Annotated in this window: 786 protein-coding genes, 7 tRNA genes and 15 pseudogenes (1 of these 808 only partly in view); 387 read left to right on the top strand and 421 right to left on the bottom strand. The window is 60.2% G+C overall.

The window, feature by feature from the left end; all coding sequences use genetic code 11:
* Positions 1–1,243: 1,243 nt before the first annotated feature.
* Positions 1,244–1,648, top strand: a complete 405-nt coding sequence (locus tag CKW32_RS06040) for a RidA family protein (RefSeq protein ID WP_032887285.1) — start codon at positions 1,244–1,246, stop codon at positions 1,646–1,648.
* A gap of 383 nt (positions 1,649–2,031) precedes the next feature.
* Here CKW32_RS06040 and adeC read toward each other — a convergent pair whose 3' ends face one another.
* Both adeC and CKW32_RS06050 read right to left on the bottom strand, forming a co-directional pair.
* Positions 2,032–3,450, bottom strand: coding sequence for an AdeC/AdeK/OprM family multidrug efflux complex outer membrane factor (gene adeC / locus CKW32_RS06045; protein WP_143499323.1), 1,419 nt, complete (start codon positions 3,448–3,450; stop codon positions 2,032–2,034).
* On the bottom strand, positions 3,450–4,244 hold the full coding sequence (locus CKW32_RS06050; protein WP_095184337.1) for a helix-turn-helix transcriptional regulator: 795 nt from the start codon (positions 4,242–4,244) through the stop codon (positions 3,450–3,452). The genes adeC and CKW32_RS06050 overlap by 1 nt, the downstream gene beginning before the upstream one ends.
* Positions 4,245–4,732: 488 nt before the next feature.
* Here CKW32_RS06050 and CKW32_RS06055 point away from each other — a divergent pair, with 488 nt between their 5' ends.
* Positions 4,733–10,996, top strand: coding sequence for a non-ribosomal peptide synthetase (locus CKW32_RS06055; protein WP_095184338.1), 6,264 nt, complete (start codon positions 4,733–4,735; stop codon positions 10,994–10,996).
* 11 nt (positions 10,997–11,007) lie between these two features.
* Here the strand turns inward: CKW32_RS06055 and arnT (CKW32_RS06060) are convergent, their stop codons facing one another.
* On the bottom strand, positions 11,008–12,672 hold the full coding sequence (gene arnT, locus CKW32_RS06060) for a lipid IV(A) 4-amino-4-deoxy-L-arabinosyltransferase (RefSeq protein WP_095184339.1): 1,665 nt from the start codon (positions 12,670–12,672) through the stop codon (positions 11,008–11,010).
* Positions 12,673–12,843: 171 nt separating this feature from the next.
* Complete coding sequence (locus tag CKW32_RS06065) at positions 12,844–13,524, bottom strand: histidine phosphatase family protein (RefSeq protein WP_032887292.1); 681 nt, start codon at positions 13,522–13,524, stop codon at positions 12,844–12,846.
* 269 nt (positions 13,525–13,793) lie between these two features.
* Here CKW32_RS06065 and CKW32_RS06070 point away from each other — a divergent pair, with 269 nt between their 5' ends.
* The 5 genes from CKW32_RS06070 to CKW32_RS06090 all read left to right on the top strand — a co-directional run bounded on the left by CKW32_RS06070 (position 13,794) and on the right by CKW32_RS06090 (position 19,493).
* Complete coding sequence (locus CKW32_RS06070) at positions 13,794–14,462, top strand: ABC transporter ATP-binding protein (RefSeq protein WP_095184340.1); 669 nt, start codon at positions 13,794–13,796, stop codon at positions 14,460–14,462.
* Position 14,463: 1 nt separating this feature from the next.
* Positions 14,464–16,926 carry an FtsX-like permease family protein gene (locus CKW32_RS06075; protein ID WP_095185003.1) on the top strand — a complete coding sequence of 821 codons (2,463 nt, stop codon included), beginning with the start codon at positions 14,464–14,466 and terminating at the stop codon, positions 16,924–16,926.
* Positions 16,916–17,977 (top strand): lipocalin-like domain-containing protein, encoded by a 1,062-nt coding sequence (locus CKW32_RS06080; RefSeq protein ID WP_095184341.1) that lies wholly within the window; start codon positions 16,916–16,918, stop codon positions 17,975–17,977. Before CKW32_RS06075 ends, CKW32_RS06080 begins: the two co-directional genes overlap by 11 nt.
* 137 nt (positions 17,978–18,114) lie before the next feature.
* Positions 18,115–19,110 carry a hypothetical protein gene (locus tag CKW32_RS06085; RefSeq protein WP_095184342.1) on the top strand — a complete coding sequence of 332 codons (996 nt, stop codon included), beginning with the start codon at positions 18,115–18,117 and terminating at the stop codon, positions 19,108–19,110.
* A gap of 2 nt (positions 19,111–19,112) precedes the next feature.
* Positions 19,113–19,493 (top strand): hypothetical protein, encoded by a 381-nt coding sequence (locus tag CKW32_RS06090; RefSeq protein WP_095184343.1) that lies wholly within the window; start codon positions 19,113–19,115, stop codon positions 19,491–19,493.
* A 311-nt stretch (positions 19,494–19,804) separates the two neighbouring features.
* Here CKW32_RS06090 and CKW32_RS06095 read toward each other — a convergent pair whose 3' ends face one another.
* The 7 genes from CKW32_RS06095 to CKW32_RS06125 all read right to left on the bottom strand — a co-directional run bounded on the left by CKW32_RS06095 (position 19,805) and on the right by CKW32_RS06125 (position 28,003).
* Entirely contained in the window at positions 19,805–20,905 is a 1,101-nt protein-coding gene (locus CKW32_RS06095; RefSeq protein ID WP_095184344.1) for an SMP-30/gluconolactonase/LRE family protein, read from the bottom strand.
* Positions 20,902–21,579 carry a sterol desaturase family protein gene (locus CKW32_RS06100; protein WP_095184345.1) on the bottom strand — a complete coding sequence of 226 codons (678 nt, stop codon included), beginning with the start codon at positions 21,577–21,579 and terminating at the stop codon, positions 20,902–20,904. The genes CKW32_RS06095 and CKW32_RS06100 overlap by 4 nt, the downstream gene beginning before the upstream one ends.
* Before the next feature lie 76 nt (positions 21,580–21,655).
* A complete protein-coding gene (locus CKW32_RS06105) occupies positions 21,656–22,519 on the bottom strand; it encodes a LysR family transcriptional regulator (RefSeq protein ID WP_032888174.1) in 864 nt (287 codons plus the stop codon).
* Between the two features lie 69 nt (positions 22,520–22,588).
* On the bottom strand, positions 22,589–23,350 hold the full coding sequence (locus CKW32_RS06110) for an alpha/beta fold hydrolase (protein WP_095184346.1): 762 nt from the start codon (positions 23,348–23,350) through the stop codon (positions 22,589–22,591).
* Positions 23,351–23,456: 106 nt separating this feature from the next.
* A complete protein-coding gene (locus CKW32_RS06115) occupies positions 23,457–24,869 on the bottom strand; it encodes an efflux transporter outer membrane subunit (RefSeq protein ID WP_095184347.1) in 1,413 nt (470 codons plus the stop codon).
* Entirely contained in the window at positions 24,862–26,832 is a 1,971-nt protein-coding gene (locus CKW32_RS06120; protein WP_095184348.1) for a MacB family efflux pump subunit, read from the bottom strand. Before CKW32_RS06120 ends, CKW32_RS06115 begins: the two co-directional genes overlap by 8 nt.
* A 1-nt stretch (position 26,833) precedes the next feature.
* Positions 26,834–28,003, bottom strand: a complete 1,170-nt coding sequence (locus tag CKW32_RS06125) for an efflux RND transporter periplasmic adaptor subunit (protein WP_032888167.1) — start codon at positions 28,001–28,003, stop codon at positions 26,834–26,836.
* 260 nt (positions 28,004–28,263) lie between these two features.
* On the opposite strand from CKW32_RS06125, the gene CKW32_RS06130 reads away from it, so the two are divergent.
* The 4 genes from CKW32_RS06130 (at position 28,264) to CKW32_RS06145 (ending at position 32,320) form a co-directional block, all read left to right on the top strand.
* The gene (locus CKW32_RS06130) at positions 28,264–28,746 is read left to right on the top strand and encodes a sigma-70 family RNA polymerase sigma factor (protein ID WP_095184349.1); all 483 of its coding nucleotides are present in this window, start codon (positions 28,264–28,266) and stop codon (positions 28,744–28,746) included.
* Between the two features lie 119 nt (positions 28,747–28,865).
* The gene (locus tag CKW32_RS06135; protein ID WP_032888163.1) at positions 28,866–30,203 is read left to right on the top strand and encodes a lysine N(6)-hydroxylase/L-ornithine N(5)-oxygenase family protein; all 1,338 of its coding nucleotides are present in this window, start codon (positions 28,866–28,868) and stop codon (positions 30,201–30,203) included.
* Positions 30,204–30,269: 66 nt separating this feature from the next.
* On the top strand, positions 30,270–31,490 hold the full coding sequence (locus tag CKW32_RS06140; RefSeq protein ID WP_032888160.1) for a putative DNA modification/repair radical SAM protein: 1,221 nt from the start codon (positions 30,270–30,272) through the stop codon (positions 31,488–31,490).
* A complete protein-coding gene (locus CKW32_RS06145) occupies positions 31,487–32,320 on the top strand; it encodes a TIGR03915 family putative DNA repair protein (protein ID WP_032888158.1) in 834 nt (277 codons plus the stop codon). The genes CKW32_RS06140 and CKW32_RS06145 overlap by 4 nt, the downstream gene beginning before the upstream one ends.
* A 75-nt stretch (positions 32,321–32,395) precedes the next feature.
* On the opposite strand, the gene CKW32_RS06150 is transcribed toward CKW32_RS06145, so the two are convergent.
* The 7 genes from CKW32_RS06150 to ctlX all read right to left on the bottom strand — a co-directional run bounded on the left by CKW32_RS06150 (position 32,396) and on the right by ctlX (position 38,333).
* Positions 32,396–32,893 carry an Lrp/AsnC family transcriptional regulator gene (locus CKW32_RS06150; RefSeq protein WP_032888155.1) on the bottom strand — a complete coding sequence of 166 codons (498 nt, stop codon included), beginning with the start codon at positions 32,891–32,893 and terminating at the stop codon, positions 32,396–32,398.
* Between the two features lie 5 nt (positions 32,894–32,898).
* Positions 32,899–33,729 (bottom strand): ABC transporter ATP-binding protein, encoded by an 831-nt coding sequence (locus CKW32_RS06155; protein ID WP_241149748.1) that lies wholly within the window; start codon positions 33,727–33,729, stop codon positions 32,899–32,901.
* 3 nt (positions 33,730–33,732) lie between these two features.
* Positions 33,733–34,446 (bottom strand): ABC transporter permease, encoded by a 714-nt coding sequence (locus tag CKW32_RS06160; RefSeq protein WP_095184350.1) that lies wholly within the window; start codon positions 34,444–34,446, stop codon positions 33,733–33,735.
* Entirely contained in the window at positions 34,443–35,144 is a 702-nt protein-coding gene (locus CKW32_RS06165) for an ABC transporter permease (protein WP_032888150.1), read from the bottom strand. Before CKW32_RS06165 ends, CKW32_RS06160 begins: the two co-directional genes overlap by 4 nt.
* 167 nt (positions 35,145–35,311) lie before the next feature.
* Positions 35,312–36,091, bottom strand: a complete 780-nt coding sequence (locus CKW32_RS06170) for an ABC transporter substrate-binding protein (protein ID WP_095184351.1) — start codon at positions 36,089–36,091, stop codon at positions 35,312–35,314.
* A gap of 257 nt (positions 36,092–36,348) precedes the next feature.
* Positions 36,349–37,395 carry an ornithine cyclodeaminase gene (locus CKW32_RS06175; protein WP_095184352.1) on the bottom strand — a complete coding sequence of 349 codons (1,047 nt, stop codon included), beginning with the start codon at positions 37,393–37,395 and terminating at the stop codon, positions 36,349–36,351.
* 11 nt (positions 37,396–37,406) lie between these two features.
* Positions 37,407–38,333 (bottom strand): citrulline utilization hydrolase CtlX, encoded by a 927-nt coding sequence (gene ctlX, locus CKW32_RS06180; RefSeq protein ID WP_095184353.1) that lies wholly within the window; start codon positions 38,331–38,333, stop codon positions 37,407–37,409.
* 237 nt (positions 38,334–38,570) lie between these two features.
* Here ctlX and CKW32_RS06185 point away from each other — a divergent pair, with 237 nt between their 5' ends.
* On the top strand, positions 38,571–39,464 hold the full coding sequence (locus CKW32_RS06185; RefSeq protein ID WP_095184354.1) for a GNAT family acetyltransferase: 894 nt from the start codon (positions 38,571–38,573) through the stop codon (positions 39,462–39,464).
* A gap of 127 nt (positions 39,465–39,591) precedes the next feature.
* On the opposite strand, the gene CKW32_RS06190 is transcribed toward CKW32_RS06185, so the two are convergent.
* The 5 genes from CKW32_RS06190 to CKW32_RS06210 all read right to left on the bottom strand — a co-directional run bounded on the left by CKW32_RS06190 (position 39,592) and on the right by CKW32_RS06210 (position 45,767).
* On the bottom strand, positions 39,592–40,611 hold the full coding sequence (locus CKW32_RS06190) for a branched-chain amino acid aminotransferase (protein WP_095184355.1): 1,020 nt from the start codon (positions 40,609–40,611) through the stop codon (positions 39,592–39,594).
* A 219-nt stretch (positions 40,612–40,830) separates the two neighbouring features.
* A complete protein-coding gene (gene lpdA / locus CKW32_RS06195; RefSeq protein WP_095184356.1) occupies positions 40,831–42,210 on the bottom strand; it encodes a dihydrolipoyl dehydrogenase in 1,380 nt (459 codons plus the stop codon).
* Positions 42,211–42,214: 4 nt separating this feature from the next.
* The gene (locus CKW32_RS06200; protein ID WP_095184357.1) at positions 42,215–43,471 is read right to left on the bottom strand and encodes a dihydrolipoamide acetyltransferase family protein; all 1,257 of its coding nucleotides are present in this window, start codon (positions 43,469–43,471) and stop codon (positions 42,215–42,217) included.
* The gene (locus tag CKW32_RS06205) at positions 43,472–44,530 is read right to left on the bottom strand and encodes an alpha-ketoacid dehydrogenase subunit beta (protein WP_032888135.1); all 1,059 of its coding nucleotides are present in this window, start codon (positions 44,528–44,530) and stop codon (positions 43,472–43,474) included.
* A 1-nt stretch (position 44,531) separates the two neighbouring features.
* Positions 44,532–45,767: a 3-methyl-2-oxobutanoate dehydrogenase (2-methylpropanoyl-transferring) subunit alpha gene (locus tag CKW32_RS06210; protein ID WP_032888133.1), complete on the bottom strand. Its 1,236-nt coding sequence runs from the start codon at positions 45,765–45,767 to the stop codon at positions 44,532–44,534.
* A gap of 194 nt (positions 45,768–45,961) precedes the next feature.
* Here CKW32_RS06210 and CKW32_RS06215 point away from each other — a divergent pair, with 194 nt between their 5' ends.
* The gene (locus tag CKW32_RS06215; protein WP_015884756.1) at positions 45,962–46,444 is read left to right on the top strand and encodes an Lrp/AsnC family transcriptional regulator; all 483 of its coding nucleotides are present in this window, start codon (positions 45,962–45,964) and stop codon (positions 46,442–46,444) included.
* 187 nt (positions 46,445–46,631) lie between these two features.
* Positions 46,632–48,251, top strand: a complete 1,620-nt coding sequence (locus tag CKW32_RS06220; RefSeq protein WP_371853992.1) for a methyl-accepting chemotaxis protein — start codon at positions 46,632–46,634, stop codon at positions 48,249–48,251.
* A gap of 58 nt (positions 48,252–48,309) precedes the next feature.
* Here the strand turns inward: CKW32_RS06220 and CKW32_RS06225 are convergent, their stop codons facing one another.
* Positions 48,310–49,173, bottom strand: a complete 864-nt coding sequence (locus CKW32_RS06225; RefSeq protein ID WP_032888127.1) for an MBL fold metallo-hydrolase — start codon at positions 49,171–49,173, stop codon at positions 48,310–48,312.
* 94 nt (positions 49,174–49,267) lie between these two features.
* On the opposite strand from CKW32_RS06225, the gene CKW32_RS06230 reads away from it, so the two are divergent.
* The 6 genes from CKW32_RS06230 to CKW32_RS06255 all read left to right on the top strand — a co-directional run bounded on the left by CKW32_RS06230 (position 49,268) and on the right by CKW32_RS06255 (position 56,379).
* Positions 49,268–49,603, top strand: coding sequence for a helix-turn-helix transcriptional regulator (locus CKW32_RS06230; RefSeq protein WP_017527038.1), 336 nt, complete (start codon positions 49,268–49,270; stop codon positions 49,601–49,603).
* A 51-nt stretch (positions 49,604–49,654) separates the two neighbouring features.
* Complete coding sequence (locus CKW32_RS06235; RefSeq protein WP_095184359.1) at positions 49,655–50,899, top strand: FAD/NAD(P)-binding oxidoreductase; 1,245 nt, start codon at positions 49,655–49,657, stop codon at positions 50,897–50,899.
* The gene (locus tag CKW32_RS06240) at positions 50,900–51,712 is read left to right on the top strand and encodes a sulfite exporter TauE/SafE family protein (RefSeq protein WP_095184360.1); all 813 of its coding nucleotides are present in this window, start codon (positions 50,900–50,902) and stop codon (positions 51,710–51,712) included.
* Between the two features lie 157 nt (positions 51,713–51,869).
* Positions 51,870–53,045 (top strand): porin, encoded by a 1,176-nt coding sequence (locus CKW32_RS06245; RefSeq protein WP_095184361.1) that lies wholly within the window; start codon positions 51,870–51,872, stop codon positions 53,043–53,045.
* 303 nt (positions 53,046–53,348) lie between these two features.
* Positions 53,349–54,494: a nitric oxide-sensing protein NosP gene (nosP, locus tag CKW32_RS06250; RefSeq protein ID WP_032888119.1), complete on the top strand. Its 1,146-nt coding sequence runs from the start codon at positions 53,349–53,351 to the stop codon at positions 54,492–54,494.
* A complete protein-coding gene (locus tag CKW32_RS06255) occupies positions 54,436–56,379 on the top strand; it encodes a PAS domain-containing hybrid sensor histidine kinase/response regulator (RefSeq protein ID WP_050442845.1) in 1,944 nt (647 codons plus the stop codon). Before nosP ends, CKW32_RS06255 begins: the two co-directional genes overlap by 59 nt.
* Before the next feature lie 1,684 nt (positions 56,380–58,063).
* Here CKW32_RS06255 and CKW32_RS06260 read toward each other — a convergent pair.
* From CKW32_RS06260 to CKW32_RS06285, 6 genes are all read right to left on the bottom strand, one after another.
* Positions 58,064–58,729: a response regulator transcription factor gene (locus tag CKW32_RS06260; protein WP_032889994.1), complete on the bottom strand. Its 666-nt coding sequence runs from the start codon at positions 58,727–58,729 to the stop codon at positions 58,064–58,066.
* Positions 58,730–58,744: 15 nt separating this feature from the next.
* Positions 58,745–59,293, bottom strand: coding sequence for a PQQ-dependent catabolism-associated CXXCW motif protein (locus CKW32_RS06265; protein WP_095184362.1), 549 nt, complete (start codon positions 59,291–59,293; stop codon positions 58,745–58,747).
* 107 nt (positions 59,294–59,400) lie between these two features.
* Positions 59,401–60,192: an ABC transporter permease gene (locus CKW32_RS06270; RefSeq protein ID WP_095184363.1), complete on the bottom strand. Its 792-nt coding sequence runs from the start codon at positions 60,190–60,192 to the stop codon at positions 59,401–59,403.
* Positions 60,189–60,929, bottom strand: a complete 741-nt coding sequence (locus CKW32_RS06275; RefSeq protein WP_095184364.1) for an ABC transporter ATP-binding protein — start codon at positions 60,927–60,929, stop codon at positions 60,189–60,191. The genes CKW32_RS06270 and CKW32_RS06275 overlap by 4 nt, the downstream gene beginning before the upstream one ends.
* Complete coding sequence (locus CKW32_RS06280) at positions 60,926–61,885, bottom strand: YVTN family beta-propeller repeat protein (RefSeq protein ID WP_032889983.1); 960 nt, start codon at positions 61,883–61,885, stop codon at positions 60,926–60,928. Before CKW32_RS06280 ends, CKW32_RS06275 begins: the two co-directional genes overlap by 4 nt.
* Before the next feature lie 30 nt (positions 61,886–61,915).
* Positions 61,916–63,097, bottom strand: coding sequence for an ABC transporter substrate-binding protein (locus tag CKW32_RS06285; RefSeq protein WP_095184365.1), 1,182 nt, complete (start codon positions 63,095–63,097; stop codon positions 61,916–61,918).
* A gap of 152 nt (positions 63,098–63,249) precedes the next feature.
* Between CKW32_RS06285 and CKW32_RS06290 the strand changes: the two genes are divergently transcribed.
* Both CKW32_RS06290 and CKW32_RS06295 read left to right on the top strand, forming a co-directional pair.
* Positions 63,250–64,512 carry a histidine kinase gene (locus CKW32_RS06290; protein ID WP_095184366.1) on the top strand — a complete coding sequence of 421 codons (1,263 nt, stop codon included), beginning with the start codon at positions 63,250–63,252 and terminating at the stop codon, positions 64,510–64,512.
* Positions 64,509–65,135, top strand: coding sequence for a response regulator transcription factor (locus CKW32_RS06295; RefSeq protein WP_032889977.1), 627 nt, complete (start codon positions 64,509–64,511; stop codon positions 65,133–65,135). The genes CKW32_RS06290 and CKW32_RS06295 overlap by 4 nt, the downstream gene beginning before the upstream one ends.
* A gap of 140 nt (positions 65,136–65,275) precedes the next feature.
* Here CKW32_RS06295 and CKW32_RS06300 read toward each other — a convergent pair whose 3' ends face one another.
* Together CKW32_RS06300 and exaA are read right to left on the bottom strand one after the other, a co-directional pair.
* Complete coding sequence (locus CKW32_RS06300) at positions 65,276–65,923, bottom strand: pentapeptide repeat-containing protein (protein WP_095184367.1); 648 nt, start codon at positions 65,921–65,923, stop codon at positions 65,276–65,278.
* A gap of 1,270 nt (positions 65,924–67,193) precedes the next feature.
* Positions 67,194–69,086, bottom strand: coding sequence for a quinoprotein ethanol dehydrogenase (gene exaA, locus CKW32_RS06305; RefSeq protein WP_032889973.1), 1,893 nt, complete (start codon positions 69,084–69,086; stop codon positions 67,194–67,196).
* A 255-nt stretch (positions 69,087–69,341) separates the two neighbouring features.
* On the opposite strand from exaA, the gene pedF reads away from it, so the two are divergent.
* From pedF to CKW32_RS06365, 12 genes are all read left to right on the top strand, one after another.
* The gene (gene pedF / locus CKW32_RS06310) at positions 69,342–69,803 is read left to right on the top strand and encodes a cytochrome c-550 PedF (protein WP_032889971.1); all 462 of its coding nucleotides are present in this window, start codon (positions 69,342–69,344) and stop codon (positions 69,801–69,803) included.
* A gap of 3 nt (positions 69,804–69,806) precedes the next feature.
* Complete coding sequence (locus CKW32_RS06315) at positions 69,807–70,682, top strand: ABC transporter substrate-binding protein (protein ID WP_032889969.1); 876 nt, start codon at positions 69,807–69,809, stop codon at positions 70,680–70,682.
* A gap of 9 nt (positions 70,683–70,691) precedes the next feature.
* Complete coding sequence (locus tag CKW32_RS06320) at positions 70,692–71,441, top strand: quinoprotein dehydrogenase-associated SoxYZ-like carrier (RefSeq protein WP_092490238.1); 750 nt, start codon at positions 70,692–70,694, stop codon at positions 71,439–71,441.
* Positions 71,442–71,457: 16 nt separating this feature from the next.
* On the top strand, positions 71,458–72,387 hold the full coding sequence (locus CKW32_RS06325) for a quinoprotein relay system zinc metallohydrolase 1 (protein ID WP_032889965.1): 930 nt from the start codon (positions 71,458–71,460) through the stop codon (positions 72,385–72,387).
* Positions 72,388–72,494: 107 nt separating this feature from the next.
* Complete coding sequence (locus tag CKW32_RS06330) at positions 72,495–74,270, top strand: PQQ-dependent methanol/ethanol family dehydrogenase (RefSeq protein WP_095184368.1); 1,776 nt, start codon at positions 72,495–72,497, stop codon at positions 74,268–74,270.
* Between the two features lie 121 nt (positions 74,271–74,391).
* On the top strand, positions 74,392–75,912 hold the full coding sequence (locus CKW32_RS06335) for an aldehyde dehydrogenase family protein (RefSeq protein ID WP_032889961.1): 1,521 nt from the start codon (positions 74,392–74,394) through the stop codon (positions 75,910–75,912).
* Between the two features lie 240 nt (positions 75,913–76,152).
* Positions 76,153–76,224: a pyrroloquinoline quinone precursor peptide PqqA gene (pqqA, locus tag CKW32_RS06340; RefSeq protein ID WP_010209364.1), complete on the top strand. Its 72-nt coding sequence runs from the start codon at positions 76,153–76,155 to the stop codon at positions 76,222–76,224.
* A 127-nt stretch (positions 76,225–76,351) separates the two neighbouring features.
* Positions 76,352–77,515 (top strand): alcohol dehydrogenase-like regulatory protein ErcA, encoded by a 1,164-nt coding sequence (gene ercA / locus CKW32_RS06345; RefSeq protein WP_032889958.1) that lies wholly within the window; start codon positions 76,352–76,354, stop codon positions 77,513–77,515.
* On the top strand, positions 77,499–78,869 hold the full coding sequence (locus CKW32_RS06350; protein WP_032889957.1) for a hybrid sensor histidine kinase/response regulator: 1,371 nt from the start codon (positions 77,499–77,501) through the stop codon (positions 78,867–78,869). The genes ercA and CKW32_RS06350 overlap by 17 nt, the downstream gene beginning before the upstream one ends.
* Before the next feature lie 79 nt (positions 78,870–78,948).
* Positions 78,949–80,427: a DASS family sodium-coupled anion symporter gene (locus CKW32_RS06355; RefSeq protein ID WP_032889954.1), complete on the top strand. Its 1,479-nt coding sequence runs from the start codon at positions 78,949–78,951 to the stop codon at positions 80,425–80,427.
* Positions 80,428–80,607: 180 nt separating this feature from the next.
* Positions 80,608–82,254: an MFS transporter gene (locus tag CKW32_RS06360; RefSeq protein WP_032889953.1), complete on the top strand. Its 1,647-nt coding sequence runs from the start codon at positions 80,608–80,610 to the stop codon at positions 82,252–82,254.
* Positions 82,251–83,396: an HlyD family secretion protein gene (locus tag CKW32_RS06365; protein WP_032889950.1), complete on the top strand. Its 1,146-nt coding sequence runs from the start codon at positions 82,251–82,253 to the stop codon at positions 83,394–83,396. The genes CKW32_RS06360 and CKW32_RS06365 overlap by 4 nt, the downstream gene beginning before the upstream one ends.
* A 190-nt stretch (positions 83,397–83,586) precedes the next feature.
* On the opposite strand, the gene CKW32_RS06370 is transcribed toward CKW32_RS06365, so the two are convergent.
* From CKW32_RS06370 to copC, 9 genes are all read right to left on the bottom strand, one after another.
* Positions 83,587–84,477, bottom strand: coding sequence for an aldose 1-epimerase (locus CKW32_RS06370; RefSeq protein ID WP_095184369.1), 891 nt, complete (start codon positions 84,475–84,477; stop codon positions 83,587–83,589).
* Positions 84,477–85,757: a TRAP transporter large permease gene (locus CKW32_RS06375; protein WP_095184370.1), complete on the bottom strand. Its 1,281-nt coding sequence runs from the start codon at positions 85,755–85,757 to the stop codon at positions 84,477–84,479. Before CKW32_RS06375 ends, CKW32_RS06370 begins: the two co-directional genes overlap by 1 nt.
* Before the next feature lies 1 nt (position 85,758).
* Positions 85,759–86,286, bottom strand: coding sequence for a TRAP transporter small permease (locus tag CKW32_RS06380; RefSeq protein WP_032889944.1), 528 nt, complete (start codon positions 86,284–86,286; stop codon positions 85,759–85,761).
* Positions 86,287–86,349: 63 nt separating this feature from the next.
* Positions 86,350–87,312 (bottom strand): TRAP transporter substrate-binding protein, encoded by a 963-nt coding sequence (locus tag CKW32_RS06385; RefSeq protein ID WP_032889942.1) that lies wholly within the window; start codon positions 87,310–87,312, stop codon positions 86,350–86,352.
* Positions 87,313–87,368: 56 nt separating this feature from the next.
* Positions 87,369–88,244, bottom strand: a complete 876-nt coding sequence (locus CKW32_RS06390) for an SMP-30/gluconolactonase/LRE family protein (RefSeq protein ID WP_032889941.1) — start codon at positions 88,242–88,244, stop codon at positions 87,369–87,371.
* A gap of 30 nt (positions 88,245–88,274) precedes the next feature.
* Entirely contained in the window at positions 88,275–89,093 is an 819-nt protein-coding gene (locus CKW32_RS06395; protein ID WP_095184371.1) for an NAD(P)-dependent oxidoreductase, read from the bottom strand.
* Between the two features lie 223 nt (positions 89,094–89,316).
* Positions 89,317–90,579 carry an OprD family porin gene (locus CKW32_RS06400; RefSeq protein WP_032889938.1) on the bottom strand — a complete coding sequence of 421 codons (1,263 nt, stop codon included), beginning with the start codon at positions 90,577–90,579 and terminating at the stop codon, positions 89,317–89,319.
* Between the two features lie 257 nt (positions 90,580–90,836).
* Positions 90,837–91,694 carry a copper homeostasis membrane protein CopD gene (gene copD, locus CKW32_RS06405; protein ID WP_095184372.1) on the bottom strand — a complete coding sequence of 286 codons (858 nt, stop codon included), beginning with the start codon at positions 91,692–91,694 and terminating at the stop codon, positions 90,837–90,839.
* 3 nt (positions 91,695–91,697) lie between these two features.
* On the bottom strand, positions 91,698–92,063 hold the full coding sequence (gene copC, locus CKW32_RS06410; RefSeq protein ID WP_095184373.1) for a copper homeostasis periplasmic binding protein CopC: 366 nt from the start codon (positions 92,061–92,063) through the stop codon (positions 91,698–91,700).
* Positions 92,064–92,179: 116 nt separating this feature from the next.
* Here copC and CKW32_RS06415 point away from each other — a divergent pair, with 116 nt between their 5' ends.
* Positions 92,180–92,800, top strand: coding sequence for a TetR/AcrR family transcriptional regulator (locus CKW32_RS06415; RefSeq protein WP_032889933.1), 621 nt, complete (start codon positions 92,180–92,182; stop codon positions 92,798–92,800).
* Positions 92,801–92,983: 183 nt separating this feature from the next.
* Here CKW32_RS06415 and preA read toward each other — a convergent pair whose 3' ends face one another.
* From preA to hydA, 3 genes are all read right to left on the bottom strand, one after another.
* On the bottom strand, positions 92,984–94,258 hold the full coding sequence (gene preA / locus CKW32_RS06420; RefSeq protein WP_032889931.1) for an NAD-dependent dihydropyrimidine dehydrogenase subunit PreA: 1,275 nt from the start codon (positions 94,256–94,258) through the stop codon (positions 92,984–92,986).
* On the bottom strand, positions 94,258–95,625 hold the full coding sequence (locus CKW32_RS06425; protein WP_032890056.1) for an NAD(P)-dependent oxidoreductase: 1,368 nt from the start codon (positions 95,623–95,625) through the stop codon (positions 94,258–94,260). The genes preA and CKW32_RS06425 overlap by 1 nt, the downstream gene beginning before the upstream one ends.
* A gap of 163 nt (positions 95,626–95,788) precedes the next feature.
* Positions 95,789–97,228: a dihydropyrimidinase gene (gene hydA / locus CKW32_RS06430; RefSeq protein ID WP_095184374.1), complete on the bottom strand. Its 1,440-nt coding sequence runs from the start codon at positions 97,226–97,228 to the stop codon at positions 95,789–95,791.
* A gap of 590 nt (positions 97,229–97,818) precedes the next feature.
* On the opposite strand from hydA, the gene CKW32_RS06435 reads away from it, so the two are divergent.
* Both CKW32_RS06435 and CKW32_RS06440 read left to right on the top strand, forming a co-directional pair.
* Positions 97,819–99,300 (top strand): NCS1 family nucleobase:cation symporter-1, encoded by a 1,482-nt coding sequence (locus CKW32_RS06435; protein ID WP_032889926.1) that lies wholly within the window; start codon positions 97,819–97,821, stop codon positions 99,298–99,300.
* Between the two features lie 25 nt (positions 99,301–99,325).
* Positions 99,326–100,609, top strand: coding sequence for a Zn-dependent hydrolase (locus tag CKW32_RS06440; RefSeq protein WP_095184375.1), 1,284 nt, complete (start codon positions 99,326–99,328; stop codon positions 100,607–100,609).
* Between the two features lie 139 nt (positions 100,610–100,748).
* Here the strand turns inward: CKW32_RS06440 and CKW32_RS06445 are convergent, their stop codons facing one another.
* Positions 100,749–101,207: a transposase gene (locus CKW32_RS06445; RefSeq protein WP_095184376.1), complete on the bottom strand. Its 459-nt coding sequence runs from the start codon at positions 101,205–101,207 to the stop codon at positions 100,749–100,751.
* 369 nt (positions 101,208–101,576) lie between these two features.
* On the opposite strand from CKW32_RS06445, the gene CKW32_RS06450 reads away from it, so the two are divergent.
* Together CKW32_RS06450 and CKW32_RS06455 are read left to right on the top strand one after the other, a co-directional pair.
* The gene (locus tag CKW32_RS06450; RefSeq protein WP_256226789.1) at positions 101,577–101,960 is read left to right on the top strand and encodes a polymorphic toxin type 44 domain-containing protein; all 384 of its coding nucleotides are present in this window, start codon (positions 101,577–101,579) and stop codon (positions 101,958–101,960) included.
* Entirely contained in the window at positions 101,938–102,390 is a 453-nt protein-coding gene (locus CKW32_RS06455; protein ID WP_081797821.1) for a hypothetical protein, read from the top strand. The genes CKW32_RS06450 and CKW32_RS06455 overlap by 23 nt, the downstream gene beginning before the upstream one ends.
* Before the next feature lie 97 nt (positions 102,391–102,487).
* On the opposite strand, the gene CKW32_RS06460 is transcribed toward CKW32_RS06455, so the two are convergent.
* Genes CKW32_RS06460 through CKW32_RS06470 form a run of 3 tightly spaced genes read right to left on the bottom strand, consistent with a single transcriptional unit; the run spans position 102,488 to position 108,291 of the window.
* On the bottom strand, positions 102,488–103,906 hold the full coding sequence (locus tag CKW32_RS06460) for an efflux transporter outer membrane subunit (protein WP_095184377.1): 1,419 nt from the start codon (positions 103,904–103,906) through the stop codon (positions 102,488–102,490).
* Positions 103,907–103,913: 7 nt separating this feature from the next.
* The gene (locus tag CKW32_RS06465; protein WP_095184378.1) at positions 103,914–105,080 is read right to left on the bottom strand and encodes an efflux RND transporter periplasmic adaptor subunit; all 1,167 of its coding nucleotides are present in this window, start codon (positions 105,078–105,080) and stop codon (positions 103,914–103,916) included.
* Entirely contained in the window at positions 105,070–108,291 is a 3,222-nt protein-coding gene (locus CKW32_RS06470) for an efflux RND transporter permease subunit (protein WP_095184379.1), read from the bottom strand. The genes CKW32_RS06465 and CKW32_RS06470 overlap by 11 nt, the downstream gene beginning before the upstream one ends.
* A 194-nt stretch (positions 108,292–108,485) precedes the next feature.
* Here CKW32_RS06470 and CKW32_RS06475 point away from each other — a divergent pair, with 194 nt between their 5' ends.
* Positions 108,486–108,896, top strand: a complete 411-nt coding sequence (locus CKW32_RS06475; RefSeq protein WP_095184380.1) for a hypothetical protein — start codon at positions 108,486–108,488, stop codon at positions 108,894–108,896.
* Here the strand turns inward: CKW32_RS06475 and CKW32_RS28270 are convergent.
* On the bottom strand, positions 108,893–109,045 hold the full coding sequence (locus tag CKW32_RS28270; RefSeq protein ID WP_163034900.1) for a hypothetical protein: 153 nt from the start codon (positions 109,043–109,045) through the stop codon (positions 108,893–108,895). The genes CKW32_RS06475 and CKW32_RS28270 overlap by 4 nt on opposite strands.
* A gap of 211 nt (positions 109,046–109,256) precedes the next feature.
* Here CKW32_RS28270 and CKW32_RS06480 point away from each other — a divergent pair, with 211 nt between their 5' ends.
* Positions 109,257–109,919 carry a C39 family peptidase gene (locus CKW32_RS06480; RefSeq protein ID WP_095184381.1) on the top strand — a complete coding sequence of 221 codons (663 nt, stop codon included), beginning with the start codon at positions 109,257–109,259 and terminating at the stop codon, positions 109,917–109,919.
* Between the two features lie 19 nt (positions 109,920–109,938).
* On the opposite strand, the gene pbpG is transcribed toward CKW32_RS06480, so the two are convergent.
* Together pbpG and folD are read right to left on the bottom strand one after the other, a co-directional pair.
* A complete protein-coding gene (pbpG, locus tag CKW32_RS06485) occupies positions 109,939–110,862 on the bottom strand; it encodes a D-alanyl-D-alanine endopeptidase (protein ID WP_032890050.1) in 924 nt (307 codons plus the stop codon).
* A 207-nt stretch (positions 110,863–111,069) separates the two neighbouring features.
* Complete coding sequence (gene folD / locus CKW32_RS06490; RefSeq protein WP_095184382.1) at positions 111,070–111,924, bottom strand: bifunctional methylenetetrahydrofolate dehydrogenase/methenyltetrahydrofolate cyclohydrolase FolD; 855 nt, start codon at positions 111,922–111,924, stop codon at positions 111,070–111,072.
* Between the two features lie 275 nt (positions 111,925–112,199).
* Between folD and CKW32_RS06495 the strand changes: the two genes are divergently transcribed.
* The 11 genes from CKW32_RS06495 to CKW32_RS06545 all read left to right on the top strand — a co-directional run bounded on the left by CKW32_RS06495 (position 112,200) and on the right by CKW32_RS06545 (position 122,434).
* Positions 112,200–112,276, top strand: a tRNA-Arg gene (locus tag CKW32_RS06495).
* Between the two features lie 32 nt (positions 112,277–112,308).
* Positions 112,309–112,384, top strand: a tRNA-His gene (locus CKW32_RS06500).
* Between the two features lie 57 nt (positions 112,385–112,441).
* Positions 112,442–112,526 (top strand) — tRNA-Leu (locus tag CKW32_RS06505).
* Between the two features lie 76 nt (positions 112,527–112,602).
* Positions 112,603–112,678, top strand: a tRNA-His gene (locus CKW32_RS06510).
* Positions 112,679–113,279: 601 nt separating this feature from the next.
* Complete coding sequence (tig, locus tag CKW32_RS06515) at positions 113,280–114,590, top strand: trigger factor (RefSeq protein ID WP_095184383.1); 1,311 nt, start codon at positions 113,280–113,282, stop codon at positions 114,588–114,590.
* A 91-nt stretch (positions 114,591–114,681) separates the two neighbouring features.
* A complete protein-coding gene (clpP, locus tag CKW32_RS06520; protein WP_003174822.1) occupies positions 114,682–115,317 on the top strand; it encodes an ATP-dependent Clp endopeptidase proteolytic subunit ClpP in 636 nt (211 codons plus the stop codon).
* Positions 115,318–115,429: 112 nt separating this feature from the next.
* Entirely contained in the window at positions 115,430–116,713 is a 1,284-nt protein-coding gene (gene clpX / locus CKW32_RS06525) for an ATP-dependent Clp protease ATP-binding subunit ClpX (protein ID WP_003238279.1), read from the top strand.
* Between the two features lie 173 nt (positions 116,714–116,886).
* The gene (lon, locus tag CKW32_RS06530) at positions 116,887–119,283 is read left to right on the top strand and encodes an endopeptidase La (protein ID WP_032889909.1); all 2,397 of its coding nucleotides are present in this window, start codon (positions 116,887–116,889) and stop codon (positions 119,281–119,283) included.
* 149 nt (positions 119,284–119,432) lie between these two features.
* Positions 119,433–119,705: an HU family DNA-binding protein gene (locus CKW32_RS06535; RefSeq protein WP_003174819.1), complete on the top strand. Its 273-nt coding sequence runs from the start codon at positions 119,433–119,435 to the stop codon at positions 119,703–119,705.
* A gap of 230 nt (positions 119,706–119,935) precedes the next feature.
* Positions 119,936–121,810 (top strand): SurA N-terminal domain-containing protein, encoded by a 1,875-nt coding sequence (locus tag CKW32_RS06540; RefSeq protein WP_032889907.1) that lies wholly within the window; start codon positions 119,936–119,938, stop codon positions 121,808–121,810.
* A 99-nt stretch (positions 121,811–121,909) separates the two neighbouring features.
* A complete protein-coding gene (locus CKW32_RS06545) occupies positions 121,910–122,434 on the top strand; it encodes a GNAT family N-acetyltransferase (RefSeq protein WP_095184384.1) in 525 nt (174 codons plus the stop codon).
* On the opposite strand, the gene CKW32_RS06550 is transcribed toward CKW32_RS06545, so the two are convergent.
* Positions 122,381–123,586 carry an MFS transporter gene (locus tag CKW32_RS06550; protein WP_095184385.1) on the bottom strand — a complete coding sequence of 402 codons (1,206 nt, stop codon included), beginning with the start codon at positions 123,584–123,586 and terminating at the stop codon, positions 122,381–122,383. The genes CKW32_RS06545 and CKW32_RS06550 overlap by 54 nt on opposite strands.
* Positions 123,587–123,705: 119 nt before the next feature.
* Between CKW32_RS06550 and CKW32_RS06555 the strand changes: the two genes are divergently transcribed.
* Positions 123,706–124,602 carry a LysR family transcriptional regulator gene (locus tag CKW32_RS06555; protein ID WP_095184386.1) on the top strand — a complete coding sequence of 299 codons (897 nt, stop codon included), beginning with the start codon at positions 123,706–123,708 and terminating at the stop codon, positions 124,600–124,602.
* Between the two features lie 89 nt (positions 124,603–124,691).
* Positions 124,692–125,474, top strand: a complete 783-nt coding sequence (locus tag CKW32_RS06560) for a DUF2242 domain-containing protein (RefSeq protein WP_095184387.1) — start codon at positions 124,692–124,694, stop codon at positions 125,472–125,474.
* A gap of 1 nt (position 125,475) precedes the next feature.
* Here CKW32_RS06560 and aceE read toward each other — a convergent pair whose 3' ends face one another.
* On the bottom strand, positions 125,476–128,136 hold the full coding sequence (aceE, locus tag CKW32_RS06565; RefSeq protein WP_095184388.1) for a pyruvate dehydrogenase (acetyl-transferring), homodimeric type: 2,661 nt from the start codon (positions 128,134–128,136) through the stop codon (positions 125,476–125,478).
* Between the two features lie 145 nt (positions 128,137–128,281).
* Here aceE and CKW32_RS06570 point away from each other — a divergent pair, with 145 nt between their 5' ends.
* Complete coding sequence (locus CKW32_RS06570; protein WP_095184389.1) at positions 128,282–128,758, top strand: MarR family winged helix-turn-helix transcriptional regulator; 477 nt, start codon at positions 128,282–128,284, stop codon at positions 128,756–128,758.
* Between the two features lie 345 nt (positions 128,759–129,103).
* Here the strand turns inward: CKW32_RS06570 and CKW32_RS06575 are convergent, their stop codons facing one another.
* Both CKW32_RS06575 and CKW32_RS06580 read right to left on the bottom strand, forming a co-directional pair.
* Positions 129,104–130,138, bottom strand: a complete 1,035-nt coding sequence (locus tag CKW32_RS06575; protein ID WP_032889894.1) for an AraC family transcriptional regulator — start codon at positions 130,136–130,138, stop codon at positions 129,104–129,106.
* Between the two features lie 4 nt (positions 130,139–130,142).
* A complete protein-coding gene (locus tag CKW32_RS06580; protein ID WP_032889892.1) occupies positions 130,143–131,273 on the bottom strand; it encodes a carbon-nitrogen hydrolase family protein in 1,131 nt (376 codons plus the stop codon).
* A 212-nt stretch (positions 131,274–131,485) separates the two neighbouring features.
* Between CKW32_RS06580 and CKW32_RS06585 the strand changes: the two genes are divergently transcribed.
* Together CKW32_RS06585 and CKW32_RS06590 are read left to right on the top strand one after the other, a co-directional pair.
* On the top strand, positions 131,486–133,525 hold the full coding sequence (locus CKW32_RS06585) for an NADPH-dependent 2,4-dienoyl-CoA reductase (protein WP_032889888.1): 2,040 nt from the start codon (positions 131,486–131,488) through the stop codon (positions 133,523–133,525).
* Between the two features lie 57 nt (positions 133,526–133,582).
* On the top strand, positions 133,583–134,473 hold the full coding sequence (locus CKW32_RS06590) for a 1-aminocyclopropane-1-carboxylate deaminase/D-cysteine desulfhydrase (protein ID WP_095184390.1): 891 nt from the start codon (positions 133,583–133,585) through the stop codon (positions 134,471–134,473).
* Here CKW32_RS06590 and CKW32_RS06595 read toward each other — a convergent pair.
* From CKW32_RS06595 to CKW32_RS06605, 3 genes are all read right to left on the bottom strand, one after another.
* A complete protein-coding gene (locus CKW32_RS06595; protein ID WP_032889883.1) occupies positions 134,463–135,020 on the bottom strand; it encodes a cytochrome b in 558 nt (185 codons plus the stop codon). The two genes, CKW32_RS06590 and CKW32_RS06595, sit on opposite strands and share 11 nt — an antisense overlap.
* 114 nt (positions 135,021–135,134) lie before the next feature.
* Complete coding sequence (gene phnX / locus CKW32_RS06600) at positions 135,135–135,962, bottom strand: phosphonoacetaldehyde hydrolase (protein ID WP_032889878.1); 828 nt, start codon at positions 135,960–135,962, stop codon at positions 135,135–135,137.
* Between the two features lie 29 nt (positions 135,963–135,991).
* A complete protein-coding gene (locus tag CKW32_RS06605; RefSeq protein WP_095184391.1) occupies positions 135,992–137,101 on the bottom strand; it encodes a 2-aminoethylphosphonate--pyruvate transaminase in 1,110 nt (369 codons plus the stop codon).
* Positions 137,102–137,214: 113 nt separating this feature from the next.
* Between CKW32_RS06605 and CKW32_RS06610 the strand changes: the two genes are divergently transcribed.
* Entirely contained in the window at positions 137,215–138,075 is an 861-nt protein-coding gene (locus tag CKW32_RS06610) for a LysR substrate-binding domain-containing protein (protein ID WP_032889876.1), read from the top strand.
* On the opposite strand, the gene CKW32_RS06615 is transcribed toward CKW32_RS06610, so the two are convergent.
* Positions 138,045–138,941 carry a LysR substrate-binding domain-containing protein gene (locus CKW32_RS06615; protein WP_095184392.1) on the bottom strand — a complete coding sequence of 299 codons (897 nt, stop codon included), beginning with the start codon at positions 138,939–138,941 and terminating at the stop codon, positions 138,045–138,047. The genes CKW32_RS06610 and CKW32_RS06615 overlap by 31 nt on opposite strands.
* Before the next feature lie 258 nt (positions 138,942–139,199).
* On the opposite strand from CKW32_RS06615, the gene CKW32_RS06620 reads away from it, so the two are divergent.
* Positions 139,200–140,525: an MFS transporter gene (locus CKW32_RS06620; RefSeq protein ID WP_032889872.1), complete on the top strand. Its 1,326-nt coding sequence runs from the start codon at positions 139,200–139,202 to the stop codon at positions 140,523–140,525.
* 108 nt (positions 140,526–140,633) lie between these two features.
* Entirely contained in the window at positions 140,634–141,341 is a 708-nt protein-coding gene (locus CKW32_RS06625) for a YebC/PmpR family DNA-binding transcriptional regulator (protein WP_032889871.1), read from the top strand.
* Between the two features lie 96 nt (positions 141,342–141,437).
* Here CKW32_RS06625 and CKW32_RS06630 read toward each other — a convergent pair whose 3' ends face one another.
* Positions 141,438–142,739 carry a protein kinase gene (locus CKW32_RS06630; protein WP_095185004.1) on the bottom strand — a complete coding sequence of 434 codons (1,302 nt, stop codon included), beginning with the start codon at positions 142,737–142,739 and terminating at the stop codon, positions 141,438–141,440.
* Between the two features lie 39 nt (positions 142,740–142,778).
* Positions 142,779–143,873, bottom strand: coding sequence for a cell division protein ZapE (zapE, locus tag CKW32_RS06635; protein WP_095184393.1), 1,095 nt, complete (start codon positions 143,871–143,873; stop codon positions 142,779–142,781).
* 223 nt (positions 143,874–144,096) lie between these two features.
* Between zapE and CKW32_RS06640 the strand changes: the two genes are divergently transcribed.
* The 7 genes from CKW32_RS06640 to CKW32_RS06670 all read left to right on the top strand — a co-directional run bounded on the left by CKW32_RS06640 (position 144,097) and on the right by CKW32_RS06670 (position 150,376).
* Positions 144,097–144,588: a spore coat U domain-containing protein gene (locus CKW32_RS06640; RefSeq protein ID WP_177326454.1), complete on the top strand. Its 492-nt coding sequence runs from the start codon at positions 144,097–144,099 to the stop codon at positions 144,586–144,588.
* Positions 144,582–145,124, top strand: a complete 543-nt coding sequence (locus CKW32_RS06645; protein ID WP_095184394.1) for a spore coat U domain-containing protein — start codon at positions 144,582–144,584, stop codon at positions 145,122–145,124. Before CKW32_RS06640 ends, CKW32_RS06645 begins: the two co-directional genes overlap by 7 nt.
* Positions 145,125–145,142: 18 nt before the next feature.
* Positions 145,143–145,685, top strand: a complete 543-nt coding sequence (locus tag CKW32_RS06650) for a spore coat protein U domain-containing protein (RefSeq protein WP_032889863.1) — start codon at positions 145,143–145,145, stop codon at positions 145,683–145,685.
* Complete coding sequence (locus CKW32_RS06655) at positions 145,685–146,176, top strand: spore coat U domain-containing protein (RefSeq protein ID WP_095184395.1); 492 nt, start codon at positions 145,685–145,687, stop codon at positions 146,174–146,176. Before CKW32_RS06650 ends, CKW32_RS06655 begins: the two co-directional genes overlap by 1 nt.
* Before the next feature lie 26 nt (positions 146,177–146,202).
* Positions 146,203–146,991: a molecular chaperone gene (locus CKW32_RS06660; protein ID WP_095184396.1), complete on the top strand. Its 789-nt coding sequence runs from the start codon at positions 146,203–146,205 to the stop codon at positions 146,989–146,991.
* 71 nt (positions 146,992–147,062) lie between these two features.
* Positions 147,063–149,408 (top strand): fimbria/pilus outer membrane usher protein, encoded by a 2,346-nt coding sequence (locus tag CKW32_RS06665; RefSeq protein WP_095184397.1) that lies wholly within the window; start codon positions 147,063–147,065, stop codon positions 149,406–149,408.
* Positions 149,399–150,376, top strand: a complete 978-nt coding sequence (locus CKW32_RS06670; protein WP_371853987.1) for a spore coat protein U domain-containing protein — start codon at positions 149,399–149,401, stop codon at positions 150,374–150,376. Before CKW32_RS06665 ends, CKW32_RS06670 begins: the two co-directional genes overlap by 10 nt.
* Here the strand turns inward: CKW32_RS06670 and CKW32_RS06675 are convergent.
* A complete protein-coding gene (locus CKW32_RS06675; RefSeq protein WP_095184398.1) occupies positions 150,373–151,110 on the bottom strand; it encodes an anti-sigma factor in 738 nt (245 codons plus the stop codon). The genes CKW32_RS06670 and CKW32_RS06675 overlap by 4 nt on opposite strands.
* The gene (locus CKW32_RS06680; protein ID WP_095184399.1) at positions 151,107–151,613 is read right to left on the bottom strand and encodes a sigma-70 family RNA polymerase sigma factor; all 507 of its coding nucleotides are present in this window, start codon (positions 151,611–151,613) and stop codon (positions 151,107–151,109) included. The genes CKW32_RS06675 and CKW32_RS06680 overlap by 4 nt, the downstream gene beginning before the upstream one ends.
* A gap of 169 nt (positions 151,614–151,782) precedes the next feature.
* Between CKW32_RS06680 and CKW32_RS06685 the strand changes: the two genes are divergently transcribed.
* On the top strand, positions 151,783–152,865 hold the full coding sequence (locus CKW32_RS06685) for a catalase family peroxidase (protein WP_095184400.1): 1,083 nt from the start codon (positions 151,783–151,785) through the stop codon (positions 152,863–152,865).
* Positions 152,862–153,401 (top strand): cytochrome b, encoded by a 540-nt coding sequence (locus CKW32_RS06690; RefSeq protein ID WP_095184401.1) that lies wholly within the window; start codon positions 152,862–152,864, stop codon positions 153,399–153,401. The genes CKW32_RS06685 and CKW32_RS06690 overlap by 4 nt, the downstream gene beginning before the upstream one ends.
* Before the next feature lie 21 nt (positions 153,402–153,422).
* Here CKW32_RS06690 and CKW32_RS06695 read toward each other — a convergent pair whose 3' ends face one another.
* Positions 153,423–154,574, bottom strand: coding sequence for a M14-type cytosolic carboxypeptidase (locus CKW32_RS06695; protein ID WP_032889844.1), 1,152 nt, complete (start codon positions 154,572–154,574; stop codon positions 153,423–153,425).
* A gap of 462 nt (positions 154,575–155,036) precedes the next feature.
* Complete coding sequence (locus tag CKW32_RS06705; RefSeq protein WP_032889839.1) at positions 155,037–155,387, bottom strand: DUF6124 family protein; 351 nt, start codon at positions 155,385–155,387, stop codon at positions 155,037–155,039.
* A gap of 131 nt (positions 155,388–155,518) precedes the next feature.
* On the opposite strand from CKW32_RS06705, the gene CKW32_RS06710 reads away from it, so the two are divergent.
* On the top strand, positions 155,519–156,154 hold the full coding sequence (locus tag CKW32_RS06710) for a LexA family transcriptional regulator (protein ID WP_095184402.1): 636 nt from the start codon (positions 155,519–155,521) through the stop codon (positions 156,152–156,154).
* Here CKW32_RS06710 and CKW32_RS06715 read toward each other — a convergent pair.
* From CKW32_RS06715 to CKW32_RS06730, 4 genes are read right to left on the bottom strand one after another with little or no spacing between them, the layout of a single operon-like run.
* Positions 156,151–158,076, bottom strand: a complete 1,926-nt coding sequence (locus CKW32_RS06715; protein WP_095184403.1) for an acetyl/propionyl/methylcrotonyl-CoA carboxylase subunit alpha — start codon at positions 158,074–158,076, stop codon at positions 156,151–156,153. The two genes, CKW32_RS06710 and CKW32_RS06715, sit on opposite strands and share 4 nt — an antisense overlap.
* Entirely contained in the window at positions 158,073–158,879 is an 807-nt protein-coding gene (locus CKW32_RS06720) for a gamma-carboxygeranoyl-CoA hydratase (RefSeq protein WP_032889834.1), read from the bottom strand. The genes CKW32_RS06715 and CKW32_RS06720 overlap by 4 nt, the downstream gene beginning before the upstream one ends.
* Before the next feature lie 14 nt (positions 158,880–158,893).
* Complete coding sequence (locus CKW32_RS06725) at positions 158,894–160,501, bottom strand: carboxyl transferase domain-containing protein (protein WP_095184404.1); 1,608 nt, start codon at positions 160,499–160,501, stop codon at positions 158,894–158,896.
* An 11-nt stretch (positions 160,502–160,512) separates the two neighbouring features.
* Positions 160,513–161,676 (bottom strand): isovaleryl-CoA dehydrogenase, encoded by a 1,164-nt coding sequence (locus CKW32_RS06730; protein ID WP_032889830.1) that lies wholly within the window; start codon positions 161,674–161,676, stop codon positions 160,513–160,515.
* A 151-nt stretch (positions 161,677–161,827) separates the two neighbouring features.
* Between CKW32_RS06730 and CKW32_RS06735 the strand changes: the two genes are divergently transcribed.
* Both CKW32_RS06735 and CKW32_RS06740 read left to right on the top strand, forming a co-directional pair.
* Positions 161,828–163,462 carry an AMP-binding protein gene (locus CKW32_RS06735; protein ID WP_095184405.1) on the top strand — a complete coding sequence of 545 codons (1,635 nt, stop codon included), beginning with the start codon at positions 161,828–161,830 and terminating at the stop codon, positions 163,460–163,462.
* Positions 163,463–163,543: 81 nt separating this feature from the next.
* Positions 163,544–168,706 (top strand): NEL-type E3 ubiquitin ligase domain-containing protein, encoded by a 5,163-nt coding sequence (locus CKW32_RS06740; RefSeq protein WP_095184406.1) that lies wholly within the window; start codon positions 163,544–163,546, stop codon positions 168,704–168,706.
* A 549-nt stretch (positions 168,707–169,255) separates the two neighbouring features.
* Here the strand turns inward: CKW32_RS06740 and CKW32_RS06745 are convergent.
* The 3 genes from CKW32_RS06745 to CKW32_RS06755 all read right to left on the bottom strand — a co-directional run bounded on the left by CKW32_RS06745 (position 169,256) and on the right by CKW32_RS06755 (position 171,630).
* Positions 169,256–170,170 carry a hydroxymethylglutaryl-CoA lyase gene (locus CKW32_RS06745; RefSeq protein ID WP_032889827.1) on the bottom strand — a complete coding sequence of 305 codons (915 nt, stop codon included), beginning with the start codon at positions 170,168–170,170 and terminating at the stop codon, positions 169,256–169,258.
* 16 nt (positions 170,171–170,186) lie between these two features.
* Entirely contained in the window at positions 170,187–170,579 is a 393-nt protein-coding gene (locus tag CKW32_RS06750) for a MerR family DNA-binding transcriptional regulator (protein ID WP_032889825.1), read from the bottom strand.
* A gap of 115 nt (positions 170,580–170,694) precedes the next feature.
* Positions 170,695–171,630 (bottom strand): LysR family transcriptional regulator, encoded by a 936-nt coding sequence (locus tag CKW32_RS06755; RefSeq protein WP_095184407.1) that lies wholly within the window; start codon positions 171,628–171,630, stop codon positions 170,695–170,697.
* Between the two features lie 166 nt (positions 171,631–171,796).
* Here CKW32_RS06755 and CKW32_RS06760 point away from each other — a divergent pair, with 166 nt between their 5' ends.
* Positions 171,797–173,026 (top strand): acyl-CoA dehydrogenase, encoded by a 1,230-nt coding sequence (locus CKW32_RS06760; protein ID WP_032889822.1) that lies wholly within the window; start codon positions 171,797–171,799, stop codon positions 173,024–173,026.
* Between the two features lie 133 nt (positions 173,027–173,159).
* Here the strand turns inward: CKW32_RS06760 and CKW32_RS06765 are convergent, their stop codons facing one another.
* Positions 173,160–174,494 (bottom strand): substrate-binding domain-containing protein, encoded by a 1,335-nt coding sequence (locus CKW32_RS06765; protein WP_095184408.1) that lies wholly within the window; start codon positions 174,492–174,494, stop codon positions 173,160–173,162.
* A gap of 142 nt (positions 174,495–174,636) precedes the next feature.
* Positions 174,637–175,449, bottom strand: coding sequence for an exodeoxyribonuclease III (xthA, locus tag CKW32_RS06770; RefSeq protein ID WP_095184409.1), 813 nt, complete (start codon positions 175,447–175,449; stop codon positions 174,637–174,639).
* A 168-nt stretch (positions 175,450–175,617) separates the two neighbouring features.
* Here xthA and CKW32_RS06775 point away from each other — a divergent pair, with 168 nt between their 5' ends.
* The 7 genes from CKW32_RS06775 (at position 175,618) to CKW32_RS06805 (ending at position 186,631) form a co-directional block, all read left to right on the top strand.
* Positions 175,618–176,262: an N-acetyltransferase gene (locus tag CKW32_RS06775; protein WP_032889813.1), complete on the top strand. Its 645-nt coding sequence runs from the start codon at positions 175,618–175,620 to the stop codon at positions 176,260–176,262.
* A 64-nt stretch (positions 176,263–176,326) separates the two neighbouring features.
* Positions 176,327–178,054 (top strand): autotransporter assembly complex family protein, encoded by a 1,728-nt coding sequence (locus CKW32_RS06780; RefSeq protein WP_032889811.1) that lies wholly within the window; start codon positions 176,327–176,329, stop codon positions 178,052–178,054.
* Positions 178,054–181,737 (top strand): translocation/assembly module TamB domain-containing protein, encoded by a 3,684-nt coding sequence (locus CKW32_RS06785; RefSeq protein WP_095184410.1) that lies wholly within the window; start codon positions 178,054–178,056, stop codon positions 181,735–181,737. The genes CKW32_RS06780 and CKW32_RS06785 overlap by 1 nt, the downstream gene beginning before the upstream one ends.
* Before the next feature lie 228 nt (positions 181,738–181,965).
* Positions 181,966–182,436 carry a MarR family winged helix-turn-helix transcriptional regulator gene (locus CKW32_RS06790; RefSeq protein ID WP_095184411.1) on the top strand — a complete coding sequence of 157 codons (471 nt, stop codon included), beginning with the start codon at positions 181,966–181,968 and terminating at the stop codon, positions 182,434–182,436.
* Positions 182,436–183,887, top strand: a complete 1,452-nt coding sequence (locus CKW32_RS06795) for an efflux transporter outer membrane subunit (RefSeq protein ID WP_095184412.1) — start codon at positions 182,436–182,438, stop codon at positions 183,885–183,887. The genes CKW32_RS06790 and CKW32_RS06795 overlap by 1 nt, the downstream gene beginning before the upstream one ends.
* A gap of 15 nt (positions 183,888–183,902) precedes the next feature.
* Complete coding sequence (locus CKW32_RS06800) at positions 183,903–185,102, top strand: efflux RND transporter periplasmic adaptor subunit (RefSeq protein WP_095184413.1); 1,200 nt, start codon at positions 183,903–183,905, stop codon at positions 185,100–185,102.
* Positions 185,102–186,631: a DHA2 family efflux MFS transporter permease subunit gene (locus CKW32_RS06805; RefSeq protein ID WP_032889801.1), complete on the top strand. Its 1,530-nt coding sequence runs from the start codon at positions 185,102–185,104 to the stop codon at positions 186,629–186,631. The genes CKW32_RS06800 and CKW32_RS06805 overlap by 1 nt, the downstream gene beginning before the upstream one ends.
* A gap of 155 nt (positions 186,632–186,786) precedes the next feature.
* Here CKW32_RS06805 and lpxH read toward each other — a convergent pair whose 3' ends face one another.
* Together lpxH and CKW32_RS06815 are read right to left on the bottom strand one after the other, a co-directional pair.
* Positions 186,787–187,536 carry a UDP-2,3-diacylglucosamine diphosphatase gene (lpxH, locus tag CKW32_RS06810; RefSeq protein WP_095184414.1) on the bottom strand — a complete coding sequence of 250 codons (750 nt, stop codon included), beginning with the start codon at positions 187,534–187,536 and terminating at the stop codon, positions 186,787–186,789.
* Entirely contained in the window at positions 187,533–188,036 is a 504-nt protein-coding gene (locus CKW32_RS06815) for a peptidylprolyl isomerase (RefSeq protein ID WP_032889796.1), read from the bottom strand. The genes lpxH and CKW32_RS06815 overlap by 4 nt, the downstream gene beginning before the upstream one ends.
* Before the next feature lie 259 nt (positions 188,037–188,295).
* On the opposite strand from CKW32_RS06815, the gene CKW32_RS06820 reads away from it, so the two are divergent.
* Together CKW32_RS06820 and cysS are read left to right on the top strand one after the other, a co-directional pair.
* Positions 188,296–189,996 (top strand): glutamine--tRNA ligase/YqeY domain fusion protein, encoded by a 1,701-nt coding sequence (locus CKW32_RS06820; RefSeq protein WP_032889794.1) that lies wholly within the window; start codon positions 188,296–188,298, stop codon positions 189,994–189,996.
* A gap of 20 nt (positions 189,997–190,016) precedes the next feature.
* Positions 190,017–191,405, top strand: coding sequence for a cysteine--tRNA ligase (gene cysS / locus CKW32_RS06825; RefSeq protein WP_032889792.1), 1,389 nt, complete (start codon positions 190,017–190,019; stop codon positions 191,403–191,405).
* A 271-nt stretch (positions 191,406–191,676) separates the two neighbouring features.
* Here cysS and CKW32_RS06830 read toward each other — a convergent pair whose 3' ends face one another.
* Together CKW32_RS06830 and CKW32_RS06835 are read right to left on the bottom strand one after the other, a co-directional pair.
* The gene (locus tag CKW32_RS06830) at positions 191,677–192,375 is read right to left on the bottom strand and encodes a peptidase E (protein WP_095184415.1); all 699 of its coding nucleotides are present in this window, start codon (positions 192,373–192,375) and stop codon (positions 191,677–191,679) included.
* Positions 192,376–192,393: 18 nt separating this feature from the next.
* Complete coding sequence (locus CKW32_RS06835; protein WP_095184416.1) at positions 192,394–192,954, bottom strand: dihydrofolate reductase family protein; 561 nt, start codon at positions 192,952–192,954, stop codon at positions 192,394–192,396.
* A gap of 312 nt (positions 192,955–193,266) precedes the next feature.
* On the opposite strand from CKW32_RS06835, the gene CKW32_RS06840 reads away from it, so the two are divergent.
* On the top strand, positions 193,267–194,049 hold the full coding sequence (locus CKW32_RS06840; RefSeq protein ID WP_095184417.1) for an SDR family oxidoreductase: 783 nt from the start codon (positions 193,267–193,269) through the stop codon (positions 194,047–194,049).
* On the opposite strand, the gene CKW32_RS06845 is transcribed toward CKW32_RS06840, so the two are convergent.
* Positions 194,046–194,375, bottom strand: a complete 330-nt coding sequence (locus tag CKW32_RS06845) for a helix-turn-helix domain-containing protein (protein ID WP_032889784.1) — start codon at positions 194,373–194,375, stop codon at positions 194,046–194,048. The two genes, CKW32_RS06840 and CKW32_RS06845, sit on opposite strands and share 4 nt — an antisense overlap.
* Before the next feature lie 181 nt (positions 194,376–194,556).
* Positions 194,557–194,788 (bottom strand): annotated as a pseudogene (locus tag CKW32_RS06850) (monovalent cation/H(+) antiporter subunit G).
* A gap of 175 nt (positions 194,789–194,963) precedes the next feature.
* Between CKW32_RS06850 and CKW32_RS06855 the strand changes: the two are divergent.
* Complete coding sequence (locus CKW32_RS06855; RefSeq protein WP_095184418.1) at positions 194,964–197,897, top strand: M64 family metallopeptidase; 2,934 nt, start codon at positions 194,964–194,966, stop codon at positions 197,895–197,897.
* Positions 197,898–198,026: 129 nt separating this feature from the next.
* Here the strand turns inward: CKW32_RS06855 and CKW32_RS06860 are convergent, their stop codons facing one another.
* From CKW32_RS06860 to CKW32_RS06890, 7 genes are all read right to left on the bottom strand, one after another.
* Positions 198,027–198,380 (bottom strand): Na+/H+ antiporter subunit G, encoded by a 354-nt coding sequence (locus CKW32_RS06860; RefSeq protein ID WP_032889780.1) that lies wholly within the window; start codon positions 198,378–198,380, stop codon positions 198,027–198,029.
* The gene (locus CKW32_RS06865; RefSeq protein WP_005789171.1) at positions 198,377–198,655 is read right to left on the bottom strand and encodes a K+/H+ antiporter subunit F; all 279 of its coding nucleotides are present in this window, start codon (positions 198,653–198,655) and stop codon (positions 198,377–198,379) included. The genes CKW32_RS06860 and CKW32_RS06865 overlap by 4 nt, the downstream gene beginning before the upstream one ends.
* Entirely contained in the window at positions 198,652–199,140 is a 489-nt protein-coding gene (locus CKW32_RS06870) for a Na+/H+ antiporter subunit E (RefSeq protein WP_032889779.1), read from the bottom strand. Before CKW32_RS06870 ends, CKW32_RS06865 begins: the two co-directional genes overlap by 4 nt.
* Positions 199,137–200,819: a monovalent cation/H+ antiporter subunit D gene (locus tag CKW32_RS06875; RefSeq protein WP_032889777.1), complete on the bottom strand. Its 1,683-nt coding sequence runs from the start codon at positions 200,817–200,819 to the stop codon at positions 199,137–199,139. Before CKW32_RS06875 ends, CKW32_RS06870 begins: the two co-directional genes overlap by 4 nt.
* Complete coding sequence (locus CKW32_RS06880; RefSeq protein ID WP_003192163.1) at positions 200,816–201,160, bottom strand: Na+/H+ antiporter subunit C; 345 nt, start codon at positions 201,158–201,160, stop codon at positions 200,816–200,818. Before CKW32_RS06880 ends, CKW32_RS06875 begins: the two co-directional genes overlap by 4 nt.
* Entirely contained in the window at positions 201,160–204,081 is a 2,922-nt protein-coding gene (locus tag CKW32_RS06885; RefSeq protein WP_032889775.1) for a monovalent cation/H+ antiporter subunit A, read from the bottom strand. Before CKW32_RS06885 ends, CKW32_RS06880 begins: the two co-directional genes overlap by 1 nt.
* A gap of 193 nt (positions 204,082–204,274) precedes the next feature.
* Complete coding sequence (locus tag CKW32_RS06890; RefSeq protein ID WP_095184419.1) at positions 204,275–205,204, bottom strand: DMT family transporter; 930 nt, start codon at positions 205,202–205,204, stop codon at positions 204,275–204,277.
* A 93-nt stretch (positions 205,205–205,297) separates the two neighbouring features.
* On the opposite strand from CKW32_RS06890, the gene CKW32_RS06895 reads away from it, so the two are divergent.
* The 12 genes from CKW32_RS06895 to CKW32_RS06950 all read left to right on the top strand — a co-directional run bounded on the left by CKW32_RS06895 (position 205,298) and on the right by CKW32_RS06950 (position 216,717).
* Positions 205,298–205,861, top strand: coding sequence for a helix-turn-helix domain-containing protein (locus CKW32_RS06895; protein ID WP_095184420.1), 564 nt, complete (start codon positions 205,298–205,300; stop codon positions 205,859–205,861).
* A 141-nt stretch (positions 205,862–206,002) separates the two neighbouring features.
* Complete coding sequence (locus tag CKW32_RS06900; protein WP_095184421.1) at positions 206,003–206,359, top strand: hypothetical protein; 357 nt, start codon at positions 206,003–206,005, stop codon at positions 206,357–206,359.
* A gap of 174 nt (positions 206,360–206,533) precedes the next feature.
* Positions 206,534–207,730: an SfnB family sulfur acquisition oxidoreductase gene (locus CKW32_RS06905; protein WP_095184422.1), complete on the top strand. Its 1,197-nt coding sequence runs from the start codon at positions 206,534–206,536 to the stop codon at positions 207,728–207,730.
* Between the two features lie 12 nt (positions 207,731–207,742).
* Positions 207,743–208,069: an acyl-CoA dehydrogenase gene (locus CKW32_RS06910; protein ID WP_032889767.1), complete on the top strand. Its 327-nt coding sequence runs from the start codon at positions 207,743–207,745 to the stop codon at positions 208,067–208,069.
* Entirely contained in the window at positions 208,069–209,502 is a 1,434-nt protein-coding gene (locus CKW32_RS06915) for an LLM class flavin-dependent oxidoreductase (protein WP_032889765.1), read from the top strand. The genes CKW32_RS06910 and CKW32_RS06915 overlap by 1 nt, the downstream gene beginning before the upstream one ends.
* Before the next feature lie 126 nt (positions 209,503–209,628).
* Positions 209,629–210,477 (top strand): AMP-binding protein, encoded by an 849-nt coding sequence (locus tag CKW32_RS06920; RefSeq protein ID WP_095184423.1) that lies wholly within the window; start codon positions 209,629–209,631, stop codon positions 210,475–210,477.
* Positions 210,474–211,244: an ABC transporter ATP-binding protein gene (locus tag CKW32_RS06925; protein ID WP_095184424.1), complete on the top strand. Its 771-nt coding sequence runs from the start codon at positions 210,474–210,476 to the stop codon at positions 211,242–211,244. Before CKW32_RS06920 ends, CKW32_RS06925 begins: the two co-directional genes overlap by 4 nt.
* Entirely contained in the window at positions 211,244–212,125 is an 882-nt protein-coding gene (locus tag CKW32_RS06930) for a branched-chain amino acid ABC transporter permease (RefSeq protein ID WP_032889760.1), read from the top strand. The genes CKW32_RS06925 and CKW32_RS06930 overlap by 1 nt, the downstream gene beginning before the upstream one ends.
* A gap of 4 nt (positions 212,126–212,129) precedes the next feature.
* Positions 212,130–213,179 (top strand): branched-chain amino acid ABC transporter permease, encoded by a 1,050-nt coding sequence (locus CKW32_RS06935; protein ID WP_032889758.1) that lies wholly within the window; start codon positions 212,130–212,132, stop codon positions 213,177–213,179.
* A gap of 19 nt (positions 213,180–213,198) precedes the next feature.
* On the top strand, positions 213,199–214,539 hold the full coding sequence (locus CKW32_RS06940) for an ABC transporter substrate-binding protein (protein ID WP_032889756.1): 1,341 nt from the start codon (positions 213,199–213,201) through the stop codon (positions 214,537–214,539).
* A gap of 3 nt (positions 214,540–214,542) precedes the next feature.
* The gene (locus CKW32_RS06945) at positions 214,543–215,310 is read left to right on the top strand and encodes an ABC transporter ATP-binding protein (protein ID WP_032889754.1); all 768 of its coding nucleotides are present in this window, start codon (positions 214,543–214,545) and stop codon (positions 215,308–215,310) included.
* Positions 215,311–215,322: 12 nt separating this feature from the next.
* Positions 215,323–216,717: an FAD/NAD(P)-binding protein gene (locus tag CKW32_RS06950; RefSeq protein ID WP_095184425.1), complete on the top strand. Its 1,395-nt coding sequence runs from the start codon at positions 215,323–215,325 to the stop codon at positions 216,715–216,717.
* A gap of 843 nt (positions 216,718–217,560) precedes the next feature.
* Here the strand turns inward: CKW32_RS06950 and CKW32_RS06955 are convergent.
* From CKW32_RS06955 to CKW32_RS06970, 4 genes are read right to left on the bottom strand one after another with little or no spacing between them, the layout of a single operon-like run.
* The gene (locus tag CKW32_RS06955; RefSeq protein ID WP_095184426.1) at positions 217,561–218,805 is read right to left on the bottom strand and encodes an efflux RND transporter periplasmic adaptor subunit; all 1,245 of its coding nucleotides are present in this window, start codon (positions 218,803–218,805) and stop codon (positions 217,561–217,563) included.
* The gene (locus CKW32_RS06960) at positions 218,795–220,258 is read right to left on the bottom strand and encodes a TolC family protein (protein WP_032889747.1); all 1,464 of its coding nucleotides are present in this window, start codon (positions 220,256–220,258) and stop codon (positions 218,795–218,797) included. The genes CKW32_RS06955 and CKW32_RS06960 overlap by 11 nt, the downstream gene beginning before the upstream one ends.
* Positions 220,251–221,450, bottom strand: coding sequence for an ABC transporter permease (locus CKW32_RS06965; RefSeq protein WP_032889744.1), 1,200 nt, complete (start codon positions 221,448–221,450; stop codon positions 220,251–220,253). The genes CKW32_RS06960 and CKW32_RS06965 overlap by 8 nt, the downstream gene beginning before the upstream one ends.
* Positions 221,447–222,154: an ABC transporter ATP-binding protein gene (locus CKW32_RS06970; RefSeq protein WP_032889741.1), complete on the bottom strand. Its 708-nt coding sequence runs from the start codon at positions 222,152–222,154 to the stop codon at positions 221,447–221,449. The genes CKW32_RS06965 and CKW32_RS06970 overlap by 4 nt, the downstream gene beginning before the upstream one ends.
* Positions 222,155–222,513: 359 nt before the next feature.
* Between CKW32_RS06970 and CKW32_RS06975 the strand changes: the two genes are divergently transcribed.
* Positions 222,514–223,272 carry a TetR/AcrR family transcriptional regulator gene (locus tag CKW32_RS06975; RefSeq protein ID WP_032889739.1) on the top strand — a complete coding sequence of 253 codons (759 nt, stop codon included), beginning with the start codon at positions 222,514–222,516 and terminating at the stop codon, positions 223,270–223,272.
* Between the two features lie 167 nt (positions 223,273–223,439).
* On the opposite strand, the gene CKW32_RS06980 is transcribed toward CKW32_RS06975, so the two are convergent.
* On the bottom strand, positions 223,440–224,501 hold the full coding sequence (locus tag CKW32_RS06980) for an FUSC family protein (RefSeq protein ID WP_032890043.1): 1,062 nt from the start codon (positions 224,499–224,501) through the stop codon (positions 223,440–223,442).
* A 23-nt stretch (positions 224,502–224,524) separates the two neighbouring features.
* Positions 224,525–226,141 carry an NADP-dependent glyceraldehyde-3-phosphate dehydrogenase gene (locus CKW32_RS06985; protein WP_032889737.1) on the bottom strand — a complete coding sequence of 539 codons (1,617 nt, stop codon included), beginning with the start codon at positions 226,139–226,141 and terminating at the stop codon, positions 224,525–224,527.
* A 138-nt stretch (positions 226,142–226,279) separates the two neighbouring features.
* Between CKW32_RS06985 and CKW32_RS06990 the strand changes: the two genes are divergently transcribed.
* The 3 genes from CKW32_RS06990 (at position 226,280) to CKW32_RS07000 (ending at position 229,786) form a co-directional block, all read left to right on the top strand.
* Positions 226,280–227,164 (top strand): Dyp-type peroxidase, encoded by an 885-nt coding sequence (locus tag CKW32_RS06990; protein ID WP_095184427.1) that lies wholly within the window; start codon positions 226,280–226,282, stop codon positions 227,162–227,164.
* Positions 227,165–227,229: 65 nt separating this feature from the next.
* A complete protein-coding gene (locus CKW32_RS06995) occupies positions 227,230–228,594 on the top strand; it encodes an MFS transporter (protein WP_032889731.1) in 1,365 nt (454 codons plus the stop codon).
* Positions 228,595–228,664: 70 nt separating this feature from the next.
* On the top strand, positions 228,665–229,786 hold the full coding sequence (locus tag CKW32_RS07000) for an MFS transporter (RefSeq protein WP_095184428.1): 1,122 nt from the start codon (positions 228,665–228,667) through the stop codon (positions 229,784–229,786).
* 1 nt (position 229,787) lies between these two features.
* Here CKW32_RS07000 and CKW32_RS07005 read toward each other — a convergent pair whose 3' ends face one another.
* Positions 229,788–230,309: a DUF3087 family protein gene (locus CKW32_RS07005; RefSeq protein WP_095184429.1), complete on the bottom strand. Its 522-nt coding sequence runs from the start codon at positions 230,307–230,309 to the stop codon at positions 229,788–229,790.
* A 133-nt stretch (positions 230,310–230,442) separates the two neighbouring features.
* Between CKW32_RS07005 and CKW32_RS07010 the strand changes: the two genes are divergently transcribed.
* The gene (locus CKW32_RS07010; RefSeq protein WP_032889724.1) at positions 230,443–230,622 is read left to right on the top strand and encodes a hypothetical protein; all 180 of its coding nucleotides are present in this window, start codon (positions 230,443–230,445) and stop codon (positions 230,620–230,622) included.
* A gap of 12 nt (positions 230,623–230,634) precedes the next feature.
* Positions 230,635–230,835, top strand: a complete 201-nt coding sequence (locus CKW32_RS07015) for a DUF6021 family protein (RefSeq protein ID WP_032889722.1) — start codon at positions 230,635–230,637, stop codon at positions 230,833–230,835.
* Between the two features lie 45 nt (positions 230,836–230,880).
* Here CKW32_RS07015 and CKW32_RS07020 read toward each other — a convergent pair whose 3' ends face one another.
* Entirely contained in the window at positions 230,881–231,117 is a 237-nt protein-coding gene (locus tag CKW32_RS07020) for a DUF6555 family protein (protein ID WP_032889720.1), read from the bottom strand.
* Between the two features lie 120 nt (positions 231,118–231,237).
* On the opposite strand from CKW32_RS07020, the gene CKW32_RS07025 reads away from it, so the two are divergent.
* The 11 genes and pseudogenes from CKW32_RS07025 to tssK (CKW32_RS07075) all read left to right on the top strand — a co-directional run bounded on the left by CKW32_RS07025 (position 231,238) and on the right by tssK (CKW32_RS07075) (position 245,436).
* Positions 231,238–232,062: an arylamine N-acetyltransferase gene (locus CKW32_RS07025; RefSeq protein WP_095184430.1), complete on the top strand. Its 825-nt coding sequence runs from the start codon at positions 231,238–231,240 to the stop codon at positions 232,060–232,062.
* Positions 232,063–232,314: 252 nt separating this feature from the next.
* Positions 232,315–233,349, top strand: a complete 1,035-nt coding sequence (gene tssA, locus CKW32_RS07030) for a type VI secretion system protein TssA (protein WP_095184431.1) — start codon at positions 232,315–232,317, stop codon at positions 233,347–233,349.
* A gap of 38 nt (positions 233,350–233,387) precedes the next feature.
* The gene (tssB, locus tag CKW32_RS07035) at positions 233,388–233,888 is read left to right on the top strand and encodes a type VI secretion system contractile sheath small subunit (protein WP_032889715.1); all 501 of its coding nucleotides are present in this window, start codon (positions 233,388–233,390) and stop codon (positions 233,886–233,888) included.
* A gap of 79 nt (positions 233,889–233,967) precedes the next feature.
* On the top strand, positions 233,968–235,467 hold the full coding sequence (tssC, locus tag CKW32_RS07040) for a type VI secretion system contractile sheath large subunit (RefSeq protein WP_095184432.1): 1,500 nt from the start codon (positions 233,968–233,970) through the stop codon (positions 235,465–235,467).
* A gap of 30 nt (positions 235,468–235,497) precedes the next feature.
* Positions 235,498–235,980 (top strand): type VI secretion system tube protein Hcp, encoded by a 483-nt coding sequence (locus CKW32_RS07045; RefSeq protein ID WP_095184433.1) that lies wholly within the window; start codon positions 235,498–235,500, stop codon positions 235,978–235,980.
* A 63-nt stretch (positions 235,981–236,043) separates the two neighbouring features.
* Positions 236,044–236,562, top strand: coding sequence for a type VI secretion system baseplate subunit TssE (gene tssE / locus CKW32_RS07050; RefSeq protein WP_095184434.1), 519 nt, complete (start codon positions 236,044–236,046; stop codon positions 236,560–236,562).
* Positions 236,559–238,435 (top strand): annotated as a pseudogene (tssF, locus tag CKW32_RS07055) (type VI secretion system baseplate subunit TssF). Before tssE (CKW32_RS07050) ends, tssF (CKW32_RS07055) begins: the two are co-directional and overlap by 4 nt.
* Positions 238,420–239,439, top strand: a complete 1,020-nt coding sequence (gene tssG / locus CKW32_RS07060; RefSeq protein ID WP_032889704.1) for a type VI secretion system baseplate subunit TssG — start codon at positions 238,420–238,422, stop codon at positions 239,437–239,439. The pseudogene tssF (CKW32_RS07055) and the gene tssG (CKW32_RS07060) overlap by 16 nt, the downstream one beginning before the upstream one ends.
* Positions 239,432–242,071, top strand: a complete 2,640-nt coding sequence (tssH, locus tag CKW32_RS07065) for a type VI secretion system ATPase TssH (protein WP_095184435.1) — start codon at positions 239,432–239,434, stop codon at positions 242,069–242,071. Before tssG (CKW32_RS07060) ends, tssH begins: the two co-directional genes overlap by 8 nt.
* A 5-nt stretch (positions 242,072–242,076) precedes the next feature.
* A complete protein-coding gene (locus CKW32_RS07070; RefSeq protein ID WP_095184436.1) occupies positions 242,077–244,038 on the top strand; it encodes a type VI secretion system Vgr family protein in 1,962 nt (653 codons plus the stop codon).
* Between the two features lie 51 nt (positions 244,039–244,089).
* Positions 244,090–245,436 (top strand): type VI secretion system baseplate subunit TssK, encoded by a 1,347-nt coding sequence (gene tssK, locus CKW32_RS07075; protein WP_095184437.1) that lies wholly within the window; start codon positions 244,090–244,092, stop codon positions 245,434–245,436.
* Between the two features lie 83 nt (positions 245,437–245,519).
* On the opposite strand, the gene nuoN is transcribed toward tssK (CKW32_RS07075), so the two are convergent.
* The 23 genes from nuoN to CKW32_RS07190 all read right to left on the bottom strand — a co-directional run bounded on the left by nuoN (position 245,520) and on the right by CKW32_RS07190 (position 272,168).
* On the bottom strand, positions 245,520–246,983 hold the full coding sequence (gene nuoN / locus CKW32_RS07080) for an NADH-quinone oxidoreductase subunit NuoN (RefSeq protein WP_003174731.1): 1,464 nt from the start codon (positions 246,981–246,983) through the stop codon (positions 245,520–245,522).
* 7 nt (positions 246,984–246,990) lie between these two features.
* Positions 246,991–248,523: an NADH-quinone oxidoreductase subunit M gene (gene nuoM, locus CKW32_RS07085; protein ID WP_017527174.1), complete on the bottom strand. Its 1,533-nt coding sequence runs from the start codon at positions 248,521–248,523 to the stop codon at positions 246,991–246,993.
* Between the two features lie 55 nt (positions 248,524–248,578).
* Positions 248,579–250,432 (bottom strand): NADH-quinone oxidoreductase subunit L, encoded by a 1,854-nt coding sequence (nuoL, locus tag CKW32_RS07090; RefSeq protein ID WP_095184438.1) that lies wholly within the window; start codon positions 250,430–250,432, stop codon positions 248,579–248,581.
* Entirely contained in the window at positions 250,429–250,737 is a 309-nt protein-coding gene (gene nuoK, locus CKW32_RS07095) for an NADH-quinone oxidoreductase subunit NuoK (RefSeq protein ID WP_003174727.1), read from the bottom strand. Before nuoK ends, nuoL begins: the two co-directional genes overlap by 4 nt.
* A gap of 2 nt (positions 250,738–250,739) precedes the next feature.
* Positions 250,740–251,243: an NADH-quinone oxidoreductase subunit J gene (gene nuoJ, locus CKW32_RS07100; protein WP_003174726.1), complete on the bottom strand. Its 504-nt coding sequence runs from the start codon at positions 251,241–251,243 to the stop codon at positions 250,740–250,742.
* A gap of 9 nt (positions 251,244–251,252) precedes the next feature.
* A complete protein-coding gene (nuoI, locus tag CKW32_RS07105; RefSeq protein WP_003174725.1) occupies positions 251,253–251,801 on the bottom strand; it encodes an NADH-quinone oxidoreductase subunit NuoI in 549 nt (182 codons plus the stop codon).
* Between the two features lie 11 nt (positions 251,802–251,812).
* Entirely contained in the window at positions 251,813–252,820 is a 1,008-nt protein-coding gene (nuoH, locus tag CKW32_RS07110; RefSeq protein WP_003174724.1) for an NADH-quinone oxidoreductase subunit NuoH, read from the bottom strand.
* Positions 252,817–255,531 carry an NADH-quinone oxidoreductase subunit NuoG gene (gene nuoG, locus CKW32_RS07115; RefSeq protein WP_032889693.1) on the bottom strand — a complete coding sequence of 905 codons (2,715 nt, stop codon included), beginning with the start codon at positions 255,529–255,531 and terminating at the stop codon, positions 252,817–252,819. The genes nuoH and nuoG overlap by 4 nt, the downstream gene beginning before the upstream one ends.
* A 135-nt stretch (positions 255,532–255,666) precedes the next feature.
* Positions 255,667–257,022, bottom strand: a complete 1,356-nt coding sequence (nuoF, locus tag CKW32_RS07120; RefSeq protein ID WP_003174722.1) for an NADH-quinone oxidoreductase subunit NuoF — start codon at positions 257,020–257,022, stop codon at positions 255,667–255,669.
* Complete coding sequence (gene nuoE / locus CKW32_RS07125; protein WP_003174721.1) at positions 257,019–257,516, bottom strand: NADH-quinone oxidoreductase subunit NuoE; 498 nt, start codon at positions 257,514–257,516, stop codon at positions 257,019–257,021. The genes nuoF and nuoE overlap by 4 nt, the downstream gene beginning before the upstream one ends.
* 2 nt (positions 257,517–257,518) lie before the next feature.
* The gene (gene nuoC, locus CKW32_RS07130; protein ID WP_095184439.1) at positions 257,519–259,303 is read right to left on the bottom strand and encodes an NADH-quinone oxidoreductase subunit C/D; all 1,785 of its coding nucleotides are present in this window, start codon (positions 259,301–259,303) and stop codon (positions 257,519–257,521) included.
* 71 nt (positions 259,304–259,374) lie between these two features.
* Positions 259,375–260,049 carry an NADH-quinone oxidoreductase subunit B family protein gene (locus CKW32_RS07135; protein WP_003174719.1) on the bottom strand — a complete coding sequence of 225 codons (675 nt, stop codon included), beginning with the start codon at positions 260,047–260,049 and terminating at the stop codon, positions 259,375–259,377.
* A 10-nt stretch (positions 260,050–260,059) separates the two neighbouring features.
* On the bottom strand, positions 260,060–260,473 hold the full coding sequence (locus CKW32_RS07140) for an NADH-quinone oxidoreductase subunit A (RefSeq protein ID WP_003219575.1): 414 nt from the start codon (positions 260,471–260,473) through the stop codon (positions 260,060–260,062).
* Positions 260,474–261,129: 656 nt separating this feature from the next.
* A complete protein-coding gene (aceA, locus tag CKW32_RS07145; RefSeq protein ID WP_010458877.1) occupies positions 261,130–262,455 on the bottom strand; it encodes an isocitrate lyase in 1,326 nt (441 codons plus the stop codon).
* Between the two features lie 485 nt (positions 262,456–262,940).
* Positions 262,941–263,678 carry a secretin N-terminal domain-containing protein gene (locus CKW32_RS07150; RefSeq protein WP_095184440.1) on the bottom strand — a complete coding sequence of 246 codons (738 nt, stop codon included), beginning with the start codon at positions 263,676–263,678 and terminating at the stop codon, positions 262,941–262,943.
* A gap of 211 nt (positions 263,679–263,889) precedes the next feature.
* On the bottom strand, positions 263,890–264,312 hold the full coding sequence (locus tag CKW32_RS07155; protein ID WP_032889687.1) for a GNAT family N-acetyltransferase: 423 nt from the start codon (positions 264,310–264,312) through the stop codon (positions 263,890–263,892).
* On the bottom strand, positions 264,305–265,471 hold the full coding sequence (locus tag CKW32_RS07160; RefSeq protein ID WP_095184441.1) for a cupin domain-containing protein: 1,167 nt from the start codon (positions 265,469–265,471) through the stop codon (positions 264,305–264,307). The genes CKW32_RS07155 and CKW32_RS07160 overlap by 8 nt, the downstream gene beginning before the upstream one ends.
* An 83-nt stretch (positions 265,472–265,554) precedes the next feature.
* The gene (gene purB / locus CKW32_RS07165; protein ID WP_032889684.1) at positions 265,555–266,925 is read right to left on the bottom strand and encodes an adenylosuccinate lyase; all 1,371 of its coding nucleotides are present in this window, start codon (positions 266,923–266,925) and stop codon (positions 265,555–265,557) included.
* A gap of 125 nt (positions 266,926–267,050) precedes the next feature.
* Positions 267,051–267,674: a high frequency lysogenization protein HflD gene (hflD, locus tag CKW32_RS07170; RefSeq protein ID WP_027606331.1), complete on the bottom strand. Its 624-nt coding sequence runs from the start codon at positions 267,672–267,674 to the stop codon at positions 267,051–267,053.
* A complete protein-coding gene (mnmA, locus tag CKW32_RS07175) occupies positions 267,671–268,795 on the bottom strand; it encodes a tRNA 2-thiouridine(34) synthase MnmA (protein WP_032889682.1) in 1,125 nt (374 codons plus the stop codon). The genes hflD and mnmA overlap by 4 nt, the downstream gene beginning before the upstream one ends.
* 59 nt (positions 268,796–268,854) lie before the next feature.
* Entirely contained in the window at positions 268,855–269,301 is a 447-nt protein-coding gene (locus tag CKW32_RS07180; protein WP_095184442.1) for an NUDIX hydrolase, read from the bottom strand.
* Between the two features lie 60 nt (positions 269,302–269,361).
* Positions 269,362–269,763: a carbohydrate-binding module family 20 domain-containing protein gene (locus CKW32_RS07185; protein WP_095184443.1), complete on the bottom strand. Its 402-nt coding sequence runs from the start codon at positions 269,761–269,763 to the stop codon at positions 269,362–269,364.
* A gap of 179 nt (positions 269,764–269,942) precedes the next feature.
* The gene (locus tag CKW32_RS07190; protein WP_095184444.1) at positions 269,943–272,168 is read right to left on the bottom strand and encodes an NADP-dependent isocitrate dehydrogenase; all 2,226 of its coding nucleotides are present in this window, start codon (positions 272,166–272,168) and stop codon (positions 269,943–269,945) included.
* 494 nt (positions 272,169–272,662) lie between these two features.
* Between CKW32_RS07190 and icd the strand changes: the two genes are divergently transcribed.
* Entirely contained in the window at positions 272,663–273,919 is a 1,257-nt protein-coding gene (gene icd, locus CKW32_RS07195) for an NADP-dependent isocitrate dehydrogenase (RefSeq protein WP_032890041.1), read from the top strand.
* Between the two features lie 84 nt (positions 273,920–274,003).
* Here the strand turns inward: icd and cspD are convergent, their stop codons facing one another.
* Positions 274,004–274,282, bottom strand: coding sequence for a cold shock domain-containing protein CspD (gene cspD, locus CKW32_RS07200; protein ID WP_163033180.1), 279 nt, complete (start codon positions 274,280–274,282; stop codon positions 274,004–274,006).
* A gap of 226 nt (positions 274,283–274,508) precedes the next feature.
* On the opposite strand from cspD, the gene clpS reads away from it, so the two are divergent.
* Positions 274,509–274,877, top strand: a complete 369-nt coding sequence (gene clpS, locus CKW32_RS07205) for an ATP-dependent Clp protease adapter ClpS (RefSeq protein WP_010567912.1) — start codon at positions 274,509–274,511, stop codon at positions 274,875–274,877.
* 29 nt (positions 274,878–274,906) lie between these two features.
* Positions 274,907–277,177, top strand: coding sequence for an ATP-dependent Clp protease ATP-binding subunit ClpA (gene clpA / locus CKW32_RS07210; RefSeq protein WP_032889678.1), 2,271 nt, complete (start codon positions 274,907–274,909; stop codon positions 277,175–277,177).
* Positions 277,178–277,360: 183 nt separating this feature from the next.
* On the opposite strand, the gene infA is transcribed toward clpA, so the two are convergent.
* From infA to aat, 3 genes are all read right to left on the bottom strand, one after another.
* Positions 277,361–277,579, bottom strand: a complete 219-nt coding sequence (gene infA / locus CKW32_RS07215) for a translation initiation factor IF-1 (protein WP_002553999.1) — start codon at positions 277,577–277,579, stop codon at positions 277,361–277,363.
* A gap of 100 nt (positions 277,580–277,679) precedes the next feature.
* Positions 277,680–278,387 (bottom strand): arginyltransferase, encoded by a 708-nt coding sequence (locus tag CKW32_RS07220; RefSeq protein WP_095184446.1) that lies wholly within the window; start codon positions 278,385–278,387, stop codon positions 277,680–277,682.
* Positions 278,388–278,443: 56 nt separating this feature from the next.
* The gene (gene aat / locus CKW32_RS07225) at positions 278,444–279,124 is read right to left on the bottom strand and encodes a leucyl/phenylalanyl-tRNA--protein transferase (protein ID WP_032889676.1); all 681 of its coding nucleotides are present in this window, start codon (positions 279,122–279,124) and stop codon (positions 278,444–278,446) included.
* Between the two features lie 497 nt (positions 279,125–279,621).
* On the opposite strand from aat, the gene CKW32_RS07230 reads away from it, so the two are divergent.
* From CKW32_RS07230 to cysG, 6 genes are read left to right on the top strand one after another with little or no spacing between them, the layout of a single operon-like run.
* A complete protein-coding gene (locus CKW32_RS07230; protein WP_032889675.1) occupies positions 279,622–282,030 on the top strand; it encodes a DNA translocase FtsK in 2,409 nt (802 codons plus the stop codon).
* Between the two features lie 54 nt (positions 282,031–282,084).
* The gene (lolA, locus tag CKW32_RS07235; protein ID WP_032889674.1) at positions 282,085–282,708 is read left to right on the top strand and encodes an outer membrane lipoprotein chaperone LolA; all 624 of its coding nucleotides are present in this window, start codon (positions 282,085–282,087) and stop codon (positions 282,706–282,708) included.
* A gap of 23 nt (positions 282,709–282,731) precedes the next feature.
* Positions 282,732–284,054 carry a replication-associated recombination protein A gene (locus CKW32_RS07240; protein ID WP_032889673.1) on the top strand — a complete coding sequence of 441 codons (1,323 nt, stop codon included), beginning with the start codon at positions 282,732–282,734 and terminating at the stop codon, positions 284,052–284,054.
* Positions 284,054–284,428 (top strand): fluoride efflux transporter CrcB, encoded by a 375-nt coding sequence (gene crcB, locus CKW32_RS07245; protein ID WP_032889672.1) that lies wholly within the window; start codon positions 284,054–284,056, stop codon positions 284,426–284,428. The genes CKW32_RS07240 and crcB overlap by 1 nt, the downstream gene beginning before the upstream one ends.
* A 16-nt stretch (positions 284,429–284,444) precedes the next feature.
* Positions 284,445–285,725: a serine--tRNA ligase gene (gene serS, locus CKW32_RS07250; protein WP_032889671.1), complete on the top strand. Its 1,281-nt coding sequence runs from the start codon at positions 284,445–284,447 to the stop codon at positions 285,723–285,725.
* Entirely contained in the window at positions 285,726–287,120 is a 1,395-nt protein-coding gene (cysG, locus tag CKW32_RS07255) for a siroheme synthase CysG (protein ID WP_032889670.1), read from the top strand.
* Positions 287,121–287,236: 116 nt separating this feature from the next.
* Here the strand turns inward: cysG and CKW32_RS07260 are convergent, their stop codons facing one another.
* From CKW32_RS07260 to tusD, 6 genes are all read right to left on the bottom strand, one after another.
* Positions 287,237–288,232 (bottom strand): glutathione S-transferase family protein, encoded by a 996-nt coding sequence (locus CKW32_RS07260; RefSeq protein ID WP_095184447.1) that lies wholly within the window; start codon positions 288,230–288,232, stop codon positions 287,237–287,239.
* An 88-nt stretch (positions 288,233–288,320) separates the two neighbouring features.
* Positions 288,321–289,322: a glycosyl transferase family protein gene (locus tag CKW32_RS07265; protein ID WP_095184448.1), complete on the bottom strand. Its 1,002-nt coding sequence runs from the start codon at positions 289,320–289,322 to the stop codon at positions 288,321–288,323.
* The gene (locus tag CKW32_RS07270) at positions 289,319–289,654 is read right to left on the bottom strand and encodes a TusE/DsrC/DsvC family sulfur relay protein (RefSeq protein WP_032889667.1); all 336 of its coding nucleotides are present in this window, start codon (positions 289,652–289,654) and stop codon (positions 289,319–289,321) included. The genes CKW32_RS07265 and CKW32_RS07270 overlap by 4 nt, the downstream gene beginning before the upstream one ends.
* Positions 289,651–289,929, bottom strand: coding sequence for a sulfurtransferase complex subunit TusB (gene tusB / locus CKW32_RS07275; protein WP_032889666.1), 279 nt, complete (start codon positions 289,927–289,929; stop codon positions 289,651–289,653). Before tusB ends, CKW32_RS07270 begins: the two co-directional genes overlap by 4 nt.
* A complete protein-coding gene (gene tusC, locus CKW32_RS07280) occupies positions 289,929–290,279 on the bottom strand; it encodes a sulfurtransferase complex subunit TusC (RefSeq protein WP_095184449.1) in 351 nt (116 codons plus the stop codon). The genes tusB and tusC overlap by 1 nt, the downstream gene beginning before the upstream one ends.
* A 1-nt stretch (position 290,280) precedes the next feature.
* Positions 290,281–290,673 (bottom strand): sulfurtransferase complex subunit TusD, encoded by a 393-nt coding sequence (gene tusD / locus CKW32_RS07285; RefSeq protein ID WP_032890039.1) that lies wholly within the window; start codon positions 290,671–290,673, stop codon positions 290,281–290,283.
* Positions 290,674–290,830: 157 nt separating this feature from the next.
* Between tusD and CKW32_RS07290 the strand changes: the two genes are divergently transcribed.
* Positions 290,831–292,006: a CaiB/BaiF CoA-transferase family protein gene (locus CKW32_RS07290; protein WP_095184450.1), complete on the top strand. Its 1,176-nt coding sequence runs from the start codon at positions 290,831–290,833 to the stop codon at positions 292,004–292,006.
* A 96-nt stretch (positions 292,007–292,102) separates the two neighbouring features.
* Here the strand turns inward: CKW32_RS07290 and CKW32_RS07295 are convergent, their stop codons facing one another.
* Both CKW32_RS07295 and CKW32_RS07300 read right to left on the bottom strand, forming a co-directional pair.
* Positions 292,103–292,597 carry a SprT family zinc-dependent metalloprotease gene (locus CKW32_RS07295; RefSeq protein ID WP_032890037.1) on the bottom strand — a complete coding sequence of 165 codons (495 nt, stop codon included), beginning with the start codon at positions 292,595–292,597 and terminating at the stop codon, positions 292,103–292,105.
* 128 nt (positions 292,598–292,725) lie between these two features.
* Positions 292,726–293,328, bottom strand: coding sequence for a Yip1 family protein (locus CKW32_RS07300; RefSeq protein WP_032889661.1), 603 nt, complete (start codon positions 293,326–293,328; stop codon positions 292,726–292,728).
* A gap of 266 nt (positions 293,329–293,594) precedes the next feature.
* Between CKW32_RS07300 and ttcA the strand changes: the two genes are divergently transcribed.
* Positions 293,595–294,419 (top strand): tRNA 2-thiocytidine(32) synthetase TtcA, encoded by an 825-nt coding sequence (ttcA, locus tag CKW32_RS07305; RefSeq protein ID WP_095184451.1) that lies wholly within the window; start codon positions 293,595–293,597, stop codon positions 294,417–294,419.
* 67 nt (positions 294,420–294,486) lie between these two features.
* Complete coding sequence (locus CKW32_RS07310; RefSeq protein ID WP_032889657.1) at positions 294,487–295,158, top strand: DNA-3-methyladenine glycosylase I; 672 nt, start codon at positions 294,487–294,489, stop codon at positions 295,156–295,158.
* A gap of 71 nt (positions 295,159–295,229) precedes the next feature.
* Here the strand turns inward: CKW32_RS07310 and CKW32_RS07315 are convergent, their stop codons facing one another.
* Genes CKW32_RS07315 through arsC form a run of 3 tightly spaced genes read right to left on the bottom strand, consistent with a single transcriptional unit; the run spans position 295,230 to position 296,585 of the window.
* Complete coding sequence (locus CKW32_RS07315; RefSeq protein WP_032890035.1) at positions 295,230–295,637, bottom strand: DUF2069 domain-containing protein; 408 nt, start codon at positions 295,635–295,637, stop codon at positions 295,230–295,232.
* Entirely contained in the window at positions 295,621–296,235 is a 615-nt protein-coding gene (gene wrbA / locus CKW32_RS07320; RefSeq protein ID WP_032889655.1) for an NAD(P)H:quinone oxidoreductase, read from the bottom strand. Before wrbA ends, CKW32_RS07315 begins: the two co-directional genes overlap by 17 nt.
* Positions 296,232–296,585: an arsenate reductase (glutaredoxin) gene (gene arsC, locus CKW32_RS07325; protein ID WP_032889654.1), complete on the bottom strand. Its 354-nt coding sequence runs from the start codon at positions 296,583–296,585 to the stop codon at positions 296,232–296,234. Before arsC ends, wrbA begins: the two co-directional genes overlap by 4 nt.
* A 115-nt stretch (positions 296,586–296,700) precedes the next feature.
* On the opposite strand from arsC, the gene CKW32_RS07330 reads away from it, so the two are divergent.
* Positions 296,701–297,162: a TlpA disulfide reductase family protein gene (locus tag CKW32_RS07330; protein ID WP_032889653.1), complete on the top strand. Its 462-nt coding sequence runs from the start codon at positions 296,701–296,703 to the stop codon at positions 297,160–297,162.
* A 130-nt stretch (positions 297,163–297,292) separates the two neighbouring features.
* Here CKW32_RS07330 and CKW32_RS07335 read toward each other — a convergent pair whose 3' ends face one another.
* From CKW32_RS07335 to CKW32_RS07350, 4 genes are all read right to left on the bottom strand, one after another.
* Entirely contained in the window at positions 297,293–297,697 is a 405-nt protein-coding gene (locus tag CKW32_RS07335; RefSeq protein WP_032889652.1) for an META domain-containing protein, read from the bottom strand.
* Positions 297,694–298,134, bottom strand: a complete 441-nt coding sequence (locus CKW32_RS07340; protein WP_095184452.1) for a hypothetical protein — start codon at positions 298,132–298,134, stop codon at positions 297,694–297,696. Before CKW32_RS07340 ends, CKW32_RS07335 begins: the two co-directional genes overlap by 4 nt.
* Before the next feature lie 71 nt (positions 298,135–298,205).
* Positions 298,206–299,195, bottom strand: coding sequence for a 2-hydroxyacid dehydrogenase (locus tag CKW32_RS07345; protein WP_095184453.1), 990 nt, complete (start codon positions 299,193–299,195; stop codon positions 298,206–298,208).
* Between the two features lie 48 nt (positions 299,196–299,243).
* Positions 299,244–301,997 carry a response regulator gene (locus CKW32_RS07350; protein WP_032889648.1) on the bottom strand — a complete coding sequence of 918 codons (2,754 nt, stop codon included), beginning with the start codon at positions 301,995–301,997 and terminating at the stop codon, positions 299,244–299,246.
* A 203-nt stretch (positions 301,998–302,200) separates the two neighbouring features.
* Here CKW32_RS07350 and CKW32_RS07355 point away from each other — a divergent pair, with 203 nt between their 5' ends.
* Both CKW32_RS07355 and CKW32_RS07360 read left to right on the top strand, forming a co-directional pair.
* Complete coding sequence (locus CKW32_RS07355) at positions 302,201–302,929, top strand: response regulator transcription factor (protein ID WP_032889647.1); 729 nt, start codon at positions 302,201–302,203, stop codon at positions 302,927–302,929.
* Positions 302,919–304,286: a sensor histidine kinase gene (locus CKW32_RS07360; RefSeq protein WP_095184454.1), complete on the top strand. Its 1,368-nt coding sequence runs from the start codon at positions 302,919–302,921 to the stop codon at positions 304,284–304,286. The genes CKW32_RS07355 and CKW32_RS07360 overlap by 11 nt, the downstream gene beginning before the upstream one ends.
* A gap of 3 nt (positions 304,287–304,289) precedes the next feature.
* On the opposite strand, the gene CKW32_RS07365 is transcribed toward CKW32_RS07360, so the two are convergent.
* On the bottom strand, positions 304,290–304,805 hold the full coding sequence (locus CKW32_RS07365) for a DUF2062 domain-containing protein (RefSeq protein ID WP_032889645.1): 516 nt from the start codon (positions 304,803–304,805) through the stop codon (positions 304,290–304,292).
* Positions 304,806–304,940: 135 nt separating this feature from the next.
* Between CKW32_RS07365 and CKW32_RS07370 the strand changes: the two genes are divergently transcribed.
* From CKW32_RS07370 to murB, 8 genes are all read left to right on the top strand, one after another.
* Positions 304,941–307,166 (top strand): DNA internalization-related competence protein ComEC/Rec2, encoded by a 2,226-nt coding sequence (locus tag CKW32_RS07370; protein WP_256585263.1) that lies wholly within the window; start codon positions 304,941–304,943, stop codon positions 307,164–307,166.
* Positions 307,167–307,276: 110 nt separating this feature from the next.
* The gene (locus CKW32_RS07375; protein WP_032890033.1) at positions 307,277–307,912 is read left to right on the top strand and encodes a MotA/TolQ/ExbB proton channel family protein; all 636 of its coding nucleotides are present in this window, start codon (positions 307,277–307,279) and stop codon (positions 307,910–307,912) included.
* Positions 307,909–308,337: a biopolymer transporter ExbD gene (locus tag CKW32_RS07380; RefSeq protein ID WP_095184456.1), complete on the top strand. Its 429-nt coding sequence runs from the start codon at positions 307,909–307,911 to the stop codon at positions 308,335–308,337. The genes CKW32_RS07375 and CKW32_RS07380 overlap by 4 nt, the downstream gene beginning before the upstream one ends.
* Positions 308,337–309,347: a tetraacyldisaccharide 4'-kinase gene (lpxK, locus tag CKW32_RS07385; protein ID WP_095184457.1), complete on the top strand. Its 1,011-nt coding sequence runs from the start codon at positions 308,337–308,339 to the stop codon at positions 309,345–309,347. The genes CKW32_RS07380 and lpxK overlap by 1 nt, the downstream gene beginning before the upstream one ends.
* Before the next feature lie 24 nt (positions 309,348–309,371).
* A complete protein-coding gene (locus tag CKW32_RS07390; RefSeq protein WP_003174668.1) occupies positions 309,372–309,557 on the top strand; it encodes a Trm112 family protein in 186 nt (61 codons plus the stop codon).
* Positions 309,554–310,318: a 3-deoxy-manno-octulosonate cytidylyltransferase gene (kdsB, locus tag CKW32_RS07395; RefSeq protein ID WP_032889641.1), complete on the top strand. Its 765-nt coding sequence runs from the start codon at positions 309,554–309,556 to the stop codon at positions 310,316–310,318. Before CKW32_RS07390 ends, kdsB begins: the two co-directional genes overlap by 4 nt.
* Positions 310,318–310,782, top strand: a complete 465-nt coding sequence (locus CKW32_RS07400) for a low molecular weight protein-tyrosine-phosphatase (RefSeq protein ID WP_095184458.1) — start codon at positions 310,318–310,320, stop codon at positions 310,780–310,782. The genes kdsB and CKW32_RS07400 overlap by 1 nt, the downstream gene beginning before the upstream one ends.
* Positions 310,779–311,798 (top strand): UDP-N-acetylmuramate dehydrogenase, encoded by a 1,020-nt coding sequence (gene murB / locus CKW32_RS07405; protein ID WP_095184459.1) that lies wholly within the window; start codon positions 310,779–310,781, stop codon positions 311,796–311,798. The genes CKW32_RS07400 and murB overlap by 4 nt, the downstream gene beginning before the upstream one ends.
* A 76-nt stretch (positions 311,799–311,874) precedes the next feature.
* On the opposite strand, the gene CKW32_RS07410 is transcribed toward murB, so the two are convergent.
* Positions 311,875–312,546 (bottom strand): Bax inhibitor-1/YccA family protein, encoded by a 672-nt coding sequence (locus CKW32_RS07410; protein WP_003174664.1) that lies wholly within the window; start codon positions 312,544–312,546, stop codon positions 311,875–311,877.
* Positions 312,547–312,698: 152 nt separating this feature from the next.
* Here CKW32_RS07410 and CKW32_RS07415 point away from each other — a divergent pair.
* The 7 genes from CKW32_RS07415 (at position 312,699) to CKW32_RS07445 (ending at position 318,481) form a co-directional block, all read left to right on the top strand.
* Positions 312,699–312,789: transfer RNA gene (locus tag CKW32_RS07415), tRNA-Ser, on the top strand.
* Between the two features lie 492 nt (positions 312,790–313,281).
* Positions 313,282–313,848, top strand: coding sequence for a hypothetical protein (locus CKW32_RS28455; protein WP_233896834.1), 567 nt, complete (start codon positions 313,282–313,284; stop codon positions 313,846–313,848).
* A 707-nt stretch (positions 313,849–314,555) separates the two neighbouring features.
* Positions 314,556–315,305 carry a hypothetical protein gene (locus tag CKW32_RS07425; RefSeq protein ID WP_032889588.1) on the top strand — a complete coding sequence of 250 codons (750 nt, stop codon included), beginning with the start codon at positions 314,556–314,558 and terminating at the stop codon, positions 315,303–315,305.
* Between the two features lie 172 nt (positions 315,306–315,477).
* Positions 315,478–315,747 carry a hypothetical protein gene (locus tag CKW32_RS07430; protein ID WP_095184460.1) on the top strand — a complete coding sequence of 90 codons (270 nt, stop codon included), beginning with the start codon at positions 315,478–315,480 and terminating at the stop codon, positions 315,745–315,747.
* Between the two features lie 110 nt (positions 315,748–315,857).
* Positions 315,858–317,171 (top strand): PAS domain-containing methyl-accepting chemotaxis protein, encoded by a 1,314-nt coding sequence (locus CKW32_RS07435; RefSeq protein ID WP_032889586.1) that lies wholly within the window; start codon positions 315,858–315,860, stop codon positions 317,169–317,171.
* 17 nt (positions 317,172–317,188) lie between these two features.
* Positions 317,189–317,695 (top strand): GAF domain-containing protein, encoded by a 507-nt coding sequence (locus tag CKW32_RS07440; RefSeq protein ID WP_256585265.1) that lies wholly within the window; start codon positions 317,189–317,191, stop codon positions 317,693–317,695.
* Between the two features lie 282 nt (positions 317,696–317,977).
* The gene (locus CKW32_RS07445) at positions 317,978–318,481 is read left to right on the top strand and encodes a hypothetical protein (RefSeq protein WP_164440486.1); all 504 of its coding nucleotides are present in this window, start codon (positions 317,978–317,980) and stop codon (positions 318,479–318,481) included.
* Between the two features lie 49 nt (positions 318,482–318,530).
* Here CKW32_RS07445 and CKW32_RS07450 read toward each other — a convergent pair whose 3' ends face one another.
* Together CKW32_RS07450 and CKW32_RS28280 are read right to left on the bottom strand one after the other, a co-directional pair.
* Positions 318,531–319,157 (bottom strand): helix-turn-helix domain-containing protein, encoded by a 627-nt coding sequence (locus tag CKW32_RS07450; RefSeq protein WP_032889585.1) that lies wholly within the window; start codon positions 319,155–319,157, stop codon positions 318,531–318,533.
* A 4-nt stretch (positions 319,158–319,161) separates the two neighbouring features.
* Positions 319,162–319,320, bottom strand: a complete 159-nt coding sequence (locus CKW32_RS28280; RefSeq protein ID WP_163033225.1) for a hypothetical protein — start codon at positions 319,318–319,320, stop codon at positions 319,162–319,164.
* A gap of 237 nt (positions 319,321–319,557) precedes the next feature.
* Between CKW32_RS28280 and CKW32_RS07455 the strand changes: the two genes are divergently transcribed.
* The 3 genes from CKW32_RS07455 (at position 319,558) to CKW32_RS07465 (ending at position 323,263) form a co-directional block, all read left to right on the top strand.
* Positions 319,558–321,675, top strand: coding sequence for a TonB-dependent receptor domain-containing protein (locus tag CKW32_RS07455; RefSeq protein ID WP_095184461.1), 2,118 nt, complete (start codon positions 319,558–319,560; stop codon positions 321,673–321,675).
* Between the two features lie 116 nt (positions 321,676–321,791).
* Positions 321,792–322,334, top strand: coding sequence for a sigma-70 family RNA polymerase sigma factor (locus CKW32_RS07460; RefSeq protein ID WP_032889583.1), 543 nt, complete (start codon positions 321,792–321,794; stop codon positions 322,332–322,334).
* Complete coding sequence (locus CKW32_RS07465; protein WP_095184462.1) at positions 322,331–323,263, top strand: FecR family protein; 933 nt, start codon at positions 322,331–322,333, stop codon at positions 323,261–323,263. Before CKW32_RS07460 ends, CKW32_RS07465 begins: the two co-directional genes overlap by 4 nt.
* On the opposite strand, the gene CKW32_RS07470 is transcribed toward CKW32_RS07465, so the two are convergent.
* Positions 323,260–325,071 (bottom strand): sigma-54-dependent Fis family transcriptional regulator, encoded by a 1,812-nt coding sequence (locus CKW32_RS07470; RefSeq protein ID WP_095184463.1) that lies wholly within the window; start codon positions 325,069–325,071, stop codon positions 323,260–323,262. The genes CKW32_RS07465 and CKW32_RS07470 overlap by 4 nt on opposite strands.
* 236 nt (positions 325,072–325,307) lie before the next feature.
* Between CKW32_RS07470 and CKW32_RS07475 the strand changes: the two genes are divergently transcribed.
* The 8 genes from CKW32_RS07475 to CKW32_RS07510 all read left to right on the top strand — a co-directional run bounded on the left by CKW32_RS07475 (position 325,308) and on the right by CKW32_RS07510 (position 333,884).
* Positions 325,308–326,402: an ABC transporter ATP-binding protein gene (locus tag CKW32_RS07475; RefSeq protein ID WP_032889580.1), complete on the top strand. Its 1,095-nt coding sequence runs from the start codon at positions 325,308–325,310 to the stop codon at positions 326,400–326,402.
* Positions 326,402–327,499, top strand: coding sequence for an ABC transporter ATP-binding protein (locus CKW32_RS07480; RefSeq protein ID WP_095184464.1), 1,098 nt, complete (start codon positions 326,402–326,404; stop codon positions 327,497–327,499). The genes CKW32_RS07475 and CKW32_RS07480 overlap by 1 nt, the downstream gene beginning before the upstream one ends.
* Entirely contained in the window at positions 327,496–328,362 is an 867-nt protein-coding gene (locus tag CKW32_RS07485) for a carbohydrate ABC transporter permease (RefSeq protein WP_032889576.1), read from the top strand. Before CKW32_RS07480 ends, CKW32_RS07485 begins: the two co-directional genes overlap by 4 nt.
* A gap of 10 nt (positions 328,363–328,372) precedes the next feature.
* Complete coding sequence (locus CKW32_RS07490) at positions 328,373–329,173, top strand: carbohydrate ABC transporter permease (RefSeq protein WP_003232361.1); 801 nt, start codon at positions 328,373–328,375, stop codon at positions 329,171–329,173.
* Between the two features lie 10 nt (positions 329,174–329,183).
* A complete protein-coding gene (locus tag CKW32_RS07495) occupies positions 329,184–329,456 on the top strand; it encodes a DUF2160 domain-containing protein (protein ID WP_014718862.1) in 273 nt (90 codons plus the stop codon).
* 32 nt (positions 329,457–329,488) lie between these two features.
* Positions 329,489–331,231, top strand: a complete 1,743-nt coding sequence (locus tag CKW32_RS07500) for an ABC transporter substrate-binding protein (protein ID WP_032889572.1) — start codon at positions 329,489–329,491, stop codon at positions 331,229–331,231.
* 317 nt (positions 331,232–331,548) lie between these two features.
* Complete coding sequence (locus CKW32_RS07505; RefSeq protein ID WP_095184465.1) at positions 331,549–332,928, top strand: iron-containing redox enzyme family protein; 1,380 nt, start codon at positions 331,549–331,551, stop codon at positions 332,926–332,928.
* Positions 332,929–332,939: 11 nt separating this feature from the next.
* The gene (locus tag CKW32_RS07510; protein ID WP_095184466.1) at positions 332,940–333,884 is read left to right on the top strand and encodes a class I SAM-dependent methyltransferase; all 945 of its coding nucleotides are present in this window, start codon (positions 332,940–332,942) and stop codon (positions 333,882–333,884) included.
* 113 nt (positions 333,885–333,997) lie between these two features.
* Here the strand turns inward: CKW32_RS07510 and CKW32_RS07515 are convergent, their stop codons facing one another.
* The 3 genes from CKW32_RS07515 to CKW32_RS07525 all read right to left on the bottom strand — a co-directional run bounded on the left by CKW32_RS07515 (position 333,998) and on the right by CKW32_RS07525 (position 336,300).
* Entirely contained in the window at positions 333,998–334,429 is a 432-nt protein-coding gene (locus CKW32_RS07515; protein WP_095184467.1) for a hypothetical protein, read from the bottom strand.
* Between the two features lie 779 nt (positions 334,430–335,208).
* On the bottom strand, positions 335,209–335,487 hold the full coding sequence (locus CKW32_RS07520; RefSeq protein WP_095184468.1) for a hypothetical protein: 279 nt from the start codon (positions 335,485–335,487) through the stop codon (positions 335,209–335,211).
* A 24-nt stretch (positions 335,488–335,511) separates the two neighbouring features.
* Complete coding sequence (locus CKW32_RS07525; RefSeq protein ID WP_095184469.1) at positions 335,512–336,300, bottom strand: helix-turn-helix domain-containing protein; 789 nt, start codon at positions 336,298–336,300, stop codon at positions 335,512–335,514.
* Positions 336,301–336,385: 85 nt separating this feature from the next.
* On the opposite strand from CKW32_RS07525, the gene CKW32_RS07530 reads away from it, so the two are divergent.
* The 3 genes from CKW32_RS07530 (at position 336,386) to CKW32_RS07540 (ending at position 339,132) form a co-directional block, all read left to right on the top strand.
* On the top strand, positions 336,386–337,384 hold the full coding sequence (locus tag CKW32_RS07530) for a bile acid:sodium symporter family protein (protein WP_095184470.1): 999 nt from the start codon (positions 336,386–336,388) through the stop codon (positions 337,382–337,384).
* Between the two features lie 77 nt (positions 337,385–337,461).
* Complete coding sequence (locus tag CKW32_RS07535; protein ID WP_095184471.1) at positions 337,462–337,824, top strand: type 1 fimbrial protein; 363 nt, start codon at positions 337,462–337,464, stop codon at positions 337,822–337,824.
* Between the two features lie 123 nt (positions 337,825–337,947).
* Positions 337,948–339,132, top strand: a complete 1,185-nt coding sequence (locus tag CKW32_RS07540) for a sugar transporter (RefSeq protein WP_032889558.1) — start codon at positions 337,948–337,950, stop codon at positions 339,130–339,132.
* Positions 339,133–339,171: 39 nt separating this feature from the next.
* Here CKW32_RS07540 and tal read toward each other — a convergent pair whose 3' ends face one another.
* The 7 genes from tal to CKW32_RS07575 form a co-directional block, all read right to left on the bottom strand.
* Complete coding sequence (gene tal, locus CKW32_RS07545) at positions 339,172–340,095, bottom strand: transaldolase (protein WP_095184472.1); 924 nt, start codon at positions 340,093–340,095, stop codon at positions 339,172–339,174.
* Between the two features lie 24 nt (positions 340,096–340,119).
* Positions 340,120–341,073 (bottom strand): sugar-binding transcriptional regulator, encoded by a 954-nt coding sequence (locus CKW32_RS07550; RefSeq protein WP_032889554.1) that lies wholly within the window; start codon positions 341,071–341,073, stop codon positions 340,120–340,122.
* A 45-nt stretch (positions 341,074–341,118) separates the two neighbouring features.
* Positions 341,119–341,919, bottom strand: coding sequence for an SDR family oxidoreductase (locus CKW32_RS07555; RefSeq protein WP_095184473.1), 801 nt, complete (start codon positions 341,917–341,919; stop codon positions 341,119–341,121).
* Between the two features lie 11 nt (positions 341,920–341,930).
* Positions 341,931–342,710: an SDR family oxidoreductase gene (locus CKW32_RS07560; protein WP_256226794.1), complete on the bottom strand. Its 780-nt coding sequence runs from the start codon at positions 342,708–342,710 to the stop codon at positions 341,931–341,933.
* A 156-nt stretch (positions 342,711–342,866) separates the two neighbouring features.
* Positions 342,867–344,375, bottom strand: coding sequence for a sugar ABC transporter ATP-binding protein (locus CKW32_RS07565; RefSeq protein ID WP_032889548.1), 1,509 nt, complete (start codon positions 344,373–344,375; stop codon positions 342,867–342,869).
* Positions 344,376–344,390: 15 nt separating this feature from the next.
* Positions 344,391–345,323, bottom strand: coding sequence for a sugar ABC transporter substrate-binding protein (locus tag CKW32_RS07570; protein ID WP_032889545.1), 933 nt, complete (start codon positions 345,321–345,323; stop codon positions 344,391–344,393).
* Positions 345,324–345,373: 50 nt separating this feature from the next.
* Positions 345,374–346,381 carry an ABC transporter permease gene (locus tag CKW32_RS07575; protein WP_095184474.1) on the bottom strand — a complete coding sequence of 336 codons (1,008 nt, stop codon included), beginning with the start codon at positions 346,379–346,381 and terminating at the stop codon, positions 345,374–345,376.
* Between the two features lie 362 nt (positions 346,382–346,743).
* Here CKW32_RS07575 and CKW32_RS07580 point away from each other — a divergent pair, with 362 nt between their 5' ends.
* From CKW32_RS07580 to CKW32_RS07590, 3 genes are read left to right on the top strand one after another with little or no spacing between them, the layout of a single operon-like run.
* Positions 346,744–347,580, top strand: a complete 837-nt coding sequence (locus CKW32_RS07580) for a transketolase (RefSeq protein ID WP_095184475.1) — start codon at positions 346,744–346,746, stop codon at positions 347,578–347,580.
* Positions 347,570–348,502 (top strand): transketolase family protein, encoded by a 933-nt coding sequence (locus CKW32_RS07585; RefSeq protein WP_095184476.1) that lies wholly within the window; start codon positions 347,570–347,572, stop codon positions 348,500–348,502. Before CKW32_RS07580 ends, CKW32_RS07585 begins: the two co-directional genes overlap by 11 nt.
* Before the next feature lie 5 nt (positions 348,503–348,507).
* Positions 348,508–349,983 (top strand): FGGY family carbohydrate kinase, encoded by a 1,476-nt coding sequence (locus CKW32_RS07590; RefSeq protein WP_095184477.1) that lies wholly within the window; start codon positions 348,508–348,510, stop codon positions 349,981–349,983.
* 352 nt (positions 349,984–350,335) lie between these two features.
* Here the strand turns inward: CKW32_RS07590 and CKW32_RS07595 are convergent, their stop codons facing one another.
* Both CKW32_RS07595 and CKW32_RS07600 read right to left on the bottom strand, forming a co-directional pair.
* A complete protein-coding gene (locus CKW32_RS07595; protein ID WP_095184478.1) occupies positions 350,336–351,280 on the bottom strand; it encodes an aliphatic sulfonate ABC transporter substrate-binding protein in 945 nt (314 codons plus the stop codon).
* A gap of 208 nt (positions 351,281–351,488) precedes the next feature.
* Positions 351,489–351,824 carry a hypothetical protein gene (locus CKW32_RS07600; protein WP_032889532.1) on the bottom strand — a complete coding sequence of 112 codons (336 nt, stop codon included), beginning with the start codon at positions 351,822–351,824 and terminating at the stop codon, positions 351,489–351,491.
* A 90-nt stretch (positions 351,825–351,914) separates the two neighbouring features.
* Between CKW32_RS07600 and CKW32_RS07605 the strand changes: the two genes are divergently transcribed.
* The 3 genes from CKW32_RS07605 to CKW32_RS28020 all read left to right on the top strand — a co-directional run bounded on the left by CKW32_RS07605 (position 351,915) and on the right by CKW32_RS28020 (position 353,752).
* Positions 351,915–352,259, top strand: coding sequence for a hypothetical protein (locus CKW32_RS07605; RefSeq protein WP_032889529.1), 345 nt, complete (start codon positions 351,915–351,917; stop codon positions 352,257–352,259).
* Positions 352,260–352,314: 55 nt separating this feature from the next.
* Positions 352,315–353,223 (top strand): glutaminase B, encoded by a 909-nt coding sequence (glsB, locus tag CKW32_RS07610; RefSeq protein ID WP_032889526.1) that lies wholly within the window; start codon positions 352,315–352,317, stop codon positions 353,221–353,223.
* 154 nt (positions 353,224–353,377) lie between these two features.
* The gene (locus CKW32_RS28020) at positions 353,378–353,752 is read left to right on the top strand and encodes a hypothetical protein (protein WP_143499329.1); all 375 of its coding nucleotides are present in this window, start codon (positions 353,378–353,380) and stop codon (positions 353,750–353,752) included.
* Between the two features lie 73 nt (positions 353,753–353,825).
* On the opposite strand, the gene CKW32_RS07615 is transcribed toward CKW32_RS28020, so the two are convergent.
* The 3 genes from CKW32_RS07615 to CKW32_RS07625 form a co-directional block, all read right to left on the bottom strand.
* On the bottom strand, positions 353,826–354,065 hold the full coding sequence (locus tag CKW32_RS07615) for a DUF6124 family protein (protein ID WP_095184479.1): 240 nt from the start codon (positions 354,063–354,065) through the stop codon (positions 353,826–353,828).
* A gap of 506 nt (positions 354,066–354,571) precedes the next feature.
* On the bottom strand, positions 354,572–355,816 hold the full coding sequence (locus CKW32_RS07620; protein ID WP_032889518.1) for a saccharopine dehydrogenase family protein: 1,245 nt from the start codon (positions 355,814–355,816) through the stop codon (positions 354,572–354,574).
* 28 nt (positions 355,817–355,844) lie between these two features.
* Positions 355,845–356,942, bottom strand: coding sequence for a carboxynorspermidine decarboxylase (locus CKW32_RS07625; RefSeq protein WP_074847089.1), 1,098 nt, complete (start codon positions 356,940–356,942; stop codon positions 355,845–355,847).
* A gap of 355 nt (positions 356,943–357,297) precedes the next feature.
* Here CKW32_RS07625 and CKW32_RS07630 point away from each other — a divergent pair, with 355 nt between their 5' ends.
* From CKW32_RS07630 to CKW32_RS07660, 7 genes are all read left to right on the top strand, one after another.
* Positions 357,298–358,317, top strand: coding sequence for a LacI family DNA-binding transcriptional regulator (locus tag CKW32_RS07630; RefSeq protein ID WP_032889511.1), 1,020 nt, complete (start codon positions 357,298–357,300; stop codon positions 358,315–358,317).
* On the top strand, positions 358,301–359,305 hold the full coding sequence (locus CKW32_RS07635) for an ABC transporter substrate-binding protein (RefSeq protein ID WP_095184480.1): 1,005 nt from the start codon (positions 358,301–358,303) through the stop codon (positions 359,303–359,305). Before CKW32_RS07630 ends, CKW32_RS07635 begins: the two co-directional genes overlap by 17 nt.
* Positions 359,306–360,124: an iron ABC transporter permease gene (locus CKW32_RS07640; protein WP_095184481.1), complete on the top strand. Its 819-nt coding sequence runs from the start codon at positions 359,306–359,308 to the stop codon at positions 360,122–360,124. It begins immediately after the preceding gene.
* A complete protein-coding gene (locus tag CKW32_RS07645) occupies positions 360,121–360,915 on the top strand; it encodes an ABC transporter permease (RefSeq protein ID WP_032889505.1) in 795 nt (264 codons plus the stop codon). Before CKW32_RS07640 ends, CKW32_RS07645 begins: the two co-directional genes overlap by 4 nt.
* Positions 360,912–361,943 carry an ABC transporter ATP-binding protein gene (locus CKW32_RS07650; RefSeq protein ID WP_095184482.1) on the top strand — a complete coding sequence of 344 codons (1,032 nt, stop codon included), beginning with the start codon at positions 360,912–360,914 and terminating at the stop codon, positions 361,941–361,943. The genes CKW32_RS07645 and CKW32_RS07650 overlap by 4 nt, the downstream gene beginning before the upstream one ends.
* A gap of 10 nt (positions 361,944–361,953) precedes the next feature.
* Positions 361,954–362,787 carry a phosphodiesterase gene (locus CKW32_RS07655; RefSeq protein WP_095185007.1) on the top strand — a complete coding sequence of 278 codons (834 nt, stop codon included), beginning with the start codon at positions 361,954–361,956 and terminating at the stop codon, positions 362,785–362,787.
* A 150-nt stretch (positions 362,788–362,937) separates the two neighbouring features.
* A complete protein-coding gene (locus CKW32_RS07660; protein WP_095185008.1) occupies positions 362,938–364,257 on the top strand; it encodes an OprD family porin in 1,320 nt (439 codons plus the stop codon).
* A 14-nt stretch (positions 364,258–364,271) separates the two neighbouring features.
* Here the strand turns inward: CKW32_RS07660 and CKW32_RS07665 are convergent, their stop codons facing one another.
* Both CKW32_RS07665 and CKW32_RS07670 read right to left on the bottom strand, forming a co-directional pair.
* On the bottom strand, positions 364,272–364,745 hold the full coding sequence (locus tag CKW32_RS07665; protein ID WP_095184483.1) for a GNAT family N-acetyltransferase: 474 nt from the start codon (positions 364,743–364,745) through the stop codon (positions 364,272–364,274).
* Between the two features lie 142 nt (positions 364,746–364,887).
* Complete coding sequence (locus CKW32_RS07670) at positions 364,888–366,531, bottom strand: sensor domain-containing diguanylate cyclase (RefSeq protein ID WP_095184484.1); 1,644 nt, start codon at positions 366,529–366,531, stop codon at positions 364,888–364,890.
* Positions 366,532–366,713: 182 nt separating this feature from the next.
* Here CKW32_RS07670 and metE point away from each other — a divergent pair, with 182 nt between their 5' ends.
* Positions 366,714–369,002, top strand: a complete 2,289-nt coding sequence (metE, locus tag CKW32_RS07675) for a 5-methyltetrahydropteroyltriglutamate--homocysteine S-methyltransferase (RefSeq protein WP_032889497.1) — start codon at positions 366,714–366,716, stop codon at positions 369,000–369,002.
* 795 nt (positions 369,003–369,797) lie between these two features.
* On the opposite strand, the gene CKW32_RS07685 is transcribed toward metE, so the two are convergent.
* Positions 369,798–370,952 (bottom strand): DUF1624 domain-containing protein, encoded by a 1,155-nt coding sequence (locus CKW32_RS07685; RefSeq protein ID WP_095184485.1) that lies wholly within the window; start codon positions 370,950–370,952, stop codon positions 369,798–369,800.
* A 134-nt stretch (positions 370,953–371,086) separates the two neighbouring features.
* Here CKW32_RS07685 and CKW32_RS07690 point away from each other — a divergent pair, with 134 nt between their 5' ends.
* From CKW32_RS07690 to yfcF, 4 genes are all read left to right on the top strand, one after another.
* Positions 371,087–371,584: a sigma-70 family RNA polymerase sigma factor gene (locus CKW32_RS07690; RefSeq protein ID WP_095184486.1), complete on the top strand. Its 498-nt coding sequence runs from the start codon at positions 371,087–371,089 to the stop codon at positions 371,582–371,584.
* Positions 371,581–372,534, top strand: a complete 954-nt coding sequence (locus tag CKW32_RS07695) for a FecR domain-containing protein (protein WP_095184487.1) — start codon at positions 371,581–371,583, stop codon at positions 372,532–372,534. Before CKW32_RS07690 ends, CKW32_RS07695 begins: the two co-directional genes overlap by 4 nt.
* 89 nt (positions 372,535–372,623) lie before the next feature.
* Entirely contained in the window at positions 372,624–375,059 is a 2,436-nt protein-coding gene (locus CKW32_RS07700) for a TonB-dependent receptor (RefSeq protein WP_095184488.1), read from the top strand.
* 233 nt (positions 375,060–375,292) lie between these two features.
* Positions 375,293–375,925: a glutathione transferase gene (gene yfcF / locus CKW32_RS07705; protein ID WP_095184489.1), complete on the top strand. Its 633-nt coding sequence runs from the start codon at positions 375,293–375,295 to the stop codon at positions 375,923–375,925.
* Here yfcF and CKW32_RS07710 read toward each other — a convergent pair.
* Complete coding sequence (locus tag CKW32_RS07710; RefSeq protein WP_032889487.1) at positions 375,900–376,172, bottom strand: hypothetical protein; 273 nt, start codon at positions 376,170–376,172, stop codon at positions 375,900–375,902. The two genes, yfcF and CKW32_RS07710, sit on opposite strands and share 26 nt — an antisense overlap.
* Before the next feature lie 130 nt (positions 376,173–376,302).
* Between CKW32_RS07710 and CKW32_RS07715 the strand changes: the two genes are divergently transcribed.
* Positions 376,303–376,947, top strand: a complete 645-nt coding sequence (locus tag CKW32_RS07715) for a hypothetical protein (protein WP_032889485.1) — start codon at positions 376,303–376,305, stop codon at positions 376,945–376,947.
* Between the two features lie 34 nt (positions 376,948–376,981).
* On the top strand, positions 376,982–377,314 hold the full coding sequence (locus tag CKW32_RS07720) for a hypothetical protein (protein WP_095185009.1): 333 nt from the start codon (positions 376,982–376,984) through the stop codon (positions 377,312–377,314).
* 100 nt (positions 377,315–377,414) lie between these two features.
* Here CKW32_RS07720 and CKW32_RS07725 read toward each other — a convergent pair whose 3' ends face one another.
* Together CKW32_RS07725 and CKW32_RS07730 are read right to left on the bottom strand one after the other, a co-directional pair.
* Positions 377,415–378,161, bottom strand: coding sequence for a creatininase family protein (locus tag CKW32_RS07725; RefSeq protein ID WP_095184490.1), 747 nt, complete (start codon positions 378,159–378,161; stop codon positions 377,415–377,417).
* A 30-nt stretch (positions 378,162–378,191) separates the two neighbouring features.
* Positions 378,192–378,902 carry a murein L,D-transpeptidase catalytic domain family protein gene (locus tag CKW32_RS07730; RefSeq protein ID WP_032889480.1) on the bottom strand — a complete coding sequence of 237 codons (711 nt, stop codon included), beginning with the start codon at positions 378,900–378,902 and terminating at the stop codon, positions 378,192–378,194.
* Positions 378,903–378,942: 40 nt separating this feature from the next.
* On the opposite strand from CKW32_RS07730, the gene CKW32_RS07735 reads away from it, so the two are divergent.
* Complete coding sequence (locus CKW32_RS07735) at positions 378,943–380,544, top strand: murein L,D-transpeptidase (RefSeq protein WP_032889478.1); 1,602 nt, start codon at positions 378,943–378,945, stop codon at positions 380,542–380,544.
* A 7-nt stretch (positions 380,545–380,551) separates the two neighbouring features.
* Here the strand turns inward: CKW32_RS07735 and CKW32_RS07740 are convergent, their stop codons facing one another.
* The 6 genes from CKW32_RS07740 to CKW32_RS07765 form a co-directional block, all read right to left on the bottom strand.
* A complete protein-coding gene (locus CKW32_RS07740) occupies positions 380,552–382,288 on the bottom strand; it encodes an ABC transporter ATP-binding protein/permease (RefSeq protein WP_095184491.1) in 1,737 nt (578 codons plus the stop codon).
* The gene (locus CKW32_RS07745) at positions 382,285–385,041 is read right to left on the bottom strand and encodes a M16 family metallopeptidase (protein WP_095184492.1); all 2,757 of its coding nucleotides are present in this window, start codon (positions 385,039–385,041) and stop codon (positions 382,285–382,287) included. The genes CKW32_RS07740 and CKW32_RS07745 overlap by 4 nt, the downstream gene beginning before the upstream one ends.
* 29 nt (positions 385,042–385,070) lie before the next feature.
* On the bottom strand, positions 385,071–387,890 hold the full coding sequence (locus CKW32_RS07750; protein ID WP_095184493.1) for a TonB-dependent receptor: 2,820 nt from the start codon (positions 387,888–387,890) through the stop codon (positions 385,071–385,073).
* Between the two features lie 139 nt (positions 387,891–388,029).
* Entirely contained in the window at positions 388,030–388,989 is a 960-nt protein-coding gene (locus CKW32_RS07755) for a FecR domain-containing protein (RefSeq protein ID WP_177434258.1), read from the bottom strand.
* A gap of 109 nt (positions 388,990–389,098) precedes the next feature.
* Positions 389,099–389,602, bottom strand: a complete 504-nt coding sequence (locus CKW32_RS07760) for a sigma-70 family RNA polymerase sigma factor (RefSeq protein WP_032889474.1) — start codon at positions 389,600–389,602, stop codon at positions 389,099–389,101.
* Between the two features lie 121 nt (positions 389,603–389,723).
* The gene (locus tag CKW32_RS07765) at positions 389,724–390,215 is read right to left on the bottom strand and encodes an AAA family ATPase (protein ID WP_095184494.1); all 492 of its coding nucleotides are present in this window, start codon (positions 390,213–390,215) and stop codon (positions 389,724–389,726) included.
* 79 nt (positions 390,216–390,294) lie between these two features.
* Between CKW32_RS07765 and dapF the strand changes: the two genes are divergently transcribed.
* Positions 390,295–391,098 (top strand): diaminopimelate epimerase, encoded by an 804-nt coding sequence (dapF, locus tag CKW32_RS07770; protein ID WP_095184495.1) that lies wholly within the window; start codon positions 390,295–390,297, stop codon positions 391,096–391,098.
* On the opposite strand, the gene CKW32_RS07775 is transcribed toward dapF, so the two are convergent.
* Together CKW32_RS07775 and CKW32_RS07780 are read right to left on the bottom strand one after the other, a co-directional pair.
* Positions 391,086–392,228, bottom strand: a complete 1,143-nt coding sequence (locus CKW32_RS07775) for a PAS domain-containing sensor histidine kinase (RefSeq protein ID WP_095184496.1) — start codon at positions 392,226–392,228, stop codon at positions 391,086–391,088. The genes dapF and CKW32_RS07775 overlap by 13 nt on opposite strands.
* Positions 392,218–393,033 (bottom strand): alpha/beta fold hydrolase, encoded by an 816-nt coding sequence (locus tag CKW32_RS07780; protein ID WP_095184497.1) that lies wholly within the window; start codon positions 393,031–393,033, stop codon positions 392,218–392,220. Before CKW32_RS07780 ends, CKW32_RS07775 begins: the two co-directional genes overlap by 11 nt.
* 128 nt (positions 393,034–393,161) lie before the next feature.
* Between CKW32_RS07780 and CKW32_RS07785 the strand changes: the two genes are divergently transcribed.
* A complete protein-coding gene (locus CKW32_RS07785; RefSeq protein WP_095184498.1) occupies positions 393,162–394,397 on the top strand; it encodes a YgcG family protein in 1,236 nt (411 codons plus the stop codon).
* Between the two features lie 20 nt (positions 394,398–394,417).
* On the opposite strand, the gene CKW32_RS07790 is transcribed toward CKW32_RS07785, so the two are convergent.
* From CKW32_RS07790 to CKW32_RS07800, 3 genes are all read right to left on the bottom strand, one after another.
* Positions 394,418–394,843 (bottom strand): GNAT family N-acetyltransferase, encoded by a 426-nt coding sequence (locus CKW32_RS07790; RefSeq protein WP_095184499.1) that lies wholly within the window; start codon positions 394,841–394,843, stop codon positions 394,418–394,420.
* A gap of 46 nt (positions 394,844–394,889) precedes the next feature.
* Complete coding sequence (locus CKW32_RS07795; RefSeq protein ID WP_095184500.1) at positions 394,890–396,089, bottom strand: hypothetical protein; 1,200 nt, start codon at positions 396,087–396,089, stop codon at positions 394,890–394,892.
* Positions 396,090–396,151: 62 nt separating this feature from the next.
* The gene (locus tag CKW32_RS07800) at positions 396,152–396,643 is read right to left on the bottom strand and encodes a GNAT family N-acetyltransferase (RefSeq protein WP_095184501.1); all 492 of its coding nucleotides are present in this window, start codon (positions 396,641–396,643) and stop codon (positions 396,152–396,154) included.
* Between the two features lie 205 nt (positions 396,644–396,848).
* Between CKW32_RS07800 and CKW32_RS07805 the strand changes: the two genes are divergently transcribed.
* The gene (locus CKW32_RS07805; protein ID WP_095184502.1) at positions 396,849–397,313 is read left to right on the top strand and encodes a GNAT family N-acetyltransferase; all 465 of its coding nucleotides are present in this window, start codon (positions 396,849–396,851) and stop codon (positions 397,311–397,313) included.
* A gap of 61 nt (positions 397,314–397,374) precedes the next feature.
* On the opposite strand, the gene CKW32_RS07810 is transcribed toward CKW32_RS07805, so the two are convergent.
* The gene (locus CKW32_RS07810; RefSeq protein WP_095184503.1) at positions 397,375–398,142 is read right to left on the bottom strand and encodes a PaeR7I family type II restriction endonuclease; all 768 of its coding nucleotides are present in this window, start codon (positions 398,140–398,142) and stop codon (positions 397,375–397,377) included.
* A 42-nt stretch (positions 398,143–398,184) separates the two neighbouring features.
* A complete protein-coding gene (locus tag CKW32_RS07815; protein ID WP_095184504.1) occupies positions 398,185–399,894 on the bottom strand; it encodes an Eco57I restriction-modification methylase domain-containing protein in 1,710 nt (569 codons plus the stop codon).
* A 304-nt stretch (positions 399,895–400,198) separates the two neighbouring features.
* On the opposite strand from CKW32_RS07815, the gene CKW32_RS07820 reads away from it, so the two are divergent.
* Entirely contained in the window at positions 400,199–400,528 is a 330-nt protein-coding gene (locus CKW32_RS07820; protein ID WP_095184505.1) for a DHCW motif cupin fold protein, read from the top strand.
* A 10-nt stretch (positions 400,529–400,538) separates the two neighbouring features.
* On the opposite strand, the gene CKW32_RS07825 is transcribed toward CKW32_RS07820, so the two are convergent.
* A complete protein-coding gene (locus CKW32_RS07825; RefSeq protein WP_095184506.1) occupies positions 400,539–401,021 on the bottom strand; it encodes a copper chaperone PCu(A)C in 483 nt (160 codons plus the stop codon).
* A complete protein-coding gene (locus CKW32_RS07830) occupies positions 401,021–401,626 on the bottom strand; it encodes an SCO family protein (RefSeq protein WP_032889449.1) in 606 nt (201 codons plus the stop codon). The genes CKW32_RS07825 and CKW32_RS07830 overlap by 1 nt, the downstream gene beginning before the upstream one ends.
* A gap of 181 nt (positions 401,627–401,807) precedes the next feature.
* Here CKW32_RS07830 and CKW32_RS07835 point away from each other — a divergent pair, with 181 nt between their 5' ends.
* Positions 401,808–402,191, top strand: a complete 384-nt coding sequence (locus CKW32_RS07835) for a DUF2946 domain-containing protein (RefSeq protein WP_032889447.1) — start codon at positions 401,808–401,810, stop codon at positions 402,189–402,191.
* A 62-nt stretch (positions 402,192–402,253) separates the two neighbouring features.
* Positions 402,254–402,799, top strand: coding sequence for a putative natural product biosynthesis protein (locus CKW32_RS07840; protein WP_095184507.1), 546 nt, complete (start codon positions 402,254–402,256; stop codon positions 402,797–402,799).
* A 124-nt stretch (positions 402,800–402,923) separates the two neighbouring features.
* Here the strand turns inward: CKW32_RS07840 and CKW32_RS07845 are convergent, their stop codons facing one another.
* Positions 402,924–403,205, bottom strand: coding sequence for a hypothetical protein (locus CKW32_RS07845; protein ID WP_095184508.1), 282 nt, complete (start codon positions 403,203–403,205; stop codon positions 402,924–402,926).
* Positions 403,206–403,266: 61 nt separating this feature from the next.
* Positions 403,267–403,743, bottom strand: coding sequence for a hemerythrin domain-containing protein (locus CKW32_RS07850; RefSeq protein ID WP_032889441.1), 477 nt, complete (start codon positions 403,741–403,743; stop codon positions 403,267–403,269).
* A 324-nt stretch (positions 403,744–404,067) separates the two neighbouring features.
* Between CKW32_RS07850 and CKW32_RS07855 the strand changes: the two genes are divergently transcribed.
* Positions 404,068–404,274 (top strand): PLDc N-terminal domain-containing protein, encoded by a 207-nt coding sequence (locus tag CKW32_RS07855; RefSeq protein ID WP_095184509.1) that lies wholly within the window; start codon positions 404,068–404,070, stop codon positions 404,272–404,274.
* Between the two features lie 62 nt (positions 404,275–404,336).
* Here CKW32_RS07855 and CKW32_RS07860 read toward each other — a convergent pair whose 3' ends face one another.
* A complete protein-coding gene (locus CKW32_RS07860; RefSeq protein WP_032889437.1) occupies positions 404,337–404,897 on the bottom strand; it encodes a type 1 glutamine amidotransferase domain-containing protein in 561 nt (186 codons plus the stop codon).
* A 340-nt stretch (positions 404,898–405,237) separates the two neighbouring features.
* Here CKW32_RS07860 and CKW32_RS07865 point away from each other — a divergent pair, with 340 nt between their 5' ends.
* Positions 405,238–405,669 (top strand): DNA methylase, encoded by a 432-nt coding sequence (locus CKW32_RS07865; RefSeq protein WP_095184510.1) that lies wholly within the window; start codon positions 405,238–405,240, stop codon positions 405,667–405,669.
* Complete coding sequence (locus CKW32_RS07870) at positions 405,666–406,403, top strand: DUF72 domain-containing protein (RefSeq protein WP_241150244.1); 738 nt, start codon at positions 405,666–405,668, stop codon at positions 406,401–406,403. Before CKW32_RS07865 ends, CKW32_RS07870 begins: the two co-directional genes overlap by 4 nt.
* On the opposite strand, the gene CKW32_RS07875 is transcribed toward CKW32_RS07870, so the two are convergent.
* Entirely contained in the window at positions 406,368–407,153 is a 786-nt protein-coding gene (locus CKW32_RS07875) for a DeoR/GlpR family DNA-binding transcription regulator (RefSeq protein WP_095184511.1), read from the bottom strand. The two genes, CKW32_RS07870 and CKW32_RS07875, sit on opposite strands and share 36 nt — an antisense overlap.
* A gap of 121 nt (positions 407,154–407,274) precedes the next feature.
* Between CKW32_RS07875 and CKW32_RS07880 the strand changes: the two genes are divergently transcribed.
* Positions 407,275–408,435, top strand: coding sequence for an alpha-hydroxy acid oxidase (locus CKW32_RS07880; RefSeq protein ID WP_095184512.1), 1,161 nt, complete (start codon positions 407,275–407,277; stop codon positions 408,433–408,435).
* Between the two features lie 192 nt (positions 408,436–408,627).
* On the opposite strand, the gene CKW32_RS07885 is transcribed toward CKW32_RS07880, so the two are convergent.
* Positions 408,628–409,554: an alpha/beta hydrolase gene (locus CKW32_RS07885; protein ID WP_032889428.1), complete on the bottom strand. Its 927-nt coding sequence runs from the start codon at positions 409,552–409,554 to the stop codon at positions 408,628–408,630.
* 162 nt (positions 409,555–409,716) lie between these two features.
* Here CKW32_RS07885 and CKW32_RS07890 point away from each other — a divergent pair, with 162 nt between their 5' ends.
* From CKW32_RS07890 to CKW32_RS07915, 6 genes are all read left to right on the top strand, one after another.
* Positions 409,717–410,562, top strand: coding sequence for an SDR family NAD(P)-dependent oxidoreductase (locus CKW32_RS07890; protein WP_032889425.1), 846 nt, complete (start codon positions 409,717–409,719; stop codon positions 410,560–410,562).
* A gap of 35 nt (positions 410,563–410,597) precedes the next feature.
* Complete coding sequence (locus tag CKW32_RS07895; protein WP_032889423.1) at positions 410,598–411,185, top strand: NUDIX domain-containing protein; 588 nt, start codon at positions 410,598–410,600, stop codon at positions 411,183–411,185.
* An 88-nt stretch (positions 411,186–411,273) separates the two neighbouring features.
* Positions 411,274–411,864 carry an antibiotic biosynthesis monooxygenase gene (locus CKW32_RS07900; protein WP_032889421.1) on the top strand — a complete coding sequence of 197 codons (591 nt, stop codon included), beginning with the start codon at positions 411,274–411,276 and terminating at the stop codon, positions 411,862–411,864.
* Positions 411,861–413,699 carry an amidohydrolase gene (locus tag CKW32_RS07905; RefSeq protein WP_095184513.1) on the top strand — a complete coding sequence of 613 codons (1,839 nt, stop codon included), beginning with the start codon at positions 411,861–411,863 and terminating at the stop codon, positions 413,697–413,699. The genes CKW32_RS07900 and CKW32_RS07905 overlap by 4 nt, the downstream gene beginning before the upstream one ends.
* 20 nt (positions 413,700–413,719) lie before the next feature.
* Complete coding sequence (ycaC, locus tag CKW32_RS07910) at positions 413,720–414,337, top strand: isochorismate family cysteine hydrolase YcaC (protein WP_032889415.1); 618 nt, start codon at positions 413,720–413,722, stop codon at positions 414,335–414,337.
* 179 nt (positions 414,338–414,516) lie between these two features.
* On the top strand, positions 414,517–415,398 hold the full coding sequence (locus CKW32_RS07915) for a LysR family transcriptional regulator (RefSeq protein ID WP_095184514.1): 882 nt from the start codon (positions 414,517–414,519) through the stop codon (positions 415,396–415,398).
* On the opposite strand, the gene CKW32_RS07920 is transcribed toward CKW32_RS07915, so the two are convergent.
* The gene (locus CKW32_RS07920) at positions 415,385–416,422 is read right to left on the bottom strand and encodes an AraC family transcriptional regulator (protein ID WP_095184515.1); all 1,038 of its coding nucleotides are present in this window, start codon (positions 416,420–416,422) and stop codon (positions 415,385–415,387) included. The genes CKW32_RS07915 and CKW32_RS07920 overlap by 14 nt on opposite strands.
* Position 416,423: 1 nt before the next feature.
* The gene (locus CKW32_RS07925; protein WP_095184516.1) at positions 416,424–417,338 is read right to left on the bottom strand and encodes a GGDEF domain-containing protein; all 915 of its coding nucleotides are present in this window, start codon (positions 417,336–417,338) and stop codon (positions 416,424–416,426) included.
* Positions 417,339–417,720: 382 nt separating this feature from the next.
* Here CKW32_RS07925 and CKW32_RS07930 point away from each other — a divergent pair, with 382 nt between their 5' ends.
* The 5 genes from CKW32_RS07930 (at position 417,721) to CKW32_RS07950 (ending at position 424,214) form a co-directional block, all read left to right on the top strand.
* Positions 417,721–420,234, top strand: a complete 2,514-nt coding sequence (locus CKW32_RS07930) for a TonB-dependent receptor (protein ID WP_095184517.1) — start codon at positions 417,721–417,723, stop codon at positions 420,232–420,234.
* 144 nt (positions 420,235–420,378) lie between these two features.
* Positions 420,379–422,244, top strand: a complete 1,866-nt coding sequence (locus tag CKW32_RS07935; protein WP_095184518.1) for a phytase — start codon at positions 420,379–420,381, stop codon at positions 422,242–422,244.
* A gap of 46 nt (positions 422,245–422,290) precedes the next feature.
* Positions 422,291–422,983, top strand: a complete 693-nt coding sequence (gene tolQ / locus CKW32_RS07940; RefSeq protein ID WP_032889400.1) for a protein TolQ — start codon at positions 422,291–422,293, stop codon at positions 422,981–422,983.
* Between the two features lie 14 nt (positions 422,984–422,997).
* A complete protein-coding gene (gene tolR, locus CKW32_RS07945) occupies positions 422,998–423,444 on the top strand; it encodes a protein TolR (RefSeq protein ID WP_095184519.1) in 447 nt (148 codons plus the stop codon).
* Complete coding sequence (locus tag CKW32_RS07950) at positions 423,441–424,214, top strand: energy transducer TonB (RefSeq protein ID WP_095184520.1); 774 nt, start codon at positions 423,441–423,443, stop codon at positions 424,212–424,214. Before tolR ends, CKW32_RS07950 begins: the two co-directional genes overlap by 4 nt.
* Positions 424,215–425,173: 959 nt before the next feature.
* Here CKW32_RS07950 and CKW32_RS07965 read toward each other — a convergent pair.
* From CKW32_RS07965 to CKW32_RS07995, 7 genes are all read right to left on the bottom strand, one after another.
* Entirely contained in the window at positions 425,174–426,121 is a 948-nt protein-coding gene (locus CKW32_RS07965; protein ID WP_095184522.1) for a D-isomer specific 2-hydroxyacid dehydrogenase family protein, read from the bottom strand.
* Entirely contained in the window at positions 426,118–427,287 is a 1,170-nt protein-coding gene (locus CKW32_RS07970; protein WP_095184523.1) for an acyl-CoA dehydrogenase family protein, read from the bottom strand. Before CKW32_RS07970 ends, CKW32_RS07965 begins: the two co-directional genes overlap by 4 nt.
* 75 nt (positions 427,288–427,362) lie before the next feature.
* A complete protein-coding gene (locus CKW32_RS07975) occupies positions 427,363–428,046 on the bottom strand; it encodes a peroxiredoxin-like family protein (RefSeq protein ID WP_095184524.1) in 684 nt (227 codons plus the stop codon).
* Positions 428,043–429,401, bottom strand: a complete 1,359-nt coding sequence (locus CKW32_RS07980; protein ID WP_095184525.1) for an LLM class flavin-dependent oxidoreductase — start codon at positions 429,399–429,401, stop codon at positions 428,043–428,045. The genes CKW32_RS07975 and CKW32_RS07980 overlap by 4 nt, the downstream gene beginning before the upstream one ends.
* A gap of 11 nt (positions 429,402–429,412) precedes the next feature.
* Entirely contained in the window at positions 429,413–430,387 is a 975-nt protein-coding gene (locus CKW32_RS07985; protein ID WP_032886599.1) for an ABC transporter substrate-binding protein, read from the bottom strand.
* 101 nt (positions 430,388–430,488) lie between these two features.
* Positions 430,489–432,072, bottom strand: coding sequence for a rhodanese homology domain-containing protein (locus CKW32_RS07990; protein WP_095184526.1), 1,584 nt, complete (start codon positions 432,070–432,072; stop codon positions 430,489–430,491).
* A complete protein-coding gene (locus tag CKW32_RS07995; protein WP_032886597.1) occupies positions 432,069–432,680 on the bottom strand; it encodes a cysteine dioxygenase in 612 nt (203 codons plus the stop codon). Before CKW32_RS07995 ends, CKW32_RS07990 begins: the two co-directional genes overlap by 4 nt.
* A gap of 213 nt (positions 432,681–432,893) precedes the next feature.
* Between CKW32_RS07995 and CKW32_RS08000 the strand changes: the two genes are divergently transcribed.
* The gene (locus tag CKW32_RS08000; protein ID WP_032886595.1) at positions 432,894–433,799 is read left to right on the top strand and encodes a LysR family transcriptional regulator; all 906 of its coding nucleotides are present in this window, start codon (positions 432,894–432,896) and stop codon (positions 433,797–433,799) included.
* Between the two features lie 107 nt (positions 433,800–433,906).
* Positions 433,907–434,701 carry a class II aldolase/adducin family protein gene (locus tag CKW32_RS08005; protein ID WP_032886594.1) on the top strand — a complete coding sequence of 265 codons (795 nt, stop codon included), beginning with the start codon at positions 433,907–433,909 and terminating at the stop codon, positions 434,699–434,701.
* An 88-nt stretch (positions 434,702–434,789) separates the two neighbouring features.
* Here the strand turns inward: CKW32_RS08005 and CKW32_RS08010 are convergent, their stop codons facing one another.
* The 3 genes from CKW32_RS08010 to CKW32_RS08020 all read right to left on the bottom strand — a co-directional run bounded on the left by CKW32_RS08010 (position 434,790) and on the right by CKW32_RS08020 (position 437,485).
* Entirely contained in the window at positions 434,790–435,872 is a 1,083-nt protein-coding gene (locus CKW32_RS08010) for an LLM class flavin-dependent oxidoreductase (protein WP_032886593.1), read from the bottom strand.
* Between the two features lie 279 nt (positions 435,873–436,151).
* The gene (locus CKW32_RS08015) at positions 436,152–436,616 is read right to left on the bottom strand and encodes a phage infection protein (protein WP_095184527.1); all 465 of its coding nucleotides are present in this window, start codon (positions 436,614–436,616) and stop codon (positions 436,152–436,154) included.
* Between the two features lie 146 nt (positions 436,617–436,762).
* Positions 436,763–437,485, bottom strand: a complete 723-nt coding sequence (locus tag CKW32_RS08020; RefSeq protein ID WP_095184528.1) for a pirin family protein — start codon at positions 437,483–437,485, stop codon at positions 436,763–436,765.
* A gap of 181 nt (positions 437,486–437,666) precedes the next feature.
* Between CKW32_RS08020 and CKW32_RS08025 the strand changes: the two genes are divergently transcribed.
* Positions 437,667–438,617, top strand: a complete 951-nt coding sequence (locus tag CKW32_RS08025) for a GlxA family transcriptional regulator (protein WP_032886590.1) — start codon at positions 437,667–437,669, stop codon at positions 438,615–438,617.
* 150 nt (positions 438,618–438,767) lie between these two features.
* Positions 438,768–440,237 (top strand): winged helix-turn-helix domain-containing protein, encoded by a 1,470-nt coding sequence (locus CKW32_RS08030; RefSeq protein WP_095184529.1) that lies wholly within the window; start codon positions 438,768–438,770, stop codon positions 440,235–440,237.
* Here CKW32_RS08030 and CKW32_RS08035 read toward each other — a convergent pair.
* On the bottom strand, positions 440,184–442,946 hold the full coding sequence (locus CKW32_RS08035) for a winged helix-turn-helix domain-containing protein (RefSeq protein WP_095184530.1): 2,763 nt from the start codon (positions 442,944–442,946) through the stop codon (positions 440,184–440,186). The genes CKW32_RS08030 and CKW32_RS08035 overlap by 54 nt on opposite strands.
* A gap of 58 nt (positions 442,947–443,004) precedes the next feature.
* Positions 443,005–443,403 (bottom strand): helix-turn-helix domain-containing protein, encoded by a 399-nt coding sequence (locus CKW32_RS08040; RefSeq protein WP_095184531.1) that lies wholly within the window; start codon positions 443,401–443,403, stop codon positions 443,005–443,007.
* A gap of 204 nt (positions 443,404–443,607) precedes the next feature.
* On the opposite strand from CKW32_RS08040, the gene CKW32_RS08045 reads away from it, so the two are divergent.
* The 7 genes from CKW32_RS08045 (at position 443,608) to uvrA (ending at position 455,289) form a co-directional block, all read left to right on the top strand.
* The gene (locus tag CKW32_RS08045; protein ID WP_032886585.1) at positions 443,608–444,519 is read left to right on the top strand and encodes a LysR family transcriptional regulator; all 912 of its coding nucleotides are present in this window, start codon (positions 443,608–443,610) and stop codon (positions 444,517–444,519) included.
* 731 nt (positions 444,520–445,250) lie between these two features.
* The gene (gene lexA, locus CKW32_RS08055; protein WP_032886583.1) at positions 445,251–445,868 is read left to right on the top strand and encodes a transcriptional repressor LexA; all 618 of its coding nucleotides are present in this window, start codon (positions 445,251–445,253) and stop codon (positions 445,866–445,868) included.
* On the top strand, positions 445,868–446,482 hold the full coding sequence (gene imuA / locus CKW32_RS08060; protein ID WP_095184532.1) for a translesion DNA synthesis-associated protein ImuA: 615 nt from the start codon (positions 445,868–445,870) through the stop codon (positions 446,480–446,482). Before lexA ends, imuA begins: the two co-directional genes overlap by 1 nt.
* A 7-nt stretch (positions 446,483–446,489) precedes the next feature.
* Positions 446,490–447,902, top strand: a complete 1,413-nt coding sequence (locus CKW32_RS08065; RefSeq protein ID WP_095184533.1) for a DNA polymerase Y family protein — start codon at positions 446,490–446,492, stop codon at positions 447,900–447,902.
* A complete protein-coding gene (locus CKW32_RS08070; RefSeq protein WP_218186592.1) occupies positions 447,878–450,970 on the top strand; it encodes an error-prone DNA polymerase in 3,093 nt (1,030 codons plus the stop codon). The genes CKW32_RS08065 and CKW32_RS08070 overlap by 25 nt, the downstream gene beginning before the upstream one ends.
* 90 nt (positions 450,971–451,060) lie before the next feature.
* Complete coding sequence (locus CKW32_RS08075; protein ID WP_095184534.1) at positions 451,061–452,761, top strand: ATP-binding protein; 1,701 nt, start codon at positions 451,061–451,063, stop codon at positions 452,759–452,761.
* A gap of 8 nt (positions 452,762–452,769) precedes the next feature.
* Positions 452,770–455,289: an excinuclease ABC subunit UvrA gene (gene uvrA / locus CKW32_RS08080; RefSeq protein WP_095184535.1), complete on the top strand. Its 2,520-nt coding sequence runs from the start codon at positions 452,770–452,772 to the stop codon at positions 455,287–455,289.
* 114 nt (positions 455,290–455,403) lie between these two features.
* Here uvrA and tkt read toward each other — a convergent pair whose 3' ends face one another.
* Positions 455,404–457,458 carry a transketolase gene (gene tkt, locus CKW32_RS08085; protein WP_095184536.1) on the bottom strand — a complete coding sequence of 685 codons (2,055 nt, stop codon included), beginning with the start codon at positions 457,456–457,458 and terminating at the stop codon, positions 455,404–455,406.
* Between the two features lie 175 nt (positions 457,459–457,633).
* Between tkt and CKW32_RS08090 the strand changes: the two genes are divergently transcribed.
* Positions 457,634–457,861 carry a YdcH family protein gene (locus tag CKW32_RS08090; protein ID WP_032886572.1) on the top strand — a complete coding sequence of 76 codons (228 nt, stop codon included), beginning with the start codon at positions 457,634–457,636 and terminating at the stop codon, positions 457,859–457,861.
* 135 nt (positions 457,862–457,996) lie between these two features.
* Here the strand turns inward: CKW32_RS08090 and CKW32_RS08095 are convergent, their stop codons facing one another.
* The gene (locus CKW32_RS08095; protein ID WP_095184537.1) at positions 457,997–459,373 is read right to left on the bottom strand and encodes a VOC family protein; all 1,377 of its coding nucleotides are present in this window, start codon (positions 459,371–459,373) and stop codon (positions 457,997–457,999) included.
* Between the two features lie 199 nt (positions 459,374–459,572).
* On the opposite strand from CKW32_RS08095, the gene CKW32_RS08100 reads away from it, so the two are divergent.
* Complete coding sequence (locus CKW32_RS08100) at positions 459,573–462,200, top strand: glucosidase (protein ID WP_095184538.1); 2,628 nt, start codon at positions 459,573–459,575, stop codon at positions 462,198–462,200.
* 92 nt (positions 462,201–462,292) lie between these two features.
* On the opposite strand, the gene CKW32_RS08105 is transcribed toward CKW32_RS08100, so the two are convergent.
* Together CKW32_RS08105 and CKW32_RS08110 are read right to left on the bottom strand one after the other, a co-directional pair.
* Positions 462,293–462,607 (bottom strand): SCP2 sterol-binding domain-containing protein, encoded by a 315-nt coding sequence (locus CKW32_RS08105; protein WP_032886566.1) that lies wholly within the window; start codon positions 462,605–462,607, stop codon positions 462,293–462,295.
* A gap of 56 nt (positions 462,608–462,663) precedes the next feature.
* Positions 462,664–463,374 carry a histidine phosphatase family protein gene (locus CKW32_RS08110; RefSeq protein ID WP_032886565.1) on the bottom strand — a complete coding sequence of 237 codons (711 nt, stop codon included), beginning with the start codon at positions 463,372–463,374 and terminating at the stop codon, positions 462,664–462,666.
* 207 nt (positions 463,375–463,581) lie between these two features.
* Here CKW32_RS08110 and sohB point away from each other — a divergent pair, with 207 nt between their 5' ends.
* Both sohB and CKW32_RS08120 read left to right on the top strand, forming a co-directional pair.
* Positions 463,582–464,607: a protease SohB gene (gene sohB / locus CKW32_RS08115; RefSeq protein WP_017135929.1), complete on the top strand. Its 1,026-nt coding sequence runs from the start codon at positions 463,582–463,584 to the stop codon at positions 464,605–464,607.
* Between the two features lie 319 nt (positions 464,608–464,926).
* Positions 464,927–466,495, top strand: coding sequence for a TerC family protein (locus CKW32_RS08120; RefSeq protein ID WP_095184539.1), 1,569 nt, complete (start codon positions 464,927–464,929; stop codon positions 466,493–466,495).
* Positions 466,496–466,514: 19 nt separating this feature from the next.
* Here the strand turns inward: CKW32_RS08120 and CKW32_RS08125 are convergent.
* Together CKW32_RS08125 and CKW32_RS08130 are read right to left on the bottom strand one after the other, a co-directional pair.
* Positions 466,515–466,805, bottom strand: a pseudogene (locus tag CKW32_RS08125) (thioredoxin family protein); the annotation flags it as partial.
* A gap of 74 nt (positions 466,806–466,879) precedes the next feature.
* Positions 466,880–467,128 (bottom strand): hypothetical protein, encoded by a 249-nt coding sequence (locus CKW32_RS08130; protein WP_032886558.1) that lies wholly within the window; start codon positions 467,126–467,128, stop codon positions 466,880–466,882.
* A 332-nt stretch (positions 467,129–467,460) separates the two neighbouring features.
* Here CKW32_RS08130 and CKW32_RS08135 point away from each other — a divergent pair, with 332 nt between their 5' ends.
* The 8 genes from CKW32_RS08135 to CKW32_RS08170 all read left to right on the top strand — a co-directional run bounded on the left by CKW32_RS08135 (position 467,461) and on the right by CKW32_RS08170 (position 474,059).
* The gene (locus CKW32_RS08135; protein ID WP_032886556.1) at positions 467,461–468,309 is read left to right on the top strand and encodes a transporter substrate-binding domain-containing protein; all 849 of its coding nucleotides are present in this window, start codon (positions 467,461–467,463) and stop codon (positions 468,307–468,309) included.
* Between the two features lie 52 nt (positions 468,310–468,361).
* Entirely contained in the window at positions 468,362–469,024 is a 663-nt protein-coding gene (locus CKW32_RS08140) for an amino acid ABC transporter permease (protein WP_065878346.1), read from the top strand.
* 11 nt (positions 469,025–469,035) lie between these two features.
* Positions 469,036–469,698: an amino acid ABC transporter permease gene (locus CKW32_RS08145; protein ID WP_095184540.1), complete on the top strand. Its 663-nt coding sequence runs from the start codon at positions 469,036–469,038 to the stop codon at positions 469,696–469,698.
* Entirely contained in the window at positions 469,695–470,477 is a 783-nt protein-coding gene (locus CKW32_RS08150; protein ID WP_032886550.1) for an amino acid ABC transporter ATP-binding protein, read from the top strand. The genes CKW32_RS08145 and CKW32_RS08150 overlap by 4 nt, the downstream gene beginning before the upstream one ends.
* Before the next feature lie 16 nt (positions 470,478–470,493).
* The gene (locus CKW32_RS08155) at positions 470,494–470,883 is read left to right on the top strand and encodes a RidA family protein (protein ID WP_010210958.1); all 390 of its coding nucleotides are present in this window, start codon (positions 470,494–470,496) and stop codon (positions 470,881–470,883) included.
* Positions 470,884–471,049: 166 nt separating this feature from the next.
* Positions 471,050–471,814: an IclR family transcriptional regulator gene (locus tag CKW32_RS08160; RefSeq protein ID WP_032886547.1), complete on the top strand. Its 765-nt coding sequence runs from the start codon at positions 471,050–471,052 to the stop codon at positions 471,812–471,814.
* Positions 471,815–471,823: 9 nt separating this feature from the next.
* A complete protein-coding gene (locus CKW32_RS08165; RefSeq protein WP_032886545.1) occupies positions 471,824–473,032 on the top strand; it encodes an amino acid deaminase in 1,209 nt (402 codons plus the stop codon).
* 118 nt (positions 473,033–473,150) lie between these two features.
* Entirely contained in the window at positions 473,151–474,059 is a 909-nt protein-coding gene (locus CKW32_RS08170; protein ID WP_095184541.1) for a sugar kinase, read from the top strand.
* 111 nt (positions 474,060–474,170) lie between these two features.
* On the opposite strand, the gene CKW32_RS08175 is transcribed toward CKW32_RS08170, so the two are convergent.
* The 12 genes from CKW32_RS08175 to CKW32_RS08230 form a co-directional block, all read right to left on the bottom strand.
* Positions 474,171–474,446 (bottom strand): peptidylprolyl isomerase, encoded by a 276-nt coding sequence (locus CKW32_RS08175; RefSeq protein ID WP_003174397.1) that lies wholly within the window; start codon positions 474,444–474,446, stop codon positions 474,171–474,173.
* Positions 474,447–474,489: 43 nt separating this feature from the next.
* On the bottom strand, positions 474,490–476,985 hold the full coding sequence (locus CKW32_RS08180) for a PAS domain-containing protein (RefSeq protein WP_095184542.1): 2,496 nt from the start codon (positions 476,983–476,985) through the stop codon (positions 474,490–474,492).
* A 140-nt stretch (positions 476,986–477,125) separates the two neighbouring features.
* Complete coding sequence (locus tag CKW32_RS08185; protein WP_095184543.1) at positions 477,126–479,078, bottom strand: acetoacetate--CoA ligase; 1,953 nt, start codon at positions 479,076–479,078, stop codon at positions 477,126–477,128.
* 511 nt (positions 479,079–479,589) lie between these two features.
* Positions 479,590–480,363, bottom strand: coding sequence for a 3-hydroxybutyrate dehydrogenase (locus CKW32_RS08190; RefSeq protein WP_095184544.1), 774 nt, complete (start codon positions 480,361–480,363; stop codon positions 479,590–479,592).
* 7 nt (positions 480,364–480,370) lie between these two features.
* Complete coding sequence (locus CKW32_RS08195; protein ID WP_032886537.1) at positions 480,371–481,762, bottom strand: GntP family permease; 1,392 nt, start codon at positions 481,760–481,762, stop codon at positions 480,371–480,373.
* 293 nt (positions 481,763–482,055) lie between these two features.
* A complete protein-coding gene (locus CKW32_RS08200; protein ID WP_095184545.1) occupies positions 482,056–483,447 on the bottom strand; it encodes a sigma-54-dependent Fis family transcriptional regulator in 1,392 nt (463 codons plus the stop codon).
* Positions 483,444–485,018: an ABC transporter ATP-binding protein gene (locus CKW32_RS08205; RefSeq protein ID WP_095184546.1), complete on the bottom strand. Its 1,575-nt coding sequence runs from the start codon at positions 485,016–485,018 to the stop codon at positions 483,444–483,446. The genes CKW32_RS08200 and CKW32_RS08205 overlap by 4 nt, the downstream gene beginning before the upstream one ends.
* A 10-nt stretch (positions 485,019–485,028) precedes the next feature.
* A complete protein-coding gene (locus CKW32_RS08210; RefSeq protein WP_049712947.1) occupies positions 485,029–486,051 on the bottom strand; it encodes an ABC transporter permease in 1,023 nt (340 codons plus the stop codon).
* Positions 486,051–487,112, bottom strand: a complete 1,062-nt coding sequence (locus CKW32_RS08215; RefSeq protein ID WP_095184547.1) for a microcin C ABC transporter permease YejB — start codon at positions 487,110–487,112, stop codon at positions 486,051–486,053. The genes CKW32_RS08210 and CKW32_RS08215 overlap by 1 nt, the downstream gene beginning before the upstream one ends.
* The gene (locus CKW32_RS08220; protein ID WP_032886532.1) at positions 487,112–488,971 is read right to left on the bottom strand and encodes an extracellular solute-binding protein; all 1,860 of its coding nucleotides are present in this window, start codon (positions 488,969–488,971) and stop codon (positions 487,112–487,114) included. Before CKW32_RS08220 ends, CKW32_RS08215 begins: the two co-directional genes overlap by 1 nt.
* 130 nt (positions 488,972–489,101) lie before the next feature.
* Complete coding sequence (locus tag CKW32_RS08225; RefSeq protein ID WP_005788801.1) at positions 489,102–489,383, bottom strand: peptidylprolyl isomerase; 282 nt, start codon at positions 489,381–489,383, stop codon at positions 489,102–489,104.
* Positions 489,384–489,472: 89 nt separating this feature from the next.
* Positions 489,473–489,967 (bottom strand): DUF1543 domain-containing protein, encoded by a 495-nt coding sequence (locus CKW32_RS08230; protein WP_095184548.1) that lies wholly within the window; start codon positions 489,965–489,967, stop codon positions 489,473–489,475.
* A 106-nt stretch (positions 489,968–490,073) separates the two neighbouring features.
* Here CKW32_RS08230 and CKW32_RS08235 point away from each other — a divergent pair, with 106 nt between their 5' ends.
* The gene (locus tag CKW32_RS08235; protein WP_095184549.1) at positions 490,074–490,895 is read left to right on the top strand and encodes an aldo/keto reductase; all 822 of its coding nucleotides are present in this window, start codon (positions 490,074–490,076) and stop codon (positions 490,893–490,895) included.
* Between the two features lie 53 nt (positions 490,896–490,948).
* Here CKW32_RS08235 and CKW32_RS08240 read toward each other — a convergent pair whose 3' ends face one another.
* Positions 490,949–491,464, bottom strand: coding sequence for an Hcp family type VI secretion system effector (locus tag CKW32_RS08240; RefSeq protein WP_032886529.1), 516 nt, complete (start codon positions 491,462–491,464; stop codon positions 490,949–490,951).
* 476 nt (positions 491,465–491,940) lie between these two features.
* Here CKW32_RS08240 and tssA (CKW32_RS08245) point away from each other — a divergent pair, with 476 nt between their 5' ends.
* The 16 genes from tssA (CKW32_RS08245) to CKW32_RS08320 are packed head-to-tail and all read left to right on the top strand — an operon-like array spanning position 491,941 to position 511,695.
* Positions 491,941–493,488 carry a type VI secretion system protein TssA gene (tssA, locus tag CKW32_RS08245; protein ID WP_095184550.1) on the top strand — a complete coding sequence of 516 codons (1,548 nt, stop codon included), beginning with the start codon at positions 491,941–491,943 and terminating at the stop codon, positions 493,486–493,488.
* A 30-nt stretch (positions 493,489–493,518) separates the two neighbouring features.
* On the top strand, positions 493,519–494,016 hold the full coding sequence (gene tssB / locus CKW32_RS08250; RefSeq protein ID WP_032886528.1) for a type VI secretion system contractile sheath small subunit: 498 nt from the start codon (positions 493,519–493,521) through the stop codon (positions 494,014–494,016).
* A 28-nt stretch (positions 494,017–494,044) separates the two neighbouring features.
* Positions 494,045–495,520 carry a type VI secretion system contractile sheath large subunit gene (gene tssC / locus CKW32_RS08255; protein WP_095184551.1) on the top strand — a complete coding sequence of 492 codons (1,476 nt, stop codon included), beginning with the start codon at positions 494,045–494,047 and terminating at the stop codon, positions 495,518–495,520.
* Positions 495,517–495,936, top strand: coding sequence for a type VI secretion system baseplate subunit TssE (gene tssE, locus CKW32_RS08260; RefSeq protein ID WP_371853989.1), 420 nt, complete (start codon positions 495,517–495,519; stop codon positions 495,934–495,936). Before tssC (CKW32_RS08255) ends, tssE (CKW32_RS08260) begins: the two co-directional genes overlap by 4 nt.
* Positions 495,926–497,713 (top strand): type VI secretion system baseplate subunit TssF, encoded by a 1,788-nt coding sequence (gene tssF, locus CKW32_RS08265; protein ID WP_095184552.1) that lies wholly within the window; start codon positions 495,926–495,928, stop codon positions 497,711–497,713. Before tssE (CKW32_RS08260) ends, tssF (CKW32_RS08265) begins: the two co-directional genes overlap by 11 nt.
* Positions 497,677–498,684, top strand: coding sequence for a type VI secretion system baseplate subunit TssG (gene tssG / locus CKW32_RS08270; RefSeq protein WP_095184553.1), 1,008 nt, complete (start codon positions 497,677–497,679; stop codon positions 498,682–498,684). The genes tssF (CKW32_RS08265) and tssG (CKW32_RS08270) overlap by 37 nt, the downstream gene beginning before the upstream one ends.
* 9 nt (positions 498,685–498,693) lie before the next feature.
* Positions 498,694–501,132, top strand: a complete 2,439-nt coding sequence (locus tag CKW32_RS08275; protein ID WP_095184554.1) for an AAA family ATPase — start codon at positions 498,694–498,696, stop codon at positions 501,130–501,132.
* Entirely contained in the window at positions 501,129–502,661 is a 1,533-nt protein-coding gene (locus CKW32_RS08280; RefSeq protein ID WP_095184555.1) for a sigma-54-dependent Fis family transcriptional regulator, read from the top strand. The genes CKW32_RS08275 and CKW32_RS08280 overlap by 4 nt, the downstream gene beginning before the upstream one ends.
* 59 nt (positions 502,662–502,720) lie before the next feature.
* Positions 502,721–502,852, top strand: a complete 132-nt coding sequence (locus CKW32_RS28460; protein ID WP_081797692.1) for a type VI secretion protein — start codon at positions 502,721–502,723, stop codon at positions 502,850–502,852.
* Between the two features lie 16 nt (positions 502,853–502,868).
* Complete coding sequence (tagH, locus tag CKW32_RS08290) at positions 502,869–504,053, top strand: type VI secretion system-associated FHA domain protein TagH (RefSeq protein ID WP_095184556.1); 1,185 nt, start codon at positions 502,869–502,871, stop codon at positions 504,051–504,053.
* 5 nt (positions 504,054–504,058) lie between these two features.
* Positions 504,059–504,535, top strand: coding sequence for a type VI secretion system lipoprotein TssJ (tssJ, locus tag CKW32_RS08295; protein ID WP_095185013.1), 477 nt, complete (start codon positions 504,059–504,061; stop codon positions 504,533–504,535).
* A gap of 11 nt (positions 504,536–504,546) precedes the next feature.
* Positions 504,547–505,875, top strand: a complete 1,329-nt coding sequence (gene tssK / locus CKW32_RS08300; protein ID WP_095184557.1) for a type VI secretion system baseplate subunit TssK — start codon at positions 504,547–504,549, stop codon at positions 505,873–505,875.
* Positions 505,876–505,880: 5 nt separating this feature from the next.
* A complete protein-coding gene (gene icmH, locus CKW32_RS08305; RefSeq protein ID WP_095184558.1) occupies positions 505,881–506,744 on the top strand; it encodes a type IVB secretion system protein IcmH/DotU in 864 nt (287 codons plus the stop codon).
* 15 nt (positions 506,745–506,759) lie between these two features.
* Positions 506,760–510,137 (top strand): type VI secretion system membrane subunit TssM, encoded by a 3,378-nt coding sequence (gene tssM, locus CKW32_RS08310; protein ID WP_095184559.1) that lies wholly within the window; start codon positions 506,760–506,762, stop codon positions 510,135–510,137.
* The gene (locus tag CKW32_RS08315; RefSeq protein ID WP_095184560.1) at positions 510,134–510,856 is read left to right on the top strand and encodes a PP2C family serine/threonine-protein phosphatase; all 723 of its coding nucleotides are present in this window, start codon (positions 510,134–510,136) and stop codon (positions 510,854–510,856) included. Before tssM ends, CKW32_RS08315 begins: the two co-directional genes overlap by 4 nt.
* The gene (locus CKW32_RS08320; protein ID WP_095184561.1) at positions 510,853–511,695 is read left to right on the top strand and encodes a serine/threonine-protein kinase; all 843 of its coding nucleotides are present in this window, start codon (positions 510,853–510,855) and stop codon (positions 511,693–511,695) included. Before CKW32_RS08315 ends, CKW32_RS08320 begins: the two co-directional genes overlap by 4 nt.
* 8 nt (positions 511,696–511,703) lie before the next feature.
* On the opposite strand, the gene CKW32_RS08325 is transcribed toward CKW32_RS08320, so the two are convergent.
* Entirely contained in the window at positions 511,704–512,033 is a 330-nt protein-coding gene (locus CKW32_RS08325) for a DUF6388 family protein (RefSeq protein ID WP_095184562.1), read from the bottom strand.
* Between the two features lie 285 nt (positions 512,034–512,318).
* Between CKW32_RS08325 and CKW32_RS08330 the strand changes: the two genes are divergently transcribed.
* A complete protein-coding gene (locus CKW32_RS08330) occupies positions 512,319–514,394 on the top strand; it encodes a PTS sugar transporter subunit IIC/EAL domain-containing protein (protein ID WP_095184563.1) in 2,076 nt (691 codons plus the stop codon).
* Here the strand turns inward: CKW32_RS08330 and CKW32_RS08335 are convergent.
* From CKW32_RS08335 to CKW32_RS08345, 3 genes are read right to left on the bottom strand one after another with little or no spacing between them, the layout of a single operon-like run.
* Complete coding sequence (locus CKW32_RS08335) at positions 514,391–515,224, bottom strand: metal-dependent hydrolase (protein ID WP_095184564.1); 834 nt, start codon at positions 515,222–515,224, stop codon at positions 514,391–514,393. The two genes, CKW32_RS08330 and CKW32_RS08335, sit on opposite strands and share 4 nt — an antisense overlap.
* A gap of 15 nt (positions 515,225–515,239) precedes the next feature.
* Entirely contained in the window at positions 515,240–516,130 is an 891-nt protein-coding gene (locus tag CKW32_RS08340) for an SDR family oxidoreductase (RefSeq protein WP_032886509.1), read from the bottom strand.
* Positions 516,127–517,665 carry an NAD(P)/FAD-dependent oxidoreductase gene (locus CKW32_RS08345; RefSeq protein ID WP_095184565.1) on the bottom strand — a complete coding sequence of 513 codons (1,539 nt, stop codon included), beginning with the start codon at positions 517,663–517,665 and terminating at the stop codon, positions 516,127–516,129. Before CKW32_RS08345 ends, CKW32_RS08340 begins: the two co-directional genes overlap by 4 nt.
* A 276-nt stretch (positions 517,666–517,941) precedes the next feature.
* On the opposite strand from CKW32_RS08345, the gene CKW32_RS08350 reads away from it, so the two are divergent.
* From CKW32_RS08350 to CKW32_RS08410, 11 genes are all read left to right on the top strand, one after another.
* The gene (locus tag CKW32_RS08350; protein WP_177434259.1) at positions 517,942–518,931 is read left to right on the top strand and encodes an alpha/beta fold hydrolase; all 990 of its coding nucleotides are present in this window, start codon (positions 517,942–517,944) and stop codon (positions 518,929–518,931) included.
* 294 nt (positions 518,932–519,225) lie between these two features.
* Positions 519,226–520,506: an alkane 1-monooxygenase gene (locus CKW32_RS08355; protein ID WP_095184567.1), complete on the top strand. Its 1,281-nt coding sequence runs from the start codon at positions 519,226–519,228 to the stop codon at positions 520,504–520,506.
* Positions 520,507–520,619: 113 nt separating this feature from the next.
* The gene (gene praA, locus CKW32_RS08360; protein WP_032886505.1) at positions 520,620–521,114 is read left to right on the top strand and encodes an alkane oxidation protein activator PraA; all 495 of its coding nucleotides are present in this window, start codon (positions 520,620–520,622) and stop codon (positions 521,112–521,114) included.
* 133 nt (positions 521,115–521,247) lie between these two features.
* Positions 521,248–521,751, top strand: a complete 504-nt coding sequence (gene praB / locus CKW32_RS08370) for an alkane oxidation protein activator PraB (protein WP_081797686.1) — start codon at positions 521,248–521,250, stop codon at positions 521,749–521,751.
* A 222-nt stretch (positions 521,752–521,973) separates the two neighbouring features.
* Positions 521,974–522,477: an alkane oxidation protein activator PraB gene (gene praB, locus CKW32_RS08380; protein WP_177434260.1), complete on the top strand. Its 504-nt coding sequence runs from the start codon at positions 521,974–521,976 to the stop codon at positions 522,475–522,477.
* Between the two features lie 127 nt (positions 522,478–522,604).
* Positions 522,605–524,020: an outer membrane protein transport protein gene (locus CKW32_RS08385; RefSeq protein ID WP_095184569.1), complete on the top strand. Its 1,416-nt coding sequence runs from the start codon at positions 522,605–522,607 to the stop codon at positions 524,018–524,020.
* A 288-nt stretch (positions 524,021–524,308) separates the two neighbouring features.
* On the top strand, positions 524,309–526,834 hold the full coding sequence (locus CKW32_RS08390; RefSeq protein WP_095184570.1) for an acyl-CoA dehydrogenase: 2,526 nt from the start codon (positions 524,309–524,311) through the stop codon (positions 526,832–526,834).
* 149 nt (positions 526,835–526,983) lie between these two features.
* Complete coding sequence (locus tag CKW32_RS08395; RefSeq protein ID WP_095184571.1) at positions 526,984–528,327, top strand: 3-oxoacyl-ACP reductase; 1,344 nt, start codon at positions 526,984–526,986, stop codon at positions 528,325–528,327.
* Between the two features lie 3 nt (positions 528,328–528,330).
* Positions 528,331–529,221, top strand: a complete 891-nt coding sequence (locus CKW32_RS08400) for a MaoC/PaaZ C-terminal domain-containing protein (RefSeq protein WP_095184572.1) — start codon at positions 528,331–528,333, stop codon at positions 529,219–529,221.
* Complete coding sequence (locus CKW32_RS08405; protein WP_095184573.1) at positions 529,218–530,516, top strand: acetyl-CoA C-acetyltransferase; 1,299 nt, start codon at positions 529,218–529,220, stop codon at positions 530,514–530,516. Before CKW32_RS08400 ends, CKW32_RS08405 begins: the two co-directional genes overlap by 4 nt.
* Before the next feature lie 31 nt (positions 530,517–530,547).
* A complete protein-coding gene (locus tag CKW32_RS08410; RefSeq protein WP_095184574.1) occupies positions 530,548–532,251 on the top strand; it encodes an AMP-binding protein in 1,704 nt (567 codons plus the stop codon).
* A 134-nt stretch (positions 532,252–532,385) separates the two neighbouring features.
* On the opposite strand, the gene CKW32_RS08415 is transcribed toward CKW32_RS08410, so the two are convergent.
* A complete protein-coding gene (locus CKW32_RS08415) occupies positions 532,386–533,501 on the bottom strand; it encodes a Gfo/Idh/MocA family protein (RefSeq protein WP_095184575.1) in 1,116 nt (371 codons plus the stop codon).
* 307 nt (positions 533,502–533,808) lie between these two features.
* Between CKW32_RS08415 and CKW32_RS08420 the strand changes: the two genes are divergently transcribed.
* Both CKW32_RS08420 and CKW32_RS08425 read left to right on the top strand, forming a co-directional pair.
* Positions 533,809–534,849 (top strand): YCF48-related protein, encoded by a 1,041-nt coding sequence (locus CKW32_RS08420; RefSeq protein ID WP_177434269.1) that lies wholly within the window; start codon positions 533,809–533,811, stop codon positions 534,847–534,849.
* Between the two features lie 15 nt (positions 534,850–534,864).
* Complete coding sequence (locus CKW32_RS08425) at positions 534,865–537,240, top strand: RND family transporter (RefSeq protein ID WP_032886494.1); 2,376 nt, start codon at positions 534,865–534,867, stop codon at positions 537,238–537,240.
* 50 nt (positions 537,241–537,290) lie between these two features.
* On the opposite strand, the gene CKW32_RS08430 is transcribed toward CKW32_RS08425, so the two are convergent.
* The gene (locus CKW32_RS08430) at positions 537,291–542,183 is read right to left on the bottom strand and encodes a dermonecrotic toxin domain-containing protein (RefSeq protein ID WP_095184577.1); all 4,893 of its coding nucleotides are present in this window, start codon (positions 542,181–542,183) and stop codon (positions 537,291–537,293) included.
* A 114-nt stretch (positions 542,184–542,297) separates the two neighbouring features.
* Positions 542,298–546,917, bottom strand: coding sequence for a hypothetical protein (locus tag CKW32_RS08435; RefSeq protein ID WP_143499335.1), 4,620 nt, complete (start codon positions 546,915–546,917; stop codon positions 542,298–542,300).
* 208 nt (positions 546,918–547,125) lie between these two features.
* Between CKW32_RS08435 and CKW32_RS08445 the strand changes: the two genes are divergently transcribed.
* The 3 genes from CKW32_RS08445 (at position 547,126) to CKW32_RS08455 (ending at position 548,914) form a co-directional block, all read left to right on the top strand.
* A complete protein-coding gene (locus tag CKW32_RS08445) occupies positions 547,126–547,416 on the top strand; it encodes a DUF5629 family protein (RefSeq protein ID WP_032887223.1) in 291 nt (96 codons plus the stop codon).
* Positions 547,403–548,578, top strand: coding sequence for a lactonase family protein (locus CKW32_RS08450; protein WP_032887222.1), 1,176 nt, complete (start codon positions 547,403–547,405; stop codon positions 548,576–548,578). The genes CKW32_RS08445 and CKW32_RS08450 overlap by 14 nt, the downstream gene beginning before the upstream one ends.
* A 156-nt stretch (positions 548,579–548,734) precedes the next feature.
* On the top strand, positions 548,735–548,914 hold the full coding sequence (locus tag CKW32_RS08455; RefSeq protein WP_032887221.1) for a hypothetical protein: 180 nt from the start codon (positions 548,735–548,737) through the stop codon (positions 548,912–548,914).
* Between the two features lie 33 nt (positions 548,915–548,947).
* Here the strand turns inward: CKW32_RS08455 and CKW32_RS08460 are convergent, their stop codons facing one another.
* The 12 genes from CKW32_RS08460 to CKW32_RS08515 all read right to left on the bottom strand — a co-directional run bounded on the left by CKW32_RS08460 (position 548,948) and on the right by CKW32_RS08515 (position 565,394).
* The gene (locus CKW32_RS08460) at positions 548,948–549,541 is read right to left on the bottom strand and encodes a glutathione S-transferase (RefSeq protein ID WP_095184580.1); all 594 of its coding nucleotides are present in this window, start codon (positions 549,539–549,541) and stop codon (positions 548,948–548,950) included.
* The gene (locus CKW32_RS08465) at positions 549,538–553,176 is read right to left on the bottom strand and encodes an AAA family ATPase (RefSeq protein ID WP_095184581.1); all 3,639 of its coding nucleotides are present in this window, start codon (positions 553,174–553,176) and stop codon (positions 549,538–549,540) included. The genes CKW32_RS08460 and CKW32_RS08465 overlap by 4 nt, the downstream gene beginning before the upstream one ends.
* Complete coding sequence (locus tag CKW32_RS08470) at positions 553,173–554,414, bottom strand: exonuclease SbcCD subunit D C-terminal domain-containing protein (protein ID WP_095184582.1); 1,242 nt, start codon at positions 554,412–554,414, stop codon at positions 553,173–553,175. The genes CKW32_RS08465 and CKW32_RS08470 overlap by 4 nt, the downstream gene beginning before the upstream one ends.
* A gap of 168 nt (positions 554,415–554,582) precedes the next feature.
* Positions 554,583–555,119, bottom strand: coding sequence for a hypothetical protein (locus tag CKW32_RS08475; RefSeq protein ID WP_032887214.1), 537 nt, complete (start codon positions 555,117–555,119; stop codon positions 554,583–554,585).
* Positions 555,120–555,300: 181 nt separating this feature from the next.
* The gene (locus CKW32_RS08480) at positions 555,301–556,941 is read right to left on the bottom strand and encodes a BatD family protein (protein WP_095184583.1); all 1,641 of its coding nucleotides are present in this window, start codon (positions 556,939–556,941) and stop codon (positions 555,301–555,303) included.
* Complete coding sequence (locus tag CKW32_RS08485) at positions 556,938–558,677, bottom strand: tetratricopeptide repeat protein (protein WP_095184584.1); 1,740 nt, start codon at positions 558,675–558,677, stop codon at positions 556,938–556,940. The genes CKW32_RS08480 and CKW32_RS08485 overlap by 4 nt, the downstream gene beginning before the upstream one ends.
* Positions 558,674–559,762 carry a VWA domain-containing protein gene (locus CKW32_RS08490; RefSeq protein ID WP_032887209.1) on the bottom strand — a complete coding sequence of 363 codons (1,089 nt, stop codon included), beginning with the start codon at positions 559,760–559,762 and terminating at the stop codon, positions 558,674–558,676. Before CKW32_RS08490 ends, CKW32_RS08485 begins: the two co-directional genes overlap by 4 nt.
* Complete coding sequence (locus CKW32_RS08495) at positions 559,755–560,249, bottom strand: DUF4381 domain-containing protein (protein ID WP_032887208.1); 495 nt, start codon at positions 560,247–560,249, stop codon at positions 559,755–559,757. Before CKW32_RS08495 ends, CKW32_RS08490 begins: the two co-directional genes overlap by 8 nt.
* Positions 560,246–561,178: a DUF58 domain-containing protein gene (locus CKW32_RS08500; protein WP_032887206.1), complete on the bottom strand. Its 933-nt coding sequence runs from the start codon at positions 561,176–561,178 to the stop codon at positions 560,246–560,248. Before CKW32_RS08500 ends, CKW32_RS08495 begins: the two co-directional genes overlap by 4 nt.
* Before the next feature lie 5 nt (positions 561,179–561,183).
* Positions 561,184–562,143, bottom strand: a complete 960-nt coding sequence (locus tag CKW32_RS08505; protein ID WP_017739127.1) for a MoxR family ATPase — start codon at positions 562,141–562,143, stop codon at positions 561,184–561,186.
* Between the two features lie 186 nt (positions 562,144–562,329).
* A complete protein-coding gene (locus CKW32_RS08510) occupies positions 562,330–564,903 on the bottom strand; it encodes a S8 family serine peptidase (RefSeq protein WP_095184585.1) in 2,574 nt (857 codons plus the stop codon).
* A gap of 137 nt (positions 564,904–565,040) precedes the next feature.
* Positions 565,041–565,394 (bottom strand): hypothetical protein, encoded by a 354-nt coding sequence (locus tag CKW32_RS08515; RefSeq protein WP_032887204.1) that lies wholly within the window; start codon positions 565,392–565,394, stop codon positions 565,041–565,043.
* 501 nt (positions 565,395–565,895) lie between these two features.
* Between CKW32_RS08515 and CKW32_RS08520 the strand changes: the two genes are divergently transcribed.
* Positions 565,896–570,764: an NAD-glutamate dehydrogenase gene (locus CKW32_RS08520; protein WP_095184586.1), complete on the top strand. Its 4,869-nt coding sequence runs from the start codon at positions 565,896–565,898 to the stop codon at positions 570,762–570,764.
* Between the two features lie 196 nt (positions 570,765–570,960).
* On the opposite strand, the gene CKW32_RS08525 is transcribed toward CKW32_RS08520, so the two are convergent.
* From CKW32_RS08525 to CKW32_RS08535, 3 genes are all read right to left on the bottom strand, one after another.
* Positions 570,961–571,647, bottom strand: a complete 687-nt coding sequence (locus tag CKW32_RS08525) for a GntR family transcriptional regulator (protein ID WP_095184587.1) — start codon at positions 571,645–571,647, stop codon at positions 570,961–570,963.
* A 16-nt stretch (positions 571,648–571,663) separates the two neighbouring features.
* Positions 571,664–572,365, bottom strand: coding sequence for a FadR/GntR family transcriptional regulator (locus tag CKW32_RS08530; RefSeq protein ID WP_095184588.1), 702 nt, complete (start codon positions 572,363–572,365; stop codon positions 571,664–571,666).
* Positions 572,366–572,513: 148 nt separating this feature from the next.
* On the bottom strand, positions 572,514–573,839 hold the full coding sequence (locus tag CKW32_RS08535; protein ID WP_177326439.1) for a C4-dicarboxylate transporter DctA: 1,326 nt from the start codon (positions 573,837–573,839) through the stop codon (positions 572,514–572,516).
* A gap of 217 nt (positions 573,840–574,056) precedes the next feature.
* On the opposite strand from CKW32_RS08535, the gene CKW32_RS08540 reads away from it, so the two are divergent.
* Positions 574,057–574,686: a DNA-3-methyladenine glycosylase I gene (locus tag CKW32_RS08540; RefSeq protein WP_095184589.1), complete on the top strand. Its 630-nt coding sequence runs from the start codon at positions 574,057–574,059 to the stop codon at positions 574,684–574,686.
* 151 nt (positions 574,687–574,837) lie between these two features.
* On the opposite strand, the gene CKW32_RS08545 is transcribed toward CKW32_RS08540, so the two are convergent.
* The 6 genes from CKW32_RS08545 to CKW32_RS08570 all read right to left on the bottom strand — a co-directional run bounded on the left by CKW32_RS08545 (position 574,838) and on the right by CKW32_RS08570 (position 580,103).
* A complete protein-coding gene (locus CKW32_RS08545) occupies positions 574,838–575,239 on the bottom strand; it encodes a cupin domain-containing protein (RefSeq protein ID WP_095184590.1) in 402 nt (133 codons plus the stop codon).
* An 84-nt stretch (positions 575,240–575,323) separates the two neighbouring features.
* Positions 575,324–576,757, bottom strand: coding sequence for a PLP-dependent aminotransferase family protein (locus tag CKW32_RS08550; RefSeq protein ID WP_095184591.1), 1,434 nt, complete (start codon positions 576,755–576,757; stop codon positions 575,324–575,326).
* A gap of 70 nt (positions 576,758–576,827) precedes the next feature.
* Positions 576,828–577,595, bottom strand: a complete 768-nt coding sequence (locus CKW32_RS08555; protein WP_032887191.1) for an SDR family oxidoreductase — start codon at positions 577,593–577,595, stop codon at positions 576,828–576,830.
* A 23-nt stretch (positions 577,596–577,618) separates the two neighbouring features.
* Positions 577,619–578,686: a phosphotransferase family protein gene (locus tag CKW32_RS08560; protein ID WP_095184592.1), complete on the bottom strand. Its 1,068-nt coding sequence runs from the start codon at positions 578,684–578,686 to the stop codon at positions 577,619–577,621.
* Between the two features lie 129 nt (positions 578,687–578,815).
* The gene (locus CKW32_RS08565; protein ID WP_095184593.1) at positions 578,816–579,769 is read right to left on the bottom strand and encodes a 2-hydroxyacid dehydrogenase; all 954 of its coding nucleotides are present in this window, start codon (positions 579,767–579,769) and stop codon (positions 578,816–578,818) included.
* 139 nt (positions 579,770–579,908) lie between these two features.
* A complete protein-coding gene (locus CKW32_RS08570) occupies positions 579,909–580,103 on the bottom strand; it encodes a hypothetical protein (protein WP_032887188.1) in 195 nt (64 codons plus the stop codon).
* Positions 580,104–580,340: 237 nt separating this feature from the next.
* On the opposite strand from CKW32_RS08570, the gene CKW32_RS08575 reads away from it, so the two are divergent.
* Together CKW32_RS08575 and CKW32_RS08580 are read left to right on the top strand one after the other, a co-directional pair.
* Positions 580,341–581,618, top strand: a complete 1,278-nt coding sequence (locus tag CKW32_RS08575) for a serine/threonine transporter (protein ID WP_032887187.1) — start codon at positions 580,341–580,343, stop codon at positions 581,616–581,618.
* 144 nt (positions 581,619–581,762) lie between these two features.
* Entirely contained in the window at positions 581,763–583,412 is a 1,650-nt protein-coding gene (locus CKW32_RS08580) for a SulP family inorganic anion transporter (protein ID WP_095184594.1), read from the top strand.
* Positions 583,413–584,169: 757 nt separating this feature from the next.
* Here CKW32_RS08580 and acnB read toward each other — a convergent pair.
* Complete coding sequence (acnB, locus tag CKW32_RS08585; RefSeq protein ID WP_032887185.1) at positions 584,170–586,779, bottom strand: bifunctional aconitate hydratase 2/2-methylisocitrate dehydratase; 2,610 nt, start codon at positions 586,777–586,779, stop codon at positions 584,170–584,172.
* Between the two features lie 396 nt (positions 586,780–587,175).
* On the opposite strand from acnB, the gene CKW32_RS08590 reads away from it, so the two are divergent.
* A complete protein-coding gene (locus tag CKW32_RS08590; protein WP_032887184.1) occupies positions 587,176–587,646 on the top strand; it encodes a DUF1289 domain-containing protein in 471 nt (156 codons plus the stop codon).
* A gap of 72 nt (positions 587,647–587,718) precedes the next feature.
* Here the strand turns inward: CKW32_RS08590 and CKW32_RS08595 are convergent, their stop codons facing one another.
* Positions 587,719–588,582, bottom strand: coding sequence for a universal stress protein (locus tag CKW32_RS08595; RefSeq protein ID WP_032887183.1), 864 nt, complete (start codon positions 588,580–588,582; stop codon positions 587,719–587,721).
* A gap of 150 nt (positions 588,583–588,732) precedes the next feature.
* Between CKW32_RS08595 and CKW32_RS08600 the strand changes: the two genes are divergently transcribed.
* On the top strand, positions 588,733–589,335 hold the full coding sequence (locus CKW32_RS08600; protein WP_032887182.1) for a tRNA-(ms[2]io[6]A)-hydroxylase: 603 nt from the start codon (positions 588,733–588,735) through the stop codon (positions 589,333–589,335).
* On the opposite strand, the gene CKW32_RS08605 is transcribed toward CKW32_RS08600, so the two are convergent.
* Entirely contained in the window at positions 589,291–590,490 is a 1,200-nt protein-coding gene (locus CKW32_RS08605) for an MFS transporter (RefSeq protein WP_095184595.1), read from the bottom strand. The genes CKW32_RS08600 and CKW32_RS08605 overlap by 45 nt on opposite strands.
* A 157-nt stretch (positions 590,491–590,647) precedes the next feature.
* Between CKW32_RS08605 and CKW32_RS08610 the strand changes: the two genes are divergently transcribed.
* Together CKW32_RS08610 and CKW32_RS08615 are read left to right on the top strand one after the other, a co-directional pair.
* Positions 590,648–591,355 (top strand): winged helix-turn-helix domain-containing protein, encoded by a 708-nt coding sequence (locus CKW32_RS08610; RefSeq protein ID WP_095184596.1) that lies wholly within the window; start codon positions 590,648–590,650, stop codon positions 591,353–591,355.
* Positions 591,356–592,633 carry an ATP-binding protein gene (locus CKW32_RS08615; protein ID WP_032887179.1) on the top strand — a complete coding sequence of 426 codons (1,278 nt, stop codon included), beginning with the start codon at positions 591,356–591,358 and terminating at the stop codon, positions 592,631–592,633.
* 89 nt (positions 592,634–592,722) lie between these two features.
* On the opposite strand, the gene ampC is transcribed toward CKW32_RS08615, so the two are convergent.
* Positions 592,723–593,877 carry a class C beta-lactamase gene (gene ampC, locus CKW32_RS08620; protein ID WP_177434261.1) on the bottom strand — a complete coding sequence of 385 codons (1,155 nt, stop codon included), beginning with the start codon at positions 593,875–593,877 and terminating at the stop codon, positions 592,723–592,725.
* Between the two features lie 204 nt (positions 593,878–594,081).
* Here ampC and CKW32_RS08625 point away from each other — a divergent pair, with 204 nt between their 5' ends.
* Positions 594,082–595,266 (top strand): DUF2252 family protein, encoded by a 1,185-nt coding sequence (locus CKW32_RS08625; protein WP_032887177.1) that lies wholly within the window; start codon positions 594,082–594,084, stop codon positions 595,264–595,266.
* A gap of 458 nt (positions 595,267–595,724) precedes the next feature.
* On the opposite strand, the gene yghX is transcribed toward CKW32_RS08625, so the two are convergent.
* The gene (yghX, locus tag CKW32_RS08635; RefSeq protein ID WP_032887176.1) at positions 595,725–596,612 is read right to left on the bottom strand and encodes a YghX family hydrolase; all 888 of its coding nucleotides are present in this window, start codon (positions 596,610–596,612) and stop codon (positions 595,725–595,727) included.
* Positions 596,613–596,656: 44 nt separating this feature from the next.
* Positions 596,657–597,145 carry a PaaI family thioesterase gene (locus CKW32_RS08640; protein ID WP_095184598.1) on the bottom strand — a complete coding sequence of 163 codons (489 nt, stop codon included), beginning with the start codon at positions 597,143–597,145 and terminating at the stop codon, positions 596,657–596,659.
* An 86-nt stretch (positions 597,146–597,231) separates the two neighbouring features.
* On the opposite strand from CKW32_RS08640, the gene CKW32_RS08645 reads away from it, so the two are divergent.
* A complete protein-coding gene (locus CKW32_RS08645; RefSeq protein ID WP_095184599.1) occupies positions 597,232–597,789 on the top strand; it encodes a YceI family protein in 558 nt (185 codons plus the stop codon).
* Here the strand turns inward: CKW32_RS08645 and CKW32_RS08650 are convergent.
* Positions 597,786–598,676, bottom strand: coding sequence for a DMT family transporter (locus CKW32_RS08650; RefSeq protein ID WP_095184600.1), 891 nt, complete (start codon positions 598,674–598,676; stop codon positions 597,786–597,788). The two genes, CKW32_RS08645 and CKW32_RS08650, sit on opposite strands and share 4 nt — an antisense overlap.
* Positions 598,677–598,766: 90 nt before the next feature.
* Here CKW32_RS08650 and CKW32_RS08655 point away from each other — a divergent pair, with 90 nt between their 5' ends.
* Complete coding sequence (locus tag CKW32_RS08655; protein ID WP_095184601.1) at positions 598,767–600,092, top strand: PLP-dependent aminotransferase family protein; 1,326 nt, start codon at positions 598,767–598,769, stop codon at positions 600,090–600,092.
* A 14-nt stretch (positions 600,093–600,106) separates the two neighbouring features.
* Here the strand turns inward: CKW32_RS08655 and CKW32_RS08660 are convergent, their stop codons facing one another.
* Complete coding sequence (locus tag CKW32_RS08660; RefSeq protein ID WP_032887170.1) at positions 600,107–600,532, bottom strand: nuclear transport factor 2 family protein; 426 nt, start codon at positions 600,530–600,532, stop codon at positions 600,107–600,109.
* Positions 600,533–600,778: 246 nt separating this feature from the next.
* Here CKW32_RS08660 and CKW32_RS08665 point away from each other — a divergent pair, with 246 nt between their 5' ends.
* The gene (locus tag CKW32_RS08665; protein ID WP_032887169.1) at positions 600,779–600,997 is read left to right on the top strand and encodes a DUF6434 domain-containing protein; all 219 of its coding nucleotides are present in this window, start codon (positions 600,779–600,781) and stop codon (positions 600,995–600,997) included.
* Between the two features lie 254 nt (positions 600,998–601,251).
* Here the strand turns inward: CKW32_RS08665 and CKW32_RS08670 are convergent, their stop codons facing one another.
* A complete protein-coding gene (locus CKW32_RS08670; protein WP_095184602.1) occupies positions 601,252–602,958 on the bottom strand; it encodes an amidase in 1,707 nt (568 codons plus the stop codon).
* A 57-nt stretch (positions 602,959–603,015) separates the two neighbouring features.
* Entirely contained in the window at positions 603,016–603,804 is a 789-nt protein-coding gene (locus CKW32_RS08675; RefSeq protein WP_095184603.1) for a helix-turn-helix domain-containing protein, read from the bottom strand.
* A gap of 83 nt (positions 603,805–603,887) precedes the next feature.
* Here CKW32_RS08675 and CKW32_RS08680 point away from each other — a divergent pair, with 83 nt between their 5' ends.
* Positions 603,888–604,193 (top strand): DUF2834 domain-containing protein, encoded by a 306-nt coding sequence (locus CKW32_RS08680; protein WP_095184604.1) that lies wholly within the window; start codon positions 603,888–603,890, stop codon positions 604,191–604,193.
* On the top strand, positions 604,186–604,608 hold the full coding sequence (locus tag CKW32_RS08685; protein WP_095184605.1) for an MAPEG family protein: 423 nt from the start codon (positions 604,186–604,188) through the stop codon (positions 604,606–604,608). Before CKW32_RS08680 ends, CKW32_RS08685 begins: the two co-directional genes overlap by 8 nt.
* 1,092 nt (positions 604,609–605,700) lie before the next feature.
* Here the strand turns inward: CKW32_RS08685 and CKW32_RS08690 are convergent.
* A complete protein-coding gene (locus CKW32_RS08690) occupies positions 605,701–606,867 on the bottom strand; it encodes a GGDEF domain-containing protein (protein ID WP_095184606.1) in 1,167 nt (388 codons plus the stop codon).
* 108 nt (positions 606,868–606,975) lie between these two features.
* The gene (locus CKW32_RS08695; protein ID WP_095184607.1) at positions 606,976–608,187 is read right to left on the bottom strand and encodes an MFS transporter; all 1,212 of its coding nucleotides are present in this window, start codon (positions 608,185–608,187) and stop codon (positions 606,976–606,978) included.
* Between the two features lie 144 nt (positions 608,188–608,331).
* On the opposite strand from CKW32_RS08695, the gene CKW32_RS08700 reads away from it, so the two are divergent.
* Positions 608,332–609,123, top strand: coding sequence for a helix-turn-helix domain-containing protein (locus CKW32_RS08700; RefSeq protein WP_032885323.1), 792 nt, complete (start codon positions 608,332–608,334; stop codon positions 609,121–609,123).
* Here CKW32_RS08700 and CKW32_RS08705 read toward each other — a convergent pair.
* From CKW32_RS08705 to CKW32_RS08715, 3 genes are all read right to left on the bottom strand, one after another.
* Positions 609,098–611,656 carry an EAL domain-containing protein gene (locus tag CKW32_RS08705; protein ID WP_095184608.1) on the bottom strand — a complete coding sequence of 853 codons (2,559 nt, stop codon included), beginning with the start codon at positions 611,654–611,656 and terminating at the stop codon, positions 609,098–609,100. The two genes, CKW32_RS08700 and CKW32_RS08705, sit on opposite strands and share 26 nt — an antisense overlap.
* A 74-nt stretch (positions 611,657–611,730) precedes the next feature.
* Positions 611,731–612,915 carry an MFS transporter gene (locus tag CKW32_RS08710; RefSeq protein ID WP_095184609.1) on the bottom strand — a complete coding sequence of 395 codons (1,185 nt, stop codon included), beginning with the start codon at positions 612,913–612,915 and terminating at the stop codon, positions 611,731–611,733.
* The gene (locus CKW32_RS08715) at positions 612,915–613,937 is read right to left on the bottom strand and encodes an alpha/beta hydrolase (protein WP_095184610.1); all 1,023 of its coding nucleotides are present in this window, start codon (positions 613,935–613,937) and stop codon (positions 612,915–612,917) included. The genes CKW32_RS08710 and CKW32_RS08715 overlap by 1 nt, the downstream gene beginning before the upstream one ends.
* A 165-nt stretch (positions 613,938–614,102) precedes the next feature.
* On the opposite strand from CKW32_RS08715, the gene CKW32_RS08720 reads away from it, so the two are divergent.
* A complete protein-coding gene (locus CKW32_RS08720; protein ID WP_095184611.1) occupies positions 614,103–615,017 on the top strand; it encodes an AraC family transcriptional regulator in 915 nt (304 codons plus the stop codon).
* On the opposite strand, the gene CKW32_RS08725 is transcribed toward CKW32_RS08720, so the two are convergent.
* Positions 614,992–615,498 (bottom strand): GAF domain-containing protein, encoded by a 507-nt coding sequence (locus tag CKW32_RS08725; RefSeq protein ID WP_095184612.1) that lies wholly within the window; start codon positions 615,496–615,498, stop codon positions 614,992–614,994. The two genes, CKW32_RS08720 and CKW32_RS08725, sit on opposite strands and share 26 nt — an antisense overlap.
* Before the next feature lie 51 nt (positions 615,499–615,549).
* The gene (proP, locus tag CKW32_RS08730; RefSeq protein WP_032885317.1) at positions 615,550–617,052 is read right to left on the bottom strand and encodes a glycine betaine/L-proline transporter ProP; all 1,503 of its coding nucleotides are present in this window, start codon (positions 617,050–617,052) and stop codon (positions 615,550–615,552) included.
* Positions 617,053–617,403: 351 nt separating this feature from the next.
* Here proP and CKW32_RS08735 point away from each other — a divergent pair, with 351 nt between their 5' ends.
* Positions 617,404–617,928 carry a GNAT family N-acetyltransferase gene (locus tag CKW32_RS08735; RefSeq protein ID WP_095184613.1) on the top strand — a complete coding sequence of 175 codons (525 nt, stop codon included), beginning with the start codon at positions 617,404–617,406 and terminating at the stop codon, positions 617,926–617,928.
* Positions 617,929–618,071: 143 nt separating this feature from the next.
* Positions 618,072–619,475, top strand: coding sequence for an MFS transporter (locus CKW32_RS08740; RefSeq protein ID WP_032885315.1), 1,404 nt, complete (start codon positions 618,072–618,074; stop codon positions 619,473–619,475).
* Between the two features lie 30 nt (positions 619,476–619,505).
* Here CKW32_RS08740 and CKW32_RS08745 read toward each other — a convergent pair whose 3' ends face one another.
* Positions 619,506–620,483, bottom strand: a complete 978-nt coding sequence (locus CKW32_RS08745) for a DMT family transporter (RefSeq protein WP_095184614.1) — start codon at positions 620,481–620,483, stop codon at positions 619,506–619,508.
* 92 nt (positions 620,484–620,575) lie between these two features.
* Between CKW32_RS08745 and CKW32_RS08750 the strand changes: the two genes are divergently transcribed.
* A complete protein-coding gene (locus CKW32_RS08750) occupies positions 620,576–621,484 on the top strand; it encodes a LysR substrate-binding domain-containing protein (RefSeq protein WP_095184615.1) in 909 nt (302 codons plus the stop codon).
* A 33-nt stretch (positions 621,485–621,517) separates the two neighbouring features.
* Here CKW32_RS08750 and CKW32_RS08755 read toward each other — a convergent pair whose 3' ends face one another.
* Complete coding sequence (locus tag CKW32_RS08755; RefSeq protein WP_032885313.1) at positions 621,518–622,810, bottom strand: sorbosone dehydrogenase family protein; 1,293 nt, start codon at positions 622,808–622,810, stop codon at positions 621,518–621,520.
* The gene (locus CKW32_RS08760) at positions 622,807–623,220 is read right to left on the bottom strand and encodes a DUF2231 domain-containing protein (protein ID WP_032885312.1); all 414 of its coding nucleotides are present in this window, start codon (positions 623,218–623,220) and stop codon (positions 622,807–622,809) included. Before CKW32_RS08760 ends, CKW32_RS08755 begins: the two co-directional genes overlap by 4 nt.
* A 172-nt stretch (positions 623,221–623,392) precedes the next feature.
* Between CKW32_RS08760 and CKW32_RS08765 the strand changes: the two genes are divergently transcribed.
* Positions 623,393–624,418, top strand: coding sequence for a UV damage endonuclease UvsE (locus CKW32_RS08765; protein WP_032885311.1), 1,026 nt, complete (start codon positions 623,393–623,395; stop codon positions 624,416–624,418).
* A complete protein-coding gene (locus CKW32_RS08770) occupies positions 624,418–625,191 on the top strand; it encodes a nucleotidyltransferase domain-containing protein (RefSeq protein WP_095184616.1) in 774 nt (257 codons plus the stop codon). Before CKW32_RS08765 ends, CKW32_RS08770 begins: the two co-directional genes overlap by 1 nt.
* A 1,198-nt stretch (positions 625,192–626,389) precedes the next feature.
* On the opposite strand, the gene CKW32_RS28785 is transcribed toward CKW32_RS08770, so the two are convergent.
* The 3 genes and pseudogenes from CKW32_RS28785 to CKW32_RS08780 all read right to left on the bottom strand — a co-directional run bounded on the left by CKW32_RS28785 (position 626,390) and on the right by CKW32_RS08780 (position 632,469).
* Positions 626,390–627,157 (bottom strand): methyl-accepting chemotaxis protein, encoded by a 768-nt coding sequence (locus tag CKW32_RS28785; RefSeq protein WP_371853994.1) that lies wholly within the window; start codon positions 627,155–627,157, stop codon positions 626,390–626,392.
* 87 nt (positions 627,158–627,244) lie between these two features.
* Positions 627,245–628,342: pseudogene (locus CKW32_RS28790) on the bottom strand (cache domain-containing protein); the annotation flags it as partial.
* A 137-nt stretch (positions 628,343–628,479) separates the two neighbouring features.
* Positions 628,480–632,469: a bifunctional nitrate reductase/sulfite reductase flavoprotein subunit alpha gene (locus tag CKW32_RS08780; protein ID WP_095184618.1), complete on the bottom strand. Its 3,990-nt coding sequence runs from the start codon at positions 632,467–632,469 to the stop codon at positions 628,480–628,482.
* Positions 632,470–633,082: 613 nt separating this feature from the next.
* Here CKW32_RS08780 and nirB point away from each other — a divergent pair.
* Complete coding sequence (gene nirB, locus CKW32_RS08785) at positions 633,083–635,626, top strand: nitrite reductase large subunit NirB (protein WP_095184619.1); 2,544 nt, start codon at positions 633,083–633,085, stop codon at positions 635,624–635,626.
* Positions 635,626–635,988: a nitrite reductase small subunit NirD gene (nirD, locus tag CKW32_RS08790; RefSeq protein WP_095184620.1), complete on the top strand. Its 363-nt coding sequence runs from the start codon at positions 635,626–635,628 to the stop codon at positions 635,986–635,988. The genes nirB and nirD overlap by 1 nt, the downstream gene beginning before the upstream one ends.
* A gap of 1,511 nt (positions 635,989–637,499) precedes the next feature.
* Here nirD and CKW32_RS08810 read toward each other — a convergent pair.
* Genes CKW32_RS08810 through CKW32_RS08830 form a run of 5 tightly spaced genes read right to left on the bottom strand, consistent with a single transcriptional unit; the run spans position 637,500 to position 642,689 of the window.
* A complete protein-coding gene (locus CKW32_RS08810) occupies positions 637,500–638,831 on the bottom strand; it encodes an ABC transporter substrate-binding protein (RefSeq protein WP_095184621.1) in 1,332 nt (443 codons plus the stop codon).
* Between the two features lie 39 nt (positions 638,832–638,870).
* Positions 638,871–639,938, bottom strand: coding sequence for a branched-chain amino acid ABC transporter permease (locus tag CKW32_RS08815; protein WP_095184622.1), 1,068 nt, complete (start codon positions 639,936–639,938; stop codon positions 638,871–638,873).
* A 23-nt stretch (positions 639,939–639,961) separates the two neighbouring features.
* Positions 639,962–640,843: a branched-chain amino acid ABC transporter permease gene (locus CKW32_RS08820; RefSeq protein ID WP_032885303.1), complete on the bottom strand. Its 882-nt coding sequence runs from the start codon at positions 640,841–640,843 to the stop codon at positions 639,962–639,964.
* A 2-nt stretch (positions 640,844–640,845) separates the two neighbouring features.
* Positions 640,846–641,622: an ABC transporter ATP-binding protein gene (locus CKW32_RS08825; RefSeq protein ID WP_095184623.1), complete on the bottom strand. Its 777-nt coding sequence runs from the start codon at positions 641,620–641,622 to the stop codon at positions 640,846–640,848.
* Between the two features lie 11 nt (positions 641,623–641,633).
* The gene (locus CKW32_RS08830) at positions 641,634–642,689 is read right to left on the bottom strand and encodes an AMP-binding protein (RefSeq protein ID WP_095184624.1); all 1,056 of its coding nucleotides are present in this window, start codon (positions 642,687–642,689) and stop codon (positions 641,634–641,636) included.
* 263 nt (positions 642,690–642,952) lie between these two features.
* Here CKW32_RS08830 and CKW32_RS08835 point away from each other — a divergent pair, with 263 nt between their 5' ends.
* The 3 genes from CKW32_RS08835 to CKW32_RS08845 all read left to right on the top strand — a co-directional run bounded on the left by CKW32_RS08835 (position 642,953) and on the right by CKW32_RS08845 (position 645,678).
* Complete coding sequence (locus CKW32_RS08835; RefSeq protein ID WP_032885300.1) at positions 642,953–643,390, top strand: HIT family protein; 438 nt, start codon at positions 642,953–642,955, stop codon at positions 643,388–643,390.
* Between the two features lie 70 nt (positions 643,391–643,460).
* Positions 643,461–644,189 (top strand): hypothetical protein, encoded by a 729-nt coding sequence (locus tag CKW32_RS08840; RefSeq protein WP_143499337.1) that lies wholly within the window; start codon positions 643,461–643,463, stop codon positions 644,187–644,189.
* Positions 644,190–644,274: 85 nt separating this feature from the next.
* Positions 644,275–645,678 carry a hypothetical protein gene (locus tag CKW32_RS08845; RefSeq protein WP_095184626.1) on the top strand — a complete coding sequence of 468 codons (1,404 nt, stop codon included), beginning with the start codon at positions 644,275–644,277 and terminating at the stop codon, positions 645,676–645,678.
* Positions 645,679–645,795: 117 nt separating this feature from the next.
* Here the strand turns inward: CKW32_RS08845 and CKW32_RS08850 are convergent, their stop codons facing one another.
* Positions 645,796–646,311: a hypothetical protein gene (locus CKW32_RS08850; protein ID WP_095184627.1), complete on the bottom strand. Its 516-nt coding sequence runs from the start codon at positions 646,309–646,311 to the stop codon at positions 645,796–645,798.
* Positions 646,312–646,629: 318 nt separating this feature from the next.
* Positions 646,630–648,195, bottom strand: a complete 1,566-nt coding sequence (locus tag CKW32_RS08855; protein WP_032885297.1) for a PAS domain-containing methyl-accepting chemotaxis protein — start codon at positions 648,193–648,195, stop codon at positions 646,630–646,632.
* A gap of 163 nt (positions 648,196–648,358) precedes the next feature.
* Here CKW32_RS08855 and CKW32_RS08860 point away from each other — a divergent pair, with 163 nt between their 5' ends.
* Entirely contained in the window at positions 648,359–650,557 is a 2,199-nt protein-coding gene (locus CKW32_RS08860) for an OsmC domain/YcaO domain-containing protein (protein ID WP_095184628.1), read from the top strand.
* A gap of 124 nt (positions 650,558–650,681) precedes the next feature.
* Here the strand turns inward: CKW32_RS08860 and CKW32_RS08865 are convergent, their stop codons facing one another.
* The 7 genes from CKW32_RS08865 to CKW32_RS08895 form a co-directional block, all read right to left on the bottom strand.
* On the bottom strand, positions 650,682–651,848 hold the full coding sequence (locus CKW32_RS08865; protein WP_095184629.1) for a cystathionine gamma-synthase: 1,167 nt from the start codon (positions 651,846–651,848) through the stop codon (positions 650,682–650,684).
* Entirely contained in the window at positions 651,845–653,221 is a 1,377-nt protein-coding gene (locus CKW32_RS08870; protein ID WP_095184630.1) for a pyridoxal-phosphate dependent enzyme, read from the bottom strand. Before CKW32_RS08870 ends, CKW32_RS08865 begins: the two co-directional genes overlap by 4 nt.
* A gap of 173 nt (positions 653,222–653,394) precedes the next feature.
* Entirely contained in the window at positions 653,395–653,874 is a 480-nt protein-coding gene (locus CKW32_RS08875) for a VOC family protein (protein WP_095184631.1), read from the bottom strand.
* A gap of 139 nt (positions 653,875–654,013) precedes the next feature.
* Positions 654,014–654,532: an SUKH-4 family immunity protein gene (locus tag CKW32_RS08880; RefSeq protein ID WP_095184632.1), complete on the bottom strand. Its 519-nt coding sequence runs from the start codon at positions 654,530–654,532 to the stop codon at positions 654,014–654,016.
* 145 nt (positions 654,533–654,677) lie between these two features.
* Positions 654,678–655,310 (bottom strand): hypothetical protein, encoded by a 633-nt coding sequence (locus CKW32_RS08885; protein WP_095184633.1) that lies wholly within the window; start codon positions 655,308–655,310, stop codon positions 654,678–654,680.
* A 27-nt stretch (positions 655,311–655,337) separates the two neighbouring features.
* Complete coding sequence (locus CKW32_RS28210) at positions 655,338–655,502, bottom strand: hypothetical protein (RefSeq protein WP_160016623.1); 165 nt, start codon at positions 655,500–655,502, stop codon at positions 655,338–655,340.
* A 490-nt stretch (positions 655,503–655,992) separates the two neighbouring features.
* Positions 655,993–656,346, bottom strand: a complete 354-nt coding sequence (locus CKW32_RS08895) for a VOC family protein (protein WP_095184635.1) — start codon at positions 656,344–656,346, stop codon at positions 655,993–655,995.
* 103 nt (positions 656,347–656,449) lie between these two features.
* On the opposite strand from CKW32_RS08895, the gene CKW32_RS08900 reads away from it, so the two are divergent.
* Positions 656,450–657,193 carry a class I SAM-dependent methyltransferase gene (locus CKW32_RS08900; protein ID WP_177434262.1) on the top strand — a complete coding sequence of 248 codons (744 nt, stop codon included), beginning with the start codon at positions 656,450–656,452 and terminating at the stop codon, positions 657,191–657,193.
* 121 nt (positions 657,194–657,314) lie between these two features.
* Here the strand turns inward: CKW32_RS08900 and CKW32_RS08905 are convergent, their stop codons facing one another.
* The 3 genes from CKW32_RS08905 to CKW32_RS08915 all read right to left on the bottom strand — a co-directional run bounded on the left by CKW32_RS08905 (position 657,315) and on the right by CKW32_RS08915 (position 660,546).
* Positions 657,315–658,652: an MFS transporter gene (locus CKW32_RS08905; protein ID WP_095184637.1), complete on the bottom strand. Its 1,338-nt coding sequence runs from the start codon at positions 658,650–658,652 to the stop codon at positions 657,315–657,317.
* 123 nt (positions 658,653–658,775) lie between these two features.
* Entirely contained in the window at positions 658,776–659,711 is a 936-nt protein-coding gene (locus tag CKW32_RS08910) for a DMT family transporter (RefSeq protein WP_095184638.1), read from the bottom strand.
* Positions 659,712–660,033: 322 nt separating this feature from the next.
* Positions 660,034–660,546, bottom strand: coding sequence for a hypothetical protein (locus tag CKW32_RS08915; protein ID WP_177434263.1), 513 nt, complete (start codon positions 660,544–660,546; stop codon positions 660,034–660,036).
* 396 nt (positions 660,547–660,942) lie between these two features.
* Here CKW32_RS08915 and CKW32_RS08920 point away from each other — a divergent pair, with 396 nt between their 5' ends.
* The 4 genes from CKW32_RS08920 (at position 660,943) to CKW32_RS08935 (ending at position 663,736) form a co-directional block, all read left to right on the top strand.
* Entirely contained in the window at positions 660,943–661,425 is a 483-nt protein-coding gene (locus CKW32_RS08920; RefSeq protein ID WP_095184639.1) for a GNAT family N-acetyltransferase, read from the top strand.
* 234 nt (positions 661,426–661,659) lie between these two features.
* Positions 661,660–662,415 (top strand): DUF4239 domain-containing protein, encoded by a 756-nt coding sequence (locus CKW32_RS08925; protein ID WP_095184640.1) that lies wholly within the window; start codon positions 661,660–661,662, stop codon positions 662,413–662,415.
* Positions 662,416–662,733: 318 nt separating this feature from the next.
* Positions 662,734–663,189 carry a VOC family protein gene (locus CKW32_RS08930; protein WP_032885278.1) on the top strand — a complete coding sequence of 152 codons (456 nt, stop codon included), beginning with the start codon at positions 662,734–662,736 and terminating at the stop codon, positions 663,187–663,189.
* A gap of 232 nt (positions 663,190–663,421) precedes the next feature.
* Positions 663,422–663,736: a hypothetical protein gene (locus CKW32_RS08935; RefSeq protein ID WP_095184641.1), complete on the top strand. Its 315-nt coding sequence runs from the start codon at positions 663,422–663,424 to the stop codon at positions 663,734–663,736.
* Positions 663,737–664,044: 308 nt separating this feature from the next.
* On the opposite strand, the gene CKW32_RS08940 is transcribed toward CKW32_RS08935, so the two are convergent.
* Positions 664,045–665,100 carry a LysR family transcriptional regulator gene (locus CKW32_RS08940; protein ID WP_256585277.1) on the bottom strand — a complete coding sequence of 352 codons (1,056 nt, stop codon included), beginning with the start codon at positions 665,098–665,100 and terminating at the stop codon, positions 664,045–664,047.
* On the opposite strand from CKW32_RS08940, the gene CKW32_RS08945 reads away from it, so the two are divergent.
* Positions 665,099–665,653, top strand: a complete 555-nt coding sequence (locus CKW32_RS08945) for a flavodoxin family protein (protein WP_095184642.1) — start codon at positions 665,099–665,101, stop codon at positions 665,651–665,653. The two genes, CKW32_RS08940 and CKW32_RS08945, sit on opposite strands and share 2 nt — an antisense overlap.
* A 94-nt stretch (positions 665,654–665,747) precedes the next feature.
* The gene (gene gstA / locus CKW32_RS08950) at positions 665,748–666,353 is read left to right on the top strand and encodes a glutathione transferase GstA (protein ID WP_095184643.1); all 606 of its coding nucleotides are present in this window, start codon (positions 665,748–665,750) and stop codon (positions 666,351–666,353) included.
* Between the two features lie 246 nt (positions 666,354–666,599).
* Here the strand turns inward: gstA and CKW32_RS08955 are convergent, their stop codons facing one another.
* The gene (locus CKW32_RS08955; protein ID WP_095184644.1) at positions 666,600–667,031 is read right to left on the bottom strand and encodes a VOC family protein; all 432 of its coding nucleotides are present in this window, start codon (positions 667,029–667,031) and stop codon (positions 666,600–666,602) included.
* 174 nt (positions 667,032–667,205) lie between these two features.
* On the bottom strand, positions 667,206–667,661 hold the full coding sequence (locus CKW32_RS08960; protein WP_095184645.1) for a VOC family protein: 456 nt from the start codon (positions 667,659–667,661) through the stop codon (positions 667,206–667,208).
* A gap of 976 nt (positions 667,662–668,637) precedes the next feature.
* Here CKW32_RS08960 and CKW32_RS08970 point away from each other — a divergent pair.
* Complete coding sequence (locus tag CKW32_RS08970) at positions 668,638–669,069, top strand: M48 family metallopeptidase (RefSeq protein WP_095184647.1); 432 nt, start codon at positions 668,638–668,640, stop codon at positions 669,067–669,069.
* A 189-nt stretch (positions 669,070–669,258) separates the two neighbouring features.
* Here CKW32_RS08970 and CKW32_RS08975 read toward each other — a convergent pair.
* Positions 669,259–669,819: pseudogene (locus CKW32_RS08975) on the bottom strand (thioesterase family protein).
* 1,277 nt (positions 669,820–671,096) lie between these two features.
* Here CKW32_RS08975 and CKW32_RS08985 point away from each other — a divergent pair.
* A complete protein-coding gene (locus CKW32_RS08985) occupies positions 671,097–671,912 on the top strand; it encodes a hypothetical protein (RefSeq protein ID WP_095184648.1) in 816 nt (271 codons plus the stop codon).
* Between the two features lie 624 nt (positions 671,913–672,536).
* Entirely contained in the window at positions 672,537–674,189 is a 1,653-nt protein-coding gene (locus CKW32_RS08990; RefSeq protein WP_177434264.1) for a methyl-accepting chemotaxis protein, read from the top strand.
* 262 nt (positions 674,190–674,451) lie between these two features.
* Here the strand turns inward: CKW32_RS08990 and CKW32_RS28715 are convergent, their stop codons facing one another.
* The 3 genes from CKW32_RS28715 to CKW32_RS09005 form a co-directional block, all read right to left on the bottom strand.
* Positions 674,452–675,945 (bottom strand): methyl-accepting chemotaxis protein, encoded by a 1,494-nt coding sequence (locus tag CKW32_RS28715; protein ID WP_032885273.1) that lies wholly within the window; start codon positions 675,943–675,945, stop codon positions 674,452–674,454.
* A gap of 194 nt (positions 675,946–676,139) precedes the next feature.
* Positions 676,140–678,305: a TonB-dependent siderophore receptor gene (locus CKW32_RS09000; protein WP_095184650.1), complete on the bottom strand. Its 2,166-nt coding sequence runs from the start codon at positions 678,303–678,305 to the stop codon at positions 676,140–676,142.
* Positions 678,306–678,492: 187 nt separating this feature from the next.
* Positions 678,493–678,984, bottom strand: a complete 492-nt coding sequence (locus CKW32_RS09005; protein WP_095184651.1) for an Lrp/AsnC family transcriptional regulator — start codon at positions 678,982–678,984, stop codon at positions 678,493–678,495.
* Positions 678,985–679,105: 121 nt separating this feature from the next.
* On the opposite strand from CKW32_RS09005, the gene CKW32_RS09010 reads away from it, so the two are divergent.
* Both CKW32_RS09010 and CKW32_RS09015 read left to right on the top strand, forming a co-directional pair.
* Complete coding sequence (locus CKW32_RS09010; protein ID WP_095184652.1) at positions 679,106–680,140, top strand: histone deacetylase family protein; 1,035 nt, start codon at positions 679,106–679,108, stop codon at positions 680,138–680,140.
* Positions 680,141–680,208: 68 nt separating this feature from the next.
* The gene (locus CKW32_RS09015; protein WP_032885268.1) at positions 680,209–681,612 is read left to right on the top strand and encodes an amino acid permease; all 1,404 of its coding nucleotides are present in this window, start codon (positions 680,209–680,211) and stop codon (positions 681,610–681,612) included.
* Here CKW32_RS09015 and CKW32_RS09020 read toward each other — a convergent pair.
* The 20 genes and pseudogenes from CKW32_RS09020 to CKW32_RS09110 form a co-directional block, all read right to left on the bottom strand.
* Positions 681,569–684,083, bottom strand: a pseudogene (locus CKW32_RS09020) (autotransporter outer membrane beta-barrel domain-containing protein). The gene CKW32_RS09015 and the pseudogene CKW32_RS09020 overlap by 44 nt on opposite strands.
* 289 nt (positions 684,084–684,372) lie before the next feature.
* On the bottom strand, positions 684,373–685,134 hold the full coding sequence (locus tag CKW32_RS09025; RefSeq protein ID WP_032885266.1) for a PIG-L deacetylase family protein: 762 nt from the start codon (positions 685,132–685,134) through the stop codon (positions 684,373–684,375).
* A gap of 177 nt (positions 685,135–685,311) precedes the next feature.
* A complete protein-coding gene (locus CKW32_RS09030; protein ID WP_095184653.1) occupies positions 685,312–685,971 on the bottom strand; it encodes a glycosyltransferase family 2 protein in 660 nt (219 codons plus the stop codon).
* Positions 685,968–686,567 carry an SAM-dependent methyltransferase gene (locus tag CKW32_RS09035; protein ID WP_095184654.1) on the bottom strand — a complete coding sequence of 200 codons (600 nt, stop codon included), beginning with the start codon at positions 686,565–686,567 and terminating at the stop codon, positions 685,968–685,970. The genes CKW32_RS09030 and CKW32_RS09035 overlap by 4 nt, the downstream gene beginning before the upstream one ends.
* Complete coding sequence (locus CKW32_RS09040; protein ID WP_032885263.1) at positions 686,564–687,322, bottom strand: PIG-L deacetylase family protein; 759 nt, start codon at positions 687,320–687,322, stop codon at positions 686,564–686,566. The genes CKW32_RS09035 and CKW32_RS09040 overlap by 4 nt, the downstream gene beginning before the upstream one ends.
* The gene (locus tag CKW32_RS09045) at positions 687,319–688,317 is read right to left on the bottom strand and encodes an acyl-CoA dehydrogenase family protein (RefSeq protein ID WP_095184655.1); all 999 of its coding nucleotides are present in this window, start codon (positions 688,315–688,317) and stop codon (positions 687,319–687,321) included. Before CKW32_RS09045 ends, CKW32_RS09040 begins: the two co-directional genes overlap by 4 nt.
* Position 688,318: 1 nt before the next feature.
* Positions 688,319–690,478, bottom strand: a complete 2,160-nt coding sequence (glgX, locus tag CKW32_RS09050) for a glycogen debranching protein GlgX (RefSeq protein ID WP_095184656.1) — start codon at positions 690,476–690,478, stop codon at positions 688,319–688,321.
* 122 nt (positions 690,479–690,600) lie between these two features.
* Complete coding sequence (locus tag CKW32_RS09055; protein ID WP_095184657.1) at positions 690,601–690,870, bottom strand: DUF2934 domain-containing protein; 270 nt, start codon at positions 690,868–690,870, stop codon at positions 690,601–690,603.
* A gap of 24 nt (positions 690,871–690,894) precedes the next feature.
* A complete protein-coding gene (locus tag CKW32_RS09060; protein WP_095184658.1) occupies positions 690,895–693,645 on the bottom strand; it encodes a malto-oligosyltrehalose synthase in 2,751 nt (916 codons plus the stop codon).
* On the bottom strand, positions 693,642–695,726 hold the full coding sequence (gene malQ, locus CKW32_RS09065; protein ID WP_032885256.1) for a 4-alpha-glucanotransferase: 2,085 nt from the start codon (positions 695,724–695,726) through the stop codon (positions 693,642–693,644). Before malQ ends, CKW32_RS09060 begins: the two co-directional genes overlap by 4 nt.
* Positions 695,723–697,468, bottom strand: a complete 1,746-nt coding sequence (treZ, locus tag CKW32_RS09070; protein WP_095184659.1) for a malto-oligosyltrehalose trehalohydrolase — start codon at positions 697,466–697,468, stop codon at positions 695,723–695,725. The genes malQ and treZ overlap by 4 nt, the downstream gene beginning before the upstream one ends.
* 19 nt (positions 697,469–697,487) lie before the next feature.
* Positions 697,488–699,044: a glycogen synthase GlgA gene (glgA, locus tag CKW32_RS09075; RefSeq protein WP_081797612.1), complete on the bottom strand. Its 1,557-nt coding sequence runs from the start codon at positions 699,042–699,044 to the stop codon at positions 697,488–697,490.
* 1,416 nt (positions 699,045–700,460) lie between these two features.
* Complete coding sequence (locus CKW32_RS09080; RefSeq protein ID WP_095184660.1) at positions 700,461–701,414, bottom strand: D-2-hydroxyacid dehydrogenase family protein; 954 nt, start codon at positions 701,412–701,414, stop codon at positions 700,461–700,463.
* Between the two features lie 26 nt (positions 701,415–701,440).
* Complete coding sequence (locus CKW32_RS09085; protein WP_095184661.1) at positions 701,441–702,442, bottom strand: alpha/beta fold hydrolase; 1,002 nt, start codon at positions 702,440–702,442, stop codon at positions 701,441–701,443.
* A gap of 44 nt (positions 702,443–702,486) precedes the next feature.
* Complete coding sequence (locus CKW32_RS09090; RefSeq protein ID WP_095184662.1) at positions 702,487–702,930, bottom strand: YqaA family protein; 444 nt, start codon at positions 702,928–702,930, stop codon at positions 702,487–702,489.
* 3 nt (positions 702,931–702,933) lie between these two features.
* Positions 702,934–703,380, bottom strand: coding sequence for a DUF411 domain-containing protein (locus CKW32_RS09095; protein WP_032885249.1), 447 nt, complete (start codon positions 703,378–703,380; stop codon positions 702,934–702,936).
* A gap of 81 nt (positions 703,381–703,461) precedes the next feature.
* Positions 703,462–703,920 carry an SRPBCC family protein gene (locus tag CKW32_RS09100; protein ID WP_095184663.1) on the bottom strand — a complete coding sequence of 153 codons (459 nt, stop codon included), beginning with the start codon at positions 703,918–703,920 and terminating at the stop codon, positions 703,462–703,464.
* A 90-nt stretch (positions 703,921–704,010) separates the two neighbouring features.
* The gene (locus CKW32_RS28795; RefSeq protein ID WP_371853996.1) at positions 704,011–704,856 is read right to left on the bottom strand and encodes a methyl-accepting chemotaxis protein; all 846 of its coding nucleotides are present in this window, start codon (positions 704,854–704,856) and stop codon (positions 704,011–704,013) included.
* A 15-nt stretch (positions 704,857–704,871) separates the two neighbouring features.
* Positions 704,872–706,005: pseudogene (locus tag CKW32_RS28800) on the bottom strand (cache and HAMP domain-containing protein); the annotation flags it as partial.
* Between the two features lie 273 nt (positions 706,006–706,278).
* Positions 706,279–709,641, bottom strand: coding sequence for a membrane-targeted effector domain-containing toxin (locus tag CKW32_RS09110; protein ID WP_160016625.1), 3,363 nt, complete (start codon positions 709,639–709,641; stop codon positions 706,279–706,281).
* 536 nt (positions 709,642–710,177) lie between these two features.
* On the opposite strand from CKW32_RS09110, the gene CKW32_RS09115 reads away from it, so the two are divergent.
* Positions 710,178–710,366: a hypothetical protein gene (locus CKW32_RS09115; protein WP_032885243.1), complete on the top strand. Its 189-nt coding sequence runs from the start codon at positions 710,178–710,180 to the stop codon at positions 710,364–710,366.
* Positions 710,367–710,396: 30 nt separating this feature from the next.
* Here CKW32_RS09115 and CKW32_RS09120 read toward each other — a convergent pair whose 3' ends face one another.
* A complete protein-coding gene (locus CKW32_RS09120; protein WP_032885241.1) occupies positions 710,397–710,777 on the bottom strand; it encodes a hypothetical protein in 381 nt (126 codons plus the stop codon).
* A 237-nt stretch (positions 710,778–711,014) separates the two neighbouring features.
* Between CKW32_RS09120 and CKW32_RS09125 the strand changes: the two genes are divergently transcribed.
* From CKW32_RS09125 to CKW32_RS09150, 6 genes are all read left to right on the top strand, one after another.
* Complete coding sequence (locus CKW32_RS09125) at positions 711,015–713,303, top strand: acylase (protein WP_095184665.1); 2,289 nt, start codon at positions 711,015–711,017, stop codon at positions 713,301–713,303.
* Between the two features lie 212 nt (positions 713,304–713,515).
* Positions 713,516–713,589, top strand: a tRNA-Cys gene (locus tag CKW32_RS09130).
* A 397-nt stretch (positions 713,590–713,986) separates the two neighbouring features.
* Entirely contained in the window at positions 713,987–715,213 is a 1,227-nt protein-coding gene (locus tag CKW32_RS09135) for an ABC-three component system protein (protein WP_095184666.1), read from the top strand.
* Positions 715,210–715,698, top strand: a complete 489-nt coding sequence (locus CKW32_RS09140; protein WP_095184667.1) for a three component ABC system middle component — start codon at positions 715,210–715,212, stop codon at positions 715,696–715,698. Before CKW32_RS09135 ends, CKW32_RS09140 begins: the two co-directional genes overlap by 4 nt.
* The gene (locus tag CKW32_RS09145; protein WP_095184668.1) at positions 715,695–717,656 is read left to right on the top strand and encodes a DUF3732 domain-containing protein; all 1,962 of its coding nucleotides are present in this window, start codon (positions 715,695–715,697) and stop codon (positions 717,654–717,656) included. Before CKW32_RS09140 ends, CKW32_RS09145 begins: the two co-directional genes overlap by 4 nt.
* Positions 717,657–717,798: 142 nt before the next feature.
* Entirely contained in the window at positions 717,799–718,251 is a 453-nt protein-coding gene (locus tag CKW32_RS09150) for a DUF6367 family protein (RefSeq protein WP_095184669.1), read from the top strand.
* A gap of 100 nt (positions 718,252–718,351) precedes the next feature.
* On the opposite strand, the pseudogene CKW32_RS09155 reads toward CKW32_RS09150, so the two are convergent.
* The 3 pseudogenes from CKW32_RS09155 to CKW32_RS09165 all read right to left on the bottom strand — a co-directional run.
* Positions 718,352–718,750 (bottom strand): annotated as a pseudogene (locus tag CKW32_RS09155) (integrase); the annotation flags it as partial.
* Positions 718,746–718,950 (bottom strand): annotated as a pseudogene (locus CKW32_RS28480) (hypothetical protein); the annotation flags it as partial. The pseudogenes CKW32_RS09155 and CKW32_RS28480, both read right to left, overlap by 5 nt.
* Positions 718,920–719,383: pseudogene (locus CKW32_RS09165) on the bottom strand (terminase gpA endonuclease subunit); the annotation flags it as partial. The pseudogenes CKW32_RS09165 and CKW32_RS28480, both read right to left, overlap by 31 nt.
* Here CKW32_RS09165 and CKW32_RS28805 point away from each other — a divergent pair.
* The 3 pseudogenes from CKW32_RS28805 to CKW32_RS09180 all read left to right on the top strand — a co-directional run.
* Positions 719,379–719,498 (top strand): annotated as a pseudogene (locus CKW32_RS28805) (integrase); the annotation flags it as partial. The pseudogenes CKW32_RS09165 and CKW32_RS28805 sit on opposite strands and share 5 nt — an antisense overlap.
* Positions 719,497–719,889, top strand: a pseudogene (locus CKW32_RS09175) (late control protein); the annotation flags it as partial. The pseudogenes CKW32_RS28805 and CKW32_RS09175, both read left to right, overlap by 2 nt.
* Positions 719,890–719,902: 13 nt before the next feature.
* Positions 719,903–720,190 (top strand): annotated as a pseudogene (locus tag CKW32_RS09180) (DNA adenine methylase); the annotation flags it as partial.
* A 698-nt stretch (positions 720,191–720,888) separates the two neighbouring features.
* Here CKW32_RS09180 and CKW32_RS09185 read toward each other — a convergent pair.
* Positions 720,889–721,590, bottom strand: coding sequence for an SOS response-associated peptidase family protein (locus tag CKW32_RS09185; RefSeq protein ID WP_095184670.1), 702 nt, complete (start codon positions 721,588–721,590; stop codon positions 720,889–720,891).
* A 101-nt stretch (positions 721,591–721,691) separates the two neighbouring features.
* Here CKW32_RS09185 and CKW32_RS09190 point away from each other — a divergent pair, with 101 nt between their 5' ends.
* On the top strand, positions 721,692–722,117 hold the full coding sequence (locus CKW32_RS09190) for a LexA family transcriptional regulator (protein WP_044286813.1): 426 nt from the start codon (positions 721,692–721,694) through the stop codon (positions 722,115–722,117).
* Positions 722,110–723,387 carry a translesion error-prone DNA polymerase V subunit UmuC gene (gene umuC, locus CKW32_RS09195; protein WP_095184671.1) on the top strand — a complete coding sequence of 426 codons (1,278 nt, stop codon included), beginning with the start codon at positions 722,110–722,112 and terminating at the stop codon, positions 723,385–723,387. Before CKW32_RS09190 ends, umuC begins: the two co-directional genes overlap by 8 nt.
* Before the next feature lie 137 nt (positions 723,388–723,524).
* Here umuC and CKW32_RS09200 read toward each other — a convergent pair whose 3' ends face one another.
* The 3 genes from CKW32_RS09200 to CKW32_RS09205 all read right to left on the bottom strand — a co-directional run bounded on the left by CKW32_RS09200 (position 723,525) and on the right by CKW32_RS09205 (position 725,829).
* Complete coding sequence (locus CKW32_RS09200) at positions 723,525–724,124, bottom strand: hypothetical protein (RefSeq protein ID WP_143499341.1); 600 nt, start codon at positions 724,122–724,124, stop codon at positions 723,525–723,527.
* A 16-nt stretch (positions 724,125–724,140) separates the two neighbouring features.
* Positions 724,141–724,557: a hypothetical protein gene (locus CKW32_RS28065; protein WP_143499343.1), complete on the bottom strand. Its 417-nt coding sequence runs from the start codon at positions 724,555–724,557 to the stop codon at positions 724,141–724,143.
* Between the two features lie 138 nt (positions 724,558–724,695).
* Complete coding sequence (locus tag CKW32_RS09205) at positions 724,696–725,829, bottom strand: DUF3800 domain-containing protein (protein WP_095184673.1); 1,134 nt, start codon at positions 725,827–725,829, stop codon at positions 724,696–724,698.
* Between the two features lie 542 nt (positions 725,830–726,371).
* Between CKW32_RS09205 and CKW32_RS09210 the strand changes: the two genes are divergently transcribed.
* Complete coding sequence (locus CKW32_RS09210) at positions 726,372–727,034, top strand: MAE_28990/MAE_18760 family HEPN-like nuclease (protein WP_095184674.1); 663 nt, start codon at positions 726,372–726,374, stop codon at positions 727,032–727,034.
* Positions 727,035–727,602: 568 nt separating this feature from the next.
* Positions 727,603–727,809, top strand: coding sequence for a hypothetical protein (locus CKW32_RS09215; protein WP_095184675.1), 207 nt, complete (start codon positions 727,603–727,605; stop codon positions 727,807–727,809).
* A 1-nt stretch (position 727,810) separates the two neighbouring features.
* Here CKW32_RS09215 and CKW32_RS09220 read toward each other — a convergent pair whose 3' ends face one another.
* Both CKW32_RS09220 and CKW32_RS09225 read right to left on the bottom strand, forming a co-directional pair.
* Positions 727,811–728,056, bottom strand: a complete 246-nt coding sequence (locus CKW32_RS09220) for a hypothetical protein (protein WP_032885235.1) — start codon at positions 728,054–728,056, stop codon at positions 727,811–727,813.
* A complete protein-coding gene (locus tag CKW32_RS09225) occupies positions 728,057–728,593 on the bottom strand; it encodes a GNAT family N-acetyltransferase (RefSeq protein ID WP_095184676.1) in 537 nt (178 codons plus the stop codon). It abuts the gene before it with no gap.
* 153 nt (positions 728,594–728,746) lie between these two features.
* Here CKW32_RS09225 and CKW32_RS28285 point away from each other — a divergent pair, with 153 nt between their 5' ends.
* From CKW32_RS28285 to treS, 4 genes are all read left to right on the top strand, one after another.
* Entirely contained in the window at positions 728,747–728,911 is a 165-nt protein-coding gene (locus CKW32_RS28285) for a hypothetical protein (protein WP_163033204.1), read from the top strand.
* 257 nt (positions 728,912–729,168) lie between these two features.
* Positions 729,169–729,777, top strand: a complete 609-nt coding sequence (locus CKW32_RS09230) for a LysE family translocator (RefSeq protein WP_095184677.1) — start codon at positions 729,169–729,171, stop codon at positions 729,775–729,777.
* A gap of 342 nt (positions 729,778–730,119) precedes the next feature.
* Positions 730,120–731,100 carry a GlxA family transcriptional regulator gene (locus tag CKW32_RS09235; RefSeq protein WP_095184678.1) on the top strand — a complete coding sequence of 327 codons (981 nt, stop codon included), beginning with the start codon at positions 730,120–730,122 and terminating at the stop codon, positions 731,098–731,100.
* Between the two features lie 150 nt (positions 731,101–731,250).
* On the top strand, positions 731,251–733,314 hold the full coding sequence (treS, locus tag CKW32_RS09240; RefSeq protein ID WP_095184679.1) for a maltose alpha-D-glucosyltransferase: 2,064 nt from the start codon (positions 731,251–731,253) through the stop codon (positions 733,312–733,314).
* 191 nt (positions 733,315–733,505) lie between these two features.
* On the opposite strand, the gene CKW32_RS09245 is transcribed toward treS, so the two are convergent.
* Together CKW32_RS09245 and CKW32_RS09250 are read right to left on the bottom strand one after the other, a co-directional pair.
* Positions 733,506–734,201, bottom strand: coding sequence for a response regulator (locus CKW32_RS09245; protein ID WP_095184680.1), 696 nt, complete (start codon positions 734,199–734,201; stop codon positions 733,506–733,508).
* A gap of 3 nt (positions 734,202–734,204) precedes the next feature.
* Positions 734,205–735,590: an ATP-binding protein gene (locus CKW32_RS09250; RefSeq protein WP_095184681.1), complete on the bottom strand. Its 1,386-nt coding sequence runs from the start codon at positions 735,588–735,590 to the stop codon at positions 734,205–734,207.
* Between the two features lie 147 nt (positions 735,591–735,737).
* Here CKW32_RS09250 and CKW32_RS09255 point away from each other — a divergent pair, with 147 nt between their 5' ends.
* From CKW32_RS09255 to CKW32_RS09265, 3 genes are read left to right on the top strand one after another with little or no spacing between them, the layout of a single operon-like run.
* Entirely contained in the window at positions 735,738–736,907 is a 1,170-nt protein-coding gene (locus CKW32_RS09255; protein ID WP_095184682.1) for an efflux RND transporter periplasmic adaptor subunit, read from the top strand.
* 2 nt (positions 736,908–736,909) lie between these two features.
* A complete protein-coding gene (locus tag CKW32_RS09260; protein ID WP_095184683.1) occupies positions 736,910–740,023 on the top strand; it encodes an efflux RND transporter permease subunit in 3,114 nt (1,037 codons plus the stop codon).
* The gene (locus CKW32_RS09265) at positions 740,020–741,405 is read left to right on the top strand and encodes an efflux transporter outer membrane subunit (protein ID WP_095184684.1); all 1,386 of its coding nucleotides are present in this window, start codon (positions 740,020–740,022) and stop codon (positions 741,403–741,405) included. The genes CKW32_RS09260 and CKW32_RS09265 overlap by 4 nt, the downstream gene beginning before the upstream one ends.
* A gap of 7 nt (positions 741,406–741,412) precedes the next feature.
* On the opposite strand, the gene CKW32_RS09270 is transcribed toward CKW32_RS09265, so the two are convergent.
* The 9 genes from CKW32_RS09270 to CKW32_RS09310 form a co-directional block, all read right to left on the bottom strand.
* Complete coding sequence (locus CKW32_RS09270; RefSeq protein WP_095184685.1) at positions 741,413–742,606, bottom strand: dipeptidase; 1,194 nt, start codon at positions 742,604–742,606, stop codon at positions 741,413–741,415.
* Positions 742,607–742,608: 2 nt separating this feature from the next.
* Positions 742,609–744,897 (bottom strand): TonB-dependent receptor, encoded by a 2,289-nt coding sequence (locus CKW32_RS09275; protein ID WP_095184686.1) that lies wholly within the window; start codon positions 744,895–744,897, stop codon positions 742,609–742,611.
* Between the two features lie 21 nt (positions 744,898–744,918).
* Complete coding sequence (locus tag CKW32_RS09280) at positions 744,919–745,953, bottom strand: ABC transporter substrate-binding protein (protein WP_095184687.1); 1,035 nt, start codon at positions 745,951–745,953, stop codon at positions 744,919–744,921.
* Positions 745,950–747,164: a cystathionine beta-lyase gene (gene metC / locus CKW32_RS09285; RefSeq protein WP_256585280.1), complete on the bottom strand. Its 1,215-nt coding sequence runs from the start codon at positions 747,162–747,164 to the stop codon at positions 745,950–745,952. The genes CKW32_RS09280 and metC overlap by 4 nt, the downstream gene beginning before the upstream one ends.
* Complete coding sequence (locus tag CKW32_RS09290) at positions 747,161–747,838, bottom strand: amino acid ABC transporter permease (RefSeq protein ID WP_095184688.1); 678 nt, start codon at positions 747,836–747,838, stop codon at positions 747,161–747,163. Before CKW32_RS09290 ends, metC begins: the two co-directional genes overlap by 4 nt.
* A complete protein-coding gene (locus CKW32_RS09295) occupies positions 747,828–748,565 on the bottom strand; it encodes an amino acid ABC transporter permease (RefSeq protein ID WP_218229577.1) in 738 nt (245 codons plus the stop codon). The genes CKW32_RS09290 and CKW32_RS09295 overlap by 11 nt, the downstream gene beginning before the upstream one ends.
* On the bottom strand, positions 748,558–749,349 hold the full coding sequence (locus tag CKW32_RS09300) for a transporter substrate-binding domain-containing protein (protein ID WP_143499345.1): 792 nt from the start codon (positions 749,347–749,349) through the stop codon (positions 748,558–748,560). The genes CKW32_RS09295 and CKW32_RS09300 overlap by 8 nt, the downstream gene beginning before the upstream one ends.
* A gap of 326 nt (positions 749,350–749,675) precedes the next feature.
* Entirely contained in the window at positions 749,676–750,335 is a 660-nt protein-coding gene (locus CKW32_RS09305) for a class II aldolase/adducin family protein (RefSeq protein WP_095184690.1), read from the bottom strand.
* A 19-nt stretch (positions 750,336–750,354) separates the two neighbouring features.
* Positions 750,355–753,048 carry a TonB-dependent receptor gene (locus CKW32_RS09310; protein WP_095184691.1) on the bottom strand — a complete coding sequence of 898 codons (2,694 nt, stop codon included), beginning with the start codon at positions 753,046–753,048 and terminating at the stop codon, positions 750,355–750,357.
* 277 nt (positions 753,049–753,325) lie between these two features.
* Between CKW32_RS09310 and CKW32_RS09315 the strand changes: the two genes are divergently transcribed.
* The 6 genes from CKW32_RS09315 to CKW32_RS09340 all read left to right on the top strand — a co-directional run bounded on the left by CKW32_RS09315 (position 753,326) and on the right by CKW32_RS09340 (position 759,486).
* Positions 753,326–754,363: a ScbA/BarX family gamma-butyrolactone biosynthesis protein gene (locus tag CKW32_RS09315; RefSeq protein ID WP_160016627.1), complete on the top strand. Its 1,038-nt coding sequence runs from the start codon at positions 753,326–753,328 to the stop codon at positions 754,361–754,363.
* Entirely contained in the window at positions 754,360–755,037 is a 678-nt protein-coding gene (locus CKW32_RS09320) for an HAD family phosphatase (protein WP_095184693.1), read from the top strand. The genes CKW32_RS09315 and CKW32_RS09320 overlap by 4 nt, the downstream gene beginning before the upstream one ends.
* On the top strand, positions 755,037–756,254 hold the full coding sequence (locus CKW32_RS09325; RefSeq protein WP_095184694.1) for a cytochrome P450: 1,218 nt from the start codon (positions 755,037–755,039) through the stop codon (positions 756,252–756,254). Before CKW32_RS09320 ends, CKW32_RS09325 begins: the two co-directional genes overlap by 1 nt.
* Before the next feature lie 14 nt (positions 756,255–756,268).
* The gene (locus tag CKW32_RS09330; protein WP_095184695.1) at positions 756,269–757,816 is read left to right on the top strand and encodes an MFS transporter; all 1,548 of its coding nucleotides are present in this window, start codon (positions 756,269–756,271) and stop codon (positions 757,814–757,816) included.
* A 228-nt stretch (positions 757,817–758,044) separates the two neighbouring features.
* The gene (locus CKW32_RS09335; protein WP_032885202.1) at positions 758,045–758,554 is read left to right on the top strand and encodes a sigma-70 family RNA polymerase sigma factor; all 510 of its coding nucleotides are present in this window, start codon (positions 758,045–758,047) and stop codon (positions 758,552–758,554) included.
* Positions 758,551–759,486 carry a FecR domain-containing protein gene (locus tag CKW32_RS09340; protein WP_095184696.1) on the top strand — a complete coding sequence of 312 codons (936 nt, stop codon included), beginning with the start codon at positions 758,551–758,553 and terminating at the stop codon, positions 759,484–759,486. The genes CKW32_RS09335 and CKW32_RS09340 overlap by 4 nt, the downstream gene beginning before the upstream one ends.
* Before the next feature lie 111 nt (positions 759,487–759,597).
* Here CKW32_RS09340 and CKW32_RS28215 read toward each other — a convergent pair whose 3' ends face one another.
* The 14 genes from CKW32_RS28215 to CKW32_RS09410 all read right to left on the bottom strand — a co-directional run bounded on the left by CKW32_RS28215 (position 759,598) and on the right by CKW32_RS09410 (position 772,956).
* On the bottom strand, positions 759,598–759,750 hold the full coding sequence (locus CKW32_RS28215; RefSeq protein WP_155989950.1) for a hypothetical protein: 153 nt from the start codon (positions 759,748–759,750) through the stop codon (positions 759,598–759,600).
* On the bottom strand, positions 759,747–760,901 hold the full coding sequence (locus CKW32_RS09345) for an iron-containing alcohol dehydrogenase (protein WP_095184697.1): 1,155 nt from the start codon (positions 760,899–760,901) through the stop codon (positions 759,747–759,749). Before CKW32_RS09345 ends, CKW32_RS28215 begins: the two co-directional genes overlap by 4 nt.
* A gap of 13 nt (positions 760,902–760,914) precedes the next feature.
* On the bottom strand, positions 760,915–761,517 hold the full coding sequence (locus CKW32_RS09350; RefSeq protein WP_095184698.1) for an ANTAR domain-containing response regulator: 603 nt from the start codon (positions 761,515–761,517) through the stop codon (positions 760,915–760,917).
* Positions 761,518–761,533: 16 nt separating this feature from the next.
* The gene (locus CKW32_RS09355) at positions 761,534–762,658 is read right to left on the bottom strand and encodes a transporter substrate-binding domain-containing protein (protein ID WP_095184699.1); all 1,125 of its coding nucleotides are present in this window, start codon (positions 762,656–762,658) and stop codon (positions 761,534–761,536) included.
* Positions 762,655–764,169 (bottom strand): amidase, encoded by a 1,515-nt coding sequence (locus CKW32_RS09360; RefSeq protein ID WP_095184700.1) that lies wholly within the window; start codon positions 764,167–764,169, stop codon positions 762,655–762,657. The genes CKW32_RS09355 and CKW32_RS09360 overlap by 4 nt, the downstream gene beginning before the upstream one ends.
* A gap of 10 nt (positions 764,170–764,179) precedes the next feature.
* On the bottom strand, positions 764,180–764,884 hold the full coding sequence (locus CKW32_RS09365; RefSeq protein ID WP_095184701.1) for an ABC transporter ATP-binding protein: 705 nt from the start codon (positions 764,882–764,884) through the stop codon (positions 764,180–764,182).
* Positions 764,877–765,599: an ATP-binding cassette domain-containing protein gene (locus tag CKW32_RS09370; protein ID WP_095184702.1), complete on the bottom strand. Its 723-nt coding sequence runs from the start codon at positions 765,597–765,599 to the stop codon at positions 764,877–764,879. The genes CKW32_RS09365 and CKW32_RS09370 overlap by 8 nt, the downstream gene beginning before the upstream one ends.
* Entirely contained in the window at positions 765,596–766,621 is a 1,026-nt protein-coding gene (locus CKW32_RS09375; protein WP_095184703.1) for a branched-chain amino acid ABC transporter permease, read from the bottom strand. Before CKW32_RS09375 ends, CKW32_RS09370 begins: the two co-directional genes overlap by 4 nt.
* Positions 766,621–767,490: a branched-chain amino acid ABC transporter permease gene (locus CKW32_RS09380; RefSeq protein ID WP_032885732.1), complete on the bottom strand. Its 870-nt coding sequence runs from the start codon at positions 767,488–767,490 to the stop codon at positions 766,621–766,623. Before CKW32_RS09380 ends, CKW32_RS09375 begins: the two co-directional genes overlap by 1 nt.
* A 10-nt stretch (positions 767,491–767,500) precedes the next feature.
* Entirely contained in the window at positions 767,501–768,739 is a 1,239-nt protein-coding gene (locus tag CKW32_RS09385; RefSeq protein WP_095184704.1) for an ABC transporter substrate-binding protein, read from the bottom strand.
* Between the two features lie 525 nt (positions 768,740–769,264).
* On the bottom strand, positions 769,265–770,437 hold the full coding sequence (locus tag CKW32_RS09390; RefSeq protein ID WP_143499347.1) for an acyltransferase: 1,173 nt from the start codon (positions 770,435–770,437) through the stop codon (positions 769,265–769,267).
* A gap of 1,214 nt (positions 770,438–771,651) precedes the next feature.
* Positions 771,652–771,738, bottom strand: a tRNA-Leu gene (locus CKW32_RS09400).
* Positions 771,739–771,992: 254 nt separating this feature from the next.
* The gene (locus tag CKW32_RS09405; protein WP_032885726.1) at positions 771,993–772,274 is read right to left on the bottom strand and encodes a hypothetical protein; all 282 of its coding nucleotides are present in this window, start codon (positions 772,272–772,274) and stop codon (positions 771,993–771,995) included.
* 154 nt (positions 772,275–772,428) lie between these two features.
* On the bottom strand, positions 772,429–772,956 hold the full coding sequence (locus tag CKW32_RS09410) for a DinB family protein (RefSeq protein WP_095185019.1): 528 nt from the start codon (positions 772,954–772,956) through the stop codon (positions 772,429–772,431).
* A 103-nt stretch (positions 772,957–773,059) separates the two neighbouring features.
* On the opposite strand from CKW32_RS09410, the gene CKW32_RS09415 reads away from it, so the two are divergent.
* Positions 773,060–773,758: a tellurite resistance TerB family protein gene (locus CKW32_RS09415; RefSeq protein WP_095185020.1), complete on the top strand. Its 699-nt coding sequence runs from the start codon at positions 773,060–773,062 to the stop codon at positions 773,756–773,758.
* Here the strand turns inward: CKW32_RS09415 and CKW32_RS09420 are convergent.
* The 7 genes and pseudogenes from CKW32_RS09420 to CKW32_RS09450 all read right to left on the bottom strand — a co-directional run.
* Positions 773,722–773,961: pseudogene (locus tag CKW32_RS09420) on the bottom strand (hypothetical protein); the annotation flags it as partial. The gene CKW32_RS09415 and the pseudogene CKW32_RS09420 overlap by 37 nt on opposite strands.
* Before the next feature lie 18 nt (positions 773,962–773,979).
* Positions 773,980–774,327 (bottom strand): DUF2493 domain-containing protein, encoded by a 348-nt coding sequence (locus tag CKW32_RS09425; protein WP_095184707.1) that lies wholly within the window; start codon positions 774,325–774,327, stop codon positions 773,980–773,982.
* A 65-nt stretch (positions 774,328–774,392) separates the two neighbouring features.
* A complete protein-coding gene (mgtA, locus tag CKW32_RS09430) occupies positions 774,393–777,107 on the bottom strand; it encodes a magnesium-translocating P-type ATPase (protein ID WP_095184708.1) in 2,715 nt (904 codons plus the stop codon).
* Between the two features lie 235 nt (positions 777,108–777,342).
* On the bottom strand, positions 777,343–777,636 hold the full coding sequence (locus CKW32_RS09435; protein WP_081797647.1) for a hypothetical protein: 294 nt from the start codon (positions 777,634–777,636) through the stop codon (positions 777,343–777,345).
* A 317-nt stretch (positions 777,637–777,953) separates the two neighbouring features.
* A complete protein-coding gene (locus tag CKW32_RS09440) occupies positions 777,954–778,565 on the bottom strand; it encodes a LysE family transporter (RefSeq protein WP_095184709.1) in 612 nt (203 codons plus the stop codon).
* Between the two features lie 73 nt (positions 778,566–778,638).
* Positions 778,639–779,430: an AraC family transcriptional regulator gene (locus CKW32_RS09445; protein ID WP_095184710.1), complete on the bottom strand. Its 792-nt coding sequence runs from the start codon at positions 779,428–779,430 to the stop codon at positions 778,639–778,641.
* A gap of 12 nt (positions 779,431–779,442) precedes the next feature.
* The gene (locus CKW32_RS09450; protein ID WP_095184711.1) at positions 779,443–780,726 is read right to left on the bottom strand and encodes an arsenic transporter; all 1,284 of its coding nucleotides are present in this window, start codon (positions 780,724–780,726) and stop codon (positions 779,443–779,445) included.
* Positions 780,727–780,956: 230 nt separating this feature from the next.
* Here CKW32_RS09450 and CKW32_RS09455 point away from each other — a divergent pair, with 230 nt between their 5' ends.
* The 4 genes from CKW32_RS09455 (at position 780,957) to CKW32_RS09470 (ending at position 782,773) form a co-directional block, all read left to right on the top strand.
* Positions 780,957–781,172 carry a hypothetical protein gene (locus tag CKW32_RS09455; protein WP_003191339.1) on the top strand — a complete coding sequence of 72 codons (216 nt, stop codon included), beginning with the start codon at positions 780,957–780,959 and terminating at the stop codon, positions 781,170–781,172.
* 71 nt (positions 781,173–781,243) lie between these two features.
* The gene (locus CKW32_RS09460) at positions 781,244–781,939 is read left to right on the top strand and encodes an AzlC family ABC transporter permease (RefSeq protein WP_095184712.1); all 696 of its coding nucleotides are present in this window, start codon (positions 781,244–781,246) and stop codon (positions 781,937–781,939) included.
* Positions 781,936–782,247, top strand: a complete 312-nt coding sequence (locus tag CKW32_RS09465) for an AzlD domain-containing protein (protein ID WP_095184713.1) — start codon at positions 781,936–781,938, stop codon at positions 782,245–782,247. The genes CKW32_RS09460 and CKW32_RS09465 overlap by 4 nt, the downstream gene beginning before the upstream one ends.
* A gap of 172 nt (positions 782,248–782,419) precedes the next feature.
* Positions 782,420–782,773 carry a hypothetical protein gene (locus CKW32_RS09470; RefSeq protein ID WP_095184714.1) on the top strand — a complete coding sequence of 118 codons (354 nt, stop codon included), beginning with the start codon at positions 782,420–782,422 and terminating at the stop codon, positions 782,771–782,773.
* 144 nt (positions 782,774–782,917) lie between these two features.
* Here the strand turns inward: CKW32_RS09470 and CKW32_RS09475 are convergent, their stop codons facing one another.
* The 11 genes from CKW32_RS09475 to CKW32_RS09525 form a co-directional block, all read right to left on the bottom strand.
* Entirely contained in the window at positions 782,918–783,622 is a 705-nt protein-coding gene (locus tag CKW32_RS09475) for a YoaK family protein (RefSeq protein WP_095184715.1), read from the bottom strand.
* Between the two features lie 69 nt (positions 783,623–783,691).
* Positions 783,692–785,314 carry an ABC-F family ATP-binding cassette domain-containing protein gene (locus CKW32_RS09480; RefSeq protein ID WP_095185021.1) on the bottom strand — a complete coding sequence of 541 codons (1,623 nt, stop codon included), beginning with the start codon at positions 785,312–785,314 and terminating at the stop codon, positions 783,692–783,694.
* Positions 785,315–785,438: 124 nt separating this feature from the next.
* Positions 785,439–786,467 (bottom strand): DNA topoisomerase IB, encoded by a 1,029-nt coding sequence (locus CKW32_RS09485; RefSeq protein WP_032885714.1) that lies wholly within the window; start codon positions 786,465–786,467, stop codon positions 785,439–785,441.
* A gap of 72 nt (positions 786,468–786,539) precedes the next feature.
* Complete coding sequence (modC, locus tag CKW32_RS09490; protein WP_095185022.1) at positions 786,540–787,619, bottom strand: molybdenum ABC transporter ATP-binding protein; 1,080 nt, start codon at positions 787,617–787,619, stop codon at positions 786,540–786,542.
* A gap of 5 nt (positions 787,620–787,624) precedes the next feature.
* A complete protein-coding gene (modB, locus tag CKW32_RS09495; RefSeq protein WP_095184716.1) occupies positions 787,625–788,305 on the bottom strand; it encodes a molybdate ABC transporter permease subunit in 681 nt (226 codons plus the stop codon).
* Positions 788,306–789,064 carry a molybdate ABC transporter substrate-binding protein gene (modA, locus tag CKW32_RS09500; RefSeq protein WP_095184717.1) on the bottom strand — a complete coding sequence of 253 codons (759 nt, stop codon included), beginning with the start codon at positions 789,062–789,064 and terminating at the stop codon, positions 788,306–788,308.
* A 117-nt stretch (positions 789,065–789,181) separates the two neighbouring features.
* Positions 789,182–790,240, bottom strand: a complete 1,059-nt coding sequence (locus tag CKW32_RS09505) for a nitronate monooxygenase family protein (protein ID WP_095184718.1) — start codon at positions 790,238–790,240, stop codon at positions 789,182–789,184.
* Positions 790,241–790,346: 106 nt separating this feature from the next.
* The gene (ada, locus tag CKW32_RS09510; RefSeq protein ID WP_095184719.1) at positions 790,347–791,393 is read right to left on the bottom strand and encodes a bifunctional DNA-binding transcriptional regulator/O6-methylguanine-DNA methyltransferase Ada; all 1,047 of its coding nucleotides are present in this window, start codon (positions 791,391–791,393) and stop codon (positions 790,347–790,349) included.
* A gap of 75 nt (positions 791,394–791,468) precedes the next feature.
* Positions 791,469–792,134: a DNA oxidative demethylase AlkB gene (gene alkB, locus CKW32_RS09515; protein ID WP_095184720.1), complete on the bottom strand. Its 666-nt coding sequence runs from the start codon at positions 792,132–792,134 to the stop codon at positions 791,469–791,471.
* Positions 792,135–792,138: 4 nt separating this feature from the next.
* Positions 792,139–792,303, bottom strand: a complete 165-nt coding sequence (locus CKW32_RS28290; RefSeq protein ID WP_095184721.1) for a hypothetical protein — start codon at positions 792,301–792,303, stop codon at positions 792,139–792,141.
* Between the two features lie 25 nt (positions 792,304–792,328).
* The gene (locus tag CKW32_RS09525) at positions 792,329–792,631 is read right to left on the bottom strand and encodes a DUF1883 domain-containing protein (protein WP_003173824.1); all 303 of its coding nucleotides are present in this window, start codon (positions 792,629–792,631) and stop codon (positions 792,329–792,331) included.
* A gap of 213 nt (positions 792,632–792,844) precedes the next feature.
* Between CKW32_RS09525 and CKW32_RS09530 the strand changes: the two genes are divergently transcribed.
* Both CKW32_RS09530 and CKW32_RS09535 read left to right on the top strand, forming a co-directional pair.
* Complete coding sequence (locus tag CKW32_RS09530; RefSeq protein ID WP_032885707.1) at positions 792,845–793,198, top strand: hypothetical protein; 354 nt, start codon at positions 792,845–792,847, stop codon at positions 793,196–793,198.
* 22 nt (positions 793,199–793,220) lie between these two features.
* Positions 793,221–793,451: a hypothetical protein gene (locus CKW32_RS09535; RefSeq protein WP_095184722.1), complete on the top strand. Its 231-nt coding sequence runs from the start codon at positions 793,221–793,223 to the stop codon at positions 793,449–793,451.
* Between the two features lie 7 nt (positions 793,452–793,458).
* Here the strand turns inward: CKW32_RS09535 and CKW32_RS09540 are convergent, their stop codons facing one another.
* Both CKW32_RS09540 and CKW32_RS09545 read right to left on the bottom strand, forming a co-directional pair.
* Positions 793,459–793,740 (bottom strand): hypothetical protein, encoded by a 282-nt coding sequence (locus tag CKW32_RS09540; RefSeq protein ID WP_032885705.1) that lies wholly within the window; start codon positions 793,738–793,740, stop codon positions 793,459–793,461.
* Between the two features lie 141 nt (positions 793,741–793,881).
* Entirely contained in the window at positions 793,882–794,067 is a 186-nt protein-coding gene (locus CKW32_RS09545) for a hypothetical protein (RefSeq protein ID WP_003191311.1), read from the bottom strand.
* Positions 794,068–794,377: 310 nt separating this feature from the next.
* On the opposite strand from CKW32_RS09545, the gene galU reads away from it, so the two are divergent.
* Positions 794,378–795,217, top strand: coding sequence for a UTP--glucose-1-phosphate uridylyltransferase GalU (gene galU, locus CKW32_RS09550; RefSeq protein ID WP_003212579.1), 840 nt, complete (start codon positions 794,378–794,380; stop codon positions 795,215–795,217).
* A gap of 99 nt (positions 795,218–795,316) precedes the next feature.
* Entirely contained in the window at positions 795,317–796,675 is a 1,359-nt protein-coding gene (gene gorA / locus CKW32_RS09555) for a glutathione-disulfide reductase (protein WP_095184723.1), read from the top strand.
* Here the strand turns inward: gorA and CKW32_RS09560 are convergent, their stop codons facing one another.
* Positions 796,676–797,683, bottom strand: a complete 1,008-nt coding sequence (locus tag CKW32_RS09560; protein WP_095184724.1) for a DNA-binding protein — start codon at positions 797,681–797,683, stop codon at positions 796,676–796,678.
* A gap of 170 nt (positions 797,684–797,853) precedes the next feature.
* Between CKW32_RS09560 and CKW32_RS09565 the strand changes: the two genes are divergently transcribed.
* The 3 genes from CKW32_RS09565 to ahpF all read left to right on the top strand — a co-directional run bounded on the left by CKW32_RS09565 (position 797,854) and on the right by ahpF (position 801,172).
* Complete coding sequence (locus tag CKW32_RS09565; protein WP_095184725.1) at positions 797,854–798,786, top strand: site-specific integrase; 933 nt, start codon at positions 797,854–797,856, stop codon at positions 798,784–798,786.
* Positions 798,787–798,919: 133 nt separating this feature from the next.
* Positions 798,920–799,483: an alkyl hydroperoxide reductase subunit C gene (gene ahpC, locus CKW32_RS09570; protein WP_032885701.1), complete on the top strand. Its 564-nt coding sequence runs from the start codon at positions 798,920–798,922 to the stop codon at positions 799,481–799,483.
* 123 nt (positions 799,484–799,606) lie between these two features.
* On the top strand, positions 799,607–801,172 hold the full coding sequence (gene ahpF / locus CKW32_RS09575; protein ID WP_095184726.1) for an alkyl hydroperoxide reductase subunit F: 1,566 nt from the start codon (positions 799,607–799,609) through the stop codon (positions 801,170–801,172).
* 50 nt (positions 801,173–801,222) lie between these two features.
* Here the strand turns inward: ahpF and gloA are convergent, their stop codons facing one another.
* Complete coding sequence (gene gloA / locus CKW32_RS09580) at positions 801,223–801,744, bottom strand: lactoylglutathione lyase (RefSeq protein WP_095184727.1); 522 nt, start codon at positions 801,742–801,744, stop codon at positions 801,223–801,225.
* A gap of 198 nt (positions 801,745–801,942) precedes the next feature.
* On the opposite strand from gloA, the gene CKW32_RS09585 reads away from it, so the two are divergent.
* Positions 801,943–802,479: a DUF4946 domain-containing protein gene (locus tag CKW32_RS09585; protein WP_095184728.1), complete on the top strand. Its 537-nt coding sequence runs from the start codon at positions 801,943–801,945 to the stop codon at positions 802,477–802,479.
* Between the two features lie 111 nt (positions 802,480–802,590).
* Here CKW32_RS09585 and CKW32_RS09590 read toward each other — a convergent pair whose 3' ends face one another.
* The 3 genes from CKW32_RS09590 to CKW32_RS09600 form a co-directional block, all read right to left on the bottom strand.
* Positions 802,591–802,956, bottom strand: a complete 366-nt coding sequence (locus CKW32_RS09590) for a histone-like nucleoid-structuring protein, MvaT/MvaU family (protein WP_095184729.1) — start codon at positions 802,954–802,956, stop codon at positions 802,591–802,593.
* A 198-nt stretch (positions 802,957–803,154) separates the two neighbouring features.
* Positions 803,155–804,696, bottom strand: coding sequence for an EAL domain-containing protein (locus CKW32_RS09595; RefSeq protein ID WP_095184730.1), 1,542 nt, complete (start codon positions 804,694–804,696; stop codon positions 803,155–803,157).
* A gap of 52 nt (positions 804,697–804,748) precedes the next feature.
* Positions 804,749–805,654 carry a LysR family transcriptional regulator gene (locus tag CKW32_RS09600; RefSeq protein ID WP_095184731.1) on the bottom strand — a complete coding sequence of 302 codons (906 nt, stop codon included), beginning with the start codon at positions 805,652–805,654 and terminating at the stop codon, positions 804,749–804,751.
* 76 nt (positions 805,655–805,730) lie between these two features.
* Between CKW32_RS09600 and CKW32_RS09605 the strand changes: the two genes are divergently transcribed.
* The 7 genes from CKW32_RS09605 to CKW32_RS09635 all read left to right on the top strand — a co-directional run bounded on the left by CKW32_RS09605 (position 805,731) and on the right by CKW32_RS09635 (position 814,253).
* Positions 805,731–806,654, top strand: a complete 924-nt coding sequence (locus CKW32_RS09605) for a DMT family transporter (RefSeq protein WP_095184732.1) — start codon at positions 805,731–805,733, stop codon at positions 806,652–806,654.
* 247 nt (positions 806,655–806,901) lie between these two features.
* On the top strand, positions 806,902–807,978 hold the full coding sequence (gene hppD / locus CKW32_RS09610) for a 4-hydroxyphenylpyruvate dioxygenase (RefSeq protein WP_032885693.1): 1,077 nt from the start codon (positions 806,902–806,904) through the stop codon (positions 807,976–807,978).
* 233 nt (positions 807,979–808,211) lie between these two features.
* A complete protein-coding gene (locus CKW32_RS09615) occupies positions 808,212–808,775 on the top strand; it encodes a fimbrial protein (RefSeq protein WP_032885692.1) in 564 nt (187 codons plus the stop codon).
* Between the two features lie 108 nt (positions 808,776–808,883).
* Positions 808,884–809,660 carry a molecular chaperone gene (locus CKW32_RS09620; RefSeq protein WP_241150158.1) on the top strand — a complete coding sequence of 259 codons (777 nt, stop codon included), beginning with the start codon at positions 808,884–808,886 and terminating at the stop codon, positions 809,658–809,660.
* Positions 809,661–809,812: 152 nt separating this feature from the next.
* Positions 809,813–812,413 (top strand): fimbria/pilus outer membrane usher protein, encoded by a 2,601-nt coding sequence (locus tag CKW32_RS09625; protein ID WP_256585285.1) that lies wholly within the window; start codon positions 809,813–809,815, stop codon positions 812,411–812,413.
* 44 nt (positions 812,414–812,457) lie between these two features.
* Complete coding sequence (locus CKW32_RS28070) at positions 812,458–813,507, top strand: fimbrial protein (protein WP_143499350.1); 1,050 nt, start codon at positions 812,458–812,460, stop codon at positions 813,505–813,507.
* Complete coding sequence (locus CKW32_RS09635; protein ID WP_095184734.1) at positions 813,504–814,253, top strand: molecular chaperone; 750 nt, start codon at positions 813,504–813,506, stop codon at positions 814,251–814,253. The genes CKW32_RS28070 and CKW32_RS09635 overlap by 4 nt, the downstream gene beginning before the upstream one ends.
* Before the next feature lie 7 nt (positions 814,254–814,260).
* On the opposite strand, the gene rarD is transcribed toward CKW32_RS09635, so the two are convergent.
* The 3 genes from rarD to CKW32_RS09650 form a co-directional block, all read right to left on the bottom strand.
* Complete coding sequence (gene rarD, locus CKW32_RS09640; RefSeq protein ID WP_032885747.1) at positions 814,261–815,142, bottom strand: EamA family transporter RarD; 882 nt, start codon at positions 815,140–815,142, stop codon at positions 814,261–814,263.
* A 220-nt stretch (positions 815,143–815,362) separates the two neighbouring features.
* Positions 815,363–816,373 (bottom strand): aldo/keto reductase, encoded by a 1,011-nt coding sequence (locus CKW32_RS09645; protein WP_095184735.1) that lies wholly within the window; start codon positions 816,371–816,373, stop codon positions 815,363–815,365.
* An 81-nt stretch (positions 816,374–816,454) separates the two neighbouring features.
* Positions 816,455–817,357, bottom strand: a complete 903-nt coding sequence (locus CKW32_RS09650; RefSeq protein WP_095184736.1) for a LysR family transcriptional regulator — start codon at positions 817,355–817,357, stop codon at positions 816,455–816,457.
* Between the two features lie 101 nt (positions 817,358–817,458).
* Between CKW32_RS09650 and CKW32_RS09655 the strand changes: the two genes are divergently transcribed.
* Positions 817,459–818,163, top strand: coding sequence for an SDR family oxidoreductase (locus CKW32_RS09655; RefSeq protein ID WP_095184737.1), 705 nt, complete (start codon positions 817,459–817,461; stop codon positions 818,161–818,163).
* A gap of 48 nt (positions 818,164–818,211) precedes the next feature.
* On the opposite strand, the gene CKW32_RS09660 is transcribed toward CKW32_RS09655, so the two are convergent.
* Positions 818,212–819,522 (bottom strand): MFS transporter, encoded by a 1,311-nt coding sequence (locus tag CKW32_RS09660; RefSeq protein WP_032885688.1) that lies wholly within the window; start codon positions 819,520–819,522, stop codon positions 818,212–818,214.
* 161 nt (positions 819,523–819,683) lie between these two features.
* Here CKW32_RS09660 and CKW32_RS09665 point away from each other — a divergent pair, with 161 nt between their 5' ends.
* The 4 genes from CKW32_RS09665 (at position 819,684) to CKW32_RS09680 (ending at position 823,721) form a co-directional block, all read left to right on the top strand.
* Positions 819,684–820,790: a sugar diacid recognition domain-containing protein gene (locus CKW32_RS09665; protein ID WP_032885687.1), complete on the top strand. Its 1,107-nt coding sequence runs from the start codon at positions 819,684–819,686 to the stop codon at positions 820,788–820,790.
* Positions 820,791–820,881: 91 nt separating this feature from the next.
* Positions 820,882–822,021 carry a glycerate kinase gene (locus CKW32_RS09670; protein WP_095184738.1) on the top strand — a complete coding sequence of 380 codons (1,140 nt, stop codon included), beginning with the start codon at positions 820,882–820,884 and terminating at the stop codon, positions 822,019–822,021.
* 55 nt (positions 822,022–822,076) lie between these two features.
* Positions 822,077–823,147 carry a DUF1176 domain-containing protein gene (locus tag CKW32_RS09675; protein ID WP_095184739.1) on the top strand — a complete coding sequence of 357 codons (1,071 nt, stop codon included), beginning with the start codon at positions 822,077–822,079 and terminating at the stop codon, positions 823,145–823,147.
* Between the two features lie 61 nt (positions 823,148–823,208).
* Positions 823,209–823,721 carry a GNAT family N-acetyltransferase gene (locus CKW32_RS09680; protein WP_032885684.1) on the top strand — a complete coding sequence of 171 codons (513 nt, stop codon included), beginning with the start codon at positions 823,209–823,211 and terminating at the stop codon, positions 823,719–823,721.
* On the opposite strand, the gene CKW32_RS09685 is transcribed toward CKW32_RS09680, so the two are convergent.
* Positions 823,718–824,407 carry an aspartate/glutamate racemase family protein gene (locus CKW32_RS09685; protein WP_032885683.1) on the bottom strand — a complete coding sequence of 230 codons (690 nt, stop codon included), beginning with the start codon at positions 824,405–824,407 and terminating at the stop codon, positions 823,718–823,720. The genes CKW32_RS09680 and CKW32_RS09685 overlap by 4 nt on opposite strands.
* 163 nt (positions 824,408–824,570) lie before the next feature.
* Here CKW32_RS09685 and CKW32_RS09690 point away from each other — a divergent pair, with 163 nt between their 5' ends.
* Positions 824,571–825,065 (top strand): hypothetical protein, encoded by a 495-nt coding sequence (locus tag CKW32_RS09690; RefSeq protein WP_095184740.1) that lies wholly within the window; start codon positions 824,571–824,573, stop codon positions 825,063–825,065.
* Positions 825,066–825,187: 122 nt separating this feature from the next.
* A complete protein-coding gene (locus CKW32_RS09695; protein WP_032885681.1) occupies positions 825,188–825,859 on the top strand; it encodes a DUF3313 domain-containing protein in 672 nt (223 codons plus the stop codon).
* Here CKW32_RS09695 and CKW32_RS09700 read toward each other — a convergent pair.
* The 4 genes from CKW32_RS09700 to CKW32_RS09720 all read right to left on the bottom strand — a co-directional run bounded on the left by CKW32_RS09700 (position 825,856) and on the right by CKW32_RS09720 (position 830,488).
* The gene (locus CKW32_RS09700; RefSeq protein ID WP_095184741.1) at positions 825,856–826,839 is read right to left on the bottom strand and encodes a DUF3829 domain-containing protein; all 984 of its coding nucleotides are present in this window, start codon (positions 826,837–826,839) and stop codon (positions 825,856–825,858) included. The two genes, CKW32_RS09695 and CKW32_RS09700, sit on opposite strands and share 4 nt — an antisense overlap.
* The gene (locus CKW32_RS09705) at positions 826,836–828,386 is read right to left on the bottom strand and encodes a J domain-containing protein (protein WP_095184742.1); all 1,551 of its coding nucleotides are present in this window, start codon (positions 828,384–828,386) and stop codon (positions 826,836–826,838) included. Before CKW32_RS09705 ends, CKW32_RS09700 begins: the two co-directional genes overlap by 4 nt.
* 116 nt (positions 828,387–828,502) lie before the next feature.
* Positions 828,503–829,903 carry a DUF1254 domain-containing protein gene (locus CKW32_RS09710; protein WP_095184743.1) on the bottom strand — a complete coding sequence of 467 codons (1,401 nt, stop codon included), beginning with the start codon at positions 829,901–829,903 and terminating at the stop codon, positions 828,503–828,505.
* Positions 829,904–830,122: 219 nt separating this feature from the next.
* A complete protein-coding gene (locus CKW32_RS09720; protein WP_032885677.1) occupies positions 830,123–830,488 on the bottom strand; it encodes a response regulator in 366 nt (121 codons plus the stop codon).
* A 239-nt stretch (positions 830,489–830,727) separates the two neighbouring features.
* On the opposite strand from CKW32_RS09720, the gene CKW32_RS09725 reads away from it, so the two are divergent.
* The 5 genes from CKW32_RS09725 to CKW32_RS09745 all read left to right on the top strand — a co-directional run bounded on the left by CKW32_RS09725 (position 830,728) and on the right by CKW32_RS09745 (position 837,295).
* Positions 830,728–834,225 carry a response regulator gene (locus CKW32_RS09725; protein WP_095185024.1) on the top strand — a complete coding sequence of 1,166 codons (3,498 nt, stop codon included), beginning with the start codon at positions 830,728–830,730 and terminating at the stop codon, positions 834,223–834,225.
* Positions 834,226–835,056, top strand: a complete 831-nt coding sequence (locus CKW32_RS09730; protein ID WP_177326419.1) for a protein-glutamate O-methyltransferase CheR — start codon at positions 834,226–834,228, stop codon at positions 835,054–835,056.
* Entirely contained in the window at positions 835,053–835,652 is a 600-nt protein-coding gene (locus CKW32_RS09735) for a chemotaxis protein CheB (protein ID WP_032885676.1), read from the top strand. The genes CKW32_RS09730 and CKW32_RS09735 overlap by 4 nt, the downstream gene beginning before the upstream one ends.
* A complete protein-coding gene (locus tag CKW32_RS09740; protein ID WP_095184745.1) occupies positions 835,646–836,839 on the top strand; it encodes a hybrid sensor histidine kinase/response regulator in 1,194 nt (397 codons plus the stop codon). Before CKW32_RS09735 ends, CKW32_RS09740 begins: the two co-directional genes overlap by 7 nt.
* A gap of 78 nt (positions 836,840–836,917) precedes the next feature.
* Positions 836,918–837,295 carry a response regulator gene (locus CKW32_RS09745; protein WP_032885674.1) on the top strand — a complete coding sequence of 126 codons (378 nt, stop codon included), beginning with the start codon at positions 836,918–836,920 and terminating at the stop codon, positions 837,293–837,295.
* A 34-nt stretch (positions 837,296–837,329) separates the two neighbouring features.
* On the opposite strand, the gene CKW32_RS09750 is transcribed toward CKW32_RS09745, so the two are convergent.
* From CKW32_RS09750 to CKW32_RS09770, 5 genes are all read right to left on the bottom strand, one after another.
* The gene (locus CKW32_RS09750; protein ID WP_143499353.1) at positions 837,330–842,048 is read right to left on the bottom strand and encodes a hypothetical protein; all 4,719 of its coding nucleotides are present in this window, start codon (positions 842,046–842,048) and stop codon (positions 837,330–837,332) included.
* A gap of 151 nt (positions 842,049–842,199) precedes the next feature.
* On the bottom strand, positions 842,200–843,870 hold the full coding sequence (locus CKW32_RS09755; protein ID WP_095184747.1) for a response regulator: 1,671 nt from the start codon (positions 843,868–843,870) through the stop codon (positions 842,200–842,202).
* Positions 843,870–845,369 carry an ATPase domain-containing protein gene (locus CKW32_RS09760; protein WP_032885743.1) on the bottom strand — a complete coding sequence of 500 codons (1,500 nt, stop codon included), beginning with the start codon at positions 845,367–845,369 and terminating at the stop codon, positions 843,870–843,872. Before CKW32_RS09760 ends, CKW32_RS09755 begins: the two co-directional genes overlap by 1 nt.
* Positions 845,370–845,514: 145 nt before the next feature.
* Complete coding sequence (locus CKW32_RS09765) at positions 845,515–846,573, bottom strand: tetratricopeptide repeat protein (RefSeq protein WP_095184748.1); 1,059 nt, start codon at positions 846,571–846,573, stop codon at positions 845,515–845,517.
* Positions 846,574–846,650: 77 nt separating this feature from the next.
* Entirely contained in the window at positions 846,651–847,544 is an 894-nt protein-coding gene (locus CKW32_RS09770; protein WP_095184749.1) for a bestrophin family protein, read from the bottom strand.
* A gap of 290 nt (positions 847,545–847,834) precedes the next feature.
* On the opposite strand from CKW32_RS09770, the gene CKW32_RS09775 reads away from it, so the two are divergent.
* Genes CKW32_RS09775 through CKW32_RS09790 form a run of 4 tightly spaced genes read left to right on the top strand, consistent with a single transcriptional unit; the run spans position 847,835 to position 851,721 of the window.
* Positions 847,835–848,602 (top strand): SDR family NAD(P)-dependent oxidoreductase, encoded by a 768-nt coding sequence (locus CKW32_RS09775; protein ID WP_095184750.1) that lies wholly within the window; start codon positions 847,835–847,837, stop codon positions 848,600–848,602.
* A 12-nt stretch (positions 848,603–848,614) separates the two neighbouring features.
* Entirely contained in the window at positions 848,615–849,799 is a 1,185-nt protein-coding gene (locus CKW32_RS09780; protein ID WP_032885669.1) for an acetyl-CoA C-acyltransferase, read from the top strand.
* A 9-nt stretch (positions 849,800–849,808) separates the two neighbouring features.
* Positions 849,809–850,936, top strand: coding sequence for an acyl-CoA dehydrogenase (locus CKW32_RS09785; RefSeq protein ID WP_032885668.1), 1,128 nt, complete (start codon positions 849,809–849,811; stop codon positions 850,934–850,936).
* An 11-nt stretch (positions 850,937–850,947) separates the two neighbouring features.
* Positions 850,948–851,721, top strand: coding sequence for an enoyl-CoA hydratase (locus CKW32_RS09790; RefSeq protein WP_032885667.1), 774 nt, complete (start codon positions 850,948–850,950; stop codon positions 851,719–851,721).
* Between the two features lie 73 nt (positions 851,722–851,794).
* On the opposite strand, the gene CKW32_RS09795 is transcribed toward CKW32_RS09790, so the two are convergent.
* From CKW32_RS09795 to arnC, 12 genes are all read right to left on the bottom strand, one after another.
* Positions 851,795–852,946, bottom strand: coding sequence for an acyl-CoA dehydrogenase family protein (locus CKW32_RS09795; RefSeq protein ID WP_032885666.1), 1,152 nt, complete (start codon positions 852,944–852,946; stop codon positions 851,795–851,797).
* Between the two features lie 3 nt (positions 852,947–852,949).
* Positions 852,950–854,053 (bottom strand): enoyl-CoA hydratase/isomerase family protein, encoded by a 1,104-nt coding sequence (locus CKW32_RS09800; RefSeq protein ID WP_095184751.1) that lies wholly within the window; start codon positions 854,051–854,053, stop codon positions 852,950–852,952.
* Between the two features lie 142 nt (positions 854,054–854,195).
* On the bottom strand, positions 854,196–854,906 hold the full coding sequence (locus CKW32_RS09805; protein ID WP_095184752.1) for an HPP family protein: 711 nt from the start codon (positions 854,904–854,906) through the stop codon (positions 854,196–854,198).
* A 178-nt stretch (positions 854,907–855,084) separates the two neighbouring features.
* The gene (locus CKW32_RS28810; protein WP_143499356.1) at positions 855,085–855,324 is read right to left on the bottom strand and encodes a type VI secretion system contractile sheath small subunit; all 240 of its coding nucleotides are present in this window, start codon (positions 855,322–855,324) and stop codon (positions 855,085–855,087) included.
* Positions 855,325–855,513: 189 nt separating this feature from the next.
* A complete protein-coding gene (locus CKW32_RS09815) occupies positions 855,514–857,136 on the bottom strand; it encodes a glycosyltransferase family 39 protein (protein ID WP_095184754.1) in 1,623 nt (540 codons plus the stop codon).
* Positions 857,137–857,139: 3 nt separating this feature from the next.
* Positions 857,140–858,519, bottom strand: coding sequence for a UDP-glucose/GDP-mannose dehydrogenase family protein (locus CKW32_RS09820; RefSeq protein ID WP_032885662.1), 1,380 nt, complete (start codon positions 858,517–858,519; stop codon positions 857,140–857,142).
* On the bottom strand, positions 858,516–858,929 hold the full coding sequence (gene arnF, locus CKW32_RS09825) for a 4-amino-4-deoxy-L-arabinose-phosphoundecaprenol flippase subunit ArnF (protein WP_095184755.1): 414 nt from the start codon (positions 858,927–858,929) through the stop codon (positions 858,516–858,518). Before arnF ends, CKW32_RS09820 begins: the two co-directional genes overlap by 4 nt.
* The gene (gene arnE / locus CKW32_RS09830) at positions 858,926–859,273 is read right to left on the bottom strand and encodes a 4-amino-4-deoxy-L-arabinose-phosphoundecaprenol flippase subunit ArnE (RefSeq protein WP_095184756.1); all 348 of its coding nucleotides are present in this window, start codon (positions 859,271–859,273) and stop codon (positions 858,926–858,928) included. The genes arnF and arnE overlap by 4 nt, the downstream gene beginning before the upstream one ends.
* Positions 859,270–860,925: a lipid IV(A) 4-amino-4-deoxy-L-arabinosyltransferase gene (gene arnT / locus CKW32_RS09835; RefSeq protein ID WP_095184757.1), complete on the bottom strand. Its 1,656-nt coding sequence runs from the start codon at positions 860,923–860,925 to the stop codon at positions 859,270–859,272. The genes arnE and arnT (CKW32_RS09835) overlap by 4 nt, the downstream gene beginning before the upstream one ends.
* Positions 860,922–861,806 (bottom strand): 4-deoxy-4-formamido-L-arabinose-phosphoundecaprenol deformylase, encoded by an 885-nt coding sequence (gene arnD / locus CKW32_RS09840; protein WP_032885658.1) that lies wholly within the window; start codon positions 861,804–861,806, stop codon positions 860,922–860,924. The genes arnT (CKW32_RS09835) and arnD overlap by 4 nt, the downstream gene beginning before the upstream one ends.
* Positions 861,806–863,797, bottom strand: coding sequence for a bifunctional UDP-4-amino-4-deoxy-L-arabinose formyltransferase/UDP-glucuronic acid oxidase ArnA (gene arnA / locus CKW32_RS09845; protein WP_095184758.1), 1,992 nt, complete (start codon positions 863,795–863,797; stop codon positions 861,806–861,808). The genes arnD and arnA overlap by 1 nt, the downstream gene beginning before the upstream one ends.
* Positions 863,794–864,825, bottom strand: coding sequence for an undecaprenyl-phosphate 4-deoxy-4-formamido-L-arabinose transferase (gene arnC / locus CKW32_RS09850; protein WP_032885656.1), 1,032 nt, complete (start codon positions 864,823–864,825; stop codon positions 863,794–863,796). Before arnC ends, arnA begins: the two co-directional genes overlap by 4 nt.
* A 413-nt stretch (positions 864,826–865,238) precedes the next feature.
* Here arnC and CKW32_RS09855 point away from each other — a divergent pair, with 413 nt between their 5' ends.
* Complete coding sequence (locus tag CKW32_RS09855; RefSeq protein ID WP_095184759.1) at positions 865,239–866,051, top strand: M949_RS01915 family surface polysaccharide biosynthesis protein; 813 nt, start codon at positions 865,239–865,241, stop codon at positions 866,049–866,051.
* Positions 866,052–866,159: 108 nt separating this feature from the next.
* A complete protein-coding gene (gene xerC, locus CKW32_RS09860; protein ID WP_095184760.1) occupies positions 866,160–867,074 on the top strand; it encodes a tyrosine recombinase XerC in 915 nt (304 codons plus the stop codon).
* Positions 867,075–867,299: 225 nt separating this feature from the next.
* Here the strand turns inward: xerC and CKW32_RS09865 are convergent, their stop codons facing one another.
* Positions 867,300–868,157: an SDR family oxidoreductase gene (locus CKW32_RS09865; RefSeq protein ID WP_032885742.1), complete on the bottom strand. Its 858-nt coding sequence runs from the start codon at positions 868,155–868,157 to the stop codon at positions 867,300–867,302.
* A gap of 119 nt (positions 868,158–868,276) precedes the next feature.
* Complete coding sequence (locus CKW32_RS09870) at positions 868,277–869,485, bottom strand: multidrug effflux MFS transporter (RefSeq protein ID WP_095184761.1); 1,209 nt, start codon at positions 869,483–869,485, stop codon at positions 868,277–868,279.
* Between the two features lie 146 nt (positions 869,486–869,631).
* Here CKW32_RS09870 and CKW32_RS28815 point away from each other — a divergent pair.
* Positions 869,632–870,387 (top strand): annotated as a pseudogene (locus CKW32_RS28815) (MCP four helix bundle domain-containing protein); the annotation flags it as partial.
* Between the two features lie 132 nt (positions 870,388–870,519).
* Positions 870,520–871,245 (top strand): methyl-accepting chemotaxis protein, encoded by a 726-nt coding sequence (locus CKW32_RS28820; RefSeq protein WP_371853998.1) that lies wholly within the window; start codon positions 870,520–870,522, stop codon positions 871,243–871,245.
* 92 nt (positions 871,246–871,337) lie between these two features.
* Here the strand turns inward: CKW32_RS28820 and CKW32_RS09880 are convergent, their stop codons facing one another.
* The gene (locus tag CKW32_RS09880; protein ID WP_095184763.1) at positions 871,338–871,832 is read right to left on the bottom strand and encodes a DUF4019 domain-containing protein; all 495 of its coding nucleotides are present in this window, start codon (positions 871,830–871,832) and stop codon (positions 871,338–871,340) included.
* A 935-nt stretch (positions 871,833–872,767) separates the two neighbouring features.
* Here CKW32_RS09880 and CKW32_RS09890 point away from each other — a divergent pair.
* From CKW32_RS09890 to CKW32_RS09920, 7 genes are all read left to right on the top strand, one after another.
* Positions 872,768–873,583, top strand: a complete 816-nt coding sequence (locus CKW32_RS09890) for a DUF1206 domain-containing protein (RefSeq protein ID WP_095184764.1) — start codon at positions 872,768–872,770, stop codon at positions 873,581–873,583.
* A gap of 108 nt (positions 873,584–873,691) precedes the next feature.
* Entirely contained in the window at positions 873,692–873,823 is a 132-nt protein-coding gene (locus CKW32_RS09895; protein ID WP_081797726.1) for a DUF2256 domain-containing protein, read from the top strand.
* 243 nt (positions 873,824–874,066) lie between these two features.
* Entirely contained in the window at positions 874,067–874,531 is a 465-nt protein-coding gene (locus CKW32_RS09900) for a thiol-disulfide oxidoreductase DCC family protein (protein ID WP_095184765.1), read from the top strand.
* 159 nt (positions 874,532–874,690) lie between these two features.
* Positions 874,691–875,251, top strand: a complete 561-nt coding sequence (gene folE / locus CKW32_RS09905) for a GTP cyclohydrolase I FolE (RefSeq protein ID WP_032887313.1) — start codon at positions 874,691–874,693, stop codon at positions 875,249–875,251.
* A gap of 36 nt (positions 875,252–875,287) precedes the next feature.
* A complete protein-coding gene (locus tag CKW32_RS09910; protein WP_095184766.1) occupies positions 875,288–875,998 on the top strand; it encodes an SDR family NAD(P)-dependent oxidoreductase in 711 nt (236 codons plus the stop codon).
* Positions 875,999–876,468: 470 nt separating this feature from the next.
* A complete protein-coding gene (locus CKW32_RS09915) occupies positions 876,469–876,987 on the top strand; it encodes a cysteine hydrolase family protein (protein WP_095184767.1) in 519 nt (172 codons plus the stop codon).
* Positions 876,988–877,087: 100 nt separating this feature from the next.
* On the top strand, positions 877,088–877,810 hold the full coding sequence (locus tag CKW32_RS09920; protein WP_095184768.1) for a hypothetical protein: 723 nt from the start codon (positions 877,088–877,090) through the stop codon (positions 877,808–877,810).
* Positions 877,811–877,910: 100 nt separating this feature from the next.
* Here the strand turns inward: CKW32_RS09920 and CKW32_RS09925 are convergent, their stop codons facing one another.
* A complete protein-coding gene (locus CKW32_RS09925; RefSeq protein ID WP_095184769.1) occupies positions 877,911–878,453 on the bottom strand; it encodes a cytochrome b in 543 nt (180 codons plus the stop codon).
* A 201-nt stretch (positions 878,454–878,654) separates the two neighbouring features.
* Between CKW32_RS09925 and CKW32_RS09930 the strand changes: the two genes are divergently transcribed.
* From CKW32_RS09930 to CKW32_RS09960, 7 genes are read left to right on the top strand one after another with little or no spacing between them, the layout of a single operon-like run.
* On the top strand, positions 878,655–879,332 hold the full coding sequence (locus tag CKW32_RS09930) for a thermostable hemolysin (protein ID WP_095184770.1): 678 nt from the start codon (positions 878,655–878,657) through the stop codon (positions 879,330–879,332).
* Positions 879,322–880,803 (top strand): AMP-binding protein, encoded by a 1,482-nt coding sequence (locus CKW32_RS09935; RefSeq protein WP_095184771.1) that lies wholly within the window; start codon positions 879,322–879,324, stop codon positions 880,801–880,803. The genes CKW32_RS09930 and CKW32_RS09935 overlap by 11 nt, the downstream gene beginning before the upstream one ends.
* Positions 880,800–881,474: a TenA family transcriptional regulator gene (locus tag CKW32_RS09940; RefSeq protein WP_032887331.1), complete on the top strand. Its 675-nt coding sequence runs from the start codon at positions 880,800–880,802 to the stop codon at positions 881,472–881,474. The genes CKW32_RS09935 and CKW32_RS09940 overlap by 4 nt, the downstream gene beginning before the upstream one ends.
* Positions 881,461–882,270 (top strand): SDR family oxidoreductase, encoded by an 810-nt coding sequence (locus CKW32_RS09945; protein WP_095184772.1) that lies wholly within the window; start codon positions 881,461–881,463, stop codon positions 882,268–882,270. The genes CKW32_RS09940 and CKW32_RS09945 overlap by 14 nt, the downstream gene beginning before the upstream one ends.
* Positions 882,267–882,911 (top strand): tetratricopeptide repeat protein, encoded by a 645-nt coding sequence (locus tag CKW32_RS09950; RefSeq protein WP_095184773.1) that lies wholly within the window; start codon positions 882,267–882,269, stop codon positions 882,909–882,911. The genes CKW32_RS09945 and CKW32_RS09950 overlap by 4 nt, the downstream gene beginning before the upstream one ends.
* Before the next feature lie 11 nt (positions 882,912–882,922).
* Entirely contained in the window at positions 882,923–883,585 is a 663-nt protein-coding gene (locus CKW32_RS09955; RefSeq protein WP_032887337.1) for a response regulator, read from the top strand.
* The gene (locus CKW32_RS09960; protein ID WP_095184774.1) at positions 883,582–884,949 is read left to right on the top strand and encodes an ATP-binding protein; all 1,368 of its coding nucleotides are present in this window, start codon (positions 883,582–883,584) and stop codon (positions 884,947–884,949) included. The genes CKW32_RS09955 and CKW32_RS09960 overlap by 4 nt, the downstream gene beginning before the upstream one ends.
* Before the next feature lie 104 nt (positions 884,950–885,053).
* Here the strand turns inward: CKW32_RS09960 and CKW32_RS09965 are convergent, their stop codons facing one another.
* The 3 genes from CKW32_RS09965 to CKW32_RS09975 are packed head-to-tail and all read right to left on the bottom strand — an operon-like array spanning position 885,054 to position 888,062.
* Entirely contained in the window at positions 885,054–885,692 is a 639-nt protein-coding gene (locus CKW32_RS09965; RefSeq protein ID WP_095184775.1) for a dTMP kinase, read from the bottom strand.
* Positions 885,693–885,702: 10 nt separating this feature from the next.
* Entirely contained in the window at positions 885,703–887,082 is a 1,380-nt protein-coding gene (locus CKW32_RS09970) for an LLM class flavin-dependent oxidoreductase (protein WP_095184776.1), read from the bottom strand.
* A gap of 23 nt (positions 887,083–887,105) precedes the next feature.
* Complete coding sequence (locus CKW32_RS09975; RefSeq protein WP_032887343.1) at positions 887,106–888,062, bottom strand: ABC transporter substrate-binding protein; 957 nt, start codon at positions 888,060–888,062, stop codon at positions 887,106–887,108.
* A gap of 299 nt (positions 888,063–888,361) precedes the next feature.
* On the opposite strand from CKW32_RS09975, the gene CKW32_RS09980 reads away from it, so the two are divergent.
* Positions 888,362–889,231 carry an oxaloacetate decarboxylase gene (locus CKW32_RS09980; protein WP_032887345.1) on the top strand — a complete coding sequence of 290 codons (870 nt, stop codon included), beginning with the start codon at positions 888,362–888,364 and terminating at the stop codon, positions 889,229–889,231.
* Positions 889,232–889,241: 10 nt separating this feature from the next.
* Here the strand turns inward: CKW32_RS09980 and CKW32_RS09985 are convergent, their stop codons facing one another.
* Complete coding sequence (locus CKW32_RS09985) at positions 889,242–890,345, bottom strand: aryl-sulfate sulfotransferase (protein WP_095184777.1); 1,104 nt, start codon at positions 890,343–890,345, stop codon at positions 889,242–889,244.
* A 63-nt stretch (positions 890,346–890,408) separates the two neighbouring features.
* A complete protein-coding gene (locus tag CKW32_RS09990; protein ID WP_095184778.1) occupies positions 890,409–891,383 on the bottom strand; it encodes an ABC transporter substrate-binding protein in 975 nt (324 codons plus the stop codon).
* A gap of 32 nt (positions 891,384–891,415) precedes the next feature.
* On the opposite strand from CKW32_RS09990, the gene CKW32_RS09995 reads away from it, so the two are divergent.
* Positions 891,416–892,525 carry a GlxA family transcriptional regulator gene (locus tag CKW32_RS09995; RefSeq protein ID WP_095184779.1) on the top strand — a complete coding sequence of 370 codons (1,110 nt, stop codon included), beginning with the start codon at positions 891,416–891,418 and terminating at the stop codon, positions 892,523–892,525.
* Between the two features lie 183 nt (positions 892,526–892,708).
* Here CKW32_RS09995 and CKW32_RS28720 read toward each other — a convergent pair whose 3' ends face one another.
* The gene (locus CKW32_RS28720; protein WP_095184780.1) at positions 892,709–894,064 is read right to left on the bottom strand and encodes a PAS domain-containing methyl-accepting chemotaxis protein; all 1,356 of its coding nucleotides are present in this window, start codon (positions 894,062–894,064) and stop codon (positions 892,709–892,711) included.
* 179 nt (positions 894,065–894,243) lie between these two features.
* On the opposite strand from CKW32_RS28720, the gene CKW32_RS10005 reads away from it, so the two are divergent.
* Both CKW32_RS10005 and CKW32_RS10010 read left to right on the top strand, forming a co-directional pair.
* The gene (locus CKW32_RS10005; protein WP_032887358.1) at positions 894,244–894,624 is read left to right on the top strand and encodes a RidA family protein; all 381 of its coding nucleotides are present in this window, start codon (positions 894,244–894,246) and stop codon (positions 894,622–894,624) included.
* A gap of 70 nt (positions 894,625–894,694) precedes the next feature.
* Positions 894,695–896,674 carry a U32 family peptidase gene (locus CKW32_RS10010; RefSeq protein WP_095184781.1) on the top strand — a complete coding sequence of 660 codons (1,980 nt, stop codon included), beginning with the start codon at positions 894,695–894,697 and terminating at the stop codon, positions 896,672–896,674.
* Here the strand turns inward: CKW32_RS10010 and CKW32_RS10015 are convergent.
* Positions 896,652–897,557, bottom strand: coding sequence for a DMT family transporter (locus tag CKW32_RS10015; RefSeq protein ID WP_095184782.1), 906 nt, complete (start codon positions 897,555–897,557; stop codon positions 896,652–896,654). The genes CKW32_RS10010 and CKW32_RS10015 overlap by 23 nt on opposite strands.
* A 109-nt stretch (positions 897,558–897,666) precedes the next feature.
* Between CKW32_RS10015 and CKW32_RS10020 the strand changes: the two genes are divergently transcribed.
* Positions 897,667–898,101 (top strand): Lrp/AsnC family transcriptional regulator, encoded by a 435-nt coding sequence (locus tag CKW32_RS10020; RefSeq protein WP_095184783.1) that lies wholly within the window; start codon positions 897,667–897,669, stop codon positions 898,099–898,101.
* On the opposite strand, the gene CKW32_RS10025 is transcribed toward CKW32_RS10020, so the two are convergent.
* The 7 genes from CKW32_RS10025 to CKW32_RS10055 form a co-directional block, all read right to left on the bottom strand.
* Complete coding sequence (locus tag CKW32_RS10025; protein WP_095184784.1) at positions 898,098–900,083, bottom strand: hypothetical protein; 1,986 nt, start codon at positions 900,081–900,083, stop codon at positions 898,098–898,100. The genes CKW32_RS10020 and CKW32_RS10025 overlap by 4 nt on opposite strands.
* Positions 900,040–902,142: a hypothetical protein gene (locus CKW32_RS10030; protein WP_095184785.1), complete on the bottom strand. Its 2,103-nt coding sequence runs from the start codon at positions 902,140–902,142 to the stop codon at positions 900,040–900,042. Before CKW32_RS10030 ends, CKW32_RS10025 begins: the two co-directional genes overlap by 44 nt.
* Positions 902,143–902,270: 128 nt before the next feature.
* Positions 902,271–903,731, bottom strand: a complete 1,461-nt coding sequence (gene xylB / locus CKW32_RS10035) for a xylulokinase (RefSeq protein ID WP_095184786.1) — start codon at positions 903,729–903,731, stop codon at positions 902,271–902,273.
* 16 nt (positions 903,732–903,747) lie between these two features.
* The gene (locus CKW32_RS10040; protein ID WP_095184787.1) at positions 903,748–904,740 is read right to left on the bottom strand and encodes a LacI family DNA-binding transcriptional regulator; all 993 of its coding nucleotides are present in this window, start codon (positions 904,738–904,740) and stop codon (positions 903,748–903,750) included.
* Positions 904,741–904,761: 21 nt separating this feature from the next.
* Entirely contained in the window at positions 904,762–905,694 is a 933-nt protein-coding gene (locus CKW32_RS10045; RefSeq protein WP_095184788.1) for an ABC transporter substrate-binding protein, read from the bottom strand.
* A 34-nt stretch (positions 905,695–905,728) separates the two neighbouring features.
* Entirely contained in the window at positions 905,729–906,706 is a 978-nt protein-coding gene (locus CKW32_RS10050; protein WP_032887379.1) for a ribose ABC transporter permease, read from the bottom strand.
* Positions 906,699–908,231, bottom strand: coding sequence for a sugar ABC transporter ATP-binding protein (locus CKW32_RS10055; protein WP_095184789.1), 1,533 nt, complete (start codon positions 908,229–908,231; stop codon positions 906,699–906,701). Before CKW32_RS10055 ends, CKW32_RS10050 begins: the two co-directional genes overlap by 8 nt.
* A 248-nt stretch (positions 908,232–908,479) precedes the next feature.
* On the opposite strand from CKW32_RS10055, the gene CKW32_RS10060 reads away from it, so the two are divergent.
* The 4 genes from CKW32_RS10060 (at position 908,480) to CKW32_RS10075 (ending at position 912,321) form a co-directional block, all read left to right on the top strand.
* Complete coding sequence (locus tag CKW32_RS10060) at positions 908,480–909,088, top strand: hypothetical protein (protein WP_241150156.1); 609 nt, start codon at positions 908,480–908,482, stop codon at positions 909,086–909,088.
* Between the two features lie 249 nt (positions 909,089–909,337).
* On the top strand, positions 909,338–910,696 hold the full coding sequence (locus CKW32_RS10065; RefSeq protein WP_095184790.1) for a HAMP domain-containing sensor histidine kinase: 1,359 nt from the start codon (positions 909,338–909,340) through the stop codon (positions 910,694–910,696).
* Positions 910,681–911,064 carry a response regulator gene (locus CKW32_RS10070; protein WP_032887385.1) on the top strand — a complete coding sequence of 128 codons (384 nt, stop codon included), beginning with the start codon at positions 910,681–910,683 and terminating at the stop codon, positions 911,062–911,064. Before CKW32_RS10065 ends, CKW32_RS10070 begins: the two co-directional genes overlap by 16 nt.
* A 9-nt stretch (positions 911,065–911,073) precedes the next feature.
* Positions 911,074–912,321: an EAL domain-containing response regulator gene (locus CKW32_RS10075; protein WP_095184791.1), complete on the top strand. Its 1,248-nt coding sequence runs from the start codon at positions 911,074–911,076 to the stop codon at positions 912,319–912,321.
* A gap of 5 nt (positions 912,322–912,326) precedes the next feature.
* On the opposite strand, the gene CKW32_RS28500 is transcribed toward CKW32_RS10075, so the two are convergent.
* From CKW32_RS28500 to CKW32_RS10085, 3 genes are all read right to left on the bottom strand, one after another.
* Positions 912,327–912,461 carry a hypothetical protein gene (locus tag CKW32_RS28500; protein ID WP_256226451.1) on the bottom strand — a complete coding sequence of 45 codons (135 nt, stop codon included), beginning with the start codon at positions 912,459–912,461 and terminating at the stop codon, positions 912,327–912,329.
* A gap of 11 nt (positions 912,462–912,472) precedes the next feature.
* Positions 912,473–912,685 (bottom strand): hypothetical protein, encoded by a 213-nt coding sequence (locus CKW32_RS10080; protein WP_095184792.1) that lies wholly within the window; start codon positions 912,683–912,685, stop codon positions 912,473–912,475.
* A gap of 68 nt (positions 912,686–912,753) precedes the next feature.
* Positions 912,754–913,299: a hypothetical protein gene (locus tag CKW32_RS10085; RefSeq protein ID WP_032887390.1), complete on the bottom strand. Its 546-nt coding sequence runs from the start codon at positions 913,297–913,299 to the stop codon at positions 912,754–912,756.
* Positions 913,300–913,731: 432 nt separating this feature from the next.
* Between CKW32_RS10085 and CKW32_RS10090 the strand changes: the two genes are divergently transcribed.
* Both CKW32_RS10090 and CKW32_RS10095 read left to right on the top strand, forming a co-directional pair.
* Positions 913,732–915,141: a circularly permuted type 2 ATP-grasp protein gene (locus CKW32_RS10090; protein WP_032887392.1), complete on the top strand. Its 1,410-nt coding sequence runs from the start codon at positions 913,732–913,734 to the stop codon at positions 915,139–915,141.
* Between the two features lie 3 nt (positions 915,142–915,144).
* Complete coding sequence (locus CKW32_RS10095; protein ID WP_032887395.1) at positions 915,145–916,095, top strand: alpha-E domain-containing protein; 951 nt, start codon at positions 915,145–915,147, stop codon at positions 916,093–916,095.
* Positions 916,096–916,316: 221 nt separating this feature from the next.
* On the opposite strand, the gene CKW32_RS10100 is transcribed toward CKW32_RS10095, so the two are convergent.
* From CKW32_RS10100 to CKW32_RS10120, 3 genes are all read right to left on the bottom strand, one after another.
* Positions 916,317–919,751, bottom strand: coding sequence for a hypothetical protein (locus tag CKW32_RS10100; protein WP_143499359.1), 3,435 nt, complete (start codon positions 919,749–919,751; stop codon positions 916,317–916,319).
* A gap of 218 nt (positions 919,752–919,969) precedes the next feature.
* Positions 919,970–922,225, bottom strand: a complete 2,256-nt coding sequence (locus CKW32_RS10115; RefSeq protein ID WP_095184796.1) for an ATP-dependent DNA helicase — start codon at positions 922,223–922,225, stop codon at positions 919,970–919,972.
* Positions 922,222–922,746, bottom strand: the end of a protein-coding gene (locus CKW32_RS10120; RefSeq protein WP_095184797.1) for a VRR-NUC domain-containing protein. Its footprint extends 1,125 nt past the window's final position; 525 of the gene's 1,650 nt are visible here — the last part of the coding sequence; its start codon lies beyond the right edge, outside the window; it ends in the stop codon at positions 922,222–922,224. The genes CKW32_RS10115 and CKW32_RS10120 overlap by 4 nt, the downstream gene beginning before the upstream one ends.

The following is a 922,746-nucleotide window of genomic DNA, read 5'->3' on the forward strand; positions in this document are numbered from 1 at the left end:
GCTGCGATCAGGTGCATAGAGACGTCCATGTGGGGAGTAATGGCTGGATGATAGCAGTGAAGTCCTGATGACGATTACGATCTCCAGTCCTTAGCGTCGCGAGTGCACACATTGTGTTGTGGCAAGCCTGCTCACCACAATAAACCTGCTCACGTCCATGTGGGGAGTAATGGCTGGATGATCGCAGTGAAGTCCTGAGGGCGATTACGATCTGCAGTACTCAGCGTCGCGAGTGCACACATTGTGTTGTGGCAAGCGGGCTGTTTGTAGTGAGCAGGCTTGCCCTGCGCTGGGCTGCGCAGCAGCCCCAAAACCCATCACTGCGGAGTGTCTGGAAAACGGCATTCCTCAGTACTGGGGCCGCTTCGCAGCCCAGCGCAGGGCAAGCCTGCTCACCACAGTAAACCTGCTCACGTTCATGTGGGGAGTAATGGCTGGATGATCGCAGTGAAGTCCTGAGGGCGATTACGATCTGCAGTGCTCAGCGTCGCGAGTGCACACCTTGTGTTGTGGCAAGCGGGCTGTTTGTGGTGAGCAGGCTTGCCCTGCGCTGGGTTGCGCAGCAGCCCCAAAACCCATCACCGCGGAGTGTCTGGCAAACGGCATGCCTCAGTACTGGGGCCGCTTCGCAGCCCAGCGCAGGGCAAGCCTGCTCACCACAATAAACCTGCTCACGTCCATGTGGGGAGTAATGGCTGGATGATCGCAGTGAAGTCCTGAGGGCGATTACGATCTGCAGTGCTTAGCGTCGCGAGTGCACACATTGTGTTGTGGCGAGCAGGCTCTGTGTAGTGAGCAGGCTTGCCCTGCGCTGGGCTGCGCAGCAGCCCCAAAACCCATCACCGCGGAGTGTCTGGCAAACGGCATTCCTCAGTACTGGGGCCGCTTCGCAGCCCGGCGCAGGGCAAGCCTGCTCACCACAAAGAGCCTGCTCATCACCACAAGCCCACTCACCATCGCGGCCACTTCTTCTTGTGTGATTGCCAGCTGTGCGCAACTGGATGGCATTGGGTGGTATTTTCATTTGCCGGGTTTTCTTTTGGAGTCATTTTCAGCGCAGCTGCTGTACGCGCTGGGTGGGGCGACCATCAGAAAATGCGTGTCGAAAACCCGGACTTTACTCTGCTTAACCGAACGAGCGGTGTTTGTCTCATTGGCTTTGCTGCCTGGCAGATGTATCGCTTATTGAGACATGAAACTGTTTGAGTCAGCCTTACGCTCCAACTAACAACAAGGACCCGTTATGCAACGCAATGTCATCAATCCCGCAAGCGTATTCAACTCTCTGCAATATGGCTTCAGCCAGGCAATTGAGGTTCCCGTTGGCCGGCGCATTCTGCTTTCAGGCCAAGTCGGGGTGGATGCCCAGGAGCGTACGGTCGGCCCAGGCATGGCCGAGCAAGTTGCTACCTCGCTGGACAATATCGAAAAGATCTTGGCCGAGGTCGGTGGTGACCTGTCCCATGTGGTGATGCTGCGGCTATATATCGTCGAGTCCGCACGTGATCAGCAGGAGCCGATAGCTGAGGCCTTGCGTGAGCGCTTTCCCCATAACCCGCCGCCTTCTTCGTGGATTATCGTCAGCGGCTTGTCGTTGCCGCAATGGTTGATCGAGGTCGAGGCGGAGGCGGTGATTACGCTGAAGTAGGGCTTCTCGATCATCGTTGTGAGCGGGCTTTCGTAGTGAGCAGGCTTGCCCTGCGCTGGGCTGCGCAGCAGCCCCAAAACCCATCACCGCGGAGTGTCTGGCAATCGGCATTCCTCAGTATTGGGGCCGCTTCGCAGCCCAGCGCAGGGCAAGCCTGCTCACCACAATAAGTCTGCTCACCGCAGTAGGCCTGCTCACCACAATAAGTCTGCTCACCGCAGTAGGCCTGCCCACCACAATAAGTCTGCTCACCGCAGTAGGCCTGCCCACCACAATAAGTCTGCTCACCACAGTAGGCCTTCTCACCACAATAAAGTCTGCTCACCACAGCAAGCCTGCTCACCACTGTAGGCCCGCTCGACAGCACTCACTCGACAGTTCCGCTAGCGCTGGCTCGTCAGCACCGCCCCATCTCCCCATGCACCGCCCAGCGCGGTATACAGGTTCACCTCCGCCACCAGCTGCGCCAGCCGGTCCACGATCAATGCCTGTTGCGCGCTGAACAGCGAGCGCTGGGCATCGAGGAAGGTCAGGTTGCTGTCCACGCCGCTGCGATAGCGGTGTTGGGCCAAGTCGTAATACGCCTGGTTGGCGGCGACGAAGTCCCGTTGCGCGTTGAGTTGGTCGGTAAAGGTCTGCCGGGCCGCCAGGCCGTCGGCGACTTCCTGGAAGGCGGTCTGGATGGACTTTTCATACTGCGCCACGCCGATGTCTTTTTGCAGCTTGGTGTAGTCGAGGCTGGCGCGCAGGCTGCCGGCGTTGAAGATCGGCAGGTTGATTTGCGGCTGGAAGGTCCAACTGCCGGAGCCGCCCTTGAACAGCCCCGACAGTTCGGTGCTGGTGCTGCCGGCGTTGGCCGTAAGGCTTACCGACGGGAAGAATGCCGCACGGGCGGCGCCGATATTGGCGTTGGCCGCGCGCAACTGGTATTCGGCCTGAAGGATATCCGGGCGGCGTTGCAGCAGGTCCGACGGCAGCCCGGCGGGCACACGGGCTATCAGGTCATCCGCCAGAGGACGGGACGGCAGGGTTTGGTCCACCGGGCCGCCCACCAGCAGGGCCAGGTTGTTGAGGTCTTGCGCAACCTGGCGCTCATACCGTGCCACGCTGGCGCGGGTGCTTTCGACGCTGGTGCGCGCCTGCACCACGTCCAGGGCCGAGGCTTTGCCCGCCGATTTGCTGCGGCTGGTCAGGTGCAGGCTGTGGTCGTTGGCCGCCAGGGTTTGCTGGGCCAGGGCCAGCAGTTCCTGGTCGGCGCGCCAGGTGAGGTAGGCATTGGCAACGTTGGCCACCAGGCTCAATTGCGCACTGCGCCGTGCCTCTTCGGTGCCCAGGTAAGTGAGCATCGCCTGTTCGCTGAGGCTGCGCACGCGGCCGAAAAAATCCAGCTCATAAGCGCTGATGCCGAGGGTGGCGGAATAGGTGGACGTAATCGCCGGTTTACCGGTGCCGTTCACAGCCCCAGGCACACGCTGACGGGTGCCGGCACCTGTGGCGGACACCGCCGGGAACAGATCGGCCCGTTGGATGCGGTACTGCGCCTGGAATGCCTCGACGTTCAGCGCCGCCACCCGCAGGTCACGGTTATTGACCAGCGCATCGCGGATCAGCTGTTGCAGTGCGGGGTCATGGAACAACTGCTGCCAGTCCGAGGAGGGCGTCAGCGTGCCGGCCTGTGCCAGCGCATACACACCGCTCTGGGGGTACTGGCCAGGCGTCGGTGCTTCGGGCCGCTGGTACTCGGGGATCAGCGAGCAGCCACCCAGCACGAAGACCATGCCGGTGAGGGTGAGTTTTTTCATCAAGCGCCTACCATCCATTTGGCCAAACCATGCCGGCCACTCACACCCAGCTTGGCGGCGGCGCGTTTGAGGTAGGTCTCGATTGAGCTGTTTTTAACACTGAGTTTTTCCGCCAACTGCGGCACGGTGCCGCCGGTCAACAGCCCGAGGCACACCTCCTGCTCGCGGGCCGACAGGGTGATGTCTCCGAGAGAAAGGCGCTTATAGAACTCACGCTGCAATTGCGATTGCTCAAGCAGTGTATGGCCCGGCTCGGACTGGTCGTGCGGCGCCTGGCGCAGGATCTGGGCGTGGCGTTCGATCAGCGGCAGCAGCGTGTCCGACAGGCACTTGAGAAACGACAACTCGGCCAGGGAAAACCCGCGCTGGGTCGGCGGCCGGTAGAACGAAATCACGCAGCGCCGGCTACCCTGGCGCGACACGAGGTTGCACTGGTGCGAGGTGCCGCGCGGGTGTGCGCTGTTGGGTCTGGCGTTCATCTGGATCAGCAGTGGGTCCTGCATGCTGAGCATTTGCAGTAGCAGCGGGTGGTCATCCAACTGGCACACCGCCAGGGGCGGCGGCAAGTCCTGCTTCTGGCCGGCGCTGCCGAGCAGCTTGATATCGAGCACGCGATCGCGCAGCTCGTCGAGGGTCCACTCACTGAGGTCCACCAAGTGGATCGGCACCCATTTGCTGACCAGATGCAGCATATGGTCGGCAAACGCCTCATGGCCGCTGTGTGCAATCAATTCACCCATTTCAGCGAAGAAATTCGGGCTCTGTGTGTTACCCATGCTGCGCTTCAAACTCATAGCCATCTCATCCTTGATGTCGAAAACCGTCAACGAACTCCCTGGGCCTCTGGGGGGCGATCCGTTCCTCATGAACGAGAGTCGGCACTCGAGATTTTATTTAGCCAGGGGATTCTTCCTACGTATGTAGCGGAAACGAGGGACACAAACTGCCATAAAAACCACGTCATTAATTCGACGTTTCTGAGAGCTGTTTCCGACTAAGTGAACGGCTGAATCTTTTTGAATTTAACTTAAGATACTGATTTACATAGAAAATATATTTATCGAGATGAGGTTGTAAAAAATCAGTAGCGACCGCGTATAGCCAATTTCCTACAGCTCTTTAATCGTTTCAGCTGTGAACCTTCAGTCAACCGGGATCCATCCATTTGAATGTCCGGGTTTAGGGTGACAGACAGCCCCAACCCCCCATGCTCAAATCCGGCAATTTCGCCGTAATGGGGCTCCCTGCGCGGCCAGTGCCTGACACCCATGAGAAGGATCTTATGCAGCAATTTTCCAGCCTGCCGGCCAGTTTTCCCCTCACCGCGGCCCAACAGGACATCTGGCTCGACCAACTGCGGATGGGCGATTCGCCGCTGTACAACATCGGCGGTTATGTCGACTTCGAAGGTGCAGTGGTGCCTGAATTGATTCAACGAGCTGTCGAGCAGTTGGTGGCCCGGCACGATGCGCTGCGCACTCAACTGCACAGCGACGACCACGGCTTGCCTCGACAAACCTTCGCCCTCGCGTTGTTGACGGAAGTGGCCCAGTACGATTTATCCGCATTGCCCGACCCACAGGCCGCCAGCCAGGCCTTGATGCAGGCGCACATGGCGCGGCCTTATCAGAGGGAGGGCGCGCCGCTGTTCCACTTCTTCCTGGTCAAACTCGCCGACAACCACTACCGCCTCGGCACCCAGGCCCATCACGTGATCCTTGATGGCTGGGGTTTTGGCCAGATGCTGCAATCCCTGGCGCAGCTCTACACCGCCCTTGAACAAGGTCGTTCATCGGAGCCGGCGGCACCGTCCTATATCGACTTTATCGACGCCGACCAGCGCTACCGCAGCTCGTCCCGCTTCGTCCGCGACCGCGCCTACTGGCTGGACAAATACCAGGTGCTGCCGGAACCGTTGCTCACGCCCAAGCAGCTCGCCAACGCGACCAGCAACACCCTGGCGCAACCCTTTTCGGTTGCTTTGCTTGACCGCATGGAACAGGTGGCCAGCCGTTATCAGGCCTCGGCGTTTCATGTGCTGTTGGCGGCGATGTATGTGTATTTCACCCGCGCCGCCCAGCGTCCGGATTGGGTGGTCGGGCTGCCGATTCTCAACCGCTCCAACGCGCGTTTTCGCGCCACCGTAGGGCTGTTTGCCCAAGTCAGTGCGGTGCGTTTTCAGTTCGATGAACAACTGCCGTTCGGCGCCTTGGTACGCGGCGTGCGCGACCAGCTCAAGCAGGATTTGCGTCACCAACGGTTTCCGTTGAGCGAGATGAATCGCGAACTGGGCCTGCGCCGTGCGGATCGCGCCCAACTGTTCGACCTGTCGGTGTCCTTCGAGCAGGACGACCATGAGCTGCGCTACGGCGCCACCCAGGCCCGCGCAATCAAGGTGTCCAACCACCATGAACCGCTGCCGATTGCCATCCACTTGCGCAGCAACCGCTGCCAGGGCACCGCGACGCTGCATTGCGTGTACAACGAGGCGTACTTCCAGCACGACGAGGTGCTCGCCTTGGCCCAGCGCTTTACCGGGTTGCTGGAGCAAGGGCTGGATAACACCGAGTTGCCTGTCGGTGCGTTCTCCATGGTCACAGCCGCCGAACAGGCCCGACTGCACGAGTGGAACGCCACCGCACAGCCGATTGCGCAGCCGCACACCCTGCACGCACGCATCGAAGCCCAGGCCGTGCGCACGCCGGACGCAGTGGCTGCGATCTACCAGGGCCGTCAGTTGACCTATGCCCAACTCAATCAAAAAGCCAATGGATTGGCCCATCAACTGATTGAGCTGGGCGTGCAGCCCGATGATCGCGTGGCGGTTCTGGCCCGGCGCAGTTTGGACACGCTGGTGGGCCTGCTGGGGATCCTCAAAGCCGGCGCCTGCTACGTGCCGGTCGACCCGGCCCATCCCGCTGAGCGCTTGAGCTATCTGCTGCAAGACAGCGCGCCGGTGGCGGTGCTCACCCAGCACGATTTGCGGCATCGCCTGTCTGCCCTGGCGCTGCCGGTGGTTGAGTTGGACCGACCGACGCTGCAGGTGGGTGCCAACCCGCATGTTGCGGTCAAACCGTCGAACCTCGCCTACGTGATCTACACCTCCGGCTCCACCGGCTTGCCCAAGGGCGTGATGGTCGAACACCACAGCGTCTGCAACTTGGTGGACTGGCACTGCCAGGCCTTTAATCTGCAGGCGGGCAGCCACACCGCCAGCGTCGCCGGCTTCGGTTTTGACGCGATGGCGTGGGAAGTCTGGCCGGCGTTGTGCGTGGGGGCCACGTTGCACCTGCCACCGGCCCATGACGGTGCGGAAGACATCGACGCGCTGCTCGGTTGGTGGCGCGCGCAGCCGTTGGACGTGTGCTTCCTGCCGACCCCCGTGGCCGAATACGCCTTCAGCCAGCGTTTGGAGCATCCGACCCTGCGCACCTTGCTGATCGGCGGCGATCGCCTACGCAGCTTCACACGCGCACAAACCTTTGACGTGATCAACAACTACGGCCCCACCGAGGCCACCGTGGTTGCCACCTCCGGTCGCGTCGATGCGGGCCAGCTGTTGCACATCGGTGCGCCCGTCGCCAACGCGACCGTTTACCTGTTGGATGACCAGCAGCGCCCGGTGCCCATTGGCGTGGCGGGGGAGTTGTACGTTGGCGGTAAAGGCGTGGCGCGCGGTTACCTGAACCGCCCGGAACTGAGTGCCGAACGCTTTCTCGACAACCCCTTTGCGCCGGGCCGGATGTACCGCACCGGCGATCTTGCGCGCTGGCTGGCCGACGGTCAGCTTGAATACCTGGGCCGCAATGACGACCAGGTGAAAATCCGTGGCATGCGCATCGAGCTGGGGGAGATCGAATCGGCCCTGGCCACCCACGCGGACGTCCAGGAAGCCGTGGTGCAGTCTCGCGACGGGCAATTGCTCGCCTGGTTTATCCCATGCCAGGCCGTCGACATCGAAACCCTGCGCACCCATCTGCAAAACTCATTACCGGACTACATGCTGCCAGCGGCCTACATTCCCCTGGACGCGTGGCCCCTGACCGCCAACGGCAAACTCGACCGCAAGGCACTGCCGGCGCCGACCCAGGCGGCATTCGTCACTCGACGGTTCGAAGCGCCGCGCGCCGGTGTTGAGACCGTCCTGGCGCAGCTTTGGGCCGAGCTGTTGCAGGTGCAGCACGTGGGCCGTCACGACCATTTCTTCGAACTGGGCGGGCACTCGTTGCTCGCGGTGCAATTGGTGCAACGCATGCGCCAGGCCGGTTTGCGCGCCGATGTGCAAGTGCTGTTCGGCCAGCCGACGCTGGCGGCGTTGGCGGCGGTGAGTGAAGGCAGCGAAGTGCAAGTGCCGGCCAATCGCATCCCTGCTGACTGCCGCCACATTACCTCGGATTTACTGGCGCTGGCCGAGCTGGATCAAACCAGCCTGGACGGCATCGTCGCGGCTATTCCCGGGGGCGCGGCCAACGTGCAGGAAATCTACCCCCTGGCGCCGCTGCAGGAAGGTTTGCTCTACCACCACCTCACCGATGAGCACGACCCGTACCAGCAACAGGCACTGTTCAGCTTTGAACGGCGCGAGCAACTGGACGCCTTTGCCCAAGCCTTGCAACAGGTGATCGACCGCCACGATATTTTGCGCACCAGCCTGGCCTGGGAAGCCTTGGAGCAGCCGATGCAGGTGGTGTGGCGCGCGGCGCGCTTGCGTGTTGAACCGTGGCGTGAGGGTGATAGGCCTTTGGACTTGCGCCAGGCACCGTTGATGGCGCTGGACTATGCCGAAGCGCCCGCGGGTTGGGTCGCCCGATTGCGCTTTCATCACTTGGTGAACGACGCCACGTCTACCACGATTCTGATGCAGGAACTTCGCGCCCATCTGCTCGGCCAACAAGCGCAATTGCCGACGCCGGTGCCATATCGCACGGTGGTGGCGCAGTCTCGTTCACCGGCGCGCCAGGCCGCCCATGAGGCGTTCTTTCGTGAACTGCTGGGGGATGTGGACGAGCCTACGTTGGCCTTCGGCCTGCAGGAGCGCCAGGCCAATCGTAGCGACACCGAAGAAGCCCAGCGTGCCCTGAGTGATGACCTCAATCTGCGCTTGCGTGCTCAGGCCCGTAGTTTGGGCGTCAGTGCTGCCAGCCTGTTCCACCTGGCCTGGGCCCAGGTGCTCAGCCGCGTAGCGGGCCGTGATGATGGCGTGTTCGGCACCGTGTTGCTCGGCCGTTTGCAGGCAGGCGAGGGCGCCGACCGGGCCTTGGGCATGTTCATCAATACCCTACCATTGCGTCTGCATCTGGCCGGGCAAAACGTGGCGGACGCATTGCGCGACACCCATCGCCAACTCAGCGCCTTGCTCGCCCATGAGCAAGCTTCGCTGGCCTTGGCCCAGCGTTGCAGCAGCGCGACGCCGCTGTTCAACAGCCTGCTCAATTACCGTCATACCGATGCCGAGCGCGACCTCGTCCTGGTGCCGGGCATCGCTTTGGTCAGCGCCGAAGACATCCTCAGCTACCCGCTGATGCTCAGCGTGGACGATACCGCCAGCGGTTTTCATCTCAAGGCCAAGGCACCGCGCAAGGTCGGCGCCGAGCGAATCCTGGACTATATGGAAACGACGCTGATCAACCTGGCGGATGCATTGGAAAATACACCGCAAGCACCGATGCGGGACGTGCAGGTGCTGCCCGCCCGTGAATTGCAGACACTGCTGTTGGACTTCAACGCCACCGCAACCGACTACCCCGAAACCCTTACCGTCCAGGCGCTGTTCGAGGCCCACGCTCGCCACATTCCGCACGCGGTGGCGGTGCAGGCCGGCGAGCAGAAACTGACGTATCGCGAACTCAACGAGCGCGCCAACCGGCTGGCTTTTTACCTGCGTGAGCGTGGCGTGCAGCCGGATTCCCGCGTGGCGCTGTGCGTCGAGCGCGGCCTGGACCTGGTGGTGGGGTTGCTCGCCATCCTCAAGGCCGGTGGCGCCTATGTGCCGCTGGACCCCGGTTACCCCCGCGAACGCCTGGCCTATATGCTCCAGGACAGCCAGCCGGTGGCGCTGCTGGTGCACGCGGCCACCCGCGACTTGCCGGGTGAAGTCGCCATCCCGGTGATCGACTTTGACCACTGTGCCTGGAGCCACGCGCCGGAGGGCAACCCTTCGGTGCCGGGGCTGAGCGTCGCCAACCTGGCCTACGTGATGTACACCTCCGGCTCCACCGGCACGCCCAAAGGCGTGATGATCGAACATCGCGGCCTGGGCAACCTGATGCACTGGGGCTCGCAACTGTGTCCTAACGCCGAGGGCGGAGCGCTGTTGCAGCGGGCGCCGTTCAGCTTCGACGGATCGGTCTGGGAGCTGTTCTGGCCGCTGGCCAATGGCATGCGATTGGTCCTGGCGCGGCCCGATGGTCATCGTGAGCCGGCCTACCTGGCACACGTGATTCGCGAGCAGCAGATCACCGTGATCAAATTCGTACCGGCGATGTTGCAGCAGTTCCTTGAGTTGGAAGAATCCGCCCTGTGCACCAGCCTCACCGATGTGCTGTGTGGCGGCGGCGAGCTCACCGAACCCCTGGCCCGTGGCGTGCAGGCGCGCTTGCCCAAGGTGCGCCTGCACAACGTCTATGGCCCCACCGAAGCCACCGTAGACAGCAGCGCCTGGACCCTGGAGCCCGGCGCGCCGGTGCCCGCGCTGCAATTGCCCATCGGCCGGGCGATCAACAACACGCGCCTGTACGTGCTGGACGAACACGACGCGCCGGTGCCCATGGGCGTCAGCGGCCAGTTGCATATCGGCGGTGTCGGCGTGGCCCGTGGGTATCTGGGGTTGGAGCAGATGACGGCCGAGCGCTTTATCGACAGCCCGTTTGTACAAGGGGATCGGCTGTACCGCACCGGCGACCTGGTGCGCTACCTGCCGGACGGCAATCTGGAATTCCTCGGGCGTAACGACTTCCAGGTCAAGCTGCGCGGCGTCCGTTTGGAACTGGGGGAAATCGAATCGTGCCTGCTGGCACATCCGGCGCTGCGTGAGGTGGCGGTGTTGATTCGTGATGAGCGTCTGCTTGCCTACTTCACCGTGCGCGGCCCGGCGCCGAGCCTGGAAGACTTACGCACCCATGTGCTGGCGCAGTTGCCGGAATACATGGTGCCGTCGGCCTTCGTACAGCTTGATGAACTGCCGCTCAACCCCGCCGGCAAACTCGACCGCAAGGCCCTGCCAGAACCAGGGCTGGAGGCGGTGCTCAGCCGCGCCTATGAAGCGCCCCAGGGCGAAGTGGAAACCTTGATGGCCGGGATCTGGGCGCAGGTGCTCAAGCTGGAGCGGGTAGGGCGCCACGACCACTTCTTCGAACTGGGCGGGCATTCGTTATTGGCCGTGAACCTGGTGGCGCGCCTGCGCAAAGCGGGGTTGGAGGTGGATGCGCGGACGTTGTTCAGCCAGCCGACGCTGGCGCAGTTGGCTGCGTGCACGGTGGCGCAGGTGGTGAAGGTGGAGGTGCCGCAGACGGCGATTCCGCAGCTTGGTCGTCGGCGTCGGATCTAATATGAAAGCAGTCAATGTGGAGCAGGCAACTGCGGATACAGGATCAGTTCCAGGTACCCCTTGGAATAACGCTTGCCTCCAAGCGGCAGTTGCCCGGCCTCGCGCATTTCACTGGTGCTGTTGACGCGCATCAGCACGCCCACCGAGCCGTGTTGGCGCGCGTCGTTCAGCCAGGCCTGTACCTGATCCAACTCGATTTTTCGCGTGCCTGAATCTGCGAACTGCAAGCCGTAGCGCAACTCGCCCTCGGTGTCATACAGCGCCACATCGGCGCGTTGCAAGCGCCAGGCCAAGGCGCTGGCACTGCCCAGTTCGTTGCTCAACAGGGCATGGGTATGTTGCAACTCGTCCAGGTGTTCCAGCACGAACTGGTCGGGCATTTCGTTATCGGCGATCTGCGCCGGCATGCTCGCAGGCAGGAGGATCACCAGCACGCCGATGCCCAAGGCCGGCATGGCCCACAGCGTGAGCGGACGAAAGGCTTGCAGCAGGTTAGTGAGGATCCACACCAGCAACACGATAAAGGCCAGGGACAGGCTGAACATTTCGGCATGGCTGTTGCTGTACAAGGGCTTGGCGATTTGCAGGTAGATCAGGCCAATCATGGCCGCCATGCCGATCACGAAGTTGAGCAGGCCATTGCGGCTGATCTGGCGGGCGCGGCCGTTGCGCAGCAGGTCGCTCAAGGTGTGGCCCATCAGCAACGCCAGGGGCAACAGGCACGGCATGATGTAGGTCGGCAGCTTGCCGTTGCTCAAGCTGAAAAAGCCCAGGGGCAACAGCAGCCATAGGGTCAGGAAACCGATGGCTGGCTCGCGTTTTTGCTGCCAGGCCTGGCGCAGGGTGCTGGGGAGTAGGCCGGCCCAGGGCAGGCAGGACACGGCGATGATTGGCAGGAAGAACCACCAGGGCCGTACGTGTTGCGCGTCGTCGGCGCTGAATCGGCGGATGTGTTCATTCCAGAAAAAGAAGCGCCAGAAATCCGGTTCCTGGTTGTGGATCGCCAGGACCCAGGGCAAGCACACCAGCACTGCGACGCCAATCGCCAGCGGGCCATACCGCAGCAGCTGACCCAGGCGCCGCTGCCAGAGCACGTACGGCACGGCAATCAAGACCGGCAGCGCCCACGCCAGGAAGCCCTTGGTCATAAAACCCATGGCACAGGCAAACCCCAATAGCGTCCAGGCTCCCAGTCGGCCGCGCGACGTGCGGCTGCCGAGGGCGAACCATAGCGCCACCAGGCTTAGGTTGACCCACAACGTAAACTGCGGATCGAGGTTGGAATACCCCGCTTGCCCCGCCACGAGGCCAAAACTCAGGTACAGCAGCGCGCAGGCGAAGCTTTTGCGCGGATCGCTCCACAGGCGACGCGCGATGAGGTAGGCGAGCAGCACGCTCAAGCCGCTGGTGAGGGCCGAGGCGATGCGTACACCGAACAGGTTCTGGCCAAACACCGCTTGGCCCAGGGCAATCAGCCAATAACCGGCGGCGGGTTTTTCGAAATAGCGGATGCCCATGAAGTGCGGCGCCACCCAATTACCGGTCTGCAGCATTTCCTGGCTGATCTGGGCGTAGCGGGTTTCATCCGGGATCCACAGGCCGTGCAGGCCCAAGGGCAATAAATAGAACGCGGCGAAGGCGAGTAACAATAGGTACAGCGGATTTAAACGCGTCATGAAAACGTCGCTCCTTGACGTTTAAGGCCAGGGTTTTTAAGTAATAAGCTCATCGTGCAAACAGTCACTGCGGTCACTAAGTAACAGGAGAGAGTCAGGGGGTGCTTAATTAAAAGGCGCAACTAAACATGCCAGAACAGGGCTGTCTTGTTGCTGAACACAGGCAATGAGTTAGAGGTGTTTGAGCGCAGCCGGCCAGTCCGGATTGTTCATGATGCCCAGTGTCTTGAATTTACCGTTGGGCAACACTTGCACGAACAGGGCGCTGCCGTACTCGGGGAATGCCGCATGGGGGAAGCCCTGGGTTTTTTCGAAGTCGGCGATGCAGCCACTGTGCGTCACAAATACCAGGTTGCGTCCCGGCTGTTTGTGGCTGAGCAGTTCTTCACCCATGGCGGCGCCGCAGACGGCCTGCTGGCCGGAGGTCAGCTCGTTTTTACCGAACATAAAGCGCAAGGTCTGGGCGGTACGGATGGCCGGGCTGGCGAGTACGTCGCTGCCTTCCATGCCCAATGATTTAAAGGCGTTGCCGAGGTTTTCGGCGTGTTCGCTGCCGTTGATCGTCAGGCCTTCAACTGGCCCCAGGCACGGATTGGTAGAACGGTCGCAGCGCTCTTCATGACGCACCAGCACGATCACGTCGCCGTCACGCCACAGCGGCATAACCTGTGAGGTCAACAGACTGTTGCCCACGCCAAGGTCCCGTGGCGAGGCCGGCCAGAACAGGCTGCAAGCGAGCAGCACGGTGATCACGGCAATGCCTGGATACAGCCGTTGCAGGCGCTTGAAAAAAGTCCGGGGCGAGCGCGGTTTGGTCAGGGTAATGTCTACCACTTCATTCACCTTGGACATTGTTGGCAATGTTGTATTAGTTAGGCGCAACGTGTTGGCGAATAGCCGCAGTGAAACAGGAGGCTGTCACAGGGCTGCTGTCTTTTCGCTGAACATGGGGCGGTTAAAAGTTATCAGGCGTGGCAACTTAACAAGTGGTCGACGCGTGACGCATAACCGGCAATTTAGAGGTGGGCGAGTGGGCATCCGGTGAAATCCATGTGAAAAATTTGCGTGGCCCCAAGGCGCAGCCGTTATTCTCGATGGCCGCCCATCAATCGAGTGCTCCCATGCTGCAGGTGCAAGGTGTCTTCAAAAGCTATGCCACCCCTCAAGGCCCGTTGGCGGTGTTGGCAGGTGTGGATTTGCACCTGGCCGCACGTAGCAGCCTGGCGTTGATGGGCGAGTCGGGCAGTGGCAAAAGCACCTTGTTGCACTTGGTGGCCGGGCTTGATCGGTTGGATCGCGGCAGTATCCAAGTGGGTGAGCAGCGCCTCGACCAGATGAGCGAGGCGCAACTGGCTCACTGGCGGCGCACTGAAATTGGCCTGGTGTTCCAGCAGTTCAACCTCATTGGCAGTTTGCGCGTCGACGACAACCTGGCGTTCCAGGCCCGGCTGGCGGGGCGCTTTGATCCGCTCTGGCAGGTGCAGTTGGTGGAACGCCTGGGCCTGGGCGACTTGCTCAAGCGCTATCCGGAACAGCTCTCGGGCGGCCAACAACAGCGGGTCGCGGTAGGGCGTGCCTTGGCGTCGCGGCCAGGCTTGCTGTTGGCTGACGAACCCACCGGCAACCTCGACGAAGCCACCAGCGACGAGGTGTTGCAACTGATGCTGGACCTGTTGCGCGACAGCCCCACCAGCTTGTTGATGGTCACCCACAGCCCCCGTATCGCCGCACGGCTGGACCAGCAGGTGGTGTTGCATCACGGCTGCGTCCTGCCTGCGGATGCTCGCTGAAATGGCGGTGTTTTATTGGACACTGCGCGCGTTGCTCAGCCATTGGCGGCGCCACCCGGTGCAGTTTTTCAGTGTGCTCACCGGCTTGTGGCTGGCCACCGCACTCTTGACCGGCGTGCAGGCCCTCAACAGTCAGGCGCGCGACAGCTATGCCCGCGCCAGCCAGTTGATCGGCGGCGAACCCCAAGCCAGTCTCAGTGCGCCGGACGCTGCCAGTTTCCCGCAAACGCTGTTTGCCGAACTGCGCCGCGCGGGTTGGCCGGTGTCGCCGGTGGTGCAGGGGCGGTTGCAGCTCAAGGGGCATGAGGACGTACGCCTGCAATTGATGGGCCTCGACCCGCTGTCGTTGCCCGGCAGCGGCGCGGTAGCGGGGCAGCGCTTGAGCCAGGCGCAGATGCTCGCCTTCTTTGACCCTCCGGGGCGTACCTGGATCGCGCCCCAAACCTTGCAGGCCCTGGGGCTGCACGAAGGGCAGCAACCCCTGGCGCTGAACGGGCAACGCCTGCCGCCGCTGCAAGCCCAGCCGGACATGGCGCCCGGGCTGTTACTGACCGATATCGGCTTTGCTCAACCTTTGCTTGAGATGCCTGGGCAGCTGTCGCGGCTGCTGCTGGACAAGGCCTTCGCCGCCAGCCATCTCACGCCTCCCGCCGGGCTGCAACTCAGGCAGGGCGAGGACAGCAACTTGGCGCGCCTCACCGAAAGCTTCCACCTGAACCTTGATGCGCTGGGCTTCCTGTCCTTTGTGGTGGGGCTGTTCATTGTGCACGCCGCCATCGGCCTGGCCCTGGAGCAACGCCGCGGACTGCTGCGCACCTTGCGTGCCTGTGGGGTCAGTGCGCGTTTGTTGATCCTCGGGCTTGGGGTGGAATTGGGCGCGTTATCGCTGCTGGGCGGCGTGCTCGGCGTCGCCAGCGGATACCTTCTGGCCAGCCTGCTGCTGCCGGATGTGGCTGCCAGCCTGCGCGGGTTATATGGCGCCGAAGTGCCGGGACAGTTGAGCCTGAGTCCATGGTGGTGGCTGGCGGGGTTGGGCTTGAGCCTGTTGGGTGCCTTACTGGCCGGGGCCAGCAGCGTGTGGCGGGCGGCGCGCTTGCCGTTGCTGGCGCTGGCCAACGCCCAGGCCTGGCACGAGGCCCATGGTCGCTGGTTACGGCGTCAGGGCTGGGTCGCCGGAACGGCATTGCTGATCGCGCTGTTGGCGCTTTGGCTGGGCGACAGCTTGGCGGCGGGGTTTGTATTGATGGCGACCTTACTGCTCGGCGCGGCCTTGGGCTTGCCGGTATTGCTCAACGGGCTGCTCAAGGCCGTGTTGGGGCGCAGCCGTTCAGTGCTTGGCCAGTGGTTTCTTGCCGATTGCCGCCAACAACTGCCGGCTTTGAGCCTGGCACTGATGGCGCTGCTACTGGCCCTGGCCGCGAATATCGGCGCGGGCTCCATGACCTCGGGCTTTCGCCACACCTTCAATCATTGGCTGGAACAACGCCTCACTGCCGAGCTGTACCTCAACCCGCAAACCCCGGCCCAGGCGGATCAGCTCAGCACTTGGCTGGCGCACCAACCGCTGGTGCAGAGGGTGTTGCCTACCTGGCAGATCGCCGTGCAAGTGCAGGGCTGGCCAGCGGATCTGTTCGGGGTGGTCGACGATCCGACCTATCGCGAGCACTGGCCCTTGTTGGACGCTGCCGATGCACCTTGGGACCGGTTGCAGCGTGACGACACCTTGATGCTCAGCGAGCAGTTGGCGCGCAGGCTTTCAGTCAGGCTCGGGGATTCGATTGATATCCCCACGCCTCAAGGCCTCTGGTCACCCAAGGTGGTGGGGATTTACGCGGATTACGGCAATCCCAAGGGGCATATCCTGGTCAATTCCGAACACCTGCTGGCGCACTGGCCGACGCTCTCACCCGCGCGCTTCAACCTGCGCGTCGCGCCGTCTGATGTAGCGCCACTGGTGCGAGAAGTGCAGCGCGCATTTGCCCTGGACGACAGCCGCATCGTCGATCAACAGCAACTCAAGGGCTGGTCGAGCCAGGTTTTCGAACGCACCTTCGCCGCGACTGCGGCCCTCAACAGCCTGACCTTGGGCGTGGCCGGCGTAGCGCTGTTCATTAGCCTGCTGACCCAGAGCCAGAGCCGCCTCGGCCAACTCGCACCGCTGTGGGCGCTGGGCGTGACACGTCGACAATTGATGTTGCTGAACCTGGGCCAGACCTGGCTGCTGGCGGTGCTCACCCTGATGTTGGCGTTGCCGCTGGGGGTGTTGTTGGCATGGTGCCTGGACGCGGTGATCAACGTGCAGGCCTTTGGTTGGCGGCTGCCGCTGCAGGTGTTCCCGTGGCAGCTCGCACAATTGCTCGGGCTGGCGATGCTCGCCACATTGTTGGCATCGGCCTGGCCGTTGTGGCAGCTGTACCGCAGCCGTCCGGCGGATTTGCTGAGGATCTTTGCCCATGAAGATTAAGGCGTTGATGTGCGCGTTATTGCTGCTGGCGGCTTGTGACAAAGCCCCCGCGCCCCAAGAGAGCTTTGCAGGCCTGGGCAGCGATGCGGCGGACTTTGCCCAAGTGCTGCCCGGCAAGGTGTTCAGCTTTCCCGAGGACCATGGCCCCCATGACGGCTTTCGCATCGAGTGGTGGTACGTCACCGCCAATCTGAAGGACGCCCAAGGCAATGCGTTCGGCGTGCAATGGACGCTATTTCGCAACGCCTTGAAAGCCGGGCCGACCCAGGCCGGCTGGCGGGATTCGACGGTGTGGCTCGGCCATGCCGCCGTCACCTCCGCCAACCGCCATTACGCCGCCGAACGGCTGGCCCGTGGCGGCGTTGGCCAGGCCGGTGCCCAGGCAGCGCCGTTCAATGCGTGGATTGACGATTGGAACTTTGCCAGCCGTCCTGGCGCGGTCAGTGCATTGGCGGATATGCAACTCAAGGCCAGCGCAGAGCACTTCGCCTACGACTTGCGGCTGACCTCCAGCCGTCCATTGGTGTTGCAAGGTGACAACGGCTACAGCCGTAAATCCGACCAGGGCCAGGCGTCGTATTACTACAGCCAGCCGTTCTTCACCGCCAATGGCAGCGTCAGCATCGATGGCACAACCTATCAAGTCACTGGCCCGGCGTGGCTCGACCGCGAATGGAGCAGCCAACCACTGAGCGCCAGCCAGACCGGTTGGGACTGGTTCTCCCTGCACCTCGACCGGGGCGCGCAACTGATGCTGTTTCGCGTACGCCAGAAGGACGGCGGCGGTTATCTCACCGGCACCTGGATCGACGCCCAGGGACGTACAGAGACCTTGCATAACGCTGACATCCAGCTGACACCGCTGGAAACCACGGCCATCGATGGGCGCAACCTGCCGACGCGCTGGTCGCTGAAAATACCTGGCAAACAGCTGGATATCACCACTGAAGCCGTCAACCCGAACGCCTGGATGAACCTGAGCATTCCGTATTGGGAAGGGCCGGTGAGGTTTGACGGGGGCGTGGGCTACCTGGAAATGACCGGGTATTGAGGGTACTTCCGTAAGCGCTTGTCCGCGTTGACGTAGGTAACTTCCCAAATGTTATTCAGCCTTCCTCGGGTTGTGTCCGGGGTGTATCTGCTTGCTTATATTTCGACGCCATCTTCATTGCATCCCGGATGTAAGGCATGGCGCAGAGCTATCTCAACGACCGCACGATGGACTATCCGAGTGTGAAATCCCGCTTGATGGGTAGTGCTCCGAGCCGGCAGCGTTCTGATCATTTTGATGTGTTGAATCGGCACCTGCGCCATGGGCTGGTGACGCCGGGTCAGATGGTGATTATTCCCGATGCCTACAGCGTGACGTGTTCGTTGGAGGAGGCCTGGTTGATGCGCCGGGCGGAAGAAATTCACCGGCAGTTGGCGCAAGACGCGTCAGTCGGAACGGCGGTGATCAATAACTATGACTTGCTGCAGAGCTTTCTGGCGTACAGCTCGATCGGGGTGGGCAGCGTGACGTCGGCGTGGTCGCGGCATCTGGACGAGGTGGCGCATACGCTGGAGGACATTGAGCGGTTGCATCAGCGCTTTCGGGACGGTGGGTTGGACCGGCAGGCATTTTTTCGCCAGCGCCAGGTGTTGTTGTCGCTGTTGGACACCCAATTGCAAGGCGCGGCGCGCTATGGCACGGGTTTGCGGGGTAATCAGGGGTTGAAGAAGCTGCTGGGGATTTCCACGAAAAGCTATCTGAAGAAGGGTGAGATCGCCGGGTACGCGCAGCGGATTCGGGAGATCGCGCAGATGTCAAAGTGGTTGGGCAAAGGCACGTATGTGGGGTTGGCGCTGGACGTAGGCGTGGCGGGATTGGAGATCAAGGAGGCGTGTGTGACGGGGCGGGAGGCGCAGTGTCGGAGGGCGAAGTATGTGGAGACGGGGAGGTTGGTGGGGGCGGTTTCGGGGGCGGCTGTCGGGGGAAAGTATGGCGCTGCCATCGCTCATCGTGCGTGTCACATATTTTTGGGCATTTCCTTGAAGTCACAAGGTGCGCTTGCGTGCGCAGTTATCGGAGGCGCTGCGGGGGGGCACGCGGGAGGCTCTGTTCTAGGTGATGAAGGTGCGTTACTGGGTGGAAAGATTCTAGAGGTTAATGGTGAGTTGATCTTCGAGCCACAGGGAGCTTAATCGTGTCGTTTTTTCTTGCCTTTACCCTTGTGCATTTTGTTGGGATGTTTGTCGTTTTGGGGCTGATGCTGTTTGCCGAATACACAAAACTGGACAAGGTGGAGAGTTATTTCAGTCAGAACGAAAGAGTCCGCGACAATAAGCGATTCTGGAGACGAAACCAGTGGATCGACAGGCAATACCGCATGTTGTTGATGTTTGAGTACCTGTCAGACTCAGCGCGTCATGTGAAAGCAGGTGTGGTGACCGAGGCCGAACTGGCGTCTGTTCCGTTAACACTCAGGCGTTGGGTGTTGTGGCCCTATTATCTCGGCTTAATTTGGACTATTGCCACAGTCGTCTGGGTCGTTTGGCGAAGATGGTGCGACATCCCGATTGACTGAATCTCATTGGGCAGCTTGACCGCATACATAGCTGTCGGCCTACGTGGTTGACCGGGCGGCTTCAGATTAAAGGCAGAAGCGCGGCAGCCTTAGAGCCAATCGATTTTTTAGTGGACTCAGTCCAGATGTGCGATGGGGCCTGACCCCAGTGGCAGTGGGTCAGTCATAGATGTATCAACTGACACTCCCTCATCGCGGGCAAGCCCACTCCCACATTTGATCTTCATGCATCAGATAGACCTCCGGCTGGCTTAGGCTTGTTCTCTGCTTTTGATCTCAGGCGCCCCGTACGGACCAAACTGACCCTCTCTTCACTCCGGCTTTAACGCCAGTTGCAACGGCACGCGCGCCATGCTCGTGTTCGTCAACGAGCCCAGGTACAACCAGTCGCCATACTCCCGCGCCGTGGTAATCGGTGAGTAGTTGCCCGCGCTGCCATCCTGCAAGTTGGCGATGACCTTGCCGTTGGTATCCAACCCCAACACAAAGGCTTTGCGCTCGATGGGCTTGGGCACCACCATCAGTGCGCGCACCATCACTTTGCGCAGCAGCGGGTAGCCGGCGAAGCTGTCCAGCAACGGGTTGCGCGGTGAGTAGAGCGCTATCCAGAAACGGTCCCGGCCGTTGAAACTCAGGTTGTCCGGCAGGCCGGGCAGGTTGTCGATAAACAGGTCGTGGCTGCCAGTACGTTCTCCTTTGAGCCAGTAACGGCTGATGCGGTAGGCGCCAGTTTCATTCACCAGTACGTAGCTTTCGTCCGGGCCCAGGGCTACGCCGTTGGCGAATTGCAGCTGGTCGAGCAACACCTCGGTGTTGCCGTTGCTGAAGTCGTAACGCAGCAGCCGCCCATCGCCGCCATGTTCGATCACCGCTTCGCCGTCCTGCCCATAACCCCAGCGGCTCGACGCATCGCTGAAATACCCATAGCGGCCGCTGGCGTCCACGATGACGTCATTGGTAAAGCCGAAGGGCGCGCCATTGGCGCTGGTGCTCAGGGAAGTGAGTTGGCGGTTCGAGTCCAGCGCGAGCAGGCCTTTCACCCCATCGGCAATGATCAAGCGCCCATCCGGGTGCATCGCCAGTCCCAGTGGGCGACCGCCCGTATTGGCCAGTACTTCCAGGCTTTGACTGTCGGGCGATGTGCGGATGATGCGCCCGTCATGCAGGCCGCTGATGAGCAAACCCTGTGCATCCAACAGCAACGCCTCCGGCCCGGCGATGTCCTGGGCGCCGATTTTCTGTACAGCCTTGAGTCGCTGGTTTTCGGCGAAAGGGCCATCCTTCATCGATGGCGCTTTGGGCGGTGACCAGTTCACCGGTTGTACCTTGGTGGGCATCAGCAGCAGAAAGGCGACCACCGCCAGCAGCAACACAAACAGCAGATGGCGCAGTTTTTTTGGACGGGTACTCATGACGATTCCTGGTTGTCGTTGGGGTTCGGCTCCCAGTGCAGGGTGCCGAACAGGTAATCCATCAGGGGAAGGACGATATTGAAATTGCGCCCCTGCATCAGCTCGCGACGATGGTGCAAGGCATGCAGCCGGTGCATCTGGCGAATCCACGGCAGGCGCGCCACCGGATGCTCCGCAGGCAGGTGCTCGCAGGCGTGGAACACTTCGTAGAACAGGTAGCCCAGGAGCATGCACCCGGCAAACAGCCCAGCAACGTTGGGGCTCAGTTGCTTGAGCAGCCACCAGGCGGGGAGCGTGATGGCCAGGCTGTGCAGCACGATCAACCAGGCCGGGAACAGGATCACCCGCCAGTCCCGTGGGCTGTCGTAAGTCATGTGGCCAGGGGTGAAGAAACTGTGGTGGTCACCGGTATGGCGTGCGTAGAACAAGCGCGCAAAGGCGTGTTTGTGATGGCCGAGATGGCGGTGCACGAGGTAGATGCAGAGGTTGAAGAACAGCAGGGTCAACGGCACGGTCAGCCATTGCAGCGCTGTGATCTGCTCAGTGGTGGACCAGGCCAGGGTGATGCAGGCGATGCCGTAACCCAGTACAAAAAAACCATGAAGCCAGGGGTTGTAGCGAGCGGAAACCGCGGCGCGGTAGCGGGCACGGAAAGCCTCGGTAGCGTCGGGCATGGTCGGGACTCATATTATTTTTGGGTGGTGACTGAGCTTAGTCCGCCTTCGCGATTGTGCGAGTCCATAGTCCGTTTCACATCAGCGGATCCCAGCGTTGCGACCAGTCACCTTCGGCCTTGACCACGTCGCGCAATAACTCAAGGGCCTGCTGCAACACCGCCGAATCCCGCGCCCGCGAATACACCAGGTAGGTCGGGAAACTGAACTCCGGCGCCTTGGCCACACGCTGCATCACACCGCTGTCCAGGTAGCTTTGCACCACCCGCGTGCGGAAATACCCGGCGCCGCCGTTTTCGAGGATGTACTGCAAGGCCAAAGGCCCGAGGTTGAAGCTCACCGCAGCGCGGGCCTTGTCGGGCAGGGCCGCGTCATGTTGCTGGCGAAAGCCCGGGCCCCAGTCGATGTAAACGTACGGCGCCGGCTTGCTGACCAATTGCACCAGGATCAGTTTTTCTTCCAGCACCTGCTCCACCTGCAACCCCGGCCAGTACTGCGGCTGGAACACCAACGCAGCGTCGAGCACTCCCAGTTCCAGTTGGCGCAACAGGTATTCGCCTTCACGCACTTCGGTGCGCAATGCGTGGCCGGGAATATGCTCGCGCAGCGCCTGGGCCCAGCCGAGCATCAGCGGGTTGCACAGGCTGACCTCTCCGCCGATATGCAGCACATTGCGATAGCCATCGGGCAACGGCAGGTCGCGGCGCGCGGCTTCCCAGGTTTGCAGCAACTGGTTGGCGTAAACCACGAAGGCCTCGCCGTCAGCGGTCAGACGTGCACCCGCGCGGTTGCGGATGAACAGCGTACTGCCCAGTTGGCTTTCCAGGCTTTTGACCCGTGCGGTGATGGCGGTCTGGGTGACGTGCAGTTTCTCGGCCGCCGCTGCGAGGCTGCCGCAGCGGGTGATTTCGAGGAAGGTGCGTGCCAGTTCGATGTCCATGAAAACCCCTGGGGATGAATGGGGGGCATTGTAGAACTGATCACTGAAGAGGGGGGCGTGGAATGCAATTCAACGGTGGACCTGCTCCCTGGCAAGCCCGTCAAGACAGCGAGTGGAGGGCGGCGGCTGTTTGCCAAGGGCCAGGAAATCGCCCACCCATCGGCTGATACACCCTCCGCCGTCCGGTTTGGCGGGCTCCCTGAGGCGCAGGTGTGTGACTTGAAAAGCGTCTGCCGTGCCCTGTTCAGCGTTGACCAGCACCATGCGTGCGACGCGTTCGGGAAACTGCACCGCGTAACGGCTGCCCAGGCGGGTTGCGTGGCCGTTACCCAAAAAATGCAATCGTGGGTCGCCCAGTTGTGCGCGTACATACTCCATGTCCTGAACTGCCTGTTCGACGTCATGGGCCTGAGTGAGTTCGCGAGGGCTGAGTTCAATCACATCGTAGCGGTTGAGCAGAGTGCGGTAGGCCTGTGTGTAGTAGGTCTCCCAACGGCTGACGAGGTGAATGCTGAACGTACTTGCGCTGTTTTCCTGCAGTGTGTCACCGGGTTGGACGAATACCACACCTTCACGACTCAGTGGCTCACGGGCGCCGACACGGGTCAGGTACAGGCGTTGAGTGCCTTCCCCGGGGGCCGCGTGGTTACGCGGTACTGTCACGACGCCGCACTGGGTGCGCGCCAGCACCTCAGGGGCCATCTGTTCGTCTGTGGGGAGGGTGCAATCGAGCAGCCAATCGATGGCGGTGGGCTTGATCAGTGACTCTGCCTGGACAAGATGAGTGACCAGCCAGAGACAGCCGCATGCGAGGTGTTTTGCAACATTCATCAGGAGGTCCCGGGCAGCCGTGTGGAAGCGGCTTTTTACCAAGGATCCTGAGGTGACGAATGTAGGGGCGTGAGACGACTGGTGTACGAAACAAGAGTTTCGTTTATCAGATATTAGTCTTCCAACCGCCACCCAATGCCTTGTACAGCGCGATGCTGGCCTGCAGGCGTGACAGTCGCAATTGCACGTTCAAGTCCTGGGCAGCATAAAGCGTGCGCTGGGTTTCCAGTACCGTAAGCAGGTCCTCGGCGCCCGCCTGGTAGCGGCTTTCAGCAATCTGGAAGGCGGTCTGGGCCTGCTGCAATTCTTCCGTTTGCCATTGGCGCTGCTGGTCCAGGCGCGTGATGCTGCTGAGGGCTTTTTCCACATCGGCAAAACCGTTGATGATCGCACCGCGATAGGCGTACAGCAGCTCATCTTGGCGCGCTCGGGCCTTGTCGCGTTCGGCGCTTAAACGGCCGTTGTTGAAGATCGGCCCTGCCAGTCCGGCAGTCAGCGTGTAATACGGGCTGCGCAGAATGTCCACGGCCTTGTAGGCGTCGGAGCCCAGTGTGGCGCCGAGGGTCAAGGCTGGCAGCATCGCGGCGCGCGCCACGGTGACGTCCGCTTGCGCGGCGGCCAGTTGGGCCTCTGCCTTGGCAATATCGGGGCGGCGGCTGAGCAACTGGCTGGGCATGCCGGTGCCGATGGTTGGCCAGGTCAGGGCCTGGAAGGGCTCGGCGCCCAGGTCCAGGGTTTGAATCGGCTGGCCAAGGAGGGCCGCGAGGGTGATCTGGGATTCTTCGGCCAGTTGCTGAATCAATGGCAGTTGGCGTCGCTGGCTGGCGACCAGGCTTTTCTGTTGGGCCAGTTCCAGCGCCGTGGCGGAGCCCGCGTCGTAGCGGGTTTGCACCAGGTCGAGCACGTTGCGTGCATTGGCCAGGTTCAGCTCGGCGATCTGCTGGCGCTGACGTGCGGCCAGGGTTTGCGCGTAGCGGTCGGCCACGTTGCTGAGCAAGGTCAGTTCCACGGTGGCCTGATCGAACTCACTGGCCCGCAGGCCCTGCAGGGCGCTGTCTCGGGCGGCGGCGCGGCCGCCCCAGAAATCCACTTCATAACTGGCCGTCAAGCTGGCGCCAAAATTGTCGACCGCGTCGTCGCTCTGCGAGACGTCCAGGTCTGGTCCGCCCTGGCCGTGCAGCAGCTTCTGGTGGCTGGTGGCGAGGTCGAACTTCACCTCGGGTAGCAACGGCGCCCCGGCGATCACTGCACTGGCCTGGGCCTGCCGCACACGGGCCATGGCGGCGGCCACGTCGACACTGTCACGCCGGGCCTGTTCGACCAGCCGGTTCAACTGCGGGCTGCCGAATTGCGTCCACCAGTGCTGGTTGGTGCTCTGGGCCGCGTCGCGCTCGGCGAACTGCCAGGCGGCCGGCGGCGCAATACCGCTGTCCACCGCGGGTGGATCGCCGGCGCAGGCATTGAGCAGCAGGCACAGGCTGATCAGGGACAGCTGCGAGGGGATGGATCGTTTATTCACTGGTCAACGCCTTAACCGGATCGAGCCGGGCAGCTTTACGGGCCGGCATAAAGCCGAATACGACGCCGGTGACCAGCGCACAACCAAATGCGCCAAGCACCGCCACCAGGGAAAACTGCACCGCCACCTTGGCTAGCACTAATACGCCGCCCACCAGCAGGGCCAGGGCAATGCCGCACAAGCCGCCGACCACCGAGAGCATGACCGCCTCGGTAAGGAACTGGCGCAGGATGTCGCGTTGGCGCGCACCGGTAGCCATGCGGATGCCGATTTCGCGGGTCCGCTCGCGCACGGTCATCAGCATGATGTTCATCACGCCAATACCGCCCACCAGCAAGGAAATCGCGGCAATTGAGCCCAGCATCAGCGACAGGGTGTTCTGGGTACGGGCCTCGGCCTGGATCATTGCGGCGTTGTTGGTCAACTCGTAGTCGGGTTTGCCGTTGTGCAGCTTCTGCATAAGTTGGTCGATGGCCACTTCGGCTTCGTGGACCCTGCCTGCATCGGCGGCGGCAATCACCACGTATTCGGGGTCGTAGCTGCCAAACAAACGCACGCTGGCGGCGGTGTAGGGGATGGCGATACGGTCGTCGCTGTCCTTATCGCCGGAGGCGGCGCCTTTTTCCGCCAGCACGCCGATCACCTGGAAGGGCACGTTCTCGATCAGGATGTATTGTCCGATCGGATTGACCTGGCCCTTGAACAGCTTTTCGCGGATACGGTGGCCGATCACCGCGACCGTAGCCCCGCTGCGCTCGTCGGCGGTGGTGAAGTAGCTGCCCTCGACCACCGGCCAATTGAAGATATCCGGGAAGTTGGTGTCGTTGCCGCCCACGTACGCCATGTAGTCGACGTTGCCATAGCGCACGCCTGCTTTGCTGCCGTTGACCGGCATGATGCGCTTGACCTGGGGCAACGCACCCAGTGCCTCGACGTCATTGAGGGTGATGACGCCCAGTGGCGTGCGTGGGTTGGGTGATGCACCGCTCAAATAAAGAATGTTGGAGCCGAACGCGCCCATCTGCGCCATGACCTGGCGCTTGCTGCCTTCGCCGACCGCCAGCATCACCACCACCGACGCCACGCCGATGATGATCCCCAGCAGGGTCAATGCGGTGCGAAAACGGTTGATCCACATCACCCGCCAGGCGGCTTGTACCGCGTCCACCAATTCGGCTTTCCACGCGCCGTTATGCTCCGCACCGTCGACCAGGCGTTGACGCAGGTCCACGGCTTGCAACGCGCCGCTGGCGGCTGTTGGGGCTGTTTCACTGTCATCGGCCGAGTCGCTGATGATCAGGCCATCGCGAATCTCGATGATACGGTTGGCCCGCGCGGCGACTTCGCGGTCGTGAGTGATCAGGATCACCACGTGGCCCTGGCTGGCCAGTTCGTCGAGCAGGGTCATCACCTCGGCGCCGCTATGGCTGTCGAGGGCACCGGTGGGTTCGTCGGCGAGAATGATATGGCCGCCGTTCATCAGTGCGCGGGCAATGGACACCCGCTGCTGCTGACCGCCGGACAGTTGATGTGGACGGTTACCGGTACGCTCGGCCAGGCCCAGACGCGTCAGCAGGGCGTTGGCTCGGGCATGGCGTTCGGACGCGCTGATACCGGCGTAGATCGCCGGCATCTCGACGTTCTCCTGGGCCGTGCCTGAAGGAATCAGGTGGTAGCCCTGGAACACAAAACCAAAGGCCTCGCGGCGTAGCCAGGCCAATTCATCACTGTCCAGGTGGGCGACGTTTTCCCCGGCAAACAGGTAGTCCCCGACCGAGGGCCGATCGAGGCAGCCGAGGATGTTCATCAGCGTGGACTTGCCGGAGCCGGACGCGCCGACGATGGCGACGAATTCCCCGGCATGGATCGACAGGTCGATGCCGCGCAACACGTCCACCTGTGGGCTGTCGCCACCGCCGTAGGACTTGCGGATGTTCTTGAGTTCGATCAGAGGCGTGGTCAACTCAACCCCCGCTGCCAGCAGCCGGGCCGATCAACAGGTGGTCGCCTTCATTCAGTCCACCGAGTACCTGCACCCGCAGGCGATCACTGATGCCCAGTTGCACCTCGCGCTCCTCGATGCGGCCGTTCTCCGTGACAACACGGGCGATCTGTTTGTCGGCGCTGTGGCTGCCCAGCAGGGCGGCGACCGGCGCGGTCAGGGCGTCCTTGACCTGGCTGGCGACAAAAAACACTTGGGTGGTCATTTCGGCCATCAACGCGTTATCGCCGTTGTCGACATCCAGCAGCACGGTGTACAGCACCACGCGGCCGGTGCCGCTTTTTCCGGAGCTATTAGGGCTGCCGCTGCCCTGGGTTTCGTTCAAGGGCTGGGGTGGAATCGGCAAGATCTGGCGTACGGTGCTGGTCCAGCGCCGGTTGCCGCCGCTCAGGGTGGTGAAGTACGCCGTCATGCCGGGTTTCACATGGCCGATGTCGGCCTCCGAGACTTCGGCCCACACGGTCATCGGCGACAACTTTGCGATGCGCAGGATCAACGGCGTCTGCTGCTGGGCATTGAGGGTCTGGCCGACCCGCGCGTCCACGGCAACCACCGTGCCGGTCATTGGCGCGTAGATACGCGTATAGCCCAACTCCGCTTCATCGCTGCGCAGGCTGGCCTGAGCCTGGAGGATCTGCGCCTGGAACATATTGACCCGGGCCTGGGTGGCGCTCAGTTCCGCCTTGGCGGTCTGCACATCCTCTTCGCGGGTGGCGTTGCCGGCGACCAGACGCTGCTGGCGCTGGTACTTCTGCCGCGCCAGTTCGTGCTGGGCCTTCTGCTCCTGCAACTGTGCCTTGAGGTTTTCGATGGCGTAGCGGCTGGCATCGAGCTTGGCTTTTTGCGTCGAGGGGTCGATCTCTACCAGCAATTGGCCTTCCTGCACCTGGTCGCCGGCTTCAACGTGGATCTTGCGAATCTGCCCGGAAGCCTGGGCGCCCACGTCCACGTAACGACGTGGTTGCAGGGTGCCCAAAGCGGTCACGCTGTTTTCGATATCGCCGCGAGTCACGGTGACGGTGGTCAGCGTGTCGCGGCCGGTCGGCAGTACTTGCCAGGCGGCGACCGCGATGACGGGAATCAGGCACGCCACAACTAGCAGGGCGCGTCGGGCAGGTCGAGGGCGTTTCATGCTTAGGTTCCAGCCAGGAAAGTTCGGAGCGCAGTTGCGCAGAGCTGACAGTTAAACGAGAGAAACGCGTGGGGATTTAGGCTGTTACACACTGTGTAACAGGTCGTTTGCGTAAAAAAAACGACCGGTGGCGCAAGACTTGTTTAAAAGTAGATGAGAATTACTATAAATTGCACGCACCCAAACTGCCATTACGCTATGGGTTGTCATTTTCAGGTACTCAAGGAACGGATATCGCCTTTCTGTGGCGGTCGGGAGTCATGTTGGAAAACTACTATCGCGAGCTGGTGTGTTTCCTCAACGCCAAGCTGGGCAACCGTCAGGTGGCCGAAGATGTGGTGCATGACGCCTACGTTCGGGTACTTGAGCGTTCCAGCGCTATCCCCATCGACCAGCCCCGCGCGTTTTTATACCGCACGGCGCTGAACCTGGTGATCGACGGGCATCGGCGCAACGTACTGCGCCAGCACGAGCCGCTGGAAATACTCGACAGCGAAGAACGCTTCTCCCCCAGTTCCCCCCACGCCAGCCACGACCAAGGCCAACGCCTGGAGCTGCTTGATCGTGCCCTGGCCGAGTTGCCGAAAGCCTGCCGCGACAGCTTCCTGCTGCGCAAACTCGACGGGCTGACCCACCTGCAGATTGCCGAGCGCCTGGGTATTTCCCGCGCCCTGGTGGAAAAACATATCGTCAACGCCATGAAGCACTGTCGGGTGCGGATGCGCGAGTGGGAAGGGCACTGATCGCTGATCAGGTAAATTTTATTTCACTGTCCTCGTTTCCTATCAACACATGACCTGTTGTGCAGGTCTTGAAGGTATTCCTGCCCCATCGCCAAGGGGCTTATCCAGAGGACACTGGAATGACACAGGCAATTGCTTCGCCCGCGGTTCACGACCTTATCGGTATCGGTTTCGGCCCATCGAACCTGGCGCTGGCCATCGCTCTGCAGGAACGAGAGAAAACCCAGGGCAAGCTGGACGCGCTGTTTCTCGACAAGCAGGCCGACTACCGCTGGCATGGCAATACCCTGGTGACCCAGAGTGAACTGCAGATTTCGTTCCTCAAGGACCTGGTGACCCTGCGCAACCCCACCAGCCCGTACTCCTTCGTCAATTACCTGAAAGCCCACGACCGCCTGGTGGACTTCATCAATCTGGGCACCTTTTACCCGTGCCGCATGGAGTACAACGACTACCTGCGCTGGGTCGCAGCGCAATTCCAGAACCAGGGCCGTTATGGCGAGGAAGTACTGGCCATCGAGCCGATCCTGCATCAGCAGCAGGTCGAGGCCCTGCGCGTGATTTCCCGCGATGCCCACGGTGAGCAGCACGTGCGCACGACGCGCTCGGTGGTGGTCAGCGCCGGTGGCACGCCACGGGTGCCTGCGGCGTTCAAAGGGCTCAAGGATGACAACCGCGTATTTCATCACTCCCAGTACCTGGCCCGCGTTGCGCAGCAACCCTGTGTGGACGGCAAGGCGATGCGCATCGCGATCATTGGCGGTGGCCAGAGCGCGGCTGAAGCCTTCATCGACCTCAATGACAGCTATCCGTCGGTGCAGGTCGACATGATCCTGCGCGGTTCGGCGCTAAAGCCGGCCGATGACAGCCCGTTCGTCAATGAGGTGTTCTCGCCGGCCTTCACCGACCTGGTGTTCCAACAAGTGGGGGCCGAGCGCGAGCGTTTGGTCGCGGAGTACCAGAACACCAACTATTCGGTGGTCGATCTGGACCTGATCGAGCGTATCTACGGGATTCTCTACCGCCAGAAAGTCTCCGGCATCGCCCGTCACGCGTTCCGCACCATGACCGTGGTGGAAAAAGCGGTGGCCGGCCCGATGGGTATTGAGTTGACCCTGCGCAACAATGCCAACGGTGACATCACCGTCAATCATTACGATGCGGTGGTGCTGGCGACCGGCTACGAGCGTCAGATGCACCGCGAACTGCTGGCGCCTCTGGAAGCGTATATGGGTGATTTCGAAGTGGCTCGTGACTACCGCATCGTGACCGACGATCGCTGCAAGGCGGGTATCTATATCCAGGGCTTCAGCCAGGCCAGCCATGGTTTGAGCGACACATTGCTGTCGATTCTGCCGATTCGCGCGGATGAAATTGCCGCGTCGTTGTATGAATACGACCGCAGCCGAGGCAAGGCGCGTTCGGTGCAGGACCTGCTGTTGGCCACCGCCAGCTGACAGACTGCACTTGTGACCCGGAGGGCTGCCTGATACTGTACAAAAAACCAGTATTGGTAGCCTTCCATGCAGTTGATCGAAAAACTCAGCATCCTCGCCGACGCCGCCAAGTACGACGCTTCGTGTGCCAGCAGTGGCGCACCCAAGCGCAGTTCGGAGGGCAAGGCGGGGCTGGGTTCAACCGATGGCATGGGCATCTGCCACAGCTATACGCCCGACGGCCGTTGCGTGTCGTTGCTCAAGGTGCTGCTTACCAACTTCTGTCTCTACGACTGCCAATACTGCGTCAACCGCCGCTCCAGCGACGTGCCCCGCGCGCGTTTCAGCCCGGAGGAGGTGGTCACCCTGACCCTCGATTTCTACAAGCGCAACTGCGTCAGCGGGCTGTTTCTCAGCTCCGGCATCATTCGTTCGGCCGACTACACCATGGAGCAGCTGGTACGGGTGGCGAAGCTATTGCGTGAAGAGCATGACTTCCGCGGCTATATCCACCTCAAGACCATTCCCGACGCCGACCCTGCGCTTATCGCCGAAGCCGGGCGCTACGCCGACCGGCTGAGCGTGAACATCGAACTGCCCACCGAGGCCAGCCTGAACACCCTGGCGCCGGAAAAACAAATCGTCACCATCAAGCAGGCCATGCAGACCATCTACACCGGCGAACAGACCGTGTTCAACGAACCTCGCGCCCCGCGTTTCGCCCCGGCTGGGCAGAGCACGCAGATGATCGTCGGCGCCGACGATACCGATGACAGCACCATCCTTCACGGCGCCGAGGCGCTGTATGGCAACTTCAAGCTGCGCCGCGTGTATTACTCGGCGTTCAGCCCCATCCCCAACAGCCCGAAAAGCGTGCCCCTGGCTGCGCCGCCTTTGATGCGTGAGCACCGTCTGTACCAGGCGGATTTCCTGCTGCGCAGCTATGGCTTCAGCGCCAATGAATTGTTCGAAGGCCCCGGCCATCTGGCGTTGGATATCGACCCCAAGCTGGCTTGGGCCCTGGAGCATCGTGAGGTGTTTCCCCTTGATCTGAACCGCGCCGAACCCACGCTTATTGCGCGCATCCCAGGTATCGGCCTGCGCACCACCCAACGCCTGGTGGACCTGCGCCGTGAACGCAAGATTCGCTTCGAAGACCTGGCCCGCATGCGCTGCGTGCTGGCCAAGGCCAAGCCGTTTTTCATCACCAGCGACTACCACCCGCAACAGGCTGACAGCACCAGCGTGCTGCTGCGCGAACAACTGCGCGATCGTCCGCAACCGCAACAGATGGGGTTGTGGGGATGATCAGCCTGGAATGCGACAACCTGTTCAGCACCTGGCGCGAACAGGCGCGCTGGTTGCTCAGCCATCAGGTCGACCCCAGCCAGGTGAGCTGGGGTGAGGCCGAAGTGGCGGATTTGTTCGCCACTGACGAGGCGATTCCTGAAGGGCTCGGTCCGTTTCAGGCGCGTATTCCCAAGGCGCTGATCGAGCTGCTGGAGTCTGCGGCCTGCTATCACGGCGACCAGCGTTGGAGCCTGCTGTATGAGGTGCTGTGGCGGGTCAGCCATGGCGACCGCACGGCGATGCTGGCGGGCGACAAGCTGGGCAGCGAATTGCAGCGGCGCATCAAACAGGTCAGCCGTGAAGCCCATCACCTGCATGCGTTTGTGCGGTTCATCGCGTTACCGGCAGAGGCGGGGCCTGAACTGCCGGAGTATGTGGCCTGGCATGAGCCGGCCCATGACATCTTGAAATCGGCCAGCCAGCACTTTGTCGGGCGTATGGGGCGTCATCGTTGGATGATCGCTACGCCGTTGGATGGGGTGTATTACGACGGTGAACAGCTGATTCATCAGCGCGAGTGCCCCGAGGCGTGGCAGCAATTGGCGCAGAATGTCGAAGACCCGCACAGCGCTATGTGGCTGACTTACTACAGCCATATTTTCAATCCGGCGCGGTTGAATCCCAAGGTAATGGAAGGGCACTTGCCCAGCCGGTTCTGGAAGAATCTGCCGGAGGGCAAGTTGATACCGGGGTTGATCAGCGAGGCGCGCACGGGCAAGCAAAAGGATGGGCAGGCGAAGCTGGTGGCGGCGCGCCAAGGTAAGAAAATCTTAAGCGGGCATGGTTAAAAATGTTGGAGGGGCGGTGCGACGATTCGACTTGCCCCTCCCACATTCGATCCTCATTGGTTTGGCGAGTGGGGCTCAGGCCAGTTCGATGGCGGTATTTTTCACTACCGCCAACTCCGGATGCGCCACCAACTTATCAATGTGCAACTCATCATTGTTCAGCCAGATCTCCGATACCACCCGGTAATGCTCCATGTCCCGACAGCGCATGCGCAGACTGTAGTCAAACGGCCCGCTGATCAACTGGCATTCGAACACCTGGGGGCAGGCTTTGATGCAAGCTTCGAAGGCCTTTTGCGCCGAGCGCCCGCTTTGGTTGGACAAGGCCACCAGCACCAGCAACGACAGCCCTGGCGAGACCATCTGCACGTCGATGATCGCCCCATACCCACGGATCACTCCACGGCGCTCCAGCTTGCGCACCCGCTCCAGGCAAGGCCTGGGGGTAAGGTGCACCAGTGACGAGAGCTTTTCATAGGTGATCCGCCCCTGATGGCGCAGTACTTCGATGATTGCCTCATCGATGCGATCCAGCGCGGGGGAGGTATGGGGTCCGTTGGCCTTGGTATCCATGGGTTTCACTTCAAACGGTTGGAAAGAAATTGCTGCAAGCGCTCGCTTTTGGGGTGGTCGAGGATCTCGGCGCTGCCTTGTTCCTCGACCCGTCCCTGGTGCAAGAACAGCACTTGGCTGGACACCTGGCGGGCAAAGCCCATCTCGTGGGTGACCATCAGCATGGTACGACCTTCCTCGGCCAACGTCTGTATGACTTTGAGGACTTCTCCTACAAGTTCTGGGTCCAGTGCGGACGTCGGCTCATCGAACAGAATGATTTCCGGCTCCATCGCTAAGGCCCGTGCAATCGCCACGCGCTGTTGCTGGCCGCCGGACAGGAACGCCGGGTATTGATCTGCCACGCGGCCTGGCAGGCCGACCTTGTCCAGGTACATCCGTGCGCGTTTTTCCGCCTCCGCCGCACTTACGCCCAGCACCCGGCGCGGCGCCATGGTGATGTTTTCCAGCACGGTCATGTGGCTCCACAGGTTGAAGTGCTGGAACACCATGGCCAGGCGCGTGCGCAGGTTCTGCAATTGCGCCTGATCCGGGGCACGGGTGCCGGCACGCCCTTGCTGCATTTCTATGCTGATGCCGTCCAGGGTGATGACTCCAGCGTCGGGCTGCTCCAGAAAGTTGATGCAACGCAGCATGGTGCTTTTGCCGGAGCCGCTGGCGCCGATCAGGCTGATCACATCGCCTTGGCGCGCGTTAAGGGAAACACCCTTGAGCACTTCGTGCTCGCCGTAGCGTTTATGAATGCCTTCGACTTGCAGCTTGATGGCAGCAGTTGCAGCCTTGGTAGCGGGTGCATCGACAGGATAAGTGGCCAGGGCCTGCGCGGACTGATTCATGGGTTAGCCTCGGGTAGGAATAAGAAAACGCATCCAGCGACGTTCGGCCAGTCGAAACAGGCCCACCAGTGCAAAGGACAGCAACATGTACAGCAGGGCAGCGATGCCGAAGGCCTGGAACGTCAGGAACGTCTCGGCATTGGCGTCGCGGGCCACTTTGAGGATATCGGCGACGGTGGCGGTGAACGCCAGCGAGGTGGCGTGCAACATCAGGATCATTTCATTGCTGTAGGCCGGCAACGCGCGGCGCAGCGCGGCGGGCACCACCACAAACAGATTCAAGCGCCAGCCGTGCAGACCGTACGCGCGGGCGGCTTCGATCTCGCCATGGGGGATATTGCGAATCGCCCCGGCGAAGATCTCCACGGTGTAGGCGCAGGTGTTCAAAACAAACGCCAGCAGGGTGCAGTTCAGCGCATTGCGGAAAAACTGGTTGAGCAGGGCGTTGTCCTGCACCACTTCAAGGCTGTAGAGCCCGGTGTAGCAAATCAGCAGTTGGATATACAGCGGCGTGCCGCGAAACAAGTAGGTGTAGACCTCCACCGGCCAGCGCAGCCAGAAGTGCTCCGAGACCCGCGCCAGTGCCAGGGGAATCGACAGAATGAAGCCCAGCACCACCGAGATGATGAACAGCCACAGGGTCATGGCCACGCCGGAAAGGCCCGAGCCATCACTGAACAGGTAGGCCAGGCCGTATTGCTGGAACAATTCGATCATCGCGCCATCCCCTTGATGCCGAGGTTATAGCGCCGCTCGAGGCGCTTGAAGATGCGGTTGGAGAGGGTGGTGATCACCAGGTAGACCAGGCCGGCAAGGATCAGGAAGTACAGCGGCTCGTTGGTGGTCTTGCCGGCGTTTTGCGCGGCTTTGACTAGGTCCGACAGGCCGATGATCGACACCAGCGCCGTGGACTTGAGCAGTACCAGCCAGTTATTGCCCAGGCCTGGCAGAGCGAAGCGCATCAACTGCGGAAACAGCACCAGATGAAACCGCTGCCAGCGACTCAGGCCATAGGCGGTGGCAGCTTCCAGTTGGCCGACCGGCACACTGAGGATTGCGCCACGGAAGTTCTCGGTGAAATACGCGCCGTAGATAAACCCCAGTGTGATCACGCCGGCGGTAAACGGGTCGATTTCAAAATAATCCCAGCCGACGCGTTCGGTCAGGTCGTTGAGCCACAGTTGCAGGCTGTAGAAAATCAGCAGGATCAGCACCAGGTCCGGCACGCTACGGATCAACGTGGTGTACAGCGTGGCCGGCACCCGCAGCCATTTGGCGCTGGACAGCTTGGCGCCCGCGGCGAGCAGGCCGAGGGTGAGGCTCAAGGCCAGCGCGAGGAACGCCAGCTTGAGCGTCATCCAGGCACCCTGGGCCAGCATGGGGCCGTAGCCTTGCAGGTTGAGGAGTTCGTTCATGGGGGGAATCTCTAAAGGGCGCAGACATACCCCTGTGGGGGGGGCTTTTGTGGAAGGGGGCTTGCTCCCGATGAGGGTGTGTCAGTTGATGCAGTTGTGACTGACCCACCGCTATCGGGAGCAAGCCCCCTCCCACACAAATCTTTTCCCACAGGGATTGTGTTGGCTTATTCGTTGTAGATGTCCTGATCGCCGAAGTACTTCTTCTGGATCTGCGCGTAGGTGCCATCGGCCTGGACGGCGGCGATGCCCTTGTTGATCAGCGCACGCAATTCCTGGTCGTTCTTGCGCAACCCCATGGCGATATCCAGCGGCAGGGTCGGGTCCTTGAAGGCCGGGCCGGTCTTGAAGTCGGCGCCTTCAGGTTTGGACAGGAAGTTGAGCTGGGCTTCGAGTTTGTCGGTGAGGGTGGCGTCGAGGCGGCCGTTTTGCAGGTCGGCGTAGTTCTGTTCCTGGGACTGGTAGGCCTTGACCTGAGCCCCGAGCTTAGCCAGGTGCGCACGGGCATAGGCTTCCTGCAACGAGCCTTGCAGTACGCCGACCTGCTTGCCTTTCAACGATTCAGGCGTGTCGCCGAAGTCGGCGCTTTTGCGGGTGATCACCGAGGTTGGGCTGAGGAACAGCCGGTCGCTGAAGTCGATGACTTTTTCACGGGCCGGCGTCACGGCCATGGACGACATGATGGCGTCGAATTTGCGCGCGCGCAGCGCCGGGATCATGCCGTCGAATTCGTTGTGCACCCAGGTGCATTTGACGTCGAGCTTGGCGCAGATGGCATTGCCCAATTCGATATCGAAGCCTTGCAGGCTGCCGTCAGCGGCCACGGATTCAAAGGGTGGGTATTCGGGGAATACGCCGAAGCGGATTTCTTTCCAGTCCTGGGCGTGGGCGGCGCTGGCGCACAATGGAAACAGCAACGCAGCGAAAAGTGATCGCAGTGGAATCATGTGTCAGTCCCTATATTTTGTAATTGATGTCAGGGCAGTAAAAAGGGTGCGGCTTGCATTCATTCGGTGACTCTTCGGTCGGGCTCAGAATGCTTGATGGTGGTGCTTTTTTTGTGTCGTTTACCCGGTGCTCAAAGCGCAAATTGCGCTGTTAAAACGAGCATTGCAGCGGAATCGGCTGTTGCACCCGCTGAATCGGCTTTTCAGCTCTGTAAGTCGGGCCTGCCCTCGGCGCAAAGGGGCAGGCCAGAGCGGTCTCACGCGCGCTTTTTGTGCTGTGCGCGTGGCTGCTGGGCCAGGCGTGCGAACAGGTCTTTCGGGTCGGCCAGGTCCGGCACCAACTCCAACTCGCTGCCCACATCCAGAGCCTTGGCCACGTCGAGCACGTAGCGCAGGGCCGAGTAGTCTTCGATGGCAAAACCTACCGAGTCGAACAGGGTGATCTGGCGCTCATTCTCGCGGCCGGCTACCTGGCCGTTGATCACCTGCCACAGCTCGGTCACCGGCGAGTCTTTCGGCATGTGCTGGATCTCACCTTCGATACGGCTTTGCGGCTCGTACTCGACGATGACCCGGGCGCGCTCGACGATGCGTCGGTCCAGCTCGGTCTTGCCCGGGCAGTCGCCGCCCACGGCGTTGAGGTGCATGCCGGGTTCGATCATGTCGTCGGTGAGGATGGTCGCGTAGGCCTTGTCTGCGGTCACGGTGGTGACGATATCCGCGCCCTTGACCGCTTCCGCCACGCTGCCGGCCAGGATCACCCTGATCGCCGGGAAGGCCTTGAGGTTGGCTGCCAGTTTGGCAGTGGCCTTGGCGTCGATATCGAACAGGCGGATTTCGTTGATGCCGAGCATGGCGTGGAAGGCCAGGGCCTGAAACTCGCTCTGCGAGCCGTTGCCGATCAACGCCATGCTGCGGCTGTTGTCTCGGGCCAGGTAACGCGCGACCAGCGCCGAGGTGGCGGCGGTGCGAATGGCGGTAGTCAGGGTCATTTCTGCCAGCAGCACTGGTTTGCCGGTGTCCACGTCGCCCAACGCACCGAACGCCATGACGGTGAGCATTCCGGCGAGGGTGTTTTTTGGGTGGCCGTTGACGTACTTGAAGGCGTACAGCGACGCGTCTGACACCGGCATCAACTCGATCACGCCATCCGGCGAGTGGTTGGCCAGGCGCGCGCACTTTTCAAAATCCTGCCAGCGCAGGTAGTCAGCGCGAATGTACTCGGCCATCTCGGTGATGCAGGTTTGCAGGCCTTTTTGCGAGACCAGGTAGCTGAGGTCGTTGACGTCGATATAGCGGGTCATGGCAAGACTCCTTATTGAAATGAGGGGCGGGCGGGCAGGTGCACTTCCGCGAGCATGCAGCGGGCACTGCCGCCGCCGATGCGTTCGATGTTGTCGATATTCACCACCACAGGCCGCGTATGGCGTTCCACATGCTGGCGCTGGGCCGGTTGCAGTGCGCACCAGGCGCTGGCAGACATCACCAGCAGCGGCTGGCCGTCGCGGTCGTGGACTTCAAGCATGTTGCCGGCGAAGGCTTCCAATTGGTCGAAGTCGAGGGCGAGGATGTCCTTGCCGGTGTCGCGCAGGGAGCGTTCCAGGGCCAGGCGTTCGTTTTGGTCGGGCAGGGCTTGCAGGCACACCACCGACAGGTCGCGGCCGACGCTCATCATCACGTTGCTGTGGTAGATCGGCGCGTGTTGGCGGTCAACCGCATGGAATACGCAGAGCCGGTAGTCGAGGCGTTCGGCGAATTCGCGCAGCGCATCCTGATGGGTGCGTCCGGAGTGGCAGGCGTAGCTGATGCGGTGTTGGCGGTCGAGCACCATGCTGCCGGTGCCTTCGAGGAATATGTTCTGTTGTTCGAGATGGCTGAGGTCGATGGTGCTGTTGATCGCAAAACGTTGCTCCAGCACTTGCAACACACCCTTGTTGCGCTCCAGTCGTCGGTTCTGGCCTTCCATCGGGTACAGCACCAGGCTGCCGTCGGCGTGGCTGCTCCACCAGTTGTTGGGGAAGATTGAGTCGGGAGTGTGGGGCGCCAGAGTGTCCTGCACCACCAGCACTTCCACGCCGTGCTGGCGCAGGGTGTCGACATAACCGTCGAACTCTTCCAGCGCTTTCTGCTGTGCGCTGAGCGGGTCAAGGGGCGGGCGTTGAAAGCGGTTGTTGATCGCAGTGTCCGGGTTGAAGGCAAAGCGCGCCGGGCGAATCATCAAGACGGTGTTGGTGGTTTGCATGGGTGCACGGATCCATGAGTAAGGCGGTGAACAAAGATGCAGTGGGGCTATTTTGTGGCTTGTGCGGGATGAATCCCGGCTGAAACCCAGGGGCGGCTCAGCCGGGAAAGCTGAAAAGGGGGGTAGGCCAGCCGAATCGGCTGCGAGAGGTGGAATGCGGTCAAAATGCGGGAGGGGCAAGCCACTCCCACATTGGTACAGTAGCGACTGTTATAGCGCCGTCAGCCAGGAGGAATCATGTCTACCGCCGTTCGTCTCGCCCAACCCACCGATGCCGAAGGGATCAGCCAGGTCATCCTGGCGGCCCTGCACAGCAGCAATGCGCGGGATTACCCGGCGGACGTGATTGCCCGTGTGGCGAGCAACTTCACGCCGGACGCGGTGTTGACCTTGCTCAAGCGCCGTATCGTGCTGGTGGCGATTGAGGATCAGAGGGTGGTCGCCACGGCGGCACTTGATGCCAATGTGGTGCGCTCGGTGTTCGTCAACCCGACCTTGCAAGGGCAGGGCATTGGCCGGTTGCTGATGATGGAAATCGAACTACGCGCCCGCGAAGCAGGAGTCACCGTATTAAGTGTGCCGTCTTCGCTGACCGCCGAGCCGTTCTACACCAAGCTGGGGTTTCACACGGTGCGCGATGTTTACCATGGCAACGAGCGCACGCTGGTGATGGAAAAGACGTTGTCATCGCGCTACCCCATCGGGCCATATCGCGATCGTCCGCATCGCGCGCAGGTGATTGAGCTATGGCAGGCGGCGTTTGGTTATGACACGGCCCATAACCTGCCGAGCCTGGCGATCGATAAGAAGCTGGCGGTCAATGACGGGTTGTTCTTCGTGGCGACGGATAAAAAAACCGTGATCGGCACCATTCTCGCCGGGTACGACGGGCATCGTGGTTGGCTCTATTCGGTGGCGGTGCACACGGACTACCGGCGTCATGGCCTGGGCTCTTCGCTGGTGCGGCATGCGGAACAGGCGTTGACGGCGCTGGGCTGCATGAAGATCAACCTGCAGATCACCAGTGGCAATGAGGCGGTGGCGGGGTTTTACGAGGCGCTGGGGTATGGGGTGGAGGCGAGGGTCAGCATGGGGAAGAAGATTGCCGAGAATATTCCGAAAGAATCTTGAATACGCCGGAGAGCAAATGTGGGAGGGGGCTTGCTCCCGATGGCGATGTATCAGTCAACAGATTCATTGACTGACCCACTGCTATCGGGGGCAAGCCCCCTCCCACATGGGATATGCGTTGAGGCTGTTAGACCTTCACGATCCAACCCGCTGGTGCTTCGACGTCGCCGGTCTGCACACCGGTCAGCTCTTTGTAGAGCTTCTGGGTGATCGGGCCGACTTCGGTTTCGCTGTGGAACACATGCAGGTTGCCGTTGTACTGGATGCCGCCGATCGGCGAGATCACCGCAGCAGTACCGCAGGCGCCGGCTTCCTTGAAGTCAGCCAGCTTGTCGATGAACACTTCGCCTTCGACCACTTCCAGGCCCAGGCGGGTCTTGGCCAGTTCGATCAGCGACAGGCGGGTGATGCCTGGCAGCACCGAAGGCGACTTCGGCGTGATGAACTTGTTGTCGTGGGTGATCCCGAAGAAGTTGGCCGAGCCGACTTCTTCGATCTTCGAGTGGGTCATCGGGTCCAGGTAGATCGCATCGGCGAAACCGGATTTTTTCGCTTCAGAGCCCGGCATCAAGCTGGCCGCGTAGTTGCCGCCCACTTTCGCAGCACCGGTGCCTTGTGGCGCAGCGCGGTCGAAGGTGGAGATCTGGAAGTTGTGTGGCACCAGGCCGCCCTTGAAGTAGGCACCGACCGGAATGCAGAACACCGAGAAGATGAACTCCGGCGCGGTACGCACGCCGATGTTGTCACCGGTACCGATCACGAACGGGCGCAGGTACAGCGCGCCGCCACTGCCGTACGGCGGGATGAAACGCTCGTTGGCCTTGACCACCTGTTTGCAGGCGTCGATGAACACGTCGGTCGGCACATGGGGCATCAGCAGGCGGGCGCAGCTGCGTTGCATGCGCGCGGCGTTCTGGTCCGGACGGAACAGGTTGATCGAGCCGTCCTTGCAGCGGTAGGCCTTGAGGCCTTCAAAGCACTGCTGGCCATAGTGCAGAGCGGTGGAGCCCTCACTGATGTGCAGCACGTTGTCGTCAGTCAGGGAGCCTGCTTGCCACTCGCCGTCTTTAAAGGTCTGGATATACCGTTTGTCGGTCTTGATGTAGTCAAAACCCAGCTTGTCCCAATTGATGCTTTCGTTACCCATGACACCCTCTATCTTTGGTCAAGTCGGTTTTTTTCTGAATGGGCGCAACAATACTTCATTCTTGGCTTGTGTGGGAGCCACTGCGTGGACGCCTTCAGCCTCTGTATTGACCGATCCACCGCTATCGGGGGGCAAGCCCCGTCCCACATGTGGAATGCATTCCCCTGTGGGAGGGGCGGTGCGACGATTCGACTTGCCCCCGATGGCCTCACCACGGTTTTACAGATGCAACGCGTGGCCCAATGCGCGCAGCGCAGCTTCCTGCACCGCCTCGCCGAGCGTCGGATGAGCGTGGATGGTGCCGGCTACATCCTCCAGGCGCGAACCCATTTCCAGGCTCAGGCCGAACGCAGTGGACAGCTCAGATACACCCACACCCACGGCCTGCCAGCCGACAATCAGATGATTGTCACGCCGCGCCACCACTCGCACGAAGCCGGTTTTCGACTCCAGGGTCATCGCCCGGCCGTTGGCTGCGAAGGGGAAACTCGACACGATGCAGTCCAGGCCGGCGGCCTTGGCTTCATCGGGCGTCTTGCCGACCACCACCAGTTCCGGGTCGGTAAAGCACACCGCCGGGATTGCCGCCGGGTTGAATTCGCGGTGTTGACCGCTGATCAGTTCGGCAACCATTTCGCCCTGGGCCATGGCGCGGTGGGCGAGCATCGGCTCGCCGCTCAAGTCGCCGATGGCGTACACATTGCGCATGCTGGTCTGGCAACGGCTGTCGATCTTGATTGCCGCGCCATTCATCGCCAGGTTCAGCGCTTCAAGGTTCCAGCCTTGGGTGTTGGGTTTGCGACCCACGGCCACCAGGACCTGATCGGTCTTCAGCGACACCGTGTCGCCGTTCGGATCACGCACTTGCAGGCAGTTGTCGGCAAACCCGGTGACGCTGTGCTTGAGGTACAGCTTCACCCCCAGTTGCTTGAGAGATTCGTTCACCGGCTGGGTCAGCTCGGCGTCGTAAGCCGGCAGGATGCGATCCTGGGCCTCGACCACACTCACCTCAGCACCCAGCTTGCGGTAGGCAATCCCCAGCTCAAGGCCAATGTAGCCGCCGCCCACCACAATCAGGCGCTTGGGCACCCGGGTCGGCGCCAGGGCTTCGGTGGAGGAGATGATCGGCCCGCCAATTGGCAGCATCGGCAGGTTGACGCTTTTCGAACCGGTGGCCAGCAGCAGGTGTTCGCACTGGATGCGCTGGTCGCCAACGTCGACGGTCTTGCCGTCCACCACCTTGGCCCAGCCGTGGATCACCTGCACTTTGTGCTTTTTAAGCAGTGCGGCGACGCCAGTGGTCAGGCGGTCGACGATGCCGTTTTTCCATTCAACGCTTTTGCGGATGTCCAGGGTCGGCACATCCACTTCGATACCCAGTTGCGAACCCTGGCTATGGTGGATGGTTTGCTGAAACTGCTCGGCCACATGGATCAAGGCCTTGGACGGAATGCAGCCGATGTTCAGGCAGGTGCCGCCCAACGCCTGGCCTTCCACCAGGATGGTCGGTATGCCCAGTTGGCCGGCGCGAATGGCTGCCACATAACCGCCAGGGCCGCCGCCGATAATCAGCAGCGTGGTATGCAATGTCTGAGTCATGCCCTTACTCCAGGAACAGGCTGGCGGGTTGTTCGAGCAGGCCGCGAATGGCCTGGATGAATTGCGCCGCGTCCATGCCATCGACCACGCGGTGATCGAAGGAGCTGGAGAGGTTCATCATTTTGCGAATCACGATCTGGCCCTTGATCACCATCGGCCGCTCAACGATACGGTTGACGCCAACGATGGCCACCTCCGGCAAGTTAAGCACCGGGGTGCTGACGATGCCGCCCAAGGCGCCCAGGCTGGTCAAGGTAATGGTCGAACCCGACAACTCGTCACGACTGGCCTTGCCATTGCGCGCGGCCGTGGCCAAACGCGCGATTTCCTCGGCATTGCCCCACAGGCTGCGGGCTTCGGCGTGACGCACCACCGGCACCATCAAGCCCACGTCGCTCTGGGTGGCGACGCCCACATGCACCGCGCCGAGGCGGGTGATGACCTGGGCTTCGTCGTCATAACGCGCGTTGATCTGCGGGAAATCCCGCAGCGCCACGACCATGGCGCGCACGATAAACGGCAGTAACGTCAGCTTGCCGCGCGTCGCGCCATGCTTCTCGTTGAGGTGCACGCGCAGCTCGTCGAGGGCGGTGACGTCGATCTCTTCCACATAGCTGAAGTGCGCGGCACGGCGGGTGGCGTCCTGCATGCGCTGGGCAATCTTGCGGCGCATGCCGATCACCGGGATCTGTTCTTCGGTGTTGCGTTCGGCGTAAGGGTTGGCTGCCGTCGAAGCGTTTGACGCCCCTTGTTGCAGGTAGGCATCGAGGTCTTCGTGCAGGATCCGCCCGGCGGGGCCGGAGCCCTGGACCAGCCGCAGTTGAATTCCGGCATCCAGCGCATGCTTGCGCACGGCGGGGGAGGCCAGGGGGCGTTCATCGGCATCGCGGGCCACAGGGGCCTGTGCGGTCACGACGGGCGCGGGCTTGCTTTCAACCACTGGTGTAGGTTTGGCCTCGACAACGGGAGCAGCTTTCACCGGCTCCGCCACCACGGGCGCCTCCTTGGCGTTGCCCGCACCTTCTACTTCAATGCTGATCAGAATACTGCCCACGGCCATCACTTCACCCGGCTCGCCGCCAAGGGAAATCACTTTGCCGTGCACCGGCGAGGGAATATCCACCATCGCCTTGTCGGTCATCACATCCGCCAGCACCTGGTCTTCGACGACCATGTCGCCGACCTTCACATGCCAGACCGACAGTTCAACTTCCGCGATGCCTTCGCCAATGTCCGGCATCTTGATAACGTGCGTGCCCATTCAGACCTCCATGACCCGTTTCAACGCCGCGCCCACTCGGGACGGGCCTGGGAAATACGCCCACTCCTGCGCGTGCGGGTAAGGGGTGTCCCAACCGGTGACGCGTTCGATCGGCGCTTCCAGGTGGTGGAAGCAATGCTCTTGCACCAGCGCCACCAACTCGGCACCAAAACCGCAGGTGCGGGTGGCTTCGTGTACCACCACGCAACGGCCGGTCTTCTTCACGGATTTGACGATGGTCTCCAGGTCCAGCGGCCACAGGCTACGCAGGTCGATGACTTCGGCGTCGATGCCGGTTTCTTCGGCAGCGACTTGGGACACATACACGGTGGTGCCGTAGGTCAGCACGGTGACTGCCGAACCCGGACGCACAATGGCGGCCACGTCCAGCGGCACGGTGTAGTAACCGTCCGGCACCTGCGCTTGCGGGTGTTTCGACCACGGGGTTACCGGGCGGTCGTGATGGCCGTCGAACGGGCCGTTGTACAGGCGTTTAGGCTCAAGGAAGATCACCGGGTCATCGTTTTCGATCGAGGCGATCAGCAGGCCCTTGGCGTCATAGGGGTTGGACGGCATCACCGTGCGCAGGCCGCAGACCTGGGTGAACACCGCTTCGATGCTCTGGCTGTGGGTCTGGCCGCCGTAGATGCCGCCGCCGCAGGGCATGCGCATGGTCAGCGGTGCCGTGAACTGGCCGGCCGAGCGATAACGCAGGCGCGCCGCTTCGGAGATGATCTGGTCGGTGGCGGGGTACACATAGTCGGCAAACTGAATCTCAGCCACCGGGCGCAGGCCATAGGCACCCATGCCCACGGCCACGCCGATAATGCCGCTTTCCGAGATCGGTGCGTCGAACACCCGCGAGCTGCCGTACTTGGTCTGCAAGCCTTCGGTGCAACGGAACACACCGCCGAAGTAACCCACGTCCTGGCCGAACACCACCACGTTGTCATCACGTTCAAGCATCACATCCATGGCCGAGCGCAGGGCCTGGATCATGGTCATGGTGGTGGTGGTCATGGCGGTTTCCAATTCGATGCTGTTGTTGTGATCGTTCATGTCAGACCCCCAACTCTTGACGCTGGCGCTTCAAGTGCTCCGGCATCTCTTTATAGACGTCTTCGAACATGGTCGCGGCGCTTGGAATCTGGCCACCGGCCAGGGTGCCGTACTGTTCGGCCTGTTTCTGCGCGGCGATCACCTCGGCTTCAAGTTCAGCACTGACCGCCGCGTGTTCCTCTTCGGACCACTGGCCAATCTTGATCAGGTGCTGTTTGAGACGAGCAATCGGATCGCCCAACGGGAAGTGGCTCCAGTCATCGGCGGGGCGGTATTTGGACGGATCATCGGACGTGGAGTGCGGACCGGCACGGTAGGTGACCCACTCGATCAGGCTCGGGCCGAGGTTGCGCCGCGCACGTTCAGCGGCCCAGGCGGAGGCAGCGTACACGGCGATAAAGTCGTTGCCGTCCACGCGCAGGGAAGCGATGCCGCAACCGACGCCGCGTCCGGCGAAAGTGGTGGCTTCACCGCCGGCGATGGCCTGGAAGGTGGAGATAGCCCATTGGTTGTTGACCACGTTGAGAATCACCGGCGCGCGGTACACGTGGGCAAAGGTGAGGGCGGTGTGGAAGTCGGATTCGGCGGTGGCGCCGTCGCCGATCCAGGCCGAGGCGATCTTGGTATCGCCCTTGATCGCCGAGGCCATGCCCCAGCCCACGCCCTGAACGAATTGGGTGGCGAGGTTGCCGGAAATGGTGAAGAAGCCGGCGTCTTTCACCGAATACATGATCGGCAACTGGCGACCCTTGAGCGGGTCGCGCTCGTTGGACAGCAGCTGGCAGATCAGGTCCACCAGTGGCACTTCGCGGGCCATCAGGATGCTTTGCTGGCGGTAGGTGGGGAAGCACATGTCGTCGATGTTCAAGGCCAGGGCCTGGGCGCTGCCGATGGCTTCTTCGCCGAGGCTTTGCATGTAGAACGACATTTTTTTCTGACGCTGTGCGACCACCATGCGGTTGTCGAAGATGCGCGTCTTGAGCATCGCACGCATGCCTTTGCGCATGATGTCAGTGGAGACGCCTTCGGCCCACGGTCCCAAGGCTTGGCCCTGGTCGTCGAGTACGCGGATCAGGCCCTTGGCCAGGTCGGCGGTGTCGGCGGGTTCTACGTCGATGGCGGGTTTTCGCACCAGGCCGGCGTCGGTCAGGCGCAGGTAGGTGAAGTCGGTCTTGCAGCCTGGTCGGCCCGAGGGTTCAGGGACGTGCAGGCGCAGTGGTTCGTACTGCTGGGTCATGGCTTCTACGCTCGATCTTGTGAATTTCTTGTAGTGGGCGCGCTAGCTGACAGTCAGTCTTCGGGTAGAAGAAATCTTGTCCTACAACAATCATAGGCGTGGCGTAGAAGAATATTTATCTCTGTTTCGTTGCGCCTGGGATCAATTGCGGATAAAAAACCTGCATAAACATAATAAACAGGTGATTTTGTCTCATGCGCAAACTGGACCGTACCGATATCGGCATTCTCAACGCTCTGCAGGAGAATGCCCGCATCACCAACGCCGACCTGGCCCGCTCGGTCAACCTGTCGCCCACGCCGTGTTTCAATCGGGTCAAGGCGATGGAGGAATTGGGCCTGATTCGCGAGCAGGTCACGCTGCTCGACGCCGATTTACTGGGGCTGCACGTCAACGTGTTTATCCATGTGAGCCTTGAAAAGCAGAACGAACTGGCGTTGCAGCAGTTCGAAGGCGCGATTTCCGACCGGCCCGAGGTGATGGAGTGCTATTTGATGGCCGGTGATCCGGACTATTTGATTCGGGTGTTGGTGCCGACGATCCAGTCGCTGGAGCGGTTCATGATGGACTTTCTGACCAAGGTACCGGGGGTGGCGAATATCCGCTCCAGTTTTGCCCTCAAACAAGTGCGTTACAAAACAGCATTGCCGCTGCCAAGAGATGGACTGATGGTCTAATAAAGTGGCGCGGTTTCCCTTGGCACGTTAATAGTTAGCTAGACAACTAAACTCGCTATTTAAATATTTAGGGTTGCCAATAAAAAAATACCTAATTAGTCACGTATTTTTCACGTCTGGTTTAACACATTAATCCCCATCAGGCCGTGAAGTTCGCGGCCCAGGAAAGGGGTGCGCCGCGATGTCCATGAGAGCCTTGAAGCTGAACTTCCGTACCACACTTTGTTTTGGTGTGGTGTGTCTTTTGCTGTTGATCCAAGGAGCAATGACGCTGATAAAAGTCGATAAAGTCTATTCATCGACGGTTGAAATCGAATCTAACTGGCTTCCCAGTATTCGTTCGGCAGGTGAAATAGATTCGGCTTTTTACAAACTGCGTCTTGATCTACGCCGCTATGCCATGGATATCGGGCGCCAGGATCCGGCCTCCCTTGAGAAGCTCAAAGCGACGCGCAAGGAAGCCCTTGATATTGCAGAGCGTTATGCGCCGTTAGTCTCAAGCCCCGAAGAACAAGCCAAGTACAACGACGCATTGACCGGCATAAAGAACTACAGCCAGAAGATGGATGAGTTCCTCGCGCAAGCCTCCACGCTGTCCGCTGAACAGATGTCGACTTATTTGCGTGACGTCAACGGGCCGATTGCCCTTGATGTACAGCGTTCCATCAGCGAGTTGATCGCGTTGAATTCCGGTGGCTCCAATACGGCGGTTCAGGTGGCTTCCAGCGAATATGACGCGGCGCGTCTGTTCACTTGGATATTGATGGGCACCTCCTTGATGATCACCGTCGTGGTTGCAAGCCTGTTTACCCGCAGCATCATTACTCCAGTCCGCGAACTGTTGGTATCGACCGGCAAGATTGCTGACGGCGATCTGCGCGTGGCGATTGCCATCAATGGCAACGACGAGTTGACCGAGTTGCAACGATCTACCGCGTCTATGCAAATGAACCTGAAAAGCACCTTGCAGCATATCTCGGAAGCGTCCGGGCAATTGGCTGCGGCGGCGGAGGAGATGAGCGCCATTACCCGCGAGTCCAGCGCCGGTATTGAACGCCAAAGCATGGAAACCGATCAGGCCGCGACGGCGGTTAACGAAATGACGGCGGCCGTGGAAGAAGTGGCGCGCAATGCGGTGTCGGCTTCCCAGTCCACACAGGATTCCCAGCGCTCGGCCAAAGTCGGCCAGGAGCGTGTGAAGCAAACCATCGCCTCCATCGAGAAGCTCAGCGCCACGGTGCAGCAGACCGGCGTCGAAGTCGAAGGGCTGGCCAAGCAGGCCCAGGATATTGCCCGAGTGGTTGAAGTGATCCGTTCAATTGCCGAGCAAACCAACCTGCTGGCCTTGAACGCTGCCATTGAGGCGGCCAGGGCAGGGGAGCAGGGCCGAGGCTTTGCGGTCGTCGCCGACGAAGTACGGGCATTGGCCCATAGAACCCAGACCTCGACCCAGGAAATCGAGCAGATGATCGCGAAAATCCAAACATGCTCCAGCGAAGCGGTGTCTTCCATGGCCCTTAACCGCAACGAAGCAGTGGATTCATTGAAGATCGCCCATGAAGCGGGTGCCGCGATTACTCAGATCACCGACGCCATTACCGACATCAATGACCGCAACCTGTTGATCGCCACGGCCTCTGAAGAACAGGCCCATGTGGCCCGCTCGGTGGACCAGAACCTGATCAGCATCCGTGATCTTTCCATTCAGAGTTCTTCGGCGGCCGGGCAGACGTCGATTGCCAGCCAAGAGCTGTCGCGGCTGGCGGTGGACCTCAAGCAGATCGTGTCGAAATTTGCCGTAGCCTGATCACACCTGCGTAACACCCTCGGAACATTCAATGGCATGGACGCCATGCGGGGCGGCTTTAGAGCTGGTTCAACGGAATCTTCAAGTAAACCACCCCGTTTGCCTCCGCTGGCGGCATATGACCGGCCCGCACATTCACTTGGATCGCCGGCAACAACAGCGTGGGCATCCCCAGCCCAGCATCGCGTTGGGTGCGCATCGCCACAAACGTCGCTTCATCCACTCCGTCATGCACATGAATATTGCCCGCTCGCTGCTGCGCCACGGTCGTCAGGCATTTTGCCTCGCGACCCTCGGGCGGGTAGTCATGGCACACGTACAGCTGCGTGTCGGGAGCGAAGGCCAACAGCTTGCGCATCGACGCATACAGCTGTCGCGCATCGCCGCCAGGGAAGTCGCAGCGGGCCGTGCCGACATCGGGCATGAACAGGGTGTCGCCGACCAGGATCAATCGATCCTCGATCAGATAAGCCATGTCCGCCGGGGTGTGGCCGGGCACGTGCAGCGCCTGGGCCTTGAGGTTGCCGATGTGAAAGATTTCATCCGGCGCAAACAGGTGGTCGAACTGCGAGCCGTCGACGCGAAATTCCGGCTCCAGGTTGAACAGGTTCTTGAACACGCCTTGCACCTTGCTGATCGACTGACCAATGGCGATCTTGCCGCCCACTGTCCGGCGCAGGTACGGCGCGGCGGACAGGTGGTCGGCATGGGCGTGTGTCTCCAACAGCCACTGCACTTGCAAGCTGTGCTCACGCACAAAGGCAATAACCTTGTCGGCCTGGGCGGTGTCAGTACGCCCGGAAGCCGGGTCGTAGTTGAGGACCGAATCGACGATGGCACAGGGGCCGCCGTCCGTTTCATAGACGACGTAGGTGTAGGTCGACGACGTCTCGTCCAGAAAGGAATGAATCAACGCTGACATGACGGCTGCCCCTGATGCTGAAAAAAGTGATTACAATCACTTTACATTTACACATAATGTTTTGAGCTTAAGTGAGGCAAAGGACCCGAGGCAAATGGAATCTACTCTGAGTGAAGGCGAAGTCGCCCAGTTGCGCGCGTCGGCGTCCAAGGCCTGTGCGTTGCTCAAGGCCCTGGCCAATGAGGATCGCCTGTTGATCCTGTGCCAGTTGACCCAGGGCGAGCGCAACGTCGGCGAGCTGGAAACCATGACCGGTGTGCGCCAGCCCACCTTGTCACAACAGTTGGGCATCTTGCGCGACGAAGGGTTGGTCGCCACCCGTCGGGAAGGCAAGTACATCTTCTACGGGCTGGCCAGCCACGAAGTGATCCAAGTGATGAAAACCCTGTCCGGGCTGTACTGCGGCGCGGTCATAAAAAGCTGGGCGTGACGCCATACGGCAACGACCCTTGTGTGCATTGACGATAAAAGGCATCAGACCATGACCGAACAACACTGGGGCCCATCCATCAGTGGCGATATCGTTGTCATCGGCGGCGGTTCGGCTGGCATCGGCCTGCTGGCCAGCCTGCTCAAGCGCGACCCCGACCTGAACATCACCCTCATCGAACCCAACGACCACCATTGCTACCAGCCGGCCTGGACCCTCGTGGGCGGCGGCGCCTATGACCTGAAAAAGACCCGCCGCCCGTTGGCCGACGTGCTGCCTAATGGCGTCACCTGGATACAGGCAGCGGTCAGCGAGGTGCTGCCGGACGAGCAAACCCTCTTACTCGACAGCGGCCAGCGCGTGAGTTGGCAGCATCTCATCGTGTGTCCCGGCCTGCGCCTGGCCTGGGAGGCTATCGAGGGCTTGCAAGACACCCTCGGTCAGCACGGCGTCACCTCCAACTACAGCTACGAATACGCCGCCTACACCTGGCAGTTGGTGCAGCAGTTGAAGGGCGGCAAGGCGATCTTCACCCAGCCGGCCATGCCGATCAAATGCGCCGGCGCGCCGCAGAAAGCCATGTACCTGTCCTGCGATCACTGGCTCAAGCAGGGCCGTCTCAAGCACATTGATGTGGAATTCAACCTGGCCGGCGCGGCGCTGTTCGGGGTGGCGACCTTTGTGCCGCCGTTGATGAAGTACGTTGAAAAATACAACGCGCGCCTGGCGTTCAATTCCAATCTGGTGAAAGTTGACGGTCCGGCACGCAAGGCCTGGTTTGCAGTGAAAGACGCCGAGGGCAATACAACGGTTGAAGAGAAATCCTTCGACCTGCTGCACGTCGTCCCGCCGCAAGTCGCCCCGGACTTTATCCGCCAAAGCCCGCTGGCCGACGCCGCCGGTTGGTGTGAAGTGCACCCCCATACCCTGCAACACCTGCACTACCCGCACATCTTCGGCCTGGGCGATGTGTGCGGCACCACCAACGCCAAGACCGCCGCCGCTGTGCGCAAGCAGATCGTGGTGGTTGCCGAAAACCTGCTGGCCCTGCGTAAGCAAGCAACCTTGCCGCTCAAGTACGACGGCTACGGGTCCTGCCCGCTGACGGTGGAGAAGGGCAAGGTGGTGCTTGCCGAGTTCGGCTACGGCGGCAAGTTGCTGCCGACCTTCGCCCTCGATCCGACCAAGGCGCGCCGTTCGATGTGGTTCCTCAAGGCTACGCTGCTGCCGTGGTTCTACTGGAACGGCATGCTCAAGGGCCGCGAGTGGCTGACCCGTCTGAGCAAGGTGGACTGAATGCTGCTGGCCAGTGTGTTGGGTGTGTTGATGGGCCTTGTCATGGGCCTGACCGGTGCGGGCGGCGGCATCCTTGGGGTGCCGGCGTTGGTGCTGGGATTGGGCTTGAGCATGACCCAGGCCGCGCCGGTGTCTTTGCTGGCGGTGGGCGCGGCGGCGGCCGTCGGTGCGATTGATGGCTTGCGCCACGGCCTGGTGCGTTACCGCGCCGCGCTGCTGATCGCCTTGCTCGGCGCGCTGTTTTCGCCGCTGGGGGTGTTTCTTGCTCACCAAATGACGGAACCGGTGCTGATGGGCTTGTTCAGTGCGCTGATGGTGCTGGTGGCCTGGCGCATGTTGCAGCGTGAAAAGGTCGAGGCCGGGCCGAGTGATCACGGCGCCGCCTCCTGGGGCCAGAAGAACTGCATGCTCAATCAACAGACTGGACGCCTGGCCTGGACCGCCAAATGCAGCGCCACCCTGGCCGCGCTCGGCGCCGTGACCGGTGCGGTCTCCGGTTTGCTCGGCGTGGGCGGAGGCTTCCTGATCGTGCCGGCGTTCAAACAACTCACCGACGTACAGATGCGCGGCATCGTCGCCACCTCGTTGATGGTGATCAGCCTGATCTCGCTGATCGGCGTGGCCGGTGCCTTGCATGCCGGTGTGAGCATCGAACCGGTGGGCTGGGTGTTTATCGCCGCCAGTATCGTCGGCATGCTGGTCGGCCGGCGCCTGTGTTCCGTGATCCCCGCGCGCACCTTGCAGGTGGGGTTTGCCAGTCTGTGTGTACTGGTGGCTGTGGGCATGTTGGCCAAGGCCGGTCTTACGCACTAAGTGCCGGGCCTGTGACTGGGCCCGTCTTACACCAGAGTTGCCGGGCACCCGCTGCCCGTCCAAAGCACCCTGAAACCACGGCCAAGGCAGCGTAGGCCGTGGCCTGGCGCTTTTCGATAATCGCCTCCGACATCAAGTCCCCGTTGCGGAGCGCGCCATGCATAACAATAAAAATCTCCCCCTGCGTCTGTTACCTGCTTTTATCGTCGGCCTTAGCCTCAGCCCGTTCGCTGACGCCGAAATCATGCTGTACGACAAGGACGAAACCACCTTTTCCACCGACGGCTACATCAACGCTTTCTACGTCAACAGTGACGTGGACCGCGCCGGCGACCAATACGACCGCCGCCAATCCCGGGTGAAGATGGGTTTTCTGCCCAACTACTTGGGCTTCAACATGGGCAAGCAGGTCGACGACCTCAAGCTCGGCGCCCGCGCCTCGTTCTGGGTGACGATCAACGACAGCGAAACCAACGGCACCGACACCGCCATCGATGTGCGCCAGTTTTACGGCACCGTGGCGAACCCAGAGTGGGGCGAAGTGCTGATCGGCAAGGACTTCGGCCTGTTCGCCCGTTCCAATATCCTGCTCGATGAACTGCTCGCCGGTTACGGCCAGGTCAGCGACAGCCTTGGCCTGGTGGACGGCGGCGGTGTGTCGTTCGGCAATATCGGCAGCGGCTACCCGTACCCGTTCCCCACCTCGCAGATTACCTACCGCACTCCAATGATGGACGGCCTGCGCGTGGCTGTAGGCATCATGGACCCGGTGGACACCAACGACAGCAGCGCACTGGGCAAGGCCTACCAGAAGAACCCGCGCACCGAGAGCGAGATCACCTACCAGTTCGACCTGGGCGGGGCGAAGATCTACAGCTGGCTCAATGGCAGCTACCAGACTTCGGACAACACCGACTCCAGCGTCGAATCGGTGACGTCCAAAGGCCTGGGCTATGGCGTACAGGCGAAAATCGGCGGCTTGTCGCTGACCGGTTCGGGCTTCCAGGCCAAGGGCATCAACCCGTTCTTCACCAACAATGCCGGGGAAGCCACCCTGCGCAATGTGGACAGCAACGGTTACCTGGTGCAAGGCTCGTACAAAGTGGGCAAGAACCGTCTGGCGCTGTCCTACGGCAAGACAGAGGACGACGGCAACGGCGTGGTGGGCAGCGGGGCGGATTATGAGACGCGCGGGATTGCGTTGTTTCATGACGTGAACGACAACCTGAAGCTGGTGGCGGAGTACAACCAATTCCAGATCAAGGGGCATGACACCCGTGCGCAGAATGAAGACACCGATACCTTTGCGGTAGGTGCAGTCCTGACGTGGTAAGCCATTCAAAAATGGGGGAGGGGCGGTGCGACGATTCGACTTGCCCCCCACAGGCAGAGGTATCTACACCTCTTTGGTGAAAACACATTCTGGGAAAATAGTGCTTTCGTGGTGAGCGGGGCAAGCCCGCTCACCACCGCGTTATGTGTCGGCTTTTAGGCAAGGTGTAGATACCTTTGCCCCGATGGGCTGGATCGGTCAGTGGAGAGACTCATCCCATCGCATCCCCCCACCCAGTACCCAAGTAGCATAGGTCCCACCCCCCGCCCTTCGTACACTCATGCCTCAGAGGGGGAACCAACGATGCATAACAGTGAAGGCGTAATCAGCGCCATGTCCCAGGCCACCGACGCCGGGCAGGCGGCTGAGGAGTTGGCCCGTCAACTGCTGCACCCTTACCTGGGGTTTGTGCTGTTTTTCTGTTCGGCCTCCTACGATTTGCAGGCGTTGGGCCAGGCCCTGCAACAGTGCTTCGGTAACGTGCGCGTGGTGGGTTGCACCAGCGCCGGCGAGATCACGCCCCAGGGCTACGGCCGCAATTGCGTGACGGCGATGGGCTTTAACCACGCGCACTTTTCCATCGCCACCGAGCTGATCGATCAGGTGGAACACTTCAGCCTGATCGACGCCCAGCAGATGGTCGAACGCCTGGTCGGCGGTTGCCGCAGCAATACCCTGGCGCCGATCAAGGGCAACACGTTCGCCCTGACCCTGCTCGATGGCCTGTCCAGCCGTGAAGAGGTGGTGCTCGCGGCCCTCAGCGCCGCGCTTGGCGACATTCCGCATTTTGGCGGTTCGGCCGGCGACGACAACTTCCTCACCCACACCCACGTGTACTTTAACGGCGCCTTCCACAGCGGCGCGGCGGTGGTGGTGTTGGTCAATACCTGGCTGGACTTCGAGGTGTTTACCACCCACCACATTCTGCCGCGCAGTGAAAAGCTGGTGGTGACCGGCGCCGACAGCCCGTCGCGCCGGGTCTTCGAGCTCAACGCCGAACCTGCCGCCGAAGAGTACGCGCGGCATATCGGCGTGGCCGTGGCCGATCTCGATCACCGCGTGTTCGCGGCGCACCCGCTGGCGGTGCGCATCCACGATCAGTATTACGTACGCGCGATCCAGCAAGTGCACGACGACTTGAGCCTGAGTTTCTACTGCGCCGTGGAAAACGGCATCGTCCTCACCGTGATGAAGCCCGGGCCGATCCTGCCGAACCTGCAAACGCTGTTCGACGGCCTGCAAGCGCGCCTTGGCGACCTGCTGTTGACCATCGGCTGCGACTGCTTCCTGCGCCGCCTTGAGCTGGAAGACAGTGACAATCTGGAACAGATCGGCGGCTTCCTGCGTGACCAGCGGGTGATGGGGTTCAACACCTACGGAGAACAGTTCAATGGCATGCATATCAACCAGACCTTCACCGGGGTCGCCATTGCCCGAGGCCGGCGCTGAACTGCTCGCCCAGGTTGCCCAGCTGCAACAGGACAACCACAAGCTGGCGCGGATCAACGCCGCGCTGATCGAGCGCATCGAGTCCGGCGTGACCCAGGGCAACAACCCCTACACCACCTTCCAGCATTCGGTGGTACTGGCCGAGCAAGTGCGTGAACGCACCGACGCGCTGAACCAGGCGATGGCCGAACTCAAGGCCAGCAACCACTTGCTGATCAACGCCCGGCTGCGTGCCGAAACTCTGCGCGGCGAACAGGTGGCGGCGCAGAAAGCCCAGGAAAGCGAGCGCTGGATTCGCTTGATCACCGACCACGTTCCGGCCCTGATCGGCTACCTGAATGCTGACCTGGTCTACGAGTTCACCAACAAAGTCTACGAAGAATGGTACTGCTGGCCGCGCGGCATGATGCTCGGCCAGAGCCTGCGCGAGGTCCACAGCGAACAGCACTGCCAGCGCCTGGACGCCTACGTCGCCCGCGCCTTGGCGGGGGAGAGCGTGACCTTTGAATTCGCCGAGACCAATATCAATAACCAGGAGCGCTACATGCTGCGCTCCTATGTCCCCAATCTGCTGGCCAGTGGCGAAGTGGTGGGGATCTTTGTGCTGATCCGCGACATCACCGAACGCCGCCGCACCGCCGAGGCCCTGCATCAGGCCTATCAACACTTGGAGCAGCGTGTCGCCCAGCGCACCTCGGAACTCACTGCGCTTAACGACCAGTTGCTCAAGGAAATCGACGAGCGCCGCCGCATGGAAACCCGCCTGCGCGAAGCCAAGCTCGAAGCCGAACAGGCCAACCTGTCGAAAACCAAATTCCTCGCCGCCGTCAGCCACGACCTGCTGCAACCGCTGAACGCTGCGCGATTATTCACCAGCGCTTTGCTCGAACGCCCCAGCGAACAGTTGGTGCGCAACGTGAGCAATTCCCTGGAAGACGTGGAAAACCTGCTGGGTACTCTGGTGGATATTTCCAAGCTGGATGCCGGAGTGATCAAGGCCGACATCGCACCGTTTGCCCTGAGTGAATTGCTCGACAACCTGGCTGCCGAATACACCGAATTGGCCCGCAGCGAGGGCCTGGAGCTGCATTTTGTCGGCTGCTCGGCGCTGGTGCGCAGTGATATTCAGTTGCTGGCGCGGATTCTGCGCAACCTGCTGAGCAATGCGATTCGCTATACCTACAAAGGGCGTGTGGTGCTGGGATGTCGCCGCCAGCACCAGCGCCTGTCGATCCAGGTGTGGGACAGCGGCATGGGCATTGCCGAGGAGCGGCTGGAGGAGATTTTTCAGGAGTTCAAACGCGGCGATGTGCAGCGTCCGGACCAGGACCGCGGGTTGGGCCTGGGGCTGGCGATCGTGGAAAAAATCGCGGGGATACTGGGTCATCGCATCAGCGTCAAATCCTGGCCGGGCCAGGGCTCGATGTTCTCGGTGGAGGTGCCGTTGAGCGCCACGGCACCCAAGTCACTGCCGATGCTGGCCATGAGCGAACCGATGCTCGAACGCCTGCAAGGCGCACGGGTGTGGGTGCTGGATAACGACGCGGCGATCTGCGCGGGCATGCGCACCTTGCTGGAAGGCTGGGGCTGCCGGGTGATTACCGCGTTGTCGGAACAGGATTTGGCACGGCAGGTGGACAACTACCATGCCGAAGCCGACTTGCTGATCGCCGACTATCACCTCGACGACGACCAGAACGGTGTAGATGCCGTGGCACGCATCAACGCACGCCGGGCCAGTGCAATCCCGGCGCTGATGATCACCGCCAACTACAGCAATGAGTTGAAGCAACAGATCCGCGAATTGGGGCACACCTTGATGCACAAGCCAGTACGCCCGATGAAACTCAAGACCGCCATGAGCCACCTGCTCGGTCGGCCCTGACAAACGGAGATCAAGTGTGGGAGGGGGCTTGCCCCCGATGGCGGTGTTTCAGCCAAGTAGATGCCGACTGACCCACCGCTATCGGGAGCAAGCCCCCTCCCACATTTTATTTGTGTTGTGTCTGGAAGATTGGCGGCTCTGGTACGGCCAATGAAGCTCAAGACCGCCACGAGCCACCCCTCGGTCGGCCCTGACAAACGGAGATCAAGTGTGGGAGGGGGCTTGCCCCCGATGGCGGTGTTTCAGTCAAGTAGATGTCGACTGACCCACCGCTATCGGGAGCAAGCCCCCTCCCACATTTGACCGGTGTTGTGTTTGGAGGATTGGCGCCGCAGGTTCGGCCAATGAAGCTCAAGACCGCCACGAGCCACCCCTCGGTCGTCCCTGACAAACGTAGATCAAGTGTGGGAGGGGGCTTGCCCCCGATGGCGGTGTTTCAGCCAAGTGGATGCCGACTGATCCACCGCTATCGGGAGCAAGCCCCCTCCCACATTTGACCGGTGTTGTGTCTGGAGGATTGGCGGCGCAGGTACGGCCAATGAAGCTCAAGACTGCCATGAGCCACCCCTCGGTCGGCCCTGACAAACGTAGATCAAGTGTGGGAGGGGGCTTGCCCCCGATGGCGGTGTTTCAGCCAAGTAGATGCCAACTGACACACCGCTATCGGGAGCAAGCCCCCTCCCACATTTTATTTGTGTTGTGTTTGGAGGATTGGCGCCGCAGGTACGGTCGATGAAGCTCAAGACTGCCACGAGCCACCTGCTCGGTCGGCCCTGACAAACGGAGATCAAGTGTGGGAGGGGGCTTGCCCCCGATGGCGGTGTTTCAGCCAAGTGGATGCCGACTGACCCACCGCTATCGGGAGCAAGCCCCCTCCCACATTTATTTGTGTTGTGTCTGGAGGATTGGCGCCGCAGGTTCGGCCGATGAAACTCAATACTGCCACGAGCCACCTGCTCGGTCGTCCCTGACAAACGTAGATTAAGTGTGGGAGGGGGCTTGCCCCCGATGGCGGTGTTTCAGCCAAGTAGATGCCGACTGACCCACCGCTATCGGGAGCAAGCCCCCTCCCACATTTTATTTGTATTGTGTCTGGAGGATTGGCGGCTCTGGTACGGCCAATGAAGCTCAAGACCGCCACGAGTCACCTGCTCGGTCGGCCCTGACAAACGTAGATCAAGTGTGGGAGGGGGCTTGCCCCCGATGGCGGTGTTTCAGCCAAGTAGATGCCGACTGACCCACTGCTATCGGGAGCAAGCCCCCTCCCACATTTGACCGGTGTTGTGTCTGGAAGATTGGCGCGCAGGTACGGCCGATGCAACTCAAGACTGCCACGAGCCACCTGCTCGGTCGTCCCTGACAAACGTAGATCAAGTGTGGGAGGGGGCTTGCCCCCGATGGCGGTGTTTCAGTCAAGTAGATGCCGACTGACCCACCGCTATCGGGAGCAAGCCCCCTCCCACATTTGACCGGTGTTGTGTCTGGAGGATTGGCGGCTCTGGTACGGCCAATGAAGCTCAAGACCGCCACGAGCCACCTGCTCGGTCGTCCCTGACAAACGGAGAACCAATGTGGGAGGGGGCTTGCCCCCGATGGCGGTGTTTCACCCAAGTAGATGTCGACTGACCCACCGCTATCGGGAGCAAGCCCCCTCCCACATTTGACCGGTGTTGTGTCAGGCGGGTCAGCGGCGCAGGTATGAGCCGAAATCGATATCCCCGGCACTGAGGATCGCCTGCACCCGGTTGTGCACGTTCAACTTGCGCAGGATCGCCGACACGTGGGCCTTCACCGTGGTTTCGGCAATCTCCAGGGTGTAGGCGATCTGCTTGTTCGACTCGCCCTTGGTCATCCGCTCCAGCACCAGCAATTGCTTGCGTGTCAGGGCTTGCAGCAGTTCGGGGGCGAAGCCGGGGTTTTCGTTGAGGCGCCGGTGGGTGCCGGGCTTCTGGGTGCGGATGATGTCCGGCGGCAGGTACACGTTGCCGTTGAGAATCTGCTGGATCGCCTCGGTCATTTGCAGGCGTGGCGAGGACTTGGTGATAAAACCCACGGCGCCATAGGTGATGGCTTGCAGCACGATCTGCTTGTCCTGCTCGGCCGAGACGATCACCACCGGAATGGTCGGCGCCTCGTTGCGCAGGTTGATCAGGCCATTGAGGCCGTGCATGCCGGGCATGTTCAGGTCCAGCAGGATCAGGTCGAGGTCGTCGTGTTCCTGGGTCAGCGCCAGGGCGCTGTCCAGGTCGGCGGTTTCCATCACTTCGCTGCCGGGAAAGCCGTCGCTGATGACGTTATGGATCGCTTCGCGAAACAGTGGGTGATCGTCGGCAATCAGGATTTTGTACATGGCCGTTCACCTTTCTTATTGTGATGTTTGAAATGGCTCGGGTTGGGCGACCGTCACCGGCAGCTTCGCCGCCTCCCAGGCATCCAGACCGTCGCGATACCAGTACACAGAGGTATAGCCGAGGTTGGCGGCACGTTTTACCGCGTTCCAACTCAGCCAGCAATCGGAGCGGCAATAGAAGACCAACGGTCGCGTGAGGTCGCCGCCGCTGTAGGCATACAGGTGGCGCACGAAATAGCTTTGCCACTCCGGCGTGAGGTCGCCGTCGCCGGTATTGGCCAGCCAGTGGCTGCCGGGCAGGTTGGCGTGGGGCTGGTCTTCGATGAAGCGGCCTTGCAGCCATTGGCGGCGGTACACATCGATCAGCACCGGCGCCGGGCTTTGGCCGAGCAGGTTTTGCAGGGCCGCGGTGTCGACAATCGTGGCGCCAGGCAGGTGGTCGGGCGTGGGGCTGCGGTACAGGCTGATGCGGTAGCCGTCGGCGGAAAACAGTGGGGTGTCGGCCTGGACGTGGGCGACGAACAGGCACAGCAGTGCCAACATAGGCAGTCGGGCGTGCAGCATGGCAGGGCGATCCTTATCGTTATGCGCGCATTACACGTGAGTCCCGAGCCCTTGGGAATGCGACGATAGACAGGAAAACCAGTACCAAAGTAGTAGTTTTATCGGCTTCAGCCTTTTTTGCGCAGTACGGCATGCTGGGGATTGAAGGTCAGCACCGCCAGCAGCGTGAACAACAGGGTCAACCCCAGGCACACCGCCAGGGCCAGGCCGGCGAAGCGTTCATACAGGGCAAAGCGCACCAGTTCCACGGCGTGGGTAAACGGGTTGACCGCGCACAGCCAGTACAGCCATTCGCTGGAGTCGCGCATCTTCCACAGCGGGTACAACGCCGACGACAGGAAAAACAGCGGGAAAATCACGAAATTCATCACCCCGGCAAAGTTCTCCAATTGGCGAATCGCGTTCGACAGCAGAAGGCCCAATGCACTGAGCATCAACGCCACCAGCAGCAACGCCGGCAGGGCAGTCAACAGGCCCATGGCTGGCGGTTGCACGCCGTAGACCCAGGCAATCGCCAGGAATCCGTATACCTGCAACAGCGAGATCAATGCCGTGGCCAACAGTTTGCTGCACAGCAAAAACGTGCGCGGCAACGGGCTGGTCAGTAACACGCGCATGCTGCCCATCTCGCGGTCGTAGACCATCGACAACGAGCCCTGCATGCCGTTGAACAGCAGGATCATGCAGGCCAGTCCCGGAATGATGTAGACCTCGTAGGGGATGTAGGTGTCGTAGGGCTCGATCACCGAGATGCCCAACGCGGCACGGAACCCGGCGGCGAACACCACCAGCCACAGCAACGGGCGCACGAGGGCGCTGAGAAAGCGCGTGCGCTGCAACACAAAACGCAGCCACTCACGCAGCACGATGCCGCGCAGGCATTGCCAGTAAGCGTTCATGCGGCGGCTCCCGTCACAGTGGGTCGGGTCAATCGGGCGAACACACTGCCCAGGTCGCCGCCTTGTTGCTGGATCAACTCATCAACTTGCCCGCTGGCCACCAGGCGGCCTTGGTGCAGAATCATCAGTGCATCGTTGGCCTGCACTTCGTCGAGCAAGTGAGTGGTCCACAGCACGCTGATGCCGTGCTCGGCGCACAGGTTGCGCACGTGCTGGTTCAGCGCCAGGCGGCTGGCGGGGTCGAGGCCGACGCTGGCTTCGTCGAGCAACAGCACGCGCGGTTCGTGCAGCAGGGCGCGGGCGATTTCCACCCGGCGCCGATGCCCGCCGTTGAGTTCGCGGACTTTTTCGCGGCGGCGCTCGGTGAGGGCCTGGCGCGTCAGTTCGGCGTCGACCCGTGCGTCGGTCTGGCGCCGCGACAAACCGTGCAGCGCGGCGTGGTAGCGCAGGTTCTGCTCAACGCTCAAGTCCAGGTCCAGGGTGCTTTGTTGGAATACCACGCCCAATTGCTTAAGGGCGGCGCGCGGCGCATCGCGCAGGGAATGACCGCCCACGCGAATGTCGCCGCTTTGCAGGTCATACAGCCGCGTGAGCAGGGCGATCAAGGTGGATTTGCCGGCGCCATTGGGCCCCAGCAATGCCGCAAAACGCCCTGGCGCCAGGCTGAAACTCACCTCGCACAAGGCCTGCCGTGCGCCATAGGCGAAGCTCACGTCGCGCACCTCCAGGGCGTTCATGGCGTCACCACCACACCCCACGGGTAACGCCCGACTTTCACCGACTTGACCACCTTGAGGCTGTCCACGTCGATCACCGACACATCACCGCTCACGCCGTTGGTGGCGAGCAACTGTTTCTCGTCCGGGGTAAATGCCATCTGCCACACGCGGCGGCCCACCAACAGGTAGTCGAGAATCTCAAAGGTCTTGGCATCAATCACCGCCACATGGTTGGCCGGGCCGAGGGCGACAAAACCGTATTTGCCGTCGGCGCTGAGCTTGATGCCGACCGGCTGGACTTTGTCCGGGTGCACGCCCTTGATCTTGAAGGTCAGGGTCTTGAGGATCGCGCGGCTGGCCACGTCGAGGATGGTCACGGTGCCGCCGATTTCCGCCGAGGCCCACAGCTGCGAGCCATCGTGGTTGAACTCGACGAAGCGCGGGCGCTGGTCCACCAGGGTGCTGTCGGCCAGGGTCTGGGTGCTGGTGTCGATCCAGTGCAGCATGTTGGTGGTTTCGCTGGTGTTCACCGCCCACTTGCCGTCCGGGCTGACGGCCATACCTTCGGGTTCGACGCCGACGTTGATCTGGCCGAGCACCTTGGAGGTCTCGGTGTCGATCACGGTGACCAGCGCATCGTCTTCGTTGGACACGTACAGCCAGCGGTTATTGGGGTGCAGGGCGAACTGCTCGGGGTCTTTGCCGGAGGGCAGTTCCTTGATGATCTTGCGCGTGGCCACGTCCATCACCTGCACGCGGTCCGAGTCGCTGGCGCAGATGTACAGCAGCTTATTGTCATGGGACAGCAGCAAGCCTCGCGGGCGCTGGCCGACTTTGAGTGTGTCGGTGACTTGCAGGGTCTGCATGTCGATCAGGCTCAGGCTGTTGTCTTTCTCGTTGGAGACCCAGGCGGTACTGGCCACGGCGTGCCCGGCGGCAAGCAGCAGGGCGCATGAGAGCAGGGTGCGGCGCATGGCGGATTCCTTATTATTGTGGGTAGGTGATCAAGGGAAGCGGCAGTTCACCTCGGGTTTGTCATAGCCCAGGCTGTCCATTTCGTTAGTGGGGTGCAGGAAGCCTTCCTGGGGCGATGTGCTGACCAACGCGCGGGGTTGCACGATGGGAATCGGTTGGCGCAATTGGCCGTTCCAGGCGCGGTAACTGAGCTTGCGGCCCTTGAAGCCATCCAGGGGCAGTTGCTCGCTGATTTCCAGATCACGGATCGCCATGGGCTCGACCTGACGCAACTTGCTCACCGCGCTGGCGACGCTGCGTACGGCCATCCAGGCGGCGAAGTCGCGGTCGTTCATCCAACGTCCGGCCAGGGCCTCGAAGCGTTTCTGCAGTTGGGCGGCGCCGTAGGTCTCGACGGTCTTGTGCCAACCGGTGGGCGTCAGGCCCTGGGTGCCGGCGACGGGGCGCGGGTACCAGGTCTGGTAGGGCACGTACTCGCCGAAGTCGCCGCGCTCGTCGGCCACCAGCACCACGTCGTATTCGGCGGTTTGGGTGAACAGCGGCATATCCGCCTGGGCACTGCGGCGTTGGTCGTTATCGAAGCGCCAGGCTTTCTCCGCCACCAGACGCACGCCGAAGCGTTTGGCGGCGCGGCGCAGAGCGGCGGCGTAAGCTTGGTCATCCTCGGTGGGGCCGACGATCAGCAACGCTTTCTGCCATTTACGGACGACCAGGAACTGCGCCAGCGCATCGGCGAGCATCGCCCGGCTGGGCAGCGTATGCAGCACGTTGCCCAGGCAGTCGGTGCTGCGCAGGCTGTCATCCGGGCTGCCGGCATTGAACAGCAGGCTGTCAGGCAACGCGGCGCTGAGTTGGCGAAGGCTCGCGGCGGGGGCGTTGACCACGAACAAACGCAGGCCCTGGGCATGCTGGGCTTGGGCGGCGGCGAGCAGGGCGTCCGGCGTATCAACCGTGGCGGTCGTCAGGCTGTAGCGCTGGTTGAGAAAGGCGCCGGTGCTGTTGCTGTCGATGATCGCCAGTTCGGCGCCGCGCTGCCCGGCGTCGGCAGGTTCGGGAATCACATTCGACAGCAGCGGGCCCGGATCGGGCCGATAACCCAAGTAGCCGATCTGCACCTGCAAGGGCTCGGCGGCCTGGCTGGCGGTGGCCACCCCGGCTGCGCAAGCAATCGCCAGCAGATAGATCACGGCGTAAGGGGCGAGCTGGCGCATAAGGCACTCCATGACAGGAAGCGCCAGCATAGAAAGCCTTAAGGTCGCTGCAAATATGCAGAAAGTAGCGCTGGGGCAGTACCAAGGTAGTAGCTCGCAGCGCGTGAAGCGGTCTTAGCATGACGCTTCAGTGTGTTGTTCGGGAGTTGGCTATGTCGGCGTTGTGGCGCATCAATCTATGGGTCTGCGGCTTCTTCGCCCTGGTGACCTGCGCCTGCACCGCGCTGTTGCTGCACCAGGCCCTGGCCGATGTGGAGCGCGAGTTGCAATCGGCCGAAGCGGTGGTGCACTACCTGAGCGAAACCGCCGAGCGCGACCCGGCCAGCCTGCAACCCCACCTCACCGCGAGTTTGCGTCATGTACGCGTGCACTGGCTGGCGAGCGGCGACACCGCCCAAGCGCCGGCCTCGGACGGGCTGGACGCCTGGCTTGGGCGCCTGCTGTTCGTCGAGGCGCGACGCAGTGCCCAGGTGCTGGACTTGCCGGACGGTCGGCGCGTGTCCATCGCCGTCGACCCACGGGATGAAATCGACGAAGTCTGGGATTCCTTGCAACAACTGTTGGGCCTGTGCGCCCTGGCGTTGGCCCTGAGTCTGTTGACTATCCGCTGGGCCGTGCGGCGGGGCATGGGCGTGCTCGATGAATTGCTGCGCGCCCTGCAACAGGTGTGCGCCGGCCAGCTCAATGTGCGGCTGCGCGGTGAAGGCGCGCCGGAAGCGCGGCAACTGGCGCTGCACTTCAACCGCATGACCGACGCCCTGGAGCAGGCGCGCACCGATAACACCCGGCTCACCCAGACCCTGCTGGCGGTGCAGGAGCAGGAGCGCACCCACCTGGCCCAGACCCTGCACGATGACCTCGGCCAATACCTGGCCGGCATCCGCGCCCAGGCCTGCCTGTTGCGGCTGGTCGCCGATCAGCCGCACGTGCTGACCCGTACGGTGGGGCTGCTGGAAGATCATTGCGAGCACTTGCAGCAAGGTTTCCGCGCCCTGGTCCACGACCTCTACCCGGTGGCGTTGCAACACTTGCCGATGGGCGAGGCGTTCTCGATGCTGGTAACGCAGTGGCAGGCCAGCCATGGGATTCCCTGCCAATTGCAGGTCAGTGCCGACCTGCCGGCGTTGTCCGGCGCCAACAAAACTCACCTGTACCGCCTGCTCCAGGAAGCGCTGACCAACATCCTGCGGCATGCCGATGCCAGCCAGGTGCGCGTGCGCCTGCAACACCGCGGTTCACGTCTGCGCCTGTGGGTGCGTGATAACGGTCGCGGTGCAGTCACGCCCCAGCGGCCCGGCGTGGGCCTGTATTCGATGGCCGAACGCGCCCGCTGCCTGGGCGGCGAATTAAAGATCATCAGCCACCCCGGCGGCGGTTGGGCGCTGGCGTTGAACATGCCGTTGGAGGCCTCATGAATATTCTGTTGGTGGATGACCACGCCGTGGTGCGCCAAGGCTATGCCAGCCTGCTGCGCGCGCTGCTGCCAGCGGTCGAAGTACGCGAAGCGGCCAGTGGCGAAGAGGCCCTGAGCCGGGTGCAGGAGGCGGTGCCGCATCTGGTGATTATGGACTTCGGCCTGCCAGGCATCAGCGGCCTGGAAACCACGCGCCGCCTGCGCCAGCGCTTGCCACAGTTGCGCGTGCTGTTTTTCAGCATGCACGACGAGCTGCCGCTGGTGCGCCAGGCGTTGGACGCCGGAGCCTCCGGTTACCTGACCAAAAGCTCGGCGCCCGAGGTGTTGATTGAAGCCGTGCGGCGCATCCTCGACGGCCACGCCTATATCGAACAGGCCCTGGCCACCGAGCTGGCCTACACCCCCAGTGATCAACGCTTGCAGGGCATGACCCCGCGCGAACTGGAAATCTTCCTGATGCTGGCCAAAGGCACGCCCACCCGAGCGATTGCCGACCAGCTGAATATCAGCAGCAAGACCGTGTCCAATCACCTGACCTTGCTCAAGAGCAAACTGCAGGTGAGCTCCCATGCCGAGCTGGTGCACCTGGGAATCGACATGGGGGTGGTTCGGGTGGTTGGATAATTGGGTGTGCACAAACCCACTGTGGGAGGGGCGGTGCGACGATTCGACTTGCTCCCGATAGCGGTGTATCAGTCAGCTCATCTGTCACTGACCCACCGCTATCGGGAGCAAGCCCCCTCCCACATTTCAATGGCGTCGTTTCAGCGATCCCAGGTCGTTGGGCAATCCTGGCAGCCTTCCATATTGGCATCCTGGAAATTTGCATAGTGCTGGCGACTGCCGGTCAGCGTGGCGTTTTCAAGGTTGCTCTCGCCGAACTTCGCTTCCTGCAGATTGGCGTCGCTGAGGTCAGCACCTTGCAAGTCGGCCTTGCTCAGCCAGGTCATCTCCAGGTCGGCCGCACGCAGGTTGGCCTTGTGCATTTTGGCCCCTGACAGCCGTGCAAATTGCAGGTAGGCCGCACTGAGGTTGGCGTTTTCGAACTGGGCGCCTTGGGCGAACAGGCCCCAACCCTGGATCGCCATCATCGTGGCGTCGCTAAAGTCCGCCAGGCGCAGGTTGCTTTGTTGCAGGCTGGCGCGGGTCAGGTTGGCGCCTTGCAGCTGGGCCTTTTCCAGGTTGGCCAGGTCGAGGTTGGCATGGCGCAGATCTGCATCGCGCAGGTCAGCGCCTGCCAGGTTCATTTTGCTCAGGTTCTGATTTCGAAGGTTGGCGCCCTTGAGGTTGGCGCCGGGGCATTGGCTGTGTTCGGCGATGGTGCAGCCGTTGACGATCAACGGGGCGTCGTCGCCATCGTCGGCGTGGGCCAGGGGTAGGGATAACAGGAGTAGCAAGGGCAGGTAGTTCATTGCGAGACCTCTGGAGATACTGTGGTGAGCGGAATTGTTATGGTGAGCGGGCTTGCCCCGCGCTGGGCTGCGAAGCGGCCCTGGCATTCCTCCAGCACCTGCGTGCGCTCAGGTTCTACGACTGCTTCGCAGCCGAGCGCGGGGCAAGCCCGCTCACCACAAAAAACGCGGCCCGGCATTTTCTGACGGGTTACTTCTGGGCGTCGTCGCCATCGTCGGCGTGGGCCAGGGGTAAGGGATAACAGGAGTAACAAGGGCAGGTAGTTCATTGCGAGACCTCTGGAGATACTGTGGTGAGCGGGCTTGCCCCGCGCTGGACTGCGAAGCGGCCCTGGCATTCCTCCAGCACCTGCGTGCGCTCAGGTTCTACGACTGCTGCGCAGCCGAGCGCGGGGCAAGCCCGCTCACCACAGAAAAACGCGGCCCCGGCATTTTCTGATGGGTTACTTCTGGGCGTCGTCGCCATCGTCGGCGTGGGCCAGGGGTAAGGGATAACAGCAGTAACAAGGGCAGGTAGTTCATTGCGAGACCTCTGGAGATCCTGTGGTGAGCGGGCTTGTTGTGGTGAGCGGGCTTGCCCCGCGCTGGGCTGCGAAGCGGCCCTGGCATTCCTCCAGCACCTGCGTGCGCTTAGGTTCTACGACTGCTGCGCAGCCGAGCGCGGGGCAAGCCCGCTCACCACAGAAAAACGCGGCCCCGGCATTTTCTGATGGGGTACTTCTGGGCGTCGTCGCCATCGTCGGCGTGGGCCAGGGGTAGGGATAACAGGAGTAGCAAGGGCAGGTAGTTCATTGCGAGACCTCTGGAGATACTGTGGTGAGCGGAATTGTTGTGGTGAGCGGGCTTGCCCCGCGCTGGGCTGCGAAGCGGCCCTGGCATTCCTCCAGCACCTGCGTGCGCTCAGGTTCTACGACTGCTGCGCAGCCGAGCGCGGGGCAAGCCCGCTCACCACAGAAAAACGCGGCCCCGGCATTTTCTGATGGGTTACTTCTGGGCGTCGTCGCCATCGTCGGCGTGGGCCAGGGGTAAGGGACAACAGGAGTAACAAGGGCAGGTAGTTCATTGCGAGACCTCTGGAGATCCTGTGGTGAGCGGGATTGTTGTGGTGAGCGGGCTTGCCCCGCGCTGGGCTGCGAAGCGGCCCTGGCATTCCTCCAGCACCTGCGTGCGCTCAGGTTCTACGACTGCTGCGCAGCGGAGCGCGGGGCAAGCCCGCTCACCACAAGGGAACCCGCTTGCTACAAAAGGCGGCGCGGCATTCTCGCGGGGGCTATTTTTGCGCGGTCTTGTTATCCCAGCTCGGAATCTTGAACACCCAGAAGGACCCGCCTTGCGCCACCGGTTTGGTCAGCTCGGCCATGTCGCCGCCCCACAACGGCACCGCGCCGCCGTAGCCGACGGTCACGCCGATGTACTGTTCGCCATCCTGTTCCCAAGTGATCGGCGGCGAGACGATGCCGCTGCCGGTCTGGAACTTCCACAGCTCCTTGCCGGTTTTGGCGTCGAAGGCCTTGAAGAAACCGTCGCCGGTGCCGGTAAACACCAGGTTGCCCTTGGTTGCCAACACGCCGGCCCACAGTGGCAAGGCTTCCTTGTGCTCCCACACCACCTTGCCGGTAGTCGGGTTCATCGCGCGCAGGGTGCCGACGTGGTCGTCATACATGCGCTTGATGCGGAAACCCATGCCCAGGTAGGCCGAGCCCTTCTTGTAGTTGACCTCTTCGGTCCAGTATTCCTCTTTCCACTGGTTGCCCGGAATGTAGAACAGGCCGGTGTCCTGGCTGTAGGCCATGGGGTTCCAGTTCTTGCCACCCAGGAACGGCGGCGAGACTTCCACCGGCTTGCCTTTGGTTTCACCCGGCAATGGCTTGGCCGGACGCTGGCCTTCGTTCTCCACCGGACGCCCGGTCTTCAGGTCGATATGACTGGCCCAGGTGATGTTGTCGACAAACGGGAAGGCGTTCTGCAGCTTGCCGTTGTTGCGGTCCACCACGTAGAAGAAGCCGTTGCGGTCGGCGTGGCCGGTGGCCTTGACCACTTTGCCGTCCTTGTCCTTGTAGTCGAACAGCACCAGTTCGTTGTTGCCGGAGAAGTCCCAGGCATCGTTCGGGGTGTGCTGGTAGAACCATTTCACTTCGCCGGTGCTCGGGTCGACGCCAACCTGGCCCGAGGTGTAGAGGCTGTCGAAGTCGTGGGGGTTGCCGTCCTTGGCGGTGCGTGCCCAGGTGTTCCACGGGCCAGGATTGCCGGCGCCGACGATGATGGTGTTGGTCTCGGCATCGAAGCTCGCGCTTTGCCAAGGCGCGCCGCCACCGTGGCTCCAGGCCTCGACCTTGCCGGTTTCGGTGGTCGGGTCATCCGGCCACGAAGGGGCCTTGACGTCGCCAGTGGTGGTGCTGTCCTTGCCGTTGAGGCGGCCCATATGGCCTTCCACGAACGGGCGCATCCACACTTCTTCACCGGTGTCGGGGTCGCGGGCAAACAGCTGGCCGACCACGCCGAATTCATCGCCGGAGCTGCCGTGGATCAGCAGCACCTTGCCGCTGACCTTGTCTTTGATCAGCACCGGGGCGCCGGTCATGGTGTAGCCGGCGGCGTGGTCGCCGAATTTCTTGTTCCACACCACTTTGCCGGTGTTTTTGTCGAGGGCGATCAGGCGCGCGTCGAGGGTGCCGAAGTAGATCTTGTCGCCGAAGATCGCCGCGCCGCGGTTGACCACGTCACAGCACGGGCGAATGTTGTCGGGCAGGCGGTGGTTGTAGGTCCACAGGCGCTTGCCGGTTTTTGCATCCAGGGCGAACACGCGGGAGTAGGAACCGGTGACGTACACCACGCCGTCGCTGACGATGGCCTGGGACTCCTGGCCGCGCTGTTTCTCGTCGCCAAAGGAATAGGACCAGGCCGGGGTGAGTTTGAACACGTTCTTGTCGTTGACCTGGGCCAGTGGGCTCCAGCGCTGGGCGTTGGTGCCCATGCCGTATTGCAGCACGTCCTTGGTGGTCAGGTGGTCGTTGGCAATGTCTTCCCAGGTGACGTTGCGTGTCGATTTGGCAGGCTCGGCGGCTGCGAAGGTTGCAGCACTGAGGGACAGGCTGCCCACCAGCATAAAGGCTTGCACGGCAAGGCTTAAAGGTGAGCGGGCGGGTAGCGATCTTATTGTCATGGTTGCAGTTCCCAGTGGAGGTTTTGGCCTGCACAGGGTGGAACGCCGGGGCGCCGGGCGGATACGGAAAAAGTCCCGCTGTGGCCGGGAAGACTTCCCGGACCGCCGCTGTTTTAGGTGTGCCCCACAAGCCCTACTACCAAGGGAGGAGAGGGCGGCCACCAAAGCAGCATACGGCCCATGCCCCGGGGTTTCTAAGATGGTTGCCATAGCCTCTGCAATGAGGTTTTGCGTGCAATCCTGAGGGCAAAAATAATGACAACAAAACACAATGCCTGGCTCGTGGCTGGCCTGTTGGTGGGTGTATTCGGCGCCGGCTCTGTTTGGGCCCATGGCAACGTGGTCCCGCAAGCGGTGGAAACCAAGGGCCTGACTTCGATCAAGGACGCCGGCGTGCCGGTCAACGAAGACGGCTGGGCGGCGGTCAATCCGTACCGCACCTCACCGGAACACGATCGGGCCGTGGAAATCGGCTCGTCCGCCTACAACCAGAACTGCGCCGCCTGCCACGGCCTGGAAGCCAAGTCCGGTGGTATCGCCCCCGACCTGCGCATGCTCGATGTGGGCGAAGCCGGTGATGAGTGGTTCGTCGAGCGCGTGCGCCATGGCGCGGTGCGTGACGGCCGCGTGTACATGCCCAAAATGGCCGACTACCTGAGCCAGGAAGCCTTGTGGGCGGTGCGCACCTACCTGGACAGCGTGCACGTCGAGGAGTAAGCCATGCGCCTGTTCGCTTATGTGCTTGGCCTGGCCCTGCTGTGTTGCCAGCCGGCACAGGCGCAGGTGCGCAGCTATGACCAGATGATCGCTGACGGCGAAATCAAGGTGGCGGTGTACAAGGACTTCGCCCCCTACAGTTTCGAAGACGGCGCCAACGCGCGGGGGGTCGATGTGGAACTGGCCCAGGCCCTGGCCACGGCGCTGGGGGTAAAGCTCAAGTTGATCTGGGCGCCGGCCGGCGAGAAGCTCGATGACGACCTGCGCGACTACATCTGGCGCGGCAGCCAGTTGCACAACCAGCAACTGGCCGACCTGATGATGCGCGCGCCCTACGATCGCGATTACGCACAAAAGCGCAACGACCAGGGCGAACTGGAAAACGGCCATGTGGTGATGTTCGGGCCGTACCAGAACGAACAATGGCAGGTGGCCTATGACCGTCGGCGCCTGGACACGGTCGCCAGCGTGGCGGTGTTCGAGCAGCACCCGATTGGCGTCGAAGTCGACAGCGTGCCGTCGTTCTACCTCACCTCGGTGTTCAACGGCATGCTCGCCGCCAAGACCCATCACTACCCCGACGTCCCCCAGGCCTTTGCGGCGATGAAAGCCGGTGAGGTCGATGCGGTGATGGCGATGCGCGGCGAAGTCGATTGGCAGGTGCATGAAGCCCATGACCCGCAACTGGCCCTTGCCGAAAACGCCTACCCGAACATGGGCAAGCAACGCTGGGAGATCGGCATGGCGGTGCACGAGAGCAATCGCCAGTTGGCCTACGCGGTGGAAGAGGCGCTGGAAGGCCTGATCCGCGACGGCGCGGTGCAAGCCATCTATGCCCGTTACGGCCTGCAGTACGAAGTCCCCGAGATGTATCAATAGGAGCAGGTGATGAACTGGCGACTGAGCTGCATCTTGGCGTGTTGGCTGCCGCTGGCGGCTCACGCCGTGGAGGTCGACCCGGTGCCGTCGGTGATGTGGGCGTTCTATCACAAGCAGTTCCTGGCCGAGGCGCCGTTCGTGTTCGACGATCGAGTCAAGCTGCTGGCGCCGCCGTTCGCCGAAGATGCGCGCCAGGTGCCGCTGGAAATCGACGCCCGCGCCTTCAACGGCCATGTGGTGAAAATCCTCGCCTGGGCCGAGCTCAACCCATTGCCGAAAATCGTCGACTTCCAGCCCAAGGCCGGCGTGCTGCCGTGGCTGTCGCTGCGCATTCGTATCGAACAGGCCACACCGTTGCGTGCAGCGGTGCTCACCGATGACGGGCTGTGGCATGTGGGCTCGACCCTGATAGACGCGGCCGGCGGCGGCTGCACCGCGCCCAGCGTGGTACGCACCCAGCCCGGTTGGGAAGAGCACATCGGCGAAGTGCTCGGCGGCCGTTACCCGCGTGGTGAGTTCAGCCGCGTGCGTGTGCAGGTTGCGCACCCGATGGACAACGGCATGGTCAGCGGCATCCCCGAGTTTTTTATCAACCATGCGCAACTGCGCGGCCAGGACGGCCAAGTGCTGGCTGATCTTGAGCTGTTCCCGGCGGTTAGCGAGAACCCCAACCTGGCCTTCGACATCGACGCGCCGGGGCCCACCCGACTGGTGCTGCGTGACAACAGCGGCAATGAGTTCGACGCGGCCATCCCCTGACCAGAAGGAGCGCGGCATGCGCTGGATTCTATTGCTATGCCTGGGCCTGAGCCTGCCCGCCCTGGCAGATCTCGACTATGCCCTCAAGCCCCGGCTGATCGCCGACGACACCTGGCTACTCGAAGGCAGCACTGACAATTTTGCCAAGGCCAATGGCGGCAATATCGTCAACACCGCCTTCATCGTCACCGAGGCCGGCGTGGTGGTGATCGACACCGGGCCGTCGCGGCGCTACGGCGAAGCCATGCGCGAGGCCATCGCCCGCGTCACCCCCAAGCCGGTGATCCAGGTGCTGATTACCCATCATCACCCCGACCATGCGCTGGGCAACCAGGCCTTCAAGGACGTGCCCATCGGCGCCCTGGCCGAGACCACGCGGCTGCTGCATGAGCAGGGCGACGGCATGGCGGAAAACCTCTACCGCATGGTCGGCGACTGGATGCGCGGCACCGAGGTGGTGTTGCCCACCCAGGTGCTGGAACCCGGTGTGCTGAGCGTCGGCCGTCACGACTTGCGCCTGCTCGCGCTCACCGGCCACACCGGCGCCGACCTGGCGATCTTCGACCAGAGCACCGGCGTGCTGTTCGCCGGCGACCTGGTGTTTTACCAACGCGCGCTCACCACCCCCAACAGCCCGGGGCTGGCGGTGTGGCTGGCCGACCTCGGCACCCTGCAAGCCTTGCCCTGGACCCTGATCGTGCCCGGCCATGGCCCGGTGGCCAGCGACGCGCAACCCTTCACGCAAATGCGCGACTACCTGACCTGGCTCGATCAGCTGCTGCGTGACGGCGCTGCCAAGGGCAACGACATGGCCGAGATGATCCGCAGCCCCATCCCCGAACGTTTCGCCGCGATCAGCCTGAGCCGCTATGAACTGATCCGCAGCGTCAGCCACCTGTACCCGCGTTACGAGCGCGAGCAGATGCAACCGCTACTAAGGAACTAGCAAACTCGATACTGCGGTCAATTGTGACAATGGCCCCTGCGCCCAAGAATCTGCACCAGACCGGGAAAATTTCCCGGGTATAACAAAAAACCGCAGAGGTAGCCGTCATGACCCAACCCGCACGTCGCCAACCCTTCGCCTTGAGTGTGTTGCTCGGTGCCATCCTGTTATCCGGCCAGGCCATGGCCACGGTCACCGATGAGGACATCCTCCAGGACCCGAAAAACCCCGGGCAGATCGTCACCAACGGCCTGGGTGTGCAGGGCCAGCGCTACAGCCCCCTCGACACCCTGAACGTCGACAACGTCAAGGAACTGCGCCCGGTCTGGGCGTTTTCCTTTGGCGGCGAAAAGCAGCGTGGGCAACAGGCGCAGCCGATGATCAAGGACGGGGTGATGTACCTCACCGGTTCCTACTCGCGGGTGTTCGCGGTGGATGCGCGCACCGGCAAGAAGCTCTGGCAGTACGATGCGCGTCTGCCCGATGACATCCGCCCGTGCTGTGACGTGATCAACCGTGGCGTGGCGCTGTACGGCGACCTGGTGTTCTTCGGCACCCTCGACGCCAAGCTGGTGGCGCTGAACAAAGACACCGGCAAAGTGGTGTGGAGCAAGCAGGTCGCCGATCACAAGGAAGGCTACTCGATCAGCGCCGCGCCCCTGGTGGTCAACGGCAAGCTGATCACCGGCGTGGCCGGTGGCGAATTCGGCGTGGTGGGCAAGATCCAGGCCTATGACCCGAAAAACGGCGAGCTGCTGTGGAGCCGCCCGACGGTCGAAGGCCATATGGGTTATGTCTACAAAGACGGCAAGGCTGTGGAAAACGGCATCTCCGGCGGCGAGGCGGGCAAGACCTGGCCGGGGGATTTGTGGAAAACCGGCGGCGCGGCACCGTGGCTGGGCGGCTACTACGACCCTGAAACCAACTTGCTGCTGTTCGGCACCGGCAACCCGGCGCCGTGGAACTCGCACCTGCGCCCTGGCGACAACCTTTACTCGTCCTCGCGCCTGGCGCTGAACCCGGACGACGGCACCATCAAGTGGCACTTCCAGAGCACGCCCCACGACGGTTGGGACTATGACGGCGTCAACGAGCTGGTCTCCTTCAACTACACTGAAGGTGGCAAGGAAATCAAAGCGGCGGCCACCGCCGACCGCAACGGCTTCTTCTACGTGCTCGATCGCACCAACGGCAAGTTCATCCGAGGCTTCCCGTTTGTCGACAAGATCACCTGGGCCACGGGCCTGGATAAGGACGGTCGTCCGATCTACAACGAAGCCAGCCGCCCAGGTGCGCCGGGCAGCGAAACCAAGGGCACTTCGGTGTTTGTCGCACCGGCGTTCCTCGGTGCGAAGAACTGGATGCCGATGGCCTACAACCGTGACACCGGGCTGTTCTACGTGCCGTCCAACGAGTGGGGCATGGACATCTGGAACGAAGGTATCGCCTACAAGAAAGGCGCGGCGTTCCTCGGCGCGGGCTTCACTATCAAGCCGTTGAACGAAGACTATATCGGCGTACTGCGCGCCATCGATCCTAAGACGGGTAAGGAAGTCTGGCGCCACAAGAACTTCGCGCCGCTGTGGGGCGGGGTGCTGACCACCAAGGGCAACCTGGTGTTCACCGGTACGCCGGAAGGTTTCCTGCAAGCATTCAACGCCAAGACTGGCGAGAAGGTCTGGGAATTCCAGACCGGCTCCGGCGTGCTCGGTTCGCCTGTGACCTGGGAAATGGACGGCGAACAGTACGTCTCGGTGCTCTCCGGCTGGGGCGGCGCGGTGCCGTTGTGGGGCGGTGAGGTGGCCAAGCGCATCAAGGACTTCAACCAGGGCGGCATGCTCTGGACCTTCAAGCTGCCCAAAGAGCTGGTCGCCAAACACTGAATCTACGACCAAATGACAAGTGCCCCCCTGCCAACGGCGCATTCGCCCGGCAACGGGGGCTCTTTACTATCGGGTCATCGCCTGTTGACCGACAGGCCCGGACCCAGACAGAGGCTTTAACATGATCTACGCACAACCTGGCACCCCTGGCGCTATCGTCAGCTTCAAGCAGCGCTACGGAAATTACATCGGCGGAGAGTTCGTCGCCCCGCTGAGCGGTGAGTATTTCACCAACACCTCGCCAGTGACCGGTGAAGCGATCGCCGAATTCCCGCGCTCCAACGCTGCCGATATCGACAAAGCCCTCGACGCCGCCCATGCCGCCGCTGACGCCTGGGGCAAGACGTCGCCCCAGGATCGCTCCCTGGTGCTGCTGAAAATCGCCGACCGTATCGAGCAGAATCTCGAAGTACTGGCCGTGACCGAAAGCTGGGACAACGGCAAGGCCGTGCGCGAAACCCTCAACGCTGACGTGCCCCTGGCCGCCGACCACTTCCGCTACTTCGCCGGCTGCATCCGCGCCCAGGAAGGCGGCGCCGCCGAGATCAACGAACACACCGCGGCCTACCACTTCCATGAGCCATTGGGCGTGGTCGGGCAGATCATTCCGTGGAACTTCCCGCTGCTGATGGCCGCCTGGAAACTCGCCCCGGCCCTCGCTGCCGGTAACTGCATCGTGCTCAAGCCGGCCGAGCAGACACCGCTGTCGATCATGGTGTTTGCCGAGTTGATCAATGACCTGCTGCCACCGGGCGTGCTGAATATCGTGCAGGGCTTTGGCCGCGAAGCCGGGGAGGCACTGGCCACCAGCAAGCGCATCGCCAAGATTGCCTTTACCGGCTCGACCCCAATCGGTGCGCACATCATGCACGCGGCCGCCGAGAACCTCATTCCGTCTACCGTGGAACTGGGCGGCAAGTCGCCGAACATCTTCTTCGAAGACATCATGCAGGCCGAGCCGCAATTCATCGAAAAAGCCGCCGAAGGCCTGGTGTTGGCGTTCTTCAACCAGGGCGAAGTGTGCACCTGCCCGTCGCGGGCGCTGGTGCAGGAGTCGATCTACGACGACTTCATGAAAGTGGTGATGAAGAAGATCGTCAAGATCAAGCGCGGCAACCCGTTGGATACCGAGACCATGGTCGGCGCCCAGGCGTCCGAGCAGCAATACGACAAGATCCTCTCCTACCTCAAGATCGCCCAGGAGGAGGGCGCCGAGCTGCTCACCGGCGGCGCCGCCGAGCGCCTGGAAGGCGACCTGTCCAGCGGTTATTACATCCAGCCGACCCTGCTCAAGGGCCACAACAAGATGCGCGTGTTCCAGGAAGAAATCTTCGGCCCGGTGGTGGGTATCACCACCTTCAAGGACGAAGCCGAAGCCCTGGCCATTGCCAACGACAGCGAATTCGGCCTCGGCGCCGGGCTGTGGACCCGCGACATCAACCGCGCCTACCGCATGGGCCGGGCGATCAAGGCTGGCCGCGTGTGGACCAACTGTTATCACCTGTACCCGGCGCATGCGGCGTTTGGCGGCTACAAGAAGTCGGGCGTGGGGCGTGAGAACCACAAGATGATGCTCGATCACTACCAGCAGACCAAGAATTTGCTGGTGAGCTACGACATCAATCCATTGGGTTTCTTCTAACCCTCGGATTGCAACGCGGTCCCCTGTGGGAGGGGGCTTGCTCCCGATGGCGGTGGGTCAGTCAACAGTGATGTGGCTGACACATTGCTATCGGGAGCAAGCCCCCTCCCACATTTTGATCGGCGTATACCCGCTACCAATGCGGGTGCGAGCTCCTTCGAAAGTAGCATTCGCACCCCCATCCCCCCATGCATTAATGCCTCTACCGGAATCTTCCGGCACAACAAGAGGACTCTCCCCATGTGGACCAAACCCGCCTTCACCGACCTGCGTATCGGCTTCGAAGTGACCATGTACTTCGCCAGCCGTTGATCCATCTCCGGCCAGCCTCGCGCTGGCCGGTGCCGTATTGGGAATGACCCTTTGGTCTGATTGCATTCGCCTGCGAATGGGTTAGTGTGAAGCGCATCTCCCAAAAATAATAAGAACAGGCTTTCCAATGAGCCCCAATCTGAGCCTCCTGCGTAAATTCGTCTCGCCTGAAATCATCTTCGGTGCCGGCTGCCGGCACAACGTCGGTAACTATGCCAAGACCTTCGGTGCGCGCAAGGTGCTGGTCGTCAGCGACCCCGGTGTGATCGCTGCCGGTTGGGTGGCGGATGTGGAAGCCAGCCTGCAAGCCATCGGTATCGACTACTGCCTGTACAGCGCTGTGTCGCCCAATCCGCGCGTCGAAGAAGTAATGCTCGGCGCCGAGGTGTATCGGGAAAACCATTGCGACGTGATCGTGGCCATCGGCGGCGGCAGTCCGATGGATTGCGGCAAGGCCATCGGCATTGTGGTCGCCCATGGGCGTAGCATTCTTGAGTTCGAGGGCGTGGACACCATTCGTGTGCCCAGCCCGCCGTTGATCCTGATCCCCACCACCGCCGGTACGTCGGCGGATGTCTCGCAGTTCGTGATCATTTCCAATCAGCAGGAGCGCATGAAGTTCTCCATCGTCAGCAAGGCGGTGGTGCCGGATGTGTCGCTGATCGACCCGGAAACCACGGCGAGCATGGACCCGTTCCTGTCCGCCTGTACCGGCATCGACGCGCTGGTGCATGCCATCGAGGCGTTCGTGTCCACCGGCCACGGCCCACTGACCGACCCCCATGCGCTGGAAGCCATGCGCCTGATCAACGGCAACCTGGTGCAGATGATCGCCAACCCCACGGACATTGCCCTGCGCGAGAAAATCATGCTCGGCAGCATGCAGGCGGGCCTGGCGTTTTCCAACGCGATCCTCGGCGCCGTGCATGCCATGTCCCACAGCCTCGGCGGCTTTCTCGATTTGCCCCACGGTTTGTGTAACGCGGTGCTGGTGGAGCATGTGGTGGCGTTCAACTACAACTCGGCGCCGGAGCGCTTCAAGGTGATTGCCGAGACCTTTGGCATTGACTGCCGTGGCCTCAACCATCGACAGATCTGCGGACGATTGGTCGACCACCTGATCGCGCTCAAACATGCCATTGGCTTCCACGAAACCCTGGGTCTGCATGGGGTGCGCGTGGCGGATATTCCGTTCCTGTCCGAGCATGCGATGGACGACCCCTGCATCCTCACCAACCCTCGTGAGTCCAGCCAGCGTGACGTCGAGGTTGTTTATGGCGAAGCGCTCTGACGACCAGCAACAAGCACTGGCCGGGCTGCTGGGCCTGGGCAATCACTCGGCACGCAAGAGTCACTACCCGGAACTCACCGCGCGCCTCGACGAGCTGGAGGCGGAGCGCAACCGCTATATCCGTCTCAACGATGAGCTGGAGCAGCGCGTGGCTGCGCGCACCGATGAGCTGCTGGAAGCCAACCGCAACCTGCAACAGCAGATCGCCCAGCGTGAGCAGGTCGAGCAGGAATTGCGCGATGCGCGCGACGCCGCGGAGGCTGCCAACCGCAGCAAGGACAAATACCTCGCCGCCGCGAGCCATGACCTGCTGCAACCGCTGAACGCGGCGCGGCTGCTGATCTCCACCCTGCGTGAACGCAACTTGCCCAGCGTTGAGCAGGTGCTGGTGGAACGTACTCACCAGGCGCTGGAAGGCGCGGAAGATTTACTCACCGATTTGCTGGATATTTCGCGGCTCGACCAGGCGGCGGTCAAACCCGACGTGGCGCTGTATCGTCTGGATGAGCTGTTTGCGCCGCTGGTCTCGGAGTTCCAGTCGGTGGCGCTGGCGGCCGGGCTGAACCTGCGCGCGCGTACCGGTCATTATGCGATTCGCACCGACTTGCGCCTGGTGACGCGGATCCTGCGTAACTTCCTCAGCAATGCCTGCCGCTACACCGACGAGGGCTGCATCCTGCTCGGCGCGCGCCGCCGTGGCGACCGCCTGCGCCTGGAGGTGTGGGACACCGGGCGCGGCATCGCGGCCGACCGGCTCGACGCGATCTTCCTCGAATTCAACCAGCTCGACGTCGGCCGCGCCTCGGATCGCAAAGGCGTGGGGCTGGGCCTGGCGATTGTCGAGCGTATCGCCGAGATCCTCGGCTACCCGGTGGCGGTCCGTTCGTGGCCGGGGCGTGGCTCGATGTTCAGCATCGAGGTGCCCATCAGCGAAGAGATGCCCCTGGCGATCAGCCAACTGCCGGTGCTGCCGACCACGGGCAACCCGCTGCCGGGGCGGCGTTTGCTGGTGATCGATAACGAGGTGAGCATCCTCGAAAGCATGCGCGCGCTGCTGGTGCAGTGGGGCTGTGAGGTGGTCACCGCCACCGACCAGGCCGGCGCGTTACTGGCGTTGCAGGGCAGGGCGCCGGAGTTGATCCTCGCCGACTACCACCTCGACCACGGCGTGGTGGGCGCTGCGGTGGTCAAGCATCTGCGCGAGCATTTCGCGCAAAAGATCCCGGCCGTGATCATCACCGCCGACCGCACCGACCAATGCCGTCGTGTGCTGCGCCGCCTTGACGCGCCGTTGTTGAACAAACCGCTCAAGCCCGGCAAGTTGCGGGCGGTATTGAGCCAGTTATTGACCTAGGGTCTTGATACCCGTCAACACCCGTTGCGGCGCTTTGCCCCATGCTGCCTGCCTGATTTAGAGCACGACGGAGCCCGCCATGAACGCCCCCGCAACAACCGCAGCATCCTTCAAGTTGCCCCTGGGTCTGGTGATCGGCGTACTGGCGATGGTCGGCGTGCTGCTGTTGCCGCTGCCCGCCGATCTGCCGGTGGCCGGGCAGCGCATGCTGGCGATCCTCGCGTTTGCCGTGGTGGTGTGGATCACCGAGGCGGTGTCTTATGAGGCCAGCGCGATCATGATCACCTCGCTCATGGCGTTTTTGCTGGGTACGGCGCCGTCGCTGCAAGACCCCGCCCACCTGATCGGCTCCAGCCCGGCCATCAGCATGGCGCTCACCGGCTTTTCCAACCCGGCACTGGCCTTGGTGGCGGGCGCGTTGTTCATTGCGGCGGCCATGACCCACACCGGCCTCGACCGGCGCATCGCCCTCGTGACCCTGACCCGCGTCGGCACCAGCACCCGCGGCATTCTGCTGGGGGCGATTGCGGTGACCATCCTGCTCAGCCTCGTGGTGCCCAGTGCCACCGCGCGCAGTGCCTGTGTGGTGCCGATCATGATGGGCGTGGTTGCCGCGTTTGGCGTGGACAAGCGCTCCAATATTGCCGCCGGCCTGATGATCGTGGTGGCCCAGGGCACCAGCATCTGGAACGTCGGCATCCAGACCGCCGCCGCGCAAAACCTGCTGACCGTGGGCTTTATGGACAAGATGCTCGGCCAGCGCGTGTCGTGGATCGACTGGCTGATCGCCGGCGCGCCGTGGGCGGTGATCATGTCGGCGGTGTTGCTGTTCCTGGTGATCAAGCTGCTGCCGCCGGAAACCGACAGCATCCCCGGTGGCAAGGAGGCCGTGGCCCAGTCCCTGGTGGACATCGGCCCGATGACCGGCCCGCAGAAGCGCTTGCTCACCGTGTCGGTGCTGTTGCTGTTGGCGTGGGCGACGGAAGGGCGCCTGCACCCTTTCGACACCACCTCGACCACCTACGCGGGGCTGGTGTTCCTGCTGTTGCCGGGGATCGGTGTGATGACCTGGAAGGATGTGCAGTCGCGTATTCCGTGGGGCACGGTGATTGTATTCGGCGTGGGCATCAGCCTCGGCACCGCGTTGCTGACGACCCAAGCCGGGCAGTGGCTGGGCTCCCAAGTGGTGGCGCATACCGGGTTGGATCAGGTCGGGCCGTTGGGGGTGTTTGCGATTTTGGGAGCGTTTTTGATTGTGATCCACCTGGGCTTTGCCAGCGCCACGGCGCTGACCTCGGCGCTGTTGCCGATCCTGATTGCGGTGTTGCAGACCTTGCCCGGGGAGTTCAACCGGTTGGGGATGACCATGCTGCTGGGGTTTGTGATGAGCTACGGGTTTATCCTGCCGATTAATGCGCCGCAGAATATGGTGTGCCTGGGGACTGGGACGTTTACGGCGCGGCAGTTCGCCAAGGTGGGGATTCTGGTGACGGTGATCGGGTATGGGCTGATGTTGGTGTTTGCGGCGACTTACTGGAGTTGGTTGGGTTGGATCTGATCGGGAAGGCGGTTCTGGATGGGCATGCTATCCAAAGAGAGCAAGCCCCCTCCGACTTTTGACCGTACCCGCTCCAGGCATCAATTCCATGCCCAAGATGGCAAGATGAACCCCGCTCAGGTTTACTACTCTGAGTAATGGTTTTACCGACCTCACCCGTCGGGTCATCTAGGTCATCGAATGGATAAATACACCCCCCACACCTGGGAACCCCACGAGCGCCCGAGCCTGCCCGGTTCGCCGTCGACGCCGTGGCACCCTACGCACAAGCGTTGGCTGTATGCGCTGGTCGGTGTGCTGGTCGCGATCACTGGCGGCCTGGGAAATGCCCTGGTCATCGCCAACCTGCAATACCTGCAAGGCGCCCTCGGCGCGACCACTGCGGAAATGGCCTGGTTGCCCGCCGCCTATGTGATGACCAACGTGTGCATGAACCTGCTGCTGGTGAAGTTCCGCCAGCAGTTCGGCCTGCGCGTGTTCACCGAGGTGTTCCTGGTGCTGTACGCGCTGGTGACCTTCGGCCACTTGTTCGTTAACGATCTCAGTTCGGCCATCGCGGTACGGGCGGCCCACGGGATGGTGGGCGCGGCCCTGAGTTCGTTGGGCTTGTACTACATGATCCAGGCGTTCCCCGCCAAGTGGCGACTCAAAGCCCTGGTGCTGGGGTTGGGCACGGCGCAGTTGGCGTTGCCGCTGGCGCGGTTGTTCTCCGAAGATTTGCTGCAAATCGCCGAGTGGCGCGGTTTGTATCTGTTTGAATTGGGGATGGCGCTGATCTGCCTGGGGTGTGTGTTCTTGCTCAAGTTGCCGCCGGGTGACCGCTTCAAGACCTTTGAGAAACTCGACTTCCTGACCTTCGGCATCCTCGCCACCGGCGTGGCGTTGCTCTGTGCGGTGCTGTCCCTGGGGCGCATCGACTGGTGGCTGGAGGCCCCGTGGATCGGTATCGCGTCAGCCTGTTCCCTGGTGTTGATCATGGCCGGCCTGGCCATTGAGCATAACCGCGCCAACCCGATGTTGATGACCCGTTGGCTGGGCAGCGGCACCATGATTCGCCTGGCACTGGCGGTGATCCTGATTCGCATGGTGCTGTCGGAGCAGTCCACCGGTGCGGTCGGGTTCATGCAGATGTTGAACATGAGCTACCAGCAGATGCATACGCTGTACGTGGTGATGCTGGCCGGCGCGATCAGCGGGCTGGCGGTCAGTGCGCTGACGATCAACCCGGCTCATCTGCTGATGCCGCTGGTGATCTCCCTGGCGCTGATGGCCACGGGTTCGGTGATGGACAGTTTCTCCAGCAACCTGACCCGGCCCGAAAACCTGTATATCAGCCAGTTCCTGTTGGGCTTTGGCGGCACTTTTTTCCTGGGACCGACCATGGTGTTGGGCACCAAGAACGTGCTGACGAACCCGCGCAATCTGGTGAGTTTTTCGGTGATGTTCGGCATTTGCCAGAACCTCGGCGGCCTGATTGGAGCTGCGTTGCTGGGAACGTTCCAGGTCGTGCGGGAGAAGTTTCATTCCAGCATGATCGTCGAACACTTGACCTTGCTCGACCCGCGTGTGGCCGCGCGGGTGAGCAGCGGTGGCTCGGCCTATGGCGGTGTCATTGCCGACCCCGAGCTGCGCAACCTGATGGGTATCCGCAGCTTGGCCACGGCGGCCACCCGTGAAGCGAATGTCATGGCTTACAACGATGTGTTCATGCTGATTGCGATCATCGCGATCCTGACCATGCTCTGGATATTTATTCGCAGTCTGTGGCTGATGAGTACCACCCAAGCAGCAGCCCCTCCCGTTCAACCCAGCGGCGCACCTTCATGACCGAACCTTCGACAACCACCACCACCGCCATTGCATCCACCCCGGAAGGCACCATGCCGCCCGGCGCTACGGTCACCGAGCCGCGCTCATTGCGCGTGCGCATCCTTTCGTCCATGGGTTTCGCCGCGATTGCCATCGTCGGGGTACTGATCGTGCTGTATGCCTGGCAACTGCCGCCTTTCAGCAGCGCGGTGGAAACTACTGAAAACGCCCTGGTACGTGGCCAAGTGACGATTATTGGCCCGCAGCTCAGCGGCTATGTGTTCGAGGTGCCAGTGCAGGACTTCCAGTACGTCAAGGCCGGTGACTTGTTGGTGCGCCTTGATGACCGCATCTACAAGCAGCGCCTGGACCAAGCCTTGGCGCAACTGGCGGTGCAGAAGGCCTCGCTGGCCAATGTGGTGCAGCAGCGCAACAGCGCCGAAGCGACCATCAAGTTACGCCAGGCTGCGCTGGTAGACAGCCAGGCACAGGCGCGTAAAAGCACTGCGGATTTGCGTCGTAACGAGGAGCTGATCAGCGACGGTTCGGTGTCCAAGCGCGAGCTGGACGTGACCCGTGCTGCCAATGCGCAGACGGTCGCCGCCGTCGCCCAAGCCCAGGCCAGCCTGGAAATCGCGCGGCAGGATTTGCAGACGGTGATCGTCAATCGCGGCTCCCTGGAAGCGGCGGTGGCGAGTGCCGATGCGGCGGTGGAATTGGCGCGGATCGATCTGTCCAACACCCGCATCACCGCGCCCCGCGACGGTCAGTTGGGGCAGATTGGCGTGCGCCTCGGTGCCTACGTCAACTCTGGCGCGCAGCTGATGGCACTGGTGCCGAAGCAGCTGTGGGTGATTGCCAATATGAAAGAAACCCAAATGGACAATGTGCAGGTCGGCCAGCCGGTGACCTTTACCGTGGATGCGCTGAACCACCGCAAGTTTCATGGCACGGTGCAGCATATTTCGCCGGCCACCGGCTCGGAGTTCAGCCTGTTGCAGGCGGACAACGCGACGGGCAACTTTGTGAAGATTGCCCAGCGCGTGCCGGTAAGGATTACGGTGGACCCGGATCAGGCTGAGAGCGAACGTTTGCGGCCGGGGTTGTCGGTTGTCGTGAGTATCGATACGGCTGGGCGTCTGAAAAACTCTCCACCCTGACATCACTGACAAAACCTAAATCAAAACTGTGGGGGGGGCTTGCCCCTGATAGCTATAGGTATTTACGCCACTTTATAGCAGTCAACGGTAATCACGATGCGAAGCGAGCCGCCGTAAGGGCGGAACCCATAGCGGCCGTTGGCTGAATAATGGATATGTACTCGGTCTGTTCCAGCATCCTGTTCGGCTGTCAGGCCGCCATCGGAGGCAATCCCCCTCCCACATTTTGAATGTATTTCAGGGTGAAGTTGAGTTGGACCGACTGATTGTGTTCCAGCAGTTTCAGGCCCGGCCGTCCCGCCAGGTGATGAGCATTCACCGGATGACTCACCGGCTCGATGCAAAAGAACCCCAGCCCCGGCGGGCAGTACAGCAGGAAGTAATCGGCCCCGCTGGCCTGGCATTCCAGCGCATAGCCCAGGTCCGGCTGTTCGATCCGGCAATACCCGTCCCACTGGCAAAAGCCGTTGTCCACCAAGCCTTGGGGCAGGGCATTCATTTCCTGGAAATCCCACTCGTCCGGCACCGGTGCCAAGCCGGTCGGCAGCTTGGACGCGTCACTCATCCACACCTGCGCGGCCTTGGCCTGCAACCGAGTACCCGGCCGACGCGGAAAGTACGGATGCAACCCCACGCCATGCCACGCCGCTGTTTCGGCCAGATGGGTCACGCGCAGTTCGATACGCAAGGCCCCATCGCTCAAGTGAATCCGCTGCTCGGCGCGATAGGCAAAAGGCGTCTCGCAGACCACCTCCAGCACCACTTCATCTGCCGACTGGCTGACCACCTGCCACGCTTGTTGCCAGGCCGAACCGTGAATCGGCAGCGGATCGGTCAGGCTGTTAGGCGTGAGCACCAGCCAACCGTCGGGGTTATCGAAACCGCCGTGGGCAATGCGGTTGGACCAGGGCACCAACGGATAGCACCCCAGCTTGCCCGGCAAACCGGTATGGATCGCCTGCTCATCGTTATGGCGCAGCAACGGCTGCCCGGTGGCGCGCACCGTCCAGTTGACGATGCTGCCGCCCACGGCCGGATTCAAGGTGAGGTGGGTCAGGTTGTCTTCAAGTTCAATCAGCATTACAGCACCACGCTCGGCAGCCACAGCGACAATGCTGGAATGTACGTCACTGCTATCAGCACCAGGAACAGCACGGCATAAAACGGCACCAGCGCCTTTACGGTTTTCTCGATGGTGGTTTTGCCCACCGCTGCGCCGACAAACAGCACCGCGCCCACCGGCGGGGTGATCAGACCAATGCCGAGGTTCACCAGCATGATCATGCCGAAATGCACCGGGTCGACGCCGATACCCAACACCACCGGCAACAGGATCGGCGTGAGGATCAGGATCAGCGGCGCCATGTCCATCACCGTGCCGAGCAACAGCAGCATGGCGTTGATGCACATCAGGATCACGTAGCGGTTGTCCGACAGCGTCAGGAACAGCGTGGTGATCTTCGCCGGGATCTGCATCAGGGTCATGATGTAGCCGAAGCTGGCGGCGAAGGCGATCAGGATCATCACGATGGAAATCGTGCGCACCGTGCGGTGCATCAGTTTGGGCAGCTCGCGCCACTTGTAGTCGCGGTAGATGAACATGGTCACGAAGAACGCCCACAGCACCGCAATCGCGGCGGACTCGGTGGCAGTGAAGATGCCCGAGAGGATGCCGCCGAGGATGATCACCATGGCCATCAGGCCCCAGAGCGCATCGGCGGCAATCTTCAGTGCTTGCTTCAGGGGGATGACTTCGCCTTTGGGGTAGTTGCGTTTCTTCGCGAAGATCAGGCACAGCACCATCAGGCACACGCTCATCAGCAGGCCCGGCACCACGCCGGCCATGAACAGCGAAGCGATGGACACTGTGCCGCCAGCCGCCAGGGAGTAGAGCACCGAGTTGTGGCTGGGTGGCGTGAGCAAGGCCTGCACCGAGCCGCTGACGGTCACCGCCGTGGCAAATTCCCGTGGATAGCCACGGCGCTCCATTTCTGGAATCAGCACCGAGCCCACCGAAGCGGTGTCCGCCACCGACGAGCCGGAGATCGCGCCGAAAAACGTCGAGGCCATGATGTTCACCAGGGACAGCCCGCCGCGCACAAAGCCCACCAGCACCCCGGCAAACGCCACCAGCCGCCGCGACATGCCGCCCTCGGCCATGATCGCCCCAGCCAGCACAAAGAACGGAATCGCCATCAGCGAAAACTTGTTCACCCCGCCAGCCACCTGAATCATCAGGGCCTGGAACGGGATATCGATCCACCACGCGCCGATCAGCGCCGACAGCCCCAGGGCATACGCCACCGGCATGCCGATCAGGATCAGGGCGATAAAGCTGCCCAGCAGAATCAATGCGTCCATATCAGGCAGCCCCTTCGTTTTCTTCTACCAGGTCGAAGCGCACCACGCGCCGGTTGCTCTGGTCACCCAGCAGCAGTTTTTCCAGCACGAAAATCAGCGTCAGCACGCCCCCGATGGGGATCGGCATATAGGTGATACCCACGCGCAGGGTGGGGATGGCGCTCATGAACTGGTTCCAGGTGGACAGGCACAACTTGGTGCCCCAGATCGCCATGAACAGGCAGATTGTCGCCATCAGCAGTTGCGAGAAAATGCCGACGATTCGGCGTTGGGCAGGTGGCAGGCGGTCCGTGACCATGGCCACCGACATGTGCGCCCCGGCACGATAACTGGCGGCGGCGCCGATAAAGGTGAACACCAGCATCAGCAGGATAGCGGTGGGCTCCGGCCAGCTGGAACCGGTGCCGAGGATGTAGCGGGCGAAGATGCCCCAGGGAATGATCAGTGCGACCCCGAGGACCGAGAGACCGGCGACCCAGATGCAGGTCATGTAGATACGGTCGTTGATGCGCAGCAGTAGATTCTTCATGGCGTTCACCGTCACCGGGCGCGTCGATGCCGACCGCGCCAGGCCTTGTCAGGGAATGGGGCGTTACTGAACGGCGTCGATACGCTTGATGATGTCGGCGTAAGGCGCGCCGTACTTGGCTCGCACCGCGGCGGTGGCGTCGTAGAAGGGTTTTTTGTCGACGGTGATGAACTCGACCCCGGCCTTCTTGAGTTTTTCCTCACTGCTGGCGGACTTGGCGTCCCACAGCACGCGCTCATCGGCCTGGGCGACTTTGGCGGCTTTTTTCACCATGTCCTGCTGGGCGGGAGTGAGTTTGTTCCAGGTGATTTTCGACATCACGATGGGCTCAGGCAGGATCAGGTGTTCGGTGAGGGTGTAGTACTTGGCGTTCTGGAAGTGGTTGTGTTCCAGCAGGGTGGGCGGGTTGTTCTCCGCGCCGTCGATGACACCGGTCTGCAAGGCACTGAAGATCTCGCCGGTGTCCATGGCGATGCCGTTGGCGCCCATGGCGTTGAAGGCGTCGATGAACAGCGGGTTGCCCTGCACGCGGATCTTCATGCCCTTGAGGTCTTCGATCTTGCGCACCGGTTTCTTGGTGTAAAGGTTGCGCGTGCCGCCGTCCATCCAGGCCAGGGCCACGAGGCCGAACTCCGAGTCGGTGATCTTGGCGAGGATTTCATCGCCGATCTCGCCGTCGATGACCTTGCGCATATGCGCCTGGTCGCGGAACACGAACGGCAGGTTGAAGACGTTCACGTCCGGCACCACCGGCCCGACGATGCCGAGGCTGACGCGGGTCATCTGCACGGCGCCCACTTGGGCCTGTTCGACCACTTCTTTCTCGGAACCCAGCACGCCGCCCGGGAAGTACTTGAACGTGAGTTCGCCGTTGCTTTCCTTGGTCAGCGCCTTGCCCATGTTTTCTTCGGCTACCACGGTGGGGTAGCCAGCGGGGTGGATGTCGGCGAATTTGATTTCCAGCGCGTGAGCGGCGCTGCTGAGGGTGAACACTGCGGCGGCGAGCAAGGTGCGTTTGAAGTCCATTGGGGGTCACTCCTGTCTTGTTATTTTATTGTTGTATTCAAGGCACAGCGATGCAGCTAGAGGGTGAAGGTGGGCTCCGGCAATCCGGTGACGCCGGGGTTGAGCGCAAACACGCCGCCGGCGATGGACTGGTCGCTCTGGTCATCACGGATCGAGGTGACGAAGAGGGTGTCCAGCCGACTGCCGCCGAAGGCGCACATGGTGGGTTTTTTCACCGGCACGCTCAGGGAGCGATCCAGGCGACCGTCGGGGGTGAAGCGGTGGACCAAACCGGCGTCGTTGGCGCAGATCCAGTAGCAGCCTTCGGCGTCAACCGCGGCGCCGTCGGGTCGACCCAGGAAATGGTTCATGTCGACAAACACGCGGCGATTGGACGGCGTGCCGGTCTCGATGTCGTAGTCGAAGGCCCAGATCTGCTGCACCAGCGGGTGGGAATCGGAGGCGTACATCGTGCGGCCATCTGGGCTGAAGGCCAGGCCATTCAGGGTGATGAACCCGTCAAGTTGGGCGTGGGGCGCTGAACCGGACGCATAACGGTAGAGGATGCCTTGCGCCGCATTGGCGCTCATGTTGAGCACCATGCTGCCGGCCCAGAAACGGCCCTGACGATCACAGCGGCCATCGTTCAGGCGCATGTCCGGGCGTGGGTGCTTGACACTGGCCAGGGGGGTGGTGTCGAGGCTGCCGTCGTTGTGTGCAGTGAGTTGGAAAAAGCCGGTTTCCATGCCTGCGACCCAATTGCCCGCATTGGTGCGGGCGATGCAGGCAAGCATCTGCGGGGCTTTCCAGGCGGCGACATGGCCGTTGCCGGCGCTCCAGCGCTGCAGGCCGCTGTTGGGAATGTCCACCCAGTACAGCGCGTTTTCCTCAGGCACCCATACCGGGCATTCGCCCACGGCATTGCGGGCGTCGACGATCAATTCAGCAGTCATGGCAACTCATTCCCTTGGGTTGATGTGAACTCAGTCACCGAACGGTCCGGCTGCGCAGAATGCGCCACCCTGATAGATTTTTGCCGGGTCATCGGCAGCCACTGGCGGCTGGGCTTCGACCTGGGCGCGGAACACTTCGGACGTGTCCTTGGGCACAAAACCCAGGTGTGCGGCGTGGCGGTTGTCCCACCAGGTGTCGAGGTTATCCGACATGCCGTAGACCACGGTGTGGCCGACGTTCGGCGTGTACAACGCGCGTTCGAGCAGTTGAGTGAGGTCGTCGAAACTCAGCCAGGTGTGCATCATCCGGCGGTTCTGCGGTTCCGGGAACGAGGAGCCGATACGGATGCTCACGGTCTCGATGCCGTAGCGGTCGAAGTAGAAGCTGGCCATGTCTTCGCCATAGGACTTGGACAGGCCGTAGTAGCTGTCGGGGCGGCGTGGGGAATGGGCGTCGATGGTTTCGGTCTGCTTGTAGAAGCCGATCACATGGTTGGAGCTGGCGAAGATCACGCGCTTTACGCCATGGCGACGGGCGGCTTCGTAGATATGGAATGTGCCGCTGATATTGGCACCGAGGATTTCTTCAAACGGACGCTCCACCGAGACACCGCCAAAGTGCAGGATGGCGTCGACGCCTTCCACCAAGTGGTGCACGGCTTGTTTGTCGGCGAGGTCGCACGGTTGGACTTCCTCCGAGGCATCGGCAGCCGGGGCCATGGCGGCGATGTCGGACAGGCGCAGTACCTGGGCGTAAGGGCGCAGGCGCTCGCGCAGGACTTTACCGAGGCCACCGGCGGCACCGGTGAGCAGCAGGCGGTTGAAGGGAGCGGGGGTGGTCGTGGTCATGGGGATTCCAAATTTTTGTTGTAGGTTGTCGTATGACTATGCCGAAGTATTGTTAGGGAGCCCCCAGGTTGTCAACGTTCTTGCGGACAGAGTGCGGAGCAAAATGTGGGAGAGGACTTGCCCTCAATGAGGGCGTGCCAGTGAATGCATCTGTTACTGACCCACCGCCATCGGGAGCAAGCCCCCTCCCACAGGGGATTTTCTTGGGCTGGGAGACTGAGCTCTACAGCAGCGAGATTGGATAGCTGATAAAGATCCGGTTTTCGTCGAATTCGTTGGTGCTGAAATCCCGACGCATGGTCGAGTTCCGCCACTTAACGTTCAGGTTCTTCAACGCACCGCTCTGCACGGTGTAGGCCAGCTCCGATTCACGCCCCCACTCCTTGCCATCAGTGATCGCCCCGGTGTGCACGTTGCTGCCGCTGATGTAGCGGTTCATCAGGGTCAGCCCCGGTACGCCGAGCACCACGAAGTTGAAGTCATGTCGCACCTGCCAGGATTTTTCCTTGGCGTTGTCATAGCTGGCGTTGTAACTGTCGTTGGCCAGGGTGCCGCCGCTGGTGCCGTTGACGCGCATCCACACGCTGTCGCCGGTGAGTTTTTGCAGGCCCACATAGAAGGTGTTGCCGCCGTATTTGGCCGAGAGCAGGGCGAAGGTGGTCTTGTTGTCCAGGTCGCCGGCCAGGGCGCTGCCGTCTTCCTTGCCGCTGAAGAAACCGAGGTTGGCGCCCAACGTCCAGTCGCCTACCGGCTGGCTGTGGGTGAGGTTGACGTAGCGCTGCTGGTAAATGTCGCTCAGTTCGGCGTACCACAGGCCGACCTGGGTGCGCTTGTCATTGAAGCTGTATTCGCCGCCGCCGAAGTTGAACCGGTCGGAGGTGAATGCCGCTTTGCCGTTCATGAACATGTCTTCCATGCTCGCGTCGTTGCGCGGGCTGTTGCCACGGAACTGGCCGCCGTAAAGGGTCAGGCCGGCGATCTCGTTGGACGTCACCTGGCCGCCGCGAAAGGTCTGGGGCAGGGAGCGACCATCGTCGGAACGCAGGATCGGCAGCACCGGCATCCATTCGCCGACCTTCAGTTCGGTCTTCGACAGTCGGGTTTTCAGCGCCACACCCAGGCGTCCGAAGTTGTCGGCGGGGCGGCCGTCATCGTGGATTGGCAGCAATTGGGTACCGCCAGTGCCTTTGCCGCCATCCAGTTTCTGGGAATACAGGCCCAACACATCAAGGCCGAAACCCACCGTGCCCTGGGTGAAGCCCGACTTGGCATCGAGAATGAAACTCTGCGTCCACTCTTCGGCCTTGCCCTGGGCGTTCGCCGGGTTGGTGAAATTGCGGTTGAAATAGGCGTTGCGCAGGTTGAGCGTGGCTTTGGCGTCGTCGACAAAACCTTCGGCGTGGGTGATGAGGGGCAGGGTGAAGGCCAGGCCGCCGAGACCGATAAGGCCGATACACGACGAGGAATTACGGGCGAATTGACTCACAGTGACGCTCCCTTTGATTTGTTGTTTTTATTATTTGTTATACGTCGTCGTACAACATCAGGGCGGATATTTGCGGGGTTTTCTTGGAGTGTCAAGCAGAAGTTATACGATGACTAAGTAAAGGCGGGAACAGTCAATGTGGGAGGGGCGGTGCGACGATTCGACGTGCCCCCGATAGCAGTGGGTCAGTCACAGATGATGTCGCTGATACACCGCCATCAGAAGCCAGGCGAATCGTCGCACCGCCCCTTGTATATTCAGTCAGCCAGGACCATCGGCGGCAAAGTGCCGAGGAGCGAAACGGCGGCTACTGCGCAAACACCCAGCAGCCACTCCACCATCACGCTGACCTTCAAACTGCCCAGCTGCTGTTCGCAACGATCAAGGCGCAGCCGGTTCAGCAGTGCCAGGGCCAACATGCCCAACACCAGCATCACCTTGATCAACAGAATCAGGGCAAAACCACTGAACAACGGCGTGGGCCACAGTTGCCCGGTCAGTACGCGCACATTGATCAAGCCAGTCACCAGCAGGCCCGCGACCAGGCTATAGCCCACGCCGCTGAAACGACGCAGGACAGGTGCCAGCTCATCACGGTTCGATTGCCTGAGGATCATAACCAGCAGCAATAACCCACCCAACCATGCACCGACGCACATCAGGTGCACCACCTGGTTCAGGATCAACAGCTGCCCGCTCAGCCCGTCGAGCATGGCGCCATGGCCGACCGGCGCGAGGGTCATCAGCAAGAGTGTGATCAGCGGCAGGCGCGGGGCCTTCCACGCGGTCATCAGGGCGATGGCCAGCAACCCATTCAACATCAGATGCCAGGTCCATACCTGGCCAAAAAAGGTCTTGCCCAGCACTAACTGCACGGTTGACGGTTCCAGCGCCGCCGCCCATGAGCCCGCCATGCTGACGGTGATCAACATTAACCAGATCACACCCGACGCGAGGGCAGTCCATGCCAGGCCACGGGTCAGGCGCAACAATTGTCGGTCCAGCACGGGCTGCGGTTTGGCGCCCAGGAGCCAGGGCCTGAACACACAGGCCCCGAACATCAGCAACACGACGATGAAATGCACAAAGCGGCACAGCACCAGCAGCGTCGCCATGGATTATTGGCCGACCTTGAAGCTGTATTCGCCCTTGCTCTTGTGGGTGTCGACCGAGACGGCATTCCACACCACCTTGTAGTTACCGGCCGCCAATGGCGCGGCCGGGGTGACTACGAGGGTTTTCTTGTCGGCGCCTTCGGTATCCAGGCCCTTGATGGCGATTTCGGTGCCGTCCTTGCTCAGGGATACCTTGGTGAAGGTGGCTTCGATGCCTTCGCTGAAGGTCAGGCGCAGATCCTGGGGGGCCGTGACAGTGCTGTCTGCCGCAGGCGTGGCGCTTTTGAGATGAGCATGGGCAAATGCTGCGGAGGCACCCAGCAGGGAGGCGAGCAGGGCGACAGTGGTTAGGGTTTTCTTGATCAACATTGTGCAATACCCATCAATGGTTAGGAGCGGGCAGTGTACGAAGTTTCGACTGCGCCTGTCGCCCCGATCTAGAGCGGGTGGTAGTCTTTGGCGTATGTCTTTGTCAGGGAGCCCTTATGGGCAATCACAAGATCGGAATTCGTCGGATCAACGTCGAAAAAATCCTGCTGGCGGCGGAGAAAATCTTCGCCGAGAAAGGCTACGGCAGCACCGCCATGGCCGACATTGCTGAAGAAGCGCAACTGCCGCGCTCCAACCTGCATTACTACTTCACCACCAAAAGCGAACTGTACAGCGCCGTGCTGTTCGACCTGCTGGAGGTGTGGAAACAGGACGCCCTGAGCTTCGAAACCTTCGATGACCCGCGGGTGGTCCTCAGCAGTTACATCCGCGCCAAGATGCAGCGCTCACGCACGCGGCCCTATGGTTCGAAGGTCTGGGCCAACGAAATCATCCACGGCGCACCAACACTCGGTGAGGCGCTGGACGAGAGCCTGTACGACTGGGCCAAGATGAAGGAAGCGAAAATTCGCCAGTGGGTGGAAGACAAACGCATCCTGCCGGTGGAGCCGTCGAGCCTGCTGTATATGATCTGGGCATCGACCCAGCACTATGCCGACTTTGACCACCAAGTGAAGATTTTGAATGATCACCAGCCGCTGTCGGATATGCAGTTCGAGAAGGCGATCCAGACGGTGACAGGTGTGATTTTGCGCGGGATTGGGTTGGAGCCTTGAGTGGTGTGGTGGGGCTGAGGGCCTCATCGGGAGCAAGTCGAATCGTCGCACCGCCCCTCCCACCTTTACTGCATTTTGTCTGAAAGAATGCAGACAACTGTGGGAGGGGGCTTTACTGCATTTTGTTTGAAAGAATGCAGACCATTGTGGGAGGGGGCTTGCCCCCGATAGCGGCCTACAGGCCTACACCGCCTCCCGGTAGGGATTCCTCGGATCCTGCGTCCAATTCAAAAACGGCTTGCCCGTGTCGATAGGCACCATCTCGATACAATCCGCCACTGGGCAGGTGATCTGGCACAGGTTGCAGCCCACGCACTCATCATCGATCACCTCGTACTTATGCGTGCCGTCCGCCTGCTTCAAGCTGGCGATGGCCTGGTGCGAGGTATCCTCACAGGCAATATGGCAACGGCCACAGCCAATGCACGCCTCTTGGTCGATCTTGGCGATCACCTGGTAGTTGATGTCCAGGTACTTCCAGTCCGTTGTATTGCCCACCGCCCGCCCGGAAAACTCTTGCAAGCTCGCGTAACCCTGGCTGTCCATCCACCGCGACAGCCCGTCCTTCATCTCCTCCACGATGCGAAAACCATGCAGCATCGCCGCCGTGCACACTTGCACCGCGCCGCAACCGAGGGCGACAAATTCTGCTGCGTCGCGCCAGTTGCCGATGCCGCCAATGCCGCAGATCGGCAGGCCTTTTGTCTGCGGGTCGCGGGCGATTTCCGCGACCATGTTCAAGGCGATCGGCTTGACCGCCGAGCCGCAATAACCGCCGTGGGTGCTTTGCGTACCGACGATGGGCAGGGCGACCATGCGATCCAGGTCCACGCTGGTGATGGAATTGATGGTGTTGATCAGCGACACCGCATCCGCACCGCCGCGATAGGCCGCCCGCGCCGCCACACGTATGTCGGTGATATTCGGCGTGAGCTTGACGATCACCGGCAGCGAGCAATAGGTCTTGCACCAGCGCGTCACCTGTTCCACATACTCCGGCACCTGGCCTACCGCCGCGCCCATACCGCGCTCGGGCATGCCGTGGGGGCAGCCGAAGTTCAGCTCGATACCGTCGCAACCGGTGGCTTCCACCAGGGGCAGAATGTTTTTCCAGGACTCTTCAACACACGGCACCATCAGCGACACGATCAGCGCGCGGTCGGGCCAATCCTTTTTCACTTGGGTGATTTCCCGCAGGTTGATCTCCAGTGAACGGTCGGTGATCAGCTCGATGTTGTTGATGCCCAACACTTCACGGTTGGCGCCGAAGTGCGCCGAGTAACGTGACGACACGTTGACTGCCGCGGGGTCCTCACCCAGGGTCTTCCACACCACGCCGCCCCAGCCTGCTTCAAACGCACGCACCACGTTGTACGCCTTATCGGTGGGCGGCGCGGAGGCCAGCCAGAACGGGTTGGGGGCTTTGATACCGGCGAAGACAATCGAGAGATCGGCCATTACGCAGCCTCCACATTGAGCATGAGTTGGGCGTGCATGGCTTCGGCGGCCAGCTTGCCGTGTTGCACTGCCTGTACGGTGAGGTCCTGGCCGAGGCTGACGCAGTCGCCGCCGGCGTAGACCCCAGGGATGCTGGTGCGTAGCTGTTCGTCGACGAAGATGCGCTCGCCCACGCGGTGCAGCTGTTGCGCCAGGGGATCGTGCAATGCGTCGTTGTCGAAGCCTTGACCAATGGCCTTGAAGATTGCATCGGCAGCCAGTTCGAAGGTTTCCCCGGTGGGGAGCAGGCGGCCGTTTTCCACGCGGGTGCGGGCGAAGCGCATGCCGCGTACGTGGCCCTTGTCATCCAGCAGCACTTCTTCGGGCTGTGCCCAGGTTAACAGGCGCACCTGATTAGCCTTGGCGATGTCTTGTTCATGGTGAGTGGCGCCCATATCGGCAAGGCCACGGCGGTAGACGAGGTTCACATCGCGGGCGCCGAGGCGGGCCATTTGCACGGCCATGTCGATGGCGGTGTTGCCGGCGCCGAGCACGATGCAGCGGTCGGCCAGCGGCAGTTGAGTCAGGTCATCGGCCTGGCGCAGCTCGCGGATGTAATCGGTGGCGGCGAGCAGGCCGGGGGCGTCTTCGTGGGGCAGCCCCAGTTGTTTGCTGGCGGCGAGACCCAGGCCGAGGAATACCGAATCGAATTGTTGGTGCAGTTCGCTCAAGGTCAGGTTGTCACCCAGGCGCTGGCCGTGGCGGATTTCGATGCCGCCGATTTGCAGGAGAAAATCCAACTCCTTCTGGGCAAAGTCGTCCACCAGTTTGTATTTGGCGATCCCGTATTCATTCAGGCCGCCTGCTTTTTCCTTGGCTTCGAAAATCACCACGTCGTGGCCATGCAGGGCTGCGCGATGGGCACAGGCCAGACCGGCTGGCCCGGCGCCCACCACGGCGATGCGCTTGCCGGTGGAAGCGGCGCGCTGGAAGGGGTGTTCGCTGAAGTGCGCATTGTCGATGGCGTAGCGTTGCAACAGGCCGATCAGCACGGGCGCGCATTCTTCGCTGTTGTTACGCACGCAGGCTTGTTGGCAGAGAATTTCGGTGGGGCAGACCCGGGCGCAGCTACCGCCGAGGATATTGGCCGAGAGGATTTTCTGCGCGGCGCCTTGGACGTTGTCAGTGTGGATATTGCGGATGAACGACGGGATGTCGATTTCGCTGGGGCACGCGTTTACACACGGTGCGTCGTAGCAGTACAGGCAGCGCGAGGCTTCCAGTTGGGCCTGGCGGGCGTTGAGGGGCGGCGCCAGGTCGGTGAAATGGCTGGCGAGGGTGGCCCCGTCTTCATGGGGATGGGGGAGGTGGGTCAGGGTCTGGATCACGGTGTTGGCCTCACGGTTATTGAGGTGCTGCCTCTGATGGGCATTGGTTTTTTGTGTTGTCTGTTTGGGCCTCATCGGGGGCAAGCCCCCTCCCACATTCGACCGAGTTGTATCTGAATGAATGCGGTCAAGCGTGGGAGGGGGCTTGCCCCCGATGGCGGTCTCAGCGCTTCACAGCAACCGGCCTTGAATGCTCGGCCCGCTTGCTCAACTGCTCAAACACCGACGGATACGCCGGCCGTTCCACATACCGCCCGGCCCCGCGTTCGGCGCGCAGGTCGCCATCGGCCCAGACCAGTTTGCCCTGGCTGATGGTGTGGCTCGGCACGCCGCGCACGGTCTTGCCTTCGAAGATGTTGAAGTCGACCTTTTGATGGTGCGTCTTGGCGGAAATGGTCCGGGTGCCTTCGGGGTCCCACAGCACCAGGTCGGCATCCGCACCCACGCGGATCGCGCCTTTGCGTGGGTACAGGTTGAAGATCTTCGCGGTGTTGGTGGAGGTCAACGCGACAAACTCCTGCATCGACAGGCGCCCGGTATTGACGCCTTCGTGCCACAGCAGCGCCATGCGGTCTTCGATACCGGCGGTGCCGTTGGGGATCTTGCTGAAATCGTCACGCCCGGCGGCTTTTTGCTCGGCGCAGAAGCAGCAGTGGTCGGTGGCGGTGGTGTGCAGGTTGCCCGATTGCAGGCCATGCCACAGCGCTTCCTGGTGCCCGCGCGGGCGGAACGGCGGGCTCATCACATAGCCGGCGGCGGTTTGCCAGTCGGGGTGTTGGTAGACGCTGTCGTCCAGCAGCAAGTGGCCGGCGAGCACTTCGCCGTACACAGCCTGGCCTTTGCCACGGGCATAGGTGATTTCATCCAGCGCTTCTTTGGTGGACACGTGCACCAGGTACAGCGGCGTGCCGATCGTCTCGGCGATACGGATCGCACGGCTGGCCGCTTCACCTTCTACCTGGGACGGGCGCGACAGCGGGTGCGCCTCCGGCCCGGTGATGCCCTGGGCCATCAACTTGCGTTGCAGGTGATACACCAATTCGCCATTTTCGGCATGCACGGTGGGCACGGCGCCGAGTTCCAGGCAGCGCTCGAAGCTGGCGACCAGGGTGTCGTCGGCCGCCATGATTGCGTTCTTGTAGGCCATGAAGTGCTTGAAGCTGTTGATGCCGTGATGGCTGACCAGCTCGGCCATTTCCTCGCGCACCTGTTCGCTCCACCAGGTGATTGCCACGTGGAAGCCGTAGTCGGATGCCGATTTTTCGGCCCAGCCGCGCCATTGGTGAAACGCTTCCATCAAGGACTGCTGCGGGTTGGGGATCACAAAATCGATGATGGAGGTAGTGCCTCCGGCCAAGCCCGCTGCTGTACCACTGAAAAAGTCTTCACTGGCCACGGTGCCCATGAAAGGCAGTTGCATGTGGGTATGGGGGTCGATGCCGCCGGGCATCAAGTATTGGCCGCTGCCATCGAGTATTTCAGTGCCGGCGGGAATATCCAGATCCGTGCCAATGGCGCGAATTAGACCGCCTGCGCATAACACATCGGCGCGGTAACTTTCATCATGGGTAATAACGGTAGCGCCATGGATCAACAGCGACATGTCGAGTTCCTCACAGGCTTGACCGGCTTGTGCCAGTTCTAAGTGTTGTAATACTGCTGCCGATGGTCGGTTAATTCCTGTCATCGGTGACAGGAATAGAAACTAGCCCGAGTTTTTCGATTGAGCAAGAAGATTTTTAATAAGCTTATATCCATATTAAGTATCTGATTTGTAAGGATTAAAAATTAAAATCACCAAAATGTAGCGGCCTCTCACCATTTTGACGCACTTGACAGGATCTCAATATGAGCAACATTTCTTATTGCAAATCAGACGGTTGAGATATGCCTCTTGACGGGGCTGGGAAATAAAAATAATTGTGTTGCACCAGATTGAGTCCCGACAGTTCGGGCAACTTCCACGTTATTCGGCCTGAGTCGCGTGGCAAGTACCGCAGGTTCAATCGGAAAGCTGATTAACATCAGTCAGTTATATGAGCGGTAAGGGTGTGGTAGCGGTTTTCGGCACGGTTATTGAGTGCAGAAACGGCTGGCCGGGCCCGTGATGTCATGTTGTTTACGAGGTACTCCGGCCACCTGCACTCACCACGCAGGTGAGCAAAAATAATTCGAAAAAACCGTGGAGCGGCCATGCAACAGAACAGATCGCAAGTCATAGAACGCAACGGCCTGTACGAACTCGACGCCGGCCCCGACGTCCTCGACAGCCCTCGCTATAACCACGACATGGCACCGACCAAGGTGCATGAACGAACCTGGAACAAATGGCACATCACCGCGCTGTGGGTTGGCATGTCGATCTGCGTGCCCACGTACACCCTGGGTGGCGTTCTGACCGCTTACTTCGGGTTGTCGGTGGGCGAGGCGCTGATGGCGATTTTGCTCGCCAATATCGTGGTGCTGATTCCGCTGACCCTCAACGCCTTCCCCGGCACCAAGTACGGCATTCCGTTCCCGGTATTGCTGCGTTCGTCTTTCGGGATCCTCGGTTCCAACGTGCCGTGCCTCATCCGCGCGCTGGTGGCGTGCGGCTGGTTTGGTATCCAGACGATGTTTGGCGGACTGGCGATTCACCTGTTCCTGGGGTCGATTTTTGAGGGGTGGAAGTCCCTAGGCGGCACCGGTGAAGTGATCGGCTTCATGATTTTCTGGTGTCTGAATTTGTGGGTCGTATTGCGTGGCGCCGAGTCGATCAAGCGCCTGGAAACCCTGTCGGCGCCGTTGCTGGTAGCTGTGGGCATTGGCCTGCTGGTGTGGGCGATGCCGAATGTATCTATCAGCGAGCTGATGGCTATTCCTCCCAAGCGCCCTGAGGGGGCGAGCCTCACCGGTTATTTCATGGCCGGCCTTACCGCGATGGTGGGCTTCTGGGCCACCTTGTCGCTGAATATTCCCGATTTCAGCCGCTACGCCAAAAGCCAGAAGGACCAGATCCTCGGGCAGATTTTCGGCCTGCCGCTGACCATGTTTCTGTTCGCCGCCCTCGGCGTGATCATGACCGCCGCGTCAGTGAAGCTGGTAGGCGTCAGCGTGTCCGATCCGGTGACCCTGATCGGTCATATCCAGAGCCCGGTGTGGGTGGCCGTGGCCATGGCGCTGATCATCGTCGCGACCTTGTCCACCAACACTGCCGCGAACATCGTCTCGCCCACCAACGACTTCCAGAACATCGCGCCCAAGCTGATCAACCGCACCACGGCGGTGATCCTCACCGGCCTGGTCGGGCTGGTATTGATGGGCCATGAACTGCTGAAAAAACTCGGCCTGATCGTCTCGGATGTGAGCCTGGAAACCGTGTATTCCAACTGGTTGCTGGGTTACTCAAGTTTGCTGGGCCCGATCGCCGGGATCATGGTGGTGGACTACTTCATCACCCGCAAACAGCAACTGGACCTGGCCGGCTTATACCGCGACGACGTATACCCGGCGTGGAACTGGAGCGGCTTTATCGCCTTTGGCGTGCCGGTGGTGTTGACGTTGCTGTCGTTGGGCAGTGATGCGTTCAGCTGGTTCTACAGCTACGGCTGGTTTACCGGTTCGGCGTTGGGCGGGTTGTTGTATTACGGCCTGAATGCCAGGCGCGGAATCAGCCCGGTCGTTGTCAATTCATAAGAAATACAAGCCTGAGGAGATCCCCATGAACGCTGCCCTTGACGTTCTGCAATCGACCCACCAGCACATCAACCGCGACCGCTTGTGGCAGTCGCTGATGGACCTGGCCAAACTCGGTGCCACCCCCAAGGGCGGCGTGTGCCGCCTGGCCCTCACCGATCTCGACCGCAAGGCCCGCGACCTGTTTGTGCAGTGGTGCGAAGACGCCGGTTGCACCGTGACCGTTGACGGCATTGGCAACATTTTCGCGCGCCGTCCCGGTCGTAATCCCAACCTGCCGCCCGTGATGACCGGCAGCCATATCGACACTCAGCCCACGGGCGGCAAGTTTGATGGCTGCTTTGGTGTATTAGCCGGGGTGGAAGTGCTGCGCACCCTGAACGATCTGAATATCGAAACGGAAGCGCCGCTGGAAGTGGTGGTGTGGACCAACGAAGAAGGCTCGCGCTTTCCGCCCTGCATGATGGGCTCCGGAGTGTTTGCCGAAAAATTCACCCTGGCGGAGACGCTGGCCAAAGTCGATGCGGATGGCGTGAGCGTGGGTGATGCGTTGAATGCGATTGGCTACGCGGGAACCCGTCCTGAAAGTGGGCACAAGGTCGGTGCGTATTTCGAAGCGCATATCGAACAAGGGCCGATTCTTGAGGATGAGAAGAAGACCATCGGCGTGGTACTCGGCGCCCTCGGACAAAAGTGGTTCGACCTGAAGCTGCGCGGCGTTGAAGCGCATGCGGGGCCGACGCCGATGCATCTGCGCAAGGACGCCCTGGTAGGCGCGGCGGCAGTGGTGGCGGCGGTGAATGCGGCGGCGTTGGGGCATCAGCCCCATGCTTGCGGGACCGTGGGTTGCCTGCAGGCGTATCCCGGCTCACGCAACGTCATTCCTGGCGAAGTGCGCATGACCCTGGACTTCCGTCACTTGGAACCGGCGCGCTTGGATTCGATGATTGCCGAGGTGCGCAAGGTCATTGATGACACCTGCGCCAAGCATGGCTTGAGTTTTGAAATGGAACCCACGGCCGACTTCCCGCCGCTGTACTTCGACAAAGGCTGCGTTGACGCCGTGCGCGATGCGGCGAATGGGCTGGGCTTGTCGAACATGGACATCGTCAGCGGGGCAGGTCACGACGCGATCTTCGTCGCCGAGTTGGGGCCGGCGGGGATGATCTTTGTGCCGTGTGAGGGGGGGATCAGCCATAACGAGATCGAGAACGCCGCCCCGGATGATCTGGCGGCGGGGTGTGCGGTATTGCTGCGCGCCATGGTGGCTGCATCGGCAGCCATCGCCAGCGGCAAACTCGCGGCCTGAAATGCGGTAAAAAATGTGGGAGGGGGCTTGCTCCCGATAGCGGTGTATCAGTTGCAGATAATCTGACTGACCTACCGCAATCGGGAGCAAGCCCCCTCCCACATTTGAACGGTGTTGTTTCAGCTAGTGTTGCCAGACGTTAGACCCAGATGGCATCCCACAGTGGGTAGTCGCCAATCCGCTCGACCAGGCCTGCTCGCAATGGATTAGCCACCACATATCGGGCCATTTTCACCAAGTCATCTTCCTTGCGTAGCGCCCGGTCATGGAAGCTCTCTTGCCAAAGCCGCCCCTTGCGTCCGCTTGCACCATTAACGGTCCTGGTGCTTTTTGACTTCACCTGGCACATCAAGTCCGCCAGCGAGCCTTTTTTCAGTTCAAGCAGCCAATGGAAATGGTCCGGCATGATCACCCATGCCAGGGAATTGGCCAGCCCTTGGTACTGGGCCAGCCGAAATTGCCAGACCACTAAGCGAGCGAGATGGAAGTTGTTGAATATCGGTATGCGTTCGTGAGTGTTGGTGGTGATGAGGTAGATGCGGTTGGGTTCGCTGAAGCGGCCGATGCGCAGGCGGTGTGAAGCGGGTAAATCTGCCATTCCCTGGCCCTCTCTAGATGTGCTTAGAGAGGCTAGATTGGAGAGCAAGAGGTTGATGGGCAGGCTTTTGGCAGGATGTGTCGAGAAGGTCGCCATCGGGGGCAAGCCCCCTCCCACATTGGCTCAGCGGTGTTCATACATTGTGTGTCTGACGCGGGACCAGTGTGGGAGGGGGCTTGCTCCCGATGAGGCCGGAACTGACGCTGCCGAAACCTCATTGGACGTGGAAGTACCTTGTTTTGAGGCTGTGGTGTAAGGCATGTCTTACTCCTTTGTACGAAGTCTCTTTTGTTCTTCTCCTCGCTCATCATCTTGGCTATCTGGTGTTAGGTTCTGCCGCGCAAAAACCTAATGCAGAGGAAGCATGCAATGGCGAACCCTATAACCCCGCCTGGTGTATCTGTTGACGAAAATATGGCCACCGCTTTTCATAAAAAGAATGTACTGAAAGCCGGTTCAGCGTTTATGTACTCTTGGTTTTATACTCAGGTCCGCAATCGCGGCCCGTGGGACTACAAGCAAATTTCCAAAGAATATGAAGCGTTTGGAAATTTTCACTATGGTGCGGTGGGGATTGCGGCGGGTTTCAGCGAGGAAGTGCTTTTACGCGCAGCGGGACTTGCTCAAACCAGAGCGGGTACGGATAAACCCGAGTTTGGTCGTTGGTGGGGGGATGCGCCTTTCGGTGACGATCCAGTCGACCAATATTGGATCAAGAAAGGAATCAGCTATGCCAGGTTCAGGAACTACTAGAAAGTCGCTTTACTCAAGGGTTACAACGATTTTGCTGGCGCTTTGCTTGGTGTATATCGCTGGTGATTGGCTGCTTTCGCCGGGCCGTCCGCAATTGACGGAGGTTGTACTCCGTGTACCGATCAGTGATGACGCTTCGATCTATGGCGTCAAGGATGATCGCGGAGGGGCCACTGTTCCGTTCAGTTACCGATATTACGTTTACCGCACCTTGGGAACCGATAGTGAAATATTGGCTGTATTGAAAGATGCCCATCCGTTTCTAGTTACGCGTGACGGGGCGGTAAAAGTTGATGTCGAGAGCCGTTCGATTACGGTTTCGGTGTCGGGGGATGTATCCGACTATCACAGCAGTACCCTGTATCGGCATGCCAATGGTAGTGATTACACAGCGGTGAGTGTTTTTCTTAATAGTCGGCCAGAGGGCTGAAATGTGCGGTGGCTCAGTCAGTGGTGGTTGACTGAGCCACCTCTATCGGGGGCAAGCTCTCTCCTGGATTTAGCTTGAACTGTGCCTGGAGGTGATGTCAGGCGCCAGGTTGCCAGCCGCCGCCGAGTGCCGTCAGGAGTCCTACACTGGCCTGCAGCTGCCGCGTCTGCACCGCCTGCAATGTCCGTTGCGCTTGCAACGCCGCCGTCTGCGCCGTCACCACATCCAGGTAACTCACCGCACCTGCTTGATAGCTGTTCATCGCCAGCGATTGCGTGTGTTGCGCCGCGTCCGCCGCGGCTTGCTCATCCTGCGCTTCCTGCTGCAAATCCCGCAGTTGCGCGAGGTTATCTTCCACCTCGCGCACGGCCTTCAGTACCTGGCTGCGGTACTGCGCGGACGCTTCTTCAAACTCGGCCTTGGCTTGGCGTTCATTGGCATTCAGGCGGCCACCGTCAAAGATCGGCAGGTTCACCAACGGCCCCAGCGCCCAATACCGATTACCCGCCGAGAGCAAATTCCCCACGCCCTGCGTTTGCCCGCCGATCAGCCCGGTCAAGCTGAAGTCCGGATACCACGCCGCCTTGGCTACGCCGATATTCGCGTTGGCCGCAAACACCCGGCGTTCTGCCGCCGCAATGTCCGGGCGACGTTGCAGCAGGTGGCTTGGCAGCTGCGAGGGAACCCCTGGCAGGGCGATCAGTTGCTGGCCGGGCGGCAGCGTAAAGTCGCTGGCTGCCACACCCACCAATTCACCGATGGCGTGCTCGGTGAGGTTGCGTTGCCCGCGTACCTCATCCAATTGCGCCCTGGCCTGCGCCAGTTGATTTTGCGCACGGGTCAGGTCCAGCTCCGAGGCTATCTGGCCCTCATAACGGCTGCGGGTCAGTTGCAGTGCCTGGCTGAAATCCTCCAGCGAGCCAGTAAGAATCCGGCTCTGTGCATCCAGCCCATTGAGCTGCACGTACAAGGTCGCCAACTGACGCTGCAAACTCAGGCGCGCCACCGCCAGGTCATCCCCGGACGCTTGCGCCTGGGCGTCACCGGCCGCGACCTGATTGCGAATTTTGCCCCACAGGTCCAGGTCGTAACTCAATGAAAAACCGGCGGTGTTGCTGTTGTACACCGACGGCTGCGTCTCCCCCCGTAGCGGCCGCGAGTCAGATTGGCGCTGGCGCAACGGTTGTGCGCTGGCGGTAATCTGCGGGAACAGCCCGGCATGTAACTGACTGGCATAGGCTTGGGACGCATCGAAGTGCGCCAGCGCTGCAGCCAAGTCCGGGTTGGCCTTGAGCAATTGCTGTTGCAGGTCATTCAGGCGCGAATCGTTGTAGAGCTTCCACCATTCGGGAGCCAGTTGGTCGGACGGCTGCGCGCTGTGCCAGTTGCCGTCGCTGGTCTGTTCGCGGTAGTTGGCTGGCAGGTCAATAGACGGCACCTTGTAGCTCGGCGCCATCGAGCAACCTTGCAATACCAGCAGCGTCAATGCAGCGAGTGGTTTAAGCCCTGTGCGCATGCGCACCTTAAGCCTTACGCGCATGCGCACCTCCGGCGTCGGCCAGTTGCACAGCGTCGCCTTCGCGCAGAGCGTCGGGCGGGTTGTCGACCACGCGGTCGGCAGGTTTCAGACCCTGGTCGATTACCAGACGTTCGCCCAGGTCGAGGCCGATATGGATGGCTTGCAGGTGCACATGGTTCTGCCCATCCAGTACCGCGACCTGGGTGCCTTGGGCGCGAAAGATCAACGCGCTGGCCGGGATGCTCACACCATGGGTGTCGGCCGGAATCGGCAGCGTGGCTTCGGCGTAATCACCTGGCAGTAGCGCGTCGTCGGGATTGTCGACCACGAACTGCGCGAGCAGGGTGCCGGAGCGGCGGTCGATGGCAGTGGAGTCGCCGATCAGCCGTGCCTTGAAGTGCTCGCCAGGGTGTTCGGGCACGGTGAGCCGGGCTTCCAGGCCGGGGTGAATCACTGCCGCGTAGTTCTGTGGCACGGGTACATAAAGCCGCAGCTGGTGCGTATCCGCGATGCTGAACAACTCCGGGTCGCTGTCGGTGTCGGCCTTGATCAATTGGCCGATATCGGTGTTGCGCGCCGTGATGGTGCCGGCGAACGGCGCGCGAATCGTCTTGTAGCCTTCCAGTGCGGACAGCCGCGCATAGTCGGCAGCAGCAGCCTGGGCATTGGCTTTGGCGGCTGCGGCGTTGGAGGTTTTTTCATCGGCTTCCTGGCGCGATACGGAGTGGCTCGCCAGCAGGTTTTGCCATCGGGTTGCGGTGGTTGCAGCGAGGCGCGCATTGGCCTGTTCCTGCACCAAGCGTGCATGGGCTTGCGCCAGTTGCTGGTCGAGGTCGGGGCTGTCGATTTCGGCGAGGACTTGCCCGGCCTTGACCTGGCGGCCGATGTCGACTGTCCAGTCCTTCAAATAACCGCTGACCCGGGCGTGGATCGGCGCCTTGCTCCACGCCTCAAGGTGCGCCGGCAGGCGCAAGGTATCGCCGGCCACATTCTGCTTGGGTTGAAACACCATCACTTGCGGGATGGCGGCGGTCTCTGTCCAGGCGGAGACCGATTGCTCGTGCAGCGTGCGGGCATGCAAGCCGTTGGCGACCAACAGGGCAGCCACGGTCAGTCCGCCGACACCCATGAACATCAGGCGCTTGCGCGAGGGTTTGTGATCAGACGACATGTGGGGTTTCTCCTGCAACTGCGCGACTAGGGTGACGCCCGTGGACCAGGCTGAAGACCACGGGAACAAACAACAGGGTGGCGATGGTGGCGAAGATCAAACCACCGATCACCGCACGGCCCAGCGGCGCGTTTTGCTCCTCGGACAGCGCCAGGGGCAACATGCCGATGATCATCGCCAGGGCCGTCATGCACACCGGGCGGAAGCGCGTGTAACCGGCCTCCAGCGCGGCCTTGAGCGCATCACCATGTTCGGCCAGGCGCTCACGGCAGAAGCTCACCACCAGGATTGAGTTAGCCGTGGCTACGCCCATGCACAAGATGGCTCCGGTGAGCGCCGGCACCGACAATGAGGTGCCGCTGAGGAACAGCATCCACACGATCCCCGCTAACGCCGCTGGCAACGCAGTGATGATCACAAACGGGTCGGCCCACGATTGGAAGTTGACCACGATCAGCAGGTAGATCAGCACCACCGCGCCAAGCAGGCCGAAGCTCAAGCCGCTGAAGGCTTCATGCAGCGCGTCGATCTGCCCGTGCAGGCTGATCGTCGCGCCTTTTGGGCGCATGGACGCGGTGTCATCCAGCACCTTTTGCACGTCGCGGGCCACGCCGCCGAGGTCGCGGCCTTGCACGTTGGCGTACAGGTCCAGGGTCGGTTCGATGTTGTAGTGGGTCACCACCGCCGGGCTTTGCACACGGGAGATGGTTGCCACACCGCCGAGGATCTGCGACTGCCCGTTGGCGCCGGTGACGGGCAGCGCTTCCAGTGACGGAAGGCTGTCGAGGCGGTATTGCGGGGTGGCGGCGACGATGGAATAGGACACGCCGTTGGCCGGGTTGAGCCAGAAGGTCGGCGCGGTTTGCGAGCTGCCGGCGAGGGAGGCAACCATGCTGTTGGTCACGTCGCGCTCGGTAATGCCCAGGCCGTTGGCGCGCAGGCGGTCGACATTCACCTGCAGCGACGGGTAGCCGGTTGACTGCTGTATGCGCAGGTCGGCGATGCCGGGCACGTGTTGCAGGCGACGTTCCAGCTCGACGGCATAGGCGCGGTTTTCTTCATCGCTGCGCCCGGAGATTTTCACGTCCAGCGGCGCCGGCGCGCCGAAGTTGAGGATCTGGCTGCTGATGTCCGCCGGCAGGAACGCGAAGTGGCTGCCGGGAAAACTTTGCGGGAGCGCTTCACGCAGTTTTTTCACGTAGTCGGCGGTGGGCGCGTGGTGTTTTTTCAGGCTGACTTGAATGTCGCCATCCTGCGGACCGATGGTGCCGCTGCTGCTGTAGGCCATGTCGATGCCGCTGAGCGGGATGCCAATGTTATCGACAATGGTGTCCAGTTCTTCGGCAGGGATGACCTCACGGATCCGCGCTTCGATACGGTCGAAGGCGGCGGCGCTTTCTTCGATGCGCGTGCCCAGCGGCAGGCGCACATGCAGGGCCAACGCACCGGCATCCGTGGCCGGGAAAAAGTCCTGGCCAAGGCTGGGCAATAGCAGGAATGAGGCGAGCACACAGGCCAGAAAACCCACGATAAAGCGCTTGCGATGACCCAGGGCCAATGTCAGCAAACCATGGTAGGTGTCGCGGATATTCGAGAAGTGGCGCTCGAACCCTTGCTGGAAATTCAGCACGGCTTGCAGCGCGGCAGTGCGCGGTTTCGTGTGCTGCTCACCCTCATGGTGGTTGATGAATTCATCTTCCGGATGATGTCCCGCGCCTTGCTCCGGCGTATGCGGCTTGAGCAGGAACATCGCCAGCGTCGGCACCAGGGTGCGCGAAAGAATGAACGAGCTGGCCATGGCAAAGATTACCGCCAGCGCCATGGGCCGGAACAGATAACCGGCAATGCCTTGCAGCAGGAACATCGGCACGAACACGATGCAGATGCACAGCAGCGAGACGAACGCCGGGCCGACAATTTGCGCGGCGCCGTCGAGGATCGCGGTCTTCACCGCCTTGCCTTGTTCCAGGTGCCAGTTGATGTTTTCGATGGTCACCGTGGCGTCGTCCACCAGGATCCCCACCGCCAACGCCAGCCCGCCGAGGGTCATGACGTTGAGGGTTTGCCCGCTGACGGCCAGCAGCGCTATCGCTGAGAGCACTGCCAGAGGAATCGACGCCGCAATAATGATCGTGGAGCGCCAGCTGCCGAGGAACAGCAGGATCATTGCGCTGGTCAGCAGCGCGGCGATGATGCCTTCCTGGGCCACGCTGCCCACCGATTGCTTGACGAACACCGAGGCGTCGCCCAGCAACGAGGTCTTCAGTGACGGTGGTAGGGTCTCGTTGATGCGCGGCAGCATTCCACGGATACCGTCGATGATCGACAGGGTGGAAATGCTGCCGTTTTTCAACGTCGGCATCAGCACTGCGCGATGACCGTCGACGCGCACGATGTTGGTCTGCGGCGGCGAGCCGTCACGCACGTGGGCAACCTGGCCGATGGTGATCAGCGCGCCGTCGACGGTCTTGATCGGCAGGTCGTTAAGCTCATCGATGGCCTTGGTGCTGTTGTTGAGCAGGATGGTGTATTCGTTGGGGCCGAGCTTGGCAGTGCCCACCGGAATGATCTGATTCTGCAGCGCTAGGGCATTGCCCACATCCTGGGCCGACAGGCCTTTGGCAGCCAGCGCTTGCGGGTCGAGGTCGAGGGTGATCTGACGCTGCTTGCCACCCATCGGTGTGGGCATGGCCAGGCCGGGCAGGGCGCTCAACGGCAGGCGGATGTTGTTCTGCACCAGGTCGCGGATCTTGGCTTCCGAGAGGCTTGGGCTGGAAAACGCCATTTGCAGGATCGGCACAGTGGACGCGCTGTAGTTGAGGATCAGCGGCGGCGTGATGCCCGGCGGCATTTGCTTGAGCACGGTTTGTGACACGGCGGTCACTTGGGCATTGGCGGTGCGGATATCGACGCCGGGTTGGAAGAAGATTTTCACGATGCCCATCCCTGGCAGGGATTGGGATTCGATATGTTCGATGTCGTTGACGGTGGTGCTCAGGGAGCGTTCGTAGGTGTAGATCACGCGGCCCGCCATGGCGTCCGGCGACAGGCCGTTGTACTGCCAGACCACGGCGACCACAGGGATGCCGATATCGGGGAACACGTCGGTGGGAGTACGCAGGGCCGCCATCGGCCCGATGATGCAGATAAATATGGCCAACACGATAAACGTGTAGGGCTTTTGCAGTGCGGTCTTTACCAGCCCGAGCATGCGTGAACCTCCGAGGGAGCAGGATTGCAAACCCCGGCAGTCTTGCCCGACCCACCTAACACGCGCCTTTCAGCCAGGTGAAGGAACATTTAGGTAAGGGCTGAAGATCGTTTCATATGGATTCATTTGTTCCAGGCAGCGCTGCTGGTCACGCTTGTCACCCATCGGACATATCGTCTTTTTGGAGTACTGCCATGTCACTTAAACCTCTGTTGTTGATCCCTGCATTGGGTGTCGTATTGCTGCTGTCGGCGTGCGCCGGCCCGATCCCTAAAGCGGATCCGAGTGAGGCCTGGATTGGTCTGACGGAGGATGCGCCGAATGACTTGCTGGCTGAGCGCGTGGACGGCAAGCGTGTGGATGACGGGCGCTATTTCGAGGTGAAACCGGGGGCTCACAGCCTGGATGTTACGTTGTACGAAGAGGAGCCCGGCGACGACAATCAGCGGGATTGCCAAGGCCGGGTCGAATACGAAGCCTTTAAGGCGGGTGAGCACTACACGCTGGTGGAATCCAGCCTGGGCACCACCGTGCGTGCATCCTTAAAGGATGGCCACGGCAAGGAAGTTGCGGCGACGCGGGACTTTAATTGCATGCCTGGCTAGGCGTGGTGTGCCGCTGCCTTTAGGGGCTTGGCAGGTTTTACGTGGGGGTGATGGTGCCGACGGGTAATGCGCAACACCCCCCACAACATGGCGCCGGCAACCGCCAGCCAACCGCAGATCAACATCACAATCGTCGTTGCAAGGCTCATTCAGGCCTCCTTTCGCCCAGTACGGGGCACACACAGTCTTCTCAATGGACAGTCTAGCTACCTGACGGTTGCCTGCTATTGACCAATGGTCGTGTTCATCCAACTTGTTTGCTCTATCTCAGGCGGTAAACCCTGGCTTTGGGCTATACCCGCGTGGCCGAGCGCCCTATGATCAGGGCCCTTACCGGCAGTTGATCAAGAGAGTAAAAAATTGCGGTTACGGTCGAACGTTAAATCATCCCTGTTGCTGGCCTGCGCCGTGGGCCTCGCGGCCTGTTCCGGGCATCCTTCGAAACTGCCGGGCTTGCCGGAGCGCGTCGAACTCAATGGTGTGCCGACCTTTCGCAGCGAGGCTTATCAGAGCGGTCCTACGGCGTTAGCCAGCATGCTGTCGCAACAAGGCATTGTCATGACACCGGGTTTGCTGGATAAGCCGCTGCGTTTGCCGGGCGGCGAAGCGGACCTGGAACGCAACATGCAAGTGCTGGCCCGTGAGTACGGGCTGATGGTGTATCCACTGGATGACAAACTGACGGCCGTGCTGGCGCAAGTGGCGGCGGGTTATCCGGTGATGGCGCGGGTGGGTGGCGGGCTGTGGTCGGATGCGCACTATGTTGTCGTGGTGGGCTTCAATCAGCAGAAAAGCACGGTTCTGCTGCGCTCGGGCATGGACCGGCGTTTATTGATGAGTTTCAGCGACTTTGAATCGAAGTGGGCAAGCGCCGGGCACTGGGCGATCCTCACCCAGCGTCCGAGCCAGTTGCCAGCGAATGTGGATGCCCAGCGTTGGCGCGAGGCGGCAAATGCGACGGCCCAAGCCGGGCAGGAGCAGGCGGCGGCCCAGGCGCTTAAAGTATTGTCAGAACACCGATAAAAATGTGGTGCGGCGCCCTTTAACGGTGGGCTTGCGCCGCATTCGAGCGGTTCTTCAGATTTTTGTCGGCCTTGTAGCGCAATGCCACGTCCGGCACCGAACCGCCCTTGCCGGTCTCGACCCAGCTGCGAATACGGCTGGCATCGGCAAAGTGCGTGAACTTGCCGAACGCATCCAGGATCACCAGCGACACCGGGCGATTACCCATGCTGGTCACCAGTACCAGGCAATGGCCGGCCTGGTTAGTGAAGCCGGTCTTGGTCAACTTGATATCCCAGTTGGCGCGGTTGATCAGGTGGTCAGTGTTGGAGAAACCCAGGGTGTAGTTGGGCTTGCGGAACGCAACGGTCTTTTCCTTCGTGGTGCTCAACTGGCTGAGCAGCGGGTAGTGCCGTGCGGCAGCCAACAGCTTGCTCAGGTCGCGGGCGGTGGACACGTTGTGGATCGACAGGCCGGTGGGTTCAACATAGTGGGTGTTGGTCATGCCCAGCGCCTTGGCCTTGGCGTTCATCGCCGCGATAAATGCCGGGTAGCCCCCCGGATAGTGGTGGGCCAGGCTGGCGGCGGCGCGGTTTTCCGATGACATCAGGGCGATCAGCAGCATTTCCTTGCGAGGCATTTCGCTGCCGATTTTTACGCGGGAGAACACGCCTTTCATTTCCGGCGTGTCTTTGATGTTGATGTCGATGTACTCATCCATGTTCTGCTTGGCTTCAAGCACGATCAGGCCGGTCATCAACTTGCTCACCGACGCAATCGGCACTACTACGTCGGGGTTGCTGGCGTAGATGACCTTGTTGGTCTGCAGGTCCACCAGCATGGCGCTGCCGGATGCGATCTGCAGTTTGGATGGGTCGCGCGGCGCCTGGGTGGATTCGGCGGCGTGCGCAAAGGTGCCTGTGAACGCAAAAAATAGGCTGGCAATAGAAAGACGAATTTTCACGCGGATGAACTCGCTAAAAAAGTAGGAAATACCGTTGAGTAACGGTTTCTTTGATAAATGCCGTTACATTTTAGGAGTATGGACGATGGTGTGTCGAATGTTCTTCTAAAACCAGACGAAAGTGCTTAAAAACTAAGAAAAAACAGGTTTTTTTCGGGCAATAAAAAGCCCTGCGATAAGGCAGGGCTTTTTCAGTACGACTGGTTATTAACCGTGCAGGGTCTCTGCGGCGTACAGGGTGTTCTCCAGCAGGCAAGCGCGGGTCATCGGGCCGACGCCGCCTGGCACCGGGGTGATCCAGCCAGCGCGGGGCAGGGCAGTCTCGTACACCACATCGCCTACCAGCTTGCCGTCTTCCTGACGGTTGATGCCCACGTCGATAACGATGGCGCCTTCCTTGATCCACTCACCCTTGACCAGGCCCGGCTTGCCGGCGGCTACGACAACGAGGTCGGCACGACCAACGTGGCCTGCCAGGTCCTTGGTGAAGCGGTGGGTAACGGTCACGGTGCAGCCGGCCAGCAGCAGCTCCATGGCCATTGGGCGACCGACAATGTTGGACGCGCCGACCACAACTGCATCAAGGCCGTACAGATCGACACCGGTACTTTCCAGCAGGGTCATGATGCCTTTTGGCGTGCACGGACGCAGCAGGGGGATGCGCTGGGCCAGGCGGCCGACATTGTAAGGATGGAAGCCGTCGACGTCTTTGTCCGGGCGGATTCGCTCCAGCAGCTTGGACGCGTCCAAGTGCTCGGGCAGTGGCAGTTGCAGGAGGATGCCGTCGATCGCAGGGTTGTCGTTGAGGCCGTCGATCAGATCGGTGAGTGCCTCTTGGGTGGTGGCGGCAGGCAGGTCATAGGCCTTGGATATAAAGCCGACCTCTTCACAGTCTTTACGCTTGTGCGAGACATAAACCTGAGAGGCAGGATCGCTGCCGACCAGGATCACCGCGAGGCCAGGCGTGCGCAGGCCTTGCTGGCTGCGCTCGGTGACTCGTTTGGCGATCTGCTGGCGCAGGCTGGCGGCGATTGATTTGCCGTCGATAAGTTGTGCAGTCATTACGCGTGATTAACCATCGAGAGGGGGAGGAAAAGTGCGCGCATTCTCGCACGCCATGGCGTGAGGGCAAAGGCGCTTGGTCTGCAAATTGGCCTAACCCCTTAAATAAAATGAATTTTTTTCAAAAAAGATTTGACGGGTTTCCGGGCCCTCTATACTATTCGTCGCACTTGTCGGGCACAGCCTAGCACTGGTTAAGAAGGTCGAGCAGAATTGTTGTACTGCAAGGCTGGAAGCACTTAGTTTGTAATCCTCGAAGAGTACAGATTAATAAGGCGCCCGTAGCTCAGCTGGATAGAGCATCCGCCTTCTAAGCGGATGGTCGCAGGTTCGAGTCCTGCCGGGTGCGCCATTAGGCAGCTTTGGCACAAGTAGCGCTATATGGTGGGCGTAGCTCAGTTGGTAGAGCACGGGATTGTGACTCCCGTTGTCGAGGGTTCGATCCCCTTCGTCCACCCCATATTTTGAAAAGGCGCCAGATTAATTGTCTGGCGCCTTTGCTTTAAGAGCTTCAAACGCGGATGTGGTGGAATTGGTAGACACACTGGATTTAGGTTCCAGCGCCGCGAGGCGTAAGAGTTCGAGTCTCTTCATCCGCACCAATTAAAGCTTCGCAAAGCCGTCAGGCTGGGTGGGGTCAACAAAGAAGATGTTCGAGTTCTTTGTTAATGCAATATGGTGGGCGTAGCTCAGTTGGTAGAGCACGGGATTGTGACTCCCGTTGTCGAGGGTTCGATCCCCTTCGTCCACCCCATATTTTGAAAAAGCGCCAGATCAATGATCTGGCGCTTTTTTTTTGCATCTGGAAAAAGCCGGGTCTTGTTTCTGTGGGCGGTTGCGGTCGAGTAGTGCGAGGCGCCTAGAGATTATGGTTGTCAAAAAAGCAAGCATTCTCAATGCCTTGGCGTTAGAATCGTTGCCGGTTTTGAACGTGTAGGACTGATGCTCGTCTATAGAGAGGTCAGTACCGCTATTAAATAGCGATAACGGCGCAGTACCTGAAAAGGGCTGTGCCGTTTTCGTTTAAGCGTTTCGAGTTTCAAGGGCGGGGCGCTTCATCGTATTTGTGTTTCTCGATGCTGCTTCCCTGTCGCCGGTCTTGCTCGCAAGGCTGGCTGCCGGGGGCTGCGTTCCTGGTCCTTCTATATATAGAAGGGTTGGCGCAGAGCCCTGGCGTGATGAGCTGTATTTGCTAACGGGCTGAGGTGCACGCGTGCACTTGAACCTACAAATGGCCTGCTGTTTTTTTACCCGTTTCCAGTAGGGTGACTTCTTGAGTTTGACCCTCTAGAATGCATGCCCTTGATTCTGGGGTCGGAAACGGCCGGCTAACGTCTGTGCAACGAGGAATATTCATGCAAGTTTCTGTTGAAAATACTACTGCTCTTGAGCGCCGCCTGAGCATCACCGTGCCGGCAGAGCGTATCGAGACTGCGGTCAACAAGCGTCTGCAGCAGACTGCCCAAAAGGCCAAGATCGCTGGTTTCCGTCCAGGCAAAGTGCCGATGAGCGAAATCAAGCGCCGTTTTGGTGCTGATGCGCGTCAAGAAGCTGTAGGTGACGTGATCCAGGCTTCCTTCTACGAAGCCGTTGTTGAGCAAAAGCTGAACCCAGCTGGCTCGCCTTCGATCGAGCCTAAGTCCCTGGAAGCTGGCAAGGACCTGGAATATGTTGCCGTATTTGAAGTGTTCCCAGAGTTCGAAGTCGCTGGTTTCGACGGTATCGAAATCGAGCGCCTGAGCGCTGATGTCGCTGATTCCGACCTGGACAACATGCTGGAAATCCTGCGCAAGCAGAACACTCGTTTCGAAGTGGCCGATCGTGCCGCCCAGAACGAAGACCAGCTGAACATCGATTTCGTTGGCAAGGTTGACGGCGAAGTGTTCGCTGGTGGCTCTGCCAAGGGTACCCAATTGGTACTGGGCTCCAACCGCATGATTCCTGGTTTCGAAGACGGCCTGGTTGGCGCCAAAGCCGGCGAAGAGCGTGTTCTGCACCTGACTTTCCCTGCTGACTACCAAAATCTGGACTTGGCTGGCAAAGCTGCCGAGTTCACCGTGACCGTCAACAGCGTTTCCGAGCCTAAGCTGCCAGAGCTGAACGAAGAGTTCTTCAATCAGTTTGGTATCAAGGAAACCGGCATCGAAGGCTTCCGCACCGAAGTTCGCAAGAACATGGAGCGCGAGCTGCGCCAGGCCATCAAGTCCAAGGTTAAGAATCAGGTCATGGACGGTCTGCTGGCTGCCAACCCGATCGAAGTGCCTAAGGCTTTGCTGTCCAATGAAGTGGATCGCCTGCGCGTTCAAGCGGTTCAGCAGTTTGGTGGCAATATCAAGCCTGACCAACTGCCTGCCGAGCTGTTCGAAGAGCAAGCCAAGCGTCGCGTTGTGCTGGGTTTGGTCGTGGCTGAAGTGGTCAAGCAGTTCGACCTCAAGCCTGATGAAGATCGCGTTCGCGAAATGATCCAGGAAATGGCTTCGGCCTACCAGGAGCCTGAGCAGGTTGTGGCTTGGTACTACAAGAACGACCAGCAACTGAACGAAGTGCGTTCGGTTGTGCTGGAAGAACAAGTTGTGGATACTGTTCTGCAGAAGGCTAAGGTGACCGATAAAGCGGTCTCTTACGAAGAAGCAGTCAAGCCGGCGGAAGCAGCACAAGCCGACTGATTGTCCAACTCGTTGGAAATTCAACCATAAGCCAGCCTCGCGCTGGCTTATGCGTTTTCAAGACATGACTATTTGGGAGTAACTGCAGAGCATGTTCCGTAATTCCTATATTCAGCAGAACTCTGATATCCAGGCCGCAGGCGGCTTGGTCCCGATGGTTGTCGAGCAGTCTGCTCGTGGCGAGCGCGCCTACGACATCTACTCGCGCCTGCTCAAGGAGCGAGTGATCTTTCTGGTGGGCCCGGTAGAGGACTACATGGCCAACCTGATCTGTGCGCAGCTGCTGTTCCTTGAAGCGGAAAACCCGGACAAGGACATCCATCTTTACATTAACTCGCCGGGCGGTTCGGTGACGGCAGGTATGTCGATCTACGACACCATGCAGTTCATCAAGCCTAACGTCTCGACGACCTGCATTGGCCAGGCCTGCAGCATGGGCGCGTTCCTGCTGACGGCGGGTGCCGAGGGCAAGCGTTACTGCCTGCCGAACTCGCGTGTGATGATTCACCAGCCACTGGGCGGTTTCCAGGGCCAGGCGTCGGACATCGAAATCCACGCTAAGGAAATCCTCTTCATCCGCGAACGTCTTAACACGCTGATGGCCAAGCACAGCGGGCACACGCTGGAAGAAATCGAGCGCGACACCAACCGCGACAACTTCATGAGCGCCGAAGCCGCACGTGAATACGGGTTGATCGATGCAGTGATCGAAAAGCGCCCCGCTTAATATAAGCCGCTCAAAATAGGGCTGGTCGGCGTGTCCGATCATCGGCGGGCTTGAAAAAGCCCGCATAAGCCTTCATCTTGTGTTGCAAGCCTATCGGATTTGGATCGAACGAATGACTGACACCCGCAACGGCGAGGACAACGGCAAGCTGCTCTATTGCTCCTTCTGTGGCAAAAGCCAGCATGAAGTACGCAAGTTGATTGCCGGCCCCTCGGTGTTTATCTGCGACGAGTGCGTCGACCTGTGCAATGACATCATCCGCGAGGAGGTGCAGGAAGCACAGGCCGAGAGCAGCGCGCATAAACTGCCTTCGCCTAAAGAAATCAGCGGCATCCTTGATCAATATGTGATTGGTCAAGAGCGTGCAAAGAAGGTTCTGGCCGTAGCGGTGTACAACCACTACAAGCGTCTGAACCAGCGTGACAAGAAAGGCGACGAAGTCGAACTCGGCAAGAGCAACATCTTGCTGATCGGTCCTACAGGCTCGGGTAAAACCCTGCTTGCAGAAACCCTCGCTCGTCTGCTGAATGTTCCGTTCACCATCGCCGACGCTACCACCCTCACTGAGGCTGGCTACGTGGGTGAGGACGTCGAGAACATCATTCAGAAACTGCTGCAGAAGTGCGATTACGACGTAGAGAAGGCCCAGATGGGTATTGTCTATATCGACGAAATCGACAAGATCTCGCGCAAGTCTGACAACCCGTCGATCACCAGGGACGTTTCTGGTGAGGGCGTGCAGCAGGCTCTGTTGAAGCTGATTGAAGGCACGGTTGCTTCCGTACCGCCACAAGGCGGCCGCAAGCACCCGCAGCAGGAATTCCTTCAGGTTGATACGCGCAACATCCTGTTCATCTGTGGCGGTGCGTTCTCTGGGCTGGAAAAAGTTATTCAGCAACGTTCCACCCGGGGCGGTATCGGTTTCAGTGCAGAAGTGCGCAGCAAGGAAGAAGGCAAGAAGGTGGGCGAGTCCCTGCGTGAGGTTGAGCCTGACGATCTGGTCAAGTTCGGTCTGATCCCGGAATTCGTTGGCCGTTTGCCGGTCCTGGCAACATTGGACGAGTTGGATGAGGCTGCTCTGATTCAGATCCTCACCGAGCCGAAAAATGCCCTGACCAAGCAGTACGCCAAGCTGTTTGAGATGGAAGGTGTGGACCTTGAGTTCCGTACTGATGCCCTCAAGTCGGTAGCCAAGCGGGCGCTGGAGCGCAAGACCGGTGCACGTGGTCTGCGTTCTATCCTTGAAGGCGTGTTGCTCGACACCATGTACGAAATTCCCTCGCAGTCTGAGGTGAGTAAAGTGGTGATCGACGAAAGCGTTATAGAAGGTAAGTCCAAGCCGCTGTATATCTACGAGAACAGTGAGCCGACTGCCAAAGCTGCGCCAGACGCGTAAGCGTTTCGCAGTTTCGGTACAAACAAGGGGCCCCTAGGGCCCCTTTGTTTTTTGTGCGACTTTTATCTTGAAGCGTTTACTGCGTTTAACTGCTGGCAATAAGCTTGTTTTTTTTGCATGCAGCCCCCATCTTGGTTTCAAGCTTATTTTTCAACTGTCATAGAGGCGAAATCATGAAGACAACCATTGAATTGCCTCTCCTGCCGTTGCGTGATGTCGTCGTTTATCCGCACATGGTTATCCCGCTGTTCGTGGGGCGCGAGAAGTCTATCGAAGCCCTTGAGGCAGCGATGACGGGCGACAAGCAGATCCTGCTGTTGGCCCAGAGAAATCCTGCCGATGATGATCCAGGCGAAGACGCCCTGTATCGCGTCGGTACAATTGCTACTGTCCTGCAACTGCTCAAACTGCCTGATGGCACCGTCAAGGTGCTGGTAGAAGGCGAGCAACGAGGTGCTGTAGAGCGTTTCATGGAGGTGGATGGTCACCTGCGCGCCGAAGTGGCGCTGATCGACGAAGTCGAAGCCCCTGAGCGCGAATCCGAAGTTTTTGTACGCAGCCTGCTCTCGCAGTTCGAGCAGTATGTGCAGTTGGGCAAAAAAGTCCCGGCTGAGGTCCTGTCTTCCCTCAATAGCATTGATGAGCCAAGCCGTCTGGTCGACACCATGGCCGCACACATGGCGCTGAAGATCGAGCAGAAGCAAGACATCCTCGAAATCATCGACCTGTCGGCCCGTGTTGAACATGTCCTAGCGTTGCTGGATGCCGAAATCGACCTGTTGCAGGTTGAGAAGCGCATTCGTGGTCGCGTGAAGAAACAAATGGAGCGTAGCCAGCGCGAGTACTACCTGAATGAGCAGATGAAGGCCATTCAGAAAGAACTTGGCGACAGCGAGGAGGGCCACAACGAAATCGAAGAGCTGAAAAAGCGCATTGATGCCGCAGGCCTGCCGAAAGACGCTCTTACCAAAGCTAATGCCGAGCTGAACAAGCTCAAGCAGATGTCGCCGATGTCCGCTGAAGCGACCGTAGTGCGCTCGTACATCGACTGGCTGGTGCAAGTGCCGTGGAAGGCCCAGACCAAAGTGCGTTTGGACCTGACACGTGCCGAGGAAATTCTCGACGCCGATCACTATGGCCTCGAAGAAGTCAAAGAGCGGATTCTCGAATACCTCGCCGTGCAAAAGCGCGTGAAGAAAATTCGTGGTCCGGTGTTGTGCCTGGTCGGCCCTCCAGGTGTTGGTAAAACCTCTCTCGCCGAATCGATTGCCAGTGCGACTAACCGCAAATTCGTGCGCATGGCGCTCGGCGGTGTGCGTGATGAGGCGGAAATTCGTGGTCATCGCCGAACTTACATCGGTTCGATGCCAGGAAGATTGATTCAAAAGATGACAAAGGTGGGTGTGCGCAACCCGCTGTTCCTGCTTGATGAAATCGACAAAATGGGCAGCGACATGCGTGGCGACCCGGCATCGGCGTTGCTGGAAGTGCTCGACCCTGAGCAAAACCATAATTTCAACGACCATTACCTAGAAGTCGACTACGACTTGTCTGACGTAATGTTCCTCTGCACTTCCAACTCCATGAACATCCCGCCGGCCTTGCTGGATCGGATGGAGGTGATTCGTCTACCGGGTTACACCGAGGACGAGAAGATCAACATTGCGGTCAAGTACCTCGCGCCCAAGCAAATTTCGGCGAATGGCCTGAAGAAGGGCGAGATCGAATTTGACATCGAAGCGATCCGCGACATCGTACGTTACTACACCCGCGAGGCCGGTGTGCGGGGCCTTGAACGCCAGATCGCGAAGATTTGCCGCAAGGCAGTCAAAGAGCATGCGCTGGAAAAACGCTTCTCCGTGAAGGTGGTGGCCGACTCCTTGGAGCACTTCCTGGGTGTGAAGAAATTCCGCTACGGCCTGGCCGAGCAGCAGGATCAAGTCGGTCAGGTGACTGGCTTGGCGTGGACCCAGGTGGGCGGAGAATTGCTGACCATCGAGGCTGCTGTGATTCCAGGCAAAGGCCAGCTGATCAAGACCGGTTCCCTGGGTGACGTGATGGTTGAATCCATCACTGCCGCGCAGACCGTGGTGCGCAGTCGCGCCAGAAGCCTGGGGATCCCCCTGGACTTCCACGAGAAGCATGACACTCACATCCATATGCCGGAAGGTGCTACGCCTAAAGATGGCCCTAGCGCTGGCGTAGGCATGTGCACGGCCTTGGTGTCTGCATTGACCGGCATCCCGGTGCGTGCCGACGTTGCCATGACTGGGGAAATCACCCTGCGTGGTCAGGTATTGGCCATCGGTGGTCTGAAAGAGAAATTGCTTGCAGCACACCGGGGTGGTATCAAAACAGTGATCATCCCTGAAGAGAATGTTCGCGACTTGAAGGAAATTCCTGACAACATCAAGCAGGATCTTCAGATTAAACCGGTTAAATGGATTGACGAGGTCCTGCAAATTGCGCTGCAATACGCGCCAGAGCCCTTGCCGGATGTGGCTCCGGAGATAGTTGCCAAGGATGAAAAACGAGAGTCTGATTCCAAGGAAAGAATTAGCACGCATTAATGTGAATAAGCCTGGAGGCTTCCTTGACAGCTTTTTAGAGCCCTTGTTATAAAGCGGCTCTTAAGTGTCTGTAGGCCATTCAGCACTGGTTTTTGCTGTTTACCAAAAAACTTAGAATCATACTCAATAGATATATAAGGGGACTTAGAGTGAACAAGTCGGAACTGATTGATGCTATTGCTGCATCCGCTGATATCCCGAAAGCTGCTGCTGGCCGTGCGCTGGATGCAGTAATCGAATCCGTCACTGGCGCTCTGAAGGCCGGCGACTCCGTGGTACTGGTAGGCTTCGGTACGTTCTCTGTGACTGACCGCCCAGCTCGCACTGGCCGCAACCCACAGACTGGCAAAGCACTGCAAATCGCTGCTGCCAAAAAACCAGGTTTCAAAGCCGGTAAAGCCCTGAAAGAAGCCGTTAACTAAGCTTCGTTCAAGCCTTTGCTACCCGGGTCGGACGCAGGTCTGGCCTGGCAGCGGAGCGGTAGCTGACCCACGTATCCATTGGGTCGCCACGCCGGGGGTGCAAGTTCAACCCCCCGTCCGCTCCGCCAGTTACGAGAAGGCGCATCCTCGGATGCGCCTTTCTTCTATCCGGATTCTACCCACGCTCCACGGTTGCCAATTTTTGAAGTTCAACCGTTTCTGGGGGACGCATGCTGCAAAATATCAGGGACAATTCACAAGGCTGGATTGCCAAGACCATTATCGGGATCATCGTCGCATTGATGGCGTTCACCGGTATCGAAGCCATTTTCCAGGCTTCGGGTACTAACAAGCAGGACGTGGCCAAGGTCAACGGTGAAGAAATCACCCAGACCGAGCTGAGCCAGGCCGTCGACATGCAACGTCGACAGCTGATGCAACAGTTGGGCAAGGATTTCGACGCTTCGCTCCTCGACGAAAAACTGCTGCGCGAGGCGGCTCTCAAAGGCCTGATCGACCGCAAGCTGCTGCTGCAGGGTGCTGCCGATTCCAAGTTCGGGTTCTCTGAAGCTGCATTGGACCAGGTGATCCTGCAAACGCCGGAATTCCAGGTTGACGGCAAGTTCAACGCCGAACGCTTTGACCAGGTGATCCGTCAGTTGGGCTATAGCCGTCTGCAGTTCCGTCAGATGATGACCCAGGAAATGCTGATCGGTCAGGTTCGCGCAGGCATTGCCGGTAGCGGTTTTGTCACCGATGCCGAAGTGCTCGCATTCGCCCGTCTGGAAAAACAGACTCGCGATTTCGCCACCGTCAACATCAAGGCCAACCCTGCGGCGGTGAAGCTCACCGACGAAGAGGTCAAGGCTTACTACGACCAGCACGCCAAAGAGTTTATGACCCCGGACCAGGTGGTCATCGACTATCTGGAATTGAAGAAGTCTTCTTTCTTCGACCAGGTCAACGTCAAGGACGATGAGCTGCAGGCGGCCTATCAGAAAGAAACCGCCAACCTCGCTGAACAGCGTCGCGCGGCGCACATCCTGATTGAAGTCAACGACAAGGTTTCCGACGCGCAAGCCAAGGCTAAGATCGAAGAAATCCAGGCACGCCTGGCCAAAGGTGAGAAGTTCGAAGCCCTGGCCAAGGAGTTTTCCCAGGATCCTGGCTCTGCCAACAACGGCGGTGACCTCGGCTTCGCTGGCCCTGGCGTCTACGATCCGGACTTCGAAACGGCCCTGTATGCGTTGAAACAGGACCAGGTCTCGACGCCGGTGCGCAGCGCCTTCGGTTGGCACTTGATCAAGTTGTTGGGCGTTGAAGCACCGCAAGTGCCGACGTTCGCCAGCCTGAAAGACAAACTGACCCGTGAGCTCAAGGCCCAGCAGGTAGAGCAGCGTTTTGTCGAAGCGACCAAGCAATTGGAAGATGCGGCATTCGAAGCTTCTGATTTGGCTCAGCCTGCCTCTGACCTGAAGCTGACCGTGCACACCTCCGCACCGTTTGGCCGTGAAGGTGGTGACGGTGTCGCGGCCAACCGTGCCGTGGTCACCGCTGCGTTCAGCCCGGAAGTGCTGGATGAAGGTGCCAACAGCACCGCCATTGAGCTGGACCCGGAAACCATCATCGTGCTGCGTGCCAAAGAGCACCGCAAACCTGCGCAACTGCCGCTGGAAAGCGTTGCTGCGGCAATCCGCACGCAGATGGCCAAGGAGCGCGCCAGCGCGGCTGCCAAGACTCACGCTGACGAGCTGATCGCCAGCCTGCGTGATGGCAAGACACCGCTGAACCAGCCGGTCGACGGTCAGGCGTGGAAAGTCACTGAAGCGGCTACTCGTAGCCAGGAAGCGATCGATCCAGCCGTATTGCAAGCCCTGTTCCGCATGCCTAAGCCTGCGGTCAAGGACAAGCCGACCTTCACCACCGTGACCCTGGCTGACGGTAGCCTGGCGATCGTGCGCTTGAACGGCGTGAATGAAGCTGCAGCCCCATCGGAAGAAGAAAAGGCCCAATACCGCCGCTTCCTCGCTTCCCGTGTCGGCCAGCAGGACTTCGCAGCGTACCGCAAGCAGTTGGAAACCAAGGCTGATATCAAGAAGTACTGATGTTGGTTTGAACAAGAAGCCCCCGGCCTGAAAAGACCGGGGGCTTTTTTATGTGCGCTAGACTGGGTGCTCGGTATCGTCGACCCAGGAGTTCCATGCATGTTGATTCAAGGAATGGACGGCTTGCTGATCCGCCGCGCCCGTGTGGCGGATGTTTCTGCCGTGCTCCAGGTGTTCGACGAGGTGATTGCATGGTTCGTTGGCATAGGCAATACCCATCAGTGGGGCACCGAGCCCTGGTCGGCGTTGCCCCGGCGGGTCGCGCAAGTGGCTGAAGCCTGCGCGTTGCCCGGGGCGTGGGTGGTAGAGGATCCCGCAGGGCGTATCCGTGGAGCGCTGGTTTTGGGCGATCCCATGCCTTATGTACCGTTGGCGACTGAGCCCGAGGTGTATGTGCGCCTGTTGATTGCCGCGCGTGACCCGCGTGTTCGCGGCCTTGGGCGGCGCATGATGGCCTTTGCCGATGATCAGGCCCGGGCAGTAGGCGTCACGCGTTTGCGTGTGGACTGCTACGGCGGTGGGACAGGGGATCTGGTGCGTTTTTATGAGTCCTGTGGCTACGAGCGCATTTCAACATTCGACTTGGCGGGCTGGCCGGGCCAACTGCTGGGGCTCCGTCTGTGATGCGCCGGCCCAGGCCAGTAGCATCAGTAGCATAACGGCCCATGGAAAGCCCGCGACGCCCCAGCCCTGAAGCAACACGCCACCCGCCAGCCCGCCACTGGCTATCCCCAGGTTCCACACGGTCACCAGCATTGATTGTGCGGCATCCGCCGACTCGCCCGCCGATTGGGCCAGTGCGGTTTGCAACAGCGCCGGCAGGCCGCCGAACGCCAGGCCCCATAACGCCACGGCGGTATAGATGACTGCCGGCACATTGATCCAGAACGCCAGCGCCAGGGCGATCAGGCTAAACAGCGCACAACTGATTAATAGTAAGGCGCGCAGCCACCGGTCAATCAACACACCTGCCAGCCAGATGCTCAGCACCGCCGAGAGGCCAAACACCAGCAGCACTCGGTCAACATCCGCATCGATCCCGGCGGGCACCAGCAACGGGGCGATGTAGGTGTAGAGAATGTTGTGGGCCAGCACGTAGGTAAACGTTACCCACAGCACCGGACGAATTCCTGGCAGGTTCAGCACCTGGCGCAGCCCCAAGCGTTTATCCGCCCGTTCGCCAGCAAAATCCGGCAGTTGCCAGCGTGCCCAAGCCAGTAACACCAAGGTCAGCCCGGTCATGATTGCAAAACTCAGGCGCCAGCCAACGGCGGTGCCGAGGAAGGTGCCCGCAGGCACACCCAGTGACAGCGCCAGCGGTGCACCCAGCATGGCCACGGCAATGGCGCGACCTTGCAAGTGTGGCGACACCATTCGGCTCGCATAACCCGCTAGCAACGCCCAAAGCAGCCCGGCGAAGACCCCGGCAAAAAAGCGCGCCACGAGGGTCAGCCCGTAGTGGCTGGACAGCGCGGTTACGCTGTTGACCAAGGCAAAGCCGCCGATGGCCATCAGCAGTAACGGTCGTCTGCGCAAGCCGCGGGTCAGCAGCGTCAGGGGGATGGCCGCCAGCAACGAGCCAAGGGCATAGACCGTGACCAGTTGACCGACCAGGGCGGGCGACACGCCTAGGCCTTCGCCTACCTGGGGTAGTAATCCGGCGGGCATGGCTTCGGTGAGGATGGTGATAAAGCCGGCGCTGGCCAGGGCCAGTAGACCGCCCAGCGGTAATGAATCCCGCTGGGCTGATGCGGTGAGTGAAGTGCTGCTGCTCATGACGTTTTATCCAGGTAAAAGGGCAAGCAGGCAGAGTAGGGGGCTGTGGTTGACGGAAAAACAGGCTAAGGTTCCGAACTTATCGGACGTAAGTGTCCGCAATCGCTGAAGGCGGGATCATGGACAGCTTGGGCAGCCTTTCGGTGTTCGTGCAGGTGGCGCAGACGCTCAGCTTCACCGCCGCCGGCCGTGTGCTGGGGGTGTCGTCGTCGGCTGTAGGCAAAAGCATTGCGCGGATGGAAGAGCGCCTGGGCGTGCGGCTGTTTCACCGCAGCACGCGCAGTATCACCTTGACCAGTGAAGGCTCGCTGTTCCTTGAACGGTCGCGGCGGATTCTCGCTGAGGTGGAAGCAGCCGAGCAGGAACTGACAGACGCCGGTGCAACCCCACGGGGCAAGCTGCGCATCAGTGTGCCGCAGGTGCGGGGCTTGTTGATGCCAGTACTCAGTGACTTTATGCGCGTCTATCCGGATATCGAGTTGGATGTGGATTTCTCTGACCGTATGGTGGACGTGATCGAGGAAGGTTTCGATGCGGTGATTCGCACGGGCAAGCCGGAAGATTCGCGGTTGATGGCGCGCCACCTGGGTCACTACCAGTTGGTGCTCGTCGCCACACCGGGATACTTCGCCCAACACGGCACCCCGCAGCAACCGCAGGACCTGAATGGCCACGCCTGCCTGCGCCACAAGTTCTGCGCCACGGGCAAGCTCGAGCCCTGGCCGTTGCGTCTTGCCCCGGATGCTGCGGAACCGCTGTTACGTACGCCGTTGGTCAGTACCACCATTGAGTCTCTGAACCACGTGGTGCTCGAGGGTTTGGGCATTGCCTGCCTGCCGGACTACATGGTCAACCAGGCCGTGGGCGAGGGGCGCTTGCAACGGGTGTTGGATGATTACTTGGAACACCGGGGCAGTTTCTGGATGTTGTGGCCCGGTCGCCATACTTCGACCAAGGTACGCGTGTTTATTGACCATATGTGCGCCGGGCTTTTCCCTGCAGGCCCCGGTGCGTAACCCTGTGACGTTTTACCGACAGGAATGCGCGCGCCAAGGCCTCGTTCTGTTGCACAATACCGCCCAGACCGTTTTCCTCAGGATCTTCAATGTCGACATCATTCCACTTGCGTAGCCTCGGGCTGGCGCTGGTGCTGGCGGGCGCCGCGGGCTGCTCGTCACCCAAGACCGCTATTTATGAACATGAGAACTTCGACGACTCCGGTACGTTTTCCCGGGATTACCCCGTTAGCGATGTAGCAGCGTGCGAGGCCGCGCGGCGTGCCTTGCTGAGCCAGGGCTACATCATCACCAGCAGCGACCCGAAACTGGTCGTGGGTAACAAGAGTTTCCAGCAGACCGGCGAAACTCACCTGCAGATCAGCTTCAACGTGGTGTGTGCCGATGACGGCAAAGGTAAAAAGCACTCGACGATGTTTGCCAACGCCCTTCAGGATCGCTATGCGCTTAAGAAGGTCAACAACTCCGCTAGCCTGGGTGTAGGCGTGCTGGGGTCGGTGTCGATGCCGATTGGCTCCACCGATGACTCGATGGTGAAGGTGGCGAGTGAAACGGTGTCCGCGCCGAAGTTCTACGATCGCTACTTTGCGTTGGTGGACGTCTTCCTGCCCCAGGAAGTGAAGAAGGCTGAGCATATCCCCGAGCAGCCAAAGGCGGACCTCGGTGTGCCGGAGCCGAAGGCCGCACCCGCTGCGGAGAAAGTCGAGGCGCCGAAGGAAGAGCCTGCCGTACCAGCTGCTGCGGAGCCGGTTGTGCCTGCGCCTGAAGCTGCACCGATTGCCCCGCAGGCCGAGCCCGCACCCGCCACGACCACGCCGGACCTGCCTGCGCCGACAGAAGCGATTCCGCCCCTGCCAACGCCTGCGCAGTAGTTCAGACCGCTACGGGATTCACCTTGTCGACGTTGATCCCGTAGCGTTTGATCGCTTCACTGACCTTGTCGCGACCGATCATGCCGTCATCCGCCAGCGCCTTCAGGGCGGCCAGGGCGATGAAGTGGCGATCCACCTCAAAGAACTCACGCAAGGCTTCCCGGGTGTCTGATTGCCCGAAGCCATCAGTGCCCAGCGCGACAAAGCGACGGCCCGGCACGAACGGACGAAGCTGATCGGCGAACAGTTTCACGTAGTCCGTCGCCACCACCACTGGCCCCGTGTGCCCGGCCAGGCATTGCTCTGCATAACTCGCGCGAGGCTCGCTTTCCGGGTGCAGCAGGTTCCAGCGTTCGACCGCATGCCCGTCACGGCGCAACTCGGTGAGGCTGGTCACGCTCCACACGTTGCCGTGCACACCGAAGTCGGTGGCCAGCAGTTCAGCGGCGGCGATCACTTCTCGCAGGATCGAACCACTGCCCATCAGTTGCACTTGCGCCTCAGGGTTGGCGCTGAGCCTGTACATACCTTTGAGAATGCCGCCTTCCACGCCTTCGGGCATCGCCGGGTGCGGGTAGTTTTCGTTGAGCAGGGTGATGTAGTAGTAAATGTCCTCTTGCTCAACGTACATGCGCCGCATGCCCTCGCGAATAATCACCGCCAGTTCGTAGGCAAAGGTCGGGTCATAAGAGATGCAGCACGGAATCACCGACGAGAGGATATGGCTATGACCATCGTCATGCTGCAAGCCTTCGCCCATCAGTGTGGTACGCCCGGCCGTGGCGCCCAGCAAGAAACCACGCGCGCGCGCATCGCCCGCCGCCCAAGCCAGGTCGCCGACGCGCTGGAAACCGAACATCGAATAGAAGATATAGAACGGCACGGTCATCAGGCCGTGGTTGCTGTAGGACGTACTCGCCGCGATCCATGAGGAAATGGCGCCTGACTCATTCAGGCCTTCCTGCATGATCTGTCCGTCCTTGCTCTCCTTGTAGTAGCTCAGTTGTCCGGAGTCCTGTGGGGTGTAGAGTTGGCCGACGGCGGAGTGGATGCCGATCTGACGGAACAGGCTCTCCATGCCGAAGGTACGTGATTCGTCCGGCACGATGGGCACGATCAGCTTGCCCAGGTGCGGGTCTTTCAGCAGTGTGCCGAGGATGCGCACGAAGGCCATGGTGGTGGAAATCGCGCGTTCGCCAGTGTCCTTGAGCTGAGTGGCGAAGGCGCTCAGTTCGGGGATCTGCAGCGATTCGACCGCAATGTGGCGCGCGGGCACATAGCCGCCCAAGGCCTGGCGACGTGCGGCGAAGTAACGGGCTTCTTCGCTATCGGCTATGGGCTTGAGGTAAGGAATTTCAGCAAGTTGCTCATCGGGCACCTCCAGGCCGAAGCGGTCGCGGAAGGCCTTGACGGCGTCGGCACCCATCTTTTTCAGTTGGTGGTTAATGTTCTGGCCTTCGCCGGCTTCGCCCATACCAAAGCCCTTGACGGTTTTTGCCAGGATCACCGTCGGTTGGCCACTGTGACGCACGGCGGCGGCATAGGCGTTGTAGACCTTGTCCGGGTCATGGCCTCCCCGTGAGAGTTTCCAGATGTCGTCGTCGGACAGGTCCGCAACCAGTGCCAGCAACTCCGGGTATTTGCCGAAGAAGTGCTCGCGCACGTAGGCGCCGTTCTGGGATTTGTAGTTCTGATAGTCACCGTCCACGCATTCCATCATGCGTTGGCGCAGCAGGCCGCTTGTGTCTTTTTCCAGCAGTGCATCCCAGCCACCACCCCAGATCACTTTGATCACATTCCAGCCGGCGGCGCGGTACAGGCTTTCGAATTCCTGGATCACCTTGGCGTTGCCGCGTACCGGGCCGTCCAGGCGTTGCAGGTTGCAGTTGACCACGAAGATCAGGTTGTCGAGTTTCTCGCGTCCGGCCAGGGAAATGGCGGCCAGGGATTCCGGCTGGTCCATTTCGCCATCACCCAGGAATGCCCAGACCTTACGGCCCTGGTGTTGCTTGAGGTCACGAAACTCCAGGTAGCGCATAAAACGCGCCTGATAGGCCGCCGTGATCGGCCCCAGTCCCATGGACACCGTAGGAAATTGCCAGAAGTCCGGCATTAGTCGTGGGTGGGGATAGGACGAAATGCCCTCACCACCGGCTTCACGGCGGAAGTTATCCAGTTGTGCTTCGCTGATGCGGCCTTCGAGGTAGGCGCGGCCGTAAATGCCAGGCGAGGAATGCCCCTGGATGTACACCAGGTCGCCGTCGAAGCGGTCGGTGCGGCCACGGAAGAAGTGGTCGAAGCCGACGTCGTAAAGCACAGCGGCTGACGCATAAGTGGCGATATGCCCACCCACACCGGAGTGTTTGCCTGCACGCAATACCATGGCCATGGCGTTCCAGCGGATAAACGCATTGGTGCGGCGTTCGATGGCCAGGTTGCCGGGGTAGGGCAACTGGCGATCCACCGGGATCGTGTTGACGTAAGGCGTGGTCACCCGCCCATAGAAGTCGCCATGCCGCGCCACGTCGAAATCCAGCAACTGATCGATCAGGTAATGGGCGCGCGGGCGGCCTTCGGTGGACAGCACCGATTCGATGGACTCCAGCCACTCGCGGGTTTCCTGTGGATCGACGTCGCGTCTGACTGCGTTATTCGGGGTCATGTGAGGCTCCAGGGTCGGCGGATTTCAAGTGGCGGGCTCCTTGTGGGAGCGTCGTCAATGTTGTTGCAATTGCAACTACATGGCCGAATCTAGCGCGGGATGAGCTACTATTGCAACCTTCTTGAAATCCACCGGATGGTGTTGCATGTCGTCGAAAGAGCCCGATGTATGGTTCCGTTTTGTCAGGGCCCACAGGACGGTCATCCGTGAAATCGAGCGCCGCCTGGCGGCCGCCGACTTGCCCCCTTACGCCTGGTACGACGCACTGTGGGGTCTAGAAAGCGGCCCCGAAGGCACCCGCCGCATGCACGAGTTGGCCGATGTATTGGCCATTGAGCGCTATAACCTCACGCGCCTGGTAGACCGCCTGGAAAAAGAGGGCCTGGTGCTGCGTTCACGCTCCGACGGCGATGGCCGCGCGGCATTTGCGTCGATCACCGATACCGGCCGGGCGTTGCGTAAAAAAATGTGGAAGATCTACGAAAGTACGGTGGACGAGTTGTTCCTGTCGCAGATCGAACCGGAGCAGCGCCGGGCGTTTGCCGAGGCGTTGGAGCGTACCGCCGGGATGGCGGTGGAGGCAGGTGTTCAAACCCGTGGCCGACGCAAAGCTGAAACCTGATGCAGATCTCATGTGCGAGGGTGCAAGCCCTCTCCCACAATGGAATGCATTGCCGTCCATTTGTTTGAGTGCGTAGCTGATTGCAATCGCGCTTCAAAGCCCTGGCGCTAAATCCGCATAACGCTGCTACGTTTAATCTTGAAGTGCAGGAACGTCATGGCGCAGACATTTTTTCGTCATGACGGCACTTTAGGCTGGTGATGCAGGTCATTTATCTGCAGCCACTTTTAACGTCAAGAAGGAGTCCATGATGGACGATTACCAGGAAGAACTGCTGGAGTACCAGGCCTTTGAATTCGATCCGCTGGATCCGGCCGACGACGCCACCGAGCTGTAAGACCGACTTCAGGCGGAATGCCGCTGACTGCGGCGAAATTCCCCTGGGGTCTGGTTGTTCCATCGCTTGAATGCCCGTTGAAAGGCTTGGGCTGAGGCAAAGCCGAGCAAGTAGGCGATCTCGCCGAACGCCAGTTCCGTATCGCGAATGTAGGTCATGGCCAGGTCGCGGCGGGTATCGTTGAGAATCGCGCGGAATTGAGTGCCTTCTTCGGCCAGTTTACGGCGCAATGTCCAGGTCGGTAGCTTCAAGCGTGCCGCCACTTCTTCCAGGTCGGGTTCCCGGCCGCCATTGAGCATCGGCCCGAGCAACCGGGTAATGCGCTCGCGCAAGCTGCGGGTGCGGGTCAACTGCTCCAACTCCCTTTCACACAATTGCAGCAAGAGCTGCCAGGTACTTGGGCAATGCTGCGGGTTACGCATTGCCAGGGTGGATTGGCTCAGGCGCAACTGGTTGGCCTCGGCACCGAAGTGGACCTGGTTGGCGCCCAATAAGCTGTACTGCTCGCTGTACTCGGGGGCATCGAACTCGATGTCGATTCGTTGCGCCAGCAACGGTTGTTGAGCCAGGTTGGCGAGCTGATGCAACCAGCTGGAAATGATCGAGTCCACCACAAAACGGTTGTAGGCGTTGTAGGGGCTGATGGAATAGAAACGCAGCCAGGCGCCTTCGGCATCCTCATGAAAACTCGATTGCCCGCGATAGTTGGCACCATACAGCGGCTCAAAGCGCGTCAGGGTGCGAGCGGCTTCGCGTACGTTAGGCGCCTGTGCGGCGGTGACACCAGCCAGTCCCGCTTGGCTCAAGCGGCTGAGTTGCCCCATGCGCAAGCCCAGGCCGGGGTCGCCGGTCAGCTGAATGGCCGCATGGCCCAGGCGCATATAGCGCGGGATCGACAAGCGCGCGCCAGCTTCGGCGAGGCGCGCCGGGTCCAGGCCGTATTGCAGCAAGAGCGGTTGCGGGTCCAGGCCGTGGCTGTGGATCGCGTCGGCCAGGGTGTGCACGAAGCCCACCGACAAATCCCCGAGGCGTACCGGCTTCACCGCGTTACAGCCAGATATTCAGCAGGCGCGCGCCACGGGCGTCGCTGTCGGCGTTGATCTGCCCGTTGTGACTCAGGAAACTCTGCCCGGCAGTGCCCAAATCCCAGAACTGCCCGCGCAGAAATACGCTCATGCCGGCGCTGGCCTGGCTGATCGGTTGTTGGCTGATCAAGGTCAAGCGGCGCCACGCTTCGCCCTCACTGAGCTCTTCGGGCTTGAGGCTGATTTCCTGTGGAGTGGAGACACTTTTAAAACCGCGCCATGGTCGATCCCAGGTCTCGCGGCCAAGCACAAAGGCCGGCACTGCAATCAGTTGCGCGCCCTGTTCGTTGAGCTTGCGGTAGTTGTCCGGGTACCAGCTGTCACTGCCCACCAGCACGCCAAGGCGGCCGGCCGGGGTGTCGACCACGCTGACGATATTTTCGTCTCCAGGCTCGATAAAACCGCGCTCATCGTAGATCGGGTAGAGCTGGCGTTGCAGATTGCCGACGGGCAAGCCGTCTGCCGCAAATACCACGCTGGCGTTAAACAGCGCGCCATGGCCGACCTGGAGTTGCCCTTGGCTCACACTTGGGTTGGGCAGGGCAATGGAGCCAGCGACCACCGTGACCCCGAATTCCTTGGCCAGGCCGCCGAACAGCACTTGATAGTCACGCGCCATGGCCGGGGCTTTCATGCGCAGGTAGGCGTCGTTGGTGCGGTCATCGCCCGTGGCGCTGATCCAGGCACGCAGGAATTGCAAGGGATTGCTCAGCGACAGCCAGTGCATCGCGTCCTTCACATGCAGCGCTTGGTACACCTCGTTTTTTTCGCCGGTGAGCATCAGCCAAGTGCCGATGTGTTCAGGCAGTACCACAATGGTCTTTTCGTTGATCAGGCCCTGGTCCCGTGCGTTTTGCAGGTACGCCGCAAGCTTCAGGTGCAGGCGTTCCAGGCTCTGGTAGTCGGCGGGGAATAACTCCGGCTGGATGCCCAGCAGGTTACCTCGATCGGCGGGTTGGCCTTCGTTGACGGCGAGGGTGCTGCGCAGGTCCGACAGGTAATGCGCCACGGGGCGCTCCTGGGTCCAGACCAGATACGCGGCGACGGCGGCAACCAGGGCCAGGGTGACGGTAAAAGCTAGAAGTTTACGCATGGGGGAACAGACAACAGACCAAGTGCAGGGTTCGCTGACTAGGGTAGGGCCCATGCGGCGGCTTGCCAAGGGGCGCTGTGCGTTTGGATCAATAAGTTGTGAGTTTCGGTCATTGAGCGGTAGGGGATCGCCTCTTAGTCTGTGGGACATAAACCGATGGCAGGCCATTCGAGCCTTCCACGTCCCGTGATGATCCGTTGTGGAGCTGTACCATGACCGCTGCTGCCTACCCGCACCTGCTGGCCCCGTTGGACCTGGGTTTTACGACCTTGCGCAACCGTACTCTGATGGGTTCGATGCACACCGGCCTCGAAGAAAAACCCGGTGGCTTCGAACGCATGGCGGCTTATTTTGCCGAGCGCGCCCGTGGCGGCGTGGGCCTGATGGTCACCGGTGGCATTGGTCCCAACGATGAAGGCGGGGTGTACGCCGGTGCGGCCAAGCTGACTACCGACGAGGAAGCGCAAAAGCACAAGATCGTGACCAAGGCCGTGCATGAAGCGGGCGGCAAGATCTGCATGCAGATCCTCCACGCCGGCCGTTATGCCTACAGCCCCAAGCAGGTCGCACCAAGCGCTATCCAAGCGCCGATCAACCCGTTCAAGCCCAAGGAATTGGACGAAGAGGGCATCGAAAAGCAGATCCAGGATTTCGTCACCTGTTCGCTGCTGGCCCAGGTCGCCGAGTACGACGGCGTGGAAATCATGGGCTCCGAAGGTTATTTCATTAACCAGTTCCTTGCCGCCCACACCAACCACCGCACCGACCGTTGGGGCGGCAGCTACGAAAATCGCATGCGCCTTGCCGTGGAAATCGTGCGGCGGGTGCGCGAAGCGGTGGGGCCGAACTTCATCATCATCTTCCGCCTGTCGATGCTCGACCTCGTGGAAGGCGGCAGCACTTGGGAAGAAATCGTGCAGTTGGCCAAGGCCATCGAGCAGGCCGGTGCGACCATCATCAACACCGGCATCGGCTGGCACGAAGCGCGTATTCCGACCATCGCCACCAAGGTGCCACGCGGCGCGTTCAGTAAAGTCACTGCCAAGTTGCGCGGTGCGGTGCAGATCCCGCTGATCACCACCAACCGCATCAATACACCGGAAATTGCCGAGCAGATTCTCGCCGAAGGCGATGCGGACATGGTTTCGATGGCGCGACCGTTCCTCGCCGACCCGGAGTTCGTCAACAAGGCCGCCGCCGGGCGTGCCGATGAAATCAACACCTGCATCGGCTGCAACCAGGCCTGCCTGGACCACACCTTTGGCGGCAAGCTGACCACCTGTTTGGTCAATCCCCGTGCATGCTACGAGACCGAACTGAATTACCTGCCGGTCAAGCAGATCAAAAAAATCGCTGTGGTCGGCGCCGGCCCTGCGGGTCTGGCCGCTGCCACCGTAGCCGCTGAACGCGGTCACCACGTGACGCTGTTCGACTCGGCCAGCGAGATCGGCGGCCAGTTCAACATCGCCAAGCGTGTGCCCGGCAAGGAAGAGTTCTTTGAAACCCTGCGCTACTTCAAGCGCAAGTTGCAAACCACTCACGTCGAGCTGTGCCTCAACACCCGAGTGGATGTCGCGCAGCTGGCGGCTGGCGGCTACGACGAGATCATCCTGGCCACCGGCATCGCGCCTCGCACACCGGCGATTGCGGGCGTGGAAAATGCCAAGGTGCTGAGCTACCTAGACGTAATCCTTGAACGCAAGCCGGTGGGCAAGCGCGTCGCGGTGATTGGCGCTGGCGGTATTGGTTTCGACGTGTCGGAATTCCTCGTGCACCAGGGCGTGTCTACCAGCTTGGACCGTGAAGCATTCTGGAAAGAATGGGGCATCGACACCCAGTTGCAAGCCCGTGGCGGTGTGGCCGGCATCAAGCCTCAACCCCATCCACCGGCCCGTGAAGTGTTTCTGTTGCAGCGCAAGGCTTCAAAGGTCGGCGACGGTCTGGGCAAAACCACCGGCTGGATTCACCGTACCGGCTTGAAGAACAAGCAGGTGCAGATGCTCAACAGCGTTGAGTACCTGAAAATCGACGATGACGGCCTGCATATCCGCATCGGCGCCGAGGGCGAGCCGCAGCTGTTGGCGGTGGACAATATCGTCATCTGTGCCGGCCAGGATCCGTTGCGTGAATTGCACGACGGCCTTGTCGCAGCGGGCCAGAACGTACACCTGATCGGCGGCGCCGATGTGGCGGCTGAGTTGGATGCCAAGCGCGCCATCAACCAAGGCTCACGCCTCGCCGCGCAGCTGTAAGACGACGAAAGGGGCGGTGTTAGACTACCGCCCCTTTTTTTATTCAGATGCCGCCCGATGGGTCCTTTCGATTGGCTTCCCCATGCTCCGCTTGAACCGTTAGCACTGGATTGGCTCAACGGCGTCGAGTTGGCCGTGCTGCGCCTGGACCGCATCGACCCGCTGATCAGTGGCAACAAGTGGTTCAAGCTCACCGAGCACTTGGCCCAGGCGCAACGGGCAGGCGCCAGCGGCGTTATCAGCCTCGGCGGCGCCTATTCCAACCATCTGCACGCACTGGCGGCGGCGGGCACGCGTTTTGGCTTTCCCACTGTCGGCCTGTTGCGCGGTCATGCGCAAGACACGGCTACCGTCCAGGATTTGAAAGCATTCGGCATGCAGCTGCATTGGCTCGGTTATGGCGGCTATCGTGCGCGCCATGAGCCGGGTTTCTGGGAACCTTGGCGCGCGCTTTATCCGCATCTGTATTCCGTGCCCGAAGGCGGCGGCGGATTGGCCGGCGCAGTGGGGTGTGGGGTGTTGGTCGAACAGGCCCGTGAACAACTGAGAAACCTGGGTTGGGCCGATTACGACGGCTGGTGGCTGGCAGCAGGCACCGGCACCACGCTGGCAGGTTTAGTCCTGGCAGAGGCGGGCGCCCATCCGGTGTTCGGCGCAATGGCCGTGCCGGACGATCATGGTGTGGCGCAAAACGTGAGTGCCTTGGTGCAAGGCGGCTATACATTGCTGGATGCCTGCCGGGGTGGCTTCGCCAAGGTCGACCCGCTGTTGCTCGACTTTATTGAAACCACGGAGCAGGCCTGCGGCGTGCCGCTGGAACCGCTGTACACCGGCAAAGCCCTGTTGGCGTTGAAGCAGCAGATCGAGGCCGGGCACATCGCGCCCGGTACTCGCCTGATCTTTGTGCACACTGGCGGCCTGCAAGGCCGCCGAGGGCTTACAGCCTAGCGCGCTTACCCGGCATCATCCGCAACGCTGTGTTATCGCGCATCACATAATGATGAAAGATCCCCGCCAGGGCATGCAGGCCGATCAGCCAATACCCGATTTGGCCGAACAACACGTGCCAGCTTTCAATCTCTTTGGCCAGTGGCTTGTTCTCGCCAATTAACGGCGGCAACTCCATGCCATAGAACATCACCGAATGTCCCTCGGCACTGACGATCAGCCAACCAGCAATCGGCATACCGATCATCAAGGCGTACAGCGCGGCGTGCATCAGGGTGGCGAGCAGGCTTTGCCATTGCGGCGGGGCGGGTACGATCTTCGGCGCCACCCCCAGGCTGCGCGCGAACAGACGCAGCCATACCAATACAAACACGGTGAGGCCGAACATGAAGTGCATCTCGACGATCAAGGTGCGGGCGCCGCTGCCTTTGGGGAACTGGCCGCGTAACTCTATGCAGGCGTAGACCACCGCCAGCAGCACCACCATCAACCAGTGCAGCGCAATCGACATGGTGCTGTAGCGCGTATCGGAATTTTTCCACGGCATCGCTCGGTTCCTTATTCATCAGGGTAAACCTCCGCTCTTTGGCGACGGAGTCTTTTTACTTTATGCCTGTTTTGAACGATTTGCCCGGCGCGAATGCCTTTGTATTGACGCTTGTCAGTGGCTTTGCGGCATTTCACCGCGCGCCAGACGCTGGTTTACATCGGCGATCACCGCCGGCAGGTCAGTGATGGTATCGATCAGGTAATGCGGGCGTGAGCCTTCGAACATCGCCTCGATGCGCGTGCGTTCGCTGGCCAGGGTGGCGGCATCGAGGGCTTGAAACTGTTCATAGGTAAGCCCCAGGGCATTGCCGGAGCAGGTCAGGGCCACGGTCCACATTCCGGCGCGACGACCTTCGAGTATGCCGGGCACGGTGTCGTCGACCTTGAGGCACGCCGCCACATCATCAATTCCGAGGGCAATTACATTGGCCAGGGCCTGGGCCGGCCATGGGCGGCCGTTGGGCACTTCATCGGTGGCGACCACATGGTCGGCGACGTAACCATTGGTGGCGGCCAGGGCGACAACCTTGTCCATCACCTGCTTAGGGTAGCCGGAGCAGGAGCCAATCTTGATGCCTTGCTCACGCAGTTGAGCGATGGTGTCGAGTGCGCCGGGGATCAGCGCCGAGTGTTCGGCGATCTTCTCGATCTGCAACGGCATGAAGCGCTGGTAGATGGCGGTCACGTCGTCGTCGGTGGGCGTGCGGCCGAACGCCTTGCGATAACGCTCGGCGACTTGCGGTTGGTCGCAAAGGGTGCGGATATGGTCCCACTTGCCCATGCCCATCGGGCCACGGGCTTCTTCGATGGAGACTTGCACGTCGAACTCGGCGAAGGCCTCGACAAAAATCTGAGTCGGCGCGAAGGAGCCGAAGTCGACGACGGTGCCGGCCCAATCGAGGATGACGGCCTGGAGGGTGTTGGGGTTTTGATAGTTCATGGTTCAGATCCTGTGGGTTATGGGGAGAATCAGATGTCCAACACTTCCATTTCTTGCAGCACCTCGGCGATTGCCTTGACCGCCGCCTGCATGCCGGTTGCGTCGACATGGCCGATGCAGCCGACGCGGAACGTTTCCACTTGGGTCAATTTGCCGGGGTACAAGATGAAACCCTTGGCCTTGACCCGCTCGTAGAAGTCCTTGAACTGGTAGCGCGGGTCTTTGGGGGCGTGGAAGGTGACGATGATCGGAGCCTGGATTGCGGTCGGCAGAAAACTGCGCAAACCAATGCTGGCCATGCCGTCCAGAAGCGCCTGGCAGTTGTCGGCATAGCGTCGATGGCGTGCAGGCAGGCCACCTTCCTCCTGGTATTGCAGCAGCGCTTCGTGCAGGGCGGCGACCACGTGGGTCGGTGGGGTGAAGCGCCACTGGCCGGTCTTCGCCATGTAGGTGTGCTGGTCGAACAGGTCCATCGCCAGGGAATGGCAGTTGCCTTGGGCGGCGGCCAGTGCCTGCTTCTCGGCAAAGACGAAGCCCATGCCGGGCACGCCTTCGAGGCACTTGCCCGAGGCGGCGATCAGTGCGTCGAACGGCACATTGCGGGCATCAATTGGCAGGGCGCCGAAGGAACTCATGGCGTCGATGATCAGGCGCTTGCCGTGGTTCTTAACGACCTGGGCGATCTCCGGCAACGGATTGAGAATGCCGGTGCTGGTTTCGCAGTGGATCAAGGCGACGTGGGTGATGCCCGTGTCGGCCTGGAGCAAACGGTCCACATCGGCGGCGGTGGTGGGTTCGTCTTCAGCGGTTTCAAAGGTGCTGAAGTCGCGGCCCAGCACTTCACAGATCTTCGCCAGGCGCTTGCCGTACGCGCCGTTGATCAGGACCAGCACCTTGCCATTACGTGGGACCAGGGTGCCGATGGCCGCTTCGACGGCAAAGGTGCCGCTGCCTTGCAAGGGCACACAGTGGTGGCTGTCAGCACCATTGAGGATTGCCAGCAATTGCTCGCAGACGCTGGCAGTGAGTTGGTTGAAACGGTCATCCCATGAACCCCAGTCCACCATCATGGCCTGACGGGTGCGGTTGGATGTGGTCAGGGGGCCAGGGGTCAGCAGGATCGGCGCGGCAGTGGTCATCTCAAGTCCTCGCAAGGCATCGGGGGTTGAAGCTACGGCGCCTAAATTGCAGTTTGGCTTGTCATCAATCAAATTGTTTGTTGTTATGCGAGCTATCAGTGAGGCCGATGACTATGAACCTGTTCCAACTGCGCGCATTCGATGCCGTGGCCCGCGAGGGCAGTTTTACCCGTGCTGCCGCGCGGCTGTTCATCAGCCAACCGGCGGTGACCGGGCATATCAAGGCCCTGGAGGAGTACTACCAGATCCCGTTGCTACGGCGCACCGCCCGACGGGTTGAGTTGACTGAAGAGGGCGCACGGCTGGCGGCGATCACACGGGCGATCTTCGGCCTGGTGGACGAAGCCCAGACGATGCTGGAGGCCAACCGCCAACTGCTGACCGGGCGTCTGGAAGTCGCGGCGGACGGCCCGCACTTGGTGATGCCGATGATTGCCAGCCTGCGCGCGCGCTACCCCGGGATTACCGTCAACCTGCGCCTGGGCAATGCCCAGGAAACCCTCGCCGCGCTGTTATCCGAACATGCGGATGTGGCGGTGCTCACCGAAGTGGAGCCGCGCAATGGCCTGCACCTGCAACCGTTGAACGAGTCGAGGATTTGCGCATTGGTGCCGGCCAGCCATCCGTGGGCGCAGCAACCCGAGGGTATTCGCCTTGAGCAACTCAACGACGTGATCATGGTGCTGCGCGAGCCCAGTTCCATCACCCGGCGCACCTTCGATGACGCCTGTGTGGCGGCGAATGTGCAGCCCAAGGTGCTGCTGGAACTGGACAGCCGCGAAGCGGTGACCGAAGCCGTCGCTGCTGAGTTGGGGGTGGGCGTGGTCTCGTCCATGGAAGTCAGCCCCGACCCGCGCGTGCAGGCCGTGGCGATTGAGGGCGATGGGCTGGTCAACCGGCATACGCTCGGTTGCATGGAGCGGCGCCGTTCGTTGCGCCTGATTCAGGCGTTTTTCGAGTTGGCGCCGAGCTGAAGGCTGTCGCGCACGATCTCCAGGAACGTCGCCACCACCCGGCGGGAACTCTGTTCCTTGAGGCATACCAGGGTTTCTTTCATGCGCTGGCTGCAATCGCGGATCGGCATGGCGCACACCCGTGAGTCGGCGCCGAACTCCGCCGCCGAGACCACGCCCACGCCGATGCCCACCACCACCGCTTCACGCGCGGCCTCACGGCCTTCCACCTGGATCGCCGGGCGAATGCGCAAGCCTGCCTGGCTCATTTCGTGTTCAAGGGTCTGACGGGTGACCGAGCCGATTTCACGCAATACCAGCGGCGTGTCGTCCAGGTCAGCCAAGCAGATGGACTCGCGTCCGGCCCACGGGTGGTTGCGCGCGACAAAGGCGAGCAATTGGTCGTCAGGCAACGGCAGCGACAGCAGGCGCTCATCGTCGACGTCGCGGCCCAGCAAGGCCAGGTCGGCCTGGTAGTTGTACAGGCGAAACAGCGATTCGTCGGTGTTGCCGGTTTCGATCTTCACGCTGATTCCCGGGTACAGCTGGCAAAAACGCGCGATCTGCGGCAGCACATGCACGGGGGCATCCACGGCGAGGGTGAGGGTGCCGGTGAGCAACGCGCGGGAGTCCTGCAACAGTTCCTCGGCTTCGGCCTCGATCACAAACAGGCGCTGGGTGATGCTCAGCAGGCGTTCGCCCAGGTCTGTCAGGCGCACTGAGCGCTTGTTGCGATGAAATAACAGCACGCCGAAGCGCTCTTCGAGTTTGCGCACTTGGTCGGAAATCGCCGGTTGCGTCAGGAACAACCGTTCCGCGGCCTGGGTGAAACTGCCGTGTACGGCCACGGCATGAAAGGCTTTGAGTTGGGCATGGGACACCGACATCGCAAATCCTCTTACAAGCTGAGCTTATATTTGAAATACGATAAATCGATTTTACCTATTAGTCAGCCATTGCTTTGATATGTCTCAACCACTGTAGGTTGAGTCCTACAACCTCCGGTGGTCATGGGCTCTGGGACACCGGACTCATCTGACCAATACCGCGCCATCTACGGCTCGGCATTGCAGTGCTTAACCATAAAAACAACAGGCATTTGCTTCTCGATTCTGCCGGCACACTCACCTGAGGTCAGAACCACCATGAATATCCCTATGGGTAGCATCAAGCGTTGGCGCGTGCAGATTTTCGCCATCACCTGGCTGGCGTACGCCGCGTTCTATTTCACTCGCAAAGCGTTTTCCGTGGCCAAGCTGGGGATCGTCGACGACCCGAGTTTCCCCCTCGACAAAATGATGATGGCCAACCTGGATGGCATTTACCTGGCGGCCTACGCCGTCGGGCAGTTCACCTGGGGCATGCTTGCCGACCGCTTCGGGCCGCGTGTCGTGGTACTCGGCGGGTTACTGATTTCTGCCGCTGCGGCGCTGGTGATGGGCACGTTTGCCACCTTGCCGATCTTTATAAGTTGCATGCTGATCCAGGGCTTGGCGCAGTCCACCGGCTGGTCTGGACTGTGCAAGAACCTCGGCAGTTTCTTCCCGGCGCAGCAGCGCGGGCGGGTGCTGGGGTTATGGAGTTCGTGCTACGCCTTCGGTGGCCTGGTGGCGTCGCCCTTTGCCGGGTGGTGGGCCTACACCCTGATCGGCAGCTGGCATGCGGCGTTTATCTCCAGTGCGGCGGTGGTAGCGTTTGTGGCGGTGCTGTTCTTTCTCTTCCAGCGCAACACGCCGCAGGACGTGGACTTGCCGGCCGTGGAACCGGAGCCGCTGTTGAGCGCCGAGGAGGCCGCCGCCGAGAAGCGCATCAGCGTGCTGGAACCGCTGCGGGCCATCTTGCGTAACCGCACCGTCTTGACCCTGGGGCTGGCGTATTTCCTGTTGAAACCGGCGCGCTACGCGATCCTGTTGTGGGGCCCGGTGATCGTGTATGAGCAAATGCCCTCGGTCGGCAAGGTCGGCGCGGCCATCGTGCCGACGGCGTTCGAACTGGCCGGTTTGCTGGGGCCAGTGCTGATCGGGCTGGCTTCCGACAAACTCTTCGGCGCCCGACGCATGCCGGCCTGCGTGCTCAGCCTGCTGGCCCTGACCGTGGCCTTGGCGCTCTTCATGGGCGCGCTGCACACCGGCAGCGTGCTGCTGGTGATGGCGTTGTTGTTTGTGATGGGCCTGACCCTCTACGGGCCGGACTCAATGATCAGCAGCACCGCCGCCATCGACTTCGGCACCGCCAAGGCGGGGGCGACAGCCGCAGGCTTTGTGAACGGTTGCGGTTCGGTGGGGGCGATCCTCGGCGGGTTGCTGCCGGGCTACTTCGATACGGTGACGGTGTTTATCGTGTTTGCCGGTGCCGCGCTCTTTTCCTCGCTGGTGCTGATGCCCTACTGGAACGCCAGGCCGGCCGTGCTGGCCCAGGTCGGGGATTTCGTGCCGGACCGCGGTCTTGCGATCAAACCCTTGCGAACCTGAGGGGGATGGCCGGTTTTTGGTGGATCAGAGCGTTTTTGCCCTATAAACTCTGCCCCCAAAGCGCCGGCCAGTAGACGTTTCGGCGCGATGTATAGAAGAGAGTGAGTCATGGGCGCACAGTGGAAAGTCAAACATAAAGAAGCGGCATCCAATGCCAAGGGCAAGATCTTTGGCAAGCTGGTGAAAGAAATCACCATCGCCGCCCGCAATGGCGCCGACACCGCGACCAACGCTCACCTGCGTCTGGTGGTGGAGCAGGCCAAGAAGGCCTCGATGCCCAAGGAAACCCTGGAACGCGCGATCAAGAAGGGCGCCGGTCTGCTCGGTGAAACTGTGCAATACCACCGCGTGACCTACGAAGGTTTCGCCCCGCACCAGGTGCCGCTGATCGTTGAGTGCGTAACCGACAACATCAACCGCACCGTGGCGGAAATCCGCGTGGCGTTCCGCAAGGGTCAGTTGGGTGCTTCGGGTTCGGTAGCCTGGGACTTCAACCACGTCGGCCTGATCGAAGCGTCGCCGGATACCCCGGATGCGGATCCGGAAATGGCTGCGATTGAAGCCGGTGCACAGGACTTTGAAGACGGCGAAGAAGAGGGCGCGACCCTGTTCATCACCGAAACCACCGACTTGGACGCAGTGCAGAAAGCGTTGCCCGAGCAGGGTTTCACCGTGCTATCGGCCAAGCTGGGCTACATCTCGAAAAATCCGGTCAGCGGTTTGACGGATGAGCAGATGGCTGAAGTCGAAGCCTTCCTCGAAGGTTTGGACAACCATGATGACGTGCAGGATATGTTCGTGGGCCTGGCGGGCTGATTGAATTTATAGCTGTACAACTGTGGGAGGGGGCTTGCTCCCGATAGCGGTGGGTCTGACCCACTGCAATCGGGAGCAAGCCCCCTCCCACATGGTTTAAGAGTGTTGGATAGATGCCAGCAAGGCGTTGATTTCTTCGAAGCTCGGTCGTGCCAACACATCCGGCTGACAGCACATTTTTTGGAGTTCCAAGAGTTCACCGCTCAACCCCGTTTCAACCCGCTCCAACAATTCCCCCAGCAACACCCCGAACGCCCGCACTTCAAGTCGCTGTAACGCCCGTGTTTCCAAGGTATCCGTCGTGGCATGGAACGACGCTGCGCCAAAATCCCCTAGCAGGCAATCGCCCACTTCATTCCACAGAATATTGTGGCCGTACAGGTCTCCATGGGTGATGCCGTGCCTGTGCAAATGAGCGGCCACCGAGGCGATGCCCTGGGCCATGCGCAAGGCCACATTGGCACTGAAACGGGCAGTCGGTTCGTAGATGTCGCGGGTGCACGAAGCCAGGCTCGGCAGGGCGGCGAGGTTGCGGTAACTGGGGTCAATCAGGTCCATCACCAGTGCGGCCTGGTGATCGGGATGGCCGACTACACGGCCCTGGACCTTGATCAGATTGGGATGCAGCCCGGCGGCGATGCAGGCCTGCATTTCGTGCAGCGGCGAGCCATCGCTGGTGATCGTGCCTTTATAGAGTTTGACTGCCACCGGCTTGGCCTGCGGTTTCCATAGGGCCTTGCGGATCACCCCCGAGGCGCCTTCGCCCAGCACTTCGGCCAATTCCAGTTCTGCCCACGGGATGTCCGGCGTTGCGTCGTCTGCCGCCACATCCACTGCCATTTCCACCGGGTTTCCGGCATAGGCCAACCAGGTCAGGCTTGGCAGGGCTAACAGCCATTGCGGCAGATGGGTAAAGCGGTTGGACGCGATGCGAAGCAATTCGAGGTTGTGACAGTTGGCCAGGCTTTCCGGCAGGGCCGCGAGCTGGTTCCCGGCGAGCATCAGTTTTTGCAGCAGCGGCCGCTCGCCCAACGCGTCAGGCAACTGGCTGATGCGATTGTCGGTGAGGATCAGCCAGCGCAACAGCGGCGGTAAAGCGGCGGCGGGAACGTGGCTGATCTGGTTGGCCTTGAAGCCGATCATGCTCAACTTGGCGCACTGCCCCAGGCATTCCGGCAGCTCAGTAAAAGCGTTGTCCGAGCAGAAGAGCACGCGAAGGTGCGGCAGGCGGTGCAGGTCGTCGGGCAGGCGGCTCAGGGCGTTACCGCTGAGGTTGAGGATCTCCAGGGAGTCGGCCAGCCCGAAGATTTCTTCTGGGAATTCGGTGAGCCCGCAGGACAGGTCCAGGCGCGTAACGCCGGCCAATTGGCCAGCCTTGAGTTGGGCGAGGGTATTCATGAACGGCGCGGTCACTCGGCAAGGGGGCGTAAATGGCGCTCATGATACCGGGTCGGGCACCGGTTGCGGGCTGGCGTGTTGCAGTTGATTCAGGCGGCTGGCGGTGCGCGCCAAGTCGATGGCCTGACCGCTCATCGCCTGTGCCAGCGGTTGTTCGCCGATCAGGATCAGGTGCTTGTCTTTGTCGTAGAGCACGTCCACCAGGTTGATAAAGCGCTGCTGCACAGCGATCGGGCACTCGGCCAAGTGGGGCAGGCCGTCGATGATCCAGTGATCGAAATCCTCGCACAGCAGCAGGTAGTCCATCACGGCTGTCAGCTGTTCGCAGAGGTCGCTGAAGGTGAACGCGATGGTACGAGCGTGATGCTGGCGGCAGATCAATTGTCGGTTGCCCACCGTCAGGTGCTGCGCCGGGCCATCGGTGACCGGCAGGCCGAGCGCCGCACGCTGGGTCGGAGTGCCCGGCCACACGTATTGCCCGGTGGTAAAGCGCTGCACGGAATGAGCCTGGGGCAGGCTGCGAAAATCCTTGGGCGAGCTGACTTCCAGCACCTCCATGCGCGTGGCGATCAAGTCGATCACCGGTTTGAACCGCTCGTGGTACAGCGGGTTGGGTAACAGGCCTTCGGGCGCATAGTTGGAGGTGACCAGTACCAGTACGCCGCGCTGGAACAACGCCTTGAACAGCCGGGTAATCAGCATGGCATCGCCGATATCGTGCACGTGGAACTCGTCGAAACACAGCACACGGCAGCCGTCGAGCAGTTCGTCCAGGGTGACGGCCAGGGCATCCTCGGCCTTCTGGTGGGCGAACATGCCCCGGTGCAACTGGGCGAAAAAATCATGGAAGTGCACGCGCAGCTTTTCGGCGAGGGGCAGCGCCTGGAAGAAACCGTCCAGCAGCCAGCTTTTGCCGCGACCTACCGGGCCGTGCAGGTACAGGCTGCGGGTGGGTTGGCCAGCGAGCAGGTGCTGGGTCGCGCGCGCCATGGCGGCGATTGCCTGGGCCTGGCCGGCGCTGAGGGTATAGCCCTGTTGCCGGGCCTTGTTCTCAAAGAACGTCTGGATGGGCAAGTCGTCGTGGCCGTCGGTGTGTTTACCGAGCAAGCGACGGATTAAAGGAAGCACGGCCAATGGGATTCACTCTGTGTGTCGAGGTCGCTTACTTTAGGTCGCTTGCAGCGATTTGACCAATACAGAAGGCCGCGGCCAGCTATCTCTAAACGGCATGGAGCACAGGTAATCCTGTCCACACTGGCAGATTTTTTCTCAGTGACTACCCTTCTACATGGAAGTCACCCCTGTATAAGGATTTGGGGCAGTGAAGGGACGAGCAGTATTGACAGTCATGGGCGCGATGCTCTGCAGCACGGTTTACGCGGCGCAACTGCAAGTTGTGGTGCGCATCGATGTGCAACGGGGCTGTCAGTTGGTGGGCACCACCCGCAGCGCTGGCATCGAGCAACTTGGCGTATTGGATTTTGGCAGCGGCCCGCGTCTGGATGACCCGGCCGGGCCGTTGAGTGCGGCGCTGATCAGCCAGCGCCAGCCGCGCCTGGAATGTAACCCCGACACCCCGTACCAGATGCGCGTCGACGGCGGCCTGAACGGTGGCACCGGCGAAGTGCGTTACCTGAGCACGGGCATCCCCTCCGGCAAACCCATTCCTTATCGCATTTATGCCGACGCCGCGCGGCGTGTTCCGTTGCCAGTGAATGTCCCGCTCAGCGGCCGTGTGCCGGACTCTGGCTCCGTCGATCTGCCGCTGTATGGTCGTATCGAACCGCTCAAGGACATCCCGGCCGTCGGCCGTTACACCGACCTGCTCAAGGTAACGGTCACATGGTGAGCCGTGGCTGGACCCTGCTGGCCATGGGTGGCCTGTTGCTGCTGGCTGAAGACGCCCGCGCGGCGGTGGCCAGCGGGTTTATCCAGGCGCGCATGGTGATCACCGCCAGTTGCGAAGTGAGCAAGGGCAACGACACAGCGCCGGTCAGCCCGACGGGCGGCACCGCCATGCTGGACTTCGGCAGCCAGGGACCTACGTGGAGCAACCCCTTGGGGGCGAACATCTCAGACGGCAGTAACGCGCCGCTGACAGTCTCGTGCAACCCGACGGTCGCCAGCTTCACCGTGACCATCGACGGCGGCACCAATGCCGTCGGCACCACCCGGCGCCTGAGCAACGGCCGCCAGACTATCCCTTATCAACTAATGGCCGACCCGCGGGGGCGTATCCCTTACACCATCGGCCAGCAACGCAGTTTTGTAGCCGCTAATGGCACGCAAATGACCATCCCGGTGTGGGGCGCCGTGGTGGCCAATACCACGGCCCTCCCTGCAGGAACCTATACCGACACATTGACGGTGACACTGGATTGGTAAATCAAAAGGATGACGATCATGCATGCACTTGTATCTCGACTCGGCGTTTGTGCACTGGGTCTGGCGATGGCCTCCAGCCTGAATGCGGCCACCACGGTGACCGGCCAGATCACCTCCAGCCTGACACTGATTGCCAGTTGCCAGGTCAACGGTTCCGGAGCGGCTACTGGTCTCAACTTCGGTAGCTTGAACTTCGGCACCACCAACAGCCTGTTTACCAATGCTGACGCCCAACTGCTGGGCGGTACCGGCACTGGTGGCGCGCTCTCGATCCTGTGCTCCAGTGGCACCACGCCAGCAGTGAAAGTGCGTGCCGGTGCCCATGATGGTGCTTCTCCGGGAGGTACACGTGCACTGGCCGACGGCGCGGGTAACTTCGTGCCTTACGACTTCTACACCGACAGCGGCCATTCGGCGCTGCTGGCGATTGACGGCGTGATCACCCTCGCGACCAGCACCGGTGTGGCGCAAACCGTGAACCTTTATGGTCGGGCAGTGGGCAAGGCCGGGCTGCCGGCGGGCACGTACTCGGACACCGTGGCCGTTGAACTGACGTTCTAATGCGCTGGCTTCGCGCATTGCTGGCCTGTGGGCTGGTGGTGCCGCTGCCGTTGGCGGCAGTGACCAGCCAGAGTTTTCAGGTGAGCGCGACGATTACGCCGGGCTGCCTGATCGTCGGCGGCGGCGCCAACTACGGCGCGCTGAACTACGGCAGTTACTCGGCCCTGGCGACCAGCGCCGTGACCGCGGCGCTGACCGGCGGCGTGACCCTGCAATGCACGCCGGGGGTGGCGTTAAGCATGAGTGTCGACGGCGGCCTGCATAACAGCAGCGGGCGCAACCTGCAACTCAACAGCGGCAGTGCGCGAGTGGCTTATCAGCTGTTTCGGGACGCGGCGTTCAGCCAGAGCCTGGGGATCAGCCAGAGCGTCAGCGTGGCGTACAGCGACGCAAACAACATCAGTCTGCCGATCTATGGGCGGGTGGTTTTACCGGGCAATCAGCCTGGGGGGACGTACAGCGACACGCTGCAGGTGCAGCTGACGTGGTAGGGCTTATCGGTAAAAGGAGTGGTTTTATGCGTTCACCTTCCCGGCGGCTGTGGGCCGCAGGTATTGCCTTGGGGGCGTTGTGTACGACGGGGCTGGTGCAGGCCGCCAGTTCGGTGCTGATCTGGCCTATCGACCCTGTGCTGGAAGCTGATCAACAGGCCAGCGCGCTGTGGCTGGAGAACCGCGGAACGGAAACCGCGAGCCTGCAGATTCGCGTATTTGCCTGGAGCCAGAGTGGCTTTGACGAGCAGTACCAGAACCAGCGCGATGTGATCGGCAGCCCACCGGTGGCCAGGATCGAACCAGGTCAAAAGCAACTGGTACGCCTGACCCGCACCCGTGAAGTGCCGCCCGGCCAGGAGTTGGCCTACCGCATCATCATTGATGAAATTCCCTCGCCATTGCAGGTGCCTACGCCGCCGGAAGGCAAGAATACGGCGGCGGCGATTCGTTTCCAGATGCGCTACTCGGTGCCGTTATTCGCCTACGGCGCGGGGCTGTGGAGCAAGGAGGACGCCACGCGTCAGCGTGACCCGGCGGGCGCGGGCAAACCGGACCTGAGTTGGCACAAGGTCACCGTCGCGGGGCGCAATTACATCGAGGTGCGTAACCAGGGCGCTGTGCATGCACGATTGACGGACGCGTCGTTCAAGCAGAGCGGACAGACGCGGCCGCTGGTGGAGGGCTTGTTGGGTTATGTGCTGCCCGGCGCGACGATGCGCTGGCCGGTGCCGGATGCTGTGTCGGCTGATCAGCCGTTGCAGGTTCGCGTCAATGGTGCGGCGCAGTTGGAGAGCCTGGCGCCGAAGCGTTGAAGGCAGTGTAACGGGGCGGGGAAGCTCCGGGTTTTAAGCAGATGGAGATGTCCATTGAAGGACACAACGCCATGGTGAGTCGTGGTCGGGCTCGTCATCTATGGCTGTCGGTGGTGGTCAGCGGGCTGTGGGGCGTGGCAGTGGCTGGCGACCTGCCACCGCCGCCGAGCAGCATGGAGGCTGTCGCCGATGCACAGTTATTTCTGGAGTTGGTGGTCAACCAGATGGACACCGGCCGCGTCGTTGCAGTCGATCAACGTGCCGGGCAACTCTATGTGCCGGCCGGTGCGCTGCAGGACGTGGGCATGAAATTGCCCGGTGAACTCAGCGGCAGCGTGGCCCTGGACGCAATCCCCGGCCTGCACAGCGATTACGACAGCAACGGCCAGCGCCTGCTGATCGACGTGCCGCCGTCGTGGTTGCAGGAGCAGTTCATTGGCAACCGCGACACCTACCCGCGTACCCAGGCCATGAGCAGCTTTGGCGCTTTGCTCAACTACGACCTGTATTTCAACGACACCGATGAAGGCGGCAGCTACCTCGCGGCTTGGAATGAAGTGCGGCTGTTCGACAACTGGGGCACCTTGTCCAACACCGGGCAGTATCGCCAGACCCTGGCCGGCGGTATCAACGACAGCACCCTCAATAATGGTTACCGGCGCTACGACACCACCTGGCGTTTCTCGGATGATGAGCGCTTGCTCACCTACGAGGCCGGCGACGTGATCAGCGGTTCGCTGCCCTGGAGCAGCTCGGTACGCTTGGGCGGGGTGCAGTTGTCGCGCGATTTTGCGGTGCGCCCCGATCTGGTTACTTATCCCTTGCCGCAATTTGCGGGCGAGGCGGCAGTGCCGTCGTCGGTGGATCTGTTCATCAACGGCTACAAATCCGAAAGCGCGCTGCTGCAACCGGGGCCCTACACCCTGACCAATATCCCCTTTATCAACGGCGCGGGTGAAGCGGTGGTCGTCACCACCGACGCCCTGGGTCGCCAAGTGTCGACCACGGTGCCGTTCTACGTCACCAGTACGCTGTTGCAACAAGGCCTGACGGATTTTTCGGTGGCGGCCGGCACGTTGCGCCGCGACTACACCGTGCGCGACTTCTCCTATGGATCAGGGGTGACCAGTGCCACGTTGCGTTATGGCTACTCCGACAACCTCACTCTGGAAAGCCACGCCGAAGCCACCAGCGATCTGACCCTCGGCGGGCTGGGCGCCAATGTGCGCCTGGGCAATTTTGGCGTGCTCAACACTGCCCTCAGTCAAAGCCAGTTTGAAGGCCGCAACGGCCAGCAACTGAGCCTGGGTTATCAGTACAACAGCACCCGTTACAGCCTGTCCTACCAACGGGTAGAACGGCGCGCCGATTACGCCGATCTGACCCTGGTCGACACGCCCTATGCCAGCCTCAGCAAGCGCAGCGAACAGGTGACCCTGAGCCTCAATCTGCAGCGTTTTGGCAGCCTGGGCCTTGGGTATTTCGACGTGCAGGCAGCGGACGATTCCCGCACGCGGCTGCTCAACCTGAGCTGGAGCAAGCCGTTGTGGCGCAACACCAGTTTCTACCTGTCGGCCAACCGCGAGATCGGCGATAGCAATTGGGCCATGCAGGCACAACTGGTAATCCCGTTCGACCTCAACGGCAGCCTGGCGTTGAGCACCGAGCGCGGAAAGGACGGCACCCGTCGCCAGCGCGTCAACTACAGCAGTGCGGTGCCCAGCCAAGGTGGGTTCGGCTACAACCTGGGGTATGCCCAAGGCGATGCACCCAGCTATCGACAAGCTGACTTGACCTGGCGTTTGCAGTCGGTGCAATTGCAGGCCGGCGTGTACGGCAGCAGCGATGCCGAGACGCGCTGGGCGGATGCCAGTGGCTCTCTGGTGTGGATGGGCGGCGACACCTTTGCTGCCAACCGCATCAACGATGCATTTGTGGTGGTGAGTACCCAGGGGTTTGCCGGGATTCCGGTGCGCTACGAAAACCAGTTGGTGGGAGAGACCGATCGCAATGGGCATTTGCTGGTGCCATGGAGCAGTGCGTATTACCGGGGCAAGTATGAAATCGATCCGCTGAACCTGCCGCTCAATGTGCAGAGCCCTAACGTGGAACAACGAGTTTCGGTGCGCCGTGGCGCGGGTTATCTGCTTGAGTTCCCGCTGCGGCGAGTGCTCGCTGCGAGCGTTACCCTGGTGGACAGTCAGCATCAGGAATTACCCCTGGGCAGTTTGGTGGTCCATGAGCAAAGCGGCCAGCAGGCGGTGGTGGGCTGGGATGGTCTGGTGTACCTGGAGAACCTGTCGGCCCACAACACCTTGCAGGTGACGTTGGGACAAGGGCGAACCTGCCAGGCGACCTTTGATATCGATGAGCAGCAACAAGGCGTGCCGCTGATCGGGCCGTTGGTGTGCCAGTGAGAGGCAGGGCATGGTTGCTGCTCGGGCTGCTGCAGGCGGGCCCGGCGATTGCGGCGTGCTCGGTGGTCACCACCGCGCCGGCCAGCTTCGGCTCGATCAGTTCAATGACGGTGCGCACTGCCGCGCAGACCAGTTCCACGGCCAACGCCGGTTTGAGTTGCACGTCGGCGCTGATTTCGCTGTTGGTGTCGTCGGACCACTTCTACGCCACCGTTACGTCGGCCCAGAGTGGCATGGTCGGGCCGACCGGTGACGTGATCGGTTACACCCTTTACGGCAACAACAGCAGCAGCTATCCGATTACCCGAGGCACGCAATTCGATTTTGGTGGATCCGGGGGGATTGCCCAGGCGTTGGGGCTGATCGCAGGGCCAGGGACGAAAACCGTGCCGCTGTACCTGAGCAGTATCACGGGCAGCAATGTGGCAGCGGGGCTATATACCGAGACGTTGAACATTGCCTGGAACTGGAACTATTGCTCGGGGATCGGCATCGGCGGCGTCTGCCTGGGACGGGACATTGGTAATGCCGTCGCGACCCTGACGGTCAGCATGATCGTCACCAACGACTGTCAGATCACCGCGCCCAATATCAGCTTTGGCAGTGCTCCGGTGATCAGTGGGTTCACTGCCGTGACCGGACAAACCATCAACATCGCCTGCACCAAGGGCAGTGCCTACACCGTGGGCCTGAGCGACGGCCAGAATCCGCTGAGTGCGGGTGGGCGGCGGCGCATGATTTCAGGCAGCAATTACCTGGCCTACGACATTTTCAAAAGCGCCGGCACCACGCGGTGGGGCAGTGTTGGCGCAGCGCGGCGGGCCAGTTCCACGGCTGAGGTCAACCCCGGCAATGGCTTGGGCACCGGCAGCCAGGTGTTCAACTACAACGCAAAAATCTACAGCGACCAGACCACCCCACCCGCCGGCACCTATCTCGACAATGTGGTACTGGACGTGGGGTTCTAGAACGGCTGAAGGGAGGGTGGCGGCTGATCCGTCGGGCTGACCACCGCATAGTTGTAGCCGCCGCCGGACCAGTACTGCGCTTGTAACCCATCCGCCGTGCGCTGGCCGCGGGGCAGGAAACCGTTGTCCGGGCCCGGTGGGCGAATGTAGAAACTGATGCGCCGACCCTGGGGATCTTCGTACAGCACCATGGCGGCGGCGCCTTGGTCGGTGGTGAGCAATCGACCGCTGACCGGCTTGAAGCCCGACTGACTCAAGTCCGGCAGGCGGTGGGCCTGGTTGAAGTAGCGGTCGAGCCACGCCTGCATGGTGCCGCTGTCCTGGCCGTTGTAGTCGGCGGGCATGATGCCTTCCTGGGCAAACAGGCGGAACGCTTGCATCGCGTCGGCCATCGGCAACATCGGTGCTTGTGTGGCTTCACGGGCGTGCCAGCCGCCGAGGCCGCCCAGGCTGACGGCAATCAGCAACACCGCCGCCGTGGCGAAGTGGCGGCGCGATTGATGCTTGATGCGTTGGCGAATCAGCGCCGGGTCCAGTGCCGGGTTGGGCGGCTGTTGCAGGGCGCCGCTCAAGGACGCGCGCAGCAGTTGCGCGTCCTGTTGCCAAGCCTGGACCCGGGCCGCGACGTCGGGATGGGCCGCCAAATAGGTGTCGAGCACACGGCGATCACTCTCCAGAAGCTGGTGGTCGACGTAGGCATGCAGGTCGCGTTCGCTGGGGGGCAGGCTGATCATTTGAGTATCCGCAGGGAAGGGCTGGCAATTTCGCCATCGCTGAGTTGACGCAAGGCTTGGCGTGCCCGGGACAGGCGCGACATCACGGTGCCGACTGGCACGTCGAGGATGTCGGCGACGTCCTTGTAGCTCAGACCTTCGACCGACACCCATAACAGCAGGGCGCGCTGTTCGGTGTTGAGTTGATCGAAGGCTTGCAGGGTCGACTGGGCGATCACGGTGCGCTCCACCGACGGCTGCGCGTCATCGCGGCCAGTAAAAAACTGCAGCATGCGTGCATAGCGCCGGGTGCGGCGGTGGGCGTCGAGGAACTGCCGATAGAGGATCGAAAACAGCCACGCGCGCAGATCGCCCTCAACGCGTTTGTCGGCCCAGCGGGTAATCGCCCGTTCCAGGGTGGACTGCACCAGGTCATCGGCGCTGCTGGCGTTACGGGTCAAGGACACGGCAAAACGCCGCAGCCTGGGGATGAGTTCACGTAACTGTTCGTCGAGTTCATGCATGGGTGTCTGGCTGGTCACTACGCTGGGACTAGAGAGACGTCCGGCGTTAAGGGTTATTCCAGGCTAGGAAAAATAAATCCACGGCCAGGGAATAGAGCAGATCGGCATTCGTCTCAATGCTCCGACCTTAAGTTTCACCCCCTAAGGCCTCTGGCCCTGGAGTTTGTTCATGGTAGATCACTCATCACCGCCCCGTCCTGCGTTGAGCACTGCGAGCCTGATTGCGCGACTCGCCGGTATTGGGGCCATAGTTGCTGTCGTTGCCGGGGCATTTGCCTACGTCAACGGCACGCTCGACCCACAGCGGCTGCGGCCGAAAACCTTGGTCAATGCCCTGGAAACGAATAACGGCGTGCACCCCGGTTTTCGCCGTAACCATGCCAAGGGCGTGTGCGTGGCCGGGTATTTCGAGAGCAGCCCCGAAGCCCGTGCGTACTCCAGTGCCCTGGTGTTCAGCGAGGCCAAGACGCCCCTGGTCGGCCGGTTTGCGTTGCCCAGTGGTAACCCATATGCACCGGACAGCAGTGTGCCGATCCGCAGCTTTGCCGTGCAGTTCAACCAATCCAACGGCCAGCAATGGCGCACGGGTATGAACAGCATGCCGGTGTTCCCGGTAGGCACGCCCGAGGCGTTCTACCAGATGCTCAAAGCGGGTGCGCCCGATCCGGCCACAGGCAAGCCGAACCCGGCGAATATGCCGGCGTTTTTCGCCGCGCATCCCGAGACGGCGCCGTTTTTGGCGTGGGTCAAGACCGCCAAGCCATCGGCCAGTTACGCCACCGAAACCTATAACGGCATCAACGCGTTTTACCTGGTGAGCGCCGATGGCAAGCGCCAGGCCGTGCGCTGGGGCGTGGTGCCGCAGAGCCAGGACGCGGCGGGGGATACTGCGCCGGGCGGTGCTGACTTCCTTGAGAAAGACTTGGCGCAGCGCCTGGCGTCAGGCCCATTGCGTTGGCAGTTGAACATCACGCTGGCCAACCCCGGCGATCCACTCGACGATGCGAGCAAGACCTGGACCGGCGAGCACAAAGTGTTGAACGCCGGCACCCTGGTGCTGCAAAGCAGCCAACCCCAGGCCTACGGTGATTGCCGCGACATCAACTTTGACCCGCTGATTCTGCCCAGCGGCATCGAAGCCTCAAATGATCCGCTGCTGGCCGCCCGCTCGGCGGCGTATGCCAGTTCGTACCTGCGCCGTGCCGGTGAAGTCGGCCCGTTGCACAGTGCCCCTCAGGAGTCGAAACCATGAATGCCCACCCTCGGTTTTTTGCGCCCCTGGCACGTCTGCTGCACTGGTTGATGGCGCTGATGGTCATCGCCATGTTGTTTATCGGCGCGGGGCTGGCGGCGTCGGTGTCGGAGCGGCATGAGTGGTTGATCCACCTGCACAAGCCGCTGGGGATTGCGATCCTGGCGTTGGTGATCGTGCGATTGGTGGTGCGTTTTTCCACCCGTCAGCCGCCGTTACCGTCTGACTTACCGCAGTGGCAAGTGCTGGCGGCCAAGGCATCCCATCTGGTGCTGTATGGGTTGATGCTGATATTGCCGCTGCTGGGTTGGGCGATGATCTCGGCGGCAGGTGATCCGGTAATGCTCAGCAGTTCGGTGCAGTTGCCGGCGCTGGTGGCGGCTAACGCACCGCTGTTTGCGCTGCTGCGCAAGGCCCATGGGTATCTGGCTTACCTGCTGTTTTTCACGGTGCTGTTGCACTTGGCGGCGGCGTTGTTCCATGGACTGATTCGGCGTGATGGGGTGTTGCAGAGTATGACCGGCACCAGGGACTGATGCCGGCTGAGGGCAGGGGCGTTAGCGCAGGACCGTGACGATATCGGCCACGGTACTCAACACATCCTTGCCCAATTGCTTGGACCGCTCACCCGACCAACCGGTTTTCGGGTTGGGGGCGTCGTCGTTGTCCTTGAATGGCATTTCCAGGGTCAGGGACAGGCAGTCGTATTTTTCGCCGACTGCATTGCACGCCAGGGTCATATTGGCTTCGCCCGGCAAGTCGCGGGTGTAGCCATGTGTGGTCTGGAAGTCTCGGGTCAGCGCACTCAAGTGGCGGCGGAAGTGTTTTTCCAGCGCTTCGATACGCGGGGTATAGCCCGGGTTGCCTTCGCAGGCGGCGGTGAACACGTAGGGGATTTCTTCGTCACCGTGGATATCGAGGAACAGGTCCACACCGTACTCTTCCATCTGTTGCTGCACGAACAGCACTTCTGGACTGATCTCCTGGCTGGCGCTTTGCCAGGCACGATTGAGGTCCTGACCCATGGCGTTGGTGCGCAAGTGACCGTGGAAGGCACCGTCGGGGTTCATGTTCGGCACCAGGTACAGGTCGGCAACGGCCAGGAGTTTTTTCATCTCGGCATCGCCGTCCTGTTGCAGGCGCTCGATGATGCCTTCCATGAACCATTCGGCCATGTGTTCGCCGGGGTGCTGTTGGGCGATGATCCAGATGTTGCGACGGCCTTCGCCGCCTTTGCCACGGCGCAGCAGTTGGATATCGCGGCCTTCGACGCTTTTACCGGTCGCCAGCAGTTGAGTGCCGGCGTATTTCAGCGCCAGCTCTATCAGCCGATCATGGCGTTCACGGCTGTAGGGCTCGAAGTAGGCGAACCAGGCATGTTTCTCGCGGGTTTCGAGGCTGATGTGCAGGATCTCTCCGTCGAAGCGAGTCGGTACTCGGAACCAGTTGACGTGATCATAAGACGCGACAGCGTGGTAGCCGCTCCAGGCGTGCTTATACGAGGAGCCACCCGCGTTGCTCAGGCGAAAGGTGTGGGTGTGGCCCACGTGCATGCCTTCGGCCTTGAAGTGGAACCATTGGAAATGGTGGCTGCGGGTATCGGGTCGAATTGCCAGCAACAAATGGTATGCATCGCTGGCGTCGAGTACTTGGATATTGCCACTGTCGAAGTCGGTGCTGATCTTGATGGAAGTCAAGGCCACGGTCATAGTCTGGTTGCCTGAATATGAGTGTTGTGACGACTATATTACACAGGAGTCTGGTAAAGACTGGACGCAAAATTGTTGCGAGAAGGGGGGCGTCGTCCGTGACGCCGCCGCAGCTTAAAATCTATGAGATTGATTCTCAAGCGCTATTTCGCAGAGATCTGAGCCAGAGCGCCCGACTGACTTTCTTTTGGCGATGGTCTTTTGCTACCATGCGCGCCATCTAGCAACACACAGTCTTCATTAGCCTGAAGCCACGCCAGGGAAACTGGCAAAAAAAAGACCCGGCCAAAGAGCCGGGTCAAAAACCGTGATTAGCCTGATGAGGAGATATTCCAAGAGTCCGACCTAAGGTCCCTTGGTTTATCGACTGATCTCGCGATCAGCTGAGCCCAATAATAATCATTATCATTTGCAAGTCAAATGTTTTTATCCCTGTGATAGAAATATTTTCCTTCGCGCCTCTTACGCGTTCGTCTGAGCCTCCGATGCCTGCAGCGACCGCTCTATCATCGCCTTCGCCATATCAATCAAATACACCACTGAAAACGCCAGGTCGCGCTGATTGCCCTGATGGCTGCTCGCCGATTCATAGGCCGTAGCGGCGGCGCTGCGCAACAGCTCTGAGGCGTGCACCAGCGCTTCTTCCTGACTGATGCCCGGTTTGAGTGTGAAAAAACCTTCGTCCGGGACGGGTGCTGACATATTTTCTTTCAAGTAAAAGTCCAGCGCCCTCTGGGCAGCACCGCTGCTGCGCAGGTTGTAAACGTCGTCACTCTTGGTGGCTTCAGGCAGGAGATACGGGCTCGTTGTCATAAGGGGCGGTACTCTGTGTGGGTGTCGAAAACCTTGAGCCTGATAATAGTACGTATCGTATTTATGTCGTTTTATGGATTACTACAAACTGTTTATTGCCCTGAAAAATACCTGCCGTATTGTCTGGCGCCATGGATAACTGGATAGCGTTGGTCAAGGCCAACATGAAAGACCGCAAGGTCACACAGGGCGAGCTGGCTGAACGCTTGGGCATGTCCCAGGGCGGTGTGGGCCATTGGCTCAACAAGCGGCGCGTGCCGAGCCTGGCAGACATGAACCGGGTCCTGGAAGAGTTGGGGCTGGGCTACCTGGAAGTGGTGCAGGAGGTGCGTGAGAAAACCGACGAAGTCCCCATTCAGGCTAAACAGTACACACCGTATTTTCGCTACCCGGTCAGCGAGTGGAGGGGCCTGTGCGAAGTGCGCGAAGAGCGCCCCGCTTATGGCGCCGCGGGCTTCGAGCTGTCGGACTACCATGCCCACGGAGATGCCTTTTGGCTGCCCGTGACGGGGGACGCCATGACGGCGCTTAGTGGCCTGAGCATCGCTGCGGGCATGATGATTCTGGTGGATCCCGCAATCGCCGCACAACCCGGCAGGCTGGTGGTCGCCCAATGGGCAGACAGCCCCCAGGCGACCTTCCGCCAGTTGATGGAAGAGAGCGGCGAGCTCTACCTGGTGCCGCTCAACCCTACCTACCCGAAACGGCTGTTCACCAAGGATTGCCGCATCCTTGGCGTCGTCGTGCAGGCCACGGCGAAGTTCTAATCAGCGGTTTCGAGTTCCACCAGCGCGCAACCTTCGGCAACCATTTCGCCTTCCTGGCAGAACAGCGCCTTGACCACTCCGGCCTTGGGCGCGCGGATGCTGTGCTCCATCTTCATCGCTTCGAGCACCACCAATTGCGTGCCGGCTTCAACCGCTTGGCCGACTTCCACCAGCACTCGCACAATGCTGCCGTTCATCGGCGCTGTAAGGCCACCTTGATGAGACTGGTTGGCCTCGACGGCGGCAATTGGGTCGAACAGGCTCACGCCATGCATCTCGCCATCCCAACGCAAGAACAGGGTGCCCTCGCGACGTACTGCCAGATGTGAATGACGCACGCCGTGATGATCGATCAGCAGGTGCTCCCCGCACAGTCGCGGAACATCTTCGCCCACTGTCACTCGGCGATCCTGCCCATTACAGCTCAAATGCAGGGAAACCTCGGCGGGTAGCCCGGCACGAAACCCACGGGTGTCCGCCCAAGGCCCTTCACCCGGCGGCAAGCTCTGCATAAACGCCGAACCCGCCGCCTGCCAGAATTCATCGCTCAACTCACCGGGCACGGGCAGCAACTCATCCTGATAACGCGGAATAAATCCGGTATCCAGTTCGGCCGCCGCAAATGCGGGATGGCCAATGATGCGCCGCAGGAAGCCCAGGTTGGTCTTGATCCCGCCGACGGCAAACTCATCGAGCATACCCAGCAATCGCAGGCGTGCCTGCTCACGGTCCTCGCCCCAGGCAATCAACTTGCCGAGCATCGGGTCGTAGAACGGCGAAACGCTGTCCCCTTGCCCAACGCCGCTGTCTACCCGACGCCCCGGGCCCGACGCGGATTCGCGGTACAGCGCCAAGTGCCCGGTGGCGGGCAAGAAGTCATTGGCCGGGTCCTCGGCATACAAGCGCACTTCAATCGCATGGCCGATCAGTGGCACCTGTTCCTGGCTGATCGGCAGCGCTTCGCCCTGGGCGACACGAATCTGCCAAGCCACCAGATCCAGGCCGGTGATGGCCTCGGTCACCGGGTGTTCTACTTGCAGCCGCGTGTTCATTTCCATAAAGAAGAACTCGCCGCGCGCATCCAGCAAAAACTCCACGGTACCGGCGCCAACGTAGCCGATGGCCTGGGCGGCACGCACGGCGGCTTCGCCCATGGCTTTGCGCTGTTCAACACTCAGCCCCGGCGCTGGCGCTTCCTCGACGACCTTCTGGTGCCGACGCTGGATCGAGCAATCGCGTTCATTGAGGTAGAGGCAGTGCCCCTGTTGATCGGCAAATACCTGGATCTCCACATGGCGCGGCTTGAGCAGGTATTTCTCCACCAGCATCTGGCCGTTGCCAAACGACGACAGTGCTTCACGCTGGGCGGAGGCCAATGCTTCGGCGAGTTGGTCGACGTGCTCAACCACCTTCATGCCCTTGCCACCGCCGCCCGCTGTGGCTTTTAGCAGCACCGGATAACCAATACGTTCGCAGGCGGCGCGGAAGGTTTCCAGGTCTTGGGCTTCGCCGTGATAACCCGGCACCAACGGCACACCAGCGGTTTCCATCAGCGCCTTGGCGGCGGATTTGCTACCCATGGCGTCGATGGCCGAGGCGGGCGGGCCGAGGAAGATCAGGCCGGCGGCTTCAATCGCCCGGGCAAAACCGGCGTTTTCCGATAAAAAGCCGTAGCCCGGATGAATCCCTTGGGCACCGCTGGCGTGGGCGGCCGCGATGATCTTATCGATTTGCAGGTAACTTTCCGTGGCCTTGCTGCCGCCCAGGTCCACGCGAATATCCGCCTCGCGACTGTGCCGCGCATCGCGGTCGATGGCGCTGTGCACGGCCACGGTTGTCAGGCCCATTGCTTTGGCGGTGCGCATCACCCGGCAGGCAATCTCACCTCGGTTGGCTACCAGCAGGGTCGTCAGTGTACTCATGGGCGCGGCTCCTGGGATTGCCAGCTCGGTGACCTTTTTTGCAGGAACGCCCTCAATCCTTCCTGCCCCTCGGCACTGACGCGAATCCGTGCAATTGCGTTTTCGCAGTAGCGGCGCAGTGCTGGGGTGAGGGCGCCGTTGCCCACTTCACGCAGCAGATCTTTACTCGCGCGCATCGCTGCCGGGCTGTTTTGCAACAGGTTGGCAATCCACTGCTCGACCTGGGTATCCAGCTCACCGGCCGGGTAGCTTTCGGCCAGCAAACCGATGTCTCGCGCACGTTGGCCACCAAAGCGTTCGGCCGTCAGAGCATACCGGCGCGCCGCGCGTTCGCCGATGGCCTGCACCACGAACGGACTGATCACCGCCGGCGCCAGACCAATGCGCACTTCCGACAGGCAGAACTGCGCGTCATCGGCGCCGATCGCCATGTCGCAGCAACTGATCAATCCGAGGGCGCCACCGTAGGCTGCGCCTTGCACCACGGCCAAGGTCGGGATTTTCAGCTTGGCCAGGTTGTACATCAGCTCTGCCAGTTCGCGGGCGTCGTCGAGGTTGGTGTGGTAATCCAACTCGGCTGACTGCTGCATCCAGGCCAGGTCCGCGCCGGCACTGAAGTGCTTGCCGCGTCCGCGCAGCACCAAAAAACGCAGGGTTGGGTCGCCTTGCACCTGGTCGAGAGCAATGATCAATTCGCGGATCATTTCGGCATTGAACGCGTTGTTCTTGGCTTCACGACTGAGCCACAGGGTGGCGAAGCCACGGCTGTCGGTGATCAGTTCGAGGGTGTTGAAATCGCTCATGGGTACAGCTCCGATTACATGCGGAACACGCCGAAGCGGCTCGGCTCGATAGGGGCGTTCAGGGAGGCGGACAGCGCAAGGGCGAGCACCTCGCGGGTCTGCTGCGGATCGATTACACCGTCGTCCCACAGGCGCGCGCTGGAGTAGTAGGGGTGGCCCTGGGTTTCGTACTGATCGAGGATCGGCTGCTTGATCGCGGCCTCTTCTTCAGCACTGAATGCATTGCCCGCACGCTCGGCCTGCTCACGCTTGACCTGCACCAACACGCCGGCGGCCTGCTCGGCGCCCATGACCCCGATGCGTGCGTTGGGCCACATCCACAAAAAACGCGGGTCGTAGGCGCGGCCGCACATGCCGTAGTTACCGGCGCCGAAACTGCCGCCGATGATCACCGTGAACTTCGGCACCTTGGCGCAGGCCACGGCGGTGACCAGCTTGGCGCCATGCTTTGCGATGCCGCCGGCTTCGTATTTCTGGCCGACCATAAAGCCGGTGATGTTCTGCAAAAACAGCAGTGGAATCCCGCGCTGGCAGGCCAATTCGATAAAGTGCGCGCCTTTTTGCGCCGCCTCGGCAAACAGAATCCCGTTGTTGGCCAGGATCGCAATCGGGTAGCCGTGCAAGTGCGCGAAACCGCACACCAGTGTTGTGCCGAACAGCGCCTTGAATTCATCGAACACCGAACCGTCCACCAACCGTGCGATCACTTCGCGCACATCGAATGGCTGCTTGGCATCCGCCGGGATCACGCCGTACAGCTCATCGCTGCTGTACAACGGCGCCACTGGCGCGCGTTGCACCAACTGGCCCTGCTTGCGCCAATTGAGGTTGGCCACACTGCGTCGGGCCAGGGCCAGGGCGTGTTCGTCGCTGTCGGCATAGTGGTCGGCCACGCCGGATATCTTGCAGTGCACATCGGCCCCACCGAGGTCTTCAGCGCTGACCACTTCACCCGTGGCGGCTTTTACCAGCGGTGGGCCGGCAAGGAAGATGGTGGCCTGCTGGCGCACCATGATCGCTTCGTCCGCCATGGCGGGTACATAGGCGCCACCGGCTGTGCACGAGCCCATCACTACCGCAATCTGTGGGATGCCTTGGGCGCTCATATTGGCCTGGTTGAAGAAGATCCGCCCGAAGTGCTCGCGGTCGGGGAATACTTCATCCTGGCGCGGCAGGTTGGCGCCGCCGGAGTCCACCAGGTAGATACACGGCAGGCGGTTCTGCTCGGCGATGGTCTGGGCGCGCAGGTGCTTTTTCACGGTCAGTGGGTAATACGAACCGCCTTTCACCGTTGCGTCGTTGGCGACGATCATGCATTCGACGCCTTCCACGCGACCGATCCCGGCGATTACCCCGGCTGCAGGCACGTCTTCGCCGTACACCTGATGGGCGGCCAATTGGCTGAGTTCAAGGAACGGCGAGCCCGGATCGAGCAGGCGATTGATGCGCTCACGGGGCAGCAATTTGCCACGTGAGGTGTGCCGCTCCTGCGCCTTGGCGCCGCCGCCTTGTTGCACATGGGCGAGCAAGGTGTGCAGGGCGTCGACCTGTTGGCGCATCGCCGCGCTGTTGACGGCAAACTCCGCCGAACGCGGGTTGAGTTGAGTGTGCAAGGTGGCCATGGGGCGCTCCTTCAGCGAGTTTCGTTGAAGAGTTCACGACCGATCAGCATCCGCCGAATCTCACTGGTGCCGGCGCCGATTTCATACAGTTTGGCGTCGCGCAGCAGGCGGCCGGCGGGGAATTCATTGATGTAGCCGTTGCCGCCGAGAATCTGGATCGCGTCCAGGGCCATTTGCGTGGCGCGTTCGGCGCTGTAGAGGATCACCCCGGCCGCGTCCTTTCGCGTGGTTTCGCCGCGCTCGCAGGCCTGGGCCACGGCGTAGAGGTAGGCGCGGCTGGCGTTGAGTTGGGTGTACATGTCGGCGACCTTGCCCTGGATCAGCTGGAATTCGCCGATGCTCTGGCCGAACTGCTTGCGGTCGTGGATGTAGGGAACGATCAGGTCCATGCAGGCCTGCATGATCCCGGTAGGGCCGCCGGACAGCACCACACGCTCGTAATCGAGGCCGCTCATCAGTACTTTTACGCCGCCGTTGAGCACCCCGAGGATGTTTTCCTCGGGCACTTCGACGTCATCGAAAAACAGTTCGCAGGTGTTGGAGCCGCGCATACCCAGCTTGTCGAATTTGCTGCTGCGGCTGAAGCCCTTCCAGTCGCGCTCGACGATAAACGCAGTGATGCCGTGAGGGCCTTTTTCCAGGTCGGTCTTGGCATAAATCACGTAGGTGTTGGCGTCGGGACCATTGGTGATCCAAGTCTTGCTGCCGTTGAGCACGTAGCGGTCGCCGCGCTTGTCGGCGCGCAGTTTCATAGAGACCACATCTGACCCGGCGTTCGGCTCGCTCATGGCCAGAGCGCCGACGTGTTCGCCACTGATCAGTTGGGGCAGGTATTTGAGTTTCTGTTCGTGATTACCGTTGCGGTTGATCTGGTTCACGCACAGGTTCGAGTGTGCGCCGTAGGACAGCGCTACAGACGCCGAGCCACGGCTGATCTCCTCCATGGCCACCACATGGGCCAGGTAACCCAGGCCGGCGCCGCCGTATTCTTCGGCCACGGTAATGCCCAGCAGGCCCATGTCACCGAACTTGCGCCACAGGTCGGCGGGGAACAGGTTGTCACTGTCGATCTGAGCCGCGCGAGGCGCGATCTCCTTGGCCACGAAGGACTGCACCTGGTCGCGCAGCATGTCGATGGTTTCACCGAGGGCGAAGTTCAGGGACGGGTAACTCATGGACAGGCACCTTAAATATCAGCGTTGTTGTTGTATGGAGGGCTCATCAGAGGAGGGCGCTCACCTTTACGTTAACGTAAGCTTGCGTTGTGGTGCTGTCAATCGTAGTTTACGTTTACGTCAACCTACAAAAAAGACAACAGGGGTCGTTATGGATCAACCGCAGCCGAGCTATAGCCGTGGCGCTCAGGACAAGGCCTTGTTGGCCATGACCATTGGCCAGGCCTTCGATCGCACCGTCGCGCAATACCCGCAGGGCGAAGCGCTGGTAGTGCTTCATCAGCAACGTCGTTATACCTGGCAGCAATTGGCCGAGACGGTTGAACTGCATGCCCGCGCGTTCCTCGCATTGGGCATGCAGACCGGCGATCGCCTGGGCATCTGGGCGCCCAATTGCGCGGAGTGGTGCATCAGCCAGATCGCCAGCGCCAAGCTCGGCGTGATCCTGGTCAACATCAACCCGGCGTATCGCAGCAGCGAGCTTGCCTACGTGCTCAAGCAATCCGGCTGCCAATGGCTGGTGTGTGCCGGTTCGTTCAAGACCTCCGATTACCACGCTATGTTGCAGGAACTGAACCCCGACCTGCGCGGCCTGATCAGCCTTCACCCCGAGCCGCCCGCGGGGTTTATGCCTTGGTCGCAACTGGCGAACCTCGGCGCCAGCGTTGCGCTCGAGCAACTTCACGCGCGCCAGGCCAGCCTGCACTTCGATCAACCGGTCAACATTCAATACACCTCCGGCACCACCGGTTTCCCCAAAGGCGCCACCCTCAGCCATCACAACATACTCAATAATGGTTACATGGTCGGCGAAAGCCTGGGCCTCACCGCGCAGGATCGTCTGGTGATCCCGGTGCCGCTGTACCACTGTTTCGGCATGGTGATGGGCAACCTGGGCTGCATAACTCACGGCACCACCATGATCTACCCCAATGACGGCTTTGACCCGCTGCTGACCCTCACCGCCGTCGCCCAAGAGCGCGCCACCGGCTTGTATGGCGTGCCCACCATGTTCATCGCCATGCTCGATCATCCGGGCCGCGCGGACTTTGACCTGTCCACCCTGCGCACCGGCATCATGGCCGGCGCCACGTGCCCCATCGAAGTGATGCGCCGGGTCATCAGCGAACTGCACATGGGCGAAGTACAGATTGCCTACGGCATGACCGAAACCAGCCCGGTGTCGCTGCAGACCGGCGCCAATGACGACCTGGAACGCCGCGTGACCACTGTCGGTCGCACCCAGCCGCAACTGGAAAACAAGATCATCGACGAGGCGGGCAACACCGTTGCACGCGGCCAGATCGGCGAACTGTGCACCCGTGGCTACAGCGTGATGCTCGGCTACTGGAACAACCCCGAAGGCACCCGAGAGGCCATTGACGACGCCGGTTGGATGCACACCGGCGACCTGGCCAGCATGGATGAACACGGTTACGTGTGCATTGCCGGGCGCAACAAGGACATGATCATTCGCGGCGGCGAAAACGTGTACCCACGGGAGCTGGAAGAGTTCTTCTTCACCCATCCGGCAGTGGCTGACGTGCAGATCATCGGCATTCCCGATGCGCGCTACGGCGAAGAAATTGTCGCCTGGATCAAGTTCCACCCTGGCCATGTGGCCAATGCGCTGGAGTTGCAGGCGTGGTGCAAGGACCGCATAGCGCACTTCAAGACGCCTCGGCATTTCAAGTTTGTGGAGGAGTTCCCGATGACGGTGACGGGTAAGATCCAGAAGTTCAGGATGCGCGAAATCAGTCTCCAGGAGCTGCAGGGCGACGCCTGAAACGCGGTGCATGGCTACCGCTTCGGTATGGGGCCCATTGCCTAGAGTGGCGGGATATTCCGCTATCTGAAGGCGATGCACATGACAGACCCAGCCACACCTGACATTGAGGAGGATCAGGGCCCTCACGTCACGGTAATCCGCGACAACACGCCCGGGTGGTACACCGACGCAGTAGACGCGCGTAAAACCGAACTGACCGCCGTGGGCCTGCGTATCCCGGATTGGTACAAACAGGCGCAAGCGCCAGCCAAGGAGCGGCTCAAGAAGGTTCACGAGCGCAGTCGGCGCTCGCTGAACCAGCTCGATCAGTTGCTTGGTTCGCTGCAAAATCCGGCGGACTACGCCGAGCCATTACTGGTTGCCGCCATCGAGAAAACGTTCGGTAAACGCCTGGACGTTCGCCAGGTGTTCTATGCGCGCAAGATGGCGAACACTACATGCAACCCCGGACCCGCTGAGTTGGAACCCGACAGCGAGCATGCACTGGCGCCCGAGTTTTATTTCTATAAAGGCCAGAGCCTGCTTGAAGCGGCGCTGAATAACTTCACTGCGAGTGAGGCCACCGCACCGGTGTGCGGTGATTGCCACCTGATCACCTGTTACAACTTTCACAGCTACCGCGTACGCGTCATTCATTCTGTGTGGAGTGTCCAGGCGCAAAAACTGGACATTGACGCCTATCGTTTTGCCCAGTTGTGCCGGGAGCTTGACCTGGGCAAGTCATACTTCGAACACGTGCGTGCCACGATCAATGCACACATAAACGCAGTGCCAGGCGCGCCGCCCGGAAAACTCTACAGCACGCTGATCACCAGCCATCGAAACCAACTGGAACTGGCCGCTGAGATCGCCTTGATGAAGGCGGATATCGACCCGTCTCAGCATGCGCTGATCAAACAGATCCTGATCGACCCGGTTGGACGCAAATGGGCGGGTGATGATGTCGCGTTCTGTCGATTTCGGCTGCTGGGGCTGGAGCTGGACAGCATCCTGATCATCGGCCCGCGGGTGATGGAGCAGTACCTGGTCAACTCCGAGATCGTGCCTCGGCCGTGCATGGTTTACATCCCCGGCGATCCGCTTTATCCGCTAAAGGCCTATGACAACGTGGGCGCTTTCACCGAAGCACTGACCCTACGCCTGTGCCGCGCACAGTACCGCACGTTCTTCAGCCAATTTGTGCCACTGGCCGAGCAGAATGATTTTTTTGCCAAGCTTAAAATGTTGCTTGACCCTGAGGATGGGTACCGCATCAGCGATAATTTTGATGCAAACAAGAGAACGCCGGTCCAGCGCCAGGGGGACTACGGCAAGGTCTGGAAAGACGTGTGGTACGACAGCGCGCTGCAGCGCGTGCGTTCGATCATGAACAACGCCAGTGCCGGCGCGGTCTCGACCGACGACATCACTACGCGAACCTACAATGCCTGGCTCTGGTCCTGGGGCAGCAAGGCCCTGGATATTCTTAATCTGGCGGCGTTCGTGGTGCCGGTGCTCGGTGAAGTGATGCTGGTGGTGGGAGCGATACAGATGGCTCGCGAGGTGTGTGAGGGCCTTGAGTCATGGTCCGACGGCGACACGCACCAGGCCTGGGCGCATCTCTCGGCGGTGGCGCTGAATGTGGCGGGGCTGGCGGTCCCCAAGGCGCTGACGGTGTTGAAGGACACCGCGTTGGTCAGACGGTTGGTGCATGTCCAGATGGGCGGGCGACCGCGTCTGTATGACTTCAGTCCGGGTGCCTACAAGCATCAGGTTACATTGCCGGCCGGTCTTGTACCGCAGTCCGATGGACTCTATCCCCACGAGGGGCGCCTGTACTTGCCGGCTGCAGGTGGCGGCCACTATGAAGTCCAGGCCGCACGGGGCCGCAATGCCTTCACATTGATCCATCCCGAAGGTGACACGCGCTATGCACCACGTATCCGGCATAACGGCGAAGGCGCGTGGGTGCACGAGTTTGAACAGCCTTTGAGTTGGGATCGCACAACCTTGTTGCGCCGTATGGGCCCCCGTGTCGAGCGCCTGAGCGATGACCAGTTGGAGCAGCTTCGGCTGATCAGCGGGGTGTCCGATGATGAACTGCGCCGTATCTATGTCGAGCAGCAACTGCCGCCACCGATATTCAGCGAAACCCTGCGGCGCTTTGAGTTGGCGGGCAAGCACCAGGCGTTTATCGACCAGTTGAGCAGCAATGATCCGCAGGTGTTCGGCCGGGTCGACGCGACCTTGCAATTGAAATTGCTGGTGGACAACGGCCTGTGGCCAAAATCCAGGGTGCTGGTGATCTTTGATGCCGAAGGCAATCTGACCTGGCGTTCTGACCGGGTCAGGACACGCAGCCAGGTGGTGAAGCTTGATGCCGAGCAGACCGACAGTGGCATGTTGCTGCCAGCTTTTCTCAAACAATTGAGTGAGCCTGAAATCCGTCAACTGCTCGACGAAGAGGCCGTGCTGCACGATCTCCGTACTCGCCTGGATTTTGGTGGGCTGACGGACGAGGAAGGCGATCCCATTCCCCGGCCGGCAAGCCGAGAAGACTTGGAGGCAAAGGCGCAGCTTATGATGCCCGCGCAGCGTACGCCCGAGGCGAGAGCACTCAGGTACCGTGACCGGTTGCTGGAGGTGGCGAAGAACACCCGGGGCAAGCTGTACCGCGAGGAGGTTTTGGCCGGTGATAGGCCCAGCAATACTCATGCACAGCTGATCCAGGACAGCTTCCCCGGACTGCCCCGGCTTGCCGCCGAGGAGCTGGCCAACCACGCCAGCCCCGAGGAGTTGGTGCACCTGGACAGCACATCCCGGTTGCCCCTGCGTCTGGCCGAAGAGGCTCGTTGTTACCTGCAAAAAGCACGGGTCATGCGTGCGCATACCGACATGCTGTTTGACAGTGAATTGACCATGGATGGCGTACACCTGGCGCTGCACAAGCTGGCGGCGCTGCCCGGCCGCCTCGACGGTGTCGGCATCGAGTTGCGTGCAGGCACCTATGACGGGCCGGTGCTGGACCGCATAGGCCGTGCGGACGCCCCGCGACAGCGGCGTCTTGTGCGCGTCAGCATGAAGGAATGGGCGGTGTACCGCGAACCGCAGGTGGCTTCGTACCATCGTGCCGATAAAGACGCGTTCTACAGCGCGCTACTGGTGGCCACTGAGGATCAGGGCCTCGACATGCCGCGAATACGCGAATCGACGCCGACCTTGAAGGCACAGATCACCACTCAGCCGTTGAGCGAACAGGCGAGCCGCCAAGCCCTGCGCCTGCAAGCGATCAAGCCGGGGTTCAAGTCGCCCATGCGCCTGGCCGACGGGCGCATCGGCTACCCGCTCAGCCCGGTGGGTGGCGCGCAGCAATGGCCCTCGGTGTGCGTGATGAAAGCAATGATGCTGTACCCGTCGAAATCCATTGAGGCGGTGGTCGAGATGCTGGGGTTGCAAGGCCGTGGCAGTGCGGCGCTGGTGGCCAGGCTCAATCAGCTTGAACAAGAGTTCGCACAGCTTGACCGGGAATTGGTCGCCTGGCAGCAACAAGGTGAGCCCGGTTACCGCAGCGCCAGGCGTCGGGTCAGCGCGACCGTGCGATACGCCTGGCAGCGCGAGTCGGCTACGGCGTTCGCGGCGGATGGCACGTCTATCGGGCATGTCCTGGACCTGTCTGGTGAAGTCATCGACGAGCTTCCGCAGCTCAGTGCCAATATGGACCACGTGGGCCGCCTGACTTTACGGCGCATGGGGCTGTCGGACAGCTCCCTGCCGTTTCTGCAGTCCTTCGGCGGTTTGCGCTGGCTGGACATGCGTGAGAACAACCTCACTCAACTGCCGGAGTTCGCCAACGCGGGCGTTGGGCTGACCAAGCTCAACCTGAGCCGCAACGATATCCGCCTGACCGAGCAAAGCCGAGCGCGCCTGGAAGCCATGCATGGCCTCAAGATTCTAAACCTCTCCGGCAATCGCAACCTTGGATGGACCGCCGACGTGCGCAACATGCGCAGTCTGAACCAGCTGTATCTGAGCGATACCGGGACCACTCGTTTCCCGGCGGGCGTCGAGCAACTGACTCAACTGGCGCGGATCGACCTGTATACCAATCGGCTCACGACACTGCCGGAGTACGCGTTCCAGCATCTGGAACGGATCTCTGTGCATGACAACCCCTTTTCGGAGGCTACCCGGGTGCGCCTTCCCGGTGAGTTTCCGGTGAATCAGGCGCAATGGGCAGACCATGTCACCGCCGACGAAGCGCGGGTACTCTGGCTGGCCGATACACCGACGGCGCTGCAGGCTGAGCGCGGGATCCTGTGGGATGACCTGAGTGCCAGTGCTGACTCGGCGCCGTTCTTCACGGTACTGGCCGACACCACACGCAGCGCCGAATATGCCTCACCCAACACTCGTGCAGCCCTGGCGGCGCGGGTGTGGGACATGCTGGAAGCAGCACAGCAAAGCCAAGACATCCGCGAAACGCTCTTCAGCACCGCAGATGATCGAGTCACCTGTGGCGATGGCACCACGGTGGAGTTCATGAACCTTGAAAGGGAACTGATCGGCGCAAGGGCCCTGGCACAAGCGGGGGATGCGCACGCGGAGGGCGCACTGATCAGCACGGCGAAAAAACTGTTTCGCCTGCATCTGGTGGACACCCTTGCGCAACGGGACGTCGAGGCGCGAGGGCCTGGGTTTACCGAGCAGGTCGAAGTCATCCTGGCCTATCGGGTCGGTCTGGCGGACCGGCTGGACCTGCCCGTCAAATCCCGCGGCATGTTGTTTCCCCAGCAAGCCAATGTAAGCCCGGCAGCACTCGACCAGGCCTATACGCAGGTGCTCGCGAATGAGCGGATTGTTGCGGATGAGTCAGCGTTTTTTGCCGAGCGGCGTTTCTGGCAACAGCACTTGCGCACTCGCTACCCTCAGGAGCTTGAGGCCTTGACGGCGCCCGGTACCGCGCTGAACCGGGCCAAGGGCGAGGCGCTCGAAGCGGTCTCGGACTGGCAGGCGCTGGAGGATAGCGCGCAGGACAGGGCGCAGTGGCAGGCAACACACACCGAATTGGTCGATAACCTGATGACTGTGCTGGGTAAGCCCAGGGAAGAGATTCTGGTGAATGGTTCGATGCAAAGTGCGTTTTATATCGAGCAGTTCAACCTGCTGCGCGTGGCGCAGTGGGAGCAAGAAGAACAGGCCATGCGCACGCTGACGCGGTCGGTGCTCAACAACGCCGCCGCTGAGCAGGGGACAGAGGTCTGAAAAGGCCATGTGCAGAAAGCACAAAGGGGACCCGAGGGTCCCCTTTAATTTGTCGTTGCGTGCTCTTTTTTATTATTGAAGGGCGGCCTGTTGTTGTTTTTGGTAGCCGTGACCCTTTACCGCTGTTTTTAGCGACCCCCATGCGGGGTCAAGAGCAAACGTATTTTTTTGAGCGCTGACCTGCTTCTTCGTGACCGATCCAACCAGTGGGTAGCTACCTGAGGTAGTTTTATTTTTCTCTAACCGGTTGCGGGTTTCGGCGAGCCGTACCCTGCGAAGCACATCTTCTCCAAAAAAATCTGTTAGCTGCGTCTCTGCCGTGTTGTTTTTGTTATGTCAGAGTCGTTTCGTCTTATTTTTATTAGGTTTGGCGCTTTTTATTCTTGTTATGCCATAGAGATAGCAGAAGCCGTGCCAACTTTTAAAAAGCCTTTAAAATCAGCATGTTAGTTTTTTGTTCGGATTTGGCTTACGCAAAGTTCGACAAAATATGTTCCCGTGTTACTCGATGTGTAGTCGTGCGGTAACACATTGTCACGGCTGCTCTACTCAAACGGCATTACGGACCTTGGCCACCCGCGAACCCGTAGGGCGGCCTAGGACCTGACTGATTTGCAGGCCTGCGGCAATCAATGCTTGCAGGTCGATGCCGGTGTCGATCCCCAGGCCGTTGAGCAGGTAGACCACGTCTTCAGTGGCAACGTTACCGCTGGCGCCCTTGGCGTAAGGGCAGCCGCCGAGGCCCGCGATAGAGCTGTCGAACACACTGATCCCTTCTAGCAGACTGGCATAGATGTTGGCGACCGCCTGGCCGTAGGTGTCATGGAAGTGGCCCGCCAGTTTGTCCCGTGGCACCTGCGCACCGACGACATCGAACAGTCGCCGGGTAGAGCCTGCCGTGCCGGTGCCGATGGTGTCGCCCAGGGAAACCTCGTAGCAGCCCATGGCATACAACTCCCGCGCGACTGCGGCAACTTGCTCTGGCGCAATCTCGCCTTCGTAAGGACAACCCAACACGCAGGACACATAGCCGCGCACGCTGATGCCATGTTGCCGGGCTGCAGCCATGATCGGCGCAAAGCGTTCCAGGCTTTCACTGATGGAACAGTTGATATTGCGTTGGGAAAACGCCTCGGACGCTGCCGCAAACACCGCGACTTCTTTCACCCCGGCCGCCAGCGCATCCTCAAAACCCCGCAGGTTCGGTGCCAGTGCGCCATAGGTCACGCCGGGCTTACGCTGGATCTGCGCAAATACCTCGGCCGAACCGGCCATCTGCGGTACCCACTTGGGCGAGACGAAACTGCCAACTTCGATGTAGCTCAAACCCGCCGCGCTGAGGGCGTCCACCAGTTGCACCTTGTCGGCCACGCTGATGGGTTGGGCTTCGTTCTGCAGCCCATCGCGCGGACCGACTTCGACCAGGCGCACATGGGAGGGGAGTGGATTTGATGGGTGGGACATGGCAGTTACCTTCTGATCAATGGCCAGCCTGGCTCATGGTGTGCGCGAGGGCCTGGGTGCAGCGCTCTTCGGCGGTGTCCAGTTCCAGTTTCATCTGTTCGATATCCAGCAACTGTTGCTCAAGCTGCTCGCGGCGCTCTGCGATCTTAGCCAGCATGCTGTTGAGCTGGATGTGGTTGCCGCTGCTGGGGTCGTAGAGTTCGATGAGCTCGCGGCATTCGGCCAGGGAAAAACCGATGCGTTTGCCGCGCAGGATCAGCTTGAGGCTGACCTTGTCCCGTGCCGAATAGATGCGTTCCTGGCCCCGGCGCTCCGGGGTCAGCAGGCCTTGTTCTTCATAGAAGCGAATGGCGCGAGTGGTGATGTCGAGCTCGCGGGCGAGGTCGGAGATGCTGTAGGTGATGCTCATGGCGGCGCTCAAGAAGGTCCTGGCGCTAAGCTAATGGCAGGTTGACGTAAACGTCAAGGCCAGCTTCGCTGACCATAGGGGGCAAGCCCCCTCCCACAAGGTGCGCGCTTCAACCTCAGGCTTGTTGTTTGTCCAGCTTCTTCTCATGGGCCGTAACCTGCTGGCACAACTCGATCATCTGCTCACGCATCCAGCGGTTGGCCGGATCCTGGTCGGTGCTTTCGTGCCAGTACAGGTGCGTTTCCACCGGAGGCACATCGTTGACCGGCAGGTTGACCCAGTGCAACTCATGGCGCCGTGCGAAGCGTTCGGGCACGGTCATCACCATGTCGGTCTGCTGCAGCACTTGCGAGGCCATCAGGTAATGCTGGGAGCGCAGGGCGATCTTGCGTTGCAGGCCCATCTTGCCCAAGGCCAGGTCGACATGGCCCAGGCCGTTGCGGCGGCTGGAGATGTGGATATGGGTCAGCCCCAGGTAATCGTCGAGGGTCAGCTTGTCCTTGCCCGCCATCGGGTGGCCCTTGCGCATGGCGCACACGTAGCGGTCTTCCATCAGCTTGACGTGGCGCACTTGCGGGTCGGTGTTGAGCGGCGCATCCACAGCAAAATCCAGGCGCCCGGCAGCCAGTTCCTTGGTGGTTTCGCGGCGCTTGGACAGGAAACTTTCGATCACTACCGTCGGCGCCAGACGGCGCAGGCGCTGGAACAGCGCCGGCAGAATCACCGCTTCGGTGAGGTCGGTCATGCTGATGCGGTAGGTCTTGGCCGCCTGTTGCGGATTGAAGATACGGCTTTCCTGTACCGACACTCGCAGCAACGACAGTGCATTACGCACCGGGCCGATGATGTTCTGCGCCATCGGCGTGGGCACCATGCCCTGAGCGGTGCGTACAAACAGCGGGTCGTTGAAGGTCTCGCGCAGGCGTGCCAGGGCGTTGGACACCGCCGGCTGGGTGATGCCGACGATCTGACCGGCGCGGGTCAGGTTGGCTTCGGTGTAGATCGCGTCGAAGACGATAAAGAGGTTGAGGTCGACCTTGCTCAGATTCATTGGGTTGCGCTCTTATTGTTAGGTGGCGATTTGTTGCGTGCTGAGACGCCGATCATATATCGGTGATGAATGTTAATACACGCCGAGAATAGGCTAGGTAAATTATGAGCGCTGTTCTAGCATCGATTGCATGACCTAAACAACCTCTCAAAGAAGGGAGCTGCTCATGGATTTCGCCTATTCGCCCAAGGTTCAGGAACTGCGTGAACGCGTCACCGCGTTTATGGATGCTTACGTTTACCCGGCCGAGCCGGTGTTCGAACGCCAGGTCAGCGAAGGCGACCGCTGGCAGCCCACCGCCATCATGGAAGAGTTGAAAGCCAAGGCTAAAGCCGAAGGCCTGTGGAACCTGTTCCTGCCCGAGTCCGAACTGGGCGCCGGCCTGACCAACCTCGAATATGCGCCGCTGGCCGAAATCATGGGCCGTTCACTGCTGGGCCCGGAGCCGTTCAACTGCTCGGCACCGGATACCGGCAACATGGAAGTACTGGTGCGCTACGCCAACGAAGAGCAGAAACAACGCTGGCTCGAACCGCTGTTGCGCGGCGAGATTCGCTCGGCCTTCGCCATGACCGAACCGGACGTCGCCTCGTCGGACGCCACCAACATGGCCGCCCGCGCCGAACGCCAGGGCGACGAGTGGGTGATCAATGGCAAGAAATGGTGGACCTCCGGCGCCTGCGACCCGCGCTGCAAGATCCTGATTTTCATGGGCCTGAGCAACCCCGACGCGCCACGCCATCAGCAGCACTCGATGATCCTGGTGCCGGTGGACACCCCCGGTGTGAAAATCGTGCGCCCGCTGCCGGTGTTCGGCTACGACGACGCGCCTCACGGCCACGCCGAAGTGCTGTTCGACAACGTGCGTGTGCCCTATGAGAACGTACTGCTTGGCGAAGGCCGCGGCTTTGAAATTGCCCAAGGTCGTCTTGGCCCAGGCCGTATCCACCACTGCATGCGCTCCATTGGCATGGCCGAACGTGCGCTGGAGTTGATGTGCAAACGCGCGGTCAGCCGTACGGCGTTCGGTAAACCGTTGGCACGCTTGGGCGGCAATATCGACAAGATCGCCGACTCACGGATGGAGATCGATATGGCGCGCCTGCTGACCCTGAAAGCGGCGTACATGATGGACACCGCGGGCAACAAAGTGGCGAAAAGCGAAATTGCGCAAATCAAGGTGGTGGCGCCAAACGTAGCGCTGAAGGTCATCGACCGCGCGATCCAGATCCACGGCGGCGCAGGCGTCTCCAACGACTTCCCGCTGGCCTACATGTACGCGATGCAACGCACACTGCGCCTGGCCGACGGCCCGGACGAAGTGCACCGCGCTGCAATCGGCAAGTTTGAAATCGGCAAATATGTGCCTAAAGAGTTGATGCGCAGCGGGCAGTAATACGGCGTCGGCTGCAATCGGGGGCGAGCACCCTCCCACATTCGACAGTATTCCTACTGGAGATACGCGGTCACCTGTGGGAGGGGGCTTGCCCCCGATGAGGCAGGATCAGGCACTGAAGATCCGGCAGTCCTCAGTACGCCCAAACCTCCACCCGCCGATTTTTGATCCGCCCCTCATCCGCCGTATTCGCCGCCACCGGCATCTGCGCACCAAACCCGCGAATATCTCGCAGTACTACGCCGCTCTTGACCAACTCCCGTCGCACCGCCATCGCCCGCAATTTAGACAGCAGCGCCGCCCGCTGCGGATCGTTCTTGGTATCGCCGAATCCCACCAGCGTCACCTTTTTGTCCAGCTTGTCGTGACCCTTGAGATACGCCACCACCCGCTGCACATCCTGGCGCGCCTTGTTATCCAGGCTGGCGCTGCCTTCTTCGAAACGAAAATTCACGGTCAAGCGCTGAGCGTCCCGAGCGATGGCTTGATAGTCATCCGGCATTGTCGGGCGCGGTTCCACGGCCATGGCCTGCACCTGCTGCGCAATAAACCCACTGGCCGCCACAATCGCCTGGCCTTTGCTGCTCTGGGCAAAGTCCACCAGCGCCTTGGCCCACGGGTTATGGGCGGTGGGCGGCAGGTAAAAGAACAATCGGCGCGACAGCGGGTAATCCTCGGTGGCGATCAGGCTGTTGAGCGGCAACATCGGTTGCGAGTCGCCATCCACAATCGCCACGGCCTTGGCGTGGCGCACGTAGGGCAGCCCAATAAAACCGATGCCCTGAGGGTCCTGGCTCACCGCATCGGACAATGCCTCGCTGGACTCGAAACGCTTGGCCGAAGAAACCAGGGGCTTGGCGCGCAGGCGCAACACCAATTCCTTGAAGGTGTCGTAGGTGCCCGACTGGTCATCGCGGGCGTAGATATGAATCGCGCCGCCGATGCCGCCCAGAGCCTCCCAAGTGCTGATCTCACCGTTAAAGATCTGCGCCAGTTGCTCGGTATTCAGGGTATTCAGCGGGTTCTGTGGGTTGAGGATGATTGCCAGGCCATCGATGGCGATCACGTGTTCGGCGTCGGGGCTTTTCAAGTCACCAAGCGGTTCAAGGTCTACCAGTTCGCTGTCCTTGATCGGTCGGGACGAGGCCGCAAGGTCGGCGCTGGTTTTCTTCAGGGCGGCAAAGCCTGTGCTGGAACCGTGGGCTGCGACGTCGATAGTCACCGTTTTGCCCTGGCGTGTCTTGCCGATCACGCGCTGTTCATTGGCACCCTCGGCAGGTTCGCTGTGCACGTTCTGCAACCCTTGATGCTCCATCAAACCCTTGGCCAATGCCGGGGCCAGCGCCGCGCCAATGGTGTTGGAACCCTGGATGCGCAAAGCCGGGCCTTGATCGGGAACGGGTAGGGGGGCAGCCACAACGGAGAGGGAAAACGCGCAACACAACAGGAACAGAACGCGCAGCATCATGCCGGCACCTTCTCAAGCCAAAGGGAGTGCCGCGAGATTAAGTCAGTAGGATTTCAATAATGTGACTGGCACTCAAATGATCAAAAGTGTGGGAGGGGGCTTGCCCCTTCTCCCACATTTGACCCGAGTACAGTCAGGGGGATCAGCTCAGTTCAAGCCAGATCGGCGCATGGTCCGACGGTTTTTCCAAGCCACGCAGGTCGTAATCCACGCCGGCATCCTTGACCCGTGGCAGCAAACCGTTGGAGGCCATGATCAGGTCGATTCGCAGCCCACGCTTGGGCTCATCTTCAAAGCCGCGGCTGCGGTAGTCGAACCAACTGAAGCGGTCGGTCACGTCCGGGTTGAGGTGACGGAAGCTGTCCACCAGGCCCCAGTTTTTCAGGCGGGCCATCCATTCGCGCTCTTCGGGCAGGAAACTGCACTTGCCAGTTTTCAGCCAGCGCTTGGCGTTGTCGGCGCCGATGCCGATGTCGCAGTCTTCCGGGGAAATATTCACATCGCCCATCACCACCAGCGCCTGATCGTTGCTGAACTGGCTTTCCAACAACTGTTGCAGGTCTTCGTAAAAGCGCTGCTTGGCGGGGAATTTGGTTGGATGGTCGCGGCTTTCACCCTGTGGGAAATAGCCGTTCATGATGGTCACCGGGTTGCCGTTTTCATCGGCGAAGGTGCCCCAGATAAAACGACGCTGGGCGTCTTCTTCGTCACTGGCAAAGCCTTTGTGAAGGCTCAACGCAGGCTGACGCGAAAGCAGCGCCACGCCGTAGTGGCCTTTTTGGCCGTGGTAGTAAACGTGATAGCCCAGTGCTTGTACTTCGGCCAGAGGAAACTGGTCGTCGTGGACCTTGGTTTCCTGCAGGCCGATTACATCGGGTTGATGCTTTTCAATCAGCGCCGCCAGCTGATGGGGGCGGGCGCGCAGCCCGTTGATATTGAAGGAGACGATTTTCATGGTCGGCGGTCCAGTCTGGCAAAAGGGCGATGCTAGCGGACAAGTCGGACGGGGGCCAGCGTGGCGGTAGGACAGATGCGCTGCTAATGTCTGGGAACGACTGGTGCTGCGTAGGTTCGTACCCATAAGAACGCCATCTATTGAGTGGCGCCCAGGGAGATTGATTGTATGACTGACACTGCCATTGGCGAAGTTCGCTTGCTCAACAGCGGCTATTCCCGCGAGGCCCGCTCCCTGCTGTACCAGGCCTATCGGCATGAGCCGACGTTTGCCTACATCTTCGAAGCCGAACGCCCAGGTTATGAGCAGCGGGTACGCGCCACCGTGCGGGAGCTGGTCAAGCAGCATTTCTTTCAAAAACTTCCGGCGATCGGTTTGTTTGTGAATGATCGGCTGATCGGCATTGCCTTGATCGCACCCCCGCAACGGCGCCTGGGGATCACTGAGAGCTGGGCGTGGCAACTGCGCATGTGGCTGAGCACTGGCGTGCGCGGTACACGGCGGTATCTTGATTATCATCACGCCGTGCTGGCGTGCCTGCCGAGCGAATCGGTGCATGTGCTGCCGCTTTTGGGCATTCACCCGCAGTTCCAGGGCAAACACTACGGTGAACAGTTGCTGGAGGCGGTGCACAACTGGTGCGCCGAAGACCCGCACTCTTCGGGTGTGGTGCTGGACACCGGCAATTCCCGCTACCTGGATTTCTACAAGCGCCAGGGCTATGAGGAAATCGGCGAAGTCGCTGTAGGGCCTATCCTGGAGCATGTCTTTTTCCACCCCAATCCCCAGCTGTTACATGCTGCAACGGCTTAATGCAGAATTTTTCAGAATCGTCTGAGTTCTAAGTGTTCCCCCAGCTCGTGTAGCATCCGCGCCTATGAAGTTTCCAGGAAGATTTACCAGCGGCTTGGTTCTGCTGTTCACAAGCTGCGGCGCATTTGCGCTAAGCGAATTGGACGTGCGGATCAAACCCTCAAACGACGCGTTGAAAGCCAACATTGAAGGCTACATCGGCGGGGTTGGCGATCGTGACGAAGAGGCCTTGCTGCGGTTCAGCCGTGGCGCCGAAGAGCAGGCGCGCAAAGCGGCGCAGGCACTAGGCTTCTATCAGCCAAACATCGACAGCGAGGTGAAAGGCGGCAAGAACCCGCGCCTGATCCTCCGCGTCGACCCCGGTGAACCGGTGCATTTACGCAACGTGACTATTCGGGTCGACGGCGAGGCTGCGAACCTTAAGTCTTTTCGCGTGCCTGCCAGCGATGACCTTATCTCCGGCGCCGTGCTCAACCACGGCCACTACGAAGACGCCAAGCGTCTGATCCAGAATCAAGCCTCGCGCTACGGTTTTTTCAGCGGGCGCTTTACCAGCCAGAAACTCGCGGTGGACCCACAAGCAGGCGTCGCCGATATCGAACTCATTTATGACAGCGGCCCGCGCTACAGCCTGGGCAAGGTTAGCTTTGCCGGCGACACGCCGTTTGATGACGAACTGCTGCAACGCATGGTGCCGTTCAAAAACGGTGACCCTTACGATTCCGAACTGATCGCCGAACTCAACCAGAACCTGCAAGCCAGCGGCTTTTTCGAAGGGGTGCGCGTGGATGCCAGCCCCACCGCCTCGACACAAGACGTGATCCCGGTGGCCGTCAATCTGGACACACGCAAGCCCCGCACCATGGGCCTGGGCCTGGGTTACTCCACCGACGTCGGTCCGCGTGGCAAGGCCAACTGGACTCGCCACTGGGTTAACCCCCAGGGCCACAGTTATGGCTGGGAAGCCGAACTCTCGGCTCCGCGCCAGAACGTCGGCCTGTGGTACGACATTCCGCTGGACCCGCCGCTCACCGACAAACTGCGCTTCGCTGGCGGCTACCAGAATGAAGAACTGGCGAACACCGACACCCTGAGTAAATTGCTTACCGTCGGCCCCGAATGGCACAGCAAGTTGCCCAGTGGATGGACACGGGTGATTTCTCTCAAGTACCAGCGCGAAGAATATCGCCTGGGCAACGACTCCGGCCTGAGCAACCTGCTGATGCCTGGTATCAGTTATTCCTACCTGCGCAGCGATAACCGCATTGACCCCCACAACGGCTACCGCCTGCAATTCGACACGAAGGTGGCGAAGGAAGGCCTGGGCTCCGACACCAACTTGCTGTACGGCACGGCCATGGTCAAAGGCCTGACTACCCTGTGGGACAATCATCGTTTCCTGGCGCGGGCGCAGTTCGGCGGCAGTGCCACCAATGGCTACAAGTCGGTGCCTCCGTCGTTGCGCTTCTTTGCCGGTGGCGATCAGAGCGTGCGCGGTTATGAGTACCAGACGCTGTCGCCCGAGAACGACCAAGGTGATCGCATCGGTGGCCGCTACATGGTGGCCTTGAGCGCCGAGTATCAATATTCCATCGCCGAAAAATGGCGGATCGCGACCTTCATCGACCAGGGCAACTCGTTCAACACCCTGGAACTGCCCAGCCTGAAAACCGGCGTGGGTGTCGGTATCCGCTGGGTATCGCCGGTGGGGCCAATCCGCCTCGACCTGGCCCATGCCCTGGAAGACCCGGGCGGCGTTCGTTTGCACTTTTCCATGGGGCCTGAGCTGTGATGCGTGGTTTGAAAATAGCGGGGCTGGCCGTGGTGGCCATCCTCGCCGTGCTGTTGCTGGCACTGTGGGCGGTACTGGGCAGCCAGGCGGGCAGCCGCTGGGCGTTGGGCCAAGTGCCGGGTTTGAGTGTGGAGAATTTCCAGGGCCGTTTGGGCGGCCAGTGGAGCGCCGATCATCTGCTGTGGCAGCAAGACACCAGCCGCGTGGAACTCAAGGCGCCCACGTTTGAGTGGTCGCCAGCCTGCCTGCTGCGCATGACCTTGTGCATTGACCGGTTGGATGTGGATCAGGTCATTCTGCAATTTCCACCCAGCACCGAAGAAAGCAGCGGCCCCCTTGTACTGCCAGATCTGAAATTGCCGGTTGCTCTCCAGTTAGGCGACGTTCGCGTCGGTAGCCTGGTGTTCAACGGCAGCGAAGAGCTTAAAGGCCTGCAACTGGCGGCGCATTGGACCGCCGCCGGGATGCAAATCGACTCAGTGCACCTGCAGCGCGACGATCTGGTGCTGGACCTGTCTGGCCTGTTGCAACCCACTGGCGACTGGCCGTTGACCGCCAGCGGAAACCTGAGCCTGCCTTACGCGCCCGGCGGCGCGCCCTGGAAAGTTGCCCTTAAGGTCGACGGCGACCTGCTCAAGACCCTCAAACTCGACGCCGACAGCAGCGGCTACCTGCCGGCCAAACTGCAGGGCGAGCTGCAACCCCTGGCTGAAAACCTTCCGGCCCAGTTGCACATCACCGCTGACGGCTTCAAGCCCAGCGCCGATCTGCCCGACACCCTGCAACTCAATCAACTGGACCTCACCGCCAAGGGTGATCTGAAAAACGGCTACCGACTGCTCGGCAAGGCCGTGCTACCGGCAGAGAAAGGTCCGGTGGACCTGCTGCTGCAAGGCAAAGTCGACGCCAGCGGCGCGCAAATTGCGGGCCTGGACCTTAATGCCGGTGACAAGCAAAGCCTCAAGCTGAGTGCCAACCTGGATTGGCAACAAGGCTTCACAGCCGATGCCAGGATCGACTGGCTCGACTTCCCCTGGCATCGCCTCTATCCCGTGATCGACGAACCCCAAGTGACGGTGCGTACGTTCAACGGCGAGATTTCCTATAAAGACGGCAACTACCTGGGCAACCTCAAGGCCGACCTCGACGGCCCGGCCGGCAAGTTCAATGTGGTCACGCCGTTCAGTGGCGACCTCAAGCAAGTCTTCCTGCCCGAGCTGAAACTCACCGCCGGTCAAGGTAAGGCCGAAGGCCACCTGAACCTGCAGTTTGCCGATGGTATCGCCTGGGATACCGCGCTGGACCTGTCGGCGCTCAATCCGGCGTACTGGGTCGCTGAACTGCCGGGTACGTTGGCCGGTCCGCTGCGCAGCAAGGGCGAGTTCAAGAACGAGCAACTCAAGCTGAATGCCGACCTCGACCTCAAGGGCCGCCTGCGGGGCCAAACCGCCGTGCTGGCGGCCAAGGCCGAAGGTGCAGGGGAGCAATGGACCCTGGCCAACCTGGATATTCGCCTGGGTGACAACCGCATCAACGGCAGCGGCAGCCTGCAACAACGCCTGGCCGGGCAGATCGACATCAAGCTGGCGCGCCTCGCCCAGCTCTGGCCGCAGTTACGCGGGCAGATCAATGGCCGCCTCGACGTGGCCGGCAGCCTGAACGCGCCTCAGGGCAAACTCGACATCAAGGGCCAGCAACTGGCGTTTGCCGACAACCGCCTGCAAAGCCTCAGCCTCGGCGCTACCCTCGACAGCGCCCAGCGCGCCAAGATCGACCTCAAAGGCAGCGGTATTCAAAGCGGCGACACCCAGATCGGCACCCTGACCGCCAGCGCTCAAGGCGACATCAAGAACCAGAAGGTCCAGCTCGACTTGGCCGGTCCGCTGGTCAAGCTGGCCCTGGCCCTGGACGGCAACCTCGACAAAGGCAACTGGCGCGGGCGCCTGGCCAGCGGTGATGTCCAGGCCGGCGGGCAGGATTGGAAACTGCAAGCCCCGGCGAAAATCGACTACATGGCCGACGGCAAGCTGACCTTCGCGGCGCATTGCTGGGTCTCCGGCGGCGCCAGCCTGTGCGGCGAAGACCAGCGCCTGATGCCCGAGCCCAAGTTGCGTTACCACCTCAAGCAATTCCCAATCGACAGCCTCGCGGCCTTTTTGCCCAAGGATTTTGCCTGGCGCGGCAGGCTCAATGCCGATGTCCAGCTCGACCTGCCCGACAGCGGCCCCAAGGGCTTGATTTCGGTGGATGCCAGCGGCGGCACTTTGCGCGTCAAGGACAAGGACCAGTGGCTGGATTTTCCTTACGACACCCTCAAGCTTGAAACCACCCTCAACCCCAAGCGCATCGACACACAGTTGAACTTCCGGGGTGGCAAGCTCGGTGAATTGCTGTTGCAGACGCAGATTAATCCGCTGCCGAAGAACAAGCCGATCACTGGCAATTTCAGCCTCACCGGGCTGGACCTGGCGGTAGCGCGTCCGTTTGTGCCGATGGTGGAAACCCTCAACGGCAAGCTCAACGGCAACGGCCGGATTTCCGGTGGCCTGCTCGCGCCGCAGATCAACGGCAATGTGAACCTGATCGGCGGCGAAGTCTCTGGTCCGGAGTTGCCCGTCAGCCTCGAAGGCCTGAACGTGCAGGCTCTCATCGCCGGCGAAAGCGTGCAGCTCAATGGTGGTTGGCGCAGTGGCAAAGCCGGGCAGGGCAGCCTCAAGGGCCAGATCGACTGGGGGCAGGCCCTGGCCGTGGACCTCAGTCTGCAAGGCTCGCAATTGCCGGTCACAGTCGAACCCTACGCCACGCTGGAAGTGGCGCCGGACCTGAAGATCACCTTGAAGGACGACAAACTGGCGATTGCCGGGAAAGTGAAGATCCCGCGTGGCGACATCACCGTGCGCGAATTGCCGCCGTCGACGGTCAAGGTCTCGGACGACACTATCATCGTCGGCAGTCAGACCGAGGAGGGCAAGCCAGCGATGGCCATGGCCATGGATATCGACGTGGCAGTGGGCGAAGACCAGCTCAACTTCTCAGGCTTCGGCCTCACCGCCAAGGTGCAGGGTCATGTGCATGTCGGCGACAACATGGACACTCGTGGCGAGCTTTGGCTCAACGATGGGCGCTACCGCGCGTACGGGCAGCGGCTCAATGTGCGGCGGGCGCGTCTGCTGTTTGCCGGCCCTCTGGACCAGCCGTTCCTGGACATCGAGGCGGTGCGTGTCACCACAGAGCCGTCCCGGACCGTGACCGCCGGTATTCGCCTGAGCGGCAGCGCCGAGCAACCGACTACGCAGATTTTCTCCGAGCCGGCGATGGCCCAAGAGGATGCGTTGTCGTACTTGGTACTGGGGCGTTCACGCACCACCACTGGCGAAGACAACAACATGCTCGCCGAAGCGGCGCTGGGCCTGGGTTTGATGGGCAGCGCCGGGGTGACCTCGGACATCGCCACCAAGTTGGGCATTCAGGACTTCGACCTCGACACCCAGGGCAGCGGCAATAACACCGCCGTAGTAGCCAGCGGCAAGATCACCGAGAAGCTCAGCCTGCGCTATGGCGTGGGCGTGTTCGAACCGGCCAGCACCATTGCCTTGCGCTACCTGCTGAGCAAGAAGGTATACCTGGAGGTGGCGAGTGGCGTGGCCAGTTCCCTCGACATTTTCTACAAGCGCGATTTCTAAGTCCTAGTCGGTCAACCAATGTGTGAGGGGGCTTGCCCCCGATTGCGGTGTGACAGTCAGCAGATGTAGTGACTGACACACCGTGATCGGGGGCAAGCCCCCTCACACATTTGCTCCCGCCTGTCGTCGAATTAGCAAGCAAGCTAATTATTCCATTTGACATTCGCTGCCTAAGCAGTAACATCTCGTCATACATTCGCTGCCTAGGCAGCAATAAGGTGACTTTCGATGCCCCATTTCACCCCCGAAAACTTCCACAACTGCCATCTCGGCCTGTTGCTGGGCCGCGCTGCGATCCTCAAGGACCGCATCATCGACACCCATATGGAACCCCACGGCATCACGGCCGCGCAGTTCAAGGTGTTGATCATCATGGCCCAGTTCGGCGTCGACACCCCGGCGGAGCTGTGCCGCAACCTGTCCCTGGACAGCGGTTCGATGACCCGCATGCTCGATCGCCTGGAGCAAAAAAACCTGCTCAGCCGCAAGCGTTCCGAGCTGGACCGACGCCAGGTGCAGTTGGTGTTGACTGCCGACGGCCAGCGCCTGGCGGACATGCTGCCGCACATCGGCGCCCAGGCGCTGAACCAACTGGCGGGCGTATTGGAGCCCGGCGAGTTGGAAACCCTGGAACAGATCCTCAAGAAAATTCTGATAGCTGCGGGTGATCCCATCACCCTTCAGCGGGTAGGTAAATGATGAATCCACGTGCCCTATGCCTAGTGCTGGTCGCCATGAGCATGGCCGGTTGCGCCAATTTCAGCGGCCTCGACACCCAAGGCCAGCGCCTCGACTCCAACACTCTGCAAGCCGGTAAATCCCTGAGCGGCGTGACCCTGTCGAGTGCGGCCTGGCCCAGCGCCGATTGGTGGAAAGGCCTCGGCGACCCACAGCTCGACGGCCTGATCCATGAAGCCCTGCAAAACAGCCCCGACATGCAAGTGGCGAGCGCCCGTGCCCACCAGGCCGAAGCGGCCGCCTACGCCGCCGACGCGTCGCGCATGCCGACCCTGGATGCCAGCGCCGGTGTGACCCGTTCGCGCCTGGCCAAGGATCAGGACCCGCTGGGGCAGGGCGATGCGTACTCCACCGTGCGAAAAATCGGTGCCAGCTTCAACTACACCTTTGACCTCTGGGGTGGCCAGCGCGCCACCTGGGAAGCTGCATTGGGCCAGGCCCGTGCCGCTGAAGTCGATCAACAGGCCGCGCGCCTGACCCTGGCTGCTGATGTGGCCAAGGCCTACAGCGACCTGGGCCAGGCCCATATCGTGCGTGACCTGGCCACTGACGACCTCAAGCGCACCCGGCAAATGCTCGATCTCAGCAAGCGCCGCCTGGATTCGGGCATCGACAGCCACTATCAGTACCAGCAGACCGAAAGCCTGGAAGCCAGCTCCCAATCGCAATTGATCGACGCTGAAAAACAACTGCAGAGTGCCAAGATCGCCCTGGCGGTGCTGCTCGGTAAAGGCCCGGATCGCGGCAATGAGCTGGCGCGTCCCAGCGTGTTGAAACCCGCTGCCGTTGCCGTTCCGTCGGTATTGCCTGCCGAACTGTTGGGCCGTCGTCCGGACCTGATCGCCGCACGGTGGCGTGTGGAGGCGGCGAGCAAGGACATCGCGGCCAGCAAGACGCGTTTCTACCCCAACCTCAACCTGAGCGCGAGCGCCGGGGCCGAGTCGTTGCTGGGGGATGCGATGTTCGGGTCGGCCAGCCGCTTCTTCAATATCGCGCCAACGATCTCGCTGCCGATCTTTGACGGCGGCCGCCTGCGCGCCGGCCTCGATGCCCGCGACGCCGACTACGACCTCGCCGTGGCCCAATACAACAAAACCCTGGTGCAAGCCTTGGGTGATATTGGCAACACCCTTTCGCAACTGCGCGAAACCGGCCGGCAGATCCAGGCCCAGCAACACGCTACCGATATTGCCCAGCAGTCCTACGACACGGTGCTTCAGCGGTACGGCTCCGGGATCGGTAACTACCTGGACGTGCTCAGCATCGAACAGCAATTGCTGCAGGCCCAGCGTCAGCTGGCGACCCTGAATGCCGGGCAGATCGCTCTATCGATTCAATTGATGCAGGCCCTGGGCGGCGGGTTCAACGCCGACAACGTGGCGTCGACCACCCCAGCCACTCGCACGGAATAATTTGAGGTATTTGTCATGGCCACTGCCGAAAACACTAACGCTACAGAACAACCCAAAGACAACAACCCGCGCAAACGCAAAGTCATGCTGATCAGCCTTGCGCTGATCGTCATCCTCAGCGTCCTTGGCGTATGGGCCTGGCACGAATTCTACGGGCGCTTCAACGAGAGCACCGACGACGCTTATGTGAACGGCAACGTGGTGGAAATCACCCCGCTGGTCACCGGCACCGTGGTGAGCATCGGCGCGGACGATGGCGACTTGGTCCACGAAGGCCAGGTGCTGGTCAACTTCGACCCGAATGACGCCGCCGTCGGCCTGCAAAGTGCCCAGGCCAACCTGGCGCGTACCGTGCGTCAGGTGCGTGGCTTGTACAGCAACGTTGATGGCATGAAAGCCCAGGTCAACGCGCAGAAAGCCGATGTGCAGACCGCTCAGGACAACTACAACCGTCGTAAGACCCTGGCCCAGGGCGGGGCGATTTCCCTGGAGGAACTGTCCCATGCCCGCGACAGCCTGACGGCCGCCAAGAACGCCCTGACCAACCTTGAGCAGCAGCTCAAAACCAGCAACGCCCTGGTGGATGACACGGTGATCTCGTCCCATCCGGACGTGCAAGCTGCCGCCGCGCAATTGCGTCAGGCCTACCTGACCAATGCGCGCAGCACCCTGATCGCGCCGGTCACCGGCTATGTCGCCAAGCGCTCCGTGCAACTGGGCCAGCGCGTGCAGCCGGGTACCGCATTGATGGCCGTGATCCCGCTGAACCAGCTGTGGATCGACGCCAACTTCAAGGAAACCCAACTGCGCGACATGCGCATTGGCCAACCGGTGGACATCGAGTCGGATATCTATGGCAGCGATGTGAAATACAGCGGCACCGTCGACAGCCTCGGCGCCGGCACCGGCAGCGCGTTCGCCCTGTTGCCGGCGCAGAACGCCACCGGTAACTGGATCAAGATCGTGCAGCGAGTACCGGTGCGCATCCATATCAATGCCGAAGAGTTGGCCAAGCACCCACTGCGCGTTGGCTTGAGCACCGTGGTGAATGTGGACCTGCACGACCAGAGCGGTCCCGTGCTGGCGCAACAGCCGCCACAAAAGGCCTCTTTCACCACCAACGTGTATGACCGCCAATTGGCCGAAGCCGATGCCATGATCACCCAGTTGATCCATGACAACAGCGTCGCCGCTCCCAAGGCTGTGCAACGCTGATGAGCAATAACGCCTCGTTCACGCCACCCAGCCTGTTGATGGCCACCATTGGCCTGTCGCTGGCGACTTTTATGCAGGTGCTCGACACCACCATCGCCAACGTGGCGTTGCCGACCATTTCCGGCAACCTGGGCGTGAGTTCGGAGCAGGGCACCTGGGTGATCACCTCGTTTGCGGTGAGCAACGCCATCGCCTTGCCGCTCACCGGTTGGTTGAGCCGACGCTTTGGCGAGGTGAAGCTGTTTCTGTGGGCGACCATTCTGTTTGTGCTGGCATCGTTCCTGTGCGGGATTTCCACTTCGATGCCCGAGCTGATCGGCTTTCGGGTGCTGCAAGGCTTGGTGGCGGGGCCGTTGTACCCGATGACCCAAACCTTGTTAATTGCGGTCTACCCGCCGGCGAAGCGCGGCATGGCCCTCGCGTTACTGGCGATGGTCACGGTGGTCGCGCCGATTGCCGGGCCAATCCTCGGCGGCTGGATCACCGACAGCTACAGCTGGCCGTGGATCTTCTTTATCAACGTTCCCATCGGCATTTTTGCGGTGATGGTGGTGCGTGCGCAGTTGAAGAAGCGACCTGTGGTCACCAGTTATCAGCCGATGGATTACGTCGGGTTGTTAAGCCTGATCGTGGGGGTCGGGGCCTTGCAGATCATCCTCGACAAGGGCAATGACCTGGATTGGTTCGAATCCAACTTCATCATCATCGGCGCGGCGATTTCGGCGATTGCCCTGGCGGTGTTCGTCATCTGGGAGCTGACCGATAAGCACCCAGTGGTCAACCTGCGGCTGTTTGCCTACCGCAACTTCCGCATCGGCACCATCGTGTTGATCCTCGGTTACGCGGGCTTCTTTGGCATCAACCTGATCCTGCCACAATGGCTGCAAACCCAGATGGGCTACACCGCCACCTGGGCCGGCCTGGCGGTGGCGCCGATCGGGATTCTGCCGGTGCTGATGTCGCCGTTCGTGGGCAAGTACGCGCACAAGTTCGACCTGCGTCTGCTGGCGGGCCTGGCGTTCCTGGCGATTGGCTTGAGCTGCTTCATGCGCGCAGGCTTTACCAATGAAGTGGACTTCACCCACATCGCCCTTGTGCAGTTGTTCATGGGGATTGGTGTTGCACTGTTCTTTATGCCGACCTTGAGTATCTTGATGTCCGACCTGCCACCGCACCAGATTGCCGACGGTGCGGGCCTGGCAACCTTCCTGCGTACGTTAGGCGGCAGCTTTGCGGCGTCGCTGACCACCTGGATCTGGATTCGCCGGGCGGACCAGCACCATGCGTACATGAGCGAGAACATGACCACCTATGACGCGGCCACGCGCAATGCGCTGGATGCGTTGGGTGGGGCAGGGCACAAGGCCTATGCGCAGTTGGACCAGATCCTCACCAGCCAGGCGTACATGATGTCCACCGTGGATTACTTCACGTTGTTGGGGTGGATGTTCATGGGATTGATGCTGCTGGTGTGGCTGGCGAAGCCGCCGTTTGGCGCCAAGGCAGGGCCGGAAGCAAGCGGCCACTGATCCACACGGACTGGAATGCAATCAAATGTGGGAGGGGGCTTGCCCCCGATAGCGGTGGGTCAGCCAAAAAATGCTGACGGATCCACGGCCATCGGGGGCAAGCCCCCTCCCACATTTTGATCTCTGTTCACATTGGATCAGTGGTGTTTGAGGTCTCAGGCGCCAGGCAATGCCAGCTGCGGATTCACAAAATCAAACGCCGTCAACTGAAACCCTTGCTCATCCACCTGCAACGCCCAGCCCTGCTTGTCCCAATCCCCCAGCACAATGCGCTTGGCCGCCTGCTCGCCAATCTGCAGCTTGTGGATCGCCGGGCGGTGGGTATGGCCGTGGACCAAGGTGCGCACGCCGAACTGCTGCATCACCCGCGGCACTTCCTCGGGGGTTACATCGACAATGTCGTTGGCCTTCATGCGCGTCTGCGCCCTGCTCTCACTGCGCAGCTTGCGCGCCAGCTTGTGGCGGGTACGCAAGGGCAAGTGACGCAGGATAAACAGCACAATCGGGTTACGCAGGATGCGCCGCAGCTTCATATAACCCACGTCGCGGGTGCAGAGGCTGTCGCCGTGCATCAACAGCACGGGTTCGCCATACAACTGCACGACACTCGGGTCCTTGAGCAAGGTCGCGCCTGCTGCTTTGCAGAACGCCTTGCCGATCAGGAAATCGCGGTTGCCATGCATGATAAAAATCGGGGTACCGCTGTTGCTCAGCTCGCGCAGGGCTGCGCAAATCGAACGTTGAAAGGGGGTCATCCCATCGTCGCCAATCCAGGCTTCGAAGAAGTCCCCCAGAATGTACAACGCCTGGGCGCCACGGGCGCGGCCGTGGAGCAGATCCAGAAACGCCCGGGTGATGTCCGGGCGCTCCTCTTCCAGATGCAAATCTGAAATCAGCAATATCACCCAACGATCTCGGCTTTCTCGACGATTACGTCTTCTGCTGGAACGTCCTGGTGACCGGCTTTGGACGTGGTGGACACGCCTTTGATCTTGTCGACAACGTCCTGGCCTTCGGTGACTTTACCGAACACGGCGTAGCCCCAACCCTGCACGTTCTTGCCGCTGTGGTTCAGGAAGGCGTTATCGGCCACGTTGATGAAGAACTGCGCGGAGGCCGAATGCGGCTCCATGGTACGGGCCATGGCGACGGTGTACTTGTCGTTGGAAAGGCCGTTGTCCGCTTCGTTCTGGATGCTTGGACGCTTGTCTTTCTTCTCTTTCATGCCTGGCTCGAAACCGCCGCCCTGGATCATGAAGTTACCGATGACGCGGTGGAAAACGGTGTTTTCGTAGTGGCCAGCGTTCACGTACTCGATGAAGTTGGCGACGGTGATCGGCGCTTTCTCGGCGTTCAGCTCGATGACGATCTCGCCGTGGTTGGTGGTCAGTTTGACTTGAGTCATGTTCACTACTCTTTCAGGAAATTCGTGGGTTTGAGCGCCTTGGCGCCTTACCGGTTTGGCTAAACTGCGGCCAAGGCGCGCAGTTTAGCGTGCCTTGCAGGAATTTCGAGGTGGTTTTTTACCGCGCCCGTCATAAAAGCAGCAATAAGTGCAGCAGTTTTTGACCGCGCTCTGTCAGCAGCTTGACAGCATCAGCTATGATACGGCCTTTGTTTTATCTGGCCCCAACCGGCCACGAACCTGTCTGTTCAAGGATCCTATGAGCAAGCCCACTGTCGACACTACTTCGAATTCCAAGGCCGGACCTGCCGTCCCGGTCAATTTCCTGCGCCCGATCATCCAGGCGGACCTGGATTCGGGCAAGCACACGCAGATCGTCACCCGCTTCCCGCCAGAGCCCAACGGCTACCTGCACATTGGTCACGCTAAGTCGATCTGTGTGAACTTCGGCCTGGCCCAGGAGTTCGGTGGCGTCACGCACCTGCGTTTCGACGACACCAACCCGGCCAAGGAAGACCAGGAATACATCGACGCCATTGAAAGCGACATCAAGTGGCTGGGCTTCGAATGGTCCGGTGAAGTGCGCTATGCCTCCAAATACTTCGACCAGTTGTTCGACTGGGCCGTCGAGCTGATCAAGGCCGGCAAGGCCTACGTCGACGACCTGACCCCGGAGCAGGCCAAGGAATACCGTGGCACGCTGACCGAACCGGGCAAGAACAGCCCGTTCCGCGACCGTTCCGTGGAAGAGAACCTCGACTGGTTCGCCCGCATGCGCGCCGGTGAGTTCCCGGACGGCGCCCGCGTACTGCGCGCCAAGATCGACATGGCTTCGCCGAACATGAACCTGCGCGACCCGATCATGTACCGCATCCGCCATGCCCACCACCACCAGACCGGTGACAAGTGGTGCATCTACCCGAACTACGATTTCACCCACGGTCAGTCGGACGCCATCGAAGGCATCACCCACTCCATCTGCACCCTGGAGTTCGAAAGCCATCGTCCGCTGTACGAGTGGTTCCTGGACAGCCTGCCGGTTCCGGCGCACCCGCGTCAGTACGAATTCAGCCGCCTGAACCTGAACTACACCATCACCAGCAAGCGCAAACTCAAGCAACTGGTCGATGAGAAGCACGTGTTTGGTTGGGATGACCCGCGCATGTCGACCCTGTCGGGCTTCCGCCGTCGCGGCTACACCCCGGCGTCGATCCGCAATTTCTGCGACATGGTCGGCACCAACCGTTCCGATGGCGTGGTTGACTTCGGCATGCTCGAATTCAGCATCCGTCAGGACCTCGACGCGAATGCTCCGCGCGCCATGTGCGTCTTGCGTCCGTTGAAAGTCGTGATCACCAACTATCCGGAAGACAAGGTCGATCACCTCGAACTGCCGCGTCATCCGCAGAACGAAGCACTCGGCGTGCGCAAGCTGCCATTCGCCCGTGAAATCTACATCGACCGCGATGACTTCATGGAAGAGCCGCCAAAAGGCTACAAGCGCCTGGAGCCGAACGGCGAAGTGCGCCTGCGCGGCAGCTACGTGATCCGCGCCGACGAAGCAATCAAGGACGCCGATGGCAACATCGTTGAGCTGCGTTGCTCCTACGACCCGGAAACCCTCGGCAAGAACCCTGAAGGCCGCAAGGTCAAAGGCGTGATCCACTGGGTGCCGGCTGCGGCCAGCATCGAGTGCGAAGTGCGTCTGTACGATCGCCTGTTCCGCTCACCGAACCCTGAGAAGGCCGAAGACAGCGCCAGTTTCCTCGACAACATCAACCCTGATTCCCTGCAAGTACTCACTGGTTGTCGTGCTGAGCCATCGCTTGGCGACGCACAGCCGGAAGACCGTTTCCAGTTCGAGCGCGAAGGTTACTTCTGCGCGGATATCAAGGACTCGAAACCAGGCGCTCCGGTATTCAACCGTACCGTGACCTTGCGTGATTCGTGGGGCCAGTGATTCTGTTTTAAGGAACTGTCGTGCTAACGATCTACAACACACTCAGCAAGACCAAAGAAGTCTTCAAGCCGCTGGATGGCAACAAGGTGCGCATGTACGTGTGCGGCATGACCGTGTACGACTACTGCCACATCGGCCACGGCCGCAGCATGGTTGCCTTCGACCTGGTGACCCGCTGGTTGCGTTTCAGCGGCTATGACTTGACCTATGTTCGCAACATCACCGACATCGACGACAAGATCATCAACCGCGCCAATGAAAACGGCGAGTCGTTCGACGCGCTGACCGAGCGCATGATCGCCGCGATGCATGAGGACGAGGCTCGCCTCAACATCCTCAAGCCGGACATGGAGCCGCGCGCCACGGATCACATCCCTGGCATGCACGCCATGATCCAGACCCTGATCGACAAGGGTTATGCCTACGCCCCCGGCAATGGCGACGTGTACTACCGCGTCGCCAAGTTCATGGGCTACGGCAAGCTGTCGCGCAAGAAGATCGAAGACCTGCGCATCGGTGCGCGTATCGAAGTCGACGAAGCCAAGCAGGATCCGCTGGACTTCGTGCTGTGGAAAGGCACCAAGCCCGGCGAGCCGAGCTGGGAATCCCCATGGGGCGCCGGGCGTCCGGGCTGGCACATCGAATGCTCGGTGATGTCCACCTGCTGCCTGGGCGAGACCTTCGACATTCATGGCGGCGGCAGCGACCTTGAGTTCCCGCACCACGAAAACGAAATCGCCCAGAGCGAAGCCGCCACCGGCAAGACCTACGCTAACGCCTGGATGCACTGCGGCATGATCCGCATCAATGGCGAGAAGATGTCCAAGTCCTTGAACAACTTCTTCACCATTCGCGACGTGCTGGAAAAGTACCACCCGGAAGTAGTGCGTTACCTGTTGGTGTCCAGCCACTACCGCAGCGCCATCAACTACTCGGAAGACAACCTCAAGGACGCCAAGGGCGCTCTGGAGCGGTTCTACCACGCGTTGAAAGGCTTGCCCGCCGTTGCACCGGCTGGCGGCGAAGCGTTCGTGGCACGGTTCACCGAAGTCATGAACGACGACTTCGGCACACCCGAAGCCTGCGCGGTGCTGTTCGAAATGGTGCGTGAAATCAACCGCCTGCGCGAGAGCGATCTCGACGCAGCGGCTGGCCTGGCTGCTCGCTTGAAAGAGCTGGCCAGCGTGCTGGGCGTATTGCAGATGGAAGCCGATGACTTCCTGCAAGCCGGCGCCGAAGGGCGTGTGGATGCGGCTGAGGTTGATGCGCTGATCCAGGCGCGTCTGGCGGCTCGCGCAGGCAAGGACTGGGCGGAATCCGACCGTATCCGGGACCAACTGACCGCGATGGGCGTGGTGTTGGAAGACGGGAAGGGCGGGACGACGTGGCGGTTGGCTGATCAGGCCTGATTGGCAAACGCTGGATGAAAAACGCCCCGACTGGTTCGGGGCGTTTTTTTTTTGCACCGTTTTAGTGAGCGGCTCACCCGATAGCGCTGTCTCAGCCAACATACCTGCCAACAGTGCCGCCGCCTTCGAAGCCTCGCTAAAGCTCGACATCTCCCACATTGGGAGAGTGCCTGCGTCCTCGAAGCCGGGAAACCGGGCTTCCTGCGACTAGTGCGATGGGTGGGCTCACGGTCTGTTCCTTCAGAGGACCGTAGCTGGAAAAAGGACGGATCTAGCCGCCGGAAACCTGCGAAAGTGGTGTTAGATACGCAGGTGCCGTAGTGACGTCATACGCATTCTTTGTCGCGTCGTTATGAATCGTCTCGTGGTATCTGCCGTCCTTGAAATGCAGGGCGACGCCATCATCGACCGCGTAGGCGGGTTGTGCGCCTTTGAGCCGGACAAGCTCAACAAACGAAGTCTCTCTTCCCGCCTCTGAACTGAAATGCGGACACAGCGCTCCTGGCAGAAAACCCAGGCCGGCAATCAGGGCGAACGCTCCCCCTGACTCGGAGTGCCCGTATTCAAACCAGCAAATCGCCCCAGCGCTGACACCACACAGGACCTTGCCGTTTTCCCATGCCTTTGTCAGAAGGCCCACTACGCCGAATTCACGCCAGATAGCCAGCATGGCGCGGGTATTCCCGCCTGCCACGTAGATGATGTCGGCTTGCTCAAACAACGAAGACATATGATCCGGGCTGGGAAAGGGTGGAATGAAAAATGTCAGCGTGCGTACGCTGCAACCAGCGCTCTCATATTTGGCCGTGAAGTCAAAAATCTTGACTCGGTCATCCCCACTGGCTGTGGAGATATAGAGCACGGTAGGGCGTGTTTTGCCTGATGAAGCGACGATATGTTCGTCAATGTGCGTCATGCGCTGCATCTCTTCGGCGGACTCGCCGCCAATGACAATAATATGTTTAGTCATCCTGACCTCCAGTCCGTGTTACGAGGCGCGAGTGCCGGCTGTCAGTTGATATCGACTCTGAACAAAACCATTGTCCGACACCTGGGTTCCGACATGGCGAAGCCCATGCTCACTGCCAACCTGGCTAAACAATGGAATGCCTTGCCCCAGCAAAACCGGGATACGCGTAATGATCAGCTCATCAACCAGGCCCGCTTCAAGAAACGCCTGGACCGTTTGGCCACCGTCGATATAAAGATGCTTCATACCGCGTTCTGCTAACGCTACCACGAGTGAGGTCACGTCTCCCGCCATGACCTCGACCTTGCCCTCCAAATGCTCAGGTAGCTCCAGTCGTTGGCGGGAAAGCGCAATGACCGGCGTACCCTTATAGGGCCATTCGGGGAAGGACAAGACTTTCTCCAGGGTTTTGCGGCCCATAACGAGCGCATCGACCGTTGCGATGAAGCTTTCATACGTCACGCCGTTCAACTCGGCGGTTTCGTATTCCGGTTTGTGCAACCACTCGATATCACCGTCGGGGCGAGCAATAAAACCGTCGACGCTGGCTGCGATAAAAACCGAACATTTGATATCCATGGCGAAAACTCCTTTTTGCGTGTGGACGTAACGGCAGCCTGCGGGTGATGTTGGGCTGGGCGACAATGTTACTTTAATCATCAGGTGCAACAACCGAGCGCCAATATAAATAGCCCTTATGCCCCTTTTTGAGTGCTAGGACGTATAGGAAGTTGGTTGATCCAGGACGTTGGACGATGTGCTCCATGGCCTGCGACCCCCTGAATCCGGATCCTAACTTTTTGGTTAGCCCATTACCTTTTCGTGCGTTCTTGTGGCCTCTTCGTCCCGTTCCTATCCTGTGGTCTCCGTTTATCCAGGAGTAGGTTTCCCATGAGTTTTGATCTTCAACTAAAGGGCCTTCGCGCCTTGGTCACCGGCGGCACCAAAGGTATCGGCGCCGCAGTGGTTGCCGTGTTGCAGGAACAAGGCGTCCAGGTGATTTCGGTCGCGCGTTCGGCGGTGGAATCGACACCCGAAGGCGTGCATTTCATCGCCGCCGACCTCGGCACTGCCGCCGGTTGCGCGTGCGCCACCGACGCGGTGAAAAGCCAGTTCGGCAGCGTCGACATCATCGTTAATGTACTTGGCGGTTCCAGCGCGCCAGGCGGCGGTTTCGCAGTGCTCGATGATGAGCAGTGGGCGAGTGCGTTGGGCCAGAACCTGATGGCGGCGGTGCGAGTGGATCGGGCGCTGTTGCCAGGAATGATCGAGCGTGGGGCCGGCGTGATTATTCATGTCACGTCGATCCAGCGTGAGTTGCCTTTGCCGGAGTCCACCACGGCGTATGCCGCTGCGAAGGCGGCTTTGGCGACCTACAGCAAGAGCCTGTCAAAGGAAGTCACGCCCAAGGGCATTCGGGTGGTGCGTGTTTCGCCGGGTTGGGTGGAGACGGATGCGGCGGTGGCGCTGGCAGAGCGTCTGGCGCAAGAGGCGGGCACAGATTACGAAGGTGGCAAGCAGATCATCATGCAAGCACTGGGTGGTATTCCGCTCGGGCGTCCTGCCAAGCCTGAAGAAGTCGCTGACTTGATTGCCTTCCTGGTATCGCCGCGTGCAGCGTCTATCAGCGGTACTGAGTATGTGATCGACGGCGGCACCGTTCCCACGGTTTAGGCCTCGGGTTTGGCCGCTTGCCACTTGAGCAGGCCATCCAGCACCGGGCACAGGCTCTGACCCCATTCGGTCATTCTGTATTCCACTTTGGGCGGCACCACCGGGTAGACCGTGCGCTGCACCAGGCCATCCGCTTCGAGTTGGCGCAATTGCTGAGCGAGCATCTTCTGCGAGATATCCGGGATCAGTCGCTCAAGGTCTGAATAGCGCTGCACCTGACCGCCGAACAGGTGGAACAGGATTATCAGCTTCCAGCGCCCGCCGAGCCAGTGGAGGGTGCTTTCGACATCGGCCGCGGCGGTGGCGGGGGTGTAGGTTTTGCTCATCGCGTACGTCCTGGAACAGTTCGGAAAATTGCTATTTGTTCTGATACCCGCGCCATCATGGCCTTAGAAGGGCGCCACGACCAAGCCGATGTTCAAGCTGGCGGTTATTTGAATGAGCACAGATCCAAATGTGGAAGGGGCGAGCCCCCCTCCCACATTTTTACCGTGTTCGCCTCAGAGCTCAGCGGCGCCTGCTGACTTCAGCGGGCACGTCATCACCGGCCATGCGCTTACGAAACAGCGCCGTACGGGCCAGCAGCACACCAGGCCCCCAACGTCGAGGCGAGGGCAGGCGGCTGCATGTGCTGGAAGACGTCCTTCATGCGCAACAACCCGGTCGCACCGATCAGCGCAAACACGCTGCTGTGGAGTGGCTGGCAGGTGTTCACTATGTGCCGACTGGTGTACCGAATGAAGGCTAATTGCAGTTGCCGGGTTTGACTCGCGGCAATGTGCCTGAGTCACCTTTCTTGACAAACATCAATTTATGATCCTGACTTAAATCAGAGAACGTTAGCGTAGTGTGCGGCGAAACAGTTTTATCTCTTAAAGAATTTTGATCTCCTCACCGGTACGAAGGATATTGGAATGAATAAGATATTAACTGTATTGGCGCTACTGGTGTGGATGCCGATCTCCCAAGCTCAAAGTGTGTGGATGCAACTGCAAAGTCAGCACGATGCGCTAGATGTTGCTGAAGTTTCCCTCGGTAATTACAAGGTGCCTCCGGCGATTTTGGCGGAACATGCCGATGTTGAGCGGGGATGGAAAGTTATTACTGTGGACGCCAATGGCAATACGCTTTATAGCAGCACCATTAATGACAGTCGTTATCGTCGCGGCGAAGTTTTTAATGAGATAACAGGTGCAATATCAAGTGTCAGTGCGGAATCTGCTGTAGAAGGCACTGAAGAAGTATTACTTCCTTACGACAGCCAAGTGTCCAGGATCAAGATCTTTCGTATTGACCTCAAGGCGGTTGACTCACTCGATGGCGCAGCGATGCGCAAGCCGTTACTGGAACTCGATCGCCAGGCCATCGAACGCTTGGCGAAGCGAGCACCTTTGCGCGGTGTCCTAGGCGATATCGACAGCGACAAGGTGGTCATGCTTAATCCGGACGGTAGCACCCAGAGAAAGCCGCTGGTGTTTGCAATTGTCGGCGATGGTTATGCCCAAGACGATATGCAGGCCTTTCGTGACGATACCCAGGCCGCCATCGATATTATTATGGGCGATACTGTGTTCGATGCGATTAAAGATAAAGTGGGTTTTTTACGCTTTGACCATGTTTCGCCGGTATCGGGTGAGCCGGATACTAAGAATATTGAAACGATCATGCGGCACAGTAATCAACTGGGGCATGGCATCTATGACGTTTCGATTAAACTTTCGAAGTTTACATATCATCAGGTCGGCGTCGGCGGTCTCGCCAGTACCAATAAGATTTATATCTTTAAACCGTCTGCCAATACGCCGCTGGCCATCACCTCGATTCCCCATGAAATCGGTCATGCGTTGTTCAGGTTGGCGGATGAATATGCGTCCTATGACGCCGGCGAGACGTGCTTCGATGTCGAGCCTGCGGCGCCGAATATCACCCGTCAGACTGACAGGGAAAAAATCAAGTGGGGCGATCTGATCAGTCCGCAAACGCCTTTGCCAACCGAAGAAAATGCGGTTGAAGCTGGCACGTTAGGCCTTTACACCATCCACAAAGACTGTACGTACGGCCCCGCACCCCAAGGCATCATGGGCGGTGGACGTTATGGTGTGAAGGGGCACGAGGCTGGTTGGGGGGCGGTCAACGAGCGGCAGATTCGCGGATTGCTGCATGCGTACCTGGGTAACGACGTGCCGCTTGTTTTTGCCCCGTCAGTTGTCATGAAGATAAAAACCGGGGAGAAACGTGAGCCCATAGCGTCTTCTTACCGCAACAGTCGTGCTCCCCTGATGGTGGAGGCGGGATCGACGAGTGTGCCCAATGCAGGCGCAGCGCCGTTTACGTATCGTTGGAAGATCCCTGTTGAACTCAATCCGCAGGTCAACGGGCGTTACGCGATGATTGAGGCCCCATCGGCGCCGCAATTCATGGAGTACCCGGTCGAGGTGCAGATTACTGACGGCAAGATGGCGAACACCCGGAGTGAGACGCTGAAAGTCCTTCCCTCCGTGCGGATCAAAGGGGAAATCATTGGCGCCTCTTCCGCTAACGGAGGGACCTGGGTGGAATTGACGGCCGACATCTCCCACGAAGGCGCAGAGGACCCCGAATTCCAATATCGCTGGACCGTGCCGGACGGATGGACCCAGCCCATCGGCGTGACGCAGAAGAGTTTGCGCATCGTTGCCCCCACACCCTCTGTCAGTACGCCCTTTACGTTCAGTGTCAGTGTCACGCCGCTGATGAAGTTACCGGGCACCGAGAACGATCCTTATCCTCAAAAAATCAGCCTTCCGGCCGATACCGTGACACTGGAGACCTCCGTTGTCGTCAGGCGCAGGCAACCCGTAGACACTGACCCCTATGCCAAAATCCAGGGACCTTCGTCGATAAAAAGCGCTCAAACCTTTCAGTTGGATGGGTCCAGTTCAGAGATCCCCCATTCGTCGGCCAAGATGACATATCGGTGGAATGCCGCTGATTTTGAGCCATCCAGTTCATCCGCAGTAGCACCTGATTTCAAAGCGCCTGAGAAAGCGGGCAGTTTCCCGGTATCGCTGACGGTGACCAACAGCGAGAACCGCAGTAATACCGTCACGCGCAGCATTCAGGTCCAGTCCGATGAGCCCACGCCCGAACCCGATAGGGTAGAGGGGCCGCAGACGCTGATTTCCGGTGAGGTGGCTGTCTTTACCGCCGTCGTCAATGATCTGCGGGATGTTCGCGGCTATAGCTGGGCGTTTTCGCCGGCGTTTGCTTACCAGAATGTGAGCGCCCCGAATATCGTGGCGAAGGCGCCCGAGGTCACGCAAAGTACGACCGGCAGGGTTACGGTGCTGGTTTACCGCACCGGTTCCCCCAATCCGACTTCGCTGTCCAAGGACGTCGTGATAGAGCCCAAGCCAGTGGATAGCCCTGCACCGCAGGCGATAATCAGCGGTCCGATTTCCGTGGAGGCAGGCAAGACGCTGACTCTGTCGGGCGCGGGGTCGAGTGGCGGCAACCTGCGTTATGCATGGATGGCGAATGAGTTTTCGCCGGCGTCTTCCTCCGGGATCGGTCCGATCCTTACCGCGCCTGCCACGGCTGGCCCACGCACCATCAACCTCATGGTGACCGATGCCGACAATCGCAGCGCCAGTGCAAGTCATACGGTTAACGTCACAGCCCAACAAGCCGGTAACTGCGCGCCGGTCTGGGTGGCGACCAAGGCCTACGCGACGCCCAACGAGAAGGTGTCCTATGACGGTTACAACTACGAGGTCGCCCACTGGACGCAGAATAATCGGCCTGACCTGAACTTTGTATTGAGCGGTTCAGCCAAGCCGTGGCGGCGCTTGAGTCCTTGCACGCCCTGAGGCGGGCGGACCTTCAATCACTGTTGGAGCGAAGTTTGCTCGCGAAAACCTGAGTGCGCCACGATTCAGCATGAAGTGCTGCGTTATCGTTGACGAGCTTCGCGAGCTAGCGCTGATAAAGTGCCGGAGCTACGGTGTTTTATCGGCGCGGCGGCTGCTGACTTCGGCCGGCACGTCATCACCGGCCATGCGCTTGCGAAACAGTGCCGTACGGGCCAGCAGCAACGTGGTCACCGGCACGGTGATCGACAGCAAAATCGGAATCAACCACCCGTGCAGCACCGGCCCGGACTTGAGTACCGAAAAATACACGATCGACGCCAACGCTACACACCAGGCTCCCAACGTCGAGGCCAGGGCAGGCGGGTGCATGCGCTGGAAGAAGTCCTTCATGCGCAGCAAACCGATCGCGCCGATCAGCGCAAACACACTGCTCAACACCAGCAGCACTGCGACCACGATTTCCATCCAGAACGGCATCATTCAATCACCTCCCCGCGCAGCAGGAATTTCGCCAGGGCAAACGAGCCCACAAAGCCAAACAACGCAATCAACAGCGCCGCTTCAAAGTAGGTGTCACTGGCATAACGAATACCGAGCACCAGCATCATCAGCATCGCCAGGATGTACAGATAGTCCAGCGCCAGTACCCGGTCTTGAGCTGAAGGGCCTTTGAACAGGCGGATCAGCGTCAGCACCATGGCCAGGGAGAACAGGAACAGGCTGAACAGGATTGCATTGGAGAGCAGGGCGCTCATTCGAAGATCTCCATCAATGGCCGCTCGTACGCGCTTTTGAAATGTTCGATGAAGGCCACTTCGTCCTCCAGATCGAAGACGTGCAGCAGCAGGATGCTGCGATCCAGCGCCAGTTCCGACCAGATGGTGCCGGGCACTACGGTGGTGATCATCGACAGGGCGGCAAGGCCGTTGGCGTCACGCAAGTCCAGGGGGATCTTGATGAAGCGCGAACGCGGTGGGCGCGAGCCGCATGTCAGCACAGCCCAGGCCACTTGCAGGTTGGAGACGATCACATCGCGGCCCACCAGGAAGAACAGGCGGATGATTACGCCAGGTCGGCGGATGCGGATCGGCAGCGGGCGCAACGGCGCCATCAGCAGTGGGGCGAGCACCCCCAGCGCAGCACCCAGCAGCAGATGGCCAGGGCTGACGGAGAGGTTCAGCACCAGCCACAGCACCCACAATGCCAGGGACAACCATGGGGCAGGGAGCAGACGCTTCATGGTTGCACCTCCAGAGCGGCCGTCTTGGCTTCAGGGCTGAGCACTGGTCGCGTGGCCATGACCGCCATCACGTAGCTTTCCGGGTTGTTCAGGCTCTGGGCGGTGGCTTGGGTGTAGCGCATCAGCGGCTCGGCCTTGAAGGTCAGTAGGATGCTCAGGCCCAGCAGGAAGAAAATCGGCACGCATTCGTAGCGGCGCAGCAAGGGCGATGGACGCTCCTCCGGGGTCCAGAAACGCTGGACACCCAGACGGGCGAAGGCGATCAGCGAGGCCAGTCCGGACAGGATCAGCAATGCCATCAGGCCCCAGGCCGCAGGGCGAATCGGGCCTTCCTGGCCGCTGCCCAGGCCCAGTGGATTGACCAGCGCACTCAGCAAGCTGAGCTTGCCGATAAACCCGGACAGCGGCGGCATGCCGATGATCAGCAGTGCGCAGGCGACAAAACTCAAGCCCAGGAACGCCATGGTCCAGGGGATCACCTGGCCGACTACGGCTTTCTGCTCGTCATCCAGGTTGACCCCTGGACGCGGGTGCAACGACTCCATGGCCTTGGGCAATGCATCGATTTCTTCATCCAACGGCAGGTCATTGGCCGAGCGCGAACGCTCGATCAATTCGGCCAGCAGGAACAGCGCACTCAACGCGAGGGTCGAGCTGACCAGATAGAACAGCGCCCCAGCGGTCAGGCTCGGCTGGGCGAAACCCACCGACGACAGCAGGATGCCGGCCGACACCAGGATGCTCAGGCTCGCCATGCGCTCCAGGCGTTGCGCCGCCACCATTGCTAGCCCAGCGAAGACGATGGTTGCCATGCCGCCGTACACCAGCCAGTCGCCACCAAACAACGCCGAAGCGCCGGCCTGGCCGGAGAACAGCAGCGTCCACAGGCGCAGCACGGTGTACACGCCGACTTTGGTCATGATCGCGAACATCGCCGCCACCGGCGCGCTGGCCGAGGAGTAAGCGGGCGCGAGCCAGAAGTTCAGCGGCCACATGCCGGCCTTGGCCAAAAACGCGGTGGCGAGGATCGCCGCACCGGCATGCAACAGGCCACGATCGGCCTCCGGTACCAGCGGGATTTTCAGTGCCAGATCAGCAAAATTCAGCGTACCGGTAACGCCGTAGATCATCGCCGCGCCAATCAGGAACAGCGACGACGCCAGCAGGTTTATCGCAATGTAATGCAGGCCCGACGACACCCGCGCGCGGCCCGAGCCGTGCAGCATCAAGCCGTAGGACGCGGCCAGCAGCACCTCGAAGAACACGAACAGGTTGAACAGGTCCGCCGTGAGGAACGCGCCGTAAAGGCCCATCATCTGGATCTGGAACAGCGCATGGAAGCTGGTACCGGCACGGTCCCAGCGGGCCATGGCGAACAACAGCGCGCTCACGCCGATAATCCCAGTGAGCACCAGCATCAATGCCGAGAGTTGATCCACCACCAGCACGATGCCGAATGGCACCTGCCAGTTGCCCGGCAGGTAGACGCCAATCGAGCCGGGCCCACCTTTTTGCGTCCAGTACAACAGCAGGATCGCGATGCCGAGGCCGATGACGCTGGAGAACAGATTGATCTTGGCTTTGAGCGGGCGGCGTTTTTCGCCGAGCATCAGCATCAGCGCTGCGGTGAGCAACGGCAGCAGGATGGGGGCGACGATCAGTTGGTTGACCCAGTTCATTCCTTGGGCTCCCGGCCGTCCACATGGTCCGTGCCGGTCAGGCCCCGTGACGCCAGCAGCACCACCAGGAACAGTGCGGTCATGGCGAAGCTGATCACGATGGCCGTCAGCACCAGTGCCTGGGGCAGGGGATCGGTGTAGTTGAGCAGGTCTTGCGGCACGCCGTCCTTGATGATCGGCTCTTTACCGATAAACAGGCTGCCCATGCTGAAAATGAACAGGTTGACCCCGTACGACAACAAGCACAGGCCCATCACCACCTGAAACGTCCGTGGCCGCAGGATCAACCAGACGCCGGAGGCCGCCAGGACCCCAATGGCAATTGCGATGACTTCTTCCATCAGGCGGCTCCTTCTGTTGCGGCGACTACTTTGGCCTGGTTACTCGGTTTATGCGCGCGCACCGACTGGTGACCGAGGGCAGTGAGCATCAGCAAGGTCGAGCCGACGACCATGGCGTATACGCCGACGTCGAAGAACAGCGCGCTGGCGACATGAATATCGCCCAGCAGCGGCAGGCTGAAATGCCAGGTGTGCGTGGTGAGGAACGGGTAGCCGACAAACAACGCGCCGATCCCGGTCAGCGTTGCCGAGAACAGGCCGAAGCCCATCCAGCGCATTGGCCGCAGGCTCATTTGTGCCTCGACCCACTGCGTACCGGCCACCATGTATTGCAGGATAAACGCCACCGACATCACCAAGCCGGCGACAAAACCGCCGCCCGGTTGATTGTGGCCGCGCATAAACAGGTAGAACGACACTACGAGGGCAATCGGCAGCAGCAGGCGTACCAGGACTGCCGGCACCATCATAAAGCCCAGGGCGGTATCGCTGGCCTGGCGCGGGTTGACCAGGTCGGTCGCCACGTCCGGCGCCAGTTGGCGCTGTTGTGCAGGCAGTTGCATGCTTTCCTTGGACGGGCGGAAGCGCCGCAGCAGGGCGTACACCGTCAGCGCCACGGCGCCTAGCACGGTGATTTCGCCGAGGGTGTCGAAGCCACGGAAGTCCACCAACATCACGTTTACCACGTTGCTGCCGCCGCCTTCGGGAAGGGCGCGGCTCAGGTAGAACGAGGAAATATCGTTGGGCGTCTGGCGCGTCAGCATCGCGTAGGACAGCAGCGCCATGCCGCCACCGACCACGGTGGACAGCAGGAAGTCACGCAGGCGGCGAATGCGCGCCTTGCGTAGCGAGCTGGGCAGTGGCGAGACTTCTTCGATCCGCCGTGGCAGCCAGCGCAGGCCGAGCAGGATGAGCACGGTGGTGACCACTTCGACCACCAGTTGAGTCAATGCCAGGTCGGGCGCGGAGAACCATACGAAGGTGATGCACGTCATCAGGCCGCACACGCTGACCATGGTCAGTGCCGCCAGCCGGTGGTATTTGGCTTGCCAGGCGGCGCCCAGGGCGCAGGCAATTGCCAGCAGCCACAGGGTCACGAACACGATCGAGCCGGGGATCTTCGGCCGGTCACCCCAACTGAGGCCGCTGTTGAACATCGGGATCATGGCGCCGATCACCGCGACGATCACCAGCAGGAACAACTGGGTCTGCAGGCGCTTGGTGCTGATGCGTTTTTCGATTTTGCGCACGCCGCGCATCATCACCACCAGGCTGCGCTCAAAGCCGCGCTTGCCGTTGAAGTAGCTGATGACCGGCGGGTACTTGAAACGGCCGAGCTTGAGCTGCTTGCGCAGCATCAGGTAGAGCACCACGCCACCGGTCATGGCCACCAGGCTCATGATCATCGGCGCGTTCCAGCCATGCCAAATGGCCAGGCTGTACTCCGGCAGTACACCGCCGACCACCGGCAGTGCCGCAGCGGCGAGGATCGAGCCGACCACCTGGGCCGGGAAAATGCCCACCAGCAGGCAGGTGAATACCAGCAACTCGACGGGGGCACGCATCCAGCGTGGTGGCTCGTGGGGTGTGTGGGGCAGGTCTTTGGCAGGCGGACCGAAGAACACATCGACCGTAAAACGCAGCGCATAGGCCACGCTGAAGGTGCCGGCGATGGTTGCGATCATAGGCAGGGCGATTTCCACCCACTGAGTGGCCGAGATAAACACGGTTTCGGCGAAGAACATCTCTTTGGACAGGAATCCATTGAGCAATGGCACGCCGGCCATGGATGCGCTCGCCACCATCGCCAGGGTCGCGGTGAACGGGATCAGGCGCACCAGGCCGCTGAGCTTGCGGATGTCGCGGGTGCCGCTTTCGTGGTCGATGATGCCCGCCGCCATGAACAGCGAGGCTTTGAAGGTGGCGTGGTTGAGGATGTGGAACACCGCCGCGACGGCCGCCAGCGGGCTGTTGAGGCCCAGCAATAAGGTGATCAGCCCGAGGTGGCTGATGGTGGAGTAGGCCAGCAGGCCTTTGAGATCATTCTGGAACATGGCGCAGTAAGCGCCGAGGAGGAGGGTGAGGGCGCCGGCACCGCCGACGATCCAGAACCATTCTTCGCTGCCCGACAGCGAGGGCCACAGACGGGCCAGCAGGAACACGCCGGCCTTCACCATCGTCGCCGAGTGCAGATAGGCAGACACCGGGGTCGGTGCCGCCATGGCGTGGGGCAGCCAGAAGTGGAACGGGAACTGCGCGCTTTTGCTCAAGGCGCCGATCAGCACCAGGGCCAGCATGACCGGGTACAGGGCGTGCGCGCGAATCTGATCGCCCGCCGCCAGCACCAGGTCCAGGTCATAGCTGCCGACGATATGCCCCAGCAACATCACGCCTGCCAACAGGCACAAACCGCCTGCACCGGTGACCATCAACGCCATGTAGGCGCCGCGTCGCGCATCGGCGCGATGGTGCCAATAACCGATCAACAGGAACGAGAACAGGCTGGTCAGTTCCCAGAAAAATACGATTTGAATCAAGTTGCCGGAGATCACCAGCCCGAGCATCGCGCCCATAAAAGCCAGGAAAAATGCGAAGAAACGTGGCACCGGATCGTCCGGCGACATGTAGTAGCGCGCATACAGCGCCACCAGCGCGCCGATGCCGAGCACCAGCATCGAGAACAGCCAGGCAAACCCATCCATGCGCAACACGAAGTTCAGCCCAAGGCTGGGTAACCACATGAATTCTTCGCGGATCACGCCACCGTGGGCGATCTGGGGGTAGAGCAGGGCGACTTGAATGGTGCCGACCAGAGCCACAAGGCCGGCCAACAGGGATTCGGTGTTACGTGCATTGTGCGGCAGCAAGGCCGCTAGACAGCTGCCAATGAATGGCAGAAGCAGTAGAACTATCAGGGACATAGGCTTCTAATCTGCGGGAGTTTGGGATGCATCATACGTGCCGCTTTGATGATCACCAAACGGCAAGATGTGGCAGGATCCTACAAGGTAGGCTGAAACTTCCCATTTGGCATTGTTTCATTAGGCTGGAATTACCCCTGTGGCGAGGGCGTATGCTCTTGCCGGGCTGCGAGGCAACTCCAAAACACGAACCTCAATTCTGACGCTCTTGCTCCAGCTCTTCAGCCAACGCGAGCGCTTTCTGCCCCTTCGTCTTTAATTCGCTGACAATCACTGCCACCACGATCAACACCGCCCCCAGCATTGCAATCGGCGGGAACCGCTCGCCGGCAATCCGCCCCACCACACCGGCCCACACCGGCTCGCCGGCGTAGATCAACGTGGCTCGTGTCGGTGAAACGCTCTGTTGCGCCCAGTTCATCGCGACTTGGATTACCGCGCTGGTCAAGCCCAAGCCCACGGCGCTGAAAAGCAGCAACCACGAAAACCCCGGCAGCGCCTCGCCCATCGGCACCACCATCAAAAACGATAGGAGTGAGGCTGTGGCCAATTGCACCACCGTCACCCGGCGCACATCCACCTGACCGGCAAATGCGCTGATCAAGATGATTTCCGCCGCAATCGCAATGGCACCGATCAAGGTCGCGATTTCACCTGGGCTGAAATTCAGCGAAGCCCCCGCAGGCCCGGTCAGCAGCATCAACCCGGCAAACGCGAGCATGATGCCGATGCTCGGCATTAACCCAGGGCGACGGCCGAGTACCAGCCATTGCAACAACGGCACGAACGGCACGTAGAGCGCGGTGATAAACGCCGACTGGCTGCTCAGGATCGTCTGCAGGCCGATGGTCTGCAAGCCGTAGCCAAACATGATCGCCACACCGATAAACACCCCGGCCTTCAATTCAAACAAGGTCAGGTCGCGCAGCGTGCGCAACGAGAAGAAACCCACCACGATGGCCGCAGCCGCAAAGCGCAGACCCACGAAAAACATCGGACCGCTCACCGTCATAGCGTGCTGCACCAATAAAAAGGTGCCGCCCCAGATCATGGTGATAAACACCAGAATGCATTCGGCTTTGCTGAAGCGGTTGAAACGCGAAGGGGTTTTGGTGGTGGTCATGGCGGCTCGGTCTTGCACAGGGAAAGGTACGGACCGCACAATGCGCCGCACGCTGGGCAGTATACTGCGCACACCCACCTATTGAGCAATATAGTGCACAAAGAAAATCCACAACGGGCCTCGGTCCTGCAGCACGTCAGCCAAAACGTTCGTCGCCTGCGCCACGCCGCCGACCTGAGCCAGACCGCGCTCTCGGAAAAGTCCGGGGTCAGCCGGCGCATGCTGGTGGCCATCGAAGCGGGTGAGAAAAACGTCAGCCTGTCCACCTTGGACCGCGTGGCCGAAGCATTGGACGTAGCCTTCAGCGACCTGATCCAGGCTCCGGACGTACGCGATCACAGCCGCATCAACGAACTGGCCTGGGCCGGTGAAATTGCCGGGAGCAAGGCGGTATTGCTGGCCAAGGCCACCGCGCGGCGCGAGGTTGAATTGTGGGAGTGGCGCCTCGAACCCGGTGATCGCTATTGCCCGGACCCCGACCTGGAAGGCTGGAGCGAGCAGCTGTTTGTGTTCGAGGGCAGCTTGACGCTGGTCGTGGGCGATCAGGAAAACACCATCGGCGCCGGCGAATTCTTCATGTTCGCCAGCCACCAGCCCCACGCCTATCGCAACGATGGCGAGGTCGCCGTGCGCTTTGTGCGCAACGTGGTGATTTAGCGGCCTTGTCTACAAGGATGCTGATGAGCACCTGTCAAGTTTCACAGCTTGTTTGTCTCATGTGCCGGGCATAGGTTTATGGCATCACTGCCCGGAAGTGGTTGGTTGGCCGTGATTTAATCAATCACTGGAGGATGGACCATGAAAGACGAACAAACCCCCGTGCTGGTGAACCCTGCACCATCCCTGGAGCCATCACAGGGCGGTGTCGTCCAATATGCTGATGTGGAGGCTGAAGAGCTCAAATTGGTTATCAAACCGTTCGTTGGCATGAGCATAGGTCAAACAATCATTGGGAAGATTGAGGGGAATGGCACCAGTTACTTCAGGGTTGAAGTTAAATCGGTAGAAACCTTGGGAATTCCCGCGTGGACTGGAAAACCGGTTTTTTTCACGTCCCTCGTTTATGTGAGTTTTGAGGTGGAAGGGCTTTCGCCGCCTTATAAATCGGACCTTGGTAAGTACATTGTCGAAGGGGCTCCTCGCACCCCTGCATAGAGCGTGTTCCATACGTTACTGTTTGCAGGTGAACAGTGACTAGACAGTTTGCTGTATGACAGCGCTCCCGTTCTTTGCGAGATTTTAATTTAACTCATTGTTTTTAAAGTTATTTTTCATGTGGCACGACTCCTGCTGTAGCTCCTGCATATCCCTGGAGCCTGGAGTCGGCCCATGTCAGCCCACCCTCAACACCCTGCCCATATCATCCGCTCGGACGCGGAGGCCATTGAGGTCGCCACGCGCCTGGCCGAACGCTTCGCCGTCGATGCCAGCGTGCGCGACCGCGACCGTCGCTTACCGGTAGACGAACTCGACGAGTTCTCCGCCAGCGGCCTGTGGGGCATCACTGTTCCCAAGGCCTACGGTGGCGCCGGTGTGTCTTATGTCACCGTGGCCGAAGTGATCAAATTGATCTCCGCCGCAGACCCGTCCTTGGGGCAAATCCCGCAGAACCATCTGGGTGTCGTCGACATCCTCCTGCAAACCGCCACCGAGGAGCAGAAGCGCTATTACTTCGGCAAGGTGTTGGCGGGCTACCGCTTCGGCAATGCTTTCTCCGAGGCCAAGAGCAAAAACGCCGGCACCTTTGACACCCAAATCCGGTTTCACGGTGATACCGCGCAAATCAACGGTGAAAAGTTCTACTGCACTGGCGCACTGTTCGCCCATATCGTGCCCACGGTGGGCAATAACGAAAAGGGCCAGGCGTTCATTGGTTTTGTCGAGCGCAACGCGCCAGGCCTGACCGTGATCGACAACTGGGACGGCTTCGGCCAGCGTACCACCGCCAGCGGCGGCGTGACCCTCGACGGCGTGACTGTGCCCTTGAGCGCGGTGATTCCCGCCCACCTGGCGTTTGACCAGCCCACGGCCGATGGGCCGATTTCGCAAATCATCCAGGCAGCGGTGGATACCGGCATTGCCCTCGGCGCCCTTGAACAGGCAAAAATTCTCGCGCGCCAGGCCCGTCCCTGGATCGACAGCCAGCAGGATCACGGCTGGCAGGACCCGTTCACCATCGCCGCCATCGGCGATCTGGAATGGCGCGTGCACGGCACTGAAGCGATCCTCGCCAAGGCCGGCATCGCGGTTGACCAAGCCTTGGCGCAACCGAACGAAGACACCGTGGCCAACGCCTCGCTGATCGTCGCCCAAGCCAAGGTGCTGTCCGCCGAAACCGCCTTGCTCGCCAGCAGCAAACTCTTCGAACTGGCCGGCACCCGTTCGGTCACGGCCAAGCACAACCTCGACCGCTTCTGGCGCAACGCGCGCACCCACACCCTGCACGACCCGGCCCGCTGGAAATACCACCTGATCGGCAACTTCGTGCTCAACGGCGTGAAACCTGCGCGCCACGCCTGGAACTGAGGAACCTGACCCATGACTGCCTTGAATCTCGCGCGCCAACTGCTGGACAGCACCCGCCGCCATGTCGAAAAAAGCGCTGACCCCTATGTGATCAGCCGCTTCGGCGACTTGCAGATCCGTGTGGATGTGGCCGCTGCCTTGCTCGAACGCGCCGAAACCCACCCGAGCCCGGTGGCCGCCACCGAGGCGCAAATCGCCGCCGCCGAAGCCCTCATCGCCGCCAGTAACGCGGAATTTGAACTGACCGGGCAACGCACCGCGCTGCCGTCGACCCTGGATGATCCGTTGCGCAACAAATACCAGATTGTCGGCAACTACCACCTCAACGGAGTGCTGTGATGTCCCGTGAAATCCGCTTGAACGCTTTCGACATGAACTGCGTCGGCCACCAATCTCCCGGCCTGTGGGCGCACCCCCGTGACCGTTCGTGGCAGTACAAGGACCTGGAATACTGGACCGATCTGGCGAAAATTCTGGAGCGTGGCAAGTTCGACGGCCTGTTTATAGCCGACGTGCTGGGCATCTACGATGTGTACAACGGCAACGGTGATGCGGCGATTCGCCAGGCCACCCAAGTGCCGGTCAACGACCCGTTGTCGCTGATCGCGCCGATGGCGTTGGTCACCGAGCACCTGGGCTTTGGTCTCACCGCTTCGTTGTCGTTTGAGCATCCCTATCCATTCGCGCGTCGGCTGTCGACCCTGGACCATCTGACCAAGGGCCGTATCGGCTGGAATATCGTCACTTCCTACCTGGAAAGCGGCGCCAAGAACCTCGGCCAGAAAGCCCAGACCGAACACGACGCACGCTACGACTACGCCGAGGAATACCTGGAGGTTTGCTACAAGCTTTGGGAAGGCAGTTGGGAGGAGGGCGCGGTACTGCGCGACCGCGAGCGGCGGATTTTCAGTGATCCGAGCAAAATCCACGAGATCCGACACGTCGGCAAACACTTCCAGGTGCCCGGCATTCACCTTTGCGAGCCGTCGCCGCAGCGCACGCCTGTGCTGTACCAGGCCGGCGCGTCCAGCCGTGGCAAGCAGTTTGCCGCCGAGCAGGCCGAATGCGTGTTCGTCGCCGCGCCGTCCAAGGTGCTGCTGAAAAAAACCGTTGCCGACATCCGCCGTCGTGCGGCCGAGGCCGGGCGTGATCCGAAGAAAATCCTGATCTTCAATTTGCAGACGGTGATCGTCGACGAAACGGACGCCAAGGCTAAAGCCAAGTTTGACGACTACAAATCCTATGTGAGCTACGAAGGCGCGATGGCGCTGATCTCCGGCTGGACCGGCATCGACTTCAGCCAGTTCAAACCGGATGAGCCGCTCAAGCATGTGCACACCAACGCCATTCAATCGGCGGTGGAAGCCTTCTCCACGGCCGATCCGAATAAAGTCTGGACGCCGAATGAACTGGCGGACTGGGTCGGCATCGGTGGCTTCGGTCCGCTGTTTGTCGGCGGTCCGGAGACGGTGGCAGACCTGTTGCAGGAATGGGTCGAAGAGACCGACGTCGACGGCTTCAACCTGGCCTATGCGCTGACCCACGAAACCTTTATCGACGCCGTGGAATGGCTGGTGCCGGAGTTGCAGAAGCGTGGGGTGTACAAGACCGAATACGCCGAAGGCACGTTGCGCGAGAAGTTGTTTGGCGACGGTGCGCGACTGGGAGCCAACCACCCGGGCGCCAGCTATCGCGATCTTTCGAATGCACATAAATCCAATGTGGGAGGGGGCTTGCCGCGGATAGCGGTGGCTCAGTCAAAGGTGGTCTAACTGACCCACCGCCATCGGGAGCAAGTCGAATCGTCGCACCGCCCCTCCCACAGTTGTCCCGTGTCGATCCAAATAATCAAGCCAGCGGACCACCGCACGCACACCCTCCAATAGGAGCAAACACCTATGAGCGTGCTCGAACCCAAGGCCCTCCTGGAACACCTGCAACACTGGGCACAACTCACACCGTTGCACATCGCCCTGCGCCACAAGCGCCAGGGCCAGTGGTATGCCTGGCGCTGGATCGACACCCTGCGCGACGTCGAGCGCCTGGCCGATGGTTTGCGCCAGCAAGGTTTAAGTGAACAGTCTCGCCTGGTGCTCAGCGGCGCCTTTGAGCCGAACCTGCTGTTGCTGGCGTTGGCGGCCCATTCCGTCGGCGCGCAAGTGCTGACGCTGGCCGATGACCTTGAGCCGCAGGCCCTGGAGCAACACCTGTGGCGTATGCATCCCAGCCACGCCTACGCTCAAGGTCGTCAGCGCGATTGGACGTTCACCCAGCGGTTGGATTTCGCCCAATTGCTCGGCCCGGTCGAGCCTGCGCAGCATTTGCAGCGCTGGTGGCAACCCTCCGGCGAAACAGCACTGTGGAGCGAGGAGGGCACCCATTGGCAAGGCGGTCTGGCGGTGCTGCTGGAGCAATGGCTGAGCAGCGGCCACGGCCTGGCCTTCCCGGAAAGCCTGGCCTCGGCGCAGCGCGATCGCAGTGAAGTGGCGCCCACCGGCTTGCTGCTGTCGCCCGAGCGTTTGCGGCACTTGGCCGATGAGATCGAAAGCCGCCTTGCACCCCGCGGCACCTGGCGCCGACGCCTGTGCGACTGGGCCATCGCCCACCCTCAAAGCGGCCTGCGCCGTTTACTGAAGAACCGTGTACGCAAACTGTTGGGTTTCCAGCGCCTGGCCTCTATCTGGCAGCCTCTCAAATCCACTGCCGAGCCCGTGTGGCTGGCTGAACTCAAACGGGAAATCGCATGAGCGACGCTATTCTTCAGGTGCGCGATATCTCGCTGTCATTCAAAGGGGTCAAGGCCATCAATGCCTTGTCTTTTGACGTGCAGCGCGGCGAGATCTGCGCGTTGATCGGCCCTAACGGCGCCGGTAAAAGTTCGTTGCTCAATGTGCTCAATGGCGTGTATCGCTTTGACGCCGGCGAGATCGTCTTCGAACAGCAACGTTTCCACCGCATCGACCCCTTGGGCGCCGCGCGCCGAGGCATTGGCCGCACCTTCCAGAACAACGCGCTGTTCAAAAAAATGAGCGTGCTCGACAACCTTCTCACCGGCCTGTCGCGGCACATGCGCAGCAGCTTTATCGAGCAGGCCCTCGGCTTGCCACGCGCGCGCCGCGAGGCCGCGACCTTTCGCCAGCGGGGCCAAGGCATTCTTGAGTTCCTTGAGCTGCAAGCACACCGCGATGTGCTGGTGGGCAACCTGTCCTACGGCCTGCAAAAACGTGTGGAGTTGGGCCGTGCACTGATCGCCGGACCTAGCCTGTTGCTGCTCGACGAACCCATGGCCGGGATGAACGCAGAAGAGAAACAGGACATGGCGCGCTTCGTCGCTGACGTGAACCGCGACCTCGGCACCACCGTGGTGTTGATCGAACACGACATGGGCGTCGTGATGGGACTGTCCGACCACGTGGTGGTGCTCGACTACGGGCGCAAGGTCGGCGACGGCACGCCGGCGCAAGTACAGGCCAATCCCGAGGTGATCGCCGCCTACTTGGGAGCCGTACACTGATGACCTTCTTCTTCGAAACCCTGCTTGGCGGCCTGCTCGCCGGCACGATGTATTCACTCGTCGCCATCGGCTTCGTGCTGATCTACAAAGCCAGCGGTGTGTTCAATTTTGCTCAGGGCGCGATGTTGCTGTTTGCGGCGTTGACCTTTGTCAGCCTGCATGACCAGGGCGTGCCGTTTGCCCTCGCGTTGCTGCTGACGGTGATCGTGATGATCGTCGGCGCGTTGCTCATCGAGCGCCTGGTGCTGCGCCCGCTGGTGAACCGCTCTCAGATCACCTTGTTCATGGCCACCCTCGGCTTGTCATTCATTATCGAAGGCCTGGCCCAGGGCTTGATGGGGGCGCAAGTGCGCGCCCTGGACTTGGGCATCGACGACGTGCCGCTGTTTGTCGGCCCGCTGATGCTCAGCCAGTTCGACCTGATCGCCGCAGCGGCTGCCGTGGTGCTGGTGACGGTGCTCGCGCTGCTGTTCAACAAGACCCGCATCGGTGTGTCGTTGCGCGCAGTGGCGGATGACACCACAGCAGCGCTGTCCATCGGCATCAACCTCAACCGCATCTGGCAGATCGTCTGGGCGGTGGCCGGCATTGTCGGGCTGGTGGCCGGGCTGTTATGGGGCGCGCGCCAGGGGGTTCAGTTTTCGCTGTCGCTGGTGGTGCTCAAGGCATTGCCGGTGTTGATCATCGGCGGCTTTACCTCGATTGGTGGCGCGATTGTCGGCGGGCTGATTGTCGGCGCGGCGGAAAACCTGGCTGAGGTGTATATCGGCCCGCTGATCGGCGGCGGCATCACGCCGTGGTTCGCCTATGTCTTGGCCTTGGCCTTCCTGTATATCCGTCCCGCCGGCCTGTTCGGCGAGCGCGCTATTGAGCGAGTCTGAAACCATGTCGATCCCTGTTGCTCAAGAAACCGCGCCGTTGTTGCTGGTCCCGCGACGTGTGCCCTGGGGCCTGCTCGGCCTGCTGGCGTTGGCGTTTATCGTGGTGCCGCTGTGGGGCAATGACTATTGGCTCAATGCGATCCTGATCCCGTTTCTAGTGCTGTCGCTGGCCGGGTTGGGTTTGAACCTGCTGACCGGCTACACCGGGCAAACCTCGGTGGGCGCGGCCGGCTTCATGGCGGTCGGCGCCTTCGCGACCTACGGATTCCTGCTGCGCTTGCCGGAGCTGGGATTGCCGCTGGCATTGCTGGGCGGCGGGATTATCAGCGCCTTGGTCGGCCTGTTGTTCGGGTTGCCCAGCTCGCGGATCAAAGGCTTCTACCTGATGGTCACCACATTGGCCGCGCAGTTTTTCCTGGAATGGCTGTTCGTCAAATTCCCGTGGTTCTACAACTACGGATCGTCCGGGACTATCTCTGCGCCGAAACTTGCACTGTTCGGCCATGACCTTAATACGCCGCTGGGCCGCTACTGGCTGACGCTGGTCACGGTGCTGCTGTTGACCTGGACCGCCGTCAACCTGGTGCGCAGCCAAGTGGGGCGCAACTGGATGGCGATCCGCGACATGGACACCGCTGCCGCCGTGGTCGGCATCCCGGTGGTGCGCTACAAGCGCCTGGCGTTTGCGGTCAGCTCGTTTTACCTCGGCATCGCCGGCGCGCTGTGGGCGTTTGCCTACCTGGGCACGGCCAGCGCCAGCAGCTTCGATATCAATCGCTCCTTCCAGATCCTGTTCATCATCATTATCGGTGGCATGGGCAGCATCGCCGGCAACTTCGTGGGCGCGGCGTTTATCAGCTTGCTGCCGATCTTTCTCAGCCACGCGGGGCAAGCGCTGTTCGGCGGCTCGGTGGACGCGGGGCAGTTGCAGAATCTGCAAAAAATCATTTTTGGCGTGTTGATCATCGTGTTCCTGATCAAGGAACCCGAGGGCTTGATTCGCCTGTTGCACAACCTTCGCGATCGGCTGCGTCAGTGGCCCCTACGTTTCTGACCTATAGAAGAGAATTTCCATGCGTGCATCCTTAAAACGATCCCTGGTCAGTGCGGCCTTTGCGTTGGCGGCGTTGTCCGCTGCCGTACCCCAGGCGATGGCCTCGGCCGACCAGCAGTTCTTCCCCCTGGCGACGTACCGGGTGGGCGCCTACGCGTCCAGCGGCGTGCAGGTGTGGGCCGGGATGATCGACTACCTGCGCTATATCAACGAGGTCGAAGGCGGCATTAATGGCGTGAAACTGGTGTGGCAGGAATGCGAGACCGAGTGGACGGCAGAGAAGGGCATCGAGTGCTACGAGCGCTTCAAGAATGGCCTGGATGGCGCGCCGGTCGCGGTGTATCAGCCCAACGGCGCGCCGGCGGCGTATGCCTTGAGCGAGCGGGCCGAGGTGGACAAGATCCCGCTGATCACCCTCGGGTACGGTCGCACCGAAGCCACCGACGGCACGGTGTTCCCTTACAACTTCCCGGTGATGCTGACCTTCTACAGCGAAGCCTCGACCCTGGTGAACTACATTGCCCAGCGCGAAGGCGGCTTCGACAAACTCAAGGGCAAGAAGATCGCCACGGTCTACCACGACTCGGCCTATGGGCGCGAAACCCTCGGCCCGCTGAAATTGCTGGCCGAAAAATACGGCTTTGAAAATATCCAGATTCCAGTGGCTGACCCCGGCAATGAACAGTCCGCGCAATGGCGTCAGGTACGCCAGGCCAACCCGGACTGGGTGTTCCTGCGCACCTGGGGCGTGTCGACGCCGGTGGCGGTGAAGACCGCCGCGCGCTTCGGCTTCCCGGTTGACCATATCATCGGCGACATCTGGGCCAGTTCCAGCGAAGACGTATTGCCCGCTGGCGCTGCCGCCAAGGGCTACCTGGCGCTGACGCCATACCCGGCGGGCGCCGATTTTGAGATCCACAAACGCCTCAAGCAATACATCCTCGACAAGGGCCACAGCGACCTCAAGGACCTGAAAAACTTCGGCAGCGTTTACTACAACTCCGGCCTGGTGAACGCGGCCGTGGCCGTAGAGGCGATCCGCACCGGTCAGGCCAAGTTCGGCAAGCGTCCACTCAATGGTGAAGAAGGCCGCTGGGGCCTGGAACACCTGAATATCGACGACGCACGCCTCAAGGCCATGGGTTACCTGGGCCTGATGCAGAACCTCAAGCTGTCATGCCGCGACCATGAAGGCGGCGGTTCTGCGCGCGTGCAGCAATGGGACGGCGCCAACTGGACGCTGGTCAGCGAATGGATCGCCGCCGACCGTGGGCTGCTGCGCCCGTTGATCGATGAAAAATCCGCCGCGTTCGCCAAGGAAAAAGGCCTCACGCCACGCACCTGCACGGGGGATGAATAAGCCATGAGCCAGCCTGCCACTGAAGCCGAAAGCGCGTCACTGCTGACAGTCAATGACATTGAAGTGATCTACGACGGCGCAATCCTGGCGGTGGCCGGGGTCTCGCTGAGCGTGCCCAAGGGCGCCATTGTCGCTTTGCTCGGTGCCAATGGTGCCGGCAAGAGCACCACCCTCAAGGCCATCTCTGGTCTGGTGCGGGCCGAGCGCGCCGAGGTCAGCCGAGGTGTGATCGAGTACGCAGGCAAGGACCTGGCGGATGTCGACCCCAGCCAGCGCGTGCGCCAGGGCATGGTGCATGTGCTGGAGGGGCGCCATGTGTTCGGCCAGCTGACGGTGGAAGACAACCTGCGCAGCGGCGGCTTTGTGCGACGCCTGAGCCGCAAGGAAATGGAGCACGACCTGGAGCGCATCTACGCCTGGTTCCCCCGGCTCAAGACCAAGCGCCACACCCGCGCCGGGCTCACCTCGGGCGGCGAGCAGCAGATGGTCGCCATCGGCCGTGCGTTGATGACTCGTCCTACTTTGGTACTGCTCGACGAGCCATCCATGGGTTTGGCGCCTATGATCGTGCAGGAGATTTTCGAGATCATCGCGCAGCTCAACCGCGAGCAGCAGGTGAGCTTCCTGATCGCCGAGCAGAACATCAACGTCGCGCTGACCTATGCGTCCCAGGGTTACGTGCTGGATACTGGGCGCGTGGCCTTGAGCGGCAGCGCCGCTGAATTGCTGGCGCGGGGTGACTTGCATGATATTTACCTGGGTAAACAGTAAGGGCGAACCTGCATGAGTGAATCCATCCGCAACGCTGATGTACTGATCGTCGGCGGCGGCCTGAGTGGGACGATGCTGGCCGTGCAACTGCTGCGTCTAGGTGGTCAGCGTCGGATCCTGGTGATCGAGCCGCGCGCCGAGCTCGGGCGTGGCGAGGCCTACAGCGCTGTGGAGTTGGGCCACACCCTAAACGGCAACGCGGCACGCATGAGTGTTGACCCGGACAATGCCGATGACCTGACTCAATGGCTCACTGACTACATCGGCGCTGGCGGCTGGCCGGAGTCGGACCAGCAGCACGTGCCCATCAGCGAACTGTTCCCGCCGCGCGGGATTTTTGGCCTGTATGCGCAGCAACGGTTGGCTGAGGCCAAGGTGTTGTCGGCTTCCACGGTGGAGCATGTCAGGGCGCAAGTGGTCGACCTGCAAGTTGACGCGGATTCAACCCTGCTGACCCTCGACAACGGCCAGCAACTGCGCGGTGCGTTTGCCGTACTGGCCACCGGCATGTTCCCGGCGGCGCGCACGCCACAAACCGAATCCAGCGGCTTGAACGCCGCGGCGGTGGACCCGTGGGATGTGCAGGCTATGACCCAGCTCGACCCGCAGTCCAGGGTGCTGATCATCGGTTCCGGGCTGACCATGGTCGACGCGGTGGTGTCCCTGGAACAGGCCGGGCATCGCGGACCTATCGAGGTTTTCTCACGCCACGGTTTGTTGCCCCATGTGCGCCGGCAACCGCCGGCTTGGGAGGATTTTCTTGCCGCTGACCACGGCCTTCGCAGCCCTCGGCAGTTGCTGCGCGAAGTGCGTCGGCAATGCCGGATCGCGCTGGAGCAGGGCATCGATTGGCAGTCGCCGCTGGACACCGTGCGCGCCCATATCGGCCGGTTGTGGAGCCAGGCCAGCGAGCGGGAGAAACGTCAGTTCGTGCGGCATGTGCGGCCCTGGTGGGAAAGCCATCACCACCGCTCGCCGCCATTGAGCGCAGAGTTGGTAGCGCGGCTGCATGAGGAAGGGCGCTTGCGGATTCAAGCGGCGTCTTTCAAAGGGCTGGAGCCTTCGGGCGAGGGCGTAACCATTCGCTTGCGTTATCGAGGCGAACAGGCGATCACCCAAGTGTCGGGGGCAGCGCTGATCAACTCCAGCGGCATCGAATACGACTGGCGCCGCGTGGCCCGGCCGTTGCCGCAGCAGTTGCTCAAACGCGGGTTGATCAGGCCTGGGCCGTTGGCGTTGGGGATTGCGGCGGATGTGTCCGGCGCAGTGCTGGATGCCCAGGGGCAGGTCAGTGAACGCCTGTTTGCCATGGGCCCGCCATTGCGCGGGATGTGGTGGGAAAGCACGGCGGTGACGGATGTGGCGCTTCAGGCCAAGGCGCTGGCTTCGAGATTGGTGAAGGCCTGAATGGGGTAGGGCTTGCTTCAGATGTGCGGTTTTTTTTGGGGTGCATATCCGTTATTTGGGTAACGGCGGCTAGTGGTTCCGCTCTTACAGTGGGTCACTTTTGTAAAGGCCGGAATGCCGGCCATCGTGGTTGACGGGGCGATTTCAGATCAAAAGCAAGAGCGTGGCGGCCTGAGAACCGACCGGGTTCTCAGGTCCAACTCCGCCCAAATGTGGGAGGGGGCTTGCTCCCGATGGCGGTGTGTCAGTCACAGCTGCATAAACTGACACACCGCCATCGGGAGCAAGTCGAACCGTCGCACCGCCCCTCCCACAGTTTGATCTCCATAGATCAGATAGGCCTCACCTTGTCTTGGATCTGTTTTTGATTTGGCTCTTACATCCTTTTCGCAGACGAATTCAGCGGTCTTTTGATCTGCGCTTTTGATTGTGATCTTAGGCGCCCCGTCAAACACGCTGGCCGAACGCAGGCTTTAATCCGTGGCTAACCCGGCAGGACGCCGGGTTAGACGCACTGGGCCATGGATCGCCCAGTGCGGTGGCCCACGGATTCAAGCCTGAGTGCGGGCACACCGAGCCTAGGCGGCTAGTGGTCCCGCTCTTACAACGGGTCACTTTTGTAAAGGCCGGAATGCCGGGCATCGTGGTTGACGGGGCGATTTCAGATCAAAAGCAAGAGCGTGGCGGCCTGAGAGCCCACCGGTTCTTAAGTTGAACTCATTTCAAATGTGGGAGGGGGCTTGCTCCCGATGGCGGTGGGTCAGTCACAGCTGCATAAACTGACACACCGCCATCGGGAGCAAGTCGAACCGTCGCACCGCCCTTCCAACAGGGGATCTCCATTTATCTTGAGGTCTTCACAAAGCCAGGCTTGAGGCCAAACACCTCAACCCCCTGCGCCGTCGATTGCCCGGTGGTCACTTTCACTCGCTCCACCGGCTTATCCATCGCTTCTCGATACTCCACCGTCATATCTGCCTGGATCGCCTCGCTCGGAATCACAATCGCCTGCGCATTGTTGTAGGTGATGATGGTCAACCGCGCACTCATCCCCAACCGCACCCGCTGCAACTGCTGGGGCGTCAGCTTGGGGATCGATAGCGTCACCGGAAACTGCGCACTGCCCTGGCTGTCACTGGCCATTGCCAACCCGCTGACCACACTGACTGAGCCAGTCAGCCGCTCGCCATCAAACCCATCGCCCATGACCTCCACCGCTTGACCCTGATGCAATTGGTTGATGTCCAACTCCGAGACCTTGGCGACGATTTTCAGCCGTTCTATGTTCGCCAACCCGAACAACACCTGGCCTTGGCTGATCTTGCTCCCAACCTGGATGGGTGCGTTGGTAATGCCGCCGCCTTGGGGTGTGTTATTGCCAGGCGCGGGCACCACGATGCCGGAAAACGGCGCCTTGACCTCCTGGCCTTCGAGCAACGTGCGCAGGGCCTCGTATTTCACCGTAGCGTTGGTCAGTTCCATGTCGGCAATCTGGCGGTATTCGCCTTTGCCTTGATCGAGCGCCTGTTGCAGTTCGCTGCGGGCGGAGGCGAGGTCCAGCTGTTGTTGCTGGGCTTGCTGCTTGAGTTCGTCCAGTTCGTTGCGCGGGATGATGCCGCGCTTGAACAGGTTGTCGCTTTCGGTGAGTTTGCGCTGGGTGTTGCCGGCATTCATCTCGGTGGTGCGCAGGCTGCGGCGGGCACGGCTGACTGCCGGGCTGCTCTCCCAGTCTTGCATCTCCTGCACGGTACGCCGGGCCTTGAGCTGGGCGGAAAGTGCGTCGCGCAGTTGCACTTGGAGGGTGGCCGGGTCCATGCGCAGCAGCACCTGACCGGCCTCGACCCGTTGGCCTTGTTCCACCAGGTTGGCCTGCACGTTGCCGTCGAACGGGGCGGTGAGGATGAGGGTGGTGTCGGGCTCGATCTTGCCCACCAGACCTATCTGGTGCACCAGCGGGTCGGGTTTTATGGCCAGCCATTGCTCGGCGGTGCTGGCGGGACTGGAAGCAGGACTGCGCAACGCCAGCCCCGCTCCGACGAGCAGCAGGATCACTACAGCGCCCAGCAGGCGTTTTCGATTAGTAGTCATTGAGGGTGATTTCCCAACTTTCCAGCGTCATGCCCAGGGTCAAGTCGAGCTGGGTCTGGGCGTTCAAATAAGCGATCAGTGCATTGAGCTGCGCGTTTTCGGCGTTGCGCAGGTCGGTCTCGAAACTCAGCACCTGGAAGTTGGTGGAACGTCCGGCACTGAGCTTTTCCCGCTCGATCTCGATCTTGCGCCGTGACAGCTCCACCGCACGCTGGGAGATTTCATATTGGCGCCAACGGGTGCCGAGGTCGCGCACCACATCGTTGACGCTGCGCTCCAGTTCCTGACGGGCGTCGGTGATGCGGATTTCCTGATCCTCCACATTCACCCGCGCACGCACTTCGGCCTGGCGTGTGCTGATGTCACCGATGGGGATCTGCACCTGCACCCCGGCGTAGCTGTCCCAGGTGCGGTTATTGCTGCTGCCGGCGTCGTTATTGTAGTTGTCGCGAATCTGGTTCGCGCCGGCCACCAAATCCACCTGCCAGCGCCCGGAGTCTTTGGCGATCACCAGGTCGAGGTCGGCCTGCTGGCTGCCGAGCAGGGCGGCGAGGTACTCCGGTTGCTGGGTTTGCGCCAGGGTGAAGGCCTGGCGCTTGTCGATCTGCATGGGCTTGGCCTCCAGGGCTTCGGTGGCGCGAATCGGCGTGGACAGGTCCAGGGCCAGCAGACGCAGGAGCGCCATGCGATTGGTATCGAGTTGGTTTTGCGCTTCTTCCACGCCCAACTGCTGGGTGGCGATATCGGCTTCGGTCTGCACGATTTCGAACTCGGCCATGCGCCCGGCGCTGATCAGCGCCTTGTTCACGTTCAGCAAGGTGTCGGAGCGTTTGAGGGCTTCCTGCACGATCAGCAGTTGTTCCTGGGCGCGCAGCAGTTCGCGGTAGGTGGCGATGATCTGGCTGATGGTCTGCGCCACGGTGGCCTTGAGGTTCAGGCGATTGGCCTGTTCCGACAGGCGTGACAGGCGCAGCGGCGCGGTGGTGGCGTCCCAGCCGGCACCGCGCAGCAGCGGTTGGATGATCGCCAGGTCCAGGCCGTCGCTGCGGTAACGGCCGGCGCGGTCGGCGTTGTTCAGTTGCTGGGTCCAGCCCATGCTCAGTCGGGTGCCGTACTCACTGAGCAAACTGGTGGCCGGCGCCACGTTGGTGTTGCGTGCGCTGTCCTGGGAACCGCGGGTGGCGCGGTAATAGCTGTTGAGGGTGAGCTTGGGGTTGAACACGTCTTCAGCGACCCGCAGGTCGAACTTCTGCGCCACCCGTTGCAGGTAGGCGCTGCGGATTGCCGGGTTGTTGCGCAGGCCCAGGTACACCGCGTCGCCAAGGGTCAGCGCGGTGACCTGGGCGTTCAACGACACGCTGCGGGGGCTGCTGGGGGCCGAGGGACGGATGACCACATCGGCCGCCACGCCGGGCAGGCTGATCAGCGCGAGCAACCAGAGCCATTTACTCATCACGCAGGGCCTCCACCGGTTGCAATCGCGAGGCCGAAACTGCCGGGTAGAGGCCGAAGAACAAACCCACCAGCAATGTACTGCCCACGCCGAGGGGCAGGGCGGCAGCCGCCAGCGCGAACTCCCAGCCCGACAGCCAGGCGTAGAGCCAGGCAGCGCTCATGCCCAGCACCGCGCCGCACAGCGCGCCGACGGCGGTGAGGGTCACGGCTTCGAGCAGGAACAGGTTGCGGATATCCCGCTGGCGAGCGCCCAAGGCCATGCGAATGCCGATCTCGCGGCGGCGCTCCGAGACGTTCATCAGCATCACGTTCATCACCCCCACGCCACCGCCCACCAGGGAAATCGCGCCGAGGGCCAGTAGCAGGTAGGCGAAGGTGCGGCTTTGCCGGGTCATGCCGTCGATCATTTGCTGAGGCACCTGAATGTCGACAGTGTGTTCGGTGAGCTGGGTCTGCAACGCGTCGGCGGCTGCCCGGGCGATGTGCTCCATGTCCTGGCCGGGCGCGGCGCGGATGATCACATTGCTGATCTGCGGCGTGGCGTAGATACGGCGCATGCCTTCGGCGGGGATGAACAATGACTCGTTGGCCTGCACCGGCATCAGCATCGCCCGCGGTTGGTTGTGCAGAATGCCGACGATCAGGAACAAGTAGTCGTTGATACGCACCCGGTCGCCCAGTTGCACGGGATCGCCCGGCGCCCCGAGTGCCTGGGCGACCTGGTCGCCAATCACGCCATAGGTTTCGTTGGCGTCGTAGCTCGACAGAAAACGCCCTTGTCGCAGTTCCAGGCGCATCGTTTGGGGAATCTCCGCTGTGCCGCCGACGAAGTTGGCGTTGGCTGTGCGGCCATGGAACACGATGGGCCCGCTGAACAGGCTGAGTGCGCCGATGTGCGCGATGCCTGGCACGGCCTCGCGCACCGCTTGCAGGTTGAGTGGGGTACGCATCGGCACGTTGTTGTTGCCTTTGGGCGGGAACTGCACCACCAGGGTGTCGGTGCCCATGTCCTTGAAAATCATCGCGGCATCCACTGCCGCGTTATGGCCGATATTGATCAGTGCTACCACCGACGAACTGCCAATGACGATGCCCAAGAGGGCCAGAACCGAGCGCTTGCCAAGGGTGCGTAGGCTGATGAAGGCTTCATGCAGCAATTGGCTGAGGCTCTGTTCGACCCGCAGGCTCATAGGCGACCAACCTCGTGCACCACGCCGTTGCGCACCAGAATCTTGCGTTCCAGTCGCTCGGCGATAGTCGCGTCGTGGGTGACGATGATCAGCGTGACCTGTTGCTCGCGGTTCAGCGCCAGCAGCAGGTCCATGATGTCCTGAGCGGTGCTGCTGTCGAGGTTACCGGTGGGTTCGTCGGCCAGGATCACCGAAGGTTTGCCCACCAGCGCGCGGGCGATAGCAACGCGTTGGCGCTGACCGCCGGAAAGGTCGGCGGGGCGATGGTGAGCGCGGTCGGCCAAACCCACTTGTTCGAGCATGCGCAGGGCCTGTTCCACCGATTCATGGCGCGACACTCCGCGATAGCTCAGGGGCAAGGCGACGTTGTCCAAGGCGCTGAGGCGCGGCAGCAGGTTGAAGCTCTGGAACACAAAACCGATCTGCTGGTTGCGGATCGCCGCCAGTTCATCCGGGGTGGCGCTGAAAATATCGTGGCCCGCAAAGTGGTACTGGCCGCAGTTGGGCAAGTCCAACAGGCCAAGGATATTGAGTAGGGTGCTTTTACCGGAGCCGGACGCGCCGAGAATGCCGCAGCTGTCACCGCGGGTGATGGACAGGCACACGTCATTGAGAATGGACAGCTCTTGCCCGGCCAACTGATAGCGTTTGCCGATGCCTTGCAGGGAGATCAAGCCTGGGTGCGCGGGGGTATCTGTCATCATGACTACGCCTGCAGTCTCGACGCTGCCGTCATGTCCCCCGGTAAATCCTTGTAACAAGTTCGGGAGTTGTCAGGTACGCGTCACGGACTGGTTTTATTTCTTGTTTTTAAAATATTGTTTGAATACTAACCGTGTTCCCAGCGCTTCGCCAGCCATGGATGTAGAGCGGTTTTACCCTTTGAAACGATTACATAAGACGGTGTGAGGGGCCGCCAAAATTGCCCGGATCCCCCTCAAAATGCCCACTGGCCAAGGCTTTGAATCGTATGGCGGTGCATCCCCACTTGCTTTCGACCGGCCGCCCCGGTATAAAAAATCAAATTATTTTTTAAAACAATATTTCCGCCGTGGAACCCTTTATGGTCGCGAAGAAACTCAGCGCTCCAAACATTACCAAGACTCGATTGCTGGATGCGACAGAGGCGCTCTTTATTAAGTACGGTTATGACGCAGTGTTGTTACGGCAGATTACCGAGCGAGCCCAAGTGAACCTGGCCGCTGTGAACTACCACTTCGGGGACAAGGATTCCCTGATGAAAACCCTGCTGATGCAGCGCCTGGAACCGCTCAACGAGCAGCGCCTGGAACTGCTGGCGCGCTGCGAAGCCGAGTCTGATGGCCCACTCGATTGCGATACCCTCCTAGGCGTGCTGTTCGCCCCGGCCATGGGCCTGGAGCGCAGCGATCCGGCCAGTGCGAGTGGGGAAGGGCGTTCGTTCATCCGTTTCCTGGGTCGTGTGTACAGCGACACCTCACCGTTCATCCAGGAATACCTCAAGGTGCATTACCAGCCGGTGTTCCAGCGCTTCTTCGAAGCGTTCGCCCTGGCCTTGCCAGATCTGCCGCGCAATGAGCTGGGCGTGCGCCTGCAATTTGCCCTCAAGGCGATTTCCGGGGTGATGGCCGGCACCGAACTGCGCCTGCTGATGAATTCCATGAGCCTGGGCCGCCCGGCGACGGATGCCGAAGTGATGGCCAAATTGATCACCTTGGTCTCGGCGGCGATTCGTGTGCCGCAGCAAAGCCCGGAAGCGGAAACCGCGTTGGCGAAGGTGCTGGATACCCAGCGTGCCATTCGTGAGCAAGCGGCCGCGCCCGCTGCCAAGGCCTCGCGCTAAGTCAAATCCCAGGCAAAAAAAAGCCCGCTGGGGCGGCGGGCTTGATGTGCAACGTTTGTAACGGATGAGGCTTCACCCTACGTCCCGGGATGTGAATAAAACGTGAAAAATATGTAGGAGAAAGTGTGAAGGTGTAGATGCTGGGTACACGTCAACGGACCAGCTTTCTAGATCTTCCAGCGCCCGGCGCTCTTAGCCAGCCGCTGGCGCATCCCATCCACATTCGCCGCCAATTGCACCGTCAGCAACCGATAACCGTCCAACGCGCTGTAGACCGGCGTATCCAGCGCCGGCTCGCTCACGCCGGCATGGCTTGGCCGCTCCAACCGCTCTGTCACCCCCGACTTCAGCGCCCGCGCCATCCCCACCAACTGCACACGAATCTGCCGGTGCTCGGCCTTCAACATCATCTGCATGCGCGCAGTGGCCTGTTCATCACGCGGGTCCGGCCGCGTGTTGCCGAGAATTTCCAGGGTGCTGATGCACATGCGCAGGTGCCGCTGGATCGCGTCCAGTTCGGTCATGGAGATGCGCACTTCCTTGGACACCGACGGCATCAGCGAGCGCAGTTGCACCATGGCGGCATTCAAGCGGTTCAACAATTTGAGGTGTTCATCATCGGTGACCGATTGGCCGTTGATGATCCTGCTGTAAATCGCCGCACAGTCGCGCAAAGCACTGGCCAGGTTGTAGCGCCACGAGTACACGGCATACAGCGGTAGGGCGAAGGAAAACGCCAGGGCCAGCACGATGCCAATCAGGATATCGACCGTGCGCCACAAACCATCCGAGATCGGATTGTCGCCGTGGCCGGCGACGATAAACACCGTGATCGCCGACAGCAGGGCGATGTATCCGCCCTTGCCGATGGCGTGATAGGAAAAGAACCCGCACACCACCGACATCAGCAAATAGGTCAACAGCGGCAGACCGAAGTAGGCCTGTTGCACCACCAGCAGCAAGCCGACGCTGGCGCCGATCAAAGTACCGTAGGCGCGCTCCACGGCTTTCTTGCCGATATTGCCGTGGTGCTGCAAACCGCCGATCACGATCAGCATGGTCACCGACGCCCACTCACCGTGGGGCAGGTTGATGCCGGTGGTCAGCAGGATCGTCGCCAGCAAGCCAATGGACACGCGCACGGCGTGGATCAGCTTGGCATGGCGATAGCGACGGTACGGGTCGAGCAACGGGCGCAGCAGGCGCCGGGCAAACATAGGCAAATGCAGGTTAATCAACTGCTCGCGTTCCTCTAGAAAATGTAATCGGTGGTCAGGAAGCTCGAATCGCGGTTGCGCAGGATGTCGCTGACCAGCGCCTTGTTGCTCTCCTGGAACTTGGTGGCCACCAGGGTGCGGATCGAGAACACCCGCAAGGCGTCATGTACCGACAACGTGCCTTCGGCCGAGTTCTTGCGCCCGTTGAATGGGAACGTGTCCGGCCCGCGTTGGCATTGGGCGTTGATATTGATCCGGCCAACCTGATTGGCAAAGGTGTCCACCAGACGCCCGACTGCCACGGCGTTGGTGCCGAAGATGCTCAATTGCTGCCCGAAGTCCGAGTCGAGTACGTACTCGATCACCGTCTCCAGATCGCGGTAAGGCACGATCGGCACCACCGGGCCAAACTGTTCTTCGTGGTACACGCGCATCTGCGGGTTCACCGGGTACAGCACGGCCGGGTAGAAAAACGAACCACGGCTGGTGCCACCGTTGGCATTCACCACCTGGGCACCGTGTTGTTGAGCATCGGCCACCAGATCGTTGAGGTAATCCACCTTGCCCACTTCCGGCAGCGGCGTCAGCGACACGCCGTCTTCCCACGGCATGCCGGGCTTGAGTGTCGCCAGCTTGGCGTTGAATTTCTCGATAAAGCTGTCGACCACATCCTCATGCACAAACAGGATTTTCAACGCGGTGCAGCGCTGGCCGTTGAACGACAACGAACCGGTGACGGCCTCGCTGACGGCATTGTCCAGGTCCACCTCGGGCAACACGATGCCGGGGTTTTTCGCGTCCAGGCCCAGTGCAGCACGCAAGCGGTGCGGCTTGGGGTGCAGTTTTTTAAGGTCGCTGGCGGCCTTGTTGGTGCCGATAAACGCAAAGATATCGATCTTGCCGCTGGCCATCAGCGCGCTGACGGTTTCACGGCCACTGCCGTAGATCACGTTGATCACTCCGGCCGGGAAGCTGTCGCGGAACGCCTCCAGCAGCGGGCGGATCAGCAGCACGCCGAGCTTGGCCGGTTTGAACACCACGGTGTTGCCCATGATCAACGCCGGGATCAGCGTGGTGAAGGTCTCATTGAGCGGGTAGTTGTAGGGGCCCATGCACAGCGCTACACCCAGCGGTACGCGGCGGATTTGCCCGAGGGTGTCCTGTTCCAGTTCGAAGCGGCTGCTGCGACGGTCCAGTTCCTTGAGGGCATTGATGGTGTCGGTGATGTAGTCGCAGGTGCGGTCGAACTCTTTTTGCGAGTCCTTGAGGTTCTTGCCGATTTCCCACATCAGCAGCGTAACCACGGCATCGCGCTGTTCGCGCATACGGCGCAAAAACGCTTCGACATGCTGGATACGGTCCGCCACACGCATGGTTGGCCATTCGCCCTGGCCCCGGTCGTAGGCGCGCACGGCGGCATCGAGGGCGGTGAGGGCGGTGTCGGCGTCCAGCAGCGGCGTGCTGCCGATCACCACACGGCTGTCGCCCAACTGCACCGGGCTCTGCACCTGGGCCAGCGGGCCGTTCCACACCTGCAACTGGCCATCGACCAGGTAATCACGCTGTTCAATGGGTGCTTCAAGCCGGAATTGCTCGGGAATATCGGCCACCGACGTTGGAAACAGCTGGGCGAGCAGGTTGCTGGTGGTCATGTCGCTACCCCTGGAATAGTTTCAAAACATGACTAGAGAGTCACCCAACAGAGGGCTCTATGGCAAGGCTTGCGCGCTTTCTCCTACGCACGATGACGTACCGCGGGTAAACTGCGCGCCTTTCTTGAAGGAGTTCACATGAGTCACTACCAGCCGGGCATTCTTGCCGCACCGGTGCCTTTGCAGGCACGCCATCTGTTTTTTGCCGTGCAAACCCTTGAAGCCGTACCGGCCGCGTTGGACGCGCTGGTGCAACTGGTGGATTCGGCGGCAGTGGTCGGTTTTGGTGAACCGCTGGTAAATGCACTGGGCACGCACATCGATGGTCTGCGCCCATTCCCGGCGGTCAGCGGCCCGGGTGCGAATAATCCGTCCACCCAGCAGGCACTGTGGGTGTGGCTGCACGGTGTGGATCGCGGTGAACTGCTGTTGCGCAGCCGTGCCTATGAAAAGGCCCTGGCCCCGGCGTTTGGCCTGGTGCAGTCAACCGAAGGCTTTCGCTACAAGACCGGTTTTGACCTCACCGACTATGAAGACGGCACCGAAAACCCCCACGACGACGCCGCCGTTGACGCCGCGCTGACCGACAGCGGCGCCAGCTTCGCTGCGATCCAGCAATGGCAGCACGATCTCGACGGCTTCGCCGCCTTGCCCGCCCAGGAGCGCGACCACATCATCGGCCGCCGCCATGGCGATAACGAAGAGCTGGACGACGCCCCCGAATCCGCCCACACCAAACGCACCGCCCAGGAAAGCTTTACCCCGGAAGCCTTCGTGGTACGCCGCTCGATGCCGTGGGCCGAGAACGGTCAGGCGGGGTTGATGTTCCTCGCGTTCGGCCACTCGTTCGATGCTTTCGAAGCACAACTGCGCCGGATGAGCGGGTTGGAAGACGGGATTGTCGACGGGTTGTACCGCATCAGCACGCCGTTGACCGGTGGTTACTACTGGTGCCCGCCGGTTATAGGCGGGCATTTGGACCTGAGCGCGCTGGCGAACATGAAATTGTCGACAGGCAACTGATCCGCGGCTGAAAAAAATCAGCGCTGCCCTTAATCTGGCAGCCTTATCACCCGCGTGGATCGTTCATGTCTTCTGCCGCCGATGGCCTGCCTCTCAACAAACGCCTGCCTGCCGTGATCGCGATCTCCCTGGGGATCGGCATGGCGACGTTGGACACGGCCATCGTCAACACCGCACTGCCGACACTGGCCGAAGGGATTGGTACCGATTCCGCCTCGGTGATCTGGGTGGTCAACGCCTACCAGTTGGCGATTATTGCCACGGTGCTGCCGTTTGCGTCGCTGAGTGACGTGCTGGGGCATCGCCGTGTGTACCTTGGCGGGTTGCTGTTGTTTATCGTCTCGTCGCTGTTTTGCGGGTTGGCCGGTTCGCTGGAGACGCTGACGGCTGCGCGGGTGGTGCAGGGGCTGGGGGCGGCGGCGATCATGAGTGTAAACACGGCGTTGCTGCGGCATATCTACCCGTCGAAAATGCTTGGGCGCGGCCTTGGTTATAACTCGTTGGTGGTGGGGTTGGCCTTTACCTTGGGGCCGACCGCCGCGTCGGCGATCCTGTCAGTGGCGACCTGGCACTGGCTGTACCTGATCAATGTGCCGCTGGGGCTGTTGGCCCTGGCACTCGGCGTGCGTTCACTGCCCATCCTCCCCATCACCGGGCACGCGTTTGACCGGCTGGCGGCATTGTTATGTGCCGGTTTGTTCGCCTTGTTGGTCTTGGGCCTTGGCACCGCGGTGCACGGCGCTCAAGGCGCACTGACCCTGGGCTTGATTGCCGTGGCGCTGCTGTGCGGCACCTTGTTGCTGCGTCGCCAGGCCGGTCATCCGGCGCCGATGCTCGCCTTGGACCTGTTCAAGCGGCCAGTGTTTGCATTGTCTTCTCTCACTGCGATCTGCGCCTTCAGTGCCCAGGGCCTGGCCTTCGTGTCGCTGCCATTTCTGCTGCAAGCAGTGCTCGGCCATAGCCAGGTGGAAACCGGCTTCCTGATGACGCCATGGCCGGCCGTAGTGGCGGTGATGGCACTGGTCGCCGGGCGCCTGGCCGACCGTGTATCCCTGGGCCTGCTGTGCGGCATCGGCCTGCTGATGTTGAGCCTGGGCATGGCCGCATTGGCGACCTTGGACACCGGCGCGTCGGCCTTTGATATCGGTTGGCGCATGGCCTTGTGCGGCGCCGGTTTTGGTTTTTTCCAGTCGCCCAATCTCAAGGCGTTGATGACCAGTGCACCGCTGGCGCGCAGCGGCGGGGCCAGTGGCATCGTGGCGATTTCGCGCTTGTTGGGGCAGACGCTGGGCGCCTCGCTGGTGGCGTTGTGTTTCCACCTGTTCATGGCTAGCGGCCCGCACTCTGCGTTGTGGCTGGGCTGTGCGTTTGCGCTGGTGGGCAGCGTGGCCAGCGGTTTGCGTTTGCTGCCCTATGGGAAAAAGACGTGACGGGGCGTTGTAAAGCGCGGTTCGCTAAGGCTACCGTGGCGACCTGAATATTTCGGGATGTTTCAGATTTATGTCCAGTCAGGCCCAACGCACTTCCGACACCACCTCCCGCCGCGCCGCGCTGACCCTGGCGTTGTGCCTGCCCAGCGACGTGTTGCTCTACCTGCTGTTGCCCATGGAATCCCAGGCCTTTGGCATTACCCTGGCACAGGCCGGGGTGTTGCTGGCGGCCAACCGCCTGGTGCGGATTTTCGGTTACCGGCATGTGTTGAATTTCTACGCGCGCAACGGCGATCGCCTGACCTGCATGATCGCCGCCGGTGCCGCTGCGCTGTGTGCCCTGGGCAATTCGGTGCTATCCGGCTTTGCCGCGTTGCTCGGGTTGCGGCTGGTGTGGGGCCTGTGTTTTGCCGCGTTGAACCTGTCGACCCAGGTATTGGCCACCGCTGAGCCAGAGGGCGCTGCGCGCCGGGCCGGGCGTTCGCGGGCCTTGATCGCCTGGGGACCGATGCTGGCGTTGCCGTTCGGTGGTTGGCTGACGCTGTGGGCCGGGCCGCGTCCGATCTTTGTGATTCTCGCCGGTTGCTGCCTGATAGGCCTTTGGATGGCGCGCGGCTTGCCCAGCGCCGGACATGATTTGCACAGCACACCAGGGCGTCGCTTCAAGTGGCCGGACAGCGTTGCACTGTGGTCGTTTATCGAAGGCGTGGCGCTGGACGGGCTGTTTATCTTTGGGCTGTCGATCCAGGCCCAGAAAATTCTCGGCGGCGATGCGGTGCTGATTGCTGGTGGCTTAATGGCCCTGCGCTACGTCTCGGAAATGCTTCTGAGCCCCTTGGGCGGTCGCGCGGCGCAGCGATTTGGCGCCACCGCCATGCTGCTGCTGTTTTCGTTCTTGAGTGCCCTGGCCTTGAGCGCATTCGGCAGCTATTGGGTGATCGTCGGCGCGGCGGCGGTGCTGGTGCTGCGCGCATTGCAACTGCCGCTGGTGACTACCTTGGTCGCCGAGCGCAACCCCGGTTCGATGCGAGTGTCGGCGCTGGCGTCCAATGCGGTCTGGCGCGACATCGGCGCTGGCCTGGGGCCGCTGCTGGCGGGTCTGCTGCTGCCGGTGGCGTCGGCGCCGCTGGTGTTTGGCGTGGCGGGTGCGGCGATTGCGGTGAGTGCGTTGTTCTGCTGGCGAGGCAGATGATTTAAACGCTTTTCAATCCGTCCAGCCACGCGGGGTCGAAACGGGTCTGTTCGGTGTCGATTCCCAGCGTCTGCATCCTGGCTTTATGCGCGTCCATTTCGCCGACCAGTTGCGCCTGGGCGCTGGAGTTGGCGTCCAGTGCATGCATCTGCGTCAGCCCCAGGTGATAGAAACGCAGCACTTTCATGGCCGTCGGATCATTGGCCTGCACACGTTCGGTGACGGTGTGCATCACATTGGTCACGCGCATCAGCGTGCGCTTGAGCTGCCAGCCGTACACCGCAGCGGCCAGCCACGACTTGGACCAGAACGGGCCGCGCACCAGGGCGACGGTAATCAGCACCCCCGCGAACACACCGCCGACATTGAAGCGAAAGTTATCACCGCCGGGTTCGCCGAACAGCATCACCGCCAGAGTCGACAGCAGCATGGCCAAGGCCATGAACAGCACGGCAACGATCAACGTGCTGCGGCGGGTCTGTTGGCGGTAGGTGACGGGGTCGCAGGGTTTGAGCTCGAACATCCGGTCCAGGTCTCCAGGGCGGGTAGGGGGTGGCATCTTCTCATGGTCAGCGGTCAGCGGTGGGGCAATCAAGTTGAACCATGATCTGTGGCAGTTTCTCTAAACGAATGTAGTCCCTTTGAGGTGAACCACCATGCCCGAATACAAGCAACCACCGCCCGGTACACCCGACCCTGATCGCACACCCGGTGAAGAAGAGCGCGACAACGATGCCTTGCGCCCCAATGACCCGAAAGAGCGTGACGACCATGATGATGTGGAGCGCGTCGAAGAAGACTTGGAAAACCTCCACGACAAAGCTCGCCCGCTCTAACAGGAGACCATGATGAACAAGCGCTCGGATGGGCCCCCCTCTAACGAACACGCCAGCGGCAAGGATGAGCTGGGATTTGACCCCGACTCGCCGGATGTGGCTGATCCGCAGGTTGATCCGGTAGGTCCGGCGATTGCCCCGCTGGATAAAAAGGACAAGGACGAGGCGAAAAAAAAGCCGCCCTACGATCCGTTGGGCGACTTAAAGAAATAACAGCGTAATAGGTAATCAGGCCCCGCCATTGAGCGGGGCCTTCGTTTATTTAGGTGGCGTCCAGGAAACGTCGGTAATCCCGAACTTCTCCGCCCAGGGCCGGGTGGTTTTTTTCACTTGCTCGTGGCCGACGCGGCCGATACGGCTGACATGAGCAATGTCGGCATCGACCGCTGCCCAGTGCCAGGCCTCGGCGTTATTCATCACTTCGGCACGCACCACAAAGGACTTCGGTTGACCGTGCAGTTGGTAGTGGATGGTGTAGATTTTTGCGGTACTCATGTTGCCTCCCTGTCTTGTTATAGATGGAGGCTGAAGCGTTCAAAAAGGTTCATTCAAAATGACAGTTTGCATGTGAACGCGGCATAGTGACGCACTCTTCCTGCGCCCAAGGACCGTGCCATGACCCGCCTCAACCACAGCCATCTGTACCTGCAGCGCCTGGGATACGATTCGCCGCCACCGCCCACCCTGGCAACCCTGCGGGATCTGCAACTGCGCCATGTGTGCACCTTCGCCTTTGAAAGCCTGTCGACCCTGCTGCGCCTGCCGGTGCCGATCGACTTGCCCAGCGTCGAGCAAAAGGTGTTGTTCGATGGCCGCGGCGGCTATTGCTATGAGTTGAACCAGATGTTCCTCGCGCTGCTGCAGGAACTGGGTTTCGAGGCCCGTGGCATTACCGGTCGGGTGGTGATGGGCGGACCGCCGGACGCGCGCACGGCACGCACCCATCGTTTGAGCCTGGTGACCCTGGACGGGGTTCGTTACATCACCGATGTAGGCTTTGGCGGCATGGTGCCCAGCAGTCCGTTGCAGTTGGACACTGAGGCCGTGCAGGCCACCGCCCATGAGCCCTATCGCCTGACGTTCAATGCAGGGGAGAACAGTTACACGTTGTGGGCCGAAGTGGCGGGGGAGTGGCGTGGTTTGTATGTGTTCGACTTGCAGGTGCAGGGAGCCATCGATTACGAAATCGGTAATTGGTATGTCTCGACCCACCCGAACTCGCCGTTCTTGGGCCAATTGAAAGTCGCACTGCTGGCGCCCGGCAAACGCCATACCTTGAACAACGCGCATTACGCGATCCATTCCCTGGATCAGCCCAGCGAAAAACGGCTGCTGAACAACGCGCAAGAGCTAACGGCCTTGCTGAGGGACACCTTCGGTATTCGCGTGCCGGTGCAGCCGTCACTGGCTCAAGCAATGGCCGGCGGGTGGCCGACCTAAAGCCAGGCGACGCCATTTATGAGTGCGCGTTCTCTGCTCACGAGCGCTGCATTCGCAGCTTAATCCTACGCCCCGCAATGACACTGCCTGCATTCTCGTGTGGTCCCATCGCTATATAAATCCGCCCACGCTGAATATTTTCGGCAGTAGGCGTAGCGCGGGGGCTCCAACAGGCTCAGTTTTCTGAACCGTTGGATTCGACGTCCCGACTCGCGGCTCTACTGCCAGAGCCATTTGCCCGAGGGACACATGATGGGGTCGCCCACCGAAGCTCAACCACTGGATTTCACCCTGTTGTGCTTGCCCCTGAGCGAGGCCGATGGCGGTGGCCAGAACTTTGAATATTCGGCGCAATTCTTAGAACTTGAAGAAGAGGCACTGGGTAAACCCGAGGTTCAGTACGGCGACACCGTTACCGACGCCATCGAGCCGAACTGGAAGCGCGTCATGGCCCTCGCACTGCCGATGTTGGAGCGTAGCCGCGATTTGCGCCTGGCCATCTGGGCCACCCGCGCCGAACTCAACGTGCACGGCATCGCCGGCCTGTCGGCTGGCCTGGGGCTGGTGCAGGAGTTGTTGGAAAATTGCTGGGACGGGCTGTACCCCAGGCTCGACCCGGAGGATGGCCATGACCCGCTGTTGCGCATCAATATCCTGGCGTTCCTATGTGCCCCCAACGGCCTGGTACGCGACGTGTTGGATGCGCCGTTGATCAACGCGCGAGGCATCGGCGCGGTCAGCTTGAGGATGATCGATTTGGCGATTGTCGAGCACGGCGGCGAGGGCAATCACCCGAGCCTGGCGATGATCGAAGGGGCGCTTGTCGATGCCAATGCGCAACAGCTACAGGCCATTCACCTTGCGCTGACCCAGGCGTTGGCGCACAGCCTGCAGATTGAGCAGTGGCTGACCGAAAAAGTCGGCGTAGGTCGCGCCATCGACCTCAATGGACTGGCCGCTCCACTGCGTCGCGCCGCTGAAATAGTCCGCCGGTTCTTGCTTGAACCTGCGCCGGTCGAGGCGGCTGCAGCCACTGTTGCTACCTCAGAGGTGGCCGCACCGCAGGCACTGTTCGGCGAGATCCGCAGCCGCGAAGAGGCGCGCCAGGTCATCGATCGGCTGTGCAGCTATTTTCATACCCATGAGCCCGCGAGCCCGGTGCCGTTCCTGCTGCAACGGGCAAAAACACTGATCGACAAGAATTTCATGGAGTTGCTGCAAGACCTGGCGCCCGATGGACTTGCGCAACTGGCACAGGTCAGCGGCATCCGCACCAACGACAACTGAACGTTCATCTATCCACTCCACTCACCGGAGCCAGTTCCGTGGCCAAAGAAAGTAGCCAGAAGTTTATCGCCCGCAATCGTGCGCCGCGCGTCCAGATCGAATACGACGTGGAGATCTACGGCGCGGAAAAAACCGTGCAGTTACCCTTCGTGATGGGCGTGTTTTCAGACCTTTCCGGCAAACCGGCCGAGCCTTTGCCGCCGGTAGCCGAGCGCAAGTTTCTGGAAGTCGATGTGGACAACTTTGACGAACGCCTCAAGTCCATGAAGCCCCGTGTGGCATTCCAGGTGCCCAATACCCTGACGGGCGAGGGCAACCTGCCGGTGGAGATCACCTTTGAGAGCATGGACGACTTCTCCCCAGGTGCAATCGCCAACAAGGTGCCCAGCCTTAATCAGTTGTTGGCCGCGCGCCGCCAGCTGTCGAATCTGCTGACCTATATGGACGGCAAGGTAGGGGCCGAAGAATTGCTGGCCAAAGTGCTCAGCGATCCGAGTGTGATGCAGGCCCTGTGCGCGGCCCCCCAACAACCCGACTAACTGAATGACCGTGGTCTCTGCCGGCGCCTCGTTTGCCCCGGTATGGGGACGCTGTTGCCCATAATTCAAGGATACCGTCATGTCCACTACGCAATCGGAACAACCCGAACAGGGATCTCCGGCCACGGCATTCGACGCCGGTGACTTCGCCAGCCTGCTGCAAAAAGAATTCAAGCCCAAGACCGACAAAGCCAGGGACGCCGTGGAATCCGCCGTGCGCACCCTGGCGGAACAGGCGCTGCAAGGCACGCAGGTGATGTCCCATGACGTGCTCGGCACGATTGAAGGCCTGATCGCCAGTCTCGACCAAAAGCTCACCGAACAGGTCAACCATATCCTCCACCATGAGGAGTTCCAGGCCGTGGAAAGCGCCTGGCGCGGCTTGCATTACCTGGTCAGTAACACCGAGACCGACGAGTCCCTGAAGATTCGGGTGATGAACATTTCCAAGCACGAAGTGCATAAGACTCTGCGCAAGTTCAAAGGAGTGGCCTGGGACCAGAGCCCGATTTTCAAGAAGCTGTATGAAGAGGAATACGGCCAGTTCGGTGGCGAGCCCTATGGCGCCTTTGTCGCTGACTACTACTTCAACAACAGTGCGCCGGACGTCGAGCTGTTGACCCAGATCGCCCGTGTCAGTGCCGCCGCGCACTGCCCGCTGATCACCGCCGCTGACCCCAGCGTGATGCTCATGGAGTCCTGGCAGGAACTGGCCAACCCACGTGACCTGACCAAAATTTTCCAGACCCCGGAGCACGCGGCGTGGCGCAGCTTGCGCGCCAGTGAAGACTCACGCTACGTGGGCCTGGCCATGCCGCGTTTCCTGGCTCGTGCCCCTTACGGTGCCAAGTCCAATCCGGTGGAAGACTTCGATTTTGAAGAAACCACCGACGCCGCCGACGCCAAGGATTTTACTTGGGCCAACGCGGCTTACGCCATGGCTGTGAATATCAACCGGTCGTTCAAACACTATGGCTGGTGTTCGCAAATTCGCGGCATCGAATCCGGCGGCGTCGTGGAGGGCTTGCCGGTGCATACCTTCCCGACTGACGACGGCGGTGTGGACATGACCTGCCCGACCGAGATCGCCATCAGCGACCGGCGCGAAGCCGAGCTGGCCAAGAACGGCTTCATGCCCCTGGTGCACAAAAAAAACAGCGATCTCGCGGCCTTCATCGGCGCCCAGTCCCTGCACAAACCGGCGGAGTACGACGACCCGGATGCCAGCGCCAACGCCAACTTGGCAGCGCGTCTGCCGTACCTGTTTGCCACGTGCCGTTTTGCTCACTACTTGAAGTGCATCGTGCGCGACAAGATCGGTTCATTCAAAGAGCGCGACGATATGCAGACCTTGCTCAACAACTGGGTTGGCCGCTACGTGGAGCACAACCCGGCCACCGCGACCGATGCCGATAAAGCGCGTAAGCCGCTGGCGGGGGCCGAGGTCGTGGTGGAAGAAATCGAAGGCAACCCCGGTTACTACAGCGCCAAGTTTTTCCTGCGTCCGCACTACCAGCTTGAAGGCTTGACCGTGTCCTTGCGGTTGGTCTCCAGGCTGCCTTCAACCCAAGCGTCATAACCCCGTTGTTCAACCTGAAAGGTACTCACCATGATCCTGCTGAACTTTAAAGGCACCCCAATCAAAGGCACTTCCACCGTCGACGGTCACAAAGACTGGATCACCCTCGACGCTATCCAAATGGGGGTTTTCCGAGCGATTTCCTCCAGTAGCGGCGGTGCCGACCGTGACACCAGCAACCCTTCGTTCTCGGAAATTTCCGTGACCAAACTGGCCGACGTGGCCTCGGCCGATCTGTTTATGCAGGCTGTGTGCGGCAAGAGCCTGGGCGATGCCGAGATCCACTTTGTCCATACGGGCGGCGCGGACAAAAAACAGCAAGTGTTTCTTAAGATCATCCTGGGCGGCGCGATTATCAGTGCTTACTCCGCCAGCAGCACTGGCGATCGGCCGGCCGAAACCCTTTCGATCAACTTCACCACCATCAGCTATGCCTATGACGCCTTCAACGGTGACACGGTAATCACCGGTACGCCGAAGAAGTGGGACTTGGAAAAGAATCAGAAGATCTGATTCGGATGCCCGACGGTGGGTGGGTTCGCCCGCCCGCCGTCCTGTCGATGGAGGCCTCAGCGCATGGCTGAACTAACCAGTCTCGAACGTTTGCAACCGTCCTTGCTCGATCGCTTGAGTGATGACGACACCGCGCAGGTTTTCGAGCCTCGCGACAAGCGCGTGTTGTCCATGCGCCGCTTGCGCAAGGCGGTATTACGCGATTTGGGGTGGCTGCTCAACAGCACCAGTCTGGGCAGCTTTCGCGACCTGAGGAAGTGCCCGTTGGCGGGACAATCAGTGCTCAATTTCGGGCTGCCCGATCTCGCGGGAAAGACGGCTGCCGGCCTGGACCGCGAAGCGTTGGGACGCCGCATTCGCCAGGCGATCTGGGATTTCGAACCGCGGATTTTGCGCGAAAGCCTGCGTGTCGTGCCGGTTGCCTCCTCGGGTGCAACCATCAGTCCCAACCAGATGACCTTTGAAATTCATGGCGAACTCTGGGGCCAACCGTTGCCCGAGCGCCTGTACCTGAAGACCGAACTCGACCTGGAAGCAGGCGAGGCGCGGATCTTCGATATTGAGACAAGGGACGTGCGTTGAACGCAAAACTGCTGCGCTATTACGAGCGTGAGCTGGCGCATCTGCGGGAAGTTGGCGGTGAATTCGCCCGCGACTACCCCAAGGTTGCCGGCCGCCTGGGGCTGGAAACCTACGCCTGTGCCGACCCCTATGTTGAACGGTTGTTGGAAGGTTTCAGCTTTCTCGCCGCGCGGGTGCAACTGAAGATTGATGCCCAATTCCCACAATTTACCCATCACCTGCTGGAACTGATCTACCCACACTACTTGGCGCCAACGCCATCGATGGCGGTGGTGCAACTGCACCCGGACATGGGAGAGGGCAGCCTGGCCGCCGGCTTCAAGGTGCCACGCCACACGGCATTGCACAGCCAGTTGGGCAAGGGGGACCAGACCGCCTGCGAGTTTCGCACTGCCCATGAGGTAACCCTGTGGCCGGTGGAGTTGGTCGAGGCGCGCTATTTCGCCTGCAGCACGCAGGTGGCCGGGGTTGACCTGTCACGTCTCGGCGCAGTCAAGGCCGCGTTGCGCCTGCGCTTGAGCGTCGGGGCTGGCCTGGCTTTCAGCGACCTGGCCCTCGACACCCTGCGGCTGCACATCCGTGGCGGGGACGGCACGCCCGCGCGGGTTCTTGAGCAGCTGTTGGCCCAAGTGGCGGGTGTGCTGGTCATGCCCATGCAAGCGTCTGGGGACTGGCATCAGCTGCTGCCCAGCAGTGCGATTCGCAGTGTGGGCTATAGCGACAGCGAAGCCTTGCTGCCCATCGGGCCGCGTTCGTTCCAGGGTTATCGCTTGTTGCAGGAATACTTCGCCTTGCCGCAACGCTTCATGTTCGTCGACGTGGTGGGGTTGGCGAGCAGTGTCAGCCGCTGCACCGCCGAGCAACTGGAGCTGATCGTGTTGTTCAAGACGGCAGACCCGTTACTTGAGCAAAGCCTCAGTGCTGCCAATTTCGCGCTGTATTGCACGCCGGCGATCAACCTGTTCCCGATGCGCACCGAGCGTGTGCACCTGGATGAACAGCGCTCTGAATACCATGTGAGCCCCGACCGCACACGGTCAATGGACTACGAGATCTACGAAATTGAAGGGGTGACCGGTTACGGCAGTGGTGCCGAGGCCAGTCAGACATTCGAACCCTTCTACCGCGCCAACGACCTGCAGGGACGCACGCCGCCGCGTGCGTACTACCAGGACGGCGCGACACGCGGGTTTTGTCCGAACAGCAGCGCAGCCGAGGCCCGCGCTCCAGTTATGGGGGCAGCGAGGTATTCGTGTCGCTGGTGGACGGCGAGCAGGCTCCTCACCGCAGCGACCTGCGCCAATTGGGCATCGACGCCCTGTGCAGCAACCGCGACCTGGTGCTGAGCATGCCGGTGGGGAGTGGCAGCACCGACTTCAGCGTCCAATCCGCTGCGCCGGTGCAGTCGGTACGTTGCGTGGCAGGGCCCACGATGCCCGCGCCGTCGTATGCCGAAGGCGATACCGCATGGCGTCTGGTCAGCCATTTGTCCCTTAACTACCTGTCACTGCTGGACCAGGACACGGAGCAGGGCGCTGTAGCCTTGCGTGACATGTTGCGCCTGTATTGCCGCGTCGACGATGCCGTTGCACATAAACAGATCGAAGGCGTGCGTTCGGTGACTGCGCAGAGCATCGTGCGGCGCCTGCCATTGTCTGGACCCGTCACCTATGGGCGAGGTTTGCAGATCAGTGTGAGCGTGGATGAGTCTGCGTTCGAGGGTGCAGGCGTCTGTGTATTGGGCTCGGTGCTGGAACAGTTTTTCGCCAAGTACGTGTCGCTCAACTCATTCACCGAGACGCGGATCGTGAGCGCGTCACGCGGCGTGATCATGCAGTGGCCTGCGCGGGTGGGCAGATGCGAGATCCTCTGAGCCTGCTCAGCGAGCTTGAAGCGCATCCGGGTCGGTTTGATTTCTACGCGGCATTGCGCCAGTTGGAGTGCGCCTTTGCGCACCTGCCGCGCATCGGCGAGGCCACGCGTCCGGCGGACGAGGCGGTGCGTTTCGGCCAGCATTCCTCGCTGGCGTTTGAGCCGGCAATGATTGCGGGCCTCATACCCGGCGACACGCCTAAACTGCTGCTCAATTTCTTCGGCCTGATGGGCGCCAATGGCCCGTTGCCGATTCACCTCACCGAATACATTCGCGACCGTCAACGCAACCTCAACGACCCTACGCTGGCGGCATTTTGCGACGTGTTTCATCACCGCATGATCAGCCTGTTCTATCGCGCCTGGGCCAGTGCCCAGCCAACGGTGAGTCTGGACCGTCCGGGAGCGGACCGCTTTGCCAACTACCTGGGATCATTGCTCGGTATTGGCCTACCGTCGCTGCAGGCGCGCGACGGCGTGGTGGACCTCGCCAAGCTGCATTTCGCCGGTCGCCTGGGACCGCAAACACGCAATGCCGAAGGCCTGGCCGCCTTGCTTGGCGACTACCTTGGCGTTCCCGTAGAGGTCGAGCAATTTGTCGGCCACTGGATGACCCTGCCCCGTGACGGGCTGTGCACCTTGCGCAGCGGTCCGGACGCGGTGGTACTCGGCCAGGCCACGGTCATGGGCCGGAAAGTCTGGAATGCCCAACACAAGTTTCGCCTGCTGATTGGCCCTCTGGACCTGACACAAACCCGCCGTTTGCTGCCCGGTGGCGACAGCCTGCAACGGGTGCAGGATTGGGTGCGTCAGTACGTCGGCATGGCTATGGACTGGGACGTCAACCTGATCGTCAAGAAAGAACACCGGCCTCGCTTACGCCTGGGGTCCACGTCATTGGGCTGGACCAGTTGGCTGAGCAGCAGAGCGCCCCAGCGGGATGATCGGCAGTTGCTGATCAAGCCTCGACCCTCATTTTCTTCTCAAGGAACTGCCCATGGCTGATATCAGTCGCGTCGCGCTTTTCGGCAAGCTCAACAGCCTGTGCTACCGGGCGATTGAAAGCAGCACTGTGTTCTGCAAACTGCGCGGCAATCCCTATGTCGAGCTGGTGCACTGGTTGCAGCAGTTGTTGCAATTGACCGATTCGGACCTGTTGCGCCTGGTCCGCCATTACGGCATTGATCCGGTGGTGTTGGACCGGGACCTCACTGCCGCCCTGGATCGTTTGCCTAGGGGCTCGACCTCGGTGACGGACCTGTCCTCGCAGGTCGAGGAAACCGTGGAGCGTGCCTGGGTCTACGCCACCCTGATGCTGGGTGAGTCCCAGGTGCGTTCTGGCCATTTGCTGCTGGCGATGCTGAAAACTCCGGCATTGCGTAATGGTTTGTATGGTGTGTCCCGGGAGTTCAACAACGTCAGGACCGACGACCTCAGTGAGCAGTTTGGCGCGTTGCTCAAGGATTCGCCCGAGGCCCGTATGACGGCCAGCGACGGGTACCAGGTGCCGGGTGAGGCTGTCGGTGCACTGGCGCCCGACCGTCAGGAAGGCCTGAAGCGCTTCACTGTCGACCTGACCGAGCAGGCGCGGCGAAACACGATGGACCCTATCGTCGGACGCGATGAAGAGATCCGGCAGGTCATCGATATCCTGATGCGCCGTCGCCAGAACAACCCGCTGCTGGTGGGCGAGGCGGGCGTGGGCAAAACTGCTGTGGCGGAAGGATTCGCCCAGCGCATCGCCCGTGGCGACGTGCCGCCTAGCCTGCGGGACGTACAATTGCTTGCCCTTGACGTCGGCCTGTTGCAGGCCGGTGCGAGCATGAAAGGTGAGTTTGAACAGCGCCTGCGCTCGGTCATCGATGAGGTTCAAGCCAGCGTCAAACCGGTGGTGCTGTTTATCGATGAAACCCACAACCTGGTCGGCGCAGGTGGCGCCGCGGGTACCGGCGATGCGGCTAATCTGCTCAAGCCAGCCCTGGCCCGTGGCACCTTGCGTACCTTGGGCGCAACCACGTTTGCCGAGTACAAAAAACACATCGAAAAAGATCCGGCCCTGAGCCGGCGCTTTCAGACGGTGCAGGTCGATGAGCCGGATGAAAGCCGTGCGCTGCTGATGCTGCGCGGTCTTGCCTTCAGCCTGCAGGAGCACCATCAGGTGCAGATCCTCGATTCGGCGCTGGAAGCGGCCGTGCGTTTGTCCAATCGCTATATCCCGGCGCGGCAGTTACCGGACAAGGCGGTGAGCCTGATCGACACCGCGTGCGCCCGCGTCGCCATCAGCCTGCACGCCACCCCGGCGGAAGTCGATGACAGCCGCCGGCGTATCGAATGCCTGGAAACCGAGCAGGGGATCATCCAGCGTGAACGCGCCATGGGGGCGCAAACCTCAAGTCGTTGTGCATCGGTCGATGCGTTGCTGGCGACCGAGCGCGAGCGCCTGAAGGTCCTTGGCAGCCGCTGGCACAGCGAGCTGGCGCTGGTCATGCAGATCTTGCGTCTGCGTAGCCGGTTGGTCGATGTGGATGCCGATGAACCTGAAGCGGGCCGGTTGGAACTGCGTCAATTACAGGAGCAATTGGCGCTGCTGCAAGGCGAGACTCCGTTGGTCCTGGTCAACGTCGACGAACAGGCCGTCGCGGCGGTAGTACAGGACTGGACCGGCATCCCCGTAGGTCGCATGGTCAAGAATGAAATCGAGAACGTGTTGCACCTGGCAGACCGTTTGGGCCAGCGCATTATCGGTCAGGATCATGGGCTGGAGATGATCTCGCGACGTATCCAGACCTCCCGCGCGGGCCTCGACAATCCGGGCAAACCGGTGGGGGTGTTCATGCTCGCCGGTACCTCCGGGGTGGGTAAGACCGAGACGGCCCTGGCCCTGGCCGAGGCGTTGTATGGCGGCGAGCAGAACGTCATTACCCTCAATATGAGCGAATACCAGGAAGCCCACAGCGTCTCCACCCTCAAGGGCGCGCCGCCTGGTTACGTGGGCTACGGCGAAGGCGGCGTGCTCACCGAAGCAGTACGGCGCAAGCCTTACAGCGTGGTGCTGCTGGACGAAGTGGAGAAGGCGCACTCGGATGTGCACGAGCTGTTTTTCCAGGTGTTCGACAAGGGCTGGATGGAAGACGGTGAGGGGCGAGTCATCGACTTCAAGCACACCCTGATCCTGCTGACCACCAACGTCGGCACCGACCTGATCAGCCGGCAGTGCCGTGACCCGCAGGCCGTGCCTGAACCGCAAGCCCTCGCAAAAGCCTTGCGTGAGCCGTTGCTGGAGGTCTTCCCGCCGGCTTTGCTCGGACGCCTCGTGGTGATCCCGTATTACCCCCTCAGCGACGCCATGCTCGACCGCATCATCCGCCTGCAACTGGAGCGGATCAGGCAGCGCATCGCTGACAGCCACAAGATTCCCTTCACGTACAGCGATGACGTGGTGCAGTTGATTGCCAGCCGCTGCACCGAGCTGGAAAGCGGTGGGCGGATGATTGACTCAATCCTGACCAACTGCTTGCTGCCAGCAATCAGCCGTGAGTTCCTCGATCGTCTGTTACAGGGCATCCCGGCTAGCCAGGTTGGGGTCAGCGTGGAAAACGGCGAGTTTGCCTATGTCTTTTCCGAGTCCGCGAGGTAGTCCCTATGGCAACCAGTCAAATGCATCGTGACATTCAGGTCAGCAGTGTGCTCGGCGACGATGTGCTGCTGTTTCGCAGCATGCAGGCATTCGAGGGGCTGTCTCGTCTCAGTGAATACGAGGTGGAGCTGTACAGCGAACGCGCCGACCTGGACATCAACGACTTGCTCGCTACGCCGATGAGCATTGCGGTGGACTTGCCCAAGGGCGGTAGTCGTTACTTCAGCGGGCATGTGAGCCACTTCTCCATAACCGGTCGTCAAGGGCGCTATACCACGTGCAAAGCGGTGTTGAGGCCGTGGTTGTGGTTCCTGACACTGGCCAGCGACTGCCGTATTTTCCAGGGCCTGAGCGTGCCGCAGATCCTCAACCAGGTGTTCGCGCCTTACAGCATTGCCGATGTCGACACCTCGGGCCTGAGTGCGGACTACACGGCACTTAACTATTGCGTGCAATACCGCGAGAGCGATTTCAACTTTGTCAGCCGGCTGATGGAGCAGGAAGGTATCTACTACTTCTTCAAAAGCGCTGCTGGCCGTCATACCTTGGTACTTGCCGATTCCTGCGGCGCGCATTCGCCGGCGCCGGGCTATGCCCAACTGCGCTACATGCCGTCCCAGGATCACGCCCTGCGCGAAAGCGAGGTGATCTACGCCTGGCACATGAGCGGCGAGGTGGCGCCGGGCGGCTACACCCTGAAGGACTTCGACTTCGAAAAGCCCAGCGTCAATCTGATGGTCAAGTCGGCCATGCCTGGTGACTACCCGCAGTCTCGTCACGAACGTTACGACTATCCGGGTCGATACACCGAGCGCAAACAGGGCGAAACCTATGCCCGCACCTTGATTGAATCGCTACAGACCGGCGCCGGTCGGATCAGCGGTGCCACTCGTGCCCGGGGGCTGTTCCCGGGAGCGTTGATGACCTTGGCCGAGCACCCGCGCAGTGAACAGAACGCGCAGTGTTTGCTGCTGGAAGCGCGTTACACGTTGTCGTTAGACACCTATGAGCCGACGCCACCGACCGAGCCCGCGCCCGTGTTGACTTGCGAGTTCGTGGCCATGCCGCACCAGCAGCCATTTCGAGCACCTTGCGTATCGCCCAAGCCACGGATGCACGGTCCGCAGACCGCCAAGGTGGTGGGCAAACAGGGCGAAGACATCTGGACCGACAAATACGGACGGATCAAGGTGCAGTTCCACTGGGACCGCGAGGGCAAGGGCGACGAAAACAGCTCATGTTGGGTCCGAGTAGCCCAGGGCTGGGCCGGCAAGCGTTGGGGCAGCCTGCATATCCCGCGTATCGGCCAGGAAGTGGTGGTCAGCTTTCTCGACGGCGACCCCGACCAGCCGTTGGTCACCGGCAGCGTCTATAACGCGGAATCGCTGCCGCCCTATGCACTGCCAGAAAATGCCACCCGCTCGACACTCAAGACCCATTCTTCAAAGGGCGGTGGTGGCTACAACGAACTGCGCTTCGAGGACAAGAAGGGTTCGGAGCAGGTGTTCCTGCACGCCCAGAAAAACTTCGACCAGCGAGTGCTCAAGGATGCCCTGGACTGGGTAGGCGGCGACCGTCACTCCAGAATCGACCAGGACCTGCGCGAGAAGGTCGGCGGTGATCGTCATTCCTCTGTGGACGGCAACCGCAATGAAAAAACCAGCGGTGCGGTATCGATGAGCGCCGGCAGCGAGATGATTATCGAGGGCGCCATGAAGACGGGTATCACCGCCGGTACCGATGTGCATATCAAGGGCGGCGCGAACGTGGTGATCGAAGCCGGCGCGAGCATCACCTTGAAGGTCGGTGGGGCCTTTATGACCTTTTCTCCAGGCTCGATTCTCGCTTCGGCCATGCCTGTGCCCTTGCCTCAGGCCGCAACCGCTGCCACCGCCGCAGCATTGGCAGCGGCCACCGGGCCTGCGGGTGTACCGCTGCCGCCCAAGGAGGCCGACGATGGCAAGTAAGTCGTTGTCGAGTCTGTCTGCTTCTACCGTTGCCCATATTGGAAGAACTTAATGTCCTGGAAACACAAAGTGGTTTGGTCCGAAGGCATGTTGTTGCAGCCTCAGCATCTGCAACAACATGACCGTTTCCTGCAAACCCAGCTGGAGGCACGGGTCACGGCGTTGCGTGCGTATGGCTGGGGCTTTTCGGCGTTGGACATTGACCCGCAGCAACTGGCTCTGGGCAAGGTATCGTTGCTTTCATACAGCGGTATATTCCCGGATGGAACGCCTGTCGGCCTGCCATTCGATGATGAAATGCCGCCGCCTCTGACCATCCCCGATGATGCGCGCGACCTGACCGTGGTGTTGGCGTTACCAAGCTTACGTCCCGGGATCCCGGAGGTTGACGACAACCCCAGTATCGAAAATTTCGCCCGTCTTCGCAGCGCAGAATACGAAGTCTGGGACAGTAATGGACTGGACAGCAGTGCGCTGATGAGTGTCGGCAAGTTGCGCGTGCGTCTGGCCTTTGAGGGCGACGTGGCCGATGCCTACACCTCACTGGGTATCGCCCACGTGGTGGAAAAGCGCGCCGACAACTGTGTGGTGCTTGATCGCGGCTACTGCCCGCCCTGTCTGGATATCCGGGCGGCCGAATGCCTCAAGGCGATGGTCGATGAGGTCGCAGGGCTGGTGCAGCAGCGGGGCGAAGCCACGGCCTCACGCGTGGCCCGGCTCGATGGCAGTGGTGCAGCGGACATTGCCGATGTCCTGCAACTGCAGGTGCTCAATCGCAGCCTGCCGCTGATGCGCCATTTATCGACCATGAGCGGCCTGCATCCCGAGCAACTGTATCGCGACCTCTCGGCCCTGGCCGGTGAGCTGGCAACGTTTAGCCGCGACGATAAGCGCACGCCTGCCTACCCGGTGTATCGCCATACGGCCCTGGCAGAAACGTTTGCTCCGGTGATGCTTGAACTGCGTCGGATGCTCTCGACCGTGATGGATACGCGGGCCATCGCTATTCCCTTGGAAGAGCGCCAATACGGCATCCGTGTGGCCGTGCTGCCGGACCGGGCGTTACTGGCCTCGGCCACCTTCATCCTGGTGGTTCAGGCTCAAATGGCGGCCGACAGCGTGCGCAGCAGTTTCCCCTCCCAGGTCAAGATCGGCTCGATGGAGAAAATCCGCGACCTGGTCAACCTGCAACTGCCGGGTGTTGGCCTGCGGCCTTTGCCGGCAGCCCCACGGCAATTGCCGTTCTATGCGGGCTGCACGTATTTCGAACTTGATCGCAGCAGCGAGTATTGGCAACTGTTGAGCCAGTCGAGCGGTTTTGCGATCCATGTACCCGCCGGGTTTCCTGGGTTGGATATGCAATTTTGGGCCATCCGCGATTTGGCCCAAAACGAGTGAGGTGAACGCCCTGTTACAGGGCATCCAGAAACGCAAAACGGCGCCCGAAGGCGCCGTTTTGTTTACTGCATCCCGCTAAGCGATCAAACGCCCAGTACCGCGTGCTGCACCAGGGTGAGCAACGGTTGTGGGTACACGCCCAGGAAGAACGCGAGCAGGGCGATGGCCAGCAGCATCACGCCGCCTGCCTTCTGTTCCCAATGCAGCTCGGCATCCACACGGCGCAGGTTTGGCTCGATCAGGTACAGGGTGACCATCACGCGCAGGTAGTAGAACACGCCGATAGCGCTGCCCAGTACCAGGGACGCAACCAGCCACCACTCGTGGGCTTCGACACCGGTAGCGACGATGTAGAACTTGCCGATGAAACCCGCGGTCAGCGGGATACCGGCCAGGGACAGCATCATCACGGTCAGTACGGCGGTCAGGTACGGGCGGCGCCAGAACAGGCCGCGATACTCGTACAGGGCGTCAGCGTCACGGCCTTTGTACGGCGAGGACATCAGCGTAATTACACCGAAGGCGCCGAGGCTGGTGATCACGTAGGTGACCAGGTAAACGCCGATGGCTTCCACGGCCAGGCCTTTGCTCGCCACCAGGGCGATCAGCAGGTAGCCGAAGTGAGCGATGGACGAGTAACCCAGCAGACGCTTGAGGTTGTTCTGGGTCAGGGCCAGCAGGTTACCGAACAGGATCGACGCGATGGCGATCACGGTCAGCACGTTGCTCAGCACGCCGGTATTGGCAGCAGGCGAGATCTGGAACAGACGCACCATCACGGCAAACACAGCAACCTTGGACGCGGTAGCCAGGAACGCAGCCACCGGCGCCGGGGCGCCTTCGTACACGTCTGGGGTCCACAGGTGGAACGGCACCAGCGACAGCTTGAATGCCAGGCCGATCAGCATCATCGCCAGGCCCAGTTGGGCAATCGGCGCCGGGCTGTTGGTGGCAGCCAGTGCGTGGCCGATACCGGTGAAGCTCAGGCTGCCGGCTTCGGCGTAGAGCAGGGCCATACCGAACAACAGGAACGCGGAACCGGCCGCCGACAGCACCATGTACTTGATGCCGGCTTCCAGGGAGCGCTTGTTGAAGAAGGCGTATGCCACCAGGCCGTAGGTCGGGATCGACAGCAGTTCCAGGCCGATGAACAAGCCGGCCAGGTGCTGTGCGCTGACCAGCACGATACCGCCGGCCGCAGCCAGCAGGATCAGCAGGTACAGCTCTTCGCGGTTGCCTGGGTAGCCGGTGCCGCCTTCGCCGAGGTAGGCGTGGGCGAGGGTGACGCAGGCGAGGGTGGCGACAAGGATCAGCGCGATATACAGCAGCGCGAAGTCATCGACCATCATCAGCGGGGTCACCGCCAGTGGCGCGACCTTGAGTGCCGGGATAATCGACAGCAAAGCCAGGTTCAAACCGGCACAGGACAGCAGGAACGTTTGTGAGTGATTGCGGCGCCAGGCGATTGCCAGCATCACCACCACGATGGTGAGGCTGGTAATCAGCAGCGGCGCAAGCGCGATAAAGTGTTGGATCGTGAATTCCATAGCGCTCTTACCGGGCCGAAGCGAGTTGAGAGAAGGCGGTGCCGAACCACTGCTGCACGCCATGCATCGTTGCGGCAGAAGTGTCCAGGAACGGTTGCGGGTACACGCCGATGTAGATCAGCAGCACCGCAAGGCCGAGCACCATGATCAGTTCGCGAGCATCCATCCCTTTCAGGACGGTGTCGGACTTGGCCGGGCCGAAGTAGGCGCGGTGGATCATGATCAGCGAGTAGACCGAACCGAATACCAGGCCGGAAGTAGCAATGGCGCTGATCCAAGGCGTTTGCACGAAGGCACCCATCAGGATCAGGAACTCGCCGATGAAGTTGCCGGTACCCGGCAAGCCCAACGAGGCAGCGGCAAAGAACAGGCTGATCGCCGGCAGGTACGCGATGCGCGACCACACGCCGCCCATCTCACGCATGTCACGGGTGTGCAGGCGCTCGTACAACTGGCCACTCAGGATAAAGAGTGCAGCGGCGGAAACACCGTGCGCCAACATCTGGATCACTGCGCCTTGCAACGCCAGCTGGCTGCCGGAGTAGATGCCGATCAGTACGAAGCCCATGTGGGAAACGGACGAGAAGGCAATCAGACGCTTGATGTCGGTTTGCGCGAACGCCAGGAACGCACCGTAGAAGATCCCGATCAGACCCAGGGTCATGGCAATCGGCGCGAACTCCGCCGAGGCGTTCGGGAACAGCGGCAGCGCGAAACGCAGCAGGCCATAGGCAGCGGTTTTCAGCAGGATGCCGGCGAGGTCAACGGAACCGGCGGTCGGTGCCTGGGCGTGAGCGTCAGGCAGCCAGGAGTGGAACGGCACCACCGGCAGCTTCACCGCGAACGCGATGAAGAAGCCCAGCATCAGGATGTACTCGGTGGTCAGGGACATCTTGGTTTTCAACAGGTCGGCGTAGTTGAACGTAATCACGCCTGTGCTGTTGAAGTTGACCAGTACCAGACCCAGGATCGCCACCAACATGATCAGGCCGGAAGCCTGGGTGAAGATGAAGAACTTGGTCGCCGCGTAGATCCGGGTTTTCTTGCCGTCCGAAGAACTGTGACCCCAGAGCGCGATGAGGAAGTACATCGGCACCAGCATCATTTCCCAGAAGAAGAAGAACATGAACAGGTCGAGGGCGAGGAACACGCCGACAACGCCGCCCAGGATCCACATCAGGTTCAGGTGGAAGAAGCCCACGTGACGCTGGATCTCTTTCCAGGAGCAGAGTACCGAGAGGATACCCAGCAGGCCGGTCAGCAGGATCATCAACAGCGACAGGCCATCGAGGGCCAGGTGCACGTTGATGCCGAAGCGCTGGATCCACACGTGCTTGAATTCAAGCGCGAAAGTCGGATCGACACCCGGTGCCGGAGCGAATGAATAGTCACCGTGGGCCCACAGCCAGAGGCCGAGTGCGAGTTCCAGGGACATGGTCAGCAACGCAATCCAGCGGGGGAGGGTGGCGCCGAAGCGTTCACCCATCCAGCAGAGCAGGCCGCCGATGAAGGGGATCAGGATTAGCCAGGGCAGAATCATGACAGGCTCGTTTCCTTTCGCAAGTTTGCAAAGTTCGCAATGTACATAGACATGGTCAGACCGCCACGACAACGATGGCGCCGATCACCAGCACGGCACCGACCGCCATGGACGCTGCATACCAACGCAGTTGGCCGGTCTCGCTGCGGCTCAGGGCGGTGTGACCGGCCTTGGCGGCGCGCGGGATCAAACCGATGGTCTGGTCGAGCGGGTCTTTGCGCAGTACATGGCTGATAGCCAGGTAAGGCTTGACGAACAGTTTGTCGTAGATCCAGTCGAAGCCCCAGGCGGCGAACCACCAGGCCGACAGGAAGCGGCCAATGCCACTGTTGGCCACGGCCGTCACGAAGCGACGCTTGCCGAGGAACAACAGCGCGGCCAGCAGGATACCCGCGATGGCAATGGCACCCGAGGCGATTTCCAGGCTGTGCTTGGCGGCGCCACCGGCATGGCCGGCGCTTTCCGGCAGTACACCGGCCAGGGGCGGGGTGATCAGGGCGCCGACGAAGGTCGACAGCACGATCAGCACCGACAGTGGCAACCAGTGGGAGATGCCGTGACCTGCGTGCGCTTCGGTCTTGGCTTCACCGTGGAACGTGATGAAGATCAGGCGGAAGGTGTACAGCGAGGTCATGAACGCACCCACCAGGCCTGCGTAGAGCAGGTTCTGGTTACCGCTGGCAAAGGCTTCCCAGAGGATTTCGTCTTTCGAGTAGAAACCGGCGGTCACCAGTGGCAGTGCGGCCAGGGCTGCACCACCGACGATGAAGCTGGCGTAGGCCAGCGGCAGTTTCTTCCACAGGCCGCCCATCTTGAAGATGTTCTGCTCGTGGTGGCAGGCAACGATCACCGCGCCAGAGGCAAGGAACAGCAGGGCCTTGAAGAAAGCGTGAGTCATCAGGTGGAAGATCGCCGCGTCCCAGGCGCCAACGCCCAGGGCCAGGAACATGTAGCCGATCTGGCTCATGGTCGAGTAGGCGAGGATACGCTTGATGTCGGTCTGCACCAGCGCGGCAAAGCCGGCCAGCACCAGGGTCACGCCGCCGACGATGCCCACCAGGTGCAGGATGTCCGGCGCCAGGGTGAACAGGCCGTGGGTACGGGCGATCAGGTAGACACCCGCAGTTACCATCGTAGCGGCGTGGATCAGTGCCGACACTGGGGTAGGACCGGCCATCGCATCCGCCAGCCAGGTTTGCAGCGGCAGTTGCGCGGATTTACCCACGGCGCCACCCAGCAGCATCAGGGTCGCCAGGGTGATCCAGAAGTCGCCGACCTGGAATTTCTGTGGTGCCAGCACCAGCAGTTCCTGGATGTTCAGCGTGCCCACCTGTTGGAACAGGATGAACAGGCCGATGGCCATGAACACGTCGCCGATCCGGGTGACGATAAATGCCTTGAGTGCCGCGTTACCGTTGTTGCGGTTGCTGTAGTAGAAACCGATCAACAGGTACGAACACAGGCCCACGCCTTCCCAGCCGAAGTACAGGAACAACAGGTTATCGCCGAGCACCAGGAACAGCATGCTGGCGATAAACAGGTTGGTGTACGAGAAGAAGCGCGAGTAGCCCGCTTCACCGCGCATGTACCAGGACGCGAACAGGTGGATCAGGAAGCCCACGCCGACGACCACGCCGAGCATGGTGATCGACAGGCCGTCGACGTAGAGGGCGAAGTTAGGCTTGAAGCCTTCCACCGACATCCACTGCCACAGCACCAGGGTGTAGTGACCGCCTTCCGGCGGCGCTACGTTGAATTGCCAGATGACGTAGGCGGTCACGATGGCCGACAGGCCAATGGAACCCACGCCGATCAGGGCCGAGAGGTTTTCCGACCAGCGTCCACGGGAGAACGACAGCAGCAGGAAACCGATCAGGGGAAATACGAAAGTCAGAAAGATCATGTTCATCCGCGCATCTCACTGGCAGCGTCGATATCAAGCGTGTGGAAGCGACGATACAGTTGCAGCAGGATCGCCAGGCCGATACTGGCCTCGGCGGCTGCCAGGCTGATCACCAGGATGAACATGACTTGTCCATCGGGCTGGCCCCAACGTGCACCTGCAACGATGAACGCCAGTGCCGCAGCGTTCATCATGATTTCCAGGCTCATCAACACGAACAGAATGTTACGGCGAACCATCAGGCCGACCAGGCCAAGGCAGAACAGGATGCCGGCGACCGCCAGACCATGCTCCAAAGGGATAGCAGGCATCGTCATTGCTCCTTGGCTTCGTTGCGGCCCAAGTGGAAGGCGGTGATGGCTGCCGCGAGCAGCAGCATCGAAGCCAGTTCGACCACCAGCAGGTACGGACCGAACAGGCTGATGCCCACGGCTTTCGCGTCTACGGTGGTGTGGCCGATGGCCTGGCCGCTCTGGTGAGCGAACAGCACATACAGCAGTTCACCCAGCAGCAGCGCTGCGAGGACAACCGGGCCGAGCCAGATGCCGGGCTTGAGCCAGACGCGTTCCTGGGCGACCGAAGCCGGCCCCAGGTTGAGCATCATCACCACAAACACGAACAGCACCATGATGGCGCCGGCGTAGGCGATCACTTCGAGCACACCGGCGAACGGTGCGCCGAGGCTGAAGAACGTCATGGCCACGGCGATCAGCGAAATGATCAGGTAGAGCAGGGCGTGCACGGGGTTAGTGTTGGTGATCACACGAAGCGTGGACACCACTGCAATACCCGATGCGAAATAGAAAGCGAATTCCATCTTTCTTCCTTAAGGCAGCAAGCTCTTCACGTTGATCGGCTCGGCTTCGTTTTGTGCGGCGCCTTTCGGCTTACCGGCAACGGCCATACCTGCAACACGATAGAAGTTGTAATCAGGGTTTTTACCGGGACCAGAGATCAGCAGATCTTCTTTCTCGTACACCAGGTCCTGACGTTTGAACTCGGCCATCTCGAAATCCGGTGTCAGCTGGATTGCGGTGGTCGGGCAAGCTTCCTCGCAAAGGCCGCAGAAAATGCAGCGCGAGAAGTTGATACGGAAGAAGTCCGGGTACCAGCGACCGTCTTCGGTTTCAGCTTTCTGCAGGGAGATGCAACCCACCGGGCACGCTACGGCGCACAGGTTGCAGGCTACGCAACGCTCTTCGCCATCGGGGTCGCGGGTCAGCACGATACGGCCGCGATAGCGCGGCGGCAGGTACACCGCTTCTTCCGGGTATTGCAGGGTGTCGCGTTTGCGGAAACCGTGACCGAATACCATCACCAGGCTTCGCAACTGGGTACCGGTACCCTTAACGATGTCGCCAATATATTTGAACATGGGTCAAATCCTCACTGAACCGCGGCCGCTGGCGTGTTCAACAACACAACGGCAGCAGTCACCAGCAAATTGATCAGGGTCAGTGGCAGGCAGAAGCGCCAGCTGAAATCCATCACCTGGTCGTATCGTGGACGCGGAATGGAAGCGCGCAGCAGGATAAACAACATGATGAAGAACGCGGTCTTCAGGAAGAACCAGAAGAACGCCAACTGCGGCAGGATGCCGAACGGACCGTGCCAGCCGCCGAAGAACAGCGTCACCAGCAGGGCAGAGATCAAGATGATGCCGATGTACTCACCGACGAAGAACATGCCCCATTTCATGCCGGCATATTCAATGTGGTAACCGTCGGCCAGTTCCTGTTCTGCTTCAGGCTGGTCGAACGGGTGACGGTGAGTCACGGCGACGCCAGCGATGAAGAAAGTACAGAAGCCGAAGAACTGCGGAATGATGAACCACAGGTTCTGCGCCTGGTACTCGACGATGTCGCGCATGTTGAACGAGCCGACCTGCACCACGATGCCCATCAGCGCCAGGCCCATGAACACTTCGTAGGACACGGTCTGGGCCGAGGCACGCAAGCTGCCCAGCAGGGCGAACTTGTTGTTACTCGACCAACCGGCGAACAACACCGCGTAGACCGACAGACCGGCCATGGCGAAGAAGAACAGCAAGCCGATGTTCAGGTCCGCCACGCCCCAGGTCGGGGTGATCGGGATGATCGCGAAGGCAATCAGCAAGGCGCTCATGGCCACGACCGGTGCCAGGGTGAAGATCACCTTGTCGGCAAACGGTGGGGTCCAGTCTTCCTTGAAGAACATTTTCAGCATGTCGGCAGCGATCTGGAACATGCCGAATGGGCCAACGCGGTTCGGACCGTAACGGTCCTGCCACCAGCCCAGCAGGCGACGTTCGACGAAGCTGAGCAGGGCGCCCGCAACGACCACGGCCAACAGGATCACGATGGCCTTGACGACCGAGATGATCACGTCGATCACTTCAGGGGTGAACCAGGTCATTGCGCTGCCTCCTGCAGACCGTCAACGGTTTTGCCAAAGATCGCAGGCGGAATGCCGGCAAGGCCTTTAGGCAGTGCAACCAGGCCAGCGCCCAACGCTTCGTTGATACGCAGCGGCAGACGCAGAGTCTGGCCGGCCACGTTCAGGCTGAGCACGGCACCGTCGTTGACGCCGAGACGGTCGGCTTCGGACTTGGCCACGGACACGTACGCTTCTGGGATGCGGCTTTGCACCGGCGCGGCCTTGGAAGAGTTCTCTTCGCTGCCGAACAGGTGGAAGAACGGCACAACTTGCCAAGTGCCCTGGGCCGGGTTGAACGGGCGCGGTACTGCTGCGAACCAGTTCAGCGAGTCACCGGTGCTTTCGATCAGGCGGGTGCCTGGGTCGCCAGCGCGGATGTGACCACCGACTTCGTCCTGGAACTTGTTCCAGGCTTGTGGCGAGTTCCAGCCCGGCGACCAGGCAAACGGCACCTGCTGACGCGGCTCGACTGACCCCGAGTAACCTTCCATGGAGAAGGCGAACGCGGTGTCGTTGTCTTGTGGGGTACGCGGTTCGTGCACGCTGATGTCGGCGCGCATGGCGGTACGACCGGAGTAACGCAGCGGTTCACGGGCCAATTTCATGCCCTTGATGCGGAACGCGGCGGACGGTGCGGCATCGACGATACGCGCAAGCTGCGGTGTGCTGCCGGCGACGGCTGCGGTCACGTGGTCCAGTTGGGTCCAATCGATCGGCTGGTTCAACAGGGTCGCGCGCAGGGCATGCAGCCAGCGCCAGCCTTCGTGAACCAGGATGCTGGCGTCCATGTACTTCGGATCGAATACCTGGAAGAAGCGCTGGGCGCGGCCTTCCTGGCTGACCAGGGTACCGTCGCCTTCGGCAAAGCTCGCCGCTGGCAATACCAACTGAGCGCGGTCGCTGGTGGCGGTCTTCTGGTGGTCGGCCACGATCAGAACTTTGGCGGCGTTCAGTGCAGCGTCAACCTTGGCGGCGTCGGTGCGTGTGTACAGGTCGTTTTCCAGCACCACCATGGCGTCGGCGTTGCCGTCGATCACGGCTTGCAGGCCAGCGTCCAGGGACTCACCACCCAGCATGGCCAAGCCAAGGCTGTTGGCTTCCGGCACGACCAGGCTGATGGAGCCGTTCTTGTCGCGCAGCTTTAAGGCCTTGGCGATGTTGGCGGCGGCTTCGATCAATGCTTTGGAACCCAGCGAGGTACCGGCAATGATCAATGGACGCTTGGCTGCCAGCAGGGCGTCGGCAATGCGTTGGGCCAGTTCGACGGCTTCAGTGTCCAGGCCTTCGACGGCAGGCGCGCTGGCGTCCAGGGCGTGGGCCACGGCGAAACCGATGCGGGCGAGGTCGTCCGGTGCAGCGTGGACGCATTCTTCGGCGATGTCGTCGAGCTTGGTTTCAGCGATGCTGGCGATAAACAGCGGGTTCAGCGCGTGCTGGCCAATGTTTTTCACCGCAGCGTCCAGCCACGGCTGTACGCGCATGGCGTCGGCCATCTCTTCAGCCTTGCCTTTGACCGACTGACGCAGGGACAGCGCGATACGCGCGGCGGTCTGGGTCAGGTCTTCACCGAGCACGAAGATGGCATCGTGGTCTTCGATGTCGCGCATGTTCGGCACTGGCAGCGGGCTGTCGTTCAGCACTTGCAGGACCAGACGGATGCGTTCCAGCTCACCAGCTTCGATGCCGGAGTAGAAGTGCTCGGCACCGACCAGTTCGCGCAACGCGTAGTTGCTTTCGAGGCTGGCGCGAGGCGAACCGATACCGACGATATTACGGCCGCGCAGCAGGTCGGCGGCTTTATCCAGCGCGTCGTCCAGGCTCAGCTTAGTGCCGTCGGCCAGCAGTGGTTGGCGCGGGCGATCCTTGCGGTTGACGTAGCCATAGCCGAAACGGCCACGGTCGCACAGGAAGTACTGGTTGACCGAACCGTTGAAGCGGTTTTCGATACGACGCAGTTCGCCGTAGCGTTCGCCCGGGGAAATGTTGCAACCGCTGGAGCAGCCGTGGCAGATGCTCGGGGCGAATTGCATGTCCCACTTACGGTTGTAGCGCTCGGAGTGGGTCTTGTCGGTGAACACACCGGTCGGGCAGACCTCAGTGAGGTTGCCGGAGAACTCGCTTTCGAGCACGCCGTCTTCAACGCGACCGAAGTACACGTTGTCGTGGGCGCCGAAGACACCAAGGTCGGTGCCGCCAGCGTAGTCTTTATAGAAACGTACGCACCGGTAGCAGGCGATGCAGCGGTTCATCTCGTGGGAAATGAATGGGCCGAGGTCCTGGTTCTGGTGGGTACGCTTGGTGAAGCGATAACGGCGCTCGTTGTGGCCGGTCATCACCGTCATGTCTTGCAAGTGGCAGTGACCGCCTTCCTCACAGACTGGGCAGTCGTGGGGGTGGTTGGTCATCAGCCATTCGACAACGCTGGCGCGGAACGCCTTGGATTCTTCATCTTCGATGGAGATCCAGGTGTTGTCGGTGGCTGGGGTCATGCAGGACATGACGATACGACCACGGGTGTCGTTCTCGTCGGTGTATTGCTTGACCGCACACTGGCGACAGGCACCGACGCTACCGAGTGCGGGGTGCCAGCAGAAATACGGGATGTCGAGGCCTAGTGACAGACATGCCTGTAACAGGTTGTCCGCCCCATCGACTTCGAGCGCTTTGCCGTCTACGTGGATAGTGGCCATGGTTCAAAGTTCTTCGTTGGCCCGTTGTCAGCGGGCGTGGCTAATGGAATCTTGTTATTCATGGGCATCAACACAGCCTTTACGGCGTCAGCCCATGAGAAGACGAAGGGCACGGACCCTTCGCCTTTTAAAGCGTTACGCGCCGACTACGATCGGCCTTGCCAGAGGCGGGACGGCGGCGCTGGTAGGCGCAATACCGGCTTCGAACTCCGAGCGGAAGTATTTGATTGCGCTGCCCAATGGCTCCACGGCGCCCGGTGCGTGAGCACAGAAGGTCTTGCCTGGGCCGAGGAAACCGACCAGACCCAACAGGGTCTCGATGTCACCCTCACGGCCTTCGCCATTTTCCAGGGCCATCAGCAGCTTGACGCTCCACGGCAGACCGTCGCGGCATGGGGTGCAGAAGCCACAGGATTCACGGGCAAAGAACTGCTCCATGTTGCGCAGCAGCGAGACCATGTTCACGGTGTTGTCCACCGCCATCGCCAGGCCAGTACCCATCCGGGTGCCCACCTTGCCGATGCCGCCGGCATACATTTGTGCGTCGAGGTGCTCGGGCAACAGGAAACCGGTGCCAGCGCCGCCTGGCTGCCAGGCCTTCAAGGTGTAGCCGTCGCGCATGCCGCCGGCGTAGTCCTCGAAAAGCTCGCGTGCGGTAACGCCGAATGGCAGCTCCCACAAGCCAGGATTCTTGACCTTGCCGGAGAAGCCCATGAGCTTGGTGCCCATGTCTTCGCTGCCTTCACGGGCCAACGATTTGTACCAGTCCACGCCGTCGGCGATGATCGCCGGCACGTTGCACAGGGTCTCAACGTTGTTGACGCAGGTCGGCTTGCCCCATACGCCCACGGCGGCGGGGAAGGGTGGCTTGGAGCGCGGGTTGGCGCGGCGCCCTTCGAGGGAGTTGATCAGTGCGGTTTCTTCACCGCAGATGTAACGCCCGGCGCCGGTGTGCACGAACAGTTCGAAATCAAAGCCGGAACCCAGGATGTTCTTGCCCAACAGGCCAGCAGCCTTGGCTTCTTCTACGGCACGGTTGAGGTGCTTGGCGGCGGTGGTGTATTCGCCACGCAGGAAGATATAGCCACGGTAGGTTTTTAGCGCGCGGGCACTGATCAGCATGCCTTCGATCAGCAAATGGGGCAGTTGCTCCATCAGCATGCGGTCTTTCCAGGTGTTCGGCTCCATTTCATCCGCGTTGCACAGCAGGTAGCGGATATTAATGGACTCGTCCTTGGGCATCAGGCCCCACTTCACGCCCGTGGGGAAGCCTGCACCGCCGCGGCCTTTGAGGCCGGCGTCTTTCACGGTCTGGACGATGTCGTCCTGTGCCATGTCGGCAAAAGCTTTGCGCGCAGCGGCGTAGCCGTTCTTGGCCTGGTACTCGTCGAGCCATACCGGCTCGGCATCGTCACGCAGGCGCCAGGTGAGAGGATGGGTCTCAGGCGAACGCTTGATCAGGTTGGCGGGGCCGAAAGATGTAAGGGTCATGGGTAGCCCTCAAGCAATTGGGTCACGCCAGCAGGCTGCACGTCACCGAATGTGTCGTCGTCGATCATCAACGCCGGCGCCTTGTCGCAGTTGCCCAGGCAGCACACCGGCAGCAGCGTGAAGCGGCCGTCCGGAGTGGTTTGGCCCAGGCCGATGCCCAGTTTGTTCTGGATCTCGCTGACCACGGATTCGTGACCACCGATGTAGCAGACCATGCTGTCGCACACGCGAATGATGTGACGGCCCACCGGTTGGCGGAAGATCTGGCTGTAGAACGTAGCCACGCCTTCAACATCGCTGGCAGGGATGCCGAGAATCTCGCCGATGGCGTAGAGGGCGCCGTCCGGCACCCAGCCACGTTCCTTCTGAACGATCTTCAGGGCTTCGATCGACGCCGCGCGCGGGTCTTCATAGTGATGCAGCTCGTGCTCGATGGCCGAGCGCTCGGTTTCACTCAGGGTGAAACGGTCTGTCTGGATAAGCGTGCTGTTCATGCTTAGCGGTCCACGTCGGCCATAACGAAATCGATACTACCCAGGTACGCAATCAAGTCCGCGACCATCTCGCCTTTGATCACCGAAGGGATCTGCTGCAAGTGCGGGAAGCTTGGAGTACGAATCCGGGTGCGGTAGCTCATGGTGCCGCCATCGCTCGTCAGGTAATAACTGTTGATACCCTTGGTCGCTTCGATCATCTGGAAGGATTCGTTGGCCGGCATGACCGGGCCCCACGAAACCTGCAGGAAGTGCGTGATCAGGGTTTCGATGTGCTGCAGCGTGCGTTCTTTGGGCGGCGGCGTGGTCAGCGGGTGATCCGCCTTGTACGGGCCGGCCGGCATGTTGCGCATGCACTGTTCGATGATCTTCAGGCTCTGGCGCATTTCTTCTACGCGCACGATGCAACGGTCGTAGGCATCGCCATTGGCGGCCACCGGCACTTCGAACTCGAAGTTCTCGTAGCCGGAGTATGGGCGCGCTTTACGCAGGTCGAAGTCGCAGCCAGTCGAGCGCAGGCCTGCACCGGTGACGCCCCATTCCAGGGCCTCTTTGGTGTTGTAGGCGGCGACGCCGATGGTACGGCCCTTGAGGATGCTGTTATCGAGCGCGGCTTTTTGGTACTCGTCCAGACGCTTGGGCATCCAGTCGATGAACTCCTTGACCAGGCGCTCCCAACCATTCGGCAGGTCGTGGGCCACGCCGCCGATGCGGTACCAGGCCGGGTGCAGACGGAAACCGGTGATGGCTTCGATGACCTTGTAGGCGCGCTGACGGTCGGTGAATGTGAAGAACACCGGGGTCATGGCGCCGACGTCCTGGATATAGGTACCCAGGAACAGCAGGTGGCTGGTGATCCGGAAGAACTCGGCCATCATGATGCGGATGGTGTCGACGCGGTCCGGGACCTTGATGCCGGCCAGCTTCTCGACCGAGAGCACGTACGGCAGGTTGTTCATCACGCCGCCGAGGTAGTCGATACGGTCGGTGTACGGGATGAAGCTGTGCCACGACTGACGCTCGGCCATCTTCTCGGCGCCACGGTGGTGGTAGCCGATGTCCGGCACGCAGTCGACGATTTCTTCGCCATCCAGTTGCAGGATGATACGGAAGGCACCGTGAGCCGAAGGGTGGTTCGGGCCCAGGTTGAGGAACATGTAGTCCTCGTTGGTGCCGGAGCGTTTCATGCCCCAGTCTTCCGGACGGAAGCGCGCAGCCTCTTCTTCAAGCTGTTGCTTGGCGAGGTTGAGGCTGAACGGGTCGAATTCGGTGGCGCGGGCAGGGAAGTCCTTGCGCAGCGGGTGACCTTCCCACGTGGGCGGCATCATGATGCGCGTCAGGTGCGGGTGGCCGGGGAAGTCGATACCGAACATGTCCCACACTTCACGCTCGTACCAGCTGGCGTTCGGCCAGATACCGGTTACGGTCGGGACGCTCAGGTCGCTCTCGGAGAGGGCAACCTTGATCATCACGTCGCTGTTACGTTCCAGCGACATCAGATGGTAGAACACCGTGAAATCGGCACCGCTTGGCAGGCCCTGGCGCTTGGTGCGCAGACGCTCGTCCACGCCATGCAGGTCATAAAGCATGACGTACGGCTTGGGCAAGTTACGCAGGAAGGTCAGGACTTCGACGAGCTTGGCGCGCGCCACCCACAGCACCGGCATACCGGTACGTGTGGCCTGGGCGGTGAAGGCGTCAGGGCCAAAACGGTTATTGAGTTCGACGACCACATCCTGGTCGTCTGCCTTATAAGGCGGGATGTACAGAGCGCTGCCTGTAGTCATGGTTTTTTATCGCTTTCGGTCAACGTAAAGAATGAAGCCAGGTGTTCGTTCTATAAAAGAAGCGGGCTGGATCAGACTTCGTCAGGGCTGCGCAGGTTGGTGACTGCGATTCGCTGTTCGCGGCGCTGTTCCTTTTGCGAGGGCATCTCGGCGCGGTAAACGCCTTGATCGCCGACGACCCAGGAAAGCGGACGACGCTCCTTGCCAATCGATTCCTGCAACAGCATCAAGCCTTGCAGAAATGCTTCAGGGCGGGGCGGGCAGCCAGGCACGTAGACGTCCACGGGCAGGAACTTATCCACCCCTTGGACCACTGAGTAGATGTCGTACATGCCACCGGAGTTGGCGCACGAACCCATGGAGATAACCCACTTCGGTTCGAGCATTTGCTCGTAGAGACGCTGAATGATCGGCGCCATCTTGATGAAGCAGGTTCCGGCGATAACCATGAAATCCGCCTGGCGCGGTGATGCCCGGATAACTTCGGCGCCAAAGCGCGCGATGTCGTGGGGCGCCGTGAAGGCGGTGGTCATTTCCACGTAGCAGCACGAAAGGCCGAAGTTGTACGGCCACAGGGAGTTTTTACGCCCCCAATTGACCGCGCCACTCAGCACGTCTTCGAGTTTGCCCATGTAGATGTTTTTGTGGACTTGGTCTTCTAACGGATCGGAAACGGTTTCCCGTTCGCCGATGGGGTACTGCTCGTTAGGAGCATCCGGGTCGATCCTGGTGAGATTGTATTGCATCGCCAAAGCCTCATTGTTTCAGCTTCGCTTGCCGCTTACGACGAGCTTCCGGAGCCCAGTCAAGGGCGCCCACTCGAAATAGGTAGACAAGGCCTGCCAACAGAATTGCTATGAAAACGAGAGCTTCGACGAATCCGGTCCAGCCGCTTTCGCGGACGGACACAGACCAGGCAAAGAGAAAGAGGGCTTCGATATCGAAGATCACGAACAGCATCGCGACCAGATAGAATTTGGCTGAGAGCCGCAGACGGGCGCCACCTGTAGGTAGCATGCCCGACTCGAACGGTTCGTTTTTGCTGCGGCCCCAGGCTTTTGACCCGAGGAGGCTGGAAACACCGAGCATGAAGGCGCAAAGGCCGACAACACCGAGGAGGAAAATGGCAAAGCCCCAGTTGTGGGCCATGAGTCCTGTCGCTTCGGTCATGCTGGAAATCCTTAACAGAGAGCAAAGGTCTCTGAGCTCGAAAAAGTAATGATGCAGTGACGATATGTCGCAGCGCAGTCAATCGCGGTGATTTTATGGCTAAACACCGGGCAAGTAAAATTCCTATAGCGAAATTATTCGATGGAATAAGGACATAGTGCACCTTCTTGGGGCTGTAGCCCTTGCGGGGCGGGGATTAGCGGGCATTTGATCAATTATGTTTTGTTTAACCAGTAACGAAGTTTTCATGGTATAAATGATAATGAATATTGTTTGCGCGGGGTTTAAGCGATTGTTTCTCATGTGGCGGGGTAAGTTGCCGTTACTTGTTTGATTGGCGCAAGTTGCCGGAGCGGATCTTTTAACCGATTTATCCGCAGCGAATACCGCTCTGGATCAAGGTTTTGTACAAAATCTTCAGGTTGCGTGCGTTCCCTTGTGGGAGGGGGCTTGCCCTCGATGGCTGAGTGTCAGTCAATAACGCTGTTGCTGATCCACCGTTATCGGGGGCAAGCCCCCTCCCACAGTTGGATTCTCATTGGCCCGGGGCAGATATCTGAGGCAAAAAAACGCCCCGAACCAGTCGGGGGGTGATTGTCGTGCAGCACTGCGGTTAGCTCTTTAACGGGTCCGCAGTGGCTGTGTACTCACATCGATCAGTGGAACTGCTCTTCTTCAGTCGACCCGGTCAGCGCGGTCACGGACGAGGTGCCGCCCTGGATCACGGTGGTCATGTCATCGAAGTAGCCAGTACCCACTTCCTGCTGGTGCGCCACAAAGGTGTAGCCTTTGGAGGCGTCAGCGAATTCCTGCTCCTGCAGCTTCACGTAGGCGGTCATGTCGTTGCGGGCGTAGTCGTGCGCCAGGTTGAACATGCTGTGCCACATGTTGTGAATGCCGGCCAGGGTGATGAACTGGTGCTTGTAGCCCATGGCGGACAGTTCGCGCTGGAACTTGGCGATGGTCGCGTCGTCCAGGTTCTTCTTCCAGTTGAAAGAAGGCGAGCAGTTGTAGGACAGCAGTTGGTCCGGGTATTCCTTCTTGATCGCTTCGGCGAAACGACGCGCTTCGTCCAGATCCGGTTTGGCGGTTTCGCACCAGATCAGGTCGGCATACGGTGCGTAGGCCAGACCGCGGGCGATGGCCTGGTCGAGGCCGGCGCGTACCTTGTAGAAACCTTCCTGGGTGCGTTCGCCGGTAACGAATGGTTGGTCGTACGGGTCGCAGTCCGAGGTCAGCAGGTCTGCTGCGTTGGCGTCGGTACGGGCCAGGATGATGGTCGGTGTGCCGGCAACGTCAGCCGCCAGACGGGCAGCGGTCAGCTTCTGTACAGCTTCTTGGGTCGGAACCAGTACCTTGCCGCCCATATGGCCGCATTTCTTCACGGAAGCCAGTTGGTCTTCGAAGTGAACGCCCGCGGCGCCTGCTTCGATCATGCTCTTCATCAGCTCATAGGCGTTCAGTACGCCGCCGAAGCCGGCTTCGGCGTCAGCTACGATTGGCGCGAAGTAGTCGATGTAGCCTTCATCGCCTGGGCCTTTGCCAGCTTTCCACTGGATCTGGTCAGCACGACGGAACGAGTTGTTGATGCGCTTAACTACGGTCGGCACGGAATCAACCGGGTACAGCGATTGGTCGGGGTACATGGATTCAGCGGAGTTGTTGTCCGCTGCCACTTGCCAGCCGGACAGGTAGATCGCCTGGATGCCGGCTTTTACCTGTTGGACTGCTTGGCCGCCAGTGAGGGCGCCCATGCAGTTGACGAAATCTTTGTCGGGGCGGAAGGAAGGCTTGGCACCTTGGGTGACCAGGTTCCACAGCTTCTCGGCGCCGAGTTTTGCAAAGGTGTGCTCAGGTTGAACCGAGCCACGCAGGCGGACGACGTCAGCAGCGGAATAAGCGCGGGTTACGCCTTTCCAGCGTGGGTTTTCAGCCCAATCTTTTTCAAGGGCTGCAATTTGCTGTTCGCGTGTCAGTGCCATGGGGAAAAACCTCGTCGCATAGGTCTAGGTGGAAAGATCCATTTGCCAGCCGCGCAATCGTTGCGGGGTATGGCTGCTCGCTGACCAGAAGCATAGGTGGTCAAGTCAGGTTCGACGGGGAAGGCGACGGGATGAACGATGATCGAGAGGGGGCAGGTAAAGGCTGGCCGAGAACGGTCTTCGGGCATCGTGGGCCCTTGGGTATTCTGCAGCATGTTGCCGGGTTACCTGGTTAGCTTCCGTCCCTCGGGACAACTTCGTTCCAGTCGCAACCTCGTCAAACACACCTTGTGGGCGGTACAGACACGAATCGGCTCAGGTGGGTAGCTTAGAGCGACGATCCGAAGGCCCTTGCCAGGGCCCCTGATTAGCGGGAGCGAGGCCATCATGCCCATGCTTTTTTGGATCGTCAAATGTTTTGTAGTGCTTTTTTTATAGCACTACATCTTTAGTCTAATACGACTCATCAGTCAGTTTTTGGTGCTTCAGTTCAGGGTGTCGACCTTGACCCGCAACGTCAGGTCATCACGGCCCTGGGTAGAGTAGCTGCGGGTTGTAGAGGATTTATCGGCTTGGGTTTCACGGTTGATGCCGGCCAGGGGGATCCATTCGCCAAGACGCCCGCTGACGGTTGTGTCGGTACTTTGCACATTCACTACATCGGGACGTTCCTGGCTCATGCGGTCACGGTTGGTACTGATCGCCAGATGCACGGTCTCGCCGGTGACGCTGGCAGTGACGTAGAAGCCCTGGGTGACGTTGCGGTATTGGGTCTGGTTCTGCGGGCGGCCGTAGGCGTCTGGTTGGGTGGTGGTCAGTGGCACGCTCTGGCCGACCTGGATTAGCGCAGGCACGCCTTCGCTGGCCTGGATCTGCTGGATGCCGCCGTCGCGACTGGCAGTGCCGTAGTTGATGATGCGGGTTTGGCTATCGCCACTGTTCTGTTGGTTGTTTTCGTTCGTGTCTACAGTAATCAGCAGGCGCTTGGCCGGTGTGTCCAGTTGTGCAATCAGTGCGCGCAGGTCCTGGAGCTTGCCGGGATCGGCGTTAACAATAAGTTGGTTGCCGTAGGCGCTGACGGTGCCGTCCTTGCCGATAAAATTCTGCGCCACCGGCAATAGATCGGCGCTGGTGCGGTTGTTCAGGTTGACGACTTCGGTGTCGGCCATTGCCGAGCAACTGACGGCCAGGATGAGGGCGGTGAGCAGGGTGCGTAGGGACATGTCCGTTATCTCTGCGAGTCATTTAGGCTTGATAGTGCCAGTTTGTCGGCCTGGGGTGTAGTGAGCGGGCTTGCCCCGCGCTGGGCTGCGTAGCGGCCCCTATAAAAAACGCCGCGTTCTTTCAGAAAGAACGCGGCGTTTGGTTTTGTGGCTGCTAAGCAGCCCAGCGCAGGGCAAGCCCGCTCACCACAGACAAGCCCTTAAGCAGGCGTCAGCCCCCACGCACCATATCAACATGGGGAATCCCGACTTCCAGGAACTCATCGCTGACGATCTTGAAGCCCAACCGCTCATAAAACGGCGCTGCATAGACCTGCGCGCTGAGGAACTGTTTGGTCTGGCCGCGTTGCTCGGCCACGCCAATCACCGCTTCCATCAGCTTGTCGCCAACCTTCAGGCCGCGCCAGTCCTTGAGGACCGATACGCGGCCGATCTCGCCGCTGGGCAGCAGGCGAGCGGTGCCGATTGGAAAGTCGCCTTCGAACGCCAGGAAGTGCATCGCACCAGCGTCATCCGCGTCCCACTCCAACTCGGGTGGAACCGATTGTTCAGCGATAAATACCGCTTCACGAATGCGCCGAATCTCGGCGATATCCTTTTGCCAGTCCGCGACACTTACGTGAATTTTATTCATCGGCAAATCCCAGGCTGCCTTGCTTGACCAGCTCGCACAGCAGGTCGCGGCCGTCTTCGTCGGCGAGCCACTCACCCAGGTTTTCGCTGTGCAACGCATCTGCGGAGCACACCAGTTTCAACAGTTCACGCAGCTTGCCGGGCAGGTAGCGGCTCTGGCCGCTGGCAAACAGCAGCACGTCGTCGTCCACTTCCGACCACGCCATGCGCGCGCTTGGGTTGCGTACCAGAATCGCGCCGTCTTGCAGGGTGCTGATGAAGTCTTCTTCGTCCAGCTCTTCGCCGGCCACGAGTTCTGGGTAGCGCGGTTCGGTCATGAACTGGCCGAACCAGGTCAGCAGCATGCGTTCGTCGCTCATATGCTCGGCCAGCAGGCTCTTGAGGCGGTCGAGGGCGTCGCGCTGGATCTGATGCGGGTCGCTGACCGGCTGCGCGTCGGCGTCGGTGTAGCGCTCTTCATCCGTCAGGTATTGGGCGAGGAAATCGGTGAAGTGGGTGAGCACTTCGGCGGCGCTCGGCGCACGGAAGCCGACCGAGTAGGTCATGCAGTCGTCTTCGGCGATGCCGAAGTGCGCCAGGCGTGGCGGCAGATAGAGCATGTCGCCCGGTTCGAGTACCCATTCGGCGGTTTCTTCGAATTCGGCGAGGATGCGCAGGTCGGCGTGTTGCAGCAGCGGGCTTTCGGAGTTGCACATCTGTCCGATCTTCCAGTTGCGCTTGCCTTGGGCTTGCAGCAGGAACACATCGTAGTTGTCGAAGTGCGGACCAACGCTGCCGCCAGGCGCTGCGAAGCTGATCATCACATCGTCGATGCGCCAGCTTGGTAGAAAGCGGAACTGCTCCAGCAGCTCGGCCACTTCCGGAACGAACTGGTCGACCGCCTGCACCAGCAGGGTCCACTCGCGCTCAGGCAGGCTGCCGAAGGCGTCTTCGGCGAACGGGCCGCGACGCAGTTCCCACGGGCGCTCGCCGTGTTCGATCACCAGGCGCGATTCGACTTCTTCTTCCAAGGCCAGGCCGGCCAGTTCGTCGGCGTCGATCGGGCTTTCGAAATCAGGGATGGCCTGACGGATCAGCAGTGGTTTTTTCTGCCAGTAGTCGCGCAGGAATTCCCGTGCCGTGATGCCGCCCAGAAGTTGAAGAGGGATATCAGGATTCATGTGTAACCTATTGAAAGAAAGCACTTTTCAGACTGGAATAAAAACGCCCGGCGCGGCCGGGCGTCTCAAGGGTCTTGCGATGATCAGATGCGCTTGGCTTGCTCTACCGCGTTGCCGATGTAGTTGGCCGGGGTGAGCAGTTTCAGCTCGGCCTTGGCGGCGGCTGGCATGTCCAGGCCGTCGATGAAAGTTTGCAGCGCTTCAGGGCTGATGCCCTTGCCGCGCGTCAACTCTTTCAGCTTCTCGTACGGGTTTTCGATGTTGTAGCGACGCATCACGGTCTGGATCGGCTCGGCCAGCACTTCCCAGCATGCGTCCAGGTCAGCGGCGATTTTCTGCGCGTTGAGCTCCAGCTTGCTGATGCCTTTGAGGCTGGCTTCGTACGCGATCACGCTGTGGGCAAAACCCACGCCGAGGTTGCGCAGTACGGTCGAGTCGGTCAGGTCGCGCTGCCAGCGTGAGATTGGCAGCTTGCTGGCCAGATGCTGGAACAGGGCGTTGGCGATGCCGAGGTTGCCTTCGGAGTTTTCGAAGTCGATCGGGTTGACCTTGTGCGGCATGGTCGACGAGCCGATTTCACCGGCAATGGTGCGCTGCTTGAAGTAGCCCAGGGAGATGTAGCCCCAGATATCGCGATCGAAGTCGATCAGGATGGTGTTGAAGCGCGCAATGGCGTCGAACAGCTCCGCGATGTAGTCGTGGGGCTCGATCTGTGTGGTGTAAGGGTTGAAACCCAGGCCCAGCTCGTCTTCGATGAAGGCGCGGGCGTTGGCTTCCCAGTCGATCTCAGGGTAGGCCGACAGGTGCGCGTTGTAATTGCCGACGGCGCCGTTGATCTTGCCCAGCAATGGTACGGCAGCGACTTGAGCAATCTGACGCTCCAGGCGATACACCACGTTGGCGAGTTCTTTGCCCAGGGTGGTCGGCGAAGCCGGCTGGCCGTGCGTGCGCGACAGCATTGGCACGTCAGCGAAACGGATGGCCAGCTCGCGGATAGCTTCTGCGGTTTGGCGCATCAGTGGCAGCATCACGTCATCGCGGCCTTCGCGCAGCATCAGGGCGTGGGACAGGTTGTTGATGTCCTCGCTGGTGCAGGCAAAGTGGATGAACTCGCTGACCTGGGCCAGTTCCGGCAGCTTGGCCGCCTGCTCTTTGAGCAGGTATTCAATGGCTTTGACGTCGTGGTTGGTGGTGCGCTCGATCTCTTTCACACGCTCGGCGTGCTCCAGGGAGAAATTTTCCGCCAGGGTGTTGAGCACAGCGTTGGCTTCGGCAGAGAACGCCGGCACTTCGCTGATGGCGGGATGAGCGGCCAGGCGCTGGAGCCAGCGCACTTCAACCAGAACACGCGCACGGATCAAGCCGTATTCGCTGAAAATAGGGCGCAGGGCCTGGGTTTTGCCGGCGTAGCGGCCGTCAACAGGGGAAACCGCAGTGAGCGAAGAGAGCTGCATGGGGTGTTCTCGGACAGTCGGGCAACGAAATGGGGCGCGTATCATACATGAAAAAATCCGCCGGTCCGTCGCCAACTGACCGGCGTATTACGCGTAACGGCTTGAAAAAAGCCCTTTGCTGCGACTTATTCGTTGCGCATCAACGGGTAAAGCTCTTTGAGCAATTTTCGACGGCTGATCACCAACTGCCAGCGATGGCCGCCCAACTGACGCCACAACCGCGCCGAGCGAATACCGGCCAGAAGCAGGGCGCGGATTTTCGAGGCGTTGTTCGGTTGCTGCAGGTTGCGCATGTCGCCGTGAACCTGGATCCGCTGGCGCAAAGTGCTCAAGGTGTCTTGATACAGCGCACCACAGGCGGCGATCACGTTTTCGTGGGCCGGGCCGAAGTGTTCTACCTGGGACTGGATTTGTGGCAGGCGTTTGCCGATGGTTTCCAGCATGTCCTCGCGCTTGGCCAGTTGGCGCTCGAGGCCGAGCATCGACAGGGCGTAGCGCAGCGGCTCGCGCTGCAAGGTGCTGGGGTCGCGCTCCAGGGCGCCGATCAGGGCGCGGTAACCTTCACGCAGTGCGAGGTCGTCGCCGCCGTAGACTTCCAGGGTGTCCTTGGGGTCGCGGATCAGCAGGCTGCCGAGCATGCAAGTCAGGCCGGCTTCGGTGACCTGGCCGGTCTTGGCGATCTTGTCCACGAGCACGGCGGAGAGAAATACCCCGCCGAGTGCCGTCAATTGCTCTTGGGTAGGGCTCATGCCGGGTTGCTCCAGGCTTGCGCGACTTCAATCACGCCGCCGCCCAGGCAAATTTCGCCGTCATAGAACACCACCGACTGGCCAGGAGTGACCGCACGTTGCGGGTCATCAAAGGTGGCGCGGTAGCCTGTCGCGGTTTTTTCCAGGGTGCAGGGCTGGTCGCTTTGGCGATAGCGCACTTTGGCAGTCAGGCGGCGCGGGGTGCTCAGGTCGATCGGGTTGACCCAATAGATCTCCGAGGCCAGCAGCGCGCCCGAGAACAGCAGCGGGTGTTCATTACCCTGGCCGACGATCAGCACGTTGTTTTCCAGGTCCTTGACCAGCACATACCACGGCTCTTCACCGGCGTCTTTCAAACCCCCGATGCCCAGGCCCTGGCGTTGGCCAATGGTGTGGTACATCAGGCCATGGTGACGGCCGATCACTTCACCTTCGGTGGTCTTGATCTCACCCGGTTGCGCCGGCAGGTATTGCTTAAGGAAGTCGCTGAAGCGGCGCTCGCCGATAAAGCAAATCCCGGTGGAATCCTTTTTCTTCGCGGTAGCCAGGCCGTGTTTCTCGGCGATCCTGCGCACTTCGGGTTTTTCCAGCTCGCCCACCGGGAACAGGGTCTTGGCGATCTGTTCACCGCCAACAGCGTGCAGGAAGTAGCTCTGGTCCTTGTTCGGGTCCAGGCCCTTGAGCAGTTCGGTGCGGCCATCGATGTCGCGACGGCGCACGTAGTGGCCAGTGGCAATCAGGTCGGCGCCAAGGATCATGGCGTAGTCGAGGAACGCCTTGAACTTGATTTCGCGGTTGCACAGGATGTCCGGGTTCGGCGTGCGACCGGCCTTGTATTCAGCCAGGAAGTGCTCGAACACATTGTCCCAGTACTCGGCGGCGAAGTTGGCGGTGTGCAGCTTGATACCGATCTTGTCACACACGGCCTGGGCATCTGCCAGGTCGTCCATGGCGGTGCAATATTCCGTTCCATCGTCTTCTTCCCAGTTCTTCATGAACAGGCCTTCCACCTCATAACCCTGCTCCATGAGCAGAACGGCGGAAACGGAAGAATCCACGCCGCCGGACATGCCGACGATGACGCGCTTCTTTTGTGTGTCAGAAGGGGCTGGATCACGCATAGGGTTTCAACGGGTGTCTTGAAAAAGGACGCGATTCTAGCAGGCCTGGGCCCGCAAGGCTAAAGAGAAGGGCGGATCAATTCCAGACTGTGACGCTGGCCGGCCAGATAATCATCGATGCAGCGGATGATCAGCTCGCTGCGCCAGTCCTCGCGCACGGCCATCAGCTCGTCACGGCTCAGCCAGCGGGCGCGCAGGATGCCTTCGTCGAGTTGGTAGTTCGGGTGGTGTTTCAGGGCTTTGGCAATGAAACAGACCCTTTGGTAGGTCACGCCATTGCTGGGTGCGGTGTACAGGTAGATGCCGACGATACCGGTGGCTTCCACGTCCCAGCCGGTTTCTTCGAGGGTTTCACGCACGGCTGCTTCGGTGAGGGTTTCATGCGGGTCGAGGTGGCCGGCGGGCTGGTTGAGCACAGCGCGGCCGCCCTTGAGTTCTTCGACCATCAGGAAGCGTCCGTTGTCTTCGACGATGGTGGCGACGGTAATGTGGGGTTGCCAGGTCATAAGCGGGTCTCGAATTCAGGCGGGGCAGCTCCCATGATACGCCTGGCATCAGCAAGCTGCTCAGAACGTGCCGGTGGTCTGAGCCGAGGGAGAGAAAATCAATGTCGTCTCATTGTCCGGGTCGGGTTGCCACTTCTGAACATCCAGGGGGTTATTTTCGTTGCGAATAATACACTTCCACTTCACCTCCTGATTGAGCTCAACATTTGCAAAACTCACCTCGCCTGTCCACGTCGGGTAGTTTGCAGGGCTTAGCAAAAAAGCTTTCGCTGGAACCCATTCCCCGATCTCCGGTCGCGAGCCAACCACGTAAACGCTATATCCGGGTGTCGTGATGCCGTTTTTACAGGTGAAGTTTGCCTGGAGGAAATACTTTATTTTGATGTCTTGACCTGCATCTGACAATGGCGCTAAAGCGAGCAGGAACAGGTATAGCGGCAGTAGTTTGTGGGGGCGAAACATTTGATGGGCTCCTGTTCTCGGGTCATTAGTCACGAGAGCAGAATGTTCTTTTGGGGGCGGCAGGTAACCTGTCAATACTTACAGTTCGCTAGCATTTTTCGATATAGCTTCAGCGCTGTTAAAGCCTTAAAACACAAACCCCGGCGCATGGCCGGGGTTTGTGGTGTTCCCTTACAACCTTACTTCAACTTGGCAATTGCCGCGTTGAGGGTGTTGCTTGGGCGCATGGCCTTGCTGGTCAGCTCTGGGTTCGGCGCGTAGTAGCCGCCGATGTCCACTGGCTTGCCCTGTACGGCGTTGAGTTCGGCAACGATGGTTGCTTCGTTCTCGGCCAGGGTTTTTGCCAGTTCGCCGAACTGCGCTTGCAGTGCAGTGTCCTCGGTCTGGGCGGCCAGGGCTTGAGCCCAGTACAGCGCCAGGTAGAAGTGGCTGCCGCGATTGTCGATGTTGCCGACTTTGCGCGATGGCGACTTGTTGTTGTCGAGGAATTGGCCAGTGGCCTGGTCCAGGGTCTTGGACAGTACTAGGGCTTTCGGGTTGTTGTACGTCACACCCAAATGCTCAAGGGAGGCGGCCAGGGCCAGGAATTCGCCCAGGGAGTCCCAGCGCAGGAAGTTTTCTTCCAGCAACTGTTGCACGTGCTTCGGTGCCGAACCGCCGGCGCCGGTTTCGAACAGGCCACCGCCGTTCATCAGCGGCACGATCGACAGCATCTTGGCGCTGGTGCCCAGTTCCATGATCGGGAACAGGTCGGTCAGGTAGTCGCGCAGTACGTTGCCGGTCACCGAGATGGTGTCCAGGCCCTTGCGGGTGCGCTCCAGAGTGAACTTCATCGCGTCGACTGGCGACATGATGCGGATGTCCAGACCTTCGGTGTTGTGGTCTTTCAGGTAGGCCTGAACTTTCTCGACCACAACGCCGTCGTGAGCGCGCTTAGGGTCCAGCCAGAAGATGGCAGGGGTGTTGCTGGCGCGCGCGCGGTTGACGGCAAGCTTGACCCAATCCTGGATCGGCGCGTCTTTGGTCTGGCACATGCGGAAGATGTCGCCGGCTTCGACGTTCTGTTCCATCAGCAGGTTGCCCTTGCTGTCGGTGATACGGACTACGCCGTCAGCCTTGATCTGGAAAGTCTTGTCGTGGGAGCCGTACTCTTCTGCTTTCTTCGCCATCAGGCCAACGTTTGGCACGCTGCCCATGGTGGTTGGATCGAAAGCGCCATTGGCCTTGCAGTCTTCGATGACCGCTTGGTAGATAGTGGCGTAGCAGCGATCCGGGATCACGGCCTTGGTGTCGTGCAGCTGGCCGTCGGTGCCCCACATCTTGCCGGAGTCACGGATCATGGCTGGCATCGAGGCGTCGACGATGACGTCGCTCGGCACGTGCAGGTTGGTGATGCCTTTGTCGGAGTTGACCATCGCCAGGGAAGGGCGAGCGGCGTAGACCGCCTGGATGTCAGCTTCGATCTGCGCTTGCTGCTCGGCCGGCAGGGCCTTGATGCGAGCGTACAGGTCACCGATGCCGTTGTTCAGGTTGAAGCCGATCTGCTCCAGTACCGTGGCGTGCTTGGCCAGGGCATCTTTATAGAACTCGGCAACGATCTGGCCGAACATGATTGGGTCGGAGACCTTCATCATGGTGGCTTTGAGGTGAACCGACAGCAGTACGCCTTGTTTCTTGGCGTCTTCGATTTCAGCGGCGATGAACGAGCGCAGTGCGTTTTTGCTCAGCACGGCGCTGTCGAGGATCTCGCCAGCTTGAGCGGTAGTCTTTTCTTTCAGGACGGTGGTGGTGCCGTCCTTGCCGACCAGCTCAATTTTGACAGCATCAGCGGCTTCGATCTGTACGGCTTTTTCGCTGCCGTAGAAGTCGCCATTGCTCATGTGGGCGATGTGGGACTTGGAGTCCGCAGCCCATGCGCCCATCTTGTGCGGGTGCTTGCGGGCGTAGTTCTTGACCGACAGCGGCGCACGGCGGTCGGAGTTGCCTTCGCGCAGTACCGGGTTCACGGCGCTGCCCTTGACCTTGTCGTAACGTGCACGGGTTTCTTTTTCCGCGTCGGTGGTTACGGTCTCCGGATAGTCCGGCAGGGCGTAGCCCTGGGCCTGCAGTTCCTTGATCGCCGCTTGCAGCTGCGGGGTCGAGGCGCTGATGTTAGGCAGCTTGATGATGTTGGCTTCAGGGGTAACGGCCAGGTCGCCCAGTTCGGCGAGGTGGTCCGGTATGGCCTTGTTGCCCAGTTGCTCGGGGAAGCTTGCGAGGATGCGCCCGGCGAGAGAAATATCGCGGGTTTCCACGGCAATATCAGCGGAAGCGGTGAAGGCCTCTACGATAGGCAGCAGTGAATAGGTGGCGAGGGCAGGGGCTTCGTCGGTGAAGGTGTAGATGATCTTCGAGCGGGTGGGCATATTCGGATTAACTCTCTTCTTTGCTGAAAGCGTGCGCAGAAACTCGAGATGCGCCGGGTGGAGCGCGTTCGTTCAAAGTCATCCATGAGCGAAATGTCGAGGTTTCTTCGCGGTGATGTTGGGTTGCATCAGTCGAGCGTCAAGCGGGTGGACTATTGTAATAGTCCGGCTTTGTAGCTGAAGGCACCTATTCTAGAGCGGTCAGCTGTCGTGACTCTTGGGTCAGCGGCGGCATTATACATAGGTCGCTATGCTTACGCCGAGCCTTCATACAAAAGGTGTGTCGTCCATTGGTCTAAAGGTCGCAGGTACCGGGGTACGCCTAAAGTCGCATGATGTGCTCAAGATTGGCGCTTTTCCCTTTGCTTTCAGGCTTGTAGGCGACAAATTATGCTGTTTTCGATGCAAATGAACATGGCGTGAGGTTTCGGTCGTCATTTATCTGGAGTAGGCTCGAACGCAGCCAGATGTTTAATCCATAGATGGAGTTCAGCATGGGATACAAGAAGATTCAGGTTCCGGCAGTCGGCGACAAAATCACCGTCAATGCAGACCATTCTCTCAATGTTCCTGACCAACCGATCATCCCTTATATCGAAGGTGACGGTATTGGCGTCGACATCAGCCCGGTGATGATCAAAGTGGTCGACGCAGCTGTTGAAAAGGCATACGGCGGCAAGCGCAAGATCTCGTGGATGGAGGTGTACGCCGGCGAAAAGGCGACTCAGGTCTACGATCAGGATACCTGGCTGCCCCAGGAAACCCTGGATGCCGTCAAGGATTACGTGGTGTCCATCAAGGGTCCGCTGACCACGCCGGTCGGTGGTGGTATTCGATCGCTGAACGTGGCTCTGCGTCAGCAGCTCGACCTTTATGTGTGCCTACGCCCAGTGCGTTGGTTCGAAGGTGTGCCGAGTCCGGTCAAGAAGCCCGGCGACGTGGACATGACCATCTTTCGCGAAAACTCCGAAGACATTTACGCCGGGATCGAGTGGAAAGCTGGCTCGCCGGAAGCTATTAAAGTGATCAAGTTCCTCAAGGAGGAAATGGGCGTTACCAAGATCCGCTTCGACCAGGATTGCGGGATTGGCATCAAGCCGGTGTCCAAAGAGGGCACTAAGCGCTTGGCGCGCAAGGCCTTGCAATATGTGGTGGATAACGACCGCGAATCGCTGACCATCGTGCACAAAGGCAACATCATGAAGTTCACCGAAGGGGCCTTCAAGGAATGGGCCTATGAAGTGGCGGCCGAAGAGTTCGGCGCGACCCTGCTCGATGGTGGGCCGTGGATGCAGTTCAAGAACCCGCGCACCGGCAGGAATGTGGTGGTCAAGGATGCAATCGCCGACGCCATGCTCCAGCAGATCCTGCTGCGTCCGGCTGAATATGACGTGATTGCAACCCTTAACCTCAATGGTGACTACCTGTCCGACGCGTTGGCGGCGGAAGTAGGTGGTATCGGCATTGCGCCGGGTGCCAACCTGTCTGACACCGTTGCAATGTTCGAGGCGACTCACGGGACAGCGCCCAAGTATGCGGGCAAGGATCAGGTCAATCCGGGGTCTTTGATCCTTTCAGCGGAAATGATGCTGCGTCATATGGGTTGGATTGAAGCTGCCGATCTGATCATCAAGGGCACCAATGGCGCCATTTCGGCCAAGACCGTGACCTATGATTTCGAGCGCCTGATGGAGGGCGCCACGCTGGTGTCGTCGTCGGGCTTCGGTGATGCGCTGATCTCGCATATGTAACGTCTCACGCGACAAAAAAACGGCCATCCCAACTTAAGTGGGATGGCCGTTTTTCTTGCCGCAGACTGCATGCTCGGCGGCGGTTCAGGCCGGTTGCTTCTTCTCTTTATGAGCGTGTTTCTCCGTGGTCTTTTCCGGTGCTTGCGCGCTCACTGCGCCGATGTTCACGGCATGCAGTCCCTTGGGGCCTTGAATGATTTCAAAACTCACGGGCTGGCCCGCTTTCAGCGTTCTATAACCATCCATTTGGATTGCTGAATAGTGCGCAAAAAGGTCCTCGTTTTTCCCTTCCTCATTAACAAAGCCATATCCTTTGGCGTTGTTGAACCACTTGACCTTGCCATTGATCTTGACGCCGGACATACCCATTTCCCTCTGCACCAGACTCCATCACTGGAGTATCATCCAGTTTATCCGTCCTAACCCGAATAAATTAAGGTTGACTGCGCGGACCTTTTTTACCCACTGTGGGTTCTATTGGTTGTAACACCGATTCGCCGATAGTCAAGGCGACCGGCCAGTTGAGAGTTGAAATTCTGACAGGTCGCCCCCACCACTGTATTTGAACCACTGACGAACCTTTCTTTCCATGCATGCAATCAGCCAGATTCGACTAACATTCAATCAGGATCGACCGGATCACGAACACGATGACGACGGTTCTGCAGGCATTGCTGTTCAGGAGGCCAAGCCTGCTCTACAGGCGCCGCCGATGTACAAGGTGGTTTTGTTCAATGATGACTACACACCGATGGATTTCGTGGTCGAAGTGCTCGAGGTGTTTTTTAACCTGAACCGAGAGTTGGCGACCAAGGTAATGCTGGCCGTTCACACAGAAGGACGGGCAGTATGTGGAGTGTTTACCCGTGACATCGCCGAGACAAAGGCCATGCAGGTCAACCAGTACGCCAGGGAAAGCCAGCATCCGCTACTCTGTGAAATCGAGAAGGACGGTTAACGCCGACCACTTGGGTATGAGGTGAAGCTATGTTAAACCGCGAGCTCGAAGTCACCCTCAATCTTGCCTTCAAGGAGGCTCGTTCGAAGCGTCATGAATTCATGACAGTCGAACACCTTTTGCTGGCACTTTTGGATAACGAAGCTGCCGCCACCGTTCTGCGTGCGTGCGGCGCCAACCTCGACAAACTCAAGCATGACCTGCAGGAGTTTATCGACTCCACCACGCCACTGATCCCCGTGCATGACGAGGACCGCGAGACCCAGCCAACCCTGGGCTTCCAGCGGGTATTGCAGCGTGCTGTTTTCCACGTACAGAGCTCCGGTAAGCGTGAAGTCACAGGCGCCAACGTGCTTGTGGCGATCTTTAGCGAACAGGAAAGTCAGGCAGTGTTCCTGCTCAAGCAGCAGAGCGTTGCCCGTATTGATGTCGTCAACTATATCGCCCACGGTATCTCCAAGGTGCCTGGGCACGGCGATCATTCTGAGGGTGAGCAGGATATGCAGGACGACGAGGGCGGTGAGTCTTCTTCTTCAAGCAACCCGCTGGATGCCTATGCCAGCAATCTCAACGAACTGGCGCGCCAGGGTCGGATCGATCCGCTGGTGGGGCGTGAGCTTGAGGTTGAGCGTGTAGCGCAAATCCTCGCGCGTCGTCGCAAGAACAATCCGTTGCTGGTGGGTGAGGCGGGCGTGGGCAAAACCGCAATCGCCGAAGGCCTGGCCAAGCGTATCGTGGATAACCAGGTGCCTGACCTGCTGGCCAACAGCGTCGTCTACTCCCTTGATCTGGGCGCGTTGCTCGCCGGGACCAAGTACCGGGGCGATTTCGAGAAGCGCTTCAAGGCGTTGCTCGGCGAGTTGAAAAAACGCCCGCAGGCGATCCTGTTCATCGACGAAATCCACACCATCATTGGTGCTGGTGCGGCGTCTGGCGGGGTGATGGATGCGTCCAATCTGCTCAAGCCGTTGCTGTCGTCGGGTGATATCCGCTGCATTGGTTCGACCACCTTCCAGGAATTCCGTGGCATCTTCGAGAAAGACCGTGCGCTGGCGCGTCGCTTCCAGAAGGTCGACGTGTCCGAGCCTTCGGTTGAAGACACCATCAGCATCCTGCGCGGGCTCAAGGGGCGTTTTGAAGCGCACCATGGCATCGAGTACACCGATGAGGCGCTGCGTGCAGCTGCAGAGCTGGCGTCGCGTTACATCAATGATCGGCATATGCCGGATAAAGCTATCGACGTGATCGACGAGGCGGGGGCTTATCAGCGCCTGCAACCGATCGAGAAGCGTGTGAAACGCATCGACGTGCCTCAGGTCGAGGACATCGTGGCGAAGATCGCGCGAATTCCACCAAAGCACGTCAACAGCTCCGACAAAGAGCTGCTGCGTAACTTGGAGCGCGATCTCAAGCTCACTGTGTTCGGCCAGGATGCAGCCATCGACGCGCTGTCCACTGCGATCAAATTGTCGCGTGCGGGCCTCAAGTCGCCGGACAAACCGGTCGGCTCGTTCCTGTTTGCTGGCCCGACCGGTGTCGGCAAAACCGAAGCGGCGCGGCAGTTGGCCAAGGCCATGGGGATCGAGCTTGTGCGGTTCGACATGTCTGAGTACATGGAGCGTCATACCGTGTCGCGCTTGATCGGTGCGCCTCCTGGGTATGTAGGCTTTGATCAGGGCGGTTTGTTGACCGAAGCGATCACTAAGCAGCCCCATTGCGTATTGCTGCTCGATGAAATCGAGAAGGCTCACCCGGAAGTCTTCAACCTGCTGCTGCAGGTCATGGATCACGGGACCCTGACCGACAACAACGGACGCAAGGCGGACTTCCGCAACGTGATCGTGATCATGACCACCAACGCCGGTGCCGAAACAGCCGCGCGGGCTTCGATCGGCTTTACCCATCAGGATCACTCCTCTGATGCGATGGAAGTGATCAAAAAGAGCTTCACGCCGGAGTTCCGCAACCGTCTGGACACCATTATCCAGTTTGGTCGCCTCAGTCATGAGGTTATCAAGAGTGTGGTGGACAAGTTCCTCACCGAGCTTCAAGCGCAGTTGGAAGACAAGCGCGTGCAGCTGGATGTCACGGAAGCGGCGCGGAGTTGGATCGCCGAGGGTGGCTACGATGCCGCAATGGGCGCCCGCCCAATGGCGCGTCTGATCCAGGACAAGATCAAGCGGCCATTGGCCGAAGAGATCCTGTTCGGCGAACTCTCCGACCATGGTGGCGTGGTGCATATCGACCTGAAGGATGGCGAGCTGACCTTCGAGTTCGAAACCACGGCTGAAATGGCCTGATCGTTCTGCAGTAACGCAAAAGGCGCCGAAAGGCGCCTTTTTGCTGTCTTGAAATGCAGTTCTCAGAACAATGAAGATCCGGTGTGGGAGGGGGCAAGTCGCCTCCCACAGGAATCATCGGTGTTTGAGAATCCCATGCACACAAAAACGCCCGGCATAACCGGGCGTTTTGTATTGACTTGCTTAGCGAGCGCGGTAAGTGATGCGCCCTTTGCTCAAGTCATAGGGCGTCAGCTCGACGCGCACTTTGTCACCGGTAAGAATACGAATGTAGTTCTTGCGCATCTTGCCGGAGATATGCGCGGTTACGACGTGCCCATTTTCCAACTCCACACGAAACATGGTGTTGGGCAGGGTGTCGACGACAGTGCCTTCCATTTCGAAGCTGTCTTCTTTCGACATGCAGTAAAGCCCTCGGTATCCAGTGAATGGCCCGGTGCAACTGCGCCAGGCAAAAGCGGCGTGCATTGTGCCCGAAAAAGGGTGTTTAAGCCAAGGGGTTCTAGTTAAGCGTGACCCATCTTTGATTAATTAGCAGTTCTATGGGGCGATATTGGGTCTTGTAGCTCATCTTTTTGCAGTTCTTGATCCAGTATCCGAGGTAGACGGCCTCCAGTTCCAGGCGCAGTGCTTCGCCGATTTGCCAGAGAATTGCAAAGCGCCCGAGGCTGCGGCGTTTTTCGGCAGGTTCATAGAACGTGTATACCGCTGACAGGCCATTAGGCAGCAAGTCGGTCACGGCGACGGCCAGCAGGCGACCGTCCGCTCGAAACTCATAGAAGCGTGAAAAGGGTAGGTCACGCACTAGAAACGTGGAGAACTGGTCGCGGCTCGGGGGGAACATATCGCCGTCGGCGTGGCGTTGCTCAATATAGCGCTGGTAAAGGTCGAAATATTCTTCGGTAAATCGAGGCTTGCACGATGTCACCGTCAGGTCGGCGTTGCGCTTGAGGATGCGCTTCTGGTTACGATCCGGCAGAAATTGCGCCACGGGCAGGCGTGCCGGTACGCAGGCATTGCAGTTCTGACAATGGGGTCGGTAAAGGTGGTCGCCACTGCGTCGAAAGCCCATTTCCGAAAGATCGGCATACACGTGCACGTCCATCGGTTGGCTGGGGTCGAGGAACAACGTGGTGGCCTGCTCGTCTGGCAGATAGCTGCAAGAGTGGGCTTGAGTGGCATAAAACTTCAAACGCGCCAACTCGGTCATGATCAACCCTCGGGATAAGCTTTGAAATAAGTGTAAGCCAGGTGCGCGGATGTCGTCTAAGAAACCCATGGTCCGGTGTTGGGCTGGTCCAAGTGGTCGCGTAGAAAACCGGCGAACTCAGTGCGAGGAATGGCGCGGGCACCCAAGCTGTGCAAGTGATCGTTGGGCATCTGGCAGTCGATCAGCACAAAGCCCCAGGCCTGTAATTGTCGTGTCAGTGTGGCGAAGCCGAATTTTGAGGCATTGTCGGCGCGGCTGAACATGGATTCGCCAAAAAACAGTTGGCCCATCGCTAGGCCATACAGGCCTCCCACCAGCACCCCTTCGTCCCATACTTCTACCGAGTGTGCATGGCCGCGTTTGTGCAACTCCAGGTAGGCGCTCTGAATGCCTTCGGTGATCCAGGTGCCATCGGCATAGGCGCGCGGTGCGGCGCAGGCTTGGATGACTGCTGCGAAGTCCTGGTCGAATGTCACGCTGTAGCGCTGCTGGCGTAACAGCTTGCTCAGGCTGCGGGATACGTGCAGCTCGTCAGGGAAGATCACCGTGCGCGGGTCCGGAGACCACCAGAGGATCGGTTGACCCTCCGAGAACCATGGGAAGCAGCCATGCCGGTAGGCTTGGACTAGTCGCTCGGCCGACAGGTCGCCGCCGGCGGCGAGCAGGCCATTGGGTTCGCGCATAGCTTTGGCCAGCGGTGGGAAGGTCAGGGTATTGCGTTGTAACCAGGTCAGCATGGCATCCAGGCTTATGGAAGGGGAGGGGAGTGGCAGGTATGGCACCCGCCTCGGCAGTGCTGATTATTGTCGACGCAGCGCCATCGGGCCAGCTTGAATCAGCCATTGATGCGTATTAGCGTGAGCGGGTGTTTCTGCAACTCTATGCCGGGGGTGTGGTCGTATTCGGGGCCGGCCCATGCAGGCCATTTGCCAAGCTTGTCTGGATTAGTAAAAACAGTTCATAAGCCTTTGTCAGCAAAGACAATGCATGCTCAAATTGAACATGTCGTGACACACAATTGGCTATGCTGCCTGAAGAAAGCCAAGTGGCGTGGCATCGGGGGTACAAACCCGTACAATGCGGCCATTGTGGCGTTATCGTCCTTTCATTCAGCAATTGCCCAGTGTTAAACGTAGATTCAACGACGATCGTTTATTTTTCAACTGCTCGGATTGGGCAGTATTTGCAGTCATTCAACAGATGGACGCGCTAAAGGCGCAGGAAAAGACCCGTTTTGAAGAAATCCGCCGCAACACCTAAAGCAGCAGTCGTGCCGGCTTGGCGCCAGCACCTGCATTATCGACTCAAGGAAGGCGCGCTGATCGCTATCGGCGCGCTGTGCTTGTTCCTGATGATGGCCTTGCTCACCTACGGCAAGGACGATCCGGGCTGGAGCCACAACAGCAAGATAGACGATGTGCAAAACTTCGGCGGTCCGGTGGGTTCCTACAGCGCCGACATCCTCTTCATGGTGCTGGGTTACTTTGCTTACATCTTCCCGCTGCTGCTGGCGATCAAGACCTGGCAGATCTTCCGTCAGCGTCACGAGCCGTGGCAGTGGAGCGGCTGGCTGTTCTCCTGGCGCCTGATCGGTCTGGTGTTCCTGGTGCTCTCCGGCGCGGCGCTGGCCCATATTCATTTCCATGCGCCCACCGGTTTGCCGGCGGGCGCGGGCGGGGCCTTGGGCGAAAGCCTCGGCGACCTGGCGCGCAAGACCCTGAATATCCAGGGCAGCACTCTGATGTTCATTGCGCTTTTCCTGTTCGGCCTCACGGTGTTCACCGACCTCTCGTGGTTCAAGGTGATGGACGTGACAGGCAAGATCACCCTCGACCTGCTCGAATTATTCCAGGGCGCCGCCAACCGTTGGTGGTCCGCTCGTGTTGACCGCAAACGCATGGTGGCTCAGTTGCGTGAAGTGGATACTCGCGTCAACGAAGTCGTAGCCCCAAGCACACCGGATCGCCGCGAACAGGCCAAGGTCAAGGAGCGCCTGATCGAGCGCGAACAGGCCCTGAGCAAGCACATGTCCGACCGCGAGAAGCAGGTGCCGCCTGTGATTGCACCTGCGCCGCCCAAGGCCCCCGAGCCAAGCCATCGCGTGCAGAAAGAGAAACAGGCGCCGTTGTTTGTCGATAGCGCTGTCGAAGGCACCTTGCCGCCGATCTCGATTCTCGACCCGGCTGAAAAGAAACAGCTCAACTATTCCCCCGAATCCCTGGCGGCTGTCGGCCACTTGCTGGAAATCAAGCTCAAGGAATTCGGCGTCGAAGTGTCGGTGGACTCGATCCACCCTGGCCCGGTGATTACCCGTTACGAAATTCAGCCGGCCGCTGGTGTGAAAGTCAGCCGCATCTCCAACTTGGCCAAAGACTTGGCCCGTTCCCTGGCCGTGACCAGCGTGCGCGTGGTGGAAGTGATCCCCGGCAAGACCACCGTGGGTATCGAGATTCCCAACGAAGACCGCCAGATCGTGCGCTTCTCCGAAGTACTGTCGACGCCGGAATACGACAACTTCAAATCGCCGGTCACCCTGGCGCTGGGCCATGACATCGGCGGAAAGCCGGTTATCACTGACCTGGCGAAAATGCCTCACCTGCTGGTCGCCGGTACCACCGGTTCCGGTAAGTCGGTGGGCGTGAACGCGATGATCCTATCGATCCTGTTCAAGTCCGGCCCGGAAGACGCCAAGCTGATCATGATCGACCCGAAGATGCTTGAACTGTCGATCTACGAAGGCATTCCACATCTGCTGTGCCCAGTGGTAACCGACATGAAGGACGCCGCCAACGCCCTGCGCTGGAGCGTTGCCGAGATGGAGCGCCGCTACAAGCTGATGGCGAAGATGGGTGTACGTAACCTGTCGGGCTTCAACGCCAAGGTCAAGGAAGCCCAGGACGCCGGCACACCGCTGACCGACCCGTTGTACAAACGCGAAAGCATTCACGACGAAGCGCCACTGCTGAGCAAGCTGCCGACCATCGTGGTGGTGGTCGACGAGTTCGCCGACATGATGATGATCGTCGGCAAGAAGGTTGAAGAGCTGATCGCGCGTATCGCCCAGAAAGCGAGGGCAGCAGGTATTCACTTGATCCTCGCCACCCAGCGTCCGTCGGTGGACGTGATCACCGGTCTGATCAAGGCCAACATCCCGACGCGCATGGCGTTCCAGGTATCGAGCAAGATCGACTCGCGGACCATTATCGACCAGGGTGGCGCCGAGCAACTGTTGGGTCACGGCGACATGCTCTACATGCCACCGGGCACCAGCCTGCCGATTCGCGTACACGGCGCCTTTGTTTCCGATGATGAAGTGCACCGCGTGGTGGAAGCCTGGAAGCTGCGCGGCGCACCCGAATACAACGACGACATCCTCGCCGGCGTCGAAGAAGCTGGCAGCGGTTTCGACGGTGGCAGCAGCGGTGGCGACGATGATGCCGAGACCGACGCCCTGTACGACGAAGCCGTGGCGTTTGTGCTGGAAAGCCGTCGCGCGTCGATTTCTGCAGTTCAGCGCAAGCTGAAAATCGGCTACAACCGCGCCGCCCGCATGATCGAAGCGATGGAAAACGCCGGCGTCGTCACCGCAATGAACACCAACGGCTCGCGTGAAGTCATTGCCCCTGGGCAGATGCGCGACTGATCCCGCGCCGCGTGGCAGCACGCGGCGCGCCCTTACGACTCAATGAGGACTCCCATGCGCTTTATCCGCATGCTGTTGTTGCCGGCACTGGCCCTGACCGCTGTTTCGGCTCACGCTGACCCGGCCTCTGTCGCCAGCCTGACCAACCTGCTGGACAAATCCAAGACCCTGACGGCGCGCTTCTCCCAACTGACCCTGGATGCCGGCGGTACCCGTTTGCAGGAAACGGCAGGCGAAATGGCTGTGCAGCGTCCGGGGCTGTTCTACTGGCACACCGAAGGGAAGGCTGAGCAGACCATCGTTTCCGACGGCCAGAAGGTCACGTTGTGGGACCCGGATCTGGAACAGGCGACTATCAAGAAGCTCGACCCGCGCCTGAATCAGACGCCTGCGCTGTTGCTGTCGGGTGATGTGTCGAAGATTAACGACAGCTTCGACATCACCTCCAAGCAAACCAGCAACGTGATCGAATTCACCCTCAAGCCGAAGTCCAAGGACACGCTGTTTGACAGCCTGCACCTGTCTTTCGGTAACGGCGTGATCAATAACATGCGCCTGATCGACAGCGTCGGCCAACGCACCGATATCCTGTTCTCCGGGGTCAAGGCCAACGAGCCGGTGCCTGCTTCCAAGTTCAAGTTCGACATCCCCAAGGGTGCCGACGTGATCCAGGAATAAACCAGAGGTTTTAAACGCTGCCCATGGATCTGTTTCGAAGTGACCCGATTGCCCAACCCCTGGCCGCGCGTTTGCGTTCGACCAACCTGGATGAGTACGTCGGTCAGGAACACCTGCTCGCTCGCGGCAAGCCTTTGCGCGAAGCCCTGGAGCAGGGCGCGCTGCATTCGATGATTTTCTGGGGCCCGCCGGGCGTGGGTAAAACCACTCTGGCGCGGCTGCTGGCGAAAGTCTCGGATGCGCACTTCGAAACGGTTTCTGCGGTGCTGGCCGGGGTCAAGGAAATCCGCCAGGCGGTGGAAGTGGCTAAGCAGCAGGCTGGGCAATACGGTAAGCGCACCATCCTGTTTGTCGACGAAGTGCATCGCTTCAACAAGTCGCAGCAGGATGCGTTCCTGCCTTATGTCGAAGATGGCACGCTGATCTTTATCGGCGCTACTACCGAAAACCCGTCCTTCGAATTGAATAACGCCTTGCTGTCGCGGGCGCGAGTGTATGTGCTCAAGAGCCTCGATGAAGCGGCGATGCAAAAGCTGCTGCACCGCGCGTTGAGTGAAGACAAGGGCCTGGGCAAGCGCCAACTGAGTGTCAGCGAAGAAGGCTTCAAGATCCTGCTAACCGCTGCCGATGGCGACGGTCGCCGTTTTCTCAACCTGCTGGAGAATGCGTCGGACCTGGCCGAGGATGGCAGCGAGATTGGCGTCGACCTGTTGCAAAGCCTGCTTGGCGACACACGTCGTCGGTTCGACAAGGGCGGTGAAGCGTTCTACGACCAGATTTCGGCGCTGCACAAATCTGTGCGCGGCTCCAACCCTGACGGCGCGCTGTATTGGTTTGCGCGGATGATCGACGGCGGCTGCGACCCCTTGTACCTGGCGCGCCGCGTGGTACGCATGGCCAGCGAAGACATTGGCAACGCTGACCCGCGCGCCTTGAGCCTGTGTCTGGCGGCGTGGGACGTGCAGGAGCGGCTCGGCAGCCCGGAAGGTGAGTTGGCGGTGGCCCAGGCCATCACTTACTTGGCCTGCGCGCCGAAAAGCAACGCGGTGTACATGGGCTTCAAGGCGGCGCTACGTGCTGCCGCCGAGCACGGCTCCCTTGAAGTGCCGCTGCACCTGCGCAATGCGCCGACCAAGTTGATGAAACAATTGGGCTACGGCGATGAATACCGCTATGCCCACGATGAGCCGGACGCCTATGCCGCCGGCGAAGACTACTTCCCAGATGAGCTTGAGCCATTGCCGCTCTACCAGCCGGTGCCCCGTGGCCTGGAGCTGAAAATCGGTGAAAAACTCAATCACCTGGCCCAACTCGATCGCCTCAGCCCCAAACAGCGGAGAAAGTAGTGCTCAAGACGATTCTTGCCGTGTCCGCAGCCGGCATCGCTGGTACATTATTGCGTTTCGCCACCGGTACTTGGGTGAGCGCCAACTGGCCTAAGCATTTTTATGCCGCAACCCTTGCGGTCAACCTTGTTGGCTGCTTGATCATTGGGTTGCTGTACGGCTGGTTCCTGTTGCGCCCGGAAATACCGATTGAAATTCGTGCCGGCTTGATTGTCGGCTTTGTAGGCGGTCTGACGACCTTTTCATCCTTTTCACTGGATACGCTGCGCTTGCTGGAAAGCGGGCAGGCCCTGGTCGCCTTCGGGTACCTGGGCATCAGCGTGTTCGGCGGGCTGCTCGCCACCTGGGCTGGCCTGTCCTTGACCAAACTTTGATAAACGAGAGACCGACATGCTCGATTCCAAACTGTTACGTAGCAACCTTCAGGACGTAGCGGACCGCCTGGCATCCCGTGGCTTTGCCTTGGATGTTGCGCGCATCGAAGCGCTGGAAGAACAGCGCAAGACCGTCCAGACCCGCACCGAAGCACTGCAGGCTGAGCGTAATGCGCGTTCCAAATCCATCGGTCAGGCCAAGCAGCGCGGCGAAGACATCGCGCCGCTGATGGCGGACGTCGAGCGTATGGGCACCGAGCTGTCCGACGGCAAGGTCGAGCTGGACAAGATCCAATCCGAGCTGGATTCGATCCTGCTGGGCATCCCCAACATTCCGCACGAGTCTGTGCCCGTTGGCGAAGACGAAGACGGCAACGTCGAAGTGCGCCGCTGGGGCACGCCAAAAGCCTTTGATTTCGAGATCAAGGACCACGTCGCCCTGGGCGAATTGACCGGTGGCCTGGATTTCGAAACCGCCGCCAAGATGTCCGGCGCGCGCTTTGCGTTGCTGCGCGGTCCGATTGCGCGCATGCACCGTGCCTTGGCGCAATTCATGATCAACCTGCACACCGGCGAGCACGGCTACGAAGAGGCCTACACCCCGTACCTGGTTCAAGGTCCGGCGCTCATGGGTACCAGCCAGTTGCCGAAGTTCGAAGAAGACCTGTTCAAGATCAGCCGCGATGGTGAAGCCGATCTGTACCTGATCCCGACTGCTGAAGTGTCGCTGACCAACATCGTCGCTGGCGAGATCCTCGATGCCAAGCAACTTCCACTCAAGTTCGTGGCCCACAGCCCGTGCTTCCGCAGTGAAGCCGGTGCATCGGGCCGTGATACTCGCGGCATGATCCGCCAGCACCAGTTCGACAAGGTAGAGATGGTGCAAGTAGTTGAGCCGTCGACCTCCATGGAAGCCCTGGAAGGCCTGACCGCCAACGCCGAACGCGTGCTGCAACTGCTGGAGCTGCCGTACCGAGTGCTGGCTCTGTGCACCGGCGACATGGGTTTCAGCGCCGTGAAGACCTACGATCTGGAAGTGTGGGTGCCGAGCCAGGACAAGTACCGCGAGATCTCGTCGTGCTCCAACTGCGGTGATTTCCAGGCCCGTCGGATGCAGGCGCGTTTCCGTAACCCGGAAACCGGCAAGCCGGAACTGGTGCACACCCTCAACGGTTCGGGCCTGGCTGTAGGTCGTACCCTGGTTGCCGTGCTGGAAAACTACCAGCAGGCTGACGGTTCGATCCGTGTACCTGAAGTGCTCAAGCCTTACATGGCGGGCGTTGAGGTCATCGGCTAAATGGAATTTCTGCCGCTGTTTCATAACCTGCGCGGCAGCCGTGTGTTGGTCGTTGGTGGCGGGGAGATTGCTTTGCGCAAATCCCGGCTGCTGGCCGACGCCGGTGCGGTGCTGCGGGTGGTTGCTCCCCAGATCGAAGACCAGTTGCGTGAATTGGTGCTGGGCAGTGGCGGGGAACTGATTGTGCGCGGTTATCAGGAGGCCGACCTTGATGGTTGCACCCTGATCATCGCCGCCACCGACGACGAGCCACTGAATGCGCAAGTGTCCAGTGATGCCAAGCGTCGCTGTGTACCGGTCAATGTGGTGGACGCACCGGCCTTGTGCAGTGTGATCTTCCCGGCAATTGTCGACCGTTCTCCCTTGGTGATTGCGGTGTCCAGCGGCGGCGATGCGCCGGTGCTGGCACGCTTGATCCGCGCCAAGCTGGAAACCTGGATTCCGTCCACCTACGGCCAGTTGGCGGGGCTAGCGGCGCGTTTTCGTGCCCAGGTCAAAGGCTTGTATCCGGATGTGCAGCAGCGTCGTGCGTTCTGGGAAGAAGTGTTCCAGGGCCCGATTGCCGACCGCCAGTTGGCTGGGCAGGGTGATGAGGCTGAGCGTCTACTGATTGAAAAGGTCAACGGCGCACCGCCGTATGCGCCGGGTGAGGTCTACCTGGTGGGTGCAGGCCCGGGCGATCCCGACCTGTTGACCTTCCGTGCGCTGCGTCTGATGCAGCAAGCGGACGTGGTGCTTTATGACCGCTTGGTCGCCCCGGCGATTCTTGACCTGTGCCGCCGCGATGCCGAACGTGTGTATGTCGGCAAGCGTCGCGCAGACCACGCTGTGCCGCAGGACCAGATCAACCAGCAACTGGTGGACCTGGCCAAGCAAGGCAAGCGCGTGTTGCGCCTCAAGGGTGGCGATCCGTTCATCTTCGGGCGTGGTGGTGAGGAGATCGAAGAGCTGGCGGCCCATGGCATCCCGTTCCAGGTGGTACCAGGAATCACGGCGGCCAGCGGCTGCGCGGCCTATGCGGGTATTCCGCTGACCCACCGTGACTATGCGCAGTCAGTACGTTTTATCACCGGGCATTTGAAGAACGGGACGTCGGATCTGCCTTGGAGTGATCTCGTGGGGCCGTCGCAAACCCTAGTGTTCTACATGGGCTTGATTGGCTTGCCGATTATCTGCGAGCAACTGATCAAGCATGGCCGTGCTTCTGATACCCCGGCGGCGTTAATCCAGCAGGGCACCACCTCCAACCAGCGCGTGTTCACCGGCACGCTGGCGGACTTGCCACGCATGGTGGCGGAGCATGAAGTGCATGCGCCGACGCTGGTGATCGTGGGTGAGGTGGTAGTGTTGCGTGAGAAGCTGAAGTGGTTTGAAGGCGCCCAGTCTCAGGTCTGAGCCTTTTAAAAACATCGGGAGCAAGTCCCCTCCCACATTTTTACTGTATTCACAGTTCCAAATGTGGAAGGGGGCTTGCTCCCGATGAGACCATCACACACAGCGCATTTCCTGAATCAGCGCCAGACGCCTTCGCCACTCAACCGCTGGCGATCGTGCCCAGCATCAAACCTCTGCAACGGCCCCTTTGGCACAATCCCCGTCGGGTTGATCGTGCGGTGACTGGCATAGTAATGCCCCTTGATGTGCTCAAAATCCACCGTCTCGGCCACCCCCGGCCACTGAAACATCTCCCTCAGCCAGTTCGACAAGTTCGGATAATCGGCAATCCGTCGCAAATTGCATTTGAAGTGGCTGTAATACACCGCATCAAAACGAATCAGCGTGGTGAATAGGCGCACGTCCGCCTCGGTCAGGTACTCGCCGGCGAGGTAGCGATGGTCGCCCAAGTGCTGTTCCAGATGGTCCAGTTCAGCAAACACATCATCAAACGCGCTTTCATACGCTTTTTGTGAGGTGGCAAAACCTGCGCGGTACACGCCATTGTTCACGGCCGGGTAGATCCGCTCGTTCAGCTCATCGATGGTTGTACGTAGGGAGTCGGGATAGAAATCCAGGGTATTGCCAGTCAGTCCGTTGAAGGCGCTGTTGAACATGCGGATGATCTCCGCCGATTCATTGCTGACGATGCGTTTGAGCTTCTTGTCCCACAGGACCGGCACGGTCACGCGGCCGGTGTAGTCGGCTGTGTCGGCGGTGTAGCGTTGGTGCATAAATTCGAAATTATCCAGCTTATCGCCGGTCGAGCCGTGGGCCTTGTCGAAGGTCCAGCCGTTTTCCAGCATCAGCCAACTGACTACGGACAGATCGATCAGGCTTTCCAGGCCCTTGAGCTTGCGCATGATCAGCGTGCGGTGCGCCCATGGGCAGGCCAGGGACACATAGAGGTGATAACGACCGGCCTCGGCCTTAAAGCCGCCTTCGCCGCTCGGGCCAGGTTGGCCATCGGCGGTCACCCAGTGGCGCCGCTGTGCCTGTTCCCGTTGGAAAGCGCCGTCTGCGCTACTTTCGTACCACTGGTCTTTCCAGTGTCCTTCGATCAGCAAACCCATGACTGGCTCCTTGGCTAATAAGCGTTGGAGCCCAGTCTAAAGGGATGAGTTCGAACTAAAAGCGCAAAGAGTGCGGATGAATGATCGATTAAATCGATTTATCCCGTGCTTCCCAATATTGCTGCGCCAGTTCGAACGCCTGCTCCCGCGGGTGGTCAAGGCCGCGCAAGGCCAGGGCCATGGTGGCGATCAGCGCCAGCTGCGGGTAGCTGTCCTCTGCATCGCCGCGCCATACGGCCTTCAAGTGCTCAGGCTCCAGCGTTGCCGGCTTGACGTGGCGCTGGGCGGAGAGGGCGGGCCATTCTTCATCCCAGCTCTCGCCGCCGGTGGTGCCGTACAGGTGGCTGATAGTGTCGGGGTTGATCTCTATCTCGCCACCGTCGCCTTTCACCACAATCACGTTATCCCCGAGCAGCCCGCTGGCATCGCGGTGCACGCCCTGGTAGCCCGGATGAAAGATGCTTTGCAGGCCGCAACGGGCATTCAACGGGTTGAGCAGCCGCGCCAGCGAGTGGATCGGCGAGCGAAGACCCAAGGTGTTGCGCAAATCGATCATGCGTTGCAGTTGTGGTGCCCAGTCGCCCAGCGGGATAAATGCGAGGTTTGCGTGCTCAAACGCCGTACCGACCTGTTGCCAGTTTCGGCACAGGGGAATGTGCAGGGTATCCAGCAGCTGCTCGGTGTACAGCCGGCCCGCCGTATGGGCGCCGCCGCCGTGTATCAGGATGCGCACACCGTTCTGCGCCAGGCATTTGGCTGCCAGCAGGAACCACGGCAGGTGGCGTTTCTTGCCGGCATAGGTGGGCCAGTCGACGTCGACATTCAGTGTGGGGGCATCCAGGCGCTCGCGCACGGCTTCGGTGAAACCGGCGAGTTCTTCCGGGCTTTCTTCCTTGTGCCGAAGCAGCATCAGGAAGGCGCCCAGTTGGGTGTCTTCGACTTTTTCGTCGAGCAACATGCCCATGGCTTCGCGGGCTTCTTCGCGGGTGAGGTTACGCGCGCCGCGCTTGCCTTTGCCCAGGATGCGTACGAATTGCGCAAATGGGTGCTCGGCAGGAGTTTGCAGGGTCAGTGGGGAGAAGTCGGTCATAAGCAATTCGTCGGCCGGGGCAGGCCCGCCAGCTTGGCGGCGAGTTTGGCGGGAGTGCCGTTGAACAATTGGTTGAGGTGCAGGCTGTTGCCTTTGTCCGGGCCTAGCTTCAAGGCGGTGTACTTGATCAGCGGGCGCGTGGCTGGGGACAGCTGGAATTCGGCGTAAAAGCCGCGCAACAGTTCGAGGATTTCCCAGTGCGCCGCAGTCAATACCAGGTTTTCGGCGGTGGCCAGGGCGTTGGCCACCTCGGTGGACCAGTCGTTCAGGTCGACGAGGTAGCCGTCCTTGTCCAGTTCGAGGCGGCGCTCGCCCACGGTCAGGGTGTTCATAGCCAGGTGTTGACCTTGTCGTAGTCGATCGACAGTTGCACGAAACCGGGATAGTCCACGCTGTCGGCCCAGTCCGGTAATGGCAGGTTGCGCGCCTGCATGTCTTCGGCCAGCACAAAGACCTTCACGCCCTTGGTTTGCAGGGCTGGGGCGTGCAGGCCGTAGGCGCCGTCGCCGCACAGCAGGATCGCGTCCTCGGCGCCGCAGATACGCAGGCAGCTGTCGAGGCGGCTATCGGTAAACGGGGAGTGAGACACCACGTGTAAAGTCGACATCAGAGGGTAATTACCTGGCCGTAACGGTCAATCAATTGGGAAATAGCGTCGTTGCTCAACGGTTGCGCTTCGGTTGGCGGCGTCAAGCCACGCACGGCCATGCTGTGGCGGCAGACAAACACATCGTCGATGCCGAACAGCTCCAATGCCTGCAGGTTGGCACTGAGGTCCTTTTGTTGCACGGCCTTGGCGTTCTGGTGCGGCGCGAGCTGGAACACGCCGTCATCCATGAACAGCAAGCCGATGGGCAGATCAAAGGCGCCACCCGCCAGCACGATATCCAGCGCTTCCCGTGCGCTCGGCCCGGACCACGGCGCCTGACGGCTGATCAGCAATAAGGATTTGGACATTTCACGGCCCTCCAAAACAGATCAGGCGGTCGGCATCCTGGATTGCATCATGCAATTGCCCCAGGCCTGACAGCGTCCACGGTGCATCCAGGTTCACTGCGCTGCGTTGATAGCGCGTGGCCTCTTCGCTGTTGAGCACGCCACGACGCAGGGCGGCGGCGATGCATACCACGCCGTCGAGCTGATGAGTGCTGACAAACTCACGCCATTGGCGGGCAATGTCCTGCTCATCTTGGGGCGCTACGAGGTTGTTGGACGCGCTGTAAACGCCATCCTGATAAAAAAACAACCGCACAATCTCATGCCCACCGGCCAACGCCGCCTGGGCGAAGAGCAAGGCGCGGCGCGAAGAGGGCGCGTGGGCGGCGGAATACAGGGCAATCGCGAACTTCATGGAACACTCGGCAAGCAAACGTAGGCCAATGATAAAGCCGCCGTCGCGAAAAAGCCCGCCGTGATCAAAACGGTCACTGTCGGTGATCGTTCTGACGATTGCCGGTAGGCGCAAGGCTGCCTAGTCTGTGGGCATTCGAACCGAAAGTGGAGTCCCCATGTCAGGTCCCTTGGCGTCCCTCAAAGTGCTGGATTTTTCCACCTTGCTGCCCGGCCCGTTTGCTTCGTTGATGCTGGCGGACATGGGCGCCGAGGTGCTGCGTATCGAATCGCCCACGCGCCTGGACATGCTGCGGGTCTTGCCGCCCCATGATCAGGGCACCTCGGCAAGCCATGCCTACCTCAATCGCAATAAACGCAGCCTGGCGCTGGACCTCAAGCAGGTCGAGGCCTTGGAGATTGTGCGGGCGCTGGTCAAAGACTACGACATCGTGCTCGAACAGTTTCGCCCCGGCGTGATGGAACGCTTGGGCCTGGGGTATGAGGCATTGAAGGCGATTAATCCCCGGCTGATTTATGTGTCGATCACCGGTTATGGCCAGACCGGCCCGTATAAGGATCGCGCCGGCCACGATATCAACTACCTGGCACTGGCAGGCGTGGCCAGCTATACCGGGCGCCAGGACAGCGGGCCGCTGCCGTTGGGTGTGCAGTTGGCGGACGTGGGCGGGGGTTCGCTGCATGCGGTGGTGGGGTTGCTGGCTGCCGTTATCGCCCGGCAGCAAAGTGGCGTCGGGCAATACCTGGATGTAAGCATGACCGATTGCTCGTTCAGCTTGAATGCCATGGCTGGGGCGGGTTATCTCGCCTGTGGTGCGGAGCCGGAATGGGAAGGCCATGTGCTCAATGGCGGGAGTTTCTACGATTACTACCGCTCGCGCGATGGGCGCTGGATGTCGGTGGGCAGCCTGGAGCCGGCATTTATGCAGCAATTGTGTGAAGCGTTGGGGCGCCCGGAGCTGGCCGCGCAGGGTTTGAAGCCAGAGCGGCAGCCGGCGCTTAAGCAGGCCTTGCAGGTGGAGTTCGAGAAGCGCAGTTTCGAGGAATTGTGCGAGCTGTTTGCCGGGGTTGATGCCTGCGTTGAACCTGTGCTGACGCTCAGCGAAGCCGTTGCCCATCCGCAGTTAAAGGCGCGGGCACTGGTCAGCCAGGTGCCCAGGGGCGATGGCTCGAGCCAGGCGCAGATTGCCTGCCCGTTAAAGTTTTCGGACGGGTTGCCAGCGCCCCGGCACATTGGCGTCGCCGTTGGCGCGCACAGTGATGAAGTGTTGGCGGAGCTGGGCTTGAGCCCGCCGCGCATCAGCGAGCTGCGCAGCTCCAAGGTGATTATGTAGTGGCTGGGCGGACGCTATCGGGAGCAAGCCCCCTCCCACATTCAGGCCTGTGAATACGATCAAAATGTGGGAGGGGGCTTGCTCCCGATGAGGCCTTTATTCCACCCGGGTTTCGCCGGTAAACACCAACGTCTGCCGACAGCGCCGACACAGATACCGCCGCCCCTGAGCCACCATGCCATGGCGCTGTGACGAAAACGGAAAGTCGCTGTCGGCACATGGGCAGCGGTAGATATAGCGGGTCACCTGGCGCCGCTGCACGGCATAGGTATGGCAACGGTCCGGCGGCAGTTCGTAGACCCCACGCATGATCAACTGCCATTCCTCGCCATGGGGCTGGATGCGTTCACCAAACAATTGGTGGGCGATCAGGTGCGCCACCTCATGGGCCACGGTCTGCTTGAGGAAGTGCTGGCTGTTTTCTCGGTACAACTGTGGGTTAAAGCGCAGCAGGTTCTCGTGCAAATGCGCGACACCGGCTTTCTGGCCCCGCAGCTTGAGGCTGACCTGGGGGCGTTTGAAGCTTCGTTTGAAAAAGGATTCGGCTTGCAGGAAACAATCTTCGACGCGGGTATTGAGTTGCTCGGGCATGCTGTACATATCTCCAGAGATGCCCAGTATGCCGCAAAGCTGAGTGTTTCCGAATCTGTCAGGCGCCGAATGGTCATGCATAACGCACAAAGCCACCTTGCGGTGGCCTTGCCTACGGTTTCAGCGGTTCAGTTGGTATAGATCGGCCCTACGCCCAGGCCCCAGACGATCACCGTAAACGCCATGATCGCCACCAGCACCACCAGGCCTACGGCCAGTACCGAGCTGGAAAACAGGAAGCCCTCGTCCGGATCGATGTTCATGAACGTCGGCAGCCCCACATACAACAGGTACACCGTGTAGCAGATCGCCGCTGTGCCCACGACCATACCCAGCCACATGTGCGGGTAGAGCGCCGCCAGCCCGCCGATAAACAGCGGCGTCGCGGTGTAGGTCGCAAAGGCCACGCAGCGAGCCATGCTGGGGTTGGCGTCGTAGGTACGGGCCATCCAATGAATGAACGCGCCCATCACCGCCACGCCGCCAAGCATGGCTGCGTACGACATGATGGTCATCCACAACGCACTTTCCTGGGTCAGCATCACCGGCGCGCGATTGCCGATGACCCAGCCCACCTGGGTGGTGCCGATAAACGCTGATATTGCGGGAATTGCCGCGAGAATCAGGGTGTGAGTGAGGTACATGTGGCCGATGCTTTCTTCTTTATCGCCACGGATTTCCCGCCATTCCTGGTCGGGATGGGTAAACAGCCCCACGACGTGATGGATCATGCCAGTCACTCCTGTCGTTGTTACCATCGCCCCCCATCGGAGCGCCCACGGGCCAATTGGCCTGAAAGGTCTGGATATAGATGTGCGACCTCACGTCGCAGTATAGGAAGGGATGACCGGAATAACTGTAGGGCCTTTAGAGCAAATCGCACTGTAAACAGTGGGCCTAATCGCAGATTGGAATGCGGGGCCACGTTGAATGTGTGGACTCGACATCGGTAAGATACCCGGCTTTTCGTCACACACCTCCAGCGGATCCAATCGCCATGGGCACTCTTACGGTCAACCAGAACAAACTGCAAAAACGCCTGCGTCGCCTGGCGGGTGAAGCAGTCGCCGATTTCAACATGATCGAGGATGGCGACAAGGTCATGGTCTGCCTCTCCGGCGGCAAAGACAGTTACACCCTGCTTGATGTGCTGCTGCACCTGCAAAAGGTCGCGCCGATCAAGTTCGACATCGTTGCCGTCAACATGGACCAGAAACAACCGGGGTTTCCCGAGCACGTGCTGCCGGCTTACCTGAAAGCGCTGGGCGTCGAGTACCACATCGTCGAGAAAGACACCTATTCGGTGGTCAAGGAGTTGATCCCGGAAGGCAAGACTACCTGCTCGCTGTGCTCGCGCCTGCGCCGTGGCACGCTCTACACCTTTGCCGATGAAATCGGTGCCACCAAGATGGCATTGGGTCACCATCGCGACGACATCGTCGAAACCTTCTTCCTCAACATGTTTTTCAACGGCTCCCTCAAGGCCATGCCGCCCAAGCTGCGCTCCGATGACGGACGCAACGTGGTAATCCGTCCGCTGGCGTATTGCAACGAGAAAGACATCCAGGCCTACTCCGACTTCAAGCAATTCCCGATCATCCCGTGCAACCTGTGCGGCTCCCAGGAAAACCTGCAGCGCCAGGTGGTCAAGGAGATGCTGTTGGACTGGGAGCGCAAGACGCCGGGGCGCACCGAAAGCATCTTCCGCAGCTTGCAGAACGTGCAGCCGTCGCAGTTGGCCGACCGCAACCTGTTTGACTTCACCAGCCTGAAAATCGACGAGACGGCCGCTTCGCGCTTCGTCAACGTAGTGAACCTCTGAAGCAGTTCAACGCTCTGAAAGACGGCGCTCAAGGGCGCCGTTTTCATTTCAATCCCCAGGAGAGGGCATGCGCGATTACAAGTGGCTGCACGAATATTGTCTGAACCGCTTTGGTTCAGCGGCTCAACTGGAAGCCCACCTGCCGGTACCCAAGACCCCGGCCCAATTGCGCAAGATCAGCGATGATCGCTACCTGTCGACCTTGGCGCTCCGGGTGTTTCGCGCCGGGTTGAAGCACAGCGTAGTGGACGCCAAGTGGCCGGCGTTTGAGCAGGTGTTCTTCGGCTTCGATCCGGAAAAAGTCGTGCTGATGGGCGCCGAGCACTTGGAACGCCTGATGCAGGACACGCGTATCATCCGTCACCTGGGCAAGCTCAAGAGCGTGCCGCGCAATGCGCAGATGATTCTGGATATTGAGCAAGAGAAGGGCAGCTTCGGCGCGTTTATCGCCGACTGGCCGGTGACGGATATCGTCGGGCTCTGGAAGTACCTGAGCAAGCACGGCCATCAGTTGGGCGGCCTGTCGGCGCCGCGATTCTTGCGGATGGTGGGCAAGGATACGTTTGTGCCGAGTGATGACGTAGTGGCTGCATTGAATGCGCAGAAGATCGTCGACAAGGCGCCGACCAGCCTGCGGGATCTGGCAACGGTTCAGGGCGCGTTCAACCAGTGGCATGCCGAGAGTGGGCGGCCGATGTGTCAGTTGTCGATGATGTTGGCTTACACCGTCAACCACTGACCCCAGTCGGCGCAAGTTCTTGTGTGGTGAGCTCGCTCGCCACACAAGCCGGATGCACTGCAAATCGTTGATCAGGCCTCAGCCAGCCGCCGATTCAACTGATGCCGCCACCGCACATAGAGCAGTGCGGTACAAAACACCGCCAGACTTGCCAGCATCTCAAGCACCCCGAACCACTGTCGGTTCGGATCATACGCCGCCAGCGCGCCCTTGATGAAATACAGGTTCACCGCAAAGCACATCCATGAATGCCCCCGCGCACTGCCGCTGATCATGCCCGGCGCCAGCAACAACAGCGGCACCAGCTCGATCAGCAGGATCACCCACGGGCGTGCGCCGTGCAGGTCGGCGACGAACAGGTAATACACGCAGAGCAAACCCACCAGGCTAAAAAACGCCAGCAGGCTCAGCGCGCGTGCCACCTTGACCCGCGGCTCCAGCCACGCTTGGGGCGGCAGAACTTTAGGCTTTTTGGCCACGACCATTCTCCAGCAGCGTGGCGGTGGTGGCGAGGCGCAACCCCAGTGCCCGGCACAGGGTGATTTCATGTTGATCGAGCATGCGCTTGCCGTCCGGCCCGGAATGGTGGCTGGCGCCATATGGCGTACCGCCGCCCTGGGTGTCGAGCAATGCCTGTTCGCTGTAGGGCAGGCCGGTGATCAGCATGCCGTGGTGCAGCAGCGGTAGCAGCATCGACATCAGCGTGGTCTCCTGGCCGCCGTGCAGGCTGGCGGTGGAGGTGAACACGCCAGCCGGCTTGCCGACTAGAGCGCCGGTGAGCCACAGGTTGCTGGTGCCATCGAGGAAGTACTTGAGCGGCGCGGCCATGTTGCCGAAGCGCGTCGGGCTCCCCAGGGCCAGGCCTGAGCAGTTCTTCAGATCATCTAGATTGGCATACAGCGCGCCTTCGTCCGGAATGCTCGGCGCCACGGCTTCGCATTCGGTGGAGATCGCCGGCACCGTGCGCAAGCGCGCCTCCATGCCGCCTTGCTCAATGCCCCGGGCAATCTGCCGGGCCATTTCGCTGACCGAGCCGTTGCGGCTGTAATACAGCACCAGCACGTACGGTGTGGTCACGGCAGAATCTCCAGCACGTTTTCTGGTGGGCGGCCGATGATGGCTTTGTCGGCGGTTTCCAGGATCGGACGCTCCATTAGCTTGGGGTGTTCGGCGATGGCGGCGATCAGATGGGCTTCGCTGAGGCTGGCGTCGGCCAGGTTGAGAGTTTTGTACTCGTCTTCGCCGGTACGCAGCAATTGACGGGCGCTGAGGCCCAGTTTGGCCAGCAAGGCCTTGATTTGCGACGCATCCAGCGGGGTTTCCAGGTAGCGCACCACGGTTGGGGTGAGACCGCGGGCTTCAAGCAGTTCGAGCGCACCGCGGGATTTCGAGCAGCGCGGGTTGTGATAAAGCGTCAGATCGGTCATGTGCGGGTCGCATCTTGCGTAAGGTGGCGGGTATTCTACCCGCGCTGCACCCCGTCCTTAAACCGTAAGAGGCGATAGGTCGCAGCCAACGTTCATTTTTGCGAAGGATTACCCCATGACACGTCGACTGATCGGTGCATTGGCGATCATTACAACCCTGCTGCTCAGCGGCTGCGGGAATGACTATGGCGTTGACCAGTACGGTCAGAAAGTCGCGGCCGAGCGCTTGGACAAGCAATGGCTGGTGGTCAACTACTGGGCAGAATGGTGTGGCCCGTGCCGCACGGAAATCCCTGAACTCAATGCCTTGGCTGAACAGCTGAAGGGGCAGGGCGTTGGGGTGTTCGGGGTTAACTTCGATAATGTGCAGGGTGCAGAGCTGAAAGAGGCCAGCGACAAGCTGGGCATTAAATTCACCGTGCTGGCGCAAAACCCCGACGGGATCTTTGAAATTCCGCGCAGCGAGGCATTGCCGGTGACTTACATCATTGATGACAAGGGCAAGGTGCGTGAGCAGTTGATGGGCGAACAGACGGCGGAAGGGGTACTGGCCAAACTCAAGGCCTTGCGCGGTTAAAGCAACCACTCAAATCAAATGTGGGAGGGGGCTTGCCCCCGATTGCAGTGTTTCAGTCAATACATCCGTTGACTGTTACACCGCCATCGGGGCCAAGCCCTCTCCCACATTTGGACCGCAAGCAGCGTGATCAGCCTTCTTCCAGCCACAGGCGAATCGGCTTGCCTTCGGCCGGCCAGAAGCGGGTCTGCTCGATCGGCGAGATGTCCCAGCGTTGTACGCTTTGCAGGGCCTGGAAGAAGCGATGCTCCTGCTCCATCAAGGCCTCGGCGCAGAGCTTGCGGGTGCTGCCGATTTTGCCGAAGCTGAGCTTGTCGCCCTCGACCGTGTACGGCGCAAACCAGTGGTTGCAGCCGCCATTACCGTAGGCGCGGCCATCGGCGCCGAGGGTGACAGTCAGGTGCGCGTAGTCCATCAATGGCCGCTCACCAATCCACTCCACCACGTAACTGTGATCCTGCTTGAGCTTGACCGCATCACCGGCACAGCCGCTCAAGGCCACGCCGACGGCGGCGAGCAGAAGCAGGCCTTTCATTGCGCAGCCTTCTGGCATTTCGGGCAGCGGTGCTTGTCGCCTTCACTGGCCCAGCCCAACTCTTTGATGCGCGCGTTGGCGGCAGGCTGCAGCGGTTCTTTGGTCAGCTTGGTTTCTACCGCGAATTCAAACTCCAGCAAGGTGTCGCAGCTGTCGCAGTTGACCTTCCAAGTGTGAATCTCCAACTCGCCGAATTTCGGCCCTTGAGCCATGGCGACCCATTGGCCCGCCGGGCGGATGGAGTAGCGCGCGTCACCTTCAACGGTCAGGCGCATCGACAGGGTTTTACTGCCGCGCAGGGTGACGATCAGGACATCGCCATGCTTGATCGAACCACCGTTGCCGGTGACTTGGTAACGGCCCGGCACTAGGGCGCGGCATTCGATCAGGGTGTGTTGCGGGCTCAGCAAGCTGAAGCGGAAATCGTGTTCGGCCATGGATCCTCCAAATAGGCGCGGCATCCTATCACGGGTGCCTGCTTATCATGAGCTTGCTATGTGACCGCTGATCATCCTTCGACGAGGTTCTGCGCCCGACCATCGGCCCATGCAGCGATGTTGGCAAGGGTAGTGCCGGCAATGGCCGCCAGGGCCTCGCGGGTAAGGAACGCCTGGTGTGCGGTGATGATCACATTGGGGAAGGTCAGCAGGCGTGCGAGCACGTCGTCTTGCAGGGGCAAGTCCGAGCGGTCCTCAAAAAACAGCTGGGCTTCTTCTTCGTAGACATCCAGACCCAAGTAGCCGAGTTGGCCGTCCTTGAGGGCTTCGATCAATGCCGGGGTATCCACCAGGCCGCCACGGCCAGTATTGATCAGCATCGCGCCGGGCTGCATGTGCGACAGGGAACGGGGGTTGATCAGGTGCTTGCTGTCAGCGGTCAGCGGGCAGTGCAGGCTGATGATCTGCGCCTGGGCCAGTAACTCGGGCAGGCTCACGTACTTCGCGCCCATTGCCTGTACCTGTTGATTGGGGAAGGGGTCGTAGGCGAGCAACTCACAGCCGAACCCGGCCATGATCCTGGCAAATGTCGCGCCGATCTGCCCAGTGCCGACAACACCGACAGTCTTGCCCACCAGGTCGAAACCGGTAAGACCGTGCAAGCTGAAGTCACCCTCGCGGGTGCGGTTGTAGGCACGGTGCAGGCGGCGGTTGAGTGCGAGGATCAGCGCTACGGCGTGTTCGGCGACCGCATGGGGCGAGTAAGCAGGTACCCGTACGATCGTCAGGCCCAGACGCTTGGCGACGGCGAGGTCGACATGGTTGTAACCCGCCGAGCGCAGTGCAATCAGTCGGGTGCCGCCCTTGGCCAGATGTTCCAGCACCGGGGCGCTGAGGTCGTCGTTGATAAAGGCGCAAACCACCTCGTGGTGTTCGGCCAGGGCCACGGTGTCGAGATTGAGTCGGGCCGGCTGGAATTGCAGTTCCAGCCCAGGTGGCAGTGGCTCGCCGAGGAAACTATCGCGGTCGTAGGTCTGGCTGCTGAAAAGAATCACGCGCATTGAAAAGCTCCCTGCAATTTGTCAGTGGGTCAGCGCCATGAAATAGGGTCAGACACTGACCCGTGCTTCGCTGGCCAGTCGCGCGATGGCCATGTCCAGTTCGTCCAGCGCGGTCATCGCCTTGGCATCGTCCTGCTTGAGCAGGGTTTCGGCGCGCTGGCAGGCGGCGCGCAGTTGCGGTACGCCACAGTAGCGGGTGGCGCCGTGCAAGCGGTGGACGCGTTCGATCAGCGCCAGGTTGTCCTTGGCGTCGCGGGCGATGTGAATGGCTTGGCGGTCGGCTTCCAGGGAGGCCAGCAGCATGGCAAGCATGTCAGCCGCCAGATCGGTTTTACCTGCGGCCAGGCGTAGGCCTTCCTCATGGTCCAGAACCGGCAACTGCACCCCTGGGCCAAGACCTTCAGTGACACGCTCAGGCACTTGGTTGCGCAAGGCCAGGCCGGTCCACTTCAACACCACTTGGGCCAGTTGTCTTTCGCTGATGGGTTTGGTCAGGTAATCGTCCATGCCGCTTTGCAGCAAGGCGCGTTTTTCGTTAGCCATGGCGTGGGCGGTAAGGGCGACCACTGGCAAGGGTGTGCCATGGCGCTCACTTTCCCACTGGCGGATCGCCTCGGTGCTCTGGCGCCCATCCATGCCAGGCATTTGTACGTCCATCAGCACCAGGTCGAAGGTGTCCTGTTTTACCGCGTCGACTGCGGCATAACCGCTTTCTACCGCACGTACCTGGGCGCCCATGTCCTCCAGCAACGTTTGCACTAAGAGCAGGTTTGCCGGGTTGTCGTCGACACACAGCACACGCGGCGCACGGCTGGACAGCGGCTCGCCCGGTTCGCTGCGCGACGGGCGCGGGCTGATCAGGTCGGAGAGGGCGCGGCGAAGCTTGCGGGTGCATGCCGGCTTGGCCTGCAACTGGCTGTTGGGGTTGGGCACCGACTGGTTGAACAGCATCTGTTCCGTGGTTGGGCACAGCACCAGCACTTTGCAACCCAGGCGTTCCAGGTCCCAAAGATGCTGGTTGAGGCGCTCGGGCGGGATGTCGTTGGCAGTGACGCCGAGCACCGCCAAGTCGATGGCTTGCTCGGTCTGATGGGCACTGGTGATGCCGTTGGTCAGGTTTTCCAGGCTATTGAACGGCGTGACTTCCAGGCCGCAGTCTTCCAGTTGATGTTGTAAGGCCTGGCGCGCCAGTTCGTGGTTTTCCAGTACTGCCACGCGATGGCCCAGCAGCGGCGCGCAGGGCAGGTCTTCGATATCGTCGCGGGTTTTGGGCAGGTTCAGGCTGATCCAGAATTCCGAGCCTTCGCCCGGCGTACTGTCGACGCCGATTTCACCGCCCATTTGCTCGATCAGGCGCTTGGAAATCACCAGGCCCAGCCCGGTGCCGCCCGGCTGGCGCGACAGAGAGTTATCGGCTTGGCTGAACGCCTGGAACAAAGCCCGCACATCCTGGCTGGACAGGCCGATGCCTGTGTCCTGCACGCTGATGCGCAGTTGCACGCTGTCTTCCTGTTCCTCCTCGATCATCGCCCGGGCCACGATAGTGCCCTCGCGGGTGAACTTGATGGCGTTGCTGATCAGGTTGGTCAGGATCTGTTTGAGCCGCAGAGGGTCGCCCACCAGTGCCAGCGGCGTGTCGCGGTACACCAGGCTGACGAGCTCCAACTGCTTGGCATGGGCAGCGGGGGCGAGGATGGTGAGGGTGTCTTGCAGCAAATCCCGCAGGTTGAACGGGATGCTGTCGAGCACCAGCTTGCCGGCCTCAATCTTCGAGAAGTCGAGGATCTCGTTGATGATGCCCAACAGGTTGTCGGCGGATTTTTCGATAGTGCCCAGGTAATCCAACTGGCGCGGTGTGAGCTCGCTTTTTTGCAGTAGGTGGGTAAAGCCGAGGATACCGTTGAGCGGTGTGCGGATTTCATGGCTCATATTGGCCAGGAACTCGGACTTGATACGGCTGGCCTCGAGTGCTTCTTTGCGGGCCAGGTCCAGCTCGATGTTCTGGATTTCGATGGTTTCCAGATTCTGGCGCACGTCTTCGGTGGCCTGGTCGATGCTGTGCTGCAACTCTTCCTGAGCATTTTGAAGCGTTTCGGCCATGCGGTTGACGCCTGAGGCGAGTTGGTCCAGTTCCTGGCTGCCCAAAGGAGGCAAGCGGGTTTCCAGATTGCCGTCCTTGAGCTGGGCCACTGCTTGCTTGATCAGGCCAATCGGCTCGTTGATCGTGCGGCTGATGCGCAGCGCCAGGGCTGCTGTGCAGATCAGGCCAATGGCGATCAACAGCAGGCTGGCAAACAGACTGCGATAGCCGCGCAGCAACATACCGTTGTGGGACAGTTCTACTTCGACCCAGCCCAAGAGGCGGTCGGCTTCATCGGGGATCAAGTCGCCGGCAAGGTTGCGATGGCGGCCAAACACCGGCAGCAGATAGCGCGTGGCGTCATTGTCGGTGCGTTGCAGCAGGTGAGAGCTGTTGCCGGCTGGCGGCTGGTTGAGCATGGTCGGGCCAGCGTGGGCGAGGGGCGTACGGTCCGGCGCAAGGAACGACACGGTGCGCACATCCAGTTGTTCAAGGGATTGAGTGGCGATGCGCTCCAGCAGGTCAGTGTTCTTGCTGCTTAAAGCAGGAGCCACCAGAGGCGCCAATTGCTCGGTGATCATTTCGCCGCGCTGCAGCAATTGGGTCTGCAACTCCGAGAGTTGCATCCAGGTGAAGTAGCCCCCCAACAATAAGGCCATCAGGCTGGTCGGTAATAAGCTCAGCAACAGTACGCGGCCTTTTATCCCCATTCTTCTAAGCACGCCACTCTCCTGCTACCACACTGAAATCAATCTTCCGCGCCGGCATCCGGCCCGCGCCACCTGCGCAGTGTAGCCATTTGCACTGCCTGGAATCTCGCAAATTGTTGAGAGAGGGCAATCTTCGGCTCGTTTGGCCCCGTAGCGATTGCCTGCGCCAGGGTAATCTTGAATAATCAGCGATTGAGAATGACTTGCAGACGCTAATGAATCCCGCAGCAGTTGGCCTACCCAATATCCTGACCATCGAAGATGATCCCGTGCTGGGCGCCTATGTCCACGAGCATCTGGGGCGCTGTGGCTTCCAGGTCACCTGGTGCCAGAACGGCCAGCAAGGGCTGGCGATGGCGCGCGAACAGGCGTTCGACCTGGTGTTGATGGATATCCTGCTGCCGGGGCTGGATGGTTTGTCGATCTTGACTCATCTACGCCAGAGCCATTCGATCCCGGTGATCCTGATGTCGGCATTGGGTGCCGAGGCCGATCGCGTCAGCGGTTTTCGCCTGGGCGCCGATGACTACTTGCCTAAGCCGTTCAGCATGGTCGAGTTGCGCGTGCGTATCGAAGCCATCCTGCGCCGGGTGGCCCTGGATCGACGCCCGCTGCCGACGCTTGCGCCGGTGCGTGGGGATGCTCGCACACTGCGTTTCGACGATGAGCTGTGCGATGTGTTTCATCAGGAACACTGGGCAGGCCTGACCCGCAGCGAATACCGCCTGTTGGAAACCCTGCACCGCAACACTGAAGAAGTCCTCAGCAAAGCATTCCTTTACCAACATGTGTTGCAGCGCGGCTATGCGCCCCATGACCGCAGCCTCGACATGCACATCAGCCAGATCCGTCGCAAGCTCAAGGCGATCGGCTACAGCGAGCGCGAAGTGCGCACGGTGTGGGGCAAGGGCTATGTGCTCAGTGGTCACGACGATGGGCTTTGAAAGGGCGCTGAAACGGCTGCCGGGCAAACATTCATTATTTTGGAAGCTCGCCTGCCTGTTGATTGCCTTCTGTTTGCTGATGATCTGGCTCAGTTGGTCCTGGGGCCGGTACATGGAGCAAAAGAACGCGTATTTGTCCGACGAGGCGAGGGTCACGCTGAGTGGTTATGCGGTGAGCGCCGAGCAGGCCTGGAATCGTGGCGGCCATGCCGGTATTGATGCGTGGCTGCAGGCGATGGGCAAACAGGAAAGCACGTGGATCGGCGTAATAGGCAACGACTTGCAGTCGTTGAGCAGCTACCCACTGACCGCTACGGAAAGCCAGCGCCTGACGTTCTTGCGGGGCCTGGATTGGCCGGTCAGCCGCCACGTCAAGGGCTTGCCGTGGCTCAAGATCCCGTTTGCGGTAGATCCGGGTGCCGGTTCGTTGGTCATTGAATTGCCACAGCGTTTTATGCCGGGGCGTTATCAAGTGGTCTGGCGCGTGGTGACCAATGGTGTGATTCCAGGCCTGTTTACCTTGTTGCTGTGCGTCGGCCTGTACCGGCTGCTGATCATGCCTCTCAATCAACTGCGCGAGCAGGCCAATGCCTGGCGTGCCGATCAATTGAACACGCGGATGCCCCTTGACGCCACCAGTCGACAGGACGAATTGGGCGAGTTGGGCCGTGCGTTTGACCACATGTCTGAGCGTTTGCAGGGCACTGTTGTATTGCAACAACAACTGCTGCGGGACATGTCCCATGAACTACGCACTCCGTTGAGCCGATTGCGCGTGGCCTGCGACAGTGAGCAGGATCTTGCTCAGTTGCGTGAGCGGTTGGGCCGAGAGATTGACGCTATGCAGCGCCTGGTGGAAGACAGCTTGCAGCTGGCCTGGCTGGACACCGAGCGGGCGCCACTGCCCAAGGAGGATCTTCAGGTACAGGCGTTGTGGGACATGCTGCGGGAGAATGCCTGCTTTGAAAGCGATTGGTCCGCATCGCGACTGCCGTGCCTGTTGGGCGCTGACTGTTGGGTGCGCGGTAATCTAAACGCCCTGGCCCAGGCCTTGGAAAATATCTTGCGCAACGCCATACGCCACTCTCCGGAAAACGGGGTTGTGCGTCTGGATGGGCGACGCGATGGGGAGTACTGGCACCTGTGGTTGGAGGATCAGGGCGGGGGGATTGATGAGCGTGATCTGGAGCGGATTTTTGCGCCGTTCACGCGCTTGGACGGCTCACGGCCCGGTGATGGTGGTTTCGGCCTGGGCCTGAGCATCGCGCGCAATGCCTTACAGCGTCAGGACGGCAGCCTGTGGGCGCAAAACACCGGTCAGGGCTTGCGTGTACACCTGCGGTTACCGGCGCGCTAGGGCTCAGCCCCGGCGCAGCTTGCGCTTCTTCCATTGGCGCGCGACCCACCAGCGCCAATAGCCCATCGTCAGGCAATAGGCCAATGCGCCCAGCACCAGCCCCAACACCACTGAGCCGAGCAAGAAGGGTTGCCACAGCGTACTCAACTGGCCGCTGATCCATTCCCAGGTCAAGTCATCGGGCAGGCTGCGCGGGGGCACGTTCATCAACCAGGCGCCGGTCATGTAAGTACAAACAAATACCACTGGCATCGTGATCGGGTTTGTCAGCCAAACCAGGCTGACGGCGATGGGCATATTGCCGCGCACGGTAATTGCCAGCACCGCAGCCAATAGCATCTGCAACGGAATGGGGATAAATGCTGCGAACAGACCCACCGCCATGGCGCGCGCCACCGAGTGCCGATTCAGATGCCAGAGGTTCGGGTCATGCAGCAGCGTGCCAAGAAACTGTAATGACTTGTGTTCCCTGATACTGGTGGGGTCGGGCATGTACCGTTTGAATAAGCGCCGTGGCATAAGGGGTCCAGGTCAGTTCGAGGGGCAAGTATGCCCGCATTCTATAAACAGAAAATTCAGACTTTGTGACAAAACATCATAGGACGTACCGAGCACCCAGCTAAGACTGAGTGGATCACTTGAAAAGGATGATTCATGAAGACAGGGATGTTCGCGCTGGCGCTGGGCTTGCTTGCCCTGCGTTTCCTACCTGAGTTACCGACCACTGGATGGCTGATAGCCATGCTGGTGCTGGTTTTGATGCTGCTGCCATTTCGTACGTCTCCCTTGGCGTTTTTCCTGCTGGGCTTGAGCTGGGCGTGCATCAGTGCGCAATGGGCGCTGGATGATCGCTTGCCACCGGCGCTCGATGGCCAGACGCGATGGTTGGAGGGGCGCGTCATTGGGTTGCCACAACAGACCGGCACCGGGGTGCGTTTCGATCTGGCCGACAGCCGGTCGCGTAACGCCCGGTTGCCCAAGCGCATTCGTGTGTCCTGGCACGGTGGGCCCGAGGTACGCAGCGGGGAGCGCTGGCGCCTGGCAGTCACGCTTAAGCGGCCGTCCGGGCTGCTCAATTTTCACGGTTTTGATCAAGAGGCATGGTTGCTGGCACAACGCATTGGCGCCACCGGCTCGGTAAAAGATGGTGAGCGCCTGTCGCCGGCCCGCCATGCCTGGCGCGACACGGTCCGCCAACGGTTGATTGCCGTCGACGCTCAAGGTCGCGAGGCGGGCCTGGCAGCTTTGGTGCTGGGGGACGGTTCCGGGCTGGCAGCCGAGGATTGGCAGGTGTTGCAGGACACCGGCACGGTGCACCTGCTGGTTATTTCCGGCCAGCATATCGGCTTGCTGGCGGGGCTGGTCTACGGGTTGGTCGCGCTACTGGCACGCTACGGTTTCTGGCCCCGAATGTGGCCATGGCTGCCTTGGGCATGTGGCCTGGCGTTTGCGTCCGCGCTGGGTTATGGCCTGTTGGCGGGGTTCGGTGTGCCGGTTCAGCGGGCCTGCGTCATGGTGAGCTTGGTGCTGCTGTGGCGTTTGCGCTTCCGTCATCTGGGGTTCTGGTGGCCGTTGTTGCTGGCGCTCAATGGTGTACTGATCCTTGAACCATTGGCCAGCCTGCAACCGGGGTTTTGGCTTTCTTTTACGGCTGTTGCCGTATTGATCCTGGCTTTCGGCGGGCGCTTGGGGCCGTGGGGTGTCTGGCAGGCCTGGACGCGTCCTCAATGGTTGATTGCCATTGGCCTGCTTCCTGTGTTGTTGGTGCTCGGGTTGCCCATCAGCGTCAGTGCGCCGCTGGCCAATCTGGTGGCCGTGCCTTGGATCAGTCTTGTGGTGTTGCCGCTGGCGTTGCTGGGGACCGCCATGCTGCCGCTGCCATATTTGGGGGAGGGCTTGCTGTGGCTGGCGGGTGGGGCGCTGGATGCGTTGTTCCTGGGTCTGGCATGGCTCGCAAGGCAAGCGCCCGCGTGGATACCTGCCGATGTGCCCTTGGGTTACTGGCTGATCAGTCTGATGGGAGCGGTGCTGTTGTTGATGCCCAAAGGTGTGCCGTTTCGGCTGTTGGGCTGGCCGATGTTGCTGTTGGCAGTCTTTCCACCGCGTGAGCCGGTGCCCCATGGGCGGGTGGAGGTGGTGCAGTTGGATGTGGGGCAGGGGCAGTCCTTGATTCTGCGTACCCGGCATCACACGTTGCTTTACGACGCTGGCCTGCGGTCTGGCACAGTTGATCTGGGGGCTCGTGTGGTATTGCCGTCGCTGAAAAAACTCGGCGTCGAGTCACTGGACATGATGTTGCTCAGTCACGCTGATGCCGATCATGCCGGTGGGGCAGCGGCTGTTGCCCGAGGGGTGCCGATCAAGCGGGTCGTGGGCGGTGAAACCGAAGGGTTGCCAGCGTTTCTCGGAGCCCAGCCATGTATCAGTGGCGAGCAGTGGGAATGGGACGGTGTGTCATTCGAGTTGTGGCAGTGGTCTGAGGCTATTAATGGCAATCCAAAGTCTTGCGTTCTGCAGGTCCAAGCCAATGGTGAACGGCTATTGCTCACCGGGGATATTGATCGCGCCGCCGAACGGGCATTTCTCGACTCACCACTGGCCGTGCGGACCGATTGGCTGCAAGCCCCTCACCATGGCAGCCGGAGTTCGTCATCCTGGCCTTTTCTACGGCGGCTGGCACCCACGTCAGTGCTGATCTCCCGTGGGCGTGGCAATGCGTTCGGCCATCCTCATCCACAGGTGGTTGAGCGCTACCAGACGCTGGGCAGCCAGTTATATGACAGTGCTGAGCATGGAGCGGTGCGCTTGCAATTGGGGGCTTTCCTGCCACCCATTGTTGCGCGTAGTCAACGCCGTTTTTGGCGCGAAGCGTTACCGTAATTCGACGTTACTATAAGGCTGGAGCCTACGACAGGCGAAGCCATGGCTGACGAACCCCGTTGCCGAACCTGTATGGTAAAGTGGCGCACTTTTTCGAGGGGACATTCACTGTGTGGGAATTGGTCAAATCCGGCGGCTGGATGATGTTGCCGATTATCTTGAGCTCCATCGCCGCACTCGGCATCGTTGCCGAACGCTTGTGGACCCTGCGCGCCAGTCGAGTCACGCCCGAGCATCTATTGGGGCAGGTCTGGGGCTGGATCAAGAACAAGCAACTGGACAAGGAAAAACTCAAGGCATTGCGCGCTGATTCGCCTTTGGGCGAAATCCTCGCCGCGGGCTTGGCTAACTCCAAGCATGGCCGCGAGATCATGAAAGAGTGCATTGAAGAGGCCGCCGCCCGGGTTATTCATGAACTGGAGCGCTACATTAATGCTCTCGGCACCATCGCTGCCATGGCACCGTTGCTCGGTCTGCTGGGAACGGTATTGGGCATGATCGATATTTTCAGCTCATTCATGGGGTCGGGCATGACCACCAACGCGGCGGTGCTCGCCGGGGGGATTTCCAAGGCCCTGATTACCACGGCAGCAGGCTTGATGGTCGGTATTCCTGCGGTGTTCTTCCATCGTTTCCTGCAGCGGCGCATCGATGAGCTGGTGGTCGGCATGGAGCAGGAGGCCATCAAGTTGGTGGAAGTGGTGCAAGGCGACCGTGATGTGGACCTGGTTGGGGGCAAAGCGTGAAATTTCGCCGCAAGCAACGGGAAAATGTCGATATCAACCTCGCGTCGCTGATCGACGTGGTATTTATCCTGCTGCTGTTTTTTGTCGTCACCACCACCTTCACCCGGCAGACCGAACTGCGTGTCGACTTGCCGGAAGCGGTGAGTGGTTCGCCGGCGGAAGACCAGGAAATCAAGCAACTGGACATCGCCATCAGCGCCGACGGCGCGTTCTCGGTGAATAACCAGTTACTGGAGAAAAACGATCTCGCCAGCCTGATGGTCGCCCTGGAGAAAGAATCCGGAGGAGACACCAAGATGCCGTTGTCCATCAGTGCCGATGGCAAGACCCAGCATCAGGCCGTTATCACCGCGATGGACGCCGCCGGCAAGCTCGGTTTCAGCCATCTGCGCATGAGCACTGTCGAGGCGGCGAGCCAACCTTGATGTCCATGTCCGATCGTTTGCTCAAGGCCTGGTACGAGGGGCATCCGGCGCTCGCGTTATTGCGGCCGCTGGAGTCTTTGTATCGCCGCGTAGTGCAGCGCAAACGCGCGCGGTTCGTGGCGGGCGAGGGCGACATTTATCAATCGCCCGTGCCAGTGGTTGTGGTCGGTAACATCACCGTAGGCGGCACCGGCAAGACGCCGTTGATCCTGTGGTTGATCGAACACTGTCGGCGCAATGGCTTGCGTGTAGGTGTGGTCAGTCGAGGGTACGGCGCCAAGCCTGCGCAACTGCCATGGCGCGTCGAGGCCAGCCAAAGCGCCGAAGTGGCGGGTGACGAACCTTTGTTGATCGTGCAGCGTTGCGGCGTGCCCATGATGATCGATCCCGATCGCAGCCGTGCGGTCAAGGCACTGTTGGCCTGCGAGCCGCTGGACCTGATTCTTTCCGATGATGGTCTGCAACACTATCGCCTGGCCCGTGACCTGGAACTGGTGTTGATCGACGCCGCCCGTGGCCTTGGTAATCGTCATTGCCTCCCGGCCGGGCCGTTGCGCGAGCCGGTCGAGCGCCTGCAGAGTGTAGATGCGCTGCTCTATAACGGCGCAGTATCAGATCGCGACGATGGCTTTGCCTTCCGCCTGCAGCCTACGGCACTCGTCAATCTGTATACCGGCGAACGCCAGTCGGTGGAGTACTTTCAAGCAGGTCAACGGGTGCACGCGGTCGCCGGTATCGGCAACCCGCAACGTTTCTTCAACACCCTTGAAACGCTACACTGGCAACCGATACCCCATGCGTTTGCCGACCATGCGCCCTACAGCGCCGAAGTCTTGAATTTTACTCCGTCATTGCCGCTGGTAATGACCGAGAAGGACGCGGTGAAGTGCCGCGCCTTTGCCCAGCCCGACTGGTGGTACCTTGCGGTGGATGCGGTGCCGTCACCGGCGTTCGTCGCGTGGTTCGACACGCAGCTGACGCGCTTGTTGCCCGCCCGTCTCTTGCCTTAAAACACTTCTTTCCAGGAAACATTCATGGACACCAAACTGCTCGATATCCTTGCTTGCCCGATCTGCAAAGGCCCGCTCAAGCTCAGCGCCGACAAAACCGAGCTGATCAGTAAAGGCGCGGGCCTGGCATATCCGATACGTGATGGCATCCCGGTGATGCTGGAAAGCGAAGCCCGCACCCTGACCACCGATGAGCGCCTGGATAAATGACCACCGCCTTTACCGTTGTCATTCCCTCGCGTTACGCATCGACCCGCCTGCCAGGCAAGCCGCTGCAATTGATCGGCAGCAAGCCGATGATCCAGCTGGTGTGGGAACAGGCCTGTAAAAGCAGCGCTGATCGGGTGGTTGTAGCGACCGACGATCCACGCATTATTGACGCGTGCAAAGGCTTCGGCGCCGAAGCGGTATTAACCCGCGAAGACCATAACTCCGGCACCGACCGCCTGGCCGAAGTGGCCACGCAGCTTGGTCTGGCGCCTGACGCCATCGTGGTCAATGTACAAGGCGACGAACCGTTGATTCCGCCGAGCGTGATCGACCAGGTGGCCGCCAACCTGGCTGCCCATGGTGAAGCGCGCATGGCCACCCTTGCCGAGCCGATTCACGACATTGAAACCCTGTTCAACCCGAACGTGGTGAAGGTGGTCAGTGATGTGAATGGCCTGGCGTTGACCTTCAGCCGTTCCACCTTGCCCTGGGCGCGTGACGCCTTTGCCAAGAACCGAGACGTGTTGCCGGAGGGCGTACCGTACCGCCGGCATATCGGCATCTATGCCTACCGCGCAGGTTTCCTGCATGACTTCGTCAGTTGGGGACCGTGCTGGTTGGAAAATACCGAATCCCTGGAACAACTGCGGGCCCTGTGGCACGGCGTGCGTATTCACGTAGGCGATGCGTTGGAAGCGCCGCCTGCCGGTGTCGATACCCCGGAAGACCTTGAGCGCGTCCGTCGCCTGCTGGGGGCCTGATGGAGGTTCTGTTTGTCTGCCTGGGCAATATCTGTCGCTCGCCCACCGCTGAAGGCGTCCTGCGCCATAAATTGCGCGAAGCCGGGCTGGCCGGGCAGGTCGAGGTTGCTTCTGCTGGCACCGGCGACTGGCATGTCGGTAACCCGCCGGACCAGCGCAGCCAGCGTGCAGCGTTGGTCCGCGGTTACGATTTGTCGGCCCAGCGTGCCCAGCAGGTCTCCCGTGCTGACTTTGCGCGTTACGACCTGATCCTGGCGATGGATAGCAGCAACCTGCGTAACCTCAAGGCGCTACAGTCAGGGCAGGGTAAGGCCGAACTGGATTTGTTTCTGCGCCGCTACCATTCGGAAGTGGACGACGTGCCAGACCCGTATTACGAGGGCGAGCAAGGCTTCGAGCGGGTGCTGGACCTGATCGAGCGGGCCTGTGATTTATTAGTGATCGAATTGAAGGGGCGGTTATGACCTTGCAAGTGCATGCGCAGGTTTCGCTCAAGCCATTCAACAGTTTTGGCATCGACGTGCGCGCCCGGCTTTATGCCGAGGCCCGCAGCGACGCCGATGTGCGAGAGGCATTGGCTTACGCTTCGGCACAAGCGTTGCCCTTATTGGTGATTGGCGGTGGCAGCAATCTGCTGCTGACCCAGGACATACCTGCGTTGGTGCTACGTATGGCCACCCAGGGCATTCGCGTGCTGCACGATGACGGCGTGCATGTGGTGGTTGAAGCCGAAGCGGGCGAGGCGTGGCACCCATTTGTACTTTGGACATTGGCGGAGGGCTTTTGCGGTCTGGAGAATCTCAGTCTTATCCCTGGGACCGTTGGGGCTGCCCCCATGCAGAACATTGGCGCCTACGGTGTGGAGATCAAGGATGTATTTGCCGGCCTGACCGCACTGGATCGTCATGCCGGTGAGCTACGGGACTTCAGCCTGCAAGAATGCAACTTTGCCTACCGTGACAGCCTGTTCAAGCACGAAACCGGACGCTGGTTGATCCTGCGGGTACGCTTTGCCCTGAGCCGCGTCAGCCACCTCAAACTCGACTATGGTCCGGTACAACAGCGCCTGGCAGGGCAGGGCATCACTGACGCGACGCCAAGCGATGTCAGTCGCGCGATTTGCAGCATTCGCAGCGAAAAATTGCCAGATCCGGCAGTACTGGGCAATGCCGGCAGCTTCTTCAAGAATCCGCTGGTGACCAGGGCATTGGCTGAAGAACTTCGAGCGCAGTATCCGGACCTGGTGGCCTACCCCCAGGGGGATAGGCACATGAAGCTTGCCGCCGGTTGGCTGATCGACAAGGCCGGCTGGAAGGGCTTTCGTGAGGGTGACGCGGGCGTGCACAAGCTGCAGGCGCTGGTGCTTGTCAACTATGGCAACGCCACAGGGCATGATATTGCGCACCTGGCCCAGCGTATCCAAAAGGATATCGTTGAGCGTTTCAAGGTCGAACTGGAAATGGAACCCAACCAGTACTGATGCCTTGCTCCTGGTAAGTAAAAAATAAAAATGCCCCGTATCTTTCGATGCGGGGCATTTTTTATTCGGCTAACAATTAGTCATCGCGGCTCATGATGCCGAAGATCTGCAACAGGCTGATAAACAGGTTGTAGATCGACACATACAGGCTAACAGTGGCCATGATGTAGTTGCGCTCACCGCCGTGGATGATGGCGCTGGTCTGGAACAGGATGCACACCGAGGAGAACAGCACAAACCCCGCGCTGATCGCCAGTTGCAGGCCACTGATCTGGAAGAACATGCCTGCAACCACCGCCGCCAGCAACACGAAGAAGCCTGCGGTGATAAAGCCGCCCAGGAAGCTCATGTCCTTGCGGGTGATTAGCACGTAGGCCGACAGACCGCCAAACACCAGGGCCGTCATGGCAAACGCCGAGCTGACCACTTCCGCTCCGCCAGCCATGCCGAGGTAACGGTTGAGGATAGGGCCGAGGATGAAGCCCATGAAACCGGTCAAGGCAAACGCCGACACCAGGCCCCAGGCCGAGTCACGCAGCTTGTTGGTCAGGAAAAACAGACCATAGAAGCCAATCAGCACGACAAAGATATTTGGATAGCCGACGCGCATCTGCTGCGCTACGAACGCCATCACGCCGCTGAATGCGAGGGTAAGGGCGAGCAGGCCATAGGTGTTGCGCAACACGCGGCTGACTTCAAGCTGCTCAGCCTGCGCGTTACCATTCACTGCGTAATTCTGTTCGCGCATGGCGACACTCCTTCGGTTTTGAAACGTTCAGTCGCAAAGATCATAACAGACGCTCTGTAACAAGCGATGGCGAGAGTTTGACAGTGTGTTTCATTCGGGTATTATGGCGCCCGCTGAGACAGGATGACCTACTATAATCCTGTGACGCAAAAGGGAAATTGGCAGAGTGGTTGAATGCACCGGTCTTGAAAACCGGCGAACGTTAATAGCGTTCCCAGGGTTCGAATCCCTGGTTTCCCGCCAAGATTCAAACGAAAGCCCCGCAAATGCGGGGCTTTCGTGTTTCTGGAGTCCTGGTTGCGGAAGACGGTTCGTCATAGGCATGCCTAAATTTGCCTATTCGAAGGATTTGACGGTTGCATATCTCCTTCTGTAACCCGTTTGGTAACCGCCTGCTCACCGTGCACCAGTGGCTGACTCGGGCCGCGAATGTCGATAACTTTCGATGCTGTCTTGGGCCGTCTATCACGAAGTTGAAACCACCACAGTGCTTAGTAGCCGCGTTGTACCTGCTTTGCCTTCCTGGCGTGTCGGTCCGGATTCTCCCGCTCAGCATCCCCAATCAGGGGGCATGCTTAGTTTGGTCCCATAAATTGTCCCAATAATTTTGTGGCTTTTCTGAAGAGCTTTTACTCGTCATCTTTTTGTTTTTTTACTATTATCGCTCATCTGTGCACTCAAGGAAGAGAGGCTGAGCGCCTTGAGTCTGGTAGAAAATTTACACTCGATCACTGAATGAGTTATGACTTTTACCCAGAACCTAACGACTCAGCCAACCGTAATTACTTCTTGGTGAAACCGATGGATAAAATGTGTGGCATCGTTGTAGTGGTAGGACTTGCCCTCTCGGGATGCGCTACGAAAACTCCAGAAAAACCTAACGTGACTCCACCCCCTGCCGTGGTCCATGAAGCACCACCTGAAGTCGCCCATTCGACACCAGAAAATTGGACTGTGCGTTATGAAGCTGCACCTGCTGCGAACGCCAGTGCTGAATCCCCAGTCCATGCCTCTGCTGAAGCCGCTCAGTCAGAATCAGAAACAGACCTAAATCAAAATCGCGCTGAGCAATGCCGTAAAGAGCTGGATGTTTTAAAGGTTTACAACAAAGCGTCTTACGCCAAATATGAAGCGGAATACCAAGCCATTGCTGCCAAAACTGCTAAATACATGGAAATTAAAGACTCGTTAGGTCCCGATTTAAACTACATGGTTATGCCCGCTTATCAATTTCAAATTCGCGAGTTCTGCTTCCGAGTTAAAACTCGTCTGTCGGAGCTTGTGCTTCGCCAAGCCAAATAATGACTCCACGTTAGGGGCGGTCTTTTTCCAGTAAAGGAAGCGCTGAAAAAGACTTCCGTCTCTGGTGAAGTACGTGCCTCACGGGACTCGAATGGTTGAGCACCGATGAAGTATATTTTCTTCGCGGTCGCCGAATGCGCTGGCAAGCATAAGTAGATCCAGCATGGGCACTTCTTGGCCTAGAGAGGCTATGGGGTGTCCAAGAAGCGCTCGAATCCCTGCTTTCCCACCAAGATTCATACGAAAGCCCCGCAATGCGGGGCTTTTTTGGTTTTGGGATTTTGGAGTCAGATGGGCAATACCTCTCACTGCCACACCCGCAGCCGCTGTTAAAGGCAGTTTCTCATCTCAATCAGCAGAAAAGCTGAGCCACCGAAAGCAGGCAAATCATCTGGGCAAACATCTGTGCTCGAATTGGATGCTTCATCGCCGTCACCTCGTAGGCAGTTGCTGGTGGTAGTGCCGTAGGCAATGTACATATATGCGCCAGAACGCTCGAAAATGGAAATGCAACCCTGGCTCGCCAACAACACATTCAACTGCTTCCAGAAGTATAGACCCTGCGACGAATTCGTCACGAAGCGCTCTGGCACACACTTCGAACACAATCTGCCGATATCGGTCGCACTTTTTTTGATTTCTCGGCTCTATCCTTGTCCCAGCCCCGCCGATTCCCCGCGAGGGCAGTAGAACAAGATCGGGTTTCGATGGATCGTACGTTTCCTCTTTCAATCATTCGTCGCCTACGCCGGCCACTGCTGTTGGTTGCGATGTTTGTACTCGGCGCCACTGGTTGCACCCAGCAACAGGGGCAGGACATTGCCAAGCAGTTCAGCAATGGAAAGCCCGATGAGTTCTTTCAAACCAGTGTCGATCGTATGGCGACCCTGGGCATGCGTGACAACCTGCAAAGTTTGTATTTACTGATGAGCAAGCTCTATCTGCGCAATCCCAGCCAGTGGAGACAGTCGGGTTACCCGGATGCGGTGAGTGCCGAGCGAGAGATTCGCCAGGCGATTGAGCAGCGACGACCGCTGCCCGCCCTGGGCGAGCGTCGCGATCTGGTCGCCTTGAGCTACTCCTTGAGCCCGGAGTTTCAGGGCGATCGAGTCGGTGCGTTTATCTATGCGATCGGCAGCATGCTGGTGACAGCCCATGGTGGGCGCACCGAGTTCTACATAACCGACTCGATCAATCCACAGTTCGTCAGCAATGCCGCGCGCAATATCGAGAAGGCCACATGGCTGCTCAGCAAGCGCCAGGATGCGAATGGCGTGTTGCTGTTGTTTTCCAATGAGATATCGGAGGAGGGCAGCAACCTTAGTTTTGCGGTGGAGTTTGGCAAGATCGTGGCGCGCCTCGATCTGCTGACACAGATGCTTGATGAACGATACCGGCGTATAGGTCTCAACTATGCGCAAAGCTTATTGCTGATGAATTTCCTGCCAGTACAGTGAGCTGCCGGCAGGCAACGCGGTAGCGTCAGCCCGATATGCACTACCCTAATCCTCGTGCAGGTAAGGTCTTTCTCTTTTGGCTGTAGGAAACAGCCTATCTTGCACCCCCGTGCTTGAAACACCCCGACGTCGGCAATAGCCTCGGACTTTTCCGAAAAAGTGAGGCCCTACCTTGGGGAAGCGAAAAACGGTGTGGCCGACGGACCGCGAGATACGCCTGCGCTTTATCCTCTTTGCGGTGATCAACGCCGCGAGTATCGAGGGAGTTCCCGCCGAGTTGTTATTGCCTGCGCACAAACTGCTGCGTGACTCACCCACCGAAGCGCAGTTGATCGAGGCCCTTCGGGAAATACTGGCGGCTGATGAGATGTACGGGTTCAGGTTTGCGGTGGGATCCGAGGCAGACGATCTGATGCAGGCACTGGATAAGCCCGGCGATTAATCCATCTTCGTTGAGCGGAACAACTGAGGGGCAAGTGACTATTCGTCGGCCTATGCTTAAGCCGTAGGCCGCATGGCCGATGCAGTGATGACTACCCCAGGGACGCCGCCATGTTTAATCGCCGTTTGAAGAAGGATCTGCAGGACCGGGACGACGAGCTTTTCCAGTTACGACAGCTTGTTGCGCAGTATGACCGTGGCATGCTCTCCATATGCCTGGATGCTGACTTGCGGCTTACGGCCGTCAACGAGGATTTTGCCCGGGCTTTGGGCTACTCCCGCGAACAGTTGCAGGGTCGACTCCTGAGTGAAATTGTTCCGCCTTACGTCATGGATTTACCCTGTTTTCGTGACTTCAATGCAGCAATCGCCCGCTCAGAGCCGGTGAGTGACGATTACCGCTTCCTGCGCAGTGACGCCAGCCTGGCGTGGATCAACCTGACATGGTGCCCGATCAGAGGGCGTGACGGCCGGCTGTCGCAGATCCAGGGCTACGGCACCGAAGTCAGTCGCGCCATTGAGCAAGCCAAAGAAAACGAAGCGTTTATCAACGCGTTGATACGTTCGACGGCCGTCATCCAGTTCCGACTGGACGGAACGGTCGTCACCGCCAATACCCAGTTCCTCGACGCCATGGGCTACACGCTCGATCAGATCGTCGGCAAAAAACACAGTATGTTCTGCACTACGCAGGAGGCCGCTTCGAGCGGTTACGCCGCGTTCTGGCAAACCCTCAATCGCGGCGAATTTGTCGCCAGCCGCTTCAAACGCGTGGACAGCCGTGGCAACGAGGTGTGGCTCGAAGCTACCTACAACCCGGTGCACGATGCGGAAGGCAAGCTGTGCAAAGTGGTCAAGTTTGCCAGCGTGGTCACCGACCAGGTCTTGCGCGAGTCCGAGGTCAAGGCCGCCGCCGGCGTGGCCTACGAGGTGTCGCTGCAAACCGATGTCACGGCCGAACGTGGCGCCGCGGTTGTGCAGAACACTGTACAGACCATGCAAAACATTGCTCTGCAAATGCAATCCGCCACCGGGAGCATTGAGGCGTTGGGCAAACAATCGTTGCTGATCAGCGCGATTGTGCAGACCATCGGGGGCATCGCCGCGCAAACCAATCTGCTCGCGCTCAATGCCGCAATTGAGGCCGCCCGAGCGGGTGAACAGGGCCGTGGATTTGCGGTCGTAGCTGATGAGGTAAGGCAATTGGCCAGCCGTACCAGCACTGCAACCGAAGAGATCGTCAGCGTGGTCCAGCAGAACCAGCGCCTCGCCGACGAAGCCATCACAGAAATGTTCAGCAGTCGCGAGCAAGCTGAGCAAGGCCTGACACTGGCCAACCAGGCTGGCGCCGTCATCACCGAGATCCAGGGTGGCGCCAAGCAGGTGGTGAACGCGGTGGGGCGTTTTGCGAATGAGCTGCAATAGCCCAGGTATAGGGCTGCTTGGTTTTATTTGAGAATCAGGAGAGCGCTATCAAACCTTTAACCTCTGAAGAACTGGCGGTCATCGCCGAGATAGAAACGGCGTCCAATATTCTGCGGCTGACTACACGCCTGACGGATATGCGCTTCTCGGCGATCTCGAAAATGACCGATACCCATTGGGTGGCATGTGCGGTGTACGACGAGCTGTATTTTGGCGTGGAGGTCGGCTATGAATTGCAGCTTGAAGCCACGCTGTGCAACGGTCTGCGTGCTAATCCCACCCCCATCATCATCGAACACGCCAGCAAGGATCCGGTTTTCTGGCAAAACCCATTGCCCAGGGAGCATGGCTTCGAAAGCTATATCTCACTGCCGATTGTCTTCTCCGATGGCAGCGTCTTCGGCACCCTATGCGCGTTGGACGTACTCCCCAAAAAACTGGAAAACCCGCAAATGGTCGAGATACTCACCATCTTCACTCGCCTGATCAGCACCACGCTGGAATTGCAGTACAGCCGGACCTGAGGCTGGTGTTTCTGAGCCAGCGTTAGATCGTTTATTTCCTTAAGGTTGGTGGGTATTCCTGGTTCGAATATCCATCGCATCGATTACGCTGTTTTGATTTACAAAACCGTTGTTATCACAGCGCAATCCCGGTCATCACATTACGTTTCGCTGTTGCGGTTGACTAAGCGGGCTGCGCAACACCCATTCCCGCTGCTCTGCCGTCGTCTTGTGCAGCGCTCCGGCATCACTAGAATCGGCGCCAGAACTTAGCCATTTCCTGTCGATTACGGAGTTTCGAACATGATGAACGCAATGCAGATGCCGATGAACACCGCCATGCCAATGATGCCGATGATGGGCATGCCGATGATGATGGCGACCATGAAGTGCGAAATGGCCGGTGACGCGATGATGTGCACCATGAAGCCTGCCGCCGGCATGGACATGGCTCAGTTCAAGACCAACGCCGAGATGATGGCGATGATGATGAACTGCGGCATGCCGATGATGATGCAGTGCGCCAATATGTCGATGATGTGCCTGTCGGCCGACGCCATGGCCATGATGGCGAGCATGAATATGCCGATGATGATGCCGATGGGCATGTCGATGCCGATGATGAAGTGCGTGATGGAATGCACGATGCAGGCCGATGGCATGCTGTGCAAAATGATGCCGATGCCGGGCATGAGCATGGCCATGATGGACAACTGCTGCATGCTCATGAACAAGTTGATGAGCGATTGCGCCATGCCGATGATGATGAGCTGCAACGGCATGCCAATGATGTGCTGCACCTGCTGACAGGTCCCGCGCAACCAAAAACGCCCCGAATAGTCGGGGCGTTTTGCATTCAGTCCAACCGTTCTGGGTAGGTGATCACCAGGAACGCCACCGCCTCGCTGTCCGCCGGGTTGCGGTAGCGGTGGGGCTGGTCGGCGTAGAACAGGATCGAATCGCCGGTAGACAGCAAGTAGCGCTCTTCATTGACGCTGACTTCCAATACGCCCTGGGCGACCACCAGGTTTTCCTGGATGCCTGGGCCATGGCCTGCGGACACTTCCTCACCCAGAGCGCGCAGGCGGATCTCGTAGAACTCCGACTGGCGCGCCGTATCGTAGGGAAATAACGCTCGACTGATAAACGCCCCATCGGCACTCACCAGGCGTTTGCTCTGTTGCGCCGGCAACACCTCGACCCCTTCGAATGCGCGGTCTTCCAGGAACGCCGCCACCGACACTTTCAATCCTTTGGCAATCTTGCACAGCACCTTGATCGACGGCACGCTGCGCCCGGATTCGATCTGCGCCAGCATCGCCCGACTCACGCCACAGGCACGGGCCAGTCCGTCCAGTGACAAATGGCGCTTGCTGCGCAGGCGTTGCAGGTTATGTGCGACGCACAGGCTGATTACATCGTCGTCCGTAGTCGTTTTGGGTAGTGGGGCGGGAGGTTCGGGAAGCACATGCAGGAAATTCATCGGCCTACGCCCGGCGGGTATCGCTGGGCGTCGCAGCGTGGTTGGTAAACACCGCCAACCCTGCGCGTGCCGCGTACATCGTCCACATCAACTCAGCCGCTGCGCGGGCCTGGCGGCGTTTGCGGTGAAGGGTAAAGTCAATGACGTTCGCGGATGTTGGCATCAGGGGGATCTCGTAGGTGACTCAGTGGCTCCACAATAATGGTTAGTGGTTATTTCTTTAAATACTGAGTTTGCATGTGTTAATTCGTTTTTGGACTTAAAAAGAAAGCGGGTCCGAAGGTGTTGTGGGAAGGGTCTGGTCCATTAAAAAGGCGTGACTTGGTGATCATCGCTGGCTTCCCATCACTGTTCGCGTGACGGCCCAGCCGTCACGCCCCCGCATTTCAAGGACTCACCCATGCTGCTGCGCCAACCTCCATTCCTGTTTGCCGCCCTGACCTTAAGCTCGCTGGTGCATGCCGAAGACTTGCAGCTGGCACCGGTCGAAGTCACCACCGCTGAAGCCACGGCTGGAGAAGTCGCCCAGGCGCAGCTCAAGAGCGTGCCCGGCGCCACCAATTACATCGACATGAGCAGCGTGCAGCAGGGGCGGGTGAGCACCAACGAAGATGTGTTCAAGTACCAGCCGGGGGTGTACGCCAAGGCGGCGAATAACGAAGGGGTGAAGCTGTCCATTCGCGGTTCGGGCCTCAACCGCAGCCCTGGCTCCCATGCGTCGGGGCTCTACGAGATGTTCGATGGGCTGCCGCTGACCGGCCCCGGTGGCACACCTTATGAGCTCAAGGATCCGTTATGGCAAAGCCGGGTCGAGGTGTTACGCGGCGCCAACGGTTTTGATCAGGGCGCCCTGGCGCTCGGTGGCGCGGTCAACTACGTAACCCGAACCGGCTACGACGCACCCAAGCTGCAGGTGCGCTATGAGGCGGGCAGTCGTGGCTACGCCCAGCGCGAGATCAGTTCGGGGCAGGTGCTGGGGGATGCGGACTACTACATCAGCCTGACTGACTCGGAATCCGACGGCTACCAGCGCCAAAGCGCGGCCACGGGCAAAGGCGTGGCTGCCAACTTCGGCTATCGCTTTAATCCGAATCTGGAAACCCGCTTTTATTTCCGTTACCGCGAAACCACCAACGACACACCCGGCAAACTCACCCGCGACCAGATCAGTCACGACCCGCGTGCCGCCAACAGCCTCAACGCCGCTCGCGACTCCAAGCGCCTGCAACCCGGCTCAACCTGGATCGCCAACAAGACCACCCTGCAACTGGACGACAACTCCCGCCTTGAAGTTGGCCTGGCGTATCACGATTACCCGATGGACCTGCGCGAGGGCACTATCCGTCTGAAAGTCGCCTACACCGACGTCAGCAGCACCCTCAATTACATCCGCCAGGACACGGTGTTCGGTCACGACAGCAAAACCACCCTAGGCCTGCGCACCACCCAGGCGATGCCCAATAACGGCGGTGCCGAGTATGTGCGCATTCCCGCTGGCAACACGGCCAGCTACGCCCCCGGCACCAAGACCCGCGACTACAGCTACCTCGGTTCCGACACCGTGTTGCATATCGGCAACGACCTGGAACTGATACCAGACCTGTGGCTGACCACCGGCCTGGCCGCCATCTACACCCGCCGCGAAACCCAGGTCAGCTATCCCGAAGGCCAGGCGCCGCTCAGCCAGCACGATTGGGACTACGCGCCTCGCATCGGGCTGCGTTACGACTTCAACCCGCAATTGCAGGTGTACGGCAACCTCAGCCGCTCCGTCGAGCCGCCGCACGCGTGGTCGATGATCTGGGGTTCCAACAAGTATTTCCCAGCGGGCAGCGGACCGGCCACTGGATTGGCGCGTGAAGGCGTCAGCCTGAAAAACCAGACCGCTACCACCCTGGAAGTCGGCGGTCGCGGTGAAGCGTGGCTCGGCCAGTGGGACCTGGCGCTTTACCGCTCCGAAGTGCGCCACGAACTGCTCACCGTAGAAACTCAAGCCCAGACTTCAACCAGCAATGCCATCGTTGCCGAATCCAACGCCAGCCCCACCGTACATCAAGGTGTGGAACTGGGCCTGCTCAGCCCGGTGTGGGATGGCGGCCGCAGCGGCAAGCTTGACCTGCGCCAGGCCTACACCTTCAGCGACTTCCATTACCGTGACGACGAGCGCTTTGGTGGCAACACCTTGCCGGGCATCCCCAAGCACTACTATCAGGCGCAACTGCGCTACAGCCACCCGACCGGTTTCTACACCAGCCTCAACACCGAGCATTCATCAAAGGTGGCGGTGGACTACGCCAACTCCTACTACGCCGCGGCCTATACGATCGTCGGCGCAACGTTCGGCTACGACGCGCCAAAGCAGGATTGGCAAGCTTGGGTTGACCTGCGCAACCTCACTAACCGCCGTTACGCCAACACGGTCACGCCGGGCTATGACGACAAAGGCCTGGATGTTGCCCGGTCTACACCCGCGGATGGTCGTGGCATCTATACCGGCGTGTCGTGGAGCTGGCGCTAAGCGGACACACCTGTGGCAACGGGCTTTCAGAGAATGTGAGCCCGCTTGCTCCAACGCTGTTTTACTGGCATTGTTTGCGCAATTGGTAACACTTCCCATTTGAGAATTTTTTGCGCATGCATGACATTCCGGCCGCGCTGGGCGACTCAGCGCGTCAGCAGGCCCTTACGGCGATGTACCGCGAGCACCATGGTTGGTTGCATGGCTGGCTGCGCAGGAAACTCGGTTGCTCCCAGCACGCTGCCGACTTGGCACACGACGCATTCATCCGTGTCCTGATGCTGGCCGAGCCGCAAGCTATCAAGGAACCCCGGGCCTTCCTGGCCACCACGGCAGGGCGCCTGCTGATCGACGGCGCCCGTCGTCGGCGTATCGAAAAAGCCTATATGGAAGCGCTGGTCATCCAGTGCGAAGACGCCGGCATGCCCGACCCGGCGGCGATCCATGTTGCGCTACAAGCCTTGGAACGCATCGCCGAAATGCTCGCCGGTTTACCGACCAAGGCCCGCGAGGCGTTCCTGTTGAGTCGCCTTGATGGGTTGACCTACAGCGAAATCGCCGCACGCCTGGCGGTGTCCCCCAGCACCGTCAAAAACTACATCTCCAGCGCCCTGGTTCACTGCTATCACAGCCTGCACGCGGCGGATCCACTGACATGAACTCCGAACAGATCATCCAGCAAGCAGCGAATTGGCTGACGCGCCTGCACGATGAGGATGTCACCGACGCTGACCGTCAGGCCTTCACTACCTGGTGCGAGGCCGACCCGCGCCACGCCGTGGCCATCGACCGCATGCGCGCCTTATGGGGCAGCCTCGACAGCGTGCCGGCGCAACCGGCTCGCCTCGCCCTGAACCGCGCATTTGCCCCGCAACGGGCGCGCAGCGCACAGGTGCTGGGGGTGCTCGGCGTCGTGTTCTGCGGTTGGCTGAGCCTGGAGCACCTGCCGGTGTGGATGGCCGACCAGCGCACCGGCGTCGGCGAGCGCCGTCAGATCGCGCTCGAAGACGGCAGCCAGTTGCAGCTCAACAGCAACTCGGCGGTGGACGTGAAGTTTGACGGCCACCAGCGGGTGATCGAACTGCTGCAAGGCGAACTCTGGGTAGACGTGGCCAAAGATGCGCAAAGGCCGTTCGTGGTACGAACCGACCAAGGCACGGCGACCGCACTGGGTACGCGTTACCTGGTCAAGCGTGCGCCGGACGGCACAACAGTGGTCACTGTGATCGAGTCCACCGTGGCGGTTAAAGGTGAGGTCGAGGAGGGCGTCAAGGTCACCGCCGGCCAGCGCTCCGTTCTCGACCATGGCCGCGCCACGCCTGCGCAGGCGATCGGCAATGCCGACCCGGACGCCTGGACTCGCGGCCTGCTCAAAGTCAACGACCAGCCGCTGAGCGAAGTACTGCAAACCCTGGCCAGCTACCGTCCCGGCATGGTGCGTTTCGACCCACAAGCGCTGCGCGACCTGCGCGTGTCTGGCGTGTTCAAGCTGGACGATACGGCGGCGGCCCTGTCGACCTTGGCGGATAACCTGCCGATCCAGGTGGAGTACTTCACCGACTTGCTGGTGGTGATCAAGCCCCGCTAGTGCTGGCGCAGGCGTTTGTACAAGGTATTGCGGCTCACCCCCAGTTCCCGCGCCAAGTGGGAAATATTCCCGCCGGCCGCCTTCAAACGTTGGGTCAGATCAATGCTGTCGTCCAGGTACTCACTGGTCGGCAGCGGCGGCGCCACGTTCAAATCCACAAAAAAATCATCCGGCAGATGCTCCGCCCGTATCGGTTGCTCCTCGGCCATCGCCAGCGCCACCTGCAAAACGCTGCTGACCTGGCGCAAATTCCCCGGCCATGGGTGCTGCTCGAATAACGCCAACACCTCAGCGCTCAAACCGGCCCATTGAGTGGGCTCGCGGTGTTGTTGCCACAGTTGCTGGAACAGCGCCTGCTTGTCGGTACGCTCACGCAAGGGTGGCAACTCCAGGGTCAGGCCGCCGATGCGGTAGTACAAATCCTCGCGAAAGCGCCCAGCTTGCACCAGCTCGCGCAGTGCGCGGTTGGTCGCCGAAATGATGCGCAAATCCACCGGGAACAACTCGCTGCTGCCCACCGGTTGCACGCAACGCTCCTGCAACACGCGCAGCAGGCGCGCCTGGGTCGGCAGCGGCATATCACCGATCTCATCAAGAAACAGCGTGCCCTTGTCGGCCTTGCGGATCAGGCCAATGCTGCCTTTTTGATTGGCGCCGGTGAACGCGCCTTTTTCGTAGCCGAACAGTTCCGATTCCACCAGCTCAGCGGGAATCGCCGCACAGTTCACCGCGATAAACGCCTTCTGGCTGCGGGAGCTGGCCTGGTGCAAGGCTTTGACGAACACTTCTTTGCCCACGCCGGTTTCGCCGTGGATCAGCAGCGGGATATCTTTTTCCAGCAAACGCTCGGCCTGGCGCACGGCTTTTTCTACGCGAGCATCACCAAAATGCAGGGTGTTGAGACCAATCGTCGCCTGTTTCGAAACCACAGGCTCAGTGAAGACGCGCGCCTGCACTGGCATCTGCTTGGGGCGTTTCAATAAGCACTGAAACCGATTGCGTCCCGCCGCTTGCAACGAAAACGGCAAGCCCTCCGGTTGGTTGAGCAACTCCAGCAGCGACACTTTGAACAAGCTGTCGATCATCACCCGCGACAGGCTGATGCCCAGCAGGTTATCGGCGCGGCGGTTGGCCGACAGCACCTGGCCACTTTCATCAAAGATCAGCAGGCCCGCCCATTGGCTGTCCAGGTTGCTCAGGCCGGTGTTGAAGGTCAGTTGGAAATGGTCACCACGAAATAGATTGAGGATCAGCCGGTTCTCAACGGTCTGGCTCATCATCTTGACCATGCCCAGAGTGTGGGAGGGCGGCAGGTAACTGTCGCTGGATACATCCAACACCGCGATGATCTCGCGCTGAGCATCGAAGATTGGCGCCGCCGAACCGGTCATGAAACGGTTGGCCTTGAGGAAATGTTCGTCGTGTTCGATATGCACCGCCTGGGCACAGGCCAGCGCGGTGCCGATGGCATTCGTACCGCTGGAGCGCTCCTGCCAACTGGCACCGGCGCTGAATCCACGGGCCAGCTTGGGCTCGATAAAGCGTTGGGTGCCCCACGAGGTCAACACCTGGCCCTGGTTGTCCGCCAGCATGATCAGGCAGTTGGAATTGCTCAGGATGTTTTCGTAATAGGGCAGGACTTCCTGGTGCGTGGTCTGCACCAGGGAATGCTGGCTTTCCAGCAGTTGGCTGATGCCGTCGGCCGGCAATTGATCGAAGCTGGGCGTGCTTTGGTGGTCCAGGCCGAAGGCGCGGCAACGGCGCCAGGAGTCTTGGATGATGGTGTCGTGCGCCAAGGGTTCGGCCATCGGGCGACCTTCTGTTTTTATTGTTTTTATGGGGCCCCGCAGGCGCGGGGGCCCCATTAGTGTTGTTCAGAACTGTTCATTGTCAACCCCCTGAGTGTTCAGTTGTTCAGCCCGATTGTTCACTCCCGAACATCCCATTCACTCCATTTCCTTGTGGATCAAGCACCTGCCGTTTTTGGCACGAAACTCGCTCTGACGACTGGCCAGATTCATTCCAATAATAAAAAGGTCGTGTCATGTCATTGACCCTGGAACATGTCTCCCGCGTCGTCGAAGGCCAAACCTGGATCGACGATGCCACCCTGCGTTTCGAACCCGGTTCCTTTAACGTGCTGCTCGGTCGCACCCTGTCCGGCAAGACCAGCCTGATGCGCTTGATGGCCGGCCTGGACAAACCCGACAGCGGTCGCATCCTGATGAACGGCGTCGACGTCACCCACAAGCCGGTGCGCCTGCGCAACGTGTCGATGGTGTATCAGCAGTTCATCAACTACCCGACCATGACCGTGTTCGAAAATATCGCCTCGCCGTTGCGGCAGGCCGGTGTGTCCAACGAGGTGATCCAGAGCAAGGTGCTGGAAACCGCCAGGATGCTGCGCATCGAGAAGTTCCTCCAGCGCCACCCGCTGGAGCTGTCCGGTGGCCAGCAGCAACGCACGGCCATGGCCCGCGCGTTGGTCAAGGATGCCGAACTGATCCTGTTCGACGAGCCGCTGGTGAACCTGGACTACAAACTACGCGAAGAGCTGCGCCAGGAAATGCGCGAGCTGTTCCAGGCCCGCCACACCATAGCGATTTACGCCACCACCGAACCCAACGAAGCCCTGGCCCTGGGTGGCACCACCACCATCCTGCACGAAGGCCGGGTGATCCAGAGCGGCAAGGCCGCGGAGGTCTACCACCAGCCACAGACGGTGCTCGCCGCCGAGCTGTTTTCCGAGCCACCGATCAACCTGATGCCTGGGCGTATTGCTGGCAACGAGGTGAGTTTCGCCAATTTTGTGCACTTCCCGCTGAACGTCGACCTGCGCCCCATCGGCGAGGGCGAATTCCGCTTTGGCGTGCGCCCCAGCCATATCAGCCTGGTGCCGAGCAACGACGACGATCTGGAGCTGGCGGTAACCGTAGAAGTCGCCGAGATCAGCGGCTCGGAAACCTTCCTGCATGTGCGCAGCGAACACTTCCTGTTGGTGCTGCACCTGCCGGGGGTACATGAGTACGACGTCGACGCGCCGATCCGCGTGTATATCCCCACCCATAAACTGTTTGTGTTCGATGGCCAGGGCCGTTTGGTCCAGGCCCCCGGGCGCCGTGTCGCGAGGGTTGCCTGATGGCCGAGATCCATTTGCAGAACCTGGCGCACAGCTATAACCCCGCGCCGACCGGACCCGAAGACTACGCGATTCGGGAAATGAACCACGTCTGGGAACAGGGCGGCGCCTACGCCTTGCTCGGCCCGTCGGGCTGCGGCAAGTCGACCCTGCTCAATATCATTTCCGGCCTGCTCAGCCCGTCCGAAGGCCAAGTGTTGTTTGACACGAAAGTGGTCAACGACCTCACGCCCGAGAAGCGCAACATCGCCCAGGTGTTCCAGTTCCCCGTGGTGTACGACACCATGACCGTGTTCGACAACCTGGCGTTCCCGCTGCGAAACCAAGGCATGGCCGAAGCGAAAATTCACAGCAAGGTGCAGGAAATCGCCGAAGTCCTTGACCTGCAAAACCTGCTGAGCAAGAAAGCGCGCAACCTCACCGCTGACGAAAAACAGAAAGTCTCCATGGGCCGTGGCCTGGTGCGTGACGACGTGTCGGCCATCCTGTTCGATGAGCCGTTGACAGTGATCGACCCGCACCTCAAATGGAAACTGCGGCGCAAGCTCAAGCAGATCCATGAGCAGTTCAACATCACCATGGTCTATGTCACCCATGACCAGTTGGAGGCTTCCACCTTTGCCGACAAGATCGCGGTGATGTATGGCGGGCAGATCGTGCAATTCGGCACGCCACGGCAATTGTTCGAGCGGCCTAGCCACACGTTTGTCGGCTATTTCATCGGCAGCCCTGGGATGAATCTGATCGAAGTGCAGGCCGAGGCGGGCGGGGTGCGGTTTGCCGGCACCCACTTGCCATTGCCCGAGGCGTTGCAACAACGCATCGCCAGCACGGACTACAAGAAATTGCAGGTGGGTATCCGCCCGGAATTTATCCACGTGTGGGACGAGTACAACCCCGACGCCATGCAGGCCGAAGTCACACATTTGGAAGACCTCGGCACCTACAAGATCATGACGCTCAAGCTTGATGGCGCCACCTTGAAAGTGCGTTTGGCCGAAGACAAACCGGTGCCCGAAGGCACGGCCTCCATCAGCTTTCCCGCGCAATGGCTGATGCTCTACGCCGACGATTACCTGCTGGAGGTGCTGCCATGAACAAGGTGCAGAACAACAAGGCCTGGTGGTTGGTGCTGCCGGTTTTCCTGCTGGTGGCGTTCAGCGCGGTGATCCCGATGATGACCGTGGTCAACTATTCGGTGCAGGACATTTTCGACCAATCCAGCCGCTATTTCGTCGGTGCCGATTGGTACAAGCAGGTATTGCTCGACCCGCGGCTGCACGACTCCCTGCTGCGCCAGTTCATCTATTCGGCCTGCGTGCTGTTGATCGAAATACCCCTGGGCATCGCCATCGCCCTGACCATGCCGACCAAGGGCCGTTGGTCGTCCCTGGTACTGATCGTGTTGGCGATCCCACTGCTGATCCCGTGGAACGTGGTGGGCACCATCTGGCAGATCTTCGGCCGTGCTGACATTGGCCTGCTGGGTTACAGCCTCAACGCCATGGGCATCAGCTACAACTACGCGGCCAATACGGCGGATGCCTGGGTGACCGTGCTGGTGATGGACGTATGGCACTGGACCTCATTGGTGGCGCTGCTGTGCTATTCGGGGTTGCGGGCGATTCCGGACGTGTACTACCAGGCCGCGCGGATTGATCGTGCATCGGCCTGGGCAGTCTTCCGACATATCCAACTGCCCAAGATGAAAAGCGTGCTGCTGATCGCGGTAATGCTGCGGTTTATGGACAGCTTCATGATCTACACCGAGCCCTTCGTCCTGACCGGCGGTGGACCGGGTAACGCCACCACTTTCCTGAGTCAGACGTTGACCCAGATGGCCGTAGGTCAATTCGACCTAGGCCCGGCGGCGGCGTTTTCCCTGGTGTATTTCCTGATCATCTTGTTGGTGTCCTGGCTGTTCTACACCGCCATGACCCACTCTGACGCCAACCGCTGAGGCCGCTGACATGAGCAAACGCAAGCTTATTCCGCTGCTGATCTACATCCTGTTCCTGCTGGTGCCGATCTACTGGCTGTTGAACATGTCCTTCAAGAGCAACACCGAAATCCTCGGCGGGCTCACGTTGTTTCCCCAGGATTTCACCCTGGCGAACTACAAGGTGATCTTCACCGACCCCAGTTGGTACACCGGCTACCTCAACTCGCTGTACTACGTAAGCCTGAACACGGTGATTTCCCTGAGTGTGGCGCTGCCGGCGGCGTATGCGTTCTCGCGCTATCGTTTCCTGGGGGATAAGCACCTGTTCTTCTGGCTGCTGACAAACCGCATGGCGCCGCCGGCGGTGTTCTTGCTGCCGTTCTTCCAGCTGTATTCGTCCATCGGTTTGTTCGACACGCACATCGCTGTAGCCCTGGCTCACTGCCTGTTTAACGTGCCGTTGGCGGTGTGGATCCTCGAAGGCTTCATGTCCGGCGTGCCCAAGGAAATCGACGAAACCGCCTACATCGACGGCTACTCGTTTCCGAAGTTCTTCGTGAAGATTTTTATCCCGTTGATCGGCTCCGGCATCGGTGTGACCGCGTTTTTCTGCTTCATGTTTTCCTGGGTCGAGTTGCTACTGGCGCGCACCCTGACATCGGTCAACGCCAAGCCCATCGCAGCGGTGATGACGCGCACGGTGTCGGCCTCGGGTATCGATTGGGGCGTGCTGGCAGCGGCGGGGGTGTTGACCATCCTGCCGGGCATGCTGGTGATCTGGTTTGTTCGCAACCACGTGGCCAAGGGCTTTGCCCTGGGCCGGGTCTGAGGAGTCGATGATGGAATGGATGGCCTGGACCACCCCCACTGCACTGTTCTTTGGCGGCATCGCTCTGATTCTGGCGGGCATGACCACTTGGGAACTGCGTTCGCCGAGCATCCCCCGGCGCGGTTTGTTACCGATCAGCACCACCCGTGGTGATCGCTTGTTTATCGGTCTTCTCGGCAGCGCCTACCTGCATTTGCTGGTTATCGGCGTTACCGACTGGAGCATCTGGGTGGCGTCCGCGCTCTCCCTGGTATGGCTGTTGAGTGTGATGCGTTGGGGTTGATGCCCTTATAAATAAACAACCTGGAGGTCTCTATGTTGAATAAGAACAATAAGCTGCGACATAGCATTTCATTGGCTGCCGTACTGGCCCTCAGCGGTTTGAGCGCCACGGCTTGGGCCGATGCGTACGAAGATGCCGCGAAAAAATGGATCGGCAGCGAGTTCAAACCGTCCACGCTCACGGCTGAGCAGCAGCTTGAGGAGCTCAAGTGGTTTATCAAGGCCTCGGAACCGTTCCGTGGGATGAAGATCAACGTGGTGTCGGAAACCCTCACCACCCACGAGTATGAATCCAAGGTGCTGGCCAAGGCCTTCAGTGAAATCACCGGGATCAAGCTGACCCACGACCTGCTTCAGGAAGGCGACGTGGTCGAGAAGCTGCAAACCCAGATGCAGTCAGACAAGAACATCTATGACGGCTGGGTCAACGATTCCGACTTGATCGGTACGCACTTTCGCTATGGCAAGACCGAATCCATCACCGACCTGATGGCCAACGAAGGCAAGGACTTCACCTCGCCGACCCTCGACCTCAAAGACTTTATCGGCCTGTCCTTCACCACCGCGCCGGACGGCAAGATCTACCAGCTGCCCGACCAGCAATTCGCCAACCTTTATTGGTTCCGCGCCGACTGGTTCGAGCGCCCGGAGCTCAAAGCCAAGTTCAAGGAGAAATACGGCTACGACCTCGGCGTGCCGGTGAACTGGTCGGCCTATGAAGACATCGCCAAATTCTTCAGCGAAGACGTCAAGGAAATCGACGGCAAGCGCATCTACGGGCACATGGACTACGGCAAGAAAGACCCGTCCCTGGGCTGGCGCTTCACCGATGCCTGGTTCTCCATGGCCGGCGGCGGCGACAAAGGCCTGCCCAACGGCTTGCCGGTGGACGAGTGGGGCATTCGCGTGGAGGACTGCCATCCGGTGGGCTCCAGCGTGACCCGCGGCGGCGACACCAACGGCCCGGCCGCGGTGTTTGCCACGCAGAAATATGTGGACTGGATGAAAGCCTATGCGCCACCGGAAGCGGCGGGCATGACCTTCTCCGAGTCGGGGCCGGTGCCGTCCCAAGGCAACATCGCCCAGCAGATCTTCTGGTACACCGCGTTCACCGCCGACATGGTCAAACCGGGCTTGCCAGTGGTGAATGCCGACGGCACGCCGAAATGGCGCATGGCGCCGTCGCCTGTGGGACCTTACTGGGAAAAGGGCATGAAGAAGGGCTATCAGGACGTAGGCTCCTGGACCTTCCTCAAATCCACGCCTGAGAAGCAAAAACTCGCGGCCTGGCTCTACGCGCAGTTCGTGACCTCGAAAACCGTCTCGCTGAAAAAAACCATCGTGGGTTTGACGCCGATTCGTGAGTCCGACATCAACTCCCAGGCCATGACCGACATGGCCCCCAAACTCGGCGGTCTGGTGGAGTTCTACCGCAGCCCGGCGCGCACCGAGTGGTCACCGACCGGCACCAACGTGCCGGACTACCCACGTCTGGCGCAACTGTGGTGGAGCAACATCGCCTCGGCCGCCAGCGGCGAGAAAACCCCGCAACAGGCGCTGGACAACCTGGCCAAGGAGCAGGACGCGATCATGACGCGCCTGGAACGCTCCAAAGTGCAACCGGTGTGCGGCCCGAAAATGAACCCCGAGCGTGACGCGCAATACTGGTTCGACCAACCGGGCGCACCGAAACCGAAACTGGCGAACGAGAAGCCAAAAGGCGAGACCGTGAGCTACGGCGACCTGCTCAAGTCGTGGGAGGCGGCGCGTAAATAACAGGTCTGCTGGATTTCTGTGACGAGGGAGCTTGCTCCCGTTGGACTGCGCAGTCGTCTCATTTTTGGGGGCGCTTCGCGGCCCAACGGGGGCGGCTCCCTCGCCACATCTATCAGTGCCTCTCGGCGCCATTCGAACCGAACTCCATGGCGGTCAGAACAACTGACCATCGCCGCTGATCCGTACCTTGCCAACCCCGATTGAATTTTCCGCATACCCGCAGGTTCTGCATTTTAGAAGCGTGTGGTTTTCAGCGCTCTTGCGGGGCCTCCTTGTCGGGAGGCCTGGTTGTATCGGACTTTGCGGAAACTGCCATCATGACGCTACTTACAGCGCTGTCGGGCCAACCGGCCTCTATCACCCACCCGGTTCACGGTCAGTATCGCGGGGTTTACCAGCAGCTCTATCGCGAAGCTCCGGGCGCTGAAGAGGCTGCGCGGGCGTTTCTGCAAGGGCAATTGAGCCAGGTGCGCGAGGCGTCGTCCGAGCTGCCGCCATTGCCTGAAGAATTGTCGGCCTGGATCGAGCAGCGGTGTGCCGATGTCGCCCAGGCCTACGCCGGGTACTTGGAACAACGCCAGCAAGGCCATCCAAGGCGCTACTTCCAGAACAAAGCTCAGGCGTTGTATTTCCTGCAACGCGTGGCGCCGACCAAACAGGTCGACGGCGCCTGGCTCAACGGTTTGCTGCGCTATTGGCAGGATCCGCGGTTCGACGGCCTGCTCACCACCTACCTGGAAGAATTGGGCGACGGCGAAGCGGCGCAGAACCATGTGCTGATCTACCGCAAATTGCTCAGCGATCACGACGCCGACAGCGACGCCGGCCTCGACGACGCCCACTACCAGCAGGGAGCTCTGCAGCTGGCGCTGGGCCTGTGTGCCGAAGCGTTTTTGCCGGAAATCATCGGCTACAACCTCGGCTATGAGCAGCTACCGCTGCACCTGCTGATCACCGCCTACGAATTGAGCGAGCTGGGGATTGACCCGTATTACTTCACCCTCCACGTCACCATCGACAACGCCAGCAGTGGCCACGCGTGCAAGGCGGCGCAGTCGGTGCTCAGCCTGCTGCCGCTGGGGGAGGGCCGTGCGGAGTTCTACCGGCGCGTTGCCGAGGGTTATCGCCTTAACGATCTTGGCCCTGGCACGCTGGCGGTGATCGACGCGTTTGATCTGCACGACGAGGTGGTCGCCATGCTCGAACGCAAGCGCACCTTCGGCCAGCACATGCATTCGGACTACTGCCGCTTCGAGGGCAAGACTGTCAACCAGTGGCTGGCCCAGCCGGGTCAGGCCGGCGCGTTTCTCAAGGCGATGGAAGACAAGGGCTGGATCAAGCGCCACCACGACCCGGCCGACAGCCGCTTCTGGCAATTGATCGAGGGCGCTGGCGCTGCGATGTTCGGTGTGTTCAGCGGCTATGAGAAACAGGTGCTGCATGACTGGATCGCCGGCGACTGGATCAGCGGCGAGCGCATCGCGCCCGTACGGCCGGGGCGCGGCAGCCGGACTTCCCGCGAGCACCATCGCCCGGCCGACCCGGATATTCAGGCGCTGGTGGATTCGTTGTGGAATTTGCCCGATGAGCAGCAGCTCACCGCACTGTTGCCCTGGCTCTCGGCACGCCGCCACTGCACGCCTGCCGGGTTGTATGCGACTCGCCGATTTATCCAACTGCGCGCACGTCTGCGCTAAGGAATTCACCCATGTCTGCGCAACAACTCGCTGATCGCGCCCTGCTGAACCTGGGCCGGGGCTTGAAGGAAAACGGCTACCGTTTCATCACGCCGACGCCGTTGACCCATGAACGGTTTTACCAGCGTCTGGGGACGCCGCTGGCGGTGGACCTGCGTGACGTGTTCGGCTGGTCCATGCCGTTTGATCACGGGCTGTTACCTGATGCCTTTCGCGAAGAATTGCAGCAAGCCGATGTAGTCGTGCAGCACGATTCGCTGTGGCGCAGCACGGTGCGGTGGTCGAGCCTGAGTGATCTGTTGTTCGCCCATTCGGCGTATCCCACCACACAGGCGGATGCGGTGTTTTTCGGGCCGGACAGTTACCGTTTCGCGCAACTGATCGAGGCCCATCTGCAGCAGCGTTTCGAGCCGATTAAGCGCGCGGTGGATATCGGCTGCGGCGCAGGTGTGGGCGCGCTGATGATCGCCCGCGCGCGGCCTGACGCTGAAGTGCTGGCGGTGGATATCAATCCGCGCGCCTTGCGCCTCACGGCGGTGAATGCCGAGTTGGCGGGGCTGGTCAACGTCAGCGCGTACCACAGTGATGTGCTGGGCAGCGTCCAAGGCGAGTTCGATTTGATCGTCGCCAACCCACCCTATATGAACGACGACCGCGAACGCGCCTATCGGCATGGCGGCGGGGCGCTGGGTGAGGAACTGTCGGTGCGTATTGTCGGCGAGTCCCTCCCACGCCTGGCCTTGGGCGGCAGTCTGGTGCTGTACACCGGGGTGGCGATCGTCGCCGGGGAAGACCCTTTCCTGAAGGCGGTCATGCCTTTATTGGGCAGCGATGCAGTGGGCTGGACCTATCGCGAACTTGACCCGGATGTGTTCGGCGAAGAACTCGACAAACCGGGGTATGAGCGCGTGGAGCGTATCGCCGTGGTCGCGCTCACCGTTACGCGCTTGTTCTGACGCCGCCCAAGCCAGTGGCGCCGACACGCAGGCATGCCTGCGGCAGATGGTGGACCGTCTTCTGGCCCAGCGTCGGGGTGACTGCTGATCAGCTGCCGGCCCGAGCTGAAAGGTCAGGCTGCCGCTTGCGGTTGCAGATGGAGCTCGCCGTCGACCTCCTTGACCAAGCCGCTGGCAAGGAACAACGGTGCCACGCGCTTGTGCAGCTGTGGCTCGACAAATTCCTTGACCGTATCCAGTGCCAACACGCCACTGAGCGGCAACTCGGCCTTGGAGTACGACAACCATGCCTTCTTCAGCGCCATCAGCACATCACTGCCCGCTGTGGAGGCAAAGCGGCGTTGGGTCGGTTTACTGTCGAAGTTGAAAGTGTGCTGGAACTCATAGCCGCTTTCATCGCCACCGCTGGCACTGCAGCGGATGCAGGTGCACGGGCCATCACCGAAGGCGCTGCGCAGGTAGGCGTTGAAGTCCACCACGGGCTTGAGTGACAGACGCTTATCCACCTCGAACAGGTCCCCAGTCATTTTTTCGTCAGTGTTCAACGTGCATTTCCTCGCGGGTCGGTGGCCGTTTTTCAAAGCGCGGCACAATAGCAGCCGGGCGAAGTGTGGAACAGCATTTCCACGCAGAGCGGGCTGGTGCCTGGCATGTTGCGTGGGTTAATCACTGAAACTTGCGGGGAGCGGGGGACCCGATGAGTATGGGGCTCTACACAACTCCCAGAGGCTGACACAACTCCCTGAGCCTCACATAACTCCTAGAGGCTGACACAACTCCCTGAGCCTCACACAACTCCCAGAGGCTGACACAACTCCCTGAGCCTCACACAACTCCCAGAGGCTTACACAACTCCCTGAGCCACACACAACTCCCAGAGGCTTACACAACTCCCTGAGCCACACACAACTCCCTGAGCCTCACACAACTCCTAGAGGCTGACACATGACCCTGTAGTGAGCGGGCTTGCCCCGCGTTGGGCTGCGCAGCAGCCCCAAAACCAGACGCTGGGTTCTAACAGAAAAATCCCCACTTTTGCTGGCTGAGTACATATCCGTTGCTGCGGTAACGGCCGCCTAGGGTTCTGCTCTTACAGCAGGTCTTTTTTGTAAAGGCCGGCATGCCAGCCCAGCCAAAAGTAACCAAAAGGCCTTCGCCCCACCACTCGGTGCCTCGCCTAGGCTCGGCATGCCCGTAATCCGACATTGATTTGGGGGGCCGCCGCCACGCGCTGTCCATGGCGCAGGGGACTAAACCGGCATCCCTGCCGGTTTACCCCCCAAATCAATGTCGAATTCCGGCCATCGTGGTTGACGGGGCGATTTCAGATCAAAAGCAAGGCCGCGGCGGCCTTAGAGCCGACCGGGTTCTCAGCTCCAACTCCTCCCACAGTTTGATCTCCATAGATCAGACAGATAGGTCCTAGCCTGCTGTCCTGCTTTTGCTCTGCTTTTGCTCTGCTTTTGCTCTGCTTTTGCTCTGCTTTTGCTCTGCTTTTGCTCTGCTTTTGCTCTGCTTTTGATCTGGCTTTTACATCCTTTTCACTGACGAAGTCAGCGGTCTGTTGATCTGCGCTTTTGATTGTGTGAATCGCCCCGCCCACATTCGACCTTCAGTGCCTGAGGCCTCACCGAAAGAACTCCCCCGGCGTCGCATCAAACTGCTGGCGAAACGCATTGATAAACGCCGACGTCGACTCATACCCACACCCCAGCGCCACATCCGTCACGCGCTCGCCTTGCTCCAGGGCGGGCAGGGCGCTCAGCAGGCGTAAGCGCTGGCGCCAGGCGCGGAAGGTCAGGCCGGTATCCCTCAAAAACAAGCGGCTGAGCGTCTTTTCGCTAAGCCCCAGTTTTTCGCTCCATTGCCCCAGTGTGGTCTGCTGCTCCGGGCGCAGGTTCAAGCTGCGGTAGATCTGTCGTAAACGTGGGTCGAGGGGCAGTGGCAGCATCAAATCCACCTGGGGCGCGGCGGCGAGTTGGTCGAGTACCACTTGGGCCAGGCGCCCCTCGGGACCGTCCTCGGCATATTCCACCGGCAGCTCGCTGAAGCTGCGGATCAATTCGCGCAACAGGCTGCTCACCTCCAGCACGTGGCAACACTCCGAGGCCCAGGCGGTCACGCTGCAATCGAGGTACAGGCTGCGCATTTCGGTGTGGGGCGAGCTGAACACGCGGTGCGGCATGCCCGCCGGGATCCACACTGCCCGCTGCGGCGGCGCGACAAAGCGGCCGGCGCTGGTCTGGATCTCCAGCACGCCTGAAATCGCGTAAGACAATTGCACCCACGGGTGGCTGTGGCGCCGGGTCAACGCGCGATTGGGCAAGGATTCGGTGCGCCCGTACACCGGCCGTGGCAGGCTGGACAGCCCGGGGATGCTGCGGCGCACCGTTTTGTCATGTCCTTTAGGCGGCATTTACTGGCTCATTGGCGTTAGTCGGTAACAAGCCGTTACGTTAGAGTCGCGGTGACGCTCTTGGCAACCCCTGGAAGATCCGCCTATGACACGCCCTCGTTTTCTGCCCGACAACTTCACCCTGACCCTGATCGCCACGGTGATCCTCGCTTCCTTGCTGCCCGCCAGCGGCCAGACCGCCGTAGCCTTCGGTTGGGTTACCAACCTGGCCATCGCGCTGCTGTTCTTCCTGCACGGCGCCAAGCTGTCGCGCCAGGCCATCGTTGCCGGGGCCGGCCACTGGCGCCTGCACTTGCTGGTGTTCAGCCTGACCTTCGTGCTGTTCCCCTTGTTGGGCCTGGCGCTCAAGCCGGTGCTGTCGCCGCTGATCGGCAAAGACCTGTACATGGGCATGCTTTACCTCTGCGCCTTGCCGGCCACCGTGCAATCGGCGATTGCGTTCACTTCGCTGGCGCGGGGCAATATCCCGGCGGCGATTTGCAGCGCGGCGGCGTCGAGCCTGTTCGGTATCTTCCTTACGCCGCTGTTGGTGACGTTGTTGCTCAACGTGCACGGCGAAGGCAGCTCCACGGTCGATGCCATCCTGAAAATCAGCGTGCAACTGCTGCTGCCTTTTATTGCCGGGCAAATCGCGCGGCGCTGGATCGGCGAGTGGGTGGGCCGCAATAAGGCCTGGCTCAAATTCGTCGACCAAGGCTCGATCCTGCTGGTGGTCTACGGCGCATTCAGCGAAGCGGTCAACGAAGGCATCTGGCATCAGATCCCACTGTGGGAACTGGGCGGTCTGGTGGTGGCCTGCTGCGTGTTGCTGGCCTTGGTGCTGGTGGCGTCGAGCTTGCTGGGCAAAGCGTTTGGCTTCAATCAGGAAGACCGGATCACCATTTTGTTCTGCGGTTCGAAGAAGAGCCTGGCCACCGGCGTACCCATGGCACAAGTGCTGTTTGCCGGGGCGAGCATGGGGGTGTTGATTTTGCCGTTGATGCTGTTTCACCAGATCCAGTTGATGGTCTGCGCGGCGTTAGCGCAGCGGTATGCCAAGCGTCCTGAAAGCGTTCCGGAGTTGATGGCGCAGGTAGATCCTTGATTCAAACCGACGAATAACCTCAAGTTACTGCTCAGCCCGGCGACTTACTGCTTACTGGCCCAAGAAGGAGTGTCGGCATGAGCAGTAAAGGTATTTCGGTAATCGCAGGCCTCCTCGGCCTATGGGCAAGTACATGCGGCGCGGCGCAGTCCGTGGGGCAGGGCACCATCGCGTTCAGTGGCAGCATCGTCGAGCCAGGGTGTGCGACAAATGCGCGCAGTGGGCTGGTGACGGAAGGCAAGGGCTGTGTCGCTTCCGGTCGTGCCAATCGCTTCGACGTGCGCAGTTTGATGCCGGTGGCGGGTGTCGCCGTTCCCCGGCTATCGCCTGTTGCAGACAGCGGCCTTGGGCGTGATCACGATCAGCGGTATGTGCTGGTAGACAGCGCCGGCCAGCCGATTGTGTCGGGCAAGTACGTCGTCACTGTGACCACACCGTGACAAAACTGAGGGAGTCTTGAGGGGTATCGGCGTCAACAGCCAGCCGAGAAACCTATAGAATGCCAAGCGGCGGCGCTTGTCCTGGGTGGCCGTTTGATCATCGCCAGAGTACCTCGCCTTTCAATGAGCATTTCAGCCGCAACCCCCCAAGCCAACTGGCAACCGGTCATCGCCCTTGCGCTGGCCGCGTTTGTGTTCAATACCACCGAATTCGTACCGGTCGGCCTGCTGAGCGCCATTGGTGCCAGCTTCGACATGCCCGTGTCCAGCGTCGGCCTGATGCTCACCATCTACGCCTGGATCGTGTCCCTGACCTCACTGCCGGTGATGCTGCTGACCCGTAACGTCGAGCGGCGCAAATTGCTGATCGTGCTGTTCGGCATGTTTATCCTCAGCCATATCCTTTCCAGCGTGGCCAACAGTTTTGGCTTGTTGATGGTAAGCCGGATCGGCATTGCCTTGTCCCATGCGTTGTTCTGGTCGATCACCGCGTCCCTCGCGGTGCGCCTGGCGCCGGAGGGCAAACAGGTGCAAGCCCTCGGTTTGCTGGCCACCGGTACGTCATTGGCGATGGTGTTGGGGATTCCTCTGGGGCGTCTGCTCGGCGAGGCCATGGGCTGGCGCACTACCTTCCTGGTGATCGGCGCTTTCGCCGCCGCTCTCGTGTTCTGGCTGGCACGCACGTTGCCGCCGTTGCCGAGCCAGAACTCCGGCTCCCTGCGCAGCCTGCCGCTGCTGTTCAAGCGCCCGGCGCTGGTGGCGCTTTACGTGCTCACTGCGCTCACGGTGACCGCGCAGTTCACCGCCTACAGCTACATCGAACCCTTCGTCGAAGGCGTGGCCGGCATGGATGGCAGCGCCGTGACCCTGATCCTGCTGGTCTTCGGCGGCGCGGGCATCATCGGCTCGTTGCTGTTCAGCCTGGTGCACCGCTTCAACCCGCACCTGTTTGTGGTCGGCGCGGTGTTTATCCTGGCCGCGTGCCTCACGCTGATGCTGCCCTTGAGCGGCGCCGAGTCGTACCTGGTGATCCTGAGCATTTTCTGGGGCATGGCGATCATGGGCTTCGGCCTGGCCATGCAATCCAAAGTGCTGGTACTGGCGCCGGACGCCACTGACGTAGCCATGGCGATGTTCTCCGGCATCTACAACATCGGCATTGGCGGCGGCGCCCTGATGGGCAGTTGGGTCGGCAGTCACTTCGGTTTCGCCTGGATTGGCGTGGCGGGGGGGATGCTGGCGGCGGTGGCGTTGATCGGGTATTGCCTGGCGATTCGCAGGTTCGGCACGGGTGTGGCACAAAGCTGATGCAGGAGCGAGCCAGCTCGCTCCTACAGGTTGACGGCGTTACAGCCCAGCCAACAGCGCCTCCAACTTCTCCTGATCCCGCGCAAACTGGCGAATGCCTTCGGCCAGTTTTTCGGTGGCCATTGCATCTTCATTCGACGCCCAGCGGAACTGCGCTTCGGTCAACGGTTGGCGCGCTTCGCCGGCCGCCCCAGGTTGCAGCTTGCGTTCCAGCGCCCCGTTGTCTTCAGCCAGTTTTTGCAGCAAGTCCGGGCTGATGGTCAGGCGATCACAGCCGGCCAGTTGTTCGATCTGGCTGAGGGTACGGAAGCTGGCGCCCATCACCACGGTCGGGATGGCGTTGGCTTTGTAGTAGTTGTAGATGCGCGTCACCGACTGCACGCCTGGGTCTTCAGCCCCGGTGTAGTCCAGGCCTGTGCTCTTGCGGTACCAGTCGTAGATGCGGCCCACGAACGGCGAGATCAGGAACACGCCAGCGTCGGCGCAGGCCTGAGCCTGGGCGAAGGAGAACAGCAGGGTGAGGTTGGTCTGGATGCCGGATTTTTCCAGGCGTTCGGCGGTGCGGATGCCTTCCCAGGTGGAGGCCAGTTTGATCAGCACGCGGTCGCGGCCGACGCCGGCCTGGTCGTACAGGGCGATCAATTGGTTGGCCTTGGCCCACAGCGCGTCTTCATCGAAGGACAGGCGCGCGTCGACTTCGGTGGAGATGCGCCCCGGAATCACCTTGAGAATGCCGCAGCCCACTGACACCGCGAAGCGGTCACACGCCAGGCCTACATCGCCTTTGGATGACGACACCGCATTGCGCAGCAATTCGGCGTATTCCGGGATCGCAGCGGCTTTGAGCAGCAGTGACGGGTTAGTGGTGGCGTCGACAGGGCGCAGGCGGCTGATGGCTTCCAGGTCGCCGGTGTCGCAGACCACGGTGGTGAATTGCTTGAGTTGTTCGAGCTTGGACGTCATGAGCGGCTGTCTCCAAAAAATAGGTTATTGGTTGAGGGCCTGTGCGGTATCCAGGTCGGTGATCAGGATGTCCAGGTAGCCGCCCTTGAGCGCGCCGCGTATCGCCTGGACCTTGTTGAGCCCGCCGGCCAGGCCGAGCACGCGGTGGATTGAGCGCAGCTTGGGCAGTGCCACCGACACCACGAATTCTTCATCTTCTTCCAGCACCGGCTTGCCCTGGGCATCGAAGTAGCGCAGGCAGATATCGCCTACCGCACCGCGCTCGGCCAGCAGGCGCAGCATGTCTTCGGTGTAGTAGTTGCCGCTGTTGCGCAGCAATTGCGAGGGCTCCAGGTCGCCGATGCCGACGATCGCCAGGGTGATGCTGTCAAAGCGTTGCAGCACTTCCTTGACCTCTTCCATCTGCACGATGCGCTGCTTGCTCTGCACCGATTGCTCAATGCTTTGGGACGGCAGCAAATACGCCGGGCAGTTGAGCAGGGTGGCCAGGCGTTGGGTCAGCAAGGTGGCTTCGAACGCGCCTTTATTGCCGACGCCACCGAGCAGTTGCACCACTTCTTCGGCGCCTTGCTTGCCCGACTGCGCATGCAGGTGGCCGACCATGGCGCGAATGGTGCTGCTCCACGATGAAATGCCGATATGGTCCTGGGGCGACAGGCTGGTTTCCAGGTAGTGCGCAGCGGCCGAGCCGATGGCTTGCTTGATGCTTTCGTCATTGCCGGGCTCGGTGGCTTCCACCACGATCACCCGGCGCACGCCGTAGCGACGTTGCAATTGGGTTTCCAGTTCCAGGTGCAGGCCTTGCAGGCGCATCACGCTGATCTTCACTACGCCTTCCTGCAGCGCCCGGCGCAGGGCGCGGCTGATAAAGGACTGGGACAAGTCCAGCTGCGTGGAGATTTCGGACTGCTTGAGCCCTTCTTCGTAATAGAGGCTCGCGATCTTGGTGATCAGGCGCTGTTCTTCGATCTGGCTCATGAAAGCCTCAGTTATTGACACAATGGCCGTGAGGATACCAAACCCTTACGACATGATCAGGCCGCCGTCGATATTGATCGCCTGGCCGGTCAGGTACGCCGCGTCGTCGGAGGCCAGGAACGCCACCAGACCCGCCACATCCGAGGGCTTGCCGGCCCGGCGCAGGGGGATGTTCTTGACCCATTCGGCCATCAATTCACCCTTGCCGTAACGTTTTTCGTCGGTGCTGAGGATCTCGCCCCACACGCGGTCGTTGTAGTCCCACATCTCGCTTTCGATGATGCCGGGGCAGAATGCGTTGACGGTGATGTTATGCGGCGCCAGCTCCAGGGACAGGCTTTGGGTGATGCCGATCACGCCCATTTTGCTGGCGGCGTAGTGCGGTGTGTAGATAAAGCCTTGGCGGCCTTGCCCGGACGAGGTGTTGATCAACCGCCCACTGCCTTGCTTGACCATGTACTTGGCCGCTTCCCTGCACCCCAGCCACACGCCGGTGGTGTTGACCTGTAGCACCTTGTCGAAATCAGCGCGGGGCATTTTGTCGTAGTGGTCGATGGTGATGATGCCGGCGTTCTGCACCGACACGTCGATGCTGCCGAAGCGGGCGTGGCCTTCGCGGTAGAGCTTCTCGATATCGCTTTCGTTGGTGACGTCGATGCCGAGGGCGAGGGCGCTCACGCCGTATTCCTGGGCCAGTTGGTCGGCGGTGAAGGTCACGCGCTCCAGGTCATTGGAGGCCAGCACCAGGTTGGCGCCTTCCTGGGCGAAGCGCTCGGCTATGCCGGCACCAATGCCACGGCAGGCGCCGGTGATCACTACGGTTTTACCGCTGAAACGTTGCGACATCACAAGACTCCTTACCAGCACACAAAGCCGCCATCGACCAACAGGTCGACACCGGTGCAGAAAGATGACGCCTGGCTGACCAGGAAAATCGCCGGGCCGACCATTTCTTCCACGCTGGCCATACGGCCCATGGGCGTGGTCTGTTCAAAGATCTTCACCTGGTCGGCGACTTCCGGGCGCGAGTTCATCGGCGTGGCGGTGTAGCCGGGGCTGATGCAGTTGACGCGCAGGCCCTTGTCGGCCCATTCCATCGCCAGGCTTTTGCTCAGATGAATCACCCCAGCCTTGGAGGTGTTGTAGTGCGCCTGCAACAGGCCACGGTTGACGATGCTGCCGGACATGGAGGCGATGTTGACGATGGCACCTTTGCCACGCGGCAACATCACGGCGGCCTGGGCCTGGCAGCTGAGGAAGATGCCGGTGAGGTTGATGTCCAGTGTGGTTTGCCAGCGTTGCAGTTCCAGGTCTTCGGCGGCCTGGGCGTTGGCGATGCCGGCGCAGTTGACCGCCACGCTGAGTGGGCCGAGTTCTTGTTCGGTTTGCGCGACGGCTGCATCCAGGGCGGCGCGCTCGGTGACGGTGCCGCTAAGGGCCAGGGCTCGCCGGCCCAGAGCCTGGATGCGCTCGACCGTGCTGGCAATGCCGGGGCTGCCCGGAAGATCAAAGCAGGCAACATCTGCGCCGGCTTCGGCCAGCCCGACAGCGATGGCTTGGCCGATGCCGCTGCCGGCGCCGGTGACAAAGGCCACTTGGCCCTGAAGACTGAAAAGCTGCATGGATAACTCCGTTATTTGAAATCACAGTGGACCCGTGTGGGAGGGGCGGTGCGACGACTCGACTTGCTCCCGATAGCAGTGGTTCAGTGACAGATGCATCTACTGACACTCCCTCATCGGGGGCAAGCCCCCTCCCACATTTGATCGCCATTGTTTGTGAGGACCGGGTTCCTAGGCGGTGGCCATTTCCATCACCGACACCGGTGTGGCCTCGCCACGCTCCAGAATCCCCATCTGCCGGCCTCGGCTCATCACCATCACCCGATGGGACAAGCCCAGCACTTCATCCAGGTCGGAACTGACCACAATCACCGCCATGCCCTTGGCCGCCAAGTCCGCGATCACTTCATAAATCGCCGCCCGCGCGCCCACGTCGATGCCGCGTGTTGGCTCATCCAGAATGAACACCTTGGGGTTGCGCGCCAGCCACTTGGCGATGATCACCTTCTGCTGGTTGCCGCCGGACAAACTGGAAATCCGCGACTGCGGCGAACCTTTCACGCCGAGCCGCGCCACCGCCGTTCGGGCGAATTCACGCAGCGGGGCAGGGAGCACCCAACCGCGTTTGTCCAGCAGGTCGGTGTTGCCGTAGACCAGGTTGTCTTCGATGCGATGTTCCACGACTACGCCTTGCTGTTTGCGGTCTTCAGGTACCAGCACTACACCGGCCTGAATCGCTTCAAACGGGCTGCGCAGCTGGCGCACTTCACCGTCCAGCACCATCTGGCCCTTGATGTCCTGGGCCGCACCGGCAATGGTGCGCACCAGCTCCGTACGCCCGGCGCCTACCACGCCGGCAATGCCGAACACTTCGCCGGCGCGCACGCTGAAGTCGATGCCATGCAAGGCGAATTCGCGGCAGGTCAAATCCTTGACCTGCAACATCACCTGCTCCTGCGGCGCCTGCAGCGCGGGGAAAATCCGCTCCAGGCTGCGCCCGACCATCTGCTCCACCAGCTCGCGCACCGGCACTTGCGCGGTGGCATGCAGGGCGATCTGACGACCGTCGCGCAGCACCAGCACGCGGTCGGCGATGCGCGCGATTTCTTCCAGGCGATGGCTGATGTAGATAAACGACACGCCTTCTGCTTTCAGCCGTTCCACCTGCTTGAACAGCAACTCGGTTTCTTCAGCGCCCAGCGCAGCGGTGGGTTCATCGAGAATCAGCAAGCTGGCCTTCAAGGTCAGCGCCTTGGCGATTTCCACCAATTGCTGCGCCGCCACACTCAGGCCTTCGACCTTGCGCGACGCCGGCACGTTGAGCCCCAGGCGTTCCAGTTGGATCTGCGCCTGGGCCTCGATGTAGTCGCGATCGACCCGCCCGTAACGCATGGGCAGGCGACCGACGAAGATGTTCTCGGCGATCGACAGTTGCGGCAGCAGACGGATTTCCTGGTGGATCAGGCCGATACCTGCGCCCAGTGCCGCACCCGGCGAGGCGGGTGCATACGGCGCGCCGAGCCAGGTCATGCTGCCGCCAGCTTCGGGTTGCACGAGGCCTGCGATGATCGACGACAAGGTCGACTTACCGGCACCGTTTTCACCGAGCAGGGCCAGCACTTCACCGCGGCGAATATCCACATTGACCTGGGACAACACCTGCACCGGGCCGTAGGCCTTGCTGATATTGCGCAGGCACAGCACCGCATCGGCGCTGCTATCCAGAGCTGCTGCTTGCATGACGACCTCCAAGGCTTACGGGTGCTGTTGCAGGAACGGCGCGACGTTTTCTTTGGTGGTCAGCACGGTGGGCAGCAGTTGCTCCTTGGGCACGGCCTTGCCGGCTTTGAGATCAATCGCCGAGGCCACGGCCAGGCGCCCCATTTTCTGGGTCTGCTGAGTCATGGTGGCATTGAGCACGCCGCTTTCGACGGCCTTGAGCCCGGCGACGTCGCCGTCAAAACCGACGACCACGACCTTGTGATCCAGGTTGCCGACCTTCACCGCTTGGGCAGCGCCCAGGGCCATCGCATCGGCGCGGCCAAAGAATACGGTGATATTCGGATCACGCTGGAGCAGGTCCTGGGCCACGGCGAAGCCTTTGTCCTGAGCCCATTCGGCGGGTTGCTGGGCCACGACCTTGAGGTCCGGGAAGGCTTTCAGTCCCTCCTCGAAACCCTTGGCGCGATCATTCTCCGGCGTGGTGCCGAGTTGGCCTTGCAGGATCGCAATGCGGCCTTTGCCGTCGGTGATCTTGCCCACGTACTCGGCCAGGGTCTTGGCGCCGGCCACGCTGTCGCTGGCGATAAAGGTGTCGCCTGGTGCGTCGGGGGCGTTGCGGTCCACGGCGATCACCGGGATACCGGCGGCCTTGGCGGCTTTGACGGGCACACCGGCGGCGGTAGCACCGGCGGGGATGTAGATCAGCACGTCGATCTGGCGGGTGATCAGGTCTTCAATCTGGCTGACCTGGGTCGAGGAGTTGCCTTGGGCGTCCACGGTGATCACCTTGATCCCCTTGGCCTTGCCCTCGGCTTCCACCGATTGCTTGATCTGGTTGAAGAAGTCGGCCTGCAGGTTGGCCACGGCCAGGCCGATGGTCAGGTCCTTGGCCCAGGTGGTGCCGGCAGCGGTAAGGGTCGCGGCCGCCAGAGCAGTGGCGATAAGCAGTTTCTTGGGGCTGAACATGTCGGTGACTCCTGGTTTTATTGTTGGAGGGTGTCAACTGTCGAACAGGTTTAACGGGCAGTACTGGAACGGCGTCGCAGGGTGTCGATGGTCACGGCGAGGGCGATGACCACGCCGATCACCACTTGTTGAATAAACGGGGAAACGCCCAGCAGGTTGAGGCCATTGCGCAACACGCCAATGATCAGCACGCCCACCAGGGTGCCGCCGATGCTGCCGACGCCGCCGCTGAGGCTGGCCCCGCCAATCACCACGGCGGCAATAGCGTCCAGTTCCAGGCTGAGGCCGGCACTGGGTTGGGAAGAGTCGAGGCGCGCCGCCAGGGTCACGGCGGCGATGCCGGCCAGCGCGCCGCTGATGGCGTACACCCACAAGGTAATCGCACGCACCTTGATGCCGGACAGGCGCGCCACTTCAGGGCTGCCGCCCATGGCGTAGAGGTTGCGGCCGCCGGCACGAAAGCGCAGGAACACCCACGCCACCAGCAGCATCACCAGAAACAGCCCGACGGTTGCCGAGAGAAAGCCGAAGTGCCGCACCGTGGCCAGGCTGGTGAACCACTCCGGGTAGCCGACGATCTGCCGGCCTTCGGTGAGGATATTCGCCAAGCCACGGGCCACCGACATCATGGTCAGCGTGGCAATAAAGGGCGGCAGCTTGGCGTAGGTGATCAACGCGCCGGACACCAGCCCGGCGAGCATCCCGGTGGCAATCGAGATCGGAATCGCGAAGCCCAGCGGCACTGCCTGATCCTGGTAGAGCCAGCCGAGCATCATCATCGCGAAGGCCAGCACCGAGCCTACCGACAGGTCGATGCCGCCGATGACGATCACCGCCGTCATGCCGATCGCCAGGATGCCCAGCACCGTGACCTGATCGAGGATGTTCAGGCCATTGCGCAACGAGAAGAAGAATTCGGAACTGAAGGAGAAGACCAGCACCAGCAACACCAGCCCGATCAACGGGCCGCCGATGTTGCTGGGCAGCAGTTTCACAATACGTGGGCGGGGTGGCGGCTTGAGTTCGGCCGGGTGCTGGACAATAGCTTTGGTGTCCACAGTGTTCTCCTGATTTATTTTTTTTGGAGTGCTTTCAGGTCGCTTGAATATTTATGCGTGCCTGACTGTTAATTCAGATTCCAGTGACACCGTGGCAAAGTCAAGCGCTTAATTTTTCAGGTATGCCTCTAAACCGGCGCTTTCACCACGGCCAAAGCCACGGGATAGACCAGCCCGTGTGGGATTTTGCCCGTTTGTCCGAGGGATGTTTCTTCTATTTATTTCGTTTTTCCGTGGATCGCTCACTTGACCGCGCGGACGATCAGCGTCTAAATAGAAATATATTGTCACTGCTGAATAAATATTCAAACACAGCTTTGGACACTTTCACCTCACGTGGTCAGCCCCACAGGAGCCGCTGCATGAATGCCTTCCAGTACGACGCCCACCAGATCAAGGAACAGGCCCGCCTGATCCGCCGCCATGTGATCCACCTCAACGCCGATTCACCGGCGGGCGGTCACACCGGAGCGGACCTGTCGGAAACCGACATCCTCGCCACTCTGTACTTCCGCATCCTCAATACCGGCCCGGAACGCACTGAAGACCCTGATCGCGATATCTATATCCAGAGCAAGGGCCATGGCGTGGGTGGTTTGTATTGCTGCCTGGCACAGGCGGGCTATATCCCCACCGAATGGTTGCCCACTTACCAGCACTTCAATTCCCATTTGCCCGGCCATCCGGTACGCCAGAAAACCCCCGGCATCGAACTCAACACCGGCGCCCTTGGCCACGGCTTGCCAGTGGCAGTGGGGCTGGCATTGGCGGCAAAGATGTCCGGCAGCAAAAAACGCATCTACGTGCTGACCGGCGACGGCGAACTGGCCGAAGGCTCCAACTGGGAAGCCGCCATGGCGGCAGCCAAGTACGGGTTGGATAACCTGTTTGTGATCGTCGACAAAAACAAACTGCAACTGGCCGGCCTGACCGCCGAGATCATGCCGCTCGACCCACTGGACGTGAAATGGGCTGCCTTCGGCTTCACCGTCAGCGAATGCGATGGCAACGACGTGGGCCAGTTGATCGAAACCCTGGAAATCATGCAGACCCAAACCGGCGCGCCCCAGGTGCTGATCGCCCACACCATCAAAGGCAAGGGCGTGTCGTTTATCGAAGCCCGCCCTGAATGGCACCACCGTGTGCCCAAGGGCGATGAAATCAATGCAGCACTGGAGGAGTTGAACCATGGCGAGTGAACATTTGGCGAGTGTCATGGTGCAGGCCTTTATTGATGCAGTCGACGCCGGGTTGGACGTTGTGCCAGTGGTCAGCGATTCCACGTCGACGGCCAAGATCGGTCCGTTTGTGCAGCGCTTTCCAGAGCGGTTGATCAATGTCGGGATTGCCGAGCAGTCCTTGGTCAGCGTCGCGGCGGGGCTGGCGCTGGGCGGCAAGATTGCAGCCACCTGCAATGCGGCGCCGTTTCTAATCTCTCGCGCCAATGAGCAGATCAAGGTGGACGTCTGCTACAACCAGGCCAATGTGAAAATGTTCGGCCTGAACGCCGGTACCAGCTATGGCCCGTTGGCCAGCACCCACCACAGCCTTGACGATATTTCTGTGATGCGCGGCTTCGGCAATGTGCAGATTTTTGCTCCAGCGGATGCCGTCGAGTGTCGGCAGATCGTCGATTACGCGCTGCGTTACCACGGCCCGGTGTATATCCGTCTCGATGGTAAAGCCTTGCCGGACGTCCACGGCGCCGACTATCAGTTTGTGCCCGGCCAGGTAGATATCCTGCGCCAGGGCGCGGACGTTAGCATCGTGGCCCTGGGCTCGGTGGTGCATGAAGCGGTGGATGCGGCGGCCTTGCTGGCGGAGCAGGGCATCCAGGCGCAGGTGATCAACCTGTCCTCGATCCGGCCCTTGCAGCGTGATGTATTGCTCAGCGCCTTGAGCGGCACCCGCGCCGTCATCAGCGTGGAAGAACACAACGTTAATGGCGGCGTCGGCAGCCTGGTCGCTGAAGTGCTGGCTGAAGCCGGGCTGGGCATTGCCCTGATCCGCCTGGGTATCGGCGATGGCGAATACGCCGCCGCAGGCGCCCGCGAACCGACCCGCGCCTTGCATAACATTGACGCGGCTGGGATCGTGGCGGCTGCCACTCGGTTGCGGTGAAATCAATGAATAACAAGACCCCGCTGATCCTTGCGATAGATGAAGGCACCAGCAACGCCAAGGCGGTGCTGGTCAACGAACTGGGCCAGGTGATCGCGCGCGGTTCGCGGCCCTTGAGCATCAGCCATCCCCAGGCCGGGTTTTCCGAGCAGGACCCGCTGCTGATCTGGCAAAACACGTTGGCTGCGATTGAAGAGTGCCTGGCCCAGGTAGATCGACCGATCACTGCGCTCGCGATCAGCAACCAGCGTGAATCGGTGGTGGCTTGGGATAGGCATACCGGTGAGCCATTGTCGCCGTGCATCAGTTGGCAGTGCCGACGCTCTACGGCGTTGTGCACGCAACTGCATGCGCAGGGTCATGAAGCGCTGATCCTGGAAAAGACCGGGCTGGCGTTGGACCCAATGTTCTCGGCGGGCAAATTTCGCTGGATTCTCGACAACCTGGACAATGGTCACGCCCGCGCTGCTGCGGGTGATATTTGCCTGGGCACGGTCGACAGCTGGCTGTTGTGGCAACTCAGCGGCGGCCAGGTGTTCGCCACCGACTATTCCAACGCCGCACGCACCCAGTTGTTCAACCTGCACTCCTGCGCCTGGGATCCTGAGCTTTTGGCACTGTTCGGCATTCCTGCTGCGGCCTTGGCGCCGATCCAGCCGAGCGCCGGGTTCTTCGCCGAAACCGTCGCCGTGGGCGGCTTGCCCGCCGGTATCCCGGTGATGTCGATGATTGGCGACTCCCATGCCGCGCTGTACGGGCAGGGCGGTTTTGCGCCGGGTTTGGTCAAGGCCACCCTCGGCACCGGATCGTCCTTGATGACGCCCATGAGTGGCCCGATTGCGTCCACCCATGGCTTGTCCACCACATTGGCCTGGCATGACGGCAGCCAACCCACCTTCGGCATGGAGGGCAATATCGTCCATACCGGCGCTGCCGTGCAGTGGGCGTCGCGCCTGGTGGCTGGCGAATCCCTGGATGCCTTGACCGAACAGGCTGCGCAACTGCCGGATAACGGCGGCGTATATTTTGTCCCGGCGCTGTCGGGCCTCGGCGCACCGCACTGGAAGGCCGACGCCCGTGGGCTGATCTGCGGGTTGACCGAAGCCACGTCCGGCGCGCACATCCTGCGCGCCTCGCTGGAATCCATCGGCTATCAGATTCGCGATGTGTTTGAGGCGATGCAACAAGACATCGGCAGTCCTTTGAAGGAACTGTGGGTGGACGGCGGCGCCACGCGCAATCGCTGGCTGATGCAGTTCCTTGCCAACCTGCTGCAACGCCCGGTGGTGCGCAGCCTGTCGCCGGAGGTGTCGGCGCTGGGCGCAGCGCACCTGGCGGGACGGGCGTTGGGCGTGTGGGCGAGTGATACGGCGCTGGGGCAGTTGGAGCGCCAGCGCGAGCGGTTTGAGCCGCAGGATGACCCCGCAATGGCAGGGCGTTATGCAGAGTGGAAAAAGGCTTTAGCCCGAACACTCCTCTAACGGCATATGCAAACCCACTGTGGGAGGGGCGGTGCGACGATTCGACTTGCCGCCGATGAGCATAGGGATCTACATAACGTTGACTCAACACTGAACGTCCGGCAGATAGGGCTGTTGTGGCGAGCGGGCTTGTCCCGCGTTGGGCTGCGTAGCAGCCCCAAAACCAGCCTCAACAGAGTGTCTGATACACCGCATTCTTCTTGACTGGGGCTGCTTTGCAGCCCAACGCGGGACAAGCCCGCTCGCCACAGGGATATTTGTCAGCGTCTGAAAAGTTGTTTAGATACCCATGGTTATCGGGGGCAAGTCGAATCGTCGCACCGCCCCTCCCACATTTAGATCACACCAGCCTTCAAGGCCGCCAGGTCTGCACATCTTTGGCATCCACCGCCTTCGGCAACAACCCCGCCTTGAAGAACGCATCGGCGATCTTCTGCTGCTCACCCAACTGATCCACCGTCACCGGCTGCACCTGATAACTGCGGTGCGCGTTCGCCGCTTCCACCGTGGCCACGTCCAGGTTGCCCCACAGCGGGCCGAGCACTTTCGCCGCTTCTTGCGGATGGGCTTTCACCCACTTGCCGGTTTTTTCCAATTCCCCATACACCACCTTCAACACTTCTGGGTGCGCCTTGGCGTAGGGCGTGCCGGTCAGGTAATAGCGCTTGTAACTGGCGAGTCCTGCGCCATCGGCCAGGGTGCGGGTCGGCAGTTGGCGCTGCACGCTGGTGAGGAAGGGTTCCCAGGTGACCCAGGCGTCGACTTTGTTGTTTTCGAACGCCGCGCGGCCATCGGCTGGCGACAGGTAAGCCGGTTCGATATCCGAGAACGCCAGGCCAGCTTTATTCAGGGCGGCGATCAACAAATAGTGAGTGCCGGCAGCCTTGGTCACCGCGATTTTCTTGCCCTTCAAGTCCGCCAACTGTTGGATCGGCGAGTCCTTACGCACCACGATGGCCTGGGCCGAAGGCGAGGGCGCTTCCTGGGCGAAGTAGGTGAGTTTGGCCTGGGCCGCCTGGGCGAAGATCGGCACGGTGTCAGCCACGTCGGCGCTGATGTCGACGTTGCCGACGTTCAGCGCCTCCAGCAGCGGCAGGCCGCTGGGGAATTCGTGCCAGCTCACGGCGATGTTGTCAGCCTTGAGGGCTTTCTCAAGGGTGCCTTGGGTCTTGAGCAGGGTAATCAGCGTGGAGGATTTCTGGTAGCCGATGCGCACGGTTTCCTGGGCTTGCGCACCAAAGGCAACGGAAAAGGCCAGCAATCCTAATACAGCGGCGAGGGGACGACGAAGGGACATGGTGGGCTCGATCTTCAACGAAATAGCCCTGAGCTTAATGATCTAAAAACCATTCGATAAATACTCTTTCGATCTGAGCTTAGGATGCTTTCAGCCGCTTCCTGGCCGCTGGAACAGCTGAGGCATGGGCGGGTGCGCGGCTTCGATCATCAAGCAATACACCTCCGTTTCGCTGCCCCCGCGCCCCGAATGGGGTCGGTGGTGTGGCTCAGTCCACGCAGATCGCCCGGCCCAGCTTGCCTTTCTCTACCGTCGCCGAGCAGCCGAAGTGGCCGTTATCTACCTGGCACGCGCCGGTCACCGGGCCGTTGCCGGACTGGGTGGTGACACTGGTCTGGCACTCGCCTTCACACTGACTGGAGTCGGTGCACGCCTTGCCTGCGTCCTTATATGGCGTGATGCACTTCCAGCTTTGCAGCTTGCCGACTTGCTTCATGGTGCCGCCGCCCGCCAGGCAGGTGGACGCTGCAGCGTCCTGAGCGGGCGGGGTCGTGGTGCATGCCGATACCAGCAGTAAAGCGGCCAGGCCAATCATTAATTTCATGCAAAGTCCTCGTGAAGTGAGCGCAGCGGTGCAGTGTACGGGCATATGGACTACTTTGATTGACGAGCGATCCCCACCCGGTAATGACTCATGCACACGTTATGGAAGCGGTATGTGGCCCTGCTGGAAAATGACCTGAGCACTCAGATCTTCGACAATGTTAAAAACCTGCTGGTGTGCGCGCTGCTGTTCGCGGCGGGCACCAATACGCTGCTCGGGCAACGTGAACTCTTTATTGGCATGTTCGCGTCAAACGTGGCGGGCTGGGGGCTGATCATCCTGTCCACGGTGTTGATGCTGTTGAACGTCAGCGACGGCATTCGCCGGCTGGCCAAGCTGCGTTATCACTTGGCATTGCAGCTGTTGTTGATCCTGGTTTATCTGGTGGTGGCCGAGCGGGTTGTGGAGATTGTGTGGGGCTTCCGCGCCCATTGAAGTATCCTCCGCACCCCGCTTTCCACTGATTCAAAGACAGATGACAGGACAAGACATGCAGGCGCTGCTGGAGTCGATCCTCGACGAAGTGCGCCCACTGATCGGCCTCGGCAAAGTCGCCGACTACATTCCCGCGCTGGCCGATGTACCGGCCAACCAACTGGGCATCGCCGTGTATGGCAACGACGGTTCGGCCTACCGCGCCGGAGATGCCGATACGCTGTTCTCGGTGCAGAGCATTTCCAAGGTGTTCAGCCTGGTGCAGGCCATCGACCATGGCGGCGAATCCATCTGGGAACGCTTGGGCCACGAGCCGTCGGGGCAACCGTTCAACTCGTTGGTGCAACTGGAGTTCGAACGCGGTCGCCCGCGTAACCCCTTCATCAATGCCGGTGCGCTGGTGATCTGCGACATCAACCAATCACGCTTTGCGGTGCCGATCCTGTCGATGCGCGACTTCGTGCGGCGCCTGTCGGGCAACCCGCAGATCCTGGTCAACAGCGTCGTCGCCGACTCCGAAGCCCAGCACGGCGCACGCAATGCGGCCATGGCCTACCTGATGAAATCCTTCGGCAACTTCCACAACGACGTGGATGCGGTGCTGCATAGCTACTTCAACTACTGCGCCTTGCAGATGAGCTGCCTGGACTTGGCCAAGGCGTTCAGCTTCCTCGCCAACGAGGGCACGAGTGCCCACAGCGGCGAACAGATCCTCACCGCGCGCCAGACCAAGCAAGTCAACTCGATCATGGCCACCAGCGGGCTGTATGACGAGGCGGGGAATTTTGCTTATCGCGTGGGCTTGCCGGGCAAGAGCGGGGTCGGCGGCGGCATTGTCGCGGTGGTGCCGGGGCAATTTACCGTGTGCGTGTGGTCGCCGGAGTTGAACGCGGCGGGGAACTCACTGGCGGGGATCAAGGCGTTGGAGTTGTTGAGTGAGCGGATTGGGTGGTCGGTGTTTTGATGGCTGGCTCTGCAGATCCTTGCAGCGCACCATTCAACTAGACAGATTGATGGCCTTTTGATAGCTTTTTATAAGGTTGATCAAATCGCTATATGTCAGCGATAGGATAGTGTGTCTCCGGCTATACCGGGCTCTTATCAAGGAAGAATGTATTTTGAACGTAAAGTTTTTAGGTGTGATTGTTTTAGCCTTCGCCTGTACGAACAGTTTTGCGGCGAACAATATAAAAATCTCAGAAAAGATAGGTTCGATTACGAAGAAAAAAGGTAACTCATATACACTTTCAGGTATTGGAAAAGAAGGCGAGGCCAAAAGTGTTAGTGTGGAGTTAGAGAAAGTTGACGGTGCTAGAGGTTCTAGCGTGCGCGCTATTTATACGTTCAAAGTTGATGAGTGCGGGACGCTAATGTTCATACAAGCAGCTGGCCAAAAATATGCGTTGCTTTCACTCGATGATCAGGTTTCAGCGGATGCGGAACCTGCATGTCCAATCTTTTTTGGCTCAACAGAAAGATGGTTAATCAAATAGCTTTCAAAACATATGAGCAATGATGGTCGTTCCCCTGCGCAGCACTTTGCTGCGCAGGGGAACGATCTTTATCTCAAACTGCTGGGTCGGTGATGTCTAGCACCTTGTCCACCAGCAGTTGTACGCCTTCAAGCATGCGGCAGATGCCCAGGGCCACATTGCGTTGCGCGCCGTCGATTTCAAAGGCCAGGTGAGTGGCGATGTCGGTGATGGAGGATAGATCCTGGGACGCGTTGACCAGCAGGGTTTCGGTGCCCAGGTTGGGGCGTACGGTGAAGAGTTTATCTGGGGGGTTGGGGCTGTCTTTAATCATGGTGAAGCTCCGTCGACAAGTGGAGCCGCCAGCGTTCGCGGTCAAACGAAGAGGGTGGCAGCTGTACGCGGGTTGACCGACCGGTTGTCAACGAACCCGGCATACCCGAAGGTATCCCGCGCACAACTGCCGCGACACGATACCTCAGGCACAAAAAAAACGCCTGGGATAGGTGCAGGGCGTAGCAGTTCGTTAACAAGGCCGGACGGTCAAATCCGGTCGCTGAATTGGCAGCGACGGCGGAGAGATTAGTCAGCCGCGTTCCGAGCGACAACCTGAAACAGTCGTGGGAAAACTCTGAGAGTTCGGGGCGAAGTGCTATCCCTGTGGGAGGGGGCTTGCTCCCGATAGCGATGTGTCAGTGACAAGTGTATTGACTGTCACACCGCCATCGGGAGCAAGCCCCCTCCCACATTTGGATCTTCATTAGGTTTGGGATTTATGTGAGCCCAAACAAAAAATGCGCCCCGTAGGGCGCATTTTTTTGTTCGGTCAGCTATCGCCTATCAGGCAATCGCATCCCAGGCTCGATCACCGTGCTCGTCCTTGATCCGAGTCGGCAAGCCCATCACGTCCAGCGCCTTCAGGAACGGCTCAGCCGGCAGTTCCTCGACGTTGGCCATGTGTTTCACATCCCACTCGCCACGGGCTACCAGCAGCGCTGCGGCTACCGGTGGAACGCCTGCGGTGTAGGAGATGCCCTGGCTGTCGGTTTCAACGTAGGCTTCTTCGTGATCCGCTACGTTGTAGATGAACATCTCGCGCGGCTGGCCGTCCTTGGTGCCTTTGACCAGGTCGCCGATGCAGGTCTTGCCGGTGTAGCCCGGAGCCAGCGAAGACGGGTCGGGCAGCACGGCCTTGACCACTTTCAACGGCACCACTTCCAGGCCTTCGGCGGTGGTGACCGGCTTCTCGGAGAGCAGGCCGAGGTTTTTCAGCACGGTGAACACGTTGATGTAGTGTTCGCCGAAGCTCATCCAGAAACGCACGTTGGGCACGTCGAGGTTTTTCGACAGCGAGTGCACTTCATCGTGGCCGGTGAGGTAGAGGTTCTGCGAACCCACGACCGGGAGGTCGTCGGTACGTTTGACTTCGAACATGGTGTTGCTGGTCCACTGGCTGTTCTGCCAGCTCCACACCTGCCCGGTGAATTCGCGGAAGTTGATTTCCGGATCGAAATTGGTGGCGAAGTATTTGCCATGGGAGCCGGCATTGACGTCGAGGATGTCGATCGAATCAATGCGGTCGAAATGCTGTTGCTGCGCCAGCGCGGCATACGCGTTGACGACACCCGGGTCGAAGCCCACGCCAAGTATGGCGGTGATGTTCTTCTGTTTGCACTCTTCCAGGTGGTTCCATTCGTAGTTGCCGTACCACGGCGGGGTCTCGCAGACCTTGCCCGGCTCTTCGTGGATGGCGGTGTCGAGGTACGCAACGCCCGTGTCGATGCAGGCACGCAGTACCGACATGTTGAGGAACGCGGAACCCACGTTGATGACGATCTGCGATTCAGTCTCGCGGATCAGGGCCTTGGTCGCTTCCACGTCCAGGGCGTTCAGCGCGAAGGCCTGGATGTCGGCGGGAACCTTGAGGCTACCCTTGGCCTTGACGCTGTCGATGATGGCCTGGCATTTGGAGATGTTGCGCGACGCGATAGCAATACGACCGAGTTCGTCGTTGTGCTGCGCGCACTTGTGGGCCACCACCTTGGCGACACCTCCTGCACCAATGATAAGAACGTTCTTTTTCAATTGCTTTATTTCTCCTATATCCGCCAGCTTACGAAAGGCTGGACAGGTAGTCGTCGTAACCAAATTCACGAACCACTTCGACTGTACCGTCGAGTTGTTTCACTACGATGGACGGCATTTTCAGGCCGTTGAACCAATTTTTCTTGACCATGGTGTAGCCCGCGGTGTCGATGAACGACAGCCGATCGCCGATGGCCAGCGGACGATCAAATTGATACTCGCCGAAGATGTCCCCGGCCAGGCAGGATTTGCCGCACACCATGTAGGTGTGTTCACCGTCGCTCGGCGCCAGCTTGGCGTTGAGGCGGTAGATCAGCAGGTCCAGCAGGTGGGCTTCGATGGAGCTGTCCACGACGGCGAGGTTTTTGCCGTTGTAGAGCGTGTCGAGCACGGTGACTTCCAGGGAGGCGCTGTTGGTGATCGCCGCTTCGCCGGGTTCCAGGTAGACCTGCACGTCGTACTTCTGCGAGAACGCCTTGAGGCGCTGGCAGAAGGCGTCGATGGCATAGCCTTCACCGGTGAAGTGGATGCCGCCGCCGAGGCTGACCCAGTTGACCTTGTGCAGCAGCGCGCCGAAGCGTTCTTCGATGGTGTTCAGCATCTGGTCGAACAGGTTGAAATCGCCGTTCTCGCAGTTGTTGTGGAACATGAAACCGGAGATCTGCTCGATCACGCCTTCGATCTTCACCGGGTCCCATTCGCCCAGGCGGCTGAATGGACGCGCCGGGTCAGCCAGCAGGTAGTCGGAGCTGCTCACCTGCGGGTTGACGCGCAGGCCGCGGGTCTTGCCTTCACTGCGTTCGGCAAAACGCTGCAGTTGGCTGATGGAGTTGAAGATGATCTTGTCGCAGTTATCGAGCATCTCTTCGATTTCATCGTCGGCCCAGGCCACGCTGTAGGCGTGCGCCTCGCCTTCGAACTTCTGGCGACCGAGCTTCAACTCATACAGCGACGACGAGGTGGTGCCGTCCATGTATTCCTGCATCAGGTCGAACACCGACCACGTGGCAAAGCACTTGAGCGCCAGCAGGGCCTTGGCGCCGGACTGCTCGCGCACGTAAGCAATCTTCTGCATGTTGACCAGAAGCTTCTGTTTATCGATGAGGTAGTACGGCGTTTTGATCATTTTTGAGAGCCTGCGGCGGTGCCTGCCAAAAAAGGACACGCATTGTGCCCGCACTTGGATCGAATCGAAAGGTTAGCCGGCGGATTTTGCACGCCGGTTTTTCAAGCATAGCCCCGGAGTATGACTATCTAAGGATATGCACCGGCCCGGTGTGGGAGGGGGCTTGCTCCCGATAGCGGTGTGTCAGGCACACTATTGGCGGGCTGATCCACCGCTATCGGGAGCAAGCCCCCTCCCACATTTTGGCCTATGTGACTTTGTTGCACTGCCATCAAACCGTCATCTCCCCACCACCTTCCTGCCACATTCCCCCGTTACTGTCCTCGCCAATGAGATCGATCTCAAGCGAGTGAACATGACTGACCTGAAAGACGTTGCGCGGCTGGCTGGCGTATCCCGCGCGACCGCCGCCCGCACTTTTGCCTCCCCCGAGCAGGTGCGCCCGGCGACCCGTGAGCAGGTGTTCGCCGCCGCCCGTGAGTTGGGGTTTCGGCCCAATCTGCTCGGCCGCCAACTGCGCCTGCAAACCACCCAGTTGATCGGCGTGGTAGTACCCAACCTGCTCAACCCGGTGTTCGCCGAGCAGTTCCAGGCCATGGAGCGTGCCGCGCGGTTGCGTGGCTACAGCCTGGTGCTGGCGACCACCGACTACAGCAGCGAGCGCGAGTGCATTGTGGTGGAAGAACTGCTGCGCCAGCGCGTCGATGGCCTGGTGCTGACGGTCACCGATGCCGAAAGCAACAGCGTGCTCAGCAGCCTGAATACCGAACAAACCCCGTTCGTGCTGGCCTATCACCAACCGAGCAACCCCAACTACAGCGCCGTGTCGGTGGACAACCGCGCGGGCATGGCCTTGGCCACGCGCTACTTGCTGGAGGCCGGTCATCGACGCATCAGCATGGTCGCCGGCCCCGCCTTGCAGTCCGACCGCGCACGCCTGCGCTATGCCGGTTACTGCGACGCGATGAAGGAATACGGCCTCAAAAGCCGCGCGGTGATCGAAATGCCCGCGCATACCCAGGCCGAATTCGCTGCCATCCAGCCGTACCTCAACGGCCCCGACGCCCCCAGCGCGCTGGTGTGTTCCAACGATTTCCTGGCTATCAGCCTGATCGCAGAGCTGCGCCGCAATGCCTGGAATGTACCCGGGCAGTTGTCGGTGATGGGCTTTGACGGCATAGCCCTCGGCACCCAGATGCACCCGACCCTGTGCAGCGTGGTGCAGCCCATCGCGCTGCTGGCCAGCACGGTGATTGACCAACTGCTGGCGCAGATCGCCGGGAATGCCCCGGTTTCCCATTGCCTGCCTTGCCATATCCGGCCGGGCGAAAGTACCCAACCCTTTGAGGAGTCCCTTGATGCGCGCATTCAGTAAAACCCTGGCAGCCGTGCTGCTGTGCGGTGTGGCCAGCCTGGCCCAGGCCGCCGAAACGGCTATTTGCTACAACTGCCCGCCGGACTGGGCCGATTGGGGCACCCAGCTCAAGGCCATTGCCGCCGACACGGGTGTGCAGGTGCCGCTGGACAACAAGAACTCCGGCCAGTCCCTGGCGCAACTGGTGGCCGAAAAGGCCGCGCCGGTCGCGGACGTGGTGTATTACGGCGTGACCTTCGGCTTGCAGGCGCAAAAGGCCGGTGTGGTCGATGGCTACAAACCCAAGGGCTGGGAGCAGATCCCCGCCGGCTTGAAAGACCCCGCCGGCCAGTGGTTTGCGATCCACTCCGGCACCTTGGGCATCATGGTCAACGTCGATGCATTGGGTGGCTTGCCGGTGCCGCAAAGCTGGGCCGACCTGCTCAAGCCTGAATACAAAGGCATGGTCGGCTACCTGGACCCGTCCAGCGCCTTCGTCGGTTATGTCTCTGCCGTGGCGATCAACCGCGCAATGGGCGGCGACCTGGACAACTTCGCCCCGGCCATCGACTACTTCCAGAAGCTGGCGAAAAACGCCCCCATCGTGCCCAAGCAGACCGCCTATGCGCGGGTGCTGTCCGGCGAGTTGCCGATCCTGGTGGACTACGACTTCAACGCCTACCGCGCCCGCTACAAAGACAACGCCAACGTCGCCTTCGTGATCCCCAAGGAAGGCAGCATCAGCGTGCCCTATGTGATGAGTCTGGTGGCCAACGCGCCGCACCGCGCCAATGGCGAGAAGGTGCTGGACTTCGTACTGTCGGACCAAGGCCAGGCACTCTGGGCCAAGGCTTACTTGCGCCCGGTACGCCCGGTGAACATGCCGGCCGACGTCGCCGCGCAGTTCCTGCCCGACAGCGATTACGCCCGCGCCGGTGTGGTGGACTATCAGAAAATGGCCGCTGTGCAGGAAGCCTTCGCCGCCCGTTACCTGAACGAGGTCAAGTAAGTGGCTGCATCGGCAAAACAGGCGGGCTGGGCGCTGGCCCCGGCCTTTGCGGTGCTGTTCGCATTCTGGCTGTTGCCGCTGGCGCACTTGATGGTGCTCGGCGCCGAAAGCCGCGACAGCCTCGGCAGCGGCTATTGGCAGGTGCTCAGTAGCGCGCAGTACCTGGGCAGCTTGGCGCAGACTTGCGTGCTGGCGATCGTGGTGACGTTCACCGCGTTGTTGATCGGTGGCATCAGCGGCGTATTCCTTGCGCGCCAGCAGTTTTTCGGGCGCTCGGCGTTGGTGGCCTTGCTCACGTTTCCTCTGGCGTTTCCCGGGGTGGTGGTGGGCTTTCTGGTGATCCTGTTGGCCGGGCGCCAGGGGTTGCTGGCGTCCCTGGGCCTGCAAGTGGCCGGTGAGCGCTGGATCTTTGCCTACTCGCTGGCCGGGCTGTTTGTCGGCTACCTGTACTTCTCGATTCCCCGGGTGATCCTCACGGTGATGGCCGCCTGCGAAAGCCTCGACCGCAGCCTGGAAGAGGCCGCGCATTCGCTGGGAGCAGGGCACTGGCGGGTGGTGTGCGACGTGATCGTGCCGGGCCTGGCGCCGGCGTTGGCGTCCTGTGGTGCGATCTGCTTCGCCACGTCCATGGGCGCCTTCGGCACCGCGTTCACCTTGGGCACGCGCCTGAATGTGACCCCGGTGGCGATCTACAACGTGTTCACCAACTACGCCAACTTTGCCGTCGCCGCCGCGTTGTCGGTGGTGCTCGGCGCGGTGACCTGGGCGGTGTTATTGCTCACGCGGCGCCTGGTGAAAAATGCGGGGACTGTCTTGTGAAGCGCTCATCGCTGTTTGTGATTCAACTGCTGTTCACCTTGCTGGTGTGCGCATTCATGTTGGTGCCGGTGCTGATGTCGTTGCTGGCCGGGTTGACGCGCAATTTCTTCGTCGGCCTGTCCAGCGGCCTGACCTTCGACTGGCTGATCCAGGTCTGGCAGGCCTATTCGCCCACCGTATGGCTGTCGTTGCAATTGGCGCTGGCGTGCGCGGTGTGTGTCTGCGTGATCGGCGTACCGGCGGCCTATGCGCTGGTGTGCATGAACAACCGCTTCAGCCGTGCCTTCGAAGAACTGATGGTGTTGCCGGTGGCGATGCCGGGGTTGGCCAGTGCGCTGGCGTTGCTGCTCACCTACGGCCAGTTCGGCACGTTTCGCAGCAGTTGGCTGTTCATCCTGGTGGGCCATGTGCTGTTCACCTTGCCGTTCCTGGTACGTCCGGTGATGGCGGTGATGCAACGCCAGCAACTGCCGGTGCTGGAAGAGGCAGCGGCCAGTCTGGGCGCCGGGCCGATCAAGCGCTTTTTCAGCGTGGTGGTGCCCAACTGCCGGGCGGGGATTCTCGCTGGCGTGCTGATGGTGGTGACCTTGTCGTTGGGCGAATTCAACCTGACCTGGATGCTCCACACACCCATGACCAAGACATTGCCCGTGGGCCTGGCCGACAGCTACGCCTCGGCGCGCCTGGAAATCGCCAGCGCCTACACCCTTATCTTTTTGCTGATGATCGTGCCGCTGCTGATTGCGTTGCAGGCCATCAGCGCTCGTTTGTCCCGTGGAGAGCGTCGATGACCGCTATCACTATTCGCCTGCAAGGCTGTCGCAAGGCGTTCGCCGACGGCACCGTGGCTGTGCATGATCTGAACCTGACCGTTGAAGGCGGTGAAACCCTGGCGATCCTCGGCCCGTCCGGCTGCGGCAAGACCACCACCTTGCGCCTGATTGCCGGCTTGGAACGCCCGGATGTGGGCCAGGTTTTTTTCGGCACCGACGACGTCACTCGTCTGCCCATCGAGCGCCGCGACGTGGGCATGGTGTTCCAGAACTACGCGTTGTTTCCCAACCTCGATGTGGCCGGCAATATCGTCTACGGCTTGAAGATTCGCGGCATGGCGCCGCTTGCGCGGAACAAGCGCTGCGAGGAACTGCTGGAGCTGGTGGGCCTGCAACAGCATGGCAAGCGCAGCATCCACGAATTGTCCGGTGGCCAGCGTCAACGCGTGGCCTTGGCCCGTGCCTTGGCGCCGCGCCCTAAAGTGCTGTTGCTGGACGAACCGCTGGCCGCCCTGGATGCGCAATTGCGCGAGCGCTTGCGCAGCGAGCTGAATGAACTGCTGCGCGGCCTCGGTATCACCTCGGTATTCGTCACCCACGATCAGGGCGAAGCCATGGCCCTGGGCGATCGTATCCTGGTGATGGAGCACGGCCGCGTCGCGCAACTGGCCAGCCCACGGGAGATCTACCAGAAACCGGCCAATGCGTTCGTCGCCGGTTTTGTCGGCAACCTCAATGCCTTTGCCGTTACCTCGCGAACAGCCCATGGCCTGAAAGTCTGCGGCGGCGAGTTGCCGTGGCAGGCCGCTGACGTGCCCAACACGGTGTACTGCCGCCCCGAACACTTGCGGGTGATGGAGAGCGAAGGGCACTTGCACGGCCATCTACTGGCGCAGTTTTTCCAGGGCGCCCAAAGCCGCTTGCTGGTGGACGTGGGCGGCCCGCAACCGCTGCTGGTGGACAGCAGCGACAACCACCTGTACGCCGTCGGCGCGCCGATCGCCTTGGCGATTGCGCCGCACATGTTGTTCACCCTGAATGCGTGAGAGTTTGCTTGTGAATCGTCCGTTTCTTGTTGCGCAAATCAGCGACCTGCACCTTAAAGCCGGCCAGCGCCTGACGTATGGGGTGGTCGATACCTTGGGCGCGCTGCGCCGTGCCGTCGACCATTTAAACGCCAGCCAACCCCGGCCCGATATCGTGGTGGTCAGCGGTGACCTGGTGGACTTCGGCCGCGCTGATGAATACGCCGTGCTGCACCCCGAACTCGCGCGCCTGCACATGCCGTGCTACCTGGTGCCCGGCAACCACGACACACGCGGTCCGTTGCTTGAGGCATTCCGTGATCACGCCTATTTGCCGTCGTCGGCAGAGGGGCCGTTGGACTGGGTGGTGGACGAGCATCCGCTGCGCTTGATCGGCCTGGACTCGACTATCCCGGGTGGGCATGGCGGCCAGCTACTGGACAGCCAATTGCACTGGTTGGACGAGCAACTGGCACGCCGCCCGGACGCGCCGACGTTGCTGATCCTGCACCACCCGCCCTTTATCAGCGGCATCGGCCATATGGACCGCGAACCCTTTATCAATTCCGCCGCACTGGAGCGCGTAGTGGCACGCCACCCGCAAGTGGAACGCCTGCTGTGCGGGCACCTGCACCGACCGATGCAACGACGCTTTGGCGGCAGCTTGAGTTGTGTGTGCCCCGGCACCTCCCATCAGATTGTGCTGGACCTGCAAGACGCCGCGCCCGCGCATTTCAACCTGGAACCGGCGGGGTATTTGTTGCATCGCTGGGATGCGCAACACGGCTTGATCAGCCACAACGGCGTGTTCGGGGATTACCCGGGGCCGTATCCGTTTTATGACGCTCATGGATTGATTGACTGAGGCTTACGGAGGTTTCACTTCACTCAACTAGCTAACAACTAAGTAACTGAACAACCGTTAATGCCCCGGCCAACGTCACGTTTGGCCGACGGTATCCTGCTGCCCATTTTTTGCGCCCGGAACTTGGATTCCGCGCCGGAGTTCGTCCTGATGAAAGCCACGTTGAATGTATTAAGTGTATTGACCGGCGGCCTGGGCATTGCCCTGAGCCCCTTGGCGTCTGCTGACTTTTTGAGCGACAGCAAAGCCAACTTGAGCATGCGTAACTTCTACTTCAATAACGACAACCGCGACGGCACGGCGGCACCGTCGAAGACCGAAGAGTGGGGCCAGGCCTTTATCCTCAACTACCAGTCGGGCTTCACTGACGGCACCGTCGGCTTTGGCCTGGACGCCATCGGCATGCTCGGCGTGACCCTCGACAGCAGCGCCGCGCGCCATGTCGGCAGCTCGATGATCCCCACCGAAGACGGCAAGGCCACGGACAACTGGGCCCGTGGCGGCGCGACGGCTAAGGCACGCTTTGCCAAGACCGAAGCGCGCTACGGCTACCTGCGCCCGAACCTGCCGATCCTGGTGAGCAACGACGGCCGCCTGTTGCCGCAGTCGTTCGAAGGCGGGCAAGTCACCAGCAAGGACATCGACAACCTGACCCTGGTCGGCGGCCAGCTTGAGCACACCACCGGTCGCGGCTCCAGCGACCGCAGTGGCCTGGCCGCGGCGGGCGGTACCCAGGAAAGCAATAAATTCACCTACGCCGGCGCGGACTACCAACTGACCAAGGACCTGATGGTCCAGTACTACTACGCCAACCTCGAAGACTATTACCAGCAACACTTCGCCGGGTTGATCCACGTATTGCCGTTGGGCGAATACGGCTCATTGAAAACCGACCTGCGCTACTTCAAGACCAGCTCCGACGGCAAAAACAGCAGTGCTGCCGGCCGTGCCGAGGGCTACAAGCTGGGCGGCTATACCAAGAACGGCAACGGTGAAATCGACAACAACACCTGGAGCGCCGCGTTCATCTACTCCCTGGGCCCGCACGTGATCACCGCCGGCTACCAGCAAGTCTCGGACGACAGCAACTTCGCCCAACTCAACCAGGGCGGCCTGGTGAACAAAGGCGAGGGCGGTGCCAGCCTGTACCTCTACACCGACCGTACCGTGCAGACCTTCATCCAGGCCGGTGAGCGCACCGCCTTTGCCCAGTACGCCTACGACTTCGCGTCGCTGGGTGTACCCGGCCTGAAGGCCTCGGTGATGTACCTCAAGGGCGACCACATTCTTACCGCCAGCGGCAACGACGCCAGCGAGTGGGAGCGGGACATCTCGTTGGATTACGTGGTGCAGAGCGGCACGTTCAAGAACGTCGGGTTCGGCTGGCGTAACGGCGTGTCACGCAGTGAAGTGGCGCGGGACCAGGACCAGAATCGGGTGTTTGTGAGTTATTCGATTCCGTTGATGTAGTACAGCTGAGCGCCTCACCTCTGTAGGCGCGAGTGGGCGCTCAGTGATCGTGCATGCGTTGCGGTGTCATCGCTGATCTGATGAAAACCGCAGCGCAGATAAAATGCCGCGGCTTCGGGTGTATCGGTAGATAAGCGCACATCGTGGAATTTCAGCGTGGCGTAATCCAGCAGTGCTTGAACCAAGGCCTTACCCACGTCTCGCCCTCGCATTTGGGGAGTCACGTATACCCGGCGCAGCCGGCCCACGGTTGAGCCGGCGTAGGGATCACGGGTAACGCCGCCGACTGCAATCAGTTGCTCCTGGTAAAACACGCCCAAAAGGTACTCGCCCGGTTGTTCGAACCGATTGGCGCCTGTTTCCCACTCTGTGATCAGGCGCGTGAGGAACCTGAACCCTTCGGCAATAGCTTGCGCTTCCAGCGTGTGGATCTCGTCTGGGAGTTCTTCCAGTCTACGTATCGAAGGGGCTTCGCTGGAGGGCTTCATAGGGACTCTTTGTGTGGGCACTGAGCGTTCGACCTCATAGCTGATTGCGCCCCAAAGACAACTGCCTTGGGTAATGACATCCCTGTAGGGACCTATCCGAAATAGCGTGGCGGGCACTGTACCTGTGGCGAGGGAGGCGTGCTCAAACCACCCGGTTCCTGCCCGCGGCCTTGGCCTCATACAAACACATGTCCGCGCGTTTGAGTAGTGCCAGGGAGTCACGGTCCGAAGGCTCGGCCACGCCCACGCCGATGCTCACGGTCAGACGGCCCACGGTTGGAAACACTGCCGCCTCGACGGCCGCGCGGATTTTTTCGGCGACCACGTCGGGGCTGTCCGGCGCTTCGACTTCCGGCAGCAGCACGGCGAATTCTTCCCCGCCATAACGCGCCACAAAGTCAGTGGCGCGCGTCGTGCTTTCTATCAGCGCGGCGAGTTGGCACAGCACATCATCGCCAATGGCGTGGCCGTAGGTGTCGTTGACGCGCTTGAAGTAATCGGCATCGATCAGCAGCAGGGCGAAGGTGCGGCCGGTACGTTGGAACAGCAGGCTGTTCTCGGCGAGTTTTTCATCGAAGCGGCGACGGTTGAACACGCCGGTGAGGGCATCGTGGGTGGCCAGTTTCAGCAGTTCGGCGTTGGCCTGGGTGAGGTCGGCGGTGCGTTGGGCGACAGTGGCTTCCAGGGAGGCGTTGGCTTCCTGCAGCTGGCGTTCCTTGGCCAGCAGCGCTTGGGTCATGCCGGTGAGCGAACGGCCCAGTTGGGCGATTTCCAGTACCGAGTGCTCCTGGGGAAACACGGCGCCGGGCTGGTGCTCCTGGACTTGCTTGGCGGATTTGGCCAGTTGTTCGATAGGGCGACTGAGGGAGGAGGCCAGGTAATACGCCGCGACCATGAACGCCACGGCGGCGAGTACACCGAGTATCAGCAGTTTGTAGAGCAGCGTGCGCGCCGGTTGCAGGGCCACATCCAACGGCTGGCGCACCATGATGTACCAAGTCATTTTTGCGTTGGAGGGGCTGGGCACCGCGACCGAAGCGGTCACAAAACCGTCCGCCGTGGACCAGCCGGAAGGCGTGACCAGCTTGTCTTTAGGCATCTGCTCGCCGGCCAGCAGTTCGGGATAAAGCACCTTGCCGTCGAAGTCGACAATCAGCGCCTCGATATCAGGGATGGCGTCCTTCTGCATCACTGCCGAATCGACGATTTGCGTCACCCAGCGCCAGTGCGCATGGGCCCCCAGCACGCCGATGGTCTCGCCCTTGACGTTACGGATAGGCTCGGCGAAATCAATAAAACGCAACAGCTCGCCGTTGGCCGCCCCTGGCAGCAACTTGGCCAGCAGCACCGCCTCATGGGGATCGCCGGTGTACTCGCCAAGCAGACCGGCCTGGAACCATGGGCGCTGGCTGACAGATTGATTCACCAGCAGCCCATTCACCGCCTGGCGCACACGGCCGTCGGCATCGGCGACGCCCATCCACGCGTACTCGGCGCGAGACTGGGTACGCAGCTCCATCAGCGTGAGGATGTCCGGCTCGTTCAAGTCACCCTTGCGAAACAGCGGCGCTTTGCTGAGCAGGGTCACTTCCAGCTGACGCTCGCGCAGTTGCACGGCCAACAGCGCAGCGGTGGAGCGCGCTGTGCTCAACAAAGCAACGCCGCTGGCCTGCTTCATCTGCCCAGTTGCGATGTGCCCCACATAAAAGCCCACGCTCAGCAAGGTGAGCAGGGATAAACCGGCAAACCATAAGGTCAGGTGACTGCGCAGGCTGGCTTTGATCATGGGTGCTCATTTGAATGTATTGTTTGCGAGCATAGTACCCGCAATGAATGAGTGCCGTGTCGGCTAAAGGCAAGCTTCAACATGAGCGAAACTTGTGCTGATCTAAAATAGAATGAGTTTGTCTCACCATGATCAATTCCCGACAATGACTGCCATACATAACGACATTGGAGTTGTAAGTCATGGCTGTCGCTCATTCCCTGGGATTTCCGCGCATTGGACGCGATCGTGAACTGAAAAAAGCGCAGGAAGCGTTCTGGAAGGGTGAGCTCGACGAGGACGGCCTGCGCGCCGTTGGCCGTGACCTGCGCAAGACCCATTGGGCGTTGCAGAAACAGGCCGGTATTGAGTTGCTGCCCGCTGGCGATTTCGCCTGGTACGACCAGGTGCTGACTCACTCGCTGATGTTCGGCGTGATCCCTGAGCGCTTTCGCCCGGCGGATGGCAAGGCCACCCTGCAAACCCTGTTCGGTATGGCGCGGGGTGTCAGCGACAACTGCTGCGGTGGTGCCCACGCCCAGGAAATGACCAAGTGGTTCGATACCAACTACCACTACTTGGTGCCTGAATTCAGCGTCGACCAGCACTTCCATCTGGGCTGGGATCAACTCTTCGAAGAAGTGCAGGAAGCTCTCGAACTGGGCCACAACGTCAAGCCGGTGGTGATTGGCCCGTTGACGTACCTGTGGCTGGGCAAGGCCAAGGGCGGCGACTTCGACAAGCTTGATCTGCTGGAGCGCCTGCTGCCGTTGTATGGCCAGATCTTCCAACGCCTGGCGGACCTGGGCGTGGAATGGGTACAGATCGACGAGCCGATCCTGGTGCTCGACCTGCCACAAGAGTGGAAAAACGCTTTCGAACGCGCCTATAACCTGATCCAGCGCGACCCACTGAAAAAGTTGGTGGCTACCTACTTCGGTGGTCTGGAAGAGAACCTCGGCCTGGCCGCGAACCTGCCAGTGGATGGCCTGCACATCGACCTGATACGGGCGCCGGAACAGTACCCGACCATCCTCGACCGTCTGCCGGCGTACAAGGTGCTGTCCCTGGGGGTAGTGAACGGCCGCAACGTCTGGCGCTGCGACCTGGAAAACGCCCTGGCGACCTTGCAGCATGCTCATGAAAAACTCGGTGATCGCCTTTGGGTGGCGCCGTCCTGCTCGCTGCTGCACAGCCCGGTGGACCTGGGCCGTGAAGACAAGCTGGATGCCGAGTTGAAAAGCTGGCTGGCCTTCGCTGTGCAGAAGTGCGCTGAAGTGGCGGTGCTGGCCCAGGCGGTCAACCAACCTGAAGCGCCCAACGTGCTTGCTGCTCTGACGCACAGCCGCACCGTGCAGGCCGCACGCGCTGCTTCGCCAAGAATCCACAAACCGGCCGTCCAGGCACGTGTTGCCGCTATTACTGCCAAGGACAGCCAGCGCCACTCGCTGTTTGCCCAGCGTATCGAGCAACAGCGCGCTGGCCTCAAACTGCCGTTGTTCCCGACCACCACCATCGGTTCGTTCCCGCAAACAGCCTCTATCCGCCTGGCGCGCCAGTCATACAAGGCCGGCAAGTTGAGCGAGGCCGAATACGTCGAAGCGATGCACAGCGAAATTAGGCACGCCGTCGAAGTGCAGGAAAACCTCGGCCTGGATGTGCTGGTGCATGGTGAAGCTGAACGTAACGACATGGTCGAATACTTCGCCGAGCAACTGGATGGCTACGTGTTCACGCGCTTCGGCTGGGTCCAGAGCTACGGTTCGCGTTGCGTGAAACCAGCCGTAATTTTCGGCGACCTGAGCCGTCCGAAGGCGATGACCGTGGAGTGGATCCGCTATGCCCAAGGCCTGACCCACAAGGTCATGAAAGGCATGCTGACCGGTCCGGTGACCATGCTGATGTGGTCGTTCCCCCGCGAAGACGTGAGCCGTGAAGTGCAGGCCCGCCAATTGGCCTTGGCGATTCGTGATGAAGTGGTTGATTTGGAAACCGCTGGCATCAAGATCGTGCAGATCGACGAAGCCGCGTTTCGCGAAGGCCTGCCGTTGCGCCAGGCACAGTGGCAGCACTACCTGGATTGGGCCACCGAAGTGTTCCGCCTGTGCGCCTCTGGCGTGCGTGACGACACCCAGATCCATACCCACATGTGCTACAGCGAGTTCAACGATGTGATCGAGTCCATCGCAGCGATGGATGCCGATGTGATCACCATCGAAACCTCACGTTCGGACATGGAGTTGCTGGACGCGTTTGAAGCCTTCGCCTACCCGAATGACATCGGCCCGGGAGTCTACGACATCCACTCGCCACGGGTGCCCGATGCATCGGAAATGGCTAACCTGCTGCGCAAGGCAGCCAAGCGGATCCCGGCCGAGCGGTTGTGGGTGAACCCGGATTGCGGTTTGAAGACGCGTGGCTGGCCGGAGACTGAGGCGGCGCTGATTCATATGGTCACTGCGGCGCGTCAACTGCGAGCGGAATTGGCGTAACGCGGTTAAAAATGTGGGGCGAGGTTTGCTTTCGATGGCGGTTTGTTGGTGTGCATATCCGTTTCTGCGGTCACGGCGGGTATTGGTTCCGCCCTTACGGCGGGTCACTTTGGAAAAGCCCCAAAGTAACCAAAGGGCTCTTGCCCCAACACTCGGCACCTCGCCTAGGCTCGGTGTGCCCTCACTCCGGCTTGAATCCGTGGGCCGCCGCGATGGGCCATCCATGGCCCAGCGCGGCTAACCCGGCGTCCTGCCGGGTTACCCACGGATTCAAGCCTGCGTTCGGCCAGCGTGTTTGACGGGGCGCCTGAGATCAAGATCAAAAGCGCAGATCAAAAGAACGCTGACTTCGTCAGCGAAAAGGATGTAAGAGCCAAATCAAAAGCAGATCTAAAGCAGAGCAAAAGCAGAGCAAAAGCAGAGCAAAAGCAGAGCAAAAGCAGAACAAAAGCAGATCTAAAGCAGAGCAAAAGCAGAACAAAAGCAGAACAAAAGCAGAACAGCAGGCTAGGACCTATCTGGCTGATCTATGGAGATCAAACTGTGGGAGGGGGCTTGCTCCCGATGGCAGTGGGTCAGTCACAGCTGCATCAACTGACACACCCTCATCGGGAGCAAGCTCCCTCCCACAGTTGGACGGAGTTCGGCTTAAGAATCCGGTCGCCGTAAGGGCGAAACCGTAAGCCGCCGTTATCGCAGCAACGGATATGTGCTCAGCCAGCATCCTGACTCGGAGATATCGAAGTCAGGGCCTGTAGCATCGCCACACTGCCCCTCCCACAATTGAATCTACGCTCAGAGGTATTTGAGCCACGCCAGATCCCTTCGACGCGCCTTCAGCCCGGCAAACCAGCGCACTGGCACGTAAAGCACCAGCGGCAGCAACAGGGCCGCCAGCCATACGGCACCGATGCTGTCGAACCCGAAGTAGTTGCCATGGTTGAGGCCGAACGCCGCCACACACGCTACATACAGCACCTTCAGCACATACAGGTGCAGCAGGTAAAAGAACATCGGCGCTGCACCAAACACGGCCAATACTCCGATCCAACGTTTATGCCCCGCGCGTTCAAACGCCAACAGCAACAACAGTCCAATCCCCAACGTCAACGCCAAGAACAACAACGAAGGCGGGTATTTGGTCACGTTGAAAAAGCTCATCACCGTTTGCACGCCGCTCTCGTACGTCTGCCAAGGCTTCTCGCCGTAGCCGTTGACCGCACGCAACATCACAAACCCCATCAACGAACCCGCACCGGCCAGCAACAGTTGGCGCTGGCGCGCTGCAGGCACGGTGGCATTGGCGAACCACGGACCGATGCTGTAGCCCAGTGCAATCACACCGATCCACGGCAACACCGGATAGGTAGTGCGCAAGCGCAGGTCGGCGGACACGTCGATCCAACTGCGTTCATGCAGGATTGCCCACAGATTCTGCAGCGCCGAACCTGGAGCAAAGTGCACGCCATCCAGCAGGTTGTGCCCGCCGATGATCACCAGCGCCACGATGATCAGCAGCGGGCGCGGCAGCCACACGAGGGCGGCGAGGGCGATCATGCTGATGCCAATCGCCCAGATTACTTGCATGTAGATCACGCTCGGTGGGAGCTGGAAGGTCCAGGCTAAGTTGACCAGGGTGAATTCCAGCACCACCAGGAACAACCCGCGCTTGAACAGGAACGCCGACACATCGCGGCGGCCCTGGTATTTCTGGCCGTACAAAAACGCGGATAACCCCGTGAGCAAGACAAACACCGGCGCACACAGGTGGGCGAGGGTGCGGCTGATAAACAGCGCAGGTTCGGTGTTGTCGATGCTCATCGGGTCGCCGACCTGACGGTGCAGCAGGAAGGTTTCGCGAACGTGGTCGAGCAGCATGAACAGGATCACCAGGCCGCGCAGGGCGTCGATGGAGAGCAGGCGTTGACGGAGGGGAACAGCATCGGTCATGGGTGTGGTCGCAGGGCTGGGTGGAAAGTGGATGTTATTCTATAACATTAAATTGCACATTGCTGAGGTCCGTCACCCAGACTAGAATGCGATCAATTCTTAATTACTCCGTGGCCTTGGTGCCGGTGACTCGCATGTCGTCCCCCCTCAACCTGCCTATTCAGGCGCTGTACTGCGAACACCACGGATGGTTGTACCGCTGGCTCGACCGCAAACTGGGCAATGCCAGCGATGCGGCCGACCTGGCTCACGACACCTTCGTGCGGTTGTTGAGTCGCCAAAGCTGCGCCGGTTTTGGCAGCGAGCCACGGGCGTTGCTCACTCATATTGCCAAGGGCCTGATGATCGACAGTTGGCGTCGTCAGGAGGTCGAACGCGCCTACCTGGAAACCATCGCCCACTTGCCCGAGCAGCAAGTGCCATCGCCGGAAACCCGCTGGCTGATTCTCGAAGCGCTGTACCGTATCGAAGCCATGCTGCGCGACTTGCCCGAGAAAACCCGCCAGGCGTTCCTGATGTCGCAGCTCGATGGCCTGACGTACCAGCAGATTGCCGATGAGTTGAAGGTGTCGCTGGTGTCGGTCAAACGCTATATGCGCGATGCTTTCCTCGCCTGCCTGAGCGTGGCATGAACCCGTCGATTGACCCGCTGATCCTGGGCGAAGCCGCCGACTGGATGGTGCAGTTGCAGTCCGGCAGCGCGACCGACGAAGACCACCGCGCCATCGCCCAATGGCAAGGCCGCAGCGCCCAGCACGCGCAGGCCTGGCAGCGTGCGCAGGCGATTCTGGGGGACTTCAACAGCGTGCCGAGTGCGATTGCCGGCGATACCCTCAAGCGTATCGGCCGCAAAAAATCCCTTGGCCGGCGCCAGGCATTGGGGTTGTTGCTGCTGGCAGGTCCGGCGACGTGGCTGGCCTTGCAGCAAAAGCCCTGGCAGTCGTGGGCGGCCGACCAGCGCACCGCCATCGGCGAGCAACGCAATTTGACCTTGCCTGACGGTACGCGCCTGCTGATCAACACCGCCAGCTCGTTGAATATCGGCTTCACCGATCAGGTACGGCGCATTGAACTGCTGCAAGGCGAAGTGATGATCACCACCGCCAAGGACCCTGCGCCAAGCCATCGTCCGTTTATCGTACAAACCCGCCACGGCACCGCCCGTGCGCTGGGCACGCACTTCAGCGTGCGTGTCGGTGAGCACATCAGCCGCGTGGCCGTGATCGAAGGTGCGGTGGAGATGCTTCCTACCCACGCCGAGCGTGGGTTGATCCTCAAGGCCGGTGAGCAGAGCGCATTTGGCAACGACAGCGTGGCGGCGGTTGGGCCGCTGGATGTCAGCGCCATGACCTGGGAGAACGGCATGCTGCTGGCCCAGCATATGCGCCTGGCGGATTTGCTCGACGAACTGGGGCGCTACCGTGCCGGCGTGTTGCGTTGCCACCCCGGTGTGGCGGGGTTGACCGTTTCCGGCGCATTCCCCCTGCGTGATACGGATGCCAGCCTGCGCCTGTTGCAGGAAACCCTGCCGGTGACCGTCAGCCGCTTGACCGGCTACTGGGTCACCGTCGAGCCGCGTTGAAATTTCTTTCAGATTCGCTGATACCTTTTTCGTTGTCGTCCGGTGTAGGGGAGAACCCTCAACGTTGCACCGCGCCGACAGGAACGCCCATGAACGCCAGACTGCACCTCGTTTGCCCCCGTCCCCTCAAGGCGCTGAGCCTGGCTGTTGCGCTTGCCACTCTCGCACCGCTGCACAGCGCCATGGCAGCAGAGACAGTAGCGGGCGCCGCGCGCAGCTATGCCCTCGCGCCGGGGCCCTTGGGCAATGTGTTGGCGCAGTTCGCGGCGTTATCCGGTGTGCCGCTGTCGTTTGATTCCGCGCTGCTCAATGACCAACAGAGTTCGGGCCTGCAAGGCAGCTACACTGCGCAATCGGGTTTCATGCAACTGCTCCAGGGCAGCGGCTACACCGTGCAAAGCACCGGCAGCGGCGGCTACACCGTGGTGCCCGAGGCCACTGGCGACGTGCTGCAACTGGGCGCCACCACCATCAGCGCCGAAACGAGTGGGGCAGAGGTGGACACCTATGGCGGTGGCCAGGTAGCGCGTTCGGCGCGCCTGGGCGTGTTGGGCAATCGCTCGATCAATGACGTGCCGTTCAGCGTGGTCAGCTACACCTCCAAAACCATCGCCGACCAGCAGGCGCGCACCGTGGGTGACGTGTTGCTCAACGACGCGTCGGTGCGCCAGTCCTCCGGGTTCGGTAACTTCTCCCAAGTGTTTACCATCCGCGGCCTGCCACTGAACACCGATGACATTGCTTTCAACGGCCTCTATGGCGTGCTGCCCCGGCAGATCGTCACCACCGAGGCCCTGGAACGTGTGGAGTTGTTCAAAGGCCCCAACGCCTTCGTCAACGGCGTATCGCCGGCGGGCAGTGGGATTGGCGGCAGCGTCAACCTGGTGCCCAAGCGCGCCGAAGACACCGCGACCCGCAGCATCAGCCTCGACACCACCACCGACGGCCAGGCCGGTGGGCACCTCGACCTGGGCCAGCGCTTTGGCGAAGACAACCGTTTCGGTGCGCGGGTCAACCTGGCCAAACACGGCGGTGACACGGCCATCGAGGATGAATTCAAAAGCTCACAACTGATCGCCATCGCCCTGGATTACCGTGGCGAGCGCCTGCGCATGTCCACCGATTTCGGCTACCAGAAAGAGCGCATCAACAGCGGCCGCTCGGTGGTCTACCCCACAGGTACCCAAGTGCCGAAGGCGCCATCGGCGAAGCATAACTACGCCCAGGATTGGAGCTGGTCGGAGTTGGAAGACACCTACGGCATGTTCAATGCCGAGTACGACCTCAATGACAACTGGACGGCTTACGTGGGCGGCGGCGCCAAGCACACGCGGGAGAATGGTCAGTATTCGTCGTTGTATGTGGGCAACAACGGTGCCGGGCAAGTGGGCTTTTTGTATTCGCCCCATGATGAGGACAACAAGAGTGCCATGGCCGGTTTGAACGGGCACTTCAGCACTGGGCCGGTGACCCATCAGATGAACGTCGGTTTGTCGGGAGTCTGGGGCGAACAGCGTTCGGCGTTTGAAGCGATCCTGCGGGGCAATCGCAAGCCCGGCGATCTGTACAACCCGACCCAGATAGCGCGCCCGACCGTCACCTATTTCGGCAGCGATGTGCACGACCCACGCATCGTTGGCAAAAACCGCATCAAGAGTGCTGCGGTGTCCGACACCTTGGGCTTTATCGACGATCGCGTATTGCTGACGTTGGGCGTGCGCCGCCAGACCATCGAAGTGGACGCCTGGAACACCACCACCGGCGTGCGCAGTGCCAACTATGCCGAGTCGATCACCACGCCGGTTTATGGCCTGGTGGTCAAGCCTTGGGAGCATGTGTCGTTCTACGCCAACCGTATCGAAGGCTTGGCCCAAGGTCCGACGGCGCCGCTGACCAACGTCACCAATCCCGGCGAAGTCTTTGCGCCCAACCGCAGCAAACAGACTGAAGCCGGGGTCAAGTTCGATTGGGACAGCTATGGCGCTACCCTCGGTGTCTACCGCATCGAACAGCCGAACAGTGCGACCAACACCAACGCCAATGGCACCCATACCTTCAGCGTCGACGGTGAGCAGATCAACAAAGGTGTGGAACTCAACGTCTTCGGCGAACCCCTTGACGGCCTGCGCGTGCTGGCCGGTGCAACCTGGATGAACACCGAGTTGAAGCGCACTGCCAACGGCCTCACCGACGGCAACCGCGCTGCCGGTGTGCCGCGTTTTCAGTTCAACGTGGGCGCCGATTGGGACATTCCGGGCATCCAGGGCGCTGCGATTAACGCACGGCTGCTGCGCACCGGCGGCGAGTACGTCAACGCTGACAACACACTCAGCATTCCGGCCTGGACCCGTGTTGACCTCGGTGCGCGTTATGGCTTCAAGGCCGACGACAAGTTCATCACCTTGCGCGCCAACGTCGAGAATGTCGCGAACAAGGCGTACTGGGCGTCGGCGTCGACCGCCAATAACTACCTGACCCAGGGCGAGCCACGGACGGTGAAGCTATCGGCAACGGTGGACTTCTAAAGGGTAAACACGGTCCACTGTCGAACGTGTTTGGGGGGGCGCCAGACGCCTGACGCCCACCCAATACCGATCTATAAAGGACGTGTAGGCACCCACCGGCAGCCCTACACGGGCGAGGTCAATATTCAGGCGTTTTAAGCAGTATTCCCGCCAGGAATGCCCCCATAAAAACCCTGCATTGTCTTTATCCGCGCACATCTCGTAGCGTGAGGGCTCATTCAAGGAGATTGCCCATGAGCCAGAGCCCGTTGCGCCTTTACGTTGATTCGCTGTTCACCAGCCCCTACGCGATGTCGGTGTTCGTCACCCTGCGGGAAAAGGGCCTGGCCTTCGAACTGGTTACCCTGGACCTGGATGCCGCGCAAAACCAGACCGCCGATTTCGCCCGGCTGTCTGTGACCCAACGGGTGCCAACTCTGGTGGAAGGTGACTTTGCGTTGTCGGAATCTTCGGCGATCACCGAGTATCTGGAAGAGGCCTACCCCGAGACAGCGGTATACCCCGTCGATCCAAAGCAGCGGGCGAGGGCGCGGCAGGTGCAGGCGTGGTTGCGCAGTGATTTGCTGCCAATTCGTCAGGAGCGTTCCACGTTGGTGGTGTTCTACGGCCAGCAGATGCCGCCGTTGTCACCCGTGGCCGAAGCGGCCGCCAAGCGGTTCATCACTGGGGCGCAGGCGTTGTTGGCGGGTAACCCGACGAACCTGTTCGGTGAGTGGTCGATTGCTGATGTGGATCTGGCGATCATGCTCAACCGCCTGATCCTCAACGGCGACCGCGTACCGGCTGAGTTGGTGGCGTATGCCCAGCGTCAGTGGCAGCGGCCGTCGGTGCAGGAATGGGTCAATCAGCAACGTCCTGCGCTGTAGCGTTTGCGGTGATGTGTTCCACACGCCGATCCAGGTCTTCCCAATCGGCCATGCCCAGCACCCGCGTAGTGTTCAAGCCGCGCAGGTAACCGCGCAGTTGTTGGGCGCTGGCACAGACTTGGTCGGCGTCGGCGTTGATGTCCTGCAGCACGGTTTCATAGTCGACCAGGTAATCGGCGACCCGCTCGCGAAATTCCGGCAAGACGGCTTCACGGATGCGGTCGAAGGTTTTCTGGTGGGGCTTCATGGCGGCTCCTTATCGGTTTTATCGCAACACTATCGCTTCAGATAATAGTCACCATCACGCAACGCAAGTTCTGTTTTCGCACGGAAAGCGCAAAATCCCTTCATCGAGACGCTGTTCAAGGAAATGCGCGATGAGGACGATTATTCAGCTTGGTCTAATGATTCTGATGCTGGGTACGGTGGCAGTGAGCAACGCGGCCATCGCCGGCGAACTGCGTACAGGCCATTTGCTACCCATCGCCGGTAGCGTAAACTCCCTGCAGCACACGCAGTCAGTAGGTGTGTTGTTGAGCGACAATACTCGCGACAACCTCAGCTATCTGGAACGCTACCACGATATGGCCTTGAATGGCGCCAAGGATGCCCTCGACGGGCGTATCCGCCAGGCGTTCGTCAACAGCTCCGACCCGGAGTTGGCCATTGATTGGTTGATGAGTTCGCTGCAGGGCGCCTTTTTGTCGGTGACCGTCTACGACAACCTGGATGCCTTGGTGCAGGCTCATCCCGATGTAGTGGTGATGCTCGATACCCATAATCAACTGCTCACTCAGCGTAACGATCAGGTCGAGGCGCGCTTTATTGCGCGGTTCTATGACGCCGACCTGCAATACATCGCCAAGGCCGAAGGCTCGGTGCACAAACAGGTGCCGTCGGTGTGGGTCCGTGACAAGGACGCGCCGGAAATTGCCGCGCAGATCGAGCAGCAGCGGGATGTGCAGTTGGATGCTTTGAAGCAGTTTGATGCGTCGCTCAAGGCGCTGGTACGTGCCGGTTGATGTGAACGTTTATATTCAATATCAGGATTTTTTCATGCGCTCTTTTTTTGTACCGGCTACGGCTCTGTTGATGGCCGGCTGTGTCTCTGCCCCAAACACTCCAACCTTGACCCTGCAAACCAGCAAAGGCCCTGACGCCTATTTCCAATGCGTCTTGCCCAAGCTGGAAAAACACGGGATTACGTCGACCGTGACCCAGAACTCGCGCCACGCCCGCGCGGTGTTGACCAGTAAGATTGCGGCCGACGATGTGCTGGAAGCCTACAAGGCTGGAGAGGGCGCCAAGGTGTTCCTGTATGAGCGCAAGCCGCTGGCGTCGGCGTTAACGCCGTCGCGACTGGAGTTGGCGGCGCAGGAATGTAAGTAGCACACACATCCAATGTGGGAGGAGGCTTGCTGTGGTGAGCAGGCTTGCCCTGCGCTGGGCTGCGAAGCCGCCCCTCCCCACAGGTTGATGTGTACTCGACCTAGGCTTTGGCTTCGTTGCTGAAACTGTTGACGGTCTTGACCAGCCCTTGAGCCGCCAACGCCACCAATTCACCGCCTTTCTCCACCGTCGCCAGCGCCGGGTCCGAGCCCATGCGTCCATCGGGGAAGCGTGCACGGAAGTCCAGGGCTTCGCGGATCGGACCAGTGTTGGCGATATGCGGCGAATAGTCGGCCGACTTGATCGAGTCCGGATACGCCCACTGCGTCACCGCGATCTCTGACGGCGTGGCATGACTGCCGTGGCCTACCGGGAATTGGCGGTGGGCCAGGTCACTGACGCCTTCCAGGTCCCACCAGTTCACCAGCTTCAGGGCGAAGCCGGCGGGTCGACGGGCAAAACTGGCTTCGGCGTACAACTCGGAAAACGCCGCCTCGATGGTTGCGATATTCCCGCCATGGCCGTTGAGGAACAGGATCTTGTCGAAACCATGCCCGGCCAGCGAACGCACCCAATCGCCAATCGCGGCGATAAAGGTGGAAGGGCGCAAGGAAATGGTGCCGGGGAAACCCAGGTGATGCTGGGCCATACCGATATTGAAGGTCGGCCCGATCAGGATGTCGGCGTTTTTTTGCGCCTCAACGGCGATGATTTCCGGACACATCCAGTCGGTGCCCAGCAGACCGGTCGGGCCGTGCTGCTCGTTGGAGCCGATGGGGATCACCACCGTGCGACTGCGCTCCAGAAACTGCCCGATCTCGATCCAGGTCGATTGGTGTAGAAGCATTGAACGCTCTCTTTTATCTGTGGGGACAGGCTAACCGCCACGGATTGTACGACTACTTGCCACCTGTTGGGGTTTGCAATTGAGGTACGTCGAGGACTTCAACCAGCGCTGGTCGGGGTACCACGAAAACATAAACTGCCCGTCCTTGAGTTTATCCACCACCTGGCGCGCCACCTGCGGGCGCACCGCCGGGCAACCCTGGCTGCGGCCGATACGGCCTTCGCGCTTGCTCCACAGCGGGCTTACGTAGTCGGCGGCGTGAATCACGATGGCGCGATCACGGGCCTGGTCATTGAACCCCGGCTCCAAGCCATCCATGCGCAGCGAGTAACCGTGGGTGCCCAGGTAACTTTCCTGGGTGCGGAACAGGCCCAGGCTGGATTGATGGCTACCTTCGGTATTGGAGAACTGGGTGGCGAAGTTCTCCCCGGACTTGGCGCCGTGGGCCACCAGATCGCGCAGCACCAGGGTTTTCTTGCGCAGGTCGAAGATCCACAGCCGACGGGCGGTCGACGGCTGAGAATAGTCAATCACGGCCAGGCGCTCGGAGCGTTCCTCGCCATTGCTGACTGCGCACTGCATCGCGCTCAGGGCACTTTTCAGCACAGTGGGATTGAGTTCTGGAGCCGAGCGCGCCAGGCTGCTATACAAGGAAGGAGGGTTGCCATTGGCGGCGAGCGCAGAATTGCTCAATACAGCCAAACTCAAGGCGATCCCCAGGCGATACATAAAAGTCAGCATCTACAGTACATCTCCCCCACTGTGGATTGGAGCCAAGCCATTGTTCAAAAAACACGCATGTTACTTGAGCATTTGCCTGCTCGTTGCACCATTGGTCGCCACAGCGGATGCGCTGCCGGTGGAACCGCTGCCGGTCACGACCCCCGCGCCGGTGGACCTGGCCCCGTTGCAACAAGCCCTGGCGCAGTTGCCCAGTGTTTGCCCAGGCCTGGCGCCGCAGATCGACGCGCCAGCCCTTGCGCGCCTGCAAGCGTTCTATCAGCAGCAAGGCGATGCACCGTTATGGTCGGACGAGACGCGCCGCCAAGCACTCCAAACGCAATTGCTGATGCTCGCCGACGATGGCCTGGATCCCAACCACTATAGTCTGCCCGCGCCGCACGCCACGCAAAACGTACTGTGCAGCGATATCGACAGCAGCCAACACTACCTGCAAGCCCTCCAGGACTTGCACTTCGGCCGGCTTCAGCAATCGCGCTTCGAACCGCTGTGGCATTCCCAGCCTCCCACCCGCGATCCCAACACCGACGTGCTGGCCTTTGCCGCCGTCGGCTTGAATGACATGGCGCAAGCGTTCGACCAGGCCCGCCCCAGCGCAGATTTGTACCGCAGCCTGCGCAATGCCTATTCCACGGTGCGCCAGCAGCCATTGCCCCATTGGGAGGCGGTTGGCAGCGGCCCGTTGTTGCGTCCCGGCATGGAAGATCCACGCGTTCCGGAACTGGCGCGGCGGCTCTACAGCGGTGGTTATCTGCCCAGCGAACCGAAGGGCGCCGGCAAGCAATACCGTCCTGAGTTAGTCACGGCGGTGAAGGCTTTCCAGGTCAGCCACTCCTTGCAATCGGACGGTGTGATCGGCGCCGGCACCGTGGCCGAACTCAACATCAGCCCGGCCATGCGCCGCGAGCAACTGCGCATCAACCTTGAACGCTTCCGCTGGCTGGCCCAGGACCTGGAGCCCGAAGGCGTGCTGGTCAACGTCGCCGCCGCGCAATTGAGCGTGTACCAGAGCGGCATCCCGGTGTGGCAAACCCGCCTGCAAGTGGGCCGCGCCGAACGCCAGACGCCGCTGCTCAAATCCCGCATTACCCGGCTGACGCTCAACCCCACCTGGACGATCCCGCCGACCATCATGCGCGAGGATAAACTCCCGGCCATCCGCCTGAACCCTGAATACCTGCGCCAGCAAAACCTGCAAGTGCTCGACGCCGAAGGCCACCCGCTGGCGCCCGAGCAGATCGACTGGGCGCGCCCCGGCAATATCCTGCTGCGCCAGGAAGCTGGGCCGCGCAACCCGTTGGGCAAGATCGTGATGCGCTTTCCCAACCCGTACTCGGTATACCTGCACGACACCCCGAGCCAGCCGCTGTTCACCAAAGGCCCTCGCGCATTCAGCTCCGGTTGCGTGCGGGTGGAACAACCGTTGTTGCTGCGCGATCTGCTGGTCAGCCCGGCCGAACGCGCGCGCACCGATGAACTACTGGCCACTGGCGTGACCCATGAATTCAGGCTGTCCACACCGGTGCCGGTGTTGCTCGGTTACTGGACGGTCGAAGTCGACCGCCAGGGTGGGTTGGTCTACGCGCCGGATATTTACGCGCGGGACCTGGTGTTGATGAAGGCGATGGGCAGCGTGCTCTAGTCCCCGGTCAGTGCTCTTTCTGTGGTGAGCGGGCTTGTCCCGCGCTGGGCTGCGCAGCAGCCCCAAAACCTGCCACAACCCCAGCGTTTTGTGCCGTTTCAGGGGACCAGGTGCGATCAAACAGTGGCGCCAGCGCCACCTGATGACTGATGCCAATCACTGTGCATTCAGGCAATTGCTCACGCACCAGCACCAATAGGGCATGCGCACTGGCCTCGTCGAGCTGATTGGTCGCTTCATCCAGGTACAACGTATCCGGCGCATACAGCAGCGCGCGCGCCAGACCGATGCGCTGTTGTTCACCGCCCGACAGTTCCCGCGCCCATTCACGTTGTTCGTCCAGGCGCTTTACCAACCCCGGCAACCCCACCTGTAGCAGCACGGCAACCAAGCGCACGCCACTCGGCACTTCAACCGCAGGGTAAGCCAGCAACTGACGCAGCGGCATGCTCGGCAGATAAGGCTTCTGCGGCAGCAAAAGGCTGCGCCCTGGCGGCAATTGCCAGCCGCCCCGGCAATACGGCCAGATGCCCTGCAAGGTGCGCAGCAACGTGGATTTGCCGATACCGCTGCGGCCGGCAATCAACAGCCACTCCCCCTGAGCCACTTGTACTGACACATCGCCCAGCAGCAGGCCCGCGTCAGGGCGCAGTACATCCAGGCCGCTGACGCACAGGCAGTCGCCAATCACCGGTGCCTGGGCCTGGCAGCGGCTGGCGGCGATGGCGTGTTCAAACTGCCCCAGCCGTTCCACCGCCGAACTCCAGCGCATCAACTTCGGGTACAGCTTGATAAACCAACTGAGGGAGCCTTGCACCGCGCCAAACGCGCTGCGGATCTGCATCAACCCGCCTAACGTGATGGTCTTGGCCAGAAACGCGGGCAGGGCGGCAAACACCGGAATGATCAGGCTGACCCGTTCATAGCTGACGGTAAACAGGCTGAGGTTACGCTCGCGGCCCATCAGTTGCCGCCAGTTGTGCGCAATCGCCTGGAAACGCTCAGCCAGGTGCGCGCGCTCCACCGCCTCGCCCCGGTACAGGGCGATCTGTTCGGCGTGTTCACGCTTGCGCAGCAGGCTGGCACGAAAGTCAGCTTCATAGTGCTGGCGGTCCACGTTCAGGCGGTGCAGCGGACGGCCGACCCAGTGGGTGATCAAGCTGCCGGCCAGGGTGTAGAGCACCACAATCCACACCAGGTAGCCCGACAGTGTGATGCTGTATTCGCCGACGCTGAACGTCTGCACCCCCGACAGTTGCCAGAGAATGCTCATGAAAGCGCCGACCTGGGCCATGTTGATGATGAACGAAGCCACCAACTCCACACTCAGGTCGGCAACGATATCCACGTCCTCGCTGATGCGCTGGTCGGGGTTGTCCGGCTCGCCGTTCAGGCCCAGGCGGTAGAAGGCCTGGTCAGCGAGCCAGGCATGGGTGAACTGCTCGGTCATGGCTTGGCGCCAACGCAGCACCAAGGCTTTGCGCACCCAGTCCAGGGCGACGACGATCAGCACATAGGCGCCGAGGTAAATCACGTAGCGGCCCATCAGCGCGTACAGCGCAGGCGTGTCGAATGCGCCGAGGGTGTCGTAGAAGCTTTTGCTCCAGGCGTTGATCAAGACATTGATCTGTACGATCAACAGGCCCATGCCGATGATGCTGACCAGCATCAGCCAGCCCAGCCACTGCGAGCCCTGGCGCCAGAACGGCGCGGCCAGGCGGTAGAACGTACGCAGGCTCTTCAAGGGGCATCCACCTTTGGCAGGACGCGCAGCAGCACTTGGTTATTCGCCGGGAACAATTGGTTGGCCAAGGGTTTGAGCAATTCCAGGCGCAGGCCGTCCGGCAAACGGGTCTGGCGGCTCAGGTAGCGCGGGTCTTGCCATTGGCGTTCGCTGAGCAACAGGCGGCGCCATTGGGTGGTGGGATCGAGCAAGCGCTTTCGCTCCTGACGGCGCAGTTCCATACGTTCGTCAGCGACCCATTTCGCATCCACCGAACGGCCTAACTGCGCCAGAGTCTGCTGGGCCAGCGCCCACAGTTCGTCGGCGCGTTGGGGGTCGCAGGTGAAGCTCAACTGGCTTTCGATGCGCTGGGTGTCGGGGTTCAGTTCGCTGTCGAAGCGCAGGCGGTAGACGCCGGACGCCTCGCCACGCAGGCGTTGCTTGAGCTGCTGGTTGGCCAGTTCACGCAGGGCTGCGACACGGGCCGCCGCTTCGGGCGTCCATGGCTGTTCGCTGAAGCTGTTGGCTTCGAGTACCACGCGAGGTTCCAGGGCTACGGCGATGTCGGCGCGGCGTTGACCGGGTTTTTGCAGGGCAGGGCGGCCGGGTTGGGCAACGCCGCGCGGGATATTGGCCAGTTGCTCACCCACGGCTTTTGCCAGGTGCGCCGGATCCATGTCCGCCATCAGGTAGTAGGTGACCGGGGCCTGCGTGAGCTGCTGCCAGTCCTCATTCAGGGTGCTTGATTGCAATGCCTCCAAGGCGTGTTGATCCGGGGCTTGCCAGGTGTCGACGCCGTAGCGCAGTTCACGTCGGGCGGCGGCGATGGCGTCGGGTCGGGTGCTCACGCGGGTCAGCAGATCATCGCGGGCAGCGCTGAACAGTTCGCCATCGATCGGCGCGCCCACCTGGCTCTGGCGATAGCTTTGCAGCAGTGTGGTCAGGGCGACAATCGAGGCGTTTGAGCGGGCGCTTAATTGCAGGCGCGTAGCACTTTGTTCAAGGCTCAAGGTTGCCTTGTGCTGTTTACGCCACGCCTCCAATCCTGGCGCGCCACTCTGGTTGCCCAGTTGCGCCGCCATTTGCAGGCGCCAGGCGGGTACGTCGCGGCGCTCGTAACCGGCGGACGATTCGGCTTGCAGTCGCCATTGGCCGTCTTCGGCATTGCGGCGCAGCCAGACCAGGCTATCACCGTTGCTCAGTTGCCAGTGCTCGACCTGTTCAGCGGTAAAGCTGCGTTTGCCCAGCACCGAACCGGGGGCACCAGCCGATGGCAGTGTGAAGGTGGCAGCAGGCGGTGCCACCGGCGGGGCCGACTGCGGCGCTGCCAGTGATGAGAGGGCAATGGACGCGCGCAACTGTTGCACATCGTCCACCTTCGGAAGGCGCACCACACGGTTGCCCGGCGCGGTGAATTGCAGCACTTGGTCGGGGCTGTTCAGCCAACGGTTCAGGCGGGCATTGAGGGCTGCGAGGTCGATGGTGTCCAGCGCGTTAAGCGTGCGCTGGGCGATCTGATGCGGCGCGACGACGGGGCGGTTCTGTACGGCGGCATCGTTGAGCGAGGTCACCCATTGCTCGAAGGTGCGCGACTCATCCTTGGCCAGCATGGCGTCTGCCAATAAGCGGATTTTGCTCCGTTCCCGGTCCAGATCCTGCGCAGTCAACCCGTGTTGGCGCACACGCTCCAACTCGGTCAGCAGCTGCTTCAGGGCATCGTCATGATGAGCACCGTCAACACCGGCCGCGACACCCAGTACGCTGGAATACTCGCCGATCAAGGTCTTCTGCGCCGTAAGGCTGCGCACGCCGGTTGGCAGGGGTTGGCGGCGTAACTGGGCCAACAGCGCCGACAGGGCCATGCGGTCGACCAAACGCTCGCGGCTGGCTTCGGCCGTGATGCCACGGCTGTCCGGTTCGTGCAGGCGAAACAGCAGGGACACTTGGTTGCTGCCGGTTTGCGGGTCTTGCAGGCGGAAGATTTTGAGCTGGTTATCGAGAGGCAGTTCGCGGTGTTCACGTTCCGGTAGTGCCTTGGCGGCCGGGGCGCCGAAGGCCTGCTGGATCTGCTGCGTCAACTGCTGTGGCTCGAAGTCGCCGACCACCGACAACACCATGTTATTGGGTACGTACCAACGCTGTTGAAAGCGCTGCAAGGCACCGAGCGACGCTTCGCGGATCGCCGTTTCATTGCCGATGGTGCGGTGTTGTGGGTAACGCGAACCCACCCGTTGAGTGGCCGCGCGTTGGTCATTCATGCGTTGGGCCACGCCAAGGCCGCCGCGCCATTCTTCGATGACGATGGGGCGTTCGCGCTCAAGGTCTGCGGCGTTGTAATCACCCGCGAACACCAGTTGCGCAAGCTTTTCCAAGGCTATGGGTGTTTGCGTGGTACCGGCCATGGGGCTGAGCAGGTACTGGGTGCGGTCATAGCTGGTCATGGCGTTGTAGTTGCGGCCCTGCACCCAACCCAACGCGGTCATCTGCGCACGCAGGTCGGTGGCTTGGCCCGCACGGCTGCGGAAGGTCAGGTGTTCGAGCATATGGGCCACGCCCACCTGGTCGTCGTCTTCATCCACCGAGCCGGCGCGCACGGTCAGGCGCAGGTCCAGGCGGCCGGTTTGGGTGCTGTCCTGCACCAAGCGGTATTCCAAGCCATTGGCCAGTTGGCCGCGCATTACCTGGGGCGCCCACGGCAGCGGTTCTTGGGTGACGGGCGATGCGCAGGCGCACAGCAGCAGTGGGCCGAGCAGGCCTGCAAGTAACTTATTCATCAAGGGTTCCAGGCTAATCAGGTGGCTGGTTAGAAGCGGTAGCCGACTTCGAGCCAATATTGGCGGCCGACTTCATAGGTGACGGTCGAGCTGCCACTGCCGACGATCTCGTTGACGTGGTCGGTGACGTTGGTGATGTCCACCGCGGCGAACAGCGCCTGCTCCTTGCCCGTGGGGATTTCCCAACTGATGCGCATGTCCCACGTGGGGGCGGCCTTGACCGTCGCGGCGTCGTACACCGCCAGGTCATCGCCGTCGACGGTCACGGTTTTACTGGTGCTGACGATCTGTTCGTAGGGGCCGCGATAGCGCAGGAAGTTACTGACGGTGAGGTTCCACTGTGGGATCTCGGTGATGGTGGTCAGGCGGGCTGTCCAGGGGCGATTGAAGTCGCTGGCAGGCAGGTCGCTATAGGCCATGCGCTTGCCGTCGTAGATCACGTCAGCATCGGCGAATTCATCGGCGTCGATACCTGACTCGTAAGTGCCGTAGGCGTCTTTGGTGCGTGACCAGTCAAAGGCTGCTTGCACGCTGGTGCGGGTGCCTTGCCAATTGAATTCCCCTTTGGGGGTGATGGTCAGGCTGATGTTATCGCTCTCGCTGGAAGCTTGGTTGGTGTAGGTGTAGTAGATGCTGTCATAGCCGGCTTGTGCTCCAAGGCCCAGCACGCGAGAGGAGGCTTTGACGATTTTGTCCTTGCCTTCGCGGTGCACGTACTTGAGGCGAAAGTCGGTGTCGAGCCAAACCTGATCAAGCCCCAGGGTCCATTCGTCATCGTAGGGCACCTTGAGGTCGGTCAGCTTGTTCAGGTTTTCCACTTGAGTGGAACGCCACGCGCCGTCTTGGGTGGTGCGGGTGTAGAGCGTGTTAAAACCCTGGCGACCGTCGGCCAGGCGGTATTTGAACAGGTTGCGGCCGTAGTAGCGGTTGACGCCGAATACCAGCACGGTACTGCGGTCACCGAAGAAGTCGTAGTCACCGGCAAAACGTGGGGCCAGGTTCTGTTGTTGCATGTAGTCGTCGCCTTCCAGGCGTAACCCCGGACGCAGGCCGAGCTTGCCGATCTGCATCGCGTCTTCGACGAACACTGCGTATTTGTTTTCCGTCAGGTCGATCTTGCCGGCGCCGTACTCCAGGCGCGTACCGGCCCACTGGCGGGTGGACCCGTTGAGCAGCGTACCGATGGAACACAGGTTGTCGTTGTTGGCGCAGGTGGCAATGCTGTCGCGCTTGTTGATGGTGGCGGAGGTGGCCATTTTTTCCCGCTCCCAGGTCGCTTGGGTGCGGGTCAGTTGCAGGCCGGTGACCACTTTGTGTTCGGTGCCCGCCCAGTTGAAGGCCTGCCAGTCAGCCTTGAGTTTGTAGTCGATGCTGCTCTGGGTCTGGTCCAGGTTGCCATAGGCACCCTCGCCACTACGGGAGTTGGTAGTTTCCGGGCGACCCCAGTCTTTGGTCGTGGAGTAGAACCAGGCGATCGCGTCATTGGATTCGGAGCGGCGCGAGCTGTTGAGGTCGCTGACCGCCAGCGTGTGCGACCAGCGCGCCGTGTCGCCTTCCCATACGGCTTTGACCGAGCCCTGCCAGCCGCCGTTGATGTTGGTGAAATCAGCGTTGCGGTAGTTTTCGCGGAAATAGGTGTTTTCCTGGGGCGCCTGGATAAATGAACCGTCGAGGCTGAGCCTGTCGTTGACGTTCCAGTAGGACTTGACCATGTAGTTGTCGAGTTGACGCGTCTGGTCCCGAGTGTTCTCGCCGGTGGGGCTGTTGTAGCCCCCGGTGTAGGTGTTCAACGGAATGACCGAGCGCTTTTGCGAGAAGCTCAGGATGCCGCCGAAGTCTTCGGTCAGGTGGCCTTCGAGTCTGCCGCGCAGCGTCGTCTTCTCGAACTCGGGCTGGTATTGCTCGTTGGATGCGTTGTCGAAGTTAGCTTGGTCTTTTTCGGTGATGTGGTAACTCGTCCACGCCGACCGGCTCATGGAATAGGAGAATTTACCGTGCAGCGCCTGCGTGGGCCGACGGGTGATAGCGTCGACTACACCACCGTTGAATCCCCCATATTCGGCGGGCACGTTGCTGTCGTAGACCGTCACTTCCTGCAGCAGGTCGGCGTCCAGGGCGATGCCGTGGGAGCGACTCGGTGCTGCATCGAACTGACGGGTTTCGCCGTAGCCGTGGGCGCCGGGGTCGAGGTCGTTGTTGATCGAGATACCGTCGATCATGAAGTTGTTCTGGTAGAACTTGGCACCGTTGATGCTGATGTCCGCCGGGTCGATTTCTCCGGGGGTCTTGGAACTCTGCTGCGCACCGCTGAACTGCACGCTGGGGTGCATTTGCAGCAGCGTGGTGATGTCGCCATTGGCGCCGGGGAAGGCCTGGATCGCCTTTTGATCAATAACGGTGGCGCCCTGGAACGAGTTTTCCTGGGTGAAACCCAGCACCACCGTGCTGTCCAGCATTAAGGGTTCACCGGCAGCGGCATTGGGCAGGCGATGGAATACCAGCGCGCCATCCTGATAGCCCCAGCCGATGCCGGTCCCTTGCAACAGGTAAGCGAGGGCAGCGTCGTTGCTCATGTCGCCATTCACACCGGGGGAACTCACGCCCTTGAGCAGCTGCGGGTCAACGCTCACTTGCTTGCCGCTCTGTAGGCCGAAGGCGATCAAGGCGCCGGCCAGCGGCTGCGGCGAGATGTTGAACACGTGGCCCGAGGCGGGCGCATCGGGTTGCGCCAGGGCCAGCGGCAGCGGGCCAAATGCGCAGCAAAGCCCGAGCACGCTGGCGGCAGCACCTTTTTTCAGGCGCAGCGGCCACGTGCCCGGCGTACCGAACGGGTGAAGGGTGTGTGTCATGCAAAGATCCCCGCGCCGGCACAAAAAACCGGCCAGTCAATGAATACGAATAAATCTCAATTGCTGCGCGCGGGACAGAAGACGGGACAGCGCGGGGGATTTTCAGAAAAAAGCTGAATTATTTTTAAATGCCGGGAAATTACTTGCTCAACACCAGCAGCCACGGGCTGTAGGCGCTGACTTTTGCGCCGTAGGGTTGCAGCACGGCCTGCAGCGCCGCCTTGGGTTTGCGCAGGTCGTAAACCCCCGTGACCCGCTGCGCACCCAGTTGCTTATCGCGCAGCACAATGATGGCGGGTGTATAGCGGCGCAGTTGTTCCAGTACCTCGTTGATCGGCAGGTCATCGGCAATCAACTGGCCCTGACGCCAGGAAGCAGCCTGGCTGGGGGAAAAACTGCCGAGTTCGGCGCGCCCGGCGCGCAAGGTGAGGCGTTGCCCCGGCACCAGGCTGGCGAGGGTGCGGCGGGCTTGCGCATCGGTGACATTGACCGAGCCTTGTTGCACGGCGACGCTCGGATCATCCGGCGTGGCATTGACGTTGAACGCGGTGCCGGTCACGGTCACGCGCAATGTCGTGGTCAATACATGAAAGGGTTTGCTCTTGTCCGGCGTCACCTTGAAAAACGCCTGGCCGGTCAGCAATCGCACATCGCGGTGATTGTCGGCGATGTCGACGGCAATCGCCGAATGGCTGTCGAGTTGCACCACGCTGCCGTCACTGAGGGTGATGTCGCGGGTTTCCCCAGCGCCGGTGCGGTAATCGGCTTGCCAGCGCAGCAGCAGGCTCGGCGCCAACGCCACCACCAGACACGCCGCGATGGCAGCGGCGACCCAGCGTCGAACCCGGCGCGGGCGGGCGGTGTAACGCTGCAGTTGCGCTGCGGGCTGTGGCCAATGTTCTGCGCTGACCGGCGCTACATGCCCAGTCAACTGCCATACGCGTTCAGCCTTGCGATAGGCCTTGGCATTGGCCTCGCTGGCTGCGCACCAATCGGCCACTTGCCCACGCAGGTCCGCATCCAGCGGGGCCTGTTGCACGCGCATCAGCCAGTCCAGGGCCTGGTCGCGGCGGGCGTTGGCGCTATCCTCGGTGGGCATGAATGGCGTATCTCCGCAGGCAAAAAACGGCGGGCAGGATCCCATGGATTCGCCCTTCACCGCAAAAGACGCATCAGCAGAGTTTTTTTTCAGAAAAGTTTTGGTGCGCTCAGTCATCGTCCACCTCCAGGCAGTCCATGCAGTGGCGCAGCGCGTCGTGAACCAGTTGATGCACCAATGCAGTCGACACCCCCAAAGCGGCGGCTACCTGTTGCAACGTGAACCCGCCCAGCCGATGCATTTCAAAAGCGCGGCGGGTGCGCTCGGGCAATTGGGCCAAGGCGCGGGAGATGGCTTCCAATTCATTCTGGCTGCTCACTTCACGCTCAGGGGAGGCGCTGCTGGAGGGCAAGTCGTTGAGCAATTCGTCGCCACCAGGCTGCACCCGCTCGGTGGCGGTGCGGCGCGTCAGGTCCAGGGCAAGGTTGCGCACGATGCGGTACAGGTAGCTGGCCGGGTGGCGGATATCGGCCTGCTCATCCTGGCCGCTGAAACGCAACCAGGCTTCCTGCACCACGTCCTCGGCGCGCGCGCGGCAGCCCACGATGGGCGTGGCATAGTCCAGCAGCGCGGCCCGGTGGGTCAGGTAAAGCTGGAGTTTTTCATCCGCCAAGAGAGTCAGCTGCCTGCGCGCGACTGTGCCGCGTGGCACAGACTGGGAAGTGAGAGGGCGCGGAGTTTAGCGGTGGTTGATAATGGTTATCAACAACTTGATCGCTTTTGTTGCGCGGCAATCAACGGCGCAAGTGCTTGAGGAGCTTTTCAACAGCCTGCGCCGCATCGATCTGGGCGGTGTCGACCGTCAATGGCGCGTCATTCCAAGGTTCGTATTCATGAACCAAGACCGACGGCCAGCTCGGCGCGATTAGCCCTGGAATATCGCTCTCACGGCTTTCGACGCGGCGTTGGTGCTCGCGCGTATCAGAGCAAACGATTTGGATATCGACCAACGCCACCCCCGCCGTTGCGGCAGTTGCTCGCCACGCCGCGCGGCTTTCCTGCACCGGGTTCACGCAGTCGGCGACCACCGTATGCCCCAACTGCAAGTTGCTCAAGCCCAGAGCGTTCGCCACGCCATAGCCGCTGGCGCCCGGCACCACAGCTGCATCGCGAAGCGCTTGCTCGATGACATCGATGCGCAGGTAAACCGCATTGAACCGGCGTGCCAGTTCGCGGGCAATCGTGGTCTTGCCGGTGCCGGGCAAGCCGCTGAAGACGATAAGCATGGTTCGGTCCTTCGATAGGTCACAGGGGCGGGTTCAGGGTATCCTCCACTTCTTCCACAGGTCGACCCCAGGACACTCCATGCCCTTGCAGTTCGTAAAAATGCACGCCCATGGCGATGACTTCATCATCGTCGACTGCCGTGGCCTGGACGACCCGATCACCCCACAGATCGCCCGCCGCCTGGGCAATCGCCACACTGGCATCGGCTTCAATCAACTGGCCGTGGTGCTTGATTGCGAAGATGCCGTCGCGCGTATCAAGTTCTGGAACCCCAACGGCACAGCGCTGCAAACCTGCGGGAGCGCCACCCGAGGCGTGGCCGACCGTTTGATGCATGAAATCGGCGGCGATTCGGTTGTGCTGCGCACTGACCGTGGCCTGCTGACCTGCGTGCGCGAGTCGGAGCGGCGGGTGTCGGTGAACATGGGCGAGCCGTCGTTGGACTGGGCATCAGTGCCGCTGGCCGAGGCCATGGATACGGGCACCTTGCCGATCGACGGCAGCCCGGCGGCGTGCAGTATGGGCAATCCCCATTGCACGTTTTTTGTCGACGACATCAACGCCATCGATGTGGCAGCAATAGGCCCGGCGTTGGAACTTCATCCGTTGTTCCCGGCCAGGACCAATGTGCATTTTGTGCAGGTGCTGGATCGTGGGCATATCCGCCTGCGCATCTGGGAGCGTGGCGGTGGCGTGCCGTTGGGTTCCGGTTCGTGCTGTTGCGGGGCGGTGGTCAATGGCATCCGGCGCGGCTTGCTGGATGCCACGGTGCAGGTGCAGTGCGATGGCGGCACGGTCACCGTGCACTGGGCGGGCGAGGGCGGCGTGGTGTTGACCGGCAGTGTCGAGCCGATCATGCAGGGCAGTGTCTATCTGTCCTGAAACTTCACCGTAAACGTGGTGCCGGCGTTGGCGCAGGAACTCACCGCCACATCGCCGCCATGCACTTTGGCCAGCTCGCGCACGATATACAGCCCCAGGCCCACACTGCGTACGTCACTGCCCTGGTCGGTGCCGCGGGTCATGGGCTCGAACAGCCCGGTCAGCAAGGCTTCGGGAATTGCCGGGCCGTGGTTGTGCACGGCGACTTCACACGCGCCATCACCCAGGTTCGAGGTGATGGTGATGGGCAGCAGCGGGTCGCCATAAGCCACGCTGTTGGCCACCAGGTTGCCGATGATCTGCTGCACACGGTCTGCGTCCAGACACGCGCCGCCACTGCCTTTGGCCTGATGCTCCAACGTCGCTTTGGGGAATGCCACACGCAGCTCATCCACCGTGCGATGAATCACGTCATGCAGGTCCAGCGGCGCCGCCTTGATGCTGATGCCCTGGCCGACCCGGGCCTGGGTGAAGTCCAACAGGTCGGCAATCATGCGTTGGGCGCGTTCGGATGATTGGCCGATATGCCCAAGTAGCTGGCGTTCTTTGGCGGTGCGCTCGCCACGGTTGAGAAAGTCCGACGCCATGCGGATCGCCGTAAGGGGGTTTTTCAGGTCATGGCTGACAATCGCAACCATCTGCTCGGCAAACAGTGCGCGGCGCTGGGCAATGGCGTAGGCCTCGCTCAGTTCGGCCTGTGCCTGGTGCAGCGCCAGTTCGGTAGCGGTCTTTTCCTGCAGCAGCGCTTCGGCCAGGTTGCGGGCGTTGAGCAACTCCCGCTCGTACTTGTCCCGGTCGGTGGTGCCGAACAACGCCAGGTCGTGCACTACAGCGCCGGCCTGTTCGCGTTTGTTGCCGTTGAGCAGCACGGTCACCTTGTGCCCGTCGTGGTGCAGCATGTCCAACTTCACTTCGGTGACGCTGCCGTGCATGCGCAGCATCGGCGCCAGGTGGGTCTGGTGGAAGATCCGCCCGCCTATGGTCAGCAGGTCCTGGAAGCGATGGCCGCACAACTCGGCATTGCTGAACCCCAACCAATCACTGAAGCGCGCGTTGGCTTGCAGGATCGTGCCGTCTTCCGAGGTGACGGCCAGGGCGCAGGCGGCGCTGTCGAACAGCTCAGTGGGCACGGGAAACCGCCCAAGGCGCGAGGAATGTGTCCATGGCCGCCGCACAGGCTTGCGGCGCGCTCATGTGGGGGCAGTGGCCGACGTTAGCCACCAGGCAATAGGTGCTGTTGGGCAACACGCGGTGCAGGTATTCGCCCACGGCCACGGGGGCAATCAGGTCGTCGCTCGATTGCAGGATCAACACCGGGGTGGTCAGGCCGATCACGTCCTGGCGGTTGTCGGACATGAAGGTGACGCGCGCGAATTGCTTGGCGATGTCCGGTTCGGTGCGGCAGAAACTGTCGGTCAGTTCGTCACTCAGCGCTGGTTGCCCAGGCGCGCCCATGATCACCGGAGCCATGGCGCTGGACCAACCGAGGTAGTTGCTGTCGAGGGTGTCGAGCAGGTCGTCGATATCGCTGCGCTTGAAGCCGCCTACGTAGTCATCGATATCGATATAGCGCGGTGAGGGACCGATCATCACATGGGCAGCGACACGGCCCGGGCTCAGGCGATCGGCGAGGGTGCCGATCATCGCGCTGACCGAGTGCCCCACCAGAATCACCGGGCCTTCGGCATAGGCGTCGATGATCTCGTTGAGGTCGCGGGCGTAGCCTTCCAGCACGTTGTATTTGGCCTTGTCGAAGGCGCTCAGGTCAGACAGACCGGCGCCCACCAAGTCATACATCACCACGCGAAAGCGTTCTTCAAACTGCGGTGCCAAGTATTTCCACATGGCCTGGTTGCAGCCGAATCCATGGGAAAACACCAGGGTCGAAGCCCCACGGCCCATCACAGTAACGTTGTTGCGGTGGCGTAGGTCCATGTGGGTCCCGAAATTATGGCGTATTGCTATATACGCGGCAGTTTAGATAGTCATCGGCGTGGGGTCACGCGTTATAGCGCTGATAAGGTAAAGTCGGCGCCTTCAGGAAGAAACTTCAGGTAACAAACATGATGCGGTGGTTACGGCAATCTCTCTCGATTCTGCTGGTAGTGGTGTTCACCAGCCCGTTAATCAGCGCCCAGGCTGACACCTCGCCGATTGGCATCGCCCTTGACCAGCGGGTGATCGACCTCACCAACACCCTCGACACCAGCACCACCACTCGTCTGAAAGAGCAGCTCGCCGCCCTCGAACAACGCAAAGGCGCCCAGGTGGCCGTGTTGCTGGTGCCCTCCACTGGCGAGGCGAGCATCGAGGATTACGCCAACCAACTGTTCCGCGCCTGGAAACTGGGGCGCAAGGACGTCAACGACGGCATCCTGCTGGTGGTGGCCAAGGCTGATCGCAAGGTGCGTATCGAAGTGGGCTACGGCCTGGAAGGCACCGTCACCGACCTGTTGGCCCACCGCATCATTGAGGAGCACATCACGCCGGCGTTTCGTCGGGGCGACTACGTGGGCGGCATCAGCCAAGGCGTGGACGATCTGGTCGTGCTGGTGGACGGCGGAGAGTTGCCTCAGGTGACAGCCCCCGGCGTTGCGCCCGAGGCCATCGCGGTGTTGCTCGCGTTTATCGTTGGTGCGATTGGCGGCGTGCTGATGGCCGCGCGCAAGCTGGGTTGGCGCGGGGCGTTAATCGCCACGGCAGCCGTCACCGTGTTGCTAGTGGTGTTCGCCGGTGGCCGGGAATGGCCGGTGTATCTGCTGGTATTGCCGCTGAGCATCCTGATTGGCGGCGCCACCTTCGGCGCATTGTGGCTGGCGCGCACGGCGTTCTACTGCGTGATGGGGGTGCTGGCCTATGTCGTCGGTGTGGTGATAGCCAACCGGTTTGTAGAGGTCAGTTATGTCCATTGGCTGGTCTGGCCGTTTGGCGGGGCGTTAGTGCTGGGCTTATACCTTGGGTTGTACTTCGTCATCAAAGCATCCTGGAAAAAGAGCCCGCGCTTTTTCCTCCTGCGTGCGTTGGCGGTCACGGCTGTCTACGTTGCCGCAGGGATACTGCTGGGGCACGGTTACCAGGGCTGGATCGTGGCGATCCCCGTGGCCTCCTTCGTGGCGTTTATTGTGTTTGTGCAGAGCATTGCCAGTTCCGGGGCGGGTTCGAGTCGGAGCTCCGGTTCAAGCTCCAGCTCTAGTGGCTCCAGCTCCAGCTCTAGCTCCAGCTCCAGTGGCTCCAGCTCCAGCAATTCCTCGGGGGGCGGCGGTTCCAGTGGCGGCGGCGGGGCTTCGGGGAGTTGGTAAGCCTGACGAGGCCCTGACCGTTACAGCTGTTTAGAGAGAAAAACGCGGCTGCTGCCTTGGGGCGCGCAGGGTATTTCCCCAAACCGCACCCATCCATTTTTCTCGTAAAACCCCGGCGCCTGAAAGCTGATGGTGTACAGCACCGCATTCAGGCAGCCCCGACGCCGAGCTTCGTCTTCAAAAGCTTGCAGCAACTGGCTGCCGAGGCCCGTGCCACGCAGGGAGTCGGGCAGGTGAAACAGGTCAAGGAAGGCCATGCCGAACGCTGTTCTACCCGTAATGCCTCCCAAGACTTCCTGGGTGTGCGGGTCTCTGATCAACACCGTCAAAGGGCGCCGGTCATGGTAACCGGCGGCCTGTTCGTTGAAGGCGGCCAGGCCGCTACTCAGGATACGCTCGGCGTCGGGGTTGGGTTGGTCGCTGATTTCAATCTGAGCATGCTGCATCGCGATGGCGTCCGTGTTGTGCCTAACCTTGGCGCTGGCCCGTGGTTCAGTGGGGCGAGGCGTCTGATGAGTGTTCGGGTGATGCTTGTCCTGTTTTGTTTCCAGAGGGCGTTGCAGTGTCTATTGCCGGCGCCGACTTCCTGGGTGTGCGAATCGCGTTGCTGCTTTGAGTGAGCACACAGTAGTCGGAATGTTCCGGCCACTCCTTGAGCGTTTTGTTGATCAGGCGGGTTGGGCACAAAAGCAGCACATCGCCGAAGGAAAACAGTGGGAATGCGCGTACCACGGGGTGACCACGCAATTCTTCGACCTCGCCCCAGATTTGCGTATCGAAATCTTCCGTGGCCCAGGTTTTTGTCAGCCAGAACCTGGCCTCCACCGGGTCACGCGCCTTCATGGCAAGCGCCGCCGAATAAACGATGGAGGCAGAACTTCCCGGTGCAACAACAATGACCATTGCCGCGCAGGCGACCACTGCCAGCAGGCTAAAGAACAGGCGCTTGAACAGGTCCCCCTTGCAAACATAGAACACCACCACGGGCAGTAGGGGGACGGTGGTGGCGAACATCGAGATAAACATCAAGCGGTTCATGCCGTCGAGCGTGTCTTTGTCGGCATAGGCGCTGTAGATCAAGCTGGCGGGAAATACCGCAGAGAACACCGTTGCAATCAGCAACAATGCAAGCATGAGGATGAACAATCCCCGTACCGGCCAGCTGCGAGGTTTTGCGGTACTCGCAAAGGTTGCACAGATGTCGACGGCAACGCGGAATCCGGGTAACGCCACCAGGCCAAACAAGGTGGCGGCAAGACCAACCAGGGTATAGAGCAGCGTGTCGTCACCGCTCAACGAAGGCCCCTTGAAGCTGTGCCACAGCATTGCAAGGATACCGCTCAATACCGGCACAAATAGGATGCCCACCAATTTGCGCTGTTGGGACGCCGCATCACTGAACAAGGACATCGTTAGCCCGAACAGGAATGTGGTCGATAACAGAATGAACAGGTACACCCCCAGCATGCCGGCCACGGCGGCGAGCCAGGGAATCAGCGCCGACTTGGCCTCCAGCGCAGCGGCCATCAGGTCCGGGCGGCCTATCGCAGTCGCGTAGGTGGACAGCGTATAAAACCCCAGCAATGTGCCCAGCCCCGCGAAAATAACGCTGAGGGGCGCCCAATAGATGGCCATTCGTTTGAGGTTTTTCTTAACAGCTTGTTGAAAGGTGGGCGGTGTTGCGTTGAGCACGAGGTGATTCCTTCCCTGGACAAAAATAGCGGTGATGTACCCGGAGCATGTTGGGCTGAGCGTTAAAGCGCCATCACCATCTCATGCCACGCCATCCCGCCGTGATCCGAAGGCGAAGGCCGAACATAGGTGTAACCCAGTCGCGCATACAACGGCACATGCCGCTCCTTGCACATCAGGTGAATGGTCCGTTTGCCTAGCGTTTTCATGCGCTGCACAAACTCGCTCATCAACACCGTGGAATAGCCGTTGCCCTGATGCGCTGGGTCGACCACCACCGACATGATCACCACATTGGGCGCCTCGGGTGCATGCCCCACCAACTCCTTGAATGCCTCGTCCGACATCACCACTTCATGGGCGCAGCCACTGTTGATAAATCCCACCACCTCGCCATCGGCTTCAAGAATCAGGAAGCCTTGCGGGTACAACGCAATGCGCGTGGCGATCTTCTCCAGGGTCGCGGCTTCGTCGCCTTCGTAGGCAGTGATTTCTATCTCAAAGCAACGGGCAGCGTCGGCGGGGAGGGCGTTGCGCAGGGTGAGGGAGGGCATGCAGGTTCCTGGGGCATTGATTGAAAGGGCACATGATAGATACAAACCCGCCACGTGGCACAGTCTACGGTGTATGTCGCGACATCCTGACTGTTGCACTGCCCCCAGCATCGCGCCACTCGATCGCGCTAATATAAAAAACACGTCTGGCTCCAAGGTATCGATCAGGCCTTGAAGTCACCAACACGCATAAAGGAAGGACCCTGTGCTGGAAATAAAACGCGCCACCCCCGAAGACGCCAACGCCGCTTTTGACATCCGCCGCGAAGCCATCCGCAGCCAATGCATCGGTGCCTACACCGCTGAGCAAATGGCGCTCTGGACTCGCGGCAGTGCCGACGATGGTTACAGCACGTTGATGGAAAAACCGTTTTACCTCGGCTGGGTAAACGATGAACCGGTCGCCACCGGCATGCTCGACCTCGACAACAATGAAGTGGGCGCGTTGTTTGTACTGCCGCAGTTCACCGGGCGTGGGTACGGCAAGGCGATGCTGGATCATCTTGAGGCGCTTGCGCGGGAACTGGAGTTAGCAGAGGTGGTGCTGGATGCGACGTTGAATGCGGCGAGTTTCTATCGGGCATGCGGCTATGTGGGGGAGCAGCCGGCGATCTACCGCTCGCCGTCGGGGCTGGAGTTGGCGTGTATACCGATGACTAAGCGGATTTAGCGCGGCTTGAACGGCGCCAAAAGGTAATACGTTTACATCCTCTAATTGGCGCTTGATTTATTTAAGCTTCGCTGTTTTGGATGTTGATGCTCTGGACGACTTCGCAATGTTTTGACAGCTTCAACATAAAGGTTTGTACGCTTGTTGATGCACTTACATTTGAGTAAGTGCCACTGGTTTTAGGTTCGTTGGGTGACGCTATTAGCGCTGTTGCGGTGTATAGCCCTTTCATCATAAGGCGTTTACACATTAAGTCGTAACGGTCGATATAGGAGATGCCCTTGGTTCGAGGGTGGGTTCCGTCCTTGCGGCGGGTATAAGATACATCTCTAACGGATTCATCCAGCAGAAAGCCAGGCATGACGGGGAAAAATGACATATTGATGTTGGGTGTGGCGCGACTAGCGGCGCTATCCTCAACCACGATGATGTAACCGGTGAATATATTTGCGTCTTCGCCAAATGCGGATTCTTCTATGGCTGTACGAAGATCCAGGCTGCTACCTAAGACTTCCTCGGTACGATTGTTAAAATTATTGCCGATTGACCCTACCTGAGACTTGAACTCAATGGCAGCGATAAGCTTGCCGTCATCCACTACAACGACATCCCAAGATTTGTGTGGCCGAAAAAAGCCAGGAAGTTGCGATGTGTTTCTTCCGATGTAGGCCTTTGCATTTGCCAGGCCGCTTTCTCTCACTACATGTTCAATTATGTGAACGAAAGCATTGAGAGTTTTTCCACCGAGAACGCCTTTGCCACCGTCTCGGACTGTCCAGAACTTAACGATCGCGTCTGTCACCCGCTCGTCTAACCAGCTGAGTTCCATATTAATTCCTTATGATTTTGGAGAATATATTGGCTGACGGGGCTATCCGCCGATGCACTTGATTTCTTCAGGGCTCATTCCGTACATTTTGAACGTCGCGGCATTACACGCTTTCAAATCTAAGTTCTGTGCGGCGTCGATAAGTTCGGCTCTGAGCTCGGAAGGTATGCTGTCCCAGGAGGGAAGCCTAATTCTACGCAGGTACTGAGCTTGGAACCTCATGAAACCACCTCTCATCTTCGTCGAGTAGGTGGCCACGAACAGCCGTGAAACAGCAGACAGCAATACCGCTTGAAGCGCCCTTAAATTCCATGAGTCGGAAGTGACGACGTATAAATTATGGTGCGGGTAAAGCTCGCCATTTTCATATACGACGTGTGCTTCACCTTTGATATCAGGAATAAGCAACTTTGGTTTTTTTGCGAGGGAGGGAGTAATTCTGTCAATGGTTTTATACCAGTTGGCAGGTGCTTTTTTTGCGCAGTGGCGCGCTTCGATAACTTCTCTTCTGGCGTTCAGATACTTTTTCAGGCGTGGGTAGTCCGACAGGTCGACGAGCCCTCCGTCGTCCTTGTAAGGGTTAATAACGCCTGCTCCTTTCCACAGGACCTCTCCCGTAGTGATGTCCTTTGTCGTTGCGAGTGGGAGTTTGCGGTCTGGCTCTACGTCCAGAGTGTTGAAGTCGCCTATAAAGGCTTTATCCGCACCCGTAGCGACGCCTATCCCGACCTTGCAACCCGCGCCCTCTAAACATGGGAATTCGGTTTCTAATCTGCGCACAAGGTTCAGTTGGTCGGAGGAGTCTAATAACCATGGATCTGCGCCATTAGGGACTTTGGCCAGCTCTCGTACTCCATTGGCCTCGTTCGGCCGATCTTTTGATAGCAGCCTGGCTGACAGGTCCGCTAAATATGCAGCCTCTATATTGGGTTGATGCGCGACTCTGGTCGTTCCGGATTTTTCACGGCTGATGATCGTCACTGCAGGATAAGCCACGACATTTGTATGAAATGCCGGGACATCAGTCATATCAACGTAGATCTGCAAGTGAAAGCTTTCAGCGACTAATCGGCGTAACGGACCACCGTACCGATTTTTCATCCAGCGATCCGCGCATATAAATCCTAAGTGACCGCGGGGAGATAGCAGGGAAAGGGCGCGCTCGATAAACGGTACATAGAGGTCAGCTCGGTCATAGAGCGTTTGATAACGCCTACGGTATTCTGCAAGCAGAGCGGCAGGAATCAACTCTTGCCTGACGTAGGGCGGGTTACCCACTACATAATCGAAATCACCCTCGAATGGCAGAAGTAAAAAGTCACCTTGAATCAGCCAAGTGCTGGCGAGTGTCTTGGCTGAGTCGGATGATAAGCCACGCTGTACAAGCAGGTTGATGACCGCTGTGTAGGTGCTTTGAAAGGTATCTCGGTGAAGTTCAACGCCGCGAATGGCGTTAGACAGATCCTCGATTTCGGATTCGTCGCCACCGTTTGTATTCCAGGCAGTGATCAGGCGTTCGATGGCTGGTAAAAGAAAGTCGCCGCTGCCGAAAGACGGCTCCATCAGCCTGAGCTTATGCAAGGGGCGATCACTGGTATACCCAGCGAGGTCTAAAATAAAATTAACGACTTCAGCGCGGGTGAAAAATGCCCCCAATGCTTCAGAGCTGCCGCCAGACGCCAGAGCTTCTGTCGCCGAAGCGATAGGGCACTCAAGTAGGGAGGGCTGAAAATAAATGGGTTGGGAGGGCATGGTTCATCTCATTGATTGCTAAACGGGGCGCAGAAGTCGTGCGAGCCTCGTGTGCGTAGGCGGCGTGGAGCAGCCTACGGGACGCTCTAGGATACATGAAGCAATGTGGGAAAAGAGGCCTGTCCCATGGACTTCAGGCGATGGCTTCTGGGAACCGGCTGCATCAGCGCGCATCCACGGGAACAAGACCGGCAGGATAACAAGCGTCGCCACCTGTATCCCACAAAAGCATGGGATCTGTGTCTGTCGCCTACCGTTGCAGGCCGATAGCCTTCCTCCACCACAACTCACGACTGAGCCCCCCATGAACCTCACCGCTGTCCCCTTTGGCACCACCGACTGGTCCGCCATCGACCCCGTCGTTTACCCCGGCGTTACCGGCCATGCGCTGTGGCGCACCTGCCATTTCGGAAACACTCGTGTACGCATGGTGGAGTACACCCCCGGCTACCTGGCCGATCACTGGTGCAAACGCGGGCATGTGTTGTTGTGCCTGGAAGGCGAGTTGGACACGGAGTTGGAAGACGGCCGTCAGTTCACGCTGACGACCGGGATGAGTTACCAGGTAGGTAATGACATGGAAGCGCATCGCTCATCGACGAGCGTTGGGGCGAAGCTGTTTATCGTGGATTGATGCAGCACGGTCAGTGCATCTTGCTGTGGTCCATATGGCTATGGTCCACACCATCCAAACCACGTGCTGGCGCGGTCACTTCCACGGTCTGCTGTTCACCCTTGGCGTTTTCCACCGTCAGGGTCAGCGGTACTTGGTCGCCTTCCTTGATCTGCCCGGTCAGGCCCATCAGCATCACGTGGTAGCCATTCGGGTCGAGTGTGACGGCCTTGCCTGCGGGCAAGGCCACTGCGTCTACCGGGCCCATGCGCATGACGTCGTCTTTCATGCTCATTTCATGGATCTGCACGTCCTTTGCCACCGGCGATGCCACACGCAGTAACTTGCTGTCGCTGTCGGCCGTGACGGTCATGAACGCGCCGCTGGACGGCTGGCCCTGCACCGTGGCGCGCACCCAGGCGTCGGTCACTTGCACCTGGGCGCTGGCGTGGGCGGCGAAACCCAAGAGGGCGAGGCCGAAGGTGAAGCGCTTGAGGTGTTGAACGGCAGTCATTAGCAGACCTCCATGACGGTGAGCAGGTCTTCTGCGCACTCTTTTGCGGTAAGGGATGCTTGCAGGCCCAGGCGCAGGTTGCCGCGCGTGTCGAAGACGAAACTGGTGGCCGTGTGGGACAGCGTGTAGGTGTCGCCGGCGGGGATCTTTTCATAAAAGATCCCGAACTCCTTGGCGGCCACGGCGATTTCTTCGGGGGTGCCGTACAGCGCTTCGAAGCTCGGATCGAAGGCCTTGACGTACTTGTCGAGAATCTCCGGTGTGTCGCGTTCCGGGTCGAGGGTGATAAAGATCACCTGCATGATCTCGCCGTCGCGGCCCATCAGCTTCTTGGCTTGGGCGGCGCGGGCGAGGGTGGTCGGGCACACGGCCGGGCACTGGGTGAAGCCGAAGAACACCACCGGCATCAGCCCACGGTAGGAGCTGAGGGTGACGGTGTCGCCCTCGGTGTTCTTGAGCTTGAAGGTGCGGCCCATGATCTTGTCGCTCAAGTCCTTGCCGTACTTGAAGTTCAACCTGGGGCTGTTGTCACAACCGGTCAGCAGGCCCAGACCCAGCAGGCCCATGCCGGTCAGGACCTTGCGGCGGGTGAATAACGTACTCATCAACTGTGCATCCTGTGAAACGCCTGCATTGCTCTGGATCTACACATCAGGCTTTGAAAAGGAGTAAACGAGGAGGGCGCCAAGTCTACCAACCCTGGCGATGGCACGTAATCTGCGACGTTCTGCCACAGGGGGCCGCCGTATTTCATCCCTTTGCGGCTTCGGTGGTAGAGTCGCCGCCATGAAATCGAGCCACCCCGACCGTTCGCCAATCGTCTGGACCCTGTACTTCTGCGTACTGATGAACCTGTTCGTGTGCGGTTTGGGCCATGGCCAGATGATGGGCCAGGAGCTCAATGGGATCGGCGGCGCGTTCTGTTCGGTGGACGGTAAGCAGGCGCCACTTTCCGACAAAGGGTTGGGCAGCCCGTCTTCCAGCAACATCTCGAACTACTTTGCCTGCCCGGTGTGCGCCTCGCTGACGGTCGCCCTCGTGTTCCTGATTGGACTGGCGTGGCTGTTGGGCCTCGGACAAACCCCGCGCCCGGCCCATGAACAACGCAACAAGGCGCCGCCGCGCCATGCCTGGCCCTCGGCCAATCCCCGCGCTTCCCCCGCATTCTGACGTGTGCCTTGGGCTTCCTGTGACCAGGAGGCGTTCTATCGTCACGACTGTGAGTGCATTTCATGAACCAACAATTGCCTGCAGGCGCCAGTCGCCTGATCAGCAAGGCGTCCCGTCGCCTGCGCGCGGAACCGGCGCGGGCTGAATACCCGAGTAACTCCCGCTGCTTCGTGCACCTGGATGCACGCCTTTTGCCCTACTGGCACACCCTGTTCGATATCTGCCCAGCCCTGCTCAAGCTCGACCCGCCCGAGGGCTTGAACCTGTTCCGCAGCTTTATGACCTGGGCCTATCGCAACCAGCCCGCGCAGGATTGGACCTACCACCTGAATGTGTGCCGCTGGTTGCTGAGCTCGACGTATCGCCAGCACATCGACGATGAACCCATCGAAGCGTTCATGGCGGCCGCCGCAGCGTGTTGGGTCAACACCGATACCAGCCACGCGCAGGGGGTAGTCCTGGCCTGGCAATCGATGACGGTGTTCGATTGCAAGCAAGCGATATTCGCCGACGCTGCACCCTCAGCCTTGCCACCTTCGCCATGGGATTTCGCCTGGTGCCCGTTGAACGCCCAAGGACGCTTCAACGGCTGGTTGCCTGTGCCTTGATCGGTATCAAGGCGCGTGCGTATTGCGTTGGCACCAAATGGTGCAGCACATCGCAGCGTCGGTGGCGTGGCCCGGAACAGCGCGCGCTGACTGACAGGCTGCGCTGCCGATTACGGTTGAGCTGTCAGCTGCCGGTGCGCGGTTTTTGCTGACGGTCTTTGTCTCTATCGTCGCGGTCATCAGGCTTGGGAGTTTTGTCCGGCTGTTTGACGGTGTCCTGGCTTTTTTTGCCGCTGTCGGCCGGGCTGCTCGGGTACGTGCCGGGTGGCAGCGCGGAGCCTGCAGCCCCGTCGCCTGCAACAACATTGGCTGCAGGTGTCGGGTTGTCGCCGAAAGCGGCGAGGGCGGGTTGGCCTGAAAGAGCCGTCAGGCAGAGTGCAAGCACGATCCTTTGTCTATTCGTCATGATTCAATCCTCTTGATTCATCGAACACACCCGTGGACTTGTCCACGGGTCGACGGGTGCGTCACGCAGCCATTGGCTTGTCCGCCATCGCCTTCTTATGCGCGGCCTTCATGGCTTGCATTTGTTCACCCAGTTCTTCCAGTAGAGCTTTGCCCAGCAGTTTCTTCGCTTGAGGAAACATCTCGGTTTCCTCTTCTTCAATGTGGTGTTCCAGCAGTTCCTTGACCACCTTCACCCGACCGGAAAACTCGGTGGTGGACGGCTCCGTCTGCTTCAGGTCAGGCAGCACCAGCGAGTCGACGGTGCGATGCTCTTCCTTGGCTTCGTGGTACATGATGTCCTGCTCCTTGCCGCCGGCTTTACGGAACGCCGGGTACAGAATCTCTTCTTCAAGCTTGGTGTGCAGGCTGATTTCCATTTCGAGTTTAGCCAGCAACTCGGTGCGCTTTTTAACCCCGCGTTCGGTGGATTCGCTCAGTTGGGTCAACAATGCTTTAACACGTTCATGGTCGGCTTTGAGCAGGTCGATGGCATTCATGATGAAACCTCACAGTCAGGGTACGGGCGCGTCGAGGTGCGCGCGTTGTCTGGTAGGAAATTGCATAAGTCAGACCATCATGGATGATCGGTTAAACGTCATTCGAATCAATAAGTTGAGATTGATTTTAGAAAACCTGTGTCGTGCAGCTTGCATGGTCGGTCCCCAACCAGGTTGCATTAAACCCGCTTCTACCTGCGCACTGGACAGACGGAGGTGGCTCGGCATGTGCCGCAACCATTGGGCGAGAGCGCCCTGGCGTAATTTCGATGGAACCCTTGGGGGGAATGCTTGACCTAACCCTTAGACCTCAGGAGGTGAATCATGGAAATAAATTATGTCTGGATCGGTTTGGCGGTAATTCTGCTGCTCTTGGAATTGTGGGCAATTAACGTCGTATTGCGCAGTACCGGTGGCTGGGAGACCAAGGGGCTGTGGCTGGTGATCCTGATCTTTGTGCCGTTGCTGGGCCTTATCGCATGGGCGATGTTCGGGCCCAAACGCGAGATGCCGGAACACCGCAAGAGCTGACGCCTAAGGCCGTTAGCAAACAGGCGCCCTATGGGCGCCTGTTTACGTTCAGGTGCCGGATATCAGCCAGCCAGCGCCTTGGCAATCGCCTCATTGAATGCCGGCAAATCGTCGGGTGTACGGGAGGTGATCAAGGTCCAGCCATTGGCGTTGCATTGCTTGACCTCGGCGTCGACCCAACCGGCAGCGCCGGCGTTTTCCAGGTCGATGCGGACGCTTTTGTAGGAGGTCAACGTCTTGCCTTTGATTACGCCCGCGTCGATCAGCGTCCACGGCCCATGACAAATGGCCGCAATGGTTTTGCCGTCGGCGGCGAAGTCCTTGATCAAGCGCAGCGCCGCTGCGTCCTGGCGCAGGGTGTCGGCGTTCACGGTACCGCCGGGGATCACCAGCGCATCAAAATCGCTGCTCTGCACATCCGACAGTTGCACCTCGGATTCCACGGTCCTGTCCTTTTCGGTATCACCGACAAACGTTTGGGTGCTGCCGCCCTTGCTAGAAGCGTGGGTCACCGTCGCGCCAAAACCGCGCAGCGCTTCCAGGGGCTTGAGCAACTCGTCGCGCTCGATGCCGGTGTTGGAGGTGATGATGAGGATTTTCTTTCCGTTGAGTTGCGAGGTCATGGTCGAGTGTCTCCTGGGTGAAGGGGGTTAATGGTCGTGTCTGGCCTGTCGCTTCCTGGCCATTTCAGCTTCGCCGATACCTGACTGTTGAGGGCGCGCGTGGGCAAAAGGTTTAAATTTTTTTGCGCCGATTTCTACGCTGAAATTTCCTTGAACTATCGAAATACCCAGGGCTCTGCTTTACACAGGACGCGATTTTTTGTGCGCCCTTAATTGCTTGGAGAGATACCGTGGCCGCTCCCCTAACTGCCGTTAAAACACCTGACCGTATAAGCTCGCAAGAGGCACCGAAGAGTGCAGACTCAGCCGCCACAGCTGATCGCAAGCGGGGTCAATAAGCATGGCGCGCGCGATTACCGCTGCTGAATTGGGGATCGAACTCAAGCCTGACGACGACAGCGGTTTGTTCAAGTGGTTTATCGCCAGTTTCCTGATGGGCAAGCGAATCCAGGCACCCATTGCCGCACAGGCGTACAGGGTGATTGTGGAGCAGCAGGGGCGCGACACTGCCCGCAAGTTGCAGCACTGTACGTCGCGAGAGTTGGTGGCAATGCTGGGGCGTGCCCATTACGTACGCTACGACGAATCTACTGCGCAGCGGCTGCTGGACCTCAGCGCGAAGCTGAACGCCGATTACGGGGGCAAGATCACTCACGTACGTCGCGCCAGTGCAGACCGAAAGGCGTTTGAGAACCGCTTGGCCGAGTTCGATGGCGTAGGTCCCAAGACCATCGAGATTTTCATGCGCGATGCGGCGGCGGTGCTGTTTTGACGGGTTTGTTGTACGTCGGCTGTGCGGGCTGGAGCTTGCCGCGTGAGCACTGGCCGGCGTTCAGCGACGCGGGCACCCATTTGCAGCGCTACGCGTCGCGCTTTAACGCGGTGGAGATCAACAGCTCGTTCTATCGTCCACACCTGCCGAAAACGTACGCACGTTGGGGCCAATCCGTGCCGTCTGCGTTTCGTTTTTCGGTGAAAGTGCCCAAGCGTATTACCCACGAGTTGGGCCTGCAGCGTTGTGAAGCTGCGCTGGATGAGTTTCTCGAACAGTGCGCGCCACTGCGTGAACACCTGGGCTGCCTGCTGGTGCAACTGCCTCCCTCATTGAGCTATGAGCCCTCCAGTGCCAGCGCCTTTTTCATGGCTGTTCGCCGATGTTTTGCCGGCAATGTGGTGCTTGAGCCGCGCCACGCCAGTTGGCTGGCAGCTGAGGCGATGTTGCAGGATTTGCACATAGGACGGGTGGCAGTCGACCCACCCGTGATCGACGCCACGCCCACCTGCGCGGGATGGCAAGGCGTGCGCTATTGGCGCCTGCACGGATCACCGCGCATCTATCACAGCGCCTATGGCCCGGAGCGTGTACTCGGGTTCGCAAGGCACCTGAGCCGGTCTGCTGCAGATGGCATTCCTACCTGGTGCATTTTCGACAACACCGCCAGCGGCCATGCGGTGGCTGATGCCTTGTACCTACTCGACCTCAACCCGCAACACTTCCAACCCTAGCTGCTCGTACGCCTCCACACTCGGCACATGCCACTCGGTGATCAACGTGTGAATCCGGCTGCACGGCGCCACCACAAACGGCTCCACCGCGCCGAGTTTGTCCGCCATGGTCACCGCGACCACCTGGGAGGCGCTGTCGAGCAAGGCTTGCTTGACCGCGACTTCATCAAAGTGCAGCGAGCTGATGCCTACTTGCGGATGCAATGCGCATACGCCGGTAAACAACAGGTCGGCCTTGATGCTCTGGATCAGGCGTACGGCTTCGTGGCCGCCGGTGGACAGCGTGGCCGGGTTGAGTTGGCCGCCGGCCAGAATCAAGGTCACATTGGGATGGTCGGCCAAGGCAATGGCGATCATCGGTGAGGTTGTGACCACCGTCAGCCGGATTGCGCGCGGCAATGACTGGGCGATCTGCAGCGTGGTCGAGCCGGAATCGAACAGCACAATCTGGCCGTCTTCCACCCTCTGTGCGGCCAACTGCGCGAGTTGGCGTTTGGCGTCATTGGTCTCGCCGACCCGGGTGAAAAAATCTTTGCCTGTGTCCTTGGGCCGAGGCAGGGCGCCGCCGTGTACGCGCTGCAACAGGCCGGCGGCGGCGAGTTCGCCGAGGTCACGACGGATGGTGTCCTGAGACACCGCAAAGTGTTCCACCAGTTCCGAGGCGGTGACTTTGCCGTCTCGCTCCAGCAGCAACAGAATCTTCTGTTTGCGAAGGGAAGGCAGGTCGATGGCTTGATGAGTGTCGTGCATGTTTTTGCGCTTTTTTGCGGGTTTGTGCGAGATTAGTCGCCCGTAGATATAAACGCAATCACTGGTTGAGCGACCGTGGTGCGGCTACTCTCTGCGCTCAGTTCAGGGAGAGGTGACCTAGATGTCGTTGATCACAACCATCGAAGATTTACGCAAGCTGGCGCAAAAACGTGTCCCAAGGATGTTCTACGATTATGCCGATTCCGGCTCCTGGACTGAGAGCACCTACCGGGCGAATGAAAGCGATTTTGCCCGGATCAAATTCCGCCAGCGGGTGGCGCGCAACATTGATGAGCGCTCGATCCGCACCGCTATGATCGGCCAGGACATGGCCATGCCCGTGGCCCTGGCTCCCACCGGCCTGGCGGGTATGCAGCATGCCGATGGCGAGATTCTCACCGCCCGCGCGGCCGCTAGGTTTGGCCTGCGCTACACCTTGTCGACCATGAGCATCTGCTCCCTTGAAGACATCGCCGAACAGGTGGGCCAGCCGTTCTGGTTCCAACTGTATGTGATGCGTGACCGTGGCTTCGTCGAGCAACTGATCGAACGCGCCAAGGCCGCTGGCGTAGATGCGCTGGTGCTGACCCTGGACTTGCAGATCCTGGGGCAACGGCACAAGGACCTGATCAACGGCCTGTCTGCGCCGCCCAAACTGACCCTGCCGAATATCCTCAATATGGCGACCAAACCGCGTTGGGTGATGGGCATGCTCGGCACCCAGCGTCGTGGGTTCGGCAACATTGTCGGGCACGTGAAAGGCGTGGCGGACATGAGTTCGCTGTCGTCCTGGACCGCCCAGCAATTCGACCCGCGCCTGAGCTGGGACGATGTGGCGTGGATCAAGAAATGCTGGGGCGGCAAGTTGATCATCAAGGGCATCCTCGATGTCGAAGACGCACGCCTGGCGGCTGATTCCGGTGCGGATGCCTTGGTGGTGAGCAACCACGGTGGCCGTCAGTTGGACGGCGCGCCGTCGAGCATCAGCCAGTTGCCGGCGATTGTCGACGCGGTAGGCGAGCGTATCGAGGTGTGGCTCGATGGCGGTATTCGTTCCGGCCAGGACGTACTCAAGGCGATGGCGCTCGGCGCTAAAGGCACCATGATCGGTCGTGCGCATTTGTATGGTTTGGGTGCGATGGGCCAGGCGGGCGTGACCAAGGCACTTGACATCATCGCCCGTGAATTGGACGTGTCGATGGCGCTGTGTGGCTATAACGATATACGCGATGTGAACCGTGAGATTTTGCTGCCGGGGACCTTTCCCGAAAGCATTGTTTGAGCAAAAACATCGTAAAAATACGAAAAGAGTTGTCCACGAAAACCGTGGGTATCTCTGTGGATAACTTTGCAAGACCCCGGCGGGTATGGCGATTTAGCCCGCGGTCAATATTTGATCAACTTTCAGCGAGGCCCAGTATGGGCAGGGTTTGCGCTTGACAGCCAAGCGCGAACCCAGTGCCGAAAAGCTGTTTTATGACTCGCCCTTGCGCTCCGCGGAGTGCGTGACAACGTGGGCGGGCATCTTGGCCTGCATCAAGTTGTCGAGAGCCTGGCGATAACTGCGACCGGCCAGACTCATGCTGTTGTTATGACTGGCGCCGGGCACCAGCAACAGCCGCTTGGGTTCCTGGGCTGCTTCAAACAATTGCTGGCTGAAGCGTGGCGGCACGTAGCGGTCGTCGAGGCCATGCACCACCAGCAACGGCATATGGATGTCGGCAATCTTGTCGATGGAATCAAACTTTTGCGACAGCAACCAGCGCACCGGCAACGACGTGTTGGCCACCGCCGTCGCTACGTCTGCCAGGGAGGTAAAGGTGGATTCGATCACCAGGCCGCGCACCGGTCGAGGCGTTTGCTTGCCCAGTTCGGCAGCCAGGTCGATGGCGACCGCGCCACCGAGGGAATGCCCGTAGATCAGGCGCTTGCTCGGGTCGGGTTGCAGCACTTGGAAACGTTCCCAGGCGATACGCGCATCTTCGTACACGGTGGTTTCCGACGGCAGCTCGCCGCGGCTTTGGCCAAAGCCGCGATAGTCGATGGCCAGAACCGAATAGCCGAGGGCATGCAATTGCTCGATGCGGAACAATTGCCCGGTGAGGTTCCAGCGTACGCCATGCAGGTAGAGGATCGCTGGCGCGTCCTTTTTGTCCGCCGGGTACCACCAACCATGAATGTTCTGCCCCGACTTAAAACTGGCGGGCTTGAGTTCAAATTCCTGCACCGCCTTGGGCAAGCCGCTGTACCAACTGGCGGTGCCCGGTTCGATGCGAAACACCAGTTCGCGCTCCTTGTGTTGCAGCACGCTGCACCCCACCGGCAGGCCGACGATCAACAACGCCATGCACAGCAGGGGCAACCAGCGCAGGCTCAGGCGCGATAGAAAACGAGAGGGCATGAAGATTCCTGAACAAAGGTGAAGCTGGGGTTTTACCAGATGGCCTACACAGGCAGGTATAAATTCGACGGCCGCCCACGGCGATTGCTTGCAAAGTGTTACAGCATTGAACAACCCGTACACCGGTTGTTAGGGTAGGCGGCCGAACAGGAGAGCAAGCACATGGATTTCACAGGTAAAACCGCCATCGTCACCGGCGGTGCGCGTGGGTTGGGACTCAGTTATGCACGGGCACTGGCCCTGGGCGGTGCCCGGGTGGTGATCAGCGATATCGGCGCCGACAAGGTGGGCGCCGGCAACGATGCCTCGGTGGTCCAGGCGGCGGCAGAAGCCTTGCAGGCCGAAGGGCTCGCGGTGATCGGACATGGCGGTGACTTGTCCACCAACGAGGGCTGTCAGCAACTGGTTGCGTACGCCATCGAGGCATTTGGTCAACTCGATATCCTTATTCACAACGCCGGTTGGGTGGGTTACCAGAACATCCAAGACCTGGATGCCGCGTTCCTGCAGCGGGCCATGGACATCAACCTCTACGCGCCACTTTGGCTGTGCAAGCACGCGTGGCCGCACCTTCTGCGCTCAACCGCGCCACGGATTATCCTCACCACGTCCGACCGCGCCATGTACGCACAATACGAGCAGACCGGCCTGGTGGCCTACAGCGCTGGCAAGATGGCGCAACTGGGGATCATGAACGCGCTGAGCCATGAGGGTGCCGAGGCCGGCATCCGGGTCAATGCGATCTCGCCGGTGGCCAAGACGCGGATGTGGGGCGTGACCGAGGAACCTGACGAACTCAAGCCTGATTGGGTAACCCCGGGGGTATTGTTTCTCGCCTCCACGCTGTGCGAGGACACGGGCTACATCCTGCGGGCCAGCAACGGTCAATTCACCGCAACGCGCTTCACTGAGAATCCCGGGGTGGACTACCCGCGCAACCTGGCGCGGATCAACGCCGGCAGTGCTGAAGAAGTCGCGGCCGCGTGGCCTCGCATCAAACAAGCGTGAACCCCCTATTACTCCTTGGAACAAAGAGCCCGACTATGGACAACAGCCCCGTTCGCATCACCGCCGAAGAGACCCTCTCGGACAACTGGTACCTGCTGAAAAAATACAGCTTCGACCTGCGTCGTCGCGACGGCAGTTGGCAAGCTCAGACCCGCGAGGTGTACGACCGAGGCAATGGCGCGACCATCCTGCTGTACAACCGCGCGCAACGCACCGTGTTGCTGATTCGCCAGTTCCGCATGCCCACCTTCGTCAATGACTACCACGGTTATCTGATCGAAGCGGCGGCGGGCTTGCTGGACAATGCCAGCCCCGAGGAGCGCATTCGCCTAGAAGCCGAGGAAGAGACCGGTTATCGCGTGGGGCAGGTTGAGAAGGTCTACGCGGCGTTCATGAGCCCAGGCTCGGTCACTGAGCGGATTCACTTTTTTATCGGCGAATACCAGCCGGGGGATCGGGTCAGTGGTGGCGGTGGCCTGGAAGAGGAGGGCGAGGACATTGAGGTGCTGGAACTGGGCTTCGAGCAGGCCCTGGCGATGGTGCAGAGCGGCGAGATCGCCGACGGCAAGACCATCATGCTGCTGCAGCACCTGGAGTTGCGTATGTTGAAAGAAGGCTGGTGACTTAAACAGCACGTACATCCAATTTTCCCACCCCCCATCCGCGGCAAACTCCCCTCATCGCTGACATTTCAAGGCAGAGGGGCACACCATGGACCCAGCACCACAGACGGGACCCGACGAAGTCGTCACCCTGGTCGTCAAACACTTGATCAAGCAAGGCCAGGAAGCCAACTACGAAGCCTGGCTGCGCCGCATCGTGCGCATCGCCGGCGAGCGCCCAGGGCACTTGGGTGTCGACGTGGTGCGCAGCAAACAGAACAACCTGGCGCTATTCACTTGCGTATTGCGCTACCGCTCCACCGACGACCTGGAAACCTGGCTCGACTCCCCCGAGCGTAAAACCCTGATTGTCGAAGCCTCGCCGATGCTGGCCGATGGCGACAAGACCGAGATCGGTGCGGTCAACGAATTCTGGTTCGCGCCCCTGGCCGACAGCGCCGCCAAGCCGCCGCGCTGGAAACAGGCGGTCGTCAGCCTGTTTGTGATTTTGCCGCAGACCTTGCTGTTGCCGTTTATCTGGGGGCCCATCCTGCGTCTGCACCCGTTCCTGTCCAACTACGTGGTCTCCACCTTCCTGGTCACTCTGACCATCGTGCTGCTGGTGGTGTACCTGCTGATGCCGGCGGCTACCCGCCTGTTCGCACCCTGGCTTGAAGCCTCTGTAAAGGAAACCCTATGAACGCCGATCTGATTCTGTTCAATGGCCAGTTCCACACCGTGGACCGTGAAAACCCGCGCGCAACCGCCGTCGCCATCAGCCAGGGTCGCTTTGTCGCCGTCGGCACCGATGGCGAGGCCATGGCCCTGCGTGGCAGCGGCACCCAGGTCATCGACCTCAAGGGCCGCACCGTGATTCCCGGCCTCAATGACTCCCACCTGCACCTGATCCGTGGCGGGCTGAACTACAACCTCGAACTACGCTGGGAAGGCGTGCCGTCCCTGGCCGATGCACTGCGCATGCTCAAGGACCAGGCCGACCGCACGCCCACGCCGCAATGGGTGCGCGTGGTGGGCGGCTGGAACGAATTCCAGTTCGCCGAAAAACGCATGCCGACCCTGGAAGAACTCAACCAGGCCGCGCCGGACACGCCGGTGTTTGTGCTGCACCTGTATGACCGCGCCTTGCTCAACCGCGCCGCGTTGCGCGTGGCCGGCTACACCAAAGACACGCCGAACCCGCCGGGCGGCGAGATCGTGCGCGACAGCAACGGCAACCCCACCGGCATGCTGGTGGCGCGGCCCAACGCGATGATTCTGTATTCGACCCTGGCCAAGGGCCCGAAACTGCCGCTGGAATACCAAGTCAACTCCACGCGCCAGTTCATGCGTGAACTCAATCGCCTGGGCCTCACCAGCGCCATCGACGCCGGCGGTGGTTTCCAGAACTACCCCGATGACTACGCGGTGATCGAGCAACTGGCCAAGGACGAACAGCTGACGGTACGCATCGCCTACAACCTGTTCACCCAGAAGCCCAAGGAAGAACTCAGCGACTTCAAGAACTGGACCGGCAGCGTCACCCTGCACCAGGGCGATGACTACCTGCGCCATAATGGCGCCGGCGAGATGCTGGTGTTCTCGGCGGCGGACTTTGAAGACTTCCTGGAGCCGCGCCCGGATCTGCCCCTGACCATGGAGCAGGAGCTGGAACCGGTGGTGCGCCACCTGGTGGAACAACGCTGGCCGTTCCGCTTGCATGCCACCTATGACGAGTCCATCTCGCGCATGCTCGACGTGTTCGAAAAGGTCAACCGCGACATCCCGTTCAATGGGCTGCCGTGGTTCTTCGACCACGCCGAGACCATCACCCCGAAAAATATCGAGCGCGTTCGAGCCCTCGGCGGCGGCATTGCGATCCAGGACCGCATGGCGTTCCAGGGTGAGTATTTTGTCGAGCGCTACGGTGCCAAGGCTGCCGAAGCCACGCCGCCGATCAAGCGCATGCTCGCCGAAGGCGTGCCAGTAGGGGCGGGCACCGACGCCACACGGGTGTCGAGCTACAACCCTTGGACCTCGCTGTACTGGATGGTCAGCGGCCGTACCGTCGGCGGCCTGGAACTGCACGCCGAAGGTCTGCCGCGCCTCACCGCGCTGGAGTTGTTCACCCATGGCAGCGCCTGGTTCTCGTCCGAGCAGGGCAAGAAAGGCCAGATCAAGGTCGGCCAGTTGGCGGACGTCGCCGCGCTGTCAGCGGACTTCTTCAGTGTCGATGAAGAAGCCATCAAGTGGATCGAGTCAGTGCTCACCGTGGTGGGCGGCAAGGTCGTGTACGGCGCCGGCGACTTCGAAGACTACGCACCGCCGCGCGTGCCGGTGCTGCCTGACTGGTCGCCGGTGGTCAAGGTGCCGGGTCACTGGCGTCCAAGTTCACCTTTGCAAGCTCAAGTACACCAATGCAGCGGCCCGTGCGGCGTGCATTCCCACAGCCATGAGAAAGCCCGTCTTTCAAGCGTGCCGGTCAGCGACTTCCAGGGTTTCTGGGGTGCGTTTGGCTGCTCGTGTTTTGCCTTTTAAACCCCCCAAGGAGTTAACCCATGACTTACAAGCGCTTGAACAAAGATGACGCCGTCGTACTGTTGGTCGACCACCAGACGGGCCTGATCTCCCTGGTACAGGATTTCTCCCCCAATGAATTCAAGAACAACGTACTGGCCCTGGCCGACGTGGCGAAGTTCTTCAACCTGCCGACCATCCTGACCACCAGTTTTGAAGGCGGTCCTAACGGCCCACTGGTGCCAGAACTCAAGGCACTGTTCCCGGACGCGCCGTACATCGCCCGTCCTGGCCAGATCAACGCCTGGGACAACGAAGATTTCGTCAAGGCGGTCAAGGCCACCGGCCGCAAGCAGATCATCATTGCCGGTGTAGTGACGGACGTGTGCGTAGCGTTCCCGACCCTGTGTGCCCTCGCTGAAGGCTTCGAAGTGTTCGTCGTCACCGATGCTTCCGGGACTTTCAATGAAACCGTGCAACAAGCCGCCTGGGCGCGCATGACCGCCGCCGGCGCCCAGCTGGTGAACTGGTTCTCCGTGGCCTGCGAGCTGCAAGTGGACTGGCGCAACGACATGGAAGGCCTGGCCAACCTGCTGTCGCCGCGCATCCCCAACTACCGCAACCTGATGAACAGCTACTCGGCGTTTACTGCCAAGTAACCGGTTTTCAAGCCTGTAGGTGATCAATGTGGGAGGGGGCTTGCCCCCGATAGCGGTGCCTCAGTCAAAGCTATTGAGACTGACACACCGCAATCGGGAGCAAGCCCCCTCCCACATTTGATTTGTGGTGTTGCGACCATCCAGTTATAAATCAGCCCATCGTCCACCGAGAAGCGACAATGAACCCCTTCGAAGACATGCGCCTGTTTTGCCAGGTCATGGAATCCGGCAGCTTCACCGCTGCCGCCGAACAATTGGGCCTGTCCAAGCAATTCGTCAGCCGCCGCCTGATCCAGCTGGAAGATCGCCTCGGCGTGCGCCTGCTCAACCGCTCGACGCGCCGGCTGGATGTCACGCCCCTGGGCCAGAGCTACTACGAATCTGCCTTGCGCCTGCTCGGTGAAGTCGAGCAAGTGGAGCAGGGCATCGCCGGCCAGAACAGCGAACCGCGCGGCACCATTCGCCTCAGTGCGCCGTTGTCGTTTGCCATGGCGCACCTGGGTTGCCTATTACCGTTGTTTTTGCAGCGCCATCCCCAAGTGTCGGTGGAGGTCGACCTCAGCGATCGCCCCGTGGACCTGATCGGCGAAGGCTACGACCTGGTGTTGCGCATCGGCACCCTGGAAGACTCCACCCTGATCGCCCGCCGTATCGCCAGCATCCAGCGGGTGTATTGCGCCAGCCCCGACTACCTGGCTCTGCGCGGCACACCCTTGCAACCCGATGATCTGGCTCAACACGACTGCCTGCCTTACGGCCATGGCCGTCAAGTGCAATGGCGCTTCAAGGGCAAGGTGCAGGCGCTGAATGTCAGCGGTCGCATGCGCGTGAATAACGGTGAGCTGTTGCGTGACACCGCCATCGCCGGGCTGGGCGTCACTTACCTGCCGACCTTTATCGTTGGCGACGCGTTGAAGGACGGTCGCCTGATCACCATTCTCGACGACTTCGCCCCCGAAGCCCTGACCTTGTCGGCGGTCTATCCCCAACATCGGCAAAGCTCGCGGCCGGTGCAGGCGTTGGTGGAGTTCCTGCGCGAGCGCCTGGCTAGCGGCTGTTGAACAACTGGCGGATCAGGTTCGGGGTGCTGCCAGTCCAGCGCTTGAATGAGCGTCGAAAGTTCGCCGCATCATTGAAGTTCAGGTACGCCGCCACTTCATCATTGCTGTAGCCCTTGACCTGGTACAGGTGCAGCGCCACCTGTTTGCGTACCCGGTCCACTTGCTGCTGAAAGCCGGTGTGGTGTTTGTGCAGTTTGCGCTTGAGGGTCGCCGGGCTCATGGCGAAGGCCTGGGCCGCCTGTTCCAGGCTCGGCGGTTGGCGCACCTGCTCGCGCAAATAGTCGTAGAGGCAATCGAGAAAACTGCCGGCAAAGCCCAAATGTTCGATCTGTTCGCGAGCTTGCTGGCGCGCGACCTGGCCGGCGGTAGCCGAAGCCCCGGGCCAGGCGCGGGTGAGGTGTTCGCGGGGGATGCACATCATGTCCAGCGGACGCTCGAAGCGCGTCTCTTCGCCCAGATGTACCCAATACTGCTCGACATAACGCGGCTCGGCATGGCTGAAACTGCACACCCACGGCAGACGCTCGCCGCTGAGCCATTGGCTCATGGCAACCAGCGACGTCATGCTCGCTTCCAGCAGAAACCGCCACTGCTCGCCAGCGCCGCAACTGTCCAGCCAATACAGGTAGGCGTGGTGCTCATCCAGCTCCACTTGCAGGGTGACCAACGGGCTGAGCAGCACCTGTTGCTGAATAAGGATCTCCAGCGCTTGATGCAGATTCTGTGCATGGCCCAAGGCATGGCTGGCTGCGCCGTAATAGCCGGGCAGCAAGCGCTGGCCCAACAGAAAACTGCTGTCGTCGGCATCCAGCAGCTTTCGACTGTTACCGATCAGTGCCAGGAACTGCTGCGGGCTCAAGCGCGCCGTTCCGGCCAGGATGTCCTCGTGGAACAGCCCGGTGCCGCGCAGCAAACGATGGCTGTCGATGTCACGGGACAGGGCCAGGTCAATCAGCGTGGCCGGTTGGTTGTGCCCTGGTATGAAGCGGCTGTCGGCCTCATACCAGTTGGTTTTCACCGCCATCTCAGGCGCTTTTCGCGAGAGGTTGCTTGGCCCTGGCCAACGCCAGGTTCAGGCGCTTGAGCAAGTCCTGGGGCGGCTCGTCCAGGGCCATCACCACTGCTGTGGTCGCCGCCAGTTGCAGGCGTTCGCCCTGTTGCCGGGTTTTGTGGGCCAGGCCATGTACCGCTTGCTGCAACTCCAGCGCGAGCTCTTTGGCCTGGCGCTCGCCGGTGTTGGGCAGCAGCACCACAAAGCGGTCACCGGCCAGTCGACAAAGCAAGTCCTGGCGGCGCAGATTGAGCAACAACAAATGGCTGAGGGCCTGGAGCACGGCGTCACCTTCGGCATGCCCGTAGGCCTGGTTAATGGCGGCGAAGTTGTCCAGGTCCAGGGCCAGCAGTGACAGCGGCTCTTGCTGTTCGCGGCTGTCGTGCAGGCTGTCGGCCAATTGGCGCTTGAGGTAGTCGGCACCGGCCAGGGGCGTGAGTTTGTCGAACAGCCGGTGCTCGCGAAACAGCCGTTCGCGCTTTTCCATCTGCGCGCTGATCGCCAGTTGTTCGCGGTGCCAGTGGTAGATGCCGATGGTCAGCAGAATCATGCCCACCGGCATCGGGCCGGATTCCAGCCAGTGGTCCCAGGTGATGCTGTCGGGCAGGCGGATAAACTCATCGAGGCTGTCGATCCACCACGAAAAGAAGATGCACGACAGCCCCAGCGCCAGGTAATTGGTGACGCGCCCGGCGGGGCGGCTTTTAAGCACCAGGCCCAGCCACACCAGGGCGAGCAGGGCGGAACCGCCTTCGCCGAAAATATCCAGCCAGACCCACTCGCTGACGCTTTTCAACTCGCCGCAGGCCAGGTGCAGGATCAGCCCGGCGTTGGCGGCAATGAGCAAGAGCGCGAGTTTCCAGCGATGAGGTTTGAGCACGGAAAACATGGCCGCGGGTCCTTGGGCGAATGAGCGATGGGCGCCAGCACAGCAGATGGATGTGACGGTTGGATGACGGAGTGGGAGGGTCGAATCAGCTCACCTCAAACACACTGGAGATCAGAAAATGTGGGAGGGGGCTTGCTCCCGATGGCGGTGTATCAGTCAACAGATAGGCCTGCTGACCCACCGCTATCGGGGGCACGCCCCCTCCCACAGGGGATCTCCACAGGTCATATCAGCTCATTCCACGTCCGGGTTCGGGCAAAACCCCCAGTTTACGGGCCTCGCCGCCAACTCCTGTCACAGAACCGTCATCCCCCACCCCTAGCTTGCCCTCCCAGTTGCCGGGCCATTTGCCTGGCGCCAACGGATTCTTGGGGAGGATTTCATGTACAAGCGCACCGGGCTCGTCAGCTTCACGCTCACCGCCTTGGCCCTGGCGATTGCCAGCGAACGGTTGAGCGCCGCCGAGGCCACCACCACCGAGCATGTCGAAGTGGTCGGCCAGGCCGCTGCCATCGATCAAGCGCTTAAAGAGCAGCGCAGCTCTGACAGCATCAAAAGCGTGGTGCATGCCGACGGCGTGGCCCAGTTGCCGGATGAAAACGTCGCAGAAGCGGTGCAGCGTTTGCCCGGCATCAGCGTCGAGCGCGATCAGGGCGAAGGGCGATTTGTCAGCGTGCGTGGCCTCGGCCCGGACCTCAACAGCGTAACCATCAACGGCACCCTGGTGCCCGCCCCGGAAAGCGCGCGCCGCGCCGTGGCCCTCGATGTGCTGCCGTCTGAACTGGTGCAGTCGCTGTCGGTGATCAAGACCCTCACCCCGGACATGGACGCTAACTCCCTCGGTGGCACCGTCGACGTGCAGAGCCTGTCGGCCTTCGACCACAAAGGCCTGTTCTACACCGGCAGCACCGAAGCCAGTTACGACAAGAATACGAGTCAGACCAGCCCCAAATTCTCCGGCGCGGCGAGCAACCGCTTCAGCCTCGGCGATGGCATCGACAACTTTGGCGTAGCCGCAGCCCTAAGCTGGCAGAAGCGTGATTTTGGCTCGGACAACGTCGAAACCGGCGGTGCCTGGGACTTCACCGACGGCGCCAAACTCAACGAATTCGAACAGCGTGATTACGACATCAGCCGCGAACGCGCCGGCGGTGGACTGAACTTCGACTATAAGCCCGATGACCTCAGCAGCTACTACCTGCGCACCCTCTACAGCCGCTACAAAGACACCGAAACCCGCAACTCCACCAGCATTGAATTTACCGACCCCCAAGCCGCTGGTGAACTGGGCGACGCTGAAGCCAAGCGCAAGCTGAAGAACCGTGAGGAAACTCAGGAAATCCAGTCCTACGTGTTCGGCGGTGAGCGCATGCTTGGCCTGTGGACCCTCAGCGGTCAGGCCGGTTACAGCCAATCGAGCGAAGACAGCCCGGCGCACATCGCCGGAGCCACCTTCGACGGCGGCGACTTTGCCAACAGCGGTTTCTACGACAAGGACCAGCCACGGCCAATCATCGGTGCCGGTTTCTACGACCCAAGCAACTTCACGCTCGACAAAGTTGATTGGGAAAAACAGAACACCAAGGACACCGAGAAAAACCTGCGCCTGGACCTGGCCCGCGACTACGACCTGAGCGGCTATGCGTCCCAGGTCAAATTCGGTGGCAAGGTGAGTCGCCGTAATAAGGACAATGACCTGGAGGCCTGGGTCTATAAGGACTTCGACACCCTTGGCTACACCGCCGACCAGCTCAACCTGACCCAGTTCCAGAAGGGCAGTGTCGACTATCGCCTGGGCAACTACGGGCCAGGCATCAGCGCCAGCGGCATCAAGCAACTGATCGGCAGCCTCAATGCAGCGGACTTTTATGACGAGACCGAGTCCCGGGTCAACGACTTCACCATTCGCGAAGACATCAACGCCGGCTACCTGATGAACACCATCGACATCGACGACTGGCGCTTTATCGCCGGCCTGCGCTACGAAGGCACCGAGTTCGAAGCCAAGGGTACCGGCGCCACCGATGGCGTGTTCACTGCCACCGAGACCAAGCGCCAGTATCACCACTGGCTGCCGGGCCTGCATGCGCGCTACCAGATCGACAAAAACACCCAGGTGCGCGCGGCCTGGACCAAGTCCGTGGTGCGCCCGACCTTCGGCCAACTGGCGCCGGGTTTTGTGATCGACGATGACGAAGCCACCTTTGGCAACCCGGACCTCAAGCCCTTAGAATCGAGCAACCTCGACCTTGGCATCGAGCACTTCATGGGCCGCGCCGGCACCGTCTCAGCGTTCGTGTTTTACAAAGACATCAAGAACTTCGTCTACAACACCGACGTGGCCGGCACCGGCGCCTGGACCAACTTCTCCGAGGCCCACACCTACGCCAACGGCGACAGCGCCAAGCTCTATGGCCTGGAACTGGCCTACTCGCAGAAATTCGACTGGCTGCCCGCGCCCTGGAACGGTCTGCTGATCGGCGCCAACAGCACCTTCAGCCGCTCCAGCGCGGATATCGAAGGCTTCGACGCCGCCAGCGGCACGAACCGCAAACGCAACATCAGCCTGCCGAACCAATCAGACACCGTCGGCAACCTGATGCTCGGTTGGGAAGACGACAAGCTCAGCCTGCGCCTGTCGGCCAACTACAAATCGGCCTACCTGTATGAACTGGCCTCGATCAACGACAAGGCCCACGACCTGCATGTGGACGCGCAGACCTTCGTCGATTTCAGCGCGCGCTACTCGCTGACCAAGAACCTGCAAGTCAGCTTCGAGGCCCAGAACCTCACCGATGAGTCGTACTTCGTCTACACCGGCCACCGCAGCTACAACGGCCAATACGAAGAGTACGGCCCGACCTACAAGCTCGGCCTGACCTTCACCCATTTCTAACTCACACCTCGATTCCAATGTGGGAGGGCGCTTGCTCCCGATAGCGGTGGTTCAGTGAATACATCTGCTGACTGACACACCCTCATCGGGAGCAAGACCCCTCCCACATGGGAACTCCATTGTTTTCGAAGGATTTGTTCGTACATGAGAATCTCCACGTTGTACTTGCTGATATCGGTGTTGACCTGCACTCATGCACTGGCTGCCGACCTGACCCTGACGCCTTGGGCGACATCCCTGAACGCCGAAGCAGTGGCTTTCCTCCCCAGCACCCCCGAGCGCCTGGCCGCCAGCACCCGCGACGGCCTGCAACTGCTCGACGCCAAAGGCACTGAACTGACCCGGTTCAAAGGCAACTTCAGCAGCCTCGACACCCGCACCGCAGGCGCCCAGGTACTGGTCGCCAGCCTCGACAATGATCGTCAACAAGCGCTGTTGATCACCCTCGACGCCGCCAGCAAAACCTGGGGCAAACCGCTGTACCTGCCGGCCCGCGATTACCCGGTGAACGGCCTGTGCCTGTACCGCGATTCAGCGGCCAACCTGTTTGTGTTTTTGGTGGGTGAGGAGGGCAAGGGCGAGCAATGGTTGGTGGGCAATGGCGCGACGCTGCTGACTGAACCCCAGCGTGTGCGCGGTTTGCCGCTGCCACCATCGGCGCAGTTCTGCCAGGTGGACGACGGGACGAATCAACTGATAGTCAATGAAGAAAATGTCGGCTGGTGGGCCTACCCGGCGCACCCGGAAGCGGACGTGAAACGCACCCCGGTGGCGGTGTTCGATAATCCCAAACGTGAAGCCGGTGCCGTCGCCCTGGTGCCGGGTGGCGTGGTCGCGCTCGATCCAAAGACTGCGCAACTTCACCTGTTCCAAAGGACGGGCGAGCGCTGGGTGGAACAGCCGAGCCTGAGCTTGCCTGGCCTGAAAGAACCCGAGCAATTGAGCGTCGACGGCCAACAGCTGCTGGTACGCGACGACGACAGCGGCACGCTCTACCAGGGCAAGCTCAACTGGCAGGCCAAGCCTGTAGCGGCAGATCCTGTACTGCCGGAAGTCGCCGCCGTGCGCCAAACCGACCCAGTGGGTCGCCAGGGCGATGCAGCGGATGATCCGGCGATCTGGATTCACCCCGACACCCCGGCCAAAAGCCGCGTGCTTGGCACCAACAAAAAACAAGGCCTGTTGGCCTATGACCTTGACGGCAAGCTGTTGCAGGAACTGGCGGTCGGACGCCTGAACAACGTCGACGTCCGCCCCAACTTCAAGCTGGGCGCCCAGACCGTGGATCTGGCCGTCGCCAGCAATCGTGATCACAACAGCCTCAGCGTGTTCAGCATCGACCGTCAGAGCGGCGAGTTGCGCGAAGCCGGTGAAGTGCCTACGCCGCTCAAGGAAATCTATGGCATCTGCCTGTATCAGCCCGCCAGCGGCGAGATCTATGCCATCGCCAACGGCAAGGACGGCACTTTCCTGCAATACCGCCTGAGCGCCCCGGATGGCCGTGTGCAAGGTGAGCTGGTGCGCCAGTTCAAGGTCGACAGCCAGCCTGAAGGCTGCGTGGCCGACGACCAGCGCCAGCGCTTGTTTATCGGCGAAGAAGACGTGGGGGTGTGGGCGGTGGACGCTCGTGCCGATCAACCGGCCACCCTCACTAGCGTGATCAAGGTCGGCCCGCAGTTGCACGCGGACGTCGAGGGCCTGGCGCTGTATCAGAGCGACAAGCGCGACTATCTGGTGATCTCCAGCCAAGGCAACGACAGCTACCTGGTGGTGGATGCCGAGCCGCCGTTTGCGATTCACGGTGGGTTTCGCGTCGGCCTTAATGCCGCCGCCGGTATCGACGGCGCCTCGGAAACCGATGGCTTGGAGGTCACCGCCATCAACCTGGGCGGGCCTTGGAGCCAAGGCATGCTGGTGGTGCAGGACGGCCGCAAGCGCATGCCCGAGCAAACCCAGAATTTTAAATTCGTACCGTGGGCTGACGTGACCCGTGCGCTGAAATTGCCGTGAACCGTCATCACCCCGTCATCACTTTTTAATCGAATAGGACATCACCATGCACGCGACGATGGAACATATGACGATCTGGGGCCTTATCAGTGACGCCAGCCTGTTGGTCAAGGCGGTCATGATCACCTTGCTGCTGGCGTCGTTGCTCAGCTGGTACCTGATCATCCAGCGCGGCAGCGTACTGCGCCGCCTGGAGCGCCAGTTGAATGGCTTTGTGCAGCGCTTTCGCGCAGCGTCGGACTTGCAACCGCTGTACCGCGAAACCGTGCAGGCGGGCGAGGGCGGGATTGCGCCGATCTTTATTGCCGGCGTCCAGGAATACCAGCACCTGCACAGCCATGACCCTGCGGTGCTCGAAGGTGTTGAGCGGGCCTTGCAGGTGGCGATCACCGAGCAGGAAATCGAACTGGAAAAGGGCCTGCAATTTCTCGCGACCGTGGGTTCGGTCAGCCCGTACATCGGTTTGTTTGGCACGGTGTGGGGGATCATGAATTCCTTTATCGGTTTGTCCCAAGTGCAACAGGCCACGTTGTCGACAGTGGCGCCGGGCATTGCCGAAGCGCTGATCGCCACAGCCATCGGCCTGTTTGCAGCCATCCCGGCGGTGATCGCCTATAACCGCTTCGCGGCGCGTGGCCAGACGCTGCTCACCCGTTACTACGCGTTTGGCAATGAGCTGCAAGTGCGCCTGCACCGCACCCTGCGCGGTGCGCCGATCAACCTGGCCGTGGCCGCCTGAAAGGAGCAACTCCCATGTTAGTCAGGCCGCAACGCAAGCACGGGCCCAAGGCCGAAATGAACGTGGTGCCGTATATCGACGTGATGCTGGTGCTGCTGGTGATCTTCATGGTCACCGCGCCAATGCTGACCCAGGGCGTGAAGATCGAGCTGCCCAAGGTCGCCGCCGAGGCGCTGGCCACCGATACCCGCCAGCAGATCCTGACGCTGTCGGTAAAGGCCGATGGCGGCTACTACTGGAACCTCGGCGGCGAGCTCGACACCCAGCACCAGACCGACAGCGCCGTGAGCCTGGACGAAATGGGCGCCAAGGTCATGCAGGTGGTAGCGGAACGCAGCGACACCCAGGTGTACATCCGCGCCGACGACAACGCCGGCTACGGACGTGTGGTTGCAGCCATGGCGGTGTTGCAAAAAGGCGGTGTCAGCAACCTGGGGCTGGTGACCGAGGCCCCGCAATGACGGCGATGATCATGCACAGTCCGACGCTTGTGATGGAACCCAGGGATACCTCCGGCGTGTGGCGAAACAGCTTCGCCGCCAGCCTGGCGGTGGCGCTGCACGTGGGCGTGTTGGCGGCGTTGATGGTGGGCTGGTCGACGGAAAAACCGATCGTGGAGGCACCTCGGGTGATGCACACGCAGTTGGTCATGCTGCCGCCTGCGCCGGTGGCAGTACCAGAGCCGGTGGTTGCTGCACCGTCACCTGCGCCGCCGGAGCCGGTGGTGATTCCGGTACCAGTGAAACCTGCGGTCGACCCCCGAATCCAGGCGCAAAAACTGGAGAAAGCCGCCCTGGCGCGTAAACGCGTCGAAGAAAAGAAAATCGAGCAACAACAGGAACGCCTGGCCACCGAACAACGCACCCGCGAGCTGGAACTACAGCGCCAGGCCCAGGAGCGATTGGCTGCGGAAAAAGCCCGCGTCGCCACACCTGTGCCTGCAGCTGCACCTGCCTTTGACAGCCGCCAATACCAGCCTCTGAGCAAGGAAGCGCCGGATTACCCAGAGCGTGCTCTGGACAAGAACATCGAAGGCGATTGCACCCTGGAGTACAGCGTCAACACCCAAGGCCGCGTGGAAAATCCCAAGGTGTTGGACGGCTGCCACCCGTTGTTCATGCGTCCTTCACTGGCGGCGGCGAACACCTTCCGCTATCAGCCAAGGATCGTTGATGGCAAGGCTGTTGTGGTGCCGGCTGTGAGGAATACCTTTCACTACCGCATCAAATGATCCGTTCGGTTGGCAATGCTGCTGTTGTGGTGAGCTTGGTTTACCGCAGGTGGTGTTTAGTTGACCAGGATGTTGGATGGGATCGAGTGCATATCCGTTGCTGCGGTAACGGCCGCCTATGGTTCCGCTCTTACAGCGGGTCACTTTTGTAAAGGCCGGAATGCCGGCCCAGCCAAAAGTAACCAAAAGGCCTTCGCCCCACCACTCGGTGCCTCGCCTAGGCTCGGCATGCCCGTAATCCGACATTGATTTGGGGGGTAAACCGGCATCCCTGCCGGTTTACCCCCCAAATCAATGTCGAATTCCGGCCATCGTGGTTGACGGGGGCGATTTCAGATCAAAAGCAAGGCCGCGGCGGCCTTAGAGCCGACCGGGTTCTCAGCTCCAACTCCGTCCAAATGTGGGAGGGGGCTTGCTCCCGATGAGGGTGTGTCAGTTGATGCAGCTGTGACTGACCCACTGCTATCGGGAGCAAGCCCCCTCCCACAGTTTGACCTCCATAGATCAGACAGATAGGTCCTAGCCTGCTGTCCTGCTTTTGCTCTGCTTTTGCTCTGCTTTTGATGTGCTTTTGATGTGCTTTTGATCTGGCTCTTACATCCTTTTCGCTGACGAAGTCAGCGGTCTTTTGATCTGCGCTTTTGATTTTGATCCTAGGCGCCCCGTCAAACACGCTGGCCGAACGCAGGCTTGAATCCGTGGGTAACCCGGCAGGACGCCGGGTTAGCCGCGCTGGGCCATGGATGGCCCATCGCGGCGGCCCACGGATTCAAGCCGGAGTGAGGGCACACCGAGCCTAGGCGAGGTGCCGAGTGTTGGGGCAAGAGCCCTTTGGTTACTTTGGGGCTCTTTTCCAAAGTGACCCGCCGTAAGGGCGGAACCAATACCCGCCGTTACCGCAGAAACGGATATGTACACCAAAAAACCGCAATCCAAACAACCCCCACCTTCAAACGGCATCACCCATTAGCCAGATTCACCAATTCCACACCCAAAACATACCGCTCCAGGTTCGCCAAAAACGTCTCAGCAATCTCATTACGGCTATCGGTCGATATCGCCGACGTATGCGGCGATAACCTCACCCTCGGATGCGTATACAACGGGTGCCCATCCGGCAACGGTTCCGGCTCGGTCACGTCGAGCGATGCCAGGCCGATTTGCCCGTTATCCAGCGCTTCCAGCAGCGCCTCCTGATCCACCAACCCCCCGCGCGCAATGTTGATCAAATGCAGCCCCGGCTTGGCGCTGCCCAACACGTCCCGATCGACGATATGGCGCGTAGCCTCGGTCAGCGGTGCCGCCAGCACCAGGTGGTCGGCGCGGGCGAACAGGTCGTGGATGTCCCTGGCCGCCTCGACCCCGTCGATCCCGAACGGTGTCGGGCTTTGGCGCAGCGCAACCACCTTGATTCCCAGCGCGTGAGCCTTCTGCGCCAGGCGTTCACCAATCGCACCAAAGCCGAGAATCCCCAATGTGGTGCCCTTGACCGGACGCAGCGGGGTGAAATTCCACTGAGAATCCTTCACCCAGATATCCGGCAAATGCTTGGACGCGGCAAAGATCGCCGCCAGGGCGAACTCGGCCAGGTTGTCGGCGGCGCTGCCCCGGGAGGTGGTCACCGGCGGGCCGTTGAACAGCCATTGCGGGTAGAAGTCTATGCCCGATGAGACCAAGTGCACCCATTGCGCGCCGTAGGGCCAGCCTGGCGGCGGGGTATCCGGGGCGGTGTAGCCGCGCACGTTGATCGGACGCAGCAACAGGATATTCGCCTGGGGCGGCAGATCGCTTGGCACGCCCACCGGCACGCCGATCACCTGGGCTTCGGGGTGGACCGTGCGCAGGCGAGCGCGGATCACGTCGTTGTAGTCTTCGTCCAACTGGCTGGCAATAATCACTTGAGTCATGTGCGTTCCTTCTGGCGTTGGGCGAACACGGCTTTACCGACGCCTTGCAGCACTGCATCGTTCTGGGGGGTATGTACGCGACTGCACAGCACATCGCGGTAGTGGCGTTGCAGCGGGCTATGGCGCGACAGGCCAGGGTTGCCGGAAGCCTCAATGGCCAGTTCCACCGCGCGAATAGCGTTGTGGGTGACCAGGTACTTCAACTGTGCGGCGTTGGATGCCGGTGTGTGGCCGTCGGCGGCGGCGTCGAGCAGGCTGCGGTTGGCGAACAGCAGGGTGTCTATATGCCCGACGGTTTCCTGAAAGCGCGGCAAGGTCGACAACGCCGCACCGAGGTTGGACGGCGTGCGTTCTTCCAGCCAGTTCACCAGCCAGTCCCGCGCGGCCTGGGCCACGGCGTCGTACACCGACGAGAGCAGCACCGACATCCACAGGAAACCCTCCGCATCCAACTCCGGCTGCGGTGCGCTCCAAGGGCTGACACTGACGGCGTGGTCCAGCGGCACCAGCACGTTGTCGAGCACCACTTCATGGCTGCAGGTGGCGCGCATGCCGAGGTGGTCCCAGGTGTCGATGATGCTCACGCCGGGGCTGTCCTTGGGCACCAGCCAGGCGCCCACCAGCGGGTCGGCGTCGTCACTGCGCGCCCACACGCTGAACCAGCTCAGGCCATGGCTGCCGGTGGAGTAGATCTTGCGCCCGCTGATGCGCCAGCCTTCGGCAGTGCGCACCGCAGTGGTTGCCGGCAGGCCGCCACGGGCCGGGGTGCCGAGGTCGGGCTCGACGCGCAGGGCGTTGATCAGCGCACCGTTACGCACTGCGTCTTCGGCGACTTTCACGCGCAGGTGCTGGGGCCAGGTTTTGCTGTCTTGCAGGCGTGTGTGTTGCAGGTATTGCATCACCAGGATCAGCGCGGTGGACGGCTCGCCCTTGGCAATCGCACTGATCGCCTTGCGCGCCTGAGGCAGGCTGGCACCGCCGCCGCCCAGGGTCTTGGGCACGGTGAGGGCGACCAGGCCGTGTTCATGCAATAGCTGGAAGTTGGCGTGGGGGAAGGCGCCACTGTCATCGTACTGCGGCGCGGTACTGGCCAGCTCGGTGGTGAGGCGTTCGAGCAAGGCTTCGAAATTGGCGACTTCCACGGAGCGTAGAGACGGTTGGGTCATAAGAATGTACTCGGTCAAAAATGTGGGAGGGGCGGCGCGACGATTCGACTTGCCCCTCCCACAGAGGATTTTGGCTTAGATGGCGAGGCGCACAGGCTGTTGGCCCAACAAGCGCTCCACCACCTGTACCACCGGCTCGGCTTCGGTACGTACCAGCCAATCCGGGCTAACGTCTACGAACGCGACCGTGCCGTCCTGGGCAATCACCACGACGGTCGGTTGGGGCAACTCCCAGGTCCCCGTACCGGTGGTTTCACCGATGTGATTGCCCTTGGCCAATGCCGCGTTACGCGAGGCTTCATCGAAGCTGTAGAGAATCCCCAAGCGCCGCCCGAGGTTGTTATCCGGGTCGCTGGCGACCAGCAGTTGCAGCGCGTGGTGGGTCTTGATTTCCACCAGGCGTTCCGGCACTTGCGGGCTGATCGCTACCAGCGGTACACCCAATTCGCGCAGGCGTGGGTACAGCTGGCGCTCGTAATAGGGCAGGGCGATGTTGCACGCCGGGCAGCCGGCAAAACGGAAGAAGATCAGCACCGCGGGGCCGTCTGCCAACAGCAGCTCGCGGTTGAGTTCGCCGCCTTCGACGTTGAGCAAGGTAAACGGGTCGAGCTCATCACCCACCTGCACGTAGTCGTCTACCCGCGCTTCATCCACCAGGCGCTGGCGCTGGTCGATATTGACTTGCAACGCCGCCGGGGCCCAGGTCGCTACACGCTCGGCGTGCAGCGCCGCCAACTGACGGTTAAGGGATTCGCTCATGCCAATGCCTCCTGCGGCGCTTGCACCTCGACGCTGTAACGGTTGACCGGTACGTCCAGGCCCAGGTTGTCGCGCAGGGTCTGGCCGGTGTATTCGGTGCGGAACAGGCCGCGCTGTTGCAGCACCGGCACCACCAGTTCGGTGAAGTACTGCAAGCCATCCGGCAGCACCGAGTTGACGATGAAGCCATCGCTGGCGCCGCGCTCGAACCAGGTCTGGATCGCATCAGCGACTTGCTCAGGGGTGCCGACAAAATCACGCTTGGGCCGCGAGAACCGCAGGGCCACTTCACGCAGGGTCAGGCCTTCGTCCTTGGCCAGTTGCTTGATGCGATCGGAGCCGCCTTTCTGGCTGTTGGAGCCCAAGTCGCCGAGTTCCGGGAAGGGTTCGTCCAGGGGGTATTTACTGAAATCGTGGTCGTTGAACGGGCGGCCGAGGGCGACAATGGCGTCTTCCACGGTGACCAGCTCCACGGCCTGCTGGTAGCGGCTTTCCACTTCGGCCTCGTCGCGCCCGACAATCGGGCGGATGCCCGGCAGGATCGACAGGCTGTCGGCATCGCGGCCAAAGCCTTTGGCACGGCGTTTGAGGTCCTGGGAGTAGGCCAGGCCTTCTTCGATGCTTTCCACATGCACAAAAATCGCATCGGAATGTTCGGCGGCAAAGTTACGCCCGTCTTCCGAGGTGCCGGCCTGGAAAATTGCGGGCTGGCCCTGGCGCGAACGCGCAATGTTCAGCGGGCCTTTGACCGAGAAAAACTCGCCCTTGTGGTTCAACGCGTGAAGCTTGTCCGGGGTGAAAAACTCGCCGCTTTGCTTGTTGTAGGCAAAGGCGTCGTCCTCCCAGGAATCCCACAGGCCCTTGACCACGTTCAGGTGTTCCTTGGCCATGCGGTAGCGCACGGCATGGGGCGGGTGCTCGGCCTTGCCGAAGTTATCGGCGGTGCCGCTGAGCCACGAGGTGACCACGTTCCATCCGGCGCGGCCGCCGCTGATATGGTCCAGAGACGCGAACTGACGTGCCACTTGGTAGGGCTCGGTGTAGCTGACGGTCACGGTGGCGACCAGGCCGATATGGGTGGTCAATGCCGCGAGGGCTGACAAGATCGTCAGCGGCTCGAAACGGTTGAGGTAATGGGGGCTGGATTTGGCGTGTATATGCAGGCTATCGGCGATGAACACAAAGTCGAATTTGGCAGCTTCGGCCAGTTCAGTCTGCTGCTTGTAGAAGCCGAAATTCGTACTGGCATTCGGTTGGGCCTGCGGGTGGCGCCATTCGCCCCAGCCGTGGCCGACACCGTGGACCATGGCACCCAGTTTTAAATGGCGTGGTTTTAGTTGACGTGGCTGGCTCATGTTCTGTTCCTTCAGCGCGAGACTTGGTTGTTGGGGGCACGCTTGGCGTTAAAGCTTTTGTCGAAGCCCTGTGACACGTCGATGTGTTTGGTCAGCAGGCCTTCTTTTTGGTAGGTGTCGGCGGTGGTTTGCAGGCCACTGATCACGCTGTCGTCGATCAATACCGGGCTCAGACGGGTTTCCTTGGCCACCGCCACATGCACGGCCAGTGGCAGGCCGGTGATTTTGGTCTGGGCGGCGGCGTATTCGTTGGGGTGCGTATTGGCCCAGGCGTAGGCGCGATCGACGCGGGCGACAAAGTCGTCCAGCTGCGTGCGCTTGTCGGCAATGGCCTGGCTGGTGGCCGCGAGGTACAGGTGGTTGCTCAACAGCGTGTTGCCACTGGCGATGATTCGCGCCTGGCTTTGGGAGGTCACCACGGTGGTGTAAGGGTCCCAGGTCGCCCAGGCATCGGCGGTGCCGTTATCCAGCACCAAGCGGGATTCGGCGGGCAACAAGAAGATGAACTGCACATCCTGGCTGGTCAGACCCGCGCTGGCCAACGCCTTGATCGCCAGGTAATGCCCGATGGAGCCACGCCCGGTGACGATTTTCTTACCCTTGAGGTCGGCGGCCGTCTTGATTGGCGAGTCCTTGGGTACCAGCAGCGCGGTGGTGTTGCGTCCTTCGGCGTGGATGATGCTGACCACTTTTAAGGACGCCCCGGCGCCCAGCGCGAACACGTAAGGCGCATCGCCCAAGGCACCGACATCCACCGCGCCGGCATTCAGGGCTTCGCCCAAGGGCGAGGCGGAGGGGAACTCCGACCACTGGATGGCATAGGGCACGTCTTTGGTTTCGCCGGACACTTCCAGCAGCGTCTTGATCGTGGATTTCTGATTGGCCACCCGCAGTGGTTGCAGGTCGGCGGCGTGGGCGCTGGTGGCCAGGCCAAGGGCCAGGGCAGTACCCAGGAACAGGCGCTTGAAGGGGGTGGTAAAGACCATGGGATAGAGGCTCCAGGCAGATCAAAAAAGGTGTGGGTTACCTCCGCCTAGAAAGGGGTCGGTGAAGCCTGCCCCCATTCAGAGGCAGGTGTGTTAGATGATCAGATCACGTAGAACCCATGGGTCCCATCACGGGCCAACTGGGCAACCAAACCGAACTCCCAATCCAGATATGCCTGCATGGCTTCCTTGGGGTTGTCGGTGCCTTCGTACGGACGGCGGTAGCGGTCGATCCGTGGTGAGGCCAGGTGGGTTTCGCCTTCTTCCAAGGGCAATTTCGCGTTGATCCAGCCTGCCGTGCCGTCTTGCAGCAGGAACACTTGCTTGCCGGTGATGGCTTCGACTTCAGCCACCGCCAGGCGCGCCAGTTGGCTGCTGCCGCAGGTCAGCACGTAGCGCTCGGCGCTCGGCACTTTGGCGAGGGCCTGGGGCAGTTGCGCGCGCAGGGCCCACCAGGCGCCGGGGATGTGGCGTTTGACGTAGTTGGCGCTGGCGGTGAAGTCCAGCACCACGGTATCGCCGTGGGCCAGCCAGTCGGCGAGGGTGTGGGGGCTGATCAGTTCGGCTTGGGGCGGCGTGGGCACCGGGGCGACCCAGGCGCCTTTTTCGCTGAAGTGCGCCGCTTGCAGGTCGTCCAGCACGTGCACGTCCCAGCCCAGTTGGGCGAGCCAGGACGCGGACATGTTGGCGCGCACGCCGTCGTCATCCGCCAGCACCAGGCGTGCGCCGCGTACGCTGGCCACGTGATCGGTTTCCTGGACCAATTGGCCGCCGGGGGTGGAGCGCGCGCCGGGCAGGTGACCGGCTTCGAATTCTTCCGGGGTGCGCACATCGAACAGGTAGGTGGTGCGAGTGGTTTGCTGCTGCCAGGCGTGCAGATCGTCCAGGGTGGCACGGCCAACGCGGGCTTTGTCGGCGACGCGGCGTGCCTCGACGGCGGCGACCTGGCGATGTTCTTCCGAGGTCGGGGCAAAGCGTCGCGCCTGGCCGTGGGCGAGTGTTTGCCCGGCCAGGGTCCAGCCGATGGTGCCATTGCGCAGTGCGGATACCGGGTTGGCCACGCCCGCATTGATCAGCGATTGGGTACCGATGATGCTGCGGGTGCGTCCGGCGCAGTTGACGATAATGCGCGTGGCCGGATCCGGCGCCAGTTCACGGGCGCGCAGCACCAGTTCGGCACCGGGCACGCTGATGCTGGTGGGAATGCTCATGGTTTGGTATTCGTCGAAGCGGCGGGCGTCGAGCACCACCACGTCGGCGTGGCTGTCGAGCAGGGCCTGCACTTCTTCGGCGGCCAGGGACGGCGTGTGACGCTCGCTCTCTACCAGTTCGCCAAAGGCTTTGCTCGGCACGTTCACGTCAATAAACAGCTCGCCACCGGCGCTGCGCCAGCCATTGAGGCCCCCTTCGAGCAGGCTGACCTGGGTGTAGCCCAATGCAATCAGGCGCTCGGCGGCGCGGCTGGCCAGACCTTCGCCGTTGTCGTAGACGGTGACCTGGGTATCACGCCGTGGAATGCGCGAATACACCTCCAGCTCCAGCTTGGACAGCGGGATATTCGCCGCGAACAGCGGGTGGGATTCAGCAAACGGCGCTTCTTCGCGCACGTCGATCAGGGCGACTTCTGCATGGTCCAACAGGGCCTGGCGAATCTGGGCGAAATTGCGGGTCGGTACGGTGCTCATAGGGCAGGGCTCTTTTCTTTGGACAAATCCCAGATGTTCGGGAGGAAGGCGTTGGAATAACCGGAGATAAACAGTTTCTCGCTGCCGTCGGGCTGGTACACCGCACGGCGTACCGCACCGATATTGGCGCCGTACACGTGAATGCTGATGGACACTTGGTCGCTGTGGGCGTTGCTGACCTGATGAATGTCGCCGACCTTGGGCGATACGGCTTCGACCTGGCCCGGCACCAGCTTAATAGGCTTGCCTTCGGCGACCAGGCTGCCGTCGGGGGCGCGTTCAAACCCTTGGGAAAACTCCGCGCCGCGCAACATGCCGATCAGCCCCCACACCCGGTGGTCATGAATCGGCGTGGTCTGCCCCGGGCCCCAGACAAAACTGACGACGCTGAAGCGCTGGCGCGAATCGGCGTGCAGCAAAAATTGCTGGTAGCGCTCGGGGTTGGGTTGGGCGAATTCGTCGGGGAGCCAGTCATCATGGCTGACCAGTTGCGCGAGTAGTTTGCCGCCACGGTGCAACAGGTCGCCTTCGCGCGGATTGCCGTCGATCAGTTCCGCCAGGGCGCCAATGAAGGCTCTGAGTCTCTCGGGGTGTCGGGCCTGGGTCATGGCAATTCCATCAGTCGGTGTTGATGGGTTTATCTAAGCATAATGTTTATAGTTAATATGCTATTTTTTAATGATTAGCTTATAGCTGAAGGTAATTTAGAATCGGCGTGTATAGCGTTAGACGTTATCGATCACAGCGTGGGCTATTCAGATAACGTTCCTGCAACTATGCTTCGCGGACATCTTAATGACTGTTCTCTATGTGCGGCCCAAATGAAAATTGACGATATCGATGCCTTTGTCGAAGTGATTCGTTGCCAGTCCATCAGCCATGCCGCCGAGTCGTTGCAACTGACCCAGCCGGCCATTACTCGCCGCGTGCAGAACTTCGAGCAGGCGCTGGGGGTGGAGCTGTTTGACCGCAACACCAAGCCCCTCAAACCGACGTTGATCGGTACCCGCGTGTATGAACAATGCCGGTTGATCCTGCGCGAGATGGATGCCTTGCGTGAGCTGGTAGCCACCGACGCACCCCCCTCTGGCGTACTGCGCCTGGGCGTGCCGCAGACCATCGGCGATGTAGTGCTGCTGGACGCGCTGAAGCTGCTGCGCACTGAGTACCCCGAACTGCGCGCCCAGGTCGCGACCGGCTGGGGCAGCCAGTTGGTCGGCAAGATTGAACGGGGCGAATTGGACGCGGCGGCGGCGTTGTTCCCGGCAGGCAAGATCTTCCCGGATAACATCGTTGGCGAGTCTATCGGCAAGATGGAGTTGGTGGTGGTGTGCGCCAAGGCGCAGTTGCCGAAAAAACCCTGCAAGCTGGCGGATGTGTACCAGAACGGGTGGATTCTTAACCCGGATGGCTGCGGGTTCCGTGCCGGGTTGCAACGCACCTTGTCCGATCAGGGCTTGGCGCTGCGGGTCAACCTGGAAACCTTCGGCACTGAATTGCAATTGGGTCTGGTCGCCGATGGCCTGGGCTTGGGCCTGGTGCCGCGTCCCTTGCTGGAGCGCAGCGCTCACCGCGAACAATTGGCGGTAATGCCGCTCAAGGACTTCAAACCGGTGATGGACCTTTGGCTCATCTACCCGCATTTCCTCGGCAACCTGCAAGGGCCGGTGGATGCGTTTGGCAAATGGGTGGCGGCGTCGTTGCACAAGATTCGGGATGCGGCTTGATATGAAAAAAAATAATAATTAGCTTAGATTAAAATGTGCTTTTTATTATGTTTGAGCATCCCCTAGGCTTGCCTGGAAGTCCTTAAGGCCATCCAGGAAGTTTTGCCATGAGCAGCGTCACCTCGATTTCCAGCGTCTCCAACAACGTTCGTCAACGCGTCACGCCAGAAGAGTGGGAAGTGCGCGTGAAACTGGCCGCCGCCTACCGCCTGGCGGCCTTGTACAAGTGGACCGATCATATTTACACCCACTTCTCCGCCCGTGTACCGGGCCCGGAGGAGCATTTCCTGATCAATGCCTTCGGCCTGTTGTTCGATGAAATCAACGCCTCCAACCTGGTCAAGGTCGACCTCGACGGCACGATCGTCGACGACCCCACCGGCCTGGGTATCAACTACGCCGGCTACGTGATCCACAGCGCCATCCACGGCGCGCGCCATGACTTGCAAGCGGTGCTGCACACCCATACTCGCGATGGCATTGCGGTGTCCGCGCAGAAGGACGGCTTGTTGCCGATTTCCCAACACTCCATCGCCTTTTCCGGGCGAGTGGCCTACCACGGCTATGAAGGCATCGCCCTCGACCTGGACGAGCGTGAGCGGTTGGTGGCGGATCTGGGCGACAAGAGCGTGATGATCCTGCGCAACCACGGGCTGTTGACGGCGGGTATCAGCGTCGAACATGCCTTCCAGCAGCTGCAAGGGTTGGAGCGTGCGTGCAATATTCAGATCGCGGCGCAAGCGGCGGGGAATGCTGAGCTGGTCTTTCCGCCACAGGAGGTAGTGGCGAAGGTTGAAGAACAGGCCAAGGCGCATAGCAGCGGCGAGGGGCCGGGCGTAGCGCGGCATTGGAATGCGCTGATTCGGCAGTTGGAACGCAGCGATACCGACTACAAGAACTGATCCTGAGCTTAATGAAGATAGGCAGGTGGGAGAGGGCGAGTCGAATCATCGCACCGCCCCTCCCACATTGGTTTTGCTGTGTTCTGGCTTACGCGACCTGTTTGGCCTGCTCGCGTTCTGCAATCAGTTGGCGGGTGAGGGGGATCAACCGCTTGCCGTAGTCGATCGCATCATTGAGCGGATCAAACCCACGGATCAGGAAGGTGGTGATGCCAAGGTCGTAGTAATCCACCAGCGCTTCAGCCACTTGTTCGGCGGTGCCCACCAACGAGGTTGAGTTCCCTTGTGCGCCCAGCAACCCCGCAATCCCCGTCCACAAACGCTTGTCCAGCCGGGAACCCTGTGCCGCCGCTGCGAGTAGGCGACGCGAGCCTTCATTCGGCGGTTCACGCCGCACAAATCCATTCTTCTCTGCCAACTCGGTGGCCTGTTGCAAGATGCTGTCAGCGCGTGCCCACGCCAGCTCTTCGGTCTCGGCGAGGATCGGTCGCAGCGACAGGCTGAAGCGAATCGTGCGTCCATGCTTGGCTGCTTCGGCCCGGACCTGAGTCACGATCTCGCGCACTTGCTCGTAGGTTTCGCCCCACAGTGCGTACACGTCGGCATGTTTGCCCGCCACTTCAATCGCGGCCTGGGAAGACCCTCCGAAGTACAGTGGGATATGCGGTTGCTGCGGCGACTTCACGGTGGAGTGCGCGCCTTCGACCTGGTAGTAGGTGCCGGTGAAATCGAAGGGCTGTTCGCTGGTCCATTCCTGTCGCACCACACTCAGGTATTCGTCGGTCCGTGCGTAGCGTTCGTCCTTGCCGATATGGCTGCCATCGGCGCGCAGTTCGCGGTCGTCGCCACCGGTGATGATATGCACGGCGGTGCGCCCGCCGTTGAACACATCCAGGGTGGCGAACTGGCGCGCGGCGAGGGTGGGTTGTGCAAAACCGGGGCGGTGGGCGATCAGGAATTGCAGTTTGCGGGTGACGCTGGCGGCATGGGAGGCGATCAGCGTGCTGTCCGGGCTGTTGGAGTGGAAGGCCACCAGGGCGCGGTCGAAGCCGGCCTCTTCGTGGGCGCGGGCCACGGTTTCCACGTAGTCCGGTTGCAGGGTCGGGCCGCTGCGTGGATGAATTTCGGATGCATGGTGGCCGCCGATATAGCCGATGAATTCGATGCTCATGGTCTGTCCTTGTCGAGTAGGGAGTGTGTACCTCCGCCGGGCAGGGGGTCGGTCATGCTCGTCCAAGGTAGGGGCCCCGACGGCCGCTGTAAAATGCCGTTTGGTTCTAACCTAATTATTAAAAAATAGAATTATTTTGTGGTTTTATATCAGTAAATAGCATTATCTAAGCCGGCAGCGACGCAACCCCAAGTGTTTGCGAGTTTGAGTGCACTTTCTAATAGACGAAAAAAAACCGGCTGATCAGGCCGGTTTGGGGGTGCCCTCGAACAGGGCGGGTTATGCGTGGTTTTCCATCAGACGATCCGAGCCACCTTCAGCTACGCGGTTTTTCATCAGACGGTCCGAGCCACCTTCAGCTACGCGGTTTTCCTGCAGACGGTCCGAGCCACCTTCAGCTACGCGTTTTTCCAGAAGACGATCCGAACCACCTTCAGCTACACGGTTTTCCATCAGACGATCCGAGCCACCTTCAGCTACACGGTTTTCCATCAGACGATCCGAGCCACCTTCAGCTACGCGGTTTTCCATCAGACGATCCGAGCCACCTTCAGCTACGCGGTTTTCCATCAGACGATCCGAGCCACCTTCGGCAACACGGTTTTCGATCAGTCGATCCGAACCGCTTTCAGCAACACGGTTTTCGATCAGGCGATCTGCACCGCCTTCAGCGACTACAGGGTGGGCAAATGCGTTTGCAGCGAGTACCGAGAAAGCGAGGCTAAGCAAGATTTGGCGTTTCATGATGGTGTGCTCCGAGTGTTTTAGTTTGGGTGTTGCCTGGTATGGGTTTGATGTTACGCGTTGCATTTTTTAAGAGAACTTCATTGCGCTGATGGTGACTATCGATGCCAGCGATGGACCGTTTCCAACGGCCATCGCCCGGCTGATCAAGGCATTTGCGGCAGTTCCTGAGGTCGCAGGTCGAACACCAGCACCTCGGCGTCCTGACCTTGACTCACGCGGATGCGCTGCTCATCACGCACTCGGGCACCGTCACCTTCCTGCAAGCGCTGGCCGTTGATCTCCACGCTGCCCCGGGCCACATGGATGTACACGTGGCGATCCGGCGGCAGGTCAAGGGTTGTGGCTTCGTCACCGTTGAACAGCCCGGCGTACACCCTGGCGTCCTGGCGTACACTCAGGGAACCGTCGGCGCCGTCCGGCGAGATGATCAACTGCAGGCGCCCACGCTTTTGTGCCTCGCTGAAGTGCTCTTGCTGATAACGCGGTTCGGCACCGGCCACGGCGGGCACGATCCAGATTTGCAGGAAATGCACCCCTCGGTTTTGGCTGTGGTTGAACTCGCTGTGGGCCACGCCGCTGCCAGCGCTCATCAATTGCACATCGCCAGGGCGGATCACCGAGCCAGTGCCCAGGGTGTCCTTGTGCTCCAGGGCGCCTTCGAGCACATAAGAGAAAATCTCCATGTCACGGTGCGGGTGCTGGCCGAAGCCTTTGCCGGCGGCGACGCGATCATCGTTGATCACCAGCAGGTCGGAAAAACCCTGCTCGTTGGGGTTCCAGTAGTTGGCGAACGAGAAGGTGTGGAACGACTTCAACCAACCGTGATTGGCGGCGCCGCGTTCGGAAGCTTTGCGAAGGGTCAGCATGGTTGTGTCCTCAAGTGGGCGCTGGCTGCGAGATGCAGGGCGCTTGCGTTGAGAAGAAGGTTACTGGTTACTGAAATATTCATTAAGAAGCTGAAATCTGAATAACTGTCCCTCTCAGATTGACAGTGAAAGGCATGCCATAATGCCTCCCGCTTTCTTCCCCTCGATGGATGCCTTCTGTATGAAAACCGTGGCCATGGCGCTGTTCCCGGACTTCCTCTTGCTCGACATGGCCGGGCCGCTTGAAGTGTTTTCCATCGCCAACCGCTACCTGCCGGCGGCGGCGCATTATCAGATCCTTACTGTTGGCACCGAACCTGGCCCACTGCGCGCATCCAACGGCGTAATGGTGCAGACCGACCTGTTGCTGGAGCAGGCCGACGGTGCCTATGACCTCTTGCTGGTGCCCGGTGGCCCCGGTGCCTATAACGAATGCCATCCGGCGCTGCTGCCCTGGCTAAAAGCAGCGGCGCCACGGGCACGGCGCTTTGGCTCGATCTGCACGGGCGCCTTTGTGCTCGGGCACGCCGGGCTGTTGGACGAGCACCGCGTGACCACTCATTGGCATTACACCGAGCGGCTGATCAAGGCGTTCCCCAACGCCATCGTCGAGACCGACCGTATCTATCTGCAGGACGGGCGGTTGATTACCTCGGGCGGGGTCACGGCCGGTATCGACCTGGCGTTGTCCATCGTTGCCCAGGACCATGGCAAGCAGGTGGCGGTGGATGTGGCGAAGGTGCTGTTGGTGGTGATGAAACGCCAGGGCGGCCAGGCCCAATTCAGCCCGATGACCGCGGCCGTGGCGCCCCAGGAAACCGCGATTACCCGCGTGCAGAACCATGTTCTCGCGCACCTGGAGCAGCCGTTCACCATCGAGTCCATGGCCGAGTTGGCCGGCATGAGTGCGCGCCACTTTGCCCGGTTGTTTGCCAAGGATGTGCAGATGACGCCCATGGCCTTTCTGCAAGGCGCGCGCATCGACCGTGCTCGGCAATTGCTGGAAACCACTGATCTGCCGCTCAAGACCGTGGCGTTCCATGCAGGCTTTGGCAGCGTGCGGCACATGCGCTTTTTATTCAGTGAAAAGCTCGGTCTTAACCCTACCCAATACCGACAGCAGTTCAGTTAACGACAGGATGTCCGTCTCGCACACCCGATTGTCCGTATCGCTCCCCGTGCCAGCATTGTCCTGTCATGGGTAGCTGGCAAGAATAGCGTCGAGCCCACGGAAAAGGATGCGCGAACGCCCAAGGCCGGGTGTTTCAGCGCGATTGCAGACATGAACGACCCTCAGGCGATTGACGCCGATAGCACGGTGCGCTTCGGTGCCTATGCCTTTCACCGGCAGCAGCGACTGGTCAGCAAGGCGGGTTGGCCGGTGCCGTTGGGCGGGCGGGCGCTGGATATCCTCGCGATGCTGCTGGAAGCGCCTGGGCAATTTGTCAGCAAGGCCACCCTCATCGAGCGGGTCTGGCCGAATAGCGTGGTGGAAGAGAACAACCTGCGGGTGCACATCGCCGCGCTGCGCCGTGCCCTCGACGGGCAACGGTTTATCCTCAATGACCCCCAGCGCGGCTACTGCTTCGCTGCGCCCGTGCAAGGCGTGGCCGCAGCGGTGCTGCCTCGGCACAACCTGGCCGCGCGGCTCAGCCCGGTGATTGGCCGTGATGAACTGCTGGGCGTGCTGGTGCGGCGTTTGTCCGGGCAGCGGCTGATGACCCTCACCGGATGCGCCGGCGTGGGCAAGAGCACCTTGGCCCTGGCCCTGGCCGAGCGCGTGTTGCCGCGCTACCGCGACGGTGTGTGGTGGGTCGACCTGGCCACCGTCGAGGCGCCGCTGATGATGCTGCGCCACCTGGCCACGGTCCTGCATCTCGAACCCAGCGGCAGCGCCACTGAACTGTGCCGTCAATTGGCTTCCCGACAATTATTGCTGGTACTTGATGGCGCTGATCTGCTGCTTGGCGCCTGTCGACATCTGCTGCGTGTGCTTAGCGAACACGCGCCCCGGATCAGTGTGCTCGTCAGTAGCCGTGAAGCCTTGCATGCCCCGGGCGAGTGGGTGTTGCGCGTGCCCCAGTTGGCGCTTCCAGCTCCGTCGGTGTTGGGCAGCGTTGAACAGGCGATGGTGAGTCCGGCGGTGCAGTTGTTTGTTGCACGGGTGCGTGCCAGCCAGCAGGGGTTTGTGTTGCGGCCCCAGGACTTGGCACCGCTGCGTGATATCTGCCGGCGCCTCGACGGTATTCCTCTGGCTCTCGAACTGGCCGCCGCCCAAGTGGACGCCCTTGGCGTCCGTGGTGTGCAGGCGCAAGTGTGCAGGGGCTTGCAGATCCTCACGCGGGGGCGCCGCACAGCGGTTGAGCGCCACCAAACCCTCAGCGCCGCACTGGATTGGACCTACCAGCGCCTGAGCTTGCCGGAGCGCTGGCTGTTCCTGCAGATGAGCCTGTTCAAAATGGCGGTGACTTTGCCCACCTTGAGTGAGCTGGTGGTCGGCACGGAGCTGGAGCATGCCGACCTGTCTTACTTGTTGAGTCGGCTGGTCGACACCTCACTGCTGAACCTTGAGCCCGGCCCAGGTTATCCGCGCTATCGCCTGCTCAACAGTGTGCGCAGCTACGCCTTGGCACTTCTTCGCGACCCACAGCAGGTAGCACGCTTGCAACAGGGCTATGGGCATTACCTGGGGCCGTTTTCAGGCCGGCCGTTTGTCTTGCAACTCGTCGAGCAGGCGGCGCACGCGGATTAGATCCTGGGTGGCGAAGCCTTCGGTAAACCGCTCATAGACTGAACCCAGCAGGTCGCGCGCGGCCTGCACACGACCTTGCTTGTGCCACAGCCGCGCCAAGCTGTCTGCGCATCGTAACTCCCAGGCCAGCGCGCCTTGCTGGTGCGCCAGGCCCAGGGCTTCGAGCAACAGGCTTTCGGCTGATTGGGCATCGGGCATGGCCTCGGCGCGCACGCGCAGAATCTCTGGTGTGCACCAGCCGGCCGCACCGCTTCGGGCGCGTTCGAACAGGGCGTCATCCACTGCGATGGCGTTGAATGTCACCAGGATGTCCTCGACCAGGCCCAGCCCTTGTACTTCGGCAATCTGCGCCGTGCCTTCGTAGCATTGCGCCCAGGTGTGGAACAACTGCACTGAATGTTTTTGCGCCTGCTGCAACAGCAGGTCCAACTGATCGCGGGCCGCAAGCGTATCGCCGTTGTACTGAGCGATCACCACCCCAGCCAGGGCCAGGGTGTAGCAGATCGACGTGCCGTGGTTGATCTGCAACGCCAGCGCCAGTGCCTGGCTTGCAGTGCGCCACGCGCGTTCAGGGAAACCGCGCAGCCACAGGATGCGCGCGAGGATGGTCAGCGAAGCCACGCTTTGGTCGTACTGCACACCAAAGCCATGGGTAAACCGGTTGAGATGGCCGCTCTGGGCCATGCGCTGGATCACCTGTTCGGCATTGTGCTGCGCCAGCACCTGATTGCCGGCGAAGTGCTGCGCCAGTACTCGCAGGCGTTGGGCGCTGAGGGCCAGCAACGACTCGGTGTGTGGCCCCAACTGGTCGAAATGCAGGCTTTGCTTCAACGCCTCACGGTAGTTGCCGCTGCACAGGCTGACCGCCATTTGCCCCGACACTGCACGCAGTTGGCCGGGCAGGTTTTTGTCAGCTTCGGCCAGGCGTCGTGCGCAGGCAAAGGCGTCTATGGTCTGCGGCGTACTGCCCTGGGCGTGATAGGAGAAACTGCCGAAGGCCAACTGCAATGCCATGTGCAAGCGCTGGCTCGGCGCACTCGATTGCCCCAGTCGTGCCAGGGCCTTGCTCACGTAGAGGCCGTGTTCGCGCAGCAGCGACAGCTCCTGCCACAACGGCATGGCGCTGACGGTGAGGCGAATGCCCAGCACGTGCACACCCTGGTCGCCCAGGCCCCAGTCGAGGGCGGCACGGATGTCTTCGCGCAGCGGGGCATAGCGGTCGATCCACGGCTGGGTAGCGATCTGCTCCCAATCTTCCTGCGCCTGGTCCATCAGCGCCAGGCAGCGGTTGGCGTGACGTTCACGGGTGGCATCCAACTCGTCGGCGACACTGAGTTTTTCCAGGGCGTAGGTGCGGGTGATGTCCAGCAGGCGATAGACCATCTCGTCATCGCCGGGCTCCACATTGAGCAAGGATTTGGCGACCAGTTGAGTGATCGAGCCCAGCACCTCGGTCGGTGCGATCTGTTCTCCGGCAATCACCGCCGCAGCGCTGGCCAGGCTGAAACCACCCCGGAACACGGCGAGACGGCGCAGGCAGATTTGCTCGCACGTCGTGAGCAGGTCGAAGCTCCAATCCAAGGTCGCGCGCAAGGTTTGATGCCGGGGCAGGGCACTGCGCCGGCCTCGGGTGAGCAGGCGGAAATTGTCTTCCATCTGCACCAGCAACCCCGGCAGGCCGAAGCGCTCGATCTGCGCCGCCACCAATTCGATTGCCAGGGGAATACCGTCCAGGCGCTGGCAGATATCAATCGCCAGGGGCAGTTCGGCTTCGCTCAGTTCGAAGCTGTCCTGATGGGACATGGCGCGTTCGATCAGCAGTTGCAGGGCAGGATAGCCCAGGGCCTGGGCGCGGTTGCCGGTGGCGGGTGGGCAGGCCAGGGGTTCCAGGCGTTGCACCGATTCGCCTTCGGCGCGCAATGCTTCGCGGCTGGTGGCCAGGATGTGGAGTTTTGGGGCATGGCGCAGCAGGGTTTCGCTGATCAGCGCAATGTCGTCCAGCAAGTGCTCGCAGTTGTCGATCACCAGCAGCACCTGGCGCTCTTGCAGGCGGCGCGCGAAGGTGGCCAGCGGTTCGTGCTCGGTGTGGGTCAGGTCGAGCAGGGCGGCGAGGTTGGGCAGGATCATCGACGGCGCGTTGAGGGGCGCCAGGTCCAGCAGGCGGATACCGTCGCGGTAATGGCCGATCAGCAATTCCGCCACGCGCAACGCCACGGTGGTCTTGCCGATGCCGCCGGCGCCCGTTAGGGTGATAAAGCGTTGTTCGGGCAGGTGCTGCACCAGGCTGTCGATCAGCGCCTGGCGGCCGAGCATGCGGGTGCGGCGCAGCGGCAGGTTGTGGCAGGGGCGTTGGGGCGTGCCTTCTGTGGGTAGGCTCATCGGCTCGATGCTCAGTGGCGCAACAAAACTGTAGCCACGCTGGGCCACCGTAACGATATAGCGCTGCCCGGCCTGGCCATCGCCCAGCGCCTTGCGCAACGCCGCCATATGCACCCGCAGGTTGCCGTCCTCTACCACGCTTTTGGGCCAGACCCGAGCGATCAGCTCCTGCTTGCTCACCACATTACCGGCCTGCTCCAGCAGGATCAGCAGGATATCCACGGCCCGCCGCCCCAGGCGCAACGGACGACCAGCCTCCAGCACCAGGCGCTGGTGGGGATGGATACGGTACGGCCCGAAGTGCACGGCCTGATCGCGTTGGTCACTCATGGGTGGCCATGCTCTGGAGAAAGTAAGCGGCCAGCATATTCCAGGTGCTTGCAGACCACTAGGCAGCGATCTCTTGAGGCTTGTGACGCAGTTGGTGGTTTCGCCAGGTCATCGGATTGACACCCTCGCTGCGGGTGAACATATGGCAGAAATGTGCTTGGTCGCAGAACCCGCATTCCAGGCTGATCTGCGTCAGGCTCAAGGAAGACTGAGTGATCAATTCCTTGGCCCGCTGGATGCGTTGCAGGCGTATCCATTCCTGGGGCGACAGCCCGGTGGTGCACTTGAATGCACGGGAGAAATGGCTGCGCGACAGCGCGCAGGCCTGGGCCAGGTCGGCAATCGCCAGGCTTTCGCCGAGGTTGGCGAGGATCAATTGCTTGGCGATACGCTCGCGCCGGGGGCATAGGCCGCCGGTAGCGGATAAGCGAGGAGCGCAGTGCTCAGTTCGGGCCATGACGGATATCCGCAGTCGATGGGAGCGTTCCCGGTGAATGGATGCAGTGTAGATGGCGTCAATCTTGTTGCCGTACCGTCTGGCTGACGAGTTAATCGTTGTTAATTTCGTCAGGTGCAGTCACGGAAAAGACAGCACAGACATGCAATCAACCCCTTGTTTTGCGTGCTTAGCTGGCAGTCTGCTAACCGTTTGGATACCGCCATGAACCGCAATGACCTGCGTCGCGTCGACATGAACCTGCTGGTGATTTTCGAGGCGTTGATGTTCGAGAAGAACCTGACCCGGGTCGCCGAAAAACTCTTCATGGGCCAACCGGCGGTGAGTGCTGCCTTAGGCCGGCTGCGCGACCTGTTCGACGACCCGTTGCTGCTGCGCAACGGGCGGGGCATGGAGCCCACGCCGCGCGCCCTAGCGATACTCAAGGAGCTGCAACCGGCTATGGACACCATTTCCGGCGCGGTCAGCCGCGCCAAGGATTTCGACCCTTCCACCAGCTGTGCGGTGTTCCGTATCGGCCTGTCCGACGACGCCGAATTTGGCTTGTTTCCGCCGTTGCTCAGTCAGCTTCGCGAAGAAGCCCCTGGCATCATCGTGGTGGTACGCCGCGCCAATTACTTGCTGATGTCCGCGCTGCTGGCCAGTGGCGAGATTTCGGTGGGGGTGAGCTACACCACTGAACTGCCCGCGAATGCCAAGCGCAAGAAACTGCGGGATATCCCGTGCAAGGTATTGCGTGGGGATGACGGGGTGGCGCCGCTGACGCTGGATGATTATTGCGAACGGCCCCATGCGATGGTGTCGTTCTCCGGGGATTTAAGCGGCAACATCGATTTGGACTTGGCCCGTATCGGCCGCGCGCGGCGGGTGGTGCTGGCGGTGCCGCAATTCAGCGGGTTGCGGGCGTTGTTGGCGGGAACGCAGATCATTGCGACGGTGCCGGATTATGCGGCGTGTGCGTTGACCGAGGGCACCACGTTACGGGCAGAGGATCCGCCGTTTGCGATTGATGCGGCGGAGTTGTCGATGGTGTGGAGTGGGGTGCATGACAATGATCCGGCGGAGCGTTGGTTGAGGTTGAGGATTGCCGAGCATATGGCGGGGGGGGTTGGTTGATTGAGTGCATATCCGTTGCTGCGGTAACGGCCGCCTATGGTTCCGCTCTTACAGCGGGTCACTTTTGGAAAGGCCGGAATGCCGGCCATCGTGGTTGACGGGGCGATTTCAGATCAAAAGCAAGAGCGCGGCGGCCTTAGAGGCGACCGGGTTCTTAAGCCGAACGCATTCCAAATGTGGGAGGGGGCTTGCTCCCGATGAGGGGGTGTCAGTTGATGCAGTTGTGACTGACCCACTGCTATCGGGAGCAAGCCCCCTCCCACAGTTTGATCTCCATAGATCAGATAGATAGGTCCTAGCCTGCTGTCCTGCTGTCCTGCTGTCCTGCTTTTGCTCTGCTTTTGATCTGGCTCTTACATCCTTTTCGCTGACGAAGTCAGCGGTCTGTTGATCTGCGCTTTTGATTGTGATCTCAGGCGCCCCGTCAAACACGCTGGCCGAACGCAGGCTTGAATCCGTGGGTAACCCGGCAGGACGCCGGGTTAGCCGCGCTGGGCCATGGATGGCCCATCGCGGCGGCCCACGGATTCAAGCCGGAGTGCGGGCACACCGAGCCTAGGCGAGGTGCCGAGTGTTGGGGCGAAGGCCTTTTGTTTACTTTTGGGCTTTTCCAAAAGTGAGCCGCTGTAAGAGCGGAACCATAAGTAGCCGTTACCTAACCAACGGATATGTACTCAACTCAACCCCCCCCGACTACCGGCTCTTGTAAGAAATTTCCCATAAGAGTACAAATGTACTCCATGACGACCCTGACTCCCCGCCGCACCGCCATCCTGACCTTCATCCGCGACCGTATCGCGCAACAAGGCCAGCCCCCCAGCCTCGCCGAGATCGCCGAGGCGTTCGGCTTTGCCTCCCGCAGCGTCGCGCGCAAACACGTGGTGGCCCTGACCGAAGCCGGCTTCATTGAGGTCAACCCCAACCAGGCTCGCGGTATTCGCCTGCTCAACCAACCCATGCGTCCGGAGTGGCTGGACGTGCCCGTGCTCGGCCGAGTCGCCGCCGGCCTGCCCATCGGTGCTGACGCCGAAGTGCACAGTCGCCTGCAACTCGACCCAAGCACCTTCGCGAAAACCCCCGACTACCTGCTGCGGGTGCAGGGCGATTCGATGATCGAAGACGGCATCCTTGACGGCGATCTGGTAGGCGTACGCCGCAGTGCCGAGGCCTTGAACGGGCAGATCGTGGTGGCGCGCCTGGATGGCGAAGTCACCATCAAGCGTTTCGAACGCAGTGGCGACCGCGTGCGCCTGCTGCCGCGCAACCCCGCGTATCAACCTATTGTGGTGGGCCCTGATCAGGACCTGGCCATCGAAGGGGTGTTCTGCGGCCTGGTGAGGCAAGGCTGATGGGCGCCGTCGTTGCCCTGGACGCGCTGTTCAATGGCGGCCGCGTCTGGAAAGGCCGGCCGGCCGCGCCTCCCGCCAGTGTGCACCCCACCGGGCTGGCCGCGCTGGATGCGGTGCTGCCCAGCGGCGGCTGGCCTGAATCGGCTTTGAGTGAAATCCTCATGGCCAAGGAGGGCATCGGCGAACTGCAACTGGTGCTGCCCACCCTGGCGCGCTTGTCAAAGGCGGGGGAGCGCATTGTGTTGGTGGCGCCGCCGTATACGCCGTATCCCCATGCCTGGCAGAACGCCGGGGTGGATGTACGCCAGCTTTCAGTGATCCAGGCCGAGGAACGTGATGCGCTGTGGGCCGTGGAGCAGTGCCTGCGCTCCGGCAGTTGCGGCGCGGTGCTGTGCTGGCCGCGCAAGGCCGATGACCGGGCGCTGCGGCGCTTGCAGGTGGCAGCAGAAACCGGCCAGACCCTGGCGTTTGCCTGGCGCGCCTTGAGTGAGGGGGTCAATTCATCGCCTGCTGCCCTGCGTTTGGCGGTCGATGCGAAACCCGCCCAAGTACGGGTGATCAAGTGCCGTGGCGGTTTGGCCCATCCGGCGCCGATTGCGTTGGCAGGGCACTGAGGTTGCCATGCGCTGGGTGTGTATTGTCTTCCCGCAATTGGCGCTGGATGGGGTGCAGCGTGTGCACCCCGAGCCCGACCAACCCCTCGCGCTGCTGGCCGGTACGCCACAGCGGCGCGTACTGCAAACCGTCAACGACGCCGCCCGCGCCTTGGGCCTGCGTCCAGGCCTTTCACTGACGGCGGCCCATGCCCTGGCCAAGACTTTTGCCAGCGCCGAATACGACCCCGTGGAAATCGAACGCTGGCAGCAGTTCCTGGCAGCCTGGGCCTATCGCTTCAGTTCCCAGGTCAGTGTGCATTACCCGCGTGCGTTGCTGTTTGAGATCGAATCGAGCCTGGGCCTGTTCGGTCCCTGGCCGCAGTTCGAAGCGCGCTTGCGCAAAGAATTGACCGAGCTGGGCTTTCGTCACCGCATCGTCGCCGCGCCCAACCCGGCGGCGGCGCGGGTGCTGGCCAATATTTACGACGGTCTGGCCATCGACGATGAGGCATTGATGCAGGCCCTCGCACCACTGCCCATCGACCGCGCCGGCCTTGAACCTCAGGCCGCTACCGCCTTGTCGCGCATGGGCCTGCGCACCCTGTCCCAGGTGCAGGCCTTGCCCCGGCACACACTGGCGCGGCGCTTTGATGCCGGCCTGCTCAAGCACCTGGATGCATTGACCGGGCAACGCCCGCTGGCCCTTGGGTTTTACCAGCCGCCGGACCAGTTCGATGTGCGCATCGAATTGAATTTCGACGTGCAGTCCCACCAGGCGCTGCTGTTTCCATTGCGGCGCTTGACCGCTGATTTATCCGCCTTTCTCTGCGGACGCGACAGTGGCGTGCAGCGTTTTGACCTGCACCTGGAGCACGCCCAGTTACCCGACAGTGTGATCAAGGTTGGCCTGCTCAGCGCCGAGCGCGAGCCGGCGATGCTGTTCGAACTGGCCCGTGGGCGCCTGGAGCAAGTGCAAGTCACCGCGCCGGTGCGCGGTTTTCGCCTGGTGGCCCAGGACTTGCCGGTGTTTGTGCCGCAGCGCCAGGACCTGTTCGACGACCGCCCGCAACAGACCCTGCCCTGGGAGCAATTGCGCGAACGCCTGCGCGCGCGCCTTGGGGATGAGGCGGTACAAGGCTTGCGTTTTCATGCCGACCATCGCCCCGAGTGCGCTTGGCAAGCAACGGCCGACAGTCGCACATGCCCGACCTTGAACAAGGTGCAACGCCCCGGTTGGCTGCTCAGGGAACCCACCTTGCTGACCGAGCAAGGTGTGCAGATTCTGATGGGCCCGGAACGTATCGAATCCGGCTGGTGGGACGGCGCCGATATCCGCCGTGACTATTACCTGATCCAGACCCGCGCCGGTCAGCAAGGCTGGGCCTACCGCAGCGTGGGGCAGGGCGATGGTTTGTGGCTGCAAGGCTGGTTTGCATGAACTACGCCGAGCTGCATTGCCTGTCCAATTTCAGTTTTCAGCGCGGCGCGTCCACCGCGCTGGAGTTGTTCGAGCGCGCCAAGCGTCAGGGCTACAGCGCCTTGGCGATCACTGATGAATGCACGTTGTCAGGCATCGTGCGTGCGTGGCAAGCGGCGAAGGCGGTGGAGTTACCGCTGATTATCGGCAGCGAAGTGCGCATCGAAAACGGCCCGAAACTGGTGCTGCTGGTAGAAAACCTCAGCGGTTACCAGCACCTGTGCCGCCTGATCACCCTGGCCAGGCGGCGTGCGGAAAAAGGCAGTTATCGCCTGCTGCACGAAGACTTCGACGCACCGCTCAACGGCCTGTTGGCGCTATGGGTCGCCGACGACAGCGACACCCAGGCCTCGATCCAATGGCTGCGCCGCACGTTTGCCGAGCGCCTGTGGCTGGCGGTGCACCTGCATTGCGGCCAAGACGATGCGCGGCATCTGGAGCAGCGCCTGCACCTGGCCGCCAACCTGAATATCCCGGCGGTGGCCTGTGGTGATGTGCACATGCACGCACGCGGTCGACGCGCCCTGCAAGACACCATGACCGCCATCCGCCATCACGTCCCGGTGGCCGAAGCCGGCACGCGCCTGCACCCCAATGGCGAGCGGCATCTGCGCGGCCTTGATGCCCTGGGCACGCTGTACCCCCATGCCTTGCTCGATGAAACCCTGGTCATCGCCCGCCGTTGCACCTTCGACCTCGGCCAGTTGCGTTATCACTACCCGCGCGAATTGGTGCCCGAGGGGCATGACGCCGAATCCTGGCTGCGCGCCGTCACCGAAGAAGGCATCGCCCTGCGTTGGCCTCACGGAATCGACGCCAAGACCATGCAGCAGATCAATCACGAACTGACATTGATCAGCAAACTGGGTTACGAAAGTTATTTCCTCACCGTGCACGATATTGTGCGCTTCGCCCGCAGCCGTTCGATCCTGTGCCAGGGCCGCGGGTCGGCGGCCAACTCGGCGGTGTGTTTTGCCTTGGGCATTACCGAGATCAACCCGAGCCTTACGAATATGCTGTTTGAGCGCTTCCTGTCAGAGGAGCGCAACGAGCCACCGGATATCGACGTGGACTTCGAGCACGAACGCCGCGAAGAAGTGCTGCAGTACGTTTTCCAGCGCTACGGCCGCACCCGCGCGGCGCTGACGGCGGTGGTCAGCAGCTACCACGCCGCCGGTGCGGTGCGCGATGTGGCCAAGGCCCTTGGGTTGCCGCCGGACCAGATCAACGCCCTGGCCGACTGCTGCGGGCGCTGGAGTGATGATGCGCCTCCGCTGGAACGCCTGCGTGAAGGCGGCTTCGACCCGGACAGCCCGATCCTGCGCCGTGTGCTCACGCTCACCCAGCAACTGATCGGTTTTCCCCGGCACCTGTCCCAACATCCCGGCGGTTTCGTGATTTCCGAATACCCGCTGGACACTCTGGTGCCGGTGGAAAACGCGGCCATGGCCGAGCGCACCATTATCCAATGGGACAAGGACGATCTGGATGCCGTGGGCCTGCTCAAGGTGGATATCCTCGCCTTGGGCATGCTCAGTGCGATTCGCCGCTGTTTCGATTTGCTGCGCCGCCACCGCAACCTCGACCTGGCCCTGGCGACGATCCCCAAGGAAGACCCGGCCACCTACGCGATGATCAGCAAGGCCGACACCATTGGCGTATTTCAGATCGAGTCGCGGGCGCAGATGTCGATGCTGCCCCGGCTCAAGCCGCAGACGTTTTATGACCTTGTGATCGAGGTCGCTATTGTGCGGCCCGGTCCGATCCAGGGAGGGATGGTGCATCCGTATCTACGACGACGTAACAAGGAAGAAAAAACCACCTACCCGTCACCGGAACTTGAAAGCGTATTGAAGCGCACCCTGGGCATTCCGCTGTTCCAGGAGCAAGTGATGCAGATCGCCATGGTCGCCGCCGACTACAGCCCTGGCGAGGCCGACCAGTTGCGCCGCTCCATGGCCGCGTGGAAACGTCACGGCGGCCTGGAACCCCATCAGGACCGCTTGCGCACCGGCATGCTGAAAAACGGCTACACCGAGGAGTTTGCCGCGCAGATTTTCGAGCAGATCAAGGGCTTTGGCAGCTATGGCTTTCCTGAGTCCCATGCGGCCAGTTTCGCCTTGCTGACTTACGCCAGTTGCTGGCTCAAATGCCACGAGCCGGCGGCCTTCGCCTGCGCGTTGATCAACAGCTGGCCTATGGGTTTCTACAGCCCGGACCAGATACTGCAGGACGCACGGCGCCATCGCTTGCAGATTCGCCCGGTGGATGTGCAGGCCAGCGACTGGGATTGCAGCCTGGAACCCATTGACGGCCAGCAACCGGCGATCCGTATGGGCTTGCGCATGATCGCGGGGTTTCGTGAAGAGGATGGTCGGCGCATCGAGGCCGCCCGCCCTGGCACAGGTTTCAGCGACATTGCTGATCTGGACCAGCGCGCCGGTCTGGACGCCCGTGCCCAGGCGTTGCTGGCCGACGCCGGCGCCCTGCGTGCCCTCGCTGGAAACCGGCACCAAGCCCGCTGGGACGTGGCGGGGGTGCACAAACAATTGGGGCTGTTCGCCGGGCTGCCCAGCCCCGACGAAGCCGTGGTCGCTTTACCCGCACCGACGGTCGGCGAGGACTTGCAGGCTGATTACGCCACCGTCGGCACCACTCTCGGCCCGCACCCGCTGGCGTTGTTGCGCGATGAGCTGCGCAAGCGGCGTTGTCGCAGCTCCCGCGAGCTGATGGCGGTGGAGCATGGGCGTAATGTGAGTGTCGCGGGGTTGGTCACGGGGCGGCAACGTCCGGGCACGGCCAGCGGTGTGACCTTTGTCACCTTGGAAGATGAGTTCGGCAATCTCAATGTGGTGGTCTGGCGCGACCTGGCCGAACGTCAGCGCCAGGCGCTGGTGGGGTCGCGCTTGCTCAAGGTAGACGGGCGCTGGGAGGCGGTCGGCGAGGTGCGCCACCTGATCGCCGGGCGGCTCACCGACCTCACGCCGTTGCTGGAAGGCATGTCTGTGCGCAGCCGGGATTTCCACTGAGGTGACCCCAAATTAATACCAGATGAAACCATCTGCTCCGTGTAAGCTCCAAAAATGGCGACTGTCTTCTCTTTTGCACTGAGCCGAACGATGCAATTTTTATCCAACCCCCACGGCTGTGAAGGTTGGGCCGGTGAAATGGCCCAGCGTATTCGCGCGTTCGATTGGTCGACCACGGACCTCGGTCCCATTAACCAGTGGTCCACCAGCCTGGTCTGTAACGTGCAGATGATGCTCGCATCGCCGATGCCGATGGTGATGTTGTGGGGGCGGGCCGGGTACATGATTTACAACGACAGTTACTCGGTCTTTGCCGGCGGCCGCCACCCGTCTTTGCTGGGGGCTCCGGTGGAGTTGGGTTGGCCGGAGGTGGCGGATTTCAATCGCCATGTGGTGGACACCTGTCTGGCCGGCGGCACTCTGTCCTTCAACAACAAAGACCTGGTGCTGCTGCGCAATGGCCAGCCGGAAACCGTGTGGCTGGATTTGTATTACAGCCCCGTCGCCGGCGACAACCAGCAACCGGCCGGCGTGTTGGCGATTGTGGTCGATACCACCGAACTGGTGAAGTCCGAACAGGTGCGCCAGGAACTCACCCATAACCTCGAACAACGGGTGGCCGCTGAAGTGCAGGCGCGCTCCAGTGCCGAGGACCAATTGCGCCAATCGCAAAAACTCGAAGCCATCGGCGGCCTCACCGGCGGCGTGGCCCACGACTTCAATAACCTGTTGCAAGTGATCGCCGGCAATCTGCACTTGCTGGCCCGCCATGAGCCAGACAATGCCCAGGTGCAGCGCCGCGTCAACGCGGCCATCGCGGCAGTGGAGCGCGGGGCCAAGCTGTCGGCGCAACTGCTGGCCTTTGCCCGCCGCCAGCCATTGTCGCCGGCGGTGTACAACCCGCAACGCATCTATGCCGGCCTTGGCGAACTGTTGCAGCGCGCACTGGGAGAAACCATTCATATCGATGTGCAGTTGCCCCAGGATTCCTGGAGCATCAACGTCGACCGTAACCAGTTGGAAAATGCGTTGCTCAACCTGGCGATCAATGCCCGCGACGCCATGAAAGGTGAGGGGGTGATCCGCATCAGCGGCGAAAACATCATCCTTAACCCCGGCGATTGCATTGGTAAAAGCGTCAGTCCTGGAGAATATGTGCGCCTGGCGGTCACCGACACCGGGGTGGGCATGCCACCTGGGATCCAGGCCAGGGTGTTCGAACCGTTCTTCACCACCAAGCGCGACGGTCACGGTACCGGCCTGGGCTTGAGCATGGTGTTCGGCTTTGTGCGTCAAAGTGGCGGGCATGTCGAGGTCAGCAGCGAAGAAGGCCAGGGCACCGTGGTGCAGTTGTACTTCCCGCGCAGCCTGGGCGAGGAGTGCCTTGAGGCGTCAGACGAGCCCGTTGCGTCCGTAGGCGGCCAGGAAACGATCCTGGTGGTCGAAGACAATGAAGGCGTGCGCCTGACGGTGGTGGACGTGCTCGAACAGTCGGGCTACACCGTGATCACCGCCGAGGACGGCGACCAGGCCATGTCGAAGCTTAAAGCTGGCCTGCAACCCGAGTTGATTTTTACCGACGTGGTCATGCCCGGCCGCCTTAAAAGCACCGACCTGGCCGCCTGGGCCCGTGCACAAACCCCGCCCGTGCCGGTGCTGTTCACTTCCGGTCACACCCGCGACATCCTCTCCAGCAACCACCTGCTGAGCCCCGACATTCATCTGCTGAGCAAGCCCTACAGCCCCGAAGCCCTGACGCTACGGGTGCGCAGCGTGCTCACCGCACGATAAGGTTGACCATGACTTCACAGCGCAACATCCCTGCGATCACTGCCCAACGCCCAGGCTTTGTCAGGGTGCGCGGCGCCCGCGAGCACAACCTGCAAAACGTCGACGTGGATATTCCCCGGGATGCCCTGGTTGTGTTTACCGGCGTGTCGGGTTCGGGCAAGTCGTCCCTGGCGTTTTCCACGGTGTATGCCGAGGCCCAGCGGCGCTACTTCGAATCGGTGGCGTCTTACGCGCGGCGCCTGATCGACCAGGTTGGCGTGCCCGACGTGGACAGCATCGAAGGCCTGCCGCCCGCCGTGGCCCTGCAACAGCAGCGTGGCACGCCCAGCGCACGGTCTTCGGTGGGCAGCGTCACCACGTTATCGAGCCTGATCCGCATGCTCTATTCCCGCGCCGGCAGCTACCCTGCGGGGCAAGCGATGCTGTATGCCGAGGACTTTTCGCCGAACCTGCCCCAGGGTGCGTGCCCGCAATGTCATGGCCTGGGCCGCGTGTATGAAGTGACCGAGGCGCTGATGGTGCCCGACCCTTCGCTGAGCATTCGCCAGCGCGCGGTGGCCTCCTGGCCGTTGGCGTGGCAGGGCCAGAACCTGCGCGACATTCTGGTGACCTTGGGCTATGACGTGGATATCCCATGGCGCGACCTGCCAAAAAAGCAGCGCGACTGGATCCTGTTCACCGAAGAAACCCCCACTGTGCCGGTGTATGCCGGTTTCACCCCGGAGCAAACCCGCGAGGCGTTGAAGCGCAAGCTGGAGCCTAGTTACCAGGGCACGTTCAGCGGCGCGCGGCGCTACATCCTGCACACCTTCAGCCACACCCAAAGCGCGCTGATGAAAAAGCGCGTGTCGCAGTTCATGCAGGGCAGCGCCTGCCCGCTGTGTGAAGGCAAGCGGCTGACCAAGGCGGCGCTCTCGGTGAAGTTTGCCGGTGTGGATATTGGCGAGTTGTCGCAGCTGTCGTTGTCGCAGCTGGCCGAACTGCTGCGGCCGGTGGCGGCGGGGCAGGACACGATGAAGCTCTCGGTGGAGAAGCGCCTGGCTGCGCAGCGTATCGCCCAGGACTTGCTGGAGCGGGTCAGCACCTTGATCGAATTGGGCCTGGGTTATCTGTCCCTGGAGCGCAGCACACCGACCTTGTCGTCCGGGGAGTTGCAACGTTTACGCTTGGCCACGCAATTGGGCTCGCAATTGTTTGGAGTGATCTATGTGCTGGATGAGCCTTCGGCGGGCTTGCATCCGGCGGATGGCGAGGCTTTGTTCACCGCGCTTGAGCGCTTGAAGGCCGCCGGTAATTCGTTGTTTGTGGTGGAGCACGACTTGGAAACCATGCGCCGCGCCGACTGGTTGATCGACGTCGGCCCGGCCGCTGGCGAGCATGGCGGGCAAGTGCTGTACAGCGGGCCACCTGCTGGGTTGGCTGACGTAGAGGCGTCGCAGACCCGTGAGTATTTGTTCGCCGAGCGGCGTACATCAAATCCCTCTCGCCGCGAACCCAGTGGTTGGTTGAAGTTGGAGGGCGTGACGCGCAATAACCTCAATGGTCTGAACGTGGATTTTCCCTTGGGCTGCTTCACCTCGGTGACCGGCATTTCCGGCTCGGGCAAGTCCAGCCTGGTCAGCCAGGCGCTGCTGGAATTGGTGGGCAGTGGCCTTGGGCGTGTGGTTGAGAACGACGAAGAGCCGAGCCTGGAAGATGACACGCCACAAACCAGTGGCGGGCGCATCAGCGCCGGGCTGGAACAGATCCGACGCCTGGTGCAGGTGGATCAGAAACCCATCGGCCGTACGCCACGTTCCAACCTGGCGACCTACACCGGGCTGTTCGACAACGTGCGCAAACTGTTCGCCGCCACGCCTGCGGCAAAGAAGCGCCATTACGATGCGGGCCAGTTCTCCTTCAACGTCGCCAAAGGCCGTTGCCCGAACTGCGAGGGCGAAGGCTTTGTCAGCGTCGAGTTGTTGTTTATGCCGAGTGTGTACGCACCCTGTCCGACCTGCCATGGCGCGCGCTACAACCCCGAAACCTTGGCGATCAAATGGCAAGGCTTGAGCATCGCTCAGGTGCTCGGGATGACCGTCGAGCAGGCAGTCGAGTTCTTTGCCGAGCAGCCAGGGGTACTGCGCTCGTTGCAGGTGCTGCGGGATATCGGCCTGGGTTATCTGCGACTGGGTCAACCGGCTACCGAACTGTCCGGGGGTGAAGCGCAGCGGATCAAATTGGCCACCGAGCTGCAACGCAATGCCCGTGGGTCGACCTTGTATGTGTTGGATGAGCCAACGACCGGGCTGCATCCACGGGATGTGGATCGCCTGCTCAGCCAGCTCAATCACTTGGTGGATGCAGGGCACACGGTGGTGGTGGTCGAGCATGAAATGCGTGTGGTAGCCCAGAGTGACTGGGTGATCGATATCGGTCCGGGAGCAGGGGATTTGGGCGGGCAAGTGGTGGCCAGCGGTACGCCGCAAAAAGTTGCCAAGAGCAAGAAAAGCCGGACTGCGCCCTTCCTGGCCCGAGCGTTGATCTAACAGTTAAACAGGTCCACATGTGGGAGGGGGCTTGCCCCCGATAGCGGTGGGTCAGTCACCCCATCAAGTGCCTGACAGATAGCTATCGGGGGCAAGCCCCCTCCCACAGAGTGATCAGTGTCTGGTCAGTTGGATTTGTGCCTTGGCCTGTTTCACCACATGCTCCACCGTAAACCCAAACTTCTCCTGCAACTTCGCCAACGGCGCCGAAGCCCCGAAGCTGTTCATCACCACCTTGGCGCCGGTTTGCCCGACATAGCGGTCCCACCCCAAAGGCCCGGCCTGTTCCACCACCACACGTGCCGTCACCGCTGGCGGCAACACACTGTCGCGATAGGCCTGGTCCTGTTCTTCAAACAACTCCCAGCTCGGCATCGAGACGACTTGTGCGGCAATCCCTTCGCCATTGAGCTGTTCATAGGCCGCCACCGCCAGGCTGACTTCGCTGCCGGTACCGATCAAAATTACCTGGGGTTTATCCGCCCCCGCCAACACATAAGCGCCTTTGGCTGCACCGGTCGCCGCTGCGTATTGCGTGCGATCCAGAGTCGGCAGCGGCTGGCGTGACAGCACCACACAGCTCGGCCGATGGGTTTGCGCCAGCGCAACTTTCCACAGCTCCAGGGTTTCGTTGGCGTCGCCAGGGCGAAGGGTCAGCAACCCTGGCGTGGCGCGCAACTGCGTCAGGTGCTCAATGGGCTGGTGCGTCGGCCCATCTTCACCCACGCCGATGGAGTCGTGGGTAAACACGAACACCACCGGCAACTCCATGATCGCCGCCAGGCGGATCGGTGGTTTCATGTAGTCGCTGAATACCAGGAAGGTCGAGGTGTACGGCCGCAAATACGACAGCGCCATGCCATTGGCGATGGCGCCCATGGCGTGTTCGCGAATACCGAAATGCAGGTTGCGCCCGCTGTAGTCATCGGCGCTGAAGCGCCCGGCACCGTCGAAGGTGAGGTTGGTTTTGGTCGAAGGCGACAAGTCCGCCGAGCCGCCGAGCAGCCAGGGGATTTGCTGGGCGAAGGCATTCAGTACCTCGCCACCCGCCGCGCGGCTGGCGACGCCCTTGGCATCGGCGGCAAAGTCGGGCAGGTCAGCCTGCCAGTGCTCGGGCATCTCCCCGGCGCGCATCCGCCGTAGTTCATCGGCCAATTGAGCGTCGAGACGGGCCAGGGTCTGGTTCCATTGCTGGTACAGCGGTTCGGCGCGGGCGTGCAGGGCGTCGCGCAAGAGCGTGCGCGCCTCATCGGGCACCAGGAAGCTGGAATCCTGCGGCCAACCATACGCAGCTTTGGTCAGGCGGATTTCGTCATCACCCAACGGCTCGCCATGGGCGGCGGCGGTGTTGTGCTTGTGGGGCGAACCGTAGCCGATCACGCTGTCGACCACGATCAGCGTCGGCGCGCCGGTATTCGCCTGAAAGGTCTCCAGGGCTGCGCTCAGTGCCTGCAAGTCGTTAGCATCGGTGACGTGCAAGGTGTGCCAGCCATAGGCCTGGAAACGCTTGATCACGTCTTCGCTGAAGGCAAGCTCAGTGTGGCCTTCGATGCTGATGGTGTTGTTGTCGTAGATCCAGCACAGGTTATCCAGCTTCAAATGGCCGGCCATCGACGCCGCTTCGCTGCTGATGCCCTCCATCATGTCGCCGTCGCCACACAGGGTGTAGACGTTGTAATCGAACAGCACCTGGCCGTCATGGTTAAAGCGCTCGGCCAGCCAACGCTCGGCCATCGCCATGCCCACGCTGTTGGCGCAGCCCTGGCCAAGGGGGCCTGTGGTGGTTTCCACGCCTGTGGTCATGCGGTATTCCGGATGCCCCGGCGTCTTGGAGTCGGCCTGACGGAATTGCTTGATATCGTCCAGGCTGATCGCCGGGTGCCCGGTGCGCTTGCCATGGGCATCAATTTCTTTCACACCGGCCAAGTGCAGCAGCGAATACAACAGCATGGATGCATGCCCCACTGACAACACAAATCGGTCACGGTTGGGCCAGTCGGGATGCTCGGGGTGATAGCGCAGAAACCGGCTCCACAGCGTGTATCCCACCGGCGCCAGGCCCATGGGCGTGCCCGGATGGCCGGAGTTGGCCTTCTGCACGGCGTCCATCGCCAGGGTGCGCAGGGTGTTGATGCATAGGGTGTCGACAGTGGTTGCGGCGTTAGTCATGAAACCGGTCTCCCTCAAGTGACGATCTACTGTGGAGGGCCGGGCGCCGCGAAGGTTTGATCCCATTGCCGTTGCCGCGACGAACGGGGACGTATTGACTTCAAACATGACAAGACCCTTTGCAATGGTCTAGCTTCAAGGGCGTAGGCCATTGATCAACTTGCGGAGGTACGTCATGCCAGTGAAACACGACCTGTATCAGGATTTGGGTTTGAGCAAGGAAGTCGTTCACGAACGCAGGGCGAGCGATAAACGGCTGGACTCGCTGCTCACCCAATACGACGCTGCCGACGGCGAGGTGCTCCGGGCGGAATCAGAAAAGGCCGACGACACGGTGGTGGAGGTGTTGAAGAAGAAACGCCTGCTGATCAAGGACGAAATCGCAGGGCGCCTCGACGCCTGAAACGCGGCAAGGTTTGTTCAGATTTGACTGAGGGACATCGTGGGAATCACTCCTTATGATGCGCCCCGTCCGCCCGGCTCTGGGGACGTTTTGCAGCGCAAGGATTGTGCTGTTGAGCCGGGTGGACGCTGTCTTTCAAGCCAGCAGCGCTTCAGTGCATGCATTGATCGAGCGCTGTTGGGTCTCGCTGTACAGCTGCAATTCATCGATGGTCTTGCGCCCCAACGCCTTTTCGAATTCCGCCTGGTTTGAATTGGCGGCGTAGTGACTCTGTGCCGCATCCCCCAAATTCGACTGGAAAATCCCCGCCGCACTCACCGGCAGAAAATCCTCATACACCAACGGCTCTACATCCACATGACCGGCGGCGATCAGTGCTTGCAATGTGCGTGGTTGATCGGCGTGGCCGCGTGCCGCCAGGCCTTGTTCCGTGGCGAAGTAGCGGAAGTACGCCAGGCCTTGTTCGCGCATCTGCCCGTGGTTGTCGGGGAAGGCCTGGAAGTGTTGTTCCATCAAGTGCATGTAGCGCGCGGCGTTGGATTCGTTGGGGAACGCGCCCAGTTCGTCGCGGGCGGCGTTCAGCAGTTGGTCGTAGAGGGCGCGGCCTTTGGGCGTGAGGGCGACGCCACGCTGTTCGATTTCACCGAAGCGGGCGCTGTGGCTGCCTTGGGCGTCGGTGAAGGCGATGGCTTCGTCGAGGGCCTTGAAGCTGGTCTGGCGCAGCAGGATCGGGCACTGGCGGCGCGGTGGGCCTTCGATCACGGCCTTGGGGGTTATGCCCTTGGCGGGCATGGCGGTCTGTACCTGATCAATGTCCAGGGTGCGCGGGGTGAGGTGGTTGATGTGCGGCCCCTTGAAGGCCACCACATCGGCGATCAGGCGGTGCTGGTCACTGAGTTGCTGGTACTGCGCGGCGGTAACGGTGGCGGTGTGGTGCCAGCGGAAGGTTTCCAGGGCCTGGCGGATGAATTCGGCGGCCTCGTCGGCATTGAGGCCGCCGTTTGTTTCCGCTTTTGCGATAAGCGCCAGGGCGCCGGGGGTGAAGATCGAGCGCTTTGCCAATGCAGTTTCGGCGAAGGCGCGAAGTTCGGCATTCTCGATCAATTCCAGGCGCAGCAGGGAGGTGAACACCCGAAACGGGCTGGCTTGCAGCGCGTGTTCATGCACCGCGCGAAATGCTGTGGAATGCACCGGCACGCCGGCTGGCGTGAGGTCGTAGTAGCCCACGGGCTGCATGCCCATCACCGCAAACAGGCGGCTGATTGTGGCCAATTCCGCTGCTGTGCCCAAGCGAATGGCGCCGTGGCGTTCCATGTCCAGACGCTGGATTTCGCCGGTGCGTTGCAGCTGTTGCGCCAGGCTCGGTTCGCTGTCGAGCACGCGGCTATTGGTCTCGGCCACCAACTCCATCAGCGCGCCATACAGGGGAACTTCATCTCGGTACATATCGGACATGGCCTTGGAAAACCCCTTGCGGATCTCGTCTGGGCTGACATGTGCGGTACTGGGCATAGAAAAATTCCTGATGACGGTGGAGAGGGTGATGGTCTTTTACTGGATTTTGTTGGGCCCCAGGTGCGCTTGCAAACGAAGATTCCTCTGGACTTCATTCTGCAAATGAATGAACGGCATTCTCTTCCAAGTCTTCATGTGCACGCGGGTGTGGATGGGTTCTACACTGCTCCTCACCTTGTCGGCGATGGAGGACCCAATGACGGCCACGCCCGTAACGCAAACGATTGAAGGCCAACGCCTGGCCACTGAAGACGCCGAGCGCTGGCGCGAATGGGGCCCATACCTGAGTGAACGCCAATGGGGCACCGTGCGTGAAGACTACAGCGCCGATGGCGATGCCTGGCGCTACTTTCCCCATGAACACGCGCGCAGCCGCGCCTACCGTTGGGGTGAGGACGGCCTGGCCGGTTTCAGCGACAAGGCGCAACGCTGGTGCCTCGGGCTGGCGCTGTGGAACGAGCGCGATGCGATCCTCAAGGAGCGGTTGTTCGGTCTCAACAACGCCGAGGGCAACCATGGCGAGGACGTCAAGGAACTGTACTTTTTCGTCGATGGCGTACCGAGTCATGCCTACATGCGCATGCTCTACAAATACCCCCATGCCGCCTTTCCCTATGCTGACCTGATCACCGAGAACGCCCGTCGCGGGCTGGGTGATGCCGAGTATGAAATCCTCGATACCGGCGTGTTTGAGGACAACCGCTATTGCGATGTCAGCGTCGAGTACGCCAAGCAGCAGCCTGACGATATTTTCATGCGGGTCACGGTGCATAACCGCTCGGAGCAGCCGACGCGTTTGCAGGTAATGCCTCAACTGTGGGCGCGTAACGACTGGAGTTGGACCTTTGATGCGCCCAAGCCGCAGTTGCGGCTGGACGGCGAGCAGGTGTTGGCCCGTCATCATGAATTGCCGGATCGTTATCTGAGTGCCTGGGGCCAGGATGGCTTGGAATGGTTGTTCTGCGAAAACGAAAGCAATGTCGTCAAGCTGGACGGGCAGGTGGCACCGGGCCCGTTCAAGGATGGCATCAACGATTACGTGGTCAGTGGCGCTCAATCGGCGATTCGCCGGGACACCGGTACCAAGGTTGCCGCGCGGTTCATCCTTGAACTGGCAGGGCAGGAAAGCAAAACTTTGTACCTGCGCTTTGCCCCCGTGGATGCGCCCGCGGCCAACGCCCGTAAGTTGTTCGAGCAACGTCGTCAGGAAGCCGATGACTTCTATGCGGCCCTGCAACAGGGCATTGGCGATGCGGACGCGCGCAATGTGCAGCGCCAAGCCCTGGCTGGCTTGTTGTGGTCCAAGCAGCTCTACTATTTCGACGTGAACCAATGGCTCGATGGTGACCCAGCCCAGCCAGCGCCGCCGCCTGAGCGCCTGCATATCCGCAATACCCATTGGCGGCACCTGTCCAACTTCGACATCCTTTCCATGCCCGACACCTGGGAATACCCGTGGTATGCCTCGTGGGACCAGGGCTTTCAGGCGGTGGCGATGGCGCTGATCGATCCGGGTTACGCCAAGCAACAGTTGTTGCTGCTGGTGAAGGATCGCTTCATGCATCCCAACGGCCAACTGCCGGCTTATGAATGGCGCTTCGATGATGCGAACCCGCCGGTGCATGCCTGGGCCAGTTGGCGGGTGTACCAGCAGGACAAGGCGTTGACCGGTGTAGGCGACATGGATTTTCTAGAGAGGATTTTCCATAAGCTGCTGCTGAATTTTTCCTGGTGGGTCAACCGCAAGGACGCCGAGGGCCGCAACTTGTTCCAGGGCGGTTTCCTCGGGCTGGATAACATTGCGTTGTTTGACCGTTCGGCGGCATTGCCGCCGGGGTATCAGTTGGACCAGGCCGACGGCACAGCGTGGGTTGCCGCGTATGCCCTGGACCTGATGCGCATCGCCCTGGAACTGGCCAGGCGCAATGCCGTGTACGTGGATATTGCGGTGAAGTTTTTCGAACATTTCCTGTATATCGCCGGTGCCATTAACCGGGTCGATGACAGTGCCGAAGGTTTGTGGGATGAGCAGGACCTGTTCTTCTACGACGTGCTGCACAGCCCCGATGGGCAGAACGAGCCGGTACGTTTGCGCTCCATCGTCGGCCTGATGCCGTTGTTCGCCGTGCTGGTGCTGGAGCAGCGCGAGCATGAAGGCCTGGAGGGTTTGCGCGAACGGTTGCTGGGCTTTATGAAACACCGGCCGGACTTGGCTAAATTGGTCTCACGCTGGAACGAGCCAGGGCAGGGCAATCGCTTGTTGCTGGCGTTGTTGCGGGGCGAACGCACAAAGGACCTGCTTCGACGCATGTTGGAGGACAGTGAGTTCCTCTCTGCGTTTGGCGTGCGCTCGCTGTCCAAAGCCTTCGCCGAACAGCCCCTGGCGCTGAAGATGAACGGCGACACCCTCAGCGCGCGTTACCAGCCTGGCGAGTCCGACTCACGATTGTATGGCGGCAACTCGAATTGGCGTGGGCCCGTGTGGATGCCTGTCAACTACATGCTGATTGAATCGCTGCGTGAATTTCATCGGTACTACGCGGATAACTTCTCGGTGGAGTACCCAACGGGCAGCGGGTATCTGTCATCCCTGGAGGAAGTGGCTGAAGGCCTCAGTCAGCGGCTGACCGGGCTGTTTCTAAGGGATGACAATGGATGTAGGCCATCGATGGCGGGCTATTCGCAGTTGGAAGCGGACCCGCTCAGCCGTGATCTGGTGTTGTTCCATGAGTATTTTCACGGGGAAACCGGGCGCGGGTTGGGGGCGTCCCATCAGACGGGGTGGAGTGCGTTGGTGGCGTTGCTGCTGCAACCGAAGGTCTGAGTTGCGGCCTCGGACCTTGATTGATCCCAGGTTAGTTGGCAAAAAAAATCCCGCCTGGAGAGGCGGGATCGAGATGCAAGCTTGCCTGTGAATCAGGAAGGGAACAGCTCACTCAGTTTCATCGCCAGCATCATGTCGCCTTCAGTGCGCAGTTTGCCGCCCATGAAGGCCTGCATGCCGTCAGTCGAACCGTCGACGATGCCTTCCAGGGTCGCGCTGTCCATGACCAGGGTCACTTGTGCGTCCGGGTTTTCACCTTCATGCAGTTCGCAGGTTTTGTCTTTGACGACCAGGGAAAAGTTCTTGGTGTCATCGATACGGAAACCGAATACCAGGTCCAAGCCGTCGGCAGCGCTTGGGTTGAATTTGGCTTTCATTGCTTCTACAGCTTTGGCTACGTCAGTCATGGTTTCGATCCTTTTGGGTGGAGTCCAGTGACCTTAGGGTCACGGTTGGCCGCACTTCATCGGAAGGTGATGAGTTGCGGCGCCTTCAACAGTTGCAAGTGGCTATGACTGTTGAAGGAAGCCAGTGCCACCTCGCGACCGCGGAATTTCAGCTGGTTGAGCGAGGTGTTAACAATTTGCCAGTTCAGTTCAAAAGCCTGTGTAGCAGGCATTCGGGTAATCAGGTGAAGCAGGGCGGTGATGGTGCCGCCGGAGGTGAACACGGCGATTTTCTGTGTGTTGTCTGCGGCATCGAGAATGCGTTGCAAGCCACCCTGAACGCGCTCGACAAACCCCAGCCAGCTTTCCAGTCCCGGCGTGTCATAAGTGCCGGCCAACCAGCGTTCGATGATCAGGGCGAAGATGCGTTGGAATTCGCTGCGGTTCTGCGCGGCATTGCGCAGGATGTCCAGGGCGTCGGGTTCGGTGGTGAGCAGGTCGGGGAGCAGGGCGCGGATGATCGCTTCAGCATCGAATTCGTTGAAGGCGCTGTCGGTTTCCAAGACCGGAACCGGCAGGCCAAGGGCGCGGTATTGATCGAAGGCAGCCGTGGCGGTGTGCTGCTGGCGGCGCAGATCGCCGGCCACGCAGCGGTCGAACACGATGCCCATGTCCGCCAGGTGGCGACCGAGCACTTGTGCCTGCTCCACACCAACGGGCGACAGGACGTCATAGTCGTCTGCACCGAAGGAGGCCTGGCCATGTCGAATCAGATAGATGCTGCCCACGTCCGTTTTCCCGGTACGTTGAAAGTCTGGCGAGGTTATGGGGATGCCAGGGAGCTGTCAATGAAAAAACATACGCTTGTTTTAAAAGCTCCTTAGAGGCCTTGGCTGTCGACGGTTTGATCACTGGCCCGAATGCGGTGCCATCGGTATGCTTGGGCAATCCGCGCCTGGCGCACTGCTCTTGTAAATGCACTTGTAAGGAGTCACATGGATTTTTTGGCCGAATATGCCAGCTTCCTGGCGAAGACTGTCACCCTGGTGGTCGCTATTCTGGTGGTACTGATCAGCTTCGCCGCACTGCGCAGTAAAGGTCGTCGCAAATCCGCCGGCCAACTGCAGGTCAGCAAGCTCAATGATTTCTACAAAGGCCTGCGCGAGCGCCTGGAGTCGAGTCTGCTCGACAAGGACCAGCTCAAAGCCCTGCGCAAGTCCGAAAGCAAAACTGAAAAGAAGAACAGTAAGAAAAAACCCGAGGCCAAGCCACGGGTATTCGTGCTGGATTTCGACGGTGACATCAAGGCCTCGGCGACCGAGAGCCTGCGCCATGAAATCACCGCATTGCTGAGCTTGGCCACGCCCAAGGACGAAGTGGTGCTGCGTCTGGAAAGTGGTGGTGGCATGGTGCACAGCTACGGCTTGGCCTCGTCACAATTGGCGCGTATCCGCCAGGCGGGCGTGCCATTGACCGTGTGCATCGACAAGGTCGCGGCCAGCGGCGGTTACATGATGGCGTGCATCGGCGAGAAGATCATCAGCGCGCCGTTTGCCATCCTGGGCTCCATCGGCGTCGTGGCGCAGTTGCCCAACGTCAATCGCCTGCTCAAAAAACACGATATCGACTTTGAAGTGCTGACCGCCGGCGAATACAAACGCACCCTCACCGTGTTTGGCGAAAACACCGAAAAGGGCCGCGAGAAGTTTCAGGAAGACCTGGATATCACTCATCAACTGTTCAAGAACTTCGTGTCGCGGTATCGCCCGCAGTTGGCGATTGATGACGTGGCCACGGGTGAAGTGTGGCTCGGCGTTGCAGCCCTCGACAAACAATTGGTCGACGAGCTGCAAACCAGCGACGAATACCTGGCCACCAAGGCCAAGACCGCCGAGGTGTTCCACCTGCACTATGCCGAGCGCAAAAGCCTGCAAGAGCGCGTGGGCCTGGCGGCCAGCGGTTCGGTGGACCGGGTGCTGCTGACCTGGTGGAGCCGGTTGACCCAGCAGCGGTTCTGGTAACCCGACCTTCAGAATGCATGGGGTCCCCTGTGGGAGGGAGCAAGCCACCTCCCACAGGGGTATGGGTTTCAAAGACAGGTTTTGTAATAGTTTTGCGTTGTGGGAAACTTGCTTTTCGCCTGTAGGATTCAAGTCCTTTTTGTTATTTCAGGATTTGCATGAACACCCTCTCGGAGCCCCCCAGTCGTCTTTCCCCAAGACATCCGCTGCTGCCGTTCCCGCTGAAACATCCCGTATTCCGACTGCTAACCTTGTTCCGGTCCACTGACCGCGCTTTGCCGTGTCCGGCATTCTGAAACCTAGATAGAGATTTATATAAATGGAATGGTTAGCGGATCCAACGGCCTGGCTCGGCCTGTTGACCTTGATTGTGCTGGAACTGGTGCTGGGTATCGACAACCTGGTGTTTATCGCGATCCTGGCGGACAAGTTGCCACCGGAGCAGCGTGACCGTGCGCGGTTGATCGGTTTGTCCCTGGCATTGCTGATGCGCCTTGGCCTGCTGGCGAGTATTTCGTGGTTGGTGACCCTCACCCAGCCGCTGTTCGAGGTGTTCGACAAGAGTTTCTCCGGTCGTGACCTGATCATGCTGTTCGGTGGTGTATTCCTGCTGTTCAAGGCCACCATGGAATTGCACGAGCGCCTTGAAGGGCATGTGGCTCAGCGCACGGGCAACGTGGCGTATGCGATGTTCTGGCCGATCGTGGCGCAGATCGTGGTCCTTGATGCGGTGTTCTCCCTGGATGCGGTGATTACCGCCGTGGGCATGGTGGATGAGCTGGCGGTGATGATGATCGCGGTGATCATTTCCATCGGCCTGATGATCGTGGCGAGCAAGCCGCTGACGCGCTTCGTGAACGCCCATCCCACAGTGATCATGCTGTGCCTGGGCTTCCTGATGATGATCGGTTTTGCGCTGACCGCCGAAGGCCTGGGTTTCCATATTCCGAAGGGTTACCTGTACGCAGCCATTGGCTTCTCGATCCTGATCGAAGTGTTCAACCAGATTGCCCGCGCCCGTCGCAAGAAATCGGCGCAGGGCGTGTTGCCGGTGCGCGAGCGTACTGCCCATGCGGTGATGCGCTTGCTCGGCGGTCGCAGCCTGGCGGTAGAAGAGGTGGGCGAAGACGTGGCCGACTTGCTGGGCGAAACAGATGCCAATCAGGGCCCGCTGTTTGATCGACGTGAACGCGTGATGATCAGTGGCGTGCTGCAACTGGCCGAGCGGCCGATTCGTACCTTGATGACGCCGCGGGCCAAGGTCGACTTTATCGACCTGGCGGACGATGCCGAAACGATTCGCCTGAAATTGATGCATTCGTCCTACTCTCGCCTGCCGTTGATCCGCAACGGCGTGGTAGATGAGCCGTTGGGCTTCGTGCATAAAAAGGAACTGCTCAAGGAATACCTGGCCGGCAACGAGCCGAACCTGGAGCACCTGGCGCGTCGAGCGATCAACCTGCTGGAGAGTTTTTCGATCCTCAACGCCCTGGAACAGATGCGTCAGGAGTCGACCCACATCGCCTTCGTGATCAACGAATTCGGCGACTTCATGGGCGTGTTGAGCATGACCGACATTCTCGAGTCCATCGCCGGTGAATTGCCGGATGCCAGTGAGATCGAAGGGCCGGATATTGTCGAAGAGGGCGATGGCTTCCGTGCCAATGGCGCCTTGAACCTGACCCAGATTCGTCAGCGTACCGGCTTCAAGGTTGTCGCGACGGAGGATTACCAGACTCTGGCCGGGTTGGTGATGAGCCTGCTCGACCGCCTGCCCGTGGTGGGCGATAGCCTGGAGCATGAGGGCTGGCGCCTGACGGTGGCTGCGGTCGAGGAGCGGCGGGTGACGCAGGTGGTTTTGCACGCTTGTGGGGGGCATAGAGCATGAATGCGTTTTCGATCGTCTGCACTTGTTCGTCCTCGGGGCCGAACCCTTCGAACGTCTCCATCAGTGTGCCGTTGAGATAAATCAGCAGCGTTGGGGTACCCGTAACCTTCGGGTGCCTCGGGGTTTTCGCGCAATCAAGTACCAGGCTCACCACTGAGCTGTACTTGCGGGCAATCCTCTGGAACAGCGGCCCGGAAATCGCGCAGCCCGGGCAGTGATCTGAGACAAACAGCAGGAATACCGGCCGCGACGTGCTCAGTACGCGCTGGTAATCCTCGGCATTGGCAATGGTCGCGGTGGCAATCCCCATGATGATCTCCTTACGAGCGGCGCGGGTTTCTGCCAACGCTAAGCTCGAGGGTCATCGTCGTCTACTGTCAACCTTCACAGGTCCGCGTCACGCTCCAGGCGTTCGCGGGCCTTGCGTGCCTGGTTCGCGCACTTGCGGTATTCCTCATTGTCACTGGACGCTTTGGCGCGGCGATAGCCATGGTGGTTTTGGCTGCTGTAATTGATGTCGAAGGCTTCTTTGAGCTTGCGCAATTCTTCTTTGCATTCGCGGCGGTCGTTGTTGGCCGACGCGCTGCCGGCGGCCAGAAACGAAAGCAGTACCAGGGTGAGACTGAGCTTCATCGCAATGCAGTCCTTGTCGTTGGGTGTGTGCCAAAGGCTAGCCCAGCACAGGGATTTTTCCATGGGGCGGGCGCACCGTCGGGGTGCGCGGTAGCGGGGCGGTGACGCACGCCAATGGCGCTGTGATCCCCTGTGAGGCCTTGGGTAGCAATCTGAATCCGGATGCTAGCGCAACGCCGCATCTTACGCCTCGCGTTATCTATCTGATTACCAAGGACTTTACCGAGGCCGTAGTTTTCGCTAAGTGCGTATGGCACACTTTCTGCTGTCTATTCCGTTGTTACATACTTAGTTCCGGTATAGCGGAATACACAACTTCTGGAGTGCTTGTCATGCATCACCGACCTTCCGTGTTCAAAGCGTGTGTTTTTCTCTTCGCCGCATCGGCTTCCCTCGCAGGCGTTGTGCAGGCGGCGGACAGCAAGCTCGATAACGTGCTCAAACGTGGGCATTTGATCGTGGGTACAGGCAGTACCAATGCGCCGTGGCACTTCCAGGGAGCGGATGGCAAGTTGCAGGGGTTTGATATCGACATCGGCCGCATCGTGGCCAAAGGTTTGTTCAACGATCCGAGCAAGGTCGAGTTTGTGGTGCAGTCGTCTGACGCGCGCATTCCCAACCTGTTGACGGACAAAGTCGACATGAGCTGCCAGTTCATCACCGTCACCGCCAGCCGTGCACAGCAGGTGGCGTTCACCCTGCCGTACTACCGCGAAGGCGTGGGCCTGCTGCTGCCGAACAACAGCAAGTACAAAGAGATTGAAGACCTGCAGGCGGCTGGCGATGGCGTCACCGTGGCCGTGCTGCAAAACGTGTATGCCGAAGAACTGGTGCACCAGGCGCTGCCCAAGGCGAAGGTCGACCAGTACGACAGCGTCGACCTGATGTACCAGGCCGTGAATTCCGGTCGCGCCGATGCCGCCGCCACCGACCAATCCTCGGTCAAATACCTGATGGTGCAGAACCCCGGCCGCTACCGCAGCCCGGCTTACGCCTGGAGCCCGCAAACCTACGCGTGCGCGGTCAAGCGTGGTGATCAGGACTGGCTGAACTTCGTCAACACTGCCCTGCATGAAGCCATGACCGGTGTGGAATTCCCAACCTACAAAGCCTCGTTCAAGCAGTGGTTCGGTGTCGACCTGCCAGAACCGGCGATTGGTTTCCCTGTTGAATTCAAGTGATCCGGAACAACCGGGGTGCCTGCCAAGGCGCCCCAACTAGGTACTGTCGACCATGAACTATCAGTTGAACTTTGCCGCCGTGTGGCGCGATTTCGACACCTTGCTGGCGGGGCTCGGTCTTGGCCTGCAACTGGCATTGCTGTCGATCGCCATCGGCTGCGTGATCGGCCTGTTGATGGCGTTTGCCATGCTGTCCAAACATCGTGCGCTGCGCATCTTCGCCTCGGTGTATGTGACAGTGATTCGCAACACGCCGATCCTGGTGCTGATCCTGTTGATCTACTTCGCCTTGCCCAGCCTGGGTATCCGGCTGGACAAGATCCCCTCGTTCATCATCACGCTGTCGTTGTACGCCGGTGCCTACCTGACCGAAGTGTTCCGCGCCGGTCTGTTGAATATTCCCAAGGGGCTGCGTGAAGCCGGATTGGCGATTGGCCTCGGCGAGTGGCGTATCCGTGCGTATATCACCGTGCCGGTGATGTTGCGCAATGTGCTGCCGGCGCTCTCGAACAACTTTATCTCGCTGTTCAAGGACACCTCGCTCGCCGCTGCGATTGCGGTGCCCGAGCTGACCTATTACGCCCGCAAGATCAACGTCGAAAGCTACCGGGTGATTGAAACCTGGCTGGTCACGACCGCGCTCTACGTGGCTGCCTGTTACCTCATTGCCATGTTGCTCCGCTACCTGGAACAGCGTCTGGCGATCCGTCGTTAAGGAGGGTTTTTATGTACGAATCCCCCAGTTGGCTACACGAGTTGTGGGTCGCCCGAGAGACCCTCTGGGCCGGCTTTCAGACCAGCATCTACTGCTCGGCGCTGGCGATTATCTTTGGCACCCTGATCGGCATCTTCGCCGGGTTGGTGCTGACCTACGGCAAATTCTGGATGCGTGCGCCGTTTCGCCTGTATGTGGATTTGATCCGCGGTACACCGGTGTTCGTGTTGGTGTTGGCGTGTTTCTACATGCTGCCGGCGCTCGGCTGGCAGATCAGCGCGTTCCAGGCCGGTGCCGTCGGGCTCACGCTGTTCTGCGGCTCCCATGTGTCGGAAATCGTGCGCGGCGCACTGCAAGCCATTCCCCGTGGGCAACTGGAAGCGGGTAAGGCGATTGGCCTTACGTTCTACCAGTCCCTGGCCTACGTGCTGTTGCCCCAGGCATTGCGGCAGATCCTGCCGACCTGGGTCAATTCCTCCACGGAGATCGTCAAGGCCTCGACCTTGCTCTCGGTGATCGGCGTGGCCGAGTTGCTGCTCAGTACCCAGCAAGTCATCGCACGTACCTTCATGACCCTGGAGTTCTACCTGTTCGCCGGGTTTATGTTCTTTGTCATCAACTACGCCATCGAGTTATTCGGGCGCTACATTGAAAAGCGGGTGGCCTTGCCATGAACCAACCTCAAACAACCGAGCCGCTGCTGAACATTCGCGGCCTGCGCAAACAATACGGCGATGTGGAAGTGCTCAAGGGCGTCGACCTGTCCATGCAGCGCGGCAACGTAGTGACCTTGATCGGTTCCAGCGGCTCGGGCAAGACCACGCTGCTGCGTTGCGTCAACCTGCTGGAAGAGTTCCAGGGCGGCCAGATCACCCTGGACGGCGAATCCATCGGCTACAGCGACATTGGCGGCAAGCGCGTGCGCCACCCCGAACGCGTCATCGCCCAGCACCGGGCGATGACCGGCATGGCGTTCCAGCAGTTCAACCTGTTTCCGCACCTGACCGCCTTGCAGAACGTCACCCTGGGCCTGCTCAAGGTTAAGAAGATGGGCAAGGATGAAGCCGTGGCTTTGGCGGAAAAATGGCTGGACCGCGTAGGACTTTTAGAGCGCCGCAATCACTTCCCCGGCCAGTTGTCCGGCGGCCAGCAACAGCGTGTCGCGATTGCCCGTGCGATTGCGATGAACCCCAGCTTGATGCTGTTCGACGAAGTCACCTCAGCCCTCGATCCGGAGTTAGTAGGTGAAGTGCTCAGTGTGATCAAAGGCCTGGCGGAAGAGGGCATGACCATGTTGCTGGTCACCCACGAAATGCGCTTTGCCTATGAAGTCTCGGACAAGATCGTATTCATGAACCAGGGGCGGATTGAAGAGCAGGGCTCGTCGAAGGATATCTTCGAGCGGCCTCAATCGCCGCGCCTGGCGGAATTTCTCAAGAACATTCGTTTTTAATCAGGAGCATCGTTTTATGAGCATCACTCGTTACGGAGCCGGCAGTACTGCCGGCGGTGGCCAGCCTCGTCCCTTCGCCCGCGCGGTGGAAGCGGACGGTTGGCTGTACGTCTCGGGCCAAGTGCCTGCGGTGGACGGCGAAATCATCACCGGCGGGATCATCGAACAAACCCGCCAGACCATGCGCAACGTGGTGGCGATCCTCGAAGAAGCCGGCTACGAGCTCAAAGACGTGGTGCGCGTCGGCGTATGGCTGGAAGACCCTCGGGACTTCTGGAGTTTCAACAAGGTCTTCGGCGAATACTTCACACCCGAACATGCCCCGGCGCGGGCCTGTGTACAGGCCAATATGATGGTGGATTGCAAGGTGGAGATTGATTGTGTGGCCTACAAGAAAAAGGGCTAAATTGCCCCACTCTTAAGCACCAGAGATCAAATGTGGGAGGGGGCTTGCCCCCCGATAGCGGTGTATCAGTAACAGAGGTGTTGATTGACACGCTGCCATCGGGGGCAAGCCCCCTCCCACAGTGGACCTGCGCCAGCCCTACCATTTCGACCGGACCGAAATTGCCATGACCGAAGACACCATCAAACGCCGCGCCAAAGGCCTGGACCGTGCATTCGACATCCTTGATTTCCTCAAGGAAGTCGGCCAGCCCCTGCGGCCGAATGATATCGCCAGCGGCATTGGCAGCCCCAAGTCCACCGTCTATGAATTGGTCGCATCCTTGCTGGAGCGCCGCATTCTGGAAACCGTGGGCAAGGACGGTCACGTCTACCTCGGTCGTCAGTTGTACTTCCTCGGCCAGGCGCACCTGCGACACTTCGACCTGACTCGCGAGGCCGATCACGCCTTGCAGGAGATCGTCAGCCAGACCCATGAAACCGCGCAGATGTGCCTGCTCAACGGGCGCAAATACACCGTGGCGCTGATGCGCGAAGGCGAGCGGCATTTCCGGATTTCTTCGGACATCGGCGAAAACGCCCCGATCCCCTGGACCGCCTCCGGGCGCCTGTTGCTGGGGCACCTGAGTGACCAGCAAATTGTCGACCTGATCGACCACGATGACTTCATCCTGCCGGACGGCCAGCGTCTGCCGCTGGAAACGTTCCTCGCGCAAATCCGTCAGGCTACCCTCGATGGGTTCTTTTCCTTCGACAGTGTGGCCGACACCTTTACCCATTGCTTTGCCGCCCCGGTGCGGGACGCGCAAGGCATCAGCATTGCGACCCTGTGCATCGTCGCCCCTCGGGCCGATGCGCAAAAAAACTACAACGACTATCGCCGGGTGTTGATCGACAGCGCCAATCACCTGGCGCGTCGCATCAACGAATAGGAGCTTTACATGTCTGCCATCAACGCCGTTGAAAAAGGCGCCGCCGCCGTCGGCGCCCACCTGGTCCGAGACGTCAGCCTGCCGGCCCTGGTGCTGCACCGCGACGCCCTGGAACACAACATCCGTTGGATGCAGGAGTTTGTCAGCAACAGCGGCGCCGAACTCGCGCCCCATGGCAAGACCAGCATGATGCCGGCACTGTTCCAGCGTCAGATCGCCCAGGGCGCCTGGGGTATTACCCTGGCCAACGCCGTGCAGACCCGCGCCGCCTATGCCGGAGGTGTGCGCCGTGTGTTGATGGCCAACCAACTGGTGGGCGCGCCGAACATGGCGTTGATCGCCGACCTGCTGGCGGACAAGGATTTTGACTTCCACTGTATGGTCGACCACCCGGATAACGTCGCCGACCTGGGCCTGTTCTTCGCCGCCCGTGGCCTGCGCCTGAACGTGATGATCGAGTACGGCGTGGTTGGCGGCCGTTGCGGTTGCCGCAGCGAGCAGGAAGTGCGCGACCTGGCCAAGGCGATCAAGGCCCAGCCGGCCCTGGCCCTCACCGGTATTGAAGGCTACGAAGGCGTGATCCATGGCGAGCACGCCGTCAGCGGCATCCGCGACTTCGCCGCCAGCTTGGTGCGCCTGGCGGTGGACTTGCAGAACAACGGTTCTTTCGACTTGGCCAAGCCGATCGTCACAGCGTCGGGCTCGGCGTGGTACGACCTGATCGCCGAATCCTTTGAAGCGCAGAACGCCGCCGGCCGCTTCCTCAGCGTATTGCGCCCCGGCAGTTATGTGGCCCACGACCATGGCATCTACAAAGAAGCTCAATGCTGCGTACTCGACCGCCGCAGCGATCTCAGTGAAGGCCTGCGCCCGGCCCTGGAAGTCTGGGCTCATGTGCAGTCGTTGCCTGAGCCCGGTTTTGCGGTGATCGCCCTCGGTAAGCGCGACGTGGCCTACGACGCCGGGTTGCCGGTGCCACTCAAGCGCTACAAGGCCGGTATTGTGCCGGCGCAAGGCGATGATGTGAGCGCGTGCAAGGTCACGGCCGTGATGGACCAGCATGCGTTCATGGTCGTGGCGCCTGGGGTTGAACTGCGCATTGGTGACATCATTTCCTTTGGCACTTCCCATCCTTGCCTGACGTTTGACAAGTGGCAGGTGGGTTGCCTGGTGGATGAACAGTTGCAGGTGATCGAGTCCCTGCATACCAGCTTCTAGATCGCGTCGCTCCTATCGGGGGCAAGCCCCCTCCCACATTTGAAATGTGTTCACACATCAAAGTATGGGAGGGGGCTTGCCCCCGATGAGGCCATCAGCCCCCCCCGAGACAGCAGCCATGACCACCCATCCACGCATCGCCCTCATCGGTGAATGCATGATCGAACTGCAACACCGCGCCGACGGTAGCCTGCAACAAAGCTTCGGCGGCGACACCCTGAACACGGCTGTGTACCTGCGCCGTGAGTTGGGCCCGATCGGCAGCGTCGATTACGTCACCGCCTTGGGCGATGACAGCTTCAGCGACGCCATGTGTCAGCAATGGACCGACGAAGGCCTGGGGCTGGGCTTGGTCCAGCGCCTGCCGGGGCGGTTGCCGGGCTTGTACTGCATTCAGACCGACGCCAACGGCGAGCGTAAATTCCTCTACTGGCGCAACGAAGCCGCGGTGCGCGACTGTTTCACCACGCCGGCCGCCGAGCCCATCCTGGCCGAGTTGCCGGCCTATGACGTGGTCTATTTCAGCGGCATTACCCTGGCGGTGCTGGGGGAGGTTGGGCGCGAGCGTTTGCTGCAAGCGCTGGTTGACGCGCGCCGACGCGGCGCTACGGTGGTGTTCGACAACAACTACCGGCCGCGTTTGTGGGCCAGTGTCGAGGCGGCGCGTGCGGCTTATCGCAAGGTCTTGGCCGAGGTGGATATCGCCTTGCTCACCGAGGATGACGAGCGCGCGTTGTTTGGCTATGCCGACAGCGAGCAGGTGTTTGCGGCCTATCCGGCGATTGAGGAAGTGGTGCTAAAACGTGGGGCGGATGCGTGTTTGATCCGCTGTGCGCGGGAGCGTTTTGCGGTGCCGGCGTTGAAGGTCGAGAAGGTGGTGGACACCACAGCGGCAGGTGATTCGTTCAGTGCGGCGTATCTGGCCGGGCGGCTCAAGGGTGATTCGCCGGAGGAGGCTGCGTTGGCGGGGCATCGGTTGGCGAGCCGGGTCATCCAGGTACCGGGTGCGCTTATTCCCAGAGATTAAGTGAGTGGCCGCCCGCGGCGGATCGGGCCCACACGTGACCGCATTTCATCTGGAGGAATGCGATCCCTGTGGGAGGGGGCTTGCCCCCGATAGCGGTCTTAAGTCAAAGCCTCAGTCGCGGTAAAACACCTGCACCAAGTGATACCCAAACTTGCTCTTGATCGGCCCGTGAACCACCTTCACCGGCTTCTTGAAAATCACCGCATCAATCGCCCCGACCATCTGCCCCGGCCGCACTTCACCCAAATCGCCGCCACGTTTGCCCGACGGGCAGGTGGAGTACTTCTTGGCCAACACATCAAAGGCTTCGCCCTTGGCAATGCGCTGCTTGAGTTGTTCGGCTTCTTCACTGGTTTTCACCAGGATATGACGGGCTTGGGCTTTCATTGGTCTCTACCAGGTGTGCGACGGCGCGCGATTATGCCTGAACTCATTCGGCTACGTTGATCATGCTGCGGATTTTAGTCGCCAGCAGGTCGATGGAAAACGGCTTGGCCACCATGTCCATCCCATCTTCCAGGAAGCCCTGGCGCTCGGCGGCTTTTTCGGCGTAGCCGGTCATGAACAGCACCTTCAAGCCTGGGCGATGCTGGCGGGCAATCTCCGCCAGTTGCCGGCCGTTCATGCCCGGCAGGCCGACGTCGGTCACCAGCAGGTCCACGCGCAGATCCGACTCCAGCAGTGGCAACGCGGTGCGTGAATCCGCTGCCTGATGCGCGGTGTAGCCCAATTCATCCAGCACATTCACCACCAGCATGCGCACCGCCGCGTCGTCTTCAACCACCACGACTGCTTCACCGGCCAGTGCCACCGGCACTTCGCCGAGGCTGGCGGGCAGGTTGCTTTCCAGTGCGGTGCCATGCAGGCGTGGCAGGTACAGGCGCACGCAGGTGCCCTGGCCAGGTTCGCTCTGGATCGTGACGTGGCCGCCGGACTGCTGGGCAAACCCGTAAATCATCGACAGGCCCAGGCCGGTGCCCTGGCCGATGGGTTTGGTGGTGAAGAAAGGATCGAATGCTTTGGCAAGGATTTTGGGTGCCATGCCGGTGCCGTTGTCGCACACACCGAGCATCACGTAGTCGCCGGCCTTGACCGGTTCGAGGGTGGTTATGTCGGTGCCGTCCAGGTAGCTGTTGGCGGTTTCAATCAACAATTCGCCGCCGTCGGGCATGGCGTCGCGGGCGTTGATCACCAGGTTGAGCAGGGCGTTTTCCAGCTGGCTGGCGTCGGTGTTGACTGGCCAGATGTCTTGACCCAATTGCACCTTGAGCGTGATATGCGCGCCTTTGGTGCGCTGGAACAGGTCCTCCAGGGACGCTACTAACTGATTGGGGTCGGTGGGGCGACGGTCCAGTGACTGGCGCCGCGAAAACGCTAACAGGCGGTGAGTGAGGGCGGCAGCGCGGTGAGCCGACGACACGGCGGCATCGGTAAAGCGCCCGATTTCCTCGCTGCGCCCAGCGACGATATAGCGCTGCATCAGGTCCAGGCTGCCGATAATGCCGGTGAGCATGTTGTTGAAATCGTGGGCGATGCCGCCGGTGAGCTGGCCCAACGCTTCCATTTTCTGCGCATGGCGCAATGCATCTTCGGCGCGCTCGCGCTCGAACATCTCGTTTTGCAGGCGTTGGTTGGCCTCGGCCAGGGCCTGGGTGCGCTCGGCCACGCGTTCTTCGAGGTTATCGTTGAGGTGGCGCAGGGCTTCTTCGGTGAGTTTGCGTTCGGTCTCGTCAATCACAAAGATGTAGAAACCATTGACCGAGCCGTCATTGCTGAAACGCGGCAAGTATTTCATCAGCGCATGGCGGGGACGCCCGTCGCGGTGGGGCGTGATGGTCATGAAGCTGCACGCCTTGCCCTTGAGTGCGGCAGCGATCTGGTGTTCGCGCCCGGCATACACTTCGTCGCCCAATACTTCGCGGATGCTCTTGCCGTACAGCTCCTGGGGTGTCATGCCGTACCAATCAAGGTAGGCGCTGTTGTTCAGGCGAAAGCGCTGCTCGTGGTCGACGTAGCCGATCAGCACCGGCATGGCGTTGATGATCAGCTGCAATTCGGTCTGGCTTTGGCGCAGGGCCTGCTCGGTGTGCTTGCGCTCGGTCAGGTCCAGGGCGGCACCGAGGAAGCGCGCGGGGCGGCCGTTGTGATCCTTGTAGCAACGGCCTCGGGCAAACACCCAGCGGACTTGGCCATCGGCTTGTTGCAGGCGGTATTCCTCAGCGTATTCGGTGCCGTGGGTGATGCAGTGCTTGATACTGCGCGCCACCGTGGCCCGGTCTTCGGGATGCACACCTTGGAGGTAATCGCTGATGGGCAGCCGGTTCGCGTCGTCGGGGTCGACACCGTGCAGGTAGGCGAAGTGGGCGTCGGCAATAAAGTGATCCTCGCCGATGTCCCAATCCCAGGTGCCCACGGCGTCGGTCGCCGCCAGTGCAAGCTGCAAGCGTTGCTCGGTGTTGTGCTGGGCCTTGCGGCGCTCGTTGGTTTCAATGGCAGTGACGAGGATGCCGGCCACGTTGGCGCTTTCATCGCGGATCGGGCTGTAGGTCAGGTCGAGCCAGATTTCCGTGTCGCGATTATTGCGTTGCAGGACAAAGCGCTGCTCGCTGAAGGTGCGCACCTGGCCGCTGAGCACGGCGTCGTAGACCGGCCCGGTAAAGCTTTCCAGCTCTGGCCACGTCTGGTGCGCCGGTTGGCCCATGGCTTCGGGGTGTTTGTTTCCGGCCAGCAGGGCGAACCCGTCGTTGTAGAGTTGGGTGAGTTGGCTGCCCCACAGCAGGAGCATGGGCATCGGCGAATGGACAACAATATCGACCGCTGTGCGCAGGCTTTGCGGCCAATCATTGGCCTCACCGAGTGGGCTTCGTGCCCAGTCCAGCCGCGCAATTAATGCAGCGGCGTCGCTACCGGTGGATGTTCCTTTCATAAAAAGCCCTGAGCGTAACGCTTTGAAAAATGACAACACCCATTATCCCGTGAGTCGAGAATGGGTGACTACCCCCGAAAAATAGCATGCATTCGGCGTTTGTCTTCAAATGAGTGCGTCAGCGCTGAATCCTTTCATCTTTATGCCAGTTCCGGGCGGTCGCGGAACTGTTCCAATGCCTGCGGGTTGGCCAGGGCGTCGGTGTTCTTGACCGGCTCGCCATGCACCACATTGCGCACCGCCAATTCGACAATCTTGCCGCTGATGGTACGAGGGATATCGCTGACAGCCAGGATTTTGGCCGGCACATGGCGCGGTGTGGTGTTGGCGCGGATCACTTGGCGGATCTGCTGTTGCAGGGTCTCATCCAACTCGATGCCCTCATCGAGGCGCACAAACAGCACCACGCGCACGTCGTCTTGCCAGCGTTGGCCGATGGCCAGGCTTTCCAGTACCTGTGGGACTTTCTCCACTTGGCGATAGATCTCCGCCGTGCCGATGCGCACGCCGCCGGGGTTGAGCACCGCGTCGGAGCGGCCGTGAATCAGCAGGCTGCCATTCGGGCGTTGCTCAGCGTAGTCGCCTTGGGCCCACACGCCGGGGAACTGACTGAAATACGAGGCGCGCAGCTTCTTCTGGTCGGGGTCATTCCACAAGCCGATGGGCATGGCCGGGAAGTGCCGGGTACACACCAGCTCGCCTTTTTCACCGACCAACGGCTGGCCGTGGTCGTCCCACACTTCAATGGCCATCGCCAGGCTCTTGCACTGCATTTCGCCTCGGCGCACCGGCAACACCGGGTTGCCGATAACAAAGCAGGACACGATATCGGTGCCGCCAGACATGGAGGATAAACACAGCTCGCCCTTGATCTCGCGGTACACATAGTCGTAGCTCTGGGGTGACAGCGGCGACCCGGTCGAGATCAGCCCCTTGAGGCTGCCCAGGTCGTGGCTCAGGCGCGGTTGCAGCCCGGCCTTTTCCAGGGTGGCGAGGAATTTTGGGCTGGTGCCGAACACGCTGATCTTTTCGGCATCAATCAAGTCGATCAGGCGCTCAGGTCCAGGATGAAAGGGCGAGCCGTCATACAGTACAGCCGTGGCGCCGATGGCCAGTACCGAGACCAGCCAGTTCCACATCATCCAGCCGCAGGTGGTGTAGTAGAACAGGCAGTCCTCGCGGGACAGATCGGCATGCAGGCCGTGTTCCTTGAGGTGTGTAAGCAATACGCCGCCGGTGCTGTGGATGATGCACTTGGGCACGCCGGTGGTGCCGCTGGAATAGAGGATGTACAGCGGATGATCGAAGGGCACCGCGACAAACTCAGGCTCGCCACCGGGTTGGTAAAAGTCCTGCCACAGCACAACCTTCGCCTGGGTGCGGTAGTCCTCGACCTGCGCCTCGGGCCGCGCGTACGGCACCACAATCAACTGCTCCAGGGACGGCAGCCGTTCGAGGATTTCATTGAGTTTGGCGCTCTGGTCGATGGGTTTTCCGGCGTACCGATAACCGGCGCAGGTAATAAGCACCTTGGGCTCGATCTGGCCGAACCGGTCGATCACGCCTTGGGTGCCGAAGTCCGGCGAGGAGCACGACCAGATTGCGCCCAGGCTGGTGGTGGCGAGCATGCCCACCAGGGTTTGCCAGGTGTTGGGCATGCACGCCGCCACCCGGTCACCGATGCCGACGCCAGCCGACCGCAGACTGTTTTGCAGGCCGGCGACGTGTGCGGCCAGTTCGGCGTAGGTGAGTTGTTCGCGCTGGCCGTCTTCGCTGATCGCGACCACGGCCGGGTGGTGGTCACGCCGACGCAGCAGGTGCTCGGCGAAATTCAGGGTCGCGCCGGGAAACCACTGGGCGCTGGGCATCTCGGCGCCTTCGATCAGTACCGCGCCGGGCGGGCTGCGAAACTGCACGTCGAAGTAGGCGACGATCGCCTGCCAGAAGTCCGGCCGCTGGTCGATGCTCCATTGGTGGAGGGCGGGGTAGTCGCCCAGTTGCAAGGCGTGGCGGTCGTTGATGAAGCGGCGGAACTGGTCCATCCGCGTGTGGCGGATGCGTTCCGGTGAGGGTTGCCAGAGGATCTCGGACATCAGCAAGGTCTCTTGTTTTTATGCAAGTCTTCAAAACAATAGAATTCTACTGTGGGAGGGGACTTGCTCCCGATAGCGGAGTATCAGCTAGCCCGTGTGGTACTGACCCGCCGCCATCGGGAGCAAGCCCCCTCCCACAATTTAGAACGCCAGTGTCTGTTTTTATTGGGCCAGCCAGCTGCCATCATTGTTTTTATGCAAGTCTTCAAAACAATAGAATTCTACTGTGGGAGGGGACTTGCTCCCGATAGCAGAGTATCAGCTAGCCCGTGTGGTACTGACCCGCCGCCATCGGGAGCAAGCCCCCTCCCATAATTTAGAACGCCAGTGTCTGTTTTATTGGGCCAGCCAGCCGCCATCATTGTTTTTATGCAAGTCTTCAAAACAATAGAATTCTACTCTGGGAGGGGGCTTGCTCCCGATAGCGGAGTACCAGCTAGCCCGTGCGGTACTGACCCGCCGCCATCGGCAGCAAGCCCCCTCCCACAATTTAGAACGCCAGTGTCTGTTTTTATTGGGCCAGCCAGCCGCCATCAATGTTCCACGCCGCGCCACGTACCTGCGCACCGGCCTCGCTGCACAAAAACAACACCAACTCACCCAACTGCGGCGGCGTCACAAACTCCAGGGACGGCTGTTTCTCCGCCAGCAAATCATGCTGCGCCTGGTGCGGGTCCACACCTTTGGTCACGCGATCATCAATTTGCTTTTGCACCAGCGGCGTCAGCACCCAGCCGGGGCAAATCGCATTACAGGTCACATTGCTGGTTGCCGTCTCCAGGCCTACCACTTTGGTCAAACCGATCACGCCATGCTTGGCCGCTACATAGGCTGCCTTGCCCACCGAACCGACCAGGCCGTGAACCGAGGCGATATTAACGATACGCCCCCAGCCCTTGGCCTTCATGCCCGGCAGGCTCAGGCGCGTGCTGTGGAACACCGAGGACAGGTTGATCGCGATGATCGAGTCCCAGCGTTCGGCCGGGAACTCTTCCACCGCCGCCACATGCTGAATGCCGGCGTTGTTGACCAGGATGTCCACGCCACCGAACTCACGCTCGGCGTAGGCGAACATGTCGGCGATCTGCGCCGGGTCGCTGACGTCCGCAGGGTGATGCCCCACCTTGCCACCAAACGCCTGCACCTGCGCGATCACCGCGCTGGCGTCGCCGAAGCCGTTGAGGATCAAGTTGGCGCCTGCCTGTGCCAGGCTCAAGGCAATGCCCAGGCCGATGCCGCTGGTGGAGCCGGTGACCAGGGCGGTCTTGCCATTCAAAGTCGTCATGAAAACCTCACACAATGCCGGTGGCGTAGAAAGTACCGATCACCACGAACACCGCGAGGGTCTTGATAATCGTGATGCCGAAAATGTCTTTGTAGGCTTCGCGGTGGGTCAGGCCGGTCACCGCCAGCAGGGTGATCACCGCGCCGTTGTGGGGCAGGGTGTCCATGCCGCCGCTGGCCATGGCCGCGACCCGGTGCAGCACTTCAAGGGGAATATTGGCCGCATGGGCCGCCGAAATAAAGCTCTCGGACATGGCCGCCAGGGCGATACTCATACCGCCCGACGCGGAACCGGTGATACCGGCCAGCAGGGTCACGGTAATTGCTTCGTTGACCAGCGGGTTGGGGATGCCCTTGAGCCAGTCCGCCAGCACGAGAAAGCCTGGCAGCGAGGCAATCACCGCACCAAAACCGTATTCCGACGCGGTATTCATTGCTGCCAGCAAGGCGCCGCTGACTGCACTTTTGCTACCTTCGGCGAGCTTGCTTTTGATCGCCGACCAGCCGAAGGCCAGCACCATCAAGATCCCGACCAGCAACGCCGCCTGCACCGCCCAGATCGCGGTGAGCTTGGCGATTTCAGTGGTCACTGGCGCGCTCATGCCCGGCAGGCTGAGGCTGTGGGTCTTGCCGTACCACTGCGGGATCCAGTGGGTGAACAACAGGTTCATCACGCCCACCAGGATCAGCGGCGACAGCGCGATCCACGGGTTGGGCAGAGTGAGGTTTTCGGCGGTCTCAGGCTCGTTGCGCAACTCAGTGCCATAGCCTTCACCCGCGCGCTGGGCCTTGTTGCGTTGCCGCGCCAGGTACAGCATGCCGGTGCAGAACACGAAGATCGTGCCGATCAACCCCAGCCACGGCGCCGCCCAGGCGGTGGTGTTGAAGAAGGTACTGGGGATGATGTTCTGGATCTGCGGCGTGCCGGGCAGGGCATCCATCGTGAACGAGAATGCGCCGAGGGCGATGGTCGCCGGAATCAGCCGCTTGGGGATATTGCTCTGGCGGAACATCTCCGCCGCGAACGGGTACACCGCGAACACCACCACAAACAGCGATACGCCGCCGTAGGTGAGCAGGGCGCAGACCAGCACGATCACCAACATCGCCTGACGCGTGCCAAGCAAGCGGATCGCAGCGGCCACGATGGAGCGCGAGAACCCCGACAGCTCGATCAACTTGCCGAAGACCGCACCGAGCAGGAACACCGGGAAATACAGTTTGATAAAGCCGACCATTTTCTCCATGAACACCCCGGTAAAGGCGGGGGCGACAGCGGACGGGTCGGTGAGCAGTACCGCGCCAAGGGCGGCGATGGGGGCAAACAGGATAACGCTATAGCCACGGTAGGCGGCCAGCATCAGCAGCGCGAGCGCGGCCAGGGCAATGATCACACTCATGGTGTGTCTCCATCGGATTGTTATTTTTGTGGGTGAAACTGTGGGGAGGGCTATAGCGAGATGTGTGCCACATTTTCAAGTTATTGAAATATATGGATATTTTTTAATTTCTTTCGAGTGTTTTTGGGTTTTGTCTCAATTTCGAGACAAGCGAAGATCAAATGTGGGAGGGGGCTTGCCCCCGATAGCGGTGCATCAGCCAACAAATGTGTTTACTGACCTGATGCTATCGGGGGCAAGCCCCCTCCCACATGGATTGTCTTTTTCTGGAGAACTTAGTCTCTGTATAGAGATTAGGCGATGCCCAGTGCCACCATCTTCTTGTACAGCGTCGACCGTCCCAGCCCCAATCGCGTGGCCGCCTCGACCACGTTGCCGTCACAGGCCTTAAGTGCCGTCGCAATCAGCTGTCGATCAAACCGCTCCCGCGCCGCCGCGAATGTCTCGCCCTCAACCGTTGCGACCGCGCCGCGCTCCACGGGGCTGAACGTGCCGATCGCCGCGCGAATGTCCGTGGCATTCAACATCAAGTCATCACTCAGCAACGCCGCCCGCTCCAGCACATTACGCAGCTCACGGATGTTCCCTGGCCACGCATGCTGTGCCAGCAGCGCCAGAGCCTCGCGGTCCAGCTCATGCTGGCTGCGCAGTTCTTCGAGGATCGCCTCGCTCAATGCGGGAATGTCCTCCAACCGATCACGCAGTGGCGGCACGTGGATCGGCAACACATTCAGCCGGTAATACAAATCGGCGCGAAACTCACCACGCTTGATCGCCGCTTCCAAGTCCATGGAGGTCGCCGCGATTACCCGCACATCGCTGTGCAGCATCTCGTTGGAACCCACCGGTTCGAATTCCTTTTCCTGCAACACCCGCAGCAATTTGCTTTGCAGCGGCAGCGGCATATCCCCGATTTCATCGAGGAACAGCGTGCCGCCCTGGGCAATCTGGAATTTGCCTGGACGGCCCTTGCGATCAGCGCCGGTAAAGGCGCCTGGCGCGGTGCCGAAGAATTCGGCTTCGAGCAGGTCGTGGGGAATCGCCGCGCTGTTGACGCTGACAAACGCCTTGTGCGCCCGTGGCGAGGCACCGTGGATGGCCTGGGCCAGCAACTCTTTGCCGGTGCCGGTTTCGCCGAGCAACAACACCGGCGACTCGGCACTCGCGCTGCGCCGGGCACGGCGTTTGACTTCCAGGCTGGCGGCGCTGGTGCCGATAAAGTGCGCGAAGTTGTACTTGCTCTGGCGTGAGCGCAGCAGCGAGCGGGTGGAGGCCAGTTCCTGCTGCATGCTCAGGTAACGTTCGATCAACGGCGACAGGTTGCGCAGTTCATCGAACAACGCGAAACCAATCGCGCCGATCACCGCGCCAGCGTCGTTGTGGATCGGCAGGCGCATCACCACCAACGGGCCTTTGGGTGTGTCCTGGATATCCAGCAGGATCGGCTGGTCGTTACGTACCACTTGGCGCAACAGGCTATTGGAAATCACCTGCTCGCACGGCTGGCCGATGGCCTCGTCAGCGCTTTTGAGGCCGAAGCGCTTGGCGTAGCGCTCGTTCATCCACACGATATTGGCGTCGCGGTCGACAATCACCGTGCCTTCGCTGGACTGCTCGATGATCTCGAACAGCGACTGGATCGCCAGGCCGCGAACCTGTTGGTAGTCCTTGAGGCTGGTGCTCATGTCGACAGCCCGCACGCCGCCGCCAGCAACTCCTTGGTATAGGGATGTTGTGGCGATTCGAACACATCATGGCTCGCGCCGCGCTCCACCACCTTGCCGTCCTTGATCACGATCATGTCGTGGGCCATGGCGCGTACCACGGCCAGGTCGTGGCTGATGAACAAGTAGGTCAGGCCGTACTTTTCCTGCAGCTCGCGCAGCAGTGCAACCACCTGTTTTTGCACCGTGCGGTCAAGCGCCGAGGTCGGTTCGTCCAGCAGCATCAGCGCGGGTTTCAACACCAGGGCGCGGGCGATGGCGATGCGTTGGCGCTGGCCGCCGGAGAACTCATGGGGATAGCGATGGCGGCTGGCGGGGTCTAGGCCCACGTCCTTGAGCACCTGGATCACTTGCGCGTCGCGGTCGGCGAGGCTGCACGGCGCGTGGACTTCCAAGCCTTCGCTGATGATTTGCTGTACCGACATACGCGGGCTGAGGCTGCCGTAAGGGTCCTGGAAAACCACCTGCATCTGTTTGCGCCAGGGGCGCATTTGCTGATGGTTCAGCGGGTCGAGGGCTTCACCCTGGAAGCGGATGCTGCCGGTGGAATCCAGCAGGCGCAGGATCGCCTGGCCCAGGGTGGATTTGCCCGAGCCGGACTCGCCGACAATCCCCAGGGTCTTGCCGCGCTGCACGTTGAGGCTGATGCCATCCACGGCGCGCAGGTAGGTTTTGCGCCGAAACAGCCCACCGCCGAGGGGGAACTCTACGGTCAGGTCATCCACTTCCAACACGGTCTCGCGCGGATCGCTGCACAGCACATCGCCGGACGGCTCGGCGTCCAGCAACAGGCGGCTGTAAGGGTGTTGCGGCGCCGTGAACAAGGTCTCGCAGTCAGCCTGCTCGACAATCTCCCCGGCGCGCATCACGCACACGCGCTGGGCGATGCTGCGCACCAGGTTGAGGTCATGGCTGATCAACAGCAGCGACATACCGAGGCGCTGTTGCAAGGACTTGAGCAGCAGCAGGATCTTACGCTGCACGGTCACGTCCAGCGCGGTGGTGGGTTCGTCGGCAATCAGCAACTCCGGCTCGCAGGCCAGGGCCATGGCGATCATCACGCGTTGGCGTTGGCCGCCGGACAGTTGGTGCGGATAAGCCTTGAGGCGCTCCTGGGGTTTCTGGATGCCCACCAGTTCGAGCAGTTCAAGGATGCGCGCCTGCGCCGCCTTGCCGCCCATGCCCTTGTGCAGCAGCAACGTTTCGCCGATTTGCTTTTCGATGCTGTGCAGCGGGTTGAGAGAGGTCATGGGCTCCTGGAAGATCATCGCGATACGGTTGCCGCGCAGTTTCTGCAGGGTCGCCGTCGACGCGCCGATCAACTCCTGGCCGCGATATTTAACCGAGCCCGTGGTAGCTGTGCCGGCTTCGGGCAGCAATTGCAGGATCGAATGGGCCGTCACCGACTTGCCCGAGCCCGACTCGCCCACCAGTGCCAAACACTCGCCGGGGCGCACGTCCAGGCTCAGGTTACGCACCACGGTCTGGCCGCTGAAGGCGACACTGAGGTCGCGGATTTCGATCAGGTTCATAGGGACTCACTCATGAACGTGGGTCGAAGGCGTCACGCAACGCCTCGCCAATAAAGACCAGCAGCGACAGAATCAGCGCCAAGGTGAAAAACGCCGTCAGGCCCAGCCATGGCGCTTGCAGGTTCTGCTTGCCCTGGGCGATCAGTTCGCCCAGGGATGCGCTGCCCGCCGGCATGCCGAAGCCGAGGAAATCCAGGGCGCTCAAGGTGGAAATCGCGCCGGTCAAAATAAACGGCAGGTAGCTCAAGGTGGCGGTCATCGCATTCGGCAGGATATGTCGGCGGATGATCTTGCCGTCGCCCAGGCCCAGCGCCCGTGCAGCCTTGACGTATTCCAGGTTGCGCCCGCGCAGGAACTCGGCGCGCACCACGTCCACGAGGGCCAGCCAGGAAAACAGCGCCATGATCCCCAGCAACCACCAGAAATTGGGCTCGACAAAGCCCGACAGAATGATCAGCAGGTACAGCACCGGCAGACCGGACCAGACCTCAAGTACCCGCTGGCCGATCAGGTCGACCCAGCCGCCGTAGTAACCCTGCAAAGCCCCGGCGGCGATGCCAATGGCTGCGCTGATGGCCGTCAGCGCCAGGGCGAACAGGATCGACACCCGCGCGCCGAAAATGACCCTCGCCAGCACGTCGCGGGACTGGTCATCGGTGCCCAGCCAGTTCACCGTCGAGGGCGGGCTGGGGGCAGGGCGGGTCAGTTCGTAGTTGGGGGTGTCATCGCTGAAAGGGATCGGCGGGAACAACATCCAGCCGCCGTCCTGTTTGATCAGCTTTTGCACATAGTCGCTGCGGTAGTCGGCCTGGAACGGCAGCTGGCCGCCGAACTGCTGCTCGGTGTAACGCTTGAACACCGGGAAATACAGTTCGTTCTTGAAACTCAGCACCAGGGGTTTGTCGTTGGCGATCAGTTCGCCGCCGAGGGTCAGGATAAAGAGGCCGATAAACAGCCACAGCGACCACCAGCCACGGCGATTTTTCTTGAAACGCTCGAAGCGTCGGCGTGCCACGGGAGACAAGTTAAGCATCAGGCGTTCCTCGCGGCGAAGTCGATACGCGGGTCCACCAGGGTGTAGCAGAGGTCACCGATGAGTTTTATCAGCAGGCCAAACAGGGTGAAGATAAACAGCGAACCGAACACCACCGGGTAATCCCGCGAAACCGCCGCTTCGTAGCTCATGCGACCGAGGCCATCCAGGGAGAAAATCACCTCGATCAGCAAGGAGCCGGCAAAAAACACGCTGATAAATGCCTGGGGAATCCCCGAGATCACCAGCAGCATGGCGTTGCGGAACACATGGCCGTACAGCACACGTCGTTCGCTCAAGCCTTTGGCCCGCGCGGTCACCACGTATTGGCGGGTGATTTCATTGAGGAACGAGTTTTTGGTGAGAATGGTCAGGGTGGCGAATCCGCCGATTACCAAAGACGTCACCGGCAACACCAGGTGCCAGAAGTAGTCGGCGATCTTGCCCAGGGTGCTCAGTTCTTCGAAGTTCTCCGACACCAGTCCGCGCACCGGGAACCAGTTCAGGGAGGTGCCGCCGGCGAACACCACGATCAGGAACATCGCGAACAGGAACGCTGGCATCGCATAGCCGATCACGATGGCAGTGCTGCTCCACACATCAAAGCTGCTGCCGTGGCGCACCGCCTTACGTATCCCCAGCGGGATCGACACCAGGTAAGTGATCAGCGTGGCCCACAGCCCGAGGGAAATGGTGACGGGCATCTTTTCCAGGATCAGGTCGATCACCGTCGAGCCGCGAAAGAAGCTGTTGCCGAAATCCAACTGAGCATAGCTCTTGAGCATCAGCCATAGGCGTTCCGGTGCGGACTTGTCGAAGCCGTACTGTTTTTCAATGTCCTTGATCAGCTTCGGGTCCAGGCCCCGACTGGACCGCGAGCCGCTGCTGATGCCTTCGCCGGATGAGCCGCCGACACCGCCGCCGCCAATCCCCTGCAAGTGGGCGATGGCCTGTTCCACCGGGCCACCGGGGGCGGCCTGCACGATCACGAAATTCACCAGCAGGATGATCACCAGGGTTGGGATGATCAGCAGCAGGCGCCGCACGATATAGGCAAACATCAGCGCGCTCCTCCGCGTTTTTTCAGTTCGGCATTCATCTGCTCAGTGGTCAGAGGTGTGGGGCTGACTTCCCACCAGGTTTCCAGGGCCTCGTCATTCTTGGCCTCGATGGCCGGGCGGCCGAAACGGTTCCACCAGGCGGCGGACGTACCGGGCGGGTAGTAATTGGGGATCCACAGGTAATTCCATTGCAGCACCCGGTCCAGGGCATGGGCGTAGGTGAGCATCTGCGCCTGTGTGTCGGCTTTGACCAGACCTTTGATCAAGGCGTCAACCGCCGGGTCCTTGAGCACCATGTAGTTGTTTGCGCCCGAATCAAAAGCGGCGCTGGAACCAAAGTAGTTGTACAGCTCCATGCCCGGCGAGGTGGTGACAGGGAACCCGGTGACGATCATGTCGTAGTCCCGTGTCATCAAACGGTTGACGTACTGAGAGGAGTCGATGCGACGGATATTAAGGGTGATGCCGATCTGCGCCAGGTTGCGTTTGTACGGTAGCAACAGTCGCTCCAGACCGGCCTGCGCATTGAGGAAGGTGAACTCAAGCGGTTCGCCTTCGGCGTTTACCAGCTTGTCGCCGTTGGGTTTCCAACCGGCCTCTTCCAGCAGGGCCAGGGCTTGGAGCTGTTTGTCACGGATCATGCCGCTGCCGTCGGTGACCGGTGCCTTGAACACTTGGGTAAACACCTCGTCAGGGATCTGCCCACGCAACGGTTCAAGAATCGCCAGCTCTTCCTGGGTGGGCAGTTGGGTCGCCGCCAGCGGGCTATTAGAGAAGAAACTCTGCTGACGAATGTACATATTTCGCATCATCTGCCGGTTGGCCCATTCGAAATCCCACAGCATTGCCAAGGCCTGGCGCACGCGGCGGTCTTTGAATACCGGCTTCTGCACGTTGAAGACATAGCCTTGGGCCGGTTGCGGCATTTCCTTGGCCAGGTGAGCGCGTTGCAGGCGGCCATCGTCCAGGGCAGGGCCGTTGTAGCCGATGGAGTAGCCGGTGGCGGAAAATTCACGATTGAAATCGTAGGCGCCGCCTCGCAGCACCTGGCGGGCTACTTCGGTATCACCGAAAAACTCCAGGCTCAGGTGATCGAAGTTGTACAGGCCACGGCTGACGGGCAAGTCTTTGCCCCACCAGTCCGGGTCGCGAGTAAAGGTAATGGTGTTGCCGGAGTCGACCTTGCTGACTTTGTACGGGCCGCTGCCCAGTGGGGCTTCGTAGCCGCCGCCATTGGCGAAGTCGCGGGTCTTCCACCAGTGCTCCGGGAACACCGGCAGGGTGGCGATATCAAGGGGGAGGGTGCGGTTTTCGTTGCTGGAAAAGTCGAAGCGCACCTGGCGCTCACCTTCCACTTCGACGTGCTTGACGTCGGCGAACAGTGTGCGAAAACGCAGGCTGCCTTGGGTCATTAATAAATCAAAGCTGTAGCGAACGTCTTCGGCGGTGATGGGTTTGCCGTCGGCAAAGCGCGCCTTGGGGTTCAGGTAGAAACGCAGGGACAGGCCGTCCTCGGCGCGCTCCATTTTTTCGGCGACCAGGCCGTAGACCGTATAGGGTTCGTCCAGAGAGCGCAGGGCGAGGGGCGCGTAGAGCCAGCCGTCAACCTGTGACACGCCGATGCCTTTGTCGATATAGGGCAGCACATGATCGAAGCGTCCGATTTCGATGGCCGAACGCCGCAGGCTGCCGCCCTTGGGCGCGTTGGGGTTGGCGTAGTCGAAATGGGTAAAACCGGCGGGGTACTTGGCCGGTTCGCCGTACACCGTCAGTGACGGTTGGGGGGCCGCGATCACGGCGGTGCTGGCCAGCAGCAGGGCGAGGGTAGAGCGAAATAGAGTCGAAAAGGCCAATCGCATTATCAGTCTTGAGCGCCGGAAGAACAGGAATAGGGATTTGTACGCTAACGGCATCAGCGTCGCCAGTCATCACATGCACAACGGCCCACCAAAAGGCGGGCCGTTGTTTGTAGCATCAGCGTGGACTGGATCAGTCCTGGCGGCTGGTGACTTCCAGCAGGTGGTAGCCGAACTGGGTTTTCACCGGGCCTTGCACGGTGTTGACCGGGGCGCTGAAAACTACGGTGTCGAATTCTTTAACCATTTGGCCTGGACCGAACGAACCCAGGTCGCCGCCTTGACGGCTGGATGGGCAGCTGGAGTTGGCTTTGGCGATTTCTGCGAAATCGGCGCCGCCTTCGATTTGGGCCTTGAGTTCGTTGCACTTGTCTTCAGTGGAAACGAGGATGTGACGGGCGGTGGCTTTGGCCATGGGGAGTAACTCCTTGAGTAAAAAGGGTGAGCGTACCGGATTCAGGCGGTTATTTCCTGGCAAAGTTCCCGGTATTTGATCGGCCGCTCTCAGGGCAGCACGATATAGTCGTTGCGCTGCAGGATTGCCCGGTGTGGTGCCTGGACGAGGTGCAGATAGCGCCCGTCGACCAGATCGATGGGCAGGCAGTCATCGATATCCAGCACGCCGTCGGTGTGACCCTGGGACCAATGCCCCAGCATCTGTTGCTTGCCCATGCGGGTGGCTTCCTGTTTGTTGCGCGCGACCACCAGCAGGTAATGATGGGCCTCGCCAAAGGTGTTCGCTTCGTACCCACCAAGGTTGATGAAGTACAAGTGATGGGCGCCGGCCTGGGGCGCCAGGTGGCTGAGTTCGACCTTCCAGCCGTCGATGCCATCCACGGCCATCCAGGAATCGATATGCACGCCCTTGGGGCTGCCAAACCAACCGTCGCGCAATTGCGGGTAAGTGGCTTCCAGCGTATCCGCAGCGGCGAACACCACATCGTGAACTTCGATTTTCGCCCTGGGGTGCTTGCCCCCGAGCATCACGATAAACAGCATTGCGGGTCTTTCCTCGCGACTTGGCAAAGGGCAACCATACTTCGATTGAACCCTTTTGTCCGACCAATGCCACACTGTTAACCCGCGAACTCATCAGGAGGTTGTCATGCGTACTATTGATCTGGCCGGCGTTCCCGTCCCTGTCATCGGCCAGGGAACCTGGCGCATGGGCGAAAACCCGGACCAGCACCGCGCCGAAGTCGCGGCGTTGCAACTGGGGATCGACGAGGGCATGACCCTGATCGATACCGCCGAAATGTACGGCGAGGGCGGCGCCGAAACAGTGGTTGGCGAAGCTATTCGCGGTAAACGTGACCAGGTGTTCCTCGTGAGCAAAGTCTACCCGCACAATGCCAGCCACAAGGGTGTGCCGCGGGCCTGCGAAGCCAGCCTCCAGCGGCTGGGCACTGACTACATCGATCTGTACTTGCTGCACTGGCGTGGCCAATACCCGCTTGAAGAAACCGTTGAAGCCTTCGAGCGTCTGCGCGACGCCGGCAAGATCGGTCGTTGGGGTGTCTCCAACTTCGACGTGGCAGACCTGCAGGAGCTTGCCTCCCCAGCCTGTGCGACCAATCAGGTGCTCTACAACATCGAAGAGCGCGGCATCGAGTTCGATCTGCTGCCCTGGTGGCAACAACATCACTTGCCCTTGATGGCGTACTGCCCGATCGCGCAAGGCGGTGAGTTACTGTCCAGCGCGACGCTCAAGCAGATCGCCCATCGTCATGAGGTCACACCGGCGCAGGTCGCCCTGGCCTGGGTGTTGCGCCAAGAGGGCGTGATCGCCATTCCCAAGGCTGTGTCGCCGGAGCACGTGCGACTGAACGCAGCCGCCGCCAAACTGGTGCTCGATGAGCATGACCTAGACGCCATCGACCGCGTCTTCGGTGCGCCCAAGCGCAAGCATCCGCTGGCGATGGTCTAACCCGCTGGCAGAAACGGCGCCGTCCCTGGCGCCCGTTCCTGCGTGGGGCCGGGTTAACCGGCTACCGGGCTGCGCCAGTCATCCGACCCGGACGTGCCGGACACTTCGTGGGTCCATACGATCTTGCGATAGGTGAAGTACACGTCCTCCAAGTGTGTGAAGTGGGCATTGCTCGGGTCCTGGCAGTTGGGCATGCGTGATTGGATGTCCACGATGGTTGCCCCTTCCAGTTCGATGGTGAAGTAGTGCTCCTGTGCTCCGGCAGATGTGCTGCGCATCCATTCCAGGCGGCACGTGACCTGCTCACCGCTGGTCAAGGCGCTGAACAGGAGTGGTGATGACTTATCGAAGACCTTACTGATCATCAGCGGTTTGTGAACCCTCTGGCCGGTTGGTTGACCGGACTGTGGGTCCCGCGGAACGACTACTTGGTGGGAAAAGGCCTGGACCAGGATCTGGTCTGCATGGCCCTGCTGGTAAGTGTTGCCTACAGAGTCCTGAGTAAATGTGCCTGCCGTAATCAAACCCTGTTTGACGCCGGTGATAGAGAGATACGCGGGTGTTGGCATGACGGGTTTCCTTGCCTGATTGAAAGGTCGTTCACACCGGCGACTGCGCCGGTTGGAGAAATGCCTATAACAAGAAACGTGCCTGAAAGTGTGGGAGCCAATAAGTACTTGGTGTCCGTTGAGTGTCTGCGCGGCATGTAGAAAGTTATTGAGGGTTTGGGGGCGGTTTGTCGGGTATTAATTGCGCATAAGTGCGCATTTAATTGCTCATGCCGATAAGGCGTCTGGCAATTGATTTTCGCTGATATTCGATTCGATAGGCCGGTTTTATTGCGCAATATCCAGCATATGCCTTAGTTTACTTCGCCCGTAGGACAAGTCTTAAGTATGTGGTTATTGCTTGCTGAATGTTATTGGCATGGCTAAGGTTTGCGAACTTCGTGGCGAGTCGAGCGAAGCCAAGATGACATTCTGGTGCGAATTTTAAGTTTGCTTAGTTTGTTGTTCGTACCTTGATTAATTGCGTGCGGTCCTAAATGGGATACTCGGATAAACTCTGCGTTCATTATCTTGAACTTGCCAAACTACCCTGTTCGCAAACAAGTTTTGCTGGCGGTGATATACGGTATTCGAGTGAGTATGAAGCCCTGGAGTCTGAACTGGGAAAGATGCAGTCCATTCATGGCGCTGGCCAGCCGGACTGGCAAAAGACTCTGGACATCAGCGAATGCCTGCTGCGTGAGCAGTCCAAAGATCTGCGCGTGGCGGTCTGGCTGACGTGGGCGCTGTACCAGCGCGAATCCTTTGCCGGTCTGCTGGCAGGGCTCGGGTTGCTGCGTCATCTCTGTGAGCATCATTGGTCCACGGTGCACCCACAAAAGCTGCGCACCCGCAGCGCGGCGTTCGGCTGGTTGGTCTTGCGCCTTGAGACACTGCTTGTTCAAAGCCTTTCGCTTCAGGACCAGCAGCCTTTATTCCGAGCGTTGCTGGAACAACTCTCCCGCCTTGATGAGCTCTGGACTGCCCATTTGGGCGAGGGCGCGCCGCTCTTGCTACCGATTCGCAGGCAACTGGACCAGCGGATGGAGCTTGCGGCGCAGGGTCATCCCGCCGTCACAGGGGTGAGTGCCGTGATTGCACACGTCAAACAGGCCACCATCCCGTTGTTGAAAACCGAACTGACGGTCAACAACGAAAAGGACGCGCATAAATTGTTGCGTGCCTTGCAAGAACAAGCCCGTCCGTTGTGTACCTGGTGGTTGCGCCACAACGCTACCGACTTGCGGGCCTTGCACCTGAGCCGAACGCTGGCATGGCTGGCCATCGTCCGCTATCCGGACGCCAACAATGAGCGCGTCACCGCGCTGTACGCGCCGCCCTGCGACACGCTCAAACGCTATCAGGAGCGGTTTTGCCAGGGGCATCACGCCGATCTACTGGTTGAACTTGAGGCTTGCTTCTCAGGTGCCATGTTCTGGTTCGACGGGCTGCACATGATCTGGCAGTGCCTGGAGGCTCAGCAGGCGAAGCAGGCCATGACCGAACTGGAAGTGAGCTTTGCCCTGTTGCTGCAACGCTTGCCGGACTTACCGGCGTTTCGTTTTCACGATGGCGCTCCTTTTGCCAACAGCAGTACTCGCGACTGGATCGCACTGCATGTTTCCCATCACCTGCAAGCGCCTGAAGTGCCCGGTGTGGTGGCCGATGCCGAGCCCTGGGAGATCGCTTTGCAGGATGTATTGCCTCGGCTGGGCAAAGAGGGACTCAAGGCCGCCGTGCAACAGCTCAAGCAAGGCTTGCACGCCGCCCGCAGTGATCGAGCACGCTTTTACTGGCGCCTGGCCCAGGCGCGTTTATGTGTCCACGCGGGCAAGCATGAACTGGCGAAGATCCTGCTCGAACATTTGGATGTCGAGCTGCAACGCTCGGGCCTGGAGCGCTGGGAACCGGAGCTGGCGTTTCAAGTCACCCAACTCTTGCATCGCTGCTGCGACCTGATGCCGCAAAACCATGCCGTGCGCGAGCGCAAGGAAGACACCCACCGCAGGCTGTGCCTCTTCGATCTTGAAGCGGTACTTGAATAGGCTCACGAGCCAAAAAAAAGGAGAAATACCATGGCCAAAGAAGGTTCGGTAGCACCCAAGGAACGCATCAATATCACCTTCAAACCCGCCATCGGTGGTGCTCAGGAAGAAGTCGAGCTGCCGTTGAAACTGCTGGTGCTGGGGGACTTCACCCAGCGTGAGGACCTGCGCAAGCTCGAAGATCGCAAACCCATCGCCATCGACAAGAACACCCTTGATGAGGTGCTGGCCAAACAGGCGCTGAGCCTCACGCTGAATGTACCCAACCGTCTCCAGGAGTGCGCCGAAGTTGAAGAACTCGCCATCCAGGTACGCATTAATTCGATGAAGGATTTCAACCCCGCAAACCTGGTGGAGCAGATCCCCGAGTTACACAAGCTGATGGCCCTGCGTGAGGCGTTGATGGCGTTGAAGGGACCGCTGGGCAACACGCCGAGCTTTCGTAAAGCCATCGAACAGGCTCTGGCCGATGACGACTCCCGTGCCCGGGTATTGGCAGAGTTGGGCCTGAACAGCCAAATCGCCTGATATTTCTCAGTAAAAGGACACTGGTGCCATGACGACTCAACACACTCCGATACCTGTACACAGCACTGATGAGTGCAGCATCCTCGACAACATCATCGCTCAGACTCTGTTGAGTGCGGACGACGAGGCCTACGGCATTGCAAAGCGTGGGGTCTCGGCCTTTATCGAAGAACTGATCAAGCCGCAGAACAGCGGTGAACCGGTCAAGAAGCGTCTGGTTGACCGGATGATTGCCGAGATTGACGAAAAGCTCAGTCGGCAAATGGATGAGATTCTTCACCACCCAGGTTTCCAGGCGCTGGAGTCCTCCTGGAAAGGCCTGCAGCTGTTGGTCGAACGCACCAACTTTCGAGAAAACATCAAGATCGAACTGCTGAATGTCTCGCGGCAAGACCTGCTGGATGATTTCGAAGACTCGCCAGAGGTGACTCAGTCAGGGCTCTATAAGCATGTCTACAGTGCGGAATACGGTCAGTTCGGCGGCCAGCCGGTGGGCGCGATCATCGCCGACTACTTTCTGTCGCCCAGTGCCCCTGATGTGAAGTTGATGCAATACGCCTCCAGTGTGGCTTGCATGGCCCATGCACCTTTTATCGCTGCCGCCGGGCCGGGTTTTTTCGGTTTGGAAAGCTTCACCGACCTACCTGATCTGAAGGATCTCAGGGACCATTTCGAAGGCCCTCAATTCACCAAATGGCAAAGCTTCCGCCAGAGCGAAGACGCCCGATATATCGGTCTGACTGTGCCGCGTTTCCTGCTGCGAACGCCTTACGATCCCCTTGAATGCCCGGTCAAGACGTTTGCCTACCGAGAAACCGTGGTGAACAGCCACGAGCACTACCTATGGGGTAACACCGCCTACACCTTTGCCACACGCTTGACCGACAGTTTCGCGCGGTTTCGTTGGTGCCCTAACATCATCGGTCCGCAAAGCGGCGGCGCAGTGGAAGACTTACCCTTGCATCACTTCCACAGCATGGGCGAAATCGAAACCAAGATTCCCACTGAAGTACTGGTGTCCGACCGCCGCGAATATGAACTGGCACAAGAGGGCTTCATTGCCTTGACGATGCGCAAGGGCAGTGACAATGCCGCGTTTTTCTCCGCCAGTTCGGTACAAAAGCCCAAGAGTTTCGGCATCAGTGCCGAGGGCAAGGAAGCGGAGTTGAATTACCGCCTGGGCACTCAATTGCCCTACATGATGGTGGTCAATCGTCTGGCCCATTACCTCAAGGTCCTGCAACGGGAGCAACTGGGGTCGTGGAAGGAGCGTACCGACCTTGAGCTGGAGCTCAACAAGTGGATTCGCCAGTACGTCGCAGACCAGGACAACCCCAGTGCCGAGGTGCGTGGGCGGCGGCCATTGCGTGCGGCGCGCATCGTGGTCAGTGACGTTGAGGGTGAGCCTGGTTGGTACCGGGTCAGTCTGAGCGTACGACCGCACTTCAAATACATGGGGGCTGACTTCACGCTGTCCCTGGTTGGCAAGCTCGATAAAGAATGAGCAGGGGCCAAGGGGTGACCCGCAACCGAAGTCTGTTTGAGCGACTTGGGTATCCAGCTGAGCATTCAGCCTGTGGCGTGAGGTCTGTCGCAGCTCACCTGGGAAAAATGCTCAGCATCCGCGCGGGCAGTGTGCAGACATTGCCGGACTACGGAATGCCGGACCTCAATGACATGAACCAGAGTCTGCATGAGTCCTTGAGCCAGTCGCGCTTATTGATCGAGCGGTTTATCCGCGCCTACGAACCACGCTTGAAACAAGTCCGCGTGAGGTCGTTACCCCGAGGTCACGACGCTTTGGCCCTGGTGTTTGCCATCGACGCCACGCTCTCTATCGACGGGGTGACGCAACCTGTGGTGTTCACCGCGCGCCTGCGGGATGCGGGACAGGTTGAGGTCTTGCCTGATGTCCTTTAACCAGTATTACCAAAGTGAACTCAGTGCGTTGCGTCTGCTCGGGCGGCGTTTCTCCGAGCGAAATCCCGCGCTGGCGCCCTTTCTAGGGGAGGCTGGCCAGGATCCGGATGTGGAGCGATTGCTGGAAGGTTTTGCCTTTCTCACCGGTCGCTTGCGCCAGAAATTGGATGACGAGTTGCCAGAGCTGACGCACTCGTTGATGCATTTGCTGTGGCCCAACTATATGCGGCCGATACCTGCGTTCAGCATTTTGCAGTTTGACCCGCTGAAGCATACGGGCGTCGGGGTGATGGTCGCACGGAATACGCCAGTCGAAAGCGGTGCGGTGAATGGCGAACGCTGTCGCTTTCGGACCTGTTACGACACCCGCATCCTGCCGTTGCAACTGAGCGCATTGGAGTATTGCGTCCAAGGCGAACAGGCGTCGATGAGCCTGCGCCTCGACATGAGTGCCGGAGGCAATTTCAGCGAATGTGAGTTCGACCAATTACGTCTGCATCTGGCGGGAGATCGCTACATCAGCCAAGGGTTATATCTGAGCCTATTGCGCGAGCTTGAAGGTATCGAGTTACGACCACTGGACTGCGATGGACGAGCTGTGAGCGCGGCTGATGGCAAGCCCCTGTTGATGCGACTCGACGCTGAGCAGGTAAAACCGGTGGGGTTCGCCGAGGAGCATGCGCTGATGCCCTATCCGCACACTACGTTTAGTGGGTATCGCCATTTGCATGAGTATTTCTCCTTTCCTGAAAAGTATCTGTTCGTCGATGTAAAGGGGCTGGATGTGCTGCAGCGGTTGCCCCCGGACCAACTCAAGCAAATCTGCAGCATTCAAGTGTGCTTCACGTTGCGCGTGGGCTGCCAGACCACCGAGTGCCCCACTTTGAGCAACGTAAAGCTGTACTGCACGCCCATCGTCAACCTGTTCAAACATGATGCAGTTCCGATACGCCTGGACGGCAAGCAGGACGAGTACCTGCTGATTCCTGGAGAGTACGCGCGGGAAAATGCTTGTGTGTTTTCCGTAGATAAGGTCATGGGTTGGCGCCCTGGCGGGTTGGGGTATCAAGCGTACGTCCCGTTTGAAACCTTCGAGCATGATGGCGATATCGACGCTTCGGCGCCCCCCACCAGCTACAGCATTCGGCAGCGCGCGTCGGCGCACCACACAGGGCTCGATACTTGGCTGACGTTTGGAAATGGGCAGGTGCATGCCCAGGAAACGCTGTCGATCGAGCTGACATGTACCAATCACAACCTGCCTCGGCAATTACAGGCAGGTGACATCAATCAACCCTGTGAGCAGACGCCGGAGGGGTTGTCGTTTCGCAATATCTGCGCGCCGACCGCGAGTTTTGCGCCGCCCCTTGACCAGGATTTTCTCTGGCGACTGATCAGCAACATGTCGCTCAACTATTTGTCACTGACCGATATCAACGCGTTCAAGGTGCTCCTGCAAACCTACGACGTGCCGCGTTACCACGACCGGCACGCGCAAAAGGTCAGCCAGAGAAGGTTAGGTGCGTTGCGATCCATCAGTCATAGGCCGGTCGATCGTTTGTACCGCGGAATGCCATTTCGTGGCTTGCAGATTGACCTGAGCATTGATTTCGAAGGCTTCCTCGGGAGGGGCGAAGCGTTTGTGTTCGCCTCGGTGCTGAACGAGTTCTTCGCGCTTTACGCAAGCCTCAATGCCTACCACGAACTACGTGTCATCAGCACACAAGGAGATGTGTACCTATGGCCACCCCGGATGGGGCAGCAGCCCCTGCTTTGAAGGAACTGTGCAGTGCGATCCGCGAATATTCGCTGTTTCAGGCGATTTTGCAGGTGATCAAGCGCCTGCGCGCCGCCCATCCTTTGCTGGATGACGATGCGCTCTATGACAGGTTGGAGTTTCAGGCCAACCCAGGTCTTGGTTTTCCCGGTCACGACATCGATCGGGTGGAGTTTTTTGTTGAACACGGTCAATTGCGTGCGCGTCTTCGCCTCAACGTTCTGGGTCTGTGTGGCGCTGGGTCGCCCTTGCCGGCGTTTTACGGCGAGCAGGCGTTTGCCGATGAGGCGAGTGGACACGCCACTCGCGATTTTCTGGACCTGTTTCACCATCGTCTGCAACGGCTGATGCTGCCGATCTGGCGCAAATACCGTTACCAGGTGAGCTTCCAGGCGCAGGCCCGTGACGCGTTTTCCGAGCAGATGTTTGCGTTGATTGGGTTGAAGGGCCGGCAGCTGCGCACTGCAGCGCAGTTGGACTGCAAGCGGCTGTTGCCCTACCTGGGTCTGCTTAGTCTGCGGGCGCATTCGGCGGCGGTAATCGAGACAGTGCTGCGTTACTACTTCAAGCACGACCGCGTGTTTATTGAGCAGTGGGTCGAACGCTCGGTGGTCATTACTCCCGCGCAGTTGAACCAGTTGGGTGTTGCCAACAGCGTGCTGGGCACCGACCAGGTTTTGGGAGACCGGGTCGCCGACTGCAGTGGCAAGTTCAGGGTGCACGTACAGGGCCTGGATTGGCAGCAGTTCCACGGTTTTTTGCCGACGGGTGCGGACTATCCGCTGCTGTGTGCGTTGGTACGACTGACCGCTCGCGACCCGCTGGATTACGACCTGCGCCTGGTGCTGGACAAGGAGTCCATCAGGCCGTTGCACGTGGGTGAATACAACGTCTGCAGGCTGGGTTGGACCAGTTGGCTGGCACACGAATGCGCCGACGGTGTGGTCATCGTGGCCAACAACGCTCACTAGGGGCTCTTGATGATGAATGTAGACCTGCAACAACTTATCCGAACGTTGACGCCTGCGGTCCGCCAAGACTTGGAGCGCTCGGCTGAGCGTTGTGTGGCGCGTGGTGGCAGGGAAGTGCTTGTAGAAGACTTGCTATTGGCCCAGCTGGAACATCGCGATGGCCTTTTAATGAGAGCCTTGGCCGACGCGGGGATCGAAGCGCAGACGCTGCAAGCAACGCTGCAGCCCAAGGGGGAGGGAAGTGCTTCACGTAACCCGGTGTTTGCCCAAGCCCTGGTGCAATGGTTGCAGCAGGCATTGTTGGTTGCTCATCTGGAGTTGCGCCAAACCGAAGTGGACCACGGCGCGCTGTTACTGGCGCTGTTGCATCACCCGTTGCAACACGCAGGCAGTCGCTATTACGCGTTGTTGAGCCGTTTGGATGCACAGCGCGTACAGGGCTTCGTGCTGAGCCAGCGCCCGGACATCATCCCCGCCGCAAGCGACGAGTCATGGCTGGCACGTTTCACCCATGACCTGACACGCCAGGCGCGCGAAGGGCGTATCGACCCGGTGCTGTGTCGTGATGGCGAGATTCGTCAGTTGATCGACATCCTCATGCGTCGACGCAAAAACAATCCGATCCTTGTGGGGGAGGCAGGGGTAGGGAAGACCGCTGTTGTCGAAGGTCTTGCGTTGCGCATCGCCAGTTCACAAGTACCGGAGCCGCTCCAGAATGTGCGGGTGCTGACCCTGGACATGGGTTTGCTGCAAGCGGGTGCCAGCATCAAGGGCGAATTCGAACGACGGCTCAAGGGCGTGATCGACGAAGTCAATGCGTCGCCCCAACCGGTGATTCTGTTTATCGATGAAGCGCACACCTTGGTGGGCGCGGGCGCCCAGTCGGGAGCCGGCGACGCAGCCAACCTGCTCAAGCCAGCCCTGGCCCGGGGCGAATTGCGCACCCTGGCGGCCACTACTTGGTCCGAATACAAGAAGTACTTCGAAAAAGATCCTGCCCTGGCGCGGCGTTTCCAGCCTGTGCTGGTCGGTGAGCCCAGCGTGGAGCAGGCGATTTCGATCCTGCGTGGTCTGGTTCCGGCGTATGAAGCCAGCCATGGGGTGTACATCCGTGACGATGCGGTCGTGGCGGCGGCGCAAATGAGCGCACGCTACCTGGCAGGGCGTCAGCTGCCCGACAAGGCCGTGGATGTGCTGGACACCGCCTGTGCCCGTGCGCGCATCAGTCAGGTAACGATGCCCGAGGCATTAGAGCGTTTATGCACCGAACAGGCTGAAGGCTCGCGGCAACGGGACGCGCTGAGTCGAGACAGAGACGCGGGGCTTGCGGTGGATGAGCAGGCTGTGCACGCATTGAACCTGCGATTGGCGGCTATCGAGAGTGAGCGTCAACGTTTGGAACAGCACTGGTTCGAACAACGGGTGCTGGCGGACCAGGTGCACGTTTGCCCGCGACGGGTGGCACAGGTTATCGGCGCATGGACGGGTATTCCCGTTGAGCAGTTGTCCCTTGAACACAGTGAATCGGTGCTGGGGGTTGCCGATGCTCTGCGCTCGCGCATTCTCGGCCAGGAACCCGCCATACAGGCGCTCGACCGCAACTTGCGTGCCGTGGCGGCCGGGCTGAACAAGGCCGAAGCGCCGGTCGGTGTATTTTTGTTGGTCGGCCCAAGTGGCGTGGGCAAAACCGAAACGGCCTTGGCGCTGGGTGATTTGCTGTATGGCGGTGAGCGTTTTGTTACCACCCTCAACATGTCGGAATTTCAGGAAAAACATGCCCTGTCCCGGCTGATTGGCGCACCACCCGGTTATGTCGGGTATGGCGAGGGGGGTGTGTTGACCGAGGCTGTGCGTCAGCGACCCTATTCGGTGGTATTGCTCGACGAAGTCGAAAAGGCCGACCCGGAAGTGTTGAACCTGTTCTATCAGATCTTCGACAAGGGGCTGGCCAATGATGGAGAGGGCCGGGAAATCGATTTTCGCAATACGCTGATCCTGATGACCTCCAACCTGGGCAGCGAGTGCATCGTCGACTTATGCGCTGGAGGTCTGCGGCCTGACACCCAGGTGCTGCAAGACGCAATCCGCCCCGCGTTGCGCGACTACTTCAAACCGGCACTGCTCGCCCGGATGCGGGTCGTGCCTTATTACCCGGTTGTGGGTGCGGTGCTGCATGACCTGGCCAGAGTCAAGCTGGACCGTCTTGGGCGAAGGTTGCAGTCGCGCAAGTTGGCATTGAGCTATACGACAGAGCTCGTCACTCACATGGCCGAGCGATGCACCCATAGCGACAGCGGTGCGCGGTACATCGATCACTGGATCGAGATTCATCTGTTGCCGCAGATAGTCGATCGGCTTTTGGGGGCGATGGCCATGGGTGAGTCCCTATCGCTGGTGCATGCCAGTCTGGATGGTGACGGGCAGCCGATCTGCGAGTTCAGCCTATGACCAACAGTGGGTTTGCCCAGCTACCCGAGCCGCTGGCCTATGCCGAGTCGTTATTGGCCTGGTTCACCCGAATGGGTATCGACAGTGACGAGTCAACGTTGCCAGACCTGTGTGTTGCAGCGGCAGCGCAACTGAGTCAATGCGAACTCAGCCAGTTGTACGGGTGTGACGAGAGCACAGGTCGACTCGATCTGATCGCCCAGCATTTGCCCGGCGCGCTGCCCCCGGGCGACCTCGCTTGCGGTCCCGACTTTCAGCATCAGCAACTGTTGCATTACGTCCTCAGTCGTTGCTGTTCCCTGAGCCTGGAGAACCTGGAAGACAGCGTGTATGAGAGCGGGTTTTTACCGGCGACAACAGTGCCGTGGCGCTCACTGTTATGCGTTCCGCTGGTCGGTCGCCACAACGCGGTCGCGGGTCTATTGCTGTGCGCCAGCCGGCAGCCGAGATGGCTGCAGAACTACGGCCCGTCGTTAAGTCAATTGGGTAGCTTCGCCTTGAGTCAACGGGCTTTGTTGCGACGGGGGCGTCCTGAGAACATCGCTTCCCAGGCCAAAGGCTGCGCACCCACCGCTCGTGTCACCTATGGGCTGACCGGCAACAGCACAGCCATGGACGAAACGTACCGTCTGATCGGTAAGGTGCTGAATGCTCCCTACACGGTGCTTCTGCGCGGGGAGACCGGAACCGGAAAAGAAGTGGTGGCCCGGGCCATCCATACCTCTGGGCCGCGCGGTAGCAAAGCATTTGTGGTGCAGAACTGTGCGGCGTTTCCCGAGGGGCTGCTGGAAAGCGTGCTGTTCGGCTATCGCAAAGGCGCCTTTACAGGTGCGGAACGTAACCACGTCGGGCTATTTGACGCCGCCAATGGCGGCACATTGCTCTTGGACGAAATCGGCGATATGCCCTTGTCGCTCCAGGCCAAGCTGCTACGGGTGCTGCAAGAAGGCGAGGTCCGACCGCTGGGAGCCTGTGCGGCCCATAAGGTCGATGTGCGGATTATCGCTGCGACCCATCGCGACCTCAGTGCAATGGTGGCCGACGGTACGTTTCGCGAGGACTTGTATTACCGACTGGCGCAGTTCCCGATCGAATTACCGGCCTTGCGTGAGCGGGACGGCGATGTGTTGCTGTTGGCGCGACAGTTCGCCCAATCGGCCTGTTCGACACTGGGTCGCACAGCGGTGCAATGGTCTGCTGCCGCCTTGGATCAACTGTCGTGCCACGCTTTTCCCGGCAATGTTCGTGAGCTCAAATGCCTGGTGGAACGCGCGGTGCTGCTCTGTGACGACGGAGTGGTGCTGCCGGAGCACCTATCGCTGTCGTCCGCGTCGAGCGCTACTCCCGTTGACGCAACATTGCGCCAGCGCCTGGAGCAGGTTGAACGGGCATTCCTGATCGACTGCCTGCACAAGAATCGTGGCAATCGGACCCGCACGGCACGTGAATTGGGTGTCGCTCGCCGCACGCTGCTCTACCGCCTTACACGCTTGAAAATCCCTGTTGGCGACGTTCGAGGGGGAGGCTGATTCATGCACAGACAGACCTCACTCTTAGTGGCCAGCCTTACTTTCATTGGAGATACCTGATGCCTCTTCGTACGTGGAAAGCCTTGGGGCTTGTCCTGTGTTTGTTGAGCGGCTGCAACGCCAATTACGTTTTTGATGATGCTGACTACCGTCCGCTGGGTGATCCCCAGGCGACCCGTCGCAGCGATTGAACAGGGAAGCCTTGCCATGCAATTAGTGTTTGAGGTGTGTAATGCCGAAAGCGGTGAGCCTGCTTGCGTCAAAACATTTGATGGCGTTGGCGGTGTGATCGGCCGCGGGGCGGGTTGTGACTGGGTCATTCCCGACGCCAGTCGGTTGCTTTCCAGTCATCACGGTCTGGTCAGTTACCGGGAGGGGCAGTATTTCTTAACGGATATCAGCAGTAACGGCATTGGCGTGTCGGGCAGTACGGAGCGTTTGGGCAAAGGGCAAGCACGACTGATCAGCGAGGGCGATGTCTACCAATTGGGCGCGGTGCAAATCCGTGCGCGGTTGATGGCCCGGGGGGCACAAATGGGCCAGCAGCCGTTGTTCCGCACCGACAGGATTCCTGACGATGCCTTTTTGGTGCTGGACCCCTTGCACGCGCTGGATTGTGAAGCACTGTATGGCGATTTAACCGAGGGGCTGGAGGTGTCAAAGCCCTTGGCCGAGCAAGCGAACGGTGCACTTTTTCACGGCGCCGTCGAGCAGGATCACTTGATCGTGCCCAGATGGAGTGGGCCATTGGCGGATGAGGCCTTGGCTCCAGCCGATCAGGTTGCTGCACCCGCCCGTGACCCCTTCTGGTCCCAATTCGCCGAGGCTTTGGGCATGCAGCTGGATGCGCTCGATCCACCGGCGTGCGAGGCCGTCGCGCTGAAGGTGGCGGGTCTTTTCAGGCAAACCATCGAAGGTCTGCAGCAGAGTCTGCGGACTCGCGATGAGTTGAACGCAGAGTTGGATCTGGGCCGGACCTCGCCTGCGCTCAAGCGCTACAACCCCTTGAATGAGTGCGCCGATACCCAGTCAGCCTTGACCGCACTGTTGGGCCCCGGCGAGTTGGGGCAGTTACCTGCTGAGGTAGCAGTCACCCAGGCGTTCCGGGATATGCAAGTCCACCAACTGGCCTTGGTCGTTGCCTGCCGTGCTGCAATGCGCGGCGCGGTTGCGGCATTTGCACCCAGCCATCTGTTGCTGTGCTTCGAGCGCCAGAGCACACCGGCCAGGTTCTCAACGGATGGATCTCATTGGCGGGCTTACCAACGCCATTACCGGAGCCTGATCAATGAGCAAACCTCGGGCGAACATCTGTTGCGTAACGAGTTTTCCAACGCCTACGAAGAGCAGGTGCGCCTGGTCGCTACTTTGCACACGACTTATCCGGGATGACCTTCATGTATCGAGCCACCGTTGTATCAATACTGATCGCACTGAGCCTGCTGGCCGGTTGCGCCAGCCTGTCACCTTTTTCGACCCTGACCAAGGTGGACCTGACGTTGACGGCAAGTGAAGGCGTCAATCCCGATCTTCATGGCCGTCCTTCTCCTGTTGTCGTGCGCCTGCTTGAGCTGCGACACCCCGTAGCGTTTGAACATGCTGACTTCTTCACCCTCTATAACCGCGCCGCGCAGGCGTTGCCCAAGGACTGGGTAAACGGCGAGGAGTTGGAGCTGCGCCCCGGTGAGCAACTGGCGTTCAAGGTCAGTGTTGAGCCACAGAGCCGTTATGTCGGGGTGCTGGCTGCCTATCGGGACCTTCCCCATGTGCAATGGCGGCTTGTGCTGCCCGTAGCCCAGCAACGATTGACGCGTGTTGAGCTGATGCTCGACGAGTCCGGGGTCCGCGTCGTTACCCCTCAAGCCCCAAGGTAGGAGGATCAGAGATGCAGGTTCATAAAGTCGTCTGGCAGGAGGGCATGCTGCTTCGCCCGCAACACTTGCAGCACAACGACCGCTACTACCGCGAGCAGCTCAACCGCACCCGCTTGCTGGGAATTGATGGCTGGGGGTTCCTGACCCTTGACGTCGATGTGCAATACCTCAATTTGGGCAAAGTGGTCGTCAACCAGGCCAGCGGTGTATTTCCCGATGGCAGCTTTTTCGAGCTGAACAACGCAATGGAACCCCTGGTGTTGCAGGTCCCTGCCAACACCAGTGGGCAGGCTGTGTATCTGGCGTTGCCATTGGCCATCGGCAATCAGGTCGAAGTGCGCCAGCGAGAGCAAAGCGATGTGCTGGCTCGCTACGTCAGTTGCGCAGCGCAGATCAGCGATTCCAATGCCGGTGTTGAGTCCCGTTGCCAGATCAACTGTGCACACCCGGATCTAAGATTGCTGTTAGGCGAGCAACCCGCTGACGCGCTGCATGTGAAACTGCAAGTCGCCCAAGTGCTGGACTCGACTGGCGAGGGAGGCGTGCGGCTGGACGCGGATTTTGTACCGACGTTTATCTATCTGCAAAGCTCAGGCTATGTCTCGTCATGCCTCAAGGAGGTCATCAGTCTGCTCACCACCCGAGGCGATGCGATTGCCGAGAGGATCAGGGGCGGGGGCGGATCGGAGGGCGCTCAGATTGGCGACTTTCTCATGCTGCAATTGATCAACCGTACCGAGTTGGTGTTGCGCCACTTTTTGAGTCAGGGCCAAGTGCGTCCGGAGGCTCTGTACCGGGTGTTGCTGTCGATGCTGGGCGAGTTGTCCACGTTCTCCACCGATAACAAGCGTCCAACGGTGGAAAGTCGTTACAAGCATGGTGAGCAGGGGGCGAGTTTTCGCGGGTTGATGGACGGCATCCGTGCAGTGCTGTCGTTGGTGCTGGAGCAACACGCCATCGAGTTGCCATTGGAGCAGCGGCAGTATGGGGTGCTGGTGTGCCCGGTGAGTGACCTCAAATTGCTGGGCAGCGCGACCTTCATTTTGGCGGCAACGGCCCAGTGCGACTCCGAAGAACTGCGCCACCGCCTGCCGGCACACCTGAAAATCGGCTCCGTGGAGCGCATCCGCGAGCTGGTCAACCTGCACCTCGCCGGTATCAAGGTCAAGCCGCTGCCGGTGGCGCCTCGACAGATTCCGTTCCACGCCGGCAAGACCTATTTCATGCTCGAACTCACTGCCCGAGACATCGCGCAGTTGGAGCAATCGGGTGGCTTTGCCTTCCACGCCAGCGGCGAGTTCGCCGGGCTCGAACTCAACTTCTGGGCCATCAGGAACTGAATGCCATGACGATGGACAGCGAATACCCGCAGGACGAAAAAACCGTTCTGCTTGACCTCGATGGTCGCGCGCCCGCCCAGGCGACGGTGACGGACTTCCCATCACCTCCGCGCTTTGAGCAGTTGGAGGACCGGATGATCTACACCGCCGGTCTGCAAGGAGCACAGAGCTTTAATCTCGGCCCCAACGCCCTAGTGGCCGCCGCCTGGGAACTCTTGTCGCAGGTCGTCCAGCTCAAGGGCAGCACCGGCCGGGAAAGCTTGCAGACCCTCAACGATCGATTGTCGTCGGGGATTACGGCGTTTGAAACGCATGCCTTGCACCAGGGCGTAGAGGCTTCCCAGGTCATGTCGGCGCGCTATGTGCTGTGCAGTGTTATAGACGAGGCGGTGGTCACTACGGCGTGGGGCAGTCGCAGTGACTGGTCGAAGACCAGCCTGCTGAGCCGCTTTCACAACGAAACCTTCGGTGGCGAAAAGTTTTTCCGGCTACTGGAGCGCTTATCCCGCGACCCCGTCAAGCACCTGGCGTTGCTGGAGCTGATGTACCTGTGCCTGTCACTGGGTTTCGAAGGTAAATACCGCATCATGGAGCGAGGAGGGATGCAGCTGGAAACGGTACGAGATGGTTTGTACCGACAAATCAGGCATGTGCGTGGTGAGCGCCCGCTGATGTCTTCTCCCGCTCCCTTGAGACGGGCACCTGGAGCACGGCTGCGCATAATTTCCGTCACCGGGTTCGTCGTCTTCACCCTCGGCTGTGTGCTGGCTATGTACTTGGCGTTTGCATGGGCATTGGCTAATGAACGCATGACAGTGCTGCAACCCTTTCAAATGTTGGCGCCGGATCAGACACGGTCGCCCTTGTAACGCTGGGAGTAATGAATGAACGCATTCTTCATGGGCGTGGGCACAGTGCTGCGCAAAAGTTGGGTCTGGAGCCTGTTGATCGTGTTGTGCAGCGCGCTGCTCGTATGGTGTTTTGGGCCGTTGCTGGCGGTGGATGATCACCGGTTCTGGCAAGGCGCTCCGGCTCGGCTGTTGACCATCAGTGGATTGTTCCTGCTGTGGGGGCTAGCGATGGTCATGGTGGGTGGGCGCCGTTCCGCACGACTTAACCAGCCTGCACACCAGGAGCGTCATGAGCGCCTGGGGTTGGTCGAGGACGAGCAGAAGCAGGTAAGAGGGCGCTTCAAGGAGGCGTTGCACACGCTGAAAACTTCGCGTCGCTACGGTGAACGCAATGAGCGTTGGCGCAGCGACTTGCCGTGGTATCTGTTGATCGGGCAGCAGGGCAGCGGCAAGACTCGCCTGTTGGCTGCCTGCGGATCGCACTTTGCGCTTGATCGAGGCGAGGGGATTAAAACCCCTGGCGCGACGCAGTATTTTGATTGGTATCTGGCCGACGATGCCGTACTCATCGAGAGTGCGGGGCGCTACCTGGCTCAACCGGATAGCGCCGTCGACGGGGCAGGGTGGTCGACGCTTCTAGGCCTGCTCAAAGTCCGGCGCAGGGTACGTCCGCTCAATGGCGTGATCGTGACCCTGGCGGTGGAGACGCTGCTTGGCAGCAATGAACGCGATCTGGACTTGCATGCGCGAAACGTACATACGCGGTTGCAGGACATCCAGCAGACGCTGCATGCGGATGTGCCGATTTACTTGGTGTTGACCCACGCGGACCGACTGCCAGGCTTTGTGGAATTCTTTGATGCGGCACAGGGCGACAGTGCCGACTCTCTGCTGGGAGAGCGTTTGGTGACAGGCCCGGCCGGTGCTGACATTACCCAGGTCCGTGAAGCGTTCGAGGCGTTGCTGCAACGCCTCGCCGCAGAGTTGATCCCGCGTTTGCACCAGGAGCGAAACGCAGAGCGTCGCGGCCAGATGCTCGACTTTCCGCGGCAGGTCGCGCAAATCGGTGAGCGTTTGTGCCTGTTTGTGGAGTCTGCGTTCTCTGCCCACCGCTTCCAGCGTATTAACGGTTTGCGCGGGTTTTACCTGACGTGTGCGCAGACGGCTGACAGACGTTCCCACTTTGTACAGGGCCTGTTCAACCGGGTGATTGTTGCCGAGGCCAATCTTGCGGGACTGCATACTCCAGAGCGACAGCGTATCCGTCGACATCAAGGGTTGCTGGCGGTGGCGGCTTCCCTGGCTATTCTCGGCGCGGGAGGGCTGTGGGCCTACAGCTATTCGGTCAACCACCAACGCTTGATGCAACTGGCTCAACTGAGCAAACCACAGCCGCCCGCCGTGCCAGGGTTGGACGTTACCCTGGCGCGGCTGCCGCTGTTAGATGCTCGCTTGGCCGCTACCCAGATATTTCCCGCGTTGGCGGACGCTCGATTGGTCGAGCGCGGGGGGTTGTATCAAGGGGAGCTGAGTCGGCCGCTGCTGGTGAGTGCCTATGAAGACTCACTGCGTGAGCAGTTGCTGCCTCTGGTCTCCTCGATGCTGGAAGAACAGGTGCGAGCCAGTCTTGGCGACCGCGAGGAACTGCTGGATAGCCTGCGGGCTTACCTGATGCTCAGTCTGCGTGAGCGTCGCGATAACGGTTGGCTGGCGCAGCGTGTAGCCGGTCATTGGTCGGTGCGTTATGCCGGTGATGCTGCGACGCAGAATCGGTTGAATGAACACCTTGCACGATTACTGGGGCTGTCGTTCGAGACGTCCTCGGACGTTGAACTGGTTGCCGAGGCTCGCCAGGAGTTGCGTGGTGAATCCTTGGCAGGCGTGGTCTACCGGGTGCTGCGTGACCAAGCGCGAAGTCTCGAGCCGCTTCGCCTGGCCGAGGGACGGGGTTTTGTCACTGCCGAGCAGCCCATACCCGGCTTCTACACCAAACGGTATGTGCAGTATTTTGAAAGGCAAGGCCCGCGCCTGGTTAACTCCATCGCTCAGGATAATTGGGTCATCGGGGAGGGCGCAGATCTGAGTGCACTGGATTTGCGGCGTTTGATGCTGGAGCTGGAGCAGCGCTATTTCAGTGAGTACGCTGATACGTGGAGTGAGGCCCTTGGCCAAGTCCGTCTGCAGGAAAGTAACAGCCTGAGGCAGCATGCGGACGGGCTTGCCAGCCTGGCGTCAGCGCAGTCGCCGTTGGTGCAACTGTTGCAACAGGTTCGGGAAAATACGCGCTTGCTATCGGCCACTGATCGCCTTGAGGCCGTTACCCAACAGGTCGTGGATGTGGAGACTTCCGCTTCCAGTGTGTTGCTCAGCCAACTGCAGGGGCAGGCTGCACCTGACTCTGCCCGACGCGCGCTGCAGCGTCGGTTCGAACCTCTGCATCAATTGCTGGATGCGGAACAAAACCCCGGCGTTGAGCTGACGCAGGCTTTACGGCTGCTCGATGGATGGCATCTGCAACTGGCGGCCCTGAACCGCGAAGGCGTGCCGGAGCAGGCGGTATTTACGATGGTCAGGCAGCGTATGGAAGGGCAACAGCCGTTGTTGGGTAGCCTGCGTGATGCTGCTGCGCGCTTGCCGCTGCCGCTCAAAGGCTGGTTTGAAGGCATTGCCGATGACAGCTGGCGACTACTGCTCGACGATGCCTATGTGTATATCAATCAGCGCTACCAAAGTGAGGTCTATGGCTTTTACACCAAGGCGATCCAGCATCGGTATCCGTTCGATGCCACTGCCACCAGTGATGTCGCCCTTGGCGATTTCCAGGCGTTTTTCAAACCCCAGGGCGCCATGGCGAGCTTTTATGAAAGCTACCTGCGCTCCTTTGTCAGTGCCGAGGGCAGTCGCTATCGCCTACGGGGACTCGATGGTCGTAGCCTGGGGCTGTCGCGCTCACTGTTGGACCAACTGACCAGAGCCCAGATGATCCGCCAGGGCTTCTTCACCGAAGATCAGGGGGACTGGGCGGTGCGGTTCACGCTGGCTCCCTATAGCCTTGATCAGGCAGTCAGCCGTGCCGTCTTGAGCATTGGGGATCAACACCTTGAATACCGTCATGGTCCGATTGTGCCTATGGCGTTCCAGTGGCCGGGCGAGACGGATAATGGCCGTAGCAGCCTGGTACTGGAGAGGGGTGTGCAGCGCCCGTTGGGGATTGAAAAAAACGCGGGCCCCTGGTCGTTGTTTCGATTTTTCGAGCTGATGCAAAGTGAGCCAGCGATTGGTCAGGGCGCACAGCTGATCAAGGCCGAACTCGATGGCATGCGCGCCAACTTCCTGCTCAGCAGTCAGCGCAGTCTCGGTCCGTTCCAAATGGCGAACTGGCGCACATTCCGCTTGCCGGAGCAACTGTGAACCAGGCACATACCGCGGGATACAGTGCTGGGCGAACGGCCCGGGGCAAGGCGCGTTTGCGCAACGAGGACGCGTTTCTCGACTGCCCCCAGCGGGGGTGTTGGGCAGTAGCCGACGGTATGGGGGGGCATCAGGCTGGGGATGTGGCCAGCCGCTGGGTAATCAGCAGCCTGGCTTCGTTACCTGATCAGGGTAGCTTTGACGAACGGGTCGAGGCCGTGCGGCGGTGTTTGCGAGCGCTCGACAGTGAAATGGGGCAAGCAATAAAGCAAGCCGCCGAGGGCATCATGGGCAGCACCGTGGTGGTGCTACTGCGCGAGGGCAATCGCGCCGCGTGCATTTGGGTCGGGGATAGCCGTTGCTATCTGTGGCGGGGGCAGCGGTTGTACCAACTGTCGCGGGACCACTCGCTGTGGCAGCACCTGATGGACAAGCAGCAGTTGAGCCTGGAGCAGGCCCAGGCCCATCCGGATGCCAAGGCGTTGACCCGTGCCATTGGCGGCCGACAGCCACTGAGCCTGGCAGTGCTGGAACTCAGTATCCAGCCGGGGGATGTATTTTTGTTGTGCAGCGATGGTTTGTATCAGGGACTCAGCCACGGCGAACTGGGCAGTGCCCTGAGTGTGGGGACACCCTTGCAGGTGGTGGATCGCTTATTTACCAACGTGATGCGAGGGGCCGCGCGGGATGACCTGACGGCCGTTGTGGTTCAGCCATGAGTGCAGTCACCGGCCCGCCGAACCTGCTTGCAGGACGCTATCACCTCGAACGCGAATTGGGCACAGGCGGGATGGGCGTGGTTTACCGCGCCCGTGATCTGCTGCACGAGGCGTTCGGCGAGCCCAACGCATGGGTGGCGCTGAAGCTGCTGGGCGATACGCTCGCCGAATCCCCCGACGGCCATGTATTGCTGTACAGCGAGTTCGCCCTGACCCGAAGCCTGCGCCACGATCATGTGGTCAGAACGTTTTCCTTCGAGGTTGACACCCCGCGCCAGGTTGCATTCTTCACCATGGAGTTGCTCACCGGTATGACCCTGGACCGGCTGCTCAAGGAGTGCCCTGATGGATTGCCTTGGAGGGAGCTGAAACCCATCGCAATGCAACTCTTGGATGCGCTGGCGTATGCCCACCAGCAGGGCGTTCTGCATGGCGATGTGAAGCCCGCCAATATCATGGTGGGCGAGCAGGGTGTGCAGTTGTTTGATTTTGGTTTGGGGCATGGCGAGGCACAGCAGGCCGCAGGTTTGCCTGGCTTGAGTCGCAGCCGCTTAAACGCCTGGACACCGGCGTATGCGGCACCGGAATTGATGGCGGGCGGGCGCCTGTCTGCCAAGGCCGATCTGTATGGCGCGGCCTGTGTGATCTATGAACTCGCCCAGGGAAACCGCCCCGGCAAGGGGCAGTTGAATAAGCCATTGCCGAGGCCACGACAACTGCCCCGCCAGTGCTGGTCCGCGTTGCGTTCTGCGTTGGAGGTGGACCCTGAACGACGCACCCTTTCGGCCGAAGAATTGTGCGAAGCGATAAATGGACGGCGACGCCACTGGTTTTTTTAGTGGGCGTATCAGCCGTTCAAATCGTGCAGTTGGCAGTATTCGACCCAACTCAATCCGGCCATCTGCGCCACTTCCTTGTGCACTTCCAGGCGCAGGGCCTCGAAGTCCTCGGAGGAGTTGGTGGTCAGTTTGAGCGTCAACTCCCATGCAAAGAGACCCTGGCGTTCGGCTTCTGCCTCAAACGCTTCATGCAGCCGTTCGGCGCGGTACTGTGCCAAGGTTTCGCCCTTGGCCTGGGCGGCCAGCGGGTTCAGGGTGTTCAGTTCTGCGGCCACATCGGGGTGTTCGTTCAAGAATCGGTCCAGCGCGAGCTGGTGGTTATCGCCAGGTGGTGACAAGGGTGTGCTCCAAATCAGATGGAATCAGGCTTCAGTTTTTGGCCCGAGACGAGCCATATGCGCATTAAGCGCAGACAACAGGTATTGAAGCAGATTCCAGGATTGGCCCAGGTCACAACATTCAACAATTGAAAAAAAACCGGCGTTGCCTGCTATTCATTGCTGAAATTTCCGCCCTGAACATGGCAAAAGGCTTTCGCTCCCGGTGTCAGGACGTGTAGCGTTAGCCCCGGTATTTTGGGCACTGCCTTCCATGGGCAGAGGGCGATGGGCAGAGGGTGGGTCATGGCGCAAACGCTGTTCAAACTGTTCTTCACCCAGCGTCTGGCTGCCTTGGCCAGTACCGAGTCGTTGCGTGCGATCCGCGAAGGGCTGCTGTGGATCCTGCCGTGCCTGCTGGTGTCAGCGGGTTTTCTGATCCTGTCCGAATGTGCGCGGGTACTGGGGTTCGATCCGCAGGTGGTAGCGCTCCTCGCAGGGTTGCACAACCAGATCAGTTCAGTGATTCCGCTGCTGGTGGCGGCTTCCATCGGTTACATGCTGGCGATCCAGTACCGCCTGCCGCAGCTACCGGTGGCGTTTCTGTGCCTGGCTCATGTAGTGGTCGCGACCTTTATCCTGCGCGAATACCCCCGCGCGTCTGCCACGTTCGTCCTGTTTATCGCCATTGCCTCACCGCTGCTGAATGTGCCGGCCATGGCCTGGCTGTACCGCTACCGCTGGACCCGCCTGGTCAATGAAGACCTGGTAGGGCACAACCTGCGGGGTACGATCAATATGGTGGTGCCCGGTGCCATCACCGCTCTGGCGCTGGTGGTGGCGCTGTCTTTGTTGCTGCAGATTCCTTACGTGGCGCAGTTGCAGGGGCCCCAGGTGATTGAAGCCCTGGAGTCGCCCTATGGCAGCGGTTTGTTTGTCACGTTGATGAACTCGCTGTTGTGGTTTTTCGGGATCCACGGCGTGTACGCCATGCAACCGCTGTTCGACGTACTGGATCAGGCGGTGGTGCTCAACGGCGCCGCGCTGGCAGCAGGTGAGCCGATCAAATATGTACTCAACAGCGGCCTATTGGGCAGTTTTGCCTTTATCGGCGGCTCGGGCGGTGCATTGTGCTTGCTGGTGGCAATCCTGCTGTTTTCCAAGAGTCAGTCGATGCGCCTGCTGGCCGTGGCGAGCTTGCCGCTCTCGCTGTTCAACGTCAGTGAAGTCCTGCTGTTCGGCCTGCCGATCATCCTCAACCCACGCCTGTTCATTCCGTTTCTGGTAGTCCCTGCCCTGAACGCAATGGTGGCGTTGACCGTGGTGGAGTTGGGGTGGGTATCTCCGGCGGTGGCCAGCGTGCCGTTCACTTCCCCGGTATTGCTCAATGCCTACCTGAGCACCCACGGCGATCTGGCGGCCGTCGCGCTGCAAGTAACGCTATTGGCCCTGGGGACCCTGGTGTACGCGCCGTATGTACGTGCAATCCATCGCCAGGCCGCTGAAGGTGGCACGGTGTACCTGAAATCCCTCGACATGACCTTCCGAGGCCTCGAAGAGAAAGGCCGGCTGCGCGAGCTGGACCCGGTGCTGGCGTCCCACAGGACCTTCGCGCGCCAAGCCAATGAACTGAGCCACATCCAACAGATCAGCGACTACGAGTTCTACCTTGAATTCCAGCCGCAGGTCTCGACACGCACCGGCCTGTGTACTGGCTGCGAAGCGCTGATGCGCGCCCGCGATGCCCAGGGCACCGTGCACTCGCCGTGGGAATTCCTGCAATGGTTGGCGCAGGCGCGGCTGATGCCGGACGTGGACGTGTGGGTGGCGTCCCAGGCGATTCGTCAGTATCAGAAGTGGCAAAAGCTCGGTTTTGCGCTGCCCATGACCATCAATATTTCCAGCGCGACCCTGACCGACGCGGCCTATGGCGAACGCCTCGTGGAAATCCTCGCTCAGGCCCATGGGCAGGTGTCGGTGGAAATCACCGAAGACGCGCTGATCAGCGACATCCCGGCCACGCGCCAGACCATCCGCAAATTGCAGGACATCGGCGCCAAGGTCTATATCGATGACTTCGGCACCGGGTTTTCGGCCCTGAGCTATCTGCACCAATTCCCGGTGGACTTCATCAAAATCGATCGCAGTTTCGTGGTGGCCCAACACGATCCCAAAGGCGCCCAAGTGCTGACCGGCATGCTGCGTTTCTGCGAAGCGCTGAACCTGGGCGTGGTGGTGGAGGGCGTGGAGACCGCCGAGCAGTTGGCCTTCCTGAACACCGGCCCTGAGTTGATTATCCAGGGCTGGTATTTCAGCAAGGCACTGCCGGGCGATCAGTTGGAAGGCTTTGTGCGCGAGCGTGAAGCCTTGGCGCAAGCCTAGTAGCCGCGCTGAGTCTGTTCGATGTCTTCGATCAGGCTGTCGATGCCCTCCAGGCGCGCGCGGTTATCGTGGTCCCATGGATGAAAGCCGGGTTTGAAGTAGTGCAGCCAAGGCCGCAGCATCCGTGGGAAAACTCCCTCGGGCCCATACAGAAACTTCAGCATGCGCCAGAAGCCTTTGAGGTGCCCACCGGCCTTACGGTCTGCGATCAAGAGGCGTACGTGGAAATCCAGTACGACCAGCCAGAAGAACACCGTGGTGGTCAGCATGGCGCCGGTGCGCAGCAGATAGCGCTTGGGGCCGGGCTTGATCACCGTATTCCACACGTCGAAGGCCACAGCCTTGTGTTCGGTTTCCTCCAGAGCGTGCCAGTACCACATCTGCTGGTAGCCCTTGAGTGAGTCGCCAAAGCGGGACGGATCACTGAGCAGGATTTCCGCAAGCATCGCTGTGTAGTGCTCAAGGGCAATGGTGATTGCCAGGTTGAAGGCGGGCGGAAAGTGTTTTTTCTGCAGGTCCAGGACGAACTTGAGACGCCGGTCCAGGGTGTGTGCCGGCAGCCCTGCCGCTTGCATCAGGTCGTTGTAGGCCACGTGTTCACGGCTGTGCATCGCCTCCTGACCGATAAAGCCCTGGATCTCTTTTTTCAGCGCAGGGTCCTCCACGCGCTGGCGGTAGTGGCGCACGCTGTCCATGAAAAACAGCTCGCCCTGGGGAAACAGCAGGGACAGGGCATTGAAAAAATGCGTGATGAACGGGCCCTGTTCGTGCCAGTTGGTGATGCGCTCGGCGGGCAGGACAAAACGGACGTCGCGGCGGATAGGCAGCATAGTGCGTGCTCCTGTTCAGAGACGGGGTTCGTCATTGGTTTCAAATACTGGCCTGCGTTGCTTGGGCGCCATGCGTTTGCTGGCGAACACCACCAACGCTTGATAGGCCGCGGGCAGGCAACGGGCGAGCAGGTCGAGGAAATACGCATCGCGGCCGATCAGCACGCGGCGTTTGTTTTTGCGGATGCCTTGCAGGATCACTTTGGCGGCCTGGTCGGCATCGGTGATGAAGAGTTTTTCGAAATCGGCGCGGGCTTGCTGTTCGCTGTGGATCAGGAAGCCGGTCATGTTCGCGTCGATGCGGCTGCTGCGGCAAATGTCGGTCCGAATGCCACCGGGGTGAACGCAGGTGGCCGACACGCCGCAGCGTTGCAGGTCCAGTTCCTGGCGCAGTGCTTCGGTGAAGCCGCGCACGGCGAATTTAGTGGCGTTGTAGCCGCTCATTCCCGGTTGGGCAAACAGGCCAAATACGCTGGAGGTGTTGATTACATGACCTTCGCCGCTGGCTTTGAGATAGGGCAGGAACGCCTTGGTGCCGTGGACTACTCCCCAGAAGTTGATGCCGACAATCCATTCCAGGTCGGCATAGTCCACGCCCTCCACGGTGCTGGAGAGGGCCACCCCGGCATTGTTGAACACCAGGTTGACCTGGCCGTGCTCAGCCATGCAACGCGCGGCCCATTCTTCCATGGCCTGGCGATCGGACACGTCCAGCACCTGGGTGGTGATCATCACGGGTGACAGGGTGGAGGTCTTGATCAGCGTCAGGGTTTGCTCCAGGCCTGAGGCGTTTTTGTCCGCCAGTGCCAGATGGCAACCTTCCCGCGCGAGTGCCAGAGCCAACGCGCGACCCATGCCGGATGCCGCGCCAGTGATGGCCGCCACGCGACCGTTGAATGACTTCATGACAGGCTGCCTTCTGCGGTGGAATGGGCGGCCGCCGCGGGACGGGCGGGCGTATTGAGCGGTAACCGATCGACTTCATAGTCCTTGAGCGCAAACTGTCGCGTGACCTGCTTGAAGCGCCACGTGGAGCCGGGCCACAGGGTGGTGTTTTTGCCGGTGCGCGGGTCGAGGTACCAGCTCTGGCAACCGCCGGTGTTCCAGATGGTGCGCTTGAGTTGGTCCTGCAGTTGGCGGTTGTACGCTTGTTCCACCGCCGGCTTGACGTCCACTGTGGCGATGCGCTGGCGCTGCATCTGCTTGAGTGCGTCGAGGATGTAGGTCACCTGCGCCTCGATCATCAGGATCATCGAGTTATGCCCCAGACCGGTATTGGGCCCGACGATCAAAAACAGGTTGGGATAACCCGGTACCGTCGTGCCCTTGTAGGCATGGGCGCCGTCGTGCCAGGCGTCCATCAGGTCCACACCGTCGCGCCCGATGATGCAGTCGCGGGGCACGGGGTCGGTAGCTTGGAAGCCGGTGCCGAAGATCAGGCAATCGGCCGGGTGCTTGATGCCGTCGGCGGTGATCACGCCGTCGGCTTCGATGCGCAGCACGCGGTCGGTGACCACCTCGACATTGCTGCGCGACAGCGCCGGGTAGTAGTCATTGGAGATCAGCACGCGCTTGCAGCCGATGGTGTAGTCCGGCGTCAGGGTCTTGCGCAGGGACGGGCGGGCCACTTGCTTGTGCAGATGGCGTTGGGCGATTTTCTGCACCATCTTCATCAGCCTCGGGTGCAGGGCAAAGCCCACTACGCGACCTTCCAGCGCCCAGTAAAAGGCGCCGCGCACCAGGCGCTGGGTGAAAGGCAGGTGCTTGAACAGCCAGCGTTCGAGGGGCGAAATTGCCCGGTCAGGCTTGGGCATGATCCACGGTGGCGTGCGCTGGAACAGGTCCAGGTGGGCCACCTGCGGCGCAATCTGCGGCACGAACTGGATGGCACTGGCGCCGGTGCCGATCACCGCCACGCGTTTGCCTTTCAAGGAATAGTCATGGTCCCACTGCTGGGAGTGGAAGCGCTTGCCCTTGAAGTTCTCCAGGCCTGGAATCTCCGGCAGCGCCGGGCGCGACAGGCCGCCCATACCCGATACCAGCACCCGTGCGCTCACGTGCCGGCCATCGCTGAAGCTCAATTGCCAGCGTTGCTGCTGCTCATCGAATACTGCGCGTTCAAGGCCCTTGTTGAAACGCAGGTAAGGCGCCAGACCGAAGCGCACAGCGCATTGCTCCAGGTAGGCGCGGATTTCCGCTTGGCGCGCGAACTGTCGCGTCCAGTTCGGATTGGGCGCAAAGGAAAACGAATACACATGGGACTGCACATCGCAGGCGCAGCCTGGGTAGTGGTTGTCCCGCCAAGTACCGCCGAGGGTCTCGGCCTGTTCGGCGATAAAGAAGTCGGTGAATCCGGCCTCTTTGAGTTTGATGGCCATGCACAGGCCGGCGAAGCCTGAACCGATGATGGCGATGTCGATGGATTCACTGTGGGCATTCATAGGCTGTCCTTGATGGGCATCGGATGTGCTCCTGTTTTTGTTTTGTCTTTTAGATAAAACACCATTGCAAAGGAAAATTGAATTAATTATTTTAAAAAAGATTTTAAATAATCTACCTGAAAATATCGCCTACGCTAGGACCATGTTTGGTATGCACCACTTGTCCGACGGACGAGCACGGTCCGCATGAGGTCAAAGTCCAGGGGGCGGGCGATGGCTGAGGCCTTGACCAATTCCGGTCGGGTCGCCAGCAGCAGGGAAGCAGAGGACCGAGCTATGGCTGTGGAGTGGGTTGCCGCTGCGGCGGGCGCAAGTGCGGTGTTATGGGGCTTCAGCGCCTGGATGACACGGCGCATCGAAGCCGCTGTCCCCATCAATGGGCGCTTGGTGGAGGTCGATGGCGAGCGCTTTCATTATGTAGAAGAGGGCAAAGGCCCACCTCTGGTGATGATTCACGGGCTGATGGGCAGCAGTCGCAACCTGACCTATGCCTTGTCCGGCCAGTTGCGTGAGCATTTTCGGGTGATCACCCTCGACCGTCCCGGGTCGGGTTATTCCACGCGTCATAAAGGCACGGCAGCGGACCTGCCGGCCCAGGCGCGGCAGGTCGCATCGTTTATGCGAGCACTGGGCCTGGAAAAGCCCCTGGTGTTGGGGCATTCCCTGGGCGGAGCGATATCCCTGGCCCTGGCCCTCGACCACCCCGAGGCCGTATCCGGTCTGGTGCTGGTGGCGCCGCTGACCCATCCCCAACCCACCTTGCCGTTGGTGTTCTGGTCGCTGGCGGTGCGACCGGCCTGGTTACGGCGCTGGGTCGCCCATACCCTCACCGTGCCCATTGGCCTGTTGACCCGGCGTTCGGTGGTCAAGGGCGTATTCGCCCCGGACACTGCTCCCGAAGATTTCGCCACCCAGGGCGGCGGGCTGCTGGGCATGCGCCCCGACAACTTTTATGCAGCCTCCAGCGAGATCGCACAGGTCAACGACTTCCTGCCGGACATGGTCAAGCGCTACTCGCAACTGACGCTGCCCATCGGCCTGATCTATGGCGCGCGAGACAAGGTGCTGGACTTTCGCAAACATGGCCAGGCCCTCGCCGACAAAGTGCCAGGCCTCAAGCTGCAAGTGGTGGAAGGGCGCGGCCATATGCTGCCGATCACCGCAACGGCGCGAGTGGTAGAGGCGGTGTTGCAGGTGGCCAAGCGCGCGCGTCCGGCGCAAACGGCCACAGTCCTGCATCCGCCCTTTGCCCTGGCGAACAAATAATCGTGGTCCTCATTGCGGGTTCGAACGGCGCAAATGCTTGCCCTAGAGACCTGACCAAACGGCTGAAAAAGAGACTGCTCGGTCACGTAAAAAAGGCTTCGAAAAAGTAGTTGACGACCTAACGATTCCGCGTTATTTATTTAAAAAAATATTTCAATGTTTGTTTTGAAATGATTTTTGAAATGCCTAAGAGCGAATAAAAATGAAAAAAACGTCTTTTATCGCATGGTTGATTTCCCGGAGCCTTCTGCGCCCCCTGAACCTGTTTTCCACCTCCCTACCAAGGAGGCTGCCATGAACCAGACTTTGGCAGCGCCAAGCGTGTGGACCGATGGCAAGCGCCACCTGTGGTGGTTGGGCATCATGCCGCTGGCCACACCCCTGTTGTCCGGCTCCCTTGCCATTTTCACCGGCGTCCAGCAGTTATGGTGGGTCGGCGTGCTGGTGATCTTCGGGCTGATCCCACTGATTGACGGCCTGCTCGGCGAAGACGTGAGCAACCCGCCCGAGTCGGCTGTCAGCCATCTGGAAACCCAACGCTACTACCGCTGGATCGTCTACACCGGCGTGCTGTTCGTCATCTCGTCAGTGATCATTACCGGCTGGCTGGCTGCCGGCGGCATCGAATGGATCATCCAAGGTGGTCTGTTGCACGCCACAGCTCACCTTGATCCTTCCAACTGGCTGGTCCACGCCGCCAGTTACATCACTGATCGCACGCAACTGCATGGCGCACCGAGCTGGTTCACCTACTTGGGCATGGCCATGTCGACGGGCGCCGCCACCGGCATTGCCATCAACACTGCCCATGAGCTGGGGCACAAACCCAACGCCTTGGAAGTGTTCCTGGCCAAGGTCACATTGGCACCGACCTTCTACGGGCACTTCTACACCGAGCACAACCGTGGTCACCATGTGCGTGTCGCCACGCCAGAAGACCCGGCCAGCTCGCGCCTGGGCGAAAGTTTCTGGGCCTTCCTACCGCGCTCGGTGTGGTTCAGTGCGCACTCAGCGTGGAACCTGGAGCGTGAACGCTTGCGCAAACTCGGCCTGCCGGCCTGGCACTGGAAGAACGGTGTACTCAGTGCCTGGATGTACAGCGTAGTGCTGTGGGGCGCGATGATTGCCTGGCTGGGGGCGGCGGTGATTCCCTTCTTGATTATCCAGGGCATCTACGGGTTCTCGTTGCTGGAAGTCGTGAACTATGTCGAACACTACGGCCTGAAACGCCAGAAGTTACCCAATGGTCGTTATGAACGCTGCTCGCCTCGGCACTCCTGGAACAGTAATCGGATTGTCACCAATATCTTTCTGTTCCAGTTGCAGCGGCACTCCGACCACCACGCCAACCCCACGCGCAGTTATCAGTCGCTGCGCCACTTTGATGAATCGCCGCAACTGCCCTATGGGTACGCGAGCATGATTGTATGGGCCTATGTACCTTACTTATGGCGCCGGCGCATGGACCATCGGGTGCTTAATCATTACGCCGGGGATATCAGCCTGACCAATCTTCAGCCCTCACAACGTTTGAAGTATCTGGAGAAGTACAGCAACAGCGCCAAGCCGTTCTGACATGAAGTAATACCCAGTTGTGTACTCGGGGCCTTAAATGCCGCGCAGGATTTTATCGCCCCGAGGAAGTGGTTTGACCCGAACAACAATAATTAAAGGGAAGGACGTACACCATGCAATCACCTGCCAAGTTCACTACCCATATTCTATTGGCTGCACTGGGCCTGATCGTTTATCACCAGGCCCAGGCCGCCCGTATCGAACCGGCCGGCAGTGCGTTCACCGCCCAGGGCCCCATCAGTTTTTCCAAAGGGGCGCTGATCAGCGCCGACTGCACCATTAAGGTCGCGGGCAAAGTCGCGGCCGATGGTTCATCCGTGAATGTCGACAAAGTTGAGTTCGATGGCGGCCTCAAGTGCAGCCGGGTCGAAGCCACCAACTTGCCGTGGGTGCTGGTGGCCAAAGACACCAAAAGCGGTTCCATGTCGAATATCAGCGTGGATGTGCACGCCTTCGGACTGGGCGGCAAGTGCGGGCCTTCTACCGCTGATGGCACGTGGGACAACGCCACCGGAAAGTTGGAAGCGGCCAATGTCCCCATTGGCGAAGACTGCAAAATCAAAACGGTGTCGATCAAGATGCCGCCCACCTTCAAAGTTGTTGAATAACGCCGTCCACGTTTAGAGCGGTAATTGAATTGAGATTTGGCTGGAAAGGGAAGTTCTGCAGTTTCACCGTGACCTCTCGTTCATGGCCATTACCCCCTGGCGAATGACTCGCCATTACATGTGAGGAAAAACAATGAAAAGTTTGAAAACCCTCGTTTGTGCAACTTCTTTTGCTCTGTGCTTTGGTGCCGTTTCGATGGCAAACGCCGCGACCATTGCACCTGCTGGTGCCGCTTTTACCACCTCGGGCTCTATCACTGTCAAGTCGCCGGCGTCCCTGAATATCCCGGTCACTTGCAACATTATCTTCACCGGTACCGTGGCGAGTGGTGGTGCTGGAGCTTCGATTACCGGCGCTACGGTCAGCGGTTCCAACCCGCTGTGCGGCGTTCCAGTGTTGAGCAACCTGCCATGGCCGCTGACGGTCGCTGGTACTGGGCCTGACGCGTTCACCGGCACTGTTTCGGGTGTGAAATTCAAAATCGCCTCTGACTGCAGCGCTACGCCGGTGACCATCGCGGTCAACTGGAAGAACTCCACCAACACGCTGGGTATTTCTACGCCTCAAACCGTGGGCTCTTGCACAATTACCGCCCTTACCGCTGTTCCAAGTCCAGCGTTCACCGTTAGCCCATAAGTACCCTGAGTACTTGACGTGATGATCACACGTTGAAACTGGCAAGTGCCTCGTAAGAGGCACTTGTTTGAAAAAGTTTGCAAGGGTGGAATACAACAATAAGGAGTGGCGCATGAGTATTAAGAGAACAGCCGCACGCAGTCTATTGGGCTTTAGCATTTCATCTGATCAGTGGCGCTACGCATAGGCGAAGTGACTCGCCAGACCCTGTGAGGAATAACAATGAAAAGCTTGAAAACGTTCGGTTGTGTAACACTCTTTGCTCTTTGCGGTGGGGCCATATCGACGGCCAGTGCGGCCACTATTGCCCCTGCCGGTAGCGCATTTACCACGGCGGGCACTATTACTATAAAGTCTCCCCTTAGTTTTAATATGCCAGTGACTTGCAACTTCGCGATGGCCGGTTCGGTTGCATCTGATGGATCAGTTGCAGCGATTACCACTGCCGTGTTCAGCGGTTCAAACCCCATATGCTCAATTCCTGTCGCGAGTAATTTTGTGTGGCGTTTGAAGCTGACAGGTAGCGGTCCCGACGTGTTCCCCGGAACGCTTGGTGCGTTGAAGTTAAAGGTTGCATCGGACTGCAGCAGTTCTCCAGTGAACATCAGTGTTATCTGGAAAAACTCTACTAACACCCTGAGCATCTCAAGCCCTCAAACCGTTGGTGCTTGCACGATCACAGGTCTCACTGCTTCACCCAGTCCGGCGTTTACTGTTTCTCCGTAAATGGCCTGGGTGCTGGATGGGACGGTCATGAATTGCAGTGAGCAAGTGCCTGGCAAGAGGCACTTGTTGAAGTAAACCGGGTTCGGAAAAACCGATATCGGTGCTTAACAACTATAAGGAGTCGGGCATGAATAATAAGAAAGCACACGCACGCACGTTAATAAACCTGGCCGTTATCGGCGGCCTGATGGTTATAACCGGCAGTACGCAAGCCGGTGGGTTCTCTACTCCGACGTTCGGGGCGGAAGGCTGGGGCCGCGCGTTCGGTGGTGGTTCGATGTTTAAGGATGATCCGTCATCGGCTTACAACAACCCGGCGGCGATGGCGTTCATTGATCACAATATCTCGCAGTTCAACGTTGACTACGCGCGTATCAATATTCACTACAAAGGTACCGCCAAAGACTACGCAGGCAATCCGACCTCCACCACGACTGTTAACCCCGATACCTTTGAGTTCAATTCCGTGCCCCGCGATGGTGATGGAGGGCAGGGCGGTTTTACCGCCTGGGTGCCGACCGGATTCATGGTCATGCCGATCGGTGACCGTTTCGCTTTCGGTCTCAGCCAAGTGGTGCCCATGGGCGCACGTACCACCTGGGACAATGACTGGAAGGGCCGGGATTTTGCGGTTGACACGCGCATCGAAACCGTCGGGTTGACGGGGTCGCTCTCGTTCAAGGTCAACGATGAGTTTTCCATCGGCGGTGGTGCGATTGTTCAGCACACCAAAGGCTTCGTCAGCCAGAACGTTGACCTCTATGCCGCCGCTGCACTTGCTCCGAATTCGATTCCATTCCCGGCGGGCATTGGCTACTCGCTCATGCGAGTCAAAGTCGACAATACCTCGGTGGGCTGGTTTGCCGGCCTGGCCTGGAAGCCAACCCCACAAGACACGCTGGGTTTGAACTACCACGCCAAGATCAAGAACAAGCTCGAAGGCAAATACAACATCTACGCTGACGAAGGCTCCCAGGGCCTGATCGACGCCGGGTTGCCGGGCATTTTGTATCCAGGTCTCAACCTTCAAATGAACGGTAAAGCCTCCACCCAATTGGACGTTCCTGCCAGCGCAGCGATTGATTGGGTTCACCAGTTCAATGATCGTTTTACCCTCGGTGCCAGTGTCTTGTGGACCCAATGGTCGTCATTCAAAAACCTGACCCTGAAGTCTGAGGGGTCGACCATCGTTGCCATCCCTTACAACTACAAGGACGCCTGGATGGTGTCTCTCGGCGGCGACTACAAGCTCACCGATGATTTCACGTTGCGCGCCGGTGTTGCGACAGACCAGACACCTACCCGTAACTCCACCCGCGACCCGCGTATCCCGGATGGCGACCGGATCTTCACCTCGCTGGGCTTCGGTTACAAAATCAGAGCGATTCCAGGCCTGGGCATCGACGGCTCCTACTCCCACCAGTTCGTGGAAAAAGCCAAGTTGAAAACCCAGAACCAGGATCGTCTCGGTGGGGCAACCCTGGACGGCAAGGCCGAAGCCTATGGCGATGTCGTGAGCCTGGGGGTCACTTACAACTTCTGATCCCGCGTTACGCCATGCCGGTGCGAAGCCCGCAGTCAGCGCATCTTTCTGCAGGTTTTTCACCGGTAATGCAACGAAGGGGTCGCCCACGCGACCCGTTCCGATTTCGTCCAATTCGCGTTGATTCGGCTGACAGGTTCAGTCGCTATTTTTTCGCTCAAGCATTAAATAAAAATTTCAAAACAAAATTTGAAATTAGCTTTCCAAGTTTGTAGTGTGGCTTTACGCCGCAGGTCAATTCGACCTTGCGCACGTAAACCACGCCCTGAATCGAGTAGAGGTATCCCCATGGTTATCTGGTTATTGGTGGGTTTCGCAGCCGCGATTGCCCTGGCGTATCGACAAGCTGCCGCGACCCTGTGGTTAGGGGCCGGCTTGATCTGGTTGGCACTGGGTTACGTGTTCAACGTGGTGGCAGGTTTTGGGGCCAGCGTCGCGGCGCTGCTGGTGATAGCGCCCGCGTTGCTGATGACGATCAAACCCCTGCGTCGCACCTTGCTCACCAGCAAGGCCCTCGGCCTCTTTCGCACGATCATGCCGGCAATGTCCGACACCGAGCGTGCGGCTATCGAGTCCGGTACCGTGTGGTGGGACGCCGAGTTGTTCAGCGGCAAACCCGATTGGCAGCGCCTGTTGCAAGCCGCGCCGGCCAGCCTCAGCGCCGAGGAGCAAGCCTTCCTCGACAATGAAGTGGAAACCTTGTGCGACATCGCCAACGACTGGGAAACCACCCAGGTCTGGCAGGACATGTCCCCCGAAGGCTGGCAGTACACCAAGGATGCCGGTTTCCTCGGCATGATCATTCCCAAGCAGTACGGCGGCAAAGGCTTCTCCCACTATGCCCATTCGCAAGTGGTGATGAAGCTGTCGACGCGCTGCTCGGCGGCGGCGATTTCGGTGATGGTGCCCAACTCCCTCGGCCCGGCCGAGCTGTTGCTGCACTACGGCACCGACGCCCAACGTAATTACTACCTGCCGCGCCTGGCTCGGGGTGAAGACATCCCATGCTTTGCCCTGACCAGCCCGTATGCGGGCTCGGATGCCGGGGCCATTCCAGACCTGGGTATTGTCTGCAAGGGCATGCACGAGGGCGAAGAAGTGCTGGGTTTCAAAGTGACCTGGGACAAGCGCTATATCACCCTCGGCCCCATCGCCACCGTGCTGGGCCTGGCGTTTCGCGCCGAAGACCCGGACGGCTTGCTGGGCCCGAAAGGTTCGCTCGGCATCACCTGCGCACTGATCCCCACGTCCCACCCCGGCGTAAACAGCGGTCGCCGCCATTGGCCACTTAACGCCGTATTCCAGAACGGCCCGACCACCGGCAAGGACGTCTTCATCCCGTTGGAATGGGTGATCGGCGGCCGTGAACAAGTCGGTAATGGCTGGCGCATGCTGATGGAGTGCCTAGCAGCGGGCCGTGCCATTTCGTTGCCGTCGGCCAACGTCGGCCTGGCCAAGGTTGCGGTGCGTGGCACTACGGCTTATGCGGCGATGCGCAAGCAGTTCGGCCTGCCCATCGGCAAGTTCGAAGGGGTGCAGGCACCTCTGGCGCGCATGGCCGGGCATTTGTATGCCTGCGATGCGGTGCGCAAGGTATCGGTAGCGTCCCTGGATGCCGGCGAGAAACCTTCGGTGATCTCCGCCATTGCGAAGTACCACGTCACCGAGCGTGCGCGAATCATCGTCAACGACGGCATGGACATCGTCGCCGGCAAGGGCATTTGCATGGGCCCGAATAACTTCCTGGCCCGTGCGTATCAGCAAAGCCCCATCGCCATCACGGTGGAAGGCGCGAATATCATGACGCGCTGCCTCATCATCTTTGGCCAGGGCCTGATCCGTTGCCATCCCTATGTGTTCCGTGAGATGGAAGCGGCGCGCAACCCGGACCGGCGCAAGGCGCTGGAAGACTTTGACAGCGCGATGTTCGGCCACGTGAGTTTCGTGCTGGCCAACACCGTACGTGCGGCGGTGCATTCGCTGACAGGCGGCCGTCTGATTTCCGCACCTGCCAAGACCGACCCCGCGCTGGCGTCCTACTACCGCCAGGCCAATCGTCTGTCGGTGGTGCTGGCGCTGATCTCGGACATTTCCATGGGTGTGCTGGGCGGTGCCCTCAAGCGCAAGGAAAGTATCACCGGGCGTCTGGGGGATATTCTGTCGCAGCTGTACATTTTGTCCTGCGTGCTCAAGCGTTTCGAGGATGACGGCCGGCCTCAGTCAGACCTGCCGCTGGTGCACTGGTCGGCTCAGGATGCGCTAGTGCGTGCTCATGAAGCCCTTGCTGAAGTGCTGGAAAACTACCCCTCCAAAGCCGCCGCCGCCGTGATGCGCGGCCTGACGTTCCCGTTCGGCATCCCGCTGCGCAAACCGTCGGATCGCCTACTGGCCCAGGTGGCCGATGTGGTGCAGACACCGGGCGAGACCCGTGACCGGTTGTTGGCCAATTCCTACATTCCACGTCCGGAAATCGACAAGTTGGCGTATGGCGAGTTGGGCTTCCGTCTGCTGCCACAAGTGGAGCTGATCGACGCCCGGCTCAAGCCTGCCATCAAGCAAGGCGTGCTCGAACCGATGCCTATTTCCGCCACGGCTTTCACTACCTGGCGCGTCAAGGCCAGGGCGCTGGACTTGATCAGCGACGACGAAGACGCCTTGCTCGCGCGCTATGTGGAATACGCCGATCACGGTATCCAGGTGGATGACTTCCCGCAGGACTTTGGTTTGCTGGAGGCATTGCAGCAGCGCAAGCAGGCGTTGGAACCGGCCACCAAGCGGCGCAGCAGCCAAAGCGAAAACGCCTCGGTCAACTAGGACAAACGCGGCCAGTGTGGGAGGGCGCTTGCACCCGATAGCAATCCATCAGTCACCGACTCATTGGCTGAACCACCGCTATCGGGGGCATGCCCCTCCCACATGGACCGGGTTTACAAGGTCAGAATGTGTTGTGAGTGAATGCTGATATGAGTGACAGCTACCTATCGTTCGTCAATTCCCCCTGGGGCCGTCGCCTGGCCCAGGCAGTGGGCTTGCCCCAGCCCGTGCCGTTGCAACGCCATCGCAGCGGTCAGCCGGGCCTGGCTAACCCGGTGATTGTCGCCGGGGCAGGGCGCCTGGCCTCCCAGGTGCACCAGGTCTTCAGCGCCACCGACACGGTCGCGGCTACCCCGGCAACGCTCAAGGCGCCGTCCACGGTCAAGGCCCAGGGCGCGGTGTATGACGCCAGCGCGGTGGTCGACCTTAAACAGTTGGATGAGCTGTACGTATTCTTCCACGCCAACGCCAAGCGCCTGGGCCAACACGCACGGGTGGTGGTGCTCGGCACTGCACCGGAGCATTGCGCGGACTTGCCCCACGCCGTCGCCCAACGCGCCCTCGAAGGGCTGGTGCGTTCGCTGGCCAAGGAGCTGCGTCGGGCGATCACCGTCCAGTTGCTTTATGTTGCGCCGGGTGCCGAAGACGGATTGGACAGCAGCCTGCGTTTCTTCCTGTCGCGCCGTTCGGCCTATGTGTCGGGGCAAGTGGTGCGATTGGAAAAACCGGTAGATGGCAACCCTAGTGTCAACTGGGACAAGCCTTTCGCTGGCCGACGTGCGCTGGTCACTGGCGCTTCCCGTGGCATCGGCTTGGCCATCGCCCAGGTCTTGGCACGTGAAGGGGCGCACGTGGTGTGTGTGGACGTGCCCCAGGCCCAGCAATCGTTGGAACAGGCCGCCGCCAGCGTCGATGGTTCAGCGTTGCCCTTGGACATCACCGCGCCGGATGCAGCCTCGTCGTTGCTGGCCCACGTCAGCCAATACGGCGCGTTCGATGTGGTGGTGCACAACGCCGGCATCACCCGCGACAAGACCATCGCAAAAATGCCCGAAGCGGCCTGGCGCGATGTGCTGGCGGTCAACCTCGAAGCACCGTTGCACCTGAGCACCGCATTGATGGAAAACCAGGGGCTTAATCCCGGTGGGCGCATTGTGTGTGTGTCATCGATTTCCGGTATTGCCGGCAACCTCGGCCAAAGCAACTACGCCACCTCCAAGGCTGGCGTGATCGGCCTGGTGCAAGGCCTCGCGACACGCGCCGCCACGCAGCAGGTCACAGTGAATGCCGTAGCGCCGGGGTTTATCGAGACCCAGATGACAGCAAAGATCCCCCTGATGATTCGCGAAGCAGGGCGGCGCATGAACTCTATGAGCCAGGGCGGGCAGCCCATCGATGTGGCCGAGACCATCGCCTGGTTGGCGCATCCCGCGTCGGGTGGCGTCAATGGCCAAGTCGTTCGTGTGTGCGGCCAAAGTCTGCTGGGAGCCTGAGCCATGGACTACGTGACCCAGATTATCGACCCGCCGCCCTCGCGCACCCAGTTGTTGCTGGATGGCGTGCGCGCCCTGCGTAAGCCCAAGTTCGACGGCGCGCCGGTATTGCCCAAGGAGCGGCTGGTGCGCTCGGCGGTGGCGTTATCCGCCGCCGGCATCGCCGCCTATGGCCGTGCCTGCGGGTTCCGGCGCGAGCAGGGTGTGCCGCTGTCCTATCCCCATGTGCTGGCGTTCCCCCTGCACTTGATGCTGTTGACCCGGCCAAGCTTCCCGTACCCGGCCAGCGGCATGGTGCACTTGGCCAATCGCATTCGTCAGCACCAGCGCCTGCACGAAGGTCAGGCCTTGCGCCTGGAGGTGTATGCCGAACGCTGGGTCGCCCATCCCAAGGGCCAGGCGCTGAGCATCGCCACACGCGCTTACAGCGCCGGCACCCTGGCGTGGGAAAGCGACAGCCTCTACCTGCGCCGCGACGTAAAAGACCCGATTGGCGAGCCCTGGGGCGACGCGTTGCCATTGCAGGAACACGGCCTGCTGCGCACCCAGCGCTGGGTTTTACCCGCCGACCTGGGCCGGCGCTTCGCCAAGGTTTCGGGGGATTTCAACCCAATCCACACCTCGGTGATCGGCGCAAAACTCTTCGGTTTCCGCCGCGCCATCGCCCACGGCATGTGGACGCTTGGCCGCGCCTTGGCCGCCCAGCAACCGCCCGGTGGATTGGATCAGGCCGAAGCCCATTGCGACTTCAAGTTGCCGATCTTTTTGCCCGGCCAAGTTGCCCTGTGGCAACACCCTGCGGCCGGCCCGCGTCGCGAATTCGAAGTGCGCAATTTCGCCGGCGACAAACCCCATATGCGCGGGCTATTTGTCTGGAATGAGAGCCATACATGAGTGACTACAGCTTCAATCCGGCCCCGACCCGCCGCGTGGCGATTATCGGCGGCAACCGTATCCCTTTTGCCCGTTCCAACACGGTGTATGCCCACGACAGCAACCAGGATTTGCTGGTAGCGGCGCTGCAAGGCTTGGTCGACCGTTACAACCTGCATGGCCAGCGCCTGGGCGAGTTTGCCGCCGGCGCGGTGATCAAGCATTCGCGGGATTTCAACCTCGCACGTGAGTCTCTGCTATCAACCACCTTGTCCCCCGAGACCCCGGCCTACGATCTGCAACAAGCCTGCGGCACGGGCCTGGAAGCGGCATTGCTGGTGGCGAATAAAATCGCCCTGGGCCAGATCGAAGTAGGCATTGCCGGTGGCGCCGATACCACCTCCGACGCCCCCATCGGCATCAACGAATCCTTGCGCCATACCTTGCTCGCAGCCAACCGCGCCAAGGGCTTGGGCGACAAGCTCAAGGCTCTGCTGAAGGCGCGGCCGTCGATGTTCTTCAAACCGCTGCTGCCACGCAACGGCGAGCCGCGCACCGGTTTGTCCATGGGCGAGCACTGCGAAGAAATGGCCAAGCGCTGGCAGATCAAGCGCCTGGCCCAAGATGAGCTGACCCTCACTAGCCACCAACGCCTGGATGCCGCGTACAAACGCGGTTTCTTCGAGGACCTGATCAGCCCCCACCGCGGCCTGACCCGTGACAACAATCTGCGGGCCGACGCCAGCCTGGAAAAACTCGCCGGTCTATCTCCAGCCTACGACCGCCAGAACGGCACGCTCACAGCGGGCAACTCCACGCCCCTGACCGATGGCGCCTCAGTGGTGCTGCTGGCCAGCGAAGAGTGGGCGGCCGCCAACGGCTGGCCGGTGCTGGCTTACCTACGCACCGGCGAAACCGCCGCGGTGAATTTTGTCGACGGCACCGAAGGTCTGCTGATGGCCCCGGCCTATGCCGTGCCGCGCATGCTCAAGCGCGAAGGCCTGAGCTTTGCCGACTTCGATTTTTTCGAAATCCACGAAGCCTTTGCCGCTCAGGTGTTGTGCACCCTCAAGGCCTGGGAAGACGCCAACTATTGCCGCGAACGCCTGGGCCTCGACGCGCCGCTGGGCGCCATCGACCGCGCCAAAATGAACGTCAACGGCGGTTCCCTCGGCTGCGGTCATCCGTTTGCCGCCACCGGTGGCCGGCAATTGGCGGCGTTGGCCAAGGCCATCCACGAGCGCGGCGGCGGGCGCGGTTTGATCTCGATCTGTGCAGCGGGCGGGCTGGGCATTACCGCCATTGTCGAAAAGTAGCGCTACCCAAAATAACAATAAGGAGACTGCCATGAACGCTATCAGCCAGGAACACACCGAACGCGTGTGGTTGAACGCTTATCTGCCCGGCGTCCCGGCAGACATTGATGCCGCGATTGAGGAATACCCATCGCTGCGGGAAGTATTCCTGGAGCACCTGGAAAAATTCCGTGAGCGCGTGGCTTACGTCAGCATCGGCACCGAAATGACCTACGCCGACTGGCAGGTCCAAGGCATTGCGTTTGCCGCCTGGCTCCAGGGCCAGGGCGTACAGCCGGGCGACCGTGTGGCGCTGATGATGCCCAATTGCTTGCAGTACCCGATCTGCCTGCTCGGCACCATCCTGGCTGGCGCGGTGGTGGTCAACGTCAACCCGCTGTACACCGCCCACGAACTCAAACACTTGCTCAAGGACAGCGGCGCCGAGACGGTGGTGATCTTCGAAAACTTCGCCCACACCCTGGAGAAGGTTGTGGCTGGCAGCAGCGTCAAGCGCGTGGTAATCGCGGCCATCGGCGACTTGCTCGGCACCTTCAAGGGCGCGGCAATGAACTTCATCCTGCGCCGTGTGCAGAAGCAGGTGCCCGCGTTCAAGCTGCCGGGTGCGGTGCGTTTCAATCGGGTGTTGAAACAGGGGCGGGCCCTCAACCACTTTCCGGTGAGCATGTCCCTGGATGACCTGGCCTTCCTGCAATACACCGGCGGCACCACTGGAGACGCCAAAGGCGTGATGCTCAGCCACCGCAATATCATCGCCAACCTATTGCAGGCCAAGGCGTGGGTCGGCGACCAACTGGACCAACACAAGCAGGAAACCAACGTCACGTTGCTGCCGCTGTACCACATCTTTTCCCTGACGGTGAACTGCCTGATGTTCATGTGCCTGGGCGGGCGCAACATCCTCATCGCGAACCCTCGGGATGTGAAACGGGTGCAGATGATCCTGCGCAAGGAGCGCTTCAACGGCATTGCCGGGGTCAACACACTGTTTAACGGCTTGCTGGAAAACAAGGAGTTCTGCGCGCGGGACTTTTCCGATCTGCGCATGGTGATCGCCGGCGGCATGGCCACGCATACGGCGGTGGCCAAGCGCTGGAAGGAAGTCACTGGGCTGCCGATCATCGAAGGTTATGGCCTGACCGAGTGCTCGCCGGTAGTGAGCATCAGCCCGATCAACATTGCGCGCATGCGCGAGATGGAATTCACCGGCAGCATCGGTGTGCCGTTGCCGTCCACCTGGGTGCGCTTTATGCGTGAGGACGGTGAACTCGCCGACATTGGCGAGCAGGGCGAACTGCAAGTGCGTGGCCCGCAGGTGATGCAGGGCTACTGGAAACGCCCCGAGGCAACCGCCGAGGTGCTGGATGCGCAGGGCTGGTTGTCCACCGGCGATATTGGCGTGATGGACGAGCGCGGCTATATCCGCCTGGTGGACCGCAAGAAGGACATGATCCTGGTCTCGGGCTTCAACGTGTATCCGAATGAAATCGAAGACGTGGTGGCGATGCACCCTGGCGTAGGCGAAGTAGCGGCGATTGGCGTGGAGGACGGCGTCACGGGCGAGAAAGTGAAGATCATCGTGGTGCGCAAAGACCCGAACCTAACCCAGGAACAGATCCTCGCCCATTGCCGGGAATACCTGACGGGCTACAAGGTGCCCAGGTATGTGGAGTTTCGCACCACCGAGTTGCCTAAAACCACCGTGGGTAAAGTGCTGCGCCGAGCCTTGCGCTGATTTAAATGTGTGTAGGCGATCTAAATGTGTCAGTGATCTAAATGTGGGAGAGGGCTTGCTCCCGATGGCGGTGGCCCAGTTGGAACATCTTCGTCTGACACACCGCCATCGGGAGCAAGCCCCCTCTCACATGTTCAAACCGAGTTCACGTTGACCCAACGTTCTTCCTGGGCAGCCAAGCGAATCGCCGTCGCCAACCGCTCCACCTCCCACGCCGCTTCAAAGTCGGTGCCATCGGTCCCCTGGCCTGCGACGGCCATGATCAATTCTTGCACTTCCAGGGTCTTTAACTCGTTGTAGCCAAGTTGGTGTCCCGCTGCCGGGCTGAACGCCGCATAACCGGGCAGGGAAGGGCCGGCCAGCAAGCGTTGGAAGCCGTCCTGGCCGACACCGCACAGGCGAAGCTCATTCAAGCGCTCCTGATCGAACGCCAAGGTGCCTTTGGTGCCGCTGATCTCGAAGCTCAAGTGGTTCTTGTAGCCATGTTTGAGCCAACTGCTGCTCACCGTGCCGCGCGCGCCATTGGCGAAACGCAGCAGGGCGTGTACCTGGTCATCCACGGCGATAGGTTTGAGTTCGTTGCTGCCTTTGACAGCCGGGCGTTGAACGTGGACGGTCTGGGTATCGGCGCAGACGCTGACCACATCCCCGACCAGATAGCGCGCCATCGACAGCAAGTGGCTGCCCAAGTCCGCCAGGGCGCCGCCGGCGTGTTCCACTTCGCAGCGCCAGGACCAGGGTGATGTTGGGTCAGCCATAAAGTCTTCGCTGAACTCGCCCTGGAAGCTGATGAGGTCACCCAACTCGCCACTGGCGATCAATTGCCGCGCCAAGGTGATCATCGGGTTGTGTTGATAGTTGTAGCCCACCCGCGTTACCACCCCGGCGGCACTGGCGGCGCGGCGCATGGCGTCGGCCTGTTCCAGGCTCACGGCCAGGGGTTTTTCGCAATACACCGCTTTGCCGGCGGCAATCGCGGCCATCGCCATGGGGTAGTGCAGGTGGTTGGGGGTGGTGATGGCCACGATATCGACCTTGGGGTCGTTGATCAGCGCCTGCCAGTCGCCATGGGCGTGATCGAACCCCCAGGACGAGGCGCAGTGCTGGGCGCGTTCGGTGTCGGCATCGGCCAGGGCGGCCAGCTTCAGGGTGACTGGCAGTTCAAACACCGCCCGGGCATTGTTGAACGCCAAGGCGTGGGCGCGGCCCATGAAGCCTGTGCCGATCAAGCCGATTCCGAGTTCACGCATAGCCGTGGTCCTTTGGATTATTGTTTTCAGGATGTGCATTAATGGAATAAAAATTCCCATATTTCAATAGATGGAATAAAAATTCATTAACGCCTCGGTAATCACCTTGGCGAATGCAGCTATATTCACCAAGTGGCCAAAAGCCGCCAGTTAACAAAAGATAACGTAGCGCCGATTGTCAGACGATTCCAAAGCCCGATAGGATGGCCCCTGCTTCCTTCAGGCGCTCTAGATTGCAGGTTTCAGAGCCCGGGAAGGCAAGACCTAACAATAATAAATGGGAGAAAGGTCTATGAGTGAGCCTGTCATGGGTTGGGTTGTTTGCCGCCCACGCGCCGCACGCAGGGTTGCGTTGCTGGCCACAGCGCTCTCGTTGCTGGCCGGTGCTGCGTTGACGGCACCGGTGCTGGCAGCCAGCGATACCCCCGCAACGCCAGCGTTTGCGATTGAGTCCCCCAAGGCCGCCAAAGGCCTGATGATCGACGTGGTGCATGCCGGCAAGCGCCTGGTAGCCGTCGGTGATCGCGGGCATATCCTCTATTCCGATGACCAGGGCTCTACCTGGACCCAAGCTAAAGTCCCCACCCGCCAATTGCTCACGGCAGTGTTTTTCGTCGACGACAAACATGGCTGGGCGGTAGGCCACGATGCGCAAATTCTCGCCAGCACCGACGGCGGCGCCACCTGGACCCAGCAATACCAGGACCTCAAGCGCGAAGCGCCGCTGCTCGATGTGTGGTTCAAAGACGCCAATCACGGCCTGGCCGTCGGCGCCTACGGTGCATTGATCGAAACTACCGATGGCGGCAAGAGCTGGAACGACGTCAGCGACCGCCTCGACAACGAAGACCAGTTCCACCTCAACGCCATCGCCCAGATCAAAGACGCCGGCCTGTTTATCGTCGGCGAGCAGGGCAGCATGTTCCGCTCCAGTGACGACGGGCAGACCTGGGAAAAACTCGAAGGCCCTTATGAAGGTTCGCTGTTCGGTGTAATCAGCACCGCGCAACCGCAAACCCTGCTGGCCTTCGGCCTGCGCGGCAACCTGTACCGTTCCACCGATTTCGGCAGTACCTGGGAGCAGGTTGAGTTGAACGCCACCCGTGGCGCCTTGGAGTTTGGTTTGTCGGGCGCGACCTTGCTGGATGACGGCGCAATCGTGGTGGTCGGCAACGGTGGCAGCGTGGTGGTCAGCCACGACGATGGTCAGACCTTCAGCGTGTTCAACCGCCCTGACCGTATTTCACTGTCGTCGGTGACGGCGGCGGGCAATGGCAACTTGATTCTGGCCGGGCAGGGTGGCGTTCGCGTGTCGACGCCGACTGGCGCTGAGCTCGTAAAACAATAAGAAGGCGGGGACAGAATGAGCAGTCATCACAACGATAAAGCGACCTTTCTTGAGCGCCTGATTTTCAACAATCGCCCGGCAGTGATCGTCATCTGCCTGCTGGTTAGCGTGTTCCTGTTCTGGCAGGCGACGCTGATTCGTCCGTCCACCAGTTTTGAAAAGATGATCCCCCTCAAGCACCCCTTCATCGAAAAGATGATGGAACACCGCAACGACTTGGCCAACCTGGGCAACACCGTGCGCATCTCGGTGGAGGCCAAGGACGGTGACATCTTCACGAAGGAGTACATGGAGACCCTGAGGCAGATCAACGACGAGGTGTTCTACATCTCCGGCGTCGACCGCTCGGGCCTCAAGTCGCTGTGGAGTCCTAGCGTGCGCTGGACCGAAGTGACCGAAGAGGGTTTCGCCGGCGGTGAGGTGATCCCCCAAAGCTACAACGGCTCGGCGCAAAGCCTCGATCAACTGCGCAATAACGTACTCAAGTCCGGCCAGGTCGGGCGCTTGGTCGCCAACGATTTCAAGTCGAGCATCGTGGATATCCCGCTGCTGGAGTCCTATCCGGACCCGCAGGATCAGGGCAAGTTGCTGGCCCTGGACTATCGCAAGTTCTCCCATGAACTCGAAGACAAGATCCGCGACAAGTTCGAAGCCCAGAACCCCAACGTCAAGATCCACATCGTGGGCTTTGCCAAGAAGGTCGGCGACCTGATCGACGGCCTGGTAATGGTGGTGCTGTTCTTCGGCATCGCATTCGTCATCACCCTGATTCTGCTGCTGTGGTTCACCAACTGCCTGCGCAGCACCATCGCGGTGTTGAGCACCACCTTGGTTGCGGTGGTCTGGCAACTGGGGTTGATGCACTTCTTCGGCTTCGGGCTGGACCCGTATTCGATGCTGGTGCCGTTCCTGATTTTCGCCATCGGTATTTCCCATGGCGTGCAGAAGATCAACGGTATCGCCCTGCAATCCAGCGAGGCCGACAACGCGTTGACGGCTGCACGGCGGACCTTTCGTCAACTGTTCCTGCCGGGGATGATCGCGATCCTGGCGGATGCGGTCGGGTTCATTACGCTGTTGATCATCGACATCGGCGTGATTCGTGAGTTGGCCATCGGCGCGTCCATCGGCGTGGCGGTGATCGTGTTCACCAACTTGATCCTGCTGCCGGTGGCGATTTCCTATGTCGGCATCAGCAAGCGCGCCATCGCCAAGAGCAAGAAAGACGCAAACCGCGAGCATCCGTTCTGGCGCCTGCTGTCCAAATTCGCCAGCGCCAAAGTCGCGCCAGTGTCGGTCCTGCTGGCCCTGGTCGCCTTTGGCGGCGGCCTCTGGTACAGCCAGAACCTCAAGATCGGCGACTTGGACCAAGGTGCACCGGAACTGCGCCCGGACTCGCGCTACAACAAAGACAACAACTTCATCATCAGCAATTACTCCACCAGCTCCGACGTGCTGGTGGTAATGGTCAAGACCAAGGCCGAAGGCTGCTCGCGGTATGAAGCCATGGCGCCCATCGATCAGTTGATGTGGAAGATGCAGAACACCGAGGGCGTGCAGTCGGCGATCTCGCTGGTGACCGTGTCCAAGCAGATGATCAAGGGCATGAACGAGGGCAACCTGAAATGGGAAACCCTGTCGCGTAACCCGGACGTGCTGAACAACTCCATTGCCCGCGCCGACGGCCTGTACAACAACAACTGCTCACTGGCGCCGGTGCTGGTGTTCCTCAACGACCACAAGGCCGAAACCCTCGACCGCGCCGTGCATGCGGTGCAGGACTTCGCCAAGGAAAACAACAAGGACGGCCTGGAATTCATCCTCGCCGCCGGTAACGCCGGGATCGAAGCTGCCACCAACGAGGTCATCAAGGAGTCGGAACTGACCATCCTGATCCTGGTGTACCTGTGCGTGGCGACCATGTGCATGATCACCTTCCGCTCGTGGGCCGCGACCCTGTGCATCGTGCTGCCACTGGTGCTCACCTCGGTACTGGGCAATGCGCTGATGGCGTTCATGGGCATCGGCGTCAAGGTCGCGACCTTGCCGGTGGTGGCGTTGGGCGTGGGGATTGGCGTGGACTACGGCATCTACATCTACAGCCGCCTGGAAAGTTTCCTGCGTGCCGGATTGCCGTTGCAGGAAGCCTATTACCAGACGCTCAAATCCACCGGTAAAGCCGTGCTGTTTACCGGCCTGTGCCTGGCCATCGGCGTGTGCACCTGGATTTTCTCGGCCATCAAGTTCCAGGCCGACATGGGCCTGATGCTCACCTTCATGCTGCTGTGGAACATGTTCGGTGCACTGTGGCTGCTGCCGGCACTGGCGCGCTTCCTGATCAAACCCGAGAAGCTGGCGGGTCAGAAGGGCAATTCGCTGTTTGCCCACTGAACCCAAGGCGGTGCACAACGTCCGGCGTCAGCGACGCCGGACGTTGAGGGTCAATTGATGGTTGGCGCGATAGCCAGGAAGAGCTGGTCCTGGGGCGGCGCGATCAATACGTACAGGATTCTTTCCACCGGGTCGGCCCCTGCCGCCTGCTCACTGCGCAATTTCGCCTGGACATGTTCCTTGAGCAAATCCTTTTGCGTGTATTTGCGCTGGCTGGCCAGTTTCAAGTGGGCTCGCGTGTAGCGCTCAGGCGGCGCGTCGGCGGTGGCGTAGTGAAAGTGGGCATACCACAGCACACTGGGCGGCTTTTGCGCTTTGTCGTACACCGCGTATTCGGTGAAGAAATCCCCGCTGAGGGTTGGCCGCTGCGGGTCTGCCAGGCTGGTCAGGTTGATATCGATCTCCTTGTGTCGCCACAGGTAATCGAGGCTTTCCAGGGTTGGCCACTGGCGTTTGTAGGCGTCGCTGCACAGTCGTGTGGCCATGCGCTGCATGTCCCTGGCGTTGGCGCGGTAACGATCGATGGCGTCCTGCGCCCTGGGCTGGTCGCTGTGATCCCGTGCGATTTCATCCGCAAGTGCGTTGAGTCTATCGGCCTGTCCGGTGAGCAACTCATCCCAGTCGGCCGGGTTGACGTCTTGCCGGGTGAGGGCGGACTCCAGCTTCTTCTGTTGGGCACTGATGAGCCGTTCGATCTCGGGGCGTTGCCGCAGCACTTTCTCGCACTGGTCTTTGAGCATTGCCAGGGTAGAGGCCGGCGCCGCCGGTTCGGGGGCGGCCATGGGTTGCTGGGGCGTTTCCACCCAACTGCCGGCATCATCCGCGTCGAAGGTGGTCAGGGGTTCACCGGTCAGGCTATTGGTAATGGTGAGCCGTTCGCGAGGGTGTAGACCATCGACAGGTTTCAGCTCGCCGATCCAGTACGTGCGCGTACGGGTTTTGAAGATACGTTTGGCCGGCTCTTTCGGCCTGAGCAACGTGGCGGCGGATGCTTCGACCTCCAGTGCTTCCTGGCTGCGCACCACACTTTCCAGCTCGTTTTCAGCCAGCGTCCGCGCCCGACTCAGCCCGGCCAGCAGGCGTTCGGCCACGGGGTGTACGCGTTGCGGATTGATGAACGTGAGCGCCTCGATGGCCTGCTCGTAGCTGCGGTACTTGTCCAGGATTGTGCCGTACAGCAATCGTTGCTCATCCAGCGGATAACCGCTGCTGCTGCGCACTTCGGTATGTGACAGCAAGGCCTGGCCCAGGCTCGAATTGTTTAGATGTTCGATGTACAGCGCCTCCAGCGGCGACGCCTCCAGCGCCGACAATTTCACGACCACCCACGAGAGCGGGATCAGCGCATGCATCTCCAGGTTCTGCGCAAAAAAGTGCTGGAACGTCGTAATTTTGGACAACGCTTGCGTGCGCAACACGCGTCCGGCCACGGAGTCCTGTTCCAGCAACTCAAGGGTGGTTTCCATCTCGCGCGAGCGGGCCGCCATGCGTTGAACGACGTCCGCCAGTTCAATCGAGCGGGTCACATGTTCGTTATACGCCCAGGGGCGACCTTCGCGCAGTTCCTCGCGCATCCGGCTGGCCAGGTGGCTCATGGGCTCGCCACGCTCAGTGAACATAAAGGTGTCGGCCCATTTCTGCAGGTGGAAATGCGTGCGCATTTGCTCGTCCCAAAGCGTTTTGAGCGTGATGGCCTGGTCCTGGACATGGGGGCCGGCACCCGCGTATTTCTGCAGGTCCTGACCTACCTTGTACAGCTCGATGCGCTTTGGCAGTACCTTGGCGTAACTCTGCTCGAGTTTATCCAGGACCACCTCATAGTCGGTGCGCGCCTTCGAATAGGCCGCTATCTCCTGCTGATGCCGTGCTTCGATCGCGGGTCTCTGCGCATCGGTGGCTTTTTGCAGCAGGTTCCACACCAGTTTCAACGTAGTGGTCTGCTTGATCAGGACCGCGCGGTTATTGTTAAGGCGGGTCAGCCAATCTCTGAACTCGGCCATGTCCGGGGAAATCTGCGCATTGAGCGTGTCCATGCGGTCCTTCAATTGCACCGCCTGGCGACGATTCTCCTCGCGCAGCGTTGCCAGGCGCTTGGGCCCGCCGCCCGCCAGCTTGAGCCCGCGGTCTAGGGTCCAGTGGCCCTTGCCATCGGTGCGCAGCTTGATGCCGGGGTGATCGGGTTTGTTCGGGTCAATGATGAATACGTCGTCCACGTCCGGGGTAATGTTGACGCGAAACAACAGGCCGCCCACCGTGGCGTGCCAGCGCTGGCCGATCTTGAACAACCCGCGATAAGGGCCGAGCGCGACGGGGTCCGGGGCGTGTTCAGGCCAGGGCACATTGACCTCCAGCAGTTTCCTTAACAAACGTGTCGCGGCCCTGTCGCTGGCCAGGGAGCGGTCGATATCCAACAGGGTGCGGCCGCCGCCGGGCGGTTCGGCAGGCAAGCCGATGATGCCCCGTTGCACCACGGCCGGGGTCGAGATGGCCTGGCCCTGCGGGTGTTGCAATGGCAACCGTGGGACCTCCGCTTGCGCAGGGGCCTGCGCTACGTGGTCGGGTATCCCCAGGTGAATCAGAACCATGCTGGTGTTGAGCAGCAGGTCGACCCACGCCAGTTCACGGACAATCGGGTCTTGGCTTTCCAGGGCTGGTACGTCCTGCTTGAGGCTCAGGGCCAACTGCATGAACCAGCCCACCGCCGCCAAGGGCCCACGCACCAGCATCAGTAAGGTGTTGAAGCCCAGTTGCACGCCTTCGAGAATCAGCGCCCAGCGGCTTTCGGTGTTGGACGTCGAGTCGCGGTCGGCTTGCTCTTGCAGTTGCCGCGCTTCGCACTCGTACAGGTAGTCCATCAGTTGGTTGTTGCCCAGCGCCTGGAGGATTTGATCGCTGCTTTCATCACTCGGCGGGGCCAGCGTCGCGGGGCGTGGAATGGACGGCAAGGGGTCGAACTCGGAACCTATGCCGCTGACACGCACGTAATGGGGCTCCCGGAATCCGCCGTTGCTGTACACCGCTCTGGCAGGGTCTTCCATCCAGGCCAGGACGCTGTCCTGCAGCTCGCCGGGCTCGGCGATGGCGGCCAGCAGACTGGCGCGGTCGGTGAATTCCAACAGCGAATCCCGATACGCCGGGCGATACAACAAGCGCGGGCCTGGCTGCCCGTTGCGCGGCTCGATGATGGACATATTTTGCACCCCGTCCGCCTTTGCGCCGGGCTTGCGTTGAAAGGCGAGCACGCGCATGACCACTTCATCCATGCCCGCCCAGCGCTCGGTACTGTGGGTGCCCAGCACTGCTTCGACATAGCGCAGCCCTCGCGACGTAAGCCCGGCCTGGCCTTTGATCTTGTATTCCAGGGCCTGGGTTTTCAGGTCGATGGGACGCTGCACAAGGAACAGCCGCTTGCGCTCTTGCGCCTGGGCGTCCTCGCCGAGCAGTGACTGGTGAAGGTAAGCCGGGTAGTTGCGCCCGACATCGATGCGCTGCACCAGCGCGAGCAGGTACTCCGGGGTCAGGCTGCTGTCGACCGGCTGGCCATCCGCATGGCGCACCGTCATGCGGCCGGCAGGTTTACCTGAAAGGTTCTTGAGCGCCAGGTCGACCAGGCTCATTGACACGCGGTCGATGTAGCCACTTTGCAGGGTGCCCACCGGCACTTCGAAGGTCAGTTGCAGTGCGTCGGCCCGGTAGGCGCCCTGGGCAAGTTCCTTGCAGCTGCGTTCGCCGTGTTCGGTGGCGTTGCGGTCCAGGCACAGTTGGTGATCCAGATGGCTGGCGGCATAGCTGCGAATATCCTCGAGATCATCGAGGTAGTGTTTGCCTTGATTCAGACGCCGAAGGCTGGCCTGTTCGAGCAGGCACTGAGAAAACGCGAAACGATCGGCCGCCGAGGCATTTTGCAGCCAGCCGGGCAGGGCCGCCTCGATCGACGGCGCGGGATGGCTGGCGATGGCGGGCGAGTCGGTGAACAGGCTCGCCAGGTCGGTGATTGCCGCAAACTGCTGTTCCAACGCCTTGACGCTGGTACCCGCCGGCAGGCGCAGACTGGCCAAGTTCTCCAGTTGCCGATCCAATACCAGCGCCGCCTGCACTTCGAAAATATCGCCATCGGGCTCGTACAGGCGCCAGGTGATGGTGTCGGCCATCTCCTCTGCCTGGATGCGTTTGCCCCATGCCTCGCCGAATGCATCCAGGCTGGCGTAGGAATCGATCCGGCCGGACAAACCGCACAGCAGCACGCGCGTGCCGCTGACCAGCAGAATATCGCTGGCCTGCTGCGTCAGTGATGTGCTGCCTTGTACAAGCTGGGTTTCCAGGGTGTAGGCGTGGATCGCATTGGCAGGCCATGGCTGCTCGGTCCTGGTTTCTCGGCAGGGATAGTCGGCCAGGGTGCTCAGTATCTGCAGTTGCTGGGTGTCGTCCCCCGATTGACGGACGGCGCTGGCCCTGAATGCGCCGCGCAGCACTTCGGCCAACCATTGCCAGCGACTGACGCCGGTATCGCTGTCCTGTTCCCAATACGCGGCCAGCGCCTCTTGGGCCCCGATAAACAGGATCAAGGGCAGTTCCCGTATCGCGTTTTCGAAGACGTTCAGGTCGTAGCTGCGCTCGCCATCGGCCTGAAACGTGAGTCGGCTGCCGGTGGCTTCGCTCAGGTAGGCGTCCAACCCGTAACTCAATGAAAGGTCAGGAAAATGGCCGTCGGCAAGGAATTGCAGCGCCACATCCAGCAGAGGCCGCAGAGCCCGGCCGCCCCCCTCACGGGGGAGCGCCATGTACAAATCCGAAGGGGCGATGGACAGGGGCGGGTAGTGTTCTTTCAGGGTGCGGGCCAGCATTTCTGCAACTACCGACCGCAGGGCGGGGCGCGTTGAAAACTGCCCCTTTATCACGGTTTTCAGCAGGTTTTCCGCCGGGATCGGCGTGACGATTGGCATGAAAGGTATTCCTTTACGTTGGATAAGCGAATGCCCGCCTAACCTAACGCCAACGCCACGCCTGATGCGGTAGCCCGATAGTGCACACGTGCGCGAACGGCTCGGGCCGGTTTATTACGGGAACGATAAGAACCAGCGCTGCGCCAGCGCCTTGCCAATCAAGCCTCGGTGTACGTCGACCACTGCCTGCGGGCCCTGCGCCTTGGCGAGCAACGAGTAATAGCTTTGCTTGCGCTGTTCGCGGGTTTTCACGTGCGCGGCGGTGTAATCGGCCCCTGCGGTGTCTGCGGTGGGGTAGTGAAAATGCGCATACCACACCGGGTAGCCTTTGGGATCATTGATCGCGTACTCCTGGATGAAGTCCTGGCGCTCGCCCTTCAATCGGGTCCGCCCGCCCAACTTGGCCACGTTGACCTGGCGCTGGTTGAGCAGGTATTCCAGATTGCCGTGAGTGGGCGGCAGTTCCAGGCTCAGTTGGTGCCGCAATGTCTGGCCCAAGGCACTCAAGCGTTCACCGGCCTTACGCATGTCGCTGGCCAGTGCCTGGTCAGCGGTGGTCCTGGCACTCTCGGGCTGAGCTGCGATGGCCTGGTCCAACTCGGTGGCCAGTTTGTCATAGCGAGTCGCTTCGTAATCCAGGACCTCCTGGACCTCCTGGGGGTGCCTGCTGCTTTTTTTGTAATGCTCGGCCCTGCGCAGATGATCATCCAGCATGGCCAGCAACTTGCGCGCTTCACCCTTGACCTGGCTCAGACTGCGCGGTGGGACGGGCGCCTGGGGCGGCGTCTGCACCACATACTCGACCCATACATCGCCCTGCTGTGAATAGCTCTCGACCACTTGCCGGGTGTTCTCGTTGCGTACTTCGACCACTTCAACGTTGTGCACCCGCTGCACGTCGCCGATCAGCGTGCCCCTGCGCCGGGTCTTGATTACCCGTTTCGCCGATGTGGCCGCCGGGGCCTGAGCCGGCACAGGCCTTGGTGGCTGGCTGCTGGTGTGTGCAATCGGTCTGACCTCCCTGGACAGACGTTGTGTTACCTCGTCGTAGAGCCCGCGGACCAGGTTCAGCAACCGGCCGCTGAACGTCGCATCCAGGCCCTCGACGTCGACAATTTCCAACCCGAGCAACCCATCCAGCGCACGGCCGTAATGCTCCACCAGACTTTCCAACACACTCAGCCGATCACTGGGCGACAGCACCAGGCCGTTGAGCTCGGCGTGGGTGCGTACCTGCTGCTGCAGCGGGCTGACAATGTTATCCATCGCCTTGAACAGCGGGTGCCCGAAATCCTTCACGCTCAGGTATTTTAAGGTGCGCAGTTGCAAGTCCTTGATGGACAGCGCGCTGATCTCGTTCACCCGATTGGCAGTCATCTCGTTGAATCGTTTGGCGCCGCTGGAGCCCATTGACTGCATGTGTTCAAGGTGTCGCGCCTGGCGTTCAAGCCAGCGGATACTGCGCTCGTTGATGTCTGCCAGCTGGGACGTGAACTGGCGATAGCGGTTGCGTTCAAGCACGACTGCCACATTGAAACCGGGACCTTCACGCCGGAACTGCGGGTGGGCGCGGTACAGGTCTTCTCTGTCGAGCTCGGCAATGGCCATATGTTTACGGGCATTGAGAACGGCGTCGTGCAACAGGTCCAGGGTTTTTGTCAGCGATAAGGGAACGTTCAATGCTTCACGCTCCTTGAGGCTGTCCAGGATCTGCTGCTGGTGCTGGCTTTGTTTCTCAAGGGCGGCATCGTACTGCTGACGCGCCTCTGCCAGTGGCTTGCCGCTTAAACCGGCCTGCCGGGCTTCTGCCTTGTCGACCTCGGGCTGAGTTTGCAAGTAGGCCTGAAGGTCATCCTCCAATGCCTTGACGCGGTTGGCCTTGCGCTCGCGCTCGGCAGCGATGCGCTTTGGCGGCATGCCACCGCGCAGGCGCAGCCGGGAGTCCACTGACCAGATGCCCTGGCCGTCGTCGCGCAGGTAAGGGCCAGGCCGTTGGGTATCGGTGGGGTCGGTAATTCGCACGCTGCCATCGTCCTCCAGGTTGACGCGGAACAGGTCGCTGTCGACCTGCGCATGCCAGCGGTTATCGATGAGGTACAAGCCCTTGCGGGGGCCATTCAAGACCGGCTGTGGCAGGTCACCCGGCATCGGCACCTTGAGTGACGCGAGGTTGGCGCGCTGGCTGGGCGTAAGGCGATAACGGGCCTGGGCGTAGCTGAAATCCACGGCGGTGTGCAAGCCTTGTGGCTGCACGCCGGGCAATGCAACGGTGCCTTGGCGAATCCGTGCAGGTGCGGGCGCCGGCCATGCCTGCGGGCGTCGCTGCGGCACGCGTGGCGCCACGGCTGGGCGCGGGGCGGTGGGGGCCAGCGGGGATTCCAGCAGCAGTGTTGCGACAGTGAGCAACAGGTCGATCGCGCCTTGCTCGCGAGACGTGGCGGATGAACTGTCGAGCAACTGAATGTCCTGGCTGAGGCTGCTGTACAGCGCCAACAACCACCCCACTATCATTGACGGGCCTGACAGAAGTGGTTGCAGCAAGCTGCCGAACAACAAACTCCCGCCCTCCATCAGCACTTGCCAGCGACTTTCACTGTTGGACGTGGACTCGCGCTCGGCCTGTTCAATCAAGGCCCGGCTGTGGTCGCTGAACAGGTAAGTCATCAGTCGCCCGGTGACCAGGCACTGGTGCAGTTCGTCGTTGGCGCCGTCGCTGGCGAATGTCGCCGGTGGCGGCGTGCGGCGCGGCGCGAACTCATCGCCCTGGCCAAAACGCAGATAATGGGGCTCCTGAAAACCGCCGTGGTCGTAAATCGGTCGGGCGGTATCGGATAACCAGGTCAGGACACTGGTTTGCAATTCACCCGGTTGCGCAATGGCCTGGAACAGCGCCGCCCGGCTGGAGAACTCCTGCAATGCCTGGGCATACAAGGGCCGGTAAAGCAGATGCGGGCCGCGTTCACTGTCCTGGAACTCGATCAAGTACATGGCGCTGACCTTGTCGGCCTTTGCGCCGGGGCTGCGCAAAAAGGACAGATGACGGATCACCACCGGCTTGCCGTCGACCTTCTGTTCGGCGCTGCTCCCTTGCATCAACGCCGCCACCATACGGGCGCCTTGTGGCGTGATGCCGGCTTCGCCCTTGAGGCTCAGTTCCAGCGCCAGCAAGCACAGTTGCATCGGCTGCTGAGCGGCGAACAGTGTTTCCCGCTCCCGCGCCTGAGGCGTGTCGCTCAACAGCGCTTGCTTGAGCAACTCGGGGTAGTGCTTGCCGATGTCGACGCGCTTGATCAATCCGTTGCCGCCAATCACCGTTTCGCGGGTCAACCAGGCCGGTAATGGTGTGCCCTGGCGATGGGCGATGGATAACTCGCCGCTGGGCAGGCCTGCCAAGTTTTTGAGCGCCAGTTCCGTCAGGCTCATGTGGACACGTTCGACAATACCCACGGTGCCTGGGTAGCCCGCGGCAACGACGAACGTCAGTTGCAGGTCATCAGGGTGCAGGGTCGCTTGCCCGGTGGTGTCACCGGCAGCGCTCGCCTCATGGTCAAGTGCTTGCTGCAGGGCATGCACGGTGTAGGTGTGGATATCGTCGATGCCGGTGAGAAAAGAGCGCCCACCCGCCCGCTGTTTGGCGGTGGCCAGGGCAAGGCTGTATTGCCTGTATCGCTCGCGGTATCCGGGGTCCGCATCGCGCAAGGCATCCGGCAACCGAGCGCGCACGGCATCGAGGGTGCGGACGGCGCCGTCTTGCGCATCCAGGAAAAACTCGCCGGGGTCGGTGAGCCGCAGGTACAGCGCCTGCAGGGTTTCCTGGCGTTGTTCCAGGGGCAGTTTCAGAGCGGCCAGGCGTTCCATTTGCAGGTTAAACAGCGTCGTGGCCTGGTAATCAAAGATCGAGCCCTCGGGCTCGTAACGATTGCAGGTGATCGTCTCTGCCTCGTACTGGGCAGCGGCGCGCTCGCCCCATGCAAGGGTGAAGGCATCCATGGACGAGAACCCCTCGACACGCCCGCCGGGGGAACACAGCAGCACCGGCGCCTTGCCGTTGATGGCACGCGTCAGTAGCAACTGCTCTGACAATACGCGCGTGGTTTGGCCTGCGTTATCCAGTTGTGTCTCCAGGCTGTAGGCGTATACCGCGTGCTCACCATATCGCGCGATCCGCTGTTCGCGGTCCGGGGTGCCAATGAGTTGGTCAAGGGTCTGCCGCACGTCCGCATCCAGGTCGGTCTGACGCAAGGCGCTGGCTTGCAGGGTGGTCATGAGCATGTCGCTGAGCCAACGCCAGCGGCTGCCGCCCGTGCCCGAGGGCTCATTCCAGTAATGGGCCAATGCGTCCTGTGCGGCAATGGGCAGTGTCGAACACAGATCCTGGATCAGCGATTGGACCACCGTCATCTCCAGCTTTTCGCGGGTCAGGCCCGGCAGTTTCAGACGTTTGGGCGGTACGTCCGAGAGGTAGTGATCGATACCGTACGCCTCACCGAGATCCAATGGCCCGATACCGGCGAGGTAATTGAAGATGACGTCCATCAATGGCTGAAACGTCCAGCCCTTAGTCGCTTGCGGGATTGCCAGGTGCGTAAGGGCCAGGTCAATGCTCAACGAGGGGTAGCGTTCGCGCAGGGCGTTGCCGAGAAGGGTCTGGACCAAGGGCATGAGGCTCGGGCGGGTGGCGTACTGGCGGCTGACGGCCTGGACGGTTAGGGGAGGAGACGATAACGGTTGCATAGGGATGAAAATCCTTTTCGTGCGGATGCGGGCTTCAATCGCAGTGGCCGGGGTGCTGGTCAGTGGGCCATGCGCCACGGATGTGGACCAAGAATGGCAAGTCGGCGCACGCGCTGGCGGTATCCGGATATCGTTGGGCAACGCGATGGGGGAAGGGCGTGAGGAATTGGCTTATCATCACGCTCTTTTCTTTGCGTGAACGATCCCGATGACTGCCGCTAGCCTCCTTACTGAACTTGCCAACACCGATATGCTCGAAGTCGATGGGTTGCACGCCTTTGATTTCACCCTCGACGATCAGGCGCTGGTGATCACCTGCATCGACGGACGCGCTGAAAAGCGCTGGTCTTTCAGCGTGGCGCAAGTACAGGCCGCGACCTTTGATGAAACGTTGCAAAGCTGGACCCTCACCGGTGACTCGGGCGAGCACCGTCTCGTGTGCATGAGTGCTTTCACCGGCAACAATAACGACGAGGAAGACGAGCATGATGATGCGTAAATTCTGGCCCCTGTTGATGGCGGGCAGTGTCGGTGCGATGTCGGTACAGGCCGCGCCGGCCGAGACCTACGAACTGTTGGTAGGCAGCTACACCGCCGGCAGCAGCGAAGGGATTTACCGCCTGCAATTCGACAGCCGCACAGGCCGATTTCAGGGCCAGCCGGTGTTGGCGGCCAAGGCGGACAATCCCTCGTGGCTGACCCTTTCCAAGGACCAGACCCATCTGTTCGTGGTCAATGAAAACGGCCCAGGCCAGAAAGACCCGGTCGGCCGCGTGAGCAGCTATCGCATCGACCCGAAGAATCAGCAACTGACCCTGATCAACCAGGTGCAGAGCCTGGGTAATGAGCCGACTCACTCCAGCATTGCGGCCGATGGACGTTACTTGTTTGTCGCCAACTATTCCGTGAAGGAGGATCCGGGCGGCAGCCTGGCGGTGCTGCCGGTGGATGCCGAGGGCAAGCTGTCGGCACCGGTGCAGTTGAGCGGACACCCCGCCAGCCGGGTCAACCCCGAGCGTCAGGCCTCCAACCATGTGCACTCGGTGGTGTCGGCGCCGGATGGCAAGTACGTGTTCGTGCAGGACCTGGGGGCAGATAAAGTGTTTGCTTACCGCTATGACCCCAAGGCCAACCACGAGCAACCACTGACGCCGGCTTCCCCGGCCTCGGTGCAACTGCCACCGGGCAGCGGGCCGCGTCACTTGCTGTTCAGCGCCGATGGCAAGCACGCCTGGCTGACGACCGAAATGAGCGCCCAGGTCGCGGTGTTTGACTACCACGACGGCACGCTCACGCAGACCCAGTTGGTGGATTTCGCCGCCGGGCAACCGGTGTCGGACAAGGCCGGCGCAGCGTTGCACGCATCCAGCGACGGCAAATTCCTGTACCTGAGCAACCGCGGCACGGCCAATCAGCTGCTGGTATTCAGCATCGACCCGGCGACCGGGCACCTCAAGGAACTGCAGCGCCGTTCCGTAGAAGGCGACCATCCGCGCGAATTCAGCCTGGACCCGAGCGGCAGGTTCCTACTGTTCGCCAACCAGAAAAGCAATGAAATCGTGGTCGTCGAACGCGACCCCAAGACCGGCCTGCTGGGTAAAACCGTGCAGAAATTGCCGATCGATGCGCCCAGCGACCTCAAGTTCCTGGTGCGTCAATAAGCCACAGGCCCCGCAGTGCGGGGCCTGAGCCTTTGTATTAATTGCATTAATAGCGGCTAATGTTTCAAAGCATTTCTAAGGTTTAACCCTCGGGCGTAAGTTGAGTTCCAAGGCCTTCCCAGGCCACTCAACCAAACGAATACAAGGGCTACCGACATGAACTTCAATCTCTTCTCGATCATCGCCGCTTCCGCCGTTTCCGCCACCGTTGCCTTGCCTGCCGCCGCCAGCGTGGAAGTCAGCGGCAAACAGTCCGGCACCACCGCGTACACCCAGAAATACCTGCAACAAAGTGCCAACTTCTATGCGGCGCTGGATCACAAAACCCAGCACTGAGCGACAGGTGCGTGAGATCTGATGTGGTAGGGCTCAGGATTTGGCCATCACCGCGATAAACAACGGTGATTCCAGAAAGCGTTGCAGCCAGGCCTGAAGCCGGTGATACGGCGTCCCTGCAAACCATTCCCGATCCACATGGGCAAACTGGCGCACAAACGGCGCCAGTGCCACATCGGCAAGGCTCAGGTGATCGGCCAGCAAGTAATCTCGCTGCGCCAGCAATCCTTCCAGCTTTTGCAAGAACACCTCACCCTCGGCCCGATAATGTTCCATCGGCTGCTCGGGGTAGCGTTCGGGGTACTTGTATCGATTCAAGTGCTGTTTGAACCCCAGATCATTCTCGGCGATCAGTGCCAGCGTGGCCGGGTTGCCCTGTAGCAACCAATCGTCAGGATCATGCTGCGCCAGGGCCCATTGCATGATCGCCAGGCTCTCGTCGATGACCACGCCATCCACCACCAGCACCGGCACCGTACCCTTGGGCGACAGCGCCAGCATCTCGGCCGGCTTGGCCTTGAGGCTCACCTCGACAATACGCACCGACACCCCCGAGTAGCGTAGCGCCAGACGAGCGCGCATGGCGTACGGGCAGCGCCGAAACGAATACAGCAACACTTCGCTCACTTGACCTCCAGCGTGCTCAAACCATTGCCCTGGCGCATGACCTGGATCTGCACCGGGATGCGCTCGTGCATTTCCTGTACGTGGGAAATCACCGCCACCTTGCGACCTTGGGCCTGCAAACCGTCCAGTGCATCCATCGCCAATTGCAATGACTCGGGGTCCAGGCTGCCGAAACCTTCGTCGATAAACAGCGACTCGATCTTCAATGTGCTCGACGCCATCGATGCCAGGCCCAGGGCCAATGCCAGCGACACCAGGAACGTCTCGCCGCCGGACAGCGAATGCACCGAGCGAAGTTCATCACCCATTTCCGTGTCCATCACCAGCAACCCCAACATGCTGCCGCCGCGCTTGAGGCGATAGCGGCGCACCAGTTGGCGCAATTGCACGTTGGCGTGATGCACCAGCAGGTCGAGGTTGTAAGCCTGGGCGAGCTTGCGGAATTTGTCGCCGCTGGCCGAGCCGATCAGCGATTCGAGACGTGCCCAACGCTGCCATTCCTCATAGGCGTTGGCGGTGGTCAGCGCCAGCGCCGCGTTGGCTTCTTGGCGCCGCTGGTCTTCGGACTGGCGCGCGCGTAATTCAGCGACCTGTTTTTCGCCCTCGGCCAATTGCTGGTTGAGGGCGGCGAGGGTGCTGTCCAGTTGTTCGGCGTCGAGGTTGCCGTTGTGCAAGGCCTGGTGCTCGGCAAGGCGTTGTTCGCGCTCCAGCAGCAACACCTTGGCTTGTTCGACGGCCTTTTCGCTGGCCTGCAGATGCTGGCGCAGGGCGTTGACCTGAGCGTCGTCGAAGGCCAGCAGGCGGGTGAGGCCAGTGTCGTCGAGTTCCGGGTGCTGGGCACGCCACTCAGCCAGGCGCGTATCAAGGGCCTGTTGCTCGGCATGCAGCGCTTGCGCACGCTCCTGTTGAGCCTTGAGATCGGCCGCCAGTTGGATCAGTTCGTTGTGCAGGACCTGCAACTGTTGGTTGGCGTCGGTTTCGCTCTGGCGCGATTGCACCACGGCCTGTTCCAGTTGCTGCTGCCACTGTTCGGCGCTGGCGTGCTCGCCCAGCAAGGTGCCGAGAGTTTCCTGGGCGGCCTGTTGTTGCGCTGCCAACTCGCTGACTTGTTGGTTCAGTGTCTCGAGCTGCGCCAGACGATGTTGCTGATGGGTGTGCTCTTTCTCGATGGCCTGCTGGCGTTCCTGCTGCTCGACCAGCTCATCGCGTTGTTGGCCCAGTTGTTCAAGGCGCTGACTGACCTGCTGGTCGAGCAGCATAAAGGTCGCGGCCGGTTCGCTGCGCAAGCCTTCAAGGGTCTCGGCCGGCAACAGGCTGGCGAAGGCGTGTAGTTCTTCTTCAAGACGCTCGCGGTCGTTGGACAGTTCGCGCTGCTGATCCAGCATCAATTGGCGGGCCTGCTGGCTCGCATCCTGAGCGATCTGCAGTTGCTGCTGCAGGCGTCCGGCATTTTGTTGCAGGTTGAGCAGGGCGCTCTGGCGTTGCTCGTCCTGGGTGGTGCGTTCGGTCAGTTGGCTCAGTTGCTGGGTCAACCAACTGCTTCGCTGGGCCACGTCCTGGTTGAATAGCGAGGCGGACAATGGGTGCGCCTCAAGGCTGGGTGTGAGGCCCTGCTGCTGGTTTGCCAACTGCTCCTGCTGGTGCAGGAATTCCTTTTGCTGGGCGATCAAACCGCCCACTTCACCACGCAGTTCGTTGAGTTTTTCCTTGAGGGTATCGACGGTTTTCTGCGCGCTGGCCTCTTCGTTTTCATCATGGCGGCCGAGACTGTGCAGCAACGCTTCGGGCTGATGATACGGGTGCTCATGGCTGCCGCACACCGGGCACGGCTGGTCATCCTGCAACTGTGCGCGCAGTTCTTCGACGCTGGCACTGCGCGCCAGGCGCTGGCGTTCCAGCAGGTGTTTGGTCACCGTCAGGGTCTGTTCGGCAACGGCCAGTTCGGCCTTGGTTTGCAGGCCTGTCTGGTTCAACTGCTCCCGTTTCTGCGCGGCATCGGCGAGCTTTTGCGTGAGCGCAGCCGCTTGCTGGTCCAACTGCTGCTGGCTGTCCCACAGGCGTATCAGGTCTTCGAAGGCACGTTGTTGTTTGCGGTTGTCGTGCAACAGACTGGCCAGCAACTGCACCTGTTCGGCCACGGCGTGGGGTTCGGCGCCGGCTTCTTGATAGAGCAGGTCGAGGGCTTCGCGTTGCTGGGAAAATTTCTCTGCGGCCGTGGTGGCGCGCTGTTCCAGTTGAGGCAGTTCGGCCTGGCCTTTTTTCAGGCGGTTGCCGATCAGCATCAGCTGTTGCAGGCGGTCACGGTAGGCGTTCCAGGCATCGCTCAGAGGGGCGAGTGCGGCATTGCGCTCAAGCTCGGCCGACAAGCGTTGCAGCCGCTCGGCGACGTGGGTGTGTTTGTCTTGCAGGCCCTTGAGCAGGGCGTGGCCTTCGGTGCAGGCGTGTTCCTGCTGCTGTTTTTCCTCGGCGCGCTTGCTCAAATCCCGAGTCAAGTGAGCCAGGGTGCTTTGTGCTTCAAAGGCCTGGCGCAATAGCGGGACGGCGTCTGCCTGGTTTTTCAAGGCCTGGGCCAGGGCCGTTTGCGCGTTCGATTGTTGCTGTTGGGCTTGTTGCTGACGGCTATGCAGGGCGTTTTGCTGCTCGATATGCTGCTGAATCTGCACGGCCAATGGCTGAAGCAACGTGTCGAGTTCACTCAAACGTGCGAAATGATGGCGTTGCGGTGCCAATTGCTCCAGGCGATTGAGGTCCTGGCGCTCTGAGCCCTGGTTAGCCCAATCTGTCTCTGCGCGTTGCAACTGCTCGGTGGCAGCGCGTTGGCGATCCTGCCACTCACGCAACTCCTTAAGCCAGGTGTGCTGCAACTCCAGTTGCTTGAGCTGGGCCTGCTGGGCCTTGAGCTGTTGCTGGGCGTCGGTCAGTTGCTGATCCAGTTCGGCGCGCGCTTCAGCGGCCAGGGGCACTACGCCGGTGGCCTGGTCCTGCAACTGTTTGTGCGCGTCCTTGGCCTCCTTGGCCTTTTCGAAGGCGCGACGGCCGAGTTGGGTGTACAACGCGGTATCGGTGAGCTTTTCCAGCAGTTCGCTGCGCTCGTTGTCGTTGGCCTTGAGAAACGCGCTGAACTCACTTTGCGCCAGCAGCACGGCGCGGGTGAACTGCTCGAAATTCAGGCCCAGGGCCAGTTCCAGCTGGGTCTTGTATTCGGTCTTCTGGCTGGCCAGCAGTTGGTCGCTGTCGAGGTCAATCAGGCTTTGACGGCTGTTTTGCAGTTTGCCACTGGCTTTGTCGCGGGCACGATTGGCTTCCCAGCGCGCGCGATAGCGACGGCCGCTGACACCGACAAAATCCACTTCAGCAAAACCGCCGCCGGTGCCGCGACGGATCAGGGTGCGCGGGTCGCCGATGGAAATATCGCTGTCGGCATCCGGCATTTTCGCCTGGCCGGTATCGCCCAGCCGTGGCACGGCGCCGAATAGCGCCAGGCACAGCGCATCGAGCAGGGTACTTTTACCGGCGCCGGTGGGCCCGGTAATTGCGAACAAGCCCGCGCTGGCCAGGGGCTCGGCGGTAAAGTCGATCTCGAATGGGCCGGCCAGGGAGGCGAGGTTCTTCAGGCGGATGGCGAGAATTTTCATGGCTGTTCCTCCTGCTGTTGCACTTCCTGGAGCAGCACGGCGAAGTCCTTTAAGGTCTGTTCATCCACTTCGCTGCCGTAGCTGTCCTGCCAGGCGCGGCTGAACAGCTCTTGCGGCGTGAGTTGGTCGAGTTCGATCAAGCGTTCTTCGTCAGTGGCATCGCTGCCGCGTTTGCCTGCGTATTCGGCGGCGATGCGCACCAGGCGCACGGCCTTGCCTTGCAGGGCGCTTTCGATTTGCTGGCGCAGGTCAGGCTGCGGCTCGTCAAGGCGCACACGTACTTCGAGCCAGGGGTGGCGCTGGGTTTCTGCGAGCAGGTCGACATCGGGCAAGTCCGCCAACGCTTTGAGGATGTCGGCCAGGGGCGCGGCCTCCAGCCGTTGCAGGTTGACCGAGCGCGGGATCAGGAGCGGTTCGACGCTGACCAGTCGTTCGCCCTGGAACGTCACGTCGAGAATCTGGTGTTTGTAGCCGATCTCGGAAAACGACAGCGGGATCGGCGAGCCACTGTAGCGAATGCGTTCTTCGCCGTTCACCTTTTGCGGCTTGTGCAAGTGGCCGAGGGCAACATAGCCGACACTTTTGTCGAACAGGTTGGCGGGCAGCGCCTCGGCATTGCCGATGATCAGGCTGCGCTCGGAGTCTTCCGACACTGAACCACCGGCCATATGGGCGTGGCTGATGGCAATCAGCGCCTGGCCTCTTTTGCGTTTGGCGTTGGCGGCGGCGATCAACCATTCATGTACCTGGCCGATACCGCGCAGGTAGTCGTCACCCAGGTGCGCGCCGGTCACTTCCGCCGGGCGCAAGAAGGGCAATGCCAGGCACCACGCGGAGATCTTGCCTTTGGCATCCGGCAGTGGAATCAGCAGGCGTTCGGCGTCCAATTGGCCGTCATCGAGCCACAGCACACGCCCGAGGGCATGGGCGCGCAAACGGCGCATCAACGGTGCAGGCAACTCGATGCGCGAACCCGAATCGTGGTTGCCGGCGATCATCACAATGGTCAGCTTGGGGTTTTGCTCGTGGGCGCTGATGATGAAGTCATACAGCCGCTCCTGTGCCTTGAGCGGCGGGTTGACCGTGTCGAAGATATCGCCGGCGATCAGCAGCACATCGGGATGTTGGGCGCCGATCTGGCGCAGCAGCCATTCCAGGAAACAAGCGTGTTCGTAGTCGCGTTCCTGGCCGTGGAGGTTTTGGCCAAGGTGCCAGTCGGAGGTGTGGAACAAACGCAAGGCGAACTCCGTGAAAAAAATAGAGAAGTGAATGGCCGCCGTATACAGAGAGTGGCGGTGAAAAGGAGGGGGAGTTTACCTTACAGAGCAGTGAACCTACTCAGCCAACGACGCAACTTTGTCGACTGAGTGAGGTGTCTGGCGGGGGCGGGCAGCTTGCTGGCTGGCTTACGCCGGAGTGAAGGGGGAAAACGGCAAACTTTCATTCAGGACATCCTTGCCTGTTCGCGTTCCTACAATGTATTGCGCGGGAATCGCCGTCAGGAAGGTGGCCTCCCGGGTATGTACCGGATGACAAAGCGCGATAATCGTTGCCGTCTCATAGGTGTTGCCGTTGTGAATGATGCAGTATTTGCGGGTGGTACCGACGTTCGACAACGGTATCTGTCGTTCTCGATCGCCCTTGTTGGTCAGTTCCCACGCCATGAGCTCACGGTCGGGGATTGAAATCTTGTAGAAATAGCTTTTCGCGAATGCGCCCTCCTGCGTTTGAGCGGTGGCCACCAGCCCGCCAGGGGTTTGTTCGCGCCACGTCATGCCCACGTCATGGCATGAAAGGCGCATGTTTCCTTTCATGAATTGTTGAGCGAGATATAGACGTGCCTGGTTGCCGTTCATGGTTGGGATAGGCGGTTTTGCGGTGAACCCTTGTTTACGAATCACGCTGTCCGCTGGGTTGCGGTCGTCACCTCGGTAAAAGTCCATCCAATAAATCCTCTGATTTCAAGCGCACGGCAGGTATTGCCGACCGCTGCAGAAGTTTGACTGGCGGGGAGGTATTTGCTGAATCGGACTAATCTGCTGGTTCAGAAAGCGTCAACTCCCGTGTAGGAAATTGACTGGCGTGTGGGCTCTCAATCGCGAGGTTTTTTTGCTGGGCAATGGCCTACTTGGGATAGAGCGGCGGCAGGCTGGTGGTGTCGGTCGTTGAGTCCAGCTCGCGTTCGGCGATTGGGATGGCTTTTATCGCGCGCCATAGGTCTTCGCCCAGCCAGTATTGGCCGCTCTCGCTGTACAGCGCGCCGTTGAGCCCATCCAACGCATCCGACAACGGCACAAACCGCGCCGCCATGTCGGCCAGGGTTTCCGGCTGTTGGCGGGCCCAGGCGTCGAGCGCCTGGCGGGTGGCCTGGGGGTCGTTGGCCTGGGTCGCGCGTTTGAGGTCGTCGAGCAAGGTGCGCGGGCTCGGGCCGGTTTGTGCGGCGCGCAGTACCGCCGGTTGCCGGCGCGCACGCCACCACAGGCCGAAGCCCAGCAGCGTGGTGCAGGCCAGGATCAGCGTACTCAGTTGCCACAGCCACAAACGGCTGTCGTCCGGCGCGGTGATGATGGTCGGCGTGGCGGGGGTGTCCACCACCAGGCTGGGGTTGTTGGCCACTTGCAGCGTGCGGGCGGGCAGGCTGGTGCGTTCGAGGTGGTCTTCGTGGGTGTTCCACCACACCACTTCCACGGACGGCAGTTCCAGCGGGCCAACACGGTTGGGCACCAGGGCTTCGCGGTCTTCGCGGCTGCCGATCAGGCCACGGTCGCTGGTCTGGTTGCCGAGCACCGGTTGGTCGGGATAGCGGCGCAGGCCATTGATGTCGGTGCTGGGCAAGGCTGGCAGTTGGGCACTGGACAGGCCCTCGGCCTTGACCGTGAGGCTGCGGGTCAAGGAGTCGCCGACTTGCACATGTTCAGGTTCTGGGTTCCAGGCCTCGGTCAGCGTCAGGCTGCGCGCCGGCAACCAGGGCGTGTTGGCGGGATACAACTCTGGCTTGGGTTTGACCTGCAACGTCAGCGGCGCCGAGCTCACGTGGATCAGCTTGCCGGGCTTGGTGCCCTGAAGGGTGTTTTCCTGAGGCGGGCGCGATTCCACCAGCGTGGCGCTGAAGGTCTGCGTCGGCAGTTCCAGGGCGCCGCTGTGTTGTGGGTAGATCGCATAGCGGGTTTCGATCACGCCATGGCGGATGCTGTTGATGACTTTTTCGTACGTGCGCGACTCGCCCAGTTGTTCCACGCGGGCATCCGGAATCTGCAACGGCGTGAGGCTGCTGTCGTCATACAGCGACACCGAGTGGTAAACACGTACGGTCAGCAGCGCCTGGGCCTGCACGTACACGCTGGTCTGGTCGAGGTTGGCTTCGATAAAGACGGGTGCCAATTCGGCATTGCTGTTCTGGCTGGCGGTTTCCACCACTTGCAGGCTGATGGGTTGGGTCGTGTAGTCGCCCACTTGCAAGGGGGGGATCACCACCGTGCCGTTTTCCTTGGGCAGCAGGGTAATGATCCAGCGCGTGGTGGCGTGGTTATCGCCGCCCAGGGTGGTGAGCTGGTTGAGCTGGCGGGTGCCGCTGACTTCAAACTGCGCGTCCAGGGGCGAAAGGTCGGGCTTGCCGAATTGGGTGACGTCACTCGATTCCACCGTCAGTTCCACCGTTTCCCCGGAATTGAGGCGGCTGCGGTCGACGCTGGCGACCAGGTTCGCCGCCTGGGCGTGGCCTGCCGTCAACGCGAGCAGAAGCAGAAGGGTGGTGCGGCGGCTCATCGAGTCTTGTCCTGATGTTGTTGCTGTTCGTACCAGAATTTGCGTCGCAGCAGTTCGCCGGGGTTGTCCGGGATCTCCTGCAGCCATTGTTCCAGGGCTTGGCGACGTTCACCGTCGAGGCTTGCGTCGTTAGGGCGCAGCGGCGGGGTGGTGGTTTGCTCGTCGCCCAGTTCGCTGCCCGGCACTTCGTTGCCGCCGGTTTGCGGTGTGGCGCCAGTCTGGGTATCACCGGTGCCTGCTTCGCCTTGGCCCTGGGACGACTGCTCGCCGCCAGTGGCATTCTGCCCGCTGGCGCCCGGTTGCGCAGTTTGGCCGGGTTGGGTGGATTCGTCATCCTCGTTTTTTGCCGGCTGTTCTGGCTCGGGCTTTGCCTGTTCCTGCATCAGGGATTCCACCAGAGCCTTGTTTTTCAGGGCGGGTTGCAGGTCAGGTTGGGCTTCCAGGGCTTGTTCGTAGGCATCGATAGCCGCTTCCAGTTCGCCGGATTTGGCCAACGCGTTACCGCGATTGTAGTGAGCGTAGGCGTCATTGCCTTCGGCAAACCGCTTGATGGCTTCGGCATAGTTGCCAGCTTCGTACAGGGCAACGCCTTGCCATTGCACGTCCTGAAAGTGTTCGGCGGCTTCGGCGGGGCGTTTTTTCTTCAGCAGGTATTGGCCTTGCTGGTCGGGACGCAGCCACAACTCCTGGAGTTCAAAGGCGTAGCTCGGCTGCGGCGCTGCCATTAGCAGCAAGGGCAGGCAGAACAACCAGCCACGGCGCCCGGCGCAAGCGGCGAGCAGCAGCAACGGGAGGAGCAGCCAGTAACCCTGGTCGGCCCAGGTGTCGAGGTGCAGCAACTGGCCGTCATTGCGCAGGGCTTGCGGCGGGTCGAGTACGCCGAGCTGGCGCAGGTCTTTATCGTCGAGGCGTGCGGCACGGTAACGCCCGCCCATTTCGCTGGCGAAGGCTTTGAGCGTGGGGCTGTCGAGGCGTGGTACCAGAATCGCACCGTGTTCGTCCTTGAGAAATTCGCCGCTTTCCTGGGTGACCGGCGTGCCTTCGCGGCTGCCGATGCCGAGGATCGACAGGGGTGGCGACTGGTTACTTTGCAGCAGCAGGCGAATGCCTTGGCGCTCCTGCTTGGACAGGGATGAACCGATCAGCAGCAGGCGCCCTTGGCCGAGACCGCTGTGCTTGAGCAGGTCGAGGGCTTTCTGTACTGCCAGGTCGGCGCGGTGACCGGGTTCGGGCATGATCGAGGGGCGCAACGCTTCGAGCAGGTTGCGGCTGGTGCCCAGATCGTCCGAGAGTGGCACCAGGGTGTGTGCGCTGCCGGCATACACAACGATGGCGGTTTGCGCGTCAGTGCGCGCTTGCAACAAGTCATACAGCTTGCGGCGTGCCTGTTCCAGGCGGTTGGGCGGGCTGTCGGTGGCGAGCATTTCCGGGGTCAGTTCCAGCAGTACCACCAACGGATCGGACGGCTTCTGACTGGTCTGTTCAACCCGTTGCCAACTGGGGCCAAGCAATGCCAGCACGGCCAACAGCCAGGCGATACCGAGCACCACCCACGGCGATTTACTTTCGCGGCCGTTGCCACCGCTGAGTAGCACGGCGTGGAAGGCCGGCGGCAGGATCATCTGCCAGCGCCCGGCGCGTTTTTGGCGGTGCCACAGTTGCCACAGCAACCAGCCGAGCAACGGCAGCAGCAACAGCCACCAGGGGCGGAACCAGTGCGGCCAGAGGTCGATCATCGACGCCTCCGCAAACGCAGGCGTTTAAGGCGCTGGCGCCATTCAGGGCTTTGTTGCAGGAAGATCCCCTTGCTCGACAATTTGCTGAACCAGCGTTGCAGGGCGTTGTTCGGCCAGCGTTCCTGGATCACCAGCAACATGCTCAGGAGCAGCGCCAGGGCCAGCGGGCCGCTGTACAACGCCAGCGCCGGGCGGGCTTGGGTTGGTTGCTGTTCGACGGGCTCCAGTTGGTCGAGGGTTTCCTTGATGGTTTGCAGTTCTTCGCCGTCGCGGGCACGGAAATATTGCCCGCCGGTGGCGTTGGCAATGGCCTTGAGCGCCGGTTCGTCGAGGTCCAGGCTTGGGTTGACGCCGAGAATGCCCAGGGATCCGGTTTGCTCAGGGTCAGCGCCGATACCGATCGGGTAGATCTTCACGCCTTCTTCGGCAGCCAGGCGCGCGGCGGTCAGTGGATCGATTTGACCCGCGTTGTTGGCGCCGTCCGTGATCAGAATCAGCACACGGCTTTGCGCCGGGCGCTGGCGCAGGCGCTTGAGGGCCAGGCCAATGGCATCGCCAATGGCGGTATTTTTGCCGGCGATGCCGATGCGCGCTTCATCCAGCCAGGTGCGCACGGTGCGGCGGTCAAACGTCAGCGGCGCTTGCAGGTAGGCTTGGCTGCCGAACAGGATCAGGCCGACACGGTCGCCGTCGCGATGCTCAAGGAAGTCACCGAGGAGGTTCTTGACCAGGGTTAAGCGGCTCACGTCCTCGTCCCGCCAATGCATATCGGGGAAATCCATGGAGCCGGACACGTCGACCGCCACCAGCAGGTCGCGACCACTGGCGGCAATCGGCAGTGGTTCGCCGAGCCACTCAGGACGTGCGGCGGCGGTCAACAGCAGCAGCCACAGCACCACAAAAGGGGCTTGTTGGCGCCAGCCCGGCAAGTTGACGCGGGCGCGGCGCTTGGCCAGGCCTTCGAGATCACTGAGGTAGCTGACTTTCAGTGCCGGCTCGCCGCTGTCGGCCACAGGCAGGATAAGCCGCATCAACCAGGGCAACGGCAACAGGACGAAGATCCACGGCCAGGCGAACTCAAACATGTTTGCGAATCCAGGTGTCGACGGCTTGGGTCAGGCCGGCGATGGCCTTGTCGTCGAGTTTGCATTCGGGTTTATAGGCGCCTTCCACCAGTACCATCCAGCGGGTGAGGCCGGCAGCCGGGCAGCGGTTGTCGAGGAACGCCAGCCATTTGCGCCCATTGAGGGTGTGGCTCTGGCTGTAAGGGTAGTCGTTGCGGCACAGGCGCTTGAGCAGGCCATTGAGTTGTTGCAGCCAGGCACCGGCGGGCGCGCCGTCATAGGGTTTGGGCATGAGGGCCAGTTCTGCCAGTGCGGCGATGCGCAGCGGGTCCAAGGGTTGTTCGGCGCGTGCCACTGGGCGTCTCGCAGGGAGGAAGCGGCGCAATGACCAAAGCCCCCAACCCAGCAACGGGATCACCAGCAGCAACAGCCACCAACCCGGTGCAGGCGGCCAGAAGCCGATGCTTGGCGGGGCGATCAGCGGTTGCAGTTGGTCAAGGCTGCTCATTGTTTTTTGGCCGGGCGTTGCGGGTTGAGGTATTCGCGCAGTTGCTCGACCATTTCGCTCTGGGTGCTCAAGGGCATCAGCAGTATTCGCAGTTTTTGCGCGAGCAGTTCCCAGCGGGCGATGCGTGCTTCAGCTTGGGCCTTGTAGGCCTGGCGCAAGTCGTAATTCAGCGTGTCCAGTTCCAGTTGCGCCCCTCTTTGCGCAAAACGCAGCAGCCCCGCGGCGGGCAGGGCGTGGTCCAGCGGGTCGGAAATCGGCAACAGCAGCAGGTCGCAATGGCGTGACAGTAGGCTCAACTGTTGCTCGGCGCCCTCAGTGAGGGCGCGTTCATCGCAGATCACAATCACCAGGCTGCCGGGGCGCAACACTTCGCGGCCACGGCGCAGGGCCATGCCCAAGGCATCGGCTTCGGGGCGGCTTTCGGTGTCCAGGCTCTGGTTGACGCGCACCAGGCGGTTAAGCAGTTGCAATAGGCTTTGTTTGCTGCGCCGGGGTTTGATTTCGTAGTGCTCATTGTCTCCAAACACTAGCCCGCCGACCCGGTCGTTATGCCCCAGCGCGGCCCAGCCGATCAGGCTCGCCGCCTGGGCCGCGAGCACGGATTTGAACATCTGGCCCGAGCCGAAAAACAGCCGGCAGCTTTGCTCGACCATGATAAAAATCGGTCGCTCGCGCTCTTCGTGGAACAGTTTGGTGTGTGGTTCCTGGGTGCGGGCAGTCACGCGCCAATCGATGGTGCGCACATCGTCGCCAGCCTGGTATACGCGCACCTGGTCGAAGTCGACTCCGCGCCCGCGCAGTTTGGAGTGATGCAAGCCGATCAGCGGGCTGCGCTGGCTCGGCGTGGAAAACAGCTGCACTTCGCGCACGCGGTGGCGCATCTCAATCAACTCGCTGAGCGTGACGCGGATTCCATCGCTGGCATTCATCGAGTTCAAGCGACGGCAACGACGTCGAGGATGCGTTGCACCACACGGTCCTGGTCGATGCCAGCCGCTTCGGCTTCGAACGACAGGATGATGCGATGGCGCAGTACGTCGAACAACACCGCCTGGATATCTTCCGGGCTCACGAAGTCCCGTCCGGCCAGCCAGGCATGGGCGCGGGCGCAGCGGTCGAGGGCGATGGAACCGCGGGGGCTGGCGCCGTAGGCGATCCACTCGGCCATCTCTGGGTCGAACTTGGCCGGGGTGCGTGTGGCCATGACCAATTGCACCAGGTATTCCTCCACCGCATCGGCCATGTACAGGCCGAGGATTTCTTTGCGCGCGGCAAAAATCGCCTGCTGGCTGACGCGGCGTTCGGGCTTGGTTTCACCATTGAGGGCTTCGCCACGGGCTTGTTGCAGGATGCGCCGCTCCACGGCGGCGTCCGGGAAGCCGATCTTGACGTGCATCAGGAAGCGGTCGAGCTGGGCTTCGGGCAGCGGGTAGGTGCCTTCCTGCTCGATGGGGTTTTGCGTGGCCATCACCAAAAACAGCGGCGACAGCTCGTAGGTGCTGCGTCCTACGCTGACTTGGCGCTCAGCCATGGCTTCGAGCAACGCCGATTGCACTTTGGCCGGGGCCCGGTTGATTTCGTCGGCCAGCACCAGATTGTGGAAGATAGGCCCTTGCTGGAATACGAAGCTACCGGTTTCCGGGCGATAGATCTCGGTGCCGGTGATGTCGGCGGGCAGCAGGTCTGGGGTGAACTGGATACGATGGAACTGCGCTTCGATGCCTTCGGCCAGCTCTTTGATGGCCTTGGTCTTGGCCAAGCCTGGCGCGCCTTCGACCAGCATATGGCCGTCGGCGAGCAGGGCGATCAGCAGGCGATCAATGAGTTTTTCCTGGCCGAGAATCTGCGTAGAAAGAAAGGTTCGCAGCGCGAGCAGCGCTTCACGATGTTCCATCGATGACGGTTCCTGGAGAGATGAGCCTCTACGTCATGCAGCAAACGTCGGGCTGGGGCGACTACTTTAATGCATGGCGGGGGGTGGCGACTAACGGCGCGCGGGGTATTTTCAGGAAAACTTGTAGGAATTTTGTTTAGGAAGCAGGAATGGGGTGAGCGGGCTTGTCCGCTCACCCCGGATGCTTCAAGGGCATGGCACCCCGATTTTCCATTCTTTGCCCCATTGTGCGGAGTAAAGGTCTGGCGGCTTGTTCTGGCTATAGAAGTTATGTTCGTAGACCTTGTCTTTGTACAAGACTTTCTCCCTGGCGGTCTGGTAGGTCTTGGTCGGCGACCACGCCGGGGTGTTTCTGCAGTCATCGGAGTCCGATGCTGCTTTGACGGTGATCGGCCGGTCCAGCCTTAGCGTACCTCCGCGCCCGTCACTGACCGCCACGCTGATGGTCGCGCGGGTGTCGCTGCTGACCGGGCGGGCAGTCACGCTGAGGGTGCGGGTATTGAGGGCGGTGGCGGTGAGGACGGTTGGGAGCGTCCAAGCGTACGTCATGGGGTCGCCATCCGGGTCGCTGGTGTTGGCGGTGAAATTCGCGGTTTTGCCCGATTCGACCGTCTCATCGCCCTGCAGGCTGCCCACCGGCGGCCGGTTGACGGGGGCGCTGGCGTTCACTTTGACAGTGTGGCTGGCACTGGCGCTGGCGCCGCGTGCGTCGGTGACGGTCAACGTGATGCTGCGCGTACCGTCCGTGTTTGGCGCGACGAGCGTAGCGGTCGGCTGCGTTGACGTTGACGGGGTAAAGCCCGATGCGGTCCATGCATAGCGCAGGTCCTGGCCGGTGGACGAAATGCCCGACACTTGCAGCTGCTTGCCGGCTTCAACCGTGGATGGCGCGGTGATCCTGGCGACAACGGGTGATTCGCCTCCGCAGGTGCCCAGGCGACGCCAGGGTTTGGCGGCGCCGGTTTCAACAAAATTCAGGTCCGGGCGTGCGCCCTGGGACCAGTGCGCGACCTGATAGTTGTAACCGCTGTAGGAGACTTTTTCGCTGACATTGGAGTACGCCTTGGTGGCGATCCACGCGGCGACGCAGTCACCGACCGGTGGCGTTTCGGTGGCTTTGATCGTGAGGTTTTCGACCAGCGTGATGCTGCGTGTGCCATCGGACACCACCACTGATATCGACGTGCGCGTGTCGACGGGCATCACGGGTGCCGCCAGTGCAATGGTCGGCCCCTCACCAGTCGCGGGCGTGAAACCCGTGGCAGTCCAGCGATACGTCAGCGGTTTGTTAGTGGGTGATTCGGCGTAGACCTGCCCGGTGAATGCCGCGCCCGACTTTACTTCTTCGGGCAGGGCCAGGCGGCCGGTGGGCGGCTGGCCTGCGCCGTCGGCGAGCAGTTTCTTGATTGCTAAATCCAGGTCGGGCTGCACGCCGATCTCGGTGCGATTGCCATTGGCCTGTGGGTAGCCGGTTTCGACGAGGATTCTGCGCAGTTCCTTGGGCGGGATGTTGCCCAGCCCGTTGGCTCGCGCCACGCCTTGTAACGACGCCATCACCCCGGCAATGATCGGGTTGGCTGACGAGGTGCCGCTGTACGTGTGGCTATAGCCGGTGGTGGGGTTGGAAGCACTCCACGTGGTCGTGGTCACGGAACCGCCCCAGCTGAACACGTCCACCCGGCTGCCGTATTGAGAGAAATACGACCTCAATCCGGTCTTCGGCTCGACGGCGCCGGCATAGACACTGCCGGAGTCGAATATGTTGCGATCGAACCAGCCGTTGAAGTAGGGGTGATCAAGATTGATGTTGCCGTTCGCCGCCGCCAATACCACGTGCAAACCTTTTTCCTCTGTCATGAAGGTGATGATGTCACGGACGGCCTTGCTGTACTCAAGGGGCATGAAGCAATCGGCGGCGCAGCCTACGCCGGGCAATGTCGCATATTTGAAGTGCACGCCTAACTGTACGACGTCGCCAGGACTGGAGCGCTCGGCCAGTTGCAGCAGTCGTGAGTCGCCATATTGGGTGTAGCCCAACTGCGTCTCGGGGACGATGCCGGTGGTTCCGAATCCATTTTCCCTGGAGGCGATGGTGCCGACGCTGGCCGTGTCATGGGGGCCAACGACGGCACCCTGGCTGATTTCCAGAAAAGGCTTAGGCAAGTCCAGATGGTTGTAGGACCAATGACTGATTTCCGAAGAAACTACTCGCATGTTTTCGCCCTTGCCGCCAGGAATTTTCCAGGCTTGCGTAGCATTTACACCGCCTATTCTGTAGGGCGCTAGCGCGGTCCTGTCATACAGATAGCCTTGGCGAGCAGTGTGGTCCGGAATGTCATTACGCAGGCTTTCCATCGCCGGCGTGCCGTTATCGTTTTCCATTCCATCGACCTGCGGCTCGAAGTCGACGTCTTCAATCGCCGGGTCCTGCTTGAGCTTCGCAGCCAGTGCCTGGGCTTGGTCAGGTGTCAGGTGCTGGGTGTCGATAATGTAATAGCGGTCCAGTCGATGCCGCTGCAAGGCCTGAAATGCCTCCAGCGTACGCGTCTTGGAAGGCGGCACCAGCGCCTTGATGTTGGGTACATGGGTCTGGAAGGTACTGGACGGGTCGTAGGTGTCCTGGAAATGCCTCGACGTCGAGCCATCGTCCTTGAGCAGCAGGACCAGATGTGAATAACCAGCGTTGGCAGGCTCTGCCGACAACGCCGAGGAAGCCGCGCCCAAAAGGACGATGGCGAGAAGCTTGCTGATGGATTTCATCGGAGCACCTGTGCAGTCACCGTGATTTCAATCAGCTAAGGCGCAAAACCGAAGGCGGGATACTGTTAGAAATAACAGTCACGACAAACGGTCAAGGCCCTCGATCTTGACTGCGCAGGGGGTTGAAGGCCCCGGTTTCAGGCGCGAACGTAGGTGCCAGTGCCCTTGAGGATGTTCTGCAGGGTTGCTTCCACTTCTGCCATATCTGCCACTGCTGTGGCGTGGCTGATCTCCAATTTATCCTTGCCACCGAGGGCGTCGGCATCGCCGGCGGCCAGTTCCACGGTCAGGGTCGTGTCGCTCAGGGTGATTTTCAGGCCATCGAGGGTTGAAGGCCCGTAGTCCCAGGTGAGTTCCACTTCGTCTTCATCGGGGTAGCGGGTCAACATGAACATTTCGCCGTTCTTGCCGTGGCAGCAGAGCATGGCCATGTTGTCTTCTTCGTCGTCGCACGGTGTGGCCATCAGGGCGTCGGTTTTGATTTGCAGCATGGGGAATCCTGTCTGGGGGAGGGCATCGCGTGGGCAATTGTGCCATTGCCGCGAATTTTGTGCTTCTTCCTGTGTCAGACTCAGGGCATGACCTGGCATGGAGAATCAGTCATTTTCGACACTCACCCCCGAACAATCAGGCGGTTTTTTCACCCGAAATCACGGGTTGCCCAAGTTGCAACCGCGACCCTGCTTACCGATGACCGAATATGTCGCAGCTTCGCAAGCAGCGCGCTTCCCTCAGTCGTTAAGCTGCGCAACGGATGCAGCTCTCGTTCCACAGCCTGCCAGGCGTCTGACCTGCCCGTCGTACCGTCACCCGGCAGGGTGCGCATCTTATGGAAGTTGTATGTGACCTCATTGTCTTGTCCAGCTTCACCCTCCTGTCATCCTGATTCGTCTATGGTGCTTTAGTTACCGGCGAACAGAGCTGACGGTCTCCCCGCAAGGGGATAACACGCGACGCTTCCATCAATAACAAGCCCAAGCGGAGTACCACAGATGGCGTTCTTCACCGCAGCCAGCAAGGCCGACTTCCAGCATCAACTGCAAGCGGCACTGGCGCAGCACATCAGCGAACAGGCACTGCCACAAGTGGCGCTGTTCGCTGAACAATTCTTCGGCATCATTTCCCTGGACGAACTGACCCAGCGTCGCCTTTCCGACCTGGCCGGTTGCACCCTGTCTGCCTGGCGCCTGCTTGAGCGCTTTGATCACACCCAGCCACAAGTGCGGGTCTACAACCCCGATTACGAACGTCATGGCTGGCAGTCGACCCATACCGCGGTCGAAGTGCTGCACCATGACCTGCCGTTCCTGGTGGACTCGGTACGTACCGAGCTGAACCGTCGCGGCTACAGCATTCACACCCTGCAAACCACCGTGCTGAGTGTGCGTCGTGGCAGCAAAGGCGAGTTGCTGGAAATCCTGCCCAAAGGCACGCAGGGCGACGACATCCAGCAAGAATCGCTGATGTACCTGGAAATCGACCGCTGCGCCAACGCCGCCGAACTGAACGTGCTGAGCAAAGAGCTTGAGCAGGTTCTGGGTGAAGTGCGCGTGGCCGTGGCCGATTTTGAACCGATGAAAGCCAAGGTCCAGGACCTGCTCGCCGGTATCGACGCCAGCCAGTTCGGCATCGACGGCGAAGAAAAAGCCGAGATCAAGAACTTCCTGGAGTGGCTGGTGGGCAACCACTTCACCTTCCTGGGCTATGAAGAATTCGTGGTACGTGACGAGGCGGACGGTGGTCATATTCAATATGACGCCAGTTCCTTCCTCGGTCTGACCAAGCTGCTGCGTGCTGGCCTCACCGCCGATGACCTGCGCATCGAAGACTACGCTGTGTCTTACCTGCGTGAACCGACCGTGCTGTCGTTCGCCAAGGCTGCGCACCCAAGCCGTGTTCACCGCCCGGCCTACCCGGACTACGTGTCGATCCGCGAGATCGATGCCGACGGCAAGGTCATCAAGGAACATCGCTTCATGGGCTTGTACACCTCGTCGGTGTATGGCGAAAGCGTGCGAGTCATTCCGTACATTCGTCGCAAAGTGGCCGAAATCGAACGCCGTTCGGGCTTCCAGGCCAAGGCGCACTTGGGCAAGGAGCTTGCCCAAGTCGTTGAAGTACTGCCCCGTGACGACCTGTTCCAGACCCCGGTCGACGAGCTGTTCAGCACTGTGATGTCGATTGTGCAGATTCAGGAACGCAACAAGATCCGTGTGTTCCTGCGCAAAGACCCGTACGGTCGTTTCTGCTACTGCCTGGCCTATGTGCCGCGCGACATCTATTCCACCGAAGTGCGCCAGAAGATCCAGCAAGTGCTGATGGATCGACTGAAAGCCTCGGACTGCGAGTTCTGGACCTTCTTCTCCGAGTCCGTACTGGCCCGTGTCCAGTTGATTCTGCGGGTAGACCCCAAGAACCGCCTCGACATCGACCCGCTGCAACTGGAAAAAGAAGTGGTGCAGGCCTGCCGCAGCTGGCAGGACGACTACTCCAGCCTGGTGGTGGAAAGCTTCGGCGAAGCCCAGGGCACCAATGTGCTGGCGGACTTCCCGAAAGGCTTCCCGGCCGGCTACCGCGAGCGTTTTGCCGCGCATTCAGCCGTCGTCGACATGCAGCACCTCAACAGCCTGACCGAAGCCAACCCGCTGGTGATGAGCTTCTATCAGCCACTGGGCCAGGTCTCCGGCCAACGCGAGCTGCATTGCAAGCTCTACCACGCCGACACCCCGCTGGCGCTGTCCGACGTACTGCCGATCCTGGAAAACCTCGGCCTGCGCGTGTTGGGTGAATTCCCTTACCGACTGCGCCACGCCAATGGCCGTGAGTTCTGGATCCATGATTTTGCGTTCATCGCCGCCGAAGGCGTGAACCTGGATATCCAGCAGCTCAACGACACCCTGCAAGATGCGTTCGTGCACATCGTCCACGGCGATGCCGAGAACGATGCGTTCAACCGTCTGGTATTGACCGCCGGCCTGCCATGGCGCGACGTCGCGCTGCTGCGTGCCTACGCCCGTTACTTGAAGCAGATCCGCCTGGGCTTCGACTTGGGTTACATCGCCAGCACCCTGAACAACCACACCGACATCGCCCGCGAGTTGACCCGGTTGTTCAAAACCCGCTTCTACCTGGCGCGCAAGCTCACCGCCGATGACCTTGAAGACAAGCAGCAACGGTTGGAACAAGCGATCCTCACGGCCCTGGACGACGTCCAGGTACTCAACGAAGACCGCATCCTGCGTCGCTACCTGGACCTGATCAAGGCCACCCTGCGTACCAACTTCTACCAGACCGACGCCAACGGCCAGAACAAGTCGTACTTCAGCTTCAAGTTCGACCCGCGCGCCATTCCCGAGCTGCCTAAGCCGGTGCCGAAGTTTGAAATCTTCGTGTACTCGCCACGGGTCGAAGGCGTGCACCTGCGCTTTGGTAACGTCGCTCGCGGCGGCCTGCGCTGGTCCGACCGTGAAGAAGACTTCCGCACCGAAGTGCTCGGCCTGGTAAAAGCTCAGCAAGTGAAGAACTCGGTGATCGTACCGGTGGGCGCCAAGGGCGGCTTCCTGCCGCGTCGCTTGCCACTGGGCGGCACGCGGGATGAAATCGCGGCCGAGGGTATTGCCTGCTACCGCATCTTCATTTCGGGCCTGTTGGACATTACCGACAACCTCAAGGACGGCGCCCTGGTGCCGCCGGCCAACGTCGTGCGTCATGACGACGATGACCCGTACCTCGTCGTCGCAGCGGACAAGGGCACCGCGACCTTCTCCGACATCGCCAACGGCATCGCCGTCGACTACGGCTTCTGGCTGGGTGATGCGTTCGCATCCGGTGGTTCCGCCGGTTACGACCACAAGAAAATGGGCATCACCGCCAAGGGCGCGTGGGTCGGTGTGCAGCGTCATTTCCGTGAGCGCGGCATCAACGTGCAGGAAGACAGCATCACCGTGGTGGGCGTCGGCGATATGGCCGGTGACGTGTTCGGTAACGGCCTGTTGATGTCCGACAAGCTGCAACTGGTCGCAGCCTTCAACCACCTGCACATCTTCATCGATCCAAACCCGAACCCGGCGACCAGCTTCGTCGAGCGTCAGCGCATGTTCGAGCTGCCGCGTTCGGCCTGGACCGACTACGACACCAGCATCATGTCCGAAGGCGGCGGTATCTTCTCGCGCAGCGCGAAGAGCATTGCCATTTCGCCGCAGATGAAAGAACGCTTCGACATCTCGGCCGACAAGCTGACCCCGACCGAACTGCTGAACGCCTTGCTCAAGGCGCCGGTGGACCTGTTGTGGAACGGCGGTATCGGTACGTACGTCAAGGCCAGCACCGAAAGCCACGCCGATGTCGGCGACAAGGCCAACGACGCGCTGCGCGTCAACGGCAACGAACTGCGCTGCAAGGTGGTGGGCGAGGGCGGTAACCTCGGCATGACCCAGCTGGGTCGTGTGGAATTCGGCCTCAATGGCGGCGGTTCCAACACCGACTTCATCGACAACGCCGGTGGTGTGGACTGCTCCGACCACGAAGTGAACATCAAAATCCTGCTCAACGAAGTGGTGCAGGCCGGTGACATGACCGACAAGCAACGCAACCAGTTGCTGGCGAGCATGACCGACGAAGTCGGCAACCTGGTGTTGGGCAACAACTATAAGCAAACCCAGGCCCTGTCCCTGGCTGCCCGCAAGGCTTACGAGCGAGCAGCCGAGTACAAACGCTTGATGAGCGACCTGGAAGGCCGTGGCAAGCTGGACCGCGCCATCGAGTACCTGCCGACCGAGGAGCAGCTCGCCGAGCGCGCCGCCAACGGCAAGGGCTTGACCCGTCCGGAACTGTCGGTGCTGATCTCGTACAGCAAGATCGACCTCAAGGAAGCATTGCTCAAGTCCCTGGTGCCGGATGACGAGTACCTGACACGTGACATGGAGACCGCGTTCCCACCGAGCCTGGTCGCCAAGTTCGGCGAGGCCATGCGTCGTCACCGCCTGAAGCGTGAGATCGTCAGCACCCAGATCGCCAACGACCTGGTTAACCACATGGGCATCACCTTCGTTCAACGACTCAAAGAGTCGACCGGCATGAGCCCGGCGAACGTGGCCGGCGCTTATGTGATCGTGCGCGACATCTTCCACCTCCCGCACTGGTTCCGCCAGATCGAAGCCCTGGACCACCAGGTCTCCGCTGACGTGCAATTGCAGTTGATGGATGAGCTGATGCGCCTGGGCCGTCGCGCTACGCGTTGGTTCCTACGCAGCCGTCGCAACGAGCAGGACGCTGGGCGTGACACCGCGCACTTCGGTCCGCACCTGGCCGCACTGGGCCTCAAGCTCGACGAACTGCTGGAAGGACCGACCCGCGAAGGCTGGCAGAAACGCTATCAGGCTTACACTGAAGCGGGCGTGCCGGAGTTGTTGGCGCGTATGGTTGCAGGCACTACTCACCTGTACACCCTGCTGCCAATCATCGAAGCCGCTGACGTAACCGGGCATGACGCCGCCGAAGTGGCCAAGGCCTACTTCGCCGTAGGCAGCGCTCTGGACTTGCCATGGTACCTGCAGCAGATCAGCGATCTGCCAGTGGCCAACAACTGGCAGGCTGCGGCTCGCGAAGCGTTCCGCGACGACGTGGACTGGCAGCAACGGGCGATTACCATTTCTGTCCTGCAAATGGCCGACGCGCCACAAGACATGGAAGCCCGCGTGGCCCTGTGGCTTGAGCAGCACAAGGACATGGCGGATCGTTGGGTGGCCATGATGGTGGAGATTCGTGCTGCGGTCGGTACGGACTACGCCATGTATGCGGTCGCCAACCGTGAGTTGCTGGACTTGGCCTTGAGTGGGCCGTCGGTACTGCAACCGGCTTGATTTAGCGCCTGAAACAAAAGCCCCTGCATTGTGAGATGCAGGGGCTTTTTGTTGGAATGCCCTTTATCAAACACCCCAAAAACTGTGGGAGGGGGCTTGCCCCCGATAGCAGAGTGTCAGCCAGCCTCTTCATGACTGGCCCACCGCTATCGGGGGCAAGCCCCCTCCCACAGTTTGATCTCGTTTTATCTGGAGATTAATGGTGTTTCAGCAACTTGGCTTCCAGGTGATCCAGGTGTTGGGTCATCAGCGCCACGGCGGCACTTGAATCCCGCTGCTCAACGGCATCCACAATCGCCACATGCTCCTGCCACGCGCAATACGTGCAGGCTTTTGCTTCGAATTGGGCAATGATCAACGACGTCAACGGCACCAGGCTGTTGAGGAACTGCGCCAACGGACCATTCCCCGCCATCACCGCCAGTTGCAGGTGAAACTCCCCCGACAAGCGAATCGCCGGCCCACGCTGGTCGCGTTCAATGCACTCGCGTTCGCGAGCAATCAACTCGCGCAGTTGGCGTATCTGCGTCGCCGTGGCCTGGGCACACGCCAGTTGCACCACGGTGATTTCGGTCATGCGCCGTGCTTCGAGGATCTGCCGCGTCTGCTGTGCGTCCGGTGCCGCTACTTGAGCGCGCTGGTTGGGACGCAGGATGATCACTTGCTGATGAGACAGCTTGGCCAATACGCGGCGAATCACACTGCGGCTCACGCCAAAGGTTTCACCCAGGCTTTCTTCTGTAAAGCGGCTGGCCGGGGCGATGCGTTGTTCGAGGATCGCGTCGAACAGCCGTGGGTAGATGTCATCCACCGTTGGCTTTTTACCGGCTACCAGGCGCAGGGCGGGGAGGAAGGGCTCGCGGTGCAGGGCGTGGGCGGTCATGGTCGTCTCCAAAAAGTCAGCTGCCCAGATGGTCGTCCGGGATGTTCAAGCGAATACCCATGCGCAGGCCTTCCTGGAGGATGTGCTTGCGCATTTCTGCGCTGGCCAGGGCGCTGTTCTTGTTGCGTATGGCGCGCACCACCGCGTCGTTTTCCTGCAGGCGCTCGGCCAGGTGTTCAGGAGAGTTGCGCAGAACCTGGGCGCTTTGCTTGAGGGCGTTGCTGGTCTGTTGCACCACGTTCTGGAAAATCGGGTTGGACGTGAGGGCGAAGAGTTCTTCGTGAAAGCCAATGTAGGCGTTCATGCCTGCTTCGGCGTCACCAGCGTCGAGCGCCTCGCGCATGTCCATTAGGGTCAAGCGCAATTGGCCGACTTCCTTGCTGCTGATGGACTGGGCCACAAGGCCGACGATGAAGGGTTCGAGGGTGTAGCGCAGTTGCAGGAGGTCTTCGAGACTGGCGTCGGCCACGGCGTCGCTGGATTGGGGTTCACTGACGCTGGTTTCGAGCACGACCACGCCTTTGCCGGGCATGGAGCGCACCAGGCCGAGGGTTTCCAGCACGATCACCGCTTCGCGCAGGCTGGGGCGGCTGATGCCCATCTGTTCGGCCAGTTCGCGCTGGCCGGGCAGCATTTCGCCCCGGCGCCACTGACCTCGCGCCAGGGCGGCGCGGAGTTTTTCTACGACTGAATTGACGACCGTTGAGGTGCTGATCACGTCGATACTTCCTTAATGTTGCTAATACAGTCATGTGGGAGGGGGTTTGCCCTTGATGGCGGTGGATCAGTTACAGATCTATCAACTGACCGTCCTCATCGGGGGCAAGCCCCCTCCCACATTAGCCAGTGTTGCCCATGAGACAGCGTTAGAATTCCTGGTGGGCCGGCAGCACCGGTTTCTTGGCCTGGAAGGCATACCCTTGCTGGCCGTCCAACACCTTGTTGGCGCGCTGGATATCGATGTCTTTTTCCCAGCGTGCGATGGCCACGGTGGCGACGCAGTTGCCGATCAGGTTAGTCAGTGCGCGGCCGATGCCCATGAACCAATCCACCGCCAATACCAGCACCAGGCCCACTACCGGAATCGCCGGGATTGCTGTCAGCGTTGCCGCCAGGATCACCAGCGCAGAGCCGGGAATCCCGTGGGCGCCTTTGGAGGTGATCAACGACACGAGCAGGATGGTCAGCAAGTCAGTCATCGACAGCGGCGTGCCGGTGGCGTTGGCGATAAACACGATGGCCAGGGTCAGGTAGATCGAGAAACCGTCGAGGTTGAACGAATACCCCGTTGGAATCACCAGGCCCACGGTGGAGCTACCAATGCCCAGGTGTTCGAGTTTGCGCATGACCTGCGGCAGCACGGCATCGGAGGAGGCGGTCCCCATCACGATCAGCAGTTCTTCGCGCAGGTACTTAAGCAACGGCAGCATGCGCAGGCCCGACAGGCGCATTACCAGGCCCAGGATCAGTCCGACGAAGGCAAAGCAGGTCAGGTAGAACAGGCCAACCAGGCTGCCCAGGTGTTGCAGGGAGTCCAGGCCGTAAGTGCTGGTGGTGAAGGCAATCGCGCCGAACACACCGATTGGCGCCAGGCGCACGATCATGCCCATGATGCGGAAGATCACGTGGCTAAGCTCATTGATCAGCCGTGTGATGCCTGAGGCCGCTTCGCCCACCAGGTTCAGCGCGCTGCCAAACAGCACCGAGAACAGCAGCACTTGCAGCACGTTGTTGTCGGCAAAGGCGCCGATCACCGAGTTGGGGATCAGGTCCATCAGGAACTGGCTGGTGCCCTTGATGTGCTGGCCCTTGTCGGCCAGTTCATTGAGGCCGGCGGAGGAGAGCTGCTCCAGGTGGATATTGGCACCTTGGCCGATACCGGTGCTGAAGGCCATGACCAGGCCGATCACCAGGGCGATGGTGGTGAGGATTTCAAAGTAGATCACCGACTTGAGGCCGATTCGTCCGACTTTCTTCAAGTCGCCGGCGCCGGAAATGCCACTGACCACGACGCAGAACACGATCAGGCCAATCAGCATTTTGATCAGCTTGATAAAGCCGTCACCCAGGGGTTTGAGTTGCGAGGAGAATTCGGGAAGGGCCAGGCCGCAGATGATGCCAAGCATCAGGCCAATTACGACTTGCAGGAAAATCGAACGCGAGCACCATCTGAGCATGGGAGGGATCTCTATTCGGTGCCCTGGTGGTTCCAGGGCTTAATTGTTGTGGTCATACCGGTAAGTCCAGTGCGGGGCCAGTCTACGCCGGGTTTTTTCGAAATCACAAGTCATTATTGGTTGATTGACAAGTCCCGGTCTGACCAGTTGGTCGCTGAGGGCGATGCTTGAGCGGTTGGCGGGCTGGAAAAATTTTCGTCTATCATCCGCCGCTCGGCTTATGAGGTGATGGATGGACACTCCAGGATTGACCACTGACGCAGCGGGCCACACCCATTGCAGCTGGCGCACCTCGGCGCCGGAATATCCGCGTTACCACGACCAGGAATGGGGTGTGCCGGTGGCGGACGATGTCCAGCTGTACGAGAAAATTTGCCTGGAAGGCTTTCAGGCGGGGATGGCGTGGATCACCATTTTGCGCAAGCGCGAGCAGTTTCGTGCGGCGTTCGAGGGCTTCGATTTTCGTCGGGTGGCGCAGTACGGCGAGGCTGATTTAGAGCGGCTGATGCAGGATCCGGGGATTGTGCGTAATCGGGCCAAGATCGTGTCCACCATCAACAACGCGCGCAGGGCCTGTGAGCTGGTGGATGAAACCGGATCGCTGGCGCGGTGGTTGTGGGCGTTCGAGCCGGGTGATGAAGAGCGCCCGGCGGTGGTGGACCTGGCTTACTGGACGGGCAACCCCACCTCACCGGCCTCGGTGCGACTTTCCAAGGCGTTGAAGAAACGCGGCTGGACGTTCGTGGGGCCGACCACGATGTATGCGCTGATGCAGGCGATGGGGATGGTCAATGATCACCTTGAGGGCTGTGCGTGCCGGTCAAGGATCGAAGAACTGCGCTGCCTATTCAAACGCCCCTAGTCCCTGATTCAACGCGGTCAAAACTGTGGGAGGGGGCTTGCTCCCGATAGCGGTAGTTCAGCCAAATGGGTGTCGTGACCCACTGCTATCGGGAGCAAGCCCCCTCACACACATAGCGACCGCCCATACTTCTGATGGATGTCTTAGCTGATTATTTTGCAAGAGGGGTCAGCACCTCGGCCTTGTCATCCAGCACCATCACCACCAGCAACTTCGCCGGCTGGGTCTGGCTGGCATTGCTGGATTCAAAGTGCCGCGAACCCGCGGGCTCGTAGAACGATTCGCCGACCTTGTAGGTTATCGCTTTCTCATCATTGACCCGCGAAGTGATCGCGCCCTCCAGCACATAGGCCACCGCCGTCCCCGTATGGCTATGGGGAACGGTGGCCTGGCCGGGGGCGTAATCAACGGTGAGCATGATGGTTTTCTTGCCGGGCACGTTGGTCAGGGCGTGCTCCTGCAGCACCTTGATCGACTCCTGGTTGTACACCGGTTCGTGGGCAAATGCGCTGAGTGAAGCGAGCATCAGGGTGGTGGCGAGCAGGCGTTTCATGTTCGGGTTTCCGAGTAGTTCGAGACCTGTCCACCCTACGCCGCAGAACCTGGCCGACCAATGACCAATCCGCCGGAAAAGCCCCTAGCCAATCTGTTTGAGAATGTCGCGCACTTTATCCAGCGCCGGGTCTATATCCAGGGTTTCGATGGCGCCGAATCCAATAATCAGCCCAGGGCGCACCGGTGCGTCGTGGAAGAACACATCAAGCGGGTATAAACCCACTTCGGCCTCACGTGCCAATGTCATCAGCAACGGAATGCTCAACGGCACCTTGCACAGCGCCGCCATATGAAACCCCGCCACGGTGGGCACGGCTTCGAACCACGGCGACAAATCCCCGGCCAGTCGTTGCAGGATGCGCTCACGACGCCCGGCATATACGGAGTGGCAGCGGCGGATGTGTTTGAGCAGGTAGCCTTCGCTGATGAACTTGGCCAGCGCCCATTGCGGCAAGGTGGAGCTGTGCTGGTCGGTCAATTGCTTGGCCTTGAGTACCGCGCCGTGGATCGCCGGCGGCAGCACCAGATAGCCCAGGCGCAGTTCGGGCAGCAGGGTTTTGGAGAAGGTGCCGACGTAAGTGACTACGCCGCGGGTGTCCATGCTTTGCAGGGAATCGGTGGGGCGGCCTTCGTAGCGGAATTCACTGTCGTAGTCGTCCTCGATGATGATCGCCCCCAGGTCGAAGGCGCGGACCAGCAAGGCTTCACGGCGCGCCAGGCTCATGGGCATGCCGAGGGGGAACTGGTGGGAGGGGGTCACATAGATCAAGCGGGTGCCGTCGGGGATCTGATCCACCTGAATGCCTTGGTCATCCACCGGCACACTGGCGACCCGGGCGCCCATCGCCTGGAACAACTGGCGTGCGGGGCTGTAGCCAGGGTCTTCCATGGCGACGATGCTGCCTGGTTCCAGCACCACGCGGGCCAGCAGGTCCAGCCCCTGTTGCGCGCCATTGGTGACCACGATGTCGTCATCGCGGCATTTGACGCCTCGGGAAAAGGCGATATGCCCAGCGATGGCGCTGCGCAGTGCCGGCAAGCCTTCGGGTTGGCTGTAGAAGCCGCTGTTCTGGGCAATGCGGCGCAGCGCGTCCTGGGTGCAGCGTCGCCATTCGTCTTGTGGGAACTGATTGCGGCTGGTGGCGCCGCCGAGAAATTCGTAGCGCAGGAGGTTGTCGCGTGTGGGGTGGCGCATCGGCGAGGGCAGCGCCTGCCATTTAGCCAGGTTGTTGGCGCAGGCCAGGTCGGTGGCAGTTTGCAGGCGATCCGCTGGGGGCGCCCAAGCGTTAACGAAGGTGCCACGACCGATCTTTCCCACCAGCAAGCCTTCATAGGTCAACGTGGCGTAGGTATCGGACACGGTCTTGCGCGATACGCCCAACTGCTCGGCCAGCAGGCGACTGGGCGGCAGTTGCGCGCCTGCCGCGAGACGCCCGGCCGCAATGGCTTCGCGCAATTGCTGATAAAGCTGAGCCGCCAGGTCCTTGCGGCCTTTGATGACGATGTGCAGTTCCATGTTTCACTCTGAGACAAATCGATCTACGCCAAGGTTACGCGTAAATCGATCTGTAGAAACCCGGGCGAAGTCAGGAGAGGAAACCACCGTCTACATTCAGCGACACACCGGTGGTGTAGCTGGACGCGTCACTCGCCAGAAACAGCACCGCGCCGGCCATCTCGCTTGGGTCGGCCACACGCTTGAGCGGGATCTGCGCCAGGGCCATTTTCAGGATCGCATCGTTTTTCACCAGCGCCGAGGCGAACTTGGTGTCCGTCAGGCCCGGCAGCAGGGCGTTGCAACGGATGCCGAATTCAGCGCATTCCTTGGCGAACACTTTGGTCATGTTGATCACCGCGGCCTTGGTCACCGAGTAGATGCCTTGGAAGACACCCGGCGAGATGCCGTTGATCGAGGCCACGTTGATGATGCTGCCGCCGCCGTTTTCGCGCATCAGCTTGCCGGCTTCCACCGACATGAAGAAGTAGCCGCGAATGTTCACGTCAACGGTCTTCTGGAACGCGCCCAGATCGGTGTCCAGCACGTTGCAGAACTGCGGGTTGGTGGCTGCGTTGTTGACCAGAATATCCAGGCGGCCGAACTGCTCGCGAATGCCGGCGAACACCTGGCTAATCTGCTCCATTTCACCAATATGGCAGGCAACCGCAGTGGCCTTGCCGCCGTCGGCGATGATTGCGTCGGCCACATGCTGGCAGCCTTCTAGCTTGCGGCTGGAGACGATCACATGGGCGCCTTGCTGGGCCAGCAACTTGGCGATGGCCTCACCGATGCCACGGCTGGCGCCGGAGACAAACGCAATTTTGCCGTCGAGGTCGAACAGATGAGTCTTGGACATGGGGGTTCCTTGTTTTTGTGCGATCAGAGGGCTGATTTAGCGATTACCTTCAGGCTCATTTGCTCCAGCAGTGAGTTCATGTGAATGAACTGAGCAAAGCGTTTGTCCTGGGTCTGGCCATGGAAGAAACGGTAGTAGATCTGCTGCACGATGCCGGCCAGGCGGAACAGGCCGTAGGTGTAGTAGAAGTCGAAATTATCGATCTGGATGCCCGACCGTTCGGCGTAGTAGTCGACGAACTCGCGGCGGGTGAGCATCCCGGGTGCATTGCTCGGCTGGCGGCGCATCAGTTGCACCGGCGCGGGGTCGGCGGCCTCTATCCAGTAGGCTAGGGTGTTGCCCAAGTCCATCAGCGGATCGCCGAGTGTGGTGAGCTCCCAGTCCAGTACGCCGATGATCTGCATCGGGTTGTGTGGGTCGAGGATCACGTTGTCGAAGCGGTAGTCGTTATGCACGATGCTTGATGTCGGGTGGTCGGCCGGCATCTTGTCGTTGAGCCAGGCCCGCACCGCCTCCCATTTGGGCGCATCGGGGGTCAGGGCCTTTTCGTAGCGGTCGCTCCAGCCGCGAATCTGGCGTGCCACATAGCCTTCGGGTTTGCCCAGGTCGGCCAGTCCGCAGGCGGTGTAGTCGACTTGGTGCAGCTCGACGAACTTGTCGATAAAGCTTTTGCACAGTGCTTCGGTCTTGGTTGCATCCAGCCCCAGCTCAGGCGGCAGGTCGGAGCGCAGGATGATGCCCTTGACGCGTTCCATCACGTAGAACTCAGCGCCGATCACCGACTCATCGGTGCAATGCACATAGGCTTTGGGGCAATACGGGAAGCCATCTTTTAGCTGATTGAGAATGCGGAATTCACGGCCCATGTCATGGGCTGACTTGGCCTTGTGACCGAAGGGCGGGCGGCGCAGGACGAATTCCTGCCCAGGGTATTCCAACAGGTAAGTCAGGTTGGACGCGCCGCCGGGGAACTGACTGATCGCAGGCGTGCCGCTCAGGCCCGGGATATGGGCCTTGAGATAGGGATCGATCAGGCCAGCATCAAGTTCTTCGCCTGGGCGAATCTGGGTCGATTGGTCGTTCAGCGCCATGCTTATCCCTTCTGCTTATTCTAAAGGCCTTGGACTATTTCCTAATCTAATGCGCACGACCGCCCAGCGACAAGGTCGGGGCGGCTTAATAGGTTAGCGTGTTGGATGATGATCAGCGTGCCTGATTGGTCATTTTACGGGCGCGGGTAACACGACCGGCGTGAGCACTGGTCGGCCGGCGAAGTACTCCACCAGATTGTCGGCCACCCGTTGCACGGTGTCGTGAGCGGCTTCCGGTGAAAGGCCGGCCACATGGGAGGTGAGTACGGTATTGCTCAGGTGCTTGAGGGCGTCGGGCACCTTGGGTTCGTCGTCGAATACATCCAGCGCAGCCCCGCCAATGCGGCGCTGTTCAAGGGCGGTGATCAGGTCGGCGGTAACCACCACGCTGCCACGGCCAATATTGACCAAGTAGCCATTCGGCCCCAGAGCATCCAGGGCGTGACGATCAATCAGGTGACGGGTGCTCGGGCCACCGGGCGTGGCCAGGATCATGAAGTCCGAAGTGCGCGCCAGCTCCACGGCGCTGGCGCAGTAGGTGTAGTCCACATCATCACGGGGCTGACGGTTGTGATAGCTCACTTCCATACCGAATCCGAGGGCGGCGCGCTTGGCGATTTCCAGGCCCACGGCGCCCAAGCCAAGAATGCCCAGTTGCTTGCCGCCCAGGGAAGGGCGCATCACCTTGGGCCATTCACCGCGCCGCACGGCGACGTCGGTCTGCGGGATGCCGCGCACCAGGGACAGCAACAGCGCCATAGCGTGGTCCGCCACCGACGGCGCATTCACCCCGGCGCCGTTGGTCACGACAATCCCACGATTGCTGGCGGCTTGCAGGTCAACATGTTCGTAACCGGCGCCGATCACACAGATGATTTCCAGCAGCGGCAGCGCGGCGATTTCGTCGGCGTAGAGGCCCAGGGGGCCGCGGGTCAACACGGCGTTGATCTGGCCGCCATGGCGCTTGATGGCTTGGGCACGTTCGGCTGGAGTTGGCGCCAGGATCACATGAAAGTCATTGCTCTCGATGATTTGCAGGTAGTCGTTGATGGTTTCAACCAGGACCAGAACAGTGGTGGTCATCGGACGGCTCTTCCTTGTGGGGCGGGATGGAAGAGAGAGTATGCGACATTTTATAGGGCGGTGATGCAAGGTCCGCAGGGGGCGGGTAGAGGGCAGTGAATCCATAGCATGGATCCACGCCCTGGTGAGTCGCGCAGTCTTAGCCGATGCGAGGCATTGGGATCATTGTGTTGTTCGGTTTGGGCGCAGCAGCGTATTCAATGCCGTTAAAAGGGAAGCTGGGAGGCTGCTGTGGCTTGGGCTTATCTTGTGCCGCGATTTGATCGGCAATATGCATCGCCACGCTGTCGACCAAGTGGCCGGCGTGGGACAGATTGAGGTTTGAAATCGTCATGGTTGAATCTCCAAGGTTCGTGATAAGGCTCCCTCTGAGTGGGCGAAACAGGCGTCACGTTCCTGACTGGAACAAATTGTCGTCAATTGGATTGATCTGCTTCGTACAACCATTCCTCAGCTAAGTCTTTGCTTATTCAAAAGAATCCCGGACAATCCGGCCCCTTCTATGGTCGGGGCGCTGCCTGTCAGGTTTTTCTGACTCGTCCCGGCCGTGTAAATGCGGAGATCCGACCGGATGAATGATCAGGCCAATAGCGTCGACGAACGCTATGCAACGACACCTGCAACCCTCACAAGCTGGAGCCGCCAGGACACCACCTGGATGCTTGGCCTGTTCGGCACCGCCATTGGCGCCGGTACCTTATTCCTGCCAATCAACGCCGGCCTGGGCGGTTTCTGGCCGCTGGTGATCCTGGCAGTGCTGGCGTTTCCGATGACCTTCTTTGCCCACCGTGGGCTGACCCGTTTTGTGCTCTCAGGCCGTGAAGGTTCGGACATTACTGATGTGGTCGAAGAGCATTTCGGTATCAAAGCGGGTGCACTGATCACCTTGCTGTACTTCTTCGCGATTTTCCCGATCCTGCTGATCTACAGCGTGGCCCTGACCAACACGGTCAGCAGCTTTATGGAGCACCAGTTGCACATCATGCCGCCGCCACGGGCGCTGCTGGCGTTTGTGCTGATCCTCGGCTTGCTGGCGGTGGTGCGTTGCGGCGAACAAGTGATCGTCAAGGCCATGAGCATGATGGTGTACCCGTTTATCGTCGCCTTGCTGTTCCTCGCGGTGTACCTGATCCCGCATTGGAACGGTGGCATCCTCAGCACCGCGAGTGTGGTCCCGGCGCCTTCGGCCTTGCTCAATACCCTGTGGCTGGCGATTCCGGTGATGGTGTTCTCGTTCAACCACTCGCCGATCATCTCGGCGTTCGCTGTTGACCAGAAGCGCCAGTACGGCGAACACGCCGATGAGCGCAGTTCGCAGATCCTGTCCCGCGCGCACCTGTTGATGGTGGTGATGGTGCTGTTCTTCGTGTTCAGCTGCGTGCTGACCCTGTCGCCGGCCCAGTTAGCTGAAGCGAAGGCGCAGAACCTGTCGATCCTGTCGTACCTGGCCAACCACTTCAACAACCCGACCATCGCGTTCGCTGCACCGTTGATCGCGTTCGTGGCGATTGCCAAGTCGTTCCTCGGTCATTACATCGGCGCGAGCGAAGGCCTCAAGGGCCTGGTGCTCAAAAGCGGTCGCCGTCCAGCTGCGAAGACGCTGGACCGTATGACTGCGGGCTTCATGCTGGTGGTGTGCTGGATCGTTGCCACGCTGAACCCCAGCATCCTCGGCATGATCGAGACCCTGGGCGGGCCAATCATTGCGTCGATCCTGTTCCTGATGCCGATGTACGCGATCCGCAAGGTGCCGGCCATGGCCAAGTACCGTGGGCACGCGTCCAACGTGTTTGTCACCGCAGTGGGCCTGGTGGCAATTACTGCATTGATTTACTCGCTGCTGTCCTGAACCCAGGGCTCACGCAAGCAAGCCGATTCGCGCATAGCGCGAATCGGCTTTTTTTTGCCCGCGCAAAAGCTGATGCGGCTCAACCGCAGCCGAGCAATGAGGGCTAAGCTTACGCACGCTTTTTGCCAGGATGGGTTGGGCCGATTGAAGACTGAAACCGATGCACCCGTTGCCGTACCGTCGAACCGCATCCAAGACCTGCTGGCTGGCTTATCCATCGCGGGTTTGCTGCTGCCGGAAGCCGTCGCCTATTCCAGTATCGCCGCGCTGCCGCCCCAGGCCGGGGTGATCGCTTTATTTGCCGGCCTGGTGTGCTACGGCCTGTTCGGCACTAGCCGCTTTGCGATTGTTTCGGCTACCTCGTCGTCGGCGGCCGTTTTGGCGGCGGCGACGGCGAGCCTGGCGGGAGATGACCCGGCATTGAGGCTTTCCCTGGCCTTCGGGCTGGTACTGCTCACCGGGGTGTTTTTCCTGTTGGCCGGCCTGTTGAAACTTGGCGGCGTCACTTCGTTTATCGCCAAGCCCGTGTTGCGTGGCTTCGCCTTCGGCCTGGCGCTGACCATCATCCTCAAGCAATTGGCCAGTGTGGTGGGCGTGCACCTGACCGATAACAACCTGATCCGTTTTCTGCCGCAGTTGCTGGAGCAGCTACCGCGCTGGAACTGGCCTGCGGCTCTGGTGGCGGGGCTGGCGTTGCTGGTGTTGTGGCTGTGCGCACGCTTCCCGCGTCTGCCGGGTGGTTTGGTGGTCGTGGTGCTCGGCATCGCTGCCGGGCAGTACTTGGACCTGCAGGCCTATGGCGTGGCGCAGATCGGCATGATCGACCTGCGCCTGGAGCTGGGGCGTTTGCCGGTGCTGCCGTTTGCCGACTGGCTGCGCCTCGGGGAATTGGCGTTTGCGCTGGTGATGATCCTGTACGCGGAGTCCTACGGCTCTATCAGTTCGTTCGCGCTCAAGCATGGCGACCGCGTGTCCTCCAACCGTGACTTGCTTGCGCTGGGAGTGGCCAACCTGGTCTCCGGTCTGTTCCACGGCATGCCGGCCGGTGCCGGGTATTCGGCGACGTCGGCCAACGAGGCGGCCGGCGCCTATTCGCGCCTGGCGGGGATTGTCGCGGCGCTGGTGATATTGCTGATCGTGCTGACGGTGCTGCCCTATGTCGCGCTCACGCCGGAGCCGGTGTTGGCGGCCGTCGTCATCTATGCCCTGGGTCGAGGCTTGAGTTTGCAGCCGCTGGGGCGTTATTTCCTGTGGCGCCGCGATCGCGTGCTGGTGATTTGTGCGGTGGCGGCGGTGCTCGTGCTGGGCGTGCTGGATGGTTTGCTGCTCGCGGTCGCAATCAGTGTGATGTTGATGCTGCGCCAGATGTCGTCAGCCGACATTCAAGTGTTGGGCCGCCTGGGTGACAGCCATGATTTTGTCGACCGCCTGCACCATGCCGATGCCCTGGCCGTCCCGGGGGTATTGATCGTGCGGCCCAGCGAAGCGCTATTTTTTGCGAACGCCGAGCGCATCCTGGGCGCGGCCTTGCGCCTGATGCGTCATTCCCAGGCGCAGGCGGTAGTGTTGAGCCTGGAAGAATCGCCGGACCTCGACGGCACCAGCATCGAAGCGCTGGCGGCTTTTTTTGCGCAAGTACACGGGGAGGGCAAGCGCCTGGTACTTGCCCGCGTGCGGCATGACGCACGCGAGGTGTTGCAGGGGCTGCCCGAAGCATTGGCGTCCCATGTGCTGCTCAGTGGCTTGAGCGTCGATGGCGCGGTGCAGCTGGCGCTTGAGGTGAGCAAAGCGTGACGCGTGGGGATTGCTCCAAATAGCGGTGGGTCAGTGGCAAATGCATCAACTGACACTCCCCCATCGGGGGCAAGCCCCCTCCCACATTTGGATCGGTGTCTTCAGCCAGCCCACCTTGAGGATCAGGCGGTGGTGCGGTTGAAGGTATAAGGTCGCCCGATGCGGTCAAAACTGTGGGAGGGGACAAGCCCCCTGCCACATTTGGATCGGTGTCTTCAGCCAGCTCACCTTGAGGATCAGACGGTGGTGCGGTTGAAGGTATAAGGTCGTTCGTCGCGGTCAAAACTGTGGGAGGGGGCAAGCCCCCTGCCACATTTGGATCGGTGTCTTCAGCCAGCTCACGTTGAGGATCAGACGGTGGTGCGGTTGAAGGTATAAGGTCGTTCGTCGCGGTCAAAACTGTGGGAGGGGGCAAGCCCCCTGCCACATTTGGATCGGTGTCTTCAGCCAGCCCACCTTGAGGATCAGACGGTGGTGCGGTTGAAGGTATAAGGTCGCCCGATGCGGTCAAAACTGTGGGAGGGGGCAAGCCCTCTCTCACATTTGGATCGGTGTCTTCAGCCAGCTCATCTTCAGGATCAGACGGTGGTGCGGTTGAAGTTATAAGGTCGTTCGTCGCGGTCAAAACTGTGGGAGGGGGCTTGCCCCCGATAGCGGTGGGTCAGTGACAGGGGGATCAATTGAATGTGTTTGTATTCCAGGCATAAAAAAACGCCGCGTATCTTGCGATACGCGGCGTTTTTGTTACATCAACACCTTAGGCTTGAATCACCGGGATGTTGGCGCTTGCTGCGATCTTGCGGAACTCAGCGATCTGGTCGAAGTTCAGGTAGCGGTAGACGTCGCTGGCCATGGTGTCCAGTTTCGCCGCGTAGCCCATGTACTCTTCGACGGTCGGCAGGCGACCCAGGGTGGAGGCTACTGCCGCCAGCTCAGCCGAGGCCAGGTAGACGTTGGCACCATCACCCAGACGGTTAGGGAAGTTACGGGTCGAGGTCGACACAACAGTCGAGTTCGGTTCTACACGTGCCTGGTTACCCATGCACAGCGAGCAGCCCGGCATTTCCATGCGCGCGCCAGCCTTGCCGTAGATGCCGTAGTAGCCTTCTTCGGTCAGTTGGTGAGCGTCCATCTTGGTCGGTGGCGAGAGCCACAGACGGGTAGGCAGCTGACCCTTGACCTGCTCCAGCAACTTACCGGCAGCGCGGAAGTGACCGATGTTGGTCATGCACGAACCGATGAACACTTCGTCGATCTTCTCGCCGGCAACACTCGACAGCAGACGAGCGTCGTCCGGGTCGTTTGGTGCGCAGAGGATCGGCTCGTTGATTTCGGCCAGGTCGATCTCGATGATTTCGGCGTATTCCGCGTCGGCATCGGCTTCCATCAGCTCTGGGTTGGCTACCCAGGCTTCCATCGCTTGAGCGCGACGTTCCAGGGTGCGTGCATCGCCGTAGCCTTCGCCGATCATCCAGCGCAGCAGGGTGATGTTGGAGTTCAGGTACTCGGTGACGGACTCTTTCGACAGCTTGATGGTGCAACCGGCAGCGGAACGTTCGGCCGAGGCGTCGGACAGCTCGAAAGCCTGTTCCAGCGTCAGGTCGTTCAGGCCTTCGATTTCCAGGATGCGGCCGGAGAAGGCGTTTTTCTTGCCTTTCTTCTCGACAGTCAACAAACCGGACTGGATCGCGTAGTAAGGAATGGCATGAACCAGGTCACGCAGGGTGATGCCAGGTTTCATTTTGCCTTTGAAGCGCACCAGGATCGATTCCGGCATGTCCAGTGGCATTACGCCAGTGGCTGCGGCGAACGCGACCAGACCGGAACCGGCTGGGAACGAGATGCCCATCGGGAAGCGGGTGTGGGAGTCACCACCGGTACCGACGGTATCCGGCAGCAGCATGCGGTTCAGCCAGCTGTGGATGATGCCGTCGCCTGGACGCAGCGATACACCGCCACGGGTCATGATGAAGTCAGGCAGGGTGTGGTGGGTGGTCACGTCGATCGGCTTTGGATAAGCCGCGGTGTGGCAGAAAGACTGCATTACCAGATCGGTCGAGAAGCCCAGGCACGCCAGGTCTTTCAGTTCGTCACGGGTCATAGGACCGGTGGTGTCCTGGGAACCCACGGTGGTCATCTTCGGTTCGCAGTACGTACCTGGACGAACGCCTTTGCCTTCCGGCAGGCCGCAGGCCTTGCCGACCATTTTCTGGGCCAGGGTGAAACCCTTGCCAGTGTCGACCGGTGCTTCAGGCAGCTTGAACAGGTCGGTAGGGCCCAGACCCAATTCGGCGCGAGCCTTGTCGGTCAGGCCACGGCCGATGATCAGCGGGATACGGCCGCCGGCACGAACTTCGTCCAACAGGACCGGGGTCTTCATTTCGAAGGTGGTCAGGACTTCATCGGTGCCGTGTTTGCAGACTTTGCCAGCATGAGGATACAGGTCGATCACGTCGCCCATGTTCATGTTGGTCACGTCGAATTCGATTGGCAGTGCGCCAGCATCTTCCATGGTGTTGTAGAAGATCGGAGCGATCTTGCTGCCGAAGCAGAAACCGCCGGCACGCTTGTTCGGTACGTAAGGTACGTCGTCGCCGAAGAACCACAGTACCGAGTTGGTAGCGGATTTACGCGAAGAGCCGGTACCGACCACGTCACCGACGTAGGCGATCGGGAAGCCTTGGCCGCGCATTTCTTCGATCTGCTTCATCGGGCCGGTCTTGCCTTGCTCGTCCGGCACGATGCCTTCGCGAGCCATTTTCAGCATGGCCAGGGCGTGCAGTGGGATGTCAGGGCGGGACCAGGCGTCCGGAGCAGGGGACAGGTCGTCGGTGTTGGTTTCGCCGGTGACCTTGAATACGCGCAGGCTGATCTTGTCGGCCAGGGTAGGGCGGTTGCGGAACCATTCGCCGTCAGCCCAGGACTGGATTACGGCTTTAGCGTGCTCGTTGCCGTTGCGGGCTTTTTCGGCGACGTCGTGGAACGCGTCGAACATCAGCAGGGTGTGCTTGAGTTGGGCCGCGGCGACAGGCGCCAGCTCGGCGTCGTCCAGCAGCTCGACCAACGTCACGATGTTGTAGCCGCCTTGCATGGTGCCGAGCAGTTCAACAGCGCGTTTCTTGTCGATCAGGGGGGAAGTGGCTTCGCCCTTGGCCAGGGCAGACAGGAAACCGGCCTTGACGTAGGCAGCTTCGTCAACACCAGGTGGAATGCGGTTGGTGATCAGGTCAACGAGGAATTCTTCTTCGCCGGCTGGAGGATTTTTCAGCAGCTCGACCAGGCCTGCGGTTTGTTCGGCGTTAAGCGGCTGGGGAACAATACCCAGGGCTGCACGCTCTTCGATATGTTTGCGGTAGGCTTCAAGCACAGTTATTACCCTCATCAGTGGTCCCACGGGACGCTCATCCAGAAATGAACGGCACGCATGCGCTCGGGGGCTTTTTGGGCCGCAAAGCCAGCGCTGCCGGCATTCCTCACAGAAGCTGCTTTCAAAGTTTTACGCCTGCAGAACGGAGCTGATGAGGGTTGGCGCGGTTGTTGACCTACCGGGGTCAAGTCCGCGCCAACACCGTTCTGAAGGAACGACTGTGCTCGTGACGCTTTGAAAACAGCTTCCAGCGGATTATTGGCGCCTTACAAGGCCGGATGATTCTACGGCAAAAAATTTCTAAAGGTAAGTTGCCATGGCAAGTTTGCTGGGTGATCAACCTTAGACAAAGGGCTAACATGGCGCACTGTTTCGCTGATTTGCGTGTCGTAGCCCATGTCCAACCAAACCATCAAGACCCCCTGCGTCGGCCTGTGCTCCACGGTTTACGGCGATCTGGTGTGCCGTGGCTGCAAGCGCTTCCACCACGAAGTAATCCTGTGGAATGGCTATAGCGAAGAAGAAAAACGTGCGGTATGGCTGCGCCTGGAGCAACTGCTGGTGCAGGTGATGGCCGGCAAACTGGAGATTTTCGACCCCAAGACCCTGCGAGGTCAGTTGGAGCAGCGCAAGATCCGCTTCGTGCCGCACCAATCCGAGTACTGCTGGGCATACCAGTTGATTGCGCGCGGTGCGCGGGTCATCAATAACCTGGAGGCGTACGGCATGGTGCTGTTGCCGGAGTTTCGTGATTGGGCGTTGCCGGAACTGCGCGATGCCATCGACCGTGAGTTCTTTATCCTGTCCGAGGCCCACTACCAGCGCTATATCGCCCCAGGGTTCCTCAGGGATGCGCTCTCTACCTGACGGCAAAAATCGGAATGTGGGAGGGGGCAAGCCGCCCCCCACATTGGACGTCGGTTATCTGGAGGATAGGCGTCAGGGTTTGGTGACCAGCTCTTCCAGGTGATCCATCAATGTCTGCGGCTTGAGCACCAACACATCACTTTCCACAGCATCCAGCACCACCTCCGCCGTGTTGCCGATCAGTGCACCGGAAATTCCGGTGCGCGCTACGGTACCGATGATGGTCACTGCTGCCTGCCACTTGTGCGCCGCGAATGGAATCAGCACATCCGCCGGGCCTTCCTCGATATGCAGGTGCGCGTCGTCCACGTCGAACTCAGCCTGGAACGCCTGGCACTGCTCGCGGTAGCGCGCTTCGATGGTTTCCTTGAGTTGGAACGTCGGGTCCGCCGCCGACAGCATCGGCGACGGATGGGCGCTGATCACGTGCAGCTGCGCCTTGGCGAGGCTGGCGATGTCGAAGCCATGATCAATGATCGAATTGTGCAGCGAACGGTGCTCGCTGTCGGTATTGCCCACATCAATTGCTGCCAGGATCACCCCGCCGGCCCATGGCGTGGACGTCTTGACCAGCAACACCGGTGTCGGGCAAAAGCGCAGCAGCTTCCAGTCCGCCGGTGTCAGCAGCGCCTTCTTCAGCGGGCTGTCGGGAAAATGTTGCTTGATCACCAAACCACAGCCCTCAGCCTGCTGCACATCAATGATGGTTTCATGCAGGCTGGCATTCCACGCCTGTTCGGTGGTCACGCTGTAGCCATCCTCCTGCAATCCCGCCTTGAGCAGGCTCAACAGCGCCGAATGCTCATGGTTTTTATCGCAGACCAGCAAGTGCAGGTGCGCGCCGGTAACCTCGGCGATCAGCTTGGCGCGCTTGAGGGCCAGGCTTTCCGAATGCTCGGGCTCGATGACCACCAGGATACTGCGGATGGCTTGCATGGTCGGGATCTCCAAAAGAGTGGGCGTGGAATAACTATAGTTGCTGCCCGGCAGCCGTCATGTTGATGCACATCAAGGCCGGTGGCTGGTGGTCTGCGGCGTGGTCGGTATAATCGCCGGCCTTTTGTGATCCTTTTGCCCGTGAGCCCGATGAACCTGCCAGAAATCCACGAATTCCTCGGTTGCCGCACCCCCGACGCCTGGGTCCAGGCCGCGTTGGCCGATCAGGAAACGCTGCTGATCGACCACAAGAACTGCGAATTCAAGGCCGCGAGCACCGCCTTGAGCCTGATCGCCAAGTATCACGGCCATGTCGACCTGATCAACATGATGTCGCGCCTGGCCCGCGAAGAACTGGTGCACCACGAACAGGTCATGCGCTTGATGAAAAAGCGCAAGATTGAACTGCGCCAGTTGCATGCCAGCCGGTATGCCTCGGGCTTGCGCAAAGTCGTGCGCAACCATGAGCCAGTGAAATTGGTGGATACGTTGGTAGTCGGGGCGTTTATCGAGGCGCGCAGTTGCGAGCGTTTCGAAGCGTTGGTGCCGCATTTGGACGAAGAACTCAGCAAGTTCTACTTCGGCCTGCTGAAAAGCGAGGCGCGGCACTTCCAGGGTTACCTGAAGCTGGCCTACCAGTACGGCGATGCCAAGGATATCGCCCAGGTGATTGAGCGGGTGAGGGCGGCCGAGCAGGAATTGATTGAGTCACCTGACGTCGAGTTTCGCTTTCACAGTGGTGTGCCGGCCTGAGGCGACGGCCATGCCGATCAGCGCGGTGATGCCGGTCAGCAGCAGGATCACCGTTTGCGTGCCCAAGGGTGCTGCCAGCACGGCAATCACCAGGCCGGCCAGGGGCTGTGGCAGGTTATTGAGTAGGGTGATCATGCCGACGGTCTTGCCAAAGTCCTCTACCGGGATGACCTGCTGGCGAACGCTGCGCATATACACGCTGTACATCTTGTCGAAGCCTATAACCAGCAGGAAGCCAAGACTGTAGACCCACAGGTTGGGGCTGACCGCCATGATCAGCGCGCCCACAGTGATCAGTCCGTAAGACACGCCGCCGAGGCGTTTTAACGGCAAGGTTGTGCGCGACAGGTAAAACAGAATCACGATAGTCACCAGCGCACCTGCCGCTTGCAGCAGCGCGTAGGCATCCTTGTCGGCGTTGAAATCGCCAGTGACCATGGCGGCGGAAGTGGCCAGGGTGGCGCCAATGAGCAGGTTCACGCCCACCGTCAGCGCAATCAGGCGTTTCAACCCCGGCAGGTTGCGGATATGCGCGACGGCGATGCGCAGCGGTTGCAGCCAGATATCACGGTGCTGCTGATGGGGCTGCGGGTTGACTGAGGTGTTACGTTGCCACGCGCGCATCGCCAGGTCTGCCAACACGAACAGCCCTGCAACCCCCAGCACTACCCAATGCCAGGCCCACACCTCCAGCATCAGCGCGGCCAACAACGGCCCCAGTACCAGGCCGGATTGGTCGGCGATCTGGGAGTAGGACAACGTCTTGGCATAGCTGTATTGCGCAAAGATATGCGGCATCAGCACCTCCCGGGCCATGATGCCTTGGGTGGTCAGCACCCCACATAGCGCGGACAGCAGCACCAGCCAGTAGATACCGTCGAACATCCCGTAAAGCGCCACAGCCACCACACAGGCCAGCGCCCGGTAGACCTGGCTGATATGCAGGATACGCACGGGCGAATACTTGTCGCACACGGCGCCGCACACCGGGAAGGCCAGGAAGCGTGGCAGCGATTCGATAAAAAAGGCCAGGCCTGCCCACGACGCACTTTGGGTGGTTTGAAATACGATCAGCGGCACGATAAACAACAGGATCTGATCCGCCAGACGCGACAGGAACAGCGAAACAAAGAACGCCAGGTAATCCTTACGCATACAACTCCCTGTGATTGGCGTTAAAGAATGCAGGCTATTTGTAAAAAACTCTTAAAAACATGAAGCTTCAGGGACGCCCGTTGGCTATCTGCTTCAGTTGCCCAGCTTGCCACCTATAATGCCGCCTCTTCAATCCGCGTGCGCGCACTGAGAACGTATGGAAAACCTGGGTCAGGGTAAGGTTCTGCTTGTTGAGGACGACGAGAAGCTGGCGGGGCTGATCGCGCATTTTTTATCACAACATGGCTTCGAGCCTCGCGTGGTACACCGAGGTGATGAAGCCTTGGCGGCGTTCCTGGCGTTCAAACCGAAAATGGTCGTACTCGACCTGATGCTGCCGGGCCAGAGCGGCCTACAGGTGTGCCGCGAGATTCGCAGTGTGTCCGACACTCCCATCGTGATCCTCACCGCCAAGGAGGATGACCTGGACCATATCCTCGGCCTGGAATCCGGCGCCGACGACTACGTGATCAAACCGATCAAACCGCCGGTGCTGCTGGCGCGCCTGCGTGCGCTGCAACGCCGCCAATTGCCGGAGCCTACCGTACGCGGGGCGCTGGCGTTCGGTCGGTTGGCCATCGACCGCAGTTGCCGGGTCGTCAGCCTGGGGGACGACAAGATCGACCTCACCACCATGGAGTTCGAATTGCTGTGGTTGCTGGCCAGCAACGCCGGCACCATTCTTTCCCGCGATGACATTCTCAACCGCATGCGCGGCATCGCGTTCGACGGCCTTAACCGCAGCGTCGACGTCTACATCAGCAAACTGCGTGGCAAACTCAATGACAACCCACGTGAGCCGGTGTGTATCAAGACGATCTGGGGCAAGGGGTATCTGTTCAATCCGTTTGCTTGGGAGGTCTAGATGCTGCGCTTATACATGCGCCTGTACATCATCCTCGCGCTGGGGTTGGCGGGGGCGATTTGGCTGGTCAACTACACCTTTGATGAACTGCTGCCCGAAGCCAACGAAACCTATAATCGCGAAGCCATGCGTGGCCCGGCGTACGGTCTGGTGGAGCAGTTGCGCCCGTTGCCGGCCGATGCGCGTCCGGCGCGGCTGGCCCAATTGCAGCCACATTATGGTTTGCTGCTGAAACTGGTCCAGCGTGATGAATTGGCCCTGACCCCCCGTGAACAACAATTGTTGGCGGCCGGCCACTTGGTAGTGCGTGGCGATTTCATGGAGTTCATCGCCTCGGTCGACAGCGGTCCACAACTGCTCGAAATCAAACTGCCGGCAGAGCCGAAATGGCTATACCTGTGGGCCTACAGCCTGCTGGGTCTGTGCCTGGCGGTAGTGCTGTATTTCTGGGTGCGTCCGCATTGGCGTGACTTGGAGCACATCCGTCTGGCCGCACAACGTTTTGGCGACAACGACCTCGGCTCGCGCATCCTGCTGCCGCGCCGCTCCACCGTGCGCGAACTGGCCGGGCACTTCAATCAGATGGCCGAGCGTATCGAGAGCCTGATCGCCAACCAGCGCGAACTCACCAATGCGGTGTCCCATGAGCTGCGTACGCCAATTGCACGATTGTCGTTTGAACTCGACCAACTCAAGCAGCAGGCCGACCCGCGTCAGCGCAGCGAATTGATCGCCGATATGTACGCCGACCTGGGCGAGCTGGAGGAAATGGTCTCCGAACTGCTGACCTACGCCAGCCTGGAACGCGGCGCGACCCAGGTCACTCGCGAGCGCATCGAAGCCCATAGCTGGCTCGACAGCGTGATCGGTAGCGTGGCCCTGGAGGCGGAGGCGGCGGGCATACACTTGTCGTTGCGCACCTGCGAAGTGGACGTGATCCAGATCGAGCCGCGTTTCATGGCGCGAGCGGTGATCAACCTGCTGCGCAATGCCATCCGTTACGCCGAGCACCGTGTGGACATTTCGCTGATCAAATTCGGCAACGGTTATGAAGTGCGGGTATGTGACGACGGCCCGGGTGTACCCGAGGAGAGCCGGGCGAAGATCTTCCAGCCGTTTATGCGCCTGGATGCCAGCCGTGATCGCCGTACCGGCGGCTTCGGCCTGGGCCTGGCGCTGGTGCAGCGAGTGTCCCAATGGCATGGCGGGCAGGTGCATGTGCAGGATTCGGAGCGGGGCGGGGCGTCGTTTCGGATGACGTGGGCGAACGCTGAATAACGTTTATGAACACGATGAAGGTGAAATGTGGTGGAGGGCTTGCTATGGCTGAGCAAGCCCTTCATCACAGGGTGGGCTCGTGTCCGGCTTTAATGGTCCAGCGCACTCAACACTGCATGGGCGACTTTCACCCGCTCTGCATTCGGGTAGTTCTTGTTCGCCAGAATCACCACCCCTAATCCCTTGCTCGGCACGTAGGCCACATAGGCGCCAAAACCATTGGTGGAGCCGGTCTTGTTCACCAGCGTGTTGGCGTGGGGCGCTTGGGCAGGGGTTAGCCAGTTCACCTTGTGCGGCTCCATGGCCATTGGTGTGGAGTTGCCGTCAGTCAACGCATCGAGCGTGATGGGATAAGGGTACATTTCCCAGCCCAGCCCTTGGGTCATGCCGTCGACGGTGTAGTAGCCGGTATGAGTGATGCTGACCGCGCGTTGCACGGCGCTTTCCAGCTTCGCCGGGTTCATGTTGGCTTGCACATAACGCAGCAAGTCCGAGGCGCTGGTCTTGATGCCGTAAGCCTCACTGTCCATGGCGCCGGGGCCGACGCGCACCGGTTTGCCATCCTTGCCGTAGCCTTGTGCGTAGAGGCTCATCTGACTCGGCGGCACCTTGACGAAGGTGTGCTTGAGCCCAAGTTTGGGCAGCAGGGTTTTTTCCATCGCCTGATCGAACGGTTGCTTGAGGCTCTGCGCCGTCAGGTAGCCGAACAGGCCCAGGCTCGGGTTGGAATACAAACGCTGGGTGCCTGGGGCGAAGTCGGGTTTCCACTGCTGGAAGTAGCTGATCATGTGCTGATTGTTGTCAGCCTCCGGTGGAAATTGCAGAGGCAGGCCGCCGGCGGTGTAGGTGCCGAGGTTAAGAATGCTGATGTGATCAAACTTGCCGCCACCCAAGGCTGGCAGGTAGTCGCTGGCCGGGGCCGAAAGCTTGAGTTTGCCGGTGGCCGCCGCATAACCGGCGAGGGTGGCGGTGAAGGTTTTGCTCACCGACCCGACTTCGAACAGGGTGTTCTCGCTGACGGGCTGCCCCGTCTCCTGGGAGGCCACGCCGTAGTTGAAATAGTGCGCTTTGCCGTCCTGAACCACGCCGACCACAAGACCGGGAATGGCCTGTTGCTGCATCAGCGGCTTGACACTCGCGTCCACCACCGCCTGCAGATCGGTCGCGGCCAGGCAGTGGCCGGTAGCGACAAGGGCGGCTACCGCCGTGAGATTGCGCATGCCTGAGAACATAGATAGGGGCATGAGAGTGTTTCCATGAAAGTGATCGATTAAAAAAAGACCCTCGCGGGGGAGGCAAATATAGGCAGTTCGCCTGCTCTGGGCAAACGATGAAGTCTCTTGCCTGGGTATAACGGGAGAAGGCCAACGTGATAAATTTTTTAGAAACATAATGAAACATTCTCCGAGGCGCACCGCTCTACCGCTACACCTGTACTGAGTTATTCCATGAAAACACCGCGCCCCTCCGCTCGTATGCCCCACCTGACCCAACTGCGAAACCTCAAGATGGCGCGCTCGGCGCACGCTTATGTGCGCGGCAGTACCGTTCAATTCTACGAGTGGCTGCACAGCTTGCCTGGACGCCGTTTGCCCCGCGGGCCAGCGATCTGGATCTGCGGCGACTGCCACGCTGGCAACCTTGGCCCCACCGGCGACACCAAGGGGCGCATCGATATGCATATACGCGACCTGGACCAGGCAGTGATTGGCAACCCGGCCCACGACCTGGTGCGCCTGGCCTTGTCCCTGGCGACCGCTGCGCGAGGCTCGGACCTGCCGGGGGTAACCACCGCACGCATGCTTGAAGAAATGATGGTGGGCTACGAGCAAGCCTTCAAAGACAAACCCGATGAAACGCCGCCACGCCCGTCCCAGGTCAAGGCGGGGATGCGCAACGCCGTGGCGCGCACCTGGAAGCACTTGGCCCGTGAGCGCATCGAAAGCGCCCGGCCGACCATCCCGTTAGGCAAGCATTTCTGGCCGTTGTCGCGGGCCGAAAAAAGTGCGCTGAAAGTCGTCTGCGCGTCGGACGAGATCCACCAGTTGGTCACTTCGCTCAAAGGCCGGCCCAAGGACGCCAAGGTCGAACTTTTGGATTGCGCTTATTGGGTCAAGGGCTGCAGCTCCCTTGGCTTGTTGCGCTACGCGGCCTTGCTCGGTGTTGGTGATAAGGATGATCAGGCGTATTGCCTGATCGATATCAAGGAGGCGGTCGGCGCCGCTGCACCCCGTGCCGCACGGGCGAAGATGCCCAGGGACAACGCCCGCCGGGTTGTGGAAGCTGCGCGTCAGCTGTCGCCGGGCCTTGGCGAGCGGATGGTGGCGACGCGGTTTCTGGATCACGGGTTTTTTATTCGCGAGCTGCTGCCTCAGGACATGAAGTTGGAGTTGGATGAGTTGAGCGAGACTGACGCGATGCACGCTGCGGGTTATTTGGCTCGGGTGGTTGGCGTAGCTCATGCCCGGCAGATGGATCGGGCGACTCGTAAGGATTGGATGGCGGTTTTGCAGGAAAACCGGTCAAGGGAGTTGGATGCGCCTTCGTGGTTGTGGACCAGCGTGGTGCAGCTGGTGGGGAGTCATGAGCAGGGGTATTTGGATCATTGCCGGCGGTATGCTTTGGAGCATTGATGCTGAGGGTGGGATGGGTTTTGCGTAGGAGAGCTGGTACATGTCTGTTTCTGCGTCATCGGCGGCCAGTGTTACGCCATTTGACTGATGGTCCCCTATCCAAATGTGGGAGGGGGCTTGCTCCCGATGGCGGCCTGACAGTCGACTCATATGTTGGTTGGGGTACATAGCCATCTCTGCGGTAACGGCGGCTTAGGGTTCCGCGCTTACAGCGGGTCACTTTCGGAAAGGTCGGAATGCCGGCCCATCCAAAAGTAACCAAAAGGCCTTCGCCCCAACGCTCGGTGCCTCGCCTAGGATCTGTATGCCCTCACTCCGGCTTGGATCTATGGCCCAGTGCGGCTAACCCGGCGTCCTGCCGGGTTGCCCACGGATTCAAGCCTGCGTTCGGCCAGCGCGTTTGACGGGGCGCTTTGGATCAAGATCAAAAGCAGGAGCAACAGCCAGAGCAGCGCCAGTCATGCCAGGTATTTGTTGAACCACCCCAGTGTTCTTTCCCATGCCAGGTTGGCGGCTGCTTCGTCATAACGTGGCGTCGAGTCATTGTGGAAGCCGTGATTGGCGCCCTTGTAGATGAACGCTTCATAGGTTGTGCCGGCCGCTTTCAAGGCTGCCTCGTAGGGCGGCCAGCCTTCGTTGATACGTGTATCCAGCTCGCCGAAGTGCAGCATGATCGGCGCCTTGATCCGCGGTACGTCCTTGGCTTCCGGTTGGCGGCCGTAGAACGAGACGGCTGCGCCCAGTTCGGGGTAGGCCACCGCTGCTGCGTTGGTCACGCCACCGCCGTAGCAGAAGCCGGTGATGCCGACTTTTCCGGTGCTGCTGTCGTGGTGCATCAGCCATTCGATGGCGGCGAAGAAGTCGTTCATCAGTTTGGTCGGGTCGACGGTCTGTTGCAGCGCCACGCCTTTTTCGTCATTGCCGGGGTAGCCGCCGACCGAGGTCAGACCGTCCGGGGCCAGGGCGATGAAGCCGGCTTTGGCCAGGCGTCGGGCGACGTCTTCGATATACGGGTTCAGGCCGCGGTTTTCGTGGACCACCACCACCGCCGGCAACTTGCCCGCAGCCTTGGCCGGGCGTACCAGGTAGCCGCGTACCGTGCCGTTACCCTTGGGTGAGGGGTAGGTGACGTAGTCGGCGACGATGTCCGGGTCGGTGAATTTCACTTGCTCGGCCAGGGCGTAGTTAGGGCTCAGGGAGGCGAGCAGAGCGGAAGCGGTCAGGCCGCCAAACGTGAACAGCGCAGCGCGGTCGAGAAACTCACGGCGGTTGATCTTGCCGTGGGCGTAGCCGTCGTAGAGTTCCAGCAGTTCGGGGGCAAAGTCTTTCGCGGTGAGACGAGTCATCGGTGCAATCCTCGATTAGCGGTGACAGTCAATGTAGACCAGCTTCAGTCCTCGCGGCCATGGGCGGCAGCGGCCAGTTGGCCGGTGTCGACGCGCACGAACACCGAGTCGCCGATTGCCGTGAGCACGTCGCCGGCGTATACCTCGCAGACCACGCGGGTTTTGCGCTCCACGTTGCCTTCGACCCTGGCGCGCAAGGTGAGGGTGACACCCATGGGCGTGGGCTTGATGAATTTGATGCCGAGGTTGCCGGTCACGCAGTCGATGCGTGGCAGGCTGCCGGGTTCGCGTTGCTCGGTGCGGTAGTGGTAGGCCATGGCGGTCCAGTTGGAATGGCAGTCCACCAGCATGGCGATCAGGCCGCCGTAGACCAGGTCCGGCCAGCCAGTGAAGTGAGCTTCTGGCGCGTGTTGGGCGATCAAATGGATGCCGTCTGCGTCCCAGCGGCTCTTGATGTGCAGCCCGTGAGGGTTGCTGCCCCCGCAGCCGTAGCAGATGCCTTCCGGTGCGGTGATGTCTTGTAGCGCTTGCATGCAACGTCCTTATTGTTGTGGGCGACTATTCTGTTTAGCAGGACAAACGCGTGATGGGAATACATCCAGACTTTGCGGAGTGGTGCATGAAACGTGGATTTTTGCCGGTTGCGCTTGTCCTGGGCTTTATCGCCAGCGCCCAGGCGGTGGAGTACAAGGACGTCAATCACACTGCCAGCCAGATCAGTTTCACCTACGAACAACTGGGGCAGCGGATGTATGGGAGGTTCAAGGAATTCGAGGGCACCTTGGCCTTTGATACGCAGGCGCCGGAGGCGGGACACGCGCTGCTCAAGATCCAGCTCACCAGCATCAGCGCCGGCAGTGACGATGCCAATGACACCCTGCAACGCGCGTCCTGGTTTGACACTGGGACCTATCCGGTCGGGGTGTATGAATCCACTGGGGTCAAGGCGCTGGGGGATAACCGCTTCAGGATCAGCGGCAACCTGACCATCAAGGGCACCACACGCCCGGTTGATGTAAAGGTGGTGCTTAAGGAGCTGGATGGCATTGGCGTGTTCGACGGCGAATTCATCCTCAATCGCGGCGATTTCAAGATCGGTGAGGGTGAATGGGCCGGCAACAGCGTGGTTTCCAACGACATCCATATCAAATTCAAGATGGTCGCACCGCAGCGTTAGCGGGCGAACTTCTTCGCACCGGCCACGCAGGCGATCACCGCCACCGTCACCAGCACCATGCCGAGACTGACCTGTTCATGCAGCAGGCCCGCTGCCAGCGCCAGGCCGAAGAACGGTTGCAGCAACTGCAACTGGCCGACGGCCGCGATGCCACCTTGAGCCAGGCCGCGATACCAGAACACAAAGCCGATCAACATGCTGAACAGCGCCACATAGCCCAGGCTCAGCCAGGCTGTCAGGCTGATGCCGGCAAAGCTTGGCGGAGCAAGGAGCAGGCCTAACGGCAGCACCACCGGCAGTGACACCACCAGCGCCCAGCAGATCACCTGCCAGCCGCCCAGGCTGCGCGACAGTTTCGCGCCCTCGGCATAGCCCAAGCCGCACACCAACACCGCCAGGAGCATCAGCAAATCGCCGGCCGGTGCGGCGCTCACGCCCTGGGCGAAGGCATAACCCGTCACCAAGGCACTGCCCAGAATCGAAAACACCCAGAACACCGGTCGCGGCCGCTCGCCGCCACGCAGTACGCCAAACACCGCCGTGGCCAGGGGGAGCAGGCCGATAAACACAATGGAATGGGCGGAGGTTACGTATTGCAGGGCCAGGGCGGTGAGCAGGGGGAAGCCGATCACCACGCCGAGGGAGACGATCAGCAGGGGCACCCATTGAGTGCGCGCGGGGCGTTTTTCCTTGAACAGCCACAGCAGAAGCAGCCCCAATGCGGCAGCGATGGCGGCGCGAATCATCGTCAGAAACACCGGATCGAATTCCATGACCGCCAAGCGCGTAGCGGGCAGTGAGCCGCTGAAAATCACCACGCCGATAAAGCCATTGATCCAACCCTGAGTGCTGTTGTCCAGGGCGTTGAGGGGAGACGTACGTTCCATGGGGGCTGTCCCGAAAAAGAGGAGTTGCGTGGTGCCCATCCTAGGATCGAGAATCAAGACAATCAAAAAAATGTCATGGATACATCGCCAATGCCCCGCGCCCGTTACAAGTCACTGGTCGACACCTTTGCCGAAGACATTCGCAGCGGGAAACTGCCCCCCGGTATGCGTTTGCCTACCCATCGCCAATTGGCCGCGGATCATGGCTTGGCGCTGGTCACCGCCAGTCGGGTGTATGCCGAGCTGGAGGCCATGGGGCTGGTCAGCGGAGAGACCGGGCGCGGCACCTTTGTGCGCGAGATTGCGTTGCCGCCAGGGCAGGGCAGTGGGCAGATGACCATCGCGGCGGGCATGCTCGACCTCAACTTCAATTACCCCTCGTTGCCGGGTCAGGCGGACTTGCTGCGCACTGCGTTGCGCCAATTGGCGCTGTCCGGTGACCTCGAAGCGCTGCTGCGTTATCAGCCCCACGCCGGTCGCCTGCATGAGCGCGCCACCATTGCCCGCCACCTGCTGAGCCGAGGGCTGACAGTGCAGGCCGAGCAGGTGTTGGTGGTCAGCGGCGCCCAACATGGGTTGGCGGTGGCGATGATGGCGTTGCTCAAGCCGGGGGATGTGATCGCGGTGGACGCGTTGACCTATTCGGGGTTCAAGGTGTTGGCAGAGACCCTGCATCTGGAAATCGTCGCGATTCCCGTCACCGCCAGCGGCCCGGACCTGGAATATCTGCATAGCGTGTGTCGCAAGCGTCCGGTTCGCGCGGTGTACAGCATGCCGACCCTGCACAATCCGCTGGGCTGGGTGATGGGCATGGAGCAGCGCGAGCAGCTGGTCGCCATCGCCCGCCAGCACAACCTGATGATCATTGAAGACGCGGCCTACGCGTTTTTAGTTGAGGACGCGCCACCGCCCCTGGCGAGCCTGGCACCGGAACGTACGGTGTATGTGGGTGGGTTGTCGAAGAGTGTCGCCACAGGGCTGCGCGTGGGATTTGTCGCGGCGCCTGTTGCGTGGATGAAGGCGTTGGAGCGCACCATCATGGCGACCACCTGGAACGTGCCCGGGGTGATGAGCGCGATTGCCGTGGCCTGGATCGAGGACGGCACCGTTGCCCACTTGGAAGCACAAAAGCGCCAGGATGCCCGGGCTCGGCAAGCCTTGGCTGCGCAGGTGTTGAAGGGGGTGGCCCACACCAGCCACCCGTCATCGTATTTTTTGTGGCTGCCCCTGGCGGAAGATGCCCGCGCCGATCAAGTCGCCATGGCCTTGCAGCGCGAGGGCGTTTCCGTGTCCACCGCTGAGCCCTTTGCCGTTTCGGCCCAGGTGCCCCATGCGCTACGCCTGGCGTTGGGGTCGGTGGACATGCCGTCGCTGCGCGAGGCGTTGCTCAAGGTGCGCAACGTGGTGGCGTGGTGAGCCACCGCTAGCCATCAGAATTTAAAGGCCTGGCGACCGATCAGCAGCCAGTGGCCTTTCTGCTTTTGCCAGACCTGGAAGTTTTCGATGTCGGTAGGCACTTCGACGCCACTGTTCACCGCCTGTGCGTGAAAGTGGTTGCGCACCAGTGCCGTGTCGCCTTGCAGAGTGATGGTTTGTTTTTGCATTTCCAGAGTCTTGAAGCCGCTGCGACCGGTCTCGATATCGGCGATGAATTCCTGTTTGTTCTGAATTTTGCCGCTGGAGTGGCCGTAGGTGAGTTGCTCGGCGGTGAGGGCCTGGAGCTGCTTGATGTCTTTGTGCAGCATGGCTTGGGTCAGGTGATCGACCGCTTGGGCTACGTCGTTGTCGGCGGGGGCTGCGGCCACGTAGCCGCTGAACAGGCACAGAAAACCGATCAGCACTTTGACGTTTTGCATGGGTGTTTCCTTATTGTTGTTGGGGTGTGCACGACAGCTATAGTCGTCGTACAACCATGCAATATTTGCCGGGTCTAAGGAAAGTAAAATTTTGAAATACCCCGACAAGATTGGTATTTGTAGGTTTTAGCTCCTTATACGATGTCCCAACACGCGGGGGGCTCGTACACGGAAGGTTTTGGCACTTCCTGGGTGGATGGCGCATTGCTATGCTAACGCCGACCCAACACCTGCCCGAGTGACAAAATGGATTTTGACTGGCACAGCGACCCCATCACCCGCGCCACCCCGGTGACCGCACACTACAAAAACACCCAGAACGTGCGGCGCTTCATGCGTGAGCACTGCGGGCCGACCTTCAAGTTCGATCGTCCCTTCATGGCCTGGATTCGCAACGATATCCCCAAGACCCTGGGCGACGTGGTGGATGAATGGCAGCGCCTGAACCATGACAACCGCCCATGATCACCCAGGGACTGGTTGTACTGATCAACTACGGCATTCATCTGGCGCCCGGCCTGTGGTTTGCCCTCACCCCCAAATCGCTGCCAGGTGCCGCTGTGTGCTGCCGGCATTTGTCGTTAAAACAAAGCCGGTAACTGACACGATGAGGATCAAAATGTGGGAGGGGGCTTGCTCCCGATGGCGGTGGTTCAGTTGGAACAGCTTTGCCTGATACACCGCCATCGGGAGCAAGCCCCCTCCCACAGGGTAAATCGTTAGTTTGTGATCAGTGGCGGGGTGCGCGGGGGGATCAATCGCTTGCTGCCGGTCGCTTCATACGCCGCCGCCAACCGCAGCAATGCCGAGTCATCATAAGCGCGCCCGGCAAATGTCAGCCCTACCGGCATGCCGATGTCCGCCATCACGCCCATCGGCACGGTGACGGTTGGCACGCCCAGGTGGCGGATGGCGAGGTTGCCGTTGGCCACCCAGATACCATTGCTCCAGGCGATATCGGCGCTGGCTTCGTTTACATCGGCATCCGCCGGGCCCACGTCGGCGACGGTGGGGAACAGCACAGCGTCGAGGCCGAGTGTTTCCATCCAGTCCTCCAGGTCGATTCGCCGGGTTTGCTCCAGGCCGCGCAGGCCGTCGGGCACGGTGCTGATTTCATTCCAGGGCGTGATGCCGCGCTGGGCCATGCGCACGTATTCGTCCATGCCGGCGGCGAGGTCGTCTTCACGGTTGGGCAGGGTGCCGGGGTCGTGGGGGAAGATTTTCGGGCCGTCCACATCCGCCAGGCGGTTGAGGGTTGGGTCGTTGTTGGCGCGCAGGAAATCATCGAAAGCCCAGGCGGACAGTTCCCATAACTCGTCGTGCAGGAATTCCTTGGACACCAAACCTCGGGTGAACACCGTCGGCGCGCCGGTGCGATCGCCTTCGCAGTTGGACACCAGGGGGAAATCCACTTCGATGACTTCGGCGCCAGCCGCTTCCAGCGCCTTGCGGGCGTCTTTCCACAGGTCGATCACGCTGGCGCGGGTGTTGATCTGTTGCCCGGTCGGGCCGCCGATGCCGGGTTTTTCGCTGGTGCCGGCGTCGGGGTCGGCATTGATGTACATGCGCGGTACACCCAGGCGTTTGCCCGCGAGGGATTCAGCCGTCGCAGCCAGCTCAGCGTAAGACGCCGGGCGCACCGAGGCGACGCTGGGGATCGGCACCCAGGGTTGCAGGCGCCATAGGTCGCCACGGGTGTCGGGGTCTTCGGCGACCACCACATCGAGGACTTCCAGCAGGTCGGCCATGGTGCGGGCGTATGGCACCACCACGTCCATGGTTGGCGTCAGCGGCCAATTGCCGCGCACCGAAATCACCCCACGGGAGGGGGTGTAGGCGCACAGGCCATTGTTGGACGCCGGACCGCGTCCGCTGGACCAGGTTTCTTCTGCAAGGCCGAATGCCGCGAAACTGGCGGCGGTTGCAGTACCCGCGCCGTTGGACGAGCCGGAGGCGAACGGTGCGGTGAGGTAGTCAGCGTTATAGGGGCTTTCGGCGCGGCCATATACGCCACGCTGCATGCCGCCATTGGCCATCGGCGGCATATTGGTCTTGCCCAGGCAAATGGCGCCACCGGCGCGCAGGCGTTCGATGGTGAACGCGTCGCGCTGGGCGGTCAGTTTGGCAAATGCCGGGCTGCCGGAGGCCGCAGTCAGGCCTTTGACCAGGTAACTGTCCTTGGCGGTGTAGGGAATGCCATCCAATGGCCCAAGCGTTTCGCCCTTGGCCCGGCGTGCATCGGACGCCTCGGCTTCTTTGAGCGCTTGTGGGTTGCGCACCACCACAGCGTTAAGCGCGGTGGCGGTCTGCGGGCCGTCGTACGCATCGATCCGTGCGAGATAAGCCTGGACCAATTCAACGGCAGTGGTCTGGCCGGATTCAAGCGCCGCGCGCAATTGGGCAATGGAGACTTCGGTAACTTGCATGACGTTTTCTTCGCCGCCTTCAGATGGAGGTATGGCCGCAGTCTACGTACAGATATTTCACAAAACCAGCGCCGAATAGTCCGCGAAGGCAGCGCGCATCACCTGCCAGGTCGCCTCGTCAGCCGGAATCAGATGCTCGATGCGCAGCGAGGTGAGGGTGATGTCCTGGGGCATGCCGAACGTGGTGAAGGTCGACAAAAAGTTCAGCTCGCCTTCGAGTGAGCGGATGCGCGTGAGCACCAGCGGCGGCATTTCGGTGGGTAATTGGGTGTGAGTCGGCGCTGGCAAACTCGCCATCAGCGCAGCCAATGCCGGATTGCCCAGCGCCTCGCGGGTTGCCCGTTGCCAGGCCAGAGTGCGGATCTCTTCGGCGTTGATCAGGTGGTCGCCCAGGCCACCGGTTTGCAGCAGGGTGGTCAGCAGGTTCAAGCCATCGGCTGCATCTGCTTTGATGCCCACCCGTTCAAACAGCAGCCCGGTACTGACATTCGCCGCCAGCACTTGCCACTCGCTGCCCAGCAGAATCGCAGGCGCGGGGTTGTTGGCGTGCAGCACATGGTTGACCGCTTCGCGAACCGCGGCCATGGCCGGTGAGGCAAGCGGGGTCGCGGTGTAGCGCGGGGCGTAACCGGCGGCGAGGAACACGCGGTTGGATTGCTCCAGCGGTGTCTCCAGTGCGGTCAACAGGTTGTGCAGTGTCCCCGGACTAGGTGTGGCGCGACCGGTTTCGAGGCAACTGAGATGACGCTGAGAAATCCCGGTGATCAGGGCGAGGTCCAGTTGGCTCAACTTGGCCTGTCGGCGCAGTTGGCGCAGGTGTTCACCGGCGCTAGCAGGGTTTTCCATGACGTGTTCATGACCTCCGAGGTCATTGCGAGGGGCCAAACCTTATCACTAAGGTGGGCCTCGATCACCTCAAGGACGACACCATGCACAGACCTTATATTGCCCTGGCCGGCTTGCTCGGTTTTTCGCTGTACACCCTGGTTACGATGCTGACTGCCGAGCAATCGCTGCTGGCCTTTGGGCGCGAGCTGATGTCTCGACCGGACACCGCGCAAGTCGTGATCGACCTCTACCTGATGGCGGTATTGGCGTGCGTATGGATGTATCGGGATGCGCGCGGGCGAGGGCGGTCAGTGCGTTCGGTGGTGCCGTACTTTTTATTGACGGCGGTGTTTGTGTCAGTGGGGCCGCTGCTCTATATCGTGGTGCAGGGAGTCAGGGATGAATGACCTCCTGAGAGTCTATGCCCTGTGTGTACTGGTGCTGTGCCTGAAGATGTTTGCGGTTTCCTGCTACCAAGGGTATTTCCGCATTCGAGGCCTGGCATTCACCAACGCTGAAGATGCGGCTTTCTTTAAGCGCGCCAGGCATTCGATAGAGCTGCCACCGGTTGGCCGAGCGAGCAGAGCGTGGGCCAATGATCTGGAGAACATCCCCGTGTTTTTTGTGCTGGGAGGGCTGTGTGTTGCGCTGGAGGCGCCCGCTGTGGCGAGTGCGTGGTTGTTTGGCGGTTTTACCCTGGCCCGTCTGGCGCATACGGTGACGTATCTGGCGGGTTGGCAACCTTGGCGAACGCTGGCGTATGGGGTCGGGGTGATCTGCTTGCTCGGGCTTGGCGCGATGACTTGTTGCAGGCTTGTCTGAAATTCAGTGGCATCCCGCTCACTTCTGTAGTGAGCGAGCTTGCCTCGCGCGGGGCAAGCCCGGTCACCACAAAAAGCGCCTCACTGACTCAAACCCATCGCCTGCCTTCGGTTGTCTTGATACGCCATGACCTGTAACTGGCCTTGAAGTCGTATGGGGTCGGGGTGATCTGTTTGCTCGGGCTTGGCGCTATGACTTGTTGCAGGCTTGTCTGAAATTCAGCGGCATCCCGCTTACTTCTGTAGTGAGCGAGCTTGCCTCGCGCGGGGCAAGCCCGCTCACCACAAAAAGCGCCTCACGGACTCAAACCCATCGCCTGCCTTCGGTTGTCTTGATACGCCGTAACCTGTAACTGGCCTTGAAGTCGTATGGGGTCGGGGTGATCTGTTTGCTCGGGCTTGGCGCTATGAGCTGTTTAAGGCTTGTATGAAGTTCAGCGGCCTCCCGCTTACTTCTGTAGTGAGCGAGCTTGCCTCGCGCGGGGCAAGCCCGCTCACCACAAAAAGCGCCTTACGGACTCAAACCCATCGCCTGCCTTTGGTTGTCTTGATACGCCGTGACCTGTAACTGGCCTTGAAGTCGTATGGGGTCGGGGTGATCTGTTTGCTCGGGCTTGGCGCTATGACTTGTTGCAGGCTTGTCTGAAATTCAGCGGCATCCCGCTTACTTCTGTAGTGAGCGAGCTTGCCTCGCGCGGGGCAAGCCCGCTCACCACAAAAGCGCCTCACTGACTCAAACCCATCGCCTGCCTTTGGTTGTCTTGATACGCCGTCACCTGTAACTGGCCTTGAAGTCGTATGGGGTCGGGGGTGATCTGCTTGCTCGGGCTTGGCGCTATGACCTGTTTAAGGCTTGTATGAAGTTCAGCGGCCTCCCGCTTACTTCTGTAGTGAGCGAGCTTGCCTCGCGCGGGGCAAGCCCGCTCACCACAAAAGGGCCTTACTGACTCAAGCCCATCGCCTGCCTTTGGTTGTCTTGATACGCCGTGACGTGTAACTGGCCTTGAAGTCTGCGGCGCCACCGGCGGACTGCTCACACCGAAGCGTTGGAGTCGGTCAGGACGGGCCGGAGTGCGGGGGTTAGTTACGACTTCTAACCGTAGGGCGTGGCGCCCCTGCGATCCACCAACCGGATACTGTCCCGCCCACCCCGCTTGGACTCATACAGCGTGGTATCCCCTTGCTCAATCAACGCCGCCAGGCTCTCCGGCGGCTGATCGAACAGGTTGGCGCCAATGCTCAGGGTCACCGGTTGCGGGGTGCTGAAGCTCTGCGAGGCCAGTTGCTGAAACTGGTCGCGCAGGCTGCTGCCCAGTTCGACGATCTGCTCAGCCGACGTGGGATTGAGCAGGATCACAAACTCATCGCCGCCCAGCCGTGCTGCCAGTGCGCCTCGGGGCACGACGGCGCGGATCATTTCGCTCAATGCGATCAACAGGCGGTCGCCGGCGGTGTGGCCGTGGAGGTCGTTGACGCCTTTGAAGTTGTCGATGTCGATCAGCAGCAGGGCGCCGGGTTGGGTCGAAGATACCTGGGCCAGCAGGCGAGGGGCGCGCAGGTCGAGGGCGCGACGGTTGTAGAGGGCGGTTAGTGGATCGCGGGCGGCGAGGCGGGCGATCTGTTGTTCGCGGCGGTAGCGTTCGGAACCCGTCATGGACAAGGCAATCAGCATGATTGCCATGGCGCCTTCCACCAGGGAGATCTGGATGATCTCACCCTTGAAGGCGGCGAGGTCGATCAGGGTGCCGGGAATGACCACCGACAGCGTTTTGGCCACGTAAAAGGTCCCGTGGAGCAGCAGCACAAAACGCAACTGCACCGCGCCGACGCTCAGGGACCGGCCATGGGGCCGCAGCAGGAAACTGGCGCGCAGGGTGGGCAGGGCGACCAACAGCGATTGCACCGCCAGCATGGCTTTGGACCATGATTGGTCCGTTGGCAGCGCGAGCATGGCGAACCAGATCACGGGCATCAGGGCCCAGGCGCGTGATACGCGTACTTGGGTAAACCGCGCCACGCCGAGCAGAAACAGGAAGTGTGCGGTCACCAGCAAACCGTTGGCGAACCAGATGCCGATGACTAAAAAGCCATTAATGCGCAGCAGGGCCAGGAGAGAACCGATGGTGATGGTGGCGAAACCGCTGCTCCACAACAGCAGCGAGGGTTCGCGCACGCTGCGCCATTCGACCAGCAGGTAAAGGGCGGCAGCGGCTGCCAAGGCAACGGTGAGTGCCAAAATCGTGGGAGGGTCGAGCGTCATTTCTTGCTGGGTCTGCCTGGTGTGCGTTTAAACCGGGATTGTAAGCGCACACGCAGGTTTTTCAGAGCATTCTGTGTAGTGGCACACAGCCAGCCGATGATCGGCGGGTCAAACGCCTTTGGTCGACGGCAGCAGAATCGTCAGGATGCCCACCAGCGGCAGGAACGAGCACAGTTTGTAGACGTACTCGATGCCGTGGTTATCCGCGAGCAAACCGAGCAACGCCGCGCCAATCCCGCTGAAACCGAACATCAGGCCAAAGAACACACCTGCGATCATCCCTACATTGCCCGGCACCAGTTCTTGGGCAAACACCACAATGGCCGAGAACGCCGAAGCCAGGATAAAGCCAATCACCACACTGAGCACGGCGGTCCAGAACAGATCGACGTAGGGCAGGGCCAGGGTGAAGGGCGCGGCGCCGAGGATGGAGAACCAGATGACTTTCTTGCGGCCGATTTTGTCGCCGATCGGGCCGCCTGCGAAGGTGCCCACGGCCACCGCACCGAGGAACAGGAACAGGTACATCTGGGAACTCGATACCGACAGGTGGAATTTTTCAATCAGGTAAAACGTGAAGTAGCTGGTCAGGCTGGTCATGTAGAAGTACTTGGAGAACACCAGCACTGCCAGCACCACCAGGGCAAACGTCACGCGGCCTTTGGACAAGCCGTGGGTGGCTTTGCCGCCTTGCTTGAGCTTGAACAGCGCGAGGTGGTTGCGGTACCAACGGCTCAAGCCATACAGCACCAGGATCGCGAACACCGCGAACAGACCGAACCAGGCGATATTGCCCTGGCCGTAGGGAATGATGATCGCCGCTGCCAGCAACGGGCCGAAGGCGCTGCCGGTGTTGCCACCGACCTGGAAGGTCGATTGCGCAAGGCCGTAGCGTCCGCCGGAAGCCAGGCGCGCCACGCGGGAGGTTTCCGGGTGGAAGGTCGACGAGCCTACGCCCACCAGACCCGCCGCCAGCAGGATCGCCGGGAAGCTGCCGACAAACGCCAGCATCAGGATCCCGATCAACGTGCACACCATGCCGGCCGGCAGCAGCCAGGGCTTGGGATGACGATCAGTGTGGTAGCCGATCCACGGTTGCAGCAGCGAGGCGGTCAGTTGGAAGGTCAGGGTGATCAGCCCCACCTGGGCAAACGTCAGTCCGTAATTGGCCTTGAGCATGGGGTAGATCGACGGCAGCACGGCCTGGATCAGGTCATTGATCAGGTGCGCCAAAGCGCAGGCACCGAGGATACGCATAACTAATGGGCTTGCTTGGGGCGCACTGGTAGCAGTGGCGGGTGACGCGGTGAGTGTCGACATGCAGGCATTCCATACAAGGCAGCGAACAGGGGCCGCCAATACGTGGCTGGCGGCCCATTTCAAATTGTGTCGGGCTTTATGCTAGATTCAGTAAAAATGTCTGTCTCACGAAATTCGGGCAGTAACTGTCGCAAAAAGGGCTAAATGATCAAGTCACTGGATAAATTCCTGCAGGAGATCGACGAAGGCGAGTGGGCTGTGATCAGTTCGGCCACCGACTATCCTGAAAACTGGGTGATCCCCGACCACAGCCACGAGAAGCATCAACTGCTCTACGCGACCGAAGGGGTCATGGTAGTGCATTCGGCGCAGAACCAGTGGACAGTGCCGCCCAATCGCGGCTTCTGGATGCCCTGCGGGCACGTGCATTCCCTGCGCTGCGTAGGGCCGCTGAAAATGCGCAGCGTGTTTGTGCGCCCCGACAGCTTCCCCAATCTGCCCACCGAAACCAAGGCTGTGAGCATCTCGCCGCTGCTGAGCGAGCTGATCAAGGCCTCGGTCAGTCTCAAGCCGCCTTATGCCGAAGACTCGCGGGATGCGCGGATCATGCACCTGATCCTCGACGAACTGGCCATCCTGCCCGCGTTGCCGTTATCCCTGCCACAGCCTGCCGACCCGCGTATCCAGCGGATCTGCCTGGCGCTGCAACAGAATCCGGGCGATGCCTCGACAGTGGCGCACTGGAGCGAGCGCCTGGGCCTGGATCAGAAAACCATCCAGCGCCTGTTTCGCAAGGAAACCGCCATGACCTTCGGCCAATGGCGCCAACAGGCGCGGTTGCTACTGGCCCTGGAGCGCATGGCGATGGGGGAAAAGATCATCGACGTAGCGTTGGAGCTGGGCTACGAAAGCCCCAGCGCCTTCACCAGCATGTTCAAGAAACAGTTCGGCAAGACGCCGAGCCTGTTTTTCAAGCCGGGCCCAGCAGCCGGTTGAACGCGTCGATATCCAGCGGGCGGCTGAGGAAGTAGCCCTGGCCTTCATCACAGGCCACGGCCTTGAGCATCGCCAGGTGCTCGGCGGTTTCGATGCCTTCGGCGGTCACCGTGAGTGCCAGGGCACGTCCCAGGCCGACGATGGCATGGATGATGGCTTGGTCATCCTCGCTGTCTTCCAGTCGGGTCAGAAAGCTGCGGTCTATTTTCAAGCCATCGAACGGGAACGCGCGCAGGTAGCTCAGTGATGAATACCCGGTGCCAAAGTCGTCCATGGCGATGCGGATGCCCAGTTGTTTGAGGGCGCGCATCACGTCCAGCGCACCGACGGCGTCTTCGAGCATGACGCTTTCGGTGATTTCCAGTTCCACCCGCGCCGGTTCGATACCCGATGCCTGCAACGCGTGACGCACGCGCTCCATCAGGTTGCCGCGCTTGAACTCGGTCGGCGACAGGTTGACCGACACAAACAACGCATCCGGCCACTGGGCGGCACAGGCACAGGCGGTTTCCAGCACCCAGTCACTCAGCGACAGGATCAGGCCGGACTCTTCGGCAATCGGGATAAAGGTGTCCGGCGCGATCAGGCCGCGCTCCGGGTGTTGCCAGCGCACCAGCGCTTCGGCGCCGACCATCTGCCCTTCGGCTATGCGGTAACGTGGCTGAAAGTGCAGGCGCAATTCCCCATGTTTGATCCCATAGCGCAGGTCGCTTTCCAAGCGTCGACGCTCGATGATTCGTGCATTCATCTCGCCGGAGTAGAAGCGCCAGGTATTGCGCCCGGCGGACTTGGCCTCGTACAGCGCGATGTCCGCGTAGCGCAGCATTTCGGTGACGTTGCCGGCGTCATTGGGCGCCAGCGCAATACCGATGCTGGCGCTGATAAACACTTCCTGCTCATCGATCCGGATCGCGCGCTCAAGGGAGACGATCAAGCGTTTGCAAAAGTTTTCGACGTCGTCCTGGGTGCCGGCATCGCTGAGGATCAGCACAAATTCATCGCCGCCAACCCGCGCCACCAGATCACCGTGGCGCACGCAGTCGGTCAGGCGGCTCGACACTTCATTGAGCACCCGGTCGCCGGCGGCATGCCCGAGCAAGTCATTGACCGGTTTGAATCGGTCCAGGTCCAGGCTGAGCATGACCAAGGGTTGCTCAAGGAGGGGCAGCGTCTTGAGCTTGGCGTCCAGGAAGGCTTGCAGACGCGTGCGATTGGGCAACCCGGTCAGGGCGTCATGCTGGGACAAAAATTCAATGCGTCTGCGTGCCTCGACTTCTTCAGTCACGTCCGTGGCGGTGCCGCGAAACCCGCCGCACGGCATTTTCCGCGCCGATAGCCGGGTGGTGCGCTCTTGCCCTTGGGCATCCACATACAGGCATTGCACGCTGAGGTCCGGGCGTCGGCCGGGCGTGCACAACCACTGTGACAACAACCCGTCTTCGGTGCCCAACAGGTCATTCATGGCCGCGCCGATCCAGGCGTCGCGGGTCAACCCGGTTACGCTTTCGAAACGCTCCGAGAGGTAGGTAAAGCGCCAATCGCCGTTGATCTCCCAGACCCAGTCGGAACTGGCTTCTACCACATCGCGAAAGCGCGCTTCGCTGGTGGCCAAGGCGTTCTGGCTGGTTTGCAGCGAGCTATGACTGGCATCCAGCGCCAGGGCGGCGGCTGTGCTGCGGCGCAAGATCATCCACGTCATCAGGCACACCAGCAGCGCGGCCAGGCCCAGCAAGGGCAGGCCGACGCCAATGAGGCGTCGGCCGGGCTGTTCCGGCTGCCAGTACAGGCTACCGGCGCTGCCGTTGTCGCCGAGGGGTAAAAACACGCCCTTGGCGATGTCTTCAGGGGTGGCGATGTGCAGGTTGCCCACGCCGAAGTCATCGCCGATCCGGCCCAATTTGGCGCTGTCGAGGATGTCGACAAAGACCAGCACCGAGGCTGGCCTACCGTCTGCAACCACCGTGGGGTCGGTGCCCGGCGTAATGGCTGCGGCAGCCACCAGGGCGGGGCTGCCGCGTACGTTGATGAACGTGCTCACCGGGGTTTCGTTGTCTACGCCGGCGCGGGCCTGTTCGAGCAGTTGGGTGAGGGGCTGATCGAGCCATTCGCTGAGCTCAAAGGTTTGCAGTTCGCCTTCGACCACGGTGTACACCGTGCGATTGGCATCGTTGACCACAAACAGGCCCTGAAAACCGAAGTCTTGGAACAGTGTGGGCCCGATATTGCCGCGCTCGAAGGCCCAATCCTTGTCCACCTGTACATGCAGGTGCTTGTAGGCATCGCTCCAGAACGCGTAGTCCTTGACCGTCACCCGCATGGCTTTTTCCATGGACTGTATGGCTTTGCGGGTATGGAACGCGCTTTCGGCCTGCTCGGTGCGGTCCAGGTCATGGGCGATGTAAAGCAGTGAGTAAGCCGCTGCCGCAAAGACAACGGCCAGCAAGGCCATGAAATTCAACAGTGACGTGCGTGCCAGTGACAGGCTGGTGCGGGTGGACAGCGAGCGGACGATTGGAGCGAGAGAGTTGGGCATTATTTAGCGCAGGGCCTCGCTGCAAGTCAGGGGTATGACAAGTTATCGGCGGCCCTTGGAAAAGATTGAGTGCGTCAGGCTGTGCTCAAGTGTTGTGCGCGAACACTGACGCAGCGTGTTGCCCACGCAAGCAACGCCGCCCCGCACAGCAGCGCCGCACTCAACTCAAACGTCGCCCGATAGCCACTGAAGTCAAACACCACACCGCCCACCGTGGCGCCTGAAGCAATCGCCAACTGGATGATCGCGACCATCAGGCCGCCCCCTGCTTCGGCATCCTTGGGCAGGGTGTTGGCCAGCCACGTCCACCAACCCACGGGGGCGGCGGTGGCGACCAGGCCCCAGAGCCCCAACAACAGGGTTGTCATCCCGGTCGAGCTGCCGAAGGCTACCAAGGTCAGGGCGATCAACGCCATCAGCAGTGGGATGGCAATCAGCGTGGGATACAGGCTGCGCTTCAAAAAACGCTCGATCAGGAACGTGCCCGCCAGACCGGCCATGCCCAGTACCAGCAGCATCAGCGACAACAGGGACACGCTGACCTGGGTGACGGTTTCCAGGAACGGTCGCAGGTAGGTGAACAGCATGAATTGACCCATGAAAAACACACTGACCGCCAGCATGCCCATGATCACAGGCGGCTGTTTCATCAGGCGCAGCACGTTGGTGGACTTTGCCTCGCCCTGCGACTTGATCGACGGCAGGCTGATCAGCAGCCACACCACGGCGATCACCGCCACCGGCACCACGCAGAAAAACGCGCCACGCCAGCCGATCATTCCGCCCAGAAAGCTGCCCAGTGGTGCAGCAATCACCGTGGCCAGGGCGTTGCCGCCGTTGACCATGGCCAGGGCACGCGGCACTTGATCGTCCGGTACCAGGCGCATGGCGGTGGCGGCCGACAGTGACCAGAACCCGCCGATGGCAACGCCGATCAGCGCTCGCCCCAACATGAAGACCATGTAGTTCGGCGCAAAGGCCACGACCGTTCCGGACACGATCATCAGCAATGTCAGTGCCACCAGCAGGCGCTTGCGATCCACCCGCGCTGCCACGGCGGCAATCACCAGGCTGGTGAGCAAGGCAAACAGCCCTGACACCGAAATGCCCTGGCCGGCCTGGCCTTGAGTGATGTTGAGGTCGGCCGCCAGTGGCGTCAGCAGGCTGACCGGCATGAACTCCGAGGCGACTAATGTAAAGGCCGCCAGGGACATAGCGAGCACCGCGCCCCAGCGCGGTGCATTCGGGTTATTGGGCATCACTTGAGGTTGTTCTTGAAGAAGGTGGTGAGGTGGGCAAACGGAATCAGATTGACCCGGTCGTACAGGTCCACATGCCCCGCGTTCGGGATGATGAGCAATTCCTTCGGTTCGGCCGCACGCTGGTAGGCGTCTTCGCTGAACTCGCGGGAGTGCGCGTTGGCCCCGCTGATCAGCAACAGCGGACGCGGAGAGATCGTCTCGATGTCGTTGAACGGGTAGAAGTTCATGAACTTCACGTTGCTGGTCAGCGTCGGCATGGTGGTGGTCTGCGGCGACGCACCGGCAGGCGTGACCTGGCCACGTGGCGTGCGGTAGAAGTCAAAGAACTCGTCCCCCACCGGGTTGCCCGTCAGCTTGAGCGGCGTGCCGCTGGTGTAGAGGGTCTCGCCGCCCTGGAATTCCACATAGCGCTGGTTGGCCGCTTGCAGCAGGATATGCCGGCGCTGTTCCAGGGTGACGCCGTGCTTGAGGCCGTTGCGGTTGGCCGCGCCCATGTCGTACATGCTGACGGTGGCGATGGCCTTGAGGCGGGGGTCGATCTTCGCCGCCGCGATGACGAAGCTGCCGCTGCCACAGATACCGATCACGCCAATGCGTTCACGGTCGACCATCTGCCGGGTGCCGAGGAAGTCCACGGCGGCGCTGAAGTCCTCGGTGTAGAGGTCGGGCAGCACCGCGTTGCGCGGTGTACCGGCGCTGTCGCCCCAGAACGACAGGTCCAGAGAGAGTGTGACGAAGCCCTGTTCGGCCATTTTGGTGGCGTACAGGTTCGCGCTCTGTTCTTTGACGGCACCCATCGGGTGACCGACGATAATCGCGGGGCTTTTAGCACCCGAGCTCAGGTTTTTCGGCACGAACAGGTTGCCGGCAACCTGCAGGCCGTATTGGTTGTTGAAGGTGACCTTTTCGACCGTCACCTTGTCGCTTGTGTAGAAGTTGTCAGCACTGTTGGACATATCGGCTCCCAGAGCAGTTAAAGACGTCACCAGCAAACCAAGGGCAAGCAAGAGGCGTTTCATGGGCGGATCCTTGAAAGGGTTGGTCCGCACATTTTCCCGGTGTGGCGGTGGCATCTGTAGTGCGTTCCGCTGGATTACTTGCCTGATGCTCTGAGTCTGGTGGTTTACGGGGGACGCCATGAACTGCGCGGGGTAGAGTTCGCGGATCAACAAAAAGGGCAGGTTATGAAGAACAATCTGGACGCGCTGGTCCACGCCATTGCATCGCGCATCGCTGCGCCTGGGGACTGCCCCATGCCGATCCCGGGCCTGGGGTTCTATCGGCGTGAGCAGCCGTGCACGCCGGTGGTGTGCATGGTCGAACCGAGCATTGTGCTGGTGGCCCAGGGGCAGAAGCAGCTGTGGGTGGGCGGCGAGGGGTATCCGTATGACACGTCACGCTTCCTGGTGACATCGCTGGACATTCCTGCCAATTCCGAAGTGCTGCAGGCGAGCCCCACGCGGCCGTGCCTGGGGCTGACCTTTAAGCTGGACCTGCGCATATTGGCCGAGCTGATCGCCCAGAGTGAGCTGCCGCCCAAGCGCGAGCGTTCAGTGCTCAAAGGGGTCGGCATCGGGGTTGTCACCGACGGCATGCTGGCGTCGTTTGCGCGGCTGGTGGCGTTGCTCGATGAGCCCGAGGCGATCCCGGTACTCGCACCACTGATCCAGCGCGAGATCCACTACCGCTTATTGCAAAGCGACCAGGCTGGACGACTGCGGCAGATTTGTTCAGTGGACGGGCAGGGCTACCGTATCGCCAAGGCGATTGACTGGCTCAAACTCAATTACGACGCAGTGCTGCGCGTGGAAGACTTGGCGGCGCGGGTGCAGATGAGCGCGGCCACGTTCCATCATCACTTTCGCCAACTCACGGCGATGAGTCCGTTGCAGTATCAGAAGTGGCTGCGTTTGAACGAGGCGCGCCGGTTGATGCTTAACGAGCATCAGGATGTCTCCAGCGCGGCGTTCAAAGTGGGCTATGAAAGCCCGTCGCAGTTCAGCCGCGAATACAGCCGGCTGTTTGGCGTGCCGCCCAAGCGCGACATCGCCGGGTTACGCGGCAAGCCGAAATTTAACGATCATTCTGTGTCAAGTTAGCGAAAAAGATGCAGCCAATCAGTCGGGCAAACAGGCTCAGGGTTTCCGGCAGGTTGGGGTCATCAAACAGCATGGCTTGTGAATCCAAGGCACACAGCGCGCCGAACAGGCGGCCATCAGGCAGGAAAATCGGCGCGCCGGCGTAGCTTTCGATAGCGAACTGCTTGACTACCGGGCGTGAAGCGAAGCGGCCGTTTGCGCTGACCTGCGGGATAAACAAGGTCTGTGGATTAATGCAGAACTCGCTGCACAGGGTGGTTTCCAGGTTAAGCACGTCATCCACATTGATCCCCATTTCCATAGGGTCGTGGACCGAGCAGACCACCCATTCCAGGTCGGTGAACTTGGCGATGCCGGCAAAGCGCATCCCGGTCAGGCGGGTGACCAACTGCAGAATGCTGGTGGTGGCTTCTATTTCGGCGATGGCGGCGCGTTCGTCTGCGCTCAGTAGCGAATGTGCTGCGGTGAAGCTGGGAAGCATGCTGAGCTCTCCAAAGGCGTGGTGGCCGGGGCCACCACGCACGGTCAAGTCTTAATTAATTCGCGGGTGCTGTTGCACCAGATTCTGGCGCTTAGCTTCCAATTCCGCAATTTCGGCGTCGATGTCTTCGATCTTCTGCTCGATATTGTCGTGGTGTTCCTGCAGCAACTCCTTGGCTTCTTCCATGTCCGAAGCTGCCGGCGCCGCGCCACGCAGAGGCTTGTTGGCAGTTTCCTTCATCGTCAGGCCGGTGATCAAACCGACCACGGCAAACACCATCAGGTAGTAGGCGGGCATGAACAGGTCATTGGTGCTTTCCACCAGCCACGCCACGGCCGTCGGTGTTACACCGGCGATCAGTACCGAGACGTTGAACGCACTGGCCAGCGCGCTATAGCGCAGGTGAGTGGGGAACATCGCTGGCAAGGTCGAAGCCATCACGCCGATGAAGAAGTTCAGGATTACAGCGAGGATCAAGAGGCCGGCGAAGATCAGGCCGATCTTGCCGCTGGTGATCAGCATGAACGCCGGGATCGACAGAAACAGCAAGCCAACACTGCCCGCGATGATGAAAGGCTTGCGGCCGATCTTGTCACTGATAAAGCCAATGAACGGTTGCACGAACAGCATGCCGACCATGATCGCGATGATGATCAGCACGCCGCTGTTTTCTTTGTAATGCAGGTTGTGGGACAGGTAGCTCGGCATGTAGGTGAGCAGCATGTAGTACGTCACGTTGGTGGCCGCGACGATACCGATGCAGGTCAGCAGGCTGCGCCAATGCTTGGTGGCGACTTCCTTGAAGGAGACCTTGGGGCCGTGGGTCAGGCCTTCGCGGTCGCCTTGTTCGAGCTTGTCCATGTGTTGCTGGAACGCGGGGGTTTCTTCCAGCGCATGGCGCAGATACAGGCCAATGATGCCCAGAGGCAGAGCCAGGAAGAACGGCAGGCGCCAGCCCCACGATTCGAATTCGGCTTCGCCAAGCACGCTGGAGATCAATACCACTACGCCGGCACCGAGCACAAAACCGGCAATCGAGCCGAAGTCCAGCCAACTGCCGAGGAAGCCGCGCTTGCGGTCCGGGGCGTATTCGGCGACGAAGATCGACGCGCCGGTGTATTCACCACCCACCGAGAAACCCTGGGCCATCTTGCACAGCAGCAGCAGGATCGGCGCCCAGATGCCAATGGACGCATAGCCGGGAATCAGGCCGATGGCAAAGGTGCTCAGGGACATGATCACAATGGTGGCGGCGAGGACTTTCTGCCGTCCGTATTTATCGCCCAGCGCGCCGAAGAACAGGCCACCCAGCGGACGAATCAGGAAAGGCACGGAGAACGTACCCAGCGCGGCGATCATTTGTACGCTGGGGGAGGCGTCCGGGAAGAACACTTTACCGAGCACATAGGCGACAAACCCGTAGACACCGAAGTCGAACCATTCCATGGCATTGCCAAGGGCGGCGGCGGTAATTGCTTTGCGCACCTTGGCATCGTCGACGATGGTGATGTCCTTCAACCCGATGGGTTTGACGCTTTTTCTACGTAATTTCATGCGAACCACTCTAAAACAGAACAGGGGTGGTGCTATCACTGCGATAGCACCGCTCTGTCACTTCAGATACAAGCGGACACGAAAAAATTCACCCGTTGCTGTACTTTTTCTCGACTGGCAGCAGATCTACCTGTGAAAAGCGCTATTTCACGACCCCGCTACCCCCTGTAGTGAGCGGGCTTGTCGAATCGTCGCACCGCCCGCGCTGGGCTGCGAAGCAGCCCCATCAACGCCAACCCGGTTTTCCAGACAAACCGGATTGTGTGGTTTTGGGGCTGCTTCGCAGCCCAGCGCGGGGCAAGCCCGCTCACCACAAAAAAAGAGTGACATCCTTTAGAGAGAACCACCCCAATGCCCACCTCACGCCTGATCTACCGTCCACCAACACTCGAGGATCTGCCGCGATTGTTCTCGATCTTCGGTGACCCACAGACCAACCGGTTCAATCCTTCCGGTCCCTTGGCAAGCCTTGCCGATGCGCGGCGGTTGCTCGACCACTGGCTCGGACAATGGGCGCGCGACGGTTATGGCTGGTGGGCGATTGCCCGGCGTGAATCCCCAGAGCATCTCATCGGCTTTGGCGGTATCGCACCGCTCAACTACCTCACTGAGCGGCGTATCAACCTCGGCTACCGTTTTGCCGTGGAGGCCTGGGGGCAGGGCTATGCCACTGAGCTTGCCCGCGATGCGCTGGTGCTGGCGTTTGAAACCCTGAACCTGCCCGAAGTGTTCGGGCTGGTTCGGCCCGATCACGCCGCCTCGATCCGCGTGTTGGAAAAGGTGGGCCTGCAGCACATTGGCGTCCTCGACGATGTGCCCGGTCAGGCACCGAGTCTGGTGTTACGCATTTGTCATCCTACAACTACCTCTCTCTGAAACTTCTCGTAACTACGTAGTCCCTAGACAGGCGGCAATCTTTCAGATTGACACCGCTCATGGGTCTCGATATAAAAGTCGCAGTTGTACGACGACATATGACGTTACATATGTCCTACCTAACAAAAATAAAAAGTGATGCCATGAATCTGAACGAGCCCATCAGCGCCCAGCGCGTTGGCCAGGCGGTAGGCAACTATCGCTGGACCATCTGTGCGATGTTGTTTTTCGCCACCACCGTCAACTACCTCGACCGCCAGGTGCTCAGCCTGTTGGCACCGCAGTTGTCCACGCAATTCGGCTGGAGCAATACCGATTACGCCAACATCGCGGCGGTGTTCCAGTTCGTGTATGCGATTTCCATGCTGTTCGCTGGGCGCTTTGTCGACAAGATCGGCACCAAGGCCGCTTACGTGGTCGCCATCGCCATTTGGTCCACCGGCGCCGTCATGCATGCGTTCTCGGTGCAGATGGGCGAGGGCATTGCCGCTGTCAGCAGTGCGATTGGGCTGGCGGTGATTCCGGTATCGATTGCCGGGTTCATGCTCTCCCGAGCGGTGCTGGCGATTGGCGAGGCGGGTAATTTTCCGATCGCGATCAAAGCCACTGCCGAATACTTCCCCAAGAAAGAGCGCTCCTTCGCGACCGGCATCTTCAACTCCGGCGCCAACGTCGGCGCGATCCTGGCGCCGATCTGCGTGCCGCTGATTGCTGGCATGTGGGGTTGGGAAGCCGCGTTCATGGTGATCGGCATGCTCGGTTTCCTGTGGGTAGCGGTGTGGGCAGCGGTGTATGAAAAACCCGAGCAGCAAAAACGCCTGTCGGCCGAAGAACTGGCCTATATCCGCAGTGACCAGACCGTACAGCCGTTCACCAAAGCCCCGTCTGGCGCGCCCGAAAAGAAAGTCTCGTGGTTCAAGTTGCTGACCTACCGCCAGACCTGGGCCTTTGCCTTTGGCAAGTTCATGACTGACGGCGTGTGGTGGTTCTTCCTGTTCTGGCTGCCGACTTACCTTTCCGCGCAATACGGCATGAAAGGCGCCGATATCGTGATGCCGCTGGCGGTGCTGTACAGCATGACCATGGTCGGCAGCATCGGCGGCGGCTGGTTCCCCAGCTACTTTATGGCGCGCGGCGATGCCCCGTACGACGGCCGCATGAAAGCCATGCTGGTGATCGCGCTGTTCCCGTTGGTCGTGTTGTTGGCGCAGCCCCTGGGCTACATCAGCTTCTGGGTGCCGGTATTGCTGATCGGCGTGGGCGCGTCTGCGCACCAGGCGTGGTCGTGCAACATCTTCACTACCGTGTCCGACATGTTCCCGCAGAAAACCGTGGCCTCGGTGGTCGGTATCGGTGGCATGGCCGGTGGGATCGGCGGCGTGGTGATGACCAAGATCGGCGGATGGGTGTTTGACTATTACAAGTCAATCAACGACATCCACACCGGCTACATGATCATGTTTGCTATCTGCGCCCTGGCCTACCTGGTGGCGTGGAGCGTGATGAAGACCCTGGTACCGCGTCACAAGGAAATCACCGACCTGTGAAAACCACAGGTCGCGAGGTGCACTTGCGCCTCACACCCGTTCAGCACCCCCGCAGGTGCTGGCGGGGTCTGCCCTGGTCAGGATGATCCGCACTGCCATCACCACACCGGTTAGCACAGCGGCCAAGCCTGCGGTTTCCATCGGCGTTGGCCAGCGCCCGTGAAACCCCAGGCCGAGCAGGGTGGCGAAGAGTGATTCAAGGGCGATCAATTGGCCGCTCAATACCATAGGCAAGCGCTGTGTTGCGGCGTTCCAGGCCCAGGCACCGACCACGGTCGACATCAGCGCGATGATCAGGCTCCAGGCATACAGCGGCCCAGCGCGGGAGAGCCCAAGGCCCAACGTCGGAAGCTTGAGCAGGCCGAAGCTCTGTATCAGCGGCAGCAACCCCAGTGTGGCGGTGCCTGCACCGAGCAGCATCAACGCGCTCCAGAGTCCAATGCTCGACGCGGGAAGGTGCATCAATTGCTTTTGATTGATCACGCTGAAGCCTATCCACAAGCCAATCGCGCTCAACGAAAACAGCAGCCCCAACCACCAGGAAGCAAGGCTCAATGAAGGCTGGTGCAGGCTGCTCAGATTGGCCAACAACAGCCCCACGGTCAGGCACGTCAACGGCATCGCCAGCCTGCGCCACTGCACGGTTTTGTCCCTGGCGTTGCCGAGCAGAGCCAGCAACACGGGGACCATCCCCACCAGCGTCGGCGTCAGCACCGGGCCGCCGAACATGACTCCCGCAGCGATGCACGCGCCGTACCCCAGGCAGCCCAAGGCGCCGAGGGCTGCGGCGAGGCAGAGCTGGCCAGGCCGCAACAAACGCAGGTGCGCCCGCCACAGAATCACGCCCAATACACCCAGCGCGCCCGCGATCAAAAAACGCACCACCGTCAGGTCGTAGAGGGTGTATTCGCCACTGACGTAAGGCGTGATGAAGTTCAGCGCCCAGCCTAGGGTCGAGATGACCGCCAGGGTTACGCCAACAAATATCGAGCTCTTCGGTAAGGTCATCAGGGTTATCCATCAGGCGAGAGATCCATGGTGCCTAGCCGCGAGGCTGTGCTACAAACGAGTTCTCCGCCCTGAATGCATAACTTCAGATTATGAATACGCTCGGTAAAACCTTGCCGCCTCTTGCCAGCTTGTTGCCCTTTGAAGCAGCAGCGCGCCTGTGCAGTTTCTCCAGGGCGGCGGATGAATTGCACATCACCCAGGCGGCTGTCAGCCGACAGATTCGCGGGCTTGAAGACAACCTCGGGGTGAAGCTGTTTTACCGGCGCAACCGCGCGGTATCCCTTACGCAAGAAGGGCGTGACCTGGCGCGGGTGGTTAGCGACGCATTGCACAGCATCGGTGACAGCGCAGCCCTCTTGCGCGCCGCGCAACGCAGCGACCGGGTGGTGCTGCTCTGCCAACTGTGCGAAGCGTTTTATTGGTTGATGCCGCGTCTGTCGAGTTTCCACCAGCAATACCCGCATCTCGATATCCAGGTCGTGACCTCAACCCGGCCGCTGACGGAGTTCAATGCGCACTTCGACGTCGCTCTGCAAAGTTCGCGGCGACCCAGTGGCGCACATCCCTTGATGTTCACCGCTGCTGACGAAGTGTTCCCGGTGTGCAGCCCAGCCTACTTCGATGCGCGACAACCGCTGTCGCTCACCGAATTACAGTCGGCCACTTTTTTGCACCACAGCTCCCAGCCTCCGCACTTGATGGAGTGGGACAGTTGGTTGCAGGTATTCGGGCAGACAGTGGCCGTCAATGCGCGCAGTGCCACATTCGACAGTTATCCATTGATGTTGCAGGCAGCGGTGGAAGGGCATGGAGTTGCCATGGGCTGGCGCCGTACGGCAAGCAGGCTGATCGAGAGTGGGGCGCTGGTCAGGCCCTGTGTGGAGAGCGTGCATTTACCCGAGGCGATTTCGATTTATCGTCATCAAGGCGCGGGCGACCGCCCAGAGATCGCGGCGTTGTTGGGCTGGTTGCAGGAGCAATTAAAGGGCGACAGCTGACGGCTGATCAGCTGTCGCACACTCAATGCGCTGTTATTGGTTACGCGTCACGCGCCACACCGTATTGGCCAAGTCATCCGCAATGATCAGCGCACCTTTGGGGTCCACCGTCACGCCCACCGGGCGGCCACGGGTCTTGCCGTCGTCGCCACGGAAGCCGGTGGCGAAGTCAACCGGCTCACCCGCCGGTTTGCCATTGCTGAACGGCACAAAGATCACCTTGTAGCCCACCGGATTCTCACGGTTCCAACTGCCGTGCTCGCCGACGAACACGCCGTCGGCGAATTTTTCGCCCATGGCCGGGATGGAAAAGTCCACACCGAGTGCCGCCACGTGAGAGCCCAAGCTGTAATCCGGCTTGATCGCAGCAGCGACTTTGGCCGGGTTCTGTGGTTGTGCACGCGGGTCGACGTTCTGGCCCCAGTAGCTGTAGGGCCAACCGTAGAAGGCACCTTCACGCACCGACGTCAGGTAGTCCGGCACGAGGTCGGGGCCGAGTTCATCGCGTTCATTGACCACTGTCCACAGTTGCCCGGAGTCGGGTTGGATGGTCAGCGCCGTGGGATTGCGCAGCCCGGTCGCGTAGGGCTTGTGCGCGCCGGTGGCGGCGTCGATCTGCCAGACCATGGCGCGGTCTATCTCCACTTCCATGCCGCGTTCGGTGACGTTGCTGTTGGAGCCGATGCCCACGTACAGCTGGCGCCCGTCAGCACTCACGGCCAGGGACTTGGTCCAGTGGTGGTTGATCTGTGCCGGCAGGTCGGTGACTTTGACCGGCGCACCGCTGGCCTTGGTCTGGCCGTCGGTGTAGTCGAAACGCACCAGCGCGTCCTGATTGGCGACGTAGAGCTTGCCGTCCGCAAATGCCAGGCCATAGGGCGCGTTGAGGTTGTCGGCGAACACGGTTTTCAGCTCGTAGGTGCCGTCACCGTCGGCATCACGCAGCAGGGTCAGGCGGTTGCCGCTCTTGACCTTGGTGTTGCCCTCGGCCTTGATCAGGCTTGCGATCACATCCTTTGGCTTGAGCTTGGCCGCACTGCCGCCACGGCCTTCGGCGACGAGGATGTCACCGTTGGGCAGCACCAGGGTCTGGCGCGGGATGGCCAGGTCGGTGGCGATGGCCGTGACGCTGTAGCCTTCGGGCACTTTGGGTTTCTGATCGCCCCATGGAGCGGGCTCGGCGATCTTCATGCTCGGCAGCAGGCTGCTTTGTTGTTCCGGCAATTTGGGATCAGGGCCGCGGGCCTGGGTTTTATCGCCTTCGCCACCGCAGGCGCTTAACAGCAGGGCGGCACTCAACAGGGTCAATGTGCTGGAGGTTTTCATTTCACACCTCCCGAACGCAGGCCGGTCCAGGTCGCTGCCAGCGTCAGCAGCATCACGATCGCCGACAACACTAGGCCGGTCGGCATGGAGGCGTAAGCGTCCTTGGCGTGTTGGAACGCGTTGACCAGACCGAGTATCCAGGTGGCCAACAACAGCAGGACATACCGAGTAGGTTGCCCGGCCTTACGCTCGGCGCGCAGCAGGTTGACCAGTGCAAACAGCAGCGCAAAACCACCGAATACCAACGCACCGGCGATCAGCCAGGAGGCGAAGTTCGCCCACTGGATCTGGTAGGTCTGGGTGTAGGCGATGTCACTGAGCAACGCGCCAAGAAACAGCGGCACGGTGCCGGCGAGCAAGGTCGCATGCAGCGGACCTGGCGTGGGGCGATAGGTGGAGAGGGTAGTCATGGGGGGGCGGCTCCTTTTTATCCAACGCCCCTGGGCGGGGCAGCGCATAGGAAATGAGCGCGGCGCTTGTCGGAAAGTTCAGGGTGATTGGTGTCTAAATATTATGAGCCCGCTGCCAGAGCCCATGCATAAGGCCGTATCATCGTGTACTTTCCTTTCGCCAGGCGCCTCTATGACACACCCTCGCATTGGCTTCGCATGCCAGTACAAGCACCCCGAACGCCTGTTGTCGCCCAGCGCCCTCAAGCTGATCGAAGGCCCGTTCAACCCCCGCACGACCACCTTGCGCTGGATGGACGGGGTTACGCCGCAGGTCGCCCGCGAAAAATTGGTCGAAGTGGTCACCCATAATCTGGCAGCGCAATTGCGCCTGTTGGCCTATGTCGCCCAACTTCCGCCAACCTTGCGCATGCTGCGCTTGAGCAGCGACCTGCTGCCGTTCTACAGCCATCCGAAAGTCGCCGACGTCTATAAAGATCCCGCCATCGAGCGCCAATTGATTGAAGGTTTCGCCGCCATCGGCGAGCTGGCGCGTGCCTCGGATATTCGGCTGTCGTTCCACCCTGGCCAATACTGCGTGCTCGGTTCGGAAAACCCCGGCGTGGTTGAAAACAGCCTCGCCGAATTCGAATACCACGCCGACATGATCCGCATGATGGGCTACGGGCGGCAGTTCCAGGACCTCAAGTGCAACGTGCACATCGCCGGACGCCTGGGCGTTGAGGGCACTCGCGCGGTGTGGTCGCGCTTGTCTGAGGTGGCGCGCAACTGCATCACCTTCGAGAACGATGAAAAGACCTACGGGCTCGACCACTGCCTGCAAGTCGCCGATCTGGCGCCGGTGGTGCTCGATATTCACCACTGCTGGATCAACGAAAACGAGTACATCGACCCCAGCAGCGAACGCGTCACTCGCGTGATCGACAGCTGGCGCGGCGTGCGGCCGACGATGCACTACTCCCAGCCCCAGGAAGTCCTCCAGGAACTGGGCTTCGACGCCGAGCACAAGTTGGAAATGGACGCGCTGTTGCAGGTGGTCTCCAAGCGTGACCTGTACGCCCACAGCGCGCAGATGTGGAACCGCTGGACCAACAACTACGCGCTGCAGTTTCTGGAGCGCTTCGACATCATGTTGGAATCCAAGGACAAAAACGTGGCAGCGCTGGCGTTTTATGAGCACTGGAAGAGACAGTCGTGATGACGTCGAACAGCTCGGGTATTGACCCGGACGGCTATATCCTAAGCGTCCCCCACAACCCTATGCAGCCTGAGTTCCAGGCATTGCTTGAGGATGTCTGCGCTTCGCTGTCGCCGGATGATTTGGGGCTGGACAGTCTCTATCTGTACGGCAGTGTCGCAAGGGGAGACGCCACGCCCGGTGTCTCTGACCTGGACCTCACGCTGGTGCTGCGCGAACCGCCCACTGCGCCGCTGCTGGCGCGTCTGGAAGCGATTCGCCGGGCGCTGGAGCAACGGCACCCGCAAGTCATTAAGGTCGATTTTGACATCGGCAGTCGTGGGCAAGTGTTAGCGGCTGACAACAGCAACAGTTGGGGCTTCTGGCTCAAGCACCATTGCCGCTGCCTGTGGGGCAATGATCTTTCCCTGCATTTCGAGCGGTTTCGGCCGTCCCGCGACATTGCCGTTGCGTTGAATGCCGACTTTGAACACGTGCTGGCCGGCTACCTCACGCGTATTGCGCAAGCCGCTACCCAGCAGGACCGATTGCGCTTGCAGCGTGAGGCGTCGCGCAAGGTTGTGCGTGCCACGCATGTGTTGCGCTCGGAAGATGCGACAACGTGGCCACAGACACTCGAAGAGCATGTTGCACTGTTCGTCAGACGTTATCCGACGATGATCACGCAGGTGGCGTTCTTTCTGTTTGAAGCGCGAAATCCTGAAGCCGAAGTCGACAACTTCACGACCCGGCTGCAGACATTTCTGGGTTGGATGGCCTCGCAACAGCAATAAAGGTGTTGGCCGTGAGGCCGCCACTGCAGCATGCCCATCTCCACACTTCCTAAAGACCAACACATAACCCTGTGGTGAGCGGGCTTGCCCCGCGCTGGGCTGCGAAGCAGCCCCAAAGCCTGCCAACGCGGTTTTACTAAGAAATCGCGCCGGTCTTTAGTGGGGCCGCTCCGCAGCCCAGCGCGGGGCAAGCCCGCTCACCACAATAGCGTCGTTTTGTCAGGTTATGTATTCACCACAGATGTGTAGATGCCCACGGCCATTGCAGCATGGCCATCTCCACACTTCCTAAAGACCAGCACATAACCCTGTGGTGAGCGGGCTTGCCCCGCGCTGGGCTGCGAAGCAGCCCCAAAACCTGCCAACGCGGTTTTACTAAGAAATCGCGGCGGTCTTACTGGGCCGCTCCGCAGCCCAGCGCGGGGCAATCCCGCTCACCACAAGAGCGTCGTTTTCTCAGGTTATGTATTCACTAAAGATGTGTAGATGCCCACGGCCATTGCAGCATGGCCATCTCCACACTTCCTAAAGGCTGACACATAACACTTTGTGGTGAGCGGGCTTGCCCCGCGCTGGGCTGCGAAGCAGCCCCAAAACCTGCCAACGCGGTTTTACTAAGAAATCACGGCGGTCTTAGTGGGGCCGCTCCGCAGCCCAGCGCGGGGTAAGCCCGCTCACCACAAGAGCGTCGTTTTCTCAGGTTATGTCTTCACTACAGATGTGTAGATGCCCACGGCCATTGCAGCATGGCCATCTCCACACTTCTTAAAGACCAACACATAACCCTGTGGTGAGCGGGCTTGCCCCGCGCTGGGCTGCGAAGCAGCCCCAAAACCTGGCAACGCGCTTTTACTGGGCCAACGCGGTGGTCTTATTGGGGCCGCTCCGCAGCCCAGCGCGGGGCAAGCCCGCTCACCACAATAGCGTCGTTTTCTCAGGTTATGTCTTCACCACAGATGTGTAGATGCCCACGGCCATTGCAGCATGGCCATCTCCACACTTCCTAAAGGCTGACACATAACACTTTGTGGTGAGCGGGCTTGCCCCGCGCTGGGCTGCGAAGCAGCCCCAAAACCTGGCAACGCGGTTTTACTAAGAAATCACGGCGGTCTTATTGGGGCCGCTCTGCAGCCCGGCGCGGGCGGTGCGACGATTCGATAAGCCCGCTCCCAGCGTTGATCAATGTGCTTGCCAACCCTCAGGACTTGAAGCGTCCCACCAACCCATTGAGCTCATCCGACAAATTCGACAAGCGCCCCGAGTCGTCCTGCGCTGAGTTGGCCAGGCTTTCCACCAGGCGCGCTTCGTCGTAGATCTGCTGGATATGCCGGTTGATTTCTTCGGCCACGCTGTGTTGTTCCTCGGCGGCGGCGGAGATTTGCAGGTTCTGGTCGCGGATCTCGTTGACCGACAACTGGATGCCTTCAAAGCTGTCCCGCGCGCTTTCAATGGACGACACACTGGCCCGTGACAGGTCCAGGCAACTGCCCATTTTTTGCGTGACTTCCTGGGTCTTGTTTTCCAGGGTGCCCAGCAGATTTTCGATTTCGCCGGTGGAGTCGGAGGTGCGCTTGGCCAGCGCCCGTACTTCATCGGCCACTACCGCAAAACCACGACCCTGATCACCGGCGCGGGCTGCTTCGATGGCGGCGTTGAGCGCCAGCAGGTTGGTCTGTTCGGCAATCGCGCGGATGGTGCCGATGATCTGGTTGATGCTGCGGCTGCCGGCTTCGAGTTCGACCATGGCGTCGGACGACTCGGTCAGACGGCGGCCTAGGCGGTTGACGTTATCGGTGGTGACTTCGATCTGTTGCTTGCCCTCGGCCACACGGCGATGGCCGTTCTCCGCCGACTCTGCCGCGCTGCTGCAGGAGCGCGCGACTTCGTTAGCGGTGGCGACCATTTCGTGGAATGCGGTGGACACCAGTTCCACGGCCTCGCGCTGGCGCCCGGCGGCTTCGTTCATGTTGTGCGCCACTTCGCTGTTGACCTTGGAGGCGTTGTGCAAATTGGCCGAGGCCGCGCCGATGTGCTGGATCAATTGGCGGATGGCGGCGAGGAACTTGTTGAACCAGCCAGCGAGTTCAGCGGTTTCATCCTTGCCCTGCACGTGCAGTTCGTGGCGCAGGTCGCCTTCACCCTCGGCAATCGACTGCAAACCGGTACTGACCTGGCCGATGGGCTTGACGATCACTTTGGAAAACGCCGCCGCGAGCACGCCGAAGATCAGCACCAGCACGCCGACGATGACGGCGGTGAGGTAGGTCATGCGCGTGGCTTCGGCCATGACTTCGCGGTGTTCGATCAGGCCGATATAGCGCCAGCCCAGGCCGGGGGAGGTCCACACGTTGGCCATGTAGCGCACGCCGTTGATTTCCACTTCGGTAGAACCCTGGGGTGTCTCGGCCAAGTGCGCATAGGCGGCACCCAGCTCCTTGAGCGGCTTGAAGCTGTGGGCGGCGTCGCGCGGGTCGACCAGCACCACACCGTCCTCGATCAGCATTACGTAGCCGCTTTCGCCGAGCTTGATGCTCTTGACCAACTCGGTGAGGTTCTTCAGCGACACGCTGACCACGAACACCCCCTTGGCCTTGCCGGCGTTATCCAGCAATGCCCGCGCGGTGCCCACCAGGGCCACGTCGTCTTTGTCGTAATAGTATGCCGGGGTGCGCACGGTCTTGCCGGGGCTGGCCATCGCGGCTTTGTACCAGGGGCGTGTGCGTGGATCGTATTTAGCCAGTTGTGGATCATCGGGCCATTTGACGTAGGTGCCGTCTTCCAGGCCGATGGACAGGATGGCCGCCGCCGGATGGGTGGCGCCAAACCGGGCGAATCGGTCGATCACCTCTTGCGCGGCCGCAGGCATCGGTTGGCTGGCAGCGTCGGCGGGTTGGTAATTCTTGAGGGTGTTGACGGAGGTGTATACAGGATCCGTGGCCATTTGATCGACGTTCTGCAGCGTGCCGTCGAAGAACTGACGGATATTGCCATCGATCTGGCGGATTTCGCGGGTGCTGCCGTCGATGAACTGATCGACCGCCTGGGTCCGCGTGTTCATGACAGAGATCACCGCCACCAGGCTGACCGGGATAAACGCGACAGAGACAAACGCCAGTACAAGCTTATTTTTTATTTTCATCGAGACGACCATCAGCACGGAGGGTGGTGAAACCGTCGCATTCTGCACCCGCAGCGCGGCGATTTGCTATCACCGCTGTTTCGGCTAGATGCCGGCAAATCTTTAGGGTTTTTTGTACACAATACAATCGGCGATTGTTCTGTATCCAATCAGTAGACATCACGCAGATAACGCTTCTGCTCACTCAGTTGGCGCCAGTACTCCACGGCGTCCTCTACGCCCAGTCCGCCGTGGGTATTTGCGACCTGGCGCAGTGCCTGGTCAACGTCCTTGGCCATATGGCTGGCATCCCCGCAGATGTACAGCTTGGCGCCGTCCTGCAACCAGCGCCACAGCTCGGCGCCGTGTTCGCGGATGCGGTCCTGCACGTAGATCTTCTGCGCCTGGTCGCGGGAAAACGCCAGGCTCAGATGAGTGAGTAGGCCGTCGCGCTGCATGCCTTGCAGTTCGTCCTGGTAATAAAAATCGCTGGCGGCGTACTGCTCGCCAAAAAACAGCCAGTTACGCCCCTGATGCCCCAGGGCCTGACGCTCCTGCAAGAACGCACGGAACGGCGCCACACCGGTGCCGGGACCGATCATGATCATCGGCACATCGCCGTCGTTGGGCGTGCGGAAGTGTTTGGATGGCTGCACAAACACCGGCACTTCGCCGTCGCCGACGCGGTCGGCGAGGAAGGTGGAGGACACGCCTTTGCGCTTGCCATAACGCACGGCGGCCACCGTCAGGTGCACTTCGTGGGGATGGGCCTTGGCACTGGAGGCAATCGAATACAGACGCGGTTGCAGACGTTTGAGGGTGCCCAGTAGCTCGTCCGCCGAGCAGTCGATGGGATATTGCTGCAGCACATCCGTGAGCTGTCGGCCCCATAGCCAGTCTTTGAGTTCAGCCTTGCGCTCGGGCCGCAGCAGTTGTTCCAGGCCCGGATTGGCACTGCGCTCGGCAATAAAGGCCAGGGTCTCGCTGCCAGGACGGGCGATCTCGAAGTGCTGGGTCAGCGCCTGTTGCAGCGATACCTCACCAAAGGTGTCGATGTTTACCGAGGCGCTGGCGCTCAGGTGGGTCAGCTCCAGCAGTTCGCTCACCAGTTCCGGGCAGTTGCGCGGCCGCACGCCGAGGGCGTCTCCGGCTTCGTAGGTCAGGCCGGAGTCCGCCAGGTCCAGGGCGAATTGGCGAGTTTCCTTGTGGGTGTTCTGGGGGTTTAGGTGCCGGTTGAGCAGCAGGCGTGATTGATGCAGTTTGGTTTTGCCAGCGGGTGTGGCGGCCAGTGTGACGGGCTTTGCCGGGTTGAGGGTTTGCTGCAACTTCGTCAGCCAGGCATCGGCGCGTTCTTCGAATTCGGTATCGCAGTCGACGCGTTCCAGCAGGCGCGTCGCCCCCAGTTCCACTAGGCGCTGATCAAGCCTTTTGCCGTGCCTGCAAAACTGGTCGTAATTCGGATCACCCAGGGCCAGTACGGCAAAGCGCAGGGACTCCAGGCGCGTGTCGACGGTGCTGAGGCTGTGCCAGAAACCTTCGCCATTGTCCGGTGGGTCGCCGTCGCCAAAGGTGCTGCTGATCAGCGCCAGGTTCTGGGTACTCGCCAGTTTGCTCGTCGGGAAGTCCGCCATGGCGCTCAGCTCCACGCTGATGCCCGCTTCGCGCAGGCGTTTGGCGAAGCGCTCGGCAAGGGCTTCGGCGTTGCCGGTCTGTGAGGCCCACAACAGGGTGACGTCCGGGGAGGGGAGCGGTGCAGCGCCTGTGCGACTGAACAAACCACCGAGCAACCCGTCCAGCCATAAGCGGGTGTCCTGGGCCAATGGCGCGCTTGCCGGCATCACCGGGACGCCAGCGTCCTGCCGCGTGGCGCTGGAGTGCAGGCCACTGAGGAAGCCGGCGAGGTAGGTGCGTTCACTGTCGCTCAGTGACGGCGCCGGCGTGTTACGGATACCGGTGAGATCAGCGAAGGCGTCAAGGCGCGACATGGTGAGGTCCTCCGGAAGGTCATGGGAAGTGGGCGCCGGTTGGTCGAGGAATTGATGGTCGATCAGCTCGACTCGGGCCAGCGCGACCGCGCAGCACTTGAACTCGGGCTGCAGGGAAATCGGGTCGACGGCATCGTTGGTCACCGCATTGATCGCCAGGTGCTCGCCAAACACATCGTTCCAGTGGAAGGGCGCAAAGCAGTTGCCGGGCCGCACGCGGTCAGTGATCACCGCAGGCAGCACGGCACGCCCGCGCAAGGAGCGCACCTCCACCGGATCCTTGGCCTTGAGGCCCAAGCGCGCGGCGTCATCGGGATGGATTTCCACGAACGGGCCGGGGTTGAGTTTGTTCAGGGTGGCGACTTTGCCGGTCTTGGTCAGGGTGTGCCACTGGTGCTGCAGGCGGCCGGTGTTGAGCACGAAAGGGAAGCGGTCGTCGGGCATTTCCGCAGGCGGCATATGGGGGCGCGGAAAGAATTGGCCTTTGCCGCTGTCGGTGGCGAATCTGAGCGTGCCGGTATTCAGGTAGCGGATCGGGTTTCGGTCTGCGCCGTCGGCTGAAGGGCAAGGCCATTGCAACGGTTGTTCACGCAGGCGCGCATGGCTTGCGCCGCGCATGTCATAGCCGGTCTTGGGGTTCCAGGCGCGTTTGATTTCTTCGAACACGTCGGCGGCGCTGGCATACGTGAACGCGTCGGCAAAGCCCATTTCACAGGCGACACGGGCGATGATCTGCCAGTCCGGCAAGGTTTCACCGGGTGCATCGACGGCCTTTTGCATCAGGGTCAGGTTGCGCTCGGAATTAATCATCACCCCTTCGGCCTCGGCCCACAGCGCGCCGGGCAGCAGGATGTCGGCGTAGCGGTTGGTCTCGGTGTCGAGGTAGGCGTCCTGGGTGATCACCAGTTCTGCTGTGCGCAAACCGTCGATAGCGGTCTGGCGATTGGGCACGCTGGCCACCGGGTTGGTGCAGATGATCCAGCAGGCTTTGATCTGCCCGGCGGCCATCTGTTCGAACATCGCCACGGTGCCGTTGCCGGCTTGGCGCGGCAGGTGGTCAGGCGGGATTTGCCAGAGGTCTTCGATAAATGTGCGGTCGGCGTCGACCATGACCGAGCGCTGTCCTGGCAGGCCCGGGCCCATGTAGCCCATTTCGCGGCCGCCCATGGCATTGGGTTGGCCGGTGAGGGAAAACGGCCCGCTGCCGGGGCGGCAAATCGCGCCGGTGGCCAGGTGCAGGTTGCACAGGGCGTTGGTGTTCCAGGTGCCGTGGGTGCTTTGGTTGAGCCCCATGGTCCAGCAGCTCATCCACTCGGCGGCCTGGCCGATCCAGTCGGCGGCTTGGCGGATATCCGCTTCGGCCAAACCCGTGATGGCAGCGACGCTGTGGGGCGGGTAGTCCTCAAGAAAACCGGGCATAACCTCCCAACCTTCGGTGAACGTGGCGATAAAGCCGGGGTCGGTGTGGCCGTTTTTCACCAGCAGGTGCAGCAGGCCATTGAGCAGCGCGAGGTCGGTGCCGGGTTTGATCGGCAGGTACAGATCAGCTTTGTCGGCGGTGGCGCTGCGCCGGGGGTCGACCACGATCAGCTTCGCCCCGGCCTTGACCCGGTCCATCATGCGCAGGAACAAAATCGGATGACAGTCAGCCATATTGGCGCCGATCACGAAGAACAGTTCGGCGCGGTCAAAGTCTTCATAGGAACCCGGTGGCCCGTCGGAACCGAGGGACAGCTTGTAGCCGCTGCCGGCACTGGCCATGCACAACCGCGAGTTGGATTCGATATTGCGGGTGCGCACAAACCCCTTGGCCAATTTGTTGATCAGGTACTGCGCCTCCAGGGACATTTGTCCGGACACGTAGAACGCCAACGCATCGGGGCCGTCACGGTCGAGGATATGGCGCAAACGGCCGGCGGTTTCGCTGATGGCGGTGTCCATGGCGACCCGCACCGGGTCGTGATCGCGCTGCTCACGCAGGTAAGCGTTTTCCATGCGCCCGGACTCGGCGATGGCTTGGCCGCACGTAGTGCCTTTGGTGCACAGGCGGCCAACGTTGGTGGGGTGGGCCTTGTCGCCGATCACCTTGACCACTTTATTGTTTTCCACTTGCATCACGATGCCGCAGCCGACGCCACAATAAGGACACACGCTACGTACGCTTTGGTTTGCCATCCGTCACCCTCTAAACTTTTTTACCCGCCAACAAAAAAGCGCCCTGCAACCCTCCGTTTGGAAACGGGGGTTGCACGGCGCCTTTGTCGTGAATGGGCAATCAGCGTTGACTGCTTTATGCAGGTGTTCCTAGCAAGTCACGCGCCAGGTTTTTTCAAACGCTGCAATGGGTGCTTTTTTGTGAAGAACCGGGTTGTTCTGGTGAGCTGGCTGTTGGGGTGTGCGGGCTAGTCGAATCGTCGCACCGCCCGCGCTGGGCTGCGAAGCAGCCCCAACACTCATCAGCCTGGAAATTGATGATGCAAGTGCGCCTTTTTGATGCAACACGCACCAGTTGGATGCGCAATCCACGCTGTTCAGGCAACGCGAGGGGACTGCAGCGGCGCCACGTACGGCTCCGCGGCCGATTGGCACAGAGCCTGCAAGCTCCCCGTCAACCCCACTCGGTCAACGACGATCGACAGGCCATTGAGGTCATGGGCATAAAGCGATGGATCCGGCGAAGTCGTCCGAACAGATCCCGCATAAGAACAGGCAAAGACGCCTGGAACCGCAAGGTTTCAGGCGTTTTTTTTTGCTTTTTAAACCGTGATGAATGTTGTCAGGTGCTGATATGAACAAACCGATGAAAACCCTGATCGTCGTTGGCAATGGCATGGTCGGTCACCATTGTGTGGCGCAACTGATCGAGCGCGGCGCGCTGCAACACTACCACCTGCATGTGTTCAGCGAAGAGCCGATGCGCGCCTATGACCGTGTGCACCTGTCCGAGTATTTCACGGGCCGCGATGCCGAATCGTTGGCACTCTCCGAGGCGTCGCTGTACCAGACGCCGGGAGTGACGTTGCACCTGGGCGTGCCGGTGCTGGAGATCGACCGCGTTCGCCGTGAGGTGATCACGGCTCAGGGCTGCGTGGCCTACGACACATTGGTCCTGGCCACCGGCTCCTATCCGTTCGTGCCGCCGATCGAAGGCGCCGAAGGGGATTCGCGGTTGGTGTATCGCACCTTGCACGACCTTGATGCCATCCGTGCAGCGGCAGCCAATGCCCGACGTGGTGTGGTGGTGGGCGGTGGCCTGCTGGGCCTGGAAGCCGCCAACGCCCTAAAAAGCTTGGGGCTGGAAGCCCATGTGGTGGAGTTCGCACCGCGCTTGATGCCAGTGCAGTTGGATGATTTCGGCGGCCTGGCGCTCAAGGCCCAGATCGAACGGCTGGGCGTCGGCGTGCACCTGTCCCGTGCCACGCAGTCGATCAGCGCGGGCGAGCAGTACCGCTATCGCATGAACTTTGCCAACGACGAGTTCCTCGAAACCGACCTTATCGTGTTCTCCGCAGGTATCCGCGCACAGGACGCCCTGGCGCGCCAGGCTGGCCTGGAGATTGGTCCGCGTGGCGGGGTGGTGATCAACGATGAGTGCTTGAGTTGCGACCCGCACATCTACGCGATTGGCGAGTGCGCGTCGTGGAACGGCAGCCTGTTCGGCCTGGTCGCACCGGGGTACCAGATGGCCCGCGGGGTAGCCGCGCTGTTATGCGAGCAGGTCGCCGAGCCCTTTGTCGGTGCCGACATGTCCACCAAGCTCAAACTGCTCGGCGTGGACGTAGGTTCCATCGGCGACGCCCATGCCCACACGCCGGGTGCGCGCAGCTATCAGTTCATCGACGAGGCCAGCGCCAGTTACCGTCGACTGGTGGTGGACGCATCGGGTAAGCATGTGATCGGCGCAGTGCTGGTTGGCGACAACAGCTACTACGACACGTTGCTGCAATACATGCAGAACGCGATTGCACTGCCTGCGGAACCGGCCAGCCTGATCCTGCCGTCGTCCGCCGGTGCACCGACCCTCGGCCCAGGCGCGTTGCCGGAATCGGCCACGGTGTGTTCCTGCCACAACGTGACCAAAGGCGCGATTTGCTCGGCCATCGACGGCGGTTGCAGCGACCTCGGCCTGCTCAAATCCCAGACCAAGGCTTGCACCGGTTGCGGCGGTTGCGCGGGCTTGCTCAAGCAAGTGTTTGAACACGAGTTGATTGCCCGTGGCGTCAGCGTCGACAAGAGCCTGTGCGAACACTTCGCCTACACCCGTCAGGAGCTTTATGCCCTGGTGCGTGTGGAAGGGGTGACCACCTTCGAAGAACTGCTGGCCAAACACGGTCGTGGCCACACCGGTTGCGACGTGTGCAAACCGGCGGTGGGTTCGATCCTGGCGTCGTGCTGGAACCAGCCAATCATGGACGCCTCGTTGGTGCCGTTGCAGGACACCAACGACACGTTCATGGCCAACATGCAGAAGAACGGCACCTACTCGGTGGTGCCACGGATTCCCGGTGGTGAAATCACGGCCGACAAGCTGATCGTAATCGGTGAAGTGGCGAAGAAATACGACCTCTACACCAAGATCACCGGCGGCCAGCGCATCGACTTGTTTGGCGCGCAGTTGCATGAGCTGCCGGATATCTGGGCCGAGCTGATCGCCGCTGGCTTTGAGACCGGGCACGCGTATGGCAAATCCACGCGTACGGTGAAGTCCTGCGTGGGCAGCACTTGGTGCCGCTACGGCGTGCAGGACAGCGTGAAAATGGCGCTGCTGATCGAGGATCGCTACAAGGGCCTGCGTTCGCCGCACAAACTCAAGTTCGCGGTGTCCGGCTGCACCCGTGAATGCGCCGAAGCCCAGAGCAAGGACGTGGGCGTGATCGCCACCGAGAAGGGCTGGAACCTTTACATCGCGGGCAACGGCGGCATGCGTCCGCGCCATGCCGAACTGTTCGCTACTGACCTCGACGACGCCACGTTGATCCAGTACATCGACCGCTTCCTGATGTTCTACATCCGCACCGCCGACAAACTGCAACGCACCTCTGTGTGGCGCGAAAGCCTGGAAGGTGGCCTGGATTTCCTCAAAGACGTAATCCTGCACGACAGCCTCGGCCTGGGCGCGGAGCTGGAGGCGCAGATGCAGCTGGTCGTCGACCGCTACGAATGCGAGTGGGCCAACGCCCTCAAAGATCCGGAAAAACTCAAGCGCTTCCGCACCTTCGTCAACGACAAACGCCCCGACCCGGACATCCACTTTGTCCAGGAACGCGGCCAGCGCCGGCCGATCATGGCCACCGAACTCAACCTGATTCCCGTCATCGAGGAGATTGCCTGATGAGCCAGTCCAACACGCAGCGCAACCTTGCCACCTGGAAAAGCGTGTGCAACGAGACCGACCTGGTGAGTAATTCCGGCGTAGTGGTGTGGCTGGACGGTGCCCAAGTCGCGCTGTTCTACCTGCCCGGCGCCCAGGAGCAGACGCTGTACGCCATCGACAACCACGACCCGGAATCCGGCGCGAATGTGATTGGTCGTGGCCTGGTCGGCAGCATCAAGGGCGATTTGGTGGTAGCTGCGCCGATCTATAAGCAGCATTACCGCTTGCAGGACGGCCAGTGCCTGGAGTCGCCACACCAGCGACTGCAGGTGTGGCCGGTGCGATTGAATGAGGGTGTGGTGGAACTCGCAGTGAGCTGATACACCTCGGTCCAAGTGTGGGAGGGGGCTTGCTCCCGATGGCGGTGTGTCAGTCAACATCGGTATGGCTGAACCATTGCTATCGGGAGCAAGCCCCCTCCCACATAAAACCGCTTCGCAGCTGAGGAATACTGCTGCTCCTTGCTGCAATCACGCGGCGTAATGCCTTTCTCCTTCGCGTACTAGGACGGCCAGTGCCTGGAGGTGCCACACCAGCGATTGCAGGTGTGGCCGGTGCGATTGAATGAGGGCGTGGTGGAACTCGCAGTGAGCTGATCGACCTCGGTCCAAGTGTGGGAGGGGGCTTGCTCCCGATGGCGGTGTGTCAGTCGACATCGGTATGGCTGAACCACTGCTATCGGGAGCAAGCCCCCTCCCACATAAAACCGCTTCGCAGCTGAGAAATCCTACTGCTCCTTGCTGCAATCACGCGGCGTAATGCCTTTCTCCTTCGCGTACTAGGACGGCCAGCGCTGGAGGCGCCACACCAGCGATTGCAGGTGTGGCCGGTGCGATTGAATGAGGGCGTGGTGGAACTCGCAGTGAGTTGATCGACCTCGGTCCAAGTGTGGGAGGGGGCTTGCTCCCGATGGCGGTGTGTCAGTCAACGTCTGTATGGCTGAACCACCGCCATCGGGAGCAAGCCCCCTCCCACATAAAAAACTGCATCGCAGTGGAGAAATCTTACTGCTCGTTGCTGCAATCACGCGGCGTAATGCCTTTCTCCTTCGCGTACTAGGACGACCAGTGCCTGGATGCGCCGCACCAGCGATTGCAGGTGTGGCCGGTGCGATTGAATGAGGGCGTGGTGGAACTCGCAGTGAGCTGATCGACCTCGGTCAAAATGTGGGAGGGGGCTTGCTCCCGATGGCGGTGTGTCAGTCGACATCGGTATGGCTGAACCACTGCTATCGGGAGCAAGCCCCCTCCCACATAAAACTGCATTGCGGTGGAGAAATCCTACTGCTCCTTGCTGCAATCACGCTGCGTAATGCCTTTCTCCTTCGCGTACTAGAACGGCCAGTGCCTGGAGTCGCCACACCAGCGATTGCAGGTGTGGCCGGTGCGATTGAATGAGGGCGTGGTGGAACTCGCAGTGAGCTGATACACCTCGGTCAAAATGTGGGAGGGGGCTTGCTCCCGATGGCGGTGTGTCAGTCAACATCGGTATGGCTGAACCACTGCTATCGGGAGCAAGCCCCCTCCCACATAAAACCGCATTGCGGTGGAGAAATCCTACTGCTCTTTGCTGCAACCACGCGGCGTAATGCCTTTCTCCTTCGCGTACTAGGACGGCCAGCGCTGGAGGCGCCACACCAGCGATTGCAGGTGTGGCCGGTGCGATTGAATGAGGGTGTGGTGGAACTCGCAGTGAGCTGATCGACCTCGGTCCAAGTGTGGGAGGGGGCTTGCTCCCGATGGCGGTGTGTCAGTCAACATCGGTATGGCTGAACCACTGCCATCGGGAGCAAGCCCCCTCCCACATAAAACCGCATTGCAGCTGAGAAATCCTACTGCTCCTTGCTGCAATCACGCGGCGTAATGCCTTTCTCCTTCGCGTACTGCGCCGCCGAGGCTTCGATGATCGGCCGCAGCAGCGCGCGGTCGGCCTGTACCCAATCGCTGATCAGGTTCCAGCGCTGGCCATCCCACTGCTGGAAGCGTACCGCGCCGCCGCCTTCATGGTCGGCGCAGGACAGTTTCAGCGGTTGCACCAGGCCTTTTGCGCCCAAGGCCTGAAGACGTGCATTGTCCAAGTTCAGGTGTTCGAAACCCCAGCGTACTTGTTCGCCAGTGAGGGGCTGGTGGCCGTATTTTTCCTGGGCCAGGCGCACGGCTTCGACGTTGAGAATGCCGTTCACCACACCGAGGTTGTAGTACACCGTGCCGAAGCGCTTCGGATCGGCCAGGTTGCCTTTACCCGCGTCCACCACGCTTTGCTTGATGCCTTGCAGCACTGGGAAATCGGTGCCGGACGGGTGGGTGGTAATAGAGATAAAACCCTTGGCTGCGTTGCCGGCCGGCAACACGTCTTCTTCCGAGTTGCTCCAGATATTGCCGATGATGTGATCAGCCGGGTAACCGACTTTTTGCGCAGATTTGAGCGCCACCGGGTTCATCACGCCCCAGCCGCGCAGGATCACCCAGTCCGGCTTGAGACGGCGAATGTTCAGCCACTGCGATTGTTGCTCGTTGCCAGGGTGTGGCACTTCCAGCAGGGTCAATTCGAAGCCGGCATTTTTGGCCAGGGTTTCCAGTACCCCGTTGGTTTCCTTGCCGTACGGCGAGCCGTGGTAGAGCACGGCGATTTTCTTGCCCTTGAGTTTGTCGGCACCGCCTTCGCGCTGGCCGATGTAGTTGATGATCGCCGAGACTTCCGAATACGGGTTGAGCTGCAACGGGAACACGTAGGGGAAGACGCTGCCGTCGGTGGAGTCGGTGCGTCCGTGGTTGATGGTGATCAGCGGTAGTTTGTCGGCGGTCGAGCGATCCAGCGTGGCGTAGGCGATGCCCACCGACAGCGGGTTGGTGGCCGCTGCGGGCGCACCGTTGAGACCGCCCTTGAGGCGCTCGTAGCATTCGACGCCTTTTTCCACCACGTACTCGGTCTCGCATTCGCTCCAGGTCAACTTGACGCCATTCACGCCGCCGTTGGCGTTGATGTATTGCAGGTAGTCGATAAACCCACCGAAGAAGCCGGTGCCACCGGCGGCATAGGGCCCGACCCGATAGCTCTGCAACGGAAAGTATTGTTCGTTGGCGGCCTGGACGGTGCCCGTGAGCGTGGCGGTGATCAAGGCCAGGCCCAAGGCCAGGCGGCGCAGCGGTGCGGGGTGTCTCATGGAGGCAGTTCCTCGGGGTTCAGCTCGGGGGTTAGTAAGTTAGTAACGCAGCGGCCATACCCTGGCCCGTTGACGAAAGCGCTGCCACAGTCGGGCCAGCCCCTCCGGTTCCTTGATCAGGAAGGTGATGATCAGTGCACCGAACAGCATCTTCTGAAGGTTTTCCAGCTGGCCGGCGTCCATCAATCCGGCCGGCAGCAACGCGAAGAGGTTGCCCAGCAGGATCGGGAACAACACGATGAAGGCCGCGCCGAGGACGTTGCCGAGCACACTGCCCAGACCGCCGATAATGATGATGAAGAGCACCTGGAATGAGCGGCTCAGGTCGAAGCCGTGTGGCTCCACCGTGCCCAGGTAGGCGAAGGCCCAAAGCGACCCCGCGACGCCCAGGTAGAAGCCGCTGATGGCAAACGCCAGCAGCTTGGCCTTGAGCAGCCGAATGCCGATCACGGCGGCGGCGGTGTCCATGTCTCGCACGGCCATCCAGTTGCGGCCCAGCTCACTGCGCACCAGGTTTTTACCGAGCCAGAACAGCGCCACGACCACGCTGAGGGTCAGCAAGTAGCGGCCACATGGCGAGCTGAAATCAACCCCGGCGATCAGCAATGGCGGCGAGGTGATGACCCCGGATGCGTTGTCGTTGGTAAACCAACTGAAGCGGGTCAGCACCCACTCCACCACGAACTGGGCGGCCAGGGTCGCTACCAACAGGTAAAAGCCCTTGATGCGCAGGCTCGGCAGACCGAAGAACACCGCCACCAGCGCAGCGATCACGCCGCCCAGGCCAAAGCTCACCAGCAGCGGCAAACCGGGTACGCGCAATTGCAGGTTGTAGGCGGCAAATGCGCCCACCGCCATGAACGCCGCCGATCCCAGAGAGAGTTGCCCGGCGTAGCCAGTCAGCAGGTTCAGGCCGAGGCCGGCCAGGGACAGCACCAGCAGCGGCACGAGGATCGCGCTGAACCAGTAGTCGTTGCCCAGCCACGGCATCACCACAAAGGCAAAGCCCAGCAGTAGCCACAGTGCGATGCGGTCCTGGCGCAGGCGAAAGGTGCGGCGCTCGGCCGCGTAGGAGGTACTGATTTGACCGACTTCTTGATACAGCATGCAGGCATTTCCTCAAAAAACGATCAGACCCGTTCGATGGCGCGCTCGCCGAACAACCCGGCAGGGCGCACCAGCAAGAACAGCAAGGCAAGGACGTAAGGCACCCAGTTTTCAATGCCGCTGCCGATGATCGGGCCGAGGTAGATCTCGGCGATTTTTTCGCTCGCGCCGATGATCAAGCCGCCGACAATCGCGCCGCCGATGGACGAAAATCCGCCGATGATCAGCACCGGCAATGCCTTGAGTACCACCAGCGATAACGAGAATTGCACCCCCAATCGCGCGCCCCAAAGCAACCCGGCCACCAGCCCGACAAACCCCGCCACGGCCCACACCAGGGCCCAGATGCGCGGCAGGCGAATGCCCACCGCCATGGACGCCAGCGGGTCGTCTGCGACTGCACGCAGCGACAGGCCGATACGGGTTTTGTTGAACAGCAATGACAGGGCGAGCACCAACGCGGCGGCGGTGCCGGCAGCGAACAGGTCGAACTGCGAGAGCAGCATGCCGCGGATTTCCAGCGGCTCGTCGGCAATGCCCAAATCCAGGCCATGCACCTGCGCACCCCAGAGGAATTGCGCGAAGCCTTCGATCATGTAGGACAGCCCAAGGGTGGCCATGAACAGGATGATCGGCGGGCGATTGACCAGGGGCCGCAGCACCACTTTCTCGATCAGCAGCGCAAGCACCACCATGCTCACCAGGGTCAGCAAAAACGCGAAGACAAACGGAAAGCCGCGCTCCAACAGGCTGACAAACGTCAGCGCGGCGAACAGCACCATGGCGCCCTGGGCGAAGTTGAAGACGCCCGAGGCTTTGTAGATCAGCACAAAACCGATCGCCACTAGGGAATACATCACGCCCGCCAACAGGCCGCCGATCAGCACCTCAAAGAAAAATTCCATGCTCAAGTTCCCAGATAGGCGGCGATGACATCGGGGTTGGCGCGCACTTGCTCGGGTGTGCCGTCGCCGATCTTGCGGCCGTAGTCGAGCGCCACTACGTGGTCGCACAAGCCCATGACCACACCGATATCGTGCTCGATCAGCACCACGGTGGTGCCGAACTCGCGGTTGATGTCGCGGATGAATTGGCTCATCTGGGCTTTCTCCTGAGCGTTCATACCGGCCATGGGCTCATCCAGCAGCAATAGGGTCGGCTCTGACGCCAGGGCGCGGGCCAGTTCGACACGCTTTTGCAGGCCATAGGGCAGGGTGCCCACCAGCACGTGTCGCCAGGGATGGATCTGCAAAAACGCGATGACTTTTTCGGCGTGCAGGCGGTGCGCGTCCTCCTCGCGCGCGGCTCGGCCCAGGCGCAGCATCTGCTCGATCCAGCTGCTGCGGCGCTTGAGGTTGCGCCCGGTGAGCACGTTGTCGAGCACGCTCATGCCCTTGAACAGCGCGATGTTCTGGAAGGTTCGCGCAATCCCGCCTTCGGCCGCCTGATGCGCGCGCATGCGCCGTCGGGTGTGGCCGGCGTAGTGGATGCTGCCGCTTTGGGGGTGGTAAACGCCGTTGATCACATTGAGCAGCGAACTCTTGCCGGCGCCGTTAGGGCCGATCAGCCCGCAGATGTCCCCGGCCTTGACGTCGAAACTGATGGAGGTGATGGCCTTGATGCCCTTGAACGACAGGGTAATGTCATCGAGCCGCAGTAAGACCGCTTGAGTGGTTGCATGCATGGTTGGGCTCGTCAGACAGCGTGAGGCAGTCGTTGGTTGGCGGGTTGGTGTTGGGGCGCTGGCTCTTGCCAACGGCCGGGATCGATGCCCAGGGCGGTAAAGAACGCCGCACTGTCCGGGCTCAACGCTGGCCCTACCAGCAAGGGCACGCGCAAGCGGCTCATGCCCAGCACATCGAGCAATGGTCGACGCACCAGCCAGTGGCCCAGCCAGCGGCGAATGATTGATGGGGTTGGCTGCATCGCCCAGCGGTACAGGCGATGACTGAATGTGCCCGGCAGCGGCAGGCGCTCACGTGCCCACTGTTCCAGACGGGCGTAGGATTCACGGGTGCCCAGCACCAAGGTTGGGCCCAGCTCGCGGCGGTCGGTGTCACGGGTAGCCAGGGCTTCGGGGAAGTTCAGGCGAAAACCAGCGTGCAGCCAGGGCGCCAGCAAGTAGCGCGCCTGCCCGCTGGCGGCGAAAACCCGCGCGGCCAGGGCTTCCTCATTGGCGTCGAGGTGTTCGCGGGCCACCAAAGTGCGCGCGTCCATGAGCAACTGCCCGTGGGTCAACTGCACGCGGGTATCGGCGTGGAACACAAAGGCGAGGGCGGTTGACTGAGTGGCGCACGCCGGGGCAGGGAGGTCCGTGCGCAAGTCCGCATAAGCGACCAAGTGGGGGCCTTTGTGTTGATCCAGACCGCGCCCATCGAGGTACACCACCACACCGGGCCCACTAATTGACGGAATCGCCTCGGCGTTTTCGGCGAGAACAAATGTCGGCCGCAGTTGCACCAGCAGCGCACGATTGTCGCGCTCGGGATCGAGCAGCGTGACGCTCCCCCCCAACCACTGCGCGGCCAGTGCCAGCAGCAAGGCTTCGGGGCGCGCCTGACTGATGATCAGCAGATCATCGTCAGGCCCGAAGTCGCGCTGGTGAAGGGCTGCGGCGAGTTGGCGTATGTCGTCTGCCAGTTCGCTCCAACGTCGCTCTTGCCAGATGCCCAGGCGCTTGTAACGCAAGGCAATCGCCGACCCTCGGGTGTGGGCTTGATGCAGCAGCGCCTGGGGCAGTGTCTGGGGCATGGGTGTGTCCTTTGGGTCGATGCAAAGGTGATTGCACGCGCCATGCCAGGGGGATAAATGCTTTTATTTCAAAGGGATACGTTTAATTTTAAAAGGGCGAGCCTGTTTGGATTCAGCACAAGCTGTGCAACTGCTGTTGGTGGGGCAACAGGCGTTTCCTCAGGTGGCCTGTCAGGTAACTCCCTTGGACTGTTCCCGTTGCTGAAAAGCAGGGGGCAAGCGTTAAAATGCCGCCCGCATCTTGCCCCCATCAAGGACCCTACATGCCACTGATCACGGAACGCGTAGCCCTGGCCCGCATCGGCGCCAATGAGAAGGTTATCTGCCGCATGGCCTCGGGCTGGGCGGTGATGGGGGATGTGCAGTTTCTGCCGGGCTACTGCCTGCTGCTGCCCGATCCGGTGGTCGCGAGTTTGAACGACCTGGATACCGAAGCCCGCGCGACTTACCTGCTGGACATGGCGCGCCTCGGTGATGCGGTGTTGCACGCCACCGACGCCCAGCGCATGAATTACGAAATCCTGGGCAACTCCGAGCCTGAGTTGCACTGCCATATATTCCCGCGCTACGCCTCGGAACCCGACGACAAGCGCCGGATGCCGGCATGGTTTTATGACTGGAAGAATGCTGTGCCTTATGCCGAAGAGGTGCATGGGGATTTGCGCAAGGCCATCGAGCGGTTGCTGCGTCAACCCAGTTGAGAGGCGAGAGCGTGCAGCCGCATTGGCGCCAACTTTTATTAACTTTCGCGTGAAGAGTGCAGTTAGAAATATGAATCTACTCGATCCGTTGACTGGAACAGAAGCGTTGACTCAATCGGGGAGACCCATAGAACCTGGGTTTCTAACGGCTTTCTGGGGCTGGGGTTTTTCAGCATTGGATAACCCCCTGCTACGAGGTTATCTGGCAGAGTTTTTGGTGTATCGGGCGCTGTTCAACATGCCTAGCCCCGATTTCAAGGTACCCACCTCGCATTTTTCAACCAAGATGGAAAGCGATGTTCATGACCTCGTGTTTTTCATGAATGATGAAAAATTCACTATCCAAGTTAAATCGAAAGACTCCTATAGCAAATCTCAGGTGTTCGATACCTCCTTCGCTGAAGGATTCGATTGTGTCTCCAATAGTCCGCTGCCCGCTGAGCATTGGTCAGACTTTTACATCTTCGCTTATCTCGCATTGGATAATAAAAAGTGTCAGGAGAACGAGCGTCTTCATGATAAGTGGAACCCCAATCCATCTCGTGCACTGCCGATGGAGAAAGCGCGGTTCAAGCTCAATAAGCAGGCGTTGGTGAAATCGGTGTTGGAACTCGATAACTGGAGCTTCTACATTCTTGACCGAGAGCAATTACGTGGGCAGAAAAGCATCAACTTGAACAAGCTGCGCAGTAAGGTCAATAAGGGGGAAGCTGTGTGGGTACAGCATGACGGTATTGCAGATGCGTTGGTGGGTTTCGCCCTCGAACGGCACGCTAAACGATGCGATGAAATGCTTTAGGTTCCCTTCGCTCGTGGGGTACGCCACATAGCCGCCAGCGAAACCGCTACACTGCCGCCCCCGAATTTCAGCAAGGATGCTTTGAATGCGTTCGCTCGTCAGCGCTGTGCTCCTCTCCATGACCCTGGCGGCCCCGGCCATGGCCGAGCCTCGTTCGTTCTCGGTCAATGACCCGAGCGGCAAATACCTGGTCGAAGTGTTGTTCCCGCAGGTGCCGCAGGACTTGCAGTACCTGGCGCGAGCCCTGATCACGGTACGCGACGCAACTACCCTCGAAATCCTCCAGCAATTGCAGACTCCGGACGCCCAGGTGCCGCTGGACCAGAATGGTAAAACCGTCGACTGGCGTTTGATGGGCGAGAACGGCGTGGTCTACTTTGCCGACATCAATCAGGATGGCCGCCAGGACTTGGCGATCCGCAATGGCACCGGCGCGGATAAAGACTTCCAGTCCAGTTACGATGTGTACCTGCAAGACCCGCACAAGACGCAGTGGGTGCTCAACGGCCCCCTGACCGATCTTGCGAACGAAACCTCCGGCGGTATGTTTTCAGTCAATCCCAAGGACGGCGTTATCCATTCGCAGACCGACCAGGGTTGCTGCTGGACCCGCGCCAGCCGCTATCAGATGCGCGACGGTGAGTTGGTGAGACTCAGCGCGTACACCCAGGCCCAAGTGCCTGCGACGGACGATGACGCGAACAACAGCATGCCCAGCGGCTACATGCTGCGCACCACCGGCGAGTGGAAGGACGGCCAATGGCTGGAAACGCCAAGGCTGGAAGGGCCGGTAAACGAAGACCCTGAGTTCCTGGCCGGCACCCTCAACGGCAAGATCCCGGTGCAACTCTGGTACCAGCAACAGGGCGCGGTGTTGATTGGTGAATTGCGCTACACCAAAAGCGGCAGCGGCAAGCCGATCAAGCTGGTAGGCGAGTTGGGTGAATACGGCGACCAGTCGTTTGTCTACCTGCACGAATATGCCGACGATGGTCATCAAACCGGCATCTGGCGCATCACTCGGGAAACCGTCGAGCCCTATGCTTACTCCGGCACGTGGGTCAGTGGCGCCCAGGGTGACAAGCCAGAGTTGCAAATCCAACTGCATCGCGAGGACCGTGAGCCTGAGTACAAGAAACTCGGTGACGTTGCCCGCGATCAGCGTGACGGTCACTACCAGATGCGCAACGACTTCCTCGACCGTGACGGCGACCTGGACCTGAAGATCCTCCCCGACCGCGATGCCCAGGGCCGTGAAGTGGCGGAGTTCACCGTAACGCTCAAGGAAACCGGTACCGACAAGGTCATCGTCAGCGCGCACCACAGCGTGCCGATGGAAACCGAGAACCTGATTATCGTGCGCGAGCCGTTGGCGACCCGGCGCGCCGGCCCGTATCACATTCAACTGGTGAAGGGTTTTGCGGTGATCAACCACAACTCGGCGCCGGACTTTCCGGATTACTTCACGGGGATGTATCGCAAGCAATAGCGCAGATGCTGAGCCAGCCGCTTAACATCGATGGGTGATTTGAATGCCGGAAACTACCCAGCGAACAACCTAAAGCAGTGCCGCCCGACAAGCGAGCGGCCTTGCCGTGCGCGCGGGTCAGTCGGTGGCTTCAACCCATTCGCAGTTTATGAGCGGCGTTCCATCCCCGACGCGCATGTAATAGGCGTCTGGAACCGCGATCCGTTCATGGGAGGTGCCCACCGGCCCGTCGTGGTAATCGGTGAACAACTGCCCTCCGGTAATCTCCCAGCGCACGGAGTACCCCTGCGTTGACCGATAAAGCCAGAGGCGCGGCGCCGCGCGGCAGGACAGGTAGTTGCCGTCCTGAAGCTGAAGCTGCATGCGGTTGCCGTCGCTGGAGACATTTTTGAACTTGGCTTTGTCGCCGTTGGACGGCGTTGCGCTGATGTAGTCCCAAAAGCTCCAGCTGGCCTGGTTGCCTACGAAATAGGCAAAACTATCCTGCACCTTGCCGTTGTCATCGACGTATTGAAGCTTGAGGTAGTACCACTTGTTTTCTGGTAAAGCCTGGCTGCCGCTGCGAGGGGGCAGCGGACCGCCCTTGGGTTCGAAAGGTTTGTCGTCCTTGGAGGGGCTGATTGAGTCGCTCATGGGTTCATCCTTTAGAAGAGAGAGTCGAAATGAAAACTCGCCCGAGCCAAAGCCATAATGCGGATAGGTAATGCAGGGGAGGAACGCGGGAATACATCAGGTTGCGCCTTGCGCACAACGGCTTGGGACTGTGCTACGACATTGGGACGATCACCCGTTTGCGTTACGGCTTGTCCTTCTCTCATCCATGATTTCAGCAACCGATGGCTCAAGCCATCGAGGCGTTTTGCAAGGTTAGGTCATGACGGCGGATTCGTCGAAAAAAAACTGCGGCATGGCGCCCGCCAGGCTCAATGACTGGCGCCATGCAGCGGCTGATCAGCGGTTAAAGCGTTCTACCAACGCATATTGAGTGGCCGCCGTATTGGTCAGCTGCTTGCTAAGGTCGGTGGATTGATGGGCTTGTATCGACGTCTGGTCAGCCAGCTCCGCGATAGTGGTGATGTTGCGGCTGATCTCCTCGGCGACCGCGCTTTGTTCCTCAGTGGCGGCGGCGATCTGGGTGGTCATTTCGGTGATATGAGACACCGCTTCGCTGATGCCGACCAAAGCCTGGTCTGCTTCCAGCACCCAGGCTACGCCTTCCTGCGCCTGGCGTTGGCCGTTTTCCATGCTTTGCACGGCATTGTTGGACGATGCCTGCAACTGAGTGATCAGCGCATGGATTTGAGTGGTGGATTGGGAAGTACGCTGCGCCAGTTGGCGCACTTCATCGGCCACCACGGCAAACCCGCGGCCTTGCTCACCGGCGCGGGCCGCTTCGATGGCGGCGTTGAGGGCGAGCAGGTTGGTTTGATCGGCGATGCCTTTGATCACGTCCACCACGCTGCCGATTTCGTCGCTGTCCTTGGCCAACTGCGCCACGGTGGTGCCGGTTTCGCCCACGACGGCGGACAACCGCTCAATGGCCAGGCGGGTATCACGCGCGACTTCACGGCCACGTCCGGTCAGCACGTTGGCCTGCTGGGTGGCGTCGGCGGTGCGCTGCACATGGCTGGCGACTTCCTGGGTGGTCGCAGCCATCTGGTTGACGGCCGCCGAGACCTGCTCGGTTTCAACGCGTTGGCGATCCAGGCCTTTGGAGCTGGCGGTGGCCAACTGATCCGATTGCCCGGCCAGGGCGCTGAGTTGTTCGGCACTGTCCTGCAAGCGTGTGAGGCAGGTTTTCAGACGTGAGTTTTGGCTGAGGAACGCGGTTTCCAGGCGTGCCTGGGGGCCGCTGGCGTCGCTGTACATCTGGGCAATCAAGGCATCCGACGTCGAGGGCTCGACACCCGCCAGCAGGCGCAAGGTGCTGCCTTGGCGTACGCGTGAGCAGAGCATACCCACCGGCACGGCAACGGCCACGGCCACCGCAATGGCGATCGGTGCACTGAGGAAAAGCCCGGCAATGCTGCCGGCGATGCCGGTGGCCACGTACGGAACGGCACTCAACGCCGCGGGCAGCCAAGTGTCCTTGATTAGCGCGCTGGATTTGCCTTGGCTGAGGCGGCGATACAGCACCTGCGCCCGGCGGATTTCATCGGCGCTGGGCTTGACCCTCACCGATTCAAAACCAACGACTTCGCGGCCGTGGAAGATCGGTGTGACGTAGGCGTTAACCCAGTAATGGTCGCCGTTTTTCGAGCGGTTCTTGACGATGCCCATCCACGGCAGGCCTTGCTTGAGCGCACGCCACATATGGGCAAACACGGCCGGCGGGACATCGGGGTGACGCACGATGTTCTGTGGCGCGCCGATCAGATCGGCCCGTTCAAAACCGCTGATTTCGACAAAGGCGTCGTTGCAGTAAGTGATGCCCCCGTGAATATCGGTGGCGGAGATAAGTTTTTGCGAAGGCGCGAGTGAAATCTCACGTTGTGTTACTGGCTGGTTGTTGCGCATTCCGGCTACTCCCTGGTTGCACACAGTGCATCGGCGCCAACGTGCAGAAGATTAATTCACATCGGCTATTTCGCCAGCCATTGGTCAAAAGCCTGAAACTTATCGATGAAAAACCTCATAATGGCGGCCATTTTTGTTTAGCCCGTAATTCTGGTGTGCCCCCATGGAAATCAAGGTCAACTTTCTCGACAACCTCCGGCTTGAAGCCAAGTTCGATGACTTCACGGTGATTGCCGACCAACCTATTCGCTATAAGGGCGATGGTTCGGCACCGGGGCCCTTCGACTACTTCCTGGCATCGTCGGCGCTGTGCGCGGCGTACTTTGTGAAGCTGTACTGCCAGACCCGCAACATCCCCACCGACAATATCCGCCTGTCCCAGAACAACATCGTCGACCCGGAAAACCGCTACAACCAGATCTTCAAGATCCAGGTCGAGTTGCCCGCGGATATCTCCGATAAGGACCGCCAGGGCATCCTGCGCTCCATCGAGCGTTGCACGGTGAAAAAAGTGGTGCAGGCCGGTCCCGAGTTTGTGATCGAAGAGGTGGAAAATCTCGACGCCGACGCCCAGGCCTTGTTGATGCCCAGCAGCCTGTCGGAGCAGGGCACCTACATCGCGGGCAAGGACCTGCCGCTGGAGCAGACCATCGCCAACATGTCCGGGATCCTTGCCGGCCTGGGCATGAAGATCGAGATCGCCTCGTGGCGCAATATCGTGCCCAACGTGTGGTCGCTGCATATCCGCGATGCGCACTCGCCAATGTGTTTCACCAACGGCAAGGGCGCGACCAAAGAGGGCGCGCTGGCGTCGGCATTGGGCGAATTCATCGAGCGGCTCAACTGCAACTTCTTCTACAACGACCAATTCTGGGGTGAAGAACTGGCCAACGCACCGTTCGTGCATTACCCGGACGAGCGTTGGTTCCAGCCAGGCCCCAACGACGAGCTGCCGACTGAAATCCTCGACGCTTATTGCCGCAAGGTTTACGACCGCGAAGGCGAGCTGCGCGGTTCGCATCTGTTCGACACCAACTCCGGCAACGAAGCGCGCGGCATTGTTTCGCTGCCGTTCGTGCGCCAGTCCGATGGCGAGGTGGTGTACTTCCCGTCCAACCTGATCGAAAACCTCTACCTCAGCAACGGCATGAGCGCGGGCAACACCCTGGCTGAAGCCCAGGTGCAGTGCCTTTCGGAGATTTTCGAGCGCGCGGTCAAGCGTGAAATCATCGAAGGTGAATTTGCCCTGCCGGACGTGCCGGCTGAGGTGCTCGCCAAATACCCAAGCATTGTGGCGGGCATCGAAGGCCTGGAAGCCCAGGGCTTCCCGGTGCTGGTCAAGGATGCATCCCTGGGCGGCGAATTCCCGGTGATGTGTGTGACCCTGATGAACCCGCGCACCGGCGGGGTATTCGCCTCCTTCGGTGCCCACCCGAGCCTGGAAGTGGCGCTGGAGCGCAGCCTCACCGAATTACTGCAAGGCCGCAGTTTCGAGGGTTTGAACGACTTGCCGCAGCCGACCTTCGAAGGCCAGGCGGTGACGGAGCCGAACAACTTCGTCGAGCACTTCATCGACTCCAGCGGTGTGGTGTCGTGGCGCTTCTTCAGCGCGCAATCGGACTACGAGTTTGTCGAGTGGGACTTCTCCGGTGAAGGCGAAGACTCCAACGTCCAAGAGGCTGCGACCTTGTTCGGCATCCTGGAAGGCATGGGCAAAGAAGCCTATATGGCGGTGTACGAGCACCTCGGCGCCACCGCTTGCCGCATCCTGGTGCCGGATTACTCGGAAATCTACCCGGTGGACGACCTGATCTGGGACAACACCAACAAAGCGCTGTTCTTCCGCGAGGACATTCTCAACCTGCATCGCCTGGACACGGAAGAATTGCAGGCATTGGTCGAGCGCCTGATCGAAAGCGAGCTGGACGATTACACCGACATCACCACCTTGATCGGCATCGAGTTCGACGACAACACGGTATGGGGCCAACTGACCATCCTGGAGTTGAAGCTGCTGATTTTCCTGGCCTTGCAGCAATATGAAGAGGCCAAGGAGTGCGTGGAGATGTTCCTGCAGTACAACGACAACACCGCCGAGCGCGGCCTGTTCTACCAGGCGTTGAACGGTGTGCTGGAGATGGAACTGGACGACGACTTGGACTTGGCGGATTACGAAGCCAACTTCCGCCGCATGTTTGGTAATGAGCGAATGGATGCGGTGATCGGCTCGGTCGATGGCAGTGTGCGGTTCTATGGGTTGACGCCGACCAGCATCAAGCTGGAAGGCTTGGACCGGCATTTGCGTTTGATTGACAGCTACAAGAAGCTGCATTCGGCGCGTGCCAACATCGGCCAGGTGTAACGCATACCCAATGTGGGAGGGGGCTTGCTCCCGATGGCGGTGGTTCAGACAAATATTCAGTGCCTGACACGCCGCTATCGGGAGCAAGCCCCCTCCCACGTTTGATCGTTGTTTTTTGGGGGGGTTATATACGGGCCAAGGCTTGCGCCAGGTCCGCTCGTAGATCCTCCACATCCTCAACCCCCACCGACAACCGCACCAACCCGTCGCCAATCCCCAGCTGCGCCCGCGTCGCCGCCGGGATGCTGGCATGGGTCATGATCGCCGGATGTTCGATCAGGCTTTCCACACCTCCCAGGCTTTCGGCCAGGGCGAAGATGTTCACGTGTTCCAGAAAGCGGGTGGCGCCCGCCAGGTCGCTGTTCAAATCCACTGAAATCATCCCACCAAACCCGCGCATTTGCCGGCGTGCCAGTTCGTGCTGCGGGTGGGATGCCAGGCCTGGGTAATAGGCCCGCGCCACTTGCGGTTGTTGCTCCAGCCAGGTGGCCAGGTCCAGCGCGTTGCTGCAATGACGCTCCATGCGCAGGGCCAACGTTTTCACGCCGCGCAGGGTCAGGAACGCGTCGAAGGGGCCAGCGATGGCGCCCACTGAGTTCTGCAGGAAACCCAGGCGATCAGCCAATTCGGGGTTGTCACCGACAATGGCGATACCGCCGATCACATCGGAATGGCCGTTGAGGTATTTAGTGGTGGAGTGCACCACCACATCAACGCCCAGCTCCAGCGGGCGCTGGATCCAGGGGCTGGCGAAGGTGTTGTCAGCCACGCAGATGATCCCGCGATTGCGGCAGATACCTGCGATGGCGGCCAAGTCGGTGAGGCTGAGCAGCGGGTTGCTCGGGGTTTCGACCCAGACCATGCGCGTATCGTCCTGCAAGGATGCTTCAAACGCCGTTACATCACTCAAATCGACAAAGCTGAAACGATGCCCGGCGCTGCGTTGGCGCACCTTGTCGAACAGCCGAAAGGTGCCGCCATAGAGGTCGTTACCGGAAACGATATGGGCGCCCGCATCCAGCAGCTCCAGCACCGTGGAAATCGCTGCCAGCCCGGATGCAAAGGCAAACGCTTGGCTGCCGCCTTCAAGGTCGGCCACGCAACGCTCCAGAGCAAACCGCGTGGGGTTGTGGGAGCGGCCGTAGTCGAAGCCCTTGTGCACGCCGGGGCTGTCTTGCAGGTAGGTGGAGTTGGCGTAGATCGGCGGCATCAGCGCGCCAGTGGTTGGGTCTGGGAACTGCCCGGCGTGGATCACACGGGTGGCAAACGCACTTTTATCAGGCTGGCTCATGCAAGGGATCTCCGCAGGTGGTTGAGCAGGTCGACGCGGGTGATCAGGCCATAAAAGCCTCCTGCATCGGCAATGATGGCGACCAAGCCGCGATCCAGTTCAGTTTGCAATTCGGCCAGGCTGGCGCTGGGGGGCAGGGTTTGCAGGTTGTCGGTCATGGCGCTGGCGACGATCATCGTGAAGTGCGCGGCATCGTGGTGCAGGCCCAGCAGGATGTCGGATTCGTCGATCACGCCCACCAGTTCGCGGCCGTTGACCAACACCGGCAGTTGCGACACGTCGGCCAGACGCATGCGCTGGAAGGCGGTGAGCAGGGTGTCGTCGGGGCTCACACTGATCACGCGGCCGTCTTCGAAGCGGCGGGCGATCAGGTCGCGCAGGTCGCCGTAGTGTTTGTAATGCAGCAACCCCGCGTCGGTCATCCACTGGTCGTTGTAGACCTTCGACAGATAGCGCGTGCCGGTGTCGCACACAAAGCTGACCACGCGCTTGGGCGTGGTTTGTTCGCGGCAATAGCGCAAGGCAGCGGCGAGCAGGGTGCCGGTGGAGGAACCGCCGAGAATGCCCTCGGCCTTGAGCAGTTGGCGCGCGTGGTCGAAGCTCTCTTCATCGCTGATGGAATAGGCGTGGCGCACGCTGGACAGGTCGGCAATCGACGGAATGAAGTCCTCGCCAATGCCTTCCACGGCCCACGAGCCGGGTGTTATCAACTGGCCGCTGCGGCTGTATTCAGCCATTACTGAACCCACCGGATCGGCCAGTACCATTTCCAGCTCCGGTTGCACGCGCTTGAAGAATCGGGTCAGGCCGGTGAGTGTGCCTGCCGAACCGACGCCGACCACAATGGCATCCAGGTCGTGCTGGGTTTGCGCCCAGATCTCCGGCGCGGTGCTGGTCTCGTGAGCCTGGGGATTGGCCGGGTTGTTGAACTGGTCGGCGAAGAATGAGCCGGGAATCTCCTGGGCCAGGCGCGCAGCCATGTCCTGGTAATACTCGGGGTGGCCCTTGCCCACATCGGAGCAGGTGATATGCACCTCGGCGCCCATGGCCTTAAGGTGCAGCACTTTCTCCGTGGACATTTTGTCGGGTACCACCAGCACCACCCGATAACCTTTGGCCCTGCCCACCAGCGCCAGGCCCAGGCCGGTGTTGCCAGCGGTGGCCTCGATGATGGTGCCGCCGGGACGCAGGCGGCCGTCACGCTCGGCGGCGTCGATCATGGCCAGGCCGATGCGGTCCTTGATGGAACCGCCGGGGTTTTGGGATTCCAGCTTGAGGAACAGCGTGCAGGGACCGGTATCGAAACGGCTGACCCGTACCAACGGCGTGTTGCCGATCAGTTCGAGTACGGCGGGGCGTGAGAGTGCGGGCATGGCGTCACCTGGGTGCGCAGAGGAGACATGAAACACTAGGTCGGTATTGGGTGAGTCGCAACCGGGCCGTCGGCTCGCTGTCTTTTTTTGGCGCATGGGCCGACGCGACAATTGCGCCTGACGCTGCCAGGCGGAGCGCATTGAAGCCCTGGATAGCCTCGCCAGTTGCCGCCTCAGCCCTTTATCGCTGCCTCAATCGCCGCAATGTCGATTTTGGTCATGGTCATCATCGCCTCGAACGCGCGCTTGGCGATGGCTGGATCAGGGTTAGTCACCGCCTCCGTCAACACGCGCGGCGAGATTTGCCACGACAGGCCCCACTTGTCCTTGCACCAGCCGCAGGCGCTCGGCTGGCCGCCGTTGTCGATGATTGCGTTCCAGTACCGGTCGGTTTCGGCTTGGTCATCGGTGGCCACTTGGAAGGAAAACGCCTCGGTGTGGGGAAAGATCGGGCCGCCGTTCAGGCCGATGCAGGGGATGCCGAGTACCGTGAATTCGACGGTCAAGACGTCGCCCCGTTTGCCGGACGGGTAATCCGCTGGTGCACGATGCACGGCGTTCACCGCACTGTCGGGAAAGGTGTTGGCGTAGAACTTGGCAGCCTCTTCGGCGCTCCCGTTGTACCAGAGGCAGAGGGTGTTTTTGTGGGTCATGAGCAGTCTCCACGCAGTCGAGGGTCTGTGGAGTTTAGCTGCGTTTCAATGGCGGCCTTATCAAGTCGAGACGGTTGAGGTCGGCGTTATAGGCTCGATAGAGGTCGGCCAATTCGTGGTGGGTCATCAGCGTTCACTTCTACCCGTTGAGTTCTGCGCTGACCTCATCCGCCCACATCGTGCCCGGCACGGCGGCGGCAGGATCGATGCATTGGATCTCGGGTAAACAGCGCGCCATCGTGTTGTCTCGCAGATGTGCCTGGAACACGCACAAGCTGCGGGCGAACTGGGGCAGTGAGGTATTGATGAGTACGCGTGCGTGATGGGCGTCGTGGTTGAAATAGACAATCGTCCCACTGTGTCGATCAAGCGCGATGACGTCCCCGGAGCCGGTGTGCCCCAAAGGGTAATAGTGGTTGGCGATGCCGAATATTGCCAACCTGCGTTGTGCTTCGGCTTGGCTGTAGGCCTCGAAACTCAGAAAGGGCGCGGCGTCGCGCGGCAGGCCGTGCTTGAGGAGGAATTCAGCGTCTGGCGCGGGGAGGGTGGCCAGGTCACTGGGGTTGAAGGTGATGAATTCGTCAAAGCCGAGGTCCAGGCCGGGCGGGTCGGGAGGCAGTACCGAGATGAAATGTGTTTTGAAGTCGAAGTCGGTCATAGTCGTTCGCCGCGTTATGTGAAGGGGGGGGGCGGGATGCTGACATAGAAACACTGCAGGGCTTGGGGTAGAACCCGTTCACAGCCTCAAGGTTGATCCAGCTAATGCTGCAGCAATGGTTGCCGCAGCATGAGTGCGAGGAGTTTTAGTTACTCGACTTATCTGGCAGTGGCGCCGTATGAATTTCGTCATACATAGCGGTTGCCACTGAAGCAGCATAAACAATGTATTTCAGATCGCTCGCGTCACTCTTGACTTCATAAATTTCACACAGAAGACTTCTTTTGTCCTTGGGTAACTTCACTGGCGACCAAGATGAGGGGCTTTTGAAGTTATACTCAGGGCCTTTGTATGTTAGAGACCTGATTCCAACAATCATGCGCTTATAGTGTTGCCTATCAGGTCTTTTGGAATTTTCATAGCTGCCTTTAAATGTTCCTAGAGAGCCTGAGACAACATCTACGCACGCTTTGTCTAGCTCGGTCTCATAATCAGCAGCCGCATAGGTTCCAACGGTCCCATGATTGGAATAGAATTTTGCACGCGGCGACAACTTTTCTTCTGGGTATTTGGCGGTGTATTCATCACCCTCGAAGTAATATTCGATATACCCTCGCGAAATATCTACCCTGCTATATTTCTTTCTCTTTTCTATGATGTCATTGAAAGAGTACCAGCGCTGCTCGATTAGTTTGTGCTCGACTTCCAGCCCGCCCGCAAATACCTTCAAGGAAAGCGCGGAGCCAAATAAGATAGATGCAATCAAAAGATTTTTCATGAATTGACCTGAAGTATGATTTTTATTTTATTTAAATAGGTCTGTTGATGTTGCGCGTTGATTAATTCCGCGAACCTTTTCAGCTTCGGCTTGTGTCTTCTGTTGAATAGTCCAAGTGATTGCCGCACCTACAATTGTCAAGCTTGTTGCCATATCAAAGCCAAGCTGGATATTACTGAACCATGTGCTCATTTGACTTCCTTGAGTTTTATTTGATTTCCTTGAACATCACTTTTTGTAGCCGTTTACACCGTAACAACGGACTCCAACTCAAATTTCACGCCGCATAAGCGGCGTTGTCGTGCTTTTTTAATCGTGCTCTCGCTCTGAGCGGGCACGTCGCCGGTAATTTGCTGCGTGAGCATAAAGGCGATGCCGGGTCGGAACAACCGTCCGTCGCTACCTACACCGCCAACGCCCGGTATCTGAACCTTTCCGCTGGCGTTGTGCAGCACCACTACGAGACCAAACCCGCAGCGCACTGGTCTGGCGCCATGAGTTGCGCGAGGAATAGGTGCGTTCGGTGGTCAACTACGTGGCGGATGTTGCTGGCAAAACCAGCTTCGGCAGTAACGGCCCATCGGCGATCAAGGACACCGGCGTGCTCGGTCTGGGCGTGACGTGGGGGTTGCGATGCGGGCCACTTAAACTGCGTGGCCTGCACTCATGGTGCAGCGATCACTCACTGATCCGACCAAACCGCCATTTCATAACCATCCGGATCAATGAAGTGGAACCTGCGCCCACCGGGGAACGCAAACATCTCGCGGCTTATCACAGCGCCTGCAGCCGTGATTCGTTGGTGCGCCCCTTCGAGGTCATTCGCAAACAAAATCACCAACGGCCCCCCTGGCCGAACGGGTTCTCCCGTGGTGAACCCGCCCGTCAGCCGCCCATCGCTGAACTCGGTGTAGGTGGGCCCGTAGTCCACGAATGTCCAGCCGAAAACGGCGCCGTAGAAGGTTTTGCTACGGGCAATGTCGCCCACGTTGAATTCTATGTTGTCGATCTGACGGTCTTGACCACGAACGCTCATGGTTGCCTCCTTGGCGGATGATTGAGGCGCGAGTGTAACGGTTCTGACGACGGACTGAGTTACCATGCCGCCGCGAAATTCCCGCCGACCGCTCTGGCTACCTATGTCCTCCAACGCGCTGTACACCGATCTTTCCATCTACTACGACCTGATGTGCGCCGACATCGACTATCGCGCACAGAGTCACAGCGTTCGCCGGTTGCACCAACTGTTCGGCAATAACGGGCGTCGGCACTTGGACTTGGCCTGCGGCACCGGGCCCCATGTGCGTCATTTCCTCGACTTTGGCTACCACAGCGCCGGCCTGGACATCAGCCAACCGATGCTGGACCTCGCCCAACTGCGCTGCCCGGAGGCACGCTTCAGCCGCCAGGACATGGCGGGTTTCCAGGTGGACGACGCGCAAGATCTGATCACTTGCTTTCTCTACTCGACCCATTACAACGCCAGCCTGGCCAAACTGCGCATGTGCCTGACCAGCGTGCACGAGGCGCTCGTCGAAAATGGCGTGTTCTGTTTCAACGCGGTGGACAAGCAGCACATCGACAACCGTTTGCTGGTACGCCATAGCGTTGAGTTTGAAGGCAGCCACTTCACCTTCGGTTCCGGCTGGCACTACAGCGAGGAGGGCGAGCAGCAGGCGCTGCGCCTGAGTATCGAGAAGACCACCGCGGGTGTGACTGAGGCTTGGCAGGACGAACATCCGATGGTCGCCTTCAGTTTCACCGAGTTGCAGCAGTTGTTGACGCCACAGTTCGAGGTGCACATCTTCGAGCATGACTACGAATGCATCACGTCCTGGGAGGGCACGAGCGGGAATGCTTTGTTTGTCTGCGTGAAGCGCTGATACCTGCTTTACCCAGTTTCCTGTGGGAGATGTCGAGCTTTAGCGAGGCTTCGAAGGCGGCGGTACAGGCGAAGTATTCTTACCTGACCCACCGCATTCGTGGGCATTACGTCATGTGGCACTAACGCGAGAGCACCGCTGCTGCGCCTTTTTCCTCAGCGCCAACGTCATCCAGGGAGATCCTCGATGTCTCCGGCAACGCCAACCCGCCTGCCAGCGCCAGCAACGCTACGGCTATCAGATAAAACGCCGGTGACAGGTTGCTGCCGGTGGTGCTGATCAACCATGTCGCCATCAGCGGCGCGGTACCCCCGAAGATCGTATAGGCCATGTTGTAAGTGATTGCCGAGGCGGTATACCGCGTCCGAGTCGGGAAGGTCTCCGAGAGCAACGCCGCCGTGACCACACCACATAACACCGCACCTACCGCGAGCAGCATCACCCCCACGATCGAGGCCGCGAACGAACCTGAACTGGCCATCAGAAACGACGGATACACCACCACCATCAGCAATACGCAGGCGGTCATTACCGTGACCCGACGCCCCACCCGATCCGAATACAGCCCGGCCAGCGGGCAGATTGCCGCGGCGAAAATCAGCGCGATCAACGACACCAGCAACGCCGCCGCCCGACTCAGCCCACCTGCCACCTGCAGGTATGTCGCGAAGTAGGTGGTGAACATATAAAACGAGAGCGCCGTCAGCGATACAAACGCGCCCAGGCAGCAAATCGCCGCACCGTGGTTGCGCAAGGTTTCCTTGAGCGGAGAGTGGGCGACCGCGTGTTCCTGCTTCACGGCCTGGAAGGCGGGTGTCTCATCCAGTTTCCAGCGCAGATACAGCCCGACCAGACCCAGCGGTGCGGCGATCAGGAACGGCAGGCGCCAGCCCCAACTGCCCATCGCCTCGGCGGACAGCGACGCCTCAAGGGCGTAGGCCACCACTGCGGCAGCGGCGAACGCGGAGAACGTCGACACCGGCACGAAGCTGCCGTACCAGGCGCGTTTGTTGCTCGGCGCGTGCTCCATCAGATAGGCGCAGGCACCGGCATATTCGCCCCCGGCGGAGAAGCCTTGGGCGCAGCGAATCAGCGACAACAGAATCGGCGCTGTCACGCCGATGGCGGCGTAAGTGGGCAGCAGGCCGATCAAGGTGGTCGCACCGGCCATCAGCAAAATCGTCATGGCCAGGGTACGCTTGCGGCCGATGCGGTCGCCGAGCATGCCAAAGAAAATCCCGCCCAACGGCCGAAAGGCGAATGCCACGGCAAACACGGCAAAGGTCTTGAGCAGTGCTGCGCTGGCATCGCCACTGGGGAAGAATTGTTGCGCGATGGTGGTGGCAAGAAAGCCATAGACGGCGAAGTCAAACCACTCGACGAAGTTACCGATGCCGGCGGCAATGATGACCTTTCGCAGGGTTTGGGGGCTGACCTGTTCGGTGGATGAGCTCGTCATAAGGGAAGGCCTCGGAATGCGCAGGGGGATGCCTGATTATCCGAGGCGGCGGCCAGACGGCGGGGTTCAAAAGAGTCCTCCGCGTAGTCAGCAGCGACTTTCTGCAAGGGCTAGAGGCACGCTTCAGGCCTTGGCGGAACGCTGAGCGGACGTGCGATACGTCAGCAGCACAATTCCAGTCACCACGATGACGCCGCCAGTCACCTGACCGGCGCTGAGCATTTGATCGAGCACGAGCCAGCCCATCAGCAACGTCGCCAGCGGCTCAATGTTCATCACCGGCGCATTTCGCGGCATATCCAGGCGCGGCACCGACATGAACAGCACGATAAAACCGGTGCCGTAGAGCACGACCAACGTGGCCAGCGCCAGCCAACCGGTCAGGCTGGCCGGTGGGTTCAGGCCGTCGGCAAGGGCGCCACTCCAGCCCGCAAGGTTCACGCTGCTGAACACAATGAAGATTGTCAGCAGACTGCGCACCGAACCCCGTACCTGGGACAACTTGTGATCGGTGATCCACAGCGCGCAAGCGAATACAAAGGCGGCGCAGAAGGCGAGGGTGACGCCGAGCAGCCATTGCGGGCCGATGTCGGCGTCGGCTGAAAGGCGAGTGGGCACGTCCAGCACGAACACCAGACCCACCAGAATCAAACCCATCAGCAAGGCGGTGCGCGCCGTCGGACGTGGGCCGCCTAGTGCCCAGGTCAGCAGCGCCAGCAAAATCGGGAAAACGTTGGCCACCAGCAACGCCAGCGCTACCGGTACGCGGGCTACGGCGGAATAGAGGCACAGGCTTTGCGCGGTGATGAGCAGGCCCAGCAGTAACTGCCAGCGCCATGCACCCGAAGGCAGGCGCAGGCTTTGCCGTTGCCAGAGTACCAGCGCGCCCAGCACCAACAACGTACCGCCGGAGCGCAGCAGAATAGCGAGGAGAACACCGGCGCCGTCGTCGAAGGCCACGCGAGCGGCGATGTGGTTGCCGGCGAAGGCGCAGCCCATGCAGAGCAGGATCAACACGGCGGTGTGGCGGGGGAAAAGATTGGGGGCAGGGGGCGTCATGGTAAGGGCTCGGGCAGTGGCTTCCATCGTCGAGGATGGCAAATTATTTTTAGGTTGTCGTACAACGTTGTGGCGGATTTGTAGCGTGTTTGGGGCGAATGGGCAAGGAAGGTTTTTTGTGGGATGACCGCGGGCGTTGTTTCTTATGGACTTAACAAGATTGTTTAGGTGATTGCATTGAGGTAGAGATAGACAGGGCTGAGTAGGAGAGGTCGTATGACTATCGAGGGCCTATAGTGTAATTCGCCATGCGCGACCATCAGCCCCGTTTAATATCGTTCGGGTTCTGGCAAGCGGTCGCGCAGTGCAGAGGTGCAATGTCTCACTGAAGCGTCGGTAGTCGGTCCAGCGCACAATTTCGGTCCATTTTCGGCTCATCGGCCATGGGGACGCGCGCGCCCGAATCGACATTGAATATGTCAATGTGACAACCGCTCAGCGCGCCCGGGCTGTCGACAATTCCTCCTTTGATCACGTAACGCGCGCCCGGCGCAAATTCGCTGACAAACGCTATGCTGCACGAGCGATTGGCATTGGCCGCACCGCGCATCACCAAGTGCAGCGGCTTGCCGGCTTCAATCGGAAAGAAGCCCTCCGGCGTCGATACGTTCTTATAAACGGAAACCAACTGCCCTCCCTGCGCAATCGCCACGGTTCTGCCGTATTTGCAGGCCATTGGAGGCGCCTCGACCAGGGACACGCTGTTTCGATAATTCTCCATCGACACCAACTCGCTACGGATAAGCGCCTGAGGCGCCCCCGCGGGCACGAGGTATTTCGGTGCTGGGGCGCAGCCTGCAAGCAGCAGAAGTGAACACAGGTAGAGAGGCTTCATAATTTCCTTATCAAGGTCGTAAAGGGCGGCCTCAACTAGCCTGATGAATCAGAATGGGTCAAGCAGTAAGTGAGAAGGACAGATACCTGACCCGGTTTGAAATAAAGGTGAATCGCCCTTGGTTTATTGAATAGGCGCAACGGTTGCTCTTGGCCGAGGCTGTGTAAAAACGTTTTTCTACGCGATAGGCACTCAAAACTGGACTGAAAATCGCGCTTCTGTGCGAAATTCACATCTGCTGATGTGCCGATAAATTTCGGATTTAACGTAGATGCGCACACTTCAATTTTGGCTAAGCGGTTTTACACACTCTGGTCCAGAAGTGGACTCTCAAATTTGTCTACGGTATCTGGGCCGCTTCACTGGCTCCCCAGGATAGAAGTTGGAGCACAAAATATGCCCGTCGCACCCAATCAGAATTCCCCAATCATTTTGGTCCTGGCTCAACAGAGCGACTTGGATAATCTTGTAGCCATTCGAATTGAGGCCATGCGCGAAAGTCTGGAGCGTGTTGGTCGATTTGATCCAGTCCGCGCGCGCGAGCGGTTTCTCAGCAGTTTTGAGGCTCGCAACACACGCTACATCGAGGCATCTGGAGAGAGGGTTGGTTTCGTCGTGATCAAGCATCAACACAATGAACTCTTGCTCGACCACTTGTATGTGAGACCGAGCGCGCAAGGGTCAGGGGTAGGGTCTGCTGTTCTCACTCAGATTTTCAAAGAGGCGGATGCGGCTGCGCTCCCTATTAAAGTGGGTGCTCTCAAAGAAAGCGCTTCGAATCGCTTTTATATCCGCCATGGCTTCCAATTCATCGGAAGCAGTGAGTTCGACAATTACTATATTCGACAGAGTGTTCCGGCGATCGGCCCAGATTGCTAGCTGGATGCGATGCACCTCGACGTGCGCTTTGACACACTCTGGACCATAAGCAGACGCTCGTGATTTGCTGCCTTTCATGATGGGCAGAGCTAGACCAATACCGACTGATAATCACCGCCGGTGTTCAAACCAATACTGAAGTCATTTCTGGACGGTAACTGCCGAGCAGAGTTCTGAAAACACCCAATGGTCTATCCTTCAAGACTTGACGCAAATTGATCAGGGCCCTGATGTATGAACGCTCTCTGGATCGCATTGGCCATTTTTGGGTGCCTGGTTGCCTCCTCGCTTCTCATGATGTTTTGGTACCCAAGACTGGCATCCCACCACAGGGATGACGACACCAACACCGTAATTCGTCTAGTCGCCAATATTTTTGTGGTTATGACATCGCTGGTCTTTGGCTTGATGATTAATTCTGCCAAAAACACCTTCGAGTCCATTGATGCAAACTTCCATGGGTACGCAACCAGCATGATCATTTTTGATCGGACGCTGCGGGGCTATGGCGATGCGGCACAAGACACGCGCAATCGTCTGATCACCTATCTTGAGCGCGCTATCGAGACCCCGTATCGGGGAGACGAAGCGCTGCAGCATCGAAACAGCGAGGCGGCTAAATACCTGGATGACATAGGCAAGTCATTGGCTGTTATCAAGCCCCCGGACCGCTACCATGAAACGATGCTTCAGGATATTCGTCAGCAATATCATTCGCTCATCGAGCAACGCTGGAGGATCGTCGAGCAGTCGGAGGGAGCGATTCCTGGCCCCCTTATTGGGATGCTTGTTGCTTGGTTGACGCTCATTTTCGCTAGTTTTGGATACCGCGCACCCCGTAATTCGATGGTGATAGGAATGTTCATAGTCTCGTCATTGCTCATTGCGGCTTCCGTATACCTTGTGTTGGACATGGACGTGCCATTTCATGGTCCTATCCAAATATCCGACGAACCCCTGCGCAGGGCGCTCGCCGTAATGCAGCTATAGGGGAGCATGACGGGCAACGTTTTGAGTAGTGGCCTCGGAGCGGGATATATCGATGTCTGCTCTTGGCCGATCGTTGCATTTCGCGAGCGGCAGCTTTGGGTCGGAAGCCGCGCCTTATGAACGACGGATTTCGGCCATACGCGGGCAGTCACTTTTGTTCGCCATCAAGCGATGGACAGCTCCTCGCTTACCTCAGTTTGAACGCGGGTTTATCGCCGAATTGGCGCATTGCTACACCGAAAATATGGACTCATGAAGTCCATGGAATTTTGAGGGTCTCCGGCTCAACATTGACGCCGGTTCAACAGGGAGGCTGCAATGGATCTGAAGTTCAGTCACGTAGATGTATTGGTCAATAATCTCGAAGAAGCCTGTGCTTACTACGCACAGATACTTAATGCCCGGATATCCAAAACGCTCGTTTGGGAACGAGGTGGCCTGCATGTGCGCTACGCAATAGCGCTGATCGGTCAAGAGCGTTTCATGTTGGTACAGCCATTGGCGGGGAATCTGAGGGAGCTATTAGACTCCGCGGGAGAAGGGATGATTTATCGCCACTGCTATTCGACGCCGGACATCGAGAAGGCCTACGACGAACTGATGGTCGCCGGTGTTCAGCCACAAGACGAAAACGGAAAGCCATTGGCCCGCGCGAACCTGCAATCCCCATCGGGGACACGCATTATCTGGTTGCCCAAGCGCTTTGGGCACTTCTCCATCGAAATCTTGGAAGACAAGGCGTTAGAGGCATTTGTAGAGGATGCATTTTCCTGAGTTATGCGGCGATGAAGGTCTGCTTGCGGCCAAAAGGAGCCAGTCAAAGGCGTCTAGGAAATCAGGGGCGATTCAGACTTTATTTCTAATATATGCGTTATGGCAGAATGATCTGATTACTTTGATGCTCAAGCCAGTAGCAGCTCATTTGAAATTTTGGCTAATTTCTAGCGAGCAATTCTGAGGGTTAAAACAGACTAAGGCGGTCAGACCACTAATACGTGAGGTAAACATGAGCTATCACGTCACACACAGATACGGCGCCATGAGCTCCAACCCTGGCATACACACGTTCCCTGACCTTCTCGCCGAACTGAAAACTCGCCTGGAAGATGAGGAACACGGTGATGTTTCGGTGACCGACGAGGCTGACTGGTGCATTTCGGTGAACCTGTCACGAACCGTCACTTTTGAAAACCTAGAGTCCGGCGAGCCTCGCCACATGAAGGGCGTTCCAGAGGCAAAGATCTTGGAATTGTGGCGTCTATTGGCCGATGGAGACGTTGCAGCAATCGAGCAGGAGCCATGGTTGCCTGGTTACCTCTAGGTTGCCCCCGAGGAGCAGCAACCGGCCGATTCTGTTGAAAAAGTAGGCTTCGAATTCCACGCCAGAAAAGTACGCACCTGAGATTGAAATCTGAATTTTTGGCAGAAGGTTCAGTACTCGGATTTCACGTAGAAGCGGGCAACAGAGGTGTTTTCATCCATTAATATTCGAGTGTTTTGGGAAAACTGACTTTTTCAACACAATCGGCCAGAAGCGGACAGTCGTAATGATTCACCGTGCCGCCAAAATCAAATGTTTAGCGTTGGAACGTATATCCATCTCATTATGGCTCGTAGCAGTCGATGCTCTTATTCCACATGGTTGGACTCCAGCGCAAGCGCGAGGGGCGTCAGCTGGATCTCTGCTTGCTCCTCAAAAACCTCCAAAATCCAGTTAACAAAGCACCGCACCCGAACCGAGAGATGCCTAGACCCCGGGTAGACGATATGAACTGGTAGGGAAGAGAAATGCCATTCAGGTAACACGGGAACAAGTTTCCCGGCCCTCACAAAACCTGCAACCGCAAACGGGGCACCGGGGCAGATGCCGCTTCCCGCCATGCAGGCCGATATAGCGACATCAGGCTCGTCGAACTGCACGCCATCGCCTGACTGCAGCACGAACCGCTGAGTCCCGGACTCCAACTCCCACGCAAACGGGTTGCGTTCCCTGCCGCTGAACCAACTTATCCGCTTGAGCTTCGCCAGCGCGTCAGGGCTCTCCACGCCCCCTGCGGAGGCAAGGTATCCAGGCGAGGCATACAAGCCCATCTCGATGTCGCAAAGATGACGGGCAATCATACTGGAGTCTTTGAGCACGCCGCCGCGAATCGTGCAATCAATGCCGTCCTCTAGCAAATGGCTGATCCGCTCCGAGCTGCTTAGCCGCAACCGAATTCTCGGGTAACGGGTCTGAAAGTCGTGCAGCTTTGGTGCGATCACCCAACGTGCGATGGAGACCAGCGAATCCACCCTCAGCCGGCCTATGGGGGTCGCAGATCCCCCATTTAGCGTGGCCTCTAACTCGTCAATCTGCTGCAGCAGCACCTGGCACTTATCAAAGTAGGCGGCGCCGTCATCCGTAAGGCTCAAGGCGCGAGTTGTGCGGTTGAGCAGTCGCACGCAGAGATGCTTTTCAAGGTCGCTTATACGCTGGGAAACTCGTGCTTTAGGAAGGTTCAGAGCATCGGCAGCGCGGGTGAAGCTGCCGGCTTCTACCACCTTAACAAAGGTGGCCATGGCGGTGAGCTTGTCCATTGATTGTTCGCAATTGTTGAACCAAGAGTAATTATGGGGCTGATTTTTCTTTTCTGCACGAGCAATTACCATTCCTCCCATCACGTAAATCCACGAGGAAATCAGCATGTCACAAGCGGTCGTTGTTTATTTTTCCGGATATGGCCACACCCAGCGCGTTGCTCAAGCGGCAGCAGCGGGTGCGCACGCAGCGCTGATCGAAATCGATGGGGAGGGCAACATTCCCGAGGCGGCATGGGCTCAGTTAGACGAGGCGCAGTCCATCATATTCGGCGCCCCCACTTACATGGGCTCCGTGCCTTGGCAATTCAAAAAATTCGCCGATGCCACGTCCAAGCAGTGGTTTGCTCGGCGTTGGCAGGACAAAGCGTTCGGCGGCTTTACTAATAGCGCGAGCCTGAACGGCGACAAGCAGGTTTCCCTGATCTTTCTGCAGACCCTTGCATCTCAGCACGGCGGTATTTGGGTAAGTCTGGGTCTGGCCCCTGCCAACTCATCTGCGTCCACCCGTGCAGACGTGAACAACCTGGGCGGCTCTGTCGGCGCGCTGGTGCAGTCGCCGTCGGATGCCGACGCCGGAGGCATTCCAAGTGGCGATCTTGAAACAGTGAAGCTCTACGCCGCCCGCGTTGCCAGGATTGGACAGAAACTTCACGCCTAAGCGATTTTCCCTCGGGCTGGAAACACCCCTGAAGAATGCGATCTCTTTCGGCGCTTATCGCCAGCCCCTAAAACACCCAATAAGGAATTCAAATATGAAGCTGTATTACTCCCCTGGTTCGTGCTCTCTGGCTGTTCACATTGTGCTCCGTGAAGCAGAACTGCCTTACGAGTTGGAGAAAATCGACCTGTGGAAACACAAGACCGCATCCGGCGACGACTACTATCAGACCAACCCGAAGGGAACGGTACCCGCCCTCGAGTTAAAGGATGGCTTGCTGACAGAGGGACCGGCCATCACCCAGTACCTCGCGGATCGCTATGCCCCGACCTTGGTGCCTGCCAATGGCACCCTGGAACGCGCACGCTTGCACGAGATGCTGAACTACCTGTCTTCGGACTTTCACAAGTCCTTCACCCCTTTGTTCTACTTGGCTTCGGGAGCAGATGCCACGTCGGCGCAGCGCCCGGTGATCGCAAAACTGACCTACCTCAACAGCGTGTTGGCTCAAGGTCGCGCGTATATCCTGGGTGATACCTTCAGCGTTGCGGATGCCTACCTCTTCGCCCTCGCTCGCTGGTGTGCAAACTTCAACATCTCGCTTGACGCATTCTCGGAGTTCAAAGGCTACATGGCTCGGATTGAGGCCCGTCCGGCAGTCAAAGCCGCGCTCCATGCTGAAGGGCTAGAAGAGGGATAAGAGAAGGTTTCTATGGCGAAACGCTCGAAGTGTTTGGCGAGGCCGGCCTTGCTGACAGAACTTTTCGAAGGAAAAGAGGAGAGATTTTTTCGCCGTTCCAAGGTGTGCTTTTGGCCGATATCCTCCGGTGCTGAAAGGCTGCAATAGGTCGATAGCTGCCCTTCGTGATAGTCAGCTATTGGCCGATGACTGCCAGTCGCCACCGGCAGCTATCGACCCAAAGCTGACGGTCGGCTTGGCTTAGGTTCAGATTGAGCAAGCCGGTCTCTCACCCAACCGCTCTACCAACCTTACGAGATAACCATCGGGATCCTGGACGATGAATTCGCGCTGACCTACTTCTATTTTGTCAGCCCGATACCAGGTGTCTTTGCATTCTCGATAGAGTGGAAATCCAGCCTGAACAAGTTTTTGGATGATGGGGGCGACAGCCTCAACATCAATCTGTAGGTTGATGCCTCTTCCAAACGGTTTGGTCAATAGCGCAGTCAGCCATTGACCCGCGTCCGGATCAATCTGCTCAAGCATTACTTGAGCACCATTCAAATCAAGGTACGCAAATCCGTCATCCGAACGTTGATAAGCTACTTTGAACCCCAGAAGAGAAACCCAAAAAGCCAGGCTGCTATCCAGGTTGGTGACCATTAACTCCGGAACCAGTTTGTTACGTTCGAACATGAGATGACTTCCATTTCAAAATGCTTGTTTTTGTGAGCGGGCAGGTTCTGCACCTACGGCTTCGCTGCCAGGGCGGGATCGTGGTGCGCATGATGATGCACGCTTGGGTGGGAGTTATCGAGTCGCTTTGAGTGGCAGCTTCTGGCCGCAAGCAGACCTTCATCGCCGCATAACTCAGGAAAATGCATCCTCTACAAATGCCTCTAACGCCTTGTCTTCCAGGATTTCGATGGAGAAGTGCCCAAAGCGCTTGGGCAACCAGATAATGCGTGTCCCGGATGGGGATTGCAGGTTCGCGCGGGCCAATGGCTTTCCGTTTTCGTCTTGTGGCTGAACACCGGCGACCATCAGTTCGTCGTAGGCCTTCTCGATGTCCGGCGTCGAATAGCAGTGGCGATAAATCATCCCTTCTCCCGCGGAGTCTAATAGCTCCCTCAGATTCCCCGCCATTGGCTGTACCAACATGAAACGCTCTTGACCGATCAGCGCTATCGCGTAGCGCACATGCAGGCCACCTCGTTCCCAAACGAGCGTTTTGGATATCCTGGCATTAAGTATCTGTGCGTAGTAAGCACAGGCTTCTTCGAGATTATTGACCAGTACATCTACGTGACTGAACTTCAGATCCATTGCAGCCTCCCTGTTGAACCGGCGTCAATGTTGAGCCGGAGACCCTCAAAATTCCATGGACTTCATGAGTCCATATTGTCGGTGTAGAAATGCGCCAATTCGGCGATAACCCCCTGCTCAAACTGAGGTAAGCGAGGAGCTGTCCATCGCTTGATGGCGAACAAAAGTAGCTGCCAGCGTTTGGCCGTCTTCTGCCCCTCGCGAGACGTAAGAAAACGACCCAATACAGCGGTCGACACTGGCAGAAGTGGGCCAAAAGCGGAATTTATCTGCTATGACACCAATGACGAGCTGGCCTGTGAGGTGGGCTGTAAAAGTATGATCACTACAGTGAGCCAAGATGATTACTTAAGCTATTTAGTCGTCGTGCATTGCATTGACATTGAGACCTACGAACGACTGGCCGTTCACTTCGAATGTCGTCGTGACGGCATGCGAGTGACGGACGGAAACCGGTATATCTCTATCCCAGTCACGATGGCTATCTCAGGAGGCACCCTTGCTTGGGTCAAAAACGAACTCGGGGGCCGCTAATGTGAGATGTATTTAATAGCGTGCGTCGCGACCAAATTGTCTTGGAGCGAGGTTTTCATCAACTCTGAAATAGCTTTGCTCGCTGGTCAAGCTGGTGCGGAGACTAAGGTTGCTTTTAAGTGAGCGTGATTTCATCTCTGCAGTATTCACATTGGGTCGACTGCTGCCGGTCATGAGCGAAAAACATCAGCCTTTTCGGTGATGGATTGGAACTGCTAATTCCGTAGGCCACGTAGTACTTGCCCTACAGAGCCGACCTGATAGCTGCTTGCCAATTTTGTACCGACATGAGGCCATGCAGCGATGCCCTGCCCCTCACGACAGGCGGCCATCGGCCGTTAGCTGGCCTATATATCGTCGTGATTTTTACGATTGTTTATCGCCCAGCTTGGTTGCAAAATCGGCGGCTCACGCGGTTGAGCCTTATAGACAGGGAGTTCAGATGGAAACTTTCGAATTGGATGAGTTGACCCATGAGCAGATCAAGGCGTTTTGCCAATTGGGTGATGAACATCTGGACGGCGGTGATTTCAAGGCTGCCATCGGTCAGTACAACCTAGCGTGGGAGTTGATTCCAGAACCCAAAAATAACTGGGAAGCGGCGACATGGGTGCTTGCCGCTATCGGCGATGCCTGTTTTCAGGGAGGATTCTTTACCTCCGCAAAAGAGGCCCTTGAGTATGCGATGACTTGTCCCGATGCAGTCGGCAATCCATTTTTGCATTTGCGTTTGGGCCAAGCACTTTACGAGAAAGAGGAAACTGATCGAGCCGCCGATGAACTTATGCGAGCATACATGGCGGCTGGAGATGAGATTTTTGACAACGACGACCCCAAGTATTTCGCGTTCCTAAAAACGCGGGCCGTGATTTAAAAATCGAAACAGCCGATAAAAAAAGCTCGACGGCGGCAATAATTGGCCGATAACTGCCGCTAGTGACGGGCAGCAATCGGCCAGAAGCGGCCACTCAATGGTGTCTATAGCGGAATTCATCTCCTGACTGACCTCGGCTTACGACATAGAAGCGTACACCAATGAGTGGGGGCTCTTAACATCAGCAGGTTAGCTGGACTGCTGATCGCTGATGCTTTCTTCTTCTCTGAGTTGGCCACTCATCGCATCGCAGCTAGCCGACCACGATGTCAGCCATTGCGGCATCGCTGGCGACTTTTCGGGTAGTCCCAACTCCCGAACAAATTCGCCTGGTGGAATAATCCCTTTAGATGCGCGAAATAGACCCCGCATTACTACAACTCCGATAACCCGTCCTTTGCTCAGAAACCGATGTTCCATAAAGCTCCATTTGTCGTCCCAGCCCAGCATTCTGGTGTGGACTTAAAACGTTTCAAACAGCTTAAGCTCACGACGAAATTTACCCCAGGTGTCCCCTACGATTGGTAGCGCTTTCGTTCTAATAGCCACCCGATACGCACCACTGCGCAGAACGAAATCCATACGTCCGACATCGGCGAGTGTGAAGTATCGGCCATTGGTGACGTGTCGATTGAAGTCAAGATCTAGAGGCCATACGCGCATTCGGATGACGGTTGACCCCAGAGCTTTTACGGGGTTGCGCCACGGTCGGCGGAGTAGCATGAACAGAAGCCGAAACCATAGATTCATAAAAAACACCGATAGTTGAATGATCGGTGCACTTTAAAGAGTGAGGAGTGGGCTAGGTAGGTCTGAAAATGACTTAATTTGCCTTAAAAGTGCATTTGAATCACTGCTGCCAGAGGATTAGTGGTTTTATGGTGAAATCTGGCTCCAAGGCTGTAACCGTCCGGGCAACACACCTTCCTAACAACTTCACTTGATCCTCAATTGGGTTTCATTACGTCGCCTTAGTCCTAGCTGAAGGCGGTTGAAACTCAATTGAGCGAATGGCCGCGACTGGCCGACTTTTGCCTTTCGCCGCCGTCAGCTTTGGGTCCAGACCGCTGGCCTACCCGACTGGCCTCTTCTCACTATCACACATTGGAAAGTGTTTTAGGCACGTCAGCGCTGGTGGGAGACCGAAGAGATAGAAATCGTTGGCTGAATCGTCCCAGCAGCCTCTGCGCGTAGACAGGCGGTCATCTTTCTACCGAAACGAGCCGAGAATAATGTGCCGACGGGCAATGGCGAAAATTAGTAACTCAACCTATGTACCATGACTATGGTGATAACCGGTAGCGGCAACCAGGACCACTGCGCAAGCTATTGAAATTGAAGGGGTACAGGCTGGATATGTTTTAGTTCCTGCAGGTTGTGAAATCTTTACTCATCCGATGTGTTAAAAACACCAACCCTTGGCTTAAAGAATTCTGGTTACCTGCCGCTATAAAGGTTGAGTCTTACTATTTTTTCTATACAAGACGACGCGGAAGGACAATAGTTATAGTGACTATCAAAATTAAAGGGATATTTATGAGATTCGCTAAACTGTTCGGGGCAGCAACTTTATTCGCCTCTATGATTGCATGTGCCCAAGCAGGCACAATCGTCACCGTGAAGTTGAAGGACTCTACGACTGGTCCAGCCGCGTACACTTTCGAGTACTTTTTCGGGAGTGTAGCCCCCACTCCAAGTACGATTCTGCCTTCTGCAACGACGACATTTACCCTGACCAGTGTCGCTGATACGGTTTCAGGAATGCGATTCGTCTATACTTCAGGCAATAAGAATGTCGTTTTGCAGCAAGGCACTAGGTCAATCCAACGACTAAAACCTCTAGCTTGACTAAAATGGGCACTAGCACTGGTTCAGATAACGCTACTTGCAACGCCAATGTCACAGCAATTCAATCGGCGCCTCCCTATAACTACACTGTCGAATATGAAATAAAATAATCCGACATTTGTATAGGCACTCTAGCTGAAGATAGCTCTCGTGCTATTTTCAGCGCATGGAGTATTACCATGGATATTTCGATCAAATCGTATCAAGCAAGTACACAGGCAAAGCCTTCTACACAAGAGAAGCTTCCTTCGTCCAACCCTGTAAATTTACCTTCAGGGGATGCCGCCCTCAAGACGACCGAGACCGTCACAATCTCCGATTCTGCACGGGCACTGTACGCATTAAGTAACGCTGATGACAAACAAGCCTCTATGTCCAATAGGGATTTAAAAGGACAATATGCAAAAGGTCAGAGCGATATGTACAATTTCGGGCAGCGGATTGCTGGCGGGAATCTTAATAACGAGGATCTACTTCCCAAAACAGACGACCCTACCCGTTTGGCGTTAGGTCTGCAGTCACTAGATTACGCAATTGGGCTTTCTAAACTCCCCCCCGAAAAACTTCCAAACCCATTTGAAGGTATGGCCCGAAACGGGCTAAGCAATATTGTTTATGATGATTCAGGAACCTATACAGATGCAGAACGATATGCCGCTTATGGGGAGCTTAGTAAGCAGGATGAAAAATATTTTTCCAAGTTGTACGCCAATATAACGAACGGCGGTGACAACAGTGAAATCTTCAAAGGCATCATGGACTATTTCGATGATCTTCCAGGGGTCGAGAAAGCGGCATACCCTGATGGCTTTAGGGACAGTATAAAAAGTCTTTACCAAGAGCAGTCAGGACAATCGGGGCCGCTCGCCCTGCTCAGGCAATCGACTGAAAACGACTCTGATAAATTGTCCCCGAGCTTCTTCAACAAGGAACAATCACCGGAGCAGATGTTACAAGCCGTCTTAGAAAAAGCGACTGCTCTTTCGACGATCTGACCAGTCCAAAGCAACCAATGTGTCGCTGCACGGATCAATGACGAAGCGTTTTTACACACTCTGGGTCGAAAGCCGTCTTTCGTGAATGTCGGCTAATGGCCGAAAGCAGTCTTTCATGGACCACTGCAAGCCACCAGGCTTGCTCCTCTATTCGCAGGCACAAGCTATGGCCAACGTTAAGCATTGCCACTGTTTGCAAAAGGGTGCGGTATTTCGACCGATTGGTGCGACCGTAAATCTGACGCGCATTTCGAACAGTTAGGAGGCCGAGACCTTGGTTTTCAGCAGACGCTAAAAAGCCCGCCAGGGCAGCCTTCTCTGTAGGAGGCTATTGGGCCTATGGCTCGTTATGGGGCTTGATAAAATGTAATTGAGTTAAATATAACGCGGCTCCTGTTTTAACTATAGAGTTTGAAGTAAATAGCCACCCTAGAATAAAAATCCATTCATATAGATGCGTTTAGATGGTGCAGGTAGTTCGATTGGATTGTTTGAGTTTCAATTTAGTACTTTAGTACCGTAACCCGATTTAAGTCTTGAATTACTGCCATCTGGCGCCGCATAGTGTCAATGCGCCATATCCCTGTCTGCGCCGTGAGAATACTAAAAAATCGGAGAGTCAGCATGTTAAATTCCTTGTCGGTGCGGAAGAGGTTGTTGTTAAGTTTGGGCTTGATGGTAGTGATTATTTTTATGATCTCTGCATTTTCTGTCACTAGCTTAAATGGATCAAATCTACGCTTCTCAAGTTATGTGGACGGTTTGAATAAGCGCATGGGCCTGATGAATGATCTATTGCTCGCTGCGCAGCAACGTGCGATCTCAGCACGAAACCTCGTGCTGGTCACCTCGGCAGCTGACAGACAGGCCGAGGCCGATACCGTAAATATCGAACATCAGAAGGTTAAAAGTATTTTGTCAGCGTTAGTGGCTGGAGTCGCTGCCTTGCCTCCATCCGTTGATGGTAATAACGCTCGGAGCTTAGTTGCTAACATTGAGGAGATTGAGAAAGCGTATGGTCCGATTGCTTTGGAAATCAAGCGGTTAGCCGTTACTGGCGATGCAAAAGCGGCTATTAATATGATGAATAACGAATGCTTGCCACTCCTAAAGAAACTGGTGGCTAGCGTTACAACTTACAAGAGTTTTAACTCAGGTCTAGCGCTGGCTAGCATTAGTGATGCGCAGAACGATTATAAAGACACCCGTAATCTTCTGATGTTTTTCTGCGCAGTAGCAATTGTCATCGGGGTAGTGCTGACTACTCTAATAGTTCGTGGCTTATCACGTGCTCTTGGTGCAGAGCCAACTGTCTTGTCCACCATCGCTCAGCGCGTTGCCAGTGGTGACTTGCGCCCGATTCTTGAAGCGAAAATGTCAGCGGCCGGCAGTGTGCTGTCCTCCTTGGGTGAAATGCAGTCACGCCTGAGCCTGCTTATTAGTCAGGTTAATACGTCATCGGGCGTAATTTCTGATGCAGCCGTTGACCTTTCCGCAGCGACAGAGCAGACCCGCATCGGGGTTGGTAATCAGAGAACTGAAATCGACCAAGTCGCCACTGCGATTCACGAAATGGTAGCAACCACCCTCGAAGTTGCACGCAACTCTGAGGAAGCAGCCCATGCGGCGCTCACCGCTAACCTCCAAGCGCAGACCGGCGGAACCATGGCAAAAGAAGCAATAACCCAAATAAAACGTCTCGCATCTGAAGTATCAAAATCTGCCGCAGCCATGGCACAACTCAGGATAGAGAGCCTGAATATAGGCGGGGTATTGCAGGTCATAACGTCTGTCGCCGATCAAACCAACTTGTTGGCGTTAAATGCCGCTATTGAGGCTGCTAGGGCGGGCGATGCTGGTCGAGGATTTGCGGTGGTGGCCGATGAGGTGAGAACGCTCGCCAAACGAACTCAGGGCGCAACCCTGGAAATTGGAGCGCTGACTGCCAATCTGCAAAAAATAGCCGAAGAAGCTGCTGGGATGATGGAAGTGTGCCGCGGTTTGACGGATGAAACTGTAATACAGGTTTCAAACACTGGGGGCTCGGTTGAAACCATCGTGGAGATGATTGACAACATCCAGCAGATGGTAAGACAAATCGCTACTGCAGGTGAGGAACAAAGTTGCGTCGCGGAAGAAATTAACCGGAGTGTTACGTCGGTTCGCAATATTGCGGATGATTCAGCTTTATCGTGCGAACGCACTGCCCGTTCAAGTACTAACTTGGCCGAGCTCGGAGCCGTGCTACAGCAGCAAATAGGTAACTTTAAGGTTTGACGAGTTTATTAAGATTGCGTCTATGAATTGAGGGGCACTTGAGTTGAGCCACACTCAGCATTACGGTCAATAATCAGCGCAAGCACCTACATCAGAACGACCTGTATAGCTTCTCGATCTCGTATTCTCTCTTTAGAACTGGGTACGCAAGCGGCGGAACTCGAACCGCTGCTATTGGCCTGAAGTTATCTCTCACGACGTATTTCAAATAGGCCCAAGCGCGCGATCAACACAACGCCGAGGCCTTTCGAAGATCACCACCTCACGGATGAAACCGGCGCCCCAACGCGTCTAACCGCACCGCAATCGGCGGCAGTTGTTCGCTGCTCCTGGCCAGCATCTCTACATCCTGTGCCGTGCTCTGCGCGATGCCCTGCACCGACTGCAAGCGCCCGACGATCTCCAGGTTTGCTGAGGTCTGTTCCCGCGTAGTGCTGACGATCCGCCCGTTCAGCGCATCGATTCGGGTGATGTCATTGCCTACTGCCTTTAGCATTTGCACCGCAACCTGGCTGTCTTCCACGCAACGTTCTACGCCCTGGCGGCTGTCCTGCATGGCTTCGACGGCTTCGCGGCTGCCTTGCTGCAAGCCTTCGATGATGGTTTTGATTTCCTGGGTGGAAACCGCTGTGCGTTGCGCCAGGTTGCGCACTTCGTCGGCGACGACGGCGAAGCCGCGGCCTTGTTCACCGGCGCGGGCGGCTTCGATGGCGGCGTTGAGGGCGAGGAGGTTGGTTTGGTTGGCGATGCTGCTGATGACGTCGAGCACCGAGCCGATCTGTTCGGCCTGCACGGCCAAGCCTTGAACGGTCTGATGGGTGTCGGTGAGGCGTGTGGCCAGTTGGGTGATTTCGTGTTGGGCGCGGCCGACGCTTTCCTGGCCGCGCAGGATTTGTTGGCTGGCGACGTCGGCGTGCGCGACCGCTTCCTCGACGTGCACCGTAATGTTGCCCATGGCGTGTTCCATGCGCTGCATGGAGTCAGTCATTTGTGCGATTTCGGCCAGTTGGTGGCGTGCGCCTTTTTCCAGGGTGCCGCTGGCGTGGGCCAGTTCTTGTCCGAGTTGGCCGAGGCCGTGGGAGTCGCGGGAGACGCCGTCAATGAGCCCGGTGATCTGTTGCAGGAAGTGGTCGAAGCGCTTGGCCAGGGACATATGCGCCTTGCCTTCACCTTGTGCGGTTTCCACGGTGAGCTGGGTGGTGACAGCGAGCATTTTTTCGAGCATTTCCTGGCTCTCGACGGCTTCGGCCTGGCTGTGCACGGCGAGGTAGAGCAGGGCGACGGTTTCCATCACCACGTAGAAAGCATGCACAAACACCATGGTCCAGCCGCCGTGGTGTTCCATCACGAAGACCGGGAAGCCTTGATGCTGTAAGGCATGGAAGACCACGTGGTGCACGGCGATGGTGAGTGCGGCCACGAGGATCGGCAGCCAGTCGCGGTAAAACGTCAGCACCGCCAGCAGGGCGAAAATTCCGAAGTGGGCTTCGATCACGCCTTGTGCCTGGTTGATATGCAGCGCGGCCATGACCATCAGACCAGCGCCCAGTGCGCAGCGCATCACGCGCGTGCCGCCGATGGCGCGGTAGAGCGCGGTGAGCAGCAGGCTTGTGCCGCCACCGACTACGATTGCTTGGATCAAGGTGTCGTGCCAGAACGCCAGGCCTACGGAGAACAGCGTCATCAGCCAGATCAACGCCAGCATGATGCGGTCGGCTTTGCGGTAGTGCTCTAGAAAACGCGTGCGGACGGGCATTCACTCTTACTCCCTGTGGTGTGGCCAGGAACAAAGCATGCGGCGTGCCACGATGGCGCGCTGCTACAGAGCAAAGCAGGTATCAGGATTTTTGCAGGTACGGGGGAAGCAAAAGCTTATCGGCAGTTGGGGAGAGAGCTTTAAGCGCCACTGCCAGGAGGAAAGGCTGCCCGAGCGGGCAGCCCTGATGACGATCAGAAGGTGTATTTGGCCGTCAGCATCATGTTGCGTGGGGTGCCGTAGCTGTCGCCGCCGTAGTCCACGGAGTTGGCGATGGTTGAGTAGTAGCTGCGGTCGAAGATGTTGTTGGCGTTGAGCTGCAGGTCCAGGTTGTCGTTGACCCTGTAGCCGGCCATCAAGTCGGTGACGGCGTAGGCGCCTTGTTGCAGGCGGTAGGTGCTGCCGTCAGCCAGCTTGACGTCGTTGTACATGCGGCTCTGCCAGGAGATGTTGCCGCCCACCCGGAATTTCTCCAGCGCGCCCTGGAGGTTGTAGCGGGTGGTCAGTTTGAACAAGTGCTCCGGGGTGTCGGTGTCGTACTGCTTGTTGACAAGCTGCGGGTTGGCTTCGTCCTTGATGGTGTGGGTGCGCGCGTAAGTGTAGCCACCGCCGACCTGCCAGTTCTCGGTGAGGGCGCCTTGCAGTTCGAAGTCGATACCCTGGCTGCGAATCTCGCCGGAGGCTTCATAGCACTCGGTCTGCGGGCAGTTTTGCACGGTCACTTTGGTGGCACGATTTTCCTGATCGACGCGGAACAGTGCGACGCTGGCATTCAGCGCGCCGCCCAAGTATTCGCCTTTAACGCCGACCTCGTAGTTTTTGCCGACAATCGGCTTGACCGGGGTCGCCGAACTGTCTTTGGCGGTTTGCGGCGTGAAAATGTCGCTGTAGCTGACGTAGACCGAGTGATGGTCATCCAACTCGTAGATCAAACCCGCGTAGCGCGTCAGGTTTCGGGTGACTTTGTAGTCGCCGCTGTTGCTGCCATGGGCATCGTAGTCATACCAGTCCAGGCGCCCGCCGAGGATCAGCTTGAGCGGGTCGGCCAGGCTCAGGCGCGTGGTCAGGTAGAAGCCGTCCTGGGTGGTGATTTCACGGGTGTCGGTGGTGTGGACGAAGTCCGGTTTGCCTGCGGTAATCGGCCAATTGGTGTCGTACGGGCTGTAGTCGTGGCTGGTCATGTCGTAGATGCGGCGGCTGGCACCGACCACCAGCTCATGGGTGCGCCCGAACGCCTGGAACGGGCCGCTGACGAAGGCGTCGACGCCAGCCTGATTTTCGTCGTAGGCGGCCTGGTAGACGGTTCGCGCCAGTGATTTGTCAGCAGCCCAGCGCGATTGATACGAGCCCGAGAACAAGGCTTTCTGCTCGGCGTAGTTGGCGTTGACCTGCAGCTTCCAGTCGTTGGCCAGTTGCTGGCGCAGTTCGGCGAAGACCGTGTTGATCTCCTGGTCCTTGTTCTCCCAGTCGGTGCCGGGGTTGTAGGAGCGGGGCAGGTCGAGGTGATGGCCATCCTGACCGATCATTGAGGAACCCCAGAAGTAATTGGTCTTGTCCTTCTGGTTTGAGTAGCCGAGGGTCAGGGTGGTGTCTTCACCCAAGTCAGCTTCGGTGACGGCATAGAACAGGCCGTGATACTCCTCGGCGTTGTCGATGAAGCTGTTGGCGTCGCGGTAGGAGGTGACCACCCGGCCGCGCCAGGTGCCGCTGTCATTGAGCGGGCTGGAGGCGTCGAGTTCGCCACGGTAGTTGTCCCAGCTGCCAGCGGCGCCGGTCAGGGTGACTTTCTGCTCGTCCAGGGGCCGCTTGCGGATCAGGTTGATGGCGGCCGACGGGTTGCCCGCGCCGGTCACCAGGCCGGTCGCGCCGCGCACCACTTCAACGCGGTCGAACATCGCCAGGTTGGGCTGCGCGCCGACTGAAACGCCGTTATAGCCGCTCGGAATACCGTCATACATCAGGTTGTCGATGTCGAAACCGCGCGAGGTATAGGACTGCCGGCCCGGTCCGTTGGAGTAATTCAGGAACAACCCGGGCGTTGCGTTGACCACGTCGTTGATGCTGGTCATTGCTTGGTCATCCATGCGCTGGCGCGTAATCACGGTGACGGCTTGTGGCGTTTCACGCAGGGTGAGTGGCAACTTGGTCGCGGTCTTCATCGCGCCGGTGGTGTAGGACTGCGTGCCCTCAGTGGTTTCGCCCAACTGCTGCTCGCCGGAGATTTGGGTGGCGCCCAGTTCCAGGGTGGTGACCGGTGCTTCGGCGTCGGCGGCGAAGGCCGCGTGCGAGGTGGCGAGACAGACCGCCAACGCGATCAAACTGGGTGTAAAACCTTTACCGCCGGGCTGGTGCACAGGCATCGAACGAGCTCTCCCCTAAGTGCCTTTCCCTGGCGAATAATAAAAGCGTTGATAATTATTCGCATCAGTGTGACAGATTGATTCTGTAGGAAAAAGCCATAGGGATGAATTAGTTAACGATTTTTTCACATCTGCATGGCAGGCCTTTCGCCAGCACCTGCCGTTTTCGAGCGTTCATGGACGGTGTTCAATCGCGCCTCGGAATCGCGACCCGGCTTGTCGCTTTCACTTCGCGCAGCGCCAGGCTCGACTGGATCGACGCGATCCCCAATTGTCGCCGCAGGACGCTCTCTACAAACTCGCTGTAGCTGTCGAGATCTTCCGCCAGCACCTGCAATAGATAATCCGCATCCCCGGTGATTTTGTGGCACGACAGCACCTGAGGCAGTTCCTTGACCACCGCTTCGAAGGCGTCCGGCGCGTGGTCGGTGTGGATGGCAAAGCGCACATGCACAAACGCCATGATGTCCAGGCCGAGCAGCTTGCGATCCAGATTGGCCTGGTAGTCCTTGATCACGCCTTCTTCTTCCAGGCGCTTGCGGCGGCGCCAGCACGGCGTGAGGCTCAGGGCCAGACGCTCGCTGAGTTGGGCGTTGGAAATACTCGCGTCTTCCTGCAGCAAGGCGAGGATGGCGAGATCGGTGTCGTCAAGAACGACCTGCTTGGTTTTATTTTTCATATTCGCCTGTAATAGGGGTAAAAAATCCCGATAAAACTAACAGCGCAAGAACTAAAAGCAAAGAAAGCCCCGCACCGCCAGAACAAAATAGACCCTGTCTTTTACTGGCGGATGTATACACATGCTGACTGTTTTTAGCGATGCCCACCGTTTGCACCATGGCACCGAATTGAAGGATGGCGTACTCAAGCCTTCGTTCGAGCAACCGAGCCGCGCCGACACCGTGCGTGACCGCGTCCAGCACGTCGGGCTCGGCGATATCATCGTGCCGCGCGCCTTTGACCGCGCCTGTTACGTCAATGCCCACAGCGAGCGCTACGTCTCCTTCCTTGAAACCGCATGGGCCGAATGGACCGCCATCGGCCGCAGCCATGACGCGCTGCCGCTGGTATGGCCGGTGCGCGATCTGGCCAATGAACAGGTGCCGGATTTCATCGACGGCAAGCTGGGGTTCTATGCCATGGACGCCGGTTCGCCGATTACCGCAACCACGTGGCAGGCGGTGAAGACCAGCGCGGACATTGCACTCACTGGCCTCGCGCTCATCGATGAGGGCCACAACAGCGCCTTTGCCCTGTGCCGCCCACCCGGCCACCATGCCGCCCGCGAATACATGGGCGGTTATTGCTACCTCAACAACGCCGCGATTGCCGCACAACAGGCCATCACTCAAGGCGCCAAACGCGTTGCGGTACTGGACGTGGATTTCCACCATGGCAACGGCACACAGAACATTTTCTACGACCGCTCGGATGTGCTGTTTATCTCCCTGCATGGCGAGCCCGCCGTGTCCTACCCGTACTTTTCCGGCGCCAACAGCGAGCGCGGCAAGGGTGCAGGGGAGGGCTTCAACCTGAATTATCCGTTGCCGAAAAACACCACCTGGGATCACTACAAAATTGCCCTCGCCGACGCGTGCCAGCGGCTCAAACACTTCGCCCCTGAAGTGCTGGTGATTTCCCTCGGCGTCGACACGTTCAAGGACGACCCCATCAGCCACTTCCTCCTCGACAGCGAAGACTTCCTCGGTATGGGCGAGATCATCGCCAGCGTGGGCGTGCCGACGTTGTTCGTGATGGAAGGGGGCTACATGGTCGATGAGATCGGCATCAATGCCGTCAACGTGTTGCACGGTTTCGAAAGCAAAACCGCCTGACCCCCTAATAACAACGACCGCCCAACTTTTTTCTGCCAAAACTCAAAAACATAACAAGAGGTTTTGTGATGAAAACAACTACGTCCGGGCTTTGCGAAAAGCCTGCGTTGCAACGCACCCTGAGCAACCGTCATATCCAGCTGATGGCCATGGGCGGTGCGATCGGCACCGGCCTGTTCATGGGCTCCGGCAAGATCATTGCGCTGTCCGGCACCTCGATCATCCTGATCTACATGATCATCGGGCTGTTTGTGTATTTCGTGATGCGCGCCATGGGCGAGCTGCTGCTGTCCAACCTCAACTTCAAGAGCTTTGCCGACTTTGCCGGCGCCTACCTGGGACCGCGCGCCGCGTTTTTTCTCGGCTGGTCGTACTGGCTGAGCTGGAGCGTGGCGGTGGTGGGGGATGCGGTGGTGGTCGGCGGGTTTTTCCAGTACTGGTTCCCGGACCTGCCAGCGTGGATGCCGGCGGTGGGCATGCTATTAACGTTGTTCGCGTTGAATGCGCTGACTGTCAGGTTGTTCGGCGAAGTGGAGTTCTGGTTCGCAATCATCAAGATCATCGCCGTGGTGACCCTGATCGGCGTGAGCGTGGTGCTGATCGCTGGCTCGTTTGTCTCACCCACCGGCGTCACTGCATCGCTGTCGCATTTGCTGGACAAACAGGCGGCGTTTCCCAACGGCCTGTTCGGCTTTTTCGCCGGGTTCCAGATGGCGATTTTCTCCTTTGCCGGCACCGAGCTGATCGGCACCGCCGCGGCCGAAACCCGTGCGCCGGAGAAGACGTTGCCCAAGGCAATCAATTCGATTCCGTTGCGCATCATTCTGTTCTACGTGCTGGCACTGGCGTGCATCATCGCCGTGACCTCGTGGCAGCAGGTGTCGCCGAGCAAAAGCCCGTTTGTAGAGCTGTTCCTGGTGGCGGGGTTTCCTGCGGCTGCGGGCATCGTCAATTTCGTGGTACTCACCTCGGCGGCGTCCTCGGCCAACAGCGGGGTGTTTTCCGCCAGCCGCATGTTGTTCGGGTTGGCCGATCTGGGGGATGCGCCAGGTGTTTTCCGACGCTTGTCCAACAGCAGCGTTCCGTTGTTCAGCCTGGCCTTCACCACGGTATTGATGCTGCTCGGCTTGGTGTTGCTGTTTGTGGTGCCGGAGGTGATGACCGCCTTCACCATTGTGTCGACGGTCTCGGCGATCCTGGTGATTTTTACGTGGTCGACGATTCTCGCGTCGTACATCGCTTACCGTAAAAAACGCCCGGACCTGCACGCCAAGTCCACTTACAAGATGCCCGGCGGTGTGCCGATGGCTTGGTTTTCCCTGGGTTTCCTTGCGTTCGTGCTCTGCCTGCTGGCGTTGCGGCCAGACACACGCCTGGCCCTGTATGTGATGCCTGCCTGGTTTATCTGGCTGGCGATTGCCTACCAGATCAGAACGCCATTCTCAGGCCAACCGTCCCTTGGCGGCCGTTGAAGGTGTTGCTGTCCAGGTTGCGGTTGTAGCCCACCTCGCTGTAAACGCTGATGTCTTGGGTGACCTTCAACGTTGCACCGACGCTGAGGTCCAGGGTGGTGGACTTCTGCTCGGTGTCGATGTCGGTGACGTCGGCAAAGGTCACGGTGTTCTGTCCGGCGCGGGTGTGCCAGACATTCGCCCGTACATAAGGCACCAGTGGCATGCCACGCACTTGGTAGTCGCCGCGCAGGCGGATTCCCAGGCGCGTGGTCAGGTGGGTATCGGCGTCATAGGACACGTCGGAAACCCCGTCGTTTTGGCTATTCAACGTGGTCTTGCTGACGATCAGTTGTGCCTGGGGTTCCGCGACCCAGTTGGTCGTCACCGGGATCGGCCAGCCGACTTCGGCGGAGGCTGTGACGTTGTGCCCGCGGGTTTTCATCTTCACACCACGGTCCGACTCGTTGTTGCCATTGAAGCGTGTGCCCATTAACACCAGGTCAAGGTAGGCCTGGTTGGCGCCGATCAACGTCCAGTACACGCCCAGGCTGTCACCGCGCAAGGTGGTTTTGCCGGCGTTCTTGTCCTCCCGGCCGCCGTTGAAGCCTTTGACTGTGCCCCGCAAACGGCTATAAAAACCCCAGGCGTTGCTGGCCATCGCCCATGGCGCTGGCATAGAGATCGCTGCCCACCTGGAAGCCCGTTACCGAACTGTCCAACGTCGGGCTCACCGTGCCGGCGAAACTCTGGCGACTGCTGTTGCCGTAGACCCGACCCCACCCGGCCGATAAAGCGCCGGTCTGCTGTTGCTGGCTCTGGTCACCCATGCGCTGGTGAAAGGTGCCTAGCATGCCTTGCACGATTTGCTGGGCGGCGGGAAACAGCGCGGCGTAGAGCGGCACTTCCGGGCGGTAGATGGGAATCGGCTCTGTCCCAGGGTTGGGCGGCAGTGGTGGTTCATCGGGAATGGGGACAGGCAACGGCACGATAATGACCGGGTTCGGCGGCACCACCGGGATGGTCGAACGCAGGTAGTAGTTTTCTGCGGTGCCGGCGGTGACGCCGCCCTTGAACAGGTAATAGTCGAACGCGCCGGCAGACACCGGCGCGCCAAGGGTAAAGGCGGTGCCGCTGCCGGTGGCGCCGTTGAGCGCCTGCACCACCTGGATACCATCTTGCAGCGTAGCGGCGCCTGCGCCGCCGAGGTTAGTGACGCGAATGCTCGTACTCCCCTGGATGGTCCCCTGGCTGATTACCAGTTTGTCGCTGGGCGAACCGTCGCTACCCAATACACTTTGCAGCGCGAGTTGGCCGCCGCTGGCGTTGTAGTTGCCATTGACGGTCAAGGTATCGCTGGTGCCGGAGCTGCCCGTGGTCATGTCGATCAGGCCGCTGTTGTTCAGGGTCGTCAGTTGGCCGGCGGTAAACGGATTGATGATCCCTGTGCTGACCCGCAATGCCGAGCTGCCATTCACGTTCATGGTGCCGGTCCCGGTAGCGGCATCACCCAGTGTGAAGGTGCCGCCGAGGGACAGGCTCGAATTGTTGTCCAGGTTGACGATTTCCCAGTTCTGATAACGTTGCGGTGTGCTGACCTGGCTGTTGTCGAACGTCAGGGTATCGTTCTCCGTTCCGCCGTCCACAACGGGAGTAGGGGCGACAATGGCTTCGGTCAGGTTTTTCAGCAGCGCCGTGTCGTTATCGCCGGCCAGCAGTACTGCCGAGTCGAGTTGGCCCGCGCCGTTCCACTCGAACTGGTCATTCCCCGCGCTCATGCGAATTTCCCCGGCAATCCTGCCACCCTTGATGACGATGATGTCGGACCCGCCGCTGACGCTGAGGTTACCGCCAATGAAACTGGTGCCCGATACCAGGATCGTGTCGTCGCCAAAGCCGGTGACGAAGTTGCCGACAACGGTGCCGCCACGCATATCAAACAGGTTGTTGTCGAGTTTCATGTCGACGCGTCCGATGCTGCCGCCGGTCATCAATCCGTGGTCGCCATCTTCAAAGGCGCCTGTGATGGTGCCGCCGCTCATGGCGAAGTCGTCGATGCCATCCCCTTGGGCAAGGGATGTGATCGTGCCGCCGCTCATGGAGAATTTGTCCAATCCGGCGCCCTGGAAAATTCCACCGGCCGTACCGCCGCTGATTTGCATCACATCGGCACCGGAGCCCTGCAAGATCACACTGTTGACCGCCCCCTGGAACAGGCGAAAGATATTCGCGCCATCGCCCATGTTGACCCCACTGGTGCCGATGACCGCATCTGCGGTGTTCATCTCGATGAGGTCATTGCCCGCGCCATAACCGACGCCCAACACGCTGCCGTTGCCGGAGGGAAATATCAGACTGTTGTTACCTTGCGCATCAATGAGGTTGCCCCCCGCGCCGCTGGTGCAGGTCACCACATCGTCACCTGGCGTGATGGTGAAGGTGCACGCCTGAGCAGTGCTTGAACAGCTCAACAGCCATGCTGCTGACGCCATAATCAGGCTGGCGCCGGTCCGTTGGGGAAGTCGTTTGCTCATGATCCGTCCTCGCTCAATGCGACCTGACTCCTCGGTGCCTGATGACAGGCACGGTTAAGGACCATGGCAACAACGAACGCGATACGGATCAGGGAATACGAGTTACCTGCTTCGAAAACACCGGCCAATGCAAAGGGTTGGCATGGCTTTCTCGACTGCACCTCACCTGTGCAGCACGTTTTGAACCTTAGACGCACATCCCTCGCGTCGCTACTGTGAGAAATAACAGGTACGGACGAGTCGGCGGCTAAGCGAAGACGATCTCGTAAGGCTCGCGCATGCGATCCAACAACACCTGCGCCAGCATCGGCGCCAGGCCGATCTGCGGGTCACCCACCAGTTGACTCGCATAGGCATGGACCGCGTGGAGTTTGCGCGCAACGCTCCATGTGTCCAGGCGTACCTTGCGCGCCCGTTGCCAGGGGATGATTGCACCCTCGCGCGCGGGCCAGTGCCAGGCCCAGATCGGCAGTTCATACAGCTGCGCACCGACGAGATTGCACGCCTTCGCACTGGCGCGGCCGACCGCTTCGTGGTCGGGGTTGCCGTCGTTGCGCCACGTGGTGAACACCACATCGCCCGCTTGCAAATAGCGCGCGATGAATTGGCTCAGTTGCGGCTCACGGGCCGACAGGGCGTTGTCGCAAAACCCACCGCGAATCCATTTCAGGCTATGCATGGGCATGCCTAGGCGACGCAGCGCTTCGGCGCTTTCCTGGGGACGCACCACGCTTAAGCGGCTGGCCGGCCACCGATGTGAGCCAGGATGGCTGGCGCTGCCGTCGGTGATGGAGATCAGTTGCAGGGGATATTCAAGGGTGCTGAGCAGTTGCAGCATGCCGCCGCACGCCAACACTTCGTCGCCCGGATGGGGCGCGATGACCACCACCCGTGCACCGGCCGGGACCAGCGATGTCGCAGAGATAGGGGCGATTTGCGCCAGCTGCGGCGCAGTGTTCCAGATTTGCGCGGGGCCGCGACGGCCTTCACTGAGGGAGGCAGACTTCATGAGCGTTACATCCTTGTGGATTGGTGCTTGGTCGTGCCCCGTTGACGGGACGACTCTATTTATTCACCACAGACTCCGCCGTGATGGATGCGTGGCCATTCAACCCTGAATGACCAGCAAGGCGTCTTCAGCATAGACAAGGATTCGCCGCTTTTACATTCTGTAATATGGATTTTTTCACGACGCCGGCATCAGGCTCTTCAAATAATCGCCAAACCCACCTTGGGCGCGGGATTCCAGGCGCGCACTGGTGATCACCTGCGGGGTATTGCTCCAAGCGATAGAGGCGCCACAGCGTTCCAGGTTGCGCACCAATTGCACGTCCTCATGGCAGGCCAAGGGTTCGAAGCCGCCTGCGCGAATGTAAGCACCCGCGCTCACCCCCAGATTGGCGCCGTGGATGTGCCGGTGCCCGTCCTGCGCCTGATAACCCTGGAGGTAGCGGATCTGCGCGGCCGGGTCGAAGCCCTCGCTCCACGCGTCCACCGTCACCGTGCCGCATACCGCATCGGCGTTCAGCGCCAACTGCGCTACCAGCCAGTCAGGCGCGACGCGGCTGTCGGCGTCGGTGCAGGAGATCCAGCGTGCGCCCTGATTGAGCAGATGCCGCGCACCTAGTCCTCGCACATGCCCAACATTGCGCGCCTGCACTTCGAAGTGCTGCACCGGGTAGCTCTGGACGATGGCTGCGCTGTCATCGCTGCAACTGTCGAGCACCAGCAGGATCTGCACCGCTTCGCCCTGCAGGCCAGGGTGGCGGGCCGCGATCAACGCGGCGTCCAGGCAGTCGGGTAACAGCGCTTGTTCGTTATGCACCGGGATCAGAACGCCGATCATCGCAGGCCCTCATGGCGAGCGACCGAGGTGCCATCGCGGCACCACAGGTCGAGGAGAAAATCCTGTTCGTGGTAGCTGGCGATGCGCGGCATTGCCAGTCGTTCATGGAGCAGGGCATGCGCCTGCTCAGCTGTCTGCGGACAGCCTTCAATCGGTACGCGCCAGTGGCACGCCAGCAGTTGGCCGTCGTCGGTCAGGCTGGCGAGGGCGCGGTCGATCACGCGGCCTAAATCGTCTGCGTCGAGGTAGTAACACAGCTCGCTGAGCACGATCAGCTCGAAGCGCTCGGTCGGCCATTGTTCCGGCAGGCGGCTCTGTTGCACCTCGGCATGGGTGAACCCCAACAAACGGCTGCGCGCCAGGCTGACGGCGGCGGCGGCGGTGTCACAGCACAGCAGGCGATCACAGCGAGGCGCCAGTTCGAAACTCAGCTCGCCATTGGCACAGCCCGGCTCAAAAATGGCGGCATAGCGTGGACGCGTCAGCACTGCAAGGGTCAATGCTCGTTTGCGTCGCTCATACCAGCGTTGACGAAACGCCCAAGGGTCATCATTTTCGGCGAACAGTTGGTCGAAATACGGCGTAGCCACACTCATACGAATACCACTTCAAACGGTTGCAGCAAGCGCTCCACCACATAGGGCGCGAGCACCGGGGGCAGGCCGATCTGCGGGTCACCTTCCAATTGGCTGGCGAACGCGTGAATAGCGTGGCGCTTACGGGCCACCGACTCGCAGCTCAGAGGGATTTTGCGCGCGCGGTGCCACGGCACTTGGCTGTCTTCGGCGGTTGCCCAGTGCCACGTCCACACCGGCAGCTCGTACAGCGTAGCGCCCACCGCTTGGGCGGCCTTGGCACTGGCGCGGCCTACGGCTTCGTGGTCGCAGTGGCCGTCTTCACGCCACGTGGTAAACAGCACATCCGTGGGCTTGAGGTAGCGTTGGATAAAGGCGCTCAATTCGTCCTCTCGCGCCGCTACCTTGCTGTCGGTAAACCCGGCGCGCAGCCATTTCAAACTGTGCAATGGCAAACCCAGCCGATGCAGGGCTTGCGCTGATTCCTGGGGCCGCACCACGCTCAGGCGCTCTACCGGCCAGCGCCGAGAGCCGGGGTGACTGGCGCTGCCGTCGGTCACCGAAATCAGCTGTATGGGCCGACCGAGCGCCGCCAGACCTTGCAACAGACCACCGCAGCCCAGCACTTCATCATCCGGATGGGGCGCGATGATCACGGCGCGATGCCCTTCAGGTACTAACTGTTCGACGCTGATCTGCGGCAACTCGGCCATCCGCGGCGAGGCCTGCCAGTGATGCAGCGGGGTGCCTTGGCCGACAATCGGGTTGGGTTTCATAACTGCCACCTCCCTGTGGGTTCGCCTGCGATCAGCTCACCCAGGCCGGCCAAGTCACGTTCGGCGTGACTCTGGCGCAGGTACACCGGCAAATCCGCCATCAACTGCGCAAAGTGCGCGTCCTTGCAATAGGGGCCTGCACCGACGGCACGCCCCACGTGGTGCATCACTTGCTCGACCGTGTCTTCAATGCAAGCCCGCGTCTGCTGGGCCAGCACTCGGGCATCAGCCTTAGGTTCAAGGTCGATGTGCTCGGCGCTGGCGCGCAGAACGCAGGCGGCTCCGTTCAGCGCACTGTCCACTGAACCCAAGTGGGCGAGGGCATGGGGTTCCGGGCGTTTGGCGCATTGCTCACGCAAGACTTCCGCCAGGCGTTGCGCGGCGCCATACCAGCACGCCGCAATACCAATCCCGCCTTGCCAGAAACCGGGGCGGGTGAGGTACTCACCGGGGTGGCCGACGGCAATGCCGCGCACCCCCTCGAAGACCACTTCAACGCTGCCCGTCGCCGCCATGCCGACCGCGTGCCAGCCGTCCTTCGTCACAGTTACGCCCGGCTGCTGCATCTCGACCGCGACCAGTTGCTGCCGATCTTCTTCATCCCAGGCCGTCAGCAACCCATGGCTGACCACGGCCGCGCCGGAACACCAGGCTTTACGACCGTCCACGATCAGTCGATGGCCGTCGCGCCGCACGCGTACCTTGGCACTCGGCGGTTCGGCGGCCCACATGCCCCACGTGCTACCCAAGGGCGGCAGGGGGCTGTCCAGTTCAGCAATGATCGCCAACGCGTCGGTATGACCCTCAAACAACTTGCACAGGCGCAAGTCATGCCCGGCGACCTGGGCCAGGCGACTGAAGCGTGCCAAGGTCTGCCCGCTGCCGGGCAGCGGCAGTTGGTCAAGGCCTTCTTCCTGAAGCGCCTTCAGGGCATCCCCCAGGGCTTGCGTGTCCGCATAACCCCGGTAGCCTTGAAGGAATCCGTGTAAAGCCATCTCACACCTCGTCTTCGCGCTGCAGTTCAAACAACAACAGCGAGCGGCCGGTCACCGCGTATTCATGTTCAAAATCAAAGCGTTCCTGACCGCGTACTGCGGTGTCATTGGTATCGAGCATGCAGGTCCAGAACTCACCCTCGGGCACTGGCGGCAGGCGGAAATTGACCATGTCGTGGTGCGCGTTGACCACCAGCAACAAGGTCGCATCGGCACCGGCGCGACGAATCCCGGTTTCCTGGGCGCGGCCGTCCATCAACATGCCGAGGCAGCGACCGTGGCTGTTTTCCCACTGTTCGGTGGTCATTTCGTTGCCGTCGGGTGCGAGCCAGGTTACGTCCTTCACGCCGATGTCTTCGTTATAGTCGCCGACCAGGAAGCGTCCACGTCGCAGGATCGGGTAGGCCAAGCGTAGCTTGATCAAGCGTTTGACGAACTTGAGCAGCGACTTGCCGTCATCGTCCAATTCCCAGTTGACCCAGCCGATCTCGCTGTCCTGGCAATAGGCATTGTTGTTGCCATGCTGAGTGCGGGCGAATTCGTCACCGGCGACGATCATCGGCGTGCCTTGGGCCAGCAGCAGAGTGGCGAAGAAGTTACGCATCTGGCGCAGGCGCAGCGCGTTGATTTCCGGGTCGTCGGTGGGGCCTTCAACGCCGTGGTTCCAGGACAGGTTGTTGTTGCTGCCGTCCTGGTTGTTCTCGTCGTTGTCTTCGTTGTGCTTGTCGTTGTACGACACGAGATCATGCAGGGTGAAACCGTCGTGGGCGGTGATGAAATTCACCGAGCTGTACGGGCGGCGACCGCGATGATTGAACATCTCGCCCGAGGCGGTCATGCGCCCGGCGAAGTCCGCGAGCTGGCCGTCGTCGCCTTTCCAGAATGCGCGCACGGTATCGCGGAAACGGTCGTTCCATTCCACCCAGCCCGGTGGGAAATTGCCCACTTGATAGCCACCCGGGCCGCAGTCCCAAGGCTCAGCGATCAGTTTGAGCTGACGCAATACCGGGTCCTGGCGGCAGGCCACGAGGAAACTGTGGCGCTCGTCGAAACCATCGCGATAGCGGCCAAGGATCGTTGCCAGGTCGAAGCGGAAACCGTCGACATGCATCTCGTTGGCCCAGTACCGCAAGGAGTCAGTGACCATTTGCAGCACGCACGGGTGACTCAGGTCCAGGGTGTTACCGGTGCCGGAATCGTTGATGTAGAAGCGCTTGTCGTCAGGCATCAAGCGGTAGTACGAGGCATTGTCGATGCCGCGCATGGACAGGGTCGGACCGCGCTCGTTGCCTTCGGCGGTGTGGTTGTAGACCACGTCGAGGATCACTTCGAGCTTCTGCTCGTGCAGGTGCGCGACCATCTCCTTGAACTCGGCGATCTTGCCGCTGGCCAGGTAGCGCGGGTCGGGGGCGAAAAACGCGATGCTGTTGTAGCCCCAGTAGTTGGTCATGCCTTTTTCCAGCAGGTGCTGGTCGTTGACGAAGGCGTGCACCGGCAGCAGCTCCACCGACGAAATACCCAACTGGCGAATGTGCTTGAGCACATCGTCTTCCATCAACCCGGCGCACGTGCCGCGCACGGATTCACCCACCGAGGGGTGACGCATGCTGATGCCGCGCAGGTGGGTTTCATAAATGATCGTACGGTCCCATGGCACCCGCACCGGCTGGTCGTTACCCCAGGTATGTGCCGGATCGATGACCTTGCACTTAGGCACGAACGGCGCGCTGTCACGCTCGTCGAAACTGAGGTCGTCGTCGGGATGGCCGATGGTGTAGCCGAACAGTGCTTCGGACCATTTGAGCTCACCTACCAGCTGTTTGGCGTAGGGGTCGATCAGCAATTTGTGGTGGTTGAAACGATGACCATTGGCCGGATCGTAGGCGCCGTATACCCGATAACCGTAAATCAGTCCTGGATGGGCATCGGGCAAGTAACCGTGGAAGATTTCGTCGGTGTATTCCGGCAGCTCGATGCGCTCCAGCTCTACTTCGCCAGCGTCGTCGAACAGGCACAGTTCCACCTTGGTGGCGTTGGCCGAAAACAGCGCAAAGTTGACACCCAGGCCGTCCCAGGTGGCACCGAGCGGGAAGGGCAAACCTTCGCGAATCCGCGACGGTTCATGTTCCTGCGTCGCTTGGTTTTTGTCGGGTTTGCTCATTCAAGTTGCTCCTGCAAGGGTCTTTTTTCAGGCCGAACGCCGCCAGGCTGACGAACGTTCAGCTCACAATCAGTGTGATGAAGTAACCGCCTGCCGAACGCGTCGGCAGGCGGTTGATAGGATTAAGGCTTTGGCTTTTTCGGAGCCGAGGGCTTTTTCGCCGCAGGAGGTGTCGGCTTGCTGGCAACCGGAGCCGGCGGTTTGGCTTTGGCGGGCGGCTTGGGCGCGGCCTTCGGCTTGGCGCCAGCCTTGGGTTTACTCGGCGTCAGCGCTTCGGCTTCGGCCAGCTTGCGCGCCATCTCCCAGTGGCGCGCATCTTCACCATGGGGCTTACCTTCAGACTCCCAGATCTGATGCGCCAGTTCGCGTATGCGTTTGTCTTCAGTACTCATCACAATGCTCCTCACAGAAAATTTTCAGCTTTCTTGATCATCAGGATTGATAAAGACATTGACCGGGAAATCCCCCAGGGCAGTGCTGATCAACAGCTCCTTGTCTGGTGTGACTGCGCCTGTATGAAAAAGTCCCTTCCAGTTTTGAGTTGGTGCGGCGAACGGTAATTTCAGCCGCGTATCGCCCCAAACCTGCGCATTGATCTGGGGATACACACCGTTCTCCAGCAAGTAATGTGACCAGCGTGGAACCACTACCAGCAGGCGTTTGCCCTGGTGTTCGCGACAGAATGCGACCACCCGCTCGGCATGCTGGCCGACCACTTCCAGCGGTGTGTAGGTACCGTTGCGAAACAGCTCAGGCTGGGCCTTGCGCAAGGCCAGCACCTGGGCAATCACCGCCTGTTTGATGCGCCCGTCACGCCAGTTGAACAACAGTTCGCCGATGTCCGTTGGGGTCTCGAGTGCCCGTTGTCGTGCACTGAAATCCACCGGACGACGGTTGTCCGGATCCACCAGGCTGAAGTCCCAGAACTCAGCGCCCTGGTACAGGTCTGGTACACCCGGCACAGTGATGCGAAGCAAGGATTGCGCCAGCCCGTTGAGCGCCCCGGCCGGGGCAATCGCCTGGGCAGCCGCCGCAATCGCGGTGCGCAACGTGCGACCTTCTTCACTGAGCAATAGACGCGACAGAAACGCTTCCACGCCTTGTTCGTAGGCGTCGTTGGGCGCACTCCAACTGCTGTTCAATTTGGCTTCGCGCAGGGCCTTTTGTTGCCACTGCCAGAGGCGTTGTTGATAGCCTTCGAAGTCATCGCCCTGGTCCAGCGGCCAACTGCCCAGCAGCACTTGGTAGAGGATCAGCTCATCACCGGCCGACGGCGTGTCGGCATCGCTGCGTAACGGTGCTGCCAGGGTGCGCCACTGCTCAACCTGTTCCACGTACCAGTCGGCGCACTCGCTGAGCACTGCCAGTCGCGCGCGGGTGTCTTCGCCGCGTTTGTGGTCGTGGGTGGCGGTGGCCAGCAGGTTATCCGGGAAGGCTTCCAAGCGCTGTTGGTTGATCGAATGGAATTCGGTCAACGGTGCGCTGAACTGCTCAGTACTGAAGCCCACATCATTACGCGACAGCAGCACCGCTGAGCGATAGAACGCGGTGTCTTCCACGGCTTTCGCGGCCGCGGGCGAGGTCAGTTGCTGGAAGCGTACGCAGGCATGCTTGAGGATCTTGCGCTCACGGCCCACCGGACGTTGGCGCCAAGACTGGCCGCCGAGGGATTTTTCGAGGTGATCCAGCACCGGCCAGTCGCCCTCGCTCAAGGTGGTGCGGGCACCGTCCATGGCCTGCTGGAACACCGCGTCGTCGGCGGCGCTGCGGCCCAAGGCGCTGATGTAAGTGCGGTACACCGGGAAGTGCACGATCAGTTCCTGCAGGGCGCGGCGAATCGCGCCCAGGGTCAGGTCGCGGGTCATCACATCGTCTCGGGCCACTTGCAGGAGCGCTTGGGCGACGCTTTCAAAGTCCCCGCCCAACGAGCCGTTGAGGATCTGCTGGCGGGCCAGACGGGCTTCTTCGATAAACGCTGAGGGCCGTTCGGTATGGCGTGTCCACAGCTCGGCCAGCGGTGCAAAGCCGTCCGGCTGGTGTTGCAGCAAGGACAGTTGGTCCATGAATTCATAGCCGGTGGTGCCGTCCACACACCAATCCTCACGCAGGGTTTCGCCTTCACCGAGGATCTTCTCGACAAAGATCGGCAAGTGCCGCGCAGGTGCCAGGGCGTCCACTCGGCGACGCAGCTTGCGGCAATAACCCCGGGGGTCGGCCAGGCCGTCGATATGGTCGATACGTAACCCATCCACCAAACCTTCGCTGATCAGTTCGAAAATCTTGCCGTGGGTGGCTTCGAACACCGCCGTGCGTTCGACGCGCAGGCCACCCAGCTCATTGACGTCGAAGAAGCGCCGCCAGTTGATATCGTCTGCCGCCGTGCGCCAGCTCGCCAGGCGGTAGGCCTGTTGTTCGAGCAACTGATGCAGGCGGTTGAAACCCTCGGGTTGGCGCCCATCGAACTGGGTCAAGCGGTCTTCGATAGCCGCCAGGACTTCAGTCGCCCGCTCGGCCAGTGCCTGCTTGAGCCAGGCGGCTTCGGCGTAGGTGTCGTCCTGATAGGCGAGGGCGGCGAAACGGTCAGCCAGGGGTTTGAGCGTTTCATCGCTGCCCAGGATCAACGCGTAATCCCGTGGGCAGATCGGGAAGCGATGCTCGTAATGCTCGACATAAAATGCGCCGTGGACCGCATCGAAATGCAATGTCAGAGTGCCGGTCTGTAACGCTTCGCCGTAGTCGCTGCCCAGAAACGGCATCAACAGTTGGCCCTTGAGCAGCGGGTCGGGCGAGTGCCACTGGATATCGAAGAACTCGCTGTACGGGCTCAGGCGGCCCCACTCCAGCAGGTCCAGCCACCACGGGTTATCGGCACCGCCAACGGCCATATGGTTGGAGACGATATCGAGGATCAGCCCCATGTCGTGTTCACGCAGGGCGGCGACCAGGCGGCGCAAGGCGGGTTCACCGCCCAGTTCCGGGTTGACGCGGGTCGGGTCGACCACGTCGTAACCGTGCATGGACCCGGCGCGGGCGCTGAGCAGGGGCGAGGCGTAAAGATGGCTGATGCCTAACTCGGCGAAATACGGCACCAGCGGCACCGCATCGTCCAACGTAAAGCCTTTATGAAATTGAAGGCGCTGGGTGGCGCGCAGGGGCAGTGTCTTCATCGGTCACGCTCATAGGCCTGGTTGCGCGCGACGGCCAATAGTTCAAGGCGGCGCGCGGCTCCGGCATTGTCCAGCAAACTTGAAGCCTCACCCGCCAGGCGTCGGCGCCAATTGGGATGGGTATCGGTGGTGCCGGGCAGGTTGGCTTGTTCTTCGACGCCCAGGGCGTCTTCCAGTGGCAACAGCACCAACGGCGCACGGGTATGGCCGAGGTAGCGCACGCTGGCGTCGATCATGTGGTCGGTTTCGTTACGGATCTCGTCAACGAAGTTCTGCGGGTCCTGGCTCAAGGCCTGGCGCAGGGCCTGGCGTTCGCGCAGGCGGTGTTCGCTCCATTGCTCCACGGTGGGCGCATCGATCAGGCCGAGTTGGATGTTCCAATCGATGTCGCGGCTATGCCACCAACCATTGAGCGTGGGCAAATCGTGGGTGCTGGTAGTGGCCAGGGCGTTGTTCGGCCAGTCGAGAATCGGCGTGAACTGACCATCGTGGCCTTGCTCGAAGAGCAGCACACGCATCCCCAGAATAGAGCGGCTACTGAGTTTTTCGCGCAGGCCGTCGGGCACAGTGCCGAGGTCTTCACCGAGGACGATGGCTTGATGGCGGTGAGATTCCAGCGCCAACAGACGCAACAGGTCGTCCACCGGGTAATACAGGTAAGCGCCTTCGCGAGGGGATGCGTCCATGGGGATGACCCACAGACGTTGCAGGCCCATCACATGGTCGATGCGTAAACCACCGGCATGGGCAAAGTTGGCGCGCAGCATCTCGATAAATGCGCGGAACCCATTGCGCTGGAGGCCTTCCGGCGAGAACGCGGAAATGCCCCAGCCCTGGCCCGCACGGTTGAGGATGTCCGGCGGCGCGCCCACGGTCAGGTTGGCCAGCAGCTCATCCTGGCGGCTCCAGGCCTGGCTGCCACCGCCGTCAGCTCCCACCGCCAGGTCGGCGATCAAGCCAACGCCCATGCCACTGCCCTTGGCGGCTTGTTGCGCGCGCTCAAGGCAGCGGGCGATCAGCCATTGGGTGAAGGCGAAGTAGCCGATCTCTTCTCGGTTGTCCTCGGCAAACTTCGCCAGCGCCGGGCTCTGCGGGGTACGCCACTCCTGCGGCCAGTGGCGCCAGTCGAGCGCTTCGCCGGCAGCCGCGCGCACAGCTTGCACCGCTTCAAAGCGACAGTGATTTTCCAGGGCTTCACCGCCGGCCTGGCGGAAACTCAGGAAATCGGCATGTTGCGGATGCTGGCCGTGGCGGAAGTCTTCGTACAGCGCGCGCAACAGGCGTTGCTTGGCTTTGGCGGCGGCGGGCCAGTCGATCAGGGTGTGTTGCTCCAGAGCGTGCAGCTCATCCTCCAGACCAAGGGCGTCGATGGCGTTGCGCACTTCACGTTCGCCAAGGATGCAGCCGGGCGAGGCATACAAACTGTTGAGGAACAAACGGCTGGACGGCGAATAGGGGCTGTAGCGCCCTGTGTCGGCGCTGAACATCGCGTGCATCGGGCTGATTGCCAGGGCATCGGCGCCGCGCTCGGCGGCAGAACGGGCCAGGTGTTCCAGGGCCAGGGTGTCGCCGAAGCCACCATCGCCCAGACGGCGCAGCGAGTACAGCTGCGCACTCAGGCCCCAGGCGCGGGCGGGCTGGCTGTCGACCGAGTCGGCGACGCTGTAGCAGTGAGTGGGGGCGACGGCCAGCGTGAAGGTCTGGTCGTTGATGTGCACCTGGTGGTAGCCCAGGGCGATGATGCCCGGCAGCACGGCGGCGCCGTCCAGGCGCAGGTCCAGGGTTTCGCCGTCTTCCAGGCTGACACGGCACAGGGTGTCGGGTTCGAAGTAGTGCGCCAAGTCAAGGCCGTCGCCGCTGTCGACCGTCATCAAGGGCGGCAGGTGTTTGTCTTGTTGCGCCCGCTCCAGTTCCAGCAGGCTGGTATTGATCTCTGCGTCGCTGTCGGCCGGATGACCGAGGCCTTTGAGGACAGCGCGCAGGGCATCGGGTGTCACGCGTTGCGGGCGGCCGTTGGCGTCGATCCAATCGACGGCCAGGCCTGCGCGGCTGGCGAGGATTTCCAGGTTCGCTTCACTCAAGGGTGTTCTCCAACAGGGGAAAGGCTGACGCGCGCGCTGTACGGCGGCAGTTGCGCGCCTTGCTCAGCAGGCGTGGCAAAAAGTAGGTGCTCCGGCGCCGGATGATTCACGGGCGTGGCACTGAGGTTCAGGTCGATCTGCAACAGGCTGCCATTGCCCAATCGCCAGCGGGCTGTCACAGCGCCGTCCGCCAGCACTTGGGCGCCCAGCGCCACACTGCCGGGCAAGTGCGGCACGAGGTGGCGATGGCGCAGGCTCAGCAGTTGGCGGTAGAACTGCGCCTGTTCGCTGTCGGTAAATGTCGGGTTTGATTGCTGGAAGGTAGGCAGGGCGTTGGGGTCAGGGATGCGTTCGCGTCGCTCGGGATCCTGGAACGCGGCGAAGTCGGCAAACTCGTTGCGCCGGCCTTCACGTACCGCTTCGGCCAGGTCGCCGTGGTGGTCGGTGAAAAATAGGAAGGGCTCTTTGGCGTTGACTTCATCGCCCATGAACATCAGCGGGATCATCGGCGACAGCAGCAGCAACGTGGTCGCGGCCTTGAGTGCCTGAGGCGAGCACAGTTGATGCAGGCGTTCGCCCAAGGCGCGGTTGCCGATCTGGTCGTGGTTCTGCAAAAACAGCACAAAGGCACTGGGTGGAAGGTGCGCGCTGGGTTCGCCACGGGTGTGGCCATGGCGTGTGGTCTCGCCTTGGTAGATGAACCCTTCGCCCAGGCAGCGCGCCAGCTTGGCTGTTGTGTCTGCGGCGAAGTCGCTGTAATAGGCGTCGGTTTCACCGGTGAGCAGCACGTGCAGCGCGTTATGGCCGTCGTCATTCCACTGTGCATCGAAATCATGCTCCAGCAGGCTGGCCTGGTTGAATTCGTTCTCCAGCACCAGCCAAACGTGGCGACCGGTGTCGACCTGCTGGCGCACACGCTGCGCCAGTTGTTGCAGGAAACCGGGATTGTCGATGGCGTGCACGGCATCCAGGCGCAGGCCGTCGAAGCGGTACTCCATCAGCCACATCAGTGCGTTGTCGAGGAAAAAGTGGCGCACCTCGCGGCGCTCGAAATCGATCCCCGCGCCCCAGGGGGTGTGCACGTCTTCGCGAAAAAAGCCTTGGGCGTATTGGCCCAGGTAGTTGCCGTCAGGACCGAAGTGGTTGTAGACCACGTCGAGGATCACGGCCAGGCCGTGCTCGTGAGCGCTGTCGATCAAGTGCTTGAGCTGCTCAGGCGTGCCGTACGAGGAATGGGGCGCGTAGGGTAGAACCCCGTCGTAGCCCCAGTTGCGTTCGCCGGGGAACTGCGCCAAGGGCATCAACTCAATGGCCGTGACGCCCAGCTCGGCCAGGCGTGGCAGGTGTTTCTCCACGCCGGCGTAGCCTCCCATTGCGCCGACATGCAGCTCGTAGATCACCGCCTCATGCCACGGGCGACCTTGCCATTGGCTGTGCCGCCATTTATAGGCGAGGGGGTCAACCACCCGGCTCCAACCGTGCACATCGCACGCTTGGGCCCGGGATGCGGGGTCGGGCACGTCTTTTTCCCCGTCGATGTTGTAGCGGTAGCGCGTGCCCGCCGGGCACTTTATTTCTACTTCAAACCAGCCCTCTGCCTGCGGCAGCATGGCAACTGATTTGCCGTCTTCCAATTCAACGCTGACATAAAACGCGTCTGGCGCCCACAAGGCAAAACGCGTGTGTTGCGCGTCCAGCATGATTGCGCCGTGGGGCCAGGTTTCTAGAGTCCGTAACGGCATCTATAGAGGCCTCCCTTGATTACTTGACTGATTTCCCCAGGGCCTTGGCCACAAGTTGTTCGTAGAGTTCGGCGTAGGGTTCGACTGCCTGGCACCAATTGAACGGTTGGGTCATGGCACGGCAACGCATGGCGTTGAGCAGGCCTGGGAAAGCGAAGACCTTGAACGCGCGGCTCAGGGCTTCTTCATAACTTTCCACCGTGGATTCATTGAACAGGAACCCGGTGACGCCATTTTCGATAGTGTCTGCCAGCCCGCCGGTATTGCGTGCCACCGGCAGTGAGCCGAAGCGCTGGGCGTACATTTGGCTCAAGCCGCAGGGCTCGTAGCGCGATGGCATCAGCAGGAAGTCGCTGCCGGCAAACATACGGCGCGCGTCGGTTTCGTTGAAGCCGATGCGCACGCCGACTTGGCCCGGGAAGCGCAGAGCCAGTTCACGCATGGCCTGTTCTTCTTCCGGTTCGCCGCGCCCGATGATTGCGATCTGGCCGCCGTTCTCAACGATGAAGCCAGCCACCGCTTCGGTCAGGTCCAGGCCTTTTTGGTAGACAAGACGCGAGACCACGGCGAACAGCGGGCCGGTGGAATCGTGCAGACCGAACAATTCGCGCACGTGGGCGGCATTGATTGCCTTGCCTTCCCAGTCGCCGATATTGAAGTTGTGCGTCAGGTGCTCGTCGGTGGAGGTTTCCCAGCTTTCATCAATACCGTTGGGGATACCACTGAGCAGGCCTTGCTGGGTCTTGGCGGCGAGAAAACCGTCGAGGCCGCAGCCAAATTCCGGGGTGGTGATTTCCTGGGCGTAGGTGGCGCTCACCGTGGTGATATGGCTGGAATAAGCCATGCCGGCCTTGAGGAACGACATCTTGCCGTAGAACTCCATGCCTTCCTGCTGCAGGGCGTGGGGCGGGATACCCAGCTCTGGCGTCGAGGCCAGGCTGACCACACCTTGATAGGCCAAGTTATGAATGGTGAACAGGGTCGGCGTACGTGATCCACGCCAGTGCATATACGCCGGGGCCAGGCCAGCAGGCCAGTCGTGGGCGTGCACCAAGTCCGGGCACCAGTGAATCTGTGCGAGGTTGGCGGCGATGTCGGCGGCGGCCAGGCCCAGGCGGGCGAAGCGGATATGGTTGTCCGGCCAGTCGCGGCCGTTGTTGGCACCGTAAGGCGTGCCTTCACGCTCGTAGAGCTCGGGGCAGATCAACACATAAATGACAAGGCCGTCCTTGAGGTCCATACGCCCGATCTTGCATGGCGGCAGCGCGGCGTGGCCGCCCAGTTCACCGATGATGTGGATCGGGTTGTCGCTTTCCATGACCTGCGGGTAGCCGGGGATCAACACGCGCACATCATGCAGGTGAGCCATGGCGCGGGGCAGGGCCGCGGAGACGTCGCCCAGGCCACCGGTTTTCACCAGGTCAGCAAACTCGGACGTGACAAACAGCACTTTCTTTCGATTCGGGTTGTGACTCACGATCGGCCGCACAGAGCTTGGCAGGTCGGCCAACGACGTAGGCCCCCCTGCAGGCTGACTGAAACGCTCTCCCTGAGTATCTACTGCGGCACTGATCATAATGCACTCCCATTTTGTTGGTCGGCTAATGGCCCGCTGCCACTAGCTCCGATTGGCCGCATCCTGCGGCCAGGCGCACAAGCACTGTACAAACTGGCAAGGCGTATGCCAGTTGCACGGATTGCGAAAAAAGATTGGATGGACGGGCATGTGCTGTGAAGCGTGTGTGCTCGCCTTACCTTAAAACTGGACCAATGGCAGAGTCGGAAAGTTTAGATTTTTTGCGGGGTTTTTGTTTTGGAACGGACCCATCGGTCATCAGTCTAGGACAGATCCTCATAGCCTGTAGGGTTTCTGGGAAGATTTTGTAGGACAAAAAACTTTTAACCTGAGAGTCAGTGGTTATTAGCCAATTGTCTGTGGGGCAGTGGTGTATTTCGAGGTAATGCGGTTTGACCTGGGTTTTGTAGTGAGCAGGCTTGCCCTGCGCTGGGCTGCGAAGCAGCCCCATTAGGGGCACCGCTTATGTACCTGGTGCAGCAAGGTGAACCATTTGGGAGCGCTTCGCACTCCGTCGCAGGGCAAGCCTGCTCACCACAGGGGTTGCGGCGCCCGTGGGCAGGAGGCTGTGAGCTTATTTTCTGAACAAACCTCTCACCACACAATTGTTTGCGACTGTGGAGTAGGGCTGAGCCGTATTTTGTAGTGAGCAGGCTTGCCCTGCGCTGGGCTGCGAAGCAGCCCCATTGGGAGCACCGCCTATGTACCTGATACAGCAAGGCGAGCCATTTGGGAGCGCTTCGCACTCCGGCGCAGGGCAAGCCTGCTCACCACAGAGGTTGTGGCGCCTGTGGCAGGAGGTTGTGAGCTTATTTCTGAACAAACCTCTCACCACAGGGTTGTCTGCAACTGTGGAGTAGGGCTGAGCCGTATTTTGTAGTGAGCAGGCTTGCCCTGCGCTGGGCTGCGAAGCAGCCCCACTGGGAGCACCGCCTATGTACCTGATGCAGCAAGGCGAGCCATTTGGGAGCGCTTCGCACTCCGTCGCAGGGCAAGCCTGCTCACCACAGAGGTTGTGGCGCCCGTGGGCAGGAGGTTGTGAGCTTATTTCTGAGCAAACCTCTCACCACAGGGTTGTTTGCGACTGTGGAGTGGGGCTGAGCTGCATTTTGTAGTGAGCAGGCTTGCCCTGCGCTGGGCTGCGAAGCGGCCCCACTGGGAGCACCGCCTATGTACCTGATGCAGCAAGGCTAGCCACTGGGGAGCGCTTCGCACTCCGTCGCAGGGCAAGCCTGCTCACCACAGAGGTCGTGGCGCCTGTCGCAGCAGGTTGTGAGCTTATTTTTTGAGCAAGCCTGCTCACCACAGAGGTTGTGGCGCCTGTGGGCAGGAGGTTATGAGCTTATTTTCTGAGCAAACCTCTCACCACAGGGGCGGCGTGCGCCTCTGCGGTGAGAGGCGCCCTGTATTGGTGCGTCAGCCGATCGGGCGGATGGGCGAATTGTTCGCCCAGGCTTGGATATCCTCGATCATCTGCTGGTAGAACTGCCGGTAATTCTGCTCGCTCACATAGCCCACATGGGGCATGGCCAGCACGTTGGGCAAGCGGCGGAACGGATGATCCAGCGGCAACGGCTCCTCGGCATACACATCCAGTGCAGCCCCCGCCAGGCGACCACGGCTCAATGCCTCAACCAATGCCTGCTCATCCACAATCGGCCCACGCGCGGTATTCACCAGACGCGCCGTCGGTTTCATCCAGCCCAGCGCCTCGGCATCCACCAGGCCGCGGGTGCGGTCGCTGAGTACCAGGTGGATGCTCAGGATATCGGCCTGTTTGAACAGGTCTTCCTTGCTGACCCAGGTCACACCGGCTTGCGTCGCACGCTCCGGCGTGAGGTTTTCACTCCAGGCAATCACGCGCATGCCGAAGACTTGGGCAAATTGCGCGACCTTCTGGCCGATGCTGCCCAGACCAAGGATGCCCAGCGTCTTCCCGTACAGGTCGCCGCCAAGGCCAACCTGCCAGTGCCCGGCGCGCACGGAGTTGGCCTCGGCCAGCAGGTTGCGGGTGGAGGCCATGATCAACGCCCACGTCAATTCCGGCGCCGCCTGTTTATAGCTGTCGGTGCCGCAGACGTGAATGCCCAGGGCCTTGGCGGCGGGGATATCGATGGCCGCGTTGCGCATGCCGCCGGTCACCAGCAACTTGAGGTTGGGCAGCCCCTGCAACAGCGCGGCGTCGAATGGGGTGCGTTCACGCATCACGCAAATCACTTCGAACGCTTGCAGACGTTCGATCATTACGGCGGTATCGGCCGGGTAATCGTGCAGGAAGTGCACCTGGCCGACCGACTCCAGCACCGACCAATCCACCACGTCACGGGCCACATTCTGCCAATCATCAATGACTGCGATCTGTACCGACATTCACGAGTGCCTCGAAAAAGGTTGGATTAAAGTGCGTTCAAACCCTGCAACAGCGCCTGGTGAAACTTCGCCGGTTCTTCCATCTGCGGCGCGTGGCCCAGGCCGGGAAACTCCACCAGCGTTGCGTGGGGGATCAGCTTGGCCACGGTTTTGCCCAACACCGCGTAGTTGCCGAGCTTAGCTTTGACCTCGGGCGGCGCGACGTCCTTGCCGATGGCGGTGTTGTCGGAGGTGCCGATCAGCAAGAGGGTAGGCATCTGCAGGTTCTTGAATTCGTAGTACACCGGCTGGGTGAAGATCATGTCGTAAATCAACGCCGAGTTCCATGCGACCCGCGTATGCCCCGGGCCGTTGCTCAGGCCGGCATACATATCCACCCACCGCTCGTATTCCGGCTTCCAGCGGCCGACGTAGTACGTGTTGAGCTGGTATTGGCGAATCCCATCGGCGCTGACTTTCAGTTCACGGGCATACCACTGGTCGACGCTGAGCGCAGGCACGCCCAGGGCTTTCCAGTCTTCCAGGCCGATGGGGTTGACCAGCGCCAACTGCTCCGTCTGCTCGGGGTACATCAGCGCGTAACGCGTGGCGAGCATGCCGCCGGTGGAGTGGCCGAGCAGGGTGACCTTTTGAATGCCGAGCTTTTCCAGCAGTTGGTGGGTGTTGAGGGCCAACTGCTGGAAGCTGTACTGGTAGTGCTCGGGTTTGCTGGAGCTGCAAAAACCGACCTGGTCCGGTGCGATCACTCGGTAACCGGCATCACTCAGGGCCTTGATCGAGCTTTCCCACGTTGCACCACAGAAATTTTTGCCGTGCATCAGCACGACGGCGCGACCATTGGCGGCGCCTTTGGCCGGCACGTCCATGTAGCCCATTTGCAGGGATTCGCCCTGGGATTGGAATTGGAAATGTTCAAGGGGGTAGGGGTACTGGAAACCTTGCAGCTCGGGACCGTAGGTGGCCGCGAGCGCAGGCGCTGTGCTGGCCGTCAGCAGGCCGGCGATGCAAAAAGCGCGGAATAGAGGCATGGGCGGGGCTCCAGGAAGGGTGTCCGGATGCTCTTTGCGAGGGATTAAGTGGGGATTAACACCCATTGCAAGGTCACGGCGGCCAGCACGGCATAGCGCAGGCCTTTAGCCAGGGTCACCAGCAGCAGAAACCGCCACAAGGGCTCACGCATTACCCCGGCCACCAACGTCAGCGGGTCGCCAATGATCGGTACCCAACTGAGCAGCAGCGTCCAGTGTCCCCAGCGCTGGTAATGGGTGCGCGCTTTTTCCAGTTGCCTGTCGCTGACCGGAAACCAGCGCCGACCCTTGAAGTGCTCCACCCAGCGGCCGAGCCACCAGTTGACCAGCGACCCGAGAACATTGCCCAGGGTCGCGATACCCAGCAGCCACCACAACCCGTAATGCCCGCTGACCAGCAGGCCTACCAGCACCGCTTCCGATTGCAATGGGAGTAAGGTCGCCGCACCAAAGGCGGCGATGAACAGCCCGAGGTAACCCATCAGCATCGATCAGTGCGCCGGGTACTCAGCCACCACGACATCGTTGCCGTCCCGGGTCAGCCCGATGACTTGATAGGCCTCGCTGCGCCCGTCCATTTCCATGCCGGGCGAACCCATCGGCATGCCGGGTGCGGCAATGCCCAGCAGGTCGTCGCGCTTGCGCAAAGCCAGCACTTGATCGGCGGGCACGTGGCCCTCGACGAATTTGCCGTCGATCACGGCGGTGTGGCATGAGCCCAGGCGCGGGGCCACGCCCAGGCGTTGCTTGACGGCACTCATGTCAGCTTCGACATGGTCGTTGACCTTGAAGCCGTTGCTTTCCAGGTGGCTGATCCACTTTTTGCAGCAGCCGCAGTTGGCGTCACGGTGCACGTCGATGGGGATGAGGTCAGCGGCCTGGGCCAGGGTGGTGGTGAAGAGGGCTGAAAGCAGGGCCAATCGCAATGGGGTTTTCATCAGGTTTTCGTCCAAGACCAGGCAGTAAGCCCGGCATTCTCCGCGCTTTTTTGAAGGGGGCGCCGTTGTAATGTTTCAAAGTTATACAAGGTTGGCGTTTTCCAGGCGGTGCCTGAGCTGGTCCAGCGCAATCGCTGATAGTTCGATCATGCGTTCGTGCAGGCTGGCCAACTGCAATTCGGTTTCATAGGTCAGCACACGCTTGAACAGCGTGCCGTCGTGAAAGGGCAGGAGGAAATAGTGGATGGAACCATCGACGGCGAGGGACGTGAACACCGTCTTGAACTCGTCGGGACGACGGGCGATCTGCACGCGGTAGCTCATGGGCACGCGTACACCCAGCAGGTCGATCATTTCGGTAAAGCGTGCACCGGCGGGGAGCGATCCGGTGGTGCCGGTGTCGGCCCCGAGGGATGTGGGGTGCCATTCATGCCAGCGATCCGGTTGGGTCACGTAGTCGTAAACAGCGTCAATGGGGGCTTGGATAAAGCGTTCCTGATTGATCCGCTCCAAGCGGAACGACTGCTCGACAGCGCGCATGGCACACCTCCTGTGTGGCGGGGCTTAACACTTGGAACTGTCAGAATAGTCCGACTCCCGCGCTTTGCACGGGAGCCTTTAGAGAATTGATCAGCGCACTTTGAAGCGGCCCATCAAGGCGATCACCCGGCCATTGGCATCCAGCAGGCTCTGGGTATTGGTTTCGGTGGCATGGCCGCTTTGTACCAACTCTTCGACCATGTGTCGGATTTGCACCATGCTGCGGTTGATCTCCTCGGTCACCGCGCTTTGCTGCTCGGCGGCTGTGGCGATCTGCGTGCTGAGGTTGTTGATATGGCTCACGGAACCCGCCATTTCATCCAGCCCGGTGTTGACTCGCGCCGTGGCATCCGCTGCCGATTGGCAGCTGGCCTGGGTATTTTCCATGGCCGCGACCGAGGAGCTCACCCCGGCAGTCAGGCGTGCCAGCATCTCGTTGATCTGCGAGGTGCTTGCCTGAGTACGCGCAGCCAAGGCGCGCACTTCGTCGGCAACCACTGCAAAGCCTCGACCTTGCTCACCGGCCCGCGCCGCTTCAATGGCGGCGTTGAGGGCCAACAGGTTGGTCTGGCCTGCAATGGCGCCGATCACCCCGAGGGTCTCGGTGATGCGTGCGGCGTCCTGGCGCATGTTTTCCACGGTGTGGGTGGCGGCGGCAACTTCGCCGATCAAGGCGCTGACACTGGTGGATGCTTCCCCAACGACCACGCGGGAGCGATCGGCGTGCTCATTGGCGCGCTGAGTGAACGAGGCGGTTTCGGCCGCGTTTTGCGCGACGTTGTCGGCGGTGGAGCTCATCTCGGTGATGGCGGTGACGGTCTGGTCGGTTTCCGAGGCGTGACGCACCAGGATCTGGTTGGTGTGGGCCGAGGTCCGTTGCAATTGCTCAAGGCCTGACGACATCGCGCCAGTGGCCTGGGTGACTTCGCCGATCATGTTTTGCAGGTAGACGATGAAGTGGTTCACCGAGTGACCGATGGCGCCGAGTTCGTCTTCGGCGCGGATGGTGATACGTCGCGTGAGGTCGGCATCGCCAGCGGACAGCGCGTCGATATTGGTTTTGAGGATCTTCATGCGCTGCACCAGTTGGCGGATCGCATACGCCGCCAGCAGCACCAGCAGCAACACCATTGGGATCTGCAACAGCGCCAGACTGCCGAGCACGTCATCGCGCTGGGCAGTGATCAGTGAAGTGGGCAGGGCGGTGGCGAGGAACCATGGCGTGCCTTCGATGGGGCGCAGATAGAAAGTGCTGGCCACGCCGCCATTGTCGAACTCGCTGCGTTGCAGTGCCTGGTCGCGATGGGCCAGGGCTTTGCTGACCTGGGTGGCAAATGCCGAGGTGGAGGTCAGTTCGCTGATGTTCTTCAACACCACGGGGCTGCTCAGGCGCGAGCTGTTGCTGATGATCTTGCCATCGCCCTCGACGATCAGCATTTGCCCGCCGATGTCTTTTTCCTTGCTGGCCACCAGGTCATTGAAGAAACCCAGGGTCACGTCGATGGTGGCCACGCCATAGGCGGCGCCGTCACGCTGGATCGCCATGGCGCAGTTGGTGCGCGGCTCCTGGCTGGCGTCGTCTTTGTAGGCAGCCGCCCAGGCGCATTGCCCGCGCGGCGAAGCGAGGCCGCCTTTGTACCAGCTCTGGTCGTAATAGTTGGGCGCGGGATCGCTGTTCCAGAACGTGTTCACCGCCAGCTTGCCCGACGCATCGCGGTGCCAGAACGTGCTGTGCTTGTTGCGGCCCGGCGTGCGCTGGTTGGGCAGCGGCCAGATACCACCGCCGAACACTTTCAGTTCACCATATTGATCGACCAGGCCTGGCAGGACCTTGTCGATGGCATCGCTGTCGAGCAGTGGAATGGTTTGGGTGATGGTGCGTTGCTGGGCCTGAACCTTATTCAGTTCGCCCTGAATTTGTTCTGCCACCTCACTGATGCGGTTGAGCACCACCTGTTCTTCGGTCTGTCGCAGCTTGGGTGCGACCAACTGGCCGATACCCACGACGGTCAACACGAATAGCACCAGGACGAACAGCACCAGAAACAGGGTATAGCGGGCTTGGATAGAGCGCATTGGGGGCATGGGGTCGTCCTTACGAAGCGTTTATTATCGACGCGGCTTTTTTAGAGCTTCGTTGGGCTATCGGCTTGGCAACGCTTAGCTTTAGGTACGCTCGTGCAAATAAAGTGAAGGGCTAAACGGTTGGGATTGGCAATTCAACTGGGAGCCCATGGACAGTTGTCTCGGTAAACCGTGCCGATAATGGGTTGAGCGGCGCGCCCCACCCGGCGCGGGGTTGCAGCGCTAGCGCTGGGCATGCGCTGTGACCGCTAGTGTGCAGGGTGGGATTTGGGTTTACGGCTTGATGTAAATCTGGAGATCGCCGGGGATACCGCCGCTGCCGACCGGTTTGGTGGGATCCTGTGGATGGCCCAGGACTCTGGTTCCGAAATGGTTCGTGGCGCTGGGCCTGTCAAAAACACCAATGCCGATGCTGCCGGTCAACTCAGCGAGGCCGGGCACACCTTCGGAGGTGTTCATATGTGAATGCCCAACCAATGCAGCCCACTTATCAGCACCTGAGGTGGCCTGGATGGTTTCAGCGGCGTAATAGTTGAACTCTTCAAGCCGCGTGATCGACGCTGAGCCAGTAGTGGTCGGCTTCTTTAAGCCGCGTAGGTCTTTGTGGCGGGTGAGGTAGTAGTGATCAAGAGGCAAGACCTCTATGCCGTTATCCTCCAGCTTTTTGCGTAACTCTTGGAATGTCGGGCCGCTTCGAAGCTGCTTGCTTTGACCAAGGATGCCAATTCCGTCGTCGACAAGCCCTTGGGGCATATCTATCAACCCCTCGAAGTAAACTCTTTTAACGCCCTCGTTTTTTAGTGTGGCGACGTTATCGAACAGCGCCCGGAAGCTTGCCATCTGCTTGTGGGACTCTCCAAATACCACGCCTTGCGAGGCTTTCAACGCTGTTTCGATCAGGTCAGGGACAGGGACGTTGCCAGCGATGTGCGGGATGGTCGGTCGCGTCGGGAGGCCCGCCTGCTGGATGGCGTCAAAATAGTCCTTCATTTCATCTTTGAACTTTTGAATGGTCGCCATCTTGGTGTCGGGTTTGAAATGATCCGGTTCCAGTTTCCCGCGCATACTTTCTGCGTAGTCGCCGACGGGCAACGGCTTTCTGACTCGCACTGGGCGCGCGATGGAGGCCATAGGGTTGTATCGATGACGGTGCTGTGCAGGGGACGGGGAGTGGGTATGGGGGGAGCCGGGTGCCAAGGTGTCGAGCGGGTTGAAGTCTTCCAAAGGCGTGCCGTAGGGCTTCATCGCCGCGGGGTCGTAGGCATACCGTTGGCCGTTGGACAGGATGGTGTCGGTCCGGAAGGTCTGGTCGGCGATCTTGAAGGTGCCGTGAGTAATGGGCCCATGCTCGTTGGCGATGACCCTTGCCATATTAAAGGCCCCACTGGTTTTCTTGATGGTGTCGATGCCTTTGCCGATCAGCTTGGCGCCTCCCTGCACCAGATCACCCAGCCCGCTCGCTGGGTTGAGCTCACCGATGAGCGTGGTTCCCAAAATTTTTGCCACCCGAACCGCCTTGGTTGTCGCGCTGAAGCCCTTGACCGCAACGTTCCCAATTTTCGCTGCTGCACCTGCGCCGGCAGTGACGAATCCGAAAATATCCATCCCCAGATCGACAACACCGTCCAGGACGTTGCCGTTCTTGAAGTTGACGATGGCCGATCTCAAGGGAATCAGGTCGAGAAACAAATCCGCCAGTTTCTCCTCGACGTCCATCTGTTGATCGTAGGTGGTGGTTCCCCTGGCCTGCTTGACCACGTCCTTGTTATCAATATCCAGGTGTTCGATAAACGCATCGGCAATGGATTGCGTTCGGTTGCTTGAAAAGCTGTCGGGAACTGGCAGTGGATTCCCCGCAGTGTTATTTGGCTGCCAAACGGTGTCATCGGCGTTGGTTGGGAGGAACTGCTCTATTGGATAGACGAGGTTTGACTCGCGATCACGCTCTTTGGTCAATACGGTGCCTGGGACCGTGGTGATGGAACCCTGCTTAAGGTCGATCGCGTAAACCGTTTCGCCGCTGCCCCCGGTGGCCTTAACCAGCAGTTGTTCGTTTTTCTCTACAAGGGTTCTGCCAGTGAACCCCATACCCAACTGGTACGTATTGTTTTGATAGAACTCCAGCTTCCCATATTCCAGGTTTTGCCTGTCTGCCAGCGGGAGCTGAGCGATCAAGTGTTTGACCGTCGTACCAATGCCTTGTTTGCGTGAGTTGATTGCTTGGGAAAGTTGAGAATTAAAGACGGCGTTTACATCGAATGCCAGGGACTTACCTTCCAGTGCATCAAGGATGCGCGGGTCTTTGGTTTCCCACGAAAACTGATCCAGCCCGCTCATGGCGATATCCAAGAGCGAGTGGTGGCCTGCTGGCGCTCGATTGGGGTCGTAGAGCGGTTGCGCGTAGGGTTGGCTGGTGTCCTTGACCGTTAGCAGCTTCTCTTCAAACGGGACATCCTCGCCAAAACGTTCTTTTAGTTTGGCCAACGCGATGTCTTTACGGCTGGGCATGTCGGTTTGGATCTGGCCGGTGGCTTCTAGCCGTAAATTCGCTTGTTGATTGAAAGCGGTTTTGACCTTGTCGATGTCGGCATCGTTGTACCGATCGGCTTCGGCCTGGCTGATAACGCCGTTTACGACGCCCCAGACCCGCAGGGCCGCACTCTGCGCTTTTTGGGTTATGGACAGGTCTTGCAGGCTGGCGCCTTCAGCGGCCGACATGACCTGGGCAAAGGTCATGTTCGGCACCTTTCCCGGTGTTTGCGCTTCTATTGTCGCGGCGGCGATCGACAGGTTGAGCCACGCGGTGCTGCCATACGTCACGCTGGCCGGCAGGTCCTTGATCAGTAATTCGGGGGCTTTCCTTGCCAGAAGCACGTACGCGCCAACGCTGGCCATTGCGGCGGATGTTTTGCGTTTTTTTATCAGGTGTTGGCTCAGGCTGGTCACCACGGCCGAGGCGGGTTTGCCCCAGTGGGCTTCCTGTGCGAGGTTGAAACTGGCGATTGCGCTGGGGTGGGCGTGATCAATCGATTCTGGATCCAGCGCCAGGTTGATAGCGGTCAGCGTGTATTCGTTGACGCTGGTATCAGTTGCAACGCCGTTCAATTTGGTCTGAATGGCTTGCCCCAGCGCCTGTGCCCGTGGGGTGGTCAGGATAGCGACCAAGGCTTTCGCCGGATCGGTGGCGGCTTCGCCGGAAGGTGGCTGGTTGCTGTTCAGGTATTCCAAAACGCCAAGGCTTACGCCTATCTGCGCTGGGTTCGGATGCTGCGCCACGTAGTGCCTCAGCGTACCAAGTAGCGCCTCTTCGTTGCGCATGCTCATTGGTATCGGCCAGGACAGCCCACCGCCTAAATTGCCCAGTGGATGCTCTAACGCCCGGTTGAACACGGCGTCTGCCAAGGCACTCAGGCCGAAATGGTTATTGGGGAGCATCAGGTTGTTGGACGTGATGTAGGCGTCGAGCGTGACGGCCGCGTCTGCTTCTATCGGGTAGGACGAACCCGGTTGAATATCCATCGGCGTCGCCTTCAACGCGGCGAGGATCGCTTGCGGTGTGGCATTCACACCTAAGCGTGTTGCCGTTTCGCTGAGTTTTTGTCCTAGGCTCCTGAGGTTCTGGTTGTCCGCCATCATCTGTTTCAAGCCAGTGCTGGCACGTGAGAGGCGGGGGGAGGACGCAGCGGTTTGGAGGTTTGCTGAAGGATTGCTGGCGTGTAAACCAGGCGATTGATTATTGATAGGCGGGGGCGGTAGGTGAGGCTGAGATGGGGTTTGAGAGGGTGTGTGAACATTCAACATGGGTGGGCACCTTTTCAGACAAGCTGTAATAAGCGTCTTTCATGAGGAGGTTCCCTTTTCCTCAGACGTCCCCGATTGGGTGTAGAAAACACCCTGCGAGGTTCCTTGCGGAAATACCGAGGTCTATAAAATTAAGTGTTGGCAACGGCGTGAAAAGTCTTTTATGAAACCGGTAAATCAGCCCTGTCTCTAGATGTGACGGCTCAGATCGCCGTAAGGCGTTTGCAGGTCAATCCGGCGCAGGGCGAGCCAAAGCTTTTCATCGCCTGTAATATGAGCGCCTGTCGGCCCGGCCTATGCCTGCCCCAGGGCCGGTGTTGGCAGGGAAGGCTTCAAACAATGGATACACTCTTCAAGTTCAGGAACTTGTCATGACCCAAAAGCAACGTTTGAAATATTCACTTCTGATTGCCCTGGCTGTATTGGGGACGATGTTTGGCCTGTCCTACTTGCAGAACACCGGGGTCATCAGTGAGAAAACGTTCCAGACCATCGCCATTGCCGTCGCGGTGATCGTGGTGGTGATCAACGGCGTCATGCGTCGCAAGGTCAAGCTCTGAGCGTGAAGGCATGGGCATGAAGCTCTGACTTCAGGCGCGTCCTTCGAGCACCTTGGCAGCCTCTTCGTGGAGGCTGTAACTCTTATCGGCATTGAGGGTGATCACGCCCTCGCTGCACAGGCGCTTGAGCACCTCGCGCACGCTGAGAAACGACAGCGGGATGCCAAGGTTCAGCAAGTGGCTGTGCACGCCGCGCACCCCGAGAGTGCGCTGGCTGTCGGCAGCCGTGAGCAGCGCGTCGATGACCTTCAGCCGAATCAGGCTGGTGCGCAAACCGAAACACTTAAGTAAGTGGCGAATACGCTGGTTGCCATGCTGTTCGGGCGCTTTGCCGAACACTTGCGTGCCGCCGCCAAAGTTGGCGTCGGCAACCGATGAATGTCCGTCCGTGGGCACTTGCGGGTTGTACATGCAAAAAACTCCTTATCAGAGCCTGATCAGGAAAATGATGGCGCTCTTACTAATAAGACGAACGAGCGAGCGAAATCATGAAGTGTTGGATGTAGAAATTTCGTCAGTGTCGGTTTTGTCACAACCAACGTCCTTCAGATAAAGCGGCCGCGTCGCTAAATTTCTCCCGGTTTTGTGCGTTCTTACGGTGGGGTAACTGCCCCCGGTGAGGGTGTTCAATTTGACTGTGGAGTCTGCGTGATTATTTCCAACGGGTTGTCCAGGATGGGTGTGGCAGGGCTATTGCTGGGGTTGAGCCTGGCCGCATCGGCGCGCGAGCAGGTGGCGCAGGCATCGGCAGATATCCGCCGTACCAGTTATGGGGTGCCGCATATTCGTGCCAACGATGAGCGTGGCCTCGGGTTCGGCATTGGTTATGCCTATGCCCAGGACAACCTGTGCCTGCTGGCCAATGAGGTGGTCACGGTAAATGGCGAGCGGGCAAAGTTTTTCGGCCCCGATCAGTCAACCCTGGAAGAGCGCAACAATCTGGCCAGTGATGTGTTTTTTTCCTGGCTGAATACGCCAGAGACGGTGGCGGCCTTTTGGACAGCCCAGAGCCCCGAGATAAAAGACCGTATCGAAGGTTACGTCGCTGGCTACAACCGTTACTTGAAAGAGCAGGGCGCTCCCGCGCAGTGCCAGGCGGCATGGGTACGCCCGTTGGTCGCTGAAGACTTGGTGAAATTGACCCGCAGGCTGCTGGTGGAAGGCGGTGTCGGCCAATTCGCCGAAGCGCTGGTTGGCGCGGCGCCGCCTCAAACCACTGCCAGCGTGCAGCCCAACGCCAGGGCGTTTGAGTTGGCTGCGGCCAACCAGCAGCGTTTCACCCTTGATCGTGGCAGCAACGCGGTGGCTGTGGGCCGTGAGCGCTCGTTCAATGGGCGTGGGATGTTGCTGGCCAACCCGCACTTTCCGTGGGTGGGTGGCATGCGCTTCTATGAGATGCACCTGACCATTCCAGGCCAATTGGACGTGATGGGCGCCGCGTTGCCGGGCTTGCCAGTGGTCAACATTGGCTTTAACCAGCATGTGGCATGGACCCATACGGTCGACACGTCCAAGCATTTCACCTTGTACCGCCTCACCCTGGATCCGAAGGACTCGACGCGCTACATGCTCGATGGCAAGTCCGTCCCCCTGGAAAAAACCTCGGTGACGGTGCAGGTCAAGCAAGCGGACGGCAGTGTTAAGCCCGTGATTCATCCGGTCTATAGCTCGCAGTTCGGCCCCGTCGTGCAATGGCCTGGCAAGCTGGACTGGGACAGCCACTACGCGTTCAGCCTGCGCGACGCCAACCTCGGCAACGATCGCGTCCTGCAACAGTGGTACGCGATGAACCGCGCCGGCAGCCTCAACGAGCTGCAAACTTCGGTGCACACCCTGCAAGGCATCCCATGGGTCAACACCCTGGCCGCCGACGATCAGGGTCAGAGCCTGTACATGAACCTCTCGGTGGTGCCCTACGTCAGCGCGGCCAATCTTGCCCAGTGCAGCGATCCACGTGCCGGCCTGCAAATGATCATGCTCGACGGCGCCCACAGCGCCTGCGCCTGGGACGTCGACCCACGCTCAGCCCAGCCCGGCATCTTTCCGGCTGACCAACTGCCGCAACTGGAGCGCACTGACTATGTGCAGCACTCCAACGATTCGGCCTGGATGGTCAACCCCAAGGCGCCGCTGGCAGGTTTCTCACCGGTGATCAGCCAGGACAACATCGGCCTGGGCCCGCGAGCGCGGTTTGCCCTGCAGCGCCTGCAATCCCTGGATAAGCAACCGATCAGCGTTGCCGACTTGCAAAACATGGTCATGGACAACGAGGTGTACCTGGCCGGCCAGGTCATGCCAGATTTGCTGGCGTTCTGCGCCAAACAACTCGGCACCGATGCGGCTGCACTGAAGCCGCTGTGCACCAGCCTCAAAGACTGGGACCGGCATGCCAACCTCGACAGCGGCCTGGGTCTGGTGCACTTCATCAACCTGGTGGAACAGCTGGAGCAAATCCCTGATGCCTGGCGCGTTGCCTTCGACCCGGCCCAACCCCTGACCACACCGCGCGGCCTGGCCATCGACCGTGCACCGGTCGCCAAGGCCCTGCGCGAAGCCATGCTGGCCTCTGCCGCAGACGTCGCCAAGCTCGGCCTCAAGCCCGGCAGTAAATGGGGCGATGTCCAAGTCTCCGGCCAAACCCCGATCCACGGCGGCCCGCAGGAACTGGGGATCTACAACGCCATGCAAACCGTGCCCCGTGCCGATGGCAAGCGCGAAGTAGTCAGCGGCAGCAGCTACCTGCAAATCGTCACCTTCGACGACCAAGGCCCACACGCCCAGGGCGTACTGGCGTTCTCCCTGTCCAGCAACCCCGCATCGAAATACGCCAAGGACCAGACCCAAGCGTTCTCCGAGAAAAAACTGCGCTCACTGCCGTTCACCGACGCCCAGATCAAGGCCGACCCGCAATACCAGTCGCAGCGCATCAAGGAGTAGGGCAGGCACGCAACCCCTTGATGCCAATGCGAAATATTTTTGAAATCAAGGGGTTGCAGGCATTGGCAAATGAGTACATAATGGCGCCCATCGAACGCAACGAAGCATTAAAAACTTCAATGTATTCAATGAGTTAGAGTAGAGGCATGGCTTTGTAGCCCACTCAAGTTTTTATGCGGTGAATGTCAGCAACCAGGGCATTGATCGTTTGAGGCCGAGTAGCAAAATGGTTATGCAGTGGATTGCAAATCCACCTACGCCGGTTCGATTCCGACCTCGGCCTCCACTCTTGAAAACCCCGTAGATCAATGATCTACGGGGTTTTTTATTGCCCTCAGGAAAGTGAAGTGTTCCGCAATTTTTAGGGGATGTTCCGCAACGTGACTTCTCATGGCCGGCAAAAGCAGCCAGATGTAAGAGGTATCAGTTGCAGATGCAGGACACTGACCTTTTTGGCAGGTGGGAGGAGGGGCTCGCTGCAGCGTTCGTCATTGGGAAGCTTGGAGGGGGCCCGCTAAGATAGAAAATGTGGGTAGCGCTGTGCTGGCATTTTGTTATTATCATGATTCGTCAGGTTTTTGAGTCGCCCTTAATTTGCCGGATCGGGTATGGCAGTGAAAGTAATTGCGCCTTAAGCTGGTATTTTGGGGAGTCTGCCGAAAAATTTACATAAGGATATGGGTATGGCAGCAACTTCGACCGACCAGTATTCGGCTGGCGAACAAGGATTGGGATACATCTACCAGCCGCGTTTCGCATTGCTGAGACTTTTGCAATTACCGGAAAATACATCTGTCTTGATTGAGAAAGATGATGATCTGGATTTTGTTGATCAAAGTGGTATTAAGACGCTCGCTTCCCTGAAGCATAAGGCCGCGGGTGATCGTTTAAGCGATCTCTCTACTGACTTCTGGAAGTCCGTTCGTATTTGGTTGGCTCGTTACAATCGCGATGGACGTAGCGAAGCTAACCTCCGATTCTTTCTTTTTACAACGGGCACCGTCTCGGAATCCTCTTTTCTACAGAATTTTCTTGTCTCGAATACGCCAAACGAAAGAAGCGTCGAGTCTTTGGCGAAGCTTGCTGATTATGTTCTTGCAGAAACTAAATCAAAATTAATATTATCAATCGCCGAAGAGTTTAATTTACTCAGCGGTGATGAGAAAGATGACTTCCTTTCTCGTATTGTTATATTTGATGAAGGTCCACGAATCGATGATGTGCCCTCGATAATAAAAGATCGACATATGCGAAGTGTTAGGCGCGAGTTTCGCTTGGCCGTGTTTGAACGGCTTGAGGGCTGGTGGAGCGATATTGTTGTGAATCTCTTAACGGGAAAACGTACAGAGGCGATCTACGGCTACGAAATTTCAGACAAGCTCTCTGAATTTTCAGAAGAATACAAATCTGACAATTTACCTATCACCTTTCGAGGAAAAGCACCCGACAACGAAATCGATGCGGATAGCGATCCTCGACTTTTCGTTGTGCAATTGCGTGAAATCGGTGTGGGTTCAAACAGAATTCGAAATGCCATCTTGGACTACTATAGGGCCTTTGAGCAGCGTTCAGCCTGGGCGCGTCAGAGTCTCCTGGCTTTGGATGAAATGGAGGCATATGAAGATAGGCTGTTTGACGAATGGAGTCGCTACCGGGACGTGGTATTTGAGGATCTGAATGAAGAAACCGCAGACGCCGTCCTCTTAAGTGCTGGTAAGGCGTTGTACAAATGGGCCGACATCGAAAGCGGAAATATTAGTTCGCTTCGGATTCGCGAGCGTGTCACAGAACCATATGTTGTTCGAGGCGGCTTCCATATTCTTGCAAATTCCCGTCCCTCTCCTCGAGTTTACTGGCACCCCCGTTTTCTGGCGCGTGTCGAATCCTTGTTAGGAACAGCCAATAAATGAAACGCTGGGATCAACGACCTTTTGAAGTGCGCAATCTATTTAACCCGGCCTTTTGCGGGCTCATTCTTTTCAGGGCAATGCAGGGCTATGAGGAGGAGAATGTTGATGGAATGCCATTTTCGCTCCTGCTGCTTGTACTGCCCCTCTGCCTGCACAAGGACTCTCGCGAGGTGATTGCACACAATTCTCGTAGCTATCTACTGAGGACTGTCGAAAAGAACCCCAGCTTGCTGGTGGGATTTGCCGACCGTACCAGTGATCTGATGCCCTTCGCGTTTGAAGCGCTAGGCTTACTGATGGAGCATGGGTGTTTCTCCCTTTCTGAATCAGGTCGTATGAAGACCGTGCCGGACAAAGTGCGTAAATCAGTTACCGGCACAATTGAATCTATTTCCTGTCAGCGTGTTGCTCGAATCATCGGAAAAGAATTTGCGCGCATCGCCGATCGCGTAACCGTGTACACGACCTTCGGAATACGGCCATGAAGATTAAATCTATACATATTTTTAGCCATGACGCTCAGCGTCGTGACCTTGAATTCAAAACTTCCGGTCTTAATGTGATTACTGGTCGCTCATCAACCGGTAAATCTGCACTTTCTGAAATTATTGAATACTGCATGGGGCGTTCAACTTTCAATGTTCCTGAGGGTATTATTCGCGACAAGGTTTCTTGGTTTGTTGTTATTTATCAGTTCGATCAAGAACAGGTTTTGGTTGCGAAACCTACTCCAAAGGCGGGCGCTTCGAGTTGTAGTACCGCTATGCTTCGGCGAGGGGGCAGTTTAGCTATTCCGGACTACGAAGAACTTGCGGTAAACACCGATGATGAGTCGGTTACTGCTTTATTATCGCGATTGCTCGGAATTCCAGAAAATCGTACCGATGTTGCGCTTGAACATAGTCGGGCAAGTTACGATGTAAATATCAAGCATACGTACTATTATCTGTTTCAAAAACAAGGGCTTATTGCGAATAAAGATCAGCTTTTTTATCGACAGAATGAGGACTTTCAGCCACAAGCGATCCGTGACAGTTTGCCGATCCTTCTTGGTATTTCCTCAGGTGATCGATATGAGCTAGAAGCCAAACTACGAGCCGCTCAAAGAGAGCTAAAACTCAACGCAAAGCTTATTGATCAGGCTCGTGATGCAATTGATACGTCGCAGCAAAAGGGTATTAGCCTTTATTCGGAGGCAATGGCGGTCGGGATAATCAATAGTGCTGATCAGCAGTTAAATGTTGATGGAGTGATCGGGTCTTTAGGGATCGCTTTGCAATGGACTCCGACGGTGATGGCAGAAGACGATGGTCACCGTATATCCAAACTTGAAGAAGAGCTTATTCAACTGAGGAAGGATCGGCGTGAGGCTCAAGGTAGGATCGATGCGGCGCGCCAGTTCGCCAAGAAGGCTAGTGGCTTTGAAAGCGAGGCAGCAGAACAGAAGGATCGATTGGCCTCGATCAAAGCCCTCCCTAAAAATACTCAAACAGGTGAGTGGCAATGGCCTTTCTGTGAAAAAAATCTAGCGTTGGATTCTCCGATTGCGAAAGTTTTGCTAAAGGAGCTAGCCACTCTGGATGAAGAGATGAGTATTGTCGTTGGACAGCGTCCAAAGCTGGAAGTATACCTATCCGAGCTTGGAGGAAAGGTGCAGGAGGTAATAGATGCAATAACGGATAAGGAAGTAGAATTGTCCGCAGCTATTGCTACAAATGAGGTTATTGCCCAGCTTGGCACGCGTAACAATGCGGCGGCTCGTGTTGTTGGACGTATCAGTTTGTTTTTGGAAAACTTGGTGCCCAACGAAGAGCTTGCCTCGAGAGAAGCGGAGCATCGTCGCCTCAAATTCAAAGTTGAGGAGCTGGAGAAAAAAATTGGTTCCGATGATAGCAATGAGCGGCTTGCATCAATTTTGAGCAATATTTCCGCGAAAATCTCTCAATATATTGGAACGTTTAAAGCGGAATTCAGCACGTTTCCAGCCCGATTGGATCTCAACAAACTCACACTTATATTCGATCGTCTTGATCGTCCAGTGCCAATGAGTCGAACTGGTGGTGGCGAGAACCATCTTGCCTATCATTTGTCGGCATTACTTGCCTTGCATTATTTTGCGGCCAAAAATGATCGCCCAATGCCTCAGTTTTTGCTTATTGATCAACCCACTCAAGTCTATTTTCCGTCGGAGAAGATCTACCATGAGGCCGATGGTTCAGTTCAAAAAACAGAAGCAGCAGATGCCGATCTCACCGCTGTGCGTCGACTGTTTGAGTTGTTGCTGAAATTCACACAAGACGAAGTTCCAGGTTTTCAACTCATTATTACGGAGCACGCCAATCTGCGTGACCAGTGGTTCCAAGACTCCTTGGTTGAGTCACCTTGGACCAAGCCGCCTGCGCTAGTTCCGGAGAATTGGCCTGATCAGTCTCGCTCCTCGTAATAGTTGGTGAGAGTCAGATCTTTACCACTGAATTTCGACTTTGCGGTGAGTATTATTTCTCGGTAATTATCATCCGATTTTGATTGCTAGGGTTGTCAATTTTGGTTACCGCTACAGATAAAAGTATTTGGAGACAATGGTCATGAAGGTTACTGATATTTTACCAACAGATGAAAACGATGTTATAGAGTTGATTTCAGTGATATTACCTCAGGCACTGCTCGAGCTTAGTGGTATTGCGCTGGAGAGCCACTGGCAGCAGGACAAAAGCGGCTGGATGTTTCGCGTAGATTCTGAGAATCCGGCAATTCCACTGCAACGCCACGTCCATATCGCGAAAGGCAAGCATGCCAGCACCAAGAATTTGCAAGTTTCGTGGAACGTGGATGGCACCCGGCATGACAAAAACGCTTTTAACGATAGCTTGGGAAGACAGCGTTACGTTCAAGATTTGGCCAGGCGAGTTTTGAAGCTGGATAGCACCATCACGTTGGAGGATGCAAATCGACGAGAGGATGTGATCGTCGATCACAGCGAGCCAACGTTCTCGGCGGATCGCACCCAAGCCTACGTTCGGTTCTTTTTGAAGGTATAAGCGCTCAGCTAGGGCCTCTGAGGAGCGAAAGATGCTGTCCTTGGAGGCCTCACAGTTACTCTGTTTACCCCTGTCGTCGGCACAATTTCCGTGCATTTAATTATTTCGTGGGTCGTACAATTTCCCCGACACTTCGATAAACCTTTCTCGTCATTTCCTGCGTTGAATGTCCAAGTAAGCTGCTGGCGTGGCCAATGTCTTCGATTTCGCTGGCCGCTTTTGGCCGGATGTCACGGAATTGGAACATGCGGATTGTGGCTGACAAGTTCAAATCACCATCGGTCGCGGCCTTAGTTGCAGCCCTGTCTCGTGCTTCGTCCCAACGATTTCGTAACATTGCATAACTCATGCGGAGTCCTGCCTGGTTTGTGATCAGGCTTGAACTTCTGATGCCGGCCATGGCTTTGCGCTCGAGCAGGGCATCGAGGAAGGTGCTGAGCCCTGATGCGTCTGCGCCGTCGTGTAGGCGGATGCGCAGGCGTTTCTCAGTCTTGCCCTGTTGCCGTAAACCTTCTTCAGAAACGCGCCTTGATACCGCCGCCCCGCCACCGACACACCGCTGCCAGTCTGCCGTGCGCGGTCGATCCTGCTGGACTCGATTGCGTTCAAACCGAACCACAGCTTGCCGCTCGAAGCACCGCCGGACACCGGGTAACTGCGCAACCGTTGACGCACCGCCGCGACAGCAATGCGCTCTTTGTCTGCTCTTGTGTACTGTCCCAGACCTTCGCTAGACGCGTGTTGAAAAACACCTGCATCGCTTCAAGATCACCACTAGCCTGTTTTACCAGCGCCTCGTCATAGTCCTTTGCCATCGACAACCAACTGGTCCAACCCAGTGGGCATATAGGGCGTTGAGATGAAAACCAACGGTTTCACCATCACCTTCAGCATGGGAACGCCACTCCCCACGAGCCAGCATTTCACCCTTATGGTGCTCATCAATAAGCGCGCCGCATTCAGGCCCGTTCCAAAGATATTGGATTTGGCTGTAGTCCTCGGTGTACTTGAGGTTTTCCCACTCCAGCACTTGCATGTGCTGACAATGTGGGCACGGAACGCAGTAGTAACGCTGATCGCTCATCGCGAAAAGGTCGGCAATACGGGAGGCGCCCTTGAGAGTCGGTGAGGCACCGCCGGAGTTGAAAGACGCAATGGACCTAGCCTACCTAACCGGCCAGCGCCCCGCCGATGTGCTCAAAGCATCAACTGCCGACTTGAACAACGGGTTCCTGATGGTAGGCCAAGCATCAGAACAAGAAGGACGGCAAGCTGTCGGTGGTCACCGTTGATAACGACGACGCCCCGGATGGATTACCGGCGGTGCATACCGATCGGCATATCTACCCGAACAAGACCGCCGCCGAGGCTGCCGCCAAGGCACGGTTGGCAGCGTTCAATCGCTCGACCGCCGACGTGCGTTTTGAGATGCCTGGCCGGGCAGACATTTTTGCCGAACGCCTGATCAACGCCCAGGGCTTCAAAGTCGGCCTGGATGGCGAGTATCTGGCGGATTCGGTCGAGCAGGTGTTTACCCAGTCTGGCTGGTCGACCACGGTGGAGTGCAATGCCGGCAAGCAAGGCAAATCCAAAGGCAAGAAAAAGAAAGAAACGAAGCCGCTCAAGGTAGTGAGCGTCGAGAAGCTGTGCCCACACCTTCCACTACATGGATCCGCCTTACTGGCAGACGGCAGGCTATGGCGTGGATTTTCCATTTGATAATTACGAGCGCATGGCTGATTTCATGCGGCGTTGCAAAGGGAAGGTGATGGTTAGCATCAACGATCATCCGGACATCCGGAAGGTATTTGATGGCTTTCACTTCGAGACCTTGGACATCCGATACACCACAGCCAACCAACGACAGGGGAAGGCTGAGGTGAGCGGGGAGTTGATTGTCATGAATTGGGAACCTGTGGCATTGGGCGGGCTGTTTTGATTACCAGGGCACCCCGCTGTGATATATCGTCAGGATAAGATTTATAAGGCGGATGGTTTCGATGTAGGCAACTATTAGTGTGATTGTCATGTTTTTTACTCGCGAGTTGACGGTGCCGCATTAGTGCGGCGCTGGCTTTTTTGGTTGGGGGGTGTAACGGTTTTAAACATACTTCTTTGCGAGTGTGAGCGTCAATAAATTAGGGGGTGGTTAGTTAAATTATTTTTCGCTCTATCCTTGGCTGAGGGTTGGTTGTGGTGGCGACTTGTGGTTGTAGGCCACGGTTTGCATGGGGTTTGATGTTTTTTGATATGGTGGAGGTGCAGGTTGAAAATCTTTTTTTTGAATTTAGTTAGGAAGCTTTGGTAGGGAGGTGAGTTGCAAGCCTAGCTTGGGAAATGAGTTAGAAACTTTGGTGAAAAAGTTAGTAGCAAATCTTGCTTGGGAAATGAGTTAGAAACTTTGGTGGAAAAGTTAGTAGCAAACCTAGCTTGGGGAATGAGTTAGAAACTTTGGTGTAAAAGTTAGTAGCAAACCTAGCTTGGGAAGTGAGTTGGAAGTTTTGGTGGAAAAGCTAGTAGCAAACCTAGCTTGGGAAATGAGTTAGAAACTTTGGTAGAAAAGTGAGTAGCAAACCTGGCTTAGGAAATGATTTGGAAATTCAATAGAAATGTGGGTGGAAAATCTAACACATGAATTTAGCTAGCTGATTCGCCGATTGGATTGATCAGTTCCGGCCCTTGATTTCGTACATTGCCTACGGCGCGGTTTACCTTGAACCACTCGAAGGACTCGGCCGGGGCGCACTGATGTAAAGCTATCTGTTCGGCGCGCTCCTTTGACGTGGAGGGGGCTAACCATACTCGGGCTAGGTCCGGTGTTAGAACCACCGGTCGCCGATCATGAATATCCACCATGCCGCCGACGCTGTCGGCAGTAATGATTACAAACCCATCCCGGTCGTCAGGTTCCAGCCCAGGATGGACCTCGGTAAGTGCGCCGAAGAACATCGGACGCTGGCTTTTCAGACGGATAAAGTAGGGCTGCTTCTTCTTTGGATCATCCGGGTCTTTTACCCATTCGTACCGGCCTTCACTGGGCACAACTGCCCTGCCATTCGGCCATAGCTGCTTGAAAAACTTCCCCGTGGTGACTGTCTCGATCCGAGCGTTGATCGGATCCGGGCGTTTCCTCTTCGCCCAGAACGGCGCCCATCCCCATTTGACTGCATCAATATGCAGCCCATCCTCTGCCGCGTGTAGCACCTGCACCCGTGTCGACGGAGCGACGTTGTAGCGCCCTATAGGCTGAGCGTCATATCCGCTAAACAGGTCTATCTGCGGGCTCAGTTCTTCTATAAAGATCGCCATTCCTTCGTACTGCACGAATCGCCCACACATACGCACCTCTCCGCTTGTCGAAATCCCCTACAGAAAAATTGACCGCAAGCGCCTTACAAAGTTAACTGTACATTCATACAGTAATTGTAAAAGACTGCATCATGAGCTTCACCATTCTAGGTCCCATCGCTGAGGTAGGCGCGAAGTTGCCATTGTGTTCGTTCCAAGTTCCTGCCGGCTTTCCGTCGCCTGCAGCGGATCACATTGAGCAGCACATCTCATTGGATGAGGTCCTGAATATTCGTGCGCCCCACGTGTACCTGGTAGCAATCACAGGTGAGAGCATGCAGGGCGTCGGGATCTTCGATGGTGATCTGGCCGTGGTGGATCGTGCTATTGAGCCGATCCACGGGCATGTGGTGGTGGCACTGCTAAATAATGAACCCGTCTGCAAGCGCTTGTGTAAACGTGGCCGAGAGGTGGTCCTGCTTTCCGAAAACCCCAAGTTTCCGGCACGCTACGTTCTTGAAGGCGACGAGCTGTCGATATGGGGTGTGATCACCAGCACAGTGCGCAGCCATGTCTAAGCAGCAGCCAACCTTCGCTCTGATCGATTGCAACAGCATCTATACCAGCTGCGAGCGGGTGTTCCGGCCCGATCTGGCGAAGGTGCCTATCGTGGTGCTGAGTAATAACGACGGCTGCGTCATCGCCCGTAGTTACGACGCGAAGCCCTTCATCAAGATGGGCGAGCCTTATTTTCAGATCAAGCACAAGCTTAAGCAGCACGGCATTGTCTCGTTCTCATCTAACTATGCGCTGTACGGTGACATGAGCGAGCGCGTCATGAGCCTGATTGAGGCGATGGTGCCGGCGGTTGAGGTGTACAGCATCGACGAGGCATTCGCCGACCTGACTGGTATCGGTGGGTTGGATGCTTTAGGCCGGCAGATGCGCGCCCAAGTGCTTCGTTGCACTGGTATCCCGGTGGGTGTTGGTATCGCTCACACAAAGACCCTGGCGAAGCTGGCCAACCACACCGCGAAGCGGCTGCAGTCCCAAACTGGTGGGGTGGTCAACATCACCGATCCGGTTAAGCGTGACTGGGTGCTACGCAATACGGACGTGGCCGAGGTGTGGGGTGTCGGTCGCAAGATGAAACTCCTTCTTGATGCTATGGGTATCAAGTCGGCTATGGACTTGGCTAAGGCCGATCCGTGGACGCTCCGCAAGAAGTTCAGCATCGTGATCGAGAAGACCGCCCGTGAGCTCGCCGGAACGTCTTGCCTTGAGCTGGACGAGCCCGATCCGCCAAAGCAGGAGATCTGCTGTAGCCGGATGTTTGGCAAGCGCTTGACTGATCTACCTCCGATTAAGGAAGCGCTGGCCACCTACATGATGCGGGCCTCAGAAAAGCTCCGGGGCCAGGGTTCGTTGTGCAAGAAGGTGCGTGTATGCATCCGCACGGGTATGTTCAATCCAGAGGAGGCGAAGTATGCCAACGGGGTGGTGGTAGATATGCCATATCCCACCGATGACGTGCGACTGCTGATAAAGGCGGCTGTTGATGCTGTCGACCGTATTTACCGGCCAGGCTTTAAATATAGTAAGGCCGAAGTGATGCTGCTCAACCTGTGCCAGCCGGGCGAGTACACCGACGATCTGTTTGCGTTCTCACAACCAGAGGAGGCCACCAGGGTGATGACGGTACTGGATCAGATCAATAATCGGTGGGGAAGGGGGACATTGCGCTCGGCAAGTGTGCCAGCGCACCCTGACTGGGTCATGCGTCGGGAAATGATGAGCCAGAGTTATACTACTAGGCTTGATCAGCTATGGAAGATACGTTGTAAGTAATTTTAGGGTTCGAACATCAACAACTGAACAGGAAATACTACTAAATTAAAAACGTATCAATACTACTTTAGCTCGTTGCTTATAAAGTTGCACTGATCCCTGTTTGTATCTGTCCAATTTGCAATGCGTCAACGATTTTATAGCTGAAGCTGGGTTGGGGCGACACGCTCAGTTAATTGTGTAGTTTCGCACTCAAGCATGGCAAGTGCTGCGCACAGAAAGCCGCATGTAAATTGGAATAATCTTTTTGTTCCAAACTCTTTGAGCATGTTTTTTATTGTAATTCCCTCTGGGTTGTTTAGGTGGATGTATGTATTGCTGTCAATCAAAACATTCCCCATGGTAGTGATAAGATCTTCGTTTTGCTGAAAAAGAACACTAACTCTGTCAATTATACTAGGCGTAGAGAAAGATAGATTACTCGCGATGTGAGCAAAGTCATTTCTGAGTTTTCTGCAGAGGTTGAGTGATTCAACAAGGTTTTTAGGTATCAAGCCTAGCCTGTATGCAAGAATTATCTTTGTGCCCATATCACCTATTGGCTGGCCTGGTTTTAAGAGAAGTTCTTTGTTGTTAGGTGTTGGGACTAGCGCTTTATTTATTACTTTAGAAAGTGCTTCGTCGAGCCAAGCTACGGCTAAAACTACAGATCCGCGGTCGGTCTCGTCTAGCAGCGAAGTCAAAGTTTCTTGTAATGCATTAGCTGCTGCAATGTTTTTAGGGTTAGGTGGTTTCATGTTTCATGATCCTTGTTCATGCTGGTGGGTAAATGGCCGAAGCGCATATTTGAGTTGCCATTATGCCTGTTGCACTACCTCCCATGATGACAGTTTTGCTACCTGCTGGAACTAGTGCCCAGGTGTATCCAACGTAACCGCCATAACTGTTTTTAGCGTTCACCTCTACACACCATGAATCTTTACTTCGGTTACGGTTCTCACCGTTGGCGTCAGATGTGATAACAAAAGCATCTCTGAATCTTACGCTGTCAGGATCTTTCAGGTCATGGCTCACAAGTGTGTGAGCAGCGACTATGGCGTCGGCTGGCATCGTATAACGATAAAGAATAGTTTTAGGAGTGGGCGCCGTAGTTTGATGAGATGGGTTAAATGAAGGGCTTGTGCATCCGGTAAGTAAAAAAAAGGGCAATGCTGCAATGATGGGTTTCATTTTTTGTGTCCTTGCAAGTAAATGCCTGGTTGTTGGACTGTTTACTGTGACTGTTTTTTTTAGGTATGTAATCATTGGCTTGAATTTTCCAATCAGAGTCGTCGTTTGAATGCGGAGGACGCTTGCGACGCAAATAAATTAGCGGTGATTCATTCGGTAAGTAGGCGGGCTGAGGCTAAGTGTTAGGTCTATGATCATCTCCCTCGCACCTTCAATGAGATCAACACCCCGCATGGCTCGATCATGCAGTTGATGTAGTACTAAGGCATTGAGTTTCGAGCGGGTGTTCTCCAACTTCACTTCCTCCATGTCTGGAATGACGCTGCCGTAGTGGGCCTGGCATGCGATGATGCTACGCCAATGCTCGGTCGACTCATCTACCTTTCCAGAAAAGACGAAGACGGCAGCAGCGGCAATCGTGTCAGCGAGCTGAATACCATGCGTCGTGCGAGAGTCTGCAAACTCAATTGGCCCCGAAAGGTTGAAAGTCACGGGATGTTCTTGCCCGTCCACAAGCCTTGAAAAAACCTTTTTAGTATTGCAAATCATGCCGTTATACATCTCTTGATTGGCTAGGAGCGGCTTGGAGTGATCACAGATCGCCGTAAGCTGCTCGTACTGAGTGCCCCAGTTTGCTAGGAGGGTGAAAAGCGCGCTGTCGGTGAGATCCAATACCCATTTGCCTGTTTCTCCATCAGCAAGAGAATCCAGCTCCTTTTGAATGTCGGAGTGACGCTTTTGTGCGAATTCTCTGATCATCCTGAGAGTTTCGGAATGAGAAGCATCGGATGAAGAGAAGATCGTCTGTAGGCCTTTCCCGTCCAGCTCGCGCATCAGACTTTCAAACTCAGCGAATAGTTCTTCGGCACCTGCACCCCGGGCCATGAACTCTGTGTACAGGATGTTAGCGATGAATCGGTGAAAGCCAATCCTGTAGAAAAGCGAGTTCACATCTGAGTAGCAGGGCTCGAATATATACTCGTGAACCTTCCCAGCGAGCGCGAATTTTTTGTCTGAGATCGAGATTTTTATGCGCCCCTCGAAAGCCTCTAATATTTCAGAAATCGCTTTCCGCCCTTTGGCGAATTTCACTAGGTTGGCGCCTTTAAGCTCACCACTCTGAATGTTGTATTTCTTGATCAATCGCTCAACGATAGCTTTCGCTTCATCATCATCAGACGCAACGGAGGCGTAGGCAAAATAATTTTGACTCGGGTGCAATAGGTTGTTGCCTGTAAAACCGGACTCGTCGAAGTAAATTTTTTGAGACATTACAGCTCCTTACCATCCAATGTTTCATTGGGCGAGTCTTGCAGAGAGTTGGATGCACCTCAATCCCTTTATGTCACTGTGCCACAGTGATCTGGAATCACCTCCTATTCCCTAACAATTACGACTAGCTCCTTTTCGGCGACGATGGCCTTTAGTGCATAGTTATATGGGCAATCATTAGGCTTGCCTAGCGCGAATGGGGCAAAAATGGGGCAAACCGTACGCCAATCTATGCCATTCAATGCCCATTATGCATTTATGCAAATTACTGTGAGCGGGCCTCACAGCCAGCAACCACGGGACTATCACTCAAAATCCCCGACATACCCCTACACAATCGGGGTGTGGTCAGTGTGCCCTCCGTGATCGGCTGGATCATGGGGAGGGCGAAACGCTCTATGCCTAGGTTTTTATTAAAGTCCTAAGGTGCCGGAGGCGATTAATAGTCTGCAAAAAAAGCTTCGTCTACGAGTGTATTCGTGATACTGCTTGGCCAGTATCTGCTCGGCTTGGGCAATCATTTGATTCGTGTGGAGACTTGGATGGCTAGCAAAGCTAGGAATGCATTTGACGAAAATATGGAAGATGTGGCGCGGCTTCTCGCTCTTCATGAGGGAGCAGGAGGAAATGGTCCAGGCAGGAGATATGGATTGGAGGTGCTCAATAAGTCAGCAGTCGTGCTGCTTACCTCCTACTGGGAATCCTACTGCGAAGACATTGCGGAGGAGGCACTAGAGTTATTGGTTTCTAAAATAAAATCTCCCGATGAGCTGCCTGAAAGTATTCGAAAGCTTATTGTGAAAGAACTGAAAGAAGATAAGCATGATTTCGCAATTTGGCAACTGGCGCACGATAACTGGCGTGTTTATCTGAAGTCTCGCCTGGAAAACTACAAGTCCACGCGCAATCGAAATTTTAATACCCCAAAGCACGCTCAAGTGGATGAGCTATTTGAAACAGCTCTAGGGATTAAAGGTATTTCAAATTCTTGGCTATGGGATAAAACAACAGCTGCCACCGCCAAAAAGAAACTTAATAATTTCGTTGAATTACGGGGTGCTATAGCCCATAGGGGGAAAGGTGAAGGCTCGGTTACGAAGAAAAACGTTACCGACTTTAAAGATCTGATTTCTACGCTCGCCGCAAGAACTGGTGGCGCGGTCAATCGGCATATCCATAAGATTACAGGAGAGAAGCTTTTCTAAAAAATATGCATATACAATCCTGTAAGTAGTGTTTGAAATTCCATGCATCGCCACAAATGCCGCCGCACTTCACGCCATGCGCAGCAGGCCCATAGCGAACATGTCATTAATATCGCTGTAGGTTTCAGCAAGCATAGTGCCGGTAGTGCCCCTGTCAGGCAGTTATTAAGGCTTGCTTAGAAATTGCTACCAAAAGAATAGGTTTTAGCGGGCAAGGCCTACATTCTGGGGCCTTGGGGAGGGCAACGCACGATCCATCATCGGAGGACTTAACAGTAGGCGACCAAGCGCAGGAATCCATTCCGCAACGGAAATAGAGTCGCCCGATTTTAAACGTCTCCAGCGCCGATTAAATAGTGATGATGCGGAATTTAATTCGATGTAAGTGGATGATAAATATGAATATATTTGTGGATTGCAAATCCACCTACGCCGGTTCGATTCCGACCTCGGCCTCCACTCTTGAAAACCCCGTAGATTAACGTCTACGGGGTTTTTTATTGTCTGGTGAAAAGTTGGAGTCGTTCACTCGGTTAGAATCATTCTTTGCCCAGTCAGGAGTCTTCTTATGAAATGGATCAGATACTTCAACAGCGCCGCTGAGCGATACGGCAGCAGATTCTCAAACCTGCAAATCCGCCTCTTGGCTGCATTCCTGCTGGCCGTTCACTGTTTGATGCTTTGGGCTATTCCCAGCTACACCTCGACGTTCCTCGGCGCGTTCGCAGCCACGCTTGGCGCGCTGACGGTGTTCCGGCCAGACCCGCCGCGTTGATTCACGACCGGTTGATGCGCAGCCCCTTAACCTCATCCGCATACGCCGCTAGTTTTGCCTGTTGATTTGCCAGCAGCGCGCACATTCTCATCAATGCTGCCGCCTCATCCGGCGTTCTGCCTTTGGACGCCAGGGTGGTCAACTCCATGACTGACCATCCAATAACAGCCGCGGCATCTTCAAGGTCGTAGAACAATTCCTGCTGGGCGGTTCTGGGCCCGTCGAGGCCCTGTATCAAGTCTTCCATTTATTTCTCCGTTTGGTGCCGATTCAGCTCAAGGTCCATGACAACCATCCCGACTTCCGCCAAATCTGTATCGAATGGGATTTCACCGATCTGCCGGAACCCAAACGCTTCGTAAAACCGTCGGGCGTTTGAATTGCTCTTGAGCACATCCAGCCACAGTAAGTGCTCTCCACGCTGCACTGCCTGATCGCAGATAAACTGCAAAAGTTGCTTGCCGTAGCCATGTCCGGCGGCGGTTTTGAGGAAATAGATTTTTTGCAGTTCTGCGCCAAGCTCACCAGTGATTGGCGTTGGTGTTGACCAGTTGACCTTGGAAAACCCAATGGGTGTGCCCCGTTCATCTGAGGCGATAAGCCATGACTGACGCTCGGGCAGGTCGAGTGATCGGCTCAACGCGTCGCGTGAGAAATCCTGATCCAGGAAATCCCGCATGCCATCAGGGGACCACAAGGTCGAGAAATGCTGTTGATAGGTCTCGCAGCCCAATGCTCGTAGGCTATCGAGATCGGCTTCAGTCGCTGCACGAATATTGATCATCTAAATCGCCCCGGTTAACTCAAACCCATTGCTCATACGTGTATCCACTACAACACAAACCCTACCAAGACGTTACACGAAAGCCGTGACGGACTTCATTTACAGCGGTCTTACTTTACGTACACCAAACCTTGTAAAGCAGAGAGCGTTGTCATGAAGTTGAATTACCTTACCAAGGCGGCTGTTGTTGTCGCGCTGTTGTCCACCTTGTCGGGCTGCTGGATGTTTATGCCTCCGGGCGGTGGTGGTGGCGGCGGCCATGGCGGTGGTGGTCATGGTCAAGGCGGCGGCCCTGGCGGCGGTGGTGGTCAGCGTTAACCGTTAGTCAACGAGAGCAGGTCATGAACAATGACCTGCCTTTTTTTTGCCTGGGATAAATCGCGGACAAAGAAAAGCCCGCGATGGGGAGTGCGGGCTAAAAGGGATGTTCATTAGGAGCTGGGTCTACCCTATTCGGTCGTCTGTGAAAGGTTTGTGAAAAGTGTACGCCTCAATCCGCGCATGGCTGTATGGGGCAGTGGAGGCCATAACCCACTACTGTCGCTGGCATACAACCCATGTTTGGATGCTGCCTCATGTTCATGTCCACCAGCCTGCTCTCAGCCTTTGTGCTGTTCGCTTTCGTGTCCTCGATCACCCCTGGGCCCAATAACACCATGTTGCTCGCCTCGGGGGTTAACTTCGGGTTTCGCCGCTCGATGCCCCATGCGCTGGGGATCAGTATCGGCTTCATGCTGCTGGTGATTTCGGTCGGCCTGGGATTGGGCGAAGTGTTCAAGGTGTTTCCTTGGGCCTACACCGTATTGCGCTATGTCGGCGCCGCGTACCTGTTGTACCTGGCGTGGAAGATTGCGACGGCAGGCGGCATGTCCGACAGCAGTGACGAACACGGTAAGCCCATGACATTCCTCGGCGCCGCTGCGTTTCAGTGGGTTAACCCCAAGGCGTGGATCATGGCGCTGGGAGCCATCACCACGTACACGCCGGCCGAGGGTTATGTCACCAACGTGCTGGTGATTGCGTTGGTGTTTGCGGTAGTGAACCTGCCCAGCGTGTGCGTGTGGGTGGGCTGTGGTAGCGGCCTGCGCAATGTCTTGCGTGAGCCGCGTTGGCTGAGGCTGTTCAACTGGTCCATGGCCGCGTTGCTGGTGCTGTCGCTGTACCCGATGTTGTTTGCCAGTTAAGCGCTAGACCGGTGAGATCGTCGCCAGCAGGCCGATGCCGATGGTCAGCACTAAAAAACCGAACAGGAAAATCGCCATCTTGGTCATAAGGCCTCCGAAGGGAAGGGAATAAGGATTGGGGGTATTGTCCGCTTTGAGCGCATTTCAATACAGGCGCAGATAACAAAGAAAAAACCGTATCAGATGGGTCTTGTACTGTTCTGCCACGGGCTTCCGGGGGCTGTGCTTTTTACAAGATCAGCGCCTGAGACAGCCAACGCATTTCCCCCTAAGATGGCGCCCACGGCATCAACAATAACAGTGGGCCAACCCTCGATGGAAAGACGTCAATTCAGCGGTGGCATGAAAGGCAAGAACCTGCGCTATCTCAATGAAACCCCGCAACCGGCATCGGTCACCCGTGTCGGCTTCCTGTTGCTCGAACACTTCTCCCTGCCGGCATTCACTCAGACCCTCGACACCTTCGTCACCGCTAACCTGCTGCGTCCCGATCTGTTCGCTTCGCGCACGTTTGGTTGGGGCGACGGCGAAGTGATCAGCGACCTGGGCCTGGTCATCCGCCCCGATGCGTGCCTTGATGCTGCTGCGCTGCATGATTTGGACTTGCTGGTGATCTGCGGCGGTTTTCGCACTGAACTCAAGGCCGGCGAGGATTTCATCCAACTGCTGCGCAGCGCTGGCGAGCGCGGCGTGCACCTCGCGGGGTTGTGGAACGGCGCTTGGTTTCTTGGCCGCGCAGGGCTGTTGCAGGGCTACCGTTGCGCCATCCACCCCGAACACCGTCCGGCGCTGGCGGAAGTGTCCAAAGCCACCGACGTCACCAGTGAACCCTACGTGATCGACCGCGACCGCCTGACCGCCTCCAGCCCTTCAGGCGCGTTCCATATGGCCCTGGACTGGATCAAGAGCCTGCACGGCAAGGCTCTGGTCGAAGGTATCGAAGACATCCTGGCGTTCGAGGAGTCCCGCTACCGGCGTATCAAACCCACTGAAAACGTCAGCGTCAGCGCGCCGTTGCGTGAGGTGGTAAAGCTGATGGACGCCAACCTTGAAGAGCCTTTGGAACTGGACCAGCTCGCCGTCTACGCGGGTCGTTCCCGCCGCCAGCTTGAGCGGTTGTTCAAGGAACAGCTGGGCACCACGCCGCAGCGCTACTACATGGAATTGCGAGTGACGGAAGCGCGTCGGTTGTTACAGCACACCGAGTTGTCACAGGTGGAAGTGCTGGTGGCGTGCGGATTTGTGTCGCCGAGCCATTTCAGCAAGTGCTACAGCTCGTATTTCGGCTATCGCCCCTCGAAGGAGAAGCGGTTGGTCAAATAGCCGACGCCGATCCGTTGTGGGAGCGGTCGCTCTGTTCAGAATCGATCCTGTCGATCCACGGCGTAATGACGGCCATTGCAATGCAACGAATGGGCTCCGTACCCCTCATATGTCTACGAGTAACGTTTCACGACGACAGGTACCGAGCTTATGACCGCTGCTGAAAACAACCATGTGAACTGGCTGGTAGAACAATCGATGCTGCATGCGGCCCGCCAGCGCGCCAAGCTCTATTCGGGGCAGGGCCGGTTGTGGCAGCAGCCCTTTGCACAGACACGGCCGCGGGACGCCACGGCCCTCTCGTCGGTGTGGTTCACCGCCTATCCGGCCTCGATCGTGACCCGTGAGGGCGGTACGGTGCTGGAGGCGCTGGGGGATGAAACCCTGTGGCATACCTTGTCGAAGATCGGCATCCAAGGCATTCATAACGGCCCGCTGAAAAAGTCCGGTGGCCTGAGCGGCACACGGCACACGCCGACCATCGACGGCAACTTCGACCGCATCAGCTTCGAGATCGACCCGCAGTTGGGCACTGAGGCGCAGTTGCAGGCGTTGACGCGCATGGCGGCGGCGCACAACGCGGTGATCATTGACGATGTGATCCCGTCCCACACCGGCAAGGGCGCGGATTTCCGTCTGGCCGAAATGGCGTACGAGGATTACCCCGGCCTCTACCACATGGTGGAAATTCGTGAGGAAGACTGGCCGTTGCTGCCCGACGTGGCCGAGGGCCGCGATGCGCAGAACCTTAGCCCGCTGCAAGTGGACGCCCTGCGCGACAAGCACTACATCGTCGGCCAGTTGCAGCGGGTGATCTTCTTTGAGCCTGGCGTGAAGGAAACCGACTGGAGCACCACGCCCGTGGTCATCGGCGTGGATGGCAAGCCGCGTCGCTGGGTGTACCTGCATTACTTCAAGGAAGGTCAGCCGTCACTCAACTGGCTGGACCCGACCTTCGCCGCGCAGCAGATGATCATCGGCGACGCCCTGCACGCCATCGACGTGATGGGTGCCAAGATCCTGCGCCTGGACGCCAACGGCTTCCTTGGTGTGGAACGAAAGCTCGATGGCACGGCCTGGTCGGAAAGCCATCCCCTGTCGATCACCGGCAACCAACTGCTCGGCGGGGCGATTCGCAAGGCGGGAGGGTTCAGTTTTCAGGAACTGAACCTCACCGTCGACGATATCGCCTCCATGTCCCACGGCGGCGCCGACCTGTCCTATGACTTCATCACCCGTCCCGCGTACCAGCATGCACTGCTGATGGGCGATGCCGAGTTCCTGCGCCTGATGCTGCGTGAAATGCACCGACAGGGCATCGACCCTGGCTCGCTGATCCATGCCTTGCAGAATCACGACGAATTGACCCTTGAACTGGTGCACTTCTGGACCCTGCACGCCAACGACAGCTTCCTCTACCAGGGCCAGACCTTCCCCGGCAATATCCTGCGCGAGCACATTCGCGAACAGATGTACGAACGCCTGACGGGCGAGCATGCGCCGTACAACCTTAAGTTCGTCACCAATGGCGTGTCCTGCACCACGGCGAGCATCATCACGGCGGCGCTGGGCATTCGTGACCTGGACGCGATTACGCCTGCGGATATCGAACAGATCCGCCAGATCCATTTACTGCTGGTGATGTACAACGCCATGCAGCCAGGGGTGTTTGCCTTGTCCGGCTGGGATTTGGTCGGGGCGCTGCCGTTGGCGGCCGACGACGTTGAGCACTTGATGCAGGACGGCGACACCCGCTGGATTCATCGCGGCGCCTACGACCTGGTAGACCTGAACCCGGACGCAGAATTGTCGGCCGGCCAGATGCCGCGCTCGAAAAGCCTGTACGGCAGCCTGAACAGCCAGTTGCTGGACCCCGAATCATTTGCCTCGCAGTTGCAAAAAATCTTAGCCGTACGCCGCGCCTACGACATTGCCGCCAGCCGTCAGATCCTGGTGCCAGACGTTGAAAACCCGGCGCTGCTGATCATGGTTCACGACTTGCCGGCCGGGAAGGGCACGCAAATCACCGCGCTGAACTTCGGCGCGACGCCGATCACCGAAACCCTCAACCTGCCGGGTATCGCGGCGGGGATGGTGGTGGACATCATCAACGAACGGGTTGAAGGGGATCTGACGGCGGAGGGTGAGTTCACCATTACCCTGGATGCGTACGAGGGCCTGGCGTTGCGGGTTATCAGCAGCACGCCGATGTAACCCCAATCCTCCAAGCACCAAAGCACCAAAGCACCAAAGCACCGAAGCACCAAATGTGGGAGGGGCGGTGCGACGATTCGACTTGCCCCCGATGGCAGTGGGTCAGTTAATAAATCAGTGACTGACACACCGCTATCTGGGGCAAGTCAAATCGTCGCACCGTCCCTCCCACATTTGAACCCGCAGTGTTTTCAGGCATGTGGCCGCTTTTCAGCCAACTGAAACCGATACCCCACCCCATACAACGACTCAATCGGCGTTTCCCCTGGGCACACCTGTTCCAGCTTTCGCCGCAGGTTGCGGATATGGCTGTCCACCGTGCGGTCGGTCACCACGCGGTGGTCGGAATAGATGTGATCCAACAATTGGTCGCGGGAAAATACGCGGCCGGCGGCGCGGGCGAAGGTGTTGAGCAGGCGCAATTCAAGGGGCGTGAGATCCAGCGTGATGCCGTCCAGTGAGGCCTGGTAGCGAGCCTCGTCGATCAGCAGGCGTGGCGCGCTGGTGTCCAGCAACTGCGAGCTGCGGCGCAGGATGGCCTTGACCCGGGCCACCACTTCACGGGGGCTGAAGGGCTTGCAGATGTAATCGTCGGCGCCCAGTTCCAGGCCGAGCAGGCGGTCCACTTCTTCGACGCGGGCGGTGATCATGATGATCGGGACCGCGCTGAAACCACGCAGGTCCTGGCACAGCTGCATGCCGTCACGGCCGGGCAGCATCAGGTCGAGCAGGACCAATCTGGGTTCGTGGGCGCGCACGGCGGGCACCACGTGCAGGCCATTGTCCAGGCACAGCGTGGTGTAGCCGGCCGCCTCGAGGTAGTCCCGCATCAGGGCGGCGAGCTTGGGTTCGTCTTCGACGATCAGGATCGGCTGTTCATCGTTCATGGTTCACAGGCTCCGGGGCAGGCGCAGGATCAGCCACAGGCCGCCATAGGGCGAGTGGTCGGCAACCAGGCTGCCATCGTGGGCGTTGGCGATGCTGCGGCAGATTGCCAGGCCCAGGCCAGCGCCGCCATGCTCGCGATTGCGCGATGACTCGCCGCGATAGAACCGCTCGAACAAGCGCGGCAACTGGGTTGCGGACACGCCCGGCCCGGAGTCGAGAAAGTCGATACGCACCGTGTCGCGGTCGACACCGACACTGATGCGCAACGTGCCGTTGACGTCGGTGTAGCGCACGGCATTTTCCAGCAGGTTGGAAAACAATTGCTGCAAGCGACTGGCATCCGCCAGCAACTCCACGGGCTGGCGCGGCAACTCTAGGTCGACCTGCAACTGGCGGGCGGTGAAGCGGTCCCGGTACATCGCCAGGCTGTTTTCGAGCAGGTCGTTCAGCAGGCACGGGGCCTTGCGGTAGGTCAGGGCGCCTACGTCCGCCAGCGACAGTTCATACAGGTCATCCACCAGCTTGCTGAGCATGCTGACTTCGCCTTGCAGCGACTTCATTGAGCTTTGGTCAAGGCTGCGCACACCGTCCTCGATCGCCTCCAGTTCGCCACGCAGTACCGACAGCGGGGTGCGCAGTTCATGGGAGACATCGGCCATAAATTCTCGGCGCATTTTCTCGTTGCGCTCCAAGGTGTAGGCCAATTGGTTGAAGTCGCGGGACAGTTGGCCGACTTCGTCGTCGGAGGCCACGGCCACGCGACTGCCGTAGTCGCCGCTGGCCAGACGGTGGGTGGCGGCGGCCACGCGCTTGACCGGCTCCAGCAGCGTACGGGCGATCCACCAGGCTATCAGCATCGCCAGCAGCAACGAGAACACGCCCATCACCAGGCTGGTGCGCAGTTGGTACTGCTGGAAGCGTTCGCCGCCGGCTTCGGTCACGCTCTGGAATGGCGTGACGGCCAGCCAGCCGACGGTTTCACTGTTCACCACCACGGGCTGTACCAGCGCATCGTCGCCAATGGCCGGGTAACCGGTGACGCGTTTCTTGTCTTTATCGAGGAGGGCGATGCGAAACAGTGCACCGGTCAAGTCCGAGGCCAGCGGGGGGCGCAAATCATCCGACGCACGCGCGGCATCCGGGTCGGGCCGCATGACGTCAAACCAGCGATCCGGCCGATTGCGCAGAAAGTCCCAATTGCCCTCACGTTGGTAAGCCGTGGCCAGGCGCGGCACCACCTGGGCCATGCGCTCCATTGCCTGCTCATTGATAAAGCCCAGGAACCCCCGACCAAAACTCCAACTGGTGGCCAGGCCCATGCTCAGGATGACCAGCAACACACCGGCCAGCACCGCGACAAACAACTTGGTGGAGATACTCAACTTCATGAATGGGGGCCGTAACAAAAGGGACGCGTCCATTTAGGCCCCCACGGACGAAAGATTCAACCCAGGTCGGCAATCTTCAATTTTCCTGCACATTTGCCTTGCAGCATGAGGGTAAGGCTTGCACTACCCCGTCTTGCAGAGGCAACTATGTCGACCAAATTCTTCGCCAAATACCTGGTAACCGCCGCGGTTCTCCTGTCCCTCATCATTCTGGTGCTGCTCGGCGGCTGCTCGGCTGGCGACCCCGCGCCCGAAGTCGCTGCCCCCAAAGTCTCGGTGATCACCGTTGAACCCAAGAGCCAGGTGCGGACCACTGAACTGGCCGGGCGTACCCAGGCCTTTATGGTCGCCGAGATTCGTCCGCAGGTCGGCGGGATCGTGCAACAGCGCCTGTTTGTCGAAGGCGCCGAGGTGAAAGCCGGGCAGGCGCTGTACCAACTGGATGCGGCACCGTACAAAGCGGCGCTGGCTGAGGCCCAGGCGAGCCTGGCCAAGGCGCGCGCCACGTTGAAGTCGGCACAGACCACCGCCGCGCGTAACGCCCAGTTGGTGAAGATCGACGCCATCAGCCAGCAAACCAACGAGGACTCACAGGCCACCCTGCTGACCGCCGCCGCTGACGTGCAGGTAGCCCAGGCGGACCTCGACACCGCCCGCATCAACCTGGCCTATACCCGCATCACGTCGCCGGTCGCGGGGCGCATCGAAACGTCTACCGTGACACCCGGTGCGCTGGTGGTGGCCAACCAGGACACCGCACTCACGACCGTGCAGCAACTCGACCCGATCTATGTGGATGTGACCCAGTCCACCACCGAATTGCTGGCCCTCAAGCGCGACCTGGCTAGTGGCGTGTTGCAGGCCAACGGTGACGGCGAGGCCCGCATCAGCCTCAAGCTGGATGACGGCAGCGCCTACAACCACGATGGCCGCCTCAAGTTCAGCGGGGTCAGCGTCAACCAGGGCACCGGCACCGTGACCTTGCGCGCGGTATTCGACAACCCGGAGCATTTGCTGATGCCCGGCATGTACGTGCGCGGCGTGTTGGAGCAGGCCCGCGATGACCAGGCGATCCTGATCCCGCAAAAAGCTGTGAGTCGCAGCGCCAGCGGCGTGACCTCGGTGTTGCTGGTGGTTGACGGCAAGGTCGAGCAACGCGTGCTCACCGTTGACCGCGCCGTGGGCAACCAGTGGTGGGTGACCGCCGGTTTGAAGGCCGGTGACCAGGTGATCGTCGAGGGTGGGCAAAAAGTCCGCATCGGCGCCGTGGTCCAGACCCAGGCCGCAGATGCCGGCGCCCTGGCGCAGGAGGGTTGAACATGGCGCGTTTCTTTATTGATCGACCGATTTTCGCCTGGGTCATCGCCATCGTCATCATGCTCGGCGGTGCGTTATCCATCAGCCAGTTGCCGCTGGAGCAGTACCCGGACATCGCGCCGCCCACCGTGCGTATTTCCGCCACTTACACCGGCGCGTCGGCCAAGACCGTCGAAGACTCGGTGACCCAGGTCATCGAGCAGCAAATGAAAGGCCTGGACAACCTAACCTACATGTCCGCCTCCAGCAGTTCGGCGGGCAGTGCCAGTATCAGCCTGACCTTTGGCGCCGGCACCGACCCGGATGTGGCGCAGATGCAGGTGCAGAACAAGCTGCAACAGGCCGAGTCGCGCTTGCCGCAGTCGGTGCAGAGCGAAGGCCTGACGGTGACCAAGGGTGGCTCGGACTTTTTGATGATTGCCGCCCTGGCGTCGGATAATCCCAGCGTCACCGGCACCCAGATTGGTGACTACATCTCCAGCACCTTGCTCGATTCCATCAGCCGTATCGACGGCGTGGGCGACGTACAGACCCTCGGTTCTGGCTACGCGATGCGCATCTGGCTGGACCCGGCGCTACTGGAAAAATACGCGCTGATGCCGTCGGATGTGAGCTCTGCGCTGGAGGCGCAAAACACCGAAGTGTCAGCCGGCCAACTCGGCGCATTGCCGGCGGTGAAGGGGCAGCAACTCAATGCCACCATCAGCGCGCGCAGCAAACTGCAAACGGCCGAAGCGTTCCGCAACGTGGTGATCAAGTCCAGCAGCGACGGCGCGGTAGTGCTGCTCGGCGACGTGGCGACCGTGGAGTTGGGCAGCGAGAGCTATGACATCAACTCGGCCCTCAACGGCAAGCCGGCCGCCGCCATGGGCGTGCAACTGGCGGCGGGCGCCAATGCGCTGGACGTGGGCGAGGCAGTCAAGGCCAAGCTCAAGGAGCTGGCGCCGTTTTACCCCACTGAAATGCAATTGAAGAACGTGATCGCCTACGACACCACGCCCTTTGTGAGCCTGTCCATCGAGGAAGTGGTCAAGTCCCTGGGCGAGGCCATCGTGCTGGTGGTGCTGATCATGTTCCTGTTCCTGCAAAACCTGCGCGCTACGCTGATCCCGGCGATCACGGTGCCGGTGGTTCTGTTGGGCACGTTTGGCGTGTTGGCGTTGTTCGGGTACTCGATCAATACCCTGACCATGTTTGCCATGGTCCTGGCCATTGGGTTGCTGGTCGACGATGCGATTGTGGTGGTGGAAAACGTCGAACGGGTGATGGCCGAGCAGGGCTTGTCGGCCCTGGCGGCCACGCGGCAATCGATGGATGAAATCACCAGCGCACTGGTCGGCATCGCCCTGGTGTTGAGTGCGGTGTTTATTCCCATGGCGTTTTTTGGGGGCTCCACCGGGATTATCTATCGGCAGTTTTCGGTGACCATCGTCTCGGCCATGGTGCTTTCGGTGGTGGTCGCGATGACCCTCACGCCAGCACTGTGCGCCACGCTGCTCAAGCCAGGGCACGCCGTTCAACGGGGCTTTTTCGGCTGGTTCAATCGTTCCTTTGAACGTTGCTCCCGCGCGTATGAAGCGTTGGTTGGCGGTGTCCTGCAACGCTCACGGCGCAGCCTGGTGGTGTACGCGCTGATCGCCGCAGCCATGGCGGCGGGTTACGCCAGCTTGCCCACCTCGTTCCTGCCGGATGAGGATCAGGGCATTCTCATGGCGCAAATCCAGCTGCCGGTAGGGGCCACCGACAGCCGTACCCAGGCGGTGTTGCACCAATTCGAGCAGTACATGCTCAAGCAGCCGGAAGTCGAGGCGATGATCAGCATCAGCGGCCTGGGCATGGGCGGCAACAGCCAGAACACCGCGCGCGCGTTTATTCGCTTGAAGGACTGGAGTGAGCGCTCAGACGATGCCGCCACGATTGCCCAACGCGCCACGTTGGCACTGGCAAGCATTGGCGATGCCGATGTCTTCGTGATGCAACCGCCCGCCGTGCGCGGCCTGGGCCAGAGTTCAGGGTTTGATTTGCAGCTCAAGGACCTCGCCGGTCTTGGCCACGATGCTTTGGTGGCGGCGCGCGAGCAGTTTATTGCGCTGGCCAGGCAAGACCCGCGCCTGCTGGGCGTACGCAGCAATGGCCTGGACGACGCACCGCAACTCAAAATCAGCATCGATGACCGCAAGGCGGGGGCCTTGAGCCTGAGCACCAGCGACATCAACAGCACCTTGTCCACGGCGTTGGGCGGCACGTATGTGAACGACTTCCTCAACCAGGGCCGCGTGAAGAAGGTCTACGTGCAGGGCGACGCCAGCACCCGCATGCAAGCGGCGGATCTGGATCACTGGTTCGTGCGCAATAGCAACGGTGAAATGGTGCCGTTTTCGTCATTTGCCAGCAGTGCCTGGAGCTATGGCTCGCCTTTGCTGGAACGCTACAACGGCACATCCTCCCTGGAAGTGGTCGGCGACCCGGCGCCCGGCGTGAGCTCCGGCGCTGCGATGGACGCGGTGGAAGCGATTGCCCGGCAACTGCCCGATGGCATCGGCTACGAGTGGACCGGCCAGTCCTACCAACTGCGTCTTTCCGGATCCCAGGCGCCGTTGCTGTATGCGGTGTCCATCCTGTTTGTATTCCTGTGCCTGGCCGCGCTGTACGAGAGCTGGTCGGTGCCGTTCTCGGTGATTCTGGTGGTGCCGCTGGGCATCGTCGGCGCGGTGTTGGCCACGCGATTGACCGGGTTGAGCAATGACGTGTACTTCCAGGTCGGCCTGCTGACCACCGTCGGGCTGGCGGCGAAAAACGCGATCCTGATCGTCGAATTTGCCAAGCACCTGCAAGAGCAGGGCAACAGCCTTCGCGAGGCGACGCTGATCGCCGTGCGCCAGCGGTTGCGGCCGATCCTGATGACCTCGCTGGCCTTCATGTTCGGCGTGCTGCCCCTGGCCGTGAGCAGTGGCGCGGGTTCCGCCGGGCGTCGGGCCATCGGTACCGGGGTGCTGGGCGGCATGTTCAGCGCCACGGTGCTGGGGATCTTCTTTGTACCGCTGTTTTTTGTGTTGATCCGCCGCCGCTTTGGCCGTGTCAGCACGACGCCCATTGTCGAAAAAGGTGACGCATGATCCGCTTTCTCTGTCCGCTAGTGGCCGCCTTGGTCCTGAGCGGCTGCATCAACCTGGCGCCGCAGTATCAACAGCCTGAAGCCCCGGTGCCTGGCGAATGGCAAGCGGGCGTGCAGGGTGAGGTGCCGGCCGACATCCAGTGGCAGCAGTTCTTTACCGACCGCCGCCTGGCACACCTGCAAACCCTGGCGCTGGCCAATAACCGCGACCTGCGCCTGGCCAGCCTGAATATCGAGAAGGCCCAGGCGCAATACCGCATCCAGCGCGCCGCGGCGTTCCCGACCATCGACGCCAGCGTTAGCGGTACTCACAGCCGCACGCCGGGTTCGCTGTCCAGCAGCGGCACGGCCGTCACCAGCCACGACTACAGTGCCCAACTGGGGCTGAGCAGCTATGAAGTCGACGTGTTCGGCCGCGTGCAGAACCTGCAGGACGAAGCGCTGGAAGACTACCTGGCGCTGACCGAAACCCGGCGCAGCACGCAAATCAGCCTGGTGGCCGAAGTGGCCACTGCCTGGCTGACCCTGGCCGCCGACAACGAGCACCTGCACCTGGCCGAGGAAACCCTGGCCAGCCAGCAATCCACCTACGAACTGACCCAGCGCAGCCACGCCCTGGGTGGTTCCACGGCGTTGGCTGTGGCCCAGGCGCAAACCACCGTCGAGTCAGCGCGGGTCGATGTGGCCGAGTATCAGAGCCAGATTCTCCAGGACCGCAACGCCTTGCGCCTGCTGGTTGGCAGCGACATTCCCGACGCCCTGCTGCCCGACACCCATCTGCAATCGGCGGCGGCGTTGGTGCAGGTGCCGGCCGAGCTGCCATCGAGCCTGTTGCAGCGACGCCCCGATGTACTCGCGGCGGAGCACAGCCTCAAGTCCGCGAATATCGACATTGGCGCCGCCCGTGCGGCGTTTTTCCCCAGCATCAGCCTCACCGCGAATGCGGGCTCCGCCAGTTCGTCACTGTCCAGCCTGTTCAAGGCCGGCAGCGGCGCCTGGACCTTCGCCCCGAGCATCAGCGTGCCGATCTTCGATGCCGGCAGTAACCGCGCGACCCTGGATGCGGCCAAGGTCGAGAAAGAGATCCAAGTGCAGACCTACCAGCAAACTCTGCAAACCGCATTCAAGGAAGTCGCCGATGCCCTGGCCGTGCGCAGCACCCTGGACCAACGCCTCACCGCCCAGCAAGCGCTGACCGATGCCAGCCAGAAGAGCTACGACCTGTCCGACGCGCTCTACCGCGCCGGGTCGCAAAGCTACCTCGAAGCCCTGGACTCCCAGCGATCGCTGTACAGCGCCCAGCAGGACCTGATCACCCTGCGCCTGGCGGAGCAGAGTAATCGGGTGAGTTTATATAAGGTGATGGGGGGAGGGTGGCAGTAGGTTAAGGCTACAGGGCGGCGGATTGCGCCGCCTGCAACACCCGCAACAAATTCCCACTCCAGATATTCGCGATCTGCGCCTCGCTATACCCGGCATCCAACAACCGCTGGGTAATCACCGGCAACTGGCTGACATCTTCCAGCCCGGTCACGCCACCGCCGCCATCCCAGTCGGCGCCTATGCCGACGTGATCGGGGCCGGCCACTTCGAGCAAATGCAGCAGGTGCTTCATGAACACGTCGAAGCTCGCCTTGGGTTGGGCGAAGCGTTGGTTGAGGGTGTCGCGTTCTTGGTAGAGCGTCTTGATCTGTTCTGGACTCAGGGCGGCAAGGTTGTGAAAGCGTGCACCGAGTGCGGCCATGGCTTTGTTGCGTTCCGGGTTGGGCGTGAGGGGGATCAGGTAGTCGCTGTAGGCGTTGACCTGGATGACACCGCCCTTGGCGGCCAGTTGGCGCACGCGGTTGTCGTCGAGGTTGCGCGGGTGCGGGTTGACCGCGCGGCTGCTGGAGTGGGAGGCGATCAGTGGGGCGCTGGACAACGCCAGCATCTGGTCGAACACCGCGTCGCTGGCGTGGGACACGTCCAGCAGGATGCCCAGGCGGTTGGCTCGCTGCACCAGGTCGCGGCCCTTGGGGCTCAGGCCTTTCCATTCCGGCAGGGCGGTGGCCGAGTCGGCCAGGTCGTTGTTCATGAAATGCACCAGGCCGAGCATGCGCAGGCCTTGGCGGTAGTAGGTGTTGAGCAAATCGGGATCGGAGCTCAGCGGGTCGGCGTTTTCCATGCTGATAAACACCACGCGCTTGCCTTGGGCGGCGATGTGTCGGGCGTCGTCGGCGGTGAGGGCCAGGGCGAAGCTGTCGGGGTTGCGGTCGATGACGTCGCGGATGCGCGTGAGGGTGGCCAGGCCATACGCGCTGGCGTAGGCGCGGCCTTCCTCGGTGCGTGGGCCCTGAGGGGTGTAGACCGCAAAAAAGCCACCATCCAGGCCGCCTTCGCGCATGCGCGGCAGGTCGACCTGGCTGCCGTCCTGTTCGTAGTCGTGGCGCTCCAGGATGTTCCAACCAGGGCGGGTCAGGGTCAGCGGTGTGTCGAGGTGGCTGTCCAGCACCAGCAGGCGCTGGTGCAGGGCGAGGGTCGAGGGACTCACTTGCGCGTGGGCCAGAAACGGCAACAAGGCGAGGATCAGCAGGCGCTTGGTCATGTTCAAAACTCCATGCTCAAGGTGCTTTGGAAGGTGCGCGGCGAGCCGGGTCGGAACACGGCGGGGCCGCTGGTGCTGGTGAGGATGTAGCCCAGGTAGTCCTTGTCGAACAGGTTGTCGACGTTAAAGCGCAACTTGACGTTTTTCAGCGGGCCGTAATGCACGCGCTCGCCGCCCAAGTCCAGGTAGGCGTTGTACAGGGTGTAACCGGGCACCGATTCACTGTTGGTGAAGTTGCTGTAGCGCTCGCCGATGTAGCGCGCCGAAAAGTTAAGCAACGCCCACGGTGCCAGCTCGTAAGTAACCCCGGCCTGTGCCAGCCAGCGGGGGCTGTCGGGCACGTCATTGTCACGGATCGACAGGCCGGCGGCATCGTTCTGGAAGGTGGATTTGTTGTAGGTCAGGTTGCCGTTGAGCACCACCTTGTCGGCCAGGATCGGTGGTTTCCATTGACCGCTCAGCTCCGTGCCGTAGGCCTGCACCTTGCCGACGTTCTGGTAGTAGGTTTCCACCTGGCTGCTGCCGGGCACCGCTGAGGCAAAGGCTTGCAGGCGGTTGTCGAAGTCGGTGCGGTACAGCGCCCAGGCGGCGTTGAAGGTCGGACGGTTGATGCGATAACCCACCTCGTAGTTCTTCGCCCGTTCGGCATCCGGCGGCGGTGCGCTAGGGCTGGCAGCGCGGAAAATGTCGTCGGCGCCACGGGGCAGGGCCATGTTTTCCGAGTAAGAGGCGAACACTTGGGTGTCGTCGGTGAGGTTGTAGACCAGCCCGGCCTGGGGCAGGAAGGCGTCGTTCCATTGGGTACTGAGGCGCGGTTGGCGATTGTTGATGTAGTCACCGGCGTTGCGATAGCCCTCGATGCGGTACTTGAGGTTCAAGCTCTTGAAGCCGAATTGCAGGCGCAGGCGATCATCGAGCAGGGTCCAGGTGTCCTTGAGGTGGTACTGCAACGAATTGCGCGTGGAGCTGAAATCCCCTTGCAGGTGCACCGGTTCATTGAACAGCGGCTCGCCAGCCGGGCTGCCATCGGTGAGGTTGTAGCGGCCTTGCTGGCGGTTGAACACATCGGTCTCGGCCCACAGCCCGGTGTCGATCTGGTGATGACCCACTTCCCATTGCAGCCCGGTACGCCCCCCGAACCGGTGCCCGCTCAGGGATGACAGCCCGTATTGCACGCCTTTGGGGGCGAACAGACCGTCCACATTGCTTTCGGCATTGTGCAGCGCCAGGGAGGTGGCGTAGGCCTCGGGCGACACGCCAAAGCCCTTCTTGGCTTCGTAGTACAGGGTGGTGTAGTTGAGCAGGTCCGGGCGGATCTCGAACTGGCCGCCGAGGCTGTACAAGGTGTCGCGCCGCTGGTTCACCGCCTGTTTGTAGAGCTGGTTGTAGCCGGTGTTGCTGTAGCGCACACCCGGCACGCTTTCGGGTAGATCGGGAAGGCTGTCCAGGTAGGCGAAGTAACGGCCCGAACGCCCGAAGGGGTCGTTGGCGCTGCCGTCGTACTGGGCGATGCTGACGTAGGGCGAGTCATAGTCGTAGAACGAGTTGTGCACCGCGCGCAGCCACACTTCATCGCGATCACCGAAGCGATAACGCACTTTGGCCTCCAAGTGTTCGCGATCGATGGTGCCGGGGCCGCGCCACAAGTCACCGTCGATTTTTGAACGGCTGAAATACGCTGACAGGCCTTGGTATTCGCCGCTTTGCAACTTGACGAAACTGCGCCGCAGACTGTCGCTGCCCAAGGTATAGGACAGGCTCACGCCAGGCTTCACCGTGGGGTTGCTGGTCTGGTAATCCACATACGGACCCAGTGACGCATAGCCCGATTGCGACACATCCCCGGCCCCGGTAGAGGCCGTGACCCGTTCGGTGTTTTCGTTGTCGACGTAGCGATAGATCGGGCTGCCGCCAAACTGGTCGGTACGGCCCAACGGCACGCCGTCGATGGAAAAACCGATCTGCTGCAAATTGAACGCCCGCACGAACACCGAGTTGCCGAACTCATACAAGCCCAGCGCATCGTTGACCTGCACGTTGAAGCCCGGCAGCGCTTCGAGCATTTTCAGCCCCGAGGTGCCCGCCGGCGCCGACAGCAGCGCCTGGTGCGAGATGCTCAGGGTGTTGCTGATCTTGTCTTCGCCGATGGCGGCGCTGGCTTCGGTGACGCGTGCGCCGACCACCTCGACCTTGCTCAGTTGCGGTTCGGTGGAGCTGGCGGTTTGCGCGGCCCACGTGGAGTCGGCCAGCAGCAGGCTGGCGAGCAGGGTTTTACGGTACTGAGCAATCATTGTTCGTCCTTGGTTGGAATGTTAGAGCCCGGCGTGGGCCTGGGCGAGGAAGTCGGGCCGGGCCCACTCATGCACGCTGAAGTCGTTCTGCAAGAAACCGCGCTGCACCAGGAAATCCTTTTTCAGATCCAGCGCGGCGAGGTTCTGCGGGCCCAGTTGCGGTACAAAATCCAGCTCGGCGATGGCCTGGCGGATAAACCCGGCATCCGGCAGGAACGTCACGCGGGTGAACACCTCAGCGGCGGCCTCGCGGTGCTGGTTGATCCAGCGCCCCGCGCGGATCGCCGCACGCAGGAACGCCACGACTACCTGCGGGTGTTGTTCGGCAAAGGCGCGGTTGACGGTGGTGGCGTAGGGGCCGTTATGGTTTTTCAGGGTCCAGTCGGGGTAGCGCTCCAGGTCTTCGATCACCGTAAATTCACCGCTGGCGAGCAACGCCGGCACGTGCCCGGCGGCGATATGCACCGCCTCCACACGGCCTTCAGCCAATGCACGGACTTCCTGGCCCGGCTTGCCGTGCAGGCCGTGCAATTGCGCCCAGAACGCCGATGGCCGCGCGGCCGGCTGCAAAGTGTGGGGATCGCCTTCATCCTCCAGCTCGATCAGCCGCACCTGGGACGGCTCCAGTCCGGCCAGTTGCAGCGCATTGAACAGGCCATGCTCGGCCAGCGCCTTGAGCACATCCACCCGCGCCTTGTTACGGCTGACCGGGACGCCGATGCGTTTGCCGAATAGGTCCGCGACCTGGCGGATACGCCCGTCGGCGCGTACCAGAATCTGCCCGGCGCGTTGGCTCGCCGTGGTGGCCACCAGCAGCGTGTCGGCCTGATCCGCACGCGCCCACAGGGCGGGCACGGCGCCGCCGTCACGAATCAACCGCGACTCGCCATGGGTGAAGTGCGGCAGCCAACCCTGGTTATCGGGCAGCGAGCGCAGGTAGATCGCTTCGGCACCGACGCGCTGGTACTCCTCATCCAGCCAGCCGAGTTCCACGGCGATGTTGGACGCGACCAGCAGCGGGCAAATGCTGTAGTGGGTGGGCAGTGTTTGGCTCATGGCAGACTCCTTGGGGCAGGTGGGGTGACAGTCAGGCGTTCAAGGCCTTGTTGCAGGTCGGCGATCAGGTCTTCGACGGCTTCAAGGCCCACGTGCAGGCGCAGCAACACGCCGGGTTCAATCTGGGCCGAAGGGTGGCGTTGCTGCTGGCGGATCAGGCTTTCGAAACCGCCCCAACTGGCGCCCATGGCGAACAGCCGAAGGCTTTCCAGAAAGCTTTTGGTTTGCGGTTCTGAGATGGGTTTGAGCACCACGCCGAACAGGCCGGTGGAGCCGAGAAAGTCGCGTTTGAACACGTCGTGTCCCGTCGCGCCCGGTAAGGCCGGATGCAGCACTTGGGCGACTTGCGGACGCTGTAGCAACCACTGCGCAACGGTCAGTGCCGAGCGCTCGTGCTGGCGCAGGCGCACGCCGAGGGTGCGCAGGCCACGCAGGCCCAGGTAGGCGTCGTCGGCACTGGCGATATAGCCCAGCTGACGCACGGTGTCGCGCACGCCGGGGTAAAGCGCTTGCGTGGTGACGATCACGCCGAGCATCGCGTCGCTGTGGCCCACCAGGTACTTGGTGGCGGCATGGATCGAGATATCCACGCCGTGTTCAAACGCCTTGAAAAACAGCGGCGTGGCCCAGGTGTTATCGAGCATCAGCAGCGCGCCATGGGCGTGGGCCGCGTGGGCGAGGGCGGGAATATCCTGCACTTCGAACGTGCTTGAACCGGGCGCTTCGGCATACACCAGGCGTGTATTCGGGCGCAGAAAACCGGCGATATCCGCGCCGAGCATCGGCGCGAAATAGCTGGCCTGGATGCCATAGCGCGGCAGGATTTGGTCGAACACCTGGCGCGCATGCCAGTAGCAGTTGTCGGTGACCAGAATATGGTCGCCGGCCCGCGCCACGGCCAACACCGCACCGACAATCGCCGCCAGGCCGCTGGGCATGATCAGCCCCCGAAAACCACCCTCCAATTCGGCCACGGCGTCTTCGAACGCGGCGGTGGTGGGGTTGCCGTTGCGTCCGTAGATATGCCCGCGGTAGTGCGGGTCATCGGCCTGCTGGAGGTGGTTTGTCAGGGTGCTGGTGTCGGGCCAGATAAAGGTCGAGCTGCGATACACCGGGGTGTTGACGGTACCGGCATGGTTGGCCGGATCACGGCCGAGGTGGGTCAACAGGGTGTCGTCGCGCATGGTCGTGGTACTCGTCGAAAGGCTCATCGGCGTTCCAGCCGTTTGGCCCAGCGTGAAAGGGGATAGATGTAGAGAAAGAACGCGATAAACACCACGCCATAGGCGGGCAGCAGCAGGTCGCTGCGCAATTGGCTGGAGAGGTGCGATTGCAGGGTGGTCATCAGCTCTTCCACCCCCAGCAGATTGGCCAGGGAAGTGGACATGGTCACCGCGCAATACAGGTTCATCCACGGCGCTACCAGGCTTGGCAGGGTCTGCGGAATGATCACGTAGCGCAGGGCCTGGCCGTGGCGTAGCCCCAAGGCCTGGGCGGCCTCCCACTGGCCCGACGGCACCGCGTACACGCCTCCGCGCACAATCTCCGAGACGTAGCCGATGGCGGGCAACGCCAGGCCCAGCGCGACTTTCAGCCAGTCCGGCAACTGCCACCAGCGCCCGGCCCACTGCACTTCGTAGGGCAGCAAGTAGGCCACGTAAAACATCACCACCAGCCAGGGCAGGTTGCGCAGCAAACGGCTCAGATGTCCGGCACCACGGCGCAGAGCCGGGCGAGCACTGACTTGCAGGCTGCCAAGCAGGACGCCGAGGACCGTCGCCACCAACATGGCGGTGACGCCCATCAGGATATTCAGGCCAAAGCCTTGCAACAGCGCCGGGGCCCACTGCCACAGCAGCATCAGTGGCGAAGGTTCAGGCAGCATTCGGCAACTCCTGGCCCGGCAGGCGCAGGTGATACTCCAGGCGGCGCAACAGCCAACTGCTGAGGCCGATCAACAACAGCCAGACCAGCAACAGCACTTGCATCATCTCGGCGACGTTGAAGTTATCCGACCAGATTCGGTTGCTCGCATAGAGCAACTCCGGCACCGCGATCGCATAGGCGATGGAGGTGGACTTGATGGTCTGCACCACCGTATTGCCCATCGCCGGCAGGCTATTGCGCAGCGCCAGCGGCAGCACGATATGGCGCAGCACGGTGCGCTCCTGCATACCCAGAGCGGCGGCCGCCTGGAGGGTGGTGCGTGGCACCCCATCAATCCCGGCACGCAGGTTCACTGCCTGGAACGCGCCGCTGTGCAGGGCGATCACAATGATCGCCCACTGCGTGCCGTTGAGCAGGCGCACCCCGTCCACCAGCGGCAGTAACGCACCGACGCCGAAGTAGAAAAAGAACAACTGCACCAACAGCGGCGTGTTGCGAAACAACGCCACGTACGCGCCGCTGATCCCGCGCCACAGACCTTGGCGCGAACCCAGGCCGGCGGCGCCGACGACACCGATCAACAGCGACAGCGCGATACTTGCCAGTGACAACAGCAAGGTCAGGCCCAGGCCCAGCAGAAAACGCTGACGGTCCATAGGGTCCCAGACGATGCTCAGCGACAGGCCGTGCTGCTCCAGCCACAGGCGCAGGCTGACCTCACTCATGGCGTGCCTGCGCATGCTGCTGCGCGACCCAGGCATTCGGCGCCAGACCGTAACGCTGCTCCAACGTGATGATCAGACCCTTGGCATGCCAGCCTTCGACAATGCTCGACACCGCCGCCAACAACTCCGGCTGGCCCTTGCGCAGGGCAATCCCCCACGGCGCCGGTGCCTGCCCCGGCAGCTTGACCTCGTAGTCGGCCCACTCAGGTTGACGGGCGAGGGCGCTGTACAACGCATCATCCCCCATCGCCCCCAGGCAACGACTGTCAGCCACCGCCTTGCGCACCTCGGCGGTGCCGTTAAACGACGCGAACTGCACGCCGTAGCGGCTTTCGAATGGCCGCACCCACACACTTGTGGCCGGCGCGCAGAGCGTCTTGCCGCGCAGACTTTCCCAATCGGGCACCGCCGTACTTTTCGGCGCAAACACCGTGGCCGCCGAGCTATAAAACCCCGGACTGGCAAAATCCACTTCCCGACGCCGGGCTGGCGTGTCCAACAAGGACGTCACCAACACCTCGCAACGTCCCTGATCGAGAAACAACAAACGATTGAGCGGATTGACCTGCACCAACGACAACTTCAACGGTTGACCGACCCGAGCAGACAACTGCTGCTGCAGATCAACAATCAAATCCATGATCAACCCACTGGGCTTGCCCTGGGCATCCAGCATCTTGAACGGAGGAAACTCATCACTGGTGCAGACATTGAGCGTGCCACGGGATTGAGCCCGTTCGAGCAAAACCTCGGCGTGAGCCGAAAGCACACTGAAAGCAAGCACCGCCGCAACCAACCCACCCGGCCGGAAGCCCGCAAAGCGATGCTTTTGATCCGGCTTTTGACCTGGCTTTTGATCTACAGCGCCCCGTCGACCACGCTGGCCGGAGTGAGGGCATGCCGAGCCTAGGCGAGGCACCGAGTGGTGGGGCAAGAGCCTTTTGCTTACGTTTGGGCTCTTCCAAAAGTGAGCCGCTGTAAGAGCGGAACCCAAAGCCGCCGTTACCGCAGCAACGGATATGCACACCGATAACCCACGACCGAAAGCCAGTCGAATCGTCGCACCACCCCTCCCAAACCCAGACCGTGCCGTGTCAGTCGCAACACCGCTCATGTCGCACTCCACCCCAACCGCGACCGCTGCGCCGCGCCACTGGGAAACGGCTGCGGAGTACCGAGCTGCTGCGCCAAAAACGTCAAATACGCCGCCTCCTCCAAATTGATCAACAACCGCGTAACCGCCAACACCCCCCGCTCGGACCAGGCAAACGGACCATGATTAGCCAGCAACGCCGCCGGCGCCCGCGGATGCTCGCGCAACGCCGCCACCACCGGCTCCGGCGCATACCGCGGCCCCCACGCCGTCAGTGGCACCTCCTGATCCTCATCCAGAATCCCCAACAACTGAGAGGCATGGGCCCGCAACGGCCGGCCCGCAATCGCAAACGCCGTCAGATACGGCGAGTGCGTATGAATCACCGCATTCACCTGGCCCCGCTCGCGATAAATCGCCACATGCAGTGCCGCCACCTCTTTGAGGTTGTCAGTCAGGCTGCCCTGGCTGCGCTGCAACTCGAAATCCACAATCGCCGCCACACCGCTGTCAGCCCCGCTCAACGAGGCAATCACCAGCCGCTCTTCGCCGGGAACACGCAGGCTGATGTTTCCCGCCTCATTGCCCGACAGCACCTGATGCTTGATCAGCAACTGCTTGGCCAGTGCAAAGTCATGCTCGAACTCTTGGGTAAAACGCACAGGATCAAAGCTCATGGGAACTCCTTAATGAGGGTCAGAAGCGGTAGTCGGCTTTCACGTAGTAGAAGGCGCCTTCGGCACCGGCCGGGGAGATGCTCTGGTAGGCCACGCGCCCACCGACAAAGCGGTTGGCCACGTCGATCTTGTCGGGGTAGCTGTCAAAAATATTGTTGCCGCCCAGTGTCAGGGTGAGGGCCTGGCTGATGTCGTAGGACACGCTGGCATTGCTTACCCACTGCGCGGAAAACGTCTGGTCGCGGGCTTCGCCGAGGTTGGAATCGAGGGTGTAGGTGCCATAGCGGATCGTGTTGAAACTCGCCTGCCACGCGCCTTTACGCCAGTCGGCCCCCAGGATCAGCTTGGTATTGGGCGAGGCACTTTCCACGTAGCTGAGGGCTTCGCGGTTGATCAACGTGATGCCGGTGCCGGCGAGGGGGCCGGGGTTGTCCTTGATATCGGTGACCTGGGTCTTGCTGTAGTTGAACGCGCCGTTGAGGGTCAGTTGGCTGGCGTCGTCCAGGTCCAGACGATAGTGGGCGGCCACATCGACGCCGCTGGTCTTGGTGTCCAGGGCGTTGGTGAAAAAGCTCACGCCGGAGTAGTTGCCATAGCCTTGGCTGGCGAGGATCTGGCTGACCTGGGTGCCACTGAGGGTTTCCGACAGGGCGATACGGTCCTGAATGCGTATGTGATACGCGTCGACGCTGACGCTCGCGCGCTCCAGCGGCTGCCACACCACACCGAGGGACAGGCTGGTGGATTTTTCCGGCTTCAGGTCACTGGCGCCCAACGCCCGGGCTACCGGCGTGTTCACGCTGACGGTGCCGACCTGATAGGCCGTGGGGTCGCCGGCCTTGAATTCTGTCTGGGTCGCCGAGGTGCCGATCTGGCCCAACGTCGGCGCGCGGTAACCGCTGCTTACCGTCGAGCGCAGGCCCCACTGCGGGGTGAGGTCGTAGCGTACGGAAAACTTGCCGGTGGTCGTGGTGCCAAAATCATCGTAGTGCTCGCTGCGCCCGGCCAGGCCCAGTTGCAGTTTGTCGGTGACCTGCTGCTCCAGGCCCAGGTAGCCGCCGAACACATGGCGTGAATAACGGCCTTCGTCACTGTCCTGGGTGCCGGGAAAACCCTGGGCGCCGCCGGCACGGGTGGGCAGAGCAGTTCCGTGTGTCCAGGAAGCAAGGTCGCCGGCGATCACTTCATAGGCTTCGTTACGCCACGCCAGGCCACTGGAAAACACCAGCGGGCCCGCGCCCCAGCCCACCTTGAATTCCTTCACATGGTCCAGGCCGACGTTGGTTTGCTCGTTGATCAGCGCGCCGGCGTTGAAGCTGGTGGGGCTGGCAGGTCCGAGGCTGGCGTTAAGCGAATCACTGAGGTGGTAGTCGATGCGATTGCGGCCGTAGTTGGCGCTGAGATCGAAGCTGCCCAGGCTGTCATCGCGCAATTTCACCCCGCCAGTGACCGACGCATCCCGCGAACGTACATCGAGCAGGGGCAGGAATCCGTTGGGGTACACGGCCACCAGGTTGTTGGCGTCGATAGGCCGGCGAAAGGTGGCCTGGGATTCACCGGTGCGGTCCTGGTAAGTGGCGAAACCATAGAGGTCGACCGCATCGTTGAGCGACAGGCCGGTGTTGAGCGCCAGGTTCCAATCCTCAAGCCCCGGAGAACCGTAGCGCCAATGACGGTCGGCATCCGCTTCGCGGGCATCTGCAGTGGGGTAGAACTGCCGGCCATCGGTGCCGCCGGTGGACGTGCGCTCGCTGCGCAGGCCCTCGCCGCTGAGGGTGAGGAAGCCGTCGCCGGGCAAGGTGAAACCGGTCCAGCCACCGACCGAGCGGCGAAAACCATCGCCCTTGGTGTATTGGCCAAAGGTGCTTTGCACCGCGCCGCCGTGATCCTGCTCCTTGAGCACGATATTGATCACCCCGGCAATTGCGTCGGAGCCGTATTGGGCCGAGGCGCCATCACGCAGCACTTCGATATGGTCGACGGCGCTGACTGGAATCGTCGACAAGTCCACCGCCTGGGAACCCCGGCCCAAGGTGGCTTTGGTGTTGACGAATGCCGAAGCGTGTCGACGCTTGCCATTGACCAGCACCAGCACTTGATCCGACGCCAAGCCGCGCAGCGACACCGGTCGCTGCGACGACACGCCATCGGTGCCGTTGACTTGCGGGTAGTTCACTGACGGCACCAGGGTTTCCAGGGCCTTGGCCAGGTTATCGGTGCCGCTGCGCTCCAGTTGTTCGTTGCTGATCACATCCACCGGTGCCGCACTTTGCAGGGCGGTGACATCGCTACGGCGGGTGCCGATCACTTCAACCGACTTAAGGCGTGGCGCGGCCGGTTCGCTGCTGATCGCGGCTGCGGGTGTGCTGGTGTCCGTCAGGCGATGGATCAACACGGCGCCGCTGGCGGTCTGGCTGAAGCCCAGTTGTGAACCACTCAAGGCGATCCCCAGCGCCTGCTCCTGGCTCAAGCGGCCCTGGATCGAATGACTTGCGCGGCCTTCAACCAGCGGCGGATCAAAAGCGATGGAATGGCCGCTTTGCTGGGAAATGCTCAGCAGCACTTCATCCAGGGGCCCGGCGGGAATATTGAACTCAATGACCTTGTGTACGGCGGCCGCATCGTTTTGCGCCAGCACCAGGCTTGGCAGCGCCAGGCCGCCCAGGGCCAATGCGCACGCCAGGGGCGCCAGGGTGAATCCTGTTTTCAACATGCCAATCTGCTCCGGGTCGTGATGTTCTTTACGACCTTGAGCAACTTCATGGGCTTTTTTTCACTACTAAGTTAGAACACTTAGTTCGGTCTCTAGATCATTTAGTTGCGCTTATAAGCTTCGATCAAACTGATCTAAGTGTGCAGTGAAAATATAAGGGAGTATCTGCACAAGGGTACTGACAGCCAGATCGGGTTGTCCGCGCAAAGCTCACAAGTCATGGACTTGTACAGCGGTCTGCACGCTTACGGAAAAGCTCATCAGGAGACAGATGCCCATGTCTGAATTGTCCGTTCTAAATCCAGCCAGCCCAGCGCCGGCGATCCATTGCGAAAACACTGTGCCGCGTAGCATGGTGCACCGCGCTGCTGTCAGCGAAGTCTTCCTGACGGGCGCGGAGTTGGTAAAAGAGGGGAACTTCCGCTGCAGCGCCCAACTACCGCGTACCCACAGTTACTTCAGTGAACATACGCATCGCTCGGCCCACTACGACATGTTGTTATTGCTGGAAGTGTTCCGCCAGGCGTCGATCTATATCTCTCATGCGTTCTTGGATGTCAGTGCCCAGGACAAGTTTATTTACCTGGACAGTGTCACTCGCGTCACCGAGCGCAGTTTGCTGGTGGTGGGGGATCGCCCGGCGTCGGCACAGATCGATGTGTTTGTGGTGGACGAATACCTGCGCCATGGCGAGCGCAGTGGCGTGACCCTGAACATGTCCCTGAGCATCAATGGCGAAGTCGCCGCACGGCACGAACGCATGAGCATCCGTTGGATGAGCGGCGCTTCGTGGAACAAGATGCGCGCCCGTGGCCTGGCGGCGATTCCCGCCGACGCGGACCCGTTGGCGCAACTGCCGCCACCGTTGAGCCCGTCGGCGGTAGGGCGCCATTGGCTGAACAACGTGGTGCTGGGCAAGGACGTGGAGCAGGGCGCCGACCGCCTGGTGGCGCCGCTGATTGTGGACCTTAACAACCCGGCGATCTTCGACCATCCCCTCGACCATATCCCCGGCATGCTGCTGCTCGAAGGTTTCCGGCAAGCGGCCTTGGTGGTGGCGGATCGGCAATTGCAGGCCGCCCCTGATCAGTGGCTGTTGTCCAGTTGCCATGTGGTGTTCACCCGCTTCGGCGAGTTCGGTTTGCCGACACGGGTGCGTGCCGATCTCAATGCCCTGGCAATCGATGAACACGGGCGCATCACTCTGGCCCTGGACGTGGAGCAGGGCGGCGTGGTGATTGCTACAGCCGAGCTTGAGTTGTTGCCCGTGGCGGCCAGCCAGCCGTTGGCCTTGGTTGCGGGGGGTGTGCGATGAGCGATTTGAAGTTTATCTGGTTCGATTTCGGGGGCGTGCTGTCGCCGCCGATCCCCGCGTTGTTCGAGCAGTATCAGGTCAAGACCGGCTTGGCCCCGCGCGTGCTGCAACAGGCCATGAGTGATGTGGCCGAGGAACTGGGCGTGCCGATGCTGGCGCCGGTGGAGAGCGCTTTGCTCACCGAAAAGGAGTGGGGCCAACGCCTGGAATTGGCATTGCGGCGCCGCGACCCGCAGATTGATTTGTCCCGTGCGCGCCTGCAAACCTTTGGCGAGCATTGGTTCGCCGGAGTGCCGGCCAATGCGCCGTTGGTGGCCGCGGTGCGTGCGCTCAAGGGTGCTGGATTGCGTGTGGGCATCCTCACCAACAACGTGGTGGAGTGGGAGCAGCACTGGCGGGCGATGGTGGGTTTGGACGAGGTGGTCGACCTGATCGTCGATTCCAGCCGGGAAGGCACCCGCAAGCCGGAAGCGGCGTTCTTCGAGGTCGCCACCGCACGTTCAGGCGTCAGCGCGGCTGACAGTTTGTTGATCGATGACGTGGCCGAAAACATCGACGCCGCCGCCGCGCTGGGCTGGCAAGTGCTGCACTTTATCGACAACCACCAGGCCCTTACCCAGTTGCAGCGCCTGACTGGTGTGAACCTGGTGCAACCTGTCGGGGAGCCTGCCTGATGAATATCGCCGTCGTCACCACCCCGCCAGTCACCGTGGCGCGCATCCCCAACCTGGATGCGCCGCCAGCCTATCAACCCGCCAGCCCCGCCAATGGCTTGCCCAGGATCCTCTTGCCCAGCGGCCACTTGGCGTATCACCTAACCCGCTATGAACACGTGCAGGCGTTGCTGCTGGACAACCGCGCCATTCGCGCTCCGTGCAACGAAGAAGACGGTGCGAGTTTTCTGCCCACCATCACGCCGCCAGAGTTACTGCTTAACAACGACATTCCCGATCACGGCCGCTTGCGTAAAGTGGTCGCGCGGGATTTCAGCCCCAGTGGGGTGGCGTTGCTGGCGGAAAAAGTGCAGCAGGCGACCCATGAGCGCCTGGATGTATTACAGCGCCAGGCCCCCGGTGCAGACCTGTTTGCCCAGGTGCTTGATCACATTCCTGCGACGGTGGACTGCCAACTCCTCGGCATTCCCCTGAGTGACCGTGAATACTATCGGCCGCTCAGCCATACGGTGCAGGTCGCGTCGGACGCGGATGTGCCGGAGCTGCTGAACCAATTCTGGGGCGTCTACAACTACCTCACCGACCTGGTGACGGGCGCGCGCCCTACCTATCCCGATGGGCTGATCCAGCGTTTCGTCGCCACCCGCAACGACAGTGAACCGCCACTCAACGACAAGGAGTTGGTGGGCATCCTGCTCGGCGTGCTGATCGGCGGCGACCAGAACATTCTTACCGTGCTCACCAAGGCGGTGTACACCCTGTTGGCCGCGCCCGAGCTGTGGCAGCAGTTGGTGGACGACCCTGCGCTGATCCCGAATGCTGTCGAAGAGCTGCTGCGCGTGATCCCCCTGGGCACCATCTCGACCTTCCCGCGCTTGGCCAGTGTCGACCTTGACGGGCCGTGGGGGTTGATCCCCGAGGGCAGCATCATCTACGCCGATGCATTTGCAGCCAACCGTGACCCAGCGGTGTTTCCTGAACCTTTGGCGATTCGCTTGGACCGTAACGACGCGCGGCATTTGCAGTTCGGCTACGGCATGCACAACTGCATGGGCGCGGCCCTCGCGCGCCTGGAAATCACCACGGTGTTGCAGATTCTGGTGCAGCGCTTTCCCAACTTGCGCCTGGCGGTGCCGGCGGACCAGGTGCCCTGGGTCGACGGCATCATCCTGCGCCGACCGGTGCGTTTGCCGGTGCACGGTTTCACTTCAACCTGACCCTGGAAGGACCCATGAAAAACTCGTTTGCCGACACGGCTCTACTCTCGATCATCCTGCTGGCGATCTTCGTTGTGCCCAGCTCCATCTCCGGCACGGCCCTCGCGTTGCCGGCCATCGGCGCCGATATCCAGGCGCCGTTGACCAGCCTGCAATGGGTGGTCAACGCCTTCAACCTGGCGTTTGCCTGCTTCACCCTGGCCTGGGGCGCGCTGGCTGATCGGCTCGGGCGCAAGCGCTGTTTTGTCGCCGGTGCGTCGCTGTATGTGGTGGCCTCGGTGCTGTCTGCGGTGGCCGACAGCGCGTGGTTGCTGGACGCGGCACGGGGGCTGGCGGGGATTGGCGCGGCGGCGATTTTCTCGTGCGGCATTGCCATCCTCTCCACCCACTTCAGTGGGCCGGCACGGTTACGTGCATTTGCCTTGTTCGGCACCGTTGCGGGGCTGGGTGTGAGCCTGGGGCCGACCTTGTCCGGCTTACTGCTGGACAGCGTCGGCTGGCGCGCGATTTTCTGGGCGCACGCAGTCACCTTGGTCATTGTGCTGTTGGGCACCCCTTTGATCACGCGGGACGGCGAACTGGCAGAACGCACTGCACGCTTTGATGTGCCGGGCGCGACGTTATTTGTGTTGGCCTTGTTGGCGCTGATGGTTGCCATCGTGCAGGGCTCGCAGTGGGGCTGGAGCAGCCCGGGCGTGCTGGGCCTGGTCGCGGTCGCGGCGGTGTTGCTGGCGGTATTTACCTGGCAGGAACGCCGCCATCGCCAGCCGATGCTGGACCTGTCGCTGCTGGCAAGCGGGCCTTTTGTCGGCCTGGCGTTGGTCACCGTGGCGGCATCGTTTGGCTTTGTGACGCTGCTGACGTACTTGCCGAGCTACCTGTTCGGCGTACTGCAATTGAGCGCGACCCACGCAGGCCTGGCGATGTTGCTGCTGACGGTGCCAATGCTGTTCTGCCCGATTCTGGCCGGCAAGTGGGCGGCGCGTGGGGTGTCGGCGATCGGCATTCTCAAGGTCAGCCTAATTGCGTTGCTAGTGGGCGTCGTGTCGTTGGCGCTGGTCAGCCAGGTTGGCGTGGCGTTGTGGCAACTGGCAGTGCCGTTGCTGCTGGTGGGCATTGGCATGGGATTGTCGGCCGGGTTGGTGGATGGCCTGGCGCTCAAGACCGTGCCCGAGCAGAAAGCCGGGATGGCTGCCGGTTTGCTTAACACCTTCCGCCTGGGCAGCGAGGCGATTGCTGTGGCGTTGTATGGTTCGTTGCTGGCCACCTTGCTGGACAGCCAATTGCGCACAACCTTGAGCCGCCTGGCGCCCGATCCCTCGACCCTGCAACGCTGGATCGATGACGTGGCCGCCGGCAATCTCACCGGGTCGTTGCAAGCCCTGAGTACGGAACAGGCCGGCACGGTGCACAGCCTGTTTATCGGCGGCTATGACAGTGCGTTCCACGGCGTGCTCTGGGCGTTGGCCGCGATCCTGCTGGTGCTGACCGCAGTGGTCGCCTGGCTGGTGCGCCCGCTGCGTGAACAGGAGCGTACGGAGGCGCAATTAGCCGCTAACTGAGTGACCCACCACACCGCCTGCGGCGCTCGCAGGCGGTGCTTTTGCGTGCCTGCAGGGGTGCCAAGGGTTATGCAGAAAATGCAGCTTATTGGATGTTTTTATTCTTTTATCCGGTGATGCCCGCTGGGGCAAACTGGACTCACCTGCCTGGATGCAGGTCTACCTCAAACCGACAGGCCCACCACCACTTGTCCGCTGGCGTGTGCAGTCCATGAAGACTATGGACCTATGGACCCGAATGCCTTGCTCAAGAGCCGCCTCATCGGCCAGATTTTCCAACAGCACTACAGCTGGTTGTGCGCACGCTTGTCGTACCGCACCGGTTGCAGCCACAGCGCCGAGGACATCGCCGCCGAGACCTTCCTCAAGGTGTGGATGCTGCCCGATCCCACGGCCATTCGCGAACCGCGCGCGCTGCTCACCACCATCGCCCAGCGCCTGATGTATGAGGGCTGGCGCCGTCGCGATCTGGAAAAAGCCTACCTGCAAATCCTCGCCGAAGTGCCTGAACACGTGCACCCGTCGCCCCAGGAACAGTTGATCCTGATCGAAAGCCTGCTGGCCATTGACCGGCTGCTGGATGGTCTTTCAGGGCAAGCCAAGGCGGTCTTCGTGCACAGCCAGTTGGACGGCATGACCTACGCGCAAATCAGTGAACGGCTCGGCCTGTCGCTGGGGCGCATCCACCAATTGATGACCCAGGCCCTGCGCGCCTGTTACCTAGGGTTGAACGAGTGAGCAAACGAGCGTTGAACGACCCGGTGGCCGAGGAGGCCATTGGTTGGCTGGTGCAGATCCAGTCCGGAGATTTCAGTGTCGAACAGCAAGCGGCGCTGGAGGCGTGGCGTGGCACTTCGGCCCATCATCGTCAGGTCTACGCGCAACTGATCGCAGGGCTGGATCAACTCAAGGCTTCGCCGTGGCGTGGACGCTCCAGCTCGCAACTGTTGCGCAGCCTGGAACAGCCCAACAGTCGCCGCGCGTTCCTGCGCACCAGCTTGTGTGCGCTGGGGCTGGCGGCGGGTGTGGGTTGGGTCACGCGCTTTGAACCGGGCGGGCAGTCATACGCCACCGGCACGGGCGAGCGACGTACCTGGCAGTTGCCCGACGGCTCGACGCTCAAACTCAATGCCCGCAGCCAGGTGATCGCGACGCTCGCCAACGGGCAGCCCAGCCTGGAGCTGCGTGCAGGCGAGATATTAGTGAATGCCTCGCGCCCGTTGCAGGTCAGTAGCCGTGCCGGACGTATCACTGGCGCCAGCGGTCGCTTGATGCTGAGCGAGCAGGGTGCGGCCTTGCGTCTGGTCACCCTCGACAGCGATGTGGTGTTGCATCTCGAAGGCGGTACGCAGCAGCGCGTGGCGATGCATCAGAGCACGGTGTTTGATCATCAGCGGATTCTCACTCAGGTGCCGATGGCGACCAGTGAGACCGCTTGGTTGGAGGGTTGGTTGGTGGTGCGTAATCAGACATTGGCGAGCGTGGTGGATGCGATTCGGCCCTATCGCAGTGGCATCGTACGGCTGGACTCGGCAGTGGCGGGGTTGCGGGTGACAGGGCGGTTTCCGTTGGATGATGCGCAGCAGACGTTGGAGGCGCTGGAACAGAGTTTGCCGATCAGGGTCAGGCAGTGGGGGGGAATGGTTGTGTTGATTGGGGGGAGGGTGTAGGCGGGTTGGGAACATATCCGTTGCTGCGGTAACGGCGGCCTAGGGCTCCGCCCTTACAGTGGGTCAGTCACTGTTGCATTGACTGACCCACTGCTATCACCAGTAAGCGCGTCAGAACTTGCCATCCACGCCGATGCGGAAGGTGTCGTTTCGTTCGTCGCTACCCAGGGCGGTCTTGTAGGAGACGCCCATTTGCCACGATCGGCCCAAGTTGAAGTCCAGCCCGAGGTCCAGATTGGCGAAGTTGCCACGCCAGATTTTCAATAGGCTGCGGTATAAATCGCCAACGCGTCCTCCTCAAGCACGGGCCGTGGATTGTTCACCAGCAGTCGCTGTTGTTGCATCGCACTGCGGGCCAGCTCCGGCAGGCTTTCCAAAGTGACTCCGGCGTCTCTCAAGCGCAAAGGCAGCCCGACCGCTTCATGAATCCTGCGCAGTTCTTCAATCAGTTGTGCGGCGCCATCTCCTGGCAGCAGACGCTCACCCAGTACGCACGGCGCCAGTTCGGCGTAGAGCGCATGGGCGTGGGACAGATTGAAGGTCAGCACCGGGTTGAGAACCAGTGCGTTGGACAGCCCGTGGGGCAGGTGGAATGTGATGCCCAGCGGGTAAGCCAATGCATGCACCGCCGCGACCGGCGCGTTGGCGAAAGCCTGGCCGGCCAGGCAAGCGCCCAGCAGCATGGCCTGGCGCGCTTCAAGGTCCTGCGGCTCGCGCACGGCTTGCTCAAGGTTGGCGCTGAGCAGGCGCAGGGCTTCGCGGGCCAGCAGGTCCGAGATCGGGTTTTTACGCAACTTGCTGGTGTAGGCCTCGATGGCGTGCACCATCGCGTCGATGCCGGTGGCAGCGGTGACCGGGCCGGGCAGGCCGACGGTCAGTTGTGCGTCAAGGATCGCCAGGTCCGGCAGCAGTTGCTGGGACACCACGCCGGATTTACCAGTGGCGGTAGTGACGATGGAAATCGGCGTGACTTCAGAACCGGTCCCGGCCGTGGTCGGCACCTGGATCAACGGCAGACGCGCGCCGTTGGCCTGATTGACCCCGTAGATGTCGCTCAAGCCCTGGCGTTGCTCGGGGTGTGCCAGGTAGGCGACCAGCTTGGCGGTGTCCATGGAGCTGCCGCCGCCGAAGCCGATGATCAGGTCGGCACCGATTGCACGTGCTTGTTCAGTGGCCGCCAGCACCAGCTCTTCGGCCGGGTCGGCGAGGACGTCGCTGTACACCTGCAGGTTGATCCCCGCAGCGGTGAAACCGGGCAAGACTGAATCCAGCAGGTTGTGGCGCAGGATGCCTGCGTCGGTGACCAGTAATACGTTGCGTGCACCACGGGCGGCGCACTGTTCGGCCAATTGGGCGGCGGCGGCGCCGCTGGCGCAGATCAGGTGCGCGGTGGTGCTGAAATTGAATGCTTGCATGAATAACCTCTGCTTATTCTGATTGAGGGGGCAGGCCGGCATCGATGATCGTCTGGGCCACCGCTTCCATGCTGGTGCGGCTGGCCATGGCATCGCGTTGCAGGCGCCGGTGAGCGTCGTTTTCGCCGATGCGATGGCGGGCCATGAGCAGGGCCTTGGCCATGGAGATCTTCGACACCGCCGGTTGCCGGGTCTGTAATTTGCGCAGTTGCGCCAGCATGTCGATGCGCGCACGCCAGGCAGCGCGGGCCATCAGTAACTGGGTCAACAAGCCAAAGGGTCGCAGTGGGCGCTCGATCACGGCTGCCGGCTGGGTTTCCAGCACCAGTTGCAGCATCGACGGGTTTTCATAGCCCACCACGGCAATGATCGGCGGCGCCTGTTCGCTCAAGCCTTCCACCAGCGCCTGGGTATTCAGGCGCTGGCTGAGTTCCACGGCGAGCAGGACCACATCGGTGTGCTCTGGCAAATGCGCAGGCACCGGCCAGCATTGCTCAACGATGCAACCGATGCGCTGCAACTGGTCCAGCACCACGCGGGCCTCGGCATCTACCGGGTGAATCACCAGCACGCGCAGGCCCTTGAGTTCGCGCAACAGCGAAGGTGCCTGGGTCATCTCGCACTCCCACTGTTCATGGCTGCACATCCAGCTGGTAATCGACCATGTAAGGGCTGGGTTTCACCGGCTGCTCGCTCTGCACCACCAGCTCGAAACGGCGTTGGTGGTCGAGACGCGCAATACGAGGCCACAGCCAAGTGTGCTGGGTGTCCGGGTCGATCTGCACGCGGCCCTGGGGCGCGTCGAACTGCGCACCGGCCAAGGCCTTGCGCAGCGCTTCAATGGACGAACCCTCGGCACGCCGCGCTGCTTCGGCGAACAGATGCACCTGGAAGTACGCCGCCTCACCCCCCGCCGTCAGCGGCGCCGTGTCACCGAAGCGCGTTCGGTAACGTGCGACGAACGCCTGGCTGGCAGGCGTCGCCAGGGTGGAGAACCACGGCGCCGCCGACACATGCCCTTCGGCCTCTTCATCGCTCATGTGCAACACGTCGACCTCGTTGGTCGCGAGGCTGACGATGGGCATGCGCGCCGGGTCGAAACCGGCCTGTCGGTACGCGCGGTGCAGGGCCGGAATATCGCTGCCGACGATGGTCGAGTAGATCGCATCCGGAGCCGTGGCCCGCGCCCGTTGCATCACCCGTTCGAAGTCCTCGGCGGTGGCGTGGAACGGCAAGTAGATCTCGTCCACCACTTCGCCACCGGCCTGTTCGAACAGTTCGCGCATGATGCGGTTGGACTCGAACGGGTACACGTAGGAGCCACCGACAAAGAGCACGCGGTTGCCGAAATGCGCCAGTACGTACTGCGCCAGTTGGACTGAGTTCTGGTTCGGTGCGGAACCGGTGTAGTAACACCAGGGCGAGTATTCAAACCCTTCGTAGAGGGTCGGGTAGAACAGCAGTCGGCGGCGGCTCTCGACCACCGGCAACACTACTTTGCGGGTGCTCGACATGTGGGTGCCGAACAACACCTGCACCTGGTGTTCGTCACACAGGCGCAGGGCGCTGTCGCGGTAGTCCGACGGTTCCGCGCCGGGATGGCCGTCCACTGGCACCAGTGGCCGTCCGTGGATGCCGCCGGCGTCGTTGACCTCGGCGATCGCCAGGTGGGTGGCATTGGCCTGGGTGGTTTCCGAGGCAGCGGTAAGGCTGCTCTCGGAAAACAGCAGGCCGACTTTGTAGTCAGAGGCGCTCATGAAATCAGGCTTTCCCAGTCGATATGTTGTTCAAAGGCGTGCGCGACCTGGTACAGCGTGGCTTCGTCGTAGTCCCGCGCCACCAGCATCATGCCCACTGGCAGGCCACTGGCAAGCCCACACGGGAGTGACAGGGCAGGGTGGCCGGTAACGTCGAAGGGCGCGGTGTTCGCGTTCATTTCCAGGGCCCGTTGCACCCACTCGCTGGGTGAGGCGTCTGCTGTCGGCAAGGTTGGCGCCTTGAGCGGTACGGTGGGCATCAGCAGCACATCGAAGTCCTGCAATTGCTGGTCGTAGGCCGCACGTAATTGCCGTGCAGCATTCTGAGCCTTGGCGTAGTACTGGCCGCCAAAACGCGTGTACGCGTATTCACCGGCCAGCAGGCAGGTTTTCAGGTCGTGGGGGAATTGCCCAGCCTGGGTCTGCCAGTCTTGCTGTGCGTTCATCAGGCTCTCTACGTACAGGCCTTTCCAATTCGAGCCGTAATTGTAGCCGCGCAGCAATTGGGTGGTGCCTTCCACCGCGATGGGTGTCCAGATGGCGTGGCCCAGGGCGTGCAGCGGTATCGAGATGTCCTCCACCCGTGCCCCGAGGTCTACGAACACCGCAGCGGCACGGCGTACCGCCGCGTCCACATCGGCCTCGGAGTTGGCATGCCCGAAGCCCTCGCGCACCACACCGATCCGCAGGCCTTTGCAGCCTTTTCCGAGGGCCTGAGTATAGGCTTCGGTCGGCACGACGCGGTCCTGCCTGGGGTCGAGGCCATCGGCGCCGGCCAGCACTTCCAGAAGCAGGGCGTTGTCGGCGAGGTTGGCACTCATGATGCCGGCGTGGTCCAAGGTCATCTCGATGGGCATGATCCCGGTGTAGGGGATCAACCCATGGGTCGGCTTCATGCCGTAGATACCGGAGTAGGCCGCCGGAATGCGGACCGAACCGCCCTGGTCAGTGCCGATGCCCAGGTCCACTTCGCCGGCCGCGATCAGCGCCGCGCAGCCCGACGACGAACCGCCGGTGGAATGCCCCGGATTACGCGGGTTGTGCACTGCGCCGGTGGCGTTGGTATGGCTGCTGCCCGACACACAAAAGAACTCGCAATGGGCCTTGCCCAGAATCTGTCCGGCAGCGTCCAACACACGTGTCGCGACAGTGGCGTCAATGTCCGGCACGTAGCCCTGCAGGGTCGATGCACCGTTCATCATCGGCACGCCGGCCAGGCAGATATTGTCCTTGAGCGCCACGCGCTTGCCGGCCAACTTGCCCGTTGGTGCCCCCTGAATCTCGGTGCGTACGTACCAGGCGTTGTAAGGGTTGTGCTGCGGCACCTGGCCGGGGCCGCGAGGGTAACGGGGGGGCGATGGCGAGGTTGCGATCCCGTCAAGACGGTCGTAGTCCTGCCACACGGCGTCGAGAATGTTCGCGTATTCGTGCAGCAGCGGCTCGGCCATTTGCAGGCCAAGGCTGTGGCCGACTTCGGTGAGATCGGCCAGGGTAGGGCGTTGAATAGACATGGCAGGTTCCTTATGCATGAAAGCCCATGAAGCGCTCAGCGATGGCTTCGGCGCTGGTGTGAGCCGGGTCGACCTCGTCCACCAGTTGGCCGTTCTCGATGATCAGTATGCGGTCGGACAGGGCACTGAGAAATTCGATGTCCTGTTCCACCAGGATCACCGCCAGATTCTGTTCCACACGTAGGCGCTGCAGGGTTTCAATGATTTCGTCGCAGATCGATGGCTGGATGCCCTCGGTGGGCTCGTCCAGCAGGATGATTTTCGGGTTGCCGCACAGGCAGCGGGCGAGGGCCAGCAGTTGTTGCTCTCCGCCGGACAGCGCGCCACCGGGCTGGTCGAGCAAGCGGTGCAGGCGCGGGAAGTACGCGAGGATGCGTTCGATGGTGGCGTCGGCTGCGGCGAAGTCCTTCACGCAGCCCATGCGCAGGTTTTCCCGCACGCTCAGGTACGGGAATATCTGCCGGCCCTGGGGCACATAGCCGATGCCGGCGCGGGCGCGTTGGTGGGCGGCGGCTTTGCTTAAGTCTTCTCCGGCAAAATGCAGGCTGCCGGCCATGGCGGGGATTTCGCCCATTAAGGCGCGCAACAGGGTGGTCTTGCCCATGCCATTGCGACCCAGTACACCGACGCAGGTGTTGGCGGCACAGCTCAAGCGGATGTCACGCAACACGGGAATACGCCCATAACCGGCGGATAGACCGATGACTTCAAGCATGTTTGATCTCCTGCTTGCCCAAGTACGCTTCGCGCACGGCCGGGTCCTGGGTCACTTCGGCAAAGCTGCCTTGGGCGAGGATTGCGCCTTGGTTGAACACGGTGACGGTGCCTGCGATCAGGCGGATGAACTCCATGTCGTGCTCGACCACCACCACGGTGCTGTGGGCGTTGATTTCTTTGATCAGCGCGGCGGTCTTGCGCACTTCCTGGTAGGTCATGCCGGCGGCGGGTTCGTCCAGTAATACCAACTCCGGGCGCGAGGCGAGGATCATGCCCAGCTCCACCCATTGGCGTTGGCCGTGGGCCAGGTCGCCCACCAGGCGTGCGCGCAAGTCGACCAGGCCGATGCGTTCCAGGGTCTGCTCGGCAGTGGCGCGGGCTTCGTTTGGCGCTTGTCGGCGACTGGCGGCCAAGCGCAGGTTTTCCAGCACATCCAGGCCGTCGAAGACGCTGGGGGCCTGGGTTTTGATGCCGATGCCGAGCCGGGCGACATGGTGCGGCGCCAGCCCTGAAATGCGCTGGCCCTTGAAGTGGCATACGCCGCGGGTGGGTTTGAGTTGGCCGCTGAGCATCTTGAAGAAGGTGCTTTTGCCGGCGCCATTGGGGCCGATCAGGCAACGCAGTTCGCCGCTTTCGAGGGTGAAATCCACGGCTTTGACCGCGTGAACGCCGCCGAAGCTGACGCCCAGGCCTTGGGTTTGCAACAGGCTCATAGTGCGCGCTCCTGTGCAGGTGTCGGTTGCGGGCGACGTTGGAAAACACGCGCTGCCCAACCGGTCAAGGTCGGCAGCAAGCCACGGGGCAGCAACATGACGAACACCAGCAGAATCAGGCCGAGCACAAAGCCGCTGTCCACATGCTGCTGTTCACCGAGGCGCGCCATCAGCGCCTGGATGCCGATGCACGCCAGGATCGGCCCGAATAAGGTGCCACGGCCACCAACGATGACCCAGATGATGATCTGCGCCGATTGCGCCAATCCGAACACGCCTGGGCTGACAAACGCGCCCCAGTTGGCGAACAGGCAACCCGCGAGCCCGGCGATGCCGCCACCCAGGCTGAACACGATCAACTTGTGCAGGCGCGTGTCATAGCCCAGCAAACCGGCGCGCTGTTCGTTCTCACGAATGGCCACCACCACTTTGCCGAAGCGGCTGGCGAGCAGCCCGCGCAGCCCCAGGTAACAGAGGATCAGCGCGGCGCCGATTACTTGGAACAGGGTTTCCGGTTCGAGCACACGCTCAGGGTTGAACGGCATGTTGAGGGTGGGAATGGCCGGAATGCCGTTGAAACCGCCGAGCAGTGCGCTGCCGATGTGGTATTCGGAGCCCGAGGTGGAGTTCATCACGTTGAACAGAATCAGCGTGACCGCCAGCGTAATCACCCCCAGGTACACGTCGCTGATGCCGCCGTAGAACATGAAGTAACCCATGGCGGCGGCGACCAGGGCGGGCACTGCGATGGCCAGCAGCACCGGCCAGGTGCTGTCGCCGATGTTCAGCACACCGATGGCATAGGCATAGGCGCCCAGGCCAAAAAACGCCGCCTGGCCAAAGCACAGGATGCCGCCGAAGCCCCAGATAAACGCAAGGCTCAGGGCCAGCAGGGCCATGACCAAGTAGATGGTTAAGGACAGCAGGGTAAACAGATCCAGCCACTGTGGCAGGACCGCCACCAGCAGCGCAGCCACGACGCAGCCGAGCACCGGTAACAGGGTGCGGGTATCAACAGGCATCAGAACGCCCTCCGAAAGAATCGACCGGTAATGCCCTGGGGCAGTACGCGAATCAGCACAATGGCCGCCAGCAGCAACGCCACTTCACCAAACACCGGAGTGCTGAAGAACGTCACCACCTGGCTGATCACGCCGAAGCCACCGGCGGCGGTGAGGGTGCCGGTGATCACTGCACTGCCGCCGCCGATCACGGTGATGAAAGCCTTCGCGATGTAGCTGGCGCCGAGGGTTGGAATCACCCCGGTGAGCGGCGCCAGCACGGCACCGCCTAAGCCCGCGAGCGCTGCGCCCAGGCCAAAGGTCAGGCTGTAGATCCGTCCGGGATTGGCCCCGAGTGCAGCGGCCATCTTGGCGTTTTGCATGGTGGCGCGGGCGCACAGGCCGAAGTGGGTAAACCGCAGCAGCGCCCACATGCCGAGCAGCACGGCGACCGCCACGGCGATCACAAACAGGCCGTAGCCGCTGGTTTGATAAGCGCCCACGGTGATGCCTGGCAACGGCGAGCTGATGCCCACCGTCGTGTTGCCGAACAGCATGGTGGCGGCGCCGGTCAGTGCCAGGCTCAGGCCCCAAGTGGCGAGCATGGTGTCGATCATGCGGCCATACAGGTGTCGCACCAGCAGGCGTTCCACCAGCATGCCGAACAGGCCCACGCTCAAGGGCGCCAGCACCAGGATCGAAATCCAGATCGGAACGTGCAGGTTGTGGGTGGCGAGCACGGCGACGTAACCGCCGAGCATCATGAATTCACCGTGGGCGAGGTTGATGATTTTCATCATTCCGAACACCACCGCCAGGCCAATGCTCAGCAGCACCAGCGTGGCGATGGCGCCCACGATTTGCAGGGAAAAAATGGCAGCCCAATCCATGTCGGCCTCCTTACAGCGCGATGCTGTATTGTTTGGCGTCGCGCGGGTTCTTCACCAGGTCGCACACCGCGGCGGTGTCGGACGGCGCTTGCTGGGCGAAGCTTTCGACCACCTCCAGGCGGCGGTCGCGGACTTCGGCGATGTGCACGTCGAGCACACAGTGGTGGGTCGCCGGGTCGATGCTGACCTTGCCGCTGGGCAGGTCCAGGCTGATGCCTTTTTCCAGGGCCTGGGTCACGGCCATGCGCTCCACCGTACCTGCCTGGCGCACGCCTTCGGCCCACAGCATCATGCCCTGGTAAGCGCCCATGGCCAGTTCGGTGATGTACGGATAGTCCGCGCCGAAGCGCTTATGGAAGCGCTCGACGAACGCCCGGTTCTGCGACGTGGCCAGTTCCTGCACATAGTTCTGGCAGATCAGGATGCCGTTGCATTCTTCCGGCGACAGCACGATGTGCTCGTTACCGCCGGCGAAGGTGGTGGAGGCAATCGGTAGCTTGCCGGTCATGCCTGCGGCTTTCCACTGGCGATAGAACGACATGTGCGCGCCGCCCACCAGCGCCGACCAGACAAAGTCCGGCTTGGCTTCCTGGATCTTCGAGATCGTCGCGCCGAAGTTGGTCACGTCCAGTGGGAAGAACTCGATGCCGACGCTTTCGCCGCCCGCTTGCTCGACGTACTTTTTGACCCAGGCGGTGACGATCTGCCCGTAGTTGTAGTCCGCCGCGACGATGTAGACCTTCTTGCCCCACTTCTTGGTGACATGGGACACCAGCTTCTCCACGGTCTGGCCGGGTGTGACACCGGTGCCGAAGAAGTTGCGGTCACACACGCCGCCTTCGTATTGGTTGTTGTAGAAATACAGGGTCTTGTAGCGGTCCAGCACCGGACGCACCACTTCCCGCGACGCCGACGTGATACCGGCGTGCACCACCGCCGCGCGATCCTTGAGCGCGGCCTGTTGGGCGTATTGCGCGTAAAGCTGCATGTTCGACTGGGTGTCGTACTTGATCAGGTTGAGCGGGCGGCCGAGCAAGCCGCCGGAGCTATTGAGTTCTTCGACAGCGAAGGTCAGCGCATCGACGATGGGTTTGCCGTAGATGTCGAGGCCGCCGGAGTTGTCATACAGCGAGGCGATATTGATCGCGTCGTCGGCAGCAAACGCCGAGAAACTCTTGAGGCTCAACGTGGACACAGCAGCCGCGGAAATCGCAGATGCACGCAGGAAAGCACGACGATTCATAGCCATTCGGAAGACTCCTGAAACCCGGACTCCCTATCCACTGCAGCCCGAAGCACGCCAGGAAAAGCGCCGGGCATGACGGTTTGCAATGAAGGAAAGAAGGTCTGGGAAGAAATGCAGGCGGGGAAGGAGGGCCTGATTTCACATACCGACGGCGCTGTCGGCTGGATATGTGATTCGCTTCACTTGGAGACACCAGCCGCATCGTTGAGGCTGGGTCGCCCACCCTGAGAGGATGAGGGAAACGAGTGCCGCATGGCGCGGCGATAGCTTAAAAGCAAGCTTCAGGCCATAAACGCTATGTTTATGATTTTAAAGGAAACCAGGGTGTATGGCGACGCTGGCCACGCTCCGAAAAATGTCACCTGGGTAGAAACGACGCACCGTGTGCGTGCGTTTGGAACAGGTGCGCGGTTGCTTTACGCCGTGTAAACGGCGCCTCAAGAGCCACGCCCACGCTTGCATGATGCAAATACGGTCAGTGTTCAATCTGTCGTCGCGTGAGCACGGGAGAACGGCGAGGCGATATTCTCAGGCTACGGCTTCAGTTTTAACGGGTGAACGCTTCATGCGTTTTGCATAAAAAGTTTTGATTGTTTTTGAAAGGGTTTTTTCAATCAGGAAGTATGAAGCGATGGACAGCGAAATTAAAAAGATGACAAAGACTGAAAAATTAATCGTACTGGATTCAAAAAGAAACTGAGTCGGCAGCATTTGGAAAGCAAGGTGAGCCGGCGCTTGCAGTATGTAAAGCGAATAGCTGGATTCTCCGAGTATGACAAGCACGGGTATGAAGGGGGCTTTTTTTAGTAAGTTGTTTGCTATGGCGCAAAAGTAAATCGCTGGGGCAAACAGGATAGCTGTGAAACTACTTCCGTACGCTAAGTGCGCGCCGATGGCATCATCTATTCTTGGGCCGTAATCAATGATCTTGCCGATAATGGCGAACGACACGATGCTGAGAACGAGCGCAGTCTTCTCCCCGACGACGTTGCGCAATACGCCTGCTTTGAACATGAGCCCGGCAGTGAACCCAAGGACAAAGCTGCACAGGTGTGAAGGTGGAAAATAATTGATCAGCGAGTGCAGGCGCGGACTGGTATTGCCATAGGGGTCTGTACGGCTGTAGTAGCTGAGCACGACTTGGCTGAAAACCCAAAGGAGTAGCGAGGACGCCAGCCACACCTTGAGGCGTACGTCTTTTTTTGTATTGCTGACAAAAATCAGCAATGGGCAAATCAAATAGAAAAACATCTCAACTGAAACAGACCAGCCAGGGTAATTTAAAGTCGTTGCGTATTTTGGGAACCACGCTTGAATAAGGGCGGCGGATATAAAAAATTTGCCGTTTAGTGAGCTGCTTGTTATTGCCATGTAAGCCAGTAGCGCTATTAGATAAATGGGCAATATCCTGGCGGCTCTGTTTACATAGAATTGTGAGGTCGGAATGTTCTTTTTTGTATTCGATAGGGCGAGCACAAAGCCTGACAGTACGAAAAAGAAAGTGACCATGATCGGCCCGCAATTCAGTATCGTTGGCAAGCTTGCGTAAATTTGCGTTTCTTTTCCGTAATGGAAAAGAACCACTACGATGGCTGCAACAAAGCGCAGAAATGTTAAAGACTCTAGCCGCTCTACGGGCAATTTTGCATTTCCCAAGGACTCATCAATTGTGTTGCAGGCATGCATTTTTTGTTCGGGCACGATTCCTTTGCCTCTTGAGATGTCGCGTGAATAGTTGGCTTTTATCTAGCGGGCACGAGAAAACCGGTACCACGCCGACTATTAGCCGGTGATGGCTGCTGGGTTCTCCCTGATAGGTGGGCGCGCAGACGCGTGACCAAAGCCACATTTCGACAATTCGCTTTGTAGGAAGGTTCGTTGCGGGCAGTCAGATTGTTGTGCGCGTACGGCAGGCGCGGTTTGGAGGCCGAGCTTGAGCCCGAAGAGGCTCTGGCGCCTTTCTGACGGGCAAAAAAAAGCCCGCTTGTGGGCGGGCCTAAAGGGAATTCTTCAAAGGAGTAGGGTGATTTAGCACCCTGTCCTGTAAATGCCAGGTGAAAAGGATGTCGCAAAAGCAGAAAGCCACGCACGTAGCGGGCTCTATGTAACACCTGGGGAAGTTGTAATCGTCAGGATTCCCGACTCAATAGATGGCGCTCCGAAGGGCAGATACAAGAAGCTCAGCGCGAAGATCGTCCAGCAAACGCCAACGATCAGTGCGAACGGACCCACTACTTTCCCGTGACTGAGCCAAAACCTCGCGATTAATGGCTTATGGCCGCCATTGGTCGGCAATAACGAGATCACGCCGAACGCGCCCGGCAACCTAATACATACTGACTCATCTCACCATTAGGGGCCCTCGATGAGAGAGGCACAGCGAAGACTAGCCATGACAGCCTGGCGCGACCTGTTTACACAGGCCGTAAGTCAAACGGACGCAGAGGTTAAGTATTTTGGATTGCTGCGGCGGGCTGACGCGATGGAGCTTGCCGAACTCATCACCAGCGATGAGTGGAGAAAGCTAGTGCAGCAGGCGGGAGCAATGCTTTCCAGCACCGCAGAGTGTATGGGCGGACCTGGTTAGGGCAGAGACTTGGTTGCTTCGGTTTCTTCGTCTATCGCCATGCTGGTGGTGGCTGGATCCCCTCGCAGGTACGGAGTCGCCACAGAAGCTTTAAGGGTTAAGTAGCACGGCACATATTTTTTACTGAGTTTCCCTATCTGAGCCCAGCGCGATTGCTGGGCTTTTTTGCTATGCAGTCATGAGAACAGCGAAGTAGTCGGTGAAGTATGCCGATTTGATTTGCGTCGGCGGAACGCCAGGGAAGGGAGTTGCGAAGCAGTGTCAACAATTGCGGAGCGCAAAAGATAAGGGCCTGCATGACGTTAATCATGCAAGCCCTTGATATCTATGGTGCCCGAACCCGGAATCGAACCGGGACGCCCTTACGAGCGGGGGATTTTAAGTCCCATGCGTCTACCAGTTTCGCCATTCGGGCGGTAGCGCGGTGTAGCAGGGTTGGGAATATATAGATCAAGGCGCGTATGCGCAAGGCCGTAACGCACCTTTGTTGGGCATCGAGCAAGATGAAAAAGCTCGAAAGATCAGTGGGCTACAGGGGTTTTAAAAGAGAGTCCAGTAGGTTTCTGCTACCCGAACACAAGAATCACAGATGGGCATCATGAATCTTCAGCAGAAAGGCAGAGCGATCGCAAACAAGCCCCGGTTTAGCCGGAGCTTGCGTGTGCAGGCCTAAACGAAAGGCTGGCCGCTGAACCCTCTGGGCAAACGCTGCAACCCTGGCAGGTCGGTGAGACGTTGGGTCCAGGCGCTGCGCCAGTCAGTGGCGGTGGGTGACTTGGCTTTGCGCGAAGCACGCCGAGCGGCATTGCGTTGGGTGCGGCGGGCTTCCTTGTAGGCCTCAGTGTTGCGGCAGGTACGGCACTTGACCCGGTTCAGCTCAGCGCTGGAGGGGAGGTTGGTACCGTGGTGGCCGCAAGCCAGATGCCCGGCGACCTTGAAGTGAATGACCATGTAAGCGTCTCCTTCTTATGGGGTGCACCCATCGGTAAACCCACGACGGGTGCGAAGAGGGCGGGCGCAGAAAGATCCCGGCACCTGTCATTACGACCTCACAGTTGCCTAGGCGTTCGTTTATGGCTCTAGCCTGCTCAGAAGCGCGCTGCCGTCAGTCGATCAGTGCCAGCAGGTCCGTGTCGCCGACATCCACTCCGGCCTGGGTCAGCAAGGTGGTCGCCTGACCCCGGTGGTGGGTCTGATGATTGAAAAAGTGCAATAGCAGGCTGGAAAAGGGCTTGTCGGCGGCGGCGCCACGCATGTTGTGGTAATGCAAGCGCAGGTCGAGATCAGGCTCGCGCAGGGTCTTGGTCCAATCGATGATCAGTTGGTCCAGCCAGGCACGACGGGCAGCCAGCGCGCTAAGGTCGGCAAAGGCCAGATGCTTGAGGTCGACGGGCATGGCAATGGCTTCCAGTGGGGCCAGCGCTGTAAAGCCTGCCGGGTGCTGGGCGAAGCGTTTGAGCCAGACCGTGTCTCCCTGCGCCAGGTGGTTGAGTGTGCCGAGTATCGAGCCGAAAAAAGCCTGACGGTCCGTGCGTAATTGCGCATCCGAAAGCCTGGCGGCGGCGTCATAGACTTTGCGATTCATCCACTGGTTGTAGGTCGCCATCAGCGCAATCTGCTCGATTCGGTTCACGGGTTTCCCTGCTTGAATACGCGCCCGCTCGGCGGTCATGGAGTTTCGGCAGCGGCGGACTATGGTTGTTGAACGCCAATTCTACGCGCGCAAGGGTGACACCATGAACACAAGCGACCTACTCGAACAACTGCTGCGCGCCGGGCAGTCCGGCGGTGGCGCTGCTGGCGGCGGTCTGGGCGGGCTGCTCGGCGGTTTGCTCAAGGGCACCAGCACCGGCAATGCCTCGGGCGGTGGCGGTCTGGGTGGATTGTTAGGCGGCCTCGGCGGCATGCTCGGTGGCGGGGCGGCGACACGTTCTGCACCGGGGCGCTCCGGCGGGATGAATTACGCGGCGTTGGCGTCGTTGGGGATGATGGCGTTCAAGGCGTATCAGGCATGGCAGAGTCAGCAGGCCTCCAAACCGCAGTCGTCCTTTCAGACAGTCGACCAGCTGGGTGGCCCTGAAGCCGAGGCCCACAGCCATGCGGTGTTGCGTGCCTTGATTGCCGCGGCGAAGGCCGACGGTCGGATCGATGACGCAGAGCAGCAAATGATCTCCACTGAACTGGGCAAGCACACCGACGACCCGCAACTGCAGCAGTGGCTCGACGCCGAAGTCGCCAAGCCCTTGGATGCTGCGGACTTTGCCGAATTCGCACATGACCCGGCGATAGCGGCCGAGGTGTACCTGGCCAGTGTGATGCTGGTGGATGATCAGCAGGACGCAGAGCGCAATTATCTGGATGAGCTGGCGGCTACGCTGAGCATTGATCCTCAAATGCAGCTGCAACTTGAGCAGCAGCTTAAAACCCCAGCGTAGGCAGCGCCTGCCGCATTGGCCTTCGACACGACGGCGATAAGCAAAACAACGCTCAGGGCCAGGCCGATAAAGATCAGATTGCGCCGCAGTGCACGACGTTTGGCCGGCGGCAACAGCAGCAGGCTGTGGCGCACATCGCGGCGGTGACGCGCGCGGTATTTGGCAAACCCGTCAGGGCGCTTTGGGGTGTGTAGGTTGTGCATGACGCACCTCGCTTGGGTTCAGTTTTCTACGGTAAGTACCGAAATGCCGCTGGCTCGGGCCTGGCAGACCAGCTCCGATGTGTCCTCACCGCCCGGCAAGGCGATGACCACGTCGGGGTGGCTGTCGGTCAGCATGAAGTGGTTGCGTTGGCGTTCTGCCTGCTTGCCGTGGCGTTGCCAATTGGGTGGGTAACGCACCACGTCGATACCGATTTCACGGGCCCATTCTTCGATGTCGCTGCCGAGAAACTGGTTGCCGCCGTGGATCAGCACCTGCACCGGGCGCAGGCGATGGTAGGCGTCCAGCACCTGGCGAGACTTTTTGGTGTCGGCGTAATGACGACCTGCACAGATCAAGATGCGCATAGTCCGATTCCTTGTAAGACACGGTGGCGGCCCAGCGACCGCCACCGTTTAAACGGCAGGGGTGATCAGTACCACTGCTTGAAGCGGCGGATGTAGATCGTTTTCATCAGTTGGGCCACGCAGCAGTAGCTGAGCAAGGTGCCCAACAGCCAAGGGAAGTAAGCCAGTGGCAGTGGCTGCAAGCCCACCAGGGTGCCCAGGGGCGAGAACGGCACGTAGATCCCCAGTACGATCACCAAGCAGGTCATCATCAGCACAGGCCATGCGGCCGTGCTCTGGAAGAAGGGGATCTTGCGGGTGCGCAGCATATGCACCACCAGGGTTTGCGACAGCAGTCCTTCGATAAACCAGCCGGACTGGAACAGCGTCTGCATCTCGACGCTGTTGGCGGCAAACACGTACCACATCAGCGCAAAGGTAGTGATGTCGAAAATCGACGAGGTCGGCCCGATCCACAGCATGAAACGGCCGATGTTTTTCGCGTCCCACTTGCGTGGCTTGGCCAGGTATTCCTTGTCCATCTTGTCCCACGGCAACGCCAGCTGGGAGATGTCATACATCAGGTTTTGCAGCAGCAAGTGGATCGCCAGCATCGGCATGAACGGGATAAACGCACTGGCCACCAGCACTGAGAACACGTTGCCGAAATTGGAGCTGGCGGTCATGTTCAGGTACTTCATGATATTGCCGAAGGTTTCGCGGCCCTTGAGCACGCCTTCCTCCAGCACCATCAGGCTTTTTTCCAGCAGGATGATGTCGGCCGACTCCTTGGCGATGTCGGTGCCACTGTCCACCGAGATGCCCACGTCGGCATCGCGCAGCGCAGGGGCATCGTTGATGCCGTCCCCGAGGAAGCCCACCGTATGGCCGTTGGCTTGCAGGGCCTTGAGCACACGGGATTTCTGCAACGGCGTGAGTTTGGCGAATACCGTGCGTTCCTCCACTCGGCGCGCGAGGGTGACGTCGTCCATCAATTCGATTTCAACGCCCAGCAGCGGTTGGCCGGGCTCAAGTCCGACCTGACGGCAGATCTTGCTGGTGACGACCGCGTTGTCGCCGGTCAGCACTTTGACCGCCACGCCGATCTGTTGCAGTGCGGCAATCGCAGGGCCGGCGGTTTCCTTCGGTGGATCGAGGAAGGTCAGAAAACCGTGGATCACCAGGTTGCGCTCATCGACGGTGGTGTACTGCTGGCGTGCCAACGCCTTGGGGATCGTGCGAGTCGCCACCACCAGCACGCGAAAGCCGTCTTCGTTGTAATCGTTGGCAATTGACAGCAGTTGCTCGCGACGGCGCTCATCCAACGGCACCGCGGCGCCAGCGTCCATTACATGGGTGGAAATACCCAGCATCTCTTCCACGGCGCCTTTGCACACCAGCAGATGGTCGTCGGCCGCGTCCCTGACCACGATGGACAGGCGGCGGCGTACAAAGTCGAAGGGCAACTCATCGACCTTGCTGTAGGCAAACGGCACTTGGAATGTCGGGTTCTGTTGCGAAAACTGCACCACCGCCTGGTCCATCAGGTTCTTCATGCCGCTCTGGTGGTAGCTGTTGAGCCAAGCCAGGGACAGCACGGCATCATCACGCTGGCCTAAGGCGTTGACGTGATGTTCGAGGATGATTCTGTCCTGGGTCAGGGTGCCGGTCTTGTCGGTGCACAACACGTCCATGGAGCCGAAGTTCTGAATCGCGTTGAGGCGCTTGACCACCACTTTGCGCTTGGCCATGGCCGTGGCGCCCTTGGCCAGGTTGGCGCTGACGATCATCGGCAGCATTTCCGGGGTGAGGCCCACGGCAACCGCCAGCGCAAACAGGAAGGCATCGCCCCAGTCACCCTTGGAGAAGCCGTTGAGGAAGAACACGATGGGCACCATCACCAGCATGAAGCGGATCAGTAGCCAACTGACACTGTTGACCCCACGGTCGAACGCGGTCTGCACTCGCGAGCCGACAATCGCCTTGGCCAGGGAGCCAAAGTAGGTACGCGGTCCGGTGGCCACCACCACGGCCGTGGCCCGGCCGCTGACCACGTTGGTGCCCATAAAGCAGATATTGGGCAGGTCCAACAGGTTGCCTTGATCGGCGATCACCGGCCCTGCGGTTTTTTGCGTAACGTCGCCCAGGGTGTCGTACTTCTCCACTGGCAAGGCTTCGCCGGTGAGCACGGCCTGGCTGATAAACAGGTCTCGGGATTCGATCAGGCGGATGTCGGCGGGGATCATGTCACCGGCCGACAGTTGCACGATATCGCCCGCCACCAGGTCGCGCATCGGTACTTCGCGCAGGGTCGGTTGGCTGCCCACTTGCTCACGGCGCAGTACGGTGGCGGTGGTGCGCACCATGGCCTTCAAGGCCTCGGCGGATTTTGCCGAGCGGTGCTCCTGCCAGAAGCGCAACAGGCTGCTGAGCAGGACCATGGTCATGATGATGATGACTTTGGTCGGGTCAGCGTCTTCGCCTTCCTGCATCGGCAGCCAGCAATCGGTAAAGAAGCTGATGGCGCCCAGGGTCAGCAGCACGTAGATGAACGGGTTGTTCAGTGCGTGCAGGAACTGGATGAGGGCGTGCGGCGGCTTGTCATGGGCGACTTCGTTAGCGCCTTCCCGTTGCAGACGTGCAGAGGCGTCCAATTCGGTCAGGCCATCCTGGGTGGCGCGTACGTTGGCCAGGGTGGCTTGCAGGCCGTTTTGGGCTTCGCGGGCGGCACGCATCGACAGTTTGGTGCCTTCGCAGGTGCTCTTTTTCTTGCTCAGTGGCGTGTTTTTTACGGCGCTCATTGTTTGTACTCCTGTCGCCAATTCTCGACAAAACATACCCTGTACTTACCTGAATACAGGCGAGCAAAAGCATGCCGAGCCGCGGACTTCGCGATCGGTTTTATTAAAGTGTTCACATAACTTCTATAAGGCCCGCCAACAGCGCGTTAGTTAACTAACGTGCAGCGGGCTACGACTGGATGCGTTCATAAAGAACTCCAGGGAATAAATAAGAAAGTTGCTGTTTTCAGCCAGGTCAGGCGGCGCGAGCGCTCACATACAGACCGAGCATCAAGCCAGCGTGAGCCAGGCTGGAAACCTTCGGTCTCTGCGGGTCTTGAGGGTCGGCATGTTCCCAGTGCTGCATCAATTGGCCGCTTTGCGGGCAGATACGCCAGTGCGCCAGCGGTCGGGCTGGATGCACTTGAGGGGAGGGTGCAACAAAGGTCGACCGGGCAGGGCAAAAGCCTGCGGGTGCTCGGCCTGGCTTGGCGCGCAGGGCTGCGGCCAGCGTGCGTACATCGGGTAAAACAAGGAGTTGGAAGGTCATAACACACCTCGGGACCGGACGGGCATCCGGTGAGGCAGTTACGGTGGAGCATCAAGCTCTAGCGCAGCTTACCGGACCGGGGAGACGAGTCCTGTCATATTCTGGGTTTGGCGCCCGACGCCCGCAAATGCGGTGCTCGGACAGCGACTAGATACTGTGTCCATTGGCTTCTTTTTTGAGGTTTAAAAAAGGCCCCAGTTGCGGGCAGGGGCAATCTACTCAGACAGTTACAAATTGTCAATGCATGATTAATTAAACTGATCAGTGTTCAGACTTTATTCAGACAGAACGCGTCGGAAGTTGTTGGCTATATAACTTCATATACCGTGCGCGGCGAGAATCGCCAGATATATCAATACCAGCCCGCAGGCGCCATAACTGATGCGTTGCCACAGGGGCGAAGCGTTTTTGCGTAACAGGTTAACCAGCGCCGCGATCAGAAAGCAGGACAACACCGATGCCAGCATGAAGCCTGCAAAAAACATCAAGGTTTGCCCATGGCTGGGCGTGGCGCCGACAATGCCAGACAAGGCACTGCCCAATGCCCCCCAGTAAACAATGTTCTTCGGATTGGCCAACGAGATCGCCGCGCCCACCGCCAAGGCATTCTGCCCGGAGCTGGCCGGTGCGCTGCCGGCTTCGGGCAACTGCCAGGCGTCGATGAGGCTACGCACGCCTAGCCACGCCAGGTACAGCGCGCAGACAATGGTCAGCGGCACACGCACGGCGTCGTGCTGGATCAGCAGGGCAATGCCGGTCAGGCCGATCACGGCCCAGACGGCGTCACCGACCAGTGAGCCGATCTGCACCATCAGCGCGGGAGTAAAGCCGTGAAGCAAGCCGCGCCGTAAGGTCTCCGCCAGCACGGCGCCAGGGGAGAGGCAAAACACAAACCCGAATACCAGCGCGTAGAAAAAGATCGTCAACATGCCCGCGTTCCTTCAATTGATGGGGGCAGTGTGAGGCGCAGGTTGGAGGGTGTCTTGAACCAGATTGCGCAGTTCAACGTTTTACGACGTTCTGGTAACGACCCGGGGTCATGCCGTAAGCCGCGCGAAAATGCCGATTGAGGTGGCTCTGGTCGGCAAACCCGAGGTCATGGGCGACGTCCGAGGCTGGCGCGCCCATGCGCAACAAACCCTTAGCGCGACGGGTGCGCAGTTGCATGGCCCACTGCCGAGGACTGAGCCCGGTGGCTTTCTGAAAGGCGCGCAGCAGGTGGAACTTGGACAGCCCCAACTCATCGCCGAGGTGGTCCAACGGCAGCGATTGATGCAGGTGCGCCGCCAGCAACTCCTGGGCGCGGCTGACCATGGGGTTGGCCGTGGCAGGGGTGCTGGGCAGACGCACGCCGCTGATCGCGACCACCTCTCCCAGCAGCGACACCAAGGCGTCTTCGTTCAGCTCGCGAACCAAGGCGTCGACGCTCAATGCGCCTTTCACCGCCGCCGCCAGGCGTTGCGCGAGCAGCGGTTGAAAACATAACGGGCGATCAAACTCCAGGTGCGCCAAGCCCAAGTCCGCGGCCAATTGATCCGCCGTGACGTAGAGGCTGACGAACTGCCAAGGCGCGCCATCCGCCGCACCGCCGCCTTGAATCTGCCCTGGGTTGTACAGCGTAATGCTGCCCGGCCCGGCGTCGAATTCCCTGCGGTCCAGCCAGACTTTCTCCTCGCCCACCAGGTTCACGCCGATCACACACTCGTCGTGGCTATGGCGAGCGAACGTCAGGCCGGTGCAAACCGTGCTGCTGACTTCGTAGTTGCCAAGCCAGGCGTGTTGCAGGGCTTTCATCGGCATTCTCCGTCAGATACTCAGACGCAGGGCGAGGGCAGCGAGGGTGACCAGCAGCACCGGCAAGGTCAGCACAATCCCGACCTTGAAGTAGTAACCCCAAGTGATGGTGATGCCTTTGCGCGCCAGGATATGCAACCACAGCAAAGTGGCGAGGCTGCCGATGGGGGTGATTTTCGGGCCCAGGTCGCTGCCGATGACGTTGGCGTAGATCATCGCATCCTTAACCACGCCCACGGCATGGCTGTGCTCAATGGACAACGCGCCGATCAGCACTGTGGGCAGGTTGTTCATGACTGACGACAGCAAGGCTGTCAGCACGCCGGTGCCCATGGCCGCGCCCCACACGCCGTACTCGGCAAAGGTGTCGAGCCAGGTGGCGAGGTAATCCGTGAGGCCAGCATTACGCAGGCCGTAGACCACCAGGTACATGCCCAAGGAAAAGATCACGATCTGCCACGGCGCTTCCTTCAGCACTTTGCGCGTGGAGATCTTATGGCCCTTGGCGGCGATGACCAGTAAGAGCACGGCACATACGGCGGAAATCGCACTGATGGGAATGCCCAGTGGCTCAAGCGCGAAACAGCCGACCAGCAGGATGCCCAGCACCCACCAGCCAGCGCGGAAGGTGGCACGGTCGTGGACGGCACTGGCGGGGTCGGCCAGGTCGGCGGGGTCGTAGGTTTGCGGGATGTCGCGGCGGAAGAACCACAGCAACACCGCCAGCGTGGCCGCGACGCTGACAAAGTTGACCGGAACCATCACCGCCGCATATTCGTTGAAGCCGATCTTGAAGTAGTCCGCCGAGACGATGTTCACCAGGTTCGATACCACGAGTGGCAGGCTTGCAGTGTCGGCGATAAAGCCTGCACCCATGACGAACGCCAGGGTCGCCGCCGGCGAGAAACGCAGGGCCAGCAGCATCGACATGACAATCGGAGTAAGGATCAGTGCCGCGCCGTCATTGGCGAACAGCGCCGACACCAGCGCACCGAGCAGCACCATATAGGCAAACAAGCGACGGCCGCGTCCACGGCCCCAACGCGCCACATGCAGCGCGGTCCAGGCGAAGAAACCGGCTTCATCCAGCAACAGGCTGATGATGATCAGCGCGACAAACGTGCCGGTGGCGTTCCAGATGATGTGCCATACCACGGGGATGTCCGAAAGGCTGACCGCGCCGCAGGCGAGGGCCAGGATCGCGCCCAAGGTGGCGCTCCAGCCGACGCCAAGCCCCTTGGGCTGCCAGATAACCAGGACGATGGTGGCGATAAAAATAGCAACGGCGACAAGCATGAATTAACGCTCCGGTGGCTCAGCGGCAGGTGCTGGCCCGTTGTGGTCTGCAACCATGGCGGGTTGTATGAAGGGGGTTAGGGAATATACGTATTTCCCGATATTTCAGCCAAACCTTGTTTCAATTGACGTGGATCAAACACCGACAAATCAACCACAAGTGATTGAAATTAAAATGAAACACGAATGTCCTAAAGTGCCCGCCCATTGCTGAAGAAGGAAGACCCCGCGTGACCCGTGCCACTCGTAACCTGCGCAAGACCCTGGATTCCGTCGCGGAAAATAACGAAACCGCGGCGTTTGACCTGATGCGCGCCGTCGAAAAGCTCGGCGATGAAGTGCTGCGTCAGCGCTTGCTCAATACGATTCATCGTCTGAACCAGGACGCCTACGAATTGCGTGAAGCTCGCGACTCGGTGGAGCAGGTCTCTGTAAAGCTCGCTTGAGCAAGATCGTTCAAGACAACTCCCTGATTACGCTGGCATGCTTGTCGACTGTCTGTCGATGAGCCGTCTCCATGCCTACTGCCTTACCTCATTACGCCTTCGCTCGCGGCGCCATCGCCGTTATTCCCTTGTCCCTGGCGTGTGCCCCTTGGGGGCTGCTGGCCGGCTCCATGGCCATCGATGCTCAATTCACCCCGCTGCAGGCCCAAGGCCTTTCCGCCATTGTGTTCGCCGGTGCTGCGCAACTGGTTGCCATCGGGATGGTCAAGAGTGGCGCCAGCCTGATTTCCATCGTGCTGACCACCTTGCTGCTGACGTCCCAGCATTTGCTGTACGGCATGCATATGCGCCCCACGTTGTCGGCACTTAATAACCGTTGGCGCATGAGCCTGGGGTTTCTACTGACCGATGAGTTCTTCGCACTGGTCAGCCACTATGATCGCCAGACCTTCAATCGCTGGTTTGCCTTGGGCGTCGGCCTGACGTTTTATATCGCCTGGAACCTGTTCACCCTGGCCGGCATCGTGTTGGGCAAAAGCATTCCCGGTCTTGATCAACTGGGCCTGGAATTTTCCATTGCCGCGACGTTTATCGCTCTGATCACCCCCGTTGTGCGGGATGTGCCGACCGTGGTCTGCGTTGCGGTGTCGCTGCTGTGTTCGGTGTGGCTGAGTTTCCTGCACTGGGAGTCAGCGGTGGTGGTGTCCGGCGTGCTGGGCATGAGCGCAGGGTTTGTCTGCAAGCGATTGGGAGTAGGGCAGCGATGATTTACCTGATGATTGTGGGCATGGGCCTGGTGGTATTTCTCAACCGCTACCTGTTTATCGAACCGCGCCTGCCGGTGCGCCTCAACCGTGGCGCTCGGGAGTTTCTCGGGTTTGCCGTGCCAGGTATGCTTACAGCGATTTGCGGGCCAATTATTTTTCTCGCTGACCATCAGCTCAACCTGAGTCCGGCCAATCCCTATTTGCTGGCGGGTATCAGTGCGGTCGCGTTGATGTTCTGGACGCGCAATGTGCTGCTTACGGTGCTGCTGAGCATGGCGTTGTTCTATCTGTTCCGTTGGTGGCTCTGACGCGCAGGCAAAAAAAAAGCCCGCGGGAGGGCGGGCAGAAGGGAGACTTCTAAAAATGAGCCAAGCCACTATAGATGGCACGCTCCTGCGTCACAGTGAAACAAAGTTCATCCAGGCGTCAGTCAGCTGCGCGGCAATGCTACAGTCGCGTTTTTTTCATGGAGGCGATGGCATGCACAAGGTGGTAATGGGCGCATTGGTATTGGCAGCACTGACCGGCTGCGCAGGTTCGAAGATGAACGAAGCCCGTTCGGGAGCCCCCTACAAGACTCTGGCATCGGACAAGGCCACCCTGGTGGTTGCCGAGTGCATCCAGTTTGGCTGGCAGGATGAAAGCGTGTTTGGCGTCGATGCCGGCGGCTTCAAAGAGCCGAACGGGGCGGGTGGTTTCACCGTCTACACCACCGGTGGCGATTACTTCGTCGACGTGCAAAGTGCGGGTGCCGGATCGTCCGTCAAATACTACGCCGCCGAGGATGAGATGCCTGCCAAGCGTCGTTTGGCCGCGCTGGCGACTTGTCTGTAGTCCCTTGCCTTAGTCTGTTTAGGAAACGCCCGGCGGGACAGCCGCCGGACATTCGCTTATCATTCTCACTGCTCGCCCGGCTTGATGGCTCTTTACCAGTACAAGGACGTCGAGGCCAAATTGTCGGGCGAGCATCTTTTCCCCTTATCGCGGCATGAAACCCAAGTGCCAGCGACGAGGGATCTTCAGTGACACCACTCCCAACACCCCAGCCAACACAGTGCTGACCAGCAACGCCTTCAGGCCCATCTGCTGCTCCAGCAACGCGCCGATCACGGCCCCCACAAACATGCCGCCCCACGGGATCAACTGCACCCGCCAGCCATTGCGACGCTCGCCCAGCATCCAACGCCCCAGGCCACGGCCAAAACGAGACAACGCACCCGTGACGTAGGTAAGGCCTACGGGCAAACCGTTGACCTCTTCGACGGCCGCATTAAGCATGCCCATTGCAATGATCGCTGCCAGCAACGCGGGCAAGGTATCGTCTGACGGCCACAGCGCGCCTGCGCACAACAACGCAGCAATACACAGCAGCAAAGGCAGTGCATGCCGCTTGCCAAAACGACTCACTACTACGCCCAATGCGTTGCCGACCACGAAGGTGGCGACCAGCAATAACAATCGCGCCGTCAGCCCCAAGTCCCCGGCACTGATTGCCACCGCAAGGCGCGTAGTGTTGCCGCTCATGAACGAAACGAAGTCGCCGCTGGCCATAAAACCGATGGCGTCGGTCATGCCCGCCAGCACCGAAAGACTGGCCACCAGCATCATGCCGACCCGGCCGCGCCAACGCTGTCGATGGGCAAGTGCAGCATTGACGTAAGGCTTTCGGGACGAAGGCAGCATAGGACCGGGCTCCACGGTGAGATTATCCGGCCACTACGGTAGGGCGCTTTGACCACGCATGCAATGACCTCAGACAGCTTCCAGGCGCCAGCCCTCCTGCGTCCAGTTCAAGCGGTGCGTCGGCCCGATCGCCTGCACAAACGCCTCATCATGAGACACCACCACCATCGCTCCGCTAAACCCTTGCAGCGCCTGCTCAAAAGCCCTCACTGATTCCAGGTCCAAGTGATTGGTAGGCTCGTCGAGCAGCAACAGTTGCGCGGGCACGTGGCGCCACAGGGCAATCGCCATCGCGGCTTTCAAACGTTCGCCGCCGCTGAGTTGCACCGCGGGTTGTGTCACGCGCAGGGCGTCCAGTTGCAGCAAGGCCAGGCGCGCACGCAACTCGGCTTCGGTTAGCGGTGTACCGAGCAGGTTGAGCTGTTCGATGATCGAGCGCTGGTTGTCCAGCAGGGTGAGATGCTGATCAATGTAGGCACTGGGCACGTGCACGCTGCATTGCCCCGTGACCGTTTGCCATTGGCCAGCCAACAGCTTGAGCAGCGTGGACTTGCCGCAACCGTTCGGCCCATGCACCGCGACACGTACCGGGCCTGTTAGGTGCATGTTGACGCACCTCGCGGGCAGCCACGGCAGTTGGGCATCGATTAAGGTCGCGACTGTGCGCCCGCTGGGCACCGTCGACGCCGGTAACGCGAGCAACGTTGTCGACTCATCCTGTACCCGCTCGTAAGCCTGGCGCACCTGGCTGTCCAGATCTTCTTTGCGGTGCCGATGGGCGCTGCGTACGGTGCTGACGATTTGTGTGGCTGCGCCTTTCCAGCGTGCCTTGGTGAAACGGTCAACGTTGGCGACTTGCGCCTGCTTGCGGGAGTGGGCGGCGTTGCGTTGGAGGCTGTCGTGGTCCTTTTGCAGGCGCTTGCGTTCGCGGCTGCGCTCCAGGCGTGCGTGCTCCAATGCGGCGACAGCGGCCTGCTGTTGGTTGTCTCGTTGCACGCGATAGGCATCGTAATTACCGCCATAAACCCGCACGCCGAGGGGCGACAGCTCGATGATGCGCCCCAGGCTATTGAGCAACTGCCGATCATGGCTGACCACCACCAGGCCGCCACGCCAATCAGCCAGAACCCGCAGCAGCCACGTGCGGCCTGCGCTGTCGAGGTGGTTGGTGGGCTCATCAAGCACCAGCAACTGCGGCGCAGACAACAGCGCACCGATCACCACAACCCGCGCCAGTTGGCCACCGCTGAGTTGCTCGGCAGGCGTGCTGGCACTCAGCTGTGACAACCCCGCTGTATCCAAAGCGCTGCGTAAGCGGTCGGTAAGGTCCCAGCGTTCATTGATCAATGCCAGATCTTCCACGCTGGCGGTGCCTTGGGCCATGCGCTCCAACGCCGCCAAGGCGTCTGCGATTCCCGTGAGTTGGGCGACGGTATCCCCCGGTTCGACGACAACCGCCTGTGGCACATATGCCACGTTTGGCGGGCGATCCAGCGCGCCGGAGGAGGGTGAAAGCAACCCGGCGATCAGCTTGGCGAGAACACTTTTGCCCCGGCCATTGCGCCCCACAATCCCGGTGGGCGTAAGGTCAATGGACAGCGTGAGGTCTTCCAGCAGGGTTTCGCCGTTGGCGAATTGGAAAGACAGGTGTTGCAGGGAAACCAACGCGGGCAGCCGGTTGACGTGAGTCATCAGCACCTCCAAAGCAATGTCGAACAGGCCAACAAGCACGCCAGGCGGCTCGTTGCAGGTACATTCTGGAAGGCTTAGTGGTTCACGTCGGCGGTCATCCCATAGGGCAGAAAGGAGGCAGAGCCTAACTCGCCTTGGCGAGCTGTTCAAGGAACATGGCCAGTGCGACTTCCTCAGCCTTGAGCCCTTTGCGCACCCGAGGCTTGGGTAAAGTGTGCAGTTCGCCCAGGCTGAAATGCTCCAGCACTGCCGGGTGGATATAGCACTTGCGGCACACTGCCGGTGTATTCCCCAACTGCCGGGCCACGTCCTTGACCATGGCCACCACATGCCGTTTGGCGTCGGATTCCGGCTGCCACTCCAACTCACGCAACACGGCGAGCGCCATGGCGGTGCCGGCCCAGGTGCGATAGTCCTTGGCGGTAAAGTCGGCGCCGGTGAGGCTGTGCAGGTACGCATTTACATCATGGGAACTGACGGTGCGCCGCTCGCCGTCTTCGTCCAGATACTGAAACAGATCCTGCCCGGGCAATTCCATGCAGCGCTTGACCACGTTCGCCAAGCGTCGATCCTTGACGCTGACCTGATGCTCCACGCCGCTTTTGCCGCGAAACTGGAACTGAATCTCGCTGCCCTTGACGTCCACATGGCGGTTACGCAGCGTGGTCAAACCGTAGGATTTGTTGTCGCGTGCGTACTGGGTATTGCCGACTCGAATCAAGGTGGCGTCCAGCAGCATCACCACCGTGGCCAGCACTTTTTCTCGGGTAAAACCGGGTTCGGCCAGTTGCGCTTCCAGCTGCTTGCGCAGCTTGGGCAGTGCGCTACCGAACGCTTGCAGGCGTGAGTATTTGTCGGTGTCGCGCACTTCGCGCCAGCGTGGGTGGTAGCGGTATTGCTTGCGTCCACGGGCGTCGCGTCCGGTGGCTTGCAGATGGCCACGCGGGTCGGCGCAGATCCACACGTCGGTGTAGGCGGGCGGGACGGCGAGGGCGTTCAGACGTTTGATTTCGTCCTTGTCTGTGATGCGCTCAGCCTTGGCATTGAAATACTGGAACTTGCCGCGCACATGTTTGCGGCGAATGCCGGGCTGGGTGTCGTCAACGTAATGCAGGTCGCGGGGCAGGTCGGCGGGGATCGCGGAGTCAGGCATAGCGGGTTCCTTGGCAACAAATCAGGCCGGTATGTCTGATTGACCACAGCGTTTTGCGGTCGTGCCAAATGGTTACGCCAGTACCGCGACTGCCTTGATTTGTGCCCACAGCGTCTGGCCCGGATGCAGGTGCAACTGGTCGCGGGAGAAGCGGGTGATGCGCGCCAGCAGGGGCGTGCCCTCGGCTTCCAGGCGTACAAGCACGTGGGCGCTGTTGTCTGCGGGTATTTCCTGGATGACCGTTACGGGCAAGCGGTTGAGGATGCTGCTCGGTTCCGATCCTTGCAGGCTGAGGCTGACATCTCGCGCCTGCACCTTGACCCGCAGCGCTTTGCCCACGGCCAGCGGTGCATGGGCCACGCGCATGGACAGGGCGCTGTCGGGCAGATGCAGCGTCAGCAACTGATAGTCCGCGTCATAGGCACTGACGGTGCCGTTGATCACCACGCCGGCTTCGTCGCCCCGCGCCAACGGCAGGTCGAGCCGCGCCAGGGTTTCGCCGATCGGGCCGCTGGCCAACGCCTTGCCGTCACTGAGCAGGACGATGTGGTCCGCCAAGCGCGCGACTTCATCCTGGGCATGGCTGACGTACAGCACCGGGATGTCCAGTTCGTCGTGCAAGCGTTCCAGGTACGGCAGGATTTCATTTTTTCGCTGGCTGTCGAGGGCGGCCAACGGTTCATCCATCAACAGCAGTTTCGGGCTGGTGAGCAAGGCGCGGGCGATGCCGATGCGCTGGCGTTCACCGCCGGACAAGTGCTGGGGGTTTCGCTCAAGTAGGTGACCGATCCCCAACAGCTCCGTGGCCTGGGCCATGTCCACCCGGCGCTGCTGGCGGGGAATGCGCTTGAGGCCGAACTCCAGGTTGGCCCGCACCGACAAATGCGGGAACAGGCTGGCCTCCTGAAACACATAACCCAGCGCGCGTTTATGGGGCGGCACGAACAACCCGCTGCGGCTGTCTTGCCAGACGTCATCGTTGACCTGGATAAAACCGTCGGCGGCGTGCTCCAGCCCGGCGATGCAGCGCAGACAGGTGGTCTTGCCGGAGCCGGAATGCCCGTACAGCGCGGTGACACCACGCCCTGGAAGATGGAGGTCCACCTCCAGGGCAAAGCCGGAATAGTTGAGTTGCAGGCGTACATCAATCATCGACATCAGCTCCAGCCCATCTTGGTTTCACGGCTGGAGTAGAGCGCGAGCAACACGAGGAACGCGAACACCACCATGGCGCCGGCCAACCAATGGGCCTGGGCGTATTCCATGGCTTCAACATGGTCGTAGATCTGCACCGAGACCACGCGGGTCTTGTCCGGGATATTGCCGCCGATCATCAGCACCACGCCAAACTCACCGACAGTGTGGGCAAATCCGAGGATCGAGGCAGTGATAAACCCCGGGCGCGCCAGGGGCAGGATGACCGTAAAGAATGTATCCCATGGATTGGCGCGCAAGGTCGCGGCCACTTCCAATGGGCGAGTGCCGATGGCGGAGAAGGCGTTTTGCAACGGCTGCACCACGAACGGCATGGAATAGATCACCGAACCAATGACGAGCCCGGCGAAACTGAAGGTGAGGGTGCCCAGGCCGAGCCATTGGGTGAGCTGCCCGAAGTAGCCATGGGGGCCCATGGTCAGCAGCAGGTAAAAGCCGATTACCGTGGGTGGCAACACCAGCGGCAGGGCCACTACCGCGCCGATGGGACCGCGCCACCAGGAGCGGGTGCGCGACAGCCACAGGGCAATTGGAGTGCCGATGACCAGCAGGATCACGGTGGTCAGTGACGCCAGTTTGATGGTCAACCAGATAGCGGAAAAATCGGCACTCGATAGGGGCATTTATTTGGCCAGCTCGTAACCGTAGGACTTAATGACGGCAGCGGCTTTCGGCCCTTTGAGGTACTCGACCAGCGCTTTGGCAGCGGCGCTGTCTTTGCCTTTGTTGAGGATCACCGCGTCTTGTTTGATCGGGTCGTGCATGGCTGCGGGGACAATCCACGCCGAACCGCTGGTGACTTTGCCGTCTTTATAGATCTGCGACAAGGCGACAAAACCCAGCTCTGCGTTGCCGGTGGACACGAACTGGAATGCCTGGGTGATGTTCTGGCCTTCGACGAGCTTGTCCTTGACCTTCTCGGTCAGGCCTTCTTTCGCCAGTACTTGGGTCGCGGCCAGGCCGTAAGGTGCGGCTTTTGGGTTGGCGATGGACAGGTGCTTGAAGTCGTTTTTCTTCAGGACTTCACCCTTGGCGTCCACATAGCCGTCTTTGGCCGACCACAGCGCGAGGGTGCCCACGGCGTAGGTGAAGCGCGTGCCTTTGACGGTGTCGCCTTCGCTTTCGAGTTTTTGCGGGGTGGTGTCGTCGGCGCTGAGGAACACTTCAAACGGGGCACCGTTCTTGATCTGGGTGTAGAACTGCCCGGTCGCGCCGTAGGCAGCAACCAGCTTGTGGCCGGTGTCTTTTTCGAAGTCGGCGGCAATAGCCTGGATCGGCGCGGTGAAGTTGGCGGCGACGGCCACTTGCACCTCATCAGCGTGGGCGGAGCCGAAAGAGAATGCAGCGACCAGCAAGGCAAGGCGTGAGGCGTGAATCATCATGAAGCAGCTCCTTGGGATGTACGGCTTGTTCTAGGGAGAAGGGCTAATCGCTATGTATTGGAATATATAGCGGTTAGCCATCGCCGGTACAGCGCAAACTTGCCACCGATGTCTGGGTTATTTAAGTTTGGCCAGCGTTTGCTCGGCCAGTTCGCGGGTCAGGTCGTAGGTCGTCATGTCTTTGCCAAGGCGCAGTGCCTGGCCTGACCACAGGTTGCTGAAACCCGCTTCATCCTTGGCCTTGAGGGGCATCAAAGCGCCGCCAGCACGCGGAAACGCGGGTGCTGCCGGGTTGATTGCACCCAGTTCACGCATCACCCGGTTGACGATGCCTCGCGCCGGACGGCCGGTGAACAGGTTGGTCAGCGCAGTTTCGCTGGCCTGTGCGTGACGCAGTGCGCGGTGATGGGACGCGCTGACCGTCGCTTCAGGCGTGAATAAATACGCGGTGCCGATTTGTACCGCGCTCGCCCCCAAGGCAAACGCCGCGACAATACCCCGTGCATCGCCAACACCACCGGCGGCAATCACTGGCACCTTCACGGCGTCGACGATCTGGGGTAAGAGGGCGAACAGACCTATCTGCGTGTTGAGGTCATCACTGAGGAATAATCCTCTATGCCCGCCGGCCTCACTGCCCATGGCGATAATTGCGTCGCAACCGTGCTGTTCAAGCCAAACGGCCTCTTCCACGGTGGTGGCCGACGACAACACCCGGGCGCCGGTGGCTTTTACCCGGTCCAACAAGGATGTTTCCGGCAGGCCGAAGTGGAAACTGACGACTTCGGGTCGGAATTCTTCCACTACCCGGCAGGCAGTGTCGTTGAACGGGGCGCGGTCACTGACAGGGGTAGGCGCCTCAAAGTCAGCGCCCAATTCACGGTAGTAAGGCTCCAGCAACGCCTTCCAGCGGCGATCCCGCGCTTCATCTGCTTCGGGCGGCTGGTGGCAGAAGAAGTTGACGTTGATAGGGCGGGCGCTGGCGTGGCGAATAGTGGTCAGCGCCTCGCGCAGTTGCTCGATACTCAGTGTCGCCGCAGGCATTGAGCCGAGTGCACCGGCTTGGCAGGCCGCAATGACCATTGCAGCGGTAGTAGCACCGGCCATGGGCGCCTGAATGATGGGCAGGTCGATGCCCAATAGGTCGAGAATGCGCGTGTCTGGCCAGTTGCTCATGGGGTGCGTCTCCAGCGATCGTCGGACTTTTCGCTGTTTTAGCAGGGCATCCGCCGTGCGGCCAGTCCGTTTTATTCACTGGACGACGTTGCGTTTTCGTGCGGGTTTAGTGGTCGCGTTCACGGTCGAGCAATTGCCGCTTGCGCTCAACGCCCCAGCGATAGCCGGACAGATCACCATTGCTGCGTACCACGCGGTGACACGGAATCGCGACCGCCAAACGGTTAGCGCCGCAGGCCTGGGCTACAGCCCGGAACGACTTGGGCGCGCCAATGCGCTCGGCAATTTGCCCATAGCTCGCGGTGTCGCCTACCGGTATATCGCGCAACGCCTGCCAGACCCGTTGCTGGAATGCGGTGCCGCGCAGGTCCAACGGCAAATCCAGCCCGAGGGCGGGTGCCTCGATGAAACCTACGACGTGTGCGATCAGCTGTTCGAAGTTGTGGTCGGCTCCCACCAGGTCAGCGTTGGGAAACTGGTCTTGCAGGTCACGCACCAGTTGGTCCGGCTCATCCCCCAGCAGGATCGCGCACACACCGCGGCTGCTCTGGGCCACCAGAATCGAACCCAGTGAACATTCTCCGACCGCAAACAGGATTGCACTGTTGGTGCCGCCGGCCTTGTAGTCACTGGGTTTCATCCCCAGCAACTGGTCGGCTGATTCATAAAAGCGGCTATTAGAGTTGAAGCCAGCGTCGTACAAGGCATCGGTCACCGTCTGTTTTGCCTTGAGTCCGTTGCGCACTTTTTGTGAGCGATGTGCGCTGGCGTAGCCCTTCGGCGTCAAGCCGGTGACGGCTTTGAAGATCCGATGGAAATGGAAAGGGCTCAGCCCGGCGAGGGTGGCGAGGGTGTTGAGGTTGGGTGGGATTTCTGCCTGCTCGATATGGCGGCAGGCGTCGGCCACCCGTTGTGCGTCTTGCGCGGCCCGTTGAGTCTGATCACCGGCGGCGCGTTTGCTGGGACGATAACCGGCTGCTTCGGCCTGCGCGGGTGTGTCGAAGAATTCGATATTTTCCGGGCGCGGCAAGCGCGAGACGCTGCTGGGACGGCAATACACGCCGGTGGTTTTCACACCGTAGACGAACAGCGTGTCGGCCTTGGAATCACGGGCGAGTATCGCCGCCCAGCGCGGATCTTGTTCGGTAGTCATGTTCGGCACTCTTGACGGATCCCGGCCAGATTAGCCGTGCCGCGCCGGTCAGGCACTCCGAAGCTTGCGCTCAAATTAGCCAGCGGTGCGAAAAGTCAGGTTGATGCGTTGCGGGCCCATGATCGGGTGCACGCCTTCCTTGATCGGCATCACACCATGAAAACGCAGGCGATCAACGCCGCCCCAGACAACCACGTCGCCATGGAACAGCGAGACCTTTTGGGTTTTGTCACTGCGCTGGTGTCCACCAAAAAGGAAAATCGCCGGTAACCCCAGCGAAACCGACACCACGGGCGCGCTGTACTGACGTTCATTCTTGTCTTGATGCAGCGACATTTTGGCGCCTGGTACGTAGCGGTTGATCAGGCAAGCGTCGGGCGCGAAGTCGATAAACCCGGCGTCTGCCGCCGCCAGGACGGCAAGTTGTCGCAAAGCATCGGGCAGTGCCGGCCACGGTTGTTGACTGCGCGGATCAAGCGGGCTGTAGCGGTAACCGCTGGTGTCGGTGGTCCAACCCAGGGCGCCGCAACTGCTCAGCGCCGCGGACATGGTGAAACCACCAGGGGTGACCATTTGCCGAAACGGGGATTGAGCCAGCACGCGCCGCAACTCGGGCAGAAGCCGCTCCATCCACGGCAGGGCGAAGCCCCGTAATACGTAGGACTGTTCACCAATTTGCTCGCGCCCTGCGGGTTGTTGCAAGGCGTCATCGGCGAAAAGGTCGGCTGTGGGGCCGGGCATGTTCTTACAGCGCCTTGCTCACGTTGATGTCGGTGATCACATCACTGGCATCATGGATTTTCGCCAAAGCCTGCAAGGCCTCTTCCACGCTGTTGGTCGTCAGTTGGGCGAACTCAAAGCGGCGTTCGCCGTTGAGTTTGTACTTGATTACGTATTTGGTGGTGGTCACGGTGATTTCCTGTGGCGTGTTCGAATCAGCTCAGCTTGGTGCTGGTGCGACGTACAATGCGAATCTTGTGGGACAGCGCGGGTTTGCGCGTAACGCTGATGGCGCGGCGGGTCACTACATCCAGGGTAATGTTCCAAAATCCGGTGCTGGGAGCAGTGATCTTGGCGGGAAACTTGTCGAACGCGCCGCCGTGGTAAGTGTGACGGCCGCCATTTTTAAAGCTGCGAAAATTCGCATCGCTCATCAGGCGGATATTGCAAGTCTGCGAGCATTCGATGACGACGATATCTCCCTCATTGAGGTGCTCGCGCTGGTGAATGAATTTCATGAGGGTGTCTCCAGAAGGGCTTTTTCTGAAAAATCAGAACGATACGTAGGTTAAGATGGAGTTTATCAGCCCCAGCGCGTTTATTATCGGCCTGTCTTCAACGTCGTCGACAATTTAAAACAGTTATTTACCGAGTAATCAGGGATAAATCCTACGTGGGCGGGAGAAAATTACCATCCCGGCTGTCGTAGGGTCTTTAAGTGGAGATTTTGTATGAAGTGGAGTGTGTTGGTTCTGGCCTTGGCGATAGGTGGGTGTGCTTCGGTTGCAGATATCAAGCAGACCCCACCGACGCTGGCGGTCATTTCGGGGAAGAAACCTCAGGAATACGCCGCGTGTGTGGTTCGGAAACTATCTACTACCCGCCGGCCGCCCCAGATCGAGCCGCATAAGGACGGTGGCGTGCAGGTGATCGTTCCACAGAAGTTCTCGGCCGATCCTTCGGCGATTTTCGAAATTGACGAGCGTTCCAGTGGTAGCAGCATCAAGCTGTACGAGAGCATGTCCAACGTGCCGATCCGCCCGGGCGACGTAAAGAAGGCCGGGGAAGAATGCATTTCTGGCTGATGCCGTTGTGGAAAAATCAGATATGAAGCGTGAACACGTCCAAGCCCGGCAGGCCGAGGGGCAAATCTCGGCGACCCATGTCATCCAGAATCCTGCCGACCTTGGCGAATGGATCGTGTTCTTCAAGAAAAGCGGGGGGCGCAGTTATTTCCTGGTCGATGATCAGGATGAGGTCGAATCCTTTGCCAGCCTTGATGAGCTGACCGAGATCCTAAGGGAGCTGGGCATCAAATTTGCCGAGATCCACTTGTAGCCTGCAGTTACTTGCAGACCACCACCACACTGCGGTTTTTAAAATTGCCGACGTCCTGGCCCAAGGTCTTGTCGCTTTCCTTCAAGGATGGCGTGCCCTCTGTGCCAACGATGCGATAGCCGGTGCCTGCGCAGGAGGCGTCGGCTTTTTCGTAGCAACTGGCCCAAGAGTTGGCTTCGCCGGAGCAGTCGATAGTCAGGCCTTGCTCGCCGTTTTTGAGGTAGACATCGGAAGTGGTGGTGCAGCCGGCAAGCGCCAGTACCGCAGTCAGTGCCAGAAGTTTGTTCATGTGTGTTCGTCGTCGAGGGTGTGGGAAGGGCGCTGACACTGTCGTGGGGCGTTTTCGGCAGATTATAGCTAACTGCCATCTAGGTACAGAAAAACACAAAAAAGCCCCTTGGATCGGGGCTTTTTGCGCAGGCCTGCAGGCTTACTTGGTCTTCGGTCGTTTGCTCGACGCGTGGCCAGCTTCATCCACAAACACTTCGGCTACGGCAATCGCCATGCTCTCGGTCTCGAAAACGCCCGCGACGCTGTCGCCGTGGAAGTTGATCAGGTGCCAGCCGTCTGCTCGCTTGGTGATCAGGTAGCCGTTCACGCCTTTGGGTTCTGACATCTATTAACAATCTCGTGGTCTGGTTCAAGGTCATCATGATAGCGCCAAATGCCGAGCAGCCGCGCAAGTTATTCCAAGGCAGTGTTCCGGCCTTGAAAGCGTGCTAAAAGGGTTTACGCTCTTTTAAACAGGGGCGCGGGGGCATTTTTTGCCGTGGCGGTGCAAACGTTCTTCGTAAGATAAGTGGAACTTACGCCGACATTTTTTCTCTATGTTGACATCGCAACGCCAGCAGGACCCATTGTAAGGTGACTGCGGCGTGATTAGACTGCGCCGAATTCCGTACGCACAGCCCTTTGTAAGGACTTATATGATCAAGAAATGCTTGTTCCCAGCAGCCGGTTACGGCACTCGCTTCTTGCCAGCGACCAAGGCCATGCCTAAAGAGATGCTGCCGGTGGTAAACAAGCCACTGATTCAGTACGGCGTCGAAGAGGCATTGGATGCCGGTCTGAACGAAATCTCCATCGTTACCGGTCGTGGTAAACGCGCCCTGGAAGACCACTTCGACATCAGCTACGAGCTGGAAAACCAAATCAAGGGCACCGACAAGGAAAAATACCTGGTCGGTATCCGCAAGCTGCTGGACGAGTGCTCGTTCTCTTACACCCGTCAGACCCAGATGAAAGGCCTTGGCCACGCCATCCTGACCGGTCGCCCGCTGATCGGTGACGAACCGTTCGCCGTGGTGCTCGCGGACGACCTGTGTGTGAACCTAGAAGGCGACGGCGTACTGACCCAAATGGTCAAGCTGTACCAGAAATACCGTTGCACCATCGTTGCGGTTCAAGAAGTTGATCCTCAAGAGACCAACAAGTACGGCGTGATCGCCGGTGACGACATTGGTGATGGCCTGATCCGCGTACGCGACATGGTTGAGAAGCCGGCGCCTGAAGATGCACCGTCGAATCTGGCGATCATCGGTCGTTACATCCTGACTCCGGACATCTTCAAGCTGATCGAAGAAACCGAGCCAGGCAAGGGTGGTGAAATCCAAATCACCGACGCCCTGTTGAAGCAGGCCAAAGACGGTTGCGTGATCGCGTACAAGTTCAAGGGTCGTCGTTTTGACTGCGGTGGCGCCGAAGGCTACATCGAAGCAACCAACTTCTGCTACGAGCACTTCTACAAGACTGGCAAGGCTTACTGATTCACGCTTGCCCGCTGCTAAAAAGCCACCTTCGGGTGGCTTTTTCGTTTTTCAGCCCCATGTAAGTCGGTATGCTGATGTCCTGCCGAGGAGAGTGAAATGGCCTACGATTTTGATCTGTATGTAATTGGCGCCGGTTCCGGCGGTGTTCGTGCGGCGCGCTTTGCTGCGGGCTTTGGCGCCAAGGTAGCCGTGGCGGAAAGCCGTTATTTGGGCGGAACCTGCGTTAACGTGGGCTGCGTACCTAAGAAACTGTTGGTGTACGGCGCGCATTTTGCCGAAGACTTCGAGCAGGCCAGTGGCTTTGGCTGGTCCCTTGGGGAGGCGAATTTTGATTGGGCGACGCTGATCGCCAACAAGGATCGCGAGATCAACCGCCTCAATGGCATCTACCGCAACTTGCTGGTCAACAGTGGCGTGACCCTGCATGAAGGGCATGCGCGCTTGGTTGATCCGCATCAAGTGGAGATCAATGGCGAGCGTTTCACCGCCAAACACATCCTGATCGCAACTGGCGGCTGGCCGCAGATTCCGGATATTCCAGGGCGTGAGCACGCCATCGGCTCCAACGAGGCGTTCTTCCTTAAAGAGCTGCCCAAGCGCGTGCTGGTCGTGGGTGGTGGTTATATCGCCGTTGAGTTCGCGGGTATTTTCCATGGGCTGGGTGCTAAGACGTCGCTGCTGTATCGCGGCGATCTGTTCCTGCGTGGTTTTGATGGTGCGGTGCGCAAGCACCTGCAGGAAGAGCTGACCAAGCGTGGCCTGGACCTGCAATTCAATGCCGATATCGAACGCATTGAAAAACAAGCCGACGGTAGCCTTAAGGCCACCCTGAAGGATGGTCGTGTACTGGAAGCCGATTGCGTCTTCTACGCCACGGGCCGGCGTCCGATGCTGGATAACCTGGGGCTGGAAAACACAGGCGTCACGTTGGATGAGCGTGGCTTTGTTCAGGTCAATGACCTGTACGAAACTACCGAAGCATCAATTCTGGCTATCGGTGATGTGATCGGTCGCGTGCAGCTGACGCCGGTGGCGCTGGCTGAAGGCATGGCTGTGGCGCGTCGCCTCTTCAAGCCTGAGCAATATCGCCCGGTGGATTACTCAATGATCCCGACGGCGGTATTCAGCTTGCCGAATATCGGCACTGTCGGCTTGACGGAAGAAGAGGCGAAAAAGAACGGCCATAAGGTGCAGATCTTCGAAAGCCGTTTCCGGCCAATGAAGTTGACCCTGACGGATTGCCAGGAGAAAACCCTGATGAAATTGGTGGTTGATGCCGACACCGACAAGGTGCTGGGTTGCCATATGGTCGGCCCGGACGCCGGTGAGATCGTCCAGGGCCTTGCGATTGCGCTCAAGGCCGGCGCCACCAAGCGTCACTTCGATGAAACCATCGGCGTGCACCCTACGGCGGCGGAAGAGTTCGTCACCATGCGCACGCCTGTGGCGGACTGATCAGGCTTTAGGCGTTGCCTCTGGCGCCGTTGCAACGACGGCCGCCAGTCGCAATGCCTCGATACTGGCCTGAGCCTTGATAAGGTCCAGTTCCAGGGTCTTGTTGGCGTGCTGGTGTTCGGTCAGCGCTTCCTGGCGCGACTGGCTTTCCAGCACGGCTACCCGCAGACGCTCTTGAAGCAGGGCGCGCTCGCTATCTATCTGGCTCATCTGTTCGCTCAGCTTCGCCTGCTGCGCTTGATCTTTGCGGGTTTGCTCCTGCAGCGTCGTCAATTCCTTCGCCGTCACCCGATGCTCGATCAGTAGGCGCTCGTTGTCGCGATGCAGTTGAGTGATCTCATCCTGGCGCACCATAGCGCTTTGTTGGGCCTGGCGCAGTTCCGCCTGTACCTGCTGCAGCTGGCCTTCATGGCGCCGCTGCTCCTGCTCGCGTTGCTCCTTGATCGCATTGCGGTAGTGCTCCAGCGCGTCGCGGGCGTGAAGGTGCTTTTCTTCCAGTGAGCGAATCTGTTCGTCCTTATCGCTAATCCTCAGCTCGTAATCACTGCACGCCTGGCTAAGCCCTGCATTACGGGTTTGCTCGGTCTGAAGACTGGTACTGGCTGTTTGCAGCGCAGCGCTTTCTTCTGCCAGCGCCGCGGCCTGAATATCGAATTGCTGCTTGAGTTGGCCGTGGGCCTCTTGAAGCGCGTCTAGCTCGGCAAGCAGGGCAGCTTTCTGCTGTTCGAACTGCGCCAAGGCCAGGTCAATCGGCTCTTGAGCCTTCTCTTTTAAGCGCTGAGCCAGTCGCGAAACCAGTTCACCCAGTTCGTCGTCAATCGGCGCTTCGGTGATGGTTAGGCGACTTTCGCTGTCGTCCAGCTCCTTCAGGTAGCGATGGATAGTGGTTTTCGAACCGGTATTGCCCATTTCGATGCGTACTGCGTCGATGCTTGGGTTCTCGCCGCGGGCAAGGATCGCCAGGCGTGCCGTTTGAACTACTGCTTTGTTTATGCCGCCGCGAGCCATGGGGTCTCCGTCGATTTAGTATTGTGGTACATGGTATGTATATACGTACTATATTACGAATATAAAGTCCTAAAAAATCAAGCTTTCTCAGATGGGATATTGGCGTATTATCCCGCGTCATAAGCGCTTCACGCGCAGAAACGCATGCCCGCAGTACGAATAGGCCTCCCATGAGCGATCTTGATCGTTATCTCAACGCTGCCACCCGCGACAACACACGCCGTAGCTACCGCGCGGCGATTGAGCACTTTGAAGTCAGCTGGGGCGGGTTTCTGCCGGCCACCAGTGACAGCGTGGCGCGCTATCTGGCGGCCCATGCGGGCGTGCTTGCGGTTAACACCCTGAAGCTGAGGCTGTCGGCGCTTGCGCAATGGCACACCAGCCAGGGGTTCCCCGACCCGACCAAAGCTCCCGTGGTGCGCAAGGTGCTCAAGGGGATTCGCGCCGTGCACCCTGCGCAGGAGAAGCAGGCCGAGCCATTGCAGCTCAAGCATTTGGAGCAGGTGGTTGCATCGCTTGACGCTGAAGCGCAAGAGGCAGCCCACGCACACGATCAGCCGCGCCTGCTCCGTGCCAAGCGCGACACCGCGTTAATCCTGCTCGGCTTCTGGCGTGGCTTTCGTAGCGATGAATTGTGTCGACTGAGCATTGAACATGTTCAGGCCACACCCGGAACCGGCATCAGCCTGTACCTTCCGCGCAGCAAAAGTGACCGCGACAACCTCGGCAAGACCTATCACACGCCTGCGCTGCTGCGCCTGTGCCCCGTTCAGGCCTACAGCGAATGGCTCAGCGCAGCGGCGCTGGTGCGTGGTCCGGTATTCCGGGGCATCGACCGTTGGGGCAACCTGGGCGAGGAGGGCTTGCACCCCAATAGCGTGATCCCGTTGTTGCGTCAGGCGCTGGAGCGCGCAGGCATCGCCGCCGAGCAGTACACCAGCCATTCCTTGCGTCGGGGCTTTGCCACCTGGGCCCATCGCAGCGGCTGGGATTTGAAGTCGTTGATGAGTTATGTCGGCTGGAACGACATGAAATCCGCCATGCGCTATGTTGAAGCGACGCCCTTTCTCGGCATGACATTGGCGACTCAACCGCTGCTTTGAGATTTCTTCTATTAATACAGTCTCCTGATAGGGAAAACCAATCGTCAGCATCAGGTTTGCCAATGAGCCAGCGTCGGAAAGAGTGGGTAGGATTCACCCCATCAACTTCTTAACCCCTGACGGAGAGTCAACGATGCCTATCATCAACAGCCAAGTAAAACCGTTCAAAGCTACCGCGTTCAAAAACGGCAACTTCGTAGACGTGTCTGATGCTGACCTGAAAGGTAAGTGGTCGGTGTTCTTCTTCTACCCAGCCGACTTCACCTTCGTTTGCCCAACCGAGCTGGAAGACCTGGCTGACAACCACGCCGAATTCCAGAAACTGGGCGTCGAAATCTACAGCGTTTCCACCGACACCCATTTTGCCCACGCTGCCTGGCACAACACCTCGCCAGCCATCGGCAAGATCCAGTACACCATGATCGGCGACCCAACCCTGACCATCTCCCGCAACTTCGACGTGCTGATCGAAGAAGCTGGCCTGGCAGATCGCGGTACGTTCGTGATCAACCCAGAAGGTCAGATCAAGATCGTTGAACTGAACGACGGCGGTGTTGGCCGTGACGCTTCCGAGCTGCTGCGCAAAATCAAAGCTGCCCAGTACGTCGCTGCCCACCCAGGCGAAGTGTGCCCAGCCAAGTGGAAAGAAGGCGAGGCCACCTTGGCTCCGTCCCTGGACCTGGTCGGCAAGATCTAAGTCTATGAAGCATCAAGGGCGGGTTTCCGCACCTACCAAGTAAGCTGCAACCGCCCTCAAAAACGCCCGGGCGAGATTCGCTCGGGCGTTTTTTTATACCCAGAATTAAAGGAAATCGCCCGTATGTTGGACGCCAATCTTAAAGCTCAGTTGAAGTCATACCTGGAACGGGTCACCCAGCCGATCGAGATCGTCGCCTCCCTCGATGACGGCGCGAAATCCCAGGAAATGCTTGCCCTTCTGCAGGACGTAACCAGCCTCACCACGCTGATCGCCCTGAAAAACGATGGCGATGACGCGCGCAAACCGTCGTTCTCCATCAACCGCCCAGGTGCCGATATCAGCCTGCGTTTCGCCGGCATCCCTATGGGCCATGAATTTACTTCGCTGGTGTTGGCCCTGCTGCAAGTCGGTGGCCACCCGTCGAAGGCCAGTGTCGAAGTGATTGAACAGATTGGCGCCCTTAAAGGTGAGTTCAGCTTCGAGACTTACTTCTCGCTGTCATGCCAGAACTGCCCGGACGTGGTCCAGGCGCTGAACCTGATGGCCGTTCTCAACCCGAACATCCGTCACGTCGCCATCGACGGTGCGCTGTTCCAGGCTGAAGTCGACGAACGCCAGATCATGGCGGTGCCAAGTGTGTACCTCAATGGCGTGAACTTCGGCCAGGGCCGCATGGGCCTGGAAGAAATTCTCGCCAAGCTCGACACCAGCGGTATTGAAAAAGCCGCCGAAAAAATCAGCGCCAAAGACGCCTTTGACGTACTCGTCGTCGGCGGTGGTCCAGCCGGTTCAGCGGCCGCGATCTATGCTGCGCGTAAAGGCATCCGCACCGGTGTTGCCGCCGAGCGTTTTGGTGGTCAGGTGCTGGACACCATGTCCATCGAGAACTTCATCTCGGTACAGGAAACCGAGGGGCCGAAACTGGCCAGCGCACTGGAGGCTCATGTGCGTCAGTACGACGTGGATATCATGAACCTACAACGTGCCAGCAGCCTGGTCCCGGCGAAAAACCCTGGTGACTTGCACGAGATTCGTTTTGAAAGCGGCGCGACGCTCAAGTCCAAGACCGTGATTTTGGCCACCGGCGCCCGCTGGCGTGAAATGGGCGTGCCGGGCGAGCAGGAATACAAAGCCAAAGGCGTATGCTTCTGCCCGCATTGCGATGGTCCGTTGTTCAAAGGCAAGCGTGTGGCAGTGATCGGCGGCGGTAACTCCGGCGTGGAAGCAGCCATCGACTTGGCGGGCATCGTGAGCCACGTAACCTTGCTGGAGTTCGATAGCAAGCTGCGCGCCGATGCGGTGTTGCAGCGCAAGCTGTACAGCCTGCCGAATGTTGACGTGATCACCAGTGCGCTGACCAGTGAAGTCAAAGGCGATGGCCAGAAAGTCACGGGCCTGGCATACAAGGATCGTGACAGCGGCGAGTTCAAGACCATCGACCTGGAAGGTATCTTCGTGCAGATCGGCCTGCTGCCTAATACCGACTGGCTCAAAGGCACCGTAGAGTTGACCCCGCGTGGCGAAATCATCGTTGATGCGCGTGGCGAAACTTCACTGCCCGGTGTGTTTGCCGCGGGTGACGTGACTACCGTGCCGTACAAGCAGATCGTGATTGCAGTAGGCGAGGGCGCCAAGGCTTCCCTGAGTGCTTTTGATCACCTGATCCGCACCTCCGCGCCAGCGTAACTACCCAGCTGCAAATGAAAAACCCCATGATCACTCATGGGGTTTTTTCGTTACAGCGGCGTGGGCTGGATAATCTCAACCCAGTACGCATCCGGGTCCTTGATGAACGCCAGGCTCTTCATGCGGCCATCGGTCAGGCGCTTCTGGAAATCGCAGCCCAGGGCTTCGAAGCGTTCACACGCCGCGACGATATCCGGCACCGCGATGCAGATATGGCCAAAACCACGCGGGTCGGTGTTGCCGTTGTGGTAGGCGAATTCGGCGTCGTTTTCGGTGCCGTGGTTGTGGGTCAGTTCCAGGATGCCAGGGATCGACTTCATCCACTGGGTGCGCGCGGCGGCGTCGGCCGGGATCTGGGATTTGTCCACCAGGGCCAGGAAATAGAGGCTGAATTCAGCCTCGGGGAAATCACGCTTTTCAACCAGCGAAAAACCCAGTACGCGGGTGTAGAAGTCCAGGGACTTGGTGATGTCCTTGACCCGCAACATGGTGTGGTTGAACACGAAGTTCGTGGTGGCGGTGTCAGGTTGGGCGGTGACGCCCGGGAAAGTGTTCAGTTCGTGCAGGCTCATGGGCCCTCCAGAAAAAAATGGGGCAAACGCGGCTCCAGGTGAGAGGAGCGTTCCCTTGGCTTGCGGCTGGCATCCGTGCAGCCGGGCCATGATACGCAAGGCCCGCCTGCTGCGCCAAATGAAAAAGGTCACGTGGGTCTTGCGATCAGCGGGTAGCGGGCCTCACACTTTGTCGCTTGAACCTTGGGTATCTTTCGCATGACCGAACGTCGTAAACCGCTGTTGAGTGCTGTATGCCTGCTGTTGGCCAGTCCTTTCGTTTCGGCGGCGGATCCGGAAATCCACTGGCCCAGCGGCTGGCAAGTCGAGGAGGTGGTGCGTGATGGTGAAACGCCGGCAACGCCACAGCCGGTTTCGCGTCAGCGTGCAATCAAGAACGATGAAAACGGCATCACACTGATGGTGATGGAGTTGACGGCAACGCCGACTGAGGCGGGCCATAACGTTAATCTTCAGGGTGTATTGCTGGAAATGCGCAAGTCCATCCAGAAAGATTTTGCCCAGAGCGGTTACCAAAGTGTCTGCAGCAAAATGCACTCGACAACATTGAGTCGGCTTGAGGCCATGGAAACTACCTGTGTGATTACCGAGAATGGACGGCACGTGCTTTCACAAACATTGGTGGGAGCTGTTGATACCGATAAAGCGTATGTTTTCTCATACGCGGGTCAAGCCGATGCTTACGAGGCGAGTAAGGATGAAGTCCGTTCGGTGCGTGACAGCCTAAAACTTTAAGTGCGTGTTGCGCGTCGAATTTGAACAAAATGAAATGTTATTTAAGTTCGGTTTCGAACCCTTGAATAAAAAAGCCCCGCTGACGCGGGGCTCTTTATTAGTGCGGTGTAATCAGCCGCGAAGCCAGGAATCTACAGTGGCGGCGCCATACTGTTCTTTCCATGCTTTGAGGCCGCGGTGGTTGCCGCCTTTGGTTTCGATAAGCTCGCCGGTGTGCGGGTTGTGGTAGACCTTGACCACGCGTGCACGGCGTTGTTTTGGTGCGTTGGCAGCAGCAGCGCTGGTCTTGCCCGGGTTTGGATCAAGGATCAGGATGATGTCACGCAGGCCTTTGCCGTAGGTTTTCATCAGCCCTTGAAGTTTTTCTTCGAATTCGATTTCTTTCTTCAGGCCAGCATCATTCTTCAGGGATTCCAGCTGGGCAAGCTGCTCTTGAAGGGCTTTTTCTGCTGCGCGAAATTCGGCGAGTCTGGACAAAATCTGTACTCCAATAGTGTTGTTGGCTGATATCAACTGCAGACAAAGCTATTAGCCAATAGCGTTAAGGCGACTCAAAGAGGACGTCGTCCTGCGAGTTCTGCACAGGCAAGAAAAATTGTAGTAGTTAATCCGCTACGAGTAAATCATGTCTTTTGTCTTACTAACATTATTTCAACGCCGCTAATACGTGGCTAATCAATGGCTGGTCAGGTTTTTAATGAATTCATCGCTGGGTAGTGGCTTTCCAAACAGATAGCCTTGCAGGAAATCCACGCCGTGAGCAGCCAGGTATTCGCATTGTTCGGCCGTTTCCACACCTTCAGCAACGACACCCAGGTCCAGTTTGCCGGACAACTCTATGATGCTGTCCAGGATATGCCTCGACAGTGCGTCTGCACCGATCATGGCGACAAAACTCTGGTCGATCTTCAAGTAGTCCACATTGAAGTTGCGCAAGTAACCCAAGCTTGAGTGGCCGGTACCAAAGTCATCGATGGCAATCATGACGCCCAGTTGGTGCAAGGCGTCGAACAGCTGACGGGTGATATCGGTGGGCTCGATCAGCTCGCGCTCGGTCAACTCCAGCACCAAGGTCACCTGGCCCGGTATGAAGGCGGCGAGAAACTCACGGCAATCGTCCACCAGCGTCAGGTCGAGGCAATGGCGGGCGGTGATATTCACGCCGATGTGGAACCCCGGGCAAAACCGTGCCGCATGGGGAGCCAGTTGTACGGCGGTCTGGCGCAGCAGGGCGCGGGTCATCGGCACGATCAGGCCGGAATGTTCGGCCAGCGGGATAAATAGATCAGGCCGTACCAAGCCTTCCTTGGGATGCTGCCAGCGCATGAGCACTTCACAGCCGGCCCATTCGCGGGTGTCGCCGCGCACCACCGGCTGAAAATACGGAATGAACTCATCGGCGCCCAACGCCCGTCGCAGTTCATGGGTCGGTGCCGAGGAGCGTTTTTGCAGCCAATGCGCGAGCAGGCCTGTCATTGCGCCAAAGAACACCACCAGGCTGAACATTGCACGATAGCGCGCCTGCATGTAACGCCAGACCTCGCCGTCCGGCATGCCGGCGTCGACGCTGTAACCATAGCGTTGCGAGGCCAAGTGATGATGGGCTACGGCAAATTTCGGCACTTCCGTGTTATGAACACTGCCGTCGGCAGCTAGCCAGTTGGGCCCCACTTGCAGGACCAACTGTGCATAGCGGCTGATCAGGCGCAAGGCGTTGGTCAGGTGATAACCGTCAATTGAAGCAAACGCGCCTTGGTCTCCGTCGACCAGTCGGTACACCAGCAGTGCAGTGTCCGGCGTCACCGGGTTGCCATTCATCAACCAAAGCCGACCGTCCACATAGTCGTCGGGGTTTACGGGCGACTCATAGTTGCTGCCGAACAGTGAGCTGCAATAGATATTCTTCTGCCAGGACAAGGTCGTGGCGCGCACGAACGGGCGCCTTGTGACCTGCTCGCGCAACGCCAATTGGGTGCCGTTATCGCAGGGCTGGCCTGCCAGCGGCAGCAGGGCCTGGGCGGCGAGGGCGGTGTTATCGAGCATCAGGTCGAACTGGCGCACCGCTTCCTCGGCGGTTTGCGCTGTGCTTTGCTCAAGGGTTCTTTCTGCTTGCCAATACAGGATGGCCAAGCCGAGCAGGATCGGCAGCAGACCGCAGAGGGCGCTGATCGAGTAGCGGACGATTGGCTCTCGCGGGCCTTTGACGGTGAGGGGCATGAGTTGTGCGGCCTGTTGCGGAGTAGGGGATGCGCCGGCAGGCCGGTCAGTATTATTTCGATAATAGATGGCTCGGTGGACAATTGCTTGCCCTACCATCGCGTTGCGCAATCTCGATGAACGCCAGCGTCGCGGGTGATGACTGGCGCCGATCAAGCACCGCCAAGCCAATCTGGCGCGGTACACGAGGGGATAGGGGGCGTTTCACATAGCGCGGGTCGTCCAGCGGTGGCAACGACGCCTCGGCCACGATGCTCAACCCGTCCCCGCGACTGACGGCTTCCAAAGTGCTCAGCAGTTGGGCGCAGCGATACCGCACCTTGGGCCGTAATTGGGCCGCACCGAACAGTCGGGACACCAGTTCCGACGATCCTGCCTCGGTGAGAATAAAAGGGTCGTCACACAGCTCCTGAAGAGTCAGGGCATCGCGAGCGGCCAGTGGGTGCTCCATGGGCAACAACGCGACCATTTGGTCCTCAAACAAGGCGAAGGTGTCGAAGCGCTCCTGCTCCAAGACCACAAAGCCTACATCGATCCGCCGCTCATCCAGCCACTGCAACACTTGCCGGTCAGGGCCTTCATCCACGTGGACCTCAATGCCCGGGTAGGCTGCACGAAAATGGCTGAGGATACCGGGCAGCAGGCGAATCGACGCAGTTGGCCCAAACGAGCCGACGCGCAGGGTGCCGCGCTTCATGCCACGGGCATCTGCTGCTTCCTGTTGCAGCGTGTTGGCCAGGCCGAGCATGGCACGGGCGCGTCCAAGCACTTGCTGGCCGATCTCGCTCGGCTCCACCAGGTTTTGATGGCGCCGGAACAGCTCGACACCGAGCTCTTGCTCCAACGCTTTGATCGCATGGGACACCGCCGACTGGCTGATGCCGAGCCGGTGCGCTGCGCTGGTAAAGCCTTGTAGTTCGGCCACCAATGAGAAAATTTCCAGTTGGGTCAAGGTCATGAGCGAATACTCATTTTACGATGATTGATCATTAGCAGAAGAATACTCCAGATCTTCTGTCACTTGAGCCAACCCAATGAGCCCCGCTTCGGATCGCCTAACCTATTGCAAACTCGCCGCCGTCACCATGATCTGGGGCGGCACCTTTATCGCTGGTCGTTACCTGGCCGATCAGCTCAATCCGCTGCTGGCCGCGAGCCTGCGTTTTATCCTGGCAAGCCTGGCGTTGTTGCTGTTCATGGCCTTCGCACGCATCCCACTGGCTCGCCCGAGTCTTCGGCAACTTGCGCAATTGGCGGCGCTGGGGTTCTTCGGGATTTTCATCTACAACCTGTGCTTCTTTTATGGGCTGCAGTACATCAATGCGTCGCGGGCGTCATTGATCGTAGCGTTGAACCCGGCGGTGATTGGCCTGGCGTCGTGGTTGTTGTTCAAAGAGCACCTGAATCACACCAAGGTGATGGGGATTGCATTGTGCGTGGCTGGCGCAGTCGCTGTGATTGTCAGTCGCAACCCTCAGCTGATGCAGGCAGGCGCCCATAGTTGGCGGGGTGACTTGCTGATCCTTGGTTGTGTGGCGGCGTGGGGCGTTTATTCGCTGGCTTCCCGCGGGCTGAACGCACGCCTGGGGCCATTGCAGACCGTGACGTGGTCGGTATTGCTGGGAACCCTGATGTTGACCACAACCACAGCGCTGTCAGGAAACTTCACGGTCAAAGAGGTCGCAAGCCTTGGGCTTTCACAGCTGCTGAGCCTGTTGTATTTGGGTGTGCTCGGCTCGGCGCTGGCTTATATCGGTTACTACGACGGCATCCGGCGGATTGGCACGACACGTTCCGGTGTATTTATCGCGCTTAACCCGCTGACCGCAGTGATCTGCGGCGCCTTATTGCTGGGTGAAGCGTTGACCTTGCCCATGCTGATAGGCGGTGCCTTCATTTTGGCTGGCATTTACCTGTGTAACAAACCCCTTGCACGGGCAAGGGCAATAGGGATTTGATGAAGAGTACGGACAAACATCTTTACGCTGTGTAGAATCGATTTACGCATACAAGAATATGGACTTGCGCTCACGCAAGCCTCAGCCGTCAGAGACTGATGTAACCATGAAGCGACTCGGCTCCCCCCTCATCTTTGGTGACTTCCTCGCCCGCAGCGTGCGAGGCCTGTCCTGCGCGCCTCCCTCCTACCTCATCCTTGCTTGCAAATAACCCCTTGCTACTTACAAGAATGATGAGGCACCGACCATGACCGTCCAACACGAAAACCCAATGGGCCTGATGGGCTTTGAATTTATTGAATTCGCATCGCCGACCCCGGGCACCCTGGAGCCGATCTTCGAGATCATGGGCTTCAGCAAAGTCGCGACCCACCGCTCCAAGAACGTGCACCTGTACCGCCAGGGCGAGATCAATCTGATCCTCAACAACGAACCCAACAGCATCGCCTCGTATTTCGCGGCCGAGCATGGCCCGTCAGTCTGCGGCATGGCATTCCGCGTCAAGGACTCGCAACAAGCCTATACCCGCGCACTGGAGTTGGGCGCTCAACCAATCCATATCGAAACCGGGCCGATGGAGCTGAACCTGCCGGCAATCAAAGGCATCGGCGGCGCGCCGTTGTACTTGATCGACCGGTTTGGTGAAGGCAGCTCGATCTATGACATCGACTTCGTCTACCTCGACGGCGTGGAGCGCAACCCACAAGGCGCAGGCCTGAAGGTCATCGACCATCTGACTCATAACGTCTATCGCGGGCGCATGGCTTACTGGGCGAACTTCTACGAGAAGCTGTTCAACTTCCGTGAGGCGCGTTACTTCGATATCAAGGGCGAATACACCGGCTTGACCTCCAAGGCCATGAGCGCGCCGGACGGCATGATCCGCATCCCGCTGAACGAGGAGTCGTCCAAGGGCGCCGGGCAGATCGAAGAGTTCCTGATGCAGTTCAACGGCGAAGGCATCCAGCACGTTGCGTTCCTCACCGACGACCTGGTCAAAACCTGGGACGCGCTGAAGAAGATCGGCATGCGCTTCATGACCGCGCCGCCGGACACCTACTATGAAATGCTCGAAGGCCGCCTGCCGAATCACGGTGAACCGGTGGATCAGTTGCAGGCTCGTGGCATCCTGCTGGACGGCTCATCCATCGAAGGTGACAAGCGCCTGCTGCTGCAAATCTTCTCGGAAACCCTGATGGGCCCGGTGTTTTTCGAGTTCATCCAGCGCAAAGGCGATGATGGGTTTGGCGAGGGCAACTTCAAGGCGTTGTTTGAGTCGATTGAGCGCGATCAAGTCCGCCGTGGCGTATTGACCGCCGACTAGCCATCCAAAGCCTGTCAGGCTTTTCGGGCAATTCAAGAACATGCTCCGTATCGAAAGGTACGGAGCTTTTTTTTTGCCTGCCAAACACGTCAGAAAGGTTTTGCAACAGACAACTCCTTGGGGCTGTGGAACAAAATTTTACGAGACTCCACCCATGGACGTCGCAAGAGCTGATCCTCTCCTGCGTCATAAGTGTGCGTTTCGCGACCCCTAATTTTAAGGAAAGACTGATTATGACAAAACACACTCTGGCGGCTGCAGTGCTGGCTTTGTGCGGCTTCGCTGCCAGCTCCGCTTATGCAGCAGACGGTACCATCACGATCACCGGCTCGGTCAGTGGCACTACCTGCACCATCAGCGGCGGCACCGGAGCCTCGCCAGGTTCAGGTGCCAACTTCCCGGTCGTTCTTGATCGCGTGCAAACCTCGGCCCTCAAGGCCGCAGGCGATACGGCCGGCAGCAAGCGCTACTTTGTCTATGTGGGCGGCTCGGGCGGATGCCCGAACGGTACCAAGGTCGCCGTACGTTACGAGCCGACCAGCCCTGGCATCAACCCGGCAACCGGCAACCTGCGTAATACCGCCACTGCAACACCCGCCTCGCGGGTGGAGGTACAAATTCTCGATGGCGCTTCCAACACGCCAATGGACTTGCGCGTAGGTAATAACTCAACCGTTGCCACCGTGACCAATGGTCTGGCGACCTTACCGTTCTACGCACGCTACATCGCCAATGGCGGAGCGGCAGGCGCGGGCAATGTCACCAGCAGCGTGCAGTACTCGGTCACCTTTCCTTGATGCAGCCGCGCTGATAACCATTGCGTTTGTTGCCTGAGATCCTCGCTCGACCCTGCGGTCGGGCGCAGGACAACTGTTTTCAAGGATTACCCGATGCAGGATTTAATGATGTTCTTAAGTCATCGCGTGGTGTCCGTCGCGCTGAGTCTGGCCTTGTGCATAGCCTCGCATGCGGCGCACGCGGGGGTAGTTATCGACGGTACGCGACAGATTTACCCCGAGCAGCGACGCGAGGTCACCATACGAGTGACCAATGATGACAAACACGCACCCCGTCTGGTCCAGGCGTGGCTGGACGCAGGTGATGCCGAGGCAGCGCCGACACTGAGCGATGTGCCTTTCGTGCTGTCTCCCCCGGTATTTCGCCTGGACGCCGGCAAAAGCCAGTTCATGCGCTTGTCCTACACCAAGGCACCGCTACCTGCGGATAGAGAGTCGCTGTTTTGGTTGAACGTACTTGAAGTGCCGGGCGCCACCAATGAGTTTGATCCCACCCTCGAAGACAGCCAGCGGAATCACTTCAAGTTTGCGTTCCGTATCCGCACCAAGGTGTTTTTTCGCCCGGCGCAGTTATCTGGAACACCCGAGGAGGCGCCAGGGCTGTTGCGCTGGTCCCTGGAGCAGGTCGCCCAAGACACCGTGATACAGGTGCACAACCCTTCGGCTTATCACGTCACCTTCAACGACATTTACCTGCTTATGGGCTCCCATCCCGACGCGAAAAAATTGTCACTGCCCGAAGCGATGGTGGAACCGGGAGGCACGTTGAAGTTGCCGGTGCCGAACGCCGCGAAGGTAATACCCGCCGATGCGCGGGTGAATTTCACCTACATCAACGATTTCGGCAGCTTTTCATCGGCGCAGCCTGCTGTATTGCATCGCTGAACGCGTCCCCGGAACGTTGCTGATCGCAAGCAAACGTACATTTCTCAGCGTCCACTGAAGTCATAACTATGCCTAGTCACATCCAAGTACGGGTGCATCGTTGCGCCCCGATTTTGCCATTCCAGCATCGAAAGATGATGTTGGGCGGTTTGATGAGTGCGGCCGTAATCGCAAGCGATTCCGCGCTTGCGTCTGAGTTGAGCTTTGATCTGAACGCATTCTCCAGCGGCCTGGCATCGTCGGTTGACATGTCACGGTTCAATACCGGCAACCAGATGAGTCCTGGCCTATATCGCATAGATATCGTGGTCAACGGCCAGGCTTTGGGGCGCAGGGAGGTGGAGTTCGTCGCGGCCCACGCAAAGACCGGTGCGCAGCCGTGTTTGAGTCGCGAAGTATTGGAAAAAATCGGTATCGCGATGGATAAAGTCGATACCGATACCCGTGGGCGCGAGCTCGCGAACCCTGCCGCAGCCGGCCAGTATTGCGGCGACCTGGGGCAGTGGATTCCGATGGCGTCCAGCTCGTTCGATCCGGGCGCCCTTGAGTTAGCCGCCAGCGTGCCGCAGGCCTACATGAACCGGTCGATGCGCGGCTACATTGACCCCGAGTTGTTGGATGAGGGCATTACCGCCGGGCTGCTCAATTACAACTTCAGTACCAATGCGGTCACCGCTGGTGAAGGCGACGGTCGCACTTACCTGGGCCTCAATGCGGGGATTAATCTGGGCGCCTGGCGCTTGCGGCACCAAGGTGCCCAAGCCTGGAGCAACCGCACAGGGTTTGAGACTTATCAGAACACGTCCACTTATGTGCAGCGCAGCATCATCCCCTGGCAATCACAACTCACTATTGGAGACACCTTCAGCAACGGACAGATTGTCGACGGGGTACGCGTGCGAGGCGTAAGCCTGGCAACCGACGACCGCATGCGTCCGCAGACGCAGCAAGGTTATGCACCGCAGGTACGCGGTGTCGCCGACAGTAATGCAACGGTCACCGTCAGCCAGAACGGGTACACCATTTATGAGACGACAGTCGCGCCTGGCCCTTTTGTCATCAGTGATTTGCATGCCACGGGTTATGGCGGTGATTTGATCGTCAGCGTGACGGAAGTCGACGGGCGTCGAAACACCTTCGTCGTGCCGTACTCGGTGGCCCCGGAATTACTGCGGGCCGACACGACAAAATACAGCGCCACCTTGGGTGAGGTGCAGCAAAAGGGCATTGATGCCAAGGGCGCAAACGTCTTTCAAGGCACTCTCCAACACGGCTTGACCGATGACTTGACGGTGTATGGCGGCGGCAGTCTTTCCAACGGTTATGAGCAGGGCAAGGTCGGTATTGCATTGAATACGTCCATCGGTGCTTTCTCGCTGGACGGCGCCACCTCGCATACCAAGGTAGCTGATCATGGACGCCTGTCCGGCCAAAGCCTGGGCGTGGGCTACAACAAAAGTCTGCCCGCCTCGGGTACGCATTTTGCGCTGGGTGCATACCGGTTCTCTACAGAGGGTTACCTGAACCTTCCGGATGCACTGAATGTGCGTGAAATCGCTCGCCAGTCCGGTGATGTCAACGGTTATGCCCGGCAAAAAAGTCGGCTCGACCTGACCATCAGCCAGCATTTGGGCATAGGCACCTTGAGCCTGTACGGCAGCTCTGTCGACTATTGGGGCGGGCAGGAAGGGCGCCAGGTTTCATTCACCGCCAGTTACGGCTCGACCTGGAACAAGGTCAACTGGAACCTCTCGGCGCAGCGCTCAAGGGTCCAGGACACGCGACAACTGACTCAAAGCGAGCTCAGTGACGATGTGTTTTTCGGGCGTATCGGCCAACCCGGGCGCATTGATAACCGCTACATGCTGACTTTATCGATGCCGCTGGGGAGCGAGCCGAGGTCGCCGACCATCAATACTTCGCTGTCTCGGGACAGTGGCGATACACGGGGCAGCCAGCAGCAGGTGGGCATCAACGGCTTCCTGGGCGAGAACGCCGAGTTCGACTACGGTTTTTCCGCCAGCCGCGCGACCAGTGATCAATCGAGTTCCAGGCAACTTAACACCCACGCAGGGTACCGCACCGGTTCCGCCAGCGTGCGTGCAGGCTATGGTCAGAGCCGCGATAGATCCCAGCTTTCATTTGGCGCCGATGGCGGCATCGTCGCTCACGCTGGCGGCGTGACGTTTTCGCAAAGCCTGGGAGAGGCCTCTGCGCTGGTTCATGTGCCGGATGCCGAAGGCGCAGTGTTGGGCCACGACGGTGTTACACGCATCAATAGCAGCGGGTATGCCGTGGTTCCGTCACTCAGGGCATTCCAAAACAATACGGTGAGTGTTGATCCACAAGGCATGTCCATGGACGTGGAGCTTCAAGAGTCGAGCCTGGATATCGTTCCAACCCTCGGTGCAGTGCAATTGGTGGAGTTCAAGACCGTCAGCGGGCGGGCGGTGATCGTCCAGGCCAAAAAGCAGAATGGCACGCCGCTGCCATTTGCGGCTCAGGTTCTGGACCAGCAAGGCCGGGAAGTCGGCGTAGTGGGCCAAGCCAGCAAAGCTTTTGTGCGCGATATCCCGGCTGCCGGCACGTTGATCGTCAAATGGGGTGAAAAAATTTCTGAACGATGCGACGTCCACTACCAGATGGCTGCGCATGCCGCGAACAGCCGCCAGCAAGACGTCGACTATCTCCAAGGGTTGTGCGTACCCAGCTCGGTTCGCCAAGTAGCCGGCAGTATTGAACGGCACCCGTGAATATTCGGTGCCACATCTGTGGGGCACCAGCAGAGGACTTTTGTATGAACTTATCTTGGCTTGCTGCCTCGACGTTGGGCGGCTGGATGCTAGCGATGCAAGCGCATGCTTTTTCAGGTGGGGATTGTTATCCGCAAGGGGCAACGGCGATCCACATTGCCCCCATCATCCCCCCGACCAACCCTCAGGTCGGGCAAGTGATCGGTTTGGCGGGAGGCTATCCCTTCAATGCACCGGCAAGTGTCATGCAGTGCCGTTACGACTTCTGGAGCGATTTCCACTGGGTAACTGCGACGATCAACGCGGTCAACTCCAGCTCCACTGGCAGGACATTCAACGCCAACGGTGTGTCCATGCCAGTGTTCGCCACAGGCGTGCCCGGGGTTGGGTTTGCAATGATGGCCCGCGACCCGAATCATGGCTTCGCCGCTGTCGGTCAATCGGCAGCATCACTGCTCAGGGTGAAGTATCCCAAGCCAGTTGTCTGGGGCCTGCAGGGACGGCTTTACCTGGTGGCCACGGGAGGGGCGATTTCTCCGGGGACTGTGCCCACACGCACTGTCGCGCATTACAGGGTGCAAAATACCAATACCTCAGCCCCTGGGTATCATCCGGTCAATATGCAGGCGCTGGTCATTAGCCCACCCCTAAAGCCGACATGCCGGGTTTCGACGCCCTCCATTGCGATGTCTTTGGGAAGCGTACCGGTTACGGCGTTCCGTGGCGTCGGCAGTCATGCCGGCAGCGTAACCCGCAATATCACGCTCTTGTGCGAAGGCGGCACCGGCGGCACGCGTGATGTGTTTATCACCGTCACTGACCATACCACCCGCTCGAATCGCAGCGATGTGCTGTCCCTGACTGCAAGTTCCCAGGCCAAGGGCGTGGCCCTGCAGTTGGTACGCGGCGGCAATATTCTGGTTCGTTACGGTGCGGACTCCTCAAGCGTGGGCAACCCTAATCAATGGCTGGTGGGGACGACGGGCAATGGCACGGTGCAAATTCCGCTGACTGCGCGCTATATCCAGACACAACAGACGATCGCTCCTGGCAGCGCAAATGGTGTGGCGACGTTCACGATGAGTTACCGATGAGCCGGACGTTCCTGCGAAGGCTCAACGTGATAGGGCTGCTGATGGCGCTGCAGGCACCTCTGGTCCAAGGCGAAATCGTCATCGACCGTACCCGTGTGATCTATCCGGCTCAAGCCCGCGAAGTAACGGTCAACCTTACCAATGAAACGGATGGCCCGCGGCTGGTCCAGGTATGGATCGACGCCAACGATAGCGAGGCGTCACCTGAAAACAGTGATGTGCCGTTCACTGTCACTCAACCGATTTTCCGCATGGAGGCCGGCAGTGGACGAGCGCTGCGCGTGCTCTATCAATCGTCTTCACACACGAACGAGGACCGGGAATCAGTGTATTGGCTCAACGTGCTTGCGATCAGGCCGACAGGCGAGCCCGCTGTGCAAAATAACCAAGTGAATCTGGCATTTCGTACGCGGGTTAAATTGTTCTTGCGGCCGAATCAACTAGCGGGGACGGCGGCAAGCTCGATTAATGACTTGAAATGGCAATTAGTTACCGGGGATGAGTCGACGCTACACGTGAATAACCCCGGCGATTACCACGTCACGCTGTCCGGCATCGTTGTGACACGCGAGGGCGTTGAATACCACAGCGAAGACCCGCCGATGATCGCACCACGATCCACCGCCGTCGTGACGATGCCAAGGCTGCCGCACGGCGCGGCGGGCAGTGCAACAGTGCGCTTCACTACACTTGACGATCAAGGTGCAACCCAAACGCATTCGGCGCTGTTGGGCAATACCAAGTAAAGACGGTTCAAGCCCTGCGCTGGCGTACCAGGTGCTTGAACCCTTCGAACACCAGCACCATGACTGCGATCCAAATCGGGATATAGGTCAGCCATTCGCCGGCCTTGATGCCTTCACCCAGCAGCAAGGCTACGAACAGCAAGAGCACCGGCTCGACATAGCTGAGCAGCCCGAACAGGCTGAACGACAGTAATCGGCTGGCAATGATGTAGCTCACCAATGCAGAGGCGCTGATCAGACCCAGCATGGGAATCAATGCGTAAAGCTTTGGGTGCACATCCATCACCGCAAAACCTTGCTCGCCGCTTTGCACGAACCACCAAGCCACCGGCAGCATCAGCGCCATATCCAGCCAGAGCCCACCCAAGTTATCGGTCTTAAGGTATTTGCGCACGATGAAGTAAAGCGGATAGCCAATGATCACCACCAGCGTTGCCCACGAAAACCCACCGGCTTGGTACAACTCGTTGAGTACCCCAAGACCTGCAAAGAACACTGCGATCTTTTGCAGATAGGACAGCTGCTCACCCCATACCAGCCGTCCGGTGAGCACCATGGTCAATGGCAGCAGAAAGTAACCCACCGAAACATCCAGGCTGCGCCCGTTCAGCGGTGCCCACATGAACAACCACAGCTGCACGCCCAGCAAGGCCGAAGACAACACGACGCCTGCGATCAATCGAGGCTTTGCCGCCAGAACCTGCAGCAATTCCCAAACACGCCGCCATTCGCCGCTGACGATCATGAACACCGTCATGCACGGCACAGTCAGCAGCATGCGCCAGCCGAAAATCTCCAGACCGCTCAACGGCGTGAGCAACGATGTGAAGTAATACATCACGGCAAACAACACCGAGGCCGAGACCGATAACACAACACCTTTAGACACGCTGTCCTCGCGAAAACCGATTTGTACAAGAGAGGCGGGCATTATGGTGCTTGCGGCGTGAAACGGCTGCTCTGTTTTGGGGCGATTGGTGGGAAATTTTCTCACGCCATAAAATTTCTCCTATCCCGGTGGCGAGCGGGCTTGCCCGTGTTGGGCTGCGATGCAGCCCCGCAACCTCTTTCGGTCAACACCCGCTGCCGCTCGCCCCAACAGCACTCGACTACGAGCGAGCGACGCGCCCCGAGACATAGTGGCTAACATCATTGAACCCTGGGGTGGACGAGTGCCCCGATGTCACCAATGAATCGATAAACGCTTCATCCTCAGCCGTGATCTTGACGTCCAGCGCGCCGGTGTAGGCATCCCACTGGGCCTCGGTACGCGGTCCGACAATCGCCGAACTCACCGCTGAGTTGTTCAATACCCAGGCGATGGCAAACTCGACGATCCCCACACCACGTCCCTGGGTATATTGCTGAATTTGCTGGGCAATGCGCAGCGACTCCACGCGCCATTCGGTTTCCAGGATACGTTTATCCTGGCGTGCGGCGCGGCTGCCCGGTTCTGGCGTGACATCCGGCGCGTATTTACCGCTGAGCACGCCTCGGGCCAGCGGGCTGTAAGGCACCACGCCCAGGCCATAGGCGGCAGCGGCGGTAATCTGCTCCGCTTCAGCCTGACGGTTGACGATGTTGTACAGCGGTTGGCTGATCACCGGCCTGTCCACGCCCAAACGCTCGGCCACGCGGATCACCTCGGCAATGCGCCAACCGCGGTAGTTGGATAAGCCCCAGTAGCGGATCTTGCCCTGGCGGATCAAGTCGCCAATCGCAGAAATCGTGACCTCCAGAGGGGTAGCGTGGTCTTCGCGGTGCAGGTAGTAGATGTCGACGTAATCGGTGTCGAGTCGGGTCAGGCTGGCGTCGAGCGCATTGAAAATCCGTTTGCGACTCAAGCCACTGCGGTTGGGCAAACCGTCCGGCGGACCGAAACCGACTTTGCTCGCCACCACCCAATCCTGGCGGTGTCGGGCAATGGCTTCGCCGACGAGTTCCTCGGAGCGTCCGCCGGTGTATACGTCGGCCGTGTCGATAAAATTGATGCCCTGATCCCAGGCCTTATCGATGATGCGCAGCGAGTCCTCGGTATTGGTCTGCTCGCCAAACATCATGGTGCCCAGCGTCAAGGCGCTGACCTTCAAACCGGACTGGCCCAATGTGCGGTAAATCATGCAAAGCTCCTTGCGGCTGTGAGACGTCATCCATGCAATACCAGACTCAGAGGCTCTGGAACAAGCCCTGAGCGTGTTTCTTCATTCGCTCAGCAACGCGTGGCAGCGCACGTGGAGAAACCGATGCAGCACTTTTACCCGCTCCGACACTTGCAGGCGGTGCGGGCACATCAGGTTGAATGGCGTCGGTTCGCCTTGCCAATCCGGCAACAAGTGCACCAGGCGGCCGGCCTTCAGATCCCGGGCGATATCCAGGTTGGCTTTATAGGCGATGCCGTGACCGGCCAACGCCCAGCGCCGCACAATTTCACCGTCGTCGCTCAGGTAATCGCCTGTTACGTGGACTTCCTGCAGCTCGCTGCCCTGGCGAAAGAACCACGTACTGTTGGCGCGCCCCTGACGCATGTACCGCAGTGTGTTGTGTTGCGCCAACTGCGCGGGCGTCGTGGGTGTGCCGTGACGCGCGAGGTACTCGGGGCTGGCACATGCAATGCGCTGGTGACCGGGCACGACAGGCAGTGCCACCAGACTGGAGTCACGGGGTACGCCGAAGCGCAGGGCGATATCGACGGTGTCGCGGAAAAGGTCAGCATTGCTGTCGTTGAGCAGCAATTGCAGACGGATATTCGGGTGTTCCGCCTTGAATTCGTCCAGCCAGCCCAAGACGACATTGCGTCCAAAATCCGACGGCGCGGCCAATTGCAGCAATCCGGTCAACCCCTGGCTGTGCTGCTTGAGGGCTTGTTCACCTTCGGCCAATGCGGCCAGGGCTTCGCGCACGCTGTCCAGGTAGCGCTTGCCTTCCTCGGTCAGGCGCATGCTGCGGGTAGAGCGCGCGAGCAGGCGAATGCCCAGCCGTGTTTCCAGACGCTTGAGGGCGATGCTGGCCGCAGCAGGGGTCAACCCCAGGCCGCGCGCGGCGGCGGACAAACTGCCCGTGTCGGCGGTGCGCACAAAAACTTCAAGGTCCAGGATTGAGCTCATTTGTAAAAATCCTTTAAAGATCTTGTCGTTTTACCGGGATTTTTCGTCGATTGCCAAGCTGGGAAGATGAACGCTCACTTTCTGACCCAGGACATCTCCCCATGGCATCTTCCCTCAACGGTAAAACGGTCGTCGTGATCGGCGGCAGCAGTGGCATTGGCGCGGCGGTGGCCAAGGCCGCCGCTGCACGCGGTGCTCAGGTGGTGTTGGCGGGACGGCGCCTATCGTCGGGCCGCGACAACGGCCTACGCAGCGAGCCAGTGGATGTCACCGACCCCGACTCCCTGCAGCGTTTGTTCGAAACCGTCGGGCGTTTTGACCATCTGGTGTACACCTCCGGCCCTTCGGTACGCGCCAAGACCTTGATCGAAACCGATCTGGACGAGGCCCAGGACAACTTCAACGTGAAACTCTGGGGCGCGTTGCGGGCGATCCAGCAGGCGCTGCCTTTCCTAGATGAGCGCGGGAGTATCAGTCTGACCTCCGGGCAACTTGGCCGTAAGTTGGCGCCGGGCCAGTTCATCAAAGTTGGTATCAACGCGGCCACTGAAGCCCTGGGCAAGCAGTTGGCAAAGGAGTTGGCGCCGCGACGCGTCAACGTGGTGAGTCCCGGTGTGATTGATACCCCGGCGTATGCAGGGTTGGCCGAGGACCAGCGCCTGGCGATGTTTGCCAAGGCCGGTGGCGCGTTGCCGGTGGGGCGCGTGGGGCAGGCAGAGGAAGTGGCGGCGGGGTATGTGCTGGCCATGGAAAATGGCTACATGACCGGTGCTGTCATTGATATCGACGGCGGCGGGCTGCTGTAAGCGCGGACGAGATGTGGGAGGGGCTTGCCCCCTCCCACATGGACGCCGTCAAGCCTTGAGGGTGCGCGTCATCCGCAACGCCAACACACTACCGGCCACAATCACCGCCGCCAGTAGGTACAACGCAATATCGGTGGACCCCGTCGCATCCTTTACAAAGCCCACGATGTACGGGCTGAGAAAGCCCGCCATCTGGCCCATGGAGTTGATCAACGCCAAACCACCCGCCGCCGCGCCCGCGCTGAGCATCGCAGTCGGCACTGGCCAGAACATCGGCAGACCGGTGAGGGCACCCATGGTGGCGATCGTCAGGCCCAGAATCGCAATCGCCGGGGTCGTGGCGAAGTTCACCGCAATCACCAGACCAATCGCGCCCATCAACATGGGCACCACTAAGTGCCAGCGGCGCTCTTTGCGCAAGTCTGCGGAGCGGCCCACCAGCAGCATAAAGACCGCCGCCAGCAAATACGGAATCGCACTGAGCCAGCCGATCACCAAGTTATCGCTGAACCCCAGGTTCTTGATGATCGACGGCAGCCAGAAGTTGATCGCGTACACACCACTCTGGATGCAAAAGTAGATCAGGCCGAATGCCCAGATCGCTGGGTTCTTGAACACTTCGGCGAGGGAATCGGTGGTGGTTTTCGGCTTGTTGGCCAGGTCCGTCGCCTGGTCGGCTTCCAGTACCGCACGCTCGTGGGGTTTGAGCCACTTGGCGTGGGCAAACGTGTCACTGAGCAGGAAGTAGGCGAGGGCGCCGAGGATTACGGTGGGGATGCCTTGCAGCAGAAACATCCACTGCCAACCCGCCAAACCGCCTTGGCCGGCGGCGAAGTGGTTGAGGATCCAGCCGGAGAACGGGCTGCCGAGTAAGCCGGACACCGGAATCGCCGACATGAACAGCGCCATGATCCGTCCACGGCGGAACGTTGGGAACCACTGCGACAGGTAAAGCACCACACCAGGGAAGAAGCCGGCTTCGGCGGCGCCCGTGAACAGGCGCAAGGTGTAGAAATGCGTCGGCGTGGTGACGAACAGCAGGCACGTGGACAAGGTGCCCCACACGATCATCATCAACGCGATCCAGCGCCGTGGACCGAACTTGGTCAGCGCCAGGTTGCTCGGTACGCCGCACAGCACGTAGCCAATGAAGAAAATCCCGGCCCCCAGGCCGTACACGGTTTCACTGAATTTCAGCGCATCAAGCATCTGCAACTTGGCAAAGCCAACGTTGACCCGGTCAAGGTAGTTGAACAGATAGCAGATGAAAATGAAGGGGATCAGGCGCAGGGTAATGCGCTTGTAGATGGCGTTTTTATCGTCATCGGTGGCCAGTGTGGCAGCGGCGCTCTGTGACATGGCGTTCTCTCTTTATTATGATTTTTCGCGATGCGAGGGTAACGTTGATCGCTCAACGAGTCTCGGCCACGGGGCGGGGTGCTGTCTTTGTGCTCGCGCACAGTGATGGAAACTTTGCGCTGTGCCGATGAACAACCATGCTTTTTTAGGAATTTAGACTCATGTTCGAGTTGGATCATGACTTGGCACAGGACATCGTCGATCGGACCATGGCGATTTTGCCCTACAACGTCAATGTCATGGACAGCCAGGGCCTGATTCTCGGGAGTGGTGAGTCCGAGCGCATCAACACCCGCCATGAAGGTGCGCAACTGGTGCTGGCCAATGGTCGCGTGGTGGAAATCGACGGCCAGACCGCCAAACACCTCAAGGGCGTACAGCCGGGTATCAACCTGCCGCTGATGCACGATCAGCGTCTGATCGGCGTGCTGGGTATCACCGGCGAACCTGAACTGCTGCGCACCTACGCGGAACTGGTGCGTATGACCGCAGAAATGTTGGTCAGCCATCGCCATCAGCAAGCCGAGCAGCAATGGCGACGCCAGCGTTGCGACGATCTATTGGCGTTGCTCCTCGCCGAAACCGGTGATTCGCCGCGCCTGGTCGACGAAGCTCAGCAACTGGGACTCAAGCCGCAGCTGGCGCGCACGCCGTACCTTTTCGAACTGGGGCCGGGCCAGTCGGCGGAGGCATTGAGCGCGTGGCTGACGTCGCGCTATCCGGACAGTTGGTGCGTCAGCTCGGCGCAGTTCTCGTTGTTATGGTGCCGGCCCGCGGCGGTGCAAGTGGATAATCCGCGCCTGCTGGAAAAGCTCGAAGGCCAAGGTTGGAATGTGCTGCGCGTAGCCGTCGGCGGGCAAGCGGAAGGACTGGCCGGGCTGCGCCGTTGCTATCGGCGCGTGGGTGACTTACTGGCCTACGGTCGCGATGTACTGCCGCACTCACGGCTGCTGACCCTCAACCGTTATCGCCTGCCGGTGATGCTCTGGCGCCATCGCAACGACGACGCCCTCGACGAACTGCTCAACCCCCTGCGCAAAGTGCTCGCCAAGGACAACAACGGCCAATTGCTGGCCACGCTGCGCAGTTGGTGCGAGCACGATGGCCAAAGCCAGGCCTGCGCCGACGCGCTGGGTATCCACCGCAACAGTCTGCGTTACCGCATGGAGCGCATCGCTGAACTCAGTGGCGTCGACCCGCTGACTCTGGACGGCATGCTCGCCCTGTACCTGGGCGTCCAGCTGTTGCCCCAGGCTTTGTCGGAATGAACAACAAACCTCACCCGCACTTGTGCATCGGACCGGCGTCATTCCCGGTGCCAACTGGCAGCATGGGCGTCATAAAAACCGGAGAAAGCCCATGAAAATCATCATCGCCCCCGACTCGTTCAAGGACAGCCTGAGTGCCGAAGGCGTTGCCCAGGCCATTGCCCAAGGCTTGGCGGAGGTCTGGCCGGACGCGCAGTTGATCCAGTGCCCGATGGCGGACGGCGGTGAAGGAACGGTGGACTCGGTACTCGCCGCCTGCAACGGCGAGCTGCGCCGCCAGGCGGTTCGCGGACCGTTGGGCGCGACGGTTGACGCGCGCTGGGGCTGGTTGGCCGACAGCCACACGGCGATCATCGAAATGGCCGAAGCCAGCGGCTTGCAATTGGTCCCACCAGGACAGCGCGATGCGTGTATCAGCAGCACTTACGGTACCGGCGAGCTGATCCGCGCCGCCCTGGATGCCGGCGCAGAGCGCATCATCCTGGCAATTGGTGGCAGTGCCACCAACGATGGAGGCGCGGGGGCGATGCAGGCGCTTGGCGTGCACTTGTTTGATGCCCACTCCCAAGTGCTGGCGCCGGGCGGTTTGGCCTTAGCTGGCCTGGCCCATATCAGCCTTGAGCGGCTTGATCCGCGCCTGTCTGAGGTGCGCTTTGAAATCGCGGCCGACGTCAACAATCCCCTGTGTGGCCCCCACGGTGCCTCAGCCATTTTTGGCCCACAGAAAGGCGCCAGTCCCGCACACGTCCAACAACTGGACGCGGCCCTCAGCCACTTCGCCGATCACTGCGCCAAGGTCTTGCCCAAGGACGTGCGCGACGAACCCGGCAGCGGCGCCGCCGGCGGCCTGGGCTTCGCCGCCAAGGCCTTTCTCGGTGCGCAGTTTCGAGCCGGTGTGGAAGTCGTCGCCGAATTGGTTGGCCTGGACGCCGTCGTACGCGACGCTGACCTGGTCATCACCGGCGAGGGCCGCTTCGACGCCCAGACCCTGCGCGGCAAAACCCCTTTTGGCGTCGCTCGTATCGCCCAGCAGCACGGCGTGCCCGTGATCGTCATCGCAGGCACCCTGGGCGACGGCTACGAGCAAATGTACGCCCACGGCGTCGACGCCGCCTTCGCCTTGCCGAACGGGCCGATGAGCCTGGAACAGGCGTGCAGTGAGGCCCCGCGCTTATTGCGCGAGCGGGCGGCGGACATTGCGCGGGTGTGGCGCGTGGCGGCCAAGCACTGACGCCACCTCTCGAACATGGGACAATCCGCGCCTTTTTTCGACACGGAGAGTCCCCATGCTGCGCCCCGCACTCCTGGCCTTGCTGTTGACTAGCACTGCCACCTTCGCTCAAACCAACACTGAAACCGTTCCCTTGCTCCGGGAAATCAAGAATTGGGTCACGGGTTGCGACAACCTGCGTAATTGCCATGCCCTCAGCGCACCCAGTGGCGTCGACGAGGAGGACTACAGCTCGCTGACTTTGCATATCTGGCATCAGGCCGGGCCTGAAGGTTACCTGCGTTTGCGCTTCGACCACCGCGGTGAGGCGCTCGACCTGTCGACCCTGCTGTTGGACGGCCAGCCGCTGGGGCTGGAGTTGACGCAGGGTCTGCACGTTGAACTGGACGATCAGGGCGGTGATCCCGAGGTGCAGTCCTATGGCGTGATCGAGGAGGCAGTGGCGCGGCGTTGGTTGCAGCGTTTGCGTAACGGCCAGCGCCTGCAATTGCCGGGGGATGAACAGGCGCATGTGTCGCTGAGTGGGCTGAGCGCTTCACTGCTTTTGATGGATGCGGTGCAGGGGCGGGTGGATAACGTCACGGCCTTGGCCCGCCCAGGTAAGGGCGCGGCCAGCGCCGTGCCTGCACGTTTGCCGACACCGGCGCTGCGCAAATTCCCAGGAGCACCGATGTTGACTGCGCAGGAGCAGGCCGGCCTGATAGCGGCCGCGTTGCACACCGTCACGCCCGAGGACAACGGCACCGGCAGCGCACCCGAGGCGAACGCTGGTGCCCTTACGGCGCAGCAGGCGATGACCGTGGTGCGTTATGACTGCGCGGCCTACAACTGTGAATACGATGTGGTCAGCCGCCAGCGCCAGGCGCCGTATGCCGAAACCCCGATGCAGCTTGAGCCCTTGCCATTAGGGATCGAGCCACTGCAAGGCTCTGTGGGATATGACGCAGCCAGTGGCACCTTGAGTTATTTCTACAAGCTCCGGGGAATTGGCGATTGTGGTGCGGGCGCCGTCTGGGTGTTTGACGGCAAGGGTTTCCAGCTCAGTGAACTGCTGTCCATGCCGCGCTGCACTGGGGTGGGTTACGGTGATTGGCCGGCGTTGTGGTCGACGGCGCCAGCGCCCTAGCCATCGGGCGGGCAGGGCCTCTACACTGGCTGGCCACGTGTCTTTCAAAGGATGAAACGCCATGCACACACCTGAACCCCATATCGTGATCCAGCGCTTTACCGAGGCCCATCTTGAGGGCGTCGCAGCGCTCTATAACGAACCGGCGGTGTGTCGACAGGTGCTGCAAATGCCTTACCAATCGGTGGAGGCCTGGCGCAACAAGCTGGTGATGGACAACGAGCGTCGGCTGCAACTAGTGGCCGTGCACGGCGGCGAGGTGATCGGCCAACTCGGCTTGGAACAGTACCTGCGCGTGCGCCAGGCCCATGTGGGTTCGTTCGGCATGGGCGTTGCGCCGGCCTGGCAGGGCAAGGGGGTGGGGTCGCGTCTGTTGAGCGCTGCGCTGGACGTGGCTGACAACTGGATGAATCTTCACCGCGTGGAGTTAACGGTGTACGCCGACAACGAAGCCGCGCAACACCTGTACCGTAAATTCGGTTTCGAGGTGGAAGGGCTGCTGCGCGATTACGCCCTGCGTGACGGTGTGTTTGTCGACACCGTCAGCATGGCCCGTCTGCGCCAGCGGGGTTAACCCAGAGCAAACGCCACCGCAGCCTGCGCATGCAGCTCGGTGGTGTCCAGCAGCGGCAGGTCGCTGTGTTCGGGCTTGATCAACAGGCCTATTTCCGTGCAACCAAGAATGATTGCCTGGGCGCCACGGGCGGCCAGGGATTTGATCACCCGTTGATAGATCTGGCGTGAAGTGTCGCTGATCACGCCCACACACAACTCTTCGTAGATGATGCGGTGCACATCCTTACGCTCATCCGTGTCCGGCACCAACACCGTCAGGCCGTGATCGGTCAGGCGGGACTTGAGAAAGTCCTGCTCCATGGTGAATGCGGTGCCCAACAAACCGACCGTCAGCGTGCCGGCCTCCACTGCGGCCAAACCGGCTGCATCGGCGATGTGCAGGAACGGAATCGACACCGCCGCTTCGATGCGCGGCGCCACTTTATGCATCGTGTTGGTACACAGCACCACACACTCGGCGCCGCCAGCCTGCAGGCGGCGTGCAGCATCTTCGAGGATCTGCGCGGTGTCATCCCAACGCCCCGCATGCTGGGCCTGTTCCACTGGGCCGAAATCCACGCTGTACATCAACAGTTGCGCCGAGCGCAGCGGGCCCAGCTGGTCGCGCACACGCTGGTTGATGATGCGGTAATACTCGGCGCTGGACTCCCAGCTCATGCCGCCGATAAGGCCGATGGTGCGCATGTGATGTTCCTGACAAGGGATGTGACTTCACCTTACCCACTGGCCAACCAATAGTCATACGCAGTTGCCAGCCAAATGACCGGTGCAGTTTTAAGGCGTACGGCGAACCGCCGCATCTGCCATGATCAGTCTTCGCAACCTGGCTCACCCAAGGAAATCCGCAATGGACGATGTACAACAACTGGGCGAGATGCTTCGTCATTACGCCGACAGCGAAGCCCACAAAAAACAGCAATTCGACGTGCAGTCAGCCCGCTGGGCGCAAAAGCTCGGCGAGTTGTTCGGGCAGATTGAGCTGTGGCTGGAACCGGTCAAAACCGTCGGGCTGCTGGAAGTCAATCGTGAAGCCTATGTGGCCAGCGGCCCGAGCGTGCCGGTGGAGACGTCCACCTTCAAGACTGAGAAGCTCATTGTGCAGATCACCGGCAAAACCGTGGAGTTCGTGCCGGATGTGATGGGGGCGGGCGGTTCGATTTCCGTCGCGGTGATGGGCTTGACCGCAGCCCGCCACGGCAGCGTCTCGCTGGTGCTGGCGGCCGACAAGAACGACTGGCAGTGGAAGAAAACCAATGGTCTGAAAGACCCCGACACCTTCGGCTTCGACGCCAACTTCCTGGCTTCGCAATTACAAAGCCTGATCCCGCGCGATCGCGCTTGAGTCGTCAGCTTTGACGCCGATCCCAGGCCTGGCAAATGCCCGAGGCTAAATAAGGCGTATTCCCCAGGATTGGCTATACCTACAGCTCACTGTTTCGATGATGACCGCCAAGGAGTTCGATGATGAAACTAAGGCTAATGATCGGCGCGCTGTGTATCGCCACGCTGGGGATGACCGGTTGCGCCAGCAAGGTCACGCAACCGGATGAGTATTCGGGCTTTCTGTCCGACTACAGCCAACTCAAACAAGCCCAGTCGCCGTCGGGCGCCGTGGTGATGCGCTGGGTCGATCCCAAGCTGGACCTGAGCCGCTACAACGCGGCGTACATCGAACCGACTCAGTTCTACCCCAAACCCCACGCCACCGCGAAAATCCCCGAGAGCACCCTCAACGGTATCAACGCCTACTACAACCAAGCGCTCAAGCGTGAGCTGGCCAAGTCACTGCCCCTGGCCAGCGCGCCCGGCCCTGGCGTGATCGTGGTGCGCGCGGCAATCACCGCCGTCAGCAGCAAGACCGAGGGCCTGAAACCCTATGAATTCGTCCCGGTGGCCTTGGTGGCAGCGGCGGTGAGTACCGGTACCGGCATCCGTGACCAGGAAACCACTTTGGGGACCGAAGCGCAGTTCCTCGACGGGGCCACTGGCAAGGTGATCGCCCAGGTGGTGCGCAAAGGCACCGGCAAGCCGTTGGACAATGCTGCCCAGGTAATGAAGGCCGATGACGTCAAAAGCGTGATCGATGGCTGGGCGTCGGACCTGCATCAGTCCTATGTAAAGCTCAGAAACCACTAGAACGCATTTCTGGCCAGGCGGTTGTAATAGCTGAGCAGGGCGTCGTAGCGGCGGGTGACGCGGTAATAGTCGTCACTCAACTGCTGCGGCGCGGCGTGGTCCTGCCAGTCCTGGTGCAGGGTGGTCAACGCCTTGAGGTATTCATCGGCAGGCGCCTTGATGTTGTACCAGAGGTAAATCGCCTCATCGTCCAGCCTTCTGCTGGGCATGGCATTGAGAAAGACTCTGCTGTCCTCGGCGGCCTTGCGTACCCCCTCTGTCAAGTCAGCCACGCGCTGCGGGGTCAGGTTGGCGTCGCGCACGCCTTGCTCGATCTGGTTCACCGCCTGGCGCGCCGCGATCATGTAGTTGAGCAAGTGCCACTGCATGTCTCGGCCAAAGCGCGCTTCCAGCAACGCCAGTTGCGCGGGACGCACACTCAGGTCTTCATCCGCCAACTGTTGGCGCAGAGAAGTGGACGCCGTCAGGTACTTTTCGACGACCTGATCGTAGGCCAGCAGCAATTGCTTGCCAGCGGCCTCTGACGCTATTTCCTGCGTTGTCGGCGCCAGGCTGCGCGCCTGCACGCGAGTAACCCCATCGGCCAGTGCCGTGACGTTGTACAACGCTTGCGCGTAGGCACCGGCGGCGGCGAGCAAGTTGCTGTCGGGCGCCTGGCGTTCCAGCTTCACCGTGTACTGCTGCGAACATACCGACCGCTGGATAAGGTACGGCTCGGGCTCGTTGCGGTCGCCATAGGTATCGAGGGTGGGCTTGTCGGGCTCCACTTCGGGAATGGGGTAATACGCGAGGCGCGTGTCCCGGTCGACGCGGTTCACGCAATCAATGATCGGTGCCAGGGCACTGGCTCTGGCAGTGTAGGGACTGTCGCGCTGGTCCAGCCACAGTTGCACTTTTTGCAACGGTCTGGTGGCGCTGGCCACCCCGAGCAGGCCAAGGCCCAATGCGATGCTTATGGGTAACAACCATTTTGGATTCATGGCTTGCCCTCCTGGCCGTACCACTGTACTTGGGTGGCAGGCGCCTGGCACTCAACCACGCTACGTGGCATGCGGCTGCACAGGCGTTCGGTCCACTGCTGCAGACCTTGGTTGCGGGTAACCAGGTGCTGGTTGTCGAGCATCTTCAGCCCGGCATAGAGCGCGACCGCGCCAACAAGACAAAGCGCGCCGCCCAGGACGGCCCAGCGTGGATGCCGGGCGGTCCACGGGGTGTGGTGATTCATGAACGGCCGCTTGATCAAACCCACCAGCGCCAGTGCGACCGCCAGGGTCAAACTGGCGAACGGGCTGAACACATAACCCAACGCTGCGGCCAGAATGAGACCCGGTACCAGGTCACGTATCGGCAGCAACGGCAAGTGGGTCGGGCTGAGCCAGCGGGGCAAGCGTTGGCTGAGCTGTTCATCCAGCACGCGGTAATGGTGGGCCAGCGGTCGCCAGGCCTGCCAGGCTATGCCCGCACACACCACGGCGCTGATCGACCACAGAATGCCCTGGCCCAGGGTCGGTATTACTTTGCCGGCCAAGGCTTCGGCCTTTACCAGCACACCCACCAGGCAACTGAGCACCAGCGCAACGATCCACGGCCAGCTGTCCATGGAGGCCTCCCAGCCCTGCCAGAAATACACCGTGCCACCGGGCATGCCTTCGGCAACGCTGACGTGGTCGGCATAAATATCGGCACTCAACGTCTTGCAGGCCTTCCAGTCGTCTTCGTCGAAGCGCTGGGCAAAGGCACGGCGCTGGCCAAGGCTCATGGGTGCCAGTAGCAAGCGCGCGGCACGCTGTTGCGGGCTGTCGGGCGGTTGTGCGGCCAATGCACGTTGGTGCGCCATAAAAGCAGGACCTTCTTGGCGCTTCAACATCTGCGCCCAGTCTCCAGCGGGGCACCCATGATCTGCGCCACCGTGCCAGTTTTGTCCGGCGCAAACCGCTTCGAATACAGTGCTCGACCAGTAATGATGGTTGGCAAGCAGTCTGGCCAACCATTCGTTGAACCACTCGGCATGGGGATGATTGTTCACCCAGGCATGCGCGTTGGGTGTAGCGGCGTAGGCCGCCAGGAACGCAGCGTCGTCTTGCTGGCCAAGGGCTTGGTGCAAGGGGGTCTGCAATTGGGTCCGTTGCTGGAACTCCAGGGCGCTGATTAACGCGCTGGGCAGTTCCAGGCGTTGCCAGGCAGTCAGCCAGTTGAAGGTTTCGAAGGCCCACCGGGTGTCTTCGGCATTCAGATCGCCTTCGATGCAGCGCTGTAACAGGTGGACTTCCAGCAACAGCGCGGTGCCATCGGCCATGGCCGCTTCGTAATGCTGAGCGAGGGTTTGGTCGGGCGTCTCGACCAGCACGTCATCAGCGACCTGCTCGTCCGGGTTCCACGCCAGTGCAGCCTCATAGGCTTCGCGCAGGCGCTGAAAGCCCTGCGGGTCATCGTCCGGGCGGGTCTGTTTCAGCAAGGCGGCGTATTGGCGCTTGATCGTACGGCTATCGGCATCCGGTGTCAGTCCGAGGACATTCCAGCAAGTCATGTGCGGTACAGCTCCCTAGACAATCGCAGGCGCCATGCCTGTTTTACGGCGTGATATTCCAACGGTATGGGGCAGGGCGCGCCCGGTCCAGCGCTGTTGCGACCGGGCGCGAGGTGTCACTTAAGCGGTGCCAGTGGCGGTAGCTTCCATTGACCGGAACCTACCTCAGGCTTGGGCAGGTAGATGCGCAGCACAGCGAAGAATGGGCCGGGTGGAGCCGGCAACCAGTTGCTCTGTTCGGCTTTCGGTGGCTCATGGTGCTGTAGCGCCAGGGTCACGCCGCCATCGGCGTCGCGCTTGAGATCAGGCAACATGTGCGAGTTGATCAGGTAGCGTTTCTTGTGGTTGGGCACCAGCAACTTGGTCTTTGCGTCGTACAGGGTCAGGGACCAGAACGCATCGGCTGGCGGCAGTTGGTCCTTGGCGAAATGCACGGTGTAACTGTGGCGCGCACCGTTGGCAGGTTTGCCTTCGCTGTCGACGACGTACTCGAGGTAAGCGGCCTCGTCGCTGGAGTTGCCGAAGATCCCCATGTCCGCAGCGGCGTAGCGGTACAGGTAGTTGTTTTGCAGATGGTCGCGACTGCCGAACAAATCACCGCTGGACACTTGATGCGTGTCGATCCTGTCTTTTTTGAACGCTGCAAATTCAGCGCGGGCATCGCTGATGCCATCTTCCAGGGCTTTGCGCTGCTCGGCGGTCAACTGGTTGAGCGCGAAGGGTGCGCCGGGGGCGATGCCGATCCTGGCAAAACGCGCGAGCAGCTCTTTTTCACTGTCCTGAGGGGCGGCGAAGGAGAGCATGAAGTTCAGGTAGCGGAACAGCTGCGGGCCTTCGACCATGGTCGCCGTAGGCTTGGGCCATTCGACCTTCGGCGCCTTGGCCGGCGCGGCTTGTTTCACATAGCTGCTCAGGGACTGCACTTTGTAGCCGCTCTGGATCTGCTTGACCTTGTTCAGGTCTTTTTCATCGAACAGCTGCGTGCGGTACAGGGCGTAGGCGATATTGCTTTCGCTGTACACCACGCGGTCAACGTCCACCGGCTGCTGACCTTTCCAGTCCGGGCCGGCGATCATGTAGTGGCCGCCGTTGTTGCCGGTGCTGCGGGTGCCCAGGTAGGCGAAGTTTTGCGTGTAGAGGTCGATCAACTGCACCGAGTAGTAACGGTTGTCTTCGATCTTCGGCAACGTCAGCACCAGCGGCTCGCTGCGCAGGTCCATCCATACAAACGAGTAGGCCGTGTCGGAGCTCGGGGTCACGGACGCCGTGTCTTTGGGCGTAAACACTTGGGCGGTGTTGCCTATCCGGTTGAACGGCGCCTTGAAGTTGGCACCGCCTTTATCAACGGCCTGGGTGTAAAGCGTCTTGTACATCTGCACGACCGGGTAGCCATACAGATACGCTTCCTTGGCGATAGCCCGAGCTTCGCTCGGGGTCGCGGTGAAATCGGCCAAGGCGCCGGTACTCATGAGTATCGAGAGGCTCGCCAACAGCAGGCGCGTCGGTTGTTTGATCATGTTGTTGCGTCTCTTAATGAGCAGGGGTGATGTCTTCCAGTTTTCAGCTTTTATCGACGTTGGCCTCGGTCGGCGCATACAACCGTAAAAAGCTGAACCCGTGTTTGCCGGACGAAGTTTGCACCCAGTTGCGCTCGAAGTCTTTTGGCGCGTGCGTTGAGGGACACGATCGCGCTAGCGTCCTATTGAATGAGTAACGGGGCAGGGCGGCGACGAGTGTCAAACGTGGGGCAGCATCGCTTTGACTTTGTCACGCAGTTGATCGATGGAAAACGGCTTGGCAATCACCTGCATGCCGTCAGGCACATCGATGTTTTCGGCATAGCCGCTGGCGAACAGGATGGGCAGGGAGGGGCGCAGCTCACGCACTTTGGTTGCCAGTTGCTTGCCGTCCATATCGGGCAAGCCAACGTCGGTCATCATCAGGTCAATCACCTGGTCAGTATCTTTAACCTGTTCCAAGGCCTTTTCAGCGTCGCCTGCTTCAAGCACCTTGAACTCCAACTCCTCAAGCACATCGACGATCAGCATGCGCACGATGGCGTCGTCTTCAACGACAAGGATGGTGGAGATGACTGTGGACATAATATGGAATTCCCAAAAAAGGCGAGGTTTACCGGCTGCCGTTCTGACAGGCCTCTTCCTTGAGTAAGCGCGGCCTGTAGACAAGTTCCCGCAAGCGGTAAAAACAATGCAATACAAAAGGCTAGGGAGAATAGCTTGTTCCGCTGTAGGAATCTGTACAAAACAGCTTTAGAAAAATGGTCTTGCCCGCCAGTTTGGGGCAAACTCCCGGTTTTTCCGTATTTGGCCAAGGCATGCCCATGACTCCTGCGTCGTCCGTCGATGAAAAGAGCTTTCGTAACCTCCTGAGCCGGAACGTGGCATTGCCCCTGGGTGTGGGTGTGCTGAGCGCCGTGTTTTTCGTCTGCCTGATTACCTATTTGCTAACGGTGATCAAGTGGGTTGAGCACACCGATCGGGTAATCAATAACCTTAACGAGTCGTCCAAGCTCACCGTGGACTTGGAAACCGGCATGCGTGGTTTCCTGATTACCGGCGACGAGCATTTCCTCGACCCATACGAAGTGGCTAAGCCGCGCATCATTGCCGACCTGCGCAATTTGCAGGAACTGGTGGCCGATAACCCGCAACAGGTCGACCGCCTCAAACGCCTTGAGGCCATGCAGGACGAGTGGAATAAATACGCCCAGTCGATGATCGATATGCAGCGCCAAAGCGGTGATTACCGCGGCGCGGTCAAGGCTGGCCGCGGCAAGCGCCTCACCGATGAGATTCGCAAGGAGTACGACGATGCGGTGGCGATGGAGCAACAGCTTCGCCTCACTCGCAATGAGGACGTGACGCGCACCACGGTGATCAGTGTCACCTTGTACCTGGTATTCGTACTCGGTTTGAGTGGCTTTCTGGCGTATATCGGCCGGAAGAATTTACTTGCTCTATCACAGAGTTACGCCGCAACCCTCGCGTCTCAGCAGAAGATTGCACGGCGCCTCGAACAGCAGGCTTGGTTGCGCAACGGGCAAACCGAGCTGGCCGAACAAGTGCTGGGTCAACTGACCCTGAACATGCTGGGGCGCAATATCCTGCAATTTTTCGCCCAGTACATGGGCTCGGCGGTTGCGGCGCTGTATGTACGCGAAGAGCACGGCGGCCTCAAGCGGGTCGCCACTTATGGCTTCTCCCGTGACCAGGAGCAACTGGAACAATCGATCTACAGTGACGAAGGCATCGTTGGGCAGGCTGCCCAGCTGGATCGCCTGATTCGTCTGGACGACGTGCCGGTGGACTACTTTAAAGTCAGTTCCGGCCTCGGCGAAGGCGCCACCCGCAGCGTGCTGGTGATGCCGACCAGCGATGATGACCGCGTCAACGGGGTAGTCGAACTCGGCTTCCTGCGCCCGCTGGAGGACCGTGACGTTGAGTTGCTGGAACTCATCGGCGGCAACATCGGCACCTCCATCGAAGCCGCGCGTTATCGCCAGCGCCTGCAGGAAGTGCTGGCCGAAACCCAGCAGCTCAACGAAGAGCTGCAAGTGCAGCAGGAAGAGCTCAAGACCGCCAACGAAGAGTTGGAAGAGCAGTCACGCATCCTCAAGGAATCCCAGGCCCACCTGGAGACCCAACAAGCAGAGCTGGAGCAGACTAACGAACAATTGGCCGAGCAGGCCCAGACCCTGGCCGAACAGCGCGACGCCATGGACCGCAAGAACATCCAGCTCAATCAGGCTCAGGTAGAACTGGAAGACCGCGCCGAAGAGTTGCAGCGGTCCAGCAAATACAAGTCTGAATTCCTCGCCAACATGTCCCACGAACTGCGCACGCCGCTGAACAGCTCGTTGATTCTGGCCAAATTGCTGGCGGAAAACCCCCAGGACAACCTCAGTGCCGAACAGGTCAAGTTCGCCGAATCGATCTATTCGGCCGGTAATGACCTGCTCAACCTGATCAACGACATCCTGGATATTTCCAAGGTGGAAGCCGGCAAACTGGAAGTGCGCCCGGAAAACTCCAGCGTGACGCGTCTTGTGGACGGTCTGCGCGGGATGTTCGAGCCGCTGGCCGCCGACCGCAAGTTGGGGTTCCAGGTGGAGATCCAGCCAGGTGCGCCGATCATGCTGTACACCGACCGCCAGCGCCTGGAGCAGATCCTCAAGAACCTGCTGTCTAACGCAGTCAAGTTCACTGAACAGGGCCAGGTCAGCCTGTCGGTATCAAGCGCATCGGAAGGGGGCATTGCCTTTACCGTGCGAGATTCCGGGATCGGCATTGCTCCGGACCAGCAGGAAAGCATCTTCGAAGCCTTCCGCCAGGCCGATGGCACCACCAACCGGCGTTACGGCGGTACCGGCCTGGGCCTGTCGATCTCCCGGGACCTGGCGGCCTTGCTGGGTGGCTACATCAGCGTAACCAGTGAACCGGGCAAGGGCAGCGTTTTCACGCTGGTATTGCCGGAGCAGTACGTGGAGCGCGCCGAAGACGCGCCGCCGATCGAGCAGCCGCGCCAGGCCGTCGTAGTGCCGGCACCAACGCCGATCAAAGTGTCGCCGTTACCGGTGACCGACACTAAACTCATCCCGCGCTTTGCCGACGACCGCGACAAGGCACCGTTCACCACGCGCTGCATCCTGGTGGTAGAAGACGAGCCTAACTTCGCGCGCATCCTGTTCGACCTGGCCCACGAGCTGGGCTACCAATGCCTGGTCGCCCACGGTGCGGATGAGGGTTATAGCCTGGCCGAGGAATACATCCCCGATGCAATCCTGCTGGACATGCGCCTGCCGGACCATTCCGGGTTGACCGTGTTGCAACGCCTCAAGGAGCACGCCAGTACCCGTCATATCCCGGTGCATGTGATATCCGTCGAAGACCGAGTCGAAGCTGCCATGCACATGGGCGCCATCGGGTATGCGGTGAAACCCACCACCCGCGAGGAGCTCAAGGACGTATTTGCGCGCCTGGAAGCCAAGCTGACCCAAAAGGTCAAGCGCGTATTGCTGGTTGAAGACGACGACCTGCAACGCGATAGCATTGCCCGCCTGATCGGCGACGATGACATCGAAATTACCGATGTCGGTTACGCCCAGGCCGCGTTGGAGCTGCTGCGCACCAACGTCTACGACTGCATGATCATCGACCTCAAGCTGCCTGACATGCTCGGCAACGAGCTGCTCAAGCGCATGGCCACCGAGGACATTTGCTCGTTCCCGCCAGTGATTGTCTACACCGGGCGTAACCTCACCCGTGATGAAGAGGCCGAGCTGCGCAAGTACTCGCGCTCAATCATCATCAAGGGCGCCCGTTCGCCTGAGCGCCTGCTGGACGAAGTCACACTCTTTCTGCACAAAGTCGAATCCCAGCTGTCCCATGACCGCCAGAAGATGCTCAAGACTGCCCGCAGCCGCGACAAGGTCTTCGAGGGGCGCAAGATCCTGTTGGTGGACGACGATGTGCGCAACATCTTCGCCCTCACCAGCGCCCTGGAGCATAAAGGTGCCGTGGTGGTGATCGGGCGTAACGGCCGTGAAGCCATCGAGAAACTCAATGAAGTCGACGATATCGACCTGGTGCTGATGGACGTGATGATGCCGGAGATGGACGGTTACGAAGCCACCGCCCTGATCCGCCAGGACCCGCGTTGGAAGAAGCTGCCGATTATTGCGGTGACGGCCAAGGCCATGAAGGACGATCAGGAGCGCTGCCTCGCGGCGGGTTCCAACGATTACTTGGCAAAGCCGATCGATCTGGACCGTCTGTTCTCACTGATTCGCGTATGGCTACCCAAGATGGAACGCATTTAAGTGGAGCACGTTTTTTTGGACAAGAGCAGCGACATTGAGCTGCGCCTGCTGATTGAGGCGATATACCTCAAGTACAGCTATGACTTTCGCGACTACTCGGGTGCGTCGGTCAAACGCCGTGTGGCTCACGCCCTGCGCCAGTTCGACTGCGCGACCATTTCGGCGTTGCAGGAACGGGTGCTGCATGATCCAGCGGCATTCATGCAATTGCTGCAATTTCTCACGATCCCGGTGAGCGAGATGTTTCGCGACCCGTCGCACTTCCTGGCGATCCGCCAGGAAGTCGTGCCGCTGCTCAAAACCTATCCGTCGATCAAGATCTGGATCGCCGGCTGCAGCACAGGGGAGGAGGTGTACTCCATGGCGATCCTCCTGCGCGAAGAAGGGCTGCTGGAGCGCACGATCATCTATGCGACGGACATCAATCCTGCCTCGCTCGATAAAGCCAAGCAGGGCATCTTTTCCCTGGAGAACGTGCGCGCCTACACCGCCAACTATCAGCAGGCGGGTGGGCAGCGTTCATTTGCCGACTACTACACGGCGGCTTACGATTACGCGATCTTCGACAAGACGCTGCGCGAGAACGTGACCTTTGCTGATCACAGCCTGGCGACCGATAGCGTGTTCTCAGAAACTCAATTAATTTCATGCCGTAACGTACTGATATACTTCAATAAAAAGTTGCAAGACAGGGCGTTTGGGTTGTTTCATGAGTCGCTGTGCCATCGCGGCTTCCTGGTGCTGGGCAGTAAGGAAACCCTGGATTTTTCTGCCTACAGCAAGCAGTTCGAAGCCTTGGTCAAGCAAGAGCGGATCTACCGGAAATCATGAACGACGCGCAAGCCAGCCCGATTCGCGGGATTGAAGCCATCGTCGTCGGCGCGTCTGCCGGCGGTGTGGAGGCGTTGCTGCATATTTTTGGCGAGCTGCCTGCGGGCTTTGGATTGCCGATCATTGCCGTGCTGCACCTGCCAGATGAGCGCCGCAGCCAGCTGGCCGAGGTATTTGCGCGGCGCTTGCGTATCCCGGTCCTTGAAGCTCGTGACAAAGAAATTATTGCAGCGGGCTCCCTGTATTTCGCCGGTCCCGGCTATCACCTGTCGGTGGAGCATGACCGCAGTCTGTCCCTGAGCCAGGAGGATCGCGTGCATCATTCCCGGCCCGCCATCGATTACCTGTTCGCGTCCGCCGCTGATGCCTATGGCAAAAACTTGCTGGCTATTCTGCTGACCGGCGCCAACCAGGACGGCGCGAAAGGGTTAGCCCATGTCAAGCGCTCGGGGGGGATCACCGTCGTGCAAGACCCCGCCGAGGCGCGTATTTCGGTGATGCCGCTAGCGGCCCTGGCCTTGCATACACCTGACCATATTCTCACGCTGAGCCAAATTGGCTCGTTGCTGGCTTTGCTGGAATCCTCCCCATGTTAAGTACCTTCCAGGCCAAACTGCTGATCGTCGACGATCTGCCGGAGAACCTGCTGGCTCTCGAAGCGCTGATCAAACGCGAGGATCGCCAGGTCTTCAAAGCGTTGAGCGCCGACGAGGCCTTGTCCCTGTTACTGGAACACGAATTCGCCATGGCGATTCTCGACGTGCAGATGCCCGGCATGAACGGTTTTGAATTGGCCGAACTGATGCGAGGCACCGAAAAAACCAAGAACATCCCGATCGTGTTCGTCAGTGCCGCCGGCCGCGAACTCAACTACGCCTTCAAGGGCTACGAGAGCGGCGCGGTGGACTTCCTGCATAAACCGCTGGATATCCACGCGGTGAAGAGCAAGGTCAATGTCTTCGTCGACTTGTACCGCCAAAGCAAGGCCATGAAGCAACAGGTTGAAGCGTTGGAGCGCAGCCGCCGCGAGCAGGAGCAGTTGCTGAACCGCCTGCAGGCCACCCAGGCCGAGTTGGAACAGGCTGTGCGCATGCGTGATGACTTTATGTCGATTGTCGCCCATGAGGTGCGTACGCCCCTTAACGGGCTGATCCTGGAGACACAGCTACGCAAGATGCACCTGGCACGGGATAACGCCGCCGCGTTCACCCTGGACAAGATGCACGCGATGGTTGACCGCGATGAGCGGCAGATCAAAAGCTTGATTCGCCTGATTGAAGACATGCTTGATGTGTCGCGCATTCGCACCGGCAAACTGTCGATCCGCCCCGCAAGGTTTGACCTCGCGCAACTGGTCAGCAACCTGGTGGAGAACTTCGCGCCACAAGTGGCAGCCGCCGACTCGTCGATGCAACTGGTTGTGCAAGGGCCCGTCGAAGGGAACTGGGATGAGTTCCGCATTGAGCAGGTAGTCACCAACCTGCTGACCAACGCCTTGCGCTACGGGGCCAAAAGCCCGGTGGAGGTGCAGGTGTACAGCGAGCATGGCGAAGCTCGGGTCGAAGTGCGCGACCACGGTATCGGCATCAGTGCAGAGAACCAGAAGCGTATTTTCCAGCAGTTCGAGCGCGTGTCTGCCAGCCAAGTGGCGGCGGGCCTGGGCCTTGGGCTGTTTATTTCCGAGCAGATCGTTGCGGCCCATGGCGGCACCATCGAGGTCGAAAGCCAGATAGGCGAGGGCGCGCTGTTTCGGGTGTGTCTGCCCCTTGAAACGTCAGCGTGAAATCAATCGTCACTTCGACGCAACCTCTGCGTGACCCCATGGTCGTACTTGCAGCAATTGACCGAACGAAGGCTTCCCATGAGTGAAGATGCACAAGATGTCGTACTGATCGTCGAGGACGACGAATCCATTATGTTTGTGCTGGGTGAATACCTGGCAGGCCTGGGTTATCGGGTCCTGAAGGCGATCGACGGCAAGCAAGCGTTCGAGATTCTGGCGACCAAGCCGCACTTGGACCTGATGGTCACCGACTACCGTCTGCCGGGCGGGATTTCCGGGGTACAGATCGCAGAACCGGCGATCCAGTTGCGACCGGAATTGAAGGTCATTTTTATCAGCGGTTACCCGCAGGAAATTCTCGAATGCAACAGCCCGATCACGCGCAATGCGCCGATCCTGGCCAAGCCGTTTGACCTGGATACCCTGCACGAGCATATCCAACGCTTGCTGGCGTGAAAAAGTGGCGCGTGGGCGCCACTCAATTCAATCGTTAACGTTTTAACCTTTGAACATTGGCGTTGAGCGTACTGGCTGGCGTGTACGCGAACTGCCAACCGCGTTTTCCGTCAATACCATTGAGGAAGGCCTGCAGACCTTTGTCGTTGCTCAGTGGATAGACCGTCATACCGCCGCTAATTACCGGGAGGTTGCCATTTTTGATCATGGCCATATCCAGATCCGGACTATTAGTGTTGAAAAGGTACAACTGATTGTCTTTGGTTTTTTGGATGTAGACGGTGTGCGCGAACGCTTCGCCCTCATTGGTATGCTTGAAATTCAATAGCCCGGACTCTGTAATGTCAGCGCTGTTGAACACCGTTTGGAGGTTATCTGTTTTGATTCCCATCAGGTCCAGGTAATGCGGCGAATAGTTTGTGCCGCCGCTGCGGTCTGTAGCCTTTATGACAGCATCGTACACTTCAGATGAAAGGCTTTTTTCAGCCTGCCCCACCCGCATAGACGCCTCGTAACAAACCAGGCCCTGATTACCCGGCGCTTTGTGCAGTATTTCCAAGTTCTGTCTCAACTGAGTGTTAGACAGTTTTTGGGGGCCGGACGGAGTGAGGGGGGCGCTGTACAAGCTGTTGACGTCCAGATTGAAAACGCTGTTTTTTTGCTGCCAGTCATCCGTGTGATCAAAGACCTTGAATTCCAACTTTGTTGGGTCGGTGCTATGGGTTTTATAGGGGGGCTGAAGTTTCTTGTCACGCGTCAGTTTTTCTAAGCCTTTTTGCATCGCCTCTGCGCTTGAGAAGTTGGCGAGACCATGGTTGGGATCATAAAAGTAATACGTTTTATACCCGCCATCGACTTTTACTCCTGCGGCCATCGCATGGCCTGGAGAGTCGATCATTAATGATTTCGAAACCGTCGAATTGGACAGCTCTCTGACCATGTCTTGAATGGAAACCTGGCGGGTGGGCTGTCCTGCGTGGAAGGCACTTTGGCCACCCGTTTTGCTTTGGACTTTACTGAGCTTGGCGACAAAATCCCTGGAGGCCGGATCTAAAGCAAAGGCCGCGGCGGTGTACATATTCTTGATTAACACTTGCTCCTTGCCTTGCGCCATCGCCGTTGCCATGGCACGTGCGAGAGCCGCGCACTGACCATCAGACAATTGCCCTGTTTGGGTGAGGTAAATGATTTGGGGCATAGGCGTAACGTCGCCGAAGCGCGGCTCAATGTTGCCTATAAATCGCGCCGATGTGTTTTTACCGAACTGATAGGCCATGTCGTCATATTTTTTGACCAACATGCCGACCTGTTCTGATGTCAGGGTTTTACTGGCGCCAAGCTTCATTAAGTCAGCCAATGACATCTTATTGGAGTAGCCACTGATCTTCCGCGGGTCTCCGTAAATATAGCCGCGGTCAAACGCCTCTTTATCTGGCCCTTCTCGATGGGTTCTAACGGATTTCTTCCAGTCGCCGACCACCGCGCCACTTATTCTTTTTGCAGGGTCCGTTGCTGTCGCAAAACTTCCCAAATCATTGCTGTGTACCGAAGGCAGGAAGTCTTTTATGGCAGGGCCGTAGGGTTGCCCGGTTGCCGGGTTGAAGGCGTACCACTTTCCATCGAGAAGGGTTGCCGGTGCTTCAATGAACTCGTTGTTGACCTTGAATGTTCCCACCGAGGCCGCGTCGAAACGTTTACTGGCGGACACCAGGTCATAACTGCCAGCAGAATGAGTCAGTGTTCTAAAACCCTTTAGTACTGATGTGGAACCAGTTTTCGCGAGGTAAAAGGCCCCCTTGGCGAGGTCCGTTGCGCCGTCGAAGGGATTAAGACTTCCTATGGCTGTACGCCCGACAATCTTAGCGCCGTGGAGCAGCTTGCTGAGTGCGGAAGCGCCGGACATCATTGCTTTGGCGCCCTTTGCCGCCGCACCGGCCCCGACGATAAAACCAAACACATCCAATGTCAGATCCAAAACGCCTTCAGCGTAATCACCGTTTTGAAAGTTGAAAATCGCCGACCTTAATGGGATCAGATTCAACATGAACTCACGCACCTTTTTGTGAAAAGGCTCCTCAGTGTCAAAGGTCGTTTGTTGTTGGGCCTCCATTGTGAGTGCTTTGATATTGATGTGTTTGATAAACGCATCGGCAATATAAGAGGTACGTTCACTGTTAAAGCTATCGGGCGTGGCGGCTGCGCCAGTTTTTTCATCCGTGAGGCCTGACGCGGACGGTGTGTCGGGAATCACCTGGACAAGTTTTCTATCAGGATGGGTGTGACCGGTTGGGAATCTTCCAGGTCGAAAATCGCCCAGGTCGGTACGTTCGGTAATTTTTGCGTGTTTTAGATCTATCTCGTAGGTATGAACCTGACCCATGCGTTCAGTTTTGACCAACAGGTTGTGATCGTCACGCTCGCGTATTTTCGGCATGAGAGAGAAGGGTGAATAGTCAATGTATTGCTCTTTAACAATAGTTAATTTTCCGAGTTCAAGATTATTTCGCGTGGAAATGGGTTGTTGCGATATCAAGTGTTTGACTTGCGTGCCCAGGCTTTTTTCCATGCCTGAGCAGTACGCCGAAAACGCACTTTTGAAGGCCGAGGAAAGATGAGGGAGTTGTTTTATCGTTTTCAGGACCTCGCTGATATTGACGCCAGAGGCTGACGAAACAAACCTGCTGGGCGAGTAGGGGGATCCGTCGGTGAAGAGCGCTCTATAAAAAGCATCGGGTTGGGCGGTGGGTGCGCCATGTGCACTTCTTCCATCCATGTACAAATCCAGGACCGAATAAGGTCCGGGGAAATCCGCAACAGAAGGCTCCAGCGTGATGCACTTTTCATCAAACAGTGCCGCAGCCATGTGCGGCAGCGCCTTCTGTAACTGTTCCCGCGCCATGTCCCTGGCTATCGGCATCGGTGCACGTTGCGCGTCGCTGGCAGTTTTCAATTCAGCGATCCGAACATGAAACGCGTTGCGCACTGCGTTCATCTGCGTTTCGTTTTCAGGGTAAGGCAAGCCATTGGCACGCCCCCAGTCCTTGAGCGCTTCCTGCTGGACAAGGAACTCAGTACGGCGCTCCTCTTCAGAGATCGGTGCGATCGCCGCTTGCAGCATCACTTCGCCGTAGGTCATCGCCGCCGTTGATCCCGCTGCCTTGGCCTCAAGGCGCCCGACGGCGGTAACAAAACTGACCCAACTGTGAGAGCCGAAGGTCAGGCTTTCGGGGATGTCCTTGACCAGCAACTCCGGCGTACGACTTGCCAACAGCAGGTGGGCTTGCAGCGAGGCTTTCTCGGGCGACGATGCTTGGCCTGAGGACACCAGGTAGTCGCTCAGGTCCTTGACGATGCCCGCTACGGGCTTCCCGAAAACATTAGGGCCCAAGGTAGAAATGCCCGCTACGTAGCCTCTGGGAGCGCCTGGTTGAACCTTACGGTCAATACTCAGCGCAGCCAGCAGCCAGTCGTTGGGACTGCCTTTCACAGACTTTGCATCGAAACTGCTCTGCAGTGCTTCGCCAAGTGCCTGCCCCCTGGGCGACTGGATCAACCTGTCGATGACCCGTTGAGGATGACGTAACTCGGAAGGCTCGAATGTCGCGTCTTGCGCCAGGTACTCCAGCACGCTCTTGAAAGGCTTCAGGTCAATGTCGCTGATCTTGCCGTGACGTAGGTTTGCCCTCAGTTGCCACTGGCTGCGGGTGTCGAGTGGTATCGGCCATGCCAGTGCACCACCATAGTTGCCATGGGGCGGGTGTTGGGGTTCTGGTCGGAGGAGGGCCGCGGCGAGATTCTCCGCTTCCTGGTGATTGGTGGGAATATCCCAACCGTTTGCCTGCAGGTAGTGCTCAAGTGTGGCTTCGCCCCATGTGTTCATCGCAGCTTCTGGATAGCTGCTGTCGGGGGCGATCTGGACGTTGTTTTTCTGCAGGTGATCAAGAATCAGCTCGGAGGGAAGATCGCCACGCTTTAAAAGCATGGCGAGATGCGTGAACGCAAACGCGGCATCACGGCGGGTATTCTTATCTCCCAGGGCCTTCTTTTGCCCTGTGAGTGCCTCCTCACTGCGCGCCTCTTGAAGGCCGGCGGGTAGCTGCGCAAAGGATTTATCCTGCGCCAATTGCGCCGCTCTGTCCTGGCGCTCTGCGACTGACGATTTTTCGGGCTCCCGATAGAAGCGCTTCACCAGCCATAACGGCGCGCTGTTGCTGTGTTCGGACAACGGCGGGGAGAAAGTGGAAAGTCCGTTGCCGGCCGCTATGACCTTCGCCGCCTCAACGACAGGGCCGCTTACCCCGGACCACTGCTTGTCTTCCTGGCCATGCGTCTGTGTCACTGGTGATGCGGTGATATAGCGCTGAACTTTGAAAGATACTTGACCCGATTCGGGCGTGATTTTCACTGTGCGGCTATCCACCCCGATGTGTCTCATCCACTCCTTGACATCATCGGACTGCATCGCTCGCCCTAATTGCGCCCACCACTGACCGAATGTGGAGTTGGGAGGAATGTTTTCTATCATCACCTCCCGATCCTGACTTTCAACATCAGTCAAGCGAAGGAGTGCCTTGCCATAAATCTCGGCCAGAAGGCTGTCGCCCTCGGAACGGGCGGTGTCATGGGAGGGGACGGGACCTTCAGTCCTGAGCCCAGGCTTATTGAACTGGGGTTGATCTACGGACGTCAGTGGCGCGTTGACGTTCATCGGGAGGTGATGACTGAGCACTACATCATTACGGGATGGGATCATTGGCTAGCTCGTCAGGTCGGCAGGGAGGAACACCCTAGGTGTCACTGTCAGTACCCAAAACCGTTCTGGCGATTCCGCTTATCCCGACGCCAATGATTTCCGAACTTTTCCCTCTTGACCTGGCTGTGCCGCAAGCAATAAATGCATCACATCACGCCCGGATCATCTCCCGCACCTTCGCCGTCAACAAATCAAAGGTAAATGGCTTGGTAATCAACTGCATGCCAGGGTCGAGAAAACCCCCGCGCACGGCGGCATGTTCGGCATAGCCGGTAATAAACAATACCTTCAGATCCGGCCGCATCTGCCGGCCGATCTCTGCCATTTGTCTGCCGTTCATGCCGGGCAAGCCGACATCGCTGATCAACAGGTCGATCCGCTGTTCAGATTCAATGATCGGCAATGCCGTATTGGCGTCCTCTGCCTCAACAAACCCATAACCCAGCTCTTTAAGTACTGCGCTGACCAGCACGCGTACGGCGGGATCGTCTTCGACGATCAGCACGGTCTCCCCGGAATTGGCAAATGGCAGCAACGCAGGGTCGACGGGTGCGGGCACGACGGTCTCACCCAGAAAACGTGGCAGGAACAAGCTGACGGTCGTCCCAAGGCCCACCTCGCTGTGCAGGGTGACGTGTCCGCGGGACTGACGGGCGAAGCCGTAGATCATCGATAAACCAAGGCCGGTGCCTTGGCCGATCGGCTTGGTGGTAAAGAAGGGATCGAACACACGGCCAATCACGCTTTGTGGGATGCCGCAGCCGTTATCACTGATGCTCAGCTCAACGTAATCGCCTGGAGGCAGGGTGCCAAAAGCAGCGGTGAAAACGCTGTCCAGGTGCCGATTCGACGTTTCCACCGTCAGCTTGCCGCCGTTGGGCATTGCATCGCGGGCATTGAGCACCAGGTTGAGCAGGGCGCTTTCCAGCTGATTGGGGTCGGCTTCAGCTGTCCAAGGCTGGTCGGTGAGTTGCATCTCAAGGGTAATGCTTTCATTGATGCTGCGTTCCAGCAGTTCACCCATGGAGCTGACCAGTTCATTGATATTGACCGGTTTGGAGTCCAAGGATTGCCGGCGGGAAAACGCTAGCAACCGATGGGTCAATCCGGCTGCGCGGTTAGCTGACGTGACGCCAAGATCGATGAGGCTATCGAGGTCGTCCAACTTGCCACGGGACACGCGCCTGCGCAGTAACTCGAGGCTGCCGATAATCCCGGTGAGCATATTGTTGAAGTCGTGGGCGATACCGCCCGTCAATTGGCCGACGGCTTCCATTTTCTGTGATTGGCGCAGCGCCTCTTCGTTGTGGCGCAGTTGCGCGGTGCGCTCTTCGACTTGTTGTTCAAGGGTTTCAAGTGTGCGTTGCAGGCGCAGTTCGCTTTCGCTCAAGTCGATCAGGCGGTCACGCGCCTCGTACTGGCGACGACGGCCGCGCAGAGCAGCGCTGACCAGGCTGATCAGGGTCACCGGGTGGAAGGGCCGCTCCAGGAAGGTCACATTGCCGAGCAGGCCACTGAGGTGGGACGAACCGTTCTGTTCGCTGCCGCCGTGATGGGTCATCAGCACGATGGGCATATCCGACCAAGCGGGCTGCTGGTGCAGTTTTTCCAGCAGAGGCTCCAGATCGATACCGCGCAAGGCTTCGGCGGCAATGATCAACAGACCTGCACCTTCTTCCATCGCGTCGCACAGCATCGGCAGGTGGGTCGCGACGATGCCGGAGTAACCGGCTTCGTTGAGCATCATCAACGCCAGTGAACTGTCGCGCCCCACTGGCGCCAGGATGATCGCGCGTTCGGAAACGCCAAGTAGATTCGGCACTATTGCTCATCCTTGAGCAAAGGGGAGCCTGCGCCCATGTAGGTCGGGATGCCGCGCAGTACGCCCTGGAAGTTGTCCAAGGGCTCGCCGACGGTCAAGCCACGGTTGCTGATGCGGTATTCACGAATGGTCGACTCGTGGGCGCCGGTACGTTTCTTGATGATCGAAATCGCCCGGCGGACTTTGCCCAGCGCTTCGAAGTAACGCAGCAGAATCACTGTGTCGGCCAGGTAGGTGATGTCGACCGGTGCTTGCATGTCACCCACCAACCCGTGTTGAGCGACTGTCATGAAGGTCGCCGCACCGCGACGGTTGAGGTACAGCAGCAACTCGTGCATGTGCAGGATCAGCGCATTTTCTTCAGGCATCGCCGCCTGGTAACCGTTGATGCTGTCGATCACCACGGTTTTGATACCCCCTTCGTCGATAGCGCGGCGCACCCGGTGGGAGAACTCGCCAGGGGACAGTTCGGCAGCGTCCACTTGTTCGATCATCAAGTTGCCGGTGGCCTGCAGCGCTTCAAGGTCGATACCCATGTTTTTCATGCGTTCAAACAACAACCCCAGCTCTTCGTCGAAGATAAACAGCGCTGCCTTTTCGCCGCGTAACACGGCGGCGGCAGCGAAGATCATCGAGATCAACGATTTGCCGGTACCGGCCGGGCCGAGAATCAGGCTGCTGGAGCCCGTCTCGATACCGCCGCCCAACAATGAGTCCATCTCGCTGATGCCGCTGGTGAGCGTCTGGCGGTTGTAACCACCGCGGTGTTCGGCGGCCACCAGGCGAGGGAATACATGCACCCCGTCCTGCATGATGGTGAAGTCGTGGAAACCGCCGCGATACTTCTGTCCACGGTACTTCACCACACGAACCCGGCGGCGTTCGGCACCGTAGTTCGGCGTCAACTCTTCCAGACGGATCACGCCGTGAGCCACGCTGTGCACGGTTTTATCCAGGGATTCAGTGGTCAGGTCGTCCAACAGCAGTACGGTGGCGTCATAACGCACGAAGTAGTGCTTGATGGCGAGGATCTGCCGGCGATAACGCAACGAACTCTGCGCCAGCAGGCGGATCTCAGAGAGGCTGTCGACGACCACGCGGGTCGGCTTGACCCGTTCCACCACCTCAAAGATCTGCCGCGTAGCTTCACCCAGCTCAAGGTCAGAGGAATACAGCAGGCTCTGTTGGTGCTCGGCATTTAGCAAGCTTTCCGGTGGGGTCAGCTCAAAAATATGGATGTTGTCATCCAGGTCCCAACCGTGGGATTTGGCGCCCTGGCGCAACTCGCGCTCAGTCTCCGACAAGGTGATGTACAAGGATCGCTCGCCGTTTTTTGCCCCGGCCTGAAGGAAATGCAGGGCCACGGTGGTTTTACCGGTACCAGGTTCACCTTCCAGCAAAAACAGGTGGCTGCGCGATAGCCCCCCGGCAAGAATGTCATCAAGACCTTCGATGCCGGTGGCCGCCTTTTCACTGAACAGCTCTTTGGATGTAGACAAGAAGTGCCCTCGGGTCACGTACAAGTGGAAGGGCATGTTCGTCACAACACGCCATGTTTACTTGACCGTGGCACTATGCAACCGTTCAACAAACGGCTCAATTTATCGGTACAGGCGAGCCGTCCGCGAGGTGTCGTGGCGTGTCTTAGAGCCCTTGCTGCAAGGCCGGATCGTCCGGATTCTGTTGCTCAAGCTGAGCCAGCAGCACTTGGACATTCTGCAACTGCCCACTCTCTTTCCAGTAGTTGACCAGCAGCACCCGAGCCTTGCGATTGGCCGGGTGGCGCTGGACGATTTCTTCCAATTGGCGCTGCGCTGCCTCCAGCTCCTGCTGGTCGTGCAGGGTGGTGGCCAGGTCGTAGCGGTAATCCTGATTATCCGGCTCAAGCTCTACCGCTTTGGACAGGCCGAGGAGGGCATAAGGCCGCTCGCCATGGTGCAGCAGCCACATGCCGAGGGCGTGTTGCAAGTAGGCGGATTCGGGGTGAGACGCCAACTGCCGCGCCAGCAATTGGCGGGACTCGTCGGTCTTGCCTTGCTTATCCAACAGCTCGATCTGCGCGACCACTGCTTGCAGGTTGTCCGGTTGCAAACGCATCGCCTGTTCCAGGGCCTGTTGCGCCTCCGGCAACAGCGCGCTGTGGATGTAGAGGCGTGCCAGCTGGATCCACCCCTCGGCGGTTTCGGGCTGGGCCTTGAGGTATTTCACGAATTCGTCCAACACCTGCTGCAGCGGCCCGAAATACAGGCCAAGGGTGTCCGGCGAAAGGCCGAGCAAGGCATTGGCGGCGGCAAAGCGCACGCTTTGCTCGGGGTCATCCAGCGCCGGGCCCAGCAGCAGGGTGCGCTGGCCCGTGGGCACCAGGCCGACAATGCTGTGGATCGCCGCTTCGCGCACCACCGGCGATTCATTGATCAGGTCTTTATCCGCCAGCTTCAGGGCCTGGGGGCTTGGATAGTTGTGCAGTTCGGCATGCAGGGCGGCGCGGCGCTCATCGGTCAGGTCCGGGCGGCCCAATTGCTGATACAGCACTCGGGCGGCGCCAGGCTCGCCGTTACGCGCCTGTTTCAGCGCTTTGGCGTAGCCATGGGCAATCGCGGGAGCCACAGCCACCGGGGCGGAGCGGGAGAAATACCAGGTGAGCAGCACAATGAAGAACAGGGCGCACAGGCCGACGATGGCGTAACGGCGTGACTTTGACATGCAGGCGTCCGAAAGCTTGAGTAGCTATTACAAAGGCCGTCAGCTTCGGTCAGACCAGGGCAGGTGTCAAACCGGCGTCAGGTGAGCACGTACTCCACTGGCTCCAAGGGCGCTGGCAGTTCGGTTTCGCCCAGCGCCGCGAGAATCTCGCGCTCCAAGGTGCGTAGGAGCGCATTGCAGGGCAGGTCGTTTTCATCAAAGCCGAACGGGTCTTCCAGGTCATCGCCGATTTCATCCAGGCCAAAAAAGGTGTAGCTGACAATGGCGGTGAACACCGGTGTCAGCCAGCCCAGAGGTTCGGCCATGGCGAAGGGCAGCAGAATACAGAACAGGTAGATGGTGCGGTGCAAAAGCAGCGTGTAAGGGAAGGGCAGTGGCGTGGTCTTTATCCGCTCGCACGAGGCCTGAACCTGACTCAGGCTGACCAAGCGGGTTTCCAGCTGGGTGTAGCGCCACTCGCTGATGACGCCCTGCTGAGCCAGTACCGAAAACCGCCCGCCGAGCTGTTGCAGCACACGGTCCGGCAGGTTGGGATGGTCCGCTTCCACACTGGCCCAGGGCTCTATCGCCTGAGCTTCATTTTCATGGCGCAGTCGTGCGATCAACCCATGGGCAAAGCCCCCCAGCCCGCGCAACACGCGCGCACGTTCAGCGGCATCGGCGAGTACTTGTGTTTCACGGATCAGCGAGCGCACCTCGATGATCATCTGCCCCAACTGCTTGCGGCCCTCCCACCAACGGTCATAGCAGGCATTGTTGCGAAAGCTCATGAAGATCGACAACGAGAGCCCGAGCAAGGTGAAGGGCGTGGCGTTGACCTTGGAGAAGTACGCGGGGTGCAGGGTTTCCACGAGCACGATCACTGACGCCAGCAACGTGACCAGTAGGCTGCGCAAGGCGATGCGCTTGGCAATCGAACCTTTGAGGGAAAACAGGATACCCAGGAGATTGGGTTTAGGACGCACGATCATGGGGGGCTTCTTTGGTGGCGCAGACCATCAGGTTAGAAGCTGATAGGGAGGGCGTCCAATCGCTTGGGCCTACCGGCTGATCGGTGGGGTCTATGATCGGAGGTGCGCCAGCTTCTGTGTCAAGCAGGCCTCTGTGGTGGGCGGAGCAAGTCCGCTCACCACCAGTGCCTTGCCCCCTTGGCCAAACCAGTCAGCCATGTTGAAAGCTTTGACCATTGTCGCTGTGCAGCACCCAAGCGACTATCAGGGCCCTACGCTCGTTACCCGGTCCATCGTTCAAGGAAACAATGATGCAGATTGAAAACAAGGTTTTTCTGGTCAGCGGCGGCGCTTCGGGCCTCGGCGCGGCCACCGCTGAGATGCTGATCGCCGCTGGTGCCAAGGTGATGCTGGTGGATTTGAACGCCGAAGCGGTCGCCGCCAAGGCCAAGCAATTGGGTGAAAACGCCCGCAGTGCGGTGGCCGACATCAGCCAGGAAGCTGCTGCTGAAACCGCCGTTCAAGCCACGGTTTCGGCCTTTGGCGGCTTGCACGGGTTGGTCAATTGCGCAGGCGTGGTGCGCGGCGAGAAAATTCTCGGCAAGAACGGCCCTCACGTGCTGGCGAACTTCGCCCAGGTGATCAACGTCAACCTGATCGGCAGCTTCAACCTGTTACGCCTGGCCGCTGCGGCCATTGCGGAAACCGAAGCGAATGCCGACGGTGAACGCGGCGTGATCATCAATACCGCTTCCGTGGCCGCCTTCGATGGGCAAATCGGTCAGGCTGCGTATGCGGCCTCCAAAGGTGCCATCGCCAGCCTCACACTGCCCGCGGCTCGTGAATTGGCGCGTTTCGGTATTCGCGTAATGACCATCGCTCCCGGTATCTTCGAGACGCCCATGATGGCCGGCATGACGCCGCAAGTGCGCGACTCCCTGGCCGCCGGCGTGCCATTCCCGCCACGCCTGGGCAAGCCTGCCGAATACGCCGCACTGGTGCGGCACATCATTGAAAACAGCATGCTCAATGGCGAGGTGATCCGTCTTGACGGCGCCTTGCGCATGGCAGCCAAGTAAGGAGAGTGACCCATGACTGATCCCATCGTGATTGTCAGCGCCGTGCGCACGCCCATGGGCGGGTTCCAGGGTGACCTCAAGGGACTGACCGCGCCTCAACTCGGTGCCGCCGCTATTCGTGCAGCGGTTGAGCGCGCCGGTATCGCCACCGACGCCGTGGATGAAGTGCTGTTTGGCTGCGTACTCCCTGCTGGCCTGGGCCAGGCGCCAGCGCGGCAAGCGGCATTGGGCGCCGGGTTGGACAAGTCCACCCGTTGCACCACCCTCAACAAGATGTGCGGCTCAGGTATGGAAGCCGCCATCCTGGCCCATGATTCACTGCTGGCGGGCAGTGTCGATGTGGTGATTGCTGGCGGTATGGAGAGCATGTCCAACGCGCCGTATTTGCTGGACCGCGCCCGCAGTGGCTACCGCATGGGTCATGGCCGCGTCCTCGACCACATGTTCCTCGACGGGCTGGAAGACGCTTACGACAAGGGCCGCCTGATGGGCACCTTCGCCGAAGACTGCGCCCTGCATAACGGCTTCACCCGTGAAGCCCAGGATGCCTTCGCCATTGCCTCCCTGACCCGCGCTCAGGAGGCGATCACCCACGGCAACTTCGCTGCCGAAATCGTCCCGGTACAGGTCACTGTCGGCAAAGAGCAAAAAACCATTCTGCACGATGAGCAGCCCCCCAAAGCCAAGCTGGACAAGATTGCCAGCCTCAAACCGGCGTTCCGCGAAGGCGGCACGGTGACAGCGGCCAACTCCAGCTCGATTTCCGACGGTGCTGCGGCGCTGCTGCTGATGCGCGAGTCCGAGGCGCACAAACGTGGGCTCAAGCCGTTGGCGGTGATCCATGGGCATGCTGCATTTGCCGATGAGCCGGGGCTGTTTCCCGTGGCGCCAGTGGGTGCGATTCGCAAATTGATGAGCAAGACCGGCTGGAACCTTGATGAAGTGGATCTGTTCGAGATCAACGAAGCCTTCGCGGTGGTCAGCCTGGTGACCATGAGCAAGCTGCAAATCCCCCATTCCAAGGTCAACGTGCACGGCGGTGCCTGCGCCCTCGGCCACCCGATTGGTGCCTCGGGTGCCCGCATCCTGGTGACCTTGCTCTCGGCCCTGCGCCAGAAGGGCCTCAAGCGTGGCGTTGCCGCGATCTGCATCGGCGGTGGTGAAGCCACAGCCATGGCCGTCGAATGCCTGTATTAAGGAGCCACGATGCTGCCCAATGACGAACAACTGCAAATCAGCGACGCGGCCCGGCAATTTGCCCAGGAACGTCTCAAACCTTTCGCCGCCGAATGGGATCGCGAGCACCGCTTTCCCAAGGAAGCCATCGGCGAGATGGCCGAACTGGGGTTTTTCGGCATGCTGGTGCCGGAACAATGGGGCGGTTGCGATACCGGCTACCTGGCTTACGCCATGGCCCTGGAAGAAATTGCCGCCGGTGATGGAGCCTGCTCCACCATCATGAGCGTGCACAACTCGGTGGGTTGCGTGCCCATCCTCAAGTTCGGCAACGACCAGCAAAAAACGCAGTTCCTCACGCCTCTGGCCAGCGGCGCCATGCTGGGGGCCTTTGCCCTGACCGAACCGCAGGCCGGTTCCGACGCCAGCAGCCTGAAAACCCGCGCGCGCCTGGACGGTGACCACTACGTGCTCAACGGTTGTAAACAGTTCATCACCTCCGGGCAAAACGCTGGGGTGGTGATTGTGTTTGCCGTTACCGATCCGGCGGCAGGCAAACGCGGGATCAGCGCGTTTATCGTGCCCACCGATTCGCCGGGCTACAGCGTCGCGCGGGTCGAGGACAAGTTGGGGCAGCATGCGTCCGACACGTGCCAGATTCTGTTTGAAGACGTGAAGGTCCCGGTGGCCAACCGTTTGGGTGAGGAGGGTGAAGGCTACAAGATCGCCCTGGCCAACCTCGAAGGCGGCCGCGTGGGCATCGCCTCGCAAGCAGTGGGCATGGCCCGTGCCGCGTTTGAAGCGGCGCGCGACTACGCCCGCGAGCGCGAGAGTTTCGGCAAACCACTGATCGAACACCAGGCGGTAGCCTTCCGACTCGCCGACATGGCCACGCAAATCGCCGTGGCGCGGCAGATGGTGCATTACGCCGCCGCCTTGCGCGACAGTGGCAAGCCGGCGCTGGTGGAAGCGTCGATGGCCAAGCTGTTTGCCTCGGAAATGGCCGAAAAAGTCTGTTCGGCCGCCTTGCAAACCTTGGGCGGTTACGGTTACCTGAGCGACTTTCCTCTGGAGCGGATCTACCGCGATGTGCGGGTCTGCCAGATCTACGAAGGCACCAGCGATATTCAACGCATGGTCATCTCACGCAATCTCTAAGGAGCCGATACATGAGTTACGAAACCATTTTGCTCGACGTCCAGGGCCGCGTCGGGCTGATTACCCTGAATCGTCCGCAAGCCCTGAATGCGCTGAATGCGCAGCTGGTCAGTGAGTTGAACCATGCACTGGATGATCTGGAAGCCAATCCGCACATCGGCTGCATCGTGCTGACCGGTTCGAAGAAAGCCTTTGCGGCCGGCGCCGATATCAAGGAAATGGCCGAGCTGACCTACCCGCAGATTTACCTCGATGACCTGTTCAGCGACAGCGACCGCGTGGCCAACCGCCGCAAGCCGATCATTGCCGCCGTCAACGGTTTTGCTTTGGGCGGCGGCTGCGAACTGGCGCTGATGTGCGACTTCATCCTGGCGGGTGATGGCGCCAAATTCGGCCAGCCAGAGATCAACCTCGGCGTCCTGCCCGGCATGGGCGGCACCCAGCGCCTGACCCGCGCGGTAGGCAAGGCCAAGGCCATGGAAATGTGCCTGACCGGGCGCTTTATCGATGCGGTGGAAGCGGAGCGTTGTGGGATTGTCGCGCGCATCGTGCCGGCCGATGAGCTGCTGGATGAAGCGCTGAAGGTCGCCACGCTGATTGCTGGCAAGTCGGTGCCAATCAGCATGATGGTTAAGGAAAGCGTGAACCGTGCGTTTGAAGTGAGCCTGTCCGAAGGCGTGCGCTTTGAGCGCCGTGTGTTCCATGCGGCGTTTGCGACGCTGGATCAGAAGGAAGGTATGGCGGCGTTTGTGGCCAAGCGCGCGCCAGAGTTCAAGGATAAGTAAGCCAATCTTCATGTACTGAAGTGCACATGTGGGAGGGGGCTTGCCTCCTCCCACAGTAGTTCGTTGGTGTCTGTCAGAGCTGGTAGTTCTTGAGTTCCCTAGCAATCACCATCCGCTGAATCTCGCTGGTCCCCTCGTAAATCTGCGTGATCCGCGCATCCCGGTAGTAACGCTCCACCGGGTAATCCTCCAGGTAGCCGTAGCCGCCATGTATCTGCATCGCTGACGAGCAGACCTTCTCCGCCATTTCCGAGGCAAACAGTTTGGCTTGTGACGCTTCCGACAGGCACGGCTTGCCGGCACTGCGCAGGCGCGCTGCGTGCAGGATCAGCAGGCGGGCCGCGTTCAAGCGGGTCTGCATGTCCGCCAGCAAATTAGCCACGCTCTGATGCTCGATGATCGCCTTGTCGAACTGCACCCGGTCCCGGGCGTAGGCCAGCGCCGCTTCAAACGCTGCTCGCGCGATACCCAGGGCCTGGGCGGCGATACCGATGCGGCCACCTTCCAGGTTCGACAGCGCAATCGCCAGGCCTTTGCCGCGCTCGCCCAGTAAGTTGGCTTCGGGAACTGTGCATTGGTTGAGGGTGACGGCACAGGTGTCAGAAGCGCGAATGCCCATCTTGTGTTCGGTGCGGTCCACCACAAAGCCAGGGGTGTCGGTGGGCACTAGGAAAGCGGAAATGCCTTTCTTGCCCAAGTTCGGATCAGTCACGGCAAACACGATAGCCAACTTGGCGCGCTTGCCGTTGCTGACGAATTGCTTGGCGCCGTTGATCACCCACTGGCCGTCACGCAGCTCAGCGCGAGTGCGCAGATTGTGGGCTTCGGAACCGGCCTGGGGTTCGGTCAGGCAGAAGCAGCCAATCGCTTGGCCACTGGCAAGTTCTGCCAACCAGGTTTCTTTCTGCGCCGTTGTGCCGTAGTTGAGGATCGGCCCGCAACCCACTGAATTGTGGATACTCATCAGTGCGCCGGTGGCGCCATCGCCGGCGGAAATCTCTTCCACCGCCAGGGCATAAGCCACGTAGTCGACGTAGGTGCCGCCCCATTCTTCCGGGACCACCATGCCCAGCAGGCCGAGTTCGCCCATCTTGGCTACCAGGTTGTCGTCAATCCAGCCGGCTTTTTCCCAGGCTTGGGCAGATGGGGCGATTTCACGTCGGGCGAAGTCACGCGCCATGTCGCGGATCATCACTTGTTCTTCAGTGTATTCAATGTCTTGCATGGCTTATCTCGCAATTTGCTCGAACTGTTGGAAGAAGCTTTCGACGTGGGCAACTGATAGCCCATGCAACGTTGGCGGGTTCCAGCGCGGGGTTTTGTCCTTGTCGATGATCAGGGCGCGCACGCCTTCGATCAGGTCGCCGCGCTTGAACCATTGCCGGTCCAAGTGCAGTTCCAAGGCGAAACACTGTTCCAACGACAGGCGGCGGCCTTTGCGCAACATTTGCAAAGTCACGGCCATGGCCAGGGGCGAGCGGGTCTGCATCAGGTGGGCCGTGTTGAGCGCCCATTCATGGCTGTCGGCAACGGTGACGGCCTGTAATTGCTCAACGATGCTCGGCACATCCGGCAACCCGAAGAAATGGTCGATCGCCGGGCGCAAGGCTGCCAAAGGCGCATCGGGCAGCTGCTGCACCGCAAGCTTTGCCAACACACCTTGCAAGTCTTTGAGCGCAGAGTCGTGCCATTGCAGGTGGTCGAGTTTCTGGTCCAGGTCGGCGAGCTTGTTGCTGTCGAGGTACCAGTCCGCCAAACCGCAATACAGTGCATCGGCGGCGCGGATCTGCACGCCGGTGACGCCGAGGTAAATCCCCAGTTCGCCCGGAATGCGCGGCAGGAAATAGCTGCCACCCACGTCTGGAAAATAACCAATGGCCACTTCCGGCATGCCCAGGCGGCTGCGCTCGGTAACGACGCGTAAATCGGCACCTTGCACCAGGCCCATGCCACCGCCGAGGACAAACCCGTCCATCAACGCCAGCACGGGCTTACGGTAGTGGTGGATGGCGAGGTCGAGGGCGTATTCCTCGACGAAGAAATCTTCGTGAAGGGTGTCGCCATTCTTGAAGCTGTCGTACAGGGAACGAATATCGCCGCCGGCACAGAAGGCTTTGTCGCCGGTGCCGCGCAGGACCACGGCGTAGACCGATGGATCGTCGGACCAGGCCTCCAGGTGCCGGGTCAGGCTGCGAACCATGTCGAGGGTGATTGCGTTTAAACCCGCAGGGCGGTTAAGCGTGAGGTGGCCGATATGGTTGCGGACGTCGGCCAGTACCTCTTCCTGAGGCGAATCGGCGCGGCTTGCTTCGGATGAAACCTGAGCAGTCATCTCTAACTCCCTGCTTTTATTGTTCTTTATCAAGATGTTCGCGGACGAACCATCTCGCGATCGTACCAGTGCAAATTTGCGCAGTACAACCCGGAATCATGCAGGTGGTTGTTGCATTTATGCAGGGCGCCCGGGCCTCTGCTCAGGGCATGCGGTTGGCCAGTACTTCGCCGATGCTGCGACGGCGCGCGTGGGTTTCGGCCGCGTGAATCAGTTGTTCAAGCTCTGCGGGCGCCACGTCGTAGAACTGCTCCATCTCGGCAAGCGCCAGCTTCAAATCGGCGGCGGTCACGGCAGGGTTTCGCGCTGCATCGGGGGTATTCAATACGGCCGAAGGGGACTCGACAGCACCCTTGGGATAACGCGTGCGAGTGGCGTTGTTGTAGGCCAGCGCACATGCCAGCAGGGCGCTGGCGCCGAGCAGCACAGCGCCCAACTCATGCCAGCCCAGTGCGGCGGAAGCCGGGTCGGCCAGCACCAGGGTCATGGCCAGGCCACCTGCGGGCGGGTGCAGGCAACGCAGCCAGCACATCAACACCACTGCCATGCCGGCCGCCAGGCAAGCGCCGCCCAAGGTGCGTCCGAGAACCCGCGCGACCAGCAATGCTACGACACCGGCGCACAGGTAGCTGCCGATGATCGACCAGGGTTGCGCCAGCGCACCGGAGGAGACGGCAAACAACAACACCGCCGAGGCCCCTAGCGGGCCGAGCAGGTGCAGCGCCACTTCCATGCCAAATACCTGGGCACAGAGCCAGACACTGAACAATGTACCCAGTGCCATGCCAATGGCGGCCCGGCTCCATTCGGTAGGACGAGTATTGATTGCAGCGGGAAACCAGCGAGCGAGCATTGAAAAGAAATCCATAAACGGCGGGCAAAAAAAAGGCTTGTCTGGTTTCCCGGAAAAGCCCTTTGAACGTTCCTGCATTTGGGGGAGGAACCTGCGCAGTGTGCCGCGCCTCGATTATCGGCGCCAATGCATATTAATGAGGTTTTAATGCATAAATATTGAATTAAAACCCATTTCACTAGAGGGGAATGTACGCGGTGTTCAGTTTGCCCAATACGCGGATATCGGTTTCTTCGTTGAACATATGCTTTTGCAGGTTTTCCAGGAGCCCTGGCTCGCCAGAGAGGGGACCTTTGAGTGCCACCAGAGCGTTGCGTAGCGACATCAGTCGATCCAACGGCGGAATGGGCAGGTAGCCGATATGCACTTCATCCCGGTTCAAGGCAGCAGGAGTATCAGGTAAACGATCATTTGGCACGGCATTGTCCTCTCGCGAAGTGAGCCGCAGTGATGGCTGCCGCTCTTAACGTCCTTGTTGTGTTCCATGGCCTGTGGCGGTAAAGACCTACCCCACATGGCCATCGAGTTTACAGTTGGGTTTCAACCCCCGGAAAGTGAAATGACACCAGCCATTACGCATAGCTGCGTAGGATTCTTCCGGGTCGACTCAAGGCTGTGGGGGTTTGGCCAGGTACAGCAGGACAAAGGTGTTGCGATCGAACTCACCCGTTAAGGTCGGCGTGAGCGTGGCAAAGCGCGGATCTTTAAGCGCGCGGAAATCCTCTTCGCTCATCACCAGCCAGGCTGGCCCTTGCAGCGGCGTCAGGTCAGCAGCTTGCTGGGTAAACAACGGCACCTGATCGCAGTCGAGGTTGACCATGTATTTGATGGCCTTGGCGTCTTTGCCCAAACCGTGCAAGACCACGGGGGCACGCTGCTGCATCACCTGCTCATGAACGTTCAAGGTAAATGTGCGGGTGTCATAGACACTGCGCTCCAGCGGTTCCACCACCAGGATATAGGTAGCCCACACCGCCAACGCCGCAGTGAAGGCCGGCCCGACCGGCCGTAGACGAGAGACGAACAACGACAACAGCGCCAATGCCTGCAGCGCACCAAGCACACCTAGCACCAAGCCCAGATGGCTCAGTTGTTCCGGATAACGTGGGCGCACGAACAGCAGCCCGGCGATCAGCAGCGTAGGCAGCAGCGTCCATAAACCCAGCATCAGGCCGCGCAGCCAGGCGAAAAGCCGCCCGCGTGCACCGTAAAAGGGATACGCCGCAATAATCGCCGCCATGGGCAGCATCGGCAGTACATAGCGTGCCTTTTTCGCCTGGGGAATCGACAGGCCAACCATCACCAGCAAGCCTGCAGCGGCGCAGTACAGCACCAATTGCAAGGCCGGCTCCGGCGTGCGCCGCCCACCGGTTGCTACTGCCAGCAGCACCAGCAACGCCAGGGGATAGGCCAAGGCGTAATTACCCAGGGAGCTGGTGAAGTAATACAGCACACCGCTGCTGCCTTCGCTGCCATCCATGCGCCCGAGGAACTGCATGCGGATCACGTCCTGCATGAAACGCTCACCGCCACTGAGTTTGGCCATCAGCAAGAGCAGGCCGACACAGGCCAGCAGCAGCGCCAGCGCCAGGAGGCCGAAGCTGAGCAGTTGGCGCCATTGCCGGTTGATCAGGTAATAGCTGCACAGCACACCGGTGGGCACGACCAGGCCAATTGGCCCGCGTATCGCAAACCCCAGGATCAAGAGCACAAACAGCCAGTGCAGGCGTTTACCCGCAGAGAAATGATCATGGGCGTAACCCAGATAAAACACCGTCAAGGTGATCGCGGCGAGCATCTGGTCCAGGGACACGGCGCGGGTTTCGCTGATAAAGGTGGTGCTCAACAGCAGCACCGCAATGCTCAACAAGCCCCAGCGCTGGGAGTAGGGCGCCGTGAGGCGATACACCAGGATGACGATCAGTGCCGAGGCCATCGAAGTGGGCAGCCAGGCCGTGAGGCTGGTGACCTGGCCCAGGGGCAGCGACAACAGCCAGGTCATCAGGGTCGAGGTGGCCAGATAATCAGCATACGGCTGGCCGTAAGTGGTGGGAAAAAAGCCCGGCCCATGGCGCAGCATTTCCTGGGCGAACAGCACGAAACGTGAGTCGAAGCCGATAATCGCCTGGTGCCAACTGCCGGCGATAAACAGCAACAGCGCCAGCAATCCCAGGCAGAGGGATTGGCGGCGGATCGTGGCACTCAGCAAAGGCGGTCGGGCTGTGTTCACGTATCAGGCTTCCACGACCTGTGGCACCCACTGCTGCTGCGGAATCGGCAACTGACATGAGTCGCCTCGCCCTATCGGGAAGTACTGGAAGCCCTTGCGCGACAGGCGCTCGCCGTCATACAGGTTGCGGCCATCGAAGATCACCGGGGTTTTCAGGCGCTGGTGGATCAGGTCGAAATCGGGGGCTTTGAACTGCTGCCACTCGGTGCACACGATCAGCGCATCGGCGCCAACCAGAGTGGACTCCGGCGTGCCCATCAGCATCAGCCGTTCTTCGTCGCCGTAGAGGCGCTGGGTTTCCTGCATGGCTTCCGGGTCGAACGCGCGCACGTTGGCGCCGGCAGCCCACAGCGCTTCCATCAGCACGCGGCTGGGTGCATCGCGCATGTCGTCGGTGTTGGGCTTGAACGCAAGGCCCCACAGGGCGAAGGTCTTGCCGCGCAGATTGCCTTGGAAGAACGCATTGACGCGCTCGAACAGCTTGCTCTTCTGGCGTTGGTTGATCGCTTCTACGGCTTCCAACAGGTCGCTGGAGCAGTTGGCCTGTTTGGCGCTGTGGATCAAGGCGCGCATGTCTTTGGGAAAACATGAACCGCCGTAACCGCAACCGGGGTAGATAAAGTGATAGCCGATGCGCGAGTCGGCACCGATGCCCAGGCGCACGGCTTCGATATCCGCCCCCAGGTGCTCGGCCAGCTCGGCGATCTGGTTGATAAAGCTGATCTTGGTGGCCAGCATGCAGTTGGCGGCGTACTTGGTCAGCTCGGCGCTGCGCAGGTCCATGAAGATGATGCGGTCGTGGTTGCGGTTGAACGGCGCGTACAGATCGCGCATCACCTCGCGCACTTCTTCGCGCTCACAGCCGATGATGATGCGATCCGGACGGCGACAGTCGGCAACCGCCGAGCCTTCCTTGAGGAATTCCGGGTTGGAGACGATATCGAACTCCAGGTGCCGGCCAGCGACGTGCAGGGCTTTTTCGATATGGGCGCGCAGGGTGTCGCCGGTGCCCACGGGTACCGTGGACTTTTCCACCAGGATTACCGGGGCCACTCGATGACGGGCCACGGCGTCGCCCACCGACAGCACGTACTTCAAGTCGGCCGAGCCATCTTCGTCCGACGGCGTGCCGACGGCGATAAACAGCACTTCACCGTGTTCGACGGCGAGCTTCTCATCGAAAGTGAAATTCAGGCGGCCGCTTTCCAGGTTCTCCTTGACCATGGCGGCCAGTCCCGGTTCGAAGATACTCACGTGGCCTTGCTGCAGCAGCTTGACCTTGTTTTGATCGACGTCCATGCAGATCACATCGTGACCGACTTCGGCTAATACGGTGGCCTGTACCAGGCCGACGTAACCACTACCAAATACACTGATTTTCATGGGGCATTCCTGGGACGAGTAGCACTGGCACGACGAGAGTTGATGATCAGCACACCGAGGATGACAAGCGCCACCCCCAGGGTTTTTGAAACGGAAAAATGTTCGTTGAACACCGGGAGGCTGGCGGCCAACAGGTACACCAGCGCATAGCTGATGCTGAGCAATGAATAGGCGCGGCCAAGGGGCAGGTGCTTGAGCGCGCCGAGCCAGCAGAGCATCGACAGCGCGTAGGCGAAGATCGCCAGGCTCACCACGCCCAACGCAGCGAAGTCGATGGCGTTGCTGTTCAACGCCGCCAGCCATTCGGTGGGCAAGGGCAGGCGCGTCATGCTCCAGCGCATGCCCAATTGGGCGGCGCTGACCAGGCCAACGCTGCTCAGGGCCAGGGCAAAACCACGCACGCGGCTCATACCTGGCGCCCCAACAGCACCACACCGGCAATCACCAGCACGACACCCAGCCAATGCCGTGTGTCGATGTGTTCCTTGAACACAAAGCGCGCCACCAGCGTGACCAGGACAAAATTGAGGCTGAGCATCGGGTAGGCGATACCGACTTCCAGGCGCTGCAACACCAGCAACCACACCAGCAAACCAAAACCCAGGCACAGCAGGGCCGACCACAGCCACGGCGAGCGCAGCTTCAGCGCCCAACCGTCGGGCTGGTCGCGCCAGCTTTCCACGGCGAATTTTTGCGAAATCTGGCCCATGCATGTCAGCAGGCAGGCGGCCAATAACAGGCATAGCGTGATCATGGCGCAACCTGCGGGAACACCAGGATCACGATATTGCCTTGCTCGTAGCGCTTGCCGTCTTTGGGCAGCAAGTCCACCTCGGCGATTTCGTCGTCACCCTTCACGCGCATGACCACCCCGACGGCGCCGTGTTTACGTGCGTCGCTCATCCACTGCTGGACCTGTGTGGTGCCGACCTTGTGATGGGCCGCATCGTCAAAGGCCAAGCCATATTTCACTTCGCCGACGGTGTTATAGAGGGTCACGTCCGGGCGCTTGACGCGCCAGGCCAAGGCGGAGGCTGCACCCAGGTCATTGCTCAGCAACGCGCTGGTCTGGCTCAGCTCCTGGAGGTGATCGATGATGAACTGGTCCGGAGTCTTGTTGTAAACCACCGAATGGGGCAGTGCGGCCGGTACCAACGCCACCAGCAACCAACTGCCGACTACCGGCGCTGCCCACAGGCGCAGCGGGCGTGACGCTTGCAGCAGGTTGACGATGATCCAGCCGAACAGGAAGACAAACACCAGCACCAGGCTGAGGGTTTCCTGACCGTGTTCGTAGACGGGCTTCTTCAGTTGAAACCACGTCAGCGCCAGTAACGCCGCGACGCCAATCACCAGGTTCAGCCAACCGTTGATACGCACGACACGGCCGCGGCCTGCGGCGAGTTTGTCCGCCAGTGTCGAGCCCATCAGCAGCGCCAGCGGCAACAGGCACGGCATGATGTAGGAGGGCAACTTGCCCTTGGCCAGGCTGAAAAACGCCAGCGGCATCAGCAGCCACAGCAGCAGGAAGGCAGTTTTCGCTGCACGTTTTTCCTGCCACGCCTGTTTCAGGGTGGACGGCAGCAGTGCGACCCACGGCAGGCTGAACGCGACCAGCAGCGGTAGGTAATACCAGAAAGGCTCGGCGTGCTGGGCATCCTCGCCGGCAAAACGCTGGATATGCTCGTGCCAGAAGAAGAAATTCCAATAGTCCGGTTCTTGCAGATGCACGGCCAGTGCCCACGGCAGGCTCACTGCAATGGCGACAACCACGGCCACCAGCCCATAACCGAGCAGTTCGCGAAAGCGCTTCTGCCAGATCGCGTAGGGCAGGGCGATCAACACCGGCAACAGCCACGCCAGGAATCCCTTGGTCATAAAGCCCATGCCACAGGCGAAACCCAGCAGCGCCCAGGATCCCAGGCGGCCGTTGCGGGAGGTGCTGTCGAAGCAGAACCACAGGGCAACGCCGGTCAGGTTGACCCAGAAGGTGAACTGCGGATCGAGGTTGGCATAACCGCCCAAGGCCGCGACGCTGACAAAACTCATGTACAGCACGGTGCTGACCAGGCTCTTTTGCGGGTCATTCCACAGCCGGCGTGACACCAGGTACACCAGCAGGATGCTCAAACCGGTGCTCAACGCCGAGGCGAAGCGCACACCAAACAGGTTTTGCCCGAAGATCGCCTGGCCGAGCGCGATCATCCAGTAACCGGCAGCCGGCTTTTCGAAATAGCGAATCCCCATGAAGTGCGGCGAAGCCCACTTGCCGGTCAGCAGCATTTCCTGGCTGATCTGTGCGTAGCGGGTTTCATCAGGAATCCACAGGCCATGGGTGGCCAGCGGCAGCAGGTAAAACACGCCAAACGCTAACAGGAGCAGGGGCAAGGCCCAACGCCGAATCATGCCTGCTGCACTCCAAGCCAACCCTCACGGCCGCTCAATGCGCCGCGCACCAACTGTTGCTGGGGCAGGGTGGTCAGGTCCGCAGGCAACAAGTCACCCAGCGGTTTGAAATCGATGCCGCGCTGCCCTGCCTGGGCAAGCAACTGGCGAAAATCGTTGGCCATCAGAATCCCTTCTACTTCTGCGTGGATCGTGTAGACGTTGAGCTTCGACTCGGCAAACCGGTCAAGAATGAAGCTATTGAAGTCTTTGGCGGCCACCACCGGCCCGACGACTTCGTCGAAGGTCGGCAGGTCCACCGGAATTTGTGGCGTACCTGCGCTGCCATCGGCCAATGTCGGCCGAAACAGGCTGGTACCCCGGCAATCGCTGTTGTAGCGAAAGTTGAAACCTTGCTTGGCTTGCACCACTCGCTCATCGGCACGCCAACCGGCGGCCGCCGAACAGTCGATGCGTTCGCCCAGGATGTCGCTCAGGGTCTCCACGCCGCGCCGAATTTGCTCGACCAGTTGTGCATCGCTCCACCGTCCGGTGTTGGCCTGCCAGCCATGGTGATCCCAGGCGTGCAGGCCGACTTCGTGACCGGCGGCCTTGGCCTGGCGCATCAAGTGCCCCAAGTCACGGCCGATCGGCTTGCCCGGCCAGGCAGTGCCGGCGAGCAGGATGTCCCAGCCGTACAGGCCGGCGGCGTTGGAACGCAGCATCTTCCACAGGAATTGCGGGCGGATCAGGCGCCACAAGTGGCGCCCCATGTTGTCCGGCCCGACACTGAAGAAGAACGTCGCTTTTACCCCGGCCTCGTCCAGGGATTCGAGCAACCGTGGCACACCTTCACGGGTGCCCCGATAGGTATCGACGTCAATGCGAAGACCTGCCTGCATTAGCGCTTATCCGCGATTTCGAGCATGGCCTCGCGCAGGAAGAAGTCCAGCGTGTTGCCGATGGTTTCGCTCATCTCCACGGTTGGCTCCCAGCTCAGCAGGCGCTTGGCGTTTTCGATGCTTGGCTTGCGGTGTGCCACGTCTTGGTAACCGGTGCCGTAGAACGCCTTGCTCTCCACATCGCGGAAACCGGCGAACGGCGGGAAGTTGCTGCGCAGCGGGTGCGCTTCGAACTGACGCAGCAGCTCTTCGCCCAACTGGCGGATGCTGGCTTCGTTTTCCGGGTTACCGATGTTGATGATCTGGCCGTTGCAGGCATCGTTGTCGTTATCAATGATGCGGGCCAGGGCTTCGATACCGTCGGCGATGTCGGTGAAGCAGCGTTTCTGCTCGCCACCATCGAACAGGCGGATCGGCGTGCCTTCCACCAGGTTCAGGATCAGTTGGGTGATCGCACGGGAGCTGCCGATACGGGCCGAATCCAGGCGGTCGAGGCGTGGGCCCATCCAGTTGAACGGACGGAACAGCGTGAAGTTCAGGCCCTTGGCGCCGTAGGCCCAGATCACGCGGTCCAGCAGTTGCTTGGAGACCGAGTAGATCCAGCGCTGTTTGTTGACCGGGCCAACCACCAGGTTGGAAGTGTCTTCGTCGAAATACTGGTCTTGGCACATGCCATAGACTTCAGAGGTCGACGGGAAGATCACGCGCTTGTTGTACTTGACGCAGTAGCGCACCAGCTTGAGGTTTTCTTCGAAGTCCAACTCGAACACGCGCAGTGGGTTGCGGGTGTATTCGATCGGCGTGGCGATGGCCACCAGCGGCAGGACCACGTCGCACTTCTTGATGTGGTACTCGATCCACTCGGTGTGGATGCTGATATCGCCTTCGACGTAATGGAAGTTCGGGTGGCTGCGCAGGCGCTCAATGGCATCGGAGCCAATGTCCAGGCCGTAGACTTCATAACGGTCGTCCCGCAGCAGGCGCTCGGACAGATGGTTACCGATAAAACCGTTCACGCCCAGGATCAGCACGCGGGTACGACGTGGCTTGCGGCCGGACTCGGCACCGCGCAGCACGGAGCCGTCGACCAGGCCCAGTTCGTTGGCCAGGGAAGGGCCGGCCAGGTACAGGCCGTTGTCGTTGCGCTGGCCGAACTTGACCACCAGGGAGTCTTCGCCGCAGGCGACGCGCAGCGGGTTGACGCTGATCACCCGGCCCGGTGCCAGGCCTTCGTTGCCCTTGACCACTTCGGCTTGCCACACGATCAGCTTGTGTTCGCCCACGGCACAGAAAGCACCTGGATACGGTTGAGTCACGGCGCGAACCAGGTTGAACAGGGTTTCAGCCGGGTGTTTCCAGTCCAGCTTGCCGTCTGCGGCCGTGCGGCGACCGAAGTAAGTGGCTTGGCTCTCGTCTTGTGCGGTTTCAGTCAGCTTGCCTTCGGCCAGTTGCGGCAGGACATCACGCAGCAGGTTGCTGGCGGCTTCACGCAGCTTGGCATGCAGCGTCAGGCCGGTGTCGCTACGCTCGATGGTGACTTTTTGCTGGGCGAGGATCGCGCCGGCATCCGCACGCTTGACCATGCGGTGCAGGGTCACGCCGGTTTCGGTTTCGCCGTTGACCAGCACCCAGTTGGCCGGGGCGCGGCCACGGTACTTGGGCAGCAACGAACCGTGCAGGTTGAACGCACCTTTACGGGCGGTGGCCAGCAGCGGCTCGCTCAGCAGGTTGCGGTAGTAGAAAGAGAAAATGTAATCCGGGTTCAGCTTGGCGATGCGCTCAATCCACAGAGGGTGGTTGGCGTCCTCTGGCGCATGCACCGGGATACCGTTGCGGGCGCACAGTTGGGCAACAGAGCCGTAGAAGTTGTTTTCCTTGGGGTCGTCGGCATGGGTAAACACAGCAGCAATTTCGTAGCCGGTATTGAGCAGCGCTTCAATGCCTGCACAACCAATATCGTGGTACGCGAATACAACAGCTTTTGAACTCATGACTGAACCTGATCGGCGGAAGTGGAAGTATGGGAAGACACCAGGCCGTCAACGACGACCACAGGAGCCGGTGCTGCCGGTTGGTTGCGCAGCACTTTTTCGATAAAGAAGCGTGGGCGGGCGCGCACATCGCTGTACATGCGGCCCAGGTATTCACCCAAGAGGCCCATGCCGATGAACTGGCCACCGGTGAAGACAAACAGCACCGCGAACAGCACGAACAGGCCGTCGCCCGCCCAGTCGGCACCGAAGGCCAGGCGCAGAACGATCAGCGCGAAGGCAAACAGCATGCCCAGGGCTGCCAGGCTGAAGCCGACAATAGACAGCAGGCGCAGCGGCGTGGTGGTCATGCAGGTCAGCAGGTCGAACATCAGGCTGATCAGGCGCATGGCGCTGTATTTGGACTCGCCGTGTTCGCGCTCGGCGTGGTGCACCAGGATTTCCGTGGTGTGGCGGGCGAAGCCGTTGGCGAGGATCGGGATAAAGGTGCTGCGCTCGCGGCAGGCGAGCATGGCGTCGACGATGGTGCGGCGGTAAGCGCGCAGCATGCAGCCGTAGTCGGTCATGGCCACGCCGGTAGAGCGCTGCACGGCAAGGTTGATCAGGCGTGACGGCCAGCGGCGAAACGCCGAGTCCTGGCGATTGTTGCGCACGGTGGCGACGACGTCGTAGCCGAGGGCGGCTTGCTCCACCAGGCGCGGGATTTCTTCGGGTGGGTTCTGCAGGTCGGCATCGAGGGTAATCACCACTTCGCCCTGGCACTGTTCGAAACCCGCCATGATCGCGGCATGCTGGCCGTAGTTGCGGTTGAGGATCACAGCCACCACGTTGCTTCCGTCTTCTGCGGCAGCGTCTTCCAGCAGTTGGGCCGAGTTGTCACGGCTACCGTCATCCACCAGGATGATTTCGTATTCGTAGGCCAGTTGCCTGCACGCCGCGGTGGTGCGACGCAGCAATTCAGGCAGGCTTTCTTCTTCGTTGTAGACCGGGATAACGATCGACACGCGATGAATAGGGTAGGGTTTCAAAGATTTATGACCTCGGGGTTAGAGCAGCGTGGCGCGTTAAAACGCCCGCAATCATTGGATACAAACGCCGTGCAGCGGTTAGGAACCGCTAAAAATCGAATTCTAATCAAGAGGTTAGTTCAAAAATGTGAATATCGCCTTGAGCTTCCGTATTTAAGATTAAGCTCAAAAATGTAGGAAAGGTATGAAGTGGAAGTCGAAAATTCGTTTATTTGACAGCCAGACAGCCAGGGTTCAGCTAAACATGAGGGCGCTAAGGGGGGGGGCTGGATCGCGGTGAAACAGGAACGGCAAGCAACGCATTTACTACAGCGTGGGCGAACACAAACAGGCTTCGACCACGATTGAAGAATCTTCTCTGCAATGCCTCTCAAGTGCCGGTAAAGTAACGCGTCTCTTGGCAGGGTAATCGGATGAATAGCGTGCAGCTTTTACGCGGCCAGTTGCGGCCAGTATTGATGGGGTTGTTGATGAGCGTGGCGTGTGTCACGACCGTTCGCGCCGATGAAAGCGTGGCGCTGACCAGCCTCGATCAGGTGCCGGATGGCGTGGAAGTACGTGGCAAGCAGATCGCCGCTTACACCTGGGACGACCGCCAGGGCAAGAATCTGCTGGTGCTGGCTGAACAAGTCAGCGAGCGGGATGACGACGGCACCCAGTCGTCCTTTGTGTATGCCGCTCAGTACCTGATCGACGGTAACCGCCCCAAGCGCGTGTGGATGCTCTACGACGATGTGCAGCATTGCGAATTTGACGCGGCGTTGCGTTTTGACCAAGCCGCGACCAAGGTCACCGACCTGTCTGGCGATGGCATCACCCAGGCCACTGTGGGCTATTCGCGCACCTGCACCAGCGACGTCAGCCCCAATGAGTTCAAGCTGATCATGCATGTGGGCAAGTCGCAGAAGTACCGTTTGCGCGGTGTCGACCGCTACGGCGCCGCCTGGTGGGATGAAGAGGCCGGGGCGTTGCGCGGGATGCCGCTGCCCAAGGATTGCAGCACCGCCGGGCAACAGGCGCTCGTCAGCCAGTACAAGGAGCAGGGCACCGAATTGCCGTTACCCGGCTGCTATGGCGATGAGAAGGATTTCGCCAATGCGCCCGAGGCGTATCTCACGTTCATGCGTCAGCATTGGTTCGCACTGATGCAAAAGCAGGACGCCGAATGGAGCCAGGCCCAGACCCAGCCCCAGGAACCCACGGAGGACGAAGAAACCGCCCCATGATTTGGTAAGAGGGCCTGTGCTGCGCTAGACTCGGCCCTCGCCAATTCACTAAATACCTTGATTTAACAATGGCTTGTTCGAGGTATTTAATCCAAAGGCTGATCTATTTTGACTGAGCATATCCGCAACCCGCTGACCCTCTACCTCACCCGCCTGGCCCCCTCCAGCCAACTCACCATGCGCTACGTGCTGCAGGACGCCGCCGACCGCCTGGGCTTCGAGGATATCAACCTTGAAGACATCGACTGGCACCTGCTGCAACCCGAACACGTCATCGCCCTGGTAGCCGCCCTGCGCGAAGACGGCTACGCGCCCAACACCTCATCGTTATATGTAAATGCGGTGCGCGGGGTGATGAATGAAGCGTGGCGCCTGAGCCTGATCAGTCAGGAACACTTGTTGAGAATGCGCACGGTCAAGCCAGCGCCCGGTACGCGTCTTGGCCAGGGCCGTAACCTGCGGCGCACGCTGATCCGCGAAATGATGGAAGTCTGTGCCGCCGACCCCAGGCCACAAGGCCTGCGTGATGCAGCGGTCATCGGCATCCTCTACGGCTCGGGCATGCGCAAGTCGGAGTCGGTCAACCTGGATCTCGCGCAGATCAACGTTGAGGAGCGCAGCTTGCGGGTCATTGGCAAAGGCAACAAAGAGTTGATCAAGTACGCGCCGCAATGGGCATTTGCCAAGTTGCAGGCCTGGTTGGCGTTTCGGCGCGAGCAGTTAAAAGAGGGCGAGCAGGACGACAGCTTCCTGTTCAATCGCATCCGCCGGGGTAGCCATATCACCCGGGAACGCATTACTAAACACGCGATTTACTACATTGCCCGGCAGCGAGGGGAACAGGTTGGGGTGAAGATCATGCCCCATGACTTCCGTCGCTCGTTTATCACGCGGGTGATCGAGGAGCATGACCTATCGATCGCGCAGAAGCTGGCGCATCACACCAACATCCAGACCACCGCCAGCTATGACGTGCGTGACGACAACGAACGCCGCCGAGCCGTAGATCGATTCGACCTGTAGTTCGCGGGCTGCCCCGCGCCGGCTTGCATAGCAGCCCCCAAGGTTATTGGGTCTGCTTCGCAGCCCAGCGCGGGGCAAGCCCGCTCACCACAAAAGCCTGATGATCACAAAAGCCTGATCACCACAAAAAGCCCGGTCACCGCGAAAAGAGAGGTCACCACAGGCGCTCAGTTCATCAAGGCGCTCGCCACAGGGAGGATGTTCAGCCTTCGAGCGCCTTCAAGGCTAGAGGATGGGTTTCCCCCCGGTAACCGCATAGCGTGAACCGGAGATGTAGCTGGCTTCATCCGAGGCGAGCAGCACATAAATCGGCGCCACTTCCACCGGCTGGCCAGGTCGGCCCAGTGGTGTTTCGCTGCCGAAACTCTTGACGTCTTCATCGGTCATGGTCGCCACGATCAGCGGCGTCCAGATCGGTCCGGGGGCCACACTGTTGACGCGAATGCCCTTGCTGCCCAGCAACTGCGCCAAACCGCCGGTGAAGTTGGCAATCGCGCCCTTGGTGGCGGCGTAGGCCAGCAGGGTCGGTTTGGGCATGTCAGAGTTGACCGAACTGGTGTTGATGATCGAACTCCCAGCCTTCATATGGGGCAGGGCGGCCTTGCAGATGCGAAACATCGCCGTGATGTTGATATCGAAGGTCTTCACCCATTCCTCGTCCTCGATCTCTTCGAGGGTTTCGTGGGTCATCTGGAACGCAGCGTTATTGACCAGCACATCGATGCGACCGAACTGTTCGACGGTGCTGTCGACCAGTGCCTGGCACTGGGCTTTCTGCGCAAGGTCGCCGGGCAGTAACAGGCATTGGCGACCGGCTTCTTCCACCCAACGTGCGGTTTCCTTGGCGTCTTCGTGCTCGTCCAGGTAGGCGATGGCAACGTCTGCACCTTCACGGGCAAACGCAATGGCAACCGCGCGACCGATGCCGCTGTCGGCCCCCGTGATCAGCGCGATTTTGTTGGCCAGCCGACCAGAGCCTTTATAGCTTTGCTCGCCACAATCGGGATACGGGTCCATTTTTCTCTGGGAGCCTGGGACCGATTGGGCTTGAGGGGCGAAAGGCGGGCGTGGGTAGTCAGTCATCTCAATCTCCATAGGTTCCTAAGGGTGCTATGGAGTTAGTAATTCCTTGGCCGGCGATAGTTGTGCTGGATCCTGCCCAGGGCCGACGAGTGGTTAACGCCGAGCCCTGTTGTTACCCCTCAGGAGGAGGGCGGGGCACTCGCCAAGTGGGCGGGCAAACGGCGCAATGTCCAGATCACCGTGAGCATCGCCGCAACGGCACACATCGCAATACCGATGATCATTGGCGCCGGGGTGTGGTCGGCAAAGACTCCAACAAGGGTCATGGACACTGCCCCTGTGATCATCTGAATCGCGCCAAGCAAAGCGGATGCAGAACCCGCCACCGCGCCATGGTCCTCCAGGGCCAACACCCCCGAGGCAGGCAACAGCAAGCCAAGGAAGCCGAAGCCGATAAACAGCAACGTCATCATCAGGACCAGGCTATCAACCCACAGCGAGGTGACCGCCAGCAGGAGCATCACTGCAGCCACCGCCGTAACTGACCAAAGTATCAACGGCACCAGACCGAAGCGTGCGCTCAGTCGCGCCGTCAGCTGGCTCATAGCGAAAAATGACGCCGCATTCAGGGCAAAACACAGGCTGAATTGCGTGGGTGTCAGGCCGAAATACTCGATGTACACAAAGGGCGCGCTACCAATAAAAACAAAGAACGTTGCCAACCCAAAGCCGCAGACCACCGACAATCCGATAAACACAGGATCGCGCAGCAGAGCCCCATAACTGCTGAATGCAGTGCCCAGGGTTTTACCCATACGACGCTCGGGCGGGTGGGTTTCGGGCAATTGCACGGCCGTCATCACCAGGCACAACACGGCCACCACCGCCAGCACGGCGAACACTTCGCGCCAACTCCAGAGCGCAATCACCACACTGCCAGCCAGCGGGGCAAGAATTGGCGAGACACTCATCACCAGCATCAGCAATGACATCAGCCGCGCGGCTTCATGGCCGGTGTACAGATCGCGAACGATAGCCCGAGGGATCACCATGCCGGCGCACGCACCAAATGCTTGCAGGGCACGAAAGCCAATCAGCACTTCAATGGTCGGCGCCAGGGCGCAGCCGATACTGCCGATGGCAAAAATCAGCAGCCCGGCATAAATCGGCGGTTTGCGTCCGAATACATCGCTGATGGGGCCGTAGAACAGCTGGCATACCCCCACGATCACAAAGAACACGGTCAGGCTCATCTGTACGGCGGCCGGCGAGGCGTGCAGGCTCGCGCCAAGGGTTGGCAGCGCAGGCAGATAAATGTCGATGGCGAACGGGCCAACGGCCGTGATCAACCCCAGGAGCAGGGCCAAGTGGGCAATACTTCGAGACATGGGCATTTCCGGGCGGAGCAAAGGATGGCCAGCTTAAGGGATCCTCGCAGATCCGCAAACTTAGGCTTCACTAACCAGTGACTGCTGCCGATAACGTTAATAGAGGTTGGGTTCCCAACCCGCGGCCAAGGTATGGGGATACCCGCATGACGATCAAACTACGCTTGATGCTGTTGATAGCGACCGGGTTGCTTACCGCCCTGGTCATGAGCCTGGCCAGTTACCTGGGCAACACGCGGATGGGCGAGGCTGTGCAGGCCAACGAGGTCGCCATGACGGTACTGCGCAACCACATGGAAGCCGACATGATGCACGACGCCCTGCGCGCCGACGTGTTGTCGGCCATGTTGGTGGGCCTGGGGAAAAGCGCCAGTACCAAGGCCGAGGTGACGAGTTCGATCAAGGAACATTCAGAGCACTTCCGGGAGGTGCTGGGGGACAACCTCAAGTTGCCCCTGGATGACAGCCTTAAAGCCAGTCTGGAAAAAATCAAACCCAGCCTCGATACCTATATAAGCGCCGGCGAACGTATCGTCGCGCTGGCGTTGGAAAATCCCGAAGCCGCTCGCGCAGAACTGGAGAGTTTCAACACTGCGTTCAGCCGTCTGGAAGACCAAATGGCGGCGCTGAGTGAGCTGATCGAAACCAATACCCAGCAGACCGGCGCAAGCACTCAGCACGCAATCAGTAATGCGAACTTCACCCTGGGCACGGTGTTGATTGCCAGCGTATTGCTGCTGTTGGCTCAGGGCCGCTGGGTCATCCTGAGCATCATGGGGCCGCTGCAGACCGCCAGCCGCATTGCGGCGAGTATCGCCAGGGGCAACTTGAGCGAGCCGATTGTCGAACCTAAGCGCAATGATGAAGCAGGCGCGCTGATTCTCAGCCTTGCCACCATGCAGCGCGACTTGCGCGGCATGATCGAAGTGGTGCGCAGCAACGCTCATGGCGTCAATGGCATGAGCGAGCAACTGAGCCACGGCTGCCATGAAGTCGCCGGCAGCAGCCAGCAGCAAAGCGCGGCCGCCAGCACCATGGCCGCTGCTGCGAGTGAAATGACGGCGAGCATCGAAGAAATCACCCGGCACGCCGGCCGCGCCCTGGACATGGCCAATCAGGCTGAAGCCTTGGCCAAGGACGGCGGTCGCGTCATTCACCAAGTGGTCAAGGACATGGACGGTATTGCCCGTTCAGCCCAGCAATCGGCTCAGGTGATCCGTACGCTGGACAAGGAGTCCGAGGCGATTTTCAGCATTATCCAAGTCATCAAAGGCATCGCCGACCAGACCAACTTATTGGCCCTCAACGCCGCGATTGAGGCTGCCCGCGCGGGAGAACAAGGCAGGGGATTTGCGGTGGTCGCCGATGAAGTGCGCAGCCTGGCGGGTCGCACCAGCGCTTCGACCCAGGAAATTGCCAGCATGGTCGGACGCATCCAGCAAAATACTCGGGAGGCGGTGACCAGCATGGAGGAGGGCGTCACTCAAGTGGATAAAGGCATGGCGGTGACCGCAGAAGTAGAACGGGCAATCCGCGAGATTCTGCAGGCCACGTTGAACACTACGGAGTTGGTGAACGACATTTCGCGCACCATCGGGGAACAAAGCCTGGCCAGCAATGAAATCTCCCATCAGGTGGAGATGATCGCTGGCATGTCGGAAAACAACAGCCGCGTGATCGGGCAAACTGCCTCAACTACGGATGAACTGGCCGATCTAGCAGGCAAACTGTCGCAATCTGTGGACCGTTTTCAGCTCTAACAGGGGTAGCGTAGGAATGACTCATATATAACTCAACTAAATAGATATTTAGTTGAGTTATATCATTATCGAATAATTGGGGCAGGGCCGGGCTAGGGGGATTTCTTAATACCGTCACCGAAAACAATGCTCTTATGGACGAAATACCCGACGATTCCCCAGTGCTTGTCGTCGTCGCGCATGATCACTTTCTCTTGAACAGAGGTCGTGGAAAACATCCAGGCAAACTCGATCACCGCATAATTTCCGGCAGGCGCGTCAGGTAGCTGATCGATAAAACCAATCGCAATAGGTTCTCGCTTCTGGAATGAACCCAGCCCCAGTCGCAGGCCTTTGAGGCTACTGGCCCACATCAACTTAGAGGTTTTGGCTTGCAGCACGGGACTGACTGCGGGCCAAGTCATTTCGGCTGTGCCCGCATCAAGTAACCCCAAAAATCCCACAGCTGTATCGAAAACACGCTGTTGCTGTTGCGGCGTTCCAGGATCGGTTGCAGTGACAGTGACGTTAGGCGTGTTGTTGTTGAAGCTGACGTCGCAGCCACCGAGCATCGTGAGTATGAACACCATGACTGCAAGCGACTTCATGCAAAACCTCCAAGGCACTGACATCCGTTGGAACGAGTAAAGATGACGCTTAAGGGGGTTGCCATCAGCTAGGCGGAAAATGCTGGGGTGGTGTGTGAATTCTGCAGGCCTACGGCTGGCATCCAGAAACATATGGTTACGCATAATGTATATTATGTTAAACAGGATATTACGTAGAGATGCTCATCGGCCATATATCCCTCAACGTCTACTGTCCCTTTCCCAATTGTTGAATGGCGTCCATCAGGCATCAGTCAATTTCCAAAAAATGCCGATGCGATCGCCAAGCTGCAGGCTGTCACCGCTTCCAGCCGTCCATTTGTCAGCGTCTGGTACTGCCAACGATATTTTGCCTGGTTGGCACGTAGCTAGAATCCTGAGCAAAGCTTCTGGGGCTTGCTACGTCGAAACCACACACCTCGGGCGCCTTCTAAACTCACCAGAGTATTCGGCGTTCTGAACTGGGCACACGCACAAGGAACCAGAAAGTCAGGGCTGTCGGCCAACAGTTGATCAAAGCGCCGTAAGTGCTCGGTTCCTTTTAATTCTGCAACTGACGCTTGGGCTCTTATATCAATGGGGCAACGGCCATGCGATTACGAAGAATCCCGGACATGCGCAACAAGGTAGCCTGGCCGATGGACGCTGCCGCCAATGGCGTGAAGGAAAACCGATCGAAGCACCCTTCCCATCCCTTGCCCCAGCTTTCGTTGAGGGATGCACATTGCCGGAAGTCAACAGCAAATGCCGGACGTATATATTCCTTACAGCGAGTGCCTCTCAAAACTGTAGGCCCAAAAGACCCGCTTGGGCGAGGCAATCTCGACTGCGGCCGGCGTTGGGGATTTTTAAATCACTTCACCCTTCGACTTGGTAATAGAACCCCACCCAGCGATAGGGGTCTGCTCTTGTATCAGATCTCAGGAATACATCGAATGTCGGCGCAACATAGCCTGGTAATACTCGCTCGGGGAGGCTACGCCGCTCGGGGATTGCTTTATTTGATCATCGGTATCTTCGCACTGCTGGCAGCACAAGATTCGACGAAACCGAAGGACAGCCACAAAAGCCTGGAAGCACTGCTAAGCCAACCCTTTGGCTATTTTCTAGTTGGCCTTGTGGTGGCTGGCCTCCTCGCATTTGCGGCGTGGCGCATCCTGCAAGCTACACGCGATGTCGATCATCATGGCAAGAAATTCAAAGGGTTGGTGATTCGAGCTGGTCTGTTCGCGGGAGGTATGTTCAACGGCGCTCTAGCGTTTTTTGCGTTGGGCCTACTCATTAGCGGTATTAAAAGCTCGGGCGATTCTGGAGGGCAAACCAAAGACTGGTTAGCGCATCTCTTATCCTGGGATCACTCGAATGTGTTGGTATACCTGATCGCACTCGTTCCGCTTGGGGTTGGTATTGCTCACATCATCAAGGGATGGAAAGCGTCATTCGAGAGATATTTTGAGGCCGATGAAGACGTCATGCGATACGTCCGACCGGTATCACGATTCGGACTAATCGCCCGTGGAGTCGTGTTTTTAGAAATTGCGTTGTTACTGGCCATCAGTGGTTCCACTTATCAAGCCATGGATCCACCTGGTATGAAGGAATCGCTGGATGCACTCCAAAATCTACCTGCTGGTTGGTTGATTTTGATGGTGATGGCCTTGGGGCTAATTGCCTTCTCGGTTTACAGCTTCTCTGAAGCCTATTGGCGCAAGATCAACATGGATGTGCCGGGAGTACCGAGCAAGGATTGATGAGAAACGGAAGTCTCACGGCCATGGGGAGCCTTACTTGCACCAGGGCCACGATCTTGGCGGGTTATCCACGAAATCTATTGATCGCACCAGCCGGTAGTAATATCCGTGAAAAAGAGTGAGCTTCCCGTAAAAACCTGCGTGATCTGTGGTCTTCCCTTCACTTGGAGGAAGAAATGGGCGCGCTGCTGGGACGAAGTCCGTTATTGCTCGGAGCGTTGCCGGCGCAGCAAACGTTGACCAAAAAAGGACCGTCACAGGCCCTCTTGTACTCAAGCTACATGAAACAATTTACGCCTGCCCCCTCCTCCCTTCTGCGCAACGACACTTAGCTGTGGCCCTCCCTCTGGAAGCTTGATGTCGAAGGGGCGGACGATCCCTTCACAACACTGGGCGTGCCCATCACGCAGCTACAACACAGTGCCCATTGTCAGCCCGTTTCTTTCAGCCTATCTTGTATAAACCTATACAAGGTCAATTACGATGTACAAGAAAATGAAGTGGCCGTTGACGCTGTATTTTGACGGTGAATGCCCTCTGTGTGCGCGAGAAATCAAGTTCCTGCGAGGACGCGCCGTAACGGACCGACTGCTTTTTGTGGACATCAGCAGCGGTGCATTCGATGCCAAGGCACTTGGGTTGACGTTCGCGCACATGCAGTCCTCACTGCACGCTCGTTTCGCTGATGGCCGCTGGGTTACCGGCCTGGATGCGACTCTGTGGAGTTGGCGAGCGGCTGGCTTAGGTTTTTGGGCCACGCCACTGACGTGGCGTGCATTGCGCCCGCTGTTTGAATTCGGTTATCGCCTTTTCTGCCGTTTACGCCCCCATTTGGCGTGGTTGCCTCATCCAGAGGGTGGCCGCCGCTGTGTCGATCAGCAGTGCGCGGTGCCGGCGTCAAAACCCGCATCAGACAAGCAGGCCATTTTGAAAAAAAAGCAGACCTAGAACGCTTTGCGTTGTCATGGTCCCGACGAAGAAGGTGGGGCATGGCTGATCTGATCTGTCGAACCCCGTGCCATCTGCGTCAGATCGTGCGCAGCAGATACGTTCCTACCGCCATGGATTGCCGACACTTAAACCGCAGCATGGCTGCGAGGAATCAAGATGAGCCCATCATTAGCCGAACACTACCGTGAAATTCTCGTCGGCGTAGGCGAGAACCCTGAGCGTGAAGGACTGCTGGACACCCCCAAGCGCGCAGCCAAAGCAATGCAGTACCTGTGCAATGGCTACACAATGAGCCTGGAAGAAGTGATCAATGGCGCATTGTTCGAATCGCAAAACGATGAAATGGTCATCGTGCGCGACATCGAACTGTATTCATTGTGTGAGCATCACATGCTGCCCTTCATCGGCAAGGCTCATGTGGCATACATCCCTACTGGAAGGGTATTGGGCCTGTCGAAGGTAGCCCGAGTGGTCGATATGTTCGCCCGCCGCTTACAGATCCAGGAAAACCTCACAAAACAAATTGCTGACGCCATTCAGCACATCACCGATGCGGCCGGCGTGGCAGTGGTCATTGAGGCTAAGCACATGTGCATGATGATGCGAGGCGTGGAGAAGCAAAACTCGGTGATGACATCTTCGGTGATGCTGGGAGCCTTTCGCGAGTCGTCCGCGTCGCGTCAGGAGTTTCTGCAGCTGATTGGACGAATGGGTTAACACCAACAAAGCGAACCAGACCGCGGGAGCGCCTAGATGAACAGTCCCTTCAAGATGAACTCGCTTGGTGAGGGCTATCGTGCCCTCGTGATAGGTGCCAGTGGAGCGATCGGCTCGGCTTTTTGTGAGTTGCTCAATCAGGATCCAAGTTGCGCGTATGTGCGTGAGCTGGGGCGTAACAGTGTTCCATGCCTCGATCTGGAAGAGGCCGACAGTATTGCCAGCGCGGCCTCCGAATTAGCTCAAGAAGCCCCCTACCAATTAATTTTGCATGCTGCCGGTTTGCTCCATCGCGACGAAATTAAACCTGAAAAGAGCTACTCCGCTATTGAAGCGGATACGCTCCAGGCGATATTCCAGGTCAACACCATCGGGCCTGCGCTGGTTTTGCGTCACTTTTTGCCCTTGCTTGACCCACGAGGCGCGATGGCGATGCTCTCTGCCAAGGTGGGTAGCATCGGTGATAACCGTTTGGGCGGCTGGTACGCCTATCGCGCTTCCAAGGCGGCACTGAACATGATGATTAAAACGGCCGCCATCGAGCTGGCACGAACCCGGCCTCAGACGCGCTTGTTAAGTCTTCATCCCGGCACGGTTATTTCAGGCCTGTCACACCCCTTTCGAGGTGCCTCTGAAGCCAGGCCGGCAAACATTGCTGCGCATGAGCTGTTATCTCTGATTGACCGCTTAGGGCCTGCTGACAGCGGTAATTTCTTTGCCTATAACGGAGAACGCCTTCCTTGGTAGACAGGAAGTGAACCTTGAATCTCCAGGGGCCGACCGACAGGGCCGCGCACATGGACGTATGCGAATCAGAGCAGCTGCTGCAATTTCGCGTTCCTTTAATGGCAAATGACTGCCCTCCTCTTTAGCTCCAATTTCCGGCTTTGAACTGAACCGTGCTTCCTGCACGTGGTTGTCGGCCTGTGGGTAACGACCATGGCACGTCAGGCATCAGATGGCCGCAGACTTGCACTGTCTAGTTGGCCAAACGCACTCAGCCTGGGATCCTGGCTTGTCAGCTCGCCGCGAGATTGTTAGTGTCGATCCATGACTCACTATTGCCTCACCTCGACTACCACCACCACGACCGCTGTATGCGGAGCGTGCGAGGTGTCGTGAGCCAATAGCCTACGAACTTCAAAGGCCCGCCAGCGATGGACAGGGCCTTTTTTTATGCCCTTGTGTCGCTGGTTCAAACGCAAGGAGATGCACCCATGTACGCCCTATTGATACTCGATATCCAAGTCGGGCTTGTTCACGGCCCGGAAAAACCATGGCGCTGCGAAGCGTTATTGGAAACAGTGAATAGCCTGATGGACAACGCCCGCAGCGCTGGTGCTCCGATTTTTCTCGCGCGCCACGTCGGGCCCGCTGGATCGCCCATCGGCCCCGACAGTCCGTTGACGATGCTTGCGCAGGAACTCAACCTGGTGGGTACAGAGGTGGTATTCGAAAAGCGGCGGCCCAACGCCTTTGAAATGACCGAGCTGGCAGACAATTTGCGGTCTCGCGGAGTTACTGGTGTGGTCATCACCGGCATGAAAACTCAATACTGCGTCGACAGCACCTGCCGTGCTGCTCGTGATCTTGGCTTCGATGCGGTACTCGTTGCCGAAGGTCATACCTGTTCAGACACGCCAGTGATGAGCGCTAAGGACATCGTTGCTCATCACAATGCAACCCTAGATGGGCCGTTCTGCCGGCTGGTTCGGGCCGAAGAGTGGCGCTTCTAGCAGAGCCTCAATAACGGGAATGTGCGTGACTTGGGAGAATGATTTCTTCTTGTCACGCTCTGCTACATTCATCGGAGGCCACAATCAGGGATAGAAACAAGTGACCATTCGCCTAAACGTTCGCCTTCTTTTATTCGTGCGATTCGCGAGCATCGCAATCGCGCTCACTGCAGCGACTGATGCCCACTCTGAGCAATACACAGTGGGCGGCAGATCGATTGAGCTGCCTTCGCCTCAAGGCTACTGCAAGATTGGCGAAACGCCCGGAGAGCAAAAGTTCGTTGAACTGACAGCCAAGGCCACTGGGCCGTCGAGCCGCACTTTGGCGTTGTTTTTGAGGTGCGAAGAGGTGGCAGAGTGGAGAAAAAACGCACCGTCCGAGTTAGTGAGCTCATCCGACTGGGTGGTGTTGGGCGTCATCCTGGACCGTGATGGTCAACTGCGGCCCATGGAGGGCGTGAGCCGTAAGGAGTTTGTCCGCACACTTGGAAGTGCAATGTCTAAAGATCCAACCCTCTTCTCGCGCACGAATGCTGACGCCCAGATTCGACTCAATAGCTTAGTAACCGGAGCGGACTTCAGGATGATGGGCACCCAGGTTCTAAAGGCGGACGACGAAGCCATCTATTTCATTCTGGGAAGTGAAATACTCGCCGACAATGGTGAGCACCGCCGCGTAATCGCTGTATCAGCGATCACCCTACTTAAGGGCGTGCGCATCGTTTATGGCAACTATCGTCAAGTGAACCCATCACAGAATGGCAACGCGCTCTTTGGCAAGACGAACGCGCTGGTTCATGCCGCTGTGCAAGCCAATCCCTGAAACGGACCTCAGCGCCCACGACGGAAATTAAAGACTGACTCAACCCTTTATTGAGTAGTGCGGCAACCTTTAAGTCGATAAGCGCTCAAGCCCCAGAACACTAACGTTTCGGTAGCATCCGCGTCAGGGTGTTGTCCCGCACCCAGTAGTGATGAAACAGCCCTGCAGCCGCATGCAAACCGATCAGCCAATAGCCGCTGCTACCGAGCAGCTCATGCCAATGTTTGAACTGCCTGGCCAAGTCTGGATCGGGCTGGACCAGCGCGGGTAAAAAGAACCCGAAGTAAGGCATCGGTTTACCTGCTGCAGACAACATTAACCAGGCAAGCACGGGCGTAGCGATCATCAGGCCATACAGGGCCAGATGCATCAGGTGCGATATCCCAGTCTGCCACGCTGGTAAGTTTGGCGTTATCGGTGGACGAGGAGTCAGGCGACCCAGCAGGCGTATCCAGACCAGAGCAAAAATGCTCAATCCGAAGACTCCATGCAACCCAAGGAACATCGCTTTCCACGGATTACCCCGTGGCAAAAGCCCTTTGATTTCGATACAGGCATACACGCCGACAAACAGTCCCAGCATCAACCAGTGCAAGGTGATCGACAGTTTTCCGTAACGATGGTCAGTTGAGTCTGGGGTCATGATGCGCCTCTTGAATAATTAACGCGGGCAAGTCATTCGCCCGGCCACGATCCGACGTGTCACCTAATCGAATGCCAGCACAGTGCCCATCAAGCCTTAAGGTAATCTGAAGGTGCGTTTGCATCGGCTTTTGCCACATTCAGACTTCGTTAAGAAATGCCCTCGATACTCTTCCCAAACCTACTGGGGAGACGTTGTCCAATGGCCGATTTCGACTGGCACATCGCATTACCACTCCACTTCGGCCAAGCCGGCTCTCCACCGCTGAGTATGGCTCGGGCCCTGCCCAGCGATGCGGCAAGGCCTCACTTCGAAACCTTTGTGCAGCAACGCTTTCGTCAGGCACACGGTGCTGACATTCGTCATTTCATGCCGCAACTGTTTGGCATGAGCGATGCGGCCGGAGAATTGTGCGCAGTCGCCGGCGTACGCCTGGCCAGCGAAGAACCCCTCTTTCTCGAACGCTATCTAGACGATTCGATTGATCCACTGATCGCCGCCGCTGCCGGCCGGCCGGTTGACCGCGCCTGCATCGTCGAGGTGGGCAACCTGGCTGCCAGTGACAACGGCAGCGCGCGTCTGAGCATCATCACCCTCACTTACATGCTGGCCCTGGGGGGGCTTGAGTGGGTGGCGTTCACGGGGAATATCGGGTTGGTCAACAGCTTCCATCGCCTCGGTTTAAAACCCGTGACGCTGTGCGCCGCCGACCCGGCGCGGCTCGGCGATGACCGCCACAGCTGGGGCAGTTATTACGAGAGCAAGCCCTGGGTGCATGTCGGCAATATCCGCGCGGGCTTTATCCATTTGTGCAACATCGGGTTATTCAATCGCCTGGGCTTGCCCACGTCACTCCTGGAGGCCACTCATGTCGCCTGAAGTCGAGCATTTCAAGAGAACCCTGCGCAGCCATGCTGAGCGCAACACAAACACCATTTCTTTATGGGGCGATGAGCTGAAGCTGGACTACGCCACGTTGTATGCCGAGATCGTGTATCGCCAGGAACGCCTGCGTGACGAGAGCGTCAAGGTGGTCGCGCTGGCTTTGGATAACGGCGTCGAGGCGCTGATATGGGATCTGGCCGCGCTGTTCGAAGGGCTGACGTGCCTAACGCTGCCACCGTTCTTCACGCCCTCCCAGCGCAAGCATTGCCTGGACCAAAGCCAAGCAGAACTGTTGATCGCAGAAGTCGAGTTGGAGTCTGAACTGCAAACAGCGGGTTTCGAGAAAACCGGCGAATTCTGGCGTAAGACTGTTCACGGCCCATCGCTGATGCCTGAGGGCACCGCGAAACTGACGTTTACGTCGGGCACTACCGGCACCCCCAAAGGCGTGTGCCTCAGCGCCGAGAGCATTGTGTGCGTCGCGCGTGAGTTGTATGAGGCGAGCCGGCCCAACGATCCGCAGCACCACCTTGCGGTTCTACCCCTTGCGATCCTGTTGGAAAACATCGGCTGTTATGCCGCGCTGTACTCGGGCGCAACCCTGAGCCTGCCCAGTCAGGCAACCTTGGGTATTCAGGGCGCCAGCGGCGTTGATGTACCGCGACTGCTCGGCTGCCTGGCCTCTCGCGCCCCCGACAGCCTGATTCTCGTGCCACAGCTGCTGTTACTGCTGGTGAGTGCTGCCGAACAGAACGCCTTCAATCCAAAGACGCTGCATTTTGCAGCCGTGGGCGGCGCGCGCGTTTCACACGAACTTCTGGACCGTGCGCAACGCGTTGGCATGCCGGTTTACGAAGGTTACGGGCTGTCGGAATGCGCATCGGTGGTGTGCCTCAATCGCCCAGAGGCGCGCCGCGCAGGCAGTGTCGGAAAGCCGCTGCCGCACGTTGAGGTGCGTCTGGCCGAGGACGGCGAAGTGCTGATTAAGGGCGCTACTTTGCTGGGTTATCTGGGCGAGCCGCCTCACGCCCATGAATGGTGGTCCAGTGGCGACATCGGCGAATTTGACGATGAAGGTTTCCTCTACCTGAAGGGGCGCAAGAAACATCAATTCGTGACCAGTTTCGGGCGCAACGTGAACCCTGAATGGGTTGAGGCCGAACTGACACAGCGCCGCCACATCGCCCAAGCCTTCGTGTATGGCGAAGCCATGCCAAGCAACCATGCATTGTTGTGGCCTCATCGACCCGATTGCACCGATGAGGCGTTGGCGGCGGCAGTTGCCGAGGCCAACGAGGCGTTGCCCCATTACGCCCAAGTCCATCACTGGACCCGCCTGCCCCACCCATTCACGCCCGCCAATGGCCTGCTGACCGCCAACGGCAGACCCCGCCGCGACGCCATTGTCGAGCTTTACCAGACACAACTGACTGCTCCCCTACGCACCGAGGAATCTGAATCATGAGTTTTTTTGACACGCTGCAACTGGCCACGCAAAAAGAACGGGCGGAATTGTTCAACCTTCCGGTCATTCGTGATGCCCTTGAGGGAAGGGTCAGCCTGGAAAGCTATCGGGCCTTTCTGACTCAGGCTTACTACCACGTACGCCACACCGTACCGTTGATGATGGCCTGTGGTGCACGCCTCCCGTCGCGCCTGGAGTGGCTGCGCAAAGCGGTCTGCGAATACATCGAAGACGAATACGGCCATGAACAATGGGTACTCAACGACATCCATGCCTGCGGCGGCGACAAGGACGCAGTGCGTGACGGGCGTCCGTCCTTGCCCATTGAGCTGATGATCAGCTTCCTCTATGACCTCATCGCCCGGGATAACCCAGTAGGCCTGTTCGGCATGGTCAACGTGCTTGAAGGTACCAGCATCGCCTTGGCGACCCATGCTGCAGGCGCTATTCGCGAACGCCTTGAGTTACCGGAAACGGCGTTCAGCTACCTCAGTTCCCATGGCTCGCTCGATATTGAACATATGCAAACTTATCGCCGATTGATGGACACACTGGACGACCCGAGCGATCAGGCTGCGGTCATACACGCCTCCAAGGTCGTCTACACCCTCTACACCGACATGTTTCGTGGCTTGCCGCGTGACGGGGAGCGTTTGCATGCGCCTGTCTGAGGCCCGTGCGGTATTGACCGGCGCCAGCGGCGGTATCGGTCTGGCGATCGCTCATGCCCTGTGCGCCAGCGGCGCCTCTGTGTTGGTGGTATCGAGGAACCGAGAGTCATTGGTGCCGTTGCTTGATCAGTATCCGAACCAGGTGTTGTGGGTGGGGGCCGACCTCACGTTTCTGGCAGATCGTCGTAAGGTGCTGGCGGCGGCCGAGGCCATGGGCGGGGTCAAGTTGCTGATAAACGCTGCCGGGATCAACCACTTCGCCATGCTTGAGCAACTGGCGGACAGCGACATCAATGCAATGCTGGCGGTAAACATTAGCGCACCGATCTGCCTGACCAAAATCCTGCTGCCGCTGCTCAAGCAAGCCCCAAGCGCGATGGTCGTCAACGTTGGCTCCACGTACGGCTCTATCGGCTATCCCGGATATGCCAGCTATTGCGCGAGCAAGTTTGCGTTGCGCGGATTTTCCGAAGCCTTGCGCCGAGAACTGGCAGACACCCGTGTTGGCGTTTTATACGTCGCGCCCCGGGCCACCCGCACCCCCATGAATAGTCCGGCTGCGCAGGCGTTGAATGATGCCCTCAAATCCAATGTCGACGACCCGGAAACCGTCGCATCCGCAGTGATCCGCGCAATTGCCGGCGACCACCGCGACTTGTACCTCGGATGGCAAGAGCGATTTTTTGTGCGCCTCAACAGCCTGCTGCCCAACTTGGTGGACCGAGGCTTGCGCAAACAGTTACCTCTGGTCCGTCGCCTCAGTGAAAAAAACGACAGTGAGCACCCTAAACCATGAAAAAAATTCTCTGTGGCCTGTTGCTCGGCGCTATGAGCCATAACGTCTGGGCCCTTGACGCTGCTGACCAGCAGCGCCTCGCTAATATTCAGCAAAGTTGGGCACATATCCAATACGAACTGCCCGCAGACCAGCGTACTGCTGCGTTTGAACAGCTCGCCACGCAGGCCGACGCCTTTACTCAGGAACGCCAGTCAGTCGCCGAGGCATGGATATGGTCCGGCATTGTCACCAGCAGTTGGGCCGGCGCCCAGGGTGGGCTCGGTGCCCTGAGCAAGGTCAAGCTGGCAAAGGCCGATCTTGAAAAAGCCATCGCCCTGGACCCCAAAGCCTTGCAAGGCTCGGCTTATACCAGCCTTGCTGCGTTGTACGATCGCGTGCCGGGCTGGCCCATTGGGTTCGGCGACTCGGACAAAGCAGAGGTGTTACTCAAGCAAGCCTTGCAACTGAACCCGAACGGCATCGATAGTCTGTACTTCTGGGGTGATCACCTCTACCGTCAAAAGCGCTATACCGACGCCCACGCGGCACTGCAAAAAGCACTGCTGGCCGCCCCAAGGCCAGGCCGCGAAACCGCTGACGCTGGACGGCGCAAGGAAATCGAAGCGTTGCTGCAGGATATAACCAAGAAACTCGGCTGACAGGAGTCCGTGTGCGCATATTATTGATCGAGGATGACGTCGCTCTGGGCGAGGGTATTCACCAGGCGCTGGTACGAGAAAGCTATACCGTCGACTGGTTACAAGATGGCAGTAGCGCCTTGCATGCTCTGCTCAGTGAAACGTTTGATCTGGCCGTACTCGACCTTGGCTTGCCGCGCATGGATGGACTCGAAGTGCTGCGCCGCTTGCGTGACAGTGGCTCCAATCTGCCGGTGTTGATCCTGACCGCTCGGGACGCCACAGAGGACCGCATCGCAGGGCTCGACGCCGGTGCCGACGACTATTTGATCAAACCGTTCGACCTGGCAGAACTCAAGGCACGCCTCAGGGCGTTGCTGCGACGCAGTGCGGGCCGCGCCCAGGTGTTGATTGAGCACGCAGGCATCAGCCTGAACCCGGGAACTCAACAAGTCAGCTATCAGGGCGAAGCGGTCGCCCTGACACCCAAGGAGTATCAGTTACTCCATGAGTTGCTTTCCCCTCCGGGTCGGGTGATGACGCGCGACCAACTGATGCAGTTACTTTACGGCTGGAACGAAGAGGCAGAAAGCAACACGCTGGAGGTGCATATCCATCACTTGCGCAAGAAGTTTTCGAGCCAGCTGATCCGCACGATCCGTGGGGTCGGTTACCTGGTGGAAGAGCGCCCATGACGTCTATTCGGCGACGCACGCTCAGGTTGATTCTGGGTCTGTTGTTCCTCGGGCTGTTGCTCATGACCGTTGTCAATCTCCACGACAGCAATCATGAAATCGACGAGGTATACGACGCTCAGTTGGCGCAGAACGCACGTCTGCTGCAGGGCGTGATGCGCATGCCAATGGCGAGCAACGAGCACGCAAAGCTGTATGAGGCGTTCAACCAGGCATTGGGGCTCGCCGCGCCCAGAGTGGATGGCCACCCGTATGAAAGCAAAATCGCTTTTCAGGTGTGGAACGCGGATGGCACGTTGCTGGTGCACACCTCCAGTGCGCCGTCCTTTAGTTCGCCTCCGGTCAAACCGGGTTTCAGTGACATCACGGATATCAACAACCGAACCTGGCGCGCATTTGTCTTGGATGATGCCCAATACAATCTGAAAATTTGGGTGGGAGAGCGTGACGATGTGCGTGCCGACCTCGTGGATCGCATCGTCCGCCATACGGTTTTACCTAACTTGATAGGTAGCCTGCTGCTTGCCGCAGTGATCTGGTTGGCCATTGGCTGGGGGCTCAAACCATTGAGCAATATGGCTGAAACCTTGCGAGCGAGGCATTCAGGTTCTCTCGAACCCTTGCAGTTGAATCCGCTGCCTACTGAGCTGGAGCCCATGCAGGCCGCCCTGAATCGTGTGTTGGCACAGATCCAGGAGGTGATGGGCCGTGAGCGACGCTTTATCGCGGATGCCGCCCATGAAATGCGCACACCGCTCGCCGTGCTCAAGGTCCACGCAGAAAACCTCGTGGAGGCCGTCAGTGAGGAAGATCGGCGCGAATCCCTCAATTACCTGATCGTAGGTGTGGACCGTACCACTCGCCTGGTCAATCAACTCTTGACCATGGCCCGTATCGAACCGCAACCCCAAACCCATGAGGCACAGAGCATCGATCTAGTGGCGACGATTCGGGGCGGTCTGGTGCAAATGACACCCTGGCTGCTGAGCAAGGGGCTTGAACTCGTGTTCGAACCCATGGAAGAGGTCTGCCTTGTTAAGGTCGACGCAGCCGTCATACATATTGCCTTGAACAACTTGGTCACCAATGCCGCCAACTTTTCCCCTCCCCAGGGAGTGATTACCGTGCGATTGATGAAAAACCAGGATCACTACGAATTATGTGTTGAGGACGAGGGGCCAGGCATCGATGAAGCAGAATGTGATCGACTTTTTGAGCGGTTCTACAGTCGTGGAAATGATCAAGGCGCTGGGCTGGGGCTGACCATCGTCCGGTCCATCGCAAGTCGTTTGGGAGGGAGCGTGCGTTTAGAAAACCGTGAATGCGGAGGATTGCGCGCAACATTCGAGATCTTGAGGTTCTAAAAATCCATGGCATTCGAAGTAGCCGGACAGCGCATTTTTTAAAGGCTATTGCTGGATGCCTGAGGGAATCGTCACTGTCTGGCTGATATCCGATAGCGAGTGCCTTAACCCTGATTGGTTAGAGGCGAAACATCACGAAGGACTCTTTGGATATGAGCAACCACCTGCATGGTTGCCTCTTCGATCGTTCCTTCATTGCGGCAGAGCACCCAGCCATGATCGGCAGCCGCCTGCTCAAACGCCTCGGTGCTAGCAACATGTTCTTCCAGCGCATGCATGACCGTACTGCTCAACCCGCGCGTTCGTGCTGCCGCTCGCGCCCATGAAATCTCAGGCGCGGTGACAACCCCAACGTGCAGGTCTGGCACTTGCACGTTGCGGTCACGGTTCAGCTGGAGAATCTCTGCAAACGGCACCAGCCGGCGAAACGCCGCTTCTGACGGGTACCAGCGATCCATCAGGATGATGCTGCCCGGCGGCTGTTCCGGCAGCACCTGTTGGGAAATCCACCGGCGACTATCAGCAAAGCGCTCGCACACCGTCAGCTCCAACTCCCTGCTGGGGTTTCTGACGAATTGATTAACCAGGGCCATGGTTTCAGCCCTGTAGGGATCGCTTTTTTTCTCGCTCAGTCGGATCACTGTGTGAGTGTCGACCCTCAGGGCTTTCGTCACGGCCTCCAACAGTGTGGTCTTGCCGACGCCCTTGGGACCATCCAGAGAAACAAACAACGCACGCTTCATTTTTCACATATCAACGGGTAACGGATGACCACTCTAACCCGGTTGCTGGGTCCACCGTAAACGTCGACCCGCGACGCTCAAACCGGGGGATCTCCAATCCCAGGCTTTCACGCAAGGTTGTCCCTTCATACGCGGTGCGGTAGATACCACGCGCCTGCAACAACGGTATGACTTCCTGGGTGAAACGATGGAATTGCTCGGGGTGCCCGATGTAGATATTGAACCCATCCACGGCTCGCGCCTCGAACCATTCGGCCATTTTCTGCGCGACGGTTTCAGCCGTACCCACGAATGCACCGGGACGCAGTTGTCGGCCGAACTCTACGGCCTGGCGCAGCGTGAAGCCTTTCTCGCGCGCTTGGTCTGCAATGCGTTTGGCAGCGGTAAAGAAGCTGCTGCGCGCAGCCTCCAGGCTTTGCTGGGGAAACGGTGCATCGAGGTCGTACTGGCTGAAATCATGCCAGCCGAAATTGCGCCCGAACTCCTTCAGGGCGAGCTCAAAGCTGTGATCGGTCTGATGATAGTGCTGCTCGATTTCCCGAGCGTGCTCGTCAGTGTCGCCAACATAAATTTCAGCGCCCGGCATGACCAGCAATTGCTCCGGGTCGCGCCCCTGTTGCACCGCCCTGCCCTTTATATCCTGATAAAAAGCCTGGCCCTGCTCGATACTGGCGGCATGGGTGAAGATCACATCCGCCGTCGCAGCCCCCAGGTCGCGCCCCTGCTGCGAATCACCAGCCTGGAAGATCACCGGTTGGCCTTGCGCTGAACGTTGGATATTCAACGGGCCGACCACCGAAAAGTGTTCGCCCTGGTGATTCAGGCTATGCAGTTTGCTCGGATCGAGAAACTGGCCGGTCGCCCGGTCCCGCACGAATGCATCGTCCTCGTAGGAGTTCCATAACCCCTGCACCACCTGGACGTGTTCCGCCGCGCGGCCGTAGCGTGTGTCGTAGTCGTAATGTTCGTCGCGGCTGTAATTGCCCGCCGTGCCGGCGTCGCCGCTGGTGACCACATTCCAACCCGCACGGCCTTTGCTGATCAGGTCCAGTGACGCCAGGCGCCGCGCGACGTTATACGGCGAGTTATAAGAGGTAGTGAGCGTGCCCACCAGGCCAATGTGTCGAGTGCTCACGGCGAGCGCCGATAACAGCGTCAGCGGTTCCAGTCGATTCAGGTAATGGGACGGTGAGCTCGGCGTAATGAACTGGCTGTCGACGATAAATATCAAGTCGAACAGCGCCGCCTCGGCTTGGCGCGCAATGTCGATATACCAGTCGACGTTGACGCTCGCATCGACCGGCAATTGAGGGTCGAGCCACAGGTTGTGTCGGCCTGGACCGCCGCTGCCCATGGTCAAGGCACCCAGTTTGAGCTGTCGTTTGGTCATTTGCAGAGGATTCCTTGAGGCGTTCACGGCTGTTTAGTAGCGACGGCGGGCTGCAAAGACGCCGCGAACGAGTCATCAAACAAGCTGGCAGCCGGAAAAGACTTGACCAGCCCCTGGCCGGCAAAAAAGTCCACGGTCTTTTGCGCTTCGACGGGAGATTGGGCCGTTACGGGCTCGACGGTGGTGCGCGCGCGGGCAAACCAGGCACGGGCGATTTCAGCATCCGCGCGGGTGCGTTTGGCCCACGCGTCGGCATAGGCGTCTGTGTTGGCCGGCGCTTGGCGAGCCCAGTCGCGTGCTTTCTTCAGGCGCTGGAGAAAGTCACTGATGGGCGCCCGTTTGGCGTCCACAGCACTGGCGTTGGCGGCAATGAAACTCTGGGCTGGAATCAGCCCTTGCGCCGTGGCCAGCACCCGAGCGCCTTGACGTTCCTGCTGTGTCACATAGGGTTCCCAGGTCGCGATGACGTCAACCGAGCCGCCTTCCAGCGCATGGGAGGCATCCAACGCGCTCAGGTAACGCAACTCCAGGGCGTCGCGCTGCACGCCGGCTTTGTCCAGCGCCGTCAGCAACAACTGCTGACTCCAGGAGCCTTTCCAGATGGCCGCGCGCTTGCCTGCAAGGTCCGCGAGACTCTTGATCGGCGAATCCTTCGCAACCAGAATCGCCACGCCGTCGAGATTTTGCCGACTGACGGCAATCACCTTGATCGGCGCGCCCAATGCGCCCAGGAACAGCACAGGCGCATCCCCCAGCAGGCCGATGTCGAGGCTGCCGACGTTGAGCGCTTCGGCAACTGGCGAGCCGGCGGTGAATTGCTTCCATTCAAGGGTATAGGGAAGATCGTCCAGCACCCCCGCCGCTTCCATGACGGCTTGGGCGTTGTAGCTTTGGTCGCCGACCACCAGCGTTTGCGCGTTCGCGGTCAGGCTCAGCAATGCGGCGGCTAACCCGGCCGCCAGTTTTGAAAGGTAACGCACGTTCGTCTCCAGATGCCTTGTCAGGCAGATCAAGTCGATCCGCGCGTGCGGTCTCGGTAGTGTTCACAGGAATAATCTGCCTCATACGATGAGGCCCATCCAGCCACCTGTAAAATACTGATAACGCATAACGTAATTCTATAATAATGCCACCTACGCATTTTAACGCAGGCGTTCAACATCTGTTTGGCGCATACCCCATGCTCAAACGTCATAATCCCCGGCCTGCCTGCATGGTAATCTCGCGCGACCACGAATAGACATATGTCGTCACATGACGATCAGAGCCAGGAAAGAACATGCCCAAAAAATCTCACTCGACGCTGCGCCGTGACTTCCGCGAATTGCTTGCCAAGCCGAGCTGCGTTGAAACTGCTTCCGTATTTGACCCCATGTCCGCCCGTATCGCGGCGGACCTGGGGTTTGAGGTGGGTATCCTGGGAGGGTCAGTCGCGTCGTTGCAGGTATTGGCGGCGCCCGATTTTGCGTTGATCACGCTGAGTGAGTTCGTTGAGCAGGCCACGCGCATTGGGCGTGTCGCTCAACTGCCGTTTATCGCCGACGCCGACCACGGCTACGGCAATGCCCTCAACGTGATGCGCACCGTCGAAGAGCTTGAGCGCGCCGGCGTGGCCGCATTAACGATTGAAGACACCCTGCTGCCGGCGCAATTCGGGCGCAAATCCACCGACCTGATTTCCATCGAGGAAGGCATTGGCAAAGTCCGCGCCGCCCTGGAAGCCCGTGTCGATCCTGAACTCTCAATCATCGCTCGGACCAATGCGGGTGTGTTGCCCACCGAAGCGGTGATCGAGCGCACCCTGGCCTATCAAAAAGCCGGTGCGGATGGGATCTGCATGGTGGGCGTGAGTGACTTCGAGCATCTGGAAAAAATCGCAGAAAACCTCACCGTTCCACTGATGCTGGTGACCTACGGCAATCCCAAGCTCAACGACGCTCAGCGCCTCGCGAGCCTGGGCGTGCGCGTGGTGGTTGCCGGGCATGGCGCCTATTTCGCGGCGATCAAAGCCACTTACGACAGCTTGCGTGCCCAGCGCCAATTAACCCATAGCACCTCTAATCTCAGCGCGACCGAACTGACGCACACTTACACGCTCCCGGAAAACTACGTGGCGTGGGCTGAAGAGTTCATGGACGTCAAAGAGTAATCCTCTCCCCTCACAGCCAGGCAATGTCCTCGCGCTGGTAACGGTGCGCACGGAAGATCGCGTTGTTTTCTCCCGGCAGGTAACGCCGGGAGGCTGCATCGGGATAGGCGGCGAAGTGCGGATTGATGTACTCCCACACCACTTCGCCGGCTGGCGTGACTTCGAACAGACGGCCAAAGTTGGCTTCGGTCACCAGCGTGTTGCCATTGTGCAGACGCTGGGCGCCGCCCATGAATGGCGTGAAGAAGGCATAACCCGGCGTGTCCGCGTACTGCCATTCGATACGCTGCGTGTGCGGGTCGATCTCCAGGATGCGCGAGTGCGGCATGCTCACATGTGGGCGCGAAATGCCGTTGTCGAACACCAGCACATTGCCGTTTTCCAGCTCAGTCGGGCAATGCTGCTGCGCGACCAGATCGTGGCCCAGGCGCCACAACACTTCGCCACTGCCACGCTGGATAGCAATCACCGAAGAGACACTGCGCAAACTGAGAATGACCTTACCGTCACTGCCCGGCGAGACCGCGTTGGTCATCGGCCAGTGGTAACGCTCGAATGTGTCGTGCAGCGGGTAATCCTCGGGCCGCAAATGCTCCCAACTGCGCCACTCCCAGACCACCAGCCCTTGGCGGTCAACCTCCTTGACCACGTCCGCATAAATCACGCCACCCGCCGCCTCGCTGCCGGGAATGCCGCCGACCACGCGGCTGGCCAACTCCGCACTCAAGGGTTCCACCGTGGTGTACAGCAGGTGGCCGTTGTCCAGCCATTGAGCGTCGTGATGGTGCAGCAAATCGGTGTATTCCCACACCACCTCGCCTTGGGGGGTGACCTCGCTGAAGGCACCGCCGTGCCACACCGACCAACCGGGAAACAGCTCCGGGGAATCCGGGTGATTGCCGTTGTAGCCCAGGTTGCCGTTGCCCAGGATCACAGCGTCGCGGCCGGGGCGCTGAGGGAGCTTCCAGCGGTGCACGACCTCGCCGTCGATGTCGATCAGGAACACATTGCCCTCGGCGGTTTGCGGTGCGAACAAAGTGTAGCCACCCGCGCTGCGGGCGTGGTCGACGGTGATAAGGCCGGTCTTCTGGCGTTTGAGGGTGGTGCTGTGCATGAGATTTCTCCGGGTGCAGGAATCCCTGCCGAGGCTACGTCGACAAGGTCAGAAATAAGCGAATCAGTGGGGGGTCGGTAAAAGGCCGTTGAAGCGCGGGTCGAAGATTTGCCCGACGTCCAGCGCACGGGGGATCACCCGCTCAGCGGCGAACAGGTCCGCCAGACGCTGTTGCAAGGCGATGACGGCAGGATCAATCGGCACGTACTGCAAGGTTTGATGGGCGAGCATGTCGCGCACCAGAGCGATTGGCAGCCGCGTGGTCTGGGCAAACACCTCGGCCCAGGCATCCGGATGCGCCGTGGCCCAGGCTTGGGCGCGGGCGAGCCTGGCCAGCAAGTCACCGGCCTGCGCCGTACGCTCAGGGTCGGCCAGAGCCTTGAGGCTCGCCACCGTAAAATTCTGCCCGGTTTCCGGCCATTCGCTGCCGTCCAGCAGTACCCGCGCGCCTCGCGAAGTGGCTTGGCCAACAAAGGGATACCACACTGCCCAGGCATCGAGCCGGCCACTGGCAAAGGCGTTTTGTGCATCGACGGGGCTGGCATAGATCATGTTCAGGTCCCGCGTTGTGAGCCCGGCCTGATGCAGCGCTGCCAGGAGCAGGTAATGCCCGCTGGTGCCTTTGGCGACGGCGACCCGTTTGCCCTTGAGATCGGCGACTCGCTGGACGGTGGTCCCCTCAGGTAACACCAGCGCGTTATTGTTCTGCGCCCCGCTCGCCACGCCAATGATGCGGATATCAAAACCGCCAGCCTGGGCAAAAACCGGCGGCGCGTTGCCGACCACACCCAGGTCGATGGCTCCGGCGCTCAGGGCTTCCAGCAGCGTGGTACCTGCGGTGAATGGATGCCACACCAACGTTCCCGACAGCCCCGCATCCTCCCCCGCCGCGTGCAGCATGGCTTGGGTCAAACCGCTTTGGTCACCCACATGCAGCGCAGCCGACACCGGTTGCACGATCAACAACGCAGCCCAGTACACCAGCCCGGCCAAGCGTTGTCGTACAGCGTACTTGGCAGCACCCGGTTTTAACGTCATTGTCTTTCCCTCATTTTTGCGTTGAATCCAGTATGTCGAGGCTCGCCGTGCCGCTCCATGCCAAACACCCCTCCTTTACTGCCACGTCGGACATCGCTGTGCGCACGGTGGTGGTGCTAGCGTTCGATGACTTGCTGCTGCTCAACGCCGCTGGACCGCTGGAGGTGTTTGCCGCGATTCCACGCCTGCTGGGCGGCGCGTTTGCCACACAGGCGCCGTATCGGTTGCTGCTTGCCTCACCGTTTGGAGGCCAGGTCAGCTCGGTGTCGGGGATCAGCGCCAGCACCCAGTCACTGGAACAAATTGATCAACAAGCGCCCGACATTGATACGCTGATCGTCGCGGGCGGCCCCGGCATGGACGCCCTGGAAGCCAACGAGCATGCCTGCGCCTGGCTACGCGGCCGCGCCCCGGCGATCCGTCGCCTCTGTTCAATCGGCACCGGCGCCTTTGCATTGGCCGCCGCCGGTTTGCTCGATGGGCGCAACGTAGTGACCCACTGGAAGTTCGCCGAAGCATTGCAGGCGCGTTACCCCAAGGTCATCTGCCAGACCGACGCGTTGTACCTGCATGACCGCAACCTGTGGACGTGCGGCGGCGCCACCGCAGGCATCGACTTGGCGTTGGGACTGGTCGAGCAGGATCTGGGGGCCGACGCGGCGCTGTCATTGGCGCGCTATTTCACCGTATTCCTGTGGCGCTCGGCCGAGCAACCGCAGTTGAGCGCTTCGCTCAAAGCCCAGTCCACCGCTCTGCGCACTGATCCCGATGTACGCCTGGCGCGCTTGCATGCGTGGATTGCGGGCAACTTGAACGGTGATCTACGCGTGGAGCGCTTGGCCGAGCAATTCGGCATGAGCCCGCGTCACTTTGCGCGAGCCTATGTCGCCGCCACGGGCGATACGCCCGCACAGGCGGTGGAGAGTTTGCGCTTGGAAGCCGCCTGCCGGGTGTTGGCCACCACGAGTGAACCCATCAAGCGGATCGCGCAAACGGTTGGTTTCGGCCGTGAAGAGCGCATGCGGCGTGCCTTCCAAAAACAACTGGGCACCAGCCCGCTGGGTTATCGCAACCAAATGAAGGCAGCAACCCGCGAGGCACCGTTTCCGATGGGCATCGCGCTGCAGGGTTTGGCGCATTGAGTTCAGCTAAGCCCAGCGCTCAAGGACGCCCCCACACAAAAATTCGCCGTAAAACGTGAGCGCTGGCTTGCCCGCGACAGCGGCCGTTCGGTGTACCTATCCACTATCTAGGTAACGGCGGCTCACTTTTGGAAAAGAGCCCCAAAAGCAAGCCTGAGACCAACATCAACAGCGAGCCAGCGATTAGCCAACCCAGCCTATGGCAGTCTTGGGAATCACCTCCGACTCATCCAGCTTCGACGCAAACATACTCACCGCCTGCACCGCATCGCTGGTGCTGGTGCGAATCTGCAAGATCACCGAACCCGCCTGGTCCGCCAACTGGACGCCGCGTTGTGCGCCTTCCTGCGTGGCGTTCATGCTGGTCACTGCGTCGCGGGTTTCCGAGAGGATCATGCCGATCATCTCGGCGATTTCCGCTGTGGAGCGACTGGTACGCCCGGCCAGTTGCCTGACCTCATCGGCCACCACCGCAAAGCCACGGCCTTGGTCGCCGGCCCTTGCGGCCTCGATGGCGGCGTTGAGCGCCAGCAGGTTGGTCTGGTCGGCGATGCCACGAATGGTGTTGACGATGGCGGTAATTTGCTCGGAACGATCGCCCAACTGCCCGACCAGGCGCGCGGATGAGCCGATGTTTTCGGCAATCCGGCGCATCTCCGTGGCGGTTTCCTGGATAACCTGGGTGCCGTGCTCGGCAAACCGTTCGGTCTCGGACGAGATGTGGTAAGCACGGGAGGCGCCACGGGAGTCTTCTTCGAACTTCTCTACACGTTCGGTGATGTCGCTGGCGAACTTGACGATCTTGATCAGCTTGCCGTCGCCGTCGTAGACCGGGTTGTAACTCGCTTCGAGCCACACGACCCGGCCATGTTTGCCAAGGCGTTTGAATTGCCCGGTGAAGAATTCGCCATTGTTCAAGCGCCGCCAAAAGTCCGCGTACTCATGGCTGTTGATCAGGGCCGGTTCGCAAAACAGGCGGTGGTGTTTGCCTTTGAGCTCGGCCAACGAATACCCCATGACGTTCTGGAAGTTGTCGTTGGCGTCCAGTACCTGCCCGTTCAAATCGAACTCGATAACGGCCATCGCCCGGTCCAACGCCGTCAGTTTGCTGCGCGTAGCGGCTTCCTGTTCAACCTTGGCAGTGACGTCCAACGCGTACTTGACCACTTTCAACACCTGGCCACGCTCATCCAGCACCGGGTTGTAGCTGGCCTCAAGCCAGATAGTCCTGCCTTGGGAGTCCACCCGCTTAAACGTACCTGACACGAACTTTCCGGCCTTGAGGTCAGCCCAGAACTGGCCATAGGCCGAGCTGCTGGTCAGCGCTGGCAAGCAGAAATCACGATGGGATTTACCGAGCAGTTGCTCACGGCTGTAACCCAGCGTCCTCAGGAAGTTGTCGTTAGCACTCAACACCTTGCCATTGAGGTCAAATTCGACCACGGCCATGGAGCGCTCGAGTGCAGTAAACAGTCCTTTGTATTCGGTGACTTCGGCCGTCCTGGCCGCCAGTTCTGTTTTAACTGCTTTATTGAACATGACGTACCCTCAACCGTGCGAAGAAGCTGTCTGTAACTGGCTATCGGCGGCTGAATACGCGACTTTACGCGGTTTTAATGTTTATTTTCTGGCGTCAAAAAGCCGCGCATTGCGGTTTGCCCGCGCGGCTGTTTTCGGGGACCATGGGCGCCTTTGCAACCTGCCAACGAGAGGCGCCCATGGCCAACCACGACCTGTCCTACACCCCCGATCCTGATGCTGACTCCATCTCATCCGACGTAATTGGCTTCAACGGTATCCTGGTCTCCACCCAGATCCCGACCCGCGCCGACGGCAGCCTGGAGCTGGGCGATATCTCCCTGCAATGCGAATGCACCCTGCAAGCGCTGAAAGTCGCGCTGGAAAAGGCCGGCAGCTCCATGGATCGGGTAATGCACCTGACCATTTATCTGACGGATATGGCCGATCGTGCGGCCTTTAATGAAGTCTACAAACGATTCTTTGCCAAGCCCTGGCCCGTGCGTGCGGCGGTTGGCGTTGCTGCATTGGCGGTAGAAGGCATGCGCGTGGAAGTGACCGCGATGGCCGCCCAGGCCTGAGTTGATGCCGGTCAGGCATTTCACAGCTACAATGCGCGCCTCAACCGTGACAAGCCTGACTAAAAAAACTATGTCCATGCCCAAGCATCACCTGGAATTGCTCAGCCCTGCCCGCGATGTCGCCATCGCGCGGGAGGCGATCCTGCATGGCGCCGACGCCATCTACATCGGCGGCCCAAGTTTCGGCGCCCGCCATAACGCGTGTAATGACGTGAGCGATATCGCTCAGTTGGTAGAATTCGCCCACCGTTACCATGCACGCGTCTTCACCACGATCAACACGATCTTGCATGACAACGAACTGGAACCCGCGCGCAAGCTGATCCATCAGCTCTACGACGCCGGTGTTGACGCGTTGATCGTGCAAGACCTGGGTGTGATGGAGCTGGATATTCCGCCCATCGAGCTGCACGCCAGCACCCAAACCGATATCCGCACCCTGGCCCGCGCGAAGTTTCTCGACCAGGCCGGTTTCTCGCAGTTGGTCTTGGCCCGTGAGCTGAACCTGCAGGAAATCCGCGCCATCGCCGACGAGACCGATGCCGCCATCGAGTTCTTTATCCACGGCGCCCTGTGCGTGGCGTTCTCCGGGCAGTGCAACATCTCCCACGCGCAAAATGGCCGCAGCGCCAACCGTGGCGATTGCTCCCAGGCTTGCCGCCTGCCGTACACCTTGAAAGACGATCAGGGCCGCGTCGTGGCCTTTGAAAAGCACCTGCTGTCGATGAAAGACAACAACCAGAGCGCCAACATCCGCGCCCTCGTCGAAGCCGGTGTGCGTTCGTTCAAGATCGAAGGCCGCTACAAGGACATGGGCTATGTGAAGAACATCACCGCCTATTACCGCCAGCGCCTCGACGACGTGCTTGAAGACCGCACAGACCTGGCCCGCGCTTCCAGCGGCCGCACCGTGCACTTTTTCCTGCCTGACCCGGAAAAAACCTTCCACCGTGGCAGCACCGACTATTTCGTCAGCGACCGCAAGATCGACATCGGCGCCTTCGACACGCCGACCTTCACCGGCCTGCCGGTCGGTACGGTGGAAAAAGCCGGCAAGCGCGATCTGCAAGTGGTCACCCATGAGCCGTTGTCCAACGGTGACGGGCTGAACGTGCTGGTCAAACGCGAAGTGGTGGGTTTTCGCGCCAACATCGCCGAACCCAAGGGCGAGTTCGAGGAAGACGGCCAGAAGCGCTATCGCTACCGCGTCGAGCCGAACGAAATGCCGGCCGGTCTGCACCAGTTGCGCCCGCACCATCCGCTGAACCGCAACCTGGACCATAACTGGCAACAAGCGCTGCTCAAGACCTCGGCGGAGCGCCGTATCGGCCTGTCGTGGGTCGCGCGCCTGCGTGAAGACCAGCTGGAAATTATCGCTACCAGTGAAGAAGGCATCAGCGCCAGCGTCACCCTGCCCGGCCCGTTCGGCGCGGCCAACAAGCCGGAGCAGGCGCTGGATACCCTGCGCGACCTGCTTGGCCAACTCGGGACTACCGAATATCACGCGACGAATATCGAGCTGGACGCGCCACAGGCGTTCTTCGTCCCCAACTCGCAGCTCAAGGCATTGCGCCGCGAAGTGATCGAAACGCTGACTGCGGCCCGTGTCGCGGCTCACCCCCGTGGTGGACGCAAGGCCGAGACCACGCCGCCGCCGGTTTACCCGGAAGCGCACCTGTCGTTCCTGGCTAACGTCTACAACCAAAAGGCCCGCGACTTCTATCATCGTCACGGCGTCCAGATGATCGACGCTGCCTTTGAAGCCCATGAAGAAACCGGCGAAGTACCGGTGATGATCACCAAGCACTGCCTGCGCTTCTCGTTCAACCTCTGCCCTAAACAGGCCAAGGGTGTGACGGGCGTGAAAACCAAGGTCGCGCCGATGCAATTGATCCATGGCGACGAAGTGCTGACGCTGAAGTTCGACTGCAAGCCGTGCGAGATGCATGTGGTGGGCAAGATCAAGGGGCATATCCTTGGCTTGCCGCAGCCGGGCAGCGTGGTGGAGCATTTCAACCCGGATAAGATTATCTTTCAGGGCACGCACTAACCCTGCGGGAGCGGGGCCACCACCAGCCCCGCTGCAACCCGGCAGCCGCCAGCAGAATAGCCGCCACCCCCAGCCATTGCAGCCAACCCAGGCGGTGGCCAAAGGCAATCCAATCGACGACGATCGCCGCTATCGGGTAGATAAACGACAGCGCGCCGGTGATGGCCGTCGGCAGTTTCTGGATCGCCCCGTACAGCAACACATACATCAACCCGGTATGCACAACGCCCAGGGCCACCAATGCCGACCAGGCATTACTCGCCTGCGGCAGGCTATTCCAAGGCACCAGCGGTGCCAGTAGCAGCGCACCGGTAATCACTTGGATCAACGCCATCAAATGCGGCGGCACGTCCTTCAAGCGCTTAATGATCAATGCCGCTACGGCATACAAAAACGCTGCGCCCAACGCCAGGACGATTCCCGTCAAATAGTCCCCACCACCGCTCTGCTGCTCACCATGGGCAGTGACAATCGCCAGCATCCCCATAAACGCCACACTCAGCCAAGCCAGTTTCTGTAGGGTGATTTTTTCACCGAGAAACAGCGCCGCCAGCATGACCAACAGGAACGGCTGAACGTTGTACACCGCCGTACTGATGGCGATGGATGCGCGGGAATAGGATTCAAATAACAGTAACCAATTACCGACGATGGCCACGCCGCTGAGCATCGCCAGCCCGAGCCGGGCCCAACTGAGCAGGTCCAGGCGCAGATAACCCAGCACCGCGCAGACCAGCAGTAACGTGAGCCCACCGATCACACAGCGCCAGAACACCACCTCAATCACTGACACACCCGACACCAGCACAAACCAGCCAATGGTGCCCGAGATGAGCATGGCGGCGACCATTTCCCAAGAACCGCGACGGATCGATGTATCCATGATTGGAGCTCCTCAAGTGAGGCTCAATTATGGCAATCTGCGCGTGATCGGCTCCAGTGACTAAAAAAGGCAAACACCGGAAATCACCTTTTCTTATTAGGCGAACACCATGATTGACACCATCGACCAGCAACTGATCGCCGCCTTGATGGACGACTCGCGCTTGTCGCTCAAGGCCCTGGCGGGTATTACCGGGCTGTCCTCGCCCAGCGTTGGCGAACGCTTGCGTCGCCTGGAAGAACGCGGCGTGCTGACCCACTACACCGTGGACATTGACCCCAAGCATTTTGGCTATTTGCTACAAGCCATCGTGCGCATCCGTCCTCTGCCCGGCCAGTTGCAGGAAGTGGAACGCCAGATCCAGGCGATCCCCGAGTTCACCGAGTGCGACAAGGTGACGGGCGAAGACTGCTTTATCGCCCGCCTGCATGTACGCACCATGGACCATCTCGACACCCTGCTTGACCGCCTCAACGCCTATGCCGAAACCAACACGGCCATCGTCAAGAAAACCCCGGTAAAGCGGCGTTTACCGCCCCTCTAGGGTGCGCAGGGCGCCAGCCGTCGCCAAGGTTTGGCGCTGCCTGTGATGACCCAGTTCAAATCCGGCCGTTGGTTTTGCGTCCAGTGCGCCACCTCATAGTTGTAGCGGTCATACGAGACTTTCTCGTTGTTGACCGAATAGGCTTTGCTCGCCACCCACGGCGGCGCGCAATCCCCGGCTTGCTCCGGTGGGCTGATAATCACCGAATGACTGGCGCTGGCCGTGCGGTTGGCGGCGTCGGTGACAGTCAGCCCGATGCTTCGCGCGCCCGCAGTGGTGGGCGCAGTGAACGTTGGGCTGACCATGACCGAAGCAGCCGGTGTAAAGCCCTCTGCCTGCCATGCGTAGCGTAACGAGAGCCCACTTGAGCCGGTCGCCGACAACGCCAGGGGTTTGCCCGCCTCGACCGTGGTGGGCCCACTGATCTGGGCGACGGGCCTGGCGGACGGTACGACGCTCACCGTCTTGCGCAGGTTCAGGCTGGCATTCTTGCTGTCTGTGACGGTCAATGACACCGTGGCCGGGGTCACCACGCTGACCTGGGCCGCACGCAGTGTCAGCGACGGGCCATCGACCAGCGTACCCTCCAGTGGCGGCGAAATGGACCACGCGTACTTCAGTTCGCCGCCCGGCGGGTTCGAGGCTGCGTCGGTAGTGAACAGGATGGATGCACCGGCTTCTACGTCGTCCGCGCTGAGGATTTTACCCACCGGCGGTAGTGGATCAGGCTCTGGATCTGGCTCAGAGCCGCTGGCCTTGACCAACACCGCGACGGCTTTTTTGACACTGTTGCGGGCCGCGTCAGAAACCGTCACCGCCACGGTGACCACTTGATCGGTGGTCACTTGCGGCGCGGTCCAGGTCTGATCGGCGCTGTTGGGCGTGGCGCCGATCAATGAGCCTTTGACCCACGCGTAGTTCAAGGGATTGCCAACGGGCGAGGTAAACGCGGCCTGGTAACGAATGCTTTGGCCACTTACGACTTCCAGAGGGCCGTTCAGTTGACCTTGGGGTGGATTGGCGCCGGACGGCTCTCCAACAACCACGCGAGGCTCGTTGTAAATCACCGTTCGAGGGCCGCCGTCGCTGACCGTGGCCTGAACCACCAACCCACCGTTATTACTCGACTTGACCGCCTTGACTCGGGCTGTGGGCTGCTTGGGGTCGGCATCCAACAATTCGAAGCTGGCGGTGTTCACCCACCAGCGATAGCTCAGATCCCGGTCTTCAGGGTTATCAATGATCACCCGGGGCTCAAAGATATCCCCCACGTTGACATGGTTAGGCAAGATCATGCGCCCGATCAAAGGGGGATATTCATACGCCTTGATCTGGATGGTTTTGTTCGGCAGCGATGCGAAGCCCACACCATCTCGGACCAACACCCTGACGTAACCATTCTTGTTAGCCATCAACTTAGGCGCCTTGAGGGTGATCTCCCGCTGATCGCTAGGGCCTATTACCGTCAAGGCGCCTTCGGGCGGCGATGTTACGGTCCATACGTAGGTCAGTTCACGATTGTGCGGGTTGCCGATTTCGACGTGCTGGGTGAAGGCCTGATCGCTCGGAACTTGCGTTTCGCCGACGATGGTTCCCCCGACCAACTGGGTATCTTTTTTGACGATTACGTTTTTGTGCAAATTCAGCGTTGCGCCGTTACTGTCGCGTACGTCCAGGGCCAACTCAAGCGTCGTGTCAGCCGCAACCGGCGGTGCCGTGAGGGTCACGCTCGCGGTATTGCCCACCTGGCCCGTAAACCCAGGTGGGATGCGCCAGTCATACATCAAGGGCAAGTTGCCGGGGGAGTTGACCAAGGCCGTAAAGGTCGCGGTGGTTTTTTCCACCACCTCCGCCGGAGCGTTCAGCTCGCCTTCGGGCCCGCCTTGTCCCTGGCTGCGCACCACGACCACATGCTCTTCACGAGCCTGGACCTGCCCGTCATCGACCCGAAGAGCCAAGGTGTACGGCGTCGGCGTGGTCACCGTCGGCGCGTTGAATTGCAGCCGCGCACCGTCGGTGTAGGGGGTTGGCCACGTCCTTGACCACGCAGTTTTTGGATTCGAACTCGATCGGGCGCAGGCGCCCCGCCGCCGCTGGCACAGGCCAGTCCATGCGTAGTTGCGCCAGCAAATTGTGCAGCTGTTGCTGCAAGCCGACAGTCACCGGCGCGTCGCGGTTGACCCGTGCCCAGTGGTCCACCGCCGCCAGACGCTGCTGCAAAGTCCTTGCGTCGTCACAGGTCTTGATCAGCCGCCAGTTCATCGGCGCCACCAATCCGCTCCAGACGGCCGGTGCACGTCGCGCAGAACTACCGCTCGCAGGCACGATGAGACGGTACAGATTGCCTTGGTAACTCACCGGCTGGCCGGGCACGGAATACACCTGCGCGGGGTCCCATGGCGCTACGTTTTCGCAAGCGTCCCCGAGGGTGCGCGGATACACCCGTACGCTGGCCACGGTGGTGTCCACGGCCCCTGTGGCGTTCTTGACGGTGAGGCGAAAGCGATAGTCGGTGGGCACCTGGACTTCAGGGAAATGTGCAACGGCCATGTCCGACTGGCTGTTGTCGATCACAGCCGCCGGGGCACCTTCAAGCTGCGACCATTCGAATTGCAGCGCGTCCACGCCAGGATTGCGTGACGCCTTGGCATTGAGCGTGGCGCGCTCACCGGAAAACGGCAGGTCTTTTTGCCCCAACTCCACGAAGCCACTGGCGATGGGCGCCCCTGTTGGATCGGGAGGTGGGAACAGCGCGCTTATGGTCGGGGACCATGTACTAATGGCGCGAGCGTTATCGCTTTGCCCGGCTATGCCGGTGGGTAGTCCTTGATAAGTGCGCGCAGGGTTGGAGAACAAACTGACTACGGTCCCGCCAGATTCGCAATAGGCCATGATGGTTTGCCAAAAAGGCTGAACACTGTTTTGGCAATAAGGACTCGCATAGGGGTACGGTTTATTTTCGCCATGGTGTGCTGCCAACACATGCCCCAGTTCATGCGCATAAGTCACTGCCTCACCGGCGCAGGCATAGGCAATACTGTCGCGTACGTGCCGAGCGCCAATTGAACCGGCAAGTCCACAGCCGCGAAGGGTCACTCTGAGAGCAACCAACCCTACAACGACATGCGCCTTACGTTCGATTTGTATCGATTGGCTGCGTCGACGGACCTCACTTAATTGCAGCGCCAGGCAATCCATATCGGAGCAGCCAGATTGGGGTGATTCATCGTAATTGAGGTGCTCGACCCCAGCGTTTTCATAATTAACCGTTACCCCGCTGGCCATCGCAATGGCCTTGAAGTTTTCAAAACGAGCGATGCCCAGAGCGACCGGGTCGGCGTAAGCTCGTTTCACATCATTGCTGTAGACCGTGAGGATCCTGACGCTACCACTGCGGGCACGTTCCGCGCCGTCATTGAGCGATTTACTACCAGCTGATGCGGTTATTGCGTGCGGCGGGCTATCGTCCAGCGCGCCTGCGGTAGTCGATTTCGCCATTTTACTGATTGCAACTCGGCCGCCCTCAACCGGCACAATTTCGTAGGCTTGACCGTCCACCGTCACAGTCCCAGTGATCGCGCCGTCATGAACAATCAGGATCGCCAGATTTTGCGGGTCGAGCGGTGCTTCTCGGGACAGGTCCAGTGAGGTGTCAGCCCTTGTTTGCCGTGCGCCAAGGGATTGCACTTCACCGGTCCATATTTTAATGCCTGACTGTTCGGCGAAGCGAAGCTTCCTCACGCGTACCGTCACGCCCTGTTCAAGCGCGAGATCAACCAATGGGTGCGAATCGGTCAACAAATTCCCGTCGCCACGCGCCAGGATAGTTCCCTGAACCTGAGGGTCCTTCAACTGCGTACCCAAGTAGGGGCTGGCGCGGTCGGACTGGGATGCTTTGGAGGCGGGCTGCATAAGCGAAAACAGTGACTGAGTGCTCTCGTTCGCAGGAAAGGCAGATCGAGAACACACAAGAATCAGAACAGGAATCACAAAAAACCAAACGTGCCAGACACAAACATTTTTTATCAGAGGGGTGCGCATCGTGTGTCTCCTGAGTAGTGATTACTCAGTTGCACTTCTGGACCCACTCGCGTCCCTACTGCACAGCGAAATACACGTGGTACATCTAACTCGCAACTGACGACAGAATTAACTCTAGCTCATAGTTTTTACTTGTTCAGCGCTTTTGCCGCCGTCAATAACCCTGTGAATTTCCTATAGCGCGCCTGGAGTATCAGATCGTGCGTTGCATTTGGCAGGTACCGCGCCTTCACCGGCATACCCGCCTGCAACAACTCCGCGCCCTGCCCCATCGCCAGAAACCCCAGCTTCGCCGCCCCAATACACGCACTCAGTTCGCTGCCGTGCAGGGTATGGACTTCCCGCTGGAGGATGTTGGCCAGCAGTTGGGCCCAGTACTCGCTGCGCGCACCACCGCCCACCAGCGCACAGGCGCCAACACTGGCGCCGGCGGATTGCACCGCGCGCAACGCATCCAGCAGGCCAAAGCCCACGCCCTCCATCACTGCATAACCGAGCATGGCGGGGTTGCAGTCGTGACCGAGGTTCATAAACCCACCCCGCAACAATGGATCGTTATGGGGCGTACGCTCACCGGCCAGGTAAGGCAGAAACAGCGGCGTATCCAACGGCACCGGCTGTCCGATCGGGAATTGCGCCTGCACCTGATTCAACAGCGTTTGCTCATCCGCCGTCCCGGTGAGCCGAGTGATCCAGCGCAGGCAACTGGCGCCGGCGAGCATGGCGCCCATGGTGTACCAGCGGTTGGGCAGCGCGTGGCAGAAACTGTGCACAGCGCTGGCCGGGTTACCGGCAGCGCGATCGGTGATCGCGACCAGGGCCGCGCTGGTACCAAGGGTGATAAACGCATCACCGGCATTGATCGCCCCCATACCCACTGCGGCCACCGGGTTATCGCCGCCACCACCGGCGATCACCACGTTTGTCGGCAAGCCCAGTCCACTGAGCGTCACGCACGCACTCGCGGCGCCACCTTCCACCAACCGGGGCATCTGCGCAGGCGTGAGGCCCGTTGCATGCAGCATCGGGGCGAACCACTCACGTTGCGCCACGTCCAGCCACAGCGTACCCGCCGCATCGGACATTTCGCTGATCCGCTCGCCACTGAGCCGCAAACGCAGGTAGTCCTTGGGCGACAGCACACAGTCAATCGCGTTGAATACCTCAGGTTCGTGCTGTTGCAGCCACAGCAACTTGGGTGCAGTCAGCCCGGCCATGGGCAAACTGCCCGTGACTTCGGCAAAGGTCGGCCCCAACTGTTCGGCTTCGGCCACGGCGCGGGAGTCGTCCCACAGGATTGCCGGGTACAGCACACGGTCGTCATCGCCAAGTAAAACCGCACCGTGCATCTGCCCGGACAGCCCGATACAGGCCACTCGGGCAAACGCTTCATGCTGGCGCAATTGGTCCAAGGCCTGCAGGCACGCCTGCCACCAATCTTCCGGAGCCTGTTCGGACCAACCGCTGTGGCGCCGTGACACGCTCAAGCGCACGCCGGCATGGGCCAGTACAGCACCGCCGGTATCCATGAGGATGGCCTTGAGTTCCGAAGTGCCGAGGTCGATTCCGAGGGAAACAGGACTGTTCATACGTGCGTTATTCCAATCAATCACAGCCGCAGGAGTTACGTAATTGCAGGGTGGGTGCCAGTCGTACGCTCTGGGGTGGCGCGCCGGGCGCAGCCATGCGCTGCAGCAGCAACTCGACCGCGCGTGCGCCGAGGGCCTTGACCGGTTGCGCGATCAGGCTCAGACGCGGCACAAACAAATCCGCCCAATCGAAATCATCGAACCCCACCAGGGCCATTTGCCCCGGCACATCGATCTGCGCCTCCCGCAGTGCCTGCATGGCACCGAGGGTCATCAGGTTATTGCCGGCCATGATCGCCGTGGGCGGCGCAGCCAAGCCCAGCAACTGAACGGTGGCCTGGCGTGCCGGCTCAGTGTTGGAGCCGCCGTCGACCAGCAGTTGCGGATCAAACACCAACCCCGCCGCTTGCAAAGCGGCTTTGTACCCCGCCACTCGCTCATCCGTGGTGCTGAATCCGGCACGTCCGGCGATGAAACCGATACGGCGATGCCCATGGGCAATCAGGTGTTCAATCAGGGCCTGGGTCGGTTGGGCATTCTCCACCCCGACTTGATCGAAGTGCTCACTCATCATGCGATCCACCAACACCGCTGGAATCTCGTTGGCCTGCAAATACGCCAGGGCCATCGAGCCGTTGGACGGCGCCAGGACAATCCCATCGACCCGTCGATGATGCAGCGCCGTGACCACCCGCAATTCCTGCTCCGGGTCATCATGGGTATCGACAAACAGCATCATGTAGCCGTGTTTGGCGCACTCGGTTTCAATCGCGTGCACGGTTTCGCTGAAGTAATGGTTGGACAACGCCGAGATCGCCACGCCAAGGGTGTTGGTACTGGAGCGGGCCAGCGAGCGCGCCAGGGTATTAGGGATATACCCCAACGCCTGGATCGCCCGCTGCACCGCCTGCACCGTGGCCGGGCTGACTTTGCGGGTGCCGTTCAACACGTGGGACACGGTCGACGTCGACACCCCCGCCCTGCTTGCCACGTCATCCATGGTGACCACGGCGCCGTTCCTCTCAATAGATCAATGTTTACTGGACCAACCGCTGTACGTACCGATGTTGTCGCGGGTGATTAGTTTGGGGGTCAGCAGGGTAACCGCTTCGGCCGGGGCTTTGTCATTGAGAATGTCATTGCCTACGTTCACGGCAGTCTGGGCCATGGCCCATGGGTCCTGGCTGGCGGACGCCTGGATCTGGGTGTCGGTCTTCAGGGCGTTCTCGATATCCGGCGCGCCGTCCACCGAGGTAATGATGATGCCGCTGCGCTTGAGCTGTTTGGCCGCCAGGTCGCTGCCGATGGCTTGCGGGTCGTTGATTGCGAACAGGCCGTCAATTTTGGCGAAGCGTGTCAGATAACCCTGCATCACGTTCAAGCCGCCCTCGCGGGAGCCTTTGCCGTCCTGGTCGTCGGAGAGCACCTTGATCTCTGGCGCCCCGGCCAGTGCAGCCTTACAGCCTTTGACGCGATCGGTCACAGCGGTCACTTGCGGGCCGTTCTGGATAATCACATTGCCTTTGCCCGAGAGCTTGTCCACCAGGTACTGGCAAGCGAGCTTGCCGGCTTCGACGTTGTCGGTCTGCACGGTGGCATTCACGCCTTTGGCGTCCACATCCACCGCGACCACGACAATACCGGCGTCGCGGGCTTTCTTGATCGCCGAGGCCATGGCGGAGGGGTCGACGGCGTTGATCAGGATGAGGTCGACCTTGGACGAAATGAAGTTATCGATCTGCGAAAACTGCTTGCTCAGGTCATAGTCGGCCGACACCGAGGTGACCTTGACGTTGGGATTCAACTCCTTGGCGCGGGCGGTTGCGCCGTCGGCCAGGGTCACGAAATACGGGTTACCCAACGAGCCCATGCTGATGCCGAGGGCTTTGAGCTCCCGAGCCTCCACGGCTTGCGACATCAGGGCGGCCAAGGCAATGACAGGAAACAGGTGTTTAAGCTTCATGGGAGTCTCTCTTGTGATTGTTGTATGAGTGAAATCAGGTCCGCGCACCGGACTGGCGATAACGATCCAGCGCCACGGCGCCAATGATCACGATGCCCTTGATGATGTACTGCCAGATATCCGACACGCCCAGCAGCACCAGGCCATTGGTGAGCACCGCGATAATCAGCGCGCCGATCAGCGTGCCTCCAATGGTGCCCACGCCGCCGGTAAAACTGGTGCCGCCGAGGATCACCGCCGCAATCGCATCCAGCTCATAGGATTGCCCGAGTTGCAGGCCATTGGCGGCAAACAGGCGCGAGGCGCTCATCACCGCGCCAAGCCCGGCCAACGCACCGGACATGGCGTAGACAAACAGCAGCACTTTCCACACCTTGATCCCGGACAGCCGCGCGGCTTCTGGGTTGCCGCCCACCGAGTAGATCTGCACGCCCATCACGGTGCGGCGCAGGATGAACCACGACAACGCCACCACTGCCACGGCGATCACCACCAGCCACGGCACGCCAAGGATCGAATCGTTACCGATAAACGCAAAGGGCAGGTCGGGGTTGAACACGGTTTTGTCATCCGCCAGCAACCGTGCGAGGCCGCGCATCGCGGTGAGTGCACCGAGTGTGACGATAAACGGCGGCAGGCGCATAAAGGCGATCAGCCCGCCGTTGACCAGCCCCAGCAACAGGCCAAAGCCAATCCCGGCGGCAATCCCGAACATACCGAACTGCGGCGACATTGACGCCTGCAATGCCACCACGGCGGACGCCGCTAGAATCGCCCCCACCGACAGGTCGATGCCCGCCGTGAGGATCACGAAGGTCATGCCCGCCGCGAGCACCACGTTGACCGAGGCCTGCTGGGTGATGATCGACAGGTTTTGCACCGTCAGGAAGTTCTCGCTGGCCAGGGCGAAGCCCACCAGCAGCAATATCAGCACCGGCAACATGCCGACCGTGCGCATTAGTTCGCGCACGCGCTCTGCCTTGCCTGTTGTTGCAATCATCGAATCAGCCATGGGCAACCACCTGATCGCCACCGGTGGCGAGGTCAATAATACGTTCCTGGGAAATAGCGTGGCCGGAAGCCCCGCCGACTTCGGCCACCAACTGGCCTTCGCGCATGATCAGCACCCGGTCGCAGGTGCCGATGATTTCCGGCAGTTCGCTGGAAATCACCACAATGCCCACGCCGGCCTGGGCCAGTTGATTGATGATGCGGTAAATCTCGGACTTGGAGCCGATGTCTACGCCCCGCGTCGGTTCGTCGAGGATGAGCACATGGGGCTTGACCTCCAACAGCCGTGCCAGCAACACCTTTTGCTGGTTGCCGCCGGACAGCGCGCCGACATTGACCTTGCCCGACGCGACGCGAATCGACAGGGACTTGATAGCGTCATTCGAGCGCTGCGCCGCATGACCGCGATCCAGCAAGCCGCCGGCATGGGCATCCGGCACACAGGCGCAGACGTTGATGTTGTCGGCCACGCTCATATCCAGGAAAAGGCCCTGGGCCTTGCGGTCTTCGGTGAGGTACACCACGCCGGCGCGAATCGCGTCCGCCGGGGTGCGCAGTTGGGTGACGGTCTTGCCCACCACTTCCAGGGTGCCGCTGGTGCGAGGGTCGGCAGCGAAGATCAGCCGCGCCAGCTCGGTGCGCCCTGCCCCCACCAGTCCGGCGATGCCCAGCACTTCACCGGCGTGTAAATCGAAACTGCAGTTGCGCACGCGTTTGCCATCGGCCATGTCGCGCACGCGCATCACCACGTTGCCGGGGTTGTAGGCGGCGTGTTCTTTCTTATAGAAACCGGACAGGTCACGGCCCACCATCATCTTCACCAGCACCTCGGCCGACAGCGCATCGCGGGTGAGTTCGCCGATGTACTGGCCATCGCGCAACACCGAGACGCGGTCCGACAGTTCATAGATCTCGGCCATACGGTGGCTGATATAGATGATCGCCAACCCTTGGCTGCGCAGTTGCTTGATCAGCGCGAACAGCCGGTCGGTCTCGCGGGACGAGAGTGGCGTAGTGGGTTCGTCCATCACCAGGATTTTGGCGTGGGCGTGCAAGGCGCGGGCGATTTCCACCAGTTGGCGCTCGGCAATCGACAGGCTGCTGACCTGAGTTGCCGGCGTGAACTCCGCTCCCAGGCGTTGCAGCACTTCGACGCAGCCGGCCTGCATGCCTTTGCGGTCGATGGTCCAGCCTCGGCGCAGCTCACGACCCAGGTAGATGTTCTCGGCCACACTCAGGTTCGGGCACAGGCTCAGCTCTTGATAGATCACGGCGATGCCGAGGGCTTTGGCGGTGGCGGGGTTGTAAGTGGCGATGGCTTGGCCGCTGATGCGAATTTCGCCGCCGGGGTCGGCCTGGTAGGCGCCGGAAAGGATTTTCATCAGCGTCGATTTGCCGGCGCCGTTCTCCCCCATCAAGGCGTGGATTTCGCCGGGGTAGACCTTCAGGCCGACACTTTTGAGCACGCGCAAACCGCTGAAGGTTTTACTGATGCCCTGCATCTCAAGCAAGGGTTCAAGGCTCATGGCTGAGCTCCTGGTTTTATTATTTTTGTGGTTAAGCGAGGCCGACTCTAATCCAGATACATTTTCGTACGCAAGCGCTTGCTTAGGCATTTTTGTCATTGAAGAAACGTTTCACCAAGCTGTTTGGTGAAATTTTGCGGGTAGCAGGATGGATTTGGTTACAACCCTATGCCCGTAGGGTAAGGGGCAAAGACAGATGACCTGACTAGAATGCGCGCCCCTCATTCACGCGGAAAAAATCGAAGACCATGCCCCTTTCCAGCGCCGTCGTTTATATCTGGTTTCCCGTATTTGCTAAGCAAGAGACAAACGTCGGCCACGCCGCCCTGTACATCGGCGACCCACATATCGGAAAAAATATAGAGCGCAATTACTACGCGTATGCAAATAGAGAGGCACGGCATGTCGACAGGGGGGCGATCGAGCATGTCAATACCAACTACGTGAGTTGGTGGCCGGAAAGTGACGCGCAGTGGTTAGGCAAGCAGCCGCAAGGACGCAACCTGTTCCTGGAGTCGGACATAAGCGCCGAAGGCAGCCCTCCCCATCTGGTCTATACAATTTCCGGGCTGGACGTGGCGAACATGCGGGCCGAGTGGTTCAAAATACGCAACAAAACCAACGCCCATTACGATTTGTTCCGCAAAAACTGCTCCACCATCGTTTTGCGAATACTCACGGCGGGCGGAGCCCTGAAAAACTTACCCACTGCCAAGCACCTATGGTTTTCCAACAACCTTTACGTCACGCCGAAAAACATCGCGCAGATTTGCAACGAACTGCGCAATCTCAACATGGCCGTTAAGGCCAGAAGCAGCAATTGCCCACAAAGAGAATTCATGTTCGGTCTGCGCTGAGGTAAACCAGCGCTGGCGCAGGTCGTTTATCCATGAGTGAAACGATTCATTAGCGACAAGCCTCAAAGGCACTCATATGAGTGCCTTCCAATCCGAAGAGATAGACCAAGACATCAAATCGCCATAATGTCTGCTATTGTCCAAGGACCTCATCTCCTCCTCGTCGCTTCATCGCGATCTTCTGTGAGCATGCTCTGCGCCCTCGCCCACTGACGATGGCGGGCCTTACGTTCACGGAACCCCACCACGATGGATAAAAGCTCAACCGACCACCCCAGCGAACCGCAGTCACGCGCTGAAAAAATCGTCGAATTCAAACGCCAGAAAACCCTGCTCAAGACGGGCGCGCTGCAAGACGCCATCTTCAATAGCGCTTATTTCTCCAGCATCGCTACCGATGAAAAAGGCGTGATCCAGATCTTCAATGTCGGCGCCGAACGCATGCTCGGTTATGCCGCTGTCGATGTGGTCAACCGCATCACCCCCGCTGACATTTCCGACCCTGCCGAGCTGATCACCCGCGCGGCGGCCCTCAGCGAGGAACTGGATACGCCGATCACCCCGGGGTTCGAAGCGCTGGTGTTCAAGGCCTCGCGCGGCATCGAGGACATCTACGAGCTGACCTATATCCGCAAGGACGGCAGTCGGCTATCGGCGATGGTCTCGGTGACGGCATTGCGCAATCGCAATGACACGATCATCGGCTACCTGCTGATCGGTACCGACAACACTGCGCGCAAACAGGAAGAAGCCGAGCGCAAAGGCTTTGAGCGCGCCCTGGAAGAAAAGAATCTGGAGCTGGAACACGCCAACCACATGAAGTCCGAGTTCCTCGCGACCATGTCCCACGAATTGCGTACGCCGTTGAACGCGGTGATCGGCTTTTCCGAGGCGCTGAAGGACGGGCTGGTGGGCGACATGACTGATGTCCAGCGCGAGTACATCGGTGACATTTTCACCAGTGGGCAGCACTTGCTGTCGCTGATCAACGACATCCTTGACCTGTCCAAGGTCGAGGCCGGGATGATGGACCTGGAACTGGAGCCGGTGGAGCTGGCGGGTTTATTGGCCAACAGCCTGTTGATCGTGCGCGAAAAAGCCGCCCTGCAGCGTATCCAACTCAAACTCGATAGCCAGGACGACCTGGGCACGCTGATCCTGGACCTGCGCAAGACCAAGCAAATCGTCTACAACCTGCTGGCCAATGCGGTGAAGTTCAGCGCCCACGGCAGCGACGTGACCCTGGCGGTGCGTGAGGTCAGCCGCGATGAGGTGGGGCTGGTCGCCGGCGATTGGCCGGTGCATGGCTTTGCCCTGCAACCCAGCGCGCACCGCCGCTTTCTTGAGTTGAGCGTCAGCGACAGCGGTATCGGGATTGCCCCGGATGACATTGGCAAGCTGTTCAAGGCGTTCAGCCAGATCGACAGCAGCCTGGCACGCAAATTCGAAGGCACCGGCCTGGGCCTGGCGATGGTCAAGCAGCTCACCGATCTGCAGGGCGGCAGCGTTGCCGTGGCCAGCCGCGAAGGCCTGGGCGCACGCTTTGTGGTGTGGCTGCCGCTGCATCGCGCCGCCGCTACTGTGGAGGCCACATGGCCAACATCCTGATTGTCGAAGACAACGAAGCCAACATGCGTCTTGCGCGCTTACTGCTGGTCAACGCCGGCCACATTGTGCTGTGGGCCGCCGACGCCGAGAGCGGCCTGACCATGGCCCGCGAACACCAGCCGGCTCTGATTTTGATGGACATTCAATTGCCAGGCATGGATGGCCTGGCAGCCACTCGCCTGCTCAAGCAAGACCCTCACACCGCTCACATCCCGGTGATCGCCCTCACCGCCATGGCGATGAAGGAAGACCGGGAAAAAGCCCGACTCGCCGGATGCGACGCCTACGTGAGCAAACCCCTGCGCTACAAGGAGCTGTACCAGGAGATCGACACCCTGCTGAACCCAACCCTCACACCTCCTGAATGAGTCCTCTCCATGGCCAGCTCACCCGCAACGCTGTTGATCGTTGACGACGAACCCCAGGTTCGCAAGCTATTGGAAACCCTGCTGCAACACGAGGGCTACCTGACCCTGAGCGCCTGCAGCGGTGAAGAAGCGTTGCAGTTGGTGGCGCAGCAACCACCGGATCTGATCCTGTTGGACATCATGATGCCGGGCATGGACGGCTATGAAGTCGCCACCCAGCTCAAGGGCAACCCGGCCACGGCGAACATCCCGATCATCATGCTTTCGGCCTTGAGCGACATCAGCGCTCGGGTCAGCGGTTTGGAAACCGGCGCCGAAGAGTTCCTCAGTAAGCCAGTGGAGCACTTGGAACTCTGGCTGCGGGTGCGCAACCTGCTGCGGCTCAAGGCCCATGGTGACCAGTTCAAACAACGCAGCGAGCAGTTGGAGCAACGGTTGCACCAGCACACCGTGCATACCACCCAGGGCAATGTGCATGATCTGGTCCGCGTAGACATGGAGAAGGCCTTGCGTGAGGCCATTGAGCGGGGCGAATTCGCCCTGCACTACCAGCCCAAGGTCGAGTTGGCCAACGGCAATATCTGCGCACTGGAAGCCTTGCTTCGCTGGGACCGGCCCGATTATGGCGCGGTGTCCCCGGCGGTCTTCGTGCCGATCCTGGAAAGCCTGGGCCTGATCGTACCAGTGGGGCGTTGGGTGATCGAGCAGGTGTGCCAGCAGATTGCCGAGTGGCAACGCAGTGACATCGGCGCGGTAGAAGTGTCGGTCAACGTGTCCGGCCATCAGTTAATCGAGGGCGACCTGATTGCCGATATTGCCCATAGCCTGGAGAGCACCGGGGTTGAGGCGCACTGGCTGGAAGTGGAACTGACCGAAGGCTCGCTGATGGAAAACACCCAGCACACCATCGCCAGCCTGCAACGCTTGCGCGCCATGGGCGTGAAGATCTCCATTGATGACTTCGGCACCGGCTATTCAAGCCTGGCGTACCTGCGCAGGTTTCCCATCGATACGCTGAAAATCGACATCGCGTTCATCCGCGAGGTCACTACCAACCCGCAGGATGCGGCGATCACCCGCACCATCATTGAACTGGCGCACAGTCTGAAATTGCGCGTAGTGGCCGAGGGCGTGGAAACCCAGGCGCAACTGGCGTTTTTGAAGGAGGCCGGCTGTGATCAGATTCAAGGGTATCTGTTCAGCCGGCCGTTGCCGGTGGTAGCGCTGGAGCGGCTATTGCTGGAGCGCCTTAAGTAACGGGCTCATTCCTGATCTTCGGTGTTGCCCAGATCGGCTGCTTCATCCAGATCATTAAGCGGGACTTCGGCATCATCCATCAGTGACCCGGGATCTTCATTGCCTGGGTCGTTAAGTTCTTCGTCGAGTTCTTTAGACATGACCTTCTCCTCTAACCGCCTTGGGTGTCGATATCTGCATCCGTTTCAGGCTTGGGCTCGCGCTCGGGCTTGAAATCAGGGCTGTAGTCGTTGTCCTTCGCCTTGGGATCGCTCTTGGCCTTGGGATCCTTGGGGGCGTCAGCGCTGGTGCCGGGGGCCGGTTCGCCGCCGTCAATCGCCGGATCGTTACGGTTACTGACTTGTGGATCGTTGGATGTGCTCATGGGTCACCTCTCACTGGGATCTGTAAGGTTAAGGCGCCGCGCTGCGCGTTGAAGTTCCGTCCAATTGCCTAGCGGATCGGATTGTCGACCTGGATGTAAAACGCATAGATGCCCAGCAGCAACCAGAACACCATGAACAGCCACGGAGCGCGCATGGAGAACAGCAGCGACTTGCGGTAGCCCTTATGGGAAGACTCCATCTCGGAAAACAGTGGTGATTCGTCATAGGCCATGCCCATTATCGGTTCGCTGCGCAGCAACTCACTCTGCTTGAAGTGCCAGTGATCGATGATGTCATACGCAGCGCGGATGCCCGGCCAGGCGTTCAAGGAACTGAGAATCCCGAGCGCAGCGAGGAAAACCGGCACCACCAGGGTAAACAACTTGCCCCACTCGGGGTTGAGGTTGCCCATGCCGGAGACAAAGGCAATCACCAGAAACGACTGCGCTGTCAGATAGGCGTCGGTACGGTTGGCCAGGATTGAGGTTTCGTACTGAATTTCTCGACGGTAAAAGTCCAGGCGGTCCTTGGGCGAGCCGAAAATCTTGGCGGTGTGCTCGCTGTGATCGTCCAGGCTCGATTCGGGTGTATCGGGTGAAATGATTCTGGGCACGGGCGTGCTCCACAAGGATTCGAGTTTCGTTAGAAGAACCGGGCGCGAATGAAGTTCAAGTTTGTTCATGCACCACACCAGGGCGCCCATTGCCTCTTTATGGTGAATGGGCTGCGTCAGGAAGGGCTTGCTGCTGGGAAGCGCTGACTCGGCCAGCAGGCTTTATGGCGTTTGGGCGCGCTGTGGCGAGCAGGTTTGCCCCCTCGCCACAGCAAACCCAGTCACCTCAAGGGCATTCCGGCACACGCATTGCTTAACCCATTCATCTGCCCGGATACAGGAGCAATCGTTACCGCCCGACCCAGAGCCGACCCCATAAGAAAGTAAGGACCAGGCCTGCTGGCACTCTGCGCCACAGGCTCATAAAAACATGCGTTTTTTGAAGCGGCAGTGCCACCCCCACGCAACCCTGGGCACTGACAAGGTACTGGAATGGCTCTATCTTTCTTTGACGAAATGAATGACGCAAATGGCGTATGCCGTGCGCACTATCAGGATTTCTCCCGCTGGCTGGCCAACACGCCGCCGGAACTGCTGGCCCAGCGTCGCCGCGAAGCCGACCTGCTGTTTCACCGCGCCGGGATCACCTTTACCCTCTATGGTGACGAGCAGGACACCGAGCGCCTGATTCCCTTCGACATCATCCCCCGCAGCATCCCCGCCAGTGAGTGGAGCGTGATCGAACGCGGCTGTATCCAGCGGGTCAATGCGCTGAACATGTTCCTCGCCGATATCTACCACGACCAACGCATCATCAAGGCCGGGATCATTCCCGCCGACCAGGTGCTGGGCAACGAGGGTTATCAGAAGGCCATGGTTGGGCTGGACCTGCACCGCGATATTTACTCGCATATTTCCGGCGTCGACCTGGTGCGCGACGGCGACGGCACTTACTACGTGCTCGAAGACAACCTGCGTACCCCCAGCGGCGTGAGCTACATGCTCGAAGACCGCAAGATGATGATGCGCCTGTTCCCCGAGGTGTTCGCCAAGCAGCGAATCGCACCGGTGGACCACTACCCCAACCTGTTGCTCAAAACCCTCAAAAGCTCAAGCCGCCTGGACAACCCCAACGTGGTGGTGCTGACCCCCGGCCGCTTCAACAGCGCATTCTTCGAACATGCCTTCCTCGCCCGGGAAATGGGCGTGGAACTCGTGGAAGGCGCCGACCTGTTCGTGCACGACCTCAAGGTGTTCATGCGCACCACCGACGGCCCGAAAGCCGTGGACGTAATCTACCGGCGCATTGACGACGCCTTCCTCGATCCACAGGCCTTCAATCCGGACTCGATGCTCGGCGTGCCCGGCCTGGTGGCCGCCTACTGCGCCGGCAACGTGGTGCTGGCCAACGCCATCGGCACCGGCGTGGCGGACGATAAGTCGATCTACCCGTACGTGCCGGAAATGATCCGTTTCTACCTGGACGAGGAACCGATCCTGCAGAACGTACCGACCTTCCAGTGCCGCAAACCCGATGAGTTGTCCCACGTGCTGGCCCACCTGCCGGAACTGGTGGTCAAGGAAACCCAAGGCTCCGGCGGCTACGGCATGCTGGTCGGCCCCGCTTCTACTGCCGCCGAGATCGAGGACTTCCGTCAACGCATCAAAGCGCGGCCTCACGCCTACATCGCCCAACCGACCCTAAGCCTGTCCACCTGCCCGACCTTTGTCGAAAACGGCATTGCGCCCCGGCATATCGATCTGCGGCCGTTCGTGCTCTCGGGTAAGGAAACCCGCCTGGTGCCCGGTGGCCTCACGCGGGTGGCACTGCGTGAAGGCTCGTTGATCGTCAACTCGTCGCAAGGCGGCGGAACCAAGGACACCTGGGTGGTGGAGGGCTGAATCATGTTGAGTAGAACCGCCGCAGATCTGTACTGGATGTCCCGCTACCTGGAGCGCGCCGAGAACCTGGCGCGCATGCTGGAAGTCAGTTATTCGCTGTCGTTGATGCCCCAGGCCGGACGCAGCGATGGCCTAGACGAACTGGCCATGTCGCTGCTCAGCAGCGGCACGCTGGAGAGTTATCTGGAGCGCCATAAGCAACTGGACGCCGAGCGCATGCTGCACTTCTTCGCCCTCGACGAAGAAAACCCCGCCAGTATCTACAACTGCCTGCGCGCCGCACGGGGCAACGCCCACGCCGTGCGCGGACGCATCACCGCCGACATGTGGGAAAACCTCAACGCCACCTGGCTGGAAATGCGCAGCATCGCCGCCGGCGGCCTGGCGCGGCACGGCATCAGCCACTTCTGTGACTGGGTCAAGCAGCGTTCCCACCTGTTCCGCGGCGCGACCTCCGGCACCATCATGCGCAACGACGCCTATCGGTTCATCCGACTCGGCACCTTCATCGAACGTGCGGACAACACCCTGCGCCTGCTGGATGCACGCTACGAAATGTTCGGCGAAGAGTCCGAAGAAGTCAGCGACCTCTCGGCACGCGGCTATTACCAGTGGAGCGCCCTGCTCCGCGCATTGTCGTCATTCGAGGCGTACACCGAGCTGTACCCGAATGCGCTGAATGCTCGGTCGGTGTCTGAGTTACTGCTGTTGCGCAGTGATGTGCCGCGTTCACTGCATGCGTGTATCGAGGAGTTGAGTCATATCCTCGCGGACTTGCCCGGTAGTTATGGGCGTACGGCGCAACGCCTGGCCGCCGAGTTTGAAGCGCGGCTGAGGTATACGGGGATTGATGAGATTCTGGAGGATGGGCTGCATAGTCGGCTGACGGAGTTTATTGAGACGGTTAGGGAGTTGGCGGGGGCGGTTCATAGTTCTTATTTGGAAGTTGTTTGAGGAGGCTTTAGCCACTTGTCTGTTTACTCAGATAATTGCCCTACTTGCGTGCCGCTTTTATTTTGAAGCGATGACTGGTCTTCCCAGCGTTCAACGGCTGATGGCCTGAGTGCCTTAAGGACGCCAGTTCACGGAGTCGGATAAGCCTCTTACGGTGCGGGTGCTGAGGAATGAACTAAGGTTAAGTACCTGTTTCATTTTCAGCACCCATCCGTACGACGCTATATACATTTCTGCTGCGCGTTATCAAACTCCTTACCCGCAGCACAGCTCAATATCGTCTTCGACCAGCGATAAGAGAAAGGATCCCAATAACAATAATAGTACTTTCCTGGCACCACACTTCGGAAGTAGCCATTAGCGCTGCAGGGTGGGTCGCCCACATAAGATGCGTTGACGGTATAGCTCACGACAGGAAAGACAATAGCGTCCGCTTCTGTTATGCCAGGGCCTAAAGCGGCTTTGAAATGCAGTGTCAGTGCAGTGTTGTGCCCCAACTCTTTCAAGTACGACGCATAGCTAACTCCACTTTGCCACCACCCCTGACTGAACCAGGTACCATTGACATATGAAGCACCACCATTCCAGTGTTTGAGATTGTGCGCTGCCCCTCCACTCTTGAAGCCTCTGAATTCAATCCAAACCGGAGAATTAGTCGCAATGAACGGCCAGGAGCCGACCCGCAGCGTCCTATTAGCCGTACCGCTCGATAGATCCAATACCTTGGTAGTTTGGTTCGCCTCATTAATTCGGATTAGCGTTTTTGCCAGTTCACTTGTTGGTATTGGCGTCACTGTCACTGTCAACACCTGCGACGACTGCACTACTCCCCCACGCGTTACTTCATATTTAAGCGCGAAACTTTTGTTGGTATTGCCAATGTTCGCGGCAATTGCTGTCACGGGAATATCAAATGTCACCACGCCACCTGTCAACCCAAACTTGGCTGCGATAACTGGCGAACCCGCACCGGCAGTCCCCAACATCGTGACCTTGATGCTGTCGGTCGTGTACATCGGCATGTACTCCACCGAGACCGTGCCGCCGCTTTGTGCATTCAAGGGCGCCAGAGACACTACCACCCCTGTACCGGTTGCCTGGGTCAGCCTGGGCAAAGGAAATTCGGCCGACAAGGTATTGACCCTGTACTCCATTATCGGAAAAGTCAGGGCCTCAGCTTCAACCTTACTAGTACTGACCGCCGCCTTGAGTTCCATCTTAAGCAAAGAGCCATTACCCAACCCATCCAGGTAGGACCGCAGGATACTGGATTCGACTTTCCCATCAGCGATCCAGGTCGCGTCAACCGCCGAACTTTCTGCCCCGTTGTACACCAAGCAATCATGGTCAACGTTGCCGGCTGTTTTACCCAGCAACCTCAACCACACTGGGTAAGATGCAGTAATAAATGGCCAGATGCCGACAGCGACGCTGGCATCTCCTGAAAAGCTGCTCAGGTCCAGTACCTGGGTGCCAGCATTGGCTTCGTTGATTTTAAGTACCGTTTTGGCCAGTTCGGCCAGCGGTACCGGCCTGACCGTTACCGTCAAGGTGTCTGATGGATATGCCGCGCCCAGGCGCGTCACCACGTACTTGAATGTGACAGTAGTGTCTTGGTCACGAAGATTGGCGTGTATTGCCGCTTTGGTGATATCGAACTCCACCTTCTGCAGCGCTTCATTACCGGGTTTGGCCGGAATGGTCGGCGAGCCAGCATTGCCTGCACCGATCATGGTGACCTGGATGGAGTCGGTACCCCGCATGCCAAGGTAGGTCACCACCAGTTTCGTGCCGTTCTGTACCTTGAGCGGTTCCAGCGTAGCGGTCCCTGGGCCGGTCACCTGTGCTTCCAGCAAGGTCGGCGACGGCAGCTCGCCCACACCCTGGCTCACCAGAACCTCGGTAGTTTGTGAGTAACGCGGAACTTCATCGCCGCGCTTGAGCGTGTAGAACACCGTCACCGTTTCATTCAGGTTGCTGGTGACGTAGTAGCTTTCGATGTAATGCTCGGTGGTGGCACCGTCTACGGGCACCTGCACCGGCACCTCGATACGCGCCTTCGGCCCGACCCAGTGCATCCTGATCCAGTAATCGCGTTTTGTTTCTGCAAATGGTGCAAACACTTTGGCATAGGCGCCAATATCATCCGGATTCAACTGACCACTGATCGCCTTCTCAATGATAGGTGCAGGCATCGTGCGTTGAAGCTGGCCCACAACAACTTGCAACCGCAAGGATTCCTGCGGGCGACTACCAGGGCGTGTGTGGGCGTAGAACACTTCCACCAGGTGTCCGTCAAAACGCGAAAGCTCGTCAGGGTATACGATGAACTCCATGTCCCCGTCGGGATTGGGTGGAATATCGTCGACTTCGCGACCCACCCGATGCTCGATGGTGATATCGGGGCTGCTGACCCGGAAAATCACTTCCAGATAGCCGTTTGCCGGCCAAATGGGTTGCAAGGGGAAATACACGGTTGCAGCGAAATCAGGCTCGATGTGGCCGCCCAGGTCCTCCTTGATCTGCGGCGCTGGCCATCTGACGATTTCGCCGACCACATCCAGGTAAAGCTTTTTAGAAGGCTGCTCAATCGTCCCTTGTTGAAACAAGATATGCACGCTGACGGAGCCGTCGGCAATCGCAGCCACCAGCGCATTAGGCACATTGAATGTGTAGACACCCGGCGCATTCAGCGGCCTGGTTTCTGTATAAGGAATTGAGTTCCCTTCGCGGTCCACACCCGCCCAGATCAGCGTCAGTATTGAATAGGCGACGACCTCTGCGCTGGTGATCCACGCTTGGATTTGTGCATCCCAACTGCCCAGTTCGGCCAGGTCAATCACTGTGTCGGTGCCGGTGCCTGGAAATGCCAGCCACGGCGCTTCCGGGCGGATCTGATTCAGGTGCACTTCAACCAACGTTGTCGCCGACCAACGTGCCCATTCATCCGGCTGGTTACCCCCGGCGTCGCGGACCTGATAACCCACTCTTGTGTCCCGGCTGTTGCCTGCGGCACTGATAGTGGCGTAGTCAACGGTCAACGTAATATCACGGCCTACTTCGTTAGGCTGCACACGATGGAGTACCCGCTGAGACCCCCAGACCAGAATGATCAGATCGTAGGCATGCATGTGAATCCAATGGCGGATGATGATATTGACCCCTGCCAATGCATCGACTTCGCTGACGCCATTCAACAATATGGAGGGTGGAACCACATACACCAGCCCCTGGTGGCCGGGCAATATGCTATTGGGGTCACGGTCCCCGGGGCGCGTCAGGCTAACCCGGTACTTGCGCTCTTCGGTAAACGACTCATTGCCACTGGCACGTCTTAATTTGCCGAATACCGGGTTGGCCCAATATTGGACGACTTTATGGGCAGGGACGGTCAAAGGGATACGGTCCAGGTGTTCCTCACCCTCGCGAATCTGGGTAGAGGCTACGGGAACATTGCGGTTGCCCCAATAGAGATACGCAACGCTACCGGGGTTGACACCGTCTTTGGGGTTTCTGAGGTAAACAATGAAATCAACCTCCGTATGCCGAAGGCCGATACCACCGTGGGCGCCATCAGGATCGCCTTCGAAAGGAGACTCCAAAAGCGACACTTCAATGGGGGGTAAGAGGGCTTTAGGGTTTTTTTTCCGGGTCATGGCAAAAGTACTCGCAGGGCGCCGTGAGGGAGGCTTACCTGCATCAAACGCTTCAAACCCTGGGTTGCCTACTGTCAGAACTAACAGGTCGCGACGGGTGGTAATGACCCGATGATTGAACAGTGCGCTCGCTATCAGCACCTGTTAATTCTGAATGAGCACGTAGTTGTGAGCGCTCCTTACTATGCTTGGCGCCAACCATACGCCGGGTCTAACCATCAGCCGACTACCCACCATTTCGGCAACAACTGACGCACCCGCCCTTCCCCAAACCGATCATCCATCAACATCACCACTCCCCGATCGTGCTGGCTGCGGATCACCCTGCCCGCCGCCTGCACCACCTTTTGAATACCGGGATACAGGTACGTGTAGTCGTACCCCGCGCCAAAAATCGCGGCCATCCGCAGCTTCATCTGCTCGTTCACCGGGTTGAGTTGCGGCAGCCCCAGGGTGGCGATAAACGCGCCGATCAAGCGTGCACCGGGTAAGTCGATGCCTTCTCCGAACGCACCACCGAGTACGGCAAAGCCGATCCCCTGGCTGTGTTCGGTGAACTGGTCGAGAAACGCCTGTCGCTCGGTTTCGGCCATACCCCGCGATTGCTGCCACAGGGTGATGTGCGGGTGTCGTTCGGCGAGCAGTTGAGCCACCTGCTGCAGGTAATCGAAGCTTGAAAAAAACGCCAGGTAGTTACCCGGTTGCTGTCCGAACTGGCGGGCTATCAGCTCGACAATGGGGGCCAGCGAGGCGTGGCGATGCACATAGCGGGTAGAAATTTCATCGATAATCCGCACCTGCAATTGCTCGGCCTTGAACGGTGATTCCACATCGATCCAGGCAGTGTCCGTCGGCAGGCCGAGCAGGTCGGCGTAATAGTGCCGAGGGCTAAGGGTCGCCGAAAACAGCACGCTGCTGCGGGCGGCGGTGAGCCGGGGGCGGATGAATTCGGCGGGCACCACGTTGCGCAGGCACAGGGTGGAACTGCTGCGTTTGCCGCCGAGCTGACGTTTGTGGATATCGAAGATGAAGTGTTCATTGAACAGCTCGGCGACTTTGGCAAATTGCAGCGCTTCAAAGTAGAAAGCTTGCAGGTCACCGCTGAGGGCTTCGGGGTGGTCGTTGAAGTAATCGCCCAGGGCGCTGGTGCACAGACTCAAGGCCTGGAGCAGCTTTTCCGGACGCGCGGCGTAGGCCTGGTACGGCGCGAGCTGGTCTTTGTGAAGGGCATTCCATTCGCGATTGAGGCGCTGCAAGGGTTTCTTCAGGGGCTCGGGCGCTGTGTCGCGCAGGCCCTTGAGGCTGTACTGGTCGAGGCTTGCGCTGTACATGGAGCGTGCGCGCTCTACCAGGTTATGGGCTTCGTCCACCAGCACCGCGACACGCCATTGGTTGAGTTGGGCCAGGCCGAAGAGCATGGCGCCGAAGTCGAAATAGTAGTTGTAGTCGGCGACGATCAAGTCGGCCCAGCGTGCCATTTCCTGGCTGAGGTAATAAGGGCATACGTCATGGGCCAGGGCGACCGCGCGCAGGTTGCGCTGGTCGAGCAGGCTTACCTTGGAGGCGGCAATGCGCGCGGCGGGCAAACGGTCGTAGAACCCCTTGGCCAAGGGGCATGAGTCGCCATGGCAGGCTTTGTCCAGGTGTTCGCAGGCTTTGTCCCGCGCCACCAATTCGAGCACACGCAGTTGCAAGCCGGGGCTGCTGGTGAACAGCACCTGCGATGCGTCGAGGGCAAGTTTGCGGCCCGGGGTCTTGGCGGTGAGGAAGTACACCTTGTCCAGTTGCTGCGGCGCAAAGGCCTTGAGCAGCGGGAAGATCGTGCCGATGGTCTTGCCGATGCCAGTGGGCGCCTGGGCCATCAGGCAGCGCCCGGTGCTGGCGGCTTTGTATACCGTCTCGGCTAACGTGCGTTGGCCGGGGCGAAAGTCAGCATGGGGGAAACTCAAGGCTTGCGCGGCGGTGTTACGCGCTTCGCGGTGCTGCATTTCCTGTTGAGCCCAGCCGAGGAACAGCGTGCATTGCTGGTTGAAGAACCTCTCCAGATCAGGCGCGTGGAAGCGTTGATTGAGCAGGGTCTCGCCCTCGCCGACGATATCGAAGTACACCAGCGCCAGGTCGATTTCCGTCAACCCTAGCTTCTGGCACATCAGCCAGCCGTACACCTTGACCTGGGCCCAGTGCAATTGCCGGTGGTTGGCGGGCTGGGCATCAAGGTCGCCGCGGTAGGTTTTGACTTCTTCCAGGCGATTGGCATCGGGGTCGTAGCCGTCTGCCCTGCCCCGTACCTTGAGTTGTTGGTACTCGCCTTCCAGTGCTACTTCGTTTTGGTAGTGCGCACTGCGGCGCGACGCGACTGTGCGGTGGCCCACGATACCTTCCTGGGCGCTGGGCGACGGGGTAAAGCGCAGGTCCAGGTCGCCGACCTTGGCCGTGAACTCACACAATGCGCGCACGGCCACGTTGTAGCTCAAGCCGGTTGCTCCGCCCAGCGCACGTAGCAGACGGTGACCGGCATCTGGTTCTCGCCACAGAACTCCAGCCAGCGCAGTTGGTTGTCCTGCAGACGGTCGCCCGGACCTTTGACTTCGATCATGCGGTAGGACTTTTGCGCAGGCCAGAACTGGATCAGGTCCGGCATGCCCGCGCGGTTGGCGCGGATGTCCAGGAGCAGGCGTTCAAACCAGTAGCGCAGGTGTTCGGCGGGCAAGCATTCCAGGGCCTGCTCTAACAGGTCTTCACTGAGCAGATTCCAGAATACGAAGGGCGATTGGATGCCCCACTTGGCGGCGTAGCGCTGGCGAATGAGGGCCTTGTACCGATCATCCTGCAGTTGCTCGAAACACGCGGCGAACAATGGGGCGCGGCGCTGGTGGAAGTCTTCGCTGTGCAAGTCGGCCGGGCCACGCTGGAACGGGTGGAAAAACGCTCCCGGCAGCGGTGCGAAGATCGCGTCCCAGCACAGCAACCCGAACAGCGAATTGATCAGGCCGTT

The sequence above is a fragment of the Pseudomonas sp. Irchel 3H9 genome, from assembly GCF_900187495.1.
GTDB classification, from domain to species: Bacteria; Pseudomonadota; Gammaproteobacteria; order Pseudomonadales; family Pseudomonadaceae; genus Aquipseudomonas; species Aquipseudomonas sivasensis.

Bases quoted from the DNA above. Each gene is read 5' to 3' on its own strand.
- CKW32_RS06040 (WP_032887285.1), top strand. From the start codon at position 1,244: ATGCAACGCAATGTCATCAATCCCGCAAGCGTATTCAACTCTCTGCAA.
- adeC (WP_143499323.1), bottom strand. From the start codon at position 3,450: ATGAAAAAACTCACCCTCACCGGCATGGTCTTCGTGCTGGGTGGCTGC.
- CKW32_RS06050 (WP_095184337.1), bottom strand. From the start codon at position 4,244: ATGAGTTTGAAGCGCAGCATGGGTAACACACAGAGCCCGAATTTCTTC.
- CKW32_RS06055 (WP_095184338.1), top strand. From the start codon at position 4,733: ATGCAGCAATTTTCCAGCCTGCCGGCCAGTTTTCCCCTCACCGCGGCC.
- arnT (WP_095184339.1), bottom strand. From the start codon at position 12,672: ATGACGCGTTTAAATCCGCTGTACCTATTGTTACTCGCCTTCGCCGCG.
- CKW32_RS06065 (WP_032887292.1), bottom strand. From the start codon at position 13,524: ATGTCCAAGGTGAATGAAGTGGTAGACATTACCCTGACCAAACCGCGC.
- CKW32_RS06070 (WP_095184340.1), top strand. From the start codon at position 13,794: ATGCTGCAGGTGCAAGGTGTCTTCAAAAGCTATGCCACCCCTCAAGGC.
- CKW32_RS06075 (WP_095185003.1), top strand. From the start codon at position 14,464: ATGGCGGTGTTTTATTGGACACTGCGCGCGTTGCTCAGCCATTGGCGG.
- CKW32_RS06080 (WP_095184341.1), top strand. From the start codon at position 16,916: ATGAAGATTAAGGCGTTGATGTGCGCGTTATTGCTGCTGGCGGCTTGT.
- CKW32_RS06085 (WP_095184342.1), top strand. From the start codon at position 18,115: ATGGCGCAGAGCTATCTCAACGACCGCACGATGGACTATCCGAGTGTG.
- CKW32_RS06095 (WP_095184344.1), bottom strand. From the start codon at position 20,905: ATGAGTACCCGTCCAAAAAAACTGCGCCATCTGCTGTTTGTGTTGCTG.
- CKW32_RS06100 (WP_095184345.1), bottom strand. From the start codon at position 21,579: ATGCCCGACGCTACCGAGGCTTTCCGTGCCCGCTACCGCGCCGCGGTT.
- CKW32_RS06105 (WP_032888174.1), bottom strand. From the start codon at position 22,519: ATGGACATCGAACTGGCACGCACCTTCCTCGAAATCACCCGCTGCGGC.
- CKW32_RS06110 (WP_095184346.1), bottom strand. From the start codon at position 23,350: ATGAATGTTGCAAAACACCTCGCATGCGGCTGTCTCTGGCTGGTCACT.
- CKW32_RS06125 (WP_032888167.1), bottom strand. From the start codon at position 28,003: ATGAAACGCCCTCGACCTGCCCGACGCGCCCTGCTAGTTGTGGCGTGC.
- CKW32_RS06130 (WP_095184349.1), top strand. From the start codon at position 28,264: ATGTTGGAAAACTACTATCGCGAGCTGGTGTGTTTCCTCAACGCCAAG.
- CKW32_RS06135 (WP_032888163.1), top strand. From the start codon at position 28,866: ATGACACAGGCAATTGCTTCGCCCGCGGTTCACGACCTTATCGGTATC.
- CKW32_RS06140 (WP_032888160.1), top strand. From the start codon at position 30,270: ATGCAGTTGATCGAAAAACTCAGCATCCTCGCCGACGCCGCCAAGTAC.
- CKW32_RS06145 (WP_032888158.1), top strand. From the start codon at position 31,487: ATGATCAGCCTGGAATGCGACAACCTGTTCAGCACCTGGCGCGAACAG.
- CKW32_RS06150 (WP_032888155.1), bottom strand. From the start codon at position 32,893: ATGGATACCAAGGCCAACGGACCCCATACCTCCCCCGCGCTGGATCGC.
- CKW32_RS06155 (WP_241149748.1), bottom strand. From the start codon at position 33,729: ATGAATCAGTCCGCGCAGGCCCTGGCCACTTATCCTGTCGATGCACCC.
- CKW32_RS06160 (WP_095184350.1), bottom strand. From the start codon at position 34,446: ATGATCGAATTGTTCCAGCAATACGGCCTGGCCTACCTGTTCAGTGAT.
- CKW32_RS06165 (WP_032888150.1), bottom strand. From the start codon at position 35,144: ATGAACGAACTCCTCAACCTGCAAGGCTACGGCCCCATGCTGGCCCAG.
- CKW32_RS06170 (WP_095184351.1), bottom strand. From the start codon at position 36,091: ATGATTCCACTGCGATCACTTTTCGCTGCGTTGCTGTTTCCATTGTGC.
- CKW32_RS06175 (WP_095184352.1), bottom strand. From the start codon at position 37,395: ATGACCCGCTATATCGACGTCAACGACCTCAGCTACCTGGTCTCGCAA.
- ctlX (WP_095184353.1), bottom strand. From the start codon at position 38,333: ATGCAAACCACCAACACCGTCTTGATGATTCGCCCGGCGCGCTTTGCC.
- CKW32_RS06185 (WP_095184354.1), top strand. From the start codon at position 38,571: ATGTCTACCGCCGTTCGTCTCGCCCAACCCACCGATGCCGAAGGGATC.
- CKW32_RS06190 (WP_095184355.1), bottom strand. From the start codon at position 40,611: ATGGGTAACGAAAGCATCAATTGGGACAAGCTGGGTTTTGACTACATC.
- lpdA (WP_095184356.1), bottom strand. From the start codon at position 42,210: ATGACTCAGACATTGCATACCACGCTGCTGATTATCGGCGGCGGCCCT.
- CKW32_RS06200 (WP_095184357.1), bottom strand. From the start codon at position 43,471: ATGGGCACGCACGTTATCAAGATGCCGGACATTGGCGAAGGCATCGCG.
- CKW32_RS06205 (WP_032888135.1), bottom strand. From the start codon at position 44,530: ATGAACGATCACAACAACAGCATCGAATTGGAAACCGCCATGACCACC.
- CKW32_RS06210 (WP_032888133.1), bottom strand. From the start codon at position 45,767: ATGACCCAGCAGTACGAACCACTGCGCCTGCACGTCCCTGAACCCTCG.
- CKW32_RS06215 (WP_015884756.1), top strand. From the start codon at position 45,962: ATGCGCAAACTGGACCGTACCGATATCGGCATTCTCAACGCTCTGCAG.
- CKW32_RS06220 (WP_371853992.1), top strand. From the start codon at position 46,632: ATGAGAGCCTTGAAGCTGAACTTCCGTACCACACTTTGTTTTGGTGTG.
- CKW32_RS06225 (WP_032888127.1), bottom strand. From the start codon at position 49,173: ATGTCAGCGTTGATTCATTCCTTTCTGGACGAGACGTCGTCGACCTAC.
- CKW32_RS06230 (WP_017527038.1), top strand. From the start codon at position 49,268: ATGGAATCTACTCTGAGTGAAGGCGAAGTCGCCCAGTTGCGCGCGTCG.
- CKW32_RS06235 (WP_095184359.1), top strand. From the start codon at position 49,655: ATGACCGAACAACACTGGGGCCCATCCATCAGTGGCGATATCGTTGTC.
- CKW32_RS06240 (WP_095184360.1), top strand. From the start codon at position 50,900: ATGCTGCTGGCCAGTGTGTTGGGTGTGTTGATGGGCCTTGTCATGGGC.
- CKW32_RS06245 (WP_095184361.1), top strand. From the start codon at position 51,870: ATGCATAACAATAAAAATCTCCCCCTGCGTCTGTTACCTGCTTTTATC.
- nosP (WP_032888119.1), top strand. From the start codon at position 53,349: ATGCATAACAGTGAAGGCGTAATCAGCGCCATGTCCCAGGCCACCGAC.
- CKW32_RS06255 (WP_050442845.1), top strand. From the start codon at position 54,436: ATGGCATGCATATCAACCAGACCTTCACCGGGGTCGCCATTGCCCGAG.
- CKW32_RS06260 (WP_032889994.1), bottom strand. From the start codon at position 58,729: ATGTACAAAATCCTGATTGCCGACGATCACCCACTGTTTCGCGAAGCG.
- CKW32_RS06265 (WP_095184362.1), bottom strand. From the start codon at position 59,293: ATGCTGCACGCCCGACTGCCTATGTTGGCACTGCTGTGCCTGTTCGTC.
- CKW32_RS06270 (WP_095184363.1), bottom strand. From the start codon at position 60,192: ATGAACGCTTACTGGCAATGCCTGCGCGGCATCGTGCTGCGTGAGTGG.
- CKW32_RS06275 (WP_095184364.1), bottom strand. From the start codon at position 60,929: ATGAACGCCCTGGAGGTGCGCGACGTGAGCTTCGCCTATGGCGCACGG.
- CKW32_RS06280 (WP_032889983.1), bottom strand. From the start codon at position 61,885: ATGCGCCGCACCCTGCTCTCATGCGCCCTGCTGCTTGCCGCCGGGCAC.
- CKW32_RS06285 (WP_095184365.1), bottom strand. From the start codon at position 63,097: ATGCGCCAGCTCGCCCCTTACGCCGTGATCTATCTGCTGGCGATTGCT.
- CKW32_RS06290 (WP_095184366.1), top strand. From the start codon at position 63,250: ATGTCGGCGTTGTGGCGCATCAATCTATGGGTCTGCGGCTTCTTCGCC.
- CKW32_RS06295 (WP_032889977.1), top strand. From the start codon at position 64,509: ATGAATATTCTGTTGGTGGATGACCACGCCGTGGTGCGCCAAGGCTAT.
- CKW32_RS06300 (WP_095184367.1), bottom strand. From the start codon at position 65,923: ATGAACTACCTGCCCTTGCTACTCCTGTTATCCCTACCCCTGGCCCAC.
- exaA (WP_032889973.1), bottom strand. From the start codon at position 69,086: ATGACAATAAGATCGCTACCCGCCCGCTCACCTTTAAGCCTTGCCGTG.
- pedF (WP_032889971.1), top strand. From the start codon at position 69,342: ATGACAACAAAACACAATGCCTGGCTCGTGGCTGGCCTGTTGGTGGGT.
- CKW32_RS06315 (WP_032889969.1), top strand. From the start codon at position 69,807: ATGCGCCTGTTCGCTTATGTGCTTGGCCTGGCCCTGCTGTGTTGCCAG.
- CKW32_RS06320 (WP_092490238.1), top strand. From the start codon at position 70,692: ATGAACTGGCGACTGAGCTGCATCTTGGCGTGTTGGCTGCCGCTGGCG.
- CKW32_RS06325 (WP_032889965.1), top strand. From the start codon at position 71,458: ATGCGCTGGATTCTATTGCTATGCCTGGGCCTGAGCCTGCCCGCCCTG.
- CKW32_RS06330 (WP_095184368.1), top strand. From the start codon at position 72,495: ATGACCCAACCCGCACGTCGCCAACCCTTCGCCTTGAGTGTGTTGCTC.
- CKW32_RS06335 (WP_032889961.1), top strand. From the start codon at position 74,392: ATGATCTACGCACAACCTGGCACCCCTGGCGCTATCGTCAGCTTCAAG.
- ercA (WP_032889958.1), top strand. From the start codon at position 76,352: ATGAGCCCCAATCTGAGCCTCCTGCGTAAATTCGTCTCGCCTGAAATC.
- CKW32_RS06350 (WP_032889957.1), top strand. From the start codon at position 77,499: ATGGCGAAGCGCTCTGACGACCAGCAACAAGCACTGGCCGGGCTGCTG.
- CKW32_RS06355 (WP_032889954.1), top strand. From the start codon at position 78,949: ATGAACGCCCCCGCAACAACCGCAGCATCCTTCAAGTTGCCCCTGGGT.
- CKW32_RS06360 (WP_032889953.1), top strand. From the start codon at position 80,608: ATGGATAAATACACCCCCCACACCTGGGAACCCCACGAGCGCCCGAGC.
- CKW32_RS06365 (WP_032889950.1), top strand. From the start codon at position 82,251: ATGACCGAACCTTCGACAACCACCACCACCGCCATTGCATCCACCCCG.
- CKW32_RS06370 (WP_095184369.1), bottom strand. From the start codon at position 84,477: ATGCTGATTGAACTTGAAGACAACCTGACCCACCTCACCTTGAATCCG.
- CKW32_RS06375 (WP_095184370.1), bottom strand. From the start codon at position 85,757: ATGGACGCATTGATTCTGCTGGGCAGCTTTATCGCCCTGATCCTGATC.
- CKW32_RS06380 (WP_032889944.1), bottom strand. From the start codon at position 86,286: ATGAAGAATCTACTGCTGCGCATCAACGACCGTATCTACATGACCTGC.
- CKW32_RS06385 (WP_032889942.1), bottom strand. From the start codon at position 87,312: ATGGACTTCAAACGCACCTTGCTCGCCGCCGCAGTGTTCACCCTCAGC.
- CKW32_RS06390 (WP_032889941.1), bottom strand. From the start codon at position 88,244: ATGACTGCTGAATTGATCGTCGACGCCCGCAATGCCGTGGGCGAATGC.
- CKW32_RS06395 (WP_095184371.1), bottom strand. From the start codon at position 89,093: ATGACCACGACCACCCCCGCTCCCTTCAACCGCCTGCTGCTCACCGGT.
- copD (WP_095184372.1), bottom strand. From the start codon at position 91,694: ATGGCGACGCTGCTGGTGCTGTGCCGCTTTGTGCATTTCATCGTCGTG.
- copC (WP_095184373.1), bottom strand. From the start codon at position 92,063: ATGTTGATCAAGAAAACCCTAACCACTGTCGCCCTGCTCGCCTCCCTG.
- CKW32_RS06415 (WP_032889933.1), top strand. From the start codon at position 92,180: ATGGGCAATCACAAGATCGGAATTCGTCGGATCAACGTCGAAAAAATC.
- preA (WP_032889931.1), bottom strand. From the start codon at position 94,258: ATGGCCGATCTCTCGATTGTCTTCGCCGGTATCAAAGCCCCCAACCCG.
- hydA (WP_095184374.1), bottom strand. From the start codon at position 97,228: ATGTCGCTGTTGATCCATGGCGCTACCGTTATTACCCATGATGAAAGT.
- CKW32_RS06435 (WP_032889926.1), top strand. From the start codon at position 97,819: ATGCAACAGAACAGATCGCAAGTCATAGAACGCAACGGCCTGTACGAA.
- CKW32_RS06440 (WP_095184375.1), top strand. From the start codon at position 99,326: ATGAACGCTGCCCTTGACGTTCTGCAATCGACCCACCAGCACATCAAC.
- CKW32_RS06445 (WP_095184376.1), bottom strand. From the start codon at position 101,207: ATGGCAGATTTACCCGCTTCACACCGCCTGCGCATCGGCCGCTTCAGC.
- CKW32_RS06450 (WP_256226789.1), top strand. From the start codon at position 101,577: ATGGCGAACCCTATAACCCCGCCTGGTGTATCTGTTGACGAAAATATG.
- CKW32_RS06455 (WP_081797821.1), top strand. From the start codon at position 101,938: ATGCCAGGTTCAGGAACTACTAGAAAGTCGCTTTACTCAAGGGTTACA.
- CKW32_RS06460 (WP_095184377.1), bottom strand. From the start codon at position 103,906: ATGCGCACAGGGCTTAAACCACTCGCTGCATTGACGCTGCTGGTATTG.
- CKW32_RS06465 (WP_095184378.1), bottom strand. From the start codon at position 105,080: ATGTCGTCTGATCACAAACCCTCGCGCAAGCGCCTGATGTTCATGGGT.
- CKW32_RS06470 (WP_095184379.1), bottom strand. From the start codon at position 108,291: ATGCTCGGGCTGGTAAAGACCGCACTGCAAAAGCCCTACACGTTTATC.
- CKW32_RS06475 (WP_095184380.1), top strand. From the start codon at position 108,486: ATGTCACTTAAACCTCTGTTGTTGATCCCTGCATTGGGTGTCGTATTG.
- CKW32_RS28270 (WP_163034900.1), bottom strand. From the start codon at position 109,045: ATGAGCCTTGCAACGACGATTGTGATGTTGATCTGCGGTTGGCTGGCG.
- folD (WP_095184382.1), bottom strand. From the start codon at position 111,924: ATGACTGCACAACTTATCGACGGCAAATCAATCGCCGCCAGCCTGCGC.
- tig (WP_095184383.1), top strand. From the start codon at position 113,280: ATGCAAGTTTCTGTTGAAAATACTACTGCTCTTGAGCGCCGCCTGAGC.
- clpP (WP_003174822.1), top strand. From the start codon at position 114,682: ATGTTCCGTAATTCCTATATTCAGCAGAACTCTGATATCCAGGCCGCA.
- clpX (WP_003238279.1), top strand. From the start codon at position 115,430: ATGACTGACACCCGCAACGGCGAGGACAACGGCAAGCTGCTCTATTGC.
- lon (WP_032889909.1), top strand. From the start codon at position 116,887: ATGAAGACAACCATTGAATTGCCTCTCCTGCCGTTGCGTGATGTCGTC.
- CKW32_RS06540 (WP_032889907.1), top strand. From the start codon at position 119,936: ATGCTGCAAAATATCAGGGACAATTCACAAGGCTGGATTGCCAAGACC.
- CKW32_RS06545 (WP_095184384.1), top strand. From the start codon at position 121,910: ATGTTGATTCAAGGAATGGACGGCTTGCTGATCCGCCGCGCCCGTGTG.
- CKW32_RS06550 (WP_095184385.1), bottom strand. From the start codon at position 123,586: ATGAGCAGCAGCACTTCACTCACCGCATCAGCCCAGCGGGATTCATTA.
- CKW32_RS06555 (WP_095184386.1), top strand. From the start codon at position 123,706: ATGGACAGCTTGGGCAGCCTTTCGGTGTTCGTGCAGGTGGCGCAGACG.
- CKW32_RS06560 (WP_095184387.1), top strand. From the start codon at position 124,692: ATGTCGACATCATTCCACTTGCGTAGCCTCGGGCTGGCGCTGGTGCTG.
- aceE (WP_095184388.1), bottom strand. From the start codon at position 128,136: ATGACCCCGAATAACGCAGTCAGACGCGACGTCGATCCACAGGAAACC.
- CKW32_RS06570 (WP_095184389.1), top strand. From the start codon at position 128,282: ATGTCGTCGAAAGAGCCCGATGTATGGTTCCGTTTTGTCAGGGCCCAC.
- CKW32_RS06580 (WP_032889892.1), bottom strand. From the start codon at position 131,273: ATGCGTAAACTTCTAGCTTTTACCGTCACCCTGGCCCTGGTTGCCGCC.
- CKW32_RS06585 (WP_032889888.1), top strand. From the start codon at position 131,486: ATGACCGCTGCTGCCTACCCGCACCTGCTGGCCCCGTTGGACCTGGGT.
- CKW32_RS06590 (WP_095184390.1), top strand. From the start codon at position 133,583: ATGGGTCCTTTCGATTGGCTTCCCCATGCTCCGCTTGAACCGTTAGCA.
- CKW32_RS06595 (WP_032889883.1), bottom strand. From the start codon at position 135,020: ATGCCGTGGAAAAATTCCGATACGCGCTACAGCACCATGTCGATTGCG.
- phnX (WP_032889878.1), bottom strand. From the start codon at position 135,962: ATGAACTATCAAAACCCCAACACCCTCCAGGCCGTCATCCTCGATTGG.
- CKW32_RS06605 (WP_095184391.1), bottom strand. From the start codon at position 137,101: ATGACCACTGCCGCGCCGATCCTGCTGACCCCTGGCCCCCTGACCACA.
- CKW32_RS06610 (WP_032889876.1), top strand. From the start codon at position 137,215: ATGAACCTGTTCCAACTGCGCGCATTCGATGCCGTGGCCCGCGAGGGC.
- CKW32_RS06615 (WP_095184392.1), bottom strand. From the start codon at position 138,941: ATGTCGGTGTCCCATGCCCAACTCAAAGCCTTTCATGCCGTGGCCGTA.
- CKW32_RS06620 (WP_032889872.1), top strand. From the start codon at position 139,200: ATGAATATCCCTATGGGTAGCATCAAGCGTTGGCGCGTGCAGATTTTC.
- CKW32_RS06625 (WP_032889871.1), top strand. From the start codon at position 140,634: ATGGGCGCACAGTGGAAAGTCAAACATAAAGAAGCGGCATCCAATGCC.
- CKW32_RS06630 (WP_095185004.1), bottom strand. From the start codon at position 142,739: ATGAATACCCTCGCCCAACTCAAGGCTGGCCAATTGGCCGGCGTTACG.
- CKW32_RS06640 (WP_177326454.1), top strand. From the start codon at position 144,097: ATGCTCTGCAGCACGGTTTACGCGGCGCAACTGCAAGTTGTGGTGCGC.
- CKW32_RS06645 (WP_095184394.1), top strand. From the start codon at position 144,582: ATGGTGAGCCGTGGCTGGACCCTGCTGGCCATGGGTGGCCTGTTGCTG.
- CKW32_RS06650 (WP_032889863.1), top strand. From the start codon at position 145,143: ATGCATGCACTTGTATCTCGACTCGGCGTTTGTGCACTGGGTCTGGCG.
- CKW32_RS06655 (WP_095184395.1), top strand. From the start codon at position 145,685: ATGCGCTGGCTTCGCGCATTGCTGGCCTGTGGGCTGGTGGTGCCGCTG.
- CKW32_RS06660 (WP_095184396.1), top strand. From the start codon at position 146,203: ATGCGTTCACCTTCCCGGCGGCTGTGGGCCGCAGGTATTGCCTTGGGG.
- CKW32_RS06665 (WP_095184397.1), top strand. From the start codon at position 147,063: ATGGTGAGTCGTGGTCGGGCTCGTCATCTATGGCTGTCGGTGGTGGTC.
- CKW32_RS06675 (WP_095184398.1), bottom strand. From the start codon at position 151,110: ATGATCAGCCTGCCCCCCAGCGAACGCGACCTGCATGCCTACGTCGAC.
- CKW32_RS06680 (WP_095184399.1), bottom strand. From the start codon at position 151,613: ATGCATGAACTCGACGAACAGTTACGTGAACTCATCCCCAGGCTGCGG.
- CKW32_RS06685 (WP_095184400.1), top strand. From the start codon at position 151,783: ATGGTAGATCACTCATCACCGCCCCGTCCTGCGTTGAGCACTGCGAGC.
- CKW32_RS06690 (WP_095184401.1), top strand. From the start codon at position 152,862: ATGAATGCCCACCCTCGGTTTTTTGCGCCCCTGGCACGTCTGCTGCAC.
- CKW32_RS06695 (WP_032889844.1), bottom strand. From the start codon at position 154,574: ATGACCGTGGCCTTGACTTCCATCAAGATCAGCACCGACTTCGACAGT.
- CKW32_RS06705 (WP_032889839.1), bottom strand. From the start codon at position 155,387: ATGACAACGAGCCCGTATCTCCTGCCTGAAGCCACCAAGAGTGACGAC.
- CKW32_RS06710 (WP_095184402.1), top strand. From the start codon at position 155,519: ATGGATAACTGGATAGCGTTGGTCAAGGCCAACATGAAAGACCGCAAG.
- CKW32_RS06715 (WP_095184403.1), bottom strand. From the start codon at position 158,076: ATGAGTACACTGACGACCCTGCTGGTAGCCAACCGAGGTGAGATTGCC.
- CKW32_RS06720 (WP_032889834.1), bottom strand. From the start codon at position 158,879: ATGAGCGATTTCAACACCCTCGAACTGATCACCGACAGCCGTGGCTTC.
- CKW32_RS06725 (WP_095184404.1), bottom strand. From the start codon at position 160,501: ATGGCCACCTTGCACACTCAACTCAACCCGCGTTCGGCGGAGTTTGCC.
- CKW32_RS06730 (WP_032889830.1), bottom strand. From the start codon at position 161,676: ATGAGTTACCCGTCCCTGAACTTCGCCCTCGGTGAAACCATCGACATG.
- CKW32_RS06735 (WP_095184405.1), top strand. From the start codon at position 161,828: ATGGATCAACCGCAGCCGAGCTATAGCCGTGGCGCTCAGGACAAGGCC.
- CKW32_RS06740 (WP_095184406.1), top strand. From the start codon at position 163,544: ATGACAGACCCAGCCACACCTGACATTGAGGAGGATCAGGGCCCTCAC.
- CKW32_RS06745 (WP_032889827.1), bottom strand. From the start codon at position 170,170: ATGTCCCACCCATCAAATCCACTCCCCTCCCATGTGCGCCTGGTCGAA.
- CKW32_RS06750 (WP_032889825.1), bottom strand. From the start codon at position 170,579: ATGAGCATCACCTACAGCATCTCCGACCTCGCCCGCGAGCTCGACATC.
- CKW32_RS06755 (WP_095184407.1), bottom strand. From the start codon at position 171,630: ATGAATCTGAGCAAGGTCGACCTCAACCTCTTTATCGTCTTCGACGCG.
- CKW32_RS06760 (WP_032889822.1), top strand. From the start codon at position 171,797: ATGGATTTCGCCTATTCGCCCAAGGTTCAGGAACTGCGTGAACGCGTC.
- CKW32_RS06765 (WP_095184408.1), bottom strand. From the start codon at position 174,494: ATGATGCTGCGCGTTCTGTTCCTGTTGTGTTGCGCGTTTTCCCTCTCC.
- xthA (WP_095184409.1), bottom strand. From the start codon at position 175,449: ATGAAAATCGTCTCCTTCAATATCAACGGGCTGCGCGCCCGCCCCCAT.
- CKW32_RS06775 (WP_032889813.1), top strand. From the start codon at position 175,618: ATGACTGACACTGCCATTGGCGAAGTTCGCTTGCTCAACAGCGGCTAT.
- CKW32_RS06780 (WP_032889811.1), top strand. From the start codon at position 176,327: ATGAAGTTTCCAGGAAGATTTACCAGCGGCTTGGTTCTGCTGTTCACA.
- CKW32_RS06785 (WP_095184410.1), top strand. From the start codon at position 178,054: ATGCGTGGTTTGAAAATAGCGGGGCTGGCCGTGGTGGCCATCCTCGCC.
- CKW32_RS06790 (WP_095184411.1), top strand. From the start codon at position 181,966: ATGCCCCATTTCACCCCCGAAAACTTCCACAACTGCCATCTCGGCCTG.
- CKW32_RS06795 (WP_095184412.1), top strand. From the start codon at position 182,436: ATGAATCCACGTGCCCTATGCCTAGTGCTGGTCGCCATGAGCATGGCC.
- CKW32_RS06800 (WP_095184413.1), top strand. From the start codon at position 183,903: ATGGCCACTGCCGAAAACACTAACGCTACAGAACAACCCAAAGACAAC.
- CKW32_RS06805 (WP_032889801.1), top strand. From the start codon at position 185,102: ATGAGCAATAACGCCTCGTTCACGCCACCCAGCCTGTTGATGGCCACC.
- CKW32_RS06815 (WP_032889796.1), bottom strand. From the start codon at position 188,036: ATGACTCAAGTCAAACTGACCACCAACCACGGCGAGATCGTCATCGAG.
- CKW32_RS06820 (WP_032889794.1), top strand. From the start codon at position 188,296: ATGAGCAAGCCCACTGTCGACACTACTTCGAATTCCAAGGCCGGACCT.
- CKW32_RS06830 (WP_095184415.1), bottom strand. From the start codon at position 192,375: ATGACTAAACATATTATTGTCATTGGCGGCGAGTCCGCCGAAGAGATG.
- CKW32_RS06835 (WP_095184416.1), bottom strand. From the start codon at position 192,954: ATGGATATCAAATGTTCGGTTTTTATCGCAGCCAGCGTCGACGGTTTT.
- CKW32_RS06840 (WP_095184417.1), top strand. From the start codon at position 193,267: ATGAGTTTTGATCTTCAACTAAAGGGCCTTCGCGCCTTGGTCACCGGC.
- CKW32_RS06845 (WP_032889784.1), bottom strand. From the start codon at position 194,375: ATGAGCAAAACCTACACCCCCGCCACCGCCGCGGCCGATGTCGAAAGC.
- CKW32_RS06855 (WP_095184418.1), top strand. From the start codon at position 194,964: ATGAATAAGATATTAACTGTATTGGCGCTACTGGTGTGGATGCCGATC.
- CKW32_RS06860 (WP_032889780.1), bottom strand. From the start codon at position 198,380: ATGATGCCGTTCTGGATGGAAATCGTGGTCGCAGTGCTGCTGGTGTTG.
- CKW32_RS06865 (WP_005789171.1), bottom strand. From the start codon at position 198,655: ATGAGCGCCCTGCTCTCCAATGCAATCCTGTTCAGCCTGTTCCTGTTC.
- CKW32_RS06870 (WP_032889779.1), bottom strand. From the start codon at position 199,140: ATGAAGCGTCTGCTCCCTGCCCCATGGTTGTCCCTGGCATTGTGGGTG.
- CKW32_RS06875 (WP_032889777.1), bottom strand. From the start codon at position 200,819: ATGAACTGGGTCAACCAACTGATCGTCGCCCCCATCCTGCTGCCGTTG.
- CKW32_RS06880 (WP_003192163.1), bottom strand. From the start codon at position 201,160: ATGGAAGAAGTCATCGCAATTGCCATTGGGGTCCTGGCGGCCTCCGGC.
- CKW32_RS06885 (WP_032889775.1), bottom strand. From the start codon at position 204,081: ATGTCCCTGATAGTTCTACTGCTTCTGCCATTCATTGGCAGCTGTCTA.
- CKW32_RS06890 (WP_095184419.1), bottom strand. From the start codon at position 205,204: ATGACCACCACCAAAACCCCTTCGCGTTTCAACCGCTTCAGCAAAGCC.
- CKW32_RS06900 (WP_095184421.1), top strand. From the start codon at position 206,003: ATGAAAGACGAACAAACCCCCGTGCTGGTGAACCCTGCACCATCCCTG.
- CKW32_RS06905 (WP_095184422.1), top strand. From the start codon at position 206,534: ATGTCAGCCCACCCTCAACACCCTGCCCATATCATCCGCTCGGACGCG.
- CKW32_RS06910 (WP_032889767.1), top strand. From the start codon at position 207,743: ATGACTGCCTTGAATCTCGCGCGCCAACTGCTGGACAGCACCCGCCGC.
- CKW32_RS06915 (WP_032889765.1), top strand. From the start codon at position 208,069: ATGTCCCGTGAAATCCGCTTGAACGCTTTCGACATGAACTGCGTCGGC.
- CKW32_RS06920 (WP_095184423.1), top strand. From the start codon at position 209,629: ATGAGCGTGCTCGAACCCAAGGCCCTCCTGGAACACCTGCAACACTGG.
- CKW32_RS06925 (WP_095184424.1), top strand. From the start codon at position 210,474: ATGAGCGACGCTATTCTTCAGGTGCGCGATATCTCGCTGTCATTCAAA.
- CKW32_RS06930 (WP_032889760.1), top strand. From the start codon at position 211,244: ATGACCTTCTTCTTCGAAACCCTGCTTGGCGGCCTGCTCGCCGGCACG.
- CKW32_RS06935 (WP_032889758.1), top strand. From the start codon at position 212,130: ATGTCGATCCCTGTTGCTCAAGAAACCGCGCCGTTGTTGCTGGTCCCG.
- CKW32_RS06940 (WP_032889756.1), top strand. From the start codon at position 213,199: ATGCGTGCATCCTTAAAACGATCCCTGGTCAGTGCGGCCTTTGCGTTG.
- CKW32_RS06945 (WP_032889754.1), top strand. From the start codon at position 214,543: ATGAGCCAGCCTGCCACTGAAGCCGAAAGCGCGTCACTGCTGACAGTC.
- CKW32_RS06950 (WP_095184425.1), top strand. From the start codon at position 215,323: ATGAGTGAATCCATCCGCAACGCTGATGTACTGATCGTCGGCGGCGGC.
- CKW32_RS06955 (WP_095184426.1), bottom strand. From the start codon at position 218,805: ATGACTACTAATCGAAAACGCCTGCTGGGCGCTGTAGTGATCCTGCTG.
- CKW32_RS06960 (WP_032889747.1), bottom strand. From the start codon at position 220,258: ATGAGTAAATGGCTCTGGTTGCTCGCGCTGATCAGCCTGCCCGGCGTG.
- CKW32_RS06965 (WP_032889744.1), bottom strand. From the start codon at position 221,450: ATGAGCCTGCGGGTCGAACAGAGCCTCAGCCAATTGCTGCATGAAGCC.
- CKW32_RS06970 (WP_032889741.1), bottom strand. From the start codon at position 222,154: ATGATGACAGATACCCCCGCGCACCCAGGCTTGATCTCCCTGCAAGGC.
- CKW32_RS06975 (WP_032889739.1), top strand. From the start codon at position 222,514: ATGGTCGCGAAGAAACTCAGCGCTCCAAACATTACCAAGACTCGATTG.
- CKW32_RS06985 (WP_032889737.1), bottom strand. From the start codon at position 226,141: ATGACCACCAGCAACCTGCTCGCCCAGCTGTTTCCAACGTCGGTGGCC.
- CKW32_RS06990 (WP_095184427.1), top strand. From the start codon at position 226,280: ATGAGTCACTACCAGCCGGGCATTCTTGCCGCACCGGTGCCTTTGCAG.
- CKW32_RS06995 (WP_032889731.1), top strand. From the start codon at position 227,230: ATGTCTTCTGCCGCCGATGGCCTGCCTCTCAACAAACGCCTGCCTGCC.
- CKW32_RS07000 (WP_095184428.1), top strand. From the start codon at position 228,665: ATGTCCAGTCAGGCCCAACGCACTTCCGACACCACCTCCCGCCGCGCC.
- CKW32_RS07005 (WP_095184429.1), bottom strand. From the start codon at position 230,309: ATGTTCGAGCTCAAACCCTGCGACCCCGTCACCTACCGCCAACAGACC.
- CKW32_RS07010 (WP_032889724.1), top strand. From the start codon at position 230,443: ATGCCCGAATACAAGCAACCACCGCCCGGTACACCCGACCCTGATCGC.
- CKW32_RS07015 (WP_032889722.1), top strand. From the start codon at position 230,635: ATGAACAAGCGCTCGGATGGGCCCCCCTCTAACGAACACGCCAGCGGC.
- CKW32_RS07020 (WP_032889720.1), bottom strand. From the start codon at position 231,117: ATGAGTACCGCAAAAATCTACACCATCCACTACCAACTGCACGGTCAA.
- CKW32_RS07025 (WP_095184430.1), top strand. From the start codon at position 231,238: ATGACCCGCCTCAACCACAGCCATCTGTACCTGCAGCGCCTGGGATAC.
- tssA (WP_095184431.1), top strand. From the start codon at position 232,315: ATGGGGTCGCCCACCGAAGCTCAACCACTGGATTTCACCCTGTTGTGC.
- tssC (WP_095184432.1), top strand. From the start codon at position 233,968: ATGTCCACTACGCAATCGGAACAACCCGAACAGGGATCTCCGGCCACG.
- CKW32_RS07045 (WP_095184433.1), top strand. From the start codon at position 235,498: ATGATCCTGCTGAACTTTAAAGGCACCCCAATCAAAGGCACTTCCACC.
- tssE (WP_095184434.1), top strand. From the start codon at position 236,044: ATGGCTGAACTAACCAGTCTCGAACGTTTGCAACCGTCCTTGCTCGAT.
- tssG (WP_032889704.1), top strand. From the start codon at position 238,420: ATGCGAGATCCTCTGAGCCTGCTCAGCGAGCTTGAAGCGCATCCGGGT.
- tssH (WP_095184435.1), top strand. From the start codon at position 239,432: ATGGCTGATATCAGTCGCGTCGCGCTTTTCGGCAAGCTCAACAGCCTG.
- CKW32_RS07070 (WP_095184436.1), top strand. From the start codon at position 242,077: ATGGCAACCAGTCAAATGCATCGTGACATTCAGGTCAGCAGTGTGCTC.
- tssK (WP_095184437.1), top strand. From the start codon at position 244,090: ATGTCCTGGAAACACAAAGTGGTTTGGTCCGAAGGCATGTTGTTGCAG.
- nuoN (WP_003174731.1), bottom strand. From the start codon at position 246,983: ATGGAATTCACGATCCAACACTTTATCGCGCTTGCGCCGCTGCTGATT.
- nuoM (WP_017527174.1), bottom strand. From the start codon at position 248,523: ATGATTCTGCCCTGGCTAATCCTGATCCCCTTCATCGGCGGCCTGCTC.
- nuoL (WP_095184438.1), bottom strand. From the start codon at position 250,432: ATGAACATGATCTTTCTGACTTTCGTATTTCCCCTGATCGGTTTCCTG.
- nuoK (WP_003174727.1), bottom strand. From the start codon at position 250,737: ATGCCTGCTATCCCTTTGGAGCATGGTCTGGCGGTCGCCGGCATCCTG.
- nuoJ (WP_003174726.1), bottom strand. From the start codon at position 251,243: ATGGAATTCGCTTTCTATTTCGCATCGGGTATTGCAGTGGTGTCCACG.
- nuoI (WP_003174725.1), bottom strand. From the start codon at position 251,801: ATGTTCAAATATATTGGCGACATCGTTAAGGGTACCGGTACCCAGTTG.
- nuoH (WP_003174724.1), bottom strand. From the start codon at position 252,820: ATGACCTGGTTCACCCCTGAAGTGATCGACGTGATCATCTCGGTCGTC.
- nuoG (WP_032889693.1), bottom strand. From the start codon at position 255,531: ATGGCCACTATCCACGTAGACGGCAAAGCGCTCGAAGTCGATGGGGCG.
- nuoF (WP_003174722.1), bottom strand. From the start codon at position 257,022: ATGACCCTTACATCTTTCGGCCCCGCCAACCTGATCAAGCGTTCGCCT.
- nuoE (WP_003174721.1), bottom strand. From the start codon at position 257,516: ATGAACAGCACGCTTATCCAGACAGACCGTTTCACCCTGAGTGAAACC.
- nuoC (WP_095184439.1), bottom strand. From the start codon at position 259,303: ATGACTACAGGCAGCGCTCTGTACATCCCGCCTTATAAGGCAGACGAC.
- CKW32_RS07135 (WP_003174719.1), bottom strand. From the start codon at position 260,049: ATGCAATACAATCTCACCAGGATCGACCCGGATGCTCCTAACGAGCAG.
- CKW32_RS07140 (WP_003219575.1), bottom strand. From the start codon at position 260,473: ATGACCGAAGCGACAGGACTCATGGCCCACAACTGGGGCTTTGCCATT.
- aceA (WP_010458877.1), bottom strand. From the start codon at position 262,455: ATGGCACTGACACGCGAACAGCAAATTGCAGCCCTTGAAAAAGATTGG.
- CKW32_RS07150 (WP_095184440.1), bottom strand. From the start codon at position 263,678: ATGTCCCTACGCACCCTGCTCACCGCCCTCATCCTGGCCGTCAGTTGC.
- CKW32_RS07155 (WP_032889687.1), bottom strand. From the start codon at position 264,312: ATGAATAAAATTCACGTAAGTGTCGCGGACTGGCAAAAGGATATCGCC.
- CKW32_RS07160 (WP_095184441.1), bottom strand. From the start codon at position 265,471: ATGAATCCTGATATCCCTCTTCAACTTCTGGGCGGCATCACGGCACGG.
- purB (WP_032889684.1), bottom strand. From the start codon at position 266,925: ATGCAGCTCTCTTCGCTCACTGCGGTTTCCCCTGTTGACGGCCGCTAC.
- hflD (WP_027606331.1), bottom strand. From the start codon at position 267,674: ATGAGCCCTACCCAAGAGCAATTGACGGCACTCGGCGGGGTATTTCTC.
- mnmA (WP_032889682.1), bottom strand. From the start codon at position 268,795: ATGCGTGATCCAGCCCCTTCTGACACACAAAAGAAGCGCGTCATCGTC.
- CKW32_RS07180 (WP_095184442.1), bottom strand. From the start codon at position 269,301: ATGACCTGGCAACCCCACATTACCGTCGCCACCATCGTCGAAGACAAC.
- CKW32_RS07185 (WP_095184443.1), bottom strand. From the start codon at position 269,763: ATGTTTCGCCCCCACAAACTACTGCCGCTATACCTGTTCCTGCTCGCT.
- CKW32_RS07190 (WP_095184444.1), bottom strand. From the start codon at position 272,168: ATGCCCACCCGCTCGAAGATCATCTACACCTTCACCGACGAAGCCCCT.
- icd (WP_032890041.1), top strand. From the start codon at position 272,663: ATGGGATACAAGAAGATTCAGGTTCCGGCAGTCGGCGACAAAATCACC.
- cspD (WP_163033180.1), bottom strand. From the start codon at position 274,282: ATGTCCGGCGTCAAGATCAATGGCAAGGTCAAGTGGTTCAACAACGCC.
- clpS (WP_010567912.1), top strand. From the start codon at position 274,509: ATGCATGCAATCAGCCAGATTCGACTAACATTCAATCAGGATCGACCG.
- clpA (WP_032889678.1), top strand. From the start codon at position 274,907: ATGTTAAACCGCGAGCTCGAAGTCACCCTCAATCTTGCCTTCAAGGAG.
- infA (WP_002553999.1), bottom strand. From the start codon at position 277,579: ATGTCGAAAGAAGACAGCTTCGAAATGGAAGGCACTGTCGTCGACACC.
- CKW32_RS07220 (WP_095184446.1), bottom strand. From the start codon at position 278,387: ATGACCGAGTTGGCGCGTTTGAAGTTTTATGCCACTCAAGCCCACTCT.
- aat (WP_032889676.1), bottom strand. From the start codon at position 279,124: ATGCTGACCTGGTTACAACGCAATACCCTGACCTTCCCACCGCTGGCC.
- lolA (WP_032889674.1), top strand. From the start codon at position 282,085: ATGCGCTTTATCCGCATGCTGTTGTTGCCGGCACTGGCCCTGACCGCT.
- CKW32_RS07240 (WP_032889673.1), top strand. From the start codon at position 282,732: ATGGATCTGTTTCGAAGTGACCCGATTGCCCAACCCCTGGCCGCGCGT.
- serS (WP_032889671.1), top strand. From the start codon at position 284,445: ATGCTCGATTCCAAACTGTTACGTAGCAACCTTCAGGACGTAGCGGAC.
- cysG (WP_032889670.1), top strand. From the start codon at position 285,726: ATGGAATTTCTGCCGCTGTTTCATAACCTGCGCGGCAGCCGTGTGTTG.
- CKW32_RS07260 (WP_095184447.1), bottom strand. From the start codon at position 288,232: ATGGGTTTGCTGATCGAAGGACACTGGAAAGACCAGTGGTACGAAAGT.
- CKW32_RS07265 (WP_095184448.1), bottom strand. From the start codon at position 289,322: ATGACCGACTTCTCCCCACTGACCCTGCAAACTCCTGCCGAGCACCCA.
- CKW32_RS07270 (WP_032889667.1), bottom strand. From the start codon at position 289,654: ATGAACACCCTGACCGTGGGCGAGCGCCGCCTCGAACTGGACAAGGAC.
- tusB (WP_032889666.1), bottom strand. From the start codon at position 289,929: ATGTCGACTTTACACGTGGTGTCTCACTCCCCGTTTACCGATAGCCGC.
- tusC (WP_095184449.1), bottom strand. From the start codon at position 290,279: ATGTCCAAATCCTTATTGCTGATCAGCCGTCAGGCGCCGTGGTCCGGG.
- tusD (WP_032890039.1), bottom strand. From the start codon at position 290,673: ATGAAGTTCGCGATTGCCCTGTATTCCGCCGCCCACGCGCCCTCTTCG.
- CKW32_RS07290 (WP_095184450.1), top strand. From the start codon at position 290,831: ATGTCAGGTCCCTTGGCGTCCCTCAAAGTGCTGGATTTTTCCACCTTG.
- CKW32_RS07295 (WP_032890037.1), bottom strand. From the start codon at position 292,597: ATGCCCGAGCAACTCAATACCCGCGTCGAAGATTGTTTCCTGCAAGCC.
- CKW32_RS07300 (WP_032889661.1), bottom strand. From the start codon at position 293,328: ATGATCCATCACGTCGTGGGGCTGTTTACCCATCCCGACCAGGAATGG.
- ttcA (WP_095184451.1), top strand. From the start codon at position 293,595: ATGGGCACTCTTACGGTCAACCAGAACAAACTGCAAAAACGCCTGCGT.
- CKW32_RS07310 (WP_032889657.1), top strand. From the start codon at position 294,487: ATGCGCGATTACAAGTGGCTGCACGAATATTGTCTGAACCGCTTTGGT.
- arsC (WP_032889654.1), bottom strand. From the start codon at position 296,585: ATGACCGATCTGACGCTTTATCACAACCCGCGCTGCTCGAAATCCCGC.
- CKW32_RS07330 (WP_032889653.1), top strand. From the start codon at position 296,701: ATGACACGTCGACTGATCGGTGCATTGGCGATCATTACAACCCTGCTG.
- CKW32_RS07335 (WP_032889652.1), bottom strand. From the start codon at position 297,697: ATGAAAGGCCTGCTTCTGCTCGCCGCCGTCGGCGTGGCCTTGAGCGGC.
- CKW32_RS07340 (WP_095184452.1), bottom strand. From the start codon at position 298,134: ATGGCCGAACACGATTTCCGCTTCAGCTTGCTGAGCCCGCAACACACC.
- CKW32_RS07345 (WP_095184453.1), bottom strand. From the start codon at position 299,195: ATGCGCGTGATTCTTTTCAGCAGCCAGACCTACGACCGCGATAGTTTC.
- CKW32_RS07355 (WP_032889647.1), top strand. From the start codon at position 302,201: ATGAATCCCGCAGCAGTTGGCCTACCCAATATCCTGACCATCGAAGAT.
- CKW32_RS07360 (WP_095184454.1), top strand. From the start codon at position 302,919: ATGGGCTTTGAAAGGGCGCTGAAACGGCTGCCGGGCAAACATTCATTA.
- CKW32_RS07365 (WP_032889645.1), bottom strand. From the start codon at position 304,805: ATGCCACGGCGCTTATTCAAACGGTACATGCCCGACCCCACCAGTATC.
- CKW32_RS07370 (WP_256585263.1), top strand. From the start codon at position 304,941: ATGAAGACAGGGATGTTCGCGCTGGCGCTGGGCTTGCTTGCCCTGCGT.
- lpxK (WP_095184457.1), top strand. From the start codon at position 308,337: ATGTCCATGTCCGATCGTTTGCTCAAGGCCTGGTACGAGGGGCATCCG.
- CKW32_RS07390 (WP_003174668.1), top strand. From the start codon at position 309,372: ATGGACACCAAACTGCTCGATATCCTTGCTTGCCCGATCTGCAAAGGC.
- kdsB (WP_032889641.1), top strand. From the start codon at position 309,554: ATGACCACCGCCTTTACCGTTGTCATTCCCTCGCGTTACGCATCGACC.
- CKW32_RS07400 (WP_095184458.1), top strand. From the start codon at position 310,318: ATGGAGGTTCTGTTTGTCTGCCTGGGCAATATCTGTCGCTCGCCCACC.
- murB (WP_095184459.1), top strand. From the start codon at position 310,779: ATGACCTTGCAAGTGCATGCGCAGGTTTCGCTCAAGCCATTCAACAGT.
- CKW32_RS07410 (WP_003174664.1), bottom strand. From the start codon at position 312,546: ATGCGCGAACAGAATTACGCAGTGAATGGTAACGCGCAGGCTGAGCAG.
- CKW32_RS28455 (WP_233896834.1), top strand. From the start codon at position 313,282: ATGAGTTATGACTTTTACCCAGAACCTAACGACTCAGCCAACCGTAAT.
- CKW32_RS07425 (WP_032889588.1), top strand. From the start codon at position 314,556: ATGGATCGTACGTTTCCTCTTTCAATCATTCGTCGCCTACGCCGGCCA.
- CKW32_RS07435 (WP_032889586.1), top strand. From the start codon at position 315,858: ATGTTTAATCGCCGTTTGAAGAAGGATCTGCAGGACCGGGACGACGAG.
- CKW32_RS07445 (WP_164440486.1), top strand. From the start codon at position 317,978: ATGATGAACGCAATGCAGATGCCGATGAACACCGCCATGCCAATGATG.
- CKW32_RS07450 (WP_032889585.1), bottom strand. From the start codon at position 319,157: ATGAATTTCCTGCATGTGCTTCCCGAACCTCCCGCCCCACTACCCAAA.
- CKW32_RS28280 (WP_163033225.1), bottom strand. From the start codon at position 319,320: ATGCCAACATCCGCGAACGTCATTGACTTTACCCTTCACCGCAAACGC.
- CKW32_RS07455 (WP_095184461.1), top strand. From the start codon at position 319,558: ATGCTGCTGCGCCAACCTCCATTCCTGTTTGCCGCCCTGACCTTAAGC.
- CKW32_RS07460 (WP_032889583.1), top strand. From the start codon at position 321,792: ATGCATGACATTCCGGCCGCGCTGGGCGACTCAGCGCGTCAGCAGGCC.
- CKW32_RS07465 (WP_095184462.1), top strand. From the start codon at position 322,331: ATGAACTCCGAACAGATCATCCAGCAAGCAGCGAATTGGCTGACGCGC.
- CKW32_RS07470 (WP_095184463.1), bottom strand. From the start codon at position 325,071: ATGGCCGAACCCTTGGCGCACGACACCATCATCCAAGACTCCTGGCGC.
- CKW32_RS07475 (WP_032889580.1), top strand. From the start codon at position 325,308: ATGTCATTGACCCTGGAACATGTCTCCCGCGTCGTCGAAGGCCAAACC.
- CKW32_RS07480 (WP_095184464.1), top strand. From the start codon at position 326,402: ATGGCCGAGATCCATTTGCAGAACCTGGCGCACAGCTATAACCCCGCG.
- CKW32_RS07485 (WP_032889576.1), top strand. From the start codon at position 327,496: ATGAACAAGGTGCAGAACAACAAGGCCTGGTGGTTGGTGCTGCCGGTT.
- CKW32_RS07490 (WP_003232361.1), top strand. From the start codon at position 328,373: ATGAGCAAACGCAAGCTTATTCCGCTGCTGATCTACATCCTGTTCCTG.
- CKW32_RS07495 (WP_014718862.1), top strand. From the start codon at position 329,184: ATGGAATGGATGGCCTGGACCACCCCCACTGCACTGTTCTTTGGCGGC.
- CKW32_RS07500 (WP_032889572.1), top strand. From the start codon at position 329,489: ATGTTGAATAAGAACAATAAGCTGCGACATAGCATTTCATTGGCTGCC.
- CKW32_RS07505 (WP_095184465.1), top strand. From the start codon at position 331,549: ATGACGCTACTTACAGCGCTGTCGGGCCAACCGGCCTCTATCACCCAC.
- CKW32_RS07510 (WP_095184466.1), top strand. From the start codon at position 332,940: ATGTCTGCGCAACAACTCGCTGATCGCGCCCTGCTGAACCTGGGCCGG.
- CKW32_RS07525 (WP_095184469.1), bottom strand. From the start codon at position 336,300: ATGCCGCCTAAAGGACATGACAAAACGGTGCGCCGCAGCATCCCCGGG.
- CKW32_RS07530 (WP_095184470.1), top strand. From the start codon at position 336,386: ATGACACGCCCTCGTTTTCTGCCCGACAACTTCACCCTGACCCTGATC.
- CKW32_RS07535 (WP_095184471.1), top strand. From the start codon at position 337,462: ATGAGCAGTAAAGGTATTTCGGTAATCGCAGGCCTCCTCGGCCTATGG.
- CKW32_RS07540 (WP_032889558.1), top strand. From the start codon at position 337,948: ATGAGCATTTCAGCCGCAACCCCCCAAGCCAACTGGCAACCGGTCATC.
- tal (WP_095184472.1), bottom strand. From the start codon at position 340,095: ATGACGTCCAAGCTCGAACAACTCAAGCAATTCACCACCGTGGTCTGC.
- CKW32_RS07550 (WP_032889554.1), bottom strand. From the start codon at position 341,073: ATGAGCCAGATCGAAGAACAGCGCCTGATCACCAAGATCGCGAGCCTC.
- CKW32_RS07555 (WP_095184473.1), bottom strand. From the start codon at position 341,919: ATGTCGCAACGTTTCAGCGGTAAAACCGTAGTGATCACCGGCGCCTGC.
- CKW32_RS07565 (WP_032889548.1), bottom strand. From the start codon at position 344,375: ATGCAAGCAGCAGCTCTGGATAGCAGCGCCGATGCGGTGCTGTGCCTG.
- CKW32_RS07570 (WP_032889545.1), bottom strand. From the start codon at position 345,323: ATGTTCAGCCCCAAGAAACTGCTTATCGCCACTGCTCTGGCGGCCGCG.
- CKW32_RS07580 (WP_095184475.1), top strand. From the start codon at position 346,744: ATGAATGCCTTCCAGTACGACGCCCACCAGATCAAGGAACAGGCCCGC.
- CKW32_RS07585 (WP_095184476.1), top strand. From the start codon at position 347,570: ATGGCGAGTGAACATTTGGCGAGTGTCATGGTGCAGGCCTTTATTGAT.
- CKW32_RS07590 (WP_095184477.1), top strand. From the start codon at position 348,508: ATGAATAACAAGACCCCGCTGATCCTTGCGATAGATGAAGGCACCAGC.
- CKW32_RS07595 (WP_095184478.1), bottom strand. From the start codon at position 351,280: ATGTCCCTTCGTCGTCCCCTCGCCGCTGTATTAGGATTGCTGGCCTTT.
- CKW32_RS07600 (WP_032889532.1), bottom strand. From the start codon at position 351,824: ATGAAATTAATGATTGGCCTGGCCGCTTTACTGCTGGTATCGGCATGC.
- CKW32_RS07605 (WP_032889529.1), top strand. From the start codon at position 351,915: ATGCACACGTTATGGAAGCGGTATGTGGCCCTGCTGGAAAATGACCTG.
- glsB (WP_032889526.1), top strand. From the start codon at position 352,315: ATGCAGGCGCTGCTGGAGTCGATCCTCGACGAAGTGCGCCCACTGATC.
- CKW32_RS07615 (WP_095184479.1), bottom strand. From the start codon at position 354,065: ATGATTAAAGACAGCCCCAACCCCCCAGATAAACTCTTCACCGTACGC.
- CKW32_RS07625 (WP_074847089.1), bottom strand. From the start codon at position 356,942: ATGATCAAAACGCCGTACTACCTCATCGATAAACAGAAGCTTCTGGTC.
- CKW32_RS07630 (WP_032889511.1), top strand. From the start codon at position 357,298: ATGACTGACCTGAAAGACGTTGCGCGGCTGGCTGGCGTATCCCGCGCG.
- CKW32_RS07635 (WP_095184480.1), top strand. From the start codon at position 358,301: ATGCGCGCATTCAGTAAAACCCTGGCAGCCGTGCTGCTGTGCGGTGTG.
- CKW32_RS07650 (WP_095184482.1), top strand. From the start codon at position 360,912: ATGACCGCTATCACTATTCGCCTGCAAGGCTGTCGCAAGGCGTTCGCC.
- CKW32_RS07660 (WP_095185008.1), top strand. From the start codon at position 362,938: ATGAAAGCCACGTTGAATGTATTAAGTGTATTGACCGGCGGCCTGGGC.
- CKW32_RS07665 (WP_095184483.1), bottom strand. From the start codon at position 364,745: ATGAAGCCCTCCAGCGAAGCCCCTTCGATACGTAGACTGGAAGAACTC.
- CKW32_RS07670 (WP_095184484.1), bottom strand. From the start codon at position 366,531: ATGATCAAAGCCAGCCTGCGCAGTCACCTGACCTTATGGTTTGCCGGT.
- metE (WP_032889497.1), top strand. From the start codon at position 366,714: ATGGCTGTCGCTCATTCCCTGGGATTTCCGCGCATTGGACGCGATCGT.
- CKW32_RS07685 (WP_095184485.1), bottom strand. From the start codon at position 370,952: ATGACCGATGCTGTTCCCCTCCGTCAACGCCTGCTCTCCATCGACGCC.
- CKW32_RS07690 (WP_095184486.1), top strand. From the start codon at position 371,087: ATGTCGTCCCCCCTCAACCTGCCTATTCAGGCGCTGTACTGCGAACAC.
- CKW32_RS07695 (WP_095184487.1), top strand. From the start codon at position 371,581: ATGAACCCGTCGATTGACCCGCTGATCCTGGGCGAAGCCGCCGACTGG.
- CKW32_RS07700 (WP_095184488.1), top strand. From the start codon at position 372,624: ATGAACGCCAGACTGCACCTCGTTTGCCCCCGTCCCCTCAAGGCGCTG.
- yfcF (WP_095184489.1), top strand. From the start codon at position 375,293: ATGAGCCAGAGCCCGTTGCGCCTTTACGTTGATTCGCTGTTCACCAGC.
- CKW32_RS07710 (WP_032889487.1), bottom strand. From the start codon at position 376,172: ATGAAGCCCCACCAGAAAACCTTCGACCGCATCCGTGAAGCCGTCTTG.
- CKW32_RS07715 (WP_032889485.1), top strand. From the start codon at position 376,303: ATGAGGACGATTATTCAGCTTGGTCTAATGATTCTGATGCTGGGTACG.
- CKW32_RS07720 (WP_095185009.1), top strand. From the start codon at position 376,982: ATGCGCTCTTTTTTTGTACCGGCTACGGCTCTGTTGATGGCCGGCTGT.
- CKW32_RS07725 (WP_095184490.1), bottom strand. From the start codon at position 378,161: ATGCTTCTACACCAATCGACCTGGATCGAGATCGGGCAGTTTCTGGAG.
- CKW32_RS07730 (WP_032889480.1), bottom strand. From the start codon at position 378,902: ATGCTGACTTTTATGTATCGCCTGGGGATCGCCTTGAGTTTGGCTGTA.
- CKW32_RS07745 (WP_095184492.1), bottom strand. From the start codon at position 385,041: ATGAATAAGTTACTTGCAGGCCTGCTCGGCCCACTGCTGCTGTGCGCC.
- CKW32_RS07750 (WP_095184493.1), bottom strand. From the start codon at position 387,890: ATGACACACACCCTTCACCCGTTCGGTACGCCGGGCACGTGGCCGCTG.
- CKW32_RS07755 (WP_177434258.1), bottom strand. From the start codon at position 388,989: ATGCCCACCGAGGATAGCGCCAACGCCCGCCGCGACCAGGCCCTGGAC.
- CKW32_RS07765 (WP_095184494.1), bottom strand. From the start codon at position 390,215: ATGCTTATCGTCTTCAGCGGCTTGCCCGGCACCGGCAAGACCACGATT.
- dapF (WP_095184495.1), top strand. From the start codon at position 390,295: ATGCCCTTGCAGTTCGTAAAAATGCACGCCCATGGCGATGACTTCATC.
- CKW32_RS07780 (WP_095184497.1), bottom strand. From the start codon at position 393,033: ATGGACCTACGCCACCGCAACAACGTTACTGTGATGGGCCGTGGGGCT.
- CKW32_RS07785 (WP_095184498.1), top strand. From the start codon at position 393,162: ATGATGCGGTGGTTACGGCAATCTCTCTCGATTCTGCTGGTAGTGGTG.
- CKW32_RS07790 (WP_095184499.1), bottom strand. From the start codon at position 394,843: ATGCAGCATGCTCAGATTGAAATCAGCGACCAACCCAACCCCGACGCC.
- CKW32_RS07800 (WP_095184501.1), bottom strand. From the start codon at position 396,643: ATGCCCTCCCTCACCCTGCGCAACGCCCTCCCCGCCGACGCTGCCCGT.
- CKW32_RS07810 (WP_095184503.1), bottom strand. From the start codon at position 398,142: ATGGAACTCAGCTGGTTAGACGAGCGGGTGACAGACGCGATCGTTAAG.
- CKW32_RS07815 (WP_095184504.1), bottom strand. From the start codon at position 399,894: ATGCCCTCCCAACCCATTTATTTTCAGCCCTCCCTACTTGAGTGCCCT.
- CKW32_RS07820 (WP_095184505.1), top strand. From the start codon at position 400,199: ATGAACCTCACCGCTGTCCCCTTTGGCACCACCGACTGGTCCGCCATC.
- CKW32_RS07825 (WP_095184506.1), bottom strand. From the start codon at position 401,021: ATGACTGCCGTTCAACACCTCAAGCGCTTCACCTTCGGCCTCGCCCTC.
- CKW32_RS07830 (WP_032889449.1), bottom strand. From the start codon at position 401,626: ATGAGTACGTTATTCACCCGCCGCAAGGTCCTGACCGGCATGGGCCTG.
- CKW32_RS07835 (WP_032889447.1), top strand. From the start codon at position 401,808: ATGAAATCGAGCCACCCCGACCGTTCGCCAATCGTCTGGACCCTGTAC.
- CKW32_RS07840 (WP_095184507.1), top strand. From the start codon at position 402,254: ATGAACCAACAATTGCCTGCAGGCGCCAGTCGCCTGATCAGCAAGGCG.
- CKW32_RS07845 (WP_095184508.1), bottom strand. From the start codon at position 403,205: ATGACGAATAGACAAAGGATCGTGCTTGCACTCTGCCTGACGGCTCTT.
- CKW32_RS07850 (WP_032889441.1), bottom strand. From the start codon at position 403,743: ATGAATGCCATCGACCTGCTCAAAGCCGACCATGAACGTGTTAAAGCA.
- CKW32_RS07855 (WP_095184509.1), top strand. From the start codon at position 404,068: ATGGAAATAAATTATGTCTGGATCGGTTTGGCGGTAATTCTGCTGCTC.
- CKW32_RS07860 (WP_032889437.1), bottom strand. From the start codon at position 404,897: ATGACCTCGCAACTCAACGGAAAGAAAATCCTCATCATCACCTCCAAC.
- CKW32_RS07865 (WP_095184510.1), top strand. From the start codon at position 405,238: ATGGCGCGCGCGATTACCGCTGCTGAATTGGGGATCGAACTCAAGCCT.
- CKW32_RS07875 (WP_095184511.1), bottom strand. From the start codon at position 407,153: ATGCACGACACTCATCAAGCCATCGACCTGCCTTCCCTTCGCAAACAG.
- CKW32_RS07880 (WP_095184512.1), top strand. From the start codon at position 407,275: ATGTCGTTGATCACAACCATCGAAGATTTACGCAAGCTGGCGCAAAAA.
- CKW32_RS07885 (WP_032889428.1), bottom strand. From the start codon at position 409,554: ATGCCCTCTCGTTTTCTATCGCGCCTGAGCCTGCGCTGGTTGCCCCTG.
- CKW32_RS07890 (WP_032889425.1), top strand. From the start codon at position 409,717: ATGGATTTCACAGGTAAAACCGCCATCGTCACCGGCGGTGCGCGTGGG.
- CKW32_RS07895 (WP_032889423.1), top strand. From the start codon at position 410,598: ATGGACAACAGCCCCGTTCGCATCACCGCCGAAGAGACCCTCTCGGAC.
- CKW32_RS07900 (WP_032889421.1), top strand. From the start codon at position 411,274: ATGGACCCAGCACCACAGACGGGACCCGACGAAGTCGTCACCCTGGTC.
- CKW32_RS07905 (WP_095184513.1), top strand. From the start codon at position 411,861: ATGAACGCCGATCTGATTCTGTTCAATGGCCAGTTCCACACCGTGGAC.
- ycaC (WP_032889415.1), top strand. From the start codon at position 413,720: ATGACTTACAAGCGCTTGAACAAAGATGACGCCGTCGTACTGTTGGTC.
- CKW32_RS07915 (WP_095184514.1), top strand. From the start codon at position 414,517: ATGAACCCCTTCGAAGACATGCGCCTGTTTTGCCAGGTCATGGAATCC.
- CKW32_RS07920 (WP_095184515.1), bottom strand. From the start codon at position 416,422: ATGGCGGTGAAAACCAACTGGTATGAGGCCGACAGCCGCTTCATACCA.
- CKW32_RS07925 (WP_095184516.1), bottom strand. From the start codon at position 417,338: ATGTTTTCCGTGCTCAAACCTCATCGCTGGAAACTCGCGCTCTTGCTC.
- CKW32_RS07930 (WP_095184517.1), top strand. From the start codon at position 417,721: ATGTACAAGCGCACCGGGCTCGTCAGCTTCACGCTCACCGCCTTGGCC.
- CKW32_RS07935 (WP_095184518.1), top strand. From the start codon at position 420,379: ATGAGAATCTCCACGTTGTACTTGCTGATATCGGTGTTGACCTGCACT.
- tolQ (WP_032889400.1), top strand. From the start codon at position 422,291: ATGCACGCGACGATGGAACATATGACGATCTGGGGCCTTATCAGTGAC.
- tolR (WP_095184519.1), top strand. From the start codon at position 422,998: ATGTTAGTCAGGCCGCAACGCAAGCACGGGCCCAAGGCCGAAATGAAC.
- CKW32_RS07950 (WP_095184520.1), top strand. From the start codon at position 423,441: ATGACGGCGATGATCATGCACAGTCCGACGCTTGTGATGGAACCCAGG.
- CKW32_RS07965 (WP_095184522.1), bottom strand. From the start codon at position 426,121: ATGACTCAAGTGATTATTGCCAGCCAGTTGGACGAAGACTACAACGAC.
- CKW32_RS07970 (WP_095184523.1), bottom strand. From the start codon at position 427,287: ATGACCCAACCGTCTCTACGCTCCGTGGAAGTCGCCAATTTCGAAGCC.
- CKW32_RS07975 (WP_095184524.1), bottom strand. From the start codon at position 428,046: ATGAGCGAATCCCTTAACCGTCAGTTGGCGGCGCTGCACGCCGAGCGT.
- CKW32_RS07980 (WP_095184525.1), bottom strand. From the start codon at position 429,401: ATGAGCCAGCCACGTCAACTAAAACCACGCCATTTAAAACTGGGTGCC.
- CKW32_RS07985 (WP_032886599.1), bottom strand. From the start codon at position 430,387: ATGGTCTTTACCACCCCCTTCAAGCGCCTGTTCCTGGGTACTGCCCTG.
- CKW32_RS07990 (WP_095184526.1), bottom strand. From the start codon at position 432,072: ATGAGCACCGTACCGACCCGCAATTTCGCCCAGATTCGCCAGGCCCTG.
- CKW32_RS07995 (WP_032886597.1), bottom strand. From the start codon at position 432,680: ATGACCCAGGCCCGACACCCCGAGAGACTCAGAGCCTTCATTGGCGCC.
- CKW32_RS08000 (WP_032886595.1), top strand. From the start codon at position 432,894: ATGAAAATTGACGATATCGATGCCTTTGTCGAAGTGATTCGTTGCCAG.
- CKW32_RS08005 (WP_032886594.1), top strand. From the start codon at position 433,907: ATGAGCAGCGTCACCTCGATTTCCAGCGTCTCCAACAACGTTCGTCAA.
- CKW32_RS08010 (WP_032886593.1), bottom strand. From the start codon at position 435,872: ATGAGCATCGAATTCATCGGCTATATCGGCGGCCACCATGCATCCGAA.
- CKW32_RS08015 (WP_095184527.1), bottom strand. From the start codon at position 436,616: ATGAAACGCCAAATCTTGCTTAGCCTCGCTTTCTCGGTACTCGCTGCA.
- CKW32_RS08020 (WP_095184528.1), bottom strand. From the start codon at position 437,485: ATGCTGACCCTTCGCAAAGCTTCCGAACGCGGCGCCGCCAATCACGGT.
- CKW32_RS08025 (WP_032886590.1), top strand. From the start codon at position 437,667: ATGAAAACCGTGGCCATGGCGCTGTTCCCGGACTTCCTCTTGCTCGAC.
- CKW32_RS08030 (WP_095184529.1), top strand. From the start codon at position 438,768: ATGAACGACCCTCAGGCGATTGACGCCGATAGCACGGTGCGCTTCGGT.
- CKW32_RS08035 (WP_095184530.1), bottom strand. From the start codon at position 442,946: ATGAGTGACCAACGCGATCAGGCCGTGCACTTCGGGCCGTACCGTATC.
- CKW32_RS08040 (WP_095184531.1), bottom strand. From the start codon at position 443,403: ATGGCCCGAACTGAGCACTGCGCTCCTCGCTTATCCGCTACCGGCGGC.
- CKW32_RS08045 (WP_032886585.1), top strand. From the start codon at position 443,608: ATGAACCGCAATGACCTGCGTCGCGTCGACATGAACCTGCTGGTGATT.
- lexA (WP_032886583.1), top strand. From the start codon at position 445,251: ATGTACTCCATGACGACCCTGACTCCCCGCCGCACCGCCATCCTGACC.
- imuA (WP_095184532.1), top strand. From the start codon at position 445,868: ATGGGCGCCGTCGTTGCCCTGGACGCGCTGTTCAATGGCGGCCGCGTC.
- CKW32_RS08065 (WP_095184533.1), top strand. From the start codon at position 446,490: ATGCGCTGGGTGTGTATTGTCTTCCCGCAATTGGCGCTGGATGGGGTG.
- CKW32_RS08075 (WP_095184534.1), top strand. From the start codon at position 451,061: ATGCAATTTTTATCCAACCCCCACGGCTGTGAAGGTTGGGCCGGTGAA.
- uvrA (WP_095184535.1), top strand. From the start codon at position 452,770: ATGACTTCACAGCGCAACATCCCTGCGATCACTGCCCAACGCCCAGGC.
- tkt (WP_095184536.1), bottom strand. From the start codon at position 457,458: ATGACTAACGCCGCAACCACTGTCGACACCCTATGCATCAACACCCTG.
- CKW32_RS08090 (WP_032886572.1), top strand. From the start codon at position 457,634: ATGCCAGTGAAACACGACCTGTATCAGGATTTGGGTTTGAGCAAGGAA.
- CKW32_RS08095 (WP_095184537.1), bottom strand. From the start codon at position 459,373: ATGCCCAGTACCGCACATGTCAGCCCAGACGAGATCCGCAAGGGGTTT.
- CKW32_RS08100 (WP_095184538.1), top strand. From the start codon at position 459,573: ATGACGGCCACGCCCGTAACGCAAACGATTGAAGGCCAACGCCTGGCC.
- CKW32_RS08105 (WP_032886566.1), bottom strand. From the start codon at position 462,607: ATGACTGACGTAGCCAAAGCTGTAGAAGCAATGAAAGCCAAATTCAAC.
- sohB (WP_017135929.1), top strand. From the start codon at position 463,582: ATGGATTTTTTGGCCGAATATGCCAGCTTCCTGGCGAAGACTGTCACC.
- CKW32_RS08120 (WP_095184539.1), top strand. From the start codon at position 464,927: ATGGAATGGTTAGCGGATCCAACGGCCTGGCTCGGCCTGTTGACCTTG.
- CKW32_RS08130 (WP_032886558.1), bottom strand. From the start codon at position 467,128: ATGAAGCTCAGTCTCACCCTGGTACTGCTTTCGTTTCTGGCCGCCGGC.
- CKW32_RS08135 (WP_032886556.1), top strand. From the start codon at position 467,461: ATGCATCACCGACCTTCCGTGTTCAAAGCGTGTGTTTTTCTCTTCGCC.
- CKW32_RS08140 (WP_065878346.1), top strand. From the start codon at position 468,362: ATGAACTATCAGTTGAACTTTGCCGCCGTGTGGCGCGATTTCGACACC.
- CKW32_RS08145 (WP_095184540.1), top strand. From the start codon at position 469,036: ATGTACGAATCCCCCAGTTGGCTACACGAGTTGTGGGTCGCCCGAGAG.
- CKW32_RS08150 (WP_032886550.1), top strand. From the start codon at position 469,695: ATGAACCAACCTCAAACAACCGAGCCGCTGCTGAACATTCGCGGCCTG.
- CKW32_RS08155 (WP_010210958.1), top strand. From the start codon at position 470,494: ATGAGCATCACTCGTTACGGAGCCGGCAGTACTGCCGGCGGTGGCCAG.
- CKW32_RS08160 (WP_032886547.1), top strand. From the start codon at position 471,050: ATGACCGAAGACACCATCAAACGCCGCGCCAAAGGCCTGGACCGTGCA.
- CKW32_RS08165 (WP_032886545.1), top strand. From the start codon at position 471,824: ATGTCTGCCATCAACGCCGTTGAAAAAGGCGCCGCCGCCGTCGGCGCC.
- CKW32_RS08170 (WP_095184541.1), top strand. From the start codon at position 473,151: ATGACCACCCATCCACGCATCGCCCTCATCGGTGAATGCATGATCGAA.
- CKW32_RS08175 (WP_003174397.1), bottom strand. From the start codon at position 474,446: ATGAAAGCCCAAGCCCGTCATATCCTGGTGAAAACCAGTGAAGAAGCC.
- CKW32_RS08180 (WP_095184542.1), bottom strand. From the start codon at position 476,985: ATGAAAGGAACATCCACCGGTAGCGACGCCGCTGCATTAATTGCGCGG.
- CKW32_RS08185 (WP_095184543.1), bottom strand. From the start codon at position 479,078: ATGTCCGAGATCCTCTGGCAACCCTCACCGGAACGCATCCGCCACACG.
- CKW32_RS08190 (WP_095184544.1), bottom strand. From the start codon at position 480,363: ATGACGACTTTGAATGGCAAGACCGCCCTGGTCACCGGCTCCACCAGC.
- CKW32_RS08195 (WP_032886537.1), bottom strand. From the start codon at position 481,762: ATGAGTGTGATCATTGCCCTGGCCGCGCTCGCGCTGCTGATGCTGGCC.
- CKW32_RS08200 (WP_095184545.1), bottom strand. From the start codon at position 483,447: ATGAGCACCAGCCTCAAGGACTACCAACAGGTTCGCGGCCTGGCGATC.
- CKW32_RS08205 (WP_095184546.1), bottom strand. From the start codon at position 485,018: ATGAACCTGATCGAAATCCGCGACCTCAGTGTCGCCTTCAGCGGCCAG.
- CKW32_RS08210 (WP_049712947.1), bottom strand. From the start codon at position 486,051: ATGCTTAACTTGTCTCCCGTGGCACGCCGACGCTTCGAGCGTTTCAAG.
- CKW32_RS08215 (WP_095184547.1), bottom strand. From the start codon at position 487,112: ATGTTTGCCTATATCGTGCGGCGCCTGCTGCTGATCATCCCAACCCTG.
- CKW32_RS08220 (WP_032886532.1), bottom strand. From the start codon at position 488,971: ATGCGATTGGCCTTTTCGACTCTATTTCGCTCTACCCTCGCCCTGCTG.
- CKW32_RS08225 (WP_005788801.1), bottom strand. From the start codon at position 489,383: ATGGCCAAAGCCACCGCCCGTCACATCCTCGTTTCCACTGAAGACAAG.
- CKW32_RS08230 (WP_095184548.1), bottom strand. From the start codon at position 489,967: ATGCTGTTTATCGTGATGCTCGGGGGCAAGCACCCCAGGGCGAAAATC.
- CKW32_RS08235 (WP_095184549.1), top strand. From the start codon at position 490,074: ATGCGTACTATTGATCTGGCCGGCGTTCCCGTCCCTGTCATCGGCCAG.
- CKW32_RS08240 (WP_032886529.1), bottom strand. From the start codon at position 491,464: ATGCCAACACCCGCGTATCTCTCTATCACCGGCGTCAAACAGGGTTTG.
- tssA (WP_095184550.1), top strand. From the start codon at position 491,941: ATGGGATACTCGGATAAACTCTGCGTTCATTATCTTGAACTTGCCAAA.
- tssB (WP_032886528.1), top strand. From the start codon at position 493,519: ATGGCCAAAGAAGGTTCGGTAGCACCCAAGGAACGCATCAATATCACC.
- tssC (WP_095184551.1), top strand. From the start codon at position 494,045: ATGACGACTCAACACACTCCGATACCTGTACACAGCACTGATGAGTGC.
- tssE (WP_371853989.1), top strand. From the start codon at position 495,517: ATGAGCAGGGGCCAAGGGGTGACCCGCAACCGAAGTCTGTTTGAGCGA.
- tssF (WP_095184552.1), top strand. From the start codon at position 495,926: ATGTCCTTTAACCAGTATTACCAAAGTGAACTCAGTGCGTTGCGTCTG.
- tssG (WP_095184553.1), top strand. From the start codon at position 497,677: ATGGCCACCCCGGATGGGGCAGCAGCCCCTGCTTTGAAGGAACTGTGC.
- CKW32_RS08275 (WP_095184554.1), top strand. From the start codon at position 498,694: ATGATGAATGTAGACCTGCAACAACTTATCCGAACGTTGACGCCTGCG.
- CKW32_RS08280 (WP_095184555.1), top strand. From the start codon at position 501,129: ATGACCAACAGTGGGTTTGCCCAGCTACCCGAGCCGCTGGCCTATGCC.
- CKW32_RS28460 (WP_081797692.1), top strand. From the start codon at position 502,721: ATGCCTCTTCGTACGTGGAAAGCCTTGGGGCTTGTCCTGTGTTTGTTG.
- tagH (WP_095184556.1), top strand. From the start codon at position 502,869: ATGCAATTAGTGTTTGAGGTGTGTAATGCCGAAAGCGGTGAGCCTGCT.
- tssJ (WP_095185013.1), top strand. From the start codon at position 504,059: ATGTATCGAGCCACCGTTGTATCAATACTGATCGCACTGAGCCTGCTG.
- tssK (WP_095184557.1), top strand. From the start codon at position 504,547: ATGCAGGTTCATAAAGTCGTCTGGCAGGAGGGCATGCTGCTTCGCCCG.
- icmH (WP_095184558.1), top strand. From the start codon at position 505,881: ATGACGATGGACAGCGAATACCCGCAGGACGAAAAAACCGTTCTGCTT.
- tssM (WP_095184559.1), top strand. From the start codon at position 506,760: ATGAACGCATTCTTCATGGGCGTGGGCACAGTGCTGCGCAAAAGTTGG.
- CKW32_RS08320 (WP_095184561.1), top strand. From the start codon at position 510,853: ATGAGTGCAGTCACCGGCCCGCCGAACCTGCTTGCAGGACGCTATCAC.
- CKW32_RS08330 (WP_095184563.1), top strand. From the start codon at position 512,319: ATGGCGCAAACGCTGTTCAAACTGTTCTTCACCCAGCGTCTGGCTGCC.
- CKW32_RS08335 (WP_095184564.1), bottom strand. From the start codon at position 515,224: ATGCTGCCTATCCGCCGCGACGTCCGTTTTGTCCTGCCCGCCGAGCGC.
- CKW32_RS08340 (WP_032886509.1), bottom strand. From the start codon at position 516,130: ATGAAGTCATTCAACGGTCGCGTGGCGGCCATCACTGGCGCGGCATCC.
- CKW32_RS08345 (WP_095184565.1), bottom strand. From the start codon at position 517,665: ATGAATGCCCACAGTGAATCCATCGACATCGCCATCATCGGTTCAGGC.
- CKW32_RS08350 (WP_177434259.1), top strand. From the start codon at position 517,942: ATGGCTGTGGAGTGGGTTGCCGCTGCGGCGGGCGCAAGTGCGGTGTTA.
- CKW32_RS08355 (WP_095184567.1), top strand. From the start codon at position 519,226: ATGAACCAGACTTTGGCAGCGCCAAGCGTGTGGACCGATGGCAAGCGC.
- praA (WP_032886505.1), top strand. From the start codon at position 520,620: ATGCAATCACCTGCCAAGTTCACTACCCATATTCTATTGGCTGCACTG.
- praB (WP_081797686.1), top strand. From the start codon at position 521,248: ATGAAAAGTTTGAAAACCCTCGTTTGTGCAACTTCTTTTGCTCTGTGC.
- praB (WP_177434260.1), top strand. From the start codon at position 521,974: ATGAAAAGCTTGAAAACGTTCGGTTGTGTAACACTCTTTGCTCTTTGC.
- CKW32_RS08385 (WP_095184569.1), top strand. From the start codon at position 522,605: ATGAATAATAAGAAAGCACACGCACGCACGTTAATAAACCTGGCCGTT.
- CKW32_RS08390 (WP_095184570.1), top strand. From the start codon at position 524,309: ATGGTTATCTGGTTATTGGTGGGTTTCGCAGCCGCGATTGCCCTGGCG.
- CKW32_RS08395 (WP_095184571.1), top strand. From the start codon at position 526,984: ATGAGTGACAGCTACCTATCGTTCGTCAATTCCCCCTGGGGCCGTCGC.
- CKW32_RS08400 (WP_095184572.1), top strand. From the start codon at position 528,331: ATGGACTACGTGACCCAGATTATCGACCCGCCGCCCTCGCGCACCCAG.
- CKW32_RS08405 (WP_095184573.1), top strand. From the start codon at position 529,218: ATGAGTGACTACAGCTTCAATCCGGCCCCGACCCGCCGCGTGGCGATT.
- CKW32_RS08410 (WP_095184574.1), top strand. From the start codon at position 530,548: ATGAACGCTATCAGCCAGGAACACACCGAACGCGTGTGGTTGAACGCT.
- CKW32_RS08415 (WP_095184575.1), bottom strand. From the start codon at position 533,501: ATGCGTGAACTCGGAATCGGCTTGATCGGCACAGGCTTCATGGGCCGC.
- CKW32_RS08420 (WP_177434269.1), top strand. From the start codon at position 533,809: ATGGGTTGGGTTGTTTGCCGCCCACGCGCCGCACGCAGGGTTGCGTTG.
- CKW32_RS08425 (WP_032886494.1), top strand. From the start codon at position 534,865: ATGAGCAGTCATCACAACGATAAAGCGACCTTTCTTGAGCGCCTGATT.
- CKW32_RS08430 (WP_095184577.1), bottom strand. From the start codon at position 542,183: ATGCCAATCGTCACGCCGATCCCGGCGGAAAACCTGCTGAAAACCGTG.
- CKW32_RS08435 (WP_143499335.1), bottom strand. From the start codon at position 546,917: ATGCAACCGTTATCGTCTCCTCCCCTAACCGTCCAGGCCGTCAGCCGC.
- CKW32_RS08445 (WP_032887223.1), top strand. From the start codon at position 547,126: ATGACTGCCGCTAGCCTCCTTACTGAACTTGCCAACACCGATATGCTC.
- CKW32_RS08450 (WP_032887222.1), top strand. From the start codon at position 547,403: ATGATGATGCGTAAATTCTGGCCCCTGTTGATGGCGGGCAGTGTCGGT.
- CKW32_RS08455 (WP_032887221.1), top strand. From the start codon at position 548,735: ATGAACTTCAATCTCTTCTCGATCATCGCCGCTTCCGCCGTTTCCGCC.
- CKW32_RS08465 (WP_095184581.1), bottom strand. From the start codon at position 553,176: ATGAAAATTCTCGCCATCCGCCTGAAGAACCTCGCCTCCCTGGCCGGC.
- CKW32_RS08475 (WP_032887214.1), bottom strand. From the start codon at position 555,119: ATGGACTTTTACCGAGGTGACGACCGCAACCCAGCGGACAGCGTGATT.
- CKW32_RS08480 (WP_095184583.1), bottom strand. From the start codon at position 556,941: ATGAGCCGCCGCACCACCCTTCTGCTTCTGCTCGCGTTGACGGCAGGC.
- CKW32_RS08485 (WP_095184584.1), bottom strand. From the start codon at position 558,677: ATGATCGACCTCTGGCCGCACTGGTTCCGCCCCTGGTGGCTGTTGCTG.
- CKW32_RS08490 (WP_032887209.1), bottom strand. From the start codon at position 559,762: ATGTTTGAGTTCGCCTGGCCGTGGATCTTCGTCCTGTTGCCGTTGCCC.
- CKW32_RS08495 (WP_032887208.1), bottom strand. From the start codon at position 560,249: ATGAGCAGCCTTGACCAACTGCAACCGCTGATCGCCCCGCCAAGCATC.
- CKW32_RS08500 (WP_032887206.1), bottom strand. From the start codon at position 561,178: ATGAATGCCAGCGATGGAATCCGCGTCACGCTCAGCGAGTTGATTGAG.
- CKW32_RS08505 (WP_017739127.1), bottom strand. From the start codon at position 562,143: ATGGAACATCGTGAAGCGCTGCTCGCGCTGCGAACCTTTCTTTCTACG.
- CKW32_RS08510 (WP_095184585.1), bottom strand. From the start codon at position 564,903: ATGAAATCCATCAGCAAGCTTCTCGCCATCGTCCTTTTGGGCGCGGCT.
- CKW32_RS08515 (WP_032887204.1), bottom strand. From the start codon at position 565,394: ATGCTGCAAATCAAAACCGACGCCCTGATGGCCACACCGTGCGACGAC.
- CKW32_RS08520 (WP_095184586.1), top strand. From the start codon at position 565,896: ATGGCGTTCTTCACCGCAGCCAGCAAGGCCGACTTCCAGCATCAACTG.
- CKW32_RS08525 (WP_095184587.1), bottom strand. From the start codon at position 571,647: ATGACCGCCCACGCCCTGCACCGCGAGCCCTTCCTCCCCGCCCTGCGC.
- CKW32_RS08540 (WP_095184589.1), top strand. From the start codon at position 574,057: ATGGACACTCCAGGATTGACCACTGACGCAGCGGGCCACACCCATTGC.
- CKW32_RS08545 (WP_095184590.1), bottom strand. From the start codon at position 575,239: ATGAAACGCCTGCTCGCCACCACCCTGATGCTCGCTTCACTCAGCGCA.
- CKW32_RS08550 (WP_095184591.1), bottom strand. From the start codon at position 576,757: ATGGAACTGCACATCGTCATCAAAGGCCGCAAGGACCTGGCGGCTCAG.
- CKW32_RS08555 (WP_032887191.1), bottom strand. From the start codon at position 577,595: ATGTCCAAGACTCATCTGTTCGACCTCGACGGCAAAATTGCGTTTGTC.
- CKW32_RS08560 (WP_095184592.1), bottom strand. From the start codon at position 578,686: ATGGCGCTGAACGACCAATCGACCCAGATTCGCCCAGGCGAAGAACTT.
- CKW32_RS08565 (WP_095184593.1), bottom strand. From the start codon at position 579,769: ATGACCACCACTGTTCTGGTCCTGGTTGAAACCATCAACGACTACCTG.
- CKW32_RS08570 (WP_032887188.1), bottom strand. From the start codon at position 580,103: ATGACGATTTCAAACCTCAATCTGTCCCACGCCGGCCACTTGGTCGAC.
- CKW32_RS08575 (WP_032887187.1), top strand. From the start codon at position 580,341: ATGAATGATCAGGCCAATAGCGTCGACGAACGCTATGCAACGACACCT.
- CKW32_RS08590 (WP_032887184.1), top strand. From the start codon at position 587,176: ATGTCCAACCAAACCATCAAGACCCCCTGCGTCGGCCTGTGCTCCACG.
- CKW32_RS08595 (WP_032887183.1), bottom strand. From the start codon at position 588,582: ATGCAAGCCATCCGCAGTATCCTGGTGGTCATCGAGCCCGAGCATTCG.
- CKW32_RS08600 (WP_032887182.1), top strand. From the start codon at position 588,733: ATGAACCTGCCAGAAATCCACGAATTCCTCGGTTGCCGCACCCCCGAC.
- CKW32_RS08605 (WP_095184595.1), bottom strand. From the start codon at position 590,490: ATGCGTAAGGATTACCTGGCGTTCTTTGTTTCGCTGTTCCTGTCGCGT.
- CKW32_RS08610 (WP_095184596.1), top strand. From the start codon at position 590,648: ATGGAAAACCTGGGTCAGGGTAAGGTTCTGCTTGTTGAGGACGACGAG.
- CKW32_RS08615 (WP_032887179.1), top strand. From the start codon at position 591,356: ATGCTGCGCTTATACATGCGCCTGTACATCATCCTCGCGCTGGGGTTG.
- ampC (WP_177434261.1), bottom strand. From the start codon at position 593,877: ATGCCCCTATCTATGTTCTCAGGCATGCGCAATCTCACGGCGGTAGCC.
- CKW32_RS08625 (WP_032887177.1), top strand. From the start codon at position 594,082: ATGAAAACACCGCGCCCCTCCGCTCGTATGCCCCACCTGACCCAACTG.
- yghX (WP_032887176.1), bottom strand. From the start codon at position 596,612: ATGACTCGTCTCACCGCGAAAGACTTTGCCCCCGAACTGCTGGAACTC.
- CKW32_RS08640 (WP_095184598.1), bottom strand. From the start codon at position 597,145: ATGCAAGCGCTACAAGACATCACCGCACCGGAAGGCATCTGCTACGGC.
- CKW32_RS08645 (WP_095184599.1), top strand. From the start codon at position 597,232: ATGAAACGTGGATTTTTGCCGGTTGCGCTTGTCCTGGGCTTTATCGCC.
- CKW32_RS08650 (WP_095184600.1), bottom strand. From the start codon at position 598,676: ATGGAACGTACGTCTCCCCTCAACGCCCTGGACAACAGCACTCAGGGT.
- CKW32_RS08655 (WP_095184601.1), top strand. From the start codon at position 598,767: ATGCCCCGCGCCCGTTACAAGTCACTGGTCGACACCTTTGCCGAAGAC.
- CKW32_RS08660 (WP_032887170.1), bottom strand. From the start codon at position 600,532: ATGCAAAACGTCAAAGTGCTGATCGGTTTTCTGTGCCTGTTCAGCGGC.
- CKW32_RS08665 (WP_032887169.1), top strand. From the start codon at position 600,779: ATGGATTTTGACTGGCACAGCGACCCCATCACCCGCGCCACCCCGGTG.
- CKW32_RS08670 (WP_095184602.1), bottom strand. From the start codon at position 602,958: ATGCAAGTTACCGAAGTCTCCATTGCCCAATTGCGCGCGGCGCTTGAA.
- CKW32_RS08675 (WP_095184603.1), bottom strand. From the start codon at position 603,804: ATGGAAAACCCTGCTAGCGCCGGTGAACACCTGCGCCAACTGCGCCGA.
- CKW32_RS08680 (WP_095184604.1), top strand. From the start codon at position 603,888: ATGCACAGACCTTATATTGCCCTGGCCGGCTTGCTCGGTTTTTCGCTG.
- CKW32_RS08685 (WP_095184605.1), top strand. From the start codon at position 604,186: ATGAATGACCTCCTGAGAGTCTATGCCCTGTGTGTACTGGTGCTGTGC.
- CKW32_RS08690 (WP_095184606.1), bottom strand. From the start codon at position 606,867: ATGACGCTCGACCCTCCCACGATTTTGGCACTCACCGTTGCCTTGGCA.
- CKW32_RS08695 (WP_095184607.1), bottom strand. From the start codon at position 608,187: ATGTCGACACTCACCGCGTCACCCGCCACTGCTACCAGTGCGCCCCAA.
- CKW32_RS08700 (WP_032885323.1), top strand. From the start codon at position 608,332: ATGATCAAGTCACTGGATAAATTCCTGCAGGAGATCGACGAAGGCGAG.
- CKW32_RS08705 (WP_095184608.1), bottom strand. From the start codon at position 611,656: ATGCCCAACTCTCTCGCTCCAATCGTCCGCTCGCTGTCCACCCGCACC.
- CKW32_RS08710 (WP_095184609.1), bottom strand. From the start codon at position 612,915: ATGCCCAATAACCCGAATGCACCGCGCTGGGGCGCGGTGCTCGCTATG.
- CKW32_RS08715 (WP_095184610.1), bottom strand. From the start codon at position 613,937: ATGAAACGCCTCTTGCTTGCCCTTGGTTTGCTGGTGACGTCTTTAACT.
- CKW32_RS08720 (WP_095184611.1), top strand. From the start codon at position 614,103: ATGAAGAACAATCTGGACGCGCTGGTCCACGCCATTGCATCGCGCATC.
- CKW32_RS08725 (WP_095184612.1), bottom strand. From the start codon at position 615,498: ATGCTTCCCAGCTTCACCGCAGCACATTCGCTACTGAGCGCAGACGAA.
- proP (WP_032885317.1), bottom strand. From the start codon at position 617,052: ATGAAATTACGTAGAAAAAGCGTCAAACCCATCGGGTTGAAGGACATC.
- CKW32_RS08735 (WP_095184613.1), top strand. From the start codon at position 617,404: ATGCCCACCTCACGCCTGATCTACCGTCCACCAACACTCGAGGATCTG.
- CKW32_RS08740 (WP_032885315.1), top strand. From the start codon at position 618,072: ATGAATCTGAACGAGCCCATCAGCGCCCAGCGCGTTGGCCAGGCGGTA.
- CKW32_RS08745 (WP_095184614.1), bottom strand. From the start codon at position 620,483: ATGACCTTACCGAAGAGCTCGATATTTGTTGGCGTAACCCTGGCGGTC.
- CKW32_RS08750 (WP_095184615.1), top strand. From the start codon at position 620,576: ATGAATACGCTCGGTAAAACCTTGCCGCCTCTTGCCAGCTTGTTGCCC.
- CKW32_RS08755 (WP_032885313.1), bottom strand. From the start codon at position 622,810: ATGAAAACCTCCAGCACATTGACCCTGTTGAGTGCCGCCCTGCTGTTA.
- CKW32_RS08760 (WP_032885312.1), bottom strand. From the start codon at position 623,220: ATGACTACCCTCTCCACCTATCGCCCCACGCCAGGTCCGCTGCATGCG.
- CKW32_RS08765 (WP_032885311.1), top strand. From the start codon at position 623,393: ATGACACACCCTCGCATTGGCTTCGCATGCCAGTACAAGCACCCCGAA.
- CKW32_RS08770 (WP_095184616.1), top strand. From the start codon at position 624,418: ATGACGTCGAACAGCTCGGGTATTGACCCGGACGGCTATATCCTAAGC.
- CKW32_RS28785 (WP_371853994.1), bottom strand. From the start codon at position 627,157: ATGAACGAAGCCGCCGGGCGCCAGCGCGAGGCCGTGGAACTGGTGTCC.
- CKW32_RS08780 (WP_095184618.1), bottom strand. From the start codon at position 632,469: ATGGCAAACCAAAGCGTACGTAGCGTGTGTCCTTATTGTGGCGTCGGC.
- nirB (WP_095184619.1), top strand. From the start codon at position 633,083: ATGAACAAACCGATGAAAACCCTGATCGTCGTTGGCAATGGCATGGTC.
- nirD (WP_095184620.1), top strand. From the start codon at position 635,626: ATGAGCCAGTCCAACACGCAGCGCAACCTTGCCACCTGGAAAAGCGTG.
- CKW32_RS08810 (WP_095184621.1), bottom strand. From the start codon at position 638,831: ATGAGACACCCCGCACCGCTGCGCCGCCTGGCCTTGGGCCTGGCCTTG.
- CKW32_RS08815 (WP_095184622.1), bottom strand. From the start codon at position 639,938: ATGCTGTATCAAGAAGTCGGTCAAATCAGTACCTCCTACGCGGCCGAG.
- CKW32_RS08820 (WP_032885303.1), bottom strand. From the start codon at position 640,843: ATGGAATTTTTCTTTGAGGTGCTGATCGGCGGCCTGTTGGCGGGCGTG.
- CKW32_RS08825 (WP_095184623.1), bottom strand. From the start codon at position 641,622: ATGCATGCAACCACTCAAGCGGTCTTACTGCGGCTCGATGACATTACC.
- CKW32_RS08830 (WP_095184624.1), bottom strand. From the start codon at position 642,689: ATGCCCCAGACACTGCCCCAGGCGCTGCTGCATCAAGCCCACACCCGA.
- CKW32_RS08835 (WP_032885300.1), top strand. From the start codon at position 642,953: ATGCCACTGATCACGGAACGCGTAGCCCTGGCCCGCATCGGCGCCAAT.
- CKW32_RS08840 (WP_143499337.1), top strand. From the start codon at position 643,461: ATGAATCTACTCGATCCGTTGACTGGAACAGAAGCGTTGACTCAATCG.
- CKW32_RS08845 (WP_095184626.1), top strand. From the start codon at position 644,275: ATGCGTTCGCTCGTCAGCGCTGTGCTCCTCTCCATGACCCTGGCGGCC.
- CKW32_RS08850 (WP_095184627.1), bottom strand. From the start codon at position 646,311: ATGAGCGACTCAATCAGCCCCTCCAAGGACGACAAACCTTTCGAACCC.
- CKW32_RS08855 (WP_032885297.1), bottom strand. From the start codon at position 648,195: ATGCGCAACAACCAGCCAGTAACACAACGTGAGATTTCACTCGCGCCT.
- CKW32_RS08860 (WP_095184628.1), top strand. From the start codon at position 648,359: ATGGAAATCAAGGTCAACTTTCTCGACAACCTCCGGCTTGAAGCCAAG.
- CKW32_RS08865 (WP_095184629.1), bottom strand. From the start codon at position 651,848: ATGAGCCAGCCTGATAAAAGTGCGTTTGCCACCCGTGTGATCCACGCC.
- CKW32_RS08870 (WP_095184630.1), bottom strand. From the start codon at position 653,221: ATGCCCGCACTCTCACGCCCCGCCGTACTCGAACTGATCGGCAACACG.
- CKW32_RS08875 (WP_095184631.1), bottom strand. From the start codon at position 653,874: ATGACCCACAAAAACACCCTCTGCCTCTGGTACAACGGGAGCGCCGAA.
- CKW32_RS08880 (WP_095184632.1), bottom strand. From the start codon at position 654,532: ATGACCGACTTCGACTTCAAAACACATTTCATCTCGGTACTGCCTCCC.
- CKW32_RS08885 (WP_095184633.1), bottom strand. From the start codon at position 655,310: ATGAAAAATCTTTTGATTGCATCTATCTTATTTGGCTCCGCGCTTTCC.
- CKW32_RS28210 (WP_160016623.1), bottom strand. From the start codon at position 655,502: ATGAGCACATGGTTCAGTAATATCCAGCTTGGCTTTGATATGGCAACA.
- CKW32_RS08895 (WP_095184635.1), bottom strand. From the start codon at position 656,346: ATGAGCGTTCGTGGTCAAGACCGTCAGATCGACAACATAGAATTCAAC.
- CKW32_RS08900 (WP_177434262.1), top strand. From the start codon at position 656,450: ATGTCCTCCAACGCGCTGTACACCGATCTTTCCATCTACTACGACCTG.
- CKW32_RS08905 (WP_095184637.1), bottom strand. From the start codon at position 658,652: ATGACGAGCTCATCCACCGAACAGGTCAGCCCCCAAACCCTGCGAAAG.
- CKW32_RS08910 (WP_095184638.1), bottom strand. From the start codon at position 659,711: ATGACGCCCCCTGCCCCCAATCTTTTCCCCCGCCACACCGCCGTGTTG.
- CKW32_RS08915 (WP_177434263.1), bottom strand. From the start codon at position 660,546: ATGAAGCCTCTCTACCTGTGTTCACTTCTGCTGCTTGCAGGCTGCGCC.
- CKW32_RS08920 (WP_095184639.1), top strand. From the start codon at position 660,943: ATGCCCGTCGCACCCAATCAGAATTCCCCAATCATTTTGGTCCTGGCT.
- CKW32_RS08925 (WP_095184640.1), top strand. From the start codon at position 661,660: ATGAACGCTCTCTGGATCGCATTGGCCATTTTTGGGTGCCTGGTTGCC.
- CKW32_RS08930 (WP_032885278.1), top strand. From the start codon at position 662,734: ATGGATCTGAAGTTCAGTCACGTAGATGTATTGGTCAATAATCTCGAA.
- CKW32_RS08935 (WP_095184641.1), top strand. From the start codon at position 663,422: ATGAGCTATCACGTCACACACAGATACGGCGCCATGAGCTCCAACCCT.
- CKW32_RS08945 (WP_095184642.1), top strand. From the start codon at position 665,099: ATGTCACAAGCGGTCGTTGTTTATTTTTCCGGATATGGCCACACCCAG.
- CKW32_RS08940 (WP_256585277.1), bottom strand. From the start codon at position 665,100: ATGCTGATTTCCTCGTGGATTTACGTGATGGGAGGAATGGTAATTGCT.
- gstA (WP_095184643.1), top strand. From the start codon at position 665,748: ATGAAGCTGTATTACTCCCCTGGTTCGTGCTCTCTGGCTGTTCACATT.
- CKW32_RS08955 (WP_095184644.1), bottom strand. From the start codon at position 667,031: ATGTTCGAACGTAACAAACTGGTTCCGGAGTTAATGGTCACCAACCTG.
- CKW32_RS08960 (WP_095184645.1), bottom strand. From the start codon at position 667,661: ATGGATCTGAAGTTCAGTCACGTAGATGTACTGGTCAATAATCTCGAA.
- CKW32_RS08970 (WP_095184647.1), top strand. From the start codon at position 668,638: ATGGAAACTTTCGAATTGGATGAGTTGACCCATGAGCAGATCAAGGCG.
- CKW32_RS08985 (WP_095184648.1), top strand. From the start codon at position 671,097: ATGGATATTTCGATCAAATCGTATCAAGCAAGTACACAGGCAAAGCCT.
- CKW32_RS08990 (WP_177434264.1), top strand. From the start codon at position 672,537: ATGTTAAATTCCTTGTCGGTGCGGAAGAGGTTGTTGTTAAGTTTGGGC.
- CKW32_RS28715 (WP_032885273.1), bottom strand. From the start codon at position 675,945: ATGCCCGTCCGCACGCGTTTTCTAGAGCACTACCGCAAAGCCGACCGC.
- CKW32_RS09000 (WP_095184650.1), bottom strand. From the start codon at position 678,305: ATGCCTGTGCACCAGCCCGGCGGTAAAGGTTTTACACCCAGTTTGATC.
- CKW32_RS09005 (WP_095184651.1), bottom strand. From the start codon at position 678,984: ATGAAAAATAAAACCAAGCAGGTCGTTCTTGACGACACCGATCTCGCC.
- CKW32_RS09010 (WP_095184652.1), top strand. From the start codon at position 679,106: ATGCTGACTGTTTTTAGCGATGCCCACCGTTTGCACCATGGCACCGAA.
- CKW32_RS09015 (WP_032885268.1), top strand. From the start codon at position 680,209: ATGAAAACAACTACGTCCGGGCTTTGCGAAAAGCCTGCGTTGCAACGC.
- CKW32_RS09025 (WP_032885266.1), bottom strand. From the start codon at position 685,134: ATGAAGTCTGCCTCCCTCAGTGAAGGCCGTCGCGGCCCCGCGCAAATC.
- CKW32_RS09030 (WP_095184653.1), bottom strand. From the start codon at position 685,971: ATGATCGGCGTTCTGATCCCGGTGCATAACGAACAAGCGCTGTTACCC.
- CKW32_RS09035 (WP_095184654.1), bottom strand. From the start codon at position 686,567: ATGAGTGTGGCTACGCCGTATTTCGACCAACTGTTCGCCGAAAATGAT.
- CKW32_RS09040 (WP_032885263.1), bottom strand. From the start codon at position 687,322: ATGAAACCCAACCCGATTGTCGGCCAAGGCACCCCGCTGCATCACTGG.
- CKW32_RS09045 (WP_095184655.1), bottom strand. From the start codon at position 688,317: ATGGCTTTACACGGATTCCTTCAAGGCTACCGGGGTTATGCGGACACG.
- glgX (WP_095184656.1), bottom strand. From the start codon at position 690,478: ATGAGCAAACCCGACAAAAACCAAGCGACGCAGGAACATGAACCGTCG.
- CKW32_RS09055 (WP_095184657.1), bottom strand. From the start codon at position 690,870: ATGAGTACTGAAGACAAACGCATACGCGAACTGGCGCATCAGATCTGG.
- CKW32_RS09060 (WP_095184658.1), bottom strand. From the start codon at position 693,645: ATGAAGACACTGCCCCTGCGCGCCACCCAGCGCCTTCAATTTCATAAA.
- treZ (WP_095184659.1), bottom strand. From the start codon at position 697,468: ATGCCGTTACGGACTCTAGAAACCTGGCCCCACGGCGCAATCATGCTG.
- glgA (WP_081797612.1), bottom strand. From the start codon at position 699,044: ATGATCAGTGCCGCAGTAGATACTCAGGGAGAGCGTTTCAGTCAGCCT.
- CKW32_RS09080 (WP_095184660.1), bottom strand. From the start codon at position 701,414: ATGTCGGTACAGATCGCAGTCATTGATGATTGGCAGAATGTGGCCCGT.
- CKW32_RS09085 (WP_095184661.1), bottom strand. From the start codon at position 702,442: ATGCCTCTATTCCGCGCTTTTTGCATCGCCGGCCTGCTGACGGCCAGC.
- CKW32_RS09090 (WP_095184662.1), bottom strand. From the start codon at position 702,930: ATGCTGATGGGTTACCTCGGGCTGTTCATCGCCGCCTTTGGTGCGGCG.
- CKW32_RS09095 (WP_032885249.1), bottom strand. From the start codon at position 703,380: ATGAAAACCCCATTGCGATTGGCCCTGCTTTCAGCCCTCTTCACCACC.
- CKW32_RS09100 (WP_095184663.1), bottom strand. From the start codon at position 703,920: ATGCGCGCTGTCGAGCAGTCGTTCCGCTTGGAGCGGATCAATCAGGAA.
- CKW32_RS28795 (WP_371853996.1), bottom strand. From the start codon at position 704,856: ATGATCGGCGAAGTCACCCAGGCCACTGGCGCGATGTCGTCAGGCCTT.
- CKW32_RS09110 (WP_160016625.1), bottom strand. From the start codon at position 709,641: ATGATGGCGGACAACCAGAACCTCAGGAGCCTAGGACAAAAACTCAGC.
- CKW32_RS09115 (WP_032885243.1), top strand. From the start codon at position 710,178: ATGACCCAAAAGCAACGTTTGAAATATTCACTTCTGATTGCCCTGGCT.
- CKW32_RS09120 (WP_032885241.1), bottom strand. From the start codon at position 710,777: ATGTACAACCCGCAAGTGCCCACGGACGGACATTCATCGGTTGCCGAC.
- CKW32_RS09135 (WP_095184666.1), top strand. From the start codon at position 713,987: ATGGCAGCAACTTCGACCGACCAGTATTCGGCTGGCGAACAAGGATTG.
- CKW32_RS09140 (WP_095184667.1), top strand. From the start codon at position 715,210: ATGAAACGCTGGGATCAACGACCTTTTGAAGTGCGCAATCTATTTAAC.
- CKW32_RS09145 (WP_095184668.1), top strand. From the start codon at position 715,695: ATGAAGATTAAATCTATACATATTTTTAGCCATGACGCTCAGCGTCGT.
- CKW32_RS09150 (WP_095184669.1), top strand. From the start codon at position 717,799: ATGAAGGTTACTGATATTTTACCAACAGATGAAAACGATGTTATAGAG.
- CKW32_RS09185 (WP_095184670.1), bottom strand. From the start codon at position 721,590: ATGTGTGGGCGATTCGTGCAGTACGAAGGAATGGCGATCTTTATAGAA.
- CKW32_RS09190 (WP_044286813.1), top strand. From the start codon at position 721,692: ATGAGCTTCACCATTCTAGGTCCCATCGCTGAGGTAGGCGCGAAGTTG.
- umuC (WP_095184671.1), top strand. From the start codon at position 722,110: ATGTCTAAGCAGCAGCCAACCTTCGCTCTGATCGATTGCAACAGCATC.
- CKW32_RS09200 (WP_143499341.1), bottom strand. From the start codon at position 724,124: ATGAAACCACCTAACCCTAAAAACATTGCAGCAGCTAATGCATTACAA.
- CKW32_RS28065 (WP_143499343.1), bottom strand. From the start codon at position 724,557: ATGAAACCCATCATTGCAGCATTGCCCTTTTTTTTACTTACCGGATGC.
- CKW32_RS09205 (WP_095184673.1), bottom strand. From the start codon at position 725,829: ATGTCTCAAAAAATTTACTTCGACGAGTCCGGTTTTACAGGCAACAAC.
- CKW32_RS09210 (WP_095184674.1), top strand. From the start codon at position 726,372: ATGGCTAGCAAAGCTAGGAATGCATTTGACGAAAATATGGAAGATGTG.
- CKW32_RS09215 (WP_095184675.1), top strand. From the start codon at position 727,603: ATGAAATGGATCAGATACTTCAACAGCGCCGCTGAGCGATACGGCAGC.
- CKW32_RS09220 (WP_032885235.1), bottom strand. From the start codon at position 728,056: ATGGAAGACTTGATACAGGGCCTCGACGGGCCCAGAACCGCCCAGCAG.
- CKW32_RS09225 (WP_095184676.1), bottom strand. From the start codon at position 728,593: ATGATCAATATTCGTGCAGCGACTGAAGCCGATCTCGATAGCCTACGA.
- CKW32_RS28285 (WP_163033204.1), top strand. From the start codon at position 728,747: ATGAAGTTGAATTACCTTACCAAGGCGGCTGTTGTTGTCGCGCTGTTG.
- CKW32_RS09230 (WP_095184677.1), top strand. From the start codon at position 729,169: ATGTTCATGTCCACCAGCCTGCTCTCAGCCTTTGTGCTGTTCGCTTTC.
- CKW32_RS09235 (WP_095184678.1), top strand. From the start codon at position 730,120: ATGAAAGGCAAGAACCTGCGCTATCTCAATGAAACCCCGCAACCGGCA.
- treS (WP_095184679.1), top strand. From the start codon at position 731,251: ATGACCGCTGCTGAAAACAACCATGTGAACTGGCTGGTAGAACAATCG.
- CKW32_RS09245 (WP_095184680.1), bottom strand. From the start codon at position 734,201: ATGAACGATGAACAGCCGATCCTGATCGTCGAAGACGAACCCAAGCTC.
- CKW32_RS09250 (WP_095184681.1), bottom strand. From the start codon at position 735,590: ATGAAGTTGAGTATCTCCACCAAGTTGTTTGTCGCGGTGCTGGCCGGT.
- CKW32_RS09255 (WP_095184682.1), top strand. From the start codon at position 735,738: ATGTCGACCAAATTCTTCGCCAAATACCTGGTAACCGCCGCGGTTCTC.
- CKW32_RS09260 (WP_095184683.1), top strand. From the start codon at position 736,910: ATGGCGCGTTTCTTTATTGATCGACCGATTTTCGCCTGGGTCATCGCC.
- CKW32_RS09265 (WP_095184684.1), top strand. From the start codon at position 740,020: ATGATCCGCTTTCTCTGTCCGCTAGTGGCCGCCTTGGTCCTGAGCGGC.
- CKW32_RS09270 (WP_095184685.1), bottom strand. From the start codon at position 742,606: ATGACCAAGCGCCTGCTGATCCTCGCCTTGTTGCCGTTTCTGGCCCAC.
- CKW32_RS09275 (WP_095184686.1), bottom strand. From the start codon at position 744,897: ATGATTGCTCAGTACCGTAAAACCCTGCTCGCCAGCCTGCTGCTGGCC.
- CKW32_RS09280 (WP_095184687.1), bottom strand. From the start codon at position 745,953: ATGAGCCAAACACTGCCCACCCACTACAGCATTTGCCCGCTGCTGGTC.
- metC (WP_256585280.1), bottom strand. From the start codon at position 747,164: ATGAGCCTTTCGACGAGTACCACGACCATGCGCGACGACACCCTGTTG.
- CKW32_RS09290 (WP_095184688.1), bottom strand. From the start codon at position 747,838: ATGCTGCCTGAACCTTCGCCACTGATGCTGCTGTGGCAGTGGGCCCCG.
- CKW32_RS09295 (WP_218229577.1), bottom strand. From the start codon at position 748,565: ATGAGTGAGGTCAGCCTGCGCCTGTGGCTGGAGCAGCACGGCCTGTCG.
- CKW32_RS09305 (WP_095184690.1), bottom strand. From the start codon at position 750,335: ATGAGCTTTGATCCTGTGCGTTTTACCCAAGAGTTCGAGCATGACTTT.
- CKW32_RS09310 (WP_095184691.1), bottom strand. From the start codon at position 753,048: ATGTTGAAAACAGGATTCACCCTGGCGCCCCTGGCGTGCGCATTGGCC.
- CKW32_RS09315 (WP_160016627.1), top strand. From the start codon at position 753,326: ATGTCTGAATTGTCCGTTCTAAATCCAGCCAGCCCAGCGCCGGCGATC.
- CKW32_RS09320 (WP_095184693.1), top strand. From the start codon at position 754,360: ATGAGCGATTTGAAGTTTATCTGGTTCGATTTCGGGGGCGTGCTGTCG.
- CKW32_RS09325 (WP_095184694.1), top strand. From the start codon at position 755,037: ATGAATATCGCCGTCGTCACCACCCCGCCAGTCACCGTGGCGCGCATC.
- CKW32_RS09330 (WP_095184695.1), top strand. From the start codon at position 756,269: ATGAAAAACTCGTTTGCCGACACGGCTCTACTCTCGATCATCCTGCTG.
- CKW32_RS09335 (WP_032885202.1), top strand. From the start codon at position 758,045: ATGGACCCGAATGCCTTGCTCAAGAGCCGCCTCATCGGCCAGATTTTC.
- CKW32_RS09345 (WP_095184697.1), bottom strand. From the start codon at position 760,901: ATGCAAGCATTCAATTTCAGCACCACCGCGCACCTGATCTGCGCCAGC.
- CKW32_RS09350 (WP_095184698.1), bottom strand. From the start codon at position 761,517: ATGACCCAGGCACCTTCGCTGTTGCGCGAACTCAAGGGCCTGCGCGTG.
- CKW32_RS09355 (WP_095184699.1), bottom strand. From the start codon at position 762,658: ATGAGCGCCTCTGACTACAAAGTCGGCCTGCTGTTTTCCGAGAGCAGC.
- CKW32_RS09360 (WP_095184700.1), bottom strand. From the start codon at position 764,169: ATGTCTATTCAACGCCCTACCCTGGCCGATCTCACCGAAGTCGGCCAC.
- CKW32_RS09365 (WP_095184701.1), bottom strand. From the start codon at position 764,884: ATGCTTGAAGTCATCGGTCTATCCGCCGGTTATGGGCGTATTCCCGTG.
- CKW32_RS09370 (WP_095184702.1), bottom strand. From the start codon at position 765,599: ATGAGCCTGTTGCAAACCCAAGGCCTGGGCGTCAGCTTCGGCGGCGTT.
- CKW32_RS09375 (WP_095184703.1), bottom strand. From the start codon at position 766,621: ATGCCTGTTGATACCCGCACCCTGTTACCGGTGCTCGGCTGCGTCGTG.
- CKW32_RS09380 (WP_032885732.1), bottom strand. From the start codon at position 767,490: ATGGATTGGGCTGCCATTTTTTCCCTGCAAATCGTGGGCGCCATCGCC.
- CKW32_RS09385 (WP_095184704.1), bottom strand. From the start codon at position 768,739: ATGGCTATGAATCGTCGTGCTTTCCTGCGTGCATCTGCGATTTCCGCG.
- CKW32_RS09405 (WP_032885726.1), bottom strand. From the start codon at position 772,274: ATGGTCATTCACTTCAAGGTCGCCGGGCATCTGGCTTGCGGCCACCAC.
- CKW32_RS09415 (WP_095185020.1), top strand. From the start codon at position 773,060: ATGAACACAAGCGACCTACTCGAACAACTGCTGCGCGCCGGGCAGTCC.
- CKW32_RS09425 (WP_095184707.1), bottom strand. From the start codon at position 774,327: ATGCGCATCTTGATCTGTGCAGGTCGTCATTACGCCGACACCAAAAAG.
- mgtA (WP_095184708.1), bottom strand. From the start codon at position 777,107: ATGAGCGCCGTAAAAAACACGCCACTGAGCAAGAAAAAGAGCACCTGC.
- CKW32_RS09435 (WP_081797647.1), bottom strand. From the start codon at position 777,636: ATGACCTTCCAACTCCTTGTTTTACCCGATGTACGCACGCTGGCCGCA.
- CKW32_RS09440 (WP_095184709.1), bottom strand. From the start codon at position 778,565: ATGTTGACGATCTTTTTCTACGCGCTGGTATTCGGGTTTGTGTTTTGC.
- CKW32_RS09445 (WP_095184710.1), bottom strand. From the start codon at position 779,430: ATGAAAGCCCTGCAACACGCCTGGCTTGGCAACTACGAAGTCAGCAGC.
- CKW32_RS09450 (WP_095184711.1), bottom strand. From the start codon at position 780,726: ATGCTTGTCGCCGTTGCTATTTTTATCGCCACCATCGTCCTGGTTATC.
- CKW32_RS09460 (WP_095184712.1), top strand. From the start codon at position 781,244: ATGCCTACTGCCTTACCTCATTACGCCTTCGCTCGCGGCGCCATCGCC.
- CKW32_RS09465 (WP_095184713.1), top strand. From the start codon at position 781,936: ATGATTTACCTGATGATTGTGGGCATGGGCCTGGTGGTATTTCTCAAC.
- CKW32_RS09470 (WP_095184714.1), top strand. From the start codon at position 782,420: ATGCACAAGGTGGTAATGGGCGCATTGGTATTGGCAGCACTGACCGGC.
- CKW32_RS09475 (WP_095184715.1), bottom strand. From the start codon at position 783,622: ATGCTGCCTTCGTCCCGAAAGCCTTACGTCAATGCTGCACTTGCCCAT.
- CKW32_RS09480 (WP_095185021.1), bottom strand. From the start codon at position 785,314: ATGACTCACGTCAACCGGCTGCCCGCGTTGGTTTCCCTGCAACACCTG.
- CKW32_RS09485 (WP_032885714.1), bottom strand. From the start codon at position 786,467: ATGCCTGACTCCGCGATCCCCGCCGACCTGCCCCGCGACCTGCATTAC.
- modC (WP_095185022.1), bottom strand. From the start codon at position 787,619: ATGATTGATGTACGCCTGCAACTCAACTATTCCGGCTTTGCCCTGGAG.
- modB (WP_095184716.1), bottom strand. From the start codon at position 788,305: ATGCCCCTATCGAGTGCCGATTTTTCCGCTATCTGGTTGACCATCAAA.
- modA (WP_095184717.1), bottom strand. From the start codon at position 789,064: ATGATGATTCACGCCTCACGCCTTGCCTTGCTGGTCGCTGCATTCTCT.
- CKW32_RS09505 (WP_095184718.1), bottom strand. From the start codon at position 790,240: ATGAGCAACTGGCCAGACACGCGCATTCTCGACCTATTGGGCATCGAC.
- ada (WP_095184719.1), bottom strand. From the start codon at position 791,393: ATGACTACCGAACAAGATCCGCGCTGGGCGGCGATACTCGCCCGTGAT.
- alkB (WP_095184720.1), bottom strand. From the start codon at position 792,134: ATGCCCGGCCCCACAGCCGACCTTTTCGCCGATGACGCCTTGCAACAA.
- CKW32_RS09525 (WP_003173824.1), bottom strand. From the start codon at position 792,631: ATGAAATTCATTCACCAGCGCGAGCACCTCAATGAGGGAGATATCGTC.
- CKW32_RS09530 (WP_032885707.1), top strand. From the start codon at position 792,845: ATGAAGTGGAGTGTGTTGGTTCTGGCCTTGGCGATAGGTGGGTGTGCT.
- CKW32_RS09535 (WP_095184722.1), top strand. From the start codon at position 793,221: ATGAAGCGTGAACACGTCCAAGCCCGGCAGGCCGAGGGGCAAATCTCG.
- CKW32_RS09540 (WP_032885705.1), bottom strand. From the start codon at position 793,740: ATGAACAAACTTCTGGCACTGACTGCGGTACTGGCGCTTGCCGGCTGC.
- CKW32_RS09545 (WP_003191311.1), bottom strand. From the start codon at position 794,067: ATGTCAGAACCCAAAGGCGTGAACGGCTACCTGATCACCAAGCGAGCA.
- galU (WP_003212579.1), top strand. From the start codon at position 794,378: ATGATCAAGAAATGCTTGTTCCCAGCAGCCGGTTACGGCACTCGCTTC.
- gorA (WP_095184723.1), top strand. From the start codon at position 795,317: ATGGCCTACGATTTTGATCTGTATGTAATTGGCGCCGGTTCCGGCGGT.
- CKW32_RS09560 (WP_095184724.1), bottom strand. From the start codon at position 797,683: ATGGCTCGCGGCGGCATAAACAAAGCAGTAGTTCAAACGGCACGCCTG.
- CKW32_RS09565 (WP_095184725.1), top strand. From the start codon at position 797,854: ATGAGCGATCTTGATCGTTATCTCAACGCTGCCACCCGCGACAACACA.
- ahpC (WP_032885701.1), top strand. From the start codon at position 798,920: ATGCCTATCATCAACAGCCAAGTAAAACCGTTCAAAGCTACCGCGTTC.
- ahpF (WP_095184726.1), top strand. From the start codon at position 799,607: ATGTTGGACGCCAATCTTAAAGCTCAGTTGAAGTCATACCTGGAACGG.
- gloA (WP_095184727.1), bottom strand. From the start codon at position 801,744: ATGAGCCTGCACGAACTGAACACTTTCCCGGGCGTCACCGCCCAACCT.
- CKW32_RS09585 (WP_095184728.1), top strand. From the start codon at position 801,943: ATGACCGAACGTCGTAAACCGCTGTTGAGTGCTGTATGCCTGCTGTTG.
- CKW32_RS09595 (WP_095184730.1), bottom strand. From the start codon at position 804,696: ATGCCCCTCACCGTCAAAGGCCCGCGAGAGCCAATCGTCCGCTACTCG.
- CKW32_RS09600 (WP_095184731.1), bottom strand. From the start codon at position 805,654: ATGACCTTGACCCAACTGGAAATTTTCTCATTGGTGGCCGAACTACAA.
- CKW32_RS09605 (WP_095184732.1), top strand. From the start codon at position 805,731: ATGAGCCCCGCTTCGGATCGCCTAACCTATTGCAAACTCGCCGCCGTC.
- hppD (WP_032885693.1), top strand. From the start codon at position 806,902: ATGACCGTCCAACACGAAAACCCAATGGGCCTGATGGGCTTTGAATTT.
- CKW32_RS09615 (WP_032885692.1), top strand. From the start codon at position 808,212: ATGACAAAACACACTCTGGCGGCTGCAGTGCTGGCTTTGTGCGGCTTC.
- CKW32_RS09620 (WP_241150158.1), top strand. From the start codon at position 808,884: ATGTTCTTAAGTCATCGCGTGGTGTCCGTCGCGCTGAGTCTGGCCTTG.
- CKW32_RS09625 (WP_256585285.1), top strand. From the start codon at position 809,813: ATGAGTGCGGCCGTAATCGCAAGCGATTCCGCGCTTGCGTCTGAGTTG.
- CKW32_RS28070 (WP_143499350.1), top strand. From the start codon at position 812,458: ATGAACTTATCTTGGCTTGCTGCCTCGACGTTGGGCGGCTGGATGCTA.
- CKW32_RS09635 (WP_095184734.1), top strand. From the start codon at position 813,504: ATGAGCCGGACGTTCCTGCGAAGGCTCAACGTGATAGGGCTGCTGATG.
- CKW32_RS09645 (WP_095184735.1), bottom strand. From the start codon at position 816,373: ATGATTTACCGCACATTGGGCCAGTCCGGTTTGAAGGTCAGCGCCTTG.
- CKW32_RS09650 (WP_095184736.1), bottom strand. From the start codon at position 817,357: ATGAGCTCAATCCTGGACCTTGAAGTTTTTGTGCGCACCGCCGACACG.
- CKW32_RS09655 (WP_095184737.1), top strand. From the start codon at position 817,459: ATGGCATCTTCCCTCAACGGTAAAACGGTCGTCGTGATCGGCGGCAGC.
- CKW32_RS09660 (WP_032885688.1), bottom strand. From the start codon at position 819,522: ATGTCACAGAGCGCCGCTGCCACACTGGCCACCGATGACGATAAAAAC.
- CKW32_RS09665 (WP_032885687.1), top strand. From the start codon at position 819,684: ATGTTCGAGTTGGATCATGACTTGGCACAGGACATCGTCGATCGGACC.
- CKW32_RS09670 (WP_095184738.1), top strand. From the start codon at position 820,882: ATGAAAATCATCATCGCCCCCGACTCGTTCAAGGACAGCCTGAGTGCC.
- CKW32_RS09675 (WP_095184739.1), top strand. From the start codon at position 822,077: ATGCTGCGCCCCGCACTCCTGGCCTTGCTGTTGACTAGCACTGCCACC.
- CKW32_RS09680 (WP_032885684.1), top strand. From the start codon at position 823,209: ATGCACACACCTGAACCCCATATCGTGATCCAGCGCTTTACCGAGGCC.
- CKW32_RS09685 (WP_032885683.1), bottom strand. From the start codon at position 824,407: ATGCGCACCATCGGCCTTATCGGCGGCATGAGCTGGGAGTCCAGCGCC.
- CKW32_RS09690 (WP_095184740.1), top strand. From the start codon at position 824,571: ATGGACGATGTACAACAACTGGGCGAGATGCTTCGTCATTACGCCGAC.
- CKW32_RS09695 (WP_032885681.1), top strand. From the start codon at position 825,188: ATGAAACTAAGGCTAATGATCGGCGCGCTGTGTATCGCCACGCTGGGG.
- CKW32_RS09700 (WP_095184741.1), bottom strand. From the start codon at position 826,839: ATGAATCCAAAATGGTTGTTACCCATAAGCATCGCATTGGGCCTTGGC.
- CKW32_RS09705 (WP_095184742.1), bottom strand. From the start codon at position 828,386: ATGACTTGCTGGAATGTCCTCGGACTGACACCGGATGCCGATAGCCGT.
- CKW32_RS09710 (WP_095184743.1), bottom strand. From the start codon at position 829,903: ATGATCAAACAACCGACGCGCCTGCTGTTGGCGAGCCTCTCGATACTC.
- CKW32_RS09720 (WP_032885677.1), bottom strand. From the start codon at position 830,488: ATGTCCACAGTCATCTCCACCATCCTTGTCGTTGAAGACGACGCCATC.
- CKW32_RS09725 (WP_095185024.1), top strand. From the start codon at position 830,728: ATGACTCCTGCGTCGTCCGTCGATGAAAAGAGCTTTCGTAACCTCCTG.
- CKW32_RS09735 (WP_032885676.1), top strand. From the start codon at position 835,053: ATGAACGACGCGCAAGCCAGCCCGATTCGCGGGATTGAAGCCATCGTC.
- CKW32_RS09740 (WP_095184745.1), top strand. From the start codon at position 835,646: ATGTTAAGTACCTTCCAGGCCAAACTGCTGATCGTCGACGATCTGCCG.
- CKW32_RS09745 (WP_032885674.1), top strand. From the start codon at position 836,918: ATGAGTGAAGATGCACAAGATGTCGTACTGATCGTCGAGGACGACGAA.
- CKW32_RS09750 (WP_143499353.1), bottom strand. From the start codon at position 842,048: ATGATCCCATCCCGTAATGATGTAGTGCTCAGTCATCACCTCCCGATG.
- CKW32_RS09765 (WP_095184748.1), bottom strand. From the start codon at position 846,573: ATGTCAAAGTCACGCCGTTACGCCATCGTCGGCCTGTGCGCCCTGTTC.
- CKW32_RS09770 (WP_095184749.1), bottom strand. From the start codon at position 847,544: ATGATCGTGCGTCCTAAACCCAATCTCCTGGGTATCCTGTTTTCCCTC.
- CKW32_RS09775 (WP_095184750.1), top strand. From the start codon at position 847,835: ATGCAGATTGAAAACAAGGTTTTTCTGGTCAGCGGCGGCGCTTCGGGC.
- CKW32_RS09780 (WP_032885669.1), top strand. From the start codon at position 848,615: ATGACTGATCCCATCGTGATTGTCAGCGCCGTGCGCACGCCCATGGGC.
- CKW32_RS09785 (WP_032885668.1), top strand. From the start codon at position 849,809: ATGCTGCCCAATGACGAACAACTGCAAATCAGCGACGCGGCCCGGCAA.
- CKW32_RS09790 (WP_032885667.1), top strand. From the start codon at position 850,948: ATGAGTTACGAAACCATTTTGCTCGACGTCCAGGGCCGCGTCGGGCTG.
- CKW32_RS09795 (WP_032885666.1), bottom strand. From the start codon at position 852,946: ATGCAAGACATTGAATACACTGAAGAACAAGTGATGATCCGCGACATG.
- CKW32_RS09800 (WP_095184751.1), bottom strand. From the start codon at position 854,053: ATGACTGCTCAGGTTTCATCCGAAGCAAGCCGCGCCGATTCGCCTCAG.
- CKW32_RS09805 (WP_095184752.1), bottom strand. From the start codon at position 854,906: ATGCTCGCTCGCTGGTTTCCCGCTGCAATCAATACTCGTCCTACCGAA.
- CKW32_RS09820 (WP_032885662.1), bottom strand. From the start codon at position 858,519: ATGAAAATCAGTGTATTTGGTAGTGGTTACGTCGGCCTGGTACAGGCC.
- arnF (WP_095184755.1), bottom strand. From the start codon at position 858,929: ATGAGCCGCGTGCGTGGTTTTGCCCTGGCCCTGAGCAGCGTTGGCCTG.
- arnE (WP_095184756.1), bottom strand. From the start codon at position 859,273: ATGATCACGCTATGCCTGTTATTGGCCGCCTGCCTGCTGACATGCATG.
- arnT (WP_095184757.1), bottom strand. From the start codon at position 860,925: ATGATTCGGCGTTGGGCCTTGCCCCTGCTCCTGTTAGCGTTTGGCGTG.
- arnD (WP_032885658.1), bottom strand. From the start codon at position 861,806: ATGCAGGCAGGTCTTCGCATTGACGTCGATACCTATCGGGGCACCCGT.
- arnA (WP_095184758.1), bottom strand. From the start codon at position 863,797: ATGAGTTCAAAAGCTGTTGTATTCGCGTACCACGATATTGGTTGTGCA.
- CKW32_RS09855 (WP_095184759.1), top strand. From the start codon at position 865,239: ATGAATAGCGTGCAGCTTTTACGCGGCCAGTTGCGGCCAGTATTGATG.
- CKW32_RS09865 (WP_032885742.1), bottom strand. From the start codon at position 868,157: ATGACTGACTACCCACGCCCGCCTTTCGCCCCTCAAGCCCAATCGGTC.
- CKW32_RS09870 (WP_095184761.1), bottom strand. From the start codon at position 869,485: ATGTCTCGAAGTATTGCCCACTTGGCCCTGCTCCTGGGGTTGATCACG.
- CKW32_RS28820 (WP_371853998.1), top strand. From the start codon at position 870,520: ATGGCCGCTGCTGCGAGTGAAATGACGGCGAGCATCGAAGAAATCACC.
- CKW32_RS09880 (WP_095184763.1), bottom strand. From the start codon at position 871,832: ATGAAGTCGCTTGCAGTCATGGTGTTCATACTCACGATGCTCGGTGGC.
- CKW32_RS09890 (WP_095184764.1), top strand. From the start codon at position 872,768: ATGTCGGCGCAACATAGCCTGGTAATACTCGCTCGGGGAGGCTACGCC.
- CKW32_RS09900 (WP_095184765.1), top strand. From the start codon at position 874,067: ATGTACAAGAAAATGAAGTGGCCGTTGACGCTGTATTTTGACGGTGAA.
- folE (WP_032887313.1), top strand. From the start codon at position 874,691: ATGAGCCCATCATTAGCCGAACACTACCGTGAAATTCTCGTCGGCGTA.
- CKW32_RS09910 (WP_095184766.1), top strand. From the start codon at position 875,288: ATGAACAGTCCCTTCAAGATGAACTCGCTTGGTGAGGGCTATCGTGCC.
- CKW32_RS09915 (WP_095184767.1), top strand. From the start codon at position 876,469: ATGTACGCCCTATTGATACTCGATATCCAAGTCGGGCTTGTTCACGGC.
- CKW32_RS09925 (WP_095184769.1), bottom strand. From the start codon at position 878,453: ATGACCCCAGACTCAACTGACCATCGTTACGGAAAACTGTCGATCACC.
- CKW32_RS09930 (WP_095184770.1), top strand. From the start codon at position 878,655: ATGGCCGATTTCGACTGGCACATCGCATTACCACTCCACTTCGGCCAA.
- CKW32_RS09935 (WP_095184771.1), top strand. From the start codon at position 879,322: ATGTCGCCTGAAGTCGAGCATTTCAAGAGAACCCTGCGCAGCCATGCT.
- CKW32_RS09940 (WP_032887331.1), top strand. From the start codon at position 880,800: ATGAGTTTTTTTGACACGCTGCAACTGGCCACGCAAAAAGAACGGGCG.
- CKW32_RS09945 (WP_095184772.1), top strand. From the start codon at position 881,461: ATGCGCCTGTCTGAGGCCCGTGCGGTATTGACCGGCGCCAGCGGCGGT.
- CKW32_RS09950 (WP_095184773.1), top strand. From the start codon at position 882,267: ATGAAAAAAATTCTCTGTGGCCTGTTGCTCGGCGCTATGAGCCATAAC.
- CKW32_RS09960 (WP_095184774.1), top strand. From the start codon at position 883,582: ATGACGTCTATTCGGCGACGCACGCTCAGGTTGATTCTGGGTCTGTTG.
- CKW32_RS09965 (WP_095184775.1), bottom strand. From the start codon at position 885,692: ATGAAGCGTGCGTTGTTTGTTTCTCTGGATGGTCCCAAGGGCGTCGGC.
- CKW32_RS09970 (WP_095184776.1), bottom strand. From the start codon at position 887,082: ATGACCAAACGACAGCTCAAACTGGGTGCCTTGACCATGGGCAGCGGC.
- CKW32_RS09980 (WP_032887345.1), top strand. From the start codon at position 888,362: ATGCCCAAAAAATCTCACTCGACGCTGCGCCGTGACTTCCGCGAATTG.
- CKW32_RS09985 (WP_095184777.1), bottom strand. From the start codon at position 890,345: ATGCACAGCACCACCCTCAAACGCCAGAAGACCGGCCTTATCACCGTC.
- CKW32_RS09990 (WP_095184778.1), bottom strand. From the start codon at position 891,383: ATGACGTTAAAACCGGGTGCTGCCAAGTACGCTGTACGACAACGCTTG.
- CKW32_RS09995 (WP_095184779.1), top strand. From the start codon at position 891,416: ATGTCGAGGCTCGCCGTGCCGCTCCATGCCAAACACCCCTCCTTTACT.
- CKW32_RS28720 (WP_095184780.1), bottom strand. From the start codon at position 894,064: ATGTTCAATAAAGCAGTTAAAACAGAACTGGCGGCCAGGACGGCCGAA.
- CKW32_RS10005 (WP_032887358.1), top strand. From the start codon at position 894,244: ATGGCCAACCACGACCTGTCCTACACCCCCGATCCTGATGCTGACTCC.
- CKW32_RS10010 (WP_095184781.1), top strand. From the start codon at position 894,695: ATGTCCATGCCCAAGCATCACCTGGAATTGCTCAGCCCTGCCCGCGAT.
- CKW32_RS10015 (WP_095184782.1), bottom strand. From the start codon at position 897,557: ATGGATACATCGATCCGTCGCGGTTCTTGGGAAATGGTCGCCGCCATG.
- CKW32_RS10020 (WP_095184783.1), top strand. From the start codon at position 897,667: ATGATTGACACCATCGACCAGCAACTGATCGCCGCCTTGATGGACGAC.
- CKW32_RS10030 (WP_095184785.1), bottom strand. From the start codon at position 902,142: ATGCGCACCCCTCTGATAAAAAATGTTTGTGTCTGGCACGTTTGGTTT.
- xylB (WP_095184786.1), bottom strand. From the start codon at position 903,731: ATGAACAGTCCTGTTTCCCTCGGAATCGACCTCGGCACTTCGGAACTC.
- CKW32_RS10045 (WP_095184788.1), bottom strand. From the start codon at position 905,694: ATGAAGCTTAAACACCTGTTTCCTGTCATTGCCTTGGCCGCCCTGATG.
- CKW32_RS10050 (WP_032887379.1), bottom strand. From the start codon at position 906,706: ATGGCTGATTCGATGATTGCAACAACAGGCAAGGCAGAGCGCGTGCGC.
- CKW32_RS10055 (WP_095184789.1), bottom strand. From the start codon at position 908,231: ATGAGCCTTGAACCCTTGCTTGAGATGCAGGGCATCAGTAAAACCTTC.
- CKW32_RS10060 (WP_241150156.1), top strand. From the start codon at position 908,480: ATGCCCCTTTCCAGCGCCGTCGTTTATATCTGGTTTCCCGTATTTGCT.
- CKW32_RS10065 (WP_095184790.1), top strand. From the start codon at position 909,338: ATGGATAAAAGCTCAACCGACCACCCCAGCGAACCGCAGTCACGCGCT.
- CKW32_RS10070 (WP_032887385.1), top strand. From the start codon at position 910,681: ATGGCCAACATCCTGATTGTCGAAGACAACGAAGCCAACATGCGTCTT.
- CKW32_RS10075 (WP_095184791.1), top strand. From the start codon at position 911,074: ATGGCCAGCTCACCCGCAACGCTGTTGATCGTTGACGACGAACCCCAG.
- CKW32_RS28500 (WP_256226451.1), bottom strand. From the start codon at position 912,461: ATGTCTAAAGAACTCGACGAAGAACTTAACGACCCAGGCAATGAAGAT.
- CKW32_RS10080 (WP_095184792.1), bottom strand. From the start codon at position 912,685: ATGAGCACATCCAACGATCCACAAGTCAGTAACCGTAACGATCCGGCG.
- CKW32_RS10090 (WP_032887392.1), top strand. From the start codon at position 913,732: ATGGCTCTATCTTTCTTTGACGAAATGAATGACGCAAATGGCGTATGC.
- CKW32_RS10095 (WP_032887395.1), top strand. From the start codon at position 915,145: ATGTTGAGTAGAACCGCCGCAGATCTGTACTGGATGTCCCGCTACCTG.
- CKW32_RS10100 (WP_143499359.1), bottom strand. From the start codon at position 919,751: ATGACCCGGAAAAAAAACCCTAAAGCCCTCTTACCCCCCATTGAAGTG.